At 61.5% G+C, this 922,746-nt stretch carries 810 protein-coding genes, 17 tRNA genes, 39 pseudogenes and 1 riboswitch (2 of these 867 cut by a window edge); of the genes and pseudogenes, 343 read left to right on the top strand and 523 right to left on the bottom strand.

The annotated features are described in order from the left end of the window. Together B2D37_RS04865 and B2D37_RS04860 are read right to left on the bottom strand one after the other, a co-directional pair. On the bottom strand, window positions 1-155 hold the 5' portion of the coding sequence (locus B2D37_RS04865) for a MotA/TolQ/ExbB proton channel family protein (protein WP_079201657.1). The gene continues 478 nt to the left of window position 1, outside the view; only the first 155 of its 633 coding nucleotides appear in the window; the start codon lies at window positions 153-155; the stop codon falls past the left edge of the window. A 72-nt stretch (window positions 156-227) separates the two neighbouring features. Continuing rightward, window positions 228-2,452: pseudogene (locus B2D37_RS04860) on the bottom strand (DNA internalization-related competence protein ComEC/Rec2). A gap of 140 nt (window positions 2,453-2,592) precedes the next feature. Between B2D37_RS04860 and B2D37_RS04855 the strand changes: the two are divergent. Further along, on the top strand, window positions 2,593-3,126 hold the full coding sequence (locus B2D37_RS04855) for a DUF2062 domain-containing protein (RefSeq protein ID WP_079201656.1): 534 nt from the start codon (window positions 2,593-2,595) through the stop codon (window positions 3,124-3,126). Between the two features lie 119 nt (window positions 3,127-3,245). Here B2D37_RS04855 and B2D37_RS04850 read toward each other — a convergent pair whose 3' ends face one another. The 3 genes from B2D37_RS04850 to B2D37_RS04840 are packed head-to-tail and all read right to left on the bottom strand — an operon-like array spanning window position 3,246 to window position 6,431. Continuing rightward, the gene (locus B2D37_RS04850; protein ID WP_079201655.1) at window positions 3,246-4,490 is read right to left on the bottom strand and encodes a lipoprotein-releasing ABC transporter permease subunit; all 1,245 of its coding nucleotides are present in this window, start codon (window positions 4,488-4,490) and stop codon (window positions 3,246-3,248) included. After that, window positions 4,490-5,173: a lipoprotein-releasing ABC transporter ATP-binding protein LolD gene (gene lolD / locus B2D37_RS04845; RefSeq protein WP_177345265.1), complete on the bottom strand. Its 684-nt coding sequence runs from the start codon at window positions 5,171-5,173 to the stop codon at window positions 4,490-4,492. The genes B2D37_RS04850 and lolD overlap by 1 nt, the downstream gene beginning before the upstream one ends. A gap of 7 nt (window positions 5,174-5,180) precedes the next feature. After that, complete coding sequence (locus B2D37_RS04840) at window positions 5,181-6,431, bottom strand: lipoprotein-releasing ABC transporter permease subunit (RefSeq protein ID WP_079201653.1); 1,251 nt, start codon at window positions 6,429-6,431, stop codon at window positions 5,181-5,183. Window positions 6,432-6,526: 95 nt separating this feature from the next. Between B2D37_RS04840 and B2D37_RS04835 the strand changes: the two genes are divergently transcribed. From B2D37_RS04835 to B2D37_RS04825, 3 genes are read left to right on the top strand one after another with little or no spacing between them, the layout of a single operon-like run. Then, window positions 6,527-7,108: a PilZ domain-containing protein gene (locus B2D37_RS04835; RefSeq protein ID WP_079201652.1), complete on the top strand. Its 582-nt coding sequence runs from the start codon at window positions 6,527-6,529 to the stop codon at window positions 7,106-7,108. Window positions 7,109-7,118: 10 nt separating this feature from the next. After that, a complete protein-coding gene (locus B2D37_RS04830; protein WP_079201651.1) occupies window positions 7,119-7,424 on the top strand; it encodes a phosphodiesterase in 306 nt (101 codons plus the stop codon). Beyond that, window positions 7,421-8,146 (top strand): glycerophosphodiester phosphodiesterase, encoded by a 726-nt coding sequence (locus B2D37_RS04825; RefSeq protein WP_079201650.1) that lies wholly within the window; start codon window positions 7,421-7,423, stop codon window positions 8,144-8,146. Before B2D37_RS04830 ends, B2D37_RS04825 begins: the two co-directional genes overlap by 4 nt. Window positions 8,147-8,365: 219 nt before the next feature. Here the strand turns inward: B2D37_RS04825 and sthA are convergent, their stop codons facing one another. The 9 genes from sthA to B2D37_RS04780 all read right to left on the bottom strand — a co-directional run bounded on the left by sthA (window position 8,366) and on the right by B2D37_RS04780 (window position 16,991). Then, on the bottom strand, window positions 8,366-9,760 hold the full coding sequence (gene sthA / locus B2D37_RS04820; RefSeq protein ID WP_079201649.1) for a Si-specific NAD(P)(+) transhydrogenase: 1,395 nt from the start codon (window positions 9,758-9,760) through the stop codon (window positions 8,366-8,368). Between the two features lie 121 nt (window positions 9,761-9,881). Further along, window positions 9,882-10,112: a (Na+)-NQR maturation NqrM gene (nqrM, locus tag B2D37_RS04815; protein ID WP_079201648.1), complete on the bottom strand. Its 231-nt coding sequence runs from the start codon at window positions 10,110-10,112 to the stop codon at window positions 9,882-9,884. Further along, complete coding sequence (locus B2D37_RS04810) at window positions 10,109-11,134, bottom strand: FAD:protein FMN transferase (protein WP_079201647.1); 1,026 nt, start codon at window positions 11,132-11,134, stop codon at window positions 10,109-10,111. The genes nqrM and B2D37_RS04810 overlap by 4 nt, the downstream gene beginning before the upstream one ends. Window positions 11,135-11,136: 2 nt before the next feature. Beyond that, window positions 11,137-12,363, bottom strand: a complete 1,227-nt coding sequence (gene nqrF / locus B2D37_RS04805; RefSeq protein WP_154067039.1) for an NADH:ubiquinone reductase (Na(+)-transporting) subunit F — start codon at window positions 12,361-12,363, stop codon at window positions 11,137-11,139. 15 nt (window positions 12,364-12,378) lie between these two features. Then, entirely contained in the window at window positions 12,379-12,987 is a 609-nt protein-coding gene (gene nqrE, locus B2D37_RS04800) for an NADH:ubiquinone reductase (Na(+)-transporting) subunit E (protein WP_079201646.1), read from the bottom strand. Beyond that, on the bottom strand, window positions 12,987-13,661 hold the full coding sequence (locus tag B2D37_RS04795) for an NADH:ubiquinone reductase (Na(+)-transporting) subunit D (protein WP_177345182.1): 675 nt from the start codon (window positions 13,659-13,661) through the stop codon (window positions 12,987-12,989). Before B2D37_RS04795 ends, nqrE begins: the two co-directional genes overlap by 1 nt. Next, window positions 13,658-14,446: a Na(+)-translocating NADH-quinone reductase subunit C gene (locus B2D37_RS04790; protein WP_079201644.1), complete on the bottom strand. Its 789-nt coding sequence runs from the start codon at window positions 14,444-14,446 to the stop codon at window positions 13,658-13,660. Before B2D37_RS04790 ends, B2D37_RS04795 begins: the two co-directional genes overlap by 4 nt. Next, window positions 14,439-15,650, bottom strand: a complete 1,212-nt coding sequence (locus B2D37_RS04785) for an NADH:ubiquinone reductase (Na(+)-transporting) subunit B (RefSeq protein ID WP_079201643.1) — start codon at window positions 15,648-15,650, stop codon at window positions 14,439-14,441. Before B2D37_RS04785 ends, B2D37_RS04790 begins: the two co-directional genes overlap by 8 nt. 3 nt (window positions 15,651-15,653) lie before the next feature. After that, window positions 15,654-16,991 (bottom strand): Na(+)-translocating NADH-quinone reductase subunit A, encoded by a 1,338-nt coding sequence (locus B2D37_RS04780; protein ID WP_079201642.1) that lies wholly within the window; start codon window positions 16,989-16,991, stop codon window positions 15,654-15,656. Between the two features lie 272 nt (window positions 16,992-17,263). Here B2D37_RS04780 and B2D37_RS04775 point away from each other — a divergent pair, with 272 nt between their 5' ends. Then, on the top strand, window positions 17,264-17,824 hold the full coding sequence (locus tag B2D37_RS04775) for a chalcone isomerase family protein (RefSeq protein ID WP_079201641.1): 561 nt from the start codon (window positions 17,264-17,266) through the stop codon (window positions 17,822-17,824). 65 nt (window positions 17,825-17,889) lie between these two features. Here B2D37_RS04775 and B2D37_RS04770 read toward each other — a convergent pair whose 3' ends face one another. Then, on the bottom strand, window positions 17,890-19,356 hold the full coding sequence (locus B2D37_RS04770; protein ID WP_079201640.1) for a glyceraldehyde-3-phosphate dehydrogenase: 1,467 nt from the start codon (window positions 19,354-19,356) through the stop codon (window positions 17,890-17,892). A gap of 149 nt (window positions 19,357-19,505) precedes the next feature. Between B2D37_RS04770 and mfd the strand changes: the two genes are divergently transcribed. Together mfd and B2D37_RS04760 are read left to right on the top strand one after the other, a co-directional pair. Beyond that, window positions 19,506-22,943 carry a transcription-repair coupling factor gene (mfd, locus tag B2D37_RS04765; protein WP_079201639.1) on the top strand — a complete coding sequence of 1,146 codons (3,438 nt, stop codon included), beginning with the start codon at window positions 19,506-19,508 and terminating at the stop codon, window positions 22,941-22,943. 10 nt (window positions 22,944-22,953) lie between these two features. After that, window positions 22,954-23,493: a CsiV family protein gene (locus B2D37_RS04760; protein ID WP_079201638.1), complete on the top strand. Its 540-nt coding sequence runs from the start codon at window positions 22,954-22,956 to the stop codon at window positions 23,491-23,493. A 73-nt stretch (window positions 23,494-23,566) separates the two neighbouring features. Here the strand turns inward: B2D37_RS04760 and B2D37_RS04755 are convergent, their stop codons facing one another. From B2D37_RS04755 to B2D37_RS04740, 4 genes are read right to left on the bottom strand one after another with little or no spacing between them, the layout of a single operon-like run. Continuing rightward, a complete protein-coding gene (locus B2D37_RS04755; protein ID WP_079201637.1) occupies window positions 23,567-24,304 on the bottom strand; it encodes an S-methyl-5'-thioinosine phosphorylase in 738 nt (245 codons plus the stop codon). 10 nt (window positions 24,305-24,314) lie between these two features. Beyond that, window positions 24,315-25,313 carry a beta-N-acetylhexosaminidase gene (gene nagZ / locus B2D37_RS04750; protein ID WP_177345264.1) on the bottom strand — a complete coding sequence of 333 codons (999 nt, stop codon included), beginning with the start codon at window positions 25,311-25,313 and terminating at the stop codon, window positions 24,315-24,317. A 25-nt stretch (window positions 25,314-25,338) separates the two neighbouring features. Beyond that, window positions 25,339-25,860, bottom strand: coding sequence for a L,D-transpeptidase (locus tag B2D37_RS04745; protein WP_079201635.1), 522 nt, complete (start codon window positions 25,858-25,860; stop codon window positions 25,339-25,341). A gap of 48 nt (window positions 25,861-25,908) precedes the next feature. Beyond that, window positions 25,909-26,616: a TetR/AcrR family transcriptional regulator gene (locus tag B2D37_RS04740; RefSeq protein ID WP_079201634.1), complete on the bottom strand. Its 708-nt coding sequence runs from the start codon at window positions 26,614-26,616 to the stop codon at window positions 25,909-25,911. 258 nt (window positions 26,617-26,874) lie between these two features. Between B2D37_RS04740 and lexA the strand changes: the two genes are divergently transcribed. Then, a complete protein-coding gene (lexA, locus tag B2D37_RS04735) occupies window positions 26,875-27,483 on the top strand; it encodes a transcriptional repressor LexA (protein ID WP_079201633.1) in 609 nt (202 codons plus the stop codon). 276 nt (window positions 27,484-27,759) lie between these two features. Further along, window positions 27,760-28,233, top strand: a complete 474-nt coding sequence (gene sulA / locus B2D37_RS04730) for an SOS-induced cell division inhibitor SulA (RefSeq protein WP_079201632.1) — start codon at window positions 27,760-27,762, stop codon at window positions 28,231-28,233. Window positions 28,234-28,358: 125 nt separating this feature from the next. Here sulA and B2D37_RS04725 read toward each other — a convergent pair whose 3' ends face one another. The 7 genes from B2D37_RS04725 to B2D37_RS04690 all read right to left on the bottom strand — a co-directional run bounded on the left by B2D37_RS04725 (window position 28,359) and on the right by B2D37_RS04690 (window position 37,294). Further along, window positions 28,359-28,592, bottom strand: coding sequence for a hypothetical protein (locus B2D37_RS04725; RefSeq protein ID WP_079201631.1), 234 nt, complete (start codon window positions 28,590-28,592; stop codon window positions 28,359-28,361). Between the two features lie 77 nt (window positions 28,593-28,669). Next, complete coding sequence (locus B2D37_RS04720) at window positions 28,670-29,188, bottom strand: DUF6586 family protein (protein WP_079201630.1); 519 nt, start codon at window positions 29,186-29,188, stop codon at window positions 28,670-28,672. Between the two features lie 76 nt (window positions 29,189-29,264). Next, window positions 29,265-31,874, bottom strand: coding sequence for a type I DNA topoisomerase (gene topA / locus B2D37_RS04715; protein WP_079201629.1), 2,610 nt, complete (start codon window positions 31,872-31,874; stop codon window positions 29,265-29,267). 256 nt (window positions 31,875-32,130) lie between these two features. Next, entirely contained in the window at window positions 32,131-32,367 is a 237-nt protein-coding gene (locus B2D37_RS04710; protein ID WP_079201628.1) for a DUF1653 domain-containing protein, read from the bottom strand. Window positions 32,368-32,444: 77 nt separating this feature from the next. Beyond that, window positions 32,445-33,620, bottom strand: coding sequence for an acetyl-CoA C-acyltransferase FadA (gene fadA / locus B2D37_RS04705; RefSeq protein WP_079201627.1), 1,176 nt, complete (start codon window positions 33,618-33,620; stop codon window positions 32,445-32,447). A 30-nt stretch (window positions 33,621-33,650) separates the two neighbouring features. Beyond that, on the bottom strand, window positions 33,651-35,798 hold the full coding sequence (gene fadB, locus B2D37_RS04700) for a fatty acid oxidation complex subunit alpha FadB (RefSeq protein WP_079201626.1): 2,148 nt from the start codon (window positions 35,796-35,798) through the stop codon (window positions 33,651-33,653). Between the two features lie 1,058 nt (window positions 35,799-36,856). Then, on the bottom strand, window positions 36,857-37,294 hold the full coding sequence (locus B2D37_RS04690; RefSeq protein ID WP_079201624.1) for a hypothetical protein: 438 nt from the start codon (window positions 37,292-37,294) through the stop codon (window positions 36,857-36,859). 86 nt (window positions 37,295-37,380) lie between these two features. Between B2D37_RS04690 and B2D37_RS04685 the strand changes: the two genes are divergently transcribed. Beyond that, entirely contained in the window at window positions 37,381-37,821 is a 441-nt protein-coding gene (locus B2D37_RS04685) for a universal stress protein (protein ID WP_079201623.1), read from the top strand. Window positions 37,822-37,865: 44 nt separating this feature from the next. On the opposite strand, the gene B2D37_RS04680 is transcribed toward B2D37_RS04685, so the two are convergent. After that, window positions 37,866-38,552, bottom strand: a complete 687-nt coding sequence (locus tag B2D37_RS04680; protein ID WP_079201622.1) for a hypothetical protein — start codon at window positions 38,550-38,552, stop codon at window positions 37,866-37,868. A 62-nt stretch (window positions 38,553-38,614) separates the two neighbouring features. Then, on the bottom strand, window positions 38,615-40,528 hold the full coding sequence (locus B2D37_RS04675) for an ATP-binding cassette domain-containing protein (RefSeq protein WP_079201621.1): 1,914 nt from the start codon (window positions 40,526-40,528) through the stop codon (window positions 38,615-38,617). Window positions 40,529-40,590: 62 nt separating this feature from the next. Between B2D37_RS04675 and B2D37_RS23005 the strand changes: the two genes are divergently transcribed. Beyond that, window positions 40,591-40,737 (top strand): hypothetical protein, encoded by a 147-nt coding sequence (locus B2D37_RS23005; protein WP_154067037.1) that lies wholly within the window; start codon window positions 40,591-40,593, stop codon window positions 40,735-40,737. Window positions 40,738-40,846: 109 nt separating this feature from the next. Further along, window positions 40,847-42,775 carry a transglycosylase SLT domain-containing protein gene (locus B2D37_RS04670; RefSeq protein WP_079201620.1) on the top strand — a complete coding sequence of 643 codons (1,929 nt, stop codon included), beginning with the start codon at window positions 40,847-40,849 and terminating at the stop codon, window positions 42,773-42,775. Window positions 42,776-42,856: 81 nt separating this feature from the next. Here the strand turns inward: B2D37_RS04670 and B2D37_RS04665 are convergent, their stop codons facing one another. Then, window positions 42,857-43,660 carry an MOSC domain-containing protein gene (locus tag B2D37_RS04665; RefSeq protein ID WP_079201619.1) on the bottom strand — a complete coding sequence of 268 codons (804 nt, stop codon included), beginning with the start codon at window positions 43,658-43,660 and terminating at the stop codon, window positions 42,857-42,859. Here B2D37_RS04665 and B2D37_RS04660 point away from each other — a divergent pair. Further along, entirely contained in the window at window positions 43,659-44,144 is a 486-nt protein-coding gene (locus tag B2D37_RS04660) for a DUF1499 domain-containing protein (protein ID WP_079201618.1), read from the top strand. The two genes, B2D37_RS04665 and B2D37_RS04660, sit on opposite strands and share 2 nt — an antisense overlap. A 161-nt stretch (window positions 44,145-44,305) precedes the next feature. On the opposite strand, the gene B2D37_RS04655 is transcribed toward B2D37_RS04660, so the two are convergent. The 9 genes from B2D37_RS04655 to B2D37_RS04620 form a co-directional block, all read right to left on the bottom strand. Next, on the bottom strand, window positions 44,306-45,241 hold the full coding sequence (locus tag B2D37_RS04655) for a chemotaxis protein CheV (protein ID WP_079201617.1): 936 nt from the start codon (window positions 45,239-45,241) through the stop codon (window positions 44,306-44,308). 128 nt (window positions 45,242-45,369) lie between these two features. Continuing rightward, complete coding sequence (yegS, locus tag B2D37_RS04650) at window positions 45,370-46,266, bottom strand: lipid kinase YegS (protein WP_079201616.1); 897 nt, start codon at window positions 46,264-46,266, stop codon at window positions 45,370-45,372. 118 nt (window positions 46,267-46,384) lie between these two features. Beyond that, window positions 46,385-47,401 (bottom strand): ATP-binding protein, encoded by a 1,017-nt coding sequence (locus B2D37_RS04645; RefSeq protein ID WP_256573149.1) that lies wholly within the window; start codon window positions 47,399-47,401, stop codon window positions 46,385-46,387. Then, window positions 47,313-47,720: a PAS domain-containing protein gene (locus B2D37_RS23550; protein WP_256573148.1), complete on the bottom strand. Its 408-nt coding sequence runs from the start codon at window positions 47,718-47,720 to the stop codon at window positions 47,313-47,315. The genes B2D37_RS04645 and B2D37_RS23550 overlap by 89 nt, the downstream gene beginning before the upstream one ends. 27 nt (window positions 47,721-47,747) lie before the next feature. Then, a complete protein-coding gene (locus tag B2D37_RS04640; protein ID WP_079201615.1) occupies window positions 47,748-48,365 on the bottom strand; it encodes a chemotaxis protein CheC in 618 nt (205 codons plus the stop codon). Next, the gene (locus B2D37_RS04635) at window positions 48,366-48,716 is read right to left on the bottom strand and encodes a response regulator (RefSeq protein ID WP_256573187.1); all 351 of its coding nucleotides are present in this window, start codon (window positions 48,714-48,716) and stop codon (window positions 48,366-48,368) included. Window positions 48,717-48,877: 161 nt separating this feature from the next. Beyond that, a complete protein-coding gene (locus B2D37_RS04630; RefSeq protein ID WP_079201613.1) occupies window positions 48,878-50,437 on the bottom strand; it encodes an FGGY-family carbohydrate kinase in 1,560 nt (519 codons plus the stop codon). 129 nt (window positions 50,438-50,566) lie between these two features. Next, complete coding sequence (locus B2D37_RS04625; RefSeq protein WP_177345263.1) at window positions 50,567-52,159, bottom strand: glycerol-3-phosphate dehydrogenase/oxidase; 1,593 nt, start codon at window positions 52,157-52,159, stop codon at window positions 50,567-50,569. 2 nt (window positions 52,160-52,161) lie between these two features. Beyond that, window positions 52,162-53,757, bottom strand: a complete 1,596-nt coding sequence (locus tag B2D37_RS04620) for an FAD-binding oxidoreductase (protein WP_079201611.1) — start codon at window positions 53,755-53,757, stop codon at window positions 52,162-52,164. Window positions 53,758-53,883: 126 nt separating this feature from the next. Between B2D37_RS04620 and B2D37_RS04615 the strand changes: the two genes are divergently transcribed. Then, entirely contained in the window at window positions 53,884-54,915 is a 1,032-nt protein-coding gene (locus B2D37_RS04615; protein ID WP_079201610.1) for an AraC family transcriptional regulator, read from the top strand. A gap of 114 nt (window positions 54,916-55,029) precedes the next feature. Here the strand turns inward: B2D37_RS04615 and glp are convergent, their stop codons facing one another. Beyond that, entirely contained in the window at window positions 55,030-56,244 is a 1,215-nt protein-coding gene (glp, locus tag B2D37_RS04610) for a gephyrin-like molybdotransferase Glp (RefSeq protein ID WP_079201609.1), read from the bottom strand. Further along, window positions 56,241-56,780: a molybdenum cofactor biosynthesis protein B gene (moaB, locus tag B2D37_RS04605; protein WP_079201608.1), complete on the bottom strand. Its 540-nt coding sequence runs from the start codon at window positions 56,778-56,780 to the stop codon at window positions 56,241-56,243. Before moaB ends, glp begins: the two co-directional genes overlap by 4 nt. A 68-nt stretch (window positions 56,781-56,848) precedes the next feature. On the opposite strand from moaB, the gene mobA reads away from it, so the two are divergent. The 3 genes from mobA (at window position 56,849) to B2D37_RS04590 (ending at window position 57,963) form a co-directional block, all read left to right on the top strand. Beyond that, window positions 56,849-57,433 (top strand): molybdenum cofactor guanylyltransferase MobA, encoded by a 585-nt coding sequence (gene mobA, locus B2D37_RS04600; RefSeq protein WP_079201607.1) that lies wholly within the window; start codon window positions 56,849-56,851, stop codon window positions 57,431-57,433. A 79-nt stretch (window positions 57,434-57,512) separates the two neighbouring features. After that, the gene (locus B2D37_RS04595; RefSeq protein ID WP_079201606.1) at window positions 57,513-57,734 is read left to right on the top strand and encodes a YgdI/YgdR family lipoprotein; all 222 of its coding nucleotides are present in this window, start codon (window positions 57,513-57,515) and stop codon (window positions 57,732-57,734) included. A 152-nt stretch (window positions 57,735-57,886) separates the two neighbouring features. Then, window positions 57,887-57,963, top strand: a tRNA-Pro gene (locus B2D37_RS04590). A 155-nt stretch (window positions 57,964-58,118) separates the two neighbouring features. On the opposite strand, the gene B2D37_RS04585 is transcribed toward B2D37_RS04590, so the two are convergent. The 3 genes from B2D37_RS04585 to B2D37_RS04575 all read right to left on the bottom strand — a co-directional run bounded on the left by B2D37_RS04585 (window position 58,119) and on the right by B2D37_RS04575 (window position 60,738). Next, the gene (locus B2D37_RS04585; RefSeq protein WP_079201605.1) at window positions 58,119-59,003 is read right to left on the bottom strand and encodes a chemotaxis protein CheV; all 885 of its coding nucleotides are present in this window, start codon (window positions 59,001-59,003) and stop codon (window positions 58,119-58,121) included. Between the two features lie 272 nt (window positions 59,004-59,275). Beyond that, window positions 59,276-59,512, bottom strand: coding sequence for a glutaredoxin family protein (locus B2D37_RS04580; RefSeq protein WP_079201604.1), 237 nt, complete (start codon window positions 59,510-59,512; stop codon window positions 59,276-59,278). A gap of 86 nt (window positions 59,513-59,598) precedes the next feature. Next, complete coding sequence (locus tag B2D37_RS04575; protein ID WP_079201603.1) at window positions 59,599-60,738, bottom strand: DUF5610 domain-containing protein; 1,140 nt, start codon at window positions 60,736-60,738, stop codon at window positions 59,599-59,601. Between the two features lie 359 nt (window positions 60,739-61,097). Between B2D37_RS04575 and B2D37_RS04570 the strand changes: the two genes are divergently transcribed. Then, complete coding sequence (locus B2D37_RS04570) at window positions 61,098-62,369, top strand: OprD family porin (protein ID WP_079201602.1); 1,272 nt, start codon at window positions 61,098-61,100, stop codon at window positions 62,367-62,369. A gap of 63 nt (window positions 62,370-62,432) precedes the next feature. Here B2D37_RS04570 and B2D37_RS04565 read toward each other — a convergent pair whose 3' ends face one another. Next, window positions 62,433-63,641, bottom strand: a complete 1,209-nt coding sequence (locus B2D37_RS04565; RefSeq protein WP_079201601.1) for an ammonium transporter — start codon at window positions 63,639-63,641, stop codon at window positions 62,433-62,435. 390 nt (window positions 63,642-64,031) lie between these two features. Here B2D37_RS04565 and B2D37_RS04560 point away from each other — a divergent pair, with 390 nt between their 5' ends. From B2D37_RS04560 to B2D37_RS04540, 5 genes and pseudogenes are all read left to right on the top strand, one after another. Further along, entirely contained in the window at window positions 64,032-64,349 is a 318-nt protein-coding gene (locus B2D37_RS04560; RefSeq protein ID WP_079201600.1) for a YqjD family protein, read from the top strand. 11 nt (window positions 64,350-64,360) lie between these two features. Continuing rightward, a complete protein-coding gene (locus tag B2D37_RS04555) occupies window positions 64,361-64,744 on the top strand; it encodes a phage holin family protein (protein WP_154067036.1) in 384 nt (127 codons plus the stop codon). Beyond that, window positions 64,741-65,076 carry a hypothetical protein gene (locus B2D37_RS04550; protein WP_079201598.1) on the top strand — a complete coding sequence of 112 codons (336 nt, stop codon included), beginning with the start codon at window positions 64,741-64,743 and terminating at the stop codon, window positions 65,074-65,076. Before B2D37_RS04555 ends, B2D37_RS04550 begins: the two co-directional genes overlap by 4 nt. A 53-nt stretch (window positions 65,077-65,129) precedes the next feature. Beyond that, window positions 65,130-65,692, top strand: a pseudogene (locus B2D37_RS04545) (EAL domain-containing protein); the annotation flags it as partial. Window positions 65,693-65,816: 124 nt separating this feature from the next. Continuing rightward, the gene (locus B2D37_RS04540) at window positions 65,817-66,746 is read left to right on the top strand and encodes a c-type cytochrome domain-containing protein (protein ID WP_079201597.1); all 930 of its coding nucleotides are present in this window, start codon (window positions 65,817-65,819) and stop codon (window positions 66,744-66,746) included. Between the two features lie 125 nt (window positions 66,747-66,871). Here the strand turns inward: B2D37_RS04540 and B2D37_RS04535 are convergent, their stop codons facing one another. After that, window positions 66,872-67,249, bottom strand: a complete 378-nt coding sequence (locus B2D37_RS04535) for a DoxX family protein (RefSeq protein WP_079201596.1) — start codon at window positions 67,247-67,249, stop codon at window positions 66,872-66,874. 324 nt (window positions 67,250-67,573) lie between these two features. Between B2D37_RS04535 and B2D37_RS04530 the strand changes: the two genes are divergently transcribed. The 3 genes and pseudogenes from B2D37_RS04530 to B2D37_RS04520 all read left to right on the top strand — a co-directional run bounded on the left by B2D37_RS04530 (window position 67,574) and on the right by B2D37_RS04520 (window position 72,286). Continuing rightward, the gene (locus tag B2D37_RS04530) at window positions 67,574-68,905 is read left to right on the top strand and encodes a deoxyguanosinetriphosphate triphosphohydrolase (RefSeq protein WP_079201595.1); all 1,332 of its coding nucleotides are present in this window, start codon (window positions 67,574-67,576) and stop codon (window positions 68,903-68,905) included. A 3-nt stretch (window positions 68,906-68,908) separates the two neighbouring features. Continuing rightward, window positions 68,909-69,964, top strand: a complete 1,056-nt coding sequence (locus B2D37_RS04525) for an FUSC family protein (protein ID WP_079201594.1) — start codon at window positions 68,909-68,911, stop codon at window positions 69,962-69,964. 145 nt (window positions 69,965-70,109) lie between these two features. Continuing rightward, window positions 70,110-72,286: pseudogene (locus tag B2D37_RS04520) on the top strand (HD domain-containing phosphohydrolase). A 171-nt stretch (window positions 72,287-72,457) separates the two neighbouring features. Here the strand turns inward: B2D37_RS04520 and B2D37_RS04515 are convergent. Then, window positions 72,458-72,802, bottom strand: a complete 345-nt coding sequence (locus B2D37_RS04515; RefSeq protein WP_079201593.1) for a YggL family protein — start codon at window positions 72,800-72,802, stop codon at window positions 72,458-72,460. 236 nt (window positions 72,803-73,038) lie between these two features. On the opposite strand from B2D37_RS04515, the gene dacB reads away from it, so the two are divergent. Then, window positions 73,039-74,478 carry a D-alanyl-D-alanine carboxypeptidase/D-alanyl-D-alanine-endopeptidase gene (gene dacB / locus B2D37_RS04510; protein ID WP_079201592.1) on the top strand — a complete coding sequence of 480 codons (1,440 nt, stop codon included), beginning with the start codon at window positions 73,039-73,041 and terminating at the stop codon, window positions 74,476-74,478. A 27-nt stretch (window positions 74,479-74,505) separates the two neighbouring features. On the opposite strand, the gene B2D37_RS04505 is transcribed toward dacB, so the two are convergent. The 9 genes from B2D37_RS04505 to recQ form a co-directional block, all read right to left on the bottom strand. After that, the gene (locus B2D37_RS04505) at window positions 74,506-74,934 is read right to left on the bottom strand and encodes a hypothetical protein (RefSeq protein ID WP_079201591.1); all 429 of its coding nucleotides are present in this window, start codon (window positions 74,932-74,934) and stop codon (window positions 74,506-74,508) included. Between the two features lie 107 nt (window positions 74,935-75,041). Beyond that, entirely contained in the window at window positions 75,042-76,175 is a 1,134-nt protein-coding gene (locus tag B2D37_RS04500; RefSeq protein ID WP_079204900.1) for a CynX/NimT family MFS transporter, read from the bottom strand. A gap of 302 nt (window positions 76,176-76,477) precedes the next feature. Beyond that, the gene (locus B2D37_RS04495; protein WP_079201590.1) at window positions 76,478-76,771 is read right to left on the bottom strand and encodes a SelT/SelW/SelH family protein; all 294 of its coding nucleotides are present in this window, start codon (window positions 76,769-76,771) and stop codon (window positions 76,478-76,480) included. A gap of 342 nt (window positions 76,772-77,113) precedes the next feature. Next, the gene (locus B2D37_RS04490; RefSeq protein WP_079201589.1) at window positions 77,114-79,168 is read right to left on the bottom strand and encodes a FimV/HubP family polar landmark protein; all 2,055 of its coding nucleotides are present in this window, start codon (window positions 79,166-79,168) and stop codon (window positions 77,114-77,116) included. Window positions 79,169-79,465: 297 nt separating this feature from the next. Further along, complete coding sequence (locus B2D37_RS04485; RefSeq protein WP_079201588.1) at window positions 79,466-80,869, bottom strand: DHA2 family efflux MFS transporter permease subunit; 1,404 nt, start codon at window positions 80,867-80,869, stop codon at window positions 79,466-79,468. Further along, a complete protein-coding gene (locus tag B2D37_RS04480; protein ID WP_079201587.1) occupies window positions 80,869-81,309 on the bottom strand; it encodes a MarR family transcriptional regulator in 441 nt (146 codons plus the stop codon). The genes B2D37_RS04485 and B2D37_RS04480 overlap by 1 nt, the downstream gene beginning before the upstream one ends. 108 nt (window positions 81,310-81,417) lie before the next feature. After that, on the bottom strand, window positions 81,418-82,434 hold the full coding sequence (locus tag B2D37_RS04475) for a DUF2804 domain-containing protein (RefSeq protein ID WP_079201586.1): 1,017 nt from the start codon (window positions 82,432-82,434) through the stop codon (window positions 81,418-81,420). A 113-nt stretch (window positions 82,435-82,547) separates the two neighbouring features. Then, window positions 82,548-83,708, bottom strand: coding sequence for a diguanylate cyclase (locus B2D37_RS04470; protein ID WP_079201585.1), 1,161 nt, complete (start codon window positions 83,706-83,708; stop codon window positions 82,548-82,550). A 123-nt stretch (window positions 83,709-83,831) separates the two neighbouring features. Then, a complete protein-coding gene (gene recQ, locus B2D37_RS04465; RefSeq protein ID WP_079201584.1) occupies window positions 83,832-85,958 on the bottom strand; it encodes a DNA helicase RecQ in 2,127 nt (708 codons plus the stop codon). A gap of 155 nt (window positions 85,959-86,113) precedes the next feature. Between recQ and B2D37_RS04460 the strand changes: the two genes are divergently transcribed. Beyond that, on the top strand, window positions 86,114-86,701 hold the full coding sequence (locus B2D37_RS04460) for a YecA family protein (protein WP_079201583.1): 588 nt from the start codon (window positions 86,114-86,116) through the stop codon (window positions 86,699-86,701). Between the two features lie 15 nt (window positions 86,702-86,716). Then, window positions 86,717-87,118, top strand: a complete 402-nt coding sequence (locus B2D37_RS04455; RefSeq protein WP_079201582.1) for a YbaN family protein — start codon at window positions 86,717-86,719, stop codon at window positions 87,116-87,118. Between the two features lie 198 nt (window positions 87,119-87,316). On the opposite strand, the gene B2D37_RS04450 is transcribed toward B2D37_RS04455, so the two are convergent. Beyond that, window positions 87,317-95,326, bottom strand: a complete 8,010-nt coding sequence (locus tag B2D37_RS04450; protein ID WP_079201581.1) for a retention module-containing protein — start codon at window positions 95,324-95,326, stop codon at window positions 87,317-87,319. Between the two features lie 449 nt (window positions 95,327-95,775). Here B2D37_RS04450 and B2D37_RS04445 point away from each other — a divergent pair, with 449 nt between their 5' ends. Genes B2D37_RS04445 through B2D37_RS04435 form a run of 3 tightly spaced genes read left to right on the top strand, consistent with a single transcriptional unit; the run spans window position 95,776 to window position 100,688 of the window. Next, complete coding sequence (locus B2D37_RS04445; RefSeq protein ID WP_079201580.1) at window positions 95,776-97,137, top strand: TolC family outer membrane protein; 1,362 nt, start codon at window positions 95,776-95,778, stop codon at window positions 97,135-97,137. 31 nt (window positions 97,138-97,168) lie between these two features. Then, window positions 97,169-99,319 carry a type I secretion system permease/ATPase gene (locus B2D37_RS04440; protein ID WP_177345262.1) on the top strand — a complete coding sequence of 717 codons (2,151 nt, stop codon included), beginning with the start codon at window positions 97,169-97,171 and terminating at the stop codon, window positions 99,317-99,319. 10 nt (window positions 99,320-99,329) lie between these two features. Further along, window positions 99,330-100,688, top strand: a complete 1,359-nt coding sequence (locus B2D37_RS04435) for an HlyD family type I secretion periplasmic adaptor subunit (RefSeq protein WP_079201578.1) — start codon at window positions 99,330-99,332, stop codon at window positions 100,686-100,688. A 30-nt stretch (window positions 100,689-100,718) separates the two neighbouring features. Here the strand turns inward: B2D37_RS04435 and B2D37_RS04430 are convergent, their stop codons facing one another. The 6 genes from B2D37_RS04430 to B2D37_RS04405 all read right to left on the bottom strand — a co-directional run bounded on the left by B2D37_RS04430 (window position 100,719) and on the right by B2D37_RS04405 (window position 107,784). Continuing rightward, window positions 100,719-101,321 (bottom strand): tRNA-uridine aminocarboxypropyltransferase, encoded by a 603-nt coding sequence (locus B2D37_RS04430; RefSeq protein ID WP_079201577.1) that lies wholly within the window; start codon window positions 101,319-101,321, stop codon window positions 100,719-100,721. 138 nt (window positions 101,322-101,459) lie between these two features. Next, on the bottom strand, window positions 101,460-102,383 hold the full coding sequence (gene gcvA, locus B2D37_RS04425; protein WP_079201576.1) for a transcriptional regulator GcvA: 924 nt from the start codon (window positions 102,381-102,383) through the stop codon (window positions 101,460-101,462). 13 nt (window positions 102,384-102,396) lie between these two features. After that, window positions 102,397-103,179, bottom strand: coding sequence for an IclR family transcriptional regulator (locus tag B2D37_RS04420; protein ID WP_079201575.1), 783 nt, complete (start codon window positions 103,177-103,179; stop codon window positions 102,397-102,399). Window positions 103,180-103,311: 132 nt separating this feature from the next. Beyond that, a complete protein-coding gene (locus B2D37_RS04415; protein WP_079201574.1) occupies window positions 103,312-104,808 on the bottom strand; it encodes a CoA-acylating methylmalonate-semialdehyde dehydrogenase in 1,497 nt (498 codons plus the stop codon). A gap of 79 nt (window positions 104,809-104,887) precedes the next feature. Beyond that, window positions 104,888-106,045, bottom strand: coding sequence for an iron-containing alcohol dehydrogenase (locus B2D37_RS04410; RefSeq protein ID WP_079201573.1), 1,158 nt, complete (start codon window positions 106,043-106,045; stop codon window positions 104,888-104,890). A 113-nt stretch (window positions 106,046-106,158) separates the two neighbouring features. Then, window positions 106,159-107,784, bottom strand: a complete 1,626-nt coding sequence (locus B2D37_RS04405) for a BCCT family transporter (protein WP_079201572.1) — start codon at window positions 107,782-107,784, stop codon at window positions 106,159-106,161. An 810-nt stretch (window positions 107,785-108,594) separates the two neighbouring features. On the opposite strand from B2D37_RS04405, the gene B2D37_RS04400 reads away from it, so the two are divergent. Then, window positions 108,595-111,105, top strand: coding sequence for a CoA transferase (locus B2D37_RS04400; protein WP_079201571.1), 2,511 nt, complete (start codon window positions 108,595-108,597; stop codon window positions 111,103-111,105). A 266-nt stretch (window positions 111,106-111,371) separates the two neighbouring features. Continuing rightward, on the top strand, window positions 111,372-112,472 hold the full coding sequence (locus tag B2D37_RS04395; protein ID WP_079201570.1) for an MFS transporter: 1,101 nt from the start codon (window positions 111,372-111,374) through the stop codon (window positions 112,470-112,472). 422 nt (window positions 112,473-112,894) lie between these two features. On the opposite strand, the gene B2D37_RS04385 is transcribed toward B2D37_RS04395, so the two are convergent. Further along, window positions 112,895-113,788: a LysR family transcriptional regulator gene (locus B2D37_RS04385; RefSeq protein WP_079201568.1), complete on the bottom strand. Its 894-nt coding sequence runs from the start codon at window positions 113,786-113,788 to the stop codon at window positions 112,895-112,897. Between the two features lie 246 nt (window positions 113,789-114,034). Between B2D37_RS04385 and speB the strand changes: the two genes are divergently transcribed. From speB to B2D37_RS04360, 5 genes are all read left to right on the top strand, one after another. Further along, the gene (gene speB, locus B2D37_RS04380; protein ID WP_079201567.1) at window positions 114,035-114,994 is read left to right on the top strand and encodes an agmatinase; all 960 of its coding nucleotides are present in this window, start codon (window positions 114,035-114,037) and stop codon (window positions 114,992-114,994) included. Between the two features lie 74 nt (window positions 114,995-115,068). Further along, window positions 115,069-116,463 (top strand): YjiH family protein, encoded by a 1,395-nt coding sequence (locus tag B2D37_RS04375; RefSeq protein WP_079201566.1) that lies wholly within the window; start codon window positions 115,069-115,071, stop codon window positions 116,461-116,463. A 278-nt stretch (window positions 116,464-116,741) separates the two neighbouring features. Beyond that, on the top strand, window positions 116,742-117,284 hold the full coding sequence (locus B2D37_RS04370) for a hypothetical protein (RefSeq protein ID WP_079201565.1): 543 nt from the start codon (window positions 116,742-116,744) through the stop codon (window positions 117,282-117,284). 5 nt (window positions 117,285-117,289) lie between these two features. Further along, window positions 117,290-118,093, top strand: a complete 804-nt coding sequence (locus B2D37_RS04365; RefSeq protein ID WP_079201564.1) for a carbon-nitrogen hydrolase family protein — start codon at window positions 117,290-117,292, stop codon at window positions 118,091-118,093. 26 nt (window positions 118,094-118,119) lie between these two features. Then, window positions 118,120-118,854: an MBL fold metallo-hydrolase gene (locus B2D37_RS04360; protein ID WP_079201563.1), complete on the top strand. Its 735-nt coding sequence runs from the start codon at window positions 118,120-118,122 to the stop codon at window positions 118,852-118,854. 77 nt (window positions 118,855-118,931) lie between these two features. Here B2D37_RS04360 and B2D37_RS23545 read toward each other — a convergent pair whose 3' ends face one another. Both B2D37_RS23545 and aceK read right to left on the bottom strand, forming a co-directional pair. Beyond that, window positions 118,932-119,066, bottom strand: a complete 135-nt coding sequence (locus B2D37_RS23545; protein WP_256573147.1) for a PA1414 family protein — start codon at window positions 119,064-119,066, stop codon at window positions 118,932-118,934. A 172-nt stretch (window positions 119,067-119,238) separates the two neighbouring features. Further along, window positions 119,239-120,963 (bottom strand): bifunctional isocitrate dehydrogenase kinase/phosphatase, encoded by a 1,725-nt coding sequence (aceK, locus tag B2D37_RS04355; protein ID WP_079201562.1) that lies wholly within the window; start codon window positions 120,961-120,963, stop codon window positions 119,239-119,241. A 205-nt stretch (window positions 120,964-121,168) separates the two neighbouring features. On the opposite strand from aceK, the gene B2D37_RS04350 reads away from it, so the two are divergent. Continuing rightward, complete coding sequence (locus B2D37_RS04350) at window positions 121,169-122,107, top strand: DMT family transporter (RefSeq protein ID WP_079201561.1); 939 nt, start codon at window positions 121,169-121,171, stop codon at window positions 122,105-122,107. Window positions 122,108-122,163: 56 nt separating this feature from the next. Here the strand turns inward: B2D37_RS04350 and B2D37_RS04345 are convergent, their stop codons facing one another. After that, the gene (locus tag B2D37_RS04345) at window positions 122,164-122,844 is read right to left on the bottom strand and encodes an alpha/beta family hydrolase (protein ID WP_079201560.1); all 681 of its coding nucleotides are present in this window, start codon (window positions 122,842-122,844) and stop codon (window positions 122,164-122,166) included. A 105-nt stretch (window positions 122,845-122,949) separates the two neighbouring features. On the opposite strand from B2D37_RS04345, the gene ccoN (B2D37_RS04340) reads away from it, so the two are divergent. From ccoN (B2D37_RS04340) to B2D37_RS04255, 18 genes are all read left to right on the top strand, one after another. Beyond that, the gene (ccoN, locus tag B2D37_RS04340) at window positions 122,950-124,389 is read left to right on the top strand and encodes a cytochrome-c oxidase, cbb3-type subunit I (protein WP_079201559.1); all 1,440 of its coding nucleotides are present in this window, start codon (window positions 122,950-122,952) and stop codon (window positions 124,387-124,389) included. After that, complete coding sequence (gene ccoO, locus B2D37_RS04335; RefSeq protein WP_079201558.1) at window positions 124,389-124,997, top strand: cytochrome-c oxidase, cbb3-type subunit II; 609 nt, start codon at window positions 124,389-124,391, stop codon at window positions 124,995-124,997. The genes ccoN (B2D37_RS04340) and ccoO (B2D37_RS04335) overlap by 1 nt, the downstream gene beginning before the upstream one ends. 3 nt (window positions 124,998-125,000) lie before the next feature. After that, window positions 125,001-125,186 (top strand): CcoQ/FixQ family Cbb3-type cytochrome c oxidase assembly chaperone, encoded by a 186-nt coding sequence (locus tag B2D37_RS04330; protein WP_079201557.1) that lies wholly within the window; start codon window positions 125,001-125,003, stop codon window positions 125,184-125,186. Further along, window positions 125,183-126,115: a cytochrome-c oxidase, cbb3-type subunit III gene (ccoP, locus tag B2D37_RS04325; RefSeq protein WP_079201556.1), complete on the top strand. Its 933-nt coding sequence runs from the start codon at window positions 125,183-125,185 to the stop codon at window positions 126,113-126,115. Before B2D37_RS04330 ends, ccoP (B2D37_RS04325) begins: the two co-directional genes overlap by 4 nt. Before the next feature lie 15 nt (window positions 126,116-126,130). After that, window positions 126,131-126,247 carry a hypothetical protein gene (locus B2D37_RS24060; protein WP_079201555.1) on the top strand — a complete coding sequence of 39 codons (117 nt, stop codon included), beginning with the start codon at window positions 126,131-126,133 and terminating at the stop codon, window positions 126,245-126,247. Between the two features lie 221 nt (window positions 126,248-126,468). Then, complete coding sequence (ccoN, locus tag B2D37_RS04315; RefSeq protein WP_079201554.1) at window positions 126,469-127,911, top strand: cytochrome-c oxidase, cbb3-type subunit I; 1,443 nt, start codon at window positions 126,469-126,471, stop codon at window positions 127,909-127,911. Next, window positions 127,911-128,519: a cytochrome-c oxidase, cbb3-type subunit II gene (ccoO, locus tag B2D37_RS04310; protein ID WP_079201553.1), complete on the top strand. Its 609-nt coding sequence runs from the start codon at window positions 127,911-127,913 to the stop codon at window positions 128,517-128,519. Before ccoN (B2D37_RS04315) ends, ccoO (B2D37_RS04310) begins: the two co-directional genes overlap by 1 nt. A 6-nt stretch (window positions 128,520-128,525) precedes the next feature. Next, window positions 128,526-128,726, top strand: coding sequence for a cbb3-type cytochrome c oxidase subunit 3 (locus B2D37_RS04305; protein WP_079201552.1), 201 nt, complete (start codon window positions 128,526-128,528; stop codon window positions 128,724-128,726). After that, window positions 128,723-129,709: a cytochrome-c oxidase, cbb3-type subunit III gene (gene ccoP / locus B2D37_RS04300; RefSeq protein ID WP_079201551.1), complete on the top strand. Its 987-nt coding sequence runs from the start codon at window positions 128,723-128,725 to the stop codon at window positions 129,707-129,709. The genes B2D37_RS04305 and ccoP (B2D37_RS04300) overlap by 4 nt, the downstream gene beginning before the upstream one ends. A 137-nt stretch (window positions 129,710-129,846) precedes the next feature. After that, window positions 129,847-131,253, top strand: a complete 1,407-nt coding sequence (gene ccoG, locus B2D37_RS04295) for a cytochrome c oxidase accessory protein CcoG (protein ID WP_079201550.1) — start codon at window positions 129,847-129,849, stop codon at window positions 131,251-131,253. 14 nt (window positions 131,254-131,267) lie between these two features. Beyond that, on the top strand, window positions 131,268-131,774 hold the full coding sequence (locus B2D37_RS04290) for a FixH family protein (RefSeq protein ID WP_079201549.1): 507 nt from the start codon (window positions 131,268-131,270) through the stop codon (window positions 131,772-131,774). 76 nt (window positions 131,775-131,850) lie between these two features. Further along, a complete protein-coding gene (locus B2D37_RS04285; RefSeq protein WP_079201548.1) occupies window positions 131,851-134,256 on the top strand; it encodes a heavy metal translocating P-type ATPase in 2,406 nt (801 codons plus the stop codon). A 96-nt stretch (window positions 134,257-134,352) separates the two neighbouring features. Further along, complete coding sequence (gene ccoS / locus B2D37_RS04280; protein WP_079201547.1) at window positions 134,353-134,571, top strand: cbb3-type cytochrome oxidase assembly protein CcoS; 219 nt, start codon at window positions 134,353-134,355, stop codon at window positions 134,569-134,571. Beyond that, complete coding sequence (locus B2D37_RS04275; protein ID WP_079201546.1) at window positions 134,564-135,247, top strand: sulfite exporter TauE/SafE family protein; 684 nt, start codon at window positions 134,564-134,566, stop codon at window positions 135,245-135,247. Before ccoS ends, B2D37_RS04275 begins: the two co-directional genes overlap by 8 nt. 180 nt (window positions 135,248-135,427) lie before the next feature. Continuing rightward, on the top strand, window positions 135,428-136,789 hold the full coding sequence (gene hemN / locus B2D37_RS04270; protein WP_079201545.1) for an oxygen-independent coproporphyrinogen III oxidase: 1,362 nt from the start codon (window positions 135,428-135,430) through the stop codon (window positions 136,787-136,789). A gap of 478 nt (window positions 136,790-137,267) precedes the next feature. Beyond that, window positions 137,268-138,002 (top strand): fumarate/nitrate reduction transcriptional regulator Fnr, encoded by a 735-nt coding sequence (gene fnr / locus B2D37_RS04265; protein WP_079201544.1) that lies wholly within the window; start codon window positions 137,268-137,270, stop codon window positions 138,000-138,002. A gap of 71 nt (window positions 138,003-138,073) precedes the next feature. After that, window positions 138,074-138,622 (top strand): adenine phosphoribosyltransferase, encoded by a 549-nt coding sequence (locus B2D37_RS04260; RefSeq protein ID WP_079201543.1) that lies wholly within the window; start codon window positions 138,074-138,076, stop codon window positions 138,620-138,622. A 2-nt stretch (window positions 138,623-138,624) separates the two neighbouring features. Beyond that, window positions 138,625-139,443 carry an ion transporter gene (locus B2D37_RS04255; RefSeq protein WP_079201542.1) on the top strand — a complete coding sequence of 273 codons (819 nt, stop codon included), beginning with the start codon at window positions 138,625-138,627 and terminating at the stop codon, window positions 139,441-139,443. A gap of 311 nt (window positions 139,444-139,754) precedes the next feature. Here B2D37_RS04255 and B2D37_RS04250 read toward each other — a convergent pair whose 3' ends face one another. Next, the gene (locus tag B2D37_RS04250) at window positions 139,755-140,453 is read right to left on the bottom strand and encodes a hypothetical protein (protein WP_256573146.1); all 699 of its coding nucleotides are present in this window, start codon (window positions 140,451-140,453) and stop codon (window positions 139,755-139,757) included. A gap of 158 nt (window positions 140,454-140,611) precedes the next feature. Here B2D37_RS04250 and B2D37_RS04245 point away from each other — a divergent pair, with 158 nt between their 5' ends. From B2D37_RS04245 to B2D37_RS04230, 4 genes are read left to right on the top strand one after another with little or no spacing between them, the layout of a single operon-like run. Continuing rightward, a complete protein-coding gene (locus tag B2D37_RS04245) occupies window positions 140,612-141,907 on the top strand; it encodes an ATP-binding protein (protein WP_079201541.1) in 1,296 nt (431 codons plus the stop codon). Then, window positions 141,900-143,243 carry an HD domain-containing phosphohydrolase gene (locus B2D37_RS04240; RefSeq protein ID WP_079204898.1) on the top strand — a complete coding sequence of 448 codons (1,344 nt, stop codon included), beginning with the start codon at window positions 141,900-141,902 and terminating at the stop codon, window positions 143,241-143,243. Before B2D37_RS04245 ends, B2D37_RS04240 begins: the two co-directional genes overlap by 8 nt. Then, window positions 143,240-143,782, top strand: coding sequence for a response regulator (locus B2D37_RS04235; RefSeq protein ID WP_079201540.1), 543 nt, complete (start codon window positions 143,240-143,242; stop codon window positions 143,780-143,782). The genes B2D37_RS04240 and B2D37_RS04235 overlap by 4 nt, the downstream gene beginning before the upstream one ends. Before the next feature lie 43 nt (window positions 143,783-143,825). Then, a complete protein-coding gene (locus tag B2D37_RS04230; RefSeq protein ID WP_177345179.1) occupies window positions 143,826-149,582 on the top strand; it encodes an EAL domain-containing protein in 5,757 nt (1,918 codons plus the stop codon). Window positions 149,583-149,835: 253 nt separating this feature from the next. Here B2D37_RS04230 and B2D37_RS04225 read toward each other — a convergent pair whose 3' ends face one another. Beyond that, window positions 149,836-150,075: a hypothetical protein gene (locus tag B2D37_RS04225; RefSeq protein ID WP_079201539.1), complete on the bottom strand. Its 240-nt coding sequence runs from the start codon at window positions 150,073-150,075 to the stop codon at window positions 149,836-149,838. A gap of 250 nt (window positions 150,076-150,325) precedes the next feature. On the opposite strand from B2D37_RS04225, the gene B2D37_RS04220 reads away from it, so the two are divergent. Together B2D37_RS04220 and B2D37_RS23535 are read left to right on the top strand one after the other, a co-directional pair. Beyond that, window positions 150,326-151,516 carry an MFS transporter gene (locus B2D37_RS04220; protein ID WP_079201538.1) on the top strand — a complete coding sequence of 397 codons (1,191 nt, stop codon included), beginning with the start codon at window positions 150,326-150,328 and terminating at the stop codon, window positions 151,514-151,516. A 2,133-nt stretch (window positions 151,517-153,649) separates the two neighbouring features. Then, window positions 153,650-160,441, top strand: a complete 6,792-nt coding sequence (locus tag B2D37_RS23535; protein WP_371915424.1) for a GH36-type glycosyl hydrolase domain-containing protein — start codon at window positions 153,650-153,652, stop codon at window positions 160,439-160,441. Between the two features lie 591 nt (window positions 160,442-161,032). Here B2D37_RS23535 and pgm read toward each other — a convergent pair. Beyond that, the gene (gene pgm, locus B2D37_RS04205; RefSeq protein WP_079201536.1) at window positions 161,033-162,685 is read right to left on the bottom strand and encodes a phosphoglucomutase (alpha-D-glucose-1,6-bisphosphate-dependent); all 1,653 of its coding nucleotides are present in this window, start codon (window positions 162,683-162,685) and stop codon (window positions 161,033-161,035) included. A gap of 337 nt (window positions 162,686-163,022) precedes the next feature. Next, complete coding sequence (locus B2D37_RS04200; RefSeq protein WP_079201535.1) at window positions 163,023-165,413, bottom strand: phosphoketolase; 2,391 nt, start codon at window positions 165,411-165,413, stop codon at window positions 163,023-163,025. A 487-nt stretch (window positions 165,414-165,900) separates the two neighbouring features. Between B2D37_RS04200 and B2D37_RS04195 the strand changes: the two genes are divergently transcribed. The 3 genes from B2D37_RS04195 to B2D37_RS04190 are packed head-to-tail and all read left to right on the top strand — an operon-like array spanning window position 165,901 to window position 168,642. Further along, window positions 165,901-166,467, top strand: coding sequence for a BON domain-containing protein (locus tag B2D37_RS04195; protein ID WP_154067035.1), 567 nt, complete (start codon window positions 165,901-165,903; stop codon window positions 166,465-166,467). 58 nt (window positions 166,468-166,525) lie between these two features. Next, window positions 166,526-166,864: a hypothetical protein gene (locus tag B2D37_RS23400; protein WP_218190368.1), complete on the top strand. Its 339-nt coding sequence runs from the start codon at window positions 166,526-166,528 to the stop codon at window positions 166,862-166,864. Continuing rightward, entirely contained in the window at window positions 166,795-168,642 is a 1,848-nt protein-coding gene (locus B2D37_RS04190; RefSeq protein WP_218190367.1) for a bifunctional diguanylate cyclase/phosphodiesterase, read from the top strand. Before B2D37_RS23400 ends, B2D37_RS04190 begins: the two co-directional genes overlap by 70 nt. Before the next feature lie 46 nt (window positions 168,643-168,688). Here B2D37_RS04190 and B2D37_RS04185 read toward each other — a convergent pair whose 3' ends face one another. The 3 genes from B2D37_RS04185 to B2D37_RS04175 all read right to left on the bottom strand — a co-directional run bounded on the left by B2D37_RS04185 (window position 168,689) and on the right by B2D37_RS04175 (window position 170,660). After that, window positions 168,689-169,396 (bottom strand): Crp/Fnr family transcriptional regulator, encoded by a 708-nt coding sequence (locus B2D37_RS04185; protein ID WP_079201533.1) that lies wholly within the window; start codon window positions 169,394-169,396, stop codon window positions 168,689-168,691. A 163-nt stretch (window positions 169,397-169,559) separates the two neighbouring features. Next, window positions 169,560-170,330 carry a Crp/Fnr family transcriptional regulator gene (locus B2D37_RS04180; RefSeq protein WP_079201532.1) on the bottom strand — a complete coding sequence of 257 codons (771 nt, stop codon included), beginning with the start codon at window positions 170,328-170,330 and terminating at the stop codon, window positions 169,560-169,562. Window positions 170,331-170,501: 171 nt separating this feature from the next. Next, entirely contained in the window at window positions 170,502-170,660 is a 159-nt protein-coding gene (locus B2D37_RS04175; protein ID WP_079204896.1) for a DUF3309 family protein, read from the bottom strand. 322 nt (window positions 170,661-170,982) lie between these two features. On the opposite strand from B2D37_RS04175, the gene cls reads away from it, so the two are divergent. The 4 genes from cls to B2D37_RS04155 all read left to right on the top strand — a co-directional run bounded on the left by cls (window position 170,983) and on the right by B2D37_RS04155 (window position 175,054). After that, complete coding sequence (cls, locus tag B2D37_RS04170) at window positions 170,983-172,326, top strand: cardiolipin synthase (RefSeq protein WP_256573145.1); 1,344 nt, start codon at window positions 170,983-170,985, stop codon at window positions 172,324-172,326. 108 nt (window positions 172,327-172,434) lie between these two features. Further along, the gene (locus tag B2D37_RS04165; RefSeq protein WP_079201531.1) at window positions 172,435-173,340 is read left to right on the top strand and encodes a hypothetical protein; all 906 of its coding nucleotides are present in this window, start codon (window positions 172,435-172,437) and stop codon (window positions 173,338-173,340) included. 209 nt (window positions 173,341-173,549) lie between these two features. Next, the gene (locus B2D37_RS04160; RefSeq protein WP_079201530.1) at window positions 173,550-173,708 is read left to right on the top strand and encodes a DUF3309 family protein; all 159 of its coding nucleotides are present in this window, start codon (window positions 173,550-173,552) and stop codon (window positions 173,706-173,708) included. A gap of 29 nt (window positions 173,709-173,737) precedes the next feature. Then, window positions 173,738-175,054 carry a sorbosone dehydrogenase family protein gene (locus B2D37_RS04155; RefSeq protein WP_079204895.1) on the top strand — a complete coding sequence of 439 codons (1,317 nt, stop codon included), beginning with the start codon at window positions 173,738-173,740 and terminating at the stop codon, window positions 175,052-175,054. Window positions 175,055-175,388: 334 nt separating this feature from the next. Here B2D37_RS04155 and B2D37_RS04150 read toward each other — a convergent pair whose 3' ends face one another. From B2D37_RS04150 to zwf, 3 genes and pseudogenes are all read right to left on the bottom strand, one after another. Further along, window positions 175,389-176,060 (bottom strand): bifunctional 4-hydroxy-2-oxoglutarate aldolase/2-dehydro-3-deoxy-phosphogluconate aldolase, encoded by a 672-nt coding sequence (locus B2D37_RS04150; protein ID WP_079201529.1) that lies wholly within the window; start codon window positions 176,058-176,060, stop codon window positions 175,389-175,391. 19 nt (window positions 176,061-176,079) lie between these two features. Then, window positions 176,080-176,792, bottom strand: a pseudogene (gene pgl / locus B2D37_RS04145) (6-phosphogluconolactonase). Beyond that, window positions 176,779-178,248, bottom strand: coding sequence for a glucose-6-phosphate dehydrogenase (gene zwf / locus B2D37_RS04140; protein ID WP_079201528.1), 1,470 nt, complete (start codon window positions 178,246-178,248; stop codon window positions 176,779-176,781). The pseudogene pgl and the gene zwf overlap by 14 nt, the downstream one beginning before the upstream one ends. A 180-nt stretch (window positions 178,249-178,428) precedes the next feature. Here zwf and B2D37_RS04135 point away from each other — a divergent pair, with 180 nt between their 5' ends. Then, window positions 178,429-179,289: a MurR/RpiR family transcriptional regulator gene (locus tag B2D37_RS04135; RefSeq protein WP_177345178.1), complete on the top strand. Its 861-nt coding sequence runs from the start codon at window positions 178,429-178,431 to the stop codon at window positions 179,287-179,289. 29 nt (window positions 179,290-179,318) lie between these two features. Here the strand turns inward: B2D37_RS04135 and B2D37_RS04130 are convergent, their stop codons facing one another. From B2D37_RS04130 to edd, 10 genes are all read right to left on the bottom strand, one after another. After that, complete coding sequence (locus B2D37_RS04130) at window positions 179,319-180,116, bottom strand: D-hexose-6-phosphate mutarotase (protein WP_154067155.1); 798 nt, start codon at window positions 180,114-180,116, stop codon at window positions 179,319-179,321. A 129-nt stretch (window positions 180,117-180,245) separates the two neighbouring features. After that, window positions 180,246-181,472 (bottom strand): carbohydrate porin, encoded by a 1,227-nt coding sequence (locus B2D37_RS04125; RefSeq protein WP_079201525.1) that lies wholly within the window; start codon window positions 181,470-181,472, stop codon window positions 180,246-180,248. Between the two features lie 224 nt (window positions 181,473-181,696). Continuing rightward, window positions 181,697-182,863 carry an ABC transporter ATP-binding protein gene (locus B2D37_RS04120; protein WP_079201524.1) on the bottom strand — a complete coding sequence of 389 codons (1,167 nt, stop codon included), beginning with the start codon at window positions 182,861-182,863 and terminating at the stop codon, window positions 181,697-181,699. Between the two features lie 10 nt (window positions 182,864-182,873). Then, a complete protein-coding gene (locus B2D37_RS04115; protein ID WP_079201523.1) occupies window positions 182,874-183,710 on the bottom strand; it encodes a carbohydrate ABC transporter permease in 837 nt (278 codons plus the stop codon). Beyond that, window positions 183,703-184,611: a carbohydrate ABC transporter permease gene (locus B2D37_RS04110; protein ID WP_079201522.1), complete on the bottom strand. Its 909-nt coding sequence runs from the start codon at window positions 184,609-184,611 to the stop codon at window positions 183,703-183,705. Before B2D37_RS04110 ends, B2D37_RS04115 begins: the two co-directional genes overlap by 8 nt. A gap of 315 nt (window positions 184,612-184,926) precedes the next feature. After that, a complete protein-coding gene (locus tag B2D37_RS04105) occupies window positions 184,927-186,180 on the bottom strand; it encodes an ABC transporter substrate-binding protein (RefSeq protein ID WP_079201521.1) in 1,254 nt (417 codons plus the stop codon). A gap of 170 nt (window positions 186,181-186,350) precedes the next feature. Next, window positions 186,351-187,796 carry an ATP-binding protein gene (locus B2D37_RS04100; protein ID WP_079201520.1) on the bottom strand — a complete coding sequence of 482 codons (1,446 nt, stop codon included), beginning with the start codon at window positions 187,794-187,796 and terminating at the stop codon, window positions 186,351-186,353. Then, window positions 187,789-188,517 carry a response regulator gene (locus B2D37_RS04095; protein WP_079201519.1) on the bottom strand — a complete coding sequence of 243 codons (729 nt, stop codon included), beginning with the start codon at window positions 188,515-188,517 and terminating at the stop codon, window positions 187,789-187,791. Before B2D37_RS04095 ends, B2D37_RS04100 begins: the two co-directional genes overlap by 8 nt. Before the next feature lie 118 nt (window positions 188,518-188,635). Next, on the bottom strand, window positions 188,636-189,613 hold the full coding sequence (locus B2D37_RS04090) for a glucokinase (RefSeq protein WP_079201518.1): 978 nt from the start codon (window positions 189,611-189,613) through the stop codon (window positions 188,636-188,638). Further along, on the bottom strand, window positions 189,610-191,436 hold the full coding sequence (gene edd, locus B2D37_RS04085) for a phosphogluconate dehydratase (RefSeq protein WP_079201517.1): 1,827 nt from the start codon (window positions 191,434-191,436) through the stop codon (window positions 189,610-189,612). The genes B2D37_RS04090 and edd overlap by 4 nt, the downstream gene beginning before the upstream one ends. A gap of 135 nt (window positions 191,437-191,571) precedes the next feature. Between edd and gap the strand changes: the two genes are divergently transcribed. From gap to B2D37_RS04055, 6 genes are all read left to right on the top strand, one after another. After that, entirely contained in the window at window positions 191,572-192,573 is a 1,002-nt protein-coding gene (gene gap, locus B2D37_RS04080) for a type I glyceraldehyde-3-phosphate dehydrogenase (RefSeq protein ID WP_079201516.1), read from the top strand. A gap of 174 nt (window positions 192,574-192,747) precedes the next feature. Then, window positions 192,748-193,212, top strand: coding sequence for a methylglyoxal synthase (locus B2D37_RS04075; protein ID WP_079201515.1), 465 nt, complete (start codon window positions 192,748-192,750; stop codon window positions 193,210-193,212). A gap of 299 nt (window positions 193,213-193,511) precedes the next feature. Then, a complete protein-coding gene (locus B2D37_RS04070) occupies window positions 193,512-193,826 on the top strand; it encodes a DUF2282 domain-containing protein (protein ID WP_079201514.1) in 315 nt (104 codons plus the stop codon). Between the two features lie 123 nt (window positions 193,827-193,949). Then, window positions 193,950-194,852 (top strand): DUF692 family multinuclear iron-containing protein, encoded by a 903-nt coding sequence (locus B2D37_RS04065; protein ID WP_079201513.1) that lies wholly within the window; start codon window positions 193,950-193,952, stop codon window positions 194,850-194,852. Next, entirely contained in the window at window positions 194,849-195,628 is a 780-nt protein-coding gene (locus B2D37_RS04060; protein WP_079201512.1) for a DUF2063 domain-containing protein, read from the top strand. Before B2D37_RS04065 ends, B2D37_RS04060 begins: the two co-directional genes overlap by 4 nt. After that, a complete protein-coding gene (locus tag B2D37_RS04055; protein WP_079201511.1) occupies window positions 195,625-196,140 on the top strand; it encodes a DoxX family protein in 516 nt (171 codons plus the stop codon). The genes B2D37_RS04060 and B2D37_RS04055 overlap by 4 nt, the downstream gene beginning before the upstream one ends. Here B2D37_RS04055 and B2D37_RS04050 read toward each other — a convergent pair. Both B2D37_RS04050 and B2D37_RS04045 read right to left on the bottom strand, forming a co-directional pair. Continuing rightward, window positions 196,137-197,033 carry a LysR substrate-binding domain-containing protein gene (locus tag B2D37_RS04050; protein WP_079201510.1) on the bottom strand — a complete coding sequence of 299 codons (897 nt, stop codon included), beginning with the start codon at window positions 197,031-197,033 and terminating at the stop codon, window positions 196,137-196,139. The genes B2D37_RS04055 and B2D37_RS04050 overlap by 4 nt on opposite strands. A gap of 131 nt (window positions 197,034-197,164) precedes the next feature. After that, a complete protein-coding gene (locus tag B2D37_RS04045) occupies window positions 197,165-197,587 on the bottom strand; it encodes a MerR family DNA-binding protein (RefSeq protein ID WP_079201509.1) in 423 nt (140 codons plus the stop codon). A 63-nt stretch (window positions 197,588-197,650) separates the two neighbouring features. Between B2D37_RS04045 and B2D37_RS04040 the strand changes: the two genes are divergently transcribed. After that, window positions 197,651-198,292 (top strand): cation transporter, encoded by a 642-nt coding sequence (locus B2D37_RS04040; protein ID WP_079201508.1) that lies wholly within the window; start codon window positions 197,651-197,653, stop codon window positions 198,290-198,292. A gap of 128 nt (window positions 198,293-198,420) precedes the next feature. Here the strand turns inward: B2D37_RS04040 and arfB are convergent, their stop codons facing one another. Continuing rightward, window positions 198,421-198,834, bottom strand: a complete 414-nt coding sequence (gene arfB, locus B2D37_RS04035) for an alternative ribosome rescue aminoacyl-tRNA hydrolase ArfB (RefSeq protein WP_079201507.1) — start codon at window positions 198,832-198,834, stop codon at window positions 198,421-198,423. 329 nt (window positions 198,835-199,163) lie between these two features. Here arfB and B2D37_RS04025 point away from each other — a divergent pair, with 329 nt between their 5' ends. The 3 genes from B2D37_RS04025 (at window position 199,164) to B2D37_RS04015 (ending at window position 202,812) form a co-directional block, all read left to right on the top strand. Then, a complete protein-coding gene (locus B2D37_RS04025; RefSeq protein ID WP_079201505.1) occupies window positions 199,164-199,682 on the top strand; it encodes a hypothetical protein in 519 nt (172 codons plus the stop codon). A 6-nt stretch (window positions 199,683-199,688) separates the two neighbouring features. After that, a complete protein-coding gene (locus tag B2D37_RS04020) occupies window positions 199,689-201,593 on the top strand; it encodes a bifunctional diguanylate cyclase/phosphodiesterase (protein ID WP_079201504.1) in 1,905 nt (634 codons plus the stop codon). A gap of 130 nt (window positions 201,594-201,723) precedes the next feature. Further along, entirely contained in the window at window positions 201,724-202,812 is a 1,089-nt protein-coding gene (locus B2D37_RS04015; protein ID WP_079201503.1) for a metal-dependent hydrolase, read from the top strand. A 90-nt stretch (window positions 202,813-202,902) separates the two neighbouring features. Here B2D37_RS04015 and B2D37_RS24055 read toward each other — a convergent pair whose 3' ends face one another. From B2D37_RS24055 to hppD, 6 genes and pseudogenes are all read right to left on the bottom strand, one after another. Continuing rightward, complete coding sequence (locus tag B2D37_RS24055) at window positions 202,903-203,766, bottom strand: methyl-accepting chemotaxis protein (RefSeq protein ID WP_371915441.1); 864 nt, start codon at window positions 203,764-203,766, stop codon at window positions 202,903-202,905. Beyond that, window positions 203,761-203,946 (bottom strand): annotated as a pseudogene (locus B2D37_RS24050) (HAMP domain-containing protein); the annotation flags it as partial. The gene B2D37_RS24055 and the pseudogene B2D37_RS24050, both read right to left, overlap by 6 nt. Before the next feature lie 1,370 nt (window positions 203,947-205,316). Continuing rightward, window positions 205,317-205,958: a maleylacetoacetate isomerase gene (maiA, locus tag B2D37_RS04005; protein ID WP_079201501.1), complete on the bottom strand. Its 642-nt coding sequence runs from the start codon at window positions 205,956-205,958 to the stop codon at window positions 205,317-205,319. Between the two features lie 137 nt (window positions 205,959-206,095). After that, the gene (locus tag B2D37_RS04000; RefSeq protein WP_079201500.1) at window positions 206,096-207,079 is read right to left on the bottom strand and encodes a fumarylacetoacetate hydrolase family protein; all 984 of its coding nucleotides are present in this window, start codon (window positions 207,077-207,079) and stop codon (window positions 206,096-206,098) included. A 75-nt stretch (window positions 207,080-207,154) separates the two neighbouring features. Continuing rightward, window positions 207,155-208,294 carry a homogentisate 1,2-dioxygenase gene (locus B2D37_RS03995; RefSeq protein ID WP_079201499.1) on the bottom strand — a complete coding sequence of 380 codons (1,140 nt, stop codon included), beginning with the start codon at window positions 208,292-208,294 and terminating at the stop codon, window positions 207,155-207,157. Window positions 208,295-208,490: 196 nt separating this feature from the next. Beyond that, entirely contained in the window at window positions 208,491-209,573 is a 1,083-nt protein-coding gene (gene hppD / locus B2D37_RS03990; protein WP_079201498.1) for a 4-hydroxyphenylpyruvate dioxygenase, read from the bottom strand. 493 nt (window positions 209,574-210,066) lie between these two features. Between hppD and B2D37_RS03980 the strand changes: the two genes are divergently transcribed. Beyond that, window positions 210,067-210,651, top strand: coding sequence for a hypothetical protein (locus tag B2D37_RS03980; RefSeq protein ID WP_079201496.1), 585 nt, complete (start codon window positions 210,067-210,069; stop codon window positions 210,649-210,651). 4 nt (window positions 210,652-210,655) lie between these two features. Here B2D37_RS03980 and B2D37_RS03975 read toward each other — a convergent pair whose 3' ends face one another. From B2D37_RS03975 to B2D37_RS03955, 5 genes are all read right to left on the bottom strand, one after another. After that, entirely contained in the window at window positions 210,656-212,434 is a 1,779-nt protein-coding gene (locus B2D37_RS03975) for an ABC transporter ATP-binding protein (RefSeq protein WP_079201495.1), read from the bottom strand. Next, a complete protein-coding gene (locus tag B2D37_RS03970; protein ID WP_079201494.1) occupies window positions 212,427-213,059 on the bottom strand; it encodes a DsbA family protein in 633 nt (210 codons plus the stop codon). Before B2D37_RS03970 ends, B2D37_RS03975 begins: the two co-directional genes overlap by 8 nt. A 3-nt stretch (window positions 213,060-213,062) precedes the next feature. Beyond that, window positions 213,063-214,001 (bottom strand): rhodanese-related sulfurtransferase, encoded by a 939-nt coding sequence (locus B2D37_RS03965; protein ID WP_079201493.1) that lies wholly within the window; start codon window positions 213,999-214,001, stop codon window positions 213,063-213,065. A gap of 397 nt (window positions 214,002-214,398) precedes the next feature. Beyond that, on the bottom strand, window positions 214,399-214,704 hold the full coding sequence (locus tag B2D37_RS03960) for a BolA family transcriptional regulator (RefSeq protein ID WP_079201492.1): 306 nt from the start codon (window positions 214,702-214,704) through the stop codon (window positions 214,399-214,401). Between the two features lie 13 nt (window positions 214,705-214,717). Next, window positions 214,718-215,218, bottom strand: coding sequence for a DUF2059 domain-containing protein (locus B2D37_RS03955; protein ID WP_079201491.1), 501 nt, complete (start codon window positions 215,216-215,218; stop codon window positions 214,718-214,720). A 247-nt stretch (window positions 215,219-215,465) separates the two neighbouring features. On the opposite strand from B2D37_RS03955, the gene B2D37_RS03950 reads away from it, so the two are divergent. The 3 genes from B2D37_RS03950 to B2D37_RS03940 all read left to right on the top strand — a co-directional run bounded on the left by B2D37_RS03950 (window position 215,466) and on the right by B2D37_RS03940 (window position 218,598). Further along, the gene (locus B2D37_RS03950; protein ID WP_079201490.1) at window positions 215,466-216,476 is read left to right on the top strand and encodes a DUF2804 domain-containing protein; all 1,011 of its coding nucleotides are present in this window, start codon (window positions 215,466-215,468) and stop codon (window positions 216,474-216,476) included. 114 nt (window positions 216,477-216,590) lie between these two features. After that, window positions 216,591-217,985, top strand: coding sequence for a class II fumarate hydratase (locus B2D37_RS03945; RefSeq protein ID WP_079201489.1), 1,395 nt, complete (start codon window positions 216,591-216,593; stop codon window positions 217,983-217,985). After that, window positions 217,978-218,598, top strand: coding sequence for an NAD(P)H-dependent oxidoreductase (locus tag B2D37_RS03940; RefSeq protein ID WP_079201488.1), 621 nt, complete (start codon window positions 217,978-217,980; stop codon window positions 218,596-218,598). The genes B2D37_RS03945 and B2D37_RS03940 overlap by 8 nt, the downstream gene beginning before the upstream one ends. 190 nt (window positions 218,599-218,788) lie before the next feature. On the opposite strand, the gene B2D37_RS03935 is transcribed toward B2D37_RS03940, so the two are convergent. Next, window positions 218,789-219,751 (bottom strand): DMT family transporter, encoded by a 963-nt coding sequence (locus B2D37_RS03935; protein WP_079201487.1) that lies wholly within the window; start codon window positions 219,749-219,751, stop codon window positions 218,789-218,791. 264 nt (window positions 219,752-220,015) lie between these two features. Here B2D37_RS03935 and B2D37_RS03930 point away from each other — a divergent pair, with 264 nt between their 5' ends. Continuing rightward, window positions 220,016-220,225 (top strand): DUF6316 family protein, encoded by a 210-nt coding sequence (locus B2D37_RS03930; protein ID WP_079201486.1) that lies wholly within the window; start codon window positions 220,016-220,018, stop codon window positions 220,223-220,225. A 57-nt stretch (window positions 220,226-220,282) separates the two neighbouring features. Here B2D37_RS03930 and B2D37_RS03925 read toward each other — a convergent pair. The 12 genes from B2D37_RS03925 to gspE form a co-directional block, all read right to left on the bottom strand. Continuing rightward, window positions 220,283-220,359 (bottom strand) — tRNA-Asp (locus B2D37_RS03925). A gap of 100 nt (window positions 220,360-220,459) precedes the next feature. Next, a tRNA-Asp gene (locus tag B2D37_RS03920) sits at window positions 220,460-220,536 on the bottom strand. A 35-nt stretch (window positions 220,537-220,571) separates the two neighbouring features. Further along, window positions 220,572-220,647: transfer RNA gene (locus tag B2D37_RS03915), tRNA-Val, on the bottom strand. A 149-nt stretch (window positions 220,648-220,796) separates the two neighbouring features. Further along, window positions 220,797-221,321: a type II secretion system protein M gene (locus tag B2D37_RS03910; protein WP_079201485.1), complete on the bottom strand. Its 525-nt coding sequence runs from the start codon at window positions 221,319-221,321 to the stop codon at window positions 220,797-220,799. A gap of 2 nt (window positions 221,322-221,323) precedes the next feature. After that, a complete protein-coding gene (gspL, locus tag B2D37_RS03905; protein ID WP_079201484.1) occupies window positions 221,324-222,460 on the bottom strand; it encodes a type II secretion system protein GspL in 1,137 nt (378 codons plus the stop codon). After that, window positions 222,457-223,422 (bottom strand): type II secretion system minor pseudopilin GspK, encoded by a 966-nt coding sequence (gene gspK / locus B2D37_RS03900; protein ID WP_079201483.1) that lies wholly within the window; start codon window positions 223,420-223,422, stop codon window positions 222,457-222,459. The genes gspL and gspK overlap by 4 nt, the downstream gene beginning before the upstream one ends. Further along, the gene (gene gspJ, locus B2D37_RS03895; protein WP_079201482.1) at window positions 223,419-224,105 is read right to left on the bottom strand and encodes a type II secretion system minor pseudopilin GspJ; all 687 of its coding nucleotides are present in this window, start codon (window positions 224,103-224,105) and stop codon (window positions 223,419-223,421) included. Before gspJ ends, gspK begins: the two co-directional genes overlap by 4 nt. Further along, window positions 224,102-224,494: a type II secretion system minor pseudopilin GspI gene (gene gspI / locus B2D37_RS03890; RefSeq protein ID WP_079201481.1), complete on the bottom strand. Its 393-nt coding sequence runs from the start codon at window positions 224,492-224,494 to the stop codon at window positions 224,102-224,104. The genes gspJ and gspI overlap by 4 nt, the downstream gene beginning before the upstream one ends. Then, window positions 224,491-225,045, bottom strand: coding sequence for a type II secretion system minor pseudopilin GspH (gene gspH / locus B2D37_RS03885; protein WP_079201480.1), 555 nt, complete (start codon window positions 225,043-225,045; stop codon window positions 224,491-224,493). Before gspH ends, gspI begins: the two co-directional genes overlap by 4 nt. Before the next feature lie 17 nt (window positions 225,046-225,062). Then, window positions 225,063-225,479, bottom strand: a complete 417-nt coding sequence (gene gspG, locus B2D37_RS03880; protein WP_256573186.1) for a type II secretion system major pseudopilin GspG — start codon at window positions 225,477-225,479, stop codon at window positions 225,063-225,065. Window positions 225,480-225,544: 65 nt separating this feature from the next. Further along, a complete protein-coding gene (gene xcpS, locus B2D37_RS03875) occupies window positions 225,545-226,762 on the bottom strand; it encodes a GspF family T2SS innner membrane protein variant XcpS (protein ID WP_079201479.1) in 1,218 nt (405 codons plus the stop codon). A gap of 12 nt (window positions 226,763-226,774) precedes the next feature. Next, window positions 226,775-228,262 (bottom strand): type II secretion system ATPase GspE, encoded by a 1,488-nt coding sequence (gene gspE / locus B2D37_RS03870; protein WP_079201478.1) that lies wholly within the window; start codon window positions 228,260-228,262, stop codon window positions 226,775-226,777. Window positions 228,263-228,605: 343 nt separating this feature from the next. On the opposite strand from gspE, the gene B2D37_RS03865 reads away from it, so the two are divergent. Together B2D37_RS03865 and gspD are read left to right on the top strand one after the other, a co-directional pair. Continuing rightward, entirely contained in the window at window positions 228,606-229,220 is a 615-nt protein-coding gene (locus B2D37_RS03865) for a type II secretion system protein N (RefSeq protein WP_256573144.1), read from the top strand. A gap of 4 nt (window positions 229,221-229,224) precedes the next feature. Further along, entirely contained in the window at window positions 229,225-231,174 is a 1,950-nt protein-coding gene (gspD, locus tag B2D37_RS03860) for a type II secretion system secretin GspD (RefSeq protein ID WP_079201476.1), read from the top strand. Between the two features lie 268 nt (window positions 231,175-231,442). Here the strand turns inward: gspD and B2D37_RS03855 are convergent, their stop codons facing one another. Then, on the bottom strand, window positions 231,443-232,627 hold the full coding sequence (locus B2D37_RS03855; protein WP_079201475.1) for a thiolase family protein: 1,185 nt from the start codon (window positions 232,625-232,627) through the stop codon (window positions 231,443-231,445). Between the two features lie 146 nt (window positions 232,628-232,773). Further along, on the bottom strand, window positions 232,774-234,261 hold the full coding sequence (pap, locus tag B2D37_RS03850) for a polyphosphate:AMP phosphotransferase (protein ID WP_079201474.1): 1,488 nt from the start codon (window positions 234,259-234,261) through the stop codon (window positions 232,774-232,776). A 199-nt stretch (window positions 234,262-234,460) separates the two neighbouring features. Between pap and mnmC the strand changes: the two genes are divergently transcribed. Further along, window positions 234,461-236,470: a bifunctional tRNA (5-methylaminomethyl-2-thiouridine)(34)-methyltransferase MnmD/FAD-dependent 5-carboxymethylaminomethyl-2-thiouridine(34) oxidoreductase MnmC gene (gene mnmC, locus B2D37_RS03845; protein ID WP_079201473.1), complete on the top strand. Its 2,010-nt coding sequence runs from the start codon at window positions 234,461-234,463 to the stop codon at window positions 236,468-236,470. 165 nt (window positions 236,471-236,635) lie between these two features. Here mnmC and B2D37_RS03840 read toward each other — a convergent pair whose 3' ends face one another. After that, complete coding sequence (locus B2D37_RS03840; protein WP_079201472.1) at window positions 236,636-237,109, bottom strand: MarR family winged helix-turn-helix transcriptional regulator; 474 nt, start codon at window positions 237,107-237,109, stop codon at window positions 236,636-236,638. Window positions 237,110-237,222: 113 nt separating this feature from the next. Between B2D37_RS03840 and B2D37_RS03835 the strand changes: the two genes are divergently transcribed. The 5 genes from B2D37_RS03835 to B2D37_RS03815 all read left to right on the top strand — a co-directional run bounded on the left by B2D37_RS03835 (window position 237,223) and on the right by B2D37_RS03815 (window position 245,556). Next, window positions 237,223-238,992 (top strand): N-acetylglutaminylglutamine amidotransferase, encoded by a 1,770-nt coding sequence (locus tag B2D37_RS03835; protein ID WP_079201471.1) that lies wholly within the window; start codon window positions 237,223-237,225, stop codon window positions 238,990-238,992. 162 nt (window positions 238,993-239,154) lie between these two features. Beyond that, window positions 239,155-240,891 (top strand): N-acetylglutaminylglutamine synthetase, encoded by a 1,737-nt coding sequence (gene ngg / locus B2D37_RS03830; RefSeq protein WP_079201470.1) that lies wholly within the window; start codon window positions 239,155-239,157, stop codon window positions 240,889-240,891. Between the two features lie 163 nt (window positions 240,892-241,054). Then, the gene (locus tag B2D37_RS03825; RefSeq protein ID WP_079201469.1) at window positions 241,055-242,245 is read left to right on the top strand and encodes an osmoprotectant NAGGN system M42 family peptidase; all 1,191 of its coding nucleotides are present in this window, start codon (window positions 241,055-241,057) and stop codon (window positions 242,243-242,245) included. Between the two features lie 91 nt (window positions 242,246-242,336). After that, window positions 242,337-245,090 (top strand): hybrid sensor histidine kinase/response regulator, encoded by a 2,754-nt coding sequence (locus B2D37_RS03820; protein WP_079201468.1) that lies wholly within the window; start codon window positions 242,337-242,339, stop codon window positions 245,088-245,090. A gap of 226 nt (window positions 245,091-245,316) precedes the next feature. Beyond that, a complete protein-coding gene (locus B2D37_RS03815) occupies window positions 245,317-245,556 on the top strand; it encodes a YheU family protein (RefSeq protein ID WP_079201467.1) in 240 nt (79 codons plus the stop codon). Between the two features lie 317 nt (window positions 245,557-245,873). Here the strand turns inward: B2D37_RS03815 and rlmKL are convergent, their stop codons facing one another. Next, on the bottom strand, window positions 245,874-248,141 hold the full coding sequence (gene rlmKL, locus B2D37_RS03810) for a bifunctional 23S rRNA (guanine(2069)-N(7))-methyltransferase RlmK/23S rRNA (guanine(2445)-N(2))-methyltransferase RlmL (protein ID WP_079201466.1): 2,268 nt from the start codon (window positions 248,139-248,141) through the stop codon (window positions 245,874-245,876). 429 nt (window positions 248,142-248,570) lie between these two features. Between rlmKL and rmf the strand changes: the two genes are divergently transcribed. Continuing rightward, complete coding sequence (gene rmf / locus B2D37_RS03805; protein WP_079201465.1) at window positions 248,571-248,786, top strand: ribosome modulation factor; 216 nt, start codon at window positions 248,571-248,573, stop codon at window positions 248,784-248,786. A 151-nt stretch (window positions 248,787-248,937) separates the two neighbouring features. Here rmf and B2D37_RS03800 read toward each other — a convergent pair whose 3' ends face one another. Beyond that, the gene (locus B2D37_RS03800) at window positions 248,938-249,966 is read right to left on the bottom strand and encodes a quinone-dependent dihydroorotate dehydrogenase (RefSeq protein WP_079201464.1); all 1,029 of its coding nucleotides are present in this window, start codon (window positions 249,964-249,966) and stop codon (window positions 248,938-248,940) included. 283 nt (window positions 249,967-250,249) lie between these two features. Continuing rightward, window positions 250,250-250,471 (bottom strand): DUF2835 family protein, encoded by a 222-nt coding sequence (locus B2D37_RS03795; protein WP_079201463.1) that lies wholly within the window; start codon window positions 250,469-250,471, stop codon window positions 250,250-250,252. Between the two features lie 150 nt (window positions 250,472-250,621). Between B2D37_RS03795 and B2D37_RS03790 the strand changes: the two genes are divergently transcribed. Further along, on the top strand, window positions 250,622-251,545 hold the full coding sequence (locus B2D37_RS03790; RefSeq protein ID WP_079201462.1) for a DUF6685 family protein: 924 nt from the start codon (window positions 250,622-250,624) through the stop codon (window positions 251,543-251,545). A gap of 187 nt (window positions 251,546-251,732) precedes the next feature. Here the strand turns inward: B2D37_RS03790 and ahpF are convergent, their stop codons facing one another. The 3 genes from ahpF to B2D37_RS03775 form a co-directional block, all read right to left on the bottom strand. Continuing rightward, entirely contained in the window at window positions 251,733-253,289 is a 1,557-nt protein-coding gene (gene ahpF, locus B2D37_RS03785) for an alkyl hydroperoxide reductase subunit F (protein ID WP_079201461.1), read from the bottom strand. A gap of 170 nt (window positions 253,290-253,459) precedes the next feature. Continuing rightward, window positions 253,460-254,023 carry an alkyl hydroperoxide reductase subunit C gene (ahpC, locus tag B2D37_RS03780; RefSeq protein ID WP_079201460.1) on the bottom strand — a complete coding sequence of 188 codons (564 nt, stop codon included), beginning with the start codon at window positions 254,021-254,023 and terminating at the stop codon, window positions 253,460-253,462. Between the two features lie 115 nt (window positions 254,024-254,138). Then, window positions 254,139-255,104, bottom strand: a complete 966-nt coding sequence (locus B2D37_RS03775) for an NAD(P)H-quinone oxidoreductase (protein ID WP_079201459.1) — start codon at window positions 255,102-255,104, stop codon at window positions 254,139-254,141. Window positions 255,105-255,232: 128 nt separating this feature from the next. On the opposite strand from B2D37_RS03775, the gene B2D37_RS03770 reads away from it, so the two are divergent. Together B2D37_RS03770 and B2D37_RS03765 are read left to right on the top strand one after the other, a co-directional pair. Beyond that, complete coding sequence (locus tag B2D37_RS03770) at window positions 255,233-257,314, top strand: carboxy terminal-processing peptidase (protein WP_079201458.1); 2,082 nt, start codon at window positions 255,233-255,235, stop codon at window positions 257,312-257,314. 106 nt (window positions 257,315-257,420) lie between these two features. Then, window positions 257,421-259,180 (top strand): annotated as a pseudogene (locus B2D37_RS03765) (bifunctional diguanylate cyclase/phosphodiesterase). A gap of 482 nt (window positions 259,181-259,662) precedes the next feature. Here B2D37_RS03765 and B2D37_RS03760 read toward each other — a convergent pair. Genes B2D37_RS03760 through B2D37_RS03750 form a run of 3 tightly spaced genes read right to left on the bottom strand, consistent with a single transcriptional unit; the run spans window position 259,663 to window position 260,813 of the window. Then, window positions 259,663-260,130: an SEL1-like repeat protein gene (locus B2D37_RS03760; protein ID WP_079201457.1), complete on the bottom strand. Its 468-nt coding sequence runs from the start codon at window positions 260,128-260,130 to the stop codon at window positions 259,663-259,665. Continuing rightward, window positions 260,131-260,496: a hypothetical protein gene (locus B2D37_RS03755; RefSeq protein ID WP_079201456.1), complete on the bottom strand. Its 366-nt coding sequence runs from the start codon at window positions 260,494-260,496 to the stop codon at window positions 260,131-260,133. Beyond that, window positions 260,493-260,813 carry a helix-turn-helix domain-containing protein gene (locus tag B2D37_RS03750; protein ID WP_079201455.1) on the bottom strand — a complete coding sequence of 107 codons (321 nt, stop codon included), beginning with the start codon at window positions 260,811-260,813 and terminating at the stop codon, window positions 260,493-260,495. Before B2D37_RS03750 ends, B2D37_RS03755 begins: the two co-directional genes overlap by 4 nt. Window positions 260,814-261,495: 682 nt before the next feature. On the opposite strand from B2D37_RS03750, the gene B2D37_RS23530 reads away from it, so the two are divergent. Next, a complete protein-coding gene (locus B2D37_RS23530; protein WP_256573143.1) occupies window positions 261,496-261,684 on the top strand; it encodes a hypothetical protein in 189 nt (62 codons plus the stop codon). 4 nt (window positions 261,685-261,688) lie between these two features. On the opposite strand, the gene B2D37_RS03740 is transcribed toward B2D37_RS23530, so the two are convergent. The 4 genes from B2D37_RS03740 to B2D37_RS03725 form a co-directional block, all read right to left on the bottom strand. Then, window positions 261,689-262,138 carry a YkvA family protein gene (locus B2D37_RS03740; protein ID WP_079201454.1) on the bottom strand — a complete coding sequence of 150 codons (450 nt, stop codon included), beginning with the start codon at window positions 262,136-262,138 and terminating at the stop codon, window positions 261,689-261,691. 411 nt (window positions 262,139-262,549) lie between these two features. After that, a complete protein-coding gene (locus B2D37_RS03735; protein ID WP_079201453.1) occupies window positions 262,550-263,254 on the bottom strand; it encodes an FKBP-type peptidyl-prolyl cis-trans isomerase in 705 nt (234 codons plus the stop codon). Window positions 263,255-263,442: 188 nt separating this feature from the next. Further along, window positions 263,443-263,519, bottom strand: a tRNA-Asp gene (locus B2D37_RS03730). A 20-nt stretch (window positions 263,520-263,539) separates the two neighbouring features. Continuing rightward, window positions 263,540-263,615 (bottom strand) — tRNA-Val (locus B2D37_RS03725). Window positions 263,616-263,773: 158 nt separating this feature from the next. On the opposite strand from B2D37_RS03725, the gene rdgC reads away from it, so the two are divergent. Beyond that, window positions 263,774-264,694: a recombination-associated protein RdgC gene (rdgC, locus tag B2D37_RS03720; RefSeq protein WP_079201452.1), complete on the top strand. Its 921-nt coding sequence runs from the start codon at window positions 263,774-263,776 to the stop codon at window positions 264,692-264,694. Between the two features lie 218 nt (window positions 264,695-264,912). Here rdgC and uvrB read toward each other — a convergent pair whose 3' ends face one another. Continuing rightward, a complete protein-coding gene (uvrB, locus tag B2D37_RS03715; protein WP_079201451.1) occupies window positions 264,913-266,928 on the bottom strand; it encodes an excinuclease ABC subunit UvrB in 2,016 nt (671 codons plus the stop codon). 175 nt (window positions 266,929-267,103) lie between these two features. On the opposite strand from uvrB, the gene B2D37_RS03710 reads away from it, so the two are divergent. Together B2D37_RS03710 and B2D37_RS03705 are read left to right on the top strand one after the other, a co-directional pair. Beyond that, on the top strand, window positions 267,104-268,300 hold the full coding sequence (locus tag B2D37_RS03710; RefSeq protein WP_079201450.1) for an amino acid aminotransferase: 1,197 nt from the start codon (window positions 267,104-267,106) through the stop codon (window positions 268,298-268,300). A 65-nt stretch (window positions 268,301-268,365) separates the two neighbouring features. Further along, window positions 268,366-268,441, top strand: a tRNA-Asn gene (locus B2D37_RS03705). A gap of 33 nt (window positions 268,442-268,474) precedes the next feature. On the opposite strand, the pseudogene zapE reads toward B2D37_RS03705, so the two are convergent. Both zapE and B2D37_RS03695 read right to left on the bottom strand, forming a co-directional pair. Beyond that, window positions 268,475-268,831: pseudogene (zapE, locus tag B2D37_RS03700) on the bottom strand (AFG1/ZapE family ATPase); the annotation flags it as partial. Between the two features lie 83 nt (window positions 268,832-268,914). Continuing rightward, window positions 268,915-269,244, bottom strand: a complete 330-nt coding sequence (locus B2D37_RS03695) for a helix-hairpin-helix domain-containing protein (protein ID WP_079201449.1) — start codon at window positions 269,242-269,244, stop codon at window positions 268,915-268,917. A gap of 264 nt (window positions 269,245-269,508) precedes the next feature. On the opposite strand from B2D37_RS03695, the gene B2D37_RS03690 reads away from it, so the two are divergent. From B2D37_RS03690 to B2D37_RS03665, 6 genes and pseudogenes are all read left to right on the top strand, one after another. Beyond that, the gene (locus B2D37_RS03690; RefSeq protein WP_079201448.1) at window positions 269,509-269,733 is read left to right on the top strand and encodes a DUF2061 domain-containing protein; all 225 of its coding nucleotides are present in this window, start codon (window positions 269,509-269,511) and stop codon (window positions 269,731-269,733) included. Between the two features lie 150 nt (window positions 269,734-269,883). Beyond that, window positions 269,884-270,372 (top strand): GNAT family N-acetyltransferase, encoded by a 489-nt coding sequence (locus B2D37_RS03685; RefSeq protein ID WP_079201447.1) that lies wholly within the window; start codon window positions 269,884-269,886, stop codon window positions 270,370-270,372. Window positions 270,373-270,448: 76 nt separating this feature from the next. Further along, window positions 270,449-271,747 carry a serine/threonine protein kinase gene (locus B2D37_RS03680; protein WP_079201446.1) on the top strand — a complete coding sequence of 433 codons (1,299 nt, stop codon included), beginning with the start codon at window positions 270,449-270,451 and terminating at the stop codon, window positions 271,745-271,747. Between the two features lie 34 nt (window positions 271,748-271,781). Continuing rightward, entirely contained in the window at window positions 271,782-272,516 is a 735-nt protein-coding gene (locus B2D37_RS03675) for a VacJ family lipoprotein (RefSeq protein ID WP_079204892.1), read from the top strand. Window positions 272,517-272,590: 74 nt separating this feature from the next. Then, the gene (locus tag B2D37_RS03670) at window positions 272,591-273,034 is read left to right on the top strand and encodes a MerR family transcriptional regulator (RefSeq protein ID WP_079201445.1); all 444 of its coding nucleotides are present in this window, start codon (window positions 272,591-272,593) and stop codon (window positions 273,032-273,034) included. A gap of 82 nt (window positions 273,035-273,116) precedes the next feature. After that, a pseudogene (locus tag B2D37_RS03665) lies at window positions 273,117-273,233 on the top strand (pirin-like C-terminal cupin domain-containing protein); the annotation flags it as partial. 208 nt (window positions 273,234-273,441) lie between these two features. Here the strand turns inward: B2D37_RS03665 and B2D37_RS03660 are convergent. From B2D37_RS03660 to ccmA, 10 genes are all read right to left on the bottom strand, one after another. Beyond that, window positions 273,442-273,762: a hypothetical protein gene (locus tag B2D37_RS03660; RefSeq protein ID WP_079201444.1), complete on the bottom strand. Its 321-nt coding sequence runs from the start codon at window positions 273,760-273,762 to the stop codon at window positions 273,442-273,444. After that, on the bottom strand, window positions 273,759-274,964 hold the full coding sequence (ccmI, locus tag B2D37_RS03655) for a c-type cytochrome biogenesis protein CcmI (RefSeq protein ID WP_079201443.1): 1,206 nt from the start codon (window positions 274,962-274,964) through the stop codon (window positions 273,759-273,761). Before ccmI ends, B2D37_RS03660 begins: the two co-directional genes overlap by 4 nt. Beyond that, window positions 274,964-275,446: a cytochrome c-type biogenesis protein gene (locus B2D37_RS03650; RefSeq protein ID WP_079201442.1), complete on the bottom strand. Its 483-nt coding sequence runs from the start codon at window positions 275,444-275,446 to the stop codon at window positions 274,964-274,966. Before B2D37_RS03650 ends, ccmI begins: the two co-directional genes overlap by 1 nt. Then, window positions 275,443-275,979 carry a DsbE family thiol:disulfide interchange protein gene (locus B2D37_RS03645; protein WP_079201441.1) on the bottom strand — a complete coding sequence of 179 codons (537 nt, stop codon included), beginning with the start codon at window positions 275,977-275,979 and terminating at the stop codon, window positions 275,443-275,445. The genes B2D37_RS03650 and B2D37_RS03645 overlap by 4 nt, the downstream gene beginning before the upstream one ends. After that, window positions 275,976-277,949 (bottom strand): heme lyase CcmF/NrfE family subunit, encoded by a 1,974-nt coding sequence (locus B2D37_RS03640; protein ID WP_079201440.1) that lies wholly within the window; start codon window positions 277,947-277,949, stop codon window positions 275,976-275,978. Before B2D37_RS03640 ends, B2D37_RS03645 begins: the two co-directional genes overlap by 4 nt. Continuing rightward, window positions 277,946-278,413 (bottom strand): cytochrome c maturation protein CcmE, encoded by a 468-nt coding sequence (ccmE, locus tag B2D37_RS03635; RefSeq protein WP_079201439.1) that lies wholly within the window; start codon window positions 278,411-278,413, stop codon window positions 277,946-277,948. The genes B2D37_RS03640 and ccmE overlap by 4 nt, the downstream gene beginning before the upstream one ends. Then, complete coding sequence (ccmD, locus tag B2D37_RS03630) at window positions 278,410-278,586, bottom strand: heme exporter protein CcmD (RefSeq protein ID WP_079201438.1); 177 nt, start codon at window positions 278,584-278,586, stop codon at window positions 278,410-278,412. The genes ccmE and ccmD overlap by 4 nt, the downstream gene beginning before the upstream one ends. Next, entirely contained in the window at window positions 278,583-279,341 is a 759-nt protein-coding gene (locus B2D37_RS03625; RefSeq protein WP_154067154.1) for a heme ABC transporter permease, read from the bottom strand. Before B2D37_RS03625 ends, ccmD begins: the two co-directional genes overlap by 4 nt. 63 nt (window positions 279,342-279,404) lie before the next feature. Further along, on the bottom strand, window positions 279,405-280,076 hold the full coding sequence (ccmB, locus tag B2D37_RS03620; protein ID WP_079201436.1) for a heme exporter protein CcmB: 672 nt from the start codon (window positions 280,074-280,076) through the stop codon (window positions 279,405-279,407). Further along, window positions 280,073-280,708: a cytochrome c biogenesis heme-transporting ATPase CcmA gene (gene ccmA / locus B2D37_RS03615; protein ID WP_079201435.1), complete on the bottom strand. Its 636-nt coding sequence runs from the start codon at window positions 280,706-280,708 to the stop codon at window positions 280,073-280,075. Before ccmA ends, ccmB begins: the two co-directional genes overlap by 4 nt. A 151-nt stretch (window positions 280,709-280,859) precedes the next feature. Here ccmA and B2D37_RS03610 point away from each other — a divergent pair, with 151 nt between their 5' ends. After that, on the top strand, window positions 280,860-282,404 hold the full coding sequence (locus B2D37_RS03610; protein WP_079201434.1) for a flagellar hook-length control protein FliK: 1,545 nt from the start codon (window positions 280,860-280,862) through the stop codon (window positions 282,402-282,404). Next, on the top strand, window positions 282,401-282,727 hold the full coding sequence (locus B2D37_RS03605; RefSeq protein WP_079201433.1) for an EscU/YscU/HrcU family type III secretion system export apparatus switch protein: 327 nt from the start codon (window positions 282,401-282,403) through the stop codon (window positions 282,725-282,727). The genes B2D37_RS03610 and B2D37_RS03605 overlap by 4 nt, the downstream gene beginning before the upstream one ends. An 89-nt stretch (window positions 282,728-282,816) precedes the next feature. Here B2D37_RS03605 and B2D37_RS03600 read toward each other — a convergent pair whose 3' ends face one another. From B2D37_RS03600 to B2D37_RS03340, 54 genes and pseudogenes are all read right to left on the bottom strand, one after another. Further along, the gene (locus tag B2D37_RS03600; protein WP_079201432.1) at window positions 282,817-283,212 is read right to left on the bottom strand and encodes a DUF2802 domain-containing protein; all 396 of its coding nucleotides are present in this window, start codon (window positions 283,210-283,212) and stop codon (window positions 282,817-282,819) included. Between the two features lie 163 nt (window positions 283,213-283,375). Further along, window positions 283,376-283,855, bottom strand: coding sequence for a chemotaxis protein CheW (locus B2D37_RS03595; RefSeq protein ID WP_079201431.1), 480 nt, complete (start codon window positions 283,853-283,855; stop codon window positions 283,376-283,378). Between the two features lie 102 nt (window positions 283,856-283,957). Further along, complete coding sequence (locus B2D37_RS03590; protein ID WP_079201430.1) at window positions 283,958-284,761, bottom strand: CheW domain-containing protein; 804 nt, start codon at window positions 284,759-284,761, stop codon at window positions 283,958-283,960. 87 nt (window positions 284,762-284,848) lie between these two features. Beyond that, window positions 284,849-285,637 carry a ParA family protein gene (locus B2D37_RS03585; RefSeq protein WP_079201429.1) on the bottom strand — a complete coding sequence of 263 codons (789 nt, stop codon included), beginning with the start codon at window positions 285,635-285,637 and terminating at the stop codon, window positions 284,849-284,851. 51 nt (window positions 285,638-285,688) lie between these two features. Further along, window positions 285,689-286,561 carry a flagellar motor protein MotD gene (motD, locus tag B2D37_RS03580; RefSeq protein WP_079201428.1) on the bottom strand — a complete coding sequence of 291 codons (873 nt, stop codon included), beginning with the start codon at window positions 286,559-286,561 and terminating at the stop codon, window positions 285,689-285,691. 2 nt (window positions 286,562-286,563) lie between these two features. Then, a complete protein-coding gene (locus B2D37_RS03575) occupies window positions 286,564-287,304 on the bottom strand; it encodes a flagellar motor protein (protein WP_079201427.1) in 741 nt (246 codons plus the stop codon). Further along, the gene (locus B2D37_RS03570; protein WP_079201426.1) at window positions 287,304-288,416 is read right to left on the bottom strand and encodes a chemotaxis response regulator protein-glutamate methylesterase; all 1,113 of its coding nucleotides are present in this window, start codon (window positions 288,414-288,416) and stop codon (window positions 287,304-287,306) included. Before B2D37_RS03570 ends, B2D37_RS03575 begins: the two co-directional genes overlap by 1 nt. Before the next feature lie 44 nt (window positions 288,417-288,460). Continuing rightward, entirely contained in the window at window positions 288,461-290,629 is a 2,169-nt protein-coding gene (locus tag B2D37_RS03565) for a chemotaxis protein CheA (RefSeq protein ID WP_079201425.1), read from the bottom strand. Window positions 290,630-290,640: 11 nt separating this feature from the next. Then, window positions 290,641-291,429 carry a protein phosphatase CheZ gene (locus tag B2D37_RS03560; protein ID WP_079201424.1) on the bottom strand — a complete coding sequence of 263 codons (789 nt, stop codon included), beginning with the start codon at window positions 291,427-291,429 and terminating at the stop codon, window positions 290,641-290,643. 19 nt (window positions 291,430-291,448) lie between these two features. Next, the gene (locus tag B2D37_RS03555) at window positions 291,449-291,823 is read right to left on the bottom strand and encodes a chemotaxis response regulator CheY (RefSeq protein ID WP_177345177.1); all 375 of its coding nucleotides are present in this window, start codon (window positions 291,821-291,823) and stop codon (window positions 291,449-291,451) included. A 136-nt stretch (window positions 291,824-291,959) separates the two neighbouring features. Next, window positions 291,960-292,706, bottom strand: coding sequence for an RNA polymerase sigma factor FliA (gene fliA, locus B2D37_RS03550; RefSeq protein ID WP_079201423.1), 747 nt, complete (start codon window positions 292,704-292,706; stop codon window positions 291,960-291,962). Then, window positions 292,703-293,542, bottom strand: coding sequence for a flagellar synthesis regulator FleN (fleN, locus tag B2D37_RS03545; protein WP_154067153.1), 840 nt, complete (start codon window positions 293,540-293,542; stop codon window positions 292,703-292,705). The genes fliA and fleN overlap by 4 nt, the downstream gene beginning before the upstream one ends. Window positions 293,543-293,650: 108 nt before the next feature. Next, window positions 293,651-294,952, bottom strand: coding sequence for a flagellar biosynthesis protein FlhF (flhF, locus tag B2D37_RS03540; protein ID WP_079201422.1), 1,302 nt, complete (start codon window positions 294,950-294,952; stop codon window positions 293,651-293,653). Between the two features lie 15 nt (window positions 294,953-294,967). Further along, complete coding sequence (gene flhA / locus B2D37_RS03535) at window positions 294,968-297,076, bottom strand: flagellar biosynthesis protein FlhA (RefSeq protein ID WP_079201421.1); 2,109 nt, start codon at window positions 297,074-297,076, stop codon at window positions 294,968-294,970. A gap of 300 nt (window positions 297,077-297,376) precedes the next feature. Then, on the bottom strand, window positions 297,377-298,513 hold the full coding sequence (gene flhB / locus B2D37_RS03530; RefSeq protein WP_079201420.1) for a flagellar biosynthesis protein FlhB: 1,137 nt from the start codon (window positions 298,511-298,513) through the stop codon (window positions 297,377-297,379). Between the two features lie 3 nt (window positions 298,514-298,516). Then, window positions 298,517-299,293, bottom strand: coding sequence for a flagellar biosynthetic protein FliR (gene fliR, locus B2D37_RS03525; RefSeq protein WP_079201419.1), 777 nt, complete (start codon window positions 299,291-299,293; stop codon window positions 298,517-298,519). A 103-nt stretch (window positions 299,294-299,396) separates the two neighbouring features. Beyond that, the gene (gene fliQ / locus B2D37_RS03520; protein ID WP_079201418.1) at window positions 299,397-299,666 is read right to left on the bottom strand and encodes a flagellar biosynthesis protein FliQ; all 270 of its coding nucleotides are present in this window, start codon (window positions 299,664-299,666) and stop codon (window positions 299,397-299,399) included. A gap of 2 nt (window positions 299,667-299,668) precedes the next feature. Continuing rightward, window positions 299,669-300,424, bottom strand: a complete 756-nt coding sequence (gene fliP / locus B2D37_RS03515; RefSeq protein ID WP_079201417.1) for a flagellar type III secretion system pore protein FliP — start codon at window positions 300,422-300,424, stop codon at window positions 299,669-299,671. Then, window positions 300,424-300,855: a flagellar biosynthetic protein FliO gene (gene fliO, locus B2D37_RS03510; RefSeq protein ID WP_079201416.1), complete on the bottom strand. Its 432-nt coding sequence runs from the start codon at window positions 300,853-300,855 to the stop codon at window positions 300,424-300,426. The genes fliP and fliO overlap by 1 nt, the downstream gene beginning before the upstream one ends. Before the next feature lie 20 nt (window positions 300,856-300,875). After that, a complete protein-coding gene (gene fliN, locus B2D37_RS03505) occupies window positions 300,876-301,346 on the bottom strand; it encodes a flagellar motor switch protein FliN (protein ID WP_079201415.1) in 471 nt (156 codons plus the stop codon). A gap of 62 nt (window positions 301,347-301,408) precedes the next feature. Continuing rightward, window positions 301,409-302,380: a flagellar motor switch protein FliM gene (gene fliM, locus B2D37_RS03500; protein ID WP_079201414.1), complete on the bottom strand. Its 972-nt coding sequence runs from the start codon at window positions 302,378-302,380 to the stop codon at window positions 301,409-301,411. Between the two features lie 13 nt (window positions 302,381-302,393). Next, window positions 302,394-302,915 carry a flagellar basal body-associated protein FliL gene (gene fliL, locus B2D37_RS03495; protein WP_079201413.1) on the bottom strand — a complete coding sequence of 174 codons (522 nt, stop codon included), beginning with the start codon at window positions 302,913-302,915 and terminating at the stop codon, window positions 302,394-302,396. Window positions 302,916-303,269: 354 nt separating this feature from the next. Further along, on the bottom strand, window positions 303,270-304,541 hold the full coding sequence (locus B2D37_RS03490; RefSeq protein WP_079201412.1) for a flagellar hook-length control protein FliK: 1,272 nt from the start codon (window positions 304,539-304,541) through the stop codon (window positions 303,270-303,272). 144 nt (window positions 304,542-304,685) lie between these two features. Beyond that, on the bottom strand, window positions 304,686-305,039 hold the full coding sequence (locus B2D37_RS03485) for an Hpt domain-containing protein (protein ID WP_079201411.1): 354 nt from the start codon (window positions 305,037-305,039) through the stop codon (window positions 304,686-304,688). A 30-nt stretch (window positions 305,040-305,069) separates the two neighbouring features. After that, the gene (locus tag B2D37_RS03480; RefSeq protein ID WP_079201410.1) at window positions 305,070-306,767 is read right to left on the bottom strand and encodes a fused response regulator/phosphatase; all 1,698 of its coding nucleotides are present in this window, start codon (window positions 306,765-306,767) and stop codon (window positions 305,070-305,072) included. Between the two features lie 16 nt (window positions 306,768-306,783). Further along, window positions 306,784-307,089 carry an STAS domain-containing protein gene (locus tag B2D37_RS03475; RefSeq protein WP_079201409.1) on the bottom strand — a complete coding sequence of 102 codons (306 nt, stop codon included), beginning with the start codon at window positions 307,087-307,089 and terminating at the stop codon, window positions 306,784-306,786. 139 nt (window positions 307,090-307,228) lie between these two features. Beyond that, complete coding sequence (gene fliJ / locus B2D37_RS03470; protein WP_079201408.1) at window positions 307,229-307,678, bottom strand: flagellar export protein FliJ; 450 nt, start codon at window positions 307,676-307,678, stop codon at window positions 307,229-307,231. Then, the gene (gene fliI, locus B2D37_RS03465) at window positions 307,679-309,043 is read right to left on the bottom strand and encodes a flagellar protein export ATPase FliI (protein ID WP_079201407.1); all 1,365 of its coding nucleotides are present in this window, start codon (window positions 309,041-309,043) and stop codon (window positions 307,679-307,681) included. After that, the gene (fliH, locus tag B2D37_RS03460) at window positions 309,033-309,833 is read right to left on the bottom strand and encodes a flagellar assembly protein FliH (protein ID WP_079201406.1); all 801 of its coding nucleotides are present in this window, start codon (window positions 309,831-309,833) and stop codon (window positions 309,033-309,035) included. The genes fliI and fliH overlap by 11 nt, the downstream gene beginning before the upstream one ends. Before the next feature lie 15 nt (window positions 309,834-309,848). After that, window positions 309,849-310,865, bottom strand: a complete 1,017-nt coding sequence (fliG, locus tag B2D37_RS03455) for a flagellar motor switch protein FliG (RefSeq protein WP_079201405.1) — start codon at window positions 310,863-310,865, stop codon at window positions 309,849-309,851. Beyond that, a complete protein-coding gene (gene fliF / locus B2D37_RS03450) occupies window positions 310,858-312,654 on the bottom strand; it encodes a flagellar basal-body MS-ring/collar protein FliF (RefSeq protein WP_079201404.1) in 1,797 nt (598 codons plus the stop codon). Before fliF ends, fliG begins: the two co-directional genes overlap by 8 nt. 16 nt (window positions 312,655-312,670) lie before the next feature. Next, the gene (gene fliE / locus B2D37_RS03445; RefSeq protein WP_079201403.1) at window positions 312,671-313,000 is read right to left on the bottom strand and encodes a flagellar hook-basal body complex protein FliE; all 330 of its coding nucleotides are present in this window, start codon (window positions 312,998-313,000) and stop codon (window positions 312,671-312,673) included. Window positions 313,001-313,796: 796 nt separating this feature from the next. Then, window positions 313,797-315,200 (bottom strand): sigma-54 dependent transcriptional regulator, encoded by a 1,404-nt coding sequence (locus B2D37_RS03440; protein ID WP_079201402.1) that lies wholly within the window; start codon window positions 315,198-315,200, stop codon window positions 313,797-313,799. A 4-nt stretch (window positions 315,201-315,204) separates the two neighbouring features. Next, window positions 315,205-316,419, bottom strand: a complete 1,215-nt coding sequence (locus B2D37_RS03435; RefSeq protein ID WP_079204890.1) for a PAS domain-containing sensor histidine kinase — start codon at window positions 316,417-316,419, stop codon at window positions 315,205-315,207. Window positions 316,420-316,996: 577 nt separating this feature from the next. Further along, complete coding sequence (locus B2D37_RS03430) at window positions 316,997-318,469, bottom strand: sigma-54 dependent transcriptional regulator (RefSeq protein ID WP_079201401.1); 1,473 nt, start codon at window positions 318,467-318,469, stop codon at window positions 316,997-316,999. Between the two features lie 352 nt (window positions 318,470-318,821). After that, complete coding sequence (locus B2D37_RS03425) at window positions 318,822-319,118, bottom strand: flagellar protein FliT (RefSeq protein ID WP_079201400.1); 297 nt, start codon at window positions 319,116-319,118, stop codon at window positions 318,822-318,824. 12 nt (window positions 319,119-319,130) lie between these two features. Then, complete coding sequence (gene fliS / locus B2D37_RS03420; protein WP_079201399.1) at window positions 319,131-319,511, bottom strand: flagellar export chaperone FliS; 381 nt, start codon at window positions 319,509-319,511, stop codon at window positions 319,131-319,133. A 98-nt stretch (window positions 319,512-319,609) separates the two neighbouring features. Further along, on the bottom strand, window positions 319,610-321,073 hold the full coding sequence (gene fliD / locus B2D37_RS03415; RefSeq protein ID WP_079201398.1) for a flagellar filament capping protein FliD: 1,464 nt from the start codon (window positions 321,071-321,073) through the stop codon (window positions 319,610-319,612). A gap of 76 nt (window positions 321,074-321,149) precedes the next feature. Next, window positions 321,150-321,509, bottom strand: coding sequence for a flagellar protein FlaG (locus B2D37_RS03410; protein WP_079201397.1), 360 nt, complete (start codon window positions 321,507-321,509; stop codon window positions 321,150-321,152). Between the two features lie 71 nt (window positions 321,510-321,580). Continuing rightward, window positions 321,581-321,886, bottom strand: a pseudogene (locus B2D37_RS24045) (flagellin); the annotation flags it as partial. Window positions 321,887-322,552: 666 nt separating this feature from the next. Further along, a pseudogene (locus B2D37_RS24040) lies at window positions 322,553-323,509 on the bottom strand (flagellin hook IN motif-containing protein); the annotation flags it as partial. 425 nt (window positions 323,510-323,934) lie between these two features. Next, complete coding sequence (locus tag B2D37_RS03400) at window positions 323,935-325,494, bottom strand: flagellar hook-associated protein 3 (protein ID WP_079201395.1); 1,560 nt, start codon at window positions 325,492-325,494, stop codon at window positions 323,935-323,937. A 113-nt stretch (window positions 325,495-325,607) separates the two neighbouring features. Then, window positions 325,608-327,680, bottom strand: a complete 2,073-nt coding sequence (flgK, locus tag B2D37_RS03395) for a flagellar hook-associated protein FlgK (protein ID WP_079201394.1) — start codon at window positions 327,678-327,680, stop codon at window positions 325,608-325,610. A gap of 8 nt (window positions 327,681-327,688) precedes the next feature. Then, the gene (gene flgJ / locus B2D37_RS03390; protein ID WP_079201393.1) at window positions 327,689-328,861 is read right to left on the bottom strand and encodes a flagellar assembly peptidoglycan hydrolase FlgJ; all 1,173 of its coding nucleotides are present in this window, start codon (window positions 328,859-328,861) and stop codon (window positions 327,689-327,691) included. A 10-nt stretch (window positions 328,862-328,871) separates the two neighbouring features. Beyond that, window positions 328,872-329,969, bottom strand: coding sequence for a flagellar basal body P-ring protein FlgI (locus tag B2D37_RS03385; protein ID WP_079204889.1), 1,098 nt, complete (start codon window positions 329,967-329,969; stop codon window positions 328,872-328,874). 80 nt (window positions 329,970-330,049) lie between these two features. Further along, window positions 330,050-330,745, bottom strand: coding sequence for a flagellar basal body L-ring protein FlgH (gene flgH / locus B2D37_RS03380; RefSeq protein WP_079201392.1), 696 nt, complete (start codon window positions 330,743-330,745; stop codon window positions 330,050-330,052). A gap of 61 nt (window positions 330,746-330,806) precedes the next feature. Next, entirely contained in the window at window positions 330,807-331,592 is a 786-nt protein-coding gene (gene flgG / locus B2D37_RS03375; RefSeq protein ID WP_079201391.1) for a flagellar basal-body rod protein FlgG, read from the bottom strand. A 46-nt stretch (window positions 331,593-331,638) separates the two neighbouring features. Continuing rightward, on the bottom strand, window positions 331,639-332,379 hold the full coding sequence (locus B2D37_RS03370; protein WP_079201390.1) for a flagellar basal body rod protein FlgF: 741 nt from the start codon (window positions 332,377-332,379) through the stop codon (window positions 331,639-331,641). Window positions 332,380-332,859: 480 nt separating this feature from the next. Then, entirely contained in the window at window positions 332,860-334,350 is a 1,491-nt protein-coding gene (locus B2D37_RS03365; protein WP_079201389.1) for a flagellar hook protein FlgE, read from the bottom strand. Between the two features lie 44 nt (window positions 334,351-334,394). Beyond that, entirely contained in the window at window positions 334,395-335,060 is a 666-nt protein-coding gene (gene flgD, locus B2D37_RS03360) for a flagellar hook assembly protein FlgD (protein WP_079201388.1), read from the bottom strand. Window positions 335,061-335,081: 21 nt separating this feature from the next. Then, on the bottom strand, window positions 335,082-335,525 hold the full coding sequence (gene flgC, locus B2D37_RS03355) for a flagellar basal body rod protein FlgC (protein WP_079201387.1): 444 nt from the start codon (window positions 335,523-335,525) through the stop codon (window positions 335,082-335,084). Window positions 335,526-335,539: 14 nt separating this feature from the next. Beyond that, the gene (flgB, locus tag B2D37_RS03350) at window positions 335,540-335,947 is read right to left on the bottom strand and encodes a flagellar basal body rod protein FlgB (RefSeq protein WP_079201386.1); all 408 of its coding nucleotides are present in this window, start codon (window positions 335,945-335,947) and stop codon (window positions 335,540-335,542) included. Window positions 335,948-336,472: 525 nt separating this feature from the next. Next, entirely contained in the window at window positions 336,473-337,300 is an 828-nt protein-coding gene (gene cheR / locus B2D37_RS03345; protein ID WP_079204888.1) for a protein-glutamate O-methyltransferase CheR, read from the bottom strand. Between the two features lie 214 nt (window positions 337,301-337,514). Beyond that, complete coding sequence (locus B2D37_RS03340) at window positions 337,515-338,447, bottom strand: chemotaxis protein CheV (protein ID WP_079201385.1); 933 nt, start codon at window positions 338,445-338,447, stop codon at window positions 337,515-337,517. Window positions 338,448-338,523: 76 nt separating this feature from the next. Here B2D37_RS03340 and flgA point away from each other — a divergent pair, with 76 nt between their 5' ends. The 4 genes from flgA to B2D37_RS03320 all read left to right on the top strand — a co-directional run bounded on the left by flgA (window position 338,524) and on the right by B2D37_RS03320 (window position 341,188). Beyond that, a complete protein-coding gene (flgA, locus tag B2D37_RS03335) occupies window positions 338,524-339,306 on the top strand; it encodes a flagellar basal body P-ring formation chaperone FlgA (RefSeq protein WP_079201384.1) in 783 nt (260 codons plus the stop codon). Window positions 339,307-339,474: 168 nt separating this feature from the next. Continuing rightward, window positions 339,475-339,819, top strand: a complete 345-nt coding sequence (flgM, locus tag B2D37_RS03330; RefSeq protein ID WP_079201383.1) for a flagellar biosynthesis anti-sigma factor FlgM — start codon at window positions 339,475-339,477, stop codon at window positions 339,817-339,819. Window positions 339,820-339,889: 70 nt separating this feature from the next. Further along, window positions 339,890-340,357 (top strand): flagella synthesis protein FlgN, encoded by a 468-nt coding sequence (locus tag B2D37_RS03325; RefSeq protein WP_079201382.1) that lies wholly within the window; start codon window positions 339,890-339,892, stop codon window positions 340,355-340,357. Between the two features lie 81 nt (window positions 340,358-340,438). Next, window positions 340,439-341,188: a flagellar brake protein gene (locus B2D37_RS03320; protein WP_079201381.1), complete on the top strand. Its 750-nt coding sequence runs from the start codon at window positions 340,439-340,441 to the stop codon at window positions 341,186-341,188. Between the two features lie 265 nt (window positions 341,189-341,453). On the opposite strand, the gene B2D37_RS03315 is transcribed toward B2D37_RS03320, so the two are convergent. The 4 genes from B2D37_RS03315 to B2D37_RS03300 all read right to left on the bottom strand — a co-directional run bounded on the left by B2D37_RS03315 (window position 341,454) and on the right by B2D37_RS03300 (window position 345,581). Continuing rightward, complete coding sequence (locus B2D37_RS03315) at window positions 341,454-342,071, bottom strand: TIGR04282 family arsenosugar biosynthesis glycosyltransferase (RefSeq protein WP_079201380.1); 618 nt, start codon at window positions 342,069-342,071, stop codon at window positions 341,454-341,456. Further along, window positions 342,068-342,760 carry a TIGR04283 family arsenosugar biosynthesis glycosyltransferase gene (locus tag B2D37_RS03310; protein ID WP_079201379.1) on the bottom strand — a complete coding sequence of 231 codons (693 nt, stop codon included), beginning with the start codon at window positions 342,758-342,760 and terminating at the stop codon, window positions 342,068-342,070. Before B2D37_RS03310 ends, B2D37_RS03315 begins: the two co-directional genes overlap by 4 nt. Next, window positions 342,757-344,079, bottom strand: a complete 1,323-nt coding sequence (locus B2D37_RS03305; protein ID WP_079201378.1) for an MFS transporter — start codon at window positions 344,077-344,079, stop codon at window positions 342,757-342,759. The genes B2D37_RS03310 and B2D37_RS03305 overlap by 4 nt, the downstream gene beginning before the upstream one ends. Window positions 344,080-344,339: 260 nt before the next feature. Then, complete coding sequence (locus B2D37_RS03300; protein ID WP_177345260.1) at window positions 344,340-345,581, bottom strand: glutamine synthetase family protein; 1,242 nt, start codon at window positions 345,579-345,581, stop codon at window positions 344,340-344,342. A 445-nt stretch (window positions 345,582-346,026) separates the two neighbouring features. Here B2D37_RS03300 and B2D37_RS03295 point away from each other — a divergent pair, with 445 nt between their 5' ends. Beyond that, window positions 346,027-346,266 carry a hypothetical protein gene (locus B2D37_RS03295; RefSeq protein ID WP_079201376.1) on the top strand — a complete coding sequence of 80 codons (240 nt, stop codon included), beginning with the start codon at window positions 346,027-346,029 and terminating at the stop codon, window positions 346,264-346,266. 109 nt (window positions 346,267-346,375) lie between these two features. Here B2D37_RS03295 and B2D37_RS03290 read toward each other — a convergent pair. Continuing rightward, window positions 346,376-347,022 (bottom strand): annotated as a pseudogene (locus B2D37_RS03290) (YceH family protein). 338 nt (window positions 347,023-347,360) lie between these two features. Beyond that, window positions 347,361-347,435: transfer RNA gene (locus tag B2D37_RS03285), tRNA-Arg, on the bottom strand. 121 nt (window positions 347,436-347,556) lie between these two features. Here B2D37_RS03285 and B2D37_RS03280 point away from each other — a divergent pair. Next, window positions 347,557-348,036 carry a GNAT family N-acetyltransferase gene (locus B2D37_RS03280; protein WP_079201375.1) on the top strand — a complete coding sequence of 160 codons (480 nt, stop codon included), beginning with the start codon at window positions 347,557-347,559 and terminating at the stop codon, window positions 348,034-348,036. A 162-nt stretch (window positions 348,037-348,198) separates the two neighbouring features. On the opposite strand, the gene B2D37_RS03275 is transcribed toward B2D37_RS03280, so the two are convergent. From B2D37_RS03275 to B2D37_RS03265, 3 genes are all read right to left on the bottom strand, one after another. Further along, window positions 348,199-349,599, bottom strand: a complete 1,401-nt coding sequence (locus B2D37_RS03275) for a sodium-dependent transporter (RefSeq protein WP_079201374.1) — start codon at window positions 349,597-349,599, stop codon at window positions 348,199-348,201. A gap of 169 nt (window positions 349,600-349,768) precedes the next feature. After that, window positions 349,769-350,827: a Glu/Leu/Phe/Val dehydrogenase dimerization domain-containing protein gene (locus tag B2D37_RS03270; RefSeq protein ID WP_079201373.1), complete on the bottom strand. Its 1,059-nt coding sequence runs from the start codon at window positions 350,825-350,827 to the stop codon at window positions 349,769-349,771. Between the two features lie 95 nt (window positions 350,828-350,922). Next, the gene (locus B2D37_RS03265) at window positions 350,923-354,390 is read right to left on the bottom strand and encodes an indolepyruvate ferredoxin oxidoreductase family protein (RefSeq protein ID WP_079201372.1); all 3,468 of its coding nucleotides are present in this window, start codon (window positions 354,388-354,390) and stop codon (window positions 350,923-350,925) included. 201 nt (window positions 354,391-354,591) lie between these two features. Here B2D37_RS03265 and B2D37_RS03260 point away from each other — a divergent pair, with 201 nt between their 5' ends. After that, window positions 354,592-355,059, top strand: a complete 468-nt coding sequence (locus tag B2D37_RS03260) for an Lrp/AsnC family transcriptional regulator (RefSeq protein WP_079201371.1) — start codon at window positions 354,592-354,594, stop codon at window positions 355,057-355,059. Between the two features lie 123 nt (window positions 355,060-355,182). On the opposite strand, the gene phnP is transcribed toward B2D37_RS03260, so the two are convergent. From phnP to phnC, 13 genes are all read right to left on the bottom strand, one after another. Further along, entirely contained in the window at window positions 355,183-355,932 is a 750-nt protein-coding gene (gene phnP, locus B2D37_RS03255; protein ID WP_079201370.1) for a phosphonate metabolism protein PhnP, read from the bottom strand. Beyond that, window positions 355,923-356,489: a phosphonate metabolism protein/1,5-bisphosphokinase (PRPP-forming) PhnN gene (gene phnN, locus B2D37_RS03250; protein ID WP_079201369.1), complete on the bottom strand. Its 567-nt coding sequence runs from the start codon at window positions 356,487-356,489 to the stop codon at window positions 355,923-355,925. Before phnN ends, phnP begins: the two co-directional genes overlap by 10 nt. After that, window positions 356,489-357,634, bottom strand: a complete 1,146-nt coding sequence (locus B2D37_RS03245) for an alpha-D-ribose 1-methylphosphonate 5-triphosphate diphosphatase (protein ID WP_079201368.1) — start codon at window positions 357,632-357,634, stop codon at window positions 356,489-356,491. Before B2D37_RS03245 ends, phnN begins: the two co-directional genes overlap by 1 nt. Further along, entirely contained in the window at window positions 357,624-358,343 is a 720-nt protein-coding gene (phnL, locus tag B2D37_RS03240) for a phosphonate C-P lyase system protein PhnL (protein ID WP_079201367.1), read from the bottom strand. The genes B2D37_RS03245 and phnL overlap by 11 nt, the downstream gene beginning before the upstream one ends. Before the next feature lie 118 nt (window positions 358,344-358,461). After that, entirely contained in the window at window positions 358,462-359,271 is an 810-nt protein-coding gene (phnK, locus tag B2D37_RS03235) for a phosphonate C-P lyase system protein PhnK (RefSeq protein WP_079201366.1), read from the bottom strand. Beyond that, window positions 359,268-360,155 carry an alpha-D-ribose 1-methylphosphonate 5-phosphate C-P-lyase PhnJ gene (locus B2D37_RS03230; RefSeq protein ID WP_079201365.1) on the bottom strand — a complete coding sequence of 296 codons (888 nt, stop codon included), beginning with the start codon at window positions 360,153-360,155 and terminating at the stop codon, window positions 359,268-359,270. The genes phnK and B2D37_RS03230 overlap by 4 nt, the downstream gene beginning before the upstream one ends. Continuing rightward, on the bottom strand, window positions 360,152-361,243 hold the full coding sequence (locus tag B2D37_RS03225) for a carbon-phosphorus lyase complex subunit PhnI (protein ID WP_079201364.1): 1,092 nt from the start codon (window positions 361,241-361,243) through the stop codon (window positions 360,152-360,154). Before B2D37_RS03225 ends, B2D37_RS03230 begins: the two co-directional genes overlap by 4 nt. Then, window positions 361,243-361,863, bottom strand: a complete 621-nt coding sequence (gene phnH, locus B2D37_RS03220) for a phosphonate C-P lyase system protein PhnH (protein WP_079201363.1) — start codon at window positions 361,861-361,863, stop codon at window positions 361,243-361,245. Before phnH ends, B2D37_RS03225 begins: the two co-directional genes overlap by 1 nt. Beyond that, window positions 361,863-362,309: a phosphonate C-P lyase system protein PhnG gene (phnG, locus tag B2D37_RS03215; protein WP_371915440.1), complete on the bottom strand. Its 447-nt coding sequence runs from the start codon at window positions 362,307-362,309 to the stop codon at window positions 361,863-361,865. Before phnG ends, phnH begins: the two co-directional genes overlap by 1 nt. 28 nt (window positions 362,310-362,337) lie before the next feature. Beyond that, on the bottom strand, window positions 362,338-363,042 hold the full coding sequence (gene phnF, locus B2D37_RS03210; RefSeq protein ID WP_079201361.1) for a phosphonate metabolism transcriptional regulator PhnF: 705 nt from the start codon (window positions 363,040-363,042) through the stop codon (window positions 362,338-362,340). 36 nt (window positions 363,043-363,078) lie between these two features. After that, a complete protein-coding gene (phnE, locus tag B2D37_RS03205) occupies window positions 363,079-363,873 on the bottom strand; it encodes a phosphonate ABC transporter, permease protein PhnE (RefSeq protein WP_079201360.1) in 795 nt (264 codons plus the stop codon). A gap of 66 nt (window positions 363,874-363,939) precedes the next feature. Beyond that, the gene (gene phnD / locus B2D37_RS03200) at window positions 363,940-364,944 is read right to left on the bottom strand and encodes a phosphonate ABC transporter substrate-binding protein (RefSeq protein WP_079201359.1); all 1,005 of its coding nucleotides are present in this window, start codon (window positions 364,942-364,944) and stop codon (window positions 363,940-363,942) included. A 43-nt stretch (window positions 364,945-364,987) separates the two neighbouring features. Beyond that, entirely contained in the window at window positions 364,988-365,824 is an 837-nt protein-coding gene (phnC, locus tag B2D37_RS03195; protein WP_079201358.1) for a phosphonate ABC transporter ATP-binding protein, read from the bottom strand. A gap of 371 nt (window positions 365,825-366,195) precedes the next feature. Here phnC and B2D37_RS03190 point away from each other — a divergent pair, with 371 nt between their 5' ends. Next, on the top strand, window positions 366,196-366,522 hold the full coding sequence (locus B2D37_RS03190) for an Arc family DNA-binding protein (RefSeq protein ID WP_079201357.1): 327 nt from the start codon (window positions 366,196-366,198) through the stop codon (window positions 366,520-366,522). 110 nt (window positions 366,523-366,632) lie between these two features. On the opposite strand, the gene B2D37_RS03185 is transcribed toward B2D37_RS03190, so the two are convergent. The 4 genes from B2D37_RS03185 to mgtE form a co-directional block, all read right to left on the bottom strand. Beyond that, window positions 366,633-367,769 (bottom strand): sodium ion-translocating decarboxylase subunit beta, encoded by a 1,137-nt coding sequence (locus B2D37_RS03185; protein WP_079201356.1) that lies wholly within the window; start codon window positions 367,767-367,769, stop codon window positions 366,633-366,635. A 10-nt stretch (window positions 367,770-367,779) separates the two neighbouring features. Then, on the bottom strand, window positions 367,780-369,555 hold the full coding sequence (gene oadA / locus B2D37_RS03180; RefSeq protein WP_079201355.1) for a sodium-extruding oxaloacetate decarboxylase subunit alpha: 1,776 nt from the start codon (window positions 369,553-369,555) through the stop codon (window positions 367,780-367,782). A gap of 25 nt (window positions 369,556-369,580) precedes the next feature. Beyond that, window positions 369,581-369,835: an OadG family protein gene (locus tag B2D37_RS03175; protein ID WP_079201354.1), complete on the bottom strand. Its 255-nt coding sequence runs from the start codon at window positions 369,833-369,835 to the stop codon at window positions 369,581-369,583. A gap of 186 nt (window positions 369,836-370,021) precedes the next feature. After that, window positions 370,022-371,464: a magnesium transporter gene (gene mgtE, locus B2D37_RS03170; protein ID WP_079201353.1), complete on the bottom strand. Its 1,443-nt coding sequence runs from the start codon at window positions 371,462-371,464 to the stop codon at window positions 370,022-370,024. Between the two features lie 324 nt (window positions 371,465-371,788). Here mgtE and B2D37_RS03165 point away from each other — a divergent pair, with 324 nt between their 5' ends. Further along, a complete protein-coding gene (locus B2D37_RS03165; RefSeq protein ID WP_079201352.1) occupies window positions 371,789-372,280 on the top strand; it encodes a DUF4124 domain-containing protein in 492 nt (163 codons plus the stop codon). 161 nt (window positions 372,281-372,441) lie between these two features. Here the strand turns inward: B2D37_RS03165 and B2D37_RS03160 are convergent. The 44 genes and pseudogenes from B2D37_RS03160 to aspS form a co-directional block, all read right to left on the bottom strand. After that, window positions 372,442-372,518, bottom strand: a tRNA-Arg gene (locus tag B2D37_RS03160). Between the two features lie 71 nt (window positions 372,519-372,589). Next, window positions 372,590-372,666 (bottom strand) — tRNA-Arg (locus tag B2D37_RS03155). A gap of 109 nt (window positions 372,667-372,775) precedes the next feature. After that, window positions 372,776-372,866, bottom strand: a tRNA-Ser gene (locus B2D37_RS03150). A gap of 62 nt (window positions 372,867-372,928) precedes the next feature. Continuing rightward, a complete protein-coding gene (gene csrA, locus B2D37_RS03145; RefSeq protein ID WP_010490393.1) occupies window positions 372,929-373,114 on the bottom strand; it encodes a carbon storage regulator CsrA in 186 nt (61 codons plus the stop codon). Between the two features lie 185 nt (window positions 373,115-373,299). Further along, window positions 373,300-374,538, bottom strand: a complete 1,239-nt coding sequence (locus B2D37_RS03140; protein WP_079201351.1) for an aspartate kinase — start codon at window positions 374,536-374,538, stop codon at window positions 373,300-373,302. 193 nt (window positions 374,539-374,731) lie between these two features. Next, window positions 374,732-377,371, bottom strand: coding sequence for an alanine--tRNA ligase (alaS, locus tag B2D37_RS03135; RefSeq protein ID WP_079201350.1), 2,640 nt, complete (start codon window positions 377,369-377,371; stop codon window positions 374,732-374,734). 264 nt (window positions 377,372-377,635) lie between these two features. Further along, window positions 377,636-378,694, bottom strand: a complete 1,059-nt coding sequence (gene nadA, locus B2D37_RS03130; protein WP_079201349.1) for a quinolinate synthase NadA — start codon at window positions 378,692-378,694, stop codon at window positions 377,636-377,638. A gap of 260 nt (window positions 378,695-378,954) precedes the next feature. Further along, complete coding sequence (pcaD, locus tag B2D37_RS03125) at window positions 378,955-379,743, bottom strand: 3-oxoadipate enol-lactonase (RefSeq protein ID WP_079201348.1); 789 nt, start codon at window positions 379,741-379,743, stop codon at window positions 378,955-378,957. Window positions 379,744-379,962: 219 nt separating this feature from the next. Continuing rightward, window positions 379,963-381,168, bottom strand: coding sequence for a 3-oxoadipyl-CoA thiolase (pcaF, locus tag B2D37_RS03120; protein WP_079201347.1), 1,206 nt, complete (start codon window positions 381,166-381,168; stop codon window positions 379,963-379,965). Next, a complete protein-coding gene (locus tag B2D37_RS03115; protein ID WP_079201346.1) occupies window positions 381,165-381,947 on the bottom strand; it encodes a CoA-transferase subunit beta in 783 nt (260 codons plus the stop codon). Before B2D37_RS03115 ends, pcaF begins: the two co-directional genes overlap by 4 nt. Then, window positions 381,947-382,819: a CoA transferase subunit A gene (locus B2D37_RS03110; protein ID WP_079201345.1), complete on the bottom strand. Its 873-nt coding sequence runs from the start codon at window positions 382,817-382,819 to the stop codon at window positions 381,947-381,949. Before B2D37_RS03110 ends, B2D37_RS03115 begins: the two co-directional genes overlap by 1 nt. A 124-nt stretch (window positions 382,820-382,943) precedes the next feature. Next, a pseudogene (locus B2D37_RS24035) lies at window positions 382,944-383,330 on the bottom strand (methyl-accepting chemotaxis protein); the annotation flags it as partial. A gap of 765 nt (window positions 383,331-384,095) precedes the next feature. After that, window positions 384,096-384,824 (bottom strand): ABC transporter ATP-binding protein, encoded by a 729-nt coding sequence (locus tag B2D37_RS03100; RefSeq protein WP_079201344.1) that lies wholly within the window; start codon window positions 384,822-384,824, stop codon window positions 384,096-384,098. Next, window positions 384,824-385,582: an ABC transporter ATP-binding protein gene (locus tag B2D37_RS03095; RefSeq protein ID WP_079201343.1), complete on the bottom strand. Its 759-nt coding sequence runs from the start codon at window positions 385,580-385,582 to the stop codon at window positions 384,824-384,826. The genes B2D37_RS03100 and B2D37_RS03095 overlap by 1 nt, the downstream gene beginning before the upstream one ends. Beyond that, on the bottom strand, window positions 385,579-386,610 hold the full coding sequence (locus B2D37_RS03090) for a branched-chain amino acid ABC transporter permease (RefSeq protein ID WP_079201342.1): 1,032 nt from the start codon (window positions 386,608-386,610) through the stop codon (window positions 385,579-385,581). The genes B2D37_RS03095 and B2D37_RS03090 overlap by 4 nt, the downstream gene beginning before the upstream one ends. Window positions 386,611-386,632: 22 nt before the next feature. Then, window positions 386,633-387,493 carry a branched-chain amino acid ABC transporter permease gene (locus B2D37_RS03085; protein ID WP_079201341.1) on the bottom strand — a complete coding sequence of 287 codons (861 nt, stop codon included), beginning with the start codon at window positions 387,491-387,493 and terminating at the stop codon, window positions 386,633-386,635. 242 nt (window positions 387,494-387,735) lie between these two features. Further along, the gene (locus B2D37_RS03080) at window positions 387,736-388,929 is read right to left on the bottom strand and encodes an ABC transporter substrate-binding protein (protein WP_079201340.1); all 1,194 of its coding nucleotides are present in this window, start codon (window positions 388,927-388,929) and stop codon (window positions 387,736-387,738) included. A 105-nt stretch (window positions 388,930-389,034) separates the two neighbouring features. Continuing rightward, the gene (locus B2D37_RS03075) at window positions 389,035-390,315 is read right to left on the bottom strand and encodes an OprD family porin (protein ID WP_079201339.1); all 1,281 of its coding nucleotides are present in this window, start codon (window positions 390,313-390,315) and stop codon (window positions 389,035-389,037) included. A 130-nt stretch (window positions 390,316-390,445) separates the two neighbouring features. Continuing rightward, window positions 390,446-391,675: a benzoate/H(+) symporter BenE family transporter gene (locus B2D37_RS03070; protein ID WP_079201338.1), complete on the bottom strand. Its 1,230-nt coding sequence runs from the start codon at window positions 391,673-391,675 to the stop codon at window positions 390,446-390,448. A gap of 162 nt (window positions 391,676-391,837) precedes the next feature. Beyond that, on the bottom strand, window positions 391,838-392,779 hold the full coding sequence (catA, locus tag B2D37_RS03065) for a catechol 1,2-dioxygenase (protein ID WP_079201337.1): 942 nt from the start codon (window positions 392,777-392,779) through the stop codon (window positions 391,838-391,840). A gap of 33 nt (window positions 392,780-392,812) precedes the next feature. Then, window positions 392,813-393,103 (bottom strand): muconolactone Delta-isomerase, encoded by a 291-nt coding sequence (gene catC, locus B2D37_RS03060; protein ID WP_079201336.1) that lies wholly within the window; start codon window positions 393,101-393,103, stop codon window positions 392,813-392,815. A gap of 39 nt (window positions 393,104-393,142) precedes the next feature. Then, on the bottom strand, window positions 393,143-394,264 hold the full coding sequence (locus tag B2D37_RS03055) for a muconate cycloisomerase family protein (RefSeq protein WP_079201335.1): 1,122 nt from the start codon (window positions 394,262-394,264) through the stop codon (window positions 393,143-393,145). Between the two features lie 21 nt (window positions 394,265-394,285). Beyond that, on the bottom strand, window positions 394,286-395,623 hold the full coding sequence (locus tag B2D37_RS03050; protein ID WP_079201334.1) for an MFS transporter: 1,338 nt from the start codon (window positions 395,621-395,623) through the stop codon (window positions 394,286-394,288). Window positions 395,624-395,696: 73 nt separating this feature from the next. Next, on the bottom strand, window positions 395,697-396,473 hold the full coding sequence (locus B2D37_RS03045) for a 1,6-dihydroxycyclohexa-2,4-diene-1-carboxylate dehydrogenase (protein ID WP_079201333.1): 777 nt from the start codon (window positions 396,471-396,473) through the stop codon (window positions 395,697-395,699). Between the two features lie 113 nt (window positions 396,474-396,586). Next, window positions 396,587-397,597 carry a benzoate 1,2-dioxygenase electron transfer component BenC gene (gene benC / locus B2D37_RS03040; RefSeq protein WP_079201332.1) on the bottom strand — a complete coding sequence of 337 codons (1,011 nt, stop codon included), beginning with the start codon at window positions 397,595-397,597 and terminating at the stop codon, window positions 396,587-396,589. A gap of 133 nt (window positions 397,598-397,730) precedes the next feature. Then, window positions 397,731-398,219 (bottom strand): benzoate 1,2-dioxygenase small subunit, encoded by a 489-nt coding sequence (gene benB / locus B2D37_RS03035; protein WP_079201331.1) that lies wholly within the window; start codon window positions 398,217-398,219, stop codon window positions 397,731-397,733. Further along, entirely contained in the window at window positions 398,220-399,581 is a 1,362-nt protein-coding gene (gene benA / locus B2D37_RS03030; RefSeq protein WP_079201330.1) for a benzoate 1,2-dioxygenase large subunit, read from the bottom strand. Window positions 399,582-399,812: 231 nt separating this feature from the next. Further along, a complete protein-coding gene (locus B2D37_RS03025; protein WP_079201329.1) occupies window positions 399,813-400,763 on the bottom strand; it encodes an AraC family transcriptional regulator in 951 nt (316 codons plus the stop codon). A gap of 260 nt (window positions 400,764-401,023) precedes the next feature. Next, entirely contained in the window at window positions 401,024-401,869 is an 846-nt protein-coding gene (locus tag B2D37_RS03020; protein ID WP_079201328.1) for an IclR family transcriptional regulator, read from the bottom strand. A gap of 526 nt (window positions 401,870-402,395) precedes the next feature. Continuing rightward, window positions 402,396-402,471 (bottom strand) — tRNA-Lys (locus B2D37_RS03015). 57 nt (window positions 402,472-402,528) lie between these two features. After that, the gene (queC, locus tag B2D37_RS03010) at window positions 402,529-403,203 is read right to left on the bottom strand and encodes a 7-cyano-7-deazaguanine synthase QueC (RefSeq protein WP_079201327.1); all 675 of its coding nucleotides are present in this window, start codon (window positions 403,201-403,203) and stop codon (window positions 402,529-402,531) included. Between the two features lies 1 nt (window position 403,204). Continuing rightward, window positions 403,205-403,852 (bottom strand): 7-carboxy-7-deazaguanine synthase QueE, encoded by a 648-nt coding sequence (queE, locus tag B2D37_RS03005; protein ID WP_079204886.1) that lies wholly within the window; start codon window positions 403,850-403,852, stop codon window positions 403,205-403,207. 129 nt (window positions 403,853-403,981) lie between these two features. Further along, window positions 403,982-404,806, bottom strand: coding sequence for a tol-pal system protein YbgF (ybgF, locus tag B2D37_RS03000; protein WP_079201326.1), 825 nt, complete (start codon window positions 404,804-404,806; stop codon window positions 403,982-403,984). Window positions 404,807-404,811: 5 nt separating this feature from the next. Then, the gene (gene pal / locus B2D37_RS02995) at window positions 404,812-405,312 is read right to left on the bottom strand and encodes a peptidoglycan-associated lipoprotein Pal (protein WP_079201325.1); all 501 of its coding nucleotides are present in this window, start codon (window positions 405,310-405,312) and stop codon (window positions 404,812-404,814) included. A gap of 69 nt (window positions 405,313-405,381) precedes the next feature. After that, window positions 405,382-406,683 carry a Tol-Pal system beta propeller repeat protein TolB gene (tolB, locus tag B2D37_RS02990; RefSeq protein ID WP_079201324.1) on the bottom strand — a complete coding sequence of 434 codons (1,302 nt, stop codon included), beginning with the start codon at window positions 406,681-406,683 and terminating at the stop codon, window positions 405,382-405,384. Then, complete coding sequence (tolA, locus tag B2D37_RS02985) at window positions 406,680-407,678, bottom strand: cell envelope integrity protein TolA (RefSeq protein WP_079201323.1); 999 nt, start codon at window positions 407,676-407,678, stop codon at window positions 406,680-406,682. The genes tolB and tolA overlap by 4 nt, the downstream gene beginning before the upstream one ends. Then, a complete protein-coding gene (gene tolR / locus B2D37_RS02980) occupies window positions 407,678-408,130 on the bottom strand; it encodes a protein TolR (protein ID WP_079201322.1) in 453 nt (150 codons plus the stop codon). The genes tolA and tolR overlap by 1 nt, the downstream gene beginning before the upstream one ends. Before the next feature lie 32 nt (window positions 408,131-408,162). Then, complete coding sequence (gene tolQ / locus B2D37_RS02975; RefSeq protein WP_079201321.1) at window positions 408,163-408,858, bottom strand: protein TolQ; 696 nt, start codon at window positions 408,856-408,858, stop codon at window positions 408,163-408,165. A 2-nt stretch (window positions 408,859-408,860) separates the two neighbouring features. Continuing rightward, a complete protein-coding gene (gene ybgC / locus B2D37_RS02970) occupies window positions 408,861-409,313 on the bottom strand; it encodes a tol-pal system-associated acyl-CoA thioesterase (protein ID WP_079201320.1) in 453 nt (150 codons plus the stop codon). A 52-nt stretch (window positions 409,314-409,365) separates the two neighbouring features. Continuing rightward, a complete protein-coding gene (gene ruvB / locus B2D37_RS02965) occupies window positions 409,366-410,418 on the bottom strand; it encodes a Holliday junction branch migration DNA helicase RuvB (protein ID WP_079201319.1) in 1,053 nt (350 codons plus the stop codon). A 6-nt stretch (window positions 410,419-410,424) separates the two neighbouring features. Further along, the gene (gene ruvA / locus B2D37_RS02960; RefSeq protein WP_079201318.1) at window positions 410,425-411,030 is read right to left on the bottom strand and encodes a Holliday junction branch migration protein RuvA; all 606 of its coding nucleotides are present in this window, start codon (window positions 411,028-411,030) and stop codon (window positions 410,425-410,427) included. 21 nt (window positions 411,031-411,051) lie between these two features. Next, the gene (gene ruvC, locus B2D37_RS02955; RefSeq protein WP_079201317.1) at window positions 411,052-411,576 is read right to left on the bottom strand and encodes a crossover junction endodeoxyribonuclease RuvC; all 525 of its coding nucleotides are present in this window, start codon (window positions 411,574-411,576) and stop codon (window positions 411,052-411,054) included. Between the two features lie 177 nt (window positions 411,577-411,753). Continuing rightward, a complete protein-coding gene (locus tag B2D37_RS02950; RefSeq protein ID WP_079201316.1) occupies window positions 411,754-412,500 on the bottom strand; it encodes a YebC/PmpR family DNA-binding transcriptional regulator in 747 nt (248 codons plus the stop codon). A gap of 88 nt (window positions 412,501-412,588) precedes the next feature. Next, complete coding sequence (aspS, locus tag B2D37_RS02945) at window positions 412,589-414,364, bottom strand: aspartate--tRNA ligase (RefSeq protein WP_079201315.1); 1,776 nt, start codon at window positions 414,362-414,364, stop codon at window positions 412,589-412,591. A 281-nt stretch (window positions 414,365-414,645) separates the two neighbouring features. Between aspS and B2D37_RS02940 the strand changes: the two genes are divergently transcribed. The 6 genes and pseudogenes from B2D37_RS02940 (at window position 414,646) to B2D37_RS23295 (ending at window position 419,306) form a co-directional block, all read left to right on the top strand. Then, window positions 414,646-415,764, top strand: a complete 1,119-nt coding sequence (locus B2D37_RS02940; protein ID WP_079201314.1) for an HD domain-containing phosphohydrolase — start codon at window positions 414,646-414,648, stop codon at window positions 415,762-415,764. A gap of 99 nt (window positions 415,765-415,863) precedes the next feature. Then, on the top strand, window positions 415,864-416,682 hold the full coding sequence (locus B2D37_RS02935) for an SDR family oxidoreductase (protein WP_079201313.1): 819 nt from the start codon (window positions 415,864-415,866) through the stop codon (window positions 416,680-416,682). A gap of 133 nt (window positions 416,683-416,815) precedes the next feature. Next, on the top strand, window positions 416,816-417,286 hold the full coding sequence (locus B2D37_RS02930; RefSeq protein WP_079201312.1) for a Dps family protein: 471 nt from the start codon (window positions 416,816-416,818) through the stop codon (window positions 417,284-417,286). A 175-nt stretch (window positions 417,287-417,461) separates the two neighbouring features. Further along, window positions 417,462-418,529, top strand: a complete 1,068-nt coding sequence (locus tag B2D37_RS02925) for a GGDEF domain-containing protein (protein ID WP_079201311.1) — start codon at window positions 417,462-417,464, stop codon at window positions 418,527-418,529. 153 nt (window positions 418,530-418,682) lie between these two features. Beyond that, window positions 418,683-419,018: pseudogene (locus tag B2D37_RS23970) on the top strand (cold shock domain-containing protein membrane protein); the annotation flags it as partial. A 63-nt stretch (window positions 419,019-419,081) separates the two neighbouring features. Continuing rightward, window positions 419,082-419,306 (top strand): cold-shock protein, encoded by a 225-nt coding sequence (locus B2D37_RS23295; RefSeq protein ID WP_177345259.1) that lies wholly within the window; start codon window positions 419,082-419,084, stop codon window positions 419,304-419,306. A 199-nt stretch (window positions 419,307-419,505) separates the two neighbouring features. Here B2D37_RS23295 and B2D37_RS02915 read toward each other — a convergent pair whose 3' ends face one another. After that, window positions 419,506-419,712 carry a SlyX family protein gene (locus B2D37_RS02915; protein ID WP_079201309.1) on the bottom strand — a complete coding sequence of 69 codons (207 nt, stop codon included), beginning with the start codon at window positions 419,710-419,712 and terminating at the stop codon, window positions 419,506-419,508. Window positions 419,713-419,715: 3 nt separating this feature from the next. Beyond that, a complete protein-coding gene (locus B2D37_RS02910; RefSeq protein ID WP_079201308.1) occupies window positions 419,716-420,141 on the bottom strand; it encodes an HIT domain-containing protein in 426 nt (141 codons plus the stop codon). Window positions 420,142-420,885: 744 nt separating this feature from the next. On the opposite strand from B2D37_RS02910, the gene B2D37_RS02905 reads away from it, so the two are divergent. Beyond that, window positions 420,886-422,163 carry an OprD family porin gene (locus B2D37_RS02905; protein WP_079201307.1) on the top strand — a complete coding sequence of 426 codons (1,278 nt, stop codon included), beginning with the start codon at window positions 420,886-420,888 and terminating at the stop codon, window positions 422,161-422,163. 96 nt (window positions 422,164-422,259) lie between these two features. On the opposite strand, the gene B2D37_RS02900 is transcribed toward B2D37_RS02905, so the two are convergent. Beyond that, a complete protein-coding gene (locus tag B2D37_RS02900; protein WP_154067152.1) occupies window positions 422,260-422,667 on the bottom strand; it encodes a PaaI family thioesterase in 408 nt (135 codons plus the stop codon). A 114-nt stretch (window positions 422,668-422,781) separates the two neighbouring features. Between B2D37_RS02900 and B2D37_RS02895 the strand changes: the two genes are divergently transcribed. The 3 genes from B2D37_RS02895 to B2D37_RS02885 are packed head-to-tail and all read left to right on the top strand — an operon-like array spanning window position 422,782 to window position 426,057. Further along, window positions 422,782-424,497: a proline--tRNA ligase gene (locus B2D37_RS02895; RefSeq protein ID WP_079201306.1), complete on the top strand. Its 1,716-nt coding sequence runs from the start codon at window positions 422,782-422,784 to the stop codon at window positions 424,495-424,497. Between the two features lie 25 nt (window positions 424,498-424,522). Beyond that, entirely contained in the window at window positions 424,523-425,476 is a 954-nt protein-coding gene (locus tag B2D37_RS02890; protein ID WP_079201305.1) for a hypothetical protein, read from the top strand. A gap of 8 nt (window positions 425,477-425,484) precedes the next feature. Continuing rightward, entirely contained in the window at window positions 425,485-426,057 is a 573-nt protein-coding gene (locus B2D37_RS02885; protein ID WP_079201304.1) for a transglycosylase SLT domain-containing protein, read from the top strand. A gap of 66 nt (window positions 426,058-426,123) precedes the next feature. Here B2D37_RS02885 and B2D37_RS02880 read toward each other — a convergent pair whose 3' ends face one another. Together B2D37_RS02880 and B2D37_RS02875 are read right to left on the bottom strand one after the other, a co-directional pair. Then, entirely contained in the window at window positions 426,124-426,399 is a 276-nt protein-coding gene (locus B2D37_RS02880) for an acylphosphatase (protein ID WP_079201303.1), read from the bottom strand. 4 nt (window positions 426,400-426,403) lie between these two features. After that, complete coding sequence (locus B2D37_RS02875; protein ID WP_256573142.1) at window positions 426,404-426,883, bottom strand: TlpA disulfide reductase family protein; 480 nt, start codon at window positions 426,881-426,883, stop codon at window positions 426,404-426,406. Between the two features lie 30 nt (window positions 426,884-426,913). Here B2D37_RS02875 and B2D37_RS02870 point away from each other — a divergent pair, with 30 nt between their 5' ends. Both B2D37_RS02870 and B2D37_RS02865 read left to right on the top strand, forming a co-directional pair. Then, window positions 426,914-428,323, top strand: a complete 1,410-nt coding sequence (locus tag B2D37_RS02870) for a PilZ domain-containing protein (protein ID WP_079201302.1) — start codon at window positions 426,914-426,916, stop codon at window positions 428,321-428,323. Between the two features lie 127 nt (window positions 428,324-428,450). Then, window positions 428,451-428,843 (top strand): hypothetical protein, encoded by a 393-nt coding sequence (locus B2D37_RS02865; RefSeq protein WP_079201301.1) that lies wholly within the window; start codon window positions 428,451-428,453, stop codon window positions 428,841-428,843. A gap of 159 nt (window positions 428,844-429,002) precedes the next feature. On the opposite strand, the gene B2D37_RS02860 is transcribed toward B2D37_RS02865, so the two are convergent. Together B2D37_RS02860 and B2D37_RS02855 are read right to left on the bottom strand one after the other, a co-directional pair. Then, window positions 429,003-429,209, bottom strand: coding sequence for a hypothetical protein (locus B2D37_RS02860; protein ID WP_079201300.1), 207 nt, complete (start codon window positions 429,207-429,209; stop codon window positions 429,003-429,005). Window positions 429,210-429,366: 157 nt separating this feature from the next. Continuing rightward, window positions 429,367-430,587 carry a virulence factor BrkB family protein gene (locus tag B2D37_RS02855; RefSeq protein ID WP_079201299.1) on the bottom strand — a complete coding sequence of 407 codons (1,221 nt, stop codon included), beginning with the start codon at window positions 430,585-430,587 and terminating at the stop codon, window positions 429,367-429,369. 121 nt (window positions 430,588-430,708) lie between these two features. Here B2D37_RS02855 and arsC point away from each other — a divergent pair, with 121 nt between their 5' ends. Genes arsC through B2D37_RS02840 form a run of 3 tightly spaced genes read left to right on the top strand, consistent with a single transcriptional unit; the run spans window position 430,709 to window position 432,067 of the window. Further along, on the top strand, window positions 430,709-431,062 hold the full coding sequence (gene arsC / locus B2D37_RS02850) for an arsenate reductase (glutaredoxin) (RefSeq protein ID WP_079201298.1): 354 nt from the start codon (window positions 430,709-430,711) through the stop codon (window positions 431,060-431,062). After that, on the top strand, window positions 431,059-431,664 hold the full coding sequence (gene wrbA / locus B2D37_RS02845; RefSeq protein ID WP_079201297.1) for an NAD(P)H:quinone oxidoreductase: 606 nt from the start codon (window positions 431,059-431,061) through the stop codon (window positions 431,662-431,664). The genes arsC and wrbA overlap by 4 nt, the downstream gene beginning before the upstream one ends. Then, window positions 431,657-432,067, top strand: coding sequence for a DUF2069 domain-containing protein (locus B2D37_RS02840; protein ID WP_079201296.1), 411 nt, complete (start codon window positions 431,657-431,659; stop codon window positions 432,065-432,067). The genes wrbA and B2D37_RS02840 overlap by 8 nt, the downstream gene beginning before the upstream one ends. Window positions 432,068-432,252: 185 nt before the next feature. Here the strand turns inward: B2D37_RS02840 and hda are convergent, their stop codons facing one another. The 3 genes from hda to B2D37_RS02825 all read right to left on the bottom strand — a co-directional run bounded on the left by hda (window position 432,253) and on the right by B2D37_RS02825 (window position 435,219). Continuing rightward, window positions 432,253-432,957, bottom strand: a complete 705-nt coding sequence (hda, locus tag B2D37_RS02835) for a DnaA regulatory inactivator Hda (RefSeq protein WP_079201295.1) — start codon at window positions 432,955-432,957, stop codon at window positions 432,253-432,255. Continuing rightward, window positions 432,954-434,045: an AI-2E family transporter gene (locus B2D37_RS02830; protein WP_079201294.1), complete on the bottom strand. Its 1,092-nt coding sequence runs from the start codon at window positions 434,043-434,045 to the stop codon at window positions 432,954-432,956. The genes hda and B2D37_RS02830 overlap by 4 nt, the downstream gene beginning before the upstream one ends. Window positions 434,046-434,175: 130 nt before the next feature. Beyond that, window positions 434,176-435,219 carry a DUF2066 domain-containing protein gene (locus B2D37_RS02825; RefSeq protein WP_079201293.1) on the bottom strand — a complete coding sequence of 348 codons (1,044 nt, stop codon included), beginning with the start codon at window positions 435,217-435,219 and terminating at the stop codon, window positions 434,176-434,178. A 199-nt stretch (window positions 435,220-435,418) separates the two neighbouring features. Here B2D37_RS02825 and purM point away from each other — a divergent pair, with 199 nt between their 5' ends. The 3 genes from purM to B2D37_RS02810 are packed head-to-tail and all read left to right on the top strand — an operon-like array spanning window position 435,419 to window position 437,852. Beyond that, a complete protein-coding gene (purM, locus tag B2D37_RS02820) occupies window positions 435,419-436,477 on the top strand; it encodes a phosphoribosylformylglycinamidine cyclo-ligase (protein ID WP_079201292.1) in 1,059 nt (352 codons plus the stop codon). Then, a complete protein-coding gene (gene purN, locus B2D37_RS02815; RefSeq protein WP_079201291.1) occupies window positions 436,477-437,127 on the top strand; it encodes a phosphoribosylglycinamide formyltransferase in 651 nt (216 codons plus the stop codon). The genes purM and purN overlap by 1 nt, the downstream gene beginning before the upstream one ends. 8 nt (window positions 437,128-437,135) lie before the next feature. Further along, entirely contained in the window at window positions 437,136-437,852 is a 717-nt protein-coding gene (locus B2D37_RS02810) for a DUF3108 domain-containing protein (protein WP_079201290.1), read from the top strand. Between the two features lie 144 nt (window positions 437,853-437,996). On the opposite strand, the gene B2D37_RS02805 is transcribed toward B2D37_RS02810, so the two are convergent. The 5 genes from B2D37_RS02805 to cysM all read right to left on the bottom strand — a co-directional run bounded on the left by B2D37_RS02805 (window position 437,997) and on the right by cysM (window position 444,361). After that, window positions 437,997-438,536, bottom strand: coding sequence for a DUF2058 domain-containing protein (locus B2D37_RS02805; RefSeq protein ID WP_079201289.1), 540 nt, complete (start codon window positions 438,534-438,536; stop codon window positions 437,997-437,999). Between the two features lie 108 nt (window positions 438,537-438,644). Continuing rightward, window positions 438,645-439,475: a nucleoside triphosphate pyrophosphohydrolase gene (gene mazG, locus B2D37_RS02800; protein WP_079201288.1), complete on the bottom strand. Its 831-nt coding sequence runs from the start codon at window positions 439,473-439,475 to the stop codon at window positions 438,645-438,647. A gap of 210 nt (window positions 439,476-439,685) precedes the next feature. Then, window positions 439,686-441,929, bottom strand: a complete 2,244-nt coding sequence (relA, locus tag B2D37_RS02795) for a GTP diphosphokinase (RefSeq protein WP_079201287.1) — start codon at window positions 441,927-441,929, stop codon at window positions 439,686-439,688. 174 nt (window positions 441,930-442,103) lie between these two features. Next, the gene (gene rlmD / locus B2D37_RS02790; RefSeq protein WP_079201286.1) at window positions 442,104-443,456 is read right to left on the bottom strand and encodes a 23S rRNA (uracil(1939)-C(5))-methyltransferase RlmD; all 1,353 of its coding nucleotides are present in this window, start codon (window positions 443,454-443,456) and stop codon (window positions 442,104-442,106) included. Further along, complete coding sequence (gene cysM, locus B2D37_RS02785; RefSeq protein WP_079201285.1) at window positions 443,456-444,361, bottom strand: cysteine synthase CysM; 906 nt, start codon at window positions 444,359-444,361, stop codon at window positions 443,456-443,458. Before cysM ends, rlmD begins: the two co-directional genes overlap by 1 nt. Before the next feature lie 185 nt (window positions 444,362-444,546). Between cysM and B2D37_RS02780 the strand changes: the two genes are divergently transcribed. The 4 genes from B2D37_RS02780 (at window position 444,547) to B2D37_RS02765 (ending at window position 449,456) form a co-directional block, all read left to right on the top strand. Further along, window positions 444,547-447,300, top strand: coding sequence for a response regulator (locus B2D37_RS02780; RefSeq protein ID WP_079201284.1), 2,754 nt, complete (start codon window positions 444,547-444,549; stop codon window positions 447,298-447,300). A 294-nt stretch (window positions 447,301-447,594) separates the two neighbouring features. Beyond that, window positions 447,595-448,590 carry a 2-hydroxyacid dehydrogenase gene (locus B2D37_RS02775; RefSeq protein WP_079201283.1) on the top strand — a complete coding sequence of 332 codons (996 nt, stop codon included), beginning with the start codon at window positions 447,595-447,597 and terminating at the stop codon, window positions 448,588-448,590. Between the two features lie 27 nt (window positions 448,591-448,617). Next, window positions 448,618-449,055, top strand: coding sequence for a hypothetical protein (locus tag B2D37_RS02770; RefSeq protein WP_079201282.1), 438 nt, complete (start codon window positions 448,618-448,620; stop codon window positions 449,053-449,055). Continuing rightward, window positions 449,052-449,456: an META domain-containing protein gene (locus tag B2D37_RS02765; RefSeq protein ID WP_079201281.1), complete on the top strand. Its 405-nt coding sequence runs from the start codon at window positions 449,052-449,054 to the stop codon at window positions 449,454-449,456. Before B2D37_RS02770 ends, B2D37_RS02765 begins: the two co-directional genes overlap by 4 nt. A gap of 123 nt (window positions 449,457-449,579) precedes the next feature. Here the strand turns inward: B2D37_RS02765 and dinB are convergent, their stop codons facing one another. Together dinB and B2D37_RS02755 are read right to left on the bottom strand one after the other, a co-directional pair. After that, window positions 449,580-450,641: a DNA polymerase IV gene (dinB, locus tag B2D37_RS02760; protein WP_079201280.1), complete on the bottom strand. Its 1,062-nt coding sequence runs from the start codon at window positions 450,639-450,641 to the stop codon at window positions 449,580-449,582. Window positions 450,642-450,668: 27 nt separating this feature from the next. Next, window positions 450,669-450,896, bottom strand: coding sequence for a zinc ribbon domain-containing protein (locus B2D37_RS02755; RefSeq protein ID WP_177345176.1), 228 nt, complete (start codon window positions 450,894-450,896; stop codon window positions 450,669-450,671). Between the two features lie 262 nt (window positions 450,897-451,158). Between B2D37_RS02755 and B2D37_RS02750 the strand changes: the two genes are divergently transcribed. The 7 genes and pseudogenes from B2D37_RS02750 to B2D37_RS02720 all read left to right on the top strand — a co-directional run bounded on the left by B2D37_RS02750 (window position 451,159) and on the right by B2D37_RS02720 (window position 454,558). Next, a tRNA-Met gene (locus tag B2D37_RS02750) sits at window positions 451,159-451,235 on the top strand. A gap of 124 nt (window positions 451,236-451,359) precedes the next feature. Further along, a tRNA-Met gene (locus B2D37_RS02745) sits at window positions 451,360-451,436 on the top strand. A 124-nt stretch (window positions 451,437-451,560) separates the two neighbouring features. Beyond that, window positions 451,561-451,637: transfer RNA gene (locus B2D37_RS02740), tRNA-Met, on the top strand. Window positions 451,638-451,763: 126 nt separating this feature from the next. Beyond that, a tRNA-Met gene (locus tag B2D37_RS02735) sits at window positions 451,764-451,840 on the top strand. A gap of 132 nt (window positions 451,841-451,972) precedes the next feature. After that, window positions 451,973-452,520, top strand: a pseudogene (locus B2D37_RS02730) (cytochrome b). 282 nt (window positions 452,521-452,802) lie between these two features. Continuing rightward, complete coding sequence (rimO, locus tag B2D37_RS02725; protein ID WP_079201278.1) at window positions 452,803-454,125, top strand: 30S ribosomal protein S12 methylthiotransferase RimO; 1,323 nt, start codon at window positions 452,803-452,805, stop codon at window positions 454,123-454,125. Window positions 454,126-454,198: 73 nt separating this feature from the next. Next, window positions 454,199-454,558, top strand: a complete 360-nt coding sequence (locus tag B2D37_RS02720; RefSeq protein ID WP_079201277.1) for a thiol-disulfide oxidoreductase DCC family protein — start codon at window positions 454,199-454,201, stop codon at window positions 454,556-454,558. A gap of 16 nt (window positions 454,559-454,574) precedes the next feature. Here B2D37_RS02720 and B2D37_RS02715 read toward each other — a convergent pair whose 3' ends face one another. The 5 genes from B2D37_RS02715 to B2D37_RS23395 form a co-directional block, all read right to left on the bottom strand. After that, on the bottom strand, window positions 454,575-456,806 hold the full coding sequence (locus tag B2D37_RS02715) for a glycosyltransferase (protein ID WP_079201276.1): 2,232 nt from the start codon (window positions 456,804-456,806) through the stop codon (window positions 454,575-454,577). A gap of 235 nt (window positions 456,807-457,041) precedes the next feature. After that, window positions 457,042-457,662, bottom strand: coding sequence for an SCO family protein (locus B2D37_RS02710; protein WP_079201275.1), 621 nt, complete (start codon window positions 457,660-457,662; stop codon window positions 457,042-457,044). Further along, the gene (locus tag B2D37_RS02705; RefSeq protein ID WP_218190365.1) at window positions 457,655-458,470 is read right to left on the bottom strand and encodes a formylglycine-generating enzyme family protein; all 816 of its coding nucleotides are present in this window, start codon (window positions 458,468-458,470) and stop codon (window positions 457,655-457,657) included. The genes B2D37_RS02710 and B2D37_RS02705 overlap by 8 nt, the downstream gene beginning before the upstream one ends. After that, entirely contained in the window at window positions 458,467-459,405 is a 939-nt protein-coding gene (locus B2D37_RS02700; RefSeq protein ID WP_218190364.1) for a c-type cytochrome, read from the bottom strand. The genes B2D37_RS02705 and B2D37_RS02700 overlap by 4 nt, the downstream gene beginning before the upstream one ends. Next, window positions 459,375-459,890 (bottom strand): multicopper oxidase domain-containing protein, encoded by a 516-nt coding sequence (locus B2D37_RS23395; protein ID WP_218190363.1) that lies wholly within the window; start codon window positions 459,888-459,890, stop codon window positions 459,375-459,377. Before B2D37_RS23395 ends, B2D37_RS02700 begins: the two co-directional genes overlap by 31 nt. A 453-nt stretch (window positions 459,891-460,343) precedes the next feature. Between B2D37_RS23395 and B2D37_RS02695 the strand changes: the two genes are divergently transcribed. From B2D37_RS02695 to msrA, 8 genes are all read left to right on the top strand, one after another. Further along, on the top strand, window positions 460,344-461,072 hold the full coding sequence (locus B2D37_RS02695) for an MBL fold metallo-hydrolase (protein ID WP_079201274.1): 729 nt from the start codon (window positions 460,344-460,346) through the stop codon (window positions 461,070-461,072). A 261-nt stretch (window positions 461,073-461,333) separates the two neighbouring features. Next, entirely contained in the window at window positions 461,334-461,954 is a 621-nt protein-coding gene (locus B2D37_RS02690) for a hypothetical protein (protein ID WP_154067033.1), read from the top strand. A gap of 300 nt (window positions 461,955-462,254) precedes the next feature. Continuing rightward, window positions 462,255-462,581, top strand: coding sequence for a DUF2025 family protein (locus B2D37_RS02685; RefSeq protein ID WP_079201273.1), 327 nt, complete (start codon window positions 462,255-462,257; stop codon window positions 462,579-462,581). Window positions 462,582-462,788: 207 nt separating this feature from the next. After that, window positions 462,789-462,917, top strand: a complete 129-nt coding sequence (locus tag B2D37_RS23505) for a hypothetical protein (RefSeq protein ID WP_256573141.1) — start codon at window positions 462,789-462,791, stop codon at window positions 462,915-462,917. Between the two features lie 85 nt (window positions 462,918-463,002). Beyond that, window positions 463,003-463,407, top strand: a complete 405-nt coding sequence (locus tag B2D37_RS02680; protein ID WP_079201272.1) for a GNAT family N-acetyltransferase — start codon at window positions 463,003-463,005, stop codon at window positions 463,405-463,407. 145 nt (window positions 463,408-463,552) lie between these two features. Next, window positions 463,553-464,596, top strand: a complete 1,044-nt coding sequence (locus tag B2D37_RS02675; RefSeq protein WP_079201271.1) for a GGDEF domain-containing protein — start codon at window positions 463,553-463,555, stop codon at window positions 464,594-464,596. Window positions 464,597-464,800: 204 nt separating this feature from the next. Continuing rightward, window positions 464,801-465,307 (top strand): peptide-methionine (R)-S-oxide reductase MsrB, encoded by a 507-nt coding sequence (msrB, locus tag B2D37_RS02670; protein ID WP_079201270.1) that lies wholly within the window; start codon window positions 464,801-464,803, stop codon window positions 465,305-465,307. 2 nt (window positions 465,308-465,309) lie between these two features. Next, complete coding sequence (gene msrA / locus B2D37_RS02665; protein ID WP_079201269.1) at window positions 465,310-465,984, top strand: peptide-methionine (S)-S-oxide reductase MsrA; 675 nt, start codon at window positions 465,310-465,312, stop codon at window positions 465,982-465,984. A gap of 86 nt (window positions 465,985-466,070) precedes the next feature. On the opposite strand, the gene B2D37_RS02660 is transcribed toward msrA, so the two are convergent. From B2D37_RS02660 to glaH, 5 genes and pseudogenes are all read right to left on the bottom strand, one after another. Further along, the gene (locus B2D37_RS02660) at window positions 466,071-466,412 is read right to left on the bottom strand and encodes a hypothetical protein (RefSeq protein WP_079201268.1); all 342 of its coding nucleotides are present in this window, start codon (window positions 466,410-466,412) and stop codon (window positions 466,071-466,073) included. A 930-nt stretch (window positions 466,413-467,342) separates the two neighbouring features. Continuing rightward, window positions 467,343-468,794, bottom strand: a complete 1,452-nt coding sequence (gabD, locus tag B2D37_RS02650) for an NADP-dependent succinate-semialdehyde dehydrogenase (protein WP_079201266.1) — start codon at window positions 468,792-468,794, stop codon at window positions 467,343-467,345. Window positions 468,795-468,903: 109 nt separating this feature from the next. After that, complete coding sequence (locus B2D37_RS02645; protein ID WP_079201265.1) at window positions 468,904-470,271, bottom strand: aspartate aminotransferase family protein; 1,368 nt, start codon at window positions 470,269-470,271, stop codon at window positions 468,904-468,906. Between the two features lie 237 nt (window positions 470,272-470,508). Beyond that, window positions 470,509-471,737 (bottom strand): annotated as a pseudogene (lhgO, locus tag B2D37_RS02640) (L-2-hydroxyglutarate oxidase). An 83-nt stretch (window positions 471,738-471,820) separates the two neighbouring features. Further along, complete coding sequence (glaH, locus tag B2D37_RS02635) at window positions 471,821-472,798, bottom strand: glutarate dioxygenase GlaH (protein WP_079201264.1); 978 nt, start codon at window positions 472,796-472,798, stop codon at window positions 471,821-471,823. 190 nt (window positions 472,799-472,988) lie between these two features. Between glaH and csiR the strand changes: the two genes are divergently transcribed. Next, entirely contained in the window at window positions 472,989-473,708 is a 720-nt protein-coding gene (gene csiR, locus B2D37_RS02630; RefSeq protein ID WP_079201263.1) for a DNA-binding transcriptional regulator CsiR, read from the top strand. 107 nt (window positions 473,709-473,815) lie between these two features. On the opposite strand, the gene B2D37_RS02625 is transcribed toward csiR, so the two are convergent. The 7 genes from B2D37_RS02625 to B2D37_RS02595 all read right to left on the bottom strand — a co-directional run bounded on the left by B2D37_RS02625 (window position 473,816) and on the right by B2D37_RS02595 (window position 483,348). Beyond that, complete coding sequence (locus B2D37_RS02625) at window positions 473,816-474,775, bottom strand: helix-turn-helix domain-containing protein (RefSeq protein ID WP_079201262.1); 960 nt, start codon at window positions 474,773-474,775, stop codon at window positions 473,816-473,818. Window positions 474,776-474,872: 97 nt separating this feature from the next. Then, on the bottom strand, window positions 474,873-476,963 hold the full coding sequence (locus tag B2D37_RS02620; protein WP_079201261.1) for a hydantoinase/oxoprolinase family protein: 2,091 nt from the start codon (window positions 476,961-476,963) through the stop codon (window positions 474,873-474,875). Between the two features lie 35 nt (window positions 476,964-476,998). After that, window positions 476,999-478,744 carry a hydantoinase B/oxoprolinase family protein gene (locus B2D37_RS02615; protein ID WP_079201260.1) on the bottom strand — a complete coding sequence of 582 codons (1,746 nt, stop codon included), beginning with the start codon at window positions 478,742-478,744 and terminating at the stop codon, window positions 476,999-477,001. Window positions 478,745-478,994: 250 nt separating this feature from the next. Then, window positions 478,995-480,173, bottom strand: a complete 1,179-nt coding sequence (locus tag B2D37_RS02610; protein ID WP_079201259.1) for a porin — start codon at window positions 480,171-480,173, stop codon at window positions 478,995-478,997. A gap of 147 nt (window positions 480,174-480,320) precedes the next feature. Beyond that, on the bottom strand, window positions 480,321-481,682 hold the full coding sequence (locus B2D37_RS02605; RefSeq protein WP_079201258.1) for a cytosine permease: 1,362 nt from the start codon (window positions 481,680-481,682) through the stop codon (window positions 480,321-480,323). Between the two features lie 604 nt (window positions 481,683-482,286). Next, window positions 482,287-482,362, bottom strand: a tRNA-Thr gene (locus B2D37_RS02600). A gap of 143 nt (window positions 482,363-482,505) precedes the next feature. Beyond that, entirely contained in the window at window positions 482,506-483,348 is an 843-nt protein-coding gene (locus tag B2D37_RS02595; RefSeq protein WP_079201257.1) for a S1 RNA-binding domain-containing protein, read from the bottom strand. A 323-nt stretch (window positions 483,349-483,671) separates the two neighbouring features. Here B2D37_RS02595 and B2D37_RS02590 point away from each other — a divergent pair, with 323 nt between their 5' ends. After that, a complete protein-coding gene (locus tag B2D37_RS02590) occupies window positions 483,672-483,860 on the top strand; it encodes a hypothetical protein (protein ID WP_177345175.1) in 189 nt (62 codons plus the stop codon). A 205-nt stretch (window positions 483,861-484,065) separates the two neighbouring features. Continuing rightward, window positions 484,066-486,282: an LTA synthase family protein gene (locus B2D37_RS02585; RefSeq protein WP_079201256.1), complete on the top strand. Its 2,217-nt coding sequence runs from the start codon at window positions 484,066-484,068 to the stop codon at window positions 486,280-486,282. Between the two features lie 18 nt (window positions 486,283-486,300). Here B2D37_RS02585 and B2D37_RS02580 read toward each other — a convergent pair whose 3' ends face one another. The 3 genes from B2D37_RS02580 to B2D37_RS02570 form a co-directional block, all read right to left on the bottom strand. Next, the gene (locus B2D37_RS02580; RefSeq protein ID WP_079201255.1) at window positions 486,301-487,452 is read right to left on the bottom strand and encodes a PQQ-dependent sugar dehydrogenase; all 1,152 of its coding nucleotides are present in this window, start codon (window positions 487,450-487,452) and stop codon (window positions 486,301-486,303) included. 102 nt (window positions 487,453-487,554) lie between these two features. Continuing rightward, window positions 487,555-488,277, bottom strand: coding sequence for an ABC transporter substrate-binding protein (locus B2D37_RS02575; protein ID WP_079201254.1), 723 nt, complete (start codon window positions 488,275-488,277; stop codon window positions 487,555-487,557). Between the two features lie 123 nt (window positions 488,278-488,400). Next, entirely contained in the window at window positions 488,401-488,793 is a 393-nt protein-coding gene (locus B2D37_RS02570; protein ID WP_079201253.1) for a transcriptional regulator, read from the bottom strand. A gap of 227 nt (window positions 488,794-489,020) precedes the next feature. Here B2D37_RS02570 and B2D37_RS02565 point away from each other — a divergent pair, with 227 nt between their 5' ends. Further along, complete coding sequence (locus B2D37_RS02565) at window positions 489,021-490,001, top strand: zinc-dependent alcohol dehydrogenase family protein (protein WP_079201252.1); 981 nt, start codon at window positions 489,021-489,023, stop codon at window positions 489,999-490,001. 64 nt (window positions 490,002-490,065) lie between these two features. Here B2D37_RS02565 and B2D37_RS02560 read toward each other — a convergent pair whose 3' ends face one another. Further along, window positions 490,066-491,418, bottom strand: a complete 1,353-nt coding sequence (locus B2D37_RS02560; protein WP_079201251.1) for a DEAD/DEAH box helicase — start codon at window positions 491,416-491,418, stop codon at window positions 490,066-490,068. A 174-nt stretch (window positions 491,419-491,592) separates the two neighbouring features. Between B2D37_RS02560 and B2D37_RS02555 the strand changes: the two genes are divergently transcribed. Then, window positions 491,593-492,009 carry an anti-virulence regulator CigR family protein gene (locus tag B2D37_RS02555; protein WP_079201250.1) on the top strand — a complete coding sequence of 139 codons (417 nt, stop codon included), beginning with the start codon at window positions 491,593-491,595 and terminating at the stop codon, window positions 492,007-492,009. Here the strand turns inward: B2D37_RS02555 and B2D37_RS02550 are convergent. The 5 genes and pseudogenes from B2D37_RS02550 to B2D37_RS02530 form a co-directional block, all read right to left on the bottom strand. Beyond that, window positions 491,979-492,677: a cupin domain-containing protein gene (locus B2D37_RS02550; RefSeq protein ID WP_079201249.1), complete on the bottom strand. Its 699-nt coding sequence runs from the start codon at window positions 492,675-492,677 to the stop codon at window positions 491,979-491,981. The two genes, B2D37_RS02555 and B2D37_RS02550, sit on opposite strands and share 31 nt — an antisense overlap. Before the next feature lie 11 nt (window positions 492,678-492,688). Further along, the gene (gene rarD / locus B2D37_RS02545) at window positions 492,689-493,579 is read right to left on the bottom strand and encodes an EamA family transporter RarD (RefSeq protein ID WP_079201248.1); all 891 of its coding nucleotides are present in this window, start codon (window positions 493,577-493,579) and stop codon (window positions 492,689-492,691) included. After that, entirely contained in the window at window positions 493,576-494,451 is an 876-nt protein-coding gene (locus B2D37_RS02540) for a carboxylate/amino acid/amine transporter (protein ID WP_079201247.1), read from the bottom strand. The genes rarD and B2D37_RS02540 overlap by 4 nt, the downstream gene beginning before the upstream one ends. Before the next feature lie 498 nt (window positions 494,452-494,949). Beyond that, a pseudogene (locus tag B2D37_RS02535) lies at window positions 494,950-495,548 on the bottom strand (FMN-dependent NADH-azoreductase). A 156-nt stretch (window positions 495,549-495,704) separates the two neighbouring features. Further along, window positions 495,705-496,019 carry a 3-phosphoglycerate kinase gene (locus B2D37_RS02530; RefSeq protein ID WP_079201246.1) on the bottom strand — a complete coding sequence of 105 codons (315 nt, stop codon included), beginning with the start codon at window positions 496,017-496,019 and terminating at the stop codon, window positions 495,705-495,707. Between the two features lie 85 nt (window positions 496,020-496,104). On the opposite strand from B2D37_RS02530, the pseudogene B2D37_RS02525 reads away from it, so the two are divergent. The 5 genes and pseudogenes from B2D37_RS02525 to B2D37_RS02505 all read left to right on the top strand — a co-directional run. Continuing rightward, a pseudogene (locus tag B2D37_RS02525) lies at window positions 496,105-497,031 on the top strand (LysR family transcriptional regulator); the annotation flags it as partial. An 11-nt stretch (window positions 497,032-497,042) separates the two neighbouring features. After that, on the top strand, window positions 497,043-497,870 hold the full coding sequence (locus tag B2D37_RS02520; RefSeq protein WP_079201245.1) for an alpha/beta fold hydrolase: 828 nt from the start codon (window positions 497,043-497,045) through the stop codon (window positions 497,868-497,870). Beyond that, a complete protein-coding gene (locus B2D37_RS02515) occupies window positions 497,864-498,418 on the top strand; it encodes a peptidylprolyl isomerase (protein WP_079201244.1) in 555 nt (184 codons plus the stop codon). The genes B2D37_RS02520 and B2D37_RS02515 overlap by 7 nt, the downstream gene beginning before the upstream one ends. Window positions 498,419-499,080: 662 nt before the next feature. Further along, window positions 499,081-500,912 (top strand): annotated as a pseudogene (locus tag B2D37_RS02510) (ABC transporter ATP-binding protein). 73 nt (window positions 500,913-500,985) lie between these two features. Next, the gene (locus B2D37_RS02505) at window positions 500,986-501,462 is read left to right on the top strand and encodes a transposase (protein ID WP_079201243.1); all 477 of its coding nucleotides are present in this window, start codon (window positions 500,986-500,988) and stop codon (window positions 501,460-501,462) included. Window positions 501,463-501,583: 121 nt separating this feature from the next. Here B2D37_RS02505 and B2D37_RS02500 read toward each other — a convergent pair. The 6 genes and pseudogenes from B2D37_RS02500 to B2D37_RS02475 all read right to left on the bottom strand — a co-directional run bounded on the left by B2D37_RS02500 (window position 501,584) and on the right by B2D37_RS02475 (window position 507,302). Continuing rightward, a pseudogene (locus B2D37_RS02500) lies at window positions 501,584-502,707 on the bottom strand (GNAT family N-acetyltransferase). 90 nt (window positions 502,708-502,797) lie between these two features. Continuing rightward, window positions 502,798-504,126: an OprO/OprP family phosphate-selective porin gene (locus B2D37_RS02495; RefSeq protein ID WP_079201242.1), complete on the bottom strand. Its 1,329-nt coding sequence runs from the start codon at window positions 504,124-504,126 to the stop codon at window positions 502,798-502,800. Between the two features lie 659 nt (window positions 504,127-504,785). Continuing rightward, on the bottom strand, window positions 504,786-505,229 hold the full coding sequence (locus tag B2D37_RS02490; RefSeq protein ID WP_079201241.1) for a hypothetical protein: 444 nt from the start codon (window positions 505,227-505,229) through the stop codon (window positions 504,786-504,788). A gap of 113 nt (window positions 505,230-505,342) precedes the next feature. Continuing rightward, window positions 505,343-505,576, bottom strand: coding sequence for a zf-HC2 domain-containing protein (locus B2D37_RS02485; protein WP_079201240.1), 234 nt, complete (start codon window positions 505,574-505,576; stop codon window positions 505,343-505,345). After that, window positions 505,570-506,181, bottom strand: a complete 612-nt coding sequence (locus tag B2D37_RS02480; protein ID WP_079201239.1) for an RNA polymerase sigma factor — start codon at window positions 506,179-506,181, stop codon at window positions 505,570-505,572. Before B2D37_RS02480 ends, B2D37_RS02485 begins: the two co-directional genes overlap by 7 nt. Continuing rightward, window positions 506,181-507,302, bottom strand: coding sequence for a beta-ketoacyl-ACP synthase III (locus B2D37_RS02475; RefSeq protein WP_079204880.1), 1,122 nt, complete (start codon window positions 507,300-507,302; stop codon window positions 506,181-506,183). Before B2D37_RS02475 ends, B2D37_RS02480 begins: the two co-directional genes overlap by 1 nt. Window positions 507,303-507,906: 604 nt before the next feature. Between B2D37_RS02475 and B2D37_RS02470 the strand changes: the two genes are divergently transcribed. The 4 genes from B2D37_RS02470 to B2D37_RS02455 all read left to right on the top strand — a co-directional run bounded on the left by B2D37_RS02470 (window position 507,907) and on the right by B2D37_RS02455 (window position 514,149). Beyond that, window positions 507,907-510,546, top strand: coding sequence for a CHASE domain-containing protein (locus tag B2D37_RS02470; RefSeq protein WP_079201238.1), 2,640 nt, complete (start codon window positions 507,907-507,909; stop codon window positions 510,544-510,546). 108 nt (window positions 510,547-510,654) lie between these two features. Next, window positions 510,655-511,728, top strand: a complete 1,074-nt coding sequence (locus B2D37_RS02465) for a hypothetical protein (RefSeq protein WP_079201237.1) — start codon at window positions 510,655-510,657, stop codon at window positions 511,726-511,728. Between the two features lie 114 nt (window positions 511,729-511,842). Next, a complete protein-coding gene (locus tag B2D37_RS02460; RefSeq protein ID WP_079201236.1) occupies window positions 511,843-513,450 on the top strand; it encodes an FMN-binding glutamate synthase family protein in 1,608 nt (535 codons plus the stop codon). A gap of 87 nt (window positions 513,451-513,537) precedes the next feature. Then, window positions 513,538-514,149: a LysE family translocator gene (locus B2D37_RS02455; RefSeq protein WP_079201235.1), complete on the top strand. Its 612-nt coding sequence runs from the start codon at window positions 513,538-513,540 to the stop codon at window positions 514,147-514,149. A gap of 195 nt (window positions 514,150-514,344) precedes the next feature. Here B2D37_RS02455 and B2D37_RS02450 read toward each other — a convergent pair whose 3' ends face one another. The 5 genes from B2D37_RS02450 to B2D37_RS02430 form a co-directional block, all read right to left on the bottom strand. After that, window positions 514,345-514,716, bottom strand: a complete 372-nt coding sequence (locus B2D37_RS02450) for a nuclear transport factor 2 family protein (protein WP_079201234.1) — start codon at window positions 514,714-514,716, stop codon at window positions 514,345-514,347. Window positions 514,717-514,862: 146 nt separating this feature from the next. Further along, window positions 514,863-515,165, bottom strand: coding sequence for a cell division protein ZapA (zapA, locus tag B2D37_RS02445; protein WP_079201233.1), 303 nt, complete (start codon window positions 515,163-515,165; stop codon window positions 514,863-514,865). After that, the gene (locus B2D37_RS02440; protein WP_079201232.1) at window positions 515,162-515,410 is read right to left on the bottom strand and encodes a hypothetical protein; all 249 of its coding nucleotides are present in this window, start codon (window positions 515,408-515,410) and stop codon (window positions 515,162-515,164) included. The genes zapA and B2D37_RS02440 overlap by 4 nt, the downstream gene beginning before the upstream one ends. Window positions 515,411-516,197: 787 nt before the next feature. Next, window positions 516,198-516,488, bottom strand: a complete 291-nt coding sequence (locus tag B2D37_RS02435) for a tyrosine-type recombinase/integrase (RefSeq protein WP_305879841.1) — start codon at window positions 516,486-516,488, stop codon at window positions 516,198-516,200. A gap of 108 nt (window positions 516,489-516,596) precedes the next feature. After that, complete coding sequence (locus B2D37_RS02430; RefSeq protein ID WP_079201230.1) at window positions 516,597-517,559, bottom strand: IS30 family transposase; 963 nt, start codon at window positions 517,557-517,559, stop codon at window positions 516,597-516,599. A gap of 117 nt (window positions 517,560-517,676) precedes the next feature. Between B2D37_RS02430 and B2D37_RS02425 the strand changes: the two genes are divergently transcribed. Continuing rightward, entirely contained in the window at window positions 517,677-518,159 is a 483-nt protein-coding gene (locus tag B2D37_RS02425) for a hypothetical protein (protein ID WP_079201229.1), read from the top strand. A 177-nt stretch (window positions 518,160-518,336) separates the two neighbouring features. Here the strand turns inward: B2D37_RS02425 and B2D37_RS02420 are convergent. Then, a pseudogene (locus tag B2D37_RS02420) lies at window positions 518,337-518,531 on the bottom strand (IS110 family transposase); the annotation flags it as partial. 164 nt (window positions 518,532-518,695) lie between these two features. Here B2D37_RS02420 and B2D37_RS02415 point away from each other — a divergent pair. Continuing rightward, window positions 518,696-519,082: a hypothetical protein gene (locus B2D37_RS02415; RefSeq protein ID WP_079201227.1), complete on the top strand. Its 387-nt coding sequence runs from the start codon at window positions 518,696-518,698 to the stop codon at window positions 519,080-519,082. Window positions 519,083-519,252: 170 nt separating this feature from the next. On the opposite strand, the gene B2D37_RS02410 is transcribed toward B2D37_RS02415, so the two are convergent. Both B2D37_RS02410 and B2D37_RS02405 read right to left on the bottom strand, forming a co-directional pair. Next, entirely contained in the window at window positions 519,253-520,206 is a 954-nt protein-coding gene (locus B2D37_RS02410; RefSeq protein WP_079201226.1) for a DUF808 domain-containing protein, read from the bottom strand. Between the two features lie 215 nt (window positions 520,207-520,421). Next, window positions 520,422-520,847, bottom strand: coding sequence for a 3-isopropylmalate dehydratase (locus B2D37_RS02405; protein ID WP_079201225.1), 426 nt, complete (start codon window positions 520,845-520,847; stop codon window positions 520,422-520,424). A gap of 466 nt (window positions 520,848-521,313) precedes the next feature. Between B2D37_RS02405 and B2D37_RS02400 the strand changes: the two genes are divergently transcribed. Next, window positions 521,314-522,975, top strand: a complete 1,662-nt coding sequence (locus B2D37_RS02400) for a VRR-NUC domain-containing protein (protein ID WP_256573140.1) — start codon at window positions 521,314-521,316, stop codon at window positions 522,973-522,975. 26 nt (window positions 522,976-523,001) lie between these two features. Further along, window positions 523,002-525,299, top strand: a complete 2,298-nt coding sequence (locus B2D37_RS02395) for an ATP-dependent DNA helicase (RefSeq protein ID WP_079201223.1) — start codon at window positions 523,002-523,004, stop codon at window positions 525,297-525,299. Between the two features lie 292 nt (window positions 525,300-525,591). Here the strand turns inward: B2D37_RS02395 and B2D37_RS02390 are convergent, their stop codons facing one another. Beyond that, entirely contained in the window at window positions 525,592-526,029 is a 438-nt protein-coding gene (locus tag B2D37_RS02390; RefSeq protein WP_079201222.1) for an HIT family protein, read from the bottom strand. A 340-nt stretch (window positions 526,030-526,369) separates the two neighbouring features. Between B2D37_RS02390 and B2D37_RS02385 the strand changes: the two genes are divergently transcribed. Beyond that, window positions 526,370-527,428, top strand: coding sequence for a GGDEF domain-containing protein (locus tag B2D37_RS02385; protein ID WP_079201221.1), 1,059 nt, complete (start codon window positions 526,370-526,372; stop codon window positions 527,426-527,428). 36 nt (window positions 527,429-527,464) lie between these two features. Here B2D37_RS02385 and hrpA read toward each other — a convergent pair whose 3' ends face one another. The 3 genes from hrpA to fadD2 form a co-directional block, all read right to left on the bottom strand. Then, window positions 527,465-531,550, bottom strand: a complete 4,086-nt coding sequence (gene hrpA, locus B2D37_RS02380; protein ID WP_079201220.1) for an ATP-dependent RNA helicase HrpA — start codon at window positions 531,548-531,550, stop codon at window positions 527,465-527,467. 287 nt (window positions 531,551-531,837) lie between these two features. Beyond that, complete coding sequence (gene fadD1 / locus B2D37_RS02375) at window positions 531,838-533,526, bottom strand: long-chain-fatty-acid--CoA ligase FadD1 (protein ID WP_079201219.1); 1,689 nt, start codon at window positions 533,524-533,526, stop codon at window positions 531,838-531,840. 284 nt (window positions 533,527-533,810) lie between these two features. Next, complete coding sequence (fadD2, locus tag B2D37_RS02370; protein WP_079201218.1) at window positions 533,811-535,499, bottom strand: long-chain-fatty-acid--CoA ligase FadD2; 1,689 nt, start codon at window positions 535,497-535,499, stop codon at window positions 533,811-533,813. 226 nt (window positions 535,500-535,725) lie between these two features. Between fadD2 and B2D37_RS02365 the strand changes: the two genes are divergently transcribed. The 7 genes from B2D37_RS02365 to B2D37_RS02335 all read left to right on the top strand — a co-directional run bounded on the left by B2D37_RS02365 (window position 535,726) and on the right by B2D37_RS02335 (window position 541,591). Continuing rightward, window positions 535,726-536,688 (top strand): alpha/beta hydrolase, encoded by a 963-nt coding sequence (locus B2D37_RS02365; RefSeq protein ID WP_079204879.1) that lies wholly within the window; start codon window positions 535,726-535,728, stop codon window positions 536,686-536,688. Continuing rightward, window positions 536,685-537,155, top strand: coding sequence for a MaoC family dehydratase (locus B2D37_RS02360; protein ID WP_079201217.1), 471 nt, complete (start codon window positions 536,685-536,687; stop codon window positions 537,153-537,155). The genes B2D37_RS02365 and B2D37_RS02360 overlap by 4 nt, the downstream gene beginning before the upstream one ends. 184 nt (window positions 537,156-537,339) lie before the next feature. After that, window positions 537,340-537,846, top strand: a complete 507-nt coding sequence (locus B2D37_RS02355) for a DUF1993 family protein (RefSeq protein ID WP_079201216.1) — start codon at window positions 537,340-537,342, stop codon at window positions 537,844-537,846. Window positions 537,847-537,957: 111 nt separating this feature from the next. After that, window positions 537,958-538,608: a TetR/AcrR family transcriptional regulator gene (locus B2D37_RS02350; RefSeq protein WP_079201215.1), complete on the top strand. Its 651-nt coding sequence runs from the start codon at window positions 537,958-537,960 to the stop codon at window positions 538,606-538,608. Window position 538,609: 1 nt separating this feature from the next. After that, the gene (locus B2D37_RS02345; protein WP_079201214.1) at window positions 538,610-539,575 is read left to right on the top strand and encodes an HlyD family secretion protein; all 966 of its coding nucleotides are present in this window, start codon (window positions 538,610-538,612) and stop codon (window positions 539,573-539,575) included. Beyond that, a complete protein-coding gene (locus tag B2D37_RS02340) occupies window positions 539,562-540,500 on the top strand; it encodes an ABC transporter ATP-binding protein (RefSeq protein WP_218190362.1) in 939 nt (312 codons plus the stop codon). The genes B2D37_RS02345 and B2D37_RS02340 overlap by 14 nt, the downstream gene beginning before the upstream one ends. Beyond that, window positions 540,497-541,591, top strand: a complete 1,095-nt coding sequence (locus B2D37_RS02335) for an ABC transporter permease (RefSeq protein WP_079201213.1) — start codon at window positions 540,497-540,499, stop codon at window positions 541,589-541,591. The genes B2D37_RS02340 and B2D37_RS02335 overlap by 4 nt, the downstream gene beginning before the upstream one ends. Before the next feature lie 103 nt (window positions 541,592-541,694). Here the strand turns inward: B2D37_RS02335 and ccoM are convergent, their stop codons facing one another. The 4 genes from ccoM to B2D37_RS02325 all read right to left on the bottom strand — a co-directional run bounded on the left by ccoM (window position 541,695) and on the right by B2D37_RS02325 (window position 543,228). Next, entirely contained in the window at window positions 541,695-541,811 is a 117-nt protein-coding gene (gene ccoM / locus B2D37_RS23965) for a cytochrome c oxidase subunit CcoM (RefSeq protein ID WP_305879839.1), read from the bottom strand. A gap of 321 nt (window positions 541,812-542,132) precedes the next feature. After that, window positions 542,133-542,291 (bottom strand): hypothetical protein, encoded by a 159-nt coding sequence (locus tag B2D37_RS23290; RefSeq protein WP_177345174.1) that lies wholly within the window; start codon window positions 542,289-542,291, stop codon window positions 542,133-542,135. Further along, a complete protein-coding gene (locus B2D37_RS02330) occupies window positions 542,288-542,896 on the bottom strand; it encodes an alpha-ketoglutarate-dependent dioxygenase AlkB (protein WP_079201212.1) in 609 nt (202 codons plus the stop codon). Before B2D37_RS02330 ends, B2D37_RS23290 begins: the two co-directional genes overlap by 4 nt. 35 nt (window positions 542,897-542,931) lie before the next feature. Continuing rightward, entirely contained in the window at window positions 542,932-543,228 is a 297-nt protein-coding gene (locus B2D37_RS02325; protein WP_079201211.1) for an aspartate-semialdehyde dehydrogenase, read from the bottom strand. A 176-nt stretch (window positions 543,229-543,404) separates the two neighbouring features. Between B2D37_RS02325 and rapA the strand changes: the two genes are divergently transcribed. Beyond that, the gene (gene rapA, locus B2D37_RS02320; RefSeq protein ID WP_079201210.1) at window positions 543,405-546,248 is read left to right on the top strand and encodes an RNA polymerase-associated protein RapA; all 2,844 of its coding nucleotides are present in this window, start codon (window positions 543,405-543,407) and stop codon (window positions 546,246-546,248) included. Between the two features lie 142 nt (window positions 546,249-546,390). Here the strand turns inward: rapA and B2D37_RS02315 are convergent, their stop codons facing one another. Then, the gene (locus B2D37_RS02315) at window positions 546,391-547,719 is read right to left on the bottom strand and encodes an MFS transporter (RefSeq protein ID WP_079201209.1); all 1,329 of its coding nucleotides are present in this window, start codon (window positions 547,717-547,719) and stop codon (window positions 546,391-546,393) included. A 341-nt stretch (window positions 547,720-548,060) separates the two neighbouring features. Between B2D37_RS02315 and B2D37_RS02310 the strand changes: the two genes are divergently transcribed. The 4 genes from B2D37_RS02310 to B2D37_RS02295 all read left to right on the top strand — a co-directional run bounded on the left by B2D37_RS02310 (window position 548,061) and on the right by B2D37_RS02295 (window position 555,555). Continuing rightward, a complete protein-coding gene (locus B2D37_RS02310; RefSeq protein WP_079201208.1) occupies window positions 548,061-549,311 on the top strand; it encodes an acyltransferase in 1,251 nt (416 codons plus the stop codon). A gap of 145 nt (window positions 549,312-549,456) precedes the next feature. Beyond that, window positions 549,457-551,004, top strand: a complete 1,548-nt coding sequence (locus B2D37_RS02305) for a glucan biosynthesis protein G (RefSeq protein ID WP_371915439.1) — start codon at window positions 549,457-549,459, stop codon at window positions 551,002-551,004. Then, the gene (gene mdoH / locus B2D37_RS02300) at window positions 551,001-553,589 is read left to right on the top strand and encodes a glucans biosynthesis glucosyltransferase MdoH (protein WP_079201206.1); all 2,589 of its coding nucleotides are present in this window, start codon (window positions 551,001-551,003) and stop codon (window positions 553,587-553,589) included. Before B2D37_RS02305 ends, mdoH begins: the two co-directional genes overlap by 4 nt. Before the next feature lie 295 nt (window positions 553,590-553,884). Continuing rightward, entirely contained in the window at window positions 553,885-555,555 is a 1,671-nt protein-coding gene (locus B2D37_RS02295; RefSeq protein WP_079201205.1) for a GGDEF domain-containing protein, read from the top strand. A gap of 95 nt (window positions 555,556-555,650) precedes the next feature. Here the strand turns inward: B2D37_RS02295 and B2D37_RS02290 are convergent, their stop codons facing one another. Together B2D37_RS02290 and B2D37_RS02285 are read right to left on the bottom strand one after the other, a co-directional pair. Continuing rightward, entirely contained in the window at window positions 555,651-556,436 is a 786-nt protein-coding gene (locus B2D37_RS02290; protein ID WP_079201204.1) for a hydroxypyruvate isomerase family protein, read from the bottom strand. Continuing rightward, a complete protein-coding gene (locus tag B2D37_RS02285; RefSeq protein ID WP_079201203.1) occupies window positions 556,433-557,323 on the bottom strand; it encodes an NAD(P)-dependent oxidoreductase in 891 nt (296 codons plus the stop codon). The genes B2D37_RS02290 and B2D37_RS02285 overlap by 4 nt, the downstream gene beginning before the upstream one ends. Window positions 557,324-557,743: 420 nt before the next feature. On the opposite strand from B2D37_RS02285, the gene B2D37_RS02280 reads away from it, so the two are divergent. Genes B2D37_RS02280 through phnE (B2D37_RS02265) form a run of 4 tightly spaced genes read left to right on the top strand, consistent with a single transcriptional unit; the run spans window position 557,744 to window position 561,007 of the window. Continuing rightward, on the top strand, window positions 557,744-558,607 hold the full coding sequence (locus tag B2D37_RS02280; protein WP_079201202.1) for a putative selenate ABC transporter substrate-binding protein: 864 nt from the start codon (window positions 557,744-557,746) through the stop codon (window positions 558,605-558,607). After that, a complete protein-coding gene (locus B2D37_RS02275) occupies window positions 558,604-559,407 on the top strand; it encodes a phosphonate ABC transporter ATP-binding protein (RefSeq protein ID WP_079201201.1) in 804 nt (267 codons plus the stop codon). Before B2D37_RS02280 ends, B2D37_RS02275 begins: the two co-directional genes overlap by 4 nt. Further along, the gene (locus tag B2D37_RS02270) at window positions 559,401-560,228 is read left to right on the top strand and encodes an ABC transporter permease (protein ID WP_079201200.1); all 828 of its coding nucleotides are present in this window, start codon (window positions 559,401-559,403) and stop codon (window positions 560,226-560,228) included. Before B2D37_RS02275 ends, B2D37_RS02270 begins: the two co-directional genes overlap by 7 nt. Beyond that, on the top strand, window positions 560,225-561,007 hold the full coding sequence (gene phnE / locus B2D37_RS02265) for a phosphonate ABC transporter, permease protein PhnE (protein WP_154067031.1): 783 nt from the start codon (window positions 560,225-560,227) through the stop codon (window positions 561,005-561,007). Before B2D37_RS02270 ends, phnE (B2D37_RS02265) begins: the two co-directional genes overlap by 4 nt. 97 nt (window positions 561,008-561,104) lie before the next feature. On the opposite strand, the gene B2D37_RS02260 is transcribed toward phnE (B2D37_RS02265), so the two are convergent. Continuing rightward, window positions 561,105-561,473, bottom strand: coding sequence for a DUF5064 family protein (locus B2D37_RS02260; RefSeq protein WP_079201199.1), 369 nt, complete (start codon window positions 561,471-561,473; stop codon window positions 561,105-561,107). Window positions 561,474-561,727: 254 nt separating this feature from the next. Then, window positions 561,728-562,045: a DUF2288 domain-containing protein gene (locus B2D37_RS02255; protein ID WP_079204876.1), complete on the bottom strand. Its 318-nt coding sequence runs from the start codon at window positions 562,043-562,045 to the stop codon at window positions 561,728-561,730. Window positions 562,046-562,342: 297 nt separating this feature from the next. On the opposite strand from B2D37_RS02255, the gene B2D37_RS02250 reads away from it, so the two are divergent. The 12 genes from B2D37_RS02250 to B2D37_RS02195 all read left to right on the top strand — a co-directional run bounded on the left by B2D37_RS02250 (window position 562,343) and on the right by B2D37_RS02195 (window position 573,499). Further along, a complete protein-coding gene (locus tag B2D37_RS02250; protein ID WP_079201198.1) occupies window positions 562,343-563,470 on the top strand; it encodes a branched-chain amino acid ABC transporter substrate-binding protein in 1,128 nt (375 codons plus the stop codon). Window positions 563,471-563,595: 125 nt separating this feature from the next. Next, a complete protein-coding gene (livH, locus tag B2D37_RS02245) occupies window positions 563,596-564,519 on the top strand; it encodes a high-affinity branched-chain amino acid ABC transporter permease LivH (protein ID WP_079201197.1) in 924 nt (307 codons plus the stop codon). Next, window positions 564,516-565,784 carry a high-affinity branched-chain amino acid ABC transporter permease LivM gene (locus B2D37_RS02240; RefSeq protein ID WP_079201196.1) on the top strand — a complete coding sequence of 423 codons (1,269 nt, stop codon included), beginning with the start codon at window positions 564,516-564,518 and terminating at the stop codon, window positions 565,782-565,784. Before livH ends, B2D37_RS02240 begins: the two co-directional genes overlap by 4 nt. Further along, on the top strand, window positions 565,781-566,548 hold the full coding sequence (gene livG, locus B2D37_RS02235) for a high-affinity branched-chain amino acid ABC transporter ATP-binding protein LivG (RefSeq protein WP_079201195.1): 768 nt from the start codon (window positions 565,781-565,783) through the stop codon (window positions 566,546-566,548). The genes B2D37_RS02240 and livG overlap by 4 nt, the downstream gene beginning before the upstream one ends. Then, window positions 566,548-567,249 (top strand): ABC transporter ATP-binding protein, encoded by a 702-nt coding sequence (locus tag B2D37_RS02230; RefSeq protein WP_079201194.1) that lies wholly within the window; start codon window positions 566,548-566,550, stop codon window positions 567,247-567,249. The genes livG and B2D37_RS02230 overlap by 1 nt, the downstream gene beginning before the upstream one ends. A 214-nt stretch (window positions 567,250-567,463) precedes the next feature. Beyond that, on the top strand, window positions 567,464-568,174 hold the full coding sequence (locus B2D37_RS02225; RefSeq protein WP_079201193.1) for an rRNA pseudouridine synthase: 711 nt from the start codon (window positions 567,464-567,466) through the stop codon (window positions 568,172-568,174). A 58-nt stretch (window positions 568,175-568,232) separates the two neighbouring features. Next, window positions 568,233-568,694, top strand: a complete 462-nt coding sequence (locus B2D37_RS02220) for a DUF1456 family protein (protein WP_079201192.1) — start codon at window positions 568,233-568,235, stop codon at window positions 568,692-568,694. Between the two features lie 118 nt (window positions 568,695-568,812). Next, window positions 568,813-569,583 (top strand): SDR family oxidoreductase, encoded by a 771-nt coding sequence (locus B2D37_RS02215; RefSeq protein ID WP_079201191.1) that lies wholly within the window; start codon window positions 568,813-568,815, stop codon window positions 569,581-569,583. 123 nt (window positions 569,584-569,706) lie between these two features. Next, window positions 569,707-570,342 (top strand): DUF1326 domain-containing protein, encoded by a 636-nt coding sequence (locus tag B2D37_RS02210; protein WP_079201190.1) that lies wholly within the window; start codon window positions 569,707-569,709, stop codon window positions 570,340-570,342. Between the two features lie 2 nt (window positions 570,343-570,344). Continuing rightward, a complete protein-coding gene (locus B2D37_RS02205; RefSeq protein ID WP_256573139.1) occupies window positions 570,345-571,142 on the top strand; it encodes a DUF2182 domain-containing protein in 798 nt (265 codons plus the stop codon). Window positions 571,143-571,208: 66 nt separating this feature from the next. After that, window positions 571,209-571,901: a tRNA (N6-threonylcarbamoyladenosine(37)-N6)-methyltransferase TrmO gene (gene tsaA, locus B2D37_RS02200; RefSeq protein WP_079204874.1), complete on the top strand. Its 693-nt coding sequence runs from the start codon at window positions 571,209-571,211 to the stop codon at window positions 571,899-571,901. A gap of 230 nt (window positions 571,902-572,131) precedes the next feature. Further along, window positions 572,132-573,499, top strand: coding sequence for a bifunctional diguanylate cyclase/phosphodiesterase (locus tag B2D37_RS02195; RefSeq protein ID WP_079201189.1), 1,368 nt, complete (start codon window positions 572,132-572,134; stop codon window positions 573,497-573,499). A gap of 225 nt (window positions 573,500-573,724) precedes the next feature. Here B2D37_RS02195 and fpr read toward each other — a convergent pair whose 3' ends face one another. After that, window positions 573,725-574,504 carry a ferredoxin-NADP reductase gene (fpr, locus tag B2D37_RS02190; RefSeq protein WP_079201188.1) on the bottom strand — a complete coding sequence of 260 codons (780 nt, stop codon included), beginning with the start codon at window positions 574,502-574,504 and terminating at the stop codon, window positions 573,725-573,727. A gap of 115 nt (window positions 574,505-574,619) precedes the next feature. On the opposite strand from fpr, the gene B2D37_RS02185 reads away from it, so the two are divergent. After that, a complete protein-coding gene (locus B2D37_RS02185) occupies window positions 574,620-575,546 on the top strand; it encodes a LysR family transcriptional regulator (RefSeq protein WP_079201187.1) in 927 nt (308 codons plus the stop codon). Between the two features lie 48 nt (window positions 575,547-575,594). On the opposite strand, the gene B2D37_RS02180 is transcribed toward B2D37_RS02185, so the two are convergent. Next, a complete protein-coding gene (locus tag B2D37_RS02180; RefSeq protein ID WP_079201186.1) occupies window positions 575,595-575,960 on the bottom strand; it encodes a diacylglycerol kinase in 366 nt (121 codons plus the stop codon). 121 nt (window positions 575,961-576,081) lie between these two features. Then, entirely contained in the window at window positions 576,082-576,732 is a 651-nt protein-coding gene (erdR, locus tag B2D37_RS02175; RefSeq protein ID WP_079201185.1) for a response regulator transcription factor ErdR, read from the bottom strand. A 203-nt stretch (window positions 576,733-576,935) separates the two neighbouring features. On the opposite strand from erdR, the gene B2D37_RS02170 reads away from it, so the two are divergent. Continuing rightward, entirely contained in the window at window positions 576,936-577,889 is a 954-nt protein-coding gene (locus B2D37_RS02170) for a DMT family transporter (RefSeq protein WP_079201184.1), read from the top strand. Here the strand turns inward: B2D37_RS02170 and B2D37_RS02165 are convergent. Beyond that, window positions 577,825-578,535, bottom strand: a complete 711-nt coding sequence (locus B2D37_RS02165) for a tRNA-uridine aminocarboxypropyltransferase (RefSeq protein WP_079201183.1) — start codon at window positions 578,533-578,535, stop codon at window positions 577,825-577,827. The two genes, B2D37_RS02170 and B2D37_RS02165, sit on opposite strands and share 65 nt — an antisense overlap. A gap of 185 nt (window positions 578,536-578,720) precedes the next feature. Here B2D37_RS02165 and B2D37_RS02160 point away from each other — a divergent pair, with 185 nt between their 5' ends. Further along, window positions 578,721-579,119 (top strand): quorum-sensing-regulated virulence factor family protein, encoded by a 399-nt coding sequence (locus B2D37_RS02160; protein WP_079204873.1) that lies wholly within the window; start codon window positions 578,721-578,723, stop codon window positions 579,117-579,119. Window positions 579,120-579,149: 30 nt separating this feature from the next. Here B2D37_RS02160 and B2D37_RS02155 read toward each other — a convergent pair. Continuing rightward, window positions 579,150-579,834: pseudogene (locus B2D37_RS02155) on the bottom strand (xylulose 5-phosphate 3-epimerase); the annotation flags it as partial. A gap of 140 nt (window positions 579,835-579,974) precedes the next feature. Here B2D37_RS02155 and B2D37_RS02150 point away from each other — a divergent pair. After that, on the top strand, window positions 579,975-581,378 hold the full coding sequence (locus tag B2D37_RS02150; protein ID WP_079201182.1) for an MBL fold metallo-hydrolase RNA specificity domain-containing protein: 1,404 nt from the start codon (window positions 579,975-579,977) through the stop codon (window positions 581,376-581,378). Between the two features lie 381 nt (window positions 581,379-581,759). Continuing rightward, complete coding sequence (locus tag B2D37_RS02145; RefSeq protein ID WP_079201181.1) at window positions 581,760-582,839, top strand: LOG family protein; 1,080 nt, start codon at window positions 581,760-581,762, stop codon at window positions 582,837-582,839. 240 nt (window positions 582,840-583,079) lie between these two features. Here the strand turns inward: B2D37_RS02145 and recX are convergent, their stop codons facing one another. The 5 genes from recX to B2D37_RS02115 form a co-directional block, all read right to left on the bottom strand. Next, window positions 583,080-583,544: a recombination regulator RecX gene (gene recX, locus B2D37_RS02140; RefSeq protein WP_079201180.1), complete on the bottom strand. Its 465-nt coding sequence runs from the start codon at window positions 583,542-583,544 to the stop codon at window positions 583,080-583,082. Window positions 583,545-583,554: 10 nt separating this feature from the next. Continuing rightward, a complete protein-coding gene (recA, locus tag B2D37_RS02135; RefSeq protein ID WP_079201179.1) occupies window positions 583,555-584,592 on the bottom strand; it encodes a recombinase RecA in 1,038 nt (345 codons plus the stop codon). 90 nt (window positions 584,593-584,682) lie between these two features. Beyond that, the gene (locus B2D37_RS02130) at window positions 584,683-585,195 is read right to left on the bottom strand and encodes a CinA family protein (protein WP_079201178.1); all 513 of its coding nucleotides are present in this window, start codon (window positions 585,193-585,195) and stop codon (window positions 584,683-584,685) included. A 619-nt stretch (window positions 585,196-585,814) separates the two neighbouring features. Beyond that, complete coding sequence (locus tag B2D37_RS02125) at window positions 585,815-586,639, bottom strand: DUF2971 domain-containing protein (protein WP_177345173.1); 825 nt, start codon at window positions 586,637-586,639, stop codon at window positions 585,815-585,817. A 438-nt stretch (window positions 586,640-587,077) separates the two neighbouring features. Further along, window positions 587,078-587,497: a helix-turn-helix domain-containing protein gene (locus tag B2D37_RS02115; RefSeq protein WP_079204872.1), complete on the bottom strand. Its 420-nt coding sequence runs from the start codon at window positions 587,495-587,497 to the stop codon at window positions 587,078-587,080. 79 nt (window positions 587,498-587,576) lie between these two features. On the opposite strand from B2D37_RS02115, the gene B2D37_RS02110 reads away from it, so the two are divergent. Further along, window positions 587,577-588,092, top strand: coding sequence for a DUF2938 domain-containing protein (locus B2D37_RS02110; RefSeq protein WP_079201175.1), 516 nt, complete (start codon window positions 587,577-587,579; stop codon window positions 588,090-588,092). Between the two features lie 110 nt (window positions 588,093-588,202). Here the strand turns inward: B2D37_RS02110 and B2D37_RS02105 are convergent, their stop codons facing one another. From B2D37_RS02105 to lysC, 5 genes are all read right to left on the bottom strand, one after another. Continuing rightward, window positions 588,203-588,919 (bottom strand): HNH endonuclease, encoded by a 717-nt coding sequence (locus B2D37_RS02105; RefSeq protein ID WP_079201174.1) that lies wholly within the window; start codon window positions 588,917-588,919, stop codon window positions 588,203-588,205. A 229-nt stretch (window positions 588,920-589,148) separates the two neighbouring features. Next, window positions 589,149-589,325: a hypothetical protein gene (locus B2D37_RS22990; protein WP_154067030.1), complete on the bottom strand. Its 177-nt coding sequence runs from the start codon at window positions 589,323-589,325 to the stop codon at window positions 589,149-589,151. Window positions 589,326-589,391: 66 nt separating this feature from the next. Beyond that, a complete protein-coding gene (locus tag B2D37_RS02100) occupies window positions 589,392-590,195 on the bottom strand; it encodes a DNA adenine methylase (protein ID WP_079201173.1) in 804 nt (267 codons plus the stop codon). A 199-nt stretch (window positions 590,196-590,394) separates the two neighbouring features. Continuing rightward, window positions 590,395-590,640: a carbon storage regulator gene (locus B2D37_RS24030; protein WP_079201172.1), complete on the bottom strand. Its 246-nt coding sequence runs from the start codon at window positions 590,638-590,640 to the stop codon at window positions 590,395-590,397. A gap of 49 nt (window positions 590,641-590,689) precedes the next feature. Further along, a complete protein-coding gene (gene lysC / locus B2D37_RS24025) occupies window positions 590,690-590,956 on the bottom strand; it encodes an Rz1-like lysis system protein LysC (RefSeq protein ID WP_218190361.1) in 267 nt (88 codons plus the stop codon). 28 nt (window positions 590,957-590,984) lie between these two features. Here lysC and B2D37_RS24020 point away from each other — a divergent pair, with 28 nt between their 5' ends. Next, entirely contained in the window at window positions 590,985-591,251 is a 267-nt protein-coding gene (locus tag B2D37_RS24020) for a hypothetical protein (RefSeq protein ID WP_218190360.1), read from the top strand. Between the two features lie 23 nt (window positions 591,252-591,274). On the opposite strand, the gene B2D37_RS02085 is transcribed toward B2D37_RS24020, so the two are convergent. The 9 genes from B2D37_RS02085 to B2D37_RS02050 all read right to left on the bottom strand — a co-directional run bounded on the left by B2D37_RS02085 (window position 591,275) and on the right by B2D37_RS02050 (window position 603,496). Further along, complete coding sequence (locus B2D37_RS02085) at window positions 591,275-591,826, bottom strand: glycoside hydrolase family 19 protein (protein ID WP_079201171.1); 552 nt, start codon at window positions 591,824-591,826, stop codon at window positions 591,275-591,277. A gap of 60 nt (window positions 591,827-591,886) precedes the next feature. Next, a complete protein-coding gene (locus B2D37_RS02080) occupies window positions 591,887-592,159 on the bottom strand; it encodes a hypothetical protein (RefSeq protein ID WP_079201170.1) in 273 nt (90 codons plus the stop codon). A gap of 198 nt (window positions 592,160-592,357) precedes the next feature. Beyond that, window positions 592,358-592,594 carry a hypothetical protein gene (locus B2D37_RS02075; RefSeq protein ID WP_079201169.1) on the bottom strand — a complete coding sequence of 79 codons (237 nt, stop codon included), beginning with the start codon at window positions 592,592-592,594 and terminating at the stop codon, window positions 592,358-592,360. Continuing rightward, window positions 592,594-594,444 carry a hypothetical protein gene (locus B2D37_RS02070; RefSeq protein ID WP_079201168.1) on the bottom strand — a complete coding sequence of 617 codons (1,851 nt, stop codon included), beginning with the start codon at window positions 594,442-594,444 and terminating at the stop codon, window positions 592,594-592,596. Before B2D37_RS02070 ends, B2D37_RS02075 begins: the two co-directional genes overlap by 1 nt. A gap of 11 nt (window positions 594,445-594,455) precedes the next feature. Beyond that, window positions 594,456-596,096, bottom strand: a complete 1,641-nt coding sequence (locus B2D37_RS02065) for a hypothetical protein (RefSeq protein WP_079201167.1) — start codon at window positions 596,094-596,096, stop codon at window positions 594,456-594,458. Then, window positions 596,096-597,643, bottom strand: coding sequence for a hypothetical protein (locus B2D37_RS23285; protein ID WP_177345172.1), 1,548 nt, complete (start codon window positions 597,641-597,643; stop codon window positions 596,096-596,098). Before B2D37_RS23285 ends, B2D37_RS02065 begins: the two co-directional genes overlap by 1 nt. Window positions 597,644-597,652: 9 nt before the next feature. Continuing rightward, entirely contained in the window at window positions 597,653-599,662 is a 2,010-nt protein-coding gene (locus B2D37_RS23280; protein ID WP_177345171.1) for a hypothetical protein, read from the bottom strand. A gap of 57 nt (window positions 599,663-599,719) precedes the next feature. Continuing rightward, entirely contained in the window at window positions 599,720-600,148 is a 429-nt protein-coding gene (locus B2D37_RS02055; RefSeq protein ID WP_256573138.1) for a hypothetical protein, read from the bottom strand. Beyond that, entirely contained in the window at window positions 600,149-603,496 is a 3,348-nt protein-coding gene (locus tag B2D37_RS02050) for a tape measure protein (RefSeq protein ID WP_079201166.1), read from the bottom strand. It abuts the gene before it with no gap. A 93-nt stretch (window positions 603,497-603,589) separates the two neighbouring features. On the opposite strand from B2D37_RS02050, the gene B2D37_RS02045 reads away from it, so the two are divergent. Then, complete coding sequence (locus tag B2D37_RS02045; protein WP_079201165.1) at window positions 603,590-604,141, top strand: hypothetical protein; 552 nt, start codon at window positions 603,590-603,592, stop codon at window positions 604,139-604,141. Window positions 604,142-604,162: 21 nt separating this feature from the next. On the opposite strand, the gene B2D37_RS02040 is transcribed toward B2D37_RS02045, so the two are convergent. The 19 genes from B2D37_RS02040 to B2D37_RS01950 form a co-directional block, all read right to left on the bottom strand. Continuing rightward, a complete protein-coding gene (locus B2D37_RS02040; RefSeq protein WP_079201164.1) occupies window positions 604,163-604,915 on the bottom strand; it encodes a hypothetical protein in 753 nt (250 codons plus the stop codon). Between the two features lie 27 nt (window positions 604,916-604,942). Further along, on the bottom strand, window positions 604,943-605,125 hold the full coding sequence (locus B2D37_RS23275; protein WP_079201163.1) for a glycogen branching protein: 183 nt from the start codon (window positions 605,123-605,125) through the stop codon (window positions 604,943-604,945). 10 nt (window positions 605,126-605,135) lie between these two features. Continuing rightward, window positions 605,136-605,573 (bottom strand): hypothetical protein, encoded by a 438-nt coding sequence (locus tag B2D37_RS02030; protein WP_079201162.1) that lies wholly within the window; start codon window positions 605,571-605,573, stop codon window positions 605,136-605,138. A gap of 2 nt (window positions 605,574-605,575) precedes the next feature. Continuing rightward, a complete protein-coding gene (locus B2D37_RS02025) occupies window positions 605,576-605,911 on the bottom strand; it encodes a hypothetical protein (RefSeq protein WP_079201161.1) in 336 nt (111 codons plus the stop codon). 2 nt (window positions 605,912-605,913) lie between these two features. Continuing rightward, on the bottom strand, window positions 605,914-606,177 hold the full coding sequence (locus B2D37_RS02020; protein ID WP_079201160.1) for a hypothetical protein: 264 nt from the start codon (window positions 606,175-606,177) through the stop codon (window positions 605,914-605,916). A 1-nt stretch (window position 606,178) separates the two neighbouring features. Beyond that, the gene (locus tag B2D37_RS02015) at window positions 606,179-607,207 is read right to left on the bottom strand and encodes a major capsid protein (RefSeq protein ID WP_079201159.1); all 1,029 of its coding nucleotides are present in this window, start codon (window positions 607,205-607,207) and stop codon (window positions 606,179-606,181) included. 15 nt (window positions 607,208-607,222) lie between these two features. Next, a complete protein-coding gene (locus B2D37_RS02010; RefSeq protein WP_079201158.1) occupies window positions 607,223-607,573 on the bottom strand; it encodes a head decoration protein in 351 nt (116 codons plus the stop codon). Between the two features lie 12 nt (window positions 607,574-607,585). Then, a complete protein-coding gene (locus tag B2D37_RS02005) occupies window positions 607,586-608,818 on the bottom strand; it encodes a S49 family peptidase (protein WP_079201157.1) in 1,233 nt (410 codons plus the stop codon). 3 nt (window positions 608,819-608,821) lie between these two features. Next, window positions 608,822-610,432, bottom strand: coding sequence for a phage portal protein (locus tag B2D37_RS02000; protein ID WP_079201156.1), 1,611 nt, complete (start codon window positions 610,430-610,432; stop codon window positions 608,822-608,824). 2 nt (window positions 610,433-610,434) lie between these two features. Continuing rightward, the gene (locus tag B2D37_RS01995) at window positions 610,435-610,650 is read right to left on the bottom strand and encodes a hypothetical protein (protein WP_079201155.1); all 216 of its coding nucleotides are present in this window, start codon (window positions 610,648-610,650) and stop codon (window positions 610,435-610,437) included. Between the two features lie 8 nt (window positions 610,651-610,658). Continuing rightward, a complete protein-coding gene (locus tag B2D37_RS01990; RefSeq protein WP_371915423.1) occupies window positions 610,659-612,674 on the bottom strand; it encodes a phage terminase large subunit family protein in 2,016 nt (671 codons plus the stop codon). Next, window positions 612,601-613,119, bottom strand: coding sequence for a terminase small subunit (locus B2D37_RS01985; protein WP_079201154.1), 519 nt, complete (start codon window positions 613,117-613,119; stop codon window positions 612,601-612,603). Before B2D37_RS01985 ends, B2D37_RS01990 begins: the two co-directional genes overlap by 74 nt. 132 nt (window positions 613,120-613,251) lie before the next feature. Then, window positions 613,252-614,034 carry a hypothetical protein gene (locus B2D37_RS01980; protein ID WP_079201153.1) on the bottom strand — a complete coding sequence of 261 codons (783 nt, stop codon included), beginning with the start codon at window positions 614,032-614,034 and terminating at the stop codon, window positions 613,252-613,254. After that, a complete protein-coding gene (locus tag B2D37_RS01975) occupies window positions 614,031-614,381 on the bottom strand; it encodes a phage holin family protein (protein WP_079201152.1) in 351 nt (116 codons plus the stop codon). Before B2D37_RS01975 ends, B2D37_RS01980 begins: the two co-directional genes overlap by 4 nt. Window positions 614,382-614,910: 529 nt before the next feature. Then, window positions 614,911-615,270 (bottom strand): hypothetical protein, encoded by a 360-nt coding sequence (locus B2D37_RS01970; RefSeq protein ID WP_079201151.1) that lies wholly within the window; start codon window positions 615,268-615,270, stop codon window positions 614,911-614,913. Next, entirely contained in the window at window positions 615,263-617,482 is a 2,220-nt protein-coding gene (locus tag B2D37_RS01965) for a VapE domain-containing protein (RefSeq protein WP_079201150.1), read from the bottom strand. Before B2D37_RS01965 ends, B2D37_RS01970 begins: the two co-directional genes overlap by 8 nt. Then, a complete protein-coding gene (locus tag B2D37_RS01960; protein WP_079201149.1) occupies window positions 617,472-617,690 on the bottom strand; it encodes a TraR/DksA C4-type zinc finger protein in 219 nt (72 codons plus the stop codon). Before B2D37_RS01960 ends, B2D37_RS01965 begins: the two co-directional genes overlap by 11 nt. After that, the gene (locus B2D37_RS01955; RefSeq protein WP_079201148.1) at window positions 617,683-618,201 is read right to left on the bottom strand and encodes a phage regulatory CII family protein; all 519 of its coding nucleotides are present in this window, start codon (window positions 618,199-618,201) and stop codon (window positions 617,683-617,685) included. Before B2D37_RS01955 ends, B2D37_RS01960 begins: the two co-directional genes overlap by 8 nt. 335 nt (window positions 618,202-618,536) lie before the next feature. Then, window positions 618,537-618,770 carry a hypothetical protein gene (locus B2D37_RS01950; RefSeq protein WP_079201147.1) on the bottom strand — a complete coding sequence of 78 codons (234 nt, stop codon included), beginning with the start codon at window positions 618,768-618,770 and terminating at the stop codon, window positions 618,537-618,539. A gap of 98 nt (window positions 618,771-618,868) precedes the next feature. Between B2D37_RS01950 and B2D37_RS01945 the strand changes: the two genes are divergently transcribed. From B2D37_RS01945 to B2D37_RS01900, 11 genes are all read left to right on the top strand, one after another. Further along, window positions 618,869-619,516, top strand: coding sequence for a LexA family transcriptional regulator (locus B2D37_RS01945; protein ID WP_079201146.1), 648 nt, complete (start codon window positions 618,869-618,871; stop codon window positions 619,514-619,516). Window positions 619,517-619,538: 22 nt separating this feature from the next. Then, on the top strand, window positions 619,539-621,185 hold the full coding sequence (locus tag B2D37_RS01940) for an AAA family ATPase (protein ID WP_079201145.1): 1,647 nt from the start codon (window positions 619,539-619,541) through the stop codon (window positions 621,183-621,185). Between the two features lie 2 nt (window positions 621,186-621,187). Beyond that, window positions 621,188-622,042, top strand: a complete 855-nt coding sequence (locus B2D37_RS22980; protein WP_154067027.1) for an HNH endonuclease signature motif containing protein — start codon at window positions 621,188-621,190, stop codon at window positions 622,040-622,042. A gap of 87 nt (window positions 622,043-622,129) precedes the next feature. Then, window positions 622,130-622,312: a hypothetical protein gene (locus B2D37_RS01935; RefSeq protein ID WP_079201144.1), complete on the top strand. Its 183-nt coding sequence runs from the start codon at window positions 622,130-622,132 to the stop codon at window positions 622,310-622,312. Further along, entirely contained in the window at window positions 622,309-622,863 is a 555-nt protein-coding gene (locus tag B2D37_RS01930) for a hypothetical protein (RefSeq protein WP_079201143.1), read from the top strand. The genes B2D37_RS01935 and B2D37_RS01930 overlap by 4 nt, the downstream gene beginning before the upstream one ends. Window positions 622,864-622,872: 9 nt before the next feature. Next, entirely contained in the window at window positions 622,873-623,163 is a 291-nt protein-coding gene (locus B2D37_RS01925) for a phage antirepressor KilAC domain-containing protein (protein ID WP_079201142.1), read from the top strand. After that, the gene (locus tag B2D37_RS01920) at window positions 623,160-623,357 is read left to right on the top strand and encodes a hypothetical protein (protein WP_079201141.1); all 198 of its coding nucleotides are present in this window, start codon (window positions 623,160-623,162) and stop codon (window positions 623,355-623,357) included. The genes B2D37_RS01925 and B2D37_RS01920 overlap by 4 nt, the downstream gene beginning before the upstream one ends. Then, window positions 623,350-623,676, top strand: a complete 327-nt coding sequence (locus B2D37_RS01915) for a pyocin activator PrtN family protein (RefSeq protein ID WP_079201140.1) — start codon at window positions 623,350-623,352, stop codon at window positions 623,674-623,676. The genes B2D37_RS01920 and B2D37_RS01915 overlap by 8 nt, the downstream gene beginning before the upstream one ends. A 45-nt stretch (window positions 623,677-623,721) precedes the next feature. Continuing rightward, window positions 623,722-624,432: a hypothetical protein gene (locus tag B2D37_RS01910; protein WP_079201139.1), complete on the top strand. Its 711-nt coding sequence runs from the start codon at window positions 623,722-623,724 to the stop codon at window positions 624,430-624,432. Then, the gene (locus tag B2D37_RS01905; RefSeq protein ID WP_079201138.1) at window positions 624,429-624,656 is read left to right on the top strand and encodes a hypothetical protein; all 228 of its coding nucleotides are present in this window, start codon (window positions 624,429-624,431) and stop codon (window positions 624,654-624,656) included. The genes B2D37_RS01910 and B2D37_RS01905 overlap by 4 nt, the downstream gene beginning before the upstream one ends. Further along, a complete protein-coding gene (locus B2D37_RS01900) occupies window positions 624,653-625,345 on the top strand; it encodes a hypothetical protein (protein WP_079201137.1) in 693 nt (230 codons plus the stop codon). Before B2D37_RS01905 ends, B2D37_RS01900 begins: the two co-directional genes overlap by 4 nt. 305 nt (window positions 625,346-625,650) lie before the next feature. Here B2D37_RS01900 and B2D37_RS01895 read toward each other — a convergent pair whose 3' ends face one another. Continuing rightward, complete coding sequence (locus B2D37_RS01895) at window positions 625,651-626,238, bottom strand: hypothetical protein (protein ID WP_079201136.1); 588 nt, start codon at window positions 626,236-626,238, stop codon at window positions 625,651-625,653. 71 nt (window positions 626,239-626,309) lie between these two features. Between B2D37_RS01895 and B2D37_RS01890 the strand changes: the two genes are divergently transcribed. The 5 genes and pseudogenes from B2D37_RS01890 to fdxA all read left to right on the top strand — a co-directional run bounded on the left by B2D37_RS01890 (window position 626,310) and on the right by fdxA (window position 630,813). Beyond that, window positions 626,310-626,507 (top strand): excisionase, encoded by a 198-nt coding sequence (locus tag B2D37_RS01890; protein WP_079201135.1) that lies wholly within the window; start codon window positions 626,310-626,312, stop codon window positions 626,505-626,507. Between the two features lie 62 nt (window positions 626,508-626,569). Next, window positions 626,570-626,656, top strand: a pseudogene (locus B2D37_RS23495) (Arm DNA-binding domain-containing protein); the annotation flags it as partial. Window positions 626,657-626,791: 135 nt separating this feature from the next. After that, window positions 626,792-627,766, top strand: a complete 975-nt coding sequence (locus tag B2D37_RS01885; protein WP_256573184.1) for a site-specific integrase — start codon at window positions 626,792-626,794, stop codon at window positions 627,764-627,766. A gap of 11 nt (window positions 627,767-627,777) precedes the next feature. Then, a complete protein-coding gene (mutS, locus tag B2D37_RS01880) occupies window positions 627,778-630,345 on the top strand; it encodes a DNA mismatch repair protein MutS (RefSeq protein WP_177345258.1) in 2,568 nt (855 codons plus the stop codon). Between the two features lie 144 nt (window positions 630,346-630,489). Then, window positions 630,490-630,813 (top strand): ferredoxin FdxA, encoded by a 324-nt coding sequence (gene fdxA / locus B2D37_RS01875; protein WP_079201132.1) that lies wholly within the window; start codon window positions 630,490-630,492, stop codon window positions 630,811-630,813. 436 nt (window positions 630,814-631,249) lie between these two features. Here fdxA and rpoS read toward each other — a convergent pair whose 3' ends face one another. The 9 genes from rpoS to B2D37_RS01830 all read right to left on the bottom strand — a co-directional run bounded on the left by rpoS (window position 631,250) and on the right by B2D37_RS01830 (window position 639,365). Further along, window positions 631,250-632,254: an RNA polymerase sigma factor RpoS gene (gene rpoS, locus B2D37_RS01870; RefSeq protein WP_079201131.1), complete on the bottom strand. Its 1,005-nt coding sequence runs from the start codon at window positions 632,252-632,254 to the stop codon at window positions 631,250-631,252. A gap of 104 nt (window positions 632,255-632,358) precedes the next feature. Further along, window positions 632,359-633,219: a peptidoglycan DD-metalloendopeptidase family protein gene (locus tag B2D37_RS01865; RefSeq protein WP_079201130.1), complete on the bottom strand. Its 861-nt coding sequence runs from the start codon at window positions 633,217-633,219 to the stop codon at window positions 632,359-632,361. A 56-nt stretch (window positions 633,220-633,275) separates the two neighbouring features. Continuing rightward, window positions 633,276-634,214 (bottom strand): DUF368 domain-containing protein, encoded by a 939-nt coding sequence (locus B2D37_RS01860; RefSeq protein WP_079201129.1) that lies wholly within the window; start codon window positions 634,212-634,214, stop codon window positions 633,276-633,278. Window positions 634,215-634,240: 26 nt separating this feature from the next. Next, entirely contained in the window at window positions 634,241-634,876 is a 636-nt protein-coding gene (locus B2D37_RS01855; RefSeq protein WP_177345257.1) for a protein-L-isoaspartate(D-aspartate) O-methyltransferase, read from the bottom strand. Between the two features lie 41 nt (window positions 634,877-634,917). Further along, on the bottom strand, window positions 634,918-635,667 hold the full coding sequence (gene surE, locus B2D37_RS01850) for a 5'/3'-nucleotidase SurE (protein ID WP_079201127.1): 750 nt from the start codon (window positions 635,665-635,667) through the stop codon (window positions 634,918-634,920). Beyond that, window positions 635,655-636,713: a tRNA pseudouridine(13) synthase TruD gene (gene truD / locus B2D37_RS01845; protein ID WP_079201126.1), complete on the bottom strand. Its 1,059-nt coding sequence runs from the start codon at window positions 636,711-636,713 to the stop codon at window positions 635,655-635,657. Before truD ends, surE begins: the two co-directional genes overlap by 13 nt. Next, window positions 636,710-637,183 carry a 2-C-methyl-D-erythritol 2,4-cyclodiphosphate synthase gene (gene ispF / locus B2D37_RS01840; protein WP_079201125.1) on the bottom strand — a complete coding sequence of 158 codons (474 nt, stop codon included), beginning with the start codon at window positions 637,181-637,183 and terminating at the stop codon, window positions 636,710-636,712. Before ispF ends, truD begins: the two co-directional genes overlap by 4 nt. Window positions 637,184-637,322: 139 nt before the next feature. Further along, the gene (gene fghA, locus B2D37_RS01835; RefSeq protein ID WP_079201124.1) at window positions 637,323-638,165 is read right to left on the bottom strand and encodes an S-formylglutathione hydrolase; all 843 of its coding nucleotides are present in this window, start codon (window positions 638,163-638,165) and stop codon (window positions 637,323-637,325) included. 87 nt (window positions 638,166-638,252) lie between these two features. Then, complete coding sequence (locus B2D37_RS01830; protein WP_079201123.1) at window positions 638,253-639,365, bottom strand: S-(hydroxymethyl)glutathione dehydrogenase/class III alcohol dehydrogenase; 1,113 nt, start codon at window positions 639,363-639,365, stop codon at window positions 638,253-638,255. A gap of 168 nt (window positions 639,366-639,533) precedes the next feature. On the opposite strand from B2D37_RS01830, the gene B2D37_RS01825 reads away from it, so the two are divergent. After that, window positions 639,534-640,424 (top strand): LysR substrate-binding domain-containing protein, encoded by an 891-nt coding sequence (locus tag B2D37_RS01825; RefSeq protein WP_079201122.1) that lies wholly within the window; start codon window positions 639,534-639,536, stop codon window positions 640,422-640,424. Window positions 640,425-640,513: 89 nt separating this feature from the next. Here B2D37_RS01825 and ispD read toward each other — a convergent pair whose 3' ends face one another. From ispD to rpsB, 23 genes and pseudogenes are all read right to left on the bottom strand, one after another. Then, window positions 640,514-641,224, bottom strand: coding sequence for a 2-C-methyl-D-erythritol 4-phosphate cytidylyltransferase (gene ispD, locus B2D37_RS01820; protein WP_079201121.1), 711 nt, complete (start codon window positions 641,222-641,224; stop codon window positions 640,514-640,516). 15 nt (window positions 641,225-641,239) lie between these two features. Next, a complete protein-coding gene (gene ftsB / locus B2D37_RS01815; protein WP_079201120.1) occupies window positions 641,240-641,518 on the bottom strand; it encodes a cell division protein FtsB in 279 nt (92 codons plus the stop codon). 106 nt (window positions 641,519-641,624) lie between these two features. After that, window positions 641,625-642,914, bottom strand: coding sequence for a phosphopyruvate hydratase (gene eno, locus B2D37_RS01810; RefSeq protein ID WP_079201119.1), 1,290 nt, complete (start codon window positions 642,912-642,914; stop codon window positions 641,625-641,627). Between the two features lie 141 nt (window positions 642,915-643,055). After that, window positions 643,056-643,889 (bottom strand): 3-deoxy-8-phosphooctulonate synthase, encoded by an 834-nt coding sequence (gene kdsA / locus B2D37_RS01805; protein WP_079201118.1) that lies wholly within the window; start codon window positions 643,887-643,889, stop codon window positions 643,056-643,058. Window positions 643,890-643,904: 15 nt separating this feature from the next. Next, window positions 643,905-645,536, bottom strand: coding sequence for a CTP synthase (locus B2D37_RS01800; protein WP_079201117.1), 1,632 nt, complete (start codon window positions 645,534-645,536; stop codon window positions 643,905-643,907). A gap of 177 nt (window positions 645,537-645,713) precedes the next feature. After that, a complete protein-coding gene (gene tilS, locus B2D37_RS01795) occupies window positions 645,714-647,030 on the bottom strand; it encodes a tRNA lysidine(34) synthetase TilS (protein ID WP_079201116.1) in 1,317 nt (438 codons plus the stop codon). A 101-nt stretch (window positions 647,031-647,131) separates the two neighbouring features. Continuing rightward, entirely contained in the window at window positions 647,132-648,082 is a 951-nt protein-coding gene (gene accA / locus B2D37_RS01790; RefSeq protein WP_079201115.1) for an acetyl-CoA carboxylase carboxyl transferase subunit alpha, read from the bottom strand. A gap of 185 nt (window positions 648,083-648,267) precedes the next feature. Further along, window positions 648,268-651,786 (bottom strand): DNA polymerase III subunit alpha, encoded by a 3,519-nt coding sequence (gene dnaE, locus B2D37_RS01785; RefSeq protein ID WP_079201114.1) that lies wholly within the window; start codon window positions 651,784-651,786, stop codon window positions 648,268-648,270. A 129-nt stretch (window positions 651,787-651,915) separates the two neighbouring features. Continuing rightward, the gene (gene rnhB, locus B2D37_RS01780) at window positions 651,916-652,512 is read right to left on the bottom strand and encodes a ribonuclease HII (RefSeq protein WP_079201113.1); all 597 of its coding nucleotides are present in this window, start codon (window positions 652,510-652,512) and stop codon (window positions 651,916-651,918) included. Then, entirely contained in the window at window positions 652,512-653,645 is a 1,134-nt protein-coding gene (gene lpxB, locus B2D37_RS01775; RefSeq protein WP_079201112.1) for a lipid-A-disaccharide synthase, read from the bottom strand. Before lpxB ends, rnhB begins: the two co-directional genes overlap by 1 nt. A gap of 3 nt (window positions 653,646-653,648) precedes the next feature. Beyond that, complete coding sequence (gene lpxA, locus B2D37_RS01770) at window positions 653,649-654,425, bottom strand: acyl-ACP--UDP-N-acetylglucosamine O-acyltransferase (RefSeq protein WP_079201111.1); 777 nt, start codon at window positions 654,423-654,425, stop codon at window positions 653,649-653,651. Continuing rightward, window positions 654,422-654,862, bottom strand: a complete 441-nt coding sequence (fabZ, locus tag B2D37_RS01765; RefSeq protein WP_079201110.1) for a 3-hydroxyacyl-ACP dehydratase FabZ — start codon at window positions 654,860-654,862, stop codon at window positions 654,422-654,424. The genes lpxA and fabZ overlap by 4 nt, the downstream gene beginning before the upstream one ends. A 47-nt stretch (window positions 654,863-654,909) precedes the next feature. Next, window positions 654,910-655,968, bottom strand: coding sequence for a UDP-3-O-(3-hydroxymyristoyl)glucosamine N-acyltransferase (gene lpxD / locus B2D37_RS01760; RefSeq protein WP_079201109.1), 1,059 nt, complete (start codon window positions 655,966-655,968; stop codon window positions 654,910-654,912). A 2-nt stretch (window positions 655,969-655,970) separates the two neighbouring features. Then, a complete protein-coding gene (locus B2D37_RS01755) occupies window positions 655,971-656,474 on the bottom strand; it encodes an OmpH family outer membrane protein (RefSeq protein WP_079201108.1) in 504 nt (167 codons plus the stop codon). A 47-nt stretch (window positions 656,475-656,521) separates the two neighbouring features. Further along, on the bottom strand, window positions 656,522-658,882 hold the full coding sequence (bamA, locus tag B2D37_RS01750; RefSeq protein ID WP_079201107.1) for an outer membrane protein assembly factor BamA: 2,361 nt from the start codon (window positions 658,880-658,882) through the stop codon (window positions 656,522-656,524). 74 nt (window positions 658,883-658,956) lie between these two features. Continuing rightward, window positions 658,957-660,309: an RIP metalloprotease RseP gene (gene rseP / locus B2D37_RS01745; RefSeq protein WP_079201106.1), complete on the bottom strand. Its 1,353-nt coding sequence runs from the start codon at window positions 660,307-660,309 to the stop codon at window positions 658,957-658,959. A 69-nt stretch (window positions 660,310-660,378) separates the two neighbouring features. Continuing rightward, a complete protein-coding gene (gene ispC / locus B2D37_RS01740) occupies window positions 660,379-661,566 on the bottom strand; it encodes a 1-deoxy-D-xylulose-5-phosphate reductoisomerase (RefSeq protein ID WP_079201105.1) in 1,188 nt (395 codons plus the stop codon). Then, on the bottom strand, window positions 661,563-662,378 hold the full coding sequence (locus B2D37_RS01735) for a phosphatidate cytidylyltransferase (protein ID WP_079201104.1): 816 nt from the start codon (window positions 662,376-662,378) through the stop codon (window positions 661,563-661,565). Before B2D37_RS01735 ends, ispC begins: the two co-directional genes overlap by 4 nt. Next, entirely contained in the window at window positions 662,378-663,133 is a 756-nt protein-coding gene (gene uppS / locus B2D37_RS01730; RefSeq protein ID WP_079201103.1) for a polyprenyl diphosphate synthase, read from the bottom strand. The genes B2D37_RS01735 and uppS overlap by 1 nt, the downstream gene beginning before the upstream one ends. Before the next feature lie 16 nt (window positions 663,134-663,149). After that, window positions 663,150-663,707, bottom strand: a complete 558-nt coding sequence (gene frr, locus B2D37_RS01725) for a ribosome recycling factor (RefSeq protein ID WP_079201102.1) — start codon at window positions 663,705-663,707, stop codon at window positions 663,150-663,152. Then, window positions 663,704-664,446, bottom strand: a pseudogene (gene pyrH / locus B2D37_RS01720) (UMP kinase). The gene frr and the pseudogene pyrH overlap by 4 nt, the downstream one beginning before the upstream one ends. A gap of 195 nt (window positions 664,447-664,641) precedes the next feature. Continuing rightward, entirely contained in the window at window positions 664,642-665,511 is an 870-nt protein-coding gene (tsf, locus tag B2D37_RS01715; RefSeq protein ID WP_079201101.1) for a translation elongation factor Ts, read from the bottom strand. Window positions 665,512-665,686: 175 nt separating this feature from the next. Next, entirely contained in the window at window positions 665,687-666,448 is a 762-nt protein-coding gene (gene rpsB / locus B2D37_RS01710; RefSeq protein ID WP_079201100.1) for a 30S ribosomal protein S2, read from the bottom strand. 273 nt (window positions 666,449-666,721) lie between these two features. Between rpsB and map the strand changes: the two genes are divergently transcribed. The 7 genes from map (at window position 666,722) to B2D37_RS01675 (ending at window position 674,699) form a co-directional block, all read left to right on the top strand. Beyond that, window positions 666,722-667,504, top strand: coding sequence for a type I methionyl aminopeptidase (gene map / locus B2D37_RS01705; RefSeq protein WP_079201099.1), 783 nt, complete (start codon window positions 666,722-666,724; stop codon window positions 667,502-667,504). Between the two features lie 32 nt (window positions 667,505-667,536). Next, window positions 667,537-670,239, top strand: coding sequence for a [protein-PII] uridylyltransferase (locus B2D37_RS01700; RefSeq protein WP_079201098.1), 2,703 nt, complete (start codon window positions 667,537-667,539; stop codon window positions 670,237-670,239). Window positions 670,240-670,291: 52 nt separating this feature from the next. Then, window positions 670,292-671,488, top strand: a complete 1,197-nt coding sequence (gene dapC / locus B2D37_RS01695; protein WP_079201097.1) for a succinyldiaminopimelate transaminase — start codon at window positions 670,292-670,294, stop codon at window positions 671,486-671,488. Window positions 671,489-671,490: 2 nt separating this feature from the next. Continuing rightward, on the top strand, window positions 671,491-671,838 hold the full coding sequence (locus tag B2D37_RS01690) for an ArsC family reductase (RefSeq protein WP_079201096.1): 348 nt from the start codon (window positions 671,491-671,493) through the stop codon (window positions 671,836-671,838). Window positions 671,839-671,877: 39 nt separating this feature from the next. Continuing rightward, window positions 671,878-672,912, top strand: a complete 1,035-nt coding sequence (dapD, locus tag B2D37_RS01685; protein WP_079201095.1) for a 2,3,4,5-tetrahydropyridine-2,6-dicarboxylate N-succinyltransferase — start codon at window positions 671,878-671,880, stop codon at window positions 672,910-672,912. A 168-nt stretch (window positions 672,913-673,080) separates the two neighbouring features. Further along, complete coding sequence (locus tag B2D37_RS01680; RefSeq protein WP_079201094.1) at window positions 673,081-674,286, top strand: aminotransferase class V-fold PLP-dependent enzyme; 1,206 nt, start codon at window positions 673,081-673,083, stop codon at window positions 674,284-674,286. Then, window positions 674,283-674,699 carry a SufE family protein gene (locus B2D37_RS01675; protein WP_079201093.1) on the top strand — a complete coding sequence of 139 codons (417 nt, stop codon included), beginning with the start codon at window positions 674,283-674,285 and terminating at the stop codon, window positions 674,697-674,699. The genes B2D37_RS01680 and B2D37_RS01675 overlap by 4 nt, the downstream gene beginning before the upstream one ends. A 239-nt stretch (window positions 674,700-674,938) precedes the next feature. Here the strand turns inward: B2D37_RS01675 and tcdA are convergent, their stop codons facing one another. Further along, window positions 674,939-675,745: a tRNA cyclic N6-threonylcarbamoyladenosine(37) synthase TcdA gene (gene tcdA / locus B2D37_RS01670; RefSeq protein ID WP_079201092.1), complete on the bottom strand. Its 807-nt coding sequence runs from the start codon at window positions 675,743-675,745 to the stop codon at window positions 674,939-674,941. Window positions 675,746-675,916: 171 nt separating this feature from the next. On the opposite strand from tcdA, the gene B2D37_RS01665 reads away from it, so the two are divergent. The 4 genes from B2D37_RS01665 (at window position 675,917) to B2D37_RS01650 (ending at window position 679,697) form a co-directional block, all read left to right on the top strand. Then, on the top strand, window positions 675,917-677,068 hold the full coding sequence (locus B2D37_RS01665) for an iron-containing alcohol dehydrogenase (protein ID WP_079201091.1): 1,152 nt from the start codon (window positions 675,917-675,919) through the stop codon (window positions 677,066-677,068). A 75-nt stretch (window positions 677,069-677,143) separates the two neighbouring features. Next, on the top strand, window positions 677,144-678,298 hold the full coding sequence (gene dapE, locus B2D37_RS01660) for a succinyl-diaminopimelate desuccinylase (protein WP_079201090.1): 1,155 nt from the start codon (window positions 677,144-677,146) through the stop codon (window positions 678,296-678,298). Between the two features lie 202 nt (window positions 678,299-678,500). Continuing rightward, a complete protein-coding gene (locus B2D37_RS01655; protein WP_079201089.1) occupies window positions 678,501-679,304 on the top strand; it encodes a putative RNA methyltransferase in 804 nt (267 codons plus the stop codon). Window positions 679,305-679,325: 21 nt separating this feature from the next. After that, window positions 679,326-679,697: a hypothetical protein gene (locus tag B2D37_RS01650; RefSeq protein ID WP_079201088.1), complete on the top strand. Its 372-nt coding sequence runs from the start codon at window positions 679,326-679,328 to the stop codon at window positions 679,695-679,697. Between the two features lie 297 nt (window positions 679,698-679,994). Here the strand turns inward: B2D37_RS01650 and B2D37_RS01645 are convergent, their stop codons facing one another. The 3 genes from B2D37_RS01645 to B2D37_RS01635 are packed head-to-tail and all read right to left on the bottom strand — an operon-like array spanning window position 679,995 to window position 683,493. Then, complete coding sequence (locus B2D37_RS01645; RefSeq protein ID WP_079201087.1) at window positions 679,995-681,830, bottom strand: Gldg family protein; 1,836 nt, start codon at window positions 681,828-681,830, stop codon at window positions 679,995-679,997. An 8-nt stretch (window positions 681,831-681,838) separates the two neighbouring features. Continuing rightward, on the bottom strand, window positions 681,839-682,573 hold the full coding sequence (locus B2D37_RS01640) for an ABC transporter permease subunit (protein ID WP_079201086.1): 735 nt from the start codon (window positions 682,571-682,573) through the stop codon (window positions 681,839-681,841). Continuing rightward, window positions 682,570-683,493, bottom strand: coding sequence for an ABC transporter ATP-binding protein (locus tag B2D37_RS01635; RefSeq protein WP_079201085.1), 924 nt, complete (start codon window positions 683,491-683,493; stop codon window positions 682,570-682,572). The genes B2D37_RS01640 and B2D37_RS01635 overlap by 4 nt, the downstream gene beginning before the upstream one ends. A gap of 421 nt (window positions 683,494-683,914) precedes the next feature. Here B2D37_RS01635 and plsB point away from each other — a divergent pair, with 421 nt between their 5' ends. Next, window positions 683,915-686,398: a glycerol-3-phosphate 1-O-acyltransferase PlsB gene (plsB, locus tag B2D37_RS01630; protein ID WP_079201084.1), complete on the top strand. Its 2,484-nt coding sequence runs from the start codon at window positions 683,915-683,917 to the stop codon at window positions 686,396-686,398. Between the two features lie 105 nt (window positions 686,399-686,503). On the opposite strand, the gene B2D37_RS01625 is transcribed toward plsB, so the two are convergent. Continuing rightward, window positions 686,504-689,092, bottom strand: a complete 2,589-nt coding sequence (locus B2D37_RS01625) for an EAL domain-containing protein (protein ID WP_079201083.1) — start codon at window positions 689,090-689,092, stop codon at window positions 686,504-686,506. Between B2D37_RS01625 and B2D37_RS22975 the strand changes: the two genes are divergently transcribed. Beyond that, window positions 689,091-689,279: a hypothetical protein gene (locus B2D37_RS22975; RefSeq protein ID WP_154067026.1), complete on the top strand. Its 189-nt coding sequence runs from the start codon at window positions 689,091-689,093 to the stop codon at window positions 689,277-689,279. The two genes, B2D37_RS01625 and B2D37_RS22975, sit on opposite strands and share 2 nt — an antisense overlap. Window positions 689,280-689,528: 249 nt before the next feature. On the opposite strand, the gene B2D37_RS01620 is transcribed toward B2D37_RS22975, so the two are convergent. Further along, a complete protein-coding gene (locus B2D37_RS01620; RefSeq protein WP_256573137.1) occupies window positions 689,529-689,813 on the bottom strand; it encodes a hypothetical protein in 285 nt (94 codons plus the stop codon). Between the two features lie 284 nt (window positions 689,814-690,097). Here B2D37_RS01620 and B2D37_RS01615 point away from each other — a divergent pair, with 284 nt between their 5' ends. Next, window positions 690,098-690,586, top strand: coding sequence for a GFA family protein (locus tag B2D37_RS01615; RefSeq protein ID WP_079201082.1), 489 nt, complete (start codon window positions 690,098-690,100; stop codon window positions 690,584-690,586). A gap of 87 nt (window positions 690,587-690,673) precedes the next feature. Further along, window positions 690,674-691,966 carry a glucosylglycerol 3-phosphatase gene (gene stpA / locus B2D37_RS01610; protein ID WP_079201081.1) on the top strand — a complete coding sequence of 431 codons (1,293 nt, stop codon included), beginning with the start codon at window positions 690,674-690,676 and terminating at the stop codon, window positions 691,964-691,966. A gap of 165 nt (window positions 691,967-692,131) precedes the next feature. Here stpA and B2D37_RS01605 read toward each other — a convergent pair whose 3' ends face one another. The 3 genes from B2D37_RS01605 to B2D37_RS01595 all read right to left on the bottom strand — a co-directional run bounded on the left by B2D37_RS01605 (window position 692,132) and on the right by B2D37_RS01595 (window position 694,883). Continuing rightward, window positions 692,132-692,893 carry an ABC transporter permease gene (locus tag B2D37_RS01605; RefSeq protein ID WP_079201080.1) on the bottom strand — a complete coding sequence of 254 codons (762 nt, stop codon included), beginning with the start codon at window positions 692,891-692,893 and terminating at the stop codon, window positions 692,132-692,134. A 67-nt stretch (window positions 692,894-692,960) separates the two neighbouring features. After that, window positions 692,961-693,884 (bottom strand): ABC transporter ATP-binding protein, encoded by a 924-nt coding sequence (locus B2D37_RS01600; RefSeq protein WP_079201079.1) that lies wholly within the window; start codon window positions 693,882-693,884, stop codon window positions 692,961-692,963. A gap of 105 nt (window positions 693,885-693,989) precedes the next feature. After that, window positions 693,990-694,883 carry a LysR family transcriptional regulator gene (locus B2D37_RS01595; RefSeq protein ID WP_079201078.1) on the bottom strand — a complete coding sequence of 298 codons (894 nt, stop codon included), beginning with the start codon at window positions 694,881-694,883 and terminating at the stop codon, window positions 693,990-693,992. A gap of 98 nt (window positions 694,884-694,981) precedes the next feature. On the opposite strand from B2D37_RS01595, the gene B2D37_RS01590 reads away from it, so the two are divergent. The 5 genes and pseudogenes from B2D37_RS01590 to B2D37_RS01570 all read left to right on the top strand — a co-directional run bounded on the left by B2D37_RS01590 (window position 694,982) and on the right by B2D37_RS01570 (window position 698,345). Further along, window positions 694,982-695,848 (top strand): pirin family protein, encoded by an 867-nt coding sequence (locus B2D37_RS01590; RefSeq protein ID WP_079201077.1) that lies wholly within the window; start codon window positions 694,982-694,984, stop codon window positions 695,846-695,848. Window positions 695,849-695,954: 106 nt separating this feature from the next. Then, a complete protein-coding gene (gene ycaC, locus B2D37_RS01585; protein WP_079201076.1) occupies window positions 695,955-696,581 on the top strand; it encodes an isochorismate family cysteine hydrolase YcaC in 627 nt (208 codons plus the stop codon). A 97-nt stretch (window positions 696,582-696,678) separates the two neighbouring features. Then, window positions 696,679-697,104, top strand: a complete 426-nt coding sequence (locus B2D37_RS01580) for an OsmC family protein (RefSeq protein ID WP_079201075.1) — start codon at window positions 696,679-696,681, stop codon at window positions 697,102-697,104. Beyond that, window positions 697,076-697,488 (top strand): annotated as a pseudogene (locus B2D37_RS01575) (DDE-type integrase/transposase/recombinase); the annotation flags it as partial. The gene B2D37_RS01580 and the pseudogene B2D37_RS01575, both read left to right, overlap by 29 nt. A gap of 434 nt (window positions 697,489-697,922) precedes the next feature. Next, on the top strand, window positions 697,923-698,345 hold the full coding sequence (locus B2D37_RS01570; RefSeq protein ID WP_079201074.1) for a PRC-barrel domain-containing protein: 423 nt from the start codon (window positions 697,923-697,925) through the stop codon (window positions 698,343-698,345). Window positions 698,346-698,626: 281 nt separating this feature from the next. On the opposite strand, the pseudogene B2D37_RS01565 reads toward B2D37_RS01570, so the two are convergent. Then, window positions 698,627-698,806 (bottom strand): annotated as a pseudogene (locus tag B2D37_RS01565) (transposase); the annotation flags it as partial. Between the two features lie 650 nt (window positions 698,807-699,456). Here B2D37_RS01565 and nirB point away from each other — a divergent pair. From nirB to B2D37_RS01535, 7 genes and pseudogenes are all read left to right on the top strand, one after another. Next, window positions 699,457-702,015 carry a nitrite reductase large subunit NirB gene (gene nirB / locus B2D37_RS01560; protein ID WP_079201073.1) on the top strand — a complete coding sequence of 853 codons (2,559 nt, stop codon included), beginning with the start codon at window positions 699,457-699,459 and terminating at the stop codon, window positions 702,013-702,015. Then, entirely contained in the window at window positions 702,015-702,407 is a 393-nt protein-coding gene (nirD, locus tag B2D37_RS01555) for a nitrite reductase small subunit NirD (protein WP_079201072.1), read from the top strand. Before nirB ends, nirD begins: the two co-directional genes overlap by 1 nt. 496 nt (window positions 702,408-702,903) lie before the next feature. Further along, a complete protein-coding gene (locus B2D37_RS01550) occupies window positions 702,904-703,359 on the top strand; it encodes a hypothetical protein (protein WP_256573136.1) in 456 nt (151 codons plus the stop codon). Between the two features lie 14 nt (window positions 703,360-703,373). Next, window positions 703,374-703,502, top strand: a pseudogene (locus tag B2D37_RS23490) (hypothetical protein); the annotation flags it as partial. A gap of 470 nt (window positions 703,503-703,972) precedes the next feature. Then, window positions 703,973-704,914, top strand: a complete 942-nt coding sequence (locus B2D37_RS01545) for a LysR family transcriptional regulator (protein ID WP_079201071.1) — start codon at window positions 703,973-703,975, stop codon at window positions 704,912-704,914. Window positions 704,915-705,003: 89 nt separating this feature from the next. After that, window positions 705,004-706,220 (top strand): annotated as a pseudogene (locus tag B2D37_RS01540) (MFS transporter). A 179-nt stretch (window positions 706,221-706,399) separates the two neighbouring features. Beyond that, window positions 706,400-706,906 (top strand): hypothetical protein, encoded by a 507-nt coding sequence (locus B2D37_RS01535; protein WP_079201070.1) that lies wholly within the window; start codon window positions 706,400-706,402, stop codon window positions 706,904-706,906. A gap of 849 nt (window positions 706,907-707,755) precedes the next feature. Here the strand turns inward: B2D37_RS01535 and B2D37_RS01530 are convergent. After that, complete coding sequence (locus B2D37_RS01530; protein ID WP_079201069.1) at window positions 707,756-708,637, bottom strand: LysR family transcriptional regulator; 882 nt, start codon at window positions 708,635-708,637, stop codon at window positions 707,756-707,758. A gap of 184 nt (window positions 708,638-708,821) precedes the next feature. Between B2D37_RS01530 and B2D37_RS01525 the strand changes: the two genes are divergently transcribed. The 3 genes from B2D37_RS01525 to B2D37_RS01515 all read left to right on the top strand — a co-directional run bounded on the left by B2D37_RS01525 (window position 708,822) and on the right by B2D37_RS01515 (window position 713,789). Continuing rightward, window positions 708,822-709,925 carry an alcohol dehydrogenase family protein gene (locus B2D37_RS01525; protein ID WP_256573135.1) on the top strand — a complete coding sequence of 368 codons (1,104 nt, stop codon included), beginning with the start codon at window positions 708,822-708,824 and terminating at the stop codon, window positions 709,923-709,925. Between the two features lie 2 nt (window positions 709,926-709,927). Further along, the gene (locus B2D37_RS01520; protein WP_079201068.1) at window positions 709,928-711,034 is read left to right on the top strand and encodes a mandelate racemase/muconate lactonizing enzyme family protein; all 1,107 of its coding nucleotides are present in this window, start codon (window positions 709,928-709,930) and stop codon (window positions 711,032-711,034) included. 391 nt (window positions 711,035-711,425) lie between these two features. Then, entirely contained in the window at window positions 711,426-713,789 is a 2,364-nt protein-coding gene (locus tag B2D37_RS01515) for a DNA polymerase II (RefSeq protein ID WP_079201067.1), read from the top strand. 472 nt (window positions 713,790-714,261) lie between these two features. On the opposite strand, the gene B2D37_RS01510 is transcribed toward B2D37_RS01515, so the two are convergent. Beyond that, window positions 714,262-715,023 (bottom strand): alpha/beta hydrolase, encoded by a 762-nt coding sequence (locus B2D37_RS01510; RefSeq protein WP_079201066.1) that lies wholly within the window; start codon window positions 715,021-715,023, stop codon window positions 714,262-714,264. 217 nt (window positions 715,024-715,240) lie between these two features. On the opposite strand from B2D37_RS01510, the gene B2D37_RS01505 reads away from it, so the two are divergent. The 4 genes from B2D37_RS01505 (at window position 715,241) to B2D37_RS01490 (ending at window position 719,615) form a co-directional block, all read left to right on the top strand. Then, the gene (locus tag B2D37_RS01505; protein WP_079201065.1) at window positions 715,241-715,594 is read left to right on the top strand and encodes a RidA family protein; all 354 of its coding nucleotides are present in this window, start codon (window positions 715,241-715,243) and stop codon (window positions 715,592-715,594) included. Between the two features lie 570 nt (window positions 715,595-716,164). Then, window positions 716,165-717,523 carry a D-serine ammonia-lyase gene (gene dsdA, locus B2D37_RS01500; protein WP_079201064.1) on the top strand — a complete coding sequence of 453 codons (1,359 nt, stop codon included), beginning with the start codon at window positions 716,165-716,167 and terminating at the stop codon, window positions 717,521-717,523. A gap of 387 nt (window positions 717,524-717,910) precedes the next feature. After that, window positions 717,911-718,861 carry a DNA-binding transcriptional regulator DsdC gene (gene dsdC, locus B2D37_RS01495; RefSeq protein WP_079201063.1) on the top strand — a complete coding sequence of 317 codons (951 nt, stop codon included), beginning with the start codon at window positions 717,911-717,913 and terminating at the stop codon, window positions 718,859-718,861. A gap of 76 nt (window positions 718,862-718,937) precedes the next feature. Then, a complete protein-coding gene (locus tag B2D37_RS01490; protein ID WP_079201062.1) occupies window positions 718,938-719,615 on the top strand; it encodes a DUF4197 domain-containing protein in 678 nt (225 codons plus the stop codon). Window positions 719,616-719,735: 120 nt separating this feature from the next. On the opposite strand, the gene gtfA is transcribed toward B2D37_RS01490, so the two are convergent. The 3 genes from gtfA to B2D37_RS01475 form a co-directional block, all read right to left on the bottom strand. Continuing rightward, on the bottom strand, window positions 719,736-721,178 hold the full coding sequence (gtfA, locus tag B2D37_RS01485) for a sucrose phosphorylase (RefSeq protein WP_079201061.1): 1,443 nt from the start codon (window positions 721,176-721,178) through the stop codon (window positions 719,736-719,738). Between the two features lie 471 nt (window positions 721,179-721,649). Next, window positions 721,650-724,730 (bottom strand): efflux RND transporter permease subunit, encoded by a 3,081-nt coding sequence (locus B2D37_RS01480; RefSeq protein WP_079201060.1) that lies wholly within the window; start codon window positions 724,728-724,730, stop codon window positions 721,650-721,652. 5 nt (window positions 724,731-724,735) lie between these two features. Then, window positions 724,736-725,827: an efflux RND transporter periplasmic adaptor subunit gene (locus B2D37_RS01475; RefSeq protein ID WP_079201059.1), complete on the bottom strand. Its 1,092-nt coding sequence runs from the start codon at window positions 725,825-725,827 to the stop codon at window positions 724,736-724,738. Window positions 725,828-725,918: 91 nt separating this feature from the next. On the opposite strand from B2D37_RS01475, the gene B2D37_RS01470 reads away from it, so the two are divergent. Then, a complete protein-coding gene (locus tag B2D37_RS01470; RefSeq protein ID WP_079201058.1) occupies window positions 725,919-726,557 on the top strand; it encodes a TetR/AcrR family transcriptional regulator in 639 nt (212 codons plus the stop codon). Window positions 726,558-726,751: 194 nt separating this feature from the next. Here the strand turns inward: B2D37_RS01470 and B2D37_RS01465 are convergent. From B2D37_RS01465 to B2D37_RS01455, 3 genes and pseudogenes are all read right to left on the bottom strand, one after another. Beyond that, a pseudogene (locus B2D37_RS01465) lies at window positions 726,752-727,527 on the bottom strand (class I SAM-dependent methyltransferase). Window positions 727,528-727,666: 139 nt separating this feature from the next. Continuing rightward, window positions 727,667-728,320 (bottom strand): extensin family protein, encoded by a 654-nt coding sequence (locus tag B2D37_RS01460; RefSeq protein WP_079201056.1) that lies wholly within the window; start codon window positions 728,318-728,320, stop codon window positions 727,667-727,669. A 40-nt stretch (window positions 728,321-728,360) separates the two neighbouring features. Continuing rightward, window positions 728,361-729,191, bottom strand: coding sequence for an oxaloacetate decarboxylase (locus B2D37_RS01455; RefSeq protein ID WP_079201055.1), 831 nt, complete (start codon window positions 729,189-729,191; stop codon window positions 728,361-728,363). 290 nt (window positions 729,192-729,481) lie between these two features. Here B2D37_RS01455 and B2D37_RS01450 point away from each other — a divergent pair, with 290 nt between their 5' ends. Further along, entirely contained in the window at window positions 729,482-729,910 is a 429-nt protein-coding gene (locus B2D37_RS01450) for a hypothetical protein (protein ID WP_079201054.1), read from the top strand. Between the two features lie 36 nt (window positions 729,911-729,946). Here B2D37_RS01450 and B2D37_RS01445 read toward each other — a convergent pair whose 3' ends face one another. Beyond that, window positions 729,947-730,984, bottom strand: coding sequence for a GlxA family transcriptional regulator (locus tag B2D37_RS01445; RefSeq protein ID WP_079201053.1), 1,038 nt, complete (start codon window positions 730,982-730,984; stop codon window positions 729,947-729,949). A 337-nt stretch (window positions 730,985-731,321) separates the two neighbouring features. Here B2D37_RS01445 and nhaC point away from each other — a divergent pair, with 337 nt between their 5' ends. Continuing rightward, window positions 731,322-732,824, top strand: coding sequence for a Na+/H+ antiporter NhaC (gene nhaC / locus B2D37_RS01440; protein WP_079201052.1), 1,503 nt, complete (start codon window positions 731,322-731,324; stop codon window positions 732,822-732,824). A 263-nt stretch (window positions 732,825-733,087) separates the two neighbouring features. On the opposite strand, the gene B2D37_RS01435 is transcribed toward nhaC, so the two are convergent. The 11 genes from B2D37_RS01435 to B2D37_RS01385 all read right to left on the bottom strand — a co-directional run bounded on the left by B2D37_RS01435 (window position 733,088) and on the right by B2D37_RS01385 (window position 745,513). Beyond that, window positions 733,088-735,412: an ATP-binding protein gene (locus tag B2D37_RS01435; protein WP_079201051.1), complete on the bottom strand. Its 2,325-nt coding sequence runs from the start codon at window positions 735,410-735,412 to the stop codon at window positions 733,088-733,090. Continuing rightward, window positions 735,396-736,184, bottom strand: a complete 789-nt coding sequence (locus B2D37_RS01430) for an ABC transporter substrate-binding protein (protein WP_079201050.1) — start codon at window positions 736,182-736,184, stop codon at window positions 735,396-735,398. Before B2D37_RS01430 ends, B2D37_RS01435 begins: the two co-directional genes overlap by 17 nt. After that, the gene (locus tag B2D37_RS01425) at window positions 736,181-736,906 is read right to left on the bottom strand and encodes a response regulator (protein ID WP_256573134.1); all 726 of its coding nucleotides are present in this window, start codon (window positions 736,904-736,906) and stop codon (window positions 736,181-736,183) included. The genes B2D37_RS01430 and B2D37_RS01425 overlap by 4 nt, the downstream gene beginning before the upstream one ends. 171 nt (window positions 736,907-737,077) lie before the next feature. Beyond that, a complete protein-coding gene (locus B2D37_RS01420; protein ID WP_256573133.1) occupies window positions 737,078-737,836 on the bottom strand; it encodes an SDR family NAD(P)-dependent oxidoreductase in 759 nt (252 codons plus the stop codon). Between the two features lie 10 nt (window positions 737,837-737,846). After that, window positions 737,847-738,614 carry an SDR family NAD(P)-dependent oxidoreductase gene (locus B2D37_RS01415; RefSeq protein ID WP_079201049.1) on the bottom strand — a complete coding sequence of 256 codons (768 nt, stop codon included), beginning with the start codon at window positions 738,612-738,614 and terminating at the stop codon, window positions 737,847-737,849. Continuing rightward, window positions 738,611-739,996, bottom strand: coding sequence for an MmgE/PrpD family protein (locus B2D37_RS01410; protein WP_079201048.1), 1,386 nt, complete (start codon window positions 739,994-739,996; stop codon window positions 738,611-738,613). Before B2D37_RS01410 ends, B2D37_RS01415 begins: the two co-directional genes overlap by 4 nt. Window positions 739,997-740,086: 90 nt before the next feature. After that, complete coding sequence (gene proX, locus B2D37_RS01405) at window positions 740,087-741,112, bottom strand: glycine betaine/L-proline ABC transporter substrate-binding protein ProX (protein ID WP_079201047.1); 1,026 nt, start codon at window positions 741,110-741,112, stop codon at window positions 740,087-740,089. 49 nt (window positions 741,113-741,161) lie between these two features. Continuing rightward, window positions 741,162-742,112 carry a glycine betaine/L-proline ABC transporter permease ProW gene (gene proW, locus B2D37_RS01400; protein ID WP_079201046.1) on the bottom strand — a complete coding sequence of 317 codons (951 nt, stop codon included), beginning with the start codon at window positions 742,110-742,112 and terminating at the stop codon, window positions 741,162-741,164. A gap of 57 nt (window positions 742,113-742,169) precedes the next feature. Next, window positions 742,170-743,345, bottom strand: coding sequence for a glycine betaine/L-proline ABC transporter ATP-binding protein ProV (proV, locus tag B2D37_RS01395; RefSeq protein ID WP_079201045.1), 1,176 nt, complete (start codon window positions 743,343-743,345; stop codon window positions 742,170-742,172). Window positions 743,346-743,743: 398 nt separating this feature from the next. Beyond that, window positions 743,744-744,562: a pyrroline-5-carboxylate reductase gene (locus tag B2D37_RS01390; RefSeq protein WP_079201044.1), complete on the bottom strand. Its 819-nt coding sequence runs from the start codon at window positions 744,560-744,562 to the stop codon at window positions 743,744-743,746. A 285-nt stretch (window positions 744,563-744,847) separates the two neighbouring features. Then, a complete protein-coding gene (locus tag B2D37_RS01385; protein WP_079201043.1) occupies window positions 744,848-745,513 on the bottom strand; it encodes a TetR/AcrR family transcriptional regulator in 666 nt (221 codons plus the stop codon). 290 nt (window positions 745,514-745,803) lie between these two features. On the opposite strand from B2D37_RS01385, the gene B2D37_RS01380 reads away from it, so the two are divergent. The 3 genes from B2D37_RS01380 to B2D37_RS22970 all read left to right on the top strand — a co-directional run bounded on the left by B2D37_RS01380 (window position 745,804) and on the right by B2D37_RS22970 (window position 749,933). Then, window positions 745,804-747,852, top strand: a complete 2,049-nt coding sequence (locus B2D37_RS01380) for an NADH:flavin oxidoreductase (RefSeq protein WP_079201042.1) — start codon at window positions 745,804-745,806, stop codon at window positions 747,850-747,852. 489 nt (window positions 747,853-748,341) lie between these two features. Next, window positions 748,342-749,256 (top strand): FRG domain-containing protein, encoded by a 915-nt coding sequence (locus B2D37_RS01375; RefSeq protein WP_079201041.1) that lies wholly within the window; start codon window positions 748,342-748,344, stop codon window positions 749,254-749,256. Between the two features lie 125 nt (window positions 749,257-749,381). Beyond that, window positions 749,382-749,933, top strand: a complete 552-nt coding sequence (locus tag B2D37_RS22970) for a hypothetical protein (RefSeq protein ID WP_154067024.1) — start codon at window positions 749,382-749,384, stop codon at window positions 749,931-749,933. 267 nt (window positions 749,934-750,200) lie between these two features. Here B2D37_RS22970 and B2D37_RS01370 read toward each other — a convergent pair whose 3' ends face one another. Both B2D37_RS01370 and B2D37_RS01365 read right to left on the bottom strand, forming a co-directional pair. Further along, the gene (locus B2D37_RS01370; RefSeq protein WP_079201040.1) at window positions 750,201-751,130 is read right to left on the bottom strand and encodes a DMT family transporter; all 930 of its coding nucleotides are present in this window, start codon (window positions 751,128-751,130) and stop codon (window positions 750,201-750,203) included. 98 nt (window positions 751,131-751,228) lie between these two features. After that, window positions 751,229-752,440, bottom strand: coding sequence for an SRPBCC family protein (locus tag B2D37_RS01365; protein ID WP_079201039.1), 1,212 nt, complete (start codon window positions 752,438-752,440; stop codon window positions 751,229-751,231). A gap of 242 nt (window positions 752,441-752,682) precedes the next feature. Here B2D37_RS01365 and B2D37_RS01360 point away from each other — a divergent pair, with 242 nt between their 5' ends. The 5 genes from B2D37_RS01360 (at window position 752,683) to B2D37_RS01340 (ending at window position 758,900) form a co-directional block, all read left to right on the top strand. Then, complete coding sequence (locus B2D37_RS01360; protein WP_079201038.1) at window positions 752,683-753,633, top strand: LysR family transcriptional regulator; 951 nt, start codon at window positions 752,683-752,685, stop codon at window positions 753,631-753,633. A gap of 256 nt (window positions 753,634-753,889) precedes the next feature. Further along, window positions 753,890-754,780: a 4-hydroxy-tetrahydrodipicolinate synthase gene (gene dapA, locus B2D37_RS01355; RefSeq protein WP_079201037.1), complete on the top strand. Its 891-nt coding sequence runs from the start codon at window positions 753,890-753,892 to the stop codon at window positions 754,778-754,780. Window positions 754,781-754,808: 28 nt separating this feature from the next. Next, window positions 754,809-756,137, top strand: a complete 1,329-nt coding sequence (locus B2D37_RS01350; protein WP_079201036.1) for an FAD-binding oxidoreductase — start codon at window positions 754,809-754,811, stop codon at window positions 756,135-756,137. A 27-nt stretch (window positions 756,138-756,164) separates the two neighbouring features. Further along, on the top strand, window positions 756,165-757,667 hold the full coding sequence (locus tag B2D37_RS01345; RefSeq protein ID WP_079201035.1) for an aldehyde dehydrogenase: 1,503 nt from the start codon (window positions 756,165-756,167) through the stop codon (window positions 757,665-757,667). Between the two features lie 123 nt (window positions 757,668-757,790). Continuing rightward, window positions 757,791-758,900 carry a hybrid-cluster NAD(P)-dependent oxidoreductase gene (locus tag B2D37_RS01340; RefSeq protein ID WP_079201034.1) on the top strand — a complete coding sequence of 370 codons (1,110 nt, stop codon included), beginning with the start codon at window positions 757,791-757,793 and terminating at the stop codon, window positions 758,898-758,900. 38 nt (window positions 758,901-758,938) lie between these two features. Here the strand turns inward: B2D37_RS01340 and B2D37_RS01335 are convergent, their stop codons facing one another. The 10 genes and pseudogenes from B2D37_RS01335 to ppc form a co-directional block, all read right to left on the bottom strand. Next, a complete protein-coding gene (locus B2D37_RS01335; protein ID WP_079201033.1) occupies window positions 758,939-759,622 on the bottom strand; it encodes a type 1 glutamine amidotransferase domain-containing protein in 684 nt (227 codons plus the stop codon). Window positions 759,623-759,644: 22 nt separating this feature from the next. After that, window positions 759,645-760,682 carry an NADP-dependent oxidoreductase gene (locus B2D37_RS01330; RefSeq protein WP_079201032.1) on the bottom strand — a complete coding sequence of 346 codons (1,038 nt, stop codon included), beginning with the start codon at window positions 760,680-760,682 and terminating at the stop codon, window positions 759,645-759,647. Between the two features lie 26 nt (window positions 760,683-760,708). Next, the gene (locus B2D37_RS01325; RefSeq protein ID WP_079201031.1) at window positions 760,709-761,866 is read right to left on the bottom strand and encodes an iron-containing alcohol dehydrogenase; all 1,158 of its coding nucleotides are present in this window, start codon (window positions 761,864-761,866) and stop codon (window positions 760,709-760,711) included. 121 nt (window positions 761,867-761,987) lie between these two features. Continuing rightward, window positions 761,988-762,569 carry a TetR/AcrR family transcriptional regulator gene (locus B2D37_RS01320; RefSeq protein ID WP_079201030.1) on the bottom strand — a complete coding sequence of 194 codons (582 nt, stop codon included), beginning with the start codon at window positions 762,567-762,569 and terminating at the stop codon, window positions 761,988-761,990. A 107-nt stretch (window positions 762,570-762,676) separates the two neighbouring features. Continuing rightward, a pseudogene (locus B2D37_RS01315) lies at window positions 762,677-763,536 on the bottom strand (DUF72 domain-containing protein). A 12-nt stretch (window positions 763,537-763,548) separates the two neighbouring features. After that, complete coding sequence (locus tag B2D37_RS01310) at window positions 763,549-763,890, bottom strand: hypothetical protein (protein WP_079201029.1); 342 nt, start codon at window positions 763,888-763,890, stop codon at window positions 763,549-763,551. A gap of 185 nt (window positions 763,891-764,075) precedes the next feature. Further along, the gene (gene tsaB, locus B2D37_RS01305) at window positions 764,076-764,756 is read right to left on the bottom strand and encodes a tRNA (adenosine(37)-N6)-threonylcarbamoyltransferase complex dimerization subunit type 1 TsaB (RefSeq protein ID WP_079201028.1); all 681 of its coding nucleotides are present in this window, start codon (window positions 764,754-764,756) and stop codon (window positions 764,076-764,078) included. A 126-nt stretch (window positions 764,757-764,882) separates the two neighbouring features. After that, window positions 764,883-765,938, bottom strand: coding sequence for a phosphorylcholine phosphatase (locus B2D37_RS01300; RefSeq protein WP_079201027.1), 1,056 nt, complete (start codon window positions 765,936-765,938; stop codon window positions 764,883-764,885). A 185-nt stretch (window positions 765,939-766,123) separates the two neighbouring features. Next, window positions 766,124-766,771, bottom strand: coding sequence for an adenylate kinase (gene adk / locus B2D37_RS01295; RefSeq protein ID WP_079201026.1), 648 nt, complete (start codon window positions 766,769-766,771; stop codon window positions 766,124-766,126). A gap of 246 nt (window positions 766,772-767,017) precedes the next feature. Then, window positions 767,018-769,654, bottom strand: a complete 2,637-nt coding sequence (ppc, locus tag B2D37_RS01290) for a phosphoenolpyruvate carboxylase (RefSeq protein ID WP_079201025.1) — start codon at window positions 769,652-769,654, stop codon at window positions 767,018-767,020. A gap of 186 nt (window positions 769,655-769,840) precedes the next feature. Here ppc and B2D37_RS01285 point away from each other — a divergent pair, with 186 nt between their 5' ends. After that, complete coding sequence (locus B2D37_RS01285) at window positions 769,841-770,185, top strand: pilin assembly protein (RefSeq protein WP_079201024.1); 345 nt, start codon at window positions 769,841-769,843, stop codon at window positions 770,183-770,185. A 290-nt stretch (window positions 770,186-770,475) separates the two neighbouring features. Here the strand turns inward: B2D37_RS01285 and B2D37_RS01280 are convergent. From B2D37_RS01280 to B2D37_RS01265, 4 genes and pseudogenes are all read right to left on the bottom strand, one after another. Beyond that, window positions 770,476-773,213, bottom strand: a pseudogene (locus B2D37_RS01280) (LuxR C-terminal-related transcriptional regulator). A 471-nt stretch (window positions 773,214-773,684) separates the two neighbouring features. After that, a complete protein-coding gene (locus B2D37_RS01275) occupies window positions 773,685-775,052 on the bottom strand; it encodes a DUF1329 domain-containing protein (protein ID WP_079201023.1) in 1,368 nt (455 codons plus the stop codon). A gap of 31 nt (window positions 775,053-775,083) precedes the next feature. Then, window positions 775,084-776,976: a DUF1302 domain-containing protein gene (locus B2D37_RS01270; protein ID WP_079201022.1), complete on the bottom strand. Its 1,893-nt coding sequence runs from the start codon at window positions 776,974-776,976 to the stop codon at window positions 775,084-775,086. Window positions 776,977-777,207: 231 nt separating this feature from the next. Next, entirely contained in the window at window positions 777,208-778,890 is a 1,683-nt protein-coding gene (locus tag B2D37_RS01265; protein ID WP_079201021.1) for a fatty acid--CoA ligase, read from the bottom strand. Window positions 778,891-779,118: 228 nt separating this feature from the next. On the opposite strand from B2D37_RS01265, the gene B2D37_RS22965 reads away from it, so the two are divergent. Further along, a complete protein-coding gene (locus B2D37_RS22965; RefSeq protein WP_154067023.1) occupies window positions 779,119-779,271 on the top strand; it encodes a hypothetical protein in 153 nt (50 codons plus the stop codon). Window positions 779,272-779,364: 93 nt separating this feature from the next. On the opposite strand, the gene B2D37_RS01260 is transcribed toward B2D37_RS22965, so the two are convergent. Then, entirely contained in the window at window positions 779,365-779,994 is a 630-nt protein-coding gene (locus B2D37_RS01260; RefSeq protein WP_079201020.1) for a LysE family translocator, read from the bottom strand. Window positions 779,995-780,073: 79 nt separating this feature from the next. On the opposite strand from B2D37_RS01260, the gene B2D37_RS01255 reads away from it, so the two are divergent. The 4 genes from B2D37_RS01255 to B2D37_RS01240 all read left to right on the top strand — a co-directional run bounded on the left by B2D37_RS01255 (window position 780,074) and on the right by B2D37_RS01240 (window position 783,584). Next, window positions 780,074-781,039, top strand: a complete 966-nt coding sequence (locus B2D37_RS01255) for a 2-hydroxyacid dehydrogenase (RefSeq protein WP_079201019.1) — start codon at window positions 780,074-780,076, stop codon at window positions 781,037-781,039. A 116-nt stretch (window positions 781,040-781,155) separates the two neighbouring features. Continuing rightward, a complete protein-coding gene (locus tag B2D37_RS01250) occupies window positions 781,156-782,154 on the top strand; it encodes a class I SAM-dependent methyltransferase (protein ID WP_079201018.1) in 999 nt (332 codons plus the stop codon). 37 nt (window positions 782,155-782,191) lie between these two features. Continuing rightward, window positions 782,192-782,353, top strand: a riboswitch (yybP-ykoY riboswitch). Between the two features lie 91 nt (window positions 782,354-782,444). Further along, window positions 782,445-783,032, top strand: coding sequence for a TMEM165/GDT1 family protein (locus B2D37_RS01245; protein ID WP_154067149.1), 588 nt, complete (start codon window positions 782,445-782,447; stop codon window positions 783,030-783,032). 108 nt (window positions 783,033-783,140) lie between these two features. After that, entirely contained in the window at window positions 783,141-783,584 is a 444-nt protein-coding gene (locus B2D37_RS01240; RefSeq protein ID WP_079201016.1) for an ester cyclase, read from the top strand. 115 nt (window positions 783,585-783,699) lie between these two features. On the opposite strand, the gene B2D37_RS01235 is transcribed toward B2D37_RS01240, so the two are convergent. From B2D37_RS01235 to B2D37_RS01220, 4 genes are all read right to left on the bottom strand, one after another. After that, window positions 783,700-784,521: a M48 family metallopeptidase gene (locus B2D37_RS01235; protein ID WP_079201015.1), complete on the bottom strand. Its 822-nt coding sequence runs from the start codon at window positions 784,519-784,521 to the stop codon at window positions 783,700-783,702. 199 nt (window positions 784,522-784,720) lie between these two features. Beyond that, window positions 784,721-785,338 carry an SOS response-associated peptidase gene (locus tag B2D37_RS01230; protein WP_079201014.1) on the bottom strand — a complete coding sequence of 206 codons (618 nt, stop codon included), beginning with the start codon at window positions 785,336-785,338 and terminating at the stop codon, window positions 784,721-784,723. Between the two features lie 188 nt (window positions 785,339-785,526). Next, entirely contained in the window at window positions 785,527-785,787 is a 261-nt protein-coding gene (locus tag B2D37_RS01225) for a putative signal transducing protein (protein ID WP_079201013.1), read from the bottom strand. Beyond that, complete coding sequence (locus B2D37_RS01220) at window positions 785,787-785,969, bottom strand: CPXCG motif-containing cysteine-rich protein (RefSeq protein WP_079201012.1); 183 nt, start codon at window positions 785,967-785,969, stop codon at window positions 785,787-785,789. Before B2D37_RS01220 ends, B2D37_RS01225 begins: the two co-directional genes overlap by 1 nt. A gap of 110 nt (window positions 785,970-786,079) precedes the next feature. On the opposite strand from B2D37_RS01220, the gene B2D37_RS01215 reads away from it, so the two are divergent. Next, a complete protein-coding gene (locus tag B2D37_RS01215) occupies window positions 786,080-787,246 on the top strand; it encodes a 1-acyl-sn-glycerol-3-phosphate acyltransferase (protein ID WP_079201011.1) in 1,167 nt (388 codons plus the stop codon). Window positions 787,247-787,326: 80 nt separating this feature from the next. Here B2D37_RS01215 and B2D37_RS01210 read toward each other — a convergent pair whose 3' ends face one another. Continuing rightward, entirely contained in the window at window positions 787,327-787,614 is a 288-nt protein-coding gene (locus tag B2D37_RS01210) for a hypothetical protein (protein ID WP_079201010.1), read from the bottom strand. A gap of 362 nt (window positions 787,615-787,976) precedes the next feature. Between B2D37_RS01210 and B2D37_RS01205 the strand changes: the two genes are divergently transcribed. Next, window positions 787,977-788,186, top strand: a complete 210-nt coding sequence (locus B2D37_RS01205; RefSeq protein ID WP_079201009.1) for a hypothetical protein — start codon at window positions 787,977-787,979, stop codon at window positions 788,184-788,186. A gap of 334 nt (window positions 788,187-788,520) precedes the next feature. Here the strand turns inward: B2D37_RS01205 and B2D37_RS01200 are convergent, their stop codons facing one another. Continuing rightward, a complete protein-coding gene (locus B2D37_RS01200; protein ID WP_079201008.1) occupies window positions 788,521-789,105 on the bottom strand; it encodes a YajG family lipoprotein in 585 nt (194 codons plus the stop codon). An 866-nt stretch (window positions 789,106-789,971) separates the two neighbouring features. Here B2D37_RS01200 and mqo point away from each other — a divergent pair. Continuing rightward, window positions 789,972-791,474, top strand: coding sequence for a malate dehydrogenase (quinone) (gene mqo, locus B2D37_RS01190; RefSeq protein ID WP_079201006.1), 1,503 nt, complete (start codon window positions 789,972-789,974; stop codon window positions 791,472-791,474). 75 nt (window positions 791,475-791,549) lie between these two features. On the opposite strand, the gene B2D37_RS01185 is transcribed toward mqo, so the two are convergent. From B2D37_RS01185 to B2D37_RS01175, 3 genes are all read right to left on the bottom strand, one after another. Next, window positions 791,550-791,906, bottom strand: a complete 357-nt coding sequence (locus B2D37_RS01185) for a PilZ domain-containing protein (RefSeq protein ID WP_079201005.1) — start codon at window positions 791,904-791,906, stop codon at window positions 791,550-791,552. 60 nt (window positions 791,907-791,966) lie between these two features. Beyond that, a complete protein-coding gene (locus tag B2D37_RS01180; RefSeq protein WP_079201004.1) occupies window positions 791,967-792,389 on the bottom strand; it encodes a DUF4124 domain-containing protein in 423 nt (140 codons plus the stop codon). A gap of 72 nt (window positions 792,390-792,461) precedes the next feature. Beyond that, the gene (locus B2D37_RS01175; RefSeq protein ID WP_079201003.1) at window positions 792,462-792,836 is read right to left on the bottom strand and encodes a tol-pal system YbgF family protein; all 375 of its coding nucleotides are present in this window, start codon (window positions 792,834-792,836) and stop codon (window positions 792,462-792,464) included. Window positions 792,837-793,008: 172 nt separating this feature from the next. Here B2D37_RS01175 and B2D37_RS01170 point away from each other — a divergent pair, with 172 nt between their 5' ends. Both B2D37_RS01170 and pyk read left to right on the top strand, forming a co-directional pair. Next, the gene (locus tag B2D37_RS01170) at window positions 793,009-793,935 is read left to right on the top strand and encodes a universal stress protein (protein ID WP_079204864.1); all 927 of its coding nucleotides are present in this window, start codon (window positions 793,009-793,011) and stop codon (window positions 793,933-793,935) included. A 55-nt stretch (window positions 793,936-793,990) separates the two neighbouring features. Next, window positions 793,991-795,442 (top strand): pyruvate kinase, encoded by a 1,452-nt coding sequence (pyk, locus tag B2D37_RS01165; RefSeq protein ID WP_079201002.1) that lies wholly within the window; start codon window positions 793,991-793,993, stop codon window positions 795,440-795,442. Window positions 795,443-795,528: 86 nt separating this feature from the next. Here pyk and B2D37_RS01160 read toward each other — a convergent pair whose 3' ends face one another. Genes B2D37_RS01160 through B2D37_RS01150 form a run of 3 tightly spaced genes read right to left on the bottom strand, consistent with a single transcriptional unit; the run spans window position 795,529 to window position 798,398 of the window. Further along, window positions 795,529-796,302, bottom strand: a complete 774-nt coding sequence (locus tag B2D37_RS01160) for an enoyl-CoA hydratase (protein WP_079201001.1) — start codon at window positions 796,300-796,302, stop codon at window positions 795,529-795,531. Between the two features lie 34 nt (window positions 796,303-796,336). After that, window positions 796,337-797,278, bottom strand: coding sequence for an iron-sulfur-binding ferredoxin reductase (locus tag B2D37_RS01155; protein WP_079201000.1), 942 nt, complete (start codon window positions 797,276-797,278; stop codon window positions 796,337-796,339). Then, on the bottom strand, window positions 797,271-798,398 hold the full coding sequence (locus B2D37_RS01150; RefSeq protein WP_079200999.1) for a diguanylate cyclase: 1,128 nt from the start codon (window positions 798,396-798,398) through the stop codon (window positions 797,271-797,273). The genes B2D37_RS01155 and B2D37_RS01150 overlap by 8 nt, the downstream gene beginning before the upstream one ends. Window positions 798,399-798,637: 239 nt before the next feature. Here B2D37_RS01150 and B2D37_RS01145 point away from each other — a divergent pair, with 239 nt between their 5' ends. Continuing rightward, the gene (locus B2D37_RS01145) at window positions 798,638-800,161 is read left to right on the top strand and encodes a fumarate hydratase (protein ID WP_079200998.1); all 1,524 of its coding nucleotides are present in this window, start codon (window positions 798,638-798,640) and stop codon (window positions 800,159-800,161) included. Between the two features lie 69 nt (window positions 800,162-800,230). Here B2D37_RS01145 and B2D37_RS01140 read toward each other — a convergent pair whose 3' ends face one another. Both B2D37_RS01140 and B2D37_RS01135 read right to left on the bottom strand, forming a co-directional pair. Beyond that, entirely contained in the window at window positions 800,231-800,632 is a 402-nt protein-coding gene (locus B2D37_RS01140) for a hypothetical protein (RefSeq protein WP_079200997.1), read from the bottom strand. 127 nt (window positions 800,633-800,759) lie between these two features. Further along, a complete protein-coding gene (locus B2D37_RS01135; RefSeq protein ID WP_079200996.1) occupies window positions 800,760-801,710 on the bottom strand; it encodes a class I SAM-dependent methyltransferase in 951 nt (316 codons plus the stop codon). A 379-nt stretch (window positions 801,711-802,089) separates the two neighbouring features. Between B2D37_RS01135 and B2D37_RS01130 the strand changes: the two genes are divergently transcribed. The 7 genes from B2D37_RS01130 (at window position 802,090) to B2D37_RS01100 (ending at window position 808,694) form a co-directional block, all read left to right on the top strand. Beyond that, a complete protein-coding gene (locus tag B2D37_RS01130; protein WP_079200995.1) occupies window positions 802,090-802,779 on the top strand; it encodes a thermostable hemolysin in 690 nt (229 codons plus the stop codon). Further along, complete coding sequence (locus B2D37_RS01125) at window positions 802,763-804,235, top strand: AMP-binding protein (RefSeq protein ID WP_079200994.1); 1,473 nt, start codon at window positions 802,763-802,765, stop codon at window positions 804,233-804,235. Before B2D37_RS01130 ends, B2D37_RS01125 begins: the two co-directional genes overlap by 17 nt. Further along, window positions 804,235-804,894, top strand: coding sequence for a TenA family transcriptional regulator (locus tag B2D37_RS01120; RefSeq protein WP_079200993.1), 660 nt, complete (start codon window positions 804,235-804,237; stop codon window positions 804,892-804,894). Before B2D37_RS01125 ends, B2D37_RS01120 begins: the two co-directional genes overlap by 1 nt. 5 nt (window positions 804,895-804,899) lie before the next feature. Further along, a complete protein-coding gene (locus B2D37_RS01115; protein WP_079200992.1) occupies window positions 804,900-805,724 on the top strand; it encodes an SDR family oxidoreductase in 825 nt (274 codons plus the stop codon). Window positions 805,725-805,821: 97 nt separating this feature from the next. After that, entirely contained in the window at window positions 805,822-806,472 is a 651-nt protein-coding gene (locus tag B2D37_RS01110; RefSeq protein ID WP_079200991.1) for a tetratricopeptide repeat protein, read from the top strand. 78 nt (window positions 806,473-806,550) lie between these two features. Further along, window positions 806,551-807,210 carry a response regulator transcription factor gene (locus tag B2D37_RS01105; protein ID WP_079200990.1) on the top strand — a complete coding sequence of 220 codons (660 nt, stop codon included), beginning with the start codon at window positions 806,551-806,553 and terminating at the stop codon, window positions 807,208-807,210. Further along, window positions 807,210-808,694, top strand: coding sequence for an ATP-binding protein (locus tag B2D37_RS01100; protein ID WP_079200989.1), 1,485 nt, complete (start codon window positions 807,210-807,212; stop codon window positions 808,692-808,694). The genes B2D37_RS01105 and B2D37_RS01100 overlap by 1 nt, the downstream gene beginning before the upstream one ends. A 112-nt stretch (window positions 808,695-808,806) precedes the next feature. On the opposite strand, the gene B2D37_RS01095 is transcribed toward B2D37_RS01100, so the two are convergent. After that, window positions 808,807-809,391, bottom strand: coding sequence for an HD domain-containing protein (locus B2D37_RS01095; RefSeq protein WP_079200988.1), 585 nt, complete (start codon window positions 809,389-809,391; stop codon window positions 808,807-808,809). 1 nt (window position 809,392) lies between these two features. Beyond that, window positions 809,393-810,520: a TauD/TfdA family dioxygenase gene (locus B2D37_RS01090; RefSeq protein ID WP_079200987.1), complete on the bottom strand. Its 1,128-nt coding sequence runs from the start codon at window positions 810,518-810,520 to the stop codon at window positions 809,393-809,395. Here B2D37_RS01090 and B2D37_RS22960 point away from each other — a divergent pair. From B2D37_RS22960 to betA, 4 genes are all read left to right on the top strand, one after another. Continuing rightward, window positions 810,519-810,923: a hypothetical protein gene (locus tag B2D37_RS22960; protein WP_177345170.1), complete on the top strand. Its 405-nt coding sequence runs from the start codon at window positions 810,519-810,521 to the stop codon at window positions 810,921-810,923. The genes B2D37_RS01090 and B2D37_RS22960 overlap by 2 nt on opposite strands. After that, window positions 810,920-811,846, top strand: coding sequence for a LysR substrate-binding domain-containing protein (locus tag B2D37_RS01085; RefSeq protein ID WP_079200986.1), 927 nt, complete (start codon window positions 810,920-810,922; stop codon window positions 811,844-811,846). Before B2D37_RS22960 ends, B2D37_RS01085 begins: the two co-directional genes overlap by 4 nt. A gap of 664 nt (window positions 811,847-812,510) precedes the next feature. Then, on the top strand, window positions 812,511-814,589 hold the full coding sequence (gene betT, locus B2D37_RS01080) for a choline BCCT transporter BetT (protein WP_079200985.1): 2,079 nt from the start codon (window positions 812,511-812,513) through the stop codon (window positions 814,587-814,589). Between the two features lie 17 nt (window positions 814,590-814,606). Further along, on the top strand, window positions 814,607-816,298 hold the full coding sequence (gene betA, locus B2D37_RS01075) for a choline dehydrogenase (RefSeq protein ID WP_079200984.1): 1,692 nt from the start codon (window positions 814,607-814,609) through the stop codon (window positions 816,296-816,298). An 840-nt stretch (window positions 816,299-817,138) separates the two neighbouring features. On the opposite strand, the gene B2D37_RS01065 is transcribed toward betA, so the two are convergent. After that, a complete protein-coding gene (locus B2D37_RS01065; RefSeq protein ID WP_079200982.1) occupies window positions 817,139-818,053 on the bottom strand; it encodes a LysR family transcriptional regulator in 915 nt (304 codons plus the stop codon). Between the two features lie 236 nt (window positions 818,054-818,289). Here B2D37_RS01065 and B2D37_RS01060 point away from each other — a divergent pair, with 236 nt between their 5' ends. Next, window positions 818,290-819,672, top strand: coding sequence for an MFS transporter (locus B2D37_RS01060; RefSeq protein ID WP_256573182.1), 1,383 nt, complete (start codon window positions 818,290-818,292; stop codon window positions 819,670-819,672). A 355-nt stretch (window positions 819,673-820,027) separates the two neighbouring features. Next, window positions 820,028-820,762 (top strand): hypothetical protein, encoded by a 735-nt coding sequence (locus tag B2D37_RS01055; protein ID WP_079200980.1) that lies wholly within the window; start codon window positions 820,028-820,030, stop codon window positions 820,760-820,762. Window positions 820,763-821,135: 373 nt separating this feature from the next. Here B2D37_RS01055 and B2D37_RS01050 read toward each other — a convergent pair whose 3' ends face one another. The 8 genes and pseudogenes from B2D37_RS01050 to B2D37_RS01015 form a co-directional block, all read right to left on the bottom strand. Next, entirely contained in the window at window positions 821,136-821,477 is a 342-nt protein-coding gene (locus B2D37_RS01050; RefSeq protein WP_079200979.1) for an FKBP-type peptidyl-prolyl cis-trans isomerase, read from the bottom strand. Between the two features lie 245 nt (window positions 821,478-821,722). Then, entirely contained in the window at window positions 821,723-822,019 is a 297-nt protein-coding gene (locus tag B2D37_RS01045) for a hypothetical protein (protein WP_177345169.1), read from the bottom strand. A gap of 20 nt (window positions 822,020-822,039) precedes the next feature. Then, window positions 822,040-822,339: a ribbon-helix-helix domain-containing protein gene (locus B2D37_RS01040; protein ID WP_079200977.1), complete on the bottom strand. Its 300-nt coding sequence runs from the start codon at window positions 822,337-822,339 to the stop codon at window positions 822,040-822,042. Window positions 822,340-822,418: 79 nt separating this feature from the next. Beyond that, window positions 822,419-823,000 carry a DJ-1/PfpI family protein gene (locus B2D37_RS01035; RefSeq protein WP_079200976.1) on the bottom strand — a complete coding sequence of 194 codons (582 nt, stop codon included), beginning with the start codon at window positions 822,998-823,000 and terminating at the stop codon, window positions 822,419-822,421. A gap of 135 nt (window positions 823,001-823,135) precedes the next feature. Next, entirely contained in the window at window positions 823,136-824,293 is a 1,158-nt protein-coding gene (locus B2D37_RS01030) for a phosphatidylserine/phosphatidylglycerophosphate/cardiolipin synthase family protein (RefSeq protein WP_079200975.1), read from the bottom strand. A gap of 123 nt (window positions 824,294-824,416) precedes the next feature. Further along, a complete protein-coding gene (locus B2D37_RS01025) occupies window positions 824,417-824,755 on the bottom strand; it encodes an amidase (RefSeq protein ID WP_079200974.1) in 339 nt (112 codons plus the stop codon). Beyond that, window positions 824,752-825,869: pseudogene (locus B2D37_RS01020) on the bottom strand (serine hydrolase domain-containing protein). The gene B2D37_RS01025 and the pseudogene B2D37_RS01020 overlap by 4 nt, the downstream one beginning before the upstream one ends. A gap of 214 nt (window positions 825,870-826,083) precedes the next feature. Beyond that, window positions 826,084-826,974 (bottom strand): acyl-CoA dehydrogenase, encoded by an 891-nt coding sequence (locus B2D37_RS01015; protein WP_079200973.1) that lies wholly within the window; start codon window positions 826,972-826,974, stop codon window positions 826,084-826,086. Between the two features lie 151 nt (window positions 826,975-827,125). On the opposite strand from B2D37_RS01015, the gene olsB reads away from it, so the two are divergent. From olsB to B2D37_RS01000, 3 genes are all read left to right on the top strand, one after another. Then, the gene (gene olsB, locus B2D37_RS01010; RefSeq protein WP_079204863.1) at window positions 827,126-827,884 is read left to right on the top strand and encodes an L-ornithine N(alpha)-acyltransferase; all 759 of its coding nucleotides are present in this window, start codon (window positions 827,126-827,128) and stop codon (window positions 827,882-827,884) included. Between the two features lie 78 nt (window positions 827,885-827,962). Further along, window positions 827,963-828,733 carry a 1-acyl-sn-glycerol-3-phosphate acyltransferase gene (locus B2D37_RS01005; RefSeq protein ID WP_079200972.1) on the top strand — a complete coding sequence of 257 codons (771 nt, stop codon included), beginning with the start codon at window positions 827,963-827,965 and terminating at the stop codon, window positions 828,731-828,733. A gap of 339 nt (window positions 828,734-829,072) precedes the next feature. Beyond that, window positions 829,073-831,796, top strand: coding sequence for a cation-transporting P-type ATPase (locus B2D37_RS01000; RefSeq protein ID WP_079200971.1), 2,724 nt, complete (start codon window positions 829,073-829,075; stop codon window positions 831,794-831,796). A gap of 112 nt (window positions 831,797-831,908) precedes the next feature. On the opposite strand, the gene B2D37_RS00995 is transcribed toward B2D37_RS01000, so the two are convergent. Continuing rightward, window positions 831,909-832,496 (bottom strand): ACP phosphodiesterase, encoded by a 588-nt coding sequence (locus B2D37_RS00995; RefSeq protein ID WP_079200970.1) that lies wholly within the window; start codon window positions 832,494-832,496, stop codon window positions 831,909-831,911. A 129-nt stretch (window positions 832,497-832,625) separates the two neighbouring features. Here B2D37_RS00995 and B2D37_RS00990 point away from each other — a divergent pair, with 129 nt between their 5' ends. Both B2D37_RS00990 and B2D37_RS00985 read left to right on the top strand, forming a co-directional pair. Further along, window positions 832,626-832,928 (top strand): helix-turn-helix transcriptional regulator, encoded by a 303-nt coding sequence (locus B2D37_RS00990; protein WP_079200969.1) that lies wholly within the window; start codon window positions 832,626-832,628, stop codon window positions 832,926-832,928. Between the two features lie 41 nt (window positions 832,929-832,969). After that, window positions 832,970-834,019 carry an alkene reductase gene (locus B2D37_RS00985; protein WP_079200968.1) on the top strand — a complete coding sequence of 350 codons (1,050 nt, stop codon included), beginning with the start codon at window positions 832,970-832,972 and terminating at the stop codon, window positions 834,017-834,019. Window positions 834,020-834,097: 78 nt separating this feature from the next. On the opposite strand, the gene B2D37_RS00980 is transcribed toward B2D37_RS00985, so the two are convergent. The 4 genes from B2D37_RS00980 to B2D37_RS00965 form a co-directional block, all read right to left on the bottom strand. After that, window positions 834,098-834,859, bottom strand: coding sequence for an amino acid ABC transporter ATP-binding protein (locus tag B2D37_RS00980; RefSeq protein WP_079200967.1), 762 nt, complete (start codon window positions 834,857-834,859; stop codon window positions 834,098-834,100). Window positions 834,860-834,870: 11 nt separating this feature from the next. After that, a complete protein-coding gene (locus B2D37_RS00975; protein WP_079200966.1) occupies window positions 834,871-835,968 on the bottom strand; it encodes an amino acid ABC transporter permease in 1,098 nt (365 codons plus the stop codon). A 10-nt stretch (window positions 835,969-835,978) separates the two neighbouring features. Then, window positions 835,979-837,163, bottom strand: a complete 1,185-nt coding sequence (locus tag B2D37_RS00970) for an amino acid ABC transporter permease (RefSeq protein WP_079200965.1) — start codon at window positions 837,161-837,163, stop codon at window positions 835,979-835,981. Between the two features lie 99 nt (window positions 837,164-837,262). Beyond that, window positions 837,263-838,291, bottom strand: coding sequence for an amino acid ABC transporter substrate-binding protein (locus B2D37_RS00965; protein WP_079200964.1), 1,029 nt, complete (start codon window positions 838,289-838,291; stop codon window positions 837,263-837,265). Window positions 838,292-838,774: 483 nt separating this feature from the next. Here B2D37_RS00965 and B2D37_RS00960 point away from each other — a divergent pair, with 483 nt between their 5' ends. The 6 genes from B2D37_RS00960 (at window position 838,775) to B2D37_RS00935 (ending at window position 845,730) form a co-directional block, all read left to right on the top strand. Further along, window positions 838,775-839,461, top strand: coding sequence for an alpha/beta hydrolase (locus B2D37_RS00960; protein ID WP_079200963.1), 687 nt, complete (start codon window positions 838,775-838,777; stop codon window positions 839,459-839,461). Then, complete coding sequence (locus tag B2D37_RS00955) at window positions 839,458-841,359, top strand: acyl-CoA synthetase (protein ID WP_079200962.1); 1,902 nt, start codon at window positions 839,458-839,460, stop codon at window positions 841,357-841,359. Before B2D37_RS00960 ends, B2D37_RS00955 begins: the two co-directional genes overlap by 4 nt. 78 nt (window positions 841,360-841,437) lie before the next feature. Beyond that, window positions 841,438-841,656 carry a diguanylate cyclase domain-containing protein gene (locus B2D37_RS00950; protein WP_079200961.1) on the top strand — a complete coding sequence of 73 codons (219 nt, stop codon included), beginning with the start codon at window positions 841,438-841,440 and terminating at the stop codon, window positions 841,654-841,656. A 35-nt stretch (window positions 841,657-841,691) separates the two neighbouring features. After that, entirely contained in the window at window positions 841,692-842,861 is a 1,170-nt protein-coding gene (locus B2D37_RS00945) for a dipeptidase (RefSeq protein ID WP_079200960.1), read from the top strand. 110 nt (window positions 842,862-842,971) lie between these two features. Further along, the gene (gene rhlB, locus B2D37_RS00940; RefSeq protein ID WP_079204862.1) at window positions 842,972-844,432 is read left to right on the top strand and encodes an ATP-dependent RNA helicase RhlB; all 1,461 of its coding nucleotides are present in this window, start codon (window positions 842,972-842,974) and stop codon (window positions 844,430-844,432) included. A gap of 257 nt (window positions 844,433-844,689) precedes the next feature. Continuing rightward, window positions 844,690-845,730, top strand: a complete 1,041-nt coding sequence (locus B2D37_RS00935; protein WP_079200959.1) for a DUF2157 domain-containing protein — start codon at window positions 844,690-844,692, stop codon at window positions 845,728-845,730. A gap of 206 nt (window positions 845,731-845,936) precedes the next feature. Here B2D37_RS00935 and B2D37_RS00930 read toward each other — a convergent pair whose 3' ends face one another. Genes B2D37_RS00930 through B2D37_RS00910 form a run of 6 tightly spaced genes read right to left on the bottom strand, consistent with a single transcriptional unit; the run spans window position 845,937 to window position 851,314 of the window. After that, a complete protein-coding gene (locus B2D37_RS00930) occupies window positions 845,937-846,545 on the bottom strand; it encodes an NTP transferase domain-containing protein (RefSeq protein ID WP_256573132.1) in 609 nt (202 codons plus the stop codon). A 7-nt stretch (window positions 846,546-846,552) separates the two neighbouring features. Continuing rightward, on the bottom strand, window positions 846,553-847,392 hold the full coding sequence (locus tag B2D37_RS00925) for a radical SAM protein (RefSeq protein WP_154067020.1): 840 nt from the start codon (window positions 847,390-847,392) through the stop codon (window positions 846,553-846,555). Next, on the bottom strand, window positions 847,389-847,520 hold the full coding sequence (locus tag B2D37_RS24015) for a hypothetical protein (RefSeq protein ID WP_371915422.1): 132 nt from the start codon (window positions 847,518-847,520) through the stop codon (window positions 847,389-847,391). Before B2D37_RS24015 ends, B2D37_RS00925 begins: the two co-directional genes overlap by 4 nt. 16 nt (window positions 847,521-847,536) lie before the next feature. Beyond that, the gene (locus B2D37_RS00920) at window positions 847,537-848,532 is read right to left on the bottom strand and encodes an XdhC family protein (protein WP_079200957.1); all 996 of its coding nucleotides are present in this window, start codon (window positions 848,530-848,532) and stop codon (window positions 847,537-847,539) included. Further along, window positions 848,532-850,847, bottom strand: coding sequence for a xanthine dehydrogenase family protein molybdopterin-binding subunit (locus B2D37_RS00915; RefSeq protein WP_079200956.1), 2,316 nt, complete (start codon window positions 850,845-850,847; stop codon window positions 848,532-848,534). Before B2D37_RS00915 ends, B2D37_RS00920 begins: the two co-directional genes overlap by 1 nt. Then, entirely contained in the window at window positions 850,844-851,314 is a 471-nt protein-coding gene (locus tag B2D37_RS00910) for a (2Fe-2S)-binding protein (protein ID WP_079200955.1), read from the bottom strand. The genes B2D37_RS00915 and B2D37_RS00910 overlap by 4 nt, the downstream gene beginning before the upstream one ends. 64 nt (window positions 851,315-851,378) lie before the next feature. Here B2D37_RS00910 and B2D37_RS00905 point away from each other — a divergent pair, with 64 nt between their 5' ends. Next, on the top strand, window positions 851,379-851,555 hold the full coding sequence (locus tag B2D37_RS00905; protein WP_154067019.1) for a hypothetical protein: 177 nt from the start codon (window positions 851,379-851,381) through the stop codon (window positions 851,553-851,555). A 394-nt stretch (window positions 851,556-851,949) separates the two neighbouring features. On the opposite strand, the gene moaE is transcribed toward B2D37_RS00905, so the two are convergent. The 5 genes from moaE to dmeF form a co-directional block, all read right to left on the bottom strand. Then, a complete protein-coding gene (gene moaE, locus B2D37_RS00900; protein ID WP_079200953.1) occupies window positions 851,950-852,405 on the bottom strand; it encodes a molybdopterin synthase catalytic subunit MoaE in 456 nt (151 codons plus the stop codon). Between the two features lie 157 nt (window positions 852,406-852,562). Next, entirely contained in the window at window positions 852,563-852,811 is a 249-nt protein-coding gene (gene moaD / locus B2D37_RS00895; RefSeq protein WP_079200952.1) for a molybdopterin converting factor subunit 1, read from the bottom strand. After that, on the bottom strand, window positions 852,808-853,284 hold the full coding sequence (gene moaC / locus B2D37_RS00890) for a cyclic pyranopterin monophosphate synthase MoaC (protein ID WP_079200951.1): 477 nt from the start codon (window positions 853,282-853,284) through the stop codon (window positions 852,808-852,810). The genes moaD and moaC overlap by 4 nt, the downstream gene beginning before the upstream one ends. A 130-nt stretch (window positions 853,285-853,414) precedes the next feature. Then, window positions 853,415-854,806, bottom strand: coding sequence for a PhoH family protein (locus B2D37_RS00885; RefSeq protein ID WP_079200950.1), 1,392 nt, complete (start codon window positions 854,804-854,806; stop codon window positions 853,415-853,417). A gap of 307 nt (window positions 854,807-855,113) precedes the next feature. Next, on the bottom strand, window positions 855,114-856,067 hold the full coding sequence (gene dmeF / locus B2D37_RS00880) for a CDF family Co(II)/Ni(II) efflux transporter DmeF (protein ID WP_079200949.1): 954 nt from the start codon (window positions 856,065-856,067) through the stop codon (window positions 855,114-855,116). A gap of 190 nt (window positions 856,068-856,257) precedes the next feature. Here dmeF and yaaA point away from each other — a divergent pair, with 190 nt between their 5' ends. From yaaA to B2D37_RS00795, 17 genes and pseudogenes are all read left to right on the top strand, one after another. Then, entirely contained in the window at window positions 856,258-857,037 is a 780-nt protein-coding gene (yaaA, locus tag B2D37_RS00875) for a peroxide stress protein YaaA (protein WP_079200948.1), read from the top strand. Window positions 857,038-857,666: 629 nt separating this feature from the next. After that, a complete protein-coding gene (locus B2D37_RS00870) occupies window positions 857,667-858,977 on the top strand; it encodes a nucleotide sugar dehydrogenase (RefSeq protein WP_079200947.1) in 1,311 nt (436 codons plus the stop codon). A gap of 98 nt (window positions 858,978-859,075) precedes the next feature. Beyond that, window positions 859,076-860,563 carry a mannuronan synthase gene (gene alg8, locus B2D37_RS00865; RefSeq protein ID WP_154067018.1) on the top strand — a complete coding sequence of 496 codons (1,488 nt, stop codon included), beginning with the start codon at window positions 859,076-859,078 and terminating at the stop codon, window positions 860,561-860,563. 43 nt (window positions 860,564-860,606) lie between these two features. After that, window positions 860,607-861,773 (top strand): alginate biosynthesis protein Alg44, encoded by a 1,167-nt coding sequence (locus tag B2D37_RS00860; protein WP_079200946.1) that lies wholly within the window; start codon window positions 860,607-860,609, stop codon window positions 861,771-861,773. Window positions 861,774-861,786: 13 nt separating this feature from the next. Then, window positions 861,787-863,175, top strand: coding sequence for an alginate biosynthesis TPR repeat lipoprotein AlgK (gene algK, locus B2D37_RS00855; protein ID WP_079200945.1), 1,389 nt, complete (start codon window positions 861,787-861,789; stop codon window positions 863,173-863,175). Between the two features lie 14 nt (window positions 863,176-863,189). Continuing rightward, window positions 863,190-864,688 (top strand): annotated as a pseudogene (locus tag B2D37_RS00850) (alginate export family protein). A gap of 10 nt (window positions 864,689-864,698) precedes the next feature. Next, complete coding sequence (gene algG / locus B2D37_RS00845; protein WP_079200944.1) at window positions 864,699-866,300, top strand: mannuronan 5-epimerase AlgG; 1,602 nt, start codon at window positions 864,699-864,701, stop codon at window positions 866,298-866,300. 11 nt (window positions 866,301-866,311) lie between these two features. Beyond that, the gene (locus B2D37_RS00840) at window positions 866,312-867,736 is read left to right on the top strand and encodes an alginate O-acetyltransferase (RefSeq protein WP_371915421.1); all 1,425 of its coding nucleotides are present in this window, start codon (window positions 866,312-866,314) and stop codon (window positions 867,734-867,736) included. A 17-nt stretch (window positions 867,737-867,753) separates the two neighbouring features. Continuing rightward, a complete protein-coding gene (locus tag B2D37_RS00835; protein WP_079200943.1) occupies window positions 867,754-868,854 on the top strand; it encodes a mannuronate-specific alginate lyase in 1,101 nt (366 codons plus the stop codon). Between the two features lie 156 nt (window positions 868,855-869,010). After that, window positions 869,011-870,555: an MBOAT family protein gene (locus B2D37_RS00830; RefSeq protein WP_079200942.1), complete on the top strand. Its 1,545-nt coding sequence runs from the start codon at window positions 869,011-869,013 to the stop codon at window positions 870,553-870,555. A 12-nt stretch (window positions 870,556-870,567) separates the two neighbouring features. Further along, entirely contained in the window at window positions 870,568-871,710 is a 1,143-nt protein-coding gene (locus B2D37_RS00825) for an alginate O-acetyltransferase (protein WP_079200941.1), read from the top strand. Between the two features lie 75 nt (window positions 871,711-871,785). Next, window positions 871,786-872,433 carry an alginate O-acetyltransferase AlgF gene (locus tag B2D37_RS00820; protein ID WP_079200940.1) on the top strand — a complete coding sequence of 216 codons (648 nt, stop codon included), beginning with the start codon at window positions 871,786-871,788 and terminating at the stop codon, window positions 872,431-872,433. A 174-nt stretch (window positions 872,434-872,607) separates the two neighbouring features. Next, window positions 872,608-874,047 (top strand): mannose-1-phosphate guanylyltransferase/mannose-6-phosphate isomerase, encoded by a 1,440-nt coding sequence (locus B2D37_RS00815; protein ID WP_079200939.1) that lies wholly within the window; start codon window positions 872,608-872,610, stop codon window positions 874,045-874,047. Window positions 874,048-874,192: 145 nt separating this feature from the next. Then, a complete protein-coding gene (locus B2D37_RS00810; protein ID WP_079200938.1) occupies window positions 874,193-874,657 on the top strand; it encodes a multidrug transporter in 465 nt (154 codons plus the stop codon). Window positions 874,658-874,722: 65 nt separating this feature from the next. Further along, window positions 874,723-875,553, top strand: a complete 831-nt coding sequence (locus tag B2D37_RS00805) for an SDR family oxidoreductase (RefSeq protein ID WP_079200937.1) — start codon at window positions 874,723-874,725, stop codon at window positions 875,551-875,553. After that, window positions 875,554-875,958, top strand: a complete 405-nt coding sequence (locus B2D37_RS00800) for a hypothetical protein (protein ID WP_079200936.1) — start codon at window positions 875,554-875,556, stop codon at window positions 875,956-875,958. Window positions 875,959-876,051: 93 nt separating this feature from the next. Further along, window positions 876,052-878,472, top strand: a complete 2,421-nt coding sequence (locus B2D37_RS00795; protein ID WP_256573131.1) for an EAL domain-containing protein — start codon at window positions 876,052-876,054, stop codon at window positions 878,470-878,472. A gap of 94 nt (window positions 878,473-878,566) precedes the next feature. Here B2D37_RS00795 and B2D37_RS00790 read toward each other — a convergent pair whose 3' ends face one another. Next, window positions 878,567-879,484, bottom strand: a complete 918-nt coding sequence (locus B2D37_RS00790) for a DMT family transporter (RefSeq protein ID WP_079200934.1) — start codon at window positions 879,482-879,484, stop codon at window positions 878,567-878,569. A 267-nt stretch (window positions 879,485-879,751) separates the two neighbouring features. Between B2D37_RS00790 and B2D37_RS00785 the strand changes: the two genes are divergently transcribed. Both B2D37_RS00785 and B2D37_RS00780 read left to right on the top strand, forming a co-directional pair. Further along, window positions 879,752-880,240 carry a glycine zipper 2TM domain-containing protein gene (locus B2D37_RS00785; RefSeq protein ID WP_079200933.1) on the top strand — a complete coding sequence of 163 codons (489 nt, stop codon included), beginning with the start codon at window positions 879,752-879,754 and terminating at the stop codon, window positions 880,238-880,240. Between the two features lie 212 nt (window positions 880,241-880,452). Next, complete coding sequence (locus B2D37_RS00780; protein WP_079200932.1) at window positions 880,453-880,923, top strand: hemerythrin domain-containing protein; 471 nt, start codon at window positions 880,453-880,455, stop codon at window positions 880,921-880,923. A gap of 315 nt (window positions 880,924-881,238) precedes the next feature. Here the strand turns inward: B2D37_RS00780 and B2D37_RS00775 are convergent, their stop codons facing one another. The 3 genes and pseudogenes from B2D37_RS00775 to B2D37_RS00765 all read right to left on the bottom strand — a co-directional run bounded on the left by B2D37_RS00775 (window position 881,239) and on the right by B2D37_RS00765 (window position 883,623). Then, complete coding sequence (locus B2D37_RS00775) at window positions 881,239-881,724, bottom strand: VOC family protein (protein ID WP_079200931.1); 486 nt, start codon at window positions 881,722-881,724, stop codon at window positions 881,239-881,241. Window positions 881,725-882,153: 429 nt separating this feature from the next. Then, window positions 882,154-882,773, bottom strand: a pseudogene (locus B2D37_RS00770) (PPK2 family polyphosphate kinase); the annotation flags it as partial. Window positions 882,774-882,897: 124 nt separating this feature from the next. Then, a complete protein-coding gene (locus B2D37_RS00765; protein WP_079200930.1) occupies window positions 882,898-883,623 on the bottom strand; it encodes a PRC-barrel domain-containing protein in 726 nt (241 codons plus the stop codon). 444 nt (window positions 883,624-884,067) lie between these two features. Here B2D37_RS00765 and B2D37_RS00760 point away from each other — a divergent pair, with 444 nt between their 5' ends. Next, entirely contained in the window at window positions 884,068-884,430 is a 363-nt protein-coding gene (locus tag B2D37_RS00760; RefSeq protein ID WP_079200929.1) for an STAS/SEC14 domain-containing protein, read from the top strand. A 144-nt stretch (window positions 884,431-884,574) separates the two neighbouring features. Further along, window positions 884,575-886,855, top strand: a pseudogene (locus B2D37_RS00755) (membrane-bound PQQ-dependent dehydrogenase, glucose/quinate/shikimate family). A 308-nt stretch (window positions 886,856-887,163) separates the two neighbouring features. Here B2D37_RS00755 and nhaA read toward each other — a convergent pair. Beyond that, window positions 887,164-888,462: pseudogene (nhaA, locus tag B2D37_RS00750) on the bottom strand (Na+/H+ antiporter NhaA). A gap of 376 nt (window positions 888,463-888,838) precedes the next feature. Between nhaA and B2D37_RS00745 the strand changes: the two are divergent. Continuing rightward, complete coding sequence (locus tag B2D37_RS00745) at window positions 888,839-889,705, top strand: YihY/virulence factor BrkB family protein (protein ID WP_218190357.1); 867 nt, start codon at window positions 888,839-888,841, stop codon at window positions 889,703-889,705. Window positions 889,706-889,847: 142 nt separating this feature from the next. Here B2D37_RS00745 and B2D37_RS00740 read toward each other — a convergent pair whose 3' ends face one another. From B2D37_RS00740 to B2D37_RS00725, 4 genes are all read right to left on the bottom strand, one after another. Continuing rightward, complete coding sequence (locus tag B2D37_RS00740) at window positions 889,848-890,153, bottom strand: hypothetical protein (RefSeq protein WP_079200928.1); 306 nt, start codon at window positions 890,151-890,153, stop codon at window positions 889,848-889,850. Between the two features lie 49 nt (window positions 890,154-890,202). Beyond that, complete coding sequence (locus tag B2D37_RS00735) at window positions 890,203-891,540, bottom strand: DUF2254 domain-containing protein (RefSeq protein ID WP_079200927.1); 1,338 nt, start codon at window positions 891,538-891,540, stop codon at window positions 890,203-890,205. A gap of 147 nt (window positions 891,541-891,687) precedes the next feature. Continuing rightward, complete coding sequence (locus B2D37_RS00730; protein WP_154067015.1) at window positions 891,688-892,908, bottom strand: fatty acid desaturase; 1,221 nt, start codon at window positions 892,906-892,908, stop codon at window positions 891,688-891,690. Between the two features lie 48 nt (window positions 892,909-892,956). After that, the gene (locus B2D37_RS00725) at window positions 892,957-893,469 is read right to left on the bottom strand and encodes a peroxiredoxin (RefSeq protein ID WP_079200925.1); all 513 of its coding nucleotides are present in this window, start codon (window positions 893,467-893,469) and stop codon (window positions 892,957-892,959) included. Window positions 893,470-894,247: 778 nt separating this feature from the next. On the opposite strand from B2D37_RS00725, the gene B2D37_RS00720 reads away from it, so the two are divergent. From B2D37_RS00720 to B2D37_RS00710, 3 genes are all read left to right on the top strand, one after another. Continuing rightward, on the top strand, window positions 894,248-895,123 hold the full coding sequence (locus tag B2D37_RS00720; RefSeq protein WP_079200924.1) for a helix-turn-helix domain-containing protein: 876 nt from the start codon (window positions 894,248-894,250) through the stop codon (window positions 895,121-895,123). A 210-nt stretch (window positions 895,124-895,333) separates the two neighbouring features. After that, entirely contained in the window at window positions 895,334-897,967 is a 2,634-nt protein-coding gene (locus B2D37_RS00715; RefSeq protein ID WP_079204857.1) for a DEAD/DEAH box helicase, read from the top strand. 151 nt (window positions 897,968-898,118) lie between these two features. Beyond that, window positions 898,119-899,174 carry a DUF4105 domain-containing protein gene (locus tag B2D37_RS00710; protein WP_079200923.1) on the top strand — a complete coding sequence of 352 codons (1,056 nt, stop codon included), beginning with the start codon at window positions 898,119-898,121 and terminating at the stop codon, window positions 899,172-899,174. Between the two features lie 118 nt (window positions 899,175-899,292). On the opposite strand, the pseudogene B2D37_RS00705 reads toward B2D37_RS00710, so the two are convergent. The 4 genes and pseudogenes from B2D37_RS00705 to B2D37_RS00690 form a co-directional block, all read right to left on the bottom strand. Next, window positions 899,293-899,559: pseudogene (locus B2D37_RS00705) on the bottom strand (phosphate-starvation-inducible PsiE family protein); the annotation flags it as partial. Window positions 899,560-899,818: 259 nt separating this feature from the next. Next, window positions 899,819-900,781, bottom strand: a complete 963-nt coding sequence (locus tag B2D37_RS00700; RefSeq protein ID WP_079200922.1) for an IS30 family transposase — start codon at window positions 900,779-900,781, stop codon at window positions 899,819-899,821. A 1,122-nt stretch (window positions 900,782-901,903) separates the two neighbouring features. After that, complete coding sequence (locus B2D37_RS00695) at window positions 901,904-902,662, bottom strand: hypothetical protein (RefSeq protein ID WP_079200921.1); 759 nt, start codon at window positions 902,660-902,662, stop codon at window positions 901,904-901,906. 1 nt (window position 902,663) lies between these two features. Beyond that, window positions 902,664-902,930, bottom strand: coding sequence for a helix-turn-helix domain-containing protein (locus tag B2D37_RS00690; RefSeq protein WP_079200920.1), 267 nt, complete (start codon window positions 902,928-902,930; stop codon window positions 902,664-902,666). A gap of 75 nt (window positions 902,931-903,005) precedes the next feature. Here B2D37_RS00690 and B2D37_RS00685 point away from each other — a divergent pair, with 75 nt between their 5' ends. After that, window positions 903,006-904,220, top strand: a complete 1,215-nt coding sequence (locus tag B2D37_RS00685) for a DNA cytosine methyltransferase (RefSeq protein ID WP_079200919.1) — start codon at window positions 903,006-903,008, stop codon at window positions 904,218-904,220. A 114-nt stretch (window positions 904,221-904,334) separates the two neighbouring features. On the opposite strand, the gene B2D37_RS00680 is transcribed toward B2D37_RS00685, so the two are convergent. Together B2D37_RS00680 and B2D37_RS00675 are read right to left on the bottom strand one after the other, a co-directional pair. Further along, window positions 904,335-904,784 (bottom strand): phosphate-starvation-inducible protein PsiE, encoded by a 450-nt coding sequence (locus B2D37_RS00680; RefSeq protein WP_079200918.1) that lies wholly within the window; start codon window positions 904,782-904,784, stop codon window positions 904,335-904,337. Window positions 904,785-904,913: 129 nt separating this feature from the next. After that, a pseudogene (locus B2D37_RS00675) lies at window positions 904,914-905,156 on the bottom strand (phosphate-starvation-inducible PsiE family protein); the annotation flags it as partial. Between the two features lie 309 nt (window positions 905,157-905,465). Between B2D37_RS00675 and B2D37_RS00670 the strand changes: the two are divergent. Both B2D37_RS00670 and B2D37_RS00660 read left to right on the top strand, forming a co-directional pair. Beyond that, on the top strand, window positions 905,466-905,726 hold the full coding sequence (locus B2D37_RS00670; protein ID WP_079200917.1) for a YebG family protein: 261 nt from the start codon (window positions 905,466-905,468) through the stop codon (window positions 905,724-905,726). 708 nt (window positions 905,727-906,434) lie between these two features. Continuing rightward, the gene (locus B2D37_RS00660) at window positions 906,435-907,565 is read left to right on the top strand and encodes an aminotransferase class V-fold PLP-dependent enzyme (protein WP_079200915.1); all 1,131 of its coding nucleotides are present in this window, start codon (window positions 906,435-906,437) and stop codon (window positions 907,563-907,565) included. 30 nt (window positions 907,566-907,595) lie between these two features. Here B2D37_RS00660 and B2D37_RS00655 read toward each other — a convergent pair whose 3' ends face one another. From B2D37_RS00655 to B2D37_RS00640, 4 genes are all read right to left on the bottom strand, one after another. Further along, window positions 907,596-908,705 (bottom strand): dihydrolipoamide acetyltransferase family protein, encoded by a 1,110-nt coding sequence (locus tag B2D37_RS00655; RefSeq protein ID WP_079200914.1) that lies wholly within the window; start codon window positions 908,703-908,705, stop codon window positions 907,596-907,598. 80 nt (window positions 908,706-908,785) lie between these two features. Continuing rightward, the gene (locus B2D37_RS00650) at window positions 908,786-909,772 is read right to left on the bottom strand and encodes an alpha-ketoacid dehydrogenase subunit beta (protein ID WP_079200913.1); all 987 of its coding nucleotides are present in this window, start codon (window positions 909,770-909,772) and stop codon (window positions 908,786-908,788) included. Beyond that, window positions 909,765-910,859, bottom strand: a complete 1,095-nt coding sequence (pdhA, locus tag B2D37_RS00645; protein ID WP_079200912.1) for a pyruvate dehydrogenase (acetyl-transferring) E1 component subunit alpha — start codon at window positions 910,857-910,859, stop codon at window positions 909,765-909,767. Before pdhA ends, B2D37_RS00650 begins: the two co-directional genes overlap by 8 nt. A gap of 99 nt (window positions 910,860-910,958) precedes the next feature. Then, a complete protein-coding gene (locus B2D37_RS00640) occupies window positions 910,959-911,978 on the bottom strand; it encodes a Glu/Leu/Phe/Val dehydrogenase (protein ID WP_079200911.1) in 1,020 nt (339 codons plus the stop codon). 179 nt (window positions 911,979-912,157) lie between these two features. Here B2D37_RS00640 and B2D37_RS00635 point away from each other — a divergent pair, with 179 nt between their 5' ends. Then, window positions 912,158-912,958: a SirB1 family protein gene (locus B2D37_RS00635; RefSeq protein WP_079200910.1), complete on the top strand. Its 801-nt coding sequence runs from the start codon at window positions 912,158-912,160 to the stop codon at window positions 912,956-912,958. A 288-nt stretch (window positions 912,959-913,246) separates the two neighbouring features. On the opposite strand, the pseudogene B2D37_RS24010 reads toward B2D37_RS00635, so the two are convergent. The 4 genes and pseudogenes from B2D37_RS24010 to B2D37_RS00620 form a co-directional block, all read right to left on the bottom strand. Continuing rightward, window positions 913,247-913,438: pseudogene (locus tag B2D37_RS24010) on the bottom strand (response regulator transcription factor); the annotation flags it as partial. 189 nt (window positions 913,439-913,627) lie between these two features. Further along, window positions 913,628-915,418 (bottom strand): annotated as a pseudogene (locus B2D37_RS23270) (helix-turn-helix transcriptional regulator); the annotation flags it as partial. Between the two features lie 511 nt (window positions 915,419-915,929). Beyond that, a complete protein-coding gene (locus B2D37_RS00625) occupies window positions 915,930-917,300 on the bottom strand; it encodes a DUF1329 domain-containing protein (protein ID WP_177345167.1) in 1,371 nt (456 codons plus the stop codon). Between the two features lie 28 nt (window positions 917,301-917,328). Further along, entirely contained in the window at window positions 917,329-919,098 is a 1,770-nt protein-coding gene (locus B2D37_RS00620) for a DUF1302 domain-containing protein (RefSeq protein WP_079200907.1), read from the bottom strand. A 262-nt stretch (window positions 919,099-919,360) separates the two neighbouring features. Between B2D37_RS00620 and B2D37_RS00615 the strand changes: the two genes are divergently transcribed. The 3 genes from B2D37_RS00615 to gcvP all read left to right on the top strand — a co-directional run. Then, window positions 919,361-920,767, top strand: coding sequence for an FAD-binding oxidoreductase (locus tag B2D37_RS00615; RefSeq protein WP_079200906.1), 1,407 nt, complete (start codon window positions 919,361-919,363; stop codon window positions 920,765-920,767). A gap of 349 nt (window positions 920,768-921,116) precedes the next feature. Beyond that, window positions 921,117-921,500: a glycine cleavage system protein GcvH gene (gene gcvH / locus B2D37_RS00610; protein WP_079200905.1), complete on the top strand. Its 384-nt coding sequence runs from the start codon at window positions 921,117-921,119 to the stop codon at window positions 921,498-921,500. 10 nt (window positions 921,501-921,510) lie between these two features. Next, window positions 921,511-922,746: the 5' portion of an aminomethyl-transferring glycine dehydrogenase gene (gene gcvP / locus B2D37_RS00605; protein ID WP_079200904.1), read on the top strand. It continues 1,626 nt past the right edge of the window; the window shows 1,236 of its 2,862 coding nt (coding positions 1-1,236); its start codon is at window positions 921,511-921,513; the stop codon falls past the right edge of the window.

The raw sequence follows: 922,746 nt of genomic DNA, 5'->3' as shown, positions 1-922,746 counted from the left end.
TTGATCCAGCGCCAGACCTGACCGAGCAGGTGTGGCGGGGTGATGCGGCTGGGCCGCAGCGTCCACAGACGCTCGGCAATAATGCCGGCCGCAGCAATAGAGCACAGCATTATGGGCAGCATCATCCAGCCGCCAGCTTTAACCAGTTCCCACACGGTGACATATCCCCTTTGGAAAAGTGGCGCCACTCTAGCATAGGGGCGGCATGTCGCCGACCGCAGCGGTTCTCATTTTTCTCGCCAAAATCGTGCGCGCTCGCGCAACCCTCGCCCTTGGGTAAAAGCGCCAAGACGAATCTGCACGGCCCCGTACTCAACCGTGTCATAGAGTTGCGCGGACTGCGCCTCGTAACGCGCAACCACACTGGCATGCGGATGACCGAATGCGTTGTGCCGGCCGCGGGAAATCAGTGCCGCCTGCGGCGCCACAGTCTCTAAAAAGAGCTGCGAGGATGAGCTGCGGCTGCCATGGTGTGGCGCCAACAGCCAGTCCGCGCGAACGTCAAAACCACTGTCGAGCAACGCACGCTCGGCACTACTGTCAATATCGCCGGTCAATAACAGTCGCTCGCCAGCCGCCTCGATCAGCAATACGCAGGAGGCTTGATTGCCATCCGCTGCCCCTGCCCAACGCCAGGTCGTGAAACGCACCCCATCCCACTGCCAGCTGCGCCCCGCCTCACAGGCCTCGACCTGATGCATCCCGGGCAGCGCTGCGGCCTCGCCGCTCACCACCTGCTTGACCGCCATGCCGCGCTGAATCGCCAGTGCACCGCCGGAATGATCGTTATCGGCATGGCTGATCAGCAACATATCCAGTTGGGCCACCCCCAGGCCGCGCAGTGACGGCAGCACCACGCGCTCGCCCATATCGAAGTCGCCGAAACGCGGACCGGCGTCATACAGCAGCGCATGCTCGCGGGTACGCAGCAAGACCGCCAAGCCTTGACCAACGTCCAGCATCCACACCTCGGCCTGACCGTGGACCGGTCGCTCAGTCTCGGTGTAGAACAGTGGCAACAGCAAAACCCAGCCCAGGCTGCGCAATGGCACACCGGCCGGCAGGAGCAACAGCAAAGCGCCCAGCGCCACCAGCAGCCAGGCCCAGAGCGGTAATGTCTCGGGCAACCAGGCCGGTAACCAGGCGGCCATCTGCGCCAACACCATGAACAGCAGCTTGAGCAAACCACCCGCGAGCCATAGCAGCGCCTCGCCCAGCCAGGGCAGCGGCAACAGCAAGGTGCCCAACAATGCCAACGGCACCACAGCCAGGCCGACCCAGGGCACGGCAAGCAGATTGGCCAGCGGACCACTGGCACTGACCGGCAACCCCAACGCCAGCAACAGCGGCAGCAGACCTATGGCCATCGCCCACTGCGCCCGCCCCAGCGTCTGCCACCACGGCCATGCGCCCAGCCGGCCGCTGAAAAGCAGGACTAGCAACAGCACCGCGCCGAATGACAGCCAGAAGCCCGGTTGCAGGCTAGCCAGGGGCTCCAGCAGCAAGACCACGACCAACGCCAGCAACAACGGCAAGAAAACCCCAAGATGACGAAAGCGCCAACGCCACAGCAGCACCAGGCCGACCATCACGCAGGCACGCCGCACCGGCACCTCGAAGCCGGCCAGCATGCCGTAGCCGAGCGCACCGGCGAAGGCCAGGACACAGGCACAGGGCAACCACGGCCATTGGCGTGGCCACCAGCCCAAACGCGCCAACCCTGCAATCAAGCCATACAACAGCCCGGCCAGCAGCCCGACATGCTGACCGGAAATCACCAGCAAATGCACCGTGCCGGTGTCTTGCAGCACGCGCCAATCGGCCACCGACAAGCCAGAGCCATCACCCAGCACCAGGGCCGCCAGCGCCCCTCGCGACCATGGGCATCGACTGCGAGCAAGCGCTGGCGCAACCCATCGCGCCAGCTGCCAAGCCCGCTAGCGGCGCTCACCAGCTGGCCACTCTTGACCGTGCCGGTCGCGCCAATGCGTTGCGCCAGCAGCCAGGCCTCGTAATCGAAAGACTGCGGGTTGACCAGGCCATGTGGCCGCTTGAGGCGCACAGCCAGACGCCAGGTCTCGCCGCCTCGCAGCTCTGGGCCGCCATGCCAGGCCAAGCGCAGTCGCTGCGGAAACTCGGCACGCCGCGACTTGGCTTGTTGCAATTGAAACCTGACGACGCCATCGCGCACATCGGGCAGGCCGACCACCCTTCCCTGCAGCCACAGGGTACGGCCATCGAGCTCCGGCGCCAGCCTGTCGTCCAAGGCCGACTGCGCCGAGATGCCGGCCCAACTGAGGCCAAACAGGAAAAACGCCAGCGGATAGCTGCGAAAGGGCAGCAACATCAGCCCCAGGATCGGCAGCAGCCATAACAACCAGACCGGTGGCAAAATCGGCAATAATCGTAGCAGCAGCAACCCGGCCACCAGCGCAGTCATCCCTGTACGCATAATCACTCACTCCTTGTGATCCGATTCCGTGGATCTACCCCAACAAGCGGCCTTCAATTATTTGCTGTGACAAAGTGTGAAAGCGGGGCACTGCGAATCTGTGCATAATATTGGCGCTGTTAGACTGCCAGAGAGCCACGATGCCGCGTCGTTTATTCAAGCGCTACATGCCTCATCCAGACCGCATCAAGGCCAACAAATCTCTGCGCTTTCTCGGCGCCCTGATTCACGACCCCAACCTCTGGCACCTCAACCGCCACTCGGTGGCGCGCGCCGTGGCCGTCGGCCTGTTCTGGGCAATGATCCCCATGCCGTTGCAAATGGCCGCCGCCGCACTGGTCGCCATCCCCGCACGCGCCAATCTGCCCATCTCCGTTGGACTGGTCTGGCTGACCAACCCGATCACCATGCCTCCGGTGTTCTATTGCAGCTACAAATTCGGCGCATGGATGACCAACACCCCGACCCTGCGCATGCCCGACGAGATCACCTTGAGCTGGGTCGGCCATATGCTGCAGACCCACTGGCAGCCTCTGCTCCTCGGCTCTTTCGTGCTCGGCTTGCTCTTTGCTGCGCTGGGCTACCTGGCCACCAACACCTACTGGCACTGGTGGGTACGGCGCAGCTGGCGCCGGCGCCAGGAAAAACGCCGCGACAACAAGCCGGATAACTGAGAGTCCGTGAAAACACTCGCCTACTGCGACGGCCTCGCGCTGGCGTTCGTTATTTTCAAATCTCTGAAACTAAAAAGCCGTTACTTGAGTAACGGCTTTTTGCATTCACACAGACTAGTTCATTCGTAGCGCAAGGCGTCAGCCGGCTGGATAGCTGCCGCACGCCAGGACGGGTAGAGAGTGGCGAGAAAGCTCAAGGCAAAGGCCGCGCCGCAAATCAGCAACACATCGGATAGCAACAATTCAGACGGCAGGTTACTGATGAAGTAGACATCCGAGCTGAGTATCTGCTGACCGCTGAGACGCTCGACCCAACCGACCAACTGGCTGACATTCAGCGCCGCCACTATGCCCAGTACGGCCCCAATCAGCGTACCAACCACTCCAATCACCGTGCCCTGCACCATGAAGATGCCCATGATCTGTCCCGGGGTCGCGCCCAGGGTGCGCAGGATGGCAATATCCGCACCTTTATCGGCGACCACCATGATCAAGGTGGCAATGATATTGAACGCAGCCACCGCGACGATAAGCAGCAACAGCAAGCCGATCATGGTCTTTTCCATCTTCATTGCACTGAACAGACTGCCCTGGGTCAACGTCCAGTCACTGGCCCGATAGCCCTCGCCCAACTCGCTGACGATGGCGGCCGACACCTGCGGAGCCTGATACAAGTCTTGCAACTTTAAACGCACGCTGGGTACCTGACCCGGCTGCAAGCGTTGAATCTGCGCCGCATCGGCGACATGCAGCAAGGCCAGTGAGCCATCCAGCTCGGCACCGACCTTGAACACCCCAACCACATTGACCGCCTGCATACGCGGCGTGATACCACCAGGCACCGAACTGGCCTCGGGCACGATCAGCGCCAACCGGTCGCCGATCTTCAGTTGAAAGCGCCGGGCGGTAATTTCGCCGATCACCACCCCGAACTCACCGGCCTGCAGATCGCTCAGACGACCCTGGGTCATGTGCTCGGCAATGATCGACACCTGCGGTTCCAACGCGGGATCGACGCCCTGCAACTGAATCGGCTGCATCGCCCCGCGGTAGGACAACATGCCCTCCAACTCGGCAAAGGGCACGGCGGCCAACACTTGTGGACTGCGCTTGGCAGCCGCGGCCACCGCCTGCCAATCATCCAACGGCTCGAGCCCGGAAATTACCGCGTGGGGCACCATGCCGAGGATGCGCGAGCTCATTTCCTTCTGAAAGCCGTTCATCACCGACAGCACCACGATCATCGCCAGCACACCCAGGGCGAGGCCAATCATCGAGGTCAGCGAAATAAAGGAAATGAAATGGTTGCGTCGTTTGGCCCGGGTGTAGCGGGTACCGATGTAAATACTCAGGGGGCGAAACATCAGGCGGCCACCAACTTGCCGTCTTCCAGGCGCAGGATACGATCCATCTGCTGAGCCAGTTCCAGGTCGTGGGTCACCACTAGGAAAGCGGTGCGCGACGCGCTGCTCAACTCCTTCATCAGATCCTGAATACCCTGGGCGGTGTGATGATCGAGGTTGCCGGTCGGCTCATCGAGCAGCACCAGTCCCGGTCGATTGACCAAGGCACGGGCAATGGCCACGCGCTGGCGCTCGCCGCCGGACAGCTCCGCCGGTTTGTGCGCCAGGCGATGGCCAAGCCCGACTCGTTCGAGTAGCCCAGTTGCCCGCTGACGCGCCTCGGCAATCGGCGTGCGCCCGATCAGCAGTGGCATGCAGACATTCTCCAGCGCCGTGAACTCCGGCAACAGGTGATGGAATTGATAGACGAAACCCAGCGAGCGGTTGCGCAGCAGCCCACGCTCCTTTTCACTCAGCGCCGACAGCTCCTCGCCCGCCAGCCAGACGCTGCCGGTACTGGGCGTATCCAGGCCGCCGAGCATATTCAGCAAAGTGCTCTTACCCGATCCCGAACTGCCGACGATGGCCACCCGCTCGCCGGGGTGCAGCTCCAGCTGCAAGCCTTCCAGCACCACCACCGACTGGGGGCCTTCCTCATAGCTTTTGCCAAGGTTGCGACAACTCAACACCGCACGATCCTGCATAACCTGATCACTCATAACGCAAAGCCTCCGCTGGCTGGGTGCGCGCCGCGCGCCAGGCCGGATAAAGGGTGGCGAGAAAACTTAGAACCAGCGCAGCGGCGCAGACCAGCAGTACATCTGCAAGCATCAGCTGCGACGGCAGGTAGTCGATGAAATAGACGTCTGCGCTGAGAAAGCGCATGCCCAGTGCACGCTCCAGTGCGGCGATGGCGGCGCTGATATTGAGTGCGGCGAAGATCCCCAGCAGCGCGCCAATAAGGGTGCCGACCACGCCGATCACCGTGCCCTGGACCATGAAGATGGCCATAATTTGCCCAGGCGTAGCACCGAGGGTGCGCAGGATGGCGATGTCGCCCTTCTTGTCCGTCACCACCATGACCAGCGTCGAGATGATGTTGAACGCGGCAACTGCCACGATCAGCAGCAACAGCAGACCGATCATGGCCTTTTCCATGCGGATCGCCTGATACAGGTTGCCGTGGGTGCGGGTCCAGTCGCGGGCGTAATATTCACGTTCGCCCAGGGTTTGCGCCAACTCCCAGGCCGTGCGCGGCGCCTGAAACAGATCGGCGACCTTCAGGCGGATGCCCTGCACCTGATCCGCTTGGCGGCGCTGCAAGCGCGCCAGATCCTGCACGTGGGTCATCGCCACGTAACCATCGATCTCCCCGGCACCCACATGGAAGATGCCAACCACGGTAAAGCGCTTGAGCCGCGGAAACATGCCCGCTGGCGTTACCGTGACTTCAGGCGCGACAAACGTGATCTTGTCGCCCAGAGCGACGCCCAGCTTGGCTGCAGCCTTGTCACCGATGACGATGCCAAAGGCGCCGGGTTCGAGGTCTTGCAAGCGGCCCTGCTGAAAAAAATCGTCGATGATCGAAACCTTCACTTCCTCGACTGGATCGACGGCGTTGATCAACACCTTCTGCACCTTGCCCTCATGCGTGAGCAAGCCTTGCATCTGGCTGAATGGCGCGACGGCCAACACCTGCGGGTTTTCCATAGCCTTGTCGGCAAGGCTGCGCCAATCATCGATGGGCGTAGCCGACTCGATAGTGGCATGCGGCACCATACCGAGCACCCGCGTGCGCATCTCATGATCGAAGCCATTCATCACCGACAGCACCACGATCATCACCAGCACACCGAGTGCCAGCCCGATCATTGAAGTCAGGGAAATAAAGGACACAAAGTGATTACGACGCTTGGCGCGCGTATAACGCGTACCTATATATACGAACAGAGGTCTGAACATGGTGGGGGCTGATTCGAGGGAAAGAGGAACGTCCTTGTGGCGAGGCTTGGCAAGCGGCCTTACACTCAGACCACTACTGCTGCCATGGGTTCGCCATGTCGATTCAAGATGAAGATGACCGCCGCGAATACTATCGTATCGACGATACGATCGCACTGGAATTCACCCCGTTGTCAGGCGCCGAGGCCCTGGCCAGCGACGAGCTTCATGACACCTCGCCTCTGTTCAACCTGCTCAGTGAACTGCACCTGCTGGACTTCGAGTCGCAGCATTTGTTGCGCCATATCAGCGAGCGCGACCGCACCCTGGCCAACTACCTCAAGGTAATCAACAAACGCATCGACCTGCTCGGCCAGGCCGTCGCACAGAGCCTGTTGCGCGATATCGGCACGCCGAGACGGGTCTGCCTGTCCGAGGGCGGGGTGAGCTTCAACAGCAGCCAAAGCCTCGTCATCGGCACCCACCTGGCGATCAAGATCGTGCTGATGCCGCAGGCACTGGGTCTGCTATTGAGAGCCAAGGTCATACACTGCCAGGCACTCGACGAGCAACAGTTCGAGATCGGCACCGAGTTCGAAGCCTTGACCGACGCACAGCGCCAGTTACTGGCCCGGCATATCTTCCAACGCCAAGCCTTGGAGCGCCGCCAGGCCCGTGAACAGCCCCAGCCTCAGTGACGAGAACCCTATGCCACGTCTTTTCCTTGCACTAATAATGTTGTGCCTGCCGTTCGGCGCTATCGCCGAAAACCTGCAGATCCCCCTCGGCGAGCAAGGCGCCGCCACCGTTGCACTGCCCCAGCATGGTGAATCGCAGCGCTCGGTACTGGAGCGTTTCGGCCTGGCCGATGAAGAACACCGCGCAGTCGGCAGCCCACCAATTAGCCGCTGGGATTACCGCGAGTTCAGCGTGTACTTCGAGTACGACCACGTCATCAACAGCGTGCGCCACCATCAACCGCGCACCAGCTACCCGGCGAAGGAGCAACCGTGACCCTGATCTACGGCCATCGCGGCGCCAAAGGCGAAGCACCGGAGAACACCCTGATTAGCTTCCAACAATGTCTGGAGCATGGTGTGCGCCGCTGCGAACTGGACCTGCACCAGTCGCGCGACGGCGAGTTGATGGTAATTCACGACCCGACCCTAAAGCGCACCACCGGCCATCGCGGCAAGGTGGTTGAACACGACGCCGCTGAACTGGCCAACTATGACGCCCGCAAAGGCGGGCCTGGCTGGAAGACCCCGTGCCCGATTCCACGCCTGGTCGAGCTGTTCGAGCAATGCGACTTCGAGCACTGGCAACTGGAAGTCAAAAGCGCCTCGAAAGTCCGTGCCGCGCGGTTGGTCGAAGCGATTGCCGAGCTGACCGCACGATATGGCCTGACCGATAAAGTCACGGTCACCTCAAGCTCACGGGAAGTCCTGAGTGCACTCAAACGCCTGGCACCGCAGCTTGCCCGCGGCCTGGTGGCGGAATATGCCTGGCTCGACCCGCTGAAAGTGGCCCAGCACTATGACTGCAGCCTACTGGCGCTGAACTGGACCCTGTGCACTCCGGAGCGCCTGCTCAAAGCGCAGAAAGCCGGCTTGCATGTCTCGGTCTGGACGGTCAACGAACCGGCACTGATGCGCCGACTCGCCGATTTCGGCGCGGACAGCCTGATTACCGACTATCCGGGCCTCGCGGTGCAGACGCTGCAGCCGCACACGTAGGCCGGACCGCGCAAACTGAGCGCCGCGAAGCCTGACATGCAGAGCTCGCGGCTGCCGGATGGATAATCCTCTCTGCAAAGCAGGCAATAAAAAACCGGCCACAGTGGGCCGGTTTTTTATTGCTGCCTGGTCAGAAACTCTCCCGGTTAGGCCAGCGCCACGCCGAAGAGTCACTGAACGGATCTTCCCCGACCGGCTCAGGCCACCGATCGGAGCCGGTCAAAAAAGCCGGTTGAGACCGTCGAACGCCGCCACCCGATAGGCTTCAGCCATGGTCGGGTAGTTGAAGGTGGTGTTAACGAAGTACCTGAGGCTGTTGGCCTCACCCTTCTGGTTCATGATCGCCTGACCGATATGCACGATCTCCGAAGCCTGATAGCCGAAACAGTGCACGCCTAGCACTGCGAGCGTTTCGCGGTGGAACAGGATCTTCAGCATGCCGACCGGCTCGTTGGAGATCTGCGCCCGCGCCATGCTCTTGAAGAATGCCTTACCCACCTCATAGGGGATCTTAGCCTGGGTCAGCTCGCGCTCGTTCTTGCCGATCGAGCTGATCTCCGGAATGGTGTAGATTCCGGTCGGCACATCATCGACAAAACGCCAGCTGTCGTTCTCAACGATATTGCCAGCAGCCGAGCGTCCCTGGTCGTAGGCCGCACTGGCCAAACTCGGCCAGCCAATCACATCGCCAGCAGCGAAGATATTCGACACCTCGGTACGGTAATTCTGGTCGACTTCTACCTGCCCGCGGCTGTTGACCTTGATGCCGATGTTTTCCAAGCCCAGCTTATCGGTGTTGCCGGTTCGGCCGTTGCACCAGAGCAAGGCGTCGGCTTTGATCTTCTTGCCCGACTTGAGATTCAGGATCACACCGTTGTCGACACCCTCGATGCTTTCGTACTCTTCATTGTGGCGAATCAGTACATTGTTATTACGCAGGTGATAGCTCAGCGCATCGGAGATTTCCGCATCGAGAAAACTGAGCAATTGATCACGGTTGTCGATCAGATCGACCAGTACCCCGAGACCGCTGAAGATCGACGCATATTCGCAACCAATGACCCCCGCCCCATAGATAATCAGCCGCCGCGGCGTGTGACTGAGGGTCAAAATGGTGTCGCTCTCGTACACCCGCGGATGGTTAAAATCGACATCCGCCGGACGATAGGGGCGCGAACCGGTAGCAATGATGATCTGCTTGGCCACCAGCTTTTCCACCACGCCATTGGCGCAGACCACGTCGATAGTCTGGTCGTCGGCGAAACTGCCAGTGCCGAAGAACAAGTCGATGCGATTGCGCGCGTAGTATCCGGTGCGCGAGGCCACCTGCTTGCTGATCACCCGCTCGGCACTTTTGAGCACATCGGGGAAGGAAAACCAGCGCGGCTCGCCGATCTGACGAAACATCGGGTTGGTATTGAATTGCATGATCTGGCGCACCGAATGGCGCAAGGCCTTGGACGGGATGGTGCCCAGGTGGGTGCAGTTGCCGCCGACCTCGCGGCGGCTATCAACCACCGCCACCTTGCGCCCCGCCTTGGCGGCGTTCATTGCCGCGCCCTCACCCGCCGGGCCAGAACCCAGCACCACTACATCGTAGTTGTAGACCGCCATGTTTACTCCTTCAGATCACACCGGAGGGCTTGTGCCGCACTCTCGGCAGGGCCAGTACTGCATCAGCAGCCTGGCAATCAATACTTGATAACAGCCTGACATGCAGGCCGGCGAATGGCGATTAGCGCTTGGTCGCGTCGTAGGCGAGCTCGCGGGTATTGGTCTCGGCCGGCGAGCTGTTGACTTCTTCGCACTTCTCGCGACTCCCACCGCAAATCGAGCACTCTTTCTCGATACCCAGATTGGCAATACCACCACAGGAACCGGCTATCGGTTTACCCCCCATGATCACGCCAACTGCCATCAGCGACACCACCAACAGCATGGTGAAAAATACGATCAACCAAATCATTGCTCTTCTCCTGCAGCGAACAGCTGCTCGAAAGCCGTGGTACTCCGTGTGACGAAGCCCTCGCCCTCACGGGTCACGAAAAATGCCGCGATGCCGGCCTGCTCAGCGTAGGCAAAACCTTGCTCGGGCCCCAGCACCATCAACAATGTAGACAAGCCATCGGCGCGTAAGGTCGATGGATCGGCGACTGTCACCGCCGCCAACTTGTGGGTGATAGGCGCGCCGGTGTGCGGATCAAGCGTATGCGAGTAGCGCACGCCATTTTCCTCGAAATAATTACGGTAATCACCCGAGGTGGAAATACCGTAACCATCCAGTTGCAGAATCCTCTGTGCGACTCGCTGATCATCGCGTGGCGCCTCGATGGCAATGCGCCAGGGCTGCCCATCCGGCTTGTTGCCGACGGCCTTGAGTTCCCCGGTGACGTCCACCAGATAATTAGAGACACCCAATTCAGCTAGGCGAGCGCTTATTTTATCGACCGTGTAACCGGCGGCGATACTGTTGAGATCCAACTGCAGATCGACATCCTTGCACAGTTGCTGCCCGTCAATGCGCAGATGCCGATAACCACTGCGTTGACGCGCCTCAACCAATTGCTCAGCGCTCGGCACACGCTCGACCCGCGCCTGCGGACCGAAGCCCCATAGGTTGAGCAAGGGTTCGAGAGTGGGATCAAACACGCCGTCACTTTCCCTGGCCAACTGCAGACCCGTGCGCACAACCTCGAGCATCCCTGCGGGAACCGCCATACAGCTGCCCGCTGGCGCTCGGTTGAACGCGGAGATAACCGAGTCGTCTCGGTAGGTGGACATCTGCTGGTCGACTTCGGCAAGAACCGCCTCGGTCTCGTCCTTGAGGGTCAGCCCATCGGCAACGCCTTCGCCGGTGACATATTTGACCGAATAGGTGCTACCCATAGTGGGGCCGCCGAACTCTTCGACCGTCTCAGAATGCAAACAGCCCGTTAGGGCTGCCGCAAGAGCGACAGCGATAACGGGCTGGAATACCACTAACTTCATGCTTAGCCGCCGAAGTCGTCGAGCAGGATATTCTCCTCCTCCACACCCAGGTCGACCAACATCTTGATCACGGCGGCGTTCATCATCGGTGGGCCGCACATGTAGAACTCGCAATCTTCCGGAGCCGGATGCTCCTTCAGGTAGTTCTCGAACAGCACGTTGTGGATGAAGCCCTTCATGCCGGACCAATTGTCTTCCGGCAGTGGATCGGACAACGCCAGGTGCCACTTGAAGTTGGGGTTCTCTACCTGCAACTGGTCGTACTCTTCCACGTAGAAGGCTTCACGCATGGAGCGTGCGCCATACCAGAAGCTGATCTTGCGCGTCGACTTGAGGCGCTTGAGCTGGTCGAAGATGTGCGAACGCATCGGCGCCATACCGGCGCCACCACCGACGAAGATCATCTCGGCATCGGTGTCCTTGGCGAAGAACTCACCAAACGGACCGTACACGGTGACCTTGTCGCCAGGCTTGAGGCTGAAGACCCAGGAGGACATCTTGCCCGGTGGCAGATCGTCCTTGCCCGGTGGGGGTGAGGCAATACGGATATTGAACTTCACCAGCCCGACTTCTTCCGGGTAGTTGGCCATGGAAAAGGCACGGATCGTGGTCTCTTCGACCTTGGACACGTACTTCCACTGGTTGAACTTGTCCCAGTCGCCGCGATACTCCTCCTGAATATCGAAGTCCTTGTAATGCACTTTGTGCGGCGGACATTCCAGCTGGACATAGCCACCCGCGCGGAAGTCGACGTTCTCGCCTTCCGGCAATTTCAGCGTCAGCTCCTTGATGAAGGTGGCCACGTTCGGATTGGACAACACCGTACATTCCCACTTCTTCACGCCGAAGACTTCTTCCGGCACCTCGATCTTCATGTCCTGCTTGACCGGAGTCTGGCAGGACAGACGCCAGCCAGCCTTGGCTTCGCGGCGAGTGAAGGCAGCTTCTTCGGTCGGCAGCATTTCGCCGCCGCCGCTTTCCACTACGCACTTGCACTGAGCACAGGTGCCACCGCCGCCACAGGCGGACGAGAGAAAGATATTGTTGGACGCCAGGGTCTGCAGCAGCTTGCCGCCAGCAGGTACCACAATAGTTCTTTCGCCATTGATCTCGATGCTCACATCACCGCTGGAAACCAGCTTGGCGCGCGCAGCCAGAATAACCAGCACCAACGCCAGCACGATGCCGGTGAACATGCCAATGGCGAGAAAGATTTCGTAATTGATCATCTATTCATCCCGTCCTTACAACTGCACGCCGGAGAAGGACATGAAGCCCAGAGACATCAGACCGATGGTGATAAAGGTGATGCCCAACCCCTGTAGACCTGCCGGTACGTCGCTGTACTTGAGCTTCTCGCGAATGCCTGCCAATGCAGCAATCGCCAGCGCCCAGGACAGACCTGAACCGAAGCCATAAACGGTACTTTCCGCCAGGTTGTAGTCACGTTCCACCATAAACAGGGTGCCGCCCATGATGGCGCAGTTAACCGTAATAAGCGGCAGGAACACGCCGAGGGCGTTGTACAGCGCGGGCACGTACTTATCCAGAAGCATCTCGAGGATCTGCACGATGGCGGCGATCACGCCGATATAGCTGAGCAGCCCGAGGAAGCTCAGATCGACTTCCGGCAAGCCGGCCCAGGCCAGCGCACCGTCCTTCAACAAGTAGGTGTAGATCAGGTTGTTCGCAGGCACGGTGATGACTTGCACCACGATCACCGCGATACCCAGACCGATCGCCGTTTCTACTTTCTTCGAAATAGCGATGAAGGTGCACATGCCGAGGAAGAAGGCCAACGCCATGTTCTCGACGAACACCGCCTTGGCCAGCAGGCTGATGTAATGCTCCATTAATAGGCCTCCTTATTCGATACTTGCGGTGCCATCTTGAAGCTCGGCTGTTCGACCTGCTCTCTCTTCCAGCTGCGCAAGGCCCAGATAAACAGGCCGATCAGGAAGAATGCCGAAGGTGGCAACAGCAGCAGACCGTTAGGCTGATACCAGCCACCATCGTTGATCACCGGAATGATTTCGAAGCCCATCAGCTTGCCACTGCCAAACAGCTCGCGAACGATGCCCAGCATGATCAGCATGGCGCTGTAACCAATACCGTTACCGATACCGTCGAAGAACGACAGCACCGGCGGGTTCTGCATGGCAAAGGCCTCGGCACGGCCCATCACGATGCAGTTGGTGATGATCAGACCGACGAACACCGATAGCTGCTTGGACAGACTATAGGCATAGGCCTTGAGCACCTGATCCACCACGATCACCAGCGAGGCGATGATCACCATCTGCACGATCATGCGGATAGAGCTAGGGATCTGGCTGCGAATCATTGAAATAAACAGGTTGGAAAAACCTGTCACCAGGGTCAGGGCAATCGACATCACCAGTGCGGTCTGCAGGTTGGTGGTCACCGCCAGGGCGGAACAGATACCAAGAATCTGCAGGCCAATGGGGTTGTTATTGAAGATTGGGTCCAGCAGTACTTGTTTGATCGTGGGTTGCGACATGATCAAGCCTCCCCTGCACGCAGGTTAGCGATAAACGGGCCGAAGCCATTCTGGCCAAGCCAGAATTTCAGCAGATTGTCCACGCCCTTACTGGTCAAGGTCGCGCCGGCCAATGCATCGACCTGATGCACCGCCTTCGGGCTTTGTGGGTCGACGCCGCCTTTGACGACCGCCACGGCAAGTTTGCCGTCCTGGTCAAACAGAGTCTTGCCTGGCCACTGGCCTTTCCACTTCGGGTTATCCACTTCGCCACCCAGGCCCGGGGTCTCGGCATGCTGATAGAAGCCCATGCCAGCCACGGTATTAAGATCGCCCTTAAGTGCAATAAAACCGTACAGCGTTGACCACAAGCCATAACCGCGTATTGGCAGAATCACGGTGTCGACCTGGCCATCCTTTTCCACCACATACACCGTGGTGTAATGCTCCAGACGCTTGATCGAAGCGATATCCTGCTTAGCCGGCAGAACGCTGGAAAGCTTGGGATCCTTCGAGGATTTCAGCGGATCGAAGGTCACTGGATCCTTGGCATCGGAGAACTTGCCGCTTCGCAGATCCACGAGCTTGGCGGTAATGGTGCCTTTGAACATGTCTTTGACTTGCGCACTCGACATACTCGCATCGCCCAGCCCGGCGATAGCCAGGATGCTGCGCTGTTTATCCAGCAGACGGTTGCTCACCTGAGTCGGCTTGAGCGCCACAGCGGCGCCGGCGACGAACACCGAGCACACCAGGCAAACCAGCAGGGCCACCGTCAACGTGCGGGCGGTAGATTCTTTTTGACTAGACATTGCGTGCCAGCCTCCGCTTGATATTGGCTTGAACGACGAAGTGGTCGACCAGCGGTGCGAACAGGTTGGCGAACAAAATCGCCAGCATCATGCCTTCCGGGAATGCAGGGTTGACCACGCGGATCAACACCACCATGACGCCGATCAAGACACCGAAAATCCACTTGCCGGTATTGGTCATGGACGCCGACACCGGGTCGGTGGCCATAAAGAACATACCGAAGGCAAACCCACCGACGACCAGATGCCAGTACCACGGCATGGCGAACATCGGATTGGTGGTCGAACCGAGGGTATTGAACAGCAGGCTGAGGCCGATCACACCCAGCATCACTCCGGCGACGATGCGCCAGGAGGCGATCTTGGTAATCAACAGCACAGCGCCGCCAATCATGATCGCCAGCGTGCTGGTTTCGCCCAAAGAACCATGGATGGTGCCGACGAAGGCGTTCATCCAGCTGATGCCATTGCTCAGTACGTTCTCGATGCCGCCGGCGGCGGCCAGGCTCAGCGAGGTCGCGCCAGCGAAGCCGTCGACCGCAGTCCAGACCGCATCACCCGACATCTGCGCCGGGTAGGCGAAGAACAGGAAGGCACGACCGGTCAGCGCCGGGTTGAGGAAGTTCTTGCCAGTACCGCCGAACACTTCCTTGCCAATCACCACACCGAAGCTGATACCCAGCGCCACCTGCCACAACGGAATGCTGGGCGGCAAAATCAGGGCGAACAGCACGGAGGTGACGAAGAAACCTTCGTTGACTTCATGCTTGCGGATCGAGGCAAACAGCACTTCCCAGAAACCGCCAACGATGAAAATCACCGCATAGACCGGCAGGAACCAGGCAGCACCCTGGATGAAGTTATCCCACAGGCTGTTTGGGTCGAAACCGGCCAGCGCGCTGATCACCGCGAAGTGCCAGCCTTCCTGCGCTGCCAACAGCTCGGGGCTGCCGGCGAAAATCAGGTTGGCCTGGTAACCGGTGTTCCACATACCGAAGAACATCGCCGGGAAGGTGCACAACCAGACGATGATCATCATGCGCTTGAGGTCAATGCCGTCACGCACGTGGGCAGTGGTTTTGGTCACGCTACCGGGGCGATAGAGGAAGGTGTCGAGCGCCTCGTACAAGGCGTACCACTTCTCGTACCTACCACCCTTCTCGAAGTTGTGCTCGATCTTGTCGAGGAATTCGCGAATACCCATGGGTTAACCCTCCTTCTCGATACGGGCGAGGTTATCGCGCAGGATCGGGCCGTATTCATATTTGCCAGCACAGACATAGCTGCACAGCGCCAGATCTTCTTCGTCGAGTTCGAGACAGCCTAGCTTCTGGGCCATTTCGGTATCACCAACGATCAGGTAGCGCAGCAGTTGCGTCGGCAGTACATCCAGCGGCATCACTTCTTCGTAGTTGCCGACCGGCACCATGGCCCGCGGGCTGCCGTTGGTCGTGGTGGAAAACGCGAACTTCTTCGCCGCCGCCAACTTGGAAACAAAAACATTCAACACCGAATGCTTGTTCACCCCGGCGCGCAGGTAATGCAGCATCTCGCGGTCATTACCCTCTGCCAGGCACGACACCTGCAGGTGATAACGCCCCAGATAGGCAAAAGCACCCTGGGCGGTACGCCCGCCAAGCACCGAACCGGAAACCACGCGGTTAAAACCAGACTGCAATTGACCTGCGGTCAGCTCATCCAGACTGGCGCCCAGGCGAGTACGCAACAGACGTGGCTGCTCAACCACCGGACCTGCCAGGGCGACTACACGCTCGACCCACAACTGCCCGGTCGCGAACAACTTGCCGACGGCAATCACGTCCTGATAGTTGATCGTCCAGACACTCTTGCTGGCATTGACCGGATCGAGAAAGTGGATATGGGTGCCTGGCAGACCAGCCGGATGCGGACCGGCAAACGCCTCGGTCTGCACCTTGCTCAGCTGCTCACCCGGCAGGCTGCTGCCAGCGGCCTTGCACAGGAATACCTTGGCCAGATTGCTCAGCACCTTGAGACCGTTTTCGAAATCAGCGGCATATTCGCCGATGACCACCACTGGATCAGCCGCCAACGGCTGGGTATCCATGGCTGCGACGAAAATAGAGCGGGGCACTGCATCTACCGCTGGCACCTTGCTGAACGGACGAGTGCGCAGTGCGGTCCAGAGACCAGACTGCAGGAGGTTTTCACGCACCTGCGCATCACTCAAATCGTCCAGCTGCGTCAGTGGATAGCTGGCAAAGGTCACTTGCTCATCGCCGTCCAGGTCGATCACCAGCGACTGCAGCACACGCTTCTCACCACGATGAATCGCACTGACCACCCCGGCGCCTGGCGCAGTGTAATCAACCCCTGCCGACCTCTTATCGGAGAACAGCACTTGACCGAGTTTGACTCGATCGCCGACCTGCACCTGCATTGTCGGCTTCATATCGTGATAATCGAAGCCGACGATGGCGACACTGCGTACCGGCCTTGCAGCCTCTATACGCTGCGCCGGCGCGCCTGTTATGGGCAAATCAAGCCCATGTTTCAATTTGATCATAGGTTTGCCTAACCACTGATTTATAAGCTTTTTTAAAAAACGGGCGGCATCTGGATGCTTAATAGCCATACCCACACCAATAACGTGATTGGCGCGGGTAATGATGCCGAGCGCGGGTAAAAAATCCGTTTGATTATAAAGATGCGCCCCCCAACTGACCACCCAAGCGCTTGCTTTTTTTGGGGTTTCTGCAATAGGCCGAAACTGACGACTACTTGACTCAAAATGCCGCGTTGATGACATTTAAATACCGCGCCCCAAGGATGCTCACCATGCGCCGACTATTGCTCCTTGCCTCCTTGTTCCTGCTCAGCCCTACCCTGCTTGCCAGCTCTGACGAGCGCTTGCGCCAAGCGGATTTCGCGCCACATATAACCCTGGAGCGAGCCAACCTGGAGCGCAAAAACCAAAGCGTTCTGCGCTACCTGTGGGTCGACGTCTACGCCGCCGCCCTCTATGCAGAACCCAATGTCAGTGCAGCCCAGGCCCTTGACCGTCAACGCAGCATTCGCCTGGAACTCTATTACTTCCGCAAAATCCTGCGCAGCGACGTGATCGAGGCCGCCTGGACCACACTGAGAAGACAATATGACCAGGCTACGCTCGCGCGCCTGCGCAATGAACTGAACGCCTTTCACGCCAATTTCCTGGACATCAATCCAGGCGACCGCTACGCCCTCAATTACAGCGCTGACAGTGGCCTGAGCCTGGAACGCAACGGCAAAACCGCCTTTGCCAGCAGCAACCCGGAACTGGCCAGCGCCTACCTGGGCATCTGGCTGGCGCCCAACGGGCTCTCGGATAGCCTGCGCAACAGCCTGCTCAGCGACTAACCGACAAGCCCGAATAAAAAAACGGGAGCCAAGGCTCCCGTTTTTTCTTCAATCGCCGCTAGCGCTTAGCGCGGAAAAGCCGGTGGATTGACTCCAGCCATGTCTTCCATCACGCGAACTACCTGGCAGCTGTAGCCGAACTCGTTGTCGTACCAAACGTACAGGACAACGCGATTGTCATTGCAGATGGTCGCCTCCGCATCCACCACACCGGCGTGACGCGAGCCGACGAAGTCGGTGGAGACCACCTCCTGGGAATTGACGAAGTCGATCTGCTTGTGCAGATCCGAGTGCAGCGCCATGTAGCGCAGGTACTCGTTCATCTCTTCACGGGTCGCGGGCTTTTCCAAGTTCAGGTTGAGGATGGCCATGGACACGTTCGGCGTCGGTACGCGAATGGCATTCCCGGTCAACTTGCCCTTGAGTACTGGCAGCGCCTTGGCAGCCGCAGTGGCGGCACCGGTCTCGGTGATCACCAGGTTCAGCGCGGCACTACGACCACGACGACTGCCCTTGTGGAAGTTGTCTATCAGGTTCTGGTCGTTGGTGTACGAATGCACGGTTTCGACATGACCATTGATGATGCCGTATTTATCATTCACCGCCTTGAGCACCGGCACGATGGCATTGGTGGTGCAGGAGGCCGCAGAAACGATCTTGTCGTCAGCCGTGATGTCGCCATGGTTGATCCCATGCACGATGTTCTTCAACGCGCCCTTGCCCGGCGCGGTCAGCACCACGCGATCGATGCCAGGACAGGCCAGATGCTGGCTCAGGCCCTCGGCGTCACGCCACACACCGGTGTTATCCACCAGCAGCGCGTTGTCGATACCGTACTGGGTGTAATCCACCTCGCTTGGTGACTTGGCGTAGATCACCTGAATCAGGTTGCCATTGGCGGTGATGGTGTTGTTTTCCTCGTCGATGACGATGGTGCCGTCAAACGGACCGTGAACTGAGTCACGACGCAGCAGACTGGCGCGCTTGTCCAAATCGTTATCAGCGCCCCTGCGCACGACAATCGCCCGCAGACGCAGGCCATCACCGCCACCGGTTTTCTCAATCAGGATGCGTGCCAGCAGACGACCGATACGACCGAAACCGTAGAGCACCACGTCGGTGCCCTTGCTGGCCACGACATTCTGCTGACCGGCTACCGGCTCCAGTTCGTCACGCACGAACTGCTCGATGCTGCGGCCATTGGCCGCGTCCAGGTACCTGGCCATCATGCGGCCTAAATCCACGGAAGCGGCGCCCAACTTGAGTTCGCTCATGGTCTTGAGCATCGGGAAAGTGTCATGCACCGACAGCTCGGCATCGCCATCCAGACGGTGGCGTGCGTAGCGGTGGGCTTTGAGAATCTGAATGACCGAACGGTTGATCAGGCTACGACCGTAGATCGAGGTGACTACGTTGTTGTTGCGGTAGAGCTGGCCAATCAAGGGAATCATCGCTTCTGCGAGGGCTTCTCGATCGATCCACTCACCGAGACACTGGTCGGGATTCTGATTCACGGGCAGTACCTTCCACATGTAGGGGCTGAAAAAAGGGGCTACATTATGACGGCGTAGACAATCGCCGGCAATCTGCAACGGACGAAACACTGACAGCAACTAGCGCGGATAGTTACAATCGCGGGCCATGTCGCCATGACCGTGAGCCGCCCGTGCCTGTACCGCCCGTGTCCATAATGCGCCTACCGTCCCTGCCCGCCACCGCCGGAAAACAGCACTGGGGCAACCTGCCCGGCGCTGCCTTGAGCCTGGCGATTGCCGAAGCCGCCAGCGCTGCCAAACGCTTTACTCTGCTGCTGACCGCCGACAGCCAGAACGCCGAGCGCCTGCAGCAGGAGCTGAGTTTCTTCGCCCCGGAGTTGCCGGTGCTGCACTTTCCCGACTGGGAAACCCTGCCCTACGACCTGTTTTCACCGCACCAGGACATCATTTCCCAGCGAATTTCCGCGCTCTATCGCCTGCCAGGACTGAAACATGGCGTCCTGGTAGTGCCAATCACCACCGCCCTACATCGCCTGGCCCCCAAGCGTTTTCTGCTCGGCAGCAGCCTGGTGCTGGACGCCGGCCAGAAACTCGACGTCAACGACATGCGCACCCGCCTGGAAGCGGCAGGCTACCGCTGCGTCGACACGGTCTACGAACACGGCGAATTCGCCGTGCGTGGCGCCCTGATCGATCTGTTCCCGATGGGCAGTGACCAGCCGTTTCGCATCGACCTGTTCGACGATGAGATCGAAACCCTGCGCACCTTCGATCCAGAAACCCAACGTTCGATCGACAAGGTCGAGTCGATCAAGCTGCTGCCGGCCCGCGAATTCCCCCTGGAAAAAAAGGCCGTCAGCGATTTCCGCGGACGCTTTCGCGAACGTTTCGACGTGGATTTCCGCCGTTGCCCGATCTACCAAGACCTGTCCACCGGCATCACCCCGGCCGGCATCGAGTACTACCTGCCGCTGTTTTTCGAAGAAACCGCGACCCTGTTCGACTACCTGCCACAGGACACCCAGGTATTTTCCCTGCCTGGGGTGGAAAAAGCCGCCGAGCACTTCTGGAGCGACGCACGCAACCGTTATGACGAGCGCCGGGTCGATCCCGAGCGTCCGCTGCTGCCGCCAGCCGACATCTTCCTGCCGGTGGAAGACTGCTTCGCCCGCCTGAAAGACTGGCCACGGGTCGTCATCAGCCAGGAGGACATTGAACCCGGCGTCGGCCGCCAGCGCTTCAATGCGCAGCCCCTGCCCGACCTGGCGATCCAGGCCAAGGCCAGCGAACCACTGGCCGCTCTGCGCCGCTTTATCGAAGAATACCCAGGCCGCATACTGTTCTGCGCCGAGTCCGCCGGACGGCGCGAAGTGCTACTGGAATTGCTCGCCCGCCTCAAGCTCAAGCCCAGGGAAGTGGCCAACTGGCCGGAGTTCACGGCCGGCAAGGAGCGCCTGGGTATCACCATCGCCCCGCTCGACGACGGCCTGCTGCTCGACGACCTGGCCCTGATCGCCGAAAGCCCGCTGTTCGGCCAACGGGTGATGCAACGCCGCCGCCGCGAGAAGTCGCGTGACGGCGGCGACAATGTGATCAAAAACCTCGCCGAACTGCGCGAAGGTGCGCCCGTGGTGCATATCGATCACGGCGTCGGTCGCTACCTGGGCCTGATCACCCTGGAGATCGACGGCCAGGCTGCCGAGTTCCTCGCGCTGATGTACGCCGAGGAAGCCAAACTCTATGTGCCGGTCGCCAGCCTGCACCTGATCGCCCGCTACACCGGCAGCGACGACGCCCTGGCCCCATTGCACCGCCTCGGCTCGGAAATCTGGCAGAAAGCCAAACGCAAGGCCGCCGAACAAGTGCGCGACGTGGCGGCCGAACTGCTCGACATCTATGCCCGTCGTGCCGCCCGCGAAGGTTACGCCTTCGCCGACCCACAGCTCGATTACGCAACCTTCAGCGCCGGCTTCCCCTTCGAGGAAACCCCGGATCAGCAAACCGCCATCGATGCGGTGCGCGACGACATGCTCACCGCCAAGCCGATGGATCGCCTGATCTGCGGCGACGTCGGCTTCGGCAAGACCGAAGTGGCCATGCGCGCCGCCTTTATCGCCGTGCACAGCGGTCGCCAGGTCGCCGTGCTGGTGCCCACCACCTTGCTCGCCCAGCAGCACTACAACAGCTTTCGCGACCGCTTCGCCGACTGGCCGGTGAATGTCGAGGTGATGAGTCGCTTCAAGAGCGCCAAGGAAATCGCTGCGGCCATGCAGCAACTGACCGAGGGCAAAGTCGACATCGTCATCGGCACCCACAAGCTGCTGCAGGGTGACGTCAAATTCAACAACCTGGGCCTAGTGATCATCGATGAGGAACACCGTTTCGGCGTGCGCCAGAAGGAACAGCTCAAGGCCCTGCGCAGCGAAGTGGATATCCTCACCCTCACCGCCACGCCGATCCCGCGCACCCTGAACATGGCCGTGGCGGGCATGCGCGACCTGTCGATCATCGCCACCCCGCCAGCGCGCCGGTTGTCGGTGCGCACCTTCGTCATGGAGCAGAACAACCCGACCATCAAGGAAGCACTGCTGCGCGAACTGCTGCGTGGCGGCCAGGTCTACTACCTGCACAACGATGTGAAGACCATCGAGAAATGCGCGGCCGACCTTGCCGAACTGGTGCCGGAGGCGCGCATCGGCATCGGCCACGGGCAGATGCGCGAGCGCGAGCTGGAACAGGTGATGGGCGACTTCTACCACAAGCGCTTCAACGTGCTGATCGCCTCGACCATCATCGAGACTGGCATCGACGTGCCCAGCGCCAACACCATCATCATCGAGCGCGCCGACAAGTTCGGCCTGGCCCAGTTGCACCAGCTGCGCGGCCGGGTCGGGCGCAGCCACCACCAGGCTTACGCCTACCTGCTGACGCCACCGCGCAAGCAGATGACCGACGACGCGCAGAAGCGCCTCGAGGCGATCTCCGGCGCCCAGGACCTGGGCGCCGGTTTCCTCCTGGCCACCCACGACCTGGAAATCCGCGGCGCCGGCGAGCTGCTCGGCGACGGCCAGAGCGGGCAGATCCAGGCGGTCGGCTTTACCCTGTATATGGAAATGCTCGAGCGCGCGGTCAAAGCCATCCGCAAGGGCGAACAACCCAACCTCGAGCAACCGCTGGGTGGCGGCCCGGAAATCAACTTGCGGGTAGCGGCGCTGATCCCGGAAAACTACCTGCCGGACGTGCATGCCCGGCTGATCCTCTACAAACGCATCGCTTCGGCCGCCGACGAAGACGGCCTGAAAGAGCTGCAGGTGGAGATGATCGACCGCTTCGGCCTGCTGCCGGAACCAACCAAGAACCTGGTGCGCCTGACCCTGCTGAAATTGCAGGCGGAAAAGCTCGGCATCAAGAAGGTCGACGCCGGCCCGCAAGGCGGTCGCATCGAATTCGCCGCCGACACCTGCGTCGATCCGCTGACCCTGATCAAACTGATCCAGGGCGCCCCGGCTCGCTACAAGTTCGAAGGCGCCACAATGTTCAAATTCCAGGTGCCGATGGAGCAGCCGGAACATCGATTTAATACCCTGGAAGCGCTGTTCGAGCGCCTGACTCCCTCTGCGTAAGGACTGACCCATGCGCGCACTCCGCACCCTGGCTTTGCTGCCGCTTATCCTGTTCTCGCTACTGAGCAGCACTGCCGCCTTGGCCGAGACCATGTATCAGGTTGAAGTCATCGTCTTCCGGCAAACAACGCAGCAACTAGCCGCCGCGCGCCCCGCCCCCGACGATTGGGCACAAGGCGCATTGCCAATCGACCCCAACCAGGAGCGCGCCACCTCGCTGAATAATGAAGCGGGCAAACTCACCCCGGCGAACGGCTATAACGTGCTACTGCACAAAGCCTGGGCGCAGAGCATCGGCACCAGCCCCGCCAGCGTGGCGCTGAGCACAGGCACTGAACAATTCGGGCATTTCCCGGTAGAAGGCACCCTGAATCTCAAGCAGGATCGCCTCATCGACCTGGACGCCAAGCTGTGGGTCAACCGCTTCGATGACAGCGGCCTGCTTAGCAGCAGCGAACTGATCAAGCACAGCGTGCGCCTGCAAAGCGGCGAACTGACCTACCTCGATCACGGCAGCCTCGGCCTGCTGGTGCGCATCAACCCGCTTTAAACGGTACCCATGGCGTCTTGCCTGCACAAAAAAAGGGCCGCGATAGCGACCCTTTTGTTCACAGCCAAAATACTCAGCCGGCCAGCACATTGGCCAAGACGGCCTTGACCCGGTCCATGCCCTCGTCCAAGGCCCGCTCGATGGCGGCCATGGTAATCAACACATTGGATTTACCCGCTGCCGGGTTCACCACCAACGCCAGACAGGCATAAGGCAACGCCAGCTCCCGCGCTAGAACCGCCTCGGGCATGCCGGTCATACCGACGATATCGCAACCGTCACGTTCCATTCGGGCGATCTCGGCAACCGTCTCCAGGCGCGGCCCCTGAGTGCAGCCATAGACCCCCTGCGCGCTAAAAGCGCAACGCTCGGCAGCTAGCGCTCCGGCCAGTTTTTCCCGCAACCCAGCATCGTAAGGGTGGCTGAAATCCACATGGGTGACATGTTCCAACTCACCCTCATAAAAGGTGTGCTCACGCCCCGAGGTGTAGTCGATTATCTGGTGCGGCAGACAGAAATGCCCAGTGCCCATGGCCGCCTGGATGCCACCAACCGCATTCACCGCAATAATCGCCTTGGCACCCGACTGCCGGAGCGCCCAGAGATTAGCGCGATAGTTCACCTGATGCGGCGGGATCCGGTGCGGGTGTCCATGGCGGGCAAGAAACAACACTTCCCGGCCGGCATACTCACCCCGCAATACCGGTGCCGAGGGAGCACCGTAGGGTGTATCAACATGCAGCGCAGCTTTAATGGTCAACCCATCAAGCCGGGTCAAACCAGTACCGCCGATTATGGCGTAGACAGTCATCAAACTCTCCTCAGTCGATTAATTGCGCGGCGCGTAACGCGCCGACTGCTTCCAGCCATCGCGGGCTCTGCCGATATTCCATACCAGGGAAAGCCTGGCGACGCATACGTGCCAAACCTGGTGGAGTGACCACCTGCAAACGCTGTAATGCGCTCAGCGCCAACTCCGCGGCCGCGCGATCATTGCAGACCAACCCCATGTCGCAGCCCGCTGTCAGTGCCGCTTCGATGCGACAAGCCGCGTCACCCACCACATGGGCCCCGGCCATCGACAAATCATCGCTGAAAATCACCCCGGTGAACTGCAACTCACCACGCAGAATTTCCTGCAACCAGCGCCGCGAGAAGCCTGCAGGCTGGTCATCGACCTGCGGGTAGATCACATGCGCCGGCATCACCGCGGCCAACTGCCGACTCAATTGAGCGAACGGCTGCAGATCGCAGGCGCGAATTTGCTCGAGGCTGCGCTCATCCACTGGAATCGCCACATGGGAGTCGGCCTCGGCCCAGCCATGCCCGGGAAAATGCTTGCCTGTCGCAGCCATACCTGCCGCGCTCATGCCGCGAATAAACGCTGCGGCCAACTGTGTCACACGCAGTACATCTGCCTCAAAGGCCCGACTGCCAACCACGGCACTGCGCTGATGATCCAGATCCAACACCGGCGCAAAGCTCAGATCCAGACCCGCGGCCAACACTTCGATGGCCATCAACCAGCCACAGTGCTCAGCCAAGACGTCGGCATTAGCGTTATCAGCAATTGCCCGCATAGCCGGTAACCGTACAAAACCCTGACGCAGACGCTGCACCCGCCCGCCCTCCTGATCGACGGCCAGGAGCAGATCCGGGCGTACCGCGCGAATCGCGGCCGACAACTCGCGCACCTGCCTCGGGTGCTCGATATTGCGCCCGAACAGGATCAAGCCAGCCACTTCGGGCTGGCGCAGGATCTGGCGATCCTCGGCGGTCAACCAAGTGCCGGCGATATCCAGCATCAACGAGCCTTGCAGGGGTGAACTCACAAATAATCCTTAACTAAAGTGACGCCGCTGCCCAGAGCGGACAGGCCGCCTCATCGATGCGCACGGCACATTGCACAGGGACGAGCGGGAACAGCGACAGCAGATCGGCATTGCGGAGCCGCACACAACCGTGGGAGCGCGGCACGCCCATGGGCTCAGTGTCCGGCGTGCCGTGTAAATAGATATAGCGGCGGAAGGTATCGACCTCCCCTAGTCGATTGCGCCCCACCTCACAACCACTGAGCCAGATGATCCGCGTGAGAATCCAGTCGCGCCCGGGGAATTGCGCAGCCAGAGCCGGCGACCAGACCTCGCCCGTCCAGCGACGGCCTCGCAATACCGCCCTCAGCGGCAAGCCTTCGCCGATCTTCGCCCGCACTCGATGCAACCCACGCGGCGTGCAGCCGGAGCCATTCAGCTCGCCCGGACCATTGAGGGCGGTAGACACAGGCAGGCGCAATATCAACTGCCCGTCGGCAAAACCGTACAGGCACTGATCAGCGAGAGAGAGATGTAGAAAGTCGAGGTCGCGCATGGGCGACTAGCTTAGCGGATCGGGCTGGCCAAGCCCACAAGCGCGACATCAAACCTTGGCGGGTAGGCCAGCGCTCTTGACGCGCGGCTTGAGTTGAGCGGCGGCCAGCACCTCATCGCTCACACCGCTTTCCGAACGCATGCCAGCCGCCAGGAATGGCACCATCATGCGCATGACCTGCTCGATCGAGGTGCTCACCCCGAAGTCGGTCTCGGCCATGGCGCGCAATGCCTTGATCCCGGACATGCTGAATGCCGCAGCGCCGAGCATGAAATGCACGCGCCAGAACAACTCAAGCGGAGGGAGACGCGGTGCGGCTTCATGCACCAGGAGCATGTAATGGCGGAAGACTTTGCCATACACCTCTTCCAGATATTTGCGCAGGTGGCCCTGGCTCTGGCTGAAGGCCAAACCCAACAGACGCATGAATATCGACAAGTCGTTGCCACTACGCGGTTTCACGGCCAGCGCCTGATCCACCAACAACTCGAGTAATTCCTCAAGACTGACCTTCACTTCCTGCTTGGCCTGGCGACGGTCCAGCTCGCGCTCGAGGCTGCTGCAGAAAGGACCGAGAAAGCGCGAGAACACGGCCTGGATCAGCGCTTTTTTGGAACCAAAATGATAGTTCACCGCTGCCAGGTTGACTCCAGCCTTGCTGGTGATCAGCCGTAATGAAGTTTCCGCGAAACCTTTTTCTGCGAACAACTGCTCCGCTGCATCGAGAATGCGTTCAACGGTTTCCGACTGAGCCATGACTACCTACCTGACAAACACTTGTTTGAAACATACGTTTCGACCCACCATCTTGTCAAGTCACGCAAGCCATTATATGGCCGGACAGTCATGGATCAGCAGCAAACAACAGCTGATGTGCTCGTCAGTTCAGCAAGTAACCCGCAGAGCGGATCAAACAACAAGCAGCGCATTTAAGCCAAGAAGAAAAATGGAGGATTGCCAACCCTCGATCACTGTATATAATCCCAGTCACTGTATAAAAAGACAGAGTCCAACATGCTGAAACTGACGCCACGCCAAGCTGAAATTCTCGCCTTCATCAAGCACTGCCTTGACGACAACGGCTATCCGCCAACCCGTGCGGAAATCGCTCAGGCACTTGGTTTCAAGTCACCCAATGCCGCAGAGGAACACCTCAAGGCCCTGGCCCGCAAAGGGGCCATCGAAATGACCCCCGGCGCCTCACGTGGCATTCGCATCCCTGGCTACGAACCTAACAACGCGGAAGAGGGCTTACCCGTGATCGGCCGCGTCGCCGCCGGCGCACCCATTCTAGCGCAGCAGAATATTGAAGACTCATGCCGGATAAACCCCGAGTTTTTCCACCCCAAGGCCGACTACCTGCTACGCGTGCGCGGCATGAGCATGAAGGACATTGGTATTATCGACGGGGACCTGCTCGCCGTGCACACCACCCGCGAAGTGCACAACGGGCAAATAGTGGTAGCCCGCATCGATGACGAAGTGACGGTCAAGCGCTTCAAGCGCGAAGGCAACAAGGTCTGGCTGATTGCCGAAAATTCCGAGTTCGCCCCCATTGAAGTAAATCTGGAAGAGCAGGAGCTAATTATCGAAGGTTTAAGTGTCGGTGTTATCCGTCGTTAACAGACTCCAGCAACCTGAACCCGGCAGTGATCACCCACGACTGACCAAGATGGACACACGCAGTGGAGCCAAGCAATAGTCGAAGGCAGTGCAACCACAGCAGGTCAAAAGAGCTACTTCCCTCGCTAAACGTGCACCTGCCTCGCTTCACTCAGCCACTCAGGTTTCGTTCAGGCGGGTCACGCAATGGCTGTGAGGCCGCTTTAAACGCCCCTAGCTTTGACACCAAGAGGGCAAACCGCAGGTAGTTTCCCACCGCCTGCCAGAGGAGGTTCTATGCAGTCCCCACAGTCACTAAAGCGTACACAGTTACCACTATTCGAGGGGCTGATGGCTTCAGCAGTGACGCCACGGCTGAATCAGATTGTGGCGTCACCCTGGCAGGAGAACCCCGAAGCCTTCAGTGAAATGTCGCTACGAGGTACTGCAGGTCACTGCCTGAACCTGCTCGCGCCAATTCTCCGCGAGCTGAGCCAGAACAAAGATGCGCGCTGGCTGAGCCTGATTGCCCCGCACAGCAGCCTGACGCAAACCTGGCTGCGCGAAGCCGGCCTCAACCGCGAGCGCATTCTGTTACTTCATCCAAGGGGCAAACAAAGTGCCTTGCAACTGGCACAGGAGGCACTGAAGCTGGGCCGTAGCCATACAGTCGTCAGCTGGCTTCACCCTCTTGAACAGTATGCTCGGGAGCAACTGGAGCAGGCCGCACGACAGGGCAAGGCGCAAAGCCTCAACATCAGTCTGGGGTAAAATTCGCGGGCAATGGCACAAGGACTGTGCATGAGACGACACCATCAACCAGGCACATGGACCAGCCACAACACCTAGAACCAGCTGCTGAAAGCACTATCAGCGTCGAGACAACCCACCCGCAATCAGTGCAGCACACGCGGGCCTTGTGCGTGGTCAAAATCACCTTCAGCCAATTTCCCCGCCATTTGCACGCCGACACTGAGCATAGCCTTGGCTACCTCGATGTGCTGACCCTGGAGGAATTCCTTGGCATCAGCAGAAAAATCCAGCACCACCAAGGTTTCTTCGTCTTCTGCACGACGCAGTGCAATGCGCCCATCGGGCAACTCGACGATCTCAAGGTAGGATGTAGGCATAGGGCTGGCTCTCCACGAAAGGCCGGTATTATAACAGTCGCCCAAGGCTCACCCTAGACCGCTTATCCAAACTCGACTCACCACTCACTCAACGACTCGCGAAAGCGCTTGGCCAACCCCTGCAACTCCTGTCGCCAAACCTCCAGCGTTTCACGCGCCAGTGGCGGCTCCTCCTGATCCAGGCTAACCGCCACGATCAAGGGAGTGCGCGGGTCGACCTTGACCTTTTTCGCCGCCTGCGGCGGCTGAAACAGTTCGCCATAAGCCTTCAGCAGCTGAGCCAGCCAGGTTTCCGGCTGCTGCGCCAACTCGATAAGCTCGGCCAACTCAGGACTGGGAGCAGCATCCAGCAGTGCCTTGTCCAGCAACTGCTCGGCCCGTGCTGCATTACTTTCAGGCAAGCGATAGTAACCGGCAATCTCGTGACACAGACCCAGCAGCGCCCCATAGAGATGGAATAGCGCAGCCTCACGCCCAGCTTGTATCAGGGCCAAAGAATTGACTGCTCGCCCCTCTTGCGCAGCGCGCCAGGACTCCAGCGACAGACCGGCATAGAAGAGCTTCTGGTTGGTACGGGTGTACAGTTCATGGGCCATCAAGGCGCCCTCCACTACGGACCGATCAAGCCACTATACGCGCGCCTGCTGACTGCAGACGCGCACCTTGTCCCGATCATCCCTTCTCTTCGACCTTCCACTTGCCGCCATCATAGAAGGCACGCCAGCCAGTAGGCTTGCCATCGACCTCAGTCTGCACGTACTGCTCTTTAGTCTTGCGACTGAAGCGAATAACCGCAGCGCGACCTTCAGGGTCTTTCTTCGGCGCATCACAGAGGAAGTGATACTTCGGGTCGATTTCGGCCTTGTGCGGGATCAGTTCCAGCACCAGCGGCGCACGGGTCTCGCGATTTTTCGGGAACTGACTGGCCGCCAGGAACAAACCCGCGGCGCCGTCGCGCAAGATATAGGTGTCATTGACCTTCTCGCACTTGAGCTCCGGCATCTTCACCGGGTCCATCTTCGGCGGAGCGGCTTCACCGCTTTTCAGCAGTTTGCGGGTGTTCTTGCACTCAGTGTTGGTGCAACCGAAGAACTTGCCGAAACGCCCGGTCTTCAGCTGCATCTGGCTGCCGCACTTGTCGCACTCCAGGCTTGGGCCTTCGTAACCCTTGATCCGGTATTGACCCTGTTCGATCTCGTAGCCCGTGCAATCCGGGTTGTTGCCACAGATATGCAGCTTGCGCGTCTCGTCGAGCAGATAGGCATCCATGGCGGTGCCGCACTTGTCGCAGCGATGCTTGCCGAGCAGCACCAGCGACTCCGACTCGCCCTCATCGTCCGCGGCGACTTCATCGCCAGGCACCAGATTGATGGTCGATTTGCAGCGCTCTTTCGGCGGCAACGCATACCCGGAACAACCGAGGAAAACTCCGGTGGAGGCAGTCCGTATCATCATCGGCCGACCGCACTCACGGCATGGGATATCGGTCGGCGTCGGCAAGTTGGCACGCATGCCACTGTCGCTGGCCTCGGCCACTTCGAGCTTCTTCTTGAAGTCGCCATAGAACTCGTCGAGCACATGCTTCCACTCGCGCTCGCCCTGGGCCACATCATCCAGGTTCTCTTCCATGCCGGCAGTAAAGCCGTAGTCCATCAGGTTGGAGAAACTTTCGCTCAGACGTCCGGTAACGATGTCGCCCATCTTTTCCGAATAGAAGCGCCGGTTGTGCAGTGCGACATAGCCGCGATCCTGAATGGTCGAGATGATTGCCGCATAGGTCGACGGACGACCGATACCGCGCTTCTCCATCTCCTTGACCAGGCTGGCTTCTGAATAACGTGCCGGCGGCTTGGTGAAATGCTGACTCGGATCGAGCTTTATCAGTTTGATCGCATCGCCCTTGGCCATGTCCGGCAAGACATCGTCGTCGCCCGGCTTGCTCATTTGTGGCAATACCCGGGTGTAACCGTCGAACTTGAGAATGCGGCCCTTGGCGCGCAATTCAAACTGCGCGGCGGTGACGGTCACGGTAGTCGACAGGTACTCGGCAGGCGGCATCTGGCATGCCACGAACTGGCGCCAGATCAGCTCGTACAGGCGCTCGGCGTCACGCTCCATTTTGCTTAGCTGGGTTGGTTTGAGGTTGACATCAGACGGACGAATCGCCTCGTGCGCCTCCTGCGCGCCTTCCTTGCTGCTGTAGGCAATCGGGTTGGCCGGCAAGTATTTCTTGCCGAACTCGCCCTCAATGAAGTCACGCACCATGCTCACGGCATCGGCCGACAGGTTGGTCGAGTCGGTACGCATGTAAGTTATGTAACCGGCCTCGTACAGACGCTGGGCCATCATCATGGTCTTCTTCACCCCGAAGCCCAGACGGTTGCTCGCCGCCTGCTGCAGGGTGGAGGTGATGAACGGTGCCGACGGTTTGCTGCTGGTCGGTTTGTCTTCACGCTTGGTAATGCTGTAGCTAGAGGCCTCGAGCGTAGCCAGGGCGGCCATCGCTTGAGTCTCGTCCAGCGGTTTGAAAGCAGCGCCGTTTTCGCGGGCCACCTCGAAGCGCACATTGGCGCCCTTGGCCGTGCCGAGATCGGCGTGCACGTCCCAATATTCTTCAGGAACGAAGGCGCGAATCTCGGTCTCGCGCTCGACCACCAACTTCACTGCCACCGACTGCACCCGGCCCGCCGAAAGACCACGCGCAATCTTGGCCCACAGCAATGGTGAAACCATGTAACCCACTACACGGTCGAGGAAGCGCCGCGCTTGCTGGGCATTGACCCGATTGATGTCCAACTCGCCCGGTTTGGAAAAGGCCTCTTGAATGGCCTTCTTGGTGATCTCGTTGAATACCACGCGCTTGTAGCGGCTGTCGTCGCCACCAATTGATTCGCGCAGGTGCCAGGCAATAGCTTCCCCCTCGCGATCCAAGTCGGTTGCGAGATAGATGGTGTCGGCATCCTTGGCCAATCGGCGCAGTTCTTCGACAACCTTTTCCTTGCCCGGGAGGATTTCGTACTTGGCCTTCCAGCCCTGCTCGGGATCGACCCCCATGCGCGCCACCAGTTGGCGTTTGGCCTTTTCCTTGGGCGACAACGCCGGCACTTCACCAGCCGCCGCCTTGCCCCGCTTGACCGGTTCTTTGTTAGCACTTGCAGAACCGCTGGTAGGCAGGTCACGAATGTGGCCGATGCTCGACTTCACCACGTACTGGTCGCCCAGATACTTGTTGATGGTCTTGGCCTTGGCCGGGGATTCCACGATGACCAGCGATTTGCCCATGGATTGGAAAATTCCTGAAATTCGATAAATGAAAGGCGAGAGGCGCCATACAGACTGTAGAAAATAGTGCGTATCAATAACTGGCGAGGTGAATTCAACCGAAGAGGCGGAGTTTACATGCTGTAGAGCGGCATGCTTCGACCGCGTTCAACGCTGCACGATCCAGCGCATGGTTTTCAATAGCCGGCCAGCGCGGCACCGCTATATATAGTGGCGCTCAGGCTGAGGTCAAGCGCAGCAATAGCGCGACCTGCGTTCAGATCCGGTCGAAAAGACTTGTTTCGGCCTGAATTAGAGTAAAGCGTGGAACCAACTCGCCATCCACTTCGACGCGTTCACAAAACATCTCCAGCGGGCGCACCCACAAGCCGTACTCGCCGTATAGCGCCTGATAGACCACTACTTGCTGCTCTTCCTCGGAATGCCGGGCTATGCCAAATACGCGGTACTCGGGTCCCTTGTAGTGGCGATAAAGGCCGGGCTGTAATTGCATCGCTAAATTCCTTGAATTTTTTCCCGTCGACAAACAAAAACCGGGGCACGAGGCCCCGGTTTTTCGTCTGTGAACGCTTAAAGGCGTTCGAAGACAGTGGTAATGCCCTGACCGAGGCCGATGCACATGGTCGACACACCAAAAGTGCCACCATTCTGCTTCATCACATTCAACAGGGTACCGGAGATACGCGCACCGGAACAACCGAATGGGTGACCAAGCGCAATCGCGCCGCCGTGCAGGTTGACCTTCTCTTCCATCTTGTCGAGCACTTTCAGATCCTTCAGCACCGGCAGGGCCTGTGCGGCGAAGGCTTCGTTGAGCTCGAAGAAGTCGATGTCATTGATGCTCAGACCCGCCCTCTTGAGGGCTTTCTGAGTAGCGGGTACCGGGCCGTAACCCATGATCGCCGGATCGACACCGGCGACCGCCATGGCACGTACCACGGCCATCGGCTGGATGCCGAGATCCTTGGCGCGCTGGGCAGACATGACGATCATGCAGGAAGCGCCATCAGTGATCTGCGAGGAAGTACCCGCAGTCACGGTGCCACCTTTCGGGTTGAACGCAGGCTTCAGGGCAGCCAGGCTTTCCAGGGTGGTCTCCGGACGAATGGTTTCGTCGTAGTCGAATACCTTCAGGAAGCCGTTCTCGTCGTAGCCCTGCATCGGGATAATTTCATCCTTGAACTTGCCTTCGACGGTGGCCTTTTGCGCCAGGCGGTGCGAACGCTCACCGAAAGCGTCCTGCTGCTCGCGGTTGATGCCGTGCATCTTGCCAAGCATTTCCGCGGTCAGACCCATCATGCCGGACGCCTTGGCGGCATACAGCGACAGGTGCGGGTTCGGATCGACGCCATGCATCATGCCGACATGGCCCATGTGCTCGACACCACCGATGACGAACACGTCGCCGTTGCCGGTCTGGATCGCCTGCACGGCAGTATGCAGGGCGCTCATGGAGGAACCACACAGACGGCTGACCGTCTGCGCAGCGCTGGTGTGCGGAATCTGGGTCATCAGCGACGCCATGCGCGCGACGTTCCAGCCCTGCTCCAGGGTCTGGTTGACGCAGCCCCAGATCACGTCTTCCACTTCGGCCGGATCGACCTTGGTGTTACGTGTCAGCAAGCCGCTGATCAGGTTGGCCGACAGGGTTTCGGCACGGGTGTTGCGATGCATACCGCCCTTGGAACGCCCCATCGGGCTACGACCGAAGTCGACGATCACTGCATCTCTAGGATTCAGGCTCATAAATTCACTCTCGCTCTAGTCTGTGCGCGATTAACCGAAAAACTTCTGGCCGTTGGCGGCCATTTCGCGAAGCTTGGCAGTCGGGGTGTACAGCGCGCCCAGATCGGCGTACTTGTCGGCCAGGGTCACGAATTCGGCGACACCGACGCTGTCGATGTAACGCAGTGCGCCACCACGGAACGGCGGGAAGCCAATGCCGTAAACCAGACCCATATCGGCCTCGGCAGCAGTCTCGACGATACCGTCTTCCAGGCAACGAACGGTTTCCATGCACAGCGGGATCATCATGAAGTTGACGATGTCTTCATCGGTCACTTCACGCTGCTCGGTGACGATGGACTTGAGCAACTCGTAAGCCACAGGGTCGATGACCTTCTTCGGCTTGCCGCGTTTGTCCATTTCGTACGAGTAGAAACCCTTGCCGTTCTTCTGGCCCAGGCGGTCCGCTTCATACATCACGTCGACCGCGGTACGGCCTTCGACCGCCATGCGATCCGGGAAGCCTTCGGCCATCACGTCACGACCATGGTGACCGGTATCGATACCGACCACATCGGAGAGATACGCCGGGCCCATGGGCCAGCCGAATTTCTCCATCACCTTGTCGATACGCACGAAGTCGACACCGAGCTCGAGCAGCTTGGAGAAGCCACCAAAGTAGGGAAACAGCACACGGTTGACCAGGAAGCCCGGGCAGTCGTTGACTACAACCGGGGTCTTGCCCATCTTCTTGGCGTAAGCCACGGTAGTGGCAACCGCCACCTCGCTAGACTTCTCACCACGGATGACTTCGACCAACGGCATCATGTGTACCGGGTTGAAGAAGTGCATGCCGACGAAGTTTTCCGGACGCTTGAGCGCCTTGGCCAGCAGGCTGATGGAAATGGTCGAGGTGTTGGAGGCGAGGATCGTATCTTCCTTCACCGCGCCTTCTACTTCGGCCAGTACCGCTTGCTTGACCTTGGGGTTCTCGACCACGGCTTCGACGACGATGTCGACGTTGGCGAAATCGCCGTAGGACAGGGTCGGACGGATGGCGTTGAGGGCTTCAGCCATCTTCGCTGCGGTCAGGCGGCCTTTGGCCACGCGATTACCGAGCAACTTGGAGGCTTCGTTCAGCCCCATCTGGATACCGTCTTCACGGATATCCTTCATCAGGATCGGCGTACCCTTGACCGCCGACTGGTAGGCGATACCGCCACCCATGATGCCGGCACCAAGGACGGCAGCCAGTTTCACGTCTTTGGCGATTTCGTCGTAATGCTTGGCTTTTTTCTTCAGTTCCTGATCATTCAGGAACAGCCCGATCAGGCTGGCGGCAACCGAGGTCTTGGCTAGCTTGACGAAACCGGCGGCTTCCACTTCCAGGGCCTTGTCACGGCCAAAGTTGGCAGCTTTCTGAATGGTCTTGATCGCTTCGACCGGGGCCGGATAATTCGGGCCGGCCTGGCCTGCAACGAAGCCCTTGGCGGTTTCGAAGCACATCATCTGTTCGATGGCATTCAGCTTGAGCTTATCCAGCTTCGGCTGACGCTTGGCTTTGTAGTCAAGTTCGCCGGAGATCGCGCGTTTGACCAGATCCAGCGCAGCCGCCTGAAGCTTGTCGGCGACCACTACTGCATCGACCGCACCTACTTTCAGGGCATCGCCTGCGCCGTTCTCTTTGCCCGAGGCAATCCACTCGACCGCATTGTCGGTACCGATCAAACGCGGCAGACGCACGGTGCCACCGAAACCTGGGTACAGACCCAGTTTGACTTCCGGCAGGCCCACTTTGGCGCTGTCGGCCATGACCCGGTAATCCGCCGCCAGGCACATTTCAAAACCACCGCCGAGAGCGATGCCGTTGATTGCGACGACTGTCGGGAAATCGAGGTCTTCAAAATCACTGAAGATCTTGTTGGCTTCGAGGTTGCCAGCCACCAGCTCATCATCCGGCAACTTGAAGTTGTCGACGAACTCGGTGATATCGGCGCCGACGATGAATACGTCTTTGCCACTGGTGACAATCACGCCCTTGATCGAACCATCGGCCTTGATTGCATCAACCGACTGACGCAGATCGTTAAGGGTTAGACGGTTGAATTTGTTGACGGACTCACCCTTGAGGTCGAATTTCAATTCGACTATGCCGCTCTCAAGAGCCTTAACCGTGATGGCTTTACCTTCGTAAATCATCAACTGATCTCCACGATATGGAAGCTGAACAGTACACATCGGAGCCAACCAGCTTGCTACCCCACGGCTCAGCCGTTTGAGAGAGTAGCGCTATGAGCCTGGCACACCCGCCGACGCGATAATCGGACTGGATTGGCGCTGCCTTTTTCAGCAAACGCTCAATTCATACGCCCGTTTGATTCGGGTGTGCCCACCTTCAAGGAAAAGCTGCAGATTGTCAATTGGTCGCGTGTAGCTTGATGCATCGGCGACTCCCCGAGCGAGGATTCCGGCTGACGGACAGCCTTATTTTGAAGCGATCAGGTGATCATCAGTACCGATAAACAGAAAAAATCCGACAAATAACCGACAACAGCGACCCATGCCATTGAGTCCTCCAGCAGCTTGACGAGACCGCTTCAACTGCGCCAAGGCGCACAAAAAGCCTCAGCGACTTTTATCTACAGCAGCATGGAAGGCCATCAGCGCAGCGAAAACCAAGGCATTCACTGACGTGTAGCCGGTGGCCGGCCTGGCAACCAGCGACCACAATTGACGGCACTGCGCCAGCAGTGCCATATGACACAATCGAGCCGGAAGATAGACGCCGCACCGCGGCACTGACCCCGTAATGCCGCGCGCAAAACCTGCTGACGCATGCATTTTCACTCGACTATGCTTCGCTAGCCGCGACCTTTTATAGCGCTGGGGAAGCGCGACCACTGGAAGCAATGGTCAAGGCGTTCGCCGACAAAAACTGGTGCGCCTGGAACCGCCCTCGTAGAACAGCCGGCAAATCAAGCAGTCGCTCGATAGCATCAGCGGCCAGTGACGCGGCTGAATAATCGCTTGGCAATTGCCATGAAAGCAGCGCGCCATTTCTGACGAACAAGTATTCCGACAGCATCATTAGAAGGCCTGAAGAGGCTTCCAGCCAATACACGAACATGCAGCTCCGAGCCAGCGCGCACTCGGCGCATGGCTCATTCGACCTTTCCGGCCTGCCTGGCCACATTTATAACCCGGTGCTTGCATCGGGTTTTCTTTCTTGATGGCCTGACGCCTCAATGAGCTGTCACTCAAGCACGCGCAAGCAAGAAACTGGCAATCGTCGGCAGCGAGTCCGATCCTTCCCGCTCCCCCCAATACAGCGCAATCATCTGTGCGGTTGCCTCGACCTTGTACACATCGACCGGAAGGCTGGCCAATTGTTCGGCCAATGGCACATCGTCGCAAAGCTCGCGCCATTGATTCAGCCACTGTCCGGGTTCAGCCTGCCAGTAGCACCAGCAATCTTCATGGCCACGACGTCGCGCCCGGTGATATTGCGGACACTGGCCCGGCGGCTCAATGGCCAGCCAGTGCGGCCATTGCTCGCGCGACAACTGCATCGCCAACCCCATGCGCCGGGCTTGCAAACGTACATCCATCCGCCCACGCTGTCGCCGCGACGGCATCAGCATGGCCAGTGGGCTAAGCACAAAAGCCAGAAGCAACAATATGATCCATGTGGGCATAAATTTATCTCGCTGGTATAACCCTGTTACAAGCACTCAATGCGGCCATACTTATCACCATCGGTCACCCTTAGAAGGAACCACCCATGCCTTACCAGCATATTCTGGTCGCTGTCGACCTAACCGAAGAATGCGACCCAGTCATGAAGCGCGCGCAGAAGCTGGCCTCGAGCAGTCACGCAAAATTATCGGTGGTCCATATAGTCGAACCCATGGCCATGGCGTTTGGCGGTGATGTGCCAATGGATTTGTCGATGCTGCAACAGCAGCAATTCGAGCAAGCCCGCGAACGTCTGGACAGTTTTGCCGGAAAGTATCCCGATCTGGCTGCAGATCAACGCCATCTGGCTTATGGCCAGCCCCGCCAGGAAATACACCGCCTGGCTGAAGAGCAAAGTTGCGACCTGATCATCGTTGGCAGCCATGGCCGCCATGGCCTGGCTTTACTACTCGGCTCCACCGCCAATGACGTGCTGCACGGTGCACCCTGCGACGTGCTGGCTGTACGCCTGAAGAAACCCGAGTAGCGCACACCTGGCGAATGAGGCGCCATGCCTCATTCGCTCCAGGATCATTCGAAATTGTCGCCCGCGCTCATTACCAACGGACGAATCTTCTGCAACTGAGTTTCCAGCGAATAGGTCATGCTCGATGACATGGAAAAGAAGGTCAGAAAGGCCTTGAGATTCGAGTCGCCCTCACAGGTGTCGTGAATCCGCTGCCAGAACGCCTGATTGACCAACTGCAACTGCTGGAACATGCGCACCAAACCCTTGAGTTCCCAATCCGCAAGACGCCCTTCGCGGAAATTGAAGTACTGCCGCGCCAGGTACAGCGAAACCGCGCGCAGGGTGAATTCCTGATTATTGGCGAACGGCAGGTGATTCTGCGCCATCGGCTTGAGCTTGCCCAACACCGGACAAGCACTGGTCGCCATGATCACCCCGAGCAGGGCACGCAACCCCTCTTCCAGACCGACCTGCTTGGTGTATTCACGCTCTGGCGTGCGCACCCAGACCATCGCTTTCTTGAAGGCCGGCAGACCTTGAAAATCCTCGATCACCCGATGCAAATCGACCGCTGCCGGGCAGTGACTGAAATCGTTCCTGCTCAGCGGACAATTGCTGCACTGCTGGTGGTCCAGGCGCGTCCAGTTGGGCGCGTCCTGGGCCTGAGCGGAGTCATACACGCGGTCCAGTTCGATCCGGTAACTGAACTCGTGATTATCGTCGAGAGTAATCCGATACTCGATGGCCATGCGTGTCTCCGCCAGACGTGTTGAGGTTCTGCTTGGGGATAATCAGCCTGCGGCAGTCGGACTCAGCCTTCCAGTTCGGCCCAACGCTCCAGCAGTTTATCCAGTTCCTGCTGCTGGCTTTGCAAACGAGCCAACACCTCGGCACTTTTTTCCGCAGATTGCTGGTAAAAAGCCGGGGCACCGATCTGCGCCTCCAATGCCGCTATCTGCACTTCCAGCACGTCGATCTGCGCGGGAAGCAACTCCAGCTCACGCTGCACCTTGTAACTGAGCTTCTTCTTTACGACCGCAGCCCCCTCGGGTGCAGGGGCAGGCGATGCGTCGACTACCGCTGAAGCCAATTCGGCCTTACCGCCCTTGGTTTCGCCAACCCCGAGCAAACGCGGTGAACCGCCCTGACGCAGCCAGTCCTGATAACCGCCAACGTATTCGCGAACCTTGCCCTCGCCCTCGAAGACCAGGGTGCTGGTCACCACATTGTCGAGGAATGCCCGGTCGTGACTGACCATCAGCACGGTGCCCTTGAACGTCAACAACACCTCTTCAAGCAACTCGAGGGTTTCTACGTCGAGGTCGTTGGTCGGTTCGTCGAGTACCAGCAGGTTGGCTGGCTTGCTGAACAGCTTGGCCAGCAACAGGCGCGCACGCTCGCCACCCGACAACGCCTTGACTGGCGTGCGAGCACGCTGCGGGCTGAACAGGAAGTCACCCAGGTAGCTCAGTACGTGCCGGCTTTGCCCATCGATATCGATGAAGTCGCGGCCTTCGGCGACGTTATCGATCACGGTTTTTTCCAGGTCAAGCTGATGACGTAGCTGGTCGAAGTAAGCCACGTCGATGCGCGTGCCCTCCTTGACGCTGCCACTAGTTGGCTGCAAGCCGCCGAGCATCAACTTCAACAACGTGGTTTTGCCGGTACCGTTGGCGCCGAGCAGGCCGATACGGTCCTCACGCTGCAGCACCATGGAGAAATCGTTGATCAGCATCGGCCCACCCGGATGGGCGAAACTGACGTTCTCCAGCACCATCACCTGCTTACCGGATTTATCGGCGGTATCCAGCAGGATATTGGCTTTGCCGGTACGTTCACGGCGCTCGCTGCGCTCGACCCGCAAGGCTTTCAAGGCCCGCACGCGTCCTTCGTTACGGGTGCGACGCGCCTTGATGCCCTGACGAATCCACACTTCTTCCTGGGCCAGACGCTTGTCGAACAATGCGTTGGCGGTTTCTTCGGCCGCCAGGGTGGCCTCTTTGTGCACCAGGAAACTGGCGTAGTCGCCATTCCAGTCGATCAAGCCGCCGCGATCCAACTCGAGAATGCGCGTGGCCAAGTTCTGCAGGAAGGCCCGGTCATGGGTTATGAACAACACGGCGCCGTTGAAGCCCAACAACGCCTCTTCCAGCCAGGCGATGGCACCGATGTCCAGGTGGTTGGTTGGCTCGTCAAGCAACAGCAGGTCCGGCTCGGAGACCAGCGCCTGGGCCAACAACACCCGCCGCCGCCAGCCACCGGACAGTTCAGCCAGGGTCTTGTCGGCCGGCAACTGCAAACGACTCAAGGTGCTATCGACCAGTTGCTGCAACCGCCAACCGTCACGGGCTTCGAGGTCATGCTGGACATGCATGAGCTTGTCCAGATCGGCATCGGTGACGATGTTCTGGCTCAGGTGGTGATACTGCGCAAGCAGTTCGCCGACACCGTCCAGGCCCTGGGAAACCACATCGAAGACTGTCCGTCCGTCGGCATCTGGCAGCTCCTGCGGTAATTCGCCGATCTTCAACCCCGGCGCGCGCCAGACCGAGCCGTCATCAGGCTTCTGGTCGCCTTTGACCAGCTTCAGCATGCTCGATTTGCCGGTACCATTACGGCCGATGATGCAGGCCCGCTCGCCACGGGCAATCTGCCAAGACACCTTGTCCAGCAGCGGCATGGCGCCGTAGGCCAGGGAAACATCGGTGAACTTAAGCAGGGTCATGGCACGCCTCGATAATACAGCGACTGATAAACAAGCAGGCAACGGCTGCGAAAGCGCAAGAAATGAACAGCTATCTGCGCGTTCCAGCCCTATTCTGCGAAGCTTTATCACCGCAAAAAACTTATTTGCCGACGCCCGCAGGTCCCGGCAAAAACTGGGCGCGCATTCTAACCGAGAAGCGCTGCGAGTTTGCTGGCAATTTTCATTAAGCCGCCAGTCGGCAGCGTGACTTTCACCTGCCCCCGGCAAAAGGCTAAGCTAGATGAATCTAGCGGCGGTCTTACTGTCGCTCCTCTCATTTGCTTACCCGGATGTGTCATGCGCGGTCGTCTGTTTTTCCTGCTTTCCTGTTTAATCATCACCGCAGCGACAACCGCAGCGACTCAGGCTGCCAGCCTGGCCCAGCAGCGCCAGTACTATGACGTGGCCAAAGCCGCCTTGGCCAAAGGCGACAAAGCCCCTTATCAACGCTATGCCCAGGCCCTGCGTAATTACCCGCTGGAGCCTTACCTGGCCTATGACGAACTGACCGCTCGACTCAAATGGGCGAGCAACGACGAGATTGAGAAATTCCTGGCCGAACATGGCGACCTGCCACAGGCCGGCTGGATGAAATTGCGCTGGCTGCGCTGGCTGGCCGAGCGCGGCGAGTGGAAAACCTTCATCAACTATTATGATCCCGCGCTGAACTTCACCGAACTGGATTGCTTGTACGGCCAATATCAGCTGAGCCACGGCATGTTTGCCGAGGGCTTTGCCACTGCCGAAAAACTCTGGCTGGTCGGCAAGTCGCAACCCAATGCCTGCGATCGCCTGTTCGACCAGTGGGCCGCCAAGGGCCAACTCACCGAAGAAATGCGCTGGAAACGCGCCAAACTGGCCGCCGAAACCCGCAACTATGGCTTGGCCAGCTACCTGATCAAGGAACTGCCAACCCTGGGCAACCACGGCAAGCTGTTACTGGAAGTGGCGCAGAAACCACAAATCCTCAGCCAAACCGCTCGCTTCAGCTCCAACGATTCAGCCATGGCCGATGTAGTCGGCCTCGGCCTGCGCCGCCTGGCCCGGCAAGACCCGGAACAAGCCCTGACGCTGCTGGATAGCTATGCCAAGCGCATGAAGTTTTCCAGCGACGAGCAAGTTGCCATCGCTCGTGAAATTGGCCTGACCCTGGCAAAACGCTTCGACGCCCGCGCGCTCAAGGTCATGGCGCAGTACGACCCGCAACTGCGTGACAATACCGTCAGTGAATGGCGTGCGCGCCTTCTGTTGCGCCTCGGCCGCTGGGACGAGGCACACCAGTTGACCCGCAAAATGCCCGAGGAGCTGGGGCAGACCAACCGCTGGCGTTACTGGCAGGCACGCAGCCTGCAGCTGGCCCAGCCCAACAGCCAGGAGCCGAAAGCGCTCTACCAAACCCTGGCCAAGGAGCGCGATTTCTACGGTTTCATGGCCGCCGACCAGGTCGAAGCGCCCTACCAGCTAAACAACAAGCCGTTGCTGCTTTCAGCCAAGACCGTACAAAAAGTGCGCAACGCCGCAGGTATTCGCCGGGCAATGGAATTCCACGAACGCGGCCAGATCGTCGATGGTCGCCGCGAGTGGTATCACGTCAGCCGCCTGTTCAGCCGTGATGAGTTGGTTGCCCAAGCGCGTCTGGCATACGACATGGAGTGGTACTTTCCGGCGATTCGCACCATCAGCCAGGCGCAGTACTGGGACGACCTGGACGTGCGCTTCCCCATGGCCCACCGCGAACCGCTGACCATTGAGTCGAAGAAACGTGGCCTGCACTCCAGCTGGTTATTTGCCATTACCCGCCAGGAAAGCGCCTTCATGGCCGATGCCAAGTCCCAGGTAGGCGCCATGGGCCTGATGCAGTTGATGCCGGCGACCGCCAAGGAGACCGCCCGCAAGTTCGGCATCCCCTTGAGCAATCCAAACAATGTCCTGCTGCCGGATACCAACATCCAGCTCGGCGCTGCCTACCTGAGCCAGGTCTACGGTCAATTCAACGGCAACCGCGTGCTCGCCTCTGCCGCCTATAACGCCGGCCCCGGCCGTGTACGCCAGTGGCTACGCGGCGCCGATCACCTGGCGTATGACGTCTGGATCGAGAACATCCCGTTCGACGAAACCCGTCAGTACGTGCAGAACGTGCTGTCTTATTCGGTGATCTACGGGCAGAAGCTCAACGCCCCGCAACCACTGATTGCCTGGCACGAGCGTTACTTCGACGATCAGTAGGCGGCGGCAGGTGAATCAGGATGAGGTGCTCAGACACCTCATCACGCGTGTATTGGCAGCTGATGGCTCGAAGTTTGTGGCTTACTCCAACACCTCAACCGACATGCCGAGCTGCAGCCCACCGACACCTTGATTGATCAGATTCTGACCGAAGTACACCTCACCCTCACGGGCGCGATAGGTCTTCAGCGTAGTGAGCGGTTCACGGTCGGCACTGCGCTCGCCTGTCAGCGGATCCAGGGTCGTGAGGATGCAGCGAGTGCAGCCCTTGGCCACGCGAAACTCGATGCCACCAATGCGGATACGCCGCCAACTGTCCTCGGCATAGGCCGCTCCGCCCTCGACCACCAGATTCGGCCGAAAACGCAGCATTTCCAGCGGCCGCCCGACCCGCACCGACAAATCATCCAGCGAAGCCTGGCCGATCAACAGCAAAGGGAAGCCATCGGCGAAACCGACCTTCTCTTCCGCGCTGAGATTACCCGCGATAAACCGGGCGCGCTCGGCAGGCACATGCACCAGTCGACAGGGCTTGCCGATAAAACGGCTCAACCACTCGGCCGCCTCATCGCCCGCATCCGGCACATACAGGCTGTCACTCCAGATAAACACGCCGCGCAGCGCAGCATCAACGCCGGGCAAGGGCACCTCGAGTACAGGAAAACCAGCCGAGCTCAGGGTCAGGCCACCCGCAGCATTGTGCCGTGCCAGCAATTGACTCATATGCGGCAACGCCCGCTGGGTAAGAAAGCGCCCATTCTGTGCATCGACTAGCATCCAGCGTCGGTCACCGACCACGCCCAGGGCATCCAGCTGAATTTCAGTTAGTGGTTCGGCGATGCCAGACTTCAGTGGATAACGGTACAACCCGGAGAGACGTAACATGAGCCAGCATCCAGTTCGGCAAAAAGTCCTTATACGAGTAACCGGGCGTACCCACAAGCCCGCCTTGGGTTTGGTCCTGATGGTCCTGCTGAGTGGCTGTAGCGGCAGCCCGCTTGACAATCTGGGCGTGCACGATGGGCGCCTGACTCCCTGCCCGGAGTCGCCCAACTGTGTCAGCAGCCAGGCCAGTGACGCGGAGCAGCGGATCGAGCCGCTGCTACTGCGAGGCAGCCCGAGTCAGACCCAGGCACTGCTGGTCAAGCTATTGGCCGACGAACCCCGGGTACGCTTGATCGAGCAAGACGCCAATTACCTGCATGCCGAATTCAGCAGCCAGGTACTGCGTTTCGTCGATGACGTGGAGTTCCTGATCGGCGATCAGGCCGTCGATGTGCGCTCGGCCTCACGTTTGGGCTACTCGGACTTGGGCGTCAACCGCAAGCGCATCGAGCATTTGCGCCAACGGCTCGGCGAGCAGCAGTAGCGGCTGCCTGGCTGCAATTGGCGCAACGCAAAAAAACGGCGGGCTGTCGCTGCGCTCCGAGGCCGCCCTACCCGCAGGCAGTGCACCGTGGGCTTATCGCGCGGCGAAAAAACGGAGGACTGTCGCTGCGCGCCGAACGGAACGTCGCCCGGACCGCCCTTCTACGCGCTTGGTTCGTCGAGCATCAGGCGTTCGCGGATCACGTCGACCAGTTTGTCCGGCTGAAACTTGGAGAGGAAGTTGTCGCAGCCGACCTTCTTCACCATGGCCTCGTTGAAACTACCCGACAGCGAGGTATGCAGCACCACGTAGAGATCCTTCAGGCGGGGATCCTGACGAATTTCAGTGGTCAGGCGATAGCCGTCCATCTCGGGCATTTCCGCATCGGTGAAGACCATCAGCAGTTTATCGGTCAGCACCTCACCGGCATCGGCCCATTTTTTCAGCATGTTCAAGCCTTTCAGGCCATCGGTGGCCACATGCATCGTCAAACCTAACTGCGACAGGGTCTCGCGCAACTGCGCCAGGGCCACGCTGGAGTCGTCTACCAGCAGCACCTCACGCCCACGCGCACGCTCCAGCACAGGGTCGGCCAAGCGGTCGCCGGAAATCTTGGCGTTGTAGGGCACGATCTCGGCCAACACCTTTTCCACATCGATGATTTCCACCAACTGCTCTTCGACTTTGGTGATCGCCGTCAGGTAATGCTGACGCCCCGCACTACCCGGTGGCGGCAGGATGGATTCCCAGTTGAGGTTGAGAATGCGATCGACGCCGCCGACCAGAAAGGCCTGCACGGAACGGTTGTACTCGGTAACGATGATGGTGCTGCGCTCATCCGGCACTATCGGGCGCATGCCGATGGCTTGCGACAGGTCGATGACCGGCAGGGTCTGGCCACGCAGATTGACCACTCCACAGACAAAGCGATGGCGGTGTGGCATCAGCGTCAGCTTGGGCATCTGCAGGACTTCCTGCACCTTGAACACGTTGATCGCGAACAACTGCCGCCCGGCCAGGCGAAACATCAGAATTTCCAGGCGGTTCTCGCCCACCAGTTGGGTGCGTTTATCCACCGAGTCAAGAATGCCAGCCATTGCGCGCTCCAAATTGTTGATCGAATCCAGTTACAGCAAGGGTATCGGCAAGGAGCGACAGTGCTGAAGCCGACCGGGCGCCATCTTGCACGAGCAGGCGCAGCGGTGCCAGCCAAGGGCCATCGACATTACTCACAGAGTAGCGGCGAACCCACCGGCAAATGCACCCGCAACGCATTACGCCGCGCGGAAAAACGCAGGTGGCGGCTTTCCAGCGGCTCGCCATCCAGATTCAAATCCAGACCTTCCGGCGCCTCGACTTCCAGCCAGGGCAAGCGCGCGCTGAGTGCGACGCGTTGCAAGCCGTTGATCCCGCCGGACAACAAGGTGCCCAAGGTGCCAACCACATCCTCCGCGGCCGGGACTATACAGACATCCAGCAAACCGTCATTCACTCGCGCATCCGGGCAAAGCAGATGCCCGCCGCCAGCCTGTCGCCCATTGCCGATGCCCATGGCAATGAACTCGCCCTCCCAGAAAAAATCCGGCCCGGTGAAGCGACCAAAGGCCGAGCGCACCTCGGCAAAGCGGGCCAACCCGGTGAGAAAGTAGGCAGCGCCGCCGAGCAGGCGTTTGAGGTCTTCGGAGGTATTGGCGGTGATATTAGAGCCAAAACCACCCGTGGCCATGTTGAGATAAAGCTGACCATCGACCTCGCCCAGGTCGATCGGCTGCGCCGGCTCATCCAGCAACGCCAGCGCCTCGAGGGGACTTAACGGTAATCCCGCAGCATTGGCGAAGTCGTTGGCGGTACCCAGCGGCAGTAGCACCAGACTGGCCTCGGTGTGCGCCAGTGCCATCGCTTCGGCCACCTCGCGCAACATGCCGTCACCACCTCCGGCGATCAGTATCGGATAGCCGGCCTGCAGGGCCTCGTTGACCAGTCGACGGGCGTCACCCGCCTCCCAGGTGACCCGCACGTCGAGCTGCCAGCCATCCTCACGGCGCGTCGTTACCGCGGCGCGTACCTCTTGGTTGCCGGCTTGCTTGCCATGCAAGATCAATAATGCTCTGCGTTCGCTCATAACCAGCGCCTTGGGGCCTAATCGGATCGAGACTCAGTGGACAACGAAAAGCTAGCACACCAACGCAACATAGTGCCCATCTGGCTATAGCCTATAACCCAGCCTGCAGCAGCATGCATCACTCGCCCTGCTGCAGACCGGCTGCGCTATCGCCTTGCGGCGGCTGACAGCATGGCAGCCACACGGTAAACACTGTGCCCTTGCCAAGTTCGCTCTCGACTTCCAGACGGCCATGGTGTTTGGCCACGATGCTGTAAGACACCGAGAGCCCGAGGCCGGTGCCTTGCCCAACCGGTTTGGTGGTGAAGAACGGGTCGAACAAGCGGGTCAGATGCTCCGGGGCAATACCACTGCCACTGTCGCGCACCCGCACGAACACCCAATCACCCTGAGTTCCGGTTTCCAGCCAGATAGTGCCCTGCTCCTCGATGGCATGGGCGGCATTGATGATCAGGTTCATGAACACCTGGTTGAGCTGCGAGCCGAGACACTGCACCGGTTGCAATTCGCCGTAGTTCTTGACCACCTCGGCCTTGAACTTGATCTCGCTCCAGATCACGTTGAGCGTGCTGTCGAGGCCCTTGTGCAAGTCGACCTCCTGCCAGTCGCCCGAGTCGATATGGGAGAAGTCACGCAGATCCTGAACGATCTGCTTGACCCGTTCCAGGCCCTGACGTGACTCACGCACCAGGTCGGCCATGTCGCTGCGCAGAAAATCGTAATCCAGCGCCTGATTGGCCTGCTCCAGTTGCGCGCACAAGGCCGCATCCTGATGTTCGGCTGCCGCCGCCTGGTAGCTCTCGACCAGGCGAAACAGGTCGCCGACATAACGCTCCAGGCTGCTGAAGTTGGAGTAGACGTAACCCACCGGGTTATTGATCTCGTGGGCAACCCCTGCGGCCAACTGGCCGATCGCCGCCATTTTCTCCGATTGCAGCAGTTGCGCCTGGGCGTCTTCGAGCTTGTGAATCAGCCGCGCCTGCTCACTTTGTTCCGCGCGCAGCAATTGATTGAGGCGTTCCAGTTGCAGATGCTGGGCCGCGGTTTCAGTCGCATCGGCGATGGTCAGACAGACATAGTTGACGGTGCCTGCGGCCGCCATCATCGGCGAGAAGGTGCAATTCTGGTACATCATTTCGGTCGAGCCGGTGATGGGCCGGCTGCCGGCGAAACTGAACAGGTGCGGGCGTTGCTGCCAGGAAGTGAACGCACAGGTTGTGCAAGGCGAACACCCCGTCGATTTTCTTCTGCACCCACAGCCTTGGCAATTCCGGAAACAGATCGAACAGCGACCGCCCCCTGACCTCATCGCAGTCCTTACCGCTGTGGATCGCCATGAAATCGTTCCAGAACGCCACCCGATACTGGCTATCGAGCAACAAAACGCCGAGGTTGATGCTCTGCAGCACCGCGGCCAATTCCGCAGGCAATATCTCTTCTGGTGCAGACGTCATCTCGCATCCTTATTCCGATGATGTGCGCTAGATATCACTCAGCAACTGATCGATCACTTCGATAACGCTGGTCACCGTGTCTTCGGTGATGCACACCAACAGATCGCAATAGAAGCTGTGGGTTGCCACTTCGAAGTGGATCTCCAGCACCAGCGCCTGATGGCCACGCAATTCCGCGGCGCCGAGTACCTCCTGCAGCGAACGCCCACGCGATAGCAGCGAGGGAGACCCGTAACTCACCTTGATATCGACCTGCTGCGCCAGGCCATTGCTACAGGCCCCAGTGAGGATATTGGTGACATCCAGCATCAGTTCATCCTGGATGCTGTGTTTTCCCACCCCTTCATAACCCATCAAATCGGCCAACTGATCGGCCCCATTCTCACCAAAGCAGACCATCACCTCACCGCGCAGGCGACCGAGAAAGGATTGACGGGTGATGATGGCCGGCTGACTGGCAATCATCAGCTGGCTCAACAGGCTGGTATTGCTCACGTCGACGGCATGGATGCGCGGCACTGACAGGGTGACGAAGGTTTCGGTCAAGCGGGCCAGGCGGTCAGCTGCCTGGCCCATGGCCACGTTCATCAGTTCCTGCAGGGCATCGCGCTGGTCTTCACTCAGGTTCGCCAGTTGACTGTTCATCTAGATCAGCCCTACGTCATACAGCGCCGCCTGCAAGGCCTCGGGGCTAATCGGTTTCTTGATGAAGGCCGCCGCCCCCAGATCGCGCACTCGCTGCTGGGCTTGAGGCTGGATATCGGCGCTGATGACGATGACGACGGCATTGGCATCCTCGCGCTTGAGTTGCTCCAGGGTACGAAAACCGCCCATCACCGGCATGGTCAGATCGAGAAAGATCACCTCGGCATGGCCCGCATGGAATGCCGCCAAGGCTTCCTCACCGTTAGTGGCCTGGGTCACGACAGCCTGCAAATCCGCCGGCAGAGCTTTGAGCACCAGTTTTCGCGACATGGCCGAATCATCGACTAGCAGTATTTTAAAACGAGCGATCCTCTGCTTCTTGTGATGCTTATGGCTTCGCGTACAGCGCCTGACCGCATGCTGCATGGCCACCCTATCAAGGTGCCGGCACCTTAGCCGACCCCCTGCCCGTTGCCATGCAGGACGCTCAAGCGGGCCCACAGGCCCGTGGCTTACGCCGGATAGCCGGTGATCGCTCGAATGCGCAGATACAGCGGTTTGAGCTGCCGGTACATGTGCAGGTAGACCTCGCGGTACAGCTGCTCGTAGATGCGCTGCGCCGCCGGGTTGGGCTGGAAGACCTGGCCAACCCGGGTCATGGCCTTGCTTGCCGTGGGAAAGTCCGGGTGCAGGCCGAGGCCCACCGCGCAGTCGATGGCCGCGCCCAGGCCGGAGGTTTCGTAGACATGCGGGCGCTCGGCCGGCAGGCCGAAGATATCGGCGGTCAACTGCATGGCCGCATCGCTCTGCGAGCCACCACCGGACACACGCAGCCGGGTGATCCTGGTGCCCGAGCGCTTCTCGATCTTCTCCTTGCCCTGGCGCAGGGCGTAGGCCAGGCCCTCGAGAATGGCGCGATAGATATGTGCGCGGGTATGCACATCGCCAAAACCGATGATCGAGCCCTTGGCCTCCAGTCCCGGTTCACGAATACCCGGCGACCAGTAGGGTTGCAGCATCAGGCCCATGGAGCCCGCCGGCACGGCATTGACCAGTTCGTCGAACAACGCTTCGGGTTCGACGCCCAGCTCCTTGGCGCGCTGCATTTCGCGCTGGCCGAACTGCTGCTTGAACCAGCTGACCATCCAGAAGCCGCGGTAGATCATCACCTCGGTGTTGAAATGATCGGGAAGCGCCGCCGGGTATGGCGGGATCAGCGCAATGGTTTCCAGGTAGGTGCGCCGCGTGGTGTTGATGGTCGCGGTGGTGCCGTAGGACAGGCAGCCGATATGCGGCTCCAGCACACCCGCGCCGAGCACTTCGCAGGCCTTGTCGGCACCGGCGGCGATCAACGGCAAGCCTTCGGGAATACCGGTGTGGCGGCTGGCGGCGGCGCTGATGCTGCCAAGCTGCTCACCTGGCTTGTGCAGTTGTGGCAACTGCTCGCGGCGCACCGGTATGGCTTGCCACTTCCAGTCACGCGGCGCGGCCCATTGCAGGCGCTTGTAGTCGAACGGCAGGTAGCCCACGCAGCAGGCCAGCGAATCGACGAAGCGACCGCACAGACGATGGCTGAGAAACCCGGAGAGCAGCAGGACCTTATCGGTTTTTGCCCAGATCTCCGGCTGGTTCTGCGCGACCCAGTTGACCTCGGCCTGGGCGCGAAAATGATCGACCGCTTGTTGCGCGCCGATCAGCTTGAACAACCAGCCCCAGGGCCCCTTGATCCTGCCGCGAACTTCGGCCTGACGCTGATCGAGCCAGAGGATCGCCGGGCGCAGCGGTTGACCCAGCGCATCGACATGGATCAGCGTGCCGCGCTGAGTGGTCAGCGCCACGCCCTTGATCAGGCGGCGGTCGATATCCACCTGCGCCCACAGCCGTTTGCAAGCCTCGCCGAGGCTGGCCCAGTAATACTCCGGATCCTGTTCGGCCCAGCCAGGCTGAGTGGAATAATAGGCCTCAAGCTCCACCTTGCCCTTGCCGACCAGATTGCCGTGCAGGTCGAACAACAGCGCACGCACGCTCTGGGTGCCGTTATCGATGGCCAGCAAGTAGCTTTTTTCGCTCAAGACACAGTCCTTCTTATCAGGTGTGCAGTCGCCTGCACGGTCGGGCTAGTGGATATCTAGCAGGCTGTACAAGCCGTAGGGTGGGCCGGGCGGCGTTGCGCTTTAGCCCACCTAGGCATGCGCCGCCACCTACGGGCGATCGCAATCCTGCGGCAGGCTGTAACAACTGCGCCAGAGCGCCAGATAGTCACATTCCTCCTGCTCCCAGCGCTCATCGTCCCAGCCCAAACGCGCCTGGCACAGTCCACGAATGCGCGGCAACTCCGCCCGCGCGCCGTCCGCCAGCAGCAAACCAAGGCGGGTGCGGCGCAGCAGCAGATCGTCCAGGTGCAGCACCAGCTCGTTCTGCGCCGCCCAGGCCAGCTCCACCCAGAGCGTGTCGCTGCCGGCCGCCCGCTCGCTGCCCACCTCATCGAGCAACGCCAACAAATCAGGCAGTTCGCGACCATGGCGGCCAGCCAGGCGCCGCTGCTGACTGGGGCCGAGCGTGGGCATCGCGGGCAGCACGCCGGGACGAAAAGTCTCGCTAGCCTGATCGTCCAGCGGCCGGCCGATCATCTCGGCGCAGGCCCGCAGCACTTCCAGGGCCAGCAGGCGGAAGGTGGTCAGCTTGCCGCCGGCCAGGGTCACGCAACCGGGCTCGATCCACAGCGCGTGTTCACGTGTCTCGTCCGAGGGTTTACGCCCTGCGGCGCCGTCGCTGACCACCGGCCGCACCCCGGCCCAGGTCGACAGCACGTCGCTGGCCGTGATTGCCGCACCGGGAAACTGCTGGGCGCAGGCCGCAAGCAAGTAATCCACCTCTCCGCCGCTGATCCGCGCCTCCTGATCCAGCGGCTGCGAATGATCGAGATCGGTGGTGCCAACCACAGTCGCGCCTTCCCAAGGGAAGACGAACACCGGACGCCGGTCCGCGCCATGCATGAAGCTGAAGGCATGCGCCACCGGTAGACGCCAGGCCGGCAACAACAGATGGCTGCCACGCAGCGGACGCACATGCTCGCTGCCCGGCGTTGCGCGTAACTGATCCGACCAGGCGCCGGTGGCCTGGGCCACGACCCGGCTGCGAAAACTGAAACGCCGCCCGCTTTCGCGATCCTCGGCGAGCAGGCCAACCACCCTCCCGCTGTCGCGCAGCAACTCGATCACCTTGACCCCGTTGAGCGCCTCGCCACCGTCGCCGCGGGCCTCACCCAACACGCGCATGACCAGACGGGCGTCATCGGTCACCGCATCGAAGAAGCGCGTGCCGCCGAGCAGGCCGTCTTGCTTGAGGCCCGGCGCCAGATAGCGCAGCTCCTGCAGCGGGTAGTACAGATGGTTGCGTTTGCCCGCCAGGGCGTCGTACAGCGCCAACAGCCCGCCAAACACTTTCGGTCCGGGAAACTGCCCTTGGTAATGCGCCATCACGAAGCTCAGCGGCTCGACCAGGCCGGGAGCTTCCTGCAACAGCCGCTGGCGCTCACGCACCGAGTCGCGGGTCAGGCCGAACTGGCCCTTGGCGATATAGCGCAGGCCACCATGGACCATTTTTGAGGAGCGGCTGGAGGTGCCCCAGGCGAAATCGCGCTGCTCCAGCAGCAGGCATGTCCAGCCGCGCCGCGCCGCCTCGCGCAGAATGCCGGCGCCGCTGATACCGCCACCGATGACGATCAAGTCCCAGTCGCGCGCGGCCAGCTCGGGCAGCGCACTCTCGCGCCAGGCGGCGTTCCAGGCGGGCATGCTCATGGCTCGATCAACACGCCAGGAGCCAGGCGCTGCTCCGGGTCGAAGTGCGCGGACAAGGCCTTGAGCGCCGCCATGCCCAGCTCGCCCTTCTCCACAGCCAGATAGGGCGCGTGATCACGGCCGACGCCATGCTGGTGGCTGATGGTGCCGCCGTTGTCGACGATGGTCTGGCTGGCGGCGTGCTTGAGCTTTTGCCAGCGCGCCATGGCCTGCTCGTAGCTATTGCCGGGCCGATACACGTAGGTGGTGTAGATGCTCGATCCTTCGCCGTAGACATGGGACAGGTGGGTGAACACGTGCACCCGCTCGCCCTCCTCACTCAAGCCCTTGCGCAGGCTGGCCTCGACCTTGTTCAGCAGACTGTCGACATTGCTCCAGTCAGTGGCGGTCTCCAGGGTGTCCACCGCATAGCCGGCGCTCCACAGACCATGGCGCAGGTAGGGGAAGCGAAAGCGGTTCTCCGCCCATTTCTTGCCCAACAGGGTGCCGCTGAATACGCCGCCGAAGCCCTTGAGCAATTTCTTCGCCTGTCGCAACGAGGCGGCGTTCTGCACCCGGCTGCCGGTGAGGCCGAAGGTCAGCATGCACTTACCGTCGCGGGCGCCGCGCAGGGCCAGGTATTTTTCCAGCCAGGCGATCTGTTGCGGATGACCGGCCAGCGCCAACTGGGTCCTGGTTTCGATGGCATTGGACAGTCGCAGCATGGACAGCGGCACGCGCGCCTGGGCCAGGTTGCGGATACCGGTCAATGCCTGCTGCCAGTTAGGCATGAACACCGCGTAGAAGTGCTCCTGCTCGGCCAGGCGACTGATGCGCACCTTGACCTCGGAAATGATGCCGAAGCGCCCTTCCGAGCCCATCAGCATTTCCCGCAGGTCGGGGCCGGCGGCGGAAGCCGGGAAGCTTGGAATCTCCAGGGTACCGGCGAAGGTCTCGACCTTGCCGCCGGCGAACAACTGCTCGATCCGTCCGTAACGCAGCGACTGCTGGCCACTGGAGCGGCTGGCCACCCAGCCACCGAGAGTCGACAGTTCCCAGGACTGGGGAAAATGGCCGAGGGTGTAACCACGGGCGCGCAGCTGACTTTCCACCTGCGGGCCGTTGGCGCCGGGACCGAACGTGGCGATCAGGCTGTCCTCGTCGATCTCGATCAGCTTGCCCATGCGTTCCAGCGACAGGGTCAGCACCGGTCTTTGACTAACTTGCGGGTTGATATGCCCGGCCACCGAAGTGCCGCCACCGTAGGGAATCACGATCAAATCGTGTTGACTGGCCCAGGCCAGCAACTGGCGAATTTGCGCGGCGCTTTCCGGGAAGGCGACGCCATCGGGAAACACACCGAACTCGCCGGAGCGCATCGCTAGCCAGTCCGTCAGGCTCTGGCCACGGGCGTGGCGCACCCGTGTCTCGGCGTCCAGGCTGATCAGCGGGTGGGCCAGCAGACGCGAAGCCGGCACCTTGGCCAAGACCTGCTCCAGACTGGCATCAGCCAGCACCTGGCCCGGGCCGATCAAGTCGGCGAGAAAGGCCTCGCCATGGCTCGGCAATTCCACCACTGTTGCCTCATCGCCCCAGCCGTTCCAACGTCGCATCTGCCTCTCCCTCTGGATATGTCGGTCGCCATCATTGACTGCCTATACTAGCCAGCCGCCGCGCGGCGTCACTGTCGAATCGGGACAGGCGCTGTCGCCAATCAAGCCATTGCGAATAAGAAGTTTATGCACAATCTCGGCTACACCTCGGTTCCCGCCCTGCTCAAGTACCTGCGCCACGCCGAACAGCTGGGCCTGGATATCGCCCAGGCGCTGACGGCGGCCGGCGTGCAGGCCGAAGATCTGGCGGACAACGGCAAGCGCATTGCCGGTGCAGTCCATCAACGCCTGCTCCAGCACTTGATCGAGGTCTCCGGCGACCCGCTGTTCGGCCTGCATTGTGCGCGTTTCGTGCAGCCCGGCTCGTGGAGCGTGCTCGGCTATATCGCCATGAACTGCGCCACCCTCGGCGAGGCCATGAGCCGTATCGTGCCCTACGAAAAACTGGTGGGCGATATGGGCGTCAGCCGAATCGAGGCGAGCGCCGATCACGTCAAGTTGATCTGGAGCTGCCGCCACCAGGCCGCGCCGATCCGCCGGCATATGGTCGAGGACGTACTGGCGTCCTGGTTGCTCTACGCCCGCTGGATCGCCGATATGCAGCGCTCACCGCAGGAAGTCTGGTTCGAGCACGCCTTGCCCGATGGCGTGGACAGCGCCGAGTACAGCGCGGCATTCGGCTGCCCGGTGCGCTTCGAGCAACCCTGCAGCGCCCTGCTCGTCCCGCTGGACTACCTCAGCTTGCCGCTACGCCAGGCCGACGCCAACCTGCTGCGCACCCTGGAAGAGCATGCCCTGACCGTAATGGCCGGCCTGGACGAAGACGAGGCGCTACCGCTGCGGGTCAAGAACGTCCTGCGCCTGCAGCTCAAGGACGGCCTGCCGCGCAAGGAACGGGTAGCGGAAAAATTCAACATGACGCTGCGCACCCTGCAGCGTCACCTGCAGCAGGCCGACACCAGCTATCAGCAGATCCTCGACCAACTGCGCCAGGAATTGGCCGAGCACTACCTGCTGCGCAGCGAGCTGGCGATCCAGGACATCGCCAGCTACCTGGGCTTTACCGAACCGCGCTCCTTCCATCGCAGCTTCAAGGGCTGGACCGGCCAAACTCCGGGACAATTCCGCGAGAACAAGCGCCAGGCGCAGAACCCATAGGGTGGGTGCAACCCGCCCTACCCCAGAATCTCGCTCAGCCCGCAGGGTGGACTTCAGCCCACCACTTATCCCGCAGGATGCGATGGAGCTTGCGATAGCCATCGCTGCCCAGCTTTAACCGAGGATTTCGCTCAGCGGGATAAAGCGCAGGCTGTCGCCCTCGGCCAGGGTCGTGCCCTCCAGCACCTCGGCCAGCCCCTCGGCCCAGGCGGCGCTGCGCAGTAAGCCGGAACTCTGGTTGGGATGCAGCACCACGCGACCATCTTCCAGGCGCGCGCGCAGGTACTCGCGGCGCTTGCCCGGTTTGCTCCAGGTGAACCCGGCCGGCATGGCAAAGCCCAGCGGCTCAACCTGCTGCACACCCATACGGCGCAGGATATAGGGCCGCGCCAGCAGGCCGAACGTCACCAGGGTCGAGCCTGGATTGCCCGGCAGGCCGATCACCGGCACGCCGCGGAACTGGCCGCAGGTCAGCGGCTTGCCCGGTTTGATCGCCAGCTTCCACAGGGTCAACTCGCCCTCTTCACGCAGCGCCACACCGAGAAAGTCTGCCTCGCCCACCGACACTCCGCCGGTGGACAGGATCAGGTCGACATCGCTCAACGCCGCCAACGCCGCGCGGGTCAGTTGCAGATCGTCGGCGAGGATGCCGCCATCCACCACCGCGCAGCCGAGGCGCTGCAACCAGGCCATCAGCAGACGGCGATTGCTGTTGTAGATCTGCCCCGGCCCCAGCGGCAGGCCCGGCTCGACCAGTTCGTCGCCGGTGGACAGCACCGCTACCCGCAGACGCCGGCGCACGCTCAGCTCGGCGATCCCCAGCGTGGCCGCCAGGCCCAGTTCGATCGGGCCAAGGCGCGTCCCTACCGGCAACAGATGCTCACCGATACGGGTTTCCTGGCCTTGTGCCCGGACGTTCTGGCCGAGTCGCAGCGGCTCGCTGAAACGCACCCGAGCATCCTCATCGACCACCACGTTTTCCTGCATTTCCACCGTGTCGGCCCCGGCCGGCAGCGGCGCGCCAGTGAAGATCCGCGCACAACTGCCGGGCTGCAGCGGCTGCGGCGCACTGCCGGCCTGGATACGCTGGCTGACCACCAGCGGCTCACCCGTCCAGTCGGCCAGGCGCAGGGCGTAACCGTCCATCGCGCTGTTGGCCCAGGGCGGCAAGTCCAGCCCGGCAATCAGCGGCTCGGCCAGCACCCGGCCGTCGCCGTCGGCCAGGGCGACCTGCTCGTTGGCACTGATCGGCATCGTCTCGGCCAGTGCCAGCAAACGCTGCAGCGCCGCCTCGACCGGCAGCAGGCCGGGTTGCTCGCCGCCGCTCACCCGCGGCTCTCGCAGGCAGCCGTCTGCTTCAGATGGGCGACAAAATTACAGGGACCATGGCGGGCATCGAGTTGCTCGGCGAGGATGCCATCCCAGGCGGTGCGACAGGCGTTGGTCGAACCCGGCAGGCAGCACACCAGGGTGCCGTTGGCCATGCCGGCCAACGCGCGAGACTGGATAGTCGAGGTGCCGATATCGGCCACGGAAATCTGCCGGAACAGCTCGCCGAAACCGTCCACTTGCTTGTCCAACAGGCAGGCCACGGCTTCCGGAGTACTGTCACGGCCGGTGAAGCCGGTGCCGCCAGTGATCAGCACCACCTGCACGCTGTCGTCGGCGATCCAGGTCGCGACCTGGGCACGGATCCAGTACAGGTCGTCCTTGAGCAACACCCGCGCGGCCAGGCTATGCCCAGCCGCCTGCAGGCGGTCGACGAACAGCTGACCGGAGGTGTCGGTTTCCTGGCTACGGGTATCGCTGACGGTCAGCACGGCAATATTCAACGGCACGAATTGCGCCTCGGCCTTGTGGTTCATGGCAGGCTTCCAGTTGTCTGAGAGAATGCGCGATGTTATATCACAGGCCCACCTTTGGAGGCTCTGCCATGCCCGCCACCCCTGTTCTGCCAAGCTGCTCCGTACTGCTGTTGTGCGGAGGACGCGGACAACGCATGGGCGGCCGTGACAAGGGCCTGATCGAGTGGCAGGGCCGCCCGTTGATCGCCTGGCTGCATGACCTGGTGCGACCGCTCAGCGACGACCTGATCATCTCCTGCAACCGCAACAGCGAACGCTACAGGGACTTTGCCGACCGTCTCATCAGCGACGACGACGAACACTTCCAGGGCCCGCTGGCCGGCATCCGCACCGGCCTGCAAGCGGCCCGCCACGACTATTTGCTGGTGCTGCCGTGCGATACGCCCCTGCTCGACCGTGCCTTGCTCGATGAGCTACTGGGTCATGCCGGCAGCCACCCGGTCATGGTGCGTCAAGGCGATTTCTGGGAGCCCTTGTTCAGCCTGATCCCGAAATCCCTGGGCAGCGCACTCGAAGAAGCATGGCTGGCCGGTGAACGCAGCCCGCAACGCTGGCTATGCCGGCATGATCCCATTGCCGTCGTTTGCCCGCCCAACGACCCCCGCCTGGCCAACCTGAACACCCCGCAACTGCTCGCGCAGAACAGCAAATGAATGTCGACCACTGAACTTGACCGCCAATTACCCGTCAGAGGCTGAGTACACTGCCCCTATAAACTCAAGGAAACACGTCATGACTCAGCGGATTCTTCCCGCTTTCCTGCTAGCCCTGGGCCTGGCCGCACTGGCAGGCTGCGTATCGCCATCGGTAATCACCCTCAACGATGGCCGTGAAATTCAGACCATCAACACACCGGCGTTTGATGATGACTCGGGCTTCTACGAATTCGAACAACTCGATGGTAACCGCGCCAAGGTCAACAAGGATCAAGTGCGCTCCATCCAGGAACTGTAAGCACAGCCTGCACCCAGGCGGTCACTTCAGCCAATTGGTGACCCCTGATTACTGGCTAAGAACCGAAAGGACTCGTAGGGCGCCCTGCAGCTAGAAAAATATCAACCTAAGCCCTTGTGCAACAAAACTTTTTCAGTAAAATGCGGATTATTCGGAGTGTAGCGCAGCTCGGTAGCGCGTCTCGTTCGGGACGAGAAGGTCGCAGGTTCGAATCCTGTCTCTCCGACCAAATCCCAGTTTCATCCTGCTTCGTGTAGGTACTGAAACAAGCAAAAAAAGCCCGCTTCGTGCGGGCTTTGTTTTGCTCATTGAAAACGCTCTGCTCATAAAAAAACGCACTTGGCAGAACCAGCGTGCGTTTTACTTGCGCAGACTCAGCACACCTCAGGCAAGGCTTTGAAATGCGTGCAGTAGCGCCTTGCTCAAGTCCACGGTAGAAAACTTGGTGAGCACATCATTAGCGCCGACCGAGCGAGCTTTTTCGGTGTTCATGGTGCTGTCTAGCGAGGTGTGCAGCAGCACATAAGTCTGGCCGATGTCGCTGCGCTGACGAATTTCCCGGACCAGGCTGTAACCATCCATCTCCGGCATTTCGATATCCGAGACCAGGACTTCGATCGGCAAGCCGGCCTGGTGTTGGGTAAGCAACACGTCCAGCGCACTGGCGGCGCTTCTCACCGCCTGGCAATCCAGATCAAGCTTGCGCAACGTGGCCAGCGTTTGCTGCAAGGCCACGTGGGAGTCGTCCACCACCAGGACACGACGACCGCTGAGCAGTCTGCGCTCGGCCTCCGTGAGCAACTGCTCATCGACCTCCTCCGGGAGCGCCGGGGTGATCTCGTGCAGGACTTTCTCGATGTCGAGAATCTGCACGATGGCGCCATCGATTTGGGTCACCCCGGTGATAAAGGAACGCGTCCCGCTGCCGGCTGGAGGCGGACGCACGTCGCTGGTGGAGCACTGGACGATGCGCTCGACACTTTGCACCTGCAGACCCTGGCGCGAGCGGCTCAGTTCGGTGACGATCAGGCAGCCGTCCTGGCTGTCACTCTCGCCATGCGAGCCAATTGCCCGCGCCAGGTCGACCACGATCAAGGATGCGCCGCGCAGGGTTGCCAGGCCGCGCACGTGGGGATGGCGATTGGGCAACTTGGTCAATGCCGGGCAAGGAATGATTTCCTTGACCTTCAGCAGGTTAATGCCTAACAACCGGCCATTGTGCAAACGAAACAACAGCAGCGATAACGCATCCCCCAGCACCACACTCATCAACCACCCTCCGTTTCGAATTCAGCTCTGCATATGCTCAGAGCCTAACAGTTCAGCCCGACCCATCCGACAAAAAGTCACCTGACCACCTACCCAGCTCAGCGATTGCCCCAGCGCCGTGGTCAAGGCATCACCCCGCACCCAGTCGTGTTCACTCAAGCCAAATGAGTCGTTTTCTTGTGCCCCGGATTACATCCGGACTACGCACTGAAGAACATGCGGAATCAGGACAACTGGAACCCTTATCGACCAGCAGCGCCGGAACTAAATACTCAGCGCAAGAACTCTACAACCTGCTCGGCCTCGAACGGCCAGTTGAGTTCGGCCCCGGTATCGCAGCGCCGCAATACGGGGATGCGCAAGGCATAGCGCTCGACCCAGTCTTCGCGCTCGACGATGTCGATCAGTTCGACCAGCAAACCATGTTCGACGAAAGGCATCAGCATTGCCTCGGCCACATCACATAAATGACAGCCAAGGGTGCCGAACAGTTGGCATTCAGGGAGCATCCGCTGGCCTCCATAATAGGGACTTGCAGTCTAGCACCGCGCCCTGCAGGCGTAAGGTGGCGCCATCAGACCTCATGGATTAGACATCAGGTCGCGGTCGGCACCGCTGCAGGATCGAGCAGGCCTTGCAGGCCATCGAGCAGACGACTGTTAAGCAGCTCGGCTTTTTCCAGGCGCGCCATGTCGAGACGTGGGTCCAGCGCAAAACCGCCCTTGAGCAGTTCCTGCAAGCCACTCCGACCACCCTCAAGCAGGTTGTCGACGTTGCGTAGCGCCTCTAATAAGCCCTTGGCATAATCAATCAGCGACGTATTGACCGCACTGGCCACCTGACCGCCCTGCTCGGCCACGGCACTATAAGTGTCGGTGGCCTGACGCACACTGCTCTGGGTCAGGCGCAGGGACATCGAGGCCAGTTGTTCGCCATCCAGCTCCAGCGCCATGGCGCGATCGAAAGCGCCCGCCAGATCGCCGGCATAGAACTTGTCGGAAAGGTCCTGCACCTGAGCAAAAAGCTTGTCCAGGGCCGCGCGTTCCTGTTCGTCCAGCTCACCTTCGACGCTGACCTGCCAGGCACCGATCTGCACGCTGCCGGACTGGCTGCTGGCGACCAGCGCCGCAGTGTTGCCATCGCTGGTGGCGACAGCCCTGGTGTGCGACCAGCTGGCCGACGCCTGGGCGACAGAGATGCGCAGGCGATCGCCATCGCGGGTGGTCACCGCCATCTCGAAGGTTTGCGCGACGGCGGCGGTTCGCTCGCTGGTGGCCGCGACCCGGCTATTGCCAGCGGCTTCCAATGTTGCCGGATCGAAGCGTTTGCCGAGGTCGCCCAGACCCTCCTGGATGCGCTGGTGGGTGTCGTCGATATCCGCAGCCACCTTGCCTTGCAATACGCCCATGCCATCGAGAATTTTGCGCGCCTCGGTAAAGCCTTTCTCCACGCCATCGCGCGCCTGAGTCATCAACGCTTGCAGCTTGGCGGGATCGGCGCCGGCGGCCTCTTCCTTCTGCAGACGCTGCTCGATAAACCCGAGAACCACCGAGGCGACCTTTTCCGGGCTAAACGCATCGCGCTTGCCACTTAAGGCATCCGGCGCCAGACCGAGACGCTCGGCCAGGCGATTGGCCAGGGTCTGCTGTGCGTCGGCCGCATTGCGTATAGCTGTCGGATTGTTCAGCAGGGACGAACGTGAAGCTGACGATGCGAGCGAGGCCAGGGGATTCATGACGAAGTACCAGAGCAGGATATCTACACGGTTGACGGCCGCGCGCCGACAAACTTGAGCCGGGAGCAGGTACTGGCTGACCAGAGGCGCGAGTGTCTCAATCTCCAAGCGCCCAAGACAGCCCCAACTGTCGCCAGGGTCACGCGGAGTACTGACTCTGCTACTGGCCCACGATGTCCGCATCCGCGAACGCCTGGACCTTTATCCAATCAAGACTCGGCAGTCACACGCAAGTTACTGATAAATAAAGCGTGCCGACTAAAGTCTAAAGGCTAGCCCGACCCGCTCGTGGTTTATTCCGCAATGCCGGAACAGGTCGGTCATGCGCCGGTCCGCACACCATCATGGAGACAATAATAATGAGTAAGACGCGCCTCGCCCAAGCAGTGGCATTTGCCACCCTGGGCGCCAGCCTCACCCTACCGTCCCTGGCTCACGCCGAATTCATCAAGGACAGCAAAGCCAGCTTGGAACTGCGCAACTTCTACTTCAACCGCGACCTACGCCACACCACGGCCGCGCAACAATCCAAGCGCGAAGAGTGGGCACAGGGCTTTATCTTCAAAGCCGAATCCGGCTTTACCGAAGGCACCGTCGGCTTCGGTCTGGACGCCTATGCCGGCCTGGGGTTGAAGCTCGACTCGTCGGACGAACGCGCCGGCACCAACCTGCTACCGAACAGTTTCGGCGATGAAGGGCCGGGCGAGTACTCGGAAGCGAGCGCCACGCTCAAGGCCAAAATTTCCAAGACCGTGCTCAAGGTCGGCGGCCTGATGCCCAAGCTGCCAAGCGTGTCGGCCAACGACTCGCGTCTGCTGCCGCAGAACTTCCTCGGCGGCCACCTGAACTCCCAGGAGATCGCCGGCCTGACGATCGATGCGGGGCAACTGAAGGAGCTCAACCAGCGCAACTCCAGCGACTTCGAGGATCTGGGCGTTAATAGTACGGGCGGCATACGCAACTTCAAATTCGGCAGCAACGGCAATCAGGGCAACGACTTCAACTTCGCCGGCCTGTCCTATAAGTGGCAAGACAACCTGACCACCAGCTACCACTACGGCCAGCTGGAAGAGCTGTACAAGCAGCACATTTTTGGTCTAGTGCATGTACTGCCGATCGCCGAGAAACAATCCTTCAAGACCGATCTGCGCTACGCTCGCACCACCGACGACGGCCGCAGCAACATCGACAACAACTACTTCGGCGCCATGTTTACCTACGCTCTGAGCGGCCACAGCCTCGGCCTGGGCTACCAGAAAATGAGCGGCGATACCGGCTATGCCTATCTCGACGGCACTGACCCGTTTCTGGTCAACTACGTGCAGATCGGCGACTTCGCTAGCAAGGACGAGACTTCCTGGCAGGCACGCTATGATTTCAACTTTGCCTCCATCGGCATTCCCGGCCTGACCTTCATGACTCGCTACATCAGCGGCGACAACATCGACCGCGGTGCAACCCTGTCCGAGGGCAAGGAGTGGGAGCGCGATATGGACATCGGCTACATCGTCCAAGAAGGCGCCCTGAAGAATCTCGGAGTGAAATGGCGCAACGCCACGGTGCGTTCCGACGCACTCGGCGAACTCGACGAAAACCGCCTGATCGTTTCCTACACTATCCCGCTGCTGTAACCCTGACTGAAAACAAAAAGCCCGCTCATTCGAGCGGGCTTTTTACCTTTTAGATCGCCTTGATCAGTCCTCGGTATGCGAGCCGATCTTGTGGATAGACAAGTCGGCGCCAATGAACTCTTCTTCCTGGCTCAAGCGAATGCCGACCAGCGCCTTGAGCACGCCATACACCAGCAAGCCACCGGACAACGCCACCAGCACACCCAGGGCAGTGCCGGCGAATTGGCTGCTCAGGCTGACACCACCCAGGCCGCCCAGAGCCTGCTGACCGAAGATTCCACAGGCGATCCCGCCCCACACGCCGCACAGGCCGTGCAGCGGCCAGACGCCGAGCACATCGTCGATCTTCCATTTGACCTGGGTCGCGGTGAACGCCCAGACGAACAACGCCCCGGCGATGGCGCCGGTGGCCAAGGCGCCTACCGGGTGCATCAGGTCGGAGCCGGCACAGACCGCCACCAACCCAGCCAACGGGCCGTTGTGCAGAAAGCCCGGGTCATTGCGCCCGACCAGCAAGGCCGCCACGGTGCCGCCGACCATCGCCATCAGCGTATTGACCGCCACCAGGCCGCTGACGCTGCCCAGGGTCTGCGCACTCATCACGTTGAAACCGAACCAGCCGATGATCAGGATCCACGAGCCCAAGGCGAGAAACGGAATATTCGACGGCGCGAATGCCACCAGCTTGCCATCGCGATAACGCCCATTACGTCGCCCCAGCAACAACACCGCCCCCAGGGCCAGCCAACCGCCCATTGCATGCACGACCACCGAGCCGGCGAAGTCATGGAAAGGCGCGCCGAACTGCGCCTCGAGCCAAGCCTGAACGCCGTAGTTGCCGTTCCAGATCACGCCTTCGAAGAACGGATAGACGAAAGCCACGATCAGAATGGTGGCGCACAGTTGCGGACCGAACCTGGCGCGCTCGGCGATACCACCGGAGATGATCGCTGGGATCGCTGCGGCGAACGTCATCAAGAAGAAGAACTTGACCAAGGCATAACCGTTGTCTTCGGTCAGCACGCTCGCCGGCTCGAGGAAAGTCACGCCATAGGCAATCCAATAGCCTATAAAGAAATAGGCTAGGGCCGACACGGCGAAGTCGGAGATGATCTTCGACAAGGCGTTGACCTGATTCTTCTGGCGAACCGTACCCACCTCGAGAAAGGCGAAGCCGGCATGCATGGCCAGCACCATGACCGCACCAAGCAGGATAAACAGGGTATTGGAGCCGTGAATCAGGGTTTCCACAGCACTATTGATGTTTTCCATCAGCGAAGAAAACTCCATGGTTAGGAAAGACGCACCAAAGCGGGTCGCTTATAAGTGCGTACGCACCATCAAGCAGCATAACAAGCGGCCCACTTCATGTAGCACAGCCATACAGGGCACTAAAACAGTCCCGATAAAAACTGCACAGAAGGTACTTAATCTATATTTATTAGTGACTTATCAATGCACCTTGGCGTCCAGGCCGACCCTTGGCAAGCCCCATAAAAGAGCGCTCAGCCAAGGGCGCGCACCAGCACAATGCAAGCGTTGTACCAGTGCATGATCGGTCAGCAGCTGAAACCGCCTGGCAATATGAAGGAAGAAGGAACCCAATCCCCGCACAACACTCGAACCTCTTACACTGAACAGAACCGCTCAAGGAGAGACCCGATGCCTCGTAAAAACGCCAGCGCAACAAGCCAGGACGAACTGCTCAACGAATTTCAGGCACTGGTTAGCGACACTGAAAAACTGCTGCAACATTCGGCCAGTCTGGTTGGTGAGCAAGCCGAAGAGCTGCGCGAACAGATCCGCACCAGCCTAGGGCGCGCCCGCTCCACCTTGCACAATGCAGAAGACTCGCTACGTGATCGCGGTAAGGCTGCAGTCCAGGCAACCGAGGGTTATGTGCAAACCCATCCCTGGCAGACTCTGGGCGTGGCAGCCGCCATCGGCTTGCTGCTGGGCATGCTGATCACGCGGCGCTGATGAGAGAAGACATGGACGCCACACCACCTGCCACACCCAGCCGCGGCGGCTCGCCGCGGCGCTTTGCCGGTGCCCTGCTGGGTTTATTGCATGGCCATATCGCACTGTTTGGCGAAGAGTTGAAAGAGCAGAAAAGCCATACACTTCGCCTGCTGGTACTGACCATCCTGAGCCTGGTGTTTGGCTTTCTACTGATGGTTGGCCTGTCCGCTGCGCTGCTGATCAGTTTCTGGGATAGCCATCGGCTGACCGTGATCATCCTTCTCTGCGCGACTTATACCCTGGGCCTGCTGATTTGCCTGCTGCGCCTGCTGGCACACCTGCGCAATGCCCCTCCACCGTTCAGCGCCAGCCTCGAAGAACTGGCCCGCGACCGCGAGCAACTGCTGCCATGAGCCTACCTGAACTACCTGCCAAAGCCTCGCGCAGCGAGTTGCGCAAAGCCATGCTGCGCCTGCGCCTGGAAATGCATCGCCAGGAGCTGCGTCATGAAACGCTGGTAATGCTGCAACCGCTGCGCCAGGCGCAGTATTTCAGCAGCCATTGGCGTGAAGAGCTGGGCAACAGCAATGCACCCCTTTGGGTCGCCGGTGGCGCCCTACTGCTGGCAACGCTGGGTATACGCCGCGGCAACTGGCGACGCTGGCTGCGCATCGCCCTGGTCGCCTTCCCGCTGCTCAGGCGCAACCCGCCACGAGGCACTGACAACGAGGCAAAAGCCCCATAAGCGTGCCACTCGATCTTGCCTAGCTGAACCATAACGCCGCACTTAGCGGCGTTTTGCTTACTGCCCATAAGCGAAGGAAGTGCCCGCCGCTCGACGGTCAACTGCTCGCCGTCTTTCAACCTTTTATCGACACCGCCGCTAGCCCCCTGCACTCGGCCGAGCCACTGCTCAGCGCTGCGAAAACCTCCCGCTGTCCCGCTGCCGCGAGCAGGCCCTGGCGCGCTTCCATGGAGCCCCCACCGACTGGTTCCTTAGCCTGAATATCTCGCCACGCTGAATCAGTCGACTGCGCCCCGCCCAGCCGCTACCCAGCTTGAAGCAATTGCAGGGCAGCGGCATCGACCCATCGCGCAGCGTCTTCGAGATTGCCTAACTGGGCGGCGCCAGTCAGCGCTTGCCCGGCGTGGTGGCGCGCCCCCGTGAAGCCGATGCGCGCATCGCCATCGATGACTTCGGTGCTGGTTATGCGCGACTCGATCGGCTGCTGGCCTTACCGCCGGACATTCTCAAACTGGCTATGCGTCTGTTCCAGGCAGCCGTCAGGGGCGGCCCCAGCGACGAAGTGGTCAAAGCCCCGACGCAGATAGCCGAGAAAAACGGCTGCAGGCTTATAGCCGCGGTAAGCGCAGGCATGCTTACCGGCGGTCGCTACTGCAGCTTTGCACGCTGAAATTTTCCGCCCGCAACGGGCACCAGCTAGTCTTGAAAGACCAATAGGCAACCCTGAGACGTGGCTCTCCATGCCTGACCATCTCCCCGGCAAGCTTGCGATTGCCCTGGTGCCAGCCCTGCTCGCCGGCCTACAGGGCAGCGCTGCAGAACCGACCTTCAACGATATCGCGCCGATTCTGCAACGTCGTTGCGTGCTCTGCCATGCAGGGCCACAGCCGCCGCTGGACTTACGCCTCGATAGCCTTGCGCAGCTGCTCAAGGGCAGCCAACGTGGCCCTGTCGTGCAGACCGGCGATCCAACCGGCAGCGAGCTGATCAAGCGTCTCAAAGGCATCAGCCAACCACGCATGCCACTGACTGGCCCGCCATTTCTCAGCGACACCGAAATCGAGCTGTTTGAACGCTGGATTGCCGCGGGACTCAAGCCCGCGGTCGAGCCACCCGCAACAGACGCAATGGCCAACCCTGGCGCGGCGCCAGCAGCCACACTTGGCACGACGCTGAACTACAGCCATGTGGAAGCAATTTTCGCCCGACGCTGCACCAAGTGCCATTCGTCTCATGGCTTGATGGGGGCAGCGCCCGAGGGCTATCTGCTGTCCTCCTATGCGACGACCCTGGCTTACGACGACCGCGCGCGGGTCGTGCCCGGCTCGGCAGACGCCAGCGAGTTGGTGCGGCGTATCCGCGGGCAGGCACGGCCACGCATGCCATACGATGGCCCACCCTTTCTCGACAAGACGGAAATTGCCCTGATCGTCGACTGGATCGATCAAGGTGCACGCGATGCGCAGGGCAAACCCGCACCGCTGCCAGGCGGAGCCAAAGTGCGCCTGCAAGGCACGCTCGGCGCCAACTGGCGGCTGGATACGCTGCCGCTCAAGATCAACGCCAAGACGCGCAGCGAGCATTCGCCCCAAGCCGGCGACTACGTGCAGGTGCGTGGTCGCCTGATGCATGACGGCAGCGTACTGGTCGAGCGGATCAGGCCACGCTGACGTTAGCCGCGCCCTCTCCCCGGCAGGTACAACATACAAGCGGATTTACCCGCGAAGTTTTGTCGCCGCCTCAGCGGTTTTCGCGGATAAATCCACCCTATGCAACAGGTCACGGGGCAGCGCGACTACTTACCGCGCTGGGCATCGACGCTGAAGGCGCCCGCACCTTGCACGTAAAGCAGAAGCAATCCGCCAGCCATGGCGAGGTTCTTCATGAACATGATCATTTGCGTCTGTTCGGCAAAGTTATTATGAAAAATCAACGCGGACGCAATACAGAAAGCTGACAGCGCCAGCGCCGCCCAGCGGGTGAGAAAACCGAAGATCAGTGCAAGACTGCCGCCGATTTCCAAAGCGATCACCAGCGGCAACAGCGCGCCGGGTATGCCCACGCTCTCCATATACCCCTGAGTACCGGCATAACCGGTGATCTTGCTGAATCCGGCTAACAGAAAAATATGAGCCAGCAGCAGCCGAGCGACCAAGACGATTGCATTATTCATACATCCTCCATTATGAGAAAAAACCGTTTAAGCGAACGCTAACGGCCTGCTTCGGTGGATCACCCTATATTCGCTGTTGCGGGAGGTGCAGATGGGCAGAGACACGCTTTCGCGAAACAAGCCCCAGCTGGCAGGATGCCTCCATTCGCACCTAGATTTGACCTTAGCAACGCCCCCCATCTTTCGCCACTCGAAGCAAAATTGAGCGACGCCACAGTAATGCCGGCATGCCCTGCCTTGCGACACGAGCAGCCTGGATACTTGCAGGAAAGCTCGGCAACCCCGAAGCTAGAGACATCAGCCACTGAATGGCGAGGACTGGCCTTGGACTGGCAAACACTGCTCAATCGCGAACGACTCGGCAAACCGACGCACAGCGCCGATGAATTGGGCCGCACGCCCTTTCATAAAGATCATGATCGGATCATCTTCTCCGGCGCATTTCGCCGCCTGGGACGCAAGACCCAGGTGCACCCGGTGTCGAGCAACGACCATATCCACACGCGCCTGACCCACTCGCTGGAAGTCAGCTGCGTCGGACGCTCGCTGGGCATGCGCGTCGGCGAGATGATTCGCCCTGAACTGCCCGCCTGGTGCGAGCCAAGCGACTTGGGCATGGTCGTGCAGTCGGCGTGCCTGGCCCATGACATCGGCAACCCGCCATTCGGCCATTCTGGCGAGGATGCGATTCGCCACTGGTTTCAGCAGGCCGCAGGGCGCGGCTGGCTGGATGCGATGAGCGCGGCCGAACGCGGCGACTTTCTCAGTTTTGAAGGCAACGCCCAGGGTTTTCGCGTGCTCACCCAGCTGGAATACCACCAGTTCGACGGCGGTACGCGGCTGACCTATGCGACCCTCGGCACTTACCTGAAATACCCCTGGACTGCGCGTCACGCCGAAGCGCTCGGCTACAAGAAGCACAAGTTCGGCTGTTACCAGAGCGAACTGCCACTGCTCGAACAGATCGCCCAAAAACTTGGCCTGCCGCAACTGGAAGAACAGCGCTGGGCGCGCCATCCGCTGGTCTATCTGATGGAGGCGGCGGACGACATCTGCTACGGCTTGATCGACCTGGAAGATGGCCTGGAGATGGAGTTGCTCGATTACAGCGAAGTCGAGGCGCTGCTGCTCGACCTGGTCGGTGACGACCTGCCGGAAACCTATCGCCAGCTTGGCCCGCAAGACTCCAAACGGCGCAAATTGGCGATTCTGCGCGGCAAGGCCATCGAACACCTGACCAATGCCGCTGCCCACGCCTTCGTCGAGCAACAGGACGCCCTGCTGGCCGGCACCCTGCAAGGCGATCTGGTCGAGCATATGCACGGCACCGCCAAACGCTGCGTGCAGAGCGCCAAGGACATGGCGCGCGAGAAGATATTCCAGGACAAGCGCAAGACCCTGCACGAGATCGGTGCCTACACCACCCTGGAAATTCTCCTCAATGCCTTTTGTGGCGCCGCACTGGAGCAGCACGGCGGACGCACGCCATCGTTCAAACACCGGCGCATCCTCGACTTGCTCGGCAACAATGCGCCCGATCCGCACGGATCGCTGTATACCTCGTTTCTGCGCATGATCGACTTTATCGCCGGCATGACCGACAGCTACGCTACTGAAATGGCCCGTGAAATGACGGGGCGCTCGAGTCCGGTGTAATTCATGAAAAGTGTCCTGCGCAAAACCTTCAGCTGGCATGCCGGACCGCCAGCCTGGGGGCCGGCGATGGTCGCCGGCTTCGGTTGCGCCCTGCCCCTGCTGCTGGGTTTGTTCAGTGCCCACCCGGGCTTTCTCTGGGCATCGGTTGGCGCCTTTCAGGCCGCCCAGGCCAACCCCCTGCACCGCCTCGGTATGCTGCGCATGTTGATGCTCATCGGCCTCGGTGCCGGCAGTGCCGGTCTGGGTTTCTGGGCGGCCAGCGATCCGCTGATCAGTCTCGGCCTGTTCGGTGCCTTCGGCTTCTTGCTCGCCTGGCTACAACGCTTTGGCAGCGAGGCCGGCAAACTCGGCATAGGCCTGGCCGTCTGTTTGTGCCTGGGCCAAGGTCAGCAAGGCCTGGGCAACCTGGATAAACCGCTCGCCATCGCCATGCTGTTCATCCTCGGCGGGCTCTGGGTGATGCTCCTGGCGTTTGGCCTGCGCGGTATGCATGGCCTGCGCATGTGGCCATACATGCCACGCTTCGTCAGCCTCCTCAAAGTACTCAAACGCCACGCCAAACGCCTGCCGCGCCAGCAGTGGCGCCTGCATGCGCTGGCCTGCACCCTGGCCTTCTCGCTCGCCGGTCTGGTCGTCAACCTGGCTGAATTGCAACGCGGCTACTGGTTGACCTTGACCGTGGTCACCACACTGCAGCTGGAATTCCAGGGCAGCCTGGTACGCGCCCTGCAATCGAGCTTGGCCAGCCTGGCTGCGGCAGGGTTATTGATTCTGCTCGGGCATAGCCTGCAGGACCCGCCGCTGATGGTCGCCACCCTGCTGCCGCTGATCGCCATCAGCCGTGCCATACAGGCCAACCACTATGGCTTATTCGTACTGCACACCACCGTCTGCTTCGTCTTGCTGGCCGAAAGCCTCGCGCAGGATTGGCAGCTTGCCGAGGTGCGCTTGCTCAACGCCTTGTTTGGCGTGGTACTGGTGCTGTTCGTCGCGCTGCTCATGCACGGCCTGAGTCAGTTACTGGACAAACACGCGAAGCGCGTTGCTGCGCCGCGGTGAGCGCCTTGAGTCGGGCATCCCGCCGGCGGACGAATAGCAGCTCTAAGCAGCTATTTTCTTATAATTAATAGCGTTTAGCAGGCAAGCCTGCGGACCCTTCACTATGCTTCCTGGGTCCGTAACGCACTTCACGGAGAGACGCGCGATGCTAAGGATTGCCAGGCTCCACGACCGTCGCGTCCCCCTGCACGTACATATCAGCGTGTTGTTCACCTTGCTGTTATTGCTGATCGGCATAGTACTGGGACTGTTCAACTACCAGCAGAACTCGCAGATCATCTTTTCCAGCAGCGCCAAGCTGTTCGAGCGCATCCAACAGGATGTGCAGAAAGATCTGCGCCACACCTACCTACCCATCAACCACCTGCTCAGCATGCTGGTGCTCAATCGCGACACCCAGGCGACCGATCTTCAGGGTCGCCTGGCGCTGCTTGAACCTTTGGCCCAGGCCCTGCGTGACAACCCCAAACTGGCCTCGCTGTACCTCGGCTATGCGGACGGCGATTTTTTCATGCTGCGGCCACTGCGCAGCGAGACGCTGAAGCAGCTCCTGGCGGCACCCGAGCAGGCGACCTATCAAGTCTGGTCGATCGACCGCAGCGCAACCGGGGTCGAGGCCCATTACCTGTTCTTCGATGACGCGCTGAACCTCATCAGCCAGCAGCAACGGCCCCTGGAAGCCTTCGATCCACGCAGCCGCAGTTGGTACCTGAGTGCCAGCAGCCATGCAGAGCAGATCACCACCGCGCCTTATGTGTTTTTTTCCACCCAGCAAGTCGGCACTACCTTGGCCAGGCGTGCCGGACCGACCAGCGTTCTGGCCGCAGACCTGACGCTCTCCGAGCTTTCCACAACCCTGGCCCAGCACCAGGTGACGGCTAACAGCCAAGTCATCCTGTTCGACGCCAAGGGCAATACCGTGGCCTATCCAGACAGCACGCGCCTGCTGCTGATGCATAACGGCAAAGCGCACCTGACCCCGGCCCGAGACCTCAGCCCGGAACTCGCGGCCCTCCTGGCTGATGGTCTGGACGCCCCGCATCAGGGCGTTCTGGAGTTGAGCGAACGACGCTGGGTCGTCTCGCGCAGCCATATCCAGGAAGGTGGGCCGCAAGGTCTGTACCTGGCGCTACTGGTGCCGGAAGACGAACTGCTGGCCGACGCCTACCGCATCCGCTGGCAAGGCGCACTGATCACGCTGACCGCCTTGCTGCTGTGCCTACCCTTGGGCTGGCTGGCTTCGCGCATTATGGCCAAACCCTTGCGTGCCTTGGTGTTAGAGGCCGAGGCCATCCGCCGTTTCGACTTCAACTACCCTTCCAGCGGTCACTCGCTGGTACTGGAAGTGGATCAACTGGCTAAATCCATGGCGCGGATGAAAGAGACCATTGCCAGCTTCCTCGAGATTTCCGCCAGCCTCTGCGCCGAAACCCGCTTAGATACTCTGCTTGAGCGGATCCTGCAGGAAACCGTGGCCATCAGCGCGGCCCACGGCGGCCTGATTTACTTGCTCGATGCCGACAGCGGGCGTCTGGAGCCTTATGGTCTATTGCTCGACGGCACGCCGCACAGCCTCGACAAGCACGGCATTCGTGGCTACGCCAAGGCCGCCAGCCAATTGCCCAGCTGGTTGCAGCAACCAGCCAACGGCGACAAAAGCCGCATCGCCTCGCTGGGCTTCGACCAGGCCGACGACTACCGAAGCCTGCTGCTAACCCTCGACAGCCCGCGCGCCCACCTGGTTGCCACCGGCCTGTATAACCCTCAGGGCGACAGGCTGGGCGTCCTGGTGCTGCTGCACTGCGACCGTGGCGAGCCAGCCGACCGAGCCATGCAAAGCTCCGAGTGCGTGGCGTTCGTCGAGGCGGTGTCTGGAGTAGCGGCGCGCTGTATTGAAAGCCAGCGCCTGCTGGATGGACGCAAACAGCTGCTCGACTCCTTATCCAACTGATCGTCGGCGCCATCAATGCCGACGGCCACGGCCAGCGATGATGAATCGGAGGTGTAGCATATCGCCGCCTGGCGGCATGACTGCGGCAAGGTCACCACGACAAAATCGATAACAACACTGCCCGAAACGCCTGCACCGCGAGCAGATGAGCCGACCGGCCCGAATGATGGCAATAGCCGATATTTTCGAAGCGTTGACTGCTGCAGACCATCCGTACAAACAGGCCAAGCTGCTCTCGGCAGTCACTGCTCATCATGGCGACCATGTGCAAGCACGCGCGCATTGACCCGCAACTGTTTGGTTTGTTCGTGCGCGCAGAAATTTATCGGCGCTACGCCGAACGCTTCATGCAGGCGCAACAGATCGATTAGGTGGATGACCGCGCGGTACTGAGCAAAGCCAGACTGCTAGACAAGGCGCCCACTGGGTTTGGTATTTTCTTGCCGAAGTAGAGGGTCTTGCAGGAGAGAGGGGTGGAACGCGAGGTCCTGCATGGACGGTGAAGCAACGGCTGGGCATGTTGCATGCCCAGCCGGCGAACGTCAGGCCGGAGTATTGATGGTGCTTTCCGGATACCAGACATCCATCAGCGGGCTGACAGTAATGTCGACCAGCTCATCACGACCTTTCAACCAAGCTTCGACCTGGGTACGCTGTTCTTCGCTGACCGAGCCACGCTGGGCCAGACATACCAGACCATAGTCATCGCCGCCGACATAACCAAGACCATTGGCGGTCATGGCGTCACGCAGAAACTGATCAAGGAATGCATCAATGGCCTCTTCGGCCAGATCGTCTTTGAAGTTCAGGTTCAGCTCAAAACCCAGCTCCTGGAATTCATCCACGCAGAGTTTTTTGCGCAGACGGCGGGAACGGTTAGTAGCCATGGAACAATCCTCAAAAGTGATAACGCGCGGCACTTTAGCAGCTTGCCGTGCGAATTGCCCGCCTCGCTGCCTGCCAGGCGACAGGCGCTGCACCGGAGCAAAGCATTGACGCCGATCATGGAGCAGCGCAGCATCCCGGCCCTCGGGCATAATGTGCGGCAATTCGCAAAACCTCGACGAGACCTTCCGTACATGTCATTCGTGACCACCAACCCTCAACTGGAGGGTATCTACCCATGATCAACACCTTGCGCACGCTGGTTATCGCCGGCTTGCTCCTACCGCTCGCCCTACCCTTGCAGGCTGCCGTCAACAGCGGCCTGTCGCCCAAGGTTGAGCAATCGCTGAAAGCCAGCAAGATCAGTACCCAATCGCTGTCGGTGGTCACCCTGCCGCTTACCGGTCCTGGCAACAGCACCTTCTTCAACGCCGACGTGTCGATCAATCCGGCCTCGACCATGAAGCTGGTGACCACCTTTGCCGCCCTGGAACTGCTCGGCCCAACGCACCAGTGGAAAACCGAGTTCTACACCGACGGCCCGCTGAAAGACGGCGTGCTGCACGGCAACCTGTTCCTCAAAGGCGGTGGCGACCCCAAGCTGAATATGGAGCGCCTCTGGCTGCTGCTGCGCGACCTACGCGCCAACGGCGTGCACCAGATAAGCGGCGACCTGGTACTTGATCGCAGCCACTTCAACCAGCCCGCGCTGCCGACCTTCAACGATGACGGCGGCGACACCAACAAACCTTATCTGGTCACCCCCGACGCCTTGCTGGTCAACCTCAAGGCAGTGCGCTTCGTCGCGCGTACCGACGGCGGCAAGGTGCATATCGCGGTCGAACCACCGATTGCCGAGATCCGCATCGACAATCAGGTCAAGGCCTTGCCGGCAGGCAAATGTCCAGGCTGGCCGGATGTGCGCTACAACCCGGTGAAACAGTTCGACGGCACTACCGTGATCGTCACCGGCAAACTTGCAGAGGGCTGTAAGGCCCAGACCTATCTGTCGCTGCTCGACCATCCCGGCTATGCGGCCGGCACCGTACGGGCCATCTGGCAGGAGCTGGGCGGCAAGATCCTCGGCAAGGACCGCCTCGCCGAGGTACCGAAAGATGCCCGCTTGCTTGCTCGCGCTTTCTCCCCGGATCTGGTGGAGATCATCCGCGACATCAACAAATACAGTAACAACACCATGGCCCGTCAGCTGTTTCTGAGCCTCGGCGCGCAGTTTCGCAATGAGGCCGACGGCGACGACGCCAAGGCCGCCCAGCGGGTGATCCGCAGCTGGCTGGCGCGCAAGGGCCTTACTGCTCCGCACCTGGTAATCGAGAACGGCTCCGGCCTGTCGCGTGACGAGCGCGTCAGCGCACGTGAAATGGCCCAACTGCTCCAGGCTGCCTGGAAAAGCCCCTATGCCGCCGAATTCATCAGCTCCCTACCGCTGGTAGCCATGGACGGCACCATGCGCAAACGCCTACACCGCACCGCCTTGGCCGGCGAGGCACATATCAAGACCGGCACCCTTAACAATGTCCGGGCCATCGCCGGCTACAGCCGCGACAGCAATGGCAACAGTTGGGCGGTGGTGGCGATTCTCAATGATCAGCGACCCTGGGGCGCGTCATCGATTCTCGACCAGGTACTGATCGACTTGTATCGCCAACCTAAACCCTGAACGCATAGGTAGGCGGCTACCCGGCATTCAGCCGCGCAAGCCGCCTTCGCGCTCCCAGGCGCAGCGCACCCGTAACTCGCCTTCCTGAGGGCTGTGACCCGCGTTGTCCGACTCCCAGCGGAAGGTATGAGTGCCGCTCAGTTCGGTTTCCAGATGCACCACCGCGCTGGCCCAATACAGGCGTTTGAGCAGTGTCTCGAACCGCTCGACCCACAGGCTCCACTCGTACTCGACCGCGCGGTAACTGGCGCCGAAGTGAATCACCTGCGTCTGGTACAGGCCTTCTTCGGGCTGCTGGCAGAAGGCGAACATCTCGCGTCCGAGAAATGGCCAGGCCTCATCAGCCGGCAACTCGCCCAGCACCTGGTGGTTGATCTCACGGCGCAGACGGCTCTGTGCCGGGCTATCGGACGGCCAGTCGCGAATGCAGCCATAAACGATGGATTCAGACTCCACACGGGCACTCCAGAAAATCAAGGCTGCCTTCTAACACAGCGCCGATTGCCGAGAAAGGAACTGCTGGGGAATTTTGTCATTTTGTCGGCCGACTCACACTCGCCGGGTCAGGAATGGCGCGGGCCGCGACGCATGACCCAGGCCAGCGCCGTCATCAACAGCGCCAGGCTGGTCAGCACCATGAACGGCAATTGATAGTGACCGGCAAGATCGCGCGCCAGACCAGTCAGAACCGGCGTCAGACACGCGATGCTGTAGCCCATGCAGAGCATCATCGCGGTCCAGCGACTGACCGCCAGCGGCGAGCCCGCCTCGTACAACGGCAGCACCAGGGACAAGGCAAATGAGCCGCCGAGACCGAAGCCGATGCTGACCGCCCAGAATTCCGGCGCGAAAGTCGGCATGAAAGTGATCATCGCTAGGCTGACAGACGACACCAAGCCGCAGGCGACCAACAAGACATAACGATTGCCGAAACGCTGGGCCAACCAGGGCAACAGGAATGCACTGGGCATGCCCATCAGCATCGAAATACTGAACAGCGCATTGCTGTGCGGCAGGGTCAAGCCTGCCTCGTGGTAACGCGCCACCGCCCAGGTTGCCAAGGCATAGAACAGCCCGGCCTGAATCGCGAAAAAGCAGCTGATCAACCAGGCCCGCGGTTGATTCCAGGGCAAACCGCTGTCGGCTTCGGCGGCTTCGGCAGACTCCGCCCGATTGGGCAGGCACAGCCATAACAACAGCCCCAACATCGCAGGCAAGGCCCAGACCGCCAGCCCCTGCGGCCAACTGTCGCCGAACAGTTGCGTGGCTGGCGCCGTCAGCACGGCACCAGCCGCGCCGCCTACAGCCATGCTCAGGGAATACCAGCCGACCACGGTGCCCATCTGCCCAACGAAGTGGCGCTTGATAAACCCCGACAGCAATGGCCCGGCAATCGCAATGGCGGCACCGAGCAGCACCGCACTGGCAATCAGCACAACACTGGACTGGCCAGCCAGGCGCATCAGCAAGGCGGCGGTGATCACCCCCATGCACAAGGCGATGGTGCGTTCCAGCCCTAGACGCAGAGCCAGACGCGGTGCAAAAGGTGCCAGCAATCCCATGCACAGTACCGGCAATGCCGTGGTCAGGCTGATCAGGCTCCGGCTCAACGCCAACTCATCGGCAATCCGCTCGATAAGCGGCGCCAGAGAGGTGATACCGGGGCGCAGATTGATCGCCGCGACCACCAGTGCCAGCAATAGCAGGGCTCTAGACGGCGCGTTCAATTTGCGTCGACCCGCAGTGATCGAAAAGACAATTGAAAAAAGGCTTCATGCGTGGCTTTCACTAAAATTCCAACATCGTCGCAACTAGCCTACAGGGCTGGCAACCCTAGCGCCGAGACCGCTTGAGAACAAGGCCAAAAACATAAAAGCTGACCGAGCGATCAGCCAAATGAGGCTCGCGTATTTGTCACGGCCCAGGGTGGCTGAGTGTATTGGGTTGCCAGGATTGCCAGAATGCCAATCAATCCAGCAAAGCGCTGCCGTGCGAAGGGTCAGGTGTCGGCCGAACGATCATTGTGGCCAAGTTCCCGCGCCGGATCGATCAAGTCGCGCAAGCGCTGCTTGAGCACCTTGGCTTCGGGAAAACCACCGTCGGCCTTGCGTTCCCATATCTGCACGCCGTCACAGGTGACGCGAAACACCCCACCGCTGCCAGGCTGCAGGCTGACCTTGCCAAGATCATCGGCGAAGGTCGACAGCAGTTCCTGGGCCAGCCAGGCCGCGCGCAACAGCCACTGGCACTGACTGCAATAGGTGATAGTCACTTCAACTTTGTCGCTGGACATAAACCACTCTGCCTACGCAAAAAATCATGATAACCCCGTCCGAAACTCGAGGGTGCAACGTAAAAGGCCCGTTTACCTTGTGCGGGTAAGCGAGCCTTTTAGATGAAGCTTCGGTCAGCTAGTGACCTGATCGATTAATCCGTTAGCCCATGGACTCAGCCTATCCAGAACCTTGCAGGAGGCCGCGACCCGCGGCAAATACAGCCCTCAGGGCTGCCAGATTGCGCTGTCGCGGTGCAGGACACACCGAGGTCGGGCCTTCCACAAATAAGACTCAAAACGGCGACCTTGAGTTAACCAACCAACCGACCAGGCCACTCGTGACTGGCTTGAACCATGCCTTCAGGCAATTTTCGCCAGCAACTCGCGGGCTTCCTGTTTTTGCTCGTCATCCCCATCGTTGATCACTTCATTGAGGATGTTACACGCGCTTTCCAGACTGCCTTGGTCGATGTAAGCCAGTGCCTGGTTGAGTTTGGTCAGATTACCGTGGTTCCCAGCCAACTGATCGAGGTCGTGCAACAGGTTGCTGCCATCGGCAGGGGATTGATCAAGAAAACCTTCGTTCAGGTCTTTCTGCAACCAGTCATCCGCCGATGTTTCTTCGACCAGCATCGTCTGGACGAAAGGACTGCGTGCATCGCGATTTCCAGCCGACTCAAAAGTCTCCGACAGATCGCCAAGCTCGGAAGCATCTGACGTCGAGTGGCCATTCTTTTTATGCATGCTGGTTGGAAAGGGACTCACCAGATCCCAATCCGCATCCAGCGCCAGGTCATCCAGATTGAGCTGGAAATCAGTCTCCAGCGTTCCCCCCGCTTGCACCGGCGTTTGCAGCTGTGCCTCGTCCAGCACCAGCGTGGCATCCTCCAGAGTGCCTGCCGTCACAGGGACCTCAAGCAAACCGGGGTGACGCGTTTTGAGCTGATCAATACGCGCTGCCGTGAAACCGGCACTGCGCAACTTCGCTTCCTCCTTGGCAAAGGCCTGGGCATTGCCCTGCTGGGCCAACACTTCGAGCAGACGGAAGCGAATATCGCTGCGCTCTGGCTGGACATCCAGCGCCTTGCCGAGGATCACCGCCGCCTCACTGAAGCGGCCATAGGCAATGTAGATATTTGCGCCTTCCAATGCGTCAGGGGGAGTCGCTGAAGCAACCGTTGCCTGGCTGACACGAGTAGCAGGTGGCGCGCGGTGCAGCAGCGGCGCAACTGCTTCTGGTGCCTTCATCACAGGCTCTGGTATTGGCTGAACCTGTTGATTTAGCGGTGTCAACGAGCGCCGATTACGCCAGAACAACCCGAGCAGGCCAACCAGCAGCAGGGCCAGCGCAGCCACAGCGGCACTCAACCAATTGCGACTCGGCGTCTCGACTGACTCGCTCAGTTCAACCCGCGAAGACTCCGCCGCGACAAGTGGCGGAGACGATTGTGCAAGTGCAGGACGTTCCACCAGCTGGTTTTGCAATTCAGCCAGCTGCTGGTCCTTGTCGCCCACCTGTACCTGCAGCTGCTGCAACTGCGCCTGCAGATCGGTGATGCTCTGTTGCAGCTTGAGATTCTCCTCAGCCTGGCTGAGCAACTCCTGATCCAGGCGCTGTTGCATTAGTGCCATCTGTTCAACCTGCGGGTCGACTGGCGGTTCGCCAGGCGCCAAGGGCTCTACCCTGGCGATCGGCGTACTGCCCGCCTGGGCTGTATCCGGCAGCAGCAAGTCGGCTCCAGCCTGCAGGCGGTTGATATCACCACGACTGAATGCCTGCGGGTTGAGCGCATGGATATCGCGCATCAACGCTTGCTGCGAGGCCTGGCTACCGGCAGCGCGCAAGCCTGTGGCGATCTTCCACAGGCTGTCGCCACTGACCACTTGATAATGCGCACCTGCTTCGGCTGCCGGCATGACCCGAGGCGCAGCAGCAGTTGCTGGTGATGCCGCAACCGCAGGACGCACGGACGCTGCCCGCACCTCTGGCAAGGCAGCGACGGTCCGGTAGGCCGATGAGCCAGGCGGATCGAGTAGTAGGGTGTATTCACGCAGCAGCGCGCCATTAGGCCGCGCCACTTCGACAATGAAGTTCAAATAGGGCTCACGCACCGGCTGGTTCGACACCACACGAATCACACTGCTGCCGCCGCGCAACAACGGTGTGAAACGCAGATCGTTGAGAAAGAACAAACGATCGACACCAGAGCGGCTGAATACATCGGCAGATGCAAGCCGTACCAACAGATCACTACTGGCCAGATCAGCAACTTCCAATAATTCGATTTCAGCCTCTAACGGCTGATTCAAAGCTGAATGCAGGGTGATTTCGCCCAGCCCCAAAGCCGGAACTACCCCGGAATAGAATGCCGAGGTTGAAGCAAGGCCGAACAGCAATTGCCGGACTCGAGACATATGAACTCTCCCGTTGACTCCGCTCCCGAGTCGTTACACCACTCCACGCCTTGGCGTGCGTATCCGTCAGTGGTGAAAACAGTGGGTGCAGCAAATTCGTACGTCGGGGCAACATTCCATGTCAAACCCGGCTAATGAGTGAGTATGGTCATAATTTACCAGCCTGCACGCTTAAACAGACGGCTTGTTAGTGCACACCGAGCAATAAGGCAGGGAGCAATCATACGCAAAAGCAACGGAAAGCAGTCAATAAAATGACCCCAATTTGCCCCCCCGTATGCTGACTGCCTACAGCAATCAATGCCTTGTCGAGCGCACGCGCCAAGCCGCCAGCACAGTCAGAGCGAAGACCGCCGCCATCAGCCAGAAACTCTGCTGAAACGCCACGGCCTCGGCAGCCAGATCGCCCCCCTCACGGCCATGGCGCCACTCGAGAAAGAAGGTCAATAGATTGACGCCGAACGCCCCACCCAACTGGCGAACGAAGGTAATCGCCCCCGCGCCCAGAGCCAACTCCTCTGCACTGAGGATGTCCAGCGAGCCGGTGCTCAGCGCCGGCAACAGCAGCCCGAGCCCGACCCGCCCGACACCGGCCCAAAAGCACAGCACGGCGAACGAGCTGCCCTGTTCGAGCCAGCCAAAACCTGCGGCAGACAAGGCGAAAATCAGCAAGCCACTGACCAGCAGCAAGGCCGCCGACTGCCTATCGCTCAGCCAGCCACCGACAAAGGAAGCGGCGCCCATCAGTACCCCCGCAGGCAACAACAGCAAACCGGCGCGTCCGGCGCTGTAGCCCTCGACTGTTTGCAGGTACAACGGTATCAGGTAGGTCGAGCCATACAGACCCATGCCCAACGTCAGGGCCACCCAACTGGCATTGCGAAAGCCGGCATGACGCCACAAACGCAACGGCAACAGTGGCTTGGCGCTACGCCAACTCCGGGTGAAAAAGCCGATAAATGCCAGCGTACCCAGCAGACCGGGCAGCCATACCCGCGGCGCCTGCCAGGCAAAGCGCTGAGCCTCGGCGAGGGCACCGAGCAAGGCAAACAATCCCACGCACAACAAAACAAAAGCCCACACATCCAGTAACGGCGTAGATTTTTCCCGCTGGCTGGGCAACAACCACTGCCCGCCCAGCATTGCCAGGCCGCACATAGGCAATGGCAACCAGAATACGGCGCCCCAGCCGAAGTGATCGACCAGATAGCCGCCGATAGTCGGCCCCAATGTCGGCGCGACCATCACCCCCAGGCCATAGAAACCCAAGGCCATGCCGCGGCCGCCACCAACGAATACGCGAAAGATCAGCACCATAGCCAATGGCTGGACGATTCCGGCACACAGACCCTGGACGATGCGCAGAGCAATCAACTGCCAGGCCTCTTGTACGACCAGTGCCAGCAATGAACTAAGGATGAACAGCAGCAGACCGAACTGCGCAGTGCGCCTGGCGCCAAAACGTGAATGTGTCCAAGCAGCCAATAACAGACCGGCGGTCATAGCCGCAAGAAAACCAGTGGACAGCCATTGCGCCTGGGGCCGGCCAATCGAAAACTCCAGCATGATCGCTGGCAGGGCCACATTGATACTGGTCGAGGCCAGGACCATGGCCATGCTGCCGATCATCAAGATGCCCAGCAACCAGCGCGGATAGCGCGCGCCAAAACGCGCCTGCAAGTCCGGTAGGTCCTGCCCCATCAGCGTTTTTCCAGGTTACCCAGAATCCGTGCATGCACCTGCTGGCAATGGCGCAGTTCTTCTTCGTCGATCCCAGCGAAGAGCTCTTTGCGTAGCTGGGTGGAGATTGCCTCGATCTTTTCGATCAACGGTTGCGCCGGCGGGCTCAGGGAGATTTTCTTGGCGCGGCGATCTTCCGGTACCGCCTGCCGGGTAACCAGGCCCTGGGCTTCCAGGCTATCGAGCAGGCGGGCCAGGGTTGGTCCTTCGACCCCGACGCTTTGCGCCAGCTCACGCTGGGTGGGCAGTTCTTCGAAACGAGACAGGTGCAGGAGCACCAACCAGCGTGCCTGTGACAGACCAAGCCCGACTAGGCGACGATCGAGTTCGGCGCGCCAGGAGCGGGATAACTGGGCTAATTGCATGGCGAAACGGTGTGGATCCAACTGCGGCTGTGGCATGGTTAAACGGCTCTTTTATCAAAAAACTAATTATTAGTTAGCTAACCATAACCACAAGCCCGAGATCAAGGTTCGTTTAAGCCCAAGTCGCATTGATGAATCAGGCTGTCACCATTTCACGTACTGATCTTCGACAAAGCCCCAGAGATTGTCGATCGTCAGCGCCGGGCGGCCCGGCGGGCGCAGCACACCACTGAACTGGCCGAATATCTGTTTGAAGTTGCTGGCCAGCAGCCCCAGGTTGATATGCTCCTGATGCACACCGCGGGCCTTGAAGCGCAATTGCACCTGACCGTCGTGGGAATCGATCTGCCAAGGTTGCAGCGGCTGGTCACGATCAAAGGCGAAGCGCACCGTATCGACCTTAATCAGCTTGCCATCGAGCCAGAAGCAATTCTCCGTGAAGCTGGTTTCATTAACCCCACAAGACAAATTCAAACCCACCCGCAGACCGCCTGCCTGGCCCGACAGACAGGCCCAGTTCCAATGGGTTTCCGGGCGCATATAGCCGGCCGACCAATCGTGGTGGGCAAAGGCGTCTATCGCTGTCAGGTCGAACTCACCCAGGCTGCTGATCACTTGACCACGGCAGCGCACCCCTGCGACCTTCTGCGCGTACACCCAGCCATTTGCTCCCGCCTGGGTAGTCAGGCACATCGGCTGAAAGCTCGGCTGTTCCTCGGAAAAGCAGGCGTCGATTCGGGTGCCATCGTCCAACTCGACCAGCAAGCGTTTCTCTCGTGGCGCCTCGCTGTTGTCGAAACGCAGCAGATTGCCCGCGCTGCGCAACTCGCACACACCGCTCTGCGGTTGCTGGGAAAAGTGCGTGCCCAGGCCCAGCGGCAACTTGAATTGTCGCTCGATCATGCGCCCGCTGGCGGGATGAAACAGGTAAACGAAGCCGACCCCGGCCAGACTCAGGTTGGCCAGGGCACAGCCACCGATCAACTCATCGCTGAGCAAACCGAAATACTGGAATTGGTGAAAACGCCGCCATTTGGCCAGAGCGCCTAGGCGGCGCCCCATCGCCGAGCGGAAGTCGAAATCACGGTAGTTGATCAGCCTGGGGGCGTCCGCAAATATGCCGTAATGCGGCTGGCCATTGGCTTGAATCAGTCGATCCATCGGAAACCGCTCGCGCAAGAATGGCCCCAGATGCTAGCACTGCCGTCGCGTCCCCTGTAGTCACCAGAAGCGTCAGCTACAGCGACGAAATCGGCCATCGGCTAGTCTGTTGCTCAACTCATCACCTGATTGCGCCCAGCAGCTTTGGCCTTGTAGAGCGCCCGATCCGCCTGCTCATAATGCTTGGCCAGCGTGCCGCTGTCGGTGGGCGGAAAGCAGGACACACCGATGGAGATAGTCACAATGGGCGCGGTAGCCGAACCCTGGTGCTCGATCGCCAACAGCTCCAGATTCTTACGCAGGACCTCGGCGCGCTGCAGCGCTTCGGCTTGATCGATGTCGTACAGCAGCACGGCGAACTCTTCGCCACCCAGGCGCACCGCCATGTCCAGCGGCCGCCGCGCCGCATCCTTGAGCAAACCGCCGATGCGCTCCAGCACCTTGTCGCCAGCCTGATGACCATAGCGGTCGTTGTAGGCCTTGAAATGATCGATATCGCTCAACAACAGGGCCAGCGAATGGCCTTCGCGTTGCGCCTGGCGCCACAGTTGCTCGAACTGGCGATTGAAACTGCGCCTGTTGTGCAAGCCAGTCAGACTGTCGTGATCGGCGAGCAGGCGCATCAGCCGACTGATCAGAAAGTGTTCACGGGATTTGTATTCCAGCAAGTAGCAACCGATAGCGCCCATTGCATTGCCGATCAGCAGAAACAGCAGATTACTGATCAAGCGCGACAGCGGCACGCCAGCGAACAACTCCCCGCCGACGTAGGCCACCAGCACCGCCAGCGAACAGCCCAACGCCTCCCTGAAACGCAAGCCAATCAGAAAGTAGGCCGCCATACAGACCAACAACAGCCCTTCATAGGGATAGGTCGGGTCGGTAATGTGGGCGATGCCAACTACCATCGCGGCCCCCACCCCGAGGGCCATGATGCTTACCACGCTCAGCGGTTGCAGCAAATGTGCATGGCGGCCCTGGATCAACAAGCCTACGAAGATCAGCAACAGGCTGAACACACTCAGACGCACCGCAAACATCCACCAGATCACGGGGCTATGCACCAGGGCAAAATCGAAGGCGGCGAATGCCAGCCAGATCAGGATGGCGCCATAGAGCGCGATGCGTTTGACGCTGTAGGTGCTGTCCTGAGCATGGGCACGGTATTCACGCTCGAGCGGTTGATTGAACCGCAATAAACGAAAGCCCGACGCAAGCTGATCTGCATAAGGGCAGGGGCGGACGTCTTCTAGCCAGGCACGGGGGTGCGGCATCAAAACCTCCTCAGCAGAGATGACCATTGGGCCATTCACTTAAGTGCAACACAGCTGGAGCGCTTTTGATACCGGCCACAAGGGGGAATAAGTGCGCCGAACGACGCTGCCTAGAGTCGCGGTTCAGGCTTCGAACTCGGCCTGTAAGGCGGCGCGCACGCAATGCAATACACCCAATTCGACCCGCCCGACAAACAGTTCGCCAATGGTTGCCGCTGCCGGCAGTTCGCCTTCGCCATCGAGAAAGGCATCCTGGATCTCGCCGAGCAGCGCTTGCGGTAGATCCAGTGCCTGCTCCAGGGATAACTGCTGGCGACCGATGGCCTCGGCCAGCAGGTTGTAGACATTTTTTTCACTGCACTTGAGTTGGCTGGCGATCTGCAGCGGGGTCATCCCGGCACGGGCCAGGCTGACCAGTTCATGACGCAGGTCGAGCACCACTCGCGGCGCCTCGGCATTACCGCCCAGCACTTCGAGGAAGGCCTCGCCATAGCGTTCCAACTTGCGCGCACCAACCCCGCTGACCTGGGCCATTTCGGCCAGGCTGCCGGGCTTGCTGCGCAACATTTCCAGCAGGGTGGCGTCGGGGAAGATTACATAGGGCGGCACCCCATGCTCCTCGGCCAACTTGCGGCGCAGCGCGCGCAGGGCTTCCCATTGTTCGCGTTCGTCGCCGCGGACCAGTTGGCTGGCAGCACTGCTGGAGGTTTTCGCCGTGAGCTGCGGCTTCAGATCGCGGCGCAATTGCAGGGTCACTTCACCGCGCAACAAAGGCCGGCAGCTATCGGAGAGACGCAGGCCGCCATAGCCTTCAAGGTCGACATCGGCCAGGCCGCGCGCCACCAATTGGCGGAACAACGAGCGCCACTCACCCTCGCTGAACGCCTTACCGACACCGAACACCGTCAAGTGCTGATGGCCAGGGCCGCGCACCTTCTCATTGTCGCGCCCGAGCAGCAGGTCGACCAGATGACCGACGCCGTAGCGCTGACCGCTGCGGTAGATCGCCGAGAGTGCCTGGCGCGCCGGCTCGGTGGCATCCCAGGTCTGCACGCCATCGAGGCAGTTGTCGCAATGGCCGCAGGGATTGGGCATTTCCTCATCGAAATAAGCCAGTAACGTCTGCCGCCGGCAGCGAGTTTCCTCGCAGAGCGCGAGCATGGCATCGAGCTTGTGCTGTTCGACACGTTTGTGCCGTTCGTCGCCTTCGGAGTTGTTGAGCATCTGCTTGAGAAAGATCACGTCCTGCAGCCCATAGGCCATCCAGGCGTCCGCCGGCAAGCCATCGCGGCCGGCGCGACCGGTTTCCTGGTAATAGGCTTCCAGCGACTTGGGCAGGTCCAGGTGGGCGACGAAGCGCACGTTGGGCTTGTCGATGCCCATGCCGAAGGCGATGGTCGCCACCATGATCAGGCCTTCCTCGTTGAGAAAGCGCTTCTGGTGGTAGGCGCGCAGCTCGTTGGCCAAGCCGGCGTGGTACGGCAACGCCGGAAAACCCTGCTCGCTGAGGAAAGCCGCCATATCGTCGACCTTTTTGCGCGACATGCAATAGACGATGCCGGCATCGCCCTTGCGCTCGGCGAGAAAAGCCAGCAACTGCTTGCGCGGCTGCTCCTTGGGCACGATGCGGTAGAAGATATTGGGCCGGTCAAAGCTTGAGAGAAAGCGCTCGGCATCGTGCAAATGCAGGCGCTGAACAATTTCTTCACGGGTGCGCATATCCGCCGTGGCGGTCAGGGCGATGCGCGGCACATTGGGAAATAGCTCGGCGAGTTGGCCCAGCTGCAGGTATTCCGGGCGAAAGTCATGGCCCCACTGCGATACGCAATGCGCTTCGTCGATGGCGAACAGGGCGATGTCCAGACGCTGCAGGAACGCCAGCATGCGCGGTTGTACCAGGCGCTCCGGGGCCAGGTAGAGCATTTTTATCTCGCCGCGGTTGATCCTGTCGGCAATCTCGCGCTGCTGCTCGGCATTCAGGGTGGAATTCAGGGCCACTGCCGCCACCCCCAACTCGTCGAGGGTGGCGACCTGGTCATCCATCAAGGCGATCAGTGGCGACACCACCACCGCCAAACCCTCGCGCAGCAAGGCCGGCACCTGAAAGCACAGCGACTTGCCGCCACCGGTCGGCATCAGCACCAAGGCGTCGCCACCACCCGCCACGCGCTCGATAATCGCCCCCTGGCGGCCACGGAAGCTGTCATAGCCGAAAACGTCTTTGAGGATGCGCAGTGCGTGGTCGAGCATGAAAGGTCTCCGAAACGAGCTCGGCATTATACGCACCTGCTTGCCGGACTGAGTTTTGATCTGTTTTTTCGCCGCGCATTTTCTTAGAACTATGGCTGCTGTAGCAGGTCTGGACTAGAATCCATCCTCGTTTACTTCTTCAAGGTAGCCCCACGATGTCCTTCGCCGAGCAACTGTCCCGCCTGCAAGCCTTCCTCGACGCCGATGAGCTGCACGAAGAGGCTCTGGACTATGTGGCCGCTCATGGCTACCTCACCGCCTTGGCGATCTGCCCTGACCCGGTACCCGAGCGTGAATGGATCGACGCCCTGTTCTCCGAGCCGCCGCATTACCGCAGCGACGAAGAGCGCGATGATATCGAGGCCACCTTGCTGCAACTGCACACCCATATCGCTCGCCAACTGGCCAGCGACGATGACCCTGAGGTGCCTTGCGAGCTCGACCTCGGCGACGAGCCGGACGACTCCGATCTGCGCGGCTGGTGTATCGGCTTTATGGAAGGGGTGTTCCTGCGTGAAGCGGCCTGGTTCGACGATGCCGAAGACGAGGTCAGCGAGCTGCTACTGCCGATAATGGTCGCCTCCGGGTTGTTCGATGAGCAAGCAGAGTTCACCGAAATCGCCAGCGACCGCGATCTGGTAGACAGTATGGTCGAGCAAATTCCCGAGCTGCTGACCGCATTGTTTCTGCTGTGCCATGCCCCGGAAGAAAAACCAGCCCTGCTCAAACCTCGCCACCATTGAGTCTGCGCCACTACCATGGCGCGTGACGTAGAAGAAAACCGTAATCCGCTGATTCGCTACGCACTGCTGTCCTTGGGCTGGTTGTGCGTGGTGCTCGGGGTGGTCGGTATCTTCCTGCCGGTGCTGCCGACTACGCCGTTCCTGTTACTGGCAGCGGCCTGCTTTGTCCGCAGTTCAAAACGCTTTTATCTGTGGCTGGTATTGCATCCCAAGTTAGGCCCATGGGTTCGCGACTACCTCGACGGCCAGGGCATCCCGCGCAAAGCCAAGGTCTACAGCATCAGCCTGATGTGGCTCAGCATCGCCCTCTCCTGCTACCTGGTCCCTCTGTTCTGGGCTCGCGCCTTCATGCTGACCAGCGCAGTGTTGGTGAGCATCTATATCCTCAAGCAGAAAACCCTGCCCAATCCGCGTTAGCCATGCAGGATAGTCAGCCGGCGCACCTGCATGACCGCTGCTTGCATGCCTAAACAGCAAAGCCACTCAATGCAGCTCAAACTCCCGCCATGCGAACAGCTCAGACTCACGGCACAAGGGTGGACTAGCCGGCGAATACAGCAGCACGAAGAAAGCTCACTGCCTGCTCAGGCAGTGAGCGTGCACCCCGGTTAAGGATTAGACGGTATCCACTTTGAGTGCGTTATCGGCAAGCATGCCATCGATCACCGTTGCCGCATCCGTGCTGCCGTAGTAAGCGGCGCTGGAAAGATCCACCCCATCGAGCACGACTTGCTGCACCACAGCTCCGCCGGCTATTGCGCGCACGTCGATGGCGGTACTGGCACCGAAGGTAAAGCTCAAGTAGTCATCCAATACGTTGCCACTGGCACTCTCACCGACCAGCAACTGCGACAGATCCAGGACATCCGAGTTGCCGCCAGACACACGGGGGCCGTCGATGAAGAAGTCGGTGACATGATCGACACCTGTATCGCCCGCATTCCACACGAAGGTGTCCTTACCGAGACCGCCAGACAGCAGGTCATTGCCTGAACCGCCGATCAACACATCGTCACCCTCACCCCCGATCAGCCTGTCATTACCCGAACCACCGGCCAGCACATCATTGCCTTTCCCGCCCAAGATGTAGTCATTGCCTTCTTGGCCAAACACCAGGTCATTGCCATCCCCAGCATCAATGTTGTCATGCCCCAGCGCTCGCCCAGATTCCCCGGCCAGCTCCTCAGCATGCGTGCGGATATAATTGAGCGTGTCGGCGCGCGTCCATGTGGCATAACTGCCTGGCCCATCACCAGCCTCCAGCGTGGCGAAAACCTGCCACCCTGCACCTGGATTGGTTGCCAGCCCTGCTGCTGCCGCCAATACATCGGTGTAGAGCACATCACCAAAAATCAGGTCATCGCCACCACCGCCGACAATATGGTCGCTACCTGCATCATGCAGTTGGTTAGATGGATTGAAGTCCGCAAGAACACTCGCTAGCTGTTCACCCGTCGTGATGTTGCTGGCGACATCAGGGTTAACATTCGCAAGTTCACCTTCCACTTGATTAAGAATATCAAGAGCAGTGCCCCCGACATTAATACCTACCGCCTGAATCTGCCCGAAGGTTGACTCCAGTAAAGCCACTTCACTGATTGTGTCGTCATTGGAATGGCCCGAAGGGTTATACGAGCCAAGCACCTGAGCCAGCGCCGTACTCTTGGAGCCATTAGTTGTCACACTGGCCAAATTGGTTGAATCTGCGTTCAACCAACTGTTCGGCTCACCATCGGATACAAATACGACTTGATTAATGACATTAGCCCCTGTGTATGGCGCATCGGCGCCACCACTTGCAACCCAATTCAAGGCCACTTGTAGACCCGCCTCATAGTTCGTGTAGCCACCAGCAACCAAATTATTGACTGCACTTTGCGCGGCACTCAGTTCTCCATCCTTGACATCGAATATACCCAGGCTACTTGCCGAACTGTCGAAATCCACAAGCTGCACCCTGACATGTTCGGCCGCCCCGATCGCCAGCCCTGCCAGCAAATTATTAACGGCCAGTTGCAAAGCCTCCATACGGCTCATCACCACACCGTTAAAGGTAATATTTGCAGTCATGCTGCCTGAAGAATCCAGGATAAGAATCAAGTTGACGCTCTTACCGAGCAAACTACTGCGCCCCTCGTCTCCCACGAGGATATCTGCAGCGGCGCCGCCGGTAATCACACCCGCACCGCCGGATGTCACATAAGGAGCACTACTGCCTGCAACATCATTGGCATTGGAGGCCACTATCAGCTGACCAGATAGTGAGGGTTGGAATACAACATCCAGAACAGCCGCTGCGCGATCCCCATCGGCATCTATCACGGCAACATCAAACTGAGTGCCAATCGGATCTTCTTCAATTCGATCAACAATCGATGAACCAGTCACCCGGAAGCCATGGCCACCGGTATCCGACAGATCAATCCTGGTTATCGCCGTCAAACCTGCTGGAATACTGGTTAGCACATGCTCAGAAAACAGCGTATTACCACTTTGCGTGGTGGCGTTCCCCAAAGAGTCTTGGCCATAGACAGTCCAATGAACCGTATTGCTACTTCCCCCGCCCTGAATGTCGATAGAAAATTGCGCACTGACAATGGGGCTGGCGTAAGAGAAAAAGATAACCTCACTGCCATCCACCCACTGATTGTCCGGCGCGAGGCCCTGCCTGCTGGAATTCACCCCGCCCTCCGAAGAGTCAACCGTCATGATGACGGTTTGGCCGAGCGGAATACTGTCCCCCGGCTTGTAGAGCGCACCGGTATTGGTGACCAACAGATAATCCTGGTTACCGCCAATATTCTGATTGAAGGTTGCTGCGAAGCTCTGCGTAGGGCCGTCCAGCTTGCCATTCATATCAATGACATAGTTGCCCGCTACATCATAGGTCAGGGTAAATATCAGAGACTGTCCGGCACCGCCTGTGTAAGTACCGGGAAGCGTGCTTGTGTAAGCGTATAAAAACCCGGTATCGACAGGACTGACGGTGTAATACACCGTACTGCCTGAGGACGTCAGCGACGATGCCGCATAGATCACGCTAGTACCGTTCCAACCCGCAATATTTCCCGTCAAATCGGCAACACCCGGTACATCTGCGCCGATGACTGGATCAGAGATCCCAGTTGCATAGCCCGAGGAGTTATTGCTCACAAAGGCAGGTGAGACCGTGGATAAGCTCGGCGTGTCATCGATGATGCGCACCACCAGCTCATCGCTCGCAGTGCTGCCGCCCACGCCCAGCACGCTGATGCTCACGCTGTCATCGAAGTGCGTGCCGGTGGCGCCTGCATGGCTGTCGTTGTCGATTGTGGCGTTCAGTGTGTAGCTGTAGCTCAGCGTGCCGGCCGTAGCGTTGCCGCTGTAGCCAGTCAGGGTCAGTGTGCCCTCGCCCGTACTCACTAGCTGATTAGTCGTCGCCAAGGCCTGCAACTGCGCAAAACTGAAGGTCGCAGTGCCCACCGTGACGCTGGCGATGCCATCGCTGGCCGACACCGTGAAGCTGCCACTGGTGGATTCGCTGGTGTCTGCCTGCGAGGTCAGGCCGTGCTCGTACACCGTGGCGTCCGGGCCGTATACGGCTACCGTCACCACAGAGGCATGGTCATCGGCACCGTCGATAGTGATGGTCAGCTTGGCCGAACTGGAATCGCCATCGGCATCCTGCATCGTGTAATAGAAATCGTAGGACAGATGGCTACCGGTATTCAGTGCTTGGACTGATGCCAGGCTGTTGTCCAGCACGAAGTTGTAGACGCCGCCAGCGGCCAACGTCAGGGTGCCGTAGCTATTCAGCGCGTTGATCGCCGCCGTATTGTCGTGCCCCGTCGCCGTCCAGGTTGTGAAGGCCTTGGGCGTATCGGCTCCCGCGCTGTCGTTGGTCAGCACGTTGCCACCGACGCTGTTCGATGCGGCGTCTTCGGTTACGCCTACGGGGCCGTCATTCATCGCCGTCGGTGTGTCATCAATGATGCGCACCACCAGCTCATCGCTCGCCGTGCTGCCGCCCACGCCCAGCACGCTGATGCTCAGGCTGTCATCGAAGTGCGTGCCGGTGGCGCCGGCATGGCTGTCGTTGTCGATCGTGGCGTTCAGTGTGTAGCTGTAGCTCAGCGTGCCGGCCGTAGCGTTGCCGCTGTAGCCAGTCAGGGTCAGGGTGCCCTCGCCCGTACTGACTAGCTGATTAGTCGTCGCCAAGGCCTGCAACTGCGCAAAACTGAAGGTCGCAGTGCCCACCGTGACGCTGGCGATGCCATCGCTGGCCGACACCGTGAAGCTGCCGCTGGTGGTTTCGCTGGTGTCTGCCTGCGAGGTCAGACCGTGCTCGTACACCGTGGCATCCGGGCCGTATGCGGCTACCGTCACCACCGCGGCATGGTCATCGGCACCGTCGATAGTGATGGTCAAGGTGGCCATGGCAGTGTCGCCGTCGGCATCACGCATGGTGTAGCTGAAGGTCTCGCTCAGACTCTCACCAGCATTCAACCCCTGCACCGCCGGGTTGGCGTTGTTCAGGCTGTAGCTGTAGGTGCCGTTACCGGTGTCGGTGAAGGTGCCGTAGTTGGCCGCAGTGCTGGCCCAGCTGACGAAGCTGGTCGGGGTGTCCGCGCCCGGTTGGCCGTTGGCATGCAGGTCATTGCTCAGCACGTTGCCGATGATCGGGGTCAACGTGTCTTCGGCAATATTGTTGCTGTCATCCACCGCATGCGGCACATCGTCGATGATGTTGATGTCGAGGGACGCCAGATCGGTGTCATGGTCCACGTCCTCGGCGAGTACGGCGAAGTGCTCGGTCAGCTGATTCTCGCCCCCGCCGGGAGCATGCTGCGCACTGCCCAGCAAGGTGTAGCTGTAGCTGACGATGCCTTCGTCGAGAATGCCATCATCGGCATCGAAGCCGGTGATGGTCAGCAGGTTACCTAGCGGCGTGGTCACCGACTGCGGGAAGCCATTCACCACACCGTTCAGCACCACCTGGATGCCGCCCACGGTCAGGTTGAGTAGCCCATCCGGTGCCTGCACCTTGAAGGTGCCACTGACCGTGGTGGACTCCTTGCTCGGGTCCGAGCCCATCGCCAGATCGTCCTCATTAACACTCTGCTCGCCGCCTCTAACATCCAGGTTTTTGATCTGCACCTTGTCGTCGAGGTTTCTGACTTTCAGCACCAGGTTGGCAGTGTCGCTGTCGCCATCCGCATCGTTGAGGGTGTAAGTGAAGGTCTCGGTCGCCACTCCCCCACCACCCAGCGCGAGGAAATCTGCATCGCTCGGATCCAGCAGATAGCTGTAGGAGCCATTGGCATTCAGAGTCAGCGTGCCGTAAGTGCCCTGCACGACTGCCGGTTGAATCGGCCCGCCTGGCAGGCGGTCAGCACCCTGCACATCGTTGTCGAGCACGTTGCCGATCAAGGTCAGCTGGTTCTCTGAGGCGAACGTGGCGTTGCTGTCATCCACCGCGTGCGGCACATCGTCGACGATCTCGATGACGATGCTGGCCGGTGGCGAGTTGGCCGTGCCATCGGACACGCTCAGGCTGAACACATCGCTCTCGATGCCGAGGCCGTCGGTGGTCGGGCTGGTCAGCTCATAGCTGTAACTGGCCACTCCGGTGGCCGCGTTATAGGCGCTGATGGTCAGGCTGCCGTGGGCGCCGGTGAACACACTGCCGGCCAGGCTGCCGATGGCCACGGTGATGCCGTTGATGGTCACGCTCTGCAGGTCATCCAGGCCGTCGGCGTCGCTCAGGGTGAAGGTGCCGCTGGCGAATTCGCTGTTGCTGGCGGCGTCCGAGCCCTGGGCCAGGCCGGCTTCGAATACTTGATCGTTAGCGCCGTCGTTACCCGGATCGACCACCACCTTCGGTCCATCGTTGCTGCCGGTGATGGTAATGGTCAGGGTGGCCGTGGCGGTGTCGCCGTCGGCGTCCTGCATGGTGTAGCTGAAGGTTTCGCTCAGGCTCTCGCCAGTGTCCAGGCCCTGCACCGCCGGATTGGCGTTGTTCAGGCTGTAGCTGTAAGTGCCATTACCGGTGTCGGTGAAGGTGCCGTAAGTGGCCGCGGTGCTGGCCCAGCTAACGAAGCTGATCGGAGTGTCCGCACCCGGCTGGCCGTTGGCATGCAGGTCATTGGTCAAGACGTTGCCGCTGATCGGGGTCAACGTATCTTCGGCGATGCTGTTGCTGTCATCCACAGCATTCGGTACATCGTCGACGATCTCGATGACGATGCTGGCCGGCGCCGAGCTGGCCGTGCCATCGGACACGCTCAGGCTGAACACATCGCTCTCGATACCCGGGCCGTCGGTGGTCGGGCTGGTCAGTTCATAGCTGTAACTGGCCACTCCGGTGGCCGCGTTGTAGGCGCTGATGGTCAGGCTGCCGTGGGCGCCAGCGAACACACTGCCGGCCAGACTGCCGATGGCCACGGTGATGCCGTTGATGGTCACGCTCTGCAGGTCATCCAGGCCGTCGGCGTCGCTCAGGGTGAAGGTGCCGCTGGCGAATTCGCTGTTGCTGGCGGCGTCCGAGCCCTGGGCCAGGCCGGCTTCGAATACTTGATCGTTAGCGCCGTCGTTACCCGGATCGACCACCACCTTCGGTCCATCGTTGCTGCCGGTGATGGTAATGGTCAGGGTGGCCGTGGCGGTGTCGCCGTCGGCGTCCTGCATGGTGTAGCTGAAGGTTTCGCTCAGGCTCTCGCCAGTGTCCAGGCCCTGCACCGCCGGATTGGCGTTGTTCAGGCTGTAGCTGTAGGTGCCGTTACCGGTGTCGGTGAAGGTGCCGTAAGTGGCCGCGGTGCTGGCCCAGCTAACGAAGCTGATCGGAGTGTCCGCACCCGGCTGGCCGTTGGCATGCAGGTCATTGGTCAAGACGTTGCCGCTGATCGGGGTCAACGTGTCTTCGGCGATGCTGTTGCTGTCATCCACCGCGTGCGGCACATCGTCGACGATCTCGATGACGATGCTGGCCGGCGCCGAGCTGGCCGTACCATCGGACACAGTCAGGCTGAACACATCGCTCTCGATCCCCGGGCCATCGGTGGTCGGGCTGGTCAGTTCATAGCTGTAACTGGCCACCCCGGTCGCGCTGTTGTAGGCGCTGATGGTCAGGCTGCCGTGGGCGCCAGCGAACACACTGCCGGCCAGGCTGCCGATGGCCACGGTTATGCCGTTGATGGTCACGCTCTGCAGGTCATCCAGGCCGTCGGCGTCGCTCAGGGTGAAGGTGCCGCTGGCGAATTCGCTGTTGCTGGCGGCGTCCGAGCCCTGGGCCAGGCCGGCCTCGAACACTCGATCGTTAGCGCCGTCGTTACCCGGATCGACCACCACCTTCGGTCCATCGTTGCTGCCGGTGATGGTAATGGTCAACGTGGCCGTGGCGGTGTCGCCGTCGGCGTCCTGCATGGTGTAGCTGAAGGTCTCGCTCAGGCTCTCGCCAGTGTCCAGGCCCTGCACCGCCGGATTGGCGTTGTTCAGGCTGTAGCTGTAAGTGCCATTACCGGTGTCGGTGAAGGTGCCGTAAGTGGCCGCGGTGCTGGCCCAGCTAACGAAGCTGATCGGAGTGTCCGCACCCGGCTGGCCGTTGGCATGCAGGTCATTGGTCAAGACGTTGCCGCTGATCGGGGTCAACGTATCTTCGGCGATGCTGTTGCTGTCATCCACAGCATTCGGTACATCGTCGACGATCTCGATGACGATGCTGGCCGGCGCCGAGCTGGCCGTGCCATCGGACACGCTCAGGCTGAACACATCGCTCTCGATACCCGGGCCGTCGGTGGTCGGGCTGGTCAGTTCATAGCTGTAACTGGCCACTCCGGTGGCCGCGTTGTAGGCGCTGATGGTCAAGCTACCGTGTGCGCCAGCAAACACACTGCCGGCCAGGCTGCCGATGGCCACGGTAACGCCATTGATGGTTACGCTCTGCAGGTCATCCAGCCCGTCGGCGTCGCTCAGGGTGAAGGTGCCGCTGGCGAAAACACTGCCCATACCTGCATTCGAACCTGTCGCCAAGCCCGACTCAAAGGCCTGGTCATTGGCCCCTTCGTTGCCCGGATTGACACTCAATTGCGGTGGTGTATTGAGTTGCGGTGGTGTATCGACCGGTTGCTCATCGGCAACCTGCGGGTCTGGATCTGGAAACTCGGTTGCCGAGCTCAACCCGGCAGTTGGAAAGCCGATCACCGGATCAACCGAACCGCCTACAGCATCCAACAAAATAAAGCTGTGGCCGCCCCCCGCAGCACCGACACCGCCTTGAGTTCCGGGACCTGCCGCCGTGGCCTCGCCTTCCAGGGTCGGGTCAACGCCGGCCTCGATGGCGGCTTGCAGTTTTTCAACATCGGTGAGGTCATCTGCACTCGGCGCCACAGGCGGCGCCTCATGAAGCGGTGCCAAAGCATCGGGATTCTGCGTAACCATCTCCACGGTGAGATTGAGGCTGCTATCACGGCCCAAGGTCAGTTGCTGACCATTGGTAATGTTTACGGCAACAGCGCCCGCCGCACCCGTGACCAATTGTTCACCGGCAAAGACACGATCACCTTCGACCAGAGGTCTGCGCGTCCCATCGCCAGCTACCGCGAAAACCTCGCCAACTACCTGACTGACGACACCTATCAAAGTAGCCATGAATCCTTCCTCACTACAGCTGCCAGCCACCGCCGACACGTTTGAAAAGGGTCAATACACCTTCCCAAAGAGCGCGATAACAAGACACAACTGAGTGAAATGAAACGACATACCCACCCCTGAAACGCCAAAAAAATAACGCCCCTTGGCTGCCGTACTACTTCATCAGAACCATCCCCGCCCTAAGTACTGCGAATCATGATCGACCGCCTGTTTCTGCTCACGCACCTAAGTTAAACCCGCTAATTGCGTGACCTTTGCTAATTAACAATGTCTGGCATTCGCCAGACTGCATAAGATTTTTTCCTCATATAGCTTGTGAGATTTTTTTATTAGGCTTTTATTAAGGATGTTCTTAGCTGTGATGTTAGAAGCCTGAAACGGTTTTATAAGAAAAAAGTCAAATATTTGACGACAAGAACATAACGATCGAAAAGGAGATTCCTCACATGCGAATTATTAATCCGCTGTGGAGCAGCATGCTGCTGGCTCTGGCGTGCTCTCAAAGCCAGGCGATGTCGTTGTCTGAAGCGATCCAAAGCACTCTGGACAACCACCCGGAAATTCATGCGGGGGTCAACAGCCGCCTTTCGTCTGATGAAGAAGTGAAGATGGCCAGAGGTGGTTACCTGCCGACAGTCGACCTGCTGGTCGGTTACGGTCGGGAAAATACCGACAGCCCGAGTACCCGCCTCAACCCGCCCAATGTTCACAACACTGAAACGCTCAACTCGCGCAACGCCGAACTGCGTCTGCGGCAGATGCTGTTCGATGGTTTCAATACCCCCAATGAAGTCGCACGAACCGAAGCGGTAGTGAACTCGCGGGCCTACCGGATACTGGGTACGACGGAGAGCCTGGCGTTGCGCACCGTCGAGGTTTATCTGGATATTCTGGAACGCCGTGAACTGATCGATCTGGCGAAAAATAACCTGCTTGCCCACCAACGCATCACTGATCAAATCGATCTGCGTAGCCGTCAAGGCGTCGGCAGTACTGCCGATTTCGACCAATCCAATGCACGCTTGGCCCTAGCGGAGAACAACCTCTATACCGAGCAGGTCAACCTGGCGGATGCCGAGGCGAACTTCATCAGCGTCACTGGGCGCATGCCCGACGAACTGGTCGTCCCCACCTCGATCAGGAGCGCATTGCCCGAGGATTTGAACGCTGCCAGGCAGGCGGTTATGCAAAACAATCCCTTCCTCAAATCAGCGCAAGCCGACGTGCATGCTGCCGAGAAGCAGTATGAAGTTGCCAAGTCGCCGTTCTACCCACGCTTCGACGTTGAGTTGGCGACCAACGCCGACGACAACATCCAAGGCGATGAAGGCCACTACAACAGCTGGCGTGCCGCCGTGGTGATGAACTACAACTTGTTCAACGGCATGCGTGATAAAGCACGCCTGCAATCCTCAGCCCACCAGATCAACGAGTCGATGGACATTCGCAACAACGCACTGCGCGTGCTCAACGAAAATCTTTCGCTGGCCTGGAACGCCATGGACAACGCCCGCCTGCAAACCCCGAAGGCGCGCGATTATGCTGACTACACCACACGGGTTCGCGAGGCCTACCAGCAGCAATTCAGCCTGAGCCAGCGCACCCTGCTCGACTTGCTGGACAGTGAGAACGAACTCTTCACCGCCAACCGCCGTTATAGCCAAGTGCGCTACACCGAAGAATTCGCCATGTACCGCGTGCTCGCGGCCATGGGTGACCTGCTGCGCCACCAGCAGGTGATTATCCCAGCTGAGGCTGTAGCCCTTTCCGATGTAAAGAGCGAGGCACGCTTACCGCAAATGAAGTAGTACCGGTCAAGGAGCAGTATCCGTGACGACAATGGAAAGGCCTGACCCAACCAGCGATCCACGCGTGAGCCACGACGACCCATTGCTCGACGGCTTGCTGATCCTCTGCAAACTCCATGGCTGTACCGTCAGTCGTGGCAGCCTGAGCGCTGGCTTGCCGATGCCCGAGCAACGCCTGAGCGCTGACCTGCTGCCCCGTGCAGCAGCGCGAGCAGGCTTGCAGGGTCGCTTGCTGCGCCGCGAACTGAAGGCCATTTCCGCACTGAACCTACCGGTACTGCTATTGCTCAAGAACGGGCGCAGCGCAGTTCTGCGCAAGTGGCTGGCCAACGATCAGGCGTTGATTCTGCCGTGCGAGGCGGACGGGGGTGAGCAACAGGTCGCGCGGGCACAACTGGCCGAGGAATACGGTGGTCAGGCATTCTTCGCCCGCCCACGACATGAGCTGGAAGATGCACGCACGCCACTGCTGCCGCGCATCGACGCCTGGTTCCGCGACACGCTCAAGCTGTCCCGCTGGCTGTATACCGATGCCATGCTGGCCAGTTTGCTGATCAACGTACTCGGTCTGATGGTGCCGCTGTTCGTCATGCAGACCTATGACCGCGTGGTCCCCAACCAAGCCACCGCGACCCTCTGGGTGCTGGCCATCGGCCTATTCATCGGCACCTCCTTCGAACTGCTACTGCGGGTACTGCGCGCCAATCTGCTGGACAGCGCCGGCAAGAAAACCGACGTGGTGCTCTCAGCCACCCTGTTCGAACGCATTACCGGCATGTCCATGAAGGCGCGGCCGGCCACTGTCGGCGGCTTCGCCCAGAACATCCACGATTTCCAGGGCCTGCGCGAATTCCTTACCGCGGTGACTCTGACCAGCTTGATCGACCTGCCTTTCGCCCTGCTGATGATTGTGGTGATCGGCTTGTTCGGCGGTTCGCTGATTGTCATTCCGCTGCTGGCCTTTCCGCTCACGGCGATCTTTGCCCTGATCATTCAGGGCCGCCTGCGCGACACCGTGCAACGCAGCCTGGCTCTAGGCGCGGAGCGCCAGGCACTGTTGATCGAAACCCTCGGCGGCCTGGAAACCCTCAAGGCCTGCGGCGCGGAAAGCGAACGTCAACACCAGTGGGAAACCACCCATGGCGCTCTTACCCGGCTGGATGCCCACGCCCGCTTCCTCTCATCCCTGGCCACCAACGGCACCCTGTTTCTCCAGCAATGCGCGGGCATGGCCATCATCATCGCCGGGGTCTACGCGATCATCGCTGGCGACATGAGTGTCGGCGCGCTGATCGCCTGTTACATGCTCAATAGCCGGGTGCTGGCCCCGCTCGGCCAGGTTGCCGGGCTGATCACCCGCTACCAGCAAGCGCGCCTGACCATGAAAAGCACCGATGCTCTGATGGGCCTGCCGCAAGAACGCCAGACCAAGCAGCGGCCGCTGGAGCGGCCCCAGCTGAAAGGAGCCCTCGACGTGAGCCAGGTCAGCTTCAGCTACCCCGGACAAAGCAACCCGGCACTGGCCAAGATCAGCCTGCACCTGACTGCTGGCGAACGGGTCGGCATCATCGGCCGCAGCGGCTCAGGCAAGAGCACCCTGGCACGCCTGTTAATGGGTTTCTACACCCCGGATGAGGGACAGATCCTGCTCGACGGCCTGGATCTGCGCCAGCTCGATGTAGCCGACCTGCGCCACCAGATCGGCTACGTATCTCACGACCTGCCGTTGTTGGCCGGCAGTCTGCGCGACAACCTGACCCTCGGCGCACGCTATGTCAGCGACGCACGCATGCTCGAAGTGGCCGAACTGACCGGCGTCAGTGAACTGGCCCGGCAACATCCCCAAGGCTTCGAGCGGCCGGTTGGCGAACGTGGCCAGCAACTCTCTGGGGGCCAGCGCCAAGCCGTGCTGCTGGCCCGCGCCCTGTTGCTCGACCCACAGATCCTGGTGTTCGACGAGCCAACCAGTGCAATGGACAATACCAGCGAGGAAATCCTGCGCAGCCGCCTGCACAGCTGGGCCCAGGGTAAAACCATGCTCCTGATCACCCACCGTAGCTCGATGCTCAGCCTGGTCGATCGCCTGGTGGTGCTGGACAACGGCCATATCGTTGCCGATGGCCCGAAAGCGGCGGTGATCGAAGCCTTGCGCAAAGGCCGCGTCGGCCCTGCAGCGGAATAGGGAGGTACTTATGCAACCGCATCAAGGCATCTTCGCCTACTTCGCCAGCCTGGGCAGGCGCAAGCAGGACACCGAGTTCATGCCGGAAGTCGAGGGCGCGATTCTCGAGGATTCGCCCTGGATGTCGCGAATAACTATCTGGGTGGTTTGTGCCTGCCTGATCGCCGCTTTGCTCTGGGCCCACTTTGCCGTGCTCGAAGAGGTCACCACCGGCGAGGGCAAAGCGATTCCTTCGAGCAAAATCCAGGTCATCCAGAACCTTGAAGGGGGAATCGTCAGTGAAATATTCGTGCGCGAAGGCCAACTGGTGAACAAGGACGATGTGCTGCTGCGTCTCGACGACACGCGCTTTCTCTCCAATAAGGGCGAGACCGAAGCAGACCGTCTGGCGCTAATTGCCCGCATCGAACGACTGACCGCCGAAGCCGAAGGCCGTCCCATCGCCATGCCCGAAGAGATCACCCACACGGCAACGCAACTGGCCGAGGACGAACTGGCACTCTACGGCTCGCGGCAACAACGCCTGCATAGCGAACAACGCACACTTGGCGAACAGCTACTGCAAAAAAGCCAGGAGCTCGCGGAATTCCGTTCCAAGGCACAGCAATACCGTTCCAGCCTGGGCCTGATTCAGCAAGAGCTGAACATGTCGCAACCTCTGGTCGCCTCCGGGGCAATTTCCCAGGTAGAAATACTCCGCCTGCGCCGCAGCATGGTCGAAGTGCGTGGTTCACTCAACGCCACGACCCTGGCCATCCCCAGGGCGGAAGCAGCGGTCAACGAGATCAAGAGCAAGATCGAGGAGTCCGAACTGGGCTTTCGCTCCGACGCCTTCAAGGAACTCAATGATGCCCGCACCGAACTGAAAAAAATCACCGCCACCAGTTCAGCCATTCAGGACAGGGTTAGCCGCACCACCGTGGTGTCTCCGGTCAACGGCATCATCAAACAACTGAAGATCAACACCATCGGCGGCGTCGTCCAGCCGGGCAGCGACATGCTGGAGATCGTGCCGCTGGAAGATAACCTGCTGATCGAAGCCAAGGTACGCCCTAAGGATGTGGCCTTTCTCCATCCAGGACAGAAAGCCATGGTCAAGTTCAGCGCCTACGACTACACCATCTATGGCGGACTCAGGGCCAACCTGGAACTGATCAGCGCCGATACCATCATCGATGAGGAAGGCAACAGCTTCTACCTGATCCAGCTACGTACCGATAAAAGCCACCTGGGCAGCGACGAACACCCGCTGCTGATCATCCCTGGCATGATCGCCACCGTGGACATCATCACCGGCGAAAAAAGCGTGCTGGCTTACCTGCTCAAACCCGTACTCAAGGCCCGCGCCGAAGCGCTGCGCGAGCGCTAATGCGGGCGTACTTGGTTAGCCACCAGCGCCTCAGCCACGCTGATGGTTGCGCCGAAAGGTCTCCTCGCCCATGGCCACGATCTGCCCCTCGATCAAGGCCTCGAAGGGCTTGAGCAAGGCATCGAATTGCGCCGGTGCCTCCAGGATATCCAGCGCACTGACCACCGCCTCGATAGTCGACAAAGCCCCTGGCATCGGCGCCTTGCGCAAGCGGTAGCGCGACTGCAGCCCCTCCGGCAACGCAACCCGCGGCAAGGCCGCCAGTAGGGGATTGAGGTGCAGCAGTTTGCGCGCTTTACGCCAAGTGCCGTCGGGCACCACCAGCAGCGCAGGTTGATCGACTGCTTGCGTGGCGAACTGCTGCAGCGGCTGCGCGCCCTCCCCCGGAAACAGCAGGCACGCTCGATACCCCGGCTGCGCCAGCAGCGCTGCTAGGTCCTCGAACACCTCGCCCACTCGTAGCTCGGCATTGCTCAAGCCCAAGGCGGCCAGGCGCGCGGTATTCAGTGCATGTTTGAGTTCGCTGGGGTGTTGCAGAATCAGCACGCGGGTAGCGCTAGGCAACAACGGGATCAGCGCACAGAGACAATGATCGAGTGGGCGGCTACAGCGTGGGCAATGGGGACGTGGCATGGGCATCTCCTCAGCTGCGCAGTGTGCCACAAGCCCCGCGCCGGGCGGACTGCTGGCTCAAGCCGCGATCAGGCTGAAGCCTGTCGCCGCACACCCAGCGAGAAGGCCACCGCGTTATCTAAGCGCGCAGCCCCGCGCCTAAGAATGGGCGCCGGGTACTGCCTCAAGGCGGCCTTCCTCAGCCTCGGCTTCCTCGATCAACCAGGACCAGAATGCCTCGGCATTGGGGTGCATGTACTGATGAGTCGGGCAGGTCAGATAGAACGACTCGGAGGCGCTGATCCGTTGCTCGAAAGGCGCCAGCAAACGCCCGCTGGCCAGCATTTCCGCCACCAGGGAGGTGCGCCCCAGCGCCAGGCCATGGCCCAGGGCCGCCATTTCCAAGGCAGTGATCAACGTGTCGAACTGCATCCCCTGCGAGGCATCCAGGTGCTGGAAGCCCGTTTGCTTGAGCCAGTAGCCCCAGCCTTCTTCGTAGCCGATGACATGCAGCAATGTATGTGCGGAGAGCGCCTCGGGCGAATCGGGTGGGTTTACCCCATCGAGCAACGTGGGGCTGCAGACCGGAAACAGCTCGTCACGGGTCAGCCGGATGGCCTTGAGGCCCGGCCAGTTGCCCTTGCCGTAACGGATTTCCATATCCGCCTCCTTGCCCCGCTCATCCAGCCAGATATTGCTGGTGAACTGCAGGCTGACCTCGGGATGGCGCGCCCTGAAGCGGGCCAACCGGGGCGCCAACCAAGTGGTGAAGAACACCAGGTTGACCCTGATGATCAGTCGCCGAACACGGCCCATGCCGAACAGCTCATCGGTCGCGGCAATCAGCCGCTCTATGGATTCATGGATCACCGGCATGTAGGCCTGGCCCGCCTCGGTCAGTTCCAACCCCCGGGGCAAGCGCTTGAACAGATTAACCCCCAACTGGCATTCCAGCCCCTTGACCTGCTGGCTGATGGCCGCCTGGGTCAGACTCAATTCGGCTGCGGCCTGAGTGAAATTCAGGTGGCGGGCGGACGCTTCAAATGAGCGCAGCCAATTTAACGGGGGGAGCCTTTTCTTCATATCCTGCTCATTTTCAATCTATGCCGACGTCCGGGTCATTGATTAGCTGGCCCAGTTCCACTGCAGCTTGGCGTAAGAGCGGAGTATATGTCAGCAGCTCGTCCAGGCTCTTGCGGATCAGCGGCGCATGGGCGAATAGACAGGCGAACAGCCGGCCATCACGATCATTGACCGGCACCGCAAACGCCGCCAGACCATCGACAAACTCTTCATTGTCAGTGCCCACTTGGCTGGCCCTGATGTTCAGCAGATCAGCCTCAAGGGCATGCGGGTCGGTCAGGGTATTGCGGGCGTACTGACGCAGCGGCAGGTTGTGGATGATCCGCTGGCGCCGCTCCTTCGATAGCGAGCTGAGGTACAGCTTGCCACTGGCCGTACACCAAGTCGGGGTATGGCTGCCGATGGGCAGATGCACCTGCAGCGGCCGGTCCGTCTGCACCCGGTCGTAATAAATCATCTCGGTGCCGTTGGGGATGGCGATGCCACAGGTCTCGCCAATTGCCGCGGTCAGGCGCTGCAGGATGGCCTGGCGTGGCGCCTTGAAGCGCCCGCTGTAGAGCACCCCCAGCGCGATATCGTGCAGGCGGGCACCCGGCACGACCAGGCCGCGCATATTGGTTTGCAGATAGCCGTCCCCCTCAAGCTGCGCCAGCAGACGGTGAATGCTCGGCTTGGGGATATCCAGCTGATAGGCCAGGTCGGCGGGAGACATGGGCCGTTCGGCCCTGGAGACCGCCTCGATGATTTCAAGCACGCGGGTAATCGAGGAGCCTTTTTCTCTGGCAGACGCACTCATAGCATTCTCCCCACACAGGCCTGGCACGCGACGCGCGCAGCCACAGGTGGATAGCAAAAAAGGCGACGGCCCTGTTCAGGGGCGTCGCCTAGGAGCTGTAACAGAAACAGACTGCTACGGCGTATCAACCAATCACTTCATGGTCGGCATGGAGAACTCAGCACCTTCCCGCACACCCGCTGAAGGCCAGCGCTGGGTGACGGTCTTGCGCTTGGTGTAGAAGCGCACGGCATCCGGGCCATAGGCGTGCAGGTCACCGAACAGCGAGCGCTTCCAGCCGCCGAAGCTGTGGTAGGCCACCGGCACCGGCAGCGGCACGTTGATGCCGACCATGCCGACCTTGATGTTGTCGGAGAAGTAGCGCGCGGCCTCGCCGTCGCGGGTGAAGATGCAGGTGCCGTTGCCATATTCGTGGGCATCGATCAGGTCCATGGCTTCCTGCATGCTGCCCACCCGTACGACCTGCAGCACCGGGCCGAAGATTTCCTCCTTGTAGCTGAGCATCTCCGGGCTGACGTTATCGATCAGCGTGCCGCCGACGAAGAAGCCGTTCTCATAGCCGGCCACCTGCGGGTTGCGGCCGTCGACCACGATAGTGGCGCCCTGCTCTTCGGCGCTGTCGATGTAGCCAACGACCTTCTGCTGATGCGCCTTGGTGATCACCGGACCGAAGTCATTGCTCTTCTCCGAGTAGGCGCCGACCTTCAGCGCCTGCATGGCCTTCTGCATCTTCTCGACCAGCGCATCGGCGGCCGCATCGCCCACGGCGACTGCGACCGACAGCGCCATGCAACGCTCGCCGGAGGAGCCGAAGGCTGCACCGAGCAGCTGGTTCACCGCGTTATCCATATCGGCATCGGGCATCACGATGGCGTGGTTCTTCGCCCCGCCCAACGCCTGACAGCGCTTGCCGTTGGCACTGGCGGTCTTGTAGATGTACTCGGCAATCGGCGTCGAGCCGACAAAGCTGACCGCCTGAACGCGCGCGTCTCTGAGCAGGGTGTCGACCGCTTCCTTGTCGCCATTGATGACCGTCATCACACCATCGGGCAAACCCGCTTCCTGCAACAGTTGGGCGATGAACAGGGTCGAGCTTGGATCACGCTCGGACGGCTTGAGGATGAAGCAGTTGCCGCAGGCGATGGCCATCGGGAACATCCACAGTGGCACCATCGCCGGGAAGTTGAACGGGGTGATACCCGCCACCACGCCCAGCGGCTGGAACTCGCTCCACGAATCGATATTCGGGCCGACATTCTTGCTGTGCTCACCTTTGAGCAGCTCGGGTGCGCCGCAGGCGTATTCGACGTTCTCGATGCCGCGCTGCAGTTCGCCCAGGGCATCGTGGGAAATCTTGCCGTGCTCCTCGCCAATCATCTGCGCGATGCGATCGGCGTTCTGCTCGAGCAGCTCCTTGAAGCGAAACATCACCCGCGCACGCTTGATCGGCGGGGTGTTGCGCCACGCCGGGAATGCGGCCTCGGCGGCGGCAATAGCCTGCTCGACGGTGGCCTTGGAGGCCAGCGCTACGCGCTTGCTGACTTCACCGGTGGACGGGTTGTACACGTCCTGAAAGCGCTCGCCTGCACTGATGATCTGGCCGTTGATCAGGTGTCCTACTGTGTTCATCGCGGATATTCCTCGGAAAGTATTCAGGTCGCGGGCTCAGGGCCTGCAGTGATTTAAGGCAGTGATTAAAAGACTGGGCTTACCAGAGCTGCTGGTAGATCTCGATGATCTCTTCGGCACTCGGCACGCGCGGGTTGTTGTTCGGTGAGCCGGAGGCCAGGGCCTGCTGCGCCATGACCTGCAACTGGTCGAAGTACTGCTGGCGATCGATACCGAACTGCTCGGGCGTGGGCACCTGCAACTCATCGTTGAGCGCACGCAGCTCGGTGAGTAGCTTGTCGTTGGCCACCTCAATGCTGTCCTGCTCGCTGGCCACACCCATGGCACGCGCGCAGTCGGCATAGCGCTCGGCGGCCGCCGGGATCGAGAACGCGGTGACACTCGGTAGCAGCATGGCGTTGGACAGGCCATGGGGCACATGGAAATGCGCGCCTATGGGGCGGCTCATGCCATGCACCAGGGCCACCGAGGCATTGGAAAACGCCACGCCGGCCAGGGTCGAGCCGAGCATCATCGCCTCACGTGCGGCCTTGTCCGCGCCATCGTGATAGGCGCGGCGCAGGTTGGGCGCGATCAGGCGCATGGCCGAGAGGGCTTGGCTGTCGCTGTAGAGGCTGGCCTTCTTGCTGACGTAGGCCTCCATCGCGTGGGTCAGCGCATCGATGCCGGTGTCGGCGGTGATGCGTGCCGGCAGACTGAGGGTCAGGCTGAAGTCGATCAGCGCCGCTACCGGCATAAAGCCGATGCCGACACAGAGCATCTTCTCGTCGGTTTTTTCATCGGCAATGATGGTCACCCGAGTGACCTCCGAGCCGGTGCCCGCAGTCGTCGGCACCGCGATGATTGGCAAGCCGGACTCGATGACGATGCGCGGAAACTTGTAGTCGCGCATCTCGCCGCCATGCTTGGCCAGGATCGCAATGGCCTTGGCGCTGTCGATCGGGCTGCCACCGCCGAGGGCGATGATGCAGTCGTAATCGCCGTTGCGGGCTTTCTCGACACCAGCCTGGATGGAAGCAACAGTCGGCTCGGGCACGGTGTCAGCGAACACATCGGCGCTCATCTGCTGGGCCGCCAGGATGGCTTGTATCCGGCTGGCGTAGCCCAGCTGCACCATCATCTTGTCGGTGATGATCAGCGGTCGTGTACAGCCGAGGCTGGCCAGCACGTTGGGGATATCCTGGCTGGCGCCCTCGCCGATCTGCATGATGCGGGGGAGGATCACTTGGGTAGACATGGCGACTCCGCTATTGCTGAGACAAGAACCGTCGGTGTGCACGCCGTGCATCATCCTGCAGCCTTGCCGGGGTAAGTGGGCACCACGAACCTGGGTTCGCGGTGCGATTCAGATCAGAGACTGCTTGGGGCCGCCGCAGAATCGATGGCAGTCATTGCCTCAGGTGCCTGCACCGGCTTGGCATTGCCAACAGCCTTGGCCGTTAGCGGTTCCTGACGCAGCGCTTTGATGAAGCCGAAAGTAGACAGAATTACAACCAACGAGAACGGCAGCGCAGCGACGATGGAGGCCGTTTGCAGGGCCTTGAGCCCACCGGCAAACAGCAATCCGGCGGCTACGGCGCCGATGGCCACACCCCAGAACACCCGGAGACGAGCCGGTGGATGCTCATGGCCCATGGTGATCAAGGTGCAAATTACCAGGGTGGCCGAGTCGGCCGAGGTGACGAAATAGGTCACCAACAGAATCGTGCAGATTCCTGCCATCAGCAGGGTCAGCACCTGGCCCAGGCCCATCAATTCAATGGTCTTGAACAAGGCCATGGTGATGTCCTCATTGACCGCCGCCGTCACGCCACCGCCACCAAACAGCTCGATAAACATGGCGCTGTTACCGAAGATGGTGATCCAGAAGGTTGCCAGTACGGTCGGCGCGATCAGCACGCCCAGGACGAACTCACGAATGGTGCGACCCTTGGAGATACGCGCGATGAACATGCCGCAGAACGGCGCCCAGGCGATCCACCAGCCCCAGTAGAAGACCGTCCACCAGCCCTGCCACTCACTCTTCGGATCGGGATCGACCCACATGCCTAACTGCACGACATTGGCCAGGTAGTCACCGGAGTTGGTGACGAAGGCACCGATCAGGTAGGCCGTCGGGCCACAAATAACGAACAGCGCCAGAATCACCATGGTCAGCTGCATGTTCAGCTCGCTGAGGATGCGAATCCCCTTGTTCACGCCGCTCAGTACCGAGGCGGTGGCAATCACCGAGATCACCGCAATCAGGATCACCTGATTGCTGATCGACACTTCAATACCCAACAGGTATTGCAGCCCCGCGTTCATCTGCTGCGCGCCCAGACCAAGCGATGTGGCGATGCCGAATACCGTGCCGAACACCGCGAGCAGGTCCGCGGCATGCCCCAGCGGACTATAGATCCGCTCACCCAGCAGCGGGTACAGGCAGGAGCGGATCGACAGCGGCAAGCCCTTGCGGTAGGAAAAATAAGCCAGCATCAAGCCGAAAGCCGCAAACAACGCCCAGCCGTGCAGGCCCCAATGGAAGATCGCAATGCGCATGGCGACTTGTGCCGCCTCTGCGGTCATCGCCTGCCCTTCACCGATAAAGGGATTGCTCTGAAAGTGGTAGATCGGCTCGGCGATACTCCAGAACAAAATACCGATGCCAATACCCGCGCCGAACAACATGGAAAACCAGGAGAAGTTACTGAACTCCGGCCTGTCGCTGTCCTTGCCCAGGCGGATGCTGCCATAACGGCTGAAGATCAGCCAAACAGCGAAAAACAGAAAAAAACTCATTATGCCGACGTAATACCAGGCCAGCTTCGAGGCAATAAAGCCTTTGGCCGCACTGTAAATGGAATCGGCATAAACCGGATCGATAACCGTAAACAGCACAAACGCGATAACCAGCAGTGCCGAACCGATCGACATAACCGGATTCACTTCAGCTAGCAGCCCACCTTTGGGCGTCAACTGTTTCGCGCTACTCATGACGCGACCCTCTGTTCGATATATTTTTTGTAATTGTTATTCATCTTGCACCTTTCAACTGTTGGTTAATCTTTGCCGGGCAAAGATCTAGTTGACCATGAGCGAAAACGCAGCGTTCTCATGAAGGGGCCGTACCTGCGCACCCCACGACAATGGCAGTGAGAGATGCGAGCACAGCTGTAGTTATTAGACGGGACAGCAGTAGCGAAACACAGCAAGCAGGACGCCTATATCGATACGGAATCTATTGTTATGAATGTGGATATCGATGAGAAGCAAAAAAAAAGCAGGCAATGCCCCTTGTTTGCTTATGGGTAGATTATTCAAACGCGCCCATCACGGACTCTGAGCCAGCCTCGCCGCGGGCCATAGCGGCAACCCTACCTCGCCAAACACACCGACCGGAACTGATTTGCCGGGCCTCCAGCGCAGCCTCAGGTATGAATTCAGGCAGCCATAAAAAAAACACCCTCTTAGGTCACTTTTTTATTGCTGGCTGCCACCTCTCTTCATTCCTAATATCGGCGTTACCGAAAAAGCGCCGATCCCTACCAGCTGTTTCAGCCACCTATATAGGCTGCTGTTTGGGCACACCCCAGCAGACTGGCAGAACTAAGCAACACTCGGTGTAGCGTTAAGCATTGGCCTGACCTTTATCACCTGGCAAGTCGTTCAGCCTGGACAACATGCCAAACCGTTTATTCGCGGGTCGTGCAACCTGACAGCAGCGCCCATGGCAATCAAACAAAAATCCAACTTGGCTGTTTAGTCTCCGCCAGCCGGTTCAGCTTATTTGAAGGATAAAGTGCAATGAACAACCAACAATTACCGTTAACCGGAGTTCGCGTAGTTGATTTCGGTCAACAGATTGCCGCACCTGCCGTGGCCATGACCCTGGCCGACCTAGGCGCCACTGTCGTGCATATCGATCCGCCTGAAGGGCCGCAGTGGGATCATCCGGCTAACGCCGTGCTGAACCGCAATAAAAGCTCGTTGCGCCTGGACCTGAAGAGCGAAGCCGGTTTGGCTCAGGCCCTCACCTTGATCGATCAGGCTGACATTGTCATCGAAGGCTTTCGCCCTGGCGTCATGCAGCGCCTGGGTATCGACTTCAGCCAGCTGCGTGCAGCGCGTCCGGAGCTGATCACCCTGTCGGTGCCGGGCTTCGCCAGCAACGACACCCTGCGCCGCGAGTGGAAAGCCACCGAAGCCGTAGTGGCCGCGACCGGTGGCGCCTTCACCGACATGGGCTTCAACCGCGTATTGCTGGGCCTGAACCCGAGCTTCTCGCCGCTGCCGTTGGGCTCCGCCTACGCCACCACCCTGGCGGCCTCCTCGGTGGTACTGGCGCTGCAGGCCCGGGAAAAAACCGGCCGCGGCGATGCCATCGAAGTGCCGGTGATTTCCGCCCTGATGGAAGGCCTGTCGTACAACTCCTACGTCATCGAAGGCCTGCCCGAGCGCTACAAGACCATGCGCGAGCTGGAAATCGAACAGCGCAAGGCCAACAACATTGCGATGGACCTGAGCTACGCCGACCTGCAGGAGTACCTGGACCCCTTCTACCGCACCTACAAGTGCGCCGATGGCCGCATGTTCTACTGCGTCTGCCCATCGCACCGCAACCACGCCAAGCGCGCCCTGACGGTCCTCGGTATCTATGACGAACTGGTCGCCGAAGGCCTGCCGGAAGTGCAGAACCTGCACGCGCCAATCAGCGAGTGGGACGGCGAGACTTCCATCGGCGTGTACCCGCTGCCGAAGAAATGGGCCGACCTCATCTCGATCAAGATGAAGAAAGCCTTCCTGACCAAGACCTCCGAAGAGTGGGCCGTGATCTTCGGCGAAGGGCAGATCCCCGGCGCGCCGCACCGTACCACCCAGGAATGGGTCAACCACGAGCACACCAACACGGCGGGTCTGATCGTCGAGGTCAATGACCCGATCTATGGCCTGATGAAGCAACCAGGGCCGTTTACCTGGCTGGAAGAGTCTGCCGCGCAGATGGTCACCCCGCGCCCGCGCAAAAACGTCAGCTTCGAGCAGGCGCTGGCTGAGCTCAGCGCAGTGGCCGCCGCGCAAACCGTGACCCGTCCGGTCGGTGCCGCGATCAAGCCGGCGTCCAATGCTGGCTGGCTTGATGGAACCCGCATTCTCGACCTGACCAACGTGATCGCCGGCCCGCATGCCACCGCGTTCCTCGCCCGCTTCGGCGCCGAGGTGATCAAGCTTGATACCGTCAAGCCCATGTACGACCCGCTGATCGGCACCCTGTTCAGCTTCCAGACCAGCATGGGTAAGCGCAGCGCCCTGGTCGACATCATGAGCAGTGAAGGCCGCGAGGTGTTCAATCGCCTGGTGCGCTCGGTCGACATGGTGGTAATCAACGCTCCCGAGCGTCAGCTCAAGGCCCTGGGCCTGGATCACGACAGCCTGCAGGCGGTCAACCCGGGCGTGCTGTTCTGCCGCCTCGACTGCCTCGGCGGCCCGCTGCCAGGCCCGAAGACCAACTACATCGGCTATGACGACATCATCCAGGCGCACAGCGGCATCATGAGTCGTTTCGGCGGCCCGGAAACCCCGGAAGAGCACGCCCACCTCGGCACCCTGGACGTCAACTGCGGTTTTGCCGCGGGCCTGGGCATGGCGGTCTCGCTCTACCACCGAATGAAAACCGGCGAAGCGACCCGCTCGCGCACCTCGCTGTCGGCCGTCACCAACCTGGCGCAGCTGTCGTTTGCCTTCGACTACCAAGGGCGTGCGCCTTTCAATGAGCCGTCCGGTCGCGAAGTACTGGGCCACAACGCCCTCTCGCACTTCTACCAGACCGCGCAAGGCTGGCTCTACCTCGACTCGAAAGAGTCCGAGCTGCCCCAGCTGGAGCAAGTCGAAGGTCTGGCCGGCATCAGCACTGCCACGCATGTTGGCGAGTTCCTCGGCCAGGCATTGAAGGCAGCACCAGCGGCTTACTGGGCGGAAACCCTGCAGGCGGCCGATATCGCCGCCGCCGTGCCGATGTCCATCGAGACCTTGCGTGAGCAATACAGCCGTGCAGGCGACGGTACGGTGGGCATCGACCGGGGCAGCTTCGCCTTCTCCATCCACCCCGATCATCCGAGTGGCCATTGCCTGACGCAGATCGACCACCTGGCGATTCGTCCCGCCGAGGCCAGCATCAAGGCCGTCAGCCTGCCGGAACGCTGGGGCCACTCCACCCGCGAGGTACTCGCCGATGCCGGTTACAGCGCGGCCGAAATCGAATCGATGCTGCAGCGCGAGATCGCCAGCCTGGGTTGGGCCGAGGAGTTCCTGCCAAGCTAAATTCGGCCGTGAATACAGCGGGCGGAACGAATGTTCCGCCCGCTTTTTTTGTGCCGGGGCTGACTGGTTTGGCTTTGCACAATCTGGTTTGCCTGGCCCTTCATACACGTGAAGGGCATCAGGAAATTTTTCCCTAAGACCCTTTTTGCATATTGCCGCGCCTCCCCAGAGCGGTGAGACTCGTTAACGCGCCTTGGCTCAAGACTCCAGTCATCCGCACTTGAGTTAATCCGCTAGCCGTACAGGCCACTAACTTTGGGGGTGACATGCTCCATCAGACTGTTCGGGCCGTATGGCCTTTGTTCTTCGGCCTGGGCGTCATCGGCCTGTGTATCGGCGCCCAAGGCTCCTTGCTGGGCATTCGCGCCGAGCTGGAAGGCTTTGACACCCTGGCGACCGGCCTGCTGATGTCGGGCTACTACCTGGGCTTTCTCCTCGGCTCCCTGCGCGCCCCGGCGATTATCCAGCGGGTCGGCCATGTGCGCGCCTTCGCCGCACTGACCGCCCTGGCCTCGATGACCATCCTGGTGCACTCGGTGATTGTCGATCCCTGGACCTGGGGAGTGATGCGCTTGCTCACCGGCTTTGCCGTTTCAGCCATCTACGTAGTCGCCGAAAGCTGGTTGAACCAAGCCGCCGACAACCGCACCCGTGGCCAGTTGTTATCGCTGTACATGATCACCATGCTCGCCGGGCTGTCCGGTGGCCAATTCCTGCTGAATGTCTCAGACCCGAGAAGTTTCGAGCTGTTTACGTTGATTTCGATCCTGATCAGCCTGGCAGCGATCCCGATTCTGCTCACCGCCACGCCGATGCCGCCCTTTGCGGCCGCGCGCCCGGTGAGCGTCGTCACCCTGTACCGCGTTGCGCCAACCGGCTTGGTCGGTTCCTTCCTGATCAACGCCTGCTACGCCATGGCGCTCGGCATGGGCGCGGTCTATGCCAGCCGCATGGGCATGCGCGTCAGTGAAATATCGCTGTTCATCGCGGTATTACTGATTGGCGGCATGTTGATGCAGTGGCCGCTGGGCAAGCTCTCAGACCGCATGGATAGACGCACGGTGATCGCGGGGGCAGCCTTTGCCGCCCTGATCTTTGCAGTGGCCAGTGCGCTTGTCGGGGTGTCGGGAGGCGTTGGTTATCTGCTGCTGGCGTTGTTATTCGGCGGCAGCTGCTTCCCCTTGCTGGCGCTGTATCTAGCGTTGACCAATGACCAGCTGGAGGCCGACCAAGCCGTGGGGCCAGCAGCGCCCTGTTGCTGGTCGGCGGCGTTGGTGCCTCGATCGGCCCGTTCATGGTTTCCCTGGCGATGGATAGCTGGGGACCGTCGAGCTTCTTCTGGAGTCTGGCGGCGATGGCCGGCCTGATGACAGCACACGCCGTTTACAAACGCCTGACTGACCCCTTCACGACATCCACGGAGCCGTCGAGTTTCCAGATGCAGGCCCCCTTCCCGGTTGGCTCGGTGCTGATGGACCCCTTGCCAGAAGACGCCCAACAGGCAGAACCCGTGCCCCCCTCTACCGGCGAACAGTCCAGCACCTGAGGACAATCGGACCAATGCTCGGCCGCTCGATGCTGCCCCCTAGCAGGCCGTTGAAAAATGGAGCGAGCGACGGCGAGGGCCGTACCCGTTCCCGACGGGTAACGGCATTCCCCACATCCCTGTGGTTCACCAGGCGCAACGACCAACGGGAGTAACAGCCGAAGGCTGGCCCGCAGGGCGAACGAAGCGAGTAAAGCGGTTGCAACGCTGCATAGCCTCGCGCAGTAGTTTTTCAGCGGCCGGCTAATGCTCGGTGAGATGCGCCTTCAACAGGTCGCGAAAGGTCTGCAGCAAGGGATCGCGTACCCGGCTGCGGCGCAGGATCAGTGAGAATGGCGCCTGGTAACCGAAAGTCGCCGGCAGCAATACGCGCAACTGCCCCTGATCGACCCAATGCTGAGCGTAGTGTTCCGGCAGGTAGCCGATATAGGCGCCGGACAACACCAGAATCAGCTGCGCCTCCATCGACTCGACGGTCGCCGCGCTGTGTTTGAAACCGTGCCGCGCCAGTTCGGCCTGGCTCCAGTAGCCACGGCCGACCATGCGTTGCTGGGCGATCAGCTCCTCGGGGATGCGCCGCTCGCCGAACAGTGAATGGCGCTCGCTGCAGTACAACCAGTGTTGTTCGCGGTACAGCGGCTGATAGACCAGCCCGTTCATCCGCGTGGAGAAGGCGCCGATGGCCAGGTCCAGGCGGTTGCCCAGCACCGCCAGTTGCAGTTCATAGGGGCTCAACACCGACAGGTGCAGGTGCACGGCCGGATGTTCCTCGCTGTAGGCGCCAATCACCTCAGCCAGGGGTAACGCCGAATCGCTGACGGTGGAATCCAACACGCCAAGGTTGAGGGTGCCGCGCAGCTCACCCTTGAGCGCGGCGGAGTAGCGCTCGAAGCCCTCCAGCTCGCCCAGCAGACGCAGGGTTTCCTGGTAGAACAGTTCGCCCTTGCTGGTCAGGCTGAAGCCGCCACGACCGCGATGGCACAGGCTCAGGCCGAGCTGGCCCTCCAGCTGGCTCATGTAGGTGCTGATCGCCGAAGTCGACAGATTCAGCTCCTGCTGCGCCGCGGCGAAACCCTGCTGGCGCACCACGCTGACGAAAATGCGCAGCAGCTTCAGATCGGGCAAGGCGTGGTTCATGGTTTCTCATCCGGTGTTGCAGAGATCAATGCTGCGCACGGCGCACCTTACCGCCGGGCTCGGGCGCTCGGACAGCAACGCGTAGGGTGCGCCGCGCACCACAAGGGTCGCCCAGTGTAGGCCCGGCCCCATTAGTTTAGAAATATCTGAACTAAGTTTTTGCCCCCAGCGATTTTTCCCCAGCCCATCCTGTCCAACAATCCGACCCAACGACTATTACAACCACAACAACCGTGAGGCCAACCCGTGGACAAGATTCTGCACCAGCCCCTGGGCGGCAATGAGATGCCCCGTTTCGGCGGCATAGCCACCATGATGCGCCTGCCGCATATCCAGACAGTGGAAGAACAGCGCCAACTCGACGCCGCATTCGTTGGCGTGCCGCTCGACATCGGCACCTCGCTGCGCCCTGGCACCCGCTTCGGCCCGCGCGAGATTCGCGCCCAGTCGGTGATGATCCGCCCTTACAACATGGCCACCGGCGCCGCGCCGTTCGACTCGCTGAACATCGCCGACATCGGCGACGTGGCGATCAACACCTTCAACCTGCTCGACGCGGTACGCATCATCGAGGAGTCCTACGACAAGATTGTCGAACTCGGTATCATTCCGCTGACCCTCGGCGGCGACCACACCATCACCCTGCCGATCCTCCGTGCCCTGAAGAAGAAGCACGGCAAGATCGGCCTGGTGCATATCGACGCCCACGCCGACGTCAACGACCACATGTTCGGCGAGAAAATCGCCCACGGCACGACCTTCCGCCGCGCCGTGGAGGAAGGCCTGCTCGATTGCGACCGCGTGGTGCAGATCGGCCTGCGCGCCCAGGGCTATACCGCCGAAGACTTCAACTGGAGCCGCAAGCAGGGCTTCCGCGTGGTCCAGGCCGAGGAGTGCTGGCACAAATCGCTGGCCCCGCTGATGGAAGAAGTGCGCGCCAAGGTCGACGGTGGCCCGGTCTATTTGAGTTTCGATATCGATGGTATCGACCCGGCGTGGGCACCGGGTACCGGCACCCCGGAGATCGGTGGCCTGACCACCATCCAGGCGATTGAAATCATTCGCGGCTGCCAGGACCTGCAGCTGATCGGTTGCGATGTAGTGGAAGTGTCCCCGCCCTACGACACCACCGGCAACACCTCGCTGCTTGGCGCCAACCTGCTCTACGAAATGCTCTGCGTGTTGCCCGGCGTCCAGCGTCGCTGATCTACGGGCCGTTTACTCAACACTGGGCGCCGAACGGCGTCCAGGCACTGCATAAAAACAATTAAGGTGCTGCAATGAATCACGACGAAACCATGCCACTGCTGGACGACCAACCGCCAGCGTACCGCTCCTACAGCCTGCGCCAGCTGCTGGTCTTTCTGATCCCCTCGCTGCTCGGCGTACTGCTGTTTCTCACCCCCATCGTCTACGACGGCAAGGTCACCATCGGTCTCGGCGTCATGGCCGACGCCCTGAAAACCTCGCTGAGCGCTTGGCTGCCGGCTATCGCCACCGGGCTGCTGCTGTTCTCCGCTGCCCTCGGCCTGCTCGGCTCGGCCCTCAAGCCGCGCTGGCTCACCCAACGCCACGCGCTCAACGAACTGTTCAACCTGCACCCGCTGTGGCTTGCCCTGCGCGTGCTCGGTGCAATTTTCGCAGCCATGACCCTCTGGCAGTTCGGTCCAGAGTGGATCTGGAATGCCAATACCGGCGGCGTGGTGCTGAAAGACCTGGCTCCGGTGCTGATCACCTTCTTCCTGGTCGCCGGCCTGATCCTGCCGCTGCTCACCGATTACGGCCTAATGGAGTTCTGCGGCACCCTGGTGCGCAACGTATTCCGCAAGGTCTTCGGCTTGCCAGGCCGTTCGGCCATCGACGCCATCGCCTCCTGGCTGGGTTCCGGCACCGTGGGCGTGCTGATCACCGCCCAGCAGTACCACAAGGGTTTCTACAGCGCCCGCGAGGCGGCGGTAATTGCCACCAACTTCTCCGTCGCCTCGATCGCTTTCAGCCTGCTGATTACCAACTTCATGAAGCTCGATCACCTGTTCGTGCCCTTCTACCTGACGGTGGTGGTCGCAGGCCTGGCCGCGGCGATTATCACCCCGCGCATACCGCCGCTGTCATGGAAGAAGGACGAGTACGTCGCCGGAGTTGGCAAGCAGATCAATGAAGACGTCCCCGCCGGCACCTCGCTGCTGCGCTGGGGCGTCACCCAGGCAGTCAAGCGTGCTAACGCCAACCCCTCGCCGACGCAGATGGTCAAGGTCGGCGTAAACAACGTGGTGGACATCTGGTTGGGTCTGCTGCCACTGGTCATGGCCATCGGCACCGTATCGCTGGCAATTGCCGAATACACCCCGATCTTCAACTGGTTGTCCTACCCCCTGGTACCGCTGCTCGAACTGCTGCAATTGCCGGAAGCGGCCAAGGCGGCGCCAGCCATGCTGGTGGGCTTTGCCGATATGTTCCTGCCAGCGGTACTGGGCAAGGGCATCGAGAGCGAACTGACCCGCTTCGTGGTGGCCTGCGTGTCGCTGACCCAACTGATCTATATGTCGGAAGTGGGCGTGTTGATCATCAAGGCCAAGCTGCCGCTGAACCTCCTCGAACTGTTCGTGATCTTCATCATCCGCACCCTGATCACCCTGCCGATCATCGCGTTGATGGCGCACTGGATCGTCGGCTGACCGCCCCGCCCCCTCTCCGGACTGGAGAGGGGGCGCTGTTTTCCAGGCCTATTTTCTGCGTCAGGTATTCGCCGGGATGCTTTGCCGCTTTGCCGCGCCAGCCCCCTAACCCGCCTCGCAGTTACGCGGGGGGCATCCTGCCAGACCACAAGATCAACAATAACGCGGGAGAAATGACCGGCTCCCTCCTGGGTCACGACAGCCTGAGTAGTTCGCAGGCGAAGAGCATGAAGTTCTTCGCCACCTTCGCCACCTTCGCCCTCTGACTCGGCGCCAACATGGTGCTCACCACCATTCTGACCGGCATGCTGCTGGCTCCGGACCTGGATTTTCGTGACTCACCGCGCACGGCCGTCTGCGCCACCTGCCTGGGCTACGTCGCCGCCGCCCTGCTGGCAATGAACCTGGCCGCCGAAATGAAATTCTGGAAGCCAGCCCTGACGATCGGCCTGGTCGGTGTCTTCGGCGCCCTGATCCCAGGCATCCTCGACCAGTTCCAGAACGTCCTGATCATTATCGGCGGCCTGTTCATTCCGGCCTTCGCCGTGATGATCTGCGACTATTATTTGATTGATGCCAGCAGCTACAACGCGGACCTGCTCAGTCAGAAGCAACAGACGGGCCTAGCGACGGCCAAGTTTGCCTTCGCCGCCTACCTGATCGGTGCCGGGCTTTCTACTTACTGGAGCCTGCTCTCGCCGCTGTCCTTCGGCTCGTCGCTGCCAGTGTTCATCATCACCGGCCTGCTCTACTGGGCCAGCGTCAAGCTCCTGGTGCTACCCGGCACGCAGCAGAGCGCCCAGCAAACCTCGAAAGGCTGATACCCATGCGTTTGATGATTGCCCAGACCGCGCCACAAAGAGCGCAGATCCCGCACAACCTCGACGAGCTGGAGGCGCTGTGCCTCCAGGCCAAGGAAGCCCAAGTCGATCTGTTGGCGCTGCCGGAACTCGCCCTCACCGGCTACTTGATCTTCGATCGCCTCGATGCGCTGGCCGAGTCGCTCGATGGTCCGCTGCTCACCGAGGCGGCCCGCTTGGCGCGCCGCTATGGCCTGCACCTAGTCCTCGGGGTTGCCGAAAAGGCCGCGGACGGCATCTACAACAGCGCCGTGCTGCTGGACGACCAAGGCACACTGCTGGGCTGCTACCGAAAGATGCAGTTATGGGCCGATGAACACGGCGTGTTCACCCCCGGCGAGACACCGTTGGTAGTGGACACGCGTCTCGGCCGCATCGGCCTGATGATCTGCTACGACAACGAGTTCCCCGAAGTCAGCCGGGCATTGGCCCAGCAAGGCGCCGAGCTGATTATCAGCCCCACGGCCAACATGGAACCGAACGCCAAGCGGCAACAACTGCAGATCACCTGCCGCGCCCTGGACAACCAGGTCTTCGTCGCCTGCATCAACCGCAGCGGCCAGGAAGACCACTTGCAGTTCTGCGGCCATAGCCTGGTCGCCGACCCGGACGGCGAAGTTCTGGTGCAACTAGTGGACCAGCCCGACAGCGCCATCCTTGACCTCGACCTCAGTCGTTGCCAGGAGAGCCGCAAAGCCCAGGACTACCTGCGCGACCTTCATCCTCGATTCAAGCTGGGCCGATCACCCATTGATCAAGCAGAGACCTAATCGCACTTTATGAGCCGAGCGCAGCCATGAAAATCGTCAGCCGTGACCAATGGTTCGAAGTGCAACACCGCCACGACGGCATCTGCCTGATCCACGAGCCCTATGTGCGGCCGTTCTACCGCTGCAACCTGTGGCATGTGCAAGGCCGCGACCGCGATGTGCTGATCGACTCCGGTTCCGGCCTGGTCAGCCTGCGCGAGCAATTACCCTGGCTGACCGAGCGGCCGTTGCTGGCGGTGGCCAGCCACACGCACTTCGACCATATCGCCGGGCACCACGAATTCCCCGAGCGCCTGGTGCATCCCGCCGAAGCGGACATACTCGCGGCGCCGACCGGGGCCAACACCCTGGCCACGGACTTCGTCGGCGATGAGATGTTCGAGGCGCACCCCGATTGCCCGCTGTGCTACGCCGAGTACCGGGTCAAGGCCGCGCCCGCAACTCGATTGATCGAGGAAGGTGATGTGCTGGATTTGGGCGATCGGGTACTGCAGGTGCTGCATACCCCAGGTCATTCACCAGGCGGTATCAGCTTGTGGGAGGCGACGACGCAGACGTTGTTTTCCGGCGATATTCTCTACGACGGCCCGTTGATCGAAGATGCTTATCACTCGAACCTGCAGGATTACGCGCGAAGCCTCGCCCGGCTGCGCCAACTACCGGTACGCAACGTATATGGCGGGCACTTCCCGAGCTTTTCCGGGGAGCGCATGCGCGAACTGATCGAGCAATGGTTCAACGATCACCCGCAACTGGCCTAGCTTGGCTATGGCCAACCTTAAAGTGCGGTTGCCGCTGAACGACCTTGGTGGGCAAATGCCCACCCTACCTGAACTATTTAACGGCGTCGGCGCGGCGCTTGCGGGCGGCGCTGATCGTCGTCGCGAACAGGCACTGGCTGCAGTTTCGGCCGATCAAGCAAGCCCAAGGCAACCAACAGGTCGTGTAAGGCGTTATGCAACTTGGCGATCATGGAATTCCCTCCTGCCAAGGACGTCGACAAGGCACCCGAATGCGCCTTATCTCAGAGTAGATTAACCCTAACGCAAATGCCGAGGCTTGATGCTAATCAAATCGTCCTGAACCATACCGGCTGTCGGGCTGGGCAATAGCCAGTGGCAGAGACCCCGACTATTGCCAGCCCTCTATTCGATCTGCTCGGTTTTGCGTCGGTAGGGAAACACGTCGATTACCTTGCCCGCGCGAATCGCATCCTGCAGGCTTTTCCAGTAATCGGCGTCATACAGCTCGCCGTGCAGCTGGTTAAACAAGCGGCGCAGCTTGATATCGGCGAACAGGAACGGCGGGAACTCCTCGGGAAACACGTCCAGCGGCGCCACCGAATACCAGGGTTCGGAGGCCATCTCATCCTCCGGGTAACGCGGCGGCGGGATATGCCGGAAGTTGGCTTCGGTGAGAAAGCAGATTTCGTCGTAGTCGTAGAAAACCACTCGGCCATGGCGGGTCACGCCAAAGTTCTTCAGCAGCATATCGCCGGGAAAGATATTGGCAGCAGCCAACTGCTTGATCGCCAGGCCATAATCATCGAGCGCTTCGCGCACCTGGGCTTCGCTGGCATTTTCGACATACATGTTCAGCGGCGTCATGCGCCGCTCGGTCCAGCAATGGCGGATCAGCACGGTATCGCCGTCGACCACGACAGTCGACGGCGCCACCTCCAGCAGTTCAGCCAGACAATCCGCCTCGAACTTGGCCCTGGGGAAGCGAAAATCGGCGAATTCCTGGGTATCGGCCATCCTGCCGACCCGGTCGACGCGCTTCACCAGGCGGTACTTCTCGATCACCGTATTGCGGTCGACGTTCTTCGACGGCGCGAAACGATCCTTGATGATCTTGAACACGGTATTGAAGCCGGTCAGGGTGAACACGCTCATGACCATGCCGCGCACGCCGGGGGCCATGATGAACTTGTCGTCGGTGCTCGCCAGGTGATTGATCAACGCGCGATAGAACTCCGACTTGCCGTGCTTGTAGAAGCCGATCGAGGTGTACAACTCGGCTATATGCTTGCCCGGCAGGATGCGCCTGAGGAAGCCGACGAACTCAGCCGGATAGCCGACCCGCACCATGAAATAGGACCGGGTGAAGGAGAAGATGATCGACACCTCGGCCTCATCGGTGATCAGCGTGTCGATCTGGATACCCCGGCCCTCGCGGTGCAACAGCGGGATCACCAGCGGCCATTGTTCATCACGGGTATTGATGCGCCCGACCAGATAAGCGCCCTTGTTGCGATACAGGCGCGAGGAGAACAGCTCGATACGCAGCTGCGGATCCTTGCACACCCAGTCTGGCAAGTTCTCTTGCATCTGCTTGATCAGCCGCGCCAGGTCCCGCTCGACGTTTTCGTAAGCCACTTCGAAACGGTAATCCTCGAAGATCTGCCGCAGCGCCTGCTCGAGATTGCCCTGGGGTCGATAAATCCGGGTCAGCGGCGCCGGAGCATTGGCGCGTAGCGCCGGGCGCGTGGTGTGAATGAACATACAGCCATCGTTGATCTGGTCATGGCTGAACAGCCCGCAGAAGATCGAGTTGTACCAGGTTTCCGCCAGTTCATCGTCGCAACGCACGTCGATCAGGCTAATGCAGGCCGACTTGACCAGCGGCCACTGCGCCACATCCAGCAGCACCTCAGCTGGATAGGACTTGCGCAGGCGCTTACTGACTTCGCTGACGAATGCTTCGTAAAGGGCGATACGAGCGGCCGCAGCTTGTTGGATTTCCTGCCACTGCGCCTGCTCGAAACGCTCCCGGGCCCCATTGGTGATCTGACGGAACTGCTCTCGATAGTCGTCAAAACCGTCGAGGATGAGCGTGGCGATAGCGCTGGCGGGCCATTGCTGCGGCATGGACAGACCTCAAAGTAAAAAATGCACCGACGGGATGAACTGCCGAGCTTAGCCAGTGACTGTCCCGAGGAACAGCCGGAAAAACGCCTAACTGGGTTTATCGCGGCGAAATAGTGTTGGCTGGCGAATTTAAAAGCCACTTCCGCATTGCCTTGCCCAGCATGCCCGGCAACACTGCTCACCCCTACCCGACTTGGAGTTCGTCGTGCGCCTCGCCGACCTGCTGCGCCTGATATTGCTCGCTGCCATCTGGGGCGCCAGCTTTCTATTCATGCGGATCGTTGCCCCCGTGCTCGGCAGCATGCCGACCGCATTCTTCCGCGCCAGCCTGGGCGCCCTCGGTCTCCTGGCGATTTTGCTGATCATGCGCGTGCAGTGGGACTTTCGCGGCAAGCTCAAGCACTGCCTGGTGCTTGGGGTGATCAATGCCGGCCTGCCGTCAGCCATGTATTGCCTGGCGGCGCTGGTGCTACCGGCCGGCTACTCGGCGATTTTCAACGCCACCACGCCGATGATGGGTGTGCTGATCGGCATGCTGTTCTTCGCCGAGGCGCTGACGTTGAGCAAAGCTGCCGGAGTGGCGCTTGGTCTGTTTGGCGTCGCCGTCCTGACTCGGACCGGTCCGGTCGAGGTCGACCAGCAACTGCTGCTCGGCGCCGCAGCCTGCCTGATCGCCACTACCTGTTACGGTTTTGCCGGCTTTCTGACCCGGCGCTGGATCGGCCAACAGGGCGGCCTGGACAATCGCCTCACCGCGTTCAGCAGCCTCTGCGGTGCCAGTCTGTTCCTCCTGCCCCTGTTCGCTGGCAGTTTGATCGTACAACCGCCGGCGAGCTGGGGCGGCCTCCAGGAGTGGCTATCCCTGGCCGGGCTTGGCCTTATCTGCACGGCCTTCGCTTACGTGCTGTATTTCCGCCTGCTGGCTGATATCGGCCCGATCAAGGCGTCAACCACCACCTTCCTGATCCCGCCGTTCGGCGTGTTGTGGGGCGCCCTGCTCCTCGACGAACCACTGTCGTGGGCCTACCTGTATGGCGGCGTATTGATCGCCATTGCCCTGTGGCTGGTGGTACGACCGAGCACTGCCGTGAAAACCACCGGCAATCCAATCCAGCAGCCCGCCAGGCTTGAGCCTCGCCCATAAGAGACTCCGCGATCAACTGCCAGATCGACTCGTCTCGCTCGCCCTGTCGGGCGCCCTTAGCGCGATAGAAAGCCTGCCACGCTATCTGCCGCAGCCTGCATATGCTGTTCATGGCTGAAGCCTGAGCGCTTAAGCGGCTTGAGGTCGTGATCGCCGCTCGCCAGCCAGTGCAACGTTATCGCCTTGGATAATCGGTAACCGGCCACCGTCTGCCGGTCGCCGAGCGCATCGCGTTCGCCCTGGACGATCAGGGTCGGCGTGTGCAGGTCGGCCAGGTGCGCAACCCGGGGTTTGTCCGGCTTGCCAGCGGCATAGAACGGATAACCCAGGCAGACCAGCGCGTCGGCGCCCAGTTCGTCGGCGAGCAAGCTGGCCATGCGTCCGCCCATGGACTTGCCGCCAATGGCCAGCGGTCCTGCGACTTGTTGGCGCACCTGGGTATACACCCCACGCCACTTTTCCAGCAATTTTACCTGCGGGTTGGGTGGGCGTTTCTTGCCGTCCAGGCGGCGTGCGGCCATGTAGTCGAACTCGAAGCGCAACACCGCAACCCCGCGCACGGCCAGCAGTTGCGCCATCTGCGTCATGAATTCGCTGTCCATTGGCGCGCCGGCGCCGTGGGCGAGGATCAGGGTCGCTTGCGCCGCCGCGGCAGGCCGATTCCACAGCCACTCATCCTGTCCCGCAGGCTGCGCGCATTGATCCCTGTCAATACCGGCACTTTGCCCTTTGCTCATGCTTGCCTCGCTTTAGAAGTCCCTCGGCCCGCGTCACAACTCACTGCTCGTGCGAGGCCAAGTGTTTTGAATGATCTACCCATAACCGTGGATGGAAGCCCAGACATGAACACTACAATCAGTTCCGCCTACAACTACAAGGTGGTTCGCCAGTTCGCCATCATGACGGTGGTGTGGGGCATAGTCGGGATGGCGGTCGGCGTGCTGATCGCCTCGCAACTAGCCTGGCCCGCGCTCAACTTCGACCTGCCGTGGACCAGCTTCGGTCGCCTGCGGCCGCTGCACACCAACGCGGTAATCTTCGCCTTCGGCGGTTGCGCGCTGTTTGCCACCAGCTACTACGCGGTGCAACGCACCTCCCAGGCTACCCTGTTCGCGCCCAAGCTGGCGGCCTTCACCTTCTGGGGTTGGCAGGCAGTGATTCTGTTGGCGGCCATCAGCCTGCCCATGGGCTGGACCAGCTCCAAGGAATACGCGGAACTGGAATGGCCGATCGACATTCTCATCACCGTGGTCTGGGTCAGCTATGCCATCGTGTTTTTCGGCACGATCATGAAGCGCAAGGTCAGCCACATTTATGTGGGCAACTGGTTCTTCGGCGGTTTCATCCTCACCGTGGCGATTCTCCACGTGGTCAACAATATCGCGATTCCGGTCAGCCTGACCAAGTCCTACTCGGCCTATGCCGGGGCGACCGACGCGATGATCCAGTGGTGGTACGGGCATAACGCGGTGGGCTTTTTCCTGACTGCCGGTTTCCTCGGCATGATGTATTACTTCGTGCCCAAGCAGGCCGAACGTCCGGTGTACTCCTATCGCCTGTCGATCGTGCACTTCTGGGCGCTGATTGCCGTGTACATCTGGGCTGGCCCGCACCACCTGCACTACACCGCACTGCCAGACTGGGCCCAGAGCCTGGGTATGGTGATGTCGCTGATCCTGCTGGCACCAAGCTGGGGCGGCATGATCAACGGCATGATGACCCTGTCGGGCGCCTGGCATAAGTTGCGCACCGATCCGATCCTGCGCTTTCTGGTGGTGTCGCTGGCCTTCTACGGCATGTCGACCTTCGAAGGCCCGATGATGGCGATCAAGACCGTCAACGCGCTCTCGCACTACACCGACTGGACCATCGGCCACGTTCACGCCGGCGCTCTCGGCTGGGTGGCTATGGTCTCGATCGGTTCGCTCTATCACCTGATCCCCAAGGTCTTCGGTCGCGATGAGATGCACAGCATCGGCCTGATCAATGTGCATTTCTGGCTAGCCACCATCGGCACCGTGCTCTATATCGCCTCGATGTGGGTCAACGGCATCGCCCAGGGCCTGATGTGGCGTGCAGTCAACGAAGACGGCACCCTCACCTACTCCTTCGTCGAAGCGCTGGAAGCCAGTCACCCTGGCTTTGTCGTGCGCCTGATCGGCGGGGCGATCTTCTTCAGCGGCATGCTGGTGATGGCCTGGAACGTCTGGCAAACCGTGCGCCATACCCAGGCCGCCGAGTTGCATGCCGCCGCGCAGTTTTCGGTTGAAGGAGCCCACTGATGAGACACGAAATACTCGAGAAGAATATCGGCCTGATGGCGCTGATGATGGTACTGGCCGTGAGCATCGGTGGCCTGACCCAGATCGTCCCGCTGTTTTTCCAGGATGTCACCAATGAGCCGGTGGCAGGCCTCAAGCCTTATACCGCGCTGCAACTGGAAGGCCGCGATATCTACATCCGCGAAGGCTGCGTCGGCTGCCACTCACAGATGATCCGGCCGTTCCGCGCCGAAACCGAGCGCTACGGCCATTACTCGGTCGCCGGCGAAAGCGTCTACGACCACCCGTTCCTCTGGGGTTCCAAGCGCACCGGCCCGGATCTGGCCCGGGTCGGCGGCCGCTACTCGGACGAGTGGCACCGCGCCCACCTGTACAACCCGCGCAACGTGGTACCGGAATCGAAGATGCCGTCCTACCCGTGGCTGGTGGAAAGCATCCTGGACGGCCAGGACACCGCTGCCAAGTTCAAGGCGCTGCGCACGGTCGGCGTGCCTTACAGCGAGGAGGACATCGCCGGCGCCGCGCAGGCGGTCAAGGGCAAAAGCGAGATGGATGCCCTGGTCGCCTACCTGCAAGTACTCGGCACTGCCGTCAAGAACAAGAGGTAGGCCATGTCATTCGCAACCATTGATATCGGCACCCTGCGCGGCATAGGTACGGCACTGGTACTGCTGTCCTTCGTCTGCGTGACGCTCTGGGCTTACAGCAGTAAGCGTCGCGCCGCATTCAACGAGGCGGCGCTGCTGCCTTTTGCCGATGAACCCACGTCTGCTGCATCTAGGAGCAACACCCCATGAGCACCTTCTGGAGCTGGTATGTAACCCTGCTGACCGTTGGCACCCTGCTCGCCCTGTTCTGGCTGGTTTTCGCGACCCGCAAGGGCGAGGCGCACAAGAACGAAACCGAGCAGACTATGGGTCACTCCTTCGACGGTATCGAGGAGTACGACAATCCACTGCCCAAGTGGTGGTTCATGTTGTTCATCGGCACGCTGATTTTTGCCGTCGGCTACCTGGTGCTCTACCCCGGCCTGGGAAACTGGAAAGGTCTGCTGCCAGGCTACGAAGGTGGCTGGACCCAGGTTGCCCAGTGGCAGCGCGAAGTGGATCAGGCCGATGCACTTTACGGACCGATCTTCGCCAAATATGCGGCTATGCCCGTGGAAGAAGTGGCTAAAGATGAGAAGGCGCTGAAAATGGGCGGCCGTATGTTTGCCACCTACTGTTCGGTTTGCCATGGCTCCGACGCCAAGGGCTCGGCGGGCTTCCCCAACCTGGCCGACAACCATTGGCGCTGGGGCGGCGAGTCGGCCGCGATCAAGACCAGCATCCTCAATGGCCGCATGGCCATGATGCCGGCGTGGGACCAGGTGATCGGCGAGGAAGGCGTGCAACAGGTTGCGGCTTACGTGCGCCATGACCTGGCCGGCTTGTCATTGCCTGCCGACAAGTCCTTCGACCTGCAGCAGGGCGCGCAGCTATTCGCCAGCAACTGCCAGGCCTGCCACGGCGCAGAAGGCCAAGGCATGGCCATGCTCGGCGCGCCCGACCTGACCAAGTCCGCCGGCTGGATCTACGGCAGCAGCTTGGTGCAATTGCAGCAGACCATTCGCCACGGCCGTAACGGTCAGATGCCGGCCCAAGAGCAATACCTGGGTAACGATAAGGTGCACCTGCTGGCTGCCTATGTACTGAGCCTGAGTCAGGGCCAACAGCGGTCCGAGTAAGCCTTCCCCGCAGGGTTGGCGACAGCGTGCTGTCGCCAACCCCTCCACTACCCTTCTTCTGCCAGCCGCAGCAGGTGCGACGCAACGTCGCATCAACTAGCTACGGCTTGGTCATTTCTTGATTTGAGTTAAGCTTGCCGCCAGTCGCCAGCCGCCATAACTCGGGGCAAGACCATCTTCGCGCTGCTTTGCCAGTTGTCGATAAGGCGCTGCAGAGCACTAGCGAAACCCTTGCCGAAAGCCCTTGAAAGCACGATCCGCTGGGTCTGTAGCGTTGCAATGGCTACCTGCCTTCTCCATACTTGCCGCCGATTTTTACCCTCTATAAAAATCCATTAACCGTGGAACCCAGCATGAGCACAGCAATCAGTCAGACTGCTTATAACTACAAGGTGGTTCGCCAATTCGCCGTGATGACGGTGATTTGGGGAGTCATTGGCATGCTTCTAGGCGTGTTCATCGCCGCACAACTCGTGTGGCCGGAACTCAACCTGGGCCTGGAATGGACGAGCTTCGGCCGTCTGCGTCCGCTGCATACCAACGCGGTGATCTTCGCCTTCGGCGGATGCGCACTGATGGCCACGTCCTTCTATGTGGTGCAGCGCACCAGCCAGGCTCGCCTGATTTCCGACTCCTTGGCGGCTTTCGTCTTCTGGGGTTGGCAGGCAGTGATCGTGCTGGCAGTCATCACCCTGCCAATGGGTTACACCAGCACCAAGGAATACGCCGAACTGGAATGGCCGATTGATGTACTGATCACCATTGTCTGGGTCGCTTACGCGGTGGTGTTCTTCGGTACGGTGGTCAAGCGCAAGACCAAACACATTTATGTGGGCAACTGGTTCTACGGCGCGTTCATCCTGGTCACCGCGATGCTGCACATCGTCAACAGCGCCGCCATGCCGGTGAGCCTGTTCAAGTCGTACTCGATGTACTCCGGGGCGACCGATGCGATGATCCAGTGGTGGTACGGCCACAACGCCGTAGGCTTCTTCCTGACCACCGGCTTCCTGGGGATGATGTATTACTTCGTACCCAAGCAGGCCGAGCGCCCGATCTACTCGTATCGCCTGTCGATCGTGCACTTCTGGGCACTGATCACCCTGTACATCTGGGCGGGTCCGCACCACCTGCACTACACCGCGCTGCCGGACTGGGCGCAATCGCTGGGCATGGCGATGTCGATGATTCTGCTGGCGCCGAGCTGGGGCGGCATGATCAACGGCATGATGAGCCTGTCGGGCGCCTGGCATAAGCTGCGTACCGATCCGATCCTGCGCTTCCTGGTGGTATCGCTGGCGTTCTACGGCATGTCGACCTTCGAAGGCCCGATGATGGCGATCAAGACAGTCAACGCCTTGTCCCACTACACCGACTGGACCATCGGCCACGTGCATGCTGGCGCGTTGGGCTGGGTAGCGATGATCTCCATCGGTGCGCTGTATCACATGATTCCCAAGGTTTACGGTCGTGAGCAGATGCACAGCATCGCACTGATCAACCTGCACTTCTGGCTGGCCACTATCGGCACCGTGCTCTATATCTCCTCGATGTGGGTCAACGGCATCACCCAGGGCCTGATGTGGCGCGCAGTCAACGAAGACGGCACCCTCACCTACTCCTTCGTTGAAGCACTGGAAGCCAGCCATCCTGGTTTCGTCGTGCGCATGATCGGCGGCATGTTCTTCGTCACCGGCATGCTGTTGATGGCCTACAACACCTACCGCACCGTGCGTGCCGCCAAGCCGACTGAATATGAAGCGGCCGCGCAGTTCAACGCTGGGAGCGCTCACTGATGAAACACGAAATCATCGAGAAGAATATCGGTCTGATGGCGCTGCTGATGGTGCTCGCCGTCAGCATCGGTGGTCTGACCCAGATCGTCCCACTGTTCTTCCAGGACGTGACCAATGAGCCGGTGGAGGGCCTCAAGCCCTACACCGCGCTGCAACTGGAAGGCCGTGATGTCTACATCAAGAACGGCTGCGTCGGCTGCCACTCGCAGATGATCCGTCCGTTCCGCGCCGAAACCGAACGCTACGGCCACTATTCGGTCGCCGGCGAAAGCGTTTACGACCACCCGTTCCTCTGGGGCTCCAAGCGTACCGGCCCGGATCTGGCCCGGGTCGGCGGGCGCTACTCGGACGAGTGGCACCGTGCTCACCTGTACAACCCGCGCAACGTAGTGCCGGAATCGAAGATGCCGGCCTACCCCTGGCTGGTCGAGCACAAGCTCGATGGCAAGGACACCGCAAAGAAGCTTGAAGTCATGCGCGGCTTTGGCATTCCCTACACCGATGAAGACATCGCCGGGGCCAAAGACGCAGTGAAGGGCAAGACCGAAATGGACGCGCTGCTCGCGTACCTGCAGGTTCTGGGCACCTCAATCAAGAACAAACGGTAACGCAACATGCCTTCTTTTCTTTCGGATGTCGGGACTATTCGCGGCATAGGCACAGTAGTGGTGTTCATCGCTTTTATCAGCGTGGTGCTCTGGGCCTATAGCAGCAAGCGCAAATCGAACTTCGACGAAGCAGCCAATCTGCCCTTCGCTGACGAACCCAAACCCAGTGAGCGTGACGAGAAATCTTCCAGGAGCAATAACCAATGACCACGTTCTGGAGTTGGTACGTAACAATCCTCTCCCTAGGCACCATCTTCGCGCTGACCTGGCTTATCTTTGGCACTCGCAAGGGCCAGCGCCAGGAAGCCACCGAAGAGACTGTCGGCCATAGCTTCGATGGCATCGAGGAATACGACAATCCACTGCCCAAGTGGTGGTTCATGTTGTTCCTCGCCACCATCGTCTTCGCCTTGGGTTACCTGGTGCTCTATCCGGGCCTGGGTAACTTCAAAGGTCTGCTGCCGGGCTACGAGCACCTCGATAACAAGGCCAATACGCCATTCGCCACCGACATTCAAATCAGTGACGGCGTGCGTAATGCGGGCTGGACCGGCGTGCATCAGTGGGAAAAGGAAATGGCCAAGGCTGACGCGCAATACGGTCCGCTTTTCGCCAAATATGCCGCCATGCCAATCGAACAGGTCGCACAGGACGAGCAGGCCTTGAAGATGGGCGGACGCCTGTTCGCGTCCAATTGCTCGGTGTGCCATGGCTCCGACGCCAAAGGCGCCTACGGCTTTCCCAACCTGACCGACAGCGACTGGCTGTACGGTGGCGAAGCAGCCACCATCAAGACCACCATCATGGGCGGCCGCCAGGCAGCAATGCCTGCATGGAAGGACAATCTCGGCGAACAGGGGATCAAGAACGTCGCCGGTTACGTGCGCAGCCTGTCTGACCAGAAAAACCCGGAAGGTATCGAGATAGACGTTGCCGCAGGTCAAAACATCTTCGCCGCCAATTGTGCAGTCTGTCATGGTGCTGACGCCAAGGGGCAACAGGCCATGGGCGCGCCGAACCTGACCGACCGGGTCTGGCTCTATGGCTCCAGCTTCGCTCAGATTCAGCAGACCCTGCGCTATGGTCGCAACGGCAAGATGCCTGCCCAGGAAGACTTCCTCGGCAATGACAAGGTGCACTTGTTGGCGGCTTATGTTTACAGCCTGTCGCAACAACCCGTGGAGAAGTAATTCTCCACCCGAGTTGGGCGCGACCTCCGGCCGCACCCAACCAGGGCAAGCCAGGCGTACCATAGCGCAATAGCGAGAATGACCCCGGTCGGCATGTATCGGCCGGGGCAGCCAACCAACCGCCGTGGTACCCACTGATGAGCTCGCAGATTCCTGTTAAAGACGTTACCCCGGGCAAGGTCGAAACCGTCGACCTCTACGCCAATCGCGAAAAAATCTATACCCGCTCCTTCACCGGCATCTTCCGCAATCTGCGCATGCTCGGCGGCGCACTGCTGTTCATCCTCTATTTCGGCACTGTCTGGTTGACCTGGAATGGCCGTCCGGCCGTCTGGTGGAACCTGCCAGAGCGCAAATTCCATATCCTCAGCGCCACCTACTGGCCCCAGGATTTCGTCCTGCTGTCAGCCATATTGATCATCGCCGCCTTCGGCCTGTTCTTCATCACCGTTTATGCCGGCCGCGTCTGGTGCGGTTACACCTGCCCGCAAAGCGTATTCACCTGGGTGTTCATGTGGGCGGAGAAGGTCACCGAAGGCGACCGCAACCAGCGCATGAAACTCGACAAAGCGCCGATGACCGCGCAGAAATTCCTGCGCAAACTGGCCAAGCACGGTATCTGGACCGGTGTATCGCTAGTCACGGCGATCACCTTCGTCGGCTATTTCACGCCCATTCGCGAACTGATCCCCGCACTGTTCACCCTCGAGGCCGGCGGCTGGGCACTGTTCTGGGTCGGTTTCCTCACCGTGGCCACCTATGGCAACGCCGGCTATCTGCGTGAGCAGGTATGCATCTATATGTGCCCCTATGCGCGCTTCCAGAGCGTGATGTTCGACCAGGACACGCTGATCGTGTCTTACGATCCACGTCGTGGCGAACAGCGCGGCCCGCGCAAACGCGATGCCGACTACCAGGCCGACGGTCTGGGCGACTGCATCGACTGCAAGATGTGCGTGCACGTCTGCCCGACCGGTATCGACATCCGCGATGGTTTGCAGGTCGAATGCATCGGCTGCGCCGCTTGCATCGACGCCTGCGACAGCATCATGGACAAGATGAACTACCCGAAAGGGCTGATCAGCTACACCACCGAACACAACCTGTCGGGACAGAAAACCCAGCTGGTTCGTCCACGCCTGATCGGCTACGCCATCGCCCTGCTGGCCATGCTGGTGGTCTTCGCCTGGGCCGTGTCCAGCCGCTCGCTGGTCGAGCTGGATGTACTCAAGGATCGCGTGCTCTACCGCGAGAACGAGGAAGGTCGGATCGAGAACGTCTACACCCTGAAGATCATGAACAAGGCCCAGCACCCGATCACTTACCTGATCGAAGCCGATGGCCTCGACGGCCTGGTCTACGAAGGCAAGCGTGAAATCAAGGCCCTCGCCGGTGAAGTACTGTCGCTGCCGGTCGAACTGTCGATCGATCCTTCAAGCCTGCCGTCCAGCACCAATGAAATCATGTTCCGCATCCGCTCCGCGGACGATGCGAGCATCAACAACGACGCCGACAGCCGCTTTATCGGCCCGAGCGTCCGCTGATCAAAAGGTCCAGCATGTCTGACGAAGCACCGATCAAACCCTGGTTCAAACAGTTCTGGCCCTGGTTCCTTATTGCCCTGCTGGGTTACTCGGTAGTGCAAGGGCTGGCCCTGCTGACCATTGCCACGCGCAATCCGCCGGGTCTGATCTCCGATGACTATTACGATGTCGGCAAAGGCATCAACCAGTCGCTGGAGCGCGAATCCCTGGCCGAGCGCCTGAAATTGAGCGCCACCCTCGACCTCGACGATGAAACTGGCGTTGCCAAATTGCAGCTGCAAGGCAATAGCGGCCCGGCGCAACTGGTGCTGAACCTGATCTCGCCAACCCAACCGGAGCGCGACCGCCGGATCATTCTGCAGCCGCAAGGCCAAGGCCTGTACCACGGGCAGATGCAGGATGCCGTGCAGGGCCGCCGCTTCGTCGAGCTGATCGGCCAGGAAGGCGGCAAGGACTGGCGCCTGTTCGACGAACGAACCGTGGAAAGCGGCAAGACCATCCGTATCGGTCTCGCCCAGTAGCACCCATTCCGCCATCTGAAGGCGCAGCCTGCTGCGCCCAGCATACTCAAGCACCAGGTCTCAGACTGCTCTCCCCATGGCTAGCCCAACCCCCTGCTACCACTGCGGCTTACCGGTCCCCACCGCCAGCCGCTTTCACACCCAGGTATTGGGTGCGACTCGCGCCATGTGCTGCCCGGGCTGCCAGGCGGTGGCCGAGGCCATAGTCGCCGGCGGACTGGAGCACTATTACAAGCACCGCAGCGAAAGCGCCGCCAACCCGCAAAGCCTGCCACAAGCGCTGCCCGATGAACTGGCGCTGTATGACCGCGCCGACGTACAGCAACCGTTTGTCGAACAGCATGGCGAGCTGAGCGAAACCTGCCTGTTGATCGAAGGCATCAGTTGCGCCGCCTGCGGCTGGCTGATCGAGAAGCACCTGCGCGAGGTGCCGGGTGTTGCCGAGGCCCACCTCAACCTGTCCAACCACCGCCTGCAAGTGCGCTGGGCCGACAGCCAGCTGCCACTCAGTCAGTTGCTCAAGGAGCTACGCAAGATCGGCTATGCCGCGCACCCCTGGCACGCCGATGCCGCCGCCGAGCAACTGCAGCGGGAAAACCGCCGGGCCATGCGCGAACTGGGCGTGGCCGGCATGCTGTGGATGCAGGTCATGATGGCGACCATGGCCACCTGGCCGGAATTCAACATCGACCTCAGCCCCGAGCTGGACAAGATTCTGCGCTGGGTCAGCCTGTTCCTCACCACACCCATCGTCTTCTACTGCTGCGGCCAGTTCTTCCGCGGCGCCCTGCGCGATCTGCGTACCCGCCACCTGACCATGGACGTCTCGGTGTCACTGGCCATCGGCGGCGCCTATGTCGCCGGCATCTGGTCGACCGTCACCGGCCAGGGCGAGCTGTATTTCGATGCGGTCGGCATGTTCGCCCTGTTCCTGCTCACCGGCCGCTACCTGGAACGCCGCGCCCGCGAACGCACGGCGGCGGCCACCGCGCAGCTGGTGCAACTATTGCCGGCCTCCTGCCTGCGCCTGGATGCCGATGGCCAGAGCCAGCGAATTCTGCTCAGCGAACTGCGCGCCGGCGAGCATGTGCTGGTGCCGCCCGGCGCCCTGCTGCCGGCCGATGGACGCATTCTCAGTGGCCAGTCGAGCGTCGATGAATCGCTGCTCACCGGCGAATACCTGCCGCAACCGCGCAACGTGGGCGACAGCGTGACCGCCGGCACCCTCAACGTCGAAGGGCCGCTGACCGTCGAAGTGCAGGCGCTTGGCGATGCCACCCGGCTGTCGGCCATCGTCCGTCTGCTCGAGCGTGCGCAAAGCGAGAAACCACGTCTGGCGGAGATCGCCGACCAGGCGGCGCAGTGGTTCCTGCTGATAGTCCTGGTAGTCGCCGCCGGCGTCGGCCTGGTCTGGTGGCAGATCGATTCCTCGCGCGCCTTCTGGATCGTGCTGGCTCTGCTGGTCGCCACCTGCCCCTGCGCCCTGGCCCTGGCCACCCCGACCGCCCTGACCGCCGCCACCGGCAGCCTGCACAAGCTCGGCCTGCTGCTGACCCGCGGCCATGTGCTGGAGGGCCTCAATCAGATCGACACGGTAATCTTCGACAAGACCGGCACCCTGACCGAGGGCCGCCTGACCCTCAGTGCCATCCATCCGCTCGGCACACTGGACAGCGACGCCTGCCTGGCCCTGGCCGCCGCCCTGGAAAACCGTTCCGAGCACCCGATCGCGCGCGCCTTCGGCCGCGCGGCGCTGGCCGCCGAGCAGGTCGATAGCAGTCCCGGACTGGGCTTGCAGGGCCAGGTCGAGGGCCGCCAGCTGCGCATTGGCCAGCCTGACTTCGTCAGCCAGTTGAGTGGCCAGGCCGCGCCGACGATCCCCGGCCAGCAGGGCCAATGGTTGCTGCTTGGCGACCACCATGGCCCGCTCGCCTGGTTCGTCCTCGATGACCGCCTGCGCGACGACGCCCCCGCCCTGCTCACCGCCTGCCGCGCGCGCGGCTGGCAGGTGCTGCTGCTATCGGGCGACAGCTCGCCGATGGTCGGCGCAGTGGCGCGCCAACTGGGTATCGAAGACGCCCGTGGCGGCATGACCCCGGACGCCAAGCTGGCGGTGCTGCACAAATTGCATGAACAGGGTCGCCGGGTGTTGATGCTCGGTGACGGGGTCAACGACGTGCCGGTACTGGCTGGCGCCGATATCAGCGTGGCCATGGGCAGCGCCACCGACCTGGCGAAAACCAACGCCGATGCGGTGCTGCTGTCCAACCGGCTGGGCAGCCTGGTACAGGCCTTCAGCCTGGCACGGCGCACTCGCCGGATCATCATCGAGAACCTGGCGTGGGCCAGTCTGTACAATGGCCTGGTGCTGCCGTTCGCCGCCATCGGTTGGATCACGCCGATCTGGGCCGCGCTGGGCATGTCGCTGAGCTCGCTGCTGGTGGTGCTCAACGCCTTGCGCCTGACCCGCACACCCACCTAGCGTGGATCGCGCGGCACCGACTCACCACGGCAACGGTGTAACGGTGGATGGGAAAATCGTCATCCACCTTACGCCATACCCGCATTCGGAGACCCCATGCCCGCGCTCTACATTCTGATCCCGGTGGCCATTGCCCTGGTCGGCTTCGCCATCTGGCTGTTCTTCTGGGCCGTCGACAGCGGGCAGTACGACGACCTCGACGGCCCGGCCCACAGCATCCTGTTCGACGACGAAGACCCCATGCACAAGGCCGGCGTCAGACAAGCGCAAAACCCCGACGAGGCAACAGACGACGAGGAGCCACCCCGTGCTTGAACTGGCGCCGATGCTGTTGTCTGCCCTGATCCTCGGCCTGCTGGGTGGCGGCCACTGCCTGGGTATGTGTGGCGGCCTGATGGGCGCACTGACCCTGGCCATACCAGCGGAACAGCGTGCACAACGCTTGCAGTTATTACTGGCCTACAACGTCGGGAGGATTTTCAGCTATGCCATTGCCGGCCTGCTCCTCGGCATGGCCGGCTGGGCCCTGGCCAGCAGCCCCGCGGCCATGCTGCTACGGGTTGTCGCAGCGCTGCTGCTGATCGCCATGGGCCTGTACCTGGCCGGTTGGTGGAGCGGTCTGACCCGCATTGAAGCCCTCGGCCGCGGCCTGTGGCGCTACATCCAGCCGCTGACCCGCCGCTTCATGCCGGTCACCAGCCTGCCACGCGCCTTGCTGCTTGGCGGTCTGTGGGGTTGGCTGCCGTGCGGTCTGGTCTACAGCACCCTGCTCTGGGCGGCGAGCCAGGGCGACGCGCTCGACAGCGCCGCGCTGATGCTGGCGTTCGGCATCGGCACCCTGCCAGTGCTGCTGGCCACCGGCATGGCCGCCGAACGCGTGACCGCCTTGCTGCGCAAACAAGGCGTGCGCATGGCGGGCGGCCTACTGGTGATCCTCTTCGGCCTGTGGACCCTGCCCGGCCCGCATCAGCATTGGCTGATGGGGCATTGAGGCAAAAATGGGCAAGCCAACGGGATAGCTGCACCGCCTAACCCACGCGCGTCCCGTCCGGCTTCCTCATCTGCCTCTCTGCAACCTTGCCCCCCAAACTCCCGTTGACGCAGGTCAAGACGCTCAAGAGCACGCTTGCATAAACTCCCGACCTTGATAGTTAGATCGGGGGTTACCCGCATGCTTGGCGCCATCCACTGGGATACGGACCTGATCCGTCGCTACGATCAGGCCGGGCCGTGTTACACCTCCTACCCTACTGCCGTGCAGATGCACAGCAGTGTCAGTTCATTTGAACTGCTGCAAGCGCTGCGCGAAAGCCGCAAGCAATTGCGCCCGCTGTCGCTTTATGTACACGTGCCCTTCTGCGCGCACCTCTGCTACTACTGTGCCTGCAACAAGGTAATTACCAAGGATCGCGGTCGCGCCCAGCCCTATCTGCGCGAGCTGGAACACGAGATGGCCCTCATCGGCCACCAGCTCGACCGCCGCCAGCGCGTCGAACAGCTGCACGTTGGCGGTGGCACGCCGACGTTCCTCAGACATGACGAACTGCGCCACCTGATGAACCAGCTGCGCCAGCACTTCAACCTGCTGGATGACGACTCCGGCGACTACAGCATCGAGATTGACCCGCGTGAAGCCGACTGGTCGACCATGGGCCTGCTCCGCGAACTGGGTTTCAACCGGGTCAGCCTCGGCGTGCAAGACCTCGACCCGGCGGTGCAGCGCGCAGTCAATCGCCTGCAAACCCTAGAAGAAACCCGCTCCATCGTCGAAGCCGCGCACACCCTGCAGTTCCGCTCGGTCAATATCGACCTGATCTACGGCCTGCCCAAGCAGACCCCGCAAAGCTTCGCCCTGACCCTGGACGAGATCATCGCCCTGCAGCCCGACCGGCTATCCCTCTTCAACTACGCCCACCTGCCCGAGCGGTTCATGCCGCAGCGACGCATCGACGGCAACGACCTGCCCAGCCCCGCAGACAAACTGGCGATACTGCAGGGCAGCATCGCCCAGCTCAGCGCCGCCGGTTACCGTTATATCGGCATGGAGCACTTCGCCCTGGCCGATGACGACCTGTCCTGCACCCAGGAAGACGGCCGCCTGCAGCGCAACTTCCAGGGCTACATCAGCCACGGTCATGGCGACCTGATCGGCCTCGGCGTATCGGCCATCAGCCAGATCGGCGACCTCTACTGCCAGAATGACAGCGAGCTGAGCCAGTACCAGAAAACCCTGGCCAGCGGTCAACTGGCCACCCAGCGTGGGCTGCACTGCAATGCCGATGATCGCCTTCGACGCGCGGTGATCCAGCAGTTGATCTGCCATTTCTGCCTGAACTTTGCCGAAATCGAGCAGGCCCACGGCATCCAGTTCCGCGCATACTTTGCCGATATCTGGCCACAACTGGAGCAAATGGCACGGGACGACCTGATCGACCTCAACACTGCAGGTATCGACGTGCGCCCCACCGGTCGCTTGCTGGTGCGTTCACTGTGCATGCTGTTCGATCGCTACCTCACACAGGACAGTCGCTAGCGCTTCTCGCGGGTGATCTCGTGGCCTGATCGATTAATCCGTTAATCCATAGACTCACGCCTGCCCAGAACCTTGCCGGAGGCCGCGCCCGCTCTCGAAAATGTTCCCGACATTTTTCCTACCTCTCCCCATCCATGGGGGTCGTCGAAAATGTTCCCGACATTTTTCCTACCTCTCCCCATCCATGGGGGTCGTCGAAAATGTTTCCGGCATTTTTCCTAGCGTCCCCATCCATGGAACGCCAGCAGGCCTGCGGCGTTTCCCACATTCATGTGGGTCGCCCGCCCCTCGGCGAATACAGCCCGCAGGGCTGCCGGGTTGTGCTGTCGCGGCTTATCGGGAAGCGTGCGACGAGCGGTCATTTCCGCCACTGTAAAGTGGCGTTCTGCTAACCGATCAATACCTCCTCGACTGGCTGAGATCGCCCCCCTGCTGTAACCTTACGAATATTGCGTGTTTTACCTAGGAAGCAACGCCAATGTCCGGAAGCCTCAAGCTGCATACGCCACATCAAGCCCATTGCAAGGATTGCAGTCTGGCGACCTTGTGCCTACCGCTTTCGCTGAACCTGGAAGACATGAATTCGCTGGACGAGATCGTCAAGCGTGGCCGCCCGCTGAAGAAAGGCGAGTTCCTGTTTCGCCAGAGCGATGTCTTCAACTCGGTGTTCGCCGTGCGTTCCGGCGCACTGAAGACCTTCAGCCTGAGCGACAGCGGCGAAGAACAGATCACCGGCTTCCACCTGCCCAGCGAACTGGTCGGCCTGTCCGGCATGGACACCGAGACCTACCCGGTATCCGCGCAAGCACTGGAGACCACTTCGATCTGTGAAATCCCCTTTGAAAGGCTCGACGAGCTGTCGATACTGCTGCCGCAACTGCGCCGCCAATTGATGCGGGTGATGAGCCGGGAAATCCGCGACGACCAGCAAATGATGCTACTGCTGTCGAAGAAAAGTGCCGATGAACGTATCGCCACCTTTCTGGTCAACCTGTCTGCCCGTTTCCGCGCCAGGGGCTTTTCACCCAACCAGTTCCGCCTGGCCATGTCGCGCAACGAAATCGGTAACTATTTAGGCCTTGCGGTGGAAACCGTCTCTCGGGTATTTACCCGCTTCCAGCAGAACCAATTGCTCGAAGCCGAAGGCAAGTCGGTGCATATTCTCGACCCGATCGAACTGTGCGCCCTGGCCGGTGGCAACCTCGACGGCTGACCGAAGCATGAGCGTCGGTCGCCAACAGCCGGCGCCTTGCGCCTACTTCAGTCAGCGGCAGGACTCTCACGATGATTTTCGACGAATTCAGTATCAAAACCTTGATCCGCCCGATCGCCGACTTCCCCAAGCCTGGGGTGACTTTTCGTGACATCACCCCGCTACTGCAGTCGCCACGCGCCCTGCGCATGGTCGCCGATAGCTTTATCCAACGCTACGTCGAAGCCGAGTTCAGCCATATCGGCGCCCTCGATGCCCGCGGCTTCCTGATTGGCTCGATCATGGCCTATGAACTGAACAAGCCGCTAATCCTGTTTCGCAAGCAGGGCAAATTGCCAGGCGACGTGCTGCGCGAGAGCTACCAGAGCGAGTACGGCGAGGCCTTTCTCGAAGTGCACGCCGACAGCCTCTGCGAAGGCGACCAGATACTCATGTTCGACGACCTGATCGCCACCGGCGGTACCCTGCTGGCGGCTGCACAACTGGTGCGGCGCATGGGCGCAAGCATTTATGAAGCCGCCGCTATCATCGACCTGCCTGAACTGGGCGGCTCGGAAAAACTGCAAGACATCGGCATTCCAACCTTTACCCTCACCGCCTTCGCCCTCGACGACCGCTAATCATGCCCGAAAATATCCTGACCCCGAGCTACGGCACTTGGCGCGAGCGCCTGGCCGACCTGATGGAAAGCCCAGGCATCACCCGCCTGGTGACCGCCCTGATCATCCTCAATGCGGCAATCCTCGGCATGGAAACCTCGCCAAGCCTGATGGCCGACTGGGGCAGCGTGTTGCAGGCACTGGACAAGCTGATACTCGGCTTGTTCATCCTCGAACTGGCACTGCGCTTCATTGCCCGCGGCGCCAGCCTGCTACGCGATCCCTGGGCGGTATTCGATTGCCTGGTGGTGGGTATCGCCCTGGTGCCAGCCAGTGGACCATTCGCCGTGCTGCGCGCACTGAGGGTTTTGCGCGTTTTGCGGCTGATCTCGATCAACCCTAATATGCGCCGGGTGGTACAGGCTCTGCTGTCTTCGCTGCCGGGCATGGGCAGCATCGCCATGCTCCTTAGCCTGGTGTTCTACGTGGCGGCGGTAATGGCTACCCAACTGTTCGGCGAGGCTTTTCCGCAATGGTTCGGCAGCCTCGGTGCCAGCCTCTACACCCTGTTCCAGGTGATGACCCTGGAAAGCTGGTCGATGGGTATCGTACGCCCGGTAATGGAACAGTTCCCGTTGGCCTGGATGTACTTTCTGCCCTTCATCCTGATCGCCACCTTCATGATGCTCAACCTGTTCATCGCGGTAGTGGTCAATGCCATGCAAGCTACCCACGACCAGGAAGCCCTCCAGGCGCCGCCCTCGAAAACCGAACAATTGCTGCTCGATGAACTGAAAGCCCTGCGCGCAGAAATCGCCGAACTGCGTGAACACCGCCCCTGACTCAACGCCTCCGCTACTAGCAGGTGATGGTTGAGTCCGCAGGAATCGTTTTGCCGGCGGAGAGGCAGGACGACTCTCATCAAACAAAAAATAACTCATTGTTTTATATATATAAATTAAATATACACAAAGCCCTGTAGGAGCGGGCCATGCCCGCGAAACCCATCGCGGGCATGGCACTGGGCGTCCCCCCCGCTCCTACAGGTACCCACAAGCCGACAGACACCATTGCCTCCAGTTTGCTGCGCGACAGCGCGGCGTCTGGACGACGGGGGATCTCCTACAGAACTGATCCCTCTCCCAGCTCGGGCTTACTCGAAAAACGTCTCGAAGAAGCGATCCAGCTCACCCTCGTACTGATCCAGTGAATACAGGGTATCGGCCGCCAGCAAATCGAGCAGGATCATGCCATTGGGCCCCGAATCTTCGCCGGCCGCGGCGCGCAGCCGCGCAGTCATTCCCAGATTGACCAGGCGCAAGTTGCGATACACCTCACGCAAGTCGGTCAGCGACCAGTCCGCACTCATGCCACGCTGTTGGCGCAGGTATTGTCCAAGCAGGTAAGTGCCGAATACCCGGTACAGGGTTTCGTCGGTGCCGCTGAACGGCAGGTGAAACCAGGCCATGGCTTTAAGCTGTCGCGTGTATGGACAGCCCGAAGCGGCTCCCAGCACACCAAGCAGCGAACCGAAAGCGCGCTGCAGCGAGGTACGCTGACGGATATCCCGGCCCCGCCACAGCACCCGCACAGCCACCTCCTCATAGGAAGGCATCTGCGCCAACACCTCAACAGGCTTCACCAACGCTACGGCGAAGGGGCAGTAGGAGGTGTCTGCATCACGCAGCGGACAATGTCCGCATTGCTCGAATTCGAGGCGCGCCCAGTCTGGAAGCGCTTCGTCCGGCGCGCCGGGTAGCGCCGTCAAATCGACCTTATGCTGCCAACTGCGGCCGTCGGCGAACTCGAAATAATACTGGATAATCGAATCATCGATTGCGGGCTGCACCATGGGCGAACCTGAGTGGCAGAGTGATTAAAATAAGTGTGGCAGCGAACGCCTATCAACGCCATAATTTCGACGTCAAAAAAAAGGCTAAATGACGAATTACAAAACGCACCCCAGGTAACACCAACAACTCCCAGCCTGGTCGCCAAGCGGAGCTCGCCATGGATAGCCGCCAACGTGAATTGGCCTCTGCTCTTGTTGAGCACATCGAAATCGGCGTGATCATCCTCGATGCCGAGCTGCGCATTCAGTACTGGAACAACGTCGTTACCCAGTGTAGCGGCAAGCGGCTTGAGCTAGCGCTGCAACAGCCACTGGCCCTCATATTCCCGGAAGCCGACACCCTCTGCCTGAGCGAGATGCTGGTCTTGGCCCGTGATCAGGGCGAGCATGTCTACACCGAGTGGCACGACCCCCCCTACCTGATTCAACTGCCATTCGACACGTCCGGGGAACCGGCCCCGTTGATGCTGCAAAGCACCCTGCTGTTTCCTTTCAAGCGCAGCGATGACCAGCAGCTATTTGGTTTACTGCTGTACGACAGCAGCAAACTCGCCCGCGACAACAACCAGCTGGATGCCGCCCTGCATAGCTTGAGCAGCAAGCAGGTCGAGCAGGAACGACTGATCACAACGCTGGAAAAAGCCAATGCCCAGCTCATGCAGTCGGAAAAGCTTGCGGCCATCGGCCAGCTCGCTGCCGGCGTGGCGCATGAGATCAATAGCCCGATCGGTTATGTGTGCTCCAACCTGCAGACCCTCGCCGGCTACGTCCATGATCTGCTGCGCATCATCGATGCAGTGGATGGCGCCGCCAGCCTCGACGAGGTACGCCAGCTAAAGCGCAGTCTGGAGTACGCCTACATCCGCAATGATGTCGAGGCACTAATCGCTGAGTCCGAGGATGGCATCGAGCAGGTCAAGAAGATCAGTACCGCGCTCAAGGATTTTTCCCATTTCGAGGAGGATGAATTCCGCCTCGCCGACCTGCATCGCGGCCTCGACACCACCCTTAACGTGGTCAATAACGAGCTCAGGTACAAGGCCGAAGTGGTCAAGGAATACGGCCAGCTACCTGCGGTGGAATGCATGCCCTCGCAAATCAACCAGGTCATGATGAACCTGCTGGTCAACGCCGCCCACGCCATCGAGCAGTTCGGCCGCATCACCCTGCGCAGCGGGCAGCAAGGCGAATGGGTCTGGCTGGAAGTGGAGGATACCGGCCAAGGCATCGCGCCGCACCTGCTCAACCGTATCTACGAACCCTTCTTCACCACCAAACCGGTGGGTAAAGGCACCGGCCTCGGCTTGTCGCTGTCTTATAACATCGTGCGCAAGCACAATGGGCGCATCGAGGTTTTCAGCACGCCTGGCCAGGGCACGCGCTTTCGTGTCTGGTTACCGGCCCAGCAGCCAACCCGGCCACCGATCAAGGAGGATGCCGATCACCATGAATGAACCGAACAGCATCGCCAACGTCCTTCTGGTCGACGACGAAGAGAACATTCTCAGCAGCCTACGCCGCGTGCTCAGGGGCGAAGCCTATAGCGTGCAGATCGCCAATGGCGGCGAGCAGGCGCTGGAGATACTGCGCAGCCAACCGATCGACCTGGTGATTTCTGACGCCCGTATGCCGGGCATGGACGGCGCAACCCTGCTGGCCGAAGTGCAGAAGCACTGGCCCGAGACCATGCGCATCCTGCTCACCGGCTACGCCGATATCAGCACCACCATTCGCGCCATCAACCAGGGGCAGATCTACCGCTATATCAGCAAGCCCTGGGATGACGACGAACTGCGCCTGACCATGCGCCAAGCCCTGGCCTATCAACACTCGGAGCGCGAGCGAGTGCGCCTGGAAGCGCTGAGTCTGGAACAAAACCAGCGCCTGCAGGAGCTTAACGAAACCCTGGAACAGCGGGTCATGGCGCGCACCGCCGAGCTGGAGCAGACCGCCGACATGCTCGACCTGGCTTACGAGGAGCTCAAGCGCAGCTATGTGACGGCGACCGAGGTGTTCTCCAGCCTGGTCAACCAACGCATCCCCAAGGACAAACAGACCAATACCCAAGTCATTGCCCTGGTTCGCGCCTATGCCGAATTTCACGGCCTCGACGCCGCCCCCAGCCGCGACCTGACCATGGCCGCCGCACTCTACAATATCGGCAAGCTGACCTGGGACGATCAACTGCTCAGCCGCCCCTCCGACCTGCTCTACAAGCAGGAGCGCGAGCGCTACCGGCAGTACCCGGTTCAGGGTGAGAATTTGCTGATGACCCTGGAGCCGCTACAGGATGCGGCCCGCCTGATCCGTCATCACCAGGAGCGCTGGGATGGCAGCGGCTTCCCCGACCACCTCAAGGGCGAAGCCACGCCTTTCGGCTCACGCCTGCTGAAACTGGCCGTGGATTTCATCGAATTGCAGCGCGGCAGCATTCTCGAGCGCAGACTAAACCGCGATGAAGCCCTGTTGCTGATCAACAAATACAGCGGACGCCTTTACGATCCGCAGCTGTGCGAGCAGTTCATCAACCTCTGCACCGAACTGGCACCGGACATCACCCTCGCCGACCCGAGCATTCTCGCCCTGGATACCCGCCGCCTGGAGCCTGGCATGGTGCTGGCGCGCAACCTGCAGGCCGACAATGGCATGCTGCTGCTCAATGAGGGCAAGCCGCTGACCGCTCTGTTAATCGACAAGCTGATCGCCTTCGAAGCCAGTGAAAGTGGCCACTACACCCTGTTTGTCCGCACCGTCGAGGATGCCACGCTCGCCATGGAGAAGACGCCATGATCAAGATTCAACTGCTGGATGACGAACCGCAGATTCTCAAGGCACTACAGCGGGTGCTGCGCCCTCACGACTGGGAAGTGCATGCCTACAGCGACGTACAGGAAGCCCTGGATGCGCTGACCGAGCATGAATACGCGGTGATCGTCTCCGACTTCAAGATGCCGCACCTGGACGGCGTCACCTACCTGCAATTCGCCAAGCAGCGTCAGCCCAATGCCATGCGTATATTGCTGACCGGTCATTGCGACCGCAATACGATGATGCAAGCGATCAACCAGGCGGAGGTCTACCGCTTCATCGCCAAACCCTGGGAAGACTTCGAGATCGAGGTCGCTTTGCGTGGTGCCATCGACCTGTTTCTCCTGCGCGATGAAAACCAGCGCCTGCTTATGCAGGTGCGCCAACAACAAAGCGCCCTCGATCGCCAGCAGCAGGAATTGCTGCGCCTGGAGGTCGAACATCCAGGCCTTACCCGAGTACGCCGCGACAGCGATGGTTCAGTGCTGATCGACGAACTGGACAACGCACAAGCCAACTGATGATCATCCGCGCTACCCGGCGCAGATCGATAAGGACGCGAGGATGAACATCAAGACCCGCCATCTGATTTACCAAGCCTATCTGCACATTCTGGCCTTCACCATTCTGGCCCTCAGCGGCATCAGCCTGCTGGATTACCTGTTCGTGTGGCAGCCCAACGCCCCTCAGGTTGTGCTCCTGCCGGACAGCGCCCTGGCAGGGCTGTTGCTCGGCCTTGGGCTTCTGGGCTGCATCCAGCAAAAGCCCCGCCTGGCCAATTTGACCCTCAGCCTGCTGCTCGGACTAGCGCTCTACAGCCTGGCGCACAACCTGCTGAGCGGCAGCTCGGCGCAAGACCAATCGCTGATCAGCGGTTATCAGCGCATGCGCAGCTCCCTGGCCCTGCTGTTCTGCCTGCTCGGCATTGCCCTGCTGAGCAGCCAGTGGGGCAGCAAAGGCCAGCGCCTGAACTGTATCATCGGCGGCGCAACGCTGGCGCTGGCCGGCCTGTCGCTGCTGTCATCCTGGCTGCCGGCGTTCGATGCCTGGCGCCTGGGTTACAACACCAGCATCAGCCGCCCAGCCAATATGTTCGGCGTGTCCACGGGCCTTGCGCTGCTCTGCCTCACTCGACTGCCCGCCGAGCGCAATCACTTGCTCTTGCGTAGCACCATCCTGACCGGCGCCCTCGGCACCCTTATCACCTGCAGCGTCTGGTATCTGCTGACTCTGCAGAACATCGAATCGAACAGCCGACAAGGCGAATTGCTGTTGGCCAACCAGCAAAACTCGATCACCAGCACCCTGGTCACGCGTCTCTCGCTGATCCAGCGCACAGCAGAACATTGGGCAGTCAACGAAAATTTGCCCACTCACGCCCAATGGCAACAAGAGAGCCACAACTACCTGCGCGATTTTGCCGATATCGAGGTGATCGCCCTGTTCGATGAACACCTGCGCCCGCAACGGCTGCTCGGCCGCAGCGATGCAGAAACCGAACAGCTGGCCAGCCTGCTCAGCCAAACCAGCCCGCGCGCCTGGCTAGAACTCCTCCCCCTGGACGGCAGGCCGCACATGAGCGAGGCGTATAACCTCGCCGACCGACCACAGGGGCTGATAGCGATCCGCCTGTCCTTGCCGAACAACCCTGACTGGATGTTGGTAGCCAGCCTGGATCTTACCCGCACCCTGCAGGACGGCCTGGGCAGTGAGCCGAATGACAACGGCGTACGGATCTACCAGGGCGAGCATGTGCTGTTCGACAAAACCAGCCACCCGCCCAGCCTGACCGGTGCCAGCAAGCCGCTCGGGCCGACCGCCAACAACTGGCGCCTGGTCAGCTACCAGGACGCCAGTACGACCAGCCTGACCAGCAACCACTTGCCCGGTATCGTGGTGCTGTTCGGCCTGGCCTTCAGCCTCGTCATCATGGTCAGTCAGCGCCTGGCCCTTCTGGCCATCGAGCACTCCAAACGCTTGCAGCTGAGCAACCAGGCGCTTGAGCAGAGCCTGCGCCGTCAGGCCGAACTGCAGGCGCTGAATCAACGGATCATGGACTACTCCATGGACGTGCTCTGCTCGATCGACGCCCAGGGCCGCTTCACCCAACTCAGTCCGTCCGCCAGCACGGTGCTCGGCTACTCGCCAGAAGAGTTGATCGGGCGCCCTTATCTGCAATTCATCGCGGCCGAAGACCGCGAACGCACTCAGGCCACGGTCGACGCCATCATGGCCGGCGAATCCCATCACGGCTTTCGCAACAGCGCTCGGTGCAAGGATGGCAGCATTATCCACCTGCTCTGGTCCGCAGGCTGGTCGGAGAACGACCGCACCCTGTTTGCCGTGGTCCATGACGTCACCCGCCTGGTGTACAACGAAGCCTACGCCGAGGACCAGCGCGACATCCTCAGCATGATCTCCACCGACCAAGCGCTGCCGGAGATCCTGAAAACCATTTGCCTGCTGGCCCAATCTCAGGCGCCCGACACATTGTGCTCGGTGCTGCTGGTCGATAAAGAGCAGAAACACCTAGTTCAAGGCGCTACGCCGAGCCTGCCAGACAGCTTCAACCAGGCACTGCATGGCATCGCCATCGGCCCCAGTGTCGGCTCTTGTGGCACCGCCGTGTATCGCCGCCAATTGATCATCGTCGACGACATCGGCAGCGACCCGCTGTGGCATGAGTTTCGTGACATTGCCTTGCAGCATGGCCTGCGTGCCTGCTGGTCGATCCCGCTGATTTCCCACCACGGCGATGTACTCGGCACCTTCGCTATCTACAGCCTCCAACCCGGCAGCCCGAGCGACGAGCATCTGCAACTGATGGCCACCGTCGGCCAGCTGGCTGCCATCGCCATCGAGCGCCAGCACGACCGCATGCGCCTGCAGGCAAGTGAACAGCGTTACCGCTCGCTGTTCACCTTCAACCCCAACCCGGTGTTCTCGTTCGACCTGAACGGCAATTTCGAGAGCATGAACCAGGCGGGCTGCCAGCTCTCCGGCTACAGCGAAGCGCAACTGCTCGGACAACACATGTCGATGCTGGTACTCCACGAAGACCTGGCACTGATCCAGGACTTCATCGATTCCGCCAGCACCGGGGGTGCCCACAGCCACGAAGTTCGCTGCCGCAACAGCGCTGGGCAACTATTGGAAGTGGACATCACCAACCTGCCGATCATCATCGACGAACAGATCGTCGGGGTGTTCGCCATCGCCAAGGACATCGGCGAGCGCAACCGCATGACCCGCGCCCTGCGCGAAGCGCTGCAGCACTCCGAACACCAGGCCGAACTGCTGCGCGGCCTGAGTGAAACCGCCGTCAATATCAACAGCATCATGGGCACCCAATCGCTGCTGGACTACATGAGCGAACGCTTGCGCTTGCTGCTCGGGGCGCACCAGTCGGGCATGAGCCTGAACCGGGACGACAACTGGGCAGAGTCGGTCAACGCCGTCTCGCTCTCGGAAAAGTACGCCGCCGGGCATAACGCCGCCAACCCGTTCGGCGACAGCGCTATCCGCACCCTGACCGGCGAGACCAAGCAGCCAACCCTGCTGACCCAGGCCGAACTGCAACAGCACCCCGGCTGGCCTGAGCTGAGCGGTGCCGACAATCACCGTCCGCCCCTGCGCGGCTTGCTTGCGGTGCCCCTGAGCGACCACCGCGGAGCCCATTTCGGCCTGCTGCAGTTATCGGACAAATACACCGGCGAATTCGATTCGGACGACCTAGCGATTGCTCAGCAATTTGCCCAGATGGCCGTGGCGGTGCTGGAGAACAACCGTCTGATGCAAGCGGTGATCACCGGCGAGCGCCGCCTGCAAACCCAGCTGGAATTCACCTCGGCGATCACCAACAGCATCGCCGAGGGTCTGCTTGCGGTAGATCGCCAGGGCCTGCTGAGCTTCGTCAACCCCACCGCCGCCGAACTGCTCGGCCAACCGGCGCAAGTGCTGCTCGGCCAGGCACTGGCAAGCTACCTGCCGCTGGCGCTTAACGACAGCGAGCATAACCAACGAACCAGCAGTTACCACGGCGAAATCAGGCTGGCGCTGAAATCCCAGGGCGAACGCTATATCGCCTACGACAGCGCTCCGCTGCTCGATGACGATGTCCCGCAGGGCTGGGTGGTCGCCTTCCGCGACATCACCCCACAGAAAGAGGCGGACAAGCAACTGCGCCTGCTCAAACGCAGCCTGGAAGCCAGTTACAACGGCGCACTGATCTGCGATGCGCTGGCCGCTGACCAGCCGATCATCTACGTCAACCCGGCATTCGAACGCATCACCGGCTACAGCGCAGCAGAAGCCATCGGCCAAAATTGCCGCTTTCTCCAAGGGTCTGAACACGCCCAAGCGGGCATTAATGAAATTCGCCAGGGCCTGGCTGAACAGCGCGATAGCCATGTGGTCCTGCGCAACTTCCGCAAGGACGGCACACCCTTCTGGAACGACCTGTATATCGCCCCGGTACCTGATGAAGAGGGCAATATCACCCATTTCATTGGCGTGCAGAACGATATTTCCGAGCAGAAACGCTACGAATCCGAACTGGCCTACAACGCCAGCCACGATGTCCTCACCGGGCTGCCCAACCGCTCGCTGCTGGAGGATCGCCTGCGCCAGGGCTGCCAGATCAGCCGCCGCTACAAGCACCGCTTGGCGGTGATGTTCATCGACCTGGATGGTTTCAAGCCGATCAACGACAGCATGGGTCACGGTGCCGGCGACCTGATTCTGGTCGAAGTGGCACGCCGCATGAATCAGCAGGTACGTCCAGGCGACAGCGTGGCGCGTCTTGGCGGCGACGAGTTCATCGCCATCCTGCCGGACCTGGCCCGCGAAGAGGATGCGCTACTGGTGGCAGAGCGGATCATGGAAAGCATTGCGCGGCCCTATACGGTCGGCGGCGTCGATCTGCACATCACCGCAAGCATCGGCATCACGCTCAACGACGGCAGCATCGAACAGCCCATGCAACTGATCCAGCAGGCCGACCTGGCCATGTACAAAGCCAAGCAACAAGGCCGCAACAACGTTCAGTGGTACACCGAGGATCTTAACCAGAAGGTCAGCGAGCGGGTGACCTTGCGCAACGAGATACAGAAAGCCATCGACAGCGAAGCCTTCGAGCTCTACTACCAGCCGCAGATCGACAGCCACAGTGGTCGAGTGATTGGCTACGAGGCGCTGTTGCGCTGGCAGCATGCCGAGCAGGGGTTTATTTCTCCGGCGCAATTCGTGCCCATCGCCGAGGACACCGGACAGATCATTCCACTCAGCGAGTGGGTGCTCAAAACCGCCTGCCGCGATGCCCGCTGGCTGCTCGATCAAGGCTTCGACGGTGCCGTGATGGCCGTGAATATCTCACCGGTGCAGTTCCAGCGCGCCAACTTCGTCGAGTTCGTGCGCAGCATCCTCGCCCAGTCCAAGCTGCCGGCAGAACTGCTGGAATTGGAAATCACCGAAAGCGTGTTACTGGCTAATGCCGAGCGCGCCATCTTCACTCTGCACGCCCTGAAAGACCTGGGCGTACGCATCGCCATCGATGATTTCGGCACCGGCTTCTCCAGCCTCAACTACCTCAAGCGTCTACCCATCGGCAAGATCAAGATCGACCGCTCCTTCATCCAGGACGTGATCAGCGACCGGCATGATGCGGCGATCACCCAAGGCATCATTTCCATGGCCCACCACCTGCAGCTCAAGGTGATCGCCGAAGGCGTGGAAACCGAGGAGCAGGTCGCCTTCCTGAAGAAAAGCCACTGCGATGAATTCCAGGGCTACTACTTCGCCAGGCCCATACCGCTGGCAGCGCTGCAACATTACCTCCAGCAGCAGCGCGCCAAGGATCGCCGGCCAGCAGCAGACAGTGTTGCCGCAAGCAGCACACAGACCCTGCTACTGCTCGATGACGAAGAAAATATTCTCCGCGCCCTGAGCCGGGTGCTCAGGCGCGACGGCTATCACGTCCTTACCGCCAACCGGGCACAAGATGCCTTCGCCCTGCTGGCAAAGCATGAGGTACAGGTCATTCTCTCCGATCAGCGCATGCCGGAAATGGACGGCACCGCGTTCTTCAGCCGGGTCAAGGATCTCTACCCGGAAACCATCCGCATTGTGCTCTCCGGCTATACCGACCTGACATCGGTGACCGAGGCGATCAACCAGGGCGCCATCTACAAGTTCCTCACCAAACCCTGGGACGACACGCAACTGCGAGCCACTGTCGCCCAGGCATTCCAGCACCATGAACTGGCCCAGCCCAAAGACCACAACCCAGCGCCAAAAGATAATCCAGCGCCTCGAATAGACTGACTGCGCGGCAGCACAACTCAGCGAGCCAATGGCTTCGCCGAACCCGCTGCTGGCCTCGCTGATCGACAGCATTTCCTGATCGGCTAGCGGCGGGGGGCAATCATCCGCCAAGACGGTGTGAGCAACCTCGGCGAGTAGCCTGGAAGTAATCCGGAGCAGTTCTCAGGCGAGGGCTTGCCCGGACGCCATCCGGGACGGGACTGTCCAGGGCGCCAAGCACAGACTCTCGCGTGACAATCACCTGCGGCTGAAATCAGATATCCACGCCCGGCGCCCAGGGATTGCTGCCGGCGCGGCGATCCTGGTTACTCCGTCGTTCTTCCTGGAAGCGGATATCGGCGCGGCGGCCCTGCACTTTACGGCGCTCGCCGCCATTGCGTGTATCGACCTGGAACTTGGCTCGGCCCACGCTCACCACCTCGTTGTCTTGCTCAGCGAGGGGTTCGAGCGCCAGGTCTTCAAGGGAAATGTCGGAATTGTCATGACTGGCCATTGGCGTACTCCACATCATCCTGCCTTACTGGTATTGAGTTCACCTGACAGCCTCATGCTGCTCGTACGTTCAGAGGTTGTGAAAACATCGAACGCCGTCGCTAGAGTTTTCCACAAGCTCTGCTGACCAAGTCTGTGGATAGACTAGTACGGCTTGGCCTGGCACGACAGGTACGTCGTCGCCTTGTTCACGGCTGAAGATGGAGGCAAACGGCAACCAGCGCAGCGCATCGGTTCCCAGAGAAAACGACATGCCAGGACTTGCAGTCAACCCCGCCCAAGGCATCCCGCGCACGATCTGGGCGCTGGGTTTGGTCAGCCTATTCATGGACATGTCCTCGGAGCTGGTGCACAGCCTGCTGCCGCTGTTTCTAGTGGGTACGCTGGGCGCCAGCATGCTCACGGTCGGGCTGATCGAAGGCCTGGCCGAGGCTAGCGCGTTGCTGGTCAAGGTGTTTTCCGGCGCGTTCAGCGACTTCATCGGCCGGCGTAAAGGCCTGCTGCTGTTCGGCTACGGCCTCGCCGCGCTGAGCAAACCGCTGTTTCCCCTGGCCGGCTCGGCGGAAACGGTGTTCGCTGCGCGCCTGCTAGACAGAATCGGCAAGGGCATTCGTGGCGCCCCGCGCGATGCGTTGATCGCCGACGTCGCCCCAGCCGCTATCCGCGGCGCCTGCTTCGGGCTGCGTCAGTCGATGGATACCGCAGGTGCCTTTCTCGGGCCGATCCTGGCGATCCTGCTGATGCTCTGGTTCAGCGGGGATATCACCCTGGTGTTGTGGTTTGCCCCGATCCCTGCCCTGCTGGCGGTGGCAATGCTCTGGGTCGGGGTCAGCGAACCGGACAGACAAACGCCGCCCCTGCGGTTGCGCTCGCCGGTCTTGCGGCGATCGTTAGGGCAATTCTCCACGGCATTCTGGTGGGTGGTCGGCATAGGCGCGGTCTTCACCCTGGCCCGCTTCAGCGAAGCCTTTCTGCTGCTACGCGCAGCCCAGTTGGGCTTGTCCACCAGCTGGGTGCCTCTGGTCATGGTGGTGATGGCGGCGTTCTACATGCTCTCGGCCTACCCGGCAGGCAAGTGGTCGGATCGCATCGAGCGCAGCACCTTGCTGGGCGTCAGCTTGCTGCTGCTGATCCTCGCCGACCTGCTGCTGGCCTACGCTGAATCGGTCATCACGGTAATCTTCGGCGTCGCCCTGTGGGGCCTGCATATGGGCTTCAGCCAGGGCATTCTGGCGGCGCTGGTGGCGGACACCACGCCAGCCGAGCTCAAGGGCAGCGCCTTTGGCCTGTTCAATCTGGTCAGCGGTATCGCCGTGCTGCTGGCCAGCGCGACCGCCGGCTGGCTGTGGCAGTCCTATGGCGCCGCAGCGGCCTTCTATGCCGGCGCCGGTCTGGCAGCCGCCGCTCTGCTCCTGCTCGGGCTCAGACGGATGGGTCAATAAGGTTGCAACCTGGCCTGCTCGCAACAGGTCTTTGCCATGGCAAGTACTGTTAATCGGAAATCCACACCAGCCCAGAACAGACCGGGCCAATTCGCGGTCAGATAACTGCTATGCCTTTGCTCTATCTTCGGGCGAATGCTGCGACAGCAGCCTTCCTGATGAGAGGCCCACGCTAGACGGGGCCCGCGCCTCATTGACGCAGCTGACTTTGCACCAGATCACAGCCCAGTTCTGCAAATGCAAAAGACCAGTACGGTGAAGTGGCAGAAGCCCGAAAGCGGCCTCTGAAACTCCTCCGAAAGTATGCCGCAGCGCCCCTTTGATAGGCTCAGCCGGATCGAGTCCTATTGGATTCTCAATGCTGGCCAGGAAGGCATTCATGAACTCAATTCTGCGCTCCATTCTCGGCCCCCGCGCCCTCTCGCCACCGTGGAATGACTCCGCACCGGTACGCCAGGAGCTATTCGGCGTCGAGCGGCTGGAGCAACACGCCCACAGCCTTGCTGCGGCTCAACTGGTGACCGCGCAGCCGCCTGCCGTGCTGTCGCTGCATATTCGTCTCGATGACAATGCCAAGGTATTGCTCGCCGCCTACCGGGCAAGCGCTGCGGAGCTGGAGCAGAATCGCAGCGTAGTGCCAGCCGCGGAATGGCTGCTGGACAATTACCACCTGGTCGAGGCGCAGATCCGCGAAATTCGCGATGACCTGCCGCCGGGCTACTATCGCCAGTTACCCAAGCTGGCCAAAGGCCCCCTCGCCGGTTATCCGCGGGTGTTCGGCCTGGCCTGGGCCTTTGTCGCCCATACCGACAGCCACTTCGACCCCGACACTTTGCGCCGCTTCATTGCCGCCTATCAGCGGGTCCAGCCACTGAGCATTGGCGAACTCTGGGCAGTGGCCATCACCTTGCGCATCGTGCTGATCGAAAACCTGCGCCGGCTAGCCGACCAAATCAGTGCCGGCCGCGCCGCGCGTGCCGATGCCGATGCCCTGGCCAATCGTCTGCTGGCACCCGGTTCCGCTCGCCTTGCGCTGGAAACAGAGATCGCCGCGCGCCCTGCCGGGCCTATGTCCGAGCCTTTCGCCGCAGAACTGGCCAAATGCCTGAGGGACCAAGACCCCAGCACGACGCCTGCGCTGGGCTGGCTAGAAGAACAGCTCGGCCAGCAGGGGGCGTCGATCGACGAGGTGGTGCAACACGCGCTGCAGCGCCAGGGCGCTTCCAATCTCAGCGTGCGCAACGTCATTACCAGCATGCGCCTGATTTCCGATATCGACTGGGCCGAGCTGTTCGAGAGCGTCAGCCTGGTCGATAAGCGTCTGTGCGCAGGCAGCGCCTTTGCCAGCATGGATTTCCCGACCCGCAACCTGTACCGCAGTGCGATCGAACAGCTGGCACGCGGCTCGTCGGCCACAGAACTGGAGGTGGCCGATCTGGCCCTCGAGGCGGCGCACAAGGCTGGGCAAAGCGTTGATGGGGAACAGGCCGAGCGGGTCGGAGACCCGGGTTACCACCTGATTGCCGAGGGGCGTTTTGCACTGGAGCAGGCCATCGGCTTTCAGCCGCCAGTACGCCTGCGTTTCAGCCGTTTCAAGGTCCGCATGGGTATGGGTGGCTATGTCGGCAGCATACTGCTGGTGGCCACAGCCTTGCTCGCGCTGGCGTTGTCGGCCTTGTCGCTACCCGACCTGCCTGGTGGCTGGCTGCTGGCGCTGGCACTGCTCGGTTTTCTCCCGGCCACCGAAGTGGCGACGGCGCTGGTCAACCGTACGGTCACCTGGAGCTTCGGCGCCATGACCCTGCCCGGCCTGGAACTCACCACGGGGGTGCCGCAAGCGCTGCGCACAATGGTCGCGGTGCCGACCCTGCTGACCAGCGAGGCTGATCTGCTGGAGCAAATCGAGCGCCTGGAGGTCCATCACCTCGCCGGGTCCGGTGGCGATCTGAGCTTCGCCCTGCTGACCGATGGCATGGATGCCGATCAGCAAGTTGTCGAGGCTGATGCGCCGCTGCTCGCTGTAGCGGTCGCCGCCATTTCCCAACTCAATCAACGCTATGGGCCAGCGCCGGGGGCAGTCGCTTCCTCCTCCTGCACCGCCGCCGGCAGTTCAATTCCAGCGAAAACAAATGGATGGGCTGGGAGCGTAAACGCGGCAAGCTGCATGAGCTCAACCGGCTGCTGCGCGGCGCCAGCGACACCAGCTACATGGCCCTTCCCGGCGGCACCCAGCAGGTGCCTGGGGAGGTGCGTTACGTCATTACCCTGGATGCCGATACGCGGCTGCCGCGCGATGCGGCAATGCGTTTGATTGGCAAGATGGGCCACCCGCTGAATCGGCCGAGATTCAGCGACAGCTTGCAACGAGTCATCAGCGGCTATGCAATTCTGCAGCCGCGGGTCACGCCCTCCTTGCCGGTCGGTCGTGAAGGCTCGTTCTATCAACGGGTGTTCTCCAGCCCTGGCGGCATGGACCCCTACGCGGCGGCGGTCTCCGACGTGTATCAGGATCTGTTCGGCGAAGGCTCCTACACCGGCAAGGGCATCTACGACATCGATGCCTTCGAGGCGGCCCTGGCGAGCCGGGTGCCAGAAAACGCGATGCTCAGCCATGACTTGTTCGAGGGTGTTTTTGCCCGCGCTGGGCTCGCCTCGGATGTCGAAGTCGTCGAAGAATTCCCCTCGCGCTACGATGTGGCAAGCAAACGCCAGCACCGCTGGACCCGTGGCGATTGGCAACTGTTGCCCTGGATCTTCGGGCTGCGCAGCGGTCACGCGGCGGTGCCTTTGATCGGCCGTTTCAAGATGCTCGACAACCTGCGCCGCTCGCTGCTGGCACCGCTAACCTTGCTGGCCTTGGCGGTGTGCTGGCTGCTGCCGATGCCGGCAGCCTTGAGCGGGACGCTGCTGATCCTCGCGGGCATGGCAACCCCGGCCTTCCTGCCAACCTTTTTCGCCTTGTTCCCGCAGCGCAGCGGCATTCGTCTGCCCAACCATCTGCGCCGGCTGCGTGCCGATCTGCAACTCGCCGCAGCGCAAACCCTGCTGACGCTGGCTTTTCTTCCCGACAACGCCTGGCGCATGCTCGATGCCATCGGCAGAACCCTGGTGCGGTTGGCAATCACCCGCAGCAACCTGCTGGAATGGACCACCGCGGCACAGGCGGCGATCAGTCCGCGCCTGAATCTGCGCGGCTTCTATCGCGGTATGGCAGGTTCGACCACCCTTGGCCTGTTGGTCACCGCCGGTACGGCTGCCCTCGCTCCCGCCTCCTGGCCTGTGCTGCTGCCTTTCGCCCTGCTCTGGCTGAGCGCACCGATGCTTGCCCTGCACGCCAGCCGCTCGCCCCGCGTCGCCCGCAGTCTCGCCCTGAGCGAATCGGACGCGCGCGACTTGCGCCTCACCGCACGCCGTACCTGGCGCTTTTTCGAGACCTTCGTGACCCCGGCGGACAACATGTTGCCGCCGGACAATTTCCAGGAAAATCCGCAGCCGGTGGTGGCCCATCGCACCTCACCCACCAACCTGGGCCTCTACCTGCTCTCGACCATTGCCGCCCGCGACTTTGGCTGGGCCGGCACCCTGCAAACCGTCGAACGCCTGGAAACCACCCTCGCCTGCATGCTCAGTCTGCAGCGCTACAAGGGGCACTTCTTCAACTGGTATGACACCCAAGACCTGCGCGCACTCGAACCGGCCTATGTGTCGGCGGTCGACAGCGGCAATCTCGCCGGCCATCTGATCGTGCTCGCCAATGCCTGCGAAGAGTGGCTCGCTACGCCGCTCGCCCCACAGGTACGCCAAGGCATGCTGGACAACCTGCACTTGGCCCACAGCGCCATCGACGCCTTGCCCGCCAGCAGCGAGCGCGGCCAGCAACTGGCTGCCCTGTTCGATGAAATTACCGCCCAACTACAGGGCGCGCAGGCGCTCGCGAGCATCTCCGCACCGCTCAAACGCCTGACCGAAAAGGCCGCCAAACTGGCTCAAGAGATCGCCCCAACCGTCGGCGAAGACGGCTTGACTGATCTGCTGTTCTGGATTGAGGCGCTCGGCCTGACCTTGACCGAGCATGCCCGTGACCGTCAGCAGGTCGGCGCAGCGGCCGCCAGCCTGAGACTGCGCCTGCAGGCACTGGCCGGCACCGCGCGGGAGATGGCGATGGCGATGGACTTCGCCTTCCTGCTCGACCCCGAGCGCAAACTGCTGTCGATCGGTTACGGCCTCGTCGACAACAGCCTTGACCCCAGTTGCTATGACCTGCTGGCCTCGGAGGCCCGCCTGGCCAGCCTGTTCGCCATCGCCAAGGGCGATGTGAGCACACGCCACTGGTTCCGTCTCGGTCGCACCGCGACCCCACTGGGTAACGCCTCAGCACTGATTTCCTGGTCCGGCTCGATGTTCGAATACCTGATGCCGTCGCTGATCATGCGCGCGCCGACCGGCAGCCTGCTCGAGCAGACCAACCGGCTGGTGGTGCAGCGGCAACAGGACTATGGGCAGGAACAGAAGATTCCCTGGGGGATTTCGGAGTCCGCCTATAACGCCCGCGACATGGAGCTGACCTACCAGTATTCGAACTTCGGCGTGCCCGGCCTCGGTCTCAAGCGCGGCCTCGCCGAAAACGTGGTGATTGCCCCCTATGCCACGGGGTTGGCGACCATGGTCGACCCGCAGGGCGCTCAACAAAACTACCAGCGTTTGCGTGAAATGGGAGCGCTTGGCCGTTACGGCTTCTATGAAGCGCTCGACTTCACCCCCAACCGCCTACCCGATGGCCAACGCATGGCCATCGTGCACACCTTCATGGCCCACCATCAGGGCATGACCATAGTTGCCATCGCCAACACCTTGCGGGATGGGCAGATGCGTGAGCGTTTCCATCGCGAGCCAATGATCCAGGCCTGTGAACTGCTGCTGCAGGAGCGCATGCCGCGCGACGTGGCGATTGCTCATCCACGCGCCGAGGAAGTGAAGATTCGCGCGCCAGAGGTCGGTAGCGACGTGCAGACCATGCGCCGCCTGACAGGCTCGGCAGCCGATGCACCGCCCATCACTCATCTGCTGAGCAATGGCCGGTATGCGGTGATGTTGACCGCCGCGGGCGCCGGTTACAGCCGTTGGCGTGACATCGCCATCACCCGCTGGCGCGAAGACGTGACCCGTGACGACTGCGGCTCTTTTATCTTTCTGCGCGATACCCTGGACGGCAGGGTCTGGTCCGCCGGTGGCCAGCCGATCGGTAGCACGGCGGACTCCCACGAAGTGGTTTTCGCCGAGGATCACGCCGAATTCATCCGTCACGATGGCCGCTTGACCACCGCCATGGAGGTGCTGGTTTCCGGCGAGGATGACGGCGAAGTACGCCGCGTATCCCTGGCCAACAGTGGCCGCCTGGCGCGTGAAATCGAGCTGACCTCCTACGCCGAAGTGGTATTGACCACGCCCGCCAGCGACAACGCACACCCGGCGTTCGCCAAACTGTTCGTGGTCACCGAGCATCTCGCCGAGTTCGGCGCCCTGCTCGCCACCCGCCGTCTACGCGCTCAAGGTGAGGCGCAGGTATGGGCTGCCCACTTTGCCGTGGTCGAAGGCGAGATAATCGCCGATCCGCAGTACGAGACCGATCGCGCCCGCTTTATCGGCCAACGCCCGAGCATCGCCGCAGCAGCGGCGATCGTCGATGGCCAGGCCCTGTCGAACACGGTTGGCACCGTGCTCGACCCGATTTTTGCACTCAAGTACCGGGTCAGCATTGCCCCGGGCAAGACCGCTCGCGTCGCCTTCTGGACCCTGGTCGCCGCCTCACGGGCCGAGTTGCTCGACCTGATCGACAAACACCATGACCGCAGCGCGTTCGAGCGCGCCAAGACCCTGGCCTGGACCCAAGCCCAGGTGCAGCTGCGCCACCTCGATATTCAGGCGGCGGAAGCCGCGGACTTCCAGCGCCTGGCCGCCCCTATCCTGTATGCCGACCCACGTTTCCGGGCGCCGTCGAAAGCGATCTTGCGTGGCGCCGGGGCCCAGGCCGGGCTTTGGCCCCACGGGATTTCCGGCGACCTGCCGATCGTCCTGCTGCGTATCGACGACGTTCAGGAAATCGCCCAGGTGCGCCAATTGTTGCGCGCCCATGAATACTGGCGAATGAAGCGCCTCGGCGTCGATCTGGTGATCCTCAATGAGCATGCCTCTTCCTACCTGCAAGACCTGCAAATTGCCATCGAGACAGCCGTGCGCCGCAGCCAGTCGCGTCAGCGTTTCGGTGCCGAACTCGCGCAAGGTTCAGTCTATGTACTGCGCGCCGACCTGATGAGCGTGGCAGCCCGCGCTTTACTGCGCTCAATTGCCCGGGTCGCGCTGATCGCCCGCCGCGGCCCGATTGCCAATCAGCTGGCCAACCACCTGAATCCGACCCCGGTCCAGCCCCTGCCGCCCGGTCAGCTGCCGGCGGTGCCGGCAACCACAGCCGTGCTGGCCGTACAGGCAGCGGCCAGCGAACTGTCCGCTGATCTGGAGTTTTTCAACGGCCTGGGCGGCTTCGCCAACCACGGCCGCGAATATGTGACCCTGCTCCAGGCCGGCCGCAACACACCGGCGCCCTGGATCAACGTGATCGCCAACCCAGGCTTCGGCTTCCAGGCCTCGGCGCAAGGCAGCGGCTACACCTGGGCCGAAAACAGCCGGGAAAACCAGCTCACGCCCTGGTCCAACGACCCGGTCACCGATCCCTGTGGCGAAGCCTTCTACGTGCGTGACGAAGACAGTCAGGCGCTTTACAGCGCAACGGCGCAGCCGATCCGTGATGACGGCCTGTACATTGCCCGCCACGGCCACGGCTATAGCCGCTTCGAGCATCAGGTAGACGGCCTGGCCCTGGAGTTGCTGCAATACGTGCCGCTGGCCGACCCGATCAAGATTTCCCGACTGACCTTGCGCAATCTCTCGACGCACACTCGGCGGTTTTCGGTCACCGCCTACAGCGAATGGGTACTGGGCACCGCCCGGGGTGCAGCGGCTCCGTTTATCACCACGCAGGTCGATGCCAGCAGCGGCGTGCTGCTGGCGTGCAATCCCTGGAGCAACGCCTTTGCCGGGCGGGTCGCCTTTGCTGACCTCGGTGGGCAGCAATCCTCATGGACGGCGGATCGCTGCGAATTTCTCGGCCGTAATGGCAGCCCAGCGGCACCCGCCGCGCTGTATGGCGACAGCTCCCTGTCCGGCACCACTGGCGCCGGCCACGATCCTTGCGCCGCGTTGCAGGGCAGCGTCGAACTGGCCGCGGGCGAGAGCGTGGAAATGGTCGCATTCATCGGCCAATGCGCCTGCAAAGAAGCAGCCATAGACCTGGTCACACGTTACCGGGCAGTCGATCTCGACGTGGTACTCAAGGAGGTCACCGACCACTGGCAGACTGTACTCGGCGCGGTACAGGTGAAAACCCCGGAGCGGGCCATGGACATCATGCTCAACGGCTGGCTGCTCTATCAGACGCTCGCCTGCCGCATCTGGGCGCGCTCGGCGTTCTACCAGGCTAGCGGTGCCTACGGTTTCCGCGATCAGCTGCAGGACGGCATGGCCCTGACTTTTTCCCAACCCGAGGCCACGCGCAGCCATATCCTGCGCGCCGCTGGGCGTCAGTTCGTCGAGGGCGATGTGCAGCATTGGTGGCTGCCGCATTCCGGCCAGGGGGTGCGCACGCGCATCTCGGATGACCGGGTCTGGCTGGCCTTCGCCACCGCCAGCTATATCGCGGTAGCCGATGACGTGGCGATTCTCGACGAGCAGGTGGCGTTCCTCGACGGGCCGTTGTTGAAGCCCGACGAGCACGATGCCTTCTTCCAGCCGATGGCCTCCGTGGAAGAGGCCTCGCTGTTCGAGCACTGCGCGCGTGGCCTCGACCAGTGCCTGCAACTGACGGGCAAACTCGGCCTGCCACTGATCGGCGGCGGCGACTGGAACGACGGCATGAACCGCGTCGGCGAAGCCGGCCAGGGTGAAAGCGTGTGGCTCGGCTGGCTGCTGCTGCGCACCCTCGAGCTGTGTGTACCCTTGGCCCAGGCCCGCGCCAGTATTGGCGCTGCCGAGCGTGCCGAGCGCTGGCGCGAGCATGCCCTTGGGCTGCGCGCGGCGCTGGAGCGCGAGGCCTGGGATGGCCAGTGGTATCGTCGGGCGACCTTCGACGACGGCACCTGGCTCGGCTCGCACACCAATGCCGAATGCCGCATCGACTCGATTGCCCAATCCTGGGCGGTGTTGTCCGGCATGGCCGACCCCGTGCGCGCGGCCATGGCCATGGCGTCCCTGCAACAGCAACTGATCCGCGAAGATGAGGGTATCGCCCTGCTGTTCACCCCGCCCTTCGACAAGACGCCGCTCGAGCCCGGCTACATCAAGGGTTACCCAGCGGGTCTGCGGGAAAATGGCGGGCAATACAGCCATGCCGCCATGTGGGTGATCCTCGCCTACGCCAAACTGGGCGCCGGTGACCAGGCCTGCGAGCTGTTCGCCCTGCTCAACCCGATCAACCATGCGCGCACGCCAGAAGAGAGCCAACGCTACAAGGTCGAACCCTACGTGGTGGCGGCCGATGTCTATGGGGTGGCACCGCATAGCGGCCGTGGCGGCTGGACCTGGTACACCGGTGCGGCCGGCTGGATGTACCGCGCCGGTGTCGAAGGCATTCTCGGCATCCGCCGCGAAGGTGCCTGGCTGATCGTCGCCCCTTGCATCAGCGCGGCATGGCCGGCATTTTCAGCCACGCTAACCCTGGGTTCGAGTCAGTACCGGATGGAGGTGGATAACCCCGCGCGACGTTGTCGCGGCATCGCCCATGCCCAGCTCGACGGTGTGTCTATCAGCCATGCCGAAGGTGGCGTACGCGTGCCATTGGATGGGCAGCACCACAGTCTGTTGATCACCCTCTAGCGGGCCTTTACTCCTGAGCACCTGTATGGCCCGACCGCCGAGATCGAGCTTGGCACGTCCCTGCTGGTGGTCGCTTTCCCCCCTGGTTTCCACGACACCCTGCACCCCATGCCAGTGGTGCGCCAGGCGGTGATCGCCTCGTCCTTCGCCTGCGCTTTCAGAGCAAAGGCTACTGTCTCCGCGATGCCCGAACTCACCGCGGCACCAGCGGCGCGCCCGTGGTGAGGCGCGTCGCCGATACCCCGGAAAATGGCCGCGGCGACCTGCCATGGATGCTCCTGGGCGTGCACTCGACCCGCTTCGATGTGGGCACCCGCGACCGGTAACTCGGGCTCCACTGCACCTGGTACGCCGACATCCTGCTGACCCTCACCGAGCAGTGAAAAGAGGCCGAACTCGGCAGTTGTGCAATACCAAACGCCGTCGCGAAATCGGCTCCAGGCGTTCGCGACAAAACGCACGGTTTGGGCGGCGTTCCGTTTGTAGGGCGGCCTCGGAGCGCAGCGACAGCCCGCCAGCTTTGGGGCCGCACCGATCAACCACGGTGCACTGCCTTCGGCGAGTGACACCTTACTGATCGCGGACAGCCTCTCAGTCCTTGGCCAGCGCCACATCGACGATCTGCTGCGCCTCGTCAAGAATCCGCTGCAGGTGCGCCTGGTCGCGGTAGCTCTCGGCGTAGATCTTGTAGATGTCCTCGGTGCCCGATGGTCGCGCGGCGAACCAGCCGCCGTCGCTGATCACCTTGATGCCGCCAAGCGCCGCGCCGTTGCCCGGCGCCTTGTCGAGCACCTGGGTGATCGTATCGCCAGCCAGCTGCGTGCTGCGCACCTGCTCCGGCGTGAGTTGGCTCAGGGCTTTTTTCTGCACGGGGGTGGCCGGCGCATCGACGCGGTCGGCCACTATCTCGCCGAACTCCTCGCTCAGGCCGCGATACAGTTCCCCCGGGTCGCGAGCGCAACTGGCGGTCATTTCCGCGGCCAGCAGGGCCAGCGCCATGCCGTCCTTGTCGGTGGTCCAGACGCTACCGTCGCGGCGCAGGCAGGTAGCGCCGGCGCTTTCCTCACCGGCAAAGCCCAGCGAGCCGTCGAACAAGCCGCCGGCAAACCACTTGAAGCCGACTGGCACTTCCAGCAGCGGCCGACCCAGTCGGGCACTGACCCGATCGATCATGGCACTGCTGACCAGGGTCTTGCCCACCGCCGCTGAAGCGCTCCACTGCGGGCGATGCTGGAACAGGTAATCGATGGCCACACTGAGAAAGTGGTTGGCCGGCAGCAAGCCGACACTGGGCGCGACTATGCCGTGGCGGTCGTAGTCGGTGTCGCAGGCAAAGGCGATGTCATAGCCATCCTTGAGGCCGATCAGCCGTTGCATGGCGTAGCTGGACGAAGGGTCCATGCGGATCTGGCCGTCCCAGTCCAGGCTCATGAAGGCGAACTGCGGGTCTACTACCTGGCTGACCACATGCAGGTCGATGGCGTACTGCTCGGCGATACGCGACCAGTAATGCACGCCCGCCCCGCCCAGCGGATCGACGCCGATGCGCAGGCCGGCAGCGCGAATCAGCGCGAAATCGATCACGCTGCCCAGGTCACCGACATAGGCCGCCAGGTAATCGTGCTCATGGGTAGTCGCCGCCTGACGTGCCTGGGCCAGCGGCATGCGCTTGACCTGCTTGAGGCCGCCTTCGAGCAAGGCATTGGCGCGGTGCTGCACCCAGTTGGTGATGTCGCTGTCGGCCGGGCCGCCATTGCACGGGTTGTATTTGAAGCCGCCACTGTCCGGCGGGTTGTGCGACGGGGTGATCACGATGCCGTCGGCCAGGCCCGTGGTACGGCCCCGGTTGTGCACCAGAATGGCGTGGGAAATCGCCGGGGTCGGGGTGAACTCGCCGCCGGTGGAAATCATGGCCTGCACGCCATTGGCGGCCAGCACCTCCAGTGCCGTGTCGAGCGCCGGCTGCGACAGGGCATGGCTGTCCGCGCCGACAAACAGCGGGCCATCGATGCCCTGCGCTTCACGGTAATCGCAGATCGCCTGGCTGATGGCGAGCACGTGCCACTGGTTGAAGCTGGATGCCAACGAACTGCCGCGATGCCCCGAGGTGCCAAAGGCCACGCGCTGGGTCGCCACGCCGGGATCAGGCTGCAAGTCGAAGTAAGCGGCCAGCAGTTGTTCGATATCGACCAGCATGTCCGCAGGCGCCGGCTTGCCGGCCAAAGGATGGATGCGTGAGCTCAAAATTATCTCCCTGAATAACGTGTACAGGCTGTTAGTGTCACGGCAACGTTGAAATGTCGGTTAATCGAGGTCTTACCCATGTACCGCGAGTCCCAGTAGGGTGGGTTAGGCGCACGCTACCGCTAGCGATGAACCAGCAAGATCCGTTGCGCCGTAACCCACCATCGGCGCAACGCAGGCATATCGCCTGGTGGGTTACGCGGCGCGCCACGATGGCGGTGTCTGATCATTCGGAGGTTGGCGCCGCTAACCCACCCTACAGTGATCCGAAATTTCAGGATTGACGCGACCCTAGCCTAACAGGCGCCGGCACAATCGCCGACCGCCCCGCCGCCGCTCAAGCCGTTTTGCCCAACCAGCACCACTGGCGGATCTCCGGCAGATCTTCGCCGTGTTCCTCGATATACCGGCGATGTTCCAGCAGCTTGTCGTCGACCCACTGCCGGGTTGCGGCGGCCTGCCCAGCCAGTTGCGGCAGGCGCTCGACCACCGCGGCAAACAGGTGGAAACGGTCCAGTTGGTTGAGCACCACCATGTCGAACGGCGTGGTGGTAGTGCCCTCTTCATTGAAGCCGCGCACATGCAGGTTGGCGTGATTGTGCCGGCGATAGGTCAGCCGATGGATCAGCGTCGGGTAGCCGTGATAGGCGAAGATGATCGGTTTATCCACGGTGAATAGCGCATCGAAATCGGCATCTGGCAAACCATGCGGGTGTTCGCTGGCCGGCTGCAGGCGCATCAGGTCGACTACGTTGATCAAGCGTACCTTGACCTCGGGAAAGTGCTGCCACAGCAACTGCACCGCCGCCAGCGCTTCCAGGGTCGGCACATCGCCGGCGCAGGCCAGCACCACATCAGGCTCGCCACCCTGCTCGTTGCTCGCCCACGACCACACGCCGATGCCTGCGCGGCAATGGGCGATGGCGGCGTCCATGTCCAGCCACTGCGCCTCGGGCTGCTTGCCGGCGACCACCACGTTGATGTAATTGCGGCTGCGCAAACAGTGGTCGGTGACCGACAGCAGGCAATTGGCATCGGCCGGCAGGTAGACCCGGACGATTTCGGCTTTCTTGTTCAGCACATGGTCGATGAAGCCCGGATCCTGATGGCTGGAACCGTTGTGATCCTGGCGCCAGACGTGGGATGACAGCAGATAGTTGAGCGAAGCGACAGGCGCCCGCCAGGCAATCTGGTTGGCGCTCTTCAACCACTTGGCGTGCTGGTTGAACATCGAATCGATGATATGGATAAAGGCTTCGTAGCAGGAGAAAAAACCGTGGCGGCCGGTCAGCAGATAGCCTTCCAGCCAGCCCTGGCACTGGTGCTCGCTGAGCATTTCCATCACCCGGCCGGTAGCCGCGAGCTTGTCGTCGTAGGCGAACTGCTCGGCCATCCAGGTGCGCGGGCTGACCTCGAGCACGTCCTGCCAACGGTTGGAATTGTTCTCGTCGGGGCTGAACAGGCGGAAGTTGTTACTGGCCAGATTGAGCCGCATCACGTCGCGCAAGAAGCGCCCCATCACCCGCGTGGCCTCGGCCTTGACCGCACCAGGGCGCTCCAACGCCACGGCGTAATCGCGCATATCCGGCAGCTGCAACTCACGCAATAGCACACCACCATTGGCATGCGGGTTGGCGCCCATGCGCAACGTGCCCTGGGGCGCCAGCTCGGCCAGTTCGGCCAACAGCTTGCCGCTTTCGTCGAACAGTTCCTCGGGGCGATAGCTGCGCATCCAGGTCTCGAGAATCTGCACATGCCCCGGCTTGCTCATCTCGCCCATCGGCACCTGATGGGCGCGAAAGGTGCCCTCCACCGTCTGCCCATCGACCTGCTGCGGGCCAGTCCAACCTTTTGGCGAGCGCAGGATGATCATCGGCCAGCGTGGCCGCGCGCTGACGCCATTGACCCGCGCCTCGTGCTGGATACGCTTAATCTCGGCCAGTGCGGCGTCCATGGTGGCCGCCATCAACTGGTGCATGCTCGCGGGATCGTCACCCTCGACGAAATACGGCGCATAGCCGTAGCCATAGAACAGCGCATGCAGCTCGTCATGCGGAATCCGCGCGAGGATCGCCGGGCTGGCGATCTTGTAGCCGTTCAAATGCAGAATCGGCAGCACCGCACCGTCCTGCGCCGGGTTGAGAAACTTGTTGGAATGCCAGCTGGTCGCCAGCGCACCGGTTTCCGCCTCGCCATCGCCAACCACGCAGGCCACCAGCAGATCCGGGTTATCGAAGGCCGCACCGAAGGCGTGGGACAGCGAATAGCCCAGCTCCCCGCCTTCGTGGATCGAACCCGGTGTTTCAGCGGCCACGTGGCTAGGAATTCCGCCCGGGAAGGAAAACTGCTTGAACAGCCGCTGCATGCCCTGCTCGTCCTGGGAGATGTGCGGATACACCTCGCTGTAGCTGCCTTCCAGATAGGTATTGGCCACCAGCGCCGGGCCACCGTGCCCAGGCCCGGCGACATACAGGACGTTCAGCTCGTGCTGCTTGATCAGCCGATTGAGGTGCACATAGATGAAGTTCAAGCCCGGCGTAGTGCCCCAATGACCGAGCAGCCGCGGCTTGATGTGCGCGAGGCTCAGCGGCTGTTTGAGCAGCGGATTGGCATACAGATAGATCTGCCCGACCGCCAGGTAATTGCTGGCGGCCCAGTAGGCGTTGAGCTTGCGCAGCTGCTCGGGCGTCAATGGTGCGGGGTTGAGCGTGGTCTGCTGGCTGAGCATGGGGTTTGTCCTTTGCGCGTAGCGGCGGGGGTAGATCCTTCCGGGGGTCGACTGTGGCTGAAGGGCTCATTGCTGACACTGATCAACATCAAAATAACCGCCTGACGCTTGGTGCCAGGCATGGCGGATCACGCCGGTACTTAGCAGTAGCGTTGAACAGTCTCACATGCGCCCTAAAGCTGCATAAGCAATGCCGCCTGATCCCCAGCGGGTAAGTGCGCTGCCGAACAGACGCCTCGCCTGATTAAGGCCATTGTCATAAACGCATAATCATTAATTCAATTTAGCGGGCAGCGGAATTCATGCCGAATGCCCTAACAAGAAAAGAGCAAGCTCCAAATTACTGCCACTGCTACTGCCCTAGCCCCTGCTGGACCGCCAATGCAGAACGGTGGTTCTCAGGACGACATCCGGGTTAGCAACAGTTCATGGGAACAGTGCGGTGATGACGCAACCCACTTCATCGCGCTCCCAGTGGAGAAACATCATGCTCTTGCACTCCTACAAATACGCACTCACCTCTGGCATCGCCTTTGCCATAGTCGCAACAATAAGCAACACGGTCGGCGCGCACACGCTCTTTCAGGACGTTGCCGATGCCCGACAGGAAACCCACATCTGGAAAGCCTATGCGCTGAATCAGCATTTAAGCGCTAACAAGCTCGAGGTGTCAGTGCTCAATGGCAAGGTCACCCTAAGCGGCGAGGTAGAGAGCACAGCCAACAAGACGCTGGCCAAAGCACTCGCGTTGAACGTCAACGGTATTGTCACCGTGGATAACCGAATAGTGGTGCAACCGAAACAGACCGTGGCCGACAGCCAGGCCTGGGATGGCACCGAACAATCTGACCGCGGTAGCTGGATCAGCGAGCCAGGGCAGTCGGCCTTAGCGCACACCGACGATACATCTGCACCCCTTACTCCGCTTGACCGCAACGCAGTGGGAAAGCTGAGTGACAAGCCAACCAACCGAGCCAAATTTGCCTCGGCGCTTGTGCGGCAACACTATTTGCCCGGGCTCGAAAATATTTTCCCGGATGCAATCAGATTTTAGTTCCACGGGGGATCGCTGATAGCGCTCTTACATGCTGCAGGCATAGGTTCGCCATGCCATGGGTAGTGGTCAAAGGAGTGCATACGACGTGGCCAACCGAATCCTGATCATCAGCGCTGACGCCGCTGATGCAGCGGTGTTGCAGGATGTACTGGGCAAGGCCAAAGACGGTCTATTCATTATCGAATGGCTAACCTGTCTTGCCGATGCCCTGGACAGGCTGAACAGAGGCGATATCGACGCGATTCTGACTGCGCTCTCGCTGCCTGATTGCCAAGGTCTGGAAACCTTCGACCAGTTGTTCGCCCTGGCCCCCATACGCCCATCATGGCCCTCTGCGAAGCGGATGAAGACCTCGCGGAGCAGGCGGTACAACGCGGTGCGCAAGGCTATCTGACAAAAGCCCACCTTGGCAGTTACCTGGTCGCGCAATCGCTGCGCAACATCACCCAGCGCAGTACCGTCAAGAAAAGCATCTTGATAGACAAAGCGCGTGCCGATACCACCCTCAACTCAATCAGCGATGCAGTCATCGGCACGGACCTGGCCGGCAATGTCGACTACCTGAATGTGGCGGCCGAGCAGATGACCGGCTGGTCTCGGCAAGAAGCCAGCGGTCGTCCTATCGCCGAGGTGATGCATATCGTCAACGGTACGACGCGCCAGCTCGTGCCCAACCCGATCAAGCGGGTACTCGAGCATGACAAGCCACAGGTCCTGGCCGCGGGTACGATCCTGATCAACCGCGATGGTAGCGAAGCGATGATCGAAGACTCCGCCGCGCCGATCCACGACTCCAGCGGACAGATCAGCGGTGCCGTGATCGTGTTCCATGACAACACCGCCGCGCAGGCGATGACCGTGAAAATGGCCCACATGGCGCAGCACGACTTCTTGACCAATCTACCCAATCGCCTGCTCCTCAATGACCGTATCGAACAAGCGATAACTTTGGCCGAACGCAACGGCACGAATCTCGCTGTGCTGTTCCTCGATCTGGACAACTTCAAGCACATCAACGATTCACTTGGCCATGCCATCGGTGACCAACTGCTGCAATCGGTGGCTCAGCGCCTGTGTGCTTGCGTACGTAATTCCGACACGGTGAGCCGCCTGGGGGGCGATGAGTTTGTCGTGCTGATTGCGGAAGAACATCAGGCGCAAGACGCCGCGCTAACGACAAAAAAGATCCTCAGTGCGCTGGCAAGGCCACACCGCATAACGGAGCATAAACTGCACGTGACGAGCAGTATTGGCATCAGCATTTATCCAAGCGATGGCCTGAACGCAGAAAGCCTGATCAAGCATGCCGACACCGCGATGTACCGGGCCAAGGAACATGGGCGCAACAATTTCCAGTTCTTCAAGAATGAAATGAACACCCACGCCCACGAGCGGCAACTCATCGAACGCCATTTACGCGCGGCATTGGAGCGGCAGGAGTTCGTCCTGCACTATCAACCAAAGATCAATCTACTTAACGGCGCCATCATGGGTGCAGAAGCACTGCTGCGTTGGAAACATCCGCAATGGGGGCTGGTGTTGCCCAGCCGTTTCGTGTCGATTGCGGAAGAATGCGGCCTGATGGTGCCAATTGGTCGCTGGGTACTAAGCGAAGCCTGTGCTCAAGCCAAACGCTGGCAAGCAGTCACCTCGAGGGCCACACCGGTTGCAGTCAACCTCAGCGCCCAAGAGTTTTGCCATCAGGATTTCGTTGCAGGCATTCATGCCATCTTGGGCGACAGCGGATTGGCGCCCAGCAATCTACAGCTGGAAGTCAGTGAAAGCATATTGATGCGCGATGCTAAGGCCAGCATCGCGATACTTCATCAACTCAAGGAGATGGGTACACAGATCGCGGTGGACGACTTCGGTACCGGTTGCTCTAGCTTGAGTTACCTGAGTCAGTTCCCGATCGACGTCCTGAAAATTGACCAGTCGTTCGTCCATACCATTGGCTCGGCTAACGGCAAGGGCGCAATCGTCCGCGCGGTAATCGCCATGGGCGCCAGTCTCAATCATCGGGTGATCGCTAAAGGCGTCGAGCAGCATTCGCAACTGGAGTTTCTGCAAGAACAGCGGTGTGAGGAAGGACAGGGCCACTATCTCAGCCGGCCGCTGGTTGCCGAGCAGTTCTTCAGACTCCTGCAGACGGGCCTCGACACAACGTTCTAGGCAATGCGCCAGGAGTCAACCGGCTGTTGTGCGAAGCGCAGCGAGCCTACTTCAGCAACTGCGCGTAGTCATCGATGGCCGCCTCGTAACACTCGCAGGAGGCGGCCTCTAACCCTTTGCGGTCGAGGATGCTGATCTCGCCACGGGTGTAGTGAATCAGACCGCGCAGTTGCAAGGCACCGGCGGCGACGGTGACGCCACTTCTGCGCACCCCGAGCATGTCGGCCAGGTATTCGTGGGTAAGGTAGAAGTGATCGGCGTGCGCGCAATCATGGGTCATCAGCAACCAGCGTGCCAGGCGCGGCTCGATTTCATGGAAGTGGGTGCAGGCGGCGGTTTGCGACAGCTGCGCCATCAGTACATACAGGTAGCGGTTGAGTATGCGCAGCAGCTCCGGGCACTCCTGCAGTTCGCGGCGAAAGTCTGCGGCGCTGATCCGCAATGCAGTGCCGGTGCCCTGCACCACCGCGCGCATCGGCACGCTGTTCACGCCCAACACCAGGGTCGCGCCGAGCATGCCTTCATTGCCTACCAGGCCCATTTCCAGCGGTTGCTGGTCACGTAGGGTGGTCACCAGCGAGATAAATCCGGTCAGGGGAAAGTACAGGTAGCGTAAGGTTTGCTCCGGCTCACAGAGGATGGTGCCGAACACTAGATCGACGGATTCGCAGCACTCCAGGATTCGTGTCGACTCCTTGGGCGGCAAACTTGCAAGCAGCTGGTTAACCACGGGAACCCGTATTGCTGCTGTCATTCAGGCATCCTGCAGCACGAGAGAATCGGGAGGCGACACAGGAAAGGTGCCGAACAGTCCCGATCCGCCAGTCTGATTGAGCGGCGCAGGCTTGTCTGTTCGCTATGGTACGGATAGCACTAATACCTTGATTGACATCGAATAGGGTGTCCCGCTCGGCGCTTTAACCCAGCGAAACCGCTGAATCCGCTGAATCCGCTGAATCCGCTGAATTCGCTGAAGTCGCAAAGGGCAGCAGGCGATCCGTTTCCTTCTTTACCACGGCATAGCACTCGCAGCTCATCTGCTCGAGCATGGGCCGGTCGATCACCTTGATCCGCCCGCGACTGTATTCGATCACCCTTGATCTATGCAGCTTGCCAGCCGCCTCGGTGACGCCCTCGCGGCGCACGCCCAACATATTGGCGATCAGCTCCTGGGTCATGACCAGATCATTAGTTGGCAAGCGATCGAGCGACAGTAACAACCAGCGGCACAGCTGCTGGTCAATCGAATGGTGACGGTTACACACCGCCGTCTGCGCCATTTGGGTAATCAGCGCCTGGGTATAACGCAGCATCAGGTGCAGCATCTCGCTGTAGCGGTTGACCTCATCCTTAAACTGCCGCGTCGGCAGTCGATAAGCGTATCCGGCGCTTTGCACGATGGCGCGACTGGTGGTGCTCTCGCCGCCCATGAACACGGCAACACCAATCAGCCCTTCATTACCGACAACGGAAATTTCTGCCGACGCACCGTTTTCCATCACGTAGAGCAGCGAGACAATTGAGTCGGTTGGAAAATAAACGTAGTCCAAGGTGTCGCCGGACTCACATAGAACCTTGCCCAAGGGCAACTGCACCCGCTCCAACTTAGGCAGCAAGCGACTTTGAACATCCGCAGGCAAAGCCGCCAAAATATGATTTTTTTGTGGTGTTGCGATCAACTCAGGCATCTCACGCTCTATAAATGGGCGGGGGAAATACCCGCCCTCAGAAACAGCTTATCGTTATTAGCTGAGCTATCTGTACGCTGGCGCACATAGCGTGTCAAAACTGCAGGTCTATCTGAAGCGCCAACCACAGCGAACGGGTCAATCGATGCGCTGCACAGAAGGCGCCGCGTTTTACAGCCAGCCCATCAACACCAGTACCAGCACGATGATCAACACCAGGCCCAACCCGCCAGTGGGACCATAGCCCCAGCTCCGGCTATGCGGCCACGCGGGGATTGCTCCCACCAGCATCAGAATCAGTACGATCAACAGAATCGTTCCCAAGCCCATGACGATTTCCTCGAATGGTTCAAGCTCGCGGGCGCAGAAACCTTGAAACGAGGCTTCACGCTCACCACGGCGAGCCATGCCGCTACGCGTTGAGCGTTTCACCTCGAAGATGCTCGACCCGGCACCTGAGCAGCTTGAACGGATTGCGCGCTCAGTTCAGTGCGCTATCGAACATAGCAATCACCCAGCGACGACCAGCGATCGCTGTCCTGCCTGCTGGATATGGCATCGCAATCATTCTTTTGCGTCTACATTTAGACGCATGTATCAATCTGACAGTCGCCCGACTGCAGCGCGATACGCCTCCTCGGGAGGATGGCCAATGCAAGCAGGTAATTGCTGGAAGCCGTGTATCGCGGCCATCCTCGGCCTGGCGCTGAGCGCCTGCAGCTCATTGCCGACCCTCACGCCCGACATGGCCCGCTACGATGCGCCGCCGGTACAACTCGACGGGCCAAATGGGCCGCTCTCGTCAGCGCGTAGCAAGGCCATTCTCGATCGACTGCAGGCACAAGGTGCCGAGACCAATATCTTCGACCTGCACCTGGCGGTCGAAGAGTCCATCGTCGGCAGCCCCCTGACCACTGACAACAAGGTCGACTTGCTGCAGGACGGCCCCGACACCTATCAGGCGATGATCGCCGCCATCGAGGCCGCGCGCGATCACATCAATATGCAAACCTACATCCTCGATGATGACGTCATCGGCCAGCGCTTCGCCAACGCCCTGATCGCCAAACAGCTGGAAGGTGTGCAGGTCAACCTGATCCGCGACAGCGTCGGCACTCTCGGCACACCCCGCGCGTTTTTCACCCGCCTCAGCGAGACGGGGATCAAGGTGCTGGAATTCAATCCGGTCAATCCGCTGACCGCCAAGGCGGGTTGGTCGGTGAACCAGCGCGACCACCGCAAGCTGTTGATCATCGACGGGCTCATCGCCTTCCTTGGCGGCATCAACATCAGCAGTGTCTATTCGGGCGGCTCGTTCGGCCACCACAGCGAAGTCCTACCCGGCGCCGCGCTGCCCTGGCGTGACACCGACCTGAGAATCGAGGGACCCGCGGTCGCCGAGCTGCAAAGGCTGTTCATCGACACCTGGATCAAACAGCATGGCGAACCACTCGCGGCAGCCCACTACTACCCGCCGAACGAACACCGCGGCAGCGAGGTGGTGCGCATCATCGGCAGCTCGCCGGATGAGCCTTACAGCCAGATCTACGCCACCCTGATCTCGGCGCTGCGCAGCGCACAAACCGAGATCTGGCTGACCAATGCCTACTTCGTACCCGACCCGCAGTTGCTTGCGGTGCTCAAGGAAGCGGTGCGCCGTGGTGTCGATGTGCGCCTGATCCTGCCCAGCAGCACCGATTCGTGGCTGGTCTTGCATGCCGGCCGCGCCTACTACAGCGAGCTGTTGCAGGCCGGGGTCAGGCTCTACGAGCGCCGCGATGCCTTGTTGCATGTGAAGACCGCGGTGATCGACGGCGTCTGGATCACGGTCGGTTCGACCAACCTCGACTGGCGCAGTTTTCTGCACAACCAGGAGGTCAATGCGGTGGTACTCGGCAGCGGTTTTGGCGACAAGATGCGCGCGGCCTTCATCGCCGACCTGGATAAATCGGATGAGATCACCCTGGAAAAATGGCGGCGCCGCCCCTCAACGTGAGGGTCAAGGAGTTGCTCGGACGCCTGTGGGAGTACTGGCTGTGAGACGCCTGGCTTGGTATGTGCTGGCGAGTAGCCAGCAGGCAAACCAGCAGAACGCGAGGATTCCATGAATCCCGCGCCAGTGGGCGCCGCGTGGCTGCGCGCGGCCATGCTGATGACGCTGCTCATCGTGGCGCCGGCATACGCACAGGATCCAGAGGCGCTCAAGGCACGCCACAGCGCCTTGGCTGAACAGCTGACCAACAACCAATTCCAACGCCCGCTCTACCTCGAATCCCGGCAAATCTCAGACGCTTTGCAAGGCGATATCTACGCGGTGATCGAACAGCCCTATGGCGTGGTCGGCCCGGCGTTGCAAGCCAGCACACACTGGTGCGACATTTTGATCCTGCACCTGAATGTGAAAAGCTGCCGCGTCTCATCGGGTCCGGATGGTGATGTCCTGCGCATCAACATCGGCCACAAGTTCGAGCAGGCGCTGGAAGATGCCTATCTGTTCGAGTTTACCTACCGGGTCGCAGCGGCGACGCCCGACTTCCTGCAGGTGCTGCTGGATGCCGAGGATGGACCGCTGGGCACCAGCCGCTACCGCATCATGCTCGAAGTGGTGGCGCTCGATGCCCGGCGCAGCTTCCTGCACCTGTCCTACGCCTATGCTTACGGCTTTGCGGCCAGCATCGCCACGCAGAGTTACTTGGCGACGCTGGGACGCAACAAGGTGGGTTTCAGCATCGTCGAACGCAACGCCGAGGGGCAGCCCATCTATATTGGCGGCATGCGCGGGGTGATCGAGCGCAACACCATGCGTTATTACCTGGCGATCGAGGCCTACCTGAGCGCCCTGTCGGCGCCGCCAACGACGCGCCAGGAAAAACGCCTGAACCTCTGGCACAGCGCTATCGAGCAATACCCGGCGCAACTGCACGAACTCGAGCGTGGCCAGTACCTGACGATGAAACGCAAGGAAATCCAGCGCCAGCAGAGGAACGCCTCGGACGCAGCTGGCAAATAAACGCCAGCGCCCGGACCAGGAGTTTGCCGAACGCACAACCCGCAAACGCAACGACCCAGTTGCAGCAGCGGCGAAACCAAAAACCCTGTGTGTGCTGGCGTACAGATCGGCCCGACAGTTGCGCTCAGTCTGGTGGCATACAGACAACAGATTACGGCGTCAGCGCCAACGAATCAGGTCTGCTCACTCACGCCTTCAAGGAAATAGCCATGAGCTTGGGAACCATACTGTTGATCATTCTGGTGCTGTTACTGCTGGGCGCCATTCCAGCCTGGCCACATAGCAGAAGCTGGGGCTACGGGCCCTCCGGCGGGTTAGGCGTGGTGGTGATCATTCTGATCGTTCTGCTGCTGATGGGCAGGCTGTGACGAGCAGTTGCTGGCGCGCAATCAGCCCGCTGCGACAGCGCTCCAGTGGCCTGCTGATTACGACTGCAGTGTTGGCACTCAGCGCCTGCAGCGAAGTGGCTCAGCTACCTGTCTCGGCCGGTACTGGACCACAGCCCGCGCTGCCAGCCCCCCGGCAGACGCTGATCCCAACGATTAACATCGCGCCGGCCAAGGGTTGGCCATCCGGGGCAATGCCGCAAGCTGCCCCTGGCACCCGGGTGGTCGCATTCGCCAGCGGCCTGGACCACCCGCGCTGGCTGTATGTGCTACCCAACGGAGATGTGCTGGTGGCGGAGACCAATGCGCCACCCAAGCCTGACGATGCCAAGGGCATCAAGGGCTGGTTGATGGGCCTGGCAATGAAGAGAGCCGGTGCAGCAGTGCCCAGCGCCAACCGCATCACCCTGCTGCGCGACACCGACAGCGATGGCGTAGCGGATTTCCGCGCAGTGTTGCTGCAAGGGCTGCACTCCCCCTTCGGTATGGCCCTGGTGGGTAACGATCTGTATGTGGCCAATTCCGATGCGCTACTGCGCTTCCCTTACGTGACAGGCACCACGCGCATCACCACACCGGGCACCCTAGTGGTGGAACTGCCGGCAGGTGACATCAACCATCACTGGACCAAGAACCTCATCGCCAGCCCAGACGGACGCAAACTCTATGTGACCGTAGGCTCGAACAGCAATGTGGCCGAACGGGGTATGCCAGTCGAAGACGGACGAGCCGCTATCTGGGAGGTGGACACCAAGAGCGGTGCGCCGCGCATTTTCGCCTCCGGCCTGCGCAACCCCAACGGGTTGGCGTGGGAGCCTGCCAGCCGCGCGCTGTGGACGGTGGTCAATGAACGCGACGAGATTGGCAGCGATCTGGTGCCCGACTACATGACCTCGGTACGCGACGGCGGCTTCTACGGCTGGCCCTATAGCTATTACGGCCAGCATGTCGACGAGCGGGTACAACCGCAACGGCCAGAGCTGGTAGCCAAGGCGATCAAACCGGACTACGCCCTGGGGCCGCACACCGCCTCGCTGGGCCTGGCCTGGTCGGCTGGCAACAAGCTACCGGCAAGCTTCAGCAACGGCATGTTTATCGGCCAGCATGGCTCATGGAACCGACGGCCACACAGCGGCTACAAAGTGATCTTCGTGCCATTTGCCAGCGGCCAACCTGTCGGCGCGCCGGTTGACGTGCTTACCGGCTTTCTCAGTGAGGAAGGCACCGCCTACGGCCGGCCAGTCGGCGTAGCACTGGACAAGCAAGGCGCATTACTGGTGGCCGATGACGTGGGCAACCTGATCTGGCGCGTGAGCGCGCTGCACTAGCCGCCTGTCGGACTTGACCGTCCGTAGCGAGGGAAAGTCCGGTTTGAGGCAGTTTTTGGGCTCTTTTGAGGCGAATAGTCGCTCTATTTAACGAAAAAGAGCGCAGAAAATGACCAAATCCGGCTTTTCCGCAGTAGGACAGTGTTAAGTCCGAAAGGCTGCTAGCTGCAAACTCATCGATTGTGAACATACCGAACGCCGCAGTGGGTGCCTGCAGGCGGCCGCCTCTACAGCAGGCTCAATAGCCATCCTGCGTGGCCTACGGCGGAGGGGTGCAGCGTGCTCATCCGAGGGCGCGCCCGGCCTAGGCGGTCCCGCGCACCCTCGGAGTCGGTCAGGCCAGCAGTTGCAGAGCCTCGGCGCTGCACTGTTGAATACGCGCCCAATCGCCATGCTTGACCCACTGACTGTCGAACATCCAGGTACCGCCGACGCACATCACGTTGGCCAGGGCCATGTAGCGCTGCAGGTTGTCGGGGTTGATGCCGCCGGTGGGACAGAACCGCACATCGCCGAAGGGGCCACCCAACGCCTTGAGCGCCGCGGTGCCACCGCAGACTTCTGCGGGGAACAGCTTGAAGCGGCGATAACCGAGGGCATAGCCGAGCATGATGTCCGAGGCGCTGCTGGTGCCGGGCAACATTGGCACAGTGCTTTCCAGGCTGGCCTTGAGCAGTTCGGCGGTCGAGCCCGGGGTGACGATGAACTGCGCCCCGGCCTCCTCGGCGGCGGCGAGCATCTGCAGGTCGAGTACGGTACCCGCGCCGACGCAGAGCTCGGGCCGCTGTTCGCGCAGCAGGCGAATGGCGGTGAGGCCATGCGCCGAACGCAAGGTAATTTCCAGTACCGTCAGGCCACCGGCCGCCAGGGCATCGGCCAATGGCAGGATGTCCGCCTCGCGGGCGATGGTGATCACCGGCATGATCCGCGCACGGGCGCAGAGGCTGTCGATCTGGGCGATTTTTTCGGCCATGCGGGCGTGCTGGCTGTTGTCGTTGGTCGTCATAGCGTCTGGTCCTTCGGCCCTAGGGGCACCAGTAAATCTCAAGGGGGAATGCAAAAGCGCGCGCACTGGCATGCTCGCCACCTCGCCCACAGCCAAGGCTTCGGCCAGGGTCTTGAGCTTGCCTTGACCCTGCAGGGCCAGCAGTGGCAAACGTGCAGACGTCAGTAACGGCAAGGTCATGCTCAGGCGCTGATGCGGCACGCTGGGCGCCAGCATCGGCAGGCAGCGCCGCGGGCAGTCGGCCTGCAAGGCGTCGTGCAGATTCGGGCTGTTGGGGAACAGCGAAGCGGTATGGCCGTCGTCGCCCATGCCCAGCACCAGCACATCGATCGGCGGCAACTCGGCCAGGGCCTGATCGGCTTTCAGTGCCGCTTGCTGCAGATTGGCAGCCGGCTGATACAGGCCGAAAAAACGCGCGGCAGCGGCCGGGCCACGGAGCAAATGGCGACGCAGCAGACCCTCGTTGCTATCAGAGTGAGCGACCGGCACCCAACGCTCGTCCGCCAGGCTGATCACTACCTGCGCCCAGTCCAGCGGCTGTTGCGCCAGTTGCTCGAAGAAGGCAATCGGGCTGCGCCCACCGGATACCACCAGGGTCGCCTGGCCCTGAGTTTCAATCGCCACGCGCAGCGCCTCGGCGACCGCCTGGGCCAGGGATTTGGCCAGCTGGGCCGGATTGCTCAGGCTGCGCGCCAGCACACCCAGCGGCAAATCGAGATCAGAGATCGCCATACCAGGACCTCCCATCGCGGGTGATCAGCGCAATCGAGCCCATCGGCCCCCAAGTGCCGGCGGCATAGGGTTTCGGCGCATCGCCCAATTGCTGCCAACCGGCGATCAACTGATCGCACCACAGCCAGGCGCATTCGATCTCATCCTTGCGCACGAACAGGTTCTGATTGCCGCGCATCACTTCCAGCAGCAGACGCTCGTAAGCATCGGGAATCCGCGCGCTGCGGTAGGTGTCAGAGAAATTCAACTGCAACGCGTGACTGCGCAACTGCATACCCTTGTCCAGGCCCTGATCCTTGGTCATCACCTGCAGGGCGATGCCCTCGTCCGGTTGCAGGCGAATGATCAGCTTGTTGCCGATCAACTGGCGCTGCTCCGGGGCGAAGATATAGTGCGGCGTCTCCTTGAAGTGGATGACGATCTGCGACATTTTTTCCGCCATGCGCTTGCCGGTGCGCAGGTAGAAAGGCACGCCGGCCCAGCGCCAGTTGCGAATGTCCGCACGAATGGCGACGAAGGTTTCGGTATCGCTCTGGGTGTTGGAGTTTTCCTCTTGCAGATAACCCGGCACCGCCTTGCCATCGCTGCTGCCGGCCACGTACTGACCACGTACCACCTGGCGGCTGAGCTGCGCAGCGGTGATCGGCTCCAGCGCCTTGAGCACCTTGACCTTCTCGTCACGGATGCTGTCGGCGGACAGTTCGCTGGGCGGGTCCATGGCAATCAGACAGAGCAGTTGCAGCAGGTGGTTCTGGATCATGTCGCGCAACTGACCGGCCTGGTCGAAGTACCCCCAACGGCCCTCGATACCGACCTTCTCCGCCACGGTGATTTCCACGTGGGAAATGTGATTCTGGTTCCACTGGGATTCGAACAGGCTGTTGGCGAAGCGCAGGGCAATCAGGTTCTGTACCGTCTCCTTGCCCAGGTAGTGGTCGATACGGTAGATGCGGGTTTCCGGGAAATACTCTGCTACCGCGTCGTTGACCGCACGCGAGGAGAGCAGATCGTGGCCGATGGGTTTTTCCAGCACTACCCGCGCCCGTTCGGCCAGGCCGACCCGCGCCAGGTTGGCGCAGATGCCGCCGTAGACCGAGGCCGGCGTGGCGAAGTAGGCGATCACTCGTTCACCCGTCCCGACTTGCTCGGCCAGCGCGTCGTAGCCGTCAGCCTGGAGGAAATCCATGGTCAGGTAACTCAGGCGCGCCTGAAAGCGCTGCAGCACCGCCTTGTCGACCTCGTTGGCCGGCACATAGCGCAGCAGGTGCTCGGCGATACCGGCCAGGTGCTGCTGCGCCTCGCCATTCTCGCGCGCCAGGGCGAAAATTCGCGTATCGGCATGCAACAGCCCGGCGCGGTCGAGCTGGTAGAGTGCCGGGAACAGTTTGCGCAAGGCCAGATCACCCAGCGCGCCGAACAAGGCAAAAGTACAGGATTCAACGGTTATCGAAGGCATAATGTTTGTTCTTTTATCAAGTTAAACTAGAAATACCCTGTTGAAGGGGATTTATCAAGGCTACATGTAGTAATAAAAACAACATTTTGTCAAAATCCACTTTGCAGTGGTAGCCCCTTGGCCCCATCAGTACGATAGGCCAGCAATTTCAGCCCTGGCTAAGGAATGACAATGGACCGCGTGCGCAATCTTCTGGAACAGATCCAGGGCCGACTCGACAGCCTGAACAAGGCCGAGCGCAAAGTCGCCGAGGTGATTCTGCGCAACCCGCAGCAAGCCACCCGCCTGAGTATCGCCGCTTTGGCCCAAGCCGCCCTGGTCAGCGAACCGACGGTCAACCGCTTCTGCCGCTCGTTCGGCGTCAGCGGCTACCCCGAGCTGAAAATGCAGCTGGCGCAGAGCCTGGCCAGCGGCGCCGCCTACGTCAGCCGCGCCGTGGAAGCCGACGACGGCCCCGAAGCCTATACCCGCAAGATCTTCGGCAGCGCCATCGCCTCGCTGGACAGCGCCTGCCAATCGCTCGACCCGCAACTGGTTAGCCGTGCGGTCGACCTGCTGATCCAGGCCCGGCAGATCCACTTCTTCGGCCTTGGCGCTTCGGCGCCGGTGGCCCTGGATGCGCAGCACAAATTCTTCCGCTTCAACCTGGCAGTATCGGCCCACGCCGACGTACTGATGCAACGCATGCTGGCCTCGGTAGCGCACACCGGCGACCTGTTCGTGATCATCTCCTACACCGGACGCACCCGCGAGCTGGTGGAAGTGGCACACCTGGCCCGGGAAAACGGCGCCTCGGTGCTCGGCCTGACCGCCGCCGGCTCGCCCCTGGCCAAGGCCAGCACCCTGAGCCTGAACATCCCGCTGCCGGAAGACACTGACATCTACATGCCGATGACCTCGCGGATCATCCAGCTCACCGTGCTCGACGTATTGGCCACCGGTATGACCCTGCGCCGCGGCGTGGACTTCCAGCCACACCTGCGCAAGATCAAGGAAAGCCTCAACGCCAGCCGCTATCCGCTGGACGAAGAACCGAGCTGATCCACGGCGGAACAACCTGCAAGCCACGCCTATGCCAAGCGCGCCTGCAACTCCAGCACGGCGTCTTCACCCGGCTTGAGGATCAGGCTGTCGGCGCCGCAACTGGCGGCCTCGACACAGACAAAACCCAGCGCCTCGCGCCAACTCACATCGCTCAAGGGCCGACTACCGGGATGCCAGACCACGCTGTTGGCGCCGCCGCGGGTGTCGACCAGCAGGCGCCGCTGCCAGGCCAGATCCTGCACCTGGACGAGCGCGCCGCGGCGAAAGATCCGGTGGCAGCCATCCTCGATGCGCAGCTCGCCCTGCTGCCGGCACTCACCGCGCGCCAGCAAGTCCTGGCCTGCGGCGCCATCCAGGCCGAGCAGCGCCACCCGCGCGACATCGCTGATGCGCCAATAGGCATGCAAGGCCTGACTGAGCTGACAGGGCTCGCTGTCCTGATGAGACGTGCGCAGACGCAACTTCATCTGCTCACCCAGTTCGGCCTCCAGGGTCACCCGCCAGTCGCACAGCTGCAGCTGCCAGGTCAGGCGCATGCCCTGCTCGTCCACCTCGCTGCCGAGCAAGTGCCATTCACTCAGCCGCGCCCAGCCATGGGACGGCCAACCACTCTCGCTGGGGTGGCGACCGAACCAGGGCCAGCACACCGGCACGCCGCCGCGAATCGCCCCACCACGCGGCCAATGCCTGGCGCACCACAACCAGGGGTGCTGGCCCTGTGGCTGGAAATGCAGCAACTGGCCGCCCTGGCGACTGAATATGGCCTGAAAACGGGGATGCTCGATCAGCAGCAATTCGCGCTCCTGATGGGTCACCCAGCGCATGCCTTGCCCGGCGGGCGACAGAAACAACCCGGCCAGGGGGTGCTCTGCAGCAGCCCCTGGCCGGGTTATCGGCGCGCCGGACGAACGCCGCGGCTTAGCCGGCAGCATCGACCCGCTCGAAACGGGCGATCACCACCAGTATTCGACCTGCACGCCGAAGTTGGAGCCGTGCCGCGCGGTGCCGAAGGCGCCAGTGTCGGACAGGGCCGAGCCCGCCACCAATTCGCTGGCCGCACGCTGCGCCGCTGCGTTCCAGCTGGCATAGGTGTAGTACAGGCGCACTTCCGGGCGCGCCCAGAAATCCGGACCGTTCGGCGACCAGGTTGGCGCCACGGTGACCTTGTTCAGCTTGCGCGTGCCATCGGCAGCCTCGACCTGATCGTGACCGACCTCGCCAACCAGCTTGAACTGCTCGGTGAAGGCGTAGCTGGTACGGGCGCCAACCGACAGCCAGTTTTGCTCATCCTTGTCCTCTGCCCGCTTATCCTTCTGGTAGACGAACTGCGCCTGACCACCCCAGCGCGGCGTGGCCTGCCAATCGAAGAATTCCACCAGACGATAACGCTTGGCGCTGCGGTCCAGGTTGACATCGCCTGTAGAGCCCAGCGCGGTGCCGGGGCCCGGGCCGTATTGCAGGGCCAGGGTGTTCTTGCCGCCAAGGCCGAGAAAGTCCGCCTGTTTGTGCTGGGCGGTCACCGACCAGCCGCTGTTGGCGCCTTCGATATGGCGCGGCTTGGCGATATAGCTCAGGCCCAACTCCAGTTCGCCACCCGGGTTGGTCTGGAAACCGGCGACGTTGAAATCGTGACGGTTGATGTATTCCTCCTGAAACACGCTGTCCTTGCGCGAAAAGGCGTAGCTGTACTTCAGACCGCCCAGCTCGAAATCCTCGATACCGGCGCCGGTGGCGCTCTGGTTCCAGTAGAAGAAATCGCTGATATGGATGTCGTTGCGCTTGTAGTACCGCCGCCCCGCCCACAGCGAGCCGCCATTGAGCGCCGGCAGCTTGCTCCACTCGACGAATCCCTGGCTCATCCGGGAAAAACCATGCTCACCGGTGAACTCCGGGGTATGACCGTACTCGTTGAACAACTGCGCCATGCCCTCGACGCTGAGCACCGAGCCGTCGTCCAGGGTCAGCAGATCCTGGCGCAGATCCAGCTCCGAGTACTGCTCGCACTCGTTGCCCAGGCGGTATTTCGATTGGGCGCCGGGCAACTGGAAGCAGGACTGGCTGCCGCCGTTCTCCGTACTGCCCGCACCGCTGCGCACATAGCCGCTGAACTCCAGGGCCTGGGCAGTCAAAGGCAGGCCGGCGAGGGCTAATGCCAAGGTAAGTTTTCTTGTTGTTTTCATTAATTAACTGCTCCGTTTTGTTGTTATTGTCTGCCGCTCTGAGCACAGCCTCGCGCGATCGCTACTCCCCCGGCGGCACGCCAGGCGCACCACCAACCATCTGCACCAGCCCGTGCCGACGGAGCGAGCCATAACCGTAGGAGCGGGCCATGCCCGCGAGTAAATAGGCGGCATCAAAGCTTCGCGGGCATGGCCCGCTCCTACGATTCAGTACGCGTCGCGCCCTAGCCGGCCTTGAACTGGGCCACTTTGCCTTCGCTGGCCAGGGACTTTCCCGGCAGCAGGCGCTCGCCGCTCTTGGCGTCGAACAACAGCACCTTGCTCGGATCGAACTGCAGCTCCAGGGTTTGCCCCACCTGCGGCGCATCGTCCGGGGCCATGCGGCAGCAGACCTTGGTCTGGTTGAGCTCGACGAACACCAGGGTGTCCGGCCCGGTGGGCTCGATGACCTCGACCGCGACCCGAATCGACGACTGATTGCGGCTCTCGGCGGTGGCCAAGAGGATCTGCTCGGGACGAATACCGAGGATCACCTCGCGATCCTCGAAACCCTCATCCATCGCCCCCAACGGCAGTTCGCAGCGCGCCTGGCCCGGAACGCCGGCCGCAGAGTCGAGCAAGGCCAGCAACTGACCGCCGCGGCGCTGCAAACGCAAGGGGATGAAGTTCATCGGCGGCGAGCCGATGAAGCTCGCCACAAACAGATTGGCCGGGTCGTTGTAGATCTGCTTGGGGCTGCCGAACTGCTGGATGATGCCGTCCTTCATCACCGCCACCTTGTCGCCCAGGGTCATGGCCTCGATCTGGTCGTGGGTGACATAGACCGTGGTGGTCTTCAGGCGCTGGTGCATCAGCTTGATCTCGGTGCGCATTTCCACCCGCAGCTTGGCGTCGAGATTGGACAGCGGCTCGTCGAACAGGTAGATCTTCGGCCGCCGCGCCAGTGCCCGGCCCATGGCCACGCGCTGCTGCTGACCACCGGAGAGCTGGCCAGGCTTGCGGTCGAGCAAATGCTCGATCTGCAGCAGCTTGGCCACCCGCGCCACTTCCGCCTCGATGTCGGCCGGGGCCATCTTGCGCATCTTCAGGCCGAAGGCGATGTTGCCGCGCACGGTCATGGTCGGGTACAGCGCATAGGACTGAAAGACCATGGCGATGTCACGATCCTTGGGACTCATGCCACTGATGTCAGCGTCGTCGACCAAGATCGCGCCGCCGCTGATGTCTTCCAGGCCGGCGATGCAATTCATCAGGGTCGACTTGCCGCAACCGGAGGGACCGACCAGGATCAGGAACTCGCCGGAGTCGATCGAGATCTGGATATTTTTCAGGGTGTCCGGCAGGTCGCTACCGTAGGACTTGTTGACGTTACGCAGTTCGAGGGTTGCCATTTTTCTTTCCTCAACCTTTGACGGCGCCGGCTGTCAGCCCGCGCAGGAAATATTTGCCAGCAAGGATGTAGACGACCAGCGTGGGCAGCCCGGCGATCATCGCCGCGGCCATGTCGACGTTGTATTCCTTGGCCCCGGTGCTGGTGTTGACCAGGTTGTTCAGGGCCACGGTGATCGGCTGGGTATCGCCGCTGGCGAACACCACACCAAACAGGAAGTCGTTCCAGATCTGGGTGAACTGCCAGATCAGGCAGACCATGATGATCGGGGTCGACATGGGCAGCAGGATGCGCCCGAAGATGGTGAAGAAGCCCGCGCCATCCAGCCGCGCCGCCCGCACCAAGGCTTCCGGAATACTCACGTAGTAGTTGCGGAAGAACAGCGTAGTGAAAGCCATGCCGTAGACCACATGGATCAGCACCAGGCCGCTGGTGGTGTTGGCCAGGCCGAGCTGGCCGATGGTGAAGGACGCCGGCAGCAGCACCACCTGGAACGGCAGGAAACAGCCGAACAGCAGCAGGCCGAAGAACAGCTGCGAACCGCGGAACCGCCACATGGCCAGCACATAACCATTCAACGCGCCGATCACGGTGGAGATCAGCACCGCCGGAATGGTGATCTTCACCGAGTTCCAGAAGTAGCCACCGACCCCGTCCCAGGCCTTCAGCCAGCCAATGGCGGTGAACACCTCGGGCCAGGACAGCAGGTTGCCGCTGCGGATGTCTTCCGGGCTCTTGAAGCTGGTCAACAGCATGACCAGCAACGGGATCAGGTAGACCGCGCAGGCGGCCAACAGGGTGGCGTAGATCGCCACGCGGCTCAGGCTGAGCGGGGAACGGCTAGTCATGGCGTTTGCCTCGCAGTTCGGAGTACAGGTACGGCACCAGAATCGCCAGCACCGCGCCGAGCATGAGGATCGCACTGGCGGCGCCGAGGCCCATCTGGCCGCGGGTGAAGGTGTGGGCATACATGAACATCGCCGGCAGATCGGAGGAGTAGCCGGGGCCGCCGGCGGTCATCGAGGCGACCAGGTCGAAGCTCTTGATCGCAATGTGCGAGAGGATCATCAGGGCGCTGAAAAACACCGGACCGAGGCTCGGCAGGACGATGCGCAGGTAGATGTTCGGCAGGCTGGCGCCATCGACCTGGGCGGCGCGGATGATCGACTGATCGACCCCGCGCAAGCCGGCGAGAAACAGCGCCATGACGAAGCCCGAGGACTGCCAGACCGCGGCGATCACCAGGCAGTAAACCACCCGATCCGGGTCCACCAGCCAGTCGAAACGAAAGCCTTCCCAGCCCCAGTCGCGGAGCATCTTGTCGATGCCCAGGCCGGGATTGAGCAGCCATTTCCAGGCGGTGCCGGTGACGATCATCGACAGCGCCATGGGGTAGAGAAAAATGGTGCGGATAAAGCCTTCGCGACGAATGCGCTGATCCAGCAGCACCGCCAGCAGCACACCGATCACCAGGCTGATGCCGATGAACAGGCCGCCGAAGACCAGCAGGTTCTGGCTCGCCACCCACCAGCGGTCGTTGCCCCACAGGCGTGCATACTGCTGCAGGCCAACCCAGGAATAGCTGGGCATGAAGCGCGAGCTGGTGAACGACAGGGCAAAGGTCCAGAGGATGTAGCCGTAAAAACCGACCAGGATGATCAGCATGCTCGGCGCCAACACCAGCTTGGGCAGCCAGCGTTGCAGCGCATCCAGCGGTGAAGCCTTGGTAACAACCGCGATTGAACTCATGGGGACTCCGTATTGCAAATTCATGCGTAGGTCGGGTGGGGCCGCCTAGGTGAAAACCGCCGACAACGGCGCGCAATGCGTAGGGCGGATTCAGGAGCGCAGCGAACAATCCGCCACCCACACGACCCACACTGCTGGCGTACTGCTTCGCGAGTACGCCCTACCGACTGCCATCCCTCCTCGAAATCAGGAGAAATTCGGCGCGACCGATCCCGTGGCGCGCACCTTGAGGCACACGCCGGGGGGAAGAGATTTAAGCTGGCTGGTGTAACCCGCCCTACGATAGCCGCCGGCGCACCGGCGGTCTGGGCTGACTTACTGCACGGCCTGGATCGCCGCGGCCAACTGCTGGGCAGCCTTGCTCGGGTCGGCCTTGGGGTCGTTGAAGAAGTTGGTCACTACGTCGAATACCGCGCCCTGCACATAGCTGGAGGCGGCCATGCCGTGGGCCAGGCTCGGCTGCAGACCACCGCTGGCGGCAGCCGCCTTGAAGTCGAGCATGGACTGCTGCGCGCAAGCATCGAAGCTGCTCATGTCCATATCCGTACGCACCGGAATCGAGCCCTTGCTCTGGTTGAAGAACTCCTGAAACTCCGGCGCCATGATGGTGCGGGCCAGGTCTTCCTGGGCCTTGCGATTGTCCGCGTCGCCCAACTTGAACATCGCCAGGGAGTCGATGTTGTAGGCGAAGCTGCCCTGGGTGCCGGGGAATGGCAGGCACTGATAGTCCTTGCCGGCGACCTTGCCGGCAGCGGTCCACTCGCTCTTGGCCCAGTCGCCCATGATCTGCATGCCGGCCTTGCCGTTGATCACCATGGCGGTGGCGCTGTTCCAGTCGCGCCCGGCGGCATTGGCATCGACATAGCCGTGCAATTTTTGCAGGGCGGCGAATACCTCGACCATCTTGGCGCTGGTCAGGACGCTCTCGTCCAAGTCGACGAACGCCTTATTGAAGTCCTCGGGACCGAGCACGGCGATGGCCAGATCCTCGAACACGGTGCTGTCCTGCCAAGGCTGGCCGCCATGCGCTAGCGGCATGAAGCCGGCGGCCTTGAGCTTGTCGGCGGCGATGAACAATTCGTCGAGGGTAGTCGGTGCGGTGGCGCCGGCTTTGGCAAACACCTCGGGATTGATCCACAACCAGTTGACCCGGTGCACGTTGACCGGCACCGCCACGTAATGGCCACCGAACTGCATCACGTCGATCACCTGCGGCGGCAGCAAGGTATCCCACTGCTGCTGCTTGGCGACGTCGTCGAGTTCGGCGAGCAAGCCCAGCTCGCCCCACTCCTGAATGTCCGGGCCCTTGATCTGCGCGGCAGCGGGCGGATTGCCGGAAACTGCGCGGGTCTTGAGCACGGTCATGGCCGCTTCACCACCACCACCGGCGACGGCGAAGTCTTTCCAGCTGTGGCCCTGGTCTTCGATGAGTTTTTGCAGGGTATCGACGGCGCGTTTTTCGCCACCGGAGGTCCACCAATGCAGTACTTCGACTTCACCGGCGAGGGCTGTCAGGGGCAGCAGATAAGCGAGGGAAACGGCAGTGGCCAGGCGAGAAATCGCATTCATGAGCAGGTTCCTTTCTTGTTGTTATTCACGGGCAAGTCTGGTGCTTGCGCTGGAATCGAGTCTAACCAAGGCCGGGTGCCTGGCGGGTAACGAAGGGATGCGCAAAGGTCACAGGCTGGTTACAAAGCACGAACATCGCAGGGTGCGCGCAACACGCCCTACGATCCCCATCATCGCGGCAAGCTCAGGGTCACCCGCAGGCCGCCCTCGCGCAGGTTACGCAGGCTCACCTCACCGCCGTGGCTGTGGGCGATGTTGCGTGCGATGCCCAGGCCCAGGCCATAGCCCTGCTGCTGCCCGGCCAGGCGGAAATGCGGTTCAAACACCTGCTCCAGGCGCTGCTCGGGCACACCAGGCCCCTCATCGTCGACATGCAGGACGAAGGCTTGGCCATCGTCCTCGATATGCAGGTGAGCGTTCTGCCCGTACTTCAGGGCGTTGTCCACCAGATTGCCGATGCAGCGCTTGAGCGCCAGGGGTTTACCGGGATAGGCCGCGCACGCCTGGCCATCCAGGGTCACCCGACCATTGCCGGCCGGTGCCAGAAAAGGCTCGACCACATAATTGAGCAACAGGTTGAGGTCGACCGGCTCGATATTTTCGTGAATGTCGGTGTCCTTGACGCACTGCAGGGCGCCCTTGACCAGCATCTCCAGCTCATCCAGATCGCGACTGAACTTGGCCTGCACGGCTTCGTCGTCGAGCAACTCGACGCGCAGGCGCAGGCGGGTAATGGGTGTACGCAGATCATGGGAAATGGCGCTGAACAACTGGCTGCGCTCACGCAGGTAGCGACCGATACGCTCGCGCATGGAATTGAACGCACGACTGACCTCGACCACCTCGCTGCCACCCGCCTCGGCCAGCGGCTCGACCTCGCTACCCAGCGACATATCCCGCGCCGCCAGAGCCAGGCGTTTGAGCGGGCGACTCTGCCAGTGCACCAGGATGCCGATGAACAGCAGCAGAAAACTGCTGGTGAGAATGATGAACCACAGTTGCTGAGCCGGCAGCCCCTGCTGCTCCAGGCCGGCATAGGGCTCGGGCAGCAGCGAGGCGAGGTACAACCACTCCCCCGGAGCGATCTGGATCTGCGTCACCAGCACCGGTGGATTGAGCGGCTCCAGACTCAAGGCGTAATGCGCCCAGGAACGCGGCAGTTCGTCGAGCTTCAAGGCGCTGTTGAAGATGCGCAAATCGTCTGGATTGACGAACTGCACCAACAGGTCCAGGTCCTTGCCCAGCCGTTCGCGCAGGGTGGCATCGACCGCATTGAGCACCGCGCGCTTGCGTGGGGTTTCCGGCAGCACCTGCATAGTCAGGGGCTTGTCGTTGAGCGAGACGAAGAAGCGCGTGCCGCCCATATTGCGCAGTTGGTCGAGGACCAGGGGCCGGTAGCCCAGGGGCAAGGAGCGAAAATAGCTGACGCTGGCGGCCATTGACTGCGCCAGGCTGCGCGAGCTGGCAAGCAAGCCGTCCATCTGGCTGGCGCGCAACTGCGAAACCCAGATCAGGCTCGACAGCGCCTGGGCCAGCAACACCACCAGCAGGGTCAGCAGCAACATGCGCCCGAGCAGCGAGCGCGGTACCGGCAGCAGCTTGCGCAGGCTAAACATGGCTATGGGGCGTGACCGCTGCGGCCAACTGGTAACCGCTGCCGCGCACGGTGCGGATCAGCCGAGCCGGCTTGCCGGTATCGCGCAGGCGCTGGCGCAAGCGGCTGACCGCCATATCGACGATACGCTCCAGCGGCATCACCTCGCGGCCGCGGGTGGCGTTGCCGATGGTATCGCGGTCGAGGATCTGCTGCGGGTGGTCGAGAAACAGCTTGAGCAGGGCGAAGTCGGCGCCGGAGAGGATCACCTCCTCGCCGTCGGTATGGAACAGCCGGTGGCTGACCATATCCAGACGCCACTCATCGAAAGCCAGCACCTCGCTGCCGCGCTCCTGGGTGAAATGCGCACGGCGCAGCAGCGCCTTGATCCGCGCCAGCAACTCGCGCGGGCTGAACGGTTTGCCGAGATAATCGTCGGCGCCCAATTCCAGACCAATGACCCGGTCGGTCTCATCGGAACTGGCGGTGAGCATGATGATCGGCACCTGGGCAAAACGTTGATGCTCGCGCACCCAGCGGCACAGGCTGAAGCCATCCTCGTCGGGCAGCATCACATCGAGAATCACCAGATCCGCCGACTCGGCGCACAGGGCCTGGCGAAACCCGGCACCGTCACCGACGGTGCGCACCTGAAAACCGGCACGGCTCAGGTAGGTGTGCAGCAGTTCGCGAATTTCCTGGTCGTCATCGACCAGCAGAATGGATTTTCCGGGCTGGCTCATGGTCCACCGTCCTTGTTGTTATGCATTCCCGAAAAAGGCATGTAGATAGCCCCCTGTAGGAGCGGGCCATGCCCGCGATCCGCGGCCTGCCATACGATTTCGCGGCCATGGGCCGCTCCTACAGGGGCAGCATTGAAGACCGTCCAACCGCCTGCTGCAAGGCCACGCCCGCGCCCATCAACCCTGGATACTCGGCCGTCACCAACCACACCGGAATGCCAGCGAAGTAATCGCTCATGCGGCCCTTGTCGCGCAGGCAGCGGGCGAAGCCGCTGGCCAGGAACAACTCGGCAAAGCGCGGCACCACGCCGCCGACAATATACACCCCGCCGCGCGCGCCCAGGCTCAGCACGTTGTTGCCGGCGGCGCGACCGAGCCAGCAGCAGAACTGCTCCAGCACTGCGGCTGCCACTGCATCGCCAGCCAGCGCCGCCGCCGTAATCTCGGCTGGCGAGCTCAAGCGCGCTGCATGGCCATCCAGCGTGCAGATGGCGCGATAGAGCAGCAACAAGCCACTGCCGCTGAGTACATCCTCGGCGCGCACATGACCGAGCTGGCTATAGAGGTGCTGCCACAGTTCGGCCTCGCGGGGAGTGCCGATCGGCAAGTCGACATGCCCGCCCTCGCCGGGCAAAGCCCGCCAGCTGCCGTCATCCAGCGCCAGCAGCGTACCGACGCCCAGACCCGTGCCCGGGCCGATCACCACTACCGGGCGATCCGACTCTGCCACGCCGGGGCAGACCTGCAGCCGCTCGTCATCACGCAAGCGGGTCATGCCCAAGGCCATGGCGGAGAAGTCATTGACCAGCAGCAACTCGCGCACCTGCAGCTCGCGGCAGAAGGCCGAGCGGCTGATGCGCCAGTGGTTGTTGGTGAAGCGGAACAGGTCGCCGCTGACCGGACCGGCGCAGGCCAGACACACCGAATCGACCGCGCCAAGCGCTAGGTCGAGTTCGCTCAGGTAGGCGCGGATCGCCTGTTCCGGCCCCGGATAGTCGGCGGTGGCCAGCACCCGCACCGACTCCAGCTGCTCGTCGCGCCACAGGGCGAAACGCGCGTTGGTGCCGCCAATGTCACCGACCAGGGCCAGTTTCACTTCAGCGACTCCAGGCTCGTGGTGAAGGCACAGGCGCCCTGCTCTGCCGAGCTGAAGGACTGACGCATGAAGGCGAACAGCTCACGGCCGCAGCCCACGGCATTGTCCAGGGTGCCGACCGCCGGCTCGCGCGCGGCCAGTTCGGCGGCGTCGACCAGCAGCACCAATTCGCCGGTGTGACCGTCGAGGCGAATCAGGTCACCGTCGCGCACCAGCGCCAGCGGCCCGCCACCGTAAGCCTCGGGACAGACATGGATGGCCGCCGGGATCTTGCCCGAGGCGCCGGACATGCGCCCGTCGGTGACCAGCGCCACCTTGAAGCCACGGTCCTGCAGCACGCCGAGGAACGGGGTCATCTTGTGCAGTTCCGGCATGCCGTTGCTGCGCGGGCCCTGGAAGCGCATCACCGCGACGAAGTCACGCTCCAGCTCGCCGGCCTTGAAGGCATCGGCCAGCTGCTGCTGATCCTCGAACACCAATGCCGGGGCCTCGACCAACTGGTGCTCCAGGGCCACGGCGGAGACCTTCATCACCCCGCGGCCGAGGTTGCCCTGCATCAGGCGCAGACCGCCTTCCGCGGAGAAGGGATTGGCCACCGGGCGCAGCACGCTTTCGTCGTGGCTCTTGCTCGGGCCGTCGCGCCAGACCAACTGGCCGTCGTCGAGGAAGGGCTCGCGGGTGTAACGACTCAGGCCATGACCGGCCACGGTGTTGACGTTCTCATGCAGCAGCCCGGCATCGAGCAGCTCGCGAATGAGGAAGGCCATGCCGCCAGCGGCCTGGAAATGGTTGATATCGTCCTTGCCGTTGGGATATACGTGGGCCAGGGTCGGCGTCACGGCCGACAGATCGGCCATGTCCTGCCAGGTCAGCTGAATCCCCGCGGCTTGGGCGATAGCCGGCATATGCAGGGTGTGGTTGGTCGAGCCGCCGGTGGCACTCAGGGCGACGATGGCATTGACCAGACAGCGCTCGTCGACGATCTCGCCGAGCGGCATGAACTGCCCGCTCTGCTTGGTCAGGCGGGTCACCTGCTGCGCCGCCTCGCGGGTCAGGGCATCACGCAGCGGCGTATTGGGGTTGATGAAGGAGGCGCCCGGCAGGTGCAGGCCCATCACTTCCATGAGCAATTGGTTGGTGTTGGCGGTGCCGTAGAAGGTGCAGGTGCCGGGGCTGTGATAGGCGGCCATCTCGGCCTCGAGCAGCTCGTCGCGACTGGCCTTGCCCTCGGCATAGCGCTGTCGCACGTCGGCCTTGTCCTTGTTCGACAGCCCGGACGGCATGGGTCCTGCCGGCACGAACAGGCTCGGCAGATGACCGAAACGCAGGGCGCCCATCATCAGACCGGGCACGATCTTGTCGCAGATGCCCAGGTACAACGCGGCGTCGAACATGTTGTGCGACAGCGCCACCGCGGTGGCCATGGCAATCACCTCGCGGCTGGCGATGCCCAGCTCCATGCCCGGCTCGCCCTGGGTCACGCCATCGCACATGGCCGGCACGCCGCCGGCGAACTGGCCGACCGAGCCGATCTCGCGCAGGGCCTGCTTGATCCGCTCGGGATAGTCTTGGTAAGGCTGATGGGCCGAAAGCATGTCGTTATAAGCAGAAATAATCGCCACGTTGGCCGCATTCATCAGGCGCAGGGTCTGCTTGTCTTCGCTGCCGCAGCCGGCCACACCGTGAGCGAAATTGGCGCATTGCAGCTTGCCGCGCTGCGGGCCTTCACTGGCCGCCGCGCGAATCATCGCCAAGTAGGGCTCGCGCGTGGCGCGGCTGCGGGCGATCAGGCGGTCGGTTACCTCAAGTACGCGGGGATGCATGTGGTTGACTCCAGGCTGGCGAATAGCAATATTTTGTACTTAATACAAAAATACTGCCACTAAAAACACTTGATTTCTATATTTACGAGCATAATCTTGTAATTCCAACAACAAAATCAGGCTAGGGCCTCACCAATGACTATCCGCATCGCAATCAACGGTTTTGGCCGCATCGGCCGCAACGTGCTCCGCGCGCTCTACAGCCAAGACTACCGCCAACAGCTGCAGGTCGTGGCCATCAATGACCTCGGCGACAGCGCGATGAATGCCCACCTGCTCAAGTACGACAGCGTGCATGGGATCTTCGACGGCAGCGTCGACAGCGATGGCGAAAGCCTCACGGTCAACGCTGATCGTATCGCCGTCAGCGCCATTCGCAACCCGGCCGACCTGCCGTGGCAGGCGCTCAAGGTCGACGTGGTCTTCGAATGTACCGGGCTGTTCACCGAGCGCACCAAGGCCGCCGCCCACCTCGCCGCCGGCGCACGCAAGGTGATCATCTCGGCACCGGCCAAGGGCGCCGACGCCACCATCGTCTATGGCGTCAATCACGACATTCTGCGCCAGTCCATGCAGATAATCTCCAACGCTTCCTGCACCACCAACTGCCTGGCCCCGGTGGCCCAGGTGCTGCAACGCGAGCTGGGCATCGAGCACGGCCTGATGACCACCATCCACGCTTACACCAACGACCAGAACCTTTCCGACGTCTACCACAGCGACCCCTACCGCGCGCGCTCGGCCACCCAGTCGATGATCCCGACCAAGACCGGCGCCGCCGAAGCGGTCGGCCTGGTGCTGCCGGAACTGGCTGGCAAACTGACCGGTATGGCCGTGCGGGTGCCGGTGATCAACGTCTCGCTGGTCGACCTGACCCTGCAGGTCAAGCGTGAAGCCAGCAGCGATGAAATCAACGCCCTGCTCCAGGCCGCCAGCCAGCGCTCGCCGGTGCTCGGCTACAACAGCCTGCCGCTGGTCTCCTGCGACTTCAACCATAACCCGCTGTCGTCGATCTTCGACGCCAACCACACCAAGGTCAGCGGCAAATTGGTGAAAGTCATGGCCTGGTACGACAACGAGTGGGGTTTCTCCAACAGGATGCTCGATACCTGCCTGGCCCTGTGCGAAGCCCCCTGAAAACTACTGCGCTCGACCATGCGGCGCTGAAGCCTGCGCAAAAAATGCTCATGTACAGTCGTCCACTGCGCTTTTTTTGCAAAGCCACCGCCTTGCCTGGCCATCGCTCGCTAGGTTTTCTGCAATTAGAGAAGTCAGAAGCCACAGTTTCATCGTTGATAAGGACCCCCCAGCATGAGCCGTATCAGCTTCACCACTGCCACCCTGCCCGAGCGCAAACGCATTGCCCTGGTTGCCCACGACCACTGCAAGGAGTTCCTCCTCGACTGGAGCGAACGCCAGCGCGACAAACTGGCCAGGCACCACTTGCTGGCCACCGGCACCACCGGCCTGCTGCTCGGTCGGCGCCTGGACCTGCCGATCGAAAGCATGCTCAGCGGCCCGCTGGGCGGCGACCAACAACTGGGCGCACGCATCGCCGAGCAGCGCGTGGACATGCTGGTGTTCTTCTGGGATCCCTTCGAGCAGCAGCCCCACGACCCGGACATCAAGGCCCTGCTGCGGGTCGCGGCGGTATGGAATATCCCGGTGGCCTGCACCGAGAGCAGCGCTGACTACATGCTCAGCAGCGCGCTGCTGGATCAGGCCCACGACTACCGAATCCCCGACTACAGCGCCTACCTCGCCGCCCGCAGTTAGCGGGCACACGCCGCAAGTCTCCCGCGGCACAGGCCCTCAACACCGCGCGGCGTCGCCAGGGCGCGGCGCCCTAGGCCACACCCTCATAGATCAAGTCACCCCCCAGAAAAGTTGCCACACCCCAGCCAATACAACGCTATGGGTGCGTTCTTGTTCGCACGTGGCTGTAACAAAACCACAGCCGCTGCGTCTCTATAAGCAAGAATGGCAACCGCGGACAAGACGAAACGCTCGGTGCGGCATACCATTCCATACGAGCACTAGTGAACTACATCAATCGCTAAATCGGAGCTACTCAGATGAACATCACCACTTCCCATACCGTTGTTTCGGCCGCCGCGCTCGCCCTTGCCCTGGGCGCTGCCCTGGCGATATCCAGCGCCCCTCTGACCGCCCAGGCGGCAGAGAACGAGAAGTGCTTCGGCATCGCCATGAAGGGCAAGAACGATTGCGCTGCAGGCCCTGGCACCACCTGTGCCGGCACCTCCAAGGTCGATTACCAGGGCAACGCCTGGAAATATGTGCCCCAGGGCACCTGCGAGCAGACCGCTTCGCCAGCCTCGTCGACCGGCTTCGGCCAGCTCGAAGCCTTCAAGGAAATGAAGACGTCCTGATAGGTTGGGAAAACTCTCGCCTACTGCGAGCGACTCCATGCACCTTGCCGTAACGGCATGGAGTCGGCCTCGCGCTGACGTTCGCTATGCTGACAACCTCTGCCCCCTGCTGGAGCGCCGAAGATGACCGTCTCGCCAGTCCACGCTAGCAACAACGCGCCTGCGCCTGGCCCTCAGCTTCCCTGCCGGGCCGGTATCAGTCTCAAATCGCAGCATTACCAGCAGATCCTCGACAGCAGCCCGGCAGTCGGCTTCTTCGAGGTGCATGCCGAGAACTACCTGGTGGCGGGCGGGCCTTTCCACCATTACCTGGGCCTGATCCGCGAGCGCTACCCACTGTCGATTCACGGCGTCGGTTTGTCGATCGGGGCCAACCAAGCGCTCGACCGCGAGCACCTCGAGCGCCTGGCCACGCTGCTCGAGCGCTACCAGCCACAGGCCTTTTCCGAACACCTGGCCTGGTCCAGCCATGGCGATGTGTTTCTCAACGACCTGCTGCCACTTGCCTACGACGCCGCGACCCTGAGCCGGGTCTGCGAGCATATCGATCAGGTGCAAAGCCGTTTGCAGCGCCAACTGCTGCTGGAAAATCCGGCGACCTATGTCGAATTCGCCAACTCGAGCATGGACGAAGCCTCGTTTATCGGTGAAGTCGTGCGCCGCAGTGGTTGCGGCCTGCTGCTGGACGTCAACAATGCCTATGTTTCCAGCATCAACCATCACTGGGACGTGCAGGCCTACCTGCGCGCCCTGCCGTTGCACGCGGTCGGCGAAATCCACCTCGCTGGCTTCGCCGAAGACCGTGACGCGGCAGGCGATCGCCTGCTGATCGACAATCACGGCGCACCTGTCGACGCTGCCGTATGGCGGCTGTACACGGAGGTCCTGCAGCTGATCGGCGCGACCCCGACTCTGCTCGAGCGGGACAATGCCATCCCGCCCCTGGAGGTACTGGTGCAGGAAGCGCAGCGCGCGCAGATGCTGCTCGAGGCGGCTCGCCCGACTCGACGGCAGATCACGGCATGAACAGCCAAGAAGATTTTGTCGCCGCCCTGCTCGATCCCGAGCGGGACTGCCCGGCGCAGCTGACAACCTGGAACGGCTCGGACCCGGCGGCACGCTTCGCCGTCTACCGCAACAACGTCCTGAGTTCGCTGATCGACGCCCTGGCCGCCAGTTTTCCGGTGGTGCAGCAATTGGTCGGCGAGGATTTCTTCCGCGCCATGGCGGCCCTCTACGTGCGCCAATCACCGCCGCGCACGTGCATCCTGGCCGACTATGGCGCCGGCCTCCCCGAGTTCATCGAGGCGTTTGCCCCCGCCAGCAGCCTGCCGTATCTGGCGGACGTGGCGCGCCTCGAACTGCTGCGCATCCGCGCCTACCACGCGGCCGACGCCGCGCCCCTGGCAGCGGATGTGCTGGCCAAGGCGCTGGCCTCGCCGGACAGCCTCGCCAGCTTGCTGCTCCAGCTGCACCCCTCGTGCAACTTGCTCGAATCAGCCTTCGCGGTGGTCTCACTGTGGGCCGCCCACCAAGGCGCGCTGGCGCTTGCCGAGGTAGACCCTTACCAGGCGCAATGCGCCCTGGTGCTGCGCAACGGCCTGGAGGTCGAAGTGCTGGGCATCCGCCCAGGCGACGCCCTGTTCCTGCAAACGCTGCAACAGGGACTGCCCCTCGGCCACGCGGCGCAACGCGCCCTCGCCCTCGACGCGGGTTTCGACCTCGGCGCCTGCCTGACTTACCTGCTGCGCGCAGGCGCAATTACCCACTGTGCATACGACAAGCAAAGGCCACTGCCATGACCGACCACGCCCTGACCCGCCTCGCCCCCCCGGTTCGCCTGATTGCCCGCGCGATCGAGCTGTGCAAGCTGATTCCCTACAGCCTGGTCGCCTTCCTCGCCCGCTTCTCGATTGCCGCGACCTTCTGGAAATCCGGGCAGACCAAGATCGAAGGCCTGGCCATCGATCTCTTCGAAGGCACTTACGAATTCGGCCTGCCGAGTCTCTCCGCTTCGGCCATCCCGTTGTTCGAGGAAGAATACCGGCTGCCGTTGCTGCCGGCCGAACTGGCGGCGCAACTGGCCGCCTTCAGCGAGCACCTGTTTCCGCTATTGATCCTGCTTGGCCTGGCCAGCCGTTTCTCCGCGCTGGCCCTGTTCGGTATGACCCTGGTCATTCAGCTGTTCGTTTATCCCGATGCCTACCCGACCCATGGTGTGTGGGCGGCCGTATTGCTGCTGCTCGCGGCCAAGGGTCCGGGGGTACTGTCCATCGACCACCTGATTGCCCGGCGCTATGGCCTCGTCGGCTAATCCGCCTGACCGTCCAACCGGTCGCTGAGGTAATCGAGAAAACAGGTGATGCGCGACGCCAATGCGGTATTGCGGTAGTAGACCGCGTGAATCGGCTGGCGCACCTCGACCGTGTGCTGCGCCAGGATCTGCACCAGCTCGCCGCGCACGCGGTCGGCGTGGGTCATGAAGTCGGCCAGGCAGACGATACCGGCATCGGCCAGGGCCAACTGGCGCAGGGTTTCGCCGCTGGAAGCGGACAGACTGGGACTGATCGCCAGGGCATCGCCAAGCGGATGGCGCAGCGGCCACTGGTTGAGGCTGTCCGGTTGGGTAAAGCCGAGCAGGCTGTGGTCGCGCAACGCCTCGACGCTGTGCGGCGTGCCCTGAGCCTCTAGGTAAGCCGGGCTGGCGAGGATGCGCAGGCGATTGCTGCCCAACGGGCGGGCATGCAGGGTCGAATCGCGCAGCGTACCGATGCGGATGGCCACATCAGTACGCTGCTCGAGCAGATCGATGATCTGCTCGCTACTGTGCAACTCCAGCTCGATCTGCGGGTACTGCGCGCGAAATCCCGCAATCAGCGGCACCACCACATGCAGCATGAACGGCGCGGCGGCATTCACCCGCAAACGCCCGGCGGGTTTCTGCCGGCGTACCTTCATCTGCTCTTCGGCACTCTCGACCGCATCGAGGATCTTGCGCGCCTGGGCGAGAAAGGCCTGGCCCTCCTCGGTCAGCTCCAGACGCCGGGTGGTGCGGCGTAACAGGGTGACATCCAGCTTCTGTTCCAGCCGGCTCAAGGCGCGACTGACGCCGGATGCGGTCTGTGCCAGGTGCTCGGCCGCCGCGCTAATAGAACCGCTGTCCACCACGCTGACAAAGGCCAGCAACTCATCGAGGGTCGTTTTCATTCGTGCATATTAGTCAAATATATTAGGCCTAAAATCCTATTTTCCCGCATGAATAGCCCGGCGACACTGCGCACCTCACAGTTCCCCTGAAGTCCCTGTCATGCCCATTGCCCTGCTGGCGCTTACCCCGTCTAGCCGCCCTCACCGGCACAGCAATCGCGGCTGTCCAGGGCCTCCAGCAGCCGGCAGTGCTCGGCCTCGGCGCTGGTACAGCCAGCGAGCTTGCTCAGCTCCGTTTTCATCTTCTGCAGATCGCGAATCCGCGCGTCGATGGTGAGCAAATGCGCTTGCACCAACTGGTCGGCTTCCGCACAGGGGCTGTGGGGCTGGGCGGTCAAGCCGAGCAAGGTGCGAATCTCCTGCAGGCTGAAACCCAACTCGCGGCCACGGCGGATAAAACGCACTCGGCGTATATCCGCCTCTTCGTAATGGCGGTAGCCCGCGGCGCTGCGCCTGGGCGGCGGCAGCAGCTCACTGCGCTCATAGAAGCGAATGGTCTCCAGGTTGACCCCGCTCTCGCGGCTCAACCCACTGATGGTCAGCGGCTTACCCATGGCTTGACTCCGTAGTAACTACAGGGTTTAGCGTACCGTCCATACCCTTCCAGGAGAAGCTTAATGGGCGCCAAGTGCTGCAACACCGCATCGAGCGGTGCAACCCCTCGTCTCACCAAACGCTACCGCAAAATCCTGTGGCTGGCCCTGGTGGTCAACCTGGGCATGTTCGGTGTCGAAATCATTGCCGGCATACGCGCCGATTCGGTATCGCTATTGGCGGATTCGCTGGACTTTCTCGGCGATGCCGGCAACTACGGCATCAGCCTGCTGGTGCTGGGCATGAGCCTGACCCTGCGCGCCAGAGCCTCGCTGTTCAAAGCCCTGTGCATGCTGGTATTCGGAGTCGGTGTGCTGATCGCGGCGATCTGGCAGCTGCTCAGCGGCCAGGTGCCCGACGCCACCACCATGGGACTGGTCGGCACCCTGGCACTGCTGGCCAACGTCGGCGTGGCCGGCCTGCTCTACGCCTACCGCGAGGGCGACAGCAATATGCGCAGCGTCTGGTTGTGCTCACGCAACGATGCCATCGGCAATATCGCCGTGCTGTTCGCCGCCCTCGGCGTATTCGGCACCGGCAACGCCTGGCCGGACCTGCTGGTCGCCAGCCTCATGGCCGGCCTGGCGGTCACTTCGTCCTATCAGGTGATGCGCCATGCTCGCCAGGAGTTGGCCGAGGAAGCCGAGGTCAAGGCCGTGGTTTGAGCAGCGGCGTGATGCCTCGGCCAGTTGGCCGGTCGCTGTCGGTCACCGAGTGGGGGTTTGCAAAAGTAGCGCGCGCTGGCCAGGCCGGGGCGCGTAGCCAGGCGAAGTCAGCCACAGAACATTGCCCGCTAAAAATCTACCTTGCCGCGACCGGCCTTGATCGTCCCGCGCTTGTTCTTGCCTTCCAGACGGCGCTTCTTCGAGCCGAAGGTCGGCTTGGTCGGGCGCCGGGCCTTCTCGGTCTTACCGGCATTGCGGATCAATTCGGCCAGCCGCTCCAGGGCATCGGCGCGGTTCTGCTCCTGGGTACGGTATTGCTGGGCCTTGATGATCACCACGCCCTCGGCGGTGATGCGACTGTCGCGCAGCGCCAGCAGGCGTTCCTTGTAGAACGCCGGCAAGGACGAGGCCTGGCTGTCGAAACGCAGGTGCATGGCACTGGAGACCTTGTTGACGTTCTGCCCGCCAGCGCCCTGGGCGCGGATGGCGGTCAACTCGATTTCAGCGTCGGGCAGGTGAACGCTGTTGGAAATAACCAGCATGGCAAAGGGCTTCGGTAGAAAGGGCACTCAGGATATACCCAAGCGCGCCTGGAAGAGGTCGAAGTAAGCGCGACTCTTCAGTTCCACCGCCGGCGAGTAGTCGCCCCGGCGGCAATCTGGACAACCGCAGTCATTCGCCAGTAACCGGGCAAAACAAAGCACCCGAAACCGGGGCATTCGGCGCAAGTCATGGCATACTGCCATCATCCTGATAGCGTGCCCATGCGAGCACTGCAGGTTACGCAAACGGCCAATCAGCGCCACCTCGACAACTCCGGACATGCAGGCATCCATCGGCCTCATGCGCCACCAGATAGCGGGTTATCAGCATGCCATCACTGCTCAAGCACCTCATCCCGTTGCTATTACCCTTCTGCCTGGCAAGCCCTGCCTCGCATGCCGCAGACGACTGGCAGGCGCTTCCGGCAAACCCCCTGATTCTGACGGTAATCGGAGAGCTGGGGTGTTGCCCACAGGGCCAGGCCTTGTTCGACTTGCAGCGCCTCGATGCCCTGCCCCAGGTGGAGGTGAAAACCCTGACGCCCTGGACTGAACAGGAGGACAGCTACCAGGGCGTGCGGCTCAGCGTTCTACTCGACGAACTCAAGGCCCAGGGCCAGCGCATCGACGCCACCGCCCTCAACGACTACAGCATGCTGTTGAGCCTGCCGGCCGCGCGCAAATACCCGGTGATCCTGGCAACCCGTAAGAATGGCAAGGTCATGAGTGTGCGCGACAAGGGCCCGATCTGGGTCATCTACCCGCTGAGCGAATTCCCTGAGCTGCACAAGGAAGAGCATCACCAGGCGATGGTCTGGCAACTCAAATCGCTGAACATTGGCCGATAAACGCCAATGCGTCGCTTACGCTGCCTGTTCCTGCTGCTGATCACCCTGGGCTTTGCCGTTGGCATCGCGACTTCGCTGGTCTACAACCAGCGCAATTCGCAAATAACCTCGGCGCGCATCCAGCTTTCCGCCTGGTCGCTTGCCCAGCTGGAGTTCGAATACCTGCGCTTCGTCAACACCTTGAAACTGTTCCAGGCTGGAGGCGCCTCCCAGGAAAAGCTGCAGCTGGATTACGACCTGCTCTGGAGCCGTCTCGAGACCTTTCTCTCCGGCCAGGAAAACAGCGCCATCCGTCAACGCTTCAATGCCGGTAAGATGGTTGCACAGTTGTTCAGCCAACTGCGCAGCGATGAAGCACTGCTCTTCAGCCCCGACCTGCGGCCTGGCGCGCCGATCGAGCAGGCCATCGAACGCTACAATCGCTACCTGACACCCATCCGCCAGGTGATCATCAACAACTTCACCGGCCCGGAAGCGGCGCGGATTATCGACGAAATCCACCACAACCAGCGCCTTAGCCACTTGCTCTTGCTCGGCCTGCTGTTCTGTGGCGGCGGACTGATTCTGATGTTCTACCTGGAGGCACGGAAGAATCGTTTCATGGGCCGCAATGACCCCTTGACCAACCTGCCCAACCGCAACAGTTTTCAAGCCCTGCAGAACCACTCCCGCACCGCCAATTGCTGCGCCCTGGCGGTAATCGAGCTGAGCAATTTTCGCGCGGTCAATGAATGCATCAGCCACGAGGCCGGCGATCGCCTACTGCAACGCATCGGTGAAACCCTCAACCAGCTGAAACCGCAAGGCAGCTTCATTGCCCGGATGGCCGGTGACGAGTTCGTCATGACCTTTCCTCAGGGCTTTCCCGAAGAGCTGGTGATCAGCGTCCTGAACAGTCTTGCCTACGCCTTGAGCTTCGACTTCCAGAGCGACAAAAACCTGTTTCAGGTGGGTACGCGCATCGGCCTGAGCTTCAATCCCGACAGCGGTTTCAGCCTGCAGAAGTTGTACTACTTCGCCACCCTGGCCGCGCGTGAACTGCGCGCGGGCAAACACAAAGGCCTGGAAGTATTCAATGAAAACATCAGCAACCGTTATCTGCGCAGTCAGACCCTGCTCGACGATCTCAAGCAGGCGATGGCGCAAACCGAGTCATCGGGCCTGAGCCTCCACTACCAACCGATTGTCGGCCTGGCCGACACCAGCATCGGGGTTGAAGCCCTGCTGCGCTGGCGCCACCCGACACTGGGCTATATCTCGCCGCTGGAAGTGGTGGAATTGGCGGAGAACAATCAGCTGGGGCAAAAACTCGGTGAGTGGATCCTGCAGCGGCTCAAGCAGGATCTGCTCCGCTTGCCCCAGGGCTTGCGCGAGGCACTTTACTTTTCGGTGAATCTCTCCCCGGCACAATTTACCGCCAGCCTGCCCGAGCAAATCGAGCAATGGCTTGGAGAGGCGCCGATCCGCGCCAACCAGCTAGTCTTGGAGATGACCGAGTCGATTGCCGTGACCAACTTCAGTGACGGCCGTACCATCCTGCGCAAGCTCAATGAGCAAGGTATCGCGGTGGCACTGGATGACTTCGGCACCGGCTACTCGTCGCTGTCCTACCTGCGCGAACTGCGCGTACAACGGATAAAAATCGACAAGTCGTTCATTCAGGGCATTAGCCACGACCAACAATTGCAGCGCGTGGTGCGCAGTATCGTCGAGCTTTGCCATACCTTCAGGTTCACGGTGACCGGCGAAGGCATCGAGGATGAAAACGATGCCCAGCAACTCATCGACCTCGGCTGCGATCACGCCCAAGGCTATTGGTACGGCAAACCCATGCCCGTGCCGGCATTGATCACCTGGCATGCTGACTTTCTCGCCCGGCCCATGCTGAAGAAACGCCTGCAGGTGCAATAAGCAGCGGATAGATGCGCGCGGCATAGGCCCAGGCGCATCCCAGGCAAAATCGTTGCCTGGGATTTCCGAGCAACAGCAGCAACTGTTGTGGAGGTAATCTAAGCATCCCGACAGAACGGACGACCAACCGATGGACTCCATCACCCAGGCCGTGCTCGGCGCCAGCATTCAGGGCGCGCTGCTCGGCCGCTGGCAAGGGCGCAAGGCCCTGCTGTATGGCGCCGTCCTCGGCACCCTGCCCGACTTGGACGTAGTAATCGACTATGGCGACGCCGTGGCGCAGATGACCTATCACCGCGGCTTCAGCCATTCGCTGTTCGTCCTCTTCGGCGTAGCGATCTTGTTGACCTGGCTGGTGCGGCGTTTTCGCCCGCACCAGGGCTACTCGACGCAACGCCTGTTTGCCTGCGTGGCGCTGGTGTTGCTCAGCCACCCACTGCTGGATAGCTTCACCAGCTACGGCACTCAGCTGTTCTGGCCGTTGATGCCAACACCCACGGCCTGGTCGAGCATCTTTATCATCGACCCGCTCTACACCGTACCGCTGATCGCCGCCGTGCTACTGGGACTGGCCTTCGGCCTGCGCGACAAAATGGCCAAGGCGCCACTTGTCGCCCTGGCCCTGTCGAGCCTGTATCTGGCTTCGACTCTGGCCGGCAAATCCATGGCCGAGCAACGTGTCGAGGCGCAACTGGCGCGCCAGGGCATCCAGGCCGAAGCACTGTTCAGCACCCCGACGCCACTCAACAGCCTGCTCTGGCGCGTGATCGTGCTGGATGGCGCGGATTACCACGAAGCCCTGGTCGGCTGGTTCGACCCACAGCCGCCGCAGCTCAGCCGCATGCCGCGTGGCACTGCGCTGGCCGAGGTACTCGCGGACTCGCCAGCGCACCAGCGCCTGGCCTGGTTCACCGATGGCGTGTTGCGCTACGACCAGATCGACGAGCACCTGGTGGTCACCGATCTGCGCCTGGGCATGACTGGCACCCATCCCTTCCGCTTCGACTTCGCCGTTCGCCACAATGGCGCCTGGCAGGTCAATCAGCACATCGCGAGCTGGCCAATGGAGCGGGTCGACCTGCAACGCCTGCAAGTGCTGTGGCGACGTATCTGGCAGCCGGATCTGCAGGTGCCCCTGACCGCCTGGGCCAGCGAACTGGGCAAACCCCAGCTCAGCGCCGCCCGGCAGACCTGCGCCGCCGAGCGCGACGACTGCTGAGGGCGGTTTAGCGGGAGGCAAATCCCCGGATTACCCTGGAGTTAATCGGCCTACGCATCCGTTGCTGCGCCTGAGGCGCAGGCCTGCTACTCAAATACGGAACTGCGCGACCAGGCCCTGCAGCTCAACGCCCAGGCGCGCCAGCTCGGCGCTTGAGGCGGCGGTTTGCTCACTGGCACTGGCGCTCTGCTCGCCGATATCACGCACTCGGGTAATGCTTGCGCTGATGCTATCCGCCACGGCGCTCTGCTCTTCGGCGGCGGCGGCGATCTGCTGGTTCATCTGTTCGATGGTGCTCACCGCCTGAGTGATGCGGCCCAGGGCGTCGCCCGCCTGACCGGCCAGAGTGACGGTGCCCTGGGTCAGCTTGCGGCTGCTTTCCATCTGCTCGACTGCGCCGCCCGCCATACGCTGCAGACTGCTAATCAGGCCTTCGATTTCTTCGGTTGAATCGTGCGTACGCCGCGCCAGCGCCCGCACTTCGTCGGCGACTACGGCAAAGCCGCGGCCCTGCTCGCCCGCCCGGGCGGCCTCGATGGCCGCATTCAGTGCGAGCAGATTGGTCTGCTCGGCGACCGCACGGATCACCTCCAATACGCCGCCGATGCGGGCACTCTCCTGATTCAGCGCCTGCATCGCAGCGGCCGACTGATCGACCTCCAGCGCCAGATTGCCGATCTGCGTCACCGCCTGCTGCACCACCTGATTGCCCTGCTGCGCCTCGCGGTCGGCATCGCGAGCGGCCATGGACGCCTGCTCGGCGTTCTGCGCCACTTCCTGCACGGTGGCGGCCATCTGGTGCATGGCGGTGGCGGTCTGCTCGGTTTCCTGGCGCTGGTTGTGCACCCCGGCACTGGTTTGCGCGGTGATCGCCGACAGCTGCTCGGCCGCTGCAGCGATCTGGCTGACGCCGCCGCCAATGCGCCCGAGCAGATTGCGCAGGCTGCCGGTCATGCCCTGCAAGGCCGCCAACAACTGGCCGAGTTCGTCGTGGCGATCGAGCGGCAAATCCTGGCTCAGGTCGCCGTCGGCGATACGCTGGGCAAAGGCCACGCTCTGGCGCAAGGGGATGACGATCGAACGGGTGATCAACCAGGCGGCCAGCAGGCCGAGAATCACCGCAGCCACGCCCATGCTCGCGAGCAGCAGCATGGCCTGGCGACTGGCGGCAGCCATACGCTGCTCCTCGCCGACTTTCGCCGCCTCGGCCAGGCTGAACACCGCCCGCGCCCGCTCGATCATCGCGGTTTCGGTGGTGCGACTCTGCTGGCGGACCTGCTGGTAATAACCGAAGGAGCGCTGGTAGGTGGTCAAGGACTGCAAGGCCGTTTCGATCGCGGCCTTCTGCTCATCGCTCAACCACAGCATCAGGTTGCGCGCGACGCTTTGCAGGTCCTCGCTGATGTAGGCCCACTCCTCCAAAGCCTCGGCCGAACCGTCGATGATGTATAAGCTCTCTTGATCACGCAGCTCGAGCATGCGCTTGCTCATGCCGGACGCGGTTTCCGCCAGGGTCAGCGGATCGCTACCGCGGAGTTTGTCGCCTTGCAGACGCAACTCGCGCACGGCGTCGTACATGTCCAGTTCAAGCGACTCGAATTGACCGCGCGTCTCGACTGCGGCAGCGCCCATATCCTGGCGCGCCTGACGCGCCCTGTTCTGCAGGTCGACATAACTGTCGAACTGGCTCAGGTAATCGGCCACCGCCTGCTTCATGGTCTGGTAATGCTTGGCTTGCGCCGCCGAGGTGCCCTGCTCCAGTTGAATCAGCAACGCCTGCACGGTCGCCAGGCTCGCGCGCACCCGCTCGGCACTCTCGGTAGTTTGCTCGATGGCGAACGCACGCTCAAACCGACGCGCTTGAAGAATTTCCATATTCACGGCCGTCAGTTGCCCAGCCAACGCATGCCCTCGCAGAATGCTCTGTAGCGCAATGAAGCCGCTGGCGGTCACCGCGATAGTCAGCAGTAATACCAAGGTAAAACCGCAGAGCAGCTTCTTGCTGACGGCAAGGTTGGTAAACAGGCGGGCGGCAGACTGCAACATAAGCACAACTCCATTATTGTTATTCGACACGCCGACCCGCCTCAGGGAGGCGGTGTGGCTGGCATGCGGGGGCATGACATCGATTTTGCAAGCCTGGAGCATCGCAACCCGTGTGCCAGCTTTAGTCCTTAGCGCTTTTATAGCCGACAGCTTGGCGAAAACCATTGGGCTAGAGCCCTGCAAGGCGACACGGCCAATCGCACCAAGCCATCGCCCCAGTCCTTGCCAGGGCCTTTGTCGGCGACTTTCCGCCGAGTGAACTCTGCAAGTGGCGGCTACTCGCCACTCTACCGACGCCAAATATCCGTCTGAGTGAATCACGCCGCATAAAGAAAGAGGCGCACGACCTCTCAGTGTCGGGCGCCTCTGGCTGTTTCCCCGATGACCACGAACCGGCTCATCGTCCGGCGGGCTGCGGCATCCAACGCGACGTCAGGTAATTGGACACGCGGCCAAGATCACGGGGCGTCGGCCTGCACTTCGGGAGCGGCCTGCTTGAAGGCCTCGAGGGCTTCGCAGCGCGCCGCCATGGCGAGGATGCGCGGGAACGCATCGAGCGCACAGTTAAAACGGCGAGCGTTGTACAGCTGAGGGAGCAGACAGGCTTCCAGATATCCGGGGCGCTGGCCCAGGGACAGGCGACCCTCGAAAACCGCCAGTCCCTGCTCCACCGCAGCGAGGCCCAGGTCCACCCAGTGGCGGTACCAGGCATCCTTTGCCTGATCAGCCACGCCCAACGGCCCGGACAGGTACTGCAGCACGCGCAGGTTGTTGAGTGGATGGATATCGCAGGCGATGTGCAAGGCCAGCGCCCGCACCTGAGCACGCTGAGCCGGATCGGCCGGCAATAACGCCGGCACTGGATACACGTCTTCCAGGTATTCGAGGATCGCCAATGACTGGGCGATCCTGGCTTCGCCATCGACCAGCAACGGCACCAACTCCTGCGGGTTGAGCGCCCGGTACTCGGCCGAGTGTTGCTCACCGCCGTCCCTGACCAAGTGCACCGGCACCTGCTGATAGGCCAGGCCCTTGAGATTCAAGGCGATCCGCACCCGGTAGGCGGCGGTGGAGCGCCAGTAGCTATACAGCGTCAGCATGACAATTCTCCCTGTAGAGCCAGTTTGCTGCGGTCCGGCGTCCCGGCGATGCGCGTGCAGACCGTCGAATGGTGTTGAGCGCAGCGATGCCCATCCCTGCGCTCGATGGGTATCGTCGCTACGCGCCTCAACCCATCCTACGGCTGATACTTTTCCACAGCCTGGTCGATGGCGCCGAACAGGCTGTGGCCGGCGGCATCGAACATCTCGATACGCACCCGGTCGCCGAATTTGAGGAAGGGTGTCTTGGCCTCACCCTGCTCGATGATTTCCAGCATGCGTTTCTCCGCCAGACAGGACGAGCCGGCGCTGCGGTCGTAGTTCGACACCGTGCCCGAACCAATAATGCTGCCGCTGCCCAGCGGCCGGCTCTTGGCGGCATGGGCCAGCAGGGTCGGGAAGTTGAAGGTCATGTCGGTGCCGGCATCCGGCTGGCCGAACAGCACCTCGTTGATGTGCGAGACCAACGGTCGATGCACCTTGCCGTCTTTCCAGCTATCGCCCAATTCGTCCGGGGTAATGGCCACCGGCGAGAAGCTCGACGACGGTTTGCTCTGGTAAAAGCCAAAGCCCTTGGCCAACTCGCCGGGTATCAGGTTGCGCAGCGACACGTCGTTGACCAGCATCAGCAACTGGATGTGCTGCGCGGCCTCGGCGGCAGTGGCGCCCATCGGCACGTCGTCGGTGATCACCGCGATCTCGGCCTCCAGGTCGATGCCCCAGGCCTCGTCGGCCATGCGGATCGGTGCCTGCGGCGGGATAAAGCAGTCGGCGCCACCCTGGTACATCAGCGGGTCGTGCCAGAAGCTCTCCGGTATCTCGGCCCCCCGCGCTTTGCGTACCAGCTCGACGTGATTAACGTAGGCGCTAGCGTCGGCCCAATGGTAGGCCCGCGGCAAGGGACTGTGGCAAGCGCTCTGCTCGAAAGCGAAGGCATCGTTGCACAGGCCGTCGTTGAGACGTTGGTACAGGGCCTCCAGCTTGGGTTTGCAGTCAGCCCAGTGATCCAGCGCGGCTTGCAGGGTGGCGGCAATCGCCGGCGCTTTTACCGCGCGGCTCAGGTCACGGGAGACCACGACCAGCAGACCGTCGCGGCCTTGATTCAATGATGCGAGTTTCATGGTCAAACCTCGTAGGGTGCGCCTTGCGCACCACAGATTTCAGTCAGGGTTCTGCTGCGCAGTGCGCGCCCTTCCTCAGCTGTCTTGGCCCGGCGCACGCCAGGAGTTGACGTATTCGGGCACATCGACCTGCGCGGCGGCCGGGTCTATCTCCAAGGCGCGGCGGGCATCGATCATCACCGCCACCTCGTCGACGAAGGTGGCCGGCGCCTCCTGGCTCTTTTTCAGCGCCTTGGGATGCGGGCCGTGGGGGAAGCCGCAGGGGTGCAGGGTGACCATCCCGGCCTCGATGTTGTCGCGGCTGAAGAAGTTGCCGCGGTGGTAGAACAGCACTTCGTCGTAGTCGTCGTTGTTGTGATAGAACGGCACTTTCAACGCCCCCGGATCAGTCTCCACCGGCCGCGGGGTGAAGGTGCAGACCACGAAACCATTGGCGACGAAGGTGGTGTGCGCCGACGGCGGCAGATGGTATCGGTGGCTCATCAGCGGGCGAATATCGCGCCAGTTGAGGCGCACCACGGTGTTGTCGCCATGCCAGCCGACCACGTCCAGCGGGTTGTAGGGGTAAGTCACGGTGCTGACCTGGTTGCGCCGCTTGATCCGCAGCTGCCAGGTGTTCTCATCCTGTTGCGCCTTGAAGGCATCGTCCAGTTTCGGATGTTCGAGCACCGCCGGGTCGAAGATCGCCTGGGGGCCGAGCAGACCCTTGTCCGGCAACTGGTAGGCGCCATCGCTGCTCTCGATCAGCAACATGAAGGTCGGCGCGCGGGTCTCGATGCGCCAGGCGGTGCCGCGCGGAATCACCAGGTAATCGCCGTCGCGGTACTCCAGGTGGCCGAAGTCGCAATAGAAGTGCCCCGCGCCCTCATGGATAAACAGCAGGTCGTCGCCATCGGCATTGCGCACCAGGTGACGCATGGCGCCGTGGGTCTTCCACACGCGCAGCTTCATATCGGCGTTGTGCAGGGTCAGCGGCGCCTCCAGCGGGCAATCGCGTTCGCTGGACAACTCGTTGAAGTTGAAGGCGTGCGGGCGTAACGGCCCCTGCCAGTCGATCCAGCCAGTCGGCGGATGCTTGTGGTGCAGGTGCGCGGTCGGACCGAAGAAGCCCTCGCGGCCCATCTCGCGCTCGTAGGTGCCCTCGGGAAAATCGCAGTGCGCCTGGCGCGAGCACTCGCCTTCGCGTAGGGGGAAGCTGATCCATTTACGGCTCATGGCCGGTATCTCCTCGATGCACGCTTTTGTAGGGTGGGTTAGGCGCGACTAGCACCCGCAGGCACACGGCGAATCCCTGTGCGTCGTAACCCACCACTCGTTTCAGCAGCTGCCGCCTAGTGGGTTACGGCGCGGCGCAATCGCGCTGTACCTGCAGCAACGATAGACGCGCCTAACCCACCCGACGGTTTGCGGATCAATCGGCCTTGATCACGCCGCGTTTGATCTGGTCTTCCTCGATGGACTCGAACAACGCCTTGAAGTTGCCCTCGCCGAAACCCTGGTTGCCCTTGCGCTGGATGATCTCGAAGAAGATCGGGCCGATCACCGTATTGGTGAAAATCTGCAACAGGATGCCGTCATCTCCCGGCGCGCCATCGATCAGGATATTCAACTCGCGCAGCAACTCGCTCGGCTCGCCGTGGCCAGCAACGCGGGTGTCCACCTTGTCAAAATAGGTGTCAGGGGTTTTCATGAAGTCCACGCCGCTGGCGCGCAGCTGGCGCACGGTGGCATAGATGTCGTCGGTGCTCAGGGCAATGTGCTGAATGCCTTCGCCGTGGTACTCGCGGATGAATTCCTCGATCTGCGACTTGTCGTCGGACGACTCGTTGATCGGGATGCGGATCTTGCCGCAAGGCGAGGTCATGGCCCGCGAAACCAGACCGGTAAGTTTGCCTTCGATATCGAAGTAGCGGATCTCGCGGAAATTGGCAATGCGCTCGTAGAAACCCGACCAGACATCCATCTGCCCGCGCTTGACGTTGTGGGTCAGGTGATCGAGTTCTTTCAGGCCGACCGCGTTGTCCTGCGGCGTACGGCCTTCGATGTACTCGAAATCGACGTCGTAGATGCTCTTGTCGCCATAACGATCGACCAGGTACAGCAAGGAACCGCCGATGCCTTCGACGCAGGGGATATTCAACTCGCCGAAGTTGGCGTGACTGCCGACCAGCGTGGCACCTTGCGACTCGACATAGGCCGCCGCCTGGGCCGCGTTCTGCACTCGAAAAGCCATGGCGCAGGCGCTTGGCCCGTGCTTGAGGCCGAACTCGCGGACCTGCCCGGTGGGACTGCCATTGAGCACAAAATTGATATCGTTCTGCTGGAACAGAAAGACTTCCTTGGAGCGGTGCTTGGCGGTTTCGGTAAAGCCCATGGCGCTGAACAGTTCACGCAACTGTTGGATGCCTTCCGGGGTCGGCGCGGTGTACTCGACAAACTCGAAGCCGTCGGTACCGATGGGATTGTGCTGTTCGATCTTGTTCACGGCGGTCATTGCGCCTCCTCGTTGTTGTTGTCGATTCAGCGCCCTCGCAAGTAGACAGGACGACGCGAATAGCTCCATGACAACCGAGGCAAGCACGCCCGACAAGACGGCCCAGGCCCTGTGCAGCGGCCGCGTGCATGTCTTTTGGCAATAAAACCTTACAGTCCGATAAACGCCAGCCAAAGCGTCCAGCTCCCGGTAAAAACCCTGGGCTCTCGTAACGATTTATTTACAAAGTGGCGCATTTAACTGCCAAACAAGCACGGATTCTGCTGATGGCCGCGGCATACACTGCCAACCTGCACGGCCAGGCACACTTGAACATGCCCAGCGAAGGATTAATTGAACGCTTGCCCCTGAACCGTGGCCCAATCCTGCAGCTGCTGACTATTCAGGCCCAGCTACAGGTAAAGCAGCGAAGCGCCAGCCATACTCGAATGGTGGCACAATGCCACTCAAAAGCGTGCCACTTCGATCAGCACAACCATGTGACGGAAAAGCCATGAGCAATGACCCACAAGAAAGTAGCGGCGAACCGATCAGCGCAGAACAACGCCTAGAACTGCTGGAGAAAGGCCGCCGACTCGATCGCATCCTGCTCTTCATCCTTGCCGCGGTGCTGGCAATGACGCTCGCCAGCTGGCTGACCATAGCCTTGCTCAGCCCGTCCAACGAGCAGGACGCAAGTCTCGGCGCCAGCCAGCTCCAGGGCTTGCAAGAGCAGACAGCGATACTGCAAACACAGCTCGCAGCGCTCGAAGAGCACGTGGCCCGGCAAGACAAGCAGCTGAGCACCCTGCAAAGTGACAAGCCTGCGGTGACGCTGACCAGCGGCGACAACCGAGCCGTGCAGCAACAAGTGGCGAATACCCTGATCGGCCAGGAACAGAGCTTCCAGAGGAGCCTTGCCGCCTTGAAAAACGGCATGCGCGACCTCGCCGGGATGATAGTCGGCTCGCGTAGCTGGCTCAGCGACTACAACGAGGCGCTGGACAAGACTCTGGCTGAAAGCCAGGCGCGCACGCAACAACTGCAGCAATGGGCCAGCGACTCGAGCGGCTCGCCAGCAGCGACAGCGGCACCCTAATCCCTCAGTGCTGCAAATGCCCATAGAGTTTGGCGTACAGCCCACCCTCGGCAATCAACTGTTGGTGATCGCCGTCTTCGGCGACGCTGCCGCCATCGAATACCAGCACCCGGTCCGCCTGCTTCACCGCCGAGAGGCGATGGGCGATGATCAGGGTGGTGCGGCCGTTGAGAAACTGGCCCAGGGCCTGATGCAAGGCGTACTCAGTGGCGGTATCGAGGGCCGAGGTGGCCTCGTCGAGAATCACCACTTTCGGCTCGGCCAGGACCATGCGGGCGATGGCCAGGCGCTGGCGCTGGCCGCCGGACAGGCGCACACCGGAGCGCCCGACGATGCTGTCCAGGCCTTTTGCCAGCCCACCGATGGTGCTGGCCAACTGAGCGATTTCCAGGGCGCGCCAGCAGGCTTCATCGCTGCGCTCGCGGCCCATGCACAGGTTGGCGCGCACCGTGTCGTTGAACAGCGCCGGGTGCTGCAACACCACCGCGACCTGATCGCGCACGGTTTCCAGGCCGATTTCCTGCTGGCTGCAGCCACCGAAGCGAATAATCCCCGCCTGCGGCGTATAGAGGCCGAGCAATAGCTGCACCAGAGTGCTTTTGCCCCCTCCGCTGGCGCCAACGATGGCCACCTTTTCACCCGGCGCGATACTCAGGTTGAGGTTTTCCAGCACCGGTTCGTCGTTGTAGGAGAACGTCAGCCCACGCACCTCGATACCGACGGTGTCCCGCCCCGTGAACGGATCGACTGTGCCCAGGTACTGCGGCTCGTCACGACGCGCGAGCAACTCGTTGATCCGCGCCAGCGCCCCACCGGCGGCGTAGAAGGCATATTGCAGATTAAGCAACTGCTCGACCGGCCCGATCATGAACCACAGGTAGCTGAACACCGCGAGCATCTGGCCGATCGACAGGTCGGAGAACAGCACGGTGAGCATGGCCGCCGCGCGAAACACGTCGATACCGAACTGGAACAGCAAGCCGCTGGCGCGGTTCGAGGCATCGGTCTTCCATTGCGAGGCCACCGCGTAGTCACGTACTTCCCGGGCCCGCCCACCGAGCCGACCGAGGAAGTAACCCTGGCGATTGCCGGCACGGATTTCCTGGATCGCCTCGAGGGTTTCGGTGAGCGCCTGGGTAAACCGCGAGGTACTGTCGTTCTCCAGCCTTTTCAGGTACTTGACCTTCTTGCCCAACAACACCGTGGCGTAGATCACCAGCGGGTTGAACAACAGGATCAACAGCGCCAGTTGCCAGTGCATCCACAGCAAAATCGCCGAGGTGCCAGTCAGCGTCAGCACGGCGACCAGAAAGCGGCTAAGGGTTTCGCCGACGAATTTGTCTAGGGTCTCCAGGTCGGTGACCAGGTGCGTGGTCACCGTGCCGCCGCCAAGGCTTTCGTATTCGCTGAGGGAAATACGCTTGAGCCGCTCGATCAGGCGAATGCGAATACGGTAGATGATGTCTTTCGACAGACCGGCGAACAGGCGCGCCTGCAACACGTTGAAGATCAGCGCCGAACTGCGCAGCAGAAAGGTCAGTACCAGCATCAGACCGATATAGCCGGCCGCGATTTCCCAGTCGGCGGGGAGAAAACGGTCCATCACCTTGAGCGCGCTGTCACCATCGTGGAGCAGTACTTCGTCGACCAACAAGGGCAGTAGCAGGGGGATAGGCACACTGCACAGGGTGGCGAACAACGCCACCAGATTGGCCAGAAACAGTGCCTTTTTGTGATGCAGGGCTAGGCGCCGGATTTCCGCCCAACTCAACCGATCAGGCATGCAGCGCGCGCTCCAGCCAGCGACCGAGCAAGGGCGCGAGCACCTCGAGCGGCTGATATCCATTGGTCAACAGAGCAAATTGTCCGTTGCATTCGGCCAGCAAGGTAGGAAAGCCGGAGATGCCCAGATCCTGCACCCAACTAAAATCGGCCATAGTGGCTTCGCGCTGCTCGGTACTGTCGAATGCGGCGGCGAACTCGATCCGTGGAATCCCGGCTTGCTCGGCCAGAGCAACCAATTCGCTGGCCCGGGTGACATCCACACCGTTGGTATAGAAGGCGCGCTGGATCAACTGAGCCAGTGGCCAGACGCTTTGCCCATCGAGGCTACGCGCAGTCACCAGCGCCCGGCAGGCCGGTTCCGTATCGTAGACCAGCCCCTCGGGCAAGCCGTCGACGAAATTGAATAACTGCCCAGTACTGGCATTGACCGCTTGCCAGTAGCTCAGATAACGCACCCGCGCCGCCGCGTCGACTGCCACGCTATCACGCCGCAGGCCGCCGAGTACCAGTTGCAACGGCACGCCAACCGCAGCCGCCTGCTCGGCGAGGGACTCGAGCACCGGGGCAAAGCCCCAGCACCAGGAACACATCGGGTCCATCACGTAGAGCAAGCGTGCTTGCATGGTCTAGCCCTCGTTGACTTGGCGTGGGTTGAAACCCAGAGGATGGGGCTGGTTACGCGCCTTGGCCAGTTCGATCTGTTTTTGTCGCTCGCGGGCACCGGCGCGGGTTTTCTCGGGCAGCGAATCCCAACAATGCGGACAGCTTACCCCCACGGTGTAGTACTCGGACTGGCAATCTTGCACGGTAATCGGCGTGCGGCAGGCATGGCACTGGTCATAGTCGCCCTCCGTCAGGTCATGCCGAACGGTGACCCGATTGTCGAAGACGAAGCAGTCACCCCGCCACTTGGTCTGTTCCTGGGGCACTTGTTCCAGATACTTGAGGATCCCGCCCTTGAGATGGAACACCTCGGCAAAGCCGGCACCGAGCATGTAGCTGGACGCCTTCTCGCAGCGAATGCCGCCGGTGCAGAACATCGCCACTTTTTTGTGCCTGGCCGGATCGAAGTGCGCCTTGATGTAGTCGGGAAACTCGCGAAACGATTTGGTCTTGGGGTCGACCGCACCCTCGAACGTGCCGATCGCCACTTCATAGTCGTTGCGCGTGTCGATCAGCAGCACTTCGGGATCATTGATCAGCGCGTTCCAGTCATGGGCCTCGACATAGGTGCCGACCTGCTGGTTGGGGTCGACGCCCGGCACGCCGAGGGTGACGATCTCCTTCTTCAGCTTGACCTTGGTACGGTAGAACGGCTGTTCATCGCAGTACGACTCTTTATGGTCGACATCCGCCAGGCGCGGATCCAGAGCAAACCAGGCGAGCAGGCCATCGATACCGGCGCGCGAGGCGGAGACGGTGCCATTGATGCCTTCTTCGGCGAGCAGCAAGGTGCCCTTGACGCCATTGGCCAGCATGCTTTGCAGCAGGGGCTCACGCAACGCTTGGTAATCCGCCAGGGAGACGAACTTGTACAGCGCGGCGACGACTATCTTGTCACTCATCGAACATCTTCCTTCAGTAGTCGCCCACGTAAAGGGCGGACTGGGTCTCCAAACGAACACGCCGGCGTTAGCCGGCGCATTGTCTAGTTTACGTTTCTTGGCGCTTGCCGTGTAGGGGCGGATTGACTCAGCGCCGAGCAAACAGCGCTACTCGTGTTGCCTCACAGATCAACCTGCGGGTAAACGGTCTCTCATAGGGTGGGTTAGGCGCACGCTGCCGATAGCGATGATCCTGCATGATCCGTTGCGCCGTAACCCACCATCGGCGCAACACGGGAGATCGCTTGGAGGGTTACGCGACGCGCCACGCTGGCGGTGCCTGAGCGCTCAGCGCTTGGCGCCGCTAACCTGCGCGGCGCCCCCTACGGTGATCCGACAGTTCAGGGCTGACGCGACACTAGCTAGCGTGCTTGCTGCCGCCCTTGCAGGTCGGCGAATTCGGAGCAGTCCCCTGTTGCGCCCATTCCTCGGGCGTATAGGTGTGCAACGCCAGGGCATGCACCTGGCTCATCAATTCGCCCAGGCTGGCATAAACCTTCTGGTGCCGCTTCACCGCATTCAAGCCGGCAAATGCGAGGCTGACGATCACCGCCTTGTAATGGGTTTCCAGCCCTCGGCTGTGCATGTGACTTTCGTCCAGCACCTCGAGATGCTGGGGATCAAGTGCAGCCAAGGCGCTCTGCAGCTGAGCTAGTTTCGACATATTCAAACTCCGTTCACGGCTTTTTCGGTCCCAGCTCAGCGGACATATCCGCCAGCAGTTTATTCACTTTTGGTACCGCTATTTGCAGTTTTTCCTGGGTCAGCTGCGCCGATTGCTCGGTCAGCATCGGCATCTTTTGCAAGACCTTCTGGCCCAATGGCGACTGGTAGAAGCTAACCAACTCCTGCAGTTCCTGCTCGTTGAAATTACTGGTGTAGAGCTTGACCATGTCCGGCTTGAGCTTGTCCCAGGCGACTGCCCGGTCCAACTCGGCATTGGCCTTGGCCTGGTAGGTTTCCAGCAGAGCCTGTTTGCTCTTGGGCGTGCCACTCTCGGCGAAACGCTGGGCGAACATCTGTTGCACCTGGGAATAGACCGGCACAACCAGTTTGTCAGCTTGTGCCAGCTGCAGAAAACGCTCCGCATCGGCAGCATGACTGCTGGCATCGGCAAACGCCTGGGCGCTGCCACAGGTCAATACGGCAACGGCACAGAGGGTAGATAAGCGCGACATTGTATGCTCCGGATTTAATGGGTCGAGTCGTATGTGACCCATGATCCACCATTTTGTGCCCAAGCCCGTCCACCACTCAAGTATGCTCGGCCCTATCGGCCGCCTACTTGCCGACAGATCAAAATGCCAGCACTTGCCCAACTCTGCAGGTGCGGGCAAGCTCAACTTATCTCAGTAAGCCTCTACGCTCTTCGATGACGGCAATCCCACTGCGTCATCTGTAACAGCGCACACATGGACGTGCCCGATGAACAGCTTCGCCCGCCCACACGCCTCTGCCGCGATAGCGCTGTGCGACTCCCGAGGCCAACTCAACCCGCAGGCCATCGGCTGGTCTCCCCGCCCCCAGGTTGACTGTGCACTGCCCGGACACTTGGGCCGGCGCAAACGCTGGAACCACTGGTGCATCACCACCCCAAACTGGATGCTCTCGCTGACCCAGGCTGACCTCGATTATGTCGGCTACGGCGCCGCCTATTTTCTCGACCTGAGCAGCGGCCAGGCGATCGCGCATAGCCAACTGCGCGTACTTGCGCGAGGTTGCGGACTGCCAGATCAGCCCGAGCAAAGCCATGAATTCTGCCACCCACGCCTGCAACTGCGCGTCATCGAACAGCCGGGCCGCCTGCGTCTGACGGTCGCGGCGCCCGACATTGGCGGACAGCCGCTACAGGTTGACTTGGACATCCAGCGCCCCGCCCACCTCGACTCGGCCAATCTGGTCGCCCCACTCGGGCCACGGCATTTTCATGCCACCTGTCGGCAAATGGGCCTGCCAGCCAGCGGCAGTGTGCAACTCGGCAACCGCCACTACAGTTGCCTAGCCGGACAAAGCTTTGCTGCCATGGACTTTGGCCGCGGCGTCTGGCCATTGCGCAGCCATTGGACGCGCGCCGCCTTTGCCGCACCGGGCGGCATTGCCGGCAATTTCGGCGCTGGCTGGACCGATCACAGCAGGCTATCGGAAAACGCCTTGTGGTTTGGCGGCGAACTGCTGCATCTGGACACGTCGGTGCTGATCCGGCAAAAAAACCAGTCACCCATGGCTCCGTGGCACCTCAGCAGTCCCGCCGAACGGGTCGACTTGACCTTCACCCCGCAGCAGTTGCATCAAGCCTGCCCACGCCTAGGGCCTTTCTACGCCGATACCCAACAGTGGTTTGGCCATTTTGACGGCATACTGCGCGGCCCCAACGGGGCATGCGTACCGGTTGACGGAGCGCTAGGCTGGCTGGGCGCAACCCATGCTCGCTGGTAAACCTGTAGTGTTCAGGACTACCCGCAAGCGCATACGCAAGCCCAACCGTCTGCTAGGGAACCTGCAAGCGCTTGCAACGGCCTAAACTTGCTGAATCGCCTTCCGGAGAGTTCTATGAGCCGCACCGAAACCGACAGCCTCGGCCCCATCGAAGTGCCTGAAACGGCCTACTGGGGCGCGCAAACCCAGCGCTCGTTGATCAATTTCGCCATCGGCGATGAGCGTATGCCCCTGGCCGTGCTGCATGCCCTGGCCTTGATCAAGAAATCTGCAGCACGGGTCAATGACCGCATCGGCGACCTGTCGCCAGACATCGCCAGGCTGATCGAGCAAGCCGCCGACGAAGTATTGGCTGGCCAGCATGATGAGCAATTCCCCTTGGTGGTCTGGCAAACCGGCAGCGGCACCCAGAGCAACATGAACGTCAACGAGGTAATTGCCGGCCGCGCCAACGAACTAGCCGGCGGCGCACGCGGCGGCAAGAGTCCGGTGCACCCCAACGATCACGTCAACCGCGCGCAAAGCTCCAACGACTGCTTTCCCACGGCCATGCACATCGCCGCTGCCAGCGCCGTGCTGCATGACTTGCTGCCAGCCCTGGCCGACCTGTCCGGCGGGCTGGCCGAGCAATCCGCCCGCCACAGCAAGCTGGTCAAGACCGGACGCACCCACATGATGGATGCCACGCCGATCACCTTCGGTCAGGAGCTGTCTGCCTTCGTTACCCAGCTCGACTATGCCGAGCGGGCGATCCGGGCAACCTTGCCAGCGGTCTGCGAACTGGCTCAAGGCGGTACCGCCGTCGGCACCGGCCTCAATTCGCCCCTGGGCTTTGCCGAAGCCATCGCCGCCGAACTTGCAGCCTTGAGCGGCCTACCACTGGTCAGCGCGCCCAACAAGTTCGCCGCCCTGGCCGGTCACGAGCCCCTGACCAGCCTGTCCGGTGCGCTGAAAACCCTCGCCGTGGCCCTGATGAAAATCGCCAATGATTTGCGCCTGCTCGGCTCTGGCCCGCGTACAGGATTTGCCGAGGTCAAACTGCCGGCCAACGAACCTGGCAGCTCGATCATGCCGGGCAAGGTCAACCCGACCCAATGCGAAGCGCTGTCGATGCTGGCGTGCCAGGTCCTGGGCAATGATGTCACCATCGGTTTTGCCGCGAGCCAAGGGCATCTGCAATTGAACGTGTTCAAACCGGTGATCATCCACAACCTGCTGCAATCGATTCGCTTGCTCGCCGATGGCTGTCGAAACTTCCAGCAGCACTGCATCGCCGGCCTGCAACCGGATGCGGCGCAGATGGCGGCGCACCTGGAGCGCGGCCTGATGCTGGTGACGGCCCTGAACCCGCATATTGGCTATGACAAGTCCGCGGAAATCGCCAAAAAAGCCTATCAGGACGGCAGCACCTTGCGTGAAGCCGCGCTGCAACTGGGTTATCTGACAGAAGAACAATTCGACGCCTGGGTCCGCCCGGAAACCATGCTGGAGGCGGGTAACCATGACTGAAGCAGCCAAAAGCGGTGCCACCCCAATCGAAGGCGACGGCAAACGCATCCTGATGATTCTCGGCACGCCGAAAACCAGCAGCCTCTGCCACGCCCTAGGCGAAGCCTATGCCCAGGGTGCGCGCAACGAAGGGCATGTGGTGCGGCAGTTGAAACTCGGCGAACTGAGCTTCGACCCGGTGCTGCGCGACGGCTATGACCAGAGCCAGACCCTGGAGCCGGACTTGCTCGAAGCACAGCGGCAGATCCACTGGGCCGAGCATCTGGTATTCGTCTACCCGGTCTGGTGGGGCGGCTTTCCGGCGCTGCTCAAGGGCTTCTTCGACCGGGTGTTCCTACCCGGCTTCGCCTTCAAGTACCGCGCTCGCTCGCAACTGTGGGACAAACTGCTGAGCGGCCGTACCGCCGATTTACTGGTGACCCTAGACACCCCGCCCTGGTACTTCCGCTGGGTCTATGGCGCGCCGGCGCATCGGCAGATGACGCGCACCATCCTTGGCTTCAGCGGCATCAAAACCCGGCGCCTGAGCGAGTTCGCCCCGGTACGCCCCTCCAGCGAGGAGCAACGGCAGAGCTGGCTACGTCGTGCCGAAACACTCGGCAGCCGCGCCTGAAGCGACCAGGCGCGCACGACGGGCATGCAGAGCGCAGGGTGGGTCAGGCGCACGCAGAAATGGTGCCATGCCCCAGGACTTGGCCCGTCGTAACCCACCATGGCGGTGTCCCGGCCGACGCGGTGCCAGGTGACATGGCACTCGATACCGCTATCACATTCAGACTGTTCGCATACGCCGCTAACCCAGCCTACAACTGCGCTGCGATACGCAACCGCCGGGCACGCAGGCTGGCCATCAGCGACGGGCCCAGGGCAGTCAGTGCCGATCCCAGCACCACCAGCGCCGCGCCGCCGTAGGCTATCCAATTGATCTGCTCGGGCCGGACATGCTCAGGCCACCAGGTCGCCGCCAGTGCTACCGAGCCGAATGTCACCAGCGGCGTGATCGCCAGCGTTGCACTGACCCGCGAGGCCTCCCAATGCGCCAGCGCCTCGGCGAACGCACCATAGGCCACCAGGGTATTCAGGCAGCAGGCGAACAGCAGCCATGCCTGCAACGAACTCAACTCGAAGACCTGCTGCGGCTGCGCCCAAGGGGTCAACAACAGTGCGCAGGCCAAGTAGATCACCATCATCACCTGCAACGAATTCCACACCGTCAGCAACTGCTTTTGCGCCAAGCCGTAAAACGTCCAGACAACCGCGGCCAGCAGCACGATCAGAACCCCGGCGGTGTAAGCGCTCAACGAGGTCAGCAATTCGCCCAAGCGCTGATTGAAAAACAGCACAAAACCGCACAGCAGCACGGCCAGACCAATACCCTGGCCGAGACTGAAACGCTCGCGGAAGACGAACAGACTACTGATCAGCAGCAAGATCGGTGCGACCTGGATCACCAATTGCGTGGTGCCGGGACTAAGCAGGTTCAGGCCGGTCAGATAGAGCACATAATTGGCACTTAACCCGGCAATCGCTAAGGCGAGAAGCCAGGGGCCCTTGCGGCCCAGAGGGCGGAAACGCGGCAAGCCTTGGGACACGGCCAAATAAGTCAGCAGAATCGAACCGGACACCAGCAGTCGATACCAGGTGACCGTGACCGGGTCCATTACCTGCAGTACTTGTTTGAGTTTGATCGGCAAAACGCCCCAGAGCAGAGCAGTGAGTAGCGCCAGGAACAGGCCATAAAGCCAGCGACCGGAAGAGATGTGCATGACTGCCTCGCGCGCCAGCTAACGACGAAAGCCGCTATCTTATGCCGCCACGGCCAACCGACACAGTCACAGTTCAGCGGGGTTGCATGCGACAACTGTACTGCTGACGAGCGATACACAGCCACACAGTTGACGTCAAAAACATAAACAAGCAGAAGCGCAGGCGATACACATCAAAAACACAACCATTGGTCGTCAACTCCAACGAGTTCATCCACGCGGCTTAGACTGAACCTATCAGGCTCATTGCATGAGGTTATTGCCATGTTCGGTCAACGCACCATCGACCCCAGCCCCGGCACGCACTACCGCAGCGAGCGGGTCACTGCGGTCAACGGCCAGTATTTCTTCTCTACGCGCGAAGGCACCCTCGAAGGCCCCTACTTCACGCGCATCGACGCAGAGCGAGACATCGCCTTCTATATTGACCGTGCGCTACAGGCCAGCGACAGCATTAAGAGTCGAGCATTCTGATCGGAATGTATCGCCCATAAAAAACCCCCAGGTATCTCTACCTGAGGGCTTCGTATATGGCGCAGCGGACGGGACTCGAACCCGCGACCCCCGGCGTGACAGGCCGGTATTCTAACCGACTGAACTACCGCTGCGTGTCGGATGGGCTTGCGCCCAAAGAACTCTTGCTTCATCGGGAAGAACAGCTGTACTAGCCGTTCTACCTCATGCCAAGCGAACTCGGCATGGAAAATATGGCGCAGCGGACGGGACTCGAACCCGCGACCCCCGGCGTGACAGGCCGGTATTCTAACCGACTGAACTACCGCTGCGCGTCGGTCGGACTTGCGTCCGAATTCACAAAGAGTGGTGGGTGATGACGGGATCGAACCGCCGACCCGCTGCTTGTAAGGCAGCTGCTCTCCCAGCTGAGCTAATCACCCTTCGCTTTGTGAGGCGCGCAATTTACGGCTGGGGCGGACCTAAGTCAATACTCTGCTTAAAGTTTTTCTGAAAAAGCAGAAAACATCGCAACAGCGAAGCAAGAACATGAGCCATTTCCCAAGACCCGCCGCAGGATCGAAACGCCGCCTTACTGCGCCACGTGCAAGGTTAACCTTGCCGCCACTCGATTGTCCTCAGCCCGATCCAGGCCCGCCTCGGCAATTTGCACGCCCTGCTGTTCCAGCCGACTGAACCAACGCTGGAGCTGGGCGAATGGCGCCGGCTGCAAATTGACCTGCAGCGAACCGTCGCTCTCGCTGTCCAGTCGCACTATGGCCAAACCCTGCTCGGCGGCGCTGGCAGTAACCAGCCCCTGCAAGCGTGCCGGATCGAGACTGACCTGTGGCTTGCTCACCAAGCTACGCGCCAACGGCGCCTGTGCCTGCAGGTAAGCATGCAAGGCGCGCTCCTGCTGATAGGCGCTGCGTGCCGCAATCACCCCCTGACGCGCCGGCTGCCAGAGCAACAGATACAACAGCGCCAGCAGCACAAGAAGCGCCAGTAGCCCCAGAGCCAGGCGCTCGCGGGCTTGCAAGGCACGCCAGCGCTGCAACAATACCGAGCCCTGCAGCTGCGCCGCAGATGGCTTCATCAACTCGCCCAAACGATTCATGCTCATCCTCCGATCACCAGACGGGCGCTGACGCCAGCCGTTTCACGGCTGGCCGAACCCAGTTGCACCGCCAAACCGGCCTCCTGCAGACGCTCACGCAGTCGCTCCAGCTCGGCAAACCCGGGCGCCTGAATCTGCATGGCCAAATCACCACGCACCTCGCTGAAATCCACCTGCTGAACCAAAATCTGTGTGCCCTCCGCGCTCAGCGCCTGATTCACCTGCGTGAGCATGCCGAGTAAACGCCCCTGACCGCTAGCGCCGCCCGCAGCCAGGTGTTGATCCAGCTGGGCGCGCAGATTGACCAGCTTGTGGTCGTCGGGGAACAGCTCTTGATAGAGCGTTGCGCTGGCCTCGGCGTAGGTCTGCGCCTGATTCTGCAACTGCCAGCCTTGGGCCAGGTTGAAGCCCCACTGCAACACCAGCCACAGACCGACCAACCCCAGCAGCGGACGCCAGCGCTGCCACTGGCCACTTTCTTGGTACGCGGCAAATTCACCCTGGGCCAAATTGTTCTCGCTCGCCTGGCCGGCCAGCCAGGTATAGCCATCGACGATTTCGGTAGCCGTATCCACCGGTTCCAGCCCCACCTGTCGGGCTGTACGATAGGCGACATGCGGATGGGCGCAGCTAGCGGCCAACGCCGGCCAGTCCTCCGCGCCCAGCGCCAGGCGGGCCACCCCTTCGCCGCCGAGCAACCAGCGCGATTCCAGGTGTAGCAACTGAGTGCCCTGGCGTGGCAGCAGATCGGCATCCACGGCAATCGTGCGCGGCGGAGTTGGGCACAGCGCCAACCAGCTGGCCAGCCAACTGCGGCGCACGGCAAACACCCGATGACGACCGTCCTCGAGCTGCTCGCCCAAGGCCAGATGCAACTGCTCGATGTCTTCGGCGAGCAATTCCTCCACCGCGTACGGCAGAGCCTGGCGCAGCCAGCGGGCTTTCTGCGTCGGCAGGTGCACGGCGCAGACCGTTACCGCCTCGACCGGCAGAACCAGGGTCCAGGCATCGCCCAAACCGGTCACCGCCTCGGCAAACGGCAGACACTGACTGTCGCCCTCGCGCACCCGCTGCACCGGCAACTCCGCCAAGACGCCGGCACAGGCCGCAGGTGGCAGGAACACACACAATTGATTCATTGCTCAACTTCCTCGACGGGCGCAGACGGGACACCGCTCTGCCCCAGATCACGGGCTAGGACATACAGCTTGCCATTGCTGGCACGCTGCAGGGTGCTGCGTAAAACCTGACGGCGATCGCCTACGCTAACCTCGCTGATCACCTGAAAATACTGACTGCCCACAGCCAGCCTCTGGCTCTGCACCTGCAACTCGGGCAATTGCGCGAGAAAACTCGACACATCGGCATAGCCCTGGCCAGCGCGCCGGGCCACCAGGCCCTCAGCCGTACTCAGTGGCAGCCCCTCGGCCAGACTTGCCAGCACCTGGGCGCTGGCGGTATTGACGTTCAAGGTCGCATCCGCCGGCAAGGCACTGACCCAGGGCAACAGGCGCTGGTAATCGACTTCATTCATCTCCAGCAACAGGCGCAACTCGGATACATCGGCCAGCGCCCGGTTGGCAGCGCGATAGGCCGGCTCTGCCAGCAAGTATTGATTATCCTCGGCGCCATAGCCGCCGCTTGGTTCCAAATCGGCGTCCAGCCAGTCGAGCAGGCGCTCGGCATAGGGAGTGTCGATCTGCAAAGCCAAGAGTAAGCGGCGAAACTGCGCCACTGCCGCGTCATTAGGTGCGCCTTGGCGCACCAGGCTGTTGAGATTGAATCGCCCAGTCGGGTCGATGATGTGCACCCGCAACTCGCCGCCCTCGTCCAGGGCGAACGGCGCCAACGGCTGCGCCCAGGCTTCGTCCAGATGATCCACAGGCGCACGTGGATTACCTTGCTGCAAGTCGCGCCGCAACACCGCCTTGGCCAGGGTTTCGCCGCCCAGGGCGTACTGCCAGGCCTGGCGCACATGCAATTGGTTGGCGCTGCTGCGAATCGACAACTGTTGGCGGGCGATAATCCCGGCGCAGACCACCGTCACCACCGCCACCACCAGCATCACGGTGATCAGCGCCACACCGCGCTGCGCCTTCATGGTTCGCTGCCCTCGCCCGACACTTGCTGCTCGTTCGACTGACCCGCCTCTGGCGCCTGCGCGGCCTCCTTGGGCAGCGCATCAGACAAACGCAACAGACGCCGCAGCTCGCCATACCGTCGGTGTTCGAGCACCAATTCGAGCGCCTGGGGCAACATGCTCAGCTGCGCTTCGCCACTGACCGCAGGGGGCGGCCAGCTGCTTTGCCAGTTGCCCTCATCATCCAGAAAACGCAAGCGTATGCTCAGTACCCCATCCAGCGCCTGCTGCACCTGGGGCTGACTGTCCTGGGCCTGATCGAGCACATTCCAGTAGCGCCGCTGCCACTGCTCGCCGCTCAGTTGCCAGCGCACCCGCTGCAGATCGGCACGCGCCAAGCCGAGCGGATTGCGCCAACCGGCCCGGCTCAGCTCCACTGCGGCGTCATCGCCCTCTTCGCCCAGCAAGGCAGGACGTGGCTCGCCAAAAGGATCGCGCACTGGCCGCACACTCACCTGCAGCAGGTCGCGCTCGAAGGCGGCGATAGCGCGTACCAGTTCACGCAGTTGTTGTTCGTGGGCGCGCGTGCTGCTATCGGTTAGCAGCACGCTGTCGAGCATGCGGTAGGTGGCCAAGCCGAGCAGGGCGAATAGCGCGATGGCGATCAGCAATTCGAGCAGGGTGAAGCCGCGTGCGTACCTCATCGTCCATCCCCGAGAAAGCCGCTGAGGCTGATCACCGCATGCTCGCGCAGGTCACCAGCGCGGTTGCCTCTGTCCGGGCGCGGCGCCACCCACAAAGTGACCCGGCGCATGCTCGGTTCACTGGTCGCCTGAATTTCGCTCTGCCATTGCCAGCGCCGCCCGGCGAACTCCTGCTCGCCCTGATCACGCCCATCGCCAGCAGGCGTTTTGGCCAACTGCAGCTCGGTCAATCGATTATCGGCGATCCACATCGCCAGGGTCTTGTCTTCCAGGCGGGCAGCGACTTGCAGGCTGCGCGCGCTGGCGGTCAGCATGCTGGCGGCCACCACGGCGAAAATCGCCAGGGCGATCAGCACCTCGAGCAGGGTGAAGCCACGGCACTGTTTCATCCTGGCCGACCCGCTTGACCGTCGACCTCGACCTTGGGCAAACGGAAGCCGTCGCTGGACAACAGCAAACGCAGACCATCCTTGCGCCGCTCACTCAAGCGCAAGCGAAAGGGGCTGAGCTCACCACTGGAGAGCAGCAGCAATTGAGGTGTGGGATTGGCCGCACCACGCGGCTCGGTTGCCGGCTGCGGCAAGTGCAGCGCCTCGCCTTCGAGTTCGACGCTCAGCTCGGCCCAAGCCGGCAAACGGTAGGGTTTGTCATCCAGCTCCTGCCAGCGCGCGGACAGGGGGTCATAACGCAGCACCCGATAGCCCTCGGCATGCAACAGCAAGCCGTATTCGCGATTGTCCAGCACCGCTTCCTCAGCCAGCACGCCAATCAATCCGGCCAGCCGCTCGGCTTCGTTACGCAACTCGCGGGCCGGGCCGGCGATGCCGGTACTGAGTACAGCCATGCCGATCAGGCTGCCGACAATCACGATAACCACCAGCAACTCGACCAAGGTAAAGCCCCGGACCGGGCTGGACGCGCCACTGCGACCGGCAAACATGGCTCAGTAAAGCCTCATCAGAGGTCCCAATTACCGATATCGGCATCCAGCTCACTACCGCCCTGCTTGCCATCGGCTCCCAGCGAATAGAGGTCAAAGGCACCTCGGGTACCCGGCGCCAGGTATTGGTAGACATTGCCCCATGGATCGACGGGCAGACGCTTGAGGTAGCCGTCGCGGCTCCAGTTCTTCGCCGGTGGGTTGCCGGAGGGCTTCTCCACCAACGCCTCCAAACCCTGCTGGGTACTTGGATAGGCGTAATTGTCCAGCTTGTACATGTCCAGCGCAGCGGAGACCGCCTTGATGTCGCTCTTGGCGACCGTGACCTTGGCCTGATCCGGCCGACTCATGATTTGCGGCACCACCAACGCGGCAAGGATGCCGAGAATCACCACCACCACCATGATTTCGATCAGGGTAAAACCTGCCTGCAGCTTGGCAGGCCGCGGCCAAGCGCCCCGGGTTGACTTGGCTGCATTGTTCAACCTATTCACCTGCTTTACCCCACCAACTGATTGAGAGACAGAATCGGCAGCAGGATGGCCAGCACTATGACCAGCACCACTGCGCCCATAAACACCAACATAAAAGGCTCGAACAGCCCGACCAGCAGCGCCACCTGGGCGCTCAGGTCGTTTTCCTGATTGCGCGCCGTGCGTGCGAGCATCTGATCCAGCTCGCCGGAGCGCTCGCCGCTGGCGATCATGTGCAGCATCATCGGAGGGAACTGCCCACTGGCTTCCAGAGCGCGGGTCAGGCTACCGCCTTCGCGGACTTTTTGCGCGGCGACCACCACCTGCTGCCGAATCACCCGGTTGACTATCACTTGCGCACCGATACCCAGCGCCTCCACCAGCGGCACACCGCTGCGGGTGAGAATCGCCAGGGTCGAGGCAAAACGGGCGCAATCAGTGGCGCGAACCAAGCCACCGAACAACGGCACGTGCAGCAGAAACCCGTGCCAGCGCAGCTTCAGCGCCTCATCGCGCAACGCCCAGCGCAGGGCGAAAAAGCCCAGCAATGCCAGGATCAACGCCAGCCAGCCCCAGCCCTTGACCCATTCGCTGGCCACGATCAACCCGCGAGTCAGCGCCGGCAGGGTTTGCCCAGAGTCGACGAACACCCGCACGATATCCGGCACCACATAGCCAAGCAGAAAACCAACGATCAGCAGCGAGGCGCACATCAGGATCAACGGATAAAGCAGCGCCAGCTGAATCTTCTGCCGCGACTGCTGACGCTGCTCGGTGTAATCGGCCAGCTGTTCCAGTACCGGACCGAGGTGCCCGGCATGCTCGCCGGCCGCCACGGTAGAGCGGTACAGCTCGGGGAAGGCTGCGGGGAATTCCGTCAGACTGCTGGCCAGACCGTGGCCTTCCAGGACTCGTGCACGCACCACCAGCAGCATGCTCTGGATCCGCGGTACGCGGGCCTGGGCCGCTGCCGCACGCAGCGCTTCCTCGACCGGAAGCGCAGCCTGGATCAGCGTCGCCAGCTGGCGAGTGAGCAAGGCCAGATCGCGCGCCGACAGCCCACGCACCAGACTGAAGTGCCCGCCGCCACGGGCTTGCTCACGGGTGCGCGTGGCCTCGACCTCCAGCGGCGCCAACTGCCGCTCGCGCAGGATTTGCCGTACCTGGCGGGCACTGTCGGCCTCCAGCACACCTTTGTGCTGGCGACCATTGCCATCGAGGGCGAGGTATTCGAATGCGGCCATGTCTGTCCTAAATCACTCTTCCTGGGTCACGCGTAACACTTCTTCCAGACTGGTCAGCCCTTCCAGCACCTTGCGCCGACCATCCTCGCGAATACCTGGAGCACGCGTCCGGGCGTGGCGAATCATGTCCTGCTCTGAGGCGGCATTATGGATTAGCGTGCGCATGTGCTCGTCGAACATCACCAATTCGTAAATCCCGGTACGCCCACGGTAGCCCTGCTCATGGCACTCGCCACAGCCGCGGGGGTGATACAGCGTCGGCGGTGATTCGCCCGCCACGCCGAGCAGTGCGCACTCGGCAGCATCGGCCTGATAGGCCGCCTTGCAGTGCGGGCAGAGTACCCGCACCAGGCGCTGGGCCAGCACGCCAAGCAAGGAGGAAGACAGCAGGAACGGCTCGACACCCATGTCCACCAGCCGGGTGATGGCGCCTACGGCGCTGTTGGTGTGCAGGGTGGAGAGTACCAGATGGCCGGTCAGGGAGGCCTGCACGGCGATCTCGGCGGTGTCCTTGTCGCGGATCTCGCCGACCATCACTACGTCCGGGTCCTGGCGCAGGATCGCGCGCAGACCGCGGGCGAAGGTCATGTCGACCTTGGGGTTGACCTGGGTCTGGCCGATACCCTCGAGGTGGTACTCGATCGGATCCTCCACCGTGAGTATATTGCGCGTGCGGTCGTTGAGGCTGACCAGGCTGGCATACAGGGTGGTGGTCTTGCCGGAACCGGTGGGGCCGGTGACCAACAGAATGCCATGGGGTTTGTGCACCGCCGCCTCCATCAACTGGCGATCCCGCGCACTCATGCCCAGATGCTCTAAATTGAGGCGCCCAGCCTGTTTGTCGAGCAGGCGCAGCACCACCCGCTCGCCATTGGCCGAGGGCAACGTGGAGACGCGGATATCCACCTCGCGGCCACCGACCTTGAGGGAGATGCGCCCGTCCTGGGGTACGCGCTTCTCGGCGATGTCCAGACGCGCCATGACCTTGATCCGCGACACCAGCAGCGCCGCCAGCTCGCGCTTGGGCTCGAGCACCTCACGGAGGATGCCATCCACGCGAAAACGCACCACTAGGCGCTTCTCGAAGGTTTCCAGGTGGATATCCGAAGCGTCTTCCTTGATCGCTTCGCCAAGGATGGCGTTGATCAGCCGGATGATCGGGGCGTCATCCTCCTGCTCCAACAGGTCTTCGATTTGCGGCACCTGCTCGGCCAGGGCCGCCAGATCCAGACTGCCGCCCAGTCCCTCGGCCAGTTGCATGGCCCCAGATTCGTGCTGATAAGCCTTGGCCAGAGCCTGCTCAAACGCTTCGCTGGTCAAGGCCTGCATAGGTAATCGGCGCCCGGCAAAGCGCTGGGCCTCGGCCAGCGCCACCAGTTCGACGGCAGCGCGATGGGCCAGACAGGGCGGATCGGCCTCGATCAGCAAGACCACGCCGTGACGTTTGGCGAAGCTGAACGGCAAACGGCGCAGGGGGGCTTCGGTGGGCAGTGTATTCATCCTGGATAAGCCTTGAAACGGTGACCTGGCCGGCGTATCACGACTGATTATGACCGTTGTACGTCTGCGGTTGCGCCGCTTGGTGGTTATGAACTTCCCGCACTGGAGCGGGAAAACTAAGCGCTGGTGAAAACAACTCCCGCCTACTGCGAGCGCTGTCCGACGGCATTCGATATTGTCTCAAACTCTGCGCTATCTTTAGCACATCGCCGAACATGACACACCACCCTGACAGGGGGCTGTCAAATGCTCGTCAACTGTCTATGATCGGCGCGCGGATCGCGCCACATAACAATAAATGTCTGGAGTAACGCTTTTGCCTCTTATGGCTACTCGACGCTGGATGCAACTGCACGCAACTACTCTGGTTGGCGTTGTGGTCGTCTTGGCCATGAGCATTAGCCTGGCCTGGCAAACCGCCGAGTGGCTGCGCCTGCTCAGGGCTCCGGCTGTGCACGACACACCGAATACGGCTAGCCTGCTGCCCCCTGCCTCCGGCCAAGGGCTGGAGCAGTTATTCGGCAGCAGCCAGAGCAGTGAGGCGCCACCACCCGCCACCACCATGCGCCTGACACTGCTCGGCAGCTTCGTACATGCCGACCCCAAGCGCTCCAGTGCGATCATTCGCCTGGATGGCAACCAGGCACAGCGCTACGGCATAGACAGTGAAGTGATTGGCGGCGTAAGCCTGCATGCGGTCCATACCGATCGCGTAGAGTTGCTGCGCAATGGCCGCCTCGAAAGCCTGGCGTTTCCACACAATCGCTCCAGTGATCAGGGTATGGTTTACGCGCCAGACGAAGCCGCGACTGATGCGCAGGATCAACTCGACCAACTGGAAGCCGGCAACCTCGAGCAACTGCGCGAACGCATGGACGCCCTGCGCCAGCAGATGGAAGCGGCCGGTACCTTGCCAGCGGACGCCCCCCCCACCGACCAGACTACGGAAAGCAACTGAACCGATGACTCCGATCTTCTCGCGCCTCACCTGCGCCCTGCTTGCCGCCGGCTTGGCGTTCAGCTCTTTGCCCCTGAATGCGGCCATTAGCCCGGCAACACCCAGCGCCAACCAACAGGAAGAAAGCTGGACCATCAACCTGAAGGGCGCCGATATCCGCGAGTTCATCGAGCAGATCGCGCAGATCACCGGGGAAACCTTCATCGTCGATCCGCGGGTCAAAGGCCAGGTCAGCGTGGTATCGAGCACGCCGCTGACCCTGAGCGAAATCTATCAACTATTCCTCTCGGTGATGGCCACCCACGGCTTCAGCGTCATCACTCAGGGCGAGCAGGCGCGTATCGTGCCCAACGCCGAGGCCAAGGCCGATGCGGGACAAGGCCGCCCCGCCCCGGACCTCCTGGAAACCCGCCTGATTCAAGTGCAGCACACCTCAGCTACCGAACTCATTCCCTTGCTTCGCCCCCTGGTGCCTCAATACGGCCATCTGGCCGCAGTCACCTCGGCCAACGCGATCATCATCAGTGATCGCAGTGCCAATATCGCGCGCATCGAAGACTTGCTGCGTCAGCTCGACCAGAAAGGTGATCGCGATTACAGCGTGCTCGACCTTCAGCATGCCTGGGTCATGGATGCCGCCGAACTGCTCAATAAAACCCTGGAGCGTGGCCAGGGGAAAGGCTCGGCCGGTATCCAGGTAATCGCCGACGCGCGCACCAACCGCCTGATCATCCTTGGCCCGCCGGCGGCGCGCGCCAAGCTGGTAGCGTTGGCGCAATCGCTGGACAGCCCGACCAGTCGCTCAGCCAATACCCGGGTGATTCTCCTGCGCCATAACGACGCCAAGGCTCTTGCGGAAACCCTCGGCGATATCTCCGAAGGGCTGAAAACCCAGAGCGACGGAGAATCCACCGGAAGACCGCAGAACATCCTGATTCGCGCCGACGAAAGCCTCAACGCCCTGGTATTACTGGCTGATCCGGACCTGGTGGCGACCCTCGAAAACATCGTCCGCCAGCTCGATGTGCCGCGCGCTCAGGTGATGGTGGAAGCGGCCATCGTCGAAGTTTCCGGTGACATCAGCGATGCCCTCGGCGTGCAGTGGGCGGTGGATGCCCGCGGCAGCACAGGCGGTCTAGGCGGGGTGAACTTCAGCAACACCGGTCTGTCGGTCGGCACTGTCCTGCAAGCCGCCCAGGATCAACGCAATAACATCGACAACCCGATACTCAACAGCCTCCCGAACGGCGCCATCATCGGCCTCGGCACCGACAGCTTCGGCGTGCTGATCACCGCGTTGTCGGCCAACACCAAGAGCAACCTGCTGTCGACGCCCAGCCTGCTAACGCTGGACAACCAGAAAGCGGAAATTCTGGTCGGGCAGAACGTGCCCTTCCAGACCGGTTCCTTCACCACCAGCGCCGCGGGGGCGGACAACCCCTTCACCACCATCGAGCGCCAGGACATCGGCGTGACCCTGAAAGTCACCCCACACATCAACGAAGGCGCCAGCTTACGCCTGGAAATCGAACAGGAAATCTCCTCCATTGCCCCGACTACCCAGGGGGTCAATGCGGTGGACCTGATCACCAATAAGCGCTCGATCAAGAGCACCATCCTCGCCGAAGATGGCCAGGTCATCGTGCTCGGCGGACTGATTCAGGACGATGTGACGCAGACCGTTTCGAAAGTGCCGCTACTTGGCGATATCCCCCTGCTCGGCCGCTTGTTCCGCTCGACCAAGGACACTCACATCAAACGCAATCTCATGGTGTTCCTGCGCCCGACCGTGATCCGCGATGCCGCAGGCCTGGCCGCACTCTCGGGCAAGAAGTACAGCGACATCCGCGTGCTCGGCGATGTGAGCAGCGATTACCGCCCCGGCATCCTGCCGCGCGACCCCAACAAACTGTTCGATCGTGACAATACGCCGGCCATCGACGTGCGCGAGTAAAGTCCGCGCACATGAAAAGCCCCGCTTCTCTCAGCGGGGCTTTTAGCTTCTGCGCATTATTGCCGGAAAGACCAGCGTGACAGGCTGGGCGGCAGGTCACGTGGCAGTCGCCAGACACAGCAATCCCCTGATCTAGGTCTCAGGGATTGCGACTATGTCTTCCCCAGAGTCAAGGCTGCCTTCCCCGCAAGCGCGCGGTGAAGCAAAAAAAACGCGTCTGCAACGACGCGGTTTTTTTGTGGCTAAGCCCTGCTGAAAAGACCGCGCCTCAGCGATACGCCTCGAACAAGCCGGTAGCGCCCATGCCGCCCCCTACACACATGGTGACGATGCCGTAACGCAGGTTACGCCGCTGCAACTCGCGCACCAGATGGCCGACCTGACGCGAGCCGGTCATGCCGAATGGGTGGCCGATCGAAATCGACCCACCATTGACGTTGTACTTGTCGTTGTCGATGCCCAGGCAATCGCGGGCATACAGGCACTGCGAGGCAAAGGCCTCGTTGAGTTCCCACAGATCGATATCGGCAACATCCAAGCCCTTGGCCTTGAGCAGTTTCGGCACCGAGTACACCGGACCGATGCCCATTTCATCCGGCTCGCAGCCGGCGACGGCGAAGCCGCGGAAATAGGCTTTCGGTTTGAGGCCCAATTCCAGGGCTTTCTCCAGGCTCATCACCAGAGTCATGGAGGCGCCATCGGACAACTGCGAGGCGTTGCCGGCCGTTACCGAGCCATCATCGGCAAACACCGGCTTGAGCCCGGCCAGGCTTTCCAGAGTAGTGTCGGCCCGGTTGCAGTCGTCGCGATCGACCACCGCCTCGAGCAACTGCTTTGCCCCGGTGGCCTTGTCTTCGACCAGGTACTTGACGCTCATCGGCACGATTTCGTCGTCGAAGCGGCCTTCGGCCTGGGCCCGCGCGGTGCGCTGCTGGCTCTGCAGGGCATAGGCGTCCTGGGCTTCGCGGCTGACGTTATAACGCCGTGCGACTATCTCGGCAGTCTGGCCCATGGGGTAATAGATACCCGGCACATCTTTCTGCAAAACCGGGTTGAACAGATTGTCGGTGTTCATGCTCTTCATGGTCATGGTGATCGATTCGACCCCGCCGGCGACGATGATCTCGCTGCAGCCCGAGGCGATCTGGTTGGCGGCGATGGCGATGGCCTGCAGACCCGAAGAACAGAAGCGGTTGAGGGTCATGCCGGCGACCTGGGTGCCCAGACCGGAAAGCACTGCCACGTTGCGGCCGATGTTCATGCCTTGGGCGCCTTCGTTGGAGCCGGCACCGACGATGCAATCTTCGACCAGCGCCGGGTCCAGGCCACTGCGTTGCAGCAGCGCATTCACGCAATGAGCCGCCATATCGTCCGGACGGGTCTGGTTGAACTTGCCACGGAAGGATTTGGCCAGGCCAGTCCGCACGCTATCGACAATCACCACTTCACGCATGATGCACCTCATTATTGTTGACGTTGGATAGGCGGCGAGAATAAGGCTGAACAATCTCAGCCTGCGACGATCATTCACCAGTCGTATGCGCGACCATCGTTGCCTAGCCGGATGCACGCCACGTTACGCCGCTTCGGCGGATGCCATCAATCCTTGGCGAACGCGGCCTCCAGCGCCTCATTGATAGTGCGCAGCACCTTGACCCGGGCAAAGCGCTTGTCATTGGCCTCGACCAAAGTCCAGGGCGCGATCTCGGTACTGGTACGGTCGACCATATCGCCCACGGCATCGCGGTACTGCGGCCACTTTTCGCGATTGCGCCAGTCGTCCGCGGTGATCTTGAAGCGCTTGAAGGGGGTCTGTTCTCGCTGGTTAAAACGCTGCAACTGGGTTTCCTGGTCGATCGCCAGCCAGAACTTGACCAGCACCACGCCGGCGTCAGTCAGTTGCTCCTCGAAGTCGTTGATCTCGCCATAGGCACGCAGCCAGTCAGCGGGACTGCAAAAGCCTTCGACCCGCTCCACCAGCACCCGGCCGTACCAGGAACGATCGAACATGGTGAACTTGCCGCGCGCCGGAATTTGCCGCCAGAAACGCCACAGGTAGGGCTGCGCGCGCTCCTCGTCGGTCGGCGCCGCGACCTGCACGATGCGGTACAGACGCGGATCGAGCGCCGCCGTCACTCGGCGAATCGCGCCGCCCTTGCCGGCGGCATCGTTACCCTCGAACACCGCCACCAAGGCATGCTTGCGCATGCGTTTGTCGCGCAGCAAACCCGACAGCCGCGCCTGCTCGGTGACCAGTTGCTCGTTGTAGTCACTCTTGTCCAGCGCCTGGCTCATATCCAGGCTGTCGAGCACGCTCAGATCATCCAGGCTGGACGTCAGCGGCGCCGCATGGGGCTGAACCTGCGACTGGCTTCTGGCTTTGAGCGCAGCTTGCAAGCCATCGAGGAGAATTCGTCCGACCGTCAGGCTGCGGTAATACTCGTCCACGCCCTCGACCACATACCAGGGCGCATAGTCACGACTGGTGCGGCGTAGCACCCGTTCGCCGACCCGCACATACTTGTCGTAGGTCTTCGACGACTGCCAATCCAGCGGGCTGATGCGCCAACTGTGCAAGGGGTCGTCCTGCAACGATTTGAGGCGCGCCTTCATCTGTTTCTTGGACAGATGAAACCAGAACTTGAAGATCAACGCGCCCTCGTCACAGAGCATGCGTTCCAGGGCCGAGGCCGCATCAATCGCCTGGTCCAGCACGGCATTCTTGAAATGTCCTTGCACCCGCCCCTGCAGCATCTGGCTGTACCAGTTGCCGAAGAACACCCCCATGTGGCCCTTGGGCGGTAACTGTCGCCAATAGCGCCAGGCCGGGGGCCGGGCCAACTCCTCGTCAGTCTGTTGATCAAACGTACTGACCTGGATCAGACGCGGGTCCATCCACTCGTTGAGCAGTTTGACCGTCTCACCCTTGCCGGCCCCCTCGATGCCGCAGAGCAGGATGATCACCGGAAACCGCCCCTGATCCTTCAACTCGTACTGTGCTTGCAGCAATGCCTCACGCAACTCCGGAACGACGGCATCGAAGGTGGCTTTTTCGATGGCGTGACCAATCTCGGCGGACTCGAACATGACTAGCTCCCTGATCTGATCAGCAGAGCCTAGCGGATCGCGCGAGCGATGAGGTGAAGCATATGCGGGTGCCCGGCCGATCGAGCCGCGCCAGCCGAGCAGCGCGCCGGGGCGGCCCTGGGCCAAAAGCCGCGGCGCACCCTGAAGTACTCGGACAACCGCGCTAGAATGCCCGCCTGCTCAACCTGGTGCCCTTGCCATGCCCGACACCCCGCTCGACCTACCCGCCACCCAACTCGCGCAGCTCGACTGGGACGCCGAGGGGCAGCCGTTATCGCGACTATTCGGCGATGTCTATTTCTCCAAGCAGAATGGCCTGGCCGAAACCCGCCATGTGTTTCTCGCCAATAACGACCTGCCGGCGCGCTTCAGTGCCCTGGGTGACGGTGAGCAGCTGGTGATAGGCGAAACCGGCTTCGGCACTGGGCTGAATTTTCTCTGCGCCTGGCAGCTGTTCGAGCAGCAGGCGCCCGCGGGCGCACGGCTGCACTTCGTCAGCGTGGAGAAATACCCGCTCACCTACAGCGACCTGCAGCGCGCCCTGGCCTTGTGGCCAGAGCTGGCGCCCTTTGCCCAAGAGTTGCTAGGCCAGTACGTCGCCCTGCATCCGGGCTTTCAGCGCCTGATTTTCGCCGGCGGACGGATCATTCTGACCCTGCTGGTCGGCGATGCTTTGGAGCTGCTGCCGCAACTCGACGCACGGATCGATGCCTGGTTTCTCGACGGTTTCGCCCCGGCGAAAAATCCGCAGATGTGGACCCCGGAACTGTTCGTCGAACTGGCCCGGTTAAGCGCACCCGGCACCAGCATCGGCACCTTCACCAGCACCGGCTACGTGCGTCGGCGCCTGAATGACGCCGGCTTCAAGATGAAGCGCGTGCCGGGCCTGGGCAGCAAGTGGGAAGTGCTCAAGGGCCAGTTCGTCGGCACCGCCGGGGGCGCCAGCAAACCCTGGTTCGCCCGGCCGGCGCAGCGCTCCAGCGAACGCCAGGCCCTGGTTATCGGAGCGGGAATGGCCGGCTGCGCCACTGCCGCCAGCCTGGCCATACGCGGCTGGCAGGTGACCCTGCTGGAACGCCACGCCAACATCGCCGAGGAAGCCTCGGGCAACCCGCAAGGCGTGCTCTACCTCAAGCTGTCGGCCCATGGCACGGCGCTGTCGCGCTTGATCGTCAGTGGTTTCGGCTACACCCGCCGCCTGCTCGAGCAGCTGCAAAAAGGCCATGACTGGGACAACTGCGGGGTACTGCAACTGGCCCTCGACAACAAGGAAGCGCAACGCCAGGCGCAACTGGCGGCCGCCTTCCCCAGTGATCTGCTGGTCAACCTCGACCAGGCCAGTGCCGAAGCCAAGGCCGGCATCCAGCTCCCGGCGGGCGGCTTGTTCTATCCGCAAGCCGGCTGGGTCCACCCGCCGGCGCTGTGCCGACTGCTCGCCGAGCAACCGAATATTCACCTGCAACTGCACCAGGAGGCGCTGGAGTTACGCCGTGACGGCCAAGCCTGGCAAGCCTGGAACGGCGACAAACTGCTGGCCAGTGCCGCCGTGGTGGTGCTGGCTGGCGCCGCCGAGATCAAGCGCTTCCCCTATAGCGCCGAACTGCCGCTCAAGCGTATTCGTGGGCAGATCAGCCGAGTGCCAGCCACCGCCCAGAGCGCGGCACTGCGCAGTGTGGTGTGCGCCTCGGGTTATATCGCCCCGGCGCGCCTTGGCGAACATACCCTGGGCGCCAGTTTCGACTTTAAAAGCGATGACCTGAGGCTCAACAGCGCCGATCATGCAGACAACCTGGCACTGCTCGAGGAAATATCGCGCGACCTGGCCGAACGCCTGCACAGCGCCCGACTCGACCCGACACAACTCGAAGGCCGCGCCGCCTTTCGCTGCACCAGCCCGGACTACTTGCCCATCGTCGGCCCCCTGGCGGATCGCCCAGCCTTTATTGAGGCCTATGCGGTGCTGACCAAGGATGCCCGCCAGGTGCCGGACACCCCCTGCCCCTGGCTCGACGGCTTGTATATCAACAGCGGCCACGGTTCGCGCGGGCTGATCACCGCACCGCTGTCCGGCGAACTGATTGCCGCCTGGCTCAACGATGAACCGCTGCCCGTGGCCCGGGATGTCGCCGAGGCCTGCCATCCCAACCGCTTCGCCCTGCGCACGCTGATCCGCAACAGCAACCCCGGCAACCGAACAACCACCCCGTAGGGCGCGACTCGCCGCGGGCAGTACGCCGTGGATAAGCGCTGTGGCGCAAAAAAGGCGGGCTGTCGCTGCGTGCCGCGGCCGCCCTACCCGCAAGCAGTGCACCATGGGTGTATCGGCGCGGCGCAAAACAACGGGACTGTCGCCCAGAGGAGTGCCTGTAGCGCCTCACTCCATCTCGCCGCACAGTTCCGCCGCGCGTAGCAGCGCGGCGGTCAGGTTGTGTCGCTCCCAATCCTTGAGCGCGGCGAAGCGCTGGCGAAACTCCGGCGGCAGCAGCGTCGGCGCTTGCTGCACCAGTTCACGGCCGGCAGCGCTGAGCAGCAACCATTGGCGACGGCGATCCTGATCGTCACGCTGGCGCTGCAACAGGCCGCGCTCCACCAGACGATCGAGCATGCCCGACAGGGTCGCCGCCGTGAGGCTGACCCGTCCACTCAGGTCGCTGGCGGTCAATCGTTCCTCACCCGCCAGCACCTGCAGGATCATCAACTGCATGGGCGTCAGTCCGCCGAAACGGGCCAGGCGCTTGGCATGCACCTCACCCGCCTGCTGCAGACGCCTTAGCGACTGAAATATCGGCAGATCGAGTGTCATCACAGATGACAAATCTATTTCAGTAGGAACTATTTTTTCAGTCATACATGCCTTATAAGTCATCTTATCGCTTTGACATGAAAGCATTTTTTTGTTTCCCTGTACAAGGCTCGGCGAGCCAGAAGCACTCCCCAACGGCAATACCGGTAAGGATCCCTATGTGCGGAATAGCTGGAGAATTACGCTTTGACCAACGACCGGCCGACTTGGCCGCAGTCGAGCGAATCACCCACCACCTGGCCCCTCGCGGCCCCGATGCCCACGGCTTTCACAGTCAGGGTCCCATCGCCTTCGGCCATCGCCGACTGAAGATCATGGACCTGGCCGAAGCCTCCGGCCAGCCGATGATCGACAGCGACCTCGGCCTGTCGATGGTGTTCAACGGCGCCATCTACAACTACCCGGAACTGCGCAGCGAGCTGCAAGGCCTTGGCTATCGCTTCTTCTCCGGCGGCGATACCGAAGTGCTGCTCAAGGGCTATCACGCCTGGGGCACCGACCTGCTACCCAAGCTCAACGGCATGTTCGCCTTCGCCGTGTGGGAGCGTGACACCCAGCAACTGTTCATCGCCCGTGACCGCCTGGGGGTCAAACCGCTGTACCTGTCGCGCACCGGCCAACGCCTGCGCTTCGCCTCCAGCCTGCCGGCCCTGCTGCAAGGCGGCGATATCGGCAAGACCCTCGACCCCATCGCGCTCAACCACTACCTGAACTTTCATGCCGTGGTCCCGGCGCCGCGCACCATCCTCGCCGGCGTGGAGAAGCTGCCCGCGGCCAGTTGGATGCGCATCGACGCTCAGGGCAACTGCGAACAGCAGACCTGGTGGAGCCTGCAGTTTGGCCCGCAGGGCGATGAAGTCGATTACAGCCTGGAAGACTGGAGCGAGCGCGTCCTCGATGGCATGCGCGAGGCGGTGTCGATCCGCCAGCGTGCCGCCGTGGAAGTCGGCGTACTGCTCTCCGGCGGCGTCGATTCGAGCCTGCTGGTCGGCCTGCTGCGCGAAGCCGGGATAGAACAGCTGTCGACCTTCTCCATCGGTTTTGAGGATGCCGGTGGCGAGCGTGGCGACGAGTTCCAGTACTCCGACCTGATCGCCGAGCGCTTCAAGACCCGCCACCACCAACTGCGCATCGGCGAGAACGAGATTCTCGAACAACTGCCGGCCGCCTTCCGCGCCATGAGCGAGCCGATGGTCAGCCATGACTGCATCGCCTTCTATCTGTTGTCGCGCGAGGTGGCCAAGCACTGCAAGGTGGTGCAAAGCGGCCAGGGCGCCGACGAGCTGTTCGCCGGCTACCACTGGTACCCGCTGGTGGACGGCGCCGACGATGCCTTCGCCGCCTATCGCCAGGCGTTCTTCGACCGCGATCACGACGAGTACGCCGCCTGCGTACAGCCTGCGTGGCTGACTGGCGACATGGCCGGCGACTTCGTCCGCCAGCACTTCGCCCAGCCTGGCGCCGACGCCGCGGTAGACAAGGCGCTGCGCCTGGACAGCACGGTGATGCTGGTCGACGACCCGGTCAAGCGGGTCGACAACATGACCATGGCCTGGGGCCTGGAGGCGCGCACGCCGTTCCTCGATTATCGTCTGGCCGAGCTTTCCGCGCGCATTCCCGGACGTTTCAAGCTGCCCAACGGCGGCAAGCACGTACTCAAGGAGGCGGCGCGCCAGGTGATTCCGGCCGAAGTGATCGATCGCCAGAAGGGCTATTTCCCAGTGCCGGGCCTCAAGCACCTGGAAGGCGCCACGCTGGGCTGGGTGCGCGATCTGCTGGTCGACCCGAGCCAGGATCGCGGACTGTTCAACCCGGCCATGCTCGACCGCCTGCTGACTGACCCGCATGGCCAGCTCACGCCGCTGCGCGGCTCCAAGCTGTGGCAGATGGCGGCGCTCAACCTGTGGCTGAGCGAGCAAGGCCTGTAAGCCTGGTACCCCGGCAATCCAGCTGAACCAAGCGCGGCTGCCGGGGCTCTAAGCAATTGTTCGACCGAGGGTCGCAGCCCGGACCGAGTCCGGGGATGTCACGACTATATTCACGCGCCCAGCCACTGTCCGGGCGCAGCTGAAAGCCAAGGAAGCACACCCATGCGCGCCAATGCCTTCAATCAACGCCTGCTGCGCGGCCAGGCGCCCTCCTATGAGCGCCTGCAGGCGCGCTTTGCCGAAGATAACGCTACCGAACCCTGCCAACCCCTGGCCCTGAACTGTGGCTGGGGCCGTCTGTTGATTGGCCACACCTACCCTGACGCAGCAGAGCTTGCGCACGAATTGCTGAGCGAGCAACCGGGTGAGCGCGATATCGCCCTGTACGTCGCCGCCCCGCAGCAGGTGCTGGCGCAAGCGCCGCAACAGTTGTTTCTCGACCCCTCGGACACCTTCCGCCTGTGGTTCAGCGACTACCGCCCGGCGCACAGCGGCTTTCGCGGCTACCGCATCCGCCGCGCACAGAATGCCGAGGACTGGCAGGCAATCAACTGCCTGTACCAGATGCGCGGCATGCTGCCGATCGACCCGACAAAACTCACCCCGCGCCATCAGGGTGGACCGGTGTACTGGCTGGCCGAGGACGAAGACAGCGGCGCGGTAATTGGTAGCGTAATGGGCCTCAATCACCTCAAGGCCTACCGGGATCCGGAGCACGGCAGCAGCCTTTGGTGCCTGGCGGTCGACCCACGGTGCAACCGCCCTGGGGTCGGCGAAGTGCTGGTACGCCACCTGATCGAACACTTCATGAGCCGCGGCCTGAGCTACCTCGACCTCTCGGTGCTGCACGACAACCGCCAGGCCAAGGGGCTGTATGCCAAGCTCGGCTTTCGCGAACTGCAAACCTTCAGCATCAAGCGCAAGAACAGCATCAACCAGCCACTGTTCCTCGGCCCAGGCCCCGAGGCCGACCTCAACCCCTATGCGCGGATCATCGTCGACGAAGCCCTGCGTCGCGGTATCGAGGCGCACGTGGACGACGCCGAAGCCGGGCTGTTCACCTTGAGCCACGGCGGCCGGCGTATCCGCTGCCGCGAATCGCTGACCGACCTGACTAGCGCCGTGAGCATGACCCTGTGCCAGGACAAACGCCTGACTCATCGCGCCCTCAGCCGCGTCGGCCTTAGCCTGCCGGCCCAGCGCCTGGCCGGCAGCGCCGAAGAGAACGCCGCCTTCCTGGCCGCACATGGCAGCCTGGTGGTCAAGCCGGTGGACGGTGAACAGGGCCAGGGCGTCGCGGTCGACCTGCGCAGCCCGGCCGAGGTGCAGGACGCCATCGAACGCGCCCAGGTCTTCGACAGCCGCGTGCTGCTGGAAAGCTTTCATGAGGGCCATGACCTGCGCATCCTGGTGATCGGCTTCGAGGTGGTCGCCGCGGCCATTCGCCGCCCAGCCGAAGTGATCGGCGACGGCCGCCACTGCATCGGCGACTTGATCGACGCCCAGAGCCGCCGCCGTCAGGCTGCCACCGCTGGTGAAAGCCGCATCCCCAAGGATGCGGAAACCCTGCGCACCCTGCATGCCGCCGGGGTCGACTACGCCAGCATCCTGCCCCAGGGCCAGCGCCTGGCCGTGCGCAAGACCGCCAACCTGCACACCGGCGGCTGCCTCGAGGACGTCAGCGCAATCCTCCACCCGGCGCTGGCCGAGGCGGCGGTGAAAGCCGCGCGGGCCCTGGATATCCCGGTGGTCGGCCTCGACCTGCTGGTGCCGGCGGCCGACCAGCCCGAACACGTGTTCATCGAAGCCAACGAACGCGCCGGCCTGGCCAACCACGAACCCCAACCGACCGCTGAGCGCTTTATCGACCTGCTGTTTCCACTGAGCCAGGTCGGCTGAAACTGCAGAACGCAACAAATCAGTAGCCGGATACGCTTTGGTGCCATCCGGGGTAACCACCCCGGAGGCACCGCGAACCGCGGCTTATTCGGCCACATGGCTTGCCCTACGACCCTGCCGCGTAACTAAGCCCCCCTTTCTAGCGACACGCAAGGAGACGTTAATGCAGCAACTCCCCGAACCGGATCTCGACTACCTGCAAAAGATCCTCCTGGAAATGCTCGCCATTCCCAGCCCGACCGGCTTTACCGACACCATCGTGCGTTACGTCGCCGAGCGCCTGGAGGAGATCGGCATCCCCTTCGAGATGACCCGCCGCGGCACCATTCGCGGCACCTTGAAAGGCAAGCAAAGCAGCCCGGACCGCGCGGTGTCGGCCCACCTCGACACCATCGGCGCGATTGTCCGCGAACTGAAGGACAGCGGCCGCCTGGCCCTGGCACCCGTGGGCTGCTGGTCAAGCCGCTTCGCCGAAGGCAGCCGGGTCAGCGTATTCACCGATCACGGGGTGATCCGCGGCAGCGTACTGCCGCTGATGGCGTCGGGGCATGCCTTCAATACCGAGGTGGATCAGCTGCCGATCAGCTGGGATCACGTCGAGTTGCGCCTGGACGCTTACACCACCACCCGCGCCGATTGCGAGTCGCTGGGCATCTCGGTGGGCGATTTCGTGGCCTTCGACCCATTGCCGGAGTTCACCGAAAGCGGCCATATCAGCGCCCGCCACCTGGATGACAAGGCCGGCGTCGCCGCCCTGCTCACGGCGCTCAAGGCCATCAAGGAAAGTGGCCTGGAGCCGGAAAACGACTGCCATCCGCTGTTCACCATCACCGAGGAAGTTGGCTCCGGTGCCGCCGCCGTCCTGCCCTGGGATGTCAGCGAGTTCGTCGGCATCGACATCGCCCCGGTCGCGCCAGGCCAGCAGTCCAGCGAGCACACGGTCAGCGTGGCCATGCAGGACTCCGGCGGCCCCTACGACTATCACCTGTCGCGGCACCTGCTGCGCCTGGCCAGCGAGAACGAGATCCCGGTGCGCCGCGACCTGTTCCGCTACTACCACAGCGACACGCAGTCGGCCGTCACCGCCGGCCATGACATCCGCACCGCCCTACTGGCCTTCGGCTGCGATGCCACCCACGGCTACGAACGCACCCATATCGACAGCCTCGCCAGCCTCAGTCGCCTGCTCGGCGCCTACCTGCTGAGCCCGCCGGTGTTCGCCAGCGACGCGCAACCGGCCAAGGGCTCGCTGGAGCGCTTCAGCCATCAGCTGGAATACGATGCCCAGATGGAAAGCGAAACCCGGGTGCCTACCGTCGACAGCCTGCTCGGCCACCGCGACAAGGACGCTTGAAGGCCAACCCACATCAGGGCAAAGTGGCTGGCATGGGATGATGGCGCGGCGTGTATCACGCGCCCCCGCTAACGAAAATGGGGGGGCGCGGATGCCGCGTATGTGTCTGGCGGTGCTATTGCTCTGGCTTTGTGGCCCGGCGTGGGCGTTATTACCCGCCGAGCTGGATAAACCAGAACTGCGCCTGTCGCTCGGCGCGGCTATGGGTTATCTGCGAGACCCGGATGGCAACCTGACCCTCGAACAGGTCAGTACCCTGGGCGACGAACGCTTCGAACGGGTCCAGGGCAACCACGCCAACCTTGGCAAAAACAGTTCGGTCTGGTGGTTCAAGGTACGCCTGCACAACAGCCTGGCGCAGGATCTGGCGGGCTATCTGGAAGTCAATTACCCGCTGCTCGATCATATCCAGATCTACCTGAGCGGCAGCGACGGTGACTGGCTCATGCAGGAGAGTGGCGACCGCTACGCATTCACCCAGCGCCCGGTGCAGGTGCGCAACTTCTGGTTTCCAGTAACCCTGCCCCCAGGCGACAACACCCTGCTGCTGCGCGTGGACACCAACAGCACGGTATTCGTGCCGCTGTTCTTCAGCACCCATAACGCCAGCGCGGCCGCCCAGGAAAACCTCATGGGCCTCAATGGCGCCTTCTACGGCGTGCTGTTCGCGATGTTCTGCTACAACCTGTTCCTGTTTATCTCGCTACGCGAATCGGCCTACTTCTGGTACCTGGTCTACAGCCTGAATATCGGCCTGTTCAGCGCCAGCTTCGACGGCATGCTGTTCAAATTGCTGCCGCACTACATCGAATTGCAGTCGGTCAGCATCTACATCCTGATGTTCCTCCACTGCCTGAGCGCCAGTCAGTTCAGTCGTCACTTCCTGCATACCCAACAGCATTTTCCCCGCCTCGACCTGGGCCTGCGCCTGTTTATGCTGGCCACGCTCGGCGGCCTGCTGTCGCTGCCGCTGATCGGCCTGCAGGCCTGGAATATCCTGGCCAGCCTGACCGTGCTGGCGGTCTCCCTGCTGCTGCTGCTCAGCGGCGCCTATGTCTGGCGCCGGGGCTTGCGCTACGGCTCCTACTACATCCTCGCCTGGGGCATCTTGCTGGCCTCGTTCATCATTGCCACCTCGGGTTCGCTGGGGGTCGAACTGTTCGGCCTGTACGGCGCCGCAGTGGTCAAAGTCGGCGTGACCATCGAGCTGATTGCCTTGTCCATCGGCCTGGCCGATCGCATCAACATCCTCAAGGAAGAAGGCTTCCAGTCGCGCCGCGCCGCCGAACAGGCGGAAATCGAAAACCAGGCCAAGAGCCGCTTCCTGGCCATGATGAGCCACGAGATCCGCACCCCGCTCAATGGCGTGCTGGGCATGCTGCAACTGCTGCGGGACACGCCGCTGGATCGCAGCCAACGCATCTATGTCGACACCATCTCCAGCTCCGGCAGCTCCTTGATGGCGGTGATCAACGACATCCTCGACTACGCACGGATCGAATCCGGCAAGCTCAGCCTGGAACATATCGACTTCGACCTCGAACAACTGACCTCCGACACCCTCAGCCTGTTCGCCGGGCAAGCGCTGGACAAGCATCTACGCCTCTACATCAGCTTCGATGCGGACGTTCCGCGACGCATCCGCGGCGACCCGACCCGGGTCAAGCAGGTGCTGATGAACCTGCTTAACAACGCCCTGAAATTCACCGACGCAGGCCATGTCGCGGTCAATGTCTGCCGCCGTAGCGACCCCCTCGGCAATGCCCATCTGGTGTTCTCGGTAAGCGACAGCGGCGTCGGCATCAACCCGCAGAACCAGACTCGGCTCTTCGAGTCCTTCTCCCAGGGGGATTCCAGCACCACCCGGCGCTATGGCGGCAGTGGTCTCGGCCTGGCAATCAGCAAGGAACTGGTGGAGATGATGCACGGACGCATCGACGTACAGAGCACGCCTGGCCAAGGCACGCGCTTCGCCTTCGACATCCCGCTCGATGATGAAGCACGCGAAACCGATTCCCTGAGCCTGCTGCTCAATGGCCGCACCGCCCTGCTCTGCTCGCTTGACGGCCTCGGCCTGGATGCCCTGAGCCGCCTGCTCGGACGCTGGGGCATGCGCACCGAGCGCTGCCAAAACCCGGACAACCTGCACAATTACCTGGAAGACTTCGCCGTCGCACCGCTGCTGGTACTGATGTCGCCCTGGCCCGGCAGTATCAACCACTGGCTGGACGCACTGCACCCGTACCTGCAACTCGGCCAACGCATATTGCTGCTCTGTCCACCGCAGCAATGCCAGCAACTGCCACCCAGCGTCAGCCTACGCCTGCTCAGCCTGGCGCAACCGTTAACGGTCACCGCCCTGCGTGCCACGCTGGTTGAGCTCTATGCAGAACACCGCGCCGAAGTACGCAGCCTGCCACCTACAACACGCCCCGAGCAGGATGCAACCCCATGCATCCTGGTTGCCGAAGACAACCCGGTTAACCAGTTGGTGGTGCAAGGCTTCCTGAAGAAACGCGGCTATAGCGTGCGCCTGGTCACCAATGGGCTGGCCGCACTCAACGAATACCAACGCGATCCGGCGGCGATACAACTGATCCTGATGGACTGTGAAATGCCGGTAATGGATGGTTTCGAAGCGACCGAGAAAATTCGCCAGCTAGAGCGGCAACAACGCCTCGTGGCAGTGCCCATTGTCGCCCTGACCGCGCACACCCTCGACGAACACCGCCAACATGGCATGGATGTCGGCATGGACGACTTTCTCGGCAAGCCACTAGACAGCACCCAGCTCTACCGCACCCTGGAGCGTTATCTGCTCGAGCAAACCATGCAAGACACATAACCCGTAGGGCGTACTCGCGCAGCAGTATGCCGCAAGCTCCGGCGTCGCGATCTGGCGGGCTGTCGCTGCGCACCGAACAGAATGCCGTCCGCCCGGACCGCCATACGGATTAATCGGAACCAGAGCGGCCACCCAAGCACTTCGCGGCGACTGACGGTGAGAGGCGGGCATGGCCAGCACGTCCACGGCGCGTTAGCATCGCCGCTGCGTTCTGGAGAAACAAACCGTGCTGATCCCCGCGTCCCTGCTCGAAACCGACACCCTCACCCGCCTGATCGAGGACTTCGTCACCCGCGAGGGCACCGACAACGGCGACGAAACGCCCCTGCAGACTCGCGTGCAACGTGTGCGCCACGCCCTTGACAAGGGCGAAGCGGTCATCGTCTTCGACCCGGAAAGCCAGCAATGCCAGCTGGCCCTGAAACGCGACGTGCCCAAGGAGTGGCTGCAAGCGCCCAGCGAGTGACAGACGGCATCAGCCTGCTCAGGCGCCCAGGCAGGCCGTACACGCTTTCATCAAACTAAATCCCGGCCGGCTTTGTAGCGGGTTGCCGAAGCCCTTGTTCGCGCCCAACCGCTGATGAGCGCAGAGCACCCTGGCTGCATGCCCACGCGGAGCGTGGGAACACACAGGATGATGCGATTCGGTAAGCAATTGTGCCCCGTCTTCGACGCCACGCAATCGCGCAGCAAACGGGGCACTCAGGGGTCTATGCGCTCAAGTCGGCCAGCCAGTGTGCCCGCGACTGAACCACATCACAGCCAACGGGCAATCGCTGGCAATCAGCCTTGCGTGGTCAAACGCCAGGCGCGGTGGATTTTCGGGTTACGGGCAAAATCCGGATCCAGGGTCGCGGCACTGATGTCCTCCAGACCATAACGCGCCGCCAGCCCCTCATCGAGCTGGAACTTGCGGAAGTTATTGGAGAAATACAACACGCCGCCCGGCGCCAGGCGCGCCATGGCCAGGTCGAGCAACTGCACGTGGTCGCGCTGGATGTCGAACACGCCTTCCATGCGCTTGGAGTTGGAGAAGGTCGGCGGGTCGATGAAGATCAGGTCGTATTCGCCGCGATCCTCCTCCAGCCAGCCCATCACATCGGCCTGCTCCAGCGTGTTCTTGTCCGAGAAGCCATTGAGCGACAGGTTGCGCCGCGCCCAGTCCAGGTAGGTCTTCGACAAATCGACGCTGGTGGTGCTGCGCGCGCCGCCCTTGGCCGCATGCACGGTCGCCGTGGCGGTGTAGCAATACAGGTTGAGGAAGCGCTTGCCGGCGGCCTCACGCTGGATTCGCAGGCGCAACGGCCGGTGGTCGAGAAACAGCCCGGTGTCGAGGTAATCGGTGAGGTTGACCAGCAGCTTCACCCCGCCTTCGCCGACCTCCATGAACTGGCCTTGCGCGCTCTGCCGCTGGTACTGCTTAGTGCCGCTCTGGCGCTCGCGACGCTTGATCACCACTTTGTTCTTGTCGATGTTGAGCGCCTGGGGAATCGCGGCCAGGGCGTCGAACAAGCGCGCCTGGGCTTTCTCCGGGTCGATGGATTTCGGCGCTGCATATTCCTGCACATGCACCCAGTCTTCGTACAAATCGATGGCCAGGGCATATTCGGGCATGTCGGCGTCGTACAGCCGGTAGCATTCGACACCTGCCTTGCGCGCCCATTTACCCAGCTGCTTCAGGTTCTTTTGCAGACGATTGGCGAACATCTGCCCACCCTCGCTCAAGCGCGCCTGCTCGACAACAGGGGCCGGCAGCGGTTTGACCGGATTGCCGTTCTTGTTGTACTGACGCTCTTGCGGCTCCAGCGGTGCCTTGTCGGCTTCAGCCTGCTCGCGCTCGCGTTCACGCTGCTCTGGCGTACGCCGCTCGCCGGTGACGAACTGCTCCGGCTGCACCTTGATCAGCAGCAACTTGCACGGTAAGGCGCCGTTCCAGAAGGCGTATTGCTTGTGGCTGCGAATGCCCATGCGCTTGCCCAGATCCGGCGCGCCGGTGAACACCGCCGCCTCCCAGCCCAGGCAGGCCTGGCGCAGACGTTCGCCGAGGTTCTGATAGAGATACAGCAGGCTGGCTTCATCACCCAGGCGCTCGCCATAGGGTGGGTTGCAGATCACCAGGCCTTTCTGATTCTGGTCGGGCCGCGGCTCGAAGGTCGCCAGCTCGCCCTGATAGACCTTGATCCAGTGGCTCAGCCCGGCCCGCTCGATATTGTTGCGTGCCGGCTGAATCAGACGCGGGTCGGCCTCGTAACCACGAATCCACAACGGCGGCTTGGCCAGCCCTTCGGTCGCACGCTGCTCGGCTTCGGCGTGCAGCTTCTTCCACAAGGCCGGTACATGACCCAGCCAGTGGCTGAAACCCCACAGCTCGCGCTTGAGGTTCGGCGCGATGTCGGCGGCGATCATGGCCGCTTCCACCAGGAAGGTGCCGACCCCACACATGGGGTCGGCCAGAGCACCGCCCTCGGCGGCGATACGCGGCCAGCCGGCACGCAGCAGCACCGCAGCGGCAAGGTTTTCCTTCAGCGGCGCGGCGCCCTGCTGCAAGCGATAACCGCGCTGGTGCAGGCTATGCCCAGACAGGTCGAGGGAAAGAATCGCCTCACCGCGATCCAGGCGCAGGTGCACGCGCATGTCCGGGTTGAGCTTGTCGATCGACGGCCGGGTGCCGTCTTTCTGCCGCAACTTGTCGACAATGGCATCCTTGACCTTCAATGCGCCGAAGTGGGTGTTGTCGATCCCCGAACCATTGCCGCTGAACTCCACGGCCAGACTGCCGTTGGGTTCCAGGTGCTCGTACCAGTCGACCTCCAGCACGCCTTCGTAGAGGCTTTCGGCGTCCTGGATCGGGAAGCGCTTGAGCACCAGCAAGACCCGGTTGGCCAGGCGCGACCACAGGCACAGGCGATAAGCCGTCTCCATCTCGGCAACGCCCCGAATGGCGGACGTATGCTCACGCACCTCCTCGAGCCCCAGGTTGCCGGCTTCTTCAAGCAGCAAGCCCTCCAGGCCCTTGGGGCAGGTGAGAAAGAGTTCGTAACGATCCGACATGGGAATATCCAGTGCCTAAGGCAGTAAACGGCAGGTGAACGAGTCAACACGGCCAAAATAAGTGACAAAACGTCGCAAGGCGACCCTTCATCGGAATAGACAGAGCGTGCAACCGCGATTAATTCGCAGTGGCAAAACACCAGTACGCACGCTGCAAACGCCCGCACCATCAGTGACGGCTCCAAGAAACAAAATCTTTTGCGTATTGCCTTATGACTTGGGCGGCAAAAGTGTTACTTCCTTATGACAAAACGATCATTCCCAGGCACCCAAGCATTCGATAGAAATCTACCAGGCCTTCGTTGCAACGACGAGGGCACGAGGCAGAACCGCCACGCCGGCAGCGGATTTCTCCTCTGGCAGATTTTTCTGCCTGACCTCGCGAAGAGGTCTAAGGGACATAACAGTCAACATTGAGGGCAGCACCCTATGAGAAGACTTAAGCGTGATCCGTTAGAAAAAGCTTTTTTGCGCGGCTACCAATACGGCATCCATGGCAAATCCCGAGAAATGTGTCCTTTTACTCTTCCTTCCGTTCGTCAAGCCTGGTTAAACGGCTGGCGCGAAGGTCGCGGTGATAACTGGGACGGACTGACCGGCACCGCCGGTATCCATCGACTCAACGAACTTCACGCTGTCGGCTAAACAGGCTACTAACTAACCCTAGGAAACTACCGACTTCACATGCACGCCCCATCCGGGCGGCGGGCGAGAGCCCAGGGGCTCCTTCAGGGAGCCCTTTTTATTGCCTGCGATACCGAGCGCGCTAACTCTACCTGGCAATAGCCAAAGCCGCTCAAACCTTGCGCGGCAAGCCGGCAATCGCATCCACCGCCTCGCGGATCAGCGCCGGTCCCTTGTAAATGAACCCGGAATAAATCTGTACCAGGCTCGCCCCGGCGGCGATTTTCTCGCCGGCGTGCTTGCCTTCGGTGATGCCGCCTACGGCAATAATCGGCAAACGCCCCGCCAGTTCGGCAGCCAGAACCTTGACGATATGGGTGCTCTTGTCGCGCACCGGCGCCCCCGACAACCCGCCGGCCTCGTCGCCAAACTCCAGGCCTTGAACGCCTTCACGGCCCAGGGTGGTATTGGTGGCAATCACCGCATCCATACCGGCCTCGACCAGCGCCTTGGCCACCTCAACGGTCTCTTCGTCGCTCATGTCAGGGGCGATCTTGATGGCCAGCGGCACGCGCTTGCCATGCTGCCGGGTCAGGTCTTCCTGACGCAGGCGCAAGGCTTCGAGCAGCTGCTTGAGCGAGTCGCCGAACTGCAGGCTGCGCAAGCCCGGGGTATTCGGTGAGCTGACGTTGACCGTCACATAACTGGCGTGGGCATAGACCTTGTCCAGGCACAGCAGGTAATCGTCTACCGCTCGTTCGACCGGGGTATCGAAGTTCTTGCCGATATTGATCCCCAGCACACCTTTGTACTTGGCCGCCTGCACCCTGCCCAGCAGATGGTCGACCCCGAGGTTGTTGAAGCCCATACGATTGATGATGGCCTCGGCCTCCGGCAGGCGGAACAGCCGCGGCTTGGGATTGCCCGGCTGCGGACGCGGTGTCACGGTGCCAATCTCGACGGAGCCGAAACCCAGCTGGGCAAAACCGTCGATGGCAGCGCCATTCTTGTCCAGACCGGCCGCCAAGCCGACCGGATTGGCAAACTCCAACCCCATCACCTTGACTGGCAAACTCGCCGGCGCCTTGCACAGCAGGCCATTGAGCCCCAAACGTCCGCCCGCACCGAGCAGATCGATGGTCAGCTCGTGGGAGGTTTCCGGGGAGAGTTTGAACAGTAGCTGGCGGGCCAGGGTATACATGGGCAGGCTTAGCTCGATAATGGCGAAGGCGGAAAGGCGGCGATTATACAGGCCGAGGGAACAGCTAGCGAGCGAAGGTCGAGCCAGCAGAAACTGCGAGAGGCATCAGAGCTTGTGAAAAAATCGAGTGCCGTCGCGAGAGTGTCTCCAGGTGTTCGCGGCAAGGCGCGCCACGCCAAAAATGGGGGAGTTTAGTGAGCTAAATGACCCCATTTTTGGGGTAGCGCAACGTCAGCAGCGGCCGCCTGGGGCCGCTCGCAGTAGGCGGTTTTTTCCCACGCTCTCAGCCCAGGCGGCGCAGGCTGAGTAACTGGCCGGTCGAGTTAAACTCCAGTTCGAAGCACCCGTAGACGCCTTCGTGAGTCAAAAACGGCCTGAAGTGATGGGCCGGCACACTGACCCGCCTACCATCACGACTCTGCACCAGGATGCGGTTGGCCCGTCCTTGATAGACAGCGCGCATGCGCTCGGCAGATAACGCGAGATCCAGCAGCAGACTGGCCATGCAGACACCTTGGCAAATGAATGCGCCAATCTTGCCACAAGCAACCAGCAAGCTCCGCGCAAAACCCGCCCTTTTGACCCGCAAAGCCTGTGCAACCGTCTTGTGGCTCTGCCACACTTGCGCCGGTGTCCTTGGAGTTCGCACCCGGTCATGAGCCTGTTCGATCAACCCTCCTCCCTCAGCTCACGCCTTGCCGCCCTGATCCAGCGCCTGGGCTGGAGCGGCCGTGCGCCGCGCTTGATACTGGAGCGCGCCAGCCGCCTGAATCTGCCCTTCAAAGCCATACCCGCGACCCGCGACAGCATCTGCTGGCTCGAAGGGCCGCCACTGCAACGTCTGGTCGAACTGCCGCGCGACGCCCTGTCCGGCCCGGTGCAGGAAGACAAAGCCCAAGCCCATGCGGTACTGATTCAAATCGTCGAGGTGCAACAGCAGCAACTGGAGTCGTTCGACCTGCGCCTGATCGACGGGCTGAGCAGCTGCGACCCCGAACAGGCCCACTTCACCAGCTTCGAGGAATACGCCGCCAGCGAAGCTTGCCGCCAGGTGCGCATCATCAGCTACAAAGACTTTGTCAAAACCATCAGCCAGGCCCTGCCCCGCTTCCTCGCTGGCGAATGCATCAGCCTGCGCCAGGCCAGCTGGCACGGCGAGCGGATATTCTGGGCCGGCGAGCAACATAGCGAAGCCTTGGCCTGCGCCGTCGTCTATGCACGCCGCCGCCAACTGGAAATCACCCTGCCTGCCGAACTCTCCAGCTACCGCTTGAGCAGTAGCGGCCTGGCGGCACTGCAACAGCGCTATCACGTCCTGGCCATGCCTGGTGCTGCCTGGAGCGACCCGGCATTCATGAGCCTGCTGCTGGACACCGGCCTGCCTTATGCCCGCCTGGCCCTGCTGCGTAACCCAGGTGCGCCGGAGTTCCTCCTGCTGCCCAAGCATTCCGCCGAGGCCACCGCCCTGGGTGAAGGCCTGCGCCTGGCCGGCGCACCCGATGTGGTCCACTACCTGCAAGGGCTTGCAGCGCACAAACCTGAGACAGCGCCGACCCAAGGCAAAACATCCTTGCCCTGAACAAGGCTGTTCACCGGTTAACTGTTGCAACTCGTTTTTGTAGGCTGGGCCGGGCGGCGTTCCGCTTTAGCCCACCGCCGCCAAATAAGCAGCCTTGGTGGGCTGCAGCCCAGGTTTTGCCCTCAACCCATAACGGCTACATGGCCTTTGGCATTCCCATATTAGGGAAGGTGTTCGATCAGCAGCCTCAGGCCGAACGGATCAGGTGATCGAAGGCGCTGAGCGAAGCCTTGGCGCCCTCACCCACGGCGATGACGATCTGCTTGTAAGGCACCGTGGTCACATCGCCAGCGGCGAAGATACCGGGCACGCTGGTGCCGCCCCTGGCATCGACGATGATCTCACCGCGAGGTGACAACTCGATCACGCCTTTGAGCCAGTCGCTATTGGGCAGCAGACCGATCTGCACGAAGATCCCGTCCAATTCGACGTTGTGCAGGTCGTCAGTGTTGCGGTCCTTGTAGACCAGCGCCTTGACCTTCTGCCCATCGCCCAGCACTTCGCTGGTCAGCGCGTTCTTGATGATGGTCACATTCGACAGACTGTTGAGCTTGTTCTGCAATACTGCGTCGGCACGCAACTGGCTGTCGAACTCGATCAGGGTGACATGGGCGACGATACCGGCCAGGTCGATGGCGGCTTCCACGCCGGAGTTGCCACCACCGATCACCGCCACCCGCTTGCCCTTGAACAACGGACCATCGCAATGCGGGCAGTAGGCCACGCCCTTGCCACGGTAGGCCCGCTCACCGGGCACGTTCATCTCTCTCCAGCGTGCACCTGTGGCCAAAATCAGGGTCTTGGCTTTCAGCGACGCTCCGCTGTCGAACCTGACTTCATGCAGGCCGCCGGCGTGCTTGGCGGCAATGATGGCGCTGGCGCGCTGCAGGTTCATGATGTCCACATCGTACTGTTTGACGTGCTCTTCCAGGGCGCGGGCCAGCTTCGGCCCTTCGGTTTCCTGCACCGAGATGAAGTTCTCGATGGCCATGGTATCCAGCACCTGGCCGCCGAAACGCTCGGCCGCCACCCCGGTGCGGATGCCTTTGCGCGCGGCATAGATAGCCGCAGCAGCGCCAGCCGGACCACCACCGACCACCAGCACGTCGAAGGCCGCCTTGGCGTTGAGCTTGTCGGCATCGCGGGCACCGGCATTGGTGTCGATCTTGGCGATGATTTCCTCGACCCCCATACGCCCTTGGCCAAACAGCTCGCCGTTCAGGTACAGGCTCGGTACCGACATGATCTGCCGCCCCTCGACTTCGGCCTGGAACAGCGCGCCGTCGATGGCCACGTGGCGGATATTCGGGTTGAGTATGGCCATCAGATTCAGCGCCTGGACCACGTCCGGGCAGTTCTGGCAGGACAGCGAATAGTAGGTTTCGAAATTGAATTGGCCTTCGATGCCCTTGATCTGTTCGATCACATCCGCCGCGGTCTTGGATGGATGGCCACCGACCTGCAGCAACGCGAGCACCAGCGAGGTGAATTCGTGGCCCATGGGAATACCGGCAAAACGCAGGCTGATATTCGCCGCGGGGCGATTGAGCGCGAACGACGGCGTGCGACTGTCGCTGCCATCGGTCTTGAGGGTGATTTTGTCGGTCAGGCTGACAATGTCTTGCAGCAGGCCGAGCAGTTCGCGGGATTTGTCGCTGTCATCGAGGGACGCGACGATCTCGAACGGCTGGGTAACCTTCTCGAGGTAGGCCTTCAACTGGGCTTTCAGATTGGCGTCCAACATGATTCAGTTATCCCTTGCTAACGAAATTCAGACACAAAAACGCCCGGACGGATCGCGCCCGGGCGTCGGGCACTAAAAGGGCTGGGTTACAGCCCTAGCAGCGCGTTGTTTTGCCAGGAAAACGCTGGTGAAAGCTGCCGTGTCGAAGCGCAGCAGCGTTCAGACCCTGGTTAAATTTTACCGACCAGGTCCAGGGACGGAGCCAGAGTGGCCTCGCCTTCTTTCCACTTGGCCGGGCAGACTTCGCCCGGGTGAGCGGCGGTGTACTGGGCGGCCTTCAGCTTGCGCAGGGTTTCGGATACGTCGCGAGCGATTTCGTTGGAGTGAATTTCCACGGTCTTGATCACGCCTTCCGGGTTGATCAGGAAGGTGCCACGCAGCGCCAGGCCTTCTTCAGCAATGTGTACGCCGAAAGCGTTGGTCAGGGCATGGGTCGGGTCGCCGATCAGCGGGAACTGAGCCTTGCTCACAGCCGGGGAAGTTTCGTGCCAGACTTTGTGCGAGAAGTGGGTGTCGGTGGTAACGATGTAAATTTCGGTACCGGCATCACGGAACGCGGCGTAGTTATTGGCAGCGTCTTCGATCTCAGTCGGGCAGTTAAAGGTGAAGGCTGCCGGCATAAAGATCAAAACAGACCACTGACCCTTCAGCGACTGCTCGGTGACTTCGATGAACTTGCCGTTGTGGAAAGCGTTGGCCTTGAAAGGTTGAACCTGAGTGTTAATGAGGGACATCTATAATTCCTTGTGAGGGTTGAAAATCTACTGGGGCCATCTTAGCCACTTCAGCGCAGAAAGCTTATTGATTGCCGCCATGGTTTCGATTGATTAAACCAATCGAAACCTGTCTTCACGCCAGGGTCGGGTCTATCACCAACACCAGTTTGCCATTAACCCGATTACTCGCCAGTTCGGCAAAGGCCGCTTGCGCGTCCGCGATCGGGAAACTGCGTTCCAGTTGCGGCTTGAGCCGGCCTTCGGCAAACAGCGGCCACACCTGCTGTTGCAGATCGCGCAGCAGATCGGCCTTGAACTGATCATCGCGACTGCGCAGGGTCGAACCGATCAATTGAATGCGCTTACCCAGCAGCAACCCCAGATCAAGTTCGGCCTTGCGCCCGCCCATCAGACCGATATTCACCCAGCGACCATCGAGCGCCAGCAGCTCCAGGTTAAGCGCGGCGTAGTTGCCGCCAACCGGATCGAGGATCACATCGAAGGGGGCGAAATCGCGCAAGGCCTGCAGGTTGTCATTGCCACGCAACACGCCCGCCTGGGCTCCCAAGGCTTCGCAATAGGCCAGACGCTCGGCAGAACCGACGCTGACCCAGCACGGGCTGCCAAATGCCCTGCACAACTGGATCGCCGCCGACCCCACACCACTGGCCCCCGCATGCAACAGGACCTTTTCGCCCGGTTTCAAGCCAGCCAACTGGAACAGGTTGAGCCAGGCCGTGGCATACACCTCCGGCAAGGCAGCCGCCTCGTGCAGTGAGACGCCTTCGGGCACTGGCAAGGCGTGCCGTGCATCGATCACCACGTCCTCAGCCATGCCGCCGCCGGAGAGCAACGCGCACACCCGATCGCCAACCTTCCAGTCACTGCCAGCCCCAACCTCGCTGACTACACCGGCGCATTCCAGGCCCAATATATCGCTGGCACCCGGCGGCGGCGGATACAGACCGGCGCACTGCAACAGGTCGGCCCTGTTCAGTCCGGCGGCTGCCACTCGAATACGGATCTGCCCCACATCACAGGCCGGGGTGGGCTGCTCCGCCCATTCCACGCGCCCTTCAACGCCTTGCAATGCCTTCACGCTGCCTCCATAGTGCATTTGAACCGAGTCCGACTATCAACGTCGGTCTTTTGCATTGCGCCGATGGAACTTGGCGCCCTGAATGATGGCCTAATATGCGTTATCAATTGTCCCTACGTCGAGTAAGCATGAAGCGATCACTGCTTAGCACCCTCCTTGCCCTTAGCCTTGGCTTAAGTGCTTTGCCGCTGTTTGCGAAAACCACCAGTGCCGATCCGTGGGAATACTTGCAGCCAAACCGCGAGCAGGTCATCGCCAGCCTCAATGTTGTAGAGCTGCTCAACCGGCACCACTACAACAAGCCACCGCTCAACGATGAGCGTTCGGTGAAGATCTATCAGGGTTACCTGAAGATGCTCGACCCCTCGCGCAGTTACTTCACCGCGGGTGATATCGCCGAGTTCGACCAGTGGCGCAACCAGTTCGACGACCTACTGAAAAGCGGAAACCTGGAACCGGGATTTCTAATCTACAAGCGCCAACTGGAGCGCCTGCAAAGTCGTTTGCAATTCGCCCTGAACATACTCGAACAAGGTGTCGACAAGATTGACTTCAGCACCGATGAAAGCCTGCTGATCGACCGCGAAAAAGCTCCTTGGGCCAAGAATTTAGTCGAGTTGGACGAACTATGGCGCAAACGCGTCAAAGACGAAGTGCTGCGCCTGAAAATCGCCGGCAAGGAACCCAAGGCGATTGAGGAACTGCTGATCAAGCGCTACAAAAATCAACAGGCGCGCCTGCGCCAGACTCGCGGCGAGGATATATTCCAGGCCTACGTCAATGCCTTTGCCATGTCCTACGACCCGCATACGTCCTATCTCTCCCCAGATAATGCGGAGAACTTCGACATCAATATGAGCCTGTCGCTCGAAGGCATTGGCGCGGTACTGCAAAGCGACAACGAGCATGTCAAAGTTGTGCGCCTGGTGCCTGCAGGACCGGCCGACAAGAGCAAGCAGATTGCCCCGGCAGACAAGATCATCGGTGTCGCCCAGGGCAGCGAAGAAATTGTCGACGTGATCGGCTGGCGCCTGGACGAAGTGGTCAAGCTGATCCGCGGACCGAAAGGCTCGCAGGTGCGCCTGCAAGTGATTCCGGCGAGCAACGCACCGAATGACGAGACCAGCAAGGTAGTCAACATCACCCGTGAAGCAGTCAAGCTGGAAGAGCAAGCCGCGAAGAAATCCGTGCTGCGACTCACTCACGAAGGGCGCGACTACAAACTGGGCATCATTGAAGTTCCCGCGTTCTACCTGGACTTCAAGGCCTTCCGTGCCGGTGACCCGAACTACACGAGCACTACCCGTGACGTCAAACGCCTGATCACCGAACTGGAGCAGGAAAAGGTCGACGGCGTGGTCATCGACTTGCGCAACAACGGTGGCGGCTCACTGCAAGAAGCGACCGAACTGACCGGGCTGTTTATCGACCAGGGACCAACCGTACTGGTGCGCAACAGCGACGGCCGGGTCGATGTGCTGGCTGATGAAAATACCGGCATCTTCTACAAAGGCCCGCTGGCCGTACTGGTCAATCGCCTGTCAGCCTCGGCTTCGGAGATTTTCGCCGGCGCCATGCAGGACTATCACCGCGCCCTGATCCTCGGCGGCCAGACCTTCGGCAAAGGCACGGTACAGACCATTCAGCCGCTCAATCACGGCGAGCTCAAGCTGACCCTGGCCAAGTTCTACCGCGTTTCCGGGCAAAGCACCCAGCATCAGGGGGTGATCCCGGACATCCAGTACCCCGACGTGATGAACACCAAGGAAATCGGTGAAAGTGCCCTGCCCGAGGCATTGCCGTGGGACAGCATCAAAGCAGCGATGACCCCAAAATCCGATCCGATTATGCCCTTCCTCAAAGAACTGCAGACTCGCTACGATACCCGCACGGCAAAGAACCCCGACTTCACCTTCACCCGCGAACGCCTTGCTCTGGCGCAAAAGCTCATGGATGAAACCAGCGTTAGCCTCAACGAAGGCAAACGCCGCGCACAACAGACTGATATAGAAGCGCAGCAACTGGTGATCGAAAACAACCGTCGTAAAGCCAAGGGTGAAACCCTGCTCAGTGAGTTGAAGAAAGAAGACGAAGACGCTACTCCGGTCGAACCTGAAAAAACCAAACCGGAAGATGACGCCTTCCTTGCCGAAAGCGGGCATATATTGCTCGACTACCTGGGGTTGAGTTCGAGGGTGGCCAAACAGTAAGCGTTAGCCGCTTACGGCTGTCATCAAAGGGTCATCAATCTGTCGTGAAATGCAGGGGCTGATAGCGATATCAGCCCCTTCGCTTTTCTGCATATAGAGACCCACCATGACCGCCACCGAGCAACTGAGCGCGCTGGACCATATTCTCGCTCACGGCGATCTGCACAGCTTGTTCCAGCCGATCGTCAGCCTTTCCGAGCGCTGTATCCTCGGCTACGAAGCCCTGACTCGCGGCCCGTCCAACAGCCCTTTGCATTCGCCGATCAATCTGTTCGCCGTGGCGCGCAATGCCGGGCGACTGGGCGAGCTGGAGGTGGCCTGTCGCAAAAATGCCTGCCGGCGCTTCAGCGAACTGCAACTGCCGGGCAAGCTGTTTCTCAACGTCTCGCCGGATTCACTGCTGGAGCCTGGCCATCAACCCGGTCGCACCCTGCAACTGCTGCAAGCCTATGGCATCCCCCCCAGCCAAGTGGTGATCGAGCTGACCGAGCAGTCTCCCACCGACGACTTCACCCTCCTCGATACCGCCCTGCATCATTACCGCGCCATGGGCTTTTCGATTGCCCTGGACGACCTTGGCGCTGGCTATTCAAGCCTGCGCCTATGGTCGGAGCTGCGCCCGGATTACGTGAAAATAGACCGCCACTTCATCGACGGCATTCATCAGGACGCGGTCAAGCGCGAATTCGTCGGTTCGATCCTGAAGATGGCCAAGGCGTCACGCGCCCAGGTGATTGCCGAAGGGATCGAACTGGAAGAAGAACTCGCCGTACTGGCCGAGATGGGCATTGACCTGCTGCAAGGCTATTTGCTCTGTCGCCCGCAGGAACAGCCACCACGCAATGCGCACAAACTCCTGCCGAAACTCAACGGCAATGCGCTCGCCCTCAGCGAAGAAGGCAGCAACCTCAGCCCCTGCTCAACGCACAGCCGGCAGTAGCCCAGCACACGCTCATCGCCGAGGTGCTGGAAGCCTTCCGTGCTCAGGCCAATCTCAACTCCTTGGCCGTCGTCGATGAGCACGGGCAACCGATCGGCATCGTCAACCGCCATGCGCTGTCCGAAGCACTGCTCAAGCCTTTTGCCACCGACCTGTTCGCCCGCAAACCGATCAGCCGCCTGATGAGTAATGACTTCCTCACCGTCGAACTGAAGCAGTCGTTGCAGCAGGTCAGCCGCCTGCTCACCAGCCGTGCCCGTCAACGCATCGAGGAAGATTTCATCATCACCCAGGACGGCAGTTATCTGGGGCTTGGGCGGGTGATCGATGTGCTCAAGTTGATCACCGAACTGAAGATCCAGCAGGCGCGCTACGCCAACCCGCTAACCCTGCTGCCGGGCAATGTACCTATCCAGCAATGCCTGACTCGCCTGTTGCAACAAGCCCGAGAAGCGGTGATCTGTTATGTGGATATCGACCACTTCAAGCCGTTCAACGACCTCTATGGCTATGCCAAAGGCGATGAAGTGTTGCTGAGTCTCGCGCAATGCCTAAGCGAGCGGGTAGACCCTACACGGGATTTTGTCGGTCATATTGGCGGCGACGACTTCTTGCTGGTGCTCGGCTCGCACGATTGGCGAGCTCGCCTCAATCGCCTGCAGGAAGACTTTCAAAGTCAGTGCCGGCGCTTCTACAGCGATGAACACCTGCAAGCTGGCTGCCTGGTCGCCCACAGTCGGCAGGGCCAGCGCCAGGAATTCGCGCTGCTCTCCCTGTCACTGGGGGCGGTGCATCTACGCCCGGAACAATGCGCACAACTGGACGCCAGCCAGCTCGCCGCTCTGGCATCGGAAGCCAAGCGCCACGCCAAGGCGGTGCCCGGTTACAGCCTGCATATCATCGATACGCACAAGCTGTCGGCTTGACTAGCAACCCGCCTCCGCAGAGCCGCGGCGCTTTCCAAGCCGCACCTGCAAGGCGCTACAGCTGGGTGCAATTACGGCTGGAGCGCGCTTTCAGCCGCGAAGACCTGCGAAGCGCCGCCAAGGCTTGACTTCAATCAGGACCTCTAGCCGCCAGGCTTGCGCTGAAGGCGTTTCAGCAACAAGTGGCCGGTTGTTGGTTGACTCAAATTCGTCGGCTTGAGTCTTATCTGTGGGAGGCCCAACCTCGGTCTGTCCTGCACAGCGACACTACAACCTGGCAGCCCTGCGCCTGCATTAGCCGTGGGCCGCGCGCCCCACCTGGAGGTGGGAAATGCCGCAAGCCCGCCGGCGCCCCATGGATGGGAAAGGCAGGAACAATGGCGGGAAGATTAGCGAGAGCGGGCGCGGAATCTTACAAGGCTATGGACAGGCTGAGTCCATGAATAAACGGATTAGCCGATCAGGCCACTAGCTATAAACCCTTACAGCCCCAGTTCCTGCGCCCTCTGGACAAAGCGCGCCGCCTGCTCGGGGTCGGCCGGCAAGCCCCGGCCACCCTCGCGATACAGGTCGGCCAAGCGCTGGGCGGCCAGGGGATGGCCAGCCGCAGCCGCCAGCGTCCACCAGCGCGCGGCCTCGAGGCCATCGGGGGCTTGTCGGGTATCGCCCGCCAGGCTCAGTACGCCAAGCTGATAGGCGGCCTTGGCATCACCACCAGTGGCGGCCAGACGCAACAGACGCACGCCTTCTTCGCGGGCGCCAAACCCGTGGCCACGAAACAGCAGGATATGCCCGTAGAAGCTCTGTGCGGCAACATCGCCGAGGTTGGCCATGCGCGCGAACTGCCCTTCCAACCAGCGCCAGCCACGCGGCTGTTTAACCAACCACGACCAGTGGAACAACCGTCGGGCCACGACATAGCCTATCCGCGCACGCAGTTGCCCAAGCACCTAGAGCGCCTCGGAGTAATCGAACTCGAACACCCGCACCACCTCGGACGCATGCCAGGAGGCAGCGGCTACGCCATCCGAAGCACCGTTAAAGCGACCAAGACGGGTCACACAATCGAAGAACCCGGTTCGCGGCAGCCGGCTCGCGCCCTGACTGATCACCAAGGCGCTGCGCAGTGGCCGTTCGGCACGGGCATCCAGGCCCGCCAGATGTTCCAGCGCAGCGGTGAGCGTTTGCATCGCCGGGGTCGGCAAGGCCAAACGCTCGACCAATGCTCGATAGGTCAGCAGATGACGCTGACGTCGAGCATCCTCCAACTCATCGAGCAAGGCTTGCCAATGCTGACGACTGATACTTACGCTCAAAGCGTCTCCTCCCAGCCTGCGACACCGAGCGCCCAGGCCAAGGCCCGCTTGATGGCGGCGTCTGGCTGGCGCTCGGCGCTTTCGATCATGCCCAGGTAATGCGGACTGATCCCCACCGAGCGCGCCAACTCTTGCAGCGACAAGCCCTTTTCTTCACGCAACCGCGTCAACTCGCTCAGCGCCGGCTTGACTGCATCCGCAGGCGCTTCCGGAACTTGCGCAGCGTGGCCCGAGGCCTGCAACAAGGCCAGGTAATCTGCCCAGGGCAGTACCGCATATTCGGGCTCGCCATCACGTTTGATTACTTGCACTTTCATTCTCGACTCCCCGTGGAAAGCAGTACCGACAGCCTCAGCACCTTCCTTGCAGATGGCTATGTTAACAGCCCGACCCTCTAAAGGGCGCGACCTATACTGCCTTGACACTGTCCTGGGGGTATTTTGAGGGCACTGGCGATTCTTCTGCTGGGCTGCTGGGCTGCTGGAGTGCCATGAGCGGCGCAGAAGCACTGCGTTGGGGCCTCTCTCCGGCCGACAGCCTGCCATATGTCGAGGTCCGCCATCATCAATTGCGTGGTGGTTTCACCCACCGAATTGGCAGCAGGGTCGGCCAACACCTGAATCTCGAGTTGCACTTCGTCGAGACCCCGAACAGATGCATCGAAGATGCTTATTCAGCGCGGACGTATTCATCTGATTGGCAACGCCAACCCGGAGTGGGCGGCCGCACCACCGCGCTACCGCCGGTCACCCAAACTTTACCAGGAGGCAGACGTGATCCACCTGCATGACCGAAAGCGCCCGTGGCGCGATTGCAGGATTTGTACGGCAAGGTTCTCGGCACCCAACTCGGTTATATCTACAGCCTGCCATTGATGGAGGCCTTCGCGCGCTAACGGTTGACTCGCCAGAATGTCCGTGACCTCGACAGCGGACTGCACCTCTTGAGTAGGCAACGCCTGGATGCGCTGATCGACATGCGCCGCCCCTGGCCTACAAGTTGGCCCAGCGCCCAGAGCCGCCCCTGCACTGCAGTGACTGGGTGGTACAGCACTACGACCTGTATTGCATCTATGGCCAACACCTGCCTAGCGGTGCCGAGCGACTGAATGAGGTACTGCTGGAACTGCGAGACTCGGGCGCGATCGCGCGGATGCTCGATGGCAGCCCCGAGTCGCCCCTCCAGTAGCCTGTCAGGGCTTCGGCTTATCCAACGCCAGGCTTTGCCCATCTGGCAAGCGCTCGATAGCTTCGAGCGCCTCAGGCGCCTGGGCTTCTCGCCAGGCACGAAATGCCGCCAGCTCATCGCTCCAGGTGCGCAGCACCCAGGCCAGTACGGCCAAATCATCGATAAAGCCGACCATCGGCAGCCAATCCGGCAGCGCATCCAGTGGTGTGACGAAATACAGCAACGCAGCGACCACCGCCAGTAACGCCTGAGAGCTGATCGCTCGATACTCACCGCGCCACCAGGCCATGCAGAGACCTTGCAGGAGTCGCAAATCATCTTTCAAGGCAGTGAAGCGCCGACCTGGCTTGCCACTCTTGCGTGCCACCGCCAGCAGCAAAGCAGGCAAGCGACCACGACGTAAAAAAACCGGTGCCAAGCGCAGGTAACTGGAAAAATTCCACGGCTGTTTCATGGGCATTCCTCGTCAACCCGCATGCCTGCTGGGCTGGCTTGGGTTATCCACTAAAGCTGTGGATAACCTTGTGAACAGATTCCAGTTGGACCAACCAAACGCCCGGCCCATAGGGCTTCGCTACAGATCGGACATTTTTTATCCAGCCAATAAAATTGTTTTAAATCAGCAACTTAAAATTTGCAAAGAATTTTTCAAGAAGCCCAGGGCAAGGTCGTGCATGAGCCGGGGAAAATGTGCATAACCGTGACGCCAGAATTCCATTCCCGCTACTTTTCCGACCCGTCAGTCAGCCTCAGGTTCGTTTTGTAACCGACAAAAACGACAACGCCCCGTCGAACGGGGCGTTGTCTGCAACCCTGGCGGCCTGTCGAACCCTGGACTGTCCCAGGCCCGACAAACGCCTAACGGTTACTGCTCGGCACTGGTGGCCTTGATTTCCAACAGTTCCAGATCGAACACCAACACCGAGTTGGCCGGGATTGCCGGAGTCGGGCTTTGCTCGCCGTATGCCAGCTCACTCGGGATATAGAGCTTGTACTTCTCGCCGACATGCATCAGCTGCAAGCCCTCAACCCAACCTGGAATCACACCACTGACCGGCAGTTCGATCGGGCTACCGCGTTCGATAGAGCTGTCGAACACGCTGCCATCGGTCAACTTGCCTTCATAGTGCACGCTCACCACATCGGTGGCTTTCGGCTGATCGCCTTCCGCTTTTTTCAGCACTTCGTACTGCAAACCGGATTCGGTGGTGACCACGCCTTCACGCTTGCCATTCTCTTCGAGGAACTTCTTGCCAGCCTTGGCCGACTCCTCGCTCATGGTAGCCATGCGTTCTTCGGCACGCTTCTGCAGAAACGCGAAAGCCTCGACCAGTTCGTCGTCTTTCAGGCGCTGCTCTTTCTTGCCGATGGCATCTTCGATGCCTTGGGCCACGGCGTTCGAATCGAGGTCATCCATGCCTTCCTGTGCCAGGCTCTTGCCCATGTTCAGGCCGATACCGTAGGAGGCTTTTTGTGCCGGGGTCTCCAACTCTGCGCTGGTCTGCGAATCACAACCCGCGAGAACCAGACCTACCAGAGCGACCGCCGCCGCTAAACGATGCTGTTTCATGCTTATTCCTTGTTCGGTGCGCCCTAGGGCAATCGAGTGAAGCCGCGAGCTTAGCAGGCTGCTGCAATCACTGGCTACCAGGATACGAACGAGGAAATGCGAATAAGTTCAGGTATTTAGACGGATTTACGAAGGAATACAGCGAGTATTGCGGAAGGGGCATAGCAGAGATGGAGCGAGGTAAAAAATGGCGCAGCGGACGGGACTCGAACCCGCGACCCCCGGCGTGACAGGCCGGTATTCTAACCGACTGAACTACCGCTGCGCGTAACTCCAAAAGCGAGTTGGTGGGTGATGACGGGATCGAACCGCCGACCCGCTGCTTGTAAGGCAGCTGCTCTCCCAGCTGAGCTAATCACCCTTCACTCTCGAAGTGGGCCGCATTCTAGACAGCCGACCTCACCTTGGCAAGCATTGATTTAAAAATTTTTATCGACGCGCCAAAGGCTTAGCGCAGGGTTGGCCTGAGCCGCCAAGGGGAGAATAATGCGCGCTTTGCGTTAATGGAGAGTCCCCCTCATGTGGTTTCGTAACCTGCTGGTTTATCGCCTCACCCAAAACGCCCCCTTCGATGTCGAAACACTCGAAGTCGCACTGGCCGCCAAACCGGCGCGTCCCTGTGCCAGCCAGGAGCTGACCACCTACGGTTTCATCGCCCCCTTCGGCAAAGGCGGTGATGCGCCACTGGTGCATGCCAGCGGCGACTTTCTGCTGATCGCGGCGCGCAAGGAAGAACGCATCCTGCCGGGCAGCGTGGTGCGCGATGCCCTGAAGGAAAAAGTCGACGAGATCGAAGCCGAGCAGATGCGCAAGGTCTACAAGAAGGAACGCGACCAGCTTAAGGACGACATCGTGCAGACCTTCCTGCCGCGGGCCTTTATCCGCAAGTCGGCGACCTTCGCCGCCATTGCCCCGAAGCAAGGCCTGATCCTGGTCGACGCCTCCAGCCCGAAACGTGCGGAAGACCTGCTCTCCACCCTGCGTGAAGCAATCGGCTCACTGCCGGTACGCCCACTGACGGTGAAGATTGCCCCCAGCGCTACCATGACCGAGTGGGTCACAACGCAGAAAGCCGCCGACGACTTCCATGTACTCGACGAGTGCGAGCTGCGCGACACCCACGAAGATGGTGGTGTGGTGCGCTGCAAACGCCAGGACCTGACCAGCGACGAAATCCAGCTGCATATGACCTCCGGCAAACAGGTCACTCAACTGTCGCTGGCCTGGCAGGACAAGCTGTCGTTCATGCTCGACGACAAACTGGTGGTCAAGCGCCTGCGCTTCGAAGATCTGCTGCAGGATCAGGCGGAGCAGGATGGCGGCGATGACGCCCTCGGCCAGCAGGACGCCAGCTTCACCCTGATGATGCTGACCTTCGTCGAGTTCCTCCCGGCGCTGTTCGAAGCCCTGGGCGGCGAAGAGACGCCACAGGGCATCTAAGGGGTCGCCCGCGAGCAGGACCCAACCCGCCAGGCTCGTTCAATCCGCGCCACTAGAGCCTATTTGCATGCTTCATGAGCGCCAGCGTAATCCGGGAGCGCCTCCCGGATTGCGCCCAGGCTTATCCACGCTACCAGCTCGACCCTGTGGCCCGTGCCATGCGGGAGCCCGATAACGGTTGCTGCGGTTGCTGCTCAGAGTCGTGAGCCAGCCTGTAATCACACCTGCAACAAACGCTCACGCAGCTTGTGGATCTCGTCACGCACCTGTGCGGCGGCCTCGAACTCCAGATCTCGGGCCAACTGGTACATCTTCTCCTCCAGCTGGCGGATGCGCTTGGCAATCTCGTTCGGCGAACGCAGCTCGTTCTCGTAGCGCGCACTTTCTTCCGCCGCCTGAGCCATGCCCTTGCGCTTCTTGCTGCGCGAACCCGGCACCGTGGCGCCTTCGAGAATATCCCGGACGTCCTTGAATACCCCCTTGGGGGTGATGCCGTTGGCCGCGTTGAAGGCAATCTGCTTGTTGCGCCGCCGCTCGGTTTCGCCGATGGCGCGCTCCATCGAGCCGGTCATGCGGTCGGCATAGAGAATGGCCCGACCGTTGAGGTTACGCGCCGCGCGGCCGATGGTCTGGATCAGCGAGCGTTCGCTGCGCAGGAAGCCTTCTTTATCCGCATCAAGAATCGCTACCAGCGAGACCTCCGGCATGTCCAAGCCTTCGCGCAGCAGGTTGATACCGACCAGCACGTCGAATGCACCGAGGCGCAAGTCACGGATGATTTCGACCCGTTCCACCGTATCGATGTCCGAGTGCAGGTAACGCACCTTGGCGCCATGATCGGCCAGGTAGTCAGTCAAGTCCTCGGCCATGCGCTTGGTCAGCGTGGTGACCAGCACCCGCTCGCCCAGAACCACGCGCTTGTGAATTTCCGAGAGCAAATCATCGACCTGGGTCAGCGCCGGACGCACCTCAATCTGCGGGTCGACCAGGCCGGTCGGCCGCACCACTTGCTCGATCACCCGCCCGGCATGCTCGGCCTCGTAGTTGCCCGGCGTGGCCGAGACGAAAATGGTTTGCGGGCTGGCCGCCTCCCATTCCTCGAAACGCATCGGCCGGTTATCCAGCGCCGAGGGCAGGCGAAACCCGTACTCGACCAGGGTTTCCTTGCGCGAGCGGTCACCCTTGTACATGGCGCCGACCTGCGGCACCGAGACATGCGACTCGTCGATTACCAGCAAGGCCTGATCCGGCAGGTAGTCGTATAGGGTTGGCGGCGGCTCGCCCGGCCCACGTCCGGACAGATAACGGGAATAGTTTTCGATGCCGTTGCAATAACCCAGCTCGAGGATCATCTCCAGGTCGAAGCGCGTGCGCTGCTCCAGACGCTGCGCCTCGACCAGCTTATTGGTACTGCGCAGGTACTCCAGGCGCTCGACCAGCTCGACCTTGATTTTCTCCACCGCCTCCAGCAGCACTTCGCGCGGGGTGACGTAATGGCTCTTGGGATAGAAGGTGAAGCGCGGCAGCTTGCGGATCACCTCGCCGGTCAGCGGATCGAACGCGGACAAGCTCTCCACTTCGTCATCGAACAGCTCGACGCGCACGGCCTCCAGCTCCGACTCCGCGGGAAACACATCGATCACGTCGCCGCGCACCCGGAAGCTGGCGCGGGCAAAATCCATATCATTGCGCGTGTACTGCAAATCGGCCAGGCGGCGCAGCAGTTCACGCTGGTCCAGCTTATCGCCGCGATCGACGTGCAGCACCATTTTCAGGTAAGACTCGGGGCTACCCAGGCCGTAGATGCACGACACCGTGGTGACAATGATCGCATCCGGACGTTCCAGCAGCGCCTTGGTCGCCGACAGGCGCATCTGCTCAATGTGATCGTTGATCGAGGCGTCCTTCTCGATAAAGGTGTCCGAGGAAGGCACGTAGGCTTCCGGCTGGTAGTAGTCGTAATAGGAAACGAAATACTCCACCGCGTTGTTCGGGAAGAAACTCTTGAACTCCCCATACAGCTGAGCGGCCAGAGTCTTGTTCGGCGCCAGAATCAAGGTTGGCCGCTGGATCTGCGCGATCACGTTGGCGATGCTGAAGGTCTTGCCCGAGCCTGTCACGCCGAGCAGGGTCTGGTGCGACAAACCCGCCTCAATGCCTTCCACCATCTGCCGAATGGCCTCCGGCTGATCGCCGGCAGGCTGGAAACGGGTGACCAGTTGGAACTTGGACATGACTAACCTCGACGGACGACTGTGACGCGATCTGAAAGCGTACGTCAAAACAGTTGAAATGCGTGTACCCGCTGTCGCGACGCACGTTATGGGTCGTTATACTACCGACCCACTTACGCAACCCCTAACGGGGCGTTGCAAACACTCACCCTTCTTCATTCGAGCTGCCGCATCCATGAGTCTGTTCTCTGCCGTCGAAATGGCTCCGCGCGACCCCATTCTGGGCCTCAACGAAGCATTCAACGCCGATACCCGCCCCACCAAGGTCAACCTCGGTGTTGGCGTGTACACCAATGAAGATGGGCGAATTCCGCTATTGCGGGCCGTGGCAGAAGCAGAAAATGCGCTGACGGCCACCCATGCGCCCCGTGGCTACTTGCCGATCGAGGGCATCGCCGCTTACGACCAGGCCGTGCAAACCCTGTTGTTCGGCGCCGACTCGGCCCTAATGAAGGAAGGCCGGGTGATTACCGCCCAGGCCCTGGGCGGTACTGGTGCACTGAAAGTCGGTGCAGACTTCCTCAAGCGCCTGCTGCCTGACGCAGCGGTCGCCATCAGCGATCCGAGCTGGGAAAACCACCGCGCCCTGTTCGAGGCGGCAGGTTTCCCCGTGCGCAACTACCGCTACTACGATGCCTTCAGCAATGGGGTGAATCGTGGCGGCCTGTTCGAAGACCTGAAAAACCTGCCCGCCCGCTCGATCGTGGTGCTGCACGCCTGCTGCCACAATCCGACCGGCGTCGACCTGAGCATGGACGACTGGCAGGCCATTCTCGAAATTCTTCGTGAGCGCGAGCACGTACCCTTCCTCGACATCGCCTACCAGGGCTTTGGCGACGGCATCGAAGAAGACGCCTCCGCCGTGCGCCTGTTCGCCGAGTCCGGCTTGACCTTCTTTGTCTCCAGCTCTTTCTCCAAGTCGTTCTCGCTGTATGGCGAACGAGTGGGCGCGCTGTCCATCGTCACTGGTTCGAAAGATGAAACCGCTCGGGTGCTATCGCAACTCAAGCGCGTAATCCGCACCAACTATTCGAACCCGCCGACCCATGGCGCCAGCGTGGTCGCCGCGGTGCTCAACAACCCCAAACTGCGCGCCATGTGGGAAGCCGAACTGGGCGAAATGCGCGAACGCATCCGCGCCATGCGCCTGGCCATGGTCGAGCAATTGACCGCCCTGGGCGCCAAGCGCGACTTCAGCTTCGTCGCCCAGCAGCGCGGCATGTTTTCCTATTCGGGCCTCACCACCGAGCAGGTGGAACGCCTGAAGAGCGAGTTCGGCATCTACGCTGTCGGCACCGGGCGCATCTGCGTCGCCGCGCTGAACCAGCGCAATCTGCCGGTCGTTACCCAGGCCATCGCCCAGGTTCTCTGAGCCAGTCAGGGGAAGCCAGAGACTCTTGACTTCCCCTTATTAATCATTAGGATACGCACCGTTATTCCGTGATAGCTCAGTTGGTAGAGCAAATGACTGTTAATCATTGGGTCCCAGGTTCGAGTCCTGGTCACGGAGCCAAATTCGAGAGCCCAGCCATCCAGCTGGGCTTTTTATTGCAATGGCATCGCCAATGTCGCTGGCGAACAACTCATCGAAACACAGCACCCTGACCTCGGCGCTCAGCTCACGAGCCAAAGCCCGCAAGGGATTAGCCGCGCCGGTCAACTGAAACAGGCGGCAGTGCACCCAGCGCATGAAATGATGGAAATGCTGACGTCGCGCGGGCACTCGCAGGCGTTGATAGAACTGATCCATCAGCCAGGTCTTGCCGCGCCCTACCGGCCCCCAGAAATAAACCCCGCTGACTGGCTGCGCACCGCCCTCTGGTTGAGGCAACGCCTGATGGCAACTTTCCAGCGCCCTCACGGCCTGACCTCTACTTCTGGCGAGTGCTAAAAATGGGGGGATTACCTTGCAGGATGAGGCTGGCGTTCACCTGCACAATGCAAAAAGGCCGGTCATTGACCGGCCTTTATCTTCTAGGGTATCGGTTAATTGATACTCAGCTTGTCACGGTTTTTCGCCAGGATGGACTCGCCGATGCCCTTGACCTCAAGCACCTCATCAACCGAGGTGAATGCGCCATGGGCTTCACGGTACGCCACTATCGCCTTGGCCTTGGTCTCGCCGATACCGCTCAGCTCACGCTGGAGCGTGGGAGCATCGGCCGTATTCAGATTGACTTTGCCGACCTCGGCTACGGCTACTTGCACCGCCGCGGGCTTCGCGGGTGCAGTATTGGAGGTTTCGGCGGCGGAGACGCTGAGAGCGACTGCGGTCAGAACAGCACACAGCAGGGAAGAGAGATAGCGCTTATGCATGTTGGAACTCCATTTCAGAAAAGCTCAAGTCAATTGTGCGCAGCGCGGGACTTCCATGCGCCGCGCACTTCAAGTTAGCCGCCAGCATCACCTTGTCAAATTCGCTGGAGTATTTTGTTGACGAATTTTCGCTACTCCGCACTGATCGACACCTATTTTAATTAGAAAATACTATCAACTTCATCCTAATGAATTATTTAGCCAATCACTCTGGAGCCACTACCCTGACAGGCAAACGCTAATACCTCTCATTAGAGACGCGCCATGTTCAAGACCATAACCTTTACCCTGATGCACTTCTGCATCGCCTTTGCGGTGACCTATACGCTGACCGGCAGTGTCGCGGCCAGTGGCCTGGTGGCCGTCATCGAGCCCCTGTGCAACTCGGTAGGCTTCTACTTTCACGAGAAAATCTGGCAGCGCCTGGAGCATCGTTCGAGCCAAACAGCAGAATTACCGAAACATGCCTGGCTGCACCACCAGGCATGAGCATCTGTGATGACTAGCGAACAGCTGGCGGCAGCCTTCATTGCGCTGGCGCCCGATAGCTTCACAACCACCGCCAATCGCGTGGACACACCTTGCAAGCCCCCATGGCCACACCGCATGCTCGCCCGATCAACAGTTCAAGGAACGACCATGCCCCATTTGCACATCCGCAGTGCCCAGCGTGACGATGTCGCGTTGATTCTCGGCTTCATCCGCGAACTGGCCGAGTACGAGAAGCTCAGCGATCAGGTGGTCGCCGACCCTGCACAAATGACCGAACACTTGTTCGGCACGCGGCCCTTTGCCGAAGTGCTGATCGGCGAAGTCGATGGTACGGCCGCAGGCTTTGCCCTGTTCTTCCACAATTACTCGACCTTCCTTGGCAAACCCGGTATCTATCTCGAAGATCTCTATGTACGCTCCAGCGCCCGCGGCACGGGGCTGGGCACGGCCTTGCTCGGCAAGCTGGCGGGTCTGGCTATAGAGCGCGGCTGCGGACGTCTGGAATGGTCGGTGCTGGACTGGAACGAACCGGCCATCGGCTTCTATCAGCGCCTGGGCGCTGAGCCGCTGGATGACTGGACGGTGTATCGCCTGACCGGCCCGGCACTGCACGGCCTGAGTCAAAAATCGGCTTGACCGGCACTTTGTGTAGGTCTCATTGTCTTACTTCATCACCTCAATCAATCCGCTCTTTTTTAAAGGGATTTAAGTCATGCCGCTGGTATATCGCCTCGCTGCTCTGCTTTGCGGCATAACTCTCGGTGGGCCATTGCTGGCGGCCGACATCGACGCGCAAAGCTATGGTTATCCACTGACCAATCCGTTCGAGGCGACCATCGCCACCACACCACCCGAACTGCAACCGAAACTGCCGGCCGATGCCGACATTGACCAGCAGGACTACCGGATCAAACTGCGCCCGGAGCGCGAGTTCGAATTGCCGGATAACTTCTGGCCGGTGACCAAGATGGGTTATCGCCTGGCCACGCAAAAAGGCGAGGCCCCGCTGATTTTCATCATCCCCGGCACGGGTATGCCTTACACCAGCAGTACGGCGGAATACCTGAAAAAATTGTTCTACGGCGCCGGATACCACGTGGTCCAGCTATCCTCACCGACCAGCTACGACTTCATGAGCGCCGCCTCGCGCTTCGCCACACCCGGCCTCACCAGCGAAGATGCCGACGACCTGTACCGGGCGATGCAGGCCGTGCGCGCCCAGCATCCGCACCTGCAGGTCAGCGCCTTCCACCTGACCGGTTACAGCCTGGGCGCCCTGCAAGCGGCATTCGTCAGCCAGCTCGACGAAACCCGCCGCAGCTTCAACTTCAAACGTGTGCTGCTGCTCAATCCGCCGGTCAACCTCTACACCTCGACCAACAACCTCGACCGCCTGGTACAAACCCAGGTCGAAGGCATCAACAGCAGCACCACCTTCTACGAAACCGTACTGGCCAAACTGACCCGCTATTTCCAGGCAAAGGGTTATGTTGACCTCAACGAGGCGATGCTCTTCGACTTCCAGCGTTCCAAGGAGCAGCTGTCCGACGAGCAGATGGCCATGCTGATCGGTACGGTGTTCCGCTTCGCCGCTGCCGATATCGCCTTCACCTCAGACCTGATCAACCGGCGCGGCCTGATCACCCCGGCGGGTTACCCAATCAACGACAGCACCAGCCTGACACCGTTCTTCAAACGCGCGCTGCAATGTGACTTCGACTGCTACATCACCGGTCAACTGATCCCGATGTGGCGGAGCCGCCTTAACGGCGGCAGCATTACCCAGATGATCGATCAGGTCAGTCTCTATGCCGTCGAAGACTATTTGAAAAACTCCAGCAAGATCGCCGTAATGCACAATGCCGACGATCTCATTCTTGGCCCTGGCGACCTGGGTTTTCTGCGCAAAACCCTTGGCGACCGCCTGACCGTCTATCCGTTCGGCGGGCACTGCGGCAACCTCAACTACCGCGTCAACAGCGACGCCATGCTGGAGTTCTTCCGTGGTTAAGCCTCTTGCTACAGCCCTGTTGCTGACCCTGCTAATGACCAGCGGCCTGACTCAGGCCCAGCATCACGCCGATGCAGACGGCTTCAAGCGCCCCCTGCAACACCTGCAGTTCAATCCGGGCCTGGATCAGCGCGAATTCGAACGCTCGACCCTCGTCGCCCTGAATGTCTATGACCCCCTGGAGTCATGGAACCGGCGGGTCTACCACTTCAACTACCGCTTCGATCAGTGGGTGTTTCTACCCATAGTCGACGGTTATCGCTATGTCACCCCGACTGTCGTGCAACATGGGGTGAGCAACTTCTTCAGCAACCTAGGCGATGTGCCCAACCTGCTCAACAGCCTGCTGCAGTTCAAAGCCAAGCGCTCAATGCAGACCACTGCCCGCCTGCTGCTCAACACCACCATCGGCGTGGCCGGGCTGTGGGACCCAGCGAGCCGCATGGGCCTGCCAAAACAGCGCGAAGACTTCGGCCAGACATTGGGCTTCTATGGAGCACCTGCTGGCCCTTACCTGATGCTGCCACTGCTCGGCCCCTCCAACCTGCGCGACACCGGCGGGCTGGTGGTGGATTTCAGCGCCAAGAGCCAGGTCAACTGGCTCAACGTTGCCGAAGCCAGCAACAGCCATCCAGAAATCTTTTTGCTCGAGACGACCGATCAGCGCTCCACCGTCAACTTCCGTTACGGCCAGCTCAACTCGCCGTTCGAGTACGAGAAAATTCGCTACTTTTACAATGAGTCGCGCAAGCTGCTGATTGTCGAATAAGCCGACCTGCTTGACCACAGGGTCGCCCCAGGGTTTTAACCTGTGGCGACCCTGGTTTTTTCTGGAGCACCTCCATGCGTGTCGCCCAACTGGCCAAAGCCGCTGCCGTCAGCGCGGAGACTGTGCGCCATTACACCGATCTCGGCTTGTTGCGCCCCGCGCGCGATCCGCATAACGGCTATCAGCACTACACCAACGACGATCTGCAGCGCCTGCGTTTTATCGCCCGTGCGCGCCGCCTGGGTTTCAGTCTCAAGGACGTACAGAGCATTCTCGCCCGCGCCGACAGCGGTACCGCGCCCTGCGGCGAAGTCCGTGACCTGCTTGGCGAGCGCATGCTGGCCCTGCAGACGCATATCGAGGAATGCCAGCGCCTGGCCCTGGTGATGCGCGATGCGCTTGACGAGTGGGCCGACAAGCCCGAATGCGCCCCGGACGGCCAGGCCATCTGCCGGTTGATCGAGGATTTCGAATTACCCGGCGAAAACCGTCCAGCCACGCTCTGCCCCGCCCACTGAGCATCTAATAAACCGAGGGTAAACCCGCGAATTTAGCAACCATAGATCTGATTGATAATAATAGGATGGGTATATTCCAAGCCTAATCGCCAGCAAGCCGCTGGGCGAGCCAGCCGTGCATTACGGGCCATTGGTGATGAATACCCAGGAAGAAATCGAGCAGGCGCTGCGCGATTTTCGTGATGGCGTGCTGGCCTGATCGCGGCGCATGAATGTCGAGCCTATGCGCATGTGCAAGGACTGCAATACCGGGTGGAGGACACTTTACCCACCAGCAACGATGCTCGATGAAAAAAGCCTGATCTAGCCTACCCAGCTCTCAAGCCCAGCTGCCACCTGGGAAATCGCCCACCCCTGCGGCAGCGATGAGCTGAAGCGCATCGCCGCTCTGCCCCCCTACGACAGAGTTATTGTGCGTAGCGGCGGTACAGGCCCGGTGGTACGCCGCTGCTGTCGGTCGGCTGCCACGGCCCTTGCGGATTGGTCGCCCAACTCCAGCCACTGCTCCAGCGGTAGTAGGTGCGCTCGCGGTAATACAGATCGCGCGCGCCTGCGACTACATAGACACCCAACCCCGCGTCCCAGTGGCTTTGCGCCCCTGGCGGCGGCGCATAGCGCGGGTGTGACTTGGTCACCGGCAATTGACCGGTCGGCGCCGTGCTCTGCACCGCACAGCCGGCAAGACTGGACAAGCCGATGGCCAGGACAATCGCTAGCCATCGGCTCATTGCGCTTGGCCTTCGGCGGTGTCGATGGTCAGTTGTTGCGGCTCGGTGCTGCTGCTGGCCAATGGCTGGCTGCGGCCAATCCATTCGCCGGCGGTGGCATTGCCGCTGCGCGAAATACGCGCGATCAACAGCACCTGCTCGAATCCGGAAAGCTTCAGCTGCGGCATCATCGCGTCGCTGTCCGACAGGCTGACCTCGGCTGGCAGATCGGCCACGGTCAGGCGCTTGACCGCCAGCGGCATCGGCGGACCGGACGCGGCACGGGCGAACACGAACACGCTGTCATTCGGCTGTACCTTGTCTTTTAGTGCCGCTGCCAAGTCGACCTTGACCGTCAACTGCCCGGTCGCGGCGGCAGCCGGCGTAGCGTCCGTCGGCGCAGCCAGGCGTTCTCGGGCACGCTCGATTCCGCCCTGAATGGCTTGGCGTGAGGGGTCCTGCTCCGGCAATACCGCGACCAGGCGATCCCAGAAACCAATGGCCGCCTCGAAACGCCCTTCTTCATAGGCGGCGATCCCGAGCAGGCCGAGGCTGGTGACTTCCTCCGGGTCGGCCTTCAACGCTTCATCGGTCAGCGCCTGCAGCTGCTCGGTCCATTGTTTGTCGCCAGCGAAGTACAGGGCCTGCGCCCACTGGCCGAGCAACTCCGGCTCGCGCCCGCTGATCTCCACAGTCCGCTCGAAGGCAGTGGCAGCCTCAGCGGCCCGCTCCTGGGCCATGTAGGTACGGCCGAGGAAGTACCAGCCTTCGGCGGACGTCGGGTCAGCCTTCACCGATGCTTCCAGACGCGTGGTCATCGCTTCGATGGTCTGCGGCTGCTCGGCGAAGGTCCGCGCACGCTCGACATCGTCGATTGCACCCCAGTACAGGTACAAGCCGTAGCCCAGCAGTGGCATCAGCAAGGCGGCGGTCAGCGGCACCTTGCTGCCGAGCACACCGACCCTGGCTTTACTCTCGGCACCGTCAGTGTCGGCCAACAGTTCACGGGCCGCTTCGTCGCGACCGTTTTGCCATTGCTCATCACTCAGCGCACCGGCCCCATGCTGAGTCTCCAGCTCCTGCAGGCGCTCCTGATAGAGGGTGACATTTAATGCGGTGCGGTCTTCTTCGGCCTGGGCCTTACGGCCTCGCAGCACCGGTATCAGCAGAAAACCCAGGGCAGCCAGCAATAGCAGGCCGGCGGACAGCCAGAATTCGATCATCAGTCTTTCTTATCCTGAGGCGTTTGATTTAACAGGGCAGCCAGGCGTTGCTGCTCATCGGCGGAAAGACCGCTCGAACCCGCAGATTTCTTGCCCCGACGACGCAGTACCACCACGCCGAGCAGCACGAAGCCAGTGACCAACAGACCTGCAGGGCCGTACCACAGCAACAGCGTGCGCGTCGTGACCGGCGGTTTGTAGAGGACGAAATCGCCGTAGCGCGACACCAGGAACTCAATGACCTGCTCGTTGCTCTGGCCCTCCCCCAGCATGCGGTAGACTTCGGCACGCAGGTCCAAGGCAATCGGCGCATCGGAGTCGGCGATGTTCTGGTTCTGGCACTTGGGGCAACGCAGCTCTTCAATCAGGTTGCGATAACGCTGGCGCTGCGCCTCGTCGGCGAATTCATAGGTATCGATCGCCGCCTGAGCGGTGCCGAGCAAGGCCAGGCCGAGCACTGCGGCACTGAGTAAACGCCTCATGGCGTGACCTCATCGACCAGCGTTTGATACAGCGGCGCCAGTTGTTCGCGCCAGACCCGCTCGTCGATCACGCCAACAAACTTGTGGCGGATGATGCCGTCCTTGTCGATCAGGAAGGTCTCTGGCGCGCCATACACGCCCAGATCCAGACCCAGCGAGCCATGCGCATCGTCGATATTGAGCTGGTAGGGATCGTGGAATTCGGCCAGCCACTTCTGCGCCGCAGCGTTTTCATCCTTGTAATTGACCCCATGGATGGTCACGCCCAGCTGCGCCAGCTTGTTCAATACCGGGTGTTCGACCCGGCAGGATACACACCAGGTGGCCCAGACATTGACCAACGCCGGCTTGCCCTTGAGATCGTCCTGGCTGATGGCTTCACCGCCCTCTACCGCCGGCAGGGAAAACCCCGGAAATGGCTTGCCGATCAACGCCGAAGGCAGCTCGGACGGATTGAGAAACAGGCCACGGTAGAGGAACAGCGCCACTGCGAGAAAGACCGCCAACGGCAACAACAGGATCAGCCGCTTCATGCTTGCGCCCCCGCCATGCCCAGAGCTTCACGCACCCGAGTGGTCACCTTCATCCGGTAGCGCTTATCGGAAGCCGAGAGGAAACCACCAAAGCCCATCAGCAAGGCGCCGAACCAGATCCAGCGCACGAACGGCTTGATGTGCACGCGCACGGCCCAGGCGCCGTCTTCCAGCGGCTCACCCAGCGCCACGAACAGGTCGCGGGTGATGCCGGCGTCGATTCCGGCCTCGGTCATCACCGACTGCTGCACGCTATACAGCCGTTTCTCCGGGTACAGCACAGCAATCTGCTGGCCGTCTTCGAGGATCCGCACGGTGCCTTTGTCCGAGGTGAAATTCGGCCCTTCGAAGTGTTCGGCGCCCTCGAAGATGAACTGGTAACCGCCCATCTCCACCGAGTCGCCCGGCGCCATGCGCATGTCGCGCTCGAAGCTGCCTGTGCTGGTGAGGATAACCCCAAGGGCGCACACGGCCAGGCCGAGGTGCGCCGTCTGCATACCCCAATAGCTGCGGGTCAGGCTTGGCAGGCCCTTGAGTAGGCCCTTGTGGCGGGTCTTGGCATAAATGTCGCGCACCCCGGCCAATACCACCCAGCCAGCCAGCAGACAGACACCCAGCACCGCCCAGCTGAAGTCGCCGAGCATAAAGGTCGCCAGTACCGCCAACGCCCCACTGCCGATCAACACCGGAGCCAGCATGCCAAGCAGCCAACGCAGCGGCGTGTCCTTCCAACGCACCAGCACGCCTATCGCCATCATCGCCATCAGCAGACCAATCAGCGGCACGAACAGCGCGTTGAAGTACGGCGGACCGACCGACAGCTTGGCCCCGGTCATGGCATCCAGCACCAGCGGATAGAGGGTGCCGAGCAGAATCATCGCGGCCGCCACCACCAGGATCAGGTTATTCACGAACAGCAGGGTCTCGCGCGACCACAGGGCGAAACCGACCTGACTCTTGACCACCGGTGCACGGATGGCGAACAGGGTCAGCGAACCACCGACCACGATTAGTAGGAAGGCCAGGATGAACACGCCACGCGCAGGGTCGGTGGCAAACGCATGCACCGAGGTCAGCACTCCGGAACGGACCAGGAAGGTGCCGAGCAGGCTCAGGGAGAAGGCGGCAATCGCCAGCAGCACCGTCCAGCTCTTGAACACGCCGCGCTTCTCGGTCACCGCCAGCGAGTGAATCAGCGCGGTGCCGACCAGCCATGGCATGAAGGAGGCGTTCTCCACCGGATCCCAGAACCACCAGCCGCCCCAGCCAAGCTCGTAATAGGCCCACCAGGAGCCCAGGGCGATACCGATACCGAGGAAGGCCCAGGCGACGACGGTCCAGGGCCGCGACCAGCGCGCCCAGGCCGCATCCAGCTTGCCGCCGAGCAAGGCGGCGATGGCGAAGGCGAAGGCCACCGAGAAACCGACGTAGCCCATATACAGCATCGGCGGATGGATGATCAGACCGAAATCCTGCAGCAGTGGATTGAGGTCGCGGCCGTCTACCGGACTGTTCGGCAGCAAGCGTTCGAACGGGTTGGAGGTGACGATAAGGAACAGCAAGAAGCCGACGCTGATCATGCCCATCACGCCGAGCACGCGGGCGAGCATCTCCTCGGGCAACTGCCTAGAGAAAATCGACACGGCGAAGGTCCAGCCGGCCAGAATCAGCGCCCAGAGCAGCAGCGAGCCTTCATGCGCGCCCCACACCGCACTGAATTTGTAGTACCAGGGCAGCGCGCTGTTGGAGTTGTGGGCCACATAGGCGACGGAAAAGTCGTCGACCATGAAGGCATAGGTCAGGCAGATAAAGGCAAATACCAGGAAGGCGAACTGGCCCCAGGCCGCCGGTACGGCCAGGCTCATCCACTGCCGGTCACCGCGCCAGGCACCGATCATCGGCAAGCTGGCCTGCACCAGGGTCAGGCACAGCGCCAGAATCATTGCCAGGTGGCCAAGTTCGGGGATCATTGCGCACCCCCTTGTTGAGCCGCGTCATATTTTTGCTTCATTGCACTTTGCTCCAATGCATGCATGACTTCCGGGGGCATGTAGTTTTCATCGTGCTTGGCCAGCACCTGGTCGGCGATCAGCACGCCATCGGCATTGACCTTGCCCATGGCCACGATGCCCTGGCCTTCACGGAACAGATCCGGAAGGATGCCGCTGTAGCGAATAGTCACGTTTTCTGCCCCGTCGGTCACCACGAAATCGGTTTCCAGAGAGTTGCTGGAGCGCGTGACCGAGCCCTCTTCCACCAACCCACCGGCGCGGATACGCGTGTCCTGCGGCGCCTCGCCGTTGGCGATCTGGGTCGGGGTATAGAACAGGTTGATGTTCTGTTGCAGCGCACTCAGCGCCAAGGCCACGGCGACACCCACACCGGCCAAGATCGCCAAGACGATGAACAGGCGCTTCTTGCGAACAGGATTCATTGCAACTTCTCCCGGCGCAAACGACGCGCCTCGTCTTGCAGGTAACGGCGGCGCGCCAACAGCGGCAGCGCAACATTCAGCGCCAGCACAGCCAGGCTGATGCCAAAGGACGACCAGACATAGGCACCATGAGTACCCATGGCGAAAAACGCGGCAAACGAGGTGAAGCTCATAGACCTTTCTCCACCTGAGCTTTGACCTCAGCCTTGGCCCAACTGCTGCGTGCCTCACGCTTGAGTACCTCAAGACGCATGCGCAGCAACAATACGGCAGCGAAAAAACAGTAGAAGCCAAGCACCATGATCAGCAGTGGCAGCCACATTTCCAGCGGCATGGCCGGTTTCTCGATCACGCTGAAGGTGGCAGGTTGGTGCAGGGTGTTCCACCACTCCACCGAGTATTTGATGATCGGGATGTTGATCACCCCGACGATGGCCAAGACCGCGCAAGCCTTGGCCGCGCTGTCGCGGTTGCTGATGGCCTGGCCGAGGGCGATCACGCCAAAATACAGGAACAGCAGGATCAGCATCGAGGTCAGGCGCGCATCCCAGACCCAGTAAGCACCCCAGGTCGGCTTGCCCCAGATGGCACCAGTCACCAATGCGATCACAGTCATCCAGGCACCGATCGGCGCGGCCTGTTGCACCGCGACATCGGCGAGCTTCATTTTCCATACCAGGCCGACCACCCCTGCCACCGCCAGCATGACGTAGACCGACTGGGCCAGAAATGCAGCAGGGACATGGATATAGATGATGCGGAAGCTGTTGCCCTGCTGGTAGTCCGGCGGTGCAAACGCCAGGCTCCAGACCAGCCCAACCGCCAGTAAGACTACGGCAGCCGCACTCAGCCAGGGCAGCAAACGCCCGCTGATATGGTAAAACCACTTGGGCGAGCCCAGCTTGTGAAACCACGTCCAGTTCATCAGATCACTCATCATTCTCCGAGGTAATGGCCGCGCATTGGCCGTCCTCGGTAGCACGGTTGTAGATCACTCGCCGACGCTAATCGTCAGACCGGCGGCAATGGCAAAAGGTGTCAACGTCACCGCTAATGCAGTGAGGCTGGCCAGCCACAACAGGTGGCCAACCGCCGGCAATCCTTGCAGGCTGGCTTGCAACGCCCCACTGCCAAGAATCAACACTGGGATATACAGCGGCAGAATCAGCAGCGCCAGCAGCAGGCCACCACGCTTGAGGCCCACCGTCAGCGCCGCACCAACCGCGCCAAGCAGGCTCAACACCGGCGTACCGAGCAGCAGCGAGAGTAACAGCACCGGCAAGCAGCGCCCGGGCAAACCGAGCATCAAGGCCAGCAAGGGTGCCAGCAGCACCAGAGCCAGGCCGGAAAGCAACCAGTTTGCCAGTACCTTGGCCAATACCAGAAGAGGCAGGGGGTGCGGCGAAAGGACCCACTGCTCTAGTGAGCCATCCTCGAAGTCGCTGCGAAACAAGCCATCCAGCGAGAGCAGCACTGCCAATAATGCCGCCACCCACACAAGACCCGGGGACAGGGTTTTCAGCAGCTGGGTATCCGGCCCCACGGCCAACGGAAACAGGGCGATCACAATGGCGAAGAACACCAGCGGATTGGCCAACTCGGCAGGCCGGCGAAACAACAGTCGTGCTTCGCGTGCGACCAACAGACTAAACACATTACTCATAGGATACGCTGCCCCAGATCAAGCTCGCGGTAACCAGCAGGCTTGACCGTCAACGTGTGATGGGTGGTCAGCAGCACCAGACCGCCCATTTCGCAGTGCCAGGCCAGATGGTTTTCCAGTTGCGCCACGGCGAGCTTGTCGAGGGCGGTGAAAGGTTCATCGAGGATCCACAACGGCGGCCCGTCCAGGTACAAGCGGGCCAGCGCGACACGCCGCTGTTGGCCAGCAGACAGGGTATGACAGGGCACATCCTCGAAACCGCGCAGGCCAACGGCCTCCAGCGCCTGCCAGATCGCCGCGCGCTCGGCCGGACGATGCAACGCGCATAACCAGGCCAGGTTCTCTTCGGCAGTGAGCAGACCCTTGATCCCGGCGGCATGGCCAATCCACAACAGGTTACGTGCCAGCTCGCTGCGCTGCGAGCCCAGCGGCTGGCCATTCAGGCGGACTTCGCCGGCCGTCGGCTGCATCAGCCCGGCGAGCAAACGCAGCAGACTGGTCTTGCCGCTGCCGTTGGGGCCGGCAATCTGCAACATCTCGCCGGCCGCCAAACGCAGCTCGAGCCGCTCGAACAGCATGCGCCAATCCCGCTCACAAGCGAGCGCCACGGCTTCAAGAAGAGGGCTGGTCACAGCATATGCACCTAAAAAGCGGTTCAAGTCGGCAGTGTCCCGGCCGCTATACTGACGCAAGTTAAATGCGCAGCCGACCTGGACGGGGCGCGATTATACATGCCATGCCCTGCCCCCGCAGTGGGCATTTTCGACAGGGTGTAACCCGCCAATGAGCGAAATCAGCAGTTCCCGCCCCATAGCGCCAACCCCGCCGAGCAGTCGTGCCAGCGCACCGGCCAGTGATCTGGCACTAAAGCTGCTGCAGCCGCTGCAAGGCCTGCTGGCCAGCGGCGAGACCGCCAAGGCCGAGGTGGTCGCCCTCAAGGAAGTGGCGCAGAGCTTCCAGCTGCTGCTCAAGCTGACGTTGGACAATGGTCGCCAGGCAACCCTACAGGCGAGCAGCCCACGCCCCCTTGCCCAAGGCACCGCGCTGGTGGTCACGGCACTGTCGGAAAGTCGCCTGGCGGTGGCCCTACTCGCCGGCGGTGAAAAAGCCCTGACCAGCCTGGACCTCGAACAACTGCCGATCGGCACTTTGCTGCAAGGCAAGGTCGTGGCGCGCGAACAGCTGGTCCAAGCCAAAGCACAGCAGGTGCTCTACAAGGTGGTAGTGAGCCTGCTCAACACCCCGCTGGCTGGCAGCAAACTGGCGCTGGAAACCCCTCTGGCGCTGCCCCTCGGCAGCCTGCTCAGCGCTCAGGTGCAAGGCAGCCAGGCCCTGAATTTCCTGCCCCTCAGCGGGCGTCTCGATCAGCTCGAGTTAAGCCAGCAACTGGCTAGCCAGCAAAACCGCCAGGGCTCACTGGAAGGCTTGTTCAAAGCCCTGCAAGGCGTAGGGGGCAAGACGGCACTGCCGGAAGGCCTGCGCAGCAGCATCGATAAACTGTTCAACACCCTGCCCGATGCCACTCAACTCAGCACCGTTAAAGGGCTGAGCCAGGCCATGGAAAATAGCGGCCTGTTCCTCGAAAGCAAACTGCTCGGCGGCCAGGGCCATGCCCTGCCGACGGACATGAAAGCCAACCTGCTGCGTCTGATCAGCCAACTGCTGCCCACTCTGGCGAGCGGCGCACCGCTGGCCACGGCCAACGCCAGCGCAGCCATGGCCCAGGTGCTGCCGGCATTCGCCCGCGACATACTCGGCTCCCTCGGCCAATCCAGCGCACGCCAACAGGCATTACGCTTTCCCCTGCCATCGCGCCTACTGCAGTCAATGGAGGGCGAAGCGGACCTGCAAACCCTGCTGAAACTGGCCGCTGCCGCCGTCTCGCGCCTGCAAACCCACCAACTGTCCAGCCTGGCGCAGAGCCAGGTCGGCCCGGACGGCAACCTGCTGACCACCTGGCAACTGGAGCTGCCCATGCGCGACCAGCGCGAATTGGTGCCCTTGCAGGTAAAAATCCAGCATGAAGAGCCGCAGAAGTCGCCGGGCAACGAACCCAAGGAAGCGCTGTGGAAGGTCGAGCTGGCCTTTGACCTGGAACCGCTGGGGCCGCTGCAAGTGCAGGCGCAACTGGCCCGTGGCAGCCTGTCCAGCCAGCTCTGGGCCGAGCGCCCGCGCACCGCCAGCCTGATCGACGCAGAGCTGAACACGCTGCGTGAACGCCTGACCGCCGCCGGCCTGAATGTCGGCGAACTGGCCTGCAATCAAGGCACGCCACCCCAGGGACCAAGAACCAGCCTGGAACAACGCTGGGTTGACGAAACCGCATGAAAAAAACCGCACCGCGCCAAGCCATTGCCCTGACCTATGACGGGCAAAACGCCCCCAACCTCAGCGCCAAGGGCGATGACGAGTTGGCCGAAGCGATTCTCGCCATCGCCCGCGAATATGAAGTGCCCATCTACGAGAATGCCGACCTGGTGCGCCTGCTGGCACGCCTGGAGCTGGGCGAGGCGATCCCCGAGCAACTGTATCGCTGCATTGCCGAAATCATCGCGTTTGCCTGGCACTTGAAGGGCAAGTGCCCAGCGGGTTTCCAGCGCGACAACGACATCACCCCGCCACTACCGCTGCTCGACGGCCCACCACGCTGAAGAGCAGAGCCAGGCTGCAGATGGCAAGGATTCAGAGTCGGTGAAAACAGCGAATGCCGTCGTCGGGGCTTGGCAGTAGGCGCTTCTGCTCAGCGTTTTGGTTGATTGAGCTTGCTGATCAGCTCCGCCTCGGCCTTGCTCAGCCCACAGGACTGGGTCAGGTCATCGACGCTGGCACCCAGGCCGACCAGGCGCGCGGCCTGGGTGAACGACAGACTGCTCGGGTCACGCTGCTCGATCTGGCTGAGCTTGTCCGGCAGTGGCGCAACGATCTGCCGCAGCTCGTGCAGTTCTTCACCCATGCGCACACTGCCTGCCAGATAGATATCCAGGCGTTTACTTAACTCCTTGATGCGCAGATCGCGCGCCGCATCCCGCTCGGCCTGCAACGACGCCAGATGGCGCTGCTGCATGATCAGCCAGACACAGGTGCCAACCAGCCCGAGGCACACCAGCCCGAGCAGGATTAGCGCGATCTCAAGCATGGTCAGTATCTCGACACACAAGTTTCGGACAAATTCTGGCGGCGTCTTTTACTGCCAAGCGGCGTTGCCGCTCCTCCCCATAGCAAACTATGACTCGTCACGGCGCCTTGCCTGACAACAAAAGCCACTCGCCATCGCTCTGCCAAACTCATGCGTCGAGACACTAGATACTCTCCAGCTCGGACCACTCTTCTTCGCTCATCATCTTGTCCAGCTCGACCAGAATCAGCAGCTCGCCGTTCTTGTTGCACACGCCCTGGATGAACTTGGCCGACTCGTCGTTGCCGACATTCGGCGCGGTTTCCACCTCGGACTGGCGCAGATAGACCACCTCGGCCACGCTGTCGACCATGATGCCGACCACTTGCTTGTCCGCCTCGATGATCACGATGCGGGTATTGTCGGTGACCGCTACCGAGTCCAGGCCGAAGCGTTGGCGGGTGTCGATCACCGTCACCACATTGCCACGCAGATTGATGATACCCAGCACATAGCTCGGCGCGCCCGGCACCGGAGCGATCTCGGTGTAGCGCAGCACTTCCTGAACCTGCATCACATTGATGCCGTAGGTTTCATTGTCCAGGTGGAAGGTCACCCATTGCAGGATGGGATCTTCAGCGCCCTGTGCAGAATTCTTCTTCATATCCCTAGCCTCGTCGTAAGCCGCACTGTGCGGCGTGCGCGGTTCAAACCGCTGGTCATCATTCGTCAGACCCGCCGCAATGGCGAGCCTAGCATTTCTCAATCAGTGAATCTGGCCATTGACCATGCGCTTGGCCGCGCCACTGGCAATCAACTCGGCCAGGGCCGCCACATCCAGCAAGGCGCACATATGCTCAATCACGGTGCCGGCCAGCCAGGGTCGCAACGTGCGCTGAGAGCGCCACTTGATCTCATTTGGGTCCAGGCGAATCGAACGGCTGACCTGATGCACCGCCAGGCCCCATTCATAGCCTTCGACGGAAATCACATACTGCAAACCCTGGCGAAAGTCATCGCGGTAACGGTCAGGCATCACCCAGCGTGCGGTGTCCAGGACTTTCAGGTTACCGGCCTGGCACGGCAGTATGCCGAGAAACCAGTCCGGCTGGCCAAATAATGGCGTCAATTCCTGCCCTGCCAGCGGAAATATCGAACCCAGGCACACCAGCGGCACGGCCAGGGTCAAGCCGGCGACGTCGAACAACAGGCATTCGAACGGCTCTTGTGCCCATGCTGGCCGCTCACCCGGCTGCAAGCTGGGCAACAGGTTCAGGGTTGCAGCGGGCAGATGGACGTCGATCACCGACTCAACAAACACCGGCTGAGCGACCACAGCAGGTGTCGATTCGATCATCGGCAAGACAACCGGCGCGGGTTCAGCCAGCGCCTGCACGGGGGCCGCGCACAGCAGGCCGGCATCGCGCACCTGCTCCTCCAACACCGCAGCCGCGAAATCGTCGAGGCTGCTACTCTCGGCCAACTCGACTGCAGCTTCCTGCAACAAGCTATCCAGATAGGACTGCAAGGCCAACTGGGGACGCGTGGCGGTGGCGACGGGACGGCTCATAGATGGAATCCGCAAAAATTACCTGTACAACCTATCGGCCGCAGTGGCGGCATACTTGAACGCTTCGACTCAACATAAACCGTCATCTCAAGCCACCTGCGCGGCCAACTGCTGCGTCAACAGGTGCTTGAGCAGCGCCCGATAGGCCAGTACACCGCGGCTTTTGGGGTCGAACTGCGAGGGTGTGCGGCCTGCGCGACTGGCATCGCGCAAGCGCGTGTCGATCGGAATATAAGCGGGCCACAGGTGTTCGGGGTAGCTGTCGCGCAGCATGCGCAAGGTGCTCAGCGACGCCTGGGTCCGTCGGTCGAACAGGGTCGGCACTATGCTGTAGGGCAACGCCTGTTTACGCGACCGGTTGATCATCGTCAGGGTGCTGACCATGCGCTCCAGGCCCTTGACCGCGAGAAACTCGGTCTGCACCGGGATCACCAGATGCTGGCTGGCCGCCAACGCATTGACCATCAGCACACCGAGCAACGGTGGACTGTCGATCACCGCATGGTCGTAACCCTGCCAGAGCTGCGCCAGGCTCTTGGCGATGACCAGGCCCAAGCCGCTCTGCCCCGGCGACTGGCGCTCGAGCGTGGCCAAGGCGGTACTCGAGGGCAACAGCGCTATGCGTTCGTGACTGGTCGGTAGCAGCAATTGTTCAGGCAACCCCTGGGGCACCACGCCCTGATGCAGGAACAGGTCGAAACCGCTGTGTTCCAACGCATCCGGGTCGTGGCCGAAATAGCTGGTCATCGACCCATGGGGATCGAGATCGACCACGACCACGCGCTTACCGGCATCGGCCAGCAGGCCGGCCAAGGCGATGGCGGTAGTGGTTTTGCCAACACCACCCTTTTGATTGGCTACAGCCCAGACTCTCATCTTGTTTATCCTCTCGGCATGATCCAGACCCTACCGAGAACAGGCGCTGCCCTATTGGGCAAGCGACGGGGGATTGACGGCACCCGCTGACGGGGCCTGCATTGCAGCTGGTGCTGCAGGTTGTGTGCCAGCCCGCCGCAAGGCGCTATCGGGGCGTGCATTGGCGCTGCCGACACCGCTCACGCTGCGGCGCACATCAAGGTTGCGCGACACCACCAACACCACCCGCCGATTACGCGCCCGACCATCGGCCGTCGCGTTATCCGCCACCGGCTGAAATTCACCATAGCCCACTGATGCCAAGCGCCTGGGATTGACCCCATCCATGGCGAGCATGCGCACGATGCTGGCTGCGCGGGCGGCAGACAACTCCCAGTTGGTTGGATACTGCGCGGTTTTAATCGGTAGGTTGTCGGTAAAGCCTTCCACATGCACCGGATTCTCATAAGGCGCCAAAATATTGGCAATCTTCTCGATCAGATCGAATGCCGCATTGTTCGGCAAGGCATCGCCACTGGGGAACAACAGGCTGGAGCTGAGCTCGATCTCGATCCACAACTCGTTGCCGCTCACCTTCAACTGCTTGGAGTCGATCAACCCGGCAAACGCCTGGCGCATGCTGTCGGCAATGCTCTGCAGGGAGTCCACAGGCTGGCTGGCCTGCTCGTCCTCATCGACCAGCGCGCGATCCGGCTCGGTGGTCCGCGGACGCAGGTCGCCCACCGGAATAGGCTTGATCGCACGGTCGGGCTGGTTGAACACCCCGGTCAGGCTGTCCGAGAGAATCTTGTACTTGCCCTCATTGACCGAGGACATCGAGTACATCACCACAAAAAAGGCAAACAACAGGGTAATGAAGTCGGCATAGGAGACCAGCCAACGCTCATGGTTTTCGTGTTCTTCCTGGTGCCTGCGACGAGCCATGGCTATTCCATGAAGCCTTGCAGCTTCAACTCAATAGAGCGCGGATTTTCGCCTTCGGCGATCGACAGAATGCCCTCCAGCAACATCTCGCGGTAGCGCGACTGACGCTGGGCGACGGCCTTGAGCTTGTTGCCAATGGGCAGCAGTAGCAGGTTGGCAAAACCGACCCCGTAGATGGTGGCGACAAAGGCCACGGCAATGCCGTTGCCGAGCTTGCTCGGATCAGCCAGGTTGCCCATCACATGGATCAACCCCATCACCGCCCCAATGATGCCGATCGTCGGGGCGTAACCACCCATGCTTTCATAGACCTTGGCGGCCTGAATATCGCGGCCTTCCTGGGTGTACATATCGACCTCGAGGATGCTGCGAATGGCTTCGGGTTCGGCACCATCGACCAGCAACTGCAAGCCCTTGCGCGCAAAAGGATCGGTCTCGGTATCGGCCATCGCCTCAAGGCCGAGCAGGCCTTCCTTGCGTGCGGTCATGCTCCAGCCGACGACATGCTCGATGCCGCCGACCAGATCGATGCGCGGCGGAAAAAAAATCCAGCGCAGAATCACCAAGGCGCGCTTGAACACACTGACCGGCGCCTGCAGGAGCGCCGCGCCCAAGGTGCCGCCAATCACGATCAACGCCGCCGGGCCATTGAGCAGCGCTGCAGCATGACCGCCCTCCAGATAGTTGCCACCCAGAATGGCGACGAACGCCAGGATGACCCCTATCAGGCTCAGCACATCCATTACACGCAGGCCTCTGCCAAGTGCCGACCGATGTCATCGAGGCTATAGATGGCGTCCACCAGATTGGCCTTGACCACCGCCATCGGCATGCCATAGATCACGCAACTGGCCTCATCCTGCGCCCACACGTGACTACCCTCCTGCTTGAGCAGGCGCGCGCCCTCGCGCCCATCGGCTCCCATGCCGGTCAATACCACCGCCAGCACCTTGTCGTGAAAGGACTTGGCCGCCGAGCCGAAGGTAATGTCGACACAGGGTTTGTAGTTCAGGCGCTCATCGCCCGGCAGAATCCTCACAGCGCCGCGACCGTCGATCATCATCTGCTTGCCGCCCGGAGCCAGCAGCGCCAACCCCGGACGCAACAGATCGCCATCTTCGGCTTCCTTGACGTTGATCCGGCACAACTTGTCCAGACGCTCGGCAAATGCCTTGGTGAAAGCCGCGGGCATGTGTTGGATCAGCACCAGCGGCGCCGGAAAATTGGCCGGCAACTGGGTCAGCACACGCTGCAGAGCCACCGGCCCTCCCGTCGAGGTGCCGATGGCCACCAGTTTGTAGGACTTGCGCTTGGGCGCACTCGCGCGCGCAGTAACCGACGCGGAGGCTGGCGCAGGCACGGGGGTGCTGACGCCAGAACGACCGAGGCTACTGCGCGCTGCCGGCTTTCCCAGCGTGCTGACACTCGGCGCTGGCGCCGCGACAAGGCCGCGGCGATTGCTGCGGGCAATGCTGTGCACCTTCTCGCAGAGCAGTTGCTTGACCTTCTCCGGGTTACGCGAGATGTCTTCGAAATTCTTCGGCAGAAAATCCACCGCCCCAGCATCCAGCGCATCCAGGGTGACGCGGGCACCTTCGTGGGTCAGCGAGGAAAACATCAACACCGGGGTCGGACAGCGCTGCATGATGTTTCGTACGGCGGTGATGCCGTCCATCATCGGCATCTCGTAGTCCATGGTGATCACATCGGGCTTGAGTGCCAACGCTTGATCGATGGCTTCGCGGCCATTGGTCGCCGTACCTACCACCTGGATATTCGGATCGGCAGAGAGAATTTCCGAAACGCGCCGGCGAAAAAAGCCGGAATCGTCCACCACCAGCACCTTGACCACCATAAAACACTCCTAAACGGCGCCGCCTCAGGCGACGCCGCGAACAATCAGATGCGCCGCGCGTAGCGCTTGAGCATGCTCGGCACGTCGAGAATCAAGGCGATACGCCCATCGCCAGTGATGGTAGCGCCAGACATACCCGGAGTGCCCTGGAGCATTTTGCCCAACGGCTTGATCACCACTTCCTCCTGTCCAACCAGCTGATCGACGACGAAACCGATGCGCTGGCTACCGACGGTGAGAATCACCACATGGCCCTCGCCCGGCTCGTCATGGGCAGCGCTGCGTACCAGCCAGCGCTTGAGGTAGAACAGCGGCAGCGCCTTGTCGCGCACGATCACCACTTCCTGGCCATCGACCACGTTGGTGCGCGACAGGTCGAGGTGGAAAATCTCGTTGACGTTGACCAGCGGGAAAGCGAAGGCCTGGTTGCCCAGCATCACCATCAATGTCGGCATGATCGCCAGGGTCAGCGGTACCTTGATGACGATCTTCGAGCCCTGGCCCTTGACCGAGAACACGTTGACCGTACCGTTGAGCTGGGAGATCTTGGTCTTCACCACGTCCATGCCGACCCCGCGACCGGACACGTCGGATATCTCGGTCTTGGTCGAGAAACCCGGAGCGAAGATCAGGTTGTAGCACTCGAACTCGTTGAGGCGGTCGGCCGCGTCCTTGTCCAGCAGGCCCTTCTCCACGGCCTTGGCCCGCAACTGATCGGCGTCCATGCCTTTGCCATCATCGGAAATCGACAGCAGGATGTGATCGCCTTCCTGCTCGGCCGACAGCACTACCTTGCCGCCGCGCGACTTGCCCGCGGCCTCGCGCTCTTCCGGGGTTTCGATGCCATGGTCGACGGCGTTGCGCACCAAGTGCACCAACGGATCGGCCAGCGCCTCGACCAGATTCTTGTCCAGGTCGGTTTCTTCACCGACCAGTTCAAGATTGATCTCTTTCTTCAGGCTGCGCGCCAGATCACGAACCAGCCGCGGGAAGCGGCCGAAGACCTTCTTGATCGGCTGCATGCGCGTTTTCATCACCGCCGTCTGCAGATCCGCGGTGACCACATCGAGGTTGGACACGGCTTTGGCCATGGCCTCATCGCCGCTGTTGGAGCCCAGGCGCACCAGACGGTTACGCACCAGCACCAGCTCGCCGACCATGTTCATGATCTCGTCCAGACGCGCGGTATCCACCCGTACGGTGGTTTCCGCTTCGCTGGGTGCTGACGCCTTATCGGCGACGGCGGTCGTCGGTGTCGGCGCTTTCAGCGGAACAACCTTGGCCGCGGGTTTAGCTAAGGGCTGAGCGGCAGCGGCGGGTTTAGCCGGAGCTGCAGTTACTGCTGCGGCGGGCGCCTTGGCGATCGCGGCCGGCTCGACAAACTTGCCCTTGCCATGTAGCTGATCGAGCAGCGCCTCGAACTCATCGTCGCTGATCTCGTCGCCAGACGCTGGTGCAACGGGCGCTGCGATCGACGCAGATGCCACGGCCACTGCAGGTGCAGCGAACTGCCCCTTGCCATGTAGCTGGTCGAGCAGCGCCTCGAACTCATCGTCGCTGATCTCGTCACCAGCCGCTGGCGCAGCGGGCATGGCAACCGATGCAGATGCCACGGCCACTGCAGGTGCAGCGAACTGCCCCTTGCCATGCAACTCATCGAGCAACGACTCGAACTCGTCATCGCTGATCTCGTCACCGCCTGCACTTGTGCTCGCCACCTTGCCAGGCGACTCGGTCAGCGCATCGAGTAACTGCTCGAATTCGCTGTCGGTGATATCGCCAGAAGCGACCTCGGCAACGGGCTCTTCGACCGCAACGGCCGCAGCCGGCTCGGCCAGTCGCGCCAGGGCTGCCAACAGCTCCCGCGTGGCCGGTGTCGGTGCAACGCGCTCACGCACTTCAGTGAACATGCCATTGACCGCATCGAGTGCTTCCAGCACTACATCCATCAGCTCGGAGTCGACGCGCCGCGCACCCTTGCGCAGGATGTCGAAGACGTTTTCTGCGATATGGCAACATTCCACCAGCTCATGGAGCTGGAGAAAACCGGCACCACCTTTGACGGTATGAAAACCGCGAAAAATAGCGTTGAGCAGATTCATGTCGTCCGGGCGGCTTTCAAGCTCCACCAACTGTTCGGACAGTAGTTCAAGAATCTCGCCGGCCTCCACCAGGAAGTCCTGGAGGATTTCTTCATCGGCGCCGAAGCTCATATGACGTGCTCCTAAAATCCCAGGCTGGAAAGCAGATCGTCGACATCATCCTGATTGGATGCGACGTCTTCACGCTTATCGGCATGAATCTGCGGACCTTCACCGTGGGAAGGCTCTTTTTGTTGTTCTTGTTCAGCACGCAGCACGGCGTGGTCATGCTCGATACCGGCAAAACGGTCGACCTGACTGGCCATCAGCACCAGTTTGAGCAGGTTGCTTTCCACTTCGGTGACCAGTTGCGTCACCCGCTTGATCACCTGGCCAGTCAGATCCTGGTAATCCTGCGCGAGCAGAATATCGTTGAGCTGGGCCGACACCTGGACGCTGTCGCGCTCGCTGCTGGCGAGAAACAGTTCAATTCGCTTGGCCAGGTCACGGAAACCATCGGCGCCCATTTCCCTGCGCATGAAGCGGCCCCAATCGGCACTCAGGCTCTGTGCCTCGGCGCCGATAGCGTTAACCAGGGGCGAACTCATCTCAACCAGATCCATGGTGCGATTGGCCGCTTTCTCGGTCATCGTCACCACATAATTCAAGCGCTCGGTAGCGTCGGTGATTTGCGACACTTCTTTGGCGTGCGGCACCCGTGGATCGAGCTGGAAATTGACGATGGCGTTATGCAACTCGCGCGTCAGCTTGCCGACTTCGTGATACAGACCACGGTCGCGAACCTTGTTGATATCGTTGATCAGTTGCACCGCTTCGCCAAAATTGCCGTGTTCCAGGCTTTCCACCAATTGGCGCGCGTGAATTTTCAGGGTCGACTCAAAGTCACCCTGAGCGGAATCGTCATGTTCCATAGTGCCCTCGCGGCAGACATCAGCCGTTGACCCGCTCGAAGATTTTTTCAATCTTTTCTTTCAGCACCTGGGCTGTGAACGGTTTGACCACATAGCCATTCACCCCGGCTTGTGCGGCCTCGATGATCTGATCGCGTTTCGCTTCAGCGGTCACCATCAGCACCGGCAACTGCTTCAGACGCTCGTCTGCACGTACCGCACGTAACAAGTCGATCCCGGTCATGCCTGGCATATTCCAGTCAGTCACCAGAAAATCGAAACTGCCGCTTTGCAGCATCGGCAGTGCAGTGGTGCCATCATCGGCTTCCGCGGTGTTGGTGAACCCCAAGTCGCGCAGAAGGTTCTTGATGATCCGGCGCATCGTTGAAAAGTCATCAACGATGAGGATTTTCATGTTTTTGTCCAAGTCGACCTCCGTACAGTCCCAAACGAACCCAGCACCTGGGCACGCTTTTAATCGTGAAACCGGCCTGACAGGCCGCTGCAAAACTACTTCACTAGATTTTCCAACGGTCTGCTGATTTAACTGCTCAGCTCGCTCGCCATTCCCCCAGTCGCGCCCGCAAGCGTGCGGCACACTGACTATGCAACTGACTGACGCGCGATTCGCTAACCCCCAGAACCTCACCAATTTCCTTGAGATTCAGTTGTTCGTCGTAATACAGCGACAACACCAAGCGTTCCCGCTCGGGCAAGTGGCTGATGGCATCGGCCAATGCCGCCTGGAAACGCTCGTCCTCCAGCTCCCGCGAGGGCTCTGGGTGAGTGGAGCTGACGTCTTCGTGCAGCCCGCCATGCTCGCCGTCCTGCAGCAAATCGTCGAAGCTGAACAGCCGGCTGCCCAAAGTGTCGCCAAGGATGCCGTAGTAATCCTCGAGACTCAATTGGAGTTCGGCCGCAACCTCTTGATCTTTAGCGTCGCGACCGGTTCTTGCTTCAATTACCCGAATTGCGTCGCTAACCATGCGGCTATTGCGATGCACCGAACGCGGCGCCCAATCGCCTTTGCGCACCTCATCGAGCATCGAGCCGCGAATGCGAATGCCGGCGAACGTTTCGAAACTGGCACCTTTACTGGAGTCGTATTTCTTCGAGGCTTCGAGCAGGCCAATCATCCCGGCCTGGATCAAGTCATCCACCTGCACGTTGGCCGGCAAGCGCGCCAACATGTGATAAGCAATCCGCTTGACCAAGGGCGCGTGGCGCTCGATCAACTGGTGCTGGGCGTCTTGTGTCTGAGCCTTGCTGTACATACGGAGTCCAGAAGCTGCTGTCATATGGCCGTATCCGCGGCGGGTTGCTGCACCAGGCGCTCGACGAAAAATTCCAGATGGCCGCGCGGATTGGCCGGTAGTGGCCAGGCATCGACTTTCTGGGCAATCGCCTTGAACGCCAGGGAACTCTTCGAACGCGGGAACGCTTCGTAGACCGCACGCTGTTTCTGCACGGCCTTACGTACCGACTCATCGTAAGGCACCGCGCCAACATATTGCAGCGCGACATCGAGGAAGCGGTCGGTAACCTTGGTCAGTTTCGCAAACAGGTTGCGGCCTTCCTGTGGGCTGTGCGCCATATTCGCCAGGACGCGGAAACGGCTCATGCCATGGTCGCGGTTGAGCAGCTTGATCAGGGCATAGGCGTCCGTGATCGAGGTCGGCTCGTCACACACCACCACCAGCACTTCCTGGGCGGCGCGGACAAAACTGACCACCGAGTCGCCAATACCAGCGGCGGTATCGACAATCAGCACATCGAGGTTGTCGCTGATGTCGCTGAAGGCTTGAATCAGGCCGGCATGCTGCATCGGCGAAAGCTGCACCATGCTCTGCGTGCCTGACGCAGCGGGGACTACCCGAATGCCGCCGGGGCCTTGCAGCACCACGTCGCGCAGTTCGCACTCGCCACTGATCACATCGGCCAGCGTCCGCTTGGCAGTGAGGCCCAGCAGCACGTCGATGTTGGCCAGCCCCAGGTCGGCGTCCATCACCATCACCCGCCGACCGAGATCAGCCAGCGCCAGCGCCAGATTCACCGACACATTGGTCTTGCCGACGCCACCCTTGCCGCCGGTCACCGCAATCACCTGTACGGGATGCATACCCATGTTATCTATACACCTTGTCTGACTTCGACTGGGACCATGTGGCTGCTGGTACTCCGCCAATCCACCGCCGGGCACCACGCATCGCCGCATATTGCTTAATCATTGCCGCAATGGCCATTAACCGGCGCGCCGCGCCGGATGTTGATAAAGCCCGGCGAACATCTCGGCCATTGTATCTTCGCTCGGGTCCTCGGCGCTTTGCAGTCCCACCGCACGACTGACCAGTTGATGGCTGCGCGGCACCTGCAAATCATCCGGAATCCGTGGCCCATCAGTGAGATAGGCTACCGGTAGACGCTGGCCAATAGCCAGACCTAAAACCTCGCCAAGGCTGGTGGCCTCATCCAGCTTGGTCAGGATGCAGCCGGAAAGACCGCAGCGCTTGTAGCTGTGGTAGGCGGCCTTGAGCACCTGGCTCTGGCTGGTAGCCGCCAGGACCAGGTAATTCTTGGCCTTGATGCCGCGGCTGGCCAGGGTTTCCAGCTGCATGCGCAGGGCGGGATCGCTGGCCGGCAAACCGGCACTATCGATCAATATCACGCGCTTGCGCGCCAGGGGAACCAGAGCCTGGGTCAACGACTGACCGGGGTCGACCAGGGTCACCGGTACATTGAGGATACGCCCCAAGGTCTTCAGTTGTTCCTGGGCGCCAATCCGATAGCTGTCCAGACTGACCAGGGCAACATGCTGAGCGCCATACTTGAGCACATAACGTGCAGCCAGCTTGGCCAGGGTGGTAGTTTTACCCATGCCAGCAGGACCGACCAGGGCAATCACCCCGCCCTCTTCCAGCGGCTCCTGCTGCGGCGTTTGAATCGCATGGGCCAGGTGAGCGAGCAACATGCCCCAGGCCTGGCGCGGCTCGGCGACATTCGCCACACGCTCGAGCAACACCCGCGACAACTCGGCGGGTAAGCCCATGCGCTGCAGACGCCGCCAGAGATTGGCCTGCTGCGGCCGACGCGTCTGCATCTGCCCCCAGGCCATGGAACCCAGCTGCCCTTCGAGCAACTCGCGCAAACCGTGCAACTCGGAACGCATGGCCTCGAGCGCGCCCTGGTCGCCGCTGGTCATTGGCGCTGGCGTAGCCATACGCAGGGCGGTATCCAGATCGTCGAGCGGCGCCACCGGCTCTTCAGCGAACAGCTGGCGGTCCTTGCTGGCGTCGGCTTGGGTACGTGTGACCAGCTCGGCCTGCGCCGAGGCGATACGGGCTTGAGTCTCGCGCAACTCGGCTTCCAGCGCCGCGTTCGGTTGCCGAGCAGGGGCGGCGGGTATCTGGTAGTCCAGTGCGGCGGTCAGTTCAACACCGCCGGCAACCCGGCGGTTACCGATGATCGAGGCATCCGCGCCCAGCTCATCGCGAACCAGCTTCATGGCTTGGCGCATATCGGCAGCGAAAAAGCGTTTGACCTGCATGGCCTGTTACCTCGGTTAATTCTGTCCCACCGTAGCGACGATGGTGACCTGCTTGTTGTCCGGGATTTCCTGGTAAGCCAGCACATGCACACTCGGCACTGCCAACCGTGCAAACCGCGAGAGCATCGCCCGAACCGGTCCGGCTACCAGCAGGATCACTGGCTTGCCGAGCATTTCCTGGCGCTGCGCTGCTTCCACCAGGGAACGCTGCAGCTTCTCGGCCATGCCCGGCTCCAGGAGGATTCCCTCCTCGGAGCCTTGACCGGCCTTCTGTAGACTGTTTAGCAATATCTGTTCCAACCTTGGCTCAAGGGTGATCACAGGCAGCTCCAGCTCTAGTCCCACGATGCTTTGCACGATGGCCCGGGCCAAGGCGACCCGCACTGCCGCGACCATCGCGGCGGGATCTTGACTCTTCGGCGCCACGTTGGCGATGGCTTCGGCGATGGTACGGATGTCACGCACCGGCACCTGTTCCTGCAGCAGCGCCTGCAGCACCTTGAGCAGGGTCGACAGCGACACCAGGCCCGGCACCAGCTCCTCAGCCAGCTTCGGCGAACTTTTCGCCAGCAACTGCATGAGCTGCTGCACTTCCTCGTGACCGAGCAGCTCATGCGCATGCTTGTGCAAGACCTGGTTGAGGTGGGTCGCGACCACGGTACTGGCATCGACCACGGTGTAGCCCAGCGATTGCGCCTGATCGCGCTGGCCCGGGTCGATCCATACCGCTTCCAGGCCGAACGCCGGATCTTTGGCGGCAACCCCGTTGAGGGTGCCGAATACCTGACCCGGATTGATCGCCAATTCGCGATCCGGGTAAACCTCGGCCTCCGCCACGCTGACGCCCATCAAGGTCAAGCGGTAGGCGCTGGGCTGCAGGTCGAGGTTGTCGCGGATATGCACCGAGGGCATGAGAAAGCCCATCTCCTGCGAAAGCTTCTTGCGCACACCCTTGATCCGCGCGAGCAACTGGCCACCCTGGTTGCGGTCGACCAGCGGAATCAGTCGGTAGCCGACCTCCAGGCCGACCATGTCCACCGGCATGACATCGTCCCAGCCGAGTTCCTTGACCTCCTGGGCGCGCTGGGCCGGCAGCAGCTCCTGCTGACGCTGAACCTCATGCACTTCCTCTTCCTTGACCTGGCGTTGCTTGTTGGCGATCCAATAGGCGCCGCCGGCGGCGACCAGACCGAGACTGATGAAGGAAAAATGCGGCATGCCGGGCACCAGACCCATGGCGATCATGATCGCCGCCGCCACGGCCAGGGCGCGCGGCGAGGCGAACATCTGCCGATTGACCTGAGCGCCCATGTCTTCCGAACTGGAGACGCGGGTGACCATGATCGCCGCGGCGGTCGACAGCAGCAGCGAGGGAATCTGGGCGACCAGGCCGTCGCCGATGGTCAGCAGGGTATAGACCTTGCCGGCATCGGCAAAACTCAAGTCGTGCTGGAAGATACCGATGGCGATGCCGCCGATCAGGTTGATGAACAGAATCAACAGGCCGGCGATAGCATCGCCACGCACGAACTTGCTGGCACCGTCCATCGATCCGTAGAAATCAGCCTCCTGGGACACTTCGGAGCGACGTATCTTGGCTTCCGCCTGTTCGATCAGGCCGGCATTCAGGTCCGCGTCGATAGCCATCTGTTTGCCAGGCATGGCGTCCAGGGTAAAGCGCGCGCTGACCTCGGAAATCCGCCCGGCGCCCTTGGTCACCACCACGAAGTTGATGATCATGAGAATGGCGAACACCACGATACCGACCACATAGTTACCGCCGATCACCACCTCACCGAAGGCCTGGATCACCTGCCCCGCCGCGCCATGACCGTCATGGCCGTTGAGCAATACCACGCGGGTGGACGCGACGTTCAGGGCCAGACGGAGCAGGGTCGCCGCCAGCAAAATGGTCGGGAATACCGCGAAATCCAGCGGCCGCAAGGCATAGATACCGACCAGCAGCACCACGATCGACAGGGCGATGCTGAAGGTAAACAACACGTCGAGCAGGAACGGCGGGATCGGCAGCATGACCATGCCGAGCATGACCAGCAGCATCAAGGGGATGCCCAGATTGCCCTGACGCAACCCCGACAGATTGCTGCGCACGTTGCCGACCATTTGTGAGCGATCTACTGCCACATCCCTACCCCAGCCAATTCAATCTTTTGACGCTATTCGCGCCTTTGCCAAGGGGTTTGCAAGAAGCTGTCCAACTTTTCCTGCGCCATTCAAGGGTGGGTTAGCCGCTGAGTCGATATTCGCTCAAGACCGCTGTTTGGCCGCCGCGTAACCCATCACGGCGTCGGGACTGCTGACGCCGTGATGGGTTACGCGGCGCGCGAAGGGCTTGGCTGCCTGCCCGACCGCACGCACCGCTAACCCAACCGACACCGCTCAGCCTATGCGGCACGCCCCAGCCTACTCGTCGCGGCGTAAATCCGTCGGGATCGGCAAATCCGGCAACGGCGCCGGGCGCTTGCCTTTGCCAGCCTGGTACTGGCGAATCTGGTAGACGTAGGCCAGCACCTGGGCCACCGCCAGGTACAGCCCGGCCGGGATTTCCTGGTCCAGCTCGGTGGAATAGAACACCGCTCGCGTCAGGGCCGGCGACTCCAGCAGCATGATCTTGTGCTCCTGAGCGATCTCGCGAATCTTCAGGGCGGTAAAGTCGCCGCCTTTGGCCAACAACACTGGCGCATTGCCTTTGGCCGGGTCGTATTTCAAGGCCACGGCGAAGTGGGTCGGGTTGGTGATCACCACGTCTGCCTGCGGCACTGCCTGCATCATCCGCCGCTCGGTCATCTCGCGCTGCAACTGGCGGATACGCTGCTTGACCTCGGGCTTGCCCTCACTGTCCTTGTATTCGTCGCGCACCTCCTGCTTGGTCATCATCATCTTCTGCTTGTTATCCCAGAGCTGGAACGGCACATCCACCGCCGCAATCAACACCAGCCCGCAGGCCATCCACAGGGCGCTCCAGCCAACCACTTGGGCCGCGTGCATAATCGCCGACTCCAGCGGCTCATGAGCGATCGCCAGCAGGTCGTCGACATTGGCCGACAGCACGGCAAGCGCCACGGAAAGCACTAGCGTGAACTTGGCCAAGGCCTTGAGCAGCTCGACCAGCGCCTTGGCCGAGAACATCCGTTTGAGCCCCGCCAGCGGATCCATCCGGCTGACCTTGGGCGCCATCGCCTTGGCCGAGAACAACCAGCCGCCCAAGGAAATCGGGCCGACAATCGAGGCGATCAGCAATGCTAGAAACAATGGCAGCACGGCGTCCACGGCAACTTTTCCCGAGGCCAGCAGCCCGATCGCCATGGAGCGCTCATCCATGATCACCTCGCGCGGCAGGGAGAAATTACTGCTCATGATTGATATCAAGGCGCTGCCCAGGCTGCCGCCAAAAGCCAGCAAGCCGCCAGTCCCGGCCAACATGATCGCCAGGGTATTGAGCTCGCGGGAGCGCGCGATCTGACCTTTCTCACGGGATTCACGAAGGCGTTTCTCCGTGGGGTCCTCGCTTTTATCGGCACCGCTTTCCGATTCGGCCATGGCCTAACTCGCTCGCGCCATTTCACGCAACAGTTGCAGGGCTTCGCTGGCGAAGACCTGGTACTGCGCGAGAATATCGGCCATGCCAATCCAGAGAATCACCAACCCCATGACCAGGGTCAGCGGAAAACCGATGGAGAAAATATTCAGCTGCGGCGCGGCGCGGGTCATCACCCCGAAGGCCAGGTTGACCACCAGCAGCGCGGTGATTGCCGGCAACACCAGGATCAGCGCCGCGCCTATTACCCAGCCCAGTTTATTGGCCAGTTCCCAGTAGTGTTCGACCAGGAAGCCGCCGCCAACCGGCAGGGTGACGAAACTCTCGGCCAACACCTCGAACACCACCAGGTGGCCGTTCATGGCGAGAAACAGCAAGGTCACCAGCATTAGCAGAAACTGACCGATCACCGCCACCGAGATGCCGTTGGCCGGATCGACCATGGAGGCAAAACCCAGGCCCATTTGCGTTGCCACGATCTGCCCGGCGATGACGAAGGCATGGAAGAATAACTGCAGGACAAACCCCAGCATCACCCCGATCAGCACCTCTTGGGCAATCAGAATAAATGTCGGCAGGCTTAGCGCCTCGACTTGCGGCATCGGCGGCAGATTGGGCATCAACACCAGGCAAATCGCCAGCGCCAGATACAGACGCACGCGCATCGGCACCAGTTGCGTGCCAATGATCGGCATCACCATCAACAGCGCCGCGATACGAAACAGCGGCAGCAGGAAAGAACCCACCCAGCCGCCGATCTGCGCATCGCTCAGTTCCAACATGTCAACGTCCGTGGATAATTTGTGGCGAGTACTGCCCGCAGATTCGCCGGGAGCGACTCTGTACGGCTGCACGCTGGCACGCAGTAGAGGTATGCATGGGCGTTCAGCCGATCAACAGCGGAATATTCATGATCAAGTTCTGCATGTACTCGATCATCCGCTGGGCCAGCCAGGGCCCGGCGACGATCAGGGTAACCAGGATCACCAGCAGGCGCGGCAGAAAGCTCAGGGTCTGTTCGTTGATCTGGGTGGCGGCCTGGAACATGGCGACCATCAAGCCGACCAGCAGGCTGGGCACGACGATGATCGCGACTATGGTGGCGGTCAGCCACAGCGCCTCGCGAAACAGGTCGACGGCGACCTCGGGCGTCATGCCTAGATCCCTCCGAAGCTGGCGGCGAGGGTGCCCATGATCAACGCCCAGCCATCGATCAAGACGAACAGCATGATCTTGAACGGCAGGGAAATAATCAGCGGCGAGAGCATCATCATACCCATGGCCATGAGGATACTGGCCACCACCAGATCGATCACCAGGAACGGGATGAAGATCATGAAGCCAATCTGGAACGCCGTTTTCAGCTCGGAGGTCACGAACGCCGGCACCAGGATAACCAGCGGCGCATCTTCCGGGCTGGCGATATCGGTACGCTTGGACAGGCGCATGAACAGCTCCAGATCGCTTTCGCGGGTCTGCGCCAGCATGAAGTTCTTGATTGGCCCCTCGGCCTTGGCAATCGCCTCCTGGGCGGGCAATTGCTCGTTGAGATAAGGCTGCAAGGCATCGTTATTAATCTGTTCGAACACCGGCGCCATGATGAACAGGGTCAGAAACAGCGCCAGGCCGATGAGAATCTGATTGGACGGCGTCTGCTGCAGGCCCAGGGCCTGACGCAGGATCGAGAAGACGATAATGATGCGAGTGAAACTGGTCATCAGCATCAGGAAGGCCGGAATGAAACTCAGCGCCGTCATGATCAACAGGATCTGCAGGCTGACCGAGTACTCCTGCTGGCCTGCGGCGTCGGTGCTCAGGGTAATCGCCGAAATCGACAGCGGATTGTCGGCGGCAAACACCACGGGCGCGACCAGGGTGAACAGCAGAACCAACAGCAGGCGCAACGCGCTCATCAAGACTTGTCCTTCTGGTCCTTGCCCAACAGCTCCATCAGGCGCTGGGCGAACTCGGTCGAGGCCGGCTCGCCGTCAGGCAAGTGCACCGGCTCTTTCAGCACATGCAGGGGCGCGATGCGTCCCGGCGTCAGGCCGAGAAGTAGCTGTTCGCCGCCCACCTGCACCAGCACCAGTCGATCGCGCGGACCGAGCGCCTGACTGGCGACTATCTTGATCACCTGGCCGCCGCGCGGGCCTAGCTGCTGCACCCGGCGCATCAGCCAGGCCAGCAGAAAAATCAGGCCAACCACCAGCAACAGGCCCAGCAACAACTGCAGCAGCTGCCCGGTGATGCCGCTGCCGGCCATGGGTATGGCCGCTTGCGCTGCCGGCTCGGCGGCCAGGGCGGTGAACGGCAGGAGCAAGGTAACGCCTGAAAGTCTGTACATGAGCGGGCTCTGTCGGTGCATTAACGCAGTTTCTTGATCCGTTCGCTGGGGCTGATCACGTCGGTCAGGCGGATGCCGAACTTCTCGTTGACCACCACCACTTCGCCATGAGCAATCAGGGTGCCGTTGACCAGCACGTCCAACGGCTCGCCAGCGAGACGATCGAGTTCGATCACCGAACCCTGGTTGAGCTGCAACAGGTTGCGAATGGTGATATCGGTGTTGCCGACTTCCATGGAGATCGACACCGGAATATCGAGGATCACATCGAGATTCGGCCCATCCAGGCTGACGGACAGATTACCCTTGGGCACGCTGCCGAATTCTTCCATGGGTGCACGTGGCGGAGCCGGCGCAGCCGCTCCACCGACGGCGAGCATGGCATCGATATCATCCTGATTGGCGTCGTCGCCGGACTCGGACAAGGCGGCTGCCCACTCGTCGGCCAGCGCCTGCTCCTCGGGGGAGGTGTTTTCATTTTCGTCTGCCATCGTGTGTCCTCGGCGGGCTGGTAGCGGATTGGGCGAGCGCAGTGCGGTTTAATAACACCCTGTCAGCGCAGGCGGCCGATGGGCTCTAGCACTTGCAGCGCCAGGTTGCCTTTGTGTGCGCCAAGCTTGACCTTGAAGGTCGGTACGCCATTGGCGCGCAGGATTACGTTATCGGGTATATCCACCGGGATCACATCGCCCGGCTGCATGTGCAGGATGTCGCGCAGCCTCAGTTGGCGCTTGGCTATCGTGGCGCCGAGCGGCACGCTGACGTCGAGAATGTCTTCGCGCAGGGACTTGATCCAGCGCTCGTCCTGATCGTCGACGTCGGACTGGAAACCGGCATCGAGCATCTCGCGGATTGGTTCGATCATCGAATAGGGCATGGTGATGTGCAGGTCGCCGCCACCGCCGTCCAGTTCGATATGAAAGGTCGACACCACAATCACTTCGCTGGGGCTGACGATGTTGGCCAGGGCCGGATTGACCTCCGAGTTGACGTACTCGAAGTTGATATCCATGACCGCTTGCCAGGCTTCCTTGAGGTCGATAAACGCCTGGTCGAGCACCATGCGCACCACGCGCAGCTCGGTGGGGGTGAATTCGCGCCCCTCGATCTTGGCATGCCGGCCATCGCCACCGAAAAAATTGTCGACCAGCTTGAACACCAGCTTGGCATCGAGGATGAACAGACCGGTGCCACGCAACGGCTTCATCTTGACCAGATTGAGGCTGGTCGGCACGTACAGCGAATGCACGTACTCGCCGAACTTCATCACCTGCACCCCACCCACCGCCACATCCGCCGAACGACGCAGCAGATTGAACATGCTGATGCGGGTGTAGCGGGCAAAGCGTTCGTTGATCATTTCCAGGGTCGGCATGCGCCCACGGACGATGCGGTCCTGGCTGGTCAGGTCATATTGTTTGACGCTTCCCGGCTCGACTTCGTCCTCGGCATCGACCAGCCCGTCATCGACGCCGTGCAGCAGCGCATCGATTTCATCCTGGGACAGCAGGTCTTGCACAGCCATGCGAAGCTCCCGGCTATTGCAGCACTAGGTTGGTGAACAGCACTTGCTCGACGGTCAATTTGCCCGTCTCCTTCTGCGCCAACTCCTGCACGCTGGCCGTAGCCTGCTGGCGCAGCATTTCCTTGCCTACCGGCGTGATCAACGACTCGAAGTCCTGGTTGGAGAACAACATCACCAGACGGTTGCGCAGCACCGGCATATGCACCTTGAGCGCATCGAGCGCTGCCTGGTCACGCACCAGCAAGGCAATACTAACCTGCATGTAGCGCGCCCGACCGTTATGGGTGAAGTTGACCACGAACGCCGGCAGCAATTCTTCGTAGATTGCCACTTGTTTGACGGGCACCGCAGGCTCTGCGGACTCAGCCTCGACGTCACTCTTGGCCGCCCCCTTGTTGAGGAAAAACCAGGTGCCGCCCACCGACAATCCCACAGCCAGGAGCAAGGGCACGACAATCATGATGATGAGCTTCAACTTACCGGCCGGTTTCGCCTCGGTGCTTACCGAGTCTTGCTCCGCGTCTTTCTTAGCCATGCCAATTATCCGTCACTAATCGGAGTTCAATCCGTGTTCAAAGGGTTGTGAGCAAGTGTTATGCCAGCTTACAAACATCTGCAGCTCGCCAGACCCCGGTTACGCGCAACCCCCGGACACATAGCGCGACAGCATGCGCGATCGAGGCTCGACTCAACGATGGCCAGCGGGTATACCAGTCCCGCCTCTTGCTGTCACCCAAAAACGACCACGCCCGAGCCCATTGCGGAGTCGGGCGTGAGTGGGTTGCGCGCACTGCGAACAACACCGACCTGCCGAGTTGCCAGCCTTTACCGCAGCCCCACTGGCCGCAGTGACGCAGCGGGCCTGGATGCAGTGTTTTTCAACGATCGCTTAAGCGTAGTAATCGACCATGCCACGCCCACTGTCGGGTAGGCTGCTTTTGAGTTCTACGTCAAGGGCCGCATGGGCCTCGTCAGCACCACCCAGCCGCTCATTACCCGCCTCGCCACGCCCTCTGCCATCGCCGCCCTGCCCCTGCCAACCGCGGTTGAGCGACTGATCGGAAACGTTCACGTCGAGCAGGTTCATGCCTTGCTGGGTGAACATCTCACGCAAACGGTGCATCTGCCCTTCCAGGGCCTCACGAACCCCGGCATTGGCGCTGGCGAAGGTCACCTGGGTCTGCTCCTGATTCACGCTGATGCGCACTTCCAGGCGCCCCAGTTCGGCCGGATCGAGCTGAATCTCGGCGGACTTGAGGTTCTGGCTGGAGAGCAACATCACCCGATCCACTACCGCCTCGCTCCAACCGGCCTGGTGCATGGGTACCGGCTGGCCGGCCATCAGTCCGGCGCGGGGAGCTTGCGTGGTCTGCTGAGCAACCGCCTGACTCAGCGCACTGAGCCTGGCGACGAAGTTCTCCGGCCGAGTGTCGGCGGCGCTCTCTTTGAGCGCCTGCAAACCCTCGGCAGTAAGCTCGAGCGACGCCAGATCGGCCTCTGGCTCTGCTTGTTCAGCGCCCATGGCCGCGATGGCACTGGCAAAGCTTTGCCCGGCGCTCTGCGCCGTTTGCGCAGCCACACTGCCGGGCGCGCTCTGCTCGGCCACTGCGGCCTTGGCTTTAGCCCCCAACTCAAGGGCCATACGCACGGCCGGCAGTTGATCCAGCGCATCCAGCTCGGGATCGGCGTTCGCCGCCGACAACTGGGTCGGCCAGGCAACCGGCAGAGCGGTCGTCATCATCGGCTGCGGCTCACCGGCAAGTTCGAGGTCGAGGCCGAGCCCGAGATCTTCCGCGTCGCTATCGGCTGGCTGCTGAGCGAGTGTACCCAGCGCCAGCAATGGCTCGGGATCATCCACGCCTGCAGCGCTCGGCAAAAGCTTGCCGCTATCGGCAAACTCCGGCTGCTGAGCGACAGCCGTAGCCTCTGGGCCTTGCGGGCTCTGCGCATCCTGCGTCTCGGATTGGGCTGGGCGATGGGGCTTGGCAGACGCATCGCTACGTTCTGCTGCTTTCGCCTGGCGCTCCTTGGCATACACCTGGGCAAAACTGGAAGCCTCGTTCTTGCGGGGCTCGGCCGGTTTCTCCGGGGCTTTGCCCGCAGAAGCTTTCGGCTTTATTTGCGGTGCCGACCGGAGGAGCGGATCGGTGGCGACGGCCATGGGCATTCTCCATTCAAATGGGGTCGTGCCATAGCATTAGCAAAGGCCGGGCCAAGTTGGCGACAAGCTGGAGAATGGGAATTCGTGCCTCGCCATCCAGGCCAGCCCACCACCCCCTGGAGACCTGGCCGATCCAACGCCCTTTCATGCCCGATAACGCTGGCGCTCGGACTTGAACAAAATGCGCACGATGGCAAATTCACGTTCGACCTGCTCGATCAGCGCAGGGGCTTCAGCCAGCAAATCGCGCCGACCAACCTCTTCCAGTTCCGCGCACAAGCTGGCAAGCATGGCCGCGCCCATGTTGCTGCAACTGCCTTTGAAGCTGTGCGCCGCCAGACGCAAGCCCTGCGCGTCAGCCTCACGCATGGCCTGCCGCAACAAGCGCAGACGCTCTTCGGAATCGGTCAGATAGGTATCCAGCAACACCGGATACTCATCCTCCATGACATCCTGCAACGCAGCCAGTACGGCGCTATCGAGATGAATACCTGACATCTGCTCGCTTCCTGATCATCAGGCGCGGGATTATGCCCCAGCCAACCAGGAAAACTCCACGCTAACCCCTTGCCCATCCTCCGGCCAGGTACAGCGCTCGCTCAACTGGCGAACCAGGGCCAGGCCGCGCCCCCACAGACGGTCAACACGCAGTTGTTGTTCCAGAATCGCCTGCCCATCGAAACCCGACCCACTGTCTTCGACCCTTATGGTCAAACGCCCACCGCCGGATTCGGGGACCAGTTGCAGATGGAAACGCACATAACCCTCGCGTAACTGAGCCAGGCGGGTGCTGCGCTGCAGGTAATACTCGGCGAAGCCTTCGGCATCGCATTTCAAGCTCGAATCCAGGCCCAGCACCCCATGCTCCAAGGCATTCGAGTACAGCTCGGCGAGCACGCTGTAGAGCGCGCCGCTCTGGGGACGCAAGCCCTCGACCTCAAGCAGCAATTGCAACAGGAATGGCAGCGGATTGAAGCGGCGCAGGGTCTCGCCACGGAACTCGAAACTCGCCGACCAATCCAGCGGGCTGAGCTGACCGCTGCCGGTGAAGATCAATGGCCCGCGGCTCAGGCTACTCTCCTCGACCATACTGACTTCGACCAGACTGACATCGTCTTGCAATTCGCCACGAAACTGCAGCAACGCCTGCTGAATATCGGCGAACAACTGCGCCGGCTGCCGATTGGCGGCAAACACCCTGAGCAGGCGTTTCTCGCCAAACAGCTCGCCCTGCTGGTTGCAGGCTTCCAGTACGCCATCGGACAGCAGGAAAACCCGGTCACCCAACTCGAGCGGGAAAACCTCGTAGTGGTCATTGAACGCTGCCGGCTCCAATACCCCCAACGGCAGATGTCGCGACACCAGGGGCACTCGCTCGCCGCCGTCGGCGCGCAGCAGATAGCCATCCGGCAAACCGCCGTTCCACACTTCCACGACTCGACGCTGAAAGCTGATATTGAGCAGGGTGGCACAACAGAACACGCCCAGCGGCAGGATGCGTTTGAGCTTGGCATTGATCTCGCGCAGGATCTCCGTCAGGGAATAGCCCTTGGCGGTCATGCCATAGAACACCTCGGCCAGCGGCATGGCGCCGATTGCCGCCGGCAGACCATGGCCGGTAAAGTCGCCCAGCAGCACATGCATGCCACCGGAAGGTTTGAACGCAGCGAGCAGCAGGTCGCCGTTGAACAACGCATAAGGCGATTGCAGGTAACGGATATTCGGCGCAGCGAGACAACCGGAATGTGCCACCTTGTCGAACACCGCCTTGGCCACGCGCTGTTCGTTGAGCAGGTACTCGTTGTGCTGGGCGATCAGGTCGCGCTGCTGCAGCACGGTATCCTGCAGGCGCCGCAAGCGATCCATGGCGTTGATCTTGGCCTCGAGGATCACCCGGTTATAGGGTTTGGCAAGAAAGTCATCGCCGCCCGCCTCCAGACAGCGCACCAGCGCTTCGCCTTCGGTGAGCGACGTCAGAAAAATGATCGGCACCAGCTCCTCGCCGGCCATCTGCTTGATCTGCCGTGCCGCCTCGAAGCCATCCATGACCGGCATCAGCGCGTCCATCAACACCAGCTGTGGACGCTCGCGCTCGAACAAGGCAACCGCTTCCAGGCCATTGCTGGCGGTCAGGCTGCGATGGCCCTGACGGCTGACGATGGTCGACAACAGCATACGGTCGGCAGCGTTATCCTCGGCGATCAGAATCGATAGACGCGCAGGCATGGCTGAGGAACTCGAGCTAGGTGATCTGGAACAGTTGTTCGAAGTTGGAGATAGCGAGGATCTTGCGCACATCCGGGTTGCAGTTGAGCAAACGGATTTGCGCGTGATCGCCACCGGCGTGATCACGCAACAACAGCAACATGCCGAGCGCCGAACTGTCCAGATAGGTCGTGCCCTTGAGGTCCACTACATAGCGCTTGGGGCTGAGGTTGACGCGCTCGTAGGCGTCACGAAATTCCTGATGCGCGCCGAAATCAAAACGTCCTTGAATCACAATGCTCAACTCTTGCCCATCAGGCGAGGACAGCGAGGTGATGGCCATACAGAACTCCTTTCTCCGACAAAACAGTCGATCACACCCCAGACAAGCTTGCGCGATGGTTATCGCGACTGAGCGAGCCTGAATGCACGATCCGTGTGATCAAGATGTAGCACTCGCAAGCGCCAGCAGCAACAGGCAATCAAGCGGAATCGTCCCGGCGCACGCGTTGTGCCAACTCATCGAGGAGTTTTTGCTCGCGTTTGTCCGCACTCAGGCGGGCCTCCTCCTGATAACGCTGAACCAACTTGCGCAGACCTTCCAGGCGCGCATAACGCTGTTGCCAAACCACCCGCACCTTGTCCTGATTGCTGCCATGCCAGGCCACGGTCTGACGCTGCTGGCCGATGGCGGTTTCCAACTGGGAAAGAAAACGCTGATAGTTCATCAGCCATTGCCCGGAAACACCGCGCTGACCTTCGCTGATCCACTGTTGCTGATAATCACCACGGTACTGTTCCAGCTCGCCCAACTTGACCTGAGCCTGGCTCAGCAGCCCCTGACAGTGGCCAAGCTGCATGGCGGCCTCGCGTTCGGCACGCTCGGCCATGACGATAACTGGCGCCAGGCGCGCGGCGCGACTTGTCGACACTTAGCCCCCCGGCGCGGCATTGGGATTGAAGGTCGCCGCCAGCAGCGCACTGCTGCGTTCCAGGCTTTCACTTTCGTCCAGGCTCTGACGCAGGTATCTGACCATCGCCGGCTGACGCGCGATGGCCAGGTCGGTATCGGCATCGCCACCGGGCACATAGGCGCCGACACTGATCAGGTCGCGGCTCTGCTGATAGCGTGCCCACAGCTGCTTGAAGCGCTGCGCGCTACGCTGGTGCTCACTCGTCACCACTTGCGGCATGACCCGGCTGATCGAGGCTTCGATGTCGATGGCCGGGTAATGGCCCTCCTCGGCCAGACGCCGTGATAGCACAATGTGACCGTCGAGCACGCCGCGCGCGGCGTCGGCAATCGGATCCTGCTGATCGTCGCCTTCACTCAAGACCGTGTAGAACGCCGTGATCGAACCGCCACCCTCTTCGGCATTACCGGCGCGCTCGACCAATTTGGGTAACTTGGCAAATACCGACGGCGGGTAACCCTTGGTCGCCGGCGGCTCGCCAATGGCCAGGGCGATTTCGCGCTGGGCCTGGGCGAAACGGGTCAACGAGTCCATCAGCAACAGGACGTTCTTGCCCTTGTCACGAAAGTATTCGGCGATGCGCGTGCAATACATCGCCGCCCGCAGACGCATCAGTGGCGCATCGTCTGCGGGCGAGGCAACCACCACCGAACGCTTGATGCCTTCGGCACCGAGGATCTCGTCGATGAATTCCTTGACCTCGCGGCCACGCTCGCCGATCAGGCCGACCACGATGATATCGGCCTCGGTAAAACGCGTCATCATGCCCAGCAACACACTCTTGCCGACCCCGGTGCCGGCGAACAGCCCGATACGCTGGCCGCGTCCGACCGTGAGCAGGCCATTGATGCTGCGGATGCCGACATCCAGTGGCTGGCTGATCGGGTGACGTTTCAGCGGGTTGATCGTCGGCCCATCCATCGGCACCCAGTCTTCGGCCTTCATCCCGCCCTTGCCGTCCAGCGCACGCCCGGTGCCATCGAGCACCCGGCCGAGCATCGACTTGCCCATCGGCAAACGGCCGCTGTCCGGTATCGGCACTACCCGTGCCCCAGGCGCAATGCCGGCCAGGCTGCCAACCGGCATCAGATAGCTCTTGTCGTTGGAGAAGCCCATCACCTCGGCTTCGACTTGCACCGGGTGATAGCTGTCATCGTTGATCACCAAGCAGCGGCTGCCGAGAGCGGCGCGCAGCCCCTCGGCCTCCAGGGTCAGGCCAACCATGCGCTGCAAGCGTCCTTCGACCACGGGCTGACTGGGAAGCTTCACCACCTCGCTGTAGCCGGCCAGCCGCTTGGCGAAACTGGTGCGCTCAAGACGCATGGGGTGGTTCCTCTGCCGCGCCCAGGTCGATCTGCAGATCGGCCTCCAGCGGATGCGTGGCTTGTTCGCGCTGTTGCTCGAACAGCTGCTTGAGCGCCTGGCTGAGGCGGGTTTCGATGCTCGCATCGATGCGACTGTGCTCGCTCTCGACCCGGCAACCGCCGGGCAACAAGGCGTCGTCTTCGACTATGCGCCAGCTTTCTTCGTGGCGCTCGCGCAGGGCTTTGACCATATCGAAGTCTTGCGGGTTGAGATGAATACGCACGTTGCCGGCCCCCATGGGCAGCAACTTGAGGGCTTCGCGCAAGACCTGGCGAATCTGGCTGGAGTCGCTACTCAGCTCGCGCTGGATCACCTCACGGGCCATGTGGCTGACCAGGTTGACCAGTGCCACTTCGAGCTGCTGATCCTGCTCGGCGATGGGTTCGAACAGCTGCTGCATCAGCTGCTCGACGGCGAGCATTTTGCTTGCCAGGGTGGCATCGGCCTCCTGTTTGGCTTTCAGCTGACCGCTGTGATAACCGTCCTTTTCACCGGTACTGAAGCCTTCGTTGTAGGCGTCTTGACGTATCGCCTCCAGCTCATCCAGTGTCAATGGCTTGACGTCCTCCAGCGCCACATCCTCGGACTCGGCCGGCAGTGCTTGGGCGGCCTCGGCCGCGGCCGCCTCGCTCGCAGGATCAGGGGCGGCACCCTCGACATGCGGGTCGAAGCTGGGCAAGGCCCAGCGATCGATAACGCTGATGTCCTGGGCGCGAATCAACTCGCTGGGCGCTTCCTTGGGGGCCATGCCGATCTTCTCCGGTTAAACCATCTCTTCGCCACCCTTGCCACCGAGGACAATTTCCCCGGCTTCGGCCATGCGCCGGGCAATGGTGAGAATTTCCTTCTGCGCCGTTTCCACGTCGCTGACCCGCACCGGGCCCTTGGCTTCCAGGTCGTCGCGCAGCAACTCGGCCGCGCGCTTGGACATGTTCTTGAACACCTTTTCCTTGATCGCCTCGTCTGCGCCCTTGAGCGCCAGCACCAGCACATCGGAGGAAACCTCGCGCAGCAGCGCCTGGATACCGCGGTCGTCGACCTCGGCGAGGTTGTCGAAGACAAACATCAGGTCTTCGATCTGCGACGACAAGTCTTCGTCGACTGCGCGGATCGAGTCCATCAACTGACCTTCGGTCGAGCTGTCGAGGAAGTTCATGATGTCGGCCGCCCGTTTGACCCCACCCATAGTGGCGCGCGTGCTATTGGAGCTGCCGGAGAATTGCTTCTCGAGAATCTGGTTGAGTTCCTTGAGTGCCGCCGGTTGCACGGTATTCAGCGAGGACACGCGCAGAACGATATCCAAACGCACCTTGTGGTCGAAATGACCGAGCACTACACCGGCCTGGTCGGGGTCGAGGTACGCTACCACAATCGCCTGAATCTGCGGATGCTCGTAGCGGATCACATCGGCCACCGCGCGCGGTTCCATCCACTTCAGGCTGTCCAGGCCGCTGGTGCTGCCGCCGAGCAGGATGCGGTCGATCAGGTTGCCGGCTTTATCTTCGCCCAGCGCCTGGGTCAGCATCTTGCGGATATAGCCGTCCGCGCCCACGCCCAAGCTGGTCTGGTCGCCGACAATGTCGACGAATTCGCCCATCACCTGCTCGACCTTCTCGCGGTGCACGTTGCGCATGCCGGCCATGGCCACGCCAACCTTCTGCACTTCCTTCGGCCCAAGGTGGCGCAGCACCTGCGCGGCATCGGTTTCACCGAGTGAAAGCAAGAGGATCGCGGCCTTCTCGACCTTGCTCAACTTGGCGGCTGTACGGTTGTCACTCATCGTCGTTGATCCACTCTTTCACCACTTGGGCGACCCGACCCGGGTCTTCCGCCACCAGGCTCTTGATTGCATTCAGCTGCGCATCATACCCCTCGCTCGGGCTAGGCAGGAGGATGCTTTGCGGGCCGCCGAGGCTGACCCTGTCGGCCGCCAGCTCGCCGTCCAGGCCACCCATCTCACCCAGTTCGACATCGCCATTGCGCCCACCAGCCATCAGCCCCCGGCCTTTACCGCCAGCGGTGATATTGTTCAGCACCGGGCGCAACACACCAAAGACCAATACCAGAATGAACAGCACGCCGAGCACTTGCTTGACGATGTCCCAGAACCACGGCTGGGTATAGAACGGGATAGCGATGATTTCTTCGCCCTGGACCGCGGAGAACTGTGAATTGATCACGCTCACGCTGTCGCCGCGACTGGCGTCGAAGCCGACCGAATCCTGTACCAGCCGGGTAAAGCGTGCCAATTCGTCGACGCTCCAGGGCATGCGGCTGGTTTCGCCAGTGGCGGCATCGACCTTGAACTGATCGTCGACGACCACCGCCACCGACAACCGGCGCAAGCGTCCCTGCTGCTGCTTGGTGTGACTGATCGAGCGATCCAGTTCGAAATTGCGCGTCGATTGCTCGCGCTTGTCCGCGGGGAACGGCGCCAGCATCGGCTGACCGGTCAGCGGATCCATGACCTGCTGGCCGTTGACGTCCACCAGCGGTTGACCCGCGGCAATCGCCCCGGCTACGGCAGCCGCGCCACCGGCCTGCTGAGGGGCTGTTGCCGCGCCCGGCGGCTGATTGCTCAGCGCACCCGGAATGCCTTGCGGCGACAGACTGCCAGTACTGCGCTGCTCATTGACCTGCTGCTCACTGCGCAACGCCGGCTGATCCGGGTTGAACATTTCCGAGGTGGACTCGACCGCGCTGAAATCTACATCGGCCGACACTTCGGCCTTGTAACGCCCGGCACCCAGCACCGGCTGCAGAATGCTGTGCACGCGCTGGGTGAGCATGCTCTCCATGCGCCGGCTGTAGTCGAACTGCTTGCCGGCCATGCTCAGCTCGGACATCTCCTGCTGGTCGGACAACAGGCGGCCCCGCTGATCGACCACAGTGACTTGAGCCTTGTCCATCTCCGGCACACTACTGGCGACCAGATTGATAATGGCCATCACCTGGCTCGGCTCCAGATTGCGCCCGGAATACAGCTCGACCAATACGGAGGCGCTGGGCTTGCGCTCGTCACGCACGAACACCGAGCTCTTCGGAATAGCCAGGTGCACCCGCGCGCCCTTGACGTTGGTGATACTGGACACGGTGCGCGCCAGCTCGCCTTCCAGGCCACGCCGGTAACGGGTGGCTTCCATGAACTGGCTGGTGCCGAGCCCCTGTTCCTTGTCGAGAATCTCAAAACCTATGTTGTTATCGCTCGGTGCCACGCCGGCAGCGGCCAGACGCATGCGCGCGCGCGCCAAATCATCGGCCTTGACCAACAGAGCGCCTGAATTTGGCTCGACGGTATAACTGATGTCGGCGGCGCCCAGGGTTTGCATGACCTGGGAAGCGTCCATCCCTTCCAGGCTGCCATACAGCGGACGGTAGTCCGGCTGTTGCGACCAGAGCACCACGGCAAAACCAATCGCCACGCTGGCAGCCAGACCGACCAGCAGGCCGAGTTGGCGCAGCATCGACATATCCGAGAGATTTTCCAGAAACGCCAGGCCGAACAGCGGCTTGCTCGAATCATTGCCAGCAGTGGTGGCGGGAACGTTGGTGGCGAGTGCGTCGGCCATGATCTAGAACCTACCCTTAAACCGGCATCTGCATGATGTCTTGATACGCCTGAACCAGTTTGTTGCGAACCTGGGTCATGGCCTGGAAAGACACGCTGGCTTTCTGCGAGGCAATCATCACATCGCTCAAGTCCACGCCGCTCTTGCCCATCTCAAAGGCCGTGGCCAGTTGGTTGGAGGCCTGCTGGGTTTCATTGACCTTGTTCACCGCCTGACCAAGCATATCCGAGAAGCTCGGAGCGCCGGCCTCCGGTGCGCTGGCGACAGGCTTCTGCCGCGCCATCGCCTCGGTTTGCATGGAACGCATTTCCAGCATCAAGCGGTTGAATTCAATACCCTGGCTCATGACCTTCCTCCACTGGCCGCGGTTTTTTGACACTACGCGGCTCTTGCCAGAGGAGGTTGCAACAAAGGTGCCAGGTAAGACAGGGAATGGGGAGCGCCATCAAGGCCATGGGCATGACACCACCCCGTAGGGCGTACTCGCGAAGCAGTACGCCGTGGATGATCGGCGCGTTGCAAATCTGGCGGGCTGTCGCTGCGCTGCGAACGGAACGCCGCCCGGGCCTACAACCTCGAGCAATCCACAATCCGTAGACATCATGGATTGACCTGTCCCACCTCGAAAACGCGGGTTATGTTTTCGGGGTGGGAACACCTTCAACACAGAGCCGCATCGAGGGGGGCAGGTCATGAACGAGTTTAACCAAGTCTATGTGGGTTTGGACGTACACAAAGCGACGATTGCCTTAGTCCCGGCATAATCCGTCCGTAGGGTGTCACTCGCCGAAGGCAGTGCACCATTGGTTTATCGGCGCGGCATACAAGCTGGCGGGTTGTCGCTGCGCTCCGAAGCCGCCCTACGGACAAACCGCAGAATTTGCAACAATCCGCAATCCGGGTATCACTCGCCATAGGCAGTGCACCGTGGATCACCAGCGCGGCACACAGCTGGCGGGCTGTCGCTGCGCTCCGAACGGTTCGCCGCCCAGGCCAGCCAACCCACTGCAGGGCTGATGCAAGCCGTGATCCCGACCCCAGCATGGCGTCTGCGGGCACGGGGCATTCGCGGATTACGCTGGAATTCATCCATCGGGCTACGGACTTGCCGCTTGAACGCTTACGGCTTGCAGCTGCCAGTGCTAGCTGGCAAACAGATAGGCCTCTACATCCATGCCGGCATCGCGCATCTGCGCCAGCTTGTAGCGCAGGGTGCGCGGGCTTATCCCCAGGCGCTCGGCGGCCTCTTTGCGACGCCCACGCTCGGAGCGCAGGATGTCGATGATCATCTGGAACTCATGTCGACGCAGGTCTTCACCCAAGGCGCCAGCCTCCGCTGGAACAACCTCCGCCGTCACCGGAACGCTCGCCGGCACCACCGCCAGGAGCGGCTTAGGCGCAGGCGCTAGACTGCTAGCGGCGACCGTCAGACACAGATCTTGCGGCTGGATTAAACCGCCCTGCTGCAGAATCAGCGCGCGTTGAATGGCGTTATCCAGCTCACGCACATTACCCGGCCAGGCATGACTCACCAGGCTCGCCTGCGCCTGCGGCGAAATACGGATAGGCGCGTGATTCATTTTTTTGACGTACTTGGCCAGCAGCCGCTCGGCCAACGGCAAGATGTCTGCCGGCCGCTGGCGCAACGGCTGCCAGGCCAGCGGGAAGACCGACAGGCGATAGTAGAGGTCTTCACGGAAGCGCCCCGCCGCCACTTCGCCGGCCAGGTCGCGGTTACTGGTGGCCAGCACGCGAATGTCCAGGCTGATCGGCTTGCGCCCACCCACCCGCTCCACTTCACGCTCCTGCAGCACGCGCAACAGCTTGGCTTGCAAGCCTTGCGGCATTTCGGAAATTTCATCAAGCAGAATGGTGCCGCCCTCGGCCAACTCGAACTTGCCCGGCGCGCTGGCAATGGCGCCAGTGAAAGAGCCTTTCTCATGGCCGAACAACGTGGCTTCGAGCATGTTGTCGGGAATCGCCGCGCAGTTGATCGCAACGAAGGGCTTCGCCGCCCGCGGCGACTGCTGGTGAATGAAGCGCGCCAACACCTCCTTGCCGGTGCCGGACTCGCCGGTGATCAACACCGTCGAATCGCTCTGCGCCACCCGCGTCGCCAGCTCGAGCAATTGCACGCTGGCCGGCTCCAGCGCCACCGGACCGTCCTGCTCGGTCGCCGTCACGCGCCCGAGGGCATGCCGATCGACCAGCGCCAGCAAGGTCTTCGGCTCGAACGGCTTAACCAGATAATCCGCCGCGCCCTGGCGTATCGCGTCCACCGCACGCTCGACCGCCGCGAAGGCCGTCATCAGCAACACCGGCAGTTGTGGCTGGCGCTGGCGAATCAGCGCCAACAACTGGTGGCCGTCCATGCCCGGCATGTTCACGTCGCTGATCACCAAGCCGAAGGGTTCTTGCGCCAGGGCCACGAGCGCCGCCTCGGCACAATCCACCGTCCGGTAGTCGTGGCCGCCCAGCGCCAGGGTATCGGCCAGGGCTTCGCGCAGGGAGCGGTCGTCTTCGACCAGCAGAACTTTGGCAGCCATGGTGTTACTCCTGAATCAAGGGTTGCGCCGCGGGAATCAACGGCAAAATCAATAAGGCGCAGGTGCCACGCGCGATTCGTGAACGCATCTGCAATTCACCCTGATGGGCGCGCGCCACCGCCTTGACCACGGCCAGACCGAGGCCGGTCCCGGTGGTCTTGGTGGTGAAGAAGGGTTCGCCCAGGCGAGCCAGGGTGACGCTATCAATGCCTGGGCCGCTGTCGCTGATGCACAGGCGCAAGCTGTTTCCACGCTGATACAGATGAATCTTCAAGCGCGCCTCGCGCCCGGCGGCCTGGACCGAGTTCTCGATCAGATTGAGCACGGTGCCGACCAGGGTGTCGCGGTTACACAGCAACTCGCCGTCTCGACTGTCGCATTGCCAACGCACCGTCATGCCGCGCACATGGGGTTCGGCCGCCGCCTGCAGGGCCTCGAATACGGCCTTGGGCGTCAGGCGATCCGGCAGTGGCAAGTCGCCACGGGCAAAGATCAGCATGTCGCGCACCTGGTGCTCCAGCTCATGCAGCCGCTCTTTCAAGCGCCCGGCGAAGCGCTGCTGCTGCTCGACCGGCAACACCTGCTCGGTCAAATGGCTGGCATAGAGCAACGCCGCCGAGAGCGGTGTACGAATCTGATGAGCCAGAGAGGCGACCATGCGCCCCAGCGCGGACAAACGCTCATGCCGCGCCAGCTGATCCTGCAAGCGCCGGGTTTCTGTCAGGTCAGTGAGCAGTACCAACTGCCCCGGCTCGCCTTGCAACGAGCGAGTGGCAATCGACAGGCGCCGACCATCTTTCAGGGAGATCTCGTGGCCATCGTCCTCACGCGGCGCGAAGTTGCGCGCGATAACCTGGCGCCAGAGCATCCCAAGCAGCGGCAGACCGAGCAGATTGCGCGCCACCGGATTGGCTTCACGCACCACACCCTGCCCGTCGATGACGATTACCCCACCGGGCAGCAGATCCAGCAGGCTTTGCAAGCGGTAGGCCAGGCGTTCCTTCTCGGCCAGCTCCTGCATGCGCTGGGCGCTGACCAGGGCCAACTGCCCCTTCAACTCGGCAACCCGATCCTCCAGCATGCTGTAGGACTCACTGAACTGAGTCGACATCTGGGTGAACCGCGCAAAGGCCTGCTCCAGGCTCGTGCGACCGGCCAATTCCTGAGGAGCAGTAGGTTCGAGTTCGGCACTATGGGCGGGTTGGGCGTTGGGCTTCATCATTCTCTCTCGCCTGGCGAGCCGTCATAAGACAGTCAGTTAGCAGAAGAGATAGCAATACCCGTGCCTAAATAAAAAATACTTGTTTTTCAATGGCTTGAAAAACCAATCCACCAATTACGTCAAAGCTCCGGCTGAATAGAATGGAATGGCGCCAAGAGCCTGACTCGCTGACCACTGGCTGGTATCGCGACAACGTTGAAATGTCGGTTCAACTCAGGACTGTCGTGGGAGGGGCTTTAGCCGCGATGGACCTTGAAGACGCTGAAAGCATCGCAGCTGAAGCAGACCCGTAGGATGGGTTAGCCGCCACAGAGCTTCGATCAAGGCAGCGTTTTGAATGCGGCGTAACCCATCAGATACGGCATACCGGCTGACGCCATGCTGGGTTACGCTGCGGTTCAAGGCTGAGCTTGATTCAGGATAGGTGCCCGCGGCTAACCCAACCTACGGCTGAAATATCCATTCGCGGACAAGTCCCCTCCCACCAGAGCAGCGCAAACAAAGCAACGCGACACTACTCAGAGACGGTGGAAATATCGTGCGCCCGCAGTAGGCGAGGTTTTTTCACAACCTCTCAGTCTTCCAGCACTTCGTCGTCGCGCCGGTTCATGCCGTACTTGCGCATTTTCTCGACCAGGGTGGTGCGGCGAATGCGCAAACGCTCTGCCGCCCGGGCCACTACACCGCTGGCGTCATCGAGCGCCTGCTGGATCAAGCCCTGCTCGAGGTTGCCCAGGTAGTCTTTCAGATCGAGGCCTTCGGCCGGCAGCATGGCTGGCGTACTGACGCCCGGCAGCCCGGCGATGATGGCCGCGCGTTCCTCCAGATCCTCACGCAGGCTGGCGGTCAAATCCTCGTCTTCATCGTCGACATGGCGGAATTTCTTCGGCAGTTCACCGACGCCGATCACCCCATAGGGATGCATGATCGCCATGCGTTCGACCAGATTGGCCAGCTCACGCACATTGCCCGCCCAGTCGTGGCGGCACAACGACATGATCGCCGCCGAGTTGAAACGGATCGAGCCGCGCTTCTCGTGCTCCATGCGCGAGATCAGCTCGTTCATCAACAAGGGAATATCTTCGATACGCTCGCGCAGCGGCGCCATCTCGATGGGGAATACATTCAGCCGGTAGTAGAGATCCTCGCGAAAACTGCCCGCCTCGATCATATCCTCCAGATTCTTGTGGGTCGCCGCGATGATGCGCACATCGGCACTTTGCGTCTTGTTGCTGCCCACCCGCTCGTAGGTGCGTTCTTGCAGCACACGCAGCAGCTTGACCTGCATCGACAGCGGCATGTCGCCAATTTCATCGAGGAACAGGGTGCCGCCATTGGCCAACTCGAAACGCCCGGCGCGGCTGGTGATAGCGCCGGTAAAGGCACCCTTCTCATGGCCGAACAGTTCGCTTTCCAGCAACTCCGCGGGAATCGCGCCACAGTTGATCGGCACAAAAGGCCCCTCGCGACGCTTGGAGTGATAGTGCAGATTGCGCGCCACCACCTCTTTACCGGTGCCCGACTCGCCGAGGATCAACACACTGGCTTCGGTATCGGCCACCTGCTGCATCATCTGCCGCACATGCTGAATGGCGCGGCTGGTACCGACCAGACTGCGGAACAGATTCGTTTCACGCTGGCGACCGCGCTCGCGCGCCTGATCGTACATTTCACGGTAGACCTGGGCGCGGTGCAAGGAGTCGAGCAGTTTGTTGTAGCTAAGCGGCATATCCAGGGTCGCCAACACACGGCGGCGCAACTCTTCCGGCCATTCCGCAGCGGCATACTCGTTGATCAGCAGGATCGGCAGGAACTCATCCCAGCCAGCAAACTGCTTGAGCATCTCAAGCACCCCACCCTTGGCCTGCACATCACCGAGCAAGACGCTGAGCACCTCCCGACTAGAGGCCAATGGAGCGACCGCATCCTGCCAGTCATGGCTGCTACACGCGAGATGATCTTCACCCAGGAAATTCAGGATCACCGTCAAATCACGACGGCGCTCACTGTCATCGTCAATCAGCAGAATTTTCGTTTCACGCCACATATTTTTGATCTGATCCTGGGAGCGAACGGAAGCGCACGCCGTCGAACACGACAACTACGCTGGCAATTGGCCGCTAGTAAAGTCAATTTCACGAGCGCAGTCAATTTTATGGCGTGCTTTTTTTGATCTGCCCGACCAATTGCCTAAGCGATTGTTTGCAAGAAGGGGGGAAACCAGCCCCGTAGGATGGGTTAGCCGCTAGATAGCGTCGATCAAGACCGCATTTTGTATGCGCCGTAAGCCATCGGCATACCGACACATTGGCCAAGGGTCAGTCCGCGGGCATACATCGCTGGATGGGTATCGCTGCGCTCAACACCATCCTACTAACTGTACCAACCCAGCGGCCCCATCAACCGAACAACTGGTAAACCTTGGCCCCCTGCTGGGCCTGGTTCAGCTGCATCAGCTCGCTGCCGAGGTCATCACGCTGTTGCTTGCAACGTTCCAGCATCACTGCATAAAGCTCTAACAGCTGCTCGAAGGTTGCGCGTAATGACTGCTGATCGGTGTCGCTCGCCTGCATTGCTTCGGTGACATGCTCACGACAAAGGCCATCAAGCTCGGCAATACGCTGCCATTGCTCACAGGCAACCGCCTCAACCATTGCAAGACGAGTGGTTTCCAACTGCTGTAAAGAACTGGCCATGAGTATTCTCTCTTACGCAGCGATGCCATCCCAACCCGACTTTACTTCGCGCAACAGGCTAGACACCTCATCGAGAAGGGCCACATCGTTTGCACGATTTGCTTCAAGCAAACGGCTGATCATGTAGTCGTACAAACTGTCGAGATTGTGCGAAAGCTCGCCACCCGCTTGATGATCCAGCGGCTCGCGCAAGCCACCAATAATTGAGATGGCCTTACCGATCAACTCGCCTTTTTCAGCAAGCAAATTTCGCCCGAGAGCACCGCGTGCTTGAGCGATACGCTCCAAACAACCTTCCATCAACATCTGAATCAAACGATGGGGGCTGGCCTCGAACACTTCACTTTGCACGCTGACGCGCTGATATTGCTTCATGGCTGACATCGCATACATGGAAAGCTCTCCTGGTTAATCGTTACTGATAGTTGTATCGGCAACGAGGCTCAGAGCTTTATGGAAAAAGGGGGTTAGACGTTGAAATAACCGATTTTTTACTTTTTATTGCTACTGACCACACCCGGCATGCTGTCGAACAGAGACGCAAGGTTGTCACTGGTACTTTTCAGCTGACCGACAAGGGCATCCATCGCGTTGAATTGCTTATAGAGGCGCTCACTTAATGCGGTCATGCGCGTTGTCAGTTCGGTCTTTTGCTTATCGACCTTATTCAGGGTCGATTGCAGAGATTCGGTACGCTGTTCCAGGATGCCATTGCCTTCAGTATAGGCGGTCAGCTTGCCGGCCAAGCGTGCAGCCAGGCCACTATCACCGGTGAAATACGCCGCGATTGCATCGGAATCATTGGTGACAACCTTAGCCAATCGGTCTGCATCGACTTTCAGCGTACCGTCCTGCTGCGTGGTGACACCAAGATCGGCGAGTACCCGAACCGCCCCGTCGCCCTGCATCGCAACCATCTCGTTGCGCACCATGTTCACCAATGAACGGACCGAGCTGTCACCCAGCAGGGCCCCGGTTACGGGGGCACTGGTATCGTTCACCACGGTGACCTTGGTCGCCGAATTGATGAACTTGATCATAGTGTTGTAAGCATCGGCAAACTTCTGCACGTTGGCTTTTACGCCGGCCTGATCCCGGGCAACCGTGAGGGTACTGGCGCCCAGGGTCTTGAGGTCGATACCGACACCGCCGATGACCTGGCTGATGTTGTTGGAGTCACGGGTGACACTCAAGCCATCGACAGTCAGCTTGGCGCTTTGCGCAGTGCCGATGACCTTGCCGGCTTCGTTATAGGCTTGCACTGCAGCCAGGTAATCAGGATCGGCTGCGCCGCCCGGATAGTCCGCCACGTCGGGCTCTGTGGCAGCACCGGCGAACGCCAACTGGCTCAGCGCGGTATCGCCATCAACGCCGACATCGGAAACCTCGACGGTTATATCGTTACCCGCGCCCTGCTTGCTGCTGGTAAGCACCAGGCGAGCGCCCTGGTCATCCGTCACGATGCTGGCACTGACACCGGCAGCGGCCTTGTTGATGGCGTCGCGGATGCCCGCCAATGTGTTGTTGCTGGAGTCGACCACGAGATCCAGCATGCTTTCGCTGCCCACCTTGATCGACAGGGTGCCACTGGACAGGGTTTTACCCTCATCGGCCGGCACCGCGGCCAACGCGACCTTGCTGCTGGCGGCCAACTGGGTGACTTCAATTTGGTAAGTGCCGGCTGCGGCGCTCTGACTGGCGCTGGCGCTCAACACCTTGGCGTCGGAAGAGCTGGCGGTGCGCGCCAGAAAAGACGAAGGGCTGTTGAGCGCGGCCAGAGCGGTCTGAAAACTGCTGATGGCCCCTTTCAACTGGCCCAAGTTAGTCAATTGCGTGGTGGTTCTGCTTTCCAGCTTGCTTAGCTGGCCCTGCTTAGGTGCCTGTTCGGCGCCAACCATGGCTTTGACAATAGCGTCGATGTCCATGCCGGAACCGATACCTGTAATGCCTGCCATGTCGCACCTCCGTCAAAAAAATGTCTGTAACGGTTTGTTTAGCCGAATACAGACGAAACAACCAAGAAACATGCCATCAAGCCCGCGTCTCGAACATCAGGCTGCGCAGCGACTCAAGCTGCTCGGACAGACGCAACGCCTCTTCGGAGGGCAACTGCCTGATTACCTCGCCCGAGTCACGATCCGTCACCTTGACCACCACTTCTCCGCTCGACTCATCGATGCTGAAGTCAAGACTGCGCTGCACACCCTGCACAAACGAGGAAATGCTCGCGACAGCAGAGTCAAGCCTCTCCCGTGCAAGCGGTTCGTTATCGGCCTGTTTGGCCATGGCGGTATCAAGTTTTGCACTGGCGTCGGGCCTATCCCCGCGTGCCGCTTCACGTAACCCCTGAGCAGCAGGCAACGATAAGGATGAAAGCTTCGCAATATCCATTTCCAAACCTCCCATGGAGGAAAGGGAGGAAGGGCTGCCCCTTCCTCCCACGCGTTACTGCAATACCACCCTTACTGCAGCAGGGAGAGTACAGCCTGCGGCAACTGCTTGGCCTGAGCGAGAATCGCGGTGCCAGCCTGCTGCAGCACTTGGTTCTTCGCCAGGTTGGCAGTTTCAGCAGCGTAGTCGGTGTCCTTGATCCGGCTGCGAGCAGCCGAGGCGTTTTCCGAGATGTTCTGCAGGTTGTTGATGGTGTTGTCGAAACGGTTCTGCACCGCACCGAGGTCGGCGCGCTGGGAGTCGATGGAGGCCAGGGCGTTGTCGATTACCGCCAGGGCCCGCTGGGCGCCGTCTGCGGTGGAGATATCCACATCGGAGATCGACGTAAGCGAGGACTTGGCTGAAGCGAACAACTCATGGCTGCCTTCAAGCGGAGTGGTCGCAGCCACGTTTACAGTAAGAGCGGTAATAGTTGCATTATCCGTATTGGCTAAAGCACCCAAAGTTCCATCTATCTGACGTTGCTGGTTTTGGAAATCGGTTGTAGCAACTGCTGTACCCGATGTAGCTCCAGAGGCATCAACAACCCGACTCAAGGCACCAAATGACACATTTGAGCCATCCTTAGAACGAATAGTGCCGTCTGCCACATTAAAATCAAGCAAGGTACTCGCCCGAGAGTCGCCGGTGAGAATACCCATCAACTCTGCAGTGGTATCGAACTTAAAAGCTGATAAATCAATGGCTTCGCCTGATACTGTAATGCTTGCCAACTTGAAGGAATCAACAGAGGCACTGATGTCGAGAACGCTAAGTTTTGTCTCGAGGAAACTTACATTTTCAGTGCTATCCGCACCAGAGCTAATCGAATAACTGGACGGCGAGTTCAACTGCAGTGAACCCACCACGGTCTGCCCGCCAGCACCATGACCGACTGAACGAGCCGGACCAAAGCTGCCCGCGGCATCCTGTACTTTCACAGAGATGGCGGCATTGCCAGTGATTGCACCAAACTTAACGTTCTCTCCAGAACCGGACTCGACGGTCAGCACACCATCCTTGTCCACATTGGCCTTGACGCCTAACTTTGCGGCGTTGGAGTTGATCTGGTCGGCCAGATCCTGGGTGGAAGAGACTCCCACCAGCTTTACTGAATTGCTGCCCACGGTCAGCTCAAAGCTGGCCGACTCGGAAGCCGTCGCCTTCACCTCGGCCGTGAACACAGTGCGCGCAGTCGCGCTCAAGCCAGGAATAGCGCCATCGAGTTTGGCCGCCAGGCTCTTGGCGCTGTCATCGGCAGCTACAGAGATGGCTTTTTCCTGACCACCGCCGACTACCGTCAAAGTGGCTGGAGCAAAAGCAGCAGCGGCATTCGCCACCACACTGCCGGTTACTGCTCTCAGGTTGGCTGCCGTGGGCACGTTCCCTAATTGTGTAGCGCCGGCTGCCAATGCCGGATCACTGACTGCCTTGCTGCCTGACTGGAAGGAACCAACGGAGCTTGCACCTGCGCCCTTAAGAGCAACATCGATGGTTTCATAGGCATTGGAACCGACCTGGAAACTGGATGTCCCGAAGGAGCCATCGAGCAGCTTGCGGCCACCAAAGGTGGTGGTGTCGGCGATACGGGTCAATTCACCCTGCAGCGCGGAGACTTCCTTTTGCAGGGAGGCACGGTCGGCGTCGCTGTTGGAACCGTTGGCAGACTGGATGGACAGGTCGCGCATACGCTGCAGCAGGTTGGTCGACTGCTGCAAGGCACCTTCAGCGGTTTGCGACAGGGAGATGCCATCGTTGGCGTTGCGCACGGCAACATTGAGGCCGCTGATCTGGTTGGTCAGACGGTTGGAGATCTGCAGGCCGGCGGCATCGTCCTTGGCGCTGTTGATGCGCGAACCAGTAGACAGACGCTCCAGCGAGGTGTTCAGCGCGTTGGACGTGCTGGTCAGGTTGCGCTGGGTGTTGAGCGACGGGATGTTGGTATTGACTGTCAAGGCCATGATGGTGTCCTCCAAGGACTAGCGTGTTTGCCTGAGCGTGCGACCTTGGGCCGGCTTTGCCCAGGCACCCATAAAGTTCGCATTCGTAACTTGTATCGGCGCTTGCGGGGGGAGCTTTAGGTTTTTTTTGAGATTCTCCTGCTGTTTTTTTTACTGTTTTAAAACAGATGATTACGGACAAAAGACGATCAATCGCCACGACTAGCCGGGTTTCCGGCGCAGTTTCGGGGTTTTGTAGCCCTGCGCAGGGCGCGCCGTGCGCACCGATACCCGCGCGGGAGGTACAGCGGTAGCCATCCACAATCCTGAAACCATGGCCTGTGGGGGAAAATTTATTTGCGCTAGAACTGACAAGGTATCGCCGATGTTCGCTGATAAACCCACGCCTACAAAAAGCCGACGGCGTTTGCCTGCCGACCAAGGGTTTAGCGCAGCTGGTTGAACAGGTTGAGGCTGCTGATCTTGACGTAACTCTGCTGCGCAGCCTCCAGAATAATCGTCTGGAACGATAGTCGCGTCAGCGCTTCGGCATAATCCAGCTCGCGCAAGTCGGCCTGCACGGCCTTATTGAGCAGGCTGACATCTTCGTTGTCCGTTTGGGTCGACTCGATAATATTCAAGCGAGCGCCAATTTCACCTTGAACGCTGGAGACGGACTCCATGCCGTTATCAAGATTGGTTAGCGCCAAAGCCACAGCGTCACGGGTATTGAGGTTACCAGCCGGGGTATCCGGCTGGTTTTCCAGCGACTTGCGCAAAACCGCAATCGTATTGAGGATGCCCTGCTTTTCCTCGGCAGCTGCCGGACTCAGGGCGAAGCTATCGCCAGCAGCCGGCGGACTATCGAAACGGATGGACAAGCCATTGGCAGTGCTCAACAGCAGCGGGTAATCCGCCGGGGCGCTAGAAAAATCCAGGGTGGTGGGTGGCGTGGTATCCAGGGTGAAGTTCAGATCGGGGGCCACCGCGCCATTGGCGATAGCGAGGTTGGCGCTGCCCCCGGGGAAAGCCGCGGCAAAGGCAACCGGATCGGTGATGGCCGTACGCAAGCCTGCTGCGCTGGCAGACACGGAGTTGACTGTTACACCAGCCGATTTAGGCACAACGGCCACGCGCTCGCCACCGACCGGCACGCCATCGAACTTGAAACTGACACCGCGAAACTGATAGCTGTCGCTCTGTTCTGGTTTGTCATCGAGCTTACCGCTAGCCCCGGGCAAAGCCGCCGCAACACCATCCCACGGGTATGCATACGCATCAAAGCTAAGCTGGTCGGGCGCATCACGGAAGACGACCTCAATGCCTGCCGCAGGAAAACCCGGAGTGCCAGCAAACGCAACCTCATCGGTCACAACCGGAGCAGAGGCTCGCAATGTTGAACCCACAGGACTATTGAGCTGGGTGGTACCAATGCGCCCCGCGTTGCGAACATTTTCAAAGATCTTCTTGCCGTTATCGCTGATGGCCAGATTCAACGAACTGGCTACCTGCAGTTTTCGCTGACCTTCATCGCCTTGATAGCTGTAGCTGCCATCGGCGGCGCGAACAAACGGCGGGCTTTTACCCTGGTAACCTGAAAACAGATACTCACCCCGAGCATTACGCGTGTTCATCAGAGTCAGCAATTCATTCTCACGCTCACGCAACTCGGCAGCGATGGAACTGCGATCCGCCTGACTGAGCGCACCATTACCGGCCTGCACCGCCAGCTCACGCACGCGTTGAAGCGCTGTATTCACCGAGTTGAGGGTGACTTCTTCCTGGGTCAGGCTGTTCTTCGCTGCGGTGAGGTTGTCCTTGTACTGGGTCAGCACGTTCTGCTGTTGTTCCAGTTGCAGCAGGCGCACCGAGGCGACCGGGTCGTCCGCCGGGGTGAGGATGCGGTTGCCGGTGCTGATCTGCTCTTGGGTGCGGGTGGCATTGGCGTAGTTGCGCTGGATGCCGGCGACTCCGTTGTTGAACGCCTGGATGGTAGAGATGCGCATGCTTGAGCCTCTTGTTGCAATCCGGAGTCTGGCCGCCGCTAGCAGCCCCTCACCCTAGCCCTCTCCCGAAGGGAGAGGGGATTGTCCTGTACGCGCCTGATATCGGCGCACATTTATCTAAAGGTATTGATCAGGGTATCGAACAAAGAGCGCGCAACTTGAATGACCTGCGCCGAAGCGTTGTAGTACTGCTCGAATTTGATCAGGTTGGCGGCCTCTTCGTCGAGGTTGACCGCCGACAGCGAGTCGCGGTTGTTGGTCGCCTGCTTGAGGATGGCGCCGGTCGCGGCGCTGTCCTGTCGGGCTTGCGCGGTCAGGGTGCCGACGCGCTCGACCAGATCGCCATAGCCATCGGTGAAGCTGACGCCGGTGCTGATAGCCACTGACCGATCCACGCCCACGGTCTGCTTGTTCTGCAGATCCACCAATTTCAGGGCGTTGCGGTTGTCCGATACGCCGTTGGCATTGAACCCCATACTGAATCTATCGCCATTTTCCGGGCGACCGCTGAAGCTCTGGCTGATCGTGTAGGACTGTACAACGCCCCCGACATCGACCTCGACGACATAACTGAGCTGATTGCTTTGCCCAGGCGTGATGCCGATAGCCTGCACTTGAGGCGCAGGCAGCGCGGGCAGCGCAGGTGAGGTAATAGTCACCCCAGCCGGCAATGGGGTGTTGAATTGCAGGCGATTATTGGCCGCATCGAACGTCAGCCCAATCGAATTGATAGCCTTGAGATTGGCCAACTCCATCGGCTCGAGGGTGTTGGTAATTTCCGGCTGACCTATCACCGCATTACCGCGATTCTGCAACTCGGCCTGCGAACGCAAGGGCGCGGCAAACGCCAACTGATCCGGTTGATCCAGCTGGGCGCTGATGGTCGTGGCGCCTCGCCGGGTTGGTTGCAGCAGAAATTTATCCGCCGCCGCCGGCGCAGAATTGATGGCCAGCTCGAAGCCCTGATCGCGGCCGGCCGCATCGGTGAACGTCAGGGTCGCCGGATAGCTGCCAGGCGAGCTGGGGCTGATCGTCATCGCCGCACCATCGCTCAAGCGTCGGGCGCTGTAGTTGCTGCCGTCGAATTCAAGACGATAGTCGCTGGTGGTGAGTACGCTGGTATCGGTGATATTCAACGCCGGCTGAACGTTACTGGTATTACTCGAAAAAGCCCGCACGCGTAACGCGGCCAGCGCCGTAGCGTTGTAGTCACCGAACAACGCCGAGCCTACCTGGCCCTTCAAGTCCAGGCCCTGGCCTAGCTGGGTATTGACCTGATCACTGACCGCCAGCGCCAGTCGCCCAAGCGAATTGAGGGTCGGGTCCAGGGTTTCCGCGCGGTAGCGAATCAGCCCGCCCAGCTCGCCACCAGTGAGCAAGGAGGTGATGCCCTGGCGCGAGCCGCCGCTGACGAAGCTCACTTCAAAACGCGTCGGGTCGCCCTGCCCTGGCCCGACTTCCAGGCGGCTGGTGGTGCTACCCACCACCAACGGCTGGCCAGAGCCGACGAACAGATTGAGCGAGTTGTCATCCTGCGCCACCACGGTCACGCCCACGTAGGTGGACAGCTGACGGACCGCCTCCTCGCGCGCATCGAGCAAGTCGTTGGGTTGCTGGCCGTTCGCGGCGGCCTTGGCGATGGCATCGTTGTAGCCAGCGATCGAGGTGGCCAGACGATTGACCTGGTCGCTGACCGCGACCATTTGTTTGTTGATAAAGCTGTTCTGCTCGGTGATCCGCTCGGACACCGTATTGAAGCGCCTGGCCAGGCCTTCCGCCTCGGACAGCACCAGTTGTCGCGCCGGGATGTTGGCTGGGTCTTCGGCGGCCGTCTGCAGGGAAGAGAAGAACTTCTGCAGCGAGGGCGTGATGCCAGTGGTGGTGCCGGCCAACAGCGAGTCGAGCTGTTCGATCTGGCCTCTATACGCCTCGACATCGGAGCTGAGGGCGGTACTGCTGCGCACCTGCGCGGTCAGAAATTCACTGTAGGTACGACGGATATCCACCAGGGTAGTGCCCGAGCCTATATAGCCGGCGCCACTGAACTGCGGGTTACGCGTGGCCTGCACTGCATCCTGGCGAGAAAACCCCGGGGTGTTGACGTTGGTGATGTTATGGCCGGTGACAGCCAGCGAAGTCTTGTTCGCCGACAACCCGGACAGGCCAATACTCAGTAAGTCAGCCATGGCTCAATTCATCCCCGGGTCGGCGCGGTATCGCTGGAAGCGATCGCTTGGTAGGTCGACATCTGCCGGGCGATCTGCGCCACCTTGCGGGCGTACTGCGGGTCGGTGGCGTAACCGGCCTTCTGCAGCTCACGGGCGAATTGCTCCGGGTTCTGCGTGGCATCGAGGGCTTTTTCGTAGCGACCGTTGCTCTGCAAAAAACTCACATAATCATCAAAGCTATGGGCATAAGAATCATAGGAGCGGAAGGATGCAGCCTCTTTGACGGCCTTACCGCCCTTGAATTCGGTGGTCAGCACCCGCGCCGACTCGCCATCCCAGCTGTTGTGGCTCTTGATGCCGAACAGGTTGTGGCTGCTGGTGCCGTCCTGCTGGCGAATGATCGACTTGCCCCAACCGGTTTCAAGTGCAGCCTGGGCCACCAGGTAGCGCGCATCGACACCGATCTTCTCTGCGGCCTGCTCGGCCATCGGCAGCATGGCCGCGATGAACTCGTCCTTCGAGGTGAAGGCTGTCTTGCCCGACGCCTGGGCCAGACGACGACCGCTGATGGCATCTGCGCCATTCAGGCTCAGGGCCTTGTCGGCGGGAGCGGCAAACGCCTTGGCCGCAATCCAGTCGTTCTGCGCCAGAGGCTGTGCCGCTGCCGCGCCAGCCGTAGGCACGATTCCCACCATCATCCGCTCGCTCAACCTGCCCGGCAGCGACAGACGCCGCTGGTTGAGCAGGGATGAGTCGTCGCGGCTGCTGTCGACCTGGGCCAACGGCTTGCTCGGCGCACTCGGCACCGGCGCATCGACCTGGGCGAAAGGATTGGGCCGACTGCCGGAGTCCTTGAGCTGCGACATCTGCCGCACCAGCACGTCGGCCAGGCCGATACCGTTCTGATTATTCGACAGGGTCACCGACAATTGCTGATCGTGCATGTCCTGGTAGGTCTTGCTCTCGTTGCTGTTCATGAAATTGCCTTCGGCGAACACTTCGTTGGCCGAACGCATGGCTTTGAGCATTTCATTGAGAAACAGCGACTCGAACTCCTGCGCCACCTTGCGAATGTTCTTTTCGCTGTCGCCACCGAGCTTGAACTGGTTGAGGCGGTTCAGGTCGGTGAAGGCGCCGCTGTCCAGCGGGCTGTTGGTGTTGACGCTGCCGAGCAAGCCGGCCGAGAGTCGAGAATCCATAACCTATACCTCAAATGACAATCAGGTCAGCCTGCAAGGCGCCGGCTTGCTTGAGCGCCTCCAGGATGGCCATCAGGTCGGAGGGCGATGCGCCCACCTGGTTAACCGCCCGGACAATTTCATCCAGTGTGGTTCCGGGGCCGAACTTGAACATCGGCTTGGCCTCTTGGTCGGCATTGACTCGCGAACGCGGCACCACCACGGTCTGCCCACCGGATAGGGCCTCCGGCTGACTGACGATAGGGTCTTCGGTAATGGTTACCGTCAGGCTGCCGTGGGTCACGGCGGCCGGCTGTACGCGCACGTTCTGGCCAATGACGATGGTGCCGGTGCGTGAATTGATGATGATCTTGGCCACCGCCTGGCCGACTTCCACTTCGAGGTTCTCCAGAATCGACAGGTAATCCACGCGCTGATTCGCATCCAGCGGCGCACTGACGCGGATCGAACCGCCGTCAAGCGCCTGGGCGACACCGGGGCCGAGCAAGTCGTTGATCTGGTCGACGATATTCTTCGCGGTGGTGTAGTCCGGGCGATTGAGATTGAGCGTCAGGGTATTGCCCTGATTGAAACCGCTGGGCACCGAGCGCTCGACCGATGCGCCGCCAGGAATACGCCCCGCCGAGGGTACATTGACGGTAATCCGCGAACCGTCGCCGCCTTCGGCATCGAAGCCGCCGACCACCAGATTGCCCTGGGCGATGGCATAGACATTACCGTCGATACCCTTGAGCGGCGACATCAGCAAGCTGCCACCGCGCAGGCTCTTGGCGTTACCGATTGAGGACACGGTGATATCGATGGTCTGCCCCGGCCTGGCGAACGCGGGTAAATCGGCATGAATGGACACCGCCGCGACGTTCTTCAGTTGGACGTTGCCACCTTGCGGCACCTTGATGCCGAACTGCGCCATCATGTTGTTGAAGGTCTGTACGGTGAACGGTGTCTGGGTGGTCTGGTCGCCGCTGCCATTGAGGCCGACCACCAGGCCGTAACCGATCAGCTGGTTGCTGCGCACGCCCTGGATGCTGGCCAGGTCCTTGAGCCGTTCAGCTTGCGCCGGCAGGCACAGCAGCAGGCACAGCAGCAAACCGTAGGAGCGGGCCATGCCCGCGATCTTGCTATACGCCACACGGACGTTTTCGCGGGCATGGCCCGCTCCTACGGTGGTCATCGGCGTCATCCTGTTCAAAACGGCCACAGCGGGCTGATGAAGAAACGATCGAGCCAACCTGGCTGACTGGCGTCGGCAAAGGCGCCGGTGCCCGAGTAGGTGATGCGCGCATCGGCGATGCGGGTCGAGGCCACCGTATTGTCCGTGGCGATATCGTCGGCGCGTACCAGGCCGGCGATACGCACCAGCTCATCGCCGGTATTGAGGGTCATCCACTTCTCGCCACGCACGGCCAGAATGCCATTGGGTAGCACCTCGGCCACGGTCACCGTGATCGAACCACTCAGGCTGTTGCCCTGAGCCGCTTTGCTATCGCCCTTGGTATCGCGGCTGGAGTTGTACTCGGCGCCCAGCGACAACTTATTGTCGGAAAATGGATTGGCCGCCGATACCGCGCCACCGAACAGCGAGGTCAGGCCGATGTCGGCGCTGCTGTCCTTCTGGATCTGCGAGCCGGCATTCTTGCTGGCCTGGGTGCGCTCGTTGAGGGTGATGGTGATGATGTCACCAACGCGGTAGGCCTTGCGGTCACCGAACAGATTGTTCTCGAAGCCGGCCTGATAAATCGAACCATTGTTCTGCTCCGCCGGTAACGGCGTGCGCGGCAGGACCGGTGCGTAATACGGGTCGTTGGGCTTCGCTGGCGGCGAGACGCAGCCACCCAGAAGCGCAAGACCCAGCATCGAGAGCACTATTACCAGCCGGTTCATAACCACTACCTCACCGCGTTGTATATCGGGCCAGGGCCGGGCTAACGCCCAGCATCAGGCATTAAAGATTCTGCGAAACGAAGGCCAACATCTGATCGGCGGTGGAGATGACTTTCGAGTTCATCTCGTAGGCGCGCTGGGTGGTGATCATGTTCACCAATTCCTCGACCACGCTGACGTTGGAGTTTTCCAGGGTGTTCTGCAGGGTGGTACCCAAGCCGTTGAGGCCCGGCGTGCCGACCTGTGGTGCACCGCTGGCGGCGGTTTCCAGGAACAGGTTGTTGCCGATCGCTTCCAGGCCCGCCGGATTGATGAAGTCGGCGGTCTGCAAATTGCCGACGATCTGCGGCTGCGGACTGCCGTCGGTGGTCACCGAAACCGTACCGTCTTCGCCAACGGTGAAGGTGCGCACTTCATTGGGCAGAACGATCGCCGGCTCCAAGGCATACCCGTTGGAGGTGACGACCTGGCCATCCGAATTCAGGTGAAAGCTGCCATCACGGGTATAGGACACCGTGCCATCGGGCATCAACACCTGGAAGAAACCGCGGCCGTTGACCGCCATGTCCAGGGGTTGTTCGGTGGTTTGCAGGCTGCCGGCGGTGAAGATCTTCTGCGTGCCGACCACGCGTACACCGGTACCCAGCTGCAAACCGGACGGCAGCTGGCTGTCCTGGCTGGACTGACCACCTGGCTGGCGGCGGATCTGATACAGCAGATCCTCGAACTCGGCACGGTCGCGCTTGAAACCCGTGGTCGAGACGTTGGCCAGGTTGTTGGAAATGGTGGTCAGGTTCATGTCCTGAGCGGACAGACCGGTCTTGCTGACCCACAGTGCCGGAAGCATATCGATTCTCCTCGAGCGCCATTTTCAAGGCGCTGCGTGCTGGTAATTAGCTAATTTGCAAAACCCGCGCCACAGCGGCCGCATTGTCTTCGGCGGTGCGCATCATCTTGACTTGCAGTTCGAACTGGCGGGACAGGGAGAGGATCGCGGTCATCTCCTCCACCGCATTGACGTTGCTCGACTCGAGAAAGCCGGAGGTTATCTGCACCGTGGCATCCGCCTGCACCGGCCCGGTACCCTTGAAGCGAATCAGGCCGTCGCTGCCCTTCTCCATCTGCTTGAGATCGGGATTGACCAGCTTCAACCGATCAACCTCGGCGAGCACGCTAGGCCCCTCGCCGAGGGCACGTATGCTGATGGTGCCGTCCTGGCCGATCTCGATTTTCTGCTCTGGCGGCACGGCAATCGGCCCACCGTTGCCCATCACCGGCAAGCCGTTGCCGGTGCGCAACACGCCAAGAGCGTCAATATTCAGGCTGGCAGTGCGCACATATGCCTCGCTGCCGTCGGCGGCCTGCACGGCCAGCCATCCACGACCGCCAATCGCCACATCCAGGTCGCGACCGGTTTCCTGCATCGAGCCGGGAGTGAAGTCGGTACCGGGGCGCTCGGTCATGGCATAGACCCGCGCCGGCAGCGTATCGCCGAAGACCTGCATCGAACGCGCCTGCTCGAAGTCGCGGCGAAAGCCGTTGGTCGAGATATTCGCCAGGTTGTTGGCGTGGGCACTCTGGGCCAGGCTGTTGTTTTGGGCTCCAGTCATGGAGACGTATAGCATCTTGTCCATGGTTATCCTCCGAGGTAGGCGTGACGCCTGCTGCTCTATATAAGGTAATAGAGCAAAGGTCGTGCCACCCTCAACGGATAATCATAGTGCGTTGAAATATATGATTTTTAACATACAGAAAAGGCTCCACAAGGAGCCTTTCAAGAGCGCGTCGGCGAGTTATTGCCGCCGGCGGCAAAGCCATTGCCTGCCGTGCAGAGGCGCTGACGCCGCCCCAATCAGGCGGATTGAGTGGCGATCCGCCTAAACGTCGATGGGTATCGCTACGCTCAAGCCTACGCGGCCCGCCACATCCTACAAAAACCTGACCGCTTTGATGACGCAATGAGCCGCAGGATGGCGTTGAGCGCAGCGATAGCCATCACAACGAGCGAGATAAAACCCGAAAACTCCCGCGCCTGCGCAGCCGCGCCCCGGATTGCGCCGGGGCTTATGCGGCTACGTCACGGATAGACCGGCGCGCTGAGGCGCCGCGCCTTATCAGCGCAGGTTGATGATGGTCTGGGTAATCGAGCTTTCGGTCTCGATGGTCTTGGCGTTGGCCTGGTAGTTGCGCTGGGCGACGATCAGGTTGACCAACTGGTCGGACAGTTCAACGTTGGAGTCTTCCAGGGCGCCGGACTGCAAGGCGCCCAGGGTACCGCTGCGCGGCGTACCGACCACCGGCTCGCCAGAGGCGAAGGACTGCACCCAAGCGGTTTTGCCTACCGGGGTCAGGCCCTGCACGTTGGCGAAGCTGGCCAGAATCACCTGCCCTTGCACCTTGGATTGACCGTTGGTGTAACGGGCGAAAATCACCCCGGTGTCGTCGATCTCCAGACCCGCCAGCTGGCCGGTGGTGTAGCCATCCTGACTGACGCTGTTGACCGCAAAGGAGCTGGAGAACTGCGTGGAGCTGCGCATATCAACCAGAATGCCAGTGGGGTTGGCATTCGCGCCATTGCTCGACCATACCGGCGGCACGCCGCCATCCGGCGCGGCGGGCACCCAGCCATTCATGGTAAAGCGCCCGGTGGCATCGACGGTGAAAGCCGCACTGGAGGTCAGGCTGCTGGTATCCAGCTGACCACTGGCCGTAAAGCCGACAGCCATCGAATAGGGCGTGGTGGAAGTCGGAGTAGCCGGATTGCGCCCATCGACCAATACATTCATCTGCCACTCGTTGGCGCCGGTCTTGACGAAGTACTGGCTCAACACATGGGCATTGCCCTGAGTGTCGTAGACGTTGGTCGAAGTGGAGGAGTTGTAGGTGGTCGGATCGGCCGGATTGAAGGTGGCGTTGGCTGCCAGCCGAGCAGCCGTAATGGTTGCCGGGGAAGCCGCAGCTGCTTGGCCTGCAGCTTGCGCAGTAGCGATTTCCGTAGCATCAGGGTTAGCTGGATCCGCAGCACTAGCAATGGATGTGTTGTAAGCGGTGTTATAAGCAGCCAGGGTAGTCGCGTCGTAAGTGCCCTGCCAGGATGTCGGCACGGTATTGGTCGAGTTCAGGTTGAAGGTCTGATCCAGTTTCGTGGTTGACCGCGGCGCCTGGCTCGCGGTTTCGATGCGCAAATCGCTGATCACACCATTCTGCAGGTTGCCGCTGCCATCGACGGCATAGCCCTGCAGCTTGTAGCCGAAGTTATTGACCATGAAGCCATCGCGATCGGTACCGAAATAGCCGGCACGGGTGTAACTGACCTCGCCGTTGTTGCTGGTCTGAAAGAAACCGTTGCCGTTGATCGCCAGGTCCAGGGAATTTTGCGTGTAATTGACATTACCCTGATTGAACAGCTGCGAGACGTTGCTCAGGAGTACACCGCTACCCACCGCATTCTTGCCGGTACCGTTCACCGAAGCCGCATAGACATCGGAAAACTCCGCACGCGACTGCTTGAAGCCGGCCGTACCGGCGTTGGCAATGTTGTTGCCGGTCACGTTGAGATCGCTGGTCGCAGCTCGCAGGCCACTAAGACCGATATTGAACGCCATGGAAGTCTCCTTTGCCGGTATAGCCGGCGACTAAAATCCTGAAATTACTGACCGATTACCTGCACCTGGGAGAGCGGCACACTGCCAAGCCCCGCCAGGTTGAGCATCAACTCGCTGCCGCCCAGCACCACACTGTCGACGTTGGCCGGGAGCATGGTGTAAAGCGCCTCGGTCTTGCCTTCGTAGGTGGCCTGCGCCTCGAACTTGTAGGTGCCAGGCGGCAACTGTTTGCCGCTGGCATCCTTGCCGTCCCAGATAAAGCTGACATTGCCGGCGGCCTGCTCGCCCATATTGATTCGGCTCACCACCGTTCCCGCGTTGTCGTAGACATTGACGTAGACGTTGCTGCTGCTGGTCGGCAGGACCATGCTGGCCTTGAAGCTCTCGCTGGTATCGACCACCGCCTGGTCGGTCGGAATGATCACCTTGCGCCCGACCAGGGAGGAGGCCTGCAGCGCCTGGGAGGATTGATAGCCCGACAACAGAGACCCCATGCTGGTATTGAGCTTCTCGATGCCTTCGACCTGGCTGAATTGGGCCAACTGGGCAATGAACTCGCCATTACTCTGCGGCTCCAGGGGGTTCTGGTTATTCAGTTGCGCCACCAACAAGTTGAGAAATTCGTTCTTGCCCAATTCTTTATTGGCCGTGGTGTCACTCTTGATCTGGTATTGATCGAGTGCCGAACTGACGCCATTTACAGTGCTCATGCCTTATCCCCTTCCTGCGATTTACTGACCCAGGGTCAGTACGCGCTGCAACATTTGTTTGGCCGTGTTCATCATCTCGACGTTGGTCTGGAACGCCCGGCTGGCGGAAATCATGTCGGCCATTTCCTCGACCACATTGACGTTGGGGTAGTACACATAGCCGCCTTCATCGGCCGCCGGATGGTTCGGCTCGTAGCGCGGCTTCAGATCGCTCTGATCCTCGACGATACCCAGCACCTGCACGCCGCTGCCGGCCTGATCCTGCTCGGCGAACAACGAACCACTGCCATCGCCCATGGACTGCTGGAACATGGTGGCAAATACCGGATGGCGTGCGCGATAGGTCTGATCGACGCTCGACGACACCGACTCGGCGTTGGCGATGTTGCTGGAAATGGTATTCAGACGAGTGCTCTGGGCACTCATGCCGGTTCCGGCGATATTGAAAACACTGGCTAATGACATGGCTTCGGGCTCCTTTAATCGCCGCGCAGGGCGCTGACCAGCCCTTTGAATTTGCTGTTGAGAAAGGTGAAGCTGGCTTGGAAGTTCACCGCGTTTTCCGCGTAAGTGGTCTGTTCCACTTGCACGTCGACGGTGTTCTGATCGATCGATGGGTGCGAAGGGATGCGGTAGGCCAGACTGGCATTGCCCATGGCCATGCCCTCGGCGGCGATGTGCCGGCTGTTGGTACGGGCCAGGCCGGCCGAACCACGCTGGGCATTGGCACTCTGCTCGGCCAGCACCGAAGCGAAATCCAGATCGCGCGCCTTGTAGTTGGGCGTATCGGCGTTGGCTATGTTATTGGCCAATACCTCGGCACGATCGGCGCGAAAGCCGAGTGCCCGTTCGTGGATGCCTAGTGCGCTGTCGAAGCTGATACTCATGGTCAGGAACCTTTGCCGTTGGGCTTGCCTGTTTTCCGTACAAGACATTTAGCAAAGGTCGTGCCATTTATTTTTTATGTTATATTTCAATAACTTATTAAATAATAAAGGCATCTTAATAGGCCGAGCGGCAAGACTTTTCCGCCTCATGGCAAACAATCCGGCAAGCGGGTCGGGGTTTTGCCGCTGCGCGTGGCCACAGCTGATCAAGTGTTTTCTTCAACCACCAACCATGAGTCACCAACGGAAACGGCGTCGTAGCCTGGACTAAGCCTGGGCGGAATCCAGACCAGAGGGCTGTCCAGATCGTCAGGCAGCGCACCAACCTGCAGGAGGCGCGACCCGCGGCAATAGCAGGCGTAGTCCGCGCCATAAGGAAAAGCATCGCGCCGGGGCGGCCCTCCTACAGGCTCGTAGGGCGCCTGCGGCAAGGACAATCCCCGCAATTCGCACATAATCGACTAACAAAAACGGGAGGCCACTGGCCTCCCGCTTCTTTATACAGTGCAACCCTGTGCAACCGGCTTACTTGACCTTGTAGATGATCCCCGGGCTGCATTGCACCATCTGATAACGATCCGGCAGGCCGTTGAGTGCCTCCGACGCGCCGAGGAACAGGTAGCCACCCGGCTTCAACATGGCATGTATGCGCGTGAGGATGTCTTTCTTCATCTCGGCGGAAAAATAGATCAACACGTTGCGGCAAAACACGATGTCGAACTTGCCCAGGCTGGCATAACTGTCCATCAGGTTCAGCGGACGAAATTCGACGCGACTCTTGATCGCCGGTTTGACCACCCAACGTCCCGGTGCTTTCGGATCGAAATAGCGCTGCAAGCGTTCTTGCGACAGACCCCGCCCCATTGCCAGGCTGTCGTATTCACCGGATTTGCAATTGGCCAACATCGACGGCGAAAGGTCGGTGGCAACAATTTGTACGCCGGCCTTGAGTTGGCCGATATTGGTTTTCTCGAACTCGTCGATGCTCATCGACAGGGAATACGGCTCCTGCCCCGAAGAACAGGCCGCAGACCAAATGCGCATACGCTGGCCCGGAGCCGCCTTGATCATCTCGGGCAAGACCCGATTCTTCAGTACCTCGAAGGGATAGGTATCACGAAACCACAGGGTTTCATTGGTGGTCATGGCATCCACCACCTGCTCACGCAAACCGCTACGCGGCTGGCTTTGCATGCGCTGCACCAATTCCCCGAGAGTCTTGATCCCGTGCTGTTCCTGCAGCTTGTTCAGCCGACTGGATACCAGGTACTGTTTATTGCTACCCAGCAAAATGCCACAGGCCTTTTCCAGGAACGTCCGGAACTGTTCAAAATCCAAATTACCTGAAGACACTAGCCAGGCCTCGCCAATCAAAGTGTTGCACTGAAAGATGCACCCGCTGCCTTATCTTCAGATCGAAGCAACACTGCTGCATTCGGAGATACGGTGTTAAAAACAGGTTCAACAACTCATTTTACGCTTGAAAAAAGCCAAGCCCGGTAGCCGGCACAGCCTGCGATTCTGCCAGCGCGAGACAACCCCCCAGCGGGCGTTCGCCCTGCGTTCACTAGGCCTGATCGACCTCATTGATGCGTGCCACTACCCGCGATGCCAGATCATCAGGACGAAACTTAGGGAGAAAGTCATTGGCGCCAACCTTCTTCACCATGGCCTGATTGAACACCCCGGAAAGCGAAGTATGCAGGAGGATGTGCAACTTCTGCATACGCACATCGCTGCGGATCTCTGCGGTCAGGGTATAACCGTCCATTTCCGGCATCTCGATATCGGAAATCAGCATCAGCAACTCCTGGTCAGGATGCCTGCCCTCGTCTGCCATGTTACGCAGGTAATCCAGGGCTTGCCGACCATCGTTCAGCGCCGTGACCTCCACCCCAACGGTTTGTAGGCAACGAATCACCTGCTTGCGTGCCACCGATGAGTCATCGACGATCAGCACGTGCTTGCTGAGCGCCTTGCTCTGGGTTTCAGCATCCACAACACCGGCAGAAATCACCTCGGACGTCGGCGACACCTCGGCGAGGATTTTCTCCACGTCGAGAATTTCCACCAACTCATTGTCAAGGCGGGTCACTGCAGTGAGGTAGTGATCTCGCCCCGCGCCTTTGGGTGGCGGATGGATCTCCTCCCAGTTCATGTTGACGATGCGCTCGACCGAATGCACCAGAAAGCCCTGAATCTTGGTGTTGTATTCGGTGATGATGACGAAGCTGTTCTTCAGATCCTGCAAAGGCGGCCGCCCGGTAGCCATGGACAGATCGAGGATAGGAATGGTGCCCCCCCGAATACTCGCAACCCCCCGTACGATGGGGCTGGATCTGGGCATGATGGTGAGCTTGGGGCATTGCAGCACCTCCTTCACCTTGAATACGTTGATGCCATAAAGCTGCCCGCCATCAAGACGAAACAGCAGCAGTTCCAAACGATTCTGCCCAACCAACTGCGTGCGCTGGTTAACCGAATCCATTACACCGGCCATGCCCCAACCCCTATATTTGAGTAGCGCACATTGTGCTTCGTGTAGCAGGCGGCACGCGCCTTGCTAATCACTCTGCATGAACGCAGAAACGACAATTTTTCGACACTTCAACCGGAGCAGGTATCGATACCTGCCGGCAAAAGGCCGCCTTTGGCTGGCAGTTTTACCTGCTTTGCTCGCGCTCGGCTACAGCTCCGTGGCACCTGCCGCGGTAACCTTGCCTGAACAGCTTATCGGCGCCACCCAGAGTTTTCTTGAGCTAACGGTGGTCGACTACCTGCAGCGCAGCGAAATTCAAGGGCGGCATGAGGTTGAAATCAACCGTATCGATCCACGCTTACGCCTGCCCCTGTGCGACAAGGAATTGACGATCAGTCTGGAAAGCCCTGCCCAGCCGATCGGACGTGTCACCATGCGAGTGCGCTGCGATGGCAGTTCACCTTGGACGGTTTTCGTTCCCGGAGAAGTCAGACTGTACCGTGACGTGGTCACCGCCATCCGCCCACTCAAGCGTGAGACCGTTCTGTCAGACATGGATGTGAGCCTGATGGAGCGCGATGTCGGCCTACTCAACCAAGGTTATCTGACCAGCCTCAAGCAGGTTGTTGGCAAAAAACTGACGCGCCCGTTGCAACCCGATCAGGTAGTGGCGCCGGCGCATGTCGAACAAGCCGAGGCCATTCGCAAGGGCGAGCAGGTGGTGATCAGCGCACGCAGTGGCGGCATGAGCGTGCGCACACCGGGCGAGGCCCTATCCGACGGGGCCATCGGCAAACAGATCAGTGTGCGCAACCAACGCTCGAAACGTATAGTCAAAGCACGGGTAATAGGACCTGGCCAAGTTGAAGTAGCCATGTAGGCACGACTCTCGCTTCTTCATAGAACGGCTCTAGCCAAACAGACTGGCTGACGATTTATCACGCTGCGTTTAAACTGTCGGATGAAACACCGTTTTTTTCTCTAAAGTTTTGCCCGGCACGGCCGAGAAACTAGGCAAGCGTCCAAATACTGCTCGAGGTTTTACATCATGGTCATCGACTTCAACCGGCTAAACAATGCCCCCACTCCTGCCAATTCAGGGCGTGTGGGCGGCGCTCAGTCTGGTGGCCGGAATGAAGCCATCAGCGACAAACCGACCAGCCCGCCACCAACTCAGGCCCAGCCGGCAGACGCCAGCAAGAGCGGCGAGTCGGTGCAGTTCAGCCGCGAAGCGCAACAGCTGCAAAAGATCAGCGAAAAATTGGCTGACCAGCCAACCGTCAATAAAGAGCGCGTTGCCCAGCTCAAACAAGCGATCCTTGACGGCAGTTACCAAGTCGACAGCCAGCGCGTTGCCAGCAAACTGCTCGACTTCGAATCCCAGCAGCGCTAGGGCAGCGCCGGGGTGTCAGCCTTACAGTGCAGTGGCGCTGCTACGGCCCGCAAACATCTGAGAGCCTGCGATGCACGATACAACCCTGCTTAAGCTTTTCAACGACGATATCGGCAGCGCCGAGCAACTGCTCGAACTGATCGATAACGAATTCCAGGCTCTCGGCGAGCGCGACCTGGTTCGCTTGCAAAGTATTTTGGAAACTAAGCAACCACTGCTAGCGCTGCTCGACCAACACGGTCAGGCGCGCAGCCAACTGCTGCTCAGCCTACAATTGAGCGCCGATAACGCAGGGCTGCAAGCCCTTGCCGAACGTTCTAGTCAAGGCGCTGCACTCCTTGAGCGCGGCGACCAACTGCACGCCCTGCTCGAACGCTGCCAAGCTGCCAATTTACGCAACGGTCGCTTGATTCGCTCCAACCAAGCATCGACAAGCAGCATCCTCGGCATTCTCCGTGGTGGCGAAACCCCCAGCCTCTATGACAGCCGCGGCAGCACCGCTAGAGTCGGTCAGCAGCGTCCGCTCAGCCAGGCCTGAACACTTATAATAAGACACTGGAAACGCTGGCATAATGGCAGCATTCTATTGTCACTGTATCTGCCTGGAGAGTTCTGGACCGTGTCCAACCCCTTTATCGAGGACGATGGCCCGCAACCACCGGTGGTTCTCAAAGCCCCCGTGGAAATCGTGGCCAATCTGCGTCAACTACAACAGAACCACGACCCGCTGGTGATCACCTTCCACGAACGCAGCCAACGTTTCCAGAGCTATCTGATTGAAGTCGAACGCGATAAGAAACGCCTGACGCTCGACGAGATGATCCCCAACGATGGCGAGCGCTTCCTGCAGAACGGCGAACCTTTTCGAGTCGAAGCCTTTCATGAAGGTGTGCGCGTGGCTTGGGAGTGCCTGCAGCCGGTACAGATATCCGAGCACCAGGGTGCTCGCTGCTACTTCAGCCCGATGCCAGAAGAAGTGCACTATCACCAGCGCCGCAATGCTTACAGAGCGCCACTCAAGCAAATAGAACCGGTCAAGATCGAACTGGCCGGCGCCAAGTTGCGCAGCCCCATAACGGGACAACTGCTGGATATTTCCGCCACCGGCTGCAAAGTACGCTTGCCGGGCAATATCGCCAGCAGCCTGCACTCTGGTCAGGTTTATGAAAGCTTTACTGCTCAACTGCCATTCGGCGCGCTGACCCTTGCCGTGGAACTGCGCCATGTGCAGTATGAAGAGACACTCGACACGACCTTTGCCGGTGTGCGCTTTCATCGCCTGAACGGCCTGGAGCAACGCCAAGTCGAGCGCTTCGTCTACCAACTGCAGCGCGATGCACGCCGCTTCGACAGCGACGGCTTGTTCTAGCAGCCTGCCGAGCATGCGCAATTGACCCCTAGGTTGTACCGAGGGACGAACTGCCGGGCCTGGCGGAATTCAATCTGTGCGGCCCGACCTACGCGGCCCGCCCCAGCCGACAAACGGCTACTCCCGGAGAGGCTGTCAGGGTCTTATCGGGGATTACCCGCCGTCTTCGCCGAAGCAGCGCCGCACGGCAAGTCAGGTTGCCGGGCACGGGTTCAAGACTTCCTGCGCCAATTGCCAGGCTGAGCAGTAAGCCGTCGAACAGTTGTCAGATGTCGACCCGGATCCCCAGCGCCGCCAGCCGTGGCAGATCTTCCGGGCGATCGACATCCCACAACGCCGGCAACAGCTGATGACGCCAGTCCAACTGTTGCAGGCGCGCGCAGGTCATGCTCAAGACCTGATCAGTTCCCCAGGGCATGGCGTGAAACAGCAAGGGATCGACACGGCGCAAGCCGAGCAGGACGTAACCGCCATCCTCGGCCGGCCCCAGCACTACTGGCTGCCCGTGCAATGCCTCGCAAGCACCACTGAGGTACTCGCCATCCAGCGCCGGGCAATCGTTGCCGATCAACACCACGGCATCGCTTTCCGCCAGCCCCAAGGTCGCTATGCATCGCATGCGCTCACCCAGGTCGCCGGCGGGCTGCTCAACCAGCGTCCAGTTCAACTGCTCGGCGAGTACCTGCAGCTGCGCATCCGGACTGTCGTCCAGCCACAAGAACCGCTGAGTGAACCCTTCCGCCGGAAGCTGCAAGGCCCGTTCGAGTAATAACCGCTGCAGGTCACACGCGCCCTCTTCACCCAGAACAGGAATCAGCCGGGTTTTCACCCGCCCCGGCACAGGTGCACGCGCCAGCATGTGCAAAGAAATCGACAGACTCATAGCGGTGGCCCTCGGTGATACTGCCGCGCCAACTGATCCGGGCTGGCGCCACAAGAGTAGGCCAGCCGCAAACGCCACATGAGTAACACGGTACGCCAAATACCATCGCGCTCCCAGCGCCTGCTAGAAGTTGACAGCGCAGGACGCAAGCAGCGCGGGTGCACCCGCCTTTTCAAGCGCCCGCTGAGCTCGATATCTTCCATCAGCGGAATCTCCGCGTAACCGCCCAGCGCCTCAAACGACTCACGGGCGACGAAGATTCCCTGGTCGCCCGTCGCCACACCGGTCAAGCGCGAACGCAGGTTGATCATCGTACCGATCAAACGTAGAGCCAGGCCACTGCCCGACAAACGTACATCGAAACGCCCCCAGATCGGCCGCTCAGCCAACACGGCAAGCAATCGCTGGATGGACGCAGCACTGACCCGGGTATCGGCATGCACGAACCACAGGTAATTCGCCCGTGCGACAGCGGCGCCAGCATTCATTTGCAGGGCGCGCCCCGCGCTCGTCTCGAGCACCTTATCGGCCTGCGCCGCCGCCAACGCAGCTGTCGCGTCGCGGCTGCCGCCATCCACCACTATCAGCTCCGCTCCAGCCGCGCGCAACGGTGCCAGATCCGCCAGCAGCAAGGGTAGAGCTGCGGCCTCATTGCGAGCAGGGATGATCACACTGAGTAAAGGCGTCACGGCCGCGGCATCGGCTCAGCCGGATCAACCGCTCCGGCGGCGGCCATATCGGCGGCGCTGCCATCGAGCATCTGATCCTGCACGACCTGCTCGTCGACCCGCGGGTCAAGGGCGGCAACCAGGGGCGAACTGGTCATGTTGTCCGGCATCGCGATGTGGTGCAGCGGGGCATCGTCGACCTGGTGCAGGTGGGTGATGTTATCCGGGCGCACCCGCCAGATCAGGATCAAGGCCGAGCAACTGACGAAGGCATAGAGCATATTGGCGCCCCAAAAGCGCATCAACACACCGGCCAGCAGTGGGCCGATACTGGCACCGACACCGAAGGTCACCAGCAACATGGCGGTCAGCGAGACGCGCCGTTCGCCCTCGACGTGGTCGTTGGCAAAAGCCACGGCCAGGGGGTAGAGACTGAACTGCAACACGCCGATGACGAAACCGACACCGAGCAATACCCTCAAGTCCGCCTCGGGCATCAACGCCAGAGGCAACGCCGCCAAAGCCAACAACACCGCACAGCCACGGATCAACGCGGCCCGATCGCAACGATCCGACAACCAGCCGAGCGGCCATTGCACCAGCAGGCCGGCAAGAATGCAGCTACCCATGAAGAGACCGACCTGCTCGGTAGACAAACCCATGCGGGTCGCATACAGCGGCGCCAAACCGTAGAACGCACCAATAATCAGGCCGGCAACGCCAATAGTGGTCAGCGACAAGGGCACCCGCTTGATGAAGAAGTGCAACTCCAGCGGCGCCGGATGCATGGGCGCCGGGTGCAATCGGCGGGTCAATGCCACCGGCACCAGGCACAGGGCAAAGCACAGCGCGACCAGCATCAGCAGTTCAAGGCCGAGAGTCGGATGCACCACCAGGACCAATTGACCGAGGATTAACCCCAGATAGGAAGCGCCCATATACCCGGAAAACACCTGGCCGCGCTGACTGGTTTCCGCCTGCTCGTTGAGCCAGCTTTCGATCACCATGTATTGGCACATCATGGCCAGGCCCACCAGCATGCGCAGTAGCAGCCAGGCCGGCAGCCAGTCGGTCAGGCCGTGGCCCAACACCGCGGCAGTGACAACCCCGGCACAGGCAACATAAGCGCGAATATGCCCGACCCGGCCGATCAGCCGGTGCCCCAGCTTGCCGCCCAGTACCAGGCCGATATAGTTGGCCGCCATCAAGGCACCCACCCATAGACCATCCACCGTTTCAGCCAAGCGCAACGCCAGGTAGGTACTCAACAAACCCGACCCCAGCAACATCAACAGAGTGGCGAAATACAGCGAACGAAAAGACTTCCAGATAATGCGCATGACTCTGCGAATAACTCCTTGGTTGACGACTGAACCGCTCAATGCGAGCGGCGCGGCCGCGATGGCCGCAACTAATGAACAAATGAGTGAAGCGTAGCGCACAGGACGTAAAGCCGAAGCGCAATGCACGGATGCACACAAGCACGTGCAGGCCTCGCAACAACGGAACTCGCGGGCCGGCCCTTGATTTTTTTGCGCGCAGATCGCCTCACCCGGTAGCACCGAAACATCAGCAACTCAGGTAGCTTTTCAACGTCCGGCTAAGCCTGGGCAGCGAGAATGCGGCGCTCCCACGGCGAGATCTCGTCGAGATAACTGCTCAATTCCATGGTCTTGCTGGCGATGTAACCTTCGATGAATTCCTTGCCGAACAGTTCGACGGCCAATTGACTATTTTTCAGACGCTCGATGGCAGCCTGTAGGGTACAAGGCAGCGTTAAATTATCCGGCACCTCGAATGCACCCTGGATCGGCGCACTCGGCTGCAACTGCTGCTCAAGACCATGTAGGCCGGCAGCCAGGCTGGCCGCCAGCGCCAGATAGGGGTTGGCATCAGCGCCTGGCAGGCGATTTTCCACTCGCCGTGCCACCGGCGCACTGGCCGGAATGCGCAGACCTGCGGCGCGGTTGTCTTGCGACCAGCAAGCATTGTTCGGCGAGGCATAAGGATGGCAGAGCCGCTGGTAGGAATTCACATGCGGTGCGAACAGCAGGGTGAAATCCGCCAGCGCCGCTTGCTGACCAGCGATGAAGTGATAGAAAGCTGGCGTCGCCTGGCCATCCGCGGCGCTGAAGATATTCCTGCCGCTCCCCTGCTCGACCACGCTCTGGTGGATGTGCATGGAGCTGCCTGGGGTATGCGCCAACGGCTTGGCCATGCACACCACTGTCAGCCCATGCTTGAGTGCGACCTCCTTGAGCAGGTGCTTGAACAAAAAGGTTTGGTCGGCCAGCAATAGCGGGTCGCCATGCAGCAGATTGATCTCGAACTGACTGACACCCATCTCATGCATACAGGTATCGCGCGGCAACCCTAGCGCGGCCATGCACCGATACACCTCGCTGAAGAACGGCCGCAGACCGTTATTCGAGCTGACGCTGAAGGCACTGCTGCCATCCTCGCGCCGACCATCCAGGCCTGCTGGCGGCTGAAACGCTTGCTGTGGGTCAGGGTTCGGCGCAAACACGAAGAACTCCAACTCGGTCGCCACCACCGGCTGCCAACCGTGAGCGGAATAGTTCGCCACCACCTGCTTGAGCAAGCCGCGGGTGGACAGGCCTGAGCTGCTGCCATCCAACTCATCCGCATCACAGATGGCCAGGGCGCACGGCGTATCACTCCAGGGCAGACGGTGAATCTGGGTCGGGACGGCATTCAGCGCCAGATCGCCATCATCACTGCCGTAAAAACGTGGCGCAGGGTAGCCGCCCATGATGCATTGCAAGAGCACCCCACGAGCCATCTGCAAGCGCCGACCTTCGAGGAAGCCCGCGGCGGTCATCAGCTTGCCGCGCGGCACACCATTGAGGTCCGGGGTCACGCATGCGACCTCATCGACCCCGCGCAATATTTCTTCCAGTGCGGTACGGCTAGCGGTGCTCATCTGTTCCTGTCCTTATTGCGCAAAAGCCGTAGTGAAACAGCGGTTCGTACAAAATACGCATCACCCGTTCATAATTTCAAGCAGGCCTCCCACCTGTTACTCCTGGCAAAGCAAGACCACAGAAAAAACATCTAATATCTCGATTATATAAACCAATAGAAAATCAGCTTAAAAAGCGCTTAAAAGAGCCCAGAAAAAACCCATAGAACACCTTAAATAGAGCGCTTAAAGCCTACTATCGACAGCATCGATTATCACCATGCCTGAACTGCACTTCTTCATCTATTTTTCATCAGTAATATGGGCCCCGTAGCCACTTACCGCCCCCACGAGGAGCCTGATGATGAAAAAGCAAATTCTTGCCAGCCTGATCCTGGCCAGCTTGTCCGTAAGCGCATTCGCCCTGCCGCAAAGCGCTGCGCAATCCCAGTTCGACGGCGCCAATGCCGGCAGCACTACCGTCGAGGACGGCTTCGACCGCACCGGCAGCAACCGCATCGCCGAAGACGGCTTCGACCGCACTGGCAGCAACCGCATCGCCGAAGACGGTGCCGACCGCACCGGGGTCAACCGCATAAGCTAAAACTCACGGGCTGAACGGGCTGAACGGGCTGACAATCTCAATCCGTGCATGCAAAAACAAAAAGGCGCCCTACCCGGCGCCTTTGCGGTATCTAGCACCCCCGCCTGGTCTACTCCAGGCGCGCCAGACGCTCCTCCAATTCGGCCACCCGTGCTTCCAGGGCATCTAGGCGACTCTCATCGTATGCACTGGCTGCCGGACGCTCGACGTGGCTCGCGCGGGCTTCCATGATGGCTTGAAGGTCGGCTGGATCGCCCAGCAGGTGCATATAACGGTCCTCTCGCTGCCCGGTCTGGCGCGGCAATTGGCAGAGCAAACCACGAGTGATCAAGCGCTCCAGATTGTGCTGCAGCTGCTCGGCATCCTCGAAGGCGTACATGCGACTGCTGCGCGCCAGCAACTCGCTGACCGTTTGCGGCCCACGCAACAGCAGCAGACCGATCAACACGACCTGGGCCGTCACCAGCTCCAGAGCCTTATCCGCACGATGCTCCCAGCGATCGGCGCGACTGCCCATCACCAGACGCGCCAGGTTTCGCCCTTCCAGACTACGCAACCCCTGGCCGACCGGACCAGGATTGAGATTCATCAAGGGCTCGCGGCTGGTTTTCTGGTTGCAGGCCAGCACCAGGGCATTCAGGGTTAGCGGGTAAACCTCGGGGTGGTCGCCTGCTTCTCGATCAGGCAGCCCAGAATGCGAGCTTCGGCAGGTGTCAGCGGCACATCGATGGGCGCAGTTGTGGTTTCGCTGGTCATGACAATTCTCTATGGCTCGTTCAGCCTCCTAGCCTAGCTCGACTAGCGCCGGGTTGACATGGCTGGAGCCGGGCAATCGGCGATGGCACGTCGATGCTCTTCGCAGGCGCCAGCTTGTGACCGACTCGGAGGTGAGAATTGCGCAGTAGGCGAACCGCTAGACGGGGAGGCAGCCAAAATGTCGGGAACATTTTCGAGCACGGCTACAGCCTGGCGATCCGCAATTATTAGCACGCGCACCAACTGCAGCGCCGCATATGCGTGCAGCCGGTTGACGAGCGCGATTAGTGGCCGGCTGCAAAAAAAAAGGCTTACGCAATGCGTAAGCCTTTTTCAGATGGTATCCCCTGCTGGAGTCGAACCAGCATCTAGCCCTTAGGAGGGGCTTATTCTATCCATTGAACTAAGGGGACTCGGTAACTCTGATCGGCAATGCTGCCGACCGGGCCGCATGTTAACCAGCCACGACGGATTTGTCATGTCGCTGCCATCAACCCGCAGCCATACTCTAGATCGACCCCCCAGGAGATCGCCATGACCCAGCCAGCTTCCAGGCATGTGCCAGATTCCCCATTTACTCACTTGACCCTGCGCGCCGCCTGCTCCGGCGACGCCCAGGCACTGAGCGCGTTGCTGCAGCAACTGGCCCCGAATGAAGCACGCGCCGACCCAAGACTGCTAGCCCTGCGCCTGAGTGAACTGGCGCTCAACCGCGTCGTGCTGGTGGCTGAGCGCGACGGCAAACTGCTCGGCACCTGCACGCTGCACCTGATCAAACACCTGGCGCACAACTTCGCCCGCTCGGCGATTCTCGAGGACGTGGTAGTGGATGCCGACGCACGAGGCCTGGGTATCGGCCAGGCCTTGATCGACAAGGCCATCGAACGCGCCCGCGCCTGGGGCTGCTACAAACTGGCGCTATCGAGCAACCAGAGCCGCGAGCAAGCCCATCGTTTCTACCAAGGCCTAGGCTTCAAGCCGCACGGCATCAGCCTGGCCCTGGTACTGGGCTGAGCCGGGCCGAAGGGACAGACGCCGGGCGTACTCGCGAAGCAGAACGCCTGGTCTACTGCTCGCTACGCGCCTGAGTACAGGCATCTCGACATGTGCTAAAGGCGGACAAGCTTCGCGTTGTCCGCCCTATGCCAGACGCAACCCAGGGTGGTTGACGCGTACCTATGCGAACAGCCCCAGGGTATGCAGGAACACCACCAGGATGCCTACTGGCGTGACCCAGCGCAGCAGCTGCCACCATAGTTTGAACAACGGCGCATGGCCGACGCCCAAGGCTTCCTGCACGGTTGTGCGGCTCAACGCCCACCCGGTGAACAGCACCGTCCCCAGCCCGCCGAGGGGCATCATCAGGTTGGTGGTCAGGTAGTCCAGGCTGTCGAAGAAGGTCTTGCCGAACAGGGTGAATTCCGCCCAGGCGTTGAACGAAAACACCGTACCCAGACTGAGTACCCACAACGCCAGGCCACTCAACAGCACCGCCTTGAACCGACCGATGCCGAATTTCTCGCCGAGCCAGGCGATGGTCGGCTCGCTCAGGGAGATCGCCGAAGTCAGCGCGGCGAGGGCCAGCATGATGAAGAACAGTCCGCCGACCACCTGGCCAAAGGGCATCTGGCCGAAGGCGATAGGCAGGGTGACGAAAATCAACCCGGGGCCCGCGCCCGGCTCCAGGCCGTTGGCGAACACCAGCGGGAAGATCGCCAGACCGGCCAGCAAGGCCACCCCGGTATCAGCCAGGGCCACCATCAACGAGGTCTTGACGATGGAAGTGCCGGCCGGCAGGTAGGAGCCGTATACCATCATCGCGCCGCTGGCCAGGCTGAGGGTGAAGAAGGCATGTCCCAGGGCCACCAGCACGCCCTGACCGGTCAGCTTGCTGAAGTCGGCGTCGAACAGAAAGTGCACGGCCTCGAGGAAATGCCCGGTGGTGGCGGCATAGCCCACCAGGATCAGCAGCAGCGCGAACAGCCCCGGCATCATGAAACGCAACGCGCGTTCCAGACCCTCGCGCACGCCCAGGGCGACGATGCCCAGGGTCAACAGCAACACCAGGGTGGCGTAACCGGCCAGCTTCCAGGGATCGCCGAGCATGGCGCCGAACAATGCGCCGCTGCTTTCGCCGTCCAACCCGGCGAAGCTGCCCATGGCCGCCGCCGGCGCATAGGCCAAGGCCCAGCCGGCTACCACCGCGTAGAAACTCAGGATAAGAAAACCGGTGAGCACGGCCAGCGTGCCCAACCAGCGCCAATGGCGACTGGCACCCGCCTGCCTGGCCACGGCGGCGAAGGCCCCCTCGGGGTTGGCCCGGCCACGACGACCGATCATCACCTCGGCCATCAGCAACGGTATGCCAATGGCCAGGATGCAGGCCAGGTAGACCAGGACGAAGGCGCCACCACCGTTCTGCCCGGTGATATAGGGGAACTTCCAGATGTTACCCAGGCCCACCGCCGAACCGGTGGCGGCGAGGAAGAAAACCCAGCGCGACGACCACAGGCCGCGTGCTGCTGCACTGCTGCTGGGACCGGCACTGGCGCCGGCGACGATGCTGTCTTGACTCATTGGGGCTTGCCCTCTTGTTGTTGTGAAAAAACAGGGTGGACGACGCTTCACCCATCGACCATTGCCGGCTGGTGGTGGATGCAAAGTGCGTCATCCACCCTACGTCTAACTCGGACCTGGTGAGCTGAAGCGGATCGCCGTCCGCCTCACCCTACGCAGGCGTGCGAGCTTAGACGCCGGCGTGCAGACGCTCTTGGGCCATGCGATCGGCCACCGCCGTGGTGGTGCTGCCCTCGTGCTCGGCACGCTGGAAAATCTCCGCCAGGGTGGCGCCGATGCCTTCGATATGCGCCTTGAGGTCGGCAGTGCTGCCGCCGTTGCGCTCGTAGCAGACATCGATGATGCCGCCAGCATTGATCGCGTAATCCGGGGCATACAGGTAGCCACGCCGGCGCAGTTCCTCGGCCAGCCCGGCATCGGCCAGCTGGTTGTTGGCCGCCCCGGCGATCACCGGAGCGCGCAGTGCTTCGAGGGTCTGCGGGTTGATGATGGCGCCCATGGCGCAGGGGGCAAACACATCCACCTCCAGGCCGTAGATGTCGTTCTGGCCGACCGCAGTGGCGCCCAGTTGCTCCACTGCGCGGCGCACATTGGCCTCGACGATGTCGGTCACCCACAACTCGGCACCGGCCTCCTTGAGCTGCTGCGCCAGGCCGAAGCCGACCTGACCAACACCCTGAATTGCCACCCGCAGGCCCTTCAGGTCGTCGCGACCGAGGCGGTGCTTGACTGCCGCCTGCAAGCCGATGAACACCCCGTAGGCGGTGGACGGCGACGGATCGCCATTGCGCATGCCGCCGCCAAAAGCCTCGCGCTGGCCGGCGCCGGCGACATGGCGGGTGCGTTCGGCCATGATCTGCATTTCCGCGACGCCGGTACCGGAGTCGGCGGCGGTGATGTAGCGCCCGCCCAGGCTGTCGACGAAATCGCCCATGGCCTGAAACAGCGCCTCGCTCTTGCCGGTGTGTGGGTTGCCGATAATCACCGCCTTGCCGCCACCCAGTGGCAGCCTGGCCAGCGCCGACTTGTAACTCATGCCGCGGGACAGGCGCAGCACATCGCGCAGCGCTGCCTCATCGGAGACATAGGGCCACATGCGGCAACCGCCAAGGGCCGGCCCTAGATTGCGGTTATGGATGGCGATGATGGCTTTCAAACCACTGGCCTGATCGTGGCCGTAGACCACCTGCTCGTGGTGATCGAAGTCGATATGGGAAAATACGGACATGGGAATTCCTTGGGAAATTCTTGTTTGGGGGATCGGGGTCTTTGCATCGACCTGTAGGCGCCAGCTTGCTGGCGCCTAAATTTAGAAAGCGCTTATCAGGCCGCCGGTTCGAACAACTGCACCGCCTGGATCTCGCTGACCAGCAGGCGCGCCTTGAGTTGGCGCTCCTGCTCGCGCACCTTGACCAGGCTCTGCTCCTTGACGTGGCCATAACCGCGGATCTGCTCCGGCAGTTCGGCCAGCGCCACGGCGCTGCGGTAGTTGTCGGCATTCAGCTGCTTGAGCAGGAAGTCGATGCTGTGCTCGTAGTCCTCGATCAGCTGCAGCTCCAACTTGCGTTCGGCGCTGTAACCGAACAGGTCGAGCGGCGTACCGCGCAGGCTCTTGAACTTGGCCAGCAAGCCGAAGGCCTTGAGCATCCAGGGCCCGAACTGGCGCTTGCGCGGCTGGCCGGTACTTGGATCGGGCTTGGCCAGCCAGGACGGTGCCAGGTGGAACTCCAGACGGTAGTCACCCTGAAATTGCGCCTCGAGCTGCTGGATAAAGTTGCCGTCGCTGTACAGCCGCGCCACCTCGTACTCGTCCTTGTAGGCCAGCAGCTTGGAGTAGGAGCGCGCCACCGCACGGCTCAGGGCCTGATCGGCACCCTGGTCAGCCAGGCGCACGCGCTGCACCACCGCGCGGTAGCGCTCGGCATAGGCGGCGTTCTGGTAAGCAGTGAGGAAGTCGACGCGGAACTGCACGACCTGGTCCAGGGTTTCGCAGCGCGGCGCCTCGACCACCTTGGGACTGGCCAGCTTCTCCACTGCGGCGACATCGTGCGCCGCACGGCGGCCCCAGAGGAACGCCTGCTGGTTGAGCTGCACGGCCACACCATTGAGTTCGATAGCCTTGGCGATGGCTTCGGCAGACACCGGCACCAGGCCTTTCTGATAGGCATAACCGAGCATGAACAGGTTGCTGGCGATGCTGTCGCCGAGCAGGCGGGTGGCCAGGCGGGTGGCATCGACAAAATGGGTCTTGCCCGCGCCGACCGCCTCGATCAGCGCCTCGCGCATGGCCGCGCCCGGCACCTGGGCATCGGGGTTACGGGTGAACTCGGCGGTGGCCGCTTCATGGCTGTTGATCACCGCATGGGCGATCTTGTCGTTGAGCTTGGCCAGGGCGTCCTCGCTGGCGGCGACCACCAGGTCGCAACCGAGCAGCAGGTCGGTCTCGCCAGCGGCGATGCGCACGGCAAAGATATCGTCCTGCTTGGCGGCGACGCGAATATGGGTGATTACCGGACCGAACTTCTGCGCCAGACCGGCCTGGTCGAGCACGCTGCAACCCTTGCCCTCCAAATGCGCGGCCATGCCCAGCAGGGCGCCGACGGTGGTCACGCCGCTGCCGCCGACACCGGGCAGGAGAATATTCCAGGGCCGTTCCAGGCTCGGCTGTTTGGGCTCCGGCAAGGCGATGAACAGCGCACTCAGGCCCACCGCTTCCGGTTTGCGCAAACTGCCGCCGTGCACGGTGACGAAGCTCGGGCAGAAGCCATCGACGCAGCTGAAATCCTTGTTGCAGGAATTCTGGTCAATCTCGCGCTTGCGCCCCAGCTCGGTTTCCAGCGGCAGCACCGACAGGCAGTTGGACTTGACGCTGCAATCGCCGCAGCCCTCGCACACCGCCGGGTTGATGAAGGCGCGCTTGGCCGGGTCGACCAGCTTGCCGCGCTTGCGCCGACGGCGCTTCTCGGTGGCGCAGGTCTGGTCATAGATGATCACCGAGGTGCCCTTGAACTCGCGCAGCTCGCGCTGCACCGCATCCAGATCGTTGCGGTGATGAAAACTCACGATAGGCGCGAAGCCGGCGCGGCTCGGGTATTTATCCGGCTCGTCGCTGACCAAGGCGATGCGCTTGACGCCCTCGGCGAACACCTGCTGGCTGAGCTGATCGACGCGCAGTTCGCCGTCGATCGGCTGGCCGCCAGTCATGGCCACCGCGTCGTTGTAGAGGATCTTGTAGGTGATGTTGACCCCAGCAGCTACCGCCGCACGCAGCGCCAGCTGGCCGGAATGGAAGTAGGTGCCGTCGCCGAGGTTCTGGAAGATGTGCGCGGTGTCGGTGAACGGCGCCTGGCCGATCCAGGTCGCGCCCTCGCCGCCCATCTGGGTGAAGGTATCGGTGTTGCGGTCCATCCACTGGGTCATGTAGTGGCAACCGATGCCGCCCTGGGCACGGCTGCCTTCCGGCAGCTTGGTCGAGGTGTTATGCGGGCAACCGGAGCAGAAATGCGGGGTGCGTAGGGTGTGGTGCTTGGGCGCCGCCAGGGAGGCTTCCTTGGCTGCAAGAAAGGCCAGGCGCTCGTCGATGCTGGCACTGCTGTAGATCGGTGCCAGGCGCTTGGCGATGGCCCGGGCGATCATCGCCGGGGTCAGTTCGGACAGATTTGGCAGCAGCGAGACGCCGGTTTCATCGAACTCGCCGACTACCCGCGGACGCTTGCCCAGCGGCCAGTTGTACAGCTGACCGGTCAGCTGATCCTCGATGATGCTGCGCTTCTCCTCGATCACCAGAATCTCGTCGAGGCCCTCGGCGAACTCGTGCACCGACACTGGCTCCAGTGGCCAGCTCATGCCGATCTTGAGTACGCGCAGGCCGACCTGGGCGCACAATTCATCATCCAGGCCGAGATCTTCCAAGGCCTGACGCACGTCCAGGTAGGACTTGCCGGTGGTGACGATGCCCAGGCGCGGATTCGGTGAATCGAGCATCAACGGATTGAGGTTGTTGGCCCGGGCAAAGGCCCGAGCGGCGTAGATCTTGTAGGTATTGAGGCGTTTTTCCTGGGCCAGGGGCGGGTCCGGCCAGCGGATATACACGCCGTCTTCCGGTAGCTCGAAGTCCTCGGGAATCTTCACCTCGATGCGCAGCGGATCGACATCCACCACCGCCGAGGAATCGACGTTCTCGGCGATGGTCTTCAACGCCACCCAGCAACCGCTGTAGCGCGACAGCTCCCAGCCGATGATGCCGTAGTCGAGAATTTCCTGGACGTTGGCCGGATTCAACACCGGGATCGAGGCGGCGATAAACGCATGCTCGCTCTGGTTGGCGATGCTCGACGATTTGCAGCCATGGTCGTCGCCGGCCAGTAGCAGCACGCCGCCATGCGCGGAGACGCCAGCCGAGTTGCCGTGCTTGAACACGTCGCCGCAGCGGTCGACACCTGGGCCCTTGCCGTACCACATGGCAAACACACCGTCGTAGCGCGCGCCGGGGAACAGGTTGGTCTGCTGGCTGCCCCACACCGAGGTGGCGGCCAACTCTTCGTTGACCCCAGGCTGGAAGTGGATGGCGTTTTCCTGGAGGAAGCCCTTGGCTTCCCACAGACTCTTGTCCAGGTTGCCCAGCGGCGAGCCGCGGTAGCCGGAGATAAAGCAGGCGGTATTCAGGCCATGGGCCGTGTCGCGCTGTTTTTGCAGCATCGGCAGGCGGGTCAGCGCCTGGGTGCCGGTGAGGTATAGGTGACCAGTGGCAAGGCGATACTTGTCATCCAGGCGGATCTCGGCCAGAGACATGCGCACGCTCCTTTTATTTTTATGGAGAGCTAGGCTGGCAACGGTGAATGCCAACCGGGTTCTGTTTCGCCCGGGATCACCGGGCTAAACGACTGGCTAAGAATATGACTGAGCGGTACGGAGATTTTCTTTCTAATTATGGGAAGAAAAGCCAATACTGCGCATGACGATTGCAACAATTACAAAAAATCGGGATAAATCATGCAAGAAAAGCTCGGCCCTATCGATCGCAAGATTCTCCGCCTGCTGCAGCACAACGCCGACCTCTCCGCCGCCGAGATTGCCGAGAAGGTCGAACTGTCACAATCGCCCTGCTGGCGGCGGATTCACCGCATGCAGGAAGAAGGCCTGATCGAGCGCAAGGTTGCCCTGCTCAATCCCAAGTTGTTGGGCCTGGGCATGACCGTATTCGTCGACATCAAGCTGTCGGCTCACGGCCGTAAGAACCTCGAGGAATTCGAACAGGCGGTGGTCGGCTACCCCGAGGTGCTGGAGTGCTACACCATGGCCGGCGGCTCGGACTACCTGCTCAAGGTCGTGGCCAAGGACATCGCCAGCTACGAGCGCTTCCTGCGTGACCACCTGCTGCAACGTCCGCACGTGCAGGAAGCGCATTCGAACATCGCCATGAGCGAAGTCAAACGCACCACCGAATTACCGCTGGATTGAGCCGCGCCCTGCAGAGCAGGGATGGCATCAGGTCCAGCGGGTTTCGCAGGATTACGGGCAACGCCAACGGCCGGGAAAGGCGCCGAGCAGCAGTTCCTCCGGCACTGTCGGTGCCGGCCTAAATCACAGCAGCCGACCGTCATAGGCCAGGCTGACGCCCGCCGGCAATGCATCGGGGTTGTCCAGCAGCCAAGCGTCGAAGTTGTGACCGATATGAGTCAGCACCGCCTCGCCCGGCTGCAGCCTTTCGATCACCTCCAGCGCCCGCGTCAGGTCGTTGTGGTTGCGCGGCGCCTGCGGCTGCGGCGCGCTTGAGCAATCCAGTACCAGCAGATCCAGCGACGATTGCAGCAAGACCTGGCAACTGTCTTCCGGCACGCCGAGGGTATCGGTCAGGTAGGCGATGCGCCGGCCTTCGGCTTCCAACAAATAGCCGAAGGTCGGTTTGGAGTGATTGAGCGGCAACGCGGTGACCGCTAGCGCGCCCCACTGACGCCGTTCGAAGGCGGCAAAGGGCTGGCTGAAATCAAGAATGCCAGGGTGCTTGTACAGGTCCGCCAGGCCCTCTGGATCATCCGGCCCATGCACCGGAATGCTCAAGCCTTGGCCCCAACGCAGCTGCAGCAAGCCCTGGGCGTGATCGGCGTGATAATGGGTCTGCAAGATGCCGCTCAGGCTATGGGCCGCAAAGCGTTCGCTCAGATCAGTCAGGCCGGAGTCGATCAACCAGCGCTGAGAGCCGCATTCGATCAGGGCGCAGCAGGGGCCACGCCGCCGTGACGAGTCGAGCCGTGCGCTGTCGCAGGCCGCACACGCACAGTTGTACACCGGCACCTGACGGGCATCGCCGGTGCCCAGCAGAGTCAGGTACATATGCCGCTGGCTCCGACCAGCGCCAGCAACTTGTCCACCGAGTGTTCGAGATCGCTGGAGTTATCCAGCAGGTGTAGCCCTTCAGCGGCAGCCGCAGCACTGCTGTCGAACTGGCCATTGCGCGCCAGGCGCTGTTCAATTTGCGCTGAGGTTTCACGCCCTCGTGCGTGCAAACGCCTGCTCAGGACCGCATGCTCCACCGTCAGCAACACCCCCATCAGCTCGGGATAACGCAGCCGTGCTTGCAGCAGATAAGCGCGTGAACCATTGACCAGCACGTCCTGCCCTGCCATCAGCCACTCATCAATCTGCCGCGAGATGCCATAGGCCAAGCCATTGGCGCGCCAACTCAAGGCAAAAGCGCCCTTGGCCTCCAATTGATCAAACTCGGCAGGAGTGACGCCAATGGCGTCCTCCCCCACCGCCTCTGCCGAACGGGTGATGATCCGCCGGGCAATCTGGCAGCCGCGCTCGGCCAGACGCTCACGCGCCGCATTCAACAGGCTGTCCTTGCCCGAGCCCGAGGGCCCCATCAAATAGATCAACCTGCCGCTCATCAAAACACCCTGTTCGCTTGTCGCCAGACCTGCTGGATCACCGCCTGGCCGTCATGTACCTGGGCGTGGATCAAGTCCGCACGCAACCCGACGCGAATTTCGCCGCGGTCATGCAGCCCCGCCGCTTGCGCGGGCGAACGGCTGACTGTGGCAATCGCCCGCGGCAAATCATACCCGTTGTCCTGTTCGGCCAGCATAAAAGCTGCCTGAAGCAAGCTGGCCGGATAATAGTCACTGGAGAGGATATCCAGCACCTCGTGACGGGCCAGTTCGGCCGCGGCAATATTGCCCGAGTGCGAACCGCCACGGACGATATTCGGCGCGCCCATCAACACCTTGAGCCCCAGCTCGTGGCTGGCCTTGGCGGCTTCCAGGGTGGTGGGGAACTCGGCGATGGACATGCCAAAGCCGGCCGACTCCTGCACATGGGCCAGGGTCGCATCATCGTGACTGGCCAGCGCCAGGCCGCGAGCATGGCAATCCTCGACGATGGCGCGGCGATGACGGTCGCTGAACTCGATGGAGTTGGCCACCTGCTCCTTGATAAAGGCGTCCATCTCGGCGCTGCTCAAGTGGTACTTGCCCATGTAGTACTCGCGGTACTTATCTTCCTTGGCGAACTGACGCTGGCCCGGCGAGTGATCCATCACCGAGACCAGTTGTACCAGCGGGTGCTCTACCAGATCGCGGAATACTGCCAGGCTATCCGGGTGGCACAACTCGCAGCGCAGGTGCAACAGGTGGTCGGCGCGCGTGTGGCCGGCCGCCGAGGCCTGGGCAATGGCGGCAAGCATGGCGGGCAACTGCTGCATACGCTTGCCACGCGGGTTGATGTCGCCAATGGCCAGGGCATCGAACACCGTGGTGATCCCGGCCGAGACGATCTGCGCATCATGGGTCAGCACCGCCGAGGTCGACGGCCAGTCCACCCCTGGCCGCGGGCTCATGTATTTTTCCAGGTTGTCGGTGTGCAACTCGACCAATCCCGGCAGTAGGTAATCGCCACCGAGGTCGAGCGCTTGGGGCAAACCACTGACCCCCTCGTCCACCTGCGCAATCAAACCGTCACGGAGTACCAAGGTGCCGACAAACTCCTGCTCGGCCGTCACCACCCGCGCATTGGTCAAAATCTGTTCAGCCGGCATACACACACTCCTGCCTGGGCGCGGCATTTGGGGTCATGTCGAGAATACGATCCGCCACCGCCTCGCGGGCGGCGCGGTCATGGAAAATACCGATCAGCGCCGAACCGGCGGCCTTGGCTTCATTGACCAGCTCAAGTACCACCTGACGATTGGCGTCGTCCAGCGACGCGGTCGGCTCATCCAGCAGCATCAATGGCCAGCTGACCATGAAGCCGCGGGCGATATTCACCCGCTGCTGCTCACCACCGGAGAAGGTGCCAGGGGCCAACTGCCACAAGGCTTGCGGGATATTCAGGCGGCTCAGCAGTTGCTTGGCCCGCGCCTCGGCATCCACGCGGCTCCAGCCACGGGCCAGGGCCGGTTCCATCACCACGTCCAGGGCCGCCACGCGCGGGATCACCCGCAGAAACTGGCTGACATAGCCCAGGGTCTGTCGGCGTACCTCCAGCACCTGGCGCGGCTCGGCACCGACCAGTTCAACCCAACGGCCGTTATGCAGCATGCGAATATTGCCGCCAGCAGCCAGGTAGTTGCCGTACAGGGTACGCAACAGGGTCGACTTGCCGGCACCCGATTGGCCATGCAGCACCAGACACTCACCAGCACGCACGCTGAAATTCAGCCCATTGAGCACATTCAGGACAACCCCATGTTGCTGGTGCAGGGTGAAGGTCTTGCTGAGGTCGGAGACCTCGATAAGCGTATTCATACAAACCTCGGTGCCGTGGGAGGGGCTTTAGCCGCGATCACGCTGGTCGCGGCTAAGCCACCTCCCACATAACGAAATTAGACCCGTATCCAGGATTTCATCCAGGCTACGAACCACTTCAGGGCTGCAAGACCGACGACACCAGCAGCTGCGAATAGGGGTGCTGCGGATCATCAAGAATCTGATCGGTCAGTCCGGCTTCAACCACATGGGAGCGGCGCATCACCATCAGCCGGTCGGCGAGCAAGCGCGCCACCGCCAGGTCGTGGGTGACGATCACCACCGCCAGATCCAACTCGCGTACCAGGCCGCGCAACAGGTCGAGCAGGCGCGCCTGCACCGACACGTCCAACCCTCCTGTCGGCTCATCCATAAACACCAGGCGCGGGCTGGATACCAGGTTGCGGGCGATCTGCAAGCGCTGCTGCATGCCGCCCGAGAAGGTCCTTGGCAAGTCGTCGATCCGCAGCGGGTCGATTTCCACCTGGCTCAGCCAGTCGATGCCGGCGGCGCGCAGTTCGCCGTAATGGCGCACGCCCTGGGCCATCAGCCGCTCACCGATATTGGCGCCAGCCGAAACCGCCATGCGCAGGCCGTCACGCGGGTTCTGCTCGACAAAGCCCCACTCGGTACGCAACAGCGTGCGGCGCTGCGCCTCGCTGGCGCTGTACAGATCAACCAGGCTGCCATCGCTATTGCGGTAGCTGACGCTGCCGCGATCCGGCGGGCAGCGCCCGGACAATAGGCTGAGCAAGGTCGATTTACCCGAGCCCGACTCACCGACAATGCCCAACACTTCACCGGGATAGAGGTCGAAGGACACACCTTGGCAACCCTTCTCCGGGCCGTACAAGAGCGTCAGGTCGCGCACACTGAACAGCGGCTGAGCCGTCTCACTGTGCAGCTGTAATTTCTCGGCGGCACTCATTGCGCGGCCTCCCCGGTCATCTCAATGGCATCACGGCGTTGCATGCAGTAATCCGTATCGGAACAAACGAAGCGCTTGCTACCCGCGTCGTCGACGATCAGCTCGTCGAGGTAGGACGCGCGGCTGCCACAGAGCGCACAGCACTCGTCCCAGCTTTGAATCGCGAAGGGGTGATCTTCGAAGTCCAGGCTGACCACCCGGGTGTAGGGCGGCACGGCATACAGACGCTTCTCACGGCCCGCGCCGAACAGCATCAGCGCCGGGCTCATATGCAACTTGGGATTGTCGAATTTGGGGATCGGCGAGGGATCCATCACATAGCGCTCGTCCACCGTTGCCGGGTAGGCATAGCTGGTGGCGATATGGCCGAAGGTCGCGATGTCCTCGTACAGTTTGACGTGCATCACCCCGTAATCCTCCAGCGCGTGCATGGTGCGGGTCTCGGTTTCCGAGGGTTCGATAAAACGCAGCGGCTCGGGAATCGGCACCTGATAAACCACGATCTGGTCACCCGTCAGCGGCGTTTCCGGAATCCGGTGACGGGTCTGGATCACCGTCGCCTCGGGGGTGCGGGTAGTGGTTTCGACCCCGGTTGTACGGGCGAAGAAACGCCGTATCGACACCGCATTGGTGGTGTCGTCCGCGCCCTGATCGATCACTTTGAGCACGTCATCGGCGCCGATAATCGCCGCGGTCAACTGCATGCCACCGGTGCCCCAGCCGTAAGGCAAGGGCATTTCGCGGCCGGCGAAAGGCACCTGGTAACCGGGAACAGCCACGGCCTTGAGCAGGCCACGGCGGATCATGCGTTTGGTCTGTTCATCGAGGTAGGCAAAGTTATAACCAGTCTCGGTTGCGCAGTTGGTTTGAGCCTGGGCATTCATGCGCATTGCTCCTCGGCGGCGGGCTGCTCGCAACTGGGCTGGCGCAGCTTGCGGATCAGCTCCAGCTCGGACTGGAAGTCTACGTAGTGCGGCAGTTTCAGGTGGGAGACGAAACCGCCGGCCTCGACGTTGTCGCAGTGCATCAGCACGAACTCTTCCTGCTGCGCCGGGCCCTCGATCTCTTCAGCGTATTCGCCAGCGCGCAACGAGCGGTCGACCAGGGCCATGCCCATGGCCTTGCGTTCGGCGTAACCGAAGGCCAGGCCATAGCCGCGGGTGAATTGCGGGTCGATGCCCTTGCCACCGACGAACTGGTTGACCATCTCGCATTCGGTCACCTCGATAGCGCCGAGTGGTACGGCAAAACCCAGTTCCTCCGGTTCCAGCCAGACTTCGGCCTCACCGATGCGAATTTCCCCGGCGAACGGGTGGTTGCGCCCGTAACCGCGCTGGGTCGAGTAGCCCAGCGCCAGGAGAAAACCTTCATCGCCACGGGCCAGGGCCTGCAGGCGCTGAGCACGACTGGCGGGAAAGCCCAAGGGTTCGCGGGTGATATCCGCTACCGCGGCGCCATCGTCCACTTCGCGGGCCATCAGGCCTTCCTCGGCGAGAAAGTCCAACACCTGCGGACAGGCTGCCGGTTCGGCGCTGGCGACCAGCTGCGGGCCGGGATGCTCGCCCTCGGCCAAGAGGGCAAAGTCCAGCAGGCGATGGCTGTAGTCGAAGGTCGGGCCGAGCAACTGGCCGCCGGGCAGATCCTTGAAGGTCGCCGAGATGCGGCGGCTGAGCTGCATCTGCGAGGTTTCCAGCGGCGCACTCGCGGCGAAGCGTGGCAACGTGGTGCGGTAGGCGCGCAGCAGGAAGATGGCTTCCATCAGGTCACCGGCGGCCTGCTTGATCGCCAGCGCGGCCAGTTGCGGGTCATACAGCGAGCCTTCACTCATTACCCGGGCCACAGCCAGGGGCATCTGCTCGCGAACCTGATCGACGCTCAGCTCGGGAATGGCGGTATCGCCACGGCGTTTTTTCGCCAGCAGCAGGTGGGCATTGTCGATGGCGCGCTCGCCACCTTTGACGGCTACGTACATCAGGCGGCCTCCTCTGTACTCTTGACGTCTTCAAGCATGTGGGTGCTGCGCGGCAGGCCAATGATCTGGCGCTTGGCGGCGAAGAAAGCATCCAGCCCCCGCGGAAAAGCGCTACGTGCGCCGCGCTCTCGCCAGAACGCCGGGGTCAGTGGCAGATCGACACTGCGCACATCCTTGATCCCGGGTCCACGCCAGCGCAGCGCCGGACCTCCGCTCAAGGCATCTAGTTGAATCAGCAAGGTGCAGGATTGATCCGGGTAGCGTTCGCTGCCGTTATCGAACGCCGCGAGGTCGCCCAGTTCGCGCTCATCAAGCAGGGCGAACAGTGCCAACTCGCGCTCAGCGACGATCGGGCAGCCACAATGAAACGACAGATTGGCGCGAATCACCGGCGTATCGAAGCACGGGGCCAGCCACAACGGCGTATCGCCATCGAGAAAGGCCAGGCACAGGGCATAAGTGGCCGGCTGCAGACCCTCCAGAGCCAGGGCACGCTCCATGCCTTGCACCAGACCCGGTTCGGCCAACGCCTTGAGCGCGGCACGGAAACTGACCTGGGCATCCAGCACCGGATCGTTGAAGGCAGGTTGCAGCCAGTGCGAGCTAGTTGCCGCGCTCATCAATCTTCTCCTCTGACCAGGGTGAAAAATTCCACCTGGGTGGTTGCGGTTTCCGCGGCCTTGGTCGCCTGCTTGACGCGGTGAGCGGCGGCCAGGGGATCGATCATCCGGCTCAGCCAGTCCTGCTGCTGCGCACCCTGCAGGTGCGCATCGGCCAGGGCTGCCAGCTCGGCATGCTGCTTGTCGCGACCGGCCACGTAGCTGTAGCCAGTGCGGCCATCGGCCAGGCGCACCACGCAGCGGGTCACACTCATCTCGCCAAGGTTGAAGGGGCTGCCGGTGCCGCCCATGCGCCCCCGCACCAGGGTCATGCCGATTTCAGGTGCGCGAATCAGGCTGTATTGGCCCGCCTTCAACGCTGACTCATAGACCGCCAGGCCAGCGCCGGCGCGGGCGAGCACGCCCATCCAGCGCTGCCGTGTAGCGATGTGCGGGTCGCTGTGCAGCAGGTTGCGGTTCATCAACAAGTCTCCATCAGAGGGCGAGCTGGTACTGGAAACGGTCGGCGCGGCTGGTCGATAACGACAGCTCCACCGGCTGGCCAGCCAGATCGCGGGAAAGGGTCAGGACGCTGAGCAAGGGGGCGTGCCTGGGCATCAACAACCGCGTTGCTTCCTCGCGACTGGGCAAACGGGCGCCAATCAGGCTGAAGGTGCGGGTCAAAGGCAGATCGCGCTGGACCAGGTACTGGCGCAGTGAGCCGCCTTGGTAGTCGGCCAACAACGGCGCATGCGCCAGGCTGAAGGCATGTCGAATCAGACTGACCGGCTGCCCTTCGATCAGACGCAGGGTGGTCAACTCCAGCAGTTGCGCGGCCTCTGGCAGTTGCAGGTACCCGAGATCGTCCTGGCTGGCCGGGCGCACGCGGCTCCCCAGCAGCTGCGCTTCGACCTGATGCCCGAGGGCCGATAACGAGGCGGTGAAGGCGCTACCCGCTTGCATCGGATAGATCAGCGGCCTGGCCAGCACCCGAGTGCCCTTGCCCTGCTGACGCAGCAGGCGACCTTCGAGCACCAGTTCATCCACGGCGCGGCGCAACGTGTGGCGATTGACGGCAAACCGCGCAGCCAGCTTCACCTCGGCCGGCAGGTAGTCACCGGGCGCCAGGCGCTGCACTTCATCGCGCAGCACGGCGGCCAGTTCGCGGTACAACGGCTCAGGATGTCTAGACAAGTACATGGCTAATAGAGGGCATCCGCAGATGCCCAATCTCCGTCAGATAAATTGCTTGCGCAGGCGCTGCGAAATAATGTCGAGCACGCTCACTACCAGAATGATCACAATCAGCAGGGCGCAGGTCTGAGCGAACTGGAAGCCGCGAATCGCCTCCCAGAGGATCACCCCGATACCGCCCGCCCCGACCATGCCGACCACCGTGGCCGAGCGCACGTTGGACTCGAAGCGGTACAACGCATAGGAAATCCACAACGGCAGGACCTGCGGAATGACCCCGTAGATCACCTCCTGCAACGCGCTGGCACCGGTGGCGCGCACCCCTTCCACCGGGCCGGGATCGATGGCCTCCACGGCTTCAGCGAACAGTTTGGCCAACACCCCGGTGGTGCCGATAAATAGCGCCAGTACCCCGGCGAACGGCCCCAGCCCGACAGCCACCACGAAGAGCATGGCGAAGACCATTTCGTTGATCGAACGGCAGGCATCCATCAGCCGCCGAATCGGCTGGTAGACCCACCAGGGCACAATATTTTCAGAGCAGAGAATGCCCAGCGGAATGGCGCAGACAATCGCCAGCACCGTGCCCCACAGGGCGATCTGCACGGTGACGATCATCTCCTTGAGGTACAGCTCCCAGTTGCTGAAATCCGGTGGGAAAAAGTCCGCGGCAAAGGTCGCCATGTTGCTGGAGTCGCGGATCAGGGCCAGCGGATTCATCTCCGCGCCCTGCCAGGACCAGGCCAGTACAGCGCAGAACAGCCCCCAGCCAATCAGCTGCGTCCAGGAGCGTTTAGCGGTCAATTCAGGCGTGGGGACGGTGGTCAACGTGGTCATAACGACTTCTCGATTGGTGCGGCAAAAGCGATCGGCTCGCCCTTGCAGGCGAGCCGACAATTGCAATCAACCTGCGCTGGTGGGGTTCTTCTGGGCGATTTCAGCCAGGCGCTTTGCCAGCTTGGCCAACTCGGCATCCAGTGCCTTGAGCCGCGCCGGCTTGTCGCTGTCCGACAACTTGTCGTTGTTGACCACTTCGGTGCGCTTCTTGAACAGATCAAGCTGACGGATCGGCAGCAGTTGATCGTCATCCGAGGACTTGAACTTGGCCCATTGCAGGCTTTCCAGGACGTTCTGCTCAGCCGACTTGTCGCCGTAAGTCATAAAGAATTCGCGCAGTTTGTTCTTGCTCGCCTCATCGAGGTTCTTGCGCCAGACCATCGGGTCAGACGGGATCAGCGGTGAAGTCCAGATCACCTTCAATTGCGCAGCCTTATCCGGCGCGGTGACCTGCAGTCGCTCCATGCCTTCGCTGTTGAAGGTACCGACATCGATCTGCTTGTTGGCCACCGACAGGGCATTGACCTCATGACTGCCGTTGAGCGCACGCTTGAAGATCTTGTTGGCATCGACATTGTTCTGCGCGAACACGTAGTAGCCCGGTACCAGATAGCCCGAGGTGGAGTTCGGGTCGCCATTGGCGAAGGTCAGGTTCTGGGCATTCTTCAGCATGTCTTCGATCGAATTCAGCGGGCTATCCTGATGCGCCACCATCAGGCTGTAATAACCCTGGGCGCCATTGGCGGCGACGGTCTGAGCGAAAATTTCGCCACCGGCGCGATCCACCGCCTCCATGGCCGCCTTATTGCCGTACCAGGCCACATCGACCTTGTCGAAACGCATGCCCTGGATGATCCCGGCATAGTCGGGAGCGAAGAAGGCGTTGATCTTCAGCCCGGTCTGCGCGCCCATGTCCGCCAGGAAGGGGTCCCACGTGGTCTTGAGGTTTTGCGAGGACTCGGTGGAAATGATGCCGAAGTTGATTTCCTGCTCGGCGGCCTGGGCGACACCTAGGGTGGCGCTACTAAGCAGTATGGATGCAGCAAGAACACGACTGATGTGTTTGAACATGCGGAGCACTCCTAATCACGGATTGGCTAATTGATTGAACGGTTCAGGCGCTGGCGAGGCTCAGCGCTGCTTGTTGCGCCCCCTGCCGGCGCGGCTTGCCAGCCGGCAGCGCATCGACAGGCAACTCGGCGCCGTACAGGTCATTGAGAAAACTCGGAATAAGGCCTGCGGTTGGCCCGTCGAAATTGATACGCCCGGCCTTCAGCGCCACCGCACGCTGGCAATAACGCATGGCGTAGTCGACCTGATGCAAGGTGACCACCACGGTGGTGCCGTCTTCACGGTTGATATCGGTGAGAATCTGCATGACCTTGCGTGCCGACTCGGGGTCGAGAGAGGCAATCGGTTCGTCAGCAAGAATCACCTCGGCGCGCTGGCACAAAGCCCGAGCAATGGCCACACGCTGCTGCTGGCCACCGGACAGCGTCGAAGCCCGCTGCAGGGCCAAGTCGGCCAGACCAACCCGCGCCAGCGCCTGCATGGCGCGCTGCTTTTCTTCGGCACTGAACAGGCCGAGCGTGCCACGCCAGCGCGGCATGCGCCCGAGACCACCAAGCAGGACGTTTTGCACTACGCTTAAACGAGCAACCAGGTTGAACTGCTGGAAGATGTAGCCAATGTCAGCGCGCAGGCGACGCACTTGTCCATTCAAGCGCCCTTGCGCCTGCACTTGACGACCAAGCACGTGGATACAGCTGCCTGCAGTACGGTCACCGCAGGCCAGCCCGGCTAGATGGCGCAGCAACGTGGATTTACCGGAACCCGACGCGCCGATCAGTGCAACCATTTCACCTGGCTGGACGGACAAAGCAAGAGAGTGGAGCGCCTGTTTACCGGCGAACGTTTTGTTCAGGCTCTCAACCCGGATCGCTGCGTTCATGGATTTGCCTCTTGTTAACGGTTTGACGGATCAGAGTCGCCGCCTGGTGTAGACCAAGGTAAGCAAACCCTGTGTCAGCCCCGTTAACAGGCCATGACACTTCAGTGACGGTTGTTTTATTTCTTATATTGGGTGAGTAAATGCCTGTCTTTTGCCCAGCAACTCGCATTTCTGATAGCAGGTGCTGGCCATGAGCCTTTACACTCAACACAATGCGACACGTAATTGGCGTCAATTATTTGCATTGCCTGCACAGTCCTATCAATGCAAATGGCGATCCCGAGTGAACAGCTCGTGCTAAAGAAGGTCAAACCAGTGACAATCACGTGGCTCACTGCCAGCATTGCTCCCCTGACTAATCGGTTAAATGTATGCGCCCAATGAAACAGGCTATTTATTCCAGCCGCACGGCTGACAAATTCGTCGTTCGCTTGCCCGATGGCATGCGTGAGCGCATCGCTGATGTCGCACGCAATCATCATCGCAGCATGAACTCGGAAATCATCGCCCGCCTCGAGCAGAGCATGCTTCAGGAAAGTAGCCTGGGTGATGAACTCAACGTGACGCTGGACAGCCCCGAGCTGTCCTTGCACGAACGCGAGTTACTGCAGCGCTTCCGCCAACTGTCACGTCGTCAGCAAAATGCCCTGGTGGCATTGATTGCCCATGACGCCGAGATGGCCGCTGAAGAAGCGTAAATAACGCCGATAAAAAAACCGGCTCCCGGGCCGGTTTTATTGTTTGCCAAAGAAAAGCCGCCCTGAACAGGCGGCTTTTCTTCGTTTACAGCGCCTGAACGCTCTTGTCGTTATCCAACAAAGTTGAGCAGCACACCGGCCGCCACTGCCGAGCCGATCACCCCGGCCACGTTCGGCCCCATGGCGTGCATCAGCAGGAAGTTCTGCGGATTGGCCTCCAGGCCGACCTTGTTCGATACCCGCGCGGCCATTGGCACCGCCGATACCCCGGCCGAGCCGATCAACGGATTGATTTTGTTCTTGCTGAACAGGTTCATTCCCTTGGCCATCAATATGCCAGCGGCAGTACCGCCACTGAAGGCGATCAGGCCCAGCAGCAGAATGCCGAGAGTCTTCACTTGTAGGAATGACTCAGCAGAAAGCTTGGAACCCACAGTCAACCCCAGAAAAATGGTCACGATGTTGATCAACGCGTTACGCGAAGTATCGGCCAGACGCTCGACCGCGCCCGCCTCACGCAACAAGTTGCCAAAGGCGAACATGCCCACCAATGGCGCCGCGTCCGGTAGCAGCATGCCCACCAACAAGCAAAGCACCAACGGGAAGATGATCTTCTCGACCTGACCGACATGCCGCAGTTGCTGCATGACGATCGCACGCTCTTCCTTGGTCGTCAGCGCACGCATGATCGGTGGCTGGATCAGCGGAACCAGAGCCATGTATGAATATGCCGCCACGGCAATCGGACCAAGCAAATGAGGCGCCAGTTTGGCCGTCACAAAGATTGAGGTCGGGCCATCGGCACCACCGATAATCGCGATAGAGGCCGCCTCACGCAGGGTGAACTCCAAGCCAGGAATCCCCAGGGAAGCAATCGCCAGCGCACCGATCAAGGTGGCAAAAATACCGAACTGCGCCGCCGCACCCAGGAACAAGGTCTTCGGATTGGCCAGCATCGGCCCGAAGTCGGTCATTGCGCCGACACCCATGAAGATCAATAGCGGGAACACACTGGTCGGCAAGCCGACTTCATAGAACAGGTGCAAGATCCCCGAGCCTTCAGCCATGCCGGCCACGGGAATGTTGGCCAGCAGACCACCAAAGCCGATCGGGATCAGCAACAACGGCTCGAAACCTTTCTTGATCGCCAGGTAGATCAACCCCACACAGATGGCGATCATCAAGGCCTGACCAGGCTCCAAATGGTACAGGCCTGTGCTTTGCCAAAGCTTGAGAAGCTTTTCCATTAGATGCCCCTCAACCGATGGTCAACAGGCTTTCGCCCACTGCCACCGCGTCGCCCACCTTGACGTTAACCGCACCGATGGTGCCGGCCTTGAACGCACGAATCTCGGTTTCCATCTTCATCGCTTCAAGAATGATCACCAACTGTCCTTCTTCGACCGTGGCCCCCGGCTGCACCAGCACCTTGAAGATATTGCCCGCCAGAGGCGCCGACTGCGGATCGCCAGCACCGACAGGCTCCGCAACAGCAGAGGCCGTGACAGCGGCGCCACCGACAGGCTTAAGGCCTTCGATGTCGCCACCTTCATTGACCTGGACCACAAAGGACTTGCCGTTGACTTCAACGGTGTAGACCTCGGGCTTGCCAGCTTCACGCGCCGGCAATTCGTTACCGCTCGGCGCCGGCTCGAAGGCTGCTGGATTACCGCGATTCTCCAGAAACTTCAGGCCGATTTGCGGGAACAGGGCATAGGTCAGCACGTCGTCGATTTCATCTTTGGCCAGCTTGATGCCCTTCTCCTGGGCAATGCCCTTGAGCTCGGCCGTCAGCTTGTCCATTTCCGCAGCGAGCATGTCCGCCGGGCGGCAGGTGATCGCTTCGGCGCCATCCAGCACCCGCAGCTGCAGCTCTTTATTGAAGGGGGCCGGCGCTGCGCCGTATTCGCCCTTCAACACGCCGGCGGTTTCCTTGGTGATCGACTTGTAGCGCTCACCGGTCAATACGTTGATCACCGCCTGGGTACCAACGATCTGCGAGGTCGGCGTCACCAGCGGGATAAAGCCCAGATCCTCGCGCACCCGCGGAATCTCGGCCAACACTTCATCGAACTTGTCCTGGGCGCCCTGCTCTTTCAGCTGATTTTCCATGTTGGTCAGCATGCCGCCAGGTACCTGGGCCACGAGGATGCGCGAATCGACACCCTTGAGGGTGCCTTCGAACTTCGCGTACTTCTTCCGCACTGCACGGAAGTACGCGGCAATTTCTTCGAGCAGTTCCAGATTCAAGCCGGTGTCACGCTCGGAACCCTGGAAGATCGCCACCACCGACTCGGTTGGCGAATGACCATAGGTCATCGACAGCGAGGAAATTGCCGTATCGACGTTGTCGATGCCGGCTTCTACCGCCTTGACGATGGCTGCAGTCGACAGACCCGCTGTGGCATGGCACTGCATATGGACCGGAATCGACAGAGTGGCCTTCAGCCGCGTCACCAGCTCGAAGGCGATGTACGGGTTGAGAATACCCGCCATGTCCTTGATCGCTATCGAGTCGGCGCCCATGTCTTCGATCTGCTTGGCCAGATCAACCCACATCTCCAGGGTGTGCACCGGACTGGTGGTATAGGAGATGGTGCCCTGAGCATGCTTGCCCTGCTCTTTGACCGCCCGCAGCGCGGTCTGCAGGTTGCGCGGATCGTTCATCGCGTCGAACACACGGAACACATCGACGCCGTTGACCGCCGCACGCTCGACGAACTTTTCCACCACATCATCGGCGTAATGCCGATAGCCGAGCAGGTTCTGCCCACGCAAGAGCATCTGCTGGCGGGTATTGGGCATCGCCTGCTTCAGCGCGCGGATACGCTCCCAAGGGTCTTCGCCCAGGTAACGAATGCAGGAATCGAAAGTCGCGCCGCCCCAGGATTCGACCGACCAGAAGCCCACCTGATCAAGCTTGGGCGCGATCGGCAACATATCCTCAAGACGCACTCGGGTTGCCAGAATGGATTGATGCGCATCGCGCAGAACCACATCGGTGATACCGAGTGCATTTTTCGTAGCGGTCATACGGAAACTCCCTGACAAACCAGAATCAGCCGCGACGCGCGCGGTGTTGATGAAGGGCCAACTGAATGGCAGCAAGAACGTCTGGCCCAGGCTCATGGTCCACTAACTTGGCCGAAACCGGTGCGCTGGCCTCACGTGCATGCGGGGCTGGTACGAAACGCTCGATCACACGAGCCATCAGACGGATGCAGAGAATCAATAGAGCCAGAAAGAAAAATACTGAACCCATGCCCATCAGCATGAGTTCGACGCCCTCATGCAGGAGTTGGCTGGAGGTCATGATGACTCCTTATTGGCGCGACTCGGCAGTCGCATATTCTTGGACGGAGGAGGTACCCGAAAACTGCCGGGCAAAGCTGGCGCACATTAGCTTGAAACGGTCGTTTGAGCAAACTTCAGGCTGAATTTTGCGACAAATACGGACAAAAAAGCGCCACACATTCACTCCGTAAATAAGGGCACCCCGCTACAGCAGAAACACCGTAGCCAACCCGAGGAAGAGGAAGAAGCCACCACTATCGGTCACCGCGGTAATCATCACACTGGCCCCCATCGCCGGGTCGCGCCCCAAGCGCACCAGGGTCATAGGAATGAGCACCCCCATCAATGCCGCAAGCAACAAGTTCAGGGTCATGGCCGCGGTCATCACCACACCCAGCGACCAGCTGTCGTACAGCATATAAGCCACCACACCAATCACCCCACCCCAGACCAGGCCATTGATCAAGGCAACACTCAACTCCTTGCGAATCAGCCGTGCAGTATTGCCGGTACTGACCTGATCCAGCGCCATGGCGCGCACGATCATGGTAATGGTCTGATTGCCCGAGTTCCCGCCGATACCGGCAACGATCGGCATCAAGGCAGCCAACGCCACCAGCTTCTCGATAGAGCCCTCGAACTGGCCTATGACCCGCGAGGCAATGAACGCCGTGATCAGGTTGAGGGCCAGCCAGGCCCAACGGTTGCGCAACGACTTCCAGACCGAGGCGAAGATGTCTTCCTCCTCGCGCAGACCGGCCATGTTCAGCACTTCGCTCTCGCTTTCTTCACGAATCAGATCGACCATCTCGTCGATGGTCAGACGGCCAATCAGCTTGCCGTTCTTGTCGACCACTGGCGTTGAGATCAGGTCGTAACGCTCGAACGCCTGGGCGGCATCGTAGGCATCTTCATCCGGATGGAAGCTCACCGGATCGGTCGCCATCACCTCACTGACCAGTTTGTCCGGGTCGTTGACCAGCAAGCGCTTGACTGGCAGCACACCCTTGAGCGCGCCGTCGTAATCGACCACGAACAACTTGTCGGTATGTCCCGGTAGCTCTTTCAGGCGCCGCAGGTAGCGCAAGACCACTTCCAGGGTGACGTCTTCGCGGATGGTGACCATCTCGAAGTCCATCAGCGCACCAACCTGATCCTCTTCATAGGACAACGCCGAACGAACCCGCTCACGCTGCTGCGCATCGAGGGTTTCCATCAACTCATGGACGACATCGCGCGGCAGCTCGGAGGCCAGGTCCGCCAGTTCGTCGGCATCCATGTCCTTGGCTGCCGCGAGGATCTCCTGATCGTCCATGTCGGCGAGCAGCGTTTCGCGCACCGCGTCGGACACTTCGAGGAGGATATCGCCGTCGCGCTCGACCTTGACCAACTGCCAGACGGTCAGACGCTCGTCCAACGGCAGTGCTTCGAGGATATGGGCGACGTCGGCGGAGTGCAGTTCGTCGAGCTTGCGCTGCAGCTCGGCCAGGTTCTGCCGGTGCACCAGGTTTTCCACCCGGTCGTGATGCGGGCCTTCCTGACGATGCGTCAGGTCTTCGACCAGCTTGTGCCGATGCAGCAACTCAACCACCTGGGCGAGGCGGTCCTGCAGGCTTTCTTGCGGCTTCTTGGCTTCTACTTCAGTCATGGCACGCTCCACCCCCAGCGGCGGCGCACGCCAAAGAGGGTCAATCAATCAGTACGCGATTGCACAATCGAGATTCAGAGTAACTACTGGGTAAGTCCATGGTGGTGGTCCACAAGCCCCGACGGGGCTGACGGGCAAAATAATAACACCGCCCGGCGGCTTTGCACGTTACAAAAAGCAGGCTAGAACAAGCCTTTGCAGCGCAAACTTCAGCGTTTTTTTACAACCCATAGTTGCGACGCCGGAGACCCCGCACAAGGCACCACTGGTAAAGCCGAGCTGAGCGACTAGGCTTGCCACACGACCGTCAAGGAGGACGTCACTATGCATGGACTGCGCCGCGCAGCTTTCTGCGCCCTTCTGTTATGCCCACCACCCCTGCTGGCCTCAACCGTATTCCGCTGCGAAGACGCCAACGGCCACGTCTCCTTCACCCTACAAGGCTGCCCCGCCGAACAGGCGCTATACCTGCAGGATGCCTACAACGCCACACCAGGCAGCGGCAAACCCACACCACTGGCCAAGCCCGCCAAACCATCACGCAGCAAGGCAGCGGCAAAGACCCGCGAGCTGGTGGTAGTGGGTGAACCACAGGACGGCTGCGGCAACCTGGTTACCGGCAGTGAGCGCCGCACAGCCATCATCAAACAGCAGATACGTAGCGGCATGAACCGCAGCGACGTGCAAAGCAGCCTGGGCACACCGGACAAAGTCAGCAGCCAGAACGGCCAGACGCGCTATCACTATCGCGACCTGCAGGGCAACAGTCGCCAGGTCAGCTTCGATGCATCCGGCTGCGTCAAAGGCAAACGTTAAGGGCCTGCCGGATGCACACCGACAAACCAGCGGCTGAACGCGGCGCACCCGCATCGACTTCGACCGACAAGCGAGCCGCAGCCAGACCGGGCACCGACAGGACACCGGACAAAAACAGCAGACAAAGAAAAAGGGCCTGCATCGCTGCAGGCCCTTCTATTTGGTGCACTCAGGAGGATTCGAACCTCCGACCGCTCGGTTCGTAGCCGAGTACTCTATCCAGCTGAGCTATGAGTGCAAGTGGCGCTTTTTAACCAGATCACCGCTGGCTTTAAATACGACCCGCATCACTGCCGATCATCTTCAATATGGTGCACTCAGGAGGATTCGAACCTCCGACCGCTCGGTTCGTAGCCGAGTACTCTATCCAGCTGAGCTATGAGTGCACTAACCGTGCGCATTATAGGGGTTCAAATTTCTCAATCAAGCCTAAATCAGATTAATTTCAACAACTTACTGATCAAAGCAGGACCAACACCCTAGAACACTAAATAATGGCGGAGAGGGGGGGATTCGAACCCCCGACACCCTTTTGAGATGTACTCCCTTAGCAGGGGAGCGCCTTCGGCCACTCGGCCACCTCTCCGCAACACGGGGCGCATGATAACCATCTTTGCCCCGCTTGCAAAGCCAAAAATTAGATAAAAATTAGTGGCTTGGTTCTTCGTCTTTCTCTTTCTGGATGCGCTGGTAAATCTCCTCACGGTGCACGGCTACTTCCTTCGGCGCGTTAACGCCAATGCGCACCTGATTGCCCTTAACGCCCAACACGGTGACAGTGACCTCGTCACCCACCATCAGGGTCTCACCGACCCGGCGAGTTAGAATCAGCATTCCTTTCTCCTCACGGATTTAAATCCAATACAACAGTCTGCAAAAAATAAAATGATGGCAGCCCCCCATGAATCTCAAGCGAGGCCTTCACCCAAGTATTGACTAGTGTGGGCAGAAAGAAAGTCCATCCACGCCAACCAAAAAGACGAAAGGCGCGCAATAGTGCGCGCCTTTCGGGCAATGCCTCAGTCGCCCTGTCGGGCCGGGGCATCCAGTTCAAAGGCGGTGTGCAGAGCACGTACAGCCAACTCCAGATATTTCTCCTCGATCACCACGGACACCTTGATTTCCGAGGTGGAGATCATCTGGATATTGATATTTTCCTTGGCCAGAGCCTCGAACATGCGACTGGCAACCCCTGCGTGGGAGCGCATGCCAACGCCGACGATCGACACCTTGGTAATTTTGATGTCGCCAATCACTTCGCGAGCGCCCAACTCACGCGCGGTATTTTCCAATACCTGCTGCGCCGCCTGATAGTCGTTGCGGTGCACGGTGAAGGTGAAATCGGTGGTGTTATCGTGCGCCACGTTCTGCACGATCATATCGACTTCGATATTGGCGGCACTGACAGGACCGAGAATCTTGAACGCCACGCCCGGGATGTCCGGTACGCCACGGATAGTCAGCTTGGCTTCGTCGCGGTTGAACGCAATGCCGGAGATGATCGGCTGTTCCATGGATTCCTCTTCATCAATCGTAATGAGGGTGCCCGGACCCTCTTTGAAGCTGTGCAATACGCGCAGCGGGACGTTGTACTTGCCGGCGAACTCCACCGAGCGGATTTGCAGCACCTTGGAACCCAGGCTGGCCATTTCCAGCATTTCTTCGAAGGTGATCTTCTCCAGGCGCTGCGCCTGGGGCACCACACGCGGGTCAGTGGTGTAGACACCATCGACGTCAGTGTAGATCTGGCACTCGTCGGCCTTCAACGCCGCCGCCAGGGCCACACCCGTGGTGTCGGAGCCACCACGCCCCAGCGTGGTGATATTGCCGTGCTCGTCGACGCCTTGGAAACCGGCGACCACCACCACACGACCGGCCTTGAGGTCGGCACGCAGTTTCTGATCGTCAATCTGCAGGATACGCGCCTTGTTGTGCGCGCTGTCGGTGAGAATACGCACCTGATTGCCGGTGTAGGACACCGCCGGCACACCACGGCGAATCAGCGCCATGGTCAGCAGGGCAATGGTCACCTGCTCACCGGTGGACAACATTACGTCGAGCTCACGCGGCACCGGTTGATCATCGCTGGCCTGTCTGGCCAGTTCGACCAACCGATTGGTTTCACCGCTCATGGCGGAAACCACGACCACAATGTCATCGCCGTTTTCGCGGAATTTCTTCACCTTCTCGGCCACCTGTTGAATTCGCTCAACAGTGCCTACGGAGGTGCCGCCAAATTTCTGTACGATCAAAGCCATTTCAAAGCCGCCTCAGCCCGTGAAGGGCGCCCATTAAACATTCAACTCAATATGCTGCCAAGGTCCACCGGGCGTAATGCGGACCCTGGCGCTCACAGACGTTGAAAAGCAACTGCACTCGGCCATGCTTCGTTGAAATCCGACCTTGGCTCGCTAGGTTTTCAATCGCCTGCTGAATGACATCTACTGCAGCTTATAGACCTTGCTCGGCAAAGGTCGCAGCCAGCGCCAACGCGCCATCCAGCGCGCCGGCATCGGTGCCGCCGCCCTGTGCCATATCCGGACGACCACCGCCCTTGCCACCGACTGCCGCTGCAGCCTGCTTCATCAGCTCGCCGGCCTTGAGTTTGCTGGTCAGGTCCTGGGTCACACCGGCCACCAGCACGACCTTGTCGTCCTGCACGCCGCCGAGCAGGATCACCGCGCTACCGAGCTTGTTCTTCAACTGGTCGACCATGGCCAGCAAGGCCTTGCCATCCAGGCCGTCTACCCGCGCGCTGAGCACCTTGATGCCCTTGACGTCCACGGCAGAGCCGGCCAGATCATTACCGGCCGCACTGGCGGCCTTGGCCTTGAACTGCTCCAGCTCTTTTTCCAGCTGACGATTACGCTCCAGCACGGCAGTCAGCTTGTCCAATAGGTTGTCGCGACTGCCCTTGACCAGCGCAGCGGCTTCTTTCAACTGCTCTTCCGCGCCATTCAGGTAAGCAAAAGCAGCTGCACCGGTGACTGCTTCGATACGCCGCACACCCGCCGCGACACCGCCTTCGCTGGTGATCTTGAACAGGCCGATGTCGCCGGTACGGGATACGTGAGTGCCACCACAGAGCTCGACGGAGAAGTCACCGCCCATGCTCAGCACGCGCACCTGATCACCGTACTTCTCACCGAACAGCGCCATAGCGCCTTTTTGCTTGGCGGTTTCAATGTCGGTCTCGACAGTTTCGACCTCGCTGTTGCTGCGCACCTGGGTGTTGACGATATCTTCCAGGGTCTTCAGTTGCTCAGCCGTGATCGACTCGAAGTGACTGAAGTCGAAACGCAGGCGCTGGCTATCGACCAGCGAACCTTTCTGCTGCACATGCTCGCCGACCACCTGACGCAACGCGGCGTGCAGCAGGTGAGTCGCCGAATGATTGAGCGCGGTAGCCTGACGCACGCTGGCGTCCACTTCGGCCTTGATCGAGGCGCCTACACTGAGGCTGCCCTGAGCAACGATGCCGTGGTGCAGGAAAGCCCCGCCGACCTTGGTCGTGTCGCGCACATCGAAACGCACGCCAGCGCTTGAGCCCGCACCCGCCATAAGAAAGCCGCAGTCACCGACCTGGCCACCGGATTCGGCATAGAACGGCGTCTGGTCGAGCACCACTACGCCCTCCTCGCCTTCGCTCAAGCGGTCAACAGCCTGACCCGCCTGGAACAGTGCAATGATCTTGCCGCTGCCGCTGGTGCCCTGATAGCCAAGGAACACGGTATCGCTATCGACCTTGACCAGCGCGTTGTAATCCATGCCGAACGAGCTGGCGGAGCGGGCACGCTCACGCTGCGCCTGCATTTCACGCTCGAAGCCTTCCTCGTCCAGGGTCAGCTCACGCTCACGGGCAATGTCACCGGTGAGGTCCATCGGAAAACCAAAGGTGTCATACAGTTTGAAGATCACATCGCCTGGAATCACAGTGCCTTTCAGCTCAGCCAGGTCCTGCTCGAGGATCTTCAGGCCCTGTTCCAGGGTCTTGGCAAACTGCTCCTCTTCGGTTTTCAACACGCGCTCGATGTGCGCCTGCTGCTGCTTCAGCTCGGGGAAGGCTTCGCCCATCTCGGCCACCAGGGCCGCGACGATCTGGTAGAAGAAGCTGCCCTTGGCGCCCAACTTGTTACCGTGACGGCAGGCGCGACGGACTATGCGGCGCAGCACATAGCCCCGGCCTTCATTGGACGGGGTGACGCCGTCGGCGATCAGGAAGCCGCAGGAGCGGATGTGGTCGGCCACCACTTTCAGCGACGCCTCGCCTTCGTTGGCGCAGCCGATGGCCCGAGCCGAGGCGTTGAGCAGGCTCTGGAACAGGTCGATCTCGTAGTTCGAGTTGACGTGCTGCAGCACCGCACTGATGCGCTCAAGGCCCATACCGGTGTCCACGCTTGGTGCCGGCAGCGGGTGCAGTACGCCGTCCGCGGTGCGGTTGAACTGCATGAACACGTTGTTCCAGATCTCGATATAGCGGTCACCATCTTCTTCCGGCGAGCCTGGTGGGCCGCCCCAGATATGCTCGCCGTGGTCGAAGAAGATCTCGGTGCAGGGGCCGCACGGGCCGGTATCGCCCATCGTCCAGAAGTTGTCGGAGGCGTAAGGTGCGCCTTTATTGTCGCCGATACGGATCATCCGCTCGGCCGGCACGCCGACTTCCTTGGTCCAGATGTCGAAGGCTTCGTCATCGGTGGCGTAGACGGTGACCCACAGCTTGTCTTTGGGTAGCTTGAGCCAGTTGTCACCGGTGAGAAATTCCCAGGCGAAGTGAATGGCGTCGCGCTTGAAATAGTCGCCGAAGCTGAAGTTACCCAGCATTTCGAAGAAGGTGTGGTGACGCGCGGTGTAACCGACGTTTTCCAGATCGTTGTGCTTACCGCCGGCACGCACGCACTTCTGGCTACTGGCGGCGCGGGTGTAGGCGCGCTTTTCCAGGCCGAGGAAGCAGTCCTTGAACTGGTTCATCCCCGCGTTGGTGAACAGCAGCGTCGGGTCGTTGCCCGGAATCAGGGAGCTGGAAGCGACACGGGTGTGCCCCTTTTCTTCGAAGAAGCTGAGGAAAGCTTCACGGATTTCAGCGCTTTTCATAGGATCATCCACGGAAACAGGCGGCCACGGCAAAGCCGGCAAAGGGCCGCATTATATCGGCCCTTTAGCATCGGTACAGCGTGTTTATCAATAGATAACGGCTATTGCCCTTCTCGCCACTCAGGTCAACGCTGGACACGCGAGTGCCTGACCCAATGCAAGGTAGTCCGCAGAGTGGCTGAGCCGCCTGCACAGCGATAAGCAAGAGTGCCTTTTCAGAGGCGACGTAGCCCATCATTGCCCGGCGACAGGCACACTTGCGCCTTAGGCGTTGCCGGACAGTTTGAGCCGCGCCGCCTGGGTGAAATCCAGCATGCGCTTGAGCGGCTTGATTGCCTTGGGGATCAACGCGGGGTCGACGAATATCTCGTTGCTGCCTTCACGCAGGCTCTGCAGGGTGCGCTGCAGGGTGTTCATCGCCATCCACGGGCAGTGCGCACAACTGCGGCAGGCGGCGCCGTTACCGGCGGTCGGCGCCTCGATGAATTCCTTGTCCGGACACAACTGCTGCATCTTGTAGAAGATGCCGCGGTCGGTGGCGACGATGAAAGTCTTGTTCGGCAGCCGCTGCGCCGCCGCGATCAGTTGACTGGTCGAGCCGACCGCATCGGCCAGGTCGATCACCGCAGTCGGTGACTCCGGATGCACCAGCACCGCCGCGTCCGGGTAGAGGGCTTTCATATCCTCGAGTTGCTTGGCCTTGAACTCCTCATGGACGATGCAGGCGCCGTCCCACAGCAGCATGTCGGCACCGGTCTTGTTCTGGATATAACGCCCCAGATGCTGATCCGGCGCCCAGATGATGCTTTCGCCGTTGTCCATCAGATGCTCGACAATCTCCACCGCGCAACTGGAAGTCACCACCCAGTCGGCCCGTGCCTTCACCGCCGCCGAGGTATTGGCATACACCACCACGGTACGCTGCGGGTGCTGATCGCAAAACGCGGCGAACTCTTCCACCGGGCAACCCAGATCCAGCGAACAGGTCGCCTCCAGGGTCGGCATCAGCACACGCTTTTCCGGGTTGAGGATCTTCGCCGTTTCACCCATGAACTTGACCCCGGCCACCAGCACGGTCTGCGCCGAGTGCTGATTGCCGAACCGGGCCATTTCCAGCGAGTCGGAGACGCAACCGCCGGTCTCTTCGGCCAAAGCCTGCAACACCGGGTCGCAGTAATAGTGGGCAACCAGCACCGCATTCTGCTTTTTCAGCTCGGCGGCGATCTCGGCGCGGTAGAAGGCCTCCTGCTCGGGCGTCAGCGGCTTGGGCTGCTTGGCGTCCAGATGAGCCTGGACCAGAAGGCGTTCGGAAATCTGCGTCATATCATCAGGCTCTTGTACAGGTCGATCAGCGGAGGCTCGAGTATACCCGCCAGATTAACTATGCGAGAGCAGACTAGGTAGGCATACGGAGAGTAAAACGCGGTGCAACAAAGAAAATCCTGCGCCTCTGCAGAGCCGCAAGATTTTCATAATAATTTGATATTAAAGGACTTTGCAAACAGGCCCCCAGGCGTTGCCTGGGTATCCAGAGCAGATCCAGGGCACACCCTACCAGACGAACCGCAGGGTGCGCCGAGGCATCACTGCTGCAGGAAAACCACTACGGCCTGGGTGAAGGCTTCGCCGGCTTCGACATTGGACAGGTGCGCGGCATGCAGCTCGAGCAACTGCGCGCCCGCGATGTGCTGCTGCATGAAGCGACCATGCTCGGGCGTGGTCACCGCATCGGCAGTGCCACAGACGATCAACGTCGGCACCTTGATCGCACCGAGTTGCTCGCGGAAATCGGCATCGCGCACCGCGGCGCAGTTGGCGGCGTAACCCTGGGCCGAGGTAGCCGCCAGCATCGCGGTGATGCGGTTGGCCTGCGCGGCCTGGGCCGCGGCGAACTCGGCAGTGAACCAGCGCGCAATGGACGCATCGCGCAGGTCACTCATGGCCTGCTGGCCGCCTTGCAGCACGGTGTCGATGCGGCTATTCCACACTTCGTCGCTGGCAATCCTCGCTGCTGTGTTGCACAGCACCAGCTTGTCCAGCCGCTCGCCGGCATAAATACCCAGCCACTGGCCGATCAGGCCGCCCATCGACAGGCCACAGAATGATGCCTGACGGACATTTAGGTGATCTAGCAGCGCCAGCACATCGCGGCCCAGTTGTTCGATGCTGTAGACACCCCCACCGACCAGCGATTGGCCGTGGCCGCGGGTGTCGTAGCGCAGCACCCGAAAATGCTCGGTGAAGGCGACCATCTGGGTGTCCCACATGCCCAGGTCGGTACCCAGGGAGTTGCTCAACAGCAGCACCGGCGCATCGCTCGGGCCATCCAGCTGGTAATGCAGGTCGCCGTCGGCGAGGTGGACAACTGGCACGGAAAAACTCCTTCAAATGGCTAGGGTTCGATGTTCGACCAGACCACATGCAACCTGACGGCAAAGCCGCGCAGGATGAGTCAGTCGAATACGTAACCGATTCCCGACAGACTGCGGCCGTCGAGGAGCGCCAGCAAGCTGGCGCCTGAATGAACTACTCAAGGCTGGCCCGGACCATGCAAATATTGTTGCCGATGGCCCGAACCGACGCGTGGCGCGCTATACCCGTTCGATTGCCAGCGCCAAACCCTGGCCGACGCCGACGCACATGGTCGCCAGGCCGCGCTTGCCTCCGGATTTTTCCAGCTGATGCAGCGCGGTCAGCACCAGACGCGCCCCACTCATGCCCAATGGATGACCGAGGGCGATGGCGCCGCCATTCGGGTTGACCTGCGCCGCGTCGTCGGCCAGGCCGAGGTCGCGCAGCACCGCCAAACCTTGGCTGGCGAAGGCTTCGTTGAGTTCGATTACATCAAAATCGCTGACCTGCAGGTCCAGACGTTCGCACAGCTTGCGCACCGCTGGGACCGGGCCGTAGCCCATGATGCGTGGTGCAACGCCAGCGCTGGCCATGCCCAGGACCCGAGCACGCGGGGTCAGGCCGTGCTTTTTAACCGCTTCGGCACTGGCCAGAATCAATGCGGCGGCGCCGTCGTTGACCCCCGAGGCGTTGCCGGCGGTGACGGTCTTGCCTTCACCGTTGACCGGCTTGAGCTTGCCCAGGGTTTCCAGGCTGGTTTCCGGACGCAAATGCTCGTCCTGTTCAACCACTGTGTCGCCCTTGCGGCCCTTGATGGTGACCGGAACGATTTCTTCGGCGAAGAAGCCCGCCTGCTGGGCGGCGGCTGCGCGCTGCTGGCTGCGCACAGCGAAAGCGTCCTGGTCGGCGCGACTGATCTGGTAGTCGTCGGCAACGTTGTCGGCGGTCTGCGGCATGGCGTCGACGCCGTACTGGGCCTTTATCAGCGGGTTGATAAAGCGCCAGCCGATGGTGGTGTCCTCGATCTTCTGGCCGCGGCCGTAGGCGCTGTCCGCCTTGCCCATCACATAGGGTGCACGCGACATCGACTCGACGCCGCCGGCAATCGCCAGCTCCATCTCGCCGCTGGCGATGGCGCGGAACGCCGTGCCGACCGCATCCATGCCCGAGGCGCAGAGGCGATTGAGGGTCACCCCCGGCACGCTGTCCGGCAAGCCGGCCAGCAGCGAGGCCATGCGCGCGACGTTACGGTTGTCTTCGCCGGCCTGGTTGGCGCAACCCATGAACACTTCATCGACCTGGCTCAGGTCGAGTTGCGGGTTGCGCTCGATCAGCGCCTTGAGCGGCACCGCCGCCAGGTCGTCGGCGCGCACGGTTGCCAGGCCACCGCCGAAGCGGCCGATGGCCGTGCGCACGGCATCACAGATAAAGACCTCGCGGCTCATTCTTCACCCCCGGCCTGGCCATGGGCCGCGGCGGTCCGGGCTTCCAGGGCACGCAGGGCAGTCAGTTCCACCTCGGTCGGCGCGGCGTTGACGCTGACGTTGTCGGCGAAGCGAATCTGCCAGCCGGTGGCCTCGATCACCTGTTCGCGGCTCACCCCCGGGTGCAGCGAGGTGACGATGAATTCGCGGGTACCCTCCTCCGGCTCCATGATGCACAGGTCGGTGATGATCCCCACCGGACCGGCGCCCGGCAGGCCCAGTTGCTTGCGGTGATCGCCGCCCTCGCCATGGCCCACCGAGGTGATGAAGGCCAGTTTGTCGACGAAGGTGCGGTGCGACTGTTTGAGGATGATCAGCACCTGCTTGGCGCTGCCGGCAATTTCCGGCGCACCACCGGCGCCGGGCAGGCGCACTTTCGGCTGGTGGTAATCACCGATCACCGTGGTGTTGATGTTGCCGAACTTGTCGACCTGGGCGGCGCCGAGGAAACCGACGTCGATGCGCCCGCCCTGCAGCCAGTAGCGGAAGATCTCGCCGGTCGGCACCACGGTGTCGGCGGTCTCGGCCAGTTCGCCGTCACCGATCGACAGCGGCAGCACGCTGGGCTTGGCGCCGATCGGGCCGGATTCATAAATCAGCACCACGTCCGGCGAGGAGGTCAGGCGCGCTAGGTTGGCGGCCTTGGATGGCAGGCCGATGCCGACGAAGCACACCGCGCCGTTATTCAGGCGGCGCGCGGCGGCCACGGTCATCATTTCATTGGTGTTGTAGGCGCTCATTAGTGGGCCTCCTGCTGCGCGGCCAGCTTGGCCTGGGCTAGTTTTTCCTGGAAGCCGGCAAAGTCGGCAGTGCCGCGGATGTACTCGTCGATCCAGGCAGTGAAGGTCTCGCGATCGCGAGCGATCGGGTCCCAAGCCTGGTAGAAACGGTTATCCCGCTCGGAGTAACCGAGGGCATAGGACGGATGGGCGCCGCCGGGCACATGGCAGACCGCGGTCAGCGCCCAGCTCGGCAGCACGCAGGCATTCATCGGCGCATGCAGATCGTCGACGATCTCCTCTACCGTGACGATGCAGCGCTTGGCCGCCAGGGCCGCTTCCTTCTGCACGCCGAGAATGCCCCAGAGCAGCACGTTGCCCTTGCGATCGGCCTTCTGCGCGTGGATCACGGTGACGTCTGGGCGTACCGAGGGCACTGCCGCCAGCACTTCGCCGGTGAACGGGCAGGTCACTGTCTTGATCAGCGGGTTGACCTTGGGCAGATCGGAGCCGGCATAGGCGCGCAGCACTGCGAACGGCAGGCCCGAGGCGCCGGCGACATAGGCGTTGGCCATGTCGGCGTGGCTATGTTCCTCGATCTCCAGCGGCTTGGGCCAGCCCTTCTCCACCGCGTCGCGCAGGCGGTGCAGCGAGCCGACGCCGGGGTTACCGCCCCAGGAGAACACCAGTTTCTTGGCGCAACCGGCGCCGATCAACAGGTCATAGACCAGGTCCGGAGTCATGCGCACCAGGGTCAGCTCGCGCTTGTTCTGCCGAATGATCTCGTGGCTGGCGGCAGTCGGGATCAGGTGGGTGAAGCCTTCGAGGGCGACGGTGTCGCCGTCGTTGACGAAGCGCTGGATTGCTTCGCCAAGGGAAATGATTTCGGCCATCGGAGTTGCTCTCTCTCGGTTGACGATGCCACCGGTTGAAGGTGGCGGGTGAGTCAACAGTAGGCCCAGAGGTGCCGGCAAACAATCCGGTAATCGACTTACTGTTCGATTATCGAACACTGCTTTACTCGGCTCGCTCGAGCAGACACCCCAGCCCTTCGGCCAGTTCGCGCTGGCGCTGCAAGCCCTGCATCACCCGGCCGACGATCTCCATGCGCTCGCGGGCACCGGTGCGCAGCGCGTGCATGGCTTCGTGGGCCGCCGCCGATGTGCTCAGGCCGCTGCGCGCCGACTGATCGACCTGACCCAGGCCGTTGCTGGCTTCATCGGCGGCGCTTTTCAGGCCCTTGGCGATCTGCATGATCTGTTCGCTGGAGTCGTTGGCGCGCACCGCCAGGCTGCGCACCTCGTCGGCCACCACGGCAAAGCCGCGACCGTGCTCGCCGGCCCGCGCCGCTTCGATGGCCGCATTCAGTGCCAACAGGTTGGTCTGCCGGGCAATGTCCTGGATGCTGCCGACAATCGCACCGATACGCCGCGACTGCTCGCCGAGGGTGTTGAACACCTCGCCGGTACGGCGTAGATAATCGGCCAGCTCGCTGATCGACTGACTGGTGGCCTGGATGCTCTCGGCACTGCTGCTGACTTTTTCGCCGGACTGCTGCGCCAACTCGGTGGCGAAGTGCATGTCGGCCTGACTCTGTTCGATGGCGCGCAGTAGCTCGCTCTGATGCTGGCGCAGCGCCGGATCAAAAACCGCCCCGGGCAGTGGACTGGGCAACGGCGCGGACACTACTTCCACCGGTGCCTCCAGGCGCACAGGCGGCTGCGACCAGTCCTGCAGCACCCGCTCGATCACCTGCGGCGGTTGGGTCAGGTAGAAGAAGCCGGCCAGCAGCCCGGTGATGACCACGCCTGCTGCCACGCCGGATTCCCAGCTGCCACTGGTCAAAAAGACCAGGGCCACTGCACCCAGCAGGTTGCCGGTCAGCAGCGCGCTGGCCAGATGCTTGCGCCAGGTGCTGCGGCACATTGCTTGATCGCGCTTCATGGATGCTCTCTTCTCTCGTCAAACCAAAATAAGGCCATCCCCCGTTATGCACTGCATGAGGGAAGGTACTTCGCGCGTCCACGCCGCCGCGCTGCAGGAGCGGGGGGACGCCCAGTTCCCTGCCCGCGAACGGTGGCGGAGCTGGCAATTTCGCGGCCATGGGCCGCTCATACTTGTGATATGCGGTGTAGCCAGGGCCGGGCGCCTGGGCACCCTGCCCCGAAACTACAGACCGATATGGGTCTGCAGAATCTCCGGCTGGCCCTTCAATTCCTGGCTGGGACCGTCATACAGCACCCGGCCCTTGACCATGATCATGCTGCGGTCGGTGAGGTCGAGCAGCACGTTGACGTGCTTGTCGACCACCAGGGTAGCGATGCCGCTGGCCTTGATCAGGCGGATCACGTCCCAGATCTCCTTGCGGATCAGCGGCGCCAGGCCCTCGGTGGCCTCGTCGAGGATCATCAGCTCGGGGTTGGTCATCAGCGCGCGGCCGATGGCGACCATCTGCTGCTCGCCGCCGGAGAGGTTGCCGGTGAGGTGGCTGAAGCGCTCAGCCAGGCGCGGGAAGGTCGCCAGCACCCGGTCAAGATCCCAGTCGCGGTGACCGTCGAGACCGGGGCGCGCCGCCATCACCAGGCTTTCACGCACCGTCAGGTTGGGGAACATGCCACGGCCTTCCGGCACATAGCCGATGCCGCGACGGATGACCTTGTGCGCGGCGCTGCCGGTGAGGTTCTCGCCCCTGATCCGTACCTCGCCACTGCGCGGCGGAGTCAGGCCGAGTAGCGAGCGAATGGTGGTGCTCTTGCCCACGCCGTTGCGCCCGAGCAGGGCCAGGGTTTCTCCCGGTGCGATCTGCAGGTCGACGCCATGCAGCACATGGCTGTTGCCGTAGAAGGTGTGCAGGCCGCGCACCTCGACCAGCGGGGTTACTGCCGTTGTAGTGTTCATCAGAACTGCTCCTCGCCATCGCCCAGATAGGCTTCCTGCACCGCAGGGTCGTTACGCACCTGATCCAGCGGGCCGCTGGCCAACATCTGCCCGTTGACCATCACGGTCAGGGTCTTGGCGATGCTGAACACCGCCTCCATGTCGTGCTCGACCAGCACCAGCGAGTACTCGCGCGACAACTCGGCAAGCAACTCGACCACACGGTTCGACTCTTCCTTGCCCATCCCGGCCATCGGTTCATCCAGCAATAAAAAGCTCGGCTCGGTGGCCAGTACCATGCCGATCTCCAGTTGGCGCTGCTCGCCATAGCTCATGGAACTGGCAGTGCTGTGCCCCTTGCTGCTCAGGCCACAGGCCTCCAGCGCCTGCTCGGCGCGCGCACGCACCAGCGGGTAGCGGTCGCTGCGACGGAAGAAGCGGAAGGAGTTCTTCATCCGCGACTGCGCGGCGAGCATGCAGTTTTCCAGGCAACTGAAGCTGGGGAAGATATTGGTGCGCTGAAAGCTGCGCCCGACACCCAGGTGCGACACCTTGTTCGGTGCCAGGCCGGTGATGTCCTGGCCATTGAAGATCACCTGACCGCTGCTGGGACGCAGGTGACCGGAGAGCAGATTGACCATGGTGCTCTTGCCGGCGCCGTTGGGGCCGATGATCGCGTGGATCTCGCGGGGCGCCACTTGCAGGCTGATGTCGCTGACGGCGCGCAAACCACCGAAGGTTTTGCTCAGGCCACGGGTTTCCAGAATCAATCCGCTCATTGCTCGGCCTCCTGTTTGCTCACGCTAGGAAGTTTCACCTCGGTGGTTTTAGTGGGTTTGCGCGCGGCCAACTGCAGCAACAGGCCGGCGATCCCGCGCGGCAGCAACAGCACCATGCAGATCACCACCACGCCCATCGGCAGTTCCCAATGCGGGGTCAGGCTGGCAAACCAGTGATGCAGGCCCTCGAAGGCGAAGGCGCCGAGAATCGGCCCGAACAAGGTGCCCATGCCGCCGAGAATCACCATCACCAGGATATGCGCCGACATCTGCCAGCTCAGTTGGCCGGGGCTGACGAAACCGTACTGGGTGGCCGACAACATGCCGGCGTAACCGGCGATGGTGCCGGCGATGACGAACGCCGCCAGCTTGTAGAACAACGGGTTGTAGCCCATGGCGCGGACCCGTTGCTCGTTCTCCTTGATGCCCAAGAGAACCCGGCCGAACGGCGCACGCAGGAAGGTGCGCAGCAGCACAAACAACAGCCCCAGCGAGGCCAGCACCACATAGAACAAGGTGGTGCGATTATCCAGGTCGAGCAGCTGCACGCCGCCGATGGCGACCACGGGTTTCATGAACAGGTAGGCGCCATCCGAGCCGCCAGCAAAGGACGCGTCGTGGAACAGGTAATAGAGCATCTGCGAGAAGGCGATAGTCACCATGATGAAGAAGATCCCCGAGGTGCGGATGATCAATACGCCCATCAACAGTGCAGCCAGAGCGGTGATGCCCAGGCACACCGGCAAGGCGACCCAGATGCTCACCGCCTCATACTCAGGGGCGAACAGCACCAGGGCATAACCGGCCATGCCGAAGAATGCCGCCGAGGCCAGGCTGACCATGCCGCTGACGCCGACCAGCAGGTCGAGGCCCAAGGCGACAATGGCCAGGATCATGATGCTGGTCAGTTGCTGGAGGAAGAAGTCGTGCTTTTCACCGGCCAGGCCGGCACCGAACAGCGGATAGGCGGCCATCAGCAGCAGCAACGCCATAAGCAGTAACTGGATCGGGCGAGGTAATGCGTGCATAAGAAATTCCCCGAAATGGTAATTAGGCGAACAGCCCGCGCGGCTTGAACAACAGCACCACGGCCATCAGCACATACACGGCCATGCCGGCGTATTGCGGCACCAGCACCGCGCCCCAGGTGGCGGTCAGACCCACCAGCAAGGCGCCGAGAAAGGCCCCGCGAATCGAGCCCAGACCGCCGATGACCACCACCACGAAGGCGATGATCAGGATCTGGTTGCCCATGCCGGGATAGACCGACGACACCGGCGCGGCGATCATCCCGGCGAACGCCGTCAGCGCCGCGCCAGCGGCGAACACCAGGGTGTAGATCAGGCGGATATCGAGGCCCAGGCACTGGACCATCTCGCGGTTACTCGAGCCGCCGCGAATGATCATGCCCAGCCGGGTGCGTTGCAGGACCAGGTACATGGCCAGGGCGATCACCGCGCAGACCGCGGAAATGAACAGGCGGTACACCGGGTAGTCGAGGGTTGCGGTCAGCTGGATCGAGCCGCTGAGCAGCTCGGGGATGGCCACGCTGTGCACGTCATTGCCCCAGATGATGCTGCGCAGCGAGTCGATCACCATGATCAGGCCGAACGTCATCAGCACCTGGTCGAGGTGGTCACGTCGGTACAGCGCCTGGATCAGGAAGCGCTCGATCAGCACCCCAAGCAGCGCCGCCAGGGGCACGCCGATGAGGATGGCGAGAAACAGATCGCCAACCAGTCCGGTCAACCAGTACACCAGGTAGGCGCCGACCATGTAGAGCGCGCCGTGGGCCAGGTTGATGATGTGCATGATGCCAAAGATCAGGGTCAGGCCACTGGCGATGAGAAACAGCAACAGGCCGTACTGCAGACCGTTCATGGTCTGGATGAGAATGGTGGAAACTTCCATCGTGCATACCAAGGTCAGGAATGAGACAGGCCCGCTCCCTGGCCACGGTTGGCCGGCACAGCGGGTCGATTGTTTCGGGCTAAACCAGCCGAAGGCTCCGGAGCAGGCGCTGCGACGGGTCATAGCCGGCTATGACCAGGTGCGACAACGCGGTATCCAGAGTCCGGCAAGCAAACTCGATGCAACCCACCCGCTCCATCGGCCAGCCGCTGGCGGCCAGGGCGCGGGGACAACGCTGTGAGCTAGAGCTTGCAGCCACGCGCAGGATCGGCCAGCGCCGTCGCGGCGGTGCTGACCACCACATTGGCGCCGTCACGCACCTCGCGCAGGTAGATGTTCTGCACCGGGTTGTGCGCCTTGGAGAAACTCCACTCGCCCCGCGGACTGTCGATCCTGGCCTCGGCCATGGCCGCATTCCAGGCAGCTCGGTCCTGGGTATTGCCATTCACCTTGGCCAGCGACTGGGCCAACAGCAGGCCGGTGTCGTAGCCCTGCACCGCGTAGATGTCGGCCTCTTTACCGAACTTCTGCCGGTAGTCGGCGCGAAACTTGCTGTTCTGCGGGGTATCCAGGCTGTCGGCGTAATGCAGGGTGGTCAGCACGCCGGTGGCCGCTGCGCCTTGGGCCTCTAAGGTACCCTCGGTGAGAAAGCCCGAGCCGAGCAGCGGGATCTTGCCCTGCAGGCCGGCCGCGGCGTAGTCCTGAACGAACTTGGCCGCGCCACCGCCGGCGAAGAACACGAATACCGCATCAGGCTTGAGCGCGGCGATTTCGGTCAGTTGCGACTGGAACTCCACGTCCGGAAACGGCACGTAGATTTCCTTGCTGACCGTGCCACCGGCCTTCTCGAAACCTTCCTTGAAGCCCTCCACCGACTCGGTGCCAAAACCGTAGCGCCAGGCCACGGTCACGATGTTCTTGTAGCCCTTGTCCGCCGCCACCTGGCCCATCGGGTAAGCGGTCTGCCAAGAGGTGAAGGAGGTGCGGAAGATGTTCGACGCGCACAACGGGCCGGTGGCAGCGTTGAAGCCGGCGTTGGGGATGATCAACGGCACGCCGGTTTCGCGGGCGACCTTGACCGCGCCCATGCCGACACCGGAGTGCACCGGGCCGACCACCACGTCGACCTGGGAGCCGGCAATCAGCTTCTGCATATTCGGCACCGCCTTACCGGGGTTGGCCTCGCTGTCGACCACCACGTACTCGACCGGACGACCGCCGAGGTTGCCGCCCTGCTGCTCGATGGCCAGTTTCATGCCGTTGGTCGTGGCCTCGCCGAGGGCGGCGAAGGTGCCGGTGTAGGGCAGCAGCAAGCCGACTTTTACCGGCTCGGTCGCCAGGGCCAGGCTGCTCAGGGAGGCACTGAGGGCCAACGCCAGGGCGCTGGCGGTGAAGGTGGAACGGAACGAGTAAGGCATCTTGTTATTGTTGTGCATTGTTATCTCCAGCGGCGCTCTGCGGCGCAGCGTGCAAGGAAAACCATCATGGGTTGCCGTTGTGGCTGCGGCCCACCGACGCCAGGGTCGGTAGGCCGCCCGTGCTTAGAGCAGTTTCCAGGTGTAGTTGAAGATCAGGCGGTTCTCGTCGACGTCGGTGCGGTAGTTGGAACGCGCAGCGACGTTTCGCACCTTGACGTTCAGGCCCTTGAGCGAGCCGCTCTGCACCACGTAGCCGATGTCCAGATCGCGCTCACGGTCCTTGCCCTCGAAGCCGCGGCCGGTGTCGACGTTGTCACCCTTGAGGTAACGCACCCCGGCGATCAGGCCCGGCGCGCCCAGCGCGGCGAAGTCGTAGTCGTAACGGACCTGCCAGGAGCGTTCGTCGGCCGAGGCGAACTCGTAGGTCGGCACCTCGTTGCCCAGCGGGCTGACGTTGGCGAACACCCGCGGCAAGCCGTCAGCGCCGAACATCGCCTGGTAACCGAGGTAGACGGTGTGACCGCCGTACTTGGCCGACAGCAGGGAGAACGCCGCCTGGTTGTCCAGCTTGCCGAGCAGCTGTTCGCCGTCCTCGGCCGAGTCGAAGTAACCGAGGCTGGCACCGAGCACCCAGTCGCCGACCGGTTGACTGTGCTTGAGGCTGAAGTAACGCTGGTTGTAGAGGTCTTCCAGCTGGGCATACCAGGCGCCGACCGAGGTGCGGTTGCCGTTGAAGGCGTAGTCGGCCCCTGTGTAGTTGAAGCGGTCGCTGGTGATCAGTCGGCCGGCACTGCGCCGCGGCACATATCCGACGAGGACACCCATTTCCTCGTCGCCGGCCTCGTTGCGCAGGCTGGTGGAACGCAGTTGGCCGGCCTGCAGGGTCAGCCCGGCGATCTCGTTGGAGACAATACTGGCACCCTGGTAGGTCGGTGGCAGCAGGCGAATATCGCCGAAGTAGAGCACCGGCAACATGGGTTGCAACTCGCCAACCTTCAACTCGGTATTCGACAGCTTGACCTTCACGGCCGCGCCCAGGCGGCTGTACTCATCGGCCGCCTTGCCCTCGTCGGTTACCGGCAACAGGCCGCTGTTGACCCGGTCGCGGCTGCTGTCGAGCTTGAGACCAAGCAGGCCCACGGCATCCACGCCGAAACCCACGGTGCCCGGGGTGTAGCCGGATTTGACGTTGAGGATGAAGCCCTGCGCCCATTCCTCGGCCTTGGACTGCTGGTTGGGCCCGACGATGTCGGCGTAGTCACGGCTGAAGTAGTAGTTACGCGCTTGCAAGGTCACGCTGGTGTCTTCGATAAAACCGCCTTCGGCCGCCTGCACCAGGGCTGGCAGACTGAGGGCGACGGCGAGGGACAACAGGACCGGCTTTGCATGGGGATAGTGATTCATCGTTGTGCTCTTTGTTGTTATTGAAAGTGTGCTGTTGCGCCACCCTTGCCGGGGACGAACCCGGCAACGCAAGTGGGTGGTGTGACTACCGCCGCATCGAGCGACGGCAATGCTCATGGGCCGAAGGCGCTTAACCGTTTGCCTCCTCGTTGGCCAAATGGCTGCGAGGCAGCGGCGCTGCGGCTGGCGCGGCTTTACGCCGGACACTCAGCAGCAGGTGGGCGACGAGGCCGAACATCAGCCCCCAGAAAGCCGCCGACAGGCCGAAAAAAGACATGCCCGAGGCCGTCACCAGAAAGGTGATCAGCGCCGCTTCGCGGTCGTCCGGCTGGGCCATGGCGCCCGCCAGCGCGCCGCCAATCGCGCCGAACAGTGCCAGTCCGGCCAGGGCGGCGATCAGCTCCTTGGGAAAGGCGCTGAACAGCGACACCAGGGTGGCGCCGAACAGGCCCAGCAGCAGGTAGGCCAGGCCGCCGACCACCCCGGCGACATAGCGTCTGGAAGGATCTTCATGGGCTTCGCGGCCGGTGCAGATCGCCGCAGTGATGGCCGCCAGGTTGAGGCCGTGGCAGGCAAAGGGCGCCAGCAACAGCGAACCCAGGGCACTGCTGCTAATGATCGGGCTGGCCGGGGTCTGGTAGCCGGCGTTGCGCAGCACCGCCATACCTGGGACGAACTGGCCGGTGAGTGCCACCATCACCAGCGGCAGGGCAATATTCAGGCTGGCCGCCAGGCTGAACTCGGGGCTGATCCACACTGGCGTGGCCAGGCCGATGACCAGTGCCTCCTGGCGCAGGTCGCCAGTGGCAAACGCGATCGTGCAGCCGACCAGCAACACCGCCATCACCGCATAGCGCGGCAGTAGACGCTTGACCAGCAGGTAGCTGGCGAACATCGCCAACACCAGGACCGGCTTGGTTTGTAGCGAGACGAACAGACCGGTGCCGAAGCTGAACAGGATGCCGGCCAGCATGCCGGCGCCAATTGCGGCGGGCAGCTTGCTGATGATGCGGTCGAAGGCGCCGCTGATGCCGACCAGGAAGATGATCAGGCTGGCGACGATATAGGCGCCGACCGCTTCGTTGAGGCTGATCTGCGGCAGTAGCGCGACCAGCAACGCCGAGCCCGGTGCCGACCAGGCGATGATGATCGGCACGCGGTAACGCAGGCTGAGGCCGATGCCGAGCACCGCGCTGCCAATCGAGATCGCCCAGACCCAGGACGACAGCACGGCATGCGACAAGCCCGCGCTCTCGGCCGCCTGGAAGATGATCACCAGGGGGCCGGCGTAGGAAATCACGGTGGCAATGAAACCGGCCACCACGGCGGACAAAGAGAAATCGTTGATCAAGGCTTTCATGGGGCCTCGCAAGGTATGGATGGCGTCCCTTGGGGGATGCTCTTGTTGTAACCCTAGGGTGCGCAGGCAGCCCCGTAGGAGCGGGCCATGCCCGCGATCGCGGCTATGGCCCGCTCCTACAAAAAGCACGCCCGCCGGTGCGCGCAGCGCACCGGCGTTGCATCAGGCTTGTTGCAGGGCGCGTGGACGCGTGCTGCGCTGCTCGGCTCCGGCGACCGGGGCCTTCTGCAGCTGGAAGTCGAATTGCAGTTCGGCGAAGCGGCTGCCCTGCACACCACGGTCACGGGCTACGGCGGCGTCCTCGACGAAGGTGAGGTCGCCGACCAGGCCGTCGCGGGTGGCGTAGGCGAAGTCGTCCCACAGGTACTGCTCGCCCGCCAGGTTGATCTGGGTGGTCAGGTGGCGATGGCCTGGGGCGGAGATGAAGAAGTGGATGTGCGCAGGACGCTGGCCGTGGCGGCCGAGCAGGTTCAGGCACTCCTGGGTCGGCCCATCCGGCGCGCAGCCGTAGCCGCTGGGCACGGTGCTGCGGGCGCGGTAACGGCCGTCGGCATCGGTGACGATGCGCCGACGCAGGTTGTAGTCGGACTGGCTCTGGTCGAAGTAGGAGTAGTTGCCCTGGGTGTTGGCGTGCCACAGGTCGACCACCGCACCGGCCACCGGCTGGCCCTGGGTGTCGCGCACCACGCCTTCGAGGAACATCACGGTGGCGCGGTCCAGCTCGCTGCCGTCGTCCATCCGCACTTCGCCTTCGGCCATGGGCGCACCGGCGACATACAGCGGGCCTTCGATGGTGCGCGGGGTGCCGCCGGTCAGGCCAACCTCGGCATCCTTGGCGTCCTGCAGGATGTCGAGGAAGTGCTCCAGGCCCAGCCCCGGTACCAGCAAGCCGGCTTCATTGCGGCCGCCCAGGCGGTTGAGGTAGTCCACCGTGTGCCAGAACTCGTCATCGGTGATTTCCAAGTCTTCGATGATCTTCGCCGCGTCGTTGATGATGCGCAGCATGATCTGCTTGACCCGTGGGCTGCCCTGGTCGTTGTTGAGGCCCGCAGCCTCGTTGAACAGGTTCTGGATTTCGGCAGTGTGGCTGACTTTAACGGTCATGATGGTGTCCTCGTTTTTTTGTTCTAGGGCTAATCAAAGGTCGTCTTCACGGATCGATGAGGGGTGCCGGCACAGCGGCGTAACCTCGATGTCCATGTAGGGAAACAGCGGCAGCTGCATCAGGGTGTCGTGCAGTTCCTGCACGCTATCCAGGTCGAATACGCTGTAGTTGGCGTACTGCCCGGCGATGCGCCACAGGTGGCGCCACTTGCCTTCGCGCATCAGGCGCTGGGCCAGCTCCTTCTCGTCTGCCTTGATCTGGGCGGCCTTGGCCGGGTCCATGTCCACCGGCAGTTTTACGGTCATCTTCACGTGGAACAGCATGGGTACATCTCCTCTGCTGACAGCTTGTTTGCCAGTGGGTTAGGGGCGACGGAAGAACGCCAGGCGTTCTTCATTCAGGCTCAGGCCGAGGCCCGGCGTACGCGGCACATGCAGCTGGAAGTCGCGATACAACGGCGCCTCGTTGACGATTTCCTCGGTCAGCAGCAAGGGACCGAACAGTTCGGTGTGCCAGGTCAGTTGCTTGAGGGTGAGGAAGGCGTGGGCCGAGGCCAGGGTGCCGATCGAGCCCTCCAGCATGGTCCCGCCGTACAGGGCGATACCGGCCGCCTCGGCGATCGCCGCGGTACGCAGCACAGCGCGCGGACCGCCGTTCTTGGCAATCTTCAGGGCGAAGATGCTGGCGGCGCCGTCGGCGGCCAGGCTGAAGGCGTCTTCCACGCTTTCGATCGATTCGTCGGCCATGATCGGCGCCGGGCTGCGCTGGTTGAGGCGCACCTGGCCGCTGCGGTTGATCCGCGCGATCGGCTGCTCGATCAGGTCGATGCCGTTGTCGCCGAGCACCTGGCAGGCACGCAGGGCCACCGATTCGTCCCAGGCCTGATTGACGTCGACGCGCACGCTGGCGCTGTCACCCAGGGCGCGCTTGATGGCAATCACGTGCTTGAGATCCTGAGCGACCTCGCCCGCACCGATCTTCAGCTTGAAGATGCGGTGACGGCGAATCTCCAGCATCTGCTGGGCTTCGGCGATGTCCTTGGCGGTGTCGCCGCTGGCCAAGGTCCAGGCCACTTCCAGGCTGTCGCGCACACGGCCGCCGAGCAGCTCGCTGACCGGCAGGCCCAGGCGCTTGCCCTGGGCATCGAGCAGCGCGCTTTCCAGGCCGGACTTGGCGAAGGTGTTGCCCTTGGCGGCCTTGTCCAGACGCTGCATGCAGGCGTTGATATTGGCCGCGTCCTGACCGATCAGCAGCGGCGCCAGGTGGCTGTCGAGGTTCTGCTTGATGCTTTCCGGGCTTTCGTTGCCATAGGCCAGACCACCGATGGTGGTCGACTCGCCCAGGCCTTCGATGCCGTCGGCGCAGCGCAGGCGGATCACCACCAGGGTCTGCTGCTGCATGGTGTGCATCGCCAGCTTGTGCGGGCGGATGGTCGGCAGATCGACGATGATCGCCTCGATGCTTTCGATCAGGACTTGGCTCATTTCAGGTTCCGCTAGTTGGGGTCAGGAAGCCGTGGCCGCCGGCAGCGGCGCGGCACTGCTGCGCTGGCTGCTGATGGCGAACACGCTCATGGCAATGGCGGCGATGGCACCGGGAATGGCGAACGCCAGAAAATTGAGCTGCAGCGGCAGGTTGATGCCCAGCAGCGCGCCACCGAGTAGCGGGCCGACGATGGCGCCGTTGCGGCCGATGCCCGAGGCCCAGCCGAGGCCGGTCGAACGGATCGACAGGCCGTAGAACTGCGCGGCACAGGCGTACAGCAGGATCTGCGTGCCGATGGTGGTCGCGCCGGCCACAGCAATCAGCAGGTAGAGCAACGGCGTCGGGCTGTTGAAGCCGAGCAGGCTGATCGACAACGCGGCGGCGACAAAGAACACCACCATCACCTTGGCCAGCTTGAAGCGGTCACCCAGCCAGCCGCCGAGGATGGCGCCGGCCATGCCGCCGAAGTTCAGCGCCAACAGGAACGAAAGGCTGGAGCCCAGGCTGTAGCCGGCGTTGGCCATCAGTTTTGGTAGCCAGGAGCTGAGCGCGTAGACCATCAGCAGGCAGCTGAAGAACGCCACCCAGAGGCACAGCGTGCGCAGCAGACGACCCTCGCGAAACAGCTCGAGCACGGAGGCCGAGCCGCCTTTCACCGCCGCCAGGTTCAAGCTGTCGTCAGCCGCAATGGCCCGGCTCGGGTCGACCCGCCGCAGGATCGTGCGGGCTTGCTCGGTACGCCCCTGGCGCACCAGAAAACCAACCGACTCAGGCAGGAAGCAGAGAATCAATGGCAGCAACAGCAGGGGTACGGCGGCGACGAAGAACATCGACTCCCAGCCAAAACGCGGCAGCATGTACATGCCGACGCCGGCCGAGAGCATGCCGCCGACCGAGTAGCCGCTGAACATGATGGCCACCAGGGTGCTGCGCAGTTTCTTCGGTGCGTACTCGCTCATCAGCGCCACCACGTTGGGCATCAGACCGCCACAGCCGAGACCGGCGATAAAGCGGCAGATGCCGAACTCGGTGGGATTGCTGGCAAAACCGTTGACCAGAGTCGCACCGCTGAACAGCAAAAAGCACAGGGCGATGCCCTTCTTGCGTCCGATCTTGTCGGCCAGGGTGCCGAAGGCCAGGGCACCGAACATCATGCCGAACAGCGCATAGCTGCCCAACGCGCCGGCTTGCAGCGGGGTCAGCCCCCACTCCTGCATGATTACCGGCAGGACCACTCCGTAGATGAACAGGTCGTAGCCGTCGAAAATCAGCAGCAAGGCGCACCACAACATCACCATCCAGTGATAGCGATTGAAGCGCGCGTTATCTATTACCTCGTGTACGTCAATATTGCGCATGGCATCGGTTCTCTATTTTATTTTTGTTGTGTAAACCCGCTCGCATCGCTGGCGGGCAATTAGCTGCAGACGCCTAGCCCTGGTCGCCACCACCCACGGGCAAGGTCACCCCGGTGATGTAGGCGGCGTCGTCGGACGCGAGGAATAGAATTGCCCCGGCTTGATCGTCGATGCTGCCGTAGCGTTTCATCAGGCTGCTGCTGACGGTCTGGTCGACGATCTGCTGGTACCAGAGCTTTTCCTGCTCGCTCTGCGCGGCGTCGTTACGCGGAATCCGCCGTGGCGGTGCTTCGGTGCCGCCCGGTGCGGTGGCGTTGACCCGGATGCCGCGCTCGGCAGTCTCGAACGCCAGACACGCAGTCAGGGCGTTGACGCCGCCCTTGGCCGCGCCGTAAGGCACGCGGTTGACTCCGCGGGTGGCGATCGAGGAGACGTTGACGATGGCGCCGCTGCCTTGCTCGAGCATCTGCGGCAGTGCGGCATGGCAGCACCACAGGGTGGGGAACAACGAGCGCCGCACTTCGGCCTCGATCTCATGCGCCTGGTAGTGCTCGAACGGTTTGGCCCAGATGGTGCCGCCGACGTTATTGATCAGGATATCCAGGCGACCGAAACGCTCGAGCGCCGCGGCCATCACGCGCTGGCACTCGGCGAACTGCTCGAGATCGGCGGTCAGGGTCAGCACTTCGGCGACGCCAGCCAACTCATCGGCCAGTTCATGCACCAACTCGGAACGATCGACCAGCAGCAGCCGCGCGCCCTCCTCGGCCATGCGTTCGGCCACGCGGCGACCGATGCCCTGGGCGGCGCCGGTGACCACGGCGACCTTGTGTTGAAAACGCATACTCATAGTCCCGACCTCGATGAAGGCTGGCGGCGCATCGCCGACCAGTGGGCGTGGGCTCCGGCCCGCGCCGCGAATAAAACAGGCCCGCCTAACCGGTAAGCGGACCAAAGGAGCCCTTAGGCGCTGGCGGCGAACTTCTCGTAATAGAAGTTGGCCGGCTGCACGCCTTGTTCGCGGATGTAGCTGCTGACCGCCTCGACCATCGGCGGCGGACCGCACAGGTAGACATCCACATCGCCGTCGTTGAGATGCTTGGGCGCGATGTGCTGAGTGACGTAGCCCTTGAGTGGATAGCTGCTGTCCGGGCTGGCCACGCAGGCGCTGTAGGTGAAGTTGGCAATGCGCGCGGCGAGGGCCTCGAGCTTGTCCATCTCGACCAGGTCGAAATCGTTGGTCACCCCGTAGATCAGGTGCAGCGGATGCGCACTGCCCTGCTCGGCAACCTTCTCGAGCATCGCGGTGAACGGCGCCAGACCGGTGCCGCCGGCGAGCAGCAACAGCGGCCGCTTGATTTCGCGCAGGTAGAAGCTGCCCAAGGGACCCGCCAGGGTCATGCTGTCGCCGGCCTTGGCCAAGCCAGTGAGAAAGCTGCTCATCAAGCCGCCCGGCACGTTGCGGATCAGGAAGCTGACTTCGCCGTCCTTCTGCAGGGTGCTGAACGAATAGGCGCGGCTCTGCTCGCTGCCCGGCACCTGCAGGTTGACGTACTGGCCTGGGAGGAACGCCAGCTTGCTCAACGCCTCGCCCTTGATCGACAGGGCGATGGTGCTGTCGGAGAGCTGACGCACCGCGCTGATCGCCGCCTCGTAGCTGGCCTGCTGGGTCTTGCACACCTCGCTGGAGGCCGGCACGCGCACCACACAATCGCTTTCGGCACGCATCTGGCAGGTCAGCACATAACCCTGCTCGGCTTCTTCTTCGCTCAGGGCGTCTTCGACGTATTCCTCGCCGAGGTCGTACTGGCCGGCTTCGGCGAAACACTTGCAGGCACCACAGGCACCGTCGCGGCAATCCAGCGGGATATTGATGCCTTGACGATAAGCCGCATCGGCGACGGTCTCGCCCACAGTGGCGTCAATGAAACGGGTAACCCCGTCTTCGAAATTCAATGCGATCTTGTGGCTCATGGCGCACCTCGCTTTAACAAAGTCAGTTGTCAAACCGCAGGCGGAGCATCATTCGCGCAGAGGCACCCGAGGCCAGGAGAGCCAGCGCTCTCCCCGCCCATGATCCGTGCCAGCGCAGGCTCCGAACCGGGTCTTATAGGTGATAGACGTCGATGATCTGCCGCACGTAGTCGTTCTTCAGAACCACCTTCTTGGCCTTGATCAGCGGGTTCGGCCCGCTGGTGTCGAGGGTGTAGAAGCTGGTGCCGTAGAAGTGGTCGACGACCTTGTAGCGAAAGCTCATGGTGTGCCAGTTGAAACGCAGCTTGCACACGCCATCGGCCTGCTCGATTAGCTCGATGTTGCTGATGTTGTGCGAGGTGCGCGTATCCGGAATGGTGGCACTGGAGCGTTCGGTGCGGATGCGGAACACGCGGTCTTCCAGACCACTGCGGTTGCCGTACCAGATCAGCGAGATTTCAGTCTGCGGGTTCTCCACCAGCTGGTCGCGGTCATCCCAGGCCGGCATCCAGAAGGTCGCGTCGCTGGCATACAGCTCCAGCCACTCATCCCACTGCTTGTCGTCGAGGTAGCGCGCTTCACGGTAGAGGAAGTCACGCGCGGCTTCGTATGTCAGGCTCATTTACGCGCCCTCCACGTGAATCAATTGATCCTGCTGTTCCTTCAGCGCCTTGATCATCTGCTGCTGCCAGTAGTGATGCTGCAGCACGAACAGACCCTCGTCTTCGGTGCGCACGCCGCTCATCAGCGGATGCAGATCGATTTCCTTGGCCGACTCGTCGGCGCCCTCGACCCAGTGCTCGCAGCCACGGGACATGTCGTTCCACTCCATGGCGCGACCGGCGAAGCCCTGCTGGCAGGCACGGAACTCTTCCAGATCGTCTGGAGTCGCCATGCCGCTGACATTGAAGAAGTCTTCGTACTGCCGGATACGCCGGGCGCGGGCCTCGGCGCCCTCGCCTTTCGGCGCGATGCAATAGATGGTCACTTCGGTCTTGTCCACCGCCAGTGGCCGGGCGATGCGCAGCTGCGAGCCGAACTGGTCCATCAGGTACAGGTTGGGGTACAGGCAGAGGTTGCGTGAGTTGCCGATCATCCAGTCGGCACGCGCCTCACCGAACTCGCTGGCGAGACGATCACGCTCGGCGAACATCGGCCGGTCTTCCGGGTTATCCCAACGGGTCCAGAGCAGCAGGTGGCCGTTGTCGAAGGAGTAGAAACCACCACCCTTCTTGCCCCAGCCACCGGCGCTCATGGCGCGGATATCGTCACCGGCTTCTTTCAGCTTGCGCTGCTGCTGGGTGGCGGCGTAGTTCCAGTGCACGGCAGTCACGTGGTAGCCATCGGCACCGTTCTCGGCCTGCAGCTTCCAGTTGCCTTCGTAGACATAAGTGGAGGAGCCGCGCAGCACTTCCAGGCCATCGGCGGACTGATCGACAATCATGTCGATGATCTTCTTCGACTCGCCGAGAAAGTCTTCCAGCGGCGCGACGTCTTCGCGCAGGCTGCCGAACAGGAAGCCGCGGTAGGACTCGAAGCGCGCGACCTTCTTCAGGTCATGCGAGCCGTCGCAGTCGAAGCTGTCCGGGTAACCCGCTTCCTTGGGGTCCTTGACCTTGAGCAACTTGCCCGAGTTATTGAAGGTCCAGCCGTGGAACGGGCAGGTGTAGGTGGCCTTGTTACCGCTCTTGAAGCGGCAGAGCATGGCACCGCGATGACTGCAAGCGTTGATAAAGGCGTTGAGCTCACCGGCCTTGTTGCGCGCGATGAAAATCGGCTGACGCCCCATGGAGGTGGTGTAGTAATCGTTGTTCTCGGGGATCTGGCTTTCATGGGCCAGATACAACCAGTTGCCCTCGAAGATGTGCTGCATCTCCAGATCGAACAACCGAGGGTCGGTGAACATCTCACGCTTGCAGCGGAAAATGCCCTTCTCTTTATCTTCTTGCAGCAGGCCGTTCAGGTAATCGAGTCGCAGGGTCATCGCCATGGCTCCGTTATTATTGTTTCAACGGAATCAAGGCTACGACTCAGGACTGTCCGACAATATCCACTTTGTACACGACCTCTATCCGTTTTCTGCAGGGCGGCGAAACGGATAAACGGCATGCGTGGGGAACGGAAAACAGGCAGCGGGAGGACGTTAACGCGCCAGCGGGGAGAGAAGATCAGTGCCCAGGACGTACGCCAGGCAGCACATCAAGGGCCATACGGCTTAGTCGCGGCGGCGCAGGGTGTCGGAAGGCAGCTCGCCAAAGGCGCTCTTGTAGCTCTCGGAAAAGCGCCCGAGGTGCAGGAAGCCGTAATCCAGCGCCACCTCGGTGACGTTACGCACCTTGGCGGTCGGGTCGATCAGGCAGGCATGCACCTTCTCCAGTTTCTTGTTGCGGATATAGTGCTTCGGCGTGGTTCCAGCGTTGCGCTCGAACAGCGCGTAGAGCGAGCGCGGGCTCATGCGCACCACCTCGGCCAGCTGCTCCAGGCCGATATCCTGCTTGAGATTGTCCTCGATGTACTGGGCGATACGCTCGAACGATGGGCAGCTCTCGAGCTCCTCACGGCCGACGTTGTTGGCCAGCAGGCCAAGGAGCTTGGTGGCAATGATCCGCGTGTACTGCTCTTGTACCTGGGTCATCGGCTGCGCGCTTTCGGCTTCGTCGCAGACCAGCCCGAGCAGGTTGACGAACCCATCCAGCTGCTGGAGGTTGTGTCGTGAGGCGAAGCGTATGCCTTCGGCCGGCCGGCGCCAGTGGTTCTCGCTGCACGCGCGATCGAGAAAGGTCGTGGGCAACTTGACGATGAATTTCTCGCAGTCGTCCGAGTAGGTCAGGTCGACCGGATCGTCCGGGTTGATCAGCAACAACTCGCCGGGGGTGAAATAGTGCTCCTCGCCCCGCCCGCGCCACAGGCAGTGCCCCTGCAGGAGTATCTGCAGGTGGTAAATGGTTTCCAGTGCCGGCGAGGTGACCCGCACGCTGCCCCCGTAACTGATCCGACACAGATCCAGGCTACCGAAGGTGCGGTGGTTAAGACTGGCCTCGGGCCGCCCGCTTTGGGGCAAACGAATGCAATGCGAGCCAACATGCTGATTCACATAGTCGGAGACTGCATAGGGATCGGCATTGTGGAATATCCGACTTCTCTCGTTAAGTAGACGACAGTCCATAATTCACGTGCTCTTATAATTTTATGGCGCTGAGGGTCGGCACAAGCAAGGCATCCGCCCTCACGTCTTATATTGATACAGGCAAAACAGCCGTACAGCAGCCAGCACCGATCAACGGTCAACACCCATCAGCCGCATCGACCGACTCGCGGGTGTCAATGACAGCGATTGCGACAGCTTAGTGAATTCGAGCAATAGAAGGATGGTCAGTGCGCGATAACCGCACACATTCGCTCAAGGCTGTAGTCCCCGCGCCTGGCTCACAATGACTTGAACAACTGACCGCTCAACTCGCGGCTGGCGTTGAGCATGATCGGCAGGAAGCGCTGCTGCAGCTCACTGGCAGGTACCCGCCCGGCATGGGTGCTGACGTTCATCGCCGCTAGCACATGGCCGGACGAGTCGTACACCGGCACGGCCAGCGAACGCAGCCCTTGCTCCAGCTCCTGATCGACCAGGCACCAACCCTGCTGACGCACCTGCTGCAGGCATTCCCAGAGCGCTTGCGGGGTATGCAGGGTGCGGCTGGTCTTGACCTGCAGGTCGGCGTGATTGAGGTAGTCGCGCAGGCTGTCATCATCCAGCGCAGCGAGGAGAATCCGGCCCATCGACGTGCAGTAGGCCGGCAAGCGGCTGCCGACGCTGAGGTCTACCGAAATCAGCCGCTGCGGAATCGCCGAACGAGCGATGTAGAGCACCTGCTCGCCTTCCAGAGTGGCCAGGTTGCAGGCCTCGTGCAGCTGCTCGCTGATCCGGTCCAGGAAGGGCTGCGCCGAGACGGCCAGGGGCGTGGACGACAGGTAGGCATGGCCGAGGGTCAGCACCTTGGGCAGCAGCGAATAGGTACGTCCGTCGGTGGTCGCGTAGCCCAGCTTCATCAGGGTATACAGACAACGGCGCACAGCCGCGCGAGGGATCTCGGTGCGATGGCTGATCTGCGCGATGGTCAGGTGGCGCTTGCGTTCCTGGAAGGCATTGACCACTGCCAGGCCGCGCGCCAGCGAGGTCATGAAGTTCGGATCACCGCTCAGATCGGCGATGCGTTTGGCCGGTGAAACATACACCGGCGGCACTAGGCCGGACAGTGGCGGACGCGCCTCGGTCATACAACCTCCTAAGCAGACGGGAGCAACAATGATGCGATTATCGAACGGTGGTTCGATAATCGCAATTCCTCCAGCCGGCGCAACAGGTAACCTGCCGACGTTCAGCCAGCGCCCGTTATGCCCAGGCATCCATCGCCATTTGTGCGTGCAGCTGGATCCCGCACCGGCTTCTGTGGCAGCGCTCTCCCCCCGATAATCGCGCTAATAGCCACGATAAGGGGCGGGGTTCGCTACTGCTTAGTCAGACTTCTGCTCATCAGGCAGCCCCGATGACCTGCCAGCGACCAACCTACCTAGGATCCGGGTTTTATTCGCGCGAGCGGACAGCACTGCATAGCCGAGACGCAATCCGGGGAACAGGCCCCGGATGGGTGCAGTTTTAGAAAAAGACCACAGAGGGCGCCGTGCTGACTGAGGCCAGTCGGATGGCAGTGGCTGCGGGCAAAAAACAGCAGGCACAAAAAAGCCCGAATGCCTTTGCGATAAGGACATCCGGGCTTTCTTTTACCTTCCGAGGAAGGATATATGGTGGGTCGTGTGGGATTCGAACCTACGACCAATTGGTTAAAAGCCAACTGCTCTACCAACTGAGCTAACGACCCGATGCAGGGCGCATGATACTGATTTAATTCAGAAAATCAACACCAAGCAGCAAACTTTTAACGGTAACGGGTCGGATCGGCCACAGCCGCCGCGGCAAAACCGGCCGCACGCAGGCGACAGCTGTCGCACTTGCCGCAGGCACGACCTTGCTCATCGGCCTGGTAGCAGGACACCGTCAGGGCATAATCCACGCCATGGCGCATACCCGCCTCAACGATCTCGGCCTTGCTCATGTTCTGCAGCGGCGCCTGGATCCGGAAACCCTTGCCTTCGACCCCGGCCTTGGTCGCCAGGTTGGCCATGCGCTCGAATGCTGCAATGAACTCGGGACGGCAATCCGGGTAGCCGGAATAATCCACCGCATTGACCCCGATGAAGATATCGCGCGCGCCCAGCACCTCGGCCCAGCCCAAGGCCAGGGAGAGAAACACGGTATTGCGCGCAGGCACATAGGTGACCGGGATGCCTTCGCTCGGGCTTTCCGGCACCGCGATGCTGCTGTCGGTCAGCGCCGAACCACCGATGCCATCGAGACTCAGGCCGATCACCTTGTGCTCGACCACCCCCAGGTGACTGGCCACCCGCTCGGCCGCCTGCAATTCGGCGCGATGGCGCTGGCCATAGTCAAAGCTCATGCTGTAGCAGCTGTAGCCCTCGGCCTTGGCCAGAGCCACCACGGTGGCCGAATCGAGGCCACCAGAGAGCAAAATTACCGCTTTCTTGTCGCTCATATCAATGTCCCGGCTCGTCGTTCCAGAGAATCTTGTGCAACTGCATTTGCAGGCGCACGGGCAGGTTATCGGCGACGATCCAGTCAGCCAGCGAACGCACGCTCAACTCCTGGTGGCTCGGCGAGAACAACACCTCACCCGCGCGCTCGTGCAAACGGTACTGGATCAGCTTGGTCACCGCCCAGTCATAGTCTTCGCGCGAGCAAATCACAAACTTGACCTGATCGTTTGCCGTCAACAGCTCGATATTCTCATAGCGGTTGCGCGCTACTTCTGCCGAGCCTGGGGTTTTCAGGTCGAGCACCTTGCTCACCCGCGGATCGACCGCCGACACATCCAGCGCGCCACTGGTTTCCAGCGATACCAGGTAGCCGGCATCACACAAGCGCTTGAGCAGAGGAATGCAGTTGGGTTGCGCCAACGGCTCGCCACCGGTCACACAGATATAGCGCGGCTTGTAGCTGGCAATCTGCTCAACGATGGCGTCCAGAGACACGACTTCGCCGCCACTGAACGCGTAGGCGGTATCGCAGTACTGGCAGCGCAGGGGGCAGCCGGTCAGGCGAACGAACACGGTCGGCAAGCCGGCGGTGCGCGTCTCGCCCTGCAGCGAGTAGAAAATCTCGGTAATTCGCAGGGTATCTTGCATATCAGCCACGGGCGTGACGGCTAAACAGGCCATCCGCCTCCGTTGCGGGAAAAGGGGCGCGGATTGTAACGAAAAAACCCGCGACAGGCGCGGGTTTATCACTACAGCTTGAGGCTTGCAGTTGATTCCTTATGGCATCCGCTGCAAATCCCGCTGCGCCAGTTGCGCCGCAGAACTACCCGGATACTTCGCAATCACCTGCTGCAGAATGCCTTTGGCCTTGTCTGCGTTGCCCAGACGCATTTCGACGTCAGCAAGCTTGAACAATGAGTCTGGCACTTTCGCATGCTGCGGATAGGACTGACTGACCTGAGCAAAGGCCTTGCCGGCACCCTGCAGATCGCCTTGGGCCAGGTTCACCTCGCCCAGCCAATACTGGGCATTGCCGGCATATTGGCTGTTCGGGTATTTACGCACAAAGGCAGCAAATGCCTGACTGGCCTTGTCAAAATCCTTGGCTTTGATCAGATCGAAGGCAGCGTCATAAAACAGCTTTTCCTTCTCTGGATCAGCCGGATCACTGCTGGCGGGGGCTGGCGCCTGGCCAGCAGCCGCTGCTGAATTGCCATTGGTGCCTGCAGCACCAACGGCAGGGGAATTCTGGGTGGCCGCAGCACCTGCTGCTCCACTGCTCAAACGCCGATCAAGATCCTGATACCGCTCCAGGCCTTCTTGCTTCAAACGTTGAATTTCATTCTGCTGCTCTTCGAGCAGGCCGCGCAGTTGCGCGATTTCTTGCTGCATCTGTTGCAGCTGGGTAAACACCATGCCTTGCGCCGAGGTTGGGGCCTCATCGACCCCTCCCCCGACGTAGGCGCCGGACGTGCCATAACCAGAAGGCGGATAACTACTACTGCCATAATCGGCATTGTTATCCACCACAGGAACCTCGGCCCAAGCCGTAAACGGCAGGCAGAGGGCCAAAATAGTCAAAGCACGGCGGCAGGTATGCATGGCTATTACTTACGCAGTTCTACGCGACGGTTCTGAGCCCAGGATTGCTCGTCGTTGCCAGTGGCAATCGCACGCTCTTCACCGTAGGAAACCAGTTCCAGCTGGGCCGGGGAAACACCCTGCAGCACCAGGTAACGCTGAACGGCTTTCGAGCGACGCTCGCCCAGAGCCATGTTGTATTCACGAGTACCGCGCTCGTCAGCGTGGCCTTCCAGAACGACGCGAGCGCCATTACCTTTCAGGTCTTTAGCGTGAACGTCGAGTGCGCGCATAGCTTCGGCTTTCAGGTCGGCGCTATCGTATTCGAAGTAGAACGTGGTGATAGCGCGCAGAGCAGCTTCTTCGCTCATGCTGCCATCTACGGAACCAGTATCAGCACCGTAACCAGCGTTCGGATCTACAGCGTCGCCTTGACCAGCGGCATCACCGCCTTTGGACGAACAACCAACAGCAACAGCCAGAGCCAGACCCAGTACAGCAAATTTGCCAAATTTCAGCATTTCCATCATGTAACTCCTAATGAACCCCAGTGTGTTAAGCAGTATTTCGTAGCAGTACAACGGTGTAGCGCCGCATCAGTTCAGGTAGGGGGACCAGGAAGGCTCTCGAACTTCGCCTTGAGCGGTAGGAAGAGGGAGCCTGACACGCCCATTAATGGACGCTAACATCAAGACTCCCCGACCCTGCTGGCGGGTCGCGTAGATTAGCATGGTGCCATTGGGCGCAACAGTAGGTGATTCATCCAAACTTGTGTCGGAAAGAATGCGCAAATTCCCACGTTGCAGGTCCTGGGCCGCTACCTTGAACACGGTGTAACCCTCTTGGCGATGGATCATCACCAGGGTCTTCTCATCCGCAGAGAGCTTCGGGTTGGCATTGTAGTTACCGACGAAGGTCACCCGCTCCACCGCCCCGCTGTTGATATTGGTCTTATAGATCTGCGGCTTACCGGATCGATCCGAGGTGAAGTAGATGGTATTGCCGTCTTTCCCCCAGAACGGCTCGGTATCGATCGCACCCTGATTGGTCACCCGACGCAACTGTCGCGAGCCCATGTCCATCACATAGATTTCCGGGTTGCCATCCTTTGACAGAACGAATGCCAGACGGCTGCCATCCGGCGACCAGGCCGGCGCGCCGTTGAGACCTTCAAAGTTGGTGACCTGCTCACGCCGGCCGGTGTCGATGTGCTGAACGAAGATGCGCGGACGCTTCTGCTCGAACGACACATAAGCGATACGACGGCCATCCGGGGCAAACGAGGGCGACAGGATCGGCTCGCGCGATTGCAGCAAGGTCACCGCACGCGCACCGTCATAGTCGGAACGCTGCAGCGTGTAACGGGTGTTGTTGACCGAGAAGCGCTCGGCAGTGACATAGAGAATACGCGTAGAAAAAGCGCCCTTGACCCCGGTCAGCTTCTCGAACGACAGATCGGCGATATGGTGCGCCATATCACGCAACTGATCGGTTCCGCCGCCTACGCTACCGGTCAGCACCTGCTGCTCGGTGGCCACATTGAACAGGGCGAACTGCACCTGTAAACGACCACCACTGGGCACCATGCTGCCAACCAAGACATATTGCGCGCCCAAGGCCTTCCAGTCGCGGTAGATGATTTCACTGGCCTGGCTCGGCCGGCTGATCATGTTCTGCGGCGGGATAGGCTCGAATACCCCCGAGTTACGCAGGTCATCGCCAATAATCTTGGCCATATCCTCCGGCAGCACGGTGCCACCTTGCCAGCCGAATGGCACGACGGCGATAGGGATAGCCCGGTCGGCCCCTGATGTCACCAGAATATTTTTTTCCTCAGCTAGCGCTGCGCCCGCCACGCAGAGCAACGCAAAGAGAATCCCTCTAAAAATACTAATCACAAGGCTAAGTCCTCGGGCGTAAATGTCATTTTGAATGAACGATACGGGTTGAAATCTGCCGAACTCAACCCCTGCATCTCTGTGAGCCTACCGATGTTCTTGACCGCGGCAACAGCCGAACTATCGAATGGCGTATTCCCACTTGAACTCGCCACACTGACACTAGTAATAGTGCCATCTGGCAACATGGTGATCTGCAACACCACACGCATACTAGCACTAGCACCTGGCGGCCTACTCCAGCCCTCGGCCGCACGCATTCTGATCAAGTCATCAAAGCTGCCGGCAACCTGATCGCCTACTTCATCGGCCAGCGCTTGCTGACGACCGACATCCTCGGACAACAACTCGGCCAAGGCGGCGGCCTTCTTGTCTTCAGTGGCCTTGCGCTGGGCCGCCTCGGCGGCCTTTTTCTTGGCATCATCCGCAGCTTTTTTCTTGGCGGCCTCGGCTGCGGCTTTTTTCTTCGCCTCTTCGGCGGCTTTCTTCTTGGCGTCTTCTGTCGCTTTCTTCTTGGCGTCTTCGGCAGCTTTCTTCTTCGCCGCTTCATCCGCCGCCTTTTTCTTGGCGATATCAGCTAGCTTCTTCTGCTCGGTCGCTTTCTTTTCTGCTTCCGACTGTTTCTTCGCCGCATCGGCTTTCTTTGCCGCTTCGGCCTTTCGAGCCTCCTCGGCCTTCTTTTGTTCCGCCGCTTTAGCCGCGACTGCTTGTTTTTCCTTATCAGCCTTTTTCTGCTCCAGTTGTTCGGTCTCATAAATAGGCGCGGTGGTTTTCTTGGTCTCACCGGCAATTTTCTGATTGGTCTGGGTGGTCGCCTGACTCTGCGACTTCAGCTGATACAGGGTTGCCTGGACGATCGGACGAGGTGGCGGCAAGTCAGGTGCGAAAGCAAAACTGACGAACAGCATCGCAAACATCAAGGTATGCAGCGTCACAGCCCAGACCACTGGCCAAAACAGGCTTTCCGACGGTGACGGCTCGCGTTGCTCGCGCATCAGGGGGCCTCGGTAATCAGCCCGACGTTACCCACGTCGGCTTGCTGCAAGCCACTCATTGCAGCCATGACGGTACCGTAATCGACAGCTTTATCGCCGCGCACGAACACCTGCACCTGCTTACCCTGAGCGCGACTCTGACGGATGATCGCAGTGACTGCCGCGGTCATTTCTTCCAGGCTCATGGCTCGATCCTGCACGGTATCGACATCGACTTCCGTGCCCATATTCCAGAAGTAGGACTTGTCTGACTTGATCGAAATCGTCAGTACCTGAGCGTTATTATCCTGAGGCAAGACCTCACTGCTGACTTGCGGCAGATCGACCTTGACCCCCTGATTGAGCATCGGCGCGGTGACCATGAAGATAACCATCAGCACCAACATCACGTCGATGTAGGGCACCACATTCATCTCGGAAACCGGCTTGCGTCTGTTGCGAATTCTGGCCATGGCTTGAAACCTATCTTGAGAGAGCCTAAGGCTTAGTCGTCGCGGGTGTGTACCTTGCGGTGCAGGATCGCCTGAAACTCATCGGCGAAGGTGTAGTAGCGACCGATCAACATCTCGCCACGCGAAGTGAAGCGGTTGTAGGCGATGACCGCGGGAATCGCTGCAAACAGACCGATAGCGGTGGCAATCAGAGCCTCGGCAATACCCGGCGCCACGGTGGCCAGAGTCGCTTGTTGCACCTGGGCCAGGCCGCGAAAGGCGTTCATGATTCCCCACACGGTGCCGAACAGGCCGATATAGGGGCTGGTGGAACCCACGGTGGCGAGGAACGGCAGGCTCTGCTCGAGCTTCTCTTCTTCACGCGAAATAGCCACGCGCATGCCGCGCGCTACACCGTCCATCACCGCATCGGGATCGACGCCCTGCTGCTGACGCAGACGGGAGAACTCCTTGAAACCGGCACGAAAGATCTGCTCCAGCCCCGAGTCAGGGTCCGGATTGCTACCTGCCTGACGATACAGTTTGGACAAATCGATACCGGACCAGAAACGCTCCTCAAAGTTGTCCAGAGCGCGCTTGGCGGCACGCAGCAAGGTGCTGCGCTGAAAAATCATGACCCACGAGGTGACCGAGGCGGCCACCAGCGTCAACATCACCAGTTGCACCACCAGACTGGCATTGCTGATCAAACTCCACATCGACATGTGGTCAACGGCGTTGGCTTCCACGCTTACTCTCCTGCTTTGGCTATAACCGCGTCGCTGAGGCCGGCAAAGGCCGCACGCAGAGCGTCGGGAATAGCCCGGGGTTTCAAATTATCGGCGCGCACACAGGCCACCAGGAACTGCCCTTCACAGAGCAGCGCATCATCCGTGGCCCGCCTGACCTGCTGACGAAAACGCAGGCTGGCACGGTTTAATTCCATTACTTGCGCACTTACCAACAACTCATCATCCAGGCGTGCCGGCGCGTGATAGCGAGCCTCACTGGAGTGCACGACGAACAACAGGCCCTCACCCGCCAGCGTCGACTGGGCAAAGCCCAGGTCACGCAGCCGCTCGGTGCGAGCCCGTTCCATGAATTTGAGATAATTGACGTAGTAGACGATGCCGCCTGCATCGGTGTCTTCGAAATAAACCCGACAACGATGGGCGAAAGGTAGAACTCCGTTTTGCGCGTGCATACTTTAGTGCTAGCTCCTGAACTTGCCAATCACTGGCAGAAAGTATTTTTACTTAATCGTCATCAACAGCAGACAAGTCGACGGCCGGCAAATCGCCCATGCGCTTCGGCATGTTCAGGCCAAAATGCAAGTAGGCATGGCGGGTTACCACACGCCCGCGCGGGGTACGCATGATATAGCCCTGCTGAATCAGGTAGGGCTCCAAGACATCTTCAATGGTGTGGCGCTCTTCACTGATCGCCGCCGCCAGGCTGTCGACCCCCACGGGACCACCATCGAATTTCTCGATCATGGTCAGCAACAGCCGGCGATCCTGGTGATCGAAACCGCGCTCGTCGACATTCAGCAAATTCAGCGCCGCGTCGGCAATCTGCCGGGTGATGTCGCCCTGGCCACGCACCTGGGCGAAATCTCGCACACGGCGCAGCAGGCGGTTGGCGATGCGCGGCGTACCGCGGGCACGCCGAGCAATTTCGAAGGCGCCCTGGGCCTCGATCGGCAAACCGAGAATGCCCGCCGAACGCGTGACAATGGTGGTCAGGTCCTCGGTGTTGTAGAACTCCAGGCGCTGGACGATACCGAAACGATCGCGCAACGGATTGGTCAGCATGCCCGCGCGGGTGGTGGCGCCAACCAGGGTGAATGCCGGCAAGTCGAGTTTGATCGAACGTGCGGCCGGGCCTTCGCCGATCATGATATCCAACTGAAAGTCTTCCATCGCCGGGTACAGCACTTCCTCAACGATCGGCGATAGACGATGGATTTCATCGATGAACAGCACATCACCTGGCTCAAGATTGGTCAGCAGCGCGGCCAGATCGCCCGGCCGCTCCAGTACTGGCCCGGAGGTGCTCTTGATCGACACGCCCATTTCCTGGGCAATGATATTGGCCAGGGTGGTCTTGCCAAGCCCCGGCGGGCCGAAGATCAGGGTGTGATCGAGGGCTTCACTGCGACCCCTAGCAGCCTGGATAAACAGTTCCATCTGCTCGCGCACGCTCGGCTGACCGATGTACTCGGCCAGCTTCAACGGCCGAATGGCACGATCTACCTGCTCATCGCGGTCGCGGGTAGTGGCGGTAATCAGGCGATCTGCTTCTAACATCGAGAGTTACACCATTCCCTTCAGGGCACGACGGATCATATCTTCACTACTCAGCCCATCTTCCTTGATCGCGGAGACTGCGCGACTGGCTTCTTGTGGCTTGTAACCCAGGGAAATAAGCGCACTGACTGCATCATTCTCCGCATGTGGGACTGTGCCAGCGGCGTGAGGTTCAACGACCAGGGTCGCCATGCCCGGCACGGCTTCCCAGGCCTTGAAGCGATCCTTCAATTCAACCAGCAGGCGTTCGGCAGTTTTCTTGCCGACCCCGGGAATCTTCACCAGCACCGAGGTGTCTTGCGCCTGCACGCAACGCACCAGCTCATCGACCTCCAGCCCGGACATCAAGGCCAGTGCCAGTTTCGGGCCGACGCCGTTAAGCCGGATCAACTCGCGAAACAGCTGCCGCTCGCGCTTCTCGAAGAAGCCGTAGAGCAGGTGCGCATCTTCACGCACCACCAGGTGTGTGTGCAGGGTTAACGGCTCGCCGATCGCGGGCAAACGGTACAAGGTTGTCATGGGCACTTCCAGCTCATAGCCCAGACCATTTACATCCAAAATCAAATGTGGCGGCTGCTTCTCCGCCAGGGTGCCGCACAAACGTCCAATCACCGCTGCTTTCCTTGAGTAACGCTATAAACGAAGGCGGCCGCCGCGCCGCTTGGCAGCGACCAGACCGTGTGGAATCAGGCTTTGCCGGTGATGGGCATGACACAGCGCAATCGCCAGGGCATCCGAGGCATCGATCTGCGGTTTCTGCACCAGCTTGAGCAAATGCATGACCATCATCTGCACCTGCTCCTTATCTGCGCCGCCGGTGCCGGCAATCGCCTGCTTGACCTGGGTTGCGGTGTACTCAGCAATATCCAGCCCCGCCTCGATCCCCGCCACGATAGCCACGCCGCGGGCCTGGCCGAGCTTGAGCGCCGAGTCCGGGTTACGCGCCATAAATACCTGTTCGATACCCATGGTCACAGGCCCGTAGGTCTCGATCACCTCGCGTACGCCGCGAAAAACGATTTGCAAACGCTCCGGCATCGAACCGCTACCGGTACGAATACAGCCCGAGGCGACATATTCACAGCTGCGCCCGGTATCACGCACCACACCATAACCGGTGATGCGCGAGCCGGGGTCGATACCGAGGATCAACGTCATGCCCTACCATCCGCCCGAGCTGTCGACCAAAGCCGACAACCATACTGTTTATCTATCCAGTTGGCGAGTATAGGGGCAGCCTTCGATGCCGTCACCCACATAGCAGCCATAAAAAAACCGGAAGCCCCTGGGCAACAGCATCCCAGCAGCTTCCGGCCCTTATCACTCAACAACCAATCAACCAAGCTGCTCCATGATCTCGTCGGAGATCTCGGCGTTGTGATAGACGTTCTGCACGTCGTCGAGGTCTTCCAGCATGTCGATCAGCTTGATCACTTTCTGCGCTGTTTCCAGGTCGGTGACAGGCGCACTGACCGACGGGATCATCGCCACCTCGGCCTCGTCACCCCGGAACCCGGCATTGCCCAGCGCTTCGTTTACCGCGTGGAAGTCGGCGAATACGGTATAAACCTCGACTGAACCGTCCTCGGCACTGACGATATCGTCGGCACCGGCCTCCAGTGCTGCCTCCATCAAGGCGTCTTCATCGACCCCCGGGGCGTAGCTGATCTGCCCTTTGCGCTCGAACATATAGGCCACCGAGCCATCGGTGCCCAGATTACCGCCACACTTGGTAAAGGCATGCCGCACCTCGGCTGCGGTGCGATTGCGGTTATCGGTCATGGCTTCGACGAAGATTGCCACGCCACTGGGCGCATAACCTTCGTAACTCAGCTCGGCCATGTTGTCGGCTTCGTCCGAGCCAACACCGCGGGCGATCGCCCGGTCAATGGTGTCGCGGGTCATGTTGGCGGTAAGCGCCTTTTCCATGGCCAGACGCAGACGCGGATTGTCTGCCGGCAGGCCACCGCCCTTGGCGGCGACGGTCAGCTCACGAATGAGCTTGGTGAAAATCTTGCCGCGCTTGGCGTCTTGACGCCCTTTGCGGTGCTTGATGTTGGCCCATTTGGAATGACCAGCCATAACTCACTCCGTCATCACGTAAATCAGGTTTCGTAAAACCCATAACGAAGAAGCCTGGAAAATCCAGGCTCCTTGTCGGCGGCAAGGCTTACTCGGCCTTGGGTTTCTCGCGCAGGCGAATGTGCAATTCGCTCAACGCCTTGGCATCCACCACACCCGGCGCCTGAGTCATGACGCAGGCCGCGCTCTGGGTTTTCGGGAAGGCGATCACTTCGCGAATCGACTGCGCGCCGGTCATCAGCATCACCAGACGATCCAGACCGAAGGCCAGGCCACCGTGCGGCGGCGCACCGAACTTGAGGGCATCGAGGAGGAAGCCGAACTTCTCCTGCTGCTCCTCCTCGCCGATGCCGAGCAAGCGGAACACCGCCTGCTGCATGTCCTTGCGATGGATACGGATCGAGCCGCCACCCAGCTCGGTGCCATTGAGCACCATGTCGTAGGCACGCGACAGCGCGGTGGCCGGATTAGCCGCCAGCTCTTCTGGGCTGCACTTCGGCGCCGTGAACGGGTGGTGCAGTGCATTCAAGCTGCCGTCGTCGCTCTCCTCGAACATCGGGAAGTCGATCACCCACAGCGGTGCCCACTCGCACGTGAACAAATTGAGGTCGTGACCGAGCTTGATCCGCAGCGCCCCCAGGGCTTCGCTGACGATCTTGGCCTTGTCGGCACCGAAGAACACGATATCGCCATCGACCGCACCGACGCGATCGAGGATCACATTGAGATTGTCCAGCGGGATGTTCTTGACGATCGGCGACTGCAGGCCTTCGACACCCTTGGCACGCTCGTTGACCTTGATATAGGCCAACCCGCGGGCGCCGTAGATGCCGACGAACTTGGTGTAGTCGTCGATCTGCTTGCGCGGCGTGCTCGCGCCGCCTGGCACGCGCAACGCCGCAACCCGGCATTTCGGGTCGTTGGCCGGACCGCTGAACACCTTGAAATCGACGTCCTTGAGCTGATCGGCGACATCCACCAGCTCCAGCGGGATACGCAGGTCCGGCTTGTCCGAGCCGTAGCGGCACATGGCTTCTGCGAAGGTCATGTGCGGGAAATCGGCGAACTCGACGTCCAGCACCTCCTTGAACAGCTGGCGGATCATCTTCTCGGTAATGCCCATGATGTCGGCTTCATCGAGAAAGCTGGTCTCGATGTCGATCTGGGTGAATTCCGGTTGACGGTCGGCGCGCAGGTCTTCGTCGCGGAAGCACTTGGCGATCTGGTAGTAGCGATCGAAGCCGGCGACCATCAACAGCTGCTTGAACAGCTGCGGCGACTGCGGCAGAGCGAAGAAACTGCCGGCGTGGGTGCGACTCGGCACCAGGTAGTCACGCGCGCCCTCAGGGGTGGCGCGAGTGAGGATCGGCGTTTCCACATCGAGGAAGCCGTTCTCGTCCAAGTAGCGACGGATGCTGGTGGTAATACTCGAACGCAGCTTCAACTTGGCCGCCATTTCCGGACGGCGCAGGTCGATAAAGCGGTAACGCAGGCGGGTTTCTTCGCCGACATCGGTGTATTCATTGAGCGGGAACGGCGGGGTTTCCGCCTCGTTCAGCACTTCCAATTCATAACCGAGCACTTCGATGGCGCCGCTGGCCATGTTGGCATTACCGGCACCGGCGGGACGCAGGCGCACCTTGCCGGTGATTTTCACCACATACTCGCTGCGCACTTTATCCGCGGCGGCAAAGGTCTCGGCACGATCCGGGTCGAACACCACCTGAGCCAGGCCTTCGCGGTCACGGATGTCGAGGAAGATCACCCCGCCATGGTCACGGCGGCGGTGCACCCAACCGCAAAGGGTGATTTCCTGACCGTCCAGGCTCTCGTTCAGTTGGCCGCAATAATGGCTACGCATCATGGTGGTAGTCGCTTCTCTTGAGTCTTGAATTCGTTGGGCCGCGTGGAGCGCGGCGCTTGTCCGAGGTCATGCCTGGCGGCAGATTCACACGGTATTTTCTGCAATTACTGTATTGGACGGGGCCAGCAATCGACCAACGGCGCACTTGCGCCAGACCGCCCTCAACCCGCGTTTCGCGGCAAAGCGCGGGATTATATATGGTTAAGCCGTCACTTGCAGCCGCCAGCCCAAGCACGTTTACCGAGCCGTCTATACTCACCCAACCCCTACGGAGAGCACCCATGATCAAATCCAGTTCCAGCGAACTGTCCAATGATGTGCTGGAAGATTTTCGCCAGGAAGCCGCGGAACAGTTTCAGCGCTGCGAACAACTGCTTATCGAACTGGATCACTGCCCCGATGATAAAGAGAAGCTGCGCGATCTGTTCCGCCAGGTACATACCCTCAAGGGTAACTTGGGCTACATCGGCCTGAACGCCCTGATGCCCCTGCCACAGGCCATGGAGGATGTCCTGGATTGCCTGCGCGAGGCGCGCTTGAACTTTGACAGCTTGCTCGGCGACATTCTGCTGGTGTCCCTGGATCACCTCAAAGAGCTGATAGCCCAGGGCCTTGGCGGCGCCACTGCCCGCCTCGATCACCCGCAGCTCCATGCACTCAGCCAAGCCTTGCGCGAACTGGCCGCTGCACCCGCTTCCCGACAGGCCGAGGTTCGTCGCTCGCTGTTGCAACAACTCGACCCCAACAGCCACCTGCCCACCCCTACAGCCAGGAACGACCCGCAGGCGACGGAACTACTCAAGCAGCACGGCATTGCGATGGATCCAGACCTGCTGTTTTTCATCGACCTGATGCTGGCCAGCGAGCATCGCTCGCACTACTGGCAGGGTCGAGGCCTACGCCAACTGGATCTGGCCTTGGCCATCAACCAGCTTGGCAATACACCGGAACACCCCGCACAACTGGCGGCGGCGGTATGCCTACATGACCTGGGCATGGCCTTTCTACCGCTGGACACGCTGCACAAGGAAGCCCGCCTCAATGACGAAGAGCGCCAGCAGATGCAATCACACCCACACTTGACTTACGACTTGTTGAAACGGATGCCCTGCTGGGATGCAGCCGCCGACATCGTCCGGCAACACCACGAGCATGCCGACGGCAGCGGCTACCCCGACGGCCTGCAGGAGCGTGATATCCGCCCCGGCGCCCTGATCCTCAATATCGTCGACACCTTCGATGCACGCACCCATGAACGCGCCCACCAAACCTTGAGCAAGCGCCCGCTACTGCGCGCCATCCTCGAAATCAACGGCCTGGCAGGCCAGCAATTCAGCCCGCACTGGGTCGACGTATTCAACCGTACCCTGCAGCAACTCCCAGCCCTCGCGCATTGCTGAGTCCCTTGCGCCAGACCAGCACGCCTGCCTAAGCTCGCCGGCACAGTCACTGCACCACTCACACAGATAGCAGAGCGCAAGCTCGACTCAGGGAGCTATATGCAATCGCTTGCAGGCAAGGTAGCCGTAATAACCGGCGCAGGTTCAGGTATTGGCCGCGCCCTCGCCGAACTACTGGCCAAGCAAGGCTGCCACCTGGCCCTGGCCGACATAAATGCCGCCAACCTGGAAAGCATCGCTAGCACCTTGCGCCAGCAAGACCGCCAGGTCAGCAGCCACGTCCTCGATGTAGCCGATCGCACATCAGTCTTCGCCTTTGCCGACGCCGTACTGGCCCACCACGGCAACGCCCACCTGATCATCAACAACGCCGGCGTGGCCGTGTCACAAACCATTGCGAACCTGAGCTACCAGGACTTCGAATGGATAATGGGCATCAATTTCTGGGGCGTCGTGCACGGCACCAAAGCCTTTCTGCCGCACCTGCTGAAAAACAACGCAGGCCACATCGTCAATATCTCCAGCATTTTCGGCATCGTCAGCATGCCCTCACAGGGGGCATATAACGCCAGCAAGTTTGCCGTCCGCGGCTTTACCGAAGCCTTGAGGCAGGAACTGCACAGCAGCAACGTGCAGGTCAGTTGCGTTCACCCTGGCGGGATCAAAACCGACATCGCCCGCTCGGCGCGCTTTTACCAGGGCATCAACGGCCAATGCGACGCCAGTCGGGCAGCTGCAGACTTCGACAAGCTGGCCCACACCACCGCGGAACAGGCCGCCAGGGTTATCGTCAAAGGAATCAAAGGCAAATACCCACGCATCCTGATCGGCAACGACGCCCGCCTCCTCGACTGGATTCAACGCCTGCTGCCGAGCGCCTACCCCAGACTACTGGCCAGGCTAATACCCAAGCGTTGAACCCCACACGCCCCATAGCCTCAAACAATGGCGCTTATTGACATAAGCCAAGATCCAGCCTGCAGAGCCCATGCTAGGCTCTGCCCAATCGCGGAGCCAGACAAGCTCCGAACCACCTGAAAGGAGAAATGGTATGGAAATCAATATCGGCATCGCTGAGCAGGATCGCGCCGCCATCGCTGAAGGCCTGTCTCGCCTGCTCGCCGACACTTACACCCTGTATTTGAAAACCCACAACTTCCACTGGAACGTCACCGGCCCGATGTTCAACACCCTTCACCTGATGTTCGAAGGGCAATACACCGAACTGGCACTGGCCGTCGATCAGATCGCCGAGCGGATCCGCGCCCTGGGTTTCCCAGCACCCGGCACCTACGCAGCCTATGCACGCCTGTCCTCAATCAAGGAAGAGGAAGGCGTACCAAGCGCTACCGACATGATCAAACAACTGGTTCAAGGCCAGGAGGCCGTGATCCGTACGGCTCGCGGGATCTTCCCTTTGCTCGACAAGGTCAGCGACGAACCTACCGCAGACGTGCTGACCCAGCGCATGCAAGTGCATGAAAAAACCGCCTGGATGCTGCGCAGCCTGCTCGACGCCTGACAGGTCTCCGGACCCGACACGGGTTTACTGTTCCTGAAACAACAAACAGGTAAAGACCACTCTCGGTCTTTACCTGGAACTTGCAACAGGATCGCCCTGGGCCGAAATGCGCCTAGGCGCAAGACCGGTGCTTGTTCTATGCTTTAGCCATCCGCAACTTGCCACAGTGACGTGCATGAGCAAGCCAAACAAAACCCCCAGTATTCTTGAGCGTTACCCCGAAGACACGCGCGCGGCAGCCGCCCTATTGAAGCAGGCCGTGCCCTTGATGATGCGTCATGGCATACCACCCAATCCGCTGCACTACGCCCTTTGGTATACCTACAGCCAAGGCCAGGAGCCGGAACTCAATCGTCGCCTGGACAAGATCGTCACAGACTTCGACAGCGTTCCAGCGGAAGCAGCCGTCAAACTGTTCCACGACTACATCATTCGCCACGAACTCGAAGAGGCCCGCGCCGGCCAACAACAAGTCATCGAACTGGTTGATGGCATCGAAGACGACGTCTCACGCAGCGTGGTTGGTAGTCACAACTATCAAGCCAGCCTGGAACAGGGTCTCGCCGCACTGCAAGAACCGATCATCGATGACCTGCCCAACGTATTGAACGACCTGCAACAAAGCACCCAACTGATGCAGGAGCAGCAAGAGAAGTTTCTCTACCGCATACGTACAGCGCAGAGCGAGATCCAGCACCTGCGCGGCCAACTGGAACGCGCCCACGTCGCGGCAACTCTCGACAGCCTGACCCAGGTATTCAACCGGCACGCCTTTACCCGCCTGATGGAACAGGCACTCATCGGTGAACATCAAGGCGTGGCCCTGGTAATGCTGGATATAGACCATTTCAAACAGTTCAACGATCAATATGGTCACCCCCTCGGCGATCGGGTTCTGCAGCATGTCGGTCAACTGCTGCGCGACGCACTGCCACCGCGCGCCACCGCCGCACGCTACGGCGGCGAAGAGTTCTGCGTGATTCTTCGCGAATGCTTCGACACCCAGAGCGCATACGCCTTCGCCGAAGGCCTGCGCATGAAAATCCAGTCACTGCGTATAAAAGTACGCCGCTCCGATCAGGTACTCGACAGCATCAGCGCCTCATTCGGTTTCGCCCTGGCCAAACCCGGCGATGATCTGGAAAGCCTGCTTACCCGCGCCGATGACGCGCTTTACCAGGCCAAACACAACGGTCGCAACCTGGTACACCCCGAGCTCTGCGAAAGCGCCCTAAGCGCTTGATTTGAGTAGCTCACCTCTTTGCTGTTAAATACGTCCCGTGCCGCTGCTCCGAGCCATTGGATCAGCGCATAGGCCGACTACGTGCGCATCCACCACGCCCTCAACTCAAGGCAATGCCTGTGCAATCGGCTCTTCCTGCGATCCTTTTAATAAATGAGCTCATTGAATATGTTGAAAATCGTCCACCTGCTAGCGGGCTTCACCGCCCTGCTGCTGTCATTTGTACCAAGCCTCAGCAATGACACCCTGCCATTTCTGCAACAGCCAGAGGCCTTGAGCCTTGCCTTGTTCGGCTTACTTAACTTGATCCTGGCACCGCAACTGCCTATCTGGCATGCCGACCTGCGCCATCAACTGCAAAACCTGGTTTCTGCCTTGCTGATATTGGGCACATTGCTGCAAGCCTTGATCCTGCTGGCTCCTCTACCAACGATTGTCGATCTGCCCGCCACCCTATTCAGCCTGCTCACCGTGCTCGCCGCAGTGCTGCTGCACCTGGCGACCAACCTGCGCCTGAAAGTCCGCGACAACGCCGCTGCCACAACGCATAACATGACCGATCGGGAAACCGGCACAGTTAAGTGGTTCAATACATCCAAAGGTTTCGGCTTCATTTCCCGCGACTCGGGTGACGACATCTTCGTGCACTTCCGCGCAATTCGTGGCGAAGGGCATCGGGTACTGGTCGAAGGCCAGCGCGTCGAATTCTCCGTCATGCAACGCGACAAGGGCCTGCAAGCGGAAGATGTGATTGCCGCCACCCCCGCCCGCCGCTAATTCCGGCGCAAAACAGAAAAGCCCGCAATGCGGGCTTTTCTGTTTATAAGACGTATAAGACGGTTCTAGTGACCTGATCGGGTAATCCGTTTATCCAACGGCTTAAGCCTGTCCGGAACCTTGCAGGAGGCCGGGCCTCCCAGAGCCAAGACTCAAGCCGGCGATTTTGAGTTAACCCACTAACCGTACAGACCACTAATTAATAGTGGGGCGGTGGCGCCTCCTCTTCAGCCGAGTCGAGCTGCCCGCCGACTTCCTCCTGACGCCTGGCCAAGGCCGCAACCTGCAACTGCAAGCGCTCCAATTCCCGCTGCTGCGCCACCAGTACATCATTGAGCGTTTGAATGGTGTCATCCTGAAAAGCCAGCCGGCTTTCCAGATCGGTGATTCGTTGTTCCGCGTCCATCCCTCAGCCCTCGATAAAACAGAAATTATCAGCCAACACCAGACGCAACCTGTCCTTGATCACCAGCACCTGCTCATCGTTATACGGCTGCGCAGGCAGCTTACCCCACACCGGCGCTGGCCAGGCTGCATCGTCACGACGCCGAACAATCACATGCATGTGCAGCTGGCTGACCACATTACCCAGGGTTGCGACATTCATCTTGTCGGCACCAAAGGCATCCTTCAGCGTTTCTGCCAACATCGTGGCTTCTTGCCACAAGGCTTGTTGATCCAATGCGTCGAGCTGAAACAGTTCGCTCACCTCTTCGCGCCTGGGCACCAGGACAAACCAGGGGTAATGCGCGTCATTCATCAACAATAAACGGCACAGCGCGAAATCGCCTACCGGCAGAGTGTCCTGCTGCAAACGCGGATCCAAAACGAACATAGGCCACCCTCCTGCCAGACCATTGAATAGACAAAGCTTAGTGCCATAAGCACAAACCCGACATGCTACGCGACGGGCCAGCAGGATACGCGGGAGCCGCAGTAGATTCACCTGCGCACTCGATCACGGCAAAGGCGCCACAAGCTCGCCATACAGCAGCACACGCCATCAGAGCACGCACCATTATTGCGCACAGTTTGTTTCCTACCGTAATGGAAAGCCCTGCAGGCGTTACCGCTGCAACCCGCCCTCCCCAGCAGAATGCTGTCAAACACTCAGCAACAGACGCCAGACCAGCCACCCCTTCGCCGCGTGAACAAGCGACAAGGAGTGCCTGCAACCCCTATGAAACCTGGCGACAACGCCTTTACAATTGCTCGCCAGAAGAAGCCTAGCCCCGGCAAAAGCTCAACCCATGATGAAAACTCAGAATTTTGAGCACGATTTTTGCCTTAGGCTACTGCGACGCAGGGGATACTGTGCCACCGAGCAACAAAGCCCGGCTGCCAGCAACCGAAATTGCAGAATTCGTCAGCGCTGCAAAATACACGTGGGGATCTACAGAATTGCGACATGCTTCATCGTCTTTTGCGACATGACCGTGAACAAAGTGCAAGGAGTAGATTGCAACTATCGCCAACTTTAGCTGCGTGCTATAAGTTAGCGCCGACACAAAAAGAAAGAGCTGTCCATATAACAATCAACTGGACAGCGCAACTTTTCTAAACCAAAGGAGCAATCACGATGCAAGTGATGAAGTGGAGCGTAATCGCCCTCGCAGTAGCAGCGGGCAGTACCCAAATGGCCATGGCCTCCAGCCAGTCCGAATCCAAGGGCTTTCTTGAAGACAGCACCTTTAATATCTTCAACCGTATCCTGTATCAGAACCGCGACTTCCGTAACGGCGCCAGCAACACTGCCGGCACTGGCGATAACGGCTACCGCGAAGAAGCCGGTCTGGGTATCCGCCTTCTGGGTAAGTCCGGCTTCACTCAAGGCACCGTAGGCGTAGGCGTCGACGTACACAGCCTGAGCAGCATCAAAATTGACGGCGGCCGTGGCCGCAATGGCACTGGCCAGTTCGACACCACCGACGAAGGTCGCGGTGACGACACCCAGACCGAAGTTGGCGGCGCGATCAAGTTCCGCATCTCCGACACCGTACTGAAATACGGCAACCAGTTCGTCGGCAGCCCGGTATTCAGCACTGACGACAGCCGCATCCTGCCTGAAACTGCTACTGGCACCCTGCTGACCAGCAACGAAATCGAAGGCCTGGAGTTGACCGCAGGTCGCTTCACCGCCCTCAGCAGCCAAACCAGCACCGATCGCGACACCTTCGGCCTGAACGAAGCCAACATTGTCGGCGCCAGCTACAGCTTCACCGACAATTTCAGCGGCGCCATTCACGCCTCCGATGTCGAAGATCACTTCAAGAAAACGTATGTCAACCTGAACTACAATCTTGCACTGGCAGAAGATCAGGCCCTGAACTTCGACTTCAACGCTTACAAAACTAACGATCAAGGCCGCAAGCTGTCCGGCGTTGTCGATAACAAGATCTGGAGCTTGGCTGCTGCTTACTCCCTGGGTGCACACAAATTCACCCTGGCTCACCAGCGCTCCTCTGGTGACAGCGCATATGTTTACGGCATTGACGGTAACGGTACTATCTGGCTGGCCAACTCGGTCCAGTTCTCCGACTTCGACCGTCAGGATGAGCACTCTTATCAGGCTCGTTACGACCTGAATATGGCCACCTACGGCGTACCGGGCCTGAGCTTCATGACTCGCTACATCTATGGCGACAATATCGAAACGGGTGTAGTCGGTGCCGGCGAAGGCAAAGAGCACGAACTGGACATCGAAGCCAAGTACGTGATCCAGGAAGGTGCCGCCAAGGACCTGTCCTTCCGCGTGCGTAATGCCACCTGGCGCGCCAACGGCGCACAGAATGCCCATTACAGCTCCGACGTCAATGACTTCCGCCTGATCGTCGAATACCCGCTGAGCGTGTTGTAATTCAGCTGTAATTCGTTAGCGATATGAAAAGCCCGGCTTCTGCCGGGCTTTTTTTGCTTGTTCAATACACATTGACCACTATTAAACCAGCAGTCATCAAAGTGGCAATGCGTAAGTTCCGGTCACATGCGCCACCAACTCTTCTGCATTACCCAATGAATAAAGCGACACTTCGCAAACCGCCTGCCGCCGACTTAACCGCAAAATCCGCGCTTCGGCCAACAGATCTACCGGTTTCGGCTTGACCAGAAAGTTGATATTCAGGTTTGACGTCACCGCCATCTCCACCCGCCCCAAACGCCCCAGCACCACCGCATACATGGCCGCATCCGCCAGCGCCATGATGGTCGGCCCCGACAACGTGCCGCCCGGGCGGATCAGCTTGGCGTGGAAAGGCACCCGTGCCAGCACCCCCTGCGCATCCAGCCGATCAATGCACAGCTCGATGTCTTCCGCGATCGGCAACCCAGCCCGAATCAGCGCCTGAACCTGTTCCGCCGTCAATACCGTCACTCTTACCTCCTCTTGAACCACCTACCTGCATCCTGTACGCAACAGTACAGGCACCGTACAATGCCGACCTATTAAAAGCCCTTGCAACCGACAGAACGGCCAACTATGCGCACCAGTCAGTTCCTGCTCTCGACACTCAAAGAAACTCCTTCCGATGCCGTGGTAATCAGCCACCAGCTCATGCTGCGCGCCGGCATGATCCGCAAGCTCGCCTCGGGCCTGTATACCTGGCTACCGATGGGCCTGCGCGTCATGCGCAAGGTGGAAGCCATCGTCCGCGAGGAAATGAACGCTGCGGGCGCCCTAGAGGTGCTGATGCCAGCGATTCAGCCTGCCGAGTTGTGGCAGGAGTCAGGCCGCTGGGAACAATACGGCCCAGAGTTGCTGCGAGTGAAGGATCGTCACGGTCGCGAGTTCTGCGTTGGCCCGACCCACGAAGAAGTGATCACCGATCTCGTTCGCAACGAATTGAGCAGCTACAAGCAACTGCCGCTCAATCTGTACCAGATCCAGACCAAGTTTCGCGACGAGATCCGCCCGCGTTTCGGCCTGATGCGTGGCCGTGAGTTCATCATGAAGGATGCCTACTCCTTCCATGTGGATCAGGCCTCGCTGCAAGCGACCTATGACCGCATGCACCAGGCGTACTGCAAGATATTCACCCGCCTGGGCCTGAACTTCCGCCCGGTACAGGCCGATACCGGCTCGATCGGCGGCACCGGCTCCCATGAGTTCCACGTCCTGGCCGACTCCGGTGAAGACGATATCGCCTTCAGTGACAGCTCCGATTACGCCGCCAATATCGAGAAAGCCGAAGCCGTTCCGCGCGAAACCGCCCGTGGCCTAGCAAGCGAAGAAATGCGCCTGGTTGACACACCTGACACCAAGACCATCAATGACCTGGTCGTAGGCTTCAACCTGCCCATCGAAAAGACCATCAAAACGCTGGTGGTGCATGGCGCCGAAGACGGCAAGCTGATCGCCCTGATCATTCGCGGTGACCACGAGCTGAACGAGATCAAGGCTGCCAACCTGGAGCACGTGGCCAGTCCGCTGGTTATGGCCTCGGAAGCCGAGCTGCGCGACGCCATCGGCGCCGGTGCCGGCTCGCTGGGCCCACTGAACCTGCCACTGCCGTGCATTGTCGATCGCTCGGTCGCCCTGATGAGCGATTTCGCCATCGGCGCCAATATCGACGACAAGCACTACTTTGGCGTGAACTGGGAGCGCGACCTGCCACTGCCGATCGTCGCCGACCTGCGTAACGTCGTCGCTGGCGACCCGAGCCCGGATGGCCAAGGTACGCTGGAGATCAAGCGCGGCATCGAAGTCGGGCATATCTTCCAGCTGGGCAGCAAGTACAGCGAGGCGATGAACTGCACCGTAATGGGCGAAAACGGCAAGCCAGCGACCCTGACCATGGGTTGCTACGGCATCGGCGTAACGCGCGTGGTGGCCGCCGCCATCGAGCAGAACAATGACGAGCGCGGCATTCTCTGGAACGACACGCTGGCGCCCTTCCAGATCGCCCTGGTGCCATTGCGTTATGAAACCGAGGCAGTGCGTGAAACCACCGACCAACTCTATGCCGACCTGACCGCTGCCGGTTTTGAAGTTTTGCTCGATGACCGTGACAAAAAGACCAGTCCGGGCATCAAATTCGCTGACATGGAGTTGATTGGCATCCCGCATCGCATCGTGATCAGCGATCGCGGCCTGGCCGAAGGCAATCTGGAATACAAGAGCCGCCAGGAAACCGAGGCTCAAGTGGTTGCCGTCACCGACATTCTGCCCTTCATCCAAGCACGTATCCGCCGCTGATTTCAGCCTTTTCATAAGAGCCGTCATGTACACACGAAGCACCTTAGGCCGCGTCGGCGCCGCACTCTGCGGCGCCCTCTTTCTCAGTGGCTGCGCCAACCAGTTGCCGCAACGCAGCGAGCATGAGGAGCGTGTCGAGCGCAAACTGCTGGATCACAGCCTGCAAATAGACGTAGGCGAGCCACGCGTACTGGAACTACCGCAGCGGCGGGTGCGGGTGCACGAACAGAAAACCTTCGAGGTGACCGCATTCGAGGTCAGCCGTCGCTACGACCGCTACACGCCTTACCAACCCTGGCGCGAACTCTACGAAATTCCGCTGGGCGCCGTTGCCGTAGTCGCCGGCATCGGCGCCAACGCACTCAACGTGGTCTTGCTCGGCAGCCTGCCGGACAGCGCCACCAAAGGTTGGATCAGCTATGGCTTTGCCGGGCTTAACCCGTTCATCAACGTCGAGTCCAACGGCCGCTCGCAGCAGAACCTCGCCAGCCTCGACGAGCAGCGCCAGGACGCCCGCATGGAATACTCCAGCCTGCCCTGGGCCGAGCGCTCGGTCCTGGTCAAAGCCGGCGAGCAAACCCATGAGCTACTGACCGACCGCAATGGTGTCCTGCACCTCAACCTGCTCGACAGCCCCTTTGCCGAGCAGGATGTCAGCCGTATTGGCACCTTGCAGCTGAGTGTCGCAGACCCGCAAGGCTCGACCCGAGCGGATGCCTCCTTATTGGTCAGCCTCACCCTGCGCGGCAAGCTGCAGGAAGCGCACACGCTGATCTACGACGACCTGGAAGGCGATGATGTCGAACAGTGGGTGCATCGGGTCAAGCGCTTGTCCGAGCTGGGCCTGGAAGAAGAAGCCAGTGAACTGGAACAGAGCCTGATCGAGTTGACCCGTAACGATCCCGAACTGCAGGAGAGCTTTCTCCAGGCGCTGACGCAGGACGCCGGGCGCCTGGTCGCCGATCCTGGCAACGACTGAACCGGAGCATGGCAGTGCGCCTGTACCTGACATTTGTGATCGCGCTGCTGTGCCTGCCCAGCCATGCCAACCTGCGCCAGGCGCCCGAGCCGGAACTGCGGGATCTGCTGCAACGCACAGTGGCCGAAGCCGATAGTTTTCAAGACCGCTTCGATGCGGAAGTCTGGCTGCTGGACATGTCGACCCGCATGACTCGCTATATCCCTGCCGCCAAAGAACGCCTGACCCTGCTCAGGCTGGTGCATCGCGAAGCCAGCAAGGCCGGCCTGCGTCCCGATCTGGTCCTGGCCCTGATCCACACCGAAAGCCATTTCGACCGCTTCGCCATTTCCTCGGCCGGCGCCCAGGGCATGATGCAGGTTATGCCTTTCTGGAAAGCCGAACTCGGTCGTCCGCAGGACAACCTCACTGATAACGCCACCAATCTGCGCTACGGCTGCACCATCCTCAGCTTCTATTTGCGCAAAGAGAACGGCGACCTGAGCCGCGCCCTGGCCCGCTACAACGGCAGCCTCGGCAAGCAGACCTACCCCGCCAAGGTCATCGGTTTCTGGCACGACTTCTGGTACGTCAAACCCTGAGCGAGCCGAGCGCCGCAGCGCCCAACACGCAAGCACAATCCCTGAGCCGACAAGCCGTACAGCCGATCAGCCGCGCACCACAAACCCGGCAATCCCCTGCAAGGGTTGCTCTGCCAATTCAAGTGCAACGACCTTGGCAGTGCATGGCCCCGTTTCGAGCCACAGAGCCAGCTCACGCACGGCCACCTCCTCGCCCTCGAACAACACCTCGACCCGGCCATCACTCAGGTTGCGCACCCAGCCATCCAGCTCCAGGCGCTCGGCTTGCGTGGCGGTGTTTTGGCGAAAGCTCACCCCCTGCACCCGACCGCTGACATAACCGTGTAAACAAATTCGCTGCATGCCACTAGTCTCCATTACGCAAAGCCTGCACCCGCGCCGCTAGCCCGGCCGCCGTTTGCTCGCCAAGCAAGTGTTCGCGCATCTGCCCCCGATCATCGACGATATAGGTGACTGGCAGCACGGCATTGGGTGGCAACCCATAACGCGCCGCCGGGTCTTGCTCGAGCACAGTGAACTCAATCCCCATCGCATCTGACGCCTTGGCTAATTCCGCGCCCTGCAAGCCGTCAAAGTTCACCCCCAAGACACTTACCGACTGCGCCTCAAGCTCTACGGCCAGGGCATTCAGTTCGGGAATTTCACTACGGCAGGGCGCGCACCACTCGGCCCAGTAATTAATCACCAACCACTGGCCTTCCAGACGCTCAGCCGGTACCTTTCGTCCATGCTGGTCGACGCCAACATCTTCGGCGCAACCAGCCAGAATCAAGCCGGCGCAAACTCCCATTACCGTACGAATAACAACCTGGAGTCGCGTTCCCATGCATTCGCTCCTCGTCCACATTGGGTTGATATGACGCTAGATGCCTTGCGCCTTGAAGTGCCGGACATCCGCGAAGAAGACGCGGCGCCTTTGCCCGACCTCACCGAGCGGTTAGCCCAAGCTCGCTTGCTGCAGCACGAGGATGCGCTACAACAGGTGCTTAGCCTGCTGTTCCGGCTCAACCGCAGTGCCATGACCTTACTCGAAAGGCAACGTGCGCTGCAAAACTGCAGCGATGAATATCGCCACTATGCCGCGGCTTACCTTAAAGGCAAGCCGCCATCGCCGCTATTCGTGCGCCTGTGTAACGAGCTGGCTATCGGCTTCAAACGCCTGTTGCTGCAAATCCTCAAAGGCCGGCAACCCTCGCGCCCACATTTGGCCTGGTGTCTGTATATGGCCCTGCATTTCCTCGCGCAGAGCCTGTTACGTCACTACCAGCTGTATCAGGATTCCCCGCCCAGCCTATGGCGCGACAGCCATCTGTTGTACTGGATCGGTGAACATCAGGAGTGCCTGGATGAACCGGTCGCGGCTGCCTTCCAGCCAAAGCCAGCGAGCACCTTGCGCGGCCTGTACCAGCAGATGCTGCTGCTCGCCTTGAGCAACCCCTTTCACCTTGCCGAGGGCGAAAGCCCGCAGTTGTTTGGTGCCCTCGCCCCCCTGGCAGGCCTGGCGCGTTTGCGGCCTTGGGATGACGAGGGCGACAGCGAAGCGCCTATCGTCGACCTGACGGAGTCGCAGCCTTGTCTCGGCTATGCGCAACAACCCGATGGCAGCCGCGACTGCCTGCGGCGTTTCGAACTAGGCGCCCTGCTGGTCGCCCTGCATGATCCAGCCCCACTGCAGAGCACCAGCGAGCGCCAACTGCTCGAGCGCGTTCAGCATCACTGGATGGGCCAGCAACAACGCCGCTACCCTCGCGAAGAGTTTGACGTGGCTTGCAAGCTGCTGGTTGGCTTGCCAGCCATCCACGCCCAACTGCTGGAGCAGCGGCCTTCCCCTTTGGCAGCCCAGATGCTCGATGCCAGCGCAGGTGGCGCACGCCTGCTGTGCCAACCCGACCAAGCGGCGCACATATCCGTGGGGCAATTGGTGCTCTTGCTGACCAGCAGCCCGATACCGCTTCTGGCGCTGGTGAGCTGGCGTCATCTCAATATCGAGGGGCTGCACCTGGGCCTGCACTACCTGAAAGGCCTGGCGAAACCGGTCTGGCTGCGCCGCACCCCCAGCGCACAAACTCACCAAGGCGTTTTGCAGAGCACACCAGCACCCGGCAATGGCTGGCATCATGGCCTGTGGCTGCCCAATGGGCAATTTGGCGAAGGGGAAAATCTCTGGTTGCAGCATGCCAACGTGCATAACCAGGTGATCATGCCACTCCCTGCGGCCACCCTCAGCACCGCTTCGGTCACGCGCCACCCACTGCTGCTGACCTAAACAACAGGAACTGCGAGACGGATCACAGCGAGCGGCGGCCGAGCGCACAGTTTGCTCGGCACACCCCTGCTTATAATTCGCAGCCCATCGTCTCGATACGCTCCGCTATTAGCTAGGGAACAGCACAATGACCAACGCCCACGACAAGTTGATCGGCCCTGCGCCATCACGCATCGTCGATGCTGCCCGTCTACTGGTCACGCCCTACGAAGGACGTGTAGCCGAATACAACATCGCCACCTGGCTGCAACTGCCGGGGCTGGCCAATCTGCCGGTATCGTTGCTGGTCAGCTACCGTGATGGCGACAAGCGCCGCGAGGTCAGCGTGGATCACGGCAAGGTCAGCCTGCACAGCAAGATCCTGTTGTCTGGCGTCGCCCGACTCCCGGTCAAACAGAAGATCGAAGATATGCAGATACGCCTGCGCTCAGCAGTACCGGCGACGACCCTGGTGGTCGAAGAATTGTTCATACAGGCGGTCGAAGCAAGCCACCAAGGCAGCCGTCAGGTTTCAGCCTGAGCCTGCAGATCGCCGCCGCGGCGAACTGCAGGGTTTTGCTTTGGCTATGTACCCGTTAACTGTTGCAACTCGCTGTTGTGGACCGCGCGGCGCTACGCGTTAATCCATCGCCGCTACGTTTGCGCGCAACACGTAACGGTTACCTAGCCTTTGCTTTGCTCAGATGCCGACGCGCACTGCACAGCTGCTTTGCTCGGCTGGCGGTTCTGCTGCGGGTTCTGGGGGATGAGGCACCAGCGACTCGGGCCAGCGTGCAAAATGCAGCCCGGTAATCCGATTCAGTCGCTCCAGCGCTTCTTGCGGATCGCGTTGATGCAAGTGGATCACCTTGCCATGAGTGGCTTCGCTAAAACGTTCAATTGTCATGCAGCGCCTTCAATTCCCATCAATTTCGCTAACCTGATTGCAATCTGCCATAACGATTGCCAAAAGCGTGCCACCCTCCTTGCGCCCGACTGCGAGACTTACCGTACCAATGCTTGTAGCTGGATACCGACGCCACGCCGCAAACTGACGCTTTTTGTCACTCGGTCACTGGGTTCAGCCAGTCCGCCAGACTGCCATCGAACAGCACTGCCTGCTCCTCATGCAGCCGCTCCAGCGCCTGGCGCAGCGCTGGATACCAGGGCTCATCGAGCTGTTCCGGCAGCTGGCTGAGTTGTGGCAGCGGCCAGGGACTGCGGCTCAACAGCTGCTTCAGGCTGTAATGATCAAGATCACGGATCAACACCCAGGCCCCTGCAGTGGTCGGCGCGACCAACTGCTGCTGTTCGAGGAATTCGAGCACCTCCTCCCACTCATGTTCCGGCAACTGCCAGCCCAGGCGCTGCACATCGCGATGACGTACTTTCAGGCCCGACTGCTGACGCGCATAAAACACCCGCAAGATCCCCATCACCACCAACAACCGCGGTATGGCGAGCTTGCGCCACTGATGCGATGAGCTCAGGTTGCAGACCAATTCGGCACCAAACAAAACGATCAACCAAGACAGGTAGATCCACAGGAGGAACAACGGCACCGTGGCAAAGGCCCCGTAAATCAACTGATAACCCGGAAACCGCTGCACATAGAGCCCGAACAGCGCTTTAGCCACCTCGAACAACACGGCGGTGAACAACCCGCCCAACAGCGCATGCTGAACCGGCACTCGCGCATTGGGTACCGTGGCATAGAGCAAGGTAAAGGCCGCCACGCTGAAGAGCAGCGGTGCAAAACTCAACAAGGTTTTGGCGCCAATCAGCGCATCAGGCCCAGAGATCAGCGACAGCGAAGCGATATAGGTACTGACCGCGAAGCCGGCGCCGAGCAGGATTGGCCCCAGACTCAAAATCGCCCAATACAGCAGAAAGCTCGAGGCACCCCGGCGCGGCTGACGTACCCGCCAGATAGTATTGAAGGCCCTTTCAATGGTTACCAGCATCAGAAAGGCGGTAACCGCCAGCACCACCACGCCAATCCAGGTCAACTGACGGGCCTGGGCCGTGAAATTGCGCAGGTACTCCTGGACCATTTCCCCGGCCGAGGGGACGAAGTTGCGGAAAATAAACGTCTGGATTTGCTCCCCCGTGCCCTGGAATGCCGGTACGGCAGAGAGCATGGCGAAGGTCACGGTCATCATCGGCACCACCGCGAACAGCGTGGTGTAGGTCAACGCGGCGGCATTGTTGGCGCCGCGATCAGCGAGAAAGCGCTGCAGTAGGAAGCGCCAGAATTCCAACCAGTCATTCAAGCGCTGACGCATGCCCACTCCTTAGCGATTAGCCAACTGGCCCCATAGCAGACCACAAACACACCGCCCTGTTCAGACTAGGACGCCGACGCGGTTAGAATAGCCGCCACCTGCCGCAAGATGCGACCCGCATATGACCGATCTGACGCTCTATCACAATCCTCGCTGCTCGAAATCCCGTGGCGCCCTGCAACTGCTCGAAGAGCGCGGCCTGACGCCGACCATCGTGCGTTACCTGGAATCCCCGCCCAGCGCCGCCCAATTAAGCGACTTGCTCGGCAAACTCGGGATCGGCGCCCGGCAACTGCTGCGCAGCGGCGAAGACGACTACCGCACGCTGAACCTGGCCGACCCCGGCCTGAGCGAGGCGCAATTGATCGAGGCCATGGTGGCCCACCCGAAACTGATCGAGCGGCCGATCCTGATCGTCGGCAGCAAAGCGGTGATCGGCCGGCCGCCGGAGAAAGTCCTGGAGATCCTGCCGTGAGCGCAGCCTATATTCTGGTGCTGTATTACAGCCGCCACGGCGCCACTGCCGACATGGCCCGGCAGATTGCCCGTGGCGTGGAAATGGCCGGCCTGGAGGCGCGCCTGCGCACGGTACCGGCAATTTCCAGCGAGTGTGAAGCGGTAGCCCCGCAGATTCCCGCCGAAGGCGCGCTGTACGCCAGCCTCGACGACCTGAAGAATTGCGCGGGCCTGGCCCTGGGCAGCCCGACACGCTTCGGCAATATGGCGGCGCCGCTGAAATACTTCCTCGACGGCACCAGCAGCCTGTGGCTGAGCGGCGGCCTGGTCGACAAACCGGCGGGCGTATTCACCTCCACCGCCAGCCTGCACGGCGGCCAGGAAACCACCCTGCTGTCGATGATGCTGCCATTGCTGCACCACGGCATGCTGATTACCGGCCTGCCCTACAGTGAGTCCGCGCTGCTCAAGACCCGCGGCGGCGGCACGCCTTACGGCCCCAGCCACCATGCAGGTGCCGACGGCAAGCGCGCCCTCGACGAACATGAAATCACCCTCTGCCGCGTACTGGGCCAGCGCCTGGCGCAGACTGCAGTGAAACTGGAGACAGCCCGTGGCTAAAACCCCCAAACCCCTACCGTCACTCGACTGGCTAAAGCCGCGCATGGCCGTCAGCCGCGCCATCAGCCTGTTGAGCTTCATGGCCCTGGCGGTGTTGCTGCTGGTATGGAACCTGATGTTCGCCGAGATACCGGACAAACTGCTGTGGGTGATCCTGGCCTTCCAGCTGGCGCCTTTGCTACTCCTCGCCCCCGGCCTGATCCTCGGCAACGCCCGCGCCCACGCTTGGACCTGCTTCGTGGTCAACCTGTACTTCATTCAGGGGGTACTGGCCGCCTTTGATCCGTCCAAGGCACTGTTTGGCTGGGCGCAAACCCTGCTTAGCGTCAGCCTGTTCTGCGCCGCGCTGATGTATACCCGCTGGTGCTTCCAGTACGACCGCAAGCTCGCCGGAGAGAATTGAGACCCGCAATAGATCCGAGAAACCTAGGCTGATTCGCCGGATGAGTTGCGCCAAGATCGCGGCCTGTTGGCTGGGTTAACGACGCCTGCCACCGGCGTAGCGGCGACACGGGCGCGGAGCGTCGCGTAATCCGGCATCGCAGCGGCAGTCACCCGCAATGCCAGGCGGGGTTTGCCGGCGGATGCCTACCAGCCCAGAATTTCTTTAAGAAAGGGAATGGTCAGCTTGCGCTGGGCTTGCAGGGAGGCCTGATCCAAGCGTTCGAGCAACTCGAACAACGCGCTCATGCTGCGCTCGCCCCGCGTCAGGATAAAGCGGCCGACTTCATCACTGAGGTGCAGGCCGCGGCGCGATGCGCGCAGTTGCAGGGCGCGCAACTTGTCTTCATCGGACAGCGACTGCAACTGGAAGACCAGCGCCAAGGTCAGGCGCGACTGCAGGTCGGCCAATTTGACCGGCAGCTCGCGCGGCGAACGACTGGCGGCCAGAAGCAAGCGCCGGCCGCTGTCGCGCAAGCGGTTGAACAGGTGAAACAGGGCTTCTTCCCAATCGCTAAGTCCGGCAACGGCATCCAGGTCATCGAGGCAGACCAGTTCGAACTGTTCCAGGTTGTCCAGCATAATCGGGCCGTGCGCTACCAACTCAGCCAGCGGCAGATAGACCGCGGGCTCACCGAGCTGCTCGAAACGCAGACAGGCCGCCTGGAGCAGATGGGTACGGCCCACCCCCGCACCGCCCCAGAGGTAGATCAGGCTTTCCGCCCAGCCAGCATCCGCCTCGCACAGGCGCTCGACGTAGCCAAGCGCCGCGGCATTGGCACCGGGGTAGTAGTTGGCAAAGGTGGCGTCATCACGCAGACGCACACCTAAAGGTAGTTGAATCGGTCTCATGCAGGGCTGGGCGGCTCATCTGAAGCGCTGGGGGGTTCCCCATAAAGATCGGAAAGTTTATACAAATCATGTGCATGGCGCACTAAAACCATAATCACCGCGGCCACCGGCAGGGCCATGAGCACGCCAGTGAAGCCGAACAGCTGTCCGCCGGCCATGATCGCGAAGATCACCGCCACTGGATGCAAGCCAATGCGGTCGCCGACCAGCCAGGGCGTCAGCAACATACCTTCGAGCATCTGGCCGACGCTGAACACGGCGGCAATCGCCAGCAATGGATAGAAATCGCCACCGAACTGGAACAGGCCGGCGGTCAATGCCGCGCCGATCCCCACCACCACACCCAGGTACGGCACGATGCTGGCCAAGCCGGCCAACAAACCGATCAACAGCCCCAGCTCCAGACCGATCAGCATCAAGCCGACGGCATACATCACCCCCAATGCCAACATCACCAGCAGCTGCCCGCGCAGGAAGGCGCCGAGCACTTCGTGACACTCGCTGGCCAGTTTCACCACCAGACCTTCACGGGTGCGCGGTAACAAGCCACGCAACCTGGCGACCATCAGGTCCCAGTCGCGCAGCAGATAAAAGCTGACCACCGGGATCAGCAGCAGATTGACCAGCCAAGCCAGCAGGGCCAAGCCCGAGGCAGTGGCCTTCGATAGCAGCATGCCGAGAATATCGGTGGTTTGACCCAGGTGCTCGGAAAATGCCGCCTTGAGCTGATCGAAACGCCAGAAGCCGTTATTCAGCCCCAACTTGGCCTGTACCCAAGGCAACGCCTGGTGCTGCGTCCAGTCGAGCATTTGTGGAGCCAGTTCGTAGAGGCGCATTAATTGTTTGCCGAGCATCGGCACCAGCACCAGCAGCAAAATCGCCAGGATCAGACTGAACAGAGCGAAGACCACGATCACGCCCCAGGTGCGCGAAAGCTTCCAGCGCTCGAGCCGATCGACCAGCGGATCCCCTAGATAGGCCAACAGCACGCCAATCAGGAACGGCGAGAGAATCGGTTGCAACTGATACAGCAGCCAGCCGAGCAAGAGCAGCCCAGCTATCCATAGCCAGCGACGTGAATCAATCATGCTCAACCCTCGAGTGGTGCAACCAGACAATCTGCAGGCCATGAAAGCCTGCAAGTGAACGTACAAACTGGAGTTTCACCCAGCATTCGTCGGCAAATTTCCAGCGGCTTACCCCGTATCCGGCGGCAGTCTACCAGCGAAAACGCAGCACATCGTCACGCCGTAACACCTGAGGCGCCAGCTCGCCGGTCGGCTGTTGCGGCGACTGGCTGGCATCAACTGACTGGGGGGCATCCGTCACTTCCTGCAACTGCACCAGCGCCAGCTGCGCGCGCAACTGCTCGGCACTGGCCTTGATGCGATAGATCAGGCGGTCTCCCTCGACCTTGAGCAACTGCGCAGCCAAGGGCTCGAGAATCCGCTGCAGCTCGGCATAGCGCGCCAGGTCGGCGCCCTGCACTTCCAGGGTCAGGCTGGATGCAGCGCCTGGGGCAACCACGTAGCGTTGTGCCAGCCGCTCGCTCACCATCAACAGCACCGCATCGGCCAATGCCGCTTGATCGGCGCCCTTGGCCTTGCCTTGCTCGCTCACATCGCCCAACCACAGACGCCATTGGGCCTGCCACTGACCGTTATCTTCACGCGCCTGCACGGCCAGCAGGGCATCGGCGGCATAACGCTCGGACGCCGTACGCAGCGCCTCTGGCTCGGCCGCGCCAAGGTTCTCGGCGGTTGCCAGCAATTGCTCGCTCAAGTCGGCGATCGGCAAGCGTAGCGGCAGCCCACGGTGTTGCGCCGCCTGACGCAACGGCGCGGCGCTGCTCTGGCCATCGCCGACCAGGCTCGAACCGTCGCTGGCATCATTCAACCACCAGGCTAGAAGCGCCGGACGATTGACCCCCCACAGCGACAACCCGGCCTGGCGCAGACTGCGGTCGGTGCTGACGGGATCGAAATCCACCAGCAAGCTGTCCTCGGCATAGCCATACTGGCTGATGATCTGCTGTGGATCCTTGCGCAACTCGGCCAGCGCCGGGCTCTTCACCGCCTCACGGTCACCAGTCAAGCGCAGCACCAGGGTCTGCAGGGCGCGACCCAGGGCAGCGTCACGCTCCTCCGGCTGCTGGCTGGTAACCGGCTCGCGCACCTGGTACAGGTCACTCACCGTTGCCGCCTCGCTGGACAGGCTGAACAGTGGCAGGCTGAGGATTAACAGACGAGCGATCAGGCGCATGAATAGGTTCTCGACAGACGGAAGGCGGCGGGCAGGCCGTAGTACAAGCCTTATACCTTAAACAGCCGCCCGTGCCCCGGCAACCACCGCACGGCGCGGGTGGCCGCTGCACGGCAAGCCTGATAAAATCGCGCGCCTTCGCAGACCGACCGCCGCAGCGCCGGTGCACATCCGATATTCCCCTTAAAGGCCTGGATCTATGAGCAAGCAACCCTCCATCAGCTACAAGGACGCAGGTGTAGACATCGACGCGGGCGAAGCCCTGGTCGAACGCATCAAAAGCGTGGCCAAACGCACTGCGCGTCCAGAAGTCATGGGGGGGCTGGGCGGCTTCGGCGCTCTTTGCGAGATCCCGGCGGGTTACAAGCAACCGGTTCTGGTGTCCGGCACCGACGGCGTCGGCACCAAACTGCGCTTGGCGCTGAACCTCAACCGACACGACAGCATCGGCCAGGATCTGGTCGCCATGTGCGTCAACGACTTGGTGGTGTGTGGCGCCGAGCCGCTGTTCTTCCTCGACTACTACGCCACCGGCAAGCTCAATGTCGACGTGGCCGCCACCGTGGTCACCGGCATCGGTGCCGGCTGCGAACTGGCCGGCTGCTCGCTGGTCGGTGGCGAAACCGCGGAAATGCCGGGCATGTACGAAGGCGAAGACTACGATCTGGCCGGTTTCTGTGTCGGCGTGGTGGAAAAAGCCGAAATCATCGACGGTTCCAAGGTGGCCAACGGCGACGCCTTGATCGCCCTGCCGTCCTCCGGTCCACACTCCAATGGCTACTCGCTGATCCGCAAGATCATCGAAGTCGCTGGCGCCGATATCGAAACCATCCAGCTCGACGGCAAGCCACTGACCGACCTGTTGATGGCACCGACGCGCATCTACGTCAAACCGCTGCTCAAGCTGATCAAGGACACCGGCGCGGTCAAGGCCATGGCCCATATCACTGGCGGCGGCTTGCTCGACAACATCCCGCGCGTGCTGCCGGACGGCGCCCAGGCCGTGGTCGACGTGGCCAGCTGGACGCGCCCGGCGGTATTCGACTGGTTGCAGGAACAAGGCAATGTCGATGAAACCGAGATGCACCGCGTGCTCAACTGCGGCGTCGGCATGGTTATCTGCGTGGCCCAGGATCACGTCGAACTCACCCTCAAGACCCTGCGCGATGCCGGCGAGCAGCCGTGGCTGATCGGTCAGATTGCGGCTGCCGCCGAAGGCGCCGAGCGGGTCGTGCTGAACAACCTGAAGCGCCATTAATGCCGACCGCCTGCAATGTAGTGGTGCTGATCTCCGGCTCCGGCAGCAACCTGCAGGCGCTGATCGACAGCAGCCAGGCGGGCGATAATCCGCTGCGCATCCGCGCGGTGATCTCCAACCGCGCCGACGCCTATGGCCTGGAACGCGCCAAGGCTGCCGGTATTGATACCTGTGTGCTCGACCACAAAGCCTTTACCGGCCGCGAAGCCTTCGATGCGGCACTGATCGAGGCCATCGACGCCTTCGAGCCGCAGCTGGTGGTGCTGGCCGGCTTCATGCGCATCCTCAGCAGCGACTTCGTCCGCCACTACGGCGGACGCCTGCTCAACATCCACCCCTCGCTGCTGCCCAAATACAAGGGCCTGCATACCCACCAGCGGGCACTCGAGGCGGGCGACCGCGAGCATGGCTGCAGCGTGCACTTCGTCACCGAGGAACTCGATGGTGGCCCTCTGGTCGTACAAGCAGTGATCCCGGTAGAGTCACACGACTCACTCACCAACCTGATGCAACGGGTACACGAGCAGGAACACCTGATCTACCCGCTGGCCGTGCGCTGGTTCGCCGAAGGCCGCTTGCGTCTGGATACGCAAGGCGCAATGCTGGATGGCCAGCCACTGCCGAACACCGGTCACCTGATCCGCACCTAGGAGATACCATGCGTCGCGCCTTACTGTTCGCCCTTGCCTTATTCAGCCTGCCGGCCCTGGCCAGCGAGTTGACGCCGTTCTCCGCCAGCTATACCGCCGACTGGAAACAACTGCCGGTCAGTGGCACCGCGGAGCGCAGCCTAAAAGCGCTGGACAACGACCGTTGGCAGCTCAGCTTCGAAGCCTCCATGCTGGTCGCCGGCCTCAGTGAACAGAGCACCTTCCGCCTGGACAAGACAGCCTTCCTGCCATTGACCTATCGCTTCGAGCGCAATGGCCTGGGCAGAGGCAAGAAAATCGAACAGGACTTCGATTGGGCCGGCAAGCGCGTGACCGGCAGCGACCGCGGCAACCCGGTGAGCTTTCCGCTCAATCGCGGTCTGCAGGACAAATCGACCTATCAGCTGGCGCTGCAGCATGACGTTGCCGCCGGCAAGAAAAGCATGAGTTATCAGGTGGTCGACGGCGACGAAATCGAGACCTACGACTTCCGTGTCCTCGGCGAAGAAGTCGTGCGCACCAAAGCCGGGCAGATCGACGCGATCAAGGTCGAGCGTGTGCGCGATCCGACGCAAAGCAGCCGCAAAACCATACTCTGGTTCGCCAAGGACTGGAGCTACCTGCTGGTCCGCCTGCATCAGGTTGAAAAAGACGGCAAGGAGTACCAGATCATGCTCAAGGAAGGCACGGTCGACGGCAAAGCGGTCGAAGGCCGACGCGACTGACGTTCAGGTAACGAACAAACCAGCCGGGCATTGCCCGGCTTTTTCATGCGCCGGATTACAGCCGGCTACGGCACGGGCTAGACGGCATGAGCACGCAGGATGTGCGCAACGCGGGCAGAAGACCGCTGGTGCGCATGGCAGCGCTTACCACATCAGATCATCCGGCACCTGGTAGGCGGCGTATGGATCGTCGGCATCCGCGGCTTCGGTCGGGGTATTGAGCAAGATCACCCGCTGCGGATCACGTTCCTGAATTTTCAGGGCCGCCTCGCGCGGGATCACTTCATAACCGCCGCCGCTGCGCACGATGGCCAGCGAGCCGCTGCTGAGTTTGTCACGCATCAGCTTGTTCACCGACAGACGCTTGACCTTCTTGTCGTCGACGAAATTGTAGTAATCCTCGGTGGTCAGTTTGGGCAGGCGAGACACTTCGATCAGTTGCTTGATCTGCGCTGCACGGGCCTTCTGCTCGACCTTTTCCTGTTGCTGACGATTGAGTTCCTGATCGCGCGCGGCCTTCTCGGCCATGGCCTGCTGAGCGGCGAGCTTTTGCGACTCGTCCTTCTCGACCTGGCCCTTGTGCTGCAGTCGCTGCTGCTTCTGCTTATCCTTGCTAACCTGCTTGGCCTGCTTTTCGTTGACCAGTCCGGCTTTGAGCAACTGATCGCGTAGTGAGATCGCCATAACGTACCTATACCCAACAAACGATAAATGTAGGGTGGATCGGACCGCGAAGGTGCAACCCACCAGAATCTCCACATCCCAGACGGTGCTGGAAACCACAGCAACCAATTAGTCGGCTGCTTGTTGCTTTTCCAACTTCTTGGCTTCGCCCCAGAGCGCATCCAGTTCTTCCAGATCGCAATCTTCCATGGCCCGCCCTGCTTCGCGCAATGCCTGCTCGATAAAACGGAAGCGCTGCTCGAACTTGCCGTTGGCGGCACGCAGCGCCGATTCCGGGTCGACCTTGAGGTGACGGGCAAGATTGGTCACCACGAACAGCAGATCACCGATCTCTTCGGCAATTGCCTGCGGGTCATTTTCGCTCATGGCCTCGAGCACTTCATCCAGCTCTTCTCGCACCTTGTCCACCACCGGCAAGGCCTCGGGCCAGTCAAAACCGACCTGGGCCGCGCGCTTCTGCAATTTGACCGCACGGCTCAGGGCCGGCAAGGCATTGGGTACATCGTCGAGCAACGACAGCTGCTCGGGCGCAGCAGCCTTCTCGGCGCGCTCTTCGGCCTTGAGCTCTTCCCAGCGCTGCTTGACCGCCGCCTCTTTAAGCTTGGATGTGTCGGGGGCGCCATACAGATCGCCATCGACAAACACATGGGGATGACGCCGAATCAGCTTGCGGGTGATGCCATCGACCACCTCGGCAAACTCGAAACGCCCCTCCTCCCGTGCCAACTGGCTGTAATACACCACCTGAAACAGCAGATCGCCCAGCTCGCCCGGCAAATGCTCGAAGTCGCCGCGCTCGATGGCGTCCGCCACTTCGTAGGCCTCTTCGATGGTGTAGGGCACGATGCTCGCGTAGGACTGCTTGAGGTCCCACGGGCAGCCATGCTGCGGGTCGCGCAGGCGGGCCATCAGGTGCAGCAGGTCGTTGAGTTGGTACATAAGGCTCCTTGGTAAACGTAGCCCGGATGCAATCCGGGAATGCTCTGACACAATTCCCCGGATTGCATCCGGGCTACGGCTATAAACAGTCACCTGAGCGTCGCGAGCGAATAGCTGGCTAGGCGAAGGCCTACCGAAAAAGCGGAGTTGGCTCTAGCCAATGAGCATTTTTCGGTAGGCCTTCAACAACGCCAGATAGAGCGCAGCAGCTCAGGAAGCCCGGTGACGGCGGGCCTCGATAATATTCGGCAACTGCGAGATGCGCCCGAGCAAGCGCCCCAGAGCGTCCAGCCCAGGAATCTCGACGGTGATCGACATCGTTGCGGTGTTGTCTTCCTTGTTCGAGTGGGTGTTGACCGCCAGCACATTGAGCTTCTCGTTGAGCAGCACCTGGGTGACGTCGCGCAACAGCCCGGAGCGGTCATACGCACGAATGACCACATCCACCGGGTAGGTCTGTACTGGCACCGGCCCCCAATTGACCTGGATGATCCGCTCCGGCTCGCGCCCGGCCAGTTGCAGCACCGAGGCGCAATCCTGGCGGTGGATGCTGACCCCGCGACCGAGGGTGATGTAGCCAACGATCGGGTCGCCCGGCAACGGCTTGCAACACCCGGCCACCTGCGTCAGCAGGTTGCCGACCCCCTGGATCTGGATATCGCCGCGCTTGCTTGGCTTGAAGCCCGTGGCCTTGCGCGGGATCAGCTCGAGCTGCTCGCTGTCGCGCTCCGGCTCGAGCAACTGCTGCGCCAGATTGATCAGGTGAGCCAGGCGCAGGTCGCCGGCACCGAGGCTGGCGAACAGGTCTTCGGCATTTTTCAGGTTGGCCTTCTCGGCCAGTTTCTCGAAGTCCACATGCGGCAGCGCCAGACGGCCCAGCTCGCGTTCGAGCAGCGCCTTGCCGGCGGCGACATTCTGGTCGCGATCCTGCAACTTGAACCAGTGGACGATCTTTGCCCGCGCCCGCGAGGTGGTGACATAACCCAGGTTGGAGTTCAGCCAGTCACGGCTTGGCGTGCCGTGCTTGCTGGTGATGATTTCTACCTGCTCACCGGTTTGCAGGCTGTAGCTGAGCGGCACGATGCGCCCATTGATCTTCGCGCCACGGCAGTTGTGGCCGATCTCGGTGTGCACCCGGTAGGCGAAATCCAGCGGCGTAGAGTTTTTCGGCAGGTCGATGGCGTGACCGTCCGGGGTGAACACATAGACCCGGTCCGGCTCGATATCGACACGCAACTGATCGGCCAGCCCTCCGATATCACCCAGTTCCTCGTGCCACTCGAGCACCTGACGCAGCCAGGAAATCTTCTCTTCGTAATGGTTGGAGCCGGATTTGACATCGGTGCCCTTGTAGCGCCAGTGCGCACAGACACCCAGCTCGGCCTCCTCGTGCATGGCGTGGGTACGGATCTGTACCTCCAGCACCTTGCCTTCCGGACCGAGTACCGCGGTGTGCAACGAGCGATAGCCGTTTTCCTTGGGGTTGGCGATGTAGTCGTCGAACTCCTTGGGAATGTGCCGCCAGAGGGTGTGCACGATGCCCAGCGCGGTGTAGCAATCGCGCACCTCTGGCACCAGCACGCGGACCGCGCGCACGTCATAGATCTGGCTGAATTGCAAGCCCTTTTTCTGCATTTTCCGCCAGATCGAATAGATGTGCTTGGCCCGCCCGCTGATGTCGGCCTTGACCCCGGTGGCTTCCAGTTCCAGGCGCAGGTGGCCCATCACATCATTGATGTACTGCTCACGATCCAGCCGACGCTCATGCAGCAGCTTGGCGATCTGCTTGTACTGCTCGGGCTCCAGATAGCGGAAGGACAGGTCTTCCAGCTCCCACTTGATATGGCCGATGCCTAGACGGTGCGCCAGCGGCGCATAAATATCGAAGACTTCGCGGGCCACACGTTCACGCTTCTCGTCGTCGGCATGCTTGACCGCGCGGATTGCACAGGTGCGCTCGGCCAGCTTGATCAGCGCCACGCGCACGTCATCGACCATCGCTACCAACATCCTGCGCAGGTTTTCCACCTGGGCCTGGGAGCCGAGTACCAGCGAGTCGCGCGGATTGAGGCTGGCGCTGATCGCCGCCATGCGCAGCACGCCGTCGACCAGCTTGGTCACCACGGGGCCGAAGCGCTGCTCCACCGCGGCCAGGGTCACCTTGCCCTCACGTACGCCACGGTAGATGACGGCGGCAATCAGGGAGTCCTGATCGAGCTTGAGGTCGGCGAGAATCTCCGCGATCTCGAGGCCGGCGCGGAAGCTGGAAGCACCTTCCGACCATAGATTCTGTGCGGCGTTAGCCTGCTGCTCGGCCTCGCGGGCGAACTCGCAGGCGTCGAGCAAGGCATCGTGTTCCAGCGCCGGGTCGACGCTGAGTACATGGGCCAGCCAGGCCTCTAGGTTGATGCTGCCGTCATCGTTGATCGGCTGGTGCGCTCTAACCTGAACCATCTTGCTTACCTTCCCTAGGGTGCGCGCCACGCACACCAAACAGTCGCCGGATTTCTTCGACCCGGTCGGTTTAACCACTTTAAGGCACAATCCTTATGCGCCCCTGCACAGCGTAGATAAGGGCTGATGGCAGCAAAACCAAGTTGCCTTCATCCCTAGCTACGCTCTTTCAACCTATTGCCTGACAAACAACGCCATCGCCTCGACATGCGCCGTTTGCGGAAACATATCGAGGATGCCGGCCTTTTCCAGCCGATAACCCTGCGCCAGCAACTCGGCGCTGTCACGCGCCAGCGTAGTCGGGTTGCACGACACATAGACCAGGCGCTTGGCGCCCAGTGCGCCGATCTGCCTGATCACCGGCAATGCACCATCACGCGGCGGGTCGAGCAGCACGGCGGCAAAACCGCCTCGTGCCCAACCGGTCTCGGCCAGCGGGTTCGACAGGTCGGCCTGAAAAAAGTGCAGGTTGCCGATGCCATTGCTCGCCGCATTCTGCGCCGCCCGCTCGACCATCGCCTGTACCCCTTCCACCGCTACTACCTCACGCGCCTGGCGCGCCAGCGGCAAGGCGAAATTACCCAGGCCGCAGAACAGATCCAGTACCCGTTCATCCGCCTGCGGCGCCAGCCAGTCCAGCGCCTGGGCGATCATCGCCTCGTTCACCGGCGCATTGACCTGAACAAAATCGCCGGGCCGATAGGCCAACTGCAAATCCCAGCGCTGCAGGCGGTAGCCCAGGCTTTGCTCTGGCTCGAACGGCTGCGGCTCACCGATACCATGCAGCCAGAGTTGCGCATCATGGGCCACGCAGAACGTCTGCAAGCGCGCCAGATCGGCCTCGCCAAAGGCGGCAGTGTGACGCACCAATACAGCGCTGGTACTGCCATGGAATAACTCGACATGGCCAATGGCCTGGGGGCTATCCAGCTCAGCCAAGACCGCCGGCAACGCGCGCAGAATCGGCTGCAAGGGCGGGACCAGCACCAGGCAATCGGTAATGGCGACGATGTCCTGGCTGGCCGCCGCGCGAAAGCCAACGTCCAGTCGTTTGTGTTTGACGTCCCAGCGCACGGCGATGCGCGCGCGGCGACGGTAGGCGAACTCCGGCCCGACCAATGGTGGTGCCCACTCATCCGGTTGCAAGTCAGCCAACCGGCTGAACTGTTCGCTGAGCATGCGCTGCTTGAGGGCCAACTGATCGGCATGGCTCATGTGCTGGACGCTGCAACCGCCACAGATGCGCGCGTGGACACAAGGCTCCACCCGCCGCTCGGGGCTGGCGCTGAGAATCCGCTCGCTGCGGGCCTCGACCACCTGACTGCGCGCGCCCAGCACCCGGGCTTCGACCTGCTCGCCGGGCAGGGCGCCGCTGACGAACCAGGTGCGCCCCTCGACAAAGGCAATGCCGCGACCATCGTTGGCCAACCGTTCGATGTTGAGCTTCTGCTTCTTGCCGACCGGTATTTGCGCCGCGCGCACGCCGCCACTGGGCTGGAAGCGTAAACCGCTGATTTTCTTGGCCATTAGAGCTCCGGCGTGTCGTACACGCCCGTCGACAGGTAGCGATCGCCGCGATCGCAGATGATCGCCACCATCACCGCGTTTTCCACTTCAGCCGACAGGCGCAGCATCGCCGCCACCGCCCCACCCGAGGACACGCCGCAGAAGATGCCTTCTTCACGTGCCAGACGGCGCGTCGCATCCTCGGCTTCGCGCTGGGCCATGTCGATAATCCGGTCAACGCGGCTGGCCTGGTAGATCTTCGGCAGATACTCCTCGGGCCAGCGGCGGATACCGGGAATGGTCGCGCCTTCCATCGGCTGCAAACCGACGATCTGCACCTGCGGATTCTGCTCCTTGAGGTAGCGCGATACCCCCATGATAGTCCCGGTGGTACCCATGGAACTGATGAAGTGGGTGATCTGCCCCTGGGTCTGGCGCCAGATTTCCGGGCCAGTACCTAGATAGTGCGCCTCGGGATTGTCGCCATTGGCGAACTGATCGAGCACCTTGCCGCGCCCCCCGCGCTCCAGACTGTCGGCCAGATCGCGGGCCCCTTCCATGCCCTCCTCGCGCGACACCAAAACCAGCTCCGCACCGTAGGCGGTCATCGCCGCCTTGCGCTCGGCGGTGGAGTTGTCCGGCATGATCAGGATCATCTTGTAGCCCTTGATCGCCGCGGCCATTGCCAGGGCAATACCGGTGTTACCGGAGGTGGCCTCGATCAGGGTATCGCCGGGGTGGATATCGCCGCGCAACTCGGCCCGGGTAATCATCGACAGCGCCGGCCGGTCCTTAACCGAGCCAGCAGGATTGTTACCCTCCAGCTTCAACAGCAAGGTATTGGACGTATTGCCGGGCAGGCGCTGCAAGCGCACCAGCGGAGTGTTGCCGACGCAATCGGCGATAGTAGGGTATTGCAAGGTCATGGCAGCGATCAGGTCCAGGTAGCTGGAAGGGTCCCTATGATAGCGGCAAACGGGCAGCGGCCATAACCGCCGATGGGATGCCTTGTTGCAGCATGCTGCCAGGGCGACGCCACTGTTGTACCGTCAAGACCAGCCGCTACACTGCCAGCTTGAGTTCAGCCAACAGGCAACGAGGAAGAACATTTGTGTTCAAGGATCTAGGCATTAAAGGCCGTGTGCTCATGCTCACCCTGCTGCCCACCAGCCTGTTGGCATTGGTGCTGGGTGGTTATTTCACCTGGGTGCAACTGTCAGATCTGCAGGCGCAACTGCTGCAACGCGGGCAGATGATCGCCGAACAACTGGCGCCGCTGGCCGCGCCCGCCTTACAACAGCATGACGCCGCCCTGCTGCAACGCATTGCCACGCAGACACTCGAGCAGCCGGACGTAAGAGCCGTCAGCTTCCTCGGCGTTGAGCGCGAGAGCCTGGCCCATGCTGGCCCGAGCATGCTCGATCAACCGCCCAGCGATGAGCCGAGCCAGATGGACCGGCGCAGCAGTGCGGATGCCACACGCTTTCTCCTGCCCGTACTGGCACAACACCTGACACTTACTGGCGAGCCGCTGACGCAACCTGACAGCGACTTGCTCGGCTGGGTCGAGTTGGAGCTTTCACACCACGGCACCCTGCTCAAGGGCTACCGCAGCCTGCTTGCCAGCCTGCTGCTGATCAGCACCGGACTGATTGTCACCGCCCTGCTCGCCCTGCGCATGAGCCGCAGCATCAACGGACCCTTGCGGCAGATCAAATACAGCGTCGCCCAGCTCAAGGATGGTCACCTGCACACCCGCCTGCCACCACTCGGCAGCCATGAACTGGATGAACTGGCCTCGGGCATCAACCGCATGGCCGAATCCCTGCTCAACGCCCAAGAAGAGTTGCAGCACAGCGTCGACCAAGCCACCGAAGACGTACGGCAGAATCTGGAGACCATCGAGATCCAGAATATCGAGTTGGACTTCGCCCGCCGGGAAGCCCTGGAGGCCAGCCGGATCAAATCCGAATTCCTCGCCAACATGAGCCACGAAATCCGCACCCCACTCAACGGCATTCTCGGCTTCACCAACCTGCTGCAGAAAAGCGAGCTGACCCCACGCCAACAGGATTACCTGGGCACCATTGAAAAATCCGCCGATAGCCTGCTCGGAATCATCAATGAGGTGCTCGACTTCTCCAAGATCGAGGCCGGCAAGCTGATCCTGGAAAACATCCCCTTCAACCTGCGCGACCTGCTGCAAGACACCCTGACCATTCTCGCCCCGGCCGCCCATGAAAAACGCCTGGAGCTGCTCAGCCTGGTCTACCGCGACACGCCACTGACGCTGCTTGGCGACCCGCAGCGGCTCAAGCAGATCCTCACCAACCTGGTCAGCAACGCGATCAAGTTCACCCCTGAAGGCAGCATCGTCATGCGCGCCATGCTCGAAGACGACAACGCCGACCGCGCCCAACTGCGCATCAGCGTGCGCGACTCCGGTATCGGCCTGTCCAACGAAGACCTGCGCGCACTGTTCCAGGCCTTCAGTCAGGCCGACAATTCACTGTCGCGCCAGGCCGGCGGCACCGGCCTTGGCCTGGTGATATCCAAGCGCCTGATCGAGCAAATGGGCGGCGAGATCGGTGTCGACAGCACGCCTGGCGAGGGCTCGGAGTTCTGGATCAGTCTGAGCCTGCCGAAAGCCCGGGATGACGCCGAAGACCTGCCCCGCCCGCCACTGCTCGGTCGCCGCGCGGCCATCCTGGAAAGCCACGAGCTGTCACGCCAGGCCTTGCAGCATCAACTGGAAGATTGCGGCCTGCTGGTCAGCGCCTTCGACAATCTCGACAACCTGCTCGAGGCGGTCGCCAGCGCGCACCACAGCAGCCAACCGATGAGTATCGCCGTGCTCGGCGTCACCGCCCAGCACCTGCCGCCGGAGCGCCTGGGCCAGCGCATCTGGGATCTCGAGCGCCTCGCCTGCAAGACCGTGGTGCTCTGCCCGACCACCGAACAGGCGCTCTATCACGAGGTACTGCCCGACGGGCACAACCAGTTGCAGGCCAAACCCGCCTGCACACGCAAGCTGCAGCGCGCGCTGGCCGAACTGGTCAGCCCACGCCAAACACGCGCGGAAACCAGTTCGCCCGGGGCCAGCCGCCCACCGCGGGTGCTCTGCGTCGACGACAATCCGGCCAATCTGCTGCTGGTACAAACCCTGCTGGACGACATGGGCGCTCAAGTCAGCACCGCCAACAGCGGTTATGAAGCCCTGGAAAAATTCCAGCAGCACAGCTTCGACCTGATTCTCATGGACGTGCAGATGCCTGGCATGGATGGCCGCCAAACCACCGAAGCGATTCGCCAGCATGAGGGCGAACACGGCCAGCCCCCCGTCCCCATAGTCGCCCTGACGGCCCATGCCCTGGCCAACGAAAAACGCGCCCTATTGCAAAGCGGCCTGGATGACTACCTGACCAAGCCCATCAGCGAACGGCAACTGGCCCAGGTCGTGCTCAAATGGACCGGACTGGCGCTGCGCAACCAAGGCCCCGAGCAAACCAGCGAAAACGCCAACGCAGACCGTGCCCTGCGGGTACTGGACACCGATGAAGGCCTGCGCCTGGCAGCTGGCAAAGCCGACCTGGCAGCCGACATGCTGAGCATGCTGCTGGCCGGGCTGCCGGCCGACCGCCAGGCCATCCGCCAGGCCCGCGGGGCGGGCGATCGCAACGCCCTGATCGAGCGCGTGCACCGCCTGCACGGCGCGACCCGCTATTGTGGCGTACCACAACTGCGGGCCGCCTGTCAGCGCAGCGAAACCCTGTTGAAACAGAATGACCCCGTCGCGCCCAGCGCACTGGACCTGCTCGATGCCGCCATCGAACGATTGGCCAAAGAGGCGCAGATCAGTGCCTAGGCGCCTGATCGGTAAATCCGTTTATCCATGCTCCAGAGCCTGGTGGGAGGCCGTGACCGCTCGCGAAAATGTTCCCGAGATTTTCCTAGCCTCCCCATCCATGGGGGCGCCGGCGGCGCTTGCGGCATTTCCCACCTCCTGGTGGCTCGTGCGCCCCGCGGCGAATCCAGCCCACAGGGCTGCCAGGCGGTACAGGCGCCGAGCAGGACAACCTCGGGCGGGCCGCTCACAGATGCGACTCAAACCGGCGAATCTGAGCGAACCAACTAACCGTACAGGCCACCTGGAGTCAGCATGCGAATCCTCTTTTTCAGTAGCAAGCCCTATGACCGCGACAGCTTTAATGTCGCCGGCGCGCCCGCTGACTATCAATTGCATTTCCAGCAGGCGCGCCTGACCACCGACAGCGCCACCCTGGCGGCGGGCCATGACGTGGTCTGCGCCTTTATCAATGATGAGCTCTCGGCGCCCGTGCTGGAGCGCCTGGCTGCCGGCGGCACACGCCTGATTGCCCTGCGCTCGGCGGGCTACAACCATGTCGACCTCAAGGCAGCGCAGCGGCTTGGCCTGTGCGTGGTCAGGGTGCCCGCCTACTCACCGCACGCGGTGGCCGAGCATGCGGTGGCGTTGATCCTGGCGCTCAACCGGCGCATCCATCGCGCCTTCAACCGCACCCGCGAAGGTGATTTTTCCCTGCACGGCCTGACCGGCTTCGACCTGCACGGCAAGCACATTGGCATCATCGGCGGCGGCCAGATCGGCATGGTCTTCGCGCGGATCATGGCCGGCTTTGGCTGCCGTCTGCAGGTGTTCGACCCTTGCCCCGTGGCTGGTCTGGGGGCATTGGGCGGTAGCCAGGTATCACTGGCGCAACTGTTGGCCGACAGCGACATCATCAGCCTGCATTGTCCACTGACCGAGAGCAGCCACCATTTGATCAACGCCCAGAGCCTGCAGCAGATGAAACCTGGGGTCATGCTGATCAACACCGGACGCGGTGCCCTGATCGATACCCCGGCGCTGATCGGCGCATTGAAAAGCGGCCAGCTCGGCTACCTGGGTCTGGATGTTTATGAGGAGGAGGCCGAGCTGTTTTTCGAGGACTGTTCCGACCTGCCGCTGCAGGACGACGTATTGGCGCGCCTGCTGAGCTTCCCCAACGTCATCATCACCGCCCACCAGGCCTTCCTCACCCAAGAAGCGCTGGCAGCTATCGCCCGCACCACCCTGGACAACATCACCGCCTGGGCCGGCGGCACACCGAGCAATCAGGTGCAGGCCGGCGCGTGATAGCATTTGCGCTGACTTGGAGGAACCATGGCCGAACACGACTTTCGCTACACCCTGCTCAATCCTGAACATACCCTGACTGAATGCCGCGCACTGGCACCGGGCCGCTACCAGGTCACCGGCAACGGCGGCTCGATGCGCAGCGGCGACAGCCTGCTGGTCACCCTCAAAGGCAGCCGTGAGCTGAGCATGCGCTTAGAGGTCGAAAAGGTGCGCCACCTGATCAACCCTCACGGGCAATGGGTTGCAGTGGCCAAAGGCCCGGTCTTTGGCGAATTGGCAATCTTCAATTGGCAGGTCAAATGCGACGGCTGCGCCACCCAGCTCGACTTCGAGTTTGCCGTCGATGCCGCACTGGGCAAGAAAGCTCAGGCGCCAGCAGCCGAAGCACGGATCAACCAACTGGGCTGGCGCAGCCAGAACGGCCACCACCTGTGCCCTAAATGCCGAAAGGAAGCCGCATGAAACGCGCCCTCGCGGTCAGCCTGCTCAGCGTCAGCCTGTTCGGTTGCGCCAGCGCGCCACTGCAACTTGAGAGCGAACGCACCTATCAAGTGGAATGGATTGGCGAACGCCCGCTGATCGACCGCAGCCACCTGAGCATCACGTTCGGCGAGGATGGTCGCGCGTATGGCAACGCCGGCTGCAATCACTGGTTCGCCAGTTACAGCCTGACTGGCGCACAACTCAGTTTCGGCGCCGCCGGCAGCACCCGTAAAATGTGCGCCCCGGCCCTGATGGAACAAGAAGCGCGCTTCCTCGATCGCCTGAGCAAGGTGCAACGCTGGGATGCCTCGCCGATCGAGCAACTGCGTCTGTGGCCCGCAGAAGGCAAGCCGCTGCGCCTGTGGCCGGAACACGGCTGACCTTGAGTAGGGTGGGCCGGGCGGCGACCCCAGCTCACCTCGATTACCGCTCCGGTGGGCTGAAGCCCACCCTACTCGCCCCTACCCATAGATCGTGGCGCGCAGATGTATCCGCGCGGCCACCTACTGCGCAAACAACTCCAACTGCTCATGCCGCCCACGCAAGTCGTGCAGGCGCACGCCGACGCCCAACAAACGCACCGGTTTGTTGCCGCGCGCGAAAGCCGCGCTCAGTAGCAGCCGATAACTGTCCAGATCCCAGCGCGCACCGGCCTGTTCCAGGGTGGTCTGGGTGAAGTCGTGGAACTTGATCTTGACGAAGGGCTTGTCCGGCCGATAACTGGCATCCAGCCGCGTCATGCGCCTCGTCAACTCGTCGAGCAACTGCGGCAATTGCGTCAGGCAGGCCGGCAGATCCGGCAGATCCTGGTCGTAGGTGGTTTCCACGCTGACCGTTTGCCGGCGGCTGTCGGTCTGCACCGCGCGCTCGTCGATGCCACGGGCCAGCCCCCAGAGGCGCTCGCCGAAGCTGCCGAACTCTTTCACCAAACCCAACTTCTGCCACTCGCGCAGATCCGCACAGGTGCGGATGCCGCGCCGCGCCAGCTTGTCGGCGGTCACCTTGCCGACCCCGTGCAATTTATTCACCGGCAAGGCAGCCACGAACGCCTCGACCTGATCCGGGGTGATCACGAACAAGCCGTTGGGTTTCTTCCAGTCGCTAGCGATCTTGGCCAGGAACTTGTTCGGCGCCACGCCCGCCGAAACGGTGATGTGCAGCTCCTGCGAGACCCGCCGACGAATATCCTGGGCGATACGCGTGGCACTACCGGCAAAGTGCGGGCTGTCCGAAACATCCAGATAGGCTTCATCCAGCGACAGTGGCTCGATCAGCTCGGTGTACTCACGGAAGATCGCCTGAATGTCGCACGACACCGCCTTGTAGGCGTCCATCCGCGGCTTGACGATCAACAAGTCCGGGCACAGTTTCAGCGCATGCCCGGAGGCCATCGCCGAGCGCACCCCATAGGCGCGGGCCTCGTAATTGCAGGTAGCGATCACCCCACGGCGGTCCGCAGCGCCCCCCACCGCCAACGGTTTACCGGCCAGGCTCGGGTCGTCACGCATCTCGATAGCGGCATAAAAGCAGTCACAGTCAACGTGGATGATTTTTCTGGCAGTCATGATTCGCAGTCGTTAGCCGGCCATGCACTACTGCCCGGCATTACTGGCCGCTGGCGCAGGCTCAACCGCCTCCACCTCGGGCTCAGGCTTGTTCATATACGCTTGGATCACCAGAATGACGATCAGCATGAAGGCCGCCAGCGGCAGCAGCTTGGTCTTCTTCGGCGCTAGCTGCGGTATTTCGGCGCCACAGGCCGGACAGGTCGTTGCCTGGCTCGGTAACGGCGCACCGCAGGCTTTGCATTCAAGTCCCATGATCATTCTCCAGTTCAATAGCCGCCGACTCTAGCCCAACCGCGGGTTGCTGGGCTACGCCAACGATCACCGGCCGCACAGAAGCCCATATAGCAGGCCAGCTCAATCAACCCGCGCGCCCAGCCTCAGTCCTCGCCAACCCCCGCCCAGCCAGGCCTGAGGCCTGATTCAAGTACCTGATACAACGCTAAGCATTTGAACAAACAACAGTTTTTATCAAGACAAGCGTTGACAGGCAGTTTTTTGGCGATAGAATTGGCGCCGCGGGATGGAGCAGTCTGGTAGCTCGTCGGGCTCATAACCCGAAGGTCGTAGGTTCAAATCCTGCTCCCGCAACCAGATACTCAAAAAAGGCCACTCAATCGAGTGGCCTTTTTTGTTGGTGCCCGCCAAGCGGGCTTAAGCAATTGATTGAAAAGCAGAAATCAATTGACAAGAGCGCCTATTCAGATAGAATCTTCGGCGCGGGATGGAGCAGTCTGGTAGCTCGTCGGGCTCATAACCCGAAGGTCGTAGGTTCAAATCCTGCTCCCGCAACCAGATACTCAAAAAAGGCCACTCAATCGAGTGGCCTTTTTTGTTGGTGCCCGCCAAGCGGACTTAAGCAATTGATTGAAAAGCAGAAATCAATTGACAAGATTACTTATTCAGATAGAATCTTCGGCGCGGGATGGAGCAGTCTGGTAGCTCGTCGGGCTCATAACCCGAAGGTCGTAGGTTCAAATCCTGCTCCCGCAACCAGATACTCAAAAAAGGCCACTCAATCGAGTGGCCTTTTTTGTTTCTGCGCGCGCAACGCTCGTTAAAACAATTGATTAGAAAGCAGAAATCGATTGACAAAATCACCAATTCGGATAGAATCTTTGGCGCGGGATGGAGCAGTCTGGTAGCTCGTCGGGCTCATAACCCGAAGGTCGTAGGTTCAAATCCTGCTCCCGCAACCAGATACTCAAAAAGGCCACTCAATCGAGTGGCCTTTTTTGTTTGTGACTTCGGGGGCTCTGCTCAGCAATGCTTAAGGTTCGCCCCTTAAGCTAGGCGCAGCTTGAATCAACCACGCCGGAGCCACCCCAATCATGACCTGGAAAAATACCGCATCCCATTACGGCAAGCTGTCCATCGGCTTGCACTGGTTGATGCTGCTGCTGATTGCTACGGTCTACTTCACCATGGAGTACCGCGGCCTGTTTCCCAAAGGCAGTGATGGCCGCGCGCTGATGAAGCAGCTGCACTTCATGCTCGGGCTGTCGATCCTGACGCTGGTCTGGTTGCGCATCCTGACACGGCTGATCGCACCTGCCCCGCTGATTCAGCCTACCCGCCTAAGGTGCAGACCAAACTTGCCAAGCTGATGTACCTGGCGCTCTACCTGCTAATGATTTGCACCCCACTGCTGGGCTGGCTGCTCCTCAGCGCCGAAGCCAAGCCGATCCCGTTCTTCGGCCTGGAACTACCTGCACTGCTCAACAAAGACCCTGCACTGGCCAAGCTATTTGAACACTGGCACGTATGGATCGCCCAAGCCGGCTATTGGCTGATCGGCCTGCATGCGGCTGCCGGGCTGTTTCATCATTACGTACGCGGCGACAATGCCCTGAGAATGATGTTGCCCAGCCGCAAGTAATACCCTTACCAGCACGCCACCTATAGAGAAGAAGGGCTCGCCACTAGCTGGCAAGCCCTTCTGCTCTATTAGGTCCGAACTCGCGCCACTGAGCGTTCAACGCAACACCCGCCCGCGCCCACCCAACAGTGCAAAATTTCTTGGCGAATCCACTGCCAGCGCCGGCTAATTGCCTCGCTCGTCCAAGAGTACTGGCGAAGTTCGCGGGGCACCGCTAGAATTGCGCACTTTTTGATCAGCGGCGCCTCCAGCGCCCATCCTTCAAAGTCTGAGGTTCGCCGCATGTCCACCCCCGCCACGCCGAAAGTCGGATTCGTCAGCCTCGGTTGCCCGAAGGCCCTGGTCGATTCCGAACGCATCCTCACCCAACTGCGCATGGAAGGTTACGAAGTCGTGTCGACCTACCAGGACGCCGACGTGGTGGTGGTCAACACCTGTGGCTTTATTGACAGCGCCAAGGCCGAATCCCTCGAAGTGATCGGCGAGGCCCTGGCCGAAAACGGCAAGGTCATCGTCACCGGCTGCATGGGCGTGGAAGAAAGCGCGATCCGCAACGTGCACCCCAGCGTGCTCTCTGTCACTGGCCCGCAGCAGTACGAGCAAGTGCTGAATGCCGTGCATGAAGTGGTACCACCGAACAAAGAACACAACCCGCTGATCGACTTGGTACCACCGCAAGGCATCAAACTGACGCCGCGCCACTACGCCTACCTGAAGATTTCCGAAGGCTGCAACCACAGCTGCAGCTTCTGCATCATCCCCTCGATGCGCGGCAAGCTGGTCAGCCGTCCGGTCGGCGAAGTGCTCAGCGAAGCCGAGCGCCTGGTCAAGGCCGGGGTCAAGGAGCTGCTGGTAATCAGCCAGGACACCAGCGCCTATGGTGTGGATATGAAGTACAAGACCGACTTCTGGAACGGCCAGCCGGTGAAGACCCGCATGACCGAACTCTGCGAAGCGCTCTCGAGCATGGGCATCTGGGTGCGCCTGCACTATGTCTACCCGTACCCGCACGTCGACGAGCTGATCCCGCTGATGGCCGCCGGCAAGCTACTGCCGTACCTGGACATCCCCTTCCAGCACGCCAGTCCGAAAGTGCTGAAAGCCATGAAGCGTCCGGCCTTCGAAGACAAGACCCTGGCGCGGATCAAGAACTGGCGCGAGATCTGCCCGGAGCTGACCATCCGCTCGACCTTCATCGTTGGCTTCCCCGGCGAAACCGAAGAAGACTTCCAGTACCTGCTCGATTGGCTGACTGAAGCCCAGCTCGACCGCGTCGGCTGCTTCCAGTATTCGCCGGTAGAAGGCGCATCGGCCAACCTGCTGGATAACCATGTAGCCGACGACGTCAAACAGGATCGTTGGGATCGCTTCATGGCGCATCAGCAGGCGATCAGCGCCGCACGCCTGCAGTTGAAAGTCGGCAAGGAGCTTGAGGTATTGATCGACGAAGTCGACGACCAGGGCGCCGTAGCGCGCTGCTATGCCGACGCCCCGGAAATCGACGGTAGCGTGTTTATCGCCAGCACCGAGGTCAAACCCGGAGACAAGGTGCGCGTACGCATCGTCGACGCCGACGAATACGACATGTGGGCCGAACTGATCTAAACCGCCGCGCCTCTCGCCCGAGGGGCGCGCGCTTCTTCTAAACTGCTAATAAACGCCCAACCAGGCCAACCCCATGGCCAGACTCAAAGTCTATTACGACGGCGCCTGCCCGCGCTGCGTGGCCGACCGTCGCCGCTATGAAAAGCTGCGCACGCTTAGCGACGACAACGTGGAGTGGCTGGACATCACCGGCAAGGCAGAGCAACTGTGTGCGGCCGGCATCGACCCGCACCTGGCACTGACCGAGCTGCACGTCGAAGATGCCCAAGGCCGCATCCACCGCGAACTGGACGCCTACATCCTGCTGATGGCGCGCACCTCTGCCCTGCGCCCGCTGGCCTGGCTACTCGGCCTGCCCGGCCTCAAACCCATGTTCTCCTGGTGCTACCGCCACTGGGTGCTGCGCCGCCTGCACCAGGAAGGCCGACTGTAGCAGTGCGCCAAATCCATCAGCGCCATCGCCCGCCTTGCTGGGTACGCGAAGCGGCCATGACCGTGGCGTAGACCTCCTTGACCCCCGCCGCAAACTGTTCGATGGAGTGCTCCTCGGCCACCAACAGGGCATGGCTGGACATTTCTTCGCGCAGCCGATCATCCTCGAGCAGCAGAATCACCCGCGCGCACCACTGGCCAATGTTTTCCGGCGTCTTGAAGCCGTTATAGCCCTGCCTGACCACATCATCGATACCACTCGAGCGTACCGCCACCACTGGCAAGCCGGCAGCCATGGCCTCCAGCACAACCATGCCCTGGGTCTCCGATTTTGAGGCGAACAGAAACAGCTCGCCCAGCCGGTAGTACAGCGCCATGTCCTCTGGCGGCACGGCGCCGAGCAGCCTGAAATGACGACCTAGACCCAGCTCGTCGATACGTCTGTGCAGCCGCTCGCGCTGATGGCCGTCGCCGATCATCAGGACGAGGAAGGGCCGCTCGGTCTGCCCGCGCAGACTGGCGATCGCATCGATCAGGAAATCGATGTTTTTTTCATTGGAAAGCCGCGAAACACTGATCAGGACCTGCTCCTCGCCAATGCCCAGCGCCGCCCTCAGGCGGGCGACTTGTGGCCCCGTCACCTCTTGAAAGCGCCGGTAGTCGATGCCCGTGGGTTGCACGAAGATGGGTTTCTTCACGCCAATCATGCGCAAATATTCTTCGGCGGAGTTAGTCGGCACGATCACCGCATCGCATTTATTGGCAAAGCGCTTGATCAGCGCATGGGAGATCAAGTTGCGAAAGAGCATGCCAGGCAGCGGCACGAAGTGAGCATAGTGTTCCAGCCGGGTGTGGTAGGTAAAAACCGCCGGCACCCGCAGCCGATGCGCCAGCAGCAGACCCAACGAGCCGAGCCAGAAAGGATGGTGCAGGTGGATCAGGTCGGGACGAAAGCCTCTGACCGCCTGACCGATACGCCTTAGAAAAATATTGGCCAAGCGGAATTCCCGCTTCTCGCCCATGGCCAGGAGCGACGGCACCCGGACGACATGTGCCTCCTCGCGCGGCTGATCCCGATAACCTGGCGCGATGACCAGAACAGCGTTGCCCATGGCGTCCAGCCCTCGCCGCAGCCGCTCGATCGAGATGGGGACGCCACCGATGAAAGGCAGGTAGTTGTTGGTGAACATCACGACCCGCAGCGGTTTCTCCACCCAGGGTGAGGGATCAAGATCGAAATTCGGGTAATAGTCACGCTCGACGAAGGCCAGCGTGTAGAGCTTGATCGCGGCGATGGTCAGGCCGCAGACCAGCAGGATGAAGTTCAGGTAACCCACGTAGAACAGCGAATAGATGAAGAACCAGAGGCTCTCGAGTTGCTTGAAGAGCGGATGCTGGTCCACGTCGAGACGCTGCAACTGGATGCCCACGCCCTGCGCGGATACCGACACCTGCACATAGTGATGAAAACTGGCCTGATCGCTCAGGAGCAGACCACCCGCCCCGCCGCTGGTGATAAACCGGGTATTGCCGCGCCGATGCTCGGAAAACAGCGGCAAGTTGGCGGCAAAGACCGCATCGACCGGGTGTTCAGCGAGCAGCCCCAGCAGCGCTTCACGGAACGCTACTGGCTGCAGGTAATCCTGTTCGTCGGCAAAGCGGGCAGGCACTTCGCCGTGCAGCAGCGGCTGGCCGGTAAAGACAAAGGTTTGTTGTGCATCACTCTGACGCAGGAGATCCCTGAGCCAGAGAATCTGCCAGCGCCAAGGCGTTTTGCCGGTGCTGTCGAGAAAGATGAAGTGGCTGCTGCCGGCGCGGAAGCTGAAAAAATGCGGGCCGAAGTGCTCGTAGAACCGATAGCTGCCGAACGCTTGGTATTCATGGGCGCCAAAGGTCAGCAGATAGGGCATCTGCAAATGGCTCAGGGTGCCGTGCAACGCCCGGTACTTGTCCTCGCCGCCACCGCTGACCGCGTTGCCGGCGGAGATGATGAAATCGACGCCGGACGCGTTGAGCATGGGAATAATCCGTCGCTCGAAAATGCCGACGGAATTATTGATATTGCCCACCACCGCGAAACTGAAGCTATCCCGGCTCTCCAGCCGCGCCTGAATGGCCTCTATCTGGCCGGTGTGCTCGGCCTCGAAATCAGACAGCACAATGTTCAGATAGGCCTTGTAGCCCAGCAGCAGGCAGACAATCAGCACATTGCAATAGAAAAGGACCTTGAGTGGGCGGCGCACTGTCATTGAGGACTGATCCGGCTACGTGCCTGGACGCACTGCTCCACCGCCAAGCTGATGATTGTGCCGCGAGCGAGGGCGACAAATAGCCTGTGCAGCCTCGCCCACCGCCAGGCGACTGGGCAGCAAAATCCTGCAAGGTTGAGCCGCCGACGATGCGCTAAGCATAGACGGCCGCAGCCCGATCATGCAGAAGGCGCAGCGGCGCGAGCGGGTAAAGTCAGTGCTTGCGCCTCATGCATCACTGCAAAGCCTGACGAATCTCCGAAAGCAGGGCCTGATCCGCGACGGGCTTGAGCACTGTGCTGCTGGCAATAACCTGACCGGACGCACTCAACAAGCTGACCCTGGTGTTGTGGCTTATTTCGCCATTGTCCAGCGCCCGATACTTGATCTTCAACACCGCCGCCATGGCCCGGGTTTGCCCCTCATCGGCCGCCACCGCCAGGCGGAAAAACCGCTCATCGAGCTGATGCGTGTGACTCATGTGTGCCAGCGAGGCCGGCGTGTCGTGCTGCGGATTCAGGCTGACCATCAACACCTTGAGCGCACCCTCCTCGGGCTGGAGCTCGGCGATGGTGCGCTGCAGGCTCTGCATGAGCACTGGACAGGCCGATGCACAATCACCATAGAACATGCTGACCAGCAGCGGCTTGCCGGCCATTTCACGCCAATCAAAATGCTCGCCCTGTGCATCGGTGAGGGGCATCGCCAACCCATACAATGAGTCAGCGGGCACGCTGGCGAGCGCGGCATTGACAGGTGCCTCCTGCGCCCACGGCATTACGCCGGGGCTCAGCAACAAGACCGCGGACAACAAGGCGCCGGGCAGCGCCAGTCTCATACGTTTGACGCTATTCATTAGGGGTTCCCGATAAATGAGGGGCGGGGTCACGCGCGCAGCGAAAACCCAGGTAGTTGCCGCCCTGATTGGCCTCCATGGCCGCCAGCAGGGACAAACGAATCAGAACCGCGTAGTTGTTTTTGTCGCTGAGCGACAGCGCCGCGCCACCGCAGAACGCCAACTGTTTCTGCTCGCCCTGAGTCCGACTGTCGGCGCTGACGAACAGACCATTGAAGTCCTCGACCCACTCCCACGTCAGTTCATGCAGATCATGGATGCCGTAGTAATTGGCCGGTTGCAGACCTATGGCCTGGGGCGGCTGGCTGGCCGGCCGCGAATACCAGGAGAGAATTCGCGCCAGCCAGACCGGATCCCCCCGCGCATCGGCACGCTGCTCGTCGGCGGCGGCGGCAAACTCCCACTCGTACCAGGTTGGCAACCGCGCCTGTTCACTTGCGCAGTAAGCCTGGGCGGCATGCCAACTGACCTGGGTTACCGGTGCGCCTGCCTGCAACGGCGCAAACACCAGCGGCCCAGCCCACAGCGCCAGATAGTCAGCGCCCGCCAGCACCCCGGGCACCGTGCCGCGCCGCCACTGCGGGTGTGCCTGGAGAAACTCAAGGTACTCGGCATTGCTCACCAGCGTGCTACGCAGCCAGAACGGCTGAATGCTGGCCGGCGAGCTTTCACCATCGGCCGGCAACACGCTGCGAAACTCACCACCCTCCAGCAACCGGTAATCGGCGGCCCAAGTACCGCCGGCGATGGCCGCGCTGCACAACAGCACGGCACGAATCGCCCAGGCGCACGTCAGCGTCAGGTTCACAACTTCTTGATCTGACGCATCTTGCTGACCATCTCCGGGGTCAGCACGGACTTGCCTTGGTTCAGTGCCACATTGATGTAATTGATCACCGCAGAGACATCGTTGTCGTTCAGATCTTGCGGCGGCATCACACCGTTGTAGCGCTCACCATTGACCACCAACTCGCCACTGCGACCGTGCAAGACGATATAGGCCATTTCATACGGCCGTTCCTGGAAGAAATCGGAGTCGGCCAACGGCGGGAACACCCCGGCCACACCCGTACCATCGGGCAAGTGGCAAGCGGCACAAACCCGCTCATAAACGGCCTTGCCGCGCGTCAGCACTGCATCGTCAGCCGGCACCTGCGGCGCCTCAACTTTGGCCACGGCTACTTGACCCGTTACCGCAGGCAAAGGCTTCTTCACCCCTTCGCCATAAATTTCCGGCTGTGGAGCACCACTGACAGCCAGCAAACCTACTGCCCCCTTATTGAAGGCACGAGTCAACGAGTGGTCGACGAGGGTCAGGTTACCCGGCACCTTGGGTACGAATTCGACAATAGTCGAGCCGCCTGGCGGCACCATGGTGGTTTGCACATTTTCCTGATAATGGCTACCGCCGTCGCTGTACACACGGTCGAAGATCGCGCCTATCACATGAAAACTGGAGGTCAGGTTGGGGCCGCCGACGCCGAAGTACATCCGCACTTTTTCACCGATGTTGGCGGTCAGCGAGTTCTCGCCAGTGAGGGCGCCATCGGCACCGTTGAACAACACATAAGTAGGCTTTTCATCGACCGCTTTCTGCATGTCAAAATTCTGCAGACCCTCGGCGCGGTAAGCACCCGAGGTGTAGAAGTCGCCCTGCATTACATAGAGTTCACGGTCAACCTTGGACATGCCCTCTTTGGGCTCGACCAGGATCATGCCGTACATGCCATTGGCCACGTGCATGCCACGGGCGCCGTGGCGCAGTGATAGACATACAGCCCGGGAGACAGGGCTTTAAAGCTAAAGGTCGCTTCATTTCCCGGCGCAATCAGGGTTTGCTCCGCGCCGCCACCTGGGCCGCTAACGGCATGCAAATCGATATTGTGCGGCAGTTTGTTGCTGGCCAGATTCTGCAGATGCAACTCAACAGTATCGCCTTCACGCACACGGATCATTTTGCCCGGCACGGTGCCGCCAAACGTCCAGAACATATAGCGCGTACCGGGCGCTATTTCTTTCTCGACCTCTTCCACAGTCAGATTGACCACCACCCGCGCCGGACTTTTACGGGTAATTGGCGCTGGCACCGCCGGGGGCGCAACCAGCGCCTGAACGATCACCGGCAGATCCACTGCGGTCGCCGCGACTGCAGCTGTCGAGGTTAGTCCCAACAGGCAAGAAGCCAGCACGAATTCCGTTATTGCTCGTGTGTAAGTGCGTTCTTTCATGTGCCTGTCCTCACCCTCACTGGCAGAAGTATTGATAAATCCAGGCGAAATAGTTGCATGCCTAACGAATTGTCGATTGACCATGATCAACGCCCTGAAAATCAGTTGAAATACTGATTGCAGCGGACCGGTGCATGAACAAGATAATTTTTCCGCGCGTTATTCGTCCCTGCATTCAGGCGGGCAGTATTTTCCGACGCCGGTTTCCAGCCCCCAAACAAGCTGCAGGGGCATGGTCGCCCCCTTGCAACCCCATACCCGGATCAAGCCAATCCGGCTTCGCGTGGGCTGCAGAAGACAAGAGCTATAGTTGCTGATGACATCGTTCTGGCGTGCAGCCGGCCAGACAAGCGGCGGCAGGACGGACGTTCGTTTACCACTTCGCCGCGCCAACTTCTGATGTGTGCGGACGGTTACCGTCCAGCGCGGCATCCAGGCTAATGGAGGCTTACCATGACTTCAGTCAGCGAAATTGCGCCAGACCTGTATCGCCTATCAACCTACGTGCCGGAGGCAAACCTGCAGTTCAACCAGTTTCTACTGTGTGATGAGCAGCCCGTGTTGCTGCATACCGGCATGCGCGGCCTCTTCCCGTCCGTCAAGGAGGCCGTGGCTCGCCTGATCGACCCGACGACGCTGCGTTGGATCGCCTTCAGTCACTTCGAGGCCGATGAGTGCGGCTCACTGCGCGAGTGGCAGACCCTGGCGCCAGAGGCCTGCGCCCTGTGCAGTTTGGTTGGCAAGGTGGTGAGTGTCGACGATGTGGTGGCCGCCAGGCCGGCTCAGGCGCTCGACGACGGAGAACTGATCAGCACCGGCAAATATCGTTTGCGCTTCCTGCGTACACCGCACGTGCCCCACTGCTGGGATGCCGGATTGTTCTTCGAGGAAACCCAAGGCACCCTGCTCTGTTCCGACCTCTTCCACCAGAACGGCGATGTCGAGCCGATCACCTCCTCGGACGTGATCGGCAGGGCCAGGCAAACACTGCTGGACTATGAGAACAGCCCGCTTGCCGCCTACATGCCTTACACCCGACAAACCGCGCCGACGTTGGAGCGCCTGGCGCAACTTAAGCCCAGGACGCTCGCGACCATGCATGGCTCGACCTTTACCGGCAACGGTGAACAAGCTATCCGCGACCTCGCCGCTGTCCTGAAGGAAATTCTCGACACAGATTGACCAGCCGGATCGGTATGGCTATCACCCTCTGCCCCCGCACTCCCTGGTGACAGGATTGTCGCCTGCGACCAGCAAGGACGAGACACCCAGGGTGAACACTCAACCGCTGGCATCGACCGGACTGGCCGACAATTTGCGCCGTCAAGCGTACAAGAGGGCTTCGATCACACTCAGGCTTGCTCGAAGCGAGTAGAATGCGCGCCCGTCGCGCTTGGAGCGCGGGTTGGCCACACATGGACGCTGTCATCGAGGAGTTTTATCTTGCGCCTACTCATCACCCTGGCCACCTGCCTGTTGCTCGGCGCCTGTGCCGGGAACCCGCAGTCGACCTATGAACACGCCGTGCGCTCGGCGCATGGCCCGATCGCCAAAAGCAATCTCGAAGCCATCCATAATGTCCAGGCGATCCCCCTGCCATTGAATCCCGGACTGCTGCCGCCAACCTGGCAGATCGGCGCGGATCAGCCGCGCCTGGACTTCGGCAGCTCGATCTCCAATTATCGGGTGTTCTCCTTGGAACTGAAAAAGGGCGAGCGCTATGCGCTCAACGTCAATTCGCTGTGCCACGACGCCTGCCTGGGCTTCAACAAGTTCGCCCTCAAACCGCGAGCACTGCTGCTCGACGCCTACGGCACGGTGATCGCCAGCCAACCAACGCGCGCCACCGGCGTAGTCGGCCAGGTCAGTCTGGGCTGGGATGGCGAAGCGCCGGAAGATGGGACTTATTACCTACTGGTGGCTGCGGACAATGAAGACATCGGCAAAACCATCGTGATCGACAACATCTGGATCAACAACTCACCATTGATGGCGATAAATGTCGGTATGCACAGCGCACCTTTCGGCCAGATCAGCGCCTTTTCCACGTCCAAGGACCAGTAAAAATAGCGCCTGCCGGGCCTGCCCCCCGGCAAACAGCCGCCCTGCCTACCCGCTTGCCGCCGCGCCGCGCATGGGCGCCAATCAGGCAGCCGAGCGCCTGCAACACAGTGGTTAACCCTGCACGCCGCGCATAGCAGCATCCGACGGTAGCGCTAGCCGGAAACCAACATGCACCTCGCCAGCGCGGATTCACGGCTAACCATCGGCCTATTGATCAGAAGCAAGGCACGTTGCGCGTAACGCCTTAGCCTGTAGCGACCACCCCCAAGGGTCTAAACAGTCGTAACGCGCGAGGTTCATATGAGTATCACGTCCGCCAGCATCTGCGAGGCTGCCGACCAGCTGCAGGGTTTTGTCGGTTTCAATGCCAGGACCGGCCAACATATCGTGCGCTTCAGCGAGGATTCTTTCGGTCTGGATGTGCCGCAAGACAGCATCACCCCGAGCTGCGAGTTCGTCTGGTGCGCCGGCCAAGATCAACTGATGACCCTCAAGCGCGAACGCCTGCAATTGCTCCTCGATCTGCGCATCGACGAGCGCCTGAATATCGGCGAACCGCTGCGGGTGTATATGCAGCGCCAGGATCTAGCGGAGATCACTGCCGAACGCCTGCTTCGCCACGCCTGACGCCGTGACGACGGCCCAATGCCCCTCGAGCAACAAACCGATTGGAATACCCAGGGTGCGCGGCCTTACTGCGCGGCTGTCCGGCTATTGTTCAGTTATGGGCGTAGACTTTGATCCATGCAGGCTCATGCAGTTGGGAGGTGCTAATGACTGAAACCCCTACGCTCCACGCAGCACTCAACCGCAATCTAGACCGAGGTTAAGATCATGAGCAAAGGCATGGACTCAAAGAAACAAGCGAAAAAGAAACCGCTTAAAACCGCGCAAGAAAAGCGCATGACGAAAAAGGGTAAACACGCCGACAAAACCCTGCTCGGCAGCCACGCAACCGTCTGAACCAATCGCCCAACAGCAGGCCAACGACCTGCTGTTGGGTAGATAAACGCCGAACCCGCCACTCTCGCTAGACGACTTACCCTGCATGGACGATCTGCACTGCCGTGCCCTGCCTGTCCCACTGCTGCCGCTGGTGGATGAGTTCTATCGCGCCCATCGCTCCCCCATGCGCGTCGACCGCCAGGCTCAGGTGTGGGTCATGCAACACACCGAAATTGTCGCCGCCCTATGCCTGCGCCCCCTGGCACATGGGCATTGGCTTAGCGGCCTGTTCGTCGCACCGAAGCACCGCGGCCAAGGGCTGGCGCGCCAATTGATCGAACAGGCCCTGGCACTTACCAGCGAACCGGCCTGGTTGTTCTGTCACCCCGAACTACGCAGCTTCTATGCAAGCCTGGGCTTTCTGCCCGGCTCCAGCCTACCCGCGGCACTCGCCGAGCGGCTGTCGCGCTATCAGCGCAAGAAAAACTTGATCGCCCTGTGCCGTTAGCGAGCACACTGACCACAGCCTCGGCAGACAGATGCCGCACTCTTTATCCGCTTGGCGTAAATTCTGGCACTTTGTTCAGCTTTTGCCCTTGCCGGTTCAGGCAAAGCTCTGCATCCTTCCGCCATAACAACGACAAGAGCCTTTTATGGCCAGACTGACTCAGCAACTGCTCAAGCGGCTGCGCAATGACTTCGAGTTGTCCATCATGACCCTGATGAGCCTGTTCGGCATCATGGGCATCTCGCCCTACGCCGTGTATCGACTGGCCGAAGGCAATTACCTGGTCAGCGCCGCCGACACCACCATCGTGTTCTCCACCGTCTGTGCCGTGCTCTATGCCTGGCGCACCGGCGACACGGTCAAACCCGGCATCTATCTGGCGATCATTTTCTCACTGGGTGCGACGCTGATCGCCATCAACTTGGGGGTCAACGGGCTGTTCTGGATCTACCCACTGATCCTGTTCAACTTCTTCATGATCTCCCCGGGGAAAGCCATGGTGGCCACCGTATTGGTGCTGTCGACCCTGGTCGGCTACGCACTGCTGGTACCGGGCACGATATTCGAAAGCAGCTACCAGATGATGTCGTTCCTGGTCACCGGCCTGTTGGCGAGCGTCATGACCTTCATCTTCGCCTACCGGACCCGCAGCCAGCGCGACCAGTTGCAGATCCTGGCGATCCAGGATCCGCTGACCGGCGCGCGCAATCGCCGAGCGATGAATGAAGAACTGAAGATCGCCGTGTCCACCCATCGCCGGCACGGCAACAGCTATGGCGCACTGGTGATGGACCTGGATCACTTCAAACAGATCAACGACAGGTTCGGTCACCAGGCTGGCGATCAGGTGCTGGTGGCCTTCGTCGACCTGATCAAGTGCTGCTCACGCCAGGAAGATCGCCTGTTTCGCTTCGGCGGCGAAGAATTCCTGCTGCTCTTACCTAACACCGATGAGCACGGCCTCAAAACCGCGTCGACTCATCTGCAACAGCAAATCGCACAAAGCCTGCCAGGCCCGGGCGGCCCCGTGACCGTCTCGATCGGCGGCGCCATTCTGCGCAACAGCGAGCACTGGGAATCCTGGCTGGAGCGCGCCGATCAATGCCTGTATCAAGCCAAAAGTGCCGGGCGCAACCGCACCATCATCGATGGCGCACGGCACAACCCAGAGCAACTGCCCACGCAATAGCGAGCCGGCTGCACGAGCAGGCCCTGCACCGGACACAGTACCTCTGGCGAAACACTTGCTCTCGCAAGTACGCTAGCGCTGTAGCTGCGTTCCGTCCCGGCCATGAAGATGACGCGCCCAATCACGCACAAAAGATCGGCCCGCGGCTGTAACAAGTCTGGTGTCAGCCAGTCTATTGAGTACATCACCGCGCAGAGAACAGCCATGAAACGTCGTTCATTCCTCCAGGGCATGGCCTTGTTGCCCACCCTGCCGCTACTCGCCAGCCATGCACCGTTCAGCCAGGCCGCGACTGTCGTGCCGCTGGACAAAGCGCACAGCGAGTGGCGCGAACTGTTGTCGCCAGAGGCCTATGCGGTCCTTTTCGAAGAGGACACCGAACGGGCAGGCAGTAGCCCGTTCAACCAGGAAAAGCGCAAGGGCACCTACATCTGCGCCGCCTGCTACTTGCCGCTGTTCGACAGCCAGCACAAATACGAAAGCGGCACCGGCTGGCCCAGCTTTACCCAGGCGATTGCCGGTAACACCGAATTCAAGCGCGACTTCAAACTGATCTTCCCGCGCACCGAATACCACTGCGCTCGCTGCGAGGGACACCAAGGCCACCTGTTCGACGACGGCCCGCAGCCTCGTGGCGAACGCTGGTGCAATAACGGTGTAGCGTTACGCTTCATTCCCCAGGGTGAAACCTTGCCCGCCCTGAGGAGTTGAACATGACCACTACGCCCCTGCTCTGGCTCTCCCGCGGGTCGCAGAGCGCTGCTGCGCTGCTCTTGGCTGGGTTACTCAGCACCTGCGGACCGACCTCGGCGGAAACGACCCCGGCTGCCACACCAATGCCGAACGACGCCAGCACACCAGACGCAGGCGTGGCGGTATTCGCCGGGGGCTGCTTCTGGTGCACCGAATCGGATTTCGACAAGGTGCCCGGTGTACTGTCCACCACCTCCGGCTACATCGGCGGGCACGTGGAGAACCCCAGCTACCAGCAGGTATCGGCCGGCAATAGCGGTCATATCGAAGCGGTGCAGGTGCGTTTCGACCCGAACCAGACCAGCTATACCAAGCTGCTGGAAGCCTACTGGCCGACCATCGACCCACTGACTCCGAACGCCCAATTCTGCGACCACGGCTCGCAATACCGCAGCGCGATCTTCTACGCCACGCCTGAGGAGAAGACCCTGGCCGAGACCTCGAAAACCGCCCTGCAAACCTCAGGACGCTTCAGTCAGCCGATCGTCACGGACGTCCTGCCCGCCACCATTTTTTATCCGGCCGAGGACTATCACCAGGACTACTACCAGAGGAACCCGCTGCGCTATACCTACTACCGCAACGGCTGTGGTCGAGACAAACGCCTGGAACAACTCTGGGGCAAAAAAGGCTGAAGGACGTGCCAGCAGCCACGGCGACTGCAGTCATGGCCTTGACCAATAATCCAAGCGCAGCGGCAGCAGCACTCGAGCCTGACCGCTCAGCGCCTGCGCTCAAGCTGCTGGCTGCTTTGCCCCGGCGAACGCTGGACCTCATGGCCACCCGGATATTCGATACTCTGACGAATACCGCCGTGATTCTCCACTGACTGCCTACCGTAGTGGCTTTGATACTGCCGTGTGGCACGGTCACCTGGCACCTGCTGGCCACCATACAGATCGTAACGCTCAATGCGCTCGGAGCTGCCGATGCTGCCACTGGCCCCTGGACTGATATAGGTTTTCGGGATCAGCCGAATCGTCTGGGGAGCCTGCGGCTCAGCGCAAACCTGAGCCGCCAACACCAGCCCCAGTATGACTGCAGAGCCTGTGAATCGCGTCATAATCACCTCTAGACCCCGAATAGCGGGATAGCCTACCTGATGAGGCAACTGACTGGCTCGCAGGTTCAAGCACCTGCCCACTAACGGGCAGGTAGCGCCCGCAAGAGAAGAGGAACAGCCCCATATTTACTGGCCTGCAAGATAGTCAGGCATACCAGCACAGGCTGCGGGAGGCGATATCACGTATTTTCGATCAGCCCTGAACGTACTGTCGAATGGCATATGACTTCGCCCAGCCTGAAAAGGCCTGTCATCAACCAGATCCTGGCCAAGGCGACCCTATTCACCCGCCGCTCACATCCCCAGCCAACCATTTCACGCCCTAGCGGTCAGATGCACTGAGTTCACCCGAAGTATCGGAGACATCCATGCTCAAGCACCTTTGCACCCTGGCCCTTGCAGGGCTGATCGGCATATCCGCTGGCTGCGTCTATCACGACCATGATCGCGGTCATGATCGCGGTCATGACAGAGCCCGAGACAACGACAGAGACTCGCGGCATGAGCGCTCGAGAGATCACGATCGTGATGATCGCGACCACAAAAAACGCGGTCATCGTTGAGAGAAGAGCCCCACCACCCAGCGGGGCTTTTTCGTGGAGGTCTGATCTTCATGTCTCACTCTGAGTGATACATGAAGATCAGGACACAGAAGAAGATCATGCTCTCAGGGTCGCCCAGGAGGCAGTGTTTGCCACTGCGGCCAAGGTGGTTCAGATGCGCAGCGCGCGGAGCGTCAGCGAAATCGAAACGGGAAATGAACGGGGAAACATGTCATCCATGTACCCCCATACGCATGCGCATAGGATTACAACAAGACTCCCATAGCTGAAACCCAGTGTTGCACAACACTGGGCTTCGGCCCGTCCCCGGAGCCCATGCCCACACGAATAACGCCGTGGATGCGCTACGCCAACTAAGGAACGTCGTTCAAATACCGCCGAGGCAGAGGTACTTGATCTCTAGGTAATCCTCGATACCGTACTTCGAGCCCTCGCGGCCCAGGCCGGACGCCTTGATACCACCGAAAGGCGCTACTTCATTGGAGATCAACCCGGTATTGACGCCGACCATGCCGTATTCCAGGGCTTCGGCCACACGGAACACGCGGCCCATGTCGCGAGCATAGAAGTAGGAGGCCAGACCGAATTCGGTGTCGTTGGCCATGGCGATTACCTCGGCCTCGTCCTTGAAGCGGAACAGCGGCGCCAGTGGGCCGAAGGTCTCTTCCTTGGCCACTGCGGCGTTGCTCGGCACGTCAGTGAGGATGGTCGGCTCGAAGAAGCTGCCACCCAGGGCGTGCGGCTTGCCACCGGTGAGCAGCTTAGCGCCCTTGCTGATGGCGTCGGCGATGTGTTCCTGGACCTTGGCCACCGCCTTGGCGTCGATCAGCGGCCCGGTGGTGGTGCCTTCGTCCAGACCGTTACCGATCTGCAACTTGGCCACCGCGACTTTCAGCTTCTCGGCGAACGCGTCGTACACACCGTCCTGGATATACAGACGATTGGCGCATACACAGGTCTGGCCGTTGTTGCGGTATTTGGAGATCAGCGCGCCTTCGACCGCCTTATCCAGATCGGCATCGTCGAACACGATAAAGGGTGCGTTGCCCCCCAGCTCCAGCGACACCTTCTTGATGTCCTTGGCGCATTCGGCCATCAGCTGGCGACCGATCTCGGTCGAGCCGGTGAAGCTCAGCTTGCGCACGATTGGGTTGCTGGTCAGCTCGCCACCGATGTCGCCGGCGCTGCCGGTGACCACACTCAAGACGCCTTTCGGAATACCGGCGCGCTCGGCCAGGACCACCAGGGCCAAGGCGGAGAACGGCGTCTGCGAAGCCGGCTTGATCACCATGGTGCAACCGGCGGCCAGGGCCGGGCCAGCTTTACGGGTGATCATCGCCGCAGGAAAATTCCACGGGGTGATGGCCGCGGTCACGCCGATCGGCTGCTTGAGCACGATCAGGCGCTTGTCCGGCTGGTGGCCCGGAATCACGTCGCCATAGATGCGCTTGGCTTCTTCGGCGAACCACTCGATAAAGGATGCGGCGTAGACGATTTCGCCCTTGGCTTCGGCCAGCGGCTTGCCCTGTTCCAGGGTCATCAGACGGCCGAGGTCGTCCTGATTCTCGATCAGCAGTTCGAACCAGCGGCGCAGTTTGTTCGAACGCTCCTTGGCGGTCAGTGCGCTCCAGGCCGGCAGGGCACGGTTGGCGGCTTCGATGGCACGGCGGGTTTCCGCGGCGCCCATCTTCGGCACGCTACCTATGACTTCGTTGGTGGCCGGGTTGGTGACCTTGATGGTCTGGCCGCTGTCGGCGTCCAGCCAGGTTCCGTCGATATACGCCTGTTGGCGGAACAATTGGGTGTCTTTGAGTTGCATGACGGACTCCTTCGCAGGCTGCATTCAGTGCGGCTCAGCTATTTTTCAAGCTATGGATTTAAACAGAGGAGAGTGGAACAAAAGTAATACTCCCCTCCCCCGGATTGATCTAACCAACCCACTGGGTGGTGTCGTCCAGAGCCCTGGCAAAGCGCTCCAGAATCAGGCCGACTTCCTGCTCGTTGACGATTAACGGCGGACAGAAGGCCACGGCATCACCCATGGCGCGAGTGATCATCCCGTGCTCTTGTGCACGTGCCGCCATGTGGCGACCCAGAGTGCCTAGGCTATGGTAAGGCGCCTTGCTGGCACGATCGCCTACCAGTTCGACTGCAGCGATGAGGCCACATCCGCGAACTTCGCCGACCAGGGGATGGTCGGCGAAGTCTCGCAGGCCGCGCTGCAGTAGCTGGCCCATCTGCGCCGCGTGCTCGACCAGGTTGTCCTCTTGGATGATCTTCAGATTTTCCAGGGCCACGGCGCTGGCGACCGGATGACCGCTGCCGGTGAAGCCATGGCCAAGCGAACCGAGCGCCTGGCTGTGATCGGCGATGCCCTGGAACACCGGGTCATTGATCAAGATCGCCGCGATCGGCTGATAGGACGAGGACAGCTGCTTGGACACCACCATGATGTCCGGCTGGATGCCGAAGGTCTGGCTGCCGAACATCTGCCCGGTACGGCCAAACCCGCAGATGACCTCATCGGCGATCACCAGGATGTCGTACTTGCGGCAGACCGTCTGGATCTTCTCCCAGTAGGTGCGCGGCGGCACTATGACACCGCCGGCGCCCATCAACGGCTCGCCAATGAACGCAGCGATGGTGTCCGGGCCTTCGGCGAGAACCTTCTGCTCCAGTTCGGCGGCCAGGCGGTCGGCGAACTGCTCTTCACTTTCACCGGCCAGGGCGAAACGGTAATGGTGCGGGCAGCCGACATGTAGGAAGCCCGGCAGCGGCAGGTCGAAACCTCGCTGGTTGCCCGGCAGGCCGGTCAGGCTGGCGCTGGCGATGGTGATGCCGTGGTAGCCGTTGACCCGGCTGATGAACTTCTTCTTGGCCGGCAAGCCGCGCGCATTGTTCAGGTACCAGACCATCTTCACCACGGTGTCGTTGGCCTCGGAACCGGAGTTGGTGAAGAACACCTTGCTCATCGGCACCGGCGCCATTTCGATCAGTTTCTCGGCCAGCTCGATGCTCGGGCGGTGCGATTTGTGACTGAACAGGTGATAGAACGGCAGGGTGTTGAGTTGCTGCTCGGCGGCCTTGATCAGACGTTGATTGCTGAAACCCAGCGCGGCGCTCCACAACCCAGCCATCGCCTCGATATAACCCTTGCCCTGATCGTCATAGACATAGATGCCCTCCCCTCGCTCGATGATCAGCGGGCCGACCTCCTGATGCAGGCGGGCATTGGTGTAGGGGTGCAGTTGATACTGAATGTCTTTTTCTGGCAGCGAGGACACTGACTGGTTCATGGCGCGCTCTCAAGATGACTAACAAGCATGGTTTCTGGGGGTAGCCGTATAAGCAGGCACCCGGCTTTTGATCACACTCACGCACTGCAACTCGGTAATCAGCTCAGCAACGCTGACTTGGCTCGGGAGCGTTGAGTGCACTGGTCGACAGCCTATTAGGCTGAGCCGGAGCGAGGCTTGTCGTCTGGTGCACCGTCTTGTTCGTCCCAGCGCACTGTCGCATTCGCCCCGAGTTGCTTATGCGGGGTGTTTGGATGTTGCAAATCCAGGCAGTCCCTGCAGCTGTGCATCAATCTGCTTGATGATGTAGGCGCCGATCGGAATGGCCGAGGTGGCCGCTGGCGACGGTGCATTGCAGACGTTGACGCTGCGCCGGGTATTGCGGAACAGGAAGTCCTCGATCAGCTTGCCTTCCTTGGACACCGCCTGGGCGCGGACCCCGGCCGGGTAGGGCTTGAGATCCTGTACCTGGAGGCTGGGGCAGTACTTGCGCACCAGTTCCAGATAGCCGCGTTTGTACAGCGAGTTCTTCATCTCGATCAGGCCGGGGCGCAGGTTGTCCTTGAGCACTTTGAGAATGCCCGGGTGGTCAGCATCTCGAAGGTGTCGGCCAGGGAGATGTCGCGCTTGCGATACCCCTCGCGCTTGAGCGCCAGCACCGCATTCGGGCCGACCGTCACGCTGCCGTCGATCATCCGCGTCAGGTGCACGCCGAGGAACGGCATGGACGGATCGGGAATCGGGTAGATCAGGTGGTTGACGATCCGGTTGTGCTGCTCGGGCAGCAGGTAGTACTCGCCACGGAAGGGGCAAATGCTGAAGCCCGGGTCTAGGCCCAGCAGGCGTACCATGCGGTCGGCCATCAGACCCGAGCAGGTCACCATAAAGCGTGCGCTGTATTCGCCCTGCTGAGTTTTCACCCGCATCTCGGCCGCTGTCTCTTGCAGGCCGATGACTTCGCTGTCGTAGCGAATCTCGCCACCGTGCTTCTGGAACTCGCGGGCCATGGCGGCGGTGACCTCGGCATAGTTGACGATGCCGCTGGAGGGCACGAATATCCCGCCGATCCCGGTGATATTCGGCTCACGCTCCCTGAGCTGCTCGGCCGACAGCCACTCACGCTCCAGCCCGTTGGCCGCGGTTCGCTCCCACAACGCGCGCATGCGCTGCATTTCCACCTCATTGGTGGCGACCAGCAACTTGCCGCACTCATCGTAGGCAATGCCCTGCTCATCACAGAACGACTTGGTGGCGCGGTTGCCTTCCAGGCAGAACTTCGCCTTCAGGCTGCCAGGCGTGTAGTAGACGCCGGCGTGGATGACCCCGCTGTTGTGCCCGGTCTGGTGCTTGGCTGGCCCGGACTCTTTCTCGAGCAACAGGATTTTCGACTCTGGGTAGGCCTTGATTAACTGCATGGCGGTCGACATGCCGATAATGCCGCCCCCGATGATCACAAAATCGTACACCGCTATCACCTCTACTCGATCTGTGTTGTCCAGTGGACAAGCGACAAGGGCTACACCGCGTAGCCCTGTCCAATTAATGGCAATTATTGACCTTGCTGGTGGCCGAGCTTGGGGTAGCTGAAGTAGCCGCGTTGGCGCATCAGCTCACGACGCAGCCCCGGATGCGGGGTGAAGCGGTCGCGGCCATGCAGCCAGTACAGGTTATTGATCAGCAGGAAGCAGCCCACTGGCACCGGCACGGACAGCTTGTTTGGGCTGCCCTCCAGGGAGATCGACAGGTCGGTCAGCCAGTTGCCTTCATCGAAGTCCTTGGGCTGCACGAATTGGTCGATATAGCGCATGGTCGGCCGCCCTTCGGCGTCGACATCGAAGATCGCATGAAACACGTCCTGGTCGACCTTCTTACTCGGCGGCGCAGTCCAGCGCATGACCCGCCGCGCCAGCGGATGATGGAAGAAGGCATCGCGGTCCTCCCAGTCGTCCAAGTGCAGGATCAGCGAATTGCCACCTTCGATGTTCTGCTCATCAATTTTCATCATCAGCACGTAGTCGGTGATCTGGTCGACGAAGGTCCCATCGTTGTGCAGCTCCATCACCCGGTGCGGCTGGCGCAGGTAGCTGTCGGAGTTGTCGATGTTCTCGACCACGAAGCGCGCGTAGAACTGGCCGCTCATGGCATCGAAGTTCGAGCGCCCCAACAGATGCGCCACCGCCGTGGACAGCTTGACCATGTCATCGGCCTGGGCCACATCGTCCAAGCCCTCGGGCCTGATCAGCATGCCGCCCGTGGTGCGATCCATCAGGGTGTTGAGCAGCACCGGACGCAGGCTGTTGCCACACAGATCATCGAGAATCCTGGCGCAGCGAAAGCGCAGGAAGGACTTGTACTCCAGCGCCTGCACCGGCCACTTGGCCACCGCCGCGCAGAAAGCCTCCACCGTCGCCTTGGCGAAGGTCAGTTCGAGCAAACGGGGCGACTGCGCGGAGGGCGCCAGAGAAAAGCCATGAACGGCAGTCGGTAGCGGCATCACGAGGTCTTTCAGTTGGGTAAAGGCATTCATGGCAGAGTCCTGACGAAGATGATCTGTGCGCCGCTCTAGGACTTGCCAGGGCAGCGGGGACAAAGTTATCGCCATTAAATTAAAATGTCTACGTTTTTTACAAATGTAGATAAACACTTCCTATGTCTCCACTTAGTAGATATTTCGGCACTTGGGTATGATGGGCAAAATCCGTTGAGGAACATGGCTTATGGATACCCTCGCCCCCCGGCAAAACTCAGCAGTCAGCGGCTATGAGTGGCTCAAGCGGGACATCATTCAGGGGCTGTTCAAGGCCGGCGAAAAGCTGCGGATGAGCGCACTCAAGGAGCGCTACGACCTAGGCGTAGGCCCCCTGCGCGAGGCGCTGTCGCAGCTGATTGCGGAAAACCTGGTGGTCGCGATCAGCCAGCGCGGCTACCGCGTCGCCTCAATGTCGCTGAGCGAGATGCAGGACATCTACGACGCCCGGGCCAATCTCGAGGCACTGGTGCTGAGGCTCGCCATCGAACGCGGCGATGACGCCTGGGAGGCCCAGGTGTTGGCCTGCTCGCATACATTGGCCAAGGTGATGGAGGTCAAGACTCAGGAGCAGCTGTTGGAAATCTGGGATGCCCGGCACAAGGCCTTCCACACAGCCATAGCCGCCGGCTGTGGCTCCAGGCACCTGCTGCAGGCGCGCGCCTACCTGTTCGATCAGGCCGAGCGCTATCGCCAGCTGTGGCTGCGGCGCACGGTGCTCTCCGAGGAGGCCTTGACCCTGAAACGCCAAGAACACAGCGAGCTGGTCGAAGCCATCCTTGCCCGTGACGCAACGCGCGCAAGCGCCATGATGCAGGCTCACCTGATGACGCCGGTACCGATCATTGCGGGGATCATGCGCAGCAGCAAGCTGAGTACTTCCCTGCCCGACCCTGAACTCATGGAGTAGGTACCGCATCTCGCTATCTGGGGCTGCCTGGGGAAGTCTCAGCACGTGGGTGATCTTCGCCGAACGACTTCTACTCGCCCAGAGCACATCGGCAATCAAGTTACCGACTAATGCTTTAGCGGGACGGCTCGGGCTTCACTGGCGCTGCAACCGAAGTGCTGACGGAAATGCCGGGAAAATTGTGCCTGATCGCTAAACCCCCAGCGATATGCCAGCTCACCGATTGATAGGTGGCAGTGGGGATCGCGCAGACGTTGGTATACCGCCTCTAGTCGCTTCAGGCGAATCCATTCACCGAGGCTGTAGGGCGTGCTGGAGAATAATTTGTGCAGATAGCGAACGGATAAGCCGCAGGCCTGAGCAATATGCTGCGGATTTAGTTCAGCTGAACACACGTGTAGGTCAATGTAGTGCTCGATACGCTGCAAATGCAGGGCGGCTAGATTCGAGCTTTCACTGTTGAGAACTCGTTCATCCTGGCGCAGAGCCATTAACAGCGTCGAAAGGGCTTGCTCCAGCAGCATATGACGGGCGTCCGCATCGCATTCGTCGAAGCGCGCGGCACACATCGCCAGTTGATCAACAAAAATTCGCCCCAAGCCACGCCGAGCGTCGAAGCAGAAACGGGTGTAGCGCTCGGCTCCACGTATCTGTCCATGCAGCGCGCGCTCAGGCAGTTTGAATACCCAAAGGTCGTTGTCCGAGGAGTAGTGAAAACGATAAGGCGCATCGCCCCGCTCGAAGATGAATCCACCTGGCTGACAATGGAGCTCACGACCGTCCTGCTCGAAGTGCACCTCGGTGAGACGCGGCACCGTAACCAGGTAACAGGGTTCAGTGTCTTCGCTAACCTGACCCTCGCTGCGCGAATAGCCTAGCTGACTGGAGCGCAGGCGCGATAACGCCAATGGCGTACTGGCCGTCTTCCAGATTTTCAGACTGCCTTGGAAATTGGCGCTGGGATTGAACTCCAACGACAATGGAAAGTATGTATTGCCGATGGCTTCGGCCCAGCGCGGTTGCCTTTCACTCTCAGGCCAATACCGGGTGGACAATTGATCTGCCATGGACGGTCCTCAACTTGTAATTATTATGAGGGCGGCACCAACGTTGAATACCGTCGGTGCCGTTGTTACACCATCCTTGATTAAAGCTTCCTGACGGTCAATGACCGGGGGTCAGTTCATATGTAGCCGAGGGCGCCAAGCTGACCTGCCAGCCCGGCGGGACAACGATGTTGGTGGTCGCTTCCTCAATCACACAGGGGCCTTGAATCATCTGCCCTACTTCTATCCGGTCGCCGTTGTACACCGGGGTGTCCTGCCAGTCGTCTTGCGCACTGAACAGCATCGGCCGGTGACCGGCCGGAGTCGCGGCCGTTGCCTCGAGCGGGGTTGCAAGCTCAGGCATGGGTGGACGCTGCAACCGCGCGATGACCGAGCATTCGAGGTTGACCAGCTCGATTGGACTGTCCGGTTCACTGTAGGAGAACAGCGCCTTGTGCCGCTGGTGGAAGGCTTCGCGCAGCGCCGCCAGGCTGCTGTGGTCGAGTTGGTCGCGGCTCAGCTCGACGTTGCACTCGTGGATCTGCCCGAGGTAGCGGATCTCCAGGTTGTACTGGCAGTCGATGCGGTTGTCGCCACCGAAACCGTCGTCGCGCAGGTTGGCCATGCCACGCTCGCGCAGCTGGTGCAGAGCCAGGTTGAGCTGCTCCAGGTCGACGAACTCGTCATCCAGACGCATCGGCAGAGTAGTCAGCTGGTCATAGCGAATGTCCGAGAGAATCTGGCCGAAGGCGCACAACCCCGAAGCCACTTTGGGAATCAGTACGACCTTGCTGCCGATCTCCTCGGCCAGGCGCATCACGTGCATGCCCGCGGCTCCACCGGCACCGATCAGGGCGAAGTCACGCGGATCATAACCACGCTCGACGGACACCCGACGGATACCACTGACCATGTTGAGGTTGACCAGGGTGATGATGCCGATAGCAGCGCGCTCAACGCTTATGCCCAGCGGTTCGGCAATCTTGCTGCGGATCGCCTCGATCGCAGCTTGTCGGTTTAGCCGGATGCTGCCACCGAGCAGTGCGCCATCAGCCAGATAACCGAGTGCCAGGTTGGCGTCGGTCACAGTCGGTTCGACTCCACCCTTGCCATAACACACAGGGCCGGGGTTAGCCCCGGCACTGCGGGGGCCGACCTGGAGCATGCCGAAGTCGTCGAGGTGGGCGATAGAGCCGCCGCCGGCGCCGAGGGTTTCCACCTGGATCATCGGTACGCCGATGCGGTAGCGCAGGAAGTCGCTGTCCTTGCTGAAATTGGTGCGCCCACCTTTGCTCAGGGTGATGTCGAACGAGGTACCGCCCATGTCGACGGTGATCACGTTGTCGATACCGAAGGGCTGGGCCACGCACAGACCGGCTTGCGGGGCGGAGGCAGGGCCCGAGTTGATCGCGTTGACCGCACGCTCACGCATCACCACGCCCGGAGCCAGGCCACCGTTGGACTGGAAGTAGCGGGTCGGCTGCTGCGCGCCCAGCTCCTCGAACAGGGCGTCGATGCGTTCGATATAGCGGCCCATCACTGGGCTCAGGTAGGCGTTGACCACGGTGGTCGAGGTGCGGGTGTATTCGCGAATCTGCGGGAACACCTCGTGGCCGCTGCAGACGAAGACGTCCGGTAAGGCGGCACGCACCATGGCCATGGCGCGTTGCTCGTGACTGGGGTTGCGCACCGACCAGACGAAGGAGATCGCCACCGCCTGCACCTGTTGTTCGCGGAAGTAGTCGATGGCGGCATGGATCGCCGCCTCGTCCAGCGGGCTGTACTCGCTGCCGTCACTGACGATTCGGCCGCCAATCGGACGACGCAGGTGGCGCGGCACCAGCATATGCGCCGGTGGATAGGTGGCGTCGTAACGATGGCCGTCTTCCTTGTGGCCCAGGCGGATTTCCAGGCTGTCTTCATGGCCATCGGTGCACAGCAGGCCGACCCTGACCCCAGTCTTTTCGATTAGCGCGTTGAGCGCCACGGTGGTGCCGTTGATGCACAGATCGCAGTCGGCAATGATCTCGGCTGGCGTGCGGCCGATGGCATCGGCGATTTGCGCCAGGCCGTTGCGGATGGCCAGGGTGCCGTCATGCGGGGTGGACGGCGCCTTGAACAGCTGCACGTTGCCCTGTTGGTCGGCGAGGATGAAGTCGGTGAAGGTGCCGCCGGCATCGATGCCCAGGCGATATTGTTGTTTGCTCATGCTCGAATCCTCTGCATTGCTCAATGGGGCTGTGCTTAGTGCGCGGCGCGGTTGGCGTGGGTGGCGGCTTCATCTAGTTGGCCGTTGCCGTCGATCACTACGCCGTATTCCAGGCGCGCGCCGTCGACCGAGACCAGGCCGTTGCGCACATCGGCCAGTACCGCAGCCAGCGGACGACGCAGTGGATCGCCATAGCCGCCACCGCCCGGGTTGACGTTGATTACACGATCGCCCGGTTGCGCGGTCAGCAGAGTGTTCTGGATGTAATGGTCTTCCTCACCATCGGCATGCCGATGGATCAGGCGGCCGAGCTTGGGTTCGAGCAGGACATTCTTCGCCCCCGCCGCACCGGCGGTGGGCAGCTGCCGGCCCTCGCCGAAACCGATCACGGTCATGGCGTGTTCAAGCGGTTCGATCTCCAGGCGAGTACCGGAACCACCGCGGAATTCGCCGGCGCCACCGCTGTCTGCCATCAGGCTGTAGCGATGGATCAGCACCGGATAGGAGTACTCCAGCAGCTCGATATCGCCGGACATCAGCGCGCCGAAGCAACACAGCGGGCCGCAGGCCGGCCAGCCGTCCATGGCCTTGTTGGCGCCGGCACCGGAGATGATCGAGGCCAGCACCATGGTCACGTATTCGTCGTTGTTGCTGCGTGGGTCGCGCCCGGCGATGTTGATCCCGCTGGCATGTCCCCAGGAGGCGGTCACCCGCTCCGGAGCGGCCTGTTCCAGGGCCAGACGTACGGCGTCGGCCAGGGTTTCCATCGGTGTGGTGGTGCTGTTGACGTGCGGCGCCGGCTCCTGGGCGTTGCACAGCGTGCCGGGCGGGCCGAGGTCGACGCTGACGCAGCGATACAGGCCTTCGTTATAGGGCGGAGGCACCTGGGCGAACATCATCAGCCCGAGGTAGACCCCGGAGATCGAGTTGCCCGCGTAGGAGTTGATGAAGTAAGGCACCTGCGGCGGGCTCTCGATCAGTACGTGCGCCTCGTCACCGCGAATTTCCACCTGCGCGGTGATCGACAGTTCTCCCAGGCCATGACCGGAGTCTTCGAGAATTGCGGTGCCGCTATAGAAACCGTCTGGCACGTCACGCAGCAGGGCACGCATATGGCGGTCGGCCATATCCTTCAGCTCGGTAATGCACGCGCGGACCTGGTCGACGCCGTAGCGATCGAGCAGCTCGATCAGGTGGCGTTCGCCCACGCTGCAGGCACCGTACTGGGCATTCAAGTCGCCTTCCTGGTAGGCGCGGGCACGCATATTGGTCAGCAGCAGGTTGATCACGTCTTCACGGCGCTGGCCCTGGGACCACAACTTGACCGGCGGAATGCGTAGACCCTCGGCGTAGATTTCCTTGGCGTCCGGATTGTAGCCGGCCGGCACCGGGCCGCCGATGTCGGTCAGATGGCCCTTACAGACCGCCCAGAACACCAGTTCGCCCTTGTAGAACACCGGTTTGTACATGCAGCAGTCGAGGATATGACTCCCCATGTAGGCCGGGTCGTTGTGGTAGATGACGTCGCCTTCGGCAATGTCATCGCCAAAGAAACCGGCCACGCATTTCATCGCGGGAATCAGCGAGCCCAGGTGAATCGGGATGTCCTGCCCTTGCAGAATCATTTCCGGCAAGTGGTCGAAGAGCGCGTTGGAGTAGTCATGGGCGAGGTTGAACACGCTCGAGCGGCTGGTCTTCTCCAGCGTCAGGGTCATTTCTCGCTGGGCGGTTTCGAGCGCGCCGCGCACGACTGCCAGGGTGATCGGATCTACTGTGTTCATGGGTCACCAGAAATCTTGTTTTTATCCGGGGGGGCCGTGACGGATGTCTTGCCCACGTCACTAAAACTACGCGCGGGCATGGCGGCTGGCTTGTCGCAGAACGCACCGTTTTTTGTCCTGGGGTGTACTGTTGCTATTGCTGCGGCGAGGCAGGATCCAGTGCCCGGAGGACGGATCGCTGCGCAAAAAAAAGCCAGCACATGGCTGGCGAAAACAGGAGCGTGAGTGGTTGCTGGCGCCGCTTATGGCCTCAGAAGTAGTAACCGATGTTGGTGTACAACTGGTTTTCCCAGCGATCGCTACCGCCGGCGCCCAGGCTCTGGGTGTAGCTACTGCCGCCGATATAGGGATCGTGCTTGCCATGCAGCCACTCGACGGCGATCCACAGGTCTTTCAGCGAGAACGAGGTGCCGAGGATGAAGCGCTGGGAGTCCTCGAAGCTGGACTCATCCTTGTCGAACAGGCTGTAGTTGCCGTAGACCTTGACTCCGGAGAGCCAGCCGAGTGTGCCGGGAATGTCGTAGCTGAGGTCGGCGACATAGAGGTTGCCCTTGGCCGCGACGTTGAAGGTGCCGTCGAAGCTGCCGAAGCTGACCAGCTTGTCGCTGCCGGAATTTTCCGGGGTCATGTCCTGGCGGGTGGCTTGCAGCTGCACGCCCCAGGGGCCGTTCTTGCCCAGATAATGGGCCGCCAGGGCATTGCGCCGACCACTGTCGCCGGTGTCCTGGTTCTGCAGCGACGAGGTCAATGCCGAGGCGCCGATCTCCGACTGCCAGCTGCCAAGCTTGAGGTTGCGGGCCAGACGTCCGACCAAGATGTCGCGCTCATGGTTGTCGCTGCCGTCGACAACGTAATCGTCGGCCGTGGCGACACTGGTTGCATAGGTCCGCCCGCCGCGGCTGGTGCCTTGGCCCTGATCGGCCGGGCGCAGGTAGTAACCGAGCTGGAAGTTCCAGTCATCCTGCTGCTGGATGTATTTGACACCCAGGTTCGCAATGTCTTCCAGGCCGATCACGCTGCCCAGAGTCTCGAAGAAGGTACTGCCGGCATAAGGCAGCAGGCCGAAGGGAATCTTGTTCAGGCCCACCTGGATCTGACGGGATTCATCGAACTTGTAGCCAATCCAGGCATATTCGGCGAAGGAGATGTCGCCGATCTTGTCGGTGTAGTCGAAGGGGTAGGCCTTGCCGTAGAAACGGTACTTGGCCGCGCCTATCCAGCTGTCGGAGTTGTAGGTCGCGGTGAGGAAGGCGGTATCGAAGCTGAGCTTCTCGATATCCCGGTCGGGGTCGTAGTCGATGCGCGCGCGCACGGCGCCGCCTATGTCCAGGTTGTCATTGATAGCCACCGCGCCGGCGGGTAGCGCGAGCGATGCCAGCAACGGCAGTAATGTCAGTGTGGGTAGTGAGTGCAGGTTGATCAGGCTCATGGATTGGCTCTTTTGCATTATTAGTCTTGTTTTCAGCAGCGCAGCACCCAGCCGCGGCAGTGCCGTGGCTGGGTGCTGGATCGGGTGGGTAGCTGCAGCGAGTTGCCAGAGCCGACTGCATCGGCCCGGCGGACAGGGGCGATGGTTTCAGGTGCAGCTGGCGCGAACAAACCAGCTGCGTTTGGCGCTGTTGAGCAGCAGCCAGTAGCTGCCGAACGCGCTGACAAAGGTCACCGGCGCCGAGAAAGTCGCCAGCGTTGCGCCGCCGAAGTTCAGCAGCACTATCCCCAGGCCTGCGGCGAAGAACCAGGCGGTCAAACCGCACGGGTTGAAGGCGTTGACTCGCTCGAGGGCGAACTCGACCTTGCCCTCGAACAACTGCGAGTACTTCGGCGAGCAGATGTGTGCCAGGGCAATCGCCACCCAGGCGACCACGAAGATGCTCTGGTACGCCAAGGCCTGCAGGATGTAACTGAACACGTTGAGCAGCATCAGCAGGTAGACCAGTGCGCCGACCACGATGGCCCAAACCATATAGGGAACCTTGCCCAGGCCAAAGCGGCCGAAGAACGCATGCATATTGCTGGCCGCCATGAAGAAGTTGGCGGTGTTGATACGGGTCTGGCTGACCCAGACGAATAGCAGCCCCCAGATGCCCATCAGCTCGACGATGGCGAGCACCACCGAGACTTCCGACAGACCGCCCTGGGTGGGGATGGTGGCGGCGAGGAAGATGCCGACCAGGCCGTTGATCAGGAAGGTGAATATATAGAAGGGCAGGCCGAAGTTGAACTTGGCGTGGTAGCCGGCATCCTGCTTACGACCGAAACGGGCGTAGTCCCAGGTGTACATCATGAGAATCCACACCCCCATGAAGTAGGTGAAGCAGTCCCACCAGCCATTGCTCACCGGCCCGCTCTCAGGCCCCATTTCCAGCCAGGCGGAGCTGTAGCCGTATTCGCCGACGGCCATCACCACCACCGCGATCAAACCCATCAGGTAGAGCGGCAGCAGCACACCATTGAGCTTGTCCAGCCAGTTTTGCACGCTGCCGAATACCAGCGGCACGCTGTACAGCACCACTAGCAGATACGCCTGATTGAGCGTCAGGGCGGATACATAGTTGTGGATGGCGATGGCGATCACCGAGCCTTCGAACACGCTGTAGTAGATCGCGGTGGCGAAGAAGATCAGGGTGGCCAGTGCAGCGCCGGTGCGTCCGAATAGCACGCGGGAGAACAGCGCGACCGACAACCCGGTCTTAATGGCGTAGCGGGCAATGACGCCGTTGATGGCCGCAAAGCTTACGACAGACAATAGTAAGCCGATGATGGCATTTATCGTGCCGAAACTCATTGCCAGGGTGGCGGAAACCACCAGCCAGAACATGGCGCTGCAGATGGCCCACCAGGCCATGGTCAGTGAGCCTTTGCTCATGCGCTGTGCGTCGGGCACCGCGATGGCGGTGTAGTCGATGCTATCGCCTTGTTTTTTGATGTTTCCGGCCATGACTTTCTCTTTGTTGTTGTTTGAGAGAGTCACGATGGTAAGGGTGGCGAGCCGGCGAAGAATTGACGCTGACCGCCCGCTCTTTTGTCATTCAGTGCACAGGTCTTGTCTTATGGCGTGAGGGGATTACAGCGGTTATCCAGCCGGGGCACAGGATCAAGGTTTTTCTCACCAATCCCTCATTGCACTGCTGCGAACCGACTGCTCCAACAACCAGTGCCAACCCTTAGCTTGTGCCTTTTGCAGACTCGACTCGAAAATACCCAACTGCATTAATGTGGCCTCCATAGGCATGGAGAAGCGAACGACGTGACTAGCCAAGCAGTGTTCTTGACCAGGCCTAGCACTTTTACCCGCGGGCACGAGTTGCCTAGCACGACTGCATAAGTCAAAAGCTGAGCCAACTGACGAACAGCTGGTAGAAGGTGCGTTTCGGATTGTGCTTTCAACGTAGCTTCCTGGTGCTGCGCAGCCATCAGGAAGCTCTCGAAAGGTGCGCCTACTCAGGATAGTAAGTCAGATCAAAACCCGGACTTTTGCACCCGCGCTGCACCCATAAACAAAAAAGCACTCAACGCCATTAACGTTAAGTGCTTGATTTTATTGGTGCCGTTGAGAGGAATCGAACCCCCGACCCCATCATTACGAATGACGTGCTCTACCAACTGAGCTACAACGGCAAAATGCCTGGGCATTATTCAATGGAGTCTAAGGCCGCTCAAGCAGGTTTTCAAAAAACCGGCATCCGGCGCCCTCCTCGACCACCCTCTCGCGTCCGCTGCCAGAGCACAAGCCAGCGGCCCGCAGCTGCGGGGCAGGCGCCTTACTTGGCGGGCAACTCAATGCGGTCGTCGTGAATCACGATGCGACCCTGCTTGTACAAACCGCCGATGGCCTTCTTGAAGTTGCCTTTGCTGACGCGAAACAGGGCGCTGATGGCTTCTGGCGAACTCTTGTCATTGAGGGGCAGCACGCCATCGTGCTCGCGCAGCTTGGCCAGGATCTGCTCGCCCAGGCTGCTCGCCGCTTCCTGTCCAATCGCCTGCAGACTGAGGCTGATCTTGCCGTCTGCGCGCACTTCCTTGATGAAGCCCTTCTCCTGCATGCCGCTGCGCACGAACTTGAACAGTTCGTTTTTGTGGATCAGGCCCCAGTGCTTGCCGTTGATGATCGCCTTGAAGCCCATGTCGGTGGACTCGACCACCAGCAGATCGACTTCCTGACCCGTCGTGTAGGTGGCCGGCACGCTGTCCAGGTAACGATCCAGACGCGCAGTGGCGGTGAGGCGCTTGCTGCGTTTGTCGACAAACACGTAGACCACGCAGTAGTCGCCGACTTGCAGCGGGCGCTTTTCTTCCGAGTGGGGCAACAGCAGATCTTTGGGCAAACCCCAGTCGAGGAATAATCCGACGCGGTTGATATCCACCACTTTCAGGCTGGCAAATTGACCGACCTGCACTTTCGGTGTTTCTGTGGTGGCAATTAACTTGTCATCGCTGTCCAGATAAATGAATACATTCAGCCAGTCCTCCACCTCACTTGGCGTGTCTTTGGGGATATAGCGCTTGGGCAGCAAGATTTCGCCGTCCGCGCCGCCATCCAGATACAGACCAAAGTCGGTGTGTTTCACGACCTGCAAACTATTCATTCGTCCAATTACAGCCATGATGCCCTACCCTCTTTGCGAGCCAGACATTCTACCTGAGTTGCGGCCTGGATTCTCGACGCCGGCACGTGAACTCGCAGGACCTCGCCAGGGAACCTAGAACCGATCCGACCAGTGGGGACCATCCGTTAAGCAAACCGCTGGACGGCTCATTCCTCTGACAGAAACTTGATAAACAATGACTTACTCAGCGCCATCGGCACTATCCACACCCTCGGCCAGTCACTGACCTAGCCGTAACTTGAGTTGCCAGCGTTATTTACCAAGCATTTGTCAAGCCGTTCATGTACAATCTCTGCCCAAATTAATTTTTTAATAGGTTAATGGCCGCCATGCGTGTAAAAGCATCAAACAGCAAGCCCAAACCAGCTCCCGCCGTTGAAACCAGCGCCTCGATTGATGCGCAGATCGCCGCCTTCTTGACCTCCGGCGGTGAAATCCAGCAGATCGCCAAAGGCGTCAGTGGCCAGGTCTACGGCGCGTCCAAGCAGATCACCATCGGCAAGAAATAAGCCGAGCTCCCTTAGCCCCGCAGCGCTTTGCTCCCCCAGACAAGGCGCTGGGCTAATGCTTCATCCCTCCCCCCTCTATTTCAGTGTATTCAACTGCCCCTACTGGCGGTTAGCACAGGCATGTTTCAGAATCATGTCTAACTGCGCTCCGCGGTGAATTCGGCATTGCCGTCGATCAGTTATGACAATTGCTTCTGGAGTATCCGTGCGCCCATCCAGCCATTGGCTGCAGCACCCGGCCAGCGCCTCGCTGACATTGGCCCTGGTATTGATTGTGATCCCACTGGCCAGTCGCTACGGCCTGGGCTGGTCGCACCCGTTCGGTTATCTGTCGGATCTGGCCATCGGCAGTCTGCTGCTGATCCTGTTGCATGGCCGCAGTTGGTTGTTGCGCCTGCCGGTGCTGCTGGCCTGGGGCATCTTCAGTCTGAGCAACGCTGAACTGATTAGCGCAGTCGGACGCATGCCCGAACCAGCGGATCTGCACTACCTGGGCGACGCCCAATTCGTCCGCCACTCGACCCAGGGCGCGGGCCTCAGCCACCCTTGGTTAGCCTTGACCCTGACGTTCGGTATCGCCCTGCACCTGCTGCTGAGCAGGCGGCCAAGCGCGCCGTCGCGGCAACGCCTCAACCTGGTCTGGCTGCTGGCCCCGCTGTCATTGCTGCTGACGCATGCCATCTACCAGTACCGCAGCCCCAGCGAAGCCGCCCAATGGCTGCAATTCAACCTGCCGCACAAGATGCTGGCGGAAAGCCTGAGCGCCGGCCAGTTGCGCCTCGCGGACTGGCTGGCCGGCGACCAGCCCGCCAGCCCGCCGGACATCCGCACGTTCAACCAGCTCGACCTCGCCGGCACACCGCTGCTCGACCACCCAGGGCAGGCGCGCAATGTGCTGATCATCACCCTGGAAGGCATCCCAGGCGCCTATATCGACGCCAGCCGCAAGGCCCTGCACAGCAGCTACCAGCAAGCACTGATGCCACGGCTCAGTCAGTGGGCCGAGCGCGGCATGCTTACTCCGGACTATGTGTTGCACAGCCACCAGACCATTCGCGGCCTGTACGCCATGCTCTGCGGCGATTACAGCAAGCTCGACTCCGGCTCGCCGAAAGGCCTCGAACTGCTCGGCAACCCCAAGCGCAGCGAGCAGTGCCTGCCGGCGCAGCTGCGCCAGCGCGGTTTCACTACCCATTACCTGCAAGGCGCCGGGCTACGCTTCATGGCCAAGGATCAGATCATGCCGCGCATGGGCTTCGACCAGACCCTGGGTCGCGACTGGTTCAAGAACAAGCCCTACCTGGACTTCGGCTGGGGCGTGGACGACAAGACCTATTTCGAAGGCGCTTTGGATTATGTGAAGCAGCTGCGCCAGCAGAAACGCCCCTGGATGCTCACCCTGCTCACCGTCGGCACCCACCAACCCTACTCGGCGCCACAGGACTACCTCGCCCGCTACCCGACCGCCAAGCAGGCGGTGGTCGCCTACCTGGACGACGCCGTGGCGGATTTCCTCAGCGGGCTGGAGAAACAGGGCGTGCTCAAGGACACGCTGGTGCTGATCACCTCCGACGAATCCCATGGCGTGGAAAACGTGCGCCTGGCGTCGGCCTGGGGCTTCAACCTGTTGCTGGCGCCGGAACAGGCACAACTGCCGGCGCTGAAGAGCGGCGTCTACGGCCACGTCGACCTGACGGCTTCGGTGCTCGACTATTTCGCCCTACCGATACCGGACAATATCGCCGGCCGCTCGCTGCTGCGCGACTACGCCAGCGGGCGCGCCATGCTGTCCTACACCAACGGCATGCTGCGCCAGCACGACGGCCAGGGCACCTTCACCGAATGCGACTTCCAGCAGGTCTGCCGGCGCTACGCCAGCACCGGATTCATTGCCGATAGCGCGGCCTACCTCGGCCGCATCAGCGGCCGCGAGGCGCGCCTGGTCAGCCAGCGCGCCGCCCTGCTCGACCAATCCCTGCGCAACGGCCAGGCGCAACTGCACTACCAGTTCGCCAACCGCAGACCCATCAAGCTGAAACGCAAAGTCGGCGACGACTGGGCGGACAGCCTGGTCGGCGCCCAGTACCTGGAGCTGCCGCGCGGCACGCGAACCACTGTCACCCTGAAAGTGCGCGGCGTGGGCATGGATAGTGGAGGCGCCACGCTGCAGTTGAAAACCAAAGAGTTCGAGCGCGACGTGGCCTTGCCAATCCCTGAACTGCCGCGCCTGACCCAGGACAGGCCGATCGAGGTCAGCTTCAGTTTCAACAACCTGGCCGCACGCAAGGCGTTCTCCTTCCACCTGCTCGGCGAGGGTAAAGGCGCCATCGAGATCCTCGATTTCAGCGTGACCAGCAGGCCGCTGAACCCCAAGCTGTTGGCAGCCAAGACCGACAAGGACGACGCCCAGAAGACCCACTGAGCGACGTCAGCCCGGCGCTTACTGCTGTGGCCGCAGGTCCAGGCGCAGCAACTGTCCGTTGCTGGCGTCGGTCAGCACATAGAGATAGCCATCCGGCCCCTGGCGCACATCGCGGATGCGCGCATCGAGCTGCTCCAGCAGACGCTCCTCGTGTACCACCTGATCGCCGCGCAACTCCAGGCGAATCAGCGCCTGTCCGGCCAACGCACCGATGAACAGGTTGCCCCGCCAGGCGGCAAAGCGCTCGCCGTCATAGAACGCCATGCCGCTAATTGCCGGGGACTTTTCCCAGACATAGTGCGGCGGTTCGGTTCCGGCGACCACCTTGCCCTGGGCTTCCGGAATCGCCAGGAACGAATAGTTGACCCCATGGGTGGCGAGCGGCCAGCCGTAGTTCTTGCCGGCTTGCGGGATGTTGATCTCATCACCGCCGCGCGGGCCATGCTCGTGGGTCCATAACTGCCCGGTCCGGGGATTGAGTGCGGCGCCTTGCTGGTTGCGATGGCCGTAAGACCAGATTTCCGCTCGAGCGCCTGGTTGGCCGACAAAGGGGTTGTCGGGTGGTACTTTGCCGTCTGGGTGCAGGCGCACCACCTTGCCTTGCAGCTTGTCGAGGTCCTGCGCGGTCGAGCGCTGGTTGTTTTCGCCCAAGGCGACAAACAGATAACCGTCGCGGTCGAACACCAACCGCGAGCCAAAATGCGCGCCGCGGGACAGTTTCGGCAGCTGCCGGAAGATCACCTCGAAACCTTCCAGCGTGCGCTTATCCAGCGACAACCTGGCGCGCCCGACCGCGGTACCGCTGTACTCACCGTCGCCGGCCTCGGCATAGGACAGATAAACCAGACGATCCTGGGCAAACTCGGGCGACAACGCCACATCGAGCAGCCCGCCTTGGCTTCTGGCATAGACCGCCGGCACCCCGCCGATCGGCGCGGACAGCCCACCCTGCAGATCAACCAGGCGCAAACGCCCAGGTCGCTCGGTGACCAGCAGGCCTTGTCGTTCAGGCAGAAAGGCCATGCTCCAGGGATGCTCGAGGCCCGCGACCAGCTGGCTGACCTGCAGGGTGCCCTGTTCGCTGGGAAACTCACCGGCGTGCACGGCAATCGGCGGCATCAGCAGCACGCCGGTCAAACCCAGAATCGCCAGCATGCGGGTGCGCAACATACTTCTCTCCTTAGCGTCGGATAGTGGCGGAGCCGGATGGCCGAGTCATGCAACCGCGCAGCCCGGTTTGCAGCCCAGCGCGCATCACTTTAGCTGTCGAGCTCAATACATCGCGTAACGCCGCTCGATTGCGCGGTACTCGCCATTCGCGTGAATGGCCGCCAGCCCGCGATTGAAACGGTCGCGCTGAGCCTCACGGCGGAAGCCAACCTGATAGGGAGTGGCGGCGAATATCCGGTATTCGCTCAGTGGCTGACTGACATCGACCTGATCGAGCACCTCACGATTGAGGTAGCGCAGGATCCGCATATCCCCCACCACCACCTCGATCCGCCCGCTGTAGAGCAGGCGATTACGCGCGATCTGCTGCGCCTCTTCACGATAGCGCGGGTTGTTCTGCGCCATCCGCTGAAACTCATTACCGAGTAAAAAACGTGCACGCTGAAAGGCGCTGACCGAGTAATTACCCAGATCGGCAATCCGCTCGATGTTGTAGTTGCGCGCGCGCAATGCCAGGGCAACATTCTGGTAGTAGATATGCGGCTCGGAATAGAAGGCATCAATGCCGCTCTGCTCGTTGGTGGTGGCAATGGCGTCGATTTCGCCACGCCGTAACTGCAGGTGCAAGCGCTCCATCGGCGCATAGGTGATTTGTATGGCAAAGCCGGCGTGCTTTGCGGCAGCCGCCACTATCTCGTACTCCAGCCCCCGCGCTTCATCTTGAAACACATAAGGTGGCTTGTGCGTGCCCATACCCAGGCGCAGCGGTTCAGCCGCAATGGCGAGACTGAACCAGAGCAGCACCATCCCCAACATCCACTGCATGCCAGTCCCCTTTGTTCAGCAGACGTGCAGCATAACCGCCTAATCAGGGTGAACGTGTAGCCACGTCACGACCCAATGCATCCATCAGGCGGCCTCGACTCATGCAGCAGCCAACGTAATGGACTACAAGAGGCTGGCCTGGCTGGCCAGTTCGTCGAACGCTTCTGGTACCAGCGCTGACGCGCCCTGCTGATCGAGCAACTCGCGAGCGTGCTCGCCGCCAGGGAAACTGCTGTCGATCATGCTCAACAGTTGCGCCCCACGTTCGGTCAATATGAAGTTCTCGCCATTGCCGCCTTCATCCTCGGGCCGCGGCGTGATGAAGCCCGCGCTCAGTAGTTGCTCCTCATACTGCGTAGCAAGTACCTTGAGTGCGTCGAGGTTGCCGGTCTGCTCACCCGCCCGCTGCAGCTCTGCGGCCAGCTCTTCGGCATAATCCCGCGGCGCGAAAGGTTTGCCCGCGCTGTTCTGTACTTCATGCAACAAGCGCTCGATCAGATCCCAGTTGTAAGTCATCTCATCCTCTCCTGTTAGCGTGTCGCTCGGCGTACCGAACGCGGAGCCAATTCCGTGCACACGGCTCTCTTGAGTTCCGACCCGCAAAGGCCAGCCAAGGTTCACAGGCTCAGGTGCAGCAAGCCGAGAGTAATCACCGAGATCGATTAAACAGGATTCGTCCCGCCCTACCCACTCCGGTCTAGACTCTGTCCTCTGAATGAGTCGCGACCAACTGGAGAATCCTCATGCTCAAAGCCGAATACCAAACCCGCGGCCCCGTGCCGCAAGACGTGATCGACGCCGTCGAACTGCAACTACCCGCACCTGCCGTGGGCCAGGTACGGATCAAGGTGGAGGCCGCGCCGATCAACCCCTCCGATGTGCTCACCCTGACCGGCGAATACGGCATGCTGCCGCCGCTGCCGGCGATTGGTGGCAACGAAGGGGTCGGCCGCATCGAGGAGCTGGGGCCCGAGGTGAGCAACCTGAAGGTCGGCCAACTGGTGCTGCTGCCGGTCGGCTGCGGCACCTGGGTCAGCCACCTCAATGCACCGGCGAACAAGTTGATCCCGCTGCCGGAAGGCGACCCGGTGCAACTGGCGATGCTGACCGTCAACCCGCCGACCGCCTCCCTGCTGCTCAGCGAGTTCGTCGACCTCAAGCCCGGCGACTGGGTGATCCAGAACGCGGCCAACTCGGGCGTCGGCAGCTACCTGATCCAGCTGGCCAAGCTGCGTGGCTTCAAGACCATCAACGTGGTGCGCCGTGAGTCGGCAGTGGCTGGGGTGACGGCCGAAGGCGGCGACGTGGTGCTGGTGGACGGACCCGACCTGGCCAAGCGCGTGCGCGCGGCCACCGACGGCGAAGCCGTGCGTCTGGGTATCGATGCGGTGGGCGGCGAGTCCACCGACCATCTGGCCGCGAGCCTCAGCGAGGGCGGCGTACTGGTCAACTACGGCATGATGAGCCGTCAGCCTTGCCAGGTCTCACCGGCGTCCATCGTGTTCCGCGACGTGAGCCTGCGTGGCTTCTGGCTGGCCAAATGGTTCCGGAATGCCACCCCGGCCGAGCAGATGAAGGTGTTCGGTGAGCTGACCCAACTGATTGCCAGCGGCAAGCTGCAGACTCGCGTGGCAGCTACCTATGACGTCAGTCAGATCAAGCAGGCGGTGGCCGCGGCCGCCAGTGGCGAACGCGACGGCAAGATCCTGATTGTGCCGAAGTAAACTCGCTCTAGTGGCGTAGGGTGGGCTGCAGCGGATCGCCACCCGCCTACCCTACGCGTGGCGCTTACTCTGCTTCAGGCTTGCGCCGTTTAAGCGGCGCCAAACCATCCTGGCTGACCAACTCGGCCGCTGCGACCTTGGGCTTGTTGATGGTATTGCGCTTGCTTGGCGCCTTGGCGGCCGGTTTCTTCGCGGCCAGCTTCTTGCCGGTCTTGGGATCGATTTTCTTCTTCTTCGGCCCGACTGCCTTGCCAGACGCCTTGAGGTTCTTCGGCCCTTGGTAGATGCCTTTCATATCCTTGATATTGCGCCGCTCGAAACGCTGCTTGAGGTAGCGTTCGATGCTCGACATCAGCGACCAGTCATTGTGGCAGATCAGTGAAATCGCCAGACCTTCGGCACCAGCACGGCCGGTACGGCCAATGCGGTGCACGTATTCGTCACCCGAACGCGGCATGTCGAAGTTGATCACCAGATCCAGACCGTCGACATCCAGACCGCGCGCGGCCACATCGGTGGCTACCAGGATTTTCACGGCGCCTTGCTTGAGACGGTCGATGGCCAGCTTGCGGTCTTTCTGATCCTTCTCGCCGTGCAACACGAAGGTTTTGAAGTCGTGGGCAACCAACTTGCCATACAGGCGGTCAGCCTGAACCCGGGTATTGGTGAAAATGATCGCCTTGTCGTAGGTCTCGTTCTTCAGCAACCACTCGACCATACGTTCTTTATGGTGGTTGTGGTCGGCGGTGATGATCTGCTGGCGCGTGCCTTCATTGAGCTGGCTGACGCGGTTGAGCTGCAGGTGCTCGGGCTCTTTGAGCACCTTGGCGACGATCTCACGCAGGCTTGCACCGCCGCTGGTCGCGGAGAACAGCAGGGTCTGGCGCGCGGCATTGCACAGCTCGCCCAGACGCTGCACGTCTTCGGCAAAGCCCATATCGAGCATGCGGTCGGCTTCGTCGAGGACCAGCACTTCCACTTCATCGAGTAGCAGGTTGCCGGCGTTGGCGTGTTCGATCAGACGACCCGGTGTGCCGATCAAAATATCGACCCGGCGCAGCATCGCGGCCTGCATCTTGAAATCCTCACCGCCGGTAATCAAACCGGCCTTGAGGAAGGTGAACTGGGCAAAGCGCTCGACTTCCTTGAGCGTTTGCTGGGCCAGCTCACGGGTGGGCAGCATAATCATCGCGCGCACGCTCATGCGCGGCGAGGAAGCACCATCGCCTAACAGGCGATTAAGCATCGGCAGGACGAAGGCCGCCGTCTTGCCGCTGCCGGTCTGCGCCGTCACCCGCAAATCGCGCCCTTGCAGCGCCAGCGGGATAGCCGCCAGCTGCACCGGGGTGGGCTCGGTAAAGTTCAGCGCAGCCACGGCTTTCAGCAGACGTTCATGCAGGGCGAATTGGGAAAACACGGAGGTAACCTCGACGAAAAACGGAAATCAGCTGTATAGCGTAACGGTTTCCCGCGCTGTGGCCGAATTTCTTTGTGCAGAACCGCACAGAGCGGGCACCTCGGCACTTGAACAGAACGCCATGAAAGCGCTCAAATCAGGCCGTACAACCGCCCCAAAGCCCCGGAGAGTTGCATGCCCAACCCGTCTCCCAGCCTGCTGGTCGGTAGTGGCCTGGCCATCGCCTTGGCCACGCAGAGCGCCTTCGCCGCGCCGAAAACCGATAACCATGGCAAACAGGGCGCTGGCTATGACGGCGACGTCAGTGTCCACGTCAGTGGCCCCACCATCGATATCGGCCGCGTACGCATCGTGCTGGGCGACAACCGGCAACTGATCGGCCCGACCCGCTCACTGCCGCCAGGCATCGCCAAGAACCTGGCATGCGGCAAACCACTGCCACCCGGTATCGCCAAGAACGTCAACGACCGCGTGGCCAGCCAACTGCCGCGCTATGACGGCTACCAATGGAAGCAGGTCGGCACCGACGTGGTGCTGGTAGCGATTGCCAGCGGGATTGTCTACGAAGTGCTGAGAAACGTGCTGGACTGATCCGTTGCACTTGCTTCGAGCAGATGGCCGACTTTTACATAAATCAGGCAACCCTCACGGGAAAACGGTGTATGCGTTGAGCCGTGCGGGTTGCGCAGCCAGGTGCCGGCGGGATAATCGCCGAATTCATCCTGAAATACCCCCTCCAGCACCAGGATTTCTTCCCCGCCAAGATGCCGGTGGCCATGGAACTCGGTGCCTGGCGCCCAGCGTACCAATGCCGTGTGCACCGTGGCGAAGCTGGCCAGCGGCAACACACTCAAGCCTGCGACAAGGCCGGGGCGCCACTCGGCGGCACGGGTATCGATGCGCAGCGAGCTTTGATCCTCCGGCGCCTGGTAGCACAACTTGACGAACAACAGACAACCCTGCGCACTGGATGGCGCATGGCCACTACCGGGCGGATTTTTCAGCCAGTAACCGGCGGGATAGTCACCGTGCTCATCGGTAAACACACCGTCGAGCACCAGAATCTCCTCTCCCGCCGGATGCTGGTGACGGCTGAACGAAGACCCCGGCGCATAGCGCACGATCGAGGTGGCGCGCCCGCTTTCCGCGGCAAACCGTTCCAGCGGACGCCGTTCGACGCCTGGCAATGGTGAGGCCTGCCAGTCGATAGCCTGGGTATCGAGCACTACACGCTCGGCCAGGTCAGCATGGATCTGCATGTTACCTCCTGTCAGGTACGCCGTTGCTTGATCAGCAGCCGCGCACTGTCCCAGCCGACCAGCAGCACCGCCAGCCAGATCGGCAGATACGTCAGCCACTGCTCGGCATTGAAGCTTTCGCCGAGAAACAACAGTGCCACCAGAAACAACAGCACCGGCTCGACATAACTGAGAATGCCAAACAGCCCCAGCGGCAACAACCGATTGGACGCCATCATCGCGGCAAACGCCAGGGCGCCGAGCAAGCCCAGACCCGGCAACAGCCACCACAGCTGCGGCGCCTGGGTGAACGCCGCCACCGGCCCCCAGGCGACGATCAGCCAGACCGCCAGAGGCGCCAGCACCAGCATTTCCAGAATAAACCCGGACAGGGCATCCAGACGCATCCAGCGGCGCAACATGAAATACGGTGGATAACCCAGCGCGGTGACCAGGGTGACCCAGGAAAACGCCTGCAGGCGCCACAGTTCATGCAGCACGCCGAGCAAGGCACAGCACACCGCCAACTGCTGCAACGGGCGCAAGCGCTCGCCGTAGAACACCCGCCCGGCCAGCACCATCGCCAGGGGCAGCAAAAAGTAGCCCAGCGACACATCCAGCATGCGCCCGGCCAGCGGCGCCCAGACGAACACGGCCCACTGCACGCCAATCAACGCCGCCGCCAGCGGCAAGGCCGCCAGCAATAGCGGCTCACGGCGCAGGCGGCCGATGGCCACTGCCAGCACCGTCCATTGCCGGGCCACGGCGACCAGCAGCAACACCGCCGGAATCGACCAGAGCACCCGCTGGGCGAACACCTGTACACCGTCCAGCGGCGCCAGTTGCTGCACATAGCCGGGAATCAGGGCAAACAGCATCGACGCGCCAATCGATAGCGACACGCCACGCCCGGACAGCTTCATCGCATCTCCTTCGCCGCCAGTAGCCGCCGGCTGCCGACCCGAGTCAACAGCAGGGAGCTGGCAATCACCGCCCCACCCAGACTCAACCGCCACAGATCGGCATCGCGGTTCCACAGCAACAGATTGACCAGCAGACCCGCCGGCACCAACGCGTTGTTCATCACCGCCAGGGTACCGCCATCGACCAGGCTCGCGCCCTTGTTCCACCAGTAAAGACCAAGCCCGGACGCCACCATACCGAGCCAGACCAAGACCCACCACTGGATGGCGCTGGTGGGCAAGCGGGCGGCGTTACCGAACAGCAAGAAGGCCGGCAAGGCGACGGCCAACGCACCCAGGTAGAAGTAGCCGAAGCGCCGATACTGTGGAATGTCCGAAGGATGCCGGACGAGCAGGTGCTTGTAGAACACCTGCCCGGCGGCAAAGGTGAAGTTGGCGATTTGCAGCAGGAAGAAGCCGACATAGAAGTCAGTGCCGAGCTGGTCGTAGCGAATGATCGCCGCGCCCGCCACCGCGACCAGTGCGGCGAGCAAGGCCCAGGGATTGAAACGCCGATTGAACGCATCCTCGATCAGGGTCACGTGTAACGGCGTCAGAATGGTGAACAGCAGCACTTCCGGCACCGTCAGCACGCTGAAACTCAGGTACAGGCAGACATAGGTGACACCGAACTGCAACGCGCCGATCAGCAACATGCCACGCATGAACGCTGGCGCCACGCCGTGCCAGCGGGTCAGGGGCAGAAACACCAGACCGGCGATCAGCACCCGCGTCAGCACGGCAAAATAACTGTCCACCTGGCCGGCCAGGTACTCGCCGATCAGACTGAAAGAAAAGGCCCATAACAGGGTCACGAAGACTAGATAACGCATGGCCACCTCGCAGCAAGCCGGCGACCTTAGCCTGTCGCGAGGTTTCGAACAATCGCCGCACCACCGGCACAAAAAAACCCGGCCAACCGCCAAAGCGATCGACCGGGCATATGCGCGCCAGGAGCAAAGGGACGCCAAGGGAGCTGCCTGTTACTTGAACACTAGCCGGCCGTTGAAAACGTCGCGAACGCAGTAGTTTTTCAACGACTCTGTCTCAATTTCGTGTTGCGCGCAGTTTTTGCAGGGTGGGTTAGGCGCATGCGCACAGGCGATTGGCGGGCACGCCGTCCGTTGCGCCGTAACCCACCCGATGGAGCACACCGATCATCGCTTGGTGGGTTACGCGGCGCACCTATTCCACAGTTGATTTTCAGACCTTGCTCTGCACCACTAACCTGCGTGGCCCGGCCCGCCCTACGCAGTATCGCGCCCCAGGCATCACCTAGCTGACCTGCACGTTTCAACCCATAACCGGGTCTTAGCCTTTTCAGCGGTCTGTTAAGCCACTTGCGCTAATTGCGCCTTGGCCTCGGCCAGACCTTTCTCCATGAACTCGCCGCCCAGGTTGAGGCCTTCGGCATGGATGAAGCTGACGTCGTGGATGCCGATGAAGGCCAATGCCTGACGCAGGTAGGGTTCCTGATGATCCATGTTGCCACCGGCGTAGATACCACCACGGGCGGTCAGGACGAAGGCACGCTTGCCAGTGAGCAGGCCCTGCGGGCCGGTTTCGGTGTACTTGAAGGTGACGCCGGCACGCAGCACATGATCCAGCCAGGCTTTCAGAGTGCTGGGGATGGCGAAGTTGTACATGGGCGCGGCCAGCACCAGCACATCGGCAGCCAGCACTTCATCGGTGAGCGTATTGGACAGGGCCAATGCACGTTGCTCCGCGACGCTCTGCTGGTCGATCGAGGTCATCCAGCCCCCAGCAGATTGGCGTCCAGGTGCGGTACTTGCTCGACCGCCAGGTCGCGCACCTGGATTTGATCGACAGGGTGAGCGACTTGCCACTGGGCAATGAATTGCTCGGTGAGCTGACGAGAAACCGAGCCTTGTTGGCGCGCGCTGCTTTCGATTACCAGAACATTGGACATATTTTTGCTCCATCGAGGGGATTGGTTAACGTCGATGGAGCACAGAGTAGAGACACAGTTATCGATTAAAAAGCGCAAATAATCGCTTTTACCTATCAACAAAATTGATTTATTAACCACCTCGCACTAGGATCGGTAATGTTCATAGCGGCGCGGTCATTTCAGGCCACAGGTCAACTGCACGCGCAGCTTGATGATGCTCCGGGCGAATTTCATGGTCAGGTTGCTGCTCTGCCCCGGCACCAACACTACTTTACGGGTGCGCGGCGCCTCGGGGCCGTTGCGGAACACCCCGGAGCACTCGGCCTCGGTCTGACCGTAGTTGTAGAGCAGTAAGGCGCCCATGTTGTGATCGACTTCCTGGGTCGTGACCGACACTTCGGCACCGTTGAGCTGTTTTTCCACCTCGATCGGATAAGCGAAAGCAACCAGCGGCAAACAGGCGATCAGGGCACAGCAAAAGATTTTCATGCGGCAGTCTCCAACAAAGGACTGCCAGTTTAGAGCGAGTTCGCCTCAGCGTGCACCCAACGGCTCGCGTGAATAGGAGAAGATAATGAAAGCGCCCCGCGTGACCCTCGATCAATGGCGTACGTTGCAGGCCGTAGTCGATCAGGGCGGCTTTGCCCAAGCCGCCGAGGTGCTGCATCGCTCGCAATCCTCAGTCAGCTACACCATTGCGCGGATGCAGGAACAACTCGACGTGCCGTTGCTGCGCATCGACGGACGCAAGGCCGTACTCACCGAGGCCGGCGACGTGCTGCTGCGCCGTTCGCGGCAACTGGTCAAGCAGGCCAGCCAGCTGGAAGACCTGGCCTACAACATGGATCAGGGCTGGGAAGCCGAGGTACGCCTGGTGGTTGACGCCGCCTACCCGACCGCACGGCTGATCAGGGCACTGGCCGCCTTCATCCCGCAGAGCCGCGGTTGCCGCGTGCGCCTGCGCGAGGAAGTGCTGTCGGGGGTAGAAGAAGTGCTGCTGGAAGGCACCGCCGACTTGGCCATCAGCAGCCTGTCCATGGTCGGCTACCTGGGCCATGAACTCAGCGAAGTGGAGTTCGTGGCGGTCGCCCACCCCGACCATCAGTTGCACAAGCTGCAACGCCAGCTGACCTTCGAGGATTTGCACAATCAGTTGCAGGTAGTCATACGCGACTCCGGACGCAGCAAGCCGCGTGATGTCGGCTGGCTGGGCGCCGAGCAGCGCTGGACCGTCAGCAGCCTGCCGACCGCCGCCAATTTCGTCAGCAGCGGCCTCGGTTTCGCCTGGCTGCCGCGCCACCTGATCGACCGGGAGCTGAGTGATGGAATACTCCAGCCCCTGGCGCTGGCACAAGGCGGCACCAGCCACCCACGCTTTACCCTCTATAGCCACAAGGACAAAGCCCTGGGGCCAGCCAGCCAGATTCTCGTTGACCTGATCAGGAACTTCGACTCGGCACCACTCAATGCACCCTTCGCCGCCCCCAATCAGCCAGTTGAAAGGAGTCACTCATGTCCTACTACGATAACGACGGTTGCCAGTTGCACTACGAGGATTACGGCAAGGGCGCACCGGTGCTGCTGGTGCACGGCCTGGGCTCAAGCACCCGCGACTGGGAATATCAGATCCCCGAACTGGCGGCGCACTACCGGGTGATCGCCCTCGACGTACGCGGTCACGGTCGCTCGGACAAGCCGCGCGAACGCTACAGCATCGCCGGTTTTGCCGAAGATGTGAGCGCACTGATCGAGCACTTGGGGTTCGACAGGGTGCATTTGGTTGGCATCTCCATGGGCGGCATGATCGGCTTTCAGTTGGGCGTCGACCGTCCCGAACTGCTAAAAAGTCTGACCATCGTCAACAGCGGCCCCGAAGTGAAGGCGAAAAGCCCGCGCGACTACCTGGAAATCGCCAAACGCTGGAGCCTGTCGCGCCTGCTCAGCCTCGATACGATTGCCAAGGCACTGGGTAAGCTGCTGTTCCCCAAGCCCGAACAAGCCGAACTGCGGCGTAAGATCGAGGAGCGCTGGCCGCAGAACGACAAGCGCGCCTACCTCGCCAGCCTCGACGCGATCATCGGCTGGGGGGTGCGCGAACGCCTGGCGCGCATAACCTGCCCTACCCTGGTGATCAGCGCCGACCGCGACTACACCCCAGTCGCGCAGAAAGAGGCCTACGTCAAGGAAATGCCCAACGCACGCTTGCTGGTGATCGAAGATTCGCGTCACGCCACACCGCTGGATCAACCGCAGCGCTTCAACAGCAGCCTGCTGGCCTTCCTCGAGGAAGTCGAACAAACTGCCGCCACTGCCCTCAACAAGGATCAACAAGCATGCTGAAAACACTCGCCCTCGCCGCCTGCTCGGTACTGTTTGCCAGCAGCCTGCTGGCTGCGGAGAACCCGAAAGTGCTGCTGACCACCAGTCTCGGTGACATCGAAATCGAGCTGGACGCGGATAAAGCCCCGATCAGCGTGGAAAACTTCCTCGGCTACGTGGACAGCGGCTACTACGCTGGCACCCAGTTTCATCGGGTGATTCCGGGTTTCATGGTGCAAGGCGGCGGCTTCGATGCCGACCTGCAGCAGAAGCAGCCGCAAGCACCGATCAAGAACGAAGCCGACAATGGCCTGCACAACGTGCGCGGCACCCTGGCCATGGCGCGTACCCAGGTACGCGACTCGGCCACCAGCCAGTTCTTTATCAACCACAAGGACAACGCCTTCCTCGACCACAGCTCGCGCGACTTCGGTTACGCGGTATTCGGTAAGGTGCTGCGCGGCATGGAAGTAGTCGACAAGATCGCCCAGGTAGCGACCGGCAATCGCGGCGGCCAGCAGAACGTACCGCGCGAACCGGTGCTGATCATCGAAGCCAAGCGCCTATAACCAGTGGGCGGCGCACGACGCTCGTCCTCTGCGCCGTCGTCGCCGCATGACCGCCACCGAGGCCCTGCACGCGCAGAGTCTCGCCAACGTGCCGCCCTCGTAGCGGCCCGCTCGGCCCGCACGTACCCCGCGCCTTGGGGCTATGGCGCTAGCGCCGCGGTTTCAAGCCGCGGAACCGACAGCGCACACCCGGTAGGATTACCGCTTACTGCCCGTACTTATCCTCGGCCGGGGCAGGCTCAGCTGGCATGGGCTCCGCAGGTGCGGGAGCCTGCTCCTCCTGTATCGGTGCCGCCGGTGGAACACTAGGCTGTTCCGGTTCTTTGTCGCACCCCACCAACGCCAGGGCGAAAACTGCGGGTAACAGAAATAAAATACGCATGCATGACCTCAATCACTAGTGGCTATCCGAACTCGGGCAAGGCGGGTTAAGCCGCCCCTCATCCTTATTGACCGGTATCAGGCGCAAGAGTGCCGTAACGGCTGACAGGGCTCAGCCACGCAACCCTGACCGCACGGGCCACAACCCTTGTCGATAATCGACAGCAGACGCCTGCGCGCCCAGGTACGGCCTTCACCCTGCGGCATTGCCCGGCGGTCGAGCGCCTGCGGGTTAAGGGATAGAATCAGGTTCTTCTCCCTGACTTAGGCGGATGCCTGACATGCTGTTCCGCCGCTTCGAAGCCCTGATCGACGCATTCAAAGCCACGCCGGACGTCGAGCCGCCAGCGGGCATCCTGCCGTTCTATGCCCATTACCTGCGCCAGGTCTGGCCACTGATGATCGCCGTGCTGGTGGTCGGCTTCTTCGCGGCCTTGATCGAAGTGGCGCTGTTCAGTTTCCTCGGCCGGCTGATCGACATGACCCAGGCCACGCCGAGCCGCGAATTTTTCAGCCAGTACCAGGGCGAGCTGCTGTGGATGCTTCTGGTAGCGTTGATCATCCGCCCGCTGGTGTTCGGCCTGCACAACCTGCTGACGCACCAGTCCATCAACCCCGGCCTGACCAACCTGATCCGCTGGCAGAACCACCGCTACGTGCTCAAGCAGAGCCTGAGCTTCTTCCAGAACGACTTCGCCGGTCGCATCGCCCAGCGCATCATGCAGACCGGCCCGGCCCTGCGCGACTCGGCCATGCAGGTGGTCGACGCGCTCTGGCACGTGCTGGTCTACGCTGGCAGCGCGCTGTACCTGTTCGCCGCCGCCGACCTGCGCCTGGTCCTGCCGCTGCTACTGTGGATCGTCGGCTACTGCGCGGCGCTCTGGTACTTCGTGCCACGCATCAAGGAACGCTCCACCGCCGCCTCGGCGGCACGCTCGAAAGTCATGGGCCGGGTGGTCGACGGCTATAGCAACATCGCCACCCTCAAACTCTTCGCCCACACCAAGGTTGAAGAACGCTACGCCCGCGAGGCCATGCAGGAGCTGCTCGAAAAATTCCGCCTGCAATCGCGCATCATCACCGTGCTGGACCTCCTCATCACCGGCCTCAACGGCCTACTGATCGTCGGCACCGCCGCCCTGGCGCTGTGGCTATGGAGCCAGGCGATGATCAGCAGCGGTGCCATCGCCCTGGCCATCGGCCTGGTGATCCGCATCAACAACATGGCCGAATGGATCATGTGGGTGGTCAACGGCATCTTCGAGAACGTCGGCACCGTGCAGGACGGCATGCGCACCATCGTCCAGCCGCGCCAGGTGTGCGACCGGGCGGACGCCAGGCCGCTGCGGGTCAGCAGGGCGAGGTGCACTTCGACAACATCCACTTCCACTACGGCAAAAGCCACGGGGTCATCGGCGGCCTGAACCTTGAGGTCGCGCCCGGCGAGAAGATCGGCTTGGTCGGTCCTTCCGGCGCGGGTAAATCGACCCTGGTCAGCCTCTTGCTGCGCCTTTACGACCTGGAGAGCGGGCGCATCCTCATCGACGGCCAGAACATCGCCGAGGTGGCCCAGGAAAGCCTGCGCGCCCAGATCGGCGTAGTCACCCAGGACACCTCGCTGCTGCACCGCTCGATTCGCGACAACCTGCTGTACGGCAAACCCGAGGCCAGCGAAGCCGAACTGCTCGAAGCCGTGCGCAAGGCCCGCGCCGACAGCTTCATCCCGCTGCTCGACGACGGCCAGGGCGGCCACGGCTTCGATGCCTGGGTCGGCGAGCGCGGGGTCAAGCTCTCCGGTGGTCAGCGCCAGCGCATCGCCATCGCCCGGGTACTGCTCAAAGACGCGCCGATCCTGATGCTCGACGAAGCCACCTCGGCGCTCGACTCGGAGGTTGAGGCGGTGATCCAGGACAGCCTGGATACCCTGATGCAGGGCAAGACAGTGATCGCCATCGCCCACCGCCTGTCGACCATCGCGCGCATGGACCGCCTGGTGGTCATCGATCAAGGCCGCATCGTCGAAACCGGCAGCCACCGCCAGTTGATCGAACGCGGCGGCCTCTACGCCCGCCTCTGGCAGCATCAGACCGGCGGTTTTGTCGGGGTGGAGTGAAGCGCCGGTCGCGGCCATACCTCTACCCCGTAGGAGCGGCCCATGGCCGCGAAAATTCCCAAGGAGAACGCTTATGGATGAGCACCACAGCCACAAAAAACCGGGCCACGCGGCATTGCGCAAAGGCCGGGTATCCCTGAGCAATACGGCTTATCTGATCACCGCAACCAGCGACAACCGCGAACCGCTGTTCACCCACTTTCCGGCAGCCTGCGCGGCCGCCCGTTGTTTCGAGGACGCCGCCTTGCTCAAGGAGAGCCGCATGCTGGCCTGGGTGCTGATGCCCGATCACGCCCACTGGCTGTTGCAGCTCGGCGGCAAGGACACACTCGGCGAGGTGATTGGCCAACTCAAATCCGCCAGTTCCCGCCACACCAATCGGACCCTGAATCGAACGGGTCCGCTCTGGTCGAAAGCCTTTCACGATCATGCCCTGCGCGAAGAGGAAGACCTGCAAGCCGTCGCCCGTTACATCGTGGCCAATCCGCTACGCGCGGGACTGGTCAAGCGGATTGGGGATTATCCGTTCTGGAATGCCATCTGGCTTTGATAAGGCGAGTAATTCGTCGGTGTCTCCGATATCGATTCGCGGGCATGGCCCGCTCCTACATGGGCCACCGCATCACCCGTAGGAGCGGGGGGACGCCGAGTTCCATGCCCGCGAAAAAATCTTATGCCTGCCGATACGGCAACAAACCGCGCGCCTCCTCGGCGTAGCCCTGCACACCCTGGCGCTCGTCCTGGAGAAAATTCGCCACCGCCGTGCGCAAGCCCGGATGGCAAAGGTAGTGCCAGGAGTGGGTGATCACCGGCTCGAAGCCGCGGATCAGCTTGTGCTCGCCCTGGGCACCGGCATCGAAGCGCTGCACCCCTGAGCAATCGCATACTCCATGCCCTGGTAGAAACAGGTCTCGAAGTGCAGCCGATCGAACTCCGCCAGACAACCCCAGTAGCGGCCATACAAACTATCGCCACCGATCAAACTGAACGCCATCGCCACCGGCCGGCCACCTTGGCGTGCCAACACCACGCGGATCATCTGCGGCATCCGCTCGGCCAGCAAGCTGAAGAACGTCCGGGTCAGATAGGGCAACTGGCCGCGCACCCGGTAGGTATTGGCGTAACACAGGTAGACGAAATCCCACTCGGCCTCGCTGAGCTGATGGCCTTCGCGCCAGTCGAACTCGATGCCCTGCCCCGCCACCTGCTCACGCTCCTTGCGCATCTGCTTGCGTTTGCGCGAGCTGAGGGCATCGAGAAAATCCTGAAAATCCCGGTAGCCGCGGTTGTGCCAATGATATTGGCAGCCAAGGCGCTGCAACCAGCCGTCACGCCCCTGCAGCAGCGCATCGTCGGCCGGGCTGGTGAAGTTGATATGCAGGCTCGACAAGCCCTGCTGCGCCAGGCTGGCGCTCAGCTCATCGAGCAATTGCCCGGCGGCGAGCGGATCGCCGAGCAGGCGCTGCCCGCCCACCGGCGAGAAGGGAATGGCCCCCAGTAACTTGGGGTAATAGTCGATGCCCGCACGGTGGCAGGCATCGGCCCAGCCATGGTCGAACACGTACTCGCCATAGGAATGACTTTTTATATAGCCCGGCATGGCCGCCAGCACCCGCCCCTGACCGTCCTGCAACAGCCGATGCGCCGCCTGCCAGCCGCTACGGCCACCAACGCTGCCGCTGTCTTCCAGTGCCGAGAGAAAGGCGTGGCACAGAAAAGGCTGCTGATTGATGCGCAAGGCATCCCAGCTTGAGGCATCCAACTCGTTCAACGCAGACAAGGTCGATATAGGCATGGCCGCAGTCTGGCCTGTTGTCCTGACGAAAAAAAGCCCCGCACGAGGCGGGGCTTGTAGGGTGCAGCGTTGTATTGGCGCGGTGTTTACTCAGAACACGTACTGCAGGCGCATCACTACCGCATCGCCGTCATCGTCACCCACGCTGTTGGTGATTTTGTCGGTCGAGCTCATCACGTAGTTGGCCGCGACCTTGACTGACTCGTTGGCGTACCAGTTGACGCCAACGGTGTGCAGCTTGGCCTCGGCATCGCCCACTTCGCGAGTCGCGGTAGCCGCCACGATGTTGTCGTCTTCGACGCTGATATGGTCATAGCGGTAGAACACTTCCCAGGCACCAATCTGCTTGTTGGCCGGTTTGATGCTGTCGAACTTGGCGCCGTCCAGCTTGTAGCCGCGCGACTCGCCGGTCAGGGTGTAGGCCAGTTGACCGTAGTAACCGCTGGCTTCGACGTCTTCGATGGTGGCGCGATCGGCCTTCAGCTTACGGCTCAGGTATTCAGCCTGGGCTGAAAAAGGACCGGCGGCCCAGGCCAATTCGGCGCCCCAGGCTGCGTCATTATCGAAATCGCCGGCGATGCCCTGGAAGCCACCGAAGAGGGCACGGTTGCCATTGGTGCCGGCGTCGTTACCACCTGCGGTGGATACGCCGCGCACAGTCAGGCGCGGACGGATACGGCCGTCGGCGGCAGCATCGCTCAGGTCGCGGTTGGCGTAGTTCAGGCCAAGATGCAGCACGTTGCCGGACTCGCTCATCGGCGCGAACACGCCACGTGCGTTGAACTGCTTGACGCTGTCGCCGTCGACATCGTTGTAGTCCTTGGCGGACAAGCCAGCGGACACCCAGGCCATGCCGCCGACAACGGCACTGGCTTGTGCGCCAAGGCCGTTTTCGTGACCGTTGGCCCAGTCGGCGATTTCGTAAGCGGCGTTACGCTCGATAGCGGTGATCCACTTGGAGCTGGTGGCTTTCTCCAGGCCGAAGTCCGGGTCGAAACGGCCGAATTTGAGGGTCACCGGGGCGAAACCGGTGTAGGCGATCGAGGCTTCGTCGAAATAGCCATCGTCGGAGTTACCGGCGTTGTGTGCGAAGTCGTAGCTGAGAACGTATTTCCAGTCTTTGTAGGCGACACCGCTCAGTTCGAGGAAGGCGCGGCGGAAATAGGCTCCGTCACCGGTATTGCCGTTCTTGGTGTGAAAACCGTCGAAACGACCGTAGTCGGCCTGCAGGCGGCCGCCTAGCTTGAAGCTGAATTCCTTGTCGGTGGTCGCCACTTCCAGGCCACCCTTGGTCTTGACCACGATATCGGCGCCGTCGGTGGTGACGGTGCCTGCGAAAGCCTGGGCGGAAACGGCCAGAGCCAGGGTGCTGGCTGCGAAACCGACCATTGCTCCACGGAAGCTGTGCTTACGGATCATCGAAGATTCCTCTAATAGACTTTTAGTGTTGAAAACACCCGAGCGATCGCGCTCGTTTGTGCTGCAGGGAATCTTGGCGACGGGTTATGTCAGCGCGGCTGCTGATATATAAAGTTTTGATGACAGCGGAACTTTTCTACTTCGAATATCTATAAGCAGTAATTGCTGGCCCTGAGTCTCGAGGGCGAGTCGCTGCAGAGCAGGCTGCTCGTGTGGGGGGGCTTTAGCCGCGAAGTCGAGCCAGAGAACGCCACCTATCTGGCGCAAAGAACACCGCATTGCTTTTGTGGCAGGGGGGCTTGACTGCGACTGGAGCGGCCGCCAAAGCATCGCGGCTAAAGCGGAACACCGCCCGACCGCCGCTCCAGCTGTGGTCGAGACGTTGCTCAGCGGGTGTGGAAAATCGGGCGCCGTCGCGAAGCCGCTTCCAGGCATTCGCGGCAAGGCATAGCAGCGTTCCGTTCGGGGCTTAGGCCGGTCCGGGCGCCGATCCGATCGGAGCGAAGGAATAGCTCGCCGGATGTATAGCGTACCGGTGAACGACGGTGCGCTGCCGGCGGCGAGTGACGTCCTACCGATCGCGAATTGCTCGAGGTAATGGGTCGCCGCGTAGGGCGTTTGGAGACGGCCGCAGTAGGCGAGAGTTGTTTCACAGGCTCTCAGCCCTCGCGTTTAGCCCCCCGCGCGGCGATCTGAGCGTACCAGGCCTCCAGCACTTCGCTGCGCTCACCGGCTACCACCCGCAGCAGCTCGCGCCGCGCCTGCGCCCGCTCGGCCCCGTGGAGCTGCAAATAGCCGAGCAAGTCGTCGAACAGCCGCCGCCGGCTATGCCCGGCCGCCGAATCATCGCGCCGCGACATGCAGTTGACCAACAAGGTGGAGCCGCATACGCAGTTACGGAAGACCTCGACCAGCGTCCCCTCTTCGTCGTCGTAGACGGCCTTCAGGCCGGTGATACCGGGGCGAATCGCCTGGGTCTGCTGGAAGTAGTCCGCCTCGCTGGCAAACTCCCGCCCGCAACTGCGACAGCGCTTGGGAAATCTGTCATGGCTGAGCGCCCTGAGACCGACGAAACAGGCATCGTGGCTGGTAATTGATGACATCTCGCGCTCCCACACCGAAATGGTGATTTGGCCAAGTCAGCATAGGCGCTGGCGCCAGTCGCGCTGGCTGGCAAAGCCCGAGACTGCAATGAGATAAGCACACTCAGCCCCGATCAGCGCTGCGAGCGGACCTGTTCGGCCAGCCGTGCAGCCAACTCCTCCAACTCGGGAATGGCCGTTTCCGGCAACCCGCGCAACACCCGCTGACTCAGGCGCATCTGTTTGATGAAGCGCCTGCAGCGAAAACACATGGCCAGATGCATCTGCACAGCCAGACGCTGGCGCAGATTCAACTGGCTATCCAATAAATCGCTGGAGTTCGCCACCAGCTCCTTACAACTCAGCATTGACCGGTCTCCTCGAAATGCTCCAGGGTGGCGAACACCTTCAACCGTGCCCTATGCAACAACACCCGGACATTGGAGAGCGATATCTGCAAAAGATTACAGATTTCCTCCAACTCCAGACCTTGGCGCTCGCGCAGCAGCAACACGCTGCTCTGCAACTCCGAGAGGCTGGTCAGGGTTATTTCCAGGCATTCACGCAGTTCTTCCTCCGTGAGCAGCGCTTCCGGGGTGTCCTGATGCCAGGCGTGCGGCGCCAGCAACCAGTGGCCGTCGTCCGCGAAGCGCTCCTCGCCAATCGATCCGTGCGGTCCCGGCAAATCGTCCAGCAGCACTTCACGACGGTTGTGCTTGAGGCGCGTCTTGGCGGTATTGGCAGTGATGGTCAGCAGCCAGGTCTTCAGGCTGGAGCGGCCCTGAAAGCCGCCCAGGTTGCGCACCACCGCAAGCCAGGCATCCTGCACCACCTCATCGGCATTGCGACTGCCAACGATGGCGAAGGCCACCGCCCGCATCGCCCCCTGATAGGTCGCGACCAGTTCGCGGAAGGCCTTCTGCTCGCCGGCCAGCAGGCGGGCGATCAGCGCGCTATCGGACGGATAATCCATTAACGCTTGCGCAGAATCACGCTGCCAATCGAGTAACCGGCACCGAAGGAACTGAGTACACCCAAGGCACCGCTCGGCAGGTCGTCCTGATGTTTGTGCAGGGCGATCACCGAACCGGCCGAGCTGGTGTTGGCATAGCTGTCGAGGATCACCGGCGCTTCACCTGGTTCGGCATCGCGACCGAGCAGCTTACGGGCGATCAGCAGGTTCATATTGAGGTTGGCCTGGTGCAGCCAGAAGCGCTTGATGTCGCTAACGTTCAACTGATTTTCCGCCAGATGGCTGGCAATCAGCTCGGCGACCATTGGGCAGACTTCCTTGAACACCTTGCGGCCTTCCTGGACGAACAGCTTGTCCGACGCGCCAACACCCTCTTCCGCTGCACGGTTGAGGAAGCCGAAGTTGTTGCGAATATTGTTGCTGAACTGGGTGATCAGCTTGGTGCTGACGATGTCGAACTGGTGCGCGGAGCTAGCCAGGTCGGCCCGTTCGACGATCACCGCGGTGCAGGCATCGCCGAAGATGAAGTGGCTGTCGCGGTCGCGGAAGTTCAGGTGACCGGTGCAGATTTCCGGGTTGACCATCAGGATCGCCCGCGCCTGGCCGAGCTGTACGGCGTTGGTCGCGGCCTGCAGGCCAAAGGTGGCCGAGGAGCAGGCCACGTTCATGTCGTAGCCGAACCCCTGAATCCCCAGCGCCGCCTGTACTTCGATGGCCACTGCCGGATAGGCGCGCTGCAGATTCGAGCAGGCGACTATCACCCCGTCGATATCCGCTGCGGTCTTGCCCGCACGGGCCAGTGCTTCTTGGGCGGCGCCGATAGCCATCTCGCAGAGGATGCCCCACTGCTCGTTGCTACGCTCGGCGATACGTGGCGTCATGCGTTTTGGATCGAGGATGCCGTCCTTGTCGATCACGAAGCGGCTCTTGATCCCTGAGGCCCGCTCGATAAAGGCGCTGCTCGATTCGACCAGTGCCTCGACCTCACCCTTGGCGATCGCCGCTGCATTGTCCGCATTGAACTGCTGGACGAATGCGTTGAAGGACTCCACCAGCTCGTCGTTGGAAATGCTATTCGCCGGTGTGTACAGGCCGGTACCACTGATCACGACGTTGTGCACGGTCATTCCTCTCGATATTTATTTGCCGCGCATCGCGGCCATTTATGCATAAGCCCCTGGCCGGCGGGCCACAGACAGAAATTTCTGAGTGCTAACAGGGCGTTATCGCCGAGCACTAGCACACGCGTTGCAAAGCGCAGAGTGTGCCACAACCTGCTAGGTTCGTCCGCACGTCAGTCAAGCGCTCGCAGGGCCTACTCAGTTAGTCAGTTTCGCCGGTTGTAGCCCCGATACGGCATTGCAGTTTCACCATATAAGCTGCGCGCGTGCGATACGCCGCGGTGCCGAAGCGCGGCACCTCGGGAGTGACGGGTCTGGATAAAAACCAATATCAGACTCTCAAACGCCTGCTCCGCCTCAACTGACTTGTGGTGCGGGTTATCTTCCGCTAGCTTTCGAGCCATGCAGTGATGCATCCACGGACAAGAAGCCTACCCCCGCCCTCTTTAATTGCTCATTGCCAGCATGAACGTATATTTCACCCGATAGAACCCGCCTGCTATCTCCGATTAATGCTGCCCTGCTTGAATGAAAGCGGAGTCTGACGCGGCACTGTAAACGCCACAAGAGTTGGACCAACCGCATCAACGGAGCTCTCCAGTCTATGCAGACTGCACCCTTTGCCGCAGTGCCACTGCCTGCGAAAATATTGCTGCTCGCTCTGGCCTATGCCGTAGCAGGCCACCTGGCCCTGATGCTGGCCATTGCGCCTGGGTTCGCCAGTGCCATTTTCCCACCTGTGGGGATCGCCCTGGCCGCGGTGCTGATTTGGGGTTACCCGATGCTCGCCGGGGTGTTTCTCGGTTCGACTTTGCTGAACCTCAGCATCGGCTTTATCAGCTTCGAGCAACTGAATCTGGAGGGCCTGCTGATCGCCATGGGCATCGCGCTCGGCACCTCACTGCAGAGCCTGGTCGGCAGCTGGCTGATTCGTCATTTCGTCGGCTTCCCCACCTCGCTCACCGATGAGCGAAGCATTTTGCTCCTGCTCTTTATTGGCGGACCGCTGGCTTGCCTGATCAGCGCCAGCGGCGGCGCTGGCGTGCTGTACCTGAGCCAGGTCATCACGGCCGCGCAATTGCCCTTCAGCTGGTGGACTTGGTGGGTCGGCGACAGCATTGGCGTGTTGATCGCCACCCCGCTGATGTTCATCCTCTTCGCCCAGCCCCGCGCCCTCTGGCGCAGCCGCGCTGGCAGCGTGGGTCTGCCGCTGCTGATCAGTTGCAGCATTATGGTGCTGATCTTCATCCGCTCCAGCGAAGTCGAGCAGAACAATCTGCGCCTGCGCTTTCACGAACAGACCAAGCTGATGGCCGCTACCCTGAAGTTCCGCTTTGAGCTTTACGGCAAGGCGGCTCAGTCCATAGGGCGCTTTTTTTCAGCGTCGGATCAGGTCTCCCGGCAAGATTTCGCCCATTTCGTGGCTGATCTGCCGAGCACCTATCCAGGTATCAACGCGGTGAGCTGGGATCCATTGATCAGCGCGGACCAGCGTGCGCGTTATGAAGCGCAGATGGTTGCCGAAGGCTTTCCCGGGTTCCGCATTAGCGAATTCAACGACTCAGGCGAGCTGGTTCCCGCCGCACAGCGAGAGGCCTATACACCTATAACCTTTGTCGAGCCCTTCGCGGCAAACACCAAGGCACTGGGTTTCGACGTGCTCTCCAGCCCGCACAGGCGTCAGGCTTTGGAAAGGGCTCGCGATAGCGCCAGGGCGGTGATGACTGCACCGATCACCCTCATACCGGACAACGCAGCACCGCAACCCGGCGTCCTGCTGCTATACCCGGTGTACAGGGGCAACTTGCCCCTCAGCATCGGCGAGCGTAGACGCGAGTTACGCGGCTATGCGGCTGCGGTGATCCGGATTGCCGACCTTATTGAAAATGCACTCCAGGCCTACCCGGCTGACAGCTTCCAGTTACAGTTGCTCGATATTACCGACGCCACGCCGCAGCCCCTGTATGGCCAAGCCAGCGCTGCGCTGACGCCCTATGCCGCAGGGCTGGTCTGGCAGGAGTCGTTTCAGGTGGCCGGACGCATGCTACAGCTGTCGATCTCGCCAACCGAAGCCTTTCTGCAACGCAACCATGGCCTGCAGCCTTGGGCGGTGCTGGCAGGCGGTCTGTTGTTATGCAGCCTATTCGGCGGCTATCTGCTGACCATCACCGGTCGCGCCGATCAGATTCGCCATCAGGTCACGCAACGCACCCTGGAGCTGAGTGCCATCCTGGAAAACGCCGCCGAAGGCATTCTCATATTCGATGAACGAGGCCTGATCGAACGCGCCAACCCGGCCAGCAGCCGCCTGTTCGGCTATGCCTCTAGTGAGCTGCTCGGGCGCCAGATAGCCAGCCTGATCCCAGCGCTGCACCTGCGCGCCGAGGAAGGATTGCAGGGCATGCTTGGCAAGCCACTGGAGGTCACTGCGACTAACGCCGCTGGCGTGCAGTTGGAACTTGAGATCAGCCTGAGCCGTTATCAGCTGCCGGGGCGTCAGCGCTATATCTGCATGGCCCGTGACATCAGCGCGCGTAAGCAGGTCGAACGCCTGAAGAGTGAATTCATTGCCACCGTCAGCCACGAGTTACGCACCCCGCTCACCTCGATCAAGGGCTCGTTAGGCCTTTTGGCGGCGGGTGCTGTGGGCGAGCTGCCGGAGAAGGTGCGCGAGCTGGTCTGCATCGCGCAAAGCAATTCGGAACGTCTGGTCAACCTGGTCAACGACATTCTGGATATCGAGAAACTTGAATACAGTCAAACCAGCATCCAGCTCAGCCGCACCGACCTGCGGCCCTTGTTGCATGAAGCGCTGCTGCACAACCAGGGCTACGCCGACAGTTTCGAGGTGCATCTCAGCCTGGATGACCAGGCACTGCCGGAGCAGGTACCGGTTGCAATCGACAGCCTGCGTCTGCAACAGGTATTGAGCAACCTGATATCCAATGCGGTGAAATTCTCCGAACCACGCAACCAGGTGCGGATATCCGCCGCAATCATCGCGAATGAAGTCAGGGTCCAGGTGCACGACCATGGCCCCGGCATCGCCGAGGAATTCCGCGAACGCATCTTCCAGAAATTCGCCCAGGCCGATGGGTCAGACAGTCGCCGTAAAGGCGGCACCGGACTCGGCCTGAGTATCTGCAAAACCCTGGTGGAGCGGATGAACGGCAAAATTGGCTATAGCAGTGTGCTGGGCGAAGGCAGCACCTTCTATTTCACCCTGCCGCTGACGGACGCCTGACCCGTCGACCTTTTGATGCCAGCCCTCACCCGTCCAGGCGATGGCTGGCATCAAGATCTCCGTTAAGCTCGAACGACCCCACACAACAACAAATAGAGGGTTCGCTCCATGCGCAAGCTTGTCCTGCTGTTCCTCCTGACACTCACATCCCTGGCCGAGGCCGCCACCGGCGTGTTCCCCGCCAGCACCTTCAACAACCTGGATTACGGCCTGTACTGGTTCGGCTATGGCGACAGCTGGCAAAAGGCGCAGCCGGGTTACAGCAACGCCTATTACAGCCCGAGCAAGCCGACCGTGATCTATATCCACGGCTGGCAGAACGGTTCCAGCGTCAACAAGAACCGCGAGACCTTCAATCGTCTGGATGCCGGCGGCCCCGACTTGGACCTGGCTCACGCTTGGCTGACGGCCGGCTACAACGTCGGCGTCCTCTATTGGAACCAGTTCGCCGACGAAGGCGAGGTCAAGGATGCCGAAGCGAAGATCTGGACCGCCAGCGGCCCGCGCGCCATGCGCTGGCGCGACGCCAGTGGCGTCTACGCCAATGGCCCCGCGCAGTCGGCCGGCGACCTGATGTTCCAGATCTACAAGGACAACCTGGCCGGCTACAGCGGCAACAACATCCGCCTGCTCGGCCACTCCCTAGGCAACCAGCTGGCCATCGTGCTGACGAAGAAGATCAGCGACGCGGTCAGCGCCAGCACGCTGAGCAGCAACCTGCTGCCAAAGCGCGTCGCCCTGCTCGACCCCTTCTATTCCAACCAGGCCAAGAGCTACCTGGGCAACAAGTGGGTCGGCGAGGTGTGCCGCAGCTACGTCAGCGAGCTGAAAACCAAGGGGGTGATCTTCGAGGCCTACCGCAGTTCGGCCGCCACCAGCACCATCTTCGTCGGCGACAACAACACTGGCCTGATGAACATGACCGCCTTCAGCGAACTCAAGACCGGCTACTTCAGCGGCACTCAGCAGACCCAAAAGCACAACGCTGCGGTCTGGCACTACCTTTGGTCGTTCGCCTCCAACCCGCCGCTGATCACCGGCAGCAGTAACCAGGCCGCCTCGGCCAGCACCCCCGACAGCCGAATCAATACCCTGATGAATGGCATCCAAAAGCTGGTGCATGACCAGGGCGGCACAACCAAGGAACCCTGGGACGACAGCTTCAAGCTTTACGCCCGCTAAGCCCTGCAACCCTGGCCGCCTCGAGCGCGGGGCGGCCTACTTGCTGCTTCGACATCGACGAAGCACCCTGCAGGCGGCTACATTGAGCAGTCCCCGCCCGCTCTCGGAGCTCGCATGTCGCTGTCGCTGCTCAGCCGTTACGCCTTCTTCGCTTTCTGCCTGCTCTTCACCCTGGTTAGCCTGGCTTTCCTGCAGCACGAATGGCTGTGGCCCTTAACCCTGATTAGCGCCGTACTCAGCCTGATCGGCATCGGCGACCTGCTGCAGACGCGTCAGGCGGTGCGGCGCAATTACCCGATCCTTGGCAACATCCGCTACCTGGTCGAAGGCATCCGCCCGGAAATTCGCCAGTACCTGCTGGAAGCGGACGGCGACCGACTGCCGTTCTCCCGCGCGCAGCGCACCCTGGTCTATGCCCGGGCCAAGAATGAAGGCGCCGACAAACCCTTCGGCACCCTGCTCGACGTCTATCAGAACGGCTTCGAGTTCATCAGCCACTCCATGCGCCCGGCACCATTGAGCGATCCTGAGAGTTTCCGCGTGGTCATCGGTGGAGCGCAATGCACTCAGCCCTACTCGGCCTCGCTGTTGAATATCTCTGCGATGAGTTTCGGCGCGCTGAGTGCCAACGCCATTCGCGCCCTGAACAAGGGCGCGAAACTCGGCAACTTCGCCCACGACACCGGCGAGGGCAGCATCAGCGCCTATCACCGCGAGCATGACGGCGACCTGATCTGGGAACTGGGCAGCGGCTACTTCGGTTGCCGCAGCAGCGATGGCCGGTTCGACCCGCAGCGCTTCGCCGTCCAGGCGCAACAGCCACAAGTGCGGATGATCGAAATCAAGCTGAGCCAGGGCGCCAAACCCGGCCACGGCGGCATTCTGCCGAAGCACAAGGTCACCGCGGAGATCTCCGCGACCCGCGGTGTGCCGATGGGCGAAGACTGTATCTCGCCGTCGCGGCACAGCACCTTCTCCACGCCGATCGAGCTGTTGCAGTTCATCGCCCAGTTACGTGAGCTTTCCGGCGGCAAGCCGGTCGGCTTCAAGTTGTGCCTCGGGCACCCCTGGGAATTCATGGGCATCGCCAAGGCCATGCTGGAGACCGGCATCCTGCCGGACTTCATCGTCGTCGACGGCAAGGAAGGCGGCACCGGCGCCGCGCCGCTGGAATTCACCGACCATATTGGCGTACCCATGCGCGAAGGCCTGCTGTTCGTGCACAACACCCTGGTCGGTTGCGGCCTGCGCGAACAGATCAAACTCGGCGCCAGCGGCAAGATCGTCAGCGCCTTCGACATCGCCTGCGTGCTGGCCATCGGCGCCGACTGGGCCAACTCGGCGCGCGGCTTCATGTTCGCCATCGGCTGCATCCAGAGCCGCAGCTGTCACACCAACAAATGCCCAACCGGCGTTGCCACCCAGGACCCGCTGCGTCAACGCGCCCTGGTGCCCGAGGACAAGGCCCAACGGGTGTTCAACTTCCACCGCAACACCCTCAAGGCGCTGGCGGAGATGCTCGCTGCTGCCGGCCTCGAGCATCCCGCGCAGCTCGACGCCAAACATCTGGTGCGGCGCATATCCGCCAGCGAGATCAAGCTGTTCTCCCAGCAACACGTGTTCCTCAAACCCGGCGAACTGCTCGAGGAAAAGGTTGCCGGCGCGTTCTATCAGCGCATGTGGCAGATGGCGCGGACCGACAGCTTCGAAGCGGCGTCCTGAGCACAGCCGCTTGACCGATACCCCGACATAAAAGAGCATCCGCCAACGCGAGCGCAACAAACGCCCTCCTCTCCCCCGGAAAACCATATGGCCCTGCACAGCTGGTTACTTTTTCTCGCCGCCGTCATCGGCCTATCGCTGACACCCGGTCCCAATGGCCTGCTGGCACTGACCCACGGCGCCCTCTATGGCCACCGCAAAACCCTGTGGACCGTGGCGGGCGGGGTGATTGGTTTTGCCGTGCTGATGGCCCTGTCGATGTTCGGCATCGGCGCTCTGTTGCAAGCCTCGGCCAACGCCCTGAACATCCTCAAATGGATCGGCGGCGGCTACTTGATCTGGCTCGGCATCCAGCTCTGGCGCGCGCCACCACTGCACCTCAGCGCCCCTGTCCTGGCCGTCGCTAAACCAGGCCGTGCGCTGTTTCGCCAAGGCCTGCTGTCGGCACTGTCCAACCCCAAGGTGATTCTGTTCTTCGGCGCCTTTCTGCCGCAGTTCCTCGACCCGCAAGGCAACCTCTGGCTGCAATTTGCCGTGATGGCATTGACCTTCGCCGTGGTGGAAGGCCTCGTCGAATACCTGCTGGCCCGCGCCGCCCACCGTATCCGCCCGTGGCTGGAGCGCAGCGGCAAAGGCTTCAACCGCTGCTGTGGTGGTCTGTTCGCGCTGATGGGCGCGGCCTTGCCGATGGCCCGCTAAGCTCGCCCTTCACTTTCACCACCAGGTTGGCCACCGCTTGCCTGGCAAAAACCGACTATTCCACTATGCGCTGCCTGTCACTCGCCCTGATCCTGTTGAAGGGTTCGATACCTAGGGGCTGCTGACGTTTCCTTGCAGGCGCGCGGCGAAGCCTAGGAGCATCGCCTGCAACCCATGAATCTGATTATTCGCCACCTAAGCATGGTGGTAATACAGCTTGTTAACGATCACCCAGTCTTGCCCGATCTTCAGCAGCGCCAAGTAGTCCGTGAACTTCAGGTCGAAATACAAATCGGTCATCTTTACCGCGGCCGCATCACCCGTTATATCGATGCTTTCCACCTCCCATACTGGCTGGGTAGCGCTCGGAGCCGGGCCTTCGGCCTCAATGGCGGCGATGAACTCATCTAGCGATGACCACTCCAGTTCGCCATGATAGTGGCCGATGATCCGGCAATCGGGATGGAACGCCTGTCGCAGCCGGGCTTGGTCCGCGAACACCATGCCCTCTACATAATTACGCACCACCTGGTTGATTGCTTGCTTGTCTGTCGCGAGTTCCGTCATAGCCTTAACTCCTGCGCCGCTCGGCACTCTCCAGTGGCCGGCAGCCGAAGCTGATCGACAACCCTTCAAGGGCTGGCTAATAGAACAGGCTAGCAGCGCAGCGTAACGCAGACGGGCTGCCCCGACAGTCGGCGGTTGTATTGACCTCAAGCCTGCTTGATCAAACCGGCGATATCGGCAACTCTGGCGCTGACTGCGCCCTCGATACGCTCGATGTTTTGCCGATGGCGCTGCTCCAGCTCGACCTGCTGCGCACACAGCTTCAACGCCGTGAGCACCAGCAGGCGCTCGCCGGTCAGGGTCGCCGACTGGGCCTTGGTCTCCGCCAGCAGGCGCTTGAGCAGCAGCGCCGACGCGGCTAAATCCGCTTCTTGGCCGACAGGCACCTTGATGCTGTAGTCATTGCCCAGGACTGAAATGACCTGGATCGTTACATCGTCACCACTCATACGTTAGCCGGGCTCGCCTTGACAGTGCTGCTGCCGGTGGCCAGTTCGACCAGGGCCTGGATCCGCACGATAGTGGCGCTGTGCAGTTCTTCCTGCTCGATCGCGCTCAACTGCAGGGTCTCGTTTTCATCCTTGATTTGCGCCAGTTCGCTGCTCATTTGCGCATTTGCGCTCTGCAGCACCTTGTTCGCCTGTACAAGGTCACTGACCAGCTGTTCCAACTGACTTAGGCTATTTTCCAACATATTGATTACTCGAGCTTTTTGGCGGGCCGCCACAATAAAGAAAAGCCCCGGGAGAAGCCAGGTGTCGCCAAACACCTTTTTCGACCAGACGTCACCCCATATGACAATGGCCCCCTATAGAGGTCAGAGCCCTGGAGTCGCCACCCCCGCGGGACCAGCACAATTCAGTCGGTCCGACAGCTCCTGCCCAGCGTGAGTTCCCCTTGACCGGCAGACGGTTACCAATGTGTCGGGCAGCAACCGCATGTGTTCGTCGCGGCGCCGGAGTCAGTTGACCTGGCCGCACTACGCTGATGAGTGATCGATTGGTTAACTGAGGTGCGTCATCGGATCCCCAGTCGAGATAGTCAAGCGTTCGTCCGCGCAGGCGACCGACCTGCCGGATGTGCACAGCAGCGCCTTCGCCGATCTGCTCGACCGCTACGGCGATACCCGCCTGGTGCTGCTCGGCGAAGCCAGTCAGCGCTGTCAGGTTGTAGTGTCGAGGTGCCGCGGGTAGCAGCAGATAAAACGACTCACCGGGCTTTATCGCCAGGTGCCGGCGCAACGCAGGAAGAGCAGCGCAAAACTCGCCAGCAAGCCGCGCCACGCTTATAGATGTGCGTTACCAGGTCGCAGCGCCTTGGCTTGGCCCGGGTGGCACACTGCACTATGCTCGGCCACACCAAGGGACTGTCAGCCAACCCCGCCTATCCGGTATGGATCGCCGTCGCTCCCCGTCTTTCTTGCCATTCAGTCGCCAGCCCCGTTGCGCGCAGAGGACGGCGGTAGCCTGCCTGTATCACCGCTAGCCCAAAGGGCTCTGCACCTCGGCAAAACCCTGGCCCAGCACATGCGTATAGATCTGCGTGGTCCGCACATCCGCATGTCCCAGCAGCGTCTGCACGGTACGAATGTCGCTGCCGCGCCTGAGCAACTCGGTGGCAAAGGTGTGCCTGAAGGCATGACAGCTGGCGGGCTTGTGCACGCAAGAGCGATGCAGCGCCTGCTTGACCGCTTTCTGGATGGAGCTGACGTGAATGTGATGGCGCACGATCTGGCCATCCTCGTCCGGGCACAGGCTGGTGGAAGGAAACAGCCATTGCCACTCGAACGAGCGCGGTGCGTTCGGATACTTGCGGCGCAGCGCAAACGGTAGGCTGACCGGCGCTTGATAGAAAGGCTCATGGCTTTTCCAGGCCTGAATTCAACGCATAAGTGCAACGCTTACCCCTGCTTGTACTTCGTATGGTGTCTTCCAGCCCAAGCGTTTGCGTGGTCGTAAATTGATCTTCATTACCGCCTGATTAACGGCCTCCACAGTCAGCTTGCTAAAGTCGCTGCCCTTGGGAAAATACTGCCGCAACAGGCCATTCGCATTTTCATTGCTGCCGCGCTGCCAAGACGAATACGGGTCAGCAAAATAGACCGCGCATTGGCTCTTGCGGGCGATGCATTCATGGCCGGCAAACTCCCGGCCATTGTCCAGCGTCAACGTGTTTGCCACATGACCCTTGAGCAGCAGGTTGATTGCTCGCGTCACCTGTCTCCGTGTTCTGCGCTTGACCGGGTAGGCGCTCAGGTAGCCGCTTTTTCGATCAACCAACGTCACGATATTGCCGCCGAGGCCGTGCACCGTATCACCCTCCCAATCGCCTAGCCGTTCACGTGTTTCGACCTCAGCAGGCCGCTCACTGATCGACACGCGATTTCGTAGTTGTCCGCGTCGGTCGTGGCTTCCGTAGCGCTTTCGGTAGCATTTCCGACGGTGGCGAAGGTGCGTATACAAATCACCGCCACGGCGCTTGTCGATGGCGATGAATTGGTAAATCCACTCATGACTCGCAGTGTCATCAGGCCGCTCTTGCTTTAAACGATGAGCAATTTGTTCTGGGCTCATCCCGTGCTGAAGCCAGATCGGCAGGTAGTGACGGAACCAGGCAACGGGCTTGCAGTACTTGTGTGCTTGGGCACGGCGCGCATCGCTTTTCTGGGTCGCTGAAACAGCTGCGTAGCGGTTTTCTGCGCAGTTGCGGCGGATCTCTCGGCTGATGGTCGCGGGATGCACGCCAAGCTGTTTAGCAAGGCTGATCTGGTTATTGCCGGCGATTAAACCGGCCTCAATCTGGTAACGTTGGCCCTGAGTCAGCTGCCGGTAAGGCGTAGTCATCTGCGCTTGAATCCTTCGGTGTGAGAGCCTGGATTCTACCGGTGGCTGGCTCTCTGCCTGTCGTCTCAAACGTTGCACTTATTCTATGAGTTCAGGAACTCTTAAAGGTCAAAAAATATGAAAAAATTGTTTAATACTATATTCTCTGGAGTTCACCTGTTCGCGGCTGTAGTTCTTATACTCCTATCCCTGATAATTATGCTGTGGTCTGTTTATGACGTCATTTCCGGAATAAAGGATGACACTGGATTTATTCCACTAATGCTTCAGTCTGTAGCCGCTATCATAATAGCTGCAGCCATTATTGATGTTGCACAGTATATGATGGAAGAAGAAGTATTTAAGGAAAAAGAGCTGCGAGACCCTAAAGAAGCCAGAAGAACAATTACAAAAATAATTGTAATAATTACTATTGCTGTCAGCATTGAAGGGTTGGTTTTTATATTTAAAGCAGGAACGAAAGACCTTAGCCTTTTACTGTATCCAGCTTTACTCATCATGGTATCAGCGATTTTAATTGTGGCGCTCGGTATATATCAAAAACTAAGTGCAGCTATAGAAAAAACAGAGAAAGAAAACACAGAGAAAGAAAACACATAAAAGTCATTAAAAATCATATGACCGCCTACGATATCGGCTGTTTTTTAACACTGGCATTGTCTTAAATCATCTTTACTAAATGGTAAATGATGATGGCCAAATCGATTTTATTTAAAAACGCAACAGAAGAAAAAGATAAAAATACATACTGATAAATCGAGCTTCATACAGTAAAAATGACAGCGCCACGCGGCCCCAGTAATGCGCCGTGCCACAGGCCTCCATTAGCCACTCGTCCGGCTCGGCCTGCTCCTGTATATATCGCCTAAACGCCTCTCGGTTCAGCCGCTTACGCTGCACCACCTGGCCGGAACGGACACTCTCGGCAACGTGGTAAACGGACTTGACCAGATCAGCCGAAATTCGCTTCATAACGCCTCTCCCAATGATCAGTCACCACCACTCTCGGTATAGAACTGTGGCGCGGGGAGAGTCCATTACAGCATTCAAGCCGTTCGCTACGCTCACTGGGACTGGCTAAAGCCAGCCCCTTAACCTGAACGTTAGGCGCCACACCGAGCCTTAAGAATATCCGCATGCAAACCCCGTATTTAGTTGCAGCAATACTCTCGGCAGTAACCGGCCTAGTGCACTCGGCATTTGGCGAGATTCTCATCTTTCGACACCTCCGTAATGGCAGCCTGGTGCCGGCGCTAGGTGCCCCACCGCTGCGTGAACGCCACGTCCGAATCATTTGGGCCACGTGGCACCTCGCCACATTATTTGGCTGGGCGTTCGCGGGCTTGCTACTCCAACTGGCGCTGGGCCACACCATGTCTGCATCGCTCGTGGCTGGCGCCATCGTTTTCGCCAATCTTGGGGGAGCGGTTCTTGTGCTCGTCGGAACCAAGGGGCGGCACCCTGGCTGGATCGCGCTATCGATCGTAGCGGCGCTCACCTGGCTTGGCGCAGGTGCCGTCTAACTAGTGGTTCAAGTCGTTCGCTGCCCTCACTGGGACTGGCTAAAGCCAGCCCCTTAACCAAACGCTATGCATAAGGCACGTCGCTGGCGCGTTACCCCGCAGGCGTTTGCTCGGGTCAAATAGCTCTTATCAGCCGGCTCATGATCGAGACCGCCCAGAGTCCTGGCCGCCTATGCCGACTTGAACACCCGGTACAGGCGCCCCAAGGCCGTCACCCCGACCAGCACCAGCGCGCCGGCCAGCACACCCAGCAGCATGTCCAGCAGCGTTGGGGTAATCGTCGCCAGTGCGCCGCCGAGTGTCGGCACGGCTTGCAGGCCGTGGGCGAAGCCTTCGATCAGTGCTTGAACTCCTGGAATGCCGTGACTGAGGATGCCGCCGCCGACCATGAACATCGCCACCGTGCCAATCACCGCCAGGCTCTTCATCAGGTAGGGCGCGGCGCTGAGAATGCCGCCACCGATACTGCGCTGCAGGCGCCCGACCAGGCCGCTGCCACTGCGCTGGGAAAGGTACAGGCCGCCGTCGTCCAGCTTGACGATGCCGGCCACCAGCCCATAGACGCAGACAGTCATGAGCAGGGCGATGCCGGCGAGCACGCCGAGCTGAGTGACCAGAGGCTGGCCGGTCACGGTGCCGAGGGTGATAACGATGATTTCCGCCGAGAGAATGAAGTCGGTACGCACCGCCCCCTTGATCTTGTCGCGCTCAAAAGCGACCAGATCGATGGCGGGGTTGGTCAATGCGGCCGTCAGCTCGGCTTTGTGTGCCTGCTCCTTATCCTTGCTGGGCCGCAGTTTGTGGGCCAGCGTCTCGAAACCTTCATAGCAGAGAAAAGCGCCGCCAAGCATCAGCAGCGGGGTAACCACCCAGGGCGCCAGCAAACTGATAACCAGCGCCGCCGGCACCAGAATCAGTTTGTTCAGCAGCGACCCCTTGGCAACCGCCCAAACCACCGGCAGCTCGCGCTCGGCCTTGACCCCCGAGACCTGCTGGGCATTCAAGGCCAGGTCGTCACCCAGCATGCCCGCGCTCTTCTTCGCGGCGATCTTGGTCATCGACGCCACGTCGTCGAGCATGCTGGCGATATCGTCAAGCAGAGCTAACAGGCTGGTTCCGGCCACGGATATTTTCCTCGACAAGCAGATTCTCAACGGCGCGCTCGCTAACCGCCGCTCCCAGTAATGGGGAGCTGTAGTAGATCAGCACTGCAGGCTGCTGGGAAATCCCCAGTGGCCAAGGCTCAGAGGCTGTGAACATATCGAGCGCCAGCAGCGGGCGTCTGGAGGCGGTCGCAGTAGGTAAGCATTTTTTCACAGCCTTTCAGTCTTGCGAGCAATCAGGGCGTGGCAGGACGGATATCGAATCCGCTCTTGGCTTCACTGATGATGCGCAGGTGCTGGCTTTCACCCTCTGCTACCCGCACAGCCAGTTCGCGGCGCAGCCGGCCCTTGCCGCAGAGGGTGTCGTCAGCCTCATCGATGCCAATGCCGACCACCCGGTTACCCGGCGGCACATGGAAGCGCGCCTGTTCGCCCATGCCGATGCGCGCCGCCACTTGGCGATCGACCAGCACCGCCACGTAGCAGCCGCCGCCGAGCATGCCCAGGTCGCGGTTGACCACGATCAGCCCGCCGCCCTCGACTGGCTGCTGGTAGGCCAGCAAGCGTTCACTGGGCACCGCGCTCACCTTCTCGGGAGCAGCCTGAAAGGACGAACAACCGGCCAACGCCAGCAGGGGCAGAACTGCACAAATCAATCGCATGGGAATCCTTACGGGGTGGATGATCGAAGCCGGCTCAGTATTGACGGTGCGGCTGCCGCGCTCAAGTAAAGCAGTCGGAGGCGGATTCTGCCGTCGGTTCGCGCCGTCGCTATGCCGAGTGCGGTCTTGGCAGCGGCCGGAAGGCAATCCCAGGGGTGACGGCGTTTGTAGGATGCGGCGGGCTGCGTAGGTTTGAGCGCTGCAATACCCCTCGCTCATCCATCAATCACGCCCCTGCCCGGCAATGGTTGGCAGCAGCAACTGCAAGCCTGCCCACGTGCGGGTTGATCTTCGCGGTGATGGCTATCGCTGCGCTCAACGCCACCCTACGATAGCGCCCTGTGCCAGCGGCTTGCCACGTGTGCCGCGCTGCTCACAACTCTTCTGAACTCGCCACACCTGGGCGCCGGACTCAGCCTCCCATCCCCTGCTCGTTGCAAAGCGAGCGGCGCGCTGATATCTGTACATGCAAACAGTATTCGGTTTTCCCATGCAGCCTCAGCTCGACCCCAGCCTGTATTACCTGTGCAACTTCCATAAAGCCCTGACCTGGCTCCAGGAGCGACATCACGACCTGTTGCTGGCCGAGGAGCAGGCATTCCTGCGCCGCTTCGGCGAACTGGCGCTGCCCAGCCAGGCGTTGCTGGTCCGCATGATCATGCGCAAGGGCCCGCATTTTCGCGCCAGCAAGCTGGCCTACGCCGAGATTGGCTGCCCGCTGCACGCCGCCCAGGCGCTGCTCGACGCCGGCTGGATTCGGCATGACGCCGAGCTGTCGCTGGCAGAGTTGTTCGAGCTGCTGCGCAAGGAAGAACTGCTCGAGGCTTTCGCCGCGCGCGCACACAAAGCCTTGAAGAAACCTCAGTTGCTCGCTCAGCTGGCCGCCGAGCACAGCCGGTCGCGCAGCTTTGCCGACTGGTGCCCAGGGCTCGACGAGCAGGTTTACAGCCTGGTCATCAATCCGCTCTGCGAACGCCTGCGCCTGCTGTTTTTCGGCAACCTGCAGCAGGACTGGTCGGAGTTCGTCCTCGCCGACCTGGGCATCTTCCGCTACGAGCCGGTCGCGCTGAGTGCCGACTCCCGGGTATTCCGCCAGCGCGCAGAGCTGGACTGCTACCTGGCGCTGCAACGCTGCCATGAACGTGGCGAGGCCGGCGAGCCGGTCGCCGAAGTGCTGCAACAGATCGCTGCGCTGGACTGCGCCACGCCCTTTCTCGCCATGCGCCGGGCCAAGCTGCGGTTTCGCCTGGGCCAGCATCTGGAGCGCGCCGGGGAGCTGGAAAACGCCCTGGCCTGCTATGTCGACTGCCCATTTACCGGCGCCCGCCTGCGCCGCATCCGCGTACTGGAACGCCTGGGCCGCGCCGCCGAAGCGCATGAGCTGGCCTGCCAGGCGGCCGTGGCAGCGGAAAACGAGGCCGAAGCACAAGGGCTGGAGCGCGTGCTGCTGCGTCTGCGCCGCCAGCTCGGCCTGGCCCAACCAACCAAACCCAAGCCGCCCGCACCGGCCCGCCTCGACCTGTGCCTGCCCAGGCCCGCAGGGCAGAGTGTCGAATACGGGGTCAAGCTGCACCTGAGCGAAGCGGACGCGCCGGTGCACTACGTCGAGAACAGCCTGATCTGCAGCCTGTTCGGCCTGCTCTGCTGGCCGGCGATCTTCGCCCCGCTGCCGGGCGCGTTCTTCCATCCGTTCCAGAGCGGTCCACTGGATCTGCTCAGCCCCGACTTCCAGCCGCGCCGCGCCGAACTGTTCGTCGCCTGCCTGGCGCAACTGGATTCAGATGCCTACAAGAGCACGATCCGCCAGACCTATGCCGACAAATACGGCGTCCAGTCGCCCTTCGTGTTCTGGAACGCCCTCGATCCACAGTTACTGGAGCAAGCCCTCGACTGCCTGCCGGCGACGCACCTGCGGGCCTGGTTCCAGCGCCTGCTGGGTGATATCAAGGCCAACCGCGCGGGCATGCCCGACCTGATCCAGTTCTGGCCGGCGCAGCGGCGCTACCGGATGATCGAGGTCAAAGGCCCCGGCGACCGCCTGCAGGACAACCAGCGCCGCTGGCTGGCGTTCTGCGCCGAGCACGGCATGCCGGTGGACGTCTGCTACGTACAGTGGGCCGACGCATGACGCAACTAGTCGTGAATAACGGGGCCATGAACTACCAGGTGGCGGTGCGCGCGCTCTGCGAATTCACCGCCAAGGTCGGTGACCTGGATCTGCGCTTCACCCCCTCGCCCACCGCCCAGGAAGGCATGACCGGCCACGCCATCGTGGTCTCCCGGCGCGGTCCGGGTTACCAGGCGGAACTGCCGCTGAGCGGCGAATACCAGGGCCTGCAGGTGCGCGGCCGGGCCGACGGCTATGACCCGGACGACAACCGCCTGGAAGAGATCAAGACCCACCGCGGCGACATCGCGCGCATCCCGGAGAACCACCGCCTGCTGCATTGGGCCCAGGCCAAGGTCTACGGCTGGTTGCTGTGCCAGCAACGCGGCCTGGCCGAGATCGACCTGGCGGTGGTCTATTTCAACGTCCTCAGCCAGCACGAAACCGCCTTCCATCAGCGCTGCAGCGCCGATGAACTGCGTGAGTTCTTCGAACTGCACTGCAGCCTTTTCATCACCTGGGCCGAGCACGAGCGCGCACATCGCCTGCTGCGCAACCAGGCGCTCGAGCGCCTGCGCTTCCCCCACCAGCAGTTTCGCAGCGGCCAGCGCCAGTTGGCCGAGTCGGTGTACCGCGCCGCCCGTGACGGCCACAGCCTGATGGCCCAGGCCACCACCGGCATCGGCAAGACCCTCGGCACCCTGTTTCCGCAGCTCAAGGCCTTCCCCGAGCAGGAGCTGGATCGGCTGTTCTTCCTCACCGCCAAGACCCCCGGCCGGCGCCTGGCGCTGGACGCCCTGGCGACCCTGCGCAGCCAGGAACGCGCGATGCCGCTGCGGGTGCTGGAACACGTCGCCCGCGACAAGGCCTGCGAACATCCGGACAAGGCCTGCCACGGCGACTCCTGCCCGCTGGCCAAGGGTTTCTACGACCGCTTGCCGGCCGCGCGCCAGGCCGCGCTGGAACGCCAGTGGCTGGACCAGGACAGCGTGCGCGAAACCGCGCTGGAACATCGAATCTGTCCCTATTACCTGAGCCAGGAACTGTGCCGCTGGGCCGACGTGGTGGTCTGCGACTACAACTACTACTTCGACATGGGCGGCCTGCTGCATGGCCTGACCCTGCTCAACGAGTGGCGCGTGACCCTGCTGGTGGACGAGGCGCACAACCTGATCGAACGCGGCCGCGGCATGTACACCGCCGAACTCGAGCAGACCCGCTTCGAGGCCCTCAGACGCATCGCCCCGCCAGTAATGAAAGGCCCACTAGAACGGGTCAACCGGCATTGGCAACAACTGCAGCGCGACCAGGAGGCGGCCTATCAGGTCTACCCCGCCGCCCCCGACCTGTTCATCATGGCCCTGCACAAGGCCGTCAGCACCCTCACCGATCACCTCACCGATCAACCGGCGGGCAACGCCGCTGAGTTGCTGCACTTCTACCTGGACGCCATGCTGTTCTGCCGCCTCGCCGAGGCCTTCGACAGCCATTCGCTGTTCGACATCAGCCGCGACGACAACCCCAGCGGGCCCGCGACCTCCACCCTGTGCATCCGCAATATAGTGCCGGCGCCCTTCCTCGCCCCGCGCTTCGCCGCCGCCCACAGCTGCACCCTGTTCTCCGCGACCCTGAGCCCCGCGCACTACTACGCCGACCTGCTCGGCCTGCCGCAGCAGACGCCGTGGATCGATGTCGAGTCGCCGTTCAGCGCCGAGCAATTGCAGGTGCAGGCGGTCAGTAACCTGTCGACCCGCTTCGCCCACCGCGACTACTCGCTGGCGCCGATCGCCGCGCTGATGGCGCGCCAATTCGCCGAACGGCCGGGCAACTACCTGGCCTTCTTCAGCAGCTACGCCTACCTGGGCCTGGTGCTGGATGAATTCAGCGCCGCCCACCCGCAGATCCCGATCTGGCAACAGTCGCGGCAGATGGACGAAAGCCAGCGCCAGGCTTTTCTCGATCGCTTCAGCAGCGCCGGCCAGGGCATCGGCTTCGCCGTGCTCGGCGGCGCGTTTGGCGAGGGCATCGACCTGCCCGGCGACCGCCTGATCGGCGCCTTCATCGCCACCCTCGGCCTGCCGCAGATCAACCCGGTCAACGAGGAAATCAAGCAGCGCATGCAGGGCATGTTCGGCAACCACCTGGGCTACGACTACACCTACCTCTACCCCGGCCTGCAGAAAGTCGTGCAGGCCGCCGGCAGAGTAATCCGCACCACGGACGACCAGGGCGTGGTCTACCTGATCGACGATCGCTTCAACCAGCCCGCCATCCGCCGCCTGCTGCCGACCTGGTGGCGTGTCGAACGCTGCCGCCTGCCGCTGCTGACCGAACCGAGCCTCTAGTCGGCCCTCCGGCGGCCCGGGCGGCGATTCGTTCGGGGCGTAGGGCGGCATCGGAGCGCAGCGACAGCCCGCCAGACTTGCGCCGCACCGATCAACCACGGCGTACTGCCTGCGGCGAGTGATCCTACGCAGCGCGGTTTGCTCCAGATCGAGCGGCCCGTTCTGTCCGTAGGGCGGCCTCGGAGCGCAGCGACAGCCCGCCAGACTTGCGCCGCACCGATCAACCACGGCGTACTGCCTGCGGCGAGTACGCCCTACGGGTTGCGGGTTGCAGTGTATCCTCGCGCGCCCCTCAGCCGCGAAGGCGCTGCAGCAACCGCGCCTGCAGCGTTTCCAGTTCGAGCGGGTCGGCCTTGCTGCTGGCGTGGATACCCAGGCCCTGGCCGGCGAAGCGCGGGATTATGTGCATATGGATGTGGAACACCGTCTGCCCGGCCGGCGCACCGTTGAACTGCGCCACTTGCACGCCCTCCGGCTGCAACTCGTCCACCAGCACCTGGGAGAGCTGCTGGGTCACCCGCATCAGCTTGCACAGGCTGTCCGCGTCGATGTCGAGGATATTGCGCGCCGCCACGCGCTTGGGAATCACCAGGGTATGGCCATGGGACTGCGGAAACAGGTCGAGGAAGGCGAGTACGTCGTCATCCTCGTACAGCTTGTAGCAGGGGGCCTCGCCGCGAATGATCTGGGCAAAGATGTTCTGCGGGTCGTAATCGCCGTACAGGCTCATCGGGCTTCTCCGTTCATGTTGGTCGATGGCGGCACCATACCGGCTTGCGCCGGATCAGGTAAACCGAGCCGCCGCCAAAGCGTGTCATGGCGGCGCATTGATCAGGCATCGTACTGGGCAGTGACAACGCGCTCATGCGGGGATCGCAGACCACGGCTCACAAGGCTCACCTGAGCGGCGCTCAGCGGGTCCTGGACATCAGGGTTAAGGGCAAATAACGAGGAGCCGCTGCGCAACGACAAAACCACCTCAGGATTATCCACTCATGGCCGATAGCATCTGGCCAGCAGCGACCTCGCAAGGGCTGCACCAATGAATCCGCGGCCTGAGAGGACGCTCGATGTCTGAACAACTCGAATCCAACCAGCAGCATCGACGCATGGTGCTCAAGGCGTTGCTGTGGACCACGGTGATCGGCGGCGTGTTCTTCTCGACGGTCAATGCCCTCAGAGGGATATGGCTGCTAACGGCGCTGGAAGTGGTTTACGTCTGTTTCTCGATTTATATGCTGCGTATCGTCGATAAAACCCTGTATTTACGGGCCTGGACCCTGGCCTACCTGCTGCCCTTTTTCAGCATCATGATGATCTCGTTGCTGCTGCCGAAATCATCCTTTGCGGTGTTCGCCTGGATTCAGACCATCCCCATCATCTGCTACCTGCTGCTCGGCCTGCGCATGGGTTTTGTGGTTTCCCTGGTGTTTGTCAGCATCGGCTTGCTGGCCTTCAACTACCGCTATATGTCTGACGATTATTTGCTCAACATGGCGGTAATCGCCAATGTCTGCCTGGCCAGTCTGGCGATGATACTGTTCTCGTATATCTATGAACGCAGCCGTCGGGATAACGAACGGCGACTGCTCGAACTGGCCACGACCGATCACCTCACAGGGCTGGCCAACCGCATGAAGCTGGCCGAGGTGTTCAAGCGCGAGTGCGCCAATGCGCGGCGCAACGGTACAGCGCTGTCCCTGCTGTTTCTGGATGTCGACCACTTCAAGCAGATCAATGACCAGCATGGTCATGACATTGGCGATCAAGCCCTGCGCCACTTGGCCGAGGTGTTGGCCCAGCGCCTGCGCGCCACCGATTTGTTCTGCCGTTTGGGCGGTGAGGAGTTCGCCGTGCTGCTGCCCAACACCGACCTCGACCAGGCCATGACCATTGCCGAAATTCTGCGAGCCCGACTGGCTACCGCACCAGTACAGTGCGGAGCTATCCGCTTGCAGATGACGCTCAGCGCCGGAGTGGCGAGCCTGGGCGATGATGGCCAAGGCCTTGACGATCTGCTGCTGGCTGCAGATCGCCGCACGTATGCGGCCAAGCGTGGCGGGCGCAATCGGGTGGTAGCCCGCGATGCTGCCGACAGCGCCTACCTGGCGACTCCCGACCTCGGCTGAAAACACCCTCCGTCGGGTCTATCGGCGGCTCGGCCGTCAGCCGTCCACCCCGCTCCACTGCTTACTCAAGCGCTTGTCCGAGACCGCCATCTTGGTGCCCAATTGCTGGGCGAACAGCGACACCCGGTATTCCTCGAGCATCCAGCGATACAGCTGCAGTTGCGAATCGCGCTTGCCTTCCTGGCGGTGTTTGCCCAGGCGCGCCTGGTACTGCTCCCAGTAGCCGGCCAGCTCACCGCTCCAGACCCGGTCGCGCTGCAGCTGGCCGGCGATCTTGTCCAGACGCTGTTCGATGGCTTTCAGGTAACGCGGCAGTTCCTTCAACCACTCGCCCGGGGTTTCGCGGACGAAGCCGGGGTAGACCAGGTTGCTCAGCTGCTGCTTGATGTCGTTCAACGCGATGGCCTGGGCCAGGTCGATCTTGCCCTTGAAGCGCTTCTGCAGGCCGTGCCAGAGTTTGAGAGTCTCGAGGCACAGCCTGGCCAGGCGCTCGGCGTGCTCACTCCAGGCACTGCGTTTCTTCTCGGCCAGGGCAGCCAGGGCGGCGCCGTCGCGGGGCAGCGGGGTTTCGCCATCGAGGATGCAGCTGTCCAGGCTGGCCAGCAGAATGTCCTCGACCAGTGCCTCGACGCGGCCCAGGTCGCGATGCAACAGACTCAGCTCGGTCAGCCCCGGCAGCTTGCCGCGCAGGAATTTGGCCGGTTCGGCCAGCTGTTGCAGGAGCAGGCGTTGCAGGGCGCGGCGGTGCTGGAATTCGGCTTCGGCCTGGGTCGGGAAGCGACCTTCCTTGACCGTGCCGGCCTCCTCCACCAGCGCCGGATACACGGTCAGCGACAGGCCGGCAATCTGCTGCTGGGTTTTTTCGGCCACGGCGACGAAGGCTTTGGCCTCCACCGACTTCTGGCTCTTCTCGGTCTGCGGCAGGGCCAACGCGGCCTGGCTGGCTTCGGCGAAGCGTGCGCACAGCTCGGCCAGGTCGCGGCCTTCGCCGAGGAGCTTGCCGTGGGTATCGACCACCTCCAGGTTCATCTTCAGGTGGCTGTCGAGCTGCGCCTCGGCCTCGACCCAGGCCTCGTCGGCCACCCGCACGCCGGTCATGCGTTGCAGTTCGCGGCCCAGGGCGAGAGGCAGGCTGCCCTGGCCGACGCTCAACTTGCTCAGCGCGGCGCCGACGAAATCCGGCACCGGCACGAAGTTCTTGCGCAGGGCCTTCGGCAGGTTACGCACCAGCGCCACGCACTTGGCTTCCAGCAGGCCGGGCACCAGCCATTGCAGGCGCTCGGCTGGCAGTTGCGGCAGCAGCGGCGCCGGTACGCGCAGGGTGACGCCGTCGCGCGAGTGATTGGGCTCGAAGTGGTAGCTCAGCGGCAGGGTCAGTTCGCCCAGTCGCAGGGTATCCGGGTACTGCGCGGCGGTGATTTCCTTGGCATCGCGGGCCAGCACGTCTTCCTCGCGCATGATCAGCAGCTGCGGGTCTTTCTGGCTCTCGAGCTTGTACCAGCTGTCGAAGGTTGCGGCCTGGTGGATCTCGCCCGGCAGGCGCGCTTCGTAGTAGGCGAACAGGGTTTCCTCGTCGGCGAGAATGTCGCGGCGACGGGCCTTGGCCTCCAGTTCGTCGAGCTGTTCCAGCAGTTGCCGGTTGGCGGTCAGGCACTTGGCCCGGGAGAGGATTTCGCCACCGACCAGGCCCTCGCGGATAAACAGCTCGCGCGACACCACTGGGTCGATGGGACCGTAATGCACCGGCCGACGCCCAACCACGATCAGGCCGTAGAGGCTGATCTGTTCAAAGGCCACGACCTGGCCGCGCTTCTTCTCCCAGTGCGGCTCCAGATGATTCTTCTTGATCAGGTGCGGCGCCAGCGGCTCGATCCAGTCCGGCTCGATCTTGGCCACCATGCGCGCAAACAGCTTGGTGGTCTCGACCAGCTCGGAAGCCATGATCCAGGTGGGTTTCTTGCGTCCGATCACGCTCGACGGATGCACCCAGAAGCGCCGCTGCCGCGCGCCCAGAAAATCGCCGTCTTCGGTCTTCTGACCGATCTGGCTGAGCAGCCCGGAGAGGATCGCCTTGTGCACCGAGGCGTAGCCCTTGCTGCGCTGGGCGGCCTGGTCTTTTTCAGCCAGCTCTTTTTCCTTGTAGGCGCCAGAGTCGCCGCCTGCTCCTGGCTGGCGATCCTGCGATTCAGGCAAGGCCGAACCCTGCGCCGGTTTGCCAGCGGTGGACGAGCCTGCGGCGCTGGCCACCCTACGGCTACCCTGGGTATTGCCACCTGGGGACAGCTGCAGCTCGCGGGCGATCAGCACCAGCTGGCGGTGCGCGTCGCGCCATTCGCGCAGGCGCAGGTAATTGAGGAAATTCCGCCGGCACCAGCTGCGCAGCGCGCCGGAGCCGAGGGCCTGGCGCTGCTCCTCGAAGCCGCGCCACAGGTTGATCAGCGCGGCGAAGTCGGAATCCACATCTTTCCATTGCGCGTGGGCCTGGTCGGCGGCCTGCTGGCGATCCGAGGGCCGCTCGCGCGGGTCCTGCACCGACAGGCTGCTGGCGATGATCAGCACTTCTTCGAGACTGCCCTGCTTGGCACCTTCGAGGACCATGCGGCCGAGTCGCGGATCGACTGGCAGGCGTGCCAGCTGGCGACCCAGCGCGGTCAGCTGGCCCTCGCGGCTGACCGCCGAGAGTTCCTGCAGCAGGTTGAAGCCGTCGCTGATGGCCTTGCCGTCCGGCGGCTCGATAAAAGGGAAATCCTCAATCTCGCCCAGACGCAGATGGAGCATCTGCAGGATCACCGCCGCCAGGTTGGTGCGCAGGATTTCCGGATCGGTGAAGGCCGGCCGGCCGTTGAAGTCTTCCTCGCTGAACAGGCGCACGCAGATGCCCGCCTCGACCCGCCCGCAGCGACCCTTGCGCTGGTTGGCGCTGGCCTGGGACACGGCTTCGATGGGCAGGCGCTGGACCTTGGCGCGGTAGCTGTAGCGGCTGATCCGCGCCGTGCCGCTGTCGATCACGTAGCGGATGCCCGGTACGGTCAGCGAGGTCTCGGCGACGTTGGTGGCCAGGACGATCTTGCGTGCGCCCATGGGCTGGAAGATCTTCTGCTGCTCGGCCGGGCTCAGCCGCGCATACAGCGGCAGCACTTCGGTAAAGCGCAGATTGGCCTTGCGCAGCACCTCGGCACAATCGCGAATCTCGCGTTCGCCGGGGAGGAACACCAGCACATCGCCGGGTCGCGTACCTTCGCTCTGCTCGAATGCGGCGATCTCGTCGAGGCTGGCGAGAATCGCCTGATCAACCGACAGGTCTTCCTCGACCCGATTGCCGTCCTCGTCCTGCTCGGACGTCAGCGGCCGGTACCAGGTATCCACCGGATAGGTACGCCCGGACACCTCGACGATGGGCGCGCCGTCGAAATGCTCGGAGAAGCGCTGCAGGTCGATGGTCGCCGAGGTGATGATCAGTTTGAGGTCGGGGCGCCGCACCAGCAGGGTTTTCAGGTAACCGAGGAGGAAGTCGATGTTCAGGCTGCGTTCGTGGGCTTCGTCGACGATCAGGGTGTCGTACTTGTCGAGAAAGCGGTCGTGCTGGGTCTCGGCCAGCAGGATGCCGTCGGTCATCAGCTTGATCAGGCTGCGCTCGCTGCTCTTGTCCTCGAAACGCACCTGGTAGCCGACCAGCTCGCCCAGTGGCGTGCCGATTTCTTCCGCCACCCGCATGGCCACACTACGCGCGGCCAGACGCCGGGGCTGGGTGTGGCCGATCAGGCCATGCACGCCGCGGCCCAGCTCCAGGCAAATCTTCGGCAACTGAGTGGTCTTGCCCGAGCCGGTTTCGCCGGCGATCACCACCACCTGGTGCTTGGCGATGGCAGCCTTGATCTCGTCGCGCTTGGCGGCGATGGGCAAGGCATCGTCGTAGCGCATGGCCGGCACGCTGAGACGCCGCGCCTCGACCTTGGCCGCAGAGGCCTGCAAGCGCTCCAGCCACTGCGCCAGCTTGGCCTCGTCCGGCAGCGCTTGCTTGCGCAGCTCGTGGAGCTGGCGACGCAGGCGATGACGGTCGGCCAGCAGGGCCTGGTCGAGGTTTTTCAGCAGGTGATCGGTATCGGTAATCGGGTCGGTCATCAGGCAGCCGTGGCAAAGCGGTGTGGGCACGCGAGCGTGCCCATCGAAAAATAATGGGCGGAGATTGTCGCAGATTTGCGCCGTGAAAAACGACAGTACGTAGGCCGGTCCGGGTTCGGCGCGCAGCGACAGCCCGCCAAAGTGGTGTGGCGCACCGATTATTTACGGCGGGTTGCCCGCGGCGAGTAACACCCTGCGGATGGGTTGCGTGGTCTGGCCGTTGGACCGAGGTCAGTAAAACGACAAAGCCCCGCACTGGGCGGGGCTTTGGTTACGCAGCGGGGGGTTTACTTCTTGCCCAATTTCTTCAACTCTTCGTCGCGCAGTTCACGGCGCAGGATCTTGCCGACGTTGCTGGTCGGCAGCGCATCGCGGAATTCCACGGCTTTCGGCACCTTGTAGCCGGTGAGGTTGGCGCGCATGTGCTGCATGATCTGCTCTTTGGTCAGGGTCACACCGGGCTTGGCGACCACGAATATCTTGATCGCTTCACCGGACTTCTCGTCCGGAATGCCGATGGCCGCGCACTGCAGCACACCCGGCAGGGTCGCCAGCACGTCTTCCAGTTCGTTCGGGTAGACGTTGAAGCCGGACACCAGAATCATGTCCTTCTTGCGGTCGACGATACGCATGTAACCGTCTTCCTGGATCACCGCGATATCGCCGGTCTTCAACCAGCCCTCGGCGTCGAGGATTTCGTCGGTGGCGTCCTGGCGCTGCCAGTAGCCCTTCATCACCTGCGGACCCTTGACGCACAACTCGCCAATCGCGCCGAGCGGCAGGTCATTGCCGTCGTCGTCGATGACCTTGCACTGAGTCGAAGGCACCGGGATGCCGATGGTGCCCAACTGGATACTCTGGATCGGGTTGACCGAGGCCACCGGGCTGGTTTCGGTCATGCCGAAGCCTTCGCAAACCGGGCTGCCGGTCACCTGGGTCCAGCGCTCGGCAGTGGCCAATTGCAGAGCCATGCCACCGGACAGGGTAATCTTCAGCGAGGAGAAGTCGAGCTTCTGGAAGTCCTGGCTGTGGCACAGGGCGACAAACAGGGTATTGAGGCCAACGAAACCGCTGAACTTGTAACGCGCCAGGTCCTTGACCATGCCCGGCAGGTCCCGTGGGTTGGTGATCAGCACGTTATGGTTGCCGATCAGCATCATGGCCATGCAATGGAAGGTGAAGGCGTAGATATGATAGAGCGGCAGCGGCGCGATGATGATCTCGCTGCCCTCATTCATGTTCGACGCCATCATCGCGCGGGCCTGCAGCATATTGGCGATCAGGTTGCGGTGGGTCAGCATCGCGCCCTTCGCCACCCCGGTGGTGCCACCGGTGTACTGCAGCACGGCGATCTCGCTGCTGACCGGATTGGCTTCCCTGACGGCTTTACCGCGGCCTTTGCTCAGGGCTTCGGTGAACTTGACGGCGTGCGGCAGCTTGTAGGCCGGTACCATCTTCTTCACGTACTTGACCACGCTGTTGACCAGCAGGCGCTTGAGCGGCGGCAGCATGTCGCCGACTTCACTGATGATGACGGTCTTGATCCCGGTCTTGGGCAGCACTTGCTCGACCAGGTGAGCCATATTGGCCAGGCTGACCAGGGCCTTGGCCCCGGAATCGTTGAACTGGTGCTCCAGTTCCCGCGCGGTGTACAGCGGGTTGGTGTTGACCACGACCAGCCCGGCACGCAGGGCGCCGAACACGGCGACCGGGTATTGCAGGACGTTGGGCAGTTGCACGGCGATGCGATCGCCAGGCTGCAGGTCGGTGTGCTGCTGCAGGTAGGCGGCGAAGGCACCGGACAACTCATACAGCTCGCCGTAGGTCAGGGTCTTGCCGAGGTTGCTGAAGGCAGGCTTGTCAGCGAAGCGTTGGCAGGACTGTTTCAGTACCGCCTGAATATTCGGGTACTGATCGGGATCGATTTCGGCAGCAATCCCAACGGGATACTTGTCCTTCCAAAAGTTTTCGGTCATGGAAGCCCACTCCTAAGCAACAGCTTATCTTCACCGCGCAGAGGCGGTTGTTTATTGTGTGTTTGCCCATTTTTCGGCCTGGCAGACGGCCAAAATGCGGGCCGAGAGTAGCAGCTTTGCCTGGGAGCGCCTAGCACCAAACGCTGCCCTATAAGTCATAAAAGTGACAAATTATATTTTAAAGTCATATTTTGCTCAGCTTTTGCGAACGCCCGCCGCGCTTGCAGGACAAGGCTTGCGGCGCTTGGCCGCAAGCTGAACGAGTGCGGCTTGCGCGGCCCAACCTAGGCGATATCGCGCAGTTCGCGACGAAGGATCTTGCCCACCGGGGTCATCGGCAGTGACTCCCTGAAGACGATGTGCTTGGGCACCTTGTAACCGGTGAAGTTTTCCCGGCAGTAGGCCTTGAGCGCCTCGGCGCTGAGGGCGCCGTCACGGGCGACGACGAACAGCTTGACCGCCTCGCCGGATTTCTCGTCGGGTACGCCAATCGCCGCACAGCTGGCGACTTGCGGGTGAGCCATGACTACATCTTCGATCTCGTTGGGGTACACGTTGAAACCGGAGACGATGATCATGTCCTTCTTGCGATCGACGATGCGCACGTAACCGTCCGGGTCGATCACCGCGATATCACCGCTCTTGAACCAGCCCTCGGCGTCCAGCACCTCGCGGGTGGCTTCTTCGAGCTGCCAGTAGCCCTTCATCACCTGCGGGCCCTTGATGCACAGCTCGCCACGCTCGCCCAGCGCCTGCTCGTTGCCCTCGTCGTCGATGACTTTGAACGCCGTGCCCGGCACCGGAATACCGACCGTGCCGAGACGTGCCTGGCTGCCGTAAGGGTTGGTGCTGGCCACCGGCGCGGTCTCGGTAAGGCCGTAGCCTTCCACCACGGGGCAGCCGGTGACGGCCTGCCAACGCTCGGCGGTGGCCTTGACCAGCGCGGTACCGCCCGAGTTGGTGACCTTGAGCTTGGAAAAATCCAGGTTCTTGAATTCGGGGTGATCCATCAGCGCGACAAACAGGGTGTTGAGGCCCAGCAGCGCGGAGAACTGCCACTTGCCCAGTTCCTTGACGAAGCCCGGAATATCGCGCGGGTTGCTGATCAGTACGCTGAGATTGCCGTTGACCATCATGCACATGCAGTTCGCGGTGAACGCATAGATATGGTACAGCGGCAGCGGCGCGATCATGATTTCCTGGCCCTGCTTCATCAGCGGGGTACCGTCGTCACCGAGCTGCGACAGGCAGGCGTCGACCTGCAGCATGTTCGCCACCAGATTGCCGTGGGTCAGCATCGCACCCTTGGCTACCCCCGTGGTGCCACCGGTGTACTGCAGCACGGCGATGTCGTCATGACCGACCGTGAGCGCCTTAAGGTCGTGGCCATGGCCCTGTTTGAGCGCCGCCTTGAACGACACCGCCTGGGGCAGGTGGTAGTCCGGCACCAGTTTCTTGACCTTCTTCACCACGCTGTTGACCAGCCAGCCTTTGAGGCTCGGCAGCATGTCGCCCATGCGCGCTTCGATCAGGTAGTCAATTTCCGTATCCGGCAACACATCCTGCACCAGCTTGCCGAACATGTTCAGGTAGACCAGCGCGCGCACGCCGGCATCCTTGAACTGATGACGCATCTCGCGGGCGGTGTACAGCGGATTGGTATTGACCACGATCAGCCCGGCGCGCATGGCGCCGAACACGGCAATCGGGTATTGCAGGACATTGGGCATCTGCACGGCGATGCGCTCGCCGGGCTGCAGATCGGTGTGCTTTTGCAGGTAGCCGGCAAAGGCGCCAGACAAGCGATCCAGCTCGGCATAGGTCAGGGTCACCCCCATATTGCTGAACGCCGGACGGTCAGCGAATTTCTTGCACGAGCGCTCGAACACCTCGATCACCGATTTGTAGGCACCCAGGTCGATATCGTTGGGTACGCCGGCCGGGCGTTTGTCGCTCCAGAAATCAGGCTGCATTATTTTTATCCTCTTTCCCTGAAAGTGTCTGCCTCGCTGAGATCACCATGGCATAAGGCTCTACGGTGGCCAGCAGGGAGTGAGCGGACGTTAGCAGCTCCGGCCCGTAGCGCAAATACTTGCGTGGCGTCATTGACCGCGTGAATCTTTGATCACGCCATACGGCTGGGAAAAGCCTGCGCGCAAGCTCTACAATGCCGAACTCTCGCAGGCCGAAGGATTCGCCATGCAGCACAATGCTTTTTGGCTCAATAGCAGCGATGCCACACCGCTCTATGTGAACCGCTGGTTCGCCGAACAGCCGCCGAAAGCAGTGCTGATGGTCGCTCACGGCATGGCCGAACACAGCGGACGCTATGCGCGCCTGGGCGCCGCCCTGGTCGCTGTGGGCTTCGAACTCTATGCTCACGACCAGCGCGGCCACGGCAGGACGGCCGAGCATGGCCACCTCGGCCACTATGCCGATGCCAACGGCTGGAACCTGGTGGTGGGCGATCTGGCCTGCCTCAACCACCATATTCGCCAGCAGCACCCGCAAGCACCGATCTTCCTGCTTGGCCACAGCATGGGCAGCTACATCGGCCAGGCCTACCTGATGCAGCACAGCTGCAGCCTGCAGGGGGCCATTCTGTCCGGCTCCAACTACCAGCCGCTGGCGCTGTACCGCGCGGCCAGGCTGATTGCCCGCCTCGAGCGCTGGCGTCAGGGGCCGACCGAACAAAGCGCACTGCTCGAGTTGGTTTCCTTCGGCTCGTTCAATAAAACCTTCAAGCCCAATCGCACCCGCTTCGATTGGCTGAGCCGCGACCCTGTCGAGGTGGATGCCTACGTCAACGACTCGCTCTGTGGCTTCCGCTGCAGCAACCAGCTGTGGCTCGACCTGCTCGGCGGCCTGCTGCAGATCACCCCGCCGCGCAACCTGGCGCAGATCGACTGCAAACTGCCATTGCTGGTGATCGGCGGTGCCTGCGACCCGGTCAGCGACGGCAAGCGCTTAGCCGACCTGGTCAATGCCCTGCGCGAGGCCGGACATACCCAGGTGCAATTGAAGCTATATCCGGATGCTCGCCACGAACTGCTCAACGAGAGCAACCGCGACGCTGTCACCACCGACTTGATCGACTGGCTGGAACAGGCCCTGAGCCATCCCCGCCAGCCTCACCCTCAGCCCCAGGAGCCACACCCATGAGTCAAAGCAGCAACACGCCTTACGACGCTCTCGAAGTAGGCCAGACCGCCAGCTACAGCAAGACCGTCGAAGAGCGCGACATCCAGCTGTTCGCCGCTGTGTCCGGCGACCGCAACCCAGTGCACCTGGATGCCGAATATGCCGCCACCACCATGTTCAAGCAGCGCATTGCCCACGGCATGTTCAGCGGCGCCCTGATCAGCGCGGCCGTGGCCTGCGAACTGCCTGGCCCCGGCACCATCTACCTCGGCCAGCAAATGCGCTTCACCGCGCCAGTGAAGCTCGGCGACACCCTCACCGTGCGCCTGGAAATCCTGGAAAAGCTGCCAAAATTCCGCGTCCGCGTCGCCACCCGGGTGTTCAACCAGCACGACGAACTGGTGGTCGATGGTGAGGCGGAAATCCTTGCCCCGCGTAAAGCGCAGACCGTCGAACTGGCCGAATTGCCGCCGATCACCATCGGTTAAGGCCAAGGATTTGTTCGGCGGCGATTTGTTTCGGCTCATGCTGGAATCGATGCAGGCGGGCTGAGCGGATCGCCACCCGGCCGACCCTACAGCCCATCCCTACAACAACAAGCCCACCCTACCCTGGCAGCTTGCAAGAGCATTCCCTTCTCGAGCCGCCCCACTTGTTTCACTGGAGAACTCCATGTCCCTGTCCATGTACCAAGCATCCATCCCGGTCTTCACCCGTCAATTGAACAACCTGTCGACCATCCTCGGCCTCGCCGCCGCCGACGCCGAAGCACGCAAGATCGACCCCAGCGTATTGTTCAATGCCCGCCTGGCCCCCGATATGTTCCCGCTGAGCCGTCAGGTCCAGGTCGCCTGCGACGGCGCCTCGGCCGGCACGGCGCTGCTGGCCGGTATCGATGCGCCCAGCCAGGCCGATGACGAAACCAGCTTCGCCGAACTGCAAGCACGCATCGCCAAGGTTCAGGCCTTTCTGCAAGGCGTCAGCGCCGCGCAGATCGACGGCAACGAGGAGCGCACCGTGACCCTCTCGCGCCGCGGCAAGGAAACCCACTTCCAGGGCCAGGCCTTCCTGCTCGACCACGTCATGCCCAACTTCTATTTCCACGTCACCACCGCCTACGCCATCCTGCGCCATAACGGTGTGGCAATCGGCAAGCGCGACTTCCTCGGCACCCGCTAAGCACGCCCTGCGGCGTCCGGCTTTGCCGGTCGCCGCCTTGCGCCCTTCCTTACTGCAACCAGCGCAGAATTATTGTTTGCGTTTATTTATATTTATATTTAATTTTAATTCATGAAGACACCCACCAAAGTAACCACCCCCCGTGCACCAGGTCGACCGGCCGGTGATTCGCCCGCGCAGCGCGAACGCTTGCTGGACGTCGCCGTGCAAGCCTTCGCCCATGACGGGATCAAGGCCTCCAGCCTGCGCAGCATCGCCCAGCAGGCCGGGGTCACGCCCGCGCTGGTCAACTATTATTTCGGCAACAAAGCCAAACTGCTCGCTACGGTGGCCGAAGAGCGCTTGTTACCGCTGCTGATGGGGCTCGGCCAGGAGTTGCGTCAGGTCGGCGATGAGCCGATCGCGCTGGTCAGCGGCTTCATTCAGGGCATGCGTCGAACCGTTCAAGCGCACCCCTGGCTACCGCCGCTATGGGTGCGCGAAGTGCTGTGCGAAGGCGGCGGCTTGCGCGAATTGCTGATGAGCCGGGTGGGCCCAGCGGTGGCGCACATGCTGGCCGAGCGTTTCGCCAGCGCACAGCGACGCGGTGCGCTGAACCCCGACCTCGACCCGCGCCTGCTGGTGGTCTCGCTGATCGGCCTGACCCTGTTCCCCTATGCCGCCGCGCCCATCTGGCGCGGCCTGTTTGCGGCCCCCGAACTGGACGACGCGGCGCTCGCCCGGCACACCCTCGCCCTGCTCGAACGTGGAATGGAGCCCTGAAATGAGCAAACGCCTGCTACCCAGCCTGATCCTGCTCGCGCTGCTCAGTGGCTGCGAACCGGCAGGCGACGACGCCCTGCTCGGCACCCTGGAGTGGGACCGCATCGGCCTGCCCGCCGAAGCCTCGGAAACCATCCTCAGCTGGCAGGTCGCCGAGGGTGACCGGGTCGAGGCCGGGCAACTGCTGCTGGAGCTCGATCCGCGCCGCCAGGATGCACGCATCGCCCAGGCCCGCGGCGAGGTGGCTCAGGCCGAAGCACGCCTGAGCGAGCTGAGCAACGGCGCGCGCCTGGAAACCATCGAGGCCGCCCAGGCCATCCTGGCCCGCAACCACGCCGAGCTGACTGACGCGGAACGCAATTTCCAGCGCTTCGACACCCTCTACCAGCATCGTCAGGTGGCCATTGCCGAACTGGATCGCGCCCGCGCCAGCCGCGATCAGGCCAGGGCCGCCACCCGCAATGCCGACGCCCAGCTGCGCGAACTGACCCACGGCACCCGCCCGGAACAACTGCAACAAGCCGCCGCCAGCCTGGAGGCCGTGCGCGCCAACCTGGCCCGCCTGCAGCTCGACCGTGAGCACCTGAGCCTGCGGGCACCGCGGGCTGGACTAGTCGACGCCCTGCCCTTCAAGCCCGGCGACCAACCGCCGGCCGGCGCCGAGCTGGCCAGCCTGCTGGTCGGCGACGCGCCTTACGCACGGATCTATATCCCGGCCAGCCAGCGCACCCACTTCCAGCTGGGCGACAGCATGCGCGTGACTGTCCAGGGCGTCGCCCAGCCCTTCGCCGCCACCCTCAGTAGCATCCGTAGCGAAGCCAGCTTCACCCCCTATTTCGCCCTCAGCGGCGACGATGCCAGCCGCCTGATGTACCGCGCCGAACTGCGCCTGCAAGGCGATGGCGCCCGCCAGCTGCCGGCCGGGCTGCCGCTAAGCGCCGAGCGCGACGCCAATGCCCAGCACTGAGGTGGTGATTCAGGCCAGCGGCCTGACCAAGCGTTTCGGCCAACTCACCGCGGTCGACGACCTGAATCTGCGCGTACGTCGCGCCGAGGTGTTCGGCTTCCTCGGCCCCAATGGCTCCGGCAAGTCGACCACCATCCGCATGCTCTGCGGCCTGCTGCTGCCCAGTGCGGGGGAGATCGAGGTGCTCGGCTACCAGATCCCCCGGGATGCCGAGGCCCTCAAGCGGCGCATCGGCTACATGACCCAGAAGTTCTCCCTCTACGAAGACCTCAGCGTGCTCGAGAACCTGGATTTTCTCGCCACCGTGCAGGGGCTGGACAAGGGTGCAGCGCGTAAGCGTATCGCCGAGCTGCTTGAGCGCTACTGGCTGGGCGACCAGCGTCAGCAGATGGCCGGCACCCTCAGCGGCGGACAGCGGCAGCGCCTGGCGCTGGCCGGCGCGGTCTTGCACAAACCCGACCTGTTGCTGCTCGATGAACCCACCAGCGCGGTCGATCCGCAATCGCGCCGGGAGTTCTGGGAGTCGCTGTTCGAGCTGGCCGACGCCGGCACCACCCTGCTGGTCTCCACCCACTACATGGATGAAGCCGAACGCTGCACCCGCCTGGGCATCCTCGATGACGGCCGCATGGTCGCCGACGGCAGTCCGCGCGAGCTGCTCGACGCCCTGCCTGGGCACCCATTACTGATCGAGTGCGCGCAGCCGCGCCAGGCCAAGCAGGCACTGCACGACTGCAGCGGCGTGCTGGCCATGGCGCAGATTGGCGTTGCATTGCGGGTCTTGGTCGCCAGCGAAGACGCTCGCGGGCCTATCGAGCAGCGCCTGCGCGACGCCCACATCGATGCAACCATAAGCAGCACGCAGGCCAACCTGGAAGACGTTTTCGTCAGCGTTACCCGCCAACCCGTGCAGGCCCAGCGATGAACCTGCGGCGCCTGACAGCGGTGATCGTCAAAGAGCTGCGCCAGTTGCGTCGCGACCGCCTGACCTTCGCCATGATCGTCGGCATTCCTCTGCTGCAACTGGTGCTGTTCGGCTATGCCATCAACATGGACGTGCGCGGCATCGACGCCGCCGTGCTCGACCAGGCCAATACCGCACGCTCGCGTGAGGTGGTGGCGGAAATCGGCTCCAGCCAGATCCTCAATCTGCGCTACCAGCTGAGCAACCCCCAGCAGATGGATAGCCTGCTGCGCCAGGGCAAGATCAGCGCCGCCCTGGTAATCCCCAGGGATTTCGAGGCGCGCCTGGAACGCCAGGGACGCCTGCCGCAGGGACGCCTGCCGCTACAGCTGATAGTGGATGGCTCGGATCAGAGCGTGCAGGCCTCGGCGCGCCAGCTGGCGAACTATCCGCTGCCAGGCTGGGAAAGTCGCCAAGGGATCGAGCTGGTCAACTTCTACAACCCCGAGCGTCTAGCGGCGCTAAACACCGTGCCGGGCCTGATTGGGGTGATCCTGACCATGACCATGGTGATGTTCACCGCCATCGCCCTGGTCCGCGAGCGTGAACGCGGCAATATGGAAATGCTGATCACCACGCCACTGTCACCCTGGGAGCTGACCCTCGGCAAGGTTCTACCCTTCGTCGGTATCGGCCTGATCCAGGTAACGGTGATCCTGCTCACTGGCCGCCTGCTGTTCGACGTCCCGATCCGCGGCTCGATACTGGAACTTTATGGCGCCTCCCTGCTCTTCATCGCCGCCAGCCTGGCCCTCGGGGTATTTATCTCGACCCTGGCCCGGACCCAGTTCCAGGCCATGCAGGTTGCCTTCTTCACTTTCCTGCCGCAGATCCTGCTGTCCGGCTTCATGTTTCCCTTCGCTGGCATGCCCAAGGCCGCCCAGTGGTTCGCCGAACTACTGCCGCTGACCCACTTCCTGCGCCTGGCGCGCGGGATCATGCTGCGCAGCGCCGGGCTGATAGATCTCTGGCCGGAGATCCTGGCACTCCTGGTCTTCACCGTGCTGATGCTCAGCGTGGCGGTAACTCGGGTGAGCAAACACCTGGATTGAACAACGACGCGCCCCCGGATCAACCGAGGGACAAATCGCGCGCATAAAAAAAGGCGACCGAAGTCGCCCAAAATTGCCTTGCGTGCTCGTGTAACGGGAGAACTTACGGCGTCTTGCGCTTGTGTGAGTCCTTCCAGATGAAATAACCAACGCCAACGAAGAAAGCGACCATCAGACCGACGGTGCCGATTCCGGCGAGCACTACGACATCGATAAACATGGTTGCCTCCTGCGGTAGCCCTCTTGGGCCGTTGGGGATGGCTGCAAATTATCAGGACTGCGCGGCTGTTCATTGATCCAAGTCAAGGGGGCGCAAAGACCGGCCGCGCACGGCAGCAGACACTGATCCAGATCAACGAATCGGCCCTGAACAGGGCGGATTGCACCCAGCACAAAGCTGGCGGGTTGTCGCTGCGCGCCGAAGCCGCCCTACCCGCAGGCAGTGCACCATGGTTTATCGGCACGGCACAAAAGCTGGCGGGCTGTCGCTGCGCTCTCGCGACGGCGATCGATACGCTCACAGCCGCTGAAGCCGATCTGCCTAGCGCTTTTTCGGCTTGCTCTTGCTCTTTTTGCCCTTGGGTAGGGGCAGCGCCTGCTCGAACGCCTGACGCATCTCGTCGAGCTTCTTGTCGTGCAGGTCGTGGATGCGCTTGCCGCGCTCGGCGCTGAAATCAATCAGTTTGTCATCGTTGCTCATGCTGGCGACCGGATTAAACGAAACGTCAGATTCAGGCGCGACGCACAGGGTTTGCGCGTCTTCGCCACTTGGTGCTGCCAATAATGCTGGGTTGGCCCGCTCATGACCAGCAGCGAACCGTGATTGAGCGCGAGGGAGTGTTCGATACGACTCTGCCCCTTACGCCGCAAATCGAAACGCCGGGTCGCGCCCAGATTGAGCGAGACAATCAGCGGATTAGCGCCCAGCTCGGCCTCGTCGTCGCTGTGCCAGCCCATGGAGTCCTGGCCATCGCGGTAATAGTTGAGCAATACGCCATTGAGCGGTTGTCCCAGCGTCGCCACCAGCCGGGCGCGAATCTCGGCGAGCAGCGGAGTCCAGGGCAGCGGCTGATGGATCAGGCCGGAATACCGGTAGCGAGCCTCGGCATCGCCGTACCACGCGACCAGCCGCGGCACCGGGTACTGCCGACCGTAAAGCCGCACCTGCGGCTGCTGCCAGGGCGTTTGCTCAAGCAGCAGCGCCAGCCAGCGATCTGCCGTCGCCGGCTCCAGCCAGTGCGACTTGAAATCCAGCTCGGCGTTGGCCAGTTGCAGGGCACTGTCGTTGAATAGGTTCACGGGCATACGCGCGTAGTTAGCGTGCGCACAGTGTGCGCGACTCAGACTTCCTCATCCACCCACAGACCCTGCCGGGGCAATTCGTCGATGACTGCCGCGTCGGCCTCGGCCACTTCGCCTGCGGCCAGCTCCTCGGGAGTGTAACCATGACGCTGGCGCCGGCGCTGCTCTTCACGCAGCAACTCCTCGGCTTCCTGCGGATGCCGTTTATCCAGGCCCACGCCGCTTTCCTTGGCGCTGGCGGCGGCCGGCGTAACCGGCGGGATATCGGGTCTGGGCTTGATCACGTCCTGCTGGGCGGTGACCGGCGCCATGCCGTGCGGAATGGGCGGTAGCACTTTATTCAGTCCTCCTTTGGTCAGGCTGTCGGCCACTCGGACGCCGACTTGAGCCCGGCCTCGCTACACTTTCGACACAAGTAACCCCTAATAAGTGCCGGTTAAGTACCATTGCGCCTTTGGCCTAGGCTTGGCGTTCCGTTACCATAGCCGGCTTTTTCACGCAGGAGACAGGCATGGCGCAGTATGAACCGGGGCAACGCTGGATCAGTGACAGCGAAGCGGAGTTGGGCTTGGGCACCGTCCTCATGCAGGATGGCCGGATGCTCACCGTGCTCTACCCGGCCACTGGCGAAACCCGTCAGTATGCTGCGAACAATGCACCGCTGACCCGCGTGCGCTTTTCTCCGGGTGACGAGATCACCCACTTCGAAGGCTGGAAGCTGACCGTCCAGGAAGTCAATGACGTCGATGGCCTGCTGGTCTATCACGGCCTCGACGCGCAGCACCAGAACGTCACCCTGCCGGAAACCCAGCTGTCCAACTTCATCCAGTTCCGTTTGGCCAGCGACCGCCTGTTCGCCGGCCAGATCGACCCGCTGCCCTGGTTCGCCCTGCGCTACCGCACCCTGGCGTTCACCAGTAAGCAGTTGCAGTCCTCGCTCTGGGGCTTGGGCGGCGTGCGTGCGCAACCGATCGCGCACCAGCTGCACATCGCCCGCGAAGTCGCCGACCGCATCGCCCCGCGGGTATTGCTGGCCGACGAAGTAGGCCTGGGCAAGACCATCGAAGCCGGCCTGGTGATCCATCGCCAGTTACTCTCTGGTCGCGCCAGTCGCGTGCTGATCCTGGTGCCGGAAAACCTCCAGCATCAGTGGCTGGTGGAGATGCGCCGGCGCTTTAACCTGGATGTGGCGCTGTTCGACGCCGAACGCTTTATCGAGAGCGATGCCAGCAATCCCTTCGAGGATTGCCAGTTGGCCCTGGTCGCCCTGGAGTGGCTGTGCGAGGACGAACGGGTCCAGGATGCGCTGTTCGCCGCTGGCTGGGACCTGCTGGTGGTCGACGAAGCGCATCACCTGGTCTGGCATCCGGAGCACGCCAGCGTGGAATACACCCTGGTCGAACAGCTTGCGCAAGTGATCCCCGGCGTGCTGCTGCTCACCGCCACCCCGGAACAGCTCGGCCAGGACAGCCACTTCGCCCGCCTGCGCCTGCTCGACCCCAACCGTTTCCATGACCTTGTCGCCTTCCGCGCCGAAAGCGCCAACTACCGTCCGGTTGCCGAAGCCGTGCAGGAGCTGCTCGACCAGGGCCGCCTGTCGGCCGCCGCGCACCAGACCATCCATGACTTTCTCGGTGCCGAGGGCGAAGAACTGCTCGCCGCGGTCAATGCTGGCGACAAAGAAGCCGCGCCACGCCTGGTGCGCGAGTTGCTCGACCGTCATGGCACTGGCCGCCTGCTGTTTCGCAACACCCGCGCCGCCGTGCAGGGCTTCCCCGAACGTGAGCTACATGCCTACCCGCTGCCCAGTCCGGACCTGTACATGGAGCTGCCGATCGGCGAGCACCCGGACCTGTACCCGGAAGTCAGCTACCAGGCCCAGGTCGAGGTCGACGAGGAGCAGCGTTGGTGGCATTTCGATCCGCGCGTCGAATGGCTGATCGACACCCTGAAGATGCTCAAGCGGGTCAAGGTCCTGGTGATCTGCGCCCACGCCGAAACGGCCATGGACCTGGAAGATGCCCTGCGCGTACGCAAGGGCATCGCCGCCACTGTGTTCCACGAAGGCATGAACATTCTCGAACGTGATCGCGCCGCCGCCTACTTCGCCGACGAAGAATTCGGCGCCCAGGTGCTGATCTGCTCGGAAATCGGCAGCGAAGGCCGCAACTTCCAGTTTGCTCATCACCTGGCGCTGTTCGATCTGCCGGCCCACCCGGACCTGCTCGAGCAGCGCATCGGCCGCCTCGACCGGATCGGTCAGAAGCACCGGATCCAGTTGCATGTGCCCTACCTGGAAAACAGCCCGCAAGAGCGCCTGTTCCAGTGGTATCACCAGGGGCTGAATGCCTTCCTCGCTACCTGTCCAACCGGCAACGCCCTGCAGCACCAGTTCGGCAGCCGCCTGCTGCCGTTGCTGGAAAGCGGCGACGACGGCGTATGGCAAAGCCTGGTGGATGAGGCCCGCAGCGAACGCGAGCGCCTGGAAGGCGAGCTACACGCCGGTCGCGACCGCTTGCTGGAACTCAATTCCGGCGGCGCCGGTGAAGGCGAGGCCATGGTCGAGGCCATTCTCGAACAGGACGACCAGTTCGCTCTGCCGATCTACATGGAGCAACTGTTCGACGCCTTCGGCATCGACAGTGAAGACCATTCCGACAACGCCCTGATCCTGCGTCCCGGCGAGAAAATGCTGGATGCCAGCTTCCCGCTCGGCGACGACGAAGGCGTGACCATCACCTACGATCGCGATCTGGCCCTGGCCCGCGAGGACATGCAGTTCCTCACCTGGGAACATCCGATGGTGCAAGGCGGCATGGATCTGGTGCGCGCCGGCTCGATGGGCAACACCGGGGTGGCACTGATCAAGAACAAGGCACTGAAACCCGGCACCGTGCTGCTCGAACTGCTGTATGTCAGCGAAGTGGTGGCGCCGCGCGCCCTGCAACTGGGGCGCTACCTGCCGCCGGCGGCACTGCGCTGCCTGCTCGACAGCAACGGCAACGACCTGGCGCACAAGGTGGCGTTCGAAACCTTGAACGACCAGCTGGAAAGCGTGCCGCGTGCCAGCGCCAACAAGTTCGTCCAAGCCCAGCGCGACAGCCTCAACCCGCTGATCAATGCCGGCGAAGATAAGGTCGCGCCACGCCACATCGAGCGGGTCGCCGAGGCCAAACGGCGCCTGGCTGCCGACACCGAAGAGGAACTGGCGCGCCTGACTGCCCTGCAAGCAGTCAACCCGAGTGTGCGCGACAGCGAACTCACCGCCCTGCGCCAGCAGCGCGAACAAGGCCTGGCCCTGTTCGACAAAGCCGCATTGCGCCTGGAAGCGATTCGGGTACTGGTAGCGGGCTGACGTAAGCGCTCGAAATGAAAAGGCCCGCACTTGCGGGCCTTTTCATTGCAGGGTGACGGGCTGTGGGAGGGGCTTCAGCCGCGATTCGACGCGCCTCTGGCTTGTCGCGGCTAAAGCGGAGCGCCGCCCGGCCCCTCCCACATTACGCCGGCAGCGCCTCGGCCATACTGGCGTGCATTCGCTTGGAGTCGGCGACAAAACAACGCGAGGCCTGCAGCAGCGCCAACATGGTGAGAAACAGCGCCACCGGGATCAGCAGCATCGCATCATGCAGGCCCTGCGCCTTGAAGGCTTCGTTCATCTCGCTGACACCCGCGGCAAGCATCGCCGCCTGGGCGAAATGATCGGACAGCAGACCCACTGCAATCGGCCCAAGACCGCCACCGAGCAGGTACAGGCCGGCGAAAAACAGCGCCATGGCGGTGGCGCGCAAGCGCGGCTCGACTACATCCTGAAGTGCCGTGTAGACGCAGGTGTAGAAGTTGTAAGCGAACAACCAGCCGACGCTGAAGACCGCAACGAACACGCCGACCTCGACGCGCCCGGCCAGCAGCGCATAGCCGGTGGCCCCGGCGGCGATAAGCATGCTCACGGCGGCGAACAGCAGACGCCCGGTTGCCGAATGCTGATGAATGCGATCGGCCATCCAGCCGCCCAGAGTCAGGCCAAACAAGCCGGTCACACCGACGATCACCCCGGTGGCCACGGCTGCTTGCCCCAACGGCAGAAGGAAATAACGCTGCAGCATCGGCACCATGAAGGAGTTGCAGGCATAAGTGGCGAAGTTGAAGGCCAGCCCGGCGAGCACCAGCCACCAGAAGGTACGGATCTCCAGCACCTTGCGCAGCGGCTTGTCCACCGCAGTGGTCGCCACCTGCACGGCTTCCGCCGCGCCGCGCTTGGGCTCCTTGATGAAGAACATGAACAGCGCGAGGAGCATCCCCGGCACGGCAGCGATGAAGAAAGGCGCGCGCCAGCTGTCGAAGGCCTCGACCATGGCGCCGATGGTGAAGAACGCCAGCAACAGCCCCAGCGGCAAGCCGAGCATGAAGATGCCCATCGCTCGAGCGCGCTTGTGGGGTGGAAACAGGTCACCAATCAGCGAGTTGGCCGCTGGTGCATAGCTCGCCTCGCCGATGCCAATACCCATGCGTACCAACAGGAAGCTCCAGAAGTTCCAGGCCAGGCCGTTGACTGCGGTCAACCCGCTCCATGCCACCAACCCCCAACCCATGATCTTGCGCCGCGCACCGGTGTCGGCCATGCGCCCCAACGGCACGCCGGCGATGGCATAGACGATGGTGAAGGCAGTGCCGATCAAGCCGATCTGAAAGTCGCTGAGGCCCCATTCCAGGCGAATCGGCTCGATGATGATGGCCGGGATGGTGCGGTCGAAGAAATTGAACAGATTGGCGAGAAAGAGCAGGAACAGAATGCGCCAGGCGTTCGCCGCTTGTTGGGACTGCTGCATGGAATCATCTCGGGTTATTGTTATGAGCGCGATACGCCGCGAGTGCACAAGCCTGCATGACAGTGACTGCCAGGCACCTGCGCAGTCGAATCTAGAGCCTGTAGCCTGGACTGTCTGTGACTATTGGCAGCGTTGATACCAGTGAATCGCCCCGTCCGCACAACCCTCTGTATTGCCAACTCACCGATCAAAAGCCAATTCACAGTGTCGAACCTCAGCATGGCTGTGGCTCGGTACGCGTGCGCACCCAGAATGAGCCGTGCGCGCAATGACCGGTGCCATCCTGAGCAAGGATGCCGATTCCTCCGGAGCAGGGATCATTTCAATCAACGGAGAACAGGATGGAGCGCAGCGCCAAGGAACATTTCATCGGCCTGGAGTGGTTACGCTTTCTGCTCGGCGTCTATGTGGTGGTTTTCCATACCCTGCACAGCTATCCGAATGAACAAAAACCGTCCTGGTTGGTGGATCTGACCGGGGTCGGGTTCTTTGCCACCAGCAGTTTCTTCGTCCTGTCCGGCTTCCTGCTGGCTCATGTGTACTGCCGCCGAGGGCAATTGCGCGAACCGGCCCGCAGCTTCTGGAGCAGGCGTTTCGCCAATCTCTATCCGCTGCACCTGTTTTCTCTGCTGCTGACGATCAGCGTGCTGTTCATCATCAGCTACCTCGGCATCCCGCCCGATGACAGCAAGGCCAGCATGCGCTTCGTGATTTATGACACCAACGCAGACCTGGCAGGCGCGTCCCGGGAGACCCTTGAGCACTTCATGAGCAATGGCGAACTGTTGCTCAACTCCGGCCTGCAGCTGTTCATGCTGCAGGCCTGGAACCCTTATTACCTGACGTTCAATGCGCCGCTGTGGTCGATTTCCACCCTGTTTTTCTTCTACCTGACCTTTCCCCTGCTGGCACCGCGCTTGATGCGCGCGCGGCACAAGGGCTGGTGGTTGGTCGCCATCACCCTGATCTACCTGCTGCCGCCGCTCTGGGTGATTCACAGCCAGGAATACGGCATGCCCTACACCGGCATGTTGCACCGCATGCCCCTGCTGCGCCTGCCGGAATTTGTCGCCGGCATTCTGTTGTACGGGCTGTTCCGCCAGCTGCGCGACAGCGGTTACCAGCCCCCGCTGCCCACCAAGCTGCTGCTCGGCGGCTTCAGCCTGCTGTGCTTCGGCACCGCGATCTGGCTGCTGAAGGGCGAACGGTTCTGGTACTTCCTGCTGCACAACGGCTTGATGCTGCCCGCACAACTGGCGCTGATCTACCTGTGCGCCCTGATCGCCGCGCCGCGCAACGAGCGCTTGATCCACTGGTCACAGCGCCTGGGCGCAGCATCGCTGCCACTGTTCGTCCTGCACGTGCCGGCTTTCATTGTTTTTTCCCGCACGGAAAAGCTCCTCGGCGTCGTCTCGCCCGGCTGTTTCGAGCGCTGGACCAACTGCGCCCGGCAAGCCGGCGAGCAACCGCTGTCGCTGTGGTTCTACCCGCTGTTCCTGCTGTTGACGATTGCCTTGTGTGTCTGGGCGCAAGAGCGCGCCGTGGTCCCTGCACGCCAATGGCTGCTCAGGCGTTTGCCGGTCTCGACCTAGTAAAGATCCCTAAGCAAAGAGGAATCATTTACGGATAACATGGTCGGAAATTCAGTACCCGGGATCAACCGGGCCGCTCTACCTTCCTGCTTCGTCTGGTGAATCCGTGTCACTCAAAACCGTCAACCGCGCTTCCCGTCACGGTATCTTCCCCTCTCTCCTGCATGTGGCCTCTATCACCTTGTTGCTCTGCAGCGCTCAAGCCCAAGCATTCTCGCTTGATGACGTGGCTACCAAGGCTAAGGCTCTAAGCGAAAAGAACTACAGTGCACCGGCCAGCAACCTGCCCGTTGAGCTGAGCGAGCTGCCATTCGCCGATTATCAGAAAATCCAACCGCGCCCTGACGAATTCGAGTGGAGCGAGCGCGATACGCCATTCAAGCTGAGCTTTTATCACCAGGGCATGCACTTCAAGACGCCGGTGAAGATCAACGAGGTGACCGCCACCACGGTCAAGGAAATCAAGTACGACCCCAAGCGCTTTAATTTCGGCGATCTTAAGTTCGACCAGCAAGCCACCAAAAATCTCGGCTATGCCGGTTTTCGGGTGATGTACCCGATCAACCAGCAGGGCAAGCAAGACGAAATCATGAGCATGCTCGGCGCCAGCTACTTTCGGGTAATCGGCAAAGGGCAAGTGTACGGCTTGTCGGCGCGCGGCCTGACCGTCGACACCGCGCTGCCCAGCGGCGAAGAATTCCCTTATTTTCGCGAGTTCTGGATCGAACGGCCGAAGCCGCAGGACAAGCACCTGGTGATTTTCGCCCTGCTCGACTCACCGAGCGCGAGCGGTGCCTACCGTTTCATCCTGCGCCCGGGCCAGGATGCCGTGGTCGATGTGCAAGCCAAGGTCTTCCTGCGCGACTCGGTCGGTGAGCTTGGCCTGGCATCGCTGACCAGCATGTTCCTGTTCGACCCGAAACAACCGCCCAAGCAGCACAGCTTCCGGCCGGCCCTGCATGACTCCAACGGCCTGGCGATTCATGCCGGCAATGGCGAGTGGCTGTGGCGACCGTTGAACAACCCGAAAAATCTGGCCGTCAGTAGCTGGCAGGTGGAAAACCCGAAAGGCTTCGGTTTGCTGCAACGCGGCCGCGAGTTCTCCCGTTTCGAAGACCTCGACGACCGTTACGACCTGCGCCCTAGCGCCTGGATTGAGCCCAAGGGCGACTGGGGCAAAGGTCGGATCAAACTGGTGGAGATTCCCACCCAGGATGAAACCAACGACAACATAGTGGCGTTCTGGACCCCGGAAAAACTGCCCGAAAAAGGCCAGCCCCTGGAATTTGCCTACCGCATGCACTGGACCCTCGACGAACCGGCGCTGCATCAACCGGACAACGCTTGGGTCGCCCAGACGCTGCGCTCGGCGGGTGAAGACAAGCAGGCAAACCTGATCCGCCAACTGGACGACAGTATTGCCCTGCTGATCGACTTCGAGGGGCCCGCACTGGCCAAGTTCACGCAAGATGCCGCACCGAGCTCACGAGTCAGCGTCGGCGACAATGGCAAACTGATGGAGAACAGCCTGCGCTATAACCCTGCCACTCAGGGCTGGCGCCTGACCTTGCGGATCGAGGTCAAAGACCCCGAGAAACCGGTGGAAATGCGCGCGGCGCTGGTCGACGGCGACCAGTCGCTGAGTGAAACGTGGAGTTATCAATTACCTGCCCACACGGCAACCAGTCGATGAACCAGCAGAGTTCCTCACCCTCGCCCCAGCCAGACCTGGACAGCTACCTGGCAGAACTGCCACTGCCTGATGCAGAGCGCGAGGTACTGGCCCAGGCCGAGGACTTTGCCGACCTGCACCAGCGCTTATCCGGCCAGCCGGCGCAAAGCGCGGCCGAAGCCGTCTGCCTGTCCGCGACACGCCGCCTGCAACTTGGCGCAGGAAGCAACCTGACCGACGCCGGTATCCTCGGCGAAGACGCCGCAGGTCGGCTGCGCATCGAGGCGACCCCACCCCTGCACCGCAGTCATGTGACCCCCGAGCCCTGGCGCACCAATATCCTGGTACGTGGCTGGCGCAAATTGCTCGGCAGGAAAAGCCCGCCGCCGCCACCGCGGCAACAGCTGGAACCCGCACGCTGGCGCCAGGTCGGCTCGCTGCGCCGGCACGTCCTGCTGCTGTTGATGCTCGGGCAAACCGTAGTGGCGACCTGGTACATGAACAGCATCCTGCCCTACCAGGGCTGGATGCTGATCGATCTGCAGGAAATCATGCAGCAGAGCCTGCAAGAAAGCGTCATCCAGGTTCTGCCTTATCTGGTGCAGGGCAGCATCCTGGTGCTGTTCTCCATCCTGTTCTGCTGGGTCTCCGCCGGTTTCTGGACCGCCCTGATGGGCTTTTGGGAACTGCTGCGCGGCTATGACCGGTACGGAATTTCCGGTGCTCACGCGGGCAATCAACCGATTACCGCCGAAGCGCGGACCGCGATCATCATGCCGATCTGCAATGAGGACGTGCCGCGGGTTTTCGCCGGGTTGCGCGCAACCTACGAGTCGGTGGCCGCCACCGGCGATCTCGAACGCTTCGATTTCTTCGTCCTCAGCGATACCGGCGACGCCGACATCGCCGTCGCCGAACAGAGCGCCTGGCTGGAACTGTGCCAGGCCTGCAAAGGTTTCGGGCGAATCTTCTACCGGCGCCGGCGCCGCCGGGTCAAACGCAAAAGCGGCAATATCGACGATTTTTGCCGCCGCTGGGGCAGCAACTACCGCTACATGGTGGTGCTCGATGCCGACAGCGTCATGAGCGGCGAGAGCCTGACCAGCCTGGTACGCCTGATGGAAAACAATCCGCAGGCCGGGATTATCCAGACCGCACCGAAATCCGCCGGCATGAGTACCCTGTATGCGCGCCTGCAACAATTCGCCACCCGCGCCTACGGGCCGCTGTTCACCGCCGGCCTGCATTTCTGGCAACTCGGCGAGTCGCACTACTGGGGACACAACGCGATCATCCGCATGCAACCGTTCATCGACCACTGCGCCCTGGCACCGCTGCCGGGCAAGGGCGCCTTCGCTGGCGCGATCATGTCCCATGACTTCGTCGAAGCGTCACTGATGCGCCGCGCCGGCTGGGGCGTATGGATCGCCTACGACGTGCCCGGCAGCTACGAAGAGCTGCCGCCCAACCTGATCGACGAGCTGGAACGCGATCGCCGCTGGTGCCACGGCAACCTGATGAATTTTCGCCTGTTCCTGGTCAAGGGCATGCACCCGGTACACCGTGCGGTGTTCCTCACCGGGGTGATGTCCTACCTGTCGGCGCCGCTGTGGTTCCTCTTCCTGCTGCTCTCCACCGCGTTGCTGGCGACTCATACCCTGCTGGAGCCTCAGTACTTCCTGGTGCCTGGCCAGTTGTTCCCGGTCTGGCCGCACTGGAATCCAGAGCAAGCCATCGCGCTGTTCTCCACCACCCTGACCTTGCTGTTCCTGCCCAAACTGCTCAGCGTCCTGCTGATCTGGATCAAGGGTGCGCACGCCTATGGCGGCGCGGCCAAGGTCTGCCTCAGCATGCTCCTGGAGATGCTCTTCTCGGTATTGCTGGCACCGGTCAGAATGTTGTTCCACACCCGCTTCGTCACCGCGGCCTTTCTCGGCTGGTCGGTGCAGTGGAACTCACCGCAACGTGACGATGGCATCACCACCTGGGGCGACGGCGTACGCCGGCACGGTTGGCAAACCCTGCTGGGCATCCTCTGGGCTGCCGGGGTCGCCTGGCTCGACCCGGTATTTCTCTGGTGGCTGGCGCCGATCGTGGTGTCCCTGATGGTGTCGATCCCGGTTTCGGTGATCTCCAGCCGCCTGAGCCTGGGGCAAAGTGCGCGGCGCAACCAACTGTTTCTGATTCCCGAGGAGTCGAATCCGCCTCAGGAGTTGGTGTCCACCTACAACTATGCCAGGCACAACCGTGAGCATGCCCTGCACCAGGGGTTTATCGCCGCAGTACTGCAGCCGTTCCACAACGCGCTGGCGTGTGCCATGGCAACCGCCCGCCATGGCGACTCGTCACGCCTCGAAACGGCCCGCCAGCGTTTGCTGCAACATGCGCTGAAAAGCGGCCCGAAGCAGCTCGACGGCCCGAGCAAGCTGGCCTTATTGAGCGACCCCGTAGCGCTCAGCCGCCTGCATGCGCTGCTCTGGGAACAGGCCGAGCAACACCCCTTGTGGCGACAGGCCTTTAGCCAGGCCATGCAGCAACCCGCCCGCTTGCCGGTTACGCCAGCAACGCTTGCGCAGTTGTCCCCCGCCCGCCCGGTAGCCGGCTGACACAGCGCTTCGGCTGCGATGCCTGGCTCATCGCAGCCGAAGGTTCTGCTGTCGAGCAGAGCCGCTGGTCAGCAAGAACCTACCTCCGGGCATGCCGATCCGCCGCCATGCCCTTGCCAGATGCACAGACTCACTATACTGATGCCATATCGCCATACTCTTCAGGCATAAACGGCGACACCGATAGTCGACAAGAGCGCGGTCTACGACTGACAGCTAGGGCCGTTGTCGTGACCGCATCCGCTGTTGATGGTATTGCAAGGCTGTATAGACGCTGAGTCAGCGGCAGGTCGCCATGCCCCCACCCGTTCAAACACCACCCGGTAAGCGGAGCACCACTGCGCGACGCTTAGGCCTCGGCCTGCTGCTGGTGCAGTTGCTGTGCCTGACCGAGGTCATGGCCGCGGAAACAATGCGCCTGCAGCTGCGCTGGCTGCATCAGTTCCAGTTCGCCGGCTACTACATGGCCCTGGAAAAAGGTCTCTATGCGCAAGCCGGGCTGGATGTACAGATCAGTCCAGGCGGGCCGGGAACGCCAAAGCCGATAGACGCCCTGCTCAACGGTGATACCGACTTTGCCATTGCCAACAGCGGCCTGGTCATCGCGCGCATGCAGGGCAACCCCGTAGTGGCGCTGGCGGCGATCATGCAGAGCTCTCCTACCGTGTGGATAGTGCGCGCCGACTCGGACATCTATACGCCGCAGGACTTGGCGGGCAAGCGGGTGATGCTGATGCAGGCGCCGGAAAGCGCCGAGCTGCGCATCACCCTGGTCCGCAAAGGCATCGATCTGAGTCACCTGGAGGTACAGCAGACCAGTTTCAACCCGCAGGATCTGATCGACGGCAACACCGATGCGTTCGGCGGTTACATTTCCAACGAACCGTTCTGGCTGCAACAGCAGAAGGTGCCCTACCGGCTGATCAATCCGCGCGACTATGGTGTCAATTTCTACAACGATGTACTGGCCACCCACGAAAGCCTGTTGCAACAGCGCCCCGCGCAGGTCGAGGCTTTTCTCCAGGCCAGCCTGCAAGGATGGCAATACGCCCTGGAAAACATCGAGGAAAGCGTACAGCTGATTCATCGACGCTATGCCCCCGACAAGAGCCTGGAACATCTGCGTTTCGAAGCCGAGCAATTGCAGACACTGATCATGCCGGAGCTGGTGCAACTGGGGCACATGAACCCGGGGCGCTGGCAAGCCATAGCGCAAAGTTACCTGGATCTGGGCATGGTCGAGGGACCGATCGAACTGGATGGTTTTATCTACAAGCGCAAGGTTGCAACCGACCACCGCCTGCTCTACCAGGTGCTTGGCGGCGCCCTGCTGGCCCTGCTGCTGCTGGGCGCCGTGGCGTTGCGCTTCGCCCGCCTGACGCAGACGCTGCGCCTGGAGGTCAAGCGCCGGCAACAGGCCGAGCAGGAACTGCGTAGCAGCAACCTGCAACTGGAGCGCCTGGCCAACACCGACCGCCTGACCGGACAGTGGTCGCGCCTGAAGATCGAGGAACTGGCGCACACCGAAATCAAGCGCGCCGAGCGCCATGATTTCCCTCTGGCCTTGGTGTTTCTCGATATCGACCGCTTCAAGTCGGTCAACGATCAATACGGTCACGACGTCGGCGATTGCGTCCTCACTGGCGTGGCGCAACGGATCAAGACTCACCTGCGCGACGCCGACAGCCTATGCCGCTGGGGCGGCGAGGAATTCATCGTCCTCATGCCGCACACCGACCTCGATCAAGCCTGCCTGATCGCGGAAAAGCTCCGCGCCCTGATCGCCGCCGAACCGCTAACCGGAACGATCGGCGTCACCGCCAGCTTTGGCGTGGCGCAGTGGCAGCCCGGGCAAGGTCTGGGTGAACTGGTGCACTGCGCCGACCTGATGCTCTATCGCGCCAAGAAGTTGGGGCGCAATCGGGTCGAACGCTTTTCCCCCTGCACCATCCTGCCCCTGGCGTAACGGACTGTCGTGCCTTCAGGGGCTGTAAAAATAGCCAACCTCGTCGTGAGACCGTCTCCAGGTGTATAAGGCAGGCGGATGTTCTTCACAACCGCTCAGCCAGCCTTGCGCCAGCTGGCCAGCCAGTCCAGTCCCGCCTGCGTTCCCGCTTCACCCGGCAGGTATTCGGCGCCCAGCCAGCCCTGATAGCCGGTGCGTTTGAGCGCCGCCAGGGCCGGGGCAAACTCGAGCTGACCGGTTCCCGGCGCCCCACGCCCGGGGCAGTCGGCGAACTGCACATGGCCGATGCGCCCAGCCAACAACTCGATGCCCGCCAGTAGATCCACGCCTTGGCGCGCCATGTGGTAGAGGTCGTACTGGGCCGCCAGATTGGGATGCCTGACCGTGCGCAACAGCGCATCGAGCTGTTCAGGGCTGTTGAGCAAAAAGCCCGGCATATCCAGCGGGTTGATCGCCTCCACCAGCACGCGGATTCCCAGCCGCTGAAAAGCCTCGGCGCTCTTGTGCAGATTGGTGGCCAGGGTCGCCAGCGCTCGTTCTCGGTTCACACCTTCGGCCAGGCGCCCGGGCAGCACATTGACGCAGGCGGGACGCACCATCGCCGCATAGGTCAGCGCCTCCTGCAGCGCGGCATCGAACTCGGCCTGGCGCGCCGGCACCGCCGCCAGACCGGCACCGCCGCTGAGCAAGTCGCCAGCGGGCAGATTGATCAGCACCAGCGGCATGCCCGCCGCCTCCAGCGCCTCCTTCAGGCGAATCGCCGCCAACTCGTAGGGAAACTGGATTTCCACACCGTCGAAACCCGCCGCAGCGGCCGCCACCACGCGCTCGCGCAACGGCAGTTCGCTGAACAGCAGGGACAGGTTGGCGGCGATTTTCATGCCTCACCCTCCCGATACAGCTGCACCAGCGTGGCCGGGTCGCGCTGCAGATTGCCCTGGCTGCCGTGCAGGCGCAGCAACTGCGCCGCCAGGCCGCTGAGCGGTGTGGCCGAACCGATCTCGCGGGACAGTTTGACCGCACTGTCCAGATCCTTGAGCAAGGTGTGCACATGCCATTTGATCGGCTCGAACTGGCTGCTGGCCATTTGCGGGGCGAGGATCTGCAGCGGTTTGGAATCGGCAAAACCACCGGCCAGGGCCGGAGCGAGCAGGCTGGCATCGACCCCGGCCTGCTCCGCCAGGGCCACCACCTCGGCAATCACCAGGGCGTTGCAGGCGACGATCATCTGGTTGCACAACTTGGTCACCTGACCGGCACCGACATCGCCCATGCGGGTCAGGCGCTGACCCAGGTGGGCGAGGATCGGTCGCGCCCGTTCGATATCCTCCGCGCGGCCACCGGCCATGATCGCCAGGCTGCCGGCCTCGGCGCCGGGCGTGCCACCGGACACCGGCGCATCGACCCAGCGCATGCCGCAGCGCTGCTCCAGCTCGGCGGCCATCGCGCGAGTCGCCGCCGGCTCCAGGCTGGAGAAATCCACCAACAGTTGCCCGGGCCGGGCGCCCTCGACAATACCGCCGGGGCCGAACACCACCTCACGCACCACCTCGGTATTGGCCAGGCAGAGCATCACCATGCCGGCATCGCTGCACAACTCGGCCGGGGTTTGCACACGCTGCGCCCCCAGCTCGAGCAACGCCAGGCACTTGTCCGGCGAACGGTTCCACACACGCAGGGGATAACCCGCGGCCAACAGGCGCCGGGTCATGGGCAAGCCCATCAGGCCGATGCCGGCGAAAGCCAAGGCCGGCAGGGAAGTGCTCATCGATGCAGACATAATGCGGCTCCAGCTCAAAGGACATGAATATCTTAACGTAGGGTGGCTGAGCGGCGCGGAACCTCTGCATCGAACCCGCCATGGACTGAGTGCGCTGCGTAACTTAGGTGCTAGGCGCAGATGCCAAAGAGCCCGCAAAAAATGCAGGCTCGTTGATTTGAATGAATGTCTAAGGCTTAGCAGGTCTTGGCCACCGGTCACCCCAGCCGCTCGCCAGCGAAACCCGCGCCACGTCTGCCGCTGCGAGTTCCTCCGGGCTTATCCGGTTCCACCCCTGTACCAAACATAGAGCCTCCCCACACCGCAGTAACCGAGCGCTTTTTCACAAGCTCTCAGCCCAACCGCCACAAGCGCATGATTCCCTTTATACTCCGCCGGATTTCCCCGCTATTGAACCGGAGAACCCCCATGTTGAAGCGTCCCTTTGCACTGGCCGCCGGCCTTGCCTTGTCTTTTTCCGCCGTATTTGCCCAAGCCGCCGATGTATTGCGCGTCTCGGCCATCCCCGATGAAGCCCCCACCGAACTGTTGCGCAAATTCAAGCCGCTTGGCGCCTACCTCGAACAGCAACTGGACATGAAAGTCGAGTTCGTCCCGGTATCCGACTATGCCGCGGTGGTCGAGGCCCTCGCCGCCGATCGTATCGACATGGCCTGGCTGGGCGGTTTCACCTTCGTCCAGGCGCGTCTGAAAACCGCTAACACTGCACACGCCGCCATCCCGCTGGTGCAACGCGCCGAAGATGAGAAGTTCACCAGCAAGATCATCAGCGCCGACCCGGCCGTGCACTCGCTGCAGGACCTGAAAGGCAAGACCTTCGCCTTCGGTTCGGTGTCGTCCACCTCCGGCAGTCTGATGCCGCGCTACTTCATGCTGAAAGACGGAATCAAGCCGGAACAGTTCTTCAGCCGCATCGCCTACTCCGGTGCGCATGACGCCACCGCGGCCTGGGTGCAGGCCGGTAAGGCCGACGGCGGCGTACTCAACGCCTCGGTGTGGGACAAGCTGGTCGCCGCCGGCAAGGTCGATACCAACAAGGTCAAGGTAATCGCCACTACCCCGCCCTACTTCGATTACAACTGGACAGTGCGCGGCACCCTCGATCCAGTCGTGCGCGACAAGATCCAGGCGGCGTTCCTCGCCCTCGACCCGGCCAACCCGGAACACAAGGCCATCCTCGACCTGCAAGCCGCCAGCCGCTTTATCGCGACCAAGGCAGAAAATTACCAGGGCATCGAGGAAGCAGCCCAAGCGGCCGGCCTGTTGCAGTGAGTGTCAGCCTCAGCGGCGTGGGGCTGACCCACGCCAACGGTCAGGTTGCGCTCAGCGCGGTCAATCTGCAGGTAAAGATCGGCGAGCGGGTGGCCATCATCGGCCCCTCGGGCGCGGGCAAAACCAGCCTGCTGCGCCTGCTCGCCAGCAACCTGCAACCCAGCCGCGGACAGATCCAGCTGCTCGGCCAGCAGCCTTGGCAGCTGGCCGCCGGTCAGCGGCAGAAGTTGCGTGCGCGTATCGGCCTGATTCATCAGGCGCCGCCCCTGCCACCACGCCAGCGGGTGGTCACGGCGGTACTGGCGGGTAAACTGGGGCAATGGTCCCTGGGCAAAAGCCTGCTCAACCTGCTGCATCCGCTGGATATGCCCGGTGCCCAGGCGGCCCTTGCTCGCCTCGACCTGGCGGACAAGCTGTTCGAACGCTGCGATCAGCTCTCCGGCGGCCAGTTGCAACGGGTCGGCATCGCGCGGGTGCTCTATCAAGCGCCGGAACTGATCCTTGCCGATGAGCCGGTGTCTGCCATGGACCCGGTGCTCGCCGGTCATACCCTCAGCGTGCTCAATGAGGAAGTCAGTCGGCGCGGCATGACTCTGCTGGCCAGCCTGCATGCGGTTGACTTGGCCCTGGCGCATTTCCCGCGAATCATCGGCGTGCGCGAGGGTCGCATCGTCTTCGACTTGCCGCCCGAAGCAATCAGCGTCTCCGCGCTGGATGCGCTCTACGCCAACGAACAATTGCCAGCCGTGCCCGCTTCGGCAGCGGCGGCGCCTGTGAGCGTGCAGATCCCACGATGCTGAACCCGGTACTGCGTGACCCGGCAGCCTTGCCGCGCCTGGCACTGACCCTGCTCGCAGTGCTGCTGTTGTGGCCAGGCCTGGCGCTCAGCGAGCTGAACCTGGCGGTGCTGTTCGATCAACAGAACGCAGCCAATATGGGCCGCTTTCTCGCCGATTTCTGGCCGCTGGCGCATGATCGCGAGTTCCTCCAGTTACTCGGTCGCGCCACCCTGGAAACCCTGGCTATCGCCACCGCCGGAATGGCCCTGGCCCTACTGATCGCCATGCCCGGCGCACTGCTGGCCAGTCGCGCGCTATCACTCTCCGCCGTGCACCGTGGCGGACGTCCGGCCTGGTGGGCGCAGGCCCTGCGCTGGCCGGTACGCGGCCTGCTGATCATCCTGCGCAGCGTGCCGGAAATCGTCTGGGCGCTGTTGTTCGTGCGCGCCGTTGGCCTGGGCCCGACTGCCGGCGTGCTGGCCATCGCCATCACCTACAGCGGCATGCTTGGCAAGGTCTACGCGGAAATCTTCGAGTCGGTCGACCCGCGCCCGAGCCGCGCCCTGCTGATCGCCGGCAGCCCACGCCTGGCTGCCTTCGCCTACGGGGTGCTACCCAATGCCGCCGCGGAAATGCTCTCCTACACGGTGTACCGCTGGGAGTGCGCCATCCGCGCCTCGGTGGTGATGGGCTTCGTCGGCGCCGGCGGCCTGGGCCAGCAGATCGACCTGTCGCTGCGCATGTTCGCCGGCGGCGAGGTGGCCAGCATGCTGCTGTGCTTCCTGTTGCTGGTCCTGCTCGCCGACCAACTCAGCCGCCTGCTGCGCGCGAGGTTGCTATGAAGCCTTCTGCGGGCAAGCGTCTGGGCAACTACGGCCTGCTGCTGGCCTTGCTGGTGACGGTGGTCGCGTCCTTCCGCTTCCTGGGCATCGACCTTGGCGCACTGATCAGTGGCGACAGCCTGAGCCAGATGGGCCGCTATGCCAGCAACTTCTTCAGCCCGGATTTCTCGGCGCCACACATGCGGGCCATCGGCCACGGCGCGCTGGAGACCCTGGCCATGTCGGCCGTCGGCACCCTGCTGGCAGCCCTGCTCGGCCTACTCCTGGCCTTGCCGGCGGCCGGACGTTTCGGCTGGCTGGCGCTGAGCGGCTCTCGTTTTCTCTTGAATGCCCTGCGCGCGATACCGGAACTGGTGTGGGCGGCCCTGGTAGTGCTGGCCGCCGGCCTCGGCCCGAATGCCGGCACCCTGGCCCTGGCCCTGCACACCACCGGGGTGCTCGGCCGGTTGTTCGCCGAAGCCCTGGAGAACACCTCGAACGAACCAGCCGAGGCGATTCGCCTGAGCGGCGGTGGACATGTGGCGGCGTTCTGCTACGGCACCCTGCCGGCAGTCTGGCCGCAACTGATCGCCTATTCGCTGTACCGCTGGGAAAACAATATCCGCATGGCCAGCGTGCTCGGCTTTGTCGGTGCCGGTGGGCTGGGACAGATGCTCTACGTCAGTCTCAGCCTGTTCCAGGAAGCCCAGGCGGCGACGGTGATCCTGGCGATGCTGATCCTGGTGCTGGGCGTCGACGCCTTCAGCGGCTGGGCGCGTCAGCGCTGGGTCAGCGCGTAGGGCGGTCCGGGCGGCGATCCGCTCGGAGCGAAGCGACAGCCCGCCACAGGCTGCTTCGCGAATCTGCGGCGAGTAACGCCCTATCCGATAGCCCCATCTACAAGCCGTCTTTCTCAAGGTGGTCGAGATCGACCGAATCACCGGTATGGCTGCCGAGCTTGGTGCGGATATCGGCGAACATCTGGTCGTATTCCTGGTGACCACGCATGATCAGGCTAAAATTGGCCGGCATCCCATGCTTGAGTGCCAGGCGGCTGGCGACGCTGGCGAAATTGAAGGCGGTATCGCGGTGCAACTCGAACTGCTCCTCGAACGCCTTGCCCGCCACGTCGCCGGCCAGGCGCATGTGCAGCATCGGCCCCTCGACCGGATCCTGGCGCACCTCGTAGTGGAGATCGATGCTGAACGTAGGTTGGTCCGGGGTGGCGACCGGGTTAGCGCGATGCAGATGGCCAGGCTCGAACATGTTGGCTCCGTAGCGACAGAGAAAGGGAAGACTCGAACCAGTCTAGCCCTGTTCACCGCCACCGGCGCATCGACTCAGCGGCTGTGAAAATATCGCGCGCCGTCGCGCGACCGTCTCCAGGCGTTCGCGGCAAGGCGCACCGTGTGAAAAACAGGGGAGTTTAGTGAGCTAAATAACCCTGCTTTTCACCTAGCGCAACGCTGCAGCGGTCGTGTGGAGGCGGCCGAAGTAGACGCGCGTTATTTCACCGGCTCTCAGTGCACAACAGGCTCGCCACGTCGCTCCTGCACCAGCACCCAAGGCGCCACCACCACCGCCCACAGCGGCGGGTCGCGCGCCAGCAGATCCGCGGCATCCCCATCGTCGACTTTTTTCAATTGGCCGCTGGCCAGCCAGGCGCTCACCTTGCCCTGGTCGTTTTCCGCGACGGCTTGGGCCATCGCGATCAGATCTTGCGTAGCCCCGACCATCAGCAACGCACCGCGGGCGAAGCTAGGTTGCAACTCTTGCCAGGTGATTGGTGCAGTTTCGCCAAGCAGCTTGGCGTAGAGGGTGCTAGGTTGTTCAGTCATGGTTTGTCCGCAGAAGTAGTCCGAGTTTTGCTTGGGCAGCATAATAGCGCCGCGCAAGCGCCAGGCAAGTACGCCGGACGCTGCCAAACGCAGGCGAGGCACGCCGTTTTTCTATACGTTTCTTGCAATTAAGCGACATCTGCATGATTTGCCCCCAACGGCTGGCTTTTCAATCGGCAAAGCGGCGCTCTACACTGCAGCGGTAAAGTTGCCAGGGGTATGGCCGGGGAGAACGATCCGGCTCTGCAGCTTTGGCCGCCAGAACTACACAACGAAAACCAATAAGAGTGGAGCACTATGAACAAGGCTACTAAGCAGATCTCCAAACTGTTTGCCGCCATGGCCATGGCCGGCGTTGCCAGCTACTCGCTAGCGGCTGATACGATCAAGATTGGTATGGCAGGCCCGGTAACGGGCGCAGTCGCACAATATGGCGAGATGCAATTTATCGGCGCCAAGATGGCCATCGAGCAGATCAACAAGGCTGGTGGCGTCAACGGCGCCATGCTCGAAGGCGTGGTGTATGACGATGCATGCGATCCGAAGCAAGCCGTGGCCGTAGCCAACAAGATCGTCAACGACGAAGTAAAATTCGTGATTGGCCACCTCTGTTCCAGCTCCACTCAACCGGCGTCCGACATCTACGAAGACGAAGGCATCCTGATGATCAGCCCGGCTTCCACCAGCCCTGACATCACCGCTCGCGGCTACGAACTGGTGTTCCGCACCATTGGCCTGGACAGCCTGCAAGGCCCGACCGCCGGCAACTTCATCGCCGACCACGTCAAGCCGAAAGCTGTCGCTGTCATCCATGACAAGCAGCAGTACGGCGAAGGCATCGCCACCGCGGTCAAGCAGACGCTGGAAGCCAAGGGCACCAAGGTCGTCCTGTTCGAAGGCATCAATGCCGGCGACAAGGATTTCTCCGCGATGATCGCCAAGCTCAAGCAAGCCAATGTGGATTTCGTCTACTACGGCGGCTACCACCCGGAGCTGGGCCTGCTGCTGCGTCAGTCGGCTGAAAAAGGCCTGACCGCCAAGTTCATGGGCCCTGAAGGTGTGGGCAACAAGGAAATCTCGGCCATCGCCGGCCCGGCTTCCGAAGGCCTGCTGGTGACCCTGCCGAAGTCGTTCGACCAGGATCCCCGCAACCAGGCACTGGTCGAAGCGTTCAAAGCCAAGAACGAAGACTCCAGCGGCCCGTTCGTCTTCCCAGCCTATGCTGCCGTGCAAGTGATTGCCGAAGGCATTGAGAAAGCTGGCGATACCGATACCGCCAAGGTGGCCGCAGCCCTGCGTGCCAACAGCTTCGACACGCCTACCGGCGTCCTCAGCTTCGACGAAAAGGGCGACCTGAAAGACTTCAGCTTCGTGGTCTACGAATGGCACCAGGACGGCACCAAGACCGAAGCACCGCTTAACTGAATAAAGCGGCTTCCCGCCTGAACCCAAAGCCCACTGCAGCCGCAGTGGGTTTTGTTTATTAGAAGAATTCCGGTCTCACCCTGCGCCACAAGCGCTGACGTGCGTGACGACCCAGGAGTTAGGCAATGCCTGATCTGTATCACTACCTGCAACAGCTGGTTAACGGTCTGACCGTTGGCAGTACCTATGCCCTGATTGCCATTGGCTACACCATGGTCTACGGCATCATCGGCATGATCAACTTCGCCCACGGCGAGGTTTACATGATTGGCTCGTATGTAGTCTTCATCGTTATCGCCGGCCTGACCATGTTCGGCCTGGACAGCTTGCCCCTGATAATGATCGCCGGCTTCGCCGCCAGCATCATTGTCTGCGCAGCCTACGGTTACAGCATCGAACGCGTCGCCTATCGCCCCCTGCGCGGTGGCAACCGCTTGATCCCGCTGATCTCGGCGATCGGCATGTCGATCTTCCTGCAGAACCTCATGTTGTTGTCTCAGGACTCCAAGGACAAAGCCATTCCCAATCCCTTACCGGGCAATTTCGTGTTCGGTGAAAGCGCCATGAATGGCGTGGTCATTTCCTATATGCAGGTGCTGATTTTCGTCGTCACCTTCCTGGCAATGGTCGGTCTGACCCTGTTCATCTCCCGTTCGCGACTGGGCCGGGCCTGCCGGGCCTGCGCCGAAGACCTGAAGATGGCCAACCTGCTGGGCATCAACACCCACAACATCATCTCCCTGACCTTCGTCATCGGCGCCGCTCTGGCCGCAGTTGCCGCCGTGTTGCTGGGTATGCAGTACGGCGTGATCAACCCGCACCTGGGCTTCCTCGCCGGCATCAAGGCGTTCACCGCCGCGGTACTGGGCGGCATTGGTAGCATCCCGGGCGCGGTATTGGGCGGCCTGGTGCTCGGTGTAGCCGAAGCTTTCGGCGCCGACATCTTTGGCGATCAGTACAAGGACGTGGTGGCTTTCAGCCTGCTGGTGCTGGTGCTGCTGTTCCGACCGACCGGTATTCTGGGTCGCCCGGAGGTTGAGAAAGTATGAGTAGCGCGATCAAGAAAAACTTCAAAACGGCCTTCTTCAGCGCCCTGCTGGTGCTGGCCGTGGCCTATCCGGTGATCGGCCTGAAGCTGAGCACCGTGGGCATCAAGCTGCAAGTGCAAGGTGCCAGCCCGGCCGTTATCTGGACCATCCTCGGTAGCTCGATTGCCATGTTTTTCTGGCAATTGTTCCGCACCCAGCTGAGTGCCGTCCTGAGCCATGCACCGAAGTTACCGAGCATGCCGAGTCAGGCAAGCAACTTCCTCACCCTGCCCTCGACCCAGCGCTGGGTGATCATCGGGCTGATCATCACGGCCTTGGCCTGGCCGTTCTTCGGCAGCCGCGGCGCGGTGGACATCGCCACCCTGATCCTGATCTACGTAATGCTCGGCCTGGGCCTGAACATCGTGGTTGGCCTGGCCGGATTGCTCGACCTCGGTTACGTGGCGTTCTATGCCGTAGGCGCCTACAGCTATGCACTCCTGTCGTTCTACTTCGGCCTGAGCTTCTGGGTCTGCCTGCCGATTGCCGGCCTGATGGCGGCGTTCTTCGGTTTTATCCTCGGTTTCCCGGTGCTGCGTCTGCGCGGCGACTACCTGGCCATCGTCACCCTGGGTTTCGGCGAGATCATCCGCATCCTGCTGAACAACATGACCTGGCTGACCGGCGGCCCCAACGGTATCGGCTCGATCCCCAAGCCGACGCTGTTCGGCCTGTCGTTCGACCGCAAGGCCGCTGAAGGCATGCAGACGTTTCATGAATATTTCGGCGTGGCCTATGCCTCGATCAACAAGGTGATCTTCCTCTACCTGATTGCCCTGGTGCTGGTACTGCTGACCCTGTTCGTGATCAACCGCCTGCTGCGCATGCCGATTGGCCGGGCCTGGGAGGCCCTGCGCGAAGACGAAATCGCCTGCCGTGCCCTCGGCATGAACCCCACCATGATCAAACTTTCGGCCTTCACCCTGGGCGCCTGCTTCGCCGGTTTTGCCGGCAGCTTCTTCGCCGCACGCCAAGGCCTGGTCAGCCCGCAATCCTTCACCTTCATCGAGTCGGCGATCATCCTCGCCATCGTCGTGCTGGGCGGCATGGGCTCGCAGCTGGGGATCATCCTGGCCGCCATCGTCATGATCCTGTTGCCGGAGCTGGCGCGCGAATTCAACGAGTACCGCATGCTGATGTTCGGCGCGCTGATGGTGCTGATGATGATCTGGCGTCCGCAAGGCCTGCTACCCATGCAGCGCCCGCACCTGGAGTTGAAACAATGAGCCGCCCTATTCTGGAAGTAAGCGGCCTGTCCATGCGCTTCGGCGGCCTGCTGGCCGTCAACGGAGTGGGGCTGACCGTCAATGAAAAACAAGTGGTGTCGATGATCGGCCCGAACGGTGCCGGCAAGACCACGGTATTCAACTGCCTGACCGGCTTCTACCAGCCAACCAGCGGCAATATCCGCCTCAATGGCGAGCAGATCGAAGGCCTGCCAGGCCACAAGATCGCCCGCAAGGGCGTGGTGCGGACCTTCCAGAACGTGCGGTTGTTCAAGGAAATGACCACGGTGGAAAACCTGCTGGTGGCTCAGCACCGCCACCTCAACACCAACTTCATTGCCGGCCTGTTGAAGACCCCGGCGTTTCGCAAGAGCGAACGCGAAGCCATGGAATACGCCGCGCACTGGCTGGAGCAGGTCAACCTGACCGAATTCGCCAACCGCCCGGCCGGCACCCTCGCCTATGGCCAGCAACGCCGCCTGGAAATTGCTCGCTGCATGATGACGCGGCCGCGCATCCTCATGCTCGACGAGCCGGCCGCCGGCCTCAATCCGCGGGAAACTGACGACCTCAAAGCCCTGATCCGCATGCTGCGCGATGAACATAGCGTCACCGTATTGTTGATCGAGCACGACATGAAGCTGGTCATGAGCATTTCCGACCATATCTACGTGATCAACCAGGGCACGCCCCTGGCCGAAGGCACGCCGGAGCAGATCCGCGCGAACCCGGACGTGATCAAAGCCTACCTGGGGGAAGCTTGATGCTGTATTTCGACAAGGTTTCCACCTTCTACGGCAAGATTCAGGCACTCCATGACGTCGACGTCGAGGTGCGCCAAGGCGAGATCGTCACCCTGATCGGTGCCAACGGCGCCGGCAAATCGACCCTGCTGATGACCCTGTGCGGCTCACCGCAGGCGAGCAGTGGCAGCATCCGCTTCGAGGGTGAAGAGTTGATCGGCCAGAACACCCCGGACATCATGCGCAAGAGCATTGCCGTGGTACCGGAAGGTCGCCGGGTATTCTCCCGCCTGACCGTGGAAGAGAACCTGGTGATGGGCGGCTTCTTCACGGCCAAGGGCGAGTTCCAGGAGCAACTGGACAAGGTCCTGCAGCTGTTCCCGCGCCTGCAGGAACGCCTGTCGCAGCGCGCCGGCACCATGTCCGGCGGCGAACAGCAAATGCTCGCCATCGGCCGTGCGTTGATGAGCAAACCCAAGCTGCTGCTGCTCGACGAACCCTCCCTGGGGCTTGCACCGATCATCATCCAGCAGATCTTCGGCATCATCGAACAGCTGCGCGCGGATGGCGTGACCGTATTCCTGGTCGAGCAGAACGCCAACCAGGCGCTCAAGCTGGCCGACCGTGGCTATGTGCTGGAGAACGGCCGGATCGTCATGCAGGGCAGCGGGCATGACTTGCTCAATGACCCGAAGGTGCGCGACGCCTACCTCGGCGGTTAAGTACCCTGCTCGCGTTGCAAAGCCGCTCTTCGGAGCGGCTTTTTATTACGTGGCGAAGGATCCGACCGGCCGCGCAGGTGAAGTCCATCCGCTGCTCGATGGGTTGCCACCCCTCCTACGGCAGAGTTTTTATCTGCACCGTTTGCCCAATGATCCGCGCACGACGGCCCTGGCCAGTTACAATGACAGCCCTTTTTTACCGACGACTCTTTCCATGACCGACCCGATACGCCTGTCCAAACGCCTGATTGAACTGGTCGGCTGCTCACGTCGTGAGGCCGAGTTGTATATCGAGGGCGGCTGGGTACTGGTCGATGGCGTGGTGGTGCAAGAGCCGCAATTCAAGGTCGAGGCACAGCGCGTCGAGCTGCTCCCGGACGCGGTACTGGCACCGGTCGAGCCGGTCACCCTGCTGCTCTATGTGCCCTCCGGCCACTTCCCGGATCGCGCGGTCGAAACCGTCAGCCAAGCCAGCCAATGGCCGGAAGACGGCTCCGGCATCCGCCCGCTGAAAAGCCACTTCGCGCGATTGGTCACCTGCCTGCCACTGCAAGCCGGCGCCGATGGCCTGCACGTGCTGACTCAGGACTGGCGGATCGAGCGCAAGCTCAAGGACGATCAGGCCAAGCTGGAGCAGGAGTATGTCGTCGAGGTCATCGGCACACTCAGTAACAGCCAACTAAAACGCCTGAACCACGGCCTGAGTTTCAACGGCTCAGCACTGCCACCGTGCAAGGTCAGCTGGCAGAACGAAACCCGCCTGCGCTTCGCCTTGAAAAACCCGCAGCCCGGACAGATCGTATTCATGTGCAACAGCGTCGACCTCAAGGTGCTGGGCATGAAGCGCATCCGTATCGGCGGCGTGTCCATGGCCAAAGTCCAGCCCGGCCAATGGCGCTACCTGGCCGCGAAAGAACGCTTCTAGGCATTTCTCCGGCTGCAGCACTTGAGTGCTGCAGTTCCCAACATTTCAGGACACCCTCATGCTCAATAACGATGTACTGCGCAGCGTGCGCTATATGCTCGACGTCAGTGACGCGAAAATTGTCGAAATCATCCAGCTCAGCGGCAAGCAGACCAGCGTGGCCGAAATCGCTCCGCTGTTGAAAAAGGACGACGAGGAAGGCTTCGTCGCCTGTGACGACGAGCTGATGGCGCACTTTCTCGATGGCCTGGTGTACCTCAAGCGCGGCAAGGACGAAAGCCGACCGGCCCAGCCCTTCGAGCTGCCAGTGACCAACAACATGGTGCTGAAAAAGCTGCGCGTGGCCTTCGAACTGAAAGAAGACGACATGCACGAGATCATGCAGAGCGTCGACTGCCCGGTATCAAAACCCGAGATGAGCGCCCTGTTTCGCAAGTTCGGCCACAGCAACTACCGCACCTGCGGCGATCAGTTCCTGCGCAACTTCCTCAAGGGTCTGACTCTGCGCGTGCGTGGCTGAACCTCAGCTGAGGGAGCGGCGCATGGCTCATGGCGCTGCATTCCCAGGCGCAATAATGCCTGCCGTTGGCAGGCCGGGCGTTTAGGGTAATGGCATTCATCCCCCAAGAGGATTCGCCATGCACCCCTACTTCTCCCTGCAAGGCCGCACCGCGCTGGTAACCGGTGGCACCCGCGGTATCGGCAAGATGATCGCCAAGGCCTTCCTCGAGGCCGGTGCGACTGTCTATGTATGTGCCCGTGACGGCGAGGCCTGCGCGCAAACCGCCGCCGAACTCTCAGCCTTTGGCACGTGCCACGGCCTCGCCGCCAACCTGGCCAGCGAGGAAGGCGTGCAGGCACTGGCCGCGCAACTGACAGGCGAAATCGGCCAGCTCGACATCCTGGTCAACAATGCCGGTACCACCTGGGGCGCGCCGCTTGAGTCCTACCCGGTCAAGGGCTGGGAAAAAGTCATGCAGCTCAACGTGACCTCGGTGTTCAGCTGCATCCAGCAGTTGCTGCCATTGCTGCGCAAGGCCGGCTCGGCGACCAATCCGGCGCGGGTGATCAATATCGGTTCGGTAGCCGGCATCACCTCCCATGGCGAAGACGCCTACGCCTATGGCCCGAGCAAGGCCGCACTGCATCAACTGTCGCGCATGCTTGCCCGCGAACTGGTCGGCCAGCACATCAACATCAACGTGATTGCGCCGGGGCGCTTTCCGAGCAAGATGACCCAGCACATCGCCCAGGATGAAGCGGCCATGGCCGAGGATACCGCGCTGATTCCGATGAAGCGCTGGGGCCGCGAGGAAGAAATGGCTGCCCTGGCGATCAGCCTGGCCAGTACTGCCGGCGCCTACATGACCGGCAACATTATCCCCATTGATGGCGGCTTCAGCCTCTGAGTCAACTTTGCCAACACGTGCGGCCGCTGGTCTGGCGCGCCGCCCGGCCACCGACGGCTCTGCTAGTTTTACTGTTTGGGGTAACCGCACCTGAAGCCGCGCCTGCGGCAAGGAGCAAAGGCCATGAGCATGGCTGACTGGCGTATGCAGGGCGCCGAATTTGCCACCTGCAACTGCGATTGGGGCTGTCCCTGCCAATTCAGCGCCCTACCTAGCCACGGCAACTGCGAGGCCGTGGTGTCGATGCGCATCGACCAGGGCCACTACAACGAGGTCAAGCTGGACGGCCTGTGCTGGGTCGCCACCTTTGCCTGGCCCGGCGCAATCCACCAAGGCAGTGGCCGCTGCCAGGCATTCATCGAGGACAAGGCCACCCCGGAGCAGCGTGAGGCGTTGCTGCACATTCTCTCTGGCGAAGACACCGAGCCAGGCGCCACGGTGTTTTCGGTATTTGCCAGTACCATCAGTGAGATGCTCGAACCGCAGTTTGTGCCCATCGAGTTGGCAGTAGACGTGGATAAGCGCGAAGCCCACACCCGCATCGCCGGGATACTTGAAGTCAAAGGCGAACCGATTCGCAACCCGGTGACCGGTGAACCTCAGGAAGCGCGAATAGTCCTGCCCAAAGGCTTCGAGTTCACCGAAGCGCAGGTAGCCAGTGGCACCTACCAGACTCAGGGCGCGATCAAGATCGCTGCGCAGAACAGTCATGGTCACTTCGCCCGACTGCATTTCACCGGGCAAGGGGTGGTGCGCTGAAGGTGCAGCTCGCCGACCAGCAACACCGACGCGTGCCCTACTGGCCACTGGGCAAGGAACAATGGCTGACGCTACTGAGCCTGCTGGCGTTGACCGGCATCGCCTGGCTGCTGTTGTTCCGCATGGCTGCGAGCATGGCCACGCCGAACGCCATGGTCGATATGGCCATGGCGGGCATGCCGATGCCTTGGAGCCTGGCCGATGCGCTGCTGATGCTGGCGATGTGGTCGGTAATGATGGTCGGCATGATGCTGCCGAGCGCCCTGCCGATGATCCTGCTCTACCAGCAGATGTTGCGCCGCTATATGACGCCCCCTCAACGGCACCTGGCGCTGCTGCTGTTCTGCCTGGCCTATCTGTTGGTGTGGAGCGGCTTCAGCCTGATCGCCACTGCCCTGCAATGGGGCCTGGATCGCCTGACCCTACTCAGCCCGCAGATGCGCAGCCAGAGTCAGTGGCTTGGCGCGGCCCTGCTGATGGGGGCCGGCGCCTACCAGTGGCTACCGGGCAAGTCGGCCTGCCTCGCGCATTGTCGCGGACCGGTGCAGTTCCTCCTCGGTCACTGGCGCTCCGGTGTGGTCGGTGGTTGGTCCATGGGCCTGAAGCATGGCCTCTACTGCCTGGGCTGCTGCTGGATGCTGATGGGCCTGCTGTTTGTCGGCGGAGTGATGAACCTGCTGTGGGCAGCATTGATCGGCGTCTATGTGCTGCTGGAAAAGCTGCTGCCCGGCGGCATCTGGCTCGGTCGCATCGCCGGGCTAGTGTTATTTGTCTGGGGAATGGCACTTCTGCTTGGCTAGGGTGACTTAAGGCCGCCGCGTATTGCGGGTAAGATGGCCCTCCTCGCCACTGCCAGTCGCTTGCCCATGCCCTACTCCGTTTCGCCCATCGGTTTCGTCCGCTCCTGTTTCAAGGAGAAATTCGCCATTCCCCGTCAGCCACAGTTGGCACCGGCTGCCCGTGGTGTGCTGGAACTGGTCGCCCCCTTCGATACGGGCGAAGCGGTGCAGGGCCTGGAGCAGGTCAGCCATGTCTGGCTGCTGTTTCTGTTCCACCAGGCACTGGAAGACCAGCCACGCCTGAAAGTGCGTCCACCGCGCCTGGGTGGGAATAAATCGGTAGGGGTGTTCGCCACCCGCGCCACCCACCGCCCCAACGGCATCGGGCAATCGGTGGTCAAACTGGACAAGGTCGAAGCGGGCAGGCTCTGGCTATCGGGGATCGATTTGCTCGACGGCACACCGGTGCTGGATATCAAACCCTACGTGCCCTATGCCGACAGCGTCGCCAGTGCCTATAACCGCATCGCCGACGGTGCTCCGCTGTTGATCGAGGTGCAATGGCGAGACGCTGCCCTCAGCCAGGCGCGCAGCCACGGCCTGCGCCTCGACCAGCCGCTGGTCGAACTGATCGAGCAATGCCTGGCCCAGGATCCGCGCCCGGCCTATCAGGTGCCATCGCCCGAACGGCGCTACGGCACGCGTTTGTGGGATGTCGATGTGCGTTGGCACTACCCGGAACCGGGAAATATCTGCGTGCTGGAAGTGGTGGCGACCTGAGTGCGTCAGTTAAGGCAAGGCAGCCATCGCATCAGATGCTCTTGACCTGCGGGACCTGTCGAACCCAAGGTAATCACTCGCCCGCGCGAAGCCGCTAGGCATTTTGATTGAAGTATTGCTTCCGCAGTACTTGGGCTACGACTAAAGTTGACTCATGGGCACCACCTGTCGGCACATCTTCACACTTCCCCGCAGGTCATGGCTGATTCCGAGAATCAATAATTTACCTTATGAATAAAAAGCCTTACGTCCCATCAGGTAACCTTGTTGACCTTCTGCTCGATGCCATTTGCGTAGTCGACCAAGAGGGATGCTTTGTTTTTGTCAGTGCCGCCTGCGAACGGATCTTTGGGTATACGGCCGAGGAAATGGTCGGCAGGAGCATGATCGAACTGGTGTTACCAGAAGATCGCGCCAGGACGCTGCAAGCGGCAAGCGAAGTTATGTCGGGCACCAGCAAGCCCAATTTTGAGAATCGCTATGTGCGCAAGGATGGGCAGATCGCCCACATCATGTGGTCGGCCCGCTGGTCGGCGGACGATCAACTGCGGATTGCCGTGGCCCATGACGTTAGCGAGCGTAAACACAGCGAGTCGATGCAAGCAGCGCTCTATGCCATCTCCGAAGCGGCGCACCTGGCCAAGGATCTACCCAGCCTGTTCGAGAAAGTTCACTCGATCGTCGGCCAGCTGTTACCGGCCATCAACTTTTCCGTGGTTCTTTACGATGAACAGAACGACCAGCTGAGCTTTCCCTACCATATCGACGAGCGCTATCAGGCCCCAGCTCCGCACAATCTGGCGACTCCCACACTCAGCGCGGAAATCATCCGCACCGGGCAGACCTTGCTGCTCTCACCAGAAACGCTGACGACCCTGCCCGAGCATGTGCAGGCGATCGACTGCGCTTCACTGTATTGGCTGGGCGTGCCCCTCACCTCGCACAACGGCACCATTGGCGCCTTGGTGGTCCAGAGTTATACCCACGGAGCGCGCTACACCGACAAGGACAAGGAACTGCTGCAATTCGTCTCGACCCAGATCGCGACAGCCATCGAGCGCCAGCAGATGCTCAGTCGCTTGCAGTTCATGGCCCAATACGACCAACTGACCCAACTGCCTAACCGCGCCCTGCTCTACGACCGCTTGCACACCGCACTGACCAGGACACGCCGGGAGCGAACGCAGCTGTCGCTGCTGTTTCTCGATTTGGACAAATTCAAGCAGGTCAACGATACGTTCGGCCACACCATCGGCGACCTCCTGCTGCAACTGGTTGCCAAGCGCCTCAGGCAATGCGTGCGCGAATCGGATACGGTCGCACGTCTGGGTGGCGACGAATTCGTGGTGCTGCTCGAAGACTTCCACTCGCCGGATCATGCCGTGCTGGTCGCCGAGAAAATCCGCTTGGCACTCAACCAGCCATTCGACCTGAATGGTCAGGCGCACATGATTCTGCCGAGCATCGGGGTAGCCTTTTATCCGCAGCACGGTATTGATGCACAACAGTTGCTCAATCATGCCGACAACGCCATGTATGCAGCGAAGAAAAGCGGCGGCAATCGCTTCCAGATCACACTCGACCCAACTCCCAACTAGAATCGCCCTGCCCGACAGCGAACTGAATGATTGGTCCGACCTGGCGGATTCGCCCGGCGCGGGCATCCGCCAGGAATGCAACGCGGAGTTCCACTGCAATCCGGGAGCGATTTGTCGGCAGTGGATGCCTCCCCGATTTTCATCCAAGTACAAAAAAATCCCGTCCACTTGAATCAAGTGAGCGGGATTTTTGGTGCAGCGAGCCTTTGCATAAGACCCTGGAGCTTACTTCTCGACGAAGGCGCGCTCGATCAGGTAATCGCCCGGCTCGCCCATGCGCGGGGAGATTTTCAGGCCGAAGCTGTTGAGTACGGCGGCGGTCTCGTCGAGCATGCTCGGGCTGCCGCAGATCATCGCGCGGTCGTCCTGCGGGTTGATCGGCGGCAGGCCGATATCGCGGAATAACTTGCCGCTGCGCATCAGGTCGGTCAGGCGGCCCTGGTTCTCGAACTCTTCACGGGTCACAGTCGGGTAGTAGATCAGCTTGCTCTTCAAGGCATCGCCGAAGTATTCGTTCTGCGGCAGGTGCTCGGTGATGAACTCACGGTAGGCCACTTCGTTGACGTAACGCACGCCATGCACCAGCACGATTTTCTCGTAGCGCTCGTAGGTTTCCGGGTCCTGGATCACGCTCATGAAGGGTGCCAGGCCCGTGCCCGTGCTAAGCAGGTACAGGTGCTTGCCCGGCAACAGGTCGTCGAGTACCAAGGTGCCTGTCGGTTTGCGGCTGACCATCAGCTCGTCGCCTGGTTTGAGGTGCTGCAGCTGCGAAGTCAGCGGGCCGTCCTGCACCTTGATGCTGAAGAACTCCAGATGCTCTTCATAGTTCGGGCTGGCGATCGAGTAGGCACGCATCAACGGACGCCCAGTATCCTGCTGCAGACCGATCATCACGAACTGACCGTTATCAAAACGCAGACCCGGATTGCGGGTGGTCTTGAAACTGAACAGGGTATCGTTCCAATGATGGACGCTGAGCACACGCTCGACGTTTAGATTACTCATGCAGGCTTCCTCGGAAAGTCGCGGCACCGATCGCGGGTGATTGCACGGCATTCTAAGCGGAGGCAGAATATCTGTTAAGTTGATTATCAAGATATAGAATATCGGTTATATAGATATGCGATTTACGCTTAGACAACTCCAGGTATTCGTCATCGCCGCCCAGCAGCAGAGCGTCTCGCGCGCGGCCGAGGCGTTGGCGCTGTCGCAGTCGGCAACCAGCACCTCGCTGAGCGAACTGGAGCGCCAATCCGGCTGCCAACTGTTCGACCGCGCAGGCAAGCGCCTGCGTCTCAACTCCCTGGGCCAGCAACTGCTGCCGCAAGCGGTGGCCTTGCTCGATCAAGCCAAGGAAATCGAACGCCTGTTGATCGGCAAGAGCGGCTTCGGCTCACTCAATGTCGGTGCCACCCTGACGGTGGGTAACTACTTGGCAACCTTGCTAATAGGCCGTTTCATGCAACGCCACCCGGAGTGCCGGGTGAAACTGCAGGTGCACAACACCGCTCACGTCGTGCAGCAAATCGCTCAGTATGAGTTGGACCTGGGGATGATCGAAGGCGATTGCCAGCACCCGGATATCGAAGTGCAGCCTTGGGTCGAGGATGAGCTGGTGGTGTTCTGCGCACCGCAGCACCCGCTGGCCAAACGCGGCGAGGCCAGCTTGGCGGAACTGACCCGCGAGGCCTGGATTCTTCGTGAGCAGGGCTCGGGCACCCGCCTGACCTTCGACCAGGCCATGCGACACCACCCGGAGGCGTTGAATATCTGCCTGGAGCTTGAGCACACCGAGGCGATCAAGCGTGCGGTGGAGTCGGGGCTGGGTATCGGCTGCATCTCGCGCCTGGCCCTGCGCGACGCCTTTCGCCGCGGCAGCCTGGTGGCCGTGGAAACCCCAAGCCTGGATCTGCGCAGGCAGTTCTACTTCATCTGGCACAAACAGAAGTACCAGAGCGCCGCCATGCGTGAATTCATCGAGCTATGCCGGGAGCTGACTGTCGGGGTCAGACGCAGCGATGAGATAGTGCTGCCAAACATTGCCTGAAGTTCTGCCGCCACAACGTTGCGCGGCCAGCGGTAGCTTCACCGGCGCCTAGCCCAGCAGGATCACCGCCCAGACACTGGCGATCAACGTCAGGGACATGAACTGCGCGGCGCTGCCCATGTCCTTGGCGTTTTTCGACAAGGGATGCAGCTCCAGGGAGATCCGATCGACCGCCGCCTCCAGTGCCGAATTGAGCAGTTCGACGATCAACGCCAACAGGCAGACAGCTACCATCAACGCGCGCTCGCCCCGACTGACGTCGCTGTAGAACGCCAGCGGAATCATCACCAGGTTGAGCAGCAGCAACTGACGAAATGCGGCTTCGCCGGCAATCGCGACTCGCAACCCCGCCAGCGAATAGCCCGCCGCATTAACGATACGCTTGAGGCCAGTCTGGCCCTTGAATGGCGACATAAGAAGGTTATCCACACTATAAATGGCCGGCCAGCACGAGAACTAAAACCTGCACAAGCAAAGCGACGCCGCCTACTGGTTTGACTGCGACACGTGCGAGCAACCTGTATCAGGAGCGCGCTCAACTGCTGGGGATCGATTCCATCTGCTGCAACAGCAGCGCCGCCTGGGTGCGGGTACGTACACCGAGCTTGCGGAAAATCGCCGTAACATGCGCCTTTACCGTGGCCTCGGAAACACTTAACTCGTAGGCAATCTGCTTGTTCAACAAGCCGTCGCAGACCATGGTCAACACGCGAAACTGCTGCGGGGTCAGACTGGCCAGGCCGGCACTGGCGGCTTTAGCTTCGGCAGAGACCTGCGCAGCCTCCTCGGTTTGCTCCGGCCACCAGGTATCACCATCGAGCACCACTTGTACGGCTTGCTGGATGCTCTCCAGAGAGCTGGACTTGGGAATGAAACCACTCGCGCCAAACTCGCGTGCCCGCGCCACCACGTTAACCTCTTCCTGCGCCGAGACCATCACCACGGGTACCTGCGGGTATTGCCCGCGCAGCAACGCCAAGCCGGAAAAACCATAGGCACCGGGCATATTGAGGTCGAGTAACACCAGATCCCAATCTGACTTCTGCGCCAGGCAGGCTTCCAACTCGGCGATGCTGGCAGCCTCTACCAGGCGAGACTGCGGGCCAAGACCCAGGGTCAGTGCCTGCAGAAGCGCACTGCGAAATAGCGGATGATCGTCGGCAATCAGGATTTCATAGGCGGCCATTGCAGATCCTGTTCTTGTTATGTGAGTACCGCTAGCGCAGGCCTGCCGGGTAAAACACGACAGACCGCTCGATTAGCCGCGCATAGTACACGGCCAACTGCATAATGCGCCTAAGGCGGCGCCAAGCATGCCGAGCGATCTCGGAGTGGTCAAGCGCGTTGCTTTGCGGCACAGTCTGCACTTTTGCCCAACGAGACTGTTTTATGCGAAGCCAGGCCCTGCGCGCCGACCTCTTGATGCTGCTGACGGCCATGATCTGGGGCTCGGCCTTCGTCGCCCAGCGCCTGGGCATGGACTCGATAGGGCCATTGCTCTACAGCGGCCTGCGTTTTGCCCTGGCGGTATTGATTCTGCTGCCACTGCTACCGCTGTTTGAGCGCCGCTCGCGCAGCACACCTCCTCCGCCGCTAAATCGCCACCTGCTACTGGGTGGTGGCCTGATGGGCTTGGCGTTGGCCCTGGGGATCAATCTACAGCAGGTCGGTTTGCTCTTCACCAGTGTCACCAACGCCGGATTCATCACCGGACTGTACGTGATCATCGTGCCCCTGCTCGGCCTGCTGCTCGGCCACAAGACGGGGCTGGGCATCTGGCTGGGCGCCTCGTTGGCGGTGCTCGGCATGTTTCTGCTCAGCGTCGGCGAAGGCTTTCAGGTCGCCTCCGGCGACTGGCTGCAATTGGCTGGAGCCTTCGTCTGGGCCGTGCATGTGCTGCTGGTGGGGGTTTTCGCCAGGCGTCATGACCCATTGCGTCTGGCCGTGGTGCAATTCGCCACCTGCGCGCTGATCAGCCTGCTGTTGGCGCTGATCTTCGAGGAGATCCACCTCGACTCGATCATCGCCGCCGGCCCGGCGATTCTGTATGGCGGCCTGTTCGGCGTGGCCATCGGCTTTACCTTGCAGGTGGTGGCGCAAAAGCATGCGATCGCCTCGCATGCCGCGATCATCCTCTCGCTGGAAGCCGTGTTTGCCGCCATTGCCGGCGCCTGGCTACTGGGCGAAGCGCTGCAACTGCGTGGTTATTTCGGCTGTGCGCTGATGCTCGCCGGCATGCTGCTGGCACAACTATGGCCGAAAAAAACCAGCCAACTACTCACAGAAACAAGCGTAAATGCTGGTGCAAGGCGTCGTCCAGATCAACCGCGCGTGGAGCCTTAGCCGCCAGGTAGTGCTGGCTGAAGACATCCAGATAGGCATTCAGCGCGTCGGCGGCACGCTGATCGCCGGCCAGCTCCAGACAGAGCGCCGCCACCTCGGCGGTACACAGGTGATCGTCGCGCGTGGACCGCCGCAGACGGTAACGCGACAACTGCTCGGGCTGCAGGCTGAGCACCGGCAAGCTGTCGAGGTAGGGGCTTTTGCGGAACATCTTGCGCGCCTCGGTCCAGGTCGCATCGAGCAGAATGAACAATGGCCGCTTGCCAGGTGCATGCTGCACCTCTCTGACCACTCGCTCAGACTCGACGTATTCACCGGGAAACACCAGATAGGGCTGCCACTGCGGATCACTCAGCAGCGCCGGCAAGGCGGGCTCGACCGCCGTTCGCAACCAGCCGAAGGCCGACGTGTCGGCCACTACATCGGCAATCAACCAACCGGTATTGCTCGGCTTGAGCGCCTCGACATCATGCATCAGCAAACACATGGCCGATTTCGCCTCGATCTGCGGACGCCAGGCGCACAGGCAATGGCTCAGGGCCAGCCGGCAGCGCTGGCAACGCACGGCCTTGGAGCCACGGGCCAGGAAAGGTTTTTCACTACGCGCAATGCGCGCGGCGCGCAAACGAGCGACGGCATGGCTCATGCGCAAAGCGTTCCGTAGCAAGCAATGGACGGCATGTGGGATCCTGGGACGGTAAGCCCGCCAGTCTAACAAAGCCGCCACGATTGCAGGTGGGGTAAACCCAGGCAGCCAAGTAAGATACTCACCTGCTGAACCTCTGCAGGCTCATGCCTGTCGAAGAGTTCGAACTGACTCTGGAGAACCCCATGCCGCGCCTGATCGCTGTAATCCTCGCCCTTAGCCTGCCCGTTCTCGCTCAGGCCGCATCGCTGAACAATTTCGAGCTGAGCAAGACCCTGGAACGCGTCGCCCAGGAAAGCAGCGTTGGCACGCCACGGGCGATCAACGAAGACATTCTCGATCAAGGCTATAGCGTCGACGGCAATGAACTGGTCAATCACCTGAGCGTGCGCCCCGCCCACGCCGCGCAGATGCGCGGCAACCCGGATAGCGTGCGTGCGCAGTTGGCCAACAGCGTGTGCCGCAACCCCGGCTATCGCCAGTTATTGGCGCGTGGCGCCGTCCTGCGTTACGAGTTCAGCGAATACAAAACCAATCGCCCGATCGTCAGCGAGCGCTTCAGTAACAGCGACTGCGGCCAATAGGCGACAGTAGTCAATCAACGCCGGTATTGAGGCTGCGCCAGCCAACAAGAAAGCCTGCAGCTTTTCTCCGGGCAGAGGCAAGTGACAGTACTGCTACTCGGCAAAGCCGAGGCAACCCCCTTCGGCAATACCGCCAGCGCTATGCGGCTTGACGTGACTACCCTGGAGCACACCCGACACATCTGGCGCGCCATCGGCTGCCTGGGCATAGCTGTAGAGGTCTGCCACTAGCCGGCTCATTCCAGTTTCATCGCAGCGGTAACGCGCGGCCTGTTCAGGGTGTTATTGAGCGCCTCGACCGCCGCCACACAGTGTCCCTGCCCCATCAGCCAACCACGGGTTTCCCCGGCCTGGGCATTCAGCGCCAGGTAGGCGGTGTAACCGGGCACCAGGTTCAAGGCGCCGCCGGTACGACCCTCGGGCTTTACCTTGAAGTCGTCAGGTTCCAGGGCCATGCCGTCCAGGCGCACGCGCCGGGCACAGGTCATCTGCACCACCAGCCATAAACCGGCGGCGTTCAGCCGGTCCAGTGCGCGCAACAGAGCATAGACACTGGCCAGGTCGAGCTGCTTACCCGCTGCACCCGTTAATGGGCCATACGCAAGACCGCCGCACAGGTCTCTGGACTATGCTGTACAGGGCCATAGGCCTGCTGCCAAGCGGCGAGCCCAAGTCCGGCCAAGGCATGGGCGGCCAGTGCACGGGCACTCGGCAATAATTACGGCATGGCCGTTCGCCTGGACTTTTCGCACAATCTAGGACGCACCGAGCAGCCGGCACCCTGATCTGCATCAAGGCCAGCGACCATCATTCGCGGCACTCTGAGCTCATTCACCATCATCAAGGATTTCCGATATGGCTCTAATCAGCTTCCTTGGCGCCATCCAGCAAGTCACTGGTTCCTGCTACCTGATCGAAAGCCGCGACGGCGCCAAGGTGCTGCTTGAGTGCGGCATGCGCCAGGGCCGCCGCGAAGAGGACGAAGGCAATCGCGCACCCTTCGCTTTCGATCCGCTGAGCCTGGATGCGGTGGTGATTTCCCATGCCCATATCGACCATAGCGGCTTGCTACCCAAACTGGTCGGTGCCGGTTATCGCGGGCCGATCTTCGCCACCGACGCCAGTTGTGAACTGATGGAACTGATGCTGCTGGATGCGGCGCATATCCAGGAGAAAGATACCGAGTGGGAGAACAAGTGGCGTGCACGCAAGGGCAAGCCACCGCTCAACCCGCTGTATACCACCGAGGATGCCGAGCAGGCGCTCAAACAAAGGCGCCCACAGGCCTATGGCGAACCACTCGAAATAGCCAAGGGCGTGCAGGTAACCTTTCACGATGCCGGCCATATCCTTGGCTCGGCGATCGTCGAACTGCAGGTACAGGATCATCACCTGACCCGGCGCCTGGTGTTTTCCGGTGATCTCGGCAACACCTGCTCGCCCCTGATGCAACCACCGACCACGCTCGACCGCGCCGATCTGGTGCTACTCGAGTCCACCTATGGCGATCGCGATCACCGTAACAGCGACGACACCCTGGATGAACTGGCCGAGATCCTCCAGCAGGCCCATCGCGACGGCGGGAACGTACTGATCCCGGCCTTCGCCGTCGGCCGCACCCAGGACCTGATCTACTACCTCGGTCGTTTCTACCAGGAGGGTCGACTGCCGCAGCAGGTGGTGTTCCTCGACAGCCCCATGGCCATTCGCGCCAACACCATCTATTCGCGCTTTCAGCACCTGTTCGACCCGGACGATCATGCGGCCATTGCGCACAAGCCCGCCAGGCGCATCGAGGACTGGTTGCCGATCCTGCGCTGCACGCCGACCCCGGAAGAGTCCATGGCGATCAACCGGGTCAAAAGCGGCGCCATCATTATCGCCGGCAGTGGCATGTGTACCGGAGGGCGCATCGCCCACCATTTCAAGCACAACCTCTGGCGCGAAGATTGCCATGTGGTGTTCCCCGGTTTCCAGGCCAGAGGCACTCCGGGACGAGCCATAGTCGACGGTGCCAGCACGGTGAAAATGCTCCACCAGCGCATCGCAGTAAAAGCGCAGATCCACACCCTCGGCGGCTTCTCCGCCCATGCCGGGCAGTCGCAGTTGCTCGACTGGGTCAGTCATTTCGAGCATCACCCCGAACTGTATCTGGTGCATGGCGAACTGGAGAAGACGCAGGTGCTGCAGCAGGCCCTGCGCGAGCGCCTTAACTGGATTGCCAGCATCCCTGAGCCAGGCGAACAGATCGCCATCTGAGCCAGCGCGGGGACAACTGCAACAGGCCCCGCACCCGCCATCCCAAAGGACTGCAGTTGTCGCGCTACCGTCTTCGCCAGCAGGCGCCTGTCTGCATTGGCTGCGGCGAACGCCCGGTCGGCCCATACCGCCAAGCCCCGCAGCCCGGCCGTAGACGCAACCAAGGACCCGGGCCTCCTGCATCGCGCTGGCCAACCGGATCAAAATCCAGCGACAGCGACCCACCGATCTGTCGCTGACACCCACCCAGACTGGAGATTTTCTGCAACCTGATCAGGTATTTAGCGCTTCCAAAGCGCAAGCGCCAGCCATACTCTGAATATGACCGGAGCTTTCACGACAGCGAAACAATCCGGCCGGCATCCAGAACGGAGAAGTCGAATGCCTTACGAACCGGACGAGTACTTATCCCGCCACTTCCAGACCAGTGGCATCGACCTTGCCGACAAAGTCGACGAGCTGGTTACCTTGGTCGCCCCTGGCGACAGCCCGAACCTGCCACTGTATCGCGACATGCTGATCACGGTGATCCGCATGGCCCAGGCCGATCGCAATCGCTGGGACGCCAAGATCATGCTGCAAACCCTGCGTGAAATGGAGCATGCATTCAGCTCATTGGAGCAGTTCAAACGGCGGCGCAAAGTCACCGTATTCGGTTCGGCACGTACGCCGCCCGATCACCCGCTGTATGCCCTGGCTCGCGAGCTCGGCGCCACCCTGGCGCGGCACGACTTGATGGTGGTTACCGGTGCCGGCGGCGGCATCATGGCAGCCGCCCATGAAGGCGCCGGCCTGGAAAACAGCCTGGGCTTCAATATCACCCTGCCCTTTGAACAAGGGGCCAATGCCACTGTGCATGGCACCAGCAACCTGCTGTCGTTCCACTTCTTCTTCCTGCGCAAACTGTTCTTCGTCAAGGAGGCAGATGGTTTGGTGCTGTGCCCTGGCGGCTTCGGCACCCTGGATGAAGCACTCGAAGTACTGACCCTGATTCAAACCGGCAAGAGCCCACTGGTGCCCGTGGTACTGCTCGATCAACCGGGGGGTAGTTTCTGGAAAGATGCCATGGCCTTTATCGACAACCAGCTGGTGGGTAACCGCTATATCCTGCCCAGCGACCTGCATCTAGTGCGCCTGGCACACAGCGCCGCGGAGGCAGCCGATGAAATCGCGCAGTTCTATCGCAATTACCACTCCAGCCGCTGGCTCAAGGATCGCTATGTGATCCGCCTCAACCACGCGCTCAATGCAGCGGTCATGCAGCAGCTGAACCTCGAGTTCACCAGCCTGTGCAAAAGCGGTGGTTTTCAGCAGCAGGCTTATTGCGAGTCCGAGCAGGACGAACCGGAACTCTGCCATCTGACTCGCCTGGCCTTTGCATTCAATAGCCGCGACCACGGCCGCTTGCGCGAATTGCTGGATCTGATCAACCAGCCGCAGCACTGGGAACAGCCAAGCTGATTACGCTTGGCCAGCGAGGTCAGCTATTTGTGACGCGTATCGCCAGCCAACCGCTGCAGACAACCACCACCCAGTAACTGACAGCCTATTCGTAGATACCGTCTTGTCCCTCAGCGGGCAAGACGGTATCTACGAATCATCGCCCCCACGCAGTGCCTAGCCGGACTGCGCGTTTCAACACCTAAAGGGGACATAGCCAACAAAAAACCCGGAGCGCAGGCCCCGGGTTCAAAGGATGTTTCAGTCCAGATCGAGGCCGCGTAACAAGCGGCTGATCAGATCCAGTGGATAACCGCGATAACTGAGGAAGCGGCCCTGCTGGGCATGTTCACGAGCATCGCCCGGTAACTGGCCGGCAAACTTGCGGCGCCAGGTTTGCTCCAGTTGCTCGCACCAATCGATGCCGCTGTCGCACAGCGCCTGCTCGACAGCGGGCCGGGGCAAACCGCGCTGGATCAGCTCTTCACGAATGCGCAACGGCCCATAACCGGCGCGCGCACGATAGCCGACAAAGTTTTCCAGATAACGCGCTTCGGATAACAAGCCCTCTTGCGCCAGGCGCTCGAGGGCTGTGTCGATCAGTTCGGCTGGGGCGCCCCGTTGACGCAACTTACGGGTCAACTCGACGCGCCCATGCTCGCGACGCGCCAGTAGATCCATGGCCGCTCGGCGCACCGCGACGAGGTTATCCAGTACGACAGGCATGTTCTACGAGTCAGGCCTCGGCAGTGGCCAGAACGTCTGCGCTGGCCTTGGCCGGAGTGCTGGAAACCAGCAACTTCTCGCGGATCAGGCCCTCGATGGTGCGTGCCACTTCCGGGTTATCTTCCAGGTACTTGGCCGAATTGGCCTTGCCCTGACCGATCTTGCTGCCCTGATAGCTGTACCAGGCACCGGATTTCTCCAGCAGGCCGTGTTGCACCCCGAGGTCGATAACCTCGCCATTGCGGTAGATGCCCTTGCCATAGAGGATCTGGAACTCAGCCTGACGGAACGGCGGCGCCACCTTGTTTTTCACGACCTTGACCCGGGTTTCGCTGCCCACCACTTCGTCACCCTCTTTCACCGCACCGGTGCGGCGAATGTCCAGGCGTACCGAGGCGTAGAACTTCAGCGCGTTGCCGCCGGTGGTGGTTTCCGGAGAACCGAACATCACCCCGATCTTCATGCGGATCTGGTTGATGAAGATCACCAGGCAGTTGGCGTTCTTGATGTTGCCGGTTATCTTGCGCAGTGCCTGGGACATCAGGCGAGCCTGCAAGCCCACGTGCATGTCGCCCATTTCGCCTTCGATTTCCGCTTTCGGCACCAGGGCCGCCACGGAGTCGATGACGATCACGTCGACGGCATTGGAGCGCACCAGCATGTCGGTGATTTCCAGCGCCTGCTCGCCGGTATCCGGTTGCGATACCAACAGGTCATCGACATTCACGCCCAGCTTGCCGGCATATTCGGGATCCAGAGCATGCTCGGCATCGACGAAGGCACAGGTGGCACCGAGCTTCTGCGCTTCGGCGATCACCGACAGGGTCAGGGTGGTTTTACCGGAAGACTCGGGGCCGTAGATCTCGACGATCCGGCCTCTCGGCAGACCGCCGATACCCAGAGCGATATCCAGACCGAGCGAGCCGGTGGAAATGGCCGGAATCGACTGGCGCTCATGATCGCCCATGCGCATGACCGCGCCCTTGCCAAATTGCTTTTCGATCTGGCCCAAGGCTGCCGCCAAGGCGCGCTTCTTATTCTCGTCCATTGAAGTCCTCACGTAATAAAGAAGGGCCTGCTAGCGGCCACTAACAACTGTATAAGTAGACAGTATTATTCCACAGGGCAAGTCCCTCGCCTACCCTGCATTTGGATTTTCTTGCGCAATCACGCGCAGCAGCCCCTCCAGAGCGGCCTCGACCGTTTGTCGGCGAACTTCGGCGCGGTCGCCAGCGAACTGCCGGCGGGCGCTGAACAGCCGCTCGCCATCACCCCAGGCCAACCACACGGTGCCCACCGGCTTCTCCGCCGAGCCGCCATCCGGCCCAGCCACCCCGCTGACCGCCACCGCATAACGCGCCCCGCTCTGCGCCTGGGCGCCACGCACCATGGCCTCGACCACCTCGCGACTGACCGCCCCAACGGCGGCGAACAACGCCTCGGGCACCCTCAACTGCTTGCGCTTCTGTCCATTGGAATAGGTAACATAACCAGCCTCGAACCAGGCCGAACTGCCGGGAATTCGGGTAATCGCCTCGGCGATACCGCCGCCGGTACAAGACTCCGCGGCACTCACCTGCCCGCCTTGCGCCTGCAATCGCTGACCCAATTCGGCGGCCAGCCGGGTCAGGCGTTGATCATTCACAGTCATCTGCACTCCGGGGTTAAAGCCAGCCAGGGGGATACCGTACACTAGGCGCTTTTGCGATTCAGCCGGACAGTTAAAACGATGAGCCAAAGCGATCTTAGTTCTCACACGCCCATTGTGAGGCAGTAGCGACAGAAAATACGCGAAAGCCCCGCACAGCAAGGGCTTGAAGGCTATAAGCAACAGGCACTAATACACGATAGGCGGCATAGAGTGGCATGAGGTGGCGTATGATTTACCCCAATTTTGCCCCATATATTTCAGACATAAAAAGCCCGCTGCAGCAGGTAACCCTGCCGCGCCAGACCTTGTTGGTAGAGAGCGACTCAGAGCGGTCGTTGGCCAAAGGCAGAAACCGGCCGAGGTTGTGTAAAAACGTTTTCGAGCCGGCTCGAGGGTCTGAATCGGAACAAAAAACGCGCTCCTACGCAAATTTCAGGTCTGCTGACTGAACAAGCTGCGGCAGATTTTAAGTCGCAACGCAGACTTCAAAACGGCGCCAGCGTTTTTACACAGCCTGGGCCAAAAGCGGTCATCGAATGACTACATAACCAGTGGCGATTTAAGTGGCATTACCCACCCGGCTAGCCGGGACATGTCCTCTCGATGGAAGGGTTAGGTTTCATTTCTTGGTGCGAACTTGAATTGCGCTTTTCTTCAGCGTGGCAGCGGGCGCGTATACGCTGAGAAGTGCCTTCACAGCCAGTTCCTGACCGGCGGTTACGCACGGCCCCAGGAGAACCTCCATGCTCTGAAGACACTGAGGGTCAAGAGGGGCAAATACGGCAGTCTCTCGAACTGGAAATGCTATGAGATCAAGTGCCGGATGAGAGGCTGGGCGTGGCTCGCTAAGTATGGCTTCTGAGAACGACGCCAGGATTTTGTATCGCCACTCCTCTTCAAACGCCCAATATAAGTTTTTGACCATTCCCAAGTCATGAAGCTGCACTGTCCAGCGGTCGCCTTCATCAACTAGACAGGGGCCATTGCGGTAGCTCTTGTCATCGGTGTAGTAAATTTTGTTCGGCCCGGTGATGGAGTAAGACCTGATTCCGTGCCCACCGTTCTCTCGGTTAATGTTGATCTCGCCGTCTATTCGCTGCATTGCACCGCCCTTTTCGAAGATTATGGGCTTGTGGCGGCCAGAGAATGGATTGTTCGGTAATGCGATTCTTAGGCCTTGCATATCCGGTGTGTACATTCGCCACATGGCCAGTGACTCTCGTTCTTGAGCAGTCCAGCAGGATGCGAAGACCAGCGTCGAGGCTCCACCAAGATCGCAGGAGGAAGCTTCTTCAGGATCGTTCACAGCGTCAAGGCGGCTGAACCGAAGTGTTCTATTTGCAAGGATGAGTGCAAGAGTGTCGATGGATGTGTAGTGGTAGAGAACGTCGGGGAGTGCTGTGATTCCCATTACGTCCCACATGAAGTCGTCGGTGTAGAACATATGAAACCTAACCATAAGTAGACGACACAAGAAGGGTAATATTTTCGCCTGCTTGTGTCTGATAACGTTCCTTGTCCATGGATAACTCCTTCACCAGCTTGCAAGGCGCGATGGAAACGCGACTTGAGGCAGGGAGAAAAAGCGACATGGCCTGCAAGGAGATTACGAAGTCGTTAGCAGCGTGTCCATGGCCTGTTTTTGGCAGGTCACTGCTGCTCGTGACGAGGTATTAGCCATGTTCACTATGGGGGCCGCTTCTGGCCGATTTTTGCCTGTCGCCACCGGCAGCTTTGGGTCGACTTCGGCCCTTCGTGACTGGCAGCTGTCGACCCATTGCAGTCAGTCGGATCAAAAGATGGCGCAGAGGATATGGTCGTTTTTTGGTTGAAGGCAGTCAGTCGCCAATGACCGCAATCGACCCAATATAGGTAGTCCGTTTCACGATCTATATCTGCGTCCTGCCCTGCTCCCCGTCCCAATAGCGTTCAGCATTTTCTGAAACGTCGAGCATTCGATATGACGGGGAGCAGGGCAGGACGCAGCACGACGAAGCTCGTCGCGTATGGCACTGAGGCGCTCGATGGTGCGATCCAGTTCGTCAGCCTTTTCTGTAAGCCGCTTGTGATCAATGGCAGGCTGACCGTCCGCGTCCAGCATGGCGGCGATATCGTCCAATGAAAACTCCGCAGATTGCCCGAGCGCGATCATTGACAGCTGCTGGAGTACATCCGCACGAAATACGCGGCTCAGGCCACGACGACCTATCGAGCTGATAAGACCTTTTTCTTCGTAGTAGCGCAGGGTTGAAGACGGCAGACCGGAACGCCGTACCACTTCACCGATATCCATCTCTTTCATGCTTGACCTCAAGTCGACTTGAACTTGCAAACTGCCGGGATCAAACCGCCCAAACAGGCTGAAGGCAAGGGGAAATACCATGGAAGTAGGTGAGACGGTACTGCGCATTCTGTTTGTTGGAATGGGGGCCACGCTGATCATGGACGTATCGGCTTTTATTCAAGCGCGGGTATTTGGCTTGGCGTCGCTTGACTATGGGCTCGTCGGTCGTTGGTTGGGCCACATGTTACAAGGGCGGTTTCGTCACGCCTCGATTGTGACTGCGCCCCGTGTCAGGAATGAACGCCTGGTTGGCTGGGTGTTCCATTACATCACTGGCTGTCTCTTCGCGATGGTGCTCTTCGGTGGCCAAGGGCTTGCCTGGATCTGCAACCCCTCTCTGATGCCCGCGCTGGTGACTGGCTTGATCAGTGTGATTGCACCTTTCTTCATCATGCAGCCCGCGTTCGGTTTCGGCATCGCCGCTTCGAGGACAGCGGCACCGAACGTGGCAAGGCGCAGAAGCGTCATTGCGCATCTGACGTTCGGAATCGGGCTCTTTGGGGCTGGGTGGCTGATGATGCTGCTCTTTCCTGCGCCGCTGTGCCTTGGGTGAGCGCCAGTGGGATAGCGGTGGCGCTCAGGGTGCGGTCGTAAGCCCTGAATGTCTGCTCCTGGCCGAAACCGGTCGACTGCGACCGGCAACGGTCAAGCCTAAGCAGGCGGTCACATGAAAAGCTGCGTCTTGGCCTCTTCGATTGAAAGCCAATGCCTCCTATTGGCGATTGCCCGGTGAAGCAAGCGATGACAGTTTGCACACAGTAAAGCCATGTCCTTGACCTTAGTTTTTGTTTCACCAATCACGCTGAGCGGAATGACGTGGTGACACTCAAACATTGATTCTCTAATGGCTGGATCAACTTTGCCTCCATCTGTGGCACAGAGGTCGCACACCAGTCCATCACTTTTAAGGCGCAGCGCGATTACCTCTTTACGGACCTTCCTGCTACGCTCACGCCGAATATGCACTTTGGTCGCAGACTTACCTTCAGAGAACTCTTCCTCGTCATCAGGCAGTGGAAGATCATCGACGATCTCTATGCTCTGACGAATAAGCTTGCTCAACTCATGAGTCCGCGCACGATCATCACCAAATTCTTCCCACACTTCGCGGTCCGTCTTAGAGGTATTTGTAAGCCCTCCTCCGGTAGCAACACTGCGAAGATTTTGTAATTTGAATGCCACGCCGTCGGGATTTCTAAAGGACTCCTGGCGCGCTGCTTGGCTGTGGTGCGGGAACGCTCTTAGCACGCGAGATAGTTCGCGAACTCTATCATCGGTCGGGCCTGGAGTCTGACCTCCGCAGGCATGGTAGAGATCAAGCGCAAGTATCACCTCGTCGCGCGTCCAATTAGGGTTCCCGTGTCCTTTAGTAACCGCCATTCATTGCCTTCCCTTCGTTGGATTATTGGGTCGCCACTAATTTCGCCGAGCCTTTTGAAGGTCGTTTTTTGGATGGCTACACTCTATCAGCAGTGGCTGCTCTTGGCCGGCACCAACTACCTGCCTGTTGCCTAAAGCAGCTATGGGCCAAGAGCAGCGGTTCGGTTTGTATATGCATCAAAAAGGCCCGATACCGCAGGCAACGCCTACAGTGCCGGGCCTTTTGTATTTAGGGCTTCAGCCGCCAAGCCTCCGCAGCGTTGGCAAACCCTACCCACTTCCCATCTCGATCCATCCCGCGCCCCGCCATCAGCTGCGCAGCGATCGCTTGAGTGTCGGCCTCCCCTTTCGCCATCGCGATTAGCAGTTCAGTCGGCAGGGGCTGGAGGTGTTCGTCCAGGTTCATTGTGCTTGTCCTTGATTGATTTGGCTGGCACCAGTAACGCTCTGGTGCCATGGCATAGCAAGCGGATCAGCAGCCATCAAACAGACCGCCCAGCGCCGCCGGCACCCAGTTCATGATCACCAGCTCGCCAGTTACCTCGGCTTGGCCTTGCCGCTGGTTTGTGGTGCTGTAGCGGATGTCGAGCTGCTCAAAGTGGAAGCCATCGAACGCCCGGCGAATGTCTGGATGGTCGTTGATGCTGACCATCACCTTGCCTTTGCAGCGGCGCATGAAGTCTGCCATGCGCTCATAGTTCTCAAACGGGAAGTCCACGCCATAGCCCGCTGTCTGCCAGTACGGCGGATCCATGTAGTGGAATGTATGGGCGCGGTCGTAGCGCTCTGCACAATCCAGCCAGGGCAGGTTCTCCACGTAGGTACCGGCCAGGCGCTGCCAGGCAGCAGACAGATTTTCTTCGATGCGCATCAGGTTGATGGCTGGACCGGTGGTGGCGGTACCGAACGACTGGCCGCTGACCTTGCCGCCGAACGCGTGGTGTTGCAGGTAGAAAAACCGCGCCGCACGCTGGATATCGGTCAGGGTTTCCGGGCGGGTGATCTTCTGCCACTCGAATAGCTGGCGGCTGGACAGCGCCCACTTGAACTGGCGCACGAACTCCTCGAGGTGGTTCTGCACCACCCGGTACAGCGACACCAGATCGCCGTTGATATCGTTCAACACCTCGACGGGAGCAGGCTGGGGACGCATGAAGAACAGCGCGGCGCCGCCGGCGAACACTTCGACGTAGCACTCATGCGGCGGGAATAACGGGATAAGACGGTCGGCCAGGCGGCGTTTGCCGCCCATCCACGGGATGATTGGGCTGGTCATAGGATGCAAACCTTTACTGTATAAATAAACAGGTGCTAGGCTCTGCCCCGCTTCGTGCACGGAGTGAGGAGCCTTGGCTTGGCTTGCAGGAATGGCTGCGGGTCGAGCGGCCGGTCTGGGTGGTGGAACACCTGAACCGGCCGCTTCTTTTGTGCGGGGATGAATGACTGAAGCGAGGTTATGAGGGCGAAGCGATAAACTAGATGCTGGCCAGCGGATTCGAGGCTTTACGCCTTGCTCGATCAACCAGCAGCTCCGATCGCACGATAGAAATCTCGCGAGGGGCATCGATTGAGAACCGGGCATTCCCCCCATCAACCTCGTACACGCTCAGGGTTATGCCATCTCGCATAAGCAGCTGCAGTACCTTTTCAGGGTCAGCGGCTGGATCGAGAGTTAGCACTACGGATTGTCCAGCACGGCGAGTGAGCACTAAATGAGACATTGTTTTCCTTCCCTGGATTGATATCCCTGGCAAGCATAGGACAGATTTCCTAAGGCGGCGCCTGCACCCGCTGCCGCTCGATGCACTTAAGCACCTGCGCTGCACAGCTCAGCAACGCGCCTTCTGATTCGTCCAGCGCTTGGCGCCAGTGGTCATTGATCAGCAGCTGCGGCCGAGCTGGCAGGTAGCACGGCACCAGGGTGCACGGCTGGTGATGCAATGTAGGCGCCGGGGTCGGTGGTTTCGGGGCGGGCGTAGAGCAGGCCGAGAGCAGCAGGCACAGGCTGAGCCAGGTAATCAACGATGGTTTGGTCATTGCGTTTCAGCTCCTCGAGGGCGCGGGCGTGGGTCGTGGTGTTTTTATCGATGCGCTGGCCGAGCTGCTGCATGCTCAGCTCAACCGCGGCCAGGCGCTCGAACTGGCCCTGTTGCGCCTCCAGCACACGTGCCTGCAGGGCAGTCAGCTCGCGTTCGCTGACGAGATCCTGCTCGGCCCGGGTGGCTCGTTCGGTTTGCAGATCCAGGCGCGGGCTGATCACCCACCAGGTGGCGCCGACTGTGCCGGCGACCAGAGACGCCAGCAGTGCGCTGACAACCCAGAGGCGCAGTGAACCGGAGATAAGGTCAGTGATGCTCATACCAGCACCTCCCTCGCCCGCGCCCATAGCTCCCGGCGCTCCTTCATGCCATTCACCCCGCCATTGATCTTGCGGGTGATATCAGTGAACCGCCCCTGATCAGCCAGGGTGTTCAATTCCTTGACCCACCAGAACCACCCCGCCGACTGGGCGGCCCACTCGGGCTGCTCGAGCAGCTCAGGCGTGCGCAACAACCGCTCGTCACTGAACAGCGCCAGGCTGCACTTGAGGTAGTTGTAGCGGCCGGTGACTTGGATCAGGCCGCGCCCGCGATAGAGCTGGCCGTCGCCATCGGCCTCGGGCGTGTTGCCCAGCCGCACGGCCAATGGACCGGTGTCGTACTTTGCCAGGTAGGCACTACCGCCCAGTTCGCGGGTGAACTGGAGCTGGCCGGACTCATGCCCAACCTGCGCCAGGAAAGCCGCCATGCGCTTGGGTCGGTCGAACTGCCAGCGCTTGGCGGCGGCGTTGATTGCAGGTACAAAAACGCCCGCGTATTTGCGGGCGTTGGGCATGATGTGGAGCAGCTGCTGCTCGGTTATGTCCATGTTATCTCCGGGAATAAAAAAACCCGCCGGAGCGGGTTTTGGTTAACTGGTAATTTCTGGCTAAGTCATCGAGTGCAAGTGCACTACCTCCACTAAATCATGGCGCACGTGTTGCGTATCCTCTGTCAGTTCGCCGATCAATTTCCATTGATGATCAATCTCCTTACTCACAGCTTCCAGCCGGGCAATCATCCGCTTGCCTGCACCGCACACAGCAGGGTCGGGGCTGCGTATCAAATCAAAGGACAGGGCAGTCATCGACGCGGTTAAGTGCGTCAGGCTGCGAGAGGTGAGCGTAAGAAGCTCCGTTAACTGCTGCTCTTTATGAGTCATGACGGCGTTCCTTTGCCGGGGTCAAAAGGGATGAGGCGCAACAAACCACAGCGATGCATAGATGCTGATCAGAAGTAGCGAAAAAACGAGAATGAGCTTGTTCATTGATCACGAATCCATTCGTAGAGAGGGGACGCCTCCAGGCGCAGCCGGAAGGCTAGCACTTTGCGTGATCTGTGTCACAAGCTCAGACTCCCACTAAACCTCCACGTCATACTGCGGCAGGCTCGGCGCCTGCCCGGTAATCTGGCCGTCGATGATGAAGGCCTTCAGGCCCACCGCCACGTCGACGCCGCGCGCCGATATCTGTACGCCGTTGCGTAGCTCGATGATGCTGCTACCGGTGGCGGTGCTGATGCTGATCACCTCCCCCACCGACCGGCTGCCGCCGGGCAGCAGGCTGATGAAGCGCTTCCATGGGTTTACCGTGGCCATCAGGCACCTCCAGCGTGGTGGCGTTCCAGGCGTAGCACTTGGCTGACGCGGCTGGCACCGATGCCTTCGGCGCTGATGTCGACGCCCAGGCACAGGCCGCGCCAGGTGTCGCCGGGGTCGCGGATTTCGCAGAGCATGCCAGGTTCGACCAGCCCGGGCGCGCTGCCCACCGGGAACAACGGGATGGTGCGGCTGGCGATTTCCTGATTGCCGCCCTTGCTGATCTCGCAGATGCCGCGCGCGCGGGCTGCGTCGGTGGCGGTGATCAGGTCATCGAACACATCCGGCGCCGGGGCGTTGCCGGCGGTTCCGGTGCGGCGCACATCTACTGCCACGCCGTGGCTGGTACCGCTGACGTAGACGCTGTCCCACTCGGGCTGGGGCGTCCATTCGCCGCTGGCGTCGGTGATTATCTCGGCCGGGATGATGCGGTCCATGATCGCGCTGCTCCACCACCACACCGCCTCGCGGTAGCACGGCAGCACAGTGAGCGAGTCGCCCTCGCGCGCGGGCAGCACAAATGCACCCGCCGCCTCGGCCACCCGGGCGATGACCTGCATGGCCGTTTGATCCTGGTAGCTGAGGGCACCGGCCGGGATGGTCCAGTCGGGTGGACCGATGCCGGTGGCGTCCCAGTTGATGGTGAAGCCGGTGAACAGCAACTGATCCTCGGCCGCCTGCCGCGCGTTGATGTCCACCGCGTTGACCGCGCTGCGCTTGGGCGCGTAGGGCTCAGCCAGCAACTGGCTGCGGCTACTACCGCTGATGCTGAAGCGCTCGGCCGGGAACTTGGCGTTGCTGCTGTAGCGCTCCACCAGGAAGGTCCAGGCCCAGCCGTTGATGGTCAGCTCCAAGGTTTTCGGGCCGCTGGCATCCGGGCGAACCAGATTGAGCGAGGTGCGGCCGAACAGATCGGCGCTGAATTTCCAGCTGAAGCTGTCCCGGTCCAGGCTGGCCTTGATGCTGGTGGCATCCACGGGCGTGCGGTCGGGCAGCAGCACCAGGCTGACGCTGTTGGCGATCATGTAGGTCTCCAATATGTCGGGTTCCACCGCCGGTTCGACGATGATCACCGGGCCGTTGTAGTCGGGATAGGTAATGCCGGTCGGCCGTGCATCGGCCGACGTGCCCCATCCCCACGGCAGCGAGCGGCCCCAGTCGATTTGCAACGGCGTGCCGTGGCGGATGCCCACCCGCTGGTCGCGCGGCTGGGTCGGGCGCTCGCGCAGACTGCGACCGAGGCGGAAGTACACCGGCGGGTTGCGTGCCGGCAGGTAGCGGGTGCCGTTGAAGCGGAACGCCAGCGGCTGCGCGCCGGGGCGGTACGGCGGCAACTGCTCGACGTACACCCATTCGGGGCCGTAGCGGTCGGTGTCACGGTGGCGGCTGCCGAGTTGCACGTCCGCCGGGATGCCAACCTGCCAACTCAAGCGCAGGTTGATCTGGTCGAGCGGAATCGCCGGGCGCCAAGCGTCGGCGGTACCGAGGTCGCGCACGCCAGGCGTTGACCAAGGCACCGCCTGAGCTGCGGCGGACAGCGGCCGCGCCTCCGTCCAACCCTCGCCCTGGCCGCTGTCGGTCGGCGCACCTACGCCCCAGGCAGAACCCATGACCGCATCCTGCACGGGAGCCTGCTGGTGGCTCAACACAACCGTTGCTTCGCGCGGCGGTACCGAGCGGAATGTCGCTCGCGTTGCGGCATCGAACGCGCCGCCCCCCGACCATCCAGCACGCGCGGCGATGCACAGGCGTGGCGGCTCGGGGTAGATCACATCGACATGGCGCGCCTGCAGCACAAACACCAACGGCACCGGCGGCTGGTAAGGCCCGGTGAGGCGAAATCTCTGCATGGGTTGGTGCTCTATTCGACGAGGGTCATCTTCAGCGGGCCGTGGCCCACCGGCTGGTAGTACGGCCGGGCCTTGGCAGTGGCGCCGCCAATGGCGCCCTCGGTGCCGTCGCCGGCATCGGCCCACCAGGTAGGCTCGGTCGCGCCGGAGTTGCCGGCCGTAACGACCTCGTAGACGTAGCCGTTGTTGACGGTAGGGCGAATCCTGGAGCCCACTTCCAGCTCAATGCCGGGCTGCCAGACAAAACCAGGAAAGTCGGCGGCGAAAGCGAAGATATCGCCGCCACCGTAGACCTCAGTATTAACCCGAAACTCTCCTACCGCGTTGGAGTAGGCACTGCCCATGGCCACGTAGCCGGTGGCACGCTTTTCGAACACCAGCACTTCGGCATTGATCAACGCACGGACGGTGCCGAGCATGGGGTGGATTTCTTCAACCACGCCATCCAAATAGGCTGGGTCGCCGTCGATCACAGGCCCGCCACCACCCCCACCAGAGCTAACCGTGTCCAAGGTAATGATCTGCTGAGGGCCTGCGGACAGCAGCGATGTGTGGTCGCTATAGGCTTCGCGGTAGACCGGTACCGGCGTGAGAGTGACCCCATTGACGGTGACGGGCGCGCCTCCAAATGAGGTGCTGGTAAGTCCTATCATCTGACCTGCCGAGCCCGCCACGTACTTGTAGCCAGTGCCGGAAAACGGCGGCAGGTAGCCAACCCCCGCGCTGACGTAGCCGCCTTCCTGCAACTGGCTGAGCGCGTGCGTTTCGCTGGCCACTAACCTCAATGTTGTCCAGCGCTGGATTCTCAGATTGAGTTCTATCGCGCCGTCCTCTCCCGTTTCCCCGAGGTAGTTGAATGCGCCCTGCGACTCCCAGAACAGAGGACGCTTCTTGACCACGCCGTCAACCAGCGAAGACACCGACAGGGCCAGGACATCAGCAAAGTAGGGTCTTGGGTACCCCTCTGAGGAAAAGAACCAAGCCGCCATGGTGTAGTCATGGCCGGTGCCAGTGAACGCATCAAGCTGCGCCACCGTAGGCACCACGGAAATTTTGTTGTACCAGGTACCTGTTGATGTGGCGAAACGCACGACGTCAGCGGACGTGGTTTCGCCGCTGTCCGTCCCGTAGAAATCAAGGAAATAGTTATATGAGGCGCTGAGCGAGACGCCCATGATAAAGACACGTCGATTAACTTTTGGCTCAAGTGTTATGTGTCCTGCGGCGTAGGTTGCGAAGTAGCTCCGATATGCGCCGCCATGAGTTATTCGGATAATGCAATCGGTAAACCAAGTGCTTCTGATCAGAACAAGATCGTTGTAGTAATTAGAGGGGTTGCCGTAGATGCTGCAATAGATATCGCCATTGCGCAGCATCAGCCCAAAAATCAGCGGATGGCCAGTGGTTATGTTGCTACAGAAGAACGATGCCTTGTAGCCACACATATCAATGACTTTGCAGGTCGACGTGTAGTATTGCAGGCTTGTGCCGTAGGGGGTTCCTTGCGGCAAGCTCGCTGAGAGGTCTCCAGTCGCCTTGTAGTAGCCGTTATAGGCATAGGCGATTGCCGTCACAACGGACAAGAACTCCGAGTTAGTGGTAATCAGCCATGGGGCTTCTTTGGTACCCGATCCCGCCAGTCCAAAAGGCATCAGTCTGCATCCCCTCTAACCTGAATCTGAAAGGTGTCGTCCTCAACCGTGCCCTGCCCCGCCAGCACGGTGCGGCAGATCCACAGCGGTCCGAGGCATGAGTCGGTGTTGAAACGAATCGCGTTGCCCGCCGCCCAGCCGCTGCCCCAACCCGCCGCCGCGATGGTGAAGTACGGCGCGCCGTTGGCCGGGTTGATCGGTGCGCAATCCGCCCCGATGCTGCCGGTGGCGATGATGCCGAGCTGCTGCTCGACCACCTGAAAGGTGCTGCTGCTGGTGAACACCAACGCCCACTTGCCGGCGATGCTGCCCTTGTTGGTGACGATCGGCGGGTAGTTGAGCTGGTCGTACTGGGCGGTAGTGCTGTCGCCGATGCGTGAGTCCGACCAGTTTGGGCTGCCGCTGCTCCAGGTCTTTTGCGCGAACCACTTGTACAGCCGCGCTTGCAGGTCACCCCAGGCCACGGCACTGGAAACCTTCGCCACCGCCGGCGGCAGGTCCCACGGCAGTGGGCTGTTGATGCCGAGCACGCCGCTGATCTGCACCTCGGTGCAGACCGTCATGTGTTCCACCCGATCCAGCGCTTTGAGCGGCGGTACCAGTGGCACGCCCAAGGCATCGTTGAGCACCAACGGGTCGGCGAAGGTCACGCGGCCAAGCAGCTTGTCGACCGTGTAGGCCTGCGAGTCGAGCGCCACGCCGCTGCCATCGAGCACTTCGATGCCGGCCTGGTGATCGCGCGCCAGGCTGACTACTTGGCCGGGGGTCGGCGTGTCGAGGTTGGTTTCGGCGGTGTGGTGGATGACCAGCACCTCGCCTTCACGATAGATCGGCACGCGGCCATCGGCCGGCAGGCGCACCGGGTCCAGGCCGATCAGATCGGCATTGAGCGGCAGCGATGTGTACAGCACGGTGTTGTAGCGCAGCAGCAGCGGGACCACCGGGATCTCGCTGTTGCCACTGTTGTCAGCCGGGTTGCTGGTAAAGCGCACACGGATGATGCCAGTGGCAATATCGACCGTGCCAAATACCACCGGGCCGGCGAAGTTGCCGTTGTTGTCGGCGGTGGCCACAACAACACCGGCCGTGTCGGCGCGCACCACGGTGAGTTGCAGGCTGGCCGGACGCAGCGGTGCGCCGGGGGTGCGCCAGGTGGCGCCAGTGATGGCGAAGCCGCTGTTGGTGGTCAGGCAGCCCAACAGGCTGATGTTGGCACTGGCCCCGGCCGGGTAGCTGTTGAGCCGCGCCTCGCCGGCGGCATAGTCAACGGTGCCCACCGCCACACCGGCGTTGGTTTGGCTGCTGATGTTTTTGTAGAGCACGCCGTCGCGGTCGACGTAGGTTTCACCGCCCCAGGAGAGGATGAGCGAACCCGGCAGAATGGGTTCCTCGACAGCAGGCAGCAGGTCGAAGGTCAGTTCGGGCGCGGCCTGGCTGTCGGTTTGCGCGCCGTAGCTGGTACCGGCCGGCTGGGCGCGCATCACCAGGGTGCCGCCGAACTGTTCCTGCAGGGTGGTGGCAGTGCTGATCAGTTTGATATCGGACATGCGGGCCTCTTAGCCGGAGATCGCCCAGTCGAGACGACTGTCGTTCTGGTAGGTGTATTCGACGTATTCGTAACTGCTGCGCACGCGCAGGGTGAACACGCCGGTGTTGTAGTCGACGGTTCCGACGTAGCCGACCCAGCCACCGGCGCCATCGTCACGGGCGGTTTTCTCGACGGTGTAAGTCGAGTCATAGCTGCTCTGGTTTTTCACCGAGGGCACGGCTTTCTTGCGCACTACCGACCAGCTTGCCTGCACCGAGCCGGGCTGCAGCGGCGCGCCAGGGATGGTGCCGTTGACGGTGCCCGCGCTGTCCGGTGCGGGATTGAGCACGGTGTCGCCTACCGCACCTTGCTGGTAGCTGTACTGAATCGCGCTGCCCGCATCCGGCGTGCTGGTCAGCTCCATATCCAGCTCACCGGTGGCGTAGCCGATGATGCCGCTGGCTTCGCCGGTGAGCGTGCCCGTGCCGTTGTCAGTGATGGTCTTGCTGACGCCGCCGACCAGGTAGGTGGCCGTCAGGCTGCCAGGCTGGATGCCGTCGTGGGGCAGGCGGTGCCGGATGCGTACCTTGGCCGGGATGCCCGCGCCGGTGCGCTGGGTAAACTCCGCATCGTTCTGCGACACGTAGCTGTAGATCAGCGCCGAGCCGACATCGGGCAGCGCATTGAGGGTGAACGACACGCTGCCAGTACCGAAGGCGATGGTGCCGCTGCCCTCGCCCGTCAACTCGCCGTCGCCGGGGTCGCGAATCTCCTGCCATTTGCCGAGGGCCATGTAGCTGATGGACAAAGTACCAGGCTTGGGCTTGGCCAGTGCCAGGGCGAGGGTGTAGGCGAAGCCGCGGTTGGCCAGATCAATGACAATCTCGCCGGTGACGGTCGGGCCGGTGACGCCAGTGGCCGGGGTGTAGGTGACGCTGGCCGCGCCGGTGAATGCCGTGCTGCGGTAGGCGTCGAGCTGGCCGGTTTGGTAGTCCACGGTGATCTTGGTGAAGCTGGCACTGCCGCTGACCGGGCGGAACTCGCCCTTGCCGTCATCGGCGTATACGCCGGCGCTGATGTTGAGGCTGATGCTACCCGGCAACGCGCCGGTACCGAGAAAGCTGCGCGACTGGCCGGCGGTGACCGAGGCAAACGTCAGCGCTGGCGAGCGCGCTGCGCCGGCAGCGATCATCTGCCGGCGGCTGTAACCGCCGAGCTGGTCGATCAACGGGGTTTCCTTGGTGTTGCTCGGCACCAGGGAGGCATACACCGACGCCACCTTGACGCTCAGGTCGCCCTGGGCAACGGCAGCGGCCAGCGGGCTGATACCGAAGTAGCGCGCGGCATCGGCCACCTGTGTGCCGAGTACGCTGGCTTTGGTCGAGCCAGCGCCGTTGGTCGAACTGGTGCCGCCGGGCGTTACCGAGCCGCCTGGGTAGGTTTGCAGCAGCGCCGCGCTGATGCCCAGGTTTAGGCGGCGGCGCGGCAGGGTCAGGTAGCTGCCGCTGCCGTACTCGTAGATGAAGTTCTCGACGATGGCCTCGACCTTGGTGATGCGCACGTATTGATTGTTGCTGCCGCTAACCAGCTGATAGACCTCGCCGATTTCCGGCACCCGGTGCTCCTCGCGCTGCACGCAGGTGAGCGCACGCTGGCCGGAGAGCTGGTTGCCGAGCAGCTCGAACTGCGCAGCGGTACCGGGCACCACGTAGTTCTCGATGCTGTTGCGGGCGGCCAGGCGTTCGTCGGTCTGGCTGCCGGTATTGAACAGCACCACGCTCACGCGCGGGTCGGTCGGGCCTTGGGTGAGGATGGCGTGGGCGCCGAGGTAGGCGTCGGCGTTTTCCGCCACCACGCCGGCATAGGCCTTGCGCAGGGCGATGCGGCCTAGGGTGCGGTCGAGGCGCGAGATGTCCGGAAACAGGTTGTTTTCCTGGCCGTCTTCCACGGCAACACCCGTGGCACGGCCGCCACCGTCGTCTTCGTCGGTGAGGCGTTGGGCTTTGAGCAGTTTTACGTCGAGGACGCTGATGGTCATGCCGATCTCCGGGCATTAAAAAACCCGCACTGGGCGGGTTCGGGGATGGGGTTCGGGTTATGGGTCGGGGATTACGGGCGGCGCGACGGTGAGCAGGCGCAGGGTGATTTCATACAACGCATCCGCGCCGGGGTTTACCTGGCGCCAGAGCGGCTTGGCCTCCAGTGCGGCGCCGCCGGTGCGGTTGAAGATGACGCTGAACTCGCGCCCGTCCGGCAGTACCAGCGGCATGACCCGCCCAGGTTGATCACGCAGCACCTCCAGCTGCCGCACCAGCGACAGCTCGAACCAGGCGGCGCCGTTGCTGGCCAGGGTGATGGGGCGCCCGTGCACCTTGACGCCCTCCTGCACAATCAGCGTGCCGGCCAGCGAGCGCTCTTGTTCCTGCGCCACGGCGTCCCAGTCGAATTCATCGACCCATTCCAGCTGATCGCCGCCCAGGCCGTACTGCTCGTCCAGCTGGATGCTGTCCAGCATCATGGCCATTTATAGACTCCTCAGCCCGGCATCCTGAAGGATGCTGAGCAGGTTGGTTTCGTCGCGATCGTTTTGCAGCGCCACGTTCACGGCCTGGCCCCGGGCAGTCTCGAGGCGGATGACCTTGGTGGGCAGCTGCGCTTGTGCGGGGGCTGCCTTGGCGGCCTCTTCGCTGCGCTTCTGCTGGGCATCCTGCAGGCGCTTGTTGGCGGTGGCCGCCTCGATTTCATCCAGCGTTTGCAGGGCTTTGCGCAGGTTGCTGGCAGCGCCAGAGTCACCTGCCGTTTGCGCCTGGGCTTGCTGGGCACGCAGCTCGTCGCGGCGGCTGGCGAAGCGGGCGCGCTCGATCTCCTCCTGCGTGCCCTGTAGCTGTAGCAGCTCCATTTGCAGGCCCGCCAAGGTGCCGCGCGTCGAGTCGCCGAGCTGCTCCATGCGTTGTTTGGCCGCCTCCAGTGCGCCATCCAAGGTGCTGAGGTCGGAGTCGTTGAGCAGGTTCAGGCTGCCGCTGGCACTGCCCGCACGGCGTACGAACTGCTCGAGGGTGATGCTGCCGTCCTCATAGCCCTCCATCAGCCGCTGAAGGGTGGCCTTTTGCGCTAGGTATTGCACCTGCACCTGCTGGCTCTGCACCTGGCTCTGGGTCATCCAGCGACCCAAGCTGCTGATGCCGACCGTGTTGGCCTGGGCCTGCAGCTTGCCCAGCTCCTCGCGGGCCTTCTCCAGCGAACGGGTGGTTGCCTCCAGGCCGCTGGTGTCCATGCTCAGGTCGACAGTGGTGACGCCCCGCAGCTTGTCGTAAGCCGCCAGGGCTGCCGCGCTGAGGGCGGCGAGCGGCTCACGGGCGCGGCTGATGACGCCACCGAAGAAGTCAGAAAACGCCGACATGTCGCGCTGCGCTTCTTCGCTACCCTTGCGCCTGTCCTGCATCGCCTGGTCGCCAGCGCGGCGCTCTTGCTCCATGCGCTTGCCGGACTCGCGGCGCAGCTCCTCGCTGGTCTTGATCGCCTCTTTGTCGGAGTCGTTCTTTTCGTCCTGGGCTTTTTTGCTGCCATCGATTGTGGTTTTGAGTTCCTTCTGGCGGTCGCTGGTTTTCTTCAGTTCCTCGTTGTACTGCTTGGCGGTGATCTCGCCGTCGCTGTAGAGCTTCTTCAACGCGGCGCGGATGGCGTTGATATCCACATCGGTCTTGGCGGCACTGATCGCGGCCTGCACCTGGGCGAGGTCGCCGAGCTTTTCGTCCAGATCGGAGACCAGGTCAGCCGCGCCACCGGCTGCCGTGCCGAGCGTCTTGAGCTTGTCGCCCAGAAGCGCGGTGCCTTGCTGGTATTGCTCCAGGCTGAGCGTGCCGTCCTGGTAGGCCTTGAGTAAAGCGCTGCGCAGGCCTTCGACCTGCTGCAGCGACTTAGCGTCGCCGATCAGGTTGACCGCGTTGGCCATGTCGGTGATTGCGGTTTTTCCGCTAGCGGCGGCATCGACTACGCGCTGCTGGTCACCGACCAGCTGATCCGCGTGCGCCTGGTTGAGCATGCGCTGCTGCTCAAGGGCGGTCTTAACCGCTGCGGTTTTCTCGGCCTCGGCAGCGGTTTGCTTCTTGGTGCTGCTGCCCTTTTTCTCGTCGAGGAAATCCCAGGCGCTGCCGATCTGTCCCAAATCGGTCTTGGCCTGCGCCACGTAGCCAGCGCTCAAATCGCCGAGGGCAGTGTACAAGGCCTCGGCTTCGGCCTTGATCTTGCTGCCGCCGAAGAACCCGGCGATCTGCCCGCCGGCCAGCAGCACATTACCAAGGGTCAGCTGTACCCCTTTTGCCAGTGTGGCCGCCGAGCTGGTGACAACAATGGAGAAGGCGTTCCACACCGTGGTCAGCGTGCCCGTGACGTACTGGCCAGCGGTTAGCGCCTGGTCAATTGCCGGGCCGACCTTTTTGGCCATCGCCGCCGCTTTCTCGGCCAACTCGTTGAGGTCAACCTCTCCGAGTTTCTTGATCCACTTCTCGATGGACTCGGCGCCGTTGACGAAGGTGTCAGACAGCGACTGCGCCAGCTCGTCGAGCCGGCCGTCCTTGTCCATCTCGTCGATCTTGGCAGCCACCTCACCAAGCTTCTTCTTGACGAAGTCCATGGCGCCGGACTTGGAAATCCGGTCGAGGAAATCAGACCACACGTCGCTCAGGTTGCTAACCCGGCCGGTCAGGGTGCCCATCGCGTCAGCCGCGGCACCCTCGGAGCTCTTGGCAATTTCAGCAATCAGCGCCTTGATCACGTCCCGGCCGAGCTTACCCTTGGTAGCAAGGGTTTCAAGCTGGGCGGAAGTCTTGCCGGTTACCTTTTCCAGCAGCGCCCAAACAGGCACACCGCGCTCGACCAGCTGCAAAATCTCCTCGGTCTGAAGCTTTTGCTTGCCGTAGGCCTGGCCGAGGGCGGAGGCGATACCCGTAAGGCGCTCCATGCCGCCGCCGAGCTGCTCGTTCTTGTCGACCACGGCCTGTAGGGTGCCGTCCAACGGGTCGAGCCCATAGGTTTTCAGCAGGGCAAACGCCTCGGTTACATCCGCCACTTCCAGCGGCGTGTTCTTGGCGAAATCCTTGATCCATGCCGCGGCTTGCTCGCCACCCGCTATAGAGCCCATTAGCGAGACCAGACGCTTGTCCAGTAGCTCGAACTGATCGCCGGTTTGCAGCATCGAGTAGATGCCGTCGCGAACAATGTTGAGGCCCTTCTGAACCAGGCCGAACGCGGCGTTCAGCGAGATGTAGGCGGCGGCAAAGGCCAGGACTTGCTTGGCGCCGCGCGACATGACCTCGCGACCAGCTGCAATGCGAGAGTTGTGCTCAGCAGCCGTGCGGCTGGCGGCCGACTGCTCGCGCTGCAATGCCTTGAGCTGCTGGCCGTTGTCCGCCAGCGCCCTCTTGGCGCGCTCGACTTCGTTGGCCAGGCGCTGCTCTTCATCGGCCAGTTTGTTGGTGTCGATACCGGCAGCCTTGGCGGCCTTCTCTTGATCGGCCAGGGCGGTGTTCAGGTTGAGCAGTTGTTTGCGGGTGCGGCTCGCCTCGCGCTCGGCCTCTTTGAGCGACTGTTGCAGGCCGGCGGCTTCCGGGCTTTCGCTCAACGCCTGGCGCAGATCGGTGACGCGCTGCTCGGTTTGCTCGAGTGAGCGTTGCGATTGCTCGACGGTGCGCTGGGTAGCCTCCAGGGCCTTGGCCAGCCCGCGTGATTCTTTGGCCGAATCCAGCGCCTTGCCCAGGCCTTCGGCCTCCTCGCGCAATGACTCCAGAGCGGCCGCGCTTTTCTTGGCCTCCGGCGACAGCTCATCCTTGCCCCGCAGGATGAACTGGATCAAGCGGTCTTTGATGCCGGCCATACTTTTCTCCAGGCGTAAAAAAACCCGCAGGTGCGGGTTTATCGAAATCTTAGAACACAGCAAACTAGTAAGAATTAGATCGGAGCACTCACTATGGACATGGAATTCTTTACTAACCCTTCGGGATGGCCTGCAATTTTTTGGGCCTTGGCCGTCGGCACAACTATCAAGGCGATCGGGGCAAGATTGCCAGCGCTGACTGCACAATGGATGGGCCTAGCCAAGGGTCGGCTTAGGCTTTGGTATTGGCGCAGTTGCAGGAAAAAGCTTCTGCGCATAAAAGAAGCGAACTGCGATGCGCTCTTAATCACCCGAGAGATATCTCGCAGTGCCGTCTATCTGACGCTTTTTTTTGTATCGGTTTCGATGTGGTTACCTTTGTCATTGATGATTCTCTACATAGTGCCGGGAGCAGTTAGCTGGCCCAAGCTCATAATCTGGATCGGCGCCCTGCCCATTTATTTTTTTGAGATTTGCTGGGTTGTAAAATCTAAGTTCCTCGACGACCTGTTCCTATACCGCAAGAGAATTTCACAACGTGGCGCTCGACAAATAACCAAGAAAACGAAAAAGCTAATAGCGCTTTCTACGCGGACTAAATCAGCCGAACCTTTGCCGGCAGCACAGCAAAAGCTCCCAATATAAGGCCATCCCTGGCCCTCAGCATCAAGCCGTCTTATTCACCATCTGCATCTCGCAGAACTTGGAGATGTCGGTGGCGATCACCAGCGGATCGGCCAGCAGCTCGGCGTTGGCCTCGAGCTTGATGTACTCCTGGCCGAACACGTTGAGCTGGTTGATCAGGCCCAGCTTGGCGCGGCGTGGGCGCAGGCTGAACGGCTCGCCCGATTGCGCGTCGTTGAGGCCTGCAATGTAGAACTCCAGCTCCACCTGGCTGCCGTTGAGCAGTTGCAGGGCATCGGCGGCCAGCTTGGTGTAGGTGGCCTTGATGCCGGCCACGGTGATGCCGCTGCTGGCCATGACGAAGATGCCGTGCGGGCTCAGCAGGTAGTCGGTACCGGCCACCAGGGGGCCGTCGGCGGCGGTGACGATCACCGGGGCAACGCTGAGGTCTGGCAGGTTTTTGAACGGGATCAACTCCCCCTCAATGCCGGCGCAGGCCAGTACTTCCTCGGTGATCACTCCTGCCGATATCGCCGTGATGGTGGCGCGGGTGACGCGGGCGACGTTGACAGCGGTGAGGTCATACATGCCGATGGCGGCAGTAACATCAGTCACTACTTCGCGCACGTTGCGGTTACCGCCGCCGCCACGGAAGTTGGGCAGCTTGGTCTGGTTGGTGGTGAACGACAGGTTGCAGGTGTCGCAGTTGCCGATGTCCAGCAGCGGGTCGGCAGATTGGTAGGCGCGGGCGTAGATGATGCCCTCGCCAGCAAAGGAACGGTCAATCTGTGGCATGTGATTTTCTCCAGAGCGAGAGTCGATTTATTGCTTGGGCTCAACCGGCGCGGGCGCCGCGTCAGCTTTCGCCTTGGGGCCGTCGATAAAACCATGGGTCGCGGCGTGATCGACAACGGCCTGGGGCACGTCCTGCTCGCCCTTCTTGTAGTGCTTCACGACAGGGCCATGGGCGTAGTTGAACGGCTGGGTAACGGTGATCTTGGGCATTGCATGTTCCTCACTTGAGGGCTTGCACGTAGGTGACCTGAATAGGCAGTACGTGCGCAGCCCAGCGCCGACCTTCGCCGGGTGGCAATGGGGTTTCGGTTTGGAAGGCCGCGAGCGTAATGCCCTGGATGGCGAGCCCGGCCTTGGTGCCAGGCAGCGCGACCTTGATGCCGAGGCGGGCCGCCCGTAGCGGCGCGGTAAACTCGCGCCGCCTGGTAACAGCCGTGATGTTCAGGGTCACGCGCTCACGCACGCTGCCCGGGCCGATGCGTTCGACTTCCTCAGTCGCACCCGGCTGGATGACGATGAAGTCCTCCGGCAGAGTCTCGTCGTCGGAGTCGATCACGCGCAGCACGCTGTCCTCGAATACCAGGCCGCCAAAGGAAGGCACGACAGCCAGGCACGCGATCAGCTCCGAAACGATGACGGATTGCATATCGATGGGCATGGTCAGGGCTTCACATAGAAGGTGATCAGGTGGCCGTCATCTTCGGCAATGCCGTCGATGTGCCAGGTTTTGCCATCCGCGCCCCAAGCCTCCGGATCGAGGCGGAAGGCACCTTTGCGGTCAAGCGGCTGCAGTAACGGGCGTTGCACCGTGATGGTCACGGCCCGATCGAGCATGCCGCTGACCACATCCAGGCGTTCGACGTCCTTGTCGAGCATTACCTCTATGCCGCCGGCCAGTACGGCACCGGCAGCGTTGAGGTAATCGGCTTGGCCGTCGTTGAGGCTGGCCATGATCGCGGCGTCCATGTCGTCGACCAGGTCGCCAAAGCCGGCCATGACTACTCTTCCTGCTGGTTCAGCAGATCGTCATTGTTCCCGGCCGGGGGGGCGCTTGGGGTGACCGGCGCGGCAGGCCCGGGCGCCTGGGCGCGCAGCAGGGTCTGAGCGCTGGGACTGCGGATGGGCGCAATGGTGCCGGCCTTGATCAGTCGCGCGGCAAGCTCTGCGTTGGGCGGCGTGTATTCCTCCCCCTTGACGTAGACCTTCTTGCCTTCCTGGATGCAGCCGTCGATCACGAGGTGGACATCAGGTTTCTTGGCCATGTCACACCACCTTCGCGTAGATGAACGCGTCCGGCTCCAGCAGACCAGCCAGCGGCGCGGCCTGCAACTTCAACCAGCGAACGCTGGGCTCTTGGGTGACCCAGGATTTAGGGAAGCGGGCCGCTTCTACCAAGCCGCTCTCGATCGCCTCCAGATCCTGAATGGCGCCGTAGAGCATGGAGTTGCGGGTGTTGGTCGAGCCGAGAACCAGGCCGCCGGCCGGAATCATCGGTTGCTCGTCACCCGCGGAGTCCAGGAACCATTCGTCATAGCCGTAGAGGTCGAGGCCCGGGTCGTTGAGGTAACCGAGGTAGGTCACTCCATCCGGCAGCGCCTCCGGCTTGATGATGCCCATGTCCACCCGGCGGGTGTTGAGCTGCTTCATCACCATCTCGTCGCTCTGGAATGCATCCAGCGCCTCACCGCTGAGCACTCCGGTATTGGCAGTACGACCTGAGTCCTTGGCGATCTTGCGCTTCCAGCCACGCAGGTTGCCGATCGGATCGGAGCCAGTGCCACCCCATTGGCCAGTGGAGAGGGTGATCTTGTGGTCGGCCGCCATCATGAAGTCGATGGTGTCATCCACGCCTTCGCCAAGCACACGCACCTGGCCAGTGGTCAGCGCCTGGGCGCACATCCACTCCTCGCGCCGGGTGATCTGATCGTCCAGGTCGGCGATATCCTTGCCCAGCTGCTCGCCAGCCCGCTGCATCGGCGGCCGGGACGCATAGGGGTTCTCGCCGGCAGAGCGTTTGAAGATGAGCTCTGCCGTGGTTTCCATCTTCGGCTGAATGTACGGCGGCACATAGGTATCGGTGCGGTAGCCTTCACGGCTCACCAGACTACCCGGCAGACGCGGATGGACGAAGGGTGCCATCTTGCGCTGGCCCTTGATGATGTCGATGTCGACCGACTTGGTGGCGAAGGTGCGCGGCACGCCACCGTTGAAGAAGGTGGCCATCAGGAAGCGGCGCGCCAGCTTCATCTGCTCGACGGCATCGAGCATCGTGCGGGTATCAAAAATATCCATCGGGTGTCGCTCCTATCAGCGGACGAACAGGGAAAGGGGGCGCAGCGCGGCTTTCACGCTTGCAAGGGTGTGGCCGGCGCCAAGCGTCAGCTCAGCACCGGAGACTTCACCGGTCAGCAGAACCGGGGCCGGGAGTGCGCCGGCGGTGGTGTCGACATCCTCATCGAGGATCACAGCCGGGGCTTGCGAACCGTCGACGGCCGCGCTGGCGGAAAGCAGGTATTCGCCGCCGGCAGTGATCTTGCCGAGTACGGCGCCGCGCACTAGCTGCTGGCCGGTGGCAATGACTGCCGCCTCTTTGATCACGGGGAAGTCGCCGGCCATCAGCTGGTCGGGGGTGTAGGTGGTGCGAGTCGGATTAGGCATGGCAGCCTCCTATTAGCGGCGAACTGCGCCAGCGACGATGGCGCTGACGGCAGATTTTTGTTGGGCAGCATCGGCGTCACCCTTGCCAACCGGGGTGGCTGGATCTGCGCCTTGGCCATCAGCCTTGATTCCGCTGATGCTGATCCCGCGATCCTGGGCGGCCTTGAACAGGGCCAAAGCGGTGGCCTCAACGCTGGTACCGCCGTCAATGGCAGCCTGGATTTCCTTTTCAAAGCCTTTGGCAGCAAGGCCGTGGATTCCGTTTACGCGGGCGCGCTCGGAAGTGATTGCTTCATCGGCAGCAGCTGACTTGATGGCCGCGACGTCTACCTGCTCGGCGGCAGCGAGCTGGATGGTTTGCGGGTCAGCGCCTGCAGCCAGGGCCGCGTGCAGCTCCGCCGTGGTTTTCACGATTGTCATGCTGAGTTTCCTCGGGGTTGCGGCCGACTTGGCCATTTCGGTTATTAGCGACTCAAGCGAACCGAGCCGGTGCGCCAGGCCAGATGCAACGGCTGCTGCACCCACTTTCAAGCCGCCGTGGTCACCCATGGCTGGCACTTGATCGGGATTGACGCCCAGGTTGCGGGCGACCTTGGCGACGAATACTTCACCCAAGGCATCAATGGTCTTGGAGAGTTCGGCGCGGCCCTCTTCGGTTTCGAGGTCCGGACGTTTGTTGGGGGCATTGCTGCTGGTGATGGTGTAGCGCTTCTCACCTTCGCGGGCTTCGCGCAGCGCTACCTCAACGACAACACCGATACTGCCCAGCAGGGCGGTGTCATCGATTACCAGCTCATCAGCGGAACTGCCGATCCAGTAGGAGGCGCTGGCGACAGTGCCGCCACCGTAGGCTTTGATCGGCTTTTTACCCCGCGCGGCATAAACCATGTCGCTCAGCTCATTGATGCCGGTAGCTTGGCCACCGGGGCTGTCGACATTGAGGATGATGCCTTTGACTTGCGGGTTATCTAGGGCCGCTTGCAGGTCTGTCGCCAGCTCTTGGGTGCTGGTTACACCACTGACGCGAGTGAACATATTGGCGTAGCGGATGATCGGGCCAGTCACAGGGATGACAGCAATGCCATCCCGCATGGACACCACGCGGGTGTTTTCCAGTGGGCGGCCTAGGCGGGCTTCCAGCGCCTCCGGGTCACCCTGACGATCTGCAATCGCCATCAGTGAATCCAGGGCGGCAGGGAGCATCAGCCAGGGCTGCGAGGCGGCCAGCTCGAATGCACGTGACATGGGTTATTCCTCTTCGGGTTTTACTGGCTCAGCTTCAGGCGTTGCGCCTTTGGGCAGGGTGTAGAGGCCATCACCGCGACGCTGATTAACTTCGCGCACGCGTTGGCGGTAGACCTGCTGCCAGGGCTCGCCGGTCATCGCTGCGGTTTCCAAGGTCTCGTTACTGACGCCGATATCGATGCGCTTACCGGCGGCGTTGGCTTCTTTCAGTTCGTCAATGGCACCACGGGCAGGCCCAATCCATATGGCCATACAGTAGGCTTTGCGTTTGGCGGGATCGGCGTAGCCCGGTAGATCAATCAAGCCGCGCGCCACTGCCTCATCAATAACCAGTTCACGACTTGGCTGACAGAAGTCACAGGTCAACCACCAGCGGCGCAGGCTGTAAAAGCGCCAGGCTTGAAGCATGGCGGCACGGGCGGCGCTGTAACTGGTGTTGTAGTGCAGCAGCAGCTCTTCGAACGGTAGTTCCAGGGCTGCGCCGATCTGCTTGACCACCGATACAAAGAACGGATCGAACTGAGCGTTTGGCCTGGCCGGGTTGGCGATGTTGGCTTTCTCGCCCTTGCCAAGGTCGACAATGGCACCCTCCCCCAGCTGGATATCATCACTGCCAGAAGCATCATCAGTGCTGTAGCCATCGCCACTCTGGGCAAGGGCAGCAAGCGTCATCTTGCCGTCTTCAAATGCTTCTGTTTTTTCAATGAAGACGGTGAACATGGCCGAGATAACCGCAGCCATCAGCTCCGCACTGCTGTAGCGCTCAAGCTTTTGCAACGGCTCAAGTACTGGAGCCAGGTATGGCGCACCACGTTTCTGCCCTGGCCGCTCCTTGTCGGCCATGACGTGCATTACCCGGCGCCGGCCAGTAACACTGCCAAACACCTCAAGCACATCCCACTTGATGGTGTTGCCACGGTTCAATTCGTTCGGGTAGCCGGTGCAAACGTGATAACGCTGGGGGGCTCCAAGCTCATCAAACTCAACCCCATCGACCAGCCGGGCAGTATCGAGGGCATTGCCTGGATTGCAGACCCGGTCGGTTTCGATCAGCTGCAGGCGGGTACTGAAGATGCAACCAGCACGCTCGGCATCCGGCGTGGCGACGAACACGTCGCCACCCACCATTGCCGATACCAGCACCAATGCCTGGAGCTGGTAGTGGTTGAGCATGGCCTCGGCATCGCACTCACGCGGGTTGTCGGCATACAGTGACCAAAGCCGATCGAGCTGGGCATTGAGTTGCTCTGCCTGACCCTCATCAATCCCCAGCGCTTCATTGTCCACCTGGGCACGACAGACCAAGCCGGTACCGACTACGTTGGTGCGGATCCGCATGATGGCTGCGCGAGCAATTAGGTGATTGCGCATTGCATCGCGCGAGCGGGCAACGAGCATGTTGCGCTCGCTGGTGTTGAGGTCGCGGCGGGGGCTGCCCAACCCGGGTATCCAGCTGGCCATGCTACGCAATATGCGCGATGCACCACGCCAGCGAGTCTCGACCCCACCACCGCCACCTTGTGCCCCGATCTTGGGCTGCCCCGCCACCGATTGAGCAAGCCTGATGGCTTCACGCATCAGCAGCTCTTCGGGTTTCTTCGGCAAGAGGCTCATAGTCAGATGCTCGGGTAGGTGATGCGACTGCGGCCACGGCCCATAAGGGCGGTGTTTTCATTAGCGACCTCACGGGCAACCTGCGCTTCCAAAATGCGCAGGCTGGCCAGTTCGGCACGCTGTACCTCGCGGTCGCCCTTGCGCACGCGCTGGCCTTTTTCGAGGATGGCCTTGATCGACGCCCTGACATCCGCCAGGCGTTGTTGTGCTTCTGTCATGGGTTACCTCAATGGCCGCCGCGGCTACGGACGCCTCGGCCTCGGCCTGTTGCGCGACGCGGAACGGCGGAGACAGGTTGGTCGTTGTTGAACAGAGTTGGCTGGAGCAGTTGTTGCTCGATCTGATCCCACTCAGGATCACGCAGCAGGTGTGTTTTCAGGCTACGAGCGGCATGCAGGGCATACACCTCGCAGTCCAGGGCTTCGTTGCGCCGCCCTGCTTTCTTCTGCCAGACCATCTTGCTGGGGATGCGCGGGTGCGGCGCCAGCACTTCGTTGGTGAGCTGCTCGTAGTAGTCGGCGCGGATCTCGCTGTACCAGTGCATGCGGCCAGGGCCAGAGCCTTTCAGACGCAGGCGCGAGTCGATCAAGGTCTTGGCCTTGTGAGTGCCGACGATATTCACGCGCAGCCCGTACTTGGCCGCCTTGGTATTGCTCTGGTTGGTGTCCTGCGACTGCGCGGGCTTGGAGTAGATTTCCTTATCGCGGCTGTCAATTGACGCGCCCTTGATCGCCAGGATGTTGTAGCGCTGGCGATCCCTCACGTAGGTATAAACCGCATCGCTGGTGTTGCCGTCCGAGCTGTCGATGCTGGCGGCGGATACCACCAGTTGGCAGCCGTATTCGCTTTGAATAGGCGTGGCCAACAGTTTGTCGAGCTCACGCCAGACACCATCGTTGGGGTCAATCGGGTTGCCCGGTAGCTCTCCCCAGTACAGTCGCCAGGACTCCTCGCCCCGGCCCCAGCCGGTGATGATGATCGCTAGCCGATCACCCTGAACGTCAATGCCGGCGGTGACCATCAGTACACCCTTCGGCGCGGTCATCTCAGCATAGGCCTCGGCACGCTTTTCCAGCTCGTCGGTTTTCGGCGCGTCGCTCTGGTATTCGTAGCTCGAGCCTTTCGAGCTATTCACGTAGGCGATCATCGGGCCGATGTTGCCGCGCTCAGCTGCATGCTCAGCCTGTAGCTTCTTCTCCATTAGGACTTGGAAGCGCGAGCCCCAGAAGGTGGCATACAGCTCGTTGAGGTCATAGCCGGCAATGCCACGGAACTCGGCAGTAGCCACCCAGCGGCCATGCTTGAGGTTGGCGTTCTTCTGGTTGTCATCCCAGATCGAGCCGCAGTGCGGGCAACTGTAGAAGCTCGCCTCAGGCCGGTGATGGCCGTAGACCTCGTGGCGGTACTCCGGATCCTCATCACAGTGCAGGTTGTCAAAGCTCAGTGCGTGCTCTTGGCCGCAGTCATGGCACGGCACCAGGCCACGGCGTTTATCCGAGAGTTCCATCTCGGCATCAATGGCCGACAAGCCTTTGATGGTCGGGGTGCCGCCGATGATGATCTTCGAGCGGCGGAAGGTCTTCATCCGCTCTTTGGCCAGCTTGATGCTGTCGCCCTGCCCTCGCAGATTCAGGTTGCAGTCGTCGGGCTCTTCCACCGCCACGCGTGGAACCGGCGTGGACTTGACGCTGGCCGGGCTGTTGGAGCCGACCATCTTGAGGAAGCCACCGGGGAACTTCTTAAAGTCCTGCCGCTGCTGCAGCTTGCGACTACGCAGGTCGACTTTCTTCCGCAACCGAGGCGTGGCCTCGATCATCGGCTCCAGCTTCTCACCGACGTACTGTTTTACCGACTCGGCCTTGGGGAACAAGATGAGGATCGGCGAAGGGTCGATGTCGATCCACTTGCACAGCGCGTTGCCCAGCACGCCTGAAGTCCAGGCTACCTGCGCAGATTTGCGGCAAACCACTTCGGCAACATTGGGATCGTCGAGCGCTTCCAGCGGGCCACCCTGCCAGATCAGGTGCGGGGTTACATCAAAGCGGTACTTGCCAGGCCGCGCCGCCTCTTCTGGGGCCAGCCAGCGGTACTTGTCCGCCCATTCGATGATCGACATGCGCGGCGGCGGCGCCCACTTGCGGAATGCGGCACGCAGCGCCTTGGTCGCACTATTCTTCAGCTTCCTCCGGATCATCCGGTTCGTCAGAATCCCCGTCTGACGGGTCATCGTCATCAGGGTCATAGTTCGATAGCTCTATCAGGATAGTTTCTAAAGGCTCGCGGATAAGCTGGTCATCCACTTCGACGCCGTAGCGCGCAGACAGCACGCTGGCCAGGTTCTCGGGAAAGGTGTTGAGCAGCTCAACCTTGGCCGCGGTGATCGCCGCTTCGAAGCGTTCAAGCAGATCAGCAGCGAACACCACCTCCTCCAGGTCTTTCGCCAGGGCCAGCTCTTCGCGGTCACCTTTGATGCGGTCGAGGCGATCACGCACGCTTTCCTTTTCGCCCCGTTGCTGCGCGAGCTGCACCAGCCATTCGACAACCGCCTGGGTGTCGTACTCGTTTTCATTGCCGCGGCCCAGGCCAATCTGGAAAACCGGCATGCCCATGTTCTGCCAACGGCTGATCGTGCGTTCGTCTCTGCCGATGAACTCACTCAGCTGAGCCTTGGTAACTCGCTTCCCCATACCTAACCCCTTGTAAAGACAGACATCCCAGAGCAAATGTCAGCTAGAGAGAAAACATGGTTCGAATTACCCGTGTAGGGGGCCGGCGGCCAGGGAGGACCCGTTAATCGGCCTGTAGCACGCCATCCCCCCTCACCGCCTGGGCTGGCTCTGGGGCCGGCGTTTGAAGTTGGTCGGCAGGTTGCCGGTCAGGGCATCGGTGATGGCCTTGTCGATGTTCGCTTCGAGGTTCGCGTCTGCTACTCGCTCGACCACACCGTGGAAGTCCAGTCGGCGCCGGTACTGCGGCTGGCTGACGAATGCGAGCACCATAGCCATCGACTTGCCCCGCCGTTCCGCGATACCGATTGGCGTCTTGCCGCGGCGCAGCACGAAGAATGCTTGAGCGTGGCCCTTGCGTAGCGATCGCCACTTGTCCGAGGCGTTCGCCGTGAAGCCCGCCGCGCCCTCAATAGCTGAGAGGCCGGACAGGATCTGAACCATCTGCCCGCGGCTGATGTTGCCGTAGGCGTCTAGCCGAGCACCGGCGGCCGGCGCGATGAACTTGCCAACAGGCAGGATGCCCTTGGCGCGCAACAGCGTTTCGCTCTTCTTATCACTACGGCTACCACCGAATACCTGAGGCGCTACCCAATCTTCGGGCGCCGAGGCCTTCGAGGAGTTGTCCTTCTCATCCTTCACCCATATTGCCGCTTCCAGGCTGTTGGGCTTGGCGTTCAGCACCCGCACCGCATTCAGGGTAAAAGGCGTGGGCCGGTCTAGCACGTTGGTCATCTCGACGGTGATCGCCTGCCCTGCCTGGTTGACCGTGTGGTTGAGCGCATCGGCGAGGGCGCGGCCAGGTAAGTCGCCCGTCAAGGCCTGCACGGCTGCCAGGCTCTCGGCAAAGCCGCTGGCCTTGACTGAGGCTTTCACGCCTTGCCGCCAGAATCCGGGGTCACATCGCACACGCCGGCATTCTTCGCCAGGTAGCGGGTGTACAGGGCACCCGCAATATCAGCGCCGAGCAACCCGACTACGATGCCCAAGCCGCCGGCGATGTAGATGTCTCCCCAAATCGCTAAGGTCAGCAGCAGCGTGGCCATGCCGAACAGTGCCGAGCTGCCGAAGCGCAGTAACACGCGCTTGATGATCTCGCCCATCGCAACGCCCGGCATATCCGCCTGGCGCATCTCACCGACCAGCCCGGCCACCGCCACCAAGATAAGCAACCACGTGGGCAGCTCAGCCAATCCTTGCTGCATCTGCTGTTCTGTCGACATGCTGGGCTCCTCGTGCCAGAAACGAAAAAACCCGGCTCAGTGGCCGGGTTTGGTGTGTTGTGCCTGCCGCTCTCTGCGGTCGCACCTATCGAAGATGACTACTTTTTACAGGTGGAATTTCCTGGCAGCAATCCAAATTTAACGCCACCCGCCAATATGTGGGTAACGCCGTATGAACGCCCAGGCAATGTCGGCGAATACACCACCACGGCATTAAGAGCCTCTGGCTCTGTCCCAGCAGACCCACGGTTAAAACTCGAAGTGGGATAGCTGCAAGCGCCTAGATTCGGGGCTTTGCCCCACTGTCCTACCTTTTTAACTCCTTCTTCGCATAGAGAGATAAAACGAATAACACGCGTGCGCGCTGCAGGCGCGTGTTGCTGCCCGCTACGCTCACATACGCGGTGGGCATAAGTTGCCGGGACAGTGGGACGCCCCAGCAACAGCGCCGCCCCGGCGCGACCCACCACGCCAAAGCGCAGCGGGACAAGGCCGGCCAGCGGTGCGCACCGAACAGCAACGCACGGCATCACGCTGCCTTCGCCATCAGCAAACTGGCGATGCACTCATGCGCCTCGTGCAGGCGTTCGTAGTAGGTCTTACGGCTACATCCGCAATAAGTGATCTTCTGATAGAGAAAGCTGTCGTGGTTGCAGTAGTGCTCGCGCACGAGCACCGACAACTGCGGCGCCAGGTGCTTGTTGACGATCAGCTCGATATCCGCCGATTCGTCCAGCAGCACCCGGCTGCCGCGCGTGCCGCGTATCAGCTCCCCCTTGCAGGACATCAGCATCGCAATCATGTTGCCGCCGCCAAACTCACTCGCGGGTTGCTCGCTGTGCAACTCCTCGGCCCACAGCTTCAGCATCTCGTCGATGCGTTTAATCATCGAAGCAAGGCTCCTGGATCTTCTCCACCTGCAGTGCCGAAGCCCTGCCCCAGTCGTCAGGCTTCTTGTACGCCCACGGTCGCTTACCGCTCTTAACCAACGGAGCCAGGCGCACACGCCGCCAACCCAGCCGATGCATGATCGCGCCAACGCGCATCTGCTCGGGCTTGCCCCAATGGCCGAAGTCGAGCTTCAGCGCGCCACCCAGCACCTCGCTGCCCGTCGTGGTTTCGCCGATCTGCGACTCCTCCAACCAGGTCAGAATCGGCCCTTCCCATTCGTCCACCACAAAGCGCTCGTCCTGCGCCTCGGCAAACATCGCCGCCTCGTCGCGGTTCACCCACCAGATATCGCCCGCCTCATAGCAAAACATCGCCTCGGCCCAGAGCTGATCACGGATCTCGCGCAGGCGTTGCAGGTCTACATTGGTACACGCCACCGGCCAGTATCGGCGGTTGCCGGTCGCATCCTTCAGGTATTCGTCCTGGTTGGTGGTGCCCACGAACACACACTGGCGTGGCACGTCATTACTTCTGCGGCCGTAGCTCTCACGGTAGGTATCGGTCGAGGCAGAGAAAAACTGCTTGGCCTTGGTGCTCTCGGCCTTGTTGAAGCTATCCAGCTCGCCCAGCTCGATAATCCACTTGCCCCGGATGGCCTGAAAACCGTCCTTATCGCCAAGGGCAAATGGCGTATCCATAAACCACGGGCCGCCCAGGATGCTCATTGCCGTGGACTTACCCTCGCCCTGCCCGCCTTCCAGAATCATCACCGAGTCGGCCTTGCAGCCCGGCTGCATCACCCGCGCCACCGCCGAAATCATCCAGCGCTTGCCCACCTTCGCGGTGTAACCGCTGGCCGGCACACCCATCACATCAGTCAGCCAGCTTTCCAGCCGCGGCACCCTGTCCCACACCAGCCCGTCCAGGTACTCACGCACCGGGTGGAAGGCATGATCATGTGCAACCACGCTAACGGCCTCGATCACACTCGAAGGCTTCACCCGCAGGTTGTACTGCTGCGCCAGCCACTTCATCACCCGCGTATCGTCGATGTCTGCCCAATCGCCCGTGCCGCCGCCATAAGGCGCAGCCCGCAACTTGACGATCTTCGAGCTGAAGGCGCTAAAGCTGATCACCCCCGCCCAACGCTCGTCGTTGCCGAGAATCAGCTCCACGTTCTGCATATGCGCAATCAGCGCGCCGTTCTCCGTGCGCGCCAGTTGGTCCTTCCAGCCACCGGCCGCAGGCGGCTTGATCACCGCCAGCACCTGGCGGCGCACCGCCTCCAAGCCCTCGGCACAATGCAGGTCGTTAAAGTCCGTCCACTTGGCCTCGCGCACACCAGCGAAGATAGGCCCAACCACCTGGCCGCCGACGATCAACGCCGCGTTGCTGCCCTTCTCCTCGCCTGGGTTCCACGGCTCGCCATTCGGGCGCTTGGTCTTCCAGTCATCGTCGCGGCAGATGATCAACGCCCGGCCCGGGAAGCGCTCGCGCATCGCCTTGGCCACCTCGCGCAAGTTGCCTGCATCGAACGCCACCGCCACCGTCGCCGAAGTCGCCATATGAAGGCTAGCGCCCGTGGCGTAGCCCTCGCACACCAGCACCGGTTCGCCCGGTTCCGGGTGCGGGCCGATCAAGTGGAAGGCGCCCTCCTTGGCCATTCCATACGGCCAATAGGTTTTATCCCGTCCGGTTTCCGGCTGCTTGGCCGGGTAGATCACCTGCAGGCCAACGATCTGATCGCGCACGTTGCACATCGGCACCAACACCGCACCGGAGCGCGGCGCGTAACGCACGCCAAAGCCAACGATCTGCTTTCTATCCAGGTAGTCGCTACGGCCCTTCTCCGGCATGCGTTTGAACATCCCAGCAGCTCGGCTCGCTGCCCGCCTCGCAGCATTGGCGGCAATCTCCGCCGCCCGGCGCTTGGCATCCTCTTGCCGGGCGCGCATCACCTCGCGCTCCTCGGCACTCATGCGCCCAGGCTTCACTTTGACCTTCTGCGTCTCCCCGGTGCGCCAGTCGCCAAAGCTGCCGGAAATCAGCGTTTCTCCCTTGTCGGTGCGGTGCTCGTGCACCACGTACCAACCGTTCTTTTCCTTGCCTTTGTCCTGCGCGGTTTTGCAGCGCGTGAGCTTGCCGAACGCCAGCGGTTGCGCCGGCTCCAGGCCGTAATCGGCCATCTGCAACAACACTTCACCCAGCATAACGCGCTCCTTTATCTTCAAGCGCTTGCTGGCAGGCAGCGCAACGCATACAGCCACGGGCAGCCAAACGCCGCGCCTGCGGGATGGCTTCGCCACAGCTAACGCAGTATTCAAACGAGGCGCTCACCGGCGCAGGTTTGCGCGCGGCCAAGGCGTGATCGATGCGCTCCTGCATCAGGTCGTTTGCCACATCGGCGATGTCAGCCATGCTCGCCACCCCGCTTGGTTTGGTTCACATAGGCAGCGCGATTAAGCATGGCCAACAGACCCTGTACGCCGCGGAACACCTGCAGGCGAATCGCAGCCAGCTCTGCATCGTCAACCAGCCCATCGCTGATGCTCTTGGCCCAGGTTTCGGTAAAGCCCGCCACCTGGCGCAGGTAAGTCGGTATGCCCTCGGTCAGAGTTGCCGGCATATCGTCGGTGTACATCTCGGCCAGCTCTTGCCACATGGTGTCGCCCACCAAGGCATGCACCGCATCCAAAATGCGCCGGTCCTTGGTCAGCTCCAGAATTTCGCCAAACTCCTGGATGTTCACACTGTGGGTGGGGTGCGTCGGCGAGAGCTTGTGCTGCAACGTGGTGGGGTTGCGGCCCGTGGTGGCCGCAATGGCAGCAGCGCCGCCGGGGTAGTCGCGCGCGGCGTGGTACAGCGCCAAATCGAGCGGCAACACTTCCCGCCTGGCTCGGTCGACGCAACTGGATGAAGCTCGGCTCATGGCATTAACCCTTACAGGTTGCCAGTGCCACATAACGCGCCCTTTGCTAGAGTAGCGTCGTGGTCACTCGCAAGGTGGCTACATGCAAGCGGCGGCTCTGTGGTGGAAAAGCCGCTTGCAACCCAATGGCGAGGTACATGCTCCGCATGCGCCCCGCTGTTACAGCCTGCAGCTCTGTGGTGGAGAGGCAGGCAACCCAAGGCATCCGTGCCTTGGCGGGTGCGGTAAATCAGCGTGTGGTACGTGGTGTGCTCCGCTGACTACTGCATCCCCCGGCAGCACTGTGGTGTGTGTGCCGGAGGAACTGGGCGGCCCTTGGGTCGCCTTTTTTCTAGCTATGCTGCTTTACTGGTTGGCCGAGTCTCAGTAACGCCAAAATGCTCAAGCACCTCTGCAAGCGAAACGTGTCCTTCGCTTTCACGAGCCAGTGCTTTGATCAAAGAGACGCTTGGATCCTTGCTTGCATACTTGACGTGTAAACGCAGGTAGTTCACTGCAATGCTGCAGCGCTCTGCATAGGCCGAAAGCTGCTCGGCATCCAAGCGGTTGATGTAGTCGCGCAATTTCATGGGTGCACCTCCGAGCCAGCAATTTAACCATTAAGGTTAATTATGGCAATACCTGACTGGACATTCACCTGAAAGGTTAATCCGGACAGAATTGGCGCATGAAGATCTCAGATACCCGCTTACGAAATTTCCGCAGAGTCTTGGCAGAGAAAAAGCTCCGCCTGACTGATATCGCCGATATCCTTGGCAAAGCACCTGCACAGGTGAGTGCTTTCGGGGGCAAAAACCCAACCAAGGGCATTGGTGATCAGATCGCTCGCGAGATAGAGAAAGCTCTCGACCTGCATAGTGGCTATCTAGATATGCCCTACGGCCTTGGTGAGCTCAGCAACACCACACCGCTAAGCCACACCGGCCGCAAGCTGCCTGTGATCGGCTCGATTGCAGCTGGTGCATGGTGCGAACCGCAGGGCACATTCGACCCGAGGGATGCAGAAGAATGGATCGATGCTCCTGGCCCAGTGGGGCCTCGTGCTTTCATTCTTCGCGTTGAAGGAATGAGCATGGAGCCTAAGTTTGTTGAGGGCGACAAAATCGTAATCGACCCTTCTCTCGAAGCTTTACCGGGCCATTTTGTCGCAGCGAAACGAGCCAGCGATGGCGCTGCAACGCTAAAACAACTGAAACAAGAAGGGAGCGAGCAATACCTATATGCGCTCAATCCTGATTGGCCTGAACGGATTATACGAATGAGCGAAGAGTGGAGTATTTGTGGTCGCGCCCGCTGGAAAATTACTGACCTATAAAATTGCTTAGGGATAAGTCCAAATGTTTTTCCAAGTTCTCCCTCCACGAACCGAACCCAACTATGCAGGCACATACAAGTTTGCCCTAATTCAAAACGAGTGGAATGATTACAGCTACGAGACTCAATATAGTCTAGTTTATCTGGGACCTCCTGAAAAAAGATCACACAACCTTATAGGGTCTGTAAAGATACTTAAAAAAAATCAAAAATCTTCAGACCCGCTCCAGCTTACTAAAGACTTCAACTTTCTATCAGAAGATTTTGTTTCCGTTGGACAATCCCTAGACTACTACCAGCGCCTATCCGCTTTAGATGAGAGTTTAAAAACCTCTCTCGCCGAGTCCTTGAATGATTACGCCTACAACCCGAGCCTAGGTGACGAATTCAGAAGCGAAGAAGGATGGAGCATATCCCTATTCAGATACTTCAATGAAAATGATAATTTTCTGCTAACAGCAAAATCACTATTAAACAAGAACTTCGATGGCCTTCAGCATACGAATTTAGATTTTTCATTTCATGTGGCAGGCTGGGAACAAGAGATAAAATTCGACTACTCACTACCAGAGTTCGTACAGAAAGTCGGCGGTATTGCGCACCCGATACCCAGTCGAATTATTTCTATAATAGGTAAAAATGGCTCAGGCAAAAGCACACTATTAGCACGTCTAGCTCGAGTAGCTCATGGAACCACAAAAAGCAGGCAGGATGGTGTGTTCGACGACGTAGGAAAGATCGTTCCAGAAGGAATAGGTTTCCCACGTATAATTACTGTTTCTTACAGTGCGTTCGACAGCTTTAGACTACCCGGATTGAAGCCAAGCGTTGAAGGTGAAGCTGATGAAAGAGTTCAAATAGTTAAGGACATCCAAGATGGTGGCGGGCGTTTCGTATTTTGCGGATTGAGAGATATTGCTGCTGAGCTACAAGCACAAATTGAAAATGAGCACTCTAGTAATGCTATCTTGTCTACGACTGACAAGGTATCCACCACATTATTAAAACCCGTAGAATCGCTAGCGAAAGAATATCTAAAAACTTTATTACTTGTAGAAGAAAGTGGCGCAACACACATTCTGGATAGAGCATTGAGATGCCTTGCAAGTGAAGCGTCGTTCTCTTCATATCAGCATAACCTGACAACACGCTTTCTTCTTGACAATGACCCGGAAAAATTGTTCCTTATCTGGAGCACCGGGCATAAAATTGTGATGCAGATAATCGCTAGCCTTGCAGCGCACACGACACAATCCTCCCTTATATTAATTGACGAACCCGAAACACATCTACACCCCCCACTACTTGCCTCACTTATGCACGCCATACGTATAATATTATCCACCAAAAGAGCATTTGCAATTGTAGCTACACACTCCCCTATCGTACTTCAAGAAACCATTGTAAAACACACATACATCGTACGTCGCGAAGGAAACATCACTGCAATACAGAGACCGAGTAAAGAGACCTTTGGCGAAAGTATAGGCACATTGACTGGCGAGACATTCGGACTAAACACAAGAGCCACAGACTTCCACGCTGTTCTTGACCGCCTAATAAAAGAACATAAAGACTTAGATATTATTGAAGCTTTTTTTCAGCCTTACGGATTGAGCATGCAGGCTAGAGCCTACGTGATGAGCCAGCTCATTTTCGAAGGCTTTTGATAATGTGGCGACTAAACACTCCAAATTCCAACACATCATCTGCAGACCTTGCAACTGCGCTGACCCTAGTGAATGGCAACCCTGTATACCCTTTAACCGATATCGAAAAGGCGCGCATCTTACAACTTTACCAAGCCTATGATGCTAACTTAGGCAACCCCTGCAACACACTAAAGGGTACAGTTTCTGAGTCAGCATTGTTAGAAGCAATTCATAACGCGTACAACCAAGTTCAGATTGGTGGACGGCTTGAAGACTATCGTGATCGTTTAAAGCTAACTGCTGAAATTTGCCCCTATTGCGGTTTTGGGGCGATCACTGATCTTGACCATCATTTACCTCGCTCTAAGTTTAAAGCACATGCAATCTACGCTAAAAATCTGATCCCATGCTGCCAGCCATGCAACAACTTAAAACGGGCTAAAGCTGGAGATAAACCAGAGGGTCAATTCTCACATGTTTACTTCGGCCAACGACCAGTTGAACCGTTCCTTATAGCAGAGGCGGTAGTACAGCGCACCGGCCTCGTCGTGACATTTTCACTGGAGAGGACAGCAACATTAGACCCGAACGAGTTCGCTCGGCTTAAGTTCCAGTTCGATACTTTGGACTTGAATGTTCGTTACAAAGCTCCAATAAACACATACCTAGGGACACTCAGGACAAGCATTGAGATCTTTGCATCCGCGGGTACGCCAGCACTGAAGGAGTTTTTGAAAAAAAGCTACATTACTTCCCGCAGGGATTTTGGTCCAAATCACTGGCAGTCAGCGCTACTGAAGTGCTTGGCAGAATCCGAAGAGTTTTGTGGAGGAGGATTTCAGCACTGCTTTGGCCGCAGGGATCCTGCAATTTAAAACAACCCAATAGGTTATTTTTATTTGACATAATAACCTATAGGGTTAACTATCGCCTCACTCTCCACCACAGAGCGAGGCAACACCATGGCCACCACAGCCACCCTGCACGTCCACCCAACCTGCGCCAGTAACCGCCGCCTGATCGAGCAGCTGCAAGCTACCACGGGCTGCCTGGTCGTGATCACCGGCGGCAAGCCCAAGCTGCAACCCCGCCAGACTGCGCCGCAGCCGACCCCTGGCAACCCATGGGGAGGTGACGCCGCATGAGCCAACTAACCCTCACCACCCCGGGCTTTATCCGCCTGCAGGCCCAGGTCGCCCTCAATGGCACCTTCATTCATACGCTGAGCAATGCTGAGCGTGTGTCGGTGGCGGCAACGGTCAGCATCGAGCAGTGCGCGCAAGCCATCGACGTACGTGTGCGCATCGGCAACACAGCCAACAGCGTATCTCTGGACAAGTACCGCACCGACAACGGCAAGCGCGTCGCGCGCTTTATCGAGCAGATCGTCAACGGCCACGCCCCTACCAACGTGCCGGACGTGGACGAGTACCTGCTTGTCACCGACCTGGAGCGCACCCTGCGCCAGGCGCTACGCAAAGGCCGCGGCACCTACTACCTGCCTGCCGATGAGCTGGAGCCATGCCTGCTGATCCGCCGTAACCGGTTCGGCGGCTACACCGCGCAAATCGAGCTACATGGTGCGGCGTGCATGCTGACCCTGCCTGCAGACACACGCCGCGCCTACGCCATGCTGGCCGATAACCTGCGCCGCTTCCTCACCGGCTACCGCGACAGCCTCGCGGCTGCGGCCTGAGGTGCACCCATGGCTTACACACTCAAAGAGGCAGCACCTCACCTGGGCCTGACACGCACCAAGTTGATTGCGCGCATGCGCGCCAAAGGCTTGTTGGATAGCAGCAACCTGCCGGTTTTCCCGGTGCGTGACAGGCTTTACCTGCAGAAGTACGAAGGTCGCTGGTATCACGATGATTTGGGCCTGCAGTACAGCTACTCAACTCGCGTAACACCGGCCGGCATTCGCTGGCTGGCGGAGCAACTCAGCATCGAGCGCCCTGCTCCGCCCGCCACGCCTGACCCACGGGAGGTGGCATGAGCAGCAAGCAGCTTGAACCCAGGCCGCGCCACTACGCCCGGCAGATCATCGCGAAAGGCACCCTCGCAGAGCGCAACGCCGCCCTGCAGGAAGTGCCCGAGCACCTGCGTGCGCTAACCAAACGCCACTGCCTCAACACATGGGGCCACCCGGCATACGCACCCAAGCAGGAGGCCAAGCCAGCCAATGACTAGCGCAAACCAAACCCCGCTGCGCCTGCTGCAGGCACCAGAGGCGGCCACCATCGAGCTGCTCTACCGCACCTTCGGCGATGTGCTTGTCCCCCTGGAAAGGCTGCGCGTGCAGTACTTCCGCAACCTCAACGAGCAGTCGTTTGTGGCCGAGATCAACAGCGGCCGCATTCAACTGCCCATCACCACCCTGGACAGCAGCCGCAAAGCGCCCAAGTTCGCGCACATCCGCCACGTTGCCGCACTGATCGACATCCGCGCCTACAAGGCGGACGAGGAAATGGCCCGGCTGCAGGGCGATGCCACCGAACCAAACGACTGACCAACAACCGCTGCCACCACCAGCGCCACCACCCAGGAGCACACCATGGCACTCACCACCCCACAGCTCTACGCCCTGTTCGCCATCGCTGCATGCGTTGCCATGCTGATCGGCATCACCTACTGCACCGGCCTGCGCACCGGCCGCCGAGCAGCTGACCGCCTCATCCACAAACTGGAGAAAATCAACAGCGCCACCAGCAACAGCCTGGCCAAGCGCACCGCTGACTTGATCGAGACCAACCGCAAACTAGATGCCCGCGAGGCTGCCTTGAGCAAGCTGCGCCAGTGCCTGCGCGAGGAACAGTGCGACCACGACAACGTCACCAAGCAGCTCCGGGAAGACCTCAACCGCGAAGTCGCCAACCGCCTGACCCACGACGACTGGTTGATGCTCAAGTTGGCGGCCAAACAACTCGGCATTGTCGCGGAGCAATTCACCAAGTCAGGCAGCAATAAAACCAACCAGGCCGAGTTGGCTCAAACCCGCATCCACGACATAGCCGACCGCGTGAAGGAAGCGCTGGACGAGGTGCCACTGCTTCTCTCCCCCGCTGAGCACGGCATCAGCGACACGGATCTGATCGAGTGGCTGGATAAAGAGGCCACTTACCACGGCGAACTCGAATACGGCGAACTTCGCTTTAGCGTCATCTCTCCACCCGAAGGCTTCGAGCACACCCGCGATGTACTGACCCTGGCCGCTCAACAGCAGCGCCAGCGCGACTACGGCCAAGCCATGGGGGCAGCAGCATGACCAGGCGCCACTACCCACTGCTGCGCCTATCGCCCGATGCCGCCGGCAAGCTGCAGCACGATCACACCCGCACGCTGGTCCGCCTCGCACAAATCGAAACCGAACTCGCCGAACTGGAGCGCCAAGTGCGCGCCCAATTCGGCGCCGAGGCTTGCTGGCTGCTGCGGAACAACGCCCGCAACGCAGCCCTGGCCGAACAGCTGAAACAGGAGATCGCGGCATGAGCTGGATACTCACCAACAGCGCCAAACCCATGAGCCTGCTGCGCCCGCGCGCGGATCTAGTCACCACCACCGACATCGCCCATAGCCTGGCCCACATCTGCCGCTTCAACGGCCACTGCAGGCACCACTATTCGGTCGCCCAGCACAGCCTGCTGGTCGCCAGCATCGTGCCGGATGAGGATCAACTGCCCGCCCTGCTGCACGACGCGGCAGAGGCCTATGTGGGCGATATGGTGCAACCGCTCAAGCAGCTGCTGAAGGAAACCGCGGCGAGCACAACCGATGCCTGGCTACTGACCTGCGAATCGCTCGGCATCGATCGCCACCGCATGAGCCAGGCGGCAGCGGAGTACACCATCAGCCCCGGCAACGACCCAATGGCCGAACACCTGAGCCACCTCGCCTCGATCTACCACCAGATCGAGCAGCGCGTGTGGCTGGCCGTCGCCGAACGCTTCGACATCGACCCCGTGCTACCGGCAAGCATCCACACCGCCGACATGGTCGCCCTGGCCACCGAACGCCGCGACCTTATGCCCGAGCAAGCCGGCACCTGGGAATGCCTCAACGGCTACGACCCATTGCCGCAACACATCACCCGCTGGACACCCGAAGACGCCCGCCAGCGCTACCACGACCGGCTCATCACGCTGCTGGCCACGACACATCGCCGGAGGTACGCAGCATGACCCAAGCCACCGCAACCACCGCACTCAAAGCCGGGCGCCAGCACGGCGGCGGCCTGGTACATGCCAACCAGCCGCGCGCCACATTGCGCAGCCGCCATCAGATCCCGAGCGGTGGCGCTATAAAGAGTCTCTGCTGCACAGCAGCAGGCATTCTCCCGCCCCTGCTCCGCGCCACCACAGGTCGCGTATACCCCACGACATGCGTGCGCCGGGCGCCAGATCAGAGTGAACCGCTCCGCTCAACTAACCGCCCGCACGCGCAGCTTGTCGTGGGGTATGGACCACCTATAGCGACATCCACAACCTCATGGCGTCTCAGTCGCAAGCCGTTCAGCAATGTCCCTAACGATGTTTTTATTGAACGTAACTTTGATGCCAATGCTACGCAGTTCCTCACCTTGAGCCCCCGCGAGATATCTGCGAGCAGAGTCAACGCAACTGCGAAGGTTATGTTCCAGAAGCGAAAAGTCATTTACCAAGGACTCATCAGGCAAATCAGTAAGTCGAACGGCCTGGAGAAGTTGCCACTCCCGCTCCACCGCATCTATTGCCTGAAGAAAGCGGGTGGACTGCGCCTTTGCTTCACCATGACTAGCAAGCATGTGGATTTGCTCAACCCACATAGACCCTCTTCTCGCGATTTCGGCAATGGCCTTGATTACAACTCTTTCCTTACGCCTTTCAGACTGCTCTTGACGTCGTTGCTGGCCACTAGCAACAAACACGGCGACGAAAACACCTGCGACAGCTCCGAGAGCCTGAACCCAAGCAGGAGCACTAGCAGCCCCCCAAGGCAAGAGGTAAAGAACAATGACCAAGAATGCTGCAAAAGGCGAAACCAGCCAGAGCTTTGGCCGAAACTTGAAATTAACAGTGACTTCATTGGGCAGCATGCGCGCCTCCTTGGCAGTTTCAACCCTGCGAGCTTGACGGCACATAGCCACCATGTCCAGCGAGGTGCAGCATGAGCCTCCCTCGCTGGGTTCTCATAAAGCGCGCTTCCGAGCTGACCGGCTATAGCGAGGACGCCATCCGCCACAAGGTGAAGAACGGCACCTGGGCACAGGGCCGCATTTGGCGCAAAGCGCGCGACTCTCGCGTATTTATCAATATCGAGGAGATCGACAAGTGGGTCGAGAGCGCACCGCAGGAAGCGGCCTAGAAGCCGAACTGGCCAAGCACCAGGGTATTGAGATCCACGGCAACAGCCTGCGCATCGCCTTCATGTGGAAGCGCAGGCGCTGTCGCGAAACGCTGGGCCTGCCGGTTACCAAAGCCAACATTCGTCACGCCGCCCAACTCCGGGCGGCGGTTCTTCATGACATCAAGATGGGCAAGTTCGACTATGCCCAGCACTTCCCAGGCTCCAAGCACGCCAGCAACTACAGCACCCCACGCGATGAGCGCCTGCATGCCCTGCTCGCTCGTTACAAGCCGCTCAAAGCCGTGGACATCACAGCCGAGACCGAGAGCCGCTATGGTTCCGCGCTCGATATCTGCATTGAGCTGCTAGGCAAAAACAGGCTGGGCAGCACACTGTTGCCCGAGGATGTTCAGCAGCTGCGCGTGGATCTGATCGAAGATCGCGCCACATCAACAGCCAACCACTACCTGGCGACCCTGTCGGGCTTCCTGGGCTGGTGCGAGAGCAACGGTTACTGCCGCACAGGTTTGGCGGCGGCATGCGTACGCTTTCAGATGAGTGCCCGCGAACCAGACCCATTGACCCAGGCCGAGTTCGCCAAGCTGATCGCCGACGGTTGCCTACACCCAGCAGACAGCGCCTCGATCACCCTGGCGGTCTATACCGGGCTGCGACCTGGCGAGTTGTGTGGGCTGGCCAAAGAAGATGTAGATCTGGACGCAAACATAATCCACGTGCGCCGGGCAGTAACCAGCAGCGGCCAGTTCAAACCACCCAAAACCGGGCGAGCGCGCATCGTGTTCCTGTTTCCGCCGGCGCGCGAGGCGGTGATCACCCTGCTCGCCCTGCAAGCGGAAGCCGCAGCCCTAACGGTAACGGTCTACCTGAACCGTCACGAGACCCGCCAGGACACCGTCACCCCACTACTATCGCCGACAACCCAGGCCAGAAAAACCAAGGTCAATGCCTGGTTTGTGCCAACGGCTTGGAACACCAAGTGGGGCAACATTCAGCGCCGAGCTAAAACCCGCCCGCGCCGGCCTTACCAAACCCGCCACACCTATGCCTGCTGGTGCCTAACAGCCCGTGGTAATCTTGCCTTCATTTCCAAGCAGATGGGTCACAAGGACTTCACCATGTTGGTTCAGGTATATGCCAAATGGATGGACGACGAATCGCCAAACGAGCTTGAGCACATCTGGTTCGGCATGCAGAACACCGCGCAGATTGCCCCAATCCTGCCCCACATAAATTTAGAAAGCGCGCTAACTACCTGATGAATAAGGCTATTCAAGATTTATCTTCTCACACGCCCATGATGCAGCAGTACTGGAGACTGAAAAACCAGCACCCGGACCAGCTGATGTTTTACCGCATGGGCGACTTCTACGAGATTTTCTACGAAGACGCGAAAAAGGCCGCCAAGCTGCTGGATATCACCCTGACCGCCCGCGGCCAATCCGCCGGCCAGGCGATTCCCATGTGCGGAATCCCCTACCACGCCGCCGAAGGCTACCTGGGCAAGCTGGTCAAGCTCGGCGAGTCGGTGGTGATCTGCGAACAGGTCGGCGACCCGGCCACCAGCAAGGGTCCCGTGGACCGCCAGGTGGTGCGCATCATCACCCCCGGCACGGTCAGTGACGAGGCGCTGCTCGACGAGCGACGCGACAACTTACTAGCCGCCGTACTCGGTGACGAGCGGCTGTTCGGCCTGGCTGTGCTGGACATTACCAGCGGCCGCTTCAGCGTGCTGGAGATCAAAGGCTGGGAGAATCTGCTGGCCGAACTGGAACGCCTCAATCCGGTCGAGTTGCTGATCCCCGATGACTGGCCGCAAGGCTTGCCCGCGGAGAAACGCCCCGGCGTGCGTCGCCGCGCGCCCTGGGATTTCGAGCGCGACAGTGCGCACAAAAGCCTCTGCCAACAGTTCACCACCCAGGACCTGAAAGGCTTCGGCTGCGAGAACCTGAGCCTGGCCATAGGCGCCGCCGGCTGCCTACTGGCGTACGCCAAGGAAACCCAGCGCACCGCCCTGCCGCACCTGCGCAGCCTGCGCCATGAGCGCCTCGACGACACGGTGATTCTCGACGGCGCCAGCCGGCGCAACCTGGAGCTGGACGTCAACCTCGCCGGCGGGCGCGAGAACACCCTGCAATCGGTGGTCGACCGTTGCCAGACCGCCATGGGCAGCCGCCTGCTCAGCCGCTGGCTGAACCGCCCGCTGCGCGACCGCACAATATTGGAAGCGCGCCAGGAGTCGATTGCCTGCCTGCTGGAGCGTTATCGCTTCGAGACCCTGCAACCGCAGCTCAAGGAAATTGGCGATCTGGAACGGATCCTTGCGCGTATTGGCTTGCGCAACGCCCGACCACGGGACCTGGCGCGCCTGCGCGATGCCCTGGCCGCCCTGCCCGAGTTGCAACAGGCCATGACTGACCTCGACTCGCCGCACCTGGCTGACTTGGCCGGCATAGTCAGCACCTACCCGGAGCTGGCCGAGCTGCTGGCCCGCGCCATTATTGACAACCCGCCCGCGGTAATCCGCGATGGCGGCGTGCTCAAGACCGGCTACGACGTCGAGCTGGACGAACTGCAATCGCTTAGCGAAAACGCCGGTCAGTACCTGATGGATCTGGAGGTGCGGGAGAAGGCCCGCACCGGCCTGGCCAATCTCAAGGTCGGCTACAACCGCGTGCATGGCTACTTTATCGAACTGCCAAGCAAGCAGGCCGAGTCGGCGCCGGCCGACTATATCCGCCGCCAGACCCTGAAAGGTGCCGAGCGCTTCATCACCCCAGAGCTAAAGGAATTCGAGGACAAGGCGCTGTCGGCCAAGAGCCGCGCCCTAGCCCGCGAAAAGATCCTCTATGAACAACTGCTGGAACGCCTGATCGGCCACCTCGGTCCGCTGCAGGACAGCGCCGCGGCCCTGGCCGAACTGGACGTGCTGAGCAACCTGGGCGAACGCGCCCTGAACCTCGACCTCAATCGTCCACGCTTCGTCGACGAGCCCTGCATGCGTATCGAGCAAGGCCGTCATCCAGTGGTCGAGCAGGTACTGACCACCCCCTTCGTGGCCAACGACCTGAGCCTCGACGATGACACGCGCATGCTGATCATCACCGGGCCGAACATGGGTGGTAAATCCACCTATATGCGCCAGACCGCGCTGATCGTGCTGCTCGCGCATATCGGCAGCTTCGTCCCCGCGGCCAGTTGCGAGCTGTCGCTGGTCGATCGCATCTTCACCCGTATCGGATCAAGCGATGACCTGGCGGGCGGCCGTTCGACCTTTATGGTCGAGATGAGCGAGACCGCGAATATTCTGCACAACGCCACAGAACGCAGCCTGGTGCTGATGGACGAAGTTGGCCGTGGCACCAGTACCTTCGACGGCCTGTCGCTGGCCTGGGCCGCCGCCGAACAGCTGGCCACGCTGCGTGCCTACACGCTGTTCGCCACCCACTACTTCGAACTCACGGTACTGCCGGAGAGCGAGCCGCTGGTTGCCAACGTGCATCTCAACGCCACCGAGCACAATGAGCGCATCGTCTTTTTGCACCATGTACTGCCCGGCCCGGCCAGCCAGAGCTATGGTTTAGCGGTAGCGCAACTGGCCGGTGTTCCCGGCGAAGTGATCTTGCGTGCCCGCGAACATCTGGCGCGCCTGGAAACCACCAGCCTGCCCCATGATTTGCCACGCAACGAGCCCGGCCAGCAGGCGACTCCACTGCAAAGCGATATGTTTGCCAGCCTGCCGCACCCGGTGCTGGAGGAATTATTCAAGATCAACCTGGATGATCTGACTCCGCGCAAAGCGCTGGAACTGTTATATACATGGAAAGCGCGAGTCTAACGCCCGCGCGCGCAAGCTGTTAGAATCGCGCGCGCTTTGGGATGCTGCGGCCTACTAGCCCGGTGTCGCAGCCATAGTTTCCCGAACCGAGGGGCTGTTTATGCAAAACAGTCCCCGAGCCGTAGCCTGAGGAGAGAATTAGAAATGACCTTCGTCGTCACCGACAACTGCATCAAGTGCAAGTACACCGACTGCGTGGAAGTCTGTCCGGTGGACTGCTTCTACGAAGGCCCTAACTTCCTGGTGATCCACCCGGACGAGTGCATTGACTGCGCACTCTGCGAGCCGGAGTGCCCGGCCCAAGCGATCTTCTCCGAAGACGAAGTACCGGAAGACCAGCAGGAATATACCCAACTCAATGCCGATCTGGCCGAAGTCTGGCCGAACATCACCGAAAAGAAAGAAGGCTTACCTGATGCTGAAGAGTGGGATGGCGTAAAAGACAAACTGCAACACCTGGAACGCTAAACCTTACTCAGCGCCCACTGAAAGACCCGCCTTGCGCGGGTCTTTTGCTTTCTTGCAGGCAAAAAAAGGGGCGGTATTACCCGCCCACTCTTTTGTCCCTACTCCCTGTATTCCCTGCTCATCATCCTGATGAAATCGCGTCCTGCGATTGTCCTGACCGCTGTCCGTTGCGACCTGTGCCAGTCCCTAGGCACAGGTGTAATACTAACGTTTCCCTGCTTTGCCACAAGCCCGCCAAATACCTGAAAAAATGCAACGAGCCATAAAGTATAATTAAATAATCATATAAATCAGTAACTTGAACTAAAACAAAATATTCAAACAGCGACTTTCCTGCCATTCTTTCCCTTAATCACTTACACGTCGCGTAAGCAATGGCTTACACGACGCCCACAAAAAACCCGGCCTAAGCCGGGTTTTGTAGAGCAGGCAAGAACTACTGAAACAAGGCGTCACTCGACAGACCGTTCTTTTCCAGAATCTCGCGCAAGCGCTTGAGCGCCTCGACTTGAATCTGCCGCACACGCTCGCGAGTCAAGCCGATCTCCTGACCGACTTCTTCCAGGGTACAGCTTTCGTGGCCGCGCAAGCCGAAACGCCGCACCACTACCTCACGCTGCTTGTCGGTCAACTCGGACAGCCATAGATCAATGCTTTGCGACAAGTCGTCGTCTTGCAGCAACTCGCATGGATCGGTTGGACGGTCATCAGTCAGGGTATCGAGCAGGGTCTTGTCAGAATCCGCGCCGAGGGAAACATCCACCGAAGAAACCCGCTCATTCAGGCCGAGCATGCGCTTGACGTCACTCACCGGTTTTTCCAGCAGGTTGGCAATCTCTTCGGCCGAAGGCTCATGGTCGAGTTTCTGGGTCAACTCGCGCGCCGCACGCAGATAGACGTTGAGCTCTTTGACCACGTGGATCGGCAATCGAATGGTACGGGTCTGATTCATGATCGCCCGTTCGATGGTCTGGCGGATCCACCAGGTCGCATACGTTGAGAAACGAAAACCCCGCTCCGGGTCAAATTTCTCGACCGCCCGGATCAGCCCGAGATTACCTTCCTCGATCAAATCGAGCAGCGACAAACCACGATTGACGTAGCGGCGGGCAATTTTCACCACCAGCCGCAGGTTGCTTTCGATCATGCGCTTGCGCCCAGCAGGATCGCCCTTCTGCGCCAATCGCGCAAAGAACACTTCCTCTTCAGGGCTAAGCAGGGGAGAAAAACCGATTTCGTTGAGATACAACTGAGTGGCGTCTAGCGCGCGCGTGTAGTCGATGTACTTGTGCTGCTTGCTACTTGATTGTTTGGCTTTAGTGCGAGCCTGCGGCTTTTCCGCCTCATCGCTCGACACATCGTCCAAGACGACGCCAGTCTCCATCAAGAGCACTTGATCATCGACGTCAAACTCCGGCGCTTCTTTTGGAGTGAGTGCCATTATTGTTGTTCCTTGCTGAGTTCGACAGCAAGCTCTGGTGGCACCTGATTCCCTGGCAACACCTGAGCTCGTCCTCCCACGTGATGGAGCAGACGAGCGGCCGATCAAGGGTGCGGCAAGTATTGCATCGGGTCTACAGGCTTTCCCTGACGGCGAATTTCAAAATGAAGCTTCACCCGGTCGGCTCCTGTGGAACCCATTTCGGCAATCGTTTGCCCAACTTTGACCTGCTGTCCCTCCTGAACCAGCAGCCTGCGGTTGTGTCCGTAGGCACTTACGTAGGTATCGCTATGTTTGATGATCACCAACTCGCCGTAGCCCCGCAAACCACTCCCGGCGTATACAACTGACCCATCAGACGCAGCTAAAACAGGCTGTCCCAAATCACCGGCGATATCAATGCCTTTATTCAAACTGCCGTTTGAGGAGAATCGTCCAATTACAACGCCGCTGGCAGGCCAGGCCCAGCCTGATGCTGAGCGCGCGACAGATTGCACCGGAGTGGTCGCCTGGGTTGTCTTGATAGGCACTGGCGACTGCGCCTGAGTCCGCACAGTCGGGGACTTAAGCGGCGCAACCGGGCGGCCAATCGGTGCCGGCCGGGTCACTGCAGGCGCGGCGGCAACTACAGCCCGCCGCGTCGGCTGGCGACCGTCGAAGCGAATGACCTGGCCAACCCGAATCAGATAAGGCGAGGCAATACCATTGCGCGCAGCCAAGGCTTTCCAGTCCCAGCCGAAACGAAAGGCAATTGAATACAGGGTATCGCCACGTCGCACCAGATATTGACCGCTGGTCACAGGTTGGCGCTGCTGCGTCGCCGCACCGCGGTGATTGCGATCGACAACTTGCACACCACCCGACGGGCTGGCACAGCCAGCCAGGAGCACACCAATAACCAGGCCACCCAACAGGCTCCGAGCGCTGCTGCTGCATATTCGCGATTGAATGGCAGTGAAACTCACCCGTATCTCCCTTTATGACTAGTGGCGTTGGTTGATTGGTGGGTATTGTGCCGTAATTATTCGGCGCAGCCAGTGCTTTGCTGATGGCGCGCGGCCAACCACTCCAAGCCGAGCACTAGCAGTACCCCGCCCAAAGCCAAAAGAATAGCCAAGAGTAGCTGTGGATCCTGCCCGCTGACTTCGGCGAAACGTCCCGGCAAGAGGTTGGCCTGGAGCAGCGGCACCTGCTGCCCATGGCTGTCGGCGTGCCAGGTAAGGGTTTCCTTCCACGGCCAGAGCTTGTTCAGCGAGCCCAGCATCAACCCCGTCAATAACGCCAGGGTCAGGTCGCGCCAACGCAGCAACAGCCAACGCAGCAACCCGGCAAAGCTGACGACGCCCACCAGGCAACCGCTGGCAAAGAGCGCCAGGACGTTGACATCCAGACCTTTTACCGCGCCGAGAATAAAAGGATACAGACCCAGCAGCAGCAAGATGAAACTACCGGAAATACCCGGCAGGATCATTGCGCAGATGGCAATCGAGCCTGCGAAGAAAATACTCAGCGAGTCAGTACCCCACTGCATCGGCGCAGCCACGGTGATCCAGTAGGCAAAGGCCGCACCTACAGTGAAACTGACGAAACGACTCCAGTTCCAGCGCTGGATCTCTCGTGCGACCAGATGCGAAGACACCAGAATCAAGCCGAAAAAGAACGACCACACCGGGATCGGGTGCTCGGCCAGCAGGAAGGTGATTACCCGCGCCAGGCTGAGCACACTGGTCAGAATGCCGGCCAACAGAACCAGCAGGAAAGTTGCATTGGCGGCCTGCCAGGCGGCCAGGACACGACCGCGCAAGAGCAAGCTCAGCGCAGCGGGCACACCGGCTATCGAACGCAGCAGTTCATCGTAGATCCCGCTGATAAAGGCGACGGTACCGCCGGAAACGCCAGGCACCACATCGGCCGCGCCCATGGCAATGCCTTTGGCGAAGAGCAGAAGATGTTTCTTCATGGATTCTTCCAGGTAAACGCTAACGATCAGGCCAAGGGCCCATTGAGCAAGGGAACGAAGCGCACGGCATCCAGCACATGCCTGGCAAACCCCTGCTCTTCACGGACGATCAGCAGCAACTGCTGCACATCGCCGGCACCGACCGGGATCACCAGACGTCCACCCGGCGCCAACTGATCGAGTAGAGCCTGAGGCACCTCACTGGCAGCCGCGGTGACAATGATACCGTTGTAGGGTGCCAGGGCCGGCCATCCCTCCCAACCATCACCCCAGCGAAACACCACGTTGCGCAAGTTCAACTCGGTCATGCGTTCCTTGGCCCTTTCCTGCAACCCTTGAATACGCTCGACGCTGAAAACCCGCTCGACCAACTGGGCGAGAATTGCCGTCTGATAACCAGAGCCGGTGCCAATTTCCAACACCTTGTCCAAGGGGCCGGCGGCCAGCAGCAATTCGCTCATGCGCGCAACCATGTAAGGCTGCGAAATGGTCTGGTTGTGGCCGATCGGCAGCGCGGTGTCTTCATAGGCGCGATGGGCCAAGGCTTCATCAACGAACAGGTGGCGCGGTGTGCGACGGATCGTTTCCAGCACCTGAGCGTTGGACAATCCCTCTTCATACAGCCGCTGAATCAGCCGCTCGCGAGTTCGCTGCGAAGTCATGCCGATGCCGCGATGATGCAACTCGTCTTGCTCACGCCTCATCAGAGCAAACCCTCTAACCAAGGTTGCAGACTGCTGAGGCCATCCTGAAAGGTACGATCCAACTGCAACGGGGTAACAGAGACGAAGCCCTGCATCACCGCATGGAAATCAGTACCCGGCCCGCCATCTTCGGCATCGCCAGCGACCGAAATCCAGTAGCCCTCCTTGCCGCGTGGGTTGATCACCTTGACCGGCGCAGCGGCACGGGCACGATGGCCCAGGCGAGTCAGCTGGATACCACGGATATGCTCCAACGGCAGGTTGGGAATATTCACGTTGAGCACGGTGCGTGGTGGCAACTCCAGCTGCTCATGAGCCTCCACCAGCTTGCGCGCAAAATAGGCGGCAGTCGGCAGATTATCCGGCTGCCGCGAAAGCAGGGAGAACGCGAACGCCGGACGGGCCAGAAAACGGCCTTCCAACGCGGCGGCCACCGTGCCGGAATAGAGCACGTCATCGCCCAGATTAGCGCCCAGGTTGATACCCGCCACGACCAGGTCGGCCACCTGCGGCAGCAGTCCGTTCAGGCCCAGATGCACACAGTCGGTAGGCGTACCGTTGAGGCTGATAAAGCCGTTGGGCAAGGTGCAAGGGTGCAGCGGACGGTCGAGGGTCAGCGAGCTGCTGGCACCACTTCGGTCCTGATCGGGTGCGATTACCACGCACTCGGCATAATCGGCCAAAGCAGCATGCAGCGCGGCAAGGCCTGGCGCTGCCACGCCATCATCGTTAGAAATCAGAATACGCATGGGTTGTCCGTTTGCCCTGCAGGCAACAGATCGACTAGCTCGCGCACTAAGACGGTGGCAAAGCATCCAGCCGGCAGGACGAATTCCAGTTGCAGAATGTCAGGCTCGGGATAATGCCACGTCAAACCGCCAATGGGGAGGCGCAGGATACGCCGTTCGTGTGTCATCCCCGCTTCTGCCAACCAGTCGACCAAGGCACGCTCATCCTCGGCGACCGTCTGCTCCAGTGCCTGAGCGACTCCGCCGGCCGTCGAGGCACCCGCGCCCCACAAGGGTCCGGTCGGGTGCAAATCCAGAATTGCCAAGCGTGGATCCGAGCATTCAGCCTCACCGGCAGGAAAAAAACTGCGGCTATCGGTAAAGGCCAGCAGATCACCCAGCAGCGCCTGATTCCAGGTGTCGGCGGCGACCCGCTGCGCCAGTACGCGATTAAATAAATAGCTGCGCGCTGCGGACAGTACTCGCGAACGGACATTACGCTTCTCAGGCAAGGTTTTAGATTCGGCAAAGTGCCGTGCATGGGCGACGTTCCCCCCTTCGAAGCCAAAGCGCTGCAAGCCGTAGTAGTTAGGGATGCCCTCAGCGGCTATTTGCGTAAGACGTATATCCAAGGCTTCGCGATCAGCCTTGAGTTGAGTCAAACGCAGGGTAAAACCATTGGCCGCATGTGCACCGCGCTGCAATTTACGTGTATGACGCAGCTGTTTGAGGATCGCCAAGCTGGCGTCTTCGGCGCCGCTCAAGTCAGGATCTGCCTTGCCTGGCAGGTGCAGACTGAACCATTGACGGGTCAAAGCCTGGCGATCCTTGAGTCCGGCATAGCTGATCATGCGGATTGAAACGCCAGCGGCGCGGGCGATGCGCTTGGCTACCTCTTCGGTATTCAGCTCGCGTTTTTCGACCCATAGCCAGAGGTGTTCACCCTCACCAGCCAGGGGAATATCCAGCACCTCATCGACCTGGAAGTCTTCCGCCACGGCCTTGAGCACCGCGGTACCGCACGGCTCGCCATGGCCGCGCGGGCCTAGCAGTTCGAGTTCGTTCATCGGGCGACCAACAGCGCGACGGCATGCACCGCGATGCCTTCTTCGCGGCCGGTGAAGCCGAGTTTCTCGGTGGTGGTAGCCTTGACGTTGACCTGATCCAGCGTGACCTGCAGATCCTCGGCGATCAGGCTGCGCATTTGTTGGATATGCGCGGCCATCTTCGGCGTCTGGGCGATTATGGTGGCGTCGACATTACCCACCTGCCAGCCTTTGGCCTGCAGCAAACCCAGGACATGCCGCAGCAGCATACGGCTGTCAGCGCCCTTGAAGGTCGGATCGGTGTCGGGAAAATGCTTACCGATATCGCCCAGTGCTGCGGCGCCGAGCAAGGCATCGGCGAGCGCATGCAGCAGCACATCGCCATCGGAATGGGCGATCAGCCCGAAACTGTGGGGAATCCGTACGCCGCCGAGGGTGATGAACTCGCCCTCGCCGAAACGGTGTACATCGTAGCCGTGGCCAATACGCATAAGTGCAACGTCCTGCAAAAGTCAGGGCCTGATTCTACATGCAGCAGCCTGACTGTAGGGCGCGCCGTGCGCACCGGCAATCGGCCAGCAGCACGGCGAACTCTCTTTGCGCAACCACTGAGCGGTGTGCAGCGCGCCCCTACGCCAGAGCCTGCGCATGATGACGCAGGTGGTCTTCGATAAAGCTGGCGATGAAGTAGTAGCTGTGGTCATAGCCGGGTTGCAGGCGCAGGGTCAGCGGATGCCCGGCGGCCTGCGCGGCGCTCTGCAGAGCCTGAGGTTTGAGCTGACCGTCGAGAAAATCATCGCGATCGCCCTGATCGATCAGGATCGGCAAACGCTCGCTTGCATCGGCGATCAGCGCACAGGCATCCCACTCGCGCCAGCGCGAACGCTCATCGCCAAGATAGCGGGAAAACGCCTTCTCGCCCCAGGGGCAGTTGGACGGATTGCCGATCGGCGCGAAGGCCGACAGCGACTGGTAACGCCCTGGGTTGCGCAAGGCGCAGACCAGCGCGCCATGCCCGCCCATGGAGTGACCACTGATGCCGCGCTTGGCCGAGACCGGGAAGTTAGCCTCGATCAGCGCCGGCAACTCCTGCACCACATAGTCGTGCATGCGGTAATTGCGCGCCCAGGGTTCTTGCGTGGCGTTGAGATAGAAACCGGCACCCAGACCGAAATCCCAGGCGCCATCCGGGTCGCCCGGCACATCAGGCCCGCGCGGACTGGTGTCCGGCGCGACTATGATCAAGCCCAGTTCGGCGGCCAGCCGGTGGGCGCCGGCCTTCTGCATGAAGTTCTCGTCATTGCAAGTCAGCCCCGACAGCCAGTAGAGCACCGGCAGCTTGGCGCCCTGCTCGGCCTGCGGCGGCAGGTAGACAGCGAACACCATGTCGCAGTTGAGCGTACTCGAACGATGCCGGTAGCGCTTGTGCCAGCCGCCGAAGCTTTTCTGGCAGGATAGGTTTTCAAGAGTCATGTTTCAGCTCACACAAAATAGGATTTGCAGGGGCAACCCAATGCTCCCCAGCCCAAATCGCCCCGCAGCAGGCGGGGCGCATGCACCCTAGAAATGGATGACCGTACGGATGCTTTTGCCTTCATGCAACAAATCGAAGGCCTTGTTGATATCTTCCAGCGGCATGTTGTGGGTAATAAAGGTATCCAGCGGGATTTCACCCTTCTGCGCCTTCTCCACATAGCTCGGCAGTTCGGTACGGCCTTTCACCCCACCGAACGCCGAACCACGCCAGACTCGCCCGGTAACCAGCTGGAACGGACGCGTGGAGATTTCCTGCCCCGCACCGGCCACACCGACGATCACCGACTCGCCCCAACCCTTGTGGCAGCACTCCAGCGCGGCGCGCATCAACTGCACATTGCCAACACACTCGAAGGAGTAATCCACACCGCCATCGGTCAACTCGACTATGACGTCCTGAATCGGCTTACTGTGCTCTTTCGGGTTGATGAAGTCGGTGGCACCGAGCTCCTTGGCGATGTCGAACTTAGCCGGGTTGATGTCAATCACGATGATCCGTGAGGCTTTGGCCATCTTGGCGCCGATAATCGCCGCCAGGCCGATGCCGCCGAGACCGAAGATCGCCACGGTCGCGCCCTCTTCCACCTTGGCCGTGTTCAATACCGCACCGATGCCCGTGGTGACGCCACAACCGAGCAGGCAGACCTTCTCCAGCGGCGCTTCCTTGGGAATCTTGGCCAGGGAGATTTCCGGCAGCACGGTGTACTCGGAGAACGTCGAGCAGCCCATGTAGTGGTAGATCGGCTGGCCCTGGTAGGAGAAGCGCGAGGTGCCGTCCGGCATCAGGCCCTTGCCCTGGGTGGCACGCACGGCTTGGCACAGATTGGTTTTGCCCGAGGTGCAGAATTTGCAGGTACGGCATTCGGCGGTGTACAGCGGGATCACATGATCACCGACCGCCAACGAGGTGACGCCCTCGCCTACCGCCTCGACGATGCCGCCGCCTTCGTGACCGAGAATCGCCGGGAAGAGCCCCTCCGGATCATCGCCGGACAGGGTGAAGGCATCGGTGTGACAGACACCAGTGGCAACGATGCGCACCAGCACTTCACCAGCTTTTGGCGGTTCGACATCCACTTCGACGATTTGCAGCGGTTGGTTGGCGGCAAAGGCTACCGCAGCACGTGACTTGATCATGATCGCTCTCCGACGGGCTATTACAGTGGCGAAGAGTATAGATCACCCTCTACGAAGTAATAATTGGCGTTATGGCAAAACATTATTGCCATTCAGGGATAATAGCCAGAAGCTGCAAGCACCTCAGCGGCCGCTTGAGCGCATCAGGATCGGGAAGGAGCAGACATCATGAATCGCTGGGAAGGCCTGGATGAATTCGTTGCGGTGGCCGAGTGCGGCCAATTTACCGCCGCCGCCGAGCGCCTGGGCCTGTCCTCCTCGCAGGTCAGCCGCCAGGTCGCCCGTTTGGAAGAGCGCCTGCAAACCCGCCTGTTCTACCGCAGCACCCGGCGCGTGGCCCTGACCGAAGCCGGGCAAACCTTCCTGCAACATTGCCAACGCCTGCAGGATGCCCGCGAAGAAGCCCTGCGCGCGGTCGGCGACCTTGGCAGCGAACCCAAGGGACTGTTGCGCATGACCTGCGCCGTAGCCTATGGCGAGCGCTTTATCGTGCCCTTGGTGACGGGCTTCATGACGCGTCACCCGCAATTGCGGGTGGACATTGAGTTGAGCAACCGCAACCTGGACATGGTTCATGAAGGCCTGGATGTGGCCATTCGCCTGGGCCGCTTGCAAGATTCGCGACTGGTCGCCACACGCCTGGCCCCCCGACGCATGTACCTGTGCGCGGCGCCAGATTATCTGCAGCACTACGGCCGCCCGCACAGCCTGTCCGAACTGAGCCGGCACAACTGCCTGATCGGCAGTTCGGATACCTGGAGTTTCCAGCTCAACGGCCGCGAAGCCTCGCAACGCGTGCAAGGCAACTGGCGCTGCAACAGCGGCCAGGCGGTGCTCGATGCGGCCTTGCGCGGCCTGGGCTTGTGTCAGTTGCCGGACTACTACGTACTGGAACATCTGCGCAGCGGCGCCCTGGTCTCCTTGCTGGACAACCAGCAGCCGCCCAACACCGCGGTCTGGGCACTCTATCCCCAGCAACGGCATCTATCGCCGAAAGTGCGCCAGCTGGTGGACGCCCTCAAGGCAGGGTTGGCGCAACGCAGGGAATATCGCCCCTGATGACGCGACCCGCGCGCCGCGTCATCATCAACGACGCCAATCGCGGCGTTCAACCACTTCGCTCCGGCGCCCCACATGACAGGTCTATATCAGCAGCGCTCGGCCCAGCGCTGGCGCAGCCAATCGAGGTCTTCGGGCCGGGTCACCTTGAGGTTATCGGCGCGGCCCTCGACCAAGCGCGGCGCCTGCCCGAGCCATTCGACAGCCGATGCCTCATCGGTAATCGCCACCTCGGCGGCCAAAGCCTCTGCCAGCGCACGGTGCAGCAAGCCAAGGCGGAACATCTGCGGCGTGTAGGCCTGCCAGATCAGCGAACGGTCGACGGTCTGCAGCACCCGACCATCAGACCCGGCACGCTTCAAGGTGTCGCGCACAGGCACCGCGAGCAGGCCGCCAACCGGATCATCGGCCAGCTCGGCCAGCAGGTTATCCAGGTCCTGGCGCGCCAGATTGGGCCGCGCCGCATCATGCACCAACACCCAATCGCGCTCCTGCGCCCCCAGTTCGGTCAGGCGCTGCAAGCCATTGAGCACCGAATCCGCGCGCTCGCGTCCACCCTCGGCGCGCGCGATACGCGAATCGTGGGCACACGCCAAAGTCGGCCAGTAGGGATCATCGAGCGCCAGACTGACCACCACGCCTTGCAGCTGCGGGTGATCGAGAAAGCAGGCCAGGGTGTGTTCCAGAATGGTTTTACCGGCCAGCTCCAGATATTGCTTGGGCCGGTCGGCACGCATGCGGCTGCCAACCCCGGCGGCGGGGATCAGGGCCCAAAAATGCGGCAATACGGAAGTCTTCATTCGGTTAGCTGTTAGTCATTCGGTTAACTGGTAGAGAGTCTCGCCCTCTTTGACCATGCCCAGCTCATGGCGGGCGCGCTCCTCGACGGTTTCCATGCCCTGTTTCAGCTCCATGACTTCCGCTTCGAGAATACGATTGCGCTCCAGCAGGCGCTGATTATCACCTTGCTGAGCGGCGATCTGGTGACTCAAGTCGGTGACCTGCGCCAGGCTGCCATCGCCCACCCACAGGCGATACTGCAAGCCAACCAGCAGCAGGATCAGGATGACTAACAACCAATAAGGACTACGCATGACAGTAAAAGCATCCGGACGAAAAGAGGGGCGACTCGCGCCGCCCCTCTTTTACCATGACTCGACCACTCACTGAAAACGCCGCGAGCGTAACCCGCAGCAGTTTTCAGCCACGGAATTCGGCACGGCCGCGATATGGCGCCTTACCAGCCAGTTGCTCTTCGATGCGCAGCAATTGATTGTACTTGGACACCCGATCGGAGCGGCACAGCGAGCCAGTCTTGATCTGGCCGGCAGCGGTGCCCACGGCCAGGTCGGCGATAGTCGAGTCTTCGGTTTCGCCGCTGCGGTGGGAGATCACCGCGCTGTAGCCGGCTGCCTTGGCCATCTGGATGGCTTCCAGGGTCTCGGTCAGGGTGCCGATCTGGTTGAACTTGATCAGGATCGAGTTGGCGATGCCCTTGTCGATGCCTTCCTTGAGGATCTTGGTGTTGGTCACGAACAGGTCGTCGCCGACCAGCTGCATCTTGCTACCGAGCTTGTCGGTGTGGACTTTCCAACCGGCCCAGTCGGACTCGTCCATGCCGTCTTCGATGGAGATGATCGGGTAACGCTCGGCAAGGCCCGCCAGGTAATCGCTAAAGCCTGCGGCGTCGAACACCTTGCCTTCACCGGCCAGGTCGTACTTGCCATCGGCGAAGAACTCGCTGGACGCGCAATCCAGGGCCAGGGTGACGTCGTCGCCCAACGTGTAACCGGCATTGGCCACAGCCTCGGCAATGGCGGCCAGGGCGTCTTCGTTGGAGGCCAGGTTAGGGGCGAAACCACCTTCATCACCCACCGAGGTACTCAAGCCACGGGCTTTGAGTACGATCTTGAGGTGATGGAAAATCTCGGTGCCCATGCGCAGGGCTTCGGCGAAGGTCTTGGCGCCTACCGGCTGAACCATGAACTCCTGGATGTCGACGTTGTTGTCGGCATGCTCGCCACCATTGATGATGTTCATCATTGGCACCGGCATGGAGTAGACGCCCGGCGTGCCATTGAGGTTGGCAATGTGCGCGTACAGCGGCAGGTCGTTGTCCTGGGCGGCGGCTTTGGCGGCGGCCAGGGACACCGCGAGAATGGCGTTGGCGCCCAGCGTGGCTTTGTTCTCAGTACCGTCGAGGGCGATCATCGCGCGGTCCAGGGCTTGCTGGTCAAGCGGATCCTTGCCCAGCAACAGGTCACGAATCGGACCGTTGATGTTGGCTACGGCCTTGAGTACGCCCTTGCCCATATAACGGCTCTTGTCGCCATCACGCAGTTCCAGCGCTTCGCGCGAACCAGTGGAGGCACCGGACGGTGCGCAAGCACTGCCGATGATGCCGTTATCGAGAATCACGTCGGCTTCCACAGTCGGGTTGCCACGGGAGTCGAGAACCTCACGGCCTTTGATGTCGACGATCTTTGCCATTGCTTTTAGCACTCCAAAAAGTTGACGAGAACGGTACCGCCAGGGATTGAGTTCAGGCCGCCTGCAAGGTCGGCAGGCGACAGATAGCTGACCACATAGTCAAATTATGCCCGGACGGCACTTTACCGGAGAAAAACCGTTTCAGGCAGTCTCAATCGGCGGAAAACTCTTGATCAGATCATCCAGCTGCTTGAGCTGAGTGAGGAAGGGTTCCAGCTTGTCCAGGCGCAAGGCACAAGGACCATCGCACTTGGCGTTGTCTGGATCCGGGTGTGCTTCGAGGAACAACCCAGCCAGGCCCTGACTCATGCCGGCCTTGGCCAGGTCGGTGACCTGGGCACGACGACCACCGGCGGAGTCGGCACGTCCGCCCGGCATCTGCAGGGCATGGGTGACGTCGAAGAACACCGGGTAGTTGGTCTGCTTCATGATGCCGAAGCCGAGCATGTCCACCACCAGGTTGTTGTAGCCGAAGGAGCTGCCACGCTCGCAGAGGATCAACTGATCGTTGCCGGCTTCGACACACTTGGCCAGGATATGTTGCATCTCCTGGGGTGCGAGGAACTGGGCTTTCTTGATATTGATTACCGCACCGGTCTTGGCCATCGCCACCACCAGGTCGGTTTGCCGCGAGAGAAATGCCGGCAATTGGATGATGTCGCACACCTGCGCCACCAGGGCAGCCTGCTGTGGCTCGTGTACGTCGGTGATCAGCGGCACGCCGAAGGCCTTCTTCACTTCTTCGAAGATCTTCATGCCCTCTTCCAGACCGGGGCCGCGGAACGAGCTGATTGAGGAGCGGTTGGCCTTGTCGAAACTGGCCTTGAACACGAACGGAATACCCAGTTTGTCGGTAACCCGCACATATTCTTCGCAGGCGCGCATGGCCAGATCGCGCGATTCGATGACGTTGATGCCACCGAACAAGACGAAGGGCTTGTCGTTGGCGATGTCGATGCCGCCGACCTTGATGATCTTCTGGTCATGTCCTTATGCCTTCTTCGCGTGCTGCGCCAGCGCGGCGTTGACGAAACCGCTGAACAGCGGATGACCGTCGCGCGGCGTCGAAGTGAACTCCGGGTGGAACTGGCAGGCGACGAACCACGGATGATCCGGCGCCTCTATCACTTCGACCAGGGCGCCGTCACCGGAACGACCGGTGACCTTGAGGCCAGCCTCGATCAGCTGCGGCAGCAGGTTATTGTTCACTTCATAGCGATGGCGATGGCGCTCGACAATTACGTCCTTGCCGTAGCACTGATGCACTTGCGAGCCGTTGAGCAGCTGGCAATCCTGAGCCCCGAGGCGCATGGTGCCGCCCAGGTCGGAGGCATTGCTGCGCTGCTCGGTGACGCCGGTGGCGTCCTGCCATTCGGTGATCAGACCGACCACCGGGTGGCTGCTGCTGTTGTCGAACTCGGTGGAGTTGGCATCACTCCAGCCCAGCACATTGCGGGCGAACTCGATCACCGCAACCTGCATGCCCAGGCAGATACCCAGGTAAGGAATCTTGTTCTCGCGGGCAAACTGCACAGTGGTGATCTTGCCTTCCACACCACGCAGACCGAAGCCGCCGGGCACCAGAATCGCATCGACGCCTTCGAGCAAGGCGGTGCCCTGGTTCTCGATGTCTTCGGAGTCGATATAGCGCAGGTTGACCTTGGTGCGGCTCTGGATGCCGGCATGGCTCATCGCTTCGATCAGCGACTTGTAGGCATCCAGCAGTTCCATGTACTTGCCGACCATGGCGATGGTGACTTCATGCTCAGGGTTGAGCTTGGCGTCGACCACCCGCTCCCACTCGGATAAATCGGCACCGCCGCACTCCAGACCGAAGCGCTCAACGACGAAATCATCCACTCCCTGGGCATGCAGTACGCCCGGAATCTTGTAGATGGTGTCGACGTCTTCCAGGGAAATCACCGCACGCTCTTCGACGTTGGTGAACAGGGCGATCTTGCGCCGCGAGGAGATATCCACCGGATGATCGGAGCGGCAGATCAGCACGTCGGGCTGCAGACCGATGGAACGCAGTTCCTTCACCGAATGCTGGGTCGGTTTGGTCTTAGTCTCGCCGGCAGTCGCGATGTACGGCACCAGCGTCAGGTGCATGAGCATGGCGCGCTTGGCGCCCACTTCCACGCGCAACTGGCGGATGGCTTCGAGGAACGGCTGCGACTCGATGTCGCCCACGGTGCCGCCGATCTCGACCATGGCCACATCGGCATCGCCGGCACCCTTGATGATGCGGCGCTTGATCTCGTCGGTGATGTGCGGGATGACCTGAATGGTCGCGCCCAGGTAATCGCCACGGCGCTCTTTGCGCAGCACGTGTTCGTAAACCCGGCCGGTGGTGAAGTTGTTGTCCTGGGTCATGGTGGTGCGGATGAACCGCTCGTAGTGACCCAGGTCGAGGTCGGTCTCGGCGCCGTCGTGGGTGACGAACACCTCACCGTGCTGGAACGGACTCATGGTGCCCGGATCGACGTTGATATAGGGATCCAGCTTGAGCATCGTGACCTTCAGGCCCCGCGCCTCCAGGATAGCCGCCAATGAAGCCGAGGCGATGCCTTTCCCCAATGAAGAAACAACACCACCCGTGACGAAGATGAAGCGCGTCATGAAAAACCCTAGAAGTCTGCGTTTAGGCGGTCAGCGCCGCCGGGGAAAGCGAAGGAAGGCCGAAGCCACAATTACGAACAAGCCGCAATTGACAAGCTATTGCCGACTCCATTCTCTTGACGAAAAGGGGTCTGCAAAAGCTCTAGTAAGACGGGAGCGTAGTCTACCGGAAAGGCCTTACCAGCTCAAACCTTGATCACTCATCGGCGGCTGCCAACTGAGTTGCCATTGGCCACTATCCGCCCCATCCAAACCGGGTAGATTGGCTACGGCCTGCAACTCGCCATTGCACAACAGCAGGGGCAAGCGCGGACGGACAAACGCCGGCACTTGTCGCTCATTGAGCAAGCGCTTCAAATCGCGATGACCGCGCCCAGGCAGGCTCATGACCTCGCCCCCCTGGCGATAGGCTAAACGCCAGTCGCCGACTGGCAACTGGCCCTCGACACGCACGCAACCATTGCCTGCCAGCGGCAACCAACGTCCAGGACTGAGCTGAACGGCAGGCGCTTGCGGTATGCCCAGCCAGTCGCCGCTGAGCCACCACAACCGCTGGTCGGCTCGACGCAACTCGCCTGCCGCCAGACGCCAAACCGGGACGGCGTCACCGGCCGCATCGCGCAACGCCCGCCAGCCGGCCCAGTGCTCGCTGTCCGGCATAGGGGTCAGGCTGCGCAACCAGTAGCGCAAGGCGTTGCGTTGACGGGCATCGCTCAACGCCCGCAACGGCGCCAGGGATAAGCTAGGCAGATTGAGCCAGGTAAACTCGCAGGGCACCTGCGCAGCCTGCAAATCCTCCTGCGCCAGCTCATCGAGCAGTTGCGCAGCCTCGCTCAGATGCGCTGCCGCACGCGCTATGTTGGCCGTCGCCTGCGGCCAGCGCCGGGCCAGCAATGGCAACACCTGATGGCGCAAGTAATTGCGCGAGAAGCGGCTATCGGCATTCGACGGGTCCTCTACCCAGCGCAGCCGATGTTCGCCGGCATAAGCCTGCAACTCGGCACGGGAACACTGCAACAGCGGCCGTAGCAGGTGCCCGGCACCGAGCGGCCGACTCTGCTGCATGGCCGCTAAGCCTTGCACGCCGGCGCCGCGCAGCAGGCGAAACAGCAGAGTCTCGGCCTGATCATCGCGATGCTGCGCTGCCAGCAAAACCTCGCCCGGACCCAGCAGCGCGCGAAAAGCCGCATAGCGCGCCTGCCGCGCGGCGCGCTCGACGCTGGCACCCGACTGCACCTGCACCGGCTCCACCTGCAGCGGCACACCCAGCGCATCACACAACCGACGACAGTGCGCCGGCCAGGTATCGGCAACTGCTTGCAAGCCGTGATGAATATGAATAGCGGAAAGCGGCGGTAACGCCTCGCGTTGCGCGAGACTAACCAGGAGATGCAGCAGCACGGTTGAATCCAGGCCACCGGAAAGCGCGATACGCCAGGCCGGCGCATCGCGCCAGGGAGCCAGAGCCGTCAGCACGCGGGATTCGAGGGACATAGGCACAACTTCAGGCTGCAGGGTGGGCCGGCCGGCGATCCGCTTCAGCCCATCGCTACAGACGCCGGATGGGTGAAAATTCACCCATCCTACAACCGCCCTCAGGCGATGCCGTAGCTCATCAAGCGCTCATAACGACGCGCCAGCAGTTCGGCGGTATCGAATTTACGCAGCATCGCCAACTGAACCGCCAGCTCCTGGCGCACCGATTCGGCGGCAGCGACTGGATCGCGATGGGCGCCGCCCAATGGCTCACCAATCACCTGATCGACAATCCCCAGGCCTTTCAGGCGCTCAGCGGTAATACCCATGGCTTCCGCGGCATCCGGGGCCTTGTCTGCAGTTTTCCACAGAATCGAGGCGCAACCTTCCGGCGAAATCACCGCGTAGGTCGAGTACTGCAGCATGTTCAGCTGGTCGCAAACGCCGATCGCCAGAGCGCCGCCGGAACCACCCTCACCAATCACGGTGGCGATGATCGGAGTTTTCAGACGCGCCATCACCCGCAAGTTCCAGGCAATCGCCTCGCTCTGCCCACGCTCTTCGGCGTCGATGCCCGGGTAGGCGCCCGGGGTGTCTATAAAGGTCAGGATCGGCATCTTGAAGCGCTCGGCCATTTCCATCAGGCGACAGGCTTTGCGGTAACCTTCGGGGCGCGGCATGCCGAAATTGCGGCGTACCTTCTCGCGCACCTCACGGCCCTTCTGGTGACCGACCACCATCACCGGCTCACCGTCCAGACGGGCGACACCGCCGACTATCGCCGGGTCATCGGAGAAATGCCGATCACCGTGCAGTTCGTCAAATTCGGTGAAGATGTGCTGCAGATAGTCCAGGGTGTAAGGCCGGTGCGGGTGACGGGCGAGCTTGGCAATCTGCCAGCTGCTCAGATTACTGAAAATACTTTCGGTCAGAGCACTGCTCTTGACCTGCAGGCGGGCGATCTCATCGCTGATGTTCAACGAGTTGTCGTTACCGACCAGGCGAAGCTCTTCGATCTTGGCTTGCAGGTCGGCGATCGGCTGTTCGAAATCGAGAAAATTCGGGTTCATAGTCATCCGTCTTGCGTCGACGGCCATGCGGCCGGGGAGCTGTATCCGTTTCGCGCCTACCTTATAGGAACAGGCGCATTCAGGTCGACACTCGGGTCTGGATAAAAATCACCGCTAACCGGTGATTCATTCACAATCCCACCCACGAGCGCCGTAACCAACACATGAAGCCGGGGCCTCAAAAATCAGCGGTAGTGCAGAAAGACGTTGTCTCGCCCGAACTGGTCACGCAATGCCTGAATCAGACTGTCGGCCGGATCGATTCTCCAGCCTTCGCCAAACTGCAGCATGGCCCGCGCATCCTCACCGGTGTACTCCAGGGTGATCGGGCAGGCACCTCGATGGCGCTTGCACACATCGGCCAGCCAGCGCAGCCGATCGCCCTTCAGGGCACTACTGGCAATCTTCAAGCGCAGGCTGTCGGCCAGTCCGGTCCGCGCCTCCTCCAGACTCATCACCCGCTTGGCCCGCAAACGCAGACCGCCGGAAAAATCATCGTTACTCACCTCGCCCTCGACCACCACCAGGGCATCGCTCTGCAACAACGCCTGATTGCTGGAAAACGCTTCGGCGAACAACGACGCCTCGATCCGCCCAGAGCGATCGTCCAGGGTGATGAAACCCATCTTGTCACCCTTCTTGTTCTTCATCACCCGCAGGTTGACGATCAGACCGGCAATCGTCTGGTCGCCGCGCGCCGGCTTGAGGTCGATGATCCGCTGACGGGCAAAGCGCCGTACCTCGCCTTCGTATTCGTCGATCGGATGCCCAGTCAGATACAGGCCGAGGGTGTCCTTCTCGCCTTTCAGGCGCTCCTTCAGCGACAGCTCACGGGCCTTGCGGTGATTGGCATAAACATCCATCTCGGCATCGGCAAACACCCCGCCAAATAGATCCACATGGCCACTATCATGGCTGCGCGAGGTCTGCTCGGCCGCCTGCACAGCCTCCTCCATCGCCGCCAACAGCACCGCGCGATTACGATCAATATTGGCCTTGTAGGCTTTTATTTCCTCGTGGAAATACGGCCCCATACGATCCAGGGCGCCACCGCGGATCAGCGCTTCCAGGGTGCGTTTGTTGATGCGTTTGAGGTCGACGCGCGAGCAGAAGTCGAACAGATCCTTGAACGGACCATCCTTGCGCGACTCGACGATGGCCTCGACCGGCCCCTCGCCGACCCCCTTGATCGCGCCCAGGCCATAGATGATCCAGCCTTCGTCGGTAACCGTGAACTTGAATTCTGAAATATTCACGTCCGGCGCATCGAGGCGCAGCTTCATGCTGCGGCACTCCTCGATCAGGGTCACGACCTTGTCGGTGTTGTGCATATCTGCCGACAAAACCGCAGCCATGAAGGCAGCCGAGTGGTGCGCCTTGAGCCAGGCCGTCTGGTAAGAGAGCAAACCATAAGCGGCCGAGTGGGATTTATTGAAGCCGTAGCCGGCGAACTTTTCCACCAGATCGAAGATATTGCCCGACAGGTTCGCATCGATGCCGTTGCTCGTGCAGCCCTCGATAAAGCCGCCGCGCTGCTTGGCCATCTCCTCGGGCTTCTTCTTACCCATGGCGCGGCGCAGCATATCCGCGCCACCGAGGGTGTAGCCGGCCATGACCTGGGCGATCTGCATCACCTGTTCCTGATACAGGATGATGCCGTAGGTGGGCTTAAGCACGGGCTCCAGGCCCGGATACTGATAGTCCTGATGCGGATAAGAAATCGGCTCACGACCGTGCTTGCGGTTGATGAAGTCGTCGACCATGCCCGACTGCAACGGGCCCGGACGGAACAGGGCCACCAGGGCGATCATGTCTTCCAGGCAGTCCGGCTTGAGCTTCTTGATCAGCTCCTTCATGCCGCGCGACTCGAGCTGGAACACCGCAGTGGTCTCGGCCTTCTGCAACATCTGGAAGGTCGGTTTGTCATCCAGCGGAATGAAGTCGATATTCAGGTCCGGCAGGCCTTGCTTGGCCTGCTCGCGGTTGATCGTCTCCATCGCCCACTTGATGATCGTCAGGGTGCGCAGACCGAGGAAGTCGAACTTCACCAGACCCGCGGTTTCCACATCATCCTTGTCGAACTGAGTGACCAGACTGCCGCCTTCGTCATCGCAAGCAATCGGCGAGAAATCGGTGAGTTTGGTCGGCGCGATAACCACGCCGCCGGCGTGCTTGCCGGTACCACGGGTGATGCCCTCGAGCTTGCGCGACATTTCCCAGATTTCCCGGGCATCCTCGTCGACCTTGAGGAAGTCGCGCAGCGGTTCCTCCATCTCGTAGGCTTTTTCCAGGGTCATGCCAACTTCGAAGGGAATCATCTTCGACAGACGATCGGCCAGGCCATAGGGTTTGCCCTGGGCCCGCGCCACGTCACGCACCACCGCCTTGGCCGCCATGGTGCCGAAGGTGATGATCTGGCTGACCGCGTTACGCCCGTATTTCTCGGCGACGTAATCAATTACCCGGTCGCGGCCGTCCATGCAGAAGTCGACGTCGAAGTCGGGCATGGAGACCCGCTCCGGGTTGAGGAAGCGTTCAAACAGCAGGTCATAGGCCAACGGATCGAGGTCGGTGATCTTCTGCACATAGGCCACCAGCGAGCCGGCACCCGACCCACGACCAGGGCCGACCGGCACGCCGTTGTTCTTCGCCCACTTGATGAAGTCCATGACGATCAGGAAGTAACCGGGGAAGCCCATCTGGATGATGATATTCAGCTCGAAGTTCAGCCGATCGATATACACCTGCTTCTTCGCGTCGTAGTCCGGCGTGTCCTTAGGTAGCCTTACTTCCAGGCGCTCGTCGAGGCCGTCGAAGGAAACCTTGCGAAAGTACTCGTCCATGGTCATCCCGGCCGGCACCGGGAAGTCGGGTAGGAAGTACTTGCCCATCTGCACTTCGATATTGCAGCGCCGGGCAATCTCGACGGTATTTTCCAGCGCCTCCGGCAGGTCGCTGAACAACTCGGCCATCTCTTCCGGGCTCTTCAGGTACTGCTGATCGGAATAGCTGCGCTGACGTCGCGGGTCGTCCAGGCTGCGACCTTCACCGATGCACACACGGGTCTCGTGGGCGGCGAAATCATCCTGTTTGAGAAAGCGCACATCGTTAGTCGCCACCAGCGACGCCCCGACCTTGGCTGCCAACTCGACCGCCAGGTGCAAATGCTCCTCGTCGTTGACCCTGTTGGTGCGCTGCACTTCCAGGTAGAAGCGCTGTGGAAACACCTCCAGCCATTCGCGCAGCAACGCTTCGGCTGCGGCTGACTCGCCGTTCAGCAGGGCATGACCGACCTCGCCCTCCTTGGAGCCAGACAGCGCGATCAAACCTTCGGCGGCGGCCTTGACCCAGTCGCGCTGGATGATCACCTGGTCGTTGCGCTGCCCCTCGGTCCAACCGCGGGAAACCAGTTCGGTCAGGTTGCGGTAGCCCTTGGCATTGGTAGCCAGCAGGGTCATGCGGCTGAGTGGGCCGTCATCATCGGTGCCGGCCAGCCAGATGTCGGCGCCACAAATCGGCTTGATTCCGCCGCCCATAGCCGCTTTGTAGAATTTGACCAACGAGCACATGTTGCTCATGTCGGTGACCGCCACCGCCGGCATGCCCACACTCGCCACGGCCTTGATCAGCGGCTTGACCCGCACCAGACCATCGACCAGGGAATACTCGGTGTGCAGACGCAGGTGGACAAACGAAACAGTCATGACAGTCCTATACAAAACACAAAACGACAAGATGGGGATTGTACAGCCTTCGCAACGACAAGCTGCAAGCGCAGAGACGCCGGCTCAACCGCAGAGTTTCGGACCTACAGCCGAATGGCGACGACGGCCTCAGTCGTCCAGCAGCGCACGCACCGGGGCAAATGAGCGCCGGTGAATCGGCGTTGGACCCAGGCGGCGCAAGGCCTCCAGGTGAACGGGCGTGGGATAGCCCTTGTGCCCGGCTATGCCGTAACCGGGATACAACGCATCGAGCAGCTGCATCTCGCGATCGCGGCTGACCTTGGCCAGAATCGATGCGGCAGCGATCGCCGGGACCTGGCTGTCGCCCTTGATCACAGCCGTGCTCGGCACTTGCAGGATGGGGCAACGATTACCGTCGATCAGCGCCAGCCGGGGCACGACACTCAAGCCCTCGACCGCGCGCTGCATGGCGAGCATGGTCGCGTGGAGGATGTTCAGCTGGTCGATCTCTTCCACCTCGGCACGGGCGATGCACCAGGCCAGGGCTTTCTCGCAGATTTCATCGAAGAGCTGCTCACGCCGTGCAGCGCTGAGCTTCTTCGAATCGTTCAGTCCCAGAATCGGCCGTAACGGATCGAGAATTACCGCCGCGGTGACCACAGCGCCGCACAACGGGCCACGGCCGACTTCATCGACACCGGCGACCAGTTCCTGTACCTGACTGAAATCCAGACCCAGCTGCATCAGGCCTGCCCTATCAGTTTGAGCACGGCCTCGGCCGCCTGGGCAGACGCATCACGGCGCAGGGCACGATGAATCACATCGAAACCCTCGGTCTGTACTACACCGTCATTGAGCAGAGGCGCCAAGGCCTGGGCCAAAGCTTCCGGGGTTGCCGCATGCTGAATCAGCTCGGGAACCAACATACGCTCGGCCAACAAGTTGGGCAGCGCGAAATAGGCACTGCTGACCAGGCGTTTGAGGATCAGGTAGGTCAGCGGTGCGACCTTGTAGGCCACCACCATTGGCCGCTTGTACAGCAGTGCTTCCAGGGTGGCCGTACCCGAAGCGATGAGCACCGCATCGCAAGCCGCCAGGGCATCGTGGGAGCGACCATCGAGCAGGGTCAAGGGCAAGTCACGCCCGACCAGCATTTGCTCCAGCTGCACGCGGCGCTCAGGGCTGGCACAGGGCACGACGAAACGGATGCCCGGACGCAGGGTACGCAGACGCACCGCCGCATCGAGAAAGAGCGCGCCCAAACGCGCAACTTCACCGCCCCGACTGCCCGGCAGCAAGGCCACTACGGCGCTGTCCAGCGGCAAGTCCAGGGCCTCGCGCGCCGCCGTCCGGTCGGCCTGCAGGGGAATCGCATCGGCCAGTGGATGACCGACAAAACGCACCGGCACCTGATGGGCGTCGTAGAACTGCGCCTCGAACGGAAACAGGGTCAGCATCAGGTCGCAGGCGTCACGAATCTTCAACACACGTTTCTGCCGCCAGGCCCAGACGGAGGGGCTGACGTAGTGCACGGTCTTGATCCCGGCACGGCGCAGTTTGAGTTCGAGGCCCAGGTTGAAATCCGGCGCATCGATGCCGATGAATACGTCCGGCTTGGCGTCGATCAGGGTCTTGATCAACTGCCTGCGCCGCGCCAGCAACTCCGGCAGTCGGCCGAGCACTTCGACCAGGCCCATCACCGCCAGGCGCTCCATGGGAAAATAGGAACTCAGGCCCTCGGCCTGCATACGCGGGCCGCCGACGCCGATGAATTCGATTTGTGGATGACGGGCCTTCAAGGCATGCATCAGGCCGGCGCCGAGAATGTCGCCGGAGGCTTCGCCAGCCACCAGCGCGACGCGCAATAAATCTGCCATGAGCTAGCGGGTGATGCCGCGATTGGACGCCTGGATCGAGTCACGGAACACCGCAACCTCAGGGAACTGCAGCGAAGGCTCGACCAACTCGGCCAAGGCCTCTTCGATGGTCAAGCCCTGGCGATAGACGGTCTTGTAGGCGCGGCGTAGTGCATGGATCGACTCGGCACTGAAACCGCGACGGCGTAGGCCTTCGAAATTCATGCTACGGGCTTCCGCCGGATTACCGGAAACCGTGACATAGGCCGGTACGTCCTTGCCAATCGCCGTGCCCATGCCGGCAAAGCTGTGCGCGCCGATATGGCAGAACTGATGCACCAGGGTGTAACCGGACAGAATCGCCCAGTCGCCGATATGCACGTGGCCCGCCAGCGCGGTGTTATTGACCAGAATGCAATGGTTGCCAATCACGCTGTCATGACCGATGTGCGCATAGGCCATGATCAGGTTGTGGTCGCCCACGGTGGTCTCGTCACGGTCCTGGATGGTGCCCCGGTGCATGGTGACACCTTCGCGAATGATGTTGTGATCACCAATCACCAGACGGGTGGGCTCGCCCTTGTACTTGCGATCCGGCGTGTCCTCGCCCAGCGAGGAGAACTGATAGACGCGATTGTGCTTACCAATTCTGGTTGGCCCTTTGATGATCACATTAGGCCCAAGCACTGTACCCTCACCAATTTCCACATCTGGCCCAATGATCGACCAAGGGCCGACGACAACGTCGTCAGCCAGCTTGGCAGAAGGATCGATGATGGCGCGAGGGTCAATCAAACTCATAGTTTGCGTTCCGCACAGATGATTTCAGCCGAACATACTTCCTTGCCGTCGACACTGGCCCTGCATTCAAACTTCCAGATGCTGCGTTTGTTACTCAGGTGACGGGCCTCGAGGATCAGTTGATCACCCGGTACCACCGGCTGACGAAAGCGCAGCTTGTCCGAGCCGACGAAGTAATACAGGGTACCGTCGGAAGGCTTCAAGCCCATCATCTTGAAGCCCAGTATGCCGGCCGCCTGGGCCATTGCCTCGATGATCAACACGCCGGGCATGATCGGATGCTGGGGAAAGTGCCCGTTGAAGAATGGCTCATTGATGCTGACATTCTTGTGCGCACGAATGCACTTGCCCTCAACATCCAGCTCCACTACCCGATCAACCAGCAGGAACGGATAACGATGCGGCAGGTACTCACGTATTTCGTTGATGTCCATCATGTCCAGAGAAGCCTGTAATAAAAAGAGGAGAGCGCGGCATAGCCGGCTCAGGCATCAGATGAGGCGTTCCCGCTGGAGGTCACGGCAGCCAGTTGTTTTTCCAACTGTTGCAGTCGCCGCGCCATGTCATCCAACTGACGAATTCGTGCCGCACTCTTGCGCCACTCGCCCGCAGGCTGCATGGCGGTACCAGAAGAATAAGAACCCGGCTCGGTGATCGAGCGGGTCACCATGGTCATACCCGTGACGAAGACTCCGTCGCAGACTTCGATGTGTCCGACCATGCCGACGCCACCGGCGATCATGCAGTTCTTGCCAATTTTGGTGCTGCCGGAAATACCCGCACAACCGGCCATGGCCGTGTTGTCGCCGATCTGCACGTTGTGCGCGATCATGATCTGGTTGTCCAGCTTGACCCCGTTACCGATCAGCGTGTCTGCCAGCGCACCGCGATCGATGGTGGTATTGGCGCCGATTTCGACGTCGTCGCCGATCACCACACCACCGATCTGGGCAATCTTCTGCCAGACACCCTTCTCGTTGGCGAAGCCGAAGCCCTCGCCGCCGATCACCGCGCCCGACTGGATCACCACCCGTTTGCCGATGCGTACATCGTGATACAGGGTGACCCGCGGCGCGAGCCAGCCACCCTCACCAATCAGCGAACGCGCACCGATCACGCAATGCGCGCCGATCGTCACGCCGGCGTCGATCCGCGCACCGCCCTCGATCACCACGTAAGCACCGACACTGGCACTGGCATCCACCTGCGCATCATCGGCCACCCATGCGGTTGCATGCACACCAGCCGCAGCCTGTGGCTTGCGATCGAACAGGTGGGAGAGCTGCGCATAAGCCAGATAGGGATTGGCGACCAGCAAGGCGTTGCCGCTGTAATTCTCGGCATCGGCGGCGGTCAGCAAGACCGCGCCGGCACGGCAATCGGGCAGGTATTTGCGGTATTGCGGATTAGCCAGAAAACTCAGTTGATCAGGGCCAGCCTCCTGCAAGGTGGCCAAACCACTGACCGCTTTATCGGCGGAGCCACGCAAGGTGGCATCCAGCCGTTCGGCCAGCTGAGCGAGGGTAAAAACCGGAGCCTGCATGATCAGCGCAGCTGATTCATGCGCTCGATAACCTGCAGAGTGATGTCGAACTGGGGTTTGACATCGATCACCGCACCGCGCTCGAGCACCAGGTCGAAGTTACCTTTCTTGATCACTTCTTCCACGGCTTTATCCAGGTTCGGCTTGAGCTTTTTCAGCATCTCGCGATCGGCAACAGCCTTGGACTCGTTCAGCTCTTTGGACTGGAACTGGAAATCGCGGGCCTTCTGCTTGAATTCGAGTTCGAGACGCTCACGCTCGGCGGTCTGCATTTTTTCGCCATCTTTGACGATGCGATCCTGGATGCGCTTGGCATCGCTTTCCAGGGTCTTGAGCTTGCTCAGCTGCGGGCCGAATTTTTTCTCGGCATCGACCGCATAGCGCTTGGCCGCATCGGACTCGAGCAGCGCCATTTGGTAATTGAGTACTGCTACTTTCATTTCGGCAAATGCTGGGGTCGCCAGCAGGGCCACGCTTAACAGAACCAGTTGGGTCAACTTACGCACGGTGCAACTCCTGCAAAAACTGTTGTAGTTGTTCAGTAATCGGACGCTTAGAACGTCTGACCGAGGGAGAACTGGAATACCTGGGTGTCGGCGTCGTCCGGTTTGACGACCGGCATGGCCAGACTGAAACTCAATGGCCCCAGCGCGGTGATCCAGGTCAGGCCCACACCCACGGAGCTGGCGAGACTTCCTGCATCCAGGGAGCAGCTGTCGCTAAGGGCTTCCTGGCTGGAGCTGCAGTTGGTGTCGAACACATTACCCACATCCCAGAACAGCGCGGTACGCAGCGAACGCTGATCCTTGACGAACGGCATCGGGAACAGCAACTCGACGCCACCCTGGATCAGCACATTACCACCGAACGGCAACGGATCCTGATCGGGGTCGAACGAAGTGCCCGGCTTGGTACCTGTACTTGGCGTGCTACGCGGACCCAGACTGCTGTCCTCGAAACCGCGCACCGAGCCGAAACCGCCAGCGTAGTAGTGCTCGTAGAACGGCAGCTCGGCAGTCGAGCCGTAGCTGTCGCCATAGCCCAACTGGGTGTGGAAGCGCAGGCTGTAGCTGTCGCTCAGCGGCTTGAACACCTGGCCACGGTAGTCGACCTTGTAGAATGACAGGTCGCTACCCGGCACCGTGGTTTCCAGCACCAGACTCTGGGAATGGCCACGGGTGGCCATGACGCCGCGATTGAGGGTCGATTCCGACCAGCCCACCGAGGCCTTGAGGTTCAGGTAGCTGTCGCCTTCGTTCTTCAGGAAATCGAAGATCTCGTCGACCGTGAACACGCCAGTGCTGATGTCATCCTGCTGCGCCGTCAGACCATAGGTCAGGCGCGCGGTTTCGCTGATCGGGTAACCGATGCTGGCGCCAACGCCATAACTGTCCACCGCATAGCTGGACACATTGGTGTCGAGTTCGTCGTAGTCGGTGGTGCGATAGAAGGCGTTGTAGCCCAGGCTGACGCCATCGGCAGTCCAGTAGGGGTCGACGAAACCGAAGTTGTAGCGTTCCTGGAATTCGCTGCGGGTCAAGCCGACGCTGACTTTGTTACCCGTGCCGAGGAAGTTGTTCTGGGTGATCGAGCCACCGAGGATCAGGCCGGCGTTCTGGGCGAAACCGACGCTGGCGGTGATCGAACCGGACGCCTGCTCTTCGACGCTGTAGTTGACATCGATCTGGTCGTCGGTACCCGGTACTTGTGGGGTTTCGACGTTGACTTCCTTGAAGAAGCCCAAGCGTTCCAGACGGGTTTTCGACTGATCGATCAGGTAGGTCGAAGCCCAGCCGCCTTCGATCTGGCGCATTTCACGGCGCAGCACTTCATCTTCCGACTTGGTGTTGCCACGGAAGTTGATGCGGTTGACGTAAGCACGCTTGCCCGGATCGATGACGAAGGTGATGGAGACCGTGTTGTCTTCATCATGCGCTTCCGGCAACCCGTTGACGTTGGCGAAGGTGTAGCCCTCGTTACCCAGACGGCGAGTGATCAGTTCGGAGGTGGTGGTCATCACCTTGCGCGAGAAAACCTGACCTTCCTGTACCAACAGCAACGAGCGGATGTCTTCTTCCGGCACTTTCAAGTCACCGGAGAGTTTCACCTCACGCACGCTGTACTTCTGGCCTTCGTCGATGTTGACGGTGATGTAGACGTGTTTCTTGTCCGGGGTAATGGACACCTGGGTCGAGGAAATATCCATATTGATGTAGCCGCGATCCAGGTAGTAGGAACGCAGACGCTCCAGGTCACCGGAAAGCTTTTCGCGGGCATACTTGTCGTCGTTCCTGAAGAACGACAACCAGTTGCTGGTCTTCAGCTCGAACAGATCGATCAGGTCTTCGTCGGCGAAGACGCTGTTGCCCACCACGTTGATATGCTGGATGGCGGCGACCGTGCCTTCATTGATATTGATTTTCAGCGCCACGCGGTTACGCGGCTGCGGGATCACTTCGGTTTCGATTTCGGCCGAGTAACGTCCCTGGGCCACATATTGGCGCTGCAGTTCGTTACGCACACCTTCGAGGGTCGCACGCTGGAAGATCTCGCCTTCGGCCAGCCCGGACTGATTCAGTCCCTTGAGCAGGTCTTCGCTGCTGATGGCCTTGTTACCGTCGATCTCGATGCCGGAAATCGACGGCCGCTCCACCACGGTAATGACCAGCACGTCACCATCACGGCCGAGTTGGATATCCTGGAAGAAACCGGTTTTGAACAGGCCACGAGTTGCCTCCACCAGCGAGCGGTCATCAGCCTCTTCACCGACATTGAGCGGCAAGGCACCGAATACGCTGCCCGCAGACACACGCTGCAGGCCATTGACGCGGATATCGGAGATGGTGAAGGACTCGGCGTGAACTTCGGCGATCATCAATGCGGCAAGCACCGCAGGTAGCAGCAGACGTTTCATGAAGTCCTTTCTTATTCCAACTGACAATAAAAAATCTGCCGCCCAAGGCGACAGATTTGTAATTCAGTAACGGTCTACAGTCGACCCAGGTCGTTGATCAAGGCCAGCAACATCACCCCGATCACCAAACTGATACCAATCTGCATCCCCCAACCCTGCACCCGTTCCGACAGTGGACGACCACGCACCCACTCGACCAAGTAATAAAGCAGATGCCCCCCATCCAGCACAGGGATTGGCAACAAATTCAGAACCCCCAGACTTATGCTCAAGTAGGCGAGGAAGTTGAGAAAATCCCCCAAGCCCGACTCGGCCGAAGCGCCCGCCACTTTAGCAATGGTTATCGGCCCGCTCAAGTTTTTTACCGAGAGCTCGCCAAACAGCATTTTCTTCAGCGAGTCGAGGGTCAGCAGACTCATCGTCCAGGTACGCCGAAAGCCCTCAGCCACGGCCTCCAGCGGTCCGAAACTGACCTCGCGAAGCATCTCAGCTGGCCACTCGACACCGGCAACGCCGGCGCCCAGATAACCTCTGCGGGCCTCACCCTCACCGCGTGCGGCGAGGTTCACGGCCACTTGCATATCCCGTCCATCGCGCTTGACCAGCAGGGTTACGGCTTCGGCCGGCATGGCCTGCACGCGATCAACCAGCTGCTGCCACTCATCCAGCGGCTCGCCATCGAGCATCAGCAGCTGGTCGCCAACCAGTAATCCGGCAGCCTGCGCCGGGCCTTTCGGATCCAGCTGCGCCAACACCGGCAACAGTGCCGGACGCCAGGGGCGAATGCCAAGGGCGGCGATCGGATTTGGTTCCTCAACGCCCCTGAGCCAATCTTTCAGCACGATCTGCCGCAGGCCAGCGGTTGTGGAACCCTGATCGAGGACATCGACACTCAAGGTGCCACTTTCGCCCAGGCGCCGCACCAACTGCAGATTTACCGCCGCCCAGCCAGTGGTCGGCTCACCATTGACCGCAACGATTTCCTGCCCAACCTGCAACCCGGCATCGGCCGCCAGACTACCGACCTCAACGGCGCCGATGACCGGACGCACCTGCTGGCTGCCGAGCATCGCCACCGCCCAGAAAAACACCAGGGCCAGCAGGAAATTGGCAACCGGCCCCGCTGCCACTATGGCAATCCGCTGACGTACGCTCTTGCGATTGAACGATTGATCGAGCTGCTCGGGCGGCACATCGCCTTCGCGCTCATCGAGCATCTTGACGTAGCCACCCAGGGGAATGGCGGCGATGACGAACTCGGTGCCCTGGCGATCATGCCAGCGCACCAGCGGCGTACCGAAGCCCACGGAGAACCGCAGAACCTTGACCCCGCAGCGGCGCGCCACCCAGAAGTGACCAAACTCGTGAAAAGTAACCAGCACCCCGAGTGCAACCAGGGTACCGACAATCATATAGAGCGCACTCATCTAGCTTCTCCGCGACTGGGGGTGTGCTCGCAGCAAATGACCAACCATGCGGCGTTCTGCTTGGGCTTATCAACCACGACGATTCAGCCATTGCCCGGCAAGCTCACGCGCTCGACGATCTGCCGCCAGGACTGCATCCACACTTTCGACCGCCACGCCCGGCTCGGCGTTCAGCACAGCCTCAATGATACTCGCGATCTCGGGAAAGCGAATGCGCCGCTCGAGAAAGGCCGCCACCGCCACCTCATTGGCCGCATTGAGCATGGCCGGCACACTGCCGCCCGCCTCTGCCGCCTCGCGCGCCAGTCGCAAGCAGGGAAAACGCTGCTCGTCCGGCGCATGGAAGTCCAGCCGGGCGATGGCGAACAGATCCAGCGGCGCCACGCCCGAATCAATGCGCTGCGGCCAGGCCAGGGCATGGCTGATCGGCGTGCGCATGTCCGGGTTACCCAGCTGCGCCAACACCGAACCATCGACATAGTCGACCAGCGAATGGATCACGCTCTGCGGATGGATCACCACCTCGACCTGCGCCGGCTTGGCGTCGAACAGCCAGCAGACCTCGATCAACTCGAGGCCCTTGTTCATCATGCTCGCCGAATCCACCGAGATCTTGCGCCCCATCGACCAGTTGGGATGGGCGCAGGCTTGCTCGGGAGTCACCTCGTGCAACTGCGCCAGTGGCGTTTCGCGGAACGGACCGCCGGATGCGGTCAGCAAAATCCGTCGCACACCCACCTGCTCCAGCCCGCGAGCATAATCGCCGGGCAAGCACTGGAAGATCGCATTGTGCTCACTATCGATGGGCAACAAGACCGCACCGCTGCGCCGCACCGCCTCGATAAACAGGGCGCCGGACATCACCAGCGCCTCCTTGTTCGCCAGCAGGACCTTCTTGCCCGCCTCGACTGCCGCCAGCGTTGGCTTGAGCCCTGCCGCACCGACGATCGCTGCCATCACCGCATCCACCTCGGGATGAGCGGCCACTTCGCACAGGCCCTGTTCGCCGAAAAGCACCCGCGTCGCCAGGCCCGCCGCATGCAAACCACCCTGAAGATGGCGCGCCGAGCGCTCATCCGGCACCACGGCATAGCGCGGCCGGTAGATCATGCACAGCGCCTCCAACTCAACCAGGCGGCTGAAGCCAGACAAGGCAAACACTTGATAACGCGCGGGGTGCCGGCCGATCACATCGAGGGTACTGAGGCCGATGGAGCCCGTGGCTCCGAGCACCGTAATCTGCTGCAACTGGCTCACAGGGCACCCCAACCAGCCAGCCACAACAGCGCGGCGAACATTGGAATGGCGGCGGTCAGGCTGTCGATGCGATCGAGCACCCCGCCATGTCCCGGCAGCAGATTGCTGCTGTCCTTGAGCCCAGCCTGACGCTTGAACATGCTTTCGGTCAGATCGCCGACCACCGAAATCGACACCACCAGCGCCGCACCCGCCAGCGCCATGAACAACTCGCTGGCGAACCAGTCCCGGTAGAGACCCACCGCCAGGGTGATCAGCAGGCTGGTGATCAGGCCGCCAATCACGCCCTCCCAGCTTTTGCCCGGACTGACCCGCGGCGCCAGCTTGCGCTTGCCGAAGGCCTTGCCGGTGAAATAGGCACCAATATCCGCGCCCCAGACCAGCACCATCACCGCCAGGATCAAACCGTTGGCCAGTGGCCACTGCTTGAACAGCACCAAGCCTTGCCAGGCCGGCAGCAGGATCAGCAAGCCGATCAACAACCGACCCGGCAGCCCGGCCCAATAGCGGCTACTGGCCGGATAGCTCAACACCAGCACAGTGGCCAGCGCCCACCAGACGACAGCGAGCAGCAACAGCCAGGGCGCCAATGTCGGCAATTGATAGAGTCCGAATAACAGCGCAGCAACCCCAGCGGCATAGGCCACTCGCAGCGGCTGTCCGGCCAGGCCCGCCAGGCGCGCCCACTCCCAGGCACCCAGACTGACCACGGCGCCAATGAACAGCGCAAAGGCCGCACCATCGAGCAGAAAGAACCCGCCCAGGGCGATGGGCAGTAACACCAACGCAGTCATGATCCGTTGTTTAAGCATCAGGCACGCGCCTCGGCATCGACCTGTTCAGCGGATCGACCAAAACGCCGCTGGCGCTTGGCGTAATCCGCCAAGGCCTTGCGCATGGCATCGTGCTTGAAATCCGGCCAGAACAGATCAGAGAAATACAGCTCGCTGTAGGCCAACTGCCATAACAGGAAATTACTGATGCGATGCTCGCCACCCGTACGGATGCACAAATCGGGCAAGGGCAAATCGCCGGTCGCCAGACAGCTCTGCAACAGCTCGGGGGTAATATTTTCCGGCCGCAAGTGCCCGCCCTGAACCTCGCGAGCCAGCCGCTGCGCCGCCTGCGCAATATCCCACTGCCCACCATAGTTGGCGGCAATCTGCAGGACGAAACGCTTGGCGCCGGAGGTCAAGGCTTCAGCCTCACGCATGGCGGCTTGCAACTCCGGATGGAAGCGCGAGCGATCGCCAATGATGCGCAGACTGATGCCGTTCTCGTCGAGCTTCTTCGCCTCGCGGCGCAGCGCGCCGAGGAACAACTCCATCAGCGCCCCGACCTCGTCGGCCGGACGCTGCCAGTTCTCGCTGGAGAAGGCGAACAGGGTCAACACCTCGACCCCGGTCTCGGCGCACACCTCAATGACCGCGCGCACCGCATCGACGCCAGCCTTATGCCCGGCAATACCCGGCAACAGACGCTTGCGCGCCCAGCGGTTATTACCGTCCATGATGATCGCCACATGACGTGGCACGGCCGCTTTAGCGCCGCCTATGGTCTTGTGCATAAGGATCTCCTGACCGCTAAACGGCCATCAGATCCGCTTCTTTCTGCTTCACAGCCACTTCGATTTCCGCCACGAACTTGTCAGTCAGCTTCTGGATATCATCGGCGGCACGACGCTCTTCGTCTTCGCTGATCTCTTTCTCTTTGACCAGATCCTTCAGCTGACTCAAGGCATCACGGCGGATATTGCGCACGGCAATCCGGCCATCTTCCGCGGCATCACGCGCCTGCTTGGTGAAGCCCTTGCGGGTTTCTTCGGTCAGCGCCGGCATGGAAATCAACAGCAACTCGCCCAGATTGGTCGGATTGAAGCCCAGACCGGAACTCTGGATCGCCTTGTCGACAGCAGCCAGCATGCCGCGCTCGAACGCGACAACCTGCAGGGTGCGGGAATCCTTGACGGTCACGTTGGCGACCTGATTCAAGGGGGTGTCGGAACCGTAATAAGACACCATCACGCCACCCAGAATGCTTGGATGAGCCTGGCCGGTACGAATACGACTGAAAGCATGGGTCAGCGAATCCAGGCTCTTCTGCATACGTTCCTGGGTATCTTTCTTGATCTCGTTGATCATTTTTCACTTTCCTCGATCAGAGTACCTTCGGCACCGCCCAGCACGATATTCAGCAGGGCACCGGGTTTATTCATATTGAAGACGCGCAACGGCATCTTGTGATCGCGGCACAAGCAGATGGCCGTCAGATCCATCACGCCAAGCTTGCGATCCAGCACTTCATCGTAAGTCAGGTGATCAAACTTCTCTGCATGCGGATCCTTGAACGGATCGGCAGTGTACACACCGTCCACCTTGGTCGCCTTCAACACCACGTCGGCATCGGTCTCGATGGCCCGCAGGCAGGCGGCCGAATCGGTGGTGAAGAACGGATTGCCGGTGCCAGCGGCAAAGATCACCACCTCACCGGTTTTCAGGTGACGCAACGCCTTGCGCCGGTCGTAGTGATCGGTCACCCCAACCATGGAAATCGCCGACATCACGATTGCCGGGATATTCGAACGCTCCAGCGCATCGCGCATGGCCAGGGCGTTCATCACGGTCGCCAGCATACCCATATGGTCGCCGGTCACCCGATCCATGCCGGCCGCGGAGAGCGCCGCCCACGAAATAGATTGCCACCGCCAATGACCAGACCGACCTGCACGCCGATCCCCACCAACTGGCCGACTTCCAAAGCCATGCGATCGAGCACCTTGGGATCGATGCCGAAATCTTCCGCCCCCATCAGGGCCTCGCCGCTAAGTTTGAGCAGAATGCGCTTATAGCGCGGTTGACGACCACTCACCTGCTGAGCCATTACCAGTCTCTCCTGCGGCGTTTGAATTCTTTACGCGCCTTGCGGCACGGGTTTATCGAGCGCTTTGACAACACCCGGAGTCCTTTGTGCAACGCCTACCATCAGCGCAGCAAACTGCCCGACAGCCCCTCAATTTGACAAAGAGGCCGCGCGCGTATGCGGGCAGCCTCTTCGGGGCGACAACTATAAAGCGTCTTACTGCTTGCTGGCAGCCAGTTGTGCAGCAACTTCTTCAGCAAAGTTGTCTACCGGCTTCTCGATGCCTTCGCCGACCTGGAAGCGGGTGAAGGAAACGATTTCAGCGCCGCCTTTCTTGGCCAAAGCACCGACCTTGATTTCCGGGTCTTTAACGAAGGCTTGCTCAACCAGACTGGCTTCAGCGAGGAACTTCTGGATACGACCGCCAATCATCTTCTCGACGATTTCAGCCGGCTTGCCCTTGATCTTGTCTTCGTTGAGGCCCATGAACACGGCTTTTTCGCGCGCGATCGCTTCAGCGGACACTTCCGTAGGCAGCAGGAACTCCGGATTGCTGGCAGCCACGTGCATGGCGATGTCCTTGGCCAGATCAGCGTTACCGCCGCTCAGAACCACAACCACACCAATCTTGTTACCGTGCAGGTAAGCGCCGACCACGTCGCCTTCAACGCGGGCCAGGCGACGAATATTGACGTTCTCGCCTACTTTGGCTATCAGCGCTTCACGCGCAGTTTCCTGAGCGACGATCAGCGGCGCAGCGTCGGTCAGCTTGTCAGCGATGGCTTTTTCTAGGCTGCTGTTGACGAAATTCTTGAAGTCGTCCTGCAGAGCCAGGAAGTCGGTTTGCGAGTTGACTTCAAGGATCACGGCCGATTTGCCGTCGTCAGCAACCTTGACTGCGATAGCACCTTCGGCAGCGATGTTGCCTGCTTTCTTGGCTGCCTTGATCGCGCCGGAAGCACGCATCTCATCAATGGCTTTCTCGATGTCGCCGCCAGCCTTGGTCAAGGCCTTTTTGCAATCCATCATGCCTTCGCCAGTGCGCTCACGCAGTTCTTTGACTAATGCTGCAGTAATCTCTGCCATTTCAAATTCCTCTTGGATAGGTTGTTAACCATTCCACCCGCCTGAACGGGCGATCAATTCTGTAAACACACTGCTCGAACCCGACCAACAGCAATCGGCCGACAATGGTTTTCCAAGTGGCAAAAAGGGGGCCTAGCCCCTTTCTGCGTAGCGAGTAACGCTTGGCGCGTACCGCTTAGCCCTGAACCGCTTCGGCTGCAGGAGCTGCCGGGACTGCCGGGGCTTGCTCGACGAAATCGTCGCTGCCGCCGCCGGTGTTAGTGCGCCCGCGAACTACGGCATCAGCCATGGCGCCCATGTACAACTGGATAGCGCGGATGGCGTCATCGTTACCCGGAATGATGTAATCAACACCTTCTGGGCTGCTGTTGGTATCGACGACGCCAATAACCGGGATACCCAGCTTGTTGGCTTCGGTGATAGCAATGCGCTCGTGGTCAACGTCGATCACGAACAGAGCGTCCGGCAGACCGCCCATGTCCTTGATACCACCCAGGCTGCGATCCAGTTTTTCCAGATCACGGGTGCGCATCAGAGCTTCTTTCTTGGTCAGCTTGGTGAAAGTGCCGTCTTGGGCTTGAACTTCCAGGTCACGCAGACGCTTGATCGAGGCGCGGATAGTTTTGTAGTTGGTCAGCATGCCGCCCAACCAGCGATGATCGACGTACGGCGAACCGCAACGAGCTGCTTCTTGAGCAACGATCTTGCCAGCGGAACGCTTGGTGCCGACGAACAGAATCTTGTTTTTGCCCGAAGCCAGCTTCTCAACGAACGACAGCGCGTCGTTGAACATCGGCAGGGTTTTTTCAAGGTTGATGATGTGGATCTTGTTACGCGCGCCGAAAATGTACTTACCCATTTTCGGGTTCCAGTAACGGGTCTGGTGACCGAAGTGCACACCGGCCTTCAGCATATCGCGCATATTGACTTGGGACATGGTAGTTCCTTGATAAGTCGGGTTAGGCCTCCACGCATCCCAATCTCCAACCAGTCGCACGTGGCGAAAGGCACCCAGGAAATTGTGTCGATGCGTGTGTGGATTAAAGCTCCCAGGCATACGGCCCGTAAAGCGGCGCGTTTTATACCATAAAAGATCGCCGCAAGCTACAGCCATCAAGCCAAAAGACAAAGCGGCCACGCGCGCAGCTTATGGCTTGCAGCTTGAAGCTGCTAACATAACCCTCTTTTCAGTCTGCACCCGAGAGCCCATATGACCGTCACCATCAAGACGCCCGTTGAAATCGAAAAAATGCGCGTAGCCGGCCGCCTCGCTGCCGACGTACTGGAAATGATCGGCGAGCACGTCAAACCCGGAGTCACCACCGAGGAACTGGATCGCATCTGCCATGACTACATCGTCAATGTGCAGCAGGCCATCCCCGCGCCGCTCAACTACAAAGGCTTCCCCAAGTCGATCTGCACCTCGATCAACCACGTGGTCTGCCACGGCATCCCCAACGAGAAGCCGCTGAAAGAAGGCGACGTACTGAACATCGACATCACCGTGATCAAGGACGGCTACCACGGCGATACCAGCAAGATGTTCATGGTCGGCAAGGTGCCGGAATGGGCCGAGCGTCTGGCCAAGATCACCCAGGAGTGCATGTATAAAGGCATTCAACAGGTGCGTCCCGGCACCCGCCTGGGCGACATCGGTGAAGTGATCCAGAAGCACGCGGAGAAGAATGGCTTCTCGGTGGTGCGCGAGTACTGCGGCCACGGCATTGGCGCGGTGTTCCACGAAGAGCCGCAGGTACTCCACTACGGCCGCGCTGGCACCGGCATGGAACTGAAAGAAGGCATGACCTTCACCATCGAGCCGATGATCAACCAGGGTCGTGCGGAAACTCGCCTGCTCGGCGATGGCTGGACCGCGATCACCAAGGATCGCAAGCTCTCGGCACAGTGGGAGCACACCATCCTGGTCACCGCCGATGGCTACGAGATCTTCACCCTGCGCAGCGACGACACCATCTCCCGCACCTCGGCCTAATCATCGCCGCTCTCATAAAGGAAGATCGTCGCATGCCGCAGGTAGACTCCAAGCTGTTCGACCGCGGGCAATTCCAGGCAGAACTGGCGCTCAAGGCCAGCCCCATCGGCGCCTTCAAGAAGGCCATCCGGCGCGCCCATGAGGTGCTCGATGCACGCTTCAAGAAGGGTCGCGAGGTCCGTCGACTGGTCGAGGATCGCGCCTGGTTTACCGATCAGATCCTGCGTGAAGCCTGGGATCGCCTGGAGTGGAGCGAAGACGCCGACATCGCCCTGCTGGCGGTCGGCGGCTATGGCCGTGGCGAACTGCACCCCTACTCGGATATCGACCTGCTGATCCTGCTCGACAGCGCCGACCACGAAACCTTCCGCGAGCCGATCGAACGCTTCCTCACCCTGCTCTGGGACATCGGTCTGGAGGTCGGGCAAAGCGTGCGCTCGGTCGACGAATGCGCCGATGAAGCCCGTGCCGACCTGACGGTGATCACCAACCTGATGGAAAGCCGCACCATCGCCGGCCCCGAGCGCCTGCGCCAGCGCATGCAGGATGTCACCAGCACCACGCAGATGTGGCCAAGCAAGCACTTCTTCCTGGCCAAACGCAAAGAACAGCGCGCCCGCCACGCCAAGTACAACGACACCGAATACAACCTCGAACCCAACGTGAAGGGTTCGCCGGGCGGCCTGCGCGACATCCAGACCATCCTCTGGGTCGCCCGCCGCCATTTCGGCACCTTGAATTTGCACGCCATGGTCGGCCAGGGCTTTCTCCTGGAAAGCGAATACTCCCTACTGGTGTCCAGCCAGGAGTTCCTGTGGAAAGTGCGCTACGCCCTGCACATGCTCGCCGGCCGCGCCGAAGACCGCTTGCTGTTCGACTACCAACGCGAGATCGCCAGCCTGCTGGGCTATGAAGATGGCAATGCCAAGCTGGCAGTCGAACGCTTCATGCAGAAGTACTACCGCGTAGTGATGGGGATTGCCGAGCTGAGCGATCTGATCAAGCAGCACTTCGAAGAGGAAATCCTCCGCGCCGGCCAAAGCGGCCAGGCGCAGCCGCTGAACAGCCGCTTCCAGCTGCGCGACTGCTATATCGAAGTCACCCACCCCAACGTATTCAAACGCACGCCCTTTGCCATTCTGGAAATCTTCGTGCTGATGGCCCAGCACCCAGAGATCAAGGGTGTGTGTGCCGATACAATTCGCCTGCTACGCGATCACCGCTACCTGATCGACGACGACTTCCGCAGCGACATTCGCAATACCAGCCTGTTCATCGAGTTGTTCAAGAGCGCCCAGGGCATCCACCGCAACCTGCGGCGGATGAACCGCTACGGCATTCTCGGGCGTTACCTGCCCGAATTCGGCCACATCATCGGACAAATGCAGCACGACCTGTTCCACATCTATACGGTCGATGCGCACACCCTCAACCTGATCAAGCACCTGCGTAAATTCAAGTGGACGGAGCTGGCCGAGAAATTCCCCCTGGCCAGTAAGCTGATCGGCAAACTGCCCAAGCCCGAACTGATCTACTTGGCCGGGCTTTACCATGACATCGGCAAGGGCCGCGGCGGCGACCACTCCGCGCTGGGCGCGGTGGACGCCGAAACCTTCTGCGTGCGCCATCAGCTACCCAACTGGGACCGTAAACTGATCGTCTGGCTGGTGCAGAATCACCTGACAATGTCGTCCACCGCCCAGCGCAAGGACCTGTCCGACCCGCAGGTGATCTACGATTTCGCCCGCCTGGTCGGCGACCAGACGCGCCTGGACTACCTCTATGTGCTGACCGTGGCCGACATCAACGCCACCAACCCCAGCCTGTGGAACTCCTGGCGCGCCAGCCTGCTGCGCCAGCTCTACACCGAAACCAAGCGCGCCCTCAACCGCGGCCTGGAAAACCCGCTGGACCGTGAAGAACAGATTCGCCTGACGCAGAGCGCCGCCCTGGACATTCTGGTGCGCGGCGGCACCGACCCGGACGAGGCCGAACAGCTGTGGTCGCAGCTCGGCGATGACTACTTCCTGCGCCACACCGCCGGCGACGTGGCCTGGCATGCGGAGGCGATCCTACAGCACGCCAACGACAGCAATCCGCTGGTGCTGATCAAGGAAACCACCCAACGCGAATTCGAGGGTGGCACCCAGATCTTCATCTATGCCGCCGACCAGCACGACTTCTTCGCCGTGACCGTGGCCGCCATGGCCCAGCTCAACCTGAACATCCATGACGCGCGGATTCTCACCTCGACCAGCAAGTTCACCCTCGATACCTATATCGTCTTGGAGGCCGAGGGCGGCTCGATTGGCGAAAATCCTGCGCGGATCAAGCGGATCCGCCAAGGCCTGGTCGACGCGCTGAAGAACCCCGATGATTACCCGAACATCATCCAGCGCCGGGTACCGCGCCAGCTCAAGCATTTCGCCTTCGCCCCACGGGTGACCATCCACAACGACGCGCAACGCCCGGTGACCATCCTCGAATTGACCGCCCCCGATCGACCGGGTCTGCTGGCCAGGGTCGGGCGGATCTTTCTCGACTTCGACCTGTCACTGCAGAATGCCAAGATCGCCACCCTTGGCGAGCGGGTGGAAGACGTGTTCTTCGTCACCGACGCCAACAACCAGCCGCTGTCCGACCCCGAACTGTGTCGCCGGCTGCAGGAAACCATCATCGAGCAGCTCTCGGACGCCAATGGGCAGACCACAGAGCCAAACCGGATAACTATTTGATGACGGCAAGCGCAGACCACCAGTAGTCGCTTGCAGTACCCAGGAAAGAAACATGAACGACGCGTTGAACCAGCTGCAACCTTATCCCTTCGAAAAGCTCCGCGCTTTGCTGGCCGGTGCTCAGCCGCCGATCGACAAGCCGGCCATCGCCCTGTCGATCGGCGAGCCCAAGCATCGCTCGCCGGCTTTCGTCGCCGAGGCGCTCAGCGCCAACCTGGAGAAACTGGCGGTCTACCCCAGCACCCTGGGCATCGCCGAACTGCGTGAAGCGATCGCCGGCTGGTGCAGCCGGCGCTTCAATCTGCCGGCCGGCATGCTCGACCCGGCGCGCCAGGTACTGCCAGTCAACGGCACGCGCGAAGCCCTGTTCGCCTTTACCCAGACCGTGGTGCAACGGGGTGTCGAGGGCCTGGTGATCAGCCCCAACCCGTTCTACCAGATCTACGAAGGCGCGGCCCTGCTCGCCGGCGCCCAGCCGCACTACCTGGCGTGCCTGGAACAGCATGGCTTCAACCCGGATTTCGATGCGGTGCCGGCCGAAGTGTGGCAGCGCTGCCAGATCCTCTTCCTCTGCTCGCCCGGTAACCCGACTGGCGCGCTGATTCCGTTGACCACTCTTAAGCGGCTGATCCAGTTGGCCGATGAGTATGATTTCGTCATCGCCGCCGACGAGTGCTACAGCGAGCTGTATTTCGACGAGCTGAACCCACCCGCCGGCCTGCTGACGGCCTGCGCCGAACTGGGTCGCAACGACTTCAAACGCTGCGTGGTGTTCCACAGCCTGTCCAAGCGCTCCAACCTGCCAGGCCTGCGCTCGGGCTTCGTCGCCGGCGACGCCGACATATTGAAAGCTTTCCTGCTGTACCGTACCTACCACGGCTGCGCCATGCCGGTGCCAACCCAACTGGCCAGCATTGCCGCCTGGAACGACGAACAGCACGTCAAGGCCAACCGCGAACTGTACCGCGAGAAGTTCGATGCCGTGCTGGCGATTCTCGATGGCGTGCTCGATGTGCAGCGCCCGGATGGCGGCTTCTACCTGTGGGCCAGAACCCCGATTGACGACGAAACCTTTACCCGTGAACTGTTCGCCCGCGAGCACGTCACCGTGGTGCCCGGTTCCTACCTGTCGCGCAGTGTCGAGGGTATCAACCCAGGCGCCAATCGTGTGCGCATGGCCCTGGTCGCACCGCTGGCCGAGTGCGTGGCAGCCGCCGAACGCATCCGCGCCTTTGTGAAGAGCCTGTAAGCATGAGCAAAACCCTGTTTGGCATCAAAGCTTGCGACACCATGAAGAAAGCCCGCACCTGGCTCGACGAGCACGGGGTAAGCTACGTCTTTCATGATTACAAAACTGTCGGCATCGACCGTGAGAACCTGGACAAGTGGTGCAACGAGCATGGCTGGGAAACCATTCTCAACCGTGCTGGTACCACCTTCCGCAAATTGGACGAGGCGCACAAAGCCGACCTCGACCAAAACAAGGCGATCGGACTGATGCTCGCTCAGCCGTCGATGATCAAGCGCCCGGTGCTGGATCTCGGCAACAAGACCCTGATTGGTTTCAAGCCCGAGCGCTATGCCGCTGAACTGGCCTGAACAATCCGTACCCATTGAATTCGCGTTAAGGAAAGCAACATGACCAATACCCTCTTCAGCCTGGCCTTCGGTGTCGGCACCCAGAACCGTCAGAGCAACTGGCTGGAAGTCTTCTATGCCCAGCCCCTGCTCAACCCATCGGCCGAACTGGTGGCCAAGGCTGCAGAAAAACTCGGTTACAACGGTGGCAACCAAGCGCTCGGCTTCACCACCCAACAAGCCGGCGACCTGGCCGAGGCCTTGAAAGGTATCGATGCCGCCCAGGCTGCCCTGCTCACCCGCCTGGCGGAAAGCCACCAGCCGCTGGTCGCCACCTTCCTCGCCGAAGATCTGCCCCTGAGCAGCACGCCCGAGGCTTACCTCAAGCTGCACCTGCTGTCCCATCGCCTGGTCAAGCCGCATGGTCTGAACCTGACCGGGATCTTCCCGTTGCTGCCGAACGTGGCCTGGACCAGCCAGGGTGCCATCGACCTGACCGAATTGCCCGAGCGCCAACTAGAAGCACGTCTGCGCAGCGAACTGCTGGAAGTCTTCTCGGTGGACAAGTTCCCGAAAATGACCGACTACGTGGTGCCGAGCGGTGTGCGCATCGCCGACACCGCTCGCGTGCGCCTGGGCGCCTACATCGGTGAAGGCACGACCGTGATGCACGAAGGTTTCATCAACTTCAATGCCGGCACCGCAGGCCCGGGCATGATCGAAGGCCGCGTCTCCGCCGGCGTATTCGTCGGCAAGGGCTCCGACCTGGGCGGCGGTTGCTCGACCATGGGCACCCTGTCCGGCGGCGGCAACCTGGTGATTTCCGTGGGCGAAGGCTGCCTGATCGGCGCCAACGCCGGTGTCGGTATCCCCCTGGGCGACCGCAACACCGTGGAGTCCGGCCTGTACATCACCGCCGGCACCAAGGTGGCACTGCTCGATGGCCAGAACCAGTTGGTCAAGGTGGTCAAGGCACGCGAACTGGCCGGCCAGCCGGACCTGCTGTTTCGCCGTAACTCGCAAACCGGTAGCGTGGAATGCAAGACCCACAAGTCGGCGATCGAGCTGAACGAAGCCCTGCACGCGCATAATTAAAAAGTTGGTTTAACGCTGCTGCGCTCTCCCATGCGGCGTTGCAATAAGGCTCGAACGTGTCATTTACTTGAGTAAACTCCACGTCCTCGCCTTATTGCGCCTGCCTGGGCTTCGCTCGCTACGCGTTAAACCCAACTTTTAGGCGCCAGACACGCTCTGGAAAACTCCATGTCTTTTACGTCTCCCTGGCGCGCTGACTTTCCCGGCATCCTGGCCCTCGACGGCGAAGGCCAGACCTACCTGGACAGCGCCGCCACCGCACAAAAGCCACAGGCCATGCTCGATGCCCTGCTCGGCTATTACGCGGGCGGTGCGGCCAATGTGCATCGGGCCCAGCACTTGCCGGGCGAGCGGGCTACCCGCGCCTTCGAAAGCAGCCGTGACAAGGTCGCGCGCTGGCTCAATGCGCCAGACTCGGCGCAGATCCTGTTTACCCGCAGCGCCACCGAAGCCTTCAACCTGCTGGCCTATGGCCTGGAGCATGAGTTGCAGGCCGGTGACGAGATTGTCATCAGCGCCCTGGAACACCACGCCAATCTGCTGCCCTGGCAGCAGCTGGCCCTGCGCCGCCACCTCAAGCTGATCGTTCTGCCGCTGGATGCCACCGGCCTGATCGACCTCGAGCAGGCGGCCAATTTGATCGGCCCGCGCACCCGGGTGTTGGCGCTCAGTCAGTTGTCCAATGTGCTCGGCTGCTGGCAGCCGCTGACCAAACTGCTCGCTCTGGGCCAAGCCCAGGGCGCACTGAGCGTGGTCGATGGCGCCCAGGGCGTGGTGCATGGCCGGCATGACATCGAGACCCTGGGTTGCGATTTCTATGTCTGCTCCAGTCACAAGCTCTACGGGCCGGATGGCGTCGGCCTGCTCTATGGCCGCAAACCGGCACTGCAGCGTCTCCGGCACTGGCAGTTCGGCGGGGAAATGGTGCGGGTGGCCGATTACCAGTGCGCCGAGTTTCGCGCTGCGCCGCTGGGCTTCGAGGCCGGCACGCCGCCGATCGCCGGGGTGATCGCCCTGGGCGCCAGCCTGGACTATCTGACCTCACTGGACGCTGTTGCCGTGGCCGCCCATGAAGCCGCGCTGCATGGCCAACTGCTCAGCGGCCTGACTGCGCGCGACGGCATCCGCCTGCTGGGTGCGCCCAAGGTGGCGCTGGCCAGCTTCGTGGTCGCGGGCGTGCACAATGCCGACCTCGCCCACCTGCTCACCGAACAGGGCATCGCCGTGCGCGCCGGTCATCACTGCGCCATGCCGCTGCTGAACGGCTTCGGCCTGGCCGGAGCGATCCGCGTATCCCTAGGCCTGTACAACGACAGCGCAGATCTGCAGCGCTTCTTCGCCGCGCTGGATCAATCCCTGGAGCTGCTGCGATGAGCCTGCCCGCCGACGCCGAGCAAGCGCTCGCCGCCTTCGGCCAATGCCCCGGTTGGGAACAGCGCGCGCGTTTGCTGATGCAGTGGGGCGAACGCCTGCCCGCGCTGAGTGACGAGGAGCGCTGCGAGGCCAATCGTGTGCACGGCTGCGAAAGTCAGGTCTGGCTGGTCGCCGCACAACGGGATCAGTGCTGGCAGTTTCGCGCCAGCAGCGATGCGCGTCTGCTGCGCGGGTTGCTGGCGCTGCTGCTGGCCCGGGTCAACGGCCTGACCGGCGCCGAATTGAGCGAAATCGACCTGGCCGACTGGTTCGCCCAACTCGGCCTGGCGCGCCAGCTCTCGCCCTCGCGCAGCAATGGCCTGAATGCCGTGCTGCAGCGCATGGGCGAGCTGACCAGGCAGCCATCGACATAGCCGATCAGCCGCGGCTACCAGCACAGCTGGCTGGCCATGCCGGCGGGCTGAACCCAAGGGCGAAGACAATCAGCAAGAGGCTGCCCAGGGCGCGGTACGCGGTACGCACATGGCGCAACCCAGCAGGGTGAAGGCCACGAATCATTACAGCCACCTCATGCTCCATAACGGCGCAAACAACCTCCACAACCCGCGCCGCTTGCCTGCCGCTTAGTCGAAGTGGCAGAGCCTGAGACGCCTCACAATGCCTGACGTTCGGCCGGCCTGCGCGCGCCGGCCACCAGTTTTTCCACGGTCTTGGCCACGGCGACCATGCCGAAGCTCGCGGTGACCATCATCGCCGCACCAAAACCGCCGGCGCAGTCGAGCTTGACCCCTTCGCCGACAAAGCCCTTGTACTGGCACACGCTGCCGTCCGGCTTGGGGTAGCGCAACTGCTCGGTGGAAAATACACAGGGCACGCTGTAGTTACGCCCCGGCGTACGCGAAAATTTGTAGTCGCGGCGCAGGGTCGAGCGCACCTTGGCGGCCAGCGGATCGTTCCAGGCCTTGTTCAGGTCGCCGACCTGAATCTGCGTCGGGTCGATCTGCCCGCCGGCGCCGCCGGTGGTCACCACCTGGATCTTGCGCCGCTTGCACCAGGAGATCAGCGCCGCCTTGGCGTTGACGCTGTCGATGCAATCGATCACCGCGTCGAGTTGCTCGGTGATGTATTCGGCCATGGTCTCGCGGGTGACGAAGTCCGCCACCGCGTGCACCACGCAGGCAGGATTGATCGCCCGAATGCGCGCCGCCATCACCTCGACCTTGGCCTGGCCGACCGTGCTGTCCAGCGCCTGGATCTGCCGGTTGGTATTGCTGACGCAGACATCGTCCAGGTCGAACAGCGAGATCTCGCCGACGCCCGAGCGCGCCAGCGCCTCGGCCGCCCAGGAACCGACGCCGCCGATGCCGACCACCGCGACATGCGCCGCAGCCAGACGCTCGGCGCCCTCGCGACCATACAGGCGGGCAATTCCAGCAAAGCGTTGTTCGTCGATCGTCATTTCATCACCTCGATCCCCATACCCCGGGCAGGCGCGCATTATAGGAAGGTCGCCTGGCACACCCAAGTGCCGATTCGACTCAAGCCGGTGAATAACCACCTGTATGGGTTTGCTCGAGTCGGCGGCGCGGTAGTCCGCCGACCACGAGAAAACCGCCTGCCGGAGCCTGCCATGCAGAATTTCAGTTTTCATAACCCGACCAAGATCCATTTCGGTGAAGGCCAGATCGCCAAGCTCGGCAAGGAAATCCCCGCCGGCAGCCGCGTGCTGGTCACCCATGGTGGCGGCAGCATCTTCCAGAACGGTGTATGGGCACTGGTCGAGGAAGCGTTGGCGGGCTTCGCCATCAGCCGCTTCGCCGGCATCGAAGCCAATCCGCAGTTCGACACCCTGCTGCGCGCCGTGGAGCAGGCCAGGCGCGACGACTGCAACTTCATCCTGGCCATCGGCGGCGGCTCGGTGATCGACGCCAGCAAGTTCATCGCTGCGGCGCTGTGCCATGCCGGCGAGCCGCTCGAACTGCTCACCGGCACCCGCGCCAAGGCCGCGATCCCCCTGGGCTGCGTACTGACCCTGGCCGCCACCGGCTCGGAAAGCAACCAGCACGGCGTGGTCACCCATGTGGCGCGCCAGGAGAAGCTGCCGTTCTCCAGCCCGCTGCTGTTCCCGCGCTTCGCCATCCTCGACCCCTGCACCACGTTCAGTCTGCCGGTGCGGCAAATCGGTAACGGCGTGGTCGATGCCTTCGTCCACACCATCGAGCAGTACCTGACCTACCCGGCCGACGCACCGCTGCAGGACCGCTATGCCGAAGGCCTGCTGCAGACCCTGATCGAGGAAGGTCCAAAAGCCCTGGTCAACCCCGAGGACTACCAGGTCCGCGCCAACCTGATGTGGTGCGCCACCCAGGCGCTCAACGGCCTGATCGGCTGTGGCGTACCCCAGGATTGGGCGACCCACCTGATCGGCCACGAGCTGACCGCGCTTTACCACATCGACCATGCGCAGACCCTCGCAGTGGTCCTGCCGGCGTTGCTCGCCGAGCGCCGCGAGGCCAAGCGCGCCAAGCTGCTGCAATACGCCGAACGGGTCTGGCAACTGCGCGAAGGCACTGAAGACACGCGCATCGACGCGGCGATCGCCGCCACCGAGGCCTTCTTCAAGCGCATGGGCGTGCCGACCCGCCTGTCCGAACACGGCCTGGATGCCGACGCGATCCCCCAGGTGCTGGCGCAACTGCAACGCCACCAGCTGACTGCCCTCGGCGAACACCGCGATATCGACCTGGAAGTCAGCGAGCGCATTCTGTTGCGCGCGTTGTAACTGCAGGCACAGGCCCAGGCTGCTGTTTTGCTTTAATATGGCGGCCTTCCTGCTTGATGCCGCTCTGGAGCCGCAATGACTGCCCCCGCCCCGACCCTGACGCCCACCCTGGAACTCGCCTGCGACCTGATTCGCCGCCCGTCCGTCACCCCGGTCGACGAAGGCTGCCAGGAGCTGATGATGCGCCGCCTCAACGCCCTGGGCTTCCAGATCGAAGCCATGCGCATCGAGGAAGTGGATAATTTCTGGGCCAGCCATGGCCAGCAGGACGGTCCGGTGCTGTGCTTCGCCGGGCATACCGACGTGGTGCCGACCGGCCCGTTGCAGGCCTGGCAGCACCAACCGTTCGACGCCCTGATCGACGAGCAGGGCATGCTCTGCGGGCGCGGCGCGGCCGACATGAAGGGCAGCCTGGCGTCGATGATCATCGCCGTCGAGCGCTTCGTCACCGACCACCCGCAGCATAACGGCCGCATCGCCTTCCTGATCACCAGCGACGAGGAAGGCCCGGCCCAGCACGGCACCAAGGCGGTGGTCGAGCGCCTGGCCGCGCGCGGCGAACGCCTGGACTGGTGCATCGTCGGCGAGCCGTCGAGCACCTCGCTGGTGGGCGATACGGTCAAGAACGGCCGCCGCGGCTCGCTCGGCGCCAAGCTGACGGTACGCGGTGTGCAGGGCCATGTGGCCTACCCGCACCTGGCGAAGAACCCGATCCACCTGGCAGCCCCGGCACTGGCCGAGTTGGCCAGCGAGCACTGGGACGACGGCAACGCCTTCTTCCCGCCAACCAGCTTCCAGGTCTCCAACCTGAATTCTGGTACCGGCACCACCAACGTGATCCCAGGTGAACTGCAGGCGATCTTCAACTTCCGCTTCTCCACCGAGTCCACGGTCGAAGGTTTGCAGCAGCGGGTCAACACGATCCTCGACAAACATGGCCTGGACTATCACGTGGAGTGGGCCTTGTCCGGCTTGCCATTCCTCACCGAACCCGGCGCCCTGCTCGACGCCGTAGCCGCCAGCATCAGGAGCGTGACCGGTCGCGAAACCAAGCCCTCGACCAGCGGCGGCACCTCCGATGGGCGCTTTATCGCCACCCTCGGCACCCAGGTGGTCGAGCTCGGCCCGGTCAACGCCACCATCCACCAGATCAACGAGCGCGTGCTGGCCAGCGATCTGGACGTGCTGACCGAGATCTACTATCAGACCCTCGTCAAGCTCCTCGCCTGAAATCCATGACTATGTCTACTGCGCACCCCGATAGCTGCGTGACTCGCTTCCCTCGCCCTGCGGGCCCGCCTGCGGCGGTTCAGCCGCAAGCGGCTGTGAGACGGTACTCGCTCCTCGCCTATCTAACTGATATGTCTCGTCGCTGCGTTCCGTCCGCCTTGCTCTCGGGTTGCTCGCTACGACATTTCCACGGATTTTTCGCATGCTGACCTGCCCCCTCTGCCAAGGCGCCTTGAGCGCCGTCGACAACGGCGTGATCTGCCCGGCCGGGCACCGCTTCGACCGCGCGCGCCAGGGTTACCTGAACCTGCTGCCGGTGCAGCACAAGAACAGCCGCGACCCTGGCGACAACGCCGCCATGGTCGACGCCCGCCGACGCTTCCTCGATGGTGGCCACTATGCGCCGCTGGCCAGACGCCTGGCCGAACTGGCCGCGGGATACGCGCCCGCGCGCTGGCTGGATATCGGCTGCGGCGAGGGTTACTACAGCGCGCAGCTTGCCGACGCCCTGCCCGATGCCGACGGTTATGCCCTGGACATCTCCCGCGAGGCGATCAAGCGTGGCTGCAAGCGTTCGCCGCAGCTGACCTGGCTGGTTGCCAGCATGGCCCGGGTGCCGCTGGCCGACGCCAGCTGCCAACTGCTCGCCAGCGTGTTCAGCCCGCTCGACTGGCAGCAAGCCAATCGCCTGCTCGCCCCCGGCGGCGGCCTGCTGCGCATGGGCCCGACCCGCGAACACCTGATGCAACTGCGGCACAAGCTGTATGACGAAGTCCGCGATTACGACGACCAGAAGCACCTCGAACTGATCCCTGCGGGCATGCGCCTGGCCCACAGCGAAACCCTGAGCTTCGAGCTGCAACTGAGCAGCAGCGAGGCTCGCGCCGACCTGCTGGCGATGACGCCCCACGGCTGGCGCGCCAGCGCCGAACGGCGCGCCGCGGTGATCGCCGAACCTTTAGAGGTGACGGTTGCCATACGCTACGATTGGATCGAAAAAATTTAGGCTCCCCAGGAACTGATGACCATGCGCCAACCGGATATCGAGATTTACCTGAAAGATGCCGATCACCACGCCATCGCCGTGTGGCTGAGCGAAACGCTCGGCCCGTGCACGCCCTGGCAGCAGAAAGGCCAGACCTTCAAGTGCCTGGCCGGCGATGTGCCGGTGACCTGGCTACCGAAAGCCGTCGGCAAGTGGCATAGCCTCTACCTGGAAAGCGCCGCCACCCCCTGGGCGGACGACCTGACCTGCGCCCAGGCGGCGTTTGCCGCGCTCGACGTCGAAGTACGCTGCGCCCCGGGCAGCTGGCAGGAAGAGGAAAACGTCGAACAAGCCGACCGCTGGATGCGCATCAGCGCCGATGGCGTCGAGGAAATCACCTGGCGCACCGGCTGAGACTTTCCAGCCGTCAAGTGCCCGGGAATGGGCCGACGTGGCAAGAGGGCACTTACCTAGTGTCGCGCCACAGATCAACCTGCGGTTAAACGGCCTCTCGTAGGGTGGGTTAGGCGCACACTGCCGATAGCGATGAACCAGCAAGATCCGTTGCGCCGTAACCCACCATCGGCGCAACGCGGGAGATCGCTTGGTGGGTTACGCGGCGCGCCACGATAGCGGTGCCTGATCGCTCTGAAGTTGGCGCCGCTAACCTGCGCGGCCCGACCCACCCTACAGTGATCCGACATGTTGTGGTCAACCGTGCTTGCGCCGCCGCCACAGCCACAATGCCAGCACGCCGAACGTCAGCAACAGCGGCATCAGGGCGATATTGACGAACTTCAACGTGCGTCCCAGCGCCTCGATATCGGCGTTCAGCTGGTAACGCACCTCGCGCAGTTCCTTGCGGATCTTCAACTTCTCCTGAAGGAACTGGCGCACCGTGGCCTGCTGTTCCGGGGTCAGCTCCGGCACCTTGCTCGGGTCGTCGCGCTGCTGCAAGACGGCGAGTTTCTGCTCGGTGTCCGCCAGCCGCCCCTGCAGGGCCTGCTCCTTCTCGCGAAAACGTACCTCGGCCTCACGCTGCAATGCCTCGACCACCTCGAACGGACGGGTGAAACGTCCGCGTGAACGCACGCTGATCAGCGCCTCGGAGCCGGCCAGGTTATCCAACGCATTAATCGCGAAACCGGCATTGTCCGCCCACGGCTGCGGAATGCGCTGGCCGAAGAAGTCCTGCACCTGCACCCACATGCGGTCGGTGAGCATATCGGTATCGGCGACCACGATGACGTTGATGTTGTCCGCCTGCTTGAGCCCGTCCTTGCGCCCTTCGATGCCGTCCGGGTAGGCCGACTGCGCCGGGCCGTCAATCCGCGCGGCGATGGTGTAGCGTTCGCCGGTCGGCTGCAGTTCGCGAATCAGTTCTTCCGGGTTCTGCAGCATGCCGAAGCGCTTCGCGTCGAACGGCATGGCGTACTGCGAACTCTGGATCAGCGGGATGAAACGGGTCTTGGCGCCCTCCAGCGGCTCGAGCATGCCGGCGGCGGCCACGGTCAGGTTCTCCAGCGCGGCGGTGCTGATATCGTCCTGATCCAGGGCGCCCTTCGGCAGGCTCAGCCAGGCGGCATGCCGTACCGGCCGACGATCCTGACCCATGCTCACCGACATGGCGTAGGAGCCATCGCCGAGCACCTGATCCGGCACCATGCGCAGGCCCCAGGCCTTGAACAGCGGTTCGAGATCGGAGGACTTGCCGAGGACCCTCTCGCCGGGCATCTCGGCCTGGGTATCGGCCTCACTGAACGGATCGACGAAAGTCAGCAGCTTGCCGCCGCGCAGGACGAACTGGTCGATGGCGTAGAGGGTCTGTTGCGGCAACTGTTTGGGGTGCACCAGCAGCAGCACCGAGACATTCTCGGGGATCAGGTCGACGTCGGCCTTCAGGCTCTCGATCTGGAACAGCTGGCGGATTTCCTCCATCACCATCCACGGCGGCGTCGGCTGGCGGGACGCCATGTCGAAGCCGCCATTGATCTGCAGACCGGACAAAACGCCGACCACCGGCCGCTCGGCCTTGGCCAGGCTCTGCAGCAGGCGGCTGAGCTCGTATTCGAGGAACTCCTCCTGATCCAGGGCGAAGAACGGGATCACCTGCACATCGCCCGCGGCGTTCTTGCCGGCCAGGCCGAAGTAGATCGAGTCGCCGCCCTGCTGCAGAGGAATGGCCTGCAGGCCGAACTCGGCGGCCTGGTCCTCCTCCGCGGAGAAGGGCTCGGGGTCGATGATCTTCAGCTTGAGCTTGTCACCCGCTTCACGTTGGTAAGCCTCGAGCATTTCCTCGACACGCTTGGCGTAGGTGCGCAGCGCCGGCAGGTCCTTGCTGGCAGTGTCGGAGTAGAAGAAGTTCAGCTCCACCGGCTCATCCAGCTCGGCAAGTATCTGCTGGGTACCGGAGGAGATGGTGTAGAGCTTCTGCTCGGTCAGATCCAGGCGTGCGCCGGTCAGGCTCAGGCTGGAGAACAGGTTGAATGCGAGAAACGCCAGGGCGATAAGAGCAAGCCCGGCGCCGGAAACCATCAGCTTTTTCATGGGCGCCCTCAATCGGCTTTCTTCAGGTCGATGACCACCGCCGTCGCGGCCAACCAGGCCGCGATCAGGGTGAGGAAATACAGCACGTCACGCAGGTCGATCACGCCCTTGCTGATGGCATCGAAACGGGTCAGGAAGCTCAGCGACGCCACCGCGTCGATCAGCCATTGCGGTGCCCAGCCACTGAAGCCGTCGAGCACCATGGGAAAGCCGCTGACGATAAACAGGAAGCACACGCTGACTGCCAGGATAAAGGCGATCACCTGGTTCTTCGCCAACGCCGACATGCACGAGCCGATGGCCAGATATGCACCGGCCAGCAACCAACTGCCGATGTAGCCGGTGGCAATGGCGCCGTTGTCCGGCTCGCCCAGGTAGTTGACGGTGATGATCATCGGGAAGGTCAGCAGCAGCGCCAGGCCGGCGAAGGCCCAGGCGGCGAGGAACTTGCCGGTGACCGCCTCGAAGCGGGTGATCGGCAAGGTCATCAGCAGCTCGATGGTGCCGGACTTGCGCTCCTCGGCCCACAGACGCATGGCGATAGCCGGCACTAGAAACAGGTACAACCAGGGATGGAAACCGAAGAACGGCGCCAGATTGGCCTGACCACTCTCGAAGAAACCGCCCAGGTAGAAGGTGAACACCCCGGACAGGACCAGGAAGATCACGATAAACACATAGGCCAGCGGCGTGCTGAAGTAGCTCGCCAGCTCGCGTTTGAACAACACCGGTAACTGCCTCATACCACCTCTCCACGCGTCAGGCGGCGGAACACTTCGTCCAGCCGGCCGCGCTCGACATTCAACTCCTTGACTCGCCAGCCGCGCTGAGCGATCAGCGCATTGACCTGCGCGAAGATCACTTCGCCCGGTTTGGCCAGCACGCTGAGGCTGTGCTCACGCTCGTTCTCTTCCACCGCGAGCACGCCCGGCAGGGCCGCCAGCGCCACCCGATCCAGTGGTTCTTCGGCCACCAGGGTGACCGCCTGGTGATAGCGCGAGCGGCTTTCCAATTCCAGCGGCGTGCCATCGGCGAGCAGCTTGCCGTGGGCGATCACCACCGCACGGGTGCACACGGCGGAAACCTCTTCAAGAATATGGGTGGAGATGATCACGATCTTGTCGTAGGCCAGGCTCTGGATCAGCTTGCGTACCTGGTGCTTCTGGTTCGGATCAAGGCCATCGGTGGGCTCGTCAAGGATCAGTACCTTGGGGTCATGCAGGATCGCCTGGGCTAGCCCGACCCGGCGCTTGAAGCCCTTGGACAGGGTCTCGATGGACTGTTCGAGGACATTTTCCAGCTCGACCTGAGCCACTGCCTTGGCCACCCGTTGACGTTTCGCCGCACCCTTGAAGCCGCGCACCTCGGCGATGAAGTCAAGAAAACCGCGCACCGTCATGTCGCCATAACAGGGCGCGCCTTCCGGCAAGTAACCGATCTGGCGCTGGGCCTTGAGGGTATCTCTCTGGATATCGAAGCCGAGAATGCTCGCCGTACCGGACGTTGGCGCGAGAAAACCGGTGAGCATCTTCATGGTGGTGGATTTGCCGGCACCGTTCGGGCCGAGAAAGCCCAACACTTCCCCCCGCTCGACGCTGAAGGACAGGTCGTCCACCACCGTGTGCTGTGCGAAACGCTTGGTTAGATTGCTTATCTCGATCATGGTCCCTCACCAGTGCGCTAACAGATCCTGCTCGCGGCCCGTATAGAGCAGCGAAACGGCCTTTAAATGCCGGCGGGACTATAAGGAGTCGGGCACCGACAGCGCAAGCCAAGAACCCGCAAGGCATGCCCCTGACGCAAGATTGCTCCGCAGGAGGGGTTAGCCGCCCAGGCGCTGGCTGCCAAGTGTGCATTGCAAGCGCGGCGTAACCCAGCATGGCGGCGGGCCTGCTGACACCCTGCTGGCTTACCCGGCGTCTTCAACCCAGGTTTGCTTCAGGCACGCGCCCCTCCGCCGACCTGCGCGGCCCGGCCCAACGCTTCAACCCATCGGCCCATGACAAGCTTTTGCCGGCACGCCAGCGATCCGGCACACTAGCCGCCCCGAGCAATTGCTCGTTTGCACAGTCAGCAGACTCCGTATGACCCGCTCCCCGTTTCGCCGCCTCGTGTTCGGTACCCTGCGCCGCCTGCTGTACCTCTGGGTGCGTTCGGAAACCATCAACCAGTCGGCCTTCACCCTCAAGCTCGACCGCAGCAAGCCAGTGTTCTATGTGCTGCAACTGCCGTCCTTGAGCGATCTGGCGGTGGTCGATACGGAATGTCGCAAGGCCGGCCTGCCGCGCCCGATATTGCCGGTCGCGGTGGGCGATCTGCTGGAGCCGGCGGCGTTCTTCTACCTGACCCCGGAGCCGGACTGGCTCGGCCGCCAGGACAAGCGCGGCATAGCGCCGACCCTGCAACGCCTGATCAGCGCCCTTAGCCAGCATGCCGTGGACGATGCCCAGATCATCCCGGTCAGCGTGTTCTGGGGCCAGTCGCCGGATCGGGAAACCAGCGCCTGGAAGCTGCTGTTCGCCGACAGCTGGGCGGTCACCGGTCGTCTGCGCCGGTTGGTGAGCATCCTGATTCTGGGGCGCAAGACCCGCGTACAGTTCTCCACGCCGATTCACCTGCGCGAGCTGGTCGAGCAGGACAAGGGCCACGAGCGCACCCTGCGCATGGTTCAGCGCATCCTGCGCGTGCACTTTCGCAACCAGAAGGCCGCGGTCATCGGCCCGGATGTGTCGCACCGGCGCAACCTGGTCAAAGGCCTGGTGCACGAACCGCAGGTTCGCCAGGCGATCATCGAGCAAGCCGAGCGCGACAACATCAGCCTGAAAAAGGCCGAAGCCATGGCCCTGCGCTACGGCAACGAAATCGCCTCGGACTACACCTACACGGTGATCCGCTTCCTCGAACTGCTGCTCAGCTGGTTCTGGAACAAGATCTACGACGGCATCAAGGTCAATCACATCGAAGGCGTACAGGAGGTCGCCCAGGGTCACGAGGTGATCTACGTGCCCTGCCACCGCAGCCATATCGACTACCTGCTGCTGTCCTACCTGCTGTTTCGCAACGGCCTGACCCCGCCGCATATCGCCGCCGGGATCAACCTCAACATGCCGATCATTGGCGGCCTGCTGCGCCGTGGCGGCGCCTTCTTCATGCGCCGCACCTTCAAGGGCAACCCGCTGTACACCGCGGTGTTCAACGAATACCTGCACAGCCTGTTCAGCAAGGGCTTCCCGGTCGAGTACTTCGTCGAAGGCGGCCGCTCGCGCACCGGCCGCATGCTCCAGCCGAAGACCGGCATGCTCGCCATCACCCTGCGCAGCTTCCTGCGCAGCCACCGCCTGCCAGTGGTCTTCGTGCCGGTGTATGTCGGCTACGAACGGGTGCTGGAAGGCCGCACCTACCTGGGCGAACTGCGCGGGGCGAGCAAGAAGAAGGAGTCGATCTTCGACATCTTCAAGGTCATAGGCGCGCTCAAGCAGCGCTTCGGCCAGGTCTGGGTGAATTTCGGCGAGCCAATCAAGCTGGCCGAGTTCCTCGACCAGCAACAACCGGACTGGCGCAGCCAGGACCTCGCCCCGCATTACCGGCCAAGCTGGCTGAACGAGGCCACCAGCAAGCTCGGCCAACGCGTGGCGCAACACCTCAACGAAGCGGCGGCGATCAACCCGGTCAACCTGGTGGCCCTGGCGCTGCTGTCCACCAGCAAGCTGGCCCTGGACGAACCCGCCCTGGCGCGGGTGCTGGATCTCTACCTGGCGCTGCTACGCCGCGTACCCTACTCGCCGCACTGCACCCTGCCGGAGGGCGACGGCCAGGCGCTGATCGAGTACGTGCAGGGCATGGGCCTGCTGGCCGAACAGCGCGATGCGCTGGGCAAGATCCTCTATCTGGACGAGCACAACGCCGTCCTGATGACCTACTACCGCAACAATGTGCTGCACATCTTCGCCCTGCCCGCGCTATTGACCAGCTTCTTCCAGAGCAGCGCGCGGATCAGCCGCGAACAGATCCTGCGCTATACCCGCGCGCTCTACCCCTACCTGCAAGCCGAGTTGTTCATGCGCTGGAGCCTGGACGAGCTGGACGCCGTGGTCGACCAATGGCTGGCCGCCTTCGTCGAGCAGGGCCTGCTCACCTTCGAGGCCGACGTCTATGTACGCCCGCTGCCCAGCTCGCGGCATTTCGTCCTGCTGACCCTGCTCTCGCGCACCATCGCCCAGACCCTGCAGCGCTTCTACATGGCCACCGCCCTGCTGCTCAATGCCGGCCAGCACGCGATCAGCGCCGAGGAACTGGAAGACCTGTGTACCGTGATGGCCCAGCGCCTGTCGATCCTGCATGGCCTCAACGCCCCGGAATTCTTCGACAAGAGCCTGTTCCGTCACTTCATCCAGACCCTGCTCGACCAGCGCGTGCTGCGCCAGGACCCGGCCGGCAAACTCAGCCACCACCCGCTGCTCAACGAACTCGCCGAAGGCGCCGCCAAGCGCGTGTTACCGGCAGAGATTCGCCTGTCGATCCGTCAGGTGGCCATGGACAGCAGCGAGGATGTGCCGGAGCCGGTTTAGCCGGGTGCCGGGCCGCCCCTCCTACAGAGTCGTGCGGCACCGGCCGCGGGGACCATCGCTGAGCAGCATAAAGCTTGTTGCAGCCTCACGATCAGCCACCCCAGTTCATGCACCTTGCTCCTGGCACGCCAGGGCACTGCGCAGCAGGGCCGGCTGCATCGGCCGATCGAGGAAATAGCCCTGGGCTTCCTCGCAGTCGTATCGCTGGAGAATATCGAGTTGTTCTTGCGTCTCCACTCCCTCGGCCGTCACGGTCAGGGAGAGCGCCCGGCCGAGTCCGATGATCGCCTTGATGATTGCCTGGCTGCTCTCGCAACCGTCCAGGTCGGAGACGAAACTGCGATCGATCTTCAACCCATCGAAAGGGAATGTGCGCAGATAGCCGAGGGACGAATAGCCGGTGCCAAAGTCATCCATGGACAGCCTGACGCCCAAGTCCTTGAGTGCCTGCATGATCACCAGCGCGCCCTCGGCATCCTCGAGCAAGACACTCTCGGTGAGCTCCAATTCCAGTCTCGACGGCGGCAGGCCGGTTTCGGCAAGGGCGGCCGTCACCCGCGCCACCAATTGCCCATGCTGGAACTCCACCGACGAGAGATTCACCGAAACGATCAGCTCCTCGCTCCAGCTCATGGCTTCCATGCAGGCGGCATGCAACACCCAGGAGCTCAGGGGCACGATCAAGCCGGTGGTCTCGGCGATTGAAATAAAGCTATCGGGGCTTAACAGTCCGCGTTGCGGGTGCTGCCAGCGAACCAGCGCCTCGGCCGCTACCATGCGCTTGCTGTTGACGCTGTAACGGGGCTGCAGGAGCAGGCGCAGCTCGTCGTGTTGCAAGGCCTGGCGCAAATCGTGTTCGAGCTGACGGCGCTCGACGACCCGCTCGTTCATGTCGCTGGCATAAAAACACCAGGTATTGCGCCCGGCCCCCTTGGCCTCGTACAGCGCGATATCCGCATAGCGGAGCAACTCGTCCGCCTGGGCCGCGTCGGTGGGCGCCATGGCCACACCAATGCTGGTGCCAATAAAAATACTGTGGTTATCGATCTCGAATGGCCGTTCGATGCTGGCGATCAAACGCTCGCACAGGTGCTCCACTTCCTCCTGAGCAGATATGCCACTGACAATCAGAATGAACTCATCACCGCCCAGGCGGGCAACCAGATCGCCCTCGCGCAGGCACAGGCGCAAGCGCCGGGAAACCTCGTTGAGCACCCGGTCGCCGACCTCATGGCCGAAAGAGTCGTTGACTGGCTTGAAACGGTCGAGGTCGAGGCTGAGCATGACCAGCGGATTTTTCGCAGTGGGCAGCGCCTTGAGCTTGCCCTGGAGGAATTCCTGCATGCGGTTGCGGTTCGGCAGGCCGGTCAGCGCATCATGCAGCGACAGGTGTTCGATGCGCGCCCGCGCCTCGACCTCTTCGGTGATGTCGCTGACGGTACCGCGGTAACCGCCGCTAACCTGCGCATCGGCAACGGCTCGCATGGAGAGTCGACAGGTGCGCAGACGGCCATCCTGGGCGCGGTAATGACATTGCCGGGTGCCATCGGATGCCCTGCTTTTGCGCTTGCTCAGCCAGATGGATAGACCACCGGGACACTCGATGAGCTCATCGAGCTGACGCCCCAACCAGTCGCTCTCGGCATGCCCGGTCACCACCTGAAAGCGTGCGGAAAGGTAGGTCAGACGCAGCTCGGTATCGACCTCCCAAATCCAGTCCGAGGCGGCTTCGGCGACATCGCGAAAGCGCGCCTCGCTGGCCGCCTGGGCCAGTTGGCTGGTGTACAGGGAGGCATAGCTGGCATCCATCTCGCACGCGGAAGCCATGGCCCGGCGCAGGGTCAACCAGGTGACAAACGCAAAAATGCTCCCGGCCAAGGCCAGCAGCGGCAGAATCAGGTAAAGCAACTGATCACCAGGCCGGGCCGGCTGCCAACGCAACAGCACCTGCTCGCCGTTGCTGGTGGCCAGGCCCAACGATGGCGCGCCTGGCGCATCGACAGCAGCGTTAGCCACATGCAGCTTGTCGATACCGAAACTCTCTCCAAGCGCCTGCAGCTTGTCCGGCCCGAGCAGATCGACGAAGAGCAATACGGATGTCGGACCCGGTACTTCGACTGTCTGCGGATCGCCACCGGGGGTAAGGCCAGCGGCAGCAACCAGCGCCGGCTGACCGGCTATTTGCGCGAAGCCAACGACCGGCTCTGCATCCCCGGCCTGCTCACGCGCCTGCGCGAGTAGGCCGGCTATGTCTTGCGGGAGCCATTGCTGCACCGAGGTTGCCACACGCTGCCCGTCGACCACCGCATAAGAGGTAGTGCCGTCGGCAGCGACGACAAACACACCCTCAAAGGCGAAATCATCGAACAGGCCGGCTCCCATGTTCTGCCGCGTATAGGCCCACTCAAGATCGACTGCGGCATGCAGATTTTGGTAAGCATCCCCCCAAAAGGCGTAGTCGCTGATAATCGTCAGCATCGACTTCTCGCGTGCCTGGGTGGCCTTTTCCACATAGAACCGGCTTTGTTCGAGCGCCCGAGTGTTCTGCTGCAGCGCAATCTGCACCAACGCCGCACTGGCCACGACGAACAGCACCAACAGTAAGGCTGAGAGAAGCAGCAACGCCCGGCGGGTGGCACTCGAATTGGCGACGCCGATGCTCGGTTGACGGGACAGTTCTGCTGTTGGCGACATGAAAACCCTCGAGCGGTTGTTGGAACGGCGCACAGCTGATGTACATCAAGAGATGCTCGAGCGCAAAGGCATTGTGCCATCATCCCTGTTAACACCAGCAGCAAAGCGTCCCAGCGCACTCATTCGACTGTGCCACAGTGTTGCCAAAGCTGTTGAGCAAATCGTCAACGAACGTCATGTGCTGTAGCTCGGACCGCGCCGGCGCAGCGCAGCCAAGCTGCGGGGTCTTGGGCTTTATCTGCAAGTTGATGGGCACAACACCGCCGACGCTTCGCGGAGAAAGCGGGGCGCTACAGGCAAGAGCGCGCCAGAATCGGGCAGCGCGGTGGCGCAGGAGAAAGTCCGTCGTTATGGCTGCCCTGCTGTTGCAGCATCTCAGTCGATGCCGATCAAACGCGAACCAACGGGGTTGATTCAGCAAGACATCGACCGCCCGCTATTCGGAAATCTGCCGGATATCCAGCAGCACCCACACCTCGTAGCCCTTGGCGCGTGCGGATTTTTCGGCCTCGAGCTGAGCGGTCAGCGTGCTGATCGAACTCGAACGATGCTCGAAGCGGAAAGTCGGGCCACCGTTCTTGCGCACGCTCAGTTCGACGAGCGTGTAACTGGACGCTGGTTTTGGCTTTGACTGTGATTGTGACTGGGGTTGTTTCGGTAGAGCTAGGTCGAGGCCGAGGGCACGGCGCATCTCGCCTTCGGAGAGGTTGGTTTCGGTCAAGCTAGAGCCCTATTGCAATTATGCGTGTCATTGTTGAGCAGGACTTTGCAGGACATTCGCGACAAAGTGCTGCGAGGACGGCGAATCTCGCCGATACATCGCAAGTCAAAGTAGATAGTGACACGTCGCCATAAAGAAGTGGATACACAGAACGTTATCTAGCCCGACTTGCGAGTTGCGCCGCCACTCAACCCGACCAACGGACTCGCGCCACGCCAGGCAAAGATTGTCTAGGCTGTAATTGCCGATCTTGCCAACGCAGTCATCTTGTCTGGAGGCTCGCCATGCAACTCCAAGGTTCCTGCCATTGCGGTGCGGTGGTGTTCAGCCTGAGCAGTGCCCACCCTTATCCCTACCAGCGTTGCTACTGCTCGATCTGCCGTAAAACCCAGGGCGGCGGCGGTTACTCGATCAACCTCAGCGGCGCTGCACACAGCCTGATAGTCACCGGGCGCAAGCAGGTCGCCATCTATCGCGCCAAGATCAAGCGCGAAGGCGAGCGCCGCGCCCATACCAGCAGTGCCGAGCGGCATTTTTGCCGACTCTGCGGCAGCGCCCTGTGGCTCTTCAGCCCAGAGTGGCCGGAGCTGATTCACCCCTTCGCCTCGGCTATCGACACGCCGCTGCCGGTGCCCCCGGAACACACCCACCTGCTGCTCGACTCGAAAGCGCCCTGGGTCGAAGTCAATGAGCGCCCCGGCGATCAACTATTCGACGGCTACCCAGAAGAATCCATCGCCCAGTGGCATGAACGCCTTGGCCTGAGTCGCTGACGGCTGGCCAGCCCCGATCCTGGCAAGTGCCCGACGCCTCCCGGCGGCAGGTTTGGTCGACCCCGGCAGTGCGGGTAAGATGGCGGCATGATTAAACCCAGCCCAACGTTTTCACTCGATCATGAGCGCCTGCTCGACGCCCTCGTCGCCACCGACAAACTGCTGATCATTCAGGACTTGGACGGCGTCTGCATGGGCCTGGTGCGCGACCCGCTGACCCGGACCATCGAGCCGCGCTATGTGCAGGCGGCCCGTCAGCTGGCGGGACACTTCTTCGTCCTGACCAACGGCGAACACATCGGCAGGCGCGGGGTGAACGGCATCGTCGACAACGCCCTCGCAGCCCCCGCCCAGGCCCGCGAGCAAGGTCTCTACCTACCGGGGCTAGCGGCCGGCGGCGTACAGCTGCAGGACCGCCACGGCAAGGTTTCCCACCCTGGCGTAAGCGCGGCGGAACTGGCCTTTCTGCAGACGCTACCGGGCAAGGCCGAGCGCTTTCTCGGCGAACTGCTGGGCGCACCGCCCTATACGCTCGCCGCATCCGAGATCGCCGCCCTGGTTGGCGCCAGCGTACTGGACAACCTCGCCTCACCGACCCTCAACATCAACAGCCTCTACCAGCATTTCAGCGAGCAACCGGCGCTCTACCAGCAGTTGCAGCACGCCGTCGAAGGCTTCATGGCGCAGCTGCTGCAACAGGCCGCCGCCTGTCAACTGCAGGCGTCCTTCTTCGTCCACTACGCGCCCAATCTCGGCAGCGACGCCCAGGGCCTGGAACGGGTCAAATACAGCACTGGCGACAACGCCGGCACCACCGATTTCCAGTTCATGCTCAAGGGGGCGATCAAGGAAGTCGGCGTACTGGTGATTCTCAATCACTACTATCACCAACACACCGGGCACTACCCGCTGGGTGAAGACTTCAACGCCCGCCAGGCCCCGCGCGAGCGCGACGCGCTGTTGCAACTGGCGCGCGAGCGCTTCGACCCGGCGCAGATGCCGCGCATCGTCGGCGTGGGCGACACGGTCACCTCGGCCTCCCGTACGCTGGATGGCCAGACCGAGCAACTGCGCGGCGGCAGCGATCGCGGCTTCCTGACCCTGGTGCAAGAGCTGGGCAAGGCCTTCGACAGCGACAACTGCGTGGTCTATATCGACAGCAGCGGCGGCGAAGTCGATCGCCCGGGCCTGGATGCGGCGCACCTGCAGCGCAGGGCGAGCGAGCCGAGCCTGCAACCCTGGCCGGCTGCTGAAGGTATCAGCGACCCCGCCGACCCACTCGATCTGGATGTGGTGTTCTGTGCTGGCCATGGCCAATACGTCACGTTTTTCTGCACCCTGGCCGAGCGCTACGCGGGGCGTAGCCGGGCTGCCCAGTGAATGTCCTTGAAGTGGCCAACGCAGCCGCCTGCAGTGAATCGGACGCTCAGAGGCTGTGAAAATATCGACCGCCGTCGCGAGACCGTCTCCAGGCGTTCGCAGCGCGCAACGCCGCAGCGGTCGTTTGGAGGCGGCCGCAGTAGGCGAGAGTTTTTTCACAGCCGCTCAACTCTTCAGCCGGTAACCGGTCTTGAAGATCCAGCCAACGGTGAGCACGCACAGCAGCAGGAAGGCGAAGATCATGCCCAGGCTGAGCACCACGTTAACGTCGGAGACGCCGTAGAAGCTCCAGCGGAAGGCGCTGATCAGGTACACCACCGGGTTGAACAGGGTGATGGTCTGCCAGGTGGGCGGCAGCATGCTGATCGAGTAGAAACTGCCACCGAGGAAGGTCAGCGGCGTGACGATCAGCGCCGGGACTATCTGCAGTTTCTCCCAGCCGTCGGCCCAGACGCCGATGATGAAACCGAACAGGCTGAAGGTCAGCGCGGTGAGCACCAGCAAGGCCAGCATCCAGACCGGATGAAGAATCTCGAAATCGACGAACAGCCGCGCCGTGACCAGAATCACCAGCCCCAGCACGATCGACTTGGTCGCCGCTGCGCCGACATAGCCGAGCAGAATTTCCAGGTAGGACACCGGTGCCGAGAGCAGCTCGTAGATGCTGCCGGAATACTTGGGCATATAGATGCCGAAGGAGGCGTTGGAGATGCTCTCGGTGAGCAGCGCCAGCATGATCAGCCCCGGCACGATGAAGGCGCCGTAGCTGACCCCGTGCACCTCGGTCATGCTGCTGCCGATGGCCGAACCGAACACCACGAAGTACAGCGAGGTGCTGATCACCGGGGTGGCGATGCTCTGCAACAAGGTGCGCCAGGTGCGCGCCAGCTCGAACAGGTAAATTGCCTTAATGGCATAAAAATTCATACACGCACCTCATCAGGTTGTTCATCCGCTATTGCGCTCGGCCATGCGGCGTTGCTCATTACGCGGCTCAACGACCTGATACCAAATTAACGAAAATATCTTCCAGCGAACTCTGGCTGGACTGCAGATCCTTGAAGTCGATGCCGTGCTGGGCCAGGTCCTTGAACAGTTCGGCGATGCCGGTGTGCTCGCGCTGGGCGTCGAAGGTGAACACCAGAGCGTGGCCTTCATCGGCCAGCTCCAGCGCATGGCCGGTGAGTTCGGCGGGTATGCTCGCCAGCGGCTGCTGCAGGTGCAGGGTCAGCTGCTTCTTGCCGAGCTTGTGCATCAGCACCTGCTTGTCCTCGACCAGGATGATCCGACCCTGGCTGATCACGCCGATGCGGTCGGCCATCTCCTCGGCCTCCTCGATGTAGTGGGTGGTGAGGATGATGGTCACCCCGCGGGCGCGCAGGCCGCGGACCATGGCCCACATGTCGCGGCGCAGTTCGACGTCGACCCCGGCGGTGGGTTCGTCGAGAAACAGGATCTGCGGCTCATGCGACAGCGCCTTGGCGATCATCACCCGGCGCTTCATGCCGCCGGACAGCTCCATGATCTTGGCGTCGCGCTTGTCCCACAGCGACAGGTCGCGCAGCAGGCGCTCCAGGTAGGCCGGATCGGGCTTCTTGCCGAACAGGCCGCGGCTGAACTTGACCGTCGCCCAGACCGTCTCGAACACGTCGCTGACCAGTTCCTGGGGCACCAGGCCGATCTGCGAGCGGGCCGCGCGATAGTCCGTAATGATGTCGTGACCGTCGACCAGCACCCGCCCGCCGCCCGGATTGACGATGCCGCAGATGATGCTGATCAGGGTGGTCTTGCCGGCGCCGTTGGGGCCGAGCAAGGCGAAAATCTCGCCCTGGCGGATCTCCAGGTCGATGCTTTGCAGCGCCGGATGGCCGGAGGCGTAGGTCTTGCTCAGTTGCTGGATGGAGATCACCGGTTGCACGGGATGGCCTTGCCTGGAAGAGAGAGAGGCAGAGTGTAAGTAACTTGGGGTGGGGTGAGGCAAGTGCCACCTGGTTTGCATCCGGCCAAGCGCCCGCGAGCGGGCTCAGGACAAGGGCAGCTGCTCGGCGAAAAAATCGATCAGGCTGCGCACCGAGGGCAGCAAGCCGCGGCGCGAGGGGAACAGCGCATGCACCACGCCACAGCGCGGCGCCCACTGCGGCATGATGTCGAGCAACCGACCTTGCGCCAGTTCCTGCTCGACCACCATGCACGGCAGCTGCACCAGGCCAACGCCGCGTAGCGCGGCCTGCAGCAGGGTCGTCATGTCGTCGCTGATCAAGCGCGGTTGGTGCCTGACCTCGGCCATGGCCCCATTGGGACCCTCCAGTCGCCACAGATGTTCGCCCGGTTGCCGCCAGTCCAGGCTGGGCAGGCCACTCAGGTCGGCGGGCAGTAAGGGCAAGGCGCGGCCCTTGAGCAACTCGGGGCTGGCGACCAGTCGCTGGGGGCTGTCGGCCAGCACGCGCATCACCAGGTCGCTGTTTTCCAGCGGCGGGAAACGCACGCGCAGGGCCAGGTCGAGGCCTTCGCCGATCACGTCGACGTGCCTGTTGGTGGCATCCAGATGCACCTGGACTTTGGGATTGAGGACCATGAAGCGGCCGATCAGGTCGCCAATCCGGTACTGCAGCAGGGTGGTCGGGCAGCTCATGCGTACGATGCCCTGGGGTTCCGAGCGCGTGCGTTCGATCACCTCCCGCGCGGCTTGCGCCTCGATCAACATGGCCAGGCAGTGCCGGTAGTACTCCTGACCGATCTCGGTGACCGAGAAGTGCCGCGTCGTGCGCTGCAGCAGGCGCACGCCCAAGCGTTCCTCAAGCAGGGCAATCCGTCGGCTGAGTTTGGACTTGGGTGTATGCAGCGCCCTGCCTGCCGCCGCGAAACCGCCGTGTTCGACGACTTGGGCGAAGTAGTAGAGGTCGTTGAGGTCGTCCACCAGTGTTCTCCTTATAGAACGCTGCGACTGATTTACTCAGTCTACCGGGATAGCTGTTGCACTCCTAAGCTGTTCTCCATACACAGAGGAGGCGTCTCATGAAAAAAATTCTTGGCCTTTACAGCAGCCCCAAGCAGCACTGGGTCGGTGACGGTTTTCCGGTTCGCTCGCTGTTTTCCTATGACAGCCTGGGCCAGCACATCAGCCCGTTTCTGCTGCTCGACTATGCCGGTCCGCATGAGTTCGCCCCGACGCAGCAGCCGCGCGGCGTCGGCCAGCATCCGCACCGCGGTTTCGAAACCGTGACCATCGTCTACCAGGGCGAACTGGAGCACCGTGACTCGACTGGCAGCGGCGGTCTAATCGGCCCTGGCGACGTGCAGTGGATGACCGCCGCCTCAGGAATTTTGCATGAAGAATTCCACTCCGCCGCGTTCACCGAGCAGGGCGGCACCCTGGAGATGGTGCAGCTGTGGGTCAACTTGCCGGCCCGCGACAAGCTGGCCGCGCCGGGCTACCAGACCCTCCTCGATCAGGACATCCCGCTGGTGCCGCTCGACGACGGCGCCGGTTCCCTGCGCCTGATCGCCGGCGAGTTTGCCGGGCAACAGGGGCCGGCCCGCACCTTCACCGCCATGGACGTCTGGGATATCCGCCTGAATGCCGACAAGCCGCTGGCCTTGCGGGTTGTCGAGGGGCGCAGCACGGCGCTGATCGTGTTGCACGGCACGCTGCTGGTGAATGGTAACCAGTTGGTCAGGGAGGCGCAGATGGTGCTGCTCGACCGCGCCGGCGATGAGCTGTTGCTGGAAGCCAACAACCAGGCGCTGGTGCTGCTGCTCAGTGGCGAGCCCATCGATGAGCCGGTGGTCGGTTACGGCCCCTTCGTGATGAACAGCCGGGCCGAAATTGCCCAGGCGGTTAAGGATTTTCAGAGCGGCTCGTTCGGCCAACTACCGGCCTAACGGTCCTGCGCCGACGCTCACAGCGCCTCGGTTGAGTGAGCACCGTAGCCCGCACTCCCGCGCGCCACTGGCCGCTCGGCCTTTACCCAAGCAAGAGGACATCAGCATGAGTACTCCCTACAAGCGTCTCGACAAGGACCAGGCCGCGGTCCTGCTGGTCGACCACCAGACCGGCCTGCTGTCGCTGGTGCGCGACATCGACCCGGACAAGTTCAAGAACAACGTATTGGCCCTGGCCGACCTGGCCAAGTACTTCGAACTGCCGACCATTCTCACCACCAGCTTCGAGAACGGCCCCAACGGCCCCTTGGTGCCGGAGCTCAAGGAGCAGTTCCCGGATGCGCCCTATATCGCCCGCCCCGGCCAGATCAACGCCTGGGACAACCAAGACTTCGTCAAGGCGGTGAAGGCCACCGGGCGCAAGCAGCTGATCATCGCCGGGGTGGTCACCGAAGTCTGCGTGGCTTTCCCGGCGCTGTCGGCGATCGAGGCCGGTTTCGAGGTGTTCGTGGTCACCGACGCCTCCGGCACCTTCAATGAGATCACCCGCCACTCGGCCTGGGACCGCATGTCCGCCTCCGGCGCCCAGCTGATGACCTGGTTCGGCCTGGCCTGCGAGCTGCACCGCGACTGGCGCAACGATGTCGAGGGGCTGGGCGCGCTGTTCTCCAACCATATCCCCGACTACCGCAACCTGATCAACAGCTACAGCACACTGACCGCGGGCAAGTAAGCGCGCCGGCAAGGGCTGCACTGCGCAGCCCTTGATCTTTGCGCCACTTACAGCTGTTCTTAACAGCCTTGGCAGTCCAGTTGAATAGGAGTTTGCAATGAGCGCAGCGTCAGTCACGGCCTCCCTCGGCGGGCCGGCCTATCAGGTCAAACTTAGCGCTGGCGTGCACCAGTGGCTGGGTGACGAACCTGAGGCACTCGGCGGTGGCGACACCGGGCCTTCGCCCCATCAGTTGCTGCTAGCGGCCCTGGGTGCTTGCACCTCGATCACCATCGCCATGTACGCGCAACGCAAGGGCATACCGCTGCAGGCCATCGATGTGCAACTGAGCCTGCTGCAAGCGCCCAGTGCGCAGCATCCGCAGACCCGCATCGGTCGCGACATCCACTTGTCTGGCGAGCTGAGCGATGCGCAGCGCCAGCGCCTGCTGGAAATTGCCAACGCTTGTCCCATCCATAAGCTGCTGAACGGCGAGATCCTGATCGACAGCCAGCTGGTCAATGGCGCCGAACATCCCCGCTGAACTGGTATGTAGTGCAATGCAGCTGGCGGTTGCTCAGCGTCAACCGCCACCCGGCTTGATCGCCCACTCGGATCGCGGCAGCCAGTACGCGAGTGCGAGCTACAGAGCGCTGCTGGTAAGAAGTGACATGCAGCAAAGCATGAGCCGTACAGGTAACTGCGGGGATAACGCAGTGATGGAGCGCTTCTTCCTGAGCTTGAAAATGGAGCGGGTATGGCGACGTGATTATGCTAACCATGCCGAAGCGATACGCGACATCACTGAGTAGATCGTTGGGTTTACAACAACGAACGGTTGCACTCGAAACTGGGATATCTGCCACCGACCGTTTACGAACGGGCGATGGCGTCAAAATCACCTATCGAGGTGTCCGGAATTAGTTGACCACTACACCGCACTAACCCAAGGGTGAAGGTGACGCCCGTGCCACCGTCAAAGGAAAGATGATGAGGCGGACGTCCACGTCAGGGAAAATCGAACACAAATGGTGAAAAAGACGGTCTTTGAACCTATCGAAACCCGAAGAACGATAGGACAACCAGGACGATCACAATCACCCCTACGATGTAGACGATGTTATTCATAATATCCACCTCTCAACCTGAACAGAATTGCGCCATTAGGCGTCGCAAATACATTGTACGGCGCCTCTGCTTGCAACTCCGTTCGACAACACACATAGCCCCGTTCTTCATTCGCAACGTGCACTGACGTACAGACCGTCCCGGGCTTTGCCTACAGCATGAACAGTCGCACCGCCGAAACCTTGGTTTGACGCTGCGCTCGATTGATCCCGTGGATATTGCCAGGAGCAGCACATGAACTATGAAGAACGTGACACCTATGGCATGTACAAGGTCACCGACGGCGTTGCGACCGGACCGGGACCTCGGCTGATGGGGGCAGACACCCTCATCGGAAATGACGTCTGCAACCGGAAGGACGAAGATTTGGGTGACATCAAGGAGATCATGCTGGACGTGAGCAGCGGTCAGGTGGCCTATGCGGTGCTGTCCTTCGGTGGGGTTCTCGGCATGGGCGAGAAGCTGTTTGCCGTGCCGTGGAGCGCATTGACCCTCGATACAGTGAATAAACGCTTCGTGTTACGCGTCGACAAGGAACGCCTCACCGATGCGCCTGGATTCGACAAGGACAAGTGGCCTGATATGCAGGATCCGACCTGGAGTAAGGACATCCATGCTTACTACGGCACGACGCCGAATGCGGATGACCGGTTTTAGGACGACCCGCTATGCACCATGACGCCAAGGCCCTTTGCGTAAGGTGCTCAGCAAGCGTCGAGGGTGGCGCGGGGCAAGGAAGAAGGACAACCGGGATGGCGCTTGTAGACATGGGGCCTGGGGTGAGAAAGGCGAACGTCTGCTTCAGGCCTGGCAGCCTCTCGGACGTGAATTCATGAGCGGGGCATCAAGAGTGAGGCGAAGCAATTTGCCTCACTCTTTAGGTATTTCCAGGCATTTTTGTCCCGAGCTTCCTGGGTTCGAGCGGATTTAGTTCACTCTTACCCGGATTGGACGGATTTGTGGCGCAAAACCGCCATGCGTTTCAAATTCCAGAGCAGACAGGCCAGGCGCCATTCCCCGCTCACCTTGCCCTCGCCCCGCAGCAGGAACTGACGAAAGCCCATCACCGACTTGATGATGCCGAACACCGGCTCCACCGTCTGTTTGCGCAGGGCATAAATCCGAAAAGGGGATTTTTTAGGCAATGACTCAGGCACATAAATCCCTGTTTATTTAAGTGACCACGCCCCCCCGAAGTGGGCCTGCTCTCTATGATCCGCTTCTGCCACCCGTCCCCCCGGTAAATGCAGCCTGTTCAGCCGCCTGGAGCATCGTGCGAGGCCCGGTCGGGCGTGGCCATGCACGACCGAAGCGCCAGACCGCCCGCCTGAAACGCCCCAAAAAAGGGACCAGGCCACCCGCCCGCACTCTTATGGTTCACCGCCCTGCGCCTGGGCGATGACCACGAGGAAGCGAATGGACGCCAGCGGGATCACCTCGCCATCGCCCGCCAAGGCCCGCGCTGTCTCTGCTTGGCCAATCCGCCAGTCACGCGTTGCCGGCTTCTACGACCCAGGCCGGATGTCGGCACGAAACCTGCTAATGCTCTAGCAACCCCTGCCAAAACCTCCGGCAGGACATCCCACATGGTCACCGCCGACCATCGGCCTGCACAGGCACAGGATGGGTGAAACGGACAGCGCGGTCCGGCACTTCACCCCACACACCCCATGAATACCAGGCAAAGACGCCTGGAGCTGGCAGACAGCTCCAGGCGTTTTTTTTTGCTGGCCGTGCCCCTGGCAACGGCTTTGACTGAGGAACGGCTATGAACTCTCTCGTCACTCCGATCAAGCGCGACACCTTGATTGTCATCGGCAACGGCATGGTCGGCCATCATTGCGTCGAGCAACTGATCGAACAGGGCGCCCTCGCCCTGTATGACGTGCATGTGTTCGGTGAAGAGCGCCAGCGCGCCTACGACCGCGTGCACCTGTCCGAGTATTTCGGCGGTCGCGATGCCGAGTCCCTGGCCCTCGGCGAGCCCGATCTCTATGCCCAGCACGGCGTGCAGTTGCACCTCGGCGTGCAGGTGCTGGAAATCGACCGCGAGCGCAAGCAAGTGCTGACCAGCGCCGGGCGCCAGGCCTACGACCGCCTGGTGCTGGCCACCGGTTCCTATCCCTTCGTGCCGCCGATCCCCGGCGCCGAGGGCAATTCGCGGCTGGTCTACCGCACCCTCGACGACCTCGACGCGATCCGTGCGGCAGCAGCCAATGCCCGCCGTGGCGTGGTGGTCGGCGGCGGTTTGCTCGGCCTGGAAGCGGCCAACGCCCTGAAGTCCCTGGGTCTCGAAGCCCACGTAGTCGAATTCGCGCCGCGCCTGATGCCCGTACAACTGGATGCCGAAGGCGGCGCCGCGCTCAAGGCGCGCATCGAAGCGCTGGGCGTCGGCGTGCACCTGTCGCGCGCCACCCAGGAAATCGTCCCCGGCGAGGAATACGCCTACCGGATGAACTTCAATGACGGTGAATTCCTCGAAGCCGACCTGATCGTGTTCTCCGCCGGCATCCGCCCGCAGGACGCCCTCGGCCGCAGCGCCGGGCTGGAGATCGCCGCGCGCGGTGGCCTGGTGGTCGACAATGACTGCCGCAGCAACGACCCGGACATCTTCGCCATCGGCGAATGCGCCTCCTGGAACGGCAGCATCTTCGGCCTGGTCGCGCCGGGCTACAGCATGGCGCGCAACGTGGCCAGCCAGTTGGCGGGCGGCGACTACCAGCCCTTCACCGGCGCCGACATGTCGACCAAGCTCAAGTTGCTCGGCGTCGACGTCGGCTCCATCGGCGATGCCCACGCCGCCACCCCCGGCGCCAAGAGCTACCGCTTTATCGACGAAGCCAGCGCCAGCTACCGGCGCTTGGTGGTATCCGCCGATGGCAAGCAGGTGCTCGGCGCGGTGCTGGTCGGCGACAACAGCTACTACGACACCCTGCTGCAATACGCGCAAAACGGCATCAAGCTGCCAGCGGACCCGTCCGGCCTGATCCTGCCGCAGTCCGAGGGCGCGCCGACCCTGGGCGCCGACGCCCTGCCGGACAGCGCGACCATCTGCTCCTGCCACAACGTCAGCAAGGGCGCGGTGTGCTGCAAGGTCGAGGCCGGCGTCACCGATCTCGGCGAACTCAAGGCGCAGACCAAGGCCGCCACCGGCTGCGGCGGCTGCAGCGCGCTGCTCAAGCTGGTCTTCGACAACGAGCTAAGCGCCCGTGGCGTCGCCGTCGACAAGAGCATCTGCGAGCACTTCGGCCACACCCGCCAGGAGCTTTACGCCATCGTCCGGGTCGAGGGCGTCATCAGTTTCGAGGAGCTGCTGGCCAAGCACGGCCGCGGCCATACCGGCTGCGACATCTGCAAGCCGGCGGTGGGCTCGATCCTCGCCTCGTGCTGGAACCAACCGATCACCGATTCGTCGTTGCTGCCGCTGCAAGACACCAACGACACCTTCATGGCCAACATGCAGAAAAACGGTACCTACTCAGTGGTGCCGCGCATCGCCGGCGGCGAGATCACCCCGGACAAGCTGATCGCCCTCGGCGCCGTGGCGAAGAAATACGACCTCTATACCAAGATCACCGGCGGCCAGCGCATCGACCTGTTCGGCGCCCAGTTGCACCAGTTGCCCGACATCTGGGGCGAGCTGATCGAAGCCGGCTTCGAGACCGGCCACGCCTACGGCAAGTCGCTGCGCACGGTGAAATCCTGCGTCGGCAGCACCTGGTGCCGCTACGGCGTGCAGGACAGCGTCGGCATGGCCCTGCGCCTGGAAGACCGCTACAAGGGCCTGCGCTCGCCGCACAAGATCAAATTCGGCGTCTCCGGCTGCACCCGCGAATGCGCCGAGGCGCAGAGCAAGGACATCGGCGTGATCGCCACCGAGAACGGCTGGAACCTCTATGTGGCCGGCAACGGCGGCATGCGCCCACGGCATGCCGAGCTGTTCGCCACCGACCTGGACGACGCCAGCCTGATCCGCACCATCGACCGTTTCCTGATGTTCTACATCCGCACCGCCGACAAGTTGCAGCGCACCTCGGTCTGGCGCGAAAGCCTGGACGGCGGCCTGGACTACCTCAAGGACGTGATCATCGACGACAGCCTGGGCCTTGGCGCCGAGCTGGAAGCGCAGATGCAGTTGGTGATCGACCGCTACGAATGCGAGTGGGCCAACGCCCTGAAAGATCCGGAGAAGCTCAAGCGCTTCCGCACCTTCGTCAACGACGAACGCGGCGACCCGGACATCCACTTCGTCAAAGAACGTGGCCAGCGCCGTCCGGTGCATGCCTCTGAACTCCACCTGATCCCTGTTACCGAGGAGCTGCGCTGATGAGCCAGTCGAATGTAGTGCATGCCGAGTTCCGCCACGCCGCACCAAGCCCCGCCGCCTGGCGCGCGCTTTGCAGCCGTGCAGATCTGGTCGCCAACTCCGGCGTGGTCGCCTGGCACGACGGCGCCCAGGTCGCCCTGTTCCACCTGCCGCACACCGCCGAGGGTGAGCAGCTCTATGCCATCGACAACCGCGACCCGAAATCCGGCGCCAACGTCATCGGCCGCGGTATCGTCGGCCAGCTCAAGGGCGACCTGGTGATCGCCTCGCCGCTGTACAAGCAGCACTTCCGCCTGGCAGACGGCAGCTGCCTGGAATACCCCGAGCAAAGCCTGCGCGTGTGGCCGGTGCGCCTGAACGGCGATGCGGTAGAAATCGGCCTGTTTGATTGAGGCGCCCGGCTCAGCCTTTGAGCCGGCTGCCACCTTTATCCAACAGCCGGGCGTTCGCGCCAAGGCATGCACAACGCGATGATCCGTAGGATGGCTCGTAGGGCGGCCTCGGAGCGCAGCGACAGCCCGCCAGCTTTATGCCGCACCGTTTAACCAACGGTGCACTGCCTGCGGCGAGTGACACCCTACAAATTGCGGCCTATCCCAGACTCTGTGGTCTGTCCGTAGGGCGTCCGGGCGGCGCTTCGCTCGGAGCGCAGCGACAGCCCGCCAGCTGTGTGCCGCGCCGATTAACCCTGGTGCACTGCCTGTGGGTTGGGCGGCTCGGGCGGCGATCCGTTCGGAGCGCAGCGACAGCCCGGCAGCCGTGTGCCGCGCCGATTAACCATCGCTGCACTGCCTGCGGCGAGTGACACCCGACAAACCGCATCCGCAGATCACTTTCGCGACAAAGCAGATAGGCAATATCGAGCTCGGATCGCTATGCTTGCAGCCCATGACGCCCTCTCCCCAGATCCGCCAACCCTGCCCACCCGGTGCCTGCGACTGCGGGCTCGAACAGCTGCTGGCAACAACCGACGGCGACCTGCGCATCCTGCGCCTGACCCGCCAGGAAGAAAAACGCCTGCTCGAGCGCCTGGAAAACATCGAAAGCCTGAACGACCTGGAAAAGCTGCAACAGCGCATGTACGAACAACTCGGCATCCGCCTGGCCGTCGCCCCAGGCTTCAACGAAGTGCGCAGCATGCGCGGCATCGCCATTCATATCGACCAACTGCCGGGGCTCTGCCGCAAAACCCGCCAGTCGCTGCCAACCGCCATCCGCCGCGGCCTGGAGAAACACCCGGAAATCGCCTACCGGCTGCTCGATGCCCATGACCTGTTTAGGATATTTGAGGGGGGGGGGGGTGGTTGGAAACGATCAAGGGGAGCCAGTTTTCGCAATAAATAAATCTGTCCCCTTTTTCCCATTTCCTGACCAAAACCTTGCCTAGAGTCAGCACTGAAATGAGCCTGCACGTGCTCGCCTACAATATGAAGCGGGTTATTAATATATTGGGTAGCGCAGCGTTGATGGAGGCGATAACTGCCTAAGGCTTGATGCCTTTTTGGCCCGTCAGGCGCCTATACAGCAGGTTTCTTGTACCGAACCAGCCAGAAAGTCCCTGAGTCGCCACACTCGACCTCGGAGGCCACTGACCTGCTCTTTGTCGCATTCAAGGCTCGTCCTGCCAGCTAAAAATCAGCCGCGCTGTTTTTACACACTCTGGGCCAGAAGCGGTCACTAGTTGAGTTGCCTACGAAGCCCAGGCCGATTCAGGGCCTCATCGACAGGCACCCGCCTCCACCCACTTTTTCCGTTCGAATTTATCTAGGACATCAAGGACTATTAACTTAGAGCTTCGGATGCAGCACGCTATGAAGTCCAAGCAATGGAAGCCATTGTGATGGACCTGCACGGCAGTATCCGAACGTATCGCGAAGCACGACAGCCAAAAATCCGCGGCACTGATCAACAATGCACCTGACTTAATTACCTACCCACGATTAGCCAAGGCCATAGCGTGTTCTCCTCTGAGCGTTTGAAAGGCATCGATGTATTTGTCAGCGTCGCCGAACTCGGTAGCTTTACTGCGGCGGCCGATCGCCTGAGTTTGTCCAGTTCGGCGGTGAGCAAAGGCATTGCGCGACTGGAAAGCCGCCTGGGCATTCGCCTTTTTGAGCGCACCACGCGCCGACTGGCGTTGACGGATGCGGGTACAGCTTTCTACCGAACCTGCACCCGGGTGCTCGCCGATCTGGAAGAGTCGGAGCTAGCCCTGCATGCTGAGTTCTTCGAGCCACGCGGGCGTATTCGAATCGACCTGCCCGCCTCATACGGACGCATGCACGTGCTGCCGGTGGTTCTGCAATTCGTAAAGCAGCATCCGTTGCTGATGCCGCATATTTCCTTCACCGATAGCTTTGTCGACCCGGCCGATCAGGGCATCGACATACTGGTGCGGATCGGTGGCTCGGATGTTTGGCCGGCTAGCTTGGGTCACCGCTACCTGGGCGCCGAGCGGCTGATCTACTGCGCAGCGCCCGAATACCTGTCCAGGCGTGGTACGCCAGCAAGCGAAGCAGAGCTTGAGCAGCACGACTGCGTGCTCTACGGCCATAGCGATGGCCAGGTCAACCCCTGGTATCGAAAGGGGCCTCAGCCGGGCGACAAGAAGCGCCGAATCATGCCGGTGCGAATCGCTGTTGGTGATGGCGAGGGTGAGGTGCTAGCCGTTTTGGCGGGCTATGGCATTGCGCAACTACCCACCTGGTTGGTGCAAGAGCATTTAGATAGCGGCGCACTCATCGAGGTGATGCCGCAACTGGCCACTGACGGCCTGCCGATGAACCTGGTCTGGCTGAAGAAGCGCGAAGCGCTGCCCAAGGTCAGCGCCTTGCTGGAAGTACTCGCGACCTGCCTGTCTCCGGCTGGCCATTCCTTACCCGCGCAAGCAGATAAGTGAATATAATTCAGTAATATCCATAAATAACGCCAGTAATAGCAATCCAAAGAACCAATATCATGACGCCCTCCTTAAAGAAGAGCGACGTCATGAGTGTTATCGAATCACCCCGACCACTGGTTATATCTGCTGCTGGCTCCACGCTAAGCATCGCCATCCTGGCCATTTCAGCATTTCTGATCGTGACCACGGAATTTCTGATTATCGGCCTGCTGCCGGCCTTATCCCGTGACCTTGGTATTTCAATTGCCGCAGCCGGGCAGTTGGTCACGCTGTTCGCCTTCACCGTCATGCTCTCTGGCCCACCGCTGACTGCCGCCCTCGCCCACTTGGACAGAAAGAAGCTGTTCATCGCAATCCTACTGGTCTTTGCTTTTGCCAATGGCCTGGCGGCACTGTCATCGAACATCTGGGTACTGGCGATTGCGCGGTTTATTCCGGCGCTGATGCTGCCGGTCTTCTGGGGCACTGCCAGTGAAACAGCAGCCCAACTGGCCGGCCCAACCAAGTCTGGCCAAGCCATAGCCCGGGTCTACCTGGGTATCACCGCTGCGCTGCTACTGGGAATTCCTCTGGGTACTCTGGCTGCTAACGGCATCGGCTGGCGAGGAGCCTTCTGGTTATTGGCAGGACTGTCACTGGTGATGGCCGTTGCCATGGCGGTCTATATGCCTAAAGTCGTGCGCTCCGAGCGAGTCGATTTCCTTAAGCAAGCGCGCATCTTTAAAGAGCCGCTGTTTCTGGCTAACGTCGTGCTGTCGATCATCATCTTCAGCGCCATGTTCGTTGCCTACACCTACCTCGCAGGCATCCTAGAGCGTGTGGCCGGCGTGGCCCTGCACACGTCGGCTGGTGGATGATGGGCTTCGGCGCCATAGGCCTGATTGGCAACTGGATCGGCGGCAAAGCAGTAGATCGTTCACCTCTCAAAGCCACGGCCTTGTTCGTTGGGCTACTTGCGCTGGGCATGGCAGCAGTTACTCCACTGGCAGGAGCAGGCTTACTCGTCTGTATCGCGCTCGCACTTTGGGGGATCGCTAACACAGCGCTATATCCAATCTGCCAGGTGCGTGTCATGAATTCTGTAAGCCACTCCCAGGCGCTCGCGGGGACGACCAACGTTTCGGCGGCTAACGCCGGGATAGGTATCGGCGCGACTATTGGAGGTTTGACTATTCAGACAGCAGGGATAGCCAGCGTGGGTTATTTAGCAGCGGCTGTTGCGGGTGTTGCGTTGGTCATGATTCCGTTCGTGAGCCGATTAGCAAAGCCATTTCAGAATCAGGGCAAGGCTCACAACAATTGACTGCCCTGCGTGAAAGGTGGACATGAGCTGGAATCTAAGTGGAATAGCAGCTGTCGGCCAAAAGCAGCCATCAAAAGTGGCGACGAAACTAGGGGCGATTCACATCGACGGTGTAGCTACAATGCGTCAATGCGCTTTCTCGATTAAGCGACCTGAACCTATTACAGGATGGAAATACCATGGACGGCCAGAATGTTGAATTACCTCCACCAAGCCTGCGCCCAGACGAGACGGTCCAGAAACTTCTGATATCCACCACGAGTCGATTTGTCGCTGAGTTTGATGAACCGCATATTCTGATCACTCATGCGTGGCCGGCATTCAGCAAAAGATCGCCGATCCCCAGGAGCCTCGAAGGGCCAGCCTCCCGAAACGCCTTCATGGCAGTTATCCGTACAGAGCCCTACGAGAAGGCTGCAGGGGTAATCGTTCCCGACTACTCCTGGGTAGGGGACATGCTTTGCGAGCTGTTGGCACTGCTTTACGGGAAACGTTTCGATAGTCACGGCCCCGCCGAGGGGACCGGCATTTTTATGGTTCCTGATACCTCCCACTTCGAGACGCTCTGCGATCACCGTTTACCTTTCAACAGCCATAAACTACGCGCGGACGCACCTATCCCGCTCGATCTTCGTGAGCTCAAGCGAATAGTGCCTCTCATAAGCGATGGTTGGACTGATGACTGAGGAAAAGGGGACAGATTTATTTTCCATATCTTCACGGCCTGACCGCCCGCTTCTGACCGATATCTGCCAGTGACCACCGTCCTCTGTAGCTCAACGCCAGCCTGTCGCGAAGAGTAGAAGTCGTCTAATACAGACAAAGAACATCACGCGCTCGTAGGTTGCCCATAGCGAAAGGCTTACACGCATTGGCTGCGATATCCTCTGTTGAGGCTTCGCCATTGCACCTAACCTACATACATCAACTGCAGCGCAGGACGCGCTGAGGATCACGGAAGATCGACCATCGCCTGGAAGGCTGCTGACAGGATGTCGGAATGGTCTTGAAAAAACCCGCTTCGGCGGGTTTTTTGTTGCCTTCATAAAAGTGACCGATTGATTCTGGCCCGCACCTGCCGCCCCCAACCCGCTACGCGCGCCCTCACATTCGTGCAGAAAATCCACCCCACTGCCCTGCCCGCTCAATCGCGGTCCATGCCACGGGAAGCAACAGGGGGCAGACCACGATTAATTTCGCTTCTGCTTGATCATTTCAGCCAAAACCGTCGTCTGCCCAAAATTGTCCATGCTCAGCTACTACCGCCAGCGGTCCTTCGCGAATGCGACCGTGAGGCGAAAATCAAGGGTTTACCCGAAGTTGTTTGACACCGAGAGCCGGAAAATCGCCGTGCTGATATCCCAGGTCGGCTTGCGATGGCACGGGCTGAGGTTCATTGCTAATCAGGTTCCTTTCGGTCCGACATGCTTTAGGTTGCTGACAACGGTGTCGGGGGCTATTCGAGCGCCCCTGCGGTCATTCGTAAGGGCATCTCGGTCTGTCGCGAGAGGCGGGAGACGAGCTGAAGAGGATGTTCAGCGAGTCATAAATTTGTCTGCGTTTCTTTGCTGCGCAGCCTGACGCAGGCAGCGGGCGAGTTTCTCTCGTACCGCTTGTTCCACCTGCGATGAGGCGATCATATTCATCTTCAGAATCGCATTGCTGCGTAACAGCTCACCCGGTAGTGGCCGCACCAGATTGGGTTGAATCAGAGACTCCGGCAGCAGCGAGATGGCAAAGCCAGCATGTACGGCGGCGGCTACGTTATCCAGCATGGTGCTGCCAAATACCTGCTGATAGGCCAGGCCGGACTTTTTCAGCCCTTCAAGGCAGAGATCGCGCACGATACAGTTGTCCTCATGCAGTGCCACCGGCAGTTTTTCACCTTCCTCCAGCCGGGCACCGATTGGCGCTGCCCAGATCAGCCGTTCGCTCCACAGCAACTCCTCGCCCTCAGAGTCGGGCTCTCCGGCGACAATGGCAATATCCAGCTCACCCTGTTGCAGCATCTGGCGCAAATTGCGGCTGCGAGCACAGGTGATACGGGCATCCAGGCGTGGTAATTCCTGAATGAGCAGCGGCATAAAGTAGTTAAGGAAGTCCTGGGCATAATCGGTAGGAATGCCAAAGCGCAATTTACCGGAGAGCTGGCCTTCGCTGAGTGCGGAGAGGGCGGCGCTGTTCAGCTTAAGAAATTGTTCGCTGTAACTGAGCAGGGTTTCACCGGCTTCCGTCAGTTTGATACCCCGGTTGTTACGTTCCATCAGTCGGGTGCCGAGCTGATCTTCCAGCCGTTTCAGCTGCATGCTCACTGCCGCATGAGAGCGAAACACCGAGGCTGCCGCTTTTTTCAGCTCGCCCTCTTTGACCACCGCCGAAAAGGTTCGCAGCAGCTCCAGATCCAGTAATGGGCCCATCAGGAAATCCTCAGCCTGGTCCCGGCCAGACTCTTTGCTTGTTCAGAAAAACTGAATAACTAATTAACTGATATTCGTTTGCCTGAATCATGTCGTTTTTTTAAGGTGGATAGCAACGGGTCGCTGAGCTAATTAGCGGCTGATCTATCTCTACCGCCAAAAAATGATGACCGGAGAAGTGCCGATGAACAGTCATAGCGTCCCGCAAACCATGTCCGGTGTGTTGCTCACCGGGCATGGCGGCCTGGAAAAACTGCAGTACCGTGCGGACCTGAATGTACCGCAGCCCGCGTCAGGCGAGGTGCTGATCCGGGTCGCCGCGGCGGCGGTGAACAATACCGATATCAATACCCGCATCGGCTGGTATTCAAAACAGGTGACCGGGCAGACTAACGCCGGTGCCGCCGCTGGCTTTGCCAACATTTCCGATGACGATGCCGGCTGGTCCGGCGCAGCGCTGAGCTTTCCGCGGATTCAGGGCTGCGACTGCTGCGGTTACATAGTGGCGGTGGGTGAAGGCGTCGATGCAGCGCGAATCGGCGAGCGGGTGCTGGTGCGCAACCTGCAACAGAAACCGGGCAATGACCGCGAGTTTGACTGTATTACCTTCGGCTCCGAGTGCGACGGTGGCTTTGCGCAATACACCAAGTCGCTGGCGAATGAGGCCTATGCGATTGACAGTGCTCTGACCGATGCCGAGCTGGCCTCATTTCCCTGTGCCTATTCCACCGCCGAAAACATGTTGCACCGGGCAAATCTGCAGCACGGCGAACGGGTGCTGATTACCGGTGCATCCGGTGGTGTTGGTTCGGCCGCGGTGCAGCTGGCGAAACGTCGCGGTGCTTATGTGGTTGCGGTCTGTGGGGCCGATAAACATGCACAGGTTCTGGCGCTGGGGGCCGATCAGGTGATCGGTCGCGGGCAAAACCTGGCGGATGCGCTGACGCCAGAAAGTATCGATCTGGTGGTCGATCTGGTAGCAGGCCCGCAGTGGCCACAACTGCTGGATATGTTGCGCCGTGGCGGACGTTATGCGGTGGCCGGCGCTATTGCCGGGCCGATTGTCGAGCTGGATATACGGACCCTTTACCTGCGGGATCTGAGTTTCTTTGGCTGTACTTATCAGCCCCGAGTGGTATTTGAGAATCTGATTCGCTATATCGAACAGGGCGAGTTGCAGCCGCTGGTGGCTCGAACCTATCCGCTGCAGGCGATTGCCGAAGCGCAGCAGGACTTTATGGCCAAAGGCTTTATCGGCAAGCTGGTGCTGCTGCCGGAAGGAGAATAACCATGAAGATCGTTGAAATCGCGATCTTTCATCGAGCCTTGCCGATAAACGGCGAGCCCTACAGGATGGCCTTACAGACGCTGACCGAGCTGGATGCAACCCTGGTGCGGATCACTACCGACACTGGTGTGGTGGGGTTTGGCGAATGTTGCCCGCTGGGTCCGGCCTATCAGCCGGAACATATGCTCGGCGCGCGAGCTGCGCTGCAAGAGATAGCGCCGCATCTGATTGGCCTCAATCCGCTGCATATAAACCAGCTGTACGGGGTGATGAATCAGGCGCTGTGCGGCAGCCTCTATGCCAAAGCGGCGATCGATATGGCGTTGTGGGATATTGCCGGTAAGACCTACGGTGTGCGGGTGTGCGATCTGCTTGGTGGCGCGTTGCGTGAGCGGGTGCCCTCCTATTACGCCATCAGCCTGCTGCCCGCCGATGAGGCAGCACTGGTGGCGCAGCAGAAACAGGCCGCAGGTTTTAAGCGGCTGCAGCTTAAAGTGGGCGGGCGGGATATCGCCGAGGATATAGCGGCGGTGCACAAGGTCTCTGAAGTTCTGGCAGCGGACACAGTCCTGGCGGTGGACGCCAACCGTGGTCTCAGTGCCCGTGATGCGATTCAGCTGTCACTGGCCTGCCGCGATCGGCGCTTCGTACTGGAGCAGCCCTGCATGACCTATGAGCAATGTCTCAGCGTGCGCCAGCGCATCGCTCATCCGCTCTACCTGGACGAGGTGATCACCGATCTGAATATGCTGCTGCGGGCGATCGGCGACAATGCCGCCGATGGCTTCGGCATGAAACAGAGTCGGGTCGGCGGCATCAGTCAGATGCGCACCATCCGTGACGTCTGCGCCAGCGTCGGGTTGCCCATGACCTCGGACGATACCTGGGGTGGTGATCTGATCGCCGCCAGCTGCCTGCATATAGCTGCCACCATGCAGCCGTCACTCTGTGACGGCGTGTGGATCGCCGCGCCTTATATAAACGGTCATTACGATGCCGACAACGGCATAGAGATTGATGGCGGTCAGTTGCAGCTGCCAACGGGGCCTGGATTAGGTGTGGTGCCGCATATAGCAGCGCAGGAGCAACCGCTGATGCTGTTTGCCTGAAAACAGGAGAAGCCTCGGGGGCGGAGTGATTTATTTTTAGTCACTCCGACCCCTTAATTCTGGCTAGAACAATACCCTCCCCTGACATGCCTGGCTGAACTTCACCTCCGACCCAACGAGGTAGCCTGGATATGAATTGGTGGAAAACGCTCCGCGGTTTTCCACCGGGTGGCCATCCACCCTAGGCGAACTGTTGAGCGGTGTAGGCTGGACAACCTTTACTTGTCCACCCGCCTCTGCGACTGGCCGCGCCTGGCCCGCAGCCGCCATCCCCAACCCGCTCTCCGCGCCCTCACATTCATCCAGATAACCGCCCCGCTGCCCTGCCCGCGCAATCGCGGCCCATGCCACGTAGAATCGCACCGTGAAACAAGGACTTGAGGTTGCAGCGGTGGATCTACAGCAGGGTTTTGTCCTGACCCGACATTGGCGCGATACGCCGGCCGGCACGCATGTCGAGTTCTGGTTGGCAACCGACGCCGGGCCGCGGCATATCCGCCTGCCTTGCCAGCCCTCGGTGGCGTTTATTCCTGCCGAGCAACGCGCGCTGGCCGAGGCGCTGCTGCGCGGGGAACGTGACGTCGAGTTGCGCCCGTTGGCGCTGTGCGACTTCCACCATCGGCCGGTGCTCGGCCTGTATTGCCGCCAGCATCGCCAGTTGATGAATATCGACAAGCTGCTGCGCAAGGCCGGGGTCGAGGTGTACGAGGCCGATATCCGCCCGCCGGAGCGCTACCTGATGGAGCGCTTTATCACCGCGCCGGTGTGCTTCGGTGGCACGCCGGATGCCAGCGGCATGCTGCTCGAAGCGCAGATGAAGCCCGCCCCGGACTATCGCCCGCGCTTGAAGCTGGCGTCCCTGGACATCGAAACCAATGCCCAGGGCGATCTGTATTCGATCGCCCTGGAGGGCTGCGGCCAGCGCCAGGTGTATATGCTCGGGCCGGCCAACGGCGCGGACACGCCGCTGGATTTCGCCCTGGAGTACTGCGCCAGCCGCCAGCAGTTGCTGGAGAGGCTCAACCAGTGGCTGGCCGCCCATGACCCCGATGCGATCATCGGCTGGAACCTGGTGCAGTTCGACCTGCGCGTGTTGCACGAGCACGCCCAGCGCCTGCAGGTGCCGTTGCAGCTGGGCCGCGGCGGCGATGCGATGGGCTGGCGCGAGCATGGCAGCCGCAACAATCACTTCTTCGCCGAGGCCGCCGGACGGCTGATCATCGACGGCATCGAGGCGCTGCGTTCGGCGACCTGGAGCTTCTCCTCGTTCAGCCTGGAGAACGTCGCGCAAACCCTGCTCGGCGAAGGCAAGGATATCGCCACACCGTACCAGCGCATGGACGCCATCGACCGCATGTTCGCCGAGGACAAGCCGGCCCTGGCGCGCTACAACCTGAAGGACTGCGAGCTGGTCACGCGGATCTTCGCCAAGACCGAGATCCTCACCTTCCTGCTCGAGCGCGCCACCGTCACCGGCCTGCCCGCCGACCGCAGCGGCGGCTCGGTCGCGGCCTTCTGTCACCTGTACATCCCGCTGATGCACCGCCAGGGCTTTGTCGCGCCGAACCTCGGCGAGCGGCCGCCGGAGGCCAGCCCCGGCGGCTTCGTGATGAACTCGCAGCCCGGTCTGTACGAGTCGGTGCTGGTGCTCGACTACAAGAGCCTGTACCCGTCGATCATCCGCACCTTTCTGATCGATCCGCTGGGCCTGGTGGAAGGCATGCGCCATCCCGAGGACAGCGCGTCGGTGCCGGGCTTTCGCGGCGCGCGCTTCTCACGCACCCGGCATTGCCTGCCGGCCATCGTCGAGAGCGTCTGGCAGGGCCGCGAGGCGGCCAAGCGCGAGCACAACGCGCCGCTGTCGCAAGCGCTGAAGATCATCATGAACGCCTTCTACGGGGTGCTCGGCTCCAGCGGCTGCCGCTTCTTCGACCCGCGCCTGGCGTCCTCGATCACCCTGCGCGGCCACGAGATCATGCGCAGGACCCGCGAGCTGATCGAGGCCGAAGGCCATGCGGTGATCTACGGCGACACCGACTCGACCTTCGTCTGGCTCAGGCACGCGCATGGCGAAGAGGAGGCGGCGCAGATCGGCCGCGCCCTGGTGCAGCGCGTCAACCAGTGGTGGCGCGCGCACCTGCGCCAGGAATACGACCTGGAAAGCGCCCTGGAGCTGCAGTTCGAGACCCATTACAGCCGCTTCCTGATGCCGACCATCCGCGGCGCCGAAGAGGGCAGCAAGAAGCGCTACGCCGGGCTGGTCACGGCGGCGGACGGCAGCAGCGAGATGGTCTTCAAGGGCCTGGAAACCGTGCGCAGCGACTGGTCGCCGCTGGCCCGGCAGTTCCAGCGCGAGCTGTACCTGCTGATCTTCAACCGGCAACCCTACCAGGACTATGTGCGCGACTACGTGCGCCGCACCCTGGCCGGCCAGCTCGATGAGCAACTGATCTACCGCAAGCGCCTGCGCCGCCGACTGGACGACTACCAGCGCAATGTGCCGCCGCATGTGCGCGCGGCGCGCATGGCCGACGAATACAACGACCAGCAAGGCCGCCCGCGCCAGTACCAGAATGGCGGATGGATCAGCTACGTGATCACCCTCGCCGGCCCCGAACCGCTGGAAACCCGGCGTACGCCCATCGACTACGAACATTACCTCACGCGCCAGTTACAACCCGTGGCAGACGCCATCCTGCCGTTCGTCGGCGACGACTTCTCCCGCCTGGTCGGCGGCCAACTCGGCCTGTTCTGAGCACGGCGAAGTTACGCAGATGCACCGCCCAGCATTTTCGCAGCCGTAAATCCTGTGTATCTGCAATATTTACGAGGCCGTAGGGTGGATAGAAAAGGTGTCAGCGGTTGTGAAAAAATCGAGCGCAACGCCGCAGCGGGCGTATTTACCGATAAGTAGGGTGTCACTCGCCGCAGGCAGTGCACCGATGGTTAATCGGGGTGGCACACAGCTGGCGGGCTGTCGCTGCGCTCCGAGGCCGCCCTACGGAACGCCGCCCGGACCGCCCTTCGGACAGACCACAGAGTCTGGGATAAGCCGCAATTCGTAGGGTCACTCGCCACAGGCAGTGCACCGTGGAGCAGCGACGCGGCACACACCCGGCGGGTTGTCGCTGCGCTCCGAAGCCGCCCTACGCCCGGGCGGACTGCCGAATTTGTAGCGGTAGCCGTAGGCGAGAGTCTTATCTCAACGGCTCAGCCCCGTCGCCTGTTCACATCGCGGCGCGCAGCAATGGCAGGTACGCGGGGCTTTCGGAGATCGAGTTGTGGCCCTTGTCCGGGATGACCTTGAGCGTGGCCACGCCGGGCGCGAAATGCCGGTAGAGCGCCTCGGTACTCGAACGCGGGATGATTTCGTCCTGCTCGGCCGCGATCAGCAGGGTCGGCACCTTGATGCGCGCGGCATAGGTCGAGGATTCGAACTTGTCCTTGAGCAGCCACTTTATCGGCAGGAAGGGGAACTGCCGGGCGGCGATCGTCTGCAGGCTGTCGAACGGCGTGATCAACAGCAGGCGTGAGGCCGGGCGTTGGCTGGCCAGACGAATGGCGACCCCCGTGCCCAGGCTGCGCCCCATCACCACGGTCTGCGGATGCGCGGCATGCACCCGGTCGAACAAGGCCAGGGCATCGCGCTGAATCGCCTCCTCGGAGGGCGACCCGGCACTGCCGGCAAAACCGCGGTAGTGCAGCAAGTAGAGCGCATGTTCGGGAAAGGCCTGGGAAAACTCGGCCAGGTTCAGCGAAACGTCCTCGGCGTTGCCACCGAAGTAGATCAGCGCATTCGGGCCGGCGTGAGGCCTGACTGACACCAGCACCTCGCCATCGTCCACTGGCAGCCTGAGCAGTGTGTCGGGCTGGCTGATGGAGAGCGGTTGCGGGAAGTAGATGAGGCTGCGCTGGAACACCAACAAGGCGACGCAGATCGCCACATACAAGGCGGCAAGCACTGCCAGGATCGAAAGTATTCGCGACATGCGGTTAGCTTCTCTTCGGCTATGCGGCCGAGCTGAATGACTGCGACGGATCGCGTTCAGGGGGTGTGAAAATATCGAGCGCCGTCGCGAAACCGACGCAGGGCGTTTGCAGGCGGGAATTTTGTCACAACCGCTCAAAACTTCAGCATAGGTTTATACGCCCTGCCCCGCTAAGCTCGTCGTGTCATCCCAAAATCGAACTCTCACAGGAGCCGTCATGAGCATAACCCGATACGAAACAGCTGCACGAATGAGCCGAGTCGTGGTGCATAACCAGACCGCCTATCTATGCGGGCAGGTAGCAGAAGACCGCAGCGCCGGCATTGAGGAACAAACGCGGACCATGCTGGCCAAGGTCGATACCTTGCTGGAATCGGTCGGCAGCAATCGCGAACAGCTACTGTCCGCCACCATCTACATCAAAGACATGAGCCTGTTCGCCGAGATGAACAGCGTCTGGGACAACTGGGTGCCAGCGGGCTTCGCCCCTGCCCGTGCCTGCGTGGAAGCCTCGATGGCCAGCCCTGAACTGCTGGTAGAAATCTCGGTGATTGCTGCCGTCAGCCGTTGATTGCAGGGGGAGGCGTTGCGCGGAGGCTGAGCCTGGCTTCGACCGCCAATCACCACGCGCGCGCCAACTACCCGTGGTGCACTGCCTGCGGCGAGTGGCACCCTGATGTCTACGAGCACGTGGATTGCTCCAGATCGAGCGGTCCGTAGGGCGGCCTCGGAGCGCAGCGACAGCCCGCCAAATGTGTGGCGTACCGGTGATCGACGGCGCACTGCCTGCGGCGAGTGGCACCCTGATGTCTACGCGCACGTGGATTGCTCCAGATCGAGCGGTCCGTAGGGCGGCCTCGGCGCGCAGCGACAGCCCGCCAGATGTGTGGCGTACCGGTGATCGACGGTGCACTGCCTGCGGCGAGTGGCACCCTACGCAGCGCGGATTGCTTGAGGTAATTGGGCGGAGCCTAGGGCGCTATTGCTGGGCACAGACGATCCTGCGTCATCTATCCGTTGCACAAGCATCCTTTGTCAGCAGCTGCGTTGCGCCGCCTAATAGCAGCGTTACGCGGCCTGTTGCTCTGCTCCAGACGCAGCAGAACATCCGCTAGGGCACACCGACTCAAGGAACCTACCCATGCTGCTTGGCAAACCCCTCACCACCTGGTGCGACGAATACCCGCTGCTCAACCAGTTGATCGCGCTGCAGGAGACCAGCTGGTTCAATCCGCGAATCGCCTGCGCGGCCGAGGCCTTGCAGGATGTCGGGCTGACCCAGGCCGACGTCGACGACGCCAGCGCGCGCCTGCTGCGCTTCGCCCCCTACATCGCCCGCGCATTCCCGGAGACCGCAGGCAGTGGCGGAATCATCGAGTCGAGTATCCGCGCGGTGCCGCACCTGCAGGCCCTGCTGGGTGAACGCTATGGACTCAACGGCGGCGGTGCGCTGTGGCTCAAGCAGGACAGCCACCTGCCCATCTCCGGCTCGATCAAGGCGCGCGGCGGCATCTATGAGGTACTCAAGCATGCCGAGGAGCTGGCGCTGGCCGCAGGCTTGCTGCAAATAACCGACGACTACGCCCTGCTCGACAGCGACGCGGCCCGGGCCTTCTTCGGCCGCTACAAGATTGCCGTCGGCTCGACCGGCAATCTCGGCCTGTCGATCGGCATCATCAGCGCCCGCCTGGGCTTCCAGGCCACGGTGCACATGTCGGCCGATGCGCGGCAGTGGAAGAAGGACAAGCTGCGCAGCCATGGCGTGACTGTGGTCGAGTACGCCTGCGACTACAGCGTCGCGGTGGCCGAGGGGCGCAAACAGGCGGATGCCGACCCCAGTTGCCACTTCGTCGATGATGAAAGTTCGACCAGCCTGTTTCTCGGCTATGCCGTCGCCGCAGAACGTCTGAAGCAACAATTGGCCGCCGCGGCGGTCAGCGTCGATGCCGAACACCCGCTGTTCGTCTACCTGCCCTGTGGCGTCGGCGGTGGCCCAGGCGGAGTGGCCTTCGGCCTCAAGTTGGCGTTTGGCGATACGGTGCATTGCCTGTTTGCCGAGCCCACTCACTCACCCTGCATGCTGATCGGGGTGCATACCGGTCGCCACGATGAAGTCTCGGTGCAGGACTTCGGCATCGACAACCTCACCGCCGCCGATGGCCTGGCGGTCGGCCGCCCGTCCGGTTTCGTCGGCCGCGCCATGCAGCGTTCGATCGATGGTTATTACACGGTCAGCGATGAAGAGTTGTATCGCCTGCTGGCGCTGCTGGAAAGCAGCGAAGGCCTGCGCCTCGAACCCTCGGCGCTGGCCGGCGTACCGGGTATGGCCCGCGTGCTCAGCGAGGAGCAAGGCTATCGCGCGCGCATGCACCTGACCCCGGCGCGGATGGCCCAGGCGACTCATCTGGTCTGGGCCACCGGCGGCAGCATGGTGCCTGCGGCGGAAATGGCCGACTATCTGGCCAAGGGCCGCCACCTGTTGCAAGCTGAACAGGCATGAGCCCGGCGCATGCGCTCGATGGTTAGGAAAATAGCGAGCGCAACGCCGCAGTGGGCGTTTTTGGTGATCTGTAGGCTGCCACTCGCCGCAAGCAGTGCACCGATGGTTCGGCGGCGCGGCGCAAATCTTGGCGGGTTGTCGCTACGCTCCGAAACCGCCCTACGAACAAACCGCAGAACTCGGAACAATCCGCAATCTGTAGGGTGCCACTCGCCGCAGGCAGTGCACCGATGGTTCGGCGGCGCGGCGCAAATCCTGGCGGGTTGTCGCTGCGCTCCGAACGGATCGCCGCCCGAGTCGCGCGACTACCCCGACGGACTGCCGGTGTTTGCAGTGGTCGCAGTACGCGAGCGTTTTTTCACAACCGCTCATTGCTAGAATGACCTCATGCTCAATCTTCCCCCTCGGCTTGGCGCCGGGCTCAACAGTAGCCAGTTCGCCAACCTGCATACCTTCCTTGCGGCGGCGCGCCATCTGAGCTTTGCCCGCGCGGCAGACGAGCTATGCCTGACGCCGAGCGCCGTCAGCCATCGTATCGGCCGCCTGGAACGCGGACTGGGGTTGAAACTGTTTCAGCGCCTGACCCGGCAGATTCGCCTAACCGCGGATGGCGAGCGCATCTTCAACATCCTGCAAGGTGCCGTGGGCGAGTTGCTCGAAGCCTTGCAGCAGGCCCCAGGTGCCGAAATCGCCGGGCCGCTGGCGATCTATGTCCGCCCCTCGCTCGCCGAATGCTGGCTGGTGCCGAGGCTGGCCGACTTTACCGCCCGTTACCCCTCGGTTGCCCTGGATATCCGGGTGGGCAACGACATGGTCGACTTCCGCACCCAGAACATCGACTTGGCGCTGTATTTCACCAGCGATGCGTTTCCCGGCCTGATCGCCAGCCAACTGATGGACGAACAGATCGCCCCGGTGTGCAGCCCCGCGTATGCCCAGCGCCATGGCTTGCTGGATAACCCGGACAACCTGCAACAGTGCACCCTGCTGCATGACTCCCTGGCCTGGGACAACGCCGCCTATGATGCCGAGTGGCAACTGTGGGCCAGGCACTTCGGGATTGAGGCCACGCTGCCCCAGCGCAGTCTCACCTTCGACCGTTCCGACCTCTGCGTGCTGGCGGCGATCAATCACGCGGGGATCGCCATCGGCCGCTATCAGCTGGTGCAGCAACGGCTTGAACGAGGCGAGCTCATCCTGCCATTCGGCGGCTTCGCGCTGACCAGTCGCTGTCAATACCAGCTGGTGCACCCAGCCCATGAGCCCATGCCGAGCCGGCTGCAGGTCTTCATCGACTGGCTGCGTGAATGCGTCGCCGCCGACGCCGGGCGGGCATAAAGATAGTCCCAGGGCTTGCACCAGCGCCCCGCTCCGCTACCCTCGCTAGATACCTCAGCGCAAGAAGGATCGCCCCATGTTTCGCATCTCTGCACTCGTTGCCGGCCTGGCCCTGTCTGCCAGCGCTTTTGCCCTGTCGCTCGCCGACCTGTCCCAACAGGACGCCAGCGGTGGACTCAAGGACGCCTTGATTCAGGGCGCGCAGGTGGCGGTCAAGCAACTGGGCGCCCCGGGCGGTTTCAGCAATAACCCGCAGGTGCGCATCGAACTGCCGGGCAACCTCGGCAAGGCGGCGAAAACCATGAAGATGATGGGCATGGGCGCCCAGGTGACGCAGCTGGAGGCCAGCATGAACCAGGCCGCCGAAGCCGCCGTACCGCAGGCCCAGGCCTTGCTGGTGAGTGCAGTGCAGAAGATGACCGTGCAGGACGCCAAGGGCATCCTCGCCGGCCCGCAGGATTCCGCCACCCAATACCTGAACAAGAGCAGCCGCGAGCAGATCCGCGCGCGCTTCCTGCCGATCGTCAAGCAGGCCACCGACCAGGTCGGCCTGGCCCAGCAATACAACGCCTTCGCCGGCCAGGCCGCGAGCTTCGGCGTGGTCGACGCGAAGAGCGCCTCTATCGAAAACTACGTCACCGAACAGGCGCTGGACGGCCTGTTCGAAATGATCGCCAAGCAGGAAGCCAGCATCCGCCAGAATCCGGCGGCTGCGGCGACCAGTTTGGCCAAGAAGGTCTTCGGGGCGTTGTAGGAAGGCAGATGTAAAAAAGCCAGACCTGGGGTCTGGCTTTTTTATGCAGCTAATTTCAACGGGCAGGGCCTGCTGGCCCCGACTACCGGGCGGCTTACCGCGCCGCCCGGAACCGCAGGCTCAACACCGGCAGGACGTTTCCTCTTCCCCCTCGGCCCCGGAGCTGGTCACCGTTGCGGTGCGGAAATTCAGGTCGACGAACAGGTGGCACCAATGCGCGCCGGCGCGCCAGCCCATGGAGACGCTCGACATGTTCGACTGGTGCAGTTCGAACTCGCCGGCGAAGGCCGGGTGGGTCGAGCGCAGCTCCATCAGGCTGAGCAGACGCTGCACCACTGGGGCCTGCAAGGCCTGCTCGGCCTCGTCCAGCGAATAGTAGTGGCGGTTGATTTCCCGCGCCTCGCCCGTTTCCTCCAACAGCTCGGTGTCGTTGTGGCCGGCCAGCAGGCCGACGTAGTAGACCTGAGGAATGCCGGGGGTAAAGAACTGGATCGCCCGGGCGGCGATGTAGGCGTCCTCGTTGCCCTGCAGGGCATCGAAGAAGGTACAGGTGAGCTGGTAGATCGCGCCGACGCTGTGCACGTTGGCGGCCGAACGGCGCAGGATGGGGTCGGCGCTGCGTTCCGAGACGTTCTGGATCAGTGCCTCGATATGCTCACGCGGCAGGATTTCCTCCACATCCGGAATGCAGATGCCATCGTGGGTATCGAGCACGGTGATCTGGTTGTGCGGACACATGCGCAGCCAGGACTTGAGGTACTGGCTGTTGCCGTCGAGCAGCGTATACAGCAGCAGGGGCGGCAGCGCGAAGGCATAGGACCACATGCCGCGCGCCGAGATGGCGTACTGCCAACTCGGGTGGTCATGCACCTCGGGCAGTATCTCTATGCCGCTGGTCGCCGCCGTGTTCTTGAACCAGTCGAGGATCTGCCACACCTGCGGCTCGACCAGAAAGCAGCTGGTGCCGATCTTCTTGGTGGTGTAGCCGAAGGCATCCAGACGCAACAGTTTCACCCCGCGCTCGCCGAGAAAGGTGATGGTGTCGGCCATCATCTGGTAGGTCACCGGCGAGTCGTAGTTGAGGTCGATCTGACGCTCGGTGAAGGTGCACCAGACCCGCCCGCTGCTGCCGTCGGCAAAGGTGATTTCGCGGAACGGTTCCTTTTCCTTGCGGATGTGGATCTTCGCCAGATCGTCCGAGCCGATCTCGCCCAGGCTGTCGACATCGACGAACATCTCGGCCCACTCCGAGTCATCGCCCTTTTGCAGGTAGTCCTGGAACTCCGGCGAGTCATCGGCCAGGTGATTGAGTACCAGATCCAGACAGACATCGTAGTGCGCGGTCAGGCGCTCGATGTCTGCCCAATCGCCGAGAGCCGGGTCGATGCGCTTGTGCGTCAGCGGCGAGAAACCGCTGTCGGCATTCGACGGAAAGGGTGGCAGAACATGCACCCCGCCCACCGCGCGACCGAGCTTGTGTTCGACGAAATTGGCCAGGTCAGCCAGGTCCGAACCGATGCGGTTGGGATAGGCGATCAAGTGGACGGTATTTTTCAATGACATGCGAGGTCTCCCTGAATTCATGGAATTTAGTGCAACCCATGCAATGAGCAGCAGAAGACAAACCAGCGCAGGAATCAGGCCTGCAACGCAACGGATTCACGCGCAAAAAACCACGCCTGCCGGCAACTGCCTGCCACAACGGTAACAGCTTGAGTCCGGCCTGTGGGCGGACAGCGCCCGCCAAAATCAGTTCGGCGCCGCGCAGAATGGGACCAACAGCGGGATTTGTAGCCCGGCTGAGCGCCAGCACAATCCACGGATGCGTTGCGGATGGCGCCACGTTCGGCAGCTTATCCGGCGACCAGAACTGGGGAGGGTCGACGCCGCCTTTTTCAGCCAGCATCGCTACTGGCGGATGGATTAAGCGTCATCCACCCGACAATCTCGCAGGGCCTGCAGACCCACATAGGCGCGACAAAAAACGCCGTTCACTTGAGCCAAGTGAACGGCGCTGTTCGGCTAGCGGGCTAATTAAATCGCCGGGTCAGGCTCTTGCTTGACCCGGAACCAGGCGGCGTAGAGTGCCGGCAGGAACAGCAGGGTCAGCGCCGTGGCGACGACCAGGCCGCCCATGATGGCCACCGCCATCGGCCCGAAGAACACGCTGCGCGACAGCGGGATCATCGCCAGCACCGCCGCCAGGGCGGTCAGCACGATGGGCCGGAAACGGCGCACCGTGGCTTCGATAATGGCGTTCCAAGTGTCCATGCCGGCGCTTCTGTCCTGCTCGATCTGATCGACCAGGATCACCGAATTACGCATGATCATGCCGGACAGGGCGATGGTGCCAAGCATGGCGACGAAGCCGAACGGCTGGCGGAAAATCAGCAGGAACAGGGTCACGCCGATCAGGCCCAGCGGCGCGGTGAGGAACACCATCGCCGAGCGCGAGAAGCTTTTCAGCTGCAGCATCAGCAGGGTCAGCACCACCACGATAAATAGCGGCACCCCGGCATTCACCGACTGCTGCCCGCGCGCCGAGTCCTCGACCGTACCGCCGACGTCCAGCAGGTAGCCATCGGGCAGCGCCGCGCGGATCGGTTCCAGGGTCGGCAGGATCTGTTTGACCAGACTGGCCGCTTGTTCGTCGCCGTAGATGTCGGCGCGCACGGTGACGGTCGGCAAACGATTGCGATGCCAGATCACCCCTTCCTCGAAACCGTATTCGAGGATGGCGATCTGCGCCAAGGGCACGCTGGTACCGCTGTCAGTGGGTATCGCCAGGCTCGGCAATAGACCGAGCTGCTGGCGCTCGCTGAGGGTGCCGCGCAGCAGAATTTCGATCAGTTCGTTGCCTTCGCGGTACTGACTCACCGACGAGCCGGTCAGCGAGCTGCGCAGAAAGCGCGACAGATCGGCGGTACTGATGCCCAGGGCACGCGCGCGCTCCTGGTCGATATTCAGGCGCACCACCTTGCTCGGCTCTTGCCAGTCCAGGTGCACGTTGGCCACATGCGGGTTGTCGCGCACCTTGTCCGCCACCTCGCGGGCCAGCGCGCGAACCTCGTCGATATGCTCGCCGGAGACGCGCAGCTGCACCGGGTAGCCGACCGGCGGGCCGTTCTCCAGGCGCGAAACGCGCGTACGCAGGGCTGGGAATTCGTCATTCAGGGTGGCGATCAGCCAGCTGCGGATTTTTTCGCGCTCCTCGATACTTTTCGCCAACACCACGAACTGGGCAAAACTGGCCGCCGGCAGTTGCTGGTCGAGCGGCAGGTAGAAGCGCGGCGAGCCAGTGCCGACATAGGCGACATAATTGTCGATGCCCTCGTGGCCATCGAGCAGCTGCTCGAGATGTTTGACCTGCTCTGCAGTGGCGCTCAAGGAGGCGCCTTCGCCCAGTTTGAGGTCGACCATCAGCTCCAGACGCCCGGAAGCGGGAAAGAACTGCTGCGGCACGAAACGGAACAGCACTATCGAGGCGACGAACAGCGCGAGGGTCAGCAGGATCACCGTCTTGCGCCGCCGCACGCACCATTGCACGGTACGCCGCACGCGCTGATAGAACGGTGTGGCGTAGGGATCATGCCCCTCGGCGCTGCTGCCATGCTTGGCCGCATGCAGCTTGGCCAGGTCCGGCAGCAGCTTGGCGCCCAGGTAGGGCACGAAGACCACGGCGGCGATCCATGACACCAGCAGGGCGATGGTCACCACCTGGAAGATCGAACGGGTGTATTCGCCGGTGCCGGACTGCGCGATGGCGATCGGCAGAAAGCCGGCGGCGGTGATCAGGGTCCCAGTGAGCATCGGAAAGGCGGTGCTGGTCCAGGCATAGCTGGCCGCCTTGATGCGGTCGTAGCCCTGCTCCATCTTGATCGCCATCATCTCCACGGCAATGATCGCGTCGTCGACCATCAGCCCCAGCGCCAACACCAGCGCGCCGAGGGAGATCTTGTGCAGGCCGATCCCCAGGTAGTACATGGCGGCGAAGGTCATCGCCAGCACCAGCGGAATCGACAGCGCCACCACCAGGCCGGTGCGCAGACCGAGGGAGAAAAAGCTCACCAGCAGGACGATGATCACCGCCTCGGTGAGCACACGGATGAACTCGCCGACGCCGGTCTTCACCGCCGCCGGTTGATCCGAGACCTTGCGCAGCTGCATGCCGGCCGGCAGGGTTTCCTGCAGGCGGGCGAAGTCGATTTCCAGGGCCTTGCCCAGCACCAGGATGTCGCCGCCGGCCTTCATCGATACGGCCAGGCCGATGGCGTCTTCACCCATGAAGCGCATGCGCGGCGCCGGTGGGTCGTTGAAGCCGCGTTTGACCTCGGCTACATCGCCGATGCGGAAGGTCCGCTCGGCCACCCGGATCGGGAAGTTGCGGATGTCCTCGACCGACTCGAAGCGCCCGGTCACCCGCAGTTGCACACGGTCCGAGACGGTTTCGAAGAAGCCGGCCGCCGCCACCGCGTTCTGTTCTTCCAGTGCCTGCTGGACCACGCCCAACGGCAGGCCGAGGGTGGCCAGCTTGGTGTTGGACAACTCGATCCAGATCTTCTCGTCCTGCAGACCGACCAGATCGACCTTGCCAACATCCTTGACCCGTTGCAGCTGCAACTGAATGCGGTCGGCATAGTCCTTGAGCACCGCGTAGTCGAAACCTGCGCCGGTCAGTGCATAGATATTGCCGAAGGTGGTGCCGAACTCGTCGTTGAAGAACGGCCCCTGAATACCTGGGGGCAAGGTGTGGCGAATATCGCCGACCTTCTTGCGCACCTGGTACCAGAGGTCGGGAATCTCCTCGGAATGCATCGAGTCGCGCGCGATGAAGGTTACCTGGGACTCGCCAGGTCGCGAGAAGGACACGATCTTGTCGTACTCGCCGGTCTCCATCAGCTTTTTTTCGATGCGCTCGGTGACTTGGCTGGCGACTTCCTCGGCGCTGGCCCCCGGCCAATTGGTGCGCACCACCATGGCCTTGAAGGTGAACGGCGGGTCTTCGCTCTGGCCCAGCTTGGTATAGGAAATACCGCCGACCACCGCCAGCAACAACATGATGTAGAGCACGATCTGACGATTGCGCAGCGCCCAGGCGGACAGGTTGAAATCCATCGAGGCTACTCCTTGGCTGCCAGCTTGACCGTGCGGTTATCGCGGTCGACCGCACGCACCTGCTGGCCTTCGCGCAGCACCTGCACCCCGGCGGCGACCACCCAGTCTTGCGCCTGCAGGCCTTCCAGCACCGGCACACTGTTCTCGGCATAAGCGCCGATGCGCACATACGTGCGCTTGAGCGTGGAGTCCTTGGGGTCGACCAGCCAGACGTAGGGCTGGCCTTTCTCCGCAGTCAGCGCCGACAGCGGCACCGACAGCGGCACTTCGCCGTTATGGGAGATGAATACCCGGGCACTTTGGCCCAGCTCGGCCGGCACCTTGCCTGCGCTGAAGGCCACGCGTGCGGCAAAGGTGCGCGACTGCGCGTCGGCCGCCGGGGATATCTCGCGAATCCGCCCGGGGAAGCGCTGATCCGGCTGCGACCAGAGTTCGACCGCCACTGGCTGGTCGACCTTGAAACGCTCGTAGGCTTGCTCGGGCAGGTTGATCGAGACCTCACGCTCGCCATCGGCAGCCAGAGTGAACACGGACTGCCCCGCTGCCACCACCTGACCGACCTCGACCATGCGCCGGGCAATCACGCCATCCTGCGAGGCGCGCAATACTGCGTAACCGGCCTGATTGCTGGCCACATCGAATTCGGCTTTAATCTGCTTGAGGCGAGCCACGCCCGAGCGGTAGAGATTTTCAGCGTTGTCATATTGCGAGCGACTGACCAGGTTACGCCCCTGCAGGGTCTTGTAACGGTCGCGCTCGGCGCGCACCAGTTGCAGGTTGGCCTCGGCCGCGGAGACTTGCGCGCGCATGGCTTCGAGCTGCAAGCGCACATCCTGCGGATCCAGCTCGGCCAGCGACTGATCCTTGCGCACATGGTCACCCACCTCGACCAGGCGCTTGGCGACCTTGCCGCCAATGCGGAAGGCCAGCTCAGGCTCCAGGCGCGCACGCACTGCTCCGGCATAGGCATCCATCATTTCGGTCGCCGGTTGCGGCTGCACCACCATGGCGGGACGGATAGACTGCTCGACCGGCTCACCCTGACCACAGGCAGCTAGCAGAACGATGAGACTGGCAAACAAGGCATGGCGAAACATGATGGATGACCTTTCGCGAAGGTTTGGAATATTTATACTGACGGGTATAGTAAAAATAGCAAACTCACCAGTCCAGTATTAAAAGCAGCCAATGCCAAACAAGTTGTTACCGCCCAGCGGCCCAGGCCGCCCAAAAGACCTCGTCAAGCGCCAGGCCATCCTCGACGCGGCGAAAAACCTATTCATGCGCAATGGCTACGACGGCAGCAGCATGGACGCCATCGCCGCCGAAGCCGGGGTGTCCAAGCTGACGGTGTACAGCCACTTCACCGATAAGGAGACCCTGTTCTCCGCGGCGGTGAAGGCCAAGTGCGAGGAGCAGTTACCCGAACTGTTCTTCGACCTGGCGCAAGGCACCCCCATCGAGACCGTGCTGCTGAATATCGGCCGCGGCCTGCACAAACTGATCAACAGCCGCGAGTCGGTGGAGATGCACCGGCTGATGGTGGCCCTGGCCTGCCAGAACCCCAAGCTGTCGCAGATGTTCTACGAAGCCGGCCCGCAACGCCTGCTCAACGAGATGCAGCGCCTGCTGAGCAAGGCCGATCAGGCCGGCCAGTTGCGCATCGTCGATGCGCCCCGCGCCGCCGATCAGTTCTTCTGCCTGATCAAGGGCGGCGCCAACTTCCGCCTGTTGATCGGCTGCGCCAGCCCGCAACAAGACGAAACCGCCGAGCAGCATGTGCGGGGCGCGGTAGACATGTTCGTGCGCGCCTATCGGGCAGACTGAGCACCTTGCCTGATTGCATCCGGGCAACGCAGGGCACCACCAATGCGCCGCCCGGAGGCTTTTGTAGGATGCTGCGGGCCGCGTAGGGTTGAGCGCAGCCTACGGACAGTCCGCAGCCGGATGAATGCCGAAACTACCCTCTCCCGGATTGCATCCGGGCGACCCCCGTCTCAACCGCACTGCGGCTTACCGCTTCACGCCTGCAGTTTCTTCAGCGCATAGATGTCGTAGCGGCTGGTTTTGCCTTCCAGCGCATAAGTCGGTTTGCCCCCGTCGATGACCGGCGCCTTGCGCGGGCGCTTGACTACCACCCGGTGGCTGGCCAGGGCCAAGGCTGCAGCCAGCAGGGCCGGGGCATCCAGGTCGTCACCGACGAAGGGGCGGAACAGGCGCATTTCCTTTTTCACCAGCGCACTCTTGTCGCGATGGGGAAACATCGGGTCGAGGTAAATCACCTGCGGCGGCTCGCCCTGCCACTCGCGGATCAACTCGATCGCGTTGCCGGTCAACAGGCGCATGTGCGCCACTATCGGCCCCACATCCCGATCGACCGCGGCGCGGGCCAGGCCATCCTCCAGCAACGCAGCAATCAACGGCTGCCGCTCGATCAAGGTCAGGTTGCAGCCCAGGCTGGCCAGCACGAAAGCATCGCGACCCAGCCCGGCGGTGGCATCCAGCACGCGGGGCCGCACGCCCGGCTGCACGCCTACCGCCTTGGCGATCATCTGCCCAGTACCACCGCCGAATAGCCGGCGATGCGCCACCGCGCCCTCGACGAAATCCACCCGCACCGGCCCTGGCGCCTGTGGCCCCAGCTCGACCAGCTGCAAACCCTGCTCGCCCAGTTGCATGGCAAACTCGGCCGCGCCGCTTTGCGGCAAGCCCAGGCGTTCGGCCCACCCCGCCGCAGTCTCGGCCAGATGCGGGGCCAGAGCTTCCATGCGAATTGTGGCGCCAGGTCGTTCGTCATTCATCGGGAAATGTGCTCAAAAAATACTCAATTCGACCTGTATGCGGTCGATCATCGTTGACGCGGCATTCTGCCAGAGCCGGCCCTTTCCGGGCGGACCAAGTTCGTCATGTTTGCGCTGATTTAACTGCTGGACGCACTAGCGGCACATGCGCAGCAACCCCATATCGACATGAAAATGATCGCGATGGGCGACGTTGTACGCCGGCCCCAGCGTGACATTGAAGCTGGCGCAAGCGCCTTTATGCACCAGGCGCAAGAAGCCCGCTTCGGCGCTGTCTTTCGGCCAGTCACGCAGAACGCTGATGCGCCGGCCGTCGCGCAAGCGGAAACCGACGATATCCAGGGCATTGGCCGAGGCATGCTGGCTGCGGCGCTGGCTACCCGCGATGTTGCGGCAGGCGAAGCTGCCGACATGCTCGACCTGCACCACCGGCTGGCCGAACGCCTCCTGGGCCGCAGGCTGCAAGGCATGCCGCTCGAACAGGGTAAAAGCCACCGCCAGCGGGCAGGTGGCAATAAAGCTGCTGCTGAACCGCACCTCGGACGCCTGCACCCGCAGGGTATTCTGCAGCGGGCAGTCCGCCGCCGGGCTGCTATCGGCCAGCGCCGTATAACGCAGCGGCGACGTGGCCAGGGCCTGCTGACAGAGCACAGGATCAGCCTCCAGGCGCCAGAGCTTGAAGGGGGTCAGCAGGTTTGGCGTGGCCCGGATATCCAGTGGCGCCCAGGGATTCCAGCGCGGCGGCACATCGAGCCACTGTCGATAGACCGCCAGCGGCACGCCAAACATACCCAACACAACCAGCAGTAGCAGAACTCGACGCAAACCCTCAGCCCTTGAACAGATTGTTGATGCGCTCGAACGGCATGCCCTGGCCGGTCGCCAGCAGGCTGCCGTGAGCGGCCAATTCCTGCGCCGCCTGGAAGAAGGCGCCATAGGCAACGCGCGCCAGACCGGAGCCGAGACTGACGCGTTTCACCCCCAGTTCGGCCAGCTCATCCAGCGACAGCCGCAGGCTGGGCGAGCCCACCAATACGTTGACCGGGCGCGGCGCCACGGCCGTGACCAGCGCCAGGATTTCCTCGCGGGTCGTCAGGCCCGGCGCATAGAGCACATCGGCGCCCGCCTCGGCGTAAGCCACCAGGCGGCGGATGGTGTCGTCCAGATCGGGTCGACCATGCAGGTAATTTTCCGCCCGCGCCGCCAGGGTGAAGGTGAACGGCAGGCGCCGGGTTGCCGCGACCGCCGCCTGGATCCGCTCGACCGCCAGTTCGAAGGGATAGATCGGCGACTGCGCATCACCCGTGGCATCCTCGATGGAACCGCCAACCAGGCCGATCTGCGCCGCCAGGGCGATGGTTTCGGCGCAGTGCTGCGGGTCATCGCCGTAACCGTTCTCCAGATCGGCGGCCACCGGCAGCGGCGTCGCCTCGACGATAGCGCGGGCGTTAGCCAGGGCTTCCTGGCGACTGATCGCACCTTCTGCATCGCAGCGACCCAGGGAAAAGGCCAAGCCGGCACTGGTCGTAGCGAGCGCCTCAAACCCCAGGGCCGCGAGCATCTTCGCCGAGCCGGCATCCCAGGGATTGGGCAGCACGAACAACCCGTCGCGCTGGTGCAGGCTGCGCAAAGCCTCGCCACGCTCCACCTGAGTAGACATATCGATCGCTCCTATTTCGATTTCGACCTGCGTGCACCTTAGACCAGACGCCCTGCGCCGCAACAGCCTCAAGGCCGGCCAAGCTACTCAGCCGCGCCCGCGACGAAAGCCAGCGACGCCTGCACGCATGGCAAATAGCGCGCCGCCAGCTGCTGACAACCCCATGCAGCAGCGTGCTCGGCCAGGGCTTCCCTAGCCATTGTGGCACTAGGCCGTGGGTTACTCGTCGGCAAATATGCTCGATAAATGTTCAACCCGGTCGCTAAGCGGCCGATAACCAGGTGCGCGGCATGTTGCCCGACTTGGCCCCTAGCGGCCGCACCGAGTTCCTTATGGTTAATGGCGTTTCCGCTCCCAGCACCGCACTGCCGGCCTATAGCAGCAACCCGAGCGGCAACAGCCCGGCAGACATTCGCGCCTATCTGGATTTCCAGATCCTGTTGAGCCGGGTGATCTCGGACCAGCAGCCGTTGGTTACCGCCGAGGCGCCAGGCGAACCGCAGGCAAGCGCAGCAATAGCGCCCGCGGCTATCGAGCAAGACAGCGGTGCCCAGGACTTCATCGCGCAACGCCAGCTCGAGCTGGGTCTCAGACTCAACGCCGAACCGAAGAAAGTCGATCGCTTGACCCTGATGCTGCTCGCCGACGCGTTCAGCGCCGGCAGCCAGAGCGCGCCCACAACGCCCGAGCTGTCCCGCTACCCGCTGACCCTGGCGTGAACGCGGCTGGAGGCAGCTCGGGCTTGATGGCTGCGCTCAACGCCGACTGTGTGAAGCCGCCCGAAAACGGCCCGGCGAAATCTCGAAGAACTCGCTAAAACAACGGCGGAAATGCGAGATGCTGACAAAGCCGCTGGCGACGGCGATATCGGTGAGGGACTTGTTGGTCTGTTGCAGCAACTGGCGGGCGCGAGTCAGGCGCAGCTCCAGGTAGTAGCGCGACGGCGTCGCGTTGACGTGGCGACAGAACAGACGCTCGAGCTGGCGCCTGGAAATGTCTACGCAGGTGGCAATCTCATCCACCGTCAGCGGCTCGTCGATGTTGTTGTGCATCAGCTCCAGCGCCGACTTCAACGTCTGTGGCAAGGTCGGGTCGTAATCGACGGCCACCACCGACACATCCAGAACTTCCTGCATGGTGTCGCAGCTCAGCACTTCCTCGATGGCACTTACCAGGTTGAAGCCACTGCCGCGCCGCACCACTTCCAGCATCATGCCCAGCGAGCTATTGGCACCGGCACAACTGATCCGCTCGCGATCCAGCACATAGGCATGATTCGACAACCTCACCTTGGGAAACAGCTCGGCGATCATCGCCCGACCATCGGGATGGAACGCACAGTCGTAGCCATCCAGCAGCCCCGCCTCGGCAAGAAAATAAGCGCCGTTCCACAAGCCGCCGAGCATGGCGCCAGCGGCGTCGGCCGATCTGAGCTTGGTCCTGAGCAGCGGATCCACCTGCAGGCGCACGCGAAAGCCGCCGCAGACGACCAGGATGTCCTGCTGTTTCTCTGCCATATCGGCCAGGCAGCAGTCTGCCGAAATGACGATGCCCAGATCGCTGACCACCACCGCGCTTGCGCCACCGACCACCAGCACTTCATAGAGCGGCGCCGGGCTCATCAAGTTGGCGGTGACCAGGGCGTCCACCGCCCCGGTGAAGGCCATCATCGAAAAATTATCCAGCAATACGAAGGCAACGCGCCGCAGCGGCAACGCCGGCTCGCTGCCCTGGCCCTTGGCGAAGTGCGCCATATTCTTATTTTTTAACAAACTCTCGAAAGAGGATCTCATGTTGCAACTCACTGGCACGAAAGCATTTACTGAAGAAGGTAACTCAGACCATGTTATTTATTTGAATAGGCCTACGGAACAACATTCGTCCGCCTAACTACTGCCACTATGACACTAAGCACTTGCTGGCCTTAACCATTAAAACGAAGACGCTCAGCATATCCCGACACTTGCACCGAGCCGCGAAAAATACAGATGTAAATGGCATGTAATACCCTGATTACAACCTGATACAGCAACCCGTAAAGCAGTTCACATCGGCTTGCTAGGTTGAGTCCTCCAAGAACTACAAAATGATCGCCGGCTCAGCCAGACGATCACTCCCTGGAGGAAGCTCGTGCACACCAATAACAACGCTCGCCCCTCGCTCGTCCTCGCCCTGATCCCGATCGTCCTCACGCTCGGCATACTGGCGATCCAGCTGTTCTACTACGGCGACTTCACCCCCCACGTCCCCCTGGCCATCGGCCTGGCGATTACCGCGCTGATCGGCTGGGGTCAGGGTTATCGCTGGAAGGACATCGAGAAAGGCTCGCTGCACGTCGTGTCCATCGGCCTGCAATCGATCGGCATCCTTATCGTGGTTGGCATGATCATCGGTACCTGGATCGCCAGCGGCACCGTACCCCTGATGATCTATGGCGGCCTCAAGCTGCTGTCACCCGAGGTGTTTCTCGCCGTCGCCATGCTGATGTGCGCCGTGGTCTCGGTGTCGCTTGGTACCTCCTGGGGCACGGTCGGCACCATCGGCCTGGCGCTGATGGGCATAGGTGCGGGGTTCGACGTCCCGATGTACTGGACCGCTGGCGCCGTGGTGTCCGGGGCGTTCTTCGGCGACAAGATCTCGCCGCTGTCCGACACTACCAACCTGGCCCCGGCCGTCACCGGGGTCAATCTGTTCGACCACATCCGCAACATGTTGCCGACCACCATCCCGGCCATGCTGATTGCCCTGGTCATCTATCTACTGGTGGGCTTCAACCTCATCGGCGGCAATGAACTCGACTCCAGCAAGATCGACCTGATCACCAATGGCCTCGCGCAGAACTTCGAGCTGTCCTGGGTGCTGTTGCTGCCCCCGCTGCTGGTCATTGGCCTGGCGCTGAAGAAAATGCCGGCCCTGCCCTCGCTGTTTGCCGGCGCCATCGCCGGCGGCATCCTGGCCATGGCTTTCCAGGGCGCCAACCTGCATGACGTGTTCACTTACATGCAGAGCGGTTACAGCCTCAACAGCGGGATCAAGGACATCGACAGCCTGCTTAACCGCGGCGGCATCCAGTCCATGGCCTGGGTCATCACCCTGGTGATGATCGCCCTGGCCTTGGGCGGCGCCCTCGAGCGCACCCGTTGCCTCGAGGTGATTGTCGAGGCGATCCTGAAAAGGACGCGCAGCTTCGGCAGCATGCAAACCGCCGCCATTGGCACCTCGATTGCTACCAACCTGGTCGCCGGCGACCCCTACCTGTCCATCGCCCTGCCCGGCCGCATGTTTGCTCCGGCCTACCGTGGCAAGGGTTATTCGACCCTCAACCTGTCGCGCGCAGTCGAGGAAGGCGGCACCCTGATCTCCCCGCTGGTGCCGTGGAACGCCGGCGGTGCCATCGTGATTTCCTCACTGGGTCTGGCCGTGGGCGATGGCAACTTCGAGAACCTGCTGTATATCCCGCTGGCCTTCGCCTGCTGGTTGTCACCGGTGATCGGCATCGCCTATGCCTACCTCGGCTGGTTCTCGCCCAAAGCCACCGAGCAGGAGCGCGCGAACTGGAAGGCGCAGGGCGAGGCGATCCAGACCTTCGACCAGCCCGAACCAGGCTACCGCGCAGCGCCTGTCGCCGACTGAGGCCGACGCACTACTGACCCAGCTTTGAGTACCTGTTGCAAGGTACCCGCTGCACCCCAGGGCCGGCCGTCACTCGACGTCCGGCCCTTTGCTTTGGCTATGTCAGGCGCAGTAGCCGGTCAACAGGGCGCGGTGATTCAGTAGCTATTGTCCGCCTCGAATGCACCCAGGCGAGGGCACGCTCACCGCTGGTTGTCCTCCCGTAGCCAGGCTGGTCGTCTCGCCACGGATAGAGCAGCGCATCGACGCAGCAACCTGCCCACTCACGCCTCGCCGACCTGCCGCGCCCGGCGCAGATTACTCGGCAGCGCGTCCTTGAGCGCCGTGAATAACGCCAGACAGTGGGCAGCATCAGCCTCTCGGCTGCAGGTTTCTAACGCCGTAGCCAGCCGCGCGACCTCAAGCAGGCCGAGCGTGCTGCAGCTGCCCGCCAGCTTGTGGGCCAACTCGCCAACCTCATACAGATCGTCCAGTTGCAGGGCATCGTCGACCTGCACCAGCAGCCCGTCGGCCTGTTCCTGGAACTGCTCGAACAAACTGCGCAAGCGCGCCTGGCCGAACACCTGGCGATGGATGGTCAGCAGGTGCAGGTCGACCCCCGCCTGCTCATCCGCCTGCGGCTGCGCCGCTATGCCGCTATCGGCCGGCTGACAGAGTTGCCTCAGCACCTGCTGCAACGCCGCTGGCTGCAGCGGCTTGGCCTGCACCGCAGCGATGCCCGCCGCCAGATAACCCTGGATATCCGCCACGCCGACGCTGGCGGTCAGGGCAATGATCGGCGTGTCGGCGTTCAGGCTGTCGGCGGCCGAGCGAATAGCCTGGGTCACCTCGACACCGCTCATGCCCGGCAGGTGCATGTCCATGAGGATCGCATCGAAGGCCTGCTGCCGGCACACCGCCAGGGCTTGCCGACCATCCTCCGCCAGGTGCACCAGGTGCCCGGCGTGCTCGAGCAGCCCACAGATGACCTGCTGGTTAATCGGCGTGTCCTCCACCAGCAACAGGCTCAGGCTGAGCGCGGGCGAGAGTGTGGCTGTGGCCTCGGCCTGCGTCGCGGGCGGCTCGGCCACCTGCAGCTCCACCTCGAGCCAGAAGGTGCTACCTGCGCCCTCGCGACTATCGACACCGATCCGTCCGCCCATGGCCGCGACCATCTTCTGGCTGATGGCCAGGCCCAAGCCGGTGCCACCGAAGCGGCGGGTGATGCTTTCATCGGCCTGGGTGAAGCGTTCGAAAATCCGCTGCTGCTGCTCGGCGCTGATGCCCATGCCACTGTCGCGCACCGCGAAGCGCAAGCGGCTGCCGGCCTTGTCCACGCCGCCGACCCTTAACTCGATGGCGCCGCGCTCGGTGAACTTCACCGCGTTGCTCAGCAGGTTGGCCAGTACCTGGCGCAAGCAGCCGGCTGCGCCCCGGTAGTAGCGCGGCAGTTGCGGCTCGACCTGGCAACTGACCCGCAGCGCCTTACCCTGCAACTGCGCCTCGGCCAACAGGGCCTGTTCCTCGAGCAGTTGAGGCAGGCAGAACACCTGCTCTTCCGGCACATAGCCGCCCTCCTCCAACTTGGCGTAATCGAGCACCCCATCGAGGATGGCCAACAGGCCTTCGCCGGACTGGCGTAGGGCATCCAGGTAGCCACGTGCCTGCTCGGACTGCGGCGTGTGGTAGAGCAGTTGGGTCATGCCAAGAATGCCGCTCATCGGCGTGCGGATCTCGTGGCTGATCCCGGCGAGGAACTGCGAACGGGCCTGGCTCGCGGCCTCTGCCACCTCCTTGGCCTGGCGCAGGCTGCGCGTGCGCTTGTCGACCATGCGCCGCAGCTGTTCGCGACTGAAGAGCAATTGCTCGTGGGCGCGCTCGCGGCGCTCGATGTCCTGATTGATCCCCAGACGCAGGTCGTTGAGCGATTCGACCAGCGCATCCAGCTCGTCGCTGCGTGGGCTCGGCTGGCGTTCCAGCTGCAACGGCGTATCACGCGAACCGACGCCCAGGTTGCGTGCGTAACGAGCCATGCTTTCCAGGTGCCGAGTGACCATGCGCTGAAAAATCGCCATGACCACCAGCACACTCAAGAAGATGGTCAGCGCCTGGCCGAGAAACAGGGTCAGGGCACTCCAACCCAGACGGGCATACACCGCGCCCAGATCGGTATGCACCACCAACTGGCCGAGGTTACGCGGCCCCAGAGGCGTCTCATGGCGCAAGGCGAAGCGATGCTCTGCGGTCCGCGCCGCCGCGCGTTCCCCAGCAGCCAGCAGCAGCCGTTCACCCGTGTCGGCATCCTCCAGGGTCAAGGAACTGATGTCGGGAAAATCCAGGATGCCGCGCATCTGCAGGCGCAGCTGCTCGCGGTCGACATCCCAGATGCTCTTGGCCAGGCTGGCCAGGTAGACATTGCGGATCAACTCGATGCGCTGCTCGATCACGCGCATCTCGCGGCGATACTCGATGGCGGCCTGGATGCTGGTGGACAGCACCACGAAGAGCAGACTGCAGACCAGCACGTAGAGCATCATGCGATAACCGAGCGGGTGCTCCTGGCGGTAAGTGAGCAGCTTGCGCCAGGTTTTTTTAGGGTGCTGAATCATAGAGATTGGTCATGCGATGGGGTTCGGCGAGATAGCGAGCACTGTAGTGCTCATCCAGGCGTTTCAGGGTGCCATCCTCGCTCAGTTCGCGCAGGCGCTGGTCGAGTCGCGGCAGTAGGGCGAGCAACGCCGGATCGCGGCGCACGCCTATCCGATAGTGTTCGGTGACCAGCTGGCCGGGCTGCTGCACGATGACCTGGTCGTAGCCGAAACGGCGGTTCTGCAGGGTCCAGCTGTAGAGGCCGACCGGCATGAAGTCGATACGCCCCTGGGCCAGCTTGATGAAATTTTGCTCGCCACTGGACACCCATTCGATGTTCAAGTGCTGCTCGGCGAAACGGTCGAAGCGGTCACCGAAACTGTCGCCCAGCAACAAGCCGACGGTGAGTCCGCGCAGATCGTCCCAGCTGTCAAAACGCACCGATTTGTCGCGCCGGGTGAACAACACGATCGGGTCGGCCACCAGCGCCTCCTTGGTAAAACCCATCCAGGCTTCACGCTCATGGGTGCGATAGGCGGCGACGACTATGTCCACCCGTCCCTGCTGGGCCTCCAGCAAGCAGCGCTTCCAGTTGCCCAGTGCCAGCAGGCGCACCTCATGACCCAACTCGGCGAACAGCTGGCGCACCACCTGCGGCGCCAGCCCCACCAACTCGCCCTGGGAATGCCAGGACACCGGCGGATAGAACGGGTGACCGCAGGCCAGCAGTTCACGCGCCTGGGCCACCGGCGCCAGCAGGCCCAGCAGCAACGCCAGCGCCGCGCGCTTCACCTGGCCTGCAGCGCCTTGGCCGCGAGCAGGTAACCGACCCCATGAATGGTCAGGATGATCCGCGGGTTGGCCGGGTCGTCCCTGAGCTTGCGGCGCAAGCGGCCGATCAGCACATCGATAGTGCGATCGTTCGGTGCCCATTCGCGGTTACGCATCTGGTCGAGCAGCTGGTCACGGCTCATGGTCTTGCCGAGGTTGCCCAACAGCACGCTGAGCAGCTGGAACTCGCCACCGGTGAGCTGGCTGACCCGGTCGTCGCAATCGGTGACCTGGCGCAGCCCCAGGTCCACCGTACAGGCGTCGAAGCGCAGCAGGTTCTGCCCGGTGCTGACCGGCGCCTGGGCGCGGATCAGGCGCACGCGGCGGCACAGGTTCTTCGCCCGGGCGAGAATATCGCGCGGGCTGAAGGGCTTGGTCACGTAGTCGTCGGCGCCGCACTCCAGACCGATCAGCTGGTCGACCGCATCCTGCCGCGCACTGATCAGAATGATGCCGACCTCCGAATGCACCCGCAGCTCGCGGGTCAGGGTCAGGCCATCCTTGCCGGGCATGCGGATGTCCAGCAGGACCAGGTCCACGGTTTCGCGCGCAAGGATCTGCTCGGCCTCCTCCGCCGTGGCGGCGGCCAGGACGCGGTAGCGCTCCTCGGCGAAATAGTTGCACAGGCACTCGCGGGTGATGAGTTCGTCATCCACCACCAGCACCGTCAGGTCATCGGACATGCCAGGCCTTCCAGGGCTGAAATCTGCTGGGCTGGAGCCGGGTGCGGCGCCGGTCGGCGGGCAGCCGCTCGACATCCAGTTTATCCGCTGCACTTTATTACAAGCGCACGCGCCCCAGGTGCCTATTTCCGACACTTGGGGGCGCGTGACCACCGTGCCGCGCTCAGCGCATCAGAACGGCAAGGGCAACTTGGCGGTGCGTCCACCGTCGACCACCAGCACCTGGCCGGTGACGAAGGCTGCCTCATCCGAGGCGAGAAACACTACCGCGCCACCGACGTCCTGCGGGGTGCCGGTGCGCCCGACCGGGTGCATGGCCAGCAAGCCCTGGCGCGCGCCCACTGGATCGGCCTGGGCATTGATGTAGGCATTGCTCAGATCCGAGTCGATCCAGCCTGGCGCGATGGCATTGCAGCGCACCCCGTCGCGGCCCAGGTCCACCGCCAGCGCCCGGGTCAGGCCATGCACGCCGGCCTTGGAAGCGCAGTAAGCGGCATGCTGCGGGTTGGCGCCGAGGCCTTCGATGGAGCCGATATTGATGATGCTGCCACCGCCGCGCTGACGCATCTGCGCCAGCAGTTCACGGACCAGGAACACCGGCGCGCGCAGGTTGACCACCATCATTCGGTCCCAGTCCTGCTCGCTCATGGCCTCGATCGGCTGCTCGAACATGAAGCCGGCGTTATTCACCAGCACATCGATGCCGCCGAGCAGTTCGGCCGCGGCCTGGGCGATCAAGCGCGGGGCGCCGGATTCGGCCAGATCCGCTTCGACGAAGAACACCTGCGGGTTATTCGCCAGCTCCGCGTCCAGCGCCTGACGCTGGGCCACCAGCACCCGCGCCCCGGCGGCCAACAACTTTTCGGTAATGCCGCGGCCGATGCCGCGCCCGCCGCCGGTGACCAGGGCGTTTTTTCCCTTGAGCAACATATTCATCTCCTTAACCCGAAACCGGCTTGGCGCCGGTCACTTCTAAAGCTTCACCGGCGATATAGCGGGCCTCGTTCGAGGCCAGGAAGGCGATCACATCGGCGATGTCTTCCGGCTCGGCGATACGCCCCAGGGGTACGCTCTTGTTCAGTTCCTCGACGGCCTTGTCCGGGTCCAGGCCGCGGCGTTCGAAACCGCTGCGGATCATCGGCGTGTTGATCTCGTGTGGGCACACGGCATTGACCCGGATGCCCAGCGGCGCGCAGTCGCGGCCGAGGTTCTTGCTCAGCGCTGCCACCGCGCCCTTGCTGGTGCAGTAGGCGACATGGCCGGGGCCTGGGTAGATGCCCCACACCGAGGACGTGTTGACGATGGCCGCACCTGTGCGCCCCTTCATGTGCGGGATCGCTGCGCGGCAGATGTAGAACACCGCATTGAGATTGACGCCCATGGCGTCGAACCACATCTCGTCGGTGGTTTCCTCGATGGTGCCGCGCGGAATGATGCCGGCGTTGTTCAGTACGATGTCGAGGCCGCCGAAGCTTTCCACGGCGGCACTGACCACGGCCTCGCAATAGCTCTTCTCACGCAGGTCGCCGGCCAGGTAGCTGACCTCGGCGCCGAGGGCGCGGGCCTTCTCGGCGATCTTTGCGCAGCCGGCCTCGTCGCGGTCGGACAGCATCAGCCGCGCGCCCTCACGGGCAAACAGCAGGGCCAGGGCCTGGCCGACACCGCCGGCGGCGCCGGTGATCAGGGTGACTTTCTCGGCGAATTTCATATGGCAACCTCCTTGAGCAGGGTTGAACCAGGCAGCGCCTGGACGGATTCGGTCTCAAACAGCAGCTGAAATAGAGTGGCGCAGTCGGCGCTGGCGGGCAGTTCGGCGACGGCCTGTTCGATGGCCTGACACTGCGCTTTATCCAGGCTGACGCCGGCCAGCAGGTGGAACTTGGCGCTGAATTCGGCCGGACTCATGGCCGTGGCCGGGTCGCCCTTGGCGGCGGTGATCGGGCTGGCGAAGCGCTGGCCATCCTTGAGCGTCACCGATACCCGCGAGAGGATTTCGTTGGGGAAGCGCGCCGACAGGTCGTCAGCCTCGACGATTTCGATGCGCCGGCTGACCGCAAGAATGTCGGCGGCATGGATCGCCGCGCCGGTCACCTCCAGCGGGCCGACCTGGCCGCGCGCTACCAGCGCCGCCAGCGGGAAGGCCAGGGCGTACTGGGCCTCGTCGGCATTGGCCGGAGTGTGACCCTGCAGGCGCATGGACTCGTGGAAGGTCTCGACGGTGATCTGCTCAATCGCCGCGCCGCGAATCTGCGGGTGCTCGGCCAGCAGCGCGGTCATCGCGGTCAACGCCGGCTGCGCCCAGCGGCACACCGGCCAGGGCTTGAAGTACTGGGCATCAATCTCCCAACGCTGCCCGAGGTCATGCCACTGGGCGGCCACCGCGCTGGTTTCCACCGTCTCGGCCGGCGCGCCGGTGACCCCGGCCTGGGCCAGCAGCAAGGCATTCAGTCCGGCATAGGCGCCGGCGCCGTGGGCGTCGCGCAGCATCGAGGGATGATCGACCAGGCGCATCATCGGGCAGCGCGGACCGAAGTACTCGGCGATGCCCAGGGCATGCCGGAAGGTCTGCTCGTCCAAATCAAGCAAGCGGGCGCCCGCGCAGACCACGCCAAGCCCGGAGAAGGCGCCGGAGGCATGGTATTCAGGCGCAGTGGCCATCAACGCGACGCCCGCACGCAGCGCCGTTTCATAGCCGATACACAGTGCGCTGAGCAGCTCCTCGCCGCTGATACTGCGGCCCTGCTCGCGGCAGGCGTCGACCAGCGCCAACACGGCGGGCACCACGGTGGCGCCGGCATGGCCCTTGGAGGTGAAGTGGCCTTCGTGGGCATCCAGACTATCGACACTGAAGCCGCCGGCCCAGGCCGCGCCCAACGGATGCACCGGTCGCCCGTCGAACAACAGGCGACTACTCAGGACACCAGCCGGGTAATGGTTGACCGCATAGCGCTTGAGCGCCTGGCTGGTCTGATTGTCGCGGGCGCCGGCGGCGACCCCGAGGATATCCAGCAAACAGGTCTGCAGCAGATCACGGGTGTGTTGCGGCGCCTGGCTGAACGTGAAATCGCGGACGAACGAATAGAGCGACATGCGGCTACTCCACAGACGACACTCAACAGAGCTCAGAAAAAAAGGTGCCCTGCAGCGGGCACCTTAAGTACGACTAGGTGAAGGCTAAGCTCACTTAGCAGCGGCGCGGGAAGCGGCGATCCAGGTATCGAACTGCTCGCGATGCGCGGCGACCCACTCGGCGGCATGCCGACGGATGTCCTTGGCGCTGTTCTCGCCATCCTGCATCTTCAGGTTCTGCGCGCTCTCGTCGTCGGTGGTGATTTGCACCAGGGAGAGAAACTTCAGCGCGGCCGGATTCTCTTCGGCAAATTCCTTGTTCAGCACGGCTTTGACTTCATCCACGGCGAAACCGAGGTTCTTGCCATTGAAGCTGGTGTTGATGTCATTCTTGCCATCGGGCAGATCGGTGTAGGGCACCTCCAGCCAGACCACGTCCTTGCCCTCGACCAGCACACCGGCGATCCACTGCGGTACCCAGGTGTAGTAGAGAATCGACTCGCCTTGCTTGTAGCGCTGAATGGTGTCGGCCATCAGGGCGAAGTAGGAGCCGCGGTTATGCGTGACTGTCTTCTCCAGACCATAAGCCTTGAGGTGGTGATCGATCACCAGTTCGCAGCCCCAGCCCGGGTTGCAGCCGGTGAGGTCGGCCTTGCCATCGCCATTGCTATCGAACAGCTTGGCGATTTCCGGCTTCTTCAGGTCTTCCAGCGATTTGATGTTGTGGGCATCGGCGGTCTTCTTGTCGATCAGGTAACCCTGTAACACACCGGGAATCACGTCGCCGGCCTTGACCAGCGTCTCATCGCCGCCGACCTTCTGGTAGAAGGTGTCGTGCAGCTTGTCCCACAGGTGCACGGTGAAGTCCGCATCGCCGTATGACAGCGCCACCATCATCGTCGCGTACTCGGTCTCCTTGGGTTTCTTGACCTCGTAGCCCAGCTCGCGCAGGCCGGCGATGGCCACTTCGCCGCGGAAGTGCTCTTCGGCGATCGACGGGAAGATCGGCGTCACCGACACCCCCTGCCCCGGCTGCTCGGCCGTAGCGGCCTGGCCATAGAGCGGCAGCAGGCTCAAGGAGGCGACGGCCGCGCAGTGCAGGAATTTCCGGGTGAAGCCATGGCTATGTAAGTTCATCGTCATCTACCTTTTGGGCTTTGTTGTTAGTCGGTTATTACGATTCAATTCAGGCCTCAGCCTTGACGCTCGCCGGACGCTGACCCAGCAGGCGCAGCAGCAGGCCGACGGGGCCGCTGTGGTACCAGCGCATACTGGGGTCGGCGTTGCCGAGTTCGCCCATGGCCTGAGTCAGGCGATCGAGGAAGATCGCCAGCAGCACCAGACCGACGCCGCCGACCGTGGCCAGGCCCATGTCCAGGCGGCCGATACCGCGCAGGACCATCTGGCCGAGGCCGCCGACCGAGATCATCGAGGCGATCACCACCATCGACAGCGAGAGCATCAGGGTCTGGTTGACGCCGGCCATGATGGTCGGCGCGGCCAGCGGCAGTTGCACGCGCTTGAGCATTTGCCACGGCGTGCAGCCGAAGGCTCGCGCCGCTTCGATCTTGTCTTCAGGTACCTGGCGGATGCCCAGGTTGGTCAGGCGCACCAGCGGCGGTACGGCGAAGACGATGGTCACCAGCACGCCGGGGACGTTGCCGATGCCGAACAGCATCACCACCGGCACCAGATAGACGAAGGCCGGCAGGGTCTGCATGGCATCGAGCAGCGGCCGCACGATCTTCTCCAGGCGGTCGCTACGCGCCGACAGGATGCCCAGCGGCACACCGATCAACGCGCAGAAAAACACCGAGGTCAGCACCAGCGCCAGGGTGGTCATGGACTCCGACCAGACCCCGATCAGGCCCAACAGGGTCAGGGTCACGGCGCACAGCAAGCCCATGCGCGGGCCGGCCACCTGCCAGCCGAGCAACGAGGACAAGAGGATGCCGATGGTCGGCGGGATGCTCTGCAGGATGAACTCAAAACCATTGAGCACCTGATCGATCGGCCAGCGAATGGCGCGGAAGAACTCGCGAAAATTGTGCACCAGGTAATTCAGGGTGCTTTCCACCCAGTCACCCAGGGGGATGGTCAAGGTCTGGAAGGGGTCGAGAAAACTGAACTCTGACATAGGGGTACCTACTCTCCGATTCTGCTCGGTGGAATCCTGCTAGGACTGCTTCGCCACTCAGTGGCGACTCAGGGTCTGCAGCAGCAAATTCTTGGAAATCGTGCCTTTGAAGGCACCGCCATGGTCCAGAACCGGCACTGGGTAAGGTACCGACGCCACCACATTGAGTACCTCGTGCAACGGCGTATCGATGTAGATGGGTTGATGCCGATCCAACCTGGATTGCTCCAGTCGCTGCATCTCGACGCTGTTGCCGTTCAGGGCGTCGGGCTCGACCACACCGAGTAACCGATCACCCTCGTCAAGCAGATAGCCGAATGGAACGCCCACTTGAAAGCCCGGCGCCTGGCCGTTGACCCGGCACACCGCAGCAGGGTCCAGCTCGGCGACATCACCGGCGCGGAGCACCCTGGAGCTGTCGAAACCGTGGAAGAAGGCCTCCACATACTCATTGGCCGGGTTGCACAGCAGCTCCTGGGGTGTGCCGATCTGCACCACCCGACCGCCCTCCATGATCGCGATGCGGTGACCGATACGGATCGCCTCGTCGATGTCATGGGAGATAAAGATGATGGTGCGCTGTTGCTCGGCCTGCAGACGAATCAGCTCGCCCTGCATCTCGCAGCGGATCAAGGGGTCCAGGGCGGAGAAGGCCTCATCCATCAGCAGGATGGTTGGATCGTTGGTCAGTGCCCGGGCCAGGCCGACGCGCTGCTGCATGCCGCCGGACAACTGGTGCGGGTAACTGTTCTCGTGCCCGGCCAGGCCAACCTGGCGCAGCGCCTCGACTGCCCGAACCTTGCGTTCCTGCTCGCTGACCCCGGAAATTTCCAGGCCGAATGCGGCGTTTTCCAGCACGCTCATGTGCGGCATCAGGGCGAAGGACTGGAACACCATGCCCATTTCCTTGCGCCGCACCTCGAGCAGTTCCTTGTCGGACAGCCCGGTGATCTCCCGGCCGTTGAGGTGAATGCTGCCGGAGGTGGGTTCGATCAGGCGATTGAACAGGCGCACCATGGTCGACTTGCCCGACCCGGACAGGCCCATGATGACGAAGATTTCACCGCGCTTGACCGAGAAGCTGGCGTCGAACACACCGACAACCTGCCCGGTCTTCTGAAATATCTCGTTCTTGTCGGCGCCGTTGCGCAACATATCCATGGCCACTTCCGGCTGCGCGCCGAATACCTTGAATACGTTTTTGACGGAAAGTATCTCGTCAGCTTGGGTCATTGCGCCCTCTTCTTGTAGGTATATAAGCCGTCATCTTGGTGGCGCCGTTTGGCGCTTTATCCGGGCCGAACAAATCCCGCCAGCGCTTAACTTGCAACAAGTTGCCGCCGGCCATTAATTGCCTGGATCACCGCGAATATGCCCGTTGGCGACTGCCTGCACAGTGCTCGCCGGGTGAGTTCAAGTTAGAGATTGGGGGACTGAGCGTCCAACGACATTTGTGCGGCCAAAACAATAACCTGATGTTATTGATTGAGCGCAGAGTCACTGGCGATATCGGGGCCTAGCCGTGGCACACAAGGCATACCGTGGGGCACAAGCAGGCGGACAGGAGACGGCAAGCGAGCGGTCGGCTCAGCGCTCAGCTGACAGGCTGAGCAAGCGGCTAGCCGACGAAATTAACCCTTGGGCTGCGAATAACTGGCCTTCATACGCTGCGCAGCGGCCTCTGCCGCATCCAAACCGGCAGCGATAGCCGTCTTGAATCCCGCATCGATCATTGCCTGCAAACCGGCCGCCGTGGTGCCTCGATAGTCGAGCATGGCCTGCAGCATATCGGCCGGCGGCATGCCATCGCCACCGAGCAACTGGCTCGCCCCCACCACCACGCCACGCACCGCGCGCTCGGCAACCTGGCGCGGCAGCCCCTTGGCCAGGGCATGAGCGAGCATCGCCTCGGCCAGCAGCGCCGGATAGGCCGCACCCGAGCCGACCAGCCCGGTCAGGTAGTCGAGATCCGCTTCGCTCGTCACCTCATCGGTGCTGCCGCAGGCCTCGAACATGACTTGGGTGAACTGTTTGTCGGCGGCGGTGACCTGCTCCGTGGCAAACCAGGGCGTATAGCACTGGCCGATCTGCGCCGCCGCATTGGGCATGGCGCGAATGATCCGCTGGCTGCCGGTACGCGCGATCAGGGTCTCGACCGAGACGCCGGCCATGAACGAGATCACCAGCTTGCCGACGGCCTCGATAGACACATCGGCGAACTGCTCGGGGCGCACCGACAGCACGATGACCTCGGCCCGTTGCGCCAGCTGGCGATTGTCCTGAGTCAGCTGCACCGCGGGCCAGGCGTCAAAGCCATCCACCCGCCCGGAACGACTGGAGAGGATCAAGGATGCGGGCTGCAGCACGCCGCGTTCGAGCATGGCGGCGCCGATGGCACGCCCCAGCCAGCCGCCACCGCCGATGATGCCAACCGTCAGCTCACTCGACATACAAGTACCCTCCCAGGGTCACGACAACGTTTAAATGCCTGTTAATCGCGGTCTTAGCCATGTACCGCGATCCCAGTAGGGTGGGTTAGGCGCATGTTAGCGATAGCGATGAGCCTGCAAGATCCGTTGCGCCGTAACCCACCATCGGCGCGACGCAGGCCTATCGCCTGGTGGGTTACGCGGCGCGCCACGCTAGCGCTGCCTGATCGTTCGGAGCTTGGCGCCGCTAACCTGCGCGGCCCGCCCCACCCTGCGATGATCCGAGATTTCATGATTGACCCGACACTAGGCTGAATGATTCGCCACCAGCGTCGGCTCTGCCACCGCGTAGCCGTGGCGGGCATAGAAACGCTGGAGTTCACGCGGTTCTGGCGCCTGGCCGGTAAAGATCGTCACGTACTCGGGAATGCGCTGCATGCGCGTCGGCAGATCCTCGCGACTGTTCATGCTGATGTAGCCGATCTGGGTCAGGTATATCGATCTGGCCCGTACGTCGGCCGCCATGCCCTGGTAGCCGAACCGGCTGAACATAGCGCTCAACGCAGCCAGGCGCGCCGTGTCGGCGAGCTCGACTTGCGCCGCCACTCTGGGCTCTTGCAGCGCCCAACTGCGCAGCGCGAATTCGAACTGCGAGTCGAACAGCGCCGGGTTCAGCCAGCAGTCGAACACGTTGAGAATGGCCTCGGCGATGCTTTCCGCGTAGGCCTCGCTCTGGTGGATCAGATTGCCGCTGTTCTTGGCGCGCCAGCGCTCGATCAGGGCAGCCAGCAGCTCTTCGCGATCGGTGAAGAACCAGTAAAAGCTGGTTCTCGACAGGCTCAGTTTCTTCGCCAGCGGCAGGATCCGTACGGACTCGACGCCCGACTCGATCAAGCTGTCGTAAGCCGCCTGCAGCCAGATCTCGGCCGATCCACGCCAGCCGCTATCACTCGATTTCTTCGGTTCATTCATGGGCCGATGGTAGCCAGCGAGCGGCCCTCACACAATCTGAATGTCCGCAGGCGTCGATAAAAAGGACATACCTGTACATTTTTGTCCGATTCCGGCACCGCCATGACTCACTGTGGCAACTCCTGGCAATACCTGGTGAGGGTGAGGCAAGGCATCTACTTGCGACACAACCCCACCAATCGCGACAGACACGGCAGAGGATCAATGTACAGCAAGGCCTACCCAGTAGACACCTGTGTACATTTTAGGTAAATACAGACTCACGTCCCCGCCACCGTGGAGCCCTGACCATGTCGAATGACCCGTTGCTGCAGCCCTACCAGCTCAAGCACCTGACCCTGCGCAACCGCATCATCACCACCTCGCATGAGCCGGCCTATCCCGAGGACGGCATGCCCAAGGCGCTGTATCGCGCTTATCACGTCGAGCGTGCCAAGGCTGGTGTGGCCCTGACCATGACCGCTGGTTCGGCGGCGGTGTCGCGGGACAGTCCGCCGGTGTTCAACAACATCCTCGCCTACAAGGATGAGGTGGTCGGCTGGATGAAGGACCTCACCGACGAATGCCACGAGCACGGCGCGGCGGTGATGATCCAGCTGACCCACCTGGGTCGGCGTACTCGCTGGGACAAGGGCGACTGGCTGCCGGTGGTGTCGCCGTCGCACAACCGCGAGGCGGCGCACCGCGCCTTCCCCAAGCAGCTGGAAGACTGGGACATCGAGCGCATCATCAAGGACTACGCCGATGCCGCCGAGCGCATGCAGGCGGCCGGTCTGGACGGCATCGAACTGCAGGCCTACGGCCACTTGATGGACCAATTCTGGTCGCCACTGACCAACGAACTGGATGCGCCCTATGGCGGCTCGCTGGACAACCGCCTGCGCTTCACCTTCGACGTGCTCAGCGCCATTCGCCAGCGCGTCGGCAACCAGTTCATCGTCGGCGTGCGCTACACCGCAGACGAAGTGCTCAGCGGCGGCTTCAACGCGGATGAAGGTGTGGATATCTCGCGTCGGCTCAAGGCCAGCGGCATGGTCGACTTTCTCAACGTGATTCGCGGCCACATCGACACCGACGCCGGCCTGACCGACGTGATTCCGATTCAGGGCATGGCCAGCTCGCCACACCTCGACTTTGCCGGACAGATTCGCGCCGCCACCGATTTTCCGACCTTCCACGCCGCGAAAATTTCCGATGTCGCCACGGCGCGGCACGCCATCGCCTCGGGCAAGGTCGACATGATCGGCATGACCCGCGCGCACATGACCGACCCGCACCTGGTACGCAAGCTGATCGAGGGCCGCGAGCAGGACATCCGCCCCTGCGTCGGCGCCAACTACTGCCTCGACCGCATCTACCAGGGCGGCGCGGCCTACTGCATCCACAACGCCGCCACCGGCCGCGAAACCAGCATGCCCCATGAAATCCCCAAGGCCGCCACGCGGCGCAAGGTGGTGATCATCGGCGCCGGTCCGGCGGGCCTGGAAGCCGCTCGGGTCGCCGGCGAACGCGGTCATGAGGTCGTGCTGTTCGAGGCGGCCAATGACGCCGGCGGTCAGGTGCGCCTGACCGCGCGCAGCCCGCGCCGGCGCGAGATGCTCGGCATCATCGACTGGCGCATGGCGCAATGCGCGGCACTCGGTGTGACCTTCCACTTCAACACCTGGGCCGACGCCGAGACCGTCCGCGCCGAGCGGGCGGACGTGGTCATAGTCGCCACCGGCGGCTTCCCGCATACCGAGATCCTCAGCGAGGGCAACGAGCTGGTAGTGTCGGCCTGGGACATCATCTCCGGCGACGTCAAACCCGGCGCAAACGTGTTGCTGTTCGACGATGCCGGCGACCACACGGCGCTGCAGGCCGCCGAGTTCATCGCCCAAAGCGGCGCCAAGCTGGAAATCATGACCCCGGACCGGTCCTTCGCCCCTGAAGTCATGGCCATGAACCTGGTGCCTTATATGCGCTCGCTGCAAAAACTCGACACCACCTTCACCGTGACCTACCGCCTGACCGCGGTGGCACGCGAAGGGGCCGAACTGGTAGCCAACATCGACAGCGACTACGGCGACGTGCGTAGCGGCGTGCATAAGCAGCGCCGGGTCGATCAGGTGGTGGTCAACCACGGCACCCGGCCGCTGGACGAGCTGTACCTGGAACTCAAACCCTTCTCGCGCAACCTCGGCGCGGTCGATCACGGCGAGCTGATCATCGGCCAGCCGCAGTCCAGGGACGACAATCCGGATGGCGAATTCCAGCTGTTCCGCATCGGCGATGCGGTGGCCGCACGCAACACCCATGCGGCCATCTACGACGCCTTGCGCCTGGTCAAGGATCTTTGAGCGCCAGGCCCGACTGGCCCACAGTCACCAAGGGCCATGACTGTCGGACCGTCATGGCCCTCTCCTCCTCGCTGGCTGCCCCGGCCCGCCTCGCTCGCCCGCGCCTTGCCATAGCGCAAAACCGATCCCGCTCGCCAGCGCAACCTGCGCAGCGAGTGCTTGGTAGTTGGGAAGAAGTAAGGCCGAGAGAACGACCAACTTCGGCAAGCGACGTCTTTCGGCTTGAGCCCGTTGCGGCTTGGCCAAACCGGCGCTTTATCTAGACAGTTTCGCCACAGGTCGAATACTGTGGCGCGCGAGTCTGCATCAGCCTGACTCTGCAGTTTGGGCTTGCCGCACATGGTGCATAACGCCCCTCTGATCCCAGCAACCTGCTGGAACTCCCAGAATAGGCAAGGAGCGCCAAAGGCGACAAGGAATGTTACCCACCAAATTGGGCGTTTAAACACACCAGCTGGTGACTAACTTTAGTTAGCTATAGGAATCCAGATGATCGAAACTCATAACTTCGAAACAGTAGATGAAATGTTTGAATTCTTTTCTCCCTGGGGGAAATGTTCAAACTTGGAAGGTTTCATTTTTAGGGGTCATAGTCAGGAATCGTATCAATTGATTCCGACAGCATTAAGACCAGACAGTGTCGATTTGTTTTGGAAAACTTGCGGGCTAGGTAGACCTATTGAACCTCAGCATAATTGGCAAACATGGCAAGTTAAAGGTGAGTATTCAGTCCTAAGAGCATTTTATCGCTTAGCCGATCAAAGGGGGCTAGAAGTCCCAGTTTCTGAGCGAGTAAGGCTTAATCTGGCCCAAGAGTTTGATTTTCATGGTCTAAACAGCCCACATGAAAATAATGCATGGATTCCAAAAGACTTGTTAGAGACTGCTGCTCTAGCACAACATTATGGTATACCAACACGATTACTTGATTGGACATATGACATATTTGTCGCACTGTTTTTTGCGCTGACAGATGCAATTGAGAAAGAAGGCAGGCTAGTTATATGGGCATTAAACAAAGAATACTTATCTTTTCTAAAACCAACAGTCAATAGAGTCAACATAGATTTTATTACGCCTCATTATGCTAATAATTCTAATTTGAATGCACAGAAAGGCCTCTTTACTCATTGGCCGGTTCAATTGCCATCAATGGTCAATGAAATGCAGCTTTTACAAAACGGTCAGATGGCTCTAGTGGATCGTAGACCTCTAGATGCTCTTGTCGCAGAAAAACATAAAGCAGAGGAGAGGATTTCCTTATTCAAACGCTTTACATTGCCATGCACAGAAGCGAAAAAAGGGTGTAATTTTTTATCAAAACTGGGGTACGACGCAGCTAGAATATTTCCAGGGTACAAGGGTGTAGCTGAGCATTTGTTAAAACAGCATAGATATAACTAATAAGTTGCTGTACACGGAAAAATTACTCGCTGCGCTCCCAACTTTCCGGTGAGCAAGGCGTTATGAACATCAGGACCTAATCCCCTGCCCATATGAAAATTAAAAAAATACCCGTAGGACAGTCCATGTTGGAAAACCTAGGGGACACTGATAATGCTTATGAATATATTGAAGATCTCATACCTTGGATAGGTGAGATAGTTGTTGCATTTAACGCTTTGGAATCATCTTTAGACAGCCTTCTTTGTGAGACATTCTCTGATCGCTCAGACCAAAAGGGGCTTCTAGTCCTTCATTCAATGATGTATTCAACAAAAGTTGATCTTTATAAAAAATTCACTGATGACTTCATTAGGACATTCAACTGGGAAATCCCAATTTACAAAACCCTAATATCTTCCCTAAAAGAGTGCGGCGATCTAAGAAATAAAGTAGTGCATGCCAACTGGGAGCAAACCAATAGCGAGGGCTACACTCAGATAAAATATAAGCTTGGCACTAACGGCCTAGATCACGAACTTTGTCAGTTCTCGGTAAATTCACTAGAAATGATTTTTAAAAAAATCCATGAGGCTCGGCACGCACTAAGTGACCTTGAGGAAGAGTGTCAAGCCAGAATTACAGAGTGGAACAGTGATATTGCCAACAGAAACAATATTAGAAACAGATCAGAATGAGAGCATAACAAATGGTATATGGACTCTCCCCGCAGCGGTGAGTAACGCTTTTCCTGCCCTGTCGTCAGCGCGATTGCATGCGTATATCCGGCCTGCGCTGGGCGTTACCGCCCTGGCCACCCTGTAGTTCGCGCAACGGGGCCAAGCGTTCAATCGATCATCAGGATCAAACGTGTTATTGGCCTTGTTCCGTTGCAGGACTCGCCTGTTGCGACAGTGCTGCGTCTACCTTGCGCTACCACTCCAGGCAGTCCAACACCCTGGCGACTAGAGGTCTTCCGTCGGTTCGAGCGGTACCAGGCTCGGTTCCGGCAAGGTACCGCCCTGGCGCGACAGGATGATCGCCGCAGTCACCACCAGCAGACCGCCGCCGAGCATGCCGGCGCTTATGTGCTCGCCGATCAGCAGCACGGCGATGGTCACCGCCACTACCGGCTCCAGGGTCGACAGGGTGGACGCCGAGGAGGAGCCGATCAGCGGCGAGCCGGCAAGAAAGGCGGCGACCGGCAGGATGGTGGCGAACACGGCCAGGCCCAGGGTCGACCACCAGGCCGGCGCCCCAGATGGCGGAGTCGCGCCGAAAAACAGCGCAGCCACGGTGAAGGTCAGCACACAACCCAGCAGCACCATGGCCGCCGAAGCCAGCGGCTGCTCATGGCGAATGCTGTGGGTACCGTAGATGATCGCCGCCCCATAACTCAGGGCGGAGAACAGCGCCCAGAGCACTCCGCTCATCTCGCCGCGAAAACTCAGGCCCGTGGCCAGCAGCACGCCACCCAGCGCCAACACCAGGCTAATCAGCTTGAGCACACTGGTGCGCTCGCCGAGGTAGGCGATCGACAGGGCGGTGACGAAGGCCGGGAAGGAGAACATCAGAATCACCGCCAGGCTCACCGAGGTGCTGCGGCTGGCGGTGTAGTAGCCCAGCGCCGCCAGGCCGTAGCCGACGCCCACCAGCAGGTTCTGTCTGGCCAGGCGCCCGCGCGGCAGGCGTACCCCGCGCAGGCGCAGAAACAGCAATAGGATCGCCGCTGCGATCACGAAACGCACCAGCAGCAGGCCCACCGGGTCCGCGCCGGCGGCATAGGCGTACTGGGCGAACAGCGGCTGCAGGCCGTAGCAGAAGGCCGACAGCAGCACGAGAAAGAAGCCCTTGGCATAGCCACTGCCGAGTAGCGAGGTGGAAACAGCCTGCATAACCGCTCTCCTGTTCAGGAAATACTGCGCAAAAACCAAAAACCCCGCATGACCAGTAGTGGTCATACGGGGCGATTTTTCGACTAGCAAACGCCGCGCTAGTCGGCCAACTTGCGCGCCATGGTGGCGCAGTACCAATCATCGAACTGGCACACGCCATTCTCGGCGATCGAGGAATAGGGACCCGGCTGATAGGCCGGCGAGTTGACCCCGGCCTGGGTGCCTTCGACCAGACGACGATCCTGGTCGTTGGTGGCCAGCCAGACTCGGGTCAGGGTTTCCAGGTCGTAATCGAGGCCTTCCTGGGCATCCTTGGGCACCAGCCACCTGGTGGTCACCAGGGTTTCGTTCGGCCCCAGCGGCAGCACGCGGAAGCTCAGGGCGTGGTCACCGAGGAAGTGGTTCCAGGTCGAGGGATAGTTGAAGTACAGCAGCGCGCCGATGTTCTCCACCCCACTGCGATCCAGACGCCGCGCCACTGCCGGCTTGCCGTTCATGGTGTAGCTGGCGGCACCGGACGACAGCGGAATCCGGGTCATGCGGAACTGACCGTCTTCGTCCATCACCAGGCGGCTGGGCAGCCCGCCCGCTTCGCAGCGCTCCCAATGCTCGAGCAGCTCCGGGTCCTCGGCGCCAGCTACGCCGGCCACCGCGAGGTTCTCGACGAAGGAATTCATCAGTTCAGGGTGGGAGCCGTCACAGTGGAAGCACTCACGGTTGTTCTCGAACACCAGCTTCCAGTTGCCCTTCTCCACCAGATTGGACTCGAACGCCACCTTGCAGTCATCGAGGTTGTGCGGGGCGATAAAGGGCGACACGGCGGCACGAAACTTCGCGAAGTCCGGTGCCTGCTCGGCCACGCAGACATAGATGTAGCTGTTGACCACCTCGCAGTGGGCCAGCTTGAGGCCGTAGTCGGCGGTGTTGAAATCCGGTCCCATGTTGCCGGCGAACAGCAGCTTGCCATCCAGGTCGAAGGTCCACTTGTGATAGGGGCAGACCAGCTTGGCGACCTTGCCGCTGGCTTCGGTGCAGACCTTGGAACCGCGATGCCGACAGGCATTGTGCAGGGCACGGATCTGTCCATCGCCGCCGCGTACCACGGCCACTGGGTAATCGCCGATCTGCAGGGTCAGGTACTGGCCCGGCTTCTCCAGTTCGAAGGTATGCCCGGCGAAGATCCACTCCTTGTGCCAGATCTGCTCCAGGTCCTGACGGTAGACCTCGAGATCGCTGTACAAAGCCGTCGGCAGCGCATGACGCGGCTCACGCAGCTGGATGAGTTCTGCAACCTTGGCTTTATTGTTCACTGTGTAGGCACTCCACGGTTAATCCAGGCGATCGACCAGGCTCTTTCCCGACTTCTAATATCGGCGTCCTGTGCGTTAATAAATTTGGCTACGACAATCCAGGCTATTGCCTGGCGATGCTTTCGGATAATCTCCAGAACCAGCACCGGCTTGATCGCCTCTATAACCACTGTCGAAAGTTTAGAGTGCGCGCCCAGTTGGCAGAACCGACTTTTTATTCAGGATATTGAATACCTGTTGTTATGGTTAAACATACCGAACCCGATCAGACGCTGATCAAGATGCCCTCCCTGCGCGCGGTTAAATCCTTCGTCGCGGCCGCCAAGTACCAGAATTTCACTCGCGCCGCCGAGGCCCTGTGCGTGACCCAGGCGGCGATCAGTCGGCAGATTCGCGAGCTGGAAACCTTCCTCGGCGCCGAACTGTTCACCCGTGCCGGCCGGGCCGTGGAGCTGACCGCCGCCGGGGCGATTTTCTACGATGCCGCGCACCTGTCGTTCGTCAACATCGCCCAGGCCGCCGAGCGCATCCGCAGTAACAACGCCGGCAAGCGGGTGCTGACCCTGTGCTGCTCACCGGCATTTTCCGCACTGTGGCTGGCGCACCGGCTGCCGAGTTTCTTCAGCAGCAACCCGGATATCGACCTCAACCTGATTACCACCCAGAATTTCCTGGCCATGGAGCCTGGCGTGCGCCCGGACATCTTCATCACCAAGATGGCCAAGATTCGTTCGGGCTACCGCAGCCTGCCGCTGTTCCACGACGTCATCTACCCGGTGTGCACCCCGCGTTATCTTGAGCAGCACCCGGAGTTGCGCAGCCTCGAAGGCCTGCGCGACAGCGTACTGCTCAACCTCAGCCCCTATGGCCGTTCGCAGGTGGCCGAGCATGTCGACTGGGGCGTGTGGCTGGCCTTTCACGACATCGATATTGAGACGCGCGCCCACGACAGTCCGCACTTCTTCAACGCCAACGACTACAACATGCTGGTGCAGATGGTGCTCAACCATCAGGGCGTGGCGCTGGGCTGGAACCACCTGGTCGGCCATCTGGTCGCCCAGGGCCTGCTGGTGCGGCCGGTTGAACAGGAAGTGGTGCACAAGGAAAGCCTGCACTACCTGACCTTCAGCGAGGACAAGGAAGATGACGAGGCCTGCTGCCGGCTGCGTGACTGGCTAATGCAGCAGTTTTAATTACCTGCGGTTATTGATAACCCCAACATCAGGTTATTGATATTAACCCCCTCTTTTATGGTCGTTAAACACACGACCATCCTTCATTTAAAAACCTGCCCCGCGCAGGTTTTTTTATGCCTGTTATTTGTCGCCGACCCATAACCTTTGATTATGAATTACCGCCCTTAAATGTTGCTTATTGCAGCGGCTAAAACGGCCGTAACCTTTTTCTCGAAATCACAACACATTCAACCTCTTCCAATCAGGTGACCGCATGAACTTCGATGGTGTTTGGACCCCGGTAGTAACGCCCTTCAACCAAGACGGCGCGATAGATTTCTCAGCCTTGAGCGCGGTGATCGACAGTCTGATCGGTCACGGCGTCCACGGCCTGATCATCGGCGGTACCACCGGCGAGTATTACGCCCTGAGCAATGCCGAACGTAAGCAGTTGTTCGACGTCGTCAGCGAACAGGCCAAAGGCCGCATCACCCTGATGGCCGGGATCAACGCCACCAGCACCGAAGAAAGCCTCGACCTGGGCCACTACGCCAAGGCCGCCGGTTTCGACGCCATCCTGCTGGCCGCCCCTTACTACTGCCAGCCGACCCAGGAAGAACTGCTGGCCCACGCCCTGTGCGTGGATGACGCCCTGGACATGCCGACCATGCTCTACAACTTCCCGGCCCGCACCGGCACGCCGATGAGCTTCGAGTTCATCGATGGCCTCAAGGACCGGCCGAATTTCCAGGCGATCAAGGAGAGCACCGGCTCGGTCGAGCGCATGCACACCCTGACCCAGGACTACGCCGGCCAGCTGCAGGTCAGCTGCGGCATGGACGATCAGATTCTCGAGTTCTTCACCTGGGGCGCACGCAGCTGGGTCGGCGGCGCTTCCAACTTCCTCGCCCCCGAGCACGTGGCCATGTACCAGGCCTGCGTGGTCGAGCAGGACATGATCAAAGGTCGCGAACTGGCCCAGCGCCTGCTGCCGATGCTCAACCTGCTGGAGCAAGGCGGCAAGTTCTGCCAGTACATCAAGCAGGGCTGCGAATTTGCTGGCCTGCCCGTCGGCCAGACTCGCCGCCCATTACTGCCGCTGAATGACGCCGAAAAAGCCGCCTTCAAGCAGACCTACGAGCAGCTGATTGCCCACCGCGGTTAACCCTTCAGGCGTCTAGGAGGCATTCTCTATGCAGCTGCACTGTAATTTCCTGCCCCAGGACGATGGGCACTGCGGTTGGTACGAGACCCTGCCGCCAGCGCCGCCAAGCACGCCGCTGCGCGGCACGGTGCAGGCCGACTGGGTGGTGCTCGGCGCCGGCTACGCCGGCCTGGCTGCCGCCCGCCGCCTGGCCGAGCTGCAACCGGACGCAAGCATTGCCCTGATCGATGCCAAGCGCGTCGGTTTTGGCGCGGCCGGGCGCAATTCAGGTTTCATGGTCGACCTGCCCCATGACCTTACCTCGCACAGCTACACCAGCAGCCAGGAGGCCGATCACAAGATCATCAGCCTCAGTCGCGGCGCCATCGACTACACCCGCGAGATCGTCCAGCGCCACGGTATCGAGTGCGACTGGCGCGAGCAGGGCAAGCTGCACGGCGCGGCCAACGAACGCGGCAGCCATGCGCTGGAGGAGTTCGCCAAGGGCCTCAGCGTACTGGGCGAGCCCTATCGCCTGCTCAATGCTAAAGAGATGAAGGCGGTCACCGGTAGCGACTTCTACCAGGCCGGCCTGCATGCCCCTGGCGCCGTGCTGGTGCAACCGGCGGCGCTGTCGCGCGGACTCGGCCAGAGCTTGCCGGCCAACGTGCGGCTGTTCGAAGAAAGCCCGGTGCTGGATATCAAAGTGGGCAAACCCCACGTACTGACCACCGCTCAGGGCAGCATCAAGGCGCCACGCATGGTGCTGGCCAACAACGCCTATGCCTCGAACTTCGGCCCGCTCGGCCTCAAGGGTCGCCTGTTGCCGGTCTACACCTACGCCAGCATGACCCGTCAACTGACCCCCGAGGAGCTCGCGCGTCTCGGTGGCGAGGAAAGCTGGGGGCTGATTCCGGCCGACCCGCTCGGCTCCACCGTGCGTCGACTGGCCAATGGGCGCATCTGCGTGCGCAACTCCTTCACCTACAACCCCGAGGTGCATGCCTCGGCCAGCACCTTGCAACGGGTGCTCAAGGCCCATCGCAAGTCCTTCGAGCGGCGCTTCCCGATGCTGCCGAAGGTCGACTTCGAGTACACCTGGGGCGGCGCCCTGTGCATCTCGCGCAACAACGGCTCGGAGTTCGGCGAGATCGCCCCAGAGGTGTTCAGCGCGGTGTGCTGTAACGGCCTGGGCCTGACCCGCAGCACCATCTCCGGCAAGTTGATCGCCGACTACGCCCTGGGCGTGGACAGCGACCTGCTGAACATCATGCTGGAACAGCCAAAACCCTCACGCAATCCGCCCGAACCACTGCTGGGCCTGGGCGTGCGCTCGTCCATCGCCTGGAAAGAGTGGACCGCCGGCGTAGAACTCTGAAATTTCTAAACCTTCAGGAGAACAACAATGACTGACGCCCTCACCCGCAGCGCCATCGATCAGCAGGTCGAGCGCCTGGAATACCGTAACCAGGCCTTTATCAACGGCCGCTTCGTCGCCGCCCGCTCGGGTGCCACCTTCAGCACCCTGAATCCGGCCACCGGCCAGGTACTGTGCGAAGTCGCCGCCTGCGACGCCGAGGATGTCGACAACGCCGTAAAAGCCGCCCGTGCAGCGTTCGACGCTGGCGTCTGGTCGCGGTTGGCACCGGCCGAGCGCAAGGCGGTGATGATCCGCTTCGCCGACCTGATCGATGCCAATCGCCTGGAATTGTCGGTCTTGGAATCCCTGGAAGCCGGCAAGCCGGTCGGCGAGTGCTACGCCATCGACATCCCCGACACCGCAGCAACCATCCGCTGGCATGCCGAGGCCGGCGACAAGCTGTATGACGCCCTGTCGCCCTCCGCCCCCGGCAACATCGGCATGATCAAGCGCGAACCGGTCGGCGTGGTCGGCGCAGTGCTGCCGTGGAACTTCCCCTGCATGATGGCCGGCTGGAAGCTCGGCCCGGCGCTGATCACCGGCAACAGCGTGATCCTCAAGCCGGCCGAGCTGACCTCGCTGGCCACCCTGCGCCTGGCCGAACTGGCCTTCGAAGCCGGCATTCCAGCGGGCGTACTCAACGTGGTGCCGGGCCTCGGCCACACCGCCGGCAAGGCCATCGGCCTGCACCCGGACATCGACATGACCGCCTTCACCGGCTCCACCGAGGTCGGCCGGCTGTTTCTCGAATACTCGGCCAAGAGCAACCTCAAGCGCGTGGTGCTTGAGTGCGGCGGCAAGAACCCGCAGGTGGTCATGGCCGATGCCGGCGACCTGCAGGCGGTGGCCGGCAATGTGCTCAACGCGGCGTTCTGGAACATGGGCGAGAACTGCTCGGCGGGCTCGCGCCTGATCGTCCACCGTTCGATCAAGGACGCGCTGCTCGAGGAAATGCTCAGCCAGCTCGAGGACTGGGCCACCGGTGACCCGCTGGACCCGGACGTGCGCCTTGGCGCCCTGATCGAGCAGGCGCACATGGACAAGGTTCTCGGCCATATCGAGCAGGCCAAGGCCGAAGGCTGCAAGCTGCTCAGCGGTGGCGTACGCCTGCATGCCGAGAGCGGCGGCTATTTCGTCGCACCGACCATCTTCGACGCCACCAGCAACCGCTCTTCGGTCGCGCAGGATGAGATTTTCGGCCCGGTGCTGGCGGTGATTGCCTTCGACACCGAGGAAGAAGCCATCGCCATCGCCAACGACACCTGCTACGGCCTGGCCGCCTCGCTGTGGACCGCCAACATCAACACTGCGCACCGTATGGCCGCGGCGATCCGCGCCGGCACCGTGTCGGTCAACTGCTTCTCCGAGGGCGACATCAGCACCCCGTTCGGCGGTTACAAGCAGTCCGGCTTCGGCGGCCGCGACAAGTCGATCTACGCCCACGACCAGTACTGCGAGCTGAAGACCACCTGGATTCAGCTGTCCTAGCAGGTCGTTACACAGGGCAAGCGCAGCTCGGCCGCTGAACCGGCCGAAGCCTTCATGACCAACCGAGCCCCCTCCCCGTATTTCGACGGTGAGGGGGTTCGTCCCTATTGCCGAGAAACGCTCATGAACAGCCTCACCAGCAGTGAATACCTCAACCCGGTCAGCACCCAGACCTGGGCCAACGGCCGCCACCTGGTGCGCTGCCTCAAGGTCATCAAGGAAACGGCGGACGTCATCACCTACTGCTTCAGCATGCAGGAGCCGGTGCTGTTCTTTTTCAAGCCGGGGCAGTTCGTCACCCTGGAACTGGAGATCGACGGCGAGCAGGTGATGCGCTCCTATACCATCTCCAGCGCGTCCTCGATTCCCTACAGCTTTTCCATCACGGTCAAGCGCGTGCCGGGCGGAAGGGTCTCCAACTGGCTGCACGAGCACCTCAAGGAAGGCGAGCCGATCGCCGTGCACGGCCCGGTCGGCCAGTTCAACTGCATCGACTACCCGGCCGACAAGGTGCTGCTGCTCTCCGGCGGCGTCGGCATCACCCCGGTGATGTCCATGGCGCGCTGGCTGTTCAACACCAACAGCGAAGTCGACATGGTCTTCGCCCATAGCGCGCGCACCCCGGCCGATATCATCTACCGCGCCGAGCTGGACTACATGTCCACGCGCATCGACAACTTCAAGCTGCACCTGATCTGCGAGCGCAACGAAACCGGGCAGATCTGGGCTGGCTACCGCGGCTTTCTCAGTCGCGAGATGCTGCAGCTGATCGCCCCGGACTTCCTCGAGCGCGAGGTGTTCTGCTGCGGGCCGGCGCCCTACATGAAAGCCGTGCGCCGCCTCCTCGCCGAGGCCGGCTACGACCTGTCGCGCTATCACGAGGAGTCCTTCGGTGCGACGCCAGAGGAGGACATCGCCAGTGCCGAGGAACAGGCCGCCGTGGCCTTGGCCCAGGCCGAAGAGCCCCAGGTCAACCATTGGGTGACCTTCAGCGACTCCGGCAAATCGGTGCAGGCCGAGCTTGGCACGACCCTCTACGAGGCCGCCGCCAGCGCCGGCCTGACCATCCCCAAAGCCTGCGGTATGGGCATCTGCGGCACCTGCAAGGTGCGCGTAGTGACCGGTGAGACGGCCATGCAGCACAACGGCGGCATCTCCGAGGAGGAGATCGCCGAGGGTTATGTGCTGAGCTGTTGCACCCGGGTCAAAGGCCGTGTCGAAGTGGCGTACTAGCGGTCCGCGCGAGTTGCTGACGCGCAGCCGCTAGGGGATTAAAGCTGCTCGAGCAGCGCGAGCAGCGCCTTGGCCGCGTATTCGGACGAGGCCGGGTTCTGCCCGGTAATCAGCAAGCCATCGGTGACCACGTAGGTATGCCAGTCGTCCGCCTTGGCGTACTGGCCGCCGTTGGCTTGGAGCATATCCTCGACCAGGAACGGCACCACATCGGTCAGCTGCACCGCGGCTTCCTCGCTATTGCTGAAGCCGGTGACGCGCTTGCCGCTGACCAGTGGCTGGCCATCGGCGCCCTTGGTATGGCGGAAGATAGCCGGCGCATGGCACACCGCGCTGACCGGCTTGCCGGCAGCATAGAAGGCTTCGACCAGGGCAATGGAGTGGGCATCTTCGGCCAGGTCCCAGAGTGGACCGTGGCCGCCCGGATAGAACACCGCGTCATAGTCATCGGCGCGGATGTCCGCCAATTTCAGGGTAGTGGCCAACGCGTCCTCGGCTTCGGGATCGGCGCGAAAACGCTCGGTGGCGGCCGTTTGCGCGTCGGCTACATCGCTCACCGGGTCCAGCGGCGGCTGACCGCCCTTGGGCGAGGCCAGGGTCAGCTCGGCGCCGGCATCCTTGAACACGTAATAGGGCGCGGCGAACTCCTCCAGCCAGAAGCCAGTCTTCTTGCCGGTGTTGCCCAGCTGATCGTGGGACGTCAAAACCATCAGAATCTTCATGCTGTGCTCTCCTGTCTACGGGTTAGTTATCGGCGCCAACGCGGATCACCAGCTTGCCGAAGTTCTTGCCTTCGAGCAGACCGATAAAGGCCTGTGGCGCTTGCTCCAGACCGTCCACCAGGTCTTCGCGGTAGTTGATCTGGCCAGACGCGAGCCAAGCGCCCATGTCCTGGGCGAACTCGCCATAACGGTGCGCGTAATCGTCGAAGATGATGAAGCCTTGAATCTTCAGGCGCTTGGTCAGCACCGTGCGCATCAGCAACGCCATGCGGTCGGGCCCATCCGGCAGTGCCGTGGCGTTGTAGTGGGCGATCAGGCCGCACACCGGTATGCGTGCCGAGGTATTGAGCAGCGGCAGCACCGCATCGAAGACCTTGCCGCCGACGTTTTCATAATAGATATCGATGCCCTGCGGGCAGGCCTTGGCCAGTTGCTCGGCAAAGTCCGGCGCACGGTGGTCGATGCAGGCATCGAAGCCCTGTACCTCAACCGCATGCTGACACTTCTCCGGGCCGCCGGCCACGCCGACCACGTAACAGCCCTTGAGCTTGCCGATCTGCCCGACTGTGGCGCCGACCGGCCCGGTGGCCGCCGCGACCACCAGGGTCTCGCCCGCCTTGGGCTGACCGATGTCCAGCAGACCCATGTAGGCGGTGAAGCCCGGCATACCGAGAATGCCTAGGGCATAGGCTGGATTTTCCGGCGTGGCGCCGAGGTGAGTCAGGCCAGTACCGTCGGAGAGCGCGTAGTCCTGCCAGCCGGCGTAGGCCTGGACCCAGTCACCGACCTGATAGTCCGGGTGCTTGGACGCCACCACCCGACTCACGGTCGCGCCCACCATCACCCCGCCTTCCTCGACCGGCGCCGCATAGGAGGGTGCGTCGCTCATGCGACCGCGCATATAGGGGTCCAGCGACAGGTAGACGGTGCGCAGCAGCACTTCGCCGTCAGCCGGCGCGGGCATAGCCGCTTGCTCCATCCGGAAGTTGTCTGCCGTGGGGGCGCCATACGGGCGCGAGGCCAGCACGACTTGGCGGTTGATTGCTTGGGTCTGGGTCATTGTTCTACTCCGTCGAATGCAATGAATTAAAGGCAGGCTTGCAGCACCTGGCGGCTGATGGCCGGGGTGACATCGCGGTGCTCGCCCAGGCGGGTCATGCCATGTGCCTCGAGTTGAGCGATCAAGGGTTCGATCACTTCCTGCCCCAGTTGGTAATCGCCCAAGCGGGTTTTCACCCCGAGGGACTCGAAGAAATCCCGGGTACGCACGATGGCCGCGTCGATGCGCTGCGCTTCGCTGCCGCTACTCAAGCCCCAAACCCGTTCGGCGTATTGCAACAGTTTGGCGTGCTTGGCTGCGCGGCGTTGCTGCAACATGACCGGCAGTACCACGGCCAGGGTCTGCGCATGATCGAGACCATACAACGCGGTGATTTCATGACCGATCATGTGCGTGGCCCAGTCTTGCGGCACGCCCGCGCCGATCAGACCATTGAGCGCCAGGGTCGCCACCCACATCAGGTTAGCGCGTACCTGGTAATCCTGCGGCTGACTCAACGCCTTGGGGCCGAGTTCGATCAGCGTCAGCAGCAGGCCTTCGGCGAAGCGATCCTGCACCGGGGCATCGGCCGGGTAAGTCAGGTACTGCTCGACCACATGTACAAACGCATCGACCACACCATTGGCCACCTGGCGTTCCGGCAGGGTAAAAGTTTTGCTCGGGTCGAGAATCGAGAACACCGGAAACAGCAACTTGTTCCGGAACGGCAGTTTGGCCTGCAGCGACTTGCGGGTGACCACGCCGCCGTTATTCATCTCCGAGCCGGTTGCCGGCAGGGTTAGCACCGCGCCGAAGGGCAATGCCTGAGTGACCTTGCCGCCGTGACTCTGGAGGATCTCCCACGGCTCGCCGGCATAGTTGGCAGCAGCCGCGACAAACTTGGTGCCATCGATCACCGAACCGCCGCCCACCGCCAGCAGGAAGTCCACAGCCTCACGGCGCACCAGCGCCACCGCTTCCATCAGGGTTTCGTAACCGGGGTTGGGCTCGATACCGCCAAACAGCAGTACCTCGCGATCCGCCAGCGCAGCCTGCACTTCGCCCAGGGTCCCGGTACGCTGGGCGCTGTGGCCGCCAAACAACACCAGCACCCGCGCATTGGCCGGGATCAGGCGATCCAGTTCGGCGATGCGGCCTTCGCCGAAGCTGATGTGGGTGGGGTTGTAGAAATCGAAGTTGAGCATAAGTAGTGAGATCCTTGATGGGCCGAATACGTTCGATACTTACGTTAAATAATTAGACCAGTCGACTAGAGGCGACACCAAAGATACCCGCCATGCTGGCGGGTACGGGTGCGGCGAATGGTTAATCGAGCAGCTTGTGCGTCATGCTCATCGCCTGCTCCATTGGCAGGCTGTTGCGGTGCAGCTTGGCCAGCAGACTGGCGCCCAGCCACAACTGGTACAGCAGGGTGGCGGTCTGCCGGGGCTCGCTATCTATCAGTGAGCCATCCTGTTTGCCGGCCTCGATGCAGCCGGCGAGGCTGGCGATGATCCGGTCCGTACCATCGCGCAAGGTGATGCGCATACTTTCGGAGAGGTCGGCGACCTCGGCGCTCAGCTTGACCACCAGGCACTGCTGTTGACTGCAAGGGCCTGAATAGCTGTCCAACCACTGCTGCCAGTAACCCATCAACCGCTCGCGGGCCGACTGCCCGCTGGGTGAGAAGCGCTGCTCCACTTGTTCCAGGTACTTCTTGAAATAGTCCTCGAGCAAGGCCTGACCGAACAGCTCCTTAGATTTGAAGTAGTGATAGAACGAGCCCTTAGGCACGCCGGCGGTCTGCAAGATCTCATTCAGGCCCACACCGCTGAAGCCCTTGGCGGCCATGATGCGGTGACCGGTGTCGAGCAGGTGTTGGCGAGTATCGTCGTAAGCGCTTTTCATGGTGGCAACCCTACACTTTAAATAGACCAGTCGTCTAGCGATCTAGCTAGGCAAGGCCTCGATTCAGGATCCATGCGGGTTTACCGCCTTTCATGCAGGGCTGCCAATCAGAGCAGGCCCAGTTGCTCCAGCACGGGCTCGACCACGGGCTCGGGCAATGCCGGCAAATCGGGTAGCCGCTGCCGCAATTGGTTGTGAAAGCGTCGCGCCAACTGCGGCGCCAGACGGTTATCGAAGGTGTGCAGGAACACGTGAGGCGTGCGCCCCTCCTCGATCCAGCCGGCAACCTTGTCCAGCCAGGGCGCCATGAAGCGGTCGTTGGCAACGAGTTCGGGGTGGCCGATAAAGCGCAGCTGCGGCGCCTGACTGAACGCCGTTGGCCGGATCGGCAGGCGCGGCTTCTTCGCCTGGGCATGCAGCAGCGCCGGCTCCTGCGAGACACAACTGAACAAGGCCGCGCATCCAGGCAGATCCGCTCGATGCCCCGCTCCAGCAGCAGGCGATTGAGCGCCCGTTCCTCTTCACCCTTGGCGAAGAAGGCTGGATTACGCACCTCGACGGCCAGTCCACTGCCGGACCAGTGTTCGATAAAGGCGCTCAATTCAGCGAGACGCGACGGGCCGAAGCTGGCGGGCAACTGCAACCAGATTGGCGCCACCCGCGCGCCCAAGGGCGCCAGCAGGCGGCGAAAGTCGTCACTGGCGGCGAGTTGCTCGCGCAAATCCCCGGCATGGCTGATATCGCGCGGCAGCTTGGCGCAAAAATGAAAGTGCGCGGGCATCAGTGCAGCCCAACGGGCAACCGTAGCGGCCGAGGGTCGCGCATAGAAAGTGGTGTTGCCCTCGACCGCATTGAAGACTTCGGCGTAGCGCGGCAAAAAGTCCGCCGGGCGGGCACTATCCGGATACAGCGAACCACGCCAAGCCGGCTCGCTCCAGGATGGGCAGCCAAGAAAGTAGGGGCGCATCAGAGTTCGTTATCAGGCGTAGAGATCAAGGCCCAGTATTTCCTGGGCGCCAGGCTCGCTGGCGTAGGTAGCGGTGGCGCTGTAACTGGCAATCGCCTGGGCCGCGCGATTGCTGACGCCTGGCTGGTAGGCAAGGTTCTGCGCCCGTACCGGCAGGTTGTCGGTGCTGGCGTTGGCAGCCTGTACCCGACGGGTTTGCGCTGTTTGCTCGAAACCCTGACTGCTCGCCGGGGCTGCCGGTTGCTCACGACGCTGCTCTATCTCGCGCTGGGCTTCGCGAAACGGCGTAACCGCCGTGCCCGAACGAGGCCCGCGATCTGGCGAGTAGGAAGGTATGGAGCCGTCGATGCGCATCTATTACTGCTCGGCAGTGGTCAGTCAAATGGGTGGAAGTACCTGCAATTTAGCCCCGCCCAGGCGGATTGGCAATTGATCGTGGAACGGAGCGACGCAGAGTATCTAGGCAAAACAGCGAGCTGGTCCCGACAAACGGCGCGCCTTGGCGATTAACCGCGCACCACGAGTTGAGATAGAGCCCTTTACTGCGGCGCTTTCGGCGTGGCGACCTTGTCGCGCAGGTACACCGGCAGGGCCTCATCGGCTACCACTGCCTCCCCCCGCGCCCAGGCAAAGCGCGCCAGGCTGAGCAGGTCTTCGGCATGCGGCAGCAGCGCACCATCCTGTGCATACGGGGTCAGCGGGATGCGCGCGGCGAACGTGCCCCAGCCGGTGCCGGCGCCGAACCAGTCACCCGTGGCGTCTTGCGGCAAAACGGCCCGTTCGGGCGGCAACACCACTTCGCCTCCGGCAAGGCGCATTTCCCCGTTGTCGCTGCGATAGCAGCCCCAGTAGATCTCATCCATACGCGCGTCGATGGCCGCAGCCACCTGTGTGGCGCCGTGCTCGCGCTGCGCGCGCTGGGCCAGGACCGCCAAGTTGGACACCGGCACCACCGGACGATCCAGGGCAAAGGCCAGGCCTTGCACCACGCCGACGGCGATACGCACGCCGGTAAAGGCCCCCGGACCACGGCCGAAGGCAATTGCATCCAGCGCCGACAGTGGCACACCGGCCTGGGCCAGCAGATCCTGGATCATCGGCAACAAGCGCTGGGCATGCTGGCGCGGAATCACCTCGTAATGGCTGATTACCTTGCCGTCATGCAACAAGGCGACGGAGCAGGCTTCGGTAGCGGTATCCAGGGCCAGCAGAGTGGTCATTGGGATTCGGACAGGTTAGCGAGTGGGCGGGCATTAAAACGGTTTAGCGGCATTTTTGCCAGCTGTCCGGGCCACCATTGCGGCGCCCGGACAACGAAACCAGTCCGCAGGCCAGCCCGACAGGCCTTAGTGCAGTTGCTCGGGCGTGACCACGATCCAGTTTTTGTCGGCATTCACCGGCAAGCCCAGTTCGCCTTGGCGCTTGGCCGCAGAGGCCTGCCAATCCTTGACCTGCTGGGTGTACTTGGCCTTGCGATCGACCCAGACCCGCAGCCCACCCTTAGTGGTGTCGGTCGCGTTGAACAGCATGTAGCCATCGGACAGCGGCGTGTCGCCCGCTACCAGCACCGGCATCTTCCACTGGTCGATCCAGCCGAAAATGGTACCGAGCTTGCCCTCGTACCAGGTCATCGGGTTCATCAGGAACGGCGTCACTTCCAGGTCGAGGTTGTTCGCCGGATCATAACTACCCTTCTGCACCTGCAGGCGCGAGGTGGTCAGCGCGCCGCTTTTGCGGTCCTTGAGCAGCATGTTGACGCCGATGACGTTGGCCGGCTTGACGTTGTAGCCGTACTTGGGATCGCTGGCGATCATCCGCACCAGCTCTTCGCTGGCGGCGCTGATCACATAGACCTCGATGCCGTTTTCCTGCAGGCGGTTGTACAACTCCTGCATGCCGGCGAAGGGCTTGGGCGGATTGACGCTGCCTTCGACCACCGTGTCGCCATCGTAGTACTTGAGGGGGATCGGTTTGCCATAGGCCATGACCTCATCGACATAGCCCTTCAGCTCACGCAAGGTGAAACCGGAGAATATCTGCGCCACCCAGGGATAGCAGATCAGGTTGTCGACTTCGCACAGGCGGTAGTAGTAGCTATTGAGGCTTTCCTTGAACGCTGGCGTGTCCTTGAACGGAATCAGCTTGAGCGAGGGGTCCATGTTTTCGCGCGTCAGTAACCCCTTCATTTCCAGGTAGGGCAGCAGCGACTCCTCGATGTCGAATTGGTAGGTGGTGTTGTCCATATCGAATACCGCATAGGCGCCTTTATTGGCGTTGGCGGCGATCATGCTGTCGAGTTGGGCGGCGGCTTCGCTGGGCCAGTGATGCAGTTCGGTAGCGGCGGCGCCCAGGGACGCAACGCTCATGGTCAGACCGATCATCCACGCCTGCATAGCTCTCATGTGTTCTCCTACTTCCGTCTAATGAAGAAATAAGCCTATCTGGTATAGACCAGACACTCGAGACTAGCTTGCCTGAGCAAGGCTACTGTTCTGAGAACGACGCGGATTTAACCGAACCCTAGCTCGCCTGTTGCAGAAACGACAACGGCCCGCAAGCGGGCCGTTGAACAACTGCGGATCGAGACTTAACTCAGGGCAGCGAGCACCTTGGCAGTAATCTCGTCCACGCTACCAACGCCGGCGATGGCGCTGTATTTCGGCGTGCCATTGACTGTGGCGAGCTTCTGGTAGAAATCCACCAACGGCTTGGTCTGCGAGTGGTAGACCGACAGGCGGTGACGCACGGTCGCTTCCTTGTCGTCTTCGCGCTGGATCAGTTCTTCGCCGCTTTCATCGTCTTTACCGGCGATTTTTGGCGGGTTGTGTTCGGTGTGGTAGACGCGGCCGGAGCCCGGGTGCACGCGACGGCCGGCAATACGACCAACGATTTCCTCGTCGTCGACAGCGATTTCCACGACATAGTCGATGTTCACCCCGGCGTCATTCAGGGCTTCGGCCTGGGGAATGGTGCGCGGGAAGCCATCGAAGAGGAAGCCATTGGCGCAATCGGGCTGAGTGATGCGTTCCTTGACCAGATTGATGATCAGGTCATCGGAAACCAGACCGCCACTGTCCATGATGCTTTTGGCTTTCAGGCCAAGTTCGGTACCGGCCTTGACTGCAGCACGCAGCATGTCGCCGGTGGCGATTTGTGGAATACCAAACTTCTTGGTGATAAAACCGGCCTGGGTACCTTTGCCGGCACCGGGCGCCCCTAGCAGAATCACGCGCATCGATGTGCTCCTCAAGATTTAAGAAAAAAGCGTCGGACTCGCCTCATGGGGCCAATCTCAGAATGGTTCCGGCAACACTCGGCAAGCTGCCAAGTGGCCAAAAGGTTGACCAAGATACACAGCGCCCCCCCACCGCACAAGTCACCGAAAGTCGGATACACCTGGGCCTTTCAGACGCAATCACGCAGCGATCGGGCGCCTCGGGAGCACGTCCAGGGCACCCGGGCAGCGCCCGATCCGCCGCGTCTACCCGGTGTTGCGCAAACCGGCGGCAATACCCGCGACGCTGACCAGCAAAGCCTGCTCCAGAGGGCTGTCGGCCTTGCTATCACGCAGTCTGGAGCGTGCCAGCAGCTCGGCCTGGAGCAGGTGCAAGGGGTCTAGGTAGGTGTTGCGCACGCTGATGAACTCCAGGGTCTCGGGACTGTGCGCCAACAGCTGCGACTGACCGGTCAAACCCAAAACAGCTGTAATAGCCTGCGACAATAGGTCGCGTAGATGTTCGCCCAAGGGTCGCAAGGATGGCTCGACCAGGCGCTCATCGTAGAGCCGGGCAATCGCGCCATCGGCCTTGGCCAGGACCATTTCCAGCATGTCGATGCGGGTGCGAAAGAACGGCCAATGCTCGCGCATCTGCTCCAACAACTCACCTTCGCCGCGTTGCACCGCGCTGTTCAGGGCATATTCCCAGCCAAGCCAGGCCGGTAACATCAGACGGGTCTGGGTCCAGGCGAAAATCCAGGGAATCGCCCGCAAGCTCTCTATCCCACCCTCACGCCGCTTGGCCGGGCGGCTGCCCAAGGGCAGGCGACCGAGTTCCTGCTCCGGCGTGGCCTGGCGAAAGTATTCGACGAACTGCGGATGCTCGCGCACCACACCGCGATAGGCCGTGACGCCATCGGCGGCCAGTTTGTCCATCACTTCGCACCAGGCCGGCTCGGGTGTCGGCGGTGGTAACAAGGTGGCTTCCAGCACCGCGGCCAGGTAGAGGTTGAGGTTCTGCTCGGCGATATCCGGCAGGCCGAACTTGAAGCGGATCATTTCGCCCTGTTCGGTGGTGCGAAAACGCCCCGCCACCGAGCCCGGCGGCTGCGAGAGGATCGCCGCATGAGCCGGACCGCCACCGCGGCCGACGGTGCCGCCACGGCCGTGGAACAGCAGCAATTCGACCTGCTGCGCAGCACAGACCTGCACCAGTTTTTCCTGGGCACGGTACTGCGCCCAGGCCGCCGCTGTGGTGCCGGCATCCTTGGCCGAATCGGAATAACCGATCATCACTTCCTGCGGACCATGCAGGCGCGCGCGGTAGCCCTTGAGGCTAAGCAGACGGTCGATCGCCGGGCCGGCGTTGTCCAGATCGGCGAGGGTTTCGAACAGCGGCACCACACGGATCGGGCGCAACAGCCCCGACTCCTTCAACAGCAGTTGCACGGCCAGCACATCGGAAGGCGCACCGGCCATGGAAATTACATAGGAACCCAGCGAGGCCGCCGGCGCGGCTGCCACCTCACGGCAGGTGGCGAGTACCTCTGCGGTGTCGGCACTGGGTTTGAAGTGGCTCGGCAACAGCGGTCGGCGGTTGTCCAGCTCAGTCGTGAGAAACTGCTGCCGCGTCTCCTCATCCCACTCGGCGTAACGCCCCAGGCCCAGGTAATCGGTGATTTCATCGAGGGCCGCGGCGTGACGACTGGAGTCCTGACGCACGTCCAGACGCACCAGGAACAAGCCGAAAGTGGCGGCGCGGCGCAGGCAATCGAGCAGGAGGCCATTGGCGATCACGCCCATGCCGCAGGCGTGCAGCGACTGGAAGCAGCACTCCAGCGGCTCGAGCAATTCACGGTTGTCCTGCAACACCGCCACTGGCGCTGCGACCTGCCCGTGCAGTGAATCATGAGCCCAGCTACGGGTGGCGCGCAGGCGTTCACGCAGTTGTTTGAGCAGGCTGCGATAAGGCTCGGCGCTATCACCGGTCCGGGCCAGCAGTTCGGGACTGGCTTGCTGCATGGACAGCCCGGCGGCCAGTTTATCGATATCACGCAGGTACAGGTCGGCCGCCATCCAGCGCGCCAGCAGCAACACCTCGCGAGTCACCGCGGCAGTGACGTTGGGGTTGCCGTCGCGGTCGCCGCCCATCCAGGAAGCGAAACGAATCGGCGCAGCGTCCAGCGCCAGGTGCATACCGGTGGCCTCATGCAAGGCCTGGTCAGCCTTGCGCAGAAAATTCGGCACCGCCTGCCACAGCGAATGCTCGATCACGGCGAAGCCCCACTTGGCCTCGTCCACCGGACTGGGTCGGCTGCGGCGAATTTCTTCGGTATGCCAGGCCTCAGCGATCAGGCGCTGCAAGTGCTCGGCGACCTGCTCGCGCTCGGCGGTCGACAGATCGCTGTGATCCCCTGCCGCCAGCTGCGCGGCGATCGCATCGTATTTCTGGATCAGGGTACGCCGCGCCACTTCGGTCGGGTGGGCGGTCAGCACCAACTCGATGTCCAGGCGGCCGAACTGGCGCGCCAAGGCATCGGCGCCGTGGCCGCTGGCCAGCAGGCGCTGCAGCAATTCAGCCAGTACCCGCGACTCGAAGGGCTCCGCCTCGTCAGGGCCACGACGACGGATGCGGTGGTATTGCTCGGCGATATTGGCCAGGTTGAGAAACTGGTTGAACGCCCGCGCCACCGGCAACAGTTCGTCGTCGGCGAGCTGTTCGAGGCCAGCGCTGAGCTGCTCGGCACCAGCCGCCGAACCACGCCGCGCCGCTTTGGCGCCCTTACGAATGCGCTCGATCTTGTCGAGAAAAACCGTCCCCCGCTGGGCGCTGATAGTGTTACCCAGCAGCTCGCCAAGCTGATGAACGTCCTCGCGCAAACGCGCGTCGATTTCTGCCATGACTGACTCTCCGCTCAAGCGTGAACCCCAAGAGTGCCCAGCACGGCAACATCTTACAAGCGTGCGACGCCGAACCGACAAGAGCGCGAGTCCGGTCTAGGCTCTAATCAGGCCCGTCGCAAAAGGACGTGACCGAACACAAATTGCACAACCACCTGCCACGAGCAGGTAAAGGACGAAGTAGTCATGAAAGTTCGCGAACTTGTCCATCATTGGGAACAGAACGCCAAGGCCCGTATGACGCGCAACCTGTATCAGATCAATCTCGACATGGAAGCGGCAGCACGCCTGGCAGCCTTAGCCGAGATGTACCCCAAGCGCAGCCCGGAAGCACTCCTCGGCGAGCTGATCGGCGCGGCGCTGGAAGATCTGGAAACCAGCCTGCCCTACGTCAAAGGCAGCCAGGTGGTGGCCACCGACGAGGAAGGCAATCCGCTCTATGAAGACATCGGCCCGACCCCACGCTTTCTTGCCTTGTCACGCAAGTATCTGCACGAAATGAGCGCGCAGCAGGACAACACCAACCACTGAAAGCCCTGCGGGGCCCTCTGGACAATCCACACGCCCCAGCAATTGGGGCGACGAGCCTGCAATCCTGCATCTACAGAGCCCGCTCGGAGTGCGCGGACCTTATCCATTGGATTAGGTTATGCCCCCGTTACGTGTTGCACGCAGCTTTTGTAGGGTGGGTCGGGCCGCGCAGGTTAGGGGCGCTGAGCAGAGGCTGAACATCAACTGCGGAAATTGCGCGCCGCGTAACCGACTACGCACCAGCAAATAACCTGCAGTCATGCGCCTAACCCACGAATCATCCCGCCGACTCAGCGCAACAGCCCCAAATCCTTGGCCCGCGCCACTGCCTGGGTACGCCGTTCGACCCCCAGTTTGCTGTTGATATGCCGGGCATGGGTCTTCACCGTGTGCAGCGAAATGAACAGCTGATCGCTGATTTCCTGATTCGAGCAACCCTGGGCGATCAGCTGCAATACCGCCAACTCACGCGAACTCAAGGCCTCGGTCAGCTGGCTATCACGCTTGGTCAGCTCCACTCCCTGGGTCTGGGGCAGATACTTGAGCAGCTCGCCAGCCACGGCACACTCGGGGTGCGCCATCAGTTGCTCGCGCAGCCATTGCGGCTGGTGAACGAACAACTCCTGATAAGGCAACAAAGCACCACCCTGCGCCGCCTCCAGGCTGCTGGTCAGCCAGCTGACAGCCTCACGGTCGCGCCCGGATGCCTTGAGCAACAGAGCCAATTGCACTTGGGCCGCAACCACGAACAAGTGACCCGATGCGCTTTGGGCACACTGACTGAGTGCGCGCAGGCGCCGTTCGGCAACCTCCAGGCGCCCCTGCAAGCGCTCGAGCGCAGCTTGCTGCAACTCGATATGCAAGGCCAACTGCGGATGGAACTCGGGAGCCGCGCCGGGCGTTTCGCCGCAATAGGTCTCGGCCAGACGCTGTAGCCAGACTTCGGCCAATTCCAGCTGGCCCTTGGACAACCACAGCTCACATTTGACCACCGTGATCATCGCCAGATAGTAGATCGACGGCACGTCCCAGGCATGCATCAGGCGCTCGGCTTCGGCCAATTGGGCAAAGGCCTCGCCGAGGCGTCCTTCACGCCCCTCGACCCCCGCCAGCACGCAATACCCCACCAGCAGGCTGATGTCGCGGCCCTCGCGCGCCTCACCGATCCCGGCCAGCAATTTGGTGCGGGCGGCCTGGGTTTGCAGCGACACGCTGAGCAGATAGCCCTCGTACAGATTCAGCCGCGCCCGCACCGAATACACACGCTGGGCCGAGAGCCCCTGCAACCGCTGCAAGCCCAGGCGCACCTCGACCAGGGCGCGTTGAACCTCGCCACGAGCGTGCAGCACTCGTGCTCGCTCGGCATGTGCCAGGCCCTCAAACAAGGGATTATCGAGCCGCTGCGCCAGCTCCAGGGCCTCGCGATTGAGCCCTCGCGCACGCCACAGGTCACCCTTGGTCATGGCCAGGTTGGCCAGGGTGAACAAGCACATCAGGCGCGGTCCGCAGCGTTTTTCGCTGAGCAGGGCCAGGGCCTCGCTGCAATAACGCTCAGCCTCAGGCACCTGGCCACGACGCGGGCGATGATGCCGGACAAGGCCAGCCACTGGGCCAACAGATCATCCTGTTCCTGCGCGTCGGGGGCCGGCAGAAAACGCCCCAATTGCTGGATCAGCTCATCGGCAGCATCCAACTGGCAGGCCAGCGCCAGAGCCCAGCCATACAACACCAGCAGGCGCGGCGTGCTGGCCAGCAGGCTGTCGGGCAGGTCCATCTTCCAGCGCAGCAAACGCGCGACATTCTGCTCGCCGAGCAATTGTTCCTCGGACAGGTTCTGCACCAGATTGGCCGCCACTTCCGGCTGGCCGGCACGTAACGCCTGATCGACCGCTTCGTCATGCAGGCCCTGGCTGCTGAACCAGCGACAGGCCCGCAGATGCAGGGCCGCCTGGGACTGGCTGCGTTGGTCAGCGGGACGCGAGCGCAACAGATCGGAGAACAGGTGGTGGTAGCGAAACCAGTGGCCCTGCTCGTCCAGGGGCACCAGAAAGACCTGATGGGTCTGCAGATGCTGGATAATCGCCGCGCTGTCATGCTGCTCTCGCAAGGCATCGCACAGCTCGACACAGAAACGCTCCAGACAGGCGGTGTCGAACAGGAAGCTCTGCACCTCGGCCGACTGCTGCTCGATCACTTCCTCCAGCAAGTACTCGCGGATCAATCCTTCGTCGCCCTGGGGCACCCGATCCGCACTGTCGTCATCAGCCTGCTGACGGGTCAACAGCCACAGGCGCAAACCGGCCACCCAGCCTTCACTGCGCTGACACCACTCCTCCAGAACCGGCCCACTGAGCTGAGCCCCCTGGCTGCCGAGTAGCGCGCGGGTCTCGTCCTCGGTCAGACGCAAGTCCTGCTCCTGCAGTTCCAGCAACTGCCGAGACAGGCGCAGACGAGCCAGGTGCCAGTCGGGACGTTGGCGGCTGGTCACCAGCATGACCAGGCCCTCGGGTAAATGATTGAGCAGAAACTGCAGGCAGCGATCGAGCACCGCGCCCTGAGCCAGGTGATAGTCGTCCAGCACCAGCAACAAGGGCGCTGTCGGTACGAGGCGCTCGCCCAACTCGTCCAGCAGGCCATCGAGCCACTCTTCGAAGGCGAAGGGTTGATGCCGCTGACGCATACGCAGCAAGGCCTGAGCGTCCTCGCCCAAGCCCGGATAAAACTGCTGCAGGCCGGCCAGCAGGCGCTCGAGAAAACGCCCGGGATCACTATCACGCGGGCTAAGACCCAGCCACAGGCTGTGCCAGTGCTCGGGCAGGGCCTGGCAAAACTCACTGGCCAGCGAGCTTTTGCCAAAACCCGCAGGGGCGCTGACCAGCAGCAGCCGTCCAACCAAACCCTCGGCCAGCCGCTCACACAGACGCGGCCGTGACACATGGCTGGTAGGCAGTGGCGGACGAAAAAAGCGACTGTCGCCCAGAGGCACAGTATCGCTAACTTCAGGTGCTATACGCGTCAGATCGGTCATCACCCGGCTCTTGTTAGGACATTGCCAGTTCAGGCGCGAACTCTCCGCAGACTATCGACTTAACCGCGGGAATTGAAGCCTGGATGTGCACACGGAAACAAATCATTACCCAGGCGCGCAACTCGGCTTCAGGCTGAGCGAGTTCGCCCGGACGATGTCAGGCGGCATAGGTAAGCGCAGTTTTTTGCAGGAGACCCTACTCGGGGCGATGTTTTGATTTTAGCGCCCCGGCGGCCCGCATCACCGCGAGGTAGCGCCGCCTACAGGCCCGTGCAGTGGCTGACGACGTGGACAAACGCTGAGTGTGGCCGGGAAGGAAAGGCCATGTCCCTTGTCATCTGTTGCGCAGCGCCTAGGCAAGCAGGCAGGCACACGGAAATGCCCCGCAGACCAGCGCAGCCAGCATTTGGGGCATAGCCAAAACAAGAAAGCCGGCCCAAGGGCCGGCTTTCGCTGTTGCATCAACGGCTGTTAACGAACGCCAGCCTGACGCAGTGCGGCCGGGGTGTAGTCGCTTTCTTTGGCCGGGTAGCCGAACTCGTAGGATTGACTCTCTTCGTTCTTCATACCCAGTGCCAGGTAACGACCGGACTGCAGGTCATACAGGGTTTCCACGGTGTACCAGGGTACTTTCTTGTCGTAGTAATACTGGGCATGCGCCTCCGCTACACGCCACAGGTTACCGCGACCGTCGTAGTGGTCGATTTGCGCGGCTTGCCAGGTGTCTTCGTCGATGAAGAAGTCACGCTTGGCATAGATATGACGCTCGCCCGCTTTCAGGGTCGCAGTCACATGCCAGACACGGTGCAGCTCGTAACGGGTCAGGTCCTGGTTGATATGACCGGCCTTGATGACCTGATCATATTTCAGCTTCGGCGAGTCCAAAGCGTAAGCGTTGTAAGGAATGTAGATTTCCTTCTTGCCGTTCAGCTTCCACTCGTAACGGTCAGGCGCACCGTTGAACATGTCGAAGTTGTCGGACGTACGCAGACCATCGGAAGCAGTACCCGGACCGTCATAGGACACCTGAGGTGCGCGGCGCACGCGACGCTGACCGGCGTTGTACAGCCACGCCAGACGCGGCTCCTTCACCTGGTTGAGGGTCTCGTGCACCAGCAGGACGTTACCTGCCAGACGCGACGGCGCGGTTACCCGCTGCTTGAAGTAGAACAGCACGTTGCTTGGCTTGCTGGTGTCGGCATCCTTCAGCGCACCGCGGAAGGTGAACTCATCCTGGAAGTACACCATGCTGTAGGAGCCGTTTGCCTGCGGAGTCGCCTGGGTCACCAGACGCTTGACGCTGCCACCACGGTAACGGGTGATATGGTTCCAGATCGCTTCCAGACCGTCTTTCGGAATCGGGAAGGGGTTGGCCTGTTCGAAGTTCTCCAGCCCGTTACCACCTTCGACCATCTTGGTGTTGACGGCATTGCGCTTGGCCGCATCCAGCACGAAGTCCGGCATGCTCGCCGAACGGTGGGTCGGGTACACCGGGATTTTGTAGCTTTGCGGGTAACGCTTGAACATGGCCTGCTGACCGGGAGTCAGCTTGTCCTTGTACTGTTCGGCGTTGGCCGCGGTGATGGTGAACAACGGTTGCTCGTTAGCAAACGGATCGGACAGGAAGCCGGCAGCGTCGGCAGTGCCGGCATTGGTTGGCAAACCGCCAGTCCAGGCCGGAATCGAGCCGTCCGCATTACCTGCCATCTCGGCACCGACTGGCGTCAGCGTGGTTCCCAGCTTGGCAGCCTCCTCTGGCGATACCGCTGCCATCACGCTGCAGGCCAGCAGCGAGAGGGTCAGGGCGCCGGTTTGCAACAGACTTTTTGTTGTTTTCATATACAGAGTCTTCCTCAAAATTCCTGGCCGCTTAGAAGTTCATACCGAAGCTGAGCGCAACGAAGTCGCGGTCGATCGCAGTGTTGTAGTCGCCACCGAAGAAATCGGTGTAGGACAGGTCAGCCGAGTAAGTATTTTGGTATTCGGCATTCAAACCCAAGCTGACGGCCTTGCTGCCTTCGTTGAACAGACCGTTCGGGCCGTAGCCGTCTACGTCATGCGACCAGGACAGGCTCGGCTTGAGGTTTACGCCGGCAAACACGCTCGGGTAGTCCAGAATGGCGCGGGCGCGATAACCCCAGGAGTTGCTGGTGACGAAGCCATCGTCATTGGTTGCGCTGTAGGCACCATAGATGGAGTCGCGGCCGTATTGCAGATCCTCACGACGCTCAAGGCCACCGATGTGGGCGGCACCGACTTCACCGACGACGGTCAGGCGGCTAGCGCCCAATACCCGGTCGAAGAAATGGGTGAAGGTGGTTTGCACCTGGGTCAGTTCCTTGCGGCGATAACCCTGGTTTTCCGCACCTGGCGTGGTTTGAATTGTTGGCGCAGCTGCACCGCCAGTGATTGGATTTATCAGTGCAGTATTGAGAGCAGTACTGTTGATCTGGATCGGCGCATTCGGACGATAGCTGACCTCACCAGCCCACGAGGTTCCGGTAGGCAGCACGGTCGAGAAGCTCAAGCCATAGAGCTGGATATCTTCCGGATAACTTAGGAAGTATTCACCGTTACCCAGGGCAACGGATGGCGCCAAGGCACCTGCTGCCGCAGCAAACCTCGGTGCAAGAGCAGGGTTAGTAGCGCAGGTGGGGAAACCACCAAACACAGAGCAAAGCGCACCTGCGGTAGAGGCTGGGTTACTCAAGTTACCGGGTGTGGTTGCCAGCCCACCTAAAGTAGCGGCGTCTGCGGTTTTGGTGTTAAAGAACGGGGTACGGCTGTGGTAGTTCATCATGTAGGCGCCGTACTCGGTATTATCCCCGAGCCAACGCAGAGCGAGACCATATTGGCCGCTGTCGCGGGCATCACGGTCGCCGCCGCGCGGGATGACCACGCCTTCGTCTTCAACACCAAAGCCAGCCCCGGTGGCAGCAGCAATCGGCTGCAGTGCCCGAATGGCCGCGACCTGAGCAGGACTAGTAGCAATAGCAGTCAAATTTCTATCGCAACCGTCTGCCACCACGTCGGCGGTCGAGAAGAAGGTACCGCAGTTATCGACTACGCTCTGATCCCACTCGAGCTGATAGAACGCCTCCATGGAGAGATTGTCAGTCAGGCTCTGCGCCACATAGAACATATTGACCGGGATCAGACCTTCCTTGACCTCCGCGCCGGGGCGACGGAAAGCAGCGGCGTCGACCGGGTTGATCGAGTTGATCGAGTTCTGAATAAAGGTGCTCTCACCCCAACTGACCACCTGCTTACCCAAACGCACCGATCCCGGCTGATCGCCGATGGCGTAGTTGTGGTAGACGAACGCATCGAGAATTTGCGCGCCCGAGGCCTGGGCGGCTTCTTTGCGGTTATGGTCGTCGATGTCCTTGAACAGTCGGCTTTCATCCTTGGCTTCGAAGTCATACCAGTACTTGCCGCGCACGAATACGCCGGTATCACCGTATTTCAACTCAAGGTCATGAATACCCTTGAAGATCTTCGAGAAGGTTTCACCTTTCTTGAAGTTCAGGCGATTGTCGTCGCTGGTCGAGGAGGCAGCCTTACCACCATTTACTCTACCAACCAGATCTGGATCCGCCCCACGAACAGACCAACTGGCACCTACCGACAGTGACGAGTCGAACTGACCTTCGATTTCACCAATATTGAAGGTCACGCCGAATGCCGGTGCGGCGAGGGTGGATGCGAGGCTGACGGCCAGCGGCAGTTTTGCCAGGCGCCAGGTTTGCTTTGATTTTGTCATCGACGCTACTCCATGTACTTTTTTGTTATGGATGCTGCGGACTATAGCCAGAGAGTGTGACTGCTTGATCCCTCGAAAGTGTGATTTGCAGCCGCCCTAGCCACTCTGGCTCGCAGGTTTCGGCGGATCTCCCCGACCCGCCGCAGGCCTAGAATGGCTGGAAAAGAATATTTAGCAAGCCAAACGCTTGTTTGACCGTAGAGTCATTTTCCGAGGTAGCACTGCCGCACTTTACAAGGTGGAGAGAAACGCACTGCCGGCCGCCTGCCACTGGGCGATATCCAAGCGAATGCGTTTCTTATCCAGCTTGCCGACACTGGTCTTGGGAATTTCCGTAACAAGCGCGATCTGTGTGGGGATAGCCCACTTGTTGATATGCCCCTGCTCGACATAAGGCTTGAGGTGATCCTTGAGACCCTTGGCATCCAGGGTCTGATCATCATTCAACACCAGCAAGGCAAAAGGCCGCTCGCCCCACTGCGGATCCACTACCCCCACCACCGCCACTTCACTCACGGCCGGATGACGACTGATCAGGTCTTCCAGCGCCAATGAGGAGATCCACTCGCCACCGGTTTTGATCACGTCCTTGATCCGGTCACGAATCTCGATAAAGCCCATGCCGTCGATGGTCGCCACGTCGCCGGTGTGCAGCCAGCCGTGCTCCCAGAGTTCCTGGCCTTTTTCCGGCTCGCGGAAATAACCCTGGGTCAGCCACGGCGAACGCAACACCAGCTCGCCCTGGGACTCGCCGTCCGCCGGCAACATGGTGCCATCGGCGCTCATGATTGCCGCCTCGACCAGAGGCACCGGCACCCCGGCCTTGATCCGGTAGGTGATCTGTTCATCTTCGCTGCCGGCCAGCAGTTCGTCATTGATGTGCGCGCAGGAGATCAGCGGGCAGGTTTCCGACATGCCATAGGCAGCGGTCAGCTGGATACCGCGCGCCTTGGCCGCATCGTAGAGGGCGCGGTTCAAAGCGCTGCCGCCGATGATCATCTTCAACCCGCCGAAGTCATGGCCTTTGGCACTCGGGGTGTTGAGCAGCATTTGCAGAATGGTCGGTACGCAGTGGGAGAAGCTGACTTTCTCCTCCTTGATCAGCTTGCACAGCATCTCCGGCTCGTAGCGGCCTGGATACACCTGCTTGATACCCAGCATGGTGGCGGCATAAGGCATACCCCAGGCATGCACATGGAACATCGGGGTAATCGGCATGTAGACATCGTTGGTGCCCAGCAGGCGTACGCTGTCGAGACTGCCCAGCACACTAGCCGCCGCCATGGTGTGCAGCACCAGTTGCCGATGCGTGAAATACACGCCCTTGGGGTTACCGGTGGTGCCGGTGGTGTAGAAGGTGGTGGCCACCGAGTTTTCATCGAAATCGGCGAAGTCATAGCTCGGACTGGCGGCTGCCAGCAGTTGCTCGTACTCGCCGACCAGCCCCGGCAGTTCGGCGGTTTTCTCCTCGGCATCGGTCAGCAGCAGGGTTTTCTCAACCGTGGTCAGTTGCGCGGCGATACCGTTGTAGAGGGGCACGAACTCACTGTTGACCAGGACGAACTTATCCTCGGCGTGGTTCATGGTGTAGAGAATCTGCTCGGGCGACAGGCGAATATTGATGGTGTGCAGCACCGCGCCAAGCATGGGAATGGCGAACATGCACTCGAGGTAGCGGTGGCTGTCCCAGTCCATCACCGCAACGGTATCGCCGGCCTTGACTCCGGCCGTCGTCAGCGCATTGGCCAGGCGGGCAACCCGCTCATTGAAGGTCGCATAGCTATAACGCAGCGTGTCGCGATAGACGATTTCCCGGGTTTTTTCATAGCGAACGCCGGACAGCAACAAGCGCTTGATCAGCAGCGGATATTGATGGGCATTCGCCGCCGGCGGGATGATGCGGGTTTGCAGCATAGTGAGCACCTGTCAGCGGATATGATTTTTATTCAGTGACAGGACTCTAGAGCGCTTACCAGGCGGGCAAATCAGTCAAAAGAATGATTTGCCCGCCTGACTTTTTGGCGGCCGTTGGTCACGTAACAGGATCGATAAACAAAGCTGGCTCACAGCCACTACTTATTTATCCCACGCGCTTATAGAGGCGACCGCAATAGCCAACATCGTCATCACCGGCGAGCGCCCATGCCCCACGATCGGGCCATCGGTAACCTGCGGAAGCAACCCGAGTGGCACCAGGATAAGGCCGATCCGTTCGAGATCAGCCAAGCCTTCGCCAAGACCACCATACTGAGCATGCGCGAACGAAGCCTGGATCAGGCCAAGGTCAATACTTAGGGTGGCGACAACACTAGGGCGCTGGCGGTCGAACTGCTGTAAGCCGAAACCGGGGATGGGGAAACAGGCCAGCGCCTCATCCCCGCCGCACCTCTAACGCAACTCGCTGAACGCCAACTTGACGCCCAAGCCGATCAATACCACGCCCATCAGCCGATCGAACCAGTGGCCCAAGCGGGCAAAACCGGCGCGCACCCGCGGCCGGCTGAACAGCATCGCCACCAGGCAGAACCACAGCGCCGTCGCCAGCGCCAGGTAGAGGCCATAACCGGCCTGCACCGTCAGCGGAGTGTGCGGATCGATGACCACGGTAAACAACGAGAGGAAGAACAGGGTTGCCTTGGGGTTCAGGCCATTGGTGACGAATCCGGTGACAAAGGCTGCACGCGGTGAACGCGCGGCCTGCTCCAGGCCCAGTTCGGCGCGGGCCGGGTCAGCTGGCTTGGCGCGCAACGCCTTGATCCCGATGTAGAGCAGGTAGGCAGCCGCCAGCCATTTCAGGGCGTTGAACAGGACAATCGACTGGGACACGATCAGGCCGATGCCGAGCAGCGAATAGGCCACGTGCACGAAGATCCCGGCGCCCACACCCAGTGCGGTGAAGATCCCGGCACGCCGGCCGAAGGCCACACTTTCGCGCACCACGATGGCAAAATCCGGCCCAGGGCTGGCCACGGCCAGCAAGTGAATCAGGGCAACGGTGAAAAACTCCGTCCAGTACATAGCGGCTCCGCAACGGGCATAGGGGTCTGATAGGCTGTTCACCTTACGCCCCGCTCCGACAGTAGAAAAGGTACAGCTGATGAGTAAAAGTAGCCGCGCAGCCTTTCTGGACCACAGTACGCTCGACCTCGGCGACCTCGACTTGTCGCCATTGCAGCAGCTATTTGGCGAGCTGACGCTGTACCCGTTGAGCAGCCCTGAGCAGGTGATCGAGCGCCTGCAGGGCGTGCAGGTGGCGATCAGCAACAAAGTCCCGCTGGACGCCAAGACCTTCGCCGCCTGCCCCGAACTGAAACTGCTGTTGGTCGCCGCCACCGGCACCAACAACATCGACCTGGCCGCCGCGCGCGCGCATGGCGTACTGGTCTGCAATTGCCAGGGCTACGGCACACCTTCGGTGGCGCAGCACACCCTGATGCTGCTGCTCGCCCTGGCCACCCGCCTGCCCGACTACCAGGGCGCGGTACGTGACGGCCGCTGGCAGCAGGCGCAGCAGTTCTGCCTGCTGGACTTTCCCATCGTCGAGCTGGAAGGCAAGACCCTCGGCCTGCTCGGCCACGGTGAACTGGGCGGCGCCGTAGCGCGACTGGCCGAAGCCTTCGGCATGCGCGTGCTGCTTGGCCAGCTGCCGGGGCGTCCACCGCGCCAGGATCGCTTGCCGCTGGACGAATTGCTGCCGCAGGTCGATGCCCTGACCCTGCATTGCCCACTCAACGCCGCCACCCACAACCTGATCGGCGAATACCAGCTGAGCCTGATGAAACCCGGCGCCTTCCTGATCAATACCGCGCGTGGCGGCCTGGTCGACGAACAGGCCCTGGCCGACGCTCTGCGCCGCGGCCACCTGGGTGGCGCGGCCACCGATGTACTGACCCAGGAGCCGCCAACGGACGGCAACCCCTTGCTCGCCGCCGACATCCCGAGGCTGATCGTCACCCCGCACAGCGCCTGGGGCAGCCGCGAAGCGCGGCAGCGCATCGTCACCCAGCTGACGGAGAATGCTCAGGCGTTTTTCGACGACGTAGCGCGCCGGGTGGTGAACTAGCCGCCGGGGGAATGGGCCAACGTGCCAGGCCATCGGGCCAGCACACCCTTACCCCATTGCGCTCAAAGCCCTGGCCATATTTGCTATCCTCCGCGCTTTTCCCAGGAGCCCACCCCATGGACCCGCGAAGCGAAGTACTGCTGCGCCAGGCCGAACTGTTCGGCGGCCCGTTGTTGCTCGCCGGCCTGCCGGCCGACGACCTGCTCAGCCGCTTGCCTGAAGCCCGGGGCTGGAGCTGGCACGCCGGCGAGCAAGCGCTGCTGGACAGCCGCTTTGCCGGGCGTAGCCAATTCGGGGTGACGCCCCCCACCAGTGAATTTGCCGCTGCGGTGCTGTTCCTGCCGAAGTCCCGTGAACTGACCGACTACCTGTTGTGCGCCCTCGCGGCGCAACTGGCCGGGCGCGAGCTGTTTTTGGTCGGCGAGAAGCGTGCCGGCATCGAACGCGCAGCCAAGCAGCTGGCCGCGTTCGGCAGAGCGCGCAAGCTCGACAGCGCGCGGCATTGCCAGCTCTGGCAAGTGCACGTCGAGCATGCCCCGGCAACCCCGAACCTCGAAACCCTGGCGCGGCACTACAGCCTGCCACTGAGTGACGGTCCGCTGAGCGTGATCAGCCTGCCCGGGGTTTTCAGCCATGGTCGCCTGGACACCGGCAGCGCCCTGCTCCTGGAGCATCTGGAGCAGTTGCCGACAGGCCACCTGCTCGACTTCGGCTGCGGCGCCGGCGTACTCGGCGCGGCGCTGAAACGTCGTTATCCCGAGAGCCAGGTGAGCCTGCTGGATGTCGATGCCTTCGCCGTGGCCAGCAGCCGCCTGACCCTGGCGGCCAACGGCCTGCAGGCCAACGTCATCAGTGGCGACGGGATTGCCGCCGCGCCCACGGATCTGGCCGCGATCCTCAGCAACCCGCCCTTCCACCAGGGTGTGCACACCCACTACCAGGCCACGGAAAACCTGTTGCGCCATGCGGCTGAACATCTTGAGCGCGGCGGCCAACTGCGCCTGGTAGCCAACAACTTCCTCAAGTACCCACCGCTGATCGAGCAATACCTCGGTCCCTGCCATACCCTGGCCGACGCCAAGGGCTTTCGCATCTACCGTGCGAGCAAGCAGTAACCGCAGGCTTGCCCAATCCGCCGTGGGTGGGCAAAATGCGCCCGTCCTAGGGGAGTAGTCTCCCGCGAGCACCAGCTCGCCCGGCACGCGTCAACATACTTGGTCCACCGACCATGGTGCGTGCGACCCTCAGCCCAGCAACATAGGCTGGCGCATTGTTAACAACCAGCCACTGGCTGATGACACTGCGTACAGGGTTTGACAAGACCTATGACACGCACACCTGACCCGGGGCGGGAAGGTGTGCGTGTCATAGCCATGTCGACCCGCCCCCGTTAGGAAGTCTCATGCTGGAATCCCTGCTCGTCCCTACCCTGATCGTTGCCCTGGCCGAAATCGGCGACAAGACCCAATTACTCGCCTTGCTGCTGGCCGCGCGCTTTCGCAAGCCCTGGCCCATTATCCTCGGCATCGTGATCGCTACCCTGGCCAACCACTTTCTCGCCGGCGCAGTCGGCAACTGGGTAGCCGGCCTGTTTTCCCCGCAGACCCTGAGCTGGACGCTCGCCGCCTCCTTCGTTGCAGTGGCCCTGTGGACCCTGATTCCCGACAAGCTGGATGACGATGAAAGCTCGCGTTTCAAGCGCTACGGCCCGTTCCTGACCACCCTGGCCGCCTTCTTCATCGCCGAGATGGGCGACAAGACCCAGGTCGCCACGGTAATGCTGGCCGCGCAGTACCCACACTTCGTGCTTGTGGTGATCGGCACCACCCTGGGCATGCTGATCGCCAACGTACCCGTGGTGCTGGTCGGCAACTTTGCCGCCGAGCGCTTGCCACTGACCCTGATTCGCCGCCTGGCCGCCGGCGCCTTCGCCGCGCTGGCGATTTATGCGTGCTACCAGGCCCTGCAACTCGGCGGGCAGTTATGGTATTGATTTGACGCCACTCCTCTGGCGTTCCATCCGCTGTTATGGCTACTCTGACGACCGCTTAAAGATGCGCAGCATCTTGCGCATCTTGCCCAGCAAGCCCAGGAGAGAAGCATGTCATTGGATGATCGAAAAAAGTTGGTCCGCCAGCATATCGACCTGTCGTGGAACAAAGGTCGCCTGGCCTTGGCCGGGCAGCTGCACAGCAAGGACTTTCTCTACAAAAGCTCGTTTGTCGGCCATCACCTGGGCAGCGACGCCTTCGCCCAGCTGATCCAGGACATCCGCAAGGCCATGCCAGACCTGCAGGTAGTGGTCGAGGAATGCATTGCCGAAGGCAATAAAGTGGTCACCTGGAGCACCCTGATCGGCACCATCGAGAAACCGGCCCTGGGTTACCCGCCGAGCGACAAGGTATTGAGCATCGCGGCGATGGCCTTCTGGACGCTGACCCCGAGCAACGAGATCCAGGAAATCTGCACCATGTTCGACATGGAAAGCTTCCGCGCCCAACTAAGCCTGGACACCCGCTCATTCGCGGAAAAATCCCTGCCGTAAGCCAATGCGCCGCCGACAGGGGCAGCGCCGCGCACCCGCTGGACAGTCCTAACGCCCCGGCCAGGGGTGCGCACGGCGCACCCTAATCAACGCGAACACGCACCTGGCGAGGTTGTCAGCGCCTGGCCTTGGCCTGCTCATAGAGCGGCATGACCTTCGGGATTGCCGCCTGCAAGGCCGCGATGCGGCTGCTCGACGACGGGTGAGTGCTCATGAATTCTGGCGGCGCACCATTGCCGGCCTGGGCCATCTTCTGCCACAGACTGATCGCCGCGTTCGGGTTGTAGCCGCTACGGGCGGCCAACTCCAGCCCGAGTAGATCGGCCTCGTTCTCGTTGCTCCGGCTGTTGGGCAAGGTCAGGCTGTACTGCACCACGGTATCGGCCATGGCCATACCCACCTCGCCCAGGCCGAGCAGCGCACCGGCGCCCTGCTTGGCCAGCCCCACGCCATAGGCCTTGGACATGGCTTCGCGGCTATGCTCGCGTAGGGCATGGGCCATTTCATGGCCGATGATCGCGGCGATCTCATCGTCGTTCAGTTGCAGCTTATCCATCAGCCCGCTGTAGAAGAGGATCTTGCCACCCGGGCCACAACTGGCATTCAGCTCGGGGCTCTTGATCAGATTGACTTCCCACTGCCACTGCGCGGCATCGGGGCGAAAAATCGGCGCCTGCTTGATCAAGCGATCGGTGATGACCTGCAAGCGCTTGGCGCTGGCGCTGCTCTTGTCCAGCACACCCTTGCTCGACGCCTCACCCAGTGTCTGCTGATAGGACTTCGCATACATCTGATTGATCTCTTGGCTCGAAAGCATGCCAAACATGTACTGCTTGCGCTCGACACCCACCGCGCCACCGCTGGTGGTGTTGACGGCTTGGCATCCTGTCAGCAGCAAGGCCGCGGCCAGCGCGGTAAAGGACAACGATTGGTTCATGCTGAGTCTCCATTCGATTAAGCAACGTATGCTAGGCCTGCCACCTTGGGCGAGCAACCGAGAATAGCGCGCAAGACAGCCAGCTATCCGTTAGCGGTGCAAGACCCTGCGCTCGATAAACAATCACGTAGTGCGCGCCGCGTTGGTAGGGTCGGCCGGACGGCTAAAAGTTCCACTCCCAGCACACAACTGACGGCAGCTACGCCGGCGTCAGGCACTCGGGGGCGTTCAGCTTGGGATCGTTGACCAGATTGGCCAGCACCCGCTCGCGCAACTGCGGCTGCGGACGGGCGAGCAGCGCTGCAAGCTCGTCGTGCGGCGTATCTGCCGCCAGCCACAGCGCCTGGGCGGCGGCATCGAGAATCAGCGGGCGGCGCTGATTGGCCGCAGGCTGGGTCACCACCGCCGCACTGAGATAGACACAGCCTTCGACCGGATATGCCTCCCACAGCGCGGCGAAGTACAGCGGGCTGTCTTCGCTGGTCAGCCAATACGGCCGCTTGCGCGCAGAGCCACGCCATTCGTAAAAACCATTGGCCGGTAACAACCCGCGGCGCAGGCGAAAGGCATTGCGGAACATCGGCTGCGCGGCCAGGGTTTCCGCCCGCGCCTGGGCCGGGGTTTTCGACAGATCTGTCAGCCATGGCGGAGTCAGCCCCCAGCGGGCGCGAACCAGCTGACGCTCACCCGCGACGGCACGCACTAACAGGATCTGGGCGCCAGGCGCAATATTCCATTGCGGCTGCTGATCAGCAGGAAAACCGGGTAAGGCCGCGAACACTGGCGACCAACGAAACAGGGCATAACGTCCACACATGGGGCAACTCGATAACAGGTAGGCAGCGGCCAGGTAATGCCGACTGTTGAATGGATCACACGTAAAGGCTCAGGGGCCGGCGCGCCACACTCTGGCGCTCAACCAGGCCAGGGCAGACCGGGCCAGTGGCAGAAGGCATCAGGTGCGCGTGACTCACCCTACACGCCCAGCCCCCCACGCGGGAGGAATTAGCAGAGCAGCACGCCCTGGAAATTCTCGGGCTCATCATTGGCCAGCGGTTGCGCAGTATTGTACGTGGCGATCAACTGCTGCGCGCGTTCGGCCTCTACATCGCCAACCATCAGGCCAAGCAGGCCGCAGGCCGGCAGCTCGCCGACCCCGCCGAGCAGGTGCTGGCCGGTCAGGTGGGCCTCGATGCCCTCGCTGGCCAGCATGCCCAGCAGCAATTCGCCTTCCAGCACGTCCTGCGGCTCGTAAATACGCTGCATCAGTCGTTTTCTCCACGTACATCGAGCGTCCAGTCAATGCCATCGGTTTGCAAATCGAAGACAATGGGCCGACAGCACACCGGGCAATCCTCGATGTACTGTTGATCACCGGCGGAAAGGTCAAGCAGGGCTTCGACCGACTCGCCACAGTACGGGCATTGATAGAGCTGACTTTCCAGCATCGCGGTCTCCATGTGACTTGTAGGTATAATCGCCGGTCTATCGCTGGTCCCAAGCACGGAACCACCCTCCTCAACATTCTGTTAACCACAGCCAACCACGACAAGAGAGCATGATGGGCGAATTCGATGCCATCCGACCTTACGCCGACTCCGAAGTACCCCCTGTTCTGGCGCGCTTGCTGGCAGACGACGAGTTTCTCGACATCCTCACCCAGTATCGCTTCCCCCGCCTGGCCGCAGCACTCGGCTGGCTGCTTAAACCACTTATAGCCTATCGACTGCGTCTTGAGTTCAGCAAGGTTGCCTCGGTAGCGGCGCTGCAGGAGAAAGTTGAGGTTTACATCGACCAGAGCATCGAGCGCGCCACCGATGGCGTGACCTATTCCGGAGTCGAGCAACTCAAGGCCGGCAGCGCCTACCTGTTCCTGGCCAATCACCGTGACATCGTCATGGATCCGGCCTTCGTCAATTACGCGGTGTACCACGCAGGTCTACCGACCCCGCGCATCGCGATTGGTGACAATCTGCTGCAAAAGCCTTTCGTCAGCGACCTGATGCGCCTGAACAAGAGCTTTATCGTGCACCGCTCGCTCAGCGGACGCCGTGAGAAACTCGCCGCCTACCAACTGCTGTCGGCCTATATCAATCACTCGATCCGCACCGATTGCGAGTCGATCTGGATCGCCCAAGCCGAGGGCCGCGCCAAGAATGGCAACGACCGCACCGACTCGGCGATCCTCAAAATGTTCCACATGAGCCGCAAGAGCGAGCCCTTTACCGAGGTGATTGCGGCGCTGAAACTGACCCCGGTGTCGATCAGCTATGAATACGACCCCTGCGACCAGGCCAAGGCCTGCGAGCTGTTCACCCGCGCCACCAGCGGCAGCTACAGCAAAGCCCCGGGCGAAGATGACCAGAGCATCGCCCTCGGCATCACCGGTTATAAAGGTCGCGTACACGTGCACTTCAGCGCGCCAGTGAGCAGCGGCCTGGAAGACAGCAAGCAGTTGGCCGCCGAGATGGACAGACAGATTCTCAGCGGTTACCGGCTATTCCCCGTGCATTACCTGGCCTATGCCATGTACAACGAACGCGATCCGGCACTCGAGGTACCCAGTGCAGCGCAGCTATTTCCCGCCGAGGAACTGGCCCGCGCCGAAGCCGAGTGGAACAAGCGCCTGGCTCGCTGCCCGGCCGAACAGCAACCTTATCTGGTGCTGCAATATGCCAATCCGGTGCGCAACCAATACCGGGTAAAAGCCGGCTTGCCGCTGTAGGAATGCTTGAGGCGGACAACAAGCGGCAGCCCACGGGCTGCCGCTTTGGCTTGAAAGCATTGCCTGCGCCTCGTGACAATTCAGAGCTGGGCGCTGCCCCAGGACAGCGCGAGCGACGCCGCCAGGCTGGCAAAACCGAAACGATAGAAAAACCGGTTAAGGCGCTGGGTCGGGGCGTCGAACACCCACGCCTCCTCGACCATCGCCTTGGCAGTGCCACCCGCGATCAAGCGCGCCACTGCACGCTGCTCACGCACCCGGGTGGCTAGCAGCAACCAGCTCCCGGCAAGCCCGAAGAACAGGGCAAGGGCATTCAACGACTGCGCGGGATGGGCAAGAAAAACAGACCAGAGCGCCTGCAACGGCATCAGCAACCTCCACATCAAATTGGTGCACCGATCACGCCGGCGCTGCCGAACGGAATGAAGCGACTGGGTTGATCGCTCGAGGAAGGAAAACTCGATGCTCCAGGGATAGCCGCTGAATGTCCGCCTCAAGCACTTCCATCAGGCGCACTTCACACCGCCGCAACCCACCGGACGATCCAAAAAACCGCGCGCAGTTTACTGGAGTCCGCCGATTTAGAAGTTTCGTTTCCGACGAACGAAGGAGCTATCCCAAAATCGTCTGAGAATCGTCACATTCCTGGCCTAAGCTTTGAATCCTCTTCAGCTACGCCACCGTCATCGCGGCACGGGAGCGTATCCAACCTACCCGCGGAGGAATTGCCATGCTCACCCCACAACCGCTTGATCGTGATTACCTGATCGATGCGCTCGACGAGATGGAAGAAGCTGTCATCAACGAGCTGTCCTTCAACGTTCAGGACCACCACTGGCTGGTCTATTGCGCCCTTGGTGGCCATGAACACTATGACCTGCAGGACATCGACCCACACACCGGCTTCAGCTTGCCGGCGTTTTACGCCGAAGCGGCCTGACTCCTCCCCAAAAAGCCCGGCACGACTGCACGACCGTTCACCCAAGAAAAAACGCCGCTCCCCCGTTACCGGAAAGCGGCGTTTTTTTGTGTGCGGCGCAGACCCTGGATGGGGCCACCTGCAGCTCTGATTGATGGGCTGCAGCCATCCGGCACAATCCCGGACATGTATCGCACGTCGGTGCCATCAAGAAAAAATGCCGCTTATCCCTTACGGGGAGCGGCATTTCCTCTGACTCTCGAACTATCCGATTTGTCGCTGACAACCAAGACCTGACGAGCCGGATCTTGGCTGAGCAGCCTTGCGCAACGCGCCGTTTGTTATCGACTAGCGATTATTGGCGGAGCATTTGGCCAATGGTCGGATCCTTGAACGCGCGAGTCATGGCATCGCTCAACACATCACTGACCAGCTTGGTATTGGTTTCCTGGTTCGGCGCCATGCCAAAGCGCTGATTCAACGAGGCGCCGTAGCGACCATTGTAACGGCGCACGCTGTTTTGCACGTCGATGCGGAAGGTCGCGGTGATATTGGACTCGGTGACGTACAGGCCTTCTTTTGGCGACTGGTACTTCAGCTCAGCCAAGGTCAGGGTCAGTTGCGGCGCGTTGTAAGCGTTCGGCGTCGGCGTGAAGCCAAGCAGGCGCACCGCTGCTTCTGCCTGAGCTTGCAGTTTTGGCACGATATCCTGGCCGGTCACGACGATCGCGCTGGTTTCCGGGTACAAGCCACCACGCGTGCCGAGTACTGGCGACGGACGGCCGTCGACAACCTTCACTACCACCGGCTGGCCTTGGCCAACGGCGGCCAGCGGGCCATTGATCTTGGGTTGCGGGCTGAGTTGTTGCGGGCTGTGGGCGCAGCCGACCAGGGTCAGGCTGACAACAGCGATCAGACCAAACAACAGGCGATGCAGCATGCTCATCTCTCCATGGGTGTAGGGCGCAAAATTGCTCTGCAGTATACCCAGCGACAGCACGGGCTAACAGCGCCGCAGACAAGACTCGAGGCTGCCAGGCTGTTGTCACGGCGTTGTCATGCCTGGCTGGCATAAGACTTTAGTCGTCAACCGCCCTGAGTCCATGCCATGTTTTTCCTTCGTTCCTGGCTCGCCCCACGCCGCCACATCCGCACATTTGCCTTACTCGATAGTTTTGGCCTGTGCCGCGCCTTTCGCCAGTCAGCCCAGGCGCCACAAGGCCTGGGCTGGATCGAGGTCAATCAGCAGCAGCTCGGCTGGCTGCATAAACCACTTCCCAACAGCGCGCGTATCGCCCCAACAGAGACACATTTGGCCGCCGTCAAAGCGTTAGCTGCCTGACCGGAGGAAGAAGAAAACGCACTTGAGTGCGATCAATTTCCCAGTATTCGTCTTATAATCGCGCCCCGATTATAAGGACGTCTCCTGATCGGGCCTCGCCGTACTGCTGATGCATTAGCCATCGGCCACGCCCCAGAGAGTCGCCCACTTCGTGCTGCCCCTTCCGGCTAGCCGCTTTACCCATACGCAGAACGCCTTGCAGCCAGCAACGGGAGTTTTGCGCGGGCAAAAAGGCAGGCCTGGGCGAACGAGCTTTTGAGGTTCACGGCTCCAAAAGAGCGTGACAAAAACGGTTTCAACAACTTCACAAGAGTGTGGCGAAAATGAACGATCTTGCGGCTGGCAAATGCTCCGTCATCCCCTCCTGCCTCACCCCGGGACATCTCAGCGATCGCTGATAGGCGTTGTTTCACGCTTAGGCCTCTGGCCGTCAATTGGGTGCTGCATTTTTAGGAGAAGTGATAATGGCGCAGAACGATTACGAAACAGTAGATGCGGTGCTGGTTGGCGCCGGCATCATGAGCGCGACCTTGGCCGTGCTCATGAAAGAACTTGATCCGAACCTCAAGCTGGAAGTCATCGAACTGATGGAGTCCGGCGCGATAGAAAGCTCCAACCCCTGGAACAATGCCGGTACCGGCCATGCCGGGTTGTGCGAGCTGAACTACACCCCGCAAGCGGCGGATGGTGCTATCGACATCAAAAAATCGGTGACCATCAACACCCAATTCGAGGAGTCGAAGCAGTTTTGGGCCTATCTCGTTGAGAAAGGCACCTTTGGCGCGCCCAAGTCCTTTATCACCCCGGTGCCGCACCTGAGCTTCGTGCGCGGGCAGGAAGGCATCGACTTCCTCAAAGCGCGTTTCAAGGTGCTCACCCAGCACCACGCCTTCGCCGAAATGGAATACACCGAAGACCGCGCCACCATGGCCAAGTGGATGCCACTGATGCTGCCGGGCCGCGACCCTCAAGAACCGATCGCTGCGACCCGGGTCATGGCAGGCACCGACGTCAACTTCGGCGCGCTGACCAAACACCTGCTCGACCACCTGGGCACACAGCCCAACGCACAGGTCAAATGCAGCCAGAAGGTCACCGGCCTCGAGCGCAACCAGCAAGGCTGGCTTGTCAAGATCAAGGATATGCAGAACGGTGGCCACCGTACGGTCCAGGCCAAGTTCGTCTTCCTTGGCGCCGGTGGTGCCGCCCTGCCATTGCTGCAGATGTCCGGCATCCCGGAAGGTAACGGGTTCGGCGGTTTCCCGGTCAGCGGCCAGTGGTTGCGCTGCGACAACCCAGAAGTAGTCAAACAGCACGAAGCCAAGGTCTATAGCCAGGCCGAAGTGGGTTCGCCGCCGATGTCGGTGCCGCACCTCGATACCCGCGTGGTCGATGGCAAGAAATCCTTGCTATTCGGGCCCTACGCCGGGTTCTCGACCAAATTCCTGCGTCACGGCTCCGTGCTCGATCTGCCGCTGTCGATACGCCCCAACAACATCGGCCCGATGCTTGCGGTCGCGCGCGACAACTTCGAACTGACCCGCTACCTGATCAAGGAAGTGATGCAGTCCGATGAAAAGCGCCTGAAGACCCTGCGCGGTTTCTACCCTGAGGCGAAAGCCGAAGACTGGCGCCTGGAAATAGCCGGTCAGCGCGTGCAGATCATCAAGAAAGATGCCGAGCACGGCGGCATCCTGCAGTTCGGCACCGAACTGGTCGCGGCGCAGGACGGCTCCATCGCCGCCCTCCTCGGCGCATCGCCAGGCGCGTCGGTGACCGTGTCGATCATGCTCGACCTGATTCAGCGCTGCTTCCCCGAGCAGGTTAAATCCGAGCAATGGAGCAGCAAGCTGAACGAGATCTTCCCTGCCATGGCCGAGGTGCTTGCCAACGAAGCCGAACGCTATAGCGAGGTGCAGGCGCGCTCCGACGAACTGCTGCAACTCAACGAGCCAGCAATGGCTTGAGTCGACTGCAGTGCTAAAAAACCGCCTTTCGAGGCGGTTTTTTTATAGGTGCGGCACAGGGGACGAGTTTGAGTACTAGGCGGAGGCAGCCATGGGGTAGAAGCTGAAATATTGATGCAGTGCATCGACCATCTCGACGAACTCGGCTGGCGGCACCACCATGGCGAAACCTGAGTCGAAGCTGCCCGGGGTGACATCCTCATGGCACCACTGACACGTGGCCGAGAAGTCGATGAAACGTTGCGCATTCGACCCTGGAATTTTCAAGCGCATGTCGAAGCGCGCGCCCACCAGCATCGGCAGTTGGCTGATCAACATCAGACCCTCCAACGACACATTGCCGATATAGCCCATTGGCTTGTCGGTTATGCGGTTGAAGACCTTCAGGTAGTAAGGCAACTGCTGACGATCTATTCGGCGCTGAATAGGCATAATGGCAAATCGCTATGAATGGGCTTTAAGTATGGCCGCACTACCGCTCTTAAACCAGTTTCAGGAACAGCGTTCGGACACTTGGTCGCGCAGCTGACGACGAGCAGCATCAAGCTGTTCATCGCCGTAATAGCTCCGTTCACCAGACACCTCGGTGTGGAAATAGCGGCGTCCCTCCGGGATCTGCGCCAACCTCTTGCGCAGCTCAGCGCACTCCTGCGCACGTAGGGCTTGGCGTTCCGCTGACACAGCCGAAGCCTGCGCCTGCTCGGCACGGCGGGCCTCATAGAAGCGCGCGGTACGCTCCTCGCGTTGACGTGTTAGATCGTCGCGCTCGATCACCTGCGGCCTGATCTCGACCTGCTCGGCCCCAGGCGCAACAGGCCGCTGATCGAAATGCACGTGGCCATTGGCGTCGACCCAGCGATAAACCTGCGCTGCCGCCAATCCCGGCAGCAACAACAGACAGAGCAACACACGCATGATTTTTCCTCCCTGAAATAATGCTTCAGCTTACCCCTGCAATAACCCGTTACCAACCTCGGCGACCGGCGGTCAGAGTGCCGTGGATGCCGCCTTGGCCGCTCCAGCAGGACGGTAATGTCCCAGCTGCTGCAAGGTTTCCAGGCGGGCGCGGGCGCGGAACGCGTATTCGCTGGCAGGATAACGACTGATGAGGAACTCATAGGTCTGCGCCGCATCGACGAACAGGTTTTGCCGCTCCAGGCACTGGCCGCGCAGCAAGGATATCTCCGGCTGCAGGTAGCCACGCGATCGGCTTTTGCGCTCGGCCTGGGATAACTCCAGAATGACCTGCGGACAATCGCCCCGCTCATAGGCGCGATAGGCGTTGTTCAAATGGTGGTCGAGCGACCATCGGGTACAACCGGCGGCGCTGAGCGCCAGGATCAGAATCAACAGGGTTCGCATGGGTCTCTCCTCCAATGAGCAGTGTATCGACTGACACGGCAAAATCTGCAGGGCACACCGACACCCGGTTCAGGCGCCAAGGAATTGCCTGTCCACTAAGCTGATACAGATCAACGCCAGCAGCGCCCCCATGCGTTGCAATGTGCAGCTAACCCACAGCGAGGTCCAGGCCATGAATCTGCAACAGCTACTGGTTGTCATCGATCCCCAGCAGATACACCAGCCGGCACTCGAGCGGGCGCTATGGCTGGCACGCAAGAGCCGCGCGCAATTGCACCTGCTGCTGGTCGAATACAACGCCACCCTGGAAGCCGGCCACCTGTTCGATACGGCCATGCAAAGCCGGGGGCGGGCCGCCTTGCTCGAACGTGGCACGGCATGGCTGGAGGAGCTGGCCGCGCCACTGCGGGCCGAGGGCCTGGAGCTGCACCTGGACGTGCGCTGGGGCAGGCCGCTGCACAAGCTGGTGCTGGAGAAAGTGGCAGAGCTGGCGCCAGATCTGGTGCTCAAGTCCGCCGCGCATGACAGCCGGCTACGTCGGCTGCTGCTGACCAACAGTTGCTGGCAGTTGATCCGCCATTGCCCGGTAGCGCTATGGCTGGTGCACCATGCCGAGTGGCAGGGCCATAGCCTGTGTGCGGCGCTGGATCCACTGCACAGCGCCGACAAACCGGCGGCGCTCGATCATCAACTGATCCGCGCAGCCAGCGAGCTGAGCCGGCAACTGGGCATGCAGGCTCACTACCTGCACAGTTATTCGCCCCTGCCGCACACCCTGATGTTCGATGCCGAACTGCTCGCCAATTACGACGACTATGTCGCCCGCTGCGCCGCCCAGCACAGTGAAGCCTTTGCCCAGTTGCTCGGCCAATACCCGATCGCCACGCCCGACACGCACCTGATCGAGGGCTTTGCCGAAGAAGTCCTGCCACGCTTTGTTCGTGAGCAGCATGTCGATCTGCTGCTGATGGGCGCCATCGCTCGCGGCCACCTGGATACGGCCCTGATCGGGCATACCGCGGAGCGCATTCTGGAGAGCGTGGACTGTGATTTACTGGTCCTCAAACCCGAGCAGAAAGGTAGTGCAGAGCAACAATGACTACAGGATTACGGCGTAGTAGCCTCGCGCTTAATCGCAACTCAGGAGTCCGTGCATGACCTTTCGCCGTACCAAAATCGTCGCCACCCTTGGTCCATCGAGCAATTCGCCCGAAGTCCTCGAACAACTGATCATCGCGGGCCTGGATGTGGCCCGCCTGAACTTCTCCCATGGCACGCCGGACGAGCACAAGGCCCGCGCCAAGCTGGTGCGCGAACTGGCCGCCAAGCATGGCCGGCATGTCGCCCTGCTCGGTGACCTGCAAGGACCGAAGATCCGCATTGCCAAATTCGCCTGCAAGCGCATCGAGCTTAAGGTCGGCGACCGGTTCACCTTTTCCACCAGTCATCCGCTGACCGAAGGCACCCAGGAAATCGTCGGCATCGACTACCCGGACCTGGTCAAGGATTGCGGCGTCGGCGACGAGCTGTTGCTCGACGACGGTCGGGTAGTGATGCGTGTAGACACGGCGACTGCCGACGCGCTGCATTGCTCAGTCCTGATCGGTGGCCCGCTGTCCGACCATAAAGGCATCAACCGTCGCGGTGGCGGCCTGACCGCGCCAGCGCTGACCGAGAAAGACAAGGCCGACATCATCCACGCCGCCGAGATGGACCTGGATTACCTGGCCGTGTCCTTCCCGCGCGACGCTTCGGACATGGAGTACGCGCGCAAACTGCGCGACGAATCGGGCGGCACCGCCTGGCTGGTGGCCAAGATTGAACGGGCCGAGGCAGTGGCCGACGACGAAACCCTCGACGGCCTGATCCGCGCCAGTGACGCGGTCATGGTCGCCCGCGGCGACCTTGGCGTGGAAATCGGCGATGCCGAGCTGTGCGGCATTCAGAAGAAAATCATTCTGCATGCACGGCGCCATAACAAGGCGGTGATCACGGCGACCCAGATGATGGAGTCGATGATCCAGAACCCGATGCCGACCCGCGCCGAAGTCTCCGACGTAGCCAACGCCGTGCTCGACTATACGGACGCGGTGATGCTCTCGGCAGAAAGTGCTGCCGGCGCCTACCCGTTGGAAGCGGTGCAAGCCATGGCGCGGATTTGCATCGGTGCGGAAAAACACCCGACCAGCAAAGCCTCCAGCCACCGCATCGGCACGACCTTCGAACGCTGCGACGAAAGCATCGCCCTGGCCGCCATGTACACGGCCAACCATTTCCCGGGCGTCAAAGCGATCATCGCCCTGACCGAAAGCGGCTACACCCCGCTGATCATGTCGCGGATTCGCTCCTCGGTGCCGATCTACGCCTTCTCCCCACACCGCGCCACCCAGGCGCGTGCCGCCATGTTCCGCGGCGTCTACACCGTACCGTTCGACCCGGCGGCCATGCCCCCGGAACAAGTCAGCCAGGCGGCCGTGGACGAACTGCTCAAGCGTGGTGTGGTCAAGCCGGGTGACTGGGTGATCCTGACCAAGGGCGACAGCTATCACACCATCGGCGGCACCAACGGCATGAAGATCCTGCATGTCGGTGAAGCGCTGGTGTAAGGCCAGCGTCACCCTGCAAAAGGCCGCTCGATGAGCGGCCTTTTGCTATCCGCAGGGAACACCGTGCGCACTCCAGGAGTCGGCGTTTAGCCGAGTTTGGAGAAGTCCGCCGGACGCCGCTGCATGAAGGCCGTCAGCGCCTCGATGGCTTCCGGCGAGCGCAGGCGCTGACCAAACAGCGCGCCCTCTTCCTCGATCACCCGGCGCAACTCCTCACGCCCCGGCGCGCGCATCAGCCGCTTGCTATCGGTCACTGCCGAGGGCGGCAGTTGCTGGAAGCGCAGGGCCATCTCGCGGGCCTTGGCCAAGGTCGCGGCGCCGCCCTCCAGCGCCTGGTTGGCGATGCCCCAGGCAGCCGCTTGCTCACCCGTGAAGCTTTGCCCAAGCAGCAGCAACTCGGCCGCCCGCACATGGCCGAGCAGGCCCGGCAGAATCAGGCTGGAGCCGAATTCGGGGCACAGGCCCAGGTTGACGAAGGGCATCTTCAGGGTCGCCTCACGGCTGACGTAGACCAGATCGCAATGCAACAACAGGGTGGTGCCGATGCCCACTGCCGGGCCGCTGACCGCCGCTACCACCGGTTTGCTGAACTCGAACAGCGCCTGCATGAACTGGAACACTTCACTGCCCAGCCCGGACGGCGGCGCCTGGATGAAATCGGCTACATCGTTGCCACTGGTGAAGCACGTCTCGCCGCCGGTGATCAGCACGGCGCGTACGCTGCTGTCCTGATCGGCCTGTTTGAGCACCTCGGCCATGCCGCTGTACATCGCCCGGGTCAGGGCGTTTTTCTTGTGCAAACGGTTCAGGCGCAGGGTCAACAGACCTTCCTCGCGCTCAACCAGCAGGTGCTCACTCATCACTCAAACTCCGGGGCTGACACCGCAGTGGCGGTTATCGGGCGTGCGGCAAGAACAGGTCGGTAAACATCTGATTACGCGGCATACCTGCTAAATACAGGCGCCGGGTAAAGGCTTCGACACTGTCGGGGTGGCCGCAGAGTAAGGCGAGGGTTTGCCGGGAAGCAAGGCGCAGTTCGGCCAAAGCCGCTGACATCTCGGCCGTGCTGAACAGCTCGACCTGCAACTGCGGATATTGCGCCGCCAGCTGCGTCAGGGGCTCGGCCAGGTAATGCCCGGTGCGATCATGGGCCAGATGAATGACCCGAATGCGGCCCTGGTGATCCTGGCGCAGCGCTTCGCGCAGCACCCCGTAGAGCGGTGCCAGCCCGGTACCGGCCGCCAGCAGCCAGAGTGGGCGCATCTGCCAATCGGGGTCGTAGTGCAAGGCACCACCGCGCAGCTCACCGAGGCGCAAGGTATCGCCCGGCTTGAATGCCCGCGCCGCATCGCTGAACGCGCCGCTATGACGACAGTCCAGGTGGAACTCCAGCCAGGAGTCTTCGCCAGGCAGGCTGGCCAACGAATAAGGTCGGGCAATCCCCGTGTCGGTCCAGAGCACCAGATGCTGACCGGCTCGGTAACGCAGCGGTTGTTGAGGCGTCAGGCGCAAGCGCAACACATCGGGGCTCAGCCAGTCACAGGCATCGATATGCGCGGGGCGGCCATCGCGCACGGGATCGAACACTTCGACCTGCAAGTCGTCGACGATCCGGCACTGGCAGGCCAGCCGCCAGCCCTGCTCACGACGCGGTTGGTCGAGCGCCTCGGGCTTGGCATCCAGCGGCTCACCGCGCAGGCAACGCACCAGGCAGGCATGGCAACTGCCCGAACGGCAACTGTAAGGCACCTCAACACCGCCCTGCAGCAGGGCATCGAGCAGGTTGCTGGCAGGCGCAACGGTCAGCCGCCGCTCGCCCACCCGGAGTTCAGGCATCGATATCCTCCCAGGCCGCCGCACACCGGTTACGTCCGTTGCGTTTGGCCCGGTAGAGCGCCTGATCGGCGCGTTGCAGCGCCTCATCCAGGTCATCGTGCATAGTCAGTAAGGTCATTCCGATGGACAAGCTCAGAGTATCCACCTTAATGCCCAAGGGTTCAGCCTGATTGAAGGCCTCGCGCAAGCGCTCGCAACAGGCGGTGAACCGATCGGGCTGGGTATTGGGCAGCAACAGCACGAATTCCTCGCCGCCGTAGCGCGCGATGATATCGCCATCGCGCAGACAAGCTTGCGCCACGGTGGCGAAGGTCTGCAGCACACGATCACCCGCGGCGTGGCCGTGGACATCGTTGACCCGCTTGAAGTGATCCAGATCGATCAGCGCCAGGCCATGCTGACTACCCTCGCGCAGGGTTTTCAGCTCACCTTTGGCAAAGCGCAGGAAATGCCGGCGGTTGAACAGGCCGGTCAGCTCATCCGTCGCGGCCAGGTCTTCGAGCTGGCGCATCATCCCGCGCAAGGTGTCCCGGTGTGCCTGCAAGGCGAAGCGACGCTGGCGCATGCGCTGCCGCATAGCCTGCACATAGCTGGCAAACAGGCTCATCCAGAGCATCACGCCGCCCAGCACGCAGACCTGCAAGATGGCCTGACCGGGATCGGCCAGCGGGTACCGATAAGCCTCGTACAGGTTGAGTCCAGCGAAGCCGAAAAAAGCGATGACCGCGCAACGCGCAAAGACTTTTGGTGGCAACTGGAACACGCCGAACAACAGGATCAGCACATAGACCACCAGCAAGGCGCCGCGCCCGTTGCCAAACATGCCCAACAAAACGGTCAGCCAGGCCAGGGCCACCAGCACCTGCGCTTCGGTCAGGCTGGGGTCGCGAAAACGTAGATTCTGCCCGGAGAGAAACAGGCCGAGGAAGGCCGACTGAGTGAGTATTGCCAACCCAGTGAGGAGCAGCGTAGTCGGTATGGAGGCACGAAACAGATCGTTGAATACCGCGATCCAGCACAGCAGCACCGTCAGGGCGTAGGTCGCCGTCGCCATGCCGAAACGCTTCAGCAGCAGGCGTTGCAGAGTACGCTGAGTGACCCGCTGATGGCTTAGGCTCATGAGGGCTTATGGGCTCCATCCCATACTGGCATTCAGCCGCCACTCTACGCCCGTACTCATTAAATGCCTAGCACGTTTAGGGGCCGATCAGCGACCAAGGCCGACCATCGGCGACTGTCCGCTCAGCAGCCTGCGCGTTATACTGCCGCGCCTTTTTTACTGCACCCGCGCGTCGACTCGTGGTTCGCCGTCGCCGTAGTTTTGCCCTACTCCTACCTTTATAAAAAGGAGCGCCAAGCATGACCGTGATCAAGCAAGACGACCTGATCCAGAGCGTCGCCGACGCCCTGCAGTTCATCTCCTATTACCATCCCGTGGATTTCATCCAGGCCATGCATGAGGCCTACCTCAAGGAAGAGTCCCCAGCCGCGCGCGACGCCATGGCGCAGATCCTGATCAACTCGCGCATGTGCGCCACCGGTCATCGACCGATCTGCCAGGACACCGGCATCGTCACCGTATTCGTCCGTGTGGGCATGGACGTGCGCTGGGACGGCGCGACCATGAGCGTCGACGACATGATCAACGAAGGCGTACGCCGCGCCTACAACCTGCCGGAAAACGTCCTGCGCGCCTCGATCCTGGCCGACCCGGCCGGTGCGCGCAAGAACACCAAGGACAACACCCCGGCGGTGATCCACTACTCCATCGTCCCCGGCGACAAGGTCGACGTGGACGTCGCAGCCAAGGGCGGCGGCTCCGAGAACAAGTCGAAGATGGCCATGCTCAACCCGTCCGACTCGATCGTCGACTGGGTGCTCAAGACCGTGCCGGAAATGGGCGCCGGCTGGTGCCCACCGGGCATGCTCGGCATCGGCATCGGCGGCACCGCCGAGAAGGCCGCGGTGATGGCCAAGGAAGTGCTGATGGAGTCCATCGACATCCATGAGTTGAAAGCCCGCGGCCCGTCCAACCGGGTCGAAGAGCTGCGCCTGGAACTGTTCGACAAGGTCAATCAGCTGGGCATCGGCGCCCAGGGCCTGGGCGGCCTGACCACCGTGCTCGACGTCAAGATCATGGACTACCCGACCCACGCCGCCTCGCTGCCGGTGTGCATGATCCCCAACTGCGCCGCCACCCGTCACGCCCACTTTGTGCTCGACGGCACTGGCCCGGCCGAACTGACGCCGCCGCCGCTGGACGCCTACCCGGAAATCGTCTGGGAAGCCGGCCCGAGTGCGCGCCGCGTCGACCTCGACAGCATCACCCCGCAAGACGTGCAGAGCTGGAAGCCGGGCGAAACCGTACTCCTTAACGGCAAGATGCTCACCGGCCGCGACGCCGCGCACAAGCGCATGGTCGAAATGCTCAATAAAGGTGAACAGCTGCCGGTCGACCTCAAGGGCCGCTTCATCTATTACGTCGGCCCGGTCGATCCAGTCGGTGACGAAGTGGTTGGCCCCGCCGGCCCGACTACCGCCACGCGGATGGACAAGTTCACTCGGCAGATCCTCGAAAGCACCGGCCTGCTCGGCATGATCGGCAAGTCCGAACGCGGCCCGATTGCCATCGAGGCGATCAAGGACAACAAGGCCGTGTACCTGATGGCCGTTGGCGGCGCCGCTTACCTGGTGTCGCAAGCGATCAAGAAATCCAAGGTGCTGGCTTTCGCCGAAATGGGCATGGAAGCCATCTACGAGTTCGAGGTCAAGGACATGCCGGTGACCGTTGCGGTCGATACCAAAGGCGAGTCGGTGCACATCACCGGCCCAGCGATCTGGAACAAGAAGATCGCCGAAAGCCTCGCGGTGGAAATCAAGTAACCCCACCGCGCATTAACGACAAACCCGGCCTGGTGCCGGGTTTGTCGTTTTCATGGGTAAGCGACCGAGTCAGTCCAGCGGTTCATCGTCACGAATGAGGGTGTAGTGCCGGCCTTGCTCGTCGTCGCTGTAGTCGTGCACATAGAACATCACGACCTCCCCCAGCCCCGGCATGGTCGCCACATAATCGCCAACGTCAGCCACGAAGAAATCAGCCGAACCGGGCTTGGCCTCGCACTCGATATAGGCGCTGACGAACGTATCGGGTTCAGCATCGCCAAAGTACTCGGTACGCTCGAGTTCATCCCATTCGGCAGGCGCCTGGAACGCGCCACTAAACAAAATCTTGGCATCGCCAAGGTCCAGCTCTTCAGCATCGGGATCATCTTCATCCGGGCGGTAGACGGTGCAGTCCTGGGCGTCCGGGTTGCTGAGAATGGCCAGGCGTTGCTGGGGGTCGATCTGGGGCACGTGGATCTCCTTTATCAGGATTGCAGCCTACAGGAGGCATAAGAAGTTGTGAAAATAGCCAGCGCCATCGGCGAGACGCGCCATGCCGCAGCGGGTACCGGGAAATGGTCGGCGTTGCTGAGCCTCTTCACAGACGCTCAGTGTGGCGGCTAAAGACCAGGGCTTTCAAGCCGCTGTCAGACTGGATATCGGCAAATTCCGGCGGGTTTTCCAGGCGCTGATCAAAGCGCAGTTCCGGTGCTTCAAGGGCCATGCTCTCGAGCAAAAAGTCGGGGCCGATGTCCGGATCATTGATGCAGGCCAGTACCACGCCGTGCTCACTGAGCAACTCGGGCAGGCGGCGCAGGACTTTTCGATAATCCTGGGTCAGGACAAAGCTGCCCTTCTGGAATGACGGCGGATCAATGATGACCAGATCATAGGGGCCACATTTTTTCACCTTGCCCCAGGATTTGAACAGGTCGTGACCGAGGAAACTGACCTTGCTCAGGTCATGCCCATTCAGCCGATGATTGTCTCGCCCCCGACTCAACGCCGCCCTGGCCATGTCCAGGTTGACTACATGCTCGGCGCCTCCGGCAATCGCGGCCAGCGAAAAGCCGCAGGTGTAGGCGAACAGATTGAGGACCCGCTTGCCTTGGGCCTGGGCTTGCACCCAGCGGCGACCGTAGCGCATGTCGAGAAACAGGCCGGTGTTCTGCTTCTTGCCCAAATCCAGCTTGAAACGCAGGCCATGTTCGCTGATCAGCCATTCATCGCAAACCTCGCCGAGCAGCCACTGCGTTGCGCTGTCCGGCAAATAGCGGTGCTGCAGCAACAGGCTGTGCGCCTGACTGTCCAGCCAGGCGGGCGAGCGGGTCAGCGTCATGAGCATGTGTTTCAGCGCGGCCAGCTGCGCTTCCTCCGGCTCGCGGAACAGCGACACCAGCAGCGCACCCTGCAACCAGTCGACCGTAACATGCTCAAGCCCCGGCCAGCAGCGCCCCCGGCCATGAAACAGGCGCCTGGTTTCGGCGGGAACGGGGCTTAGCCCGGCGAGCAACTGCTGCTGCAGGGTAGCGATAGCATCTGAATTCATGAGGTTCTTATCACCTTGTCGTTGCGGCGCATTTTAAACGCAATAGCGGTTAGGCCCCGGAAATTACTCAGCTGATCAGCTGACAAACTCGACGCCCCATCACCGGCAGCGCAGCCAGCTGCAGGGGGCCGCGCCCGCTCTCGCCGGGCTTGCGGCATTTCCCACATCCGCGTGGGTCTCCCGACCCAGGGCGATAGCGGACATGCTCCGCGGCACAAACATCGCGTCAGGGTCGGCCCTGCACAGCCGCCGCGTAGCCCAGATAGCGCCTGGGTAATCCGGGAAACACCCCCTGATCCAGCCAATTACTGATCGCTTAAGTTTGCGTTAAGACTCACAGCCGACACTCATACCCAAGCCAACAGATGAGGTGCCGCTCATGGAGCTGCCTTGGGTGCAATACGACAATGCGTTGGCTCGAATCGGCCGCGATCAACCGCTGAGCCTGTACCTGGCGCACGCCTCAAGCCCACGCCGGGCGGAACTGGAAGCCTTTATCCACGAGCGCTTCGCGCTGCAGCATGGCGCTCGGGTGAGTCACTTCATGCCTTGCCTGTTCGGCCTGGAGGATGTCGACGGCCAGTTGCTCGGTGCGGTCGGTCTGCGCAGTGGCGCCAATGGCCCACTGTTTCTCGAACGCTACCTGAGCCAATCGATCGAAGGCGTGATCGCAGCCCATCAGCAACACAACCCGCCCAGCCGCCAGCAGATTGTCGAAGTCGGCAACCTGGCCGCCAGCAACCCCGGCGCTGCGCGCCTGCTGATAGTCGCCCTGACCGACCTGCTGGTGGCCATGGGCTTTCGCTGGGTGACGTTCACCGGTACGCCGGGCCTGCTCAACAGCTTCCAGCGCCTGGGCCTGACGCCCTTGCCGTTGGGGCCAGCCAACCCGGACTGCATGGGCACCGAGCTGGCAGATTGGGGCCGCTACTACGACGCCCTACCGCAGGTGATGGCCGGCGACATCTACGCTGGCCATCAACGCCTGCTGCATCTCGGCGTCTATCCGCGCCTGGGCCACCAAGCCTTGTATGCCCTGGAGGGTATGCCCAATGTGGCCTGCAGCTGACAGCCTGTTCGATCAATTGGCCTTGCACGCTGAGCGTATTGCCCTGCGCGAAGGCGCGCGGCAATTGAGCTACCGTCAGTTGCTCGACGAAGTGTCGCGCCGTAGCGCGCGCCTGACGCAGCTTGGCACACGACGCATCGCCCTGGCCCTGGACAATGGCATCGACTGGTTGCTGTGGGATCTGGCCGCGCTCCAGGCCGGCCTGGTCTGCGTGCCGCTGCCCGGTTTCTTCTCCGCCGACCAGCAACGTCATGTGCTCGACAGCGCCGGGGTCGACTGCCTGCTCGGCCAGGACAGCCCCGTGTATCGCGACCTGGGCTTCACTGCTACAGACGCCGGCCTGCTGTTGCGCCCGCAACCCTCGGCCGTCGAACTACCGGCAGGCACCTGCAAGATCACCTACACCTCGGGCACCACCGGCCAACCGAAAGGCGTCTGCCTGGATGCCCACACCCAGCTGCAAGTCGCCCGTAGCCTGGTCAAGGCCAGCGCCGCCTGCCAGGTCGAACGCCACCTGTGCGTGCTGCCACTGGCCACCCTGCTGGAGAACATCGCCGGGGTCTACGCACCGCTGCTGAGCGGCGCCTGTGTCGAGCTGCTGCCGATGGCCGAGGTCGGCCTGCTCGGCGCCAGCCAGTTCGACCTGCCGTGTTTTCTCGGCGCGCTGAACCGCGTGCAGCCCAATAGCCTGATCCTCCTGCCGCAGTTGCTCCTGGCCCTGGTCAGCGCAGCCGAACGCGGCTTGCCACTGCCCGACTCGCTGCGCTTCATTGCAGTGGGCGGCGGCCGGGTGGCGCCGCAACTGCTCGAGCGCGCCGACGCCCTGGGTCTGCCGGTGTTCGAAGGCTATGGCCTGTCCGAATGCGCCTCGGTGGTTTGCCTGAATACCCCGATACAGCGCCGTATCGGCAGCGTCGGCAAGCCACTCGAGCACCTCGAAATCCGTCTCGGCGCCGATCAGGAAGTCCTGGTCAAAGGCCCGCGCCTGCTCGGTTACCTGGACGAGCCGGCAACTCAGGGCGAATGGCTCGGCACTGGCGACCTCGGTCACTTCGAGGAGGGTTTCCTGGTCCTGCACGGGCGCAAGAAGCACCAGTTCATCACCGCCTTCGGCCGCAACGTCAACCCGGAATGGGTCGAGGCCGAGCTGGCCCAGCAGCTGCCGATCGCCCAGGCCTGGCTGCATGGCGAAGCGCTGCCGGCGAATGTCGCGGTGCTGGTGCCACGCTTGCCCACCACCAGCGACCAGCAACTCGCCGCGGCGGTCGAGCAGGTCAACCAGCAGCTCCCCGATTACGCCCGCGTGCACCACTGGCTGCGCGCCGAGCAGCCCTTCAACGCGAGCAACGAGCTGGCCACCAGTAATGGCCGCCTGCGCCGCGCCGCCCTTTGCCAACACTACCAAAGCGCCATCGAACAGCTGATGGCCGATCAATCCAGCTACGGAGACGCCTGATGAAATTCTATGAGTCCCTGCTCGAGCAAACCCGCAGCGAACGCGAATACCTGCTGAGCGCGCCGATCATTCAGCAAGCCATGACCGGCACGGTCAGCCTCGACAGCTATGTGGCCTTCCTCCGCGAGGCTTACCACCACGTCAAGCACACCGTGCCGCTGCTGATGGCCTGTGGCGCGCGCCTGCCGGAGCGCCTGGAGTGGCTGCGCGAGGCGATCGCCGAGTACATCGAGGAGGAATACGGCCACCAGGAATGGGTACTCAACGACATCCGCGCCTGCGGCGGCAACCCCGAGGTGGTACGCGGCGGCGTGCCCAAGCTGGCCACCGAGTTGATGGTCAGCTACGTCTACGACCGCATCACCCGGCATAACCCGGTGAGCTTCTTCGGCATGGTCACTGTCTTGGAAGGCACCAGCATCGCCCTGGCCACTCAGGTCGCCGGGATCATCCAGGACAAGTTGCAACTGCCGAACCAGGCCTTCAGCTACCTGAGTTCCCACGGCAGCCTCGATCTGGAGCACATCGAGTTGCTGAAGCGACTGATGGACCGCCTGGACAACGCCGACGACCAGGCCGCCGTGGTGCACACCGCCAAGGTGGTCTACCGCCTGTATGGCGATGTATTCCGCAGTCTGCCCCTATCCGGTAAGGAGTAATGCGCATGCACCTTAGCGATTGTCGCGCCCTGCTCACCGGTGCCAGCGGCGGCATCGGCCAGGCGCTGGTCGAGCGTCTGGTCTGCGAGGGCGCACGCCTGCTGCTGGTCGGTCGCCAGCTCGAGCCGCTGCAGAACCTGGCCCTGCGCCACCCCGACACGATCACCGTGGTGCAGGCCGATATCAGCCAACGCAGTGGCCGCGAGGCCGTGGTCGCCGCCGCCCAACGCTTCGGCGGGATCAATACCCTGATCAACGCCGCCGGGGTCAATTGCTTCAGCCTGCTCGAGCAACACGACGAGCAGGCCATTGCCGATCTGATCGGCATCAACGTCACCGCCACCCTGCAACTGACCCATCGCCTGCTACCGCTATTGCGCCAGCAGGCCCGAGCACTGGTGATCAACCTGGGCTCGACCTTCGGCTCGATCGGTTATCCGGGCTTCAGCGCCTACTGCGCGAGCAAATTCGCCCTGCGCGGCTTTTCCGAAGCGCTGCGCCGCGAGCTGGCCGACACCCAGATCAAGGTCCTCTACTTCGCCCCACGCGCAACCCGCACCGGCATGAACGCGGCCAACGTGGTGGCGATGAACGACGCGCTCAACGTCAGCATGGACGATCCGCTCAGCGTTGCCGCGCAACTGGTCGAGGCCATCCGCCGCGAACACGAGGAAAGCTACCTGGGCTGGCCGGAAAAACTCTTCGTGCGTCTCAACAGTCTGCTGCCACGGTTGGTCGACCAGGCGCTGCGCAAGCAATTGCCGATCATTCAACGTTTCGCCCGCAGCAAACCCTCAAGTGATAAATCAGCCCCGCGCGCGATTCCCTGACAGCGGCCTGTTGCCACGCCTGGTCGACCAGGCACTGCGCAAGCAATTGCCGATCATTCAACGTTTCGCCCGCTCAAAGCCCTGAAGGAGCCCCACCATGACGTTTGCCCGCACCCTCGTCTGCACCTTGCTCTGCCTGGGCAGCCTGCCCGCCTTCGCCCTCAGCGAACAAGGCCAGCAGCAACTGCAAGCCTTGCAAAGCCGCTGGGCCGAGATCAATTACCAACTGCCGGAAAAACAACGCGAGGCGGCCTTCGCCACACTCGCCGAGCAGGCGCAGCAAGCGCTGAAGGCCGAGCCCGAGGCCGCCGAACTGCTGATCTGGCGCGGCATCATCCTCAGCACCCAAGCCGGCGCCAAAGGTGGGCTGGGCGCGCTGGGCCTGGTCAAGCAGGCCAAGGCCAGCCTCGAACAAGCCCTGGCCGCCGATCCTCAGGCGCTGGCCGGGTCCGCCTACACCAGCCTCGGCAGCCTCTACTATCAGGTGCCGGGCTGGCCGATCGGCTTCGGCGACGACGAAAAAGCCGAAGCCATGCTCAAGCAGGCCCTGGCACTCAACCCCGACGGCATCGACCCCAACTACTTCTACGGCGACTTCCTGCAGCGCAACAAACGCTACGCCGAAGCCAAGCTCGTCCTGGAAAAATCCCTGCAGGCGACCGACCGCCCCGGCCGCGCCAGTGCCGATGCCGGTCGCCGCACCGAGGCGCGTCAGCTGCTCGCTGAAATCGCCAAGAAACTGGAATAACTCCGCCGAGCGGAGTTGAATGGCGACAGATCGCCAGCCGCCTGCGTGCGCATGGCGCCCCCTCGACAAGGAACCCCCATGCGCATTCTGCTGGTCGAAGACGATACCGCCCTCGGTGAAGGCATTCGCACCGCCCTCAAGCCCGAGGGCTACACCGTCGACTGGGTCCAGGACGGCAGCAGTGCCCTGCATGCCCTGACCCATGAAAGCTTCGAACTGGCGATCCTCGACCTCGGCCTGCCGCGCATGGACGGCCTGCAAGTGCTCAAGCACCTGCGCGCCGCCGCCAACCCGGTGCCGGTGCTGGTGCTCACCGCGCGCGACTCGACCAGCGATCGCATCGCCGGGCTGGATGCCGGTGCCGACGATTACTTGGTCAAACCCTTCGATGTCGCCGAACTCAAGGCGCGTTTGCGTGCCCTGCTGCGGCGCAGCTTCAACCGCCCGCAACCGGCCCTGGAGTACCGCGGCATCAGCCTCGACCCGGTCAGCCAGGCCGTGAGTTTTCAAGGGCAAGCGGTCAATCTGCCGCGCAAGGAATTTCTCCTGCTGCACGAACTGCTCGCCCAACCCGGCCGGGTGCTGACCCGCGACAAGCTGCAACAAGCGCTCTACGGCTGGGAAGAGGAGCTGGAAAGCAACGCCCTGGAAGTGCACGTGCATCACCTACGCAAGAAGTTCTTTCCCGAGCTGATCCGCACCGTACGCGGAGTCGGCTATCTGGTGGATAAAGCCTGATGCTGTCGATCCGCGCCCGTACCCTGCTGCTGGTTCTCGGCTTGCTCAGCCTGTCGATGAGCCTGATTTCCTATAAAAGCTACCGCGACGCCCAGCATGAGATCGAAGAGTTGTTCGATGCCCAGCTGGCGCAGACCGCCCGCCTGCTGCAAGGCATGGTCAGCCGCGACATGCCGCCGAGCGCGCGCCAGAGCCTGCAACGTGCGCTGAACCAGGCCATCCTGGCGCAACATGAAGACGGCAGTGACGACACCGCCAGCGGCCACCCCTACGAGGGCAAACTGGCCTTCCAGGTGCTCGATGAACGCGGCCAGATACTCCTGCAGTCGGCCAGCGCGCCGAACGGCGTACTGGAGAAAATGGTCGAAGACCTGGAGCAAACGGACAATTCGCCTCCCGCACTGGCAACCGACGAGCTCCTGGCCCACATCACCGAGCAGCTGGCCGGCTACCACACGGTGACTCTGGGCGACTATCACTGGCGCCTGTTCATCCTGCGCGACCGACTCGATGGCCACTGGATTCTGGTTGGCGAGCGCGAAGACGTGCGTGGCGAACTGGTGGGTAAAGTCGCCCTGCGCAGCCTGCTGCCCGACCTGATCGGCCTGCCCCTGCTCGCCCTGCTGGTATGGCTGGCCATAGGCTGGGGGCTGCGTCCACTGCAACGCATGGCCGAACTGATCAAGGCCCGCGCCCCGGACAATCTGGCGCCCCTGCTGCTGTCGCCGCTACCCGCCGAACTGGAGCCCATGGGCGCCGCACTCAACCGCCTGCTGATGCAGGTCAAGCAACTGCTCAACCAGGAAAAACGTTTCATCGCCGACGCCGCCCACGAACTGCGCACGCCGCTGGCGGTGCTGCGCATTCACGCGCAAAACGCCCTGCAAGCCCCCGACCCGGCCGACCGCAACGACGCACTGCGTCAGCTCGGTGGCGGCGTCGAACGCGCCACCCGGGTCATCACCCAGTTGCTGACCCTGGCCCGCCTCGACCCCAACGTGGTGCAACTGGCGATGGTCAAACTCGACCTGCTCGGCTTCGTCCGCAACGAACTGGCCGAACTCATCCCCCTGGCCCTCGACCGCCAGCAGGACCTCAACCTCGAGGTCGACGAAAGCGCCGACTACCAGCTGCTCGCCGATGGCCCGAGCCTGGGCACCCTGCTGCAAAACCTGGTCAGCAACGCCGTGCAATACACCCCGGCCGGTGGGCGCATCCAGGTGCAACTGCACGCACAGGCCGATGCCGTACTGCTGCGCATCCAAGACAGCGGCCCCGGCGTCGAAGCCGCCCTGCGGGAAAAACTCTTCGAACGCTTCTACCGCCAGGGCAGCGGCCAAGGCGCAGGACTCGGCCTGTCGATAGTGCTGCGCGTGGTCGAACTGCACCGTGGCAGCATCAGCCTCGATGCCTCGCCATTGGGTGGACTGGAAGTCTGCGTGCGGTTGCCGAGGGATGGTCGGGGGCAGCTAAAGAAGGCATAAGCACATGCTCTGCCGAGCATGGACAGTGTGTTGCGTTCAATTGCAGCTCTAAAAAAAAATTGCAGCCCTTCGGGAAAACGCTGCCGGCACATTTGTCAGCAGCACTTCCCTCCTACGCCAACGAAAACTCCGTCATCAAGACTTCGGGGGCAAAAGGCTTACGAGCGAAAATACGTCTAACCATAGGAGCGAAATACTCCAGAGTGGGGGTGGGGTAATCTGGATCAAAAGACGCCTGATCCCAGCGCTCACAGAAGTCCACGCACAGCTGAAAACAAGGATGATCTCTGTACTGATCTCGCTCATTTGGATCACCACCAAAATGGTGCGCATAGTAGAAATTTTGAAACAGCCCGTGGTGATGCAACACCCACGAGACTTCTCCGCGTACATAGGGCCGGATAATCGAGGCGGCGTACTGGGAATGATTGTAGGGAGCCAGATCATCACCCAGGTCATGGATGAGAGCCCCAACGATCATTTCCTCATCGGCGCCATCAGCCTCAGCGCGAGCAGCTGTTTGTAGCGAGTGCTCCAGCCGATTGACCTTGTAGCCGCTAAGCGTTCCGGCCAACCCCTGCAATGCAGTCAAAATACGATCAGCCAGCCCTTTATTGAATTCACGCTCAAGATGTTCGAGGAAGTGATACTCCTCGAAAGTCCCATCTTTCATACGGATAAAATCGACCTGTTGCATCTTAAGCAGCCTCCTCGATTGACTTTAGTCGTTTCGCGATCTCGCTGAAGCGTTCACGCGGCCCATCTAGATCGATGTAGCACCCTTGCAGGTGACGGTGTCCTTCGGTGGGGTCGTAGCTCGTCCGACCGTGCAGGACTCGACTGTTGTCGAACAGCATCAGCTCGCCGGCTTGCAGACGGAATTTGAGTTCGTAGTCCGGGTGGTTGAACAACTCGGCAAGTCGCTTGCGAGCTTTGTGAAATGTTTTCACGTCACGCTCACCCAGCAGTGGCAAGCTATCGAGACGAGGACTGTAGTGCACCCCTAATGTTTTCCCCGCCTCATCGGTGTTGATCATTGGCCGTCGGGTTGTTAACTCAACGCCTTTGTCGACAAAGCGGAAGCGTACAGGCGTGTTTTTAAGCAACAGGTAACCCGCCACGTCTTCGCGCATCAGTGCATCAACGACCTTCACGCTGTCGACCAACGTGGATAGTCCACCCGTTGTCTCATTGACAAGGCAATGCAATAGCTGAATCCCAGGCACCGGATCTCGATAAGGATTATCCGTATGCGGCCCTAATCGAACGCTGCTGTAGGCAAGATCAATAGCCAGTGGCTTTGAATAGACCTCGAAGTATTTTCCGAAATTGGTTTCCTTTACATAACCAAACTTAGCGCCGACATCAAGCACCTGCTCAGGGGTGTTAGGCACGTTGTTTAGTATAATAAAACCGTACTTCAAGTACGCGGTAAGCGCCGCTTCGAACGCACTATCGCTATCGAGCCCACGCCAATCATGCCGCACCAAGCGTTGATCAAGCCCACTGTCCCAACTGACGAGTTCTGGACAGTGATCATCGTCGTGAATTTCAGCCAACAGAACCGCAGTCGAATAAGTGGCGCTGTGGCCGTCACTGAACACTAGGCGCACTAATTCAAGTGAGATTTTCTCTAGGCTCACCAACTCGACCTCAGGATCAATCAGGTGTGAGTCAAAAAGGCGCTGCTTCGTGACCGCATCCGTTGAATCCACGTGCTGAGTTTTTTCTCGGAGCCATAACGCGGGAATGTCGAACTCGCTCGAGTCAGTTAAGAGCTTTACGGACGGAGGCGTTTGCTGGAATTTCAATTCTGAGCGTTGCATGTCGGGTGTCCTGCGCGTTTGTATGCAGCCATTTTTGGAAAAAATGCAGTGGCTGGGAACGCCCCGAATAGGTATTCCAAGCATGAATTTTTCTAATACCGGTTACCTCAAATATCGAAGTGACCACGGGATGCGTGACCCGGCATCAGGAGCCGGAAAGGCACTGAAAGACGAAACACTCAGTCCAGAAAACGCTAAACAAAGCAGAGCCTTATGCATGATTTTTCTTCGCGTACCGGTTAAATCGACGGTTGTTGGTTGGGGCGTGGCAGCGAACAAAATTGTGTGTGAGGATGACCGCACAGTTATTGTTTTGGGTGTCGGTTCGAGCCCAAGACTAGCCAGCTACAGGGCTGGGGGATACGTACCAGAATCTTATGCGGGGCATGCAAAAAACTTATGAGCAGCGAAAAAAAAAGGGTTCCTGCAATGAAGTCGTTGCTCGCATTTGAGGCAGCGGTAAGGCTGGGTTCAATGACCGCTGCGGCAAAGGAAATAGGAACCACCCAGCCCGCAATTTCGCAGCAAATACGGAGCCTAGAGGAGTCTGTGGGCGGTGCGTTGCTGGATCGATCCGGCAATCAACTCAGGCCCACCGAAGGCGGCCAGCGTCTTTATCACGACATCTCGCCCTTGTTATCGAATCTGCATTCGGCGTTAGAGCGCGTCCAGTCCGGGTTCTCCAATCATGTGCCCTTGATCACGATTGCGGCTAATTTTGGTTTTTCACACCTCTGGTTGCTGCCTCGGCTGCAAACACTCAAAGAGACCTTCCCTGGTTTGCGTTTCCAGGTGCTGCCGATAGACCAGCACGACAGCTCCAATCTTCACGATGTGGACATTGCTATCAGCTTCGGTAAGCGAAATTCGCAGATGGGAACTGAGATCACGCTTGCGCCCGAGTTAGTCTTTCCAGTCTGCAGTCCAGCGTTTGCCAGACGACATGGCTTGGGCCAGATTATTACCCGAAAGGACTTGGGGTCAGTCGTGCTGCTGCATATGGATGAACGCAATCCTCGATGGCTGGATTGGACAAGGTGGGCGGAATCGGCTGGCTTTGGGATCATTGATGAGAAGAGCAGCTTCACTTTTAACAATTACCCCTTGTTATTAAACGCCGCCATACAAGGCCAAGGACTCACGCTGGCATGGGGTGCATTGGTGGAACAAGCGGTGAATGATGGACGGCTACTGCGGTTGGGGCCTACGGTTTTGCGAGAGGATCACGGATATATCCTCCGCACACGTCACCAACAAAACTCGGTTATAAGGCCTGTAATTGAATGGTTCAAATCCTCCTTGGAGGATTCGAACTCTACGGACTGATGCTGTTTGATCACCTGCGATTGCATCTCCAATGCACGCACGGAACGCAGATAGTTAATGAGTTCATCCACGCAGTATTGCCCTTGTTGACCGACCACCTACAGCCGGGTCGTTTCCGCTCATTGGTGACCGGGACTAACTCCGGATGCACCCTGGTAGATTGTCTCTGGAATATGGTTTCAGCCTTCACTGCCGCGTTATCGCGCCGCAGGATTGCTGAGCCGCTCCGTACAGACGTCCCGCACGCATTCGCGCAGCCAGCGATGCGCTGTCCTTGTCTGGTTTCTGCACGAAGCGCAGCCGACTGATTCCCCCCGTGCTGTGCACCGATGCGGGGAGGTGCTGGCTTACAACCAAGGGCCAGCTTGGGTCACATGATTAAGGCGCTCCAGGTTTGAGCAGGGCGAGCTCTTCGTGTCTGCACAAGCTCTTGGCTCATGTTCTGGGTCGATAATTTGCCGGCTTTCTAGCGGCGGGTAGTACAAGCAGCCCGCACGCGCCTGCGAGCCATTCGCCATGGCTGGCGAATCTTGACTATCGTTAGGTCTGTTACCGGGCTGTCGTCCGGGGCGTTTTTCCGAGTGCCAGCGTGAGCCGATCTGACCTGACAACCGTTGGTCATGCCTAGGCTGCAGGGCACGGGCTTCTGCTTAGGGAGACTGGCATGTCGAACGAATCTGAGAGCACGCAAGCGACACCAGCTGAACCAAAGGACCGCATCAACCCGATCGTCTTCTACGGCTCTGCCATCGGGATCGTGACCTTTGCCCTCTGGACCATGCTGTTCACCCAGTCGGCCAATGCTGTGATCAATACCATCCTGGCCTGGATATCCGACACCTTTGGCTGGTTCTATTTCGTTTCGGTGGTGGCGTATTTGCTGTTCGTCATCTGTATTGGCCTGTCGCGCTTCGGTAATCTGAAGCTCGGCCCGGCCCACTCTACCCCTGACTTCAATGTGGTCACCTGGGCGGCCATGTTGTTCTCCGCGGGCATCGGCATCGATCTGCTGTTCTTCTGCATCGCCGAGCCGGTGACGCAATTTTTAGCGCCGCCAGTGGGTGAAGGCGGTACTGTCGAAGCCGCTCGCCATGCCATGGAGCTGACGTTCCTGCATTGGGGGGTTTCGGGGTGGGGTGTCTACACGCTGGTCGGTATGTCGCTGGCCTTCTTCAGCTATCGACATGGCCTGCCGCTGACCATCCGCTCGGCGCTATACCCGATCTTCGGCAAACGCATCAATGGTGTCATCGGCCACACGGTGGATATCGCCGCCGTGCTGGGTACGGTCTTCGGTATCGCGACCAGCCTGGGCATCGGCATCATCCAGCTCAATTTCGGCCTCAACTACATGTTCGATGTTCCCGAGGGCACGCTCACCCAGGCGGTGCTGGCGGTGCTGATCGTGGTGTTTTCCGCCATCTCGGCGGTAACCGGGGTCGATAAGGGCATTCGCCGCCTGTCCGAGTTCAACATGCTGTTGGCCATGCTCTTGCTGCTGTTTGTGCTGTTCTCCGGTAAGACCCTGTTCCTGCTCAACACCCTGGTGCTGAACATTGGTGATTACCTCAGTCACTTTGCCAGCCTGTCGCTGAACACCTACGCCTTCAATCCGCCAACCGACTGGCTGAATGCCTGGACGGTATTTTTCTGGGCCTGGTGGATCGCCTGGGGGCCTTTTGTGGGATTGTTTTTGGCCCGCATTTCCCGCGGTCGGACCATCCGCCAGTTTGTCGCCGGCACCCTGATCCTGCCGCTGACGTTCATGATGGCGTGGATGTCGATCATGGGTAATAGCGCTATCGATCTGGTGATGACCGGTAGCGGCGTCGCGGAGTTTGGTGTGCAAGCGATGAACAATCCGGGCTCGTCGATTTACCTGTTTTTGCAGAGTTTTCCCTGGGCGGGTTTGACCACGGTGGTGGTGACCATTCTGGCCATCGTCTTCTTCGTCACCTCGGGCGACTCCGGCTCGCTGGTCTTGTCCAACCTGACCTCGGTGCTGCGCGACCCTAACAGCGATGCGCCGGCCTGGATGCGAGTGCTCTGGGCCGCGATCATTGGCGTGTTGACCCTGGCCTTGTTGATGGCCGGCGGCCTCGGCGCGCTGCAAGGCACCGTAGTGATCATGGGCCTGCCCTTTGCGCTGACGCTGTTTTTGATGATGCTGGGGCTGTACAAGGCCTTGAAGATCGAAGGGCTCAAGGAAGACAGTTTTCGCGGCAGCATGGCCGGCTACCTGTCCGGACGCACCATGCTTGATGAAGGCGGCGCGCATAACTGGCGGCAGCGGCTGGCCCGGGCGATGAGCTTCCCTAGTCACGAACAGGTGCAACGTTTCCTGCGCGAGGTCGGCAAGCCGGCGATGGAGTCGATTCATGAGGTGCTGGCCGAGAAAGGCTTCAAGGTGGAGGTCGTCGAGGTGACGGGCGAAGACGAGCACCTTGAGCTTAACGTGGACCTGGGCGGCGAGCAGGATTTCACCTACCAGATCTGGCCGCGGCGGTGTGCCATGCCGGCATTTGCCATGCGCGCGACCCGTGCCGGCGCGCACTATTACCGCCAGGAAGTCCACATTGGCGAGGGCGGCCAAGGCTACGATCTGGCCGGTTATACCAAGGAGCAGGTGATCGGCGACATTCTCGATCAATACGAGCGGCACATGTTCTTCCTGCATACCCAGCGGGAGATGCCGGGCCGCGAGACCAGGATGCCCGACGATCCCGCCTCTGCCGGTCGCTAACGCCAAGGAGCCACGTCATGAGTGAGCAAGCCTTCGATCAGGTCTTCGATTACGTCATCGTCGGATCCGGTTCCGCCGGTTCGGTGCTGGCGGATCGCTTGAGCGCCGATGGCACGCACCAGGTGCTGGTGCTCGAGTTCGGCGGCAAGGACAACTCGATCTTCATTCAGATGCCCACGGCCTTTTCCATCCCGCTGAATAAACCGCGTTTCGACTGGGAGCTGTACACCGAGGCCGAACCGGGCCTCAAGGGGCGCAAGATTCACCAGGCGCGTGGCAAGGTGATCGGCGGGTCTTCCTCGATCAATGGCATGGCCTACGTCCGCGGCTGCGCCGGGGATTACGAGGAATGGCTGGAGCTGGGCGCCGAAGGCTGGGGTTACGCCGACGTATTGCCTTACTTCAAACGGGCCGAAGACTGTCTGTATGGCGCCGGTCAGTACCGCTCCAGTGGCGGGCCAGTGGGGGTGTGCAACGGCAACAATATGCAGAACCCGCTGTATCGCGCCTTCATCGAGGCGGGTCGTCAGGCCGGCTATGGCCAGACCGAGGATTACAACGGCTATCGCCAGGAAGGCTTCTGCCGGATGGACATGAGCGTGCGGGACGGGGTGCGCAGCTCCACCGCCAATGCCTACCTGAAACCGGCCTTGAATCGGGGCAATCTGCACCTGCAGATGCATGCCCTGACCACTCGGGTGCTGCTGGAAGGCAAGCGGGCGGTTGGGGTCGAATATCGCCAGCAGGGCAAGACACTTCGGGTCCAGGCGCGGCGCGAGGTGATCCTCTGCGCCAGCGCCTTCAATTCGCCAAAGTTGCTGATGCTGTCTGGCATCGGCCCCGCCGAACAATTGCAGAAGCATGGCATCGAGGTGGTTCACGACCTGCCTGGCGTCGGCGAGAACCTGCACGACCACCTGGAGGTCTGGGTACAGCAAGCTTGTACCCAGAAGATCACCCTCAATGGTTGGCTCAACCCGTTCGGCCAACTGCTGATCGGTGCCCGTTGGTTCTTCTTCAAGAGTGGCCTGGGCGCGAGTAACCAGTTTGAGTCCAACGGCTATATCCGCAGCCGCGCCGGTCTCAAGTATCCAGACCTGCAATACCACTTCCTGGCCGGGGCCATCGCCTACGACGGTTCCAGCGCCGCCGAGGGCCACGGTTTTCAGGTGCATATGGGCGCCAACAAGCCGAAGAGCCGCGGCTACGTGCGACTGAAGTCCAGCGACCCGGCTGCCGCGCCGGAGATATTCCTCAATTACCTGGCTGAAGAGGAAGACAAGCAGGCCTTCCGCGCGGGCTTACGCCTGACCCGGGAGATATTCGCCCAACCGGCTTTCGGGCCTTTCCTCGGCGAGGAGCTTTCGCCGGGCAAACAGGTGCAGAGTGACGACGAGATTGACGACTGGCTGGCCAAAAGCGCCGAAACGGCTTATCACCCTTGCGGCTCCTGCCGCATGGGCACCGACCCGATGGCGGTGGTCGATCCCCAGTGCCGCGTTCACGGTATTGAAAACCTGCGTGTGGTGGACTCATCCATCATGCCCGCCATCACCAACGGCAACCTCAACGCACCGACCATCATGATCGGCGAGAAGGCCGCGGATCACATTCTCGGCCGAGCGCTGCTCAAACCTGCGGATGCACCGGTGTTCGTTGTTCCTGGGTGGCAGGAGAATCAGCGCGAACGAGGGCCGGTTGGCGGTTAGCCCGCAGGGCAAATTGATGTACTGGTCCGGGCAGGATCTCCCCGCCGATCATGCGCTGGCTTAGCCGGGAGTAGCACTCGGGGTCAGTGTTATGCCCGGGCAGCGGCGTATGGGCTGACCGTGCCTGGGCTCCTCTGAGGGGGCATCTTCAATCACAGCGGAGCTTTTCAGTCGTACTCAAGCAGGGCAGTCACAGGCGGCTTTTGGCCGCAGTGACGGTCGCGAACATCGCTTTTTTCCAGGGTGTGTGACAACGCCTACGAGTAGCCGTCTGTGTTCGTTAACAGACAGACAGGCGCCAGCGCGGCCTCCACATTTGAATACAACAGCAATCGAATCACGAGGTCACTATGGACATCCCATCCCCGAGGGGCACCCGCGATACGAAACGCCTGGAGCCGACCTCTGAACTGAACTCATGCTTGAACTTGCTTGCCGTCGACGCGAGAACAGGGTGTGCCCAAGTGCCAGTCATACCGGCAAGGCAACCCCAAGCTTGCAAAGTGCACGAATACACACAGCAGCAAGTCAGTACCACTGGTCAGCTGGAGGCCGAAGCGCAACACACCTTCGAGAGATTAATCGTAGGCAGATCGGTCTTCAGAAAAAGCTGGCGGCTTGGGGTAATGCGAGAGCTTTTCAAGATCAAGGACGAACTGTTGAGCGCCCAGGTGAGGGGCAAACTCATAACCTTCCTCAAGGAAACTGAAAAACAGGAACATATTTATTTATAGGACAGGCAAGCCGCTTTTGGCCGGTTTCGCTCATTCGTGACCGGCCGCGACCGGCCAGACTAACTCCGGATGCCCCGCGTAGATCACTTCAGAGGCAATGGTTTCGTTATCGCGCCGCAGGCTTACTGAGCTGCGCCGTACAGACGTCCCGCACGCATTCGCGCAGCCAGCGATGCGCTGGATCGGCATTCATACGCGGGTGCCAGAGCAGGGCAACCGTGATTTCCGGTGTGCTGAACGGCAGGGGAAAACTGAACATGCCGCCGCTCAGGTTACCGCTATGCCGTTCGGGAACGGTGGCGATCAGGTCGCTGGCGCGTGCCAGGGACAACGCGGCGGACAGGCCAGCGACGATGCTGACGATCTGCCGCTGCAGGCCAAGCGCGGCCAGCGCTTCGGCAACCGGGCCGAGGTCCTGACCGCGCCGCGAGACCAGTACATGACGACCCGCCGCGTAGCGGGCCGGCGTGATGTCGCCCTGGCTCAGCGCGTGGCCCCTGCGTACCACGCCAATGAAACGGTCGCGAAACAGCGCCCGCGTATGCAGTTCCGGGCTGGTCGCCGCGCCGACCACACCGGTATCCAGGTCAACGCTGCCTTCGCGCAGCAACGCGCTGTCCTTGTCTGGTTTCTGCACGAAGCGCAGTTGCACGCCGGGCGCCTCGGCAGCGATGCGGGCAATCAGGCGCGCCCCGAAGTTTTCCACGAAGCCGTCGCTGGTGCGCAAGGTGAATGTCCGTTCGAGCTGCTGCAGATCGAGTAATTCCACGGGGCGCAGCACCGCCTGCGCGTCCTGCACCAGCTGACTGACCCGCTCGCGCAGTTCGAGCGCCCGCGGCGTCGGCACCAGGCCGCGGCCAGCCCTGACCAGCAGCGGATCACCGGTGGTTTCACGTAGCCGCGCCAGGGCACGACTCATGGCCGAGGGGCTCAGCCGCAGGCGTTGCGCGGCGCGCGCAACGCTGCCCTCGGCGAGCAGCACATCGAGGGTAATCAGTAAGTTGAGATCGGGCGTCGACATAGATATCCCCCGGCACGCTTTCATTCTGACATGGCGTTTTATGCACTAATTAACTGCAAATGCTGCGCCTTCCGCCACCCCAAATAGCGCATTAAGCTCCTGACAGCAAGCTATCGGGAGTCGTCAGCATGAAATTCATAGCGAAGCCAGTCGCTGCGGGAACGGCTGAAAAGGTCACGGAGCATGGGCAACCCAGGGCGTCGGCGAGGTGGGCGCTGGTCAGCCTGTCACTCACCATGTTGCTGTCCTCGCTGGCCAGCAGCATCACCAATATCGGTTTGCCGACCCTGGCCCAGGTATTCGACGCAAGCTTTCACAACGTCCAGTGGGTCGTCCTCGCCTATCTCCTGGCCATCACCAGCCTGATCGTCAGTGTCGGCCGGCTCGGCGACATGCTCGGCCGCCGGCGCCTGATGCTGGCGGGGATCCTCTTGTTTACGCTCGCCTCTGCCTTGTGCGGCGTAGCCCCCACGCTCTGGCTGCTGATCGCCGCCCGTGCGCTGCAGGGCCTCGGGGCGGCCATCATGATGGCCCTGACCATGGCATTGATTGGCGAGGCGGTGGCCAAGGAGAAGACCGGCAGCGCCATGGGCCTGCTCGGCACCCTGTCGGCGATCGGCACCGCACTTGGCCCGACCCTTGGCGGTGTGCTGATCGCCGGTCCCGGTTGGCGGGCCATTTTCCTCATCAACCTGCCGCTGGGTCTGCTGGCATTGATCCTGGCCGCTCGCCACCTGCCCGCCGATCGGCCGCTAGCGCAGGCTGAGCGTGTTCGCTTCGACCACTTGGGCACGCTGCTGCTCGCCCTGACACTCGCCGCCTATGCGCTGGCCATGACGCTGGGGCGCGGCAGCTTCGGCCTGCTCAATGCGGCGCTGCTGGCCGCGGCGGCGCTGGGCGCCGGCCTCTTTCTGCGGGTCGAAAGCCAAGCGGCTTCACCGCTGATCCGCCTGGCGATGTTCCGCGACTCGACGCTCGGCGCGAGCTTTGCGATGAGCGCCCTGGTCATGACGGTGATGATGGCCACGCTGGTGGTCGGTCCGTTCTACCTCTCCACTGCGCTGGGGCTCGATGCGGCCCGGGTCGGGCTGGCCATGTCATCCGGTCCGATCATCTCGGCGCTGACGGGCGTGCCGGCCGGGCGCCTCGTCGATCGCTGCGGCGCACCGCGCATGAGCATAACCGGGCTCAGCATCATGGCGGCCGGCGCACTCATCCTGCCCATACTGCCCATGAGTCTCGGTGTCCTGGGTTACGTCGCCGCGCTTATCGTCCTGACTGCCGGCTATGCGCCATTCCAGGCGGCCAACAACACCGCGGTCATGGCGGATGTGCGTCCAGACCGGCGCGGCGTGGTCTCCGGCTTGCTCAACCTGTCGCGCAATCTCGGCCTGATCACCGGCGCCTCCGTGATGGGCTCGGTGTTCGCGTTCGGCGCGGCGACGACCGACATCAGCACCGCACCTCCCGAGGCTGTTGCAGTCGGCATGCACGCCACCTTCGCCGTCGCCGCGCTCCTGATTGTCATCGCTCTCGCCATCGCCATTGCCAGCCATGTCCTGGCGCCGCGCATCGCTGCGGCAAACGCCGGGCAGGATGAGGGTCGCAGCGCTGGTTGAGCGCTGAGTAATTTGCGGCCGTTGGCTGCATTAGCTGACTATCTGCAAGCGCTCGGTAGCGGTCATTGCTGGCCGGCAGCCAGCGGCCAGGAGCAGGCGCGCTGATCCATCACTAGAACTGTGCCCTTTGCCGCTTTTCCCACGGTGTTAGCGTTGCACGCGGCAGATGCGGGGACAGAGTCCGTGCCCTTCTTCGGGAAATGTCTTTCCCGGCGCCCGGCCCATGCGAGCTACTTGCAGCCTTGGTCAGTCTGGTGCTTGGATACTTGCAGTCCTTCGCCCTGGGCTGATCGACTCGAGAAAAACCGCAACCATGCAGACACAAACAATACCCAGCCAATAGACCCGTGAAGCCATGAGCGAATGCCCCAAATGCGCTTACCTGCGCACCGCCAAAGATGCGCCCATTCACCGTGATATCTGCCCCGGTTGCGGTATTGCGATCAACAAGTGGTTGGCACGTGCCGAGAGTGCAGCGGCGGAAACGAGCGCCCTATCCAGCGGCGAGCCGCAGCGCATGGGTGTGCGCGAGCACTTCATGCAGCTGCCGGGGCGTGTCGATACAGCCAGTTTGTATGGCCGCGGCCTGTTGTCCGTGGCGTTGTCACTGTGGGCGCTGTGGTTCATGGCGCACGGTATCGATTGGGCAATTATCGGCGGCTCGTTCATGCACAACATCAATCTGCCGTTCCATGAGTTTGGCCATGTGCTGTTTTCGCCACTGGGGCGATTCATGGCCATCCTCGGCGGTAGCCTGTTTCAGGTGCTGCTGCCGTTGATTCTGCTGGTTGCCTTCAGCTTCTTTCACCAGGACAACTACGCGGCCAGCGTGACGCTCTGGTGGTGCGGGCAGAGCTTGGTCGACCTGGCCCCGTATATTGCCGATGCGCCTTACCGGGCAATGCCGCTGGTGGGCGGTGGTGGGGAAGAGTCGCATGACTGGGGCAATCTGCTGGCCATGACAGGCACCCTGGATTGCGCCCAGACATTCGCCCGAGTCAGCTTCGTATTGGGCATCGGCATCATGTTCGCTGCGCTGGTGTGGGCCGCGCGCTTGCTGCTCAAGCAACGCCGACAGCTGTCGGCGTAGGGGCGAAACGGGGCCGACTCATTCTGCGATCTAGCCGGCGGCTTCTGGCCGAACCCTGCCAGTCAAAAGCAACGCCAGGCGCCCCAAGCAGACAGGCATAACGCCCAACAGCAAAGCCTGCCTAGCCCAGTCAGTCTGTCCATCATCCCTTTGCCGCGATCCATGCCAGGCTGGCGTTTACTTGCTCGCCGCCTCTAACCGCGTCGCGGCAAGCATTGCTCTGTGCATGGGTTCTGGGGCGGCGGTTAGCCGTGATGGGTAGCGCTGCGCTCAACGCCATCCTGCATAGCTGGCGTCTTCGCCGGCTGGCTGGGCGAAGCTCGCCAGGCCGGGGATTGCTCACACCGGCAGAACGGAGCGGCGCAGGCGCCCATCAATCATCCCGCGTGAGCACTTCCAGCAGCTCGATCTCGAAGATCAGGTTGGAGTTGGGCTTGATATGGGGGCCGAACTCTCTTTCGCCGTAGCCGAGGTAGGCCGGGACGAAGAGTTTGCGTTTGCCGCCGACTTTCATGCCCATCAGGCCTTGGTCCCAGCCTTTGATCACCCGTCCGGTGCCGATCACGCACTGGAAGGGTTTGCCGCGATCGTAGGAGGAATCGAACTTGCTCCCGTTTTCGAGAAAACCGTTGTATTGGGTGGTGATCAAGGCTCCCTTGACCACTGCCTTGCCCTCGCCCACTTGAATATCTTCGATTTGCAATTCGCCGCTCATCACCTGCCCTCCTCATTCGCCAGCCCGGCTGACCAGCCTGGGTTTACCCAGAAGTTGTGCTGCCTGGTAAACGAGTTTAATCCAGTCGGCGCCCGAGCGCTGTTGCCGGCTCGCCCCGTATCCGCTCGACAGGGGCGACAGGCCAAAGCATCGCGCCGGGTCCGGCACAGTGAATTGCCGGACGATGCGGGTAGCTGACCGATTATTGGGCATCGCAGCGATTTAGGGTGGTTGCGAAAATCGCGTTAGCCTGCACCCAGCCGCTCTGCCACGAGCTTATTCAGCATGCAGCTTGCGCGCTGGATGGACTGGCCCATGCTGCTTTCCTGGCGCTGCATCACCGCCTGGTTGTGGCCAATGGCCTCGTGCAGGTTGACCCAGCGCGGGCGCATGCCGTTGGCCAGTTCAGGGCTCTGCATCCTGACAGGCTGCAGTTGCGCGGCGATGTCGCAGACAAACAAGTGCGGGGTCATGGGCATCAGGTCGTAGCCGAGCTTCCAGTAAGGCCGGTATTCCTCGCTAACCCCATAGTTACGCCACACCTTGATCGCCCGGGCGCCCGCTACTTCTGTAGCCGGGGCAGCAGCTCGCGCACATTGCTCGGCCGCTGGCTGAGAAAACGCGTGCAGCTGACGCGCAGGAAGGAGGCGAAATTCACCACCTCGCCGCGGTAGTCCATGACCTCGTCGTAGAGCTTGCTGATCAACTGGTTAGTGGTCATGCCATCGACCGCGGCGATCTCGGCGAGGATGTCCCAGAACTGGTTTTCCAGGCGCAGGGTGGTGACCACACCGCGGATGCGCAGCGAGCGCGAGCGCGATTCGTAGAGAATCGGGTCGGCTTTGACGTAGAGCTCGCACATAGGGCGTCTTGCCTCGATCAGGGGACGGGTAATAGCGCCGGGCAGACGCCAGTGCAGAGGCGCCTGCCCGGTTGGCAGTCTACAGGCTGATCTGGGTGCCCAGCAGCTTGAGGAAACCGGCCAGCCAGGCCGGATGCGCGGGCCAGGCCGGGGCGGTGACCAGGTTACCCTGGACATGGGCCTGATCCACGGCGATCTCCATATAGCGGCCACCCGCCAGCTGCACTTCCGGCCCGCAGGCCGGGTAGGCACTGCATTCACGGCCGTCGAGCACACCGGCGGCAGCCAGCAGTTGGGCGCCATGGCACACTGCGGCGATGGGCTTGTTGGCGGCATTGAAGGCCTGCACCAGGGCCAGTACCTCGGCATTCAAGCGCAGGTATTCCGGGGCGCGGCCGCCGGGAATCAGCAGGGCATCGTAATCACCAGCCTTGACCTGGCTGAAGTCGAAGTTCAGGCCAAAGTTGTGCCCGGGCTTTTCACTGTAGGTCTGGTCGCCTTCGAAGTCGTGGATGGCGGTGCGCACCGATTGACCGGCGCTCTTGCCCGGACAGACCGCATGCACGGTATGGCCTACCATCTGCAGCGCCTGGAACGGCACCATCACTTCGTAGTCTTCGACGTAGTCGCCGACCAGCATCAGAATCTTTTTCGCAGCCATGAGCTTTCTCCTGTAACGGGTTGAGGGCACGCAACAAGTATCCGCCCCGCATCCAGCGCGCAGGTAATAGCCTAGAACTACATCGCCAGGAAACACGCCCGCACGTCGGGCTGCTGCATCCGGGCGAAAGGCGGCTTAGCGACGGCGGTCGAGCAGGTTCACCACCAGCCGATCCAGCCAACCCCACAGGCGTTCCTGCAGGCGCCGCCACCAGGGCCGGGCGTGCCAGAGTTCCTGACTGATCTCCAGGCTGTCGGCGAAATCCGCCTGGAAGCTGGCGGCCACGGCGGCGGTCAGCTCCGGGTCGAGTGCTTCGAGGTTGGCGTCGAGATTGAAGCGCAGGTTCCAGTGATCGAAGTTGCACGAGCCGACGCTGACCCAGTCGTCCACCAGCACCATTTTCAGGTGCAAAAACCGTGGCTGGTATTCGAATATCTGTACCCCGGCCCTGAGCAGCTTCGGGTAGTAGCGCTGGCCGGCAAAGCGCACCGGGGGGTTGTCGGTGTGGCGGCCGCTGAGCAGCAGACGCACCTCGACCCCGCGCTCAGCCGCCTTGCGCAAGGCGCGGCGGACTTTCCAGGTCGGCAGAAAATACGGCGTGGCCAGCCAGATGCGTTGCTTGGCGCCGTGCAACGCACGCACCAGCGACTGCAGGATGTCGCGATGCTGGCGGGCATCGGCGTAGGCCACCCGGCCCAGGCCCTGCCCCACTGGCGGCGATAACGGCAAGCGTTTCAGGCCGGGCGTCGCTCTTGGCCGCCAGGCAAAACGGGTCTGCAGGGCATGCCACTGACGGTCGAATAATGCCTGCCAGTCCGTCACCAGCGGCCCGCCGATCTCCACCATGACCTCGCGCCAGATGCTATCCGCCTCGCCCGGCATCCAGAATTGATCGGTCGCGCCGGTGCCGCCGATGAAGGCCAGCCGACCATCGACAAGCAACAGCTTGCGGTGGTCACGGTAGAAATTACGCATACCGCGGCGCCAGCGCAGCGGATTGTAGCGCCGCAGTTGCACGCCCGCCGCGCTCAGGCGCTGGCGGTCGGCCTGGTGCAGGGCCTGGGAACCGTAATCGTCGAGCAGGCAACGCACCGCGACGCCGCGCTGCGCTGCCGCGCACAAGGCTTGCAACAGGGCGTCCATGCAGGCGCCACTGGCCACCAGATACAGCTCCAATGCAACCAGCTGGCGGGCCTCGTCAATAGCCTCGATCATCCGCGGGAAGAAGGTCGGGCCGTCGTTGAGCAAGGCAAATTGGTTGCCGCTACGCCAGGGGAAAACCATTCCTGGCATCAGTGCGCAGCCGGCAACGAGGAGCAGGTAAGGCGGATTCGCATAAGGCCCCGTAGGTTAAGCGTTCAGGTCGCCACGATAGTCGCCCGTGGCGGCCTTGCAAAGCCCGCTGCATCTGGTCACTCACGGCGGTGACGGTATTGACGCCGCGGGGAGCAACTGACACCCCTGCCGCGGACCGAGCCAGACGGCGCTGTGGCTGCGACCCAGGCCACTGGTGCTGACCCGTTTGCGGCTCTCGTCATCGAGCAACTGGCTGACCGGCACATACTGGCTCACATAGCCTTCACAGTAGGCCGCGGGGTTGTTCATCACATAGCGGCAGGAACAATATTCCTTGGCCGTATAGGCGCTGATGATGTCGGGGAAGGCGTGCAGGTGTGCACGGTTCTGCCAGCCGAGCCCCACCAGCAGCAGGACGATCACCAGCAGCAGCGTGCGCAACGGACGACGACGGATCATGGCTGCACCCCGCGGGCAAAGGCGGCGGTCACCCGCTTGAGCAACTGGTTGTGCTGGAAGCTGGCGTCGCGATCATCGGCGTAGCGCACGATCAGCAATTTTTCCGCTGGCAACACATACAGCCCCTGGCCCCAGAGGCCGAGAGCGGCGAAGGCCGCGGCCGGGGCATCCGCCCAGGGTCTGGGCGCGCCTGGCAACTCGGCGTTCAACCACCAGTGCCCGCCTGGCACGGCGTCCCCCGCATTGGCGGCATGCGCCTGGTAAGTGGCCAACGGCGTGCGGTTGAATGCGACCCAGGCCGGCGGCAGCAACTGCTGCGCGCCCCAACGGCCACCGCGCTGCATCAGCAGGCCAACCCGCGCCAGGTCACGGGCGCTCATGTAGGCGTAGGACGAGGCGACTAAGGTGCCGGCGGGGTCGGTTTGCCAGACCGCTGAGGTGATGCCGAGCGGCTCGAACAGCGCGCTCCAGGGATAGTCCGCATAGGCCTCGGCACCGACCATGCCCTTGAGGGCGGCAGACAGCACGTTGCTGTCGCCGCTGGAATAACGAAAGCGCGTGCCCGGCGCGGCAGCGGTTGCGTGGGCGGCGGTGAAGGCCGCCATGTCCGCGCGGCCGCGGGTATAGAGCATGGCCACCACCGAGGATGTCAGCGGGGCGTACTCATAGTCTTCGCGCCAGTCCAGACCCGAGGCCCAGTTGAGCAGGTGGCCGACCTTGATCGCCGGATGCCGGGCGAACGGCGGATAATACTGCGCCACCGGCGCATCGAGCGTGAAGCGGCCCTGGCCGTAGGCAACGCCCAGGGTGGTGGCGAGCAGGCTCTTGCTCATCGACCAGATCAAGTGCGGCGTAGCGGCTCGAGTCGGCCCGGCGTAGCGCTCGTAAACCACCCGGCCATCGCGGATGACCAGCAAGGCATCGGTGCGCACGCCCGTGCGCTTTTCGGCGTCGCGCCGGGAAAGGCATAGGCCTCCAGCGCGGCGATGGCCGGGCTCGCAGGCACGACTTCCCGCGCCCACTCGACAGCCGGCCAGCTTTCGGCCTGGACGGGGCCGGCGCCGCTCGTAATGGCGAGGATCAAAGCGAACCGATGCAGCAGGGATACGGGCATTGCAGTGCCTCCGCGGATGACCACGCGGCACCCTAGCATGCCGTCGATGACGCTAAAAAGCGTGCGACCGCAAGCGTCCCCGACGAACTATTCGCTGCATTTCTGAGCAGCCGGCGCCCTACGCCCAGGCATTGAATTTCGCCTGGCGAGCGTGCGCAGCAGTACAGCGCAGGCTTGCAGCCGCGCCGCCTGCTGGTCGTATCCGATCGCCCCCCTACGAAGCCAGGCCCAAGGCGGCCTGGGCTTTAGCCAGGCGCTTGCCGCGCGCGGAGGCGGCAAGCGCCAGCAGGCTGCGGTCGCGTTGCCACAAGGCCGCCCAATCCGCCGGCCCGGCGGCGAAGGCCGCGTGCAACTCGGCGTCCAGTGCGGCGAACTGGGCGAACAACCCGGCCAGCAGCAGGTGCGTGGCGGGTTGCGCCGGGCCTTGCCGGCCAACTTCGGCGCAGCCGGCGAGCAGGCCGAGCAGGCGCAACTGCACTGCCTGCGGCCAGTTCGAGTCCTGCCCCACGCCATACAGCCAGGCGCCCACGGCGGTCAGCACGTGCAGATCCTCGATGCTGCGAAACGGCTTCACGTAGTCGTCCCAACCATCGCCGGCCAGGCGCTCGCAGTGGGCGCCATCCAGATGCAGGCGGGCGTGACCGATATCGGGCATCAGGGGCAAGCTCGGCAGCACCTCGACGCGCACCCCGGGATCGCCATTACGCACCACGCCCAGGGCCAAGCGCACCGGTTGCGCCGGCGGCTCTTCGCGGGCGGCGACCAGCAGCCAGTCGGCGGCATCGCCTGCCGTGACGAAATCCTTGCGGCCCTGCAGCAGCAGGTCGCTTAGTCGGGTCTGCATATCCGCCGGGCGCACGCTTTTATTCTCGGTGACACAGAGCGCGCCCAGCGACCAGGGTGCGGACGGCCAGAGCATCCGCAGGGCGCCTTGATAACCGGCGAGGAAGGCCAGCCCCGGCGTCGCCGCCAAACGCCCGCCGAGCAAGGCCAGCTCGAATGGCGATGGCCTGCCAAGCCGCGTCAACAGCGCGGCATACCAGGCCTCCAGGCTGCTGGCGGCCGGCAGGCGTTGATGGGTTTGCAACAGGTTTTGCCAGGGCATACGCAGTTCCTCAACCGAGTGGGGGTCGCAGCGGCTGTCACACAAGCATCACCAAAACTTCACAGGGGTGACACCGCCGCTACCTAGCCTGAGCTTGCCCAACAAGATCGACCGGCTGCAAGACAAAAAGCCGGCCAACGGAGATGACGGCATGACCCAGATGGCAATCACCCGCGACCGCACCATCCCAGCACGTCGCTTGCAGGCCGAGCGTCTAGTCGGCCCCGCGGCTCTGCGTGAAGCCCAGGCCCTGCGCTTTCGCGTGTTCAGCGCCGAGTTCGATGCCAAGCTCAAGGGTGCCGAACTCGGTCTGGACATGGATGACTACGACATTCACTGCCAGCACATCGGTGTGCGTGATCTGAACAGTGGCCTGCTGGTAGCCACCACCCGTCTGCTCGATCATCAGGCCGCCGCCGGCTTGGGCCGGTTCTACAGTGAAGAGGAGTTCAGCCTGCACGGCCTGCCGCACCTGCAAGGCCCGGTGCTGGAAATCGGCCGCACCTGCGTCGATAGCGCCTACCGCAACGGCGCTACCATCGCCGTGCTCTGGGGCGAACTGGCCGAAGTCCTCAACCAGGGCGATTACCGCTACCTGATGGGCTGCGCCAGCATCTCCATGCAGGACGGCGGCATCCAGGCCCAGGCGATCATGCAGCGTCTGCGCGAACGCTACCTGTGCACCGAACACCTGCGGGCCGAGCCGAAGACGCCGCTGCCGGCCCTGGAGGTGCCGAGCAACGTCATCGCCGAGATGCCACCGCTGCTCAAGGCCTACATGCGCCTGGGCGCAAAAATCTGCGGCGAACCGTGCTGGGATCCTGACTTTCAGGTGGCCGACGTGTTCATCCTGCTCAAGCGCGACGAACTCTGTCCACGCTACGCCCGCCACTTCAAGGCAGCGGTCTGAACCGGCATGACTTGCAGGAGCGCCCGGGTCTGTGTAGACAGGGCTGGGCGATGTCGTCCGCCCTGTCTGGAGTACCCGATGAACAAGCTGCGCCTGTACCTGCGAATGCTGCGCCTGCTCGCCATCATCGGCCTGGTCACCCCGCTGGCCGGGATGCTGAGTCTGCTGGAGCGTTTGCTCGGGCATGAGCTGATGGGCCTGCGCCAGCGCATGAGCCGCTGGTTCTTTGCGCGCATGAGCAATGCCCTGCCGTTCCGCCTGAGCGTGCACGGCGAACTGCCGCAGGAACCGATGCTGTGGGTCAGCAACCATATCTCCTGGACCGATATCCCGCTGCTCGGCATGCTCGCGCCGCTGTCGTTCCTGTCCAAGGCCGAGGTGCGTTCCTGGCCGCTGGCCGGCTGGCTGGCACACCAGGCCGGCACCCTGTTCATCCGGCGCGGCGCGGGCGACAGCAATCTGCTCAACCAACAACTCGGTCATCATCTGGGACAAGGCCGGCCGTTGCTGATCTTCCCGGAAGGCACCACCACCGACGGCCAGGTCCTGCGTACCTTCCACGGCCGCCTGCTGAGCAGCGCCATCGATACCGGGGTGGCGCTGCAACCGGTCGCCATCCGCTACCTGCGCGACGGCCAGCCCTGCATGACCACGCCCTTTATCGGTGACGACGACATGCTCTCGCACCTGTTGCGCCTGCTCGCCAGTGACCCGATCGACGTGCAGATTCGCCTGCTGCAACCGATTGCCAGCGCCACGCTGAATCGCAACCAGCTGGCACGCCGTGCCCACGCCGCCGTGGCCAGCGCCCTGGCGGCAGACAGCGAGGCGCCAGCTCAGGCCGCGTGAATAACGCCCTGCGACCGACTACGGGTCTGTTCGCCAGTTGTTGCGTTGGCGCATTGAGCAAGGTCACGTGGGCGACGAAGTCCTCGGCCGCGTCCTCGACTACTTGGCTCAAGGCCCAGCCGCCGCCCCTGTTTCCCTAGCCACTCGGCGGCACGCTGAACGGTCTGTGCCTAACGCGGGGAAAGGGCGCTTACCACCAGTAGCTTGATCATCTCGCTGACTTCACCAACCCATGCGGGTGCGGTTATTCACCGCAAGCATGGCCTATGGTTTTGATCCAGATCAGACCACATTCGGCGAATAAGGCTACTGTGCCTCCACACGTATGGAGATGCCCGAATGGACACACCGCCACCTGTCCACGCCGAAACGGCCTGGCACACCCTCGACGCGCAGCAGGCCCTGGACGCCCTGCACAGTAGCCAAAGCGGCCTCGCCGAGGGTGAGGCGGCGCAACGCTTGCAACGCTACGGGGCCAATCGCCTGCCACCGCCCAAACGGCGCGGCGCGCTGCTACGCCTGTTGCTGCAATTTCACAACCTGTTGCTGTACATGATGATCGCGGCGTCCGCGGTCACCGCCCTGCTCGGCCACTGGGTAGACACCGCGGTGATTCTCTCAGTGGTGCTGATCAATGCGCTGATCGGCTTCATCCAGGAGGGCAAGGCGGAGCACGCCCTGGACGCCATTCGCGACATGCTGTCGCTGCATGCCATGGTCGTGCGCGCTGGCGAACGCCGGGAAATACCCGCCGAACAACTGGTGCTGGGGGATATCGTCAGCCTGGTTTCCGGGGACAAGGTACCGGCCGACCTGCGCCTGCTCAGGGTAAAAAACTTCAACGTCGAGGAAGCCGCGCTGACCGGCGAATCGGTGCCAGTGGAGAAATCCATCGCCCGCAACAAAGCCGACGCGGTGCTCGGCGACCGCCGCTGCATGGCCTACTCGGGCACCCTGGTGAGCAGCGGCCAGGCCCTCGGTCTGGTGGTCGCCACCGCCAGCGCCACCGAACTGGGGCGCATCGGCAGCATGCTGCAACAGGTGCAGACGGTATCCACGCCATTACTGCGGCAGATCGACGGTTTCAGCCGTTGGTTAACCGTGGCCCTACTGGTCTTCGCCATCGGCACCTTCGCCCTCGGCACGCTATGGCGCGGCCAGGATCCGGCCGAGATGTTCATGATGGTAGTGGCGCTCACCGTCGCCGCGATTCCAGAAGGGCTGCCGGCAATCATGACGGTTATTCTCGCCCTCGGCGTGCAACGCATGGCCCGCCACAATGCCATCGTACGGCGCCTGCCGGCGGTGGAAACCCTTGGTTCGGTCACAGTAATCTGCTCGGACAAGACCGGCACCCTGACCCGCAACGAGATGACCGTGCAGCGCCTGGTCAGCGCCCAGCGGATCGTCGATGTGAGCGGTGTCGGCTACGCCCCCGAGGGCGGATTTCATCTCGATGGCCAGCCCCTGGCAACCGATCAGGCCCTGCTCGACATCGGCCGCGCAGCCCTGTTATGCAACGATGCCCGCCTTGAGGAAGACGCCGCCGGCAACTGGCTGCTGCATGGCGATCCCACCGAGGGCGCGCTCGCCACCCTGGCCTTGAAATGCGGCCTGGACCCTCTGACCCTGCAGGCAGAACTGCCACGTAGCGACGCCATTCCCTTCGAGTCGGAACACCGCTTCATGGCCACCCTGCACCATGACCACAGCGGCCATGGCGTGATCTACCTGAAAGGCGCACCCGAGCGGCTGCTGGAAATATGCAGCAAACAACGCACGGCCGACGGCGACCAGCCGCTCGAGCCGGATTTCTGGCGGCGCCAGACCACCGACCTGGCCGCCCACGGCCTGCGCCTGCTGGCCATTGCCAGCCGCCCGGCCGACGCCGAGCAACGCAGCCTGAGTTTTGCCGATGTCGAGCAGGGCTTCACCCTGCTGGCCCTGTTCGGCATCATCGACCCGCCGCGCGCAGAGGCGATCGCCGCAGTGGCCGAGTGTCGGCGCGCCGGCATCTCGGTGAAGATGATCACCGGCGACCACGTCGAAACCGCTCGCGCCATCGGTGCACAACTGGGCATCGGCATTGACCGCCCGGCCCTGACCGGCGCTGAAATCGAGCTGCTCGACGAGCGCAGCCTGCGCGAACTACTGCCCAGCATCGAGGTGTTCGCCCGCGCCAGCCCGGAACACAAGCTGCGCTTGGTGCAGGCCATGCAAGCCAACGGCGAAGTGGTGGCAATGACCGGAGACGGGGTCAATGATGCGCCAGCACTGAAGCGTGCGGATGTCGGCGTGGCCATGGGCCACAAGGGCACCGAGGCGGCCAAGGAAGCCGCGGCAGTGGTACTCACCGACGACAACTTCGCCACCATCGCCAATGCCGTGCGCGAAGGCCGCTCGATCTACGACAACCTGAAGAAATTCATCCTGTTCGTCCTGCCGACCAACGGCGGCGAAGCCTTGATCGTGATCGCCGCGATCCTGTTCCAGTTGACCCTGCCGCTGACCCCGGCCCAGGTGCTGTGGATCAACATGGTCACCTCCATCACCCTGGCCCTGGCACTGGCCTTCGAACCGTCCGAACAAGGACTGATGACGCGCCCGCCGCGCCCGCCAGGCGAACCGCTGCTCTCGGGCTTTTTCGTCTGGCGTGTGCTGATGGTGTCACTACTGATGATGGCCGGCGCCCTCGGCTTGTTTCTCTGGGAAATGCAGCACGGGAACAGCCTGGAAGGTGCCCGGACCATGGCGGTGAACACCGTGGTGATGTGCGAGATGTTCTACCTGCTGAACAGCCGGCATATCTTCGACTCGGTGCTCAATCGTCAGGGGTTGCTGGGCAATCCCAAGGTGCTGTTGGCCATCGCCGTGTGTCTGCTGCTGCAACTGCTGTTCACCTATGCACCGCCCCTGCAGCGAGTATTCGGCTCCATCGGCCTGACTGCCGCTGAATGGTTGCGGGTGCTGCTGGCCGGTTTGCTGCTGTTCAGCGTGGCGGAGCTGGAGAAAGCCGTGATCCGCCGTTTTCGCCTGCATCCCCAGGCATTGAAGCGCCAGTAGGCTGATGGGGGCGCTAAACGGGAGCGCCCGGACGAGGTTCCGCTGCAGCTGCGAATGTTGCGATGCACAGCAAAAGCTTCGCGCCTGCAGCCGCTCCTACCTCGGCGGAAGGCTATCTGCCTGCCGCCGTCAACTGTGTACCCACGAACTCGAGCAACTCGGGGTAGAAGGCGCGAAAGTCCTCACTCAGCGGCACATACAGACGCTCCAGCTCGAGCAGGCTGCCATCCAGCACACCGGGCCGTGACAGCCGCCGGCCCATACCGGCAATCACCTGCTCCAGCACGGCGAAATCGCGGTAGCTGCCAAGCCAGTCCTGGGCCGCCATGCGCGGCGCAATCAGGGCCAGGCGCTCGGGCAAAATCGGCTCCTCGGCCAAGATCCGATACACCCGCCCGGTGAATTGCGCCAGCGGCTCGTCGGCGTAATCCGGCCAATTCAGCGCCAGGCAGTGGTCGAAGAACAGGTCCAGGAGGATTCCGGCATAGCGTCGCCGCTCGGCGGGAAAGCGCGCCCGGGCCTGGGCCAGCAGTGCATGGCTGTCGGTAAAGGCATCGATGCGCCGGTGCAGAACGATCGCGGCTTCGATATCCGCGGGCCACTCCCCGACCAGCCGGCCTTTGACGAAATCGCCATACAGGCTGCCGAGCAGTTGCGCCGGCGCGTCGCCGCCAAGATGCAGATGAGCGAGGTAGTTCATAGCACAGAGCTTACACATCAGTGCGGGCAATGAGCACTATCGGCGTAAACGATCTGTGTATCGCCGCGCACCGATATACAGTTTGTCCCATCGCGATTTGGCGCTACAGCAACCCTGGAAACTGCACACATGCCCATCGACATCGATGAAGTGATCAAAGCCCTGGCCCACCCGGTGCGCCGCGACATCCTGCACTGGCTGAAGGACCCACAGGCGTACTTCGCCGATCAGGACCACCCGCTGGAGAACGGCGTGTGTGCCGGCAAGATCGACCAACGCACCGGGCTGTCGCAATCGACGGTATCGGCCCATCTGGCGACCCTGCAACGGGCCGGCCTGGTGACCAGCAAGAAGGTCGGCCAGTGGCACTTCTTCAAACGCAACGAAGAGACCATCCAGGCGTTCCTGCGGCATATCAGCCAAGAGCTCTAACCACTCCTACATTTCTGCTCCCCCCGACCGAGGAATACTCAATGCCTACGCTTTTCGACCCGATCAAGATCGGCGAGCTGGAACTCGCCAACCGCATCATCATGGCGCCGCTGACCCGCACTCGCGCCGACGTCGGGCGCGTGCCCAACGCGCTGATGGCCGAGTACTACGTGCAGCGCGCCTCCGCTGGCCTGATCATCAGCGAGGCCACTGCGGTCACGCCGATGGGCGTTGGCTACCCGGACACCCCCGGCATCTGGTCCGATGCGCAGGTCCGCGGCTGGAGCACTATCACCAAGGCCGTGCATGCCAATGGCGGCAAGATCGTCCTGCAGCTGTGGCATGTCGGGCGCATCTCCCACCCCAGTTACCTGAATGGCGCCGCCCCGGTTGCGCCCAGCGCCATCGCCCCGGCCGGCCATGTCAGCCTGGTGCGTCCGCTCACTGAATACGTCACCCCGCGCGCCCTGGAGACCGAGGAAATCGCCGATATCGTCGAGGCTTATCGCCAGGGTGCGGAGAACGCCAAGGCCGCCGGGTTTGACGGTGTGGAAATCCACGGCGCCAACGGCTACCTGCTCGACCAGTTCCTCCAGGACAGCACCAACCAGCGCAGCGACCGCTACGGCGGCTCCCTGGAAAACCGCGCGCGACTGATGCTGGAAGTCACCGATGCGGTGATTTCGGTGTGGGGCGCCGGCCGGGTCGGCATGCACCTGGCGCCGCGCGCAGACAGCCACGACATGGGCGACAGCCAGCGCGCCGAGACCTTCACCTACATTGCCCGCGAACTGGGCAAGCGCGGTATCGCCTTTATCTGTGCCCGCGAGAAGGAAGGCGATGACAGCCTGGCTTCGAGTCTCAAGCAAGCCTTCGGGGGTGTGTTCATCGCCAACGAGCGCTTCACCAAGGCGCAGGCCAACGCCTGGCTGGAAAGCGGCAAGGCCGATGCCGTGGCTTTTGGCATCCCCTTTATCGCCAACCCGGACCTGCCCGCCCGCCTCGCCGAGGACGCCGAATTAAACGAACCGCAGCCGGCAACCTTTTATGGTTCCGGGCCGGTTGGCTATATCGATTACCCACGGCTGTAACGATGTCGGGCGCGTGATGCCTGACACACTGAATGAAAAAAGGAGCCCGAAGGCTCCTTTTTTCATTGCAGCGGGTTCTCAGTGCAGAATCTGGCTGAGGAACAACTTGGTACGCTCGTTCTGCGGGCTGTTGAAGAAGGTTTCGGGGTCGGCCTCTTCGACAACCTCGCCCTTGTCGAGGAACAGCACGCGGTTCGCCACGGTGCGGGCAAAGCCCATCTCGTGGGTTACGCAGAGCATGGTCATGCCGTCTTCGGCCAGACCGACCATGGTGTCCAGAACCTCCTTGACCATTTCTGGATCGAGTGCCGAGGTCGGCTCATCGAACAACATGATTTTCGGCTTCATGCACAGCGCACGAGCGATGGCTACCCGCTGCTGCTGACCACCGGAGAGTTGTCCCGGAAATTTATTGGCCTGCTCGGGAATCCGCACACGCTCGAGGAAGTGCATGGCAACCTCTTCGGCCTGACGCTTGGACATCTTGCGCACCCACATCGGCGCCAGCGTGCAGTTCTGCAGCACGGTCAGATGCGGGAACAGGTTGAAGTGCTGGAACACCATGCCCACTTCGCGCCGAACCATCTCGATGTGCTTGAGGTCATGGGTCAGTTCGGTGCCATCGACCACGATACGCCCTTGCTGGTGCTCTTCCAGGCGATTGATACAGCGAATGGCCGTCGACTTGCCGGAGCCGGATGGACCGCAAAGGACGATACGTTCACCCGGTTTGACACTCAGATTGATGTCCTTGAGCACATGGAACTCGCCGTACCACTTGTGCACGCCTTCCATCAGGATCATCGCTTCAGCGCTGGTTTGTTTGTTTGCTACAGACATTGAAAGGGCTCCTAACGCTTATGGCCAGTCTCGAGCTTGCGCTCCAGGTGCATGGAGTAACGGGACATACCAAAACAGAAAATCCAGAAAACCAGGGCGGCGAACACATAGCCTTCTGTGGCCATACCCAGCCAGACCGGGTCGGTGGTGGCTTGTTTGATACTGTTGAGCAGGTCGAACAGGCCGATGATGATCACCAGACTGGTGTCCTTGAACAAGGCGATAAAGGTGTTGACGATACCTGGAATCACCAGTTTCAACGCCTGCGGCAGAATCACCAGGCCCATCACCCGCCAGTAGCCCAGGCCCATGGCCGCAGCCGCCTCGTACTGGCCTTTGGGGATGGCTTGCAAGCCGCCACGCACCACTTCGGCTACATAAGCCGACTGGAACAGGATCACCCCGATCAGTGCCCGCATCAGCTTGTCGAAGTTCATCCCTTCCGGGAGAAACAGCGGCAGCATCACCGAAGACATGAACAACACGGTGATCAACGGCACACCGCGCCAGAACTCGATGAAGGTCACGCAGATCACCCGGATCGCCGGCATATCCGAACGCCGGCCAAGCGCCAGCAGGATGCCCAGCGGCAAGGCGCCAGCGATGCCGACAGAGGCAATCACCAGCGTCAGCATCAGGCCACCCCAACGGGTGGTAGATACCGTGCTCAGACCGAAGTAACCACCATGCAGCAGCCAGTAGGCCAGCAATGGGTACACCACCAGGAAAGCCAAGCCGTACAGCGCCTTGCGTGGCATCTGCGGAATGAACAGAGGCGACGCACCAATCACCGCCATCCATAGCGTCAGGTCGACACGCCAGCGCAACTCGGTCGGATAGAAGCCATACATGAATTGGCCGAACCGCTGCTGGATGAACACCCAGCAGGCACCTTCACCGGTGCAATCTGAACGGGTGGTGCCTACCCAGTTGGCATCGATTAAAGCCCACTGGATCATCGGCGGAATAATCAACCAGACCAGGTAAGCGGAAAACAGGGTTAACAGGGTATTGAACCAGCTGGAGAACAGGTTGGCGCGCAGCCAACCGAGCACACCAACGCTGAGCAGCGGTGGTGGTAGATCGGGTTTGAACGTATGGGTTTGCATGGGCTGCTCCTTACCGCTCGATCAGCGCAATGCGCTTGTTGTACCAGTTCATCAGCATGGAAATGCTGATACTGATGGCCAGGTAGACGCTCATGGTGATGGCGACCACCTCGATGGCCTGGCCAGTCTGATTGAGCACTGTGCCGGCGAACAGCGAGACCATGTCCGGATAGCCGATACCGGCCGCCAGCGAAGAGTTCTTCGCCAGGTTGAGGTATTGGCTGGTCAATGGCGGAATGATTACTCGCAGTGCTTGCGGGATGATCACCAGACGCAGGGTCTTGCCGGCGGGCAAGCCTAGGGAGCGCGCAGCTTCGGTCTGACCATGGCTGACCGAAAGAATCCCGGCACGCACGGTCTCGGCGATAAAGGCCGCGGTATAGATAGTCAGTGCCAGGGTCAGCGCCATCAGCTCGGGGATCATCACCCAGCCACCGCGGAAGTTGAAACCGCTCAGCTCCGGGGTAGTCCATTGCAGCGGATTACCCGTCAGCAGCACGGCCAGCGCGGGCAGCCCCAGCAGTAAAGGCACAGCCCCCAGCGACACGGGAAAGTACTTACCGGTCGCCTCGAACCGCGCCTTCGACCAACGCGACAACAGCACGATACCGATGACCGCCACCACTACGGCGCCGAAAAAGGGCATGAAGCTGTCGGTGCCGCTGGGTGACGGCATATACAGGCCGCGGCTATTGAGGAAGAACGTCTGGCCAATATCCAGGCTCTGCCTCGGCCCGGGAAGCGAGAGCATCACCGCGAAGTACCAGAAGAAGATTTGCAGCAATGGTGGAATATTGCGGAACGTCTCGATATAGACGGTGGCCAGTTTGCTCATCAACCAGTTGGGCGACAACCGCGCCACGCCGATAATGAAGCCAAGAATAGTCGCACCGATGATACCGATCACTGACACCAGCAGGGTATTGAGCAGACCGACGAAGAAAACCCGTCCGTAGGAATCGCTCTCGCTGTAATCGATCAGGTGCTGGGCAATGCCGAAGCCGGCACTGTTATCGAGAAAGGCGAAACCGGAGGTGATCCCGCGTTTCTCCAGGTTGGTCTGGGTGTTGTCGAACAGATACCAGCCGAGCGCCACGACGACGATAACGGCAAGAATTTGGAATAGCCAGGCACGCAACTTGGGGTCGGTCCAAACCGAACCACTTGGGCGCGAGGCATGCTCAGGAGTTTGCATAGAAGCCCTCTAGGAACCCCCATGCCCATGTTGGCGGGCATGGGGTTCACGTCATCTAGAACATGCCGAAACCCCAGGACAGGGTTCCGGCAAAGACGATCAGCGCACCGGCGGTGCGTATTGCAGACCACCTTTGTTCCACAGGGCGTTAAGGCCGCGTTCGATCTTCAGGTCACTGCCGGCGCCGACGTTGCGGTCGAAGCTCTCGCCGTAGTTGCCCACTTGCTTGACGATCTGTACCGCCCAGTCTTTCGGCAGTTTCAGGTCCTTGCCGAACTCACCCTCGGCACCCAGCAGTCGGGCGACATCCGGGTTCTTGGTGGATTTAGCCAGATCTTCGACGTTAGCCGAGGTGAGACCCAGCTCTTCGGCGTTGACCATGGCGAACAGGCTCCAACGCACGATGTTGAACCACTCGTCATCACCCTGACGTACAACCGGGCCCAGCGGCTCTTTCGAGATCACTTCCGGCAGTACCACATATTCCAGCGGCGCAGACAGCTTGATGCGCTGAGCATAGAGCTGCGACTGGTCGGAAGTCAGCACGTCGCAACGGCCGGCTTCCAGCGAGGTAGCGCTCTCGTCGGAGGTGTCGTAAGTGATTGGGGTGTACTTCAGGCCGTTCGAGCGGAAGTAGTCGGAGAGGTTCAGCTCGGTGGTGGTACCGGCCTGGATGCACACGGTAGCGCCGTCGAGTTCCTTGGCGCTGGTAACGCCGAGTTTCTTGTTAACCAAGAAGCCCTGACCGTCGTAATAATTGACGCCGGCGAAGTTCAAGCCCAGACCGGCGTCGCGCGAGCTGGTCCAGGTGGTGTTACGCGACAGCACATCGATTTCGCCGGATTGCAGCGCGGTGAAGCGCTCCTTGGCAGTCAACGGGCTGAATTTGACCTTGGTCGCATCACCAAACAGGGCAGCTGCCACTGCGCGGCATACATCGACGTCGAGGCCGAAATAATTGCCTTTTTCATCGGCATAGGAGAAGCCAGGCAGACCATCGCTGATACCGCACTGAACGAAACCTTTCTTCTGTACCGCGTCCAGGGTGGCGCCAGCATGCACGAAGCCGCTGATGCCTAGAACGGTTGCGGTAGTCAGAATAGCCAGGGTGGATTTCACCATCTTCATTAAAACCTCCAGTTGCTTTTGTTGTGTTTGGAGTCTCGGCCCTACATCCGTACCCTTATGGGGCACGTCGATCGTGTCGGCAGCAACGCGATCAACCGGGGATCAGACCTCAGCGAGAGTCTAGTAGCCGATTGTTTCATCGGCCATAAAAAACGCTCGCTCGCCCATTGGTCGAATGGGCTAGAGACGGAGAGCGATTCGCTTATCGTCAAACATGCAGCGTTTGACGAGTCTTGTGGAAACCCCCATCAAATGGCTTCCCGTCTGTTCCGTACCCGGTTTAGTAGCAGTGTTACCGTCCCGGGCGACAGCATCAATCCCGGTTAGTTACAGCAAAGCCCGTACCAAAACTTCGCTCTTAGTACGATACGGACAGGTCAAGAGCAAAACTTGTAACCTTGCGACATCTTATTCACAGAATAGCCACTCACTGAAATTTCAGGTGCACTAAAAGATGCGCACTGCACCACTCTGGAGCTACCCATGAGCGACCCGTTGATTCTTCAGCCCACACTCGCCGCCGACGCCTGCGTCATTTGGTTGCACGGCCTGGGGGCTGATCGCTATGACTTTCTGCCGGTGGCCGAGGCCCTGCAAGAACAACTGCGCAGTACGCGCTTTGTCATGCCGCAGGCACCAACCCAGCCGGTGACCATCAATGGTGGCATGGCCATGCCCAGTTGGTACGACATCCTGGCCATGAGCCCGGCACGGGCAATCAACCGCGACCAACTGGAAGCCTCTGCCCAGCAGGTGATTACGTTGATCGAAGCGCAGCGCGACAGCGGTATCGACCCTGCGCGGATCTTTCTCGTCGGGTTCTCCCAGGGCGGCGCCGTGGTGCTGCATACGGCCTTCCTGCGCTGGCAATGGCCGCTCGGCGGGGTCATCGCGCTGTCGACCTATGCGCCAACCTTCAGTGACGAAATGCAACTGGCGGACACACAAAAACAACTACCGGTACTCTGCTTGCATGGCCGATTCGACGATGTTGTGCAGCCCGCCATGGGCCGCACAGCTCATGACCAACTGACCGCCTGTGGCGTCGCCGTGCAGTGGCGCGATTATCCGATGGCCCATGAGGTGCTGCCGGAAGAGATCCGCGACATCGCCGACTGGCTGGCGCAGCAGCTCAGCACGCCAATGCCACGAGCCGAGAACAATCAATGACCAACCAACCCACCATTCGCGGTTTAGCCGATATCGAGCAGATCGAAGCCACCCCACTGGCCGAACGCAATCTGCCGCCCAGCACTTACCAGCTGATCCAGCGCACGGCCCAGGCGCAACCGCAGGCACCGGCACTGTCCTTTATCCTTCAGGGCACTGCCGACGAGCCGGCCTATCGGCTTAATTACCAGGAACTGCTGGGCAAGATCACCCAAACCGCTAACGCCTTTCACCGTCTCGGCCTGCGTCCGGGCAAGGCGGTGTCGTTCCTGCTGCCCAACCTGCCGCAGACCCACTTCACCATCTGGGGCGGCGAAGCAGCCGGCATCGTCAACGCGATCAATCCGCTGCTCGACCCCGAGCATATCGCCGAGCTGATTCGGGCCTCCGACTCCGAGTTTCTGGTGACCCTGGCGCCCTTCCCCGGCACCGACCTGTGGGCCAAGGTCGAGTCGCTACGTGGCCAGCTCCCCGGCCTCAAGGCAGTGATCTGCGTGGACATGGCCAACCTGCTGCCCGAGCCGCAGCGCAGTGCGCTCAAGGCGCAACGCGGACCGCTGCCGGACGGCGTGCTCGACTTCGACGAACTGATCGGCGCCTGCCCGGCCGACCAGCTGGAGAGCGGCCGCCAGTTCCACCCCGATGACATCGCCAGTTATTTCCACACCGGCGGCACCACCGGCACGCCCAAGCTGGCCCCGCACAGCCACGCCAACGAAGTGGCCATGGCCTACAGCATGAATCTGGTGACCCGCTTCGCGCCAGGCGACGTGACCCTCTGCGGCCTGCCACTGTTCCACGTCAATGGCGTCATCGTCACCGGCCTGACGGCCTTCGGCGGTGGTGCCGAAGTCCTGCTGGCCACCCCGCAGGGCTATCGCAACAGCGCACTGATCGAGAATTTCTGGAGCATCATCGAGCGCCACAAGGTCAGCTTCTTCAGCGGCGTGCCGACCATCTATGCCGGCCTGCTGCAGGTGCCCAGCGAGGGCCACGACCTCAGTTCGCTGAAATATGCCCTGTGCGGCGCCGCGCCCATGCCGGTGGAGCTGATCCGCCAGTTCGAGGCCAAGACCGGCCTGACCCTGATCGAAGGCTATGGCCTCACCGAAGGCACGTGCGGCACCTGCGCCAATCCGCCAGCCGGCGAACGTCGTCCCGGTTCGATCGGTTTGCGCATGCCCTACTGCGAGGTGAGCATCAAGCTGCTCGACGAACAGGGCCGCTATCTGCGCGATGCCGCAGCAAATGAAATCGGCAACCTGTGCATCCGTGGCGCCACGGTGTTCAAGGGCTACCTGCAAGCCAGCAAGAACCTCGGCATCTGGGTCGACGGCAACTGGTTCAACAGCGGCGACTTGGGGCGCATCGACGCCGACGGCTACATCTGGCTGACCGGGCGCAGCAAGGATCTGATCATCCGCGGCGGTCACAACATCGACCCGCAGATGATCGAGGAGGCCCTGCACAGCCACCCTGCCGTGGCCTTGGCCGCCGCAGTCGGCAAGCCCGACGAGAAGGCCGGCGAACTGCCAGTGGTCTATGTCCAGCTCAAGCCCGGCAGCCAGGCCAGCGAAGCGCAATTGCTGGCTCATGCCGCCGCGCATATCCCCGAACGCGCCGCCGTGCCCAAGGACGCCTGGATCATCGACGCCATCCCGGTCACTGCGGTTGGCAAAACCTTTAAACCGACCCTGCGCTTCGATGCCATTCGGCGTGTCTATCAGGCGGCAATGGCCGAACTGGATAGCGCTATCCGCGTCGAGGTACTCAGCGACGAGCACCTCGGTCAGCTCGCCCATATCCATCTACCGCGCCGCGACAGCCAACTGGAGCAGGCCGTGAACACGCGCCTGGCAGGGTTCGCGGTGCCCATCCAGCTGCACTGCAGCGACTGACTAACCCCATGAGCGCCAGGGTAATCCGGGACGAGCCTCGCGGATTGCGCCTGGGCTTAACCAGACTAGGAAGCTGCTTTGCAGGAAGCCCGCCAACTGCGACTGTTCAATAATGTCGCAACCAGCAGCGTCAACCAAGTGCTCAAGGCATTTCGCGCCGGCGCCCTGGAGCCTGGCGTCACGGTGTCCATAGGCCTGGCACAGATGGACCCGAAAGGCAGCCTGCCGAGCCTGATTGCCCGGACCGACAGCGCACTCTACAAAGCCAAGCAACAAGGCCGTAACTGCCTCTGCTAGAGTCGTTGCCTGACGACCGCCGGATACCTCAACCCATGCGTACACGCACGTTACTGCTTGCCCTGCCGCTGCTTGCGCTGACCGCTGCGGGAATTTTCTTCAGCGTGCCCAACCTGCTCGATCGGCGCATGAACAGCGTCGAGGCGCCCGCGCCCTATCCCGCCAGCGCAACCGCCCTACAGGTGCATGACAAGCTGTTTATCGCCGACCTGCATGACGATGTACTGCTCTGGCAGCGTGACCTGCTTGAACGCCACGACTACGGCCACTCGGACCTGCCGCGCATGCTCGAAGCGCAGGTCGGCTTGCAGGTGTTTTCCACCGTAACCAAGACCCCGCGCGGCATGAACACCCAGCGCAATGGCGCCGACAGCGACAACATCACCCTGCTGGCGATGGCCCAGCGCTGGCCGCGCGCGACCTGGGACAGCCTGCTGCAACGTGCCCTGTATCAAGCCGAAAAGCTGCGCCTGGCTGCCGCCAACAGCGACGGCAGGCTAGTACTGATCAGAACAGGGGGCGACTTGGCCGCCTTTCTTCAGGCCTGGCAGCAAGACCCACAACGCGTTGCGGCCCTGCTCTCGACCGAGGGCCTGCACCCACTCGAAGGCCAGCTGAGCAACCTCGACCGCCTGTATGACGCCGGTTTTCGCATCACCGGCCTGACCCACTTCTTCGACAACGAAGTCGGTGGCTCGGCCCACGGCTTGGCGAAGGGCGGCCTGACCCCGTTCGGCCGCCAGGTGATCGAACGCCTGCAAGAAAAATCCATGCTGATCGACCTGGCCCATGCCTCGCGGCCGCTGATCGACGACGTGCTGGCCATGGCCACGCGCCCGCTGCTGGTCTCCCATACCGGCGTCGAAGGTACCTGCCCGGGCCCGCGCAACCTCAGCGACAAACACCTGCAAGGCATCGCCGCCACTGGCGGAGTGATCGGCATCGGTTACTGGGATACGGCCGTGTGCGCCACCTCGGCCGCGGCCATCGTCAAGGCCATCCGCTACACCGCCGACAAAGTTGGAGTCGACCACGTCGCTCTGGGCTCGGACTTCAACGGCACGGTCCACACCCCTTTCGATGTCACCGGCTTGGGCCAATTGACCGAGGCGCTGCTCGAGGCCGGTTTCAGCCGCAGCGAGATTGCCGCGATCATGGGTGGCAACGTTCAGCGCCTGCTGCTCGCCAGCCTGCCGCGAGACTGAACACCCCGGATCAGGCGGCCGTGGATAAGCCCAGCCACGGCACTTCGCCGCGCCAGCTTCTTGCTTTACACTGGCAACCGTTCACTCCTTAACCAATTGATGAGATGACCGTGCTCAAAGCACTCAAGAAAATGTTCGGCAAAGCCGAGGGCGAGCAGCCCAGCCCAACCAGCACGCCTGCGTCGCCAACCACGCCGCACAGCGGCGACACCCACCACGAGCAACCCAAGCGCACGGCCAAGACTCACCATACGGCCAGCGATAGCGGCAGCGCATCTGCGGTGCCGGTCAACCCAGAACAACCAGCCGTCAAGGCCGAAAAACCCCGGCGCCAGCCTGCAGCCAAGCCGGTGGACACCTGGAAACTGGAAGATTTCGCAGTCGAACCGGCCGAAGGCAAGACCCGCTTCCATGACTTCAAGCTCTCCCCCGAGCTGATGCATGCGATCCACGACCTGGGATTCCCCTACTGCACGCCGATCCAGGCTCAGGTGCTTGGCTTCACCCTCAGAGGCCAGGATGCCATTGGCCGCGCCCAGACCGGTACCGGCAAGACCGCCGCCTTCCTGGTCTCGATCATCACCCAACTGCTGCAGACCCCGCCGCCGAAAGAACGCTACATGGGTGAACCGCGCGCCCTGATCATCGCGCCAACCCGCGAGCTGGTGGTGCAGATTGCCAAAGATGCCGCAGACCTGACCAAATACACCGGGCTCAACGTGATGAGCTTCGTCGGCGGCATGGACTTCGACAAACAGCTGAAGCTGCTCGAGTCGCGCCATTGCGACATTCTGGTAGCCACGCCGGGTCGCTTGCTCGACTTCAACCAGCGCGGCGAAGTGCACCTGGACATGGTCGAGGTGATGGTGCTCGATGAGGCCGATCGCATGCTCGACATGGGCTTTATCCCCCAGGTGCGGCAGATCATCCGCCAGACCCCGCCGAAGAACGAGCGCCAGACCCTGCTGTTCTCGGCGACCTTCACCGAAGACGTGATGAACCTGGCCAAGCAGTGGACCACTGAGCCCGCCATCGTCGAAATCGAGTCGGAGAACGTCGCCAGCGATACCGTCGAGCAGCATGTCTACATGGTCGCCTCCAGCGACAAGTACAAGCTGCTGTACAACCTGATCGCGCAGAACGACTGGATCCGCGTGATGGTCTTCGCCAACCGCAAGGACGAAGTGCGGCGCATCGAAGAACGCCTGACCCGTGACGGCATCAGCGCCGCGCAAATGTCTGGCGACGTGCCGCAGCACAAGCGGATCAAGACCCTCGAAGGCTTCCGCGAAGGCAAGATTCGGGTAATGGTCGCCACCGACGTGGCCGGCCGCGGGATTCACGTCGAAGCCATCAGCCACGTGATCAACTACACCCTGCCGGAAGTACCGGACGACTACGTGCACCGCATCGGTCGTACCGGTCGCGCTGGCGCCAGTGGCACCTCGATCAGCTTCGCCAGCGAAAACGACGCCTACGCCCTGCCACCGATCGAACAACTGCTGGGGCGCAAGATCAACTGCGAAATGCCACCGGAAGTGTTGCTCACACCGGTACCGCACAAGCACTAAGTCGTAGCGGTAAAATGAGGCGAAGCCAGCCGGCTTCGCCTTTTTTTACCGCTCACTCAGTGTGACACCGGTGACCTGGGCAGACTGATCGGCAGTTCATTGACAGGCTATTAAAAATGCTGTGAGCGATGGCTAGGTCGCACCCGTTCCCAAGGGGAAACGGCATTCACCACATCCCGACGGATCACAAGGCGCAACGCTGTATAGCCGAGCGCAGTTATTCTTCAACAGTCTGTTAGGGAAGCAGAGTCCGCCATATAACCCTCAAGCTCGATACCGCCGACCTCACACGCGCCGTCCAAGCGGGGGTCTTGCAACCCGGCCAGGATCAGGCGCTGTTGAACTTTCTTCGCCAGCAACCGCAAACCCGCGCCAGCTTGCAACTGGCGCACGTCGCCTATTACTTCGGCGCGCTATTGATCATTGGTGCCAGGGGCTGGCTGCTCACGGAAGCCTGGATGCGCGTCGGCGACTGGGCGCTGTTATGCATCAGCGCCAGCTACATGCTGTTGTTCGCCCTCTGCGGTCATACGTTGTGGCAACGCGGCCAACTGATTCCCGGCGGGTTACTGGGCGCGGTGGCGGTCAGCCTGACCCCGCTGCTGGTGTTCGCCGTGCAGCGCATGCTGGGCCTGTGGCCGCTGGATGACGAACAAGGCGCTTATCACGACTATTACGTCTACGTGCAAGGCGGCTGGCTGGCCATGGAGCTGGCCACGGTGCTTGTCGGCACGCTAATGCGGCGCCTGCTGCCCTTCCCGTTCATCGTCATGCCGATTGCTTTGGCGCTGTGGTTCATGTCGATGGACTTGACTGAACTGGCCTATGGTGAGGCTTTCGACTGCTCTCAGCGGCGTTGGGTATCGCTGTGGTTCGGCCTGCTGCTGTTGCTCGTCAGCCTGTTGATCGATGGTCGCAGCAAACTGGATTTCGCCTTCTGGGGCTATTTGGCGGGCCTCCTGGCCTTCTGGGGTGGACTAAGCCTGATTGACAGCAGCAGTGAACTGGGTAAGGCACTTTATTGCCTGCTCAACCTCGGTTTGATCGGTCTCGCCGTATTGCTGCGCCGCCCCCTATTCATGGTCTTCGGCGCCCTCGGCGTGGCCGGTTATCTAGGCTATCTGGCCGACCAAGTGTTCCAGGACTCGCTGCTGTTCCCGATCGCCCTCAGCCTGCTGGGCCTGGCTGTAATAGGACTCGGCCTGCTCTACCAGAAGCGTCAGGTTGAGCTGAGCCGCCCTGTGCGCCGCCTGTTACCCGCATGCTGGCTGAACTGCCTGCCAGCCTTGCGCCGCTAAGCATGGTGGCCTCCCCTAATGCTTTGCGGGGTAAGCACGGAACTGCGCCCGGACGAGCAGCTGACAGACTCGGTTGAGGTGACGATCGATGCCGACATCCGGATCGGCATCATGCTTAACCGTCCTTACATGGCCCAGTGTCGCCAGTGTAAGACCACCTGATTGCGCGTTATTGCGTCCTGCTGCGTTATCCCCAATCAAGCAGTTCAGACCCCAGGTCCCTGCCGCAGGGCCTGCGGTGTGTCGACATCGGCGACTAGACCGTAGGCATCCAACTCAACACACAGCCGTGCGTTGGGGTGAGCCTTGACCACCCCACGGGCACCGCTGTCGCCGGTCAAGCGCGACAGTTCGGGCCAGAATTGCCGCCCGAAAATCACCGGATGACCTTGTTGACCTCTAGACACCGGCAGCACGATTCGCTCTGCACTGGCCTGTACTAGCAATTGTTGCAGACTGGCCTCATCCAGCCAGGGCATATCTCCGAGAAAAATCGCCACGGCTTCAGCCCGCGACACCTCGATCAAACGCTGGACTCCACTGGCCAGGCTGTGCCCCATCCCCAGGCCAGACTGCTCGCCAAAGACACATTGAACCGTCGCTGGCAGACCCAACGCGGTAGGGTCATCGCCTTTGCGCAGCACCACCAACACTTCGGCCAGTACTGCACAGGGAACTTCGAGGCTGGCCTCCAGCAACCTCTTGCCGCTGTCGAGAGTCGCCTGCCGTTTGTCGCTACCAAAACGCCGACTGACACCCGCAGCCAGCATCAGACCCGCCACATGGGTTATCCGTCCATTAACTTGCGTGTGCATGCCTGACTCACCCACCAATGATCTTCATCACCATCACATCCCCGGAAAAGGCTAATTCCTGCTTGTCCTCCAGCGCACGCTGCAGCAACTGCCGTAAGGCAGGCAAAGCCTGTTCATAGGGGGCGTCCAGCAGGTCGCCCAGAAAGTGGCGATTGCTCGACGAGAGGCAGCCATACAGCCAACCGCTCGAGGACAGGCGTAACCGCGAGCAGGTCCGACAAAACGGTGCGCTTTCGTTGGCGATGATGCCGAAATAGCCTCTGCCGGGAATTTCGAAACGCTGGGCCGTCGCGTCCAGAGCATTGTCAGCCTGGCGATAGGCATACCGCTCGGAAATCACCGAGAGGATCTCTGGCATACCATAGAACTGCTGGCGAAACGCGGCAGTATCAGAGGCCAGGTGACCCATGCGCATCAGCTCGATAAAACGCAGTTCAATGCCCCGATCCAGACAGTAGTCCAGCAGCGGCATAACCTGTTCGTGGTTCAGCCCGCGCAACGGCACCATATTGATCTTGATACGCAAGCCCGCCGCCAGACAGGCATCGATACCGCGCAACACCTCAGCCAGGTCGCCACCTCGAGCGATCCGCCGAAATGCAGCCGCGTCCAAGCTGTCGAGCGAAACGTTGAGACGCCGCACGCAACTCTCAAGCAGCACAGGTAGTTTGCGCTCAAGCAACTGGCCATTAGTAGTCAGCGACACGTCCTGCAGCCCCAGTTGGCTAACCGCGCGAAGGAAGCCATCGAACAGCGGACTGATCAGCGGCTCGCCACCAGTGATGCGCAGCTTGTCCAGGCCCGTGACGTCTTTCAGGTAGGTGACAGCCCTGACCAGCTTGTTCAGGGCAAGGCATCACGCTGGGCGGTCAGGCGCTTACCATCCGGCACGCAGTAGGTGCAGGCGTAGTTGCAGGCAGAGGTCAGGCTCACCCGCAGATTGCGAAAGCGCCTGCCTTGTTTATCGACGATCACGCTCGCCCCCTGGGCTTCAACTGGCAATGTCGATCTTCAACGGGACGGGTTGCTCCTTCGCGTGCACCACACCGTTCTTGATGGCAACGATTTCCGCCATCAACGATAGGGCGATTTCGACCGGCGTATGACTCCCGATATACAGGCCAACAGGTCCATGCAAACGGCTGATTTCTGCGTCAGTCATGCCGAGTTGGGCGAGGTAGCCACGACGTTTGTCGGTGGTCTGTCGCGAGCCCAGAGCGCCCACATAGAACGCTCGCGACTGCAACGCTGTAAGCAGGGCCATGTCGTCCAGGCGCGGGTCGTGGGTCAGGGTAACAATGGCCGTACGTTCATCCGGCACGATACTCAGCACGGCGTCATCCGGCATGCCAGTCACCTGGATCACAGCCGGATTATCCCACTCCGCGGAAAAACTGCTGCGCGGGTCGCACACTAGTACCTCGAAGCCGAGCATCAGGGCAATTTCCGCCACGTAACGCGACAGTTGTCCGGCACCAATCATCATTAAACGCCAGCGCGGGCCATAAATGACCCGCAGGCATTGCTCGTCAAAAGCGAAGGTGTCATCCGCCGCCGCATCGCGAAGCTGCACCTCGCCGCTGGCCAGGTCCAACTCACGCACGCTGAGCTGATGGCGCGCGCAGCGCGCGATTGCATCTTCGACCCAGGCAGGATCACCCACCAGCTCCTCGGTAAGGCGCAGGGTGCCACCGCACGGCAAGCCAAACCGCGCGGCTTCTTCGCGGGTCATGCCATAGGTAATCAGACCGACCGTCAGCCCCGGCTCCTCGTGCCGCCCGTCTAGCTGCCGTTGGATCAAATCGTCCTCGATGCAGCCGCCGGAAACCGAACCGATCACCACTCCATCGTCGCGCAGCGCCAGCATCGAGCCCGGCGGACGCGGCGCGCTGCCCCAGGTCTGCACCACGGTATACAACCGTACCTGATGACCCGCCCGTCGCCAGGCGAGTACGCGGGTCAACACATCGAGGTCGACGTTATCCATCAGGCACTGCCCTTCCAACCACTCAATTGCTTGCGGATCGGCAGCTCACGGATGCGCTTGCCGGTAGCGTTGAAGATCGCATTGCACAGGGCCGGAGCGATCGGCGGTAAGCCTGGCTCACCGACACCGCCCAAGGGCTGATCGCCAGCCGGCGTGACCAGATGCACGGCGACCGACTTCGGCGCCAATGGCATGCGGGGTATTTCGTAATTGTGGAAATTGTCTTGCTGCACACGACCATTCTTGAAGCTGATCTCACCGGTCGTGGCCAGACCAATACCCATGACGCATGCGCCTTCAAGCTGCGAACGAATGCGCTCAGGGTTGATCTGCGGGCCGCAATCAATTGCGATCACCGCATCATGGACAATCAGTTTGCCATCATCCTTGACCTCGACCTCGAGCACTGCCGCCACATAGGAGACGAAGCTGTAGTGGGCGGCAATCCCCTGAGCGCGTCCCTTGGGCAAGGATTTGCCCCAATTGGCCTTGCTCGCCGCCTCTTCGATTACCGCACGCATGCGACCGATATCCACCGGGTAACGCTCCGGCGATTCACCGTAGTTCCAGGTGTCGCTGAGCGCCTGTGGATCAATCTGGCGTGCCGGCCCCAACAAACGCAGCAGGTAATCTTTCTGGTCGGCACCGGCGGCAGCGGCTAGCTCAGCGACGAAACTCTGCTCAGCGAAGGCATAGGGAATGTTATGCACCGAACGGAACCAGCCCACCCGGGTGTGGGCAAAGGCTTCCGGGTTCTCCAGGCGCACATTGGCCACGTTGAACGGCGTTGCGACGAACCCCATACCCAGCTCGAACGCCGCCTGATGCCCTGAGTCCGCTCCGAACAGCGAAGTAATGCTCGGCGATACCGAACGATGCAGCCAAGCGGTGGGCAGCCCATCATCGCCCAGTGCCGCCTCCAGATGTTGCGCCGAAACCGTATGGAAGTAAGAGAAATGCACGTCATCTTCACGGGTCCACTGCACCCGCAAATGACGACCAGGAAACTCCTTGGCCAGGATCGCCGCTTCGATGACGAAATCCGGTTTGGATTTACGTCCGAAACCACCACCCAACAGGGTCACGTTGACCGTGACATTCTCGAATGGCACCTTCAGCCGCGTCGCCACCCGCTCACGGGTGACCTGAGGTGCCTGCACCGGTGCCCACACTTCACAGCGGCCGTCCTTGAACAAGGCAGTAGATACCGGTGGTTCCATCGGTGCCTGGGTCAAGTGCGGCAGGTAATAGTCGACCTTGACTTGCTTGCCCCCCTTGTCGAAGACCGCCTGCACGTTACCCATGTTGCGCACGACTTTGCCCGGTGACTGCGCGGTCTTCAGCAGACCTTGCTTGAAGGTTTCGGAGTCATAACTGCCATTGGGGCCATCGTTCCACTCCAGTACCAGTGCCTCACGGCCTTTTATGGCCGCCCAGGTATTGCTGGCGACCACCGCAATCCCACCAAGGGGCTGGAACTCGGACGGAATGGGCGTACTCTCGATCTCGATGATCTTGAGCACACCTGGCACCTTGAGTGCGGCTGCACTGTCGACGCTTTTCAGCGTGCCACCATAGACCGGCGGACGGGCCACTACGGCGTACAACATATCGTCGAAACGGGCGTCAAAGCCGAAACGAGCCTTGCCGGTCACGATGTCCTGGCCATCAATGGCCCGGTTCGAATCCTTGCCGATATAGCGAAACTGCTCAGGCTTCTTGAGTACCAGGCTCTCACGCGCGGGAACCGGCAACTGCGCGGCAGTCTCGGCCACAGCGCCATAGGTCAGGCTGCGTCCGCTGGACGCGTGCAGTACCTGGCCCAGTTCGGCACGGCATTCGTCGGCGGCAACGCCCCATTGCTGGGCGGCGGCCTGGACCAACATGGCCTTCGCCGAGGCACCAGACCGACGCATCGGTTCGAACCAGTGGCGCATGCTGCGCGAACCATCGGTGTCCTGGTTGCCATATCGCGCCTCGTCGCCGGGTGCTTGGGCAACCTTGACCTTGGCCCAGTCGACGTCCATCTCATCGGCCACCACCATAGCCAGGCTGGTACGTACGCCCTGACCCATCTCCGAGCGATTGCACATAACCGTCAGGCTGCCGTCCTTGCCAACGCTTATATAGACCTTGGGATTATCGACCCAGCCATGGGGCATGGCCTCGGCACCATAGACCTTGGGGTCGTCTGCGAACGCATTGCGCATACCCCAGTTAGCCGCAATCACCAGTGCGCCAGTCAGGCCCATACCCTTGAGCAGCTTACGGCGGCTGAGATTGAAGGCGACGAAGTCATCCGGATGATGGCTCATGAGCGCGCCTCCTTCAGGCTGACAGCAGCCTCTTTGATCGCATCCTTGATCCGGTTATAGGTACCACAACGGCAGATATTCCCGGCCATGGCCGCTTCAATCTGCGCATCATCCGGCGCTGGATTGCTTTTCAACAACGCAGTGGCAGACATGATCTGACCACCCTGGCAATAACCACACTGGGCCACGGCCTTGTTCAGCCAGGCCTGCTGCACCACCTGGCCAACAGCGTCGCTGTGCAAGTTGTCGATGGTCGTGACCTGCTTGCCCACGGCAGAGCTGATCGGGGTGATGCACGAACGAGTCGGTTGCCCATCTATATGAATGGTGCATGCCCCGCACAGCCCCACACCGCAGCCGAACTTGGTGCCGGTGTAGCCAGCTAGGTCGCGAATGGCCCACAGCAAGGGCATATCCTCGGGGGCATCCAATTGATGCAACTGCTCATTCAGGCGTAACGAAATCATGGCTATAGCCTCTGGGTCTGATCGGTTATGCGCTTGCGTCGATCTCAACGCGAGCCCGACTTGCATGGAATACCTGCAGGTATCGGCAATAACTCGCCCACAGGGGGATGTGAACATCAAGGGTGCGGCCGTGATTGCCGAAACCTCTTGTCAGCAGCCTGCCCTCAAGAAAAAGCAGATCCAGCCTCCTCGGAAAGAACCACGCATGGCCGCCACGGCCCAGGCACTTAAAGCCGTTTGATGTGCAGGTGAATAGAACACTTACCTCAATAAGTATGGCCACAGATGGACTGCTTCTAAATGACGAGACCTGGATTACAGAATTCCTTTTTATGGAATTATGTACACATGATAATTGGCGCTTACCTACGTATTGGCGGCGCTGCAGCCAATACGTAGGTAAGCCAGGGTAGATGGCGAAGGTGGAATACTCGTCCTGAATCGCCTGGTACTTGCCGTTTCCCGTTCAGGACTGGTGGCCTGAACGGTTAGTGGGTTAACTCAAGTGCGGGTGTCGGGGGGGGGCCTGAGACAAGCCGCTGCGACGAGCCATAGCGGGTGAGGGCGAGGCGCGGCAACGTAGCATCAGGACTTTAGGCGCCGAAATTGATTAAGTGAACTAGCCACACAGGCCACTAGGGCTTTTGCCAGCGCTCGGCCGCCTGCTGATCGCTGTTGCGTCCCTCGACCCAGCACGATCCCTCGGCCGTGTCTTCCTTCTTCCAGAACGGCGCGCGGGTCTTCAGGTAGTCCATGACGAAGGCGCACGCCTCGAACGCGGCCTGACGATGGGCGCTGGCGGTGCCGACGAACACGATGGGGTCACCCGGCTCCAGGCGACCTATACGGTGGATAATCTGGATATTCAGCAGCGGCCAGCGCTGCTCGGCCTCGACCGCGATCTTGGCCAGGGATTTCTCGGTCATGCCGGGGAAGTGTTCGAGAAACATACCGCCGACTTCGCGGCCCGCGTTGAAATCGCGCACATAGCCGATGAAGCTGACCACCGCGCCTACACCGACGTTCGCCGCATGCAGCGCGTTGACTTCAACCCCCGGATCGAAGGCCTCGATCTGCACTCGAATGGTCATAAAAAATTGTCCTCAAAGCGTAAACGGGGAAGACGTAGGCCGGGTTAATGATGCAGAACCGTAGCCAGAGCCATGGACACGGTCTGTCGCGGCTAAAGCCCCTCCCACAAATGTGTGGCCACTTGTGGGAGGGGCTTTAGCCGCGATGGCAGCGAACTCAGCCGCCGGTCACGGTGGGAAAGAAGGCCACTTCATCACCCTCCTCCAGCGGTTCGTCGAGGCTGCACAACTCCTGATTGCGTGCACACATCAGGTTCTGCTCGGCCAACACCTGCCACACCCCACCACGAGCCAGCAGGTGCTGGCGCAGGTCATCAAGGGTAGCGAGCTCCTGGGTATCGCTCAGTTGCTCACCATCCAGGCCCAGCGCCTCGCGGTAACGGGCGAAATACTGCACATGAATCATTGCTCGTCCTCGGCCTTGTAGTGACCACTCTTGCCGCCCAGCTTCTCCAGCAGGCGCACGCTTTCGATGACCATGCCGCGATCCACCGCCTTGCACATGTCGTAGATGGTCAGGGCAGCGACACTGGCGGCGGTCAGGGCTTCCATTTCCACCCCGGTCTGCCCGCTCAGCTTGCAGCGCGCGGTGATCTGCACGGCATCATCGCCATGGGCGAGCAATTCGACCTTGACGCTGCTCAACATCAGCGAATGACAGAGCGGGATCAGGTCAGCGGTCTTCTTGGCGGCCTGGATGCCGGCGATACGCGCCACGGCGAACACATCGCCCTTGGGATGCGCGCCATCGACGATCATCTGCAGGGTCTGCGGGCGCATGCGCACGAGGGCTTGAGCCACGGCCTCACGGACGGTCAGCGCTTTATCGCTGACATCGACCATGGTGGCGTGACCTTGGGAATCGAGATGGGTTAGCACAGGTTTACTCCAGGCAGGGATCGGCCGATTGTAAACCCAGCAGTCCAGATATGGCAGCAGCAAGCTGCAAGCCTGGCTGCTGCGCGTTCAACTCGCAGCTTAGGGCTTGCAGCTTACCGCTCACCGCCTCCTACATATGGGTTTCGGCAAATTCCGCCAGGATCGAGCGCGGCACCCCTTGCAGGGTGATGTGCACGCCGTGGGAGAAGTCCTTGAAGCGTTCGGTGAGGTAGGTCAGGCCCGAGCTGGGCGCCGACAGGTAGGGCGTATCGATCTGCGCCAGGTTACCCAGGCAGATCACCTTGGAGCCGGTGCCGGCACGGGTGATGATGGTCTTCATCTGATGCGGCGTGAGGTTCTGACACTCGTCGATCAGGATCAGACTCTGCTGGAAGCTGCGCCCACGGATGTAGTTAAGCGATTTGAACTGCAGCGGCACCTTCTGCAGGATGTAGTCGACGCTGCCGTGGGTGTTCTCGTCATCCATGTGCAACGCTTCCAGGTTGTCGGTAATGGCGCCGAGCCAGGGCTCCATCTTCTCCGCTTCGGTGCCGGGCAGGAAGCCGATCTCCTGGTCCAGCCCCTGTACGCTGCGGGTGGCGATAATCCTCCGATAGCGCTTGCTGACCATGGTCTGCTCGATGGCCGCGGCCAGGGCCAGGATGGTCTTGCCCGAACCGGCGGCACCGGTCAGGTTGACCAGGTGGATGTCTGGGTCGAGCAAGGCGAACAGCGCCAGCGCCTGGTGAATATCCCGTGGGCGCAGACCCCAGGCCTCCTGATGCAGCAAAGGCTCCTGATGCAGATCGAGGATCAGTAATTCATCGGCCTCGATGCCCTTGATCCAGCCGACGAAGCCCTGCTCGTCGATGATGAACTCGTTGATATGGACTGCCGGCAGGTTATCGATCAGTTGCACCCGGTGCCAGGTGCGGCCGTGATCCTGGCGGGTCTCGACCTTGCTCACGCGGTCCCAGAACGAACCGTCCATGCTGTGATAACCCTTGGACAGCAGCGACACATCGTCGACCAGCTGGTCGGTGTGGTAGTCCTCCGAGTCGATACCGCAGGCGCGCGCCTTCAGGCGCATGTTGATGTCCTTGGTCACCAGCACCACGAACATGTCCGGGCGACGGGCTTTCAGCTCGACCAGCTGGTTGATGATCTTGTTGTCGTTGAGATCCTCCGGCAGCCAGGTAATGGGCGAGGCACTTTTAGTCATGAGAATCGAGAGAAAACCACAAGGCCCGCTCTTCTCACGCTGGATCGCGACACCATGCTCCACTTCCTCGGGCGTGGCACTGCCCAGGATCTTGTCGATCAAACGAATAGCCTGCCGGCACTCAGCGGCGACGCCTTGCTTGCCGGTTTTCAGCTTGTCCAACTCCTCCAGCACGGTCATCGGGATGGCGACGTGGTGCTCCTGAAAATTCAGCAGCGCATTGGGATCGTGGATCAACACATTGGTGTCGAGGGCGTAGAGGGTTGGAGCGGTGGGCTTGAAGCTTCCGTGGTCATCCATACTCGGTCACCTTCTTATAGGAGCCAAGCGACGGAATGCCTGAGCAGCGCTCCGCCGCGGGGACCACCGACCGCTCAGATGGGGACTGAGCTGATGCAAGCAAGGTGAAGGGTCGCCACCTGTCTGCAGGGTTCGGCGGTCTATCTTTTAGATACTCCAAAAACCATGACAGGCGAATGTTTTTTTTATTTATTTCAGTTTATTCGTCGCCGCGACGAATAGCGCTTGGCGACCCGCAAAAGCGCCGCTAAAGTCAGGAGTTCTACCCGCACTCGCGGCGAAAAAAAATCCCACCTCAGTAGCGCCATCACCACTCGTTTTCAGCACAACGATTGACTTCAATAGTCACGTGCACCAACTCGCCGATCCCCGCCAGCCTGGCCTTGTAGCGATCCGCAGAGATATCGCCATGGGTCACCACGCTGATAATGCAGGCGTACTGCGCGCGACCGACTCGCCACAGGTGCAAATCCGCCAGCTCGGTGTCCGCTTCCTGCGCCAGGGCGCTGCGCACACGCACCACCACGGGGCTGTCCATCTCCCGATCGAGCAACACCGTGGCGGTGTCGATTAACAAGCCCTTGGCCCATACCGCGATGATCAGCGCACCGATCACGCCCATCAGCGGGTCGAGCCAGCTCCAGCCGAACAGCAGGCCACCGAGCAGGGCAATGATCGCCGCCACCGAGGTCAGCGCATCGGCCAGCACATGGATAAAAGCGGCATGCCGATTGAGGTCTTTTCCGGCAATCGGGGTCGAGTGATCGTGATCGGCATGCGCATGCCCGTGGCCATGCGCGTGCTCATGTTGGTCGCGCAGCAGCCAGGCCGACAGCAGATTGACCAGTAGACCGACCACCGCCACCCACAGCGCCACGTCAAAGGCGATCACCTGCGGCTGCCACAGTCGCCACAACGACTCGAACGCCAGCATCGCCACCACCACCAGCAACAGCAGCGAACTGGCGAAACCAGCCAGCACCTCGATCTTCCAGGTGCCGAAGGCGAAACGCGGATCATCGGCGTAACGCCGCGCCAGCAAATAGGCCAGGGCTGTCAGGCCGATGGCGAGCATATGCGACGCCATGTGCCAGCCATCGGCGAGCAGGGCCATGGAGTTGAAGGCATAACCGGCGGCGATTTCCACCAGCATGGTCACCCCGGTCAGCGCGGCTACCAGCCAGGCTTGGCGTTCGGTGCGGGTTTCCAGCGGCCGGTAATCGTGGGCGGGTTGCCAACGCGAATGATTGCAGGCGGTCATGGTAGCTCCTTGAAGGTTTTGACCTGGGCAAACTACAACCCCGTGGCGGCCCCCAGGTCAAGCGCAGCGGTGTCCGGGTCGGGATGCCCACCCTCGCTAAGCAATTTCATGGGCAGTCTCGGCCGTCCTAAGCGTCTGGCAGCCTGGCGGGCTGCTAGAATCGCGGCCAAGACTTTCAGGAGCAGACTTTATGCTGATGGTTATTTCCCCGGCCAAGACCCTCGATTACCAGACGCCGCCGGTGACCCAGCGCTATACCCAGCCCGAGCATCTCGACCACGCCCAGGATCTGATCGGCCAATTGCGCGACTTCACGCCCCTGCAGATTGCCGAACTGATGCACCTGTCGGACAAGCTCGCCGGCCTGAATGCCGCGCGTTTTGGCAGCTGGACGAATAATTTCACCCCGGAAAATGCCAAGCAGGCACTGCTGGCGTTCAAGGGCGATGTCTACACCGGGCTGAACGCCGAAGACTTCAGCGCAGCCGACTTCGATTTCGCCCAGGGACACCTGCGCATGCTCTCCGGCCTCTACGGCGTGTTGCGGCCACTGGACCTGATGCAGCCCTATCGCCTGGAGATGGGCACCAAGTTGGCCAATCCGCGCGGTAACAACCTCTACGACTTCTGGGGTGAGCGCATCAGTGGCTGGCTGAATGACGCGCTGGCCGCCCAGGGTGACGACGTGCTGCTCAACCTGGCCTCCAACGAGTATTTCAGTGCGGTGAAACGCAAGGTGCTCAACGCGCGAATCATCGACACCGAGTTCAAGGACCTGAAAAACGGTCAGTACAAGATCATCAGCTTCTACGCCAAGAAGGCCCGCGGCCTGATGGCGCGCTATGTGATCAAAGAGCGCCTGAGCAATGCCGAGAGTCTCAAGGACTTCGCCGCACAGGGTTACCGCTACTCGGCGGAGCACTCGAAAACCGACAAACTGGTGTTTCTGCGCGACCTCCCGCAAGACTGATCCCGCCTCCACTCCCCCGCTCCGGGCCGCCGCACGGCCCGCTGTACCCCACCCGCCGGCAATTCAAATACCTGCACAAACAATCTGATTAATTAATTAACCCTGCTTATTGAACTTTCCGAACGCTTAATACACCGCGCGGGCATTGCATAAGTAATGCCATTCCATATTGCTATCGACGCGTAATTACCCGCCACTATTAAAATAATCAGCTCAATTTAAAAAAAAGACCAGCGGCAGGAACTATAGGGAAAAGCGCCCACTCCTATCAACGTAACATGCTACTTAATTAAACTTTTTCGCGAAGCAACCTGCTGCTAATTACCGGACAACAGTCCGTCAGGTTATTTCAATCAGATTAACGTTGAAGCGAAATTACAGGAGCACTTTCACCGTTCAAATGACCTACCGAGACCCAAGAGCCAGAGCCTCCTAGGCCAGCAGCTGCTTGGCTCGATAGCAGAATAGGGCGCGCTGCATATTAAACGCCCAGTTCCGGCCTCCTCTTGCGGATGCCAGAAATTTCTCATGCCTAAATTAATTCAGTCGCACCATCGACATGAATTAACTGAACGATTGTGGCCAAAAAGCCACTATTAAATTGTGCAATAAATCGACGAGGTAATACGATGCGAATCAGTATCTTTGGCTTGGGTTATGTGGGTGCCGTGTGCGCCGGTTGTTTATCGGCCCGCGGCCATGACGTGGTCGGGGTAGACATCTCGGCAGCCAAGATCGACCTGATTAACAACGGCAAATCGCCCATAGTCGAACCCGGCCTGGAAGTATTACTGCAGCAGGGTCTGAACTCTGGCCACCTGCGCGGCACCACCGATGTTGCCGACGCGATTCGTGACACCGAGGTCTCGTTTATTTGCGTCGGTACGCCGAGCAAAAAGAACGGCGATCTGGAACTGGATTACATCGAAGGCGTGTGCCGCGAAATCGGCTTCGCCATGCGCAACAAGCCCGAACGGCATACCGTGGTAGTCCGCAGCACCGTGCTGCCGGGCACCGTGAAGAACGTGGTGATTCCGATCCTCGAAGACTGCTCGGGCAAGAAAGCCGGTGTCGATTTCGGCGTGGCGGTGAACCCCGAGTTCCTCCGCGAAAGCACCGCGATCCAGGACTACGATTTCCCGCCGATGACCGTGATCGGCGAACTGGATACCGCCGCCGGTGACCTGCTGGAAAGCATCTACAGCGAACTCGACGCGCCGGTGATCCGCAAGGACATCGATGTCGCCGAGATGATCAAGTACACCTGTAACGTCTGGCACGCCACCAAGGTGACCTTCGCCAACGAGATCGGCAACATCGCCAAGGCGGTAGGGGTCGACGGCCGCGAAGTGATGGACGTGATCTGCCAGGATCACAAGCTCAACCTCTCCAAGTACTACATGAAGCCCGGCTTCGCCTTCGGTGGCTCCTGCCTGCCGAAAGACGTGCGCGCCCTGTCCTATCGCGCCAGCTCGCTGGACGTCGAAGCGCCGCTGATTGGTTCGTTGATGCGCAGCAACGTGGTCCAGGTGCAGAACGCCTTCGACATCATCTCCAGCCACGACAAGCGCAAGGTCGCCCTGCTCGGCTTGAGCTTCAAGTCCGGCACCGATGACCTGCGCGAAAGCCCGCTGGTAGAGCTGGCCGAAATGCTCATCGGCAAGGGCTTCGAGCTGAGCATCTACGACAGCAACGTCGAATATGCCCGCGTCTATGGCGCCAACAAGGAGTACATCGAATCGAAGATCCCGCATGTCTCCTCACTGCTCAACAGTGACTTCGATGCGGTAGTCGACAACGCCGAGATCATCGTGCTCGGCAATGGCGATGTGCGCTTTGCTTCCCTGGCGCAACAGCCGCTCGCTGGCAAGCACGTAGTCGACCTGGTCGGCTTCATGCCAACGGCCTCCCGTACGGGTGCCGAAGGTATCTGCTGGTAAACCAGCCTGTCAGCCAGTTGAGCCGAACCTTGGGCGCGCGAGCAGCACCCTCGCCCAGGGTTCTTCCGGCGCTTCCGGCGCACACGATGGATATGCATATGCAAACAAGCACGCTAAAAACCGTCCTCCTAGAGGCCGCAGGTTGGCTGTTCTACCTATCACTGCTGATGTTGCTCGCGTTGGCGCTGCCCAGGAGCGTGTTCGACCCTGAGTCGCGCGACTATCTCCTGCTGATCGGCGCAGTGGGCATCTGGCGTTATTCCATGGGTGCGGTGCACTTTGTCCGCGGCATCCTGTTTCTCTATGTGGTTTACCCCTATTACCGCCGCAAGGTGCAAAAACTCGGCACGGACGCTGACCCTTCTCAGGTGTTTCTGCTAGTCACCAGCTTCCGCATCGATGCGTTGACCACCGCCCAGGTGTACCGCTCGGTGATTCGCGAGGCGATTGACTGCGGCTACCCGACGACGGTGGTGTGTTCCATCGTCGAGCTGTCCGATGAACTGCTGGTGAAGAACCTCTGGGCGCGGATGAACCCGCCAGAGCATGTCAAGCTGGACTTCGTGCGCATTCCCGGCACGGGCAAGCGTGATGGCCTGGCCTTCGGTTTTCGCGCCATCTCCCGGAAAATTCCGGATGCGAACGCGGTGGTCGCGGTGATCGATGGCGACACCGTGCTGGGTGCAGGCGCGGTACGCAAGACCGTGCCCTGGTTCAAGTTGTTCCCGAATGTCGGCGGCCTGACCACCAACGAGTTCTGCGAGGTGCGCGGCGGCTACATCATGAGCGAGTGGCATCAGCTGCGCTTCGCCCAGCGCCACCTCAACATGTGCTCGATGGCGCTGTCCAAGCGTGTGCTGACCATGACCGGACGCATGTCGGTATTTCGCGCCGAAGTGGTGACCAACCCTACGTTCATTGCCGATGTCGAAAGCGATCACCTCGACCACTGGCGTCTGGGCCGTTTCCAGTTCCTTACCGGCGACGACAAGTCGAGCTGGTACAGCTTGATGAGCCTGGGCTACGACACCTTCTACGTGCCGGATGCGGCGATCAATACGGTCGAGCATCCGCCGGAGAAGAGCTTCATCAAGGCCAGTCGCAAGCTGATGTTCCGCTGGTATGGCAACAACCTGCGGCAGAACGCCCGCGCCCTGCGCCTGGGCACCGGCCGTTTGGGCTGGTTCACCAGCGTGGTGCTGTTCGACCAGCGCGTATCGATGTGGACCAGCCTGCTCGGCCTGAGCGTGGCGATTATCGCCAGCCTCAAGTACGGCGCCGGGTTCTTCCTTGCCTACCTGCTGTGGATCGGTCTGACCCGGCTGGTGCTGACTCTGTTGCTGAGCGTCAGCGGCCACCGCATCGGCCCGGCCTACCCGGTGATTCTCTTTTACAACCAGATCGTCGGCGCGATGGTGAAGATCTACGTGTTCTTCCGCCTCGACCAGCAGTCCTGGACCCGTCAGCCGACCAAGCTCGATCGCGGCCTAGTGAGTTTCCAGCGTTGGTTCAATACCTGGTCCTCGCGCTCCATGACTTTTGCTGCCGGCAGCGTGTTTATCGCTGCGCTTCTGATGCTGGTGTGACCGGTACCCGACCGGAACCTTTTTCGAACAGGAAATTGCAACCATGAATACAGCTGTCAACGTCAATGTGGTCCATGAATCAGAAGCCCAGCGCCAGCACGCCCGGGTCAAGCTCCCGGCCGTGTTGCGCTACCTGACGAAAAACCGCGAGCGCATCGAAGCCAACACCCTCGATATCTCCGCCGGTGGCTTCAGCTTCAGCGCCAACAATCAGTCGGCGCAGGTCGGCGACTTTCATAAAGGCCGCCTGCAGTTCAGGCTGGACAGCCTTGACCTGGGCATCGACATCGAATTCCAGGTGCGTTCGGTTGATACCGAAAACGCCCGCGTCGGCTGCCAGTTCCACAACATCAAGCCACGCGAGCTGGCCACCCTGCGCTACCTGATTAGCTCCTTCCTCGGCGGCGAACTGGTCAGCACGGGCGACCTGCTGAGTACCTTGCAGCGGGAAAACTTCACCAAAGAGCGCAAGAACGGCGCGGGTAACTCCGGCATGGGCGCGCTCGGTCGGCTCAAGGCCGTGAGCTTCAGCCTGGCGATTTTCCTGGTCGGCCTGGCCGCCTTCGGATTTATTTTCAAGTCGATCTACGGCATGTATTTCGTGACCCACGCCCAATCGGCCCTGGTCAACGTACAGAGCCTGGAAGTGACCATGCCGCGTGAAGGCACCGTAGAGAGCCTGTTCGGCCCGGACGCCATGGTCGAGAAAGGTGCGCCCATCGCGACCTTCTCCGCCAGCATGCTGGAGATGCTCAAGGGCCATCTGGATAATGAACAACTGTCTCCCGCCAATGTCGAAGTTCTGTTCGGCAAGCAAATGAAGGGCACCCTGACCAGCCCGTGCAATTGCAAGGTGGCACGTCAGTTGGTGGCCGACGGCCAGTTTGCCACCAAGGGCGATGTGATCTTCGAGCTGGTGCCGCAAGACACCAAGGCCACGGTGCTGGCCAGCTTCCCCTATCGCGACTTCTCCCGCGCTCGCCCTGGCAGCCGTGCCAGCTTCTGGGTGGCCGGTGAGGACTCTCCACGCTACGGCACTATCGTCAGCAGCAGCCTGCATCAAGGCGGCTTGTCGGCAGATATCCGGGTCTTGATCGAGCCGGAACAGAGCCTCGATAGCCGCCTCGCCGGCCAGCCAGTGGAAGTCACCCTCGACCGCGGCCCGTCGTTCGACTGGTTGTTCGACAAGGCCGTGGCGAAAGGTCTCTAAGGAGGACGCAACAATGGCGACTATCGACCCCCGTCTCATGCACGCAGCGCCCTTGCTGGCGCTCTCCCTGGCCATGACCCTCGCCGGTTGCGCCGGGCTGCCGGACGAGCGCCTGGCCGCCGAAGCGCTGAAGCGCGGCGACACCAGCACTGCCGAGCAGAACTACCGCCAACTGGCTGAATTGGGCTACGTCAAGTCGCAGGTCGGCCTGGCCGATCTGCAATTGGCCAGCGGCACGCCGGAAGACCTGGAGAAGGCCGAACAGACTTACCGCTTAGCCCTTGACCAGTCGCCGCGGGCCCGGGCGCGCCTGGGCAAATTGCTCGCGCGCAAAGTGGACGCCAGCCAGGCCGAGCGCCTTGAAGCGGCCGAGTTGCTGAATGACGCATTCACCGCGGGAGAGCAAAGCAGCCTGTTGCCGCTGGTCATGCTCTACCTGCAATACCCACAGGATTTCCCCGGTATGAACGTGCAAGAACGCATCTCCACCTGGCGCGAGCAAGGCCATACCCAGGCCGATCTGGCACAAATCCTGCTCTATCGCACCCAGGGCAACTACGACCAGCACCTGGGTGAAATCGAACAAATCTGCCAAGGCCTGATTGCCGAAGCCGATGTCTGCTACGTCGAACTGGCCACCGTGTATCAGAAGCAAGACCAGGCCGACAAACAGCAAGCCCTGCTGCAACGCCTGATGGCGGGCTACCGCAGCGCTGTCGTGAGCCCGGAACGGGTGGATGACGTCGCCCAGGTGCTGGCCGACGCCGAGCTGGGCACGCCGGATGAAGAGCGAGCCCAGGAACTGCTCGAAACCATCGCCCCGACCTATCCGGCCGCTTGGGTCAGCCTGGCGCGCCTGCTCTATGACTACCCGGGCCTGGGCGACATCGACACCCTGATGGGTTACCTCGACAAAGGTCGCGCCGCGGCGCTGCCGCGCGCCGAACTGTTGCTCGGCCGCCTGTACTACGAAGGCAAGCTGGTACCACAGGACCCCCACAAGGCCGAAGAGCATCTGCGCAAGGCCGCGCCCAGCCAACCCAGCGCCAACTACTTCCTCGGCCAGATCTACCTGCGTGGCTACCTCGGCGACATTTACCCGCAGAAGGCCCTGGATCATTTGCTCAGCGCCGCTCGTAACGGCCGGACCAGCGCCGACTTCGCCCTCGCCCAGATGTACTCGCAAGGCAAGGGCGTGATTCCCGACCCGGTCAATGCCTTCGTCTTCAGCCAACTGGCGCTGCCGAAGAACACCCCGCGGGCCATCGAGCTGGCCCGCCTGATCGAACAACAACTGCAACCGGCCCAACGTACCCGAGCCGAACAACTGCTGCGCGATGAACGTCAACTGCGCGGCATCGTCGGGCAAGAGCAAAACCTGCGCCAGGTGCAAACCCAATGAACAAGGACTACGCGATGACACTCAACAGGATCACCGCAGGCTTGGGTCTGAGCGTCTCATTACTCTCCGCCAGCTCGGTATGGGCGGTGCAGATGAGCGACGACAACTTCGGCCTCGACGTCAAGATCACCGCGCAATCGGAAGATGACCGCGACCTCGGCACCCGCGACGGTGGCGACGTCAACGGTATCGCTGCCGACCTGCGCCCCTGGCTGTATGGCCAACGCGGCAACTGGAGTGCCTTCGCCATGGGCCAGGCGGTGGTCGCCAGCGACATTATCGAGACCGACACCCTGGAGTCGTCCGACACCGAGCTGTCCAGCGATACCCAGCAAGACGGCCGCGAGCGGGAAAAGAACTACCTGGCGCTGCGTGAATTCTGGGTCGGCTACGCCGGACTCACCGACTATCCCGGCGAGCACCTGCGTCTGGGTCGGCAACGCCTGCACAACGATGACGGACAATGGCGCGATACCAATATCGAAGCGCTGAACTGGACCTTCGACACCACCCTGCTGCGCGCTAGCCTCGGCACCGCGCAACGCTTCAGCGACTACCGCAGCGACATCGACGAATTGGCCCCCGAAGACCAAGATCGTCTGCACGTATTCGGCGATGTCGAGACCCAGTGGCGCCCAGGACATTGGGTCGGCCTCAACGCCCATCACTCTGACGATGACGGCAACCTGGCCAGCCCCGGCGAGCCGATCGACACCCTGGACAAGCGCGCCACCGGCAAGCTGACCTGGCTCGGCGTGCAAGCCAACAGCGATGCCTACAATTTTCGCAACCAGAAACCAGTCAACTACTGGGCCAGCCTCACTTCGTTGAGCGGCGACCGCGAAGACCTGTCGCGTGGTCTCGTCAACGGCCAGGAAGTCGCCACCGGCAAAAACAGCGCCAGCGTCAACGCCTGGGCCACCGACCTGGGCCTGCGTTTTCGCCTGGACCCCAGCTGGCAAGTCGGCGGCGCCTATGCCCGTGCCAGTGGTAGCGGCGATGACGACGGTAACGGCACAGGCAACTATCGCCAGACCGGCCTGCAAAGCAACCGCTCAAACTTCACCGGCACCCGCTCCAGTGTGCACCGCTACGGTGAAGTGTTCCGCGGCGAGCTGAGCAACCTGCAGTCGGCCACCCTGTTCGGCTCCTGGCAGATGGCCGAGGACTATGACGCCACCCTGGTCTACCACAAATTCTGGCGGGTCGATGACCAGCAGCAGATCGGCAGAAGCGGGATCAACGCAAGCTTCGATGACCCGCTCTCAAACGCCGTCCCTGCCCCCAGGTCGACCTGGTGGATGGCGAGAAAGACCTCGGCCAGGAGCTCGATCTGGTGGTCACCAAGTACTTCAGGCAGGGCCTGCTGCCGGCCTCGATGAGCGAAGCGATCGACGAGCCGGCGGCGCTGGTGCGCTTTCGCGGTGGCGTGTTCAAGCCCGGCGACGCCTACGGCAGCGACACCGACTCGATGACGCATCGCGCCTTCGTCGACGTTATCTGGAAATACTGAGGACAACGCCATGACGCAACGACCAGGCAAACTCAAACAAGGCTGTGCAGTAGGCCTGCTGTGCAGCGGCCTACTGCTCGGCGCGCTGCAGCTGGCGGCGCCCTGGGTGCAAGCGGCGCAAGTGCTCGAAAAACCTAAGGAACCGACCCAGACGCTCAAGGAAACCAACAACTACACGGTAACCAGCGTACCGGTCGAGCAGTTGCATCTGGATGCGCCCAGCCTGCCCGATCTCAGCGGCTACACCGCTGCCGCCGTCGAGGCCAAGATCCAGCGCAAGCCTGGCGGCAAGGTAGTGGTGCGGCGCATGGTGCGCCAGGACGCACTGAAGGACTTTGTCGGCGGCAACGAGCGCCTGCGCGAATGGGTCGAGCGGCAGCACGGCATGCCCCAGGCGATCTTTATCGAAGGCGGTTACATGACGCCCAAGGATCTCGCCCGCAGCCTGCCGGACAGCCAATTTCGCGAGGTCGAGCCGGGCGTCTACCTGGCGCGCCTGCCGATCGTCGTGGCCCAAGGGGCAACCCTGCACGTGGGCAAGGACACCAAGGAGCTGCGCCTGTCCCAGGAACGCGGCAGCTTTATGGTCAACGACGGCCAGTTGTTCTTCACCGACACCAAGCTCACCGCCTGGCGTGAAGCGGACAACGGCCCGGCGAGCTTTCGCAAGGCCGATGAGTTCCGCCCGTTTCTGGTGTCCTGGGGCGGCAGTGAGCTGTACATCTCCGGCAGCGTGTTCACCAGCCTGGGTTACAGCAACAGCAAGTCCTACGGTGTCAGCATCACCCAGTACACCCCCAGCCTGCAGGCTCGGCTCAAACGCGCGGAGCCGACCGGTTGGCTGATCAACTCGGAGTTCGTCGACCACTGGTACGGCTTCTACTGCTATGAAGCCGAGAACGTGGTGCTCAAGGGCAATACCTACCGCGACAACATCGTCTATGGCATCGATCCGCACGACCGTTCCCATGGCCTGATCATCGCCGAGAACACGGTGCACGGGACCAAGAAAAAACACGGCATCATCATTTCCCGCGAGGTCGACGACAGCTGGATCATCAACAACAAGAGCTACGACAACAAGCAATCCGGCATCGTCCTCGACCGTAACAGCGTGCGCAATCTGGTGGCCTACAACGAGGTGTACCAGAACCATTCCGACGGCATCACCATTTACGAGAGCTCGAACAACCTGCTGTGGGGCAACAAGGTGTTGAACAATGCCCGCCACGGCATCCGCCTGCGCAACAGCACCAATATTCGCCTGTACGAGAACATCTCGGCGGCCAACGGCCTGACCGGCATCTACGGCCACATCAAGGACCTGTCTGACACCGACCGCAACATCGAACTCGACCCCTTCGACACCGAGGTGTCGATGATCGTGGTCGGCGGCACGCTCGCCGCCAACGGTTCCAGCCCACTGTCCATCGACTCGCCGCTTTCCGTGGAGCTGTACCGCGTGGAAATGCTCGCGCCGAGCAAAAGCACGGGCATCAGCTTCTCCGGCGTCCTCGGCGAGAGACAGGATGAAATTCTCGACTTGATGGTGCGCCGCAAGCTGGCAGTGCTCATCGACCCGGTCGAAAATCAGACCGAACTCCAGGATTGAGGAACTACAACGTGATCAAACGCCACTTCAATTTCCGCCAACTGGCCCTCGCCAGTGCCCTGCTGGGCGCTGCGGGTAGCGCCATGGCCGAGCCGCAGTACCAGGTGCAGCGGGTTGGCCCTCTGTGTCCGATCGCCCAGGACCCGAGCCAGTACAACACCAAGTACCTGAGCTTCTTCACCACACTGGTGCAGGGCCAAGGCGATTGGCTGTTCCGTAGCGGCAACGACCTGCGCACCGATTTTGGCACCACGCCCGCCGGCTATCGCCAGCTCAAACGCCTGCGCGACACCCTCAAGCGCAAGGGCATCGAGCTGATGGTGGTCTATCAGCCGACCCGCGGCCTGGTCAACCGCGAGCAGCTGAGCGCACAAGAGAAAGCCAACTTCAACTTCGAGCTGGCCAAGCGCAATTACCTGCACGCCATTGCCGACCTGCGCAAGAGCGGGATCTGGGTGACCGACCTGTCGCCGCTGTTCGACGAACAGGACGTGGACACCGCCTACTACTTCAAGGCCGACCACCACTGGACGCCGGCTGGCGCCCAGCGCACCGCCGAACTGGTGGCCGAAACCCTGAAGCAAATGCCCGGCTTCGACGAGGCGCCAAAGAAAGAATTCGCCAGCAAGGTGGTCGGTCTGCTGGGCAAGTCCGGCACCCTGCACAAGACCGCGGCCACCTTCTGTGGCACCAGCTATGCCACCCAGTACGTCGAGCGCTTCGAGACCGAACCGGTGGGCGAAGCCGATAGCGCCAGCCTGTTCGGCGACGAAGCCGACCCGGAAATCGCCCTGGTCGGCACCAGTAACAGCGGCCCGGCTTACAACTTCGCCGGTTTCCTGCAGCAATACAGTGGTGCCGAGGTACTCAATAGGTCGGTCAGCGGCGGTGGCTTCGAAAGCTCCCTGCTGCAATACATGAGCAGCCAGGAATTTCACGAAAATCCGCCGAAGGTCCTCATCTGGGAGTTCGCCACCCATTACGACCTGGAGCAAGCCAGCTTCTACCGCCAAGCCATACCGCTGGTAAACAACGGTTGCCAAGGCCGCCCGGCAGTGATGAAGAACAAAGTCACGCTCAAGCCCGGCGCCAACCAGGTCCTGGTCAATGGTGAGAACCGACCACTGCGGGATCTGCGCGGCGGCGACTACCAGGTCGATCTGACCTTCAGCGACCCCAGCGTGCACAGGTCCCAGGCCACCCTCTGGTACCTCACCGGTCGCCGCGAGAACTTCAAAATCGAACAGAGCGACCGTGCCGGTACCGACGGACGCTATGTCTTCGAACTGCGCAACGAAGCCGATTGGGTCGACCTCAATCTGCTCGCCCTGGACATCCACAGCCCGGAAAACATGCCGGCAAATCTCAGCGTCGAGGCAACCCTGTGCAAACGCCCCGCCGCTAGTGACAAAGCCGTCACGGCGCAAGCCCAGTGACGGTTATAGGAGGCACGATGAAACGCCCCACTTGGATACTCGCCCCCTGCCTGCTCGGCGCGGCCCTGCTCGCCCAACCGCTGCTCGCCGCCAGTCTGGTGCCGCCGGCTGGCTACTACGCGCCAGTGCCGGTCACCGACAAGAAGGCGAGAGCCTGTCAGGCAACGCCACAGCCCTACACCGACAAGCTGGTGTTTCGCAGCAAATACGAAGGCTCGGGCAAGGCCCGCGCCACCCTCAATAAGGAGTCGGAAAAGGCCTTCCGCGACAAGACGTCCACCATCACCGAACTGGAGCGCGGGGTCGGCAAACAGGTCACGTACTACATGCGCGAAGGCCAACCCGAGCAGCTCGAATGCACCCTGCAGTGGCTGAGCGAATGGGCCGAGGCCGGCGCCTTGCTCAGCACCGATTACAACCACACCGGCAAATCGGTGCGCAAATGGGCGCTGGGCAGTCTGTCCTCCGCCTACCTGCGCCTGAAATTCTCCGAGTCGCAGCCGCTGGCAGCCTATCCGCAGCAAACCCAGCAGATCGAAGCCTGGTTCATCAAGCTGGCCGAGAACACCGTGCATGACTGGAGCAATCTGCCGCTGAGGAAAATCAACAACCACAGCTACTGGTCTGCTTGGTCGGTGATGGCCACGGCCGTCGCCACCGACCGCCGCGACCTGTTCGACTGGGCGGTGGAGCAGTTCCGGGTAGGCGCCAACCAGGTCGACCCGGACGGCTACCTGCCCAACGAACTGAAACGCAACCATCGCGCGCTGGCCTATCACAACTACGCAATGCCGCCGCTGATGATGCTCGCCGCCTTCGCCCAGGCCAACGACGTCGACCTGCGCGAAGAGAACCAGGGCGCGCTCAAGCGTCTAGCCGAGCGGGTGCTGGACGGGGTGGATGACCAGGACGACTTCGCCAGCAAAACCGGCGAAAAACAAGACATGAAAGAACTGAAGAAACACAGCAAATACGCCTGGCTGGCGCCCTACTGCACGCTCTATGCCTGCACGGCCGACACCAAGGCACTCAAGCACAAGATGGGCTCCTTCAATAATTTCCGCCTCGGCGGCGATGTGAGCCAGCTGTTCGACCCGAAGAAGCCCAAAGACAGTTGATTCACCTCGAACGGTGAACGCTTTACCGGGCTGGACGCAATAGCCCCAGCAAGCTTGCAAGCCCGTCCACGGACGGTGTGAAACAGCCTCCCGCTCGCGGGGGGTAAGGGGGGCTTGCGAGCCCCGGAAGAGTTGTAACTCACCGGAGATCTACGGATGGTCTTTTCATCCAACGTATTCCTGTTCCTGTTCATGCCGATCTTTCTCGGCCTGTACTACTTGAGCAGTAATCGCTATCGCAACCTGTTGATCCTGATCGGCAGCTACGCGTTCTACGCCTGGTGGCGGGTGGACTTCCTCCTGCTGTTCGTCGCGGTCACCCTGTGGAACTACGGTTTCGGCCTGCGCATCTATCGCGCCGGAGTGCGCAGCAAGGCGGCGCAGCGCTGGGTGATCGGCGGCGTGGCCGGCAACCTGGCGACCCTGGGTTACTTCAAGTACGCCAACTTCGGCGTGGAAAACATCAACAAGGTGTTGGAAGGCGCCGGCTTCGAGCCGTTCCTGCTGACCCATGTGATCCTGCCGATCGGCATCTCCTTCTATATCTTCCAGTCGCTCAGCTACCTGATCGACGTGTACCGCGGCGACACCAAACCCACGGAAAACCTGATCAACTTCGCCGCCTTTATCGCCCTGTTCCCGCAGCTGATTGCCGGGCCGGTATTGCGCTACAAGGATCTCGCCGACCAGTTCACCGACCGCACCCATAGCCTCGACAAGTTCTCCGAAGGCGCCACGCGCTTTATGCAGGGCTTCGTCAAGAAGGTGTTCATCGCCGACAGCCTGGCGCCGCTGGTCGAGCAGATTTTCGCCCTGCAAGACCCCAGCACCGGCGACGCCTGGCTGGGCATGATCGCCTACACCGCGCAACTGTATTTCGACTTCTCCGGCTACAGCGACATGGCCATCGGCCTCGGCCTGATGATGGGTTTCCGCTTTATGGAAAACTTCAACCAGCCCTATATCAGCCAGTCGATCACCGAATTCTGGCGACGCTGGCACATCAGCCTGTCGACCTGGCTGCGCGACTACCTGTACGTGCCGCTGGGCGGCAACCGTAGCGGTACCTTCAACACCTACCGCAACCTGTTTTTGACCATGCTGCTCGGTGGCCTGTGGCATGGCGCCAACTGGACCTTCCTGATCTGGGGCGCCTGGCACGGCATGTGGCTGGCGATCGAACGCCTGTTTGGAGTGAACGCCGCACCCAAGGTGATCAATCCGCTGAAGTGGCTGTTCACCTTCTTCCTGGTGATGCTCGGCTGGGTGATCTTCCGCGCCGAGAACCTGGACATCGCCTGGCGCATGTACAGCGCCATGTTCAGCCCGGCGCTCTTCAGCAGCCAAGGCTTGCAGCTCAGCGAACTCAACAGCGCCAGCATCAGCGACCTGCAGATCGCCACCCTGGTATTGGCCTATGCGGTCATGGCCTTTTGCGGCGTGCGGCAGTTCTATCGCCACAAGGCGCTGGATGCCCGCTCCGATGGGCCGGCGACCGACCTCTCGCGCATGGTCAAGGCCGTGCCTGGCGATGATCAGGGGCTGGTCGTTGGCAGCGGCGGCGTACTGGTGCAACAAGCCACCTGGAGCGCCGCCGTACCGCGCTACCTGGTCCGTGGCGCGTTGCTCCTGCTGTTCTGCGCTTCGCTGTTGAAGCTCTCGGCGCAGAGCTACTCCCCCTTTCTTTATTTCCAATTCTGAATGAGGCCGAGCATGACGCGTCCATTACGCAAACTCTACGTCGCCCTGTTCCTCGGCGTGCTGACCCTGCTGCTGCTCTGGTCCATGCGCGGGGTCCTGAGTTACCAGGCCCCCAACCAGTTCAGCGTGCTCGACGGCGACCTGGCGACGAACTTCGAGAGCCATTACGACAAGCAGTTCCCGATCAAGCAGCTCGGCACCAATGTCTGGGCCGCGCTGGACTACGTGCTGTTCAACGAAGGCCGCCCCGGTGTGGTGATCGGCAAGCACGACTGGCTGTACTCGGATGAAGAGTTCAACCCGGTGGCCGACGGTCAACAGAATCAGCGCGACAACCTGGCGCTGATCCAGGGCGTGCGTGACCAACTGGCGCAACACGATGTGCTGTTGCTGCTGGCGATAGTGCCGTCGAAGTCGCGCCTGTACCCGGAGCACGTCGGCGACACCCCCATCAGCAGCCAGCGCCAGGACCTCTACCAGCGCTTTCACAGCGCGGTGCGCAGCGCCGACATCGCCGCACCGGATTTGCTTGCCAACCTGCAGGCCGAGAAAAACAGCGGGCAACTGTTCCTGCGCACCGACACCCACTGGACACCGTTGGGCGCGGATTTCGTCGCCCGCCAATTGAGTGAAACCGTCAGCCGCTCGCTAGACCTCAACGGCGAACCACAGGAGTTCGTCACCCAGGCCACCAAGCAGAAGCCACTGCTCGGCGACCTGACCAGCTTCCTGCCGCTGGCGCCGCTGTTCGAGCATCTGCTGCCCGAACCCGATCAGTTGCAGCAGTACCAAACCCGCGCCGCGGACCAGGTCAACGGCACCGATGCGCTGTTCGCCGACAGCGACATGCCGGTGGCGCTGGTCGGCACCAGTTACAGCGCCAATCCCAACTGGAATTTTCCTGGCGCCCTGCGCCAACACCTGCAACGCGACCTGAGCAACCACGCCGAAGACGGCCAGGGGCCGATTGTGCCGATGCTCAAGTACCTGCAAAGCGACGAATTTGCCAACGCCACACCGCAGCTGCTGATCTGGGAATTTCCCGAACGCTACCTGCCGATGAGCAACGACCTCAGCAACTTCGATCAGGCCTGGATAGCCGAGCTGAAAAGCAACAGCAGCCAGCAACGCCTGGCCAACAGCAACAGCAATTGAATCAGCCGTCCGTTCTGAGGTCTCACCCCCACATGGTCGACAGATCATTTTGTTAAATCACATGGAGCACTACCCATGAACAGACCAACCAAATACAGCTGGATGTCGTACGTCGGGGCCATCGCCCTGGGCTTCAGCGCCCTGCACGCCCAAGCCGGCGAAGGTGGCCTCTACGCCCCCATCGCGCCCAAGGGATCGGCCTTCGTCCGCGCCTATAACGCCGGCAACAGCGAGCTCAGCGTCAGCGTCGGCAACACCGAGCTCAGCGACATTGCGCCGCTGGGCTCCAGCGACTTCAGCTATCTCCCGGCCGGCAGCTACAGCGCCCAGGTCGGCAGCAGCAGCCTGCCGGTGCAACTCGACGCCGACCACTTCTACACCCTGGTCAACCAGCCGGGCGCAGAACCCAAGCTGGTGGAAGAAGCCGCATTCCAGAACAAGCAGAAAGCCCTGCTCCGGGTACAGAACCTGTCCGACAGCACGCTCAGCCTGAAGACCGCCGACGGCAAGGCCGCGGTGGTCGACAACGTCGCCCCGGATGGCAACGGCGAGCGCGAAGTCAACCCGGTCAAGATCAGCCTGGCGCTGTTCGACGGCGACAAGAAAGTCAGCGACCTCAAGCCCGTCACCCTGGCGCGCGGTGAGGTAGTCAGCCTGTACATCACCGGCAACGGCCGCCAGCTCTCGCCGGTGTGGGTCAAGCGCCCAGCCAAGACCGACTAAGCAACCCGGACAACAGCCAAGGTCGGCAATAGACCGACCTGCAATTAGCGCCTTCATGAGGAGGCGTTTTGGAGTGATGCCCCCAGAGCTGTTCGCTCAGCCTGGGTAACTGGACCTCCCGCCAGAGTGTGGGAGGCGTCCAACTGAGTGCATAAACGCTTTAGGAGTACAGACATGATTCCAGTAATTCTTTCCGGTGGTAGCGGTTCGCGCCTATGGCCCCTCTCGCGTAAGCAGTTCCCCAAGCAGTTCCTCGCCCTCACTGGCGAAGACACCCTGTTCCAGCAAACCATCAAGCGCCTGGCCTTCGACGGCATGCAGGCGCCGCTGCTGGTGTGCAACAAGGAACACCGCTTTATCGTCCAGGAACAACTGCAAAGCCAACAACTGGAGTCCCAGGCGCTCCTGCTCGAGCCCTTTGGCCGCAACACCGCGCCGGCGGTGGCCATCGCCGCCATGAAGCTGCTCGCCGAAGGCCGTGACGAGCTGCTGCTGGTTCTGCCCGCCGACCATGTGCTGGAAAACCAGCAAGCCTTCCAGGACGCCCTGGCGCTGGGCAGCAAGGCCGCCGAAAAAGGCGAAATGGTGCTGTTCGGCATCCCGGCTGTGCGTCCGGAAACCGGCTACGGCTACATCAAATCGATTGCCGACCCCCTTCTGCCAAAAGGTGTGATTCGCGTGCAGTCCTTCGTCGAGAAACCCGATGAAGCGCGCGCCCGGACATTCGTCGAGTCCGGCGACTACTTCTGGAACAGCGGCATGTTCCTGTTCCGCGCCAGCCGTTACCTGGAAGAACTGAAGAAGCACGACGCCGACATCTACGACACCTGCCTGCTGGCCCTGGAACGCAGCGAGGTCGAGGATGACGTGGTGAATATCGACGCCGCCACCTTCGCCTGCTGCCCGGACAACTCCATCGATTACTCGGTGATGGAAAAGACCACCCACGCCTGCGTGGTACCGCTCGATGCCGGCTGGAACGATGTCGGCAGCTGGTCGTCGATCTGGGACGTACACGACAAGGACACAAACGGCAACGTCACCAAGGGCGATGTCATGGTGCACGACAGCCGCAATTGCCTGGTGCATGGCAACGGCAAGCTGGTCTCGGTGATCGGCCTGGACGACATAGTCGTGGTGGAAACCAAGGACGCCATGATGGTCGCCCACCGCGACCACGTGCAGGACGTCAAGACCGTGGTCAACCAGCTCAATGAGCAAGGCCGCAGCGAAACCCAGAACCATTGCGAGGTTTATCGGCCTTGGGGTTCCTACGACTCGGTGGACATGGGCGGACGCTTCCAGGTCAAACATATCTCGGTCAAACCTGGCGCCACCCTGTCCTTGCAGATGCACCATCACCGTGCCGAACACTGGATCGTGGTATCAGGCACCGCCGAGGTGACCTGTGACGACAAGGTGTTCCTGCTCACCGAAAACCAGTCCACCTATATTCCCATGACCGCGGTGCACCGCCTGAGCAACCCCGGCAAGATCCCGCTGGAAATCATCGAAGTGCAATCGGGCAGCTACCTCGGTGAAGACGACATCGAACGTCTGGAAGACGTCTACGGCCGCAGCCAGGCAACACCGCTAAGCATCGTCGCCAACTGAGTCGACGTTAAAACCGCGGCAAACAGACGCCGGCCTTTGTCACAGACAGGGCCGGCGTCGCTTTTTCCGACATCCGCCTGCACGGCGCATGTCGCCCCAGCCTTGTGTAGGATAAAGCCCTGTTTTATCAATCAAGGTTTCCCCTATGTTATTCGGCGCGATACTGGTTCTGAGCTGGCTGGTCCTGCTGATCCGCTACCCGAGCAAAGCCCTGCCTATCTCCCTTGCCGCCTTGATCGGCCTGGGCCTGGTGGCTAGCTGGGTGCTCTGGCAGGAAAGCCGCGAGATGCGCCACCTGGCGCATATGCAACTGCGCCTGGTCTACGATCCGCAAAACTGCCCGGCCAATCGCCCGCTGGCCCTGACCCTGAAGAACGGCAGCGACGCCGCCCTGCTCGAACTGCAATGGGAGATCGCCGCCAACCGCCCCGGCGAGAGCGTCAACCTCGTCGAACGCCTCTACGAATCCCCCCGCTACAGCGGCCCCGGCGATCTGCTGCCAGGCGCCACCTGGCAGGACTGCCTGCCCGTGCCGACCCTGCGCAGCGGCTACCGCGCCAGTACTCTGGATTTTCGTGCCGAACGCCTGCATGGCAGCTTCAGTCACTGAGTCACTCGCTTGACCCTGTCGGGTGCATGCCAGCCCCCTGCTAACCCCCCCACAAGGATGCCCGCATGACCCAGCCCACCGCCCTGATCACCGGATGCTCCAGCGGCATCGGCCGCGCCCTGGCCGACGAATTTAAACAGGCCGGTTATCAGGTGTGGGCCAGCGCCCGCAAAGAGGCCGACCTCGCCGCGCTCAGTGCGGCCGGTTTTACCGCGGTGCAACTGGACGTCAACGACGGCCTGGGCCTGGGCCAACTGGCCGAACGTATGCAGACGGAAGTCGGCGGCCTGGACGTGCTGATCAACAACGCCGGTTACGGCGCCATGGGCCCGCTGCTCGATGGCGGCGTCGAGGCCATGCGCCGGCAGTTCGAGACCAATGTGTTCGCCCTCGTCGGCGTGACCCGGGCGTTGTTCCCGCTGCTGCGGCGCAACAAGGGCCTGGTGGTGAATATCGGCAGCGTTTCCGGGATTTTGGTCACCCCCTTCGCCGGCGCCTACTGCGCCTCGAAAGCCGCCGTGCATGCGCTGTCCGATGCCTTGCGCCTGGAGCTGGCGCCCTTCGCCATCGAGCTGATGGAAGTGCAGCCCGGCGCCATTGCCTCCAGCTTCGGCGCCAGCGCCAGTCAGCAGGCCGAGCAGCTGATCGATGAAGCCTCGCCCTGGTGGCCAATCCGCGCGGGTATCCGCGCCCGCGCCAACGCCTCCCAGGACAACCCTACGCCCGCCAGCCACTTCGCCCGCAACCTGCTCGCCGCCGTGCAAAGCGCCAAGCGCCCGCGCCTGCTGCGCCTGGGCAATGGCAGCCGGGTCCTGCCGCTGATCGCGGCACTGGTGCCAAAAAGCCTGCTCGATGCGGTCCTGAAAAAACGTTTCGGCTTGAACCGGAGCCTCTGAATGCCTGCCTCAAATGATCCGACTCCGCGCCCTGCCGCCGTGCCCGTCGCCCGCCTGGCCCTGAGTGGAGTCGCCGCGGTGATCGTGCTCAATCTGCTGCTGCGCACCTTCGTCAAACTGGGCGGTCTGCTGAGTACCTTGTTGATCGCCATGGTTGTGGCCGGCGGCATGGCCCTATGGTTTGTCTGGCGCAACAGCCGCGCGCCGCTGCCGAGCGAACGGCGCCATCTGGTCTGGCTCTATGGCGGGGTACTGGCGCTGCTCTATCTCGGCCTACTGGGGCTGATGACGCTCAAGGACGACCCCAGCCCCATGGCCCTGCTGATCCTCGCCCTGCACTACCTGTGCTACCCGCTGTTCGCCCGGCTGGTGTTCTCCGAGCGGGTTTTCGCCAAGTTTCGCTAGGGCCTGCTGGCCTGCACCGTTCAGCCGGCGGAACCCTGCGCCGCTGTGCAACTCTATACTCAAGGCAGATCGTGCATGAGTCGGAGACGAACTGTGCCAGCGCCAAGCTCCACCAACCAGGAACACCCGTACCTCAACCGCGCGTTGCGCACTTTGAGTGGCTGCAATCGGGCGTTGCTGCGTGCCGAAGACGAGGCCACCCTGCTCCAGGCGATCTGCCGGGTGATCGTCGAGCAGGCCGGTTATCGCCTGGCCTGGGTCGGCCGCGCCGAGCACGATCCGGCGAAAACAGTGACTCCCCTGGCCCATGCCGGGGTCGACCAGGCCTATGTCGACTCGCTGAACATTTCCTGGGCCGACAACGAGCGCGGCCACGGCCCCTCCGGCACCGCGATCCGCACCGGCCAGCTGAGCCTGACCCACAACCTGCTGACCGACCCCGACGCCGCACCCTGGCGCGAGGGCGCCACCCAACACGGCATCGCCTCGGTGCTGTCGCTGCCGCTACGGGTCGACGGCGAGATCTTCGGTGCTCTCGGCATCGGTGCCCCGGAGCCCGATGCCTTCGCCGCGCAAGAAATGGAACTGCTGAGCGAAGCCGCCGAGGACCTGGCATTCGGCATCGAAACCCTACGCAGCAAGGCCCGCCGCGCGCAGGCCGAGCAGGAGATCCAGCGCCTCAATCGCGCCCTGGCGACGCGGGTGGCGGTCAACCATGCACTGATCCATGCCAGCGATGAGTCCGACCTACTCGAGGAAGTCTGCCGGGTGCTGGTGGCCGAATGCGGTTACCGCCTGGCCTGGGTCGCCTACCGCCAGGAAGACCCCGCCGAGCCGGAGCGCCAGGTTGCCTACGCCGGCAGCGATCACGGTTTCCTCGCCCGCGCCGATACCTGGGCCGCCGGCGCCAAGGGCAAGAGCTACATCCAGCGCTTCGCTGCCGAACTCGAGGCCGGCCGACCGCTGGTTATCCGCAACCGCCTCGACGAACCGATAGATGAGCTACTGGACGAGGCCATCGAGCACGGCTTCGCCTCGGCCATCGTGCTACCACTGAGCGTCGACGAGCAACTGATCGGCAAGCTGGTGATCATGGCAATGGAGGCCGACGCCTTCGACGAGCAGGAGGTCGAGCTGCTGTTCGCCACGGCCAAGGATCTGGGTTTCGGCATCGCCACCCTGCGCACCCGCGCCAAGGCGGCGCAGGCGGAAGCGACCATCAGGCGCATGGCCTATTTCGATGCGCTGACCGAACTGCCGAATCGCCTGAATCTGCGCGAACAGCTGGACGATGCGATTGCCAGCGCCAAGCAGGAGCACCGGGCGCTCGGTCTGTTGCAACTGGAAGTCGGCCGCAACCAGGCGATCAACGAAACCCTCGGCTACCCCGAAGGCGACCGCCTGCAGCAAGCCATCGCCGCGCGCCTGGTGCAGGCGGTGGGCGCGAGCAGCACGGTGGCGCGCATCGGCGAGAGTGAATATGCCGTATTGATGCCCAGCGGCGGTGCCGAACAGGCGTCGCAACTGGCGCAGAAGATCCTGGTGGCGCTGTATGAGCCGATCGACCTGTCCGGGCTGCTCCTCGATGCCCGCGCCAGCATCGGCATCGCCCTCTACCCCGGCCACGGCACCGACTCGGACGCGCTGATCCGCCGCGCCGGCAGCGCCATGGATCAGGCCAAACGCTCCAGCGCCGGCTATGCGCTGTTCCAGGGCGGTCTTGACCGCGAATGCGCCCAGCACCTGACGCTGATGAGCGAACTGCGCCGGGCGATCGATGGCAATCAACTGCTGCTGCACTACCAGCCAAAACTGCAAATCGCCACCAACAAGGTGTGCGGCAGCGAAGCCCTGGTGCGCTGGCAGCATCCGCAACATGGCCTGCTGCCACCCAACGACTTCATCAAGTTGGCTGAGAGCGCCGGGCTGATCACCCCGCTCACTTACTGGGTGCTCGATGCGGCGCTGGGCCAGAGCTATGCCTGGCACGAGGAAGGCGACTCGCGACCCATCTCGGTCAACCTGTCGGCGCACGACCTGCGCGACCCCAAACTGCTCGAGCGGATTCGCGGCGCCTTTGCCACCTGGGGCGCCCAGCCCAACTGGATCGAGTTCGAGCTGACTGAAAGCGCGCTGATGGAAGACCCAGTGGCGGCCCTGCAGACCCTGACCCAACTGAGGAACCTCGACACCCGGCTGACCATCGACGACTTCGGCACCGGCTACTCCTCGCTGGCCTACCTGCAGAAACTGCCGGTGGACTCACTGAAAATCGATCAGTCCTTCGTCACCAACATGCTCAGCGACGACGATGACTCGGCGAAAATCGTGCGCTCGATCGTCGAACTGGCGCACAACCTCGACCTCGAAGTGGTCGCCGAGGGCGTGGAAAGCCGCGAAACCCTGACCCGCTTGGGCAACTTCGGTTGTGACATCGCCCAGGGTTTCTCGATCAGCCGGCCAATTCCCGGCGACAGCTTCCGTGCCTGGGAAGCGCTGTCGACCTGGCATTGAGCGCGCACGCCTGGGCTCAGCGCTTGTGCAAATATCGAGCGCCGCCGCGGTCGTTTGCAGGCGACCGCAGTAGCCGAGCGTTTTTCACAGCCTCTCAGCCCGCCTTACTGTCCAGGCTGCCATCGCGCGTCAACTGCGGCAGCGGCTTCGCCTTGCGAAACACCAGCACGTTGCCGAGCATCACCAACACCAGGCCGAACAATGCCGGCGCGGTCCACTGGTAACCCTCGACGAACACCGAGATGTTCAGCGCCACCACCGGAAACAGCACGGTGCAGTATGCCGCCCGCTCCGGCCCCATGCGCCCGACCAGGGTCAGGTAGGCGGTGAAGCCGATCACCGAACCGGGAATCGCCAGGTACAACAGCGAACCGACGTAGCGCGTGCTCCACTCGAAACCGAACGGCGTGCCGTTGACCAGGCAGATCGCCACCAGCATCAAGGCGCCGTAGAGCATGCCCCAGGCGTTAGTGGTCAGTGGCTTGAGGCCGGCCTTCTGCTGCAGGCTGGAGAGCAGATTGCCGGCGGAAAAACACAGGGTGCCAATCAGCGACAAGCCGATGCCCAGCAGGGTTTCCCGGCTGGCCGTATGCCCCGCCAGTTCGGGCCAGAACAACAGGCCGAGGCCCGCCAGGCCCAGGGCCCCGCCGGCCAGGACATTGGCGGCGATCTTCTGCTTGAAGAACAGCCGCGCGTTCAGCGCATTCCACAAGGTTGCCGTGGAAAAAATCACCGCGACCAGCCCGCTGGGGATCCACTGACTGGCGGTGTAGAAACACAGGAAATTGATGCAGAACAGGCACAGACCCTGGAGCAGGCAGATCACCTGGCCACGTCTATCGAGCGTCTGCAGGCGGCCGCTGAGCAGCAACACGGCAAACAGCACCGCCGCCGCCAGGGCGAAGCGATAGGCAATCGAGGCGGCAATCGCCACCTCGCCCATCTGCAGCTTGATGGCGATCCAGGTGGTGCCCCAGATCAGCACGGTCAACAGGTATAGCGACAGGTTCATCGGACGACTCCCAGTGGATGGCGCCAGTCTGCGCCGCGCCTGCTGCCAGCACTTGCATAAAGTTGCGGGTTTTGAGCATCAGCAGAAACACTTGCTCCACGCTGTCGGCGCGACCAACTGCATGTGTGCTGGCGCACCGACCGGGCGTGGCATTGCGCACAGTCTGAATCGAGGGCTGGGGCTCGCTGCCGAGCCGGACTTTTCTCTCCTGGCGAGGTCAATATGGGAGAGGTTGCCGGCAACAGGCACCACACGAGGAAATTGGTTATGACCACGATGAAGAGATTCGCCCCCATGCTCGGGTTGGCTGGTGTTCTTGCGCTCAGTGCCTGCACGTCCACCAACCCGCCCGCCACGACCACCTACCCGCAGGGCGGGTATCAGGATAGCGCGGCACCAGGCGGCATCTATTCCGGCTACGGCAGAGTGGAGTCGATTGACAGCACCCCACAGGACTACCAGGGCGTCGCTGGCACCGGCTTCGGCCTGGGCTCCGTGGCTGGGGCGGTGCTCGGCGGCGTGGCGGGCAACCAGGTAGGTGGTGGCAGCGGCAACACGGCGGCGACCATCGCCGGGGCAGCCGGCGGTGCCTATATAGGTCACCAAATTGAGAAACGCAAACAGGCCGAGAACGCCTACAGAGTCACCGTGCGCATGGAAAACGGCTCCTATCAAACCCTGACCCAGACAAGCATCGGCGACCTCAGGGTCGGCGACCGCGTGCGCATCGAGAATGGTGCCCTGCAGCGCTACTAGCCAGCTCTGCAGCGATGTTGGCAAGGGGGTTAGTACGCCGACTTGACTCCGCAGACGCCTAGACCGGCGATACCCAGTGGCTGCACGGCAACCCTCGCCGTGCAGCATGCTGGGTTCTTCAAACTCAATCTCATCGGATTTCGGCCCGCGGGTTTCGCGCTGTCCTAAGCTGTAGCAGGAGACACTAGGGCAATGGCCTGTGAGGATTGAGCATGCATCGCTTGCTAGAAGAACTTCACCACTATCACCAGACTATTTCCGCCACCATCGACCAGATGAAAAACCTGCTCGGCAAACTGAAAGGTGACGCGTGCGACGCGGCCGATCGCCAGCAACTCTTTGCCCTGCTGGAATCTCTGCATGGTGACGCCGAGACCCGCCACCACCAGAACGAAGAACTTATTCGTCGCCTGCTATTAACCACCCGCGCCCCTGTGCATCCGCGCGTACTGGATATAGAGCGCGACCATCAGGGCTTTGCGCGCATTGCCAAGCAACTCAAGACGCTCGAGCACTCAAGCCTTACGCCCAGAGAAATAGCCACCGTCATCGAGGATTACACTCACAAGTACTACGACCATCTGGACAGCGAGGAAAATATCTTCTTCCCGCTGGCGGATAAGTGGCTAAGCGACAGCCAATGGCAGGAAATCAAGCAACAGTGGCAGACACCTAAGTCATAGAGCGGCCCGGGCGGCGTTCCGCTCAAAACGTAGGGCGGCTTCGGAGCGAAGCGACAACCCGCCAGCGTTGTGCCGCGCCGATCAACCAATGGTGTACTGCCTGCGGCGTGCCCCCATCGGGATCGATATTCCGGTAACGCTCTGACATGGATGAATCCTGTGACGAACAGAGCATTCGCTCGACCCTGCCCGAAGCCCGGATCAATGACACGACTGTCGAGCGCGCGAGCTGCGACACTTGCCTGAACGTGCGCTTTGCTCGACGGCATAGCCGGCAGATCGCCGGGCGCGCAGTAGCATGGTGTGAAGCGAACCTTAATGACGTCCGGTTGTGCTGGCTTCGATCGTAGCGATGTCGATCTTTCTCATGGTCATCATGGCTTCAAACGCGCGCTTGGCCGCCGCTCGATCAGGATTGGCTATCGCGGCCGTCAATGCGCGTGGCGTGATCTGCCACGATAGTCCGCATTTGTCCTTGCACCAACCGCATGCGCTTTCCTCGCCTCCGTTTTCGACAATCGCGCTCCACAAGCGGTCCGTTTCGGCTTGGTCGTCAGTGGCAACCTGGAACGAGAATGCCTCGTTATGCTTGAAGACTGGCCCTCCGTTCAGTCCGAGACAGGGGATGCCCATCACCGAGAACTCAACCGTCAGGACATCGCCCTGCTTGCCCGCAGGATAGTCGCCAGGCGCGCGATGGACCGCTCCTACCGCGCTGTCCGGGAGGTCTTGGCGTAGAACATCGCAGCGTCCAACGCGGCGCGCGTCGTACCAGAGGCAAATCGTATTTTTGCTGATCATCTTGGTTCTCCAAGATTGGGACGGATCCGTGGACTCTAGCCGCGAAGGTAGCCCGGAGCAGGCAGCAGAGCATTCTTGCTGCCTGCTCTCGACCCAATATAGCTGCCGTTGGCGAAAGGCAGAAACCGGCCAGAAGCGGTCATCCAGGGTCTACGAATGCTGGGTCGGTCGAGTCTGCACCTGCTCACTTTTTCAGCTGCTTTCGAATCGTTTTCAGCTCCTGCCGCCGCGCCGTGCTGACCGCCGGGTAACTCAACTTCAGACCTTCCAGCGCGTCGAGCACGATCTGCGACACGATCAGCCGCGCGTTGTGCTTGTCGTCGGCCGGCACGATGAACCAAGGCGAGTCCGCCGTACTGGTCGCGCCCGGGCATGGCCATAGGCTTGCATGTAGGCGTCCCAGTACTCGCGCTCGGCGATGTCGGCCGCGCTGAACTTCCAGTTCTTGTCGGGCTCATCGATGCGCGCCAGCAGGCGCTTGCGCTGCTCCTCCTTCGACAGGTGGCGGAATACCTTGACGATGCGCGTGCCGTTGGCGTGCAAATGCCTTTCCAGATCGGCGATCGAGCGGTAACGACCGTGCCACACCGATTCGTCGGGCGCAGGATCGGGAAGGCGCTCGCTGTGCAGCAGGCTTTTGTGCACGCGCACGATCAGCACCTCTTCGTAATACGAGTGGTTGAAGATGCCGATGCGCCCTCGTTCAGGCAGGTCGCGGGTGGTGCGCCAGAGGAAGTCGTGTTTAGTTCGCGCGCGCTCGGATGCTGAAAGCTGAATACCTGGCAGCCTTGCGGGTTGACGCCCGACATCACGTGACGGATGGCGCCGTCCTTGCCCGCGGTGTCCATCGCCTGAAACACCAGCAACAAGGCATGGCGGTTAGACGCGTAAAGCATGCGTTGCTGGTCGCTTAAGCGATCGACGTGGCCTTGCAGCACTTTGCGGTACTTCTTCTTCGACTTGCACAGCGGTTTGACGTTGGTAGGCCAAAGGCCGAGGTCGACCGCGTCACCTTCGCGGAGTTTGTATGCAGTGGCGTCGATTTTCATGTGGTGTCCTTTTTCGTCATCGGCGCCGCTTGGCGCATAGCCCACCTTGCGTCTGCATGCCGCCACATGGCGGCATGCAGACATGGGCTGGCGTGGCGCGTCTCGCGTTAGCGGTTTAGCTCGATCACGCGTCGTAGGCGGGGGCTGCCTTCACCGCCTCACGGCTCAGGTCAACGGTCACGGTTCTGTCCGGCCACTGCACGCCACTGATCTGCTCCGGCGCGATTAGCACCTTGTGCCCGACCCACCAGTTGCTGGTATTGATCACCAGATAGCGGATGGCCCAGCTCTCGTCATCAATCAGAAACCCATCAACATGACCCACTTCGCCATCGCTGGCGTGGATGTGGTAGCCGATGACCGCCTTGCAACTGCGCAGATGCGGATCGTCGTCACGATGACTCGCCTGGTCGGCCATTGCGCTTTGTTCATTGCTCTGTTCCAGCGCTACGTTGCCACCGGGGAGCTCGGCGGAGCCGGGGTATAAACCCATCGGCAGCATGCCGTTGCCCCACATCCCGGTGCCGCCCCAGTAATTGGGGTAGCCGTAGTAGCCCATGTACTGCACTTCATGCTGCCGGGACACGGGCTTGTCGGTGTCGATGATGGGGCTGTGCTTGACTTGCTCCTGGGTGATCGCGACGTGAAGCTTGTTCGCCGCCCAGTCGAGGCGGTTGATGGAAATGGGCGAGATCAGCACTTTGCGTTCTGCCAACCAACTCCCCGTGTCGACGATGAGGTAGCGGGTCGCCCAGGCGTGATCGTCGAAGTAGATATCCTTAACCTGGCCAATGTCGCCGTCGGCGGCGCTGATAACGCACGTCTCGATGTCTTTCTGGCTGTGCAACATGGGGAGTCTTCCTTTCGGGATGGCGACCACTGCGCATCGACAGGATGCGTTGGTGAATCGTGGGTGGCAGGGACGTCAGCGGGGGCGAGGTGACAGCCGCCGGCGGTGATGTACGCGATGAGTTGGCTATGTAAACAATGTGCTGGCCGGCAGGGGCTGACGTCTGTTCGTTGGCGCACACACTGCGGTTGCGGCAAGGCAAAACCCGCATGGAAGTTCGAGCTCTGTTCAGCAACCGGCTGAACAAATCCGAGCATCCCCGCACGCTCTCTGTGCGCCAGCGAACAGACTCGAGCAGGGAGCGCGGGCAGGCTTTTGTTATAGACAACTAAAGATGCCCCTGCGCATGCCGACCGCGCGGATACTATTTGCTGGCATTACTTAGTAAGGGATATCTGCTTGTTTGACTTGGTGACCCGCGCTCGTTATTCAAGGAGACACACCATGATGAGGTTACTAAGCCATCTTCCTGATCATGTAGTGGGAGTCAGTGCTTCGGGTCAAGTTGATGCGAAGGACTATGAGTCGGTCCTCATGCCGGCGATCGAAGCGGTACTGCAAAGACACCAGCAGGTAAGAGTGCTTCATCAACTGACGGCGGCATTCACGGGCTTCACTGCCGCAGCCATGTGGGATGACGCTAAACTCGGGCTAGCTAACGGGAACGCATGGGAACGCATCGCGGTGGTCACGGACGTTGACTGGGTCGCGCATGCAATACGCATGTTCGCGTTCATGATGCCGGGTCGGCTCAAGATTTTTTCGAATGAGCAGCGACCCGATGCCGAGAAGTGGGTTGCGGCCTAGAACCAATTCGACGCCGCCGGCGCCATTGACCCCAACGTCAACGCGAGATCCTGCCTTGCGGTGTGTCGGTCGGGCAGTGACAGCGGTGATGTCAGCCGCGCCTTGTTCGTGGTCCCCGCCCCGCCCAACAAGGAGCAACGACAAATGGTGCTGACATTTATCACCGCATCGATTCTCATTCTTCTCGGCATCGTCCTCGGTGCCGGGGGCGTCTGGCTTGCCGCGCTGGGCGGCAGCTGGGCGTATGGCGTCGCGGGCATCGCCTTGGTGGCGTGCGGAGTCTTGCTGGCTCGCCGTCGTCGGTTTATGGCTGCTGAGCCCATGGATCGATCGGACGCTGGGTGCAGTGCCGGTCTCCCCGCCATCTTCCTGGCGCGGCCCGCGCGGCTGGTTGGCAGCAACCATGCTCAGTATGGTCGCCATCGCGGCGATTTCGATTACACGCGACCCCTTCGATGTTGCGGGCAGCCTGCCCGATTCACCTCCTTTGGCGGCTGCGGCGCAAGACCGCGCCGATTCTGTCGATGCCTCTAGCGCCGCGGGCGACGACTGGCCGGCCTATGGTGGAACTGGGTATGGCCAGCGCTACTCGTCGCTGGCGGACATCACACCTGCCACGGTAAGCCGATTGGGACTCGCGTGGACCTTTCACACTGGCGAGACGCCACGCCCGAGTGATCCGGTTGAACGCACTTTCGAGGTCACGCCGTTGAAGGTTGGCGATCTGCTGTACTTGTGCAGCGTGCGGCAACACGCCATTGCTCTGGACGCCGCCACCGGGCAGGTGCGCTGGCGCTTCGATCCGCACATTGACGTGGGCCACAGCAGCCAGCATCTGACCTGCCGCGGCCTGGCCTATTTCGATAGCACCGGCGGGGCATCGCAAGCGCCTGCCAGCGCGCCCGCCGCAGTTCAGCCGTCAACCTGTACCCGTCGCATCTTCCTGCCCACCATTGACGCTCGGCTGTTTGCGCTGGACGCGCAGTCCGGAGAACCCTGCCTCGATTTTGGTGACAACGGTGTGGTCGACCTGAGCGCAGGCATGCCGAACTTGCGCGCGGGTACCTACATGCAGACCTCGCCACCCGTGGTGGCGGGCGGCGTGGTGATCGTCGGTGGCGCAATCAACGACAACGCGTCGGTGCTCAATCCGTCCGGCGTGATCCGGGCGTTCGACGTATGGAGCGGGCAGTTGGTGTGGAACTTCGATCCAGGCCGCCCGGACGCTACCGCGCCGCTGCTGCCGGGCCAGACCTATACCGCTGGTGCACCGAACAACTGGGCGCCGTCCAGCGTCGATGCGCAGCTCGGGCTGGTTTACATCGGGCTGGGCAACCGCTCGCCCGACCAGCTGGGCGCGGGCCGCAGCCCGGAGGTCGAACGTTTCTCCAGTGCCCTCATCGCGCTCGACGTGGCGAGTGGAAAACAGCGCTGGCTGTTCCAGACAGTGCACCACGACCTCTGGGATCGTGACGTGCCGTCGCAGCCGTCATTGATTGACTTGACGATTGACGGCAAGCGGGTGCCCGCACTGGTCCTGCCCACCAAACAGGGCGACCTGTATGTGCTGGACCGCCGCAGCGGCAAGCCGATTCTACCGGTGCGCGAGTTGCCGGCCCCGGCCAGTTCGGTGCCCGGCGAGTTCGCCGCGCCGACACAACCCCATTCTTCGCTGAGCTTCATGCCAGCGGCCCTGACTGGCAAGGACATGTGGGGTGCAACGCCACTGGATCAACTCATCTGCCGCATTGAGCTGCAGCGCATGGGTTATGACGGGCCCTACACGCCACCCGCGACGCGGCGCACGCTGGTATATCCGGGCAACCTGGGGGTCTTCAACTGGGGCGGCGTAGCGGTCGATCCGCTGCGCCAGATCATGGTCGGTACACCGGCCTTCCTGGCCTTCACGTTCGAGTTGGTTGCCCGTCCCGATGCCACGGCGAATATCGTCAGCGCCGGCTCCAGCGAGCACTGGAACGAGAACCACGGTGCGGCCTACGCCGTCAAGATCGGCCCCTTCCTCTCGCCACTCGGGCTGCCATGCCAAGCGCCGCCCTGGGGTGCGATCGCCGGGGTCGATATACGTACTGGCCAGCGCGCGTGGATGCACCGCCACGGCACCGTGCGCGATCAGATGCCGAGCATGCTTGCGATTCCTTTGCCGATGGGCGTGGCCAGCCTTGGCGGGCCCTTGATCACCGCCGGCGGTGTGGTGTTCTACAGCGGAACCTTGGACAACTACCTGCGCGCCTACGACGTGACGACGGGCCGCAAGCTCTGGCAAAGTCGGCTGCCCGCAGGCGGCCAGGCGACCCCCATGACCTACCGCATCCATGGCAAGCAGATGATCGTCGTCGCAGCGGGCGGCCATGGCTCGTTTGGCACCACGACGGGCGATACGGTCTTGGCTTACGAGTTGAAGTGAGGCTTCATGAAAGCACCGCTACGTCGGCAATAATCAATCGCTCCGTCGCTGCTGTGTGCGTTGCCGTGCCGACACCCAGCGCACGTCCCGTCTAGGCTACGGGTTGATCGGCGACTCGCGGCGCAGCCGACCGCTCTCGCAGTAGAGCAAAAAAGAAAACCGACATAAAAGCATCCATCACGCTTGCGCTGCTGGCGCCGGTCGGCGTCTGGGCGCAGCTCTCGAACTGCCCGATTTCACGGCGACCGCGCTGATTGATTAAAGCCGGCGGTACGCTTTACCCAGTCACGGATCTGGCTGGCCACCCCTTACTGTGCGGCCGCTGTCTTAGTTGCCTTCGTCGTCAGCAGGATGCTGATGCCGATCGCAGCGGCCAGCAATGAGCCGATCAGGATGGCCAGCTGCGTTTCGCGCTCGAAATGGCTGTCATGAAACGCCAGGCTGCTGATGAACAGCGCCATGGTGAAGCCGATACCGGCCAGGAAGGCGGTGCCAATCAGCTGCCGCCAGGTCGAGCCTTCGGGCAGTTCGGCCAGCCCGGTCTTGACTGCCAGCCAGCTGGCCAGGCTGATGCCGAGCGATTTGCCGAGCACCAGTCCGATGATGCCCAGTGGCACAGCGGTGGGTAGCGTGCGCAACACCGTGGCGTCGATTGCGACCCCCGCATTAAACAAACCAAAAATCGGCAGGATGGCGTAGGTGACCCACGCCTGTACCCCGTGCTCGAAACGCTGCAGCGGTGCGGTGGCCGCATTGAGGCTGCCGTCGAGCGCGCCGATGATGGCGACACGATCGGGATGCAGCGCGTCGGAGTCGTTATCGAGGGCCTGGGCTTCGATGTCGTCGGCGCCACGGTGGATTACCTCCGGCAATGCGCTCGGCAGGGTTTTCACCCGCGCCGACCCAAACAACGCCGTCAGCACGCCGGCCAGCGTCGCGTGCAGACCTGACATGAAAAAACCGGCCCACAAACCCAGCCCGAGCAGCAGATAGATTGAGCCGCGGCGGGCCCCGAAGCGGTTAGCCACCCACAGCGCGAGCAGCACGGCAACGATCACGATGATGCCGCGCCAATCAATCGACGCGGTGTAGAAAATCGCAATGACCAACAGTGCGCCGAGGTCGTCGACGATGGCTAGTGCGACTAGAAAAACCTTCAGGGCTTCGGGAATACGCGAACCCAGCACGGCCAGCGCACCGAGGGCAAAGGCGATGTCGGTGGCCATCCGAATGCCCCAACCCTTGGCACCTGCGCCATCGAAATTGAACCCGGCATAGATCAGTGCCGGCAGCAGCATACCGCCCACGGCGGCCACGATTGGCAACATGGCCTTGCGTCGTTCGGCCAACTCACCGACGAGGAACTCGCGTTTGATTTCAAGTCCGACGCCGAAGAAAAAGATCGCCATCAGCCCGTCGTTGACCCAATGCAGCAGGTCCAGGCGCTACACCTGATTGCCGAGGGCAATGCTCAGCGGAACGTGCAGCAACTGTTCGTAGGCCGATGCCCACGGCGAGTTGGCCCAGGCCAGTGCCAGGATGGCGCAGCCCAGCAGGACCAAGCCTCCAGAAGCTTGCCGTTGTGCGAACAGCTGAAACGGCCGCACCACAAGGTCGCCCGCGTGCTCAACGGCCGTCCGTTCGCGCAGTTCCTCGTCGCGCACCAAGCTGTCCGGGTCGCAAGGGCAGATGCAAGCTGCCTGTCAACCGACTGTGCGGGGTTGCTAGCGGCAAATTAACCTGTGTGCTGTTCATCCGTTCAGCCTATCGCGATCGGCGTGCACTGCACGGTGCGTTAGCGAACAGTCGAGTGTGTGCTCTCGTACAGACCATTCCGCGCAAACTGGGCAGGCTGTATTTGATGTGCGTCCGCCAATACTGGTGTGCGCCCGTCGAGTTCGGTTGCCCCCACCACCAGGTCGCAGATACCCGCGAAGGAGTCGATATGAAGAGCACTGAAATTCTACTCAGTACCGAGCGCCTGTGACGCTGTCCGGCCGGCCCGCCGCATGGTGGGGGCTGACCAAGCAGGTCGCGACCTCTTGGCTCGACGACTACGTGCCAAGCATGGGCGCCGCGCTGGCCTACTACACGATATTCTCGCTGGCACCGCTGCTGCTGGTGGTGATTTCGATGGCTGGGCTGCTGTTCGGTGAAGACGCCGCTCGCGGTGAGATCCAGGCGCAGTTGCAGAACCTGATGGGTGAACGCAGCGCGGGCGCGGTGCAGAGCCTGCTGGTCAGCGTGCGCGAGCCCGCCGAGGGACTGACGGCCACCGCTGTGGGTGTGGTGCTGCTGTTCGTTGGCGCGACCAGCGTGTTTGCCAAACTGCAGAACGCGCTCGACCGGATTTGGCGGGTGCCGGAGGGGCTGCGCAAGAATGGTTGGTTCTCGTTCGTGCGCGCCCGACTGATGGCGTTCGGTATGGTCCTCGCGCTGGGCTTCCTGCTCATCGTGTCGCTGGTAACCAGTGCGCTGCTGGCTGCCGTGGGCCGGCAACTGGAGCCGGTGCTTGGCGGCTGGCAGACAGTGGTGGAGGCTGGCAATGCGCTCGGCGGCGTCCTGCTGGTGGCGCTCATGTTCGGCCTGATCTACAAGATCATGCCGCGCCAGCGTGTCCTAGCGCCCGATGTGTGGCTCGGCGCATTGCTGGCGGCTTTGCTCTTCACCGGGGGCAAGGTGGTGATCGGCGCTTACATCGGCCGCAGCGACATCGCGTCGGGCTTTGGCGCGGCTGGCTCGTTAGTGGTGGTACTGCTCTGGGTGTACTTTTCAGCGCAGATCCTGCTGGTGGGCGCAGAGTTCACCTGCGTCTACGCCCGGACCGGCTCCCGAAAAGCCATCGACTGATCGCGGCCAACGCCGTTTATGCTGACGCGTCCTGCTCGGTCCGGTCAGCAGCACCAGCGGTTACCGTGGCATGAACCGCCTCACATGGCCAGCTGCCTGCGAATCGCTTGTAACTCACGCCGGCACGCCGCGCGGACCACAACTAAACTTGAGACCTTCCAGCGCGCCGAGCACGATCGTGCGACACGATCAGCCGTGCGTCATGTTTGTCGTCGGCTGGTACGAGGAACCTGGCCGGCTCGGCCGTGCTGGTCGCGCCCAGTGCATGGCCATAGGCTTGCACGTAAGTGTCCCGCAGTGTGCTCGGCGCTGCCGGCGACGCAGAACTTGCAGTTTTGTCGGACTCGTCGATGCGCGCCAGCAGGCGCTTACGCGGCGCCTCCTTCGACAGGTGCAGGAACACCTCGCCGCCTTCGCAGACCTTGCATGCATTGGCGTCGATGTTCATGCGGGTGCCCGGCCCACAGTGAGCGGTTGGCTGCGAGGCGCGTCGTGCGTTAGCTGCGAAAGTCGCGCAGCGCCAGTGTCGCCGCAGTGAAGCTCGCCTCGACGGCGAGCACATCGCCCGCTTCCGGCACAGCTTCTCGTGCCCCGTTGACGATCATGCCGGCGTGGCGCTGGAGGCAGGCCGCGTCCTGCGTGCATTGCACGTGGCCGGCGATCTGGGTGATGGCATCGAGCATGCGGATCGCCACAGCCGGGTTCGACCGAGCGCTTTGCCTGATCTGGTTGAACGCGGTGTCCACGATGCCTGCAAACGTGGATCCCAGCGCCACCAGCCGCAGCCGGCCGTGACTGTCGAAGCGAAGGTGTGATGGCATGTCGCGTCGGGCCAGGCGGCACAGGGCCGATCCCAGCCGATCCACGCAGGCGACCGCCGTGAACGGGTCGTTGATGCCCGGTGACAGCGCCCGCACGGCGATCTCGACCAACTGCTGGAAGGAGAACTCGACATCCTGGGCTGCAGTGCGCTGGTTGCCCAACACGAAGGCGGCGTTCAATTTTCCCGCCAGGGTTTCAGTGACACGATCCCCAGGCCAGACCATCACCATCGCCCGGCCCTTGGTGAGGTAGTGCCCAGGCCGGCGCTCCAGCCGCAGCAGCAGATCTTCCTGGCTGGCCAACGCCATCAGGGCGTCAGCATCGATCAGCTGGAGATAGCCGTCTTCAAGGGCACCCACAGGACATGCCTCGCGCGCGAACGCCGCTGGCAGGCTGGCTTCGCTTGAGGCTCTTGAGGCTGCGGACCCAGGCTTGCCAAGGTCGCCGGGAAACAACCTGTCGATCCCCTCATCGAGCTCCCTGCCGACCCGTGCCACGACCTGATCCGCCTGGATCGAGACCGAGATGTGGTGGATGAAGTAGATCAGCACCCCAACGCTGACAATGGCCAGCAACACGCCAATGCTGACGGAGAGATGAGGCACGAATGCCCCCTCGTCGGCGCGGCGGATGGTGCGCAGCACGAGCAGGCAGTACACAAACGTGGCCACGAAGGTGCCCAGCACCACCTGGTTGGCGGTGTCGCGCATGAAGTTGCGCAGCAGGCGCGGGCCCAGCTGGGATGAGGCGAGCGACAGCGCCACCAGCGTCATCGAAAACACGGTCCCGGCAATGGCGATCATCGACCCGGCTACGGTGCCCAGCAGCAGGCTGGCACCCTCGGCACCACCCGAATAGCTCCAACCCAGGAACTGCAGCCAGTCGTCAGTAACGGCCTTGTCGAGCTCGACGGCGCAGAAGGCCAGTGCCACGGCCAGGCACGCCATGGCCGCTGGCACGAACCAGAAACTCGATCGCAGTCGATACCAGTACTTCAGCAGCAGTGTTTTCATGCAGCCTCACTTCACTCGTCAGCCTCAAACGAAGCGCCCAAGCTGGCGCTGAACGGGCCGTCACTACAGTGTAAGTTCTCGAATCGAAGCGCGCTGCTCGTCCTCCGTCATCGGTTCCAAGCTTTGCTTTCAGGGGGGCACGGCATCTCATGCACGGACCGCGCGCAGCATCGCCGCGAACTCGTGGAGCGTCTCGCTACCGCTTGCCTCGGCTGTCTTCAGCCAAGCCTGCAAGTCGGCTACACGTTGTGCGCCGGACGCGTCCGAGGGCGTCCACAGCGGTCGCAGTTGTTCGCGCATCGTGACCAGCTGGTTAAGTGTCTGGCTTTGTTGAATCGCGCTCGACGCCTGCCGCTGCTGGCTGGTCGGGGTATGGCGCGCGTCTCGGTGCAGCCAGCGGCGCGCGCTGCGCAGGTCCGCAAGCTTGAGCGAGTGCCCTTGCGCGCGTAAGCGCAACCATTCGACAAGGGCCGCGCGGTGCATACGCCTTGCATAATTGGCCATGAGCTCGTAGCGGTTCGCAATGATTGCGTTCAGCATGGCCGTATCCACCACCGGCCGTGCGGAACCGAGCCGCAACTGCGGGCGGACCCGGCGCACAGTGGCCAGCCCGAGCATTTTGAGGCCGCGGATGTAGGCCCAGCCGAGGTCGAACTCATAGCGTCGTACCGACAGCTTCGCCGAAGTCGGATAGGTGTGATGGTTGTTGTGCAACTCCTCGCCGCCGATCAGGATGCCCCAAGGCACGATATTGCGGCTTGCGTCGGCGAGCTCGAAGTTGCGATACCCCCGCCAGTGGCCGATGCCGTTGACGATGCCAGCTGCGGTGATCGGGATCCAGAGCATCTGCACCGCCCAGACGGTTGCGCCGATCGCGCCAAATGCAAGCAGATTGATCACTAGCATCAAACCGACGCCGGATAAACTGTGCGGCGTATAGAGTTTTCGCTCGATCCAGTCGTTGGGTGTGCCTGCTCCGTACTGGTCAAGCATCTGGCGGTCCTTCGCGGCGGCCGCATACAGCTCGCTGCCGCGCAGCAGCACGGCTGCGATGCCACGGGTCTGAGGGCTGTGCGGGTCCTCGGGCGTCTCGCAGGCGGCGTGGTGCTTTCTATGCACCGCAACCCATTCGCGCGTCACGATGCCGGTGGTGAGCCAGAGCCAGCACCTGAAAAAATGTGAAGCCAGCGGTCGCAGTTCGACCGAGCGATGCGCCTGGCTGCGGTGCAGAAAGATCGTGACCGCAGCGATCGTGATGTGCGTTGTCACAAGCGTATAAGCGACGATCTGCCAACCGCTAAAACCGCTAAGGCCATGCGCAAGCCAGTCGAAAAACACGTCTTGCAGTGTGGTCAGCAGTTCGCTCATGTGCATTGGGAAGTCTCCATGAATAGCGTGTGGTCTGCAGGCGCCGCACTACTGGGTCGAGCGGACCGCCATTTCCACCTCGCTAAGCGTGGCCTCGTTCGGCGCGCCCTCGACGCGCGCGATGACCTTGCCCTGCGCGTCCAGCACGAACACGAAAGCCTTGGCACTGTCGCGCGGGATGTTCAAAGCGTTTTCGAGGCTCGACTCGTTCAAGATCCAGGTCTGGTCCTGGTAGCGCCGCGGAATTTTTTCCTTGGCCCGGCCGATCGCGTCTTCCTCGCTCATGAAGAACGGCAGGTCGATCGCCAGCACGTCGCGGATACGCACCGCGCTCTGGTCAACGTTCTTACGCAAGGCTTCGGCCCACAGGCGGGTGTGCTTGGCGGCGTCCGTGCTCGGTGTGACGATCAGGATCGTCGGCTGGCCGATCAACTGGGCGGCGCTGACTTTTTCTCCCGTCAGCGCGGTTGCCGTAAAATCGGGGATCGGGCTGTTCGAGAGCTGTGCCCAAGCGTTAACAGGCAACAGCAGCGCAAGCGTGAGCGTGATAGCTGTTTTCATGGCAGTTTTCCTGAGAGGTCGGACTGCACTGCGCAGCCTCTAATCAGATTTCAGCCTACGCAGGACCTGCTTGGGTTGTCGGTACGGCAACACACACAGTGGCTGCGCAACGATTGCTCACTGAGGCCCGCCCTGGACGATGTCAACTCAGCAAGGCATCACTGTGAAAACCGTAGTAGCTGGATTACGAGGTGATCCTTGAAAAGCCAATCGTTATTGAGCAAAGACCTACAGCAAGCTGCCACGGGTGACTGCCGTACCATAAGACAACGAGTATTCTTGGATCGTCAGGCGTTCGACGGCGAACCCTGAGTATTCGTTGTCGAGCGCAAGCGCACCTGTAGACTCGAAACTAAAGCGGCAAACGTCATGCGTTTGGGTCGATTTATTCGTAGCCTACAGGTGCATGTCCCACCCTCGCTGGCAGCTACCTGCCAACCGTTACCAGTATCGGTGAGGGTGGGACGGACTATCTATATTGGGTCGGTAGCAGCCGGTCGAGAATGGCCGATTGCCGTCTCTCGCCAATGCCCGCTCCTGATCCCCTGCCGGAAAAAAAGGGGGCGAAAAAAGGCGCGGATCTATTTATAGGCCAAACCGGCCGCTCCTGGCCGAACGCAGACTATCGTGACCGGTCGCTCCTGGCCGCCCCATGTCATCCAAGCAAAAACATGGCCACTGCCACTAACCCCCTCTTGCCTGAACTTGCGCTTTTTTCGGCGGCGTAGCTGGCAGATCGCCGCAACGGCGGTAGCATGGCGCGGAAGAGGAAATATCCATGTCACAGCTCGAGCAAAGCCAGGTCTTTCAGGTCATGGCCAGTTCACCCAATTCCAGACTGTTGCACAGCGCCGAGCTGGGCGATGGCTTGGCCGCGGCGCTGTGGAGCAACTGCCACGATACCCGCGACTACCAGGCGCCGAGCCACCACACCCTGTCCTGCTACCTGGCGGGCGGCACCGGCACCTTTCGCCGCGAACGCCCCGAGAGCAAGGGCGCACCGGACAAGTTGTGCATCCTGCCGGCCGGGCATCAATCGGCCTGGGTGATCAACGGCGAGATCAACCTGGCCCACCTGTATGTCAGCCAGGAGCAATTTGCCCTCGGCGCCGTGCGCCTGCTCGACCGCGAGCCGCGCGAACTGCAACTGCGCGAAGCCACCTTCCTCGACGACCCGCAGCAGGCCCAGCGTTTTCGCCAGCTGAGCCGACTGAACTGGCTGGAGCCTGGCGAGCGCCTGCTGACCAGCAGCCTGGCCCACGCCCTGCTCAGCCATGCCTTGCTGTCTCAGGTTGGCCGGCGCGATGGCCTGCGTCTGACCGGCGGACTGGCGCCGGCGCAACGGCGGCGGCTGCGCGAATACATCGAGGAGCATCTGGCCGAGCCGCTGAGCCTGGGTCAGCTGGCCGGGCTCTGTGCGTTGTCCGAGTACCACTTCGCCCGGATGTTTCACCTGAGTTTCGGCCTGCCGCCACACCGTTATCTGCTGGCGCGCCGCCTCGAACGCGCCCGCCAGTTGCTGCACAGCAGCCGCCTGCCGCTGGGCGAGATCGCCCTGGCCTGCGGTTTTGCCAGCGCCAGCCACTTCAGCAACCGCTTTCGCCAAGCCTTTGCCGCGACGCCAGGCCAGTACCGCATGGCGTTCGGCGGCTAACCGGCTGCCGTTTGCCGGGAGCCGGCGTACTGCTGCGCGAGTACGCCCGACCCGCCGCCTGACAGGCTGCGGGGCCGCTTGCCTGGCCGGCGCGGGCTAGATTGTGCAAGCGCCTGCTAATCCACCGCCAGCTGTGCCAGAATCATCGGCTTTGCACCCACCCGGCACTGCCATGTCCAGACTCGCCCCCACTGCCGCTGATTTGCCATGATGGCCCTGGATGTTCTGCATCTGCGCCAGGCCGACTGGCGCCCGGCATTCCGCGCCGGCGACTTCAGTCGTGGCCTCGGCTATGCCGAGCAAGGCCGCAGCACCCTGCTCAGTCTCAAGGGCGAGACCCTGCTGGCCAGTTGTCGCGGCTCGGGCGCGCAGACCTACCAGCAGCGCATCAACCTGCAGTCCTTCCCCCAGGGCTGGAGCGTCAACGGCCAGTGCAGCTGCCCGGTGGGGTTCAACTGCAAGCACGTGGTCGCCGCCCTGCTGACCCTGGAGCGCCAGCAGCTGGCTGGTATCGATCTCAGCCCGCTGATAGAGCCCCCTGCTGATGTCGTCGAACAGCGCCTGGAGGGCATCGCGCCGCAACCCGTACTGATGCTCGGCAGCCACGTGCGGGTGCATTTCGATGCGCGCAAGGGCCGCATGCTTGAGCAGGCCCAGCACCGCGCCGCCCTGGCCTTCGATTACCAGGGCCAGCTGGCCTACGGCAAACCGACGAACGACCTGCTGGTGCGGCAGAGCCCGAGCCGGAGCCTGCGCATCATCCGCGACGCCGCTGCCGAGGCGGCGCTGCGCCAGTGCCTGGAAGCCGCCGGCCTGCAGGTCGCCCTGCGCCAGAGCGAGGCCCTCGCCGAACATCCCGGCGAACACTTCGAGCTGCCCGGCGAGACGGCCTGGCTAGGTTTCGTCCAGCAGCAAATGCCACAACTGCGCGCGCAGGGTTGGCGAATCGAACTGCAACCGGACTTCCGTTACAACCTGGCACAGGTCGACGATTGGTACGCGGCAATCGAAGATACGCCCGAACACGACTGGTTCGACCTGGAGCTGGGTATCGAAGTCGAAGGCCAGCGCATCAGCCTGCTGCCGATCCTGCTGCAGGCGATTCGGCACAAACCCTGGCTGCTTAATGGCGACGCCCTGGCCCAGCGCCAGGATGAGGAAATGCTGCTGGTCAGCCTGCCGCAGAGCAACAAGCACATCGCCCTGCCCTTCGCCCGCCTCAAACCGTTGTTGGCCACCCTGGGCGAGTTGTTTTTCCGCGAGCCGGGCGAGTCCAGCCAGCGCTTACGCCTGCCACGCGCCGACGCCGCTCGCCTGAACGAACTGGAGCAAGGCCCGGCGCTGAACTGGCAGGGTGGCGAGCAGCTCCGCGGCTTTGCCCAGCGCCTGCAAGCGCACAGCGTGCAGGAGGTCAAACCGCCGGCGGACTTGCAGGCCACCCTGCGCCCCTATCAACTGCATGGCCTGGCCTGGATGCAGGCGCTGGGCGAACTGGAAATCGGCGGGGTGCTGGCCGACGACATGGGCCTGGGCAAGACCCTGCAGACCCTGGCGCATATCCTCAGTGAGAAACAAGCCAGGCGCCTGGACCGGCCGGCGCTGATCGTCATGCCCACCAGCCTGATCCCCAACTGGCAGGACGAAGCCGCGCACTTCACCCCGCAACTCAAGGTACTGGCCCTGTACGGGGCAAAACGCCGCCCGCTGTTCCAGTTGATCGGCGATCACGACATCGTCCTGACCACCTACGCCCTGTTGCCGCGCGACCTCAAGGCACTGGCGGCGCAGCCGTATCACCTGCTGATTCTCGACGAAGCGCAGAACATCAAGAACCCGCGCAGCAAGGCCGCGCTGGCTGCCGGGCAATTGCAGGCACGCCAACGCCTGTGTCTGACCGGAACCCCGCTGGAAAATCACCTGGGCGAACTCTGGTCGCTGTTCAACTTCCTCATGCCCGGCTGGCTCGGCGACAGCAAGAGCTTCACCCGCGACTACCGCACCCCGATCGAGAAGCAGGCCAATCAGCAGCGCCTGGCGCACCTGCGCGGGCGGATCAAACCCTTCGTGCTGCGCCGCACCAAGGAACAAGTGGCCCGTGAGCTGCCGCCCAAGACCGAGGTGACCCACTGGATCGAACTGACCGCCGCCCAGCGCGACCGCTACGAAACCCTGCGCCTGGCGATGGACAAGAAGGTCCGCGATGAAGTCGCCCGCCAGGGTCTGGCCCGCAGCCAGATCGTGATCCTCGAAGCGTTGCTGCGCCTGCGTCAGGCCTGCTGCGATTTGCGCCTGCTCGGCGATGACAATGCACAGCTGAAAAGCAGCGACTCGGGCAAACTCAGCGCCTTGCTGGAGATGCTCGTAGAGCTGGTCGAGGAAGGCCGCAAGGTGCTGCTGTTCTCCCAATTCACCTCGATGCTGGCGCTGATCGAAACCGAGCTGCAGGCACGCCGGATCGGCTACACCAAGCTCACCGGCAGCACCCAGGATCGGCGCACCCCGGTGCAGCAGTTCCAGGCCGGACAGTTCCCGGTGTTCCTGATCAGCCTGAAAGCCGGCGGCGCCGGCCTCAACCTCACCGCCGCCGACACCGTGATCCACTTCGACCCGTGGTGGAACCCAGCCGCCGAGGCCCAGGCCAGTGACCGCGCCTACCGCATCGGCCAGGACAAGCCAGTGTTTGTCTACAAACTGATCGCCCGCGGCAGCGTCGAAGAAAAGATCCAGCACCTGCAACAGGCCAAGGCCAACCTGGCGCGCGGCCTGCTGGAGGGCGGCAGCCAGGAGCAGTGGCAGATGAGCGAAGATGACCTGGCTGGGCTGTTTGCACCCTTGAGCGACTGAGAGCCACCACTAAAACAGAACCTTCGCGGACGGCTGCAGCGTGGCCGCTGATGACCTGCAGCAGCTTGACGCGAGATCACGCTCGCGGCGCAGCCCGCACTCACGCAGTTGTGCTATATGCCCTTCAACGCACCATCAACAGGCGCCCGCCATGAGAAAACCCCTGAGCCGCTGCGCCATCGCTGTCATTCGGCTACTGCTAGGTTTGCTGATTGCACTGGCCGGTGGCTGGGGCGTGCTGCTGATCATCTTTGCCGGGCCGCCAGACGCGCTGCTGCGCTACAGCCTGGCTGGCGCAGTTGCCGTCGTGTCGCTGGCCGCCTTGATTGCCTTGGGTCGGCGCCGCTGGCGCTGGCGCACCCTGGCAGTCTATCTCGTTCAGTTCGCCGGCCTGCTGGTCTGCTGGTACCGCCTCGAACCCTCCAACCAGCGCGACTGGCAGGCGGACGTAGCGGTGCTGCCTTATGCGACCATCGAGGGCGACCTGGTTACCGTGCACAACATCCGCAACTTCGACTACCGCAGCGAGACCAACTTCACGCCGGCCTGGTACGACAAACGTTTCGACCTGGCCAAGCTGCAAGGGGTGGATCTGGTCACGTCCTACTGGATGGGTCCGGCCATCGCCCATGTGTTTCTCAGCTTCGACTTTGGCGACGGCGATCACCTGGCCATGTCGATCGAGACGCGCAAGGAAAAGGGCGAGAGCTTCTCCACCCTCAAGGGTTTCTTTCGTCAGTATGAGCTGTACTACGTGGTGGCCGACGAGCGCGACGTGATCCGGCTGCGCACCAACTATCGGCGCAACCCGCCCGAACAGGTCTACCTCTACAAGCTGCATGCCCCCATCGAGCAAGGCCGCCAGTTGTTCCTGGAGTACATGCAGCGCATCAACGCGCTGCATCAGCAACCCGAGTTCTACAACAGCCTGACCACCAACTGCACCACCGGCATGTGGCTGAATTCCCGCGTCAACCCGCAGCACCTAGGGTTCGACTGGAGAATAATCGCCAGCGGCTATGTACCGCAGCTGCTCTACCGGCACGGCTTGCTGGATAGCGCCGGCTTGTCGTTCGCCGAGGTCAAGCGGCGGGCCCATATCAATACCCGCGCCCAGGCCGCGGACGGCGCCGCGGATTTCTCCAGGCGCATCCGCACGGACGACTCGACGCAGCCCGTCGGCATGACCGAGCAGGCGCAGCACTAGCGGCCGAGTAAGCCGGCGCATTGCCCGCCTACTGCTCACCCCCTACCAAGCTTCCCCCTGAGGGGCTTGAGCAGAGGCGCTGCGCGTCGAATCACCCTGTCTAGCGGCTGCTCGCCGCTCAATCGTCGCTCTGGACATCATCTTTTTCCGCCGCTTCATCGGCAGGATTGGTTCTTTTGCGCGGACCCAAACTCTGCACCGAGGGGAACCGTGCGGAGGCGTAGCGCACCACCAGAATCGCCAGAGCCAGCAACAGGATCGCCCCGGAAACCATCACCACGCCTATGTCCGGGCGATGATGGTGCGACACATCGGAAATCAGCAGCCGGGTCAACGCGGTGATCGCCACATAGATCAAAAAGCGGATCGGCATGTGGTTGGTCTTGACCAACAGGCGTTAACACTTCTCTCTCTGATCATTAGTCAATGCCAAAGCCCAGATAAGCCGGCTCTTCAAGGGTTACCGACAGTAGTGTTAGAAATGGTGGTTTGATCATCACCAAGCACCTCGTACACGATCACCAATCGAATATCGAGTAAGTGCCGTTATCGCTATGTAAAGTAAAAACGAATAGGAAAGTGATTAGTCTTGACGAAATCGCCGATAGTTTTATTAAAAAATTAATAGATTTTGCTCCCTGAATTCAACGCATAAGTGCAACGCTTACCCCTGCTTGTACTTCGTATGGTGTCTTCCAGGCCAAGCGTTTGCGTGGTCGTAAATTGATCTTCATTACCGCCTGATTAACGGCCTCCACAGTCAGCTTGCTAAAGTCGCTGCCCTTGGGAAAATACTGCCGCAACAGGCCATTCGCATTTTCATTGCTGCCGCGCTGCCAAGACGAATACGGGTCAGCAAAATAGACCGCGCATTGGCTCTTGCGGGCGATGCATTCATGACCGGCAAACTCCCGGCCATTGTCCAGCGTCAACGTGTTTGCCACATGACCCTTAAGCAGCAGGTTGATCGCTCGCGTCACCTGTCTCCGTGTTCTGCGCTTGACCGGATACGCGCTCAGGTAGCCGCTTTTACGATCAACCAACGTCACGATATTGCCGCCGAGTCCGTGCACCGTATCACCCTCCCAATCGCCTAGCCGTTCACGTGTTTCGACCTCAGCAGGCCGCTCACTGATCGACACGCGATTTCGTAGTTGTCCGCGCCGGTCGTGGCTTCCGTAGCGCTTTCGGTAGCATTTCCGACGGTGGCGAAGGTGCGTATACAAATCACCGCCACGGCGCTTGTCGATGGCGATGAATTGGTAAATCCACTCATGACTCGCAGTGTCATCAGGCCGCTCTTGCTTTAAACGATGAGCAATTTGTTCTGGGCTCATCCCGTGCTGAAGCCAGATCGGCAGGTAGTGACGGAACCAGGCAACGGGCTTGCAGTACTTGTGTGCTTGGGCACGGCGCGCATCACTTTTCTGGGTCGCTGAAACAGCTGCGTAGCGGTTTTCTGAGCTGTTGCGGCGGATCTCTCGGCTGATGGTCGCGGGATGCACGCCAAGCTGTTTAGCAAGGCTGACCTGGTTTTTGCCGGCGATTAAACCGGCCTCAATCTGGTAACGTTGGCCCTGAGTCAGCTGCCGGTAAGGCGTAGTCATCTGCGCTTGAATCCTTCGGTGTGAGAGCCTGGATTCTACCGGTGGCTGGCTCTCTGCCTGTCGTCTCAAACGTTGCACTTATTCTATGAATTCAGGCTCATATTAATTCCCCAAAAAACCAGTGAGCAAATGGAGGCAGATGATGTAGCAGGACTTGCCCCCCCGACAAGCGCCTCCCTTAATTGACAGCCTTGCCGAATCGTCTCCCTCACGACACATCGCGACGTCTTGGAGCAGATCCTCGTCACCTAGGCGTCAGCCGTTGAGGTGATAGGCTTACGAACTCATCGCAGTGACCCACCTCACAGAGGGAAGGGCTGGAATTAGCAAATAAATTCAGGGGTAACGTGATTGTCAATACGACTACTCACCAAACTTTGGTGGTTTCAGAAAAGCGCCCAAGCCTAGTGGAGCGAAAAATTTCACGTACCACTTACTCCTCCAGACCTTAATATCCTCATTATATTTGATAGCGTGTTTTCTAGTGAGCGCGCTTCTTTCCACTAAAGAAAGCTCCTGAGAGCTCTCTTGCTCTTTTCGCTTGTACTCAAGGATATCAAGCCTACGATTCCACGCAGGATATGGAGGACTGGCATATGACCACATACCTAAACGAGATACTTTTGCATCAATTTCAGCCCGAATAAAAGCTTCTTAGTATTGATCTTCATAGTCCAAGAAATTCATAGCATGCCCATACTTAACCATGAGCAAACTTATACTAATCTTATCAACCCAAATCATCACTCGATAAGCGTACTTTCTGCATTAACTCTGAAAGTGACCGCTTTTCCAAAGACTAAGCTTTACAAATAAAGCTTTGCAGAACTACCATGCTCTTGCTGAAGCTCTGGCGCATCGACGCCATATAGTCTCACCCTTAGATTTCGCCAGTACCATTATCTTGCAAAACTAGCGAATTGCCGTCCAGCACCTCGATAACGACCCCACGTCTTTCATCTCTGATCTTAAGAAGATGTTGATCGGGTTTAGGTTCCGCTGACCATTTTTACGTTTAAGAAAAAGCACCAAAACGCCGACAGGTCAGCGATAAAAATCCAGCTACCGGAATTGGGAGAAAGGAGAGTACTCGAGCTGGAATCCCAGTTCGATACTTATATACTAGTCAGTACGAAACCTTTCAGAAAAATGCAAGTCGATCAAACTATTCGTGTCATCCCATGACAAGGGCGAAGCAGAAAATGAGATACGGTCAGCCCCCGCCGGAATATCGTGATCCGTAAATATTTGATTATGCTTATAATGCATTCTTAGCATCCTGACTGCCTCGGGATCTGAATCGATCCTGCCGCGCCTTTGGGCGAGCCTCAATTTATCCCTAGCATGAAGACCAGCACCCTGAATCACCCATTCAATTTCCCCCGCCTCGTCTCGAACAAGCAAATCCTCAACAAACCCTAAAAAATCCTCTTCCCAATAAACAAACTCAAATTCTGTACGACTAGCATTCCAGTGTTTCAAGAGGATAAGAGATTTCGCAGTTTTTATACCTCTCTCATCCATCTGCTCCTTGATTCTAGAGTACATATATCTCAAAAGTATCTTCCCTTGAGCAGCGGCATTGTCACCACCCGCTGCACGTAAAACCCGGACCTCGTCCACGTCACAAAATCGCTGCTCTTGCAAATCCACCCTGACAGCATTAGGGCTTTTGAATAAAGTTTTAACAGAGTATCCAATATCACCATCAATAATATCGAAAAGTTCTTTCCGCTTCGACCTAGGACCAACCGCTTTTTTTACGATCCTTATTAATGTTTCTGCGTCCTTACCATCCAAATCAGTCGAGTATGGCAGGCAAAAAAAGGTTCTAAGTAGGCGTGACAGCTCTACTAATTGATCTTTCGATAGATAGCTCAACTTACACTCCAGAACTTGTATGCTTGGTCAAATCGTCCAATTCCACTAGCAGTTCACCGGGAGGAATGCCCAACCCTTCTGCAAGTCGATAAATATTCTCAAGGCTAATATTCCTTTCCCCTCTCTCGACTTGACCGACATAGCTACGGTCAAGTCCACATCGGAGCGCCAAGCCTTCTTGGGTGATGGATAGCTGATGGCGTAGGTCCCGGAGTCGATCACCAAAGGTCTGTTTTACCTTGGCCCCCCACGTATCTTCAGTTGTCATTTGCACACCTCTAATGAGATGCGTATAGTCCGATCGTGAAGACTATGAATCCACGGACTATCAGTACCTTTTGAAATGAAAAAAAAATATCGCGTTGTTGACCTTTTTTGTGGGTGCGGTGGAATCAGCAGAGGGCTTGAGCGCACTGGGCGCTATTCCATTGAAGCTGGGGTTGAGATAGAGGCCCACCCAATACGCACATTTGTGGCCAACCATCTGAATTCGGAAGGCTCCCCACCACTTTCGTACCTAGGCGATATAAGAGAAATAGCGGGACCAGACGCAATAAAGGACATCAGTGACTGGCTCCGACCTGCAGGTTTGGATACACCCGGAGAGCTGGACTTACTGGTTGGAGGCCCACCATGCCAAGGCTTCAGTAGAAATGGAGTGCGGCAGTACGAAGAGTGCGGGGTAAAACGCTTCTATGACGATCCTAGAAATCACTTATACCGCGCATTTCTGAGCACAATTGAAACCTTAAGACCTAAGGTCGTACTAATTGAAAACGTTAGAGAATTCCTTAGTTTTGGCGGTGGGCGATTTGCCGAGGACTTATTAAAAAGACTAGATGAACTGGGCTACACTGCCGACTATAGAAAGGTTTGCGCTGCTGATTATGGAGTACCTCAAATCCGTAATAGAGTAATTTTTATCGGTGTCCATCGTAGCTTTATGGACATTCCAGTATCAAAGCTACCGTTCCCCCCCCTTACACATGTTAAACCTAGCACTAGCCAACTAGACCTTATCGCAAATATACCTTACAACACTGTGAGCGACGCCATCGGCGACCTGCCTGCACCATCTTATGTACAAGGGACACGATTACATTACGAAAGAAAAGATGAGAATAATTTTGCAAAGTTGATGCGTTCAAAATCAGGTGAGGTTCGAAATCACATAGCAAGAATTCTTAGTGAAAAAAGCTTACAGCGTATCAATGCAGTAGGCACGGGCAGAATGAAACATGTAGATGAAAGCCTACAAACTAAGAGCTTCTATGGCAGTGCCTATAGGAGGCTCGACTGGAATGAGCCGGCATTGACCATAACCACCTGGGTTTATCATGTTGGATCGGGCAGATTTGCACATCCGGTCGAAGATAGAGCTATTACCATGCGCGAGGCAGCGAGATTACAGAGCTTCGATGACGACTTTATATTTCCTGATCTGATTAACCCTGTATCTCAGATGATAGGTAACGCTGTTCCACCCCTTATGGCTCAGGCGTTTGGGCGTGCTATAGCTGACCTATTGGATAAAAACAGTCTCGAGCACCGTGCATAATTATTGAAAATGGCTATGAAGGAAGGCCCACCTTCATAGTCACTAAAAAATATTAGCCAATACAACTGATAAGTCTCAAGCAATAGAAGTATTAATTCTGAATGGTCTTTATAGTCAATCACTCCTTTCTTTCACGGATGGATATTTTGAAGACGAATACCTAACCACCAAGATAGATATTGCTAGTAATAGCACACCGCCACAAACGTACAAAATCCCCATATCTGGTGCGTTATGATGCGAAACATCACTAATCAATAAGCGAATAAGTGCGGTCACACCAATATAGAGAAGAAAACGAAGGGGCATATGATTAGTTTTAAAATAAATTCCTGCCATCGCTAACAGCTCTAAATAGATGAACAGCAGTAAAATATCATCAACCGTTATTTTTGGTTGTTGAAGCATTCCTAAAAATGTAGAAACTCCTGCATAAACTGTCACTACACCGATGCCGAAAAGCGCAAGGTAGTGAAACGTTTCTACGAATAAATTGCCAATCGAATCAGCACCACCATGCAGCTTTTCGCGCAGGCTTTCAGCCCATTTCACTTCTTGCGTCATCTTAACCACCATTTTTCAAAAATTTGGCAAACCAAGCCAACCACCCGGCGCATCAGAAACGGCTCATGCTCGCCATGGCTCAACATCTATTTGGTAGCCACGACGAGGAATGTTAGTAACGTATACCTTCGTCTTGAAGTAGATCCCGACCATCGCGCCCAGTTCGAGGTAGATGAACAGCAGCAGGATGTCATCGACCGTGATATGCCCCTTGTCGAGCATGCCGATAAAAGCCACTACCGCGGCCCAGGCCGTGACTGCGCCAATGGCAAACAACGCCAGGTAATGGAAGGTCTCCACCAGCAGGTTGCCTAACGATTCAGCCAAGTCATGCATGTGTTCGCGCAGGCTCTCGGCCCAATTCATTTTCACCTGTTGATCTCCCCGGATAGCGTCGAGCGGCGATGATACAGCGCCACCATGACATTCAGGTATGCAGGAACAAGACCAGCAAGCCGCAACCCGCCAGCACACCACTCGCCACCGGATCACTTACTCATGGGTAACTAGGCGACAGGGTCGTCCCAATCATTCCATGTGGCGGCCGGCATTCGATTACTTTCCAACGCCATGACACAGTTGCTGCTGTTCAAATGGCTTAGAATTCTTTATGCTCGCAACCACTGTATAAATAAACAGTTTTCTTGCAACCCTATCAGCGTGAAGGCGTAGAGGTGATGAATGGCCGTCGAAGTGGTGTACCGCAGCAGCCGGGATCTGGAGCGTTTATTCATGGATAAAGCCGAAGCAGACCGTCATGACAAGATGCTTGAACTGGCCGAGTTGCTCACCGACGTATTGCAAAAGGCCGTGCCTTCGCTGAACGAGCAGCAAGGTGAGGAGCTGGGCATCTTCATGGCGAAGAACCGCGATATCTTCGCCAAGGCCTTCAAGAACCAGCCCGATGCACTGAGCGAACTGGGCCAAGCCGCGGCCGAATAACTACGGCTGTCGTAGGCGCGAGGGCGACGCCAAGGCCCATGCCCGCAAAGCGCTTATATTCCCAAGCAGCGCGGGCAAGGCCCTCTCGACCGATGGGGCGCACTGCGTAGGAAGGGGAGCCCATTTCATTGGGTTAGCGTCTGGCGTTCCGCCAAGTTCCGCCGCACCTTGCCAGGCAGCGCTCGCGGTTGCGCAATAGCCGTTTAACCCATATGCACATAGGTGCCCGGCGCGGCGTGCAACGGCGGGTACTCCCGGTTGCCCAGGACCATCAGGGTTTCGCGTTGTGCGCCGGAGCCTGCCTGAATCCATTCCAGCCATTGCGGCCACCTGCTGCCCTCGTGCTTCTGCGCCTCGCTGTACCAGGCGTGCGGGTCGGCGCTCAGGGTGCGTGTTGCCTATAGGTAGCCGTGGGGTTGCCCGGCCAGTTGAGGGTGGCCTGGATAGGCTCGCGGTTGTTCAGCCCGTCGTCGAACAGGTGGCCGCTGCCCTTGAGCAGACTGTTGGGCGGCGCCAGGGCATCGCCGAGCGGAGCCTGAAGAGCGCTTGGCGACCCGCTCGAGCGCTGGCTCGCCAAAGCTTCGTCAGCCCATTGCCACTGCGCCGGCGTGGGCGCAGATCCAGGCCAGCCCGGCACCGGCAACCTTGTCATTTAGCGGGGCTTCGGGCAGGGTCATGACACCAGTAACCTTGCTCCTGGAGTCACTCATGTCAGCCCTGTACCCAAGTGTCGATCCCGATGGCCTGGTCGAATATTCAGTCGTCTACACCGACCGTTCCCTCAACCATATGTCGCAGTCGTTCCAGCGCGTGATGAACGACATATCCAGCACCCTGAAACAGGTCTACAACGCCCACGCCGTGGCGATAGTGCCCGGCAGCGGCACCTTCGGCATGGAAGCGGTGGCCCGGCAGCTGGCGACCGGCAGGAAGTGCCTGGTGCTCCGCAACGGCTGGTTCAGCTACCGCTGGACGCAGATCTTCGACGCCGGCCAGATCCCGGCATCATCCCAGGTGCTGAAAGCCCGCCCAATCGAAGCCGGCCGCCAAGCCGCCTTCGCCCCGCCACCGCTCGACGAGGTGCTGGCGAGCATTCGCGCGGAAAAGCCGCACCTGGTGTTCGCCGCCCATGTCGAAACCGCCTCGGGCATTCTGCTGCCTGACGACTACCTGCGCGCCGTCGCCGACGCCGTCCATGCGGTCGGCGGCCTGTTCGTGCTCGACTGCATCGCCTCGGGCACGCTCTGGGTCGACATGCAGGCCAGTGGTATCGATGTGCTGATCAGCGCACCGCAGAAAGGCTGGAGCGCGTCCCCCTGCTGCGCCCTGGTGATGCTCAGCCCACTGGCCTGCGCACGGGTCGACGAGACCCAAAGCAGCAGCTTCGCCTGCGACCTGAAAAAATGGCTGCAGATCATGCAGGCCTATGAACAGGGCGGCCATGCCTACCACGCGACCATGCCCTGCGATGCGCTGGCGCGCTTTCGCGATGTCATGCAGGAAACCGCAGGCTATGGCTTTGCCAAGGTTCGCGCCGAGCAGCAGGCGCTGGGCCAGCGGGTGCGCGCGCTGTTGGCCGCCAAGGGCTTCAAGAGTGTCGCCGCAGCAGGCTTCGAGGCCCCCGGCGTGGTGGTCTGCTACACCGACGACGAGCAGATCAAGAACGGCAAGAAGTTCGCCGCCTTGGGCCTGCAAGCCGCCGCCGGGGTGCCCCTGCAGTGTGATGAGCCGGCCGATTTCCAGACCTTCCGCATCGGTCTGTTCGGCCTGGAAAAGCTGAACAATATCGAGCGTACTGTCGAGATCCTCGAGCAGGCGCTGGACAAGATGCCGCGCTAAAGCGTGGGTCTAAGGGCTGTGCGGCCTGGATCAGCCCTCGACCTGTTCCAGTGCCTGCACCAGTGCCTTGAGAAAACGCGCGGCCTCGCCACCGGTGACCGCGCGATGATCGAAGGTCAGCGACAGCGGCAGGATCGGGTGCACCACTACCTTGCCGTCCACCGCCACGGGCTCGTCGCGGATACCGCCGGCGCCGATGATCGCCACCTGCGGCGGCATCACCACCGGGTTGGCGTAGCGGCCGAACAGGGTGCCGAAGTTGGACAGGGTGAGGGTTGCGCCCATCATTTCCTGCGGTGGAATCGAGCGCGTCTTGACGTCGGTGCGCAGACGCGCAATGCCTTCTTTCAAGTCTTCGCCAGTGCGTGCGCCGACATTGCGCAGCACCGGCACGAACAGACCGTCCGCGGTATCCACGGCAATGCCCAGGTCGAGTTGCGCGTGGCGCTTGAGCGACAGGCCCTTGCCATCGAACCAGCTGTTCAGCAGCGGCTCGACCTGGCAGGCGGCGGCGATGGCCTGGGCGATGCGCACCAGCGGATCGCGCGCCTGCGCCCAGCGATGCAGATCGGCGTCGCCGACAATGAACACCGGCACCACCTCGGCATGCGCACGCGCCATGTTGATCGCCATGCTGCGCCGCACCCCGCGCAGCTTGTCACCGCCGAACTTGTCGCGGGCGGACTGGGTCGCGGCTTCGACATCGCCACGGGTAATCAGGCCAGCGCTGCCGGAACCGACCAGGCCGCTCAGGTCGACCCCCAGTTGGCGCGCCAGTAAACGCACCGCCGGGGTCGCGCGCGGCGCCAGATGCTCGCGGGTCGAAGGCGCCGCGCCGACGCAGAAGCTGTCCGCCTGCGCCTCGCCACCGCCTTCCAGGCGGCCGACCACGGTGCCGGAATCGGCCTCACCCTCGTACGCCAGCAAGGGCTCGCCGACATGCAGGATGTCGCCCTCGGCGCCAAAGGTCTTCTGTACCACGCCGTCATAAGGCGCGGGAATATCGACGATGGCCTTGGCGGTTTCCACCGAGACCAGCAGCTGATCGGCCTTGACCTCCTCGCCGGCCTTGACGTGCCACTCGACGATCTCGGCTTCCTGCAGGCCTTCGCCGAGGTCGGGCAGTTTGAAATATTTCATCACCGCGTCTCCTTGGTCGGTAGGGCGGGTGCAACCCGCCACCCTCTCAGGGCGGGTTGCACCCGCCCGACGAAAAAGCTTCAGGCGTAGTCCAGCACCGCATCGCAGGCGGCGAGGATGTCCGCGACTCCAGGTATATACAGCTGCTCCAGGCGATACAGCGGCGGCGGGATATCCGGCGCGGTTACCCGCTGGATCGGTGCCTGCAAATCCAGCCAGGCGCGCTCGTACAGGCTGGCGGCGATCTCCGCGCCGACCGCGCAACTCTTCGGCGCCTCGTGCACGATCACGCAGCGTCCGGTCTTGCGCACCGAGGCTTCGAGGGTATCCAGATCCAGCGGTTTGACGCAGGCGACGTCGATCACCTCGGCGGACACCCCGCGTTCCTGCAGTTGCGCGGCGGCCTGCAGGGTCTCGTGGACACTGGCGCCCCAACTGATCAGAGTCAGGTCGCTGCCTTCGCGCAGGGTGAAACAGCTGTCCAGCGGCAGGCGCTTGCCGTCGTCATGCAGTACCTGCGGGTTCATCCGGTACAGCCGGGTGGGCTCGAGGAAGATCACCGGATCGGGATCGTCGATGGCCGCCAGCAGCAGGCCATAGGCGCGCGCCGGCGAGGACGGGATGACCACGCGCAGGCCGGGAATCTGGGCGAACAACGCCTCGGTGCTTTCACTGTGGTGTTCCGGCGCGCGGATACCGGCCCCCATCGGCGTGCGCAACACCATGGAGCAGCTCAAACGGCCGCGGGTGCGATTGCGCAGACGACTTGCATGCGACACCAACTGATCCAGCGCCGGGTAGATGAAGCCCATGAACTGGATTTCCAGCACCGGTTTCAACCCTTGCGCGGCCATGCCGACTGCCAGTCCGGCGATCATGGTCTCGGCCAGTGGCGTGTCGATCACCCGCTTGAAGCCGAAGGTGTCGCGCAGACCCGCGGTGGCGCGGAACACGCCGCCGTTGACGCCGACATCCTCGCCCAGCACCACCACATTCAGGTCCTCGTACATGGCCCGGTGCAGGGCCAGGTTGACCGCCTCCAGCAGGGTCAGCTTGACCTCACTCATGATTGGCCTCCTCACGCCGGGCGACGCGTTCCAGCAGCATGTCGCGCTGCTCGGCCAGGGCCGCCGGCCACTGCGCGTAGACGTAGTCGAACAGCGCGTCGGGCGGCTGCTTGCCGGCCTGTTCGAAGGCGTCCACCGCCTGCTGCACCAGGCCCTGACACTCGCCGATCAGCGCCTGCTCGCGGCTTTCATCCCACACGCCCTGGGCGGCGAGAAAAGCCTGCAGGCGCTTGACCGGCTCTTCCTGCCAGGCCTGTTTGACCTCCTCGGCACTGCGGTAGCGGGTGGCATCGTCGGCGGTGGTGTGGTCGCCGAGGCGGTAGCTGAGGCACTCCAGCAACACCGGCCCCTTGCCGTGCCGGGCACGCTCCAGGGCGATTTGCATGCGCTCATAAACGGCAATAATGTCGTTGCCGTCGACCTGCTCGCCAACAAAGCCGGCACCTATGGCCTTCTGCGCCAGGGTCGGCGCGCCGCACTGGATGCGCCGCGGCACCGAGATCGCCCACTGATTATTGTTGACCACGAAGACCACCGGCAATTGCCAGGCACCGGCGACGTTGAGCGCTTCGAGGAAGTCGCCCTTGCTAGTCGCGCCATCGCCGCAGGTGGTGACGGCGACCCGGTGCTCGCCGCGAATCTTCATGGCCGTGGCCACACCGCAGGCATGCAGGGCCTGGGTGGCGATCGGCACGCAGAGCGGGAAGTCCTGTGCCACCGCAGGGTCGACGTAGGCGCTGCCGCGCTCGTCGCCGCCCCAGTAGAGGAGGATTTCCTCCATTTTCACCCCGCGCATGACCTGCACCGCGGTGTCGCGGTAATAGGGCACCAGCACGTCCTCCGGTTTCATCAAGGCACCGATGGCCACGCCTATGGCCTCCTGGCCGATGGTCGGCGCGTAGGTGCCGATGCGCCCGGTGCGCTGCAGGGCCACGGCCTTCTGGTCGAACAATCGGGTCAGGACCATCTGCCGGTACAGGCGGATCAGCAAGTCGAAGTCGTCGGCCCACGCCGGCAAGGCGCCGAGCAGGCGACCCTGCGGATCGAGGTAGCGGGTATAGGGTATGTCGGGGTTGAGCGGGGTCATGGACGTTTCCTCGGCACCTTGTGAGTGTGCTTACAACGGCCGACGCTTGTGGCATCGGCTGAGGCTGGTCGGCGGCCAGGAGCAGCAAGAAAAGCAAGGTCAGCCGTACAGCAAACGCTCGGCCAGGGCATCGGCAACCCGCGCGGGTGAGCGCTTGTCGGCCTGGGCGTGGGCGTAGATCTCGGTCAGGCGCAGGCTGATCTGGCGCAAGTGCGTGGTGATCGCCGCCGGGCTCTCGCCGCGGTGCCTGAGGGCGACGTAGATCAGCCCGCCGGCATTGATCACGTAATCCGGCGCATAGAGAATCCCGCGCGCTTGCAGGATGTCGCCAATGTCGGCACTGGCCAGTTGGTTGTTAGCCGCACCGGCCACTGCCGAGCAACGCAACTGACCCGCTGTCTCGGCATTCAGCACGCCACCGAGGCCGCAGGGCGCGAGGATGTCGCAGGGCGTGGCGAGCAAGGCGTCGCTGGCCACCGGATGCGCGCCGAGTTGCTCCACCGCCAGTTGCACGCGGCCGCCATCCAGGTCGCTGACTAACAACTCGACACCGGCCGCGTGCAGCTGCTCGGCCAGTGCATAGCCAACATGGCCAAGCCCCTGAACGGCCACCCGCAGGCCCTCCAGGTCGTCGCTACCCAGGCGCGCCAACGCCGTGGCACGAATCCCGGCGAATAAGCCCATGGCGGTATGCGGCGAAGGATCGCCCTCGCTGGTAGTGCTGGTGACGTGCTGGGTGTGCTGGGCGATGCAGTCCATGTCGGCGCTGGAGGTGCCGCTGTCCATCGCGGTGATGTAGCGGCCATTGAGTGTCTCGATAAAGCGCCCGAACGCCTCGAACAGGGCGCCGCGGTTGTCGACATGCGCCGGGCGGATGATCACCGCCTTGCCACCACCCTGGTCGAGACCGGCCAGCGCGGCCTTGTAGCTCATGCCCTGGGCCAGGCGCAGCGCATCGCGGATCGCACTCTGCTCGTCGGGATAAGCCAGGTAGCGGCAGCCGCCCAGAGCAGGACCCAGACGCGTGTTGTGGATGGCGATAATCGCCTTGAGGCCCGTGACTGGATCCTGAGTGAGGTGCAAGGCCTCAAGTCGGGCGGCTTCCATCATGGCGAACATGCTGTGGCTCCCTTACTTCTGGTTACAGCCAGTATAGGTGCAGCCCCCGAAAACGCCCGGACAGGCCGGTATAACCACAGGCGTGAGTAAAGCCAGGCCGTACAAGCAGCAAACCCGGGCACAACACTGGACGCCGCCCCATCAAGGCGGTTACAACCGAGTCTTGCGCAGAGGTGATCATGAGCCCACGTCAGACCTGTCTTGCCTGCCTTGAGCGAGAGCCGCCCGCGCTTTTCGAGGCGGCGCTATGGATTGCTGCCGAACACGATCCGACCCTGCAACCGGCCGAGGTGCTGCGTGAGTTCAACACGCTGCAGCAGCAAATCAGCCTCGGCTTGCCCGCCTTGCCGCCTCAGGAGCTGGCACAACCGCTGCTGCGGCGCCTGAGCGAACTGGATTTTCGCGAAGACGACAGCCCGCCACGCCCGCAAGTCGCCTTGCTGCACAAGGTTATCCAGCGCCGCCGCGGCCAACCGCTGTCGCTGGCATTGATCGCCCTGGAACTGGCGCGGCGCCTGGATATCCCCCTGCAAGGGGTGAACTTCCCCGGACATTTCCTGCTGCGGGTAGCGGGGGCCGATCACCTGCTCGACCCCTGCGGCGGGCGGCGCCTGTATACCCGTGACTGTCGCCAGCTGCTGACCCGCTACCAGGGCGCCCAGGCCGAACTCAGCGCCAGTGACATGCGCGCCTGCGATGGCCGCAGCATGTTGCAACGGCTATCGCGCAACCTGCAGCACCTGCACCTGCTGGAAGAGGACTACCTCGCGGCATTGAAAGATGCCGAACGCGTGTTGCTACTGGGCACACCCACGGTTGCCGACCACCTGGCCCGTGCCGAACTGTATCAGCGCCTGGAGTGCCCCCAGGCCGAGCGCTTCGATGTGCAGCACGCGCTGCTGCTCTGTGACGACCCGGCGCAACGCATGCTACTCGTCGAGCGCCTGCACCAGCTCGCCACGCCGCCGGCGCTGCATTGATGCGCCCGGGCTGCGATCCGTTCGGAGCGTAGGGCGGCTTCGGAGCGCAGCGACAACCCGCCAGAATTTTCACCGCGCCGATCAACCACGGTGCACTGCCTGCGGCGAGTGCCACCCTACGGACTGCGGATTGTTGCAAATTCGGCGACTTGTCCGTAGGGCGGCTCGGGCGGCGATCCGTTCGGAGCGCAGCGACAGCCCGCCAGAATTTTCACCGCGCCGATCAACCACGGTGCACTGCCTGCGGCGAGTGGCGCCCGACGCTGTGACGGCGAGATATTCCCCGCCTTACAACAGCCCCAACGTCTTGGCCTGCGCCACTGCCTGGGTGCGCCGGGCGACGCCGAGTTTGCCGTTGATTCGCCGCGCATGGGTCTTCACCGTATGCAGGGAAATAAACAACTGTTCGGCGACTTCCTGATTGGACAGGCCTTGGGCGATCAGCTGTAGCACGGTCAGCTCGCGGCAGCTGAGGCAGGCATCTGCCGCCGGCACCTCGCCGGTTGCCGCCAGGGGTAGCTCGTCGGCGGCGAACCATACGCCCTGGTAGTTCAGACGCTGACGCAAGCTTTGCGCGGTCTGACGGGCCTGGTTCGCCGCCGGCATATCGGCGCAGGCACTGCAGGCCTCGGCATAGCTTGACCAGAGTTCACTGGCGAACGCCTGGCGATCCTCTCCCACGGCCTGGTCGAGCAACTGCTGCAGCGCCTCGCGGACATCTGCGCCACGCGCCAGATCGAGACACAGCAATAGATGTTCCAGGCGCAGGAACAGCTCGGGGAAATTTGGCGGCGGCACGCTGCTCTCTAGTCGGTGACCTAGCACTCGGGTCAAGGCTTCGCGAGCACGCTCGTGGTGCCCCTGATAGATCCACAGGCGACTGCTGGCCAACAACAGCACGCCGCGATACAGGCCGTCGCTAACCCGATGGCGCTGCATCCAGCGCTCGGCTTCGCCCAGGTGGGCGAAAGCGGCGGGAATATCACGCCGGCAGGTAGCCAGTTCGGCCAGGCCCAGATAGCCATGAAAGGCCCCCGGGTCGCCCTCGGCCAGCGCGCCCTCGAGCCCGGCCTGCAAGTGGCTCTCGGCTTGCCCGCTGCAACCCTGGCGCAATGCCAGGCGCCCCAGGCGTAGCAAAATCCGCCCGCGCACCGGAGTCCGGGGCAGCGACTGCGCGTCCATCTGTTCGAGTACCCGCTGCAACAGCGCCTCGGCGCGGGCGAATTCGCCGCGCGCCTCCAGCAGCAGCGCATGGTCAAGCTCCAGCAATGCCTCGAATACGGCACTACCGCAAAGCCGCGCCTGCTTTAGCACCTCGTAGCTGAGGTGTTGCGCTTGTTCCAGGTGACCTTCGCCAATGGCGATCTGGGTCAGCACCGAACGGCACAGCAGGGCCTGGGCCCAGGCGGCATCCGGTAATGCCGGCAGCGCCTCAAGCAAATGCGCGCGCGCCTCTGTCCCATTCCCACGACCATAGGCGGCAATCCCGCGGATCGCTTGCCACTGGGCAAACAGCTCAGTCAGGCGTTCGCCATCGGCTCGCGGCTGAAAGCGCGCCAGCTGATCGACGCTGACCTGCGCCTCCTTCGGCCGCCCGACCAGCAACAATGCCCAGGCGTTGAGCAGGATCAGTCGTGGCGTGCTGATCAACAGACTCTCGGGCAGCTCGTTGCGCCAATGCAGAATCAAAGCCAGGTCCTGGCCCTGGAGCAATTGTTCTTCAGTGAAGCGTTCGAGAAAACTGGCCGCGACTTCCGGCTGGCCGCCCTTGAGCGCATGCTCCACCGCCGCGCGCACTTCGCCGTGGGCGGCGAACCATTGACTGGCATGCAGGTGCAGGCTGGTGCAGGGTGCGGCCTTGGTCCGCTGCTGCAGCAGCTGGGCCAGCGGCGGGAAGACTTCAAGCCAGTCCGCCGCACCCTCCACTTCATTGATGAACAGGCCGCGGGCGCGCAACGCCTGCAACCAGGCCGCCCCCTCCCCCACGCCGAGCAAGTGTTCGCAGAGCGCCTCGTTGAAACGCGGAATCTGCGCCAACTGGCAGAGTGCGTGGCCCAATTCCGCAGGCAGGTCCTGCAGCACCTCATGCTCGATATAATCGCCCAGCAAGGCGTTATGTTCCTCACACAACAACGGCCCCGCTCCCTCGCGCTCGCCCTGGGCAGCCAGCAGGCGCAGGGCCGCCGGCCAGCCGCGGGTCAGGCCGAACAGGCTGTCCGCGCGGCTGGAGCGCAGCGTATCCACATCCTGCAACCAGGCGCCAACCTCGCCCGGAGTGAAGGCCAGATCCGCGCCGCCCAGTTCGAACAACTCGCCCTCCAGCAACAGCCGCGGAAAGTTGCATAGCGGCCGCCGCCGACTGCCAAGCCACCAGCAGAGGTTGGCCGGCGAAGCGCAGAGCAGACGATCGAGACAGGCATCGAGTTCGCCATCGGGCTCGCGCGGATAGTCGTTGAGCATGATCCACAGCGCGCGCTCCTCCTGCTGCACCGCCGCCAACAGTTCCGTTTCACTCAAGCTCGACGGATAGCCCAGGGTGACGGCCAGTAGTCGGCAGAACTGCGCAGGCGAGGCTAGCTGCCCTGCGCAGTTGAGCCACAGCGGCGAGTATTCGGATGGACATTCGCGGGCGCAGTCGGCGAGCAGCACCGACTTGCCGAACCCTGCCGGGGCGACCAGCAAACGCAAGCGACAGTCCTGGGCGAGCAAACGGCGCTGTAGCTGCTCACGCTGAACATGCCCTGGCGGTTGGCGCGGTAACAGGCCCCTGGCGCAGGATGACAATGCGATGGGCGGAGATGGCGCGTAGGCGTCATGACGGCTCGTATTGATTTTGTATGGGAGCAGTGCTCAGGAGACTAGACCCGAAGCCAGGCATGCAATAGCTGTATCAGCCTAGTTAATGTTCGGCGATAAAAAAAGGGCGGCCCGAAGGCCGCCCAATTATGCAGGAGCGATGACTCTGCCAGCCTTACCGCACGCCGGAGCTGCGCAGGGCTGCCGGGGTGTAGTCGGCGGCACTGGCCTCGAAACCGAACACGTAGGAAGACTTCTCCTCGTTCTTCATGCCCAGGGCCAGGTAGCGCCCAGCGACGACGTCGTACAGCGCCTCCAGGGTGTAAGCCGTCATCTTGTGGTTGTAGTAGCTCTGGGTATGCCCCTCGGCGACGCGCCACAACTGGCCGCGACCGTCGTAGTGGTCGACCAGGGCCAACTGCCAGCTGTCCTCGTCGAAGTACATATGGCGCTTGGCGTAGATATGCCGCTCGCCCGATTTCAGCGTGGCTTCCACTTCCCAGACCCGGTGCAGCTCGTAACGGGTCAGGTCCTGGTTGATATGCCCGGCCTTGATCACGTCGTCGTACTTCAGGCTGGGCGAATCCAGCTTGTAGCTGTTGTAGGGGATGTACATCTCCTTCTTGCCGACCAGTTTCCAGTCGTAACGATCCGGTGCCCCGGAGAACAGGTCGAAGTTGTCCGCGGTGCGCATGCCATCGGAGGCGGTACCCGGCCCGTCGTAGGCCACCTGCGGAGCGCGGCGCACGCGGCGCTGACCGGCGTTGTAGATCCAGGCCAGGCGCGGTTCCTTGACCTGATCGATGGTCTCATGCACCAGCAGCACGTTACCGGCCAGGCGCGAAGGTGCGGTCACCCGCTGCTTGAAGTAGAGCAGGATATTGCTCACCTTGACCGGGTCGACGTCGGGCATGTCGGCGGGGAAGGCGATTTCGTCCTCGAACTTGACCAGGCTGTAGGAACCATTGGTTTGTGGCGTGGCCTGGGTGATGTAGCGGCGGACGTTGCCGCCGCGGTAACGGGTGATGTGGTTCCACACCACCTCGACCCCGTTCTTCGGGATCGGGAAGGCGTAGTAGCGGCTGTCACTAAAGTTCTGCAGACCGTTACCACCGTCCACCGTAACGGTGTTGAGGGCGCTCTGCTTCGCCGCGGCATAGATCTCATCGGGCAGCGCAACACTGCGATGGGTCGGATAGACCGGGATCTTGTAGGTGTCGGCATAGCGCTTGAGCATCGCCATTTGCCCGGGGGACAGCTTGTCCTTGTACTGCTCGGCATTGGCGGCGGTGATGGTGAACAACGGCTGCTCGCTGGCGAACGGGTCAGCGAGGAAGCCCTTGCCGTCGACTGCGCCAGCGTTGGCTGGCAGGCCACCGGTCCAGGCCGGGATGCTGCCATCGGCGTTGCCGGCCATTTCCGCGCCAAGCGGCGTCAGACTGCTACCCAACTGGGCGGCCTCCTGCTCGGAGACCGCCGCCATCACGCTGCTGGCCAGCAAGGTCAGTGCCAGCGCTCCGGTTTGCAGGATTCTTGTAGTTTTCATCATGTACGGATCCTTTGCGCGTCGTTGATCAGAAGTTCATACCGAAACTCAGGGCCACGAAGTCACGGTCGGTGGTCGTGTTGTAGTCGCCACCGAAGAAATCGGTGTAGCTCAGGCTGGCGTTGTAAGTGTTCTGGTAATCGGCACTCAGACCGAGGCTGACGGCCTTGCTGCCTTCGTTGAAGTTGGGACCGTAACCATCGACGTCATGCGACCAGGAGACACTCGGGGTCAGGTTGATCCCGGCCACCACGTTGCTGTAGTCGGCACTGGCGCGCAGGCGGTAACCCCAGGAGCTGCTGGTATAGAAGCCATCGCCCTGGCACTCATCGGGATTGGCCGAGTTGAACGCAGCGCACACGCCCGGCGCGCTGAACTCACCCGCGCCGTAGATCGGATCACGACCGAAGCGCAGTTCGCCGACATCGTCGCTGATGCCGCTGATGTGGTTATAAGCGACCTCTCCGATCACGGTCAGGCGGCTGGCGCCAAGTACCCGGTCGAAGAACTGCAATGCGGTGACCTGCGCCTGGGTGAACGGCTTGCGCTCGTAGCCGTGGACATCACCAGCAGAAACGTTCTGCGAATTGCCGCTGGTAAATACTGGCGAAACAGGCAAACCGAGCGCAGCGAAGGACAGATCGGTGGAGTTGATCTGCATCGGCATATTCGGCCGGTAGCTGAGTTCACCGGACAATGCGGTGCCGCCGACATTGGTCTGGAAGCTCATGCCGTAGAGACGGATGTCTTCCGGGTACTCGATGAAGTAGCGGGCGTTCGACGAACCAGGGATGAAGGCCGGCGACGGGGTGGTGGTGCGGATGGTGCTGAATACCGGGCCGCGGCTATGGTAGTTCAGGGCATAAAGGCCGAACTCGGTGTTATTCAGCTGCTCGGCGAACCAGCGCAAGGCCAGACCGTACTGACCGCTGTCGCGGGCATCGCGGTCGCCGGCGCGCGGGATGTAGACGTTTTCGCCTGGCGCGAAGCTGTTGTTCGACTCCCCTGGCGGCAGATCGGGGCCGAACACCACCAGGCGATCATCGCAACCATCGGCGATCACATCGGCGGTGGAGAAGAAGGTGCCGCAGTTGTCTGCGACGGTCTGGTCCCACTCCAGCTGGTAGAAGGCCTCCATGCTGAGGCTGTCAGTCAGGCTCTGCGACAGGTAGAGCATGTTGACCGGGATCAAGCCTTCCTTGATCTCCGCGCCGGGACGACGGAAGGCGGCGGCATCAACCGGGTTGATCGAGTTGATCGAGTTCTGCACAAAGGTGCTCTCGCCCCAGCTGACCACCTGCTTACCGACCCGCACACTGCCCGGCAGATCGCCGATGCTGTAGTTGTGGTAGATGAACGCATCGAGAATCTGCGCGCCGGAAGACTGCGCCGCCTCTTTGCGATTGTGGTCCTGGATGTCATAGAACTGCCGGCTTTCGTCCTTGGTCTCGAAGTCGTACCAATACTTGCCACGGATAAACACCCCGGTGTCGCCGTACGTCACCTGGAGGTCATGAATACCCTTGAAGATCTTCGAAAAGGTTTCGCCTTTCTTGAAATTCAAGCGCCCGTCGTCAGAGGTCCGCGAGGAGGCCTTGCCGCCACTGGCGACCGAGACGAACTCCGGATCGGCAGCGCGCACGCCCCAGCTGGCACCGACCGACAGCGCGGAATCGAACTGCGCTTCGAGTTCGCCGACATTGAACGTGATCGCCTGGACCGGCGCGACACAGCCCAGAGCGACGGCAACTGCCAGTGCGCACGGCTGGAAGATTGCATGCCTTGTTTTTGTTGTCATGCGGCTCTCCTGGAAAGCATGGTTTCGTGTTGAGCCCCCAAGCTACCCAGCACCACCCGTGCGGATAAGCGCCCGAAAGAGGGATTTAGCCTGTCAACCGAAAGAGTGAATGCCGCTCTACTACGCCGCATGCCCGCCGCCCCATGAGCCGGCTCGATGGGCTGCCATAGCGCCGGTGAATGGCGCCCGCAACGGACGCGCCGGGACAAGGCTTCTTGCGCCGGCTAGGCTGGCGGCGCATGCACACCTGAGGAGAGACATGATGTCGCCACACCCGCCCATCAGCCTGTGGATGGATCAACTCGACCAGCCCCTGACGCCGCGCCCGGCGCTGCAGGGCCGCCTGGAGGTCGACGTGGCGATCATCGGCGCCGGTTACACCGGCTTGTGGACCGCCTACTACCTCAAACGCCAGGCGCCCGAACTGCGCATCGCCGTAGTCGAAGCCGAGTACGCCGGCTTTGGCGCCTCCGGGCGCAACGGCGGCTGGCTGATGGGCAACCTGCTCGGCGAGGATCGCCTGCTCGCCGGTTTGCCCGCCGAACAGCGGCGTGACGCCTTCGACCTGCTGCACGGCATCCCCGACGCCGTCGCCGAAGTGCTGCAACGCGAAGGCATCGCCTGTGACTACCGCAAGGGCGGTGTGCTCTATTGCGCGGCGCGTTACCCGGAGCAGGAACGTCGCCTGCGTTCCTGGCTCGACTCGCTGTACGACGAAGGCCTCAGCGCAGCCGACTACCGCTGGCTGACCCCGGACGAACTGAACCAACAGCTGCGCATCAACGGCCCGCTCGGCGCCATCCACAGCCCGCACTGCGCGACTATCCAGCCGGCCAGACTGGTGCGCGGCCTGGCCCAGGCGGTCGAACGCCTCGGCGTACAGCTGTTCGAGCAAAGCCGCGTGACGCATTGGCAGCCGGGCCTACTGCGCACCGCCCAGGGCGAACTGCACGCCGACTGGGTGGTGCCTGCGCTGGAAGGTTATGCCGCAGAATTGCCGCTGCTACGGCGCTATCAGCTGCCGGTGCAAAGCCTGTTACTGGCCACAGAACCGCTGTCTACCAGCCAGTGGGACGAGATCGGCCTCGATCGCGGCCAGGCCTTCAGCGAATTCAGCCGCCAGGTCACCTACGGCCAGCGCAGCGCCGACGACCGCCTGGTGTTCGGCGCCCGTGGCGGTTATCGCTTCGCCGGCAAGCTGCGCCAGGACTTCAACCTGAATGCCGAGGAAATCGGCCTGCGCCGCTACCTGTTCGGCGAGCTGTTCCCGCAGTTGCGCAACGTCGCGATCAGCCATGGCTGGGGCGGCAACCTCGGCATGGCGCGGCGCTTCCAGCCGCACATGCTGCTCGACCGCGCCAACCGCATCGCCCTCTCCGGCGGCTACGGCGGTGAAGGTGTCGGCGCCAGCAACCTTGGCGGACGCACCCTGGCCGACCTGATCCTCGGCCGCAGCAGCCAGTTGACCAGGCAACCCTGGGTGCTCGGCGAACGCCCCCTGTCAGCCCTCAAGGCCTGGGAGCCGGAACCCTGCCGCTGGCTCGGCTACACCGCCATCATGCGCAGCTTCGCCGCCGAAGACCGGGTGCTCGCCAACCCGCACAGCCCTGCCTGGCGCCGCGCCCTGGCCGCCAGACTGGCGAACTTGCTGGAAGGACTGATGCGCTGAGCGACCGCAGCTGTCCATGGCCGGCCAGGTAGAGGGGCGAGCCATCCGTAGCTAAATCAATACAGCGTAACGAAATCAGCACGCATACGACATGAACCTGCCAACCCGCGACATCAACGGCCTTGCCAGGGCGTTTTTTCACCCATCCGCCTCATTCGTATCGAATTCGCTACACAGGCTTTTCTCCCAGCCGTCGCCTATAAATCATAAGTTGTTGATTTAACTCATAAAAATAACAATGGCATCGCACTTGCTAAGGTCTCTACCCAAAGCGCTCGCTGCCTGGCACGAGCACCTTGATCATCGCCCAAACAAGAATCGGGCGAGTCTGACTACTTGAGGAATCCACATGAGCGAGTTGCGTTTTACTGTCGATCACGAATGGCTGCGTCAGGACGCCGATGGCCTGGTTACCGTTGGCATCACCGCTTATGCCCAAGAAGCACTGGGTGACGTGGTGTTCGTGCAGCTGCCGGACGCGCAGTCCTATGCCGAAGGCGCCGAAGTCGCCGTGCTCGAGTCGGTCAAAGCCGCCAGCACCATCGCCATGCCCCTTGCAGGCGAAATCGTCGAAGTGAACGCCGAGCTGGAAGCCAGCCCGGAGCTGGTCAACGAAGACTCGCAGGGCCAGGGCTGGTTCTTCCGCTTCCGTCCGGACAACGCCGGCGCCGTTGCCGAGTTGCTCGACCAAGCCGGCTACGACCGCCTGCTCAAAGCCAATGACGACGCCTGAGGTAGCTGGCATGACTGACGCAATCGACCTAAGTACCGCCAACGAATTCATCGCTCGCCACATCGGCCCGCGTGACGCCGACGTCGCCGCCATGCTCGATGTGCTCGGCTACGACTCGCTGGACACGCTGATCGCCAGCGTGATCCCCGAGAGCATCAAGGGCAGCAGCGTGCTCGAGCTGACCGATGGTTTGAGCGAGGCCGACGCCCTGGCCAAGATCAAGGCCATCGCGAGCCAGAACCAGCAATTCACCACTTACATCGGCCAGGGCTATCACGGCACCCACACGCCGTCGCCGATCCTGCGCAACCTGCTGGAAAACCCGGCCTGGTACACCGCCTACACCCCCTACCAGCCGGAAATTTCCCAGGGCCGCCTGGAAGCGCTGCTGAACTTCCAGACCCTGATCAGCGACCTGTCCGGCCTGCCGATCGCCAACGCGTCCATGCTCGACGAAGCCACCGCCGCCGCCGAGGCCATGACCTTCTGCAAGCGCCTGTCGAAGAACAAGGCCAGCAACGCCTTCTTCGCCTCGCAGCATTGCCACCCGCAGACCCTCGACGTGCTGCGCACCCGCGCCGAGCCCCTGGGCATCGAGGTAGTGGTCGGCGACGAGCGCACCATCACTGACGCCAGCGCCTACTTCGGCGCCCTGCTGCAGTACCCGGCGAGCAACGGCGACATCTTCGACTACCGCGAGCTGGTCGAGCGCTTCCACGCCGCCAAAGCCCTGGTGGCCGTGGCCGCCGATCTGCTGGCCCTGACCCTGCTCACCCCGCCGGGTGAGTTCGGCGCCGACGTAGCCCTGGGCAGCGCCCAGCGTTTCGGTGTGCCGCTGGGTTTCGGTGGCCCGCACGCCGCCTACTTCGCCACCCGCGATGCCTTCAAGCGCGACATGCCGGGCCGCCTGGTCGGCGTTTCGGTCGACCGTTTCGGCAAGCCGGCCCTGCGCCTGGCTATGCAGACCCGTGAGCAACACATCCGCCGCGAGAAGGCCACCAGCAACATCTGCACCGCCCAGGTGCTGCTGGCCAACATCGCCAGCATGTATGCCGTGTACCACGGTCCGCAGGGCCTGACCCGCATCGCCAAGCGCGTGCACCAGCTGACCGCGATCCTCGCCCAGGGCCTGACCCAGCTGGGCTACGGCGTCGAGCAGAGCAGCTTCTTCGACACCCTGACCCTGGCCACCGGCAGCAAAACCGCCGCGCTGCATGCCAAGGCCCGCGCCGCCGGGATCAACCTG

The sequence above is a fragment of the Pseudomonas sp. CC6-YY-74 genome, from assembly GCF_002025205.1.
Lineage (GTDB): Bacteria > Pseudomonadota > Gammaproteobacteria > Pseudomonadales > Pseudomonadaceae > Aquipseudomonas > Aquipseudomonas paeninsulae.
This window is presented reverse-complemented; position numbering and strand designations above follow the sequence as displayed.

Bases quoted from the DNA above. Each gene is read 5' to 3' on its own strand.
- B2D37_RS04360 (WP_079201563.1), top strand. From the start codon at position 118,120: ATGAAAATCGTCAGCCGTGACCAATGGTTCGAAGTGCAACACCGCCAC.
- B2D37_RS04840 (WP_079201653.1), bottom strand. From the start codon at position 6,431: ATGTTCAGACCTCTGTTCGTATATATAGGTACGCGTTATACGCGCGCC.
- erdR (WP_079201185.1), bottom strand. From the start codon at position 576,732: ATGGCCGCCTATGAAATCCTGATTGCCGACGATCATCCGCTATTTCGC.
- B2D37_RS00960 (WP_079200963.1), top strand. From the start codon at position 838,775: ATGAGCGACCCGTTGATTCTTCAGCCCACACTCGCCGCCGACGCCTGC.
- B2D37_RS00725 (WP_079200925.1), bottom strand. From the start codon at position 893,469: ATGAAAACAGCTATCACGCTCACGCTTGCGCTGCTGTTGCCTGTTAAC.
- rseP (WP_079201106.1), bottom strand. From the start codon at position 660,309: ATGAGTGCGCTCTATATGATTGTCGGTACCCTGGTTGCACTCGGGGTG.
- B2D37_RS03945 (WP_079201489.1), top strand. From the start codon at position 216,591: ATGAGCCGCACCGAAACCGACAGCCTCGGCCCCATCGAAGTGCCTGAA.
- lolD (WP_177345265.1), bottom strand. From the start codon at position 5,173: ATGCAGGATCGTGCGGTGTTGAGTTGTCGCAACCTTGGCAAAAGCTAT.
- B2D37_RS00635 (WP_079200910.1), top strand. From the start codon at position 912,158: ATGAGCCCACGTCAGACCTGTCTTGCCTGCCTTGAGCGAGAGCCGCCC.
- pap (WP_079201474.1), bottom strand. From the start codon at position 234,261: ATGTTCGAGTCCGCCGAGATTGGTCACGCCATCGAAAAAGCCACCTTC.
- B2D37_RS03740 (WP_079201454.1), bottom strand. From the start codon at position 262,138: ATGAAACAGCCGTGGAATTTTTCCAGTTACCTGCGCTTGGCACCGGTT.
- B2D37_RS02565 (WP_079201252.1), top strand. From the start codon at position 489,021: ATGCTCAAAGCCGAATACCAAACCCGCGGCCCCGTGCCGCAAGACGTG.
- B2D37_RS02450 (WP_079201234.1), bottom strand. From the start codon at position 514,716: ATGACGGAACTCGCGACAGACAAGCAAGCAATCAACCAGGTGGTGCGT.
- B2D37_RS02625 (WP_079201262.1), bottom strand. From the start codon at position 474,775: ATGGCAGATCAATTGTCCACCCGGTATTGGCCTGAGAGTGAAAGGCAA.
- B2D37_RS04230 (WP_177345179.1), top strand. From the start codon at position 143,826: ATGAACATCAAGACCCGCCATCTGATTTACCAAGCCTATCTGCACATT.
- recA (WP_079201179.1), bottom strand. From the start codon at position 584,592: ATGGACGAGAATAAGAAGCGCGCCTTGGCGGCAGCCTTGGGCCAGATC.
- gspI (WP_079201481.1), bottom strand. From the start codon at position 224,494: ATGAAACAGTGCCGTGGCTTCACCCTGCTCGAGGTGCTGATCGCCCTG.
- tsaA (WP_079204874.1), top strand. From the start codon at position 571,209: ATGCCCTACTCCGTTTCGCCCATCGGTTTCGTCCGCTCCTGTTTCAAG.
- B2D37_RS03430 (WP_079201401.1), bottom strand. From the start codon at position 318,469: ATGTGGCGTGAAACGAAAATTCTGCTGATTGACGATGACAGTGAGCGC.
- B2D37_RS03865 (WP_256573144.1), top strand. From the start codon at position 228,606: ATGCAACTGCACGCAACTACTCTGGTTGGCGTTGTGGTCGTCTTGGCC.
- B2D37_RS01235 (WP_079201015.1), bottom strand. From the start codon at position 784,521: ATGAACCAATCGTTGTCCTTTACCGCGCTGGCCGCGGCCTTGCTGCTG.
- B2D37_RS04015 (WP_079201503.1), top strand. From the start codon at position 201,724: ATGGACTCCATCACCCAGGCCGTGCTCGGCGCCAGCATTCAGGGCGCG.
- B2D37_RS00915 (WP_079200956.1), bottom strand. From the start codon at position 850,847: ATGAGCCATCATCCGGATGACTTCGTCGCCTTCAATCTCAGCCGCCGT.
- gspL (WP_079201484.1), bottom strand. From the start codon at position 222,460: ATGAATCAATTGTGTGTGTTCCTGCCACCTGCGGCCTGTGCCGGCGTC.
- fadB (WP_079201626.1), bottom strand. From the start codon at position 35,798: ATGATTTACGAAGGTAAAGCCATCACGGTTAAGGCTCTTGAGAGCGGC.
- B2D37_RS03305 (WP_079201378.1), bottom strand. From the start codon at position 344,079: ATGCGCATTATCTGGAAGTCTTTTCGTTCGCTGTATTTCGCCACTCTG.
- B2D37_RS01960 (WP_079201149.1), bottom strand. From the start codon at position 617,690: ATGGCTGACATCGCCGATGTGGCAAACGACCTGATGCAGGAGCGCATC.
- B2D37_RS02125 (WP_177345173.1), bottom strand. From the start codon at position 586,639: ATGTTCTACACCGACGACTTCATGTGGGACGTAATGGGAATCACAGCA.
- B2D37_RS02495 (WP_079201242.1), bottom strand. From the start codon at position 504,126: ATGATCCGTAAGCACAGCTTCCGTGGAGCAATGGTCGGTTTCGCAGCC.
- B2D37_RS01100 (WP_079200989.1), top strand. From the start codon at position 807,210: ATGCTGTCGATCCGCGCCCGTACCCTGCTGCTGGTTCTCGGCTTGCTC.
- B2D37_RS04185 (WP_079201533.1), bottom strand. From the start codon at position 169,396: ATGACAGCAGCAATACGGGTTCCCGTGGTTAACCAGCTGCTTGCAAGT.
- B2D37_RS02720 (WP_079201277.1), top strand. From the start codon at position 454,199: ATGGCCAGACTCAAAGTCTATTACGACGGCGCCTGCCCGCGCTGCGTG.
- B2D37_RS03275 (WP_079201374.1), bottom strand. From the start codon at position 349,599: ATGAGTCAAGACAGCATCGTCGCCGGCGCCAGTGCCGGTCCCAGCAGC.
- B2D37_RS02645 (WP_079201265.1), bottom strand. From the start codon at position 470,271: ATGAACCAGTCAGTGTCCTCGCTGCCAGAAAAAGACATTCAGTATCAA.
- B2D37_RS00910 (WP_079200955.1), bottom strand. From the start codon at position 851,314: ATGATTTCGTTACGCCTGAATGAGCAGTTGCATCAATTGGATGCCCCC.
- B2D37_RS02595 (WP_079201257.1), bottom strand. From the start codon at position 483,348: ATGGCTGTAATTGGACGAATGAATAGTTTGCAGGTCGTGAAACACACC.
- ccoS (WP_079201547.1), top strand. From the start codon at position 134,353: ATGCCCGCGCTCTACATTCTGATCCCGGTGGCCATTGCCCTGGTCGGC.
- B2D37_RS02430 (WP_079201230.1), bottom strand. From the start codon at position 517,559: ATGACTACGCCTTACCGGCAGCTGACTCAGGGCCAACGTTACCAGATT.
- queE (WP_079204886.1), bottom strand. From the start codon at position 403,852: ATGCAAGATACCCTGCGAATTACCGAGATTTTCTACTCGCTGCAGGGC.
- B2D37_RS02050 (WP_079201166.1), bottom strand. From the start codon at position 603,496: ATGGCCGGCATCAAAGACCGCTTGATCCAGTTCATCCTGCGGGGCAAG.
- B2D37_RS03190 (WP_079201357.1), top strand. From the start codon at position 366,196: ATGCGCCCAATGAAACAGGCTATTTATTCCAGCCGCACGGCTGACAAA.
- B2D37_RS03735 (WP_079201453.1), bottom strand. From the start codon at position 263,254: ATGAAACAGCATCGTTTAGCGGCGGCGGTCGCTCTGGTAGGTCTGGTT.
- B2D37_RS03855 (WP_079201475.1), bottom strand. From the start codon at position 232,627: ATGCGTGAAGTGGTGATTGTCGATAGCGTGCGGACTGGCCTGGCCAAA.
- B2D37_RS01120 (WP_079200993.1), top strand. From the start codon at position 804,235: ATGAAATTCTATGAGTCCCTGCTCGAGCAAACCCGCAGCGAACGCGAA.
- B2D37_RS03070 (WP_079201338.1), bottom strand. From the start codon at position 391,675: ATGAAAGCCTTGATCAACGATTTCTCTTTGTCCGCCGTGGTGGCCGGT.
- B2D37_RS02620 (WP_079201261.1), bottom strand. From the start codon at position 476,963: ATGAGCAAACAACAATATCGCCTGGGCATCGATGCCGGCGGCACCTTC.
- B2D37_RS01735 (WP_079201104.1), bottom strand. From the start codon at position 662,378: ATGCTTAAACAACGGATCATGACTGCGTTGGTGTTACTGCCCATCGCC.
- flgH (WP_079201392.1), bottom strand. From the start codon at position 330,745: ATGAACCGGCTGGTAATAGTGCTCTCGATGCTGGGTCTTGCGCTTCTG.
- moaB (WP_079201608.1), bottom strand. From the start codon at position 56,780: ATGAACCACAAGGCCGAGGCGCAATTCGTGCCGTTGAATATTGCCGTG.
- B2D37_RS02215 (WP_079201191.1), top strand. From the start codon at position 568,813: ATGCACCCCTACTTCTCCCTGCAAGGCCGCACCGCGCTGGTAACCGGT.
- ycaC (WP_079201076.1), top strand. From the start codon at position 695,955: ATGAGTACTCCCTACAAGCGTCTCGACAAGGACCAGGCCGCGGTCCTG.
- tsaB (WP_079201028.1), bottom strand. From the start codon at position 764,756: ATGACCACTCTGCTGGCCCTGGATACCGCTACCGAAGCCTGCTCCGTC.
- mnmC (WP_079201473.1), top strand. From the start codon at position 234,461: ATGCCCGACACCCCGCTCGACCTACCCGCCACCCAACTCGCGCAGCTC.
- B2D37_RS02935 (WP_079201313.1), top strand. From the start codon at position 415,864: ATGCAATCGCTTGCAGGCAAGGTAGCCGTAATAACCGGCGCAGGTTCA.
- B2D37_RS02345 (WP_079201214.1), top strand. From the start codon at position 538,610: ATGAGCAAACGCCTGCTACCCAGCCTGATCCTGCTCGCGCTGCTCAGT.
- fliL (WP_079201413.1), bottom strand. From the start codon at position 302,915: ATGGCTAAGAAAGACGCGGAGCAAGACTCGGTAAGCACCGAGGCGAAA.
- ccmE (WP_079201439.1), bottom strand. From the start codon at position 278,413: ATGAATCCTGTTCGCAAGAAGCGCCTGTTCATCGTCTTGGCGATCTTG.
- ccmB (WP_079201436.1), bottom strand. From the start codon at position 280,076: ATGAGTAATGTGTTTAGTCTGTTGGTCGCACGCGAAGCACGACTGTTG.
- B2D37_RS02925 (WP_079201311.1), top strand. From the start codon at position 417,462: ATGAGCAAGCCAAACAAAACCCCCAGTATTCTTGAGCGTTACCCCGAA.
- B2D37_RS02715 (WP_079201276.1), bottom strand. From the start codon at position 456,806: ATGACAGTGCGCCGCCCACTCAAGGTCCTTTTCTATTGCAATGTGCTG.
- B2D37_RS00980 (WP_079200967.1), bottom strand. From the start codon at position 834,859: ATGTCTGTAGCAAACAAACAAACCAGCGCTGAAGCGATGATCCTGATG.
- B2D37_RS03940 (WP_079201488.1), top strand. From the start codon at position 217,978: ATGACTGAAGCAGCCAAAAGCGGTGCCACCCCAATCGAAGGCGACGGC.
- B2D37_RS04445 (WP_079201580.1), top strand. From the start codon at position 95,776: ATGCGAATTATTAATCCGCTGTGGAGCAGCATGCTGCTGGCTCTGGCG.
- B2D37_RS00735 (WP_079200927.1), bottom strand. From the start codon at position 891,540: ATGAAAACACTGCTGCTGAAGTACTGGTATCGACTGCGATCGAGTTTC.
- fabZ (WP_079201110.1), bottom strand. From the start codon at position 654,862: ATGATGGACATCAACGAAATACGTGAGTACCTGCCGCATCGTTATCCG.
- B2D37_RS03175 (WP_079201354.1), bottom strand. From the start codon at position 369,835: ATGACCTCCAGCCAACTCCTGCATGAGGGCGTCGAACTCATGCTGATG.
- B2D37_RS01185 (WP_079201005.1), bottom strand. From the start codon at position 791,906: ATGCCTATTCAGCGCCGAATAGATCGTCAGCAGTTGCCTTACTACCTG.
- B2D37_RS01535 (WP_079201070.1), top strand. From the start codon at position 706,400: ATGGACGGCCAGAATGTTGAATTACCTCCACCAAGCCTGCGCCCAGAC.
- B2D37_RS04385 (WP_079201568.1), bottom strand. From the start codon at position 113,788: ATGAACCACGCCTTGCCCGATCTGAAGCTGCTGCGCATTTTCGTCAGC.
- B2D37_RS00945 (WP_079200960.1), top strand. From the start codon at position 841,692: ATGCGTACACGCACGTTACTGCTTGCCCTGCCGCTGCTTGCGCTGACC.
- maiA (WP_079201501.1), bottom strand. From the start codon at position 205,958: ATGCTGACGCTGTATAGCTACTGGCGCTCCACCGCCGCCTACCGGGTG.
- B2D37_RS03025 (WP_079201329.1), bottom strand. From the start codon at position 400,763: ATGGACTGTCGTCTACTTAACGAGAGAAGTCGGATATTCCACAATGCC.
- gspE (WP_079201478.1), bottom strand. From the start codon at position 228,262: ATGAATACACTGCCCACCGAAGCCCCCCTGCGCCGTTTGCCGTTCAGC.
- ccoN (WP_079201559.1), top strand. From the start codon at position 122,950: ATGAACACTACAATCAGTTCCGCCTACAACTACAAGGTGGTTCGCCAG.
- B2D37_RS02470 (WP_079201238.1), top strand. From the start codon at position 507,907: ATGCAGACTGCACCCTTTGCCGCAGTGCCACTGCCTGCGAAAATATTG.
- B2D37_RS02660 (WP_079201268.1), bottom strand. From the start codon at position 466,412: ATGACGCGATTCACAGGCTCTGCAGTCATACTGGGGCTGGTGTTGGCG.
- B2D37_RS00820 (WP_079200940.1), top strand. From the start codon at position 871,786: ATGAACAGACCAACCAAATACAGCTGGATGTCGTACGTCGGGGCCATC.
- B2D37_RS02010 (WP_079201158.1), bottom strand. From the start codon at position 607,573: ATGCCTAATCCGACTCGCACCACCTACACCCCCGACCAGCTGATGGCC.
- ccoG (WP_079201550.1), top strand. From the start codon at position 129,847: ATGAGCTCGCAGATTCCTGTTAAAGACGTTACCCCGGGCAAGGTCGAA.
- B2D37_RS02830 (WP_079201294.1), bottom strand. From the start codon at position 434,045: ATGATTGATTCACGTCGCTGGCTATGGATAGCTGGGCTGCTCTTGCTC.
- B2D37_RS02530 (WP_079201246.1), bottom strand. From the start codon at position 496,019: ATGAAAATCTTTTGCTGTGCCCTGATCGCCTGTTTGCCGCTGGTTGCT.
- ccoP (WP_079201551.1), top strand. From the start codon at position 128,723: ATGACCACGTTCTGGAGTTGGTACGTAACAATCCTCTCCCTAGGCACC.
- B2D37_RS02280 (WP_079201202.1), top strand. From the start codon at position 557,744: ATGTTGAAGCGTCCCTTTGCACTGGCCGCCGGCCTTGCCTTGTCTTTT.
- B2D37_RS02220 (WP_079201192.1), top strand. From the start codon at position 568,233: ATGCTCAATAACGATGTACTGCGCAGCGTGCGCTATATGCTCGACGTC.
- B2D37_RS04660 (WP_079201618.1), top strand. From the start codon at position 43,659: ATGAGCCAGCATCCAGTTCGGCAAAAAGTCCTTATACGAGTAACCGGG.
- B2D37_RS01385 (WP_079201043.1), bottom strand. From the start codon at position 745,513: ATGAATGAACCGAAGAAATCGAGTGATAGCGGCTGGCGTGGATCGGCC.
- B2D37_RS02315 (WP_079201209.1), bottom strand. From the start codon at position 547,719: ATGCAGCAGTCCCAACAAGCGGCGAACGCCTGGCGCATTCTGTTCCTG.
- B2D37_RS01910 (WP_079201139.1), top strand. From the start codon at position 623,722: ATGGCACTCACCACCCCACAGCTCTACGCCCTGTTCGCCATCGCTGCA.
- B2D37_RS01015 (WP_079200973.1), bottom strand. From the start codon at position 826,974: ATGCCCTGGCAAAACCTGTTGCAAACCCATCAACGCCTGCCGGCCGCC.
- B2D37_RS00730 (WP_154067015.1), bottom strand. From the start codon at position 892,908: ATGAGCGAACTGCTGACCACACTGCAAGACGTGTTTTTCGACTGGCTT.
- B2D37_RS04785 (WP_079201643.1), bottom strand. From the start codon at position 15,650: ATGGGTATTCGCGAATTCCTCGACAAGATCGAGCACAACTTCGAGAAG.
- B2D37_RS02400 (WP_256573140.1), top strand. From the start codon at position 521,314: ATGCAAACAGTATTCGGTTTTCCCATGCAGCCTCAGCTCGACCCCAGC.
- B2D37_RS03610 (WP_079201434.1), top strand. From the start codon at position 280,860: ATGAGCGAAATCAGCAGTTCCCGCCCCATAGCGCCAACCCCGCCGAGC.
- stpA (WP_079201081.1), top strand. From the start codon at position 690,674: ATGATTAAACCCAGCCCAACGTTTTCACTCGATCATGAGCGCCTGCTC.
- glaH (WP_079201264.1), bottom strand. From the start codon at position 472,798: ATGAATGCCTTTACCCAACTGAAAGACCTCGTGATGCCGCTACCGACT.
- B2D37_RS01505 (WP_079201065.1), top strand. From the start codon at position 715,241: ATGAGCATAACCCGATACGAAACAGCTGCACGAATGAGCCGAGTCGTG.
- B2D37_RS03270 (WP_079201373.1), bottom strand. From the start codon at position 350,827: ATGTCCGTATTTTCCCATATCGACTTCGATCACCACGAGCAGGTGGTC.
- xcpS (WP_079201479.1), bottom strand. From the start codon at position 226,762: ATGGCCGCATTCGAATACCTCGCCCTCGATGGCAATGGTCGCCAGCAC.
- B2D37_RS04665 (WP_079201619.1), bottom strand. From the start codon at position 43,660: ATGTTACGTCTCTCCGGGTTGTACCGTTATCCACTGAAGTCTGGCATC.
- bamA (WP_079201107.1), bottom strand. From the start codon at position 658,882: ATGAAACGTCTGCTGCTACCTGCGGTGCTTGCCGCATTGATGATCGCC.
- B2D37_RS04065 (WP_079201513.1), top strand. From the start codon at position 193,950: ATGACCGTCTCGCCAGTCCACGCTAGCAACAACGCGCCTGCGCCTGGC.
- moaE (WP_079200953.1), bottom strand. From the start codon at position 852,405: ATGACCATTCGAGTGCAGATCGAGGCCTTCGATCCGGGGGTTGAAGTC.
- B2D37_RS04120 (WP_079201524.1), bottom strand. From the start codon at position 182,863: ATGGCAACCCTCGAACTGCGTAACGTCAACAAGTCCTACGGTAGCGAC.
- B2D37_RS02285 (WP_079201203.1), bottom strand. From the start codon at position 557,323: ATGAGCACTTCCCTGCCGGCCTTGGCTTTCGCCGGCATCGGCCTGATG.
- B2D37_RS01920 (WP_079201141.1), top strand. From the start codon at position 623,160: ATGAGCAGCAAGCAGCTTGAACCCAGGCCGCGCCACTACGCCCGGCAG.
- nirD (WP_079201072.1), top strand. From the start codon at position 702,015: ATGAGCCAGTCGAATGTAGTGCATGCCGAGTTCCGCCACGCCGCACCA.
- flhF (WP_079201422.1), bottom strand. From the start codon at position 294,952: ATGCAGGTCAAACGCTTTTTCGCTGCCGATATGCGCCAAGCCATGAAG.
- B2D37_RS04260 (WP_079201543.1), top strand. From the start codon at position 138,074: ATGATTTTCGACGAATTCAGTATCAAAACCTTGATCCGCCCGATCGCC.
- B2D37_RS04180 (WP_079201532.1), bottom strand. From the start codon at position 170,330: ATGCCTGAGTTGATCGCAACACCACAAAAAAATCATATTTTGGCGGCT.
- ppc (WP_079201025.1), bottom strand. From the start codon at position 769,654: ATGGCAGAAATCGACGCGCGTTTGCGCGAGGACGTTCATCAGCTTGGC.
- ahpF (WP_079201461.1), bottom strand. From the start codon at position 253,289: ATGTTGGACGCCAATCTGAAAGCCCAGTTGAAGGCCTACCTCGAGAAG.
- gap (WP_079201516.1), top strand. From the start codon at position 191,572: ATGACTATCCGCATCGCAATCAACGGTTTTGGCCGCATCGGCCGCAAC.
- zwf (WP_079201528.1), bottom strand. From the start codon at position 178,248: ATGCCTTCGATAACCGTTGAATCCTGTACTTTTGCCTTGTTCGGCGCG.
- B2D37_RS23395 (WP_218190363.1), bottom strand. From the start codon at position 459,890: ATGAAAGAACGCACTTACACACGAGCAATAACGGAATTCGTGCTGGCT.
- B2D37_RS23290 (WP_177345174.1), bottom strand. From the start codon at position 542,291: ATGAGCAACGATGACAAACTGATTGATTTCAGCGCCGAGCGCGGCAAG.
- B2D37_RS02085 (WP_079201171.1), bottom strand. From the start codon at position 591,826: ATGGACATAACCGAGCAGCAGCTGCTCCACATCATGCCCAACGCCCGC.
- betT (WP_079200985.1), top strand. From the start codon at position 812,511: ATGTCGAACGAATCTGAGAGCACGCAAGCGACACCAGCTGAACCAAAG.
- B2D37_RS01310 (WP_079201029.1), bottom strand. From the start codon at position 763,890: ATGCGCATCGACGGCTCCATACCTTCCTACTCGCCAGATCGCGGGCCT.
- dapA (WP_079201037.1), top strand. From the start codon at position 753,890: ATGAACTTCGATGGTGTTTGGACCCCGGTAGTAACGCCCTTCAACCAA.
- B2D37_RS02255 (WP_079204876.1), bottom strand. From the start codon at position 562,045: ATGACTGAACAACCTAGCACCCTCTACGCCAAGCTGCTTGGCGAAACT.
- B2D37_RS01950 (WP_079201147.1), bottom strand. From the start codon at position 618,770: ATGAAATTGCGCGACTACATCAACCGCTTGGATGCCGAGCAGCTTTCG.
- B2D37_RS04115 (WP_079201523.1), bottom strand. From the start codon at position 183,710: ATGACTAGCCGTTCCCCGCTCAGCCTGAGCCGCGTGGCGATCTACGCC.
- B2D37_RS01005 (WP_079200972.1), top strand. From the start codon at position 827,963: ATGAACAAGCTGCGCCTGTACCTGCGAATGCTGCGCCTGCTCGCCATC.
- B2D37_RS00835 (WP_079200943.1), top strand. From the start codon at position 867,754: ATGAAACGCCCCACTTGGATACTCGCCCCCTGCCTGCTCGGCGCGGCC.
- B2D37_RS00710 (WP_079200923.1), top strand. From the start codon at position 898,119: ATGAGAAAACCCCTGAGCCGCTGCGCCATCGCTGTCATTCGGCTACTG.
- B2D37_RS01330 (WP_079201032.1), bottom strand. From the start codon at position 760,682: ATGACCCAGACCCAAGCAATCAACCGCCAAGTCGTGCTGGCCTCGCGC.
- ccmD (WP_079201438.1), bottom strand. From the start codon at position 278,586: ATGAGCTTCACCTCGTTTGCCGCGTTTTTCGCCATGGGTACTCATGGT.
- B2D37_RS00765 (WP_079200930.1), bottom strand. From the start codon at position 883,623: ATGTTGCACAGCCAGAAAGACATCGAGACGTGCGTTATCAGCGCCGCC.
- B2D37_RS04225 (WP_079201539.1), bottom strand. From the start codon at position 150,075: ATGGCCAGTCATGACAATTCCGACATTTCCCTTGAAGACCTGGCGCTC.
- fliM (WP_079201414.1), bottom strand. From the start codon at position 302,380: ATGGCTGTGCAAGACCTGCTGTCCCAGGATGAAATCGATGCGCTGCTG.
- B2D37_RS00815 (WP_079200939.1), top strand. From the start codon at position 872,608: ATGATTCCAGTAATTCTTTCCGGTGGTAGCGGTTCGCGCCTATGGCCC.
- B2D37_RS04485 (WP_079201588.1), bottom strand. From the start codon at position 80,869: ATGGGGCAGGACCTACCGGACTTGCAGGCGCGTTTTGGCGCGCGCTAT.
- B2D37_RS01990 (WP_371915423.1), bottom strand. From the start codon at position 612,674: ATGACCCTGATGACGATGACCCGTCAGACGGGGATTCTGACGAACCGG.
- B2D37_RS01580 (WP_079201075.1), top strand. From the start codon at position 696,679: ATGAGCGCAGCGTCAGTCACGGCCTCCCTCGGCGGGCCGGCCTATCAG.
- tcdA (WP_079201092.1), bottom strand. From the start codon at position 675,745: ATGACGATCGACGAACAACGCTTTGCTGGAATTGCCCGCCTGTATGGT.
- phnC (WP_079201358.1), bottom strand. From the start codon at position 365,824: ATGAACGCAGCGATCCGGGTTGAGAGCCTGAACAAAACGTTCGCCGGT.
- B2D37_RS02770 (WP_079201282.1), top strand. From the start codon at position 448,618: ATGGCCGAACACGACTTTCGCTACACCCTGCTCAATCCTGAACATACC.
- recQ (WP_079201584.1), bottom strand. From the start codon at position 85,958: ATGCTCGACCACGCACTGCGCATCCTCAAAGACGTTTTCGGCTATGAC.
- B2D37_RS01590 (WP_079201077.1), top strand. From the start codon at position 694,982: ATGAAAAAAATTCTTGGCCTTTACAGCAGCCCCAAGCAGCACTGGGTC.
- B2D37_RS23280 (WP_177345171.1), bottom strand. From the start codon at position 599,662: ATGACCATCAGCGTCCTCGACGTAAAACTGCTCAAAGCCCAACGCCTC.
- B2D37_RS23295 (WP_177345259.1), top strand. From the start codon at position 419,082: ATGACCGATCGGGAAACCGGCACAGTTAAGTGGTTCAATACATCCAAA.
- B2D37_RS02765 (WP_079201281.1), top strand. From the start codon at position 449,052: ATGAAACGCGCCCTCGCGGTCAGCCTGCTCAGCGTCAGCCTGTTCGGT.
- B2D37_RS03480 (WP_079201410.1), bottom strand. From the start codon at position 306,767: ATGCCTGCGCGTCTATCGATTCTGATCGCCGAGGATAACGCTGCCGAC.
- mgtE (WP_079201353.1), bottom strand. From the start codon at position 371,464: ATGACTGAAGTAGAAGCCAAGAAGCCGCAAGAAAGCCTGCAGGACCGC.
- dapC (WP_079201097.1), top strand. From the start codon at position 670,292: ATGAACGACGCGTTGAACCAGCTGCAACCTTATCCCTTCGAAAAGCTC.
- flgC (WP_079201387.1), bottom strand. From the start codon at position 335,525: ATGTCATTAGCCAGTGTTTTCAATATCGCCGGAACCGGCATGAGTGCC.
- B2D37_RS01970 (WP_079201151.1), bottom strand. From the start codon at position 615,270: ATGATTAAACGCATCGACGAGATGCTGAAGCTGTGGGCCGAGGAGTTG.
- B2D37_RS04100 (WP_079201520.1), bottom strand. From the start codon at position 187,796: ATGTTTAGCCTGCGCAAGCTGCTGCCGGTACCGCGCTCGCTGCTCGGG.
- B2D37_RS02700 (WP_218190364.1), bottom strand. From the start codon at position 459,405: ATGCACGTGGCCAATGGCATGTACGGCATGATCCTGGTCGAGCCCAAA.
- B2D37_RS03490 (WP_079201412.1), bottom strand. From the start codon at position 304,541: ATGGCCGTCGCCACCGATCCGCTCCTCCGGTCGGCACCGCAAATAAAG.
- fliF (WP_079201404.1), bottom strand. From the start codon at position 312,654: ATGGCCGACGCACTCGCCACCAACGTTCCCGCCACCACTGCTGGCAAT.
- B2D37_RS01905 (WP_079201138.1), top strand. From the start codon at position 624,429: ATGACCAGGCGCCACTACCCACTGCTGCGCCTATCGCCCGATGCCGCC.
- B2D37_RS01240 (WP_079201016.1), top strand. From the start codon at position 783,141: ATGTCATTGGATGATCGAAAAAAGTTGGTCCGCCAGCATATCGACCTG.
- proV (WP_079201045.1), bottom strand. From the start codon at position 743,345: ATGACCCAAGCTGACGAGATACTTTCCGTCAAAAACGTATTCAAGGTA.
- B2D37_RS00975 (WP_079200966.1), bottom strand. From the start codon at position 835,968: ATGCAAACCCATACGTTCAAACCCGATCTACCACCACCGCTGCTCAGC.
- B2D37_RS04725 (WP_079201631.1), bottom strand. From the start codon at position 28,592: ATGCCTACATCCTACCTTGAGATCGTCGAGTTGCCCGATGGGCGCATT.
- ybgC (WP_079201320.1), bottom strand. From the start codon at position 409,313: ATGCACGCGCAAAACGGAGTTCTACCTTTCGCCCATCGTTGTCGGGTT.
- fliP (WP_079201417.1), bottom strand. From the start codon at position 300,424: ATGAGCGCGTTGCGCCTGCTGTTGGTTCTGCTGTTCACCCTGGTCGCG.
- B2D37_RS01945 (WP_079201146.1), top strand. From the start codon at position 618,869: ATGAAGATCTCAGATACCCGCTTACGAAATTTCCGCAGAGTCTTGGCA.
- fliG (WP_079201405.1), bottom strand. From the start codon at position 310,865: ATGAGTGACAACCGTACAGCCGCCAAGTTGAGCAAGGTCGAGAAGGCC.
- msrB (WP_079201270.1), top strand. From the start codon at position 464,801: ATGAAACGTCGTTCATTCCTCCAGGGCATGGCCTTGTTGCCCACCCTG.
- B2D37_RS23285 (WP_177345172.1), bottom strand. From the start codon at position 597,643: ATGTCCGATATCAAACTGATCAGCACTGCCACCACCCTGCAGGAACAG.
- nadA (WP_079201349.1), bottom strand. From the start codon at position 378,694: ATGACGCAGATTTCCGAACGCCTTCTGGTCCAGGCTCATCTGGACGCC.
- catC (WP_079201336.1), bottom strand. From the start codon at position 393,103: ATGCTGTTCCACGTGAAGATGACCGTAAAACTGCCGGTGGACATGGAC.
- B2D37_RS04330 (WP_079201557.1), top strand. From the start codon at position 125,001: ATGTCATTCGCAACCATTGATATCGGCACCCTGCGCGGCATAGGTACG.
- B2D37_RS00760 (WP_079200929.1), top strand. From the start codon at position 884,068: ATGATGAGGTTACTAAGCCATCTTCCTGATCATGTAGTGGGAGTCAGT.
- B2D37_RS02185 (WP_079201187.1), top strand. From the start codon at position 574,620: ATGCGATTTACGCTTAGACAACTCCAGGTATTCGTCATCGCCGCCCAG.
- B2D37_RS01650 (WP_079201088.1), top strand. From the start codon at position 679,326: ATGCGCCAACCGGATATCGAGATTTACCTGAAAGATGCCGATCACCAC.
- B2D37_RS03930 (WP_079201486.1), top strand. From the start codon at position 220,016: ATGTTCGGTCAACGCACCATCGACCCCAGCCCCGGCACGCACTACCGC.
- phnK (WP_079201366.1), bottom strand. From the start codon at position 359,271: ATGAGTGCCGCCGAGAAATTACAGCTGCACAGTGAGACGGCTCAGCCG.
- B2D37_RS01860 (WP_079201129.1), bottom strand. From the start codon at position 634,214: ATGAAGAAACATCTTCTGCTCTTCGCCAAAGGCATTGCCATGGGCGCG.
- B2D37_RS04400 (WP_079201571.1), top strand. From the start codon at position 108,595: ATGAACAACCAACAATTACCGTTAACCGGAGTTCGCGTAGTTGATTTC.
- rpsB (WP_079201100.1), bottom strand. From the start codon at position 666,448: ATGTCCCAAGTCAATATGCGCGATATGCTGAAGGCCGGTGTGCACTTC.
- yegS (WP_079201616.1), bottom strand. From the start codon at position 46,266: ATGAGCGAACGCAGAGCATTATTGATCTTGCATGGCAAGCAAGCCGGC.
- B2D37_RS01250 (WP_079201018.1), top strand. From the start codon at position 781,156: ATGGACCCGCGAAGCGAAGTACTGCTGCGCCAGGCCGAACTGTTCGGC.
- B2D37_RS03750 (WP_079201455.1), bottom strand. From the start codon at position 260,813: ATGAAAGTGCAAGTAATCAAACGTGATGGCGAGCCCGAATATGCGGTA.
- B2D37_RS02350 (WP_079201215.1), top strand. From the start codon at position 537,958: ATGAAGACACCCACCAAAGTAACCACCCCCCGTGCACCAGGTCGACCG.
- B2D37_RS01375 (WP_079201041.1), top strand. From the start codon at position 748,342: ATGATCGAAACTCATAACTTCGAAACAGTAGATGAAATGTTTGAATTC.
- B2D37_RS03245 (WP_079201368.1), bottom strand. From the start codon at position 357,634: ATGCCGGCTGAACAGATTTTGACCAATGCGCGGGTGGTGACGGCCGAG.
- B2D37_RS03560 (WP_079201424.1), bottom strand. From the start codon at position 291,429: ATGGAACATGACGATTCCGCTCAGGGTGACTTTGAGTCGACCCTGAAA.
- B2D37_RS04175 (WP_079204896.1), bottom strand. From the start codon at position 170,660: ATGGGCTTGGGAACGATTCTGTTGATCGTACTGATTCTGATGCTGGTG.
- B2D37_RS02385 (WP_079201221.1), top strand. From the start codon at position 526,370: ATGTCTGAACAACTCGAATCCAACCAGCAGCATCGACGCATGGTGCTC.
- B2D37_RS03695 (WP_079201449.1), bottom strand. From the start codon at position 269,244: ATGCATAAGCGCTATCTCTCTTCCCTGCTGTGTGCTGTTCTGACCGCA.
- relA (WP_079201287.1), bottom strand. From the start codon at position 441,929: ATGGTTCAGGTTAGAGCGCACCAGCCGATCAACGATGACGGCAGCATC.
- phnP (WP_079201370.1), bottom strand. From the start codon at position 355,932: ATGTACCTGACTCTGCTGGGCACCGGCGATGCCCGTCAGGTGCCGGTG.
- tolR (WP_079201322.1), bottom strand. From the start codon at position 408,130: ATGGCCAGAATTCGCAACAGACGCAAGCCGGTTTCCGAGATGAATGTG.
- B2D37_RS01490 (WP_079201062.1), top strand. From the start codon at position 718,938: ATGTTTCGCATCTCTGCACTCGTTGCCGGCCTGGCCCTGTCTGCCAGC.
- B2D37_RS01155 (WP_079201000.1), bottom strand. From the start codon at position 797,278: ATGCCTGAACTCCGGGTGGGCGAGCGGCGGCTGACCGTTGCGCCTGCC.
- B2D37_RS01130 (WP_079200995.1), top strand. From the start codon at position 802,090: ATGGAGCTGCCTTGGGTGCAATACGACAATGCGTTGGCTCGAATCGGC.
- pcaF (WP_079201347.1), bottom strand. From the start codon at position 381,168: ATGAGCCGCGAGGTCTTTATCTGTGATGCCGTGCGCACGGCCATCGGC.
- fliR (WP_079201419.1), bottom strand. From the start codon at position 299,293: ATGTTGGAACTGAGCGATGCGCAGATCGGCGGCTGGGTGGGTTCTTTC.
- B2D37_RS03485 (WP_079201411.1), bottom strand. From the start codon at position 305,039: ATGTCAGGTATTCATCTCGATAGCGCCGTACTGGCTGCGTTGCAGGAT.
- B2D37_RS01955 (WP_079201148.1), bottom strand. From the start codon at position 618,201: ATGAGCCGAGCTTCATCCAGTTGCGTCGACCGAGCCAGGCGGGAAGTG.
- B2D37_RS04490 (WP_079201589.1), bottom strand. From the start codon at position 79,168: ATGTCTCGAGTCCGGCAATTGCTGTTCGGCCTTGCTTCAACCTCGGCA.
- ccoN (WP_079201554.1), top strand. From the start codon at position 126,469: ATGAGCACAGCAATCAGTCAGACTGCTTATAACTACAAGGTGGTTCGC.
- alg8 (WP_154067018.1), top strand. From the start codon at position 859,076: ATGCAAACAAGCACGCTAAAAACCGTCCTCCTAGAGGCCGCAGGTTGG.
- rarD (WP_079201248.1), bottom strand. From the start codon at position 493,579: ATGAAGCTGTCCGGGCGTGGCGTGTCGCTATCGATTGGCGCGTCGATG.
- oadA (WP_079201355.1), bottom strand. From the start codon at position 369,555: ATGACCGCTACGAAAAATGCACTCGGTATCACCGATGTGGTTCTGCGC.
- ruvB (WP_079201319.1), bottom strand. From the start codon at position 410,418: ATGTTAGAAGCAGATCGCCTGATTACCGCCACTACCCGCGACCGCGAT.
- B2D37_RS03910 (WP_079201485.1), bottom strand. From the start codon at position 221,321: ATGAATCGTTTGGGCGAGTTGATGAAGCCATCTGCGGCGCAGCTGCAG.
- B2D37_RS01635 (WP_079201085.1), bottom strand. From the start codon at position 683,493: ATGATCGAGATAAGCAATCTAACCAAGCGTTTCGCACAGCACACGGTG.
- B2D37_RS23275 (WP_079201163.1), bottom strand. From the start codon at position 605,125: ATGCCCAAGATCACCGTTACCCAGCCGTTCAACTACGCCCATGGCCCT.
- B2D37_RS00885 (WP_079200950.1), bottom strand. From the start codon at position 854,806: ATGGATGACCACGGAAGCTTCAAGCCCACCGCTCCAACCCTCTACGCC.
- B2D37_RS01415 (WP_079201049.1), bottom strand. From the start codon at position 738,614: ATGAAATTCGCCGAGAAAGTCACCCTGATCACCGGCGCCGCCGGCGGT.
- B2D37_RS01065 (WP_079200982.1), bottom strand. From the start codon at position 818,053: ATGTCGACGCCCGATCTCAACTTACTGATTACCCTCGATGTGCTGCTC.
- gcvA (WP_079201576.1), bottom strand. From the start codon at position 102,383: ATGAAGAAAAGGCTCCCCCCGTTAAATTGGCTGCGCTCATTTGAAGCG.
- B2D37_RS04495 (WP_079201590.1), bottom strand. From the start codon at position 76,771: ATGTCCAGCGACAAAGTTGAAGTGACTATCACCTATTGCAGTCAGTGC.
- fadD1 (WP_079201219.1), bottom strand. From the start codon at position 533,526: ATGACCGAAAACTTTTGGAAGGACAAGTATCCCGTTGGGATTGCTGCC.
- B2D37_RS01220 (WP_079201012.1), bottom strand. From the start codon at position 785,969: ATGCTGGAAAGTCAGCTCTATCAATGCCCGTACTGTGGCGAGTCGGTC.
- B2D37_RS03795 (WP_079201463.1), bottom strand. From the start codon at position 250,471: ATGGCCAGTCTGCTGCTGGATCTCGCGTTATCTGCCGAGCGCATGCGC.
- B2D37_RS00615 (WP_079200906.1), top strand. From the start codon at position 919,361: ATGTCGCCACACCCGCCCATCAGCCTGTGGATGGATCAACTCGACCAG.
- B2D37_RS04055 (WP_079201511.1), top strand. From the start codon at position 195,625: ATGACCGACCACGCCCTGACCCGCCTCGCCCCCCCGGTTCGCCTGATT.
- B2D37_RS02615 (WP_079201260.1), bottom strand. From the start codon at position 478,744: ATGAACACAGTAGATCCGATCACCCTGGCAGTCGTGCGCGGCGCGCTC.
- B2D37_RS01940 (WP_079201145.1), top strand. From the start codon at position 619,539: ATGTTTTTCCAAGTTCTCCCTCCACGAACCGAACCCAACTATGCAGGC.
- B2D37_RS02230 (WP_079201194.1), top strand. From the start codon at position 566,548: ATGCTGTATTTCGACAAGGTTTCCACCTTCTACGGCAAGATTCAGGCA.
- phnD (WP_079201359.1), bottom strand. From the start codon at position 364,944: ATGTTCAAACACATCAGTCGTGTTCTTGCTGCATCCATACTGCTTAGT.
- fpr (WP_079201188.1), bottom strand. From the start codon at position 574,504: ATGAGTAATCTAAACGTCGAGCGTGTGCTCAGCGTCCATCATTGGAAC.
- fliD (WP_079201398.1), bottom strand. From the start codon at position 321,073: ATGGCAGGCATTACAGGTATCGGTTCCGGCATGGACATCGACGCTATT.
- B2D37_RS01655 (WP_079201089.1), top strand. From the start codon at position 678,501: ATGCTGACCTGCCCCCTCTGCCAAGGCGCCTTGAGCGCCGTCGACAAC.
- B2D37_RS04475 (WP_079201586.1), bottom strand. From the start codon at position 82,434: ATGGATCGACTGATTCAAGCCAATGGCCAGCCGCATTACGGCATATTT.
- B2D37_RS03640 (WP_079201440.1), bottom strand. From the start codon at position 277,949: ATGATCCCCGAACTTGGCCACCTGGCAATGATTCTGGCGCTGTGCCTG.
- B2D37_RS02075 (WP_079201169.1), bottom strand. From the start codon at position 592,594: ATGGCCACGGTAAACCCATGGAAGCGCTTCATCAGCCTGCTGCCCGGC.
- benA (WP_079201330.1), bottom strand. From the start codon at position 399,581: ATGACCCTGCGACTCGATTACCTGAACGGCCTGCTGCAAGAAGATAAA.
- B2D37_RS04535 (WP_079201596.1), bottom strand. From the start codon at position 67,249: ATGAATAATGCAATCGTCTTGGTCGCTCGGCTGCTGCTGGCTCATATT.
- B2D37_RS03995 (WP_079201499.1), bottom strand. From the start codon at position 208,294: ATGAGCCGTAAATGGATCAGCTTCCCCCTACGCGAAGGCGAGTGCTCG.
- B2D37_RS03075 (WP_079201339.1), bottom strand. From the start codon at position 390,315: ATGAATCACTATCCCCATGCAAAGCCGGTCCTGTTGTCCCTCGCCGTC.
- csrA (WP_010490393.1), bottom strand. From the start codon at position 373,114: ATGCTGATTCTAACTCGCCGGGTCGGTGAGACCCTGATGGTGGGTGAC.
- B2D37_RS02540 (WP_079201247.1), bottom strand. From the start codon at position 494,451: ATGCGTTATCTAGTCTTCGTGACCCTGTTATGGGCCTTTTCTTTCAGT.
- B2D37_RS00700 (WP_079200922.1), bottom strand. From the start codon at position 900,781: ATGACTACGCCTTACCGGCAGCTGACTCAGGGCCAACGTTACCAGATT.
- B2D37_RS04020 (WP_079201504.1), top strand. From the start codon at position 199,689: ATGCGTCGCTTACGCTGCCTGTTCCTGCTGCTGATCACCCTGGGCTTT.
- fghA (WP_079201124.1), bottom strand. From the start codon at position 638,165: ATGACTCTTGAAAACCTATCCTGCCAGAAAAGCTTCGGCGGCTGGCAC.
- B2D37_RS04780 (WP_079201642.1), bottom strand. From the start codon at position 16,991: ATGATCAAATTGAAACATGGGCTTGATTTGCCCATAACAGGCGCGCCG.
- dsdC (WP_079201063.1), top strand. From the start codon at position 717,911: ATGCTCAATCTTCCCCCTCGGCTTGGCGCCGGGCTCAACAGTAGCCAG.
- B2D37_RS04420 (WP_079201575.1), bottom strand. From the start codon at position 103,179: ATGAGTGCGTCTGCCAGAGAAAAAGGCTCCTCGATTACCCGCGTGCTT.
- B2D37_RS03965 (WP_079201493.1), bottom strand. From the start codon at position 214,001: ATGAGTGACAAGATAGTCGTCGCCGCGCTGTACAAGTTCGTCTCCCTG.
- B2D37_RS03440 (WP_079201402.1), bottom strand. From the start codon at position 315,200: ATGGCTGCCAAAGTTCTGCTGGTCGAAGACGACCGCTCCCTGCGCGAA.
- B2D37_RS24030 (WP_079201172.1), bottom strand. From the start codon at position 590,640: ATGTCTCATTTAGTGCTCACTCGCCGTGCTGGACAATCCGTAGTGCTA.
- B2D37_RS02260 (WP_079201199.1), bottom strand. From the start codon at position 561,473: ATGTTCGAGCCTGGCCATCTGCATCGCGCTAACCCGGTCGCCACCCCG.
- B2D37_RS03660 (WP_079201444.1), bottom strand. From the start codon at position 273,762: ATGAGCCGATGGCTAGCGATTGTCCTGGCCATCGGCTTGTCCAGTCTT.
- cysM (WP_079201285.1), bottom strand. From the start codon at position 444,361: ATGACCTTGCAATACCCTACTATCGCCGATTGCGTCGGCAACACTCCG.
- gspH (WP_079201480.1), bottom strand. From the start codon at position 225,045: ATGTTTGCCGGTCGCAGTGGCGCGTCCAGCCCGGTCCGGGGCTTTACC.
- flgD (WP_079201388.1), bottom strand. From the start codon at position 335,060: ATGAGCACTGTAAATGGCGTCAGTTCGGCACTCGATCAATACCAGATC.
- phnF (WP_079201361.1), bottom strand. From the start codon at position 363,042: ATGTACTTGTCTAGACATCCTGAGCCGTTGTACCGCGAACTGGCCGCC.
- B2D37_RS03050 (WP_079201334.1), bottom strand. From the start codon at position 395,623: ATGCGCAATATTGACGTACACGAGGTAATAGATAACGCGCGCTTCAAT.
- ftsB (WP_079201120.1), bottom strand. From the start codon at position 641,518: ATGCGTAGTCCTTATTGGTTGTTAGTCATCCTGATCCTGCTGCTGGTT.
- B2D37_RS02805 (WP_079201289.1), bottom strand. From the start codon at position 438,536: ATGGCGATCTCACTACGCGATCAGTTGCTCAAAGCCGGACTGGTCAAC.
- betA (WP_079200984.1), top strand. From the start codon at position 814,607: ATGAGTGAGCAAGCCTTCGATCAGGTCTTCGATTACGTCATCGTCGGA.
- B2D37_RS04560 (WP_079201600.1), top strand. From the start codon at position 64,032: ATGCCTCGTAAAAACGCCAGCGCAACAAGCCAGGACGAACTGCTCAAC.
- B2D37_RS04410 (WP_079201573.1), bottom strand. From the start codon at position 106,045: ATGTCTACCCAAGTGATCCTCCCCCGCATCATGCAGATCGGCGAGGGC.
- B2D37_RS01930 (WP_079201143.1), top strand. From the start codon at position 622,309: ATGAGCCAACTAACCCTCACCACCCCGGGCTTTATCCGCCTGCAGGCC.
- B2D37_RS01475 (WP_079201059.1), bottom strand. From the start codon at position 725,827: ATGTTTCGCCATGCCTTGTTTGCCAGTCTCATCGTTCTGCTAGCTGCC.
- B2D37_RS01995 (WP_079201155.1), bottom strand. From the start codon at position 610,650: ATGACAGAAGCACAACAACGCCTGGCGGATGTCAGGGCGTCGATCAAG.
- hrpA (WP_079201220.1), bottom strand. From the start codon at position 531,550: ATGACCGACCCGATTACCGATACCGATCACCTGCTGAAAAACCTCGAC.
- B2D37_RS03950 (WP_079201490.1), top strand. From the start codon at position 215,466: ATGAACAGCTTCGCCCGCCCACACGCCTCTGCCGCGATAGCGCTGTGC.
- B2D37_RS01150 (WP_079200999.1), bottom strand. From the start codon at position 798,398: ATGAGCCTAAGCCATCAGCGGGTCACTCAGCGTACTCTGCAACGCCTG.
- nirB (WP_079201073.1), top strand. From the start codon at position 699,457: ATGAACTCTCTCGTCACTCCGATCAAGCGCGACACCTTGATTGTCATC.
- B2D37_RS03570 (WP_079201426.1), bottom strand. From the start codon at position 288,416: ATGGTGGTCAAGGTGCTGGTGGTGGACGATTCCGGCTTTTTTCGCCGG.
- B2D37_RS01830 (WP_079201123.1), bottom strand. From the start codon at position 639,365: ATGATCAAGTCACGTGCTGCGGTAGCCTTTGCCGCCAACCAACCGCTG.
- B2D37_RS03790 (WP_079201462.1), top strand. From the start codon at position 250,622: ATGAGCCTGTTCGATCAACCCTCCTCCCTCAGCTCACGCCTTGCCGCC.
- B2D37_RS01110 (WP_079200991.1), top strand. From the start codon at position 805,822: ATGACGTTTGCCCGCACCCTCGTCTGCACCTTGCTCTGCCTGGGCAGC.
- rlmKL (WP_079201466.1), bottom strand. From the start codon at position 248,141: ATGTCGGATCGTTACGAACTCTTTCTCACCTGCCCCAAGGGCCTGGAG.
- adk (WP_079201026.1), bottom strand. From the start codon at position 766,771: ATGCGCGTGATTCTGCTAGGGGCGCCCGGTGCCGGCAAAGGTACCCAG.
- B2D37_RS01200 (WP_079201008.1), bottom strand. From the start codon at position 789,105: ATGCTGCATCGCCTGTTGTTTGGTCTGATCGCTGTTGTCAGCCTGACC.
- B2D37_RS01095 (WP_079200988.1), bottom strand. From the start codon at position 809,391: ATGCAACAGGTCGATTTTATCCGTATGAAAGATGGGACTTTCGAGGAG.
- flhA (WP_079201421.1), bottom strand. From the start codon at position 297,076: ATGGTCGGCAACGTGCGCAGCAATCTGTCGGGGTTGCGTCAGGGCAAT.
- B2D37_RS02395 (WP_079201223.1), top strand. From the start codon at position 523,002: ATGAACTACCAGGTGGCGGTGCGCGCGCTCTGCGAATTCACCGCCAAG.
- fliN (WP_079201415.1), bottom strand. From the start codon at position 301,346: ATGGCAGACGAAAATGAAAACACCTCCCCCGAGGAGCAGGCGCTGGCC.
- B2D37_RS04375 (WP_079201566.1), top strand. From the start codon at position 115,069: ATGAATCACGACGAAACCATGCCACTGCTGGACGACCAACCGCCAGCG.
- fliS (WP_079201399.1), bottom strand. From the start codon at position 319,511: ATGTATGCGATGTCAGCCATGAAGCAATATCAGCGCGTCAGCGTGCAA.
- B2D37_RS23005 (WP_154067037.1), top strand. From the start codon at position 40,591: ATGAACAGCTATCTGCGCGTTCCAGCCCTATTCTGCGAAGCTTTATCA.
- ngg (WP_079201470.1), top strand. From the start codon at position 239,155: ATGCGCGCCAATGCCTTCAATCAACGCCTGCTGCGCGGCCAGGCGCCC.
- lpxD (WP_079201109.1), bottom strand. From the start codon at position 655,968: ATGCAGGCTCCGGTTTTTACCCTCGCTCAGCTGGCCGAACGGCTGGAT.
- B2D37_RS00775 (WP_079200931.1), bottom strand. From the start codon at position 881,724: ATGATCAGCAAAAATACGATTTGCCTCTGGTACGACGCGCGCCGCGTT.
- B2D37_RS03800 (WP_079201464.1), bottom strand. From the start codon at position 249,966: ATGTATACCCTGGCCCGCCAGCTACTGTTCAAACTCTCCCCGGAAACC.
- B2D37_RS02460 (WP_079201236.1), top strand. From the start codon at position 511,843: ATGTCGCTGTCGCTGCTCAGCCGTTACGCCTTCTTCGCTTTCTGCCTG.
- B2D37_RS04125 (WP_079201525.1), bottom strand. From the start codon at position 181,472: ATGAAAACAACAAGAAAACTTACCTTGGCATTAGCCCTCGCCGGCCTG.
- B2D37_RS02775 (WP_079201283.1), top strand. From the start codon at position 447,595: ATGCGAATCCTCTTTTTCAGTAGCAAGCCCTATGACCGCGACAGCTTT.
- B2D37_RS02425 (WP_079201229.1), top strand. From the start codon at position 517,677: ATGAAAAAATTGTTTAATACTATATTCTCTGGAGTTCACCTGTTCGCG.
- B2D37_RS02195 (WP_079201189.1), top strand. From the start codon at position 572,132: ATGAATAAAAAGCCTTACGTCCCATCAGGTAACCTTGTTGACCTTCTG.
- B2D37_RS01255 (WP_079201019.1), top strand. From the start codon at position 780,074: ATGAGTAAAAGTAGCCGCGCAGCCTTTCTGGACCACAGTACGCTCGAC.
- B2D37_RS02605 (WP_079201258.1), bottom strand. From the start codon at position 481,682: ATGGCCGGAAACATCAAAAAACAAGGCGATAGCATCGACTACACCGCC.
- fadA (WP_079201627.1), bottom strand. From the start codon at position 33,620: ATGAGCCTGAATCCTAGAGATGCAGTGATCGTCGACTTCGGTCGTAGC.
- surE (WP_079201127.1), bottom strand. From the start codon at position 635,667: ATGCGTATTCTGATTTCTAACGATGATGGCGTGGCAGCGCCAGGCCTT.
- B2D37_RS04575 (WP_079201603.1), bottom strand. From the start codon at position 60,738: ATGAATCCCCTGGCCTCGCTCGCATCGTCAGCTTCACGTTCGTCCCTG.
- B2D37_RS02940 (WP_079201314.1), top strand. From the start codon at position 414,646: ATGATCAAATCCAGTTCCAGCGAACTGTCCAATGATGTGCTGGAAGAT.
- B2D37_RS02040 (WP_079201164.1), bottom strand. From the start codon at position 604,915: ATGCCACAGATTGACCGTTCCTTTGCTGGCGAGGGCATCATCTACGCC.
- B2D37_RS03055 (WP_079201335.1), bottom strand. From the start codon at position 394,264: ATGAGCCAAGTCCTGATCGAAAGCATCGAGGCGATCATCGTCGATCTG.
- B2D37_RS02695 (WP_079201274.1), top strand. From the start codon at position 460,344: ATGACTTCAGTCAGCGAAATTGCGCCAGACCTGTATCGCCTATCAACC.
- B2D37_RS02405 (WP_079201225.1), bottom strand. From the start codon at position 520,847: ATGCGATTGATTTGTGCAGTTCTGCCCCTGCTGGCGTTGGCCGGTTGT.
- B2D37_RS02150 (WP_079201182.1), top strand. From the start codon at position 579,975: ATGGCTCTAATCAGCTTCCTTGGCGCCATCCAGCAAGTCACTGGTTCC.
- B2D37_RS03325 (WP_079201382.1), top strand. From the start codon at position 339,890: ATGCACGATACAACCCTGCTTAAGCTTTTCAACGACGATATCGGCAGC.
- rdgC (WP_079201452.1), top strand. From the start codon at position 263,774: ATGTGGTTTCGTAACCTGCTGGTTTATCGCCTCACCCAAAACGCCCCC.
- B2D37_RS01550 (WP_256573136.1), top strand. From the start codon at position 702,904: ATGACGCCCTCTCCCCAGATCCGCCAACCCTGCCCACCCGGTGCCTGC.
- fliH (WP_079201406.1), bottom strand. From the start codon at position 309,833: ATGGCCCCCAAGGAAGCGCCCAGCGAGTTGATTCGCGCCCAGGACATC.
- B2D37_RS01175 (WP_079201003.1), bottom strand. From the start codon at position 792,836: ATGCGAACCCTGTTGATTCTGATCCTGGCGCTCAGCGCCGCCGGTTGT.
- fliI (WP_079201407.1), bottom strand. From the start codon at position 309,043: ATGCGTCTTGAGCGCACCAGTTTCGCCAAGCGGCTGGCCGGCTACAGC.
- B2D37_RS01060 (WP_256573182.1), top strand. From the start codon at position 818,290: ATGTTGCTGTCCTCGCTGGCCAGCAGCATCACCAATATCGGTTTGCCG.
- B2D37_RS02710 (WP_079201275.1), bottom strand. From the start codon at position 457,662: ATGAATAGCGTCAAACGTATGAGACTGGCGCTGCCCGGCGCCTTGTTG.
- ahpC (WP_079201460.1), bottom strand. From the start codon at position 254,023: ATGTCCCTCATTAACACTCAGGTTCAACCTTTCAAGGCCAACGCTTTC.
- B2D37_RS03260 (WP_079201371.1), top strand. From the start codon at position 354,592: ATGCAAGAAAAGCTCGGCCCTATCGATCGCAAGATTCTCCGCCTGCTG.
- B2D37_RS23545 (WP_256573147.1), bottom strand. From the start codon at position 119,066: ATGATCGCCAAGTTGCATAACGCCTTACACGACCTGTTGGTTGCCTTG.
- B2D37_RS00830 (WP_079200942.1), top strand. From the start codon at position 869,011: ATGGTCTTTTCATCCAACGTATTCCTGTTCCTGTTCATGCCGATCTTT.
- B2D37_RS02025 (WP_079201161.1), bottom strand. From the start codon at position 605,911: ATGGCCGGCTTTGGCGACCTGGTCGACGACATGGACGCCGCGATCATG.
- ccoP (WP_079201556.1), top strand. From the start codon at position 125,183: ATGAGCACCTTCTGGAGCTGGTATGTAACCCTGCTGACCGTTGGCACC.
- B2D37_RS02440 (WP_079201232.1), bottom strand. From the start codon at position 515,410: ATGTTGGAAAATAGCCTAAGTCAGTTGGAACAGCTGGTCAGTGACCTT.
- nqrF (WP_154067039.1), bottom strand. From the start codon at position 12,363: ATGATCAATTACGAAATCTTTCTCGCCATTGGCATGTTCACCGGCATC.
- B2D37_RS04740 (WP_079201634.1), bottom strand. From the start codon at position 26,616: ATGGCTCAGTCGGAAACCGTTGAACGCATTCTCGATGCAGCGGAGCAG.
- B2D37_RS01230 (WP_079201014.1), bottom strand. From the start codon at position 785,338: ATGTGTGGACGTTATGCCCTGTTTCGTTGGTCGCCAGTGTTCGCGGCC.
- B2D37_RS02170 (WP_079201184.1), top strand. From the start codon at position 576,936: ATGCGAAGCCAGGCCCTGCGCGCCGACCTCTTGATGCTGCTGACGGCC.
- B2D37_RS00930 (WP_256573132.1), bottom strand. From the start codon at position 846,545: ATGCACACGCAAGTTAATGGACGGATAACCCATGTGGCGGGTCTGATG.
- B2D37_RS04255 (WP_079201542.1), top strand. From the start codon at position 138,625: ATGCCCGAAAATATCCTGACCCCGAGCTACGGCACTTGGCGCGAGCGC.
- B2D37_RS03045 (WP_079201333.1), bottom strand. From the start codon at position 396,473: ATGAGTATGCGTTTTCAACACAAGGTCGCCGTGGTCACCGGCGCCGCC.
- B2D37_RS01615 (WP_079201082.1), top strand. From the start codon at position 690,098: ATGCAACTCCAAGGTTCCTGCCATTGCGGTGCGGTGGTGTTCAGCCTG.
- B2D37_RS03685 (WP_079201447.1), top strand. From the start codon at position 269,884: ATGCCCCATTTGCACATCCGCAGTGCCCAGCGTGACGATGTCGCGTTG.
- B2D37_RS02860 (WP_079201300.1), bottom strand. From the start codon at position 429,209: ATGACAATTGAACGTTTTAGCGAAGCCACTCATGGCAAGGTGATCCAC.
- hemN (WP_079201545.1), top strand. From the start codon at position 135,428: ATGCTTGGCGCCATCCACTGGGATACGGACCTGATCCGTCGCTACGAT.
- B2D37_RS01300 (WP_079201027.1), bottom strand. From the start codon at position 765,938: ATGAGAGCTATGCAGGCGTGGATGATCGGTCTGACCATGAGCGTTGCG.
- B2D37_RS02100 (WP_079201173.1), bottom strand. From the start codon at position 590,195: ATGACCAGCCCAATCATCCCGTGGATGGGCGGCAAACGCCGCCTGGCC.
- B2D37_RS04345 (WP_079201560.1), bottom strand. From the start codon at position 122,844: ATGAGCAAAGGGCAAAGTGCCGGTATTGACAGGGATCAATGCGCGCAG.
- B2D37_RS01800 (WP_079201117.1), bottom strand. From the start codon at position 645,536: ATGACGCGCTTCATCTTCGTCACGGGTGGTGTTGTTTCTTCATTGGGG.
- algG (WP_079200944.1), top strand. From the start codon at position 864,699: ATGACGCAACGACCAGGCAAACTCAAACAAGGCTGTGCAGTAGGCCTG.
- B2D37_RS03095 (WP_079201343.1), bottom strand. From the start codon at position 385,582: ATGAGCGGATTGATTCTGGAAACCCGTGGCCTGAGCAAAACCTTCGGT.
- ccoO (WP_079201558.1), top strand. From the start codon at position 124,389: ATGAGACACGAAATACTCGAGAAGAATATCGGCCTGATGGCGCTGATG.
- B2D37_RS04655 (WP_079201617.1), bottom strand. From the start codon at position 45,241: ATGGCTGGCATTCTTGACTCGGTGGATAAACGCACCCAACTGGTGGGC.
- flgM (WP_079201383.1), top strand. From the start codon at position 339,475: ATGGTCATCGACTTCAACCGGCTAAACAATGCCCCCACTCCTGCCAAT.
- B2D37_RS03975 (WP_079201495.1), bottom strand. From the start codon at position 212,434: ATGCCTGATCGGTTGAGTTGGGCGGAAATCCGGCGCCTAGCCCTGCAT.
- B2D37_RS00655 (WP_079200914.1), bottom strand. From the start codon at position 908,705: ATGAAATATTTCAAACTGCCCGACCTCGGCGAAGGCCTGCAGGAAGCC.
- B2D37_RS02000 (WP_079201156.1), bottom strand. From the start codon at position 610,432: ATGAGCCTCTTGCCGAAGAAACCCGAAGAGCTGCTGATGCGTGAAGCC.
- yaaA (WP_079200948.1), top strand. From the start codon at position 856,258: ATGCTGATGGTTATTTCCCCGGCCAAGACCCTCGATTACCAGACGCCG.
- fliO (WP_079201416.1), bottom strand. From the start codon at position 300,855: ATGTACAGACTTTCAGGCGTTACCTTGCTCCTGCCGTTCACCGCCCTG.
- pal (WP_079201325.1), bottom strand. From the start codon at position 405,312: ATGGAAATGCTGAAATTTGGCAAATTTGCTGTACTGGGTCTGGCTCTG.
- B2D37_RS01435 (WP_079201051.1), bottom strand. From the start codon at position 735,412: ATGATTCAGCACCCTAAAAAAACCTGGCGCAAGCTGCTCACTTACCGC.
- gspD (WP_079201476.1), top strand. From the start codon at position 229,225: ATGACTCCGATCTTCTCGCGCCTCACCTGCGCCCTGCTTGCCGCCGGC.
- B2D37_RS04455 (WP_079201582.1), top strand. From the start codon at position 86,717: ATGGCGCGTGACGTAGAAGAAAACCGTAATCCGCTGATTCGCTACGCA.
- B2D37_RS04720 (WP_079201630.1), bottom strand. From the start codon at position 29,188: ATGGCCCATGAACTGTACACCCGTACCAACCAGAAGCTCTTCTATGCC.
- B2D37_RS02865 (WP_079201301.1), top strand. From the start codon at position 428,451: ATGACCAACGCCCACGACAAGTTGATCGGCCCTGCGCCATCACGCATC.
- B2D37_RS03400 (WP_079201395.1), bottom strand. From the start codon at position 325,494: ATGCGCATCTCTACCATCCAGGCGTTCAACAACGGAGTCGCCGGCATC.
- tsf (WP_079201101.1), bottom strand. From the start codon at position 665,511: ATGGCAGAGATTACTGCAGCATTAGTCAAAGAACTGCGTGAGCGCACT.
- fliA (WP_079201423.1), bottom strand. From the start codon at position 292,706: ATGACAGCAGCTTCTGGACTCCGTATGTACAGCAAGGCTCAGACACAA.
- B2D37_RS01145 (WP_079200998.1), top strand. From the start codon at position 798,638: ATGACCGTGATCAAGCAAGACGACCTGATCCAGAGCGTCGCCGACGCC.
- B2D37_RS01275 (WP_079201023.1), bottom strand. From the start codon at position 775,052: ATGAAAACAACAAAAAGTCTGTTGCAAACCGGCGCCCTGACCCTCTCG.
- B2D37_RS03385 (WP_079204889.1), bottom strand. From the start codon at position 329,969: ATGGCCCGCTCCTACGGTTTGCTGCTGTGCCTGCTGCTGTGCCTGCCG.
- B2D37_RS04285 (WP_079201548.1), top strand. From the start codon at position 131,851: ATGGCTAGCCCAACCCCCTGCTACCACTGCGGCTTACCGGTCCCCACC.
- B2D37_RS02890 (WP_079201305.1), top strand. From the start codon at position 424,523: ATGTACACACGAAGCACCTTAGGCCGCGTCGGCGCCGCACTCTGCGGC.
- recX (WP_079201180.1), bottom strand. From the start codon at position 583,544: ATGCCTGTCGTACTGGATAACCTCGTCGCGGTGCGCCGAGCGGCCATG.
- phnH (WP_079201363.1), bottom strand. From the start codon at position 361,863: ATGAGCGCGGCAACTAGCTCGCACTGGCTGCAACCTGCCTTCAACGAT.
- B2D37_RS04755 (WP_079201637.1), bottom strand. From the start codon at position 24,304: ATGACTGTCTACGCCATAATCGGCGGTACTGGTTTGACCCGGCTTGAT.
- gtfA (WP_079201061.1), bottom strand. From the start codon at position 721,178: ATGTCATTGAAAAATACCGTCCACTTGATCGCCTATCCCAACCGCATC.
- B2D37_RS04110 (WP_079201522.1), bottom strand. From the start codon at position 184,611: ATGAGTTCAATCGCGGTTGTTACCAAGGCTTCACCGCTGGATGCGCTG.
- B2D37_RS04040 (WP_079201508.1), top strand. From the start codon at position 197,651: ATGGGCGCCAAGTGCTGCAACACCGCATCGAGCGGTGCAACCCCTCGT.
- B2D37_RS04850 (WP_079201655.1), bottom strand. From the start codon at position 4,490: ATGTTTCGCCCCCTGAGTATTTACATCGGTACCCGCTACACCCGGGCC.
- livG (WP_079201195.1), top strand. From the start codon at position 565,781: ATGAGCCGCCCTATTCTGGAAGTAAGCGGCCTGTCCATGCGCTTCGGC.
- gcvH (WP_079200905.1), top strand. From the start codon at position 921,117: ATGAGCGAGTTGCGTTTTACTGTCGATCACGAATGGCTGCGTCAGGAC.
- B2D37_RS01025 (WP_079200974.1), bottom strand. From the start codon at position 824,755: ATGATCCGTCGTCGTCCGTTGCGCACGCTGCTGCTGGTGATCGTCCTG.
- phnE (WP_154067031.1), top strand. From the start codon at position 560,225: ATGAAGCCTTCTGCGGGCAAGCGTCTGGGCAACTACGGCCTGCTGCTG.
- tolA (WP_079201323.1), bottom strand. From the start codon at position 407,678: ATGCGCGAGCAACGCGAGCCGTCACCGTCGGAAAGCCTGTTTTGGCCA.
- B2D37_RS02465 (WP_079201237.1), top strand. From the start codon at position 510,655: ATGCGCAAGCTTGTCCTGCTGTTCCTCCTGACACTCACATCCCTGGCC.
- B2D37_RS04305 (WP_079201552.1), top strand. From the start codon at position 128,526: ATGCCTTCTTTTCTTTCGGATGTCGGGACTATTCGCGGCATAGGCACA.
- B2D37_RS04025 (WP_079201505.1), top strand. From the start codon at position 199,164: ATGCCATCACTGCTCAAGCACCTCATCCCGTTGCTATTACCCTTCTGC.
- B2D37_RS00965 (WP_079200964.1), bottom strand. From the start codon at position 838,291: ATGAAGATGGTGAAATCCACCCTGGCTATTCTGACTACCGCAACCGTT.
- B2D37_RS03475 (WP_079201409.1), bottom strand. From the start codon at position 307,089: ATGGCCATCACCTCGCTGTCCTCGCCTGATGGGCAAGAGTTGAGCATT.
- B2D37_RS01900 (WP_079201137.1), top strand. From the start codon at position 624,653: ATGAGCTGGATACTCACCAACAGCGCCAAACCCATGAGCCTGCTGCGC.
- B2D37_RS03115 (WP_079201346.1), bottom strand. From the start codon at position 381,947: ATGAGCGCCTACAACACCAATGAAATGATGACCGTGGCCGCCGCGCGC.
- B2D37_RS22960 (WP_177345170.1), top strand. From the start codon at position 810,519: ATGTCGGGTGTCCTGCGCGTTTGTATGCAGCCATTTTTGGAAAAAATG.
- aspS (WP_079201315.1), bottom strand. From the start codon at position 414,364: ATGATGCGTAGCCATTATTGCGGCCAACTGAACGAGAGCCTGGACGGT.
- B2D37_RS04370 (WP_079201565.1), top strand. From the start codon at position 116,742: ATGGTGCTCACCACCATTCTGACCGGCATGCTGCTGGCTCCGGACCTG.
- B2D37_RS04835 (WP_079201652.1), top strand. From the start codon at position 6,527: ATGTCGATTCAAGATGAAGATGACCGCCGCGAATACTATCGTATCGAC.
- catA (WP_079201337.1), bottom strand. From the start codon at position 392,779: ATGACCGTTAAAGTCAGCCACACTGCCGAAATCCAGAACCTGTTCAAC.
- B2D37_RS04150 (WP_079201529.1), bottom strand. From the start codon at position 176,060: ATGACGACCAACGACAACAGCCAGCACGCCCGCATGGCCGAAAAAATC.
- B2D37_RS04645 (WP_256573149.1), bottom strand. From the start codon at position 47,401: ATGATGTACCAGAATTGCACCTTCTCGCCGATGATGGCGGCCGCAGGC.
- B2D37_RS04615 (WP_079201610.1), top strand. From the start codon at position 53,884: ATGCACAATCTCGGCTACACCTCGGTTCCCGCCCTGCTCAAGTACCTG.
- B2D37_RS03835 (WP_079201471.1), top strand. From the start codon at position 237,223: ATGTGCGGAATAGCTGGAGAATTACGCTTTGACCAACGACCGGCCGAC.
- gspK (WP_079201483.1), bottom strand. From the start codon at position 223,422: ATGAAGGCGCAGCGCGGTGTGGCGCTGATCACCGTGATGCTGGTGGTG.
- B2D37_RS01510 (WP_079201066.1), bottom strand. From the start codon at position 715,023: ATGTCGCGAATACTTTCGATCCTGGCAGTGCTTGCCGCCTTGTATGTG.
- B2D37_RS02550 (WP_079201249.1), bottom strand. From the start codon at position 492,677: ATGCAGATCCATGCTGACCTGGCCGAGCGTGTAGTGCTCGATACCCAG.
- B2D37_RS23505 (WP_256573141.1), top strand. From the start codon at position 462,789: ATGAGCAAAGGCATGGACTCAAAGAAACAAGCGAAAAAGAAACCGCTT.
- B2D37_RS00715 (WP_079204857.1), top strand. From the start codon at position 895,334: ATGGCCCTGGATGTTCTGCATCTGCGCCAGGCCGACTGGCGCCCGGCA.
- B2D37_RS03825 (WP_079201469.1), top strand. From the start codon at position 241,055: ATGCAGCAACTCCCCGAACCGGATCTCGACTACCTGCAAAAGATCCTC.
- B2D37_RS02015 (WP_079201159.1), bottom strand. From the start codon at position 607,207: ATGGATATTTTTGATACCCGCACGATGCTCGATGCCGTCGAGCAGATG.
- ispD (WP_079201121.1), bottom strand. From the start codon at position 641,224: ATGAAGACTTCCGTATTGCCGCATTTTTGGGCCCTGATCCCCGCCGCC.
- B2D37_RS03280 (WP_079201375.1), top strand. From the start codon at position 347,557: ATGACCCAGCCAGCTTCCAGGCATGTGCCAGATTCCCCATTTACTCAC.
- flgG (WP_079201391.1), bottom strand. From the start codon at position 331,592: ATGCTTCCGGCACTGTGGGTCAGCAAGACCGGTCTGTCCGCTCAGGAC.
- rlmD (WP_079201286.1), bottom strand. From the start codon at position 443,456: ATGGCCAAGAAAATCAGCGGTTTACGCTTCCAGCCCAGTGGCGGCGTG.
- B2D37_RS04745 (WP_079201635.1), bottom strand. From the start codon at position 25,860: ATGCGCGACCTCGACTTTCTACATCTCTCTCTCGCTGATCAGTGCCTG.
- B2D37_RS01935 (WP_079201144.1), top strand. From the start codon at position 622,130: ATGGCCACCACAGCCACCCTGCACGTCCACCCAACCTGCGCCAGTAAC.
- flgB (WP_079201386.1), bottom strand. From the start codon at position 335,947: ATGAGTATCAGCTTCGACAGCGCACTAGGCATCCACGAACGGGCACTC.
- B2D37_RS03585 (WP_079201429.1), bottom strand. From the start codon at position 285,637: ATGAGAGTCTGGGCTGTAGCCAATCAAAAGGGTGGTGTTGGCAAAACC.
- B2D37_RS03435 (WP_079204890.1), bottom strand. From the start codon at position 316,419: ATGAAGCCCAACGCCCAACCCGCCCATAGTGCCGAACTCGAACCTACT.
- B2D37_RS01090 (WP_079200987.1), bottom strand. From the start codon at position 810,520: ATGCAACGCTCAGAATTGAAATTCCAGCAAACGCCTCCGTCCGTAAAG.
- B2D37_RS03185 (WP_079201356.1), bottom strand. From the start codon at position 367,769: ATGGAAAAGCTTCTCAAGCTTTGGCAAAGCACAGGCCTGTACCATTTG.
- purM (WP_079201292.1), top strand. From the start codon at position 435,419: ATGAGCAAGCAACCCTCCATCAGCTACAAGGACGCAGGTGTAGACATC.
- accA (WP_079201115.1), bottom strand. From the start codon at position 648,082: ATGAACCCGAATTTTCTCGATTTCGAACAGCCGATCGCCGACCTGCAA.
- rapA (WP_079201210.1), top strand. From the start codon at position 543,405: ATGGCGCAGTATGAACCGGGGCAACGCTGGATCAGTGACAGCGAAGCG.
- B2D37_RS00870 (WP_079200947.1), top strand. From the start codon at position 857,667: ATGCGAATCAGTATCTTTGGCTTGGGTTATGTGGGTGCCGTGTGCGCC.
- B2D37_RS01035 (WP_079200976.1), bottom strand. From the start codon at position 823,000: ATGGCTGCGAAAAAGATTCTGATGCTGGTCGGCGACTACGTCGAAGAC.
- B2D37_RS01925 (WP_079201142.1), top strand. From the start codon at position 622,873: ATGGCTTACACACTCAAAGAGGCAGCACCTCACCTGGGCCTGACACGC.
- B2D37_RS02270 (WP_079201200.1), top strand. From the start codon at position 559,401: ATGCTGAACCCGGTACTGCGTGACCCGGCAGCCTTGCCGCGCCTGGCA.
- B2D37_RS04555 (WP_154067036.1), top strand. From the start codon at position 64,361: ATGGACGCCACACCACCTGCCACACCCAGCCGCGGCGGCTCGCCGCGG.
- sthA (WP_079201649.1), bottom strand. From the start codon at position 9,760: ATGGCGGTCTACAACTACGATGTAGTGGTGCTGGGTTCTGGCCCGGCG.
- rmf (WP_079201465.1), top strand. From the start codon at position 248,571: ATGAGAAGACTTAAGCGTGATCCGTTAGAAAAAGCTTTTTTGCGCGGC.
- B2D37_RS04435 (WP_079201578.1), top strand. From the start codon at position 99,330: ATGCAACCGCATCAAGGCATCTTCGCCTACTTCGCCAGCCTGGGCAGG.
- B2D37_RS02415 (WP_079201227.1), top strand. From the start codon at position 518,696: ATGCAAACCCCGTATTTAGTTGCAGCAATACTCTCGGCAGTAACCGGC.
- B2D37_RS03085 (WP_079201341.1), bottom strand. From the start codon at position 387,493: ATGGAAGTTTCCACCATTCTCATCCAGACCATGAACGGTCTGCAGTAC.
- flgJ (WP_079201393.1), bottom strand. From the start codon at position 328,861: ATGGATTCTCGACTCTCGGCCGGCTTGCTCGGCAGCGTCAACACCAAC.
- B2D37_RS02250 (WP_079201198.1), top strand. From the start codon at position 562,343: ATGAACAAGGCTACTAAGCAGATCTCCAAACTGTTTGCCGCCATGGCC.
- tilS (WP_079201116.1), bottom strand. From the start codon at position 647,030: ATGTCCCTCGAATCCCGCGTGCTGACGGCTCTGGCTCCCTGGCGCGAT.
- B2D37_RS01360 (WP_079201038.1), top strand. From the start codon at position 752,683: ATGGTTAAACATACCGAACCCGATCAGACGCTGATCAAGATGCCCTCC.
- B2D37_RS00985 (WP_079200968.1), top strand. From the start codon at position 832,970: ATGCCTACGCTTTTCGACCCGATCAAGATCGGCGAGCTGGAACTCGCC.
- B2D37_RS02520 (WP_079201245.1), top strand. From the start codon at position 497,043: ATGTCCTACTACGATAACGACGGTTGCCAGTTGCACTACGAGGATTAC.
- B2D37_RS02240 (WP_079201196.1), top strand. From the start codon at position 564,516: ATGAGTAGCGCGATCAAGAAAAACTTCAAAACGGCCTTCTTCAGCGCC.
- B2D37_RS02455 (WP_079201235.1), top strand. From the start codon at position 513,538: ATGGCCCTGCACAGCTGGTTACTTTTTCTCGCCGCCGTCATCGGCCTA.
- B2D37_RS02080 (WP_079201170.1), bottom strand. From the start codon at position 592,159: ATGACTCATAAAGAGCAGCAGTTAACGGAGCTTCTTACGCTCACCTCT.
- B2D37_RS00790 (WP_079200934.1), bottom strand. From the start codon at position 879,484: ATGAACCTGTCGCTATACCTGTTGACCGTGCTGATCTGGGGCACCACC.
- B2D37_RS01285 (WP_079201024.1), top strand. From the start codon at position 769,841: ATGAAAGTTCGCGAACTTGTCCATCATTGGGAACAGAACGCCAAGGCC.
- B2D37_RS03295 (WP_079201376.1), top strand. From the start codon at position 346,027: ATGAAAAAGCAAATTCTTGCCAGCCTGATCCTGGCCAGCTTGTCCGTA.
- B2D37_RS04060 (WP_079201512.1), top strand. From the start codon at position 194,849: ATGAACAGCCAAGAAGATTTTGTCGCCGCCCTGCTCGATCCCGAGCGG.
- ispF (WP_079201125.1), bottom strand. From the start codon at position 637,183: ATGCGTATTGGCCACGGCTACGATGTACACCGTTTCGGCGAGGGCGAG.
- lpxB (WP_079201112.1), bottom strand. From the start codon at position 653,645: ATGGCAGATTTATTGCGCGTCGCGCTGGTGGCTGGCGAAGCCTCCGGC.
- B2D37_RS01420 (WP_256573133.1), bottom strand. From the start codon at position 737,836: ATGTTGCTCAAGGGAAAAAACGCCCTGGTCACCGGCGGCGGGCGCGGC.
- B2D37_RS01480 (WP_079201060.1), bottom strand. From the start codon at position 724,730: ATGGATTTCAACCTGTCCGCCTGGGCGCTGCGCAATCGTCAGATCGTG.
- dnaE (WP_079201114.1), bottom strand. From the start codon at position 651,786: ATGACTGTTTCGTTTGTCCACCTGCGTCTGCACACCGAGTATTCCCTG.
- B2D37_RS01700 (WP_079201098.1), top strand. From the start codon at position 667,537: ATGCCGCAGGTAGACTCCAAGCTGTTCGACCGCGGGCAATTCCAGGCA.
- B2D37_RS00905 (WP_154067019.1), top strand. From the start codon at position 851,379: ATGGAATACCTGCAGGTATCGGCAATAACTCGCCCACAGGGGGATGTG.
- B2D37_RS00955 (WP_079200962.1), top strand. From the start codon at position 839,458: ATGACCAACCAACCCACCATTCGCGGTTTAGCCGATATCGAGCAGATC.
- nqrE (WP_079201646.1), bottom strand. From the start codon at position 12,987: ATGGAGCATTACATCAGCCTGCTGGCCAAGGCGGTGTTCGTCGAGAAC.
- B2D37_RS01985 (WP_079201154.1), bottom strand. From the start codon at position 613,119: ATGGGGAAGCGAGTTACCAAGGCTCAGCTGAGTGAGTTCATCGGCAGA.
- B2D37_RS00670 (WP_079200917.1), top strand. From the start codon at position 905,466: ATGGCCGTCGAAGTGGTGTACCGCAGCAGCCGGGATCTGGAGCGTTTA.
- B2D37_RS04070 (WP_079201514.1), top strand. From the start codon at position 193,512: ATGAACATCACCACTTCCCATACCGTTGTTTCGGCCGCCGCGCTCGCC.
- B2D37_RS01380 (WP_079201042.1), top strand. From the start codon at position 745,804: ATGTCGAATGACCCGTTGCTGCAGCCCTACCAGCTCAAGCACCTGACC.
- ccoM (WP_305879839.1), bottom strand. From the start codon at position 541,811: ATGTTTATCGATGTCGTAGTGCTCGCCGGAATCGGCACCGTCGGTCTG.
- B2D37_RS04105 (WP_079201521.1), bottom strand. From the start codon at position 186,180: ATGAATGCGATTTCTCGCCTGGCCACTGCCGTTTCCCTCGCTTATCTG.
- edd (WP_079201517.1), bottom strand. From the start codon at position 191,436: ATGCATCCCCGCGTACTTGAGGTAACCGACCGCCTGATCGCCCGCAGC.
- ccmI (WP_079201443.1), bottom strand. From the start codon at position 274,964: ATGATCGAATTCTGGCTGTCCGCCGGCCTGCTATTGCTGGCTGCCCTG.
- sulA (WP_079201632.1), top strand. From the start codon at position 27,760: ATGCAGTCCCCACAGTCACTAAAGCGTACACAGTTACCACTATTCGAG.
- pyk (WP_079201002.1), top strand. From the start codon at position 793,991: ATGACCTTTCGCCGTACCAAAATCGTCGCCACCCTTGGTCCATCGAGC.
- B2D37_RS01350 (WP_079201036.1), top strand. From the start codon at position 754,809: ATGCAGCTGCACTGTAATTTCCTGCCCCAGGACGATGGGCACTGCGGT.
- B2D37_RS03425 (WP_079201400.1), bottom strand. From the start codon at position 319,118: ATGGCCAGTTCTTTACAGCAGTTGGAAACCACTCGTCTTGCAATGGTT.
- B2D37_RS04770 (WP_079201640.1), bottom strand. From the start codon at position 19,356: ATGTGGAAGGTACTGCCCGTGAATCAGAATCCCGACCAGTGTCTCGGT.
- B2D37_RS01270 (WP_079201022.1), bottom strand. From the start codon at position 776,976: ATGACAAAATCAAAGCAAACCTGGCGCCTGGCAAAACTGCCGCTGGCC.
- B2D37_RS23535 (WP_371915424.1), top strand. From the start codon at position 153,650: ATGGGCTGGGAGCGTAAACGCGGCAAGCTGCATGAGCTCAACCGGCTG.
- pdhA (WP_079200912.1), bottom strand. From the start codon at position 910,859: ATGACCCCGCTCAACCCCGACATACCCTATACCCGCTACCTCGATCCG.
- B2D37_RS02755 (WP_177345176.1), bottom strand. From the start codon at position 450,896: ATGGGACTTGAATGCAAAGCCTGCGGTGCGCCGTTACCGAGCCAGGCA.
- B2D37_RS04855 (WP_079201656.1), top strand. From the start codon at position 2,593: ATGCCGCGTCGTTTATTCAAGCGCTACATGCCTCATCCAGACCGCATC.
- flgA (WP_079201384.1), top strand. From the start codon at position 338,524: ATGAACGCAGAAACGACAATTTTTCGACACTTCAACCGGAGCAGGTAT.
- B2D37_RS01210 (WP_079201010.1), bottom strand. From the start codon at position 787,614: ATGCCGTTGCAGGCGCTCTGGTCTGTTTTTCTTGCCCATCCCGCGCAG.
- B2D37_RS03365 (WP_079201389.1), bottom strand. From the start codon at position 334,350: ATGGCGTTCAATATCGGTCTTAGTGGCCTGCGAGCTGCGACCAGCGAT.
- frr (WP_079201102.1), bottom strand. From the start codon at position 663,707: ATGATCAACGAGATCAAGAAAGATACCCAGGAACGTATGCAGAAGAGC.
- B2D37_RS01890 (WP_079201135.1), top strand. From the start codon at position 626,310: ATGAGCCTCCCTCGCTGGGTTCTCATAAAGCGCGCTTCCGAGCTGACC.
- B2D37_RS02180 (WP_079201186.1), bottom strand. From the start codon at position 575,960: ATGTCGCCATTCAAGGGCCAGACTGGCCTCAAGCGTATCGTTAATGCG.
- B2D37_RS02290 (WP_079201204.1), bottom strand. From the start codon at position 556,436: ATGAAAATCGCCGCCAACCTGTCCCTGCTGTTCAGCGAACTGCCGTTG.
- lexA (WP_079201633.1), top strand. From the start codon at position 26,875: ATGCTGAAACTGACGCCACGCCAAGCTGAAATTCTCGCCTTCATCAAG.
- B2D37_RS04690 (WP_079201624.1), bottom strand. From the start codon at position 37,294: ATGCCCACATGGATCATATTGTTGCTTCTGGCTTTTGTGCTTAGCCCA.
- B2D37_RS01675 (WP_079201093.1), top strand. From the start codon at position 674,283: ATGAGCCTGCCCGCCGACGCCGAGCAAGCGCTCGCCGCCTTCGGCCAA.
- B2D37_RS02485 (WP_079201240.1), bottom strand. From the start codon at position 505,576: ATGCTGAGTTGTAAGGAGCTGGTGGCGAACTCCAGCGATTTATTGGAT.
- olsB (WP_079204863.1), top strand. From the start codon at position 827,126: ATGACCCAGATGGCAATCACCCGCGACCGCACCATCCCAGCACGTCGC.
- B2D37_RS04640 (WP_079201615.1), bottom strand. From the start codon at position 48,365: ATGAACAGTCAACTGGCGAACCTGAGTGAAGACCAGCGCGATGCCCTG.
- B2D37_RS00625 (WP_177345167.1), bottom strand. From the start codon at position 917,300: ATGAAAACTACAAGAATCCTGCAAACCGGAGCGCTGGCACTGACCTTG.
- B2D37_RS04130 (WP_154067155.1), bottom strand. From the start codon at position 180,116: ATGCGCTGGGTGACCCATCAGGAGCGCGAATTGCTGCTGATCGAGCAT.
- B2D37_RS01645 (WP_079201087.1), bottom strand. From the start codon at position 681,830: ATGAAAAAGCTGATGGTTTCCGGCGCCGGGCTTGCTCTTATCGCCCTG.
- B2D37_RS04515 (WP_079201593.1), bottom strand. From the start codon at position 72,802: ATGGCTACTAACCGTTCCCGCCGTCTGCGCAAAAAACTCTGCGTGGAT.
- aceK (WP_079201562.1), bottom strand. From the start codon at position 120,963: ATGCCGCAGCAATGGCCCGCCAGCGCTATCGCCACGCTCATCCTCGAC.
- B2D37_RS04525 (WP_079201594.1), top strand. From the start codon at position 68,909: ATGAAAAGTGTCCTGCGCAAAACCTTCAGCTGGCATGCCGGACCGCCA.
- B2D37_RS01625 (WP_079201083.1), bottom strand. From the start codon at position 689,092: ATGTCGCCAACAGCAGAACTGTCCCGTCAACCGAGCATCGGCGTCGCC.
- moaD (WP_079200952.1), bottom strand. From the start codon at position 852,811: ATGATTCATGTGCAGTATTTCGCCCGTTACCGCGAGGCGCTGGGCCTG.
- B2D37_RS01690 (WP_079201096.1), top strand. From the start codon at position 671,491: ATGAGCAAAACCCTGTTTGGCATCAAAGCTTGCGACACCATGAAGAAA.
- B2D37_RS02810 (WP_079201290.1), top strand. From the start codon at position 437,136: ATGCGTCGCGCCTTACTGTTCGCCCTTGCCTTATTCAGCCTGCCGGCC.
- B2D37_RS02070 (WP_079201168.1), bottom strand. From the start codon at position 594,444: ATGCAGAGATTTCGCCTCACCGGGCCTTACCAGCCGCCGGTGCCGTTG.
- fdxA (WP_079201132.1), top strand. From the start codon at position 630,490: ATGACCTTCGTCGTCACCGACAACTGCATCAAGTGCAAGTACACCGAC.
- B2D37_RS03675 (WP_079204892.1), top strand. From the start codon at position 271,782: ATGACCAGCGGCCTGACTCAGGCCCAGCATCACGCCGATGCAGACGGC.
- B2D37_RS02355 (WP_079201216.1), top strand. From the start codon at position 537,340: ATGTCCCTGTCCATGTACCAAGCATCCATCCCGGTCTTCACCCGTCAA.
- B2D37_RS02910 (WP_079201308.1), bottom strand. From the start codon at position 420,141: ATGTTCGTTTTGGATCCGCGTTTGCAGCAGGACACTCTGCCGGTAGGC.
- B2D37_RS03340 (WP_079201385.1), bottom strand. From the start codon at position 338,447: ATGGCCGGTGTAATGGATTCGGTTAACCAGCGCACGCAGTTGGTTGGG.
- mdoH (WP_079201206.1), top strand. From the start codon at position 551,001: ATGAACCAGCAGAGTTCCTCACCCTCGCCCCAGCCAGACCTGGACAGC.
- B2D37_RS03970 (WP_079201494.1), bottom strand. From the start codon at position 213,059: ATGCAAGCACGCTTGCTCTACGTGATGGACCCGATGTGTTCCTGGTGC.
- B2D37_RS04550 (WP_079201598.1), top strand. From the start codon at position 64,741: ATGAGCCTACCTGAACTACCTGCCAAAGCCTCGCGCAGCGAGTTGCGC.
- B2D37_RS02130 (WP_079201178.1), bottom strand. From the start codon at position 585,195: ATGACTGTGAATGATCAACGCCTGACCCGGCTGGCCGCCGAATTGGGT.
- B2D37_RS04810 (WP_079201647.1), bottom strand. From the start codon at position 11,134: ATGAAGTTAGTGGTATTCCAGCCCGTTATCGCTGTCGCTCTTGCGGCA.
- B2D37_RS04480 (WP_079201587.1), bottom strand. From the start codon at position 81,309: ATGCCACAGCCGCAGTTGGATCCACACCGTTTCGCCATGCAATTAGCC.
- B2D37_RS04580 (WP_079201604.1), bottom strand. From the start codon at position 59,512: ATGCTCCCTGAATGCCAACTGTTCGGCACCCTTGGCTGTCATTTATGT.
- B2D37_RS04405 (WP_079201572.1), bottom strand. From the start codon at position 107,784: ATGAGTAGCGCGAAACAGTTGACGCCCAAAGGTGGGCTGCTAGCTGAA.
- B2D37_RS22975 (WP_154067026.1), top strand. From the start codon at position 689,091: ATGAAAACCCTCGAGCGGTTGTTGGAACGGCGCACAGCTGATGTACAT.
- B2D37_RS02145 (WP_079201181.1), top strand. From the start codon at position 581,760: ATGCCTTACGAACCGGACGAGTACTTATCCCGCCACTTCCAGACCAGT.
- B2D37_RS03670 (WP_079201445.1), top strand. From the start codon at position 272,591: ATGCGTGTCGCCCAACTGGCCAAAGCCGCTGCCGTCAGCGCGGAGACT.
- B2D37_RS04760 (WP_079201638.1), top strand. From the start codon at position 22,954: ATGCGCGCACTCCGCACCCTGGCTTTGCTGCCGCTTATCCTGTTCTCG.
- B2D37_RS01525 (WP_256573135.1), top strand. From the start codon at position 708,822: ATGAACAGTCATAGCGTCCCGCAAACCATGTCCGGTGTGTTGCTCACC.
- B2D37_RS03960 (WP_079201492.1), bottom strand. From the start codon at position 214,704: ATGTCGAAACTAGCTCAGCTGCAGAGCGCCTTGGCTGCACTTGATCCC.
- B2D37_RS02225 (WP_079201193.1), top strand. From the start codon at position 567,464: ATGACCGACCCGATACGCCTGTCCAAACGCCTGATTGAACTGGTCGGC.
- B2D37_RS04620 (WP_079201611.1), bottom strand. From the start codon at position 53,757: ATGCGACGTTGGAACGGCTGGGGCGATGAGGCAACAGTGGTGGAATTG.
- alaS (WP_079201350.1), bottom strand. From the start codon at position 377,371: ATGAAAAGCGCTGAAATCCGTGAAGCTTTCCTCAGCTTCTTCGAAGAA.
- B2D37_RS01965 (WP_079201150.1), bottom strand. From the start codon at position 617,482: ATGCTGGGTGAAGTGTTGTTGCAGATGGCCGATTACGGCCTGGAGCCG.
- queC (WP_079201327.1), bottom strand. From the start codon at position 403,203: ATGAGCGACAAGAAAGCGGTAATTTTGCTCTCTGGTGGCCTCGATTCG.
- B2D37_RS03710 (WP_079201450.1), top strand. From the start codon at position 267,104: ATGAGTCTGTTCTCTGCCGTCGAAATGGCTCCGCGCGACCCCATTCTG.
- dacB (WP_079201592.1), top strand. From the start codon at position 73,039: ATGATCAACACCTTGCGCACGCTGGTTATCGCCGGCTTGCTCCTACCG.
- B2D37_RS02570 (WP_079201253.1), bottom strand. From the start codon at position 488,793: ATGACTTACAACTGGGATCTGATCGAGCGCTTGTTGCATGAAGTACAG.
- B2D37_RS03410 (WP_079201397.1), bottom strand. From the start codon at position 321,509: ATGGATATTGCGAAGCTTTCATCCTTATCGTTGCCTGCTGCTCAGGGG.
- B2D37_RS01335 (WP_079201033.1), bottom strand. From the start codon at position 759,622: ATGAAGATTCTGATGGTTTTGACGTCCCACGATCAGCTGGGCAACACC.
- B2D37_RS02335 (WP_079201213.1), top strand. From the start codon at position 540,497: ATGAACCTGCGGCGCCTGACAGCGGTGATCGTCAAAGAGCTGCGCCAG.
- B2D37_RS04710 (WP_079201628.1), bottom strand. From the start codon at position 32,367: ATGCAATTACAGCCCGGCCTTTATCGCCACTACAAGGGACCCGAGTAC.
- B2D37_RS04000 (WP_079201500.1), bottom strand. From the start codon at position 207,079: ATGAAACTCGCATCATTGAATCAAGGCCGCGACGGTCTGCTGGTCGTG.
- B2D37_RS01345 (WP_079201035.1), top strand. From the start codon at position 756,165: ATGACTGACGCCCTCACCCGCAGCGCCATCGATCAGCAGGTCGAGCGC.
- map (WP_079201099.1), top strand. From the start codon at position 666,722: ATGACCGTCACCATCAAGACGCCCGTTGAAATCGAAAAAATGCGCGTA.
- B2D37_RS03770 (WP_079201458.1), top strand. From the start codon at position 255,233: ATGAAGCGATCACTGCTTAGCACCCTCCTTGCCCTTAGCCTTGGCTTA.
- B2D37_RS03020 (WP_079201328.1), bottom strand. From the start codon at position 401,869: ATGACCGAGGCGCGTCCGCCACTGTCCGGCCTAGTGCCGCCGGTGTAT.
- B2D37_RS02610 (WP_079201259.1), bottom strand. From the start codon at position 480,173: ATGAGCCTGATCAACCTGCACTCACTACCCACACTGACATTACTGCCG.
- B2D37_RS00780 (WP_079200932.1), top strand. From the start codon at position 880,453: ATGCATCGCTTGCTAGAAGAACTTCACCACTATCACCAGACTATTTCC.
- flgK (WP_079201394.1), bottom strand. From the start codon at position 327,680: ATGGCTGACTTACTGAGTATTGGCCTGTCCGGGTTGTCGGCGAACAAG.
- B2D37_RS01640 (WP_079201086.1), bottom strand. From the start codon at position 682,573: ATGAGGCAGTTACCGGTGTTGTTCAAACGCGAGCTGGCGAGCTACTTC.
- livH (WP_079201197.1), top strand. From the start codon at position 563,596: ATGCCTGATCTGTATCACTACCTGCAACAGCTGGTTAACGGTCTGACC.
- csiR (WP_079201263.1), top strand. From the start codon at position 472,989: ATGGATACCCTCGCCCCCCGGCAAAACTCAGCAGTCAGCGGCTATGAG.
- B2D37_RS03645 (WP_079201441.1), bottom strand. From the start codon at position 275,979: ATGAAGCGGCTGATCCTGTTGTTGCCGTTGGCGGTCTTTCTCGCAGTG.
- hppD (WP_079201498.1), bottom strand. From the start codon at position 209,573: ATGACCGCCGTGAACAAGATCGAACAGCACAATCCCATCGGTACCGAC.
- B2D37_RS02515 (WP_079201244.1), top strand. From the start codon at position 497,864: ATGCTGAAAACACTCGCCCTCGCCGCCTGCTCGGTACTGTTTGCCAGC.
- flhB (WP_079201420.1), bottom strand. From the start codon at position 298,513: ATGGCCGAATCGGAAAGCGGTGCCGATAAAAGCGAGGACCCCACGGAG.
- B2D37_RS04585 (WP_079201605.1), bottom strand. From the start codon at position 59,003: ATGAGTGTGGTGCTGGGGGATGCGTTATCGCTGCTGTTGTTTCGTTTG.
- B2D37_RS03315 (WP_079201380.1), bottom strand. From the start codon at position 342,071: ATGAGTCTGTCGATTTCTTTGCACATGCTGGCGCGTGCACCTGTGCCG.
- B2D37_RS02165 (WP_079201183.1), bottom strand. From the start codon at position 578,535: ATGAGCCATGCCGTCGCTCGTTTGCGCGCCGCGCGCATTGCGCGTAGT.
- B2D37_RS01105 (WP_079200990.1), top strand. From the start codon at position 806,551: ATGCGCATTCTGCTGGTCGAAGACGATACCGCCCTCGGTGAAGGCATT.
- B2D37_RS02930 (WP_079201312.1), top strand. From the start codon at position 416,816: ATGGAAATCAATATCGGCATCGCTGAGCAGGATCGCGCCGCCATCGCT.
- dinB (WP_079201280.1), bottom strand. From the start codon at position 450,641: ATGACTGCCAGAAAAATCATCCACGTTGACTGTGACTGCTTTTATGCC.
- nqrM (WP_079201648.1), bottom strand. From the start codon at position 10,112: ATGATTTGGTTGATCGTATTTTTCACCATGCTGTTGGTGGTGTCGCTG.
- B2D37_RS01680 (WP_079201094.1), top strand. From the start codon at position 673,081: ATGTCTTTTACGTCTCCCTGGCGCGCTGACTTTCCCGGCATCCTGGCC.
- B2D37_RS04250 (WP_256573146.1), bottom strand. From the start codon at position 140,453: ATGGTGCAGCCCGCAATCGATGATTCGATTATCCAGTATTATTTCGAG.
- B2D37_RS01530 (WP_079201069.1), bottom strand. From the start codon at position 708,637: ATGGGCCCATTACTGGATCTGGAGCTGCTGCGAACCTTTTCGGCGGTG.
- B2D37_RS04790 (WP_079201644.1), bottom strand. From the start codon at position 14,446: ATGTCTAGTCAAAAAGAATCTACCGCCCGCACGTTGACGGTGGCCCTG.
- ccoO (WP_079201553.1), top strand. From the start codon at position 127,911: ATGAAACACGAAATCATCGAGAAGAATATCGGTCTGATGGCGCTGCTG.
- B2D37_RS00970 (WP_079200965.1), bottom strand. From the start codon at position 837,163: ATGCAAACTCCTGAGCATGCCTCGCGCCCAAGTGGTTCGGTTTGGACC.
- ybgF (WP_079201326.1), bottom strand. From the start codon at position 404,806: ATGCATACCTGCCGCCGTGCTTTGACTATTTTGGCCCTCTGCCTGCCG.
- lpxA (WP_079201111.1), bottom strand. From the start codon at position 654,425: ATGAGTTTGATTGACCCTCGCGCCATCATCGATCCTTCTGCCAAGCTG.
- arsC (WP_079201298.1), top strand. From the start codon at position 430,709: ATGACCGATCTGACGCTCTATCACAATCCTCGCTGCTCGAAATCCCGT.
- fadD2 (WP_079201218.1), bottom strand. From the start codon at position 535,499: ATGCAGCCTGATTTCTGGAGCGACAAACGCCCGGCCGGCGTACCCAAC.
- B2D37_RS02505 (WP_079201243.1), top strand. From the start codon at position 500,986: ATGGATGAGCACCACAGCCACAAAAAACCGGGCCACGCGGCATTGCGC.
- B2D37_RS02160 (WP_079204873.1), top strand. From the start codon at position 578,721: ATGCCGCGCCTGATCGCTGTAATCCTCGCCCTTAGCCTGCCCGTTCTC.
- B2D37_RS04235 (WP_079201540.1), top strand. From the start codon at position 143,240: ATGATCAAGATTCAACTGCTGGATGACGAACCGCAGATTCTCAAGGCA.
- B2D37_RS22980 (WP_154067027.1), top strand. From the start codon at position 621,188: ATGTGGCGACTAAACACTCCAAATTCCAACACATCATCTGCAGACCTT.
- B2D37_RS04450 (WP_079201581.1), bottom strand. From the start codon at position 95,326: ATGGCTACTTTGATAGGTGTCGTCAGTCAGGTAGTTGGCGAGGTTTTC.
- B2D37_RS01445 (WP_079201053.1), bottom strand. From the start codon at position 730,984: ATGAGATCCTCTTTCGAGAGTTTGTTAAAAAATAAGAATATGGCGCAC.
- B2D37_RS02340 (WP_218190362.1), top strand. From the start codon at position 539,562: ATGCCCAGCACTGAGGTGGTGATTCAGGCCAGCGGCCTGACCAAGCGT.
- B2D37_RS04775 (WP_079201641.1), top strand. From the start codon at position 17,264: ATGCGCCGACTATTGCTCCTTGCCTCCTTGTTCCTGCTCAGCCCTACC.
- zapA (WP_079201233.1), bottom strand. From the start codon at position 515,165: ATGAGTGGTGACGATGTAACGATCCAGGTCATTTCAGTCCTGGGCAAT.
- B2D37_RS01520 (WP_079201068.1), top strand. From the start codon at position 709,928: ATGAAGATCGTTGAAATCGCGATCTTTCATCGAGCCTTGCCGATAAAC.
- B2D37_RS03230 (WP_079201365.1), bottom strand. From the start codon at position 360,155: ATGAATGCCCAGGCTCAAACCAACTGCGCAACCGAGACTGGTTATAAC.
- B2D37_RS00810 (WP_079200938.1), top strand. From the start codon at position 874,193: ATGTTATTCGGCGCGATACTGGTTCTGAGCTGGCTGGTCCTGCTGATC.
- B2D37_RS02950 (WP_079201316.1), bottom strand. From the start codon at position 412,500: ATGGCTGGTCATTCCAAATGGGCCAACATCAAGCACCGCAAAGGGCGT.
- phnE (WP_079201360.1), bottom strand. From the start codon at position 363,873: ATGACCACGTTGACCACCGTCCCCACGCCTGAATTGACCGCTAAACGC.
- B2D37_RS02330 (WP_079201212.1), bottom strand. From the start codon at position 542,896: ATGCCCGTGAACCTATTCAACGACAGTGCCCTGCAACTGGCCAACGCC.
- B2D37_RS03680 (WP_079201446.1), top strand. From the start codon at position 270,449: ATGCCGCTGGTATATCGCCTCGCTGCTCTGCTTTGCGGCATAACTCTC.
- gabD (WP_079201266.1), bottom strand. From the start codon at position 468,794: ATGCAACTCAAAGACACCCAATTGTTCCGCCAACAGGCGTATATCGAC.
- B2D37_RS01135 (WP_079200996.1), bottom strand. From the start codon at position 801,710: ATGAATTCAGATGCTATCGCTACCCTGCAGCAGCAGTTGCTCGCCGGG.
- fliQ (WP_079201418.1), bottom strand. From the start codon at position 299,666: ATGACGCCCGAGGTCGCCGTCGACCTGTTTCGCGAGGCGCTGTGGCTG.
- B2D37_RS00860 (WP_079200946.1), top strand. From the start codon at position 860,607: ATGAATACAGCTGTCAACGTCAATGTGGTCCATGAATCAGAAGCCCAG.
- B2D37_RS02880 (WP_079201303.1), bottom strand. From the start codon at position 426,399: ATGCAGCGAATTTGTTTACACGGTTATGTCAGCGGTCGGGTGCAGGGG.
- B2D37_RS01370 (WP_079201040.1), bottom strand. From the start codon at position 751,130: ATGCAGGCTGTTTCCACCTCGCTACTCGGCAGTGGCTATGCCAAGGGC.
- topA (WP_079201629.1), bottom strand. From the start codon at position 31,874: ATGGGCAAATCGCTGGTCATCGTGGAATCCCCGGCCAAGGCCAAGACC.
- algK (WP_079200945.1), top strand. From the start codon at position 861,787: ATGGCGACTATCGACCCCCGTCTCATGCACGCAGCGCCCTTGCTGGCG.
- B2D37_RS01325 (WP_079201031.1), bottom strand. From the start codon at position 761,866: ATGCTCAACTTCGATTTCTACAACCCCACCCACATCAGCTTCGGCGAA.
- B2D37_RS22990 (WP_154067030.1), bottom strand. From the start codon at position 589,325: ATGAACCTGGACGAACACCTCCAGCCCCTGCCGACTGAACTGCTAATC.
- B2D37_RS00740 (WP_079200928.1), bottom strand. From the start codon at position 890,153: ATGAACATCGACGCCAATGCATGCAAGGTCTGCGAAGGCGGCGAGGTG.
- eno (WP_079201119.1), bottom strand. From the start codon at position 642,914: ATGGCAAAGATCGTCGACATCAAAGGCCGTGAGGTTCTCGACTCCCGT.
- arfB (WP_079201507.1), bottom strand. From the start codon at position 198,834: ATGCTGGTTATTTCCAACAGCGTTCACCTGCCCGACGCTGAAATCGAG.
- B2D37_RS00785 (WP_079200933.1), top strand. From the start codon at position 879,752: ATGACCACGATGAAGAGATTCGCCCCCATGCTCGGGTTGGCTGGTGTT.
- B2D37_RS02825 (WP_079201293.1), bottom strand. From the start codon at position 435,219: ATGCGCCTGATCGCTCGTCTGTTAATCCTCAGCCTGCCACTGTTCAGC.
- B2D37_RS04430 (WP_079201577.1), bottom strand. From the start codon at position 101,321: ATGCCACGTCCCCATTGCCCACGCTGTAGCCGCCCACTCGATCATTGT.
- B2D37_RS02575 (WP_079201254.1), bottom strand. From the start codon at position 488,277: ATGCAGTGGATGTTGGGGATGGTGCTGCTCTGGTTCAGTCTCGCCATT.
- B2D37_RS00995 (WP_079200970.1), bottom strand. From the start codon at position 832,496: ATGAACTACCTCGCTCATCTGCATCTTGGCGGCGACGCGCCGGCGCAA.
- B2D37_RS01975 (WP_079201152.1), bottom strand. From the start codon at position 614,381: ATGTCGACAGAACAGCAGATGCAGCAAGGATTGGCTGAGCTGCCCACG.
- B2D37_RS04365 (WP_079201564.1), top strand. From the start codon at position 117,290: ATGCGTTTGATGATTGCCCAGACCGCGCCACAAAGAGCGCAGATCCCG.
- B2D37_RS02210 (WP_079201190.1), top strand. From the start codon at position 569,707: ATGAGCATGGCTGACTGGCGTATGCAGGGCGCCGAATTTGCCACCTGC.
- B2D37_RS03575 (WP_079201427.1), bottom strand. From the start codon at position 287,304: ATGGATGTGCTGAGCCTGATAGGGGTCATCCTGGCGTTCGTCGCCATT.
- B2D37_RS00685 (WP_079200919.1), top strand. From the start codon at position 903,006: ATGAAAAAAAAATATCGCGTTGTTGACCTTTTTTGTGGGTGCGGTGGA.
- B2D37_RS02870 (WP_079201302.1), top strand. From the start codon at position 426,914: ATGACGCTAGATGCCTTGCGCCTTGAAGTGCCGGACATCCGCGAAGAA.
- B2D37_RS03820 (WP_079201468.1), top strand. From the start codon at position 242,337: ATGCCGCGTATGTGTCTGGCGGTGCTATTGCTCTGGCTTTGTGGCCCG.
- B2D37_RS01050 (WP_079200979.1), bottom strand. From the start codon at position 821,477: ATGAGCGGCGAATTGCAAATCGAAGATATTCAAGTGGGCGAGGGCAAG.
- B2D37_RS01665 (WP_079201091.1), top strand. From the start codon at position 675,917: ATGCAGAATTTCAGTTTTCATAACCCGACCAAGATCCATTTCGGTGAA.
- B2D37_RS01470 (WP_079201058.1), top strand. From the start codon at position 725,919: ATGCCAAACAAGTTGTTACCGCCCAGCGGCCCAGGCCGCCCAAAAGAC.
- B2D37_RS04595 (WP_079201606.1), top strand. From the start codon at position 57,513: ATGACTCAGCGGATTCTTCCCGCTTTCCTGCTAGCCCTGGGCCTGGCC.
- B2D37_RS02360 (WP_079201217.1), top strand. From the start codon at position 536,685: ATGAGTCAAAGCAGCAACACGCCTTACGACGCTCTCGAAGTAGGCCAG.
- B2D37_RS02110 (WP_079201175.1), top strand. From the start codon at position 587,577: ATGGAAGTAGGTGAGACGGTACTGCGCATTCTGTTTGTTGGAATGGGG.
- B2D37_RS04625 (WP_177345263.1), bottom strand. From the start codon at position 52,159: ATGCCCGCCTGGAACGCCGCCTGGCGCGAGAGTGCGCTGCCCGAGCTG.
- phnN (WP_079201369.1), bottom strand. From the start codon at position 356,489: ATGAGCGGCAGGTTGATCTATTTGATGGGGCCCTCGGGCTCGGGCAAG.
- dsdA (WP_079201064.1), top strand. From the start codon at position 716,165: ATGCTGCTTGGCAAACCCCTCACCACCTGGTGCGACGAATACCCGCTG.
- cls (WP_256573145.1), top strand. From the start codon at position 170,983: ATGCAAGCAGGTAATTGCTGGAAGCCGTGTATCGCGGCCATCCTCGGC.
- purN (WP_079201291.1), top strand. From the start codon at position 436,477: ATGCCGACCGCCTGCAATGTAGTGGTGCTGATCTCCGGCTCCGGCAGC.
- B2D37_RS02590 (WP_177345175.1), top strand. From the start codon at position 483,672: ATGGCCGCCATGCGTGTAAAAGCATCAAACAGCAAGCCCAAACCAGCT.
- B2D37_RS04200 (WP_079201535.1), bottom strand. From the start codon at position 165,413: ATGCTCAGCCAGCAGACCACGCTCAACCCCGCACCATTGACGCCCGAG.
- B2D37_RS00920 (WP_079200957.1), bottom strand. From the start codon at position 848,532: ATGGATAACGTCGACCTCGATGTGTTGACCCGCGTACTCGCCTGGCGA.
- B2D37_RS02675 (WP_079201271.1), top strand. From the start codon at position 463,553: ATGGCCAGACTGACTCAGCAACTGCTCAAGCGGCTGCGCAATGACTTC.
- B2D37_RS00650 (WP_079200913.1), bottom strand. From the start codon at position 909,772: ATGAGTGAGGTCAAGCTGACCCTGCTGGAGGCGGTCAACCTGGCCCTG.
- B2D37_RS03650 (WP_079201442.1), bottom strand. From the start codon at position 275,446: ATGAGGCGTTTACTCAGTGCCGCAGTGCTCGGCCTGGCCTTGCTCGGC.
- B2D37_RS04050 (WP_079201510.1), bottom strand. From the start codon at position 197,033: ATGAAAACGACCCTCGATGAGTTGCTGGCCTTTGTCAGCGTGGTGGAC.
- proW (WP_079201046.1), bottom strand. From the start codon at position 742,112: ATGTCAGAGTTCAGTTTTCTCGACCCCTTCCAGACCTTGACCATCCCC.
- benC (WP_079201332.1), bottom strand. From the start codon at position 397,597: ATGAGCCACAAGATCGCATTGAATTTCGAAGACGGGGTTACCCGTTTC.
- B2D37_RS02555 (WP_079201250.1), top strand. From the start codon at position 491,593: ATGCCCAACCCGTCTCCCAGCCTGCTGGTCGGTAGTGGCCTGGCCATC.
- B2D37_RS01855 (WP_177345257.1), bottom strand. From the start codon at position 634,876: ATGACTTCGCAGCGAACTCGCGAGCGGCTGATTCAGCGGCTGTATGAA.
- B2D37_RS02020 (WP_079201160.1), bottom strand. From the start codon at position 606,177: ATGGCCAAGAAACCTGATGTCCACCTCGTGATCGACGGCTGCATCCAG.
- B2D37_RS02105 (WP_079201174.1), bottom strand. From the start codon at position 588,919: ATGGCGGTTACTAAAGGACACGGGAACCCTAATTGGACGCGCGACGAG.
- B2D37_RS02365 (WP_079204879.1), top strand. From the start codon at position 535,726: ATGCAGCACAATGCTTTTTGGCTCAATAGCAGCGATGCCACACCGCTC.
- dmeF (WP_079200949.1), bottom strand. From the start codon at position 856,067: ATGACCGCCTGCAATCATTCGCGTTGGCAACCCGCCCACGATTACCGG.
- B2D37_RS01180 (WP_079201004.1), bottom strand. From the start codon at position 792,389: ATGCGTGTGTTGCTCTGTCTGTTGTTGCTGCCGGGATTGGCGGCAGCG.
- B2D37_RS00805 (WP_079200937.1), top strand. From the start codon at position 874,723: ATGACCCAGCCCACCGCCCTGATCACCGGATGCTCCAGCGGCATCGGC.
- B2D37_RS04440 (WP_177345262.1), top strand. From the start codon at position 97,169: ATGGAAAGGCCTGACCCAACCAGCGATCCACGCGTGAGCCACGACGAC.
- B2D37_RS04460 (WP_079201583.1), top strand. From the start codon at position 86,114: ATGTCCTTCGCCGAGCAACTGTCCCGCCTGCAAGCCTTCCTCGACGCC.
- phnL (WP_079201367.1), bottom strand. From the start codon at position 358,343: ATGAATACGCTTATCGAGGTCTCCGACCTCAGCAAGACCTTCACCCTG.
- B2D37_RS00680 (WP_079200918.1), bottom strand. From the start codon at position 904,784: ATGACGCAAGAAGTGAAATGGGCTGAAAGCCTGCGCGAAAAGCTGCAT.
- motD (WP_079201428.1), bottom strand. From the start codon at position 286,561: ATGGCTCGTCGCAGGCACCAGGAAGAACACGAAAACCATGAGCGTTGG.
- B2D37_RS03935 (WP_079201487.1), bottom strand. From the start codon at position 219,751: ATGCACATCTCTTCCGGTCGCTGGCTTTATGGCCTGTTCCTGGCGCTA.
- B2D37_RS04415 (WP_079201574.1), bottom strand. From the start codon at position 104,808: ATGAACACAGTAGGACACCTGATCAACGGCCAGATCATCAGTGCAGGC.
- B2D37_RS02915 (WP_079201309.1), bottom strand. From the start codon at position 419,712: ATGGACGCGGAACAACGAATCACCGATCTGGAAAGCCGGCTGGCTTTT.
- B2D37_RS03600 (WP_079201432.1), bottom strand. From the start codon at position 283,212: ATGCTTGAGATCGCGCTAATCCTGCTCGGGCTGGTGTGCCTCGGGCTG.
- B2D37_RS02055 (WP_256573138.1), bottom strand. From the start codon at position 600,148: ATGGCCATGATGCTGGACAGCATCCAGCTGGACGAGCAGTACGGCCTG.
- B2D37_RS00825 (WP_079200941.1), top strand. From the start codon at position 870,568: ATGACGCGTCCATTACGCAAACTCTACGTCGCCCTGTTCCTCGGCGTG.
- B2D37_RS04165 (WP_079201531.1), top strand. From the start codon at position 172,435: ATGAATCCCGCGCCAGTGGGCGCCGCGTGGCTGCGCGCGGCCATGCTG.
- B2D37_RS00720 (WP_079200924.1), top strand. From the start codon at position 894,248: ATGTCACAGCTCGAGCAAAGCCAGGTCTTTCAGGTCATGGCCAGTTCA.
- B2D37_RS01000 (WP_079200971.1), top strand. From the start codon at position 829,073: ATGGACACACCGCCACCTGTCCACGCCGAAACGGCCTGGCACACCCTC.
- B2D37_RS04240 (WP_079204898.1), top strand. From the start codon at position 141,900: ATGAATGAACCGAACAGCATCGCCAACGTCCTTCTGGTCGACGACGAA.
- B2D37_RS02310 (WP_079201208.1), top strand. From the start codon at position 548,061: ATGGAGCGCAGCGCCAAGGAACATTTCATCGGCCTGGAGTGGTTACGC.
- hda (WP_079201295.1), bottom strand. From the start codon at position 432,957: ATGAGACCGATTCAACTACCTTTAGGTGTGCGTCTGCGTGATGACGCC.
- B2D37_RS04220 (WP_079201538.1), top strand. From the start codon at position 150,326: ATGCCAGGACTTGCAGTCAACCCCGCCCAAGGCATCCCGCGCACGATC.
- B2D37_RS04075 (WP_079201515.1), top strand. From the start codon at position 192,748: ATGAGCCGTATCAGCTTCACCACTGCCACCCTGCCCGAGCGCAAACGC.
- B2D37_RS03565 (WP_079201425.1), bottom strand. From the start codon at position 290,629: ATGAGCTTCGGCGCCGATGAAGAAATCCTCCAGGACTTCCTGGTGGAG.
- B2D37_RS00640 (WP_079200911.1), bottom strand. From the start codon at position 911,978: ATGTTCGCCATGATGGAAGCCGCCCGACTTGAGGCCTTGCACCTCACT.
- B2D37_RS02390 (WP_079201222.1), bottom strand. From the start codon at position 526,029: ATGAGCCTGTACGGCGATTACGACCCGCAGAACATCTTTGCCCAGATC.
- B2D37_RS02680 (WP_079201272.1), top strand. From the start codon at position 463,003: ATGGACGATCTGCACTGCCGTGCCCTGCCTGTCCCACTGCTGCCGCTG.
- B2D37_RS01410 (WP_079201048.1), bottom strand. From the start codon at position 739,996: ATGTCGCTCTATTCGTTCGTCCGCGATTTCACGTTCAGCCAGGCGCCG.
- B2D37_RS04670 (WP_079201620.1), top strand. From the start codon at position 40,847: ATGCGCGGTCGTCTGTTTTTCCTGCTTTCCTGTTTAATCATCACCGCA.
- B2D37_RS04540 (WP_079201597.1), top strand. From the start codon at position 65,817: ATGCCTGACCATCTCCCCGGCAAGCTTGCGATTGCCCTGGTGCCAGCC.
- B2D37_RS01455 (WP_079201055.1), bottom strand. From the start codon at position 729,191: ATGTCTACTCAGGTGGAGCGTGGCGAGGCTTTGCGCAGCCTGCACCAG.
- B2D37_RS03300 (WP_177345260.1), bottom strand. From the start codon at position 345,581: ATGACCGCCGCGGGCTTCCTCGAAGGTCGGCGCTTGCAGATGGCTCGT.
- B2D37_RS04395 (WP_079201570.1), top strand. From the start codon at position 111,372: ATGCTCCATCAGACTGTTCGGGCCGTATGGCCTTTGTTCTTCGGCCTG.
- B2D37_RS01160 (WP_079201001.1), bottom strand. From the start codon at position 796,302: ATGAGTGAGCACCTGCTGGTTGAGCGCGAGGAAGGTCTGTTGACCCTG.
- B2D37_RS02855 (WP_079201299.1), bottom strand. From the start codon at position 430,587: ATGCGTCAGCGCTTGAATGACTGGTTGGAATTCTGGCGCTTCCTACTG.
- fnr (WP_079201544.1), top strand. From the start codon at position 137,268: ATGTCCGGAAGCCTCAAGCTGCATACGCCACATCAAGCCCATTGCAAG.
- B2D37_RS01320 (WP_079201030.1), bottom strand. From the start codon at position 762,569: ATGAAAAGCGCTTACGACGATACTCGCCAACACCTGCTCGACACCGGT.
- rpoS (WP_079201131.1), bottom strand. From the start codon at position 632,254: ATGGCACTCACTCCAAAAGAAGCGCCGGAGTTTGACGTCGATGATCAA.
- B2D37_RS03080 (WP_079201340.1), bottom strand. From the start codon at position 388,929: ATGCACAACAATAACAAGATGCCTTACTCGTTCCGTTCCACCTTCACC.
- B2D37_RS04195 (WP_154067035.1), top strand. From the start codon at position 165,901: ATGCTCTTGCACTCCTACAAATACGCACTCACCTCTGGCATCGCCTTT.
- B2D37_RS03100 (WP_079201344.1), bottom strand. From the start codon at position 384,824: ATGAACACTACAACGGCAGTAACCCCGCTGGTCGAGGTGCGCGGCCTG.
- B2D37_RS00800 (WP_079200936.1), top strand. From the start codon at position 875,554: ATGCCTGCCTCAAATGATCCGACTCCGCGCCCTGCCGCCGTGCCCGTC.
- B2D37_RS03590 (WP_079201430.1), bottom strand. From the start codon at position 284,761: ATGAGCCGTCCCGTCGCCACCGCCACGCGTCCCCAGTTGGCCTTGCAG.
- B2D37_RS01030 (WP_079200975.1), bottom strand. From the start codon at position 824,293: ATGCCAGGAATGGTTTTCCCCTGGCGTAGCGGCAACCAATTTGCCTTG.
- B2D37_RS04675 (WP_079201621.1), bottom strand. From the start codon at position 40,528: ATGACCCTGCTTAAGTTCACCGATGTTTCCCTGGCCTACGGCGCCATG.
- B2D37_RS04570 (WP_079201602.1), top strand. From the start codon at position 61,098: ATGAGTAAGACGCGCCTCGCCCAAGCAGTGGCATTTGCCACCCTGGGC.
- B2D37_RS02005 (WP_079201157.1), bottom strand. From the start codon at position 608,818: ATGTCACGTGCATTCGAGCTGGCCGCCTCGCAGCCCTGGCTGATGCTC.
- B2D37_RS01115 (WP_079200992.1), top strand. From the start codon at position 804,900: ATGCACCTTAGCGATTGTCGCGCCCTGCTCACCGGTGCCAGCGGCGGC.
- B2D37_RS02895 (WP_079201306.1), top strand. From the start codon at position 422,782: ATGCGCACCAGTCAGTTCCTGCTCTCGACACTCAAAGAAACTCCTTCC.
- B2D37_RS04290 (WP_079201549.1), top strand. From the start codon at position 131,268: ATGTCTGACGAAGCACCGATCAAACCCTGGTTCAAACAGTTCTGGCCC.
- plsB (WP_079201084.1), top strand. From the start codon at position 683,915: ATGACCCGCTCCCCGTTTCGCCGCCTCGTGTTCGGTACCCTGCGCCGC.
- B2D37_RS04245 (WP_079201541.1), top strand. From the start codon at position 140,612: ATGGATAGCCGCCAACGTGAATTGGCCTCTGCTCTTGTTGAGCACATC.
- B2D37_RS04680 (WP_079201622.1), bottom strand. From the start codon at position 38,552: ATGGCCATCGAGTATCGGATTACTCTCGACGATAATCACGAGTTCAGT.
- B2D37_RS03140 (WP_079201351.1), bottom strand. From the start codon at position 374,538: ATGGCTTTGATCGTACAGAAATTTGGCGGCACCTCCGTAGGCACTGTT.
- B2D37_RS01450 (WP_079201054.1), top strand. From the start codon at position 729,482: ATGTTGCCCGACTTGGCCCCTAGCGGCCGCACCGAGTTCCTTATGGTT.
- B2D37_RS01215 (WP_079201011.1), top strand. From the start codon at position 786,080: ATGATGGGCGAATTCGATGCCATCCGACCTTACGCCGACTCCGAAGTA.
- B2D37_RS00690 (WP_079200920.1), bottom strand. From the start codon at position 902,930: ATGACAACTGAAGATACGTGGGGGGCCAAGGTAAAACAGACCTTTGGT.
- rnhB (WP_079201113.1), bottom strand. From the start codon at position 652,512: ATGCAGCTGGGTCTGGATTTCAGTCAGGTACAGGAACTGGTCGCCGGT.
- mqo (WP_079201006.1), top strand. From the start codon at position 789,972: ATGGCGCAGAACGATTACGAAACAGTAGATGCGGTGCTGGTTGGCGCC.
- B2D37_RS04470 (WP_079201585.1), bottom strand. From the start codon at position 83,708: ATGCCGCACCCCCGTGCCTGGCTAGAAGACGTCCGCCCCTGCCCTTAT.
- proX (WP_079201047.1), bottom strand. From the start codon at position 741,112: ATGAACTTACATAGCCATGGCTTCACCCGGAAATTCCTGCACTGCGCG.
- gspJ (WP_079201482.1), bottom strand. From the start codon at position 224,105: ATGAGGTACGCACGCGGCTTCACCCTGCTCGAATTGCTGATCGCCATC.
- ruvC (WP_079201317.1), bottom strand. From the start codon at position 411,576: ATGACGTTGATCCTCGGTATCGACCCCGGCTCGCGCATCACCGGTTAT.
- B2D37_RS04685 (WP_079201623.1), top strand. From the start codon at position 37,381: ATGCCTTACCAGCATATTCTGGTCGCTGTCGACCTAACCGAAGAATGC.
- B2D37_RS01605 (WP_079201080.1), bottom strand. From the start codon at position 692,893: ATGAATTTTTATGCCATTAAGGCAATTTACCTGTTCGAGCTGGCGCGC.
- B2D37_RS01260 (WP_079201020.1), bottom strand. From the start codon at position 779,994: ATGTACTGGACGGAGTTTTTCACCGTTGCCCTGATTCACTTGCTGGCC.
- B2D37_RS03840 (WP_079201472.1), bottom strand. From the start codon at position 237,109: ATGACTGAAAAAATAGTTCCTACTGAAATAGATTTGTCATCTGTGATG.
- B2D37_RS01265 (WP_079201021.1), bottom strand. From the start codon at position 778,890: ATGCTGCAAACCCGCATCATCCCGCCGGCGGCGAATGCCCATCAATAT.
- B2D37_RS03370 (WP_079201390.1), bottom strand. From the start codon at position 332,379: ATGGACAAGATGCTATACGTCTCCATGACTGGAGCCCAAAACAACAGC.
- B2D37_RS02115 (WP_079204872.1), bottom strand. From the start codon at position 587,497: ATGAAAGAGATGGATATCGGTGAAGTGGTACGGCGTTCCGGTCTGCCG.
- uppS (WP_079201103.1), bottom strand. From the start codon at position 663,133: ATGCACAAGACCATAGGCGGCGCTAAAGCGGCCGTGCCACGTCATGTG.
- truD (WP_079201126.1), bottom strand. From the start codon at position 636,713: ATGAACGAACTCGAACTGCTAGGCCCGCGCGGCCATGGCGAGCCGTGC.
- B2D37_RS01170 (WP_079204864.1), top strand. From the start codon at position 793,009: ATGAATCTGCAACAGCTACTGGTTGTCATCGATCCCCAGCAGATACAC.
- B2D37_RS04045 (WP_079201509.1), bottom strand. From the start codon at position 197,587: ATGGGTAAGCCGCTGACCATCAGTGGGTTGAGCCGCGAGAGCGGGGTC.
- B2D37_RS01895 (WP_079201136.1), bottom strand. From the start codon at position 626,238: ATGCTGCCCAATGAAGTCACTGTTAATTTCAAGTTTCGGCCAAAGCTC.
- B2D37_RS02295 (WP_079201205.1), top strand. From the start codon at position 553,885: ATGCCCCCACCCGTTCAAACACCACCCGGTAAGCGGAGCACCACTGCG.
- B2D37_RS04160 (WP_079201530.1), top strand. From the start codon at position 173,550: ATGAGCTTGGGAACCATACTGTTGATCATTCTGGTGCTGTTACTGCTG.
- B2D37_RS01825 (WP_079201122.1), top strand. From the start codon at position 639,534: ATGAATCGCTGGGAAGGCCTGGATGAATTCGTTGCGGTGGCCGAGTGC.
- B2D37_RS03110 (WP_079201345.1), bottom strand. From the start codon at position 382,819: ATGGCCGAAATCATTTCCCTTGGCGAAGCAATCCAGCGCTTCGTCAAC.
- fliE (WP_079201403.1), bottom strand. From the start codon at position 313,000: ATGAGCCAGGGTATTGAATTCAACCGCTTGATGCTGGAAATGCGTTCC.
- B2D37_RS03165 (WP_079201352.1), top strand. From the start codon at position 371,789: ATGCATGGACTGCGCCGCGCAGCTTTCTGCGCCCTTCTGTTATGCCCA.
- mobA (WP_079201607.1), top strand. From the start codon at position 56,849: ATGCCCGCCACCCCTGTTCTGCCAAGCTGCTCCGTACTGCTGTTGTGC.
- B2D37_RS02905 (WP_079201307.1), top strand. From the start codon at position 420,886: ATGCAAGTGATGAAGTGGAGCGTAATCGCCCTCGCAGTAGCAGCGGGC.
- B2D37_RS02685 (WP_079201273.1), top strand. From the start codon at position 462,255: ATGAGTATCACGTCCGCCAGCATCTGCGAGGCTGCCGACCAGCTGCAG.
- B2D37_RS01205 (WP_079201009.1), top strand. From the start codon at position 787,977: ATGCTCACCCCACAACCGCTTGATCGTGATTACCTGATCGATGCGCTC.
- B2D37_RS02580 (WP_079201255.1), bottom strand. From the start codon at position 487,452: ATGTTGCGCACCCGCATGCTGGCGATTCTGGGTTTGACCGGCGTGCTG.
- B2D37_RS03225 (WP_079201364.1), bottom strand. From the start codon at position 361,243: ATGTACGTAGCCGTCAAAGGTGGCGAGCGCGCCATCGACAATGCCCAC.
- B2D37_RS02030 (WP_079201162.1), bottom strand. From the start codon at position 605,573: ATGCCCATCGATATGCAATCCGTCATCGTTTCGGAGCTGATCGCGTGC.
- B2D37_RS03980 (WP_079201496.1), top strand. From the start codon at position 210,067: ATGAGCAATGACCCACAAGAAAGTAGCGGCGAACCGATCAGCGCAGAA.
- B2D37_RS00620 (WP_079200907.1), bottom strand. From the start codon at position 919,098: ATGACAACAAAAACAAGGCATGCAATCTTCCAGCCGTGCGCACTGGCA.
- B2D37_RS01125 (WP_079200994.1), top strand. From the start codon at position 802,763: ATGTGGCCTGCAGCTGACAGCCTGTTCGATCAATTGGCCTTGCACGCT.
- B2D37_RS01425 (WP_256573134.1), bottom strand. From the start codon at position 736,906: ATGTCCGATGACCTGACGGTGCTGGTGGTGGATGACGAACTCATCACC.
- msrA (WP_079201269.1), top strand. From the start codon at position 465,310: ATGACCACTACGCCCCTGCTCTGGCTCTCCCGCGGGTCGCAGAGCGCT.
- benB (WP_079201331.1), bottom strand. From the start codon at position 398,219: ATGAGCCTGACATACGAAGCCGCGCGTGACTTCCTCTACCGTGAAGCG.
- B2D37_RS03555 (WP_177345177.1), bottom strand. From the start codon at position 291,823: ATGAAAATCCTCATCGTTGATGACTTTTCAACGATGCGCCGGATCATC.
- B2D37_RS01055 (WP_079200980.1), top strand. From the start codon at position 820,028: ATGAGCGAATGCCCCAAATGCGCTTACCTGCGCACCGCCAAAGATGCG.
- uvrB (WP_079201451.1), bottom strand. From the start codon at position 266,928: ATGTCCAAGTTCCAACTGGTCACCCGTTTCCAGCCTGCCGGCGATCAG.
- B2D37_RS00990 (WP_079200969.1), top strand. From the start codon at position 832,626: ATGCCCATCGACATCGATGAAGTGATCAAAGCCCTGGCCCACCCGGTG.
- B2D37_RS03955 (WP_079201491.1), bottom strand. From the start codon at position 215,218: ATGTCGCGCTTATCTACCCTCTGTGCCGTTGCCGTATTGACCTGTGGC.
- B2D37_RS03690 (WP_079201448.1), top strand. From the start codon at position 269,509: ATGTTCAAGACCATAACCTTTACCCTGATGCACTTCTGCATCGCCTTT.
- B2D37_RS01225 (WP_079201013.1), bottom strand. From the start codon at position 785,787: ATGCAGCGTATTTACGAGCCGCAGGACGTGCTGGAAGGCGAATTGCTG.
- B2D37_RS01085 (WP_079200986.1), top strand. From the start codon at position 810,920: ATGAGCAGCGAAAAAAAAAGGGTTCCTGCAATGAAGTCGTTGCTCGCA.
- B2D37_RS02065 (WP_079201167.1), bottom strand. From the start codon at position 596,096: ATGCCTTTTGGACTGGCGGGATCGGGTACCAAAGAAGCCCCATGGCTG.
- B2D37_RS03605 (WP_079201433.1), top strand. From the start codon at position 282,401: ATGAAAAAAACCGCACCGCGCCAAGCCATTGCCCTGACCTATGACGGG.
- B2D37_RS01460 (WP_079201056.1), bottom strand. From the start codon at position 728,320: ATGTTTGGCGTGCCGCTGGCGGTCTATCGACAGTGGCTCGATGTGCCG.
- B2D37_RS23400 (WP_218190368.1), top strand. From the start codon at position 166,526: ATGGGTAGTGGTCAAAGGAGTGCATACGACGTGGCCAACCGAATCCTG.
- mazG (WP_079201288.1), bottom strand. From the start codon at position 439,475: ATGTACCAACTCAACGACCTGCTGCACCTGATGGCCCGCCTGCGCGAC.
- dapD (WP_079201095.1), top strand. From the start codon at position 671,878: ATGACCAATACCCTCTTCAGCCTGGCCTTCGGTGTCGGCACCCAGAAC.
- B2D37_RS22970 (WP_154067024.1), top strand. From the start codon at position 749,382: ATGTTGGAAAACCTAGGGGACACTGATAATGCTTATGAATATATTGAA.
- B2D37_RS02045 (WP_079201165.1), top strand. From the start codon at position 603,590: ATGGACATGGAATTCTTTACTAACCCTTCGGGATGGCCTGCAATTTTT.
- B2D37_RS02875 (WP_256573142.1), bottom strand. From the start codon at position 426,883: ATGGGAACGCGACTCCAGGTTGTTATTCGTACGGTAATGGGAGTTTGC.
- lysC (WP_218190361.1), bottom strand. From the start codon at position 590,956: ATGACCAAACCATCGTTGATTACCTGGCTCAGCCTGTGCCTGCTGCTC.
- B2D37_RS24055 (WP_371915441.1), bottom strand. From the start codon at position 203,766: ATGACCGGCAGCCTGCGCAATCTGCTCGGGCGCATTGGCGGCGGCGTC.
- B2D37_RS03090 (WP_079201342.1), bottom strand. From the start codon at position 386,610: ATGCACGCATTACCTCGCCCGATCCAGTTACTGCTTATGGCGTTGCTG.
- dapE (WP_079201090.1), top strand. From the start codon at position 677,144: ATGACTGCCCCCGCCCCGACCCTGACGCCCACCCTGGAACTCGCCTGC.
- B2D37_RS01915 (WP_079201140.1), top strand. From the start codon at position 623,350: ATGACTAGCGCAAACCAAACCCCGCTGCGCCTGCTGCAGGCACCAGAG.
- B2D37_RS04830 (WP_079201651.1), top strand. From the start codon at position 7,119: ATGCCACGTCTTTTCCTTGCACTAATAATGTTGTGCCTGCCGTTCGGC.
- B2D37_RS02885 (WP_079201304.1), top strand. From the start codon at position 425,485: ATGGCAGTGCGCCTGTACCTGACATTTGTGATCGCGCTGCTGTGCCTG.
- B2D37_RS23550 (WP_256573148.1), bottom strand. From the start codon at position 47,720: ATGACGTCTGCACCAGAAGAGATATTGCCTGCGGAATTGGCCGCGGTG.
- B2D37_RS03595 (WP_079201431.1), bottom strand. From the start codon at position 283,855: ATGAAGAAGAATTCTGCACAGGGCGCTGAAGATCCCATCCTGCAATGG.
- B2D37_RS01340 (WP_079201034.1), top strand. From the start codon at position 757,791: ATGAACAGCCTCACCAGCAGTGAATACCTCAACCCGGTCAGCACCCAG.
- B2D37_RS01040 (WP_079200977.1), bottom strand. From the start codon at position 822,339: ATGTGCGAGCTCTACGTCAAAGCCGACCCGATTCTCTACGAATCGCGC.
- B2D37_RS00660 (WP_079200915.1), top strand. From the start codon at position 906,435: ATGTCAGCCCTGTACCCAAGTGTCGATCCCGATGGCCTGGTCGAATAT.
- B2D37_RS02490 (WP_079201241.1), bottom strand. From the start codon at position 505,229: ATGTCATCAATTACCAGCCACGATGCCTGTTTCGTCGGTCTCAGGGCG.
- rimO (WP_079201278.1), top strand. From the start codon at position 452,803: ATGTCCACCCCCGCCACGCCGAAAGTCGGATTCGTCAGCCTCGGTTGC.
- B2D37_RS04565 (WP_079201601.1), bottom strand. From the start codon at position 63,641: ATGGAAAACATCAATAGTGCTGTGGAAACCCTGATTCACGGCTCCAAT.
- B2D37_RS01570 (WP_079201074.1), top strand. From the start codon at position 697,923: ATGAACTATGAAGAACGTGACACCTATGGCATGTACAAGGTCACCGAC.
- B2D37_RS22965 (WP_154067023.1), top strand. From the start codon at position 779,119: ATGCCCCACGATCGGGCCATCGGTAACCTGCGGAAGCAACCCGAGTGG.
- B2D37_RS04190 (WP_218190367.1), top strand. From the start codon at position 166,795: ATGGCCCTCTGCGAAGCGGATGAAGACCTCGCGGAGCAGGCGGTACAA.
- B2D37_RS02480 (WP_079201239.1), bottom strand. From the start codon at position 506,181: ATGGATTATCCGTCCGATAGCGCGCTGATCGCCCGCCTGCTGGCCGGC.
- B2D37_RS04095 (WP_079201519.1), bottom strand. From the start codon at position 188,517: ATGAGCCAGCCCGGAAAATCCATTCTGCTGGTCGATGACGACCAGGAA.
- B2D37_RS03265 (WP_079201372.1), bottom strand. From the start codon at position 354,390: ATGTCTCTGGCCGAGATCCGCCTGGATGACAAGTATCGCCTTGCCACT.
- B2D37_RS01390 (WP_079201044.1), bottom strand. From the start codon at position 744,562: ATGTCGAGTGAGCTGACGGTTGGCATCATCGGCGGTGGCGGCTGGCTG.